We start from the raw sequence: 903,282 nt of genomic DNA on the forward strand, positions 1-903,282 counted from the left end.
GCATTCGAGAAGTGACCGTCGATGAAAAACGCGATCTCTTCGGGATCGACCTCGGTCAGCATGGCGCGGCGAATGTCGAAACGCATCTCGCCCTCGCCACCGATCAGGTCCGGGTCCAGGCCATAATCCGACACGAGAAAGAGCGGATCCTCATCTATCAGCGCAAGGATGTCAGAGGCCTGACCGCGCACCAGGCCACCATAGCGGGCCATGGCTCCCTTCGGATTGAGCCGGGGCAGATCGACGAACCCTTCGCTGACCTCAAGCTCACCCAGCCTGCCGCTATCCATCGTTACTTCAAACGCATTGCCGCGAAGGACAGCGGAGCCGCGGGCCTCCGTGATTGCCGTCATCGTGGAAATATAGCGCACATGAGCGTCTTCAAAGTCGAAGCTCAAACTCATGCGATCATTCTCGAGCACCCCGGCGTCAATCGCCGAGGCAGGCAGGTCGAGATCGAAGCGCGCATTGTAGAAGCGCCCCCCGAGAATGCCCTCGCTGACCCATTCACGACCGCCATCAGCAAGAACAACGGGCCAGTACGCCAGGACAGTCTCTGGCTGGACGTCACCGACGATCGGTCCGGTCAGCTGAAGATTGGGCAGCCAGGTACCGTCCGGGCGCTGCTCCAGTTGCACGCCGCCGGCCAGCTCCGCCCGGATCGTATCGATCTCGACATCGAGACGGTCGAGTGTCACGGCGAACTCGTCGAGCCGGATTTCACCCGAGGCCGCCAGCAACCCCCACTCCGGCGCCCGCTCGAAGATCGGGCCGATATCGACGAAGCCCTCGCCAATGGCGAGCTGGAAACGCGCCCGCGTCGGCAGAGCGCCTTGATAGGCCCCGATCTCGGTCAGTCGACCCTCAATGGACGCCGCGAACAGATCGGACGTCACCCGGCCTCCATGCAGCGTCAGGACCCGCTCGACGGGATCGAAACTGGCGTAAAGATTGGCTCCGGCGAAGTCATGCACGGCACCATCGACGAGGATGGTCCCGGCCCCCGCCTCGAGTTGCAGCGATGCCGTCCGGATACCGCTTTCACGGGTGGCGTCCACGACGAAATCGAGGCTGATCGGCGCATCCAGTGCACGCAGGGCAGAGGCCGGCCCGCTGTCCGGTATGATGCCGGCTGGTGAGAGCCCGTCGAAACTCATCTCCAGCAGCAGGCTTTCCAGATTGGCGCCCGCCCGCAATCGCAGCTCGACCGGTGCAAAACCAGACGGCGTTGCCAACCGGCCTTCAAGCTCGGCCAGGAGTCGCGTGTCGTCGCGGTCAAGGATGACGCCGGCGGAGTCGATGAACCAGGCCAGTCCGGCCACATCATCGACCAGGCGGACCGCAGCATTGGAAATGTTGAGGCGCCGCAGACGGCCGAGCGAGCCGGGCGCATCGGGTGAGGCCAGGATTTCAAACAGGGAGGCGCTGTCATCGCCGCCCCGGGCCGGCAGGCGCGCGGTCGAGGCCACCCGTTCGACACCGCCAAGGCCCGCGGCCACCGCACCATCGGCCCGACGCACGATCGAAACCGACCCGCCATCAATGGTCAGCGCGACCGGCTCGATCCGGCCGAAGATCAGCGCGTCGGCGGCCAGACCGGCTTCAATGCGCGGGGCCCGGGTGACCACTTCACCGGAGCGCTCGGCAATGGTGACATCCGTCGCGACCAGCACGATGGCGCGGCTCGCGGGATCAAACCGCGCCTGCAAACTGCCCAGCGCCACCACCTCGCCCTCGAAGGCTGATGCCAGCATGGACTGGGCATCCTCGCGCAGGAATTCGAGCTCGACAGGGCCTGAAGACAGCCGCCAAAGGACGAATCCCACGCCGAAGATCACCAGCGCCAGCAGGGCGGCGACGGCCTCGAGCAGGTAGATCAACGTCCATTTGGCTGACTTGCGCAGCATTCAGACCGCCCCTCCCGCAGTCCACACACTGGACGTGGCGGGCTGGAGACGCACATTACACGGCCAGGACGACCTTGCAGGCATAACCAGACAGGGGAATGACATGACTGAACTCAAAACCGGCGACCTTGCTCCGACGTTCAAACGACCCGCCGACGGCGGTGAAGAGATCGATCTTGCCGCTTTGCGTGGCCAGATCGTCGTCTTGTATCTTTACCCCAAGGACGACACACCCGGCTGCACCACCGAGGCGCTCGATTTCACGGCAGCCGCGCCCGCGTTTGGCGAAGCCGGCGCGATCGTCATCGGCATGTCCAAGGATAGCGTCAAAAAGCATGACAATTTCAAGGCCAAACATGGGTTGCAGGTGCGTCTCGTGTCGGATCCGGACGCGGAAGTGATCGACGCTTACGGCTCCTGGGTGCTCAAGAAACTCTATGGCCGGGAGTATATGGGCATCGATCGCTCGACCTTCCTGATCGACCGCGAGGGTCGCATTGCGCGGATTTGGCACAAGGTGAAGGTCAAGGGCCATGTCGATGAAGTCCTCGCCGCCGTGCGCGACCTTGGCTGATCCATCGGACATAACAGCGCTTGCGCGAAGTGTGCTGGCGACGGCAGATCCGGTTGCCAAGTCAGACCGGGCCCGGGAGGTCGCCGCGATCTGGCGCAGCGGGACGTGCGCCTTGCCGGCCCGCGCCGGGCGCCCGCCGGATCCGCCGGCACGGCCGGCCCGACCGGTTCTGGTTGCGCCCGGCGATGTCCCGCGTCGTCGCCTGAACAGTCCGGACGGGCGCATCGCGCTGCTCCACGCGGTCGCTCATATCGAGTTCAATGCGATCGACCTCGCCTTCGACATGGTGGCCCGCTACGCCACCGACGCGGCGCTCTGCGACGCGACCCGCAACGCTTTCGTCAGCGACTGGGTCGGCGTCGGCGATGACGAGGCCCGGCACTTCCGCCTTGTCACCACACGCCTCGCCGAGCTCGACGCCGCCTATGGTGATTTTCCGGCCCATAACGGCCTTTGGGACGCCGCCATGGCGACGCGCGACTCGCTGGCGGCGCGGCTGGCGGTCGCGCCGCTGGTCCTGGAAGCGCGCGGCCTTGACGTCACACCCGGCATGATCGACCGGCTCACCTCTGCCGGGGATGCCGAGAGTGCCGCCTGCCTGCGCATTATCTATGCCGAGGAAATCGGGCATGTCGCAGCTGGCGCGCGCTGGTTCCGGCATGTCGCCGAGCGGGCCGGCGAAGACCCGGTTACCTTGTTCCAGACGCTTGTTCGCCAACAATTTCCCGGTGGCCTCAAGCCACCGTTCAACGCCGCGGCCCGGCTCCAGGCCGATCTGACGCCTGATTTCTACGAAAGCCTCGCCTGATCCGGCGCATCTCTTGCATCGGCTTGTTGATATTCGGACCCGATTTGTGTCACATGCTCGCCTTGGGGTTCGGGGCAACCATAACTGAACGGCGTATTGGATGTTCACACGAGTGAAAGAAGCTGTTTGGGGAACGGCTCAACGCTGGTTTCCGGACCGGCAGATCTACCATCGTTCCGATGGTCAGGTCCGCTACTTCGCGATCTCCACGACGGTTCAGATTTCAGCCCTCATGGGGGCGACTGTCCTGGCCGGCTGGCTTTGTTTCTCCACGGTCTCTGTGGCCTTCCATGGCCAGGCCATGGCCGCCAAGGAACATGAGATCGAACGCGAACGTCTTGAATCCCACCGTCTCGTCGCCGAAGCCCGTGCGACTGAAGCGACCGCCATCTCGCTGATGGAATCGCGGATGGAGGAGTTCGACCGCACCGCCTACGAATTCCAGATGCGCCACGAGACCCTGCGTCAGCTCGTCGAATTTGCCGAGCAGTTGACGGGTCAGGAGATGGAGCCCTCTCCCGCGCTTGATGATGGTCGTGTCCTGATGGCGGCAACGCCGGCTGACCCGACCCCGCGCGAAGCCCGTGACCCGCTGATTGCGATTGCTGCCACGGCCTCCGGCGAGCCGGAAGACCAGGTGACCTATCTGATGGGCGAGCAGGACAGCGTCCTCGCCCAGGCCGAGGATGCAACGGAAGCCCGCCTGCAGAACCTGCGCGCTGTCCTGCGTCTGACCGGCCTCGATCTCGAAGCCGTGATCGCCGACAACCGGGACAGCACAGAGACCGGCGGCCCCTTCATTCCGCTCTCCGAGTCGGATGCCTTTGCCAACGCCTCTTCGGTCAATCTTGACCAGGCCTTCTCCAGCCGGATCACGCGGATTGCTTCGCGACTCCTCGAAGTCGAAGAACTGGAAGAGTTTGTCCAGGCGGGACCGCTGGGCGAGCCGGTCGGCGACACCTACCGGCAAACCAGTGATTTCGGCGTCCGCATTGATCCGTTCAACGGCCGGCCGACCTCCCACCGCGGCATGGACTTCGCGGCCTACCGCCGGGCACCGATCCAGGCGACCGGTCCCGGGCGGGTTGTTTACGCCGGCTGGCGTGGCGGCTATGGTCGTACTGTGGAAATCGATCATGGCTACGGGTTCCTGACCCGGTATGGACATCTCCACGAAATCGACGTGCGGCGTGGTGATACTGTGGAACGCGGACAGCGTATCGGGGGGATGGGGTCCACGGGTCGCAGTACGGCCACGCACCTGCACTATGAAATCTGGTATAACGGATCGGCAATCGATCCTGAGCGTTTATTGAGAGCTGGCCAATATGTTCAACAAGGGTAACAACCACTCCTCTCCCGAGACCGGCGCCAACAGCGCCCCCCCGAAAAGGAACGCCATGAAATCGAAAGCCCCCTCTATCCTTTCCAGCGACCTCGTTTTGACGGGTACGATCGTTTCTGACGGTGAAATCCAGCTGGATGGCACGGTTGATGGCGATGTGCGCGCGGGCTCACTGATTATCGGCGAGGACGCCACCGTGTCCGGTGAAGTGCAGGCCGAGACCGTGGTCATTCGTGGCCGCGTCACGGGCAGCGTTCGCGCCCGTCAGGTCCAGCTGGCCTCTACGGCTCGTATCGAAGGCGATATTGTCCATGCCGCCCTGTCGGTCGAGAGTGGCGCATTCTTCGACGGCCATTGCCGCCATTCCTCGGATCCGCTCAAGGATACCACACCGTCCCAGCCGGCGGTCGCCAAGGATACCGGCATGAAGGCCGAACCGATGGCGAAAGCTGACAGCAAGCCGCCGGCGCCGGCCAAGGGGCAGGACCCGCTCGGTTCGCTTGAGCCGCCCGTTGCGAGCAAGTCCGGCTTCTAGAGCCAACACACGCAGACACAAGAAAGCCGGCCCTCCTCGGAGCGCCGGCTTTTTTTGTGGCCCGATCAGAGCGTGTCCCGATCAGGCGTCGTCCTCGTCGCCACCGACGCGCGCCGCCAGGGCCGCCGCCATGAAGGCATCGAGATCACCATCAAGAACGCCGCCGGTATTCGACGTCTCCACATTGGTCCGCAGATCCTTGACCATCTGATAGGGCTGCAGGACGTAGGAGCGGATCTGGTGACCCCAGCCAATTTCGCTCTTGCTGTCCGCCTCGGCCTGCGCTGCGGCCTCGCGGCGTTGCAGCTCGACCTCGTAGACACGCGCCCGCAGCATCTCCCACGCGGTTGACCGGTTCTTGTGCTGGGACCGGTCATTCTGGCACTGGACCACGATCGGCTTTTCCTCGCCCGGCATGTCATAGGTCAGGCGGACGGCAGAATCGGTCTTGTTGATGTGCTGGCCACCGGCACCGGAGGCGCGATACGTGTCGGTACGCACCTTGGACACGTCGATGTCGACCTCGATCGCGTCATCGATCTGCGGGTAGACCCCGACCGAAGAGAAGCTGGTGTGGCGCCGCGCACTGGAGTCGAACGGCGAAATCCGGACCAGGCGGTGCACGCCCGCCTCGGTTTTCAACCAGCCATAGGCGTTCTCGCCCTTGACCAGGATGGTTGTTGATTTCAGCCCGGCTTCCTCGCCAGCCTGCTCTTCCATGATCTCGGACTTGTAGCCATGGGCATTGGCCCAGCGGGTATACATGCGGGCCAGCATCGCTGCCCAGTCCTGGCTCTCGGTGCCACCAGCGCCGGAATGGATCTCGACGAAGGCGTCATTGCCATCAGCCTCGCCCGAGAGCAGCGTCTCAAGCTGGGCGCGACGCATGCGCTCTGCCAGCCGTGTGAGACCGGCAACCGCCTCCTCGACCATGTCGGCATCGTCTTCCATCTCGGCCAGCTCGATGATCTCGAGACTGTCGGACAATTCCTGCTCGGCCTCGATCACGGTCTTGATCGCGGCTTCCAGACGGTTGCGCTCGCGCATGAGCGCCTGGGCCTGCTGCGGCTGGTTCCAGAAATCAGGGGCTTCCGATTTCGCGTTCAGCTCGTCGAGACGTTTCTGGGCTGTATCCCAGTCAAAGACGCCTCCTCAGCAGGCCAACTGCCTGCTGGATTTCGTCGGACAGGGTCTGGATGTCAGCACGCATGGGCGGTCAATCCTGCTGGTCTTCTAAATCATTCGGTCGCAAGGGATAATCAGCGCGGCTCGACGAAACAAGCCATGCCGTGCAGAGACGGGACCGGCCGGATCAGTAGAGACCGCCCAGCTCGTCTTCTTCCTCATCCTCATCACCCTCTTCCTCTTCGGCAAGCAGGAAGGCGAGCGGATCATCACTGACCGAGGAACGGGCGAAGCTGAGACCGCTTTCCTCTTCATCGGTCTGGCGCGAGGGCTCTGTGCCCGGGCGGAAGGCTTCGAGAATCACGCCGGACTGGCCCAGCACGCCGGGCTCGCCATCGACGCGGTTGACCGGAACCAGACGCACACCCGGCGGAACGCGGAAGGGGGCAACCGGATAGCCTTCAAGGGCGACTTCGAGGAAGTCACGCGCGATCGGCGCGGCGACGCGGCCCCCCGCCTCGCCCGCGCCCAGCTGATAGGGCGTGTCGAAGCCGACATAGACGCCGACAACCAGGTCGGGACCAAAGCCCATGAACCAGGCATCGCGGAAATCATTCGTGGTCCCGGTCTTGCCCGCCAGGGTCCAGGGCAATGAACGCAGCGCGGTCCCCGTACCGCTCTGCACAGCGCCTTCAAGCATGTGCACGACCTGGTAGGCGGTGACAGGATCGATCACCTCTTCACGGGTCTCCGGGAAACGCGGTTCGAGAACGGTCTGGCGGTCCCAATCAGCGGTATCGCATGTGTCACAGGGCAGGACTTCGTGGGCGAAGATGGTGGCGCCGGTTCGATCCTGGACACGGTCGATGATGGTCGGCTCGACGCGGCGGCCGCCATTGACCATCGTCGCATAGGCCGAAACGAGCCGGTAAAGCGTCGTTTCGCCAGCGCCGAGCGCCATCGCCAGAACCGGCTCCAGATCATCATAGATCCCGAAACGGACGCCGTAATCGACGATGGGGGCCATCCCCATTTCCTGGGCCAGGCGAACCGTCATCACGTTCCGCGACAGCTCCAGTCCGAGCCGAAGGGTCGACATGCCATAATAGCGCTCGGAATAGTTGGACGGCATGTAGAAACGCTCATCCGCACCCCCCGACGCGATGAAGGGGGCATCGAGGATCAGGCTGGCCGGGGTATAGCCATTGTCCAGCGCCGAGGCATAGACGAAGGGCTTGAACGCCGAGCCCGGTTGCCGGCGCGCCTGGGTGGCGCGGTTGAACTGGCTGTGCTGGAAGGAATAGCCACCGACCATCGCAAGCACGCGGCCGGTATGCGGATCCATCGCCATGATCCCGCCATTGATCGCCGGCACCTGACGCAAGCCATACTGGCCCTCGGAGAAGCCCTCCTGGTCAGCAATGCTGGCGACCAGGATGACATCACCGGCGGTCAGCACCTCGGACGGACGGCTGACGGCCGGGCCGATTTCGCCGTCGGGCAGGTTTTCCCGTGCCCATTCCAGCGCCGACATCGGGATCGAACCTTCCTCGCCATTGAGCAGGCCGATCCGGGCCGCATTGGCCGTTGTCTCGAGTACGACGGCCTGCAGCCAGCCCTCGTCCAGATCGCGCGGGATGTCCACTTCGGCGAGACGCTCGGTCCAGCCGTCGCCCAGCTCGATCGTCGACAGCGCGCCGCGATAGCCGTGGCGGCGATCATAGGCTTCAAGGCCGCCCCGCAATGCGCTGCGAGCGGCGAGCTGCATGCGCGTGTCGAGCGTGGTGCGGATTGACAGGCCGCCATCATAAAGCTCGTCCTCGCCGTAAAGCGAGAACACTTCGCGGCGAACATTTTCGACGAAATACTCGGCCGCGGTGTAGGTCGCACCGGACAGGCGATCGACTGTTTCCAGCGGGCGGGCCATGGCCTCACGCGCGGCAGCCTCGGTCACATAGCCATTTTCAGCCATCCGCGAGAGCACCCAGTTGCGGCGCTCAAGGGCAGCCTCGTGATGGCGCTCAGGATGGTAATTCGCCGGCCCCTTGGGCAGCGCCGCCAGATAAGCGATCTCGTGAAGCTCGAGCTCGTCCAGCGAACGCCCGAAATAGTTCAGGGCCGCCGCAGCAACCCCATAGGCCCGGTTTCCGAGATAGATCTCGTTGAGATAGAGCTCGAGGATCTGGTCTTTGGTGAAGGCGCGCTCGATGCGGCGCGACAGGACCATTTCCTGGACCTTGCGCTCCAGGCGCTGCTCGCTCGACAGCAGGAAGTTCTTGGCCACCTGCTGCGTGATGGTCGAGGCCCCTTCGAGGCGGCGCCCCTGAAGGACATTGCTGATATTGGAGAGCCCGGCCCGGATAATGCCTCGGAAATCGAGGCCGCCATGTTCGTAGAAATTCTTGTCCTCGGCCGAAATAAAGGCGTGGACGACATTCTGCGGAATGTTGGCAATCGGCACAAAGACCCGGTGCTCACGCGCATACTCGGCGATCAGCAGACCGTCGCCGGCATGCACCCGGCTCATGATCGGCGGCTCATACTCGGCCAGCTGCTGATAGTCGGGCAGATCATCGGTCACCCGAACGACGTAGACGGCAACGGCAATGAAGCCGATGACGGCAAGAACCGCAGCCGCGATCCCACCCCAAAGGGCTGTCCGCAAGACATTACGCAAGGTGAAGATCTTCATTTTGCCCTCTGGCCACTCTATCCGCCGGTCAGCCTGTGCGATTGAGCATGACTCCGCGGCGGCATTATGGCCGCGCTCGCCGCGAGATTAAAGGGAGTCAGCGGGCTGGAAGTGCAATCGCCGTCTCGTCCAGCAACTCGCCATCATCACCACGCCGCGCGAAATAGCTGTCGATCCCGCGCGCAACCGCTTCCATCTGCCGACGACGCGCGGCCGGCGAGTTCAGATTGCTCTCGTCGGTACGGTTGGTGACAAAGCCCATCTCGAGCAGGACAGCGGGCACCCGGGGGTCCAGCAACACGAAGAGATTGGCCTGGCGATGCGGATTGGCGAGGAGCGGTCCGGCGTCGTCGAGATGCTCCAGCAGGACTTCCGCGAAGGCCGAGGACTGGTTGCGCTTCTCGCGCAGCTCAAGCTCGACCAGAATATTATTCACATCGGCTTGCTGGGTATGGTTCGAATCTTCCCGGGCCCGGGCGCGCGCCCGGTTCTCGGCGCGATCGTTCAGTGTATAGACGGCCGCGCCCCGGACATCCGGATTGCTGGAGCTGTCGGCATGGATCGACAGGAACAGGTCGGCGCGGGCGTCTTCCATCACGCCCACCCGCTCTTCCCAGGACGGGTAAACGTCGCGGTCGCGTGTCATCAGGACCTCATAGCGTCCGGTCGCCTGAAGCTGACGGCGCAGCTCGCGGGCAGCCTCCAGCGTGACCTGGCTTTCATGGGTACCACTGCGACCGATCGAACCGGGATCGCGGCCGCCATGCCCGGCATCGATAACGATGACGCGGCGCTCGCGCTGCGGCGGCACGTAAACGGCCTCGACGCGTTCGGCGATCAGCGAATCAAGTGAGTCAGCGCGGGTATGATTGAACCCCGACGCGTTCTGGAAACTGTCCGCAGTGGACCGTTCCATATCGATGACCAGGCGATGATTGCCGCCCGGCGTCGCCGGATCGAGGGCGAACTGGCTGACGATAACGGCAGGATGTTCGAGTTCGAACACCACGCGGGAGCTCGACGCGGAATTGTCGAAGAAGCGAAAACCGTCGACGAGGCCGTGTCCGACCCCCTCACCCGATGCGAGATTGGCCACCGACCAGCGCGCCTGCGGCAGGTCAACGACCAGACGGTCGGACAGGCCGTCCAGGGTAAAGGCCCGGAATTCGGCCGGCTCGGATGTTTCAATGACGACGCGCGTCGTCGCGGCTTCCACGCCAAAGCGAACATCACGGACCTCCTGGTCCGCGAAGCCCGTTCCGGCGGCCGCCAGAACGGCTGACACCGCCATGAAAAACTGTTGAACCCGCATTGTTACACCATCGCACACACCGTGATTCTGTCCACGGCTTTTGCGGAACGCTAACGCACGGAACTTGACGTTTGGTTGATGCCGGGACGGTTTTTCCAGCGGGCGTTCGCCTACGGCGGGAAAGCCTTTTCTTCCGCATTCGAATGTTGCATGTTGCCAAGGCCTTGGCGACGCACCGCCGGATAAGCCGGTCGAGTGCATGCGCCGGGCGCGAAGCGGCTGGGCCTCACAGGCCTGCCAACACGCTAATCGTCGCCCCGGTCCGACCGAAGAATAATCCGGGGCCCCGACCGCCGCGTCCACCCAAACGGTGCTGGACGCTTATGGTAACTGCCGATGCGCGGGGAGCGCCTGATGCCTAGAGCAATGAAAACAGGCCGCACCCCGTCCATCTCGCCCCCGCCGCCACGCTTGTCCCTGTCTCGCCATTTGATGGCTCACAGGCGATCGTGCGCGCGCGCAGGAGACGACTTTAATGTCCAAGAAAATGTTGATCGATGCGGGTCATCCGGAAGAGACCCGCGTCGTCGTGCTCGACGGTTCGAAAGTTGAGGATTTTGACTTCGAAGCGGCCGCTCGCCGCCCCATTCGCGGAAATATCTATCTCGCCAAGGTAACGCGTGTAGAGCCCTCGCTTCAGGCGGCGTTTGTGGAGTATGGCGGCAATCGCCACGGCTTCCTCGCCTTCAATGAAATCCACCCGGATTACTATCAGATCCCTTACGAGGACCGCATGGCCCTCGCCGAGGAAGAAGCCTCTGCGGCGCATGACGATGAAGACGAGGCTGACGACGCCAAGTCCGAAACCGTCGCCGCCGGCAATGGCGACGACGCTGACAGCGATAGCGAGAGTGAAGCCCCTGAAACCATCGGGGACGACAGCGAGGAAGACGATATCAGCGACCAGCAGGCCGCCCGTCGCCGTCGCCAGATGTTCCGCAAGTACAAGATCCAGGAAGTCATCAAGCGCCGCCAGATCCTGCTGGTGCAGGTGGCCAAGGAAGAGCGTGGCAACAAGGGGGCCGCGCTGACGACCTATCTGTCACTGGCTGGCCGCTATTGCGTGCTGATGCCGAACACGCCGCGGGGCGGCGGGATCTCCCGCAAGATCGCCAATGCGTCGGATCGCAAGCGCCTGAAGTCGGTCGTGTCCGAGCTCGATCTGCCCAAGGGTGTCGGCCTGATCATCCGCACAGCGGGGGCGTCCCGGACCAAGACCGAGATCAAGCGCGATGCCGACTACCTTTTGCGTCTGTGGACCAATATCCGCGAACTGACCCTGAATTCGGTCGCTCCGGCGCTGATTTACGAGGAAGGCAATCTGGTCAAGCGGGTGATCCGCGATCTCTACGACAAGGAGATCGACGCCGTGCTTGTGGAGGGTGAAGAAGCCTACAAGGAGGCGAAAGCCTTCATGAAGATGCTGATGCCCAGCCATGCCAAGAAGGTGCAGCACTACAAGGAAACCGTGCCGCTTTTCCTGCGCCACCAGTGTGAGGCCCAGCTCGAGGCGATCTATTCGGCCGTCGCGCCGCTCAAGTCCGGTGGCTATCTCGTGATCAACCCGACCGAGGCGCTGGTCTCGATCGACGTGAACTCGGGCAAGTCGACCCGCGAGCGCAATATCGAGGCGACCGCCCTCAAGACGAACATGGAAGCGGCGGCCGAGGCCGCCCGCCAGATGCGACTGCGTGACCTGGCCGGCCTGATCGTCATCGACTTCATCGACATGGACGAGAACAAGAATAATCGTGCCGTCGAGAAGAAGATGAAGGACATGCTGAAGCGTGACCGCGCCCGCCTGCAGGTTGGCCGCATCTCGCAATTCGGCCTGATGGAAATCTCGCGCCAGCGACGCCGCTCCAGCCTGCTGGAAGGCTCCACCACGACTTGCCCGACCTGTAAGGGCACCGGCCATCTGCGCTCGACCGAATCGAGTGCCCTCGTCGCCCTGCGCGGCCTGGAAAAGGAAGGCACGCGCGGTCGCGCCAAGCGGGTTCGCATTTCCGTTCCGACCTCGGTGGCCATCTACCTGCTCAACGAAAAGCGCGATCATCTCCTGATGATCGAACAGCGCTTCGCAATGAGCATCTCGGTGACCGCCGATGACAGCATCCTGGCACCGGAATTCTCGATCGAGGCCCTGGAGAACCGCGAGCCGGGTGAAGAACTCCCGATCGCGCCGCTGTCGGTCGAATCGATCGAGGCGATCGAGATCGATGACACCTCCGATGAGGATGACGACGAGGATGAGGCGGAAGCCCGGGGCGAGGGTCGCGATGAGCCGCGCGACGCGTCCGGTGGCCGTCGCCGCCGTCGCCGCCGTCGTCGCAAGCCGTCGTCGGACGATACGGCTGCCGCCATGGAAGTCGTCAATGTCGAGGCCGATGGCCAGGACGATGATGATGAGGGTGACGAACCGAAGGCTGCCCGCAGCGCCAGCGATGAGGATGGTGATGACCAGCCGCGCCGCCGCCGCCGTCGTGGTCGCCGCGGTGGTCGCGGACGCCGTCGCACCGAGGATGAGGTCAATGCGGACGAAGCCGGTACCGAATCCGGTGACGCCACTGACGCGGCCGCACCGGCAGCCGACGAAGGCACGGAAACCGGGGTCCCGGCGGAGACCGCGGTTGCGGATTCGGCGTCCGGGGATGCCCCGTCCGACAGCGCCGAGGCCAGCGAAGAGAAGCCGAAGCGCAAGCGGACTCCGCGTCGCCGCTCGACCAAATCCGAACCGGTAGCCGAAGCTCCGGCTGAGACCGACGTGACCGCTGAACCGGCGGCCGAAGCCGAGGCTCCGGTCGCGGAGGAGGCTCCGAAGAAGCGCACCCGTCGCCCCCGCAAGAAAGCGGCGGACGTTGAGGCCGAGGCCGCTGCCGCGGCAACGCAAACGGACACCGCCGAGGCCGCACCAGCCGCCGAGGACGAGGCGCCGAAGCCGAAGCGTCGCGCCCCGCGTCGCAAGAAGGCCGAGGAACCGGTCGCAGAGACGGCTCCGGCGAAGCCAGTTGAACCGGCTGCAGAGCCGGCGGCCGAAACGCAGCCGGAGGCGACGGAATCCGAGCCGGAAGCCAGTGAGACTGAAACCGCTGCGGCCGAGAAGCCTGCCAAGGATGATGGCAAGCCGAAGCGTCGCGGCTGGTGGAACCGGACAGGCTTGTTCGGCAACTGATCAGGATCAGGGTTGCCCGGCGGTGCCGGGCAACCCATCTTGATAGAGGACGTGGCGTCCTGGGGTGATGCTGCTATCATGGGCCGAGCGGGGGCCGATCAGTGGAGGCAGGATGTCCATCCTGAAAACCGTCGCTACAGCCTGCGTTCTTGCTGTGGCCACACATGCGTCAAGCCTGGCTCAATCCTTGATCCGGGACACGGAAATCGAGCACATGCTGCGCGATTATTCCGACCCCATTCTCGAAGCCGCCGGCCTGCGCCCCGCTGATGTCGATCTCTACATCGTCGCTGATCCCACGCTGAACGCCTTCGTCACCGGTGGCCAGAACATCTTCCTGCACACCGGAATCATCCTGGAATCAGAAACCCCCAATCAGCTCAAGGGCGTGATTGCGCACGAAGCCGGCCATATCTCCGGCGCGCACCTGGCCCGCGTGGGCGATGGTGTATCCGCCGCCCAAGCGCCGATGTTCGTCAGCCTCGGGCTCGGCGTCCTTGCAGCCCTGGCCGGGGAAGGCGGAGCCGCCGGGGCCCTGCTCGCCTCATCGCAGCAATTCGGTGCGCTCTCCTTCATGACCTATAGCCGCGCCCAGGAGGCCTCCGCCGATCAGGCCGGGCTGCAATTCCTTGAGGCGAGCGGCCAGTCCGCCGAAGGGCTGGTGCAATTCTTCGAGCGTTTCCGCTACCAGGAAGTGATGTCGAACGCGCGGCGTTATCCGTATTTCCGCTCGCACCCGCTCTCCTCGGAGCGGATTTCCAATCTGCGCGGCGGGGCAACCGAGTCGCCCTATTACGAGACCGTCGACAGTCCCGAGGAAATCGCCCGTCTGCAGCGGATCCAGGGCAAGATTTACGGCTTTCTGGCTGAACCGGAATTTGTCTTCTATCGCTATCCCGAGAGCGATCAGAGCCTGCCCGCGCGTTACGCCCGGGCCGTGGCCTATTATCATGACGCCCGCCTTGACCGGGCGCTCGAGGAAATCGAGAGCCTGCTCGAGGAAGAGCCGGACAACCCCTATTTCCATGAGCTCCATGGCCAGATGCTGTTTGAAAGCGGGCATGCCGAAGATGCGATCGAGCCGAACCGCCGTTCGGTCGAGCTGGAACCCACCGCTCCGTTGCTTCGGGTCAACCTCGCCAACGCAATGATCGCGACCGATAATCCGGACTATCTGGAAGAAGCCGCCCAGCATTTGCGGGTGGCGCTGGATATCGAGCCCGACAATGGTTTCGCCTGGTATCAGCTCTCCATCGTGCATGAGCGCAATGGCGATACGGCGCTGGCCCAGCTGGCGATTGCCGAGCAATCCTACGCCGCCGGCAACCGCCAGCGCGCTCATCAATTTGCCTCGCGCGCGCGGACAGCGCTGGAAATCGGAACGCCGGCCTGGGTGCGCGCGACAGAGATCGAGGCCGTGTCCATTCCGACCGAGGCAGAGATGCGGCAGATGCGTCGCCAGCAGCGCAACTGATCGGACCCTGCATGGCACCGCCTCCGGCTGATGATGGCGAAACCGCGCCGACCCTGACCGTGCAGCCGGTCGACGGCCTTACCGAGATCGCCCGCGAGGACTGGGACCGGCTGGCCAATCCACCCGATCTCGAGTTCGACCCCTTTCTGAGCTGGGACTTTCTGCAAGCGCTGGAAGCGAGCGGTTGCGTCGGCGAGGGAACCGGGTGGATGCAACGCCATCTGATCGCCCGCGATCGCGCCGGCCAGCTGGTCGGCGCCGTCCCGCTCTATGTCAAATCTCACTCGATGGGCGAATACGTGTTCGACCATGCCTGGGCCGACGCCTATGAGCGCGCCGGCGGGCAGTATTACCCCAAGCTCCTGACCGCTGTGCCCTTCTCGCCGGTCACCGGTCGCCGCATCCTGGCTGACAGTGCCGAGCTGCGCCGCGCCCTCGCCCTCGCCGCGTGCGATATCACCACGCGTTGGGGGGCCTCAGGCTGGCATGTGAACTTCCCGGACGCCGCCGGGCTGGCCGAGCTGCACGAGATCGGGCTGCTGCCCCGCGCCGACCGGCAATATATCTGGTCCAACCGGAATTATGGCAGCTATGACGACTTTCTTGCCGACCTCGCCTCACGCAAGCGCAAGGCCCTGCGCAAGGAGCGGGCGGCGGCCCGGGACGGGATCGAGATCGAACACCTCACCGGTGATCAATTGCGACCGGAGCACTGGGACGTCTTCTATGCCTGCTACCAGGAGACCGGCTCGCGCAAATGGGGCTATCCTTACCTCAACCGTGCCTTCTTCGACCTGCTCCATCAGCGACTGGCTGACCGGGTTCTTCTGGTCATGGCCAAGAAGGACGGGCGCTATATCGCGGCCGCGCTTAACCTGATCGGCTCCCACGCGCTCTACGGTCGCTATTGGGGCAAGCTGACGGACCACCCCTTCCTGCATTTCGAGCTCTGCTACCACCAGGCCATCGATGCCGCGATCGCCCTCGGACTGGAGCGGGTCGAGGCCGGCGCCCAGGGCGAGCACAAGCTGGCCCGTGGCTATCGGCCAAGCCAGGTCCACTCCGCCCATTTCATCACCAATGAGGGTTTCCGGCAGGCCGTCGATCAGTATCTTGATCAGGAGCGTGCTGCCGTCCGGACCGAGATCCGCCTGCAGGATGAAGAGAGCCCGTTTCGAAAGGACCTGACCCCATGAGCCTCGACGGCCAATACGATCCCGAAAACATCTTCGCGAAAATCCTGCGCGGCGACCTGCCCTGCGTGAAGGTCTATGAGGACGAGCACGTCCTCTCCTTCATGGACCTGTTTCCGCAGGCACCCGGTCATGTCCTGGTGGTTCCGCGTGAACCGGCACGCAATGCGCTCGAATTGACTGACGGCGCGCTCCAGGCGGCCATTGTGCGCGTGAAGCGGATTGCCAATGCGGTCAGGACGGCGCTGGCACCGGATGGGATTGTCTTGACCCAGTTCAACGGCGCACCGGCCGGTCAGACCGTCTTCCACGTCCATTTCCACATCATCCCCCGCCGCGAGGGTGAAGCCCTCGGCGCCCATGGTGGTGGTCAGGCGGACATGGACGTTCTCAAGGTCCAGGCGGCGCGGATTGCGGCCGCCATCGAGATGCCCTGACCATGATACCGGGACCGGCGCTCAGCGCAGCCGACCCTCGAAGGTCAGATAGACAAGCAGCGCAATGATCGTGCCCTGGAGGGTAAAGGAGAACAGCGCCCAGGCGTCCGCATTCACCATCGTCGAGAAGAGATTATTGCTGCCCATGATCACCCAGTCAGCCCGATCAAGGACGAAGGACAGGATGAATGCCGGCAAGGCGAGGCGACGCCCGGCAAGCACCAGTCCAAGGGCGACGAAGTTCATGGCCACGTGCGAGAAGAAAAAGACTTCCTGCATGACGGTGAGGCTCTGGACGAAAGCCGCGGCCAGCACCGGGTCCGGCCACAGGTCGAGCCGGGCGGTCAGGTCGTTCACGGCCCAATAGGCACCGTAAGCGACCTGGAGAGATAGAAAGCCGACCAACATGAAAAATGGCGTGTCGCGACGAGTCATGCGGCTCCCATAAACCTTCATGGATAGGTTGGTGCGCATAACTCCATGAATTGACGCGCCTGTCATCCCCGCGCGGCACAATTCCATCAATCAGGCATGGGTTTTCAGAACATCAAGAAAGATCGTTCCGAAGGTCTCCAGCTTCTTGGGTCCCACGCCGTTGACCGAGGCCATCTGCTCCAGATTGGACGGACGAAGATGGGCCATGTCGATCAGGGTGGCATCGGAAAAAACGACATAGGCCGGCACATTGCGCTGCGCAGCCAGCTCACGGCGCGCGGCCTTGAGCGCTCCGAGCAAGGTCGCGTCGACTCCGGCAGCCTCCGCCTCGATGGCCTTGCGCGGGCGTTTGGCTTTGGCTTCCCGCGCCGTGATCTCCCGAATCTCGACCGTCCGCTCGCCCTTGAGTACCGCGCGCGCGTCTGATGTCAGCTTGAGCGCGCCAAATCCCTGGATATCAATCTCGATCAGACCGGCAGCCACACACTGACGGACCAGACCCTGCCAGAAGGGCTTGGGACGATCCGCGCCGACGCCGTGGGTCGGCAGCGCATCATGACCGCGGGCGCGGATCTTCTCGGTATCGGCCCCGCGCAGGACATCGATCACGTGCGCTGTACCGAACATTTCGCCCGTGCGCACGATCGCCGAGAACAGCATTTGCACCTCGCGCGTGCCATCAATCAGGGTTGGCGGATCCAGGCAGAGATCGCAATTGCCGCACGGCTCGCCGCCGGTTTCACCGAAATAGGCGAGCAGCGACAAGCGCCGGCATCGGGTCGCTTCGCAATAGGCCAGCAAGGTATCGAGGCGCTTGTGCTCACGTCGGATATGCTCGCCATCCTCGCCATCCTGATCAATGAACTGACGCCGCATGCGGGCATCGGCGAGGCCGAACAGCATCATCGCTTCAGCCGGAAGTCCATCGCGGCCGGCGCGGCCGATCTCCTGGTAATAGGCTTCCATGGAGCCCGGCATGTGGAGATGGAAGACATACCGGATATCCGGCTTGTCGATCCCCATGCCGAAAGCGATGGTCGCCACCATCACCACCGCCTCCTCGGCCATGAAGCGTTCCTGGTTCTCACGTCTGACTTCGGGGGCCAGCCCGGCATGGTAGGGCAAGGCGTGGTAGCCCTCCGCCCGTAGCAGCGCTGCGACCTCCTCGGTCGACTTGCGCGACAGGCAGTAGATAATCCCCGACACGCCGCGCCGCCCATCGAGAAAGTCCAGCAATTGCGGCTTCCAGCTGGCTTTCGGCGCGACAGACAGGGTGAGATTGGGCCGGTCAAACCCGTGCACGACGATCTCGCCGCCCTGACCGAACAGCTTGCCGGCAATATCCGCCCGGGTGGCCTCATCCGCCGTCGCCGTGAAAGCCGCCAGCCGCGCCTTCGGGAAGCGCTCCCGCAGCCGGCCAAGATCCTCATACTCCGGGCGGAAACTGGCGCCCCATTTGGAGATGCAGTGCGCCTCATCAACCACGAACATCGCCGGACCGACCGTGTCGAGCGCCGCCAGCATGCGGCCGGTCATCAATCGCTCGGGCGACAGGTAAAGCAGGCGTATCTCGCCCGACTGCACCCTGCGCCAGTCCTCGACATTGTCATTGCGGTCGCGGCCGGAATGGATCGCAGCCGCCGCGACGCCATTCGCCTGCAGGGCCGCAACCTGGTCGTCCATCAAGGCGGTCAGCGGTGAAATGACCACCGTCAGCCCGTCCAGCAGCAGCGCCGGCACCTGATAGCAGATCGACTTGCCGGCCCCGGTCGGCATGACGCACAGCGTCGGGCGCCCGGCCAGGATATGGTCGACAATATCGGCCTGCCCAGGCCGGAAACCGGGGAAGCCAAAGGTCGAGCGAAGCAAGGCTTCGGGAGTGGGCTGCGGCATGGATCAGTTCTCGGTGACGGCCCCCCTCTTCTGCGGGACTTCGCGGATCGCTTCAATGCGCAGCACACACGCGAGGCCCGTCAGAATGCGATATTGGGCGACCACATCATCATCCACGCCCCGAATACGCCGAGCGCGGTGACCCCGGCACCGGCCGTAATCACTCCTGCGAGGACAAGCTTGAAGGCGCTGGACCGGCTGTCCCGCGCGCGCTGGTAGAGTTCCAGCAAGGTCAGCGGGATAAGGAAGGCGGCATAGGGGATGAGAATATCGGCCGGCCCGCTCAGGCTCCGGCTCATTCCGGCGCCACCGCTGGCGATGGCCCACGCCATGTAGGCAACCCGGACAAACCAGACACCATTGACGACCAGGAAGAGGCGCATGGCCCAGCGACGGTGCTTGTCGATCTGGCGGGCGATCGCGAAGCGCAGCGTGAATGCGGCGGTGATCAGGATGAGAAGACCATCAATTGTGGTGCCCAACGCCGCCCAGTCATTCATCCGCGTGCCGCGGACCCAGATCAGGATAATCCCGCCGACGGCCAGAAACACGGCGACCGACATGTAGGCCCGGCCGGTCCAGCGGTGGAAAGCGGGAAGGCGCCGCCTGATGACGGGCAGGAGTTGCAGCACGCCGGCGAGGCTGACAAAGGCCGCCAGCAGGACATGGGAGATAAAGCCCAGATTGCCCAGCCAGTCGCCCTGGACATAGCCGTCGATCAGACCGGTCTCGTTCCAGCGTTCATAGGCCCCCGAAGCGGTGCGCGGGATGTAGGCGCCCAGGATGTAGTAAGTGAAGAGCCATTGACCGGCAGCAGCGATGGCAAACCAGAGCACGCCGCTTCCGGCGAGCAGAGCCTGCGGGGTCAGGCGACGACTCAGCGCCTGCCCGGAAATTCTGTCAGACATAGATGATCCCATTGTCAGAATGTGCGATTTCGCGCCCAGCGGGGGCAACGGGATCGCTTCACCATGGCCAGCCAGAGGCGTCTCGCCGATTTGGAAATCGGCCAAACTTTCCCAACAGCCCGGCGTCGCGGTATGATAATGCCCTGAAGTGTGCGACACGGTGCACCGCTTTGGGGGCACCGTGTCGGGAGATGTGGCCAATGTCTGAAATCGCAGTCGCCTTAAAGCTGGTGGTCTCGGCGGCAGCCGTCGCATCGATCCTCGTCATTCTCGGGCGCCGCCAATTCAGCGGTCTCCTGCTCGCCTGGGCGATTTTCAGCGCCGGACTCGCGGCGACCATGTTGAGCGACGTTATCGGCGGCATACCCGCCCCCCTGGCCGCCTCTCTGGCGATAGCAGCCTGCGCCAGCTGCAGCTGCTTCTGGCTGGTGTCCCGCGGCCTGTTCCGCGTTGATGTCGGATTTGGCTGGCCCCAAGCCATCCTGGTCGGCGGGATCTTCGCGCCGTCAATCATCAAGCAAGCCCTGATCGCCCTGCCGGCGGATCAACTGCTCGGCGAAGCCAGCCTGTCCGGGATTATCGCGGCCTTGCTCGGCTTCCAGACCATGCTCAGCTCGACCGTCCTCGTCCTCGCCTTCTGGGAAGGCGTGCGCGGCTGGTCGGCCAAACAATCACGACCGGAGCGTCGCTTCCGGATCGGCTATCTCGCGACTTTCGGCTGCGGCGTTGCGATCTGTGTCATGTTGCTGGACCACGGCAACTCAACCCGCATCGACCCGGCGCTGATGTCCCTGCTCCAGGCATCGTGTGCCGCCGCAATCTTCCTGGTGGCCGGTCTTGGCGTGATCTGGCGGACGCGAACGCCACTGATCGAGGAGGCGCCGGTCGAACCGGCACTGTCGGCCCCGGCAACCACAGAGGAACGGGCCATGGGCCGGTGGTTGCGCCAACGCGTGGAGACGGAGCAGCTCTATCTTGATCCCGAGCTGAAAGTCGCGAGCCTCGCCCGCCGTCTGCGCGAGCCGGACTATCGGATCAGCCGCGCCATCACCGCCGGCCTTGGTGAGCGCAACTTCAACCGCTTCATCAACCGCTACCGGATCGGACACGCCAAGACCCTGCTGCGCGACCGCACGCGCCGTGAGAGCAGCATCCTCGATATTGCCCTGGACAGTGGCTTTGCCTCGATCGGCCCGTTCAACCGGGCCTTCAAGGACAGCGAGGGGGTCACCCCGCGCGTCTATCGCGGCAGCCCCTCACCTGCCGGCGCCCGTAACACCGGCCAAACGGCTCCGGATGTCCTGACCCACTAACGAAAAACGGCGCCCCTTGGGGCGCCGCTGATCTGTGACAGTCGGAAAGAAGATCAGACCTCTTCCTTCTTGTCCTTTTTCTTCGCATTGCGCGGCAGGAGCCGGTCACCCGGCGTGATGTGGAAATCGAGGCGTTCGCTGTCGGCCGCGTCGACATCGACCTTCACCAGTCCGCCCTTCTTCAGCTCACCGAACAGGATCTGGTCCGCCAGCGGCTTCTTGATGTGCTCCTGGATCACCCGAGCGAGCGGACGGGCCCCGAAGCGGCTGTCATAGCCACGCTCGGCGAGCCAGGCCGTGGCATCCGGGGTCAGCTCGAACGTCACACCGCGATCGATGAGCTGGGCTTCCAGCTGCAGGACGAATTTCTCGACCACGCGGCCGATTGAATCCGGCGACAGCGGGGCGAAGGGAATGACCGCATCGAGACGGTTGCGGAATTCCGGCGTGAACAGGCGTTCGACCGCCTTGTCGGCCTCATCCGTCTTCTTGCCGCGACCAAAGCCGATCGATTCCTTCTGCGCGTCGGAGGCGCCCGCATTGGTCGTCATCACCAGGATGACATTGCGGAAGTCGACCTTCTTGCCATTGCTGTCTGTCAGCGTGCCATTGTCCATCACCTGCAGGAGGATGTTGAACAGGTCCGGGTGGGCTTTCTCGATCTCGTCGAGCAGCAGCACCGAGTGCGGATGCTGGTCGACGCCATCGGTCAGCAAACCGCCCTGGTCGAAGCCGACATAGCCCGGAGGCGCGCCGATCAGACGGGAGACGGCATGGCGTTCCATGTACTCCGACATATCGAAACGCTGAAGCTCGATGCCGAGCGTCTCGGCCAGCTGTTTGGTCACCTCGGTCTTGCCGACGCCGGTAGGCCCCGAGAAGAGGTAGCAGCCGATCGGCTTGTTGGGCTCGCGCAGTCCGGCCCGTGACAGCTTGATTGCCGTCGAGAGCTGGTCGATGGCCGACTCCTGGCCAAACACGACGCGCTTCAGATCCGCCTCGAGCGATTTGAGCGATTGCTCGTCATCCTTCGACACCGACTTCGGCGGGATGCGGGCCATCGTCGCGACAATACCCTCGACCTCTTTCACGCCGATGGTCTTCTTGCGCTTGGACACCGGCTGCAGACGCATCTGGGCGCCGGCCTCGTCGATCACGTCGATCGCCTTGTCCGGCAATTTGCGGTCGCCCATGTAGCGTGCCGACAGCTCGACGGCCGATTTCAGCGCGTCATTGGTGAAGCGGACATCGTGGAAGTCCTCGAAATAGGTCTTCAAACCTTGCAGGATCTTGATCGCATCGGGCACGGACGGCTCGGCGACATCAATCTTCTGGAAGCGCCGGACCAAGGCCCGGTCCTTCTCGAAATGCTGACGGTATTCCTTGTAGGTGGTCGATCCCATGCAGCGCAGGCTACCCGATTGCAGGGCCGGCTTGAGCAGGTTCGAGGCATCCATGGCGCCGCCCGACGTGGCGCCGGCACCGATGACGGTGTGGATCTCGTCGATGAAGAGAACGGCGTCGTCCTTTTCCTCGAGCTCCTTGACCACCTGCTTCACACGCTCCTCGAAATCACCGCGATAGCGGGTTCCGGCGAGCAGCGAACCCATGTCCAGCGAGTAGATGGTAGCCCCCGCCAGAACATCGGGAACCTGATGCTCGACAATCTTGCGCGCGATACCTTCCGCGATTGCGGTCTTGCCAACGCCCGGATCACCCACCAGCAGCGGGTTGTTCTTGCGCCGGCGGCAGAGCACCTGAACGCAGCGCTCGACTTCGGCGTCGCGACCGATCAGCGGATCAACGCCGCCCTTGCGGGCCTTTTCATTGAGATTGACCGTATAGGCCGTGAGAGCATCGCCGTCCTTCGGCGTTTCCTCGGCCTCTTCTGTGCCGCGAACGGCGCGCTCTTCCGAGGCGCCCGGCTTGCGGCCGATCCCGTGCGAGATGAAGTTCACCGCGTCGTAACGGGTCATGTCACGCTCGGCGAGGAAGTAGGCCGCGTGGCTCTCGCGTTCGGCGAACAGGGCCACCAGCACATTCGCGCCCGTGACTTCCTCGCGTCCGGCATTCTGGACGTGGATGACGGCGCGCTGGATCACCCGCTGGAAGCCGGCGGTCGGCTTGGCGTCTTCCTCATCATCGACTGCGAGCTCGGTGAGCTCGTTGTCGACATATTCGGTCAGGGTTGCGCGCAGCTCGTCGAGATCGACGTCGCAGGCTTTCATGACCGCCGCGCCGTCCTGGTCGTCAACCAGAGCAAGAAGGAGATGCTCCAGGGTGGCGAATTCATGCCCACGCTCATTGGCGTAGCCCAGAGCGCGGTGCAGGCTGTCTTCGAGATCTGAAGAGAATGAAGGCACCACTCTATTCCTTTTCCATTGTGCACTGCAGCGGGTGTTGGGCCCGCCGTGCGGCGTCCATGACCTGGGCTACCTTTGTCTCGGCAACCTCGTACGTATACACGCCGCACATACCGACACCGTTCTGATGAACATGCAGCATGATTCGGGCTGCATCCTCGGGCGACTTCCGGAAAATCTGGACGAGAACCTCGACCACGAATTCCATCGGCGTGTAGTCATCATTGAGTAGCAAGACACGGTAAAGCGAAGGTTTCTTGGTCGCCGGACGGGTCTTCGTAGCGAGGCCGTTTTCTTCCTCTACGCCCGCATCATCTTGTTTTCGTTCAGTCATATTTTAAACGTGCTCGAATATTACTGCGCTACTCACAGGTACAGATAGGAATCCGGACCGCGCTTGAAAAGAGACGGCCCGCAGCGCCGTCGCACCGCAATAATAACACGCCGCACAAATTCTTGCTTCCCGTTTCACTGAGAAACGCCTAAACAGACGCTCCCTGCACATCTGGGGAGCCGCCGGTTCTATCACGGGCCCGGTCGGGGAGGACACCAGCGTTTCGTCAGCAGCCGGAAAATCGGCGCCGGAGCGCACAGGATCTGACAGCCGCGACAGCGGATGCGGGTCCCGAACGGTCAAAAGGCCACGCCGCCTCACGGTCCCAAGACCAGCAAGAGGCGATATCGCAACAGACCAACCGACAAAAAAAGGGCCCGGTGAGAAATCACCGGGCCCAGTCGGGGAGGAAAACTCCAAAACTCGATAGTCGGCCAGGCTCAGCGCTGCGTTTGCGCGAATTCCATGGCGGCCGAAACGCGATCATTGATCGGCTTCACCGAGTTTTTGAACAGGTCGGAGAAGAGCTCGGAGGTCTTGTTGACCTCGGCGAGGTAATTTTCCATCGCCGTTTTTGTGAACTCGGACTGGATCTCGAACATCTCCTGGACCGATTTGGCCGAGGCAAACTTCTTGGTCGCAGCGACGCTGTCTTCCATCGCCGACTTGGCGTAGGTGACGGCGTTGGCGTTCGCGGTTTCGAAGCCCTTGCCGGCGAGGGTCGCGGAAGCGATCATCGCATCGACCGTTTCCTTCTGGAAGTTGCTGGCCTCGGTGACCGATTTCAGCGTCTTCTCGAAACCTTCCTTGAGCGCTTCGTTGCTCGCGGCGGTCATGCTCTCAATGGTGTCATTCATGGCAAAGCTCTTTACGTTACGGGCGGCCGGTTTGGCTTTCGGGGCCGGCTTGGCAGCCTTGGGGGCGGTTTTGGACGGCGCGGATTTCGCAGTCACCGTCGACTTTTTCGGCGCGGCCTTTTTGGCTTTGACCGGCTTGGCCTTGGCAGGCTTCCTCGGTTTGGCCGGGCTCGCCTTCGCTGTCGTCTTCACGGACTTCGCAGTCGCCGGCGCGGACTTTGGTGCGCTCGGGGCAACCGCTTGAACAGCAGTCGCTTGCGTTTCGGTGGAAGGTGTATCGACGTCGCTCATCGCGGGTTGGGTCTCTTTGTTAAACTTGCTGCGAATGCTCTTCGCAGTCGCAACATTAATACGAATACAGACGGCTCCGGTCAAGCCATTTATTGTGCGCTGCACAAAATATATCTGATGACGGCTCCCACGCCTTAACCGACTGGCAATGCGCGACGGTCAGGCTGCCAGGATGATCAAAGCCGCCCGCCTCCTCATCCTCTCGGCCAGCCTTGCTCTGGCGGGACTGTCCACGCCAGCACTGGCAGACAATTCGCGCTATGCCGCCTTTGTCGTCGAGGAGAATACCGGCGTCGTCCTGCACTCGCGCCGGTCGGAAGCTGAACGCTACCCCGCATCGCTGACCAAGATGATGACCCTCTACATGCTGTTCTCGGCGCTCGAGGCTGGCGATATCGGGCTGAACGACCAGATCCGCGTTTCCGCCAATGCGGCAAATGCCAGCCCGTCACGACTGGGTCTGCGCGCCGGCGACACGATCACTGCCGAAAACGCCATTCGCGCGCTTGTGGTCAAGAGCGCGAATGATGTCGCGATCGCGGTCGGTGAACGCCTCGGCGGTGGTGAAAGCCGCTTTGGCGAACTGATGACCACCCGCGCGGCGGAACTCGGCCTGACCAGCACGCAATTCCGCAATGCCTCGGGCCTGCCCAATTCGCGCCAGACCACGACGGCGCGCGACATGGCTCGTCTCGCGATCGCCCTGCACAGGGATTTTCCGCAGTATTTCGACTATTTCAACGAAACCAGCTTCACCTGGGACGGTCGCACCTACCGCAATCACAACACGCTCGTCGGACGCGTCCCCGGCGTCGACGGGTTGAAAACCGGCTATATCCGGGCATCCGGCTTCAACGTCGTTGTCTCGGCAGAACGCGGCGATCACCGCCTCGTCACCGTCATCATGGGCGGTCCGAGCGCTGCGGCTCGCGATGCCCACGCCGAGGAGCTGATCGAGGCTGCCTTCGCCACCCTTGAGCAGCGCGAGGACACGCGCCTCTTTGCCGCCCTCTCCTCGCCGCGCATCAACCCGGTGCGGCAGCAGGACCTGATCGCCCGCGACGTGGCCGCCCTGCACCTCAACGAGCCAACGGAAATGGGGTCTGCCAATCAGCCGCCGCCGCTCCAGGTCGTCCTCGCCGACGAGGACGATATGCGGGTCGCCCCGCTCGCGCCCGCTCGCGACCCGATTGCTGCCACGCAATCAAGGTCCGAGCCAAGCCTGATCCATGGCGCCTGGGCCGTGCAGGTTGGCGCCTACAACACCGCCGATGCGGCTCATGACCGTCTCGCCGAAGTCGCCATTTTCTCCGGCGCCCTGCTTGAAGCCCAGCCCGCTGCCCGCGCCGTCACCATCAGTGGTGACCGCCTGTGGCGGGCCCGCTTCGAGGCGCTGACCGAGGATCAGGCGCGGCTGGCCTGTCGTGATCTCTCGGCCCGCGACCACCCGTGTTTTGCGGTCGCACCGGGACGCTGACCGTCCCCTCATCTCTGGCTTTTTGGTTCGGTTCGTCGCAGCGTATGCGTGTTGGGCTGGAATCCCCGGCTCGGTTGACACAACCTTGTCGCTCGAACACTTTCGCGCGCCTTGGCCGCCGCCTGGCGGTCCCTGCCTCATGTCTGGAACCAAGCACCGATGAATGTTGTCGTCGTAGAATCCCCGGCCAAAGCCAAAACCATCAACAAGTATCTCGGGTCCGACTACACGGTTCTGGCAAGCTTCGGGCATGTCCGCGACCTGCCCGCCAAGGACGGTTCGGTGAAACCGGACGAGGATTTCGCGATGGCCTGGGAGGTCGATACCGCCTCGGCCAAGCGGGTCAAGGCGATTGCCGACGCCCTGCGCGACTCGGACCGCCTCATCCTCGCGACTGACCCGGATCGCGAAGGCGAAGCCATTTCCTGGCACTTGCTGGAAGCGCTGCAAAAGCGCCGCGTGCTCAAGAATGTCACCGTCCAGCGGGTTGCCTTCAACGCCATTACAAAGCCGGCCATCCTGGAAGCCATGGCGCATCCGCGTGCCGTCGACATGGAGCTGGTCAACGCCTACCTGGCCCGCCGCGCGCTCGACTATCTGGTCGGCTTCACCCTGTCGCCGGTGCTGTGGCGCAAGCTGCCCGGATCGCGGTCCGCCGGACGGGTCCAGTCGGTTGCCCTGCGCCTGATCTGTGATCGCGAACTGGATATCGAAAAGTTTCGGTCGGAGGAATACTGGACAGTCGATGCCGATCTGACAGCCAATTCGGATACATTCCGGGCCAAGCTGGTCACGCTCGACGGCAAGAAGCTGCAGAAGCTCTCGATCAAGGACCGCGCAAGCGCCAACGCCGCTGTCGAGGCGATCAAGTCTGCCCATCTCACCATTACCGGCGTCGAAGCCAAGCCGGCCAAGCGCAACCCGCCGCCGCCCTTCACCACCTCGACCCTGCAGCAGGAAGCGGCGCGCAAGCTGGGCTTCTCGGCCACGCGCACCATGCAAACCGCGCAGAAGCTCTATGAAGGTGTCACTATTGGCGGCGAGACCACCGGTCTCATTACCTATATGCGAACCGACGGTGTCTCGATGGTTGGTGAGGCCATCAGCCAGGCTCGCGACGTGATCGCCAAGGAGCATGGCGCGCTCTACGTCCCGTCGGCACCGCGCATGTATTCGACCAAGGCCAAGAATGCCCAGGAAGCGCACGAGGCGATCCGCCCGACCAGCTTCTCGCGCCTGCCCGAGAAACTGTCACTCGACCAGGACATGGCCCGCCTCTACCAGCTGATCTGGCGCCGCGCCGTGGCCAGCCAGATGGAAAGTGCGCGCTTCGAGCGCACGACGGTGGATATCGCCACACAGGACAACAAGACCGCCCTGCGCGCGGTCGGCACTGTCCAGCTGTTCGACGGCTTCCTGGCGCTCTACCAGGAAGGGCGTGACGATGAAGAGGATGAAGGCGAGAACCGTCTGCCCAAGCTGAGCCAGGGCGCCGCGGCAAAGGTTGCCAAGACGCACGCCGACCAGCACTTCACCCAGCCGCCCCCGCGTTTCACCGAAGCCTCGCTGGTCAAACGCATGGAAGAGCTCGGCATCGGCCGCCCCTCGACGTACGCCTCGACCCTGCAGGTGTTGCGCGATCGCGACTATGTCCAGATGGACAAGAACCGTTTCCACCCGCTCGACAAGGGCCGCGTGGTAATCGCCTTCCTTGAGAACTTCTTTGCCCGCTATGTGGAGTATGACTTCACGGCGGCCCTGGAAGGCCAGCTCGACAAGGTTTCAGCCGGCGAGCTCGACTGGAAACAGCTGCTGCGCGACTTCTGGACCGACTTCCGTGCCGCCGTCGATGATATTGGCGAGCTGCGCATTACCAACGTACTCGACGCGCTCAACGAAGCGCTCGCCCCGCACATCTTCCCGGACAAGGAAGACGGCACCGATCCGCGGCTTTGCCCGTCTTGCGGCGAGGGCAAATTGAGCCTGCGCCTCGGCAAGTTCGGCGCTTTCCTGGGCTGCTCCAACCACCCGGATTGTTCCTTCACGCGGCAGATGAGCCCGCCGGGCGATGATGATGTCCAGGGCGATCGCGTGATCGTGGTGCACCCGGAGACCGGCAAGGATGTCGAGCTGAAGAATGGCCGCTTTGGCTGGTATCTGCAGATGCAGCTCGATGGCGAGGACAAGCCCAAGCGCTCGTCCATTCCCAAGGGCTGGGACGCGGCCACCCTGACGGAAGAGCAGGCGATTCAGCTGATCGACTTGCCCCGCACCGTCGGCGATCACCCGGATGACGGTCAGCCGATTACTGCCAATATCGGCCGCTACGGCCCCTATGTTCATCACGACAAGACCTATGCCAATATTCCCAATGTCGAGGACGTTTTCGAGATTGGCGTCAATCGCGCGGTTGCGGTGATTGCTGACAAGCGCGCCAATGGCGGTCGCCGCGGCGGCACGGCAACGGCACTCAAGGAACTCGGCGAGCATGACGGCAAGCCGGTCCGGATCATGTCCGGTCGCTATGGCCCCTATGTGAAGTACGAGAAGGTCAATGCGACCCTGCCCAAGGATACCGATCCGGAAAGCGTGACCCTGGAACAAGCGATGGAATGGGTCGAGGCCAAGGCGGCCAAGGGCGGCAAGAAGAAAGCCCCGGCCAAGAAGAAGCCGGCGGCGAAGAAGACAACGGCGGCCAAGAAGACAACGGCCAAAAAACCGGCAGCGAAAAAACCCGCGGCGAAGAAGACCGCCACGAAGAAACCGGCCGCAAGCGCCTCCGGATCGGAGTAGGCGCGATGGCCGGCGAGACAGAGTTTGATGCCGGCCTGACCCGCGAGGCAGTCATTGAGGCGGTCCGTGCGGGCGGCGGCGAGTATGGCAAGCGGGAGCTCGCCCGTGAGCTGGCGCTGAAGGGCAGCGATGCCAAGCGTGCCCTGAAGGACGCGTTGATCGCGCTGACCGAGGACGGCTCGATTACCCGCTCCAACGGCAAGACCTATGCCCTGCCCGGCGCCCTGCCGTCGGTTACCGTCGTCGAAATCACCGGACGCGACAATGATGGCGAGCTGCTGGCCGAACCGGTCCGCCGTGACCGCCAGGCACCGCTGATCCGCCTCGCCCCCGGTGAAGGCGCCGGCGGCAAGGGCACACCGGCCATCGGTATCGGCGACAAGGCCCTCGTCCGGGTCGCCTTGCAGGAGGATGGCAGCTACGAGGCCCGCCTTATCAAGAAGCTGGGCCAAAGCGCCCACAAGCTGCTTTGCGTCCTGCGGAAGCCCCAATCCGGTCCCTTCCGCCTGCAGCCGGTCGACCGACGTACGCGCCACGAACTGGTCCCTGCCAAGGGCGAGGCCGAGAAGGCCCGCGATGGCGATCTTGTCCTGTGCCAGATCGCCAGCGAACGCCGTCACGGTCTGAAAACCGCCGAGATCATCGAGGTCATCGGCGACGCCAATGGTCCCGGTGCCGGCAGCATCATCGCGCTCTATTCCCACGGTGTTCCGCAAGGCTTTTCCGAAGCCGAACAGCGCGAGGCGGACCAGGCCGCCCCCGCCACGCAAGGCAAGCGCGAAGACCTCCGTCCCCTGCCCCTGATTACCATCGACCCGGATGATGCCAAGGACCATGACGACGCCGTCTGGGCCGCGGCCGACGAGGATCCGAAAAACCCCGGCGGCTGGCAGGTCATCGTCGCGATTGCTGATGTCGCCGCCTATGTGACGCCCGGCGGGGCGCTGGACCGCGGCGCGTTCAAGCGCGGCAATTCCGTTTATCTGCCTGATCGCGTCGTACCGATGCTGCCCGAGCGCTTGTCCAATGACCTGTGCTCCCTGCGCGAGAAGGAGGACCGCCCGTGCCTCGCCGTGCGCATGGTTTTCGACAAGTCCGGCAACAAGCGCTCGCACCGCTTCCTGCGGGGCTGGATGCGCTCGGCCGCAAAACTCTCCTACACCCAGGCCCAGGCGGCCATTGACGGGCAGGATGGCGGTCCCGCCAATGCCCTGCTCGAAACCGTCCTGAAACCCCTCTGGGGCGCCTATTTTGCCGCCCGCGAGGCGCGCAATCGCCGCGAACCGCTGGAGATCGACGCGCCGGAGCGCCGGGTCCGTGTCGGCGCTGACGGCAAGGTGCTCGGAGTCGAGACCCGGCAGCGTTTCGATGCCCACAAGCTGATCGAAGAATTCATGATCCAGGCCAATGTCTGCGCCGCAGAGACCCTGGAAGACAAGCGCACCCCGCTTATCTATCGAGTCCACGAACAGCCCTCGCGCGAGAAAATCGATGCGCTGGCCGACTTCCTGCCTACCGTCGGCCTGAAATGGACCCGCGGCGACAAGGTCGAGACCGGTCGCTTCAACCAGCTCCTCAAGCAGGCGCAGACCTCCGAGCATTGTGCGACGATCAACGAGGTCGTGCTGCGCAGCCAATCCCAGGCGATCTACGACACCCAGAATCTGGGCCATTTCGGCCTCCACCTGCAGCGCTATGCGCACTTCACCTCGCCGATCCGCCGCTATGCCGACCTCACTGTCCACCGCGCCCTGATCCGCGCCCTCAACCTGGGCAATGACGGGCAAAGCGACGAGGAGCGCAGCCGGCTCAATGTCATCGCAGAGGACATCACCCATTCCGAACGCCGCGCCATGGCCGCCGAGCGCGACGCCGTTGATCGCTTCATTGCGGCCTATCTCGCCGACAAGGTTGGTGCCGAATTTGATGGCCGGATTACCGGGGTGACCCGTTTTGGCTGTTTCGTCCGCCTCAACGAGACCGGCGCGGACGGGCTGGTGCCGATCTCCCGCCTTGGCGAGGAACGTTTCGAGCATGACGAGCGCGCGCATGCGCTGGTCGGCCTGCAGACCGGCTCGCGCTTCCGTCTCGGCATGGCGGTGAGCGTGCGGATCGACGAGGCCACGCCGGTTACCGGAGGGCTCTTGCTCGACATGCTGACCGAGCCGGAAAAGGGCGAGCGCCCCAATCGCCGCAATCGCGGCCGCACGGGCGGCCCGCCCAATGGCAAGCGCTCGGGACGTCCCTGGAAGAAGGGGCGGCGCGGGTGACAGACGAAAACTATCGCAAGGACCTGCAGCCGATGCGGCCGCGTCTCGCCGCATCGCTCATCCTGACCCGGCGCGAAGGCGATCGGGTCGACGTATTGATGGGACGACGCTCGTCCAAACACGTCTTCATGCCGAACAAATATGTCTTTCCCGGCGGACGGGTCGACCGCGCCGACAGCACGGCCCCGCTGGCCCGCGATCTCGACGAGAGCGTGCTCGGCATCATGACCCGCTGCATGGCCACCAGCCGGGCCCGCGCGGCGGCGGCAGCCGCCGTCCGCGAAACGGCGGAGGAGACCGGCCTGCTGATCGCCCGCGAGGCTGCCGTGACGAGCCGTCACACCAACTGGACCCCTTTCCGGGAAGCTGGCGCCGCGCCCGATCTTGCGCCGCTCAAGCTGATCACCCGCGCCATCACCCCGCCCGGCCGCACGCGCCGCTTCGACACCTGGTTCTTCACCACCGACGCCTCCGCCCTGCTCGACGACCGCAAGCCGACCCCGAGCGACGAGCTCGAGGATGTGCAATGGGTCGCCCTCGCCGATGCGCGCGACCTGGACTTGCCCTTCGTGACCCATTTCGTGCTCGACGAACTCAAGCGCGTCCAGCCGCCAGCGCCGCAGCATCCGCGCTGCATGAGGGCGGTGCGCGGCAAGATGGTGGTCGAGGCGCTGTGAGATGGGGGGGGCCGGCTTCGACCTTTTGCGCGGAACCTTCTCGATTGTTTCCCTCATCCGCACAGCTATCACATTCGGGATCGGAGGCTTGGCTTTCGGCCTGCTCATGAAGGCGTGGATGATGCGCAAGCTCAAACAGGCGGCCTCCAGTGACGCCACAGATGACGACAGCCCGCCGCCTGCCACCTGAACAAGACGCCCGGTCCGGCCGACGCTATAGCTCGCAGCATGACCAATCCGCTGACCGATCCCCGCCTCGCCAATAACCGCTCCCTGCTGGCGGCGATCTGCTGTGCAGCGGTGTGCGGGATCGTGTTCGGCCTGTCGATGCCACTGGTGTCCTTGCGTCTGGAGATGATGACCTCGTCCGGGCTGATTGTCGGGTTGAACGGAGCTGCAGCCGCTGTCTCCACCCTTGTGATGGCTCCGATTGTCCCTCGCCTGCTATCGCTGGTTCCGGGCCGCGTGCTGATCGTCATCAGCCTGATCCTGGCTGGTGCGCTGCACGCCCTCTTCCCGGTCTTCGAGAGCGTCCCGGCCTGGTTTGTCCTGCGCTTTGTGATGGGCTGCTTCATGACCGTGGTCTTCGTAGTTTCGGAAACCTGGATCAACCAGATCGCCACCCCCCTGAGGCGCGCCACCATCCTCGGAATCTACGGCACCGTCCTGTCGGGCGGATTCGGAATCGGTGCCTTCCTGTTCGGACAGCTCGGCACAGGCGGCAATGCCGGCTTTTATGCCGGAGGCCTGATCTTCCTGATCGGCGCGATCCCGATCATCCTGCTGCAGGGCCCCGCAGCCCAGGCGCCCGGCAAGGACGAAGCGTCGCCGCGCGCCATCTGGGGCGCCGCAAGCCTTGCACCGGCTGCGATCGGCGCGGCGCTGGCCTTCGGGGCGCTGGAAACCGTTCTCTTCTCCCTGGCCCCGGTCTATGGCGACCGGCTCGCGCTCACCGATGGCGGCATCTCCCTGATCGCCATGGCCGCGGCAGCCGGCGCCCTGACGTTCCAGATCCCGCTGGGCTGGATTGCCGACCGGACCGACCGCCGCGACGCGTTGAAATGGATCGCCACGATCGCGGCCGTTACGCCCCTCGCCATCTGGGCCGTCGGTGACTTCCTCCCGGGCATGATGATGCTGTTCTTCATCCAGGCCGGTGTGGCCAGTGGACTCTATACGGTCGGCCTCGCCCTGGTTGGCGAGCGATTTTCCGGCGGGGCGATCGCGGCGGCCAATGCGGCCTTTATCTTTGCCTACGGAACCGGCTCCCTGATCGGCCCACCAGCGTCGGGAACCGCGATGGATGTGGTCGGACCGCACGGGCTGATGATCGTCATGTCCGTGATCGCGGCGATCTATGCAGCGCTGGTCTGGAAACGTGCATCATAAACAGCCGGGGGCAGTTGACAGCGGCGCTGCCGTGCGTATGTTCGCGCGCTCTCGCGTCGGCATGGGGCCGAATGCGCGCACACTCAAAGCACCAGGACATTTAGAGCCATGGCGAAGCCGACAACCATCAAAATCCGCCTGAACTCCACGGCTGGTACGGGTTACTTCTACGTCACGAAGAAGAATGCGCGCACCATGACCGAGAAGCTCGTGCTGAAGAAGTACGACCCGGTCGCCCGCAAGCACGTCGATTTCAAGGAAGCGAAAATCAAGTAGGACGGTTTTCCCGTCTGAACGGTTTATTCCGCTCGACCCAAGAGTTCTGTCAGGCCGCGGCGTTGTCCGCGGCCTGAACTTGATTCCGGCCGGCATTCTTGGCGGCATAGAGCGCCTCGTCGGCCCGCCGCAGCAGCCCGTCGAGGCTCTCGCCGCGACGCGCCTGGGCCACGCCGATGCTGACGGTCACCGGAACGCGTGACCCGTCCCGCAGCGCGAAACCGGAGCCGGCGACGCTGGACCGCAAGCGCTCGGCAGCGATCTGCGCTTCGGCCATGCCAGCGCCCGGCATCACCACGACAAATTCCTCGCCACCATATCGCGCTGCCAGATCGAGGGCCCGCAAACCGGTCAGGAGGCGGGCTGCAAAATCGCGCAGGACACTGTCACCGGCCTCATGGCCATGCGTGTCATTGATCGACTTGAAGTGATCGATATCGGCCAGAAGCAGCGACACAGGCGCCCCGCCATTATTGGCGCTGTCGATCGCCTGGCGCAGGCGGGAGGAGATATAGCGACGATTGTGCAGGCCGGTCAGCGGATCCGTGACCGCCAGCTCCATTCCCTCGTCGAGATGCGAGCGCAGCCGGTCGGCATAGCGCTTGCGGCGCAGCTGGGTCCTCGACCGCGCGGCCAGCTCGCCGGCATCAACAGGACGGTGAATGATGTCGTTCACGCCCAGATCCAGCGCGCGGACCGCGTGCTGCACGTCATCGGGGCGGACAATGGCGAGGATCGGCAATTGCCGGGTCGCGGCATCCGAGCGAACACGGGCGCACAGGCGCAGCCCGTCATATTCCGCCGAGGTCAGATCAACAATCAGCAGGTCGGCCCTGTCACGGGCGGCAGCAATCGCCTCGCCCGGTTCATGCACTTCGCGAACCGTGACCCGGGCCGGCATGGCGCCCGCATAACGGGCCGTCGCGCGCGGATCAGCGCTGACAATGACCACGCGCGACGCGCTGTCGACATCATCCTGGATATCGCCGGACAAGCCCGACATGGCCGAGCTGGATTCGCGATAGCGCAACTCGTCGAGCACCGCCTTCAGGCGCAGCAGGCTGCGCACCCGGGCGAACATCGTGACGTCGTCGATCGGCTTGGTCAGGAAATCATCGGCACCGGCCTCGAGCCCGCGAATGCGGTCCTCGCGCTGATCGAGCGCGGTCACCATCACCACCGGAATATGCCGCGTCGCCGGATCATCCTTGAGCCGCGAACAGGTCTCATAGCCGTCCATGAGCGGCATCATCACGTCAAGCAGGATGAGATCGGGCTGTTCCGCCTTGGCCACCGTAATGGCCTCCTGGCCATTGGTCGCGGTGCAGACATCGAAATACTCGGCCTGAAGACGTGCCTCAAGCAGCCGGACATTGGCGGCCTGGTCATCAACGACGAGAATACGCGCACTCATCGGAGCCGTCCCCTAGTCGAGAAACTGACGAACCGTCTCGATGAAGGTCGCGACCGTGATCGGCTTGGACAGATAGGCTTCGCAACCGCCTTCGCGAATGCGTTCCTCGTCGCCTTTCATGGCGAAGGCCGTGACGGCCACGACCGGGATGGCGGACAGGCTGTCATCATCCTTGAGCCACTTGGTGACCTCAAGCCCGGACACCTCGGGAAGCTGGATATCCATGAGGATCAGGTCCGGCGTGTGTTCGCGGGCCATCTCGAGCGCCTTGAAACCGTCCTTGGTCTGCAAGGTCTCATAGCCATGAGCCTCGAGCAGATCATTGAACAGCTTCATGTTCAGCTCGTTATCTTCGACAATCAGGACCTTTTTGGGCATGACCTGCAGCATGTCGGTGACGCGCTTCCCGTTGTTTGCACGTATTTTATCGTGCTTGTTGAACCCCGCTGACACTAAACCCGACTTTCCTTAACCAACCATGAGTCAGAGGCCACTTTTCGAGCCTCATGGAACAAGATAAGAACAAAAAGGGCCAAAAAAAGTATAGCCCGAACGGCAAGGGACAACAGGATGAATCGAATTGGCATCGACCTCGGTGGCACCAAGATCGAAGCCAGGCTCTATGCGCCCGATGGCGCGGAGCGCGCCCGTCAGCGCGTACCGACGCCGCGGAGCCTTGAGGGTACGATCAACGCGATCGCGCGTCTGGTCGAGGACCTTGAAGCTGCCCACGGTGCCTCCCGCGTCGGGCTCGCACACCCCGGTTCGATCAGCCCGGTGACCGGCCTGATGCGCAACGCCAATTCGGTCTGGCTCAATGATCGTCCCCTCCGCGATGATTTGTCGGCCCGCCTCGAGCGTCCGGTCCGCAGCGCCAATGACGCCAATTGTTTTGCTCTTTCAGAAGCCCGTGACGGCGCAGGCCGGGACGGTAATGTCGTATTCGGTGTCATTCTCGGCACCGGCGTCGGCGGCGGGCTGGTGGTCGGCGGCCGGCTTGTCGAGGGCTGTCAGGGCATTGCCGGTGAATGGGGGCACAACCCCCTGCCCTGGCCACAGGCGAACGAACTCGACCCGCCGGCCTGCTGGTGCGGCAAGCGCGGCTGCCTCGAAACCTGGCTGTCTGGCCCGGGGCTGGCGGCCTGTCACGCCCGGAGCCATGGCGGTGCGCTGAGCGGAGAAGCCATCTTCGCGGCGGCAGCGGCGGGGGACAAGGCGGCGCTGGACAGCGTCGCCCGTCACAGCGACCAGCTCGCCCGCGGCCTGGCGAGTGTCATCAACATCCTCGATCCGGACATCATTGTACTGGGCGGTGGCGTGTCCAACGCCGATGGCCTGCCAGAGCGGATCATGACGGCTCTGCCGGCTTATCTCTTCTCGGATGTCTGCCGCACCCGCATCGTGCGACATCAACATGGCGATGCCTCCGGTGTGAGGGGCGCGGCCTGGCTGTGGCCGGCCGACGAGACCGAGGATCAGGACCAGGCGTGAGCGAACCGGGGTATTGCCGCGCCTGTCTGACAGCACTGCCCGAACAGGCCGATGCCTGCCCGGCCTGTGGCAGCCACCGCCTGCTGCGGCATGCCGAACTCAATACCCTGTCGATCGCCCATATCGATTGTGACGCCTTCTTCGCGGCGGTCGAGAAGCGCGACAATCCCGGGCTTGAGGACAAGCCGGTCATCATTGGTGGCCGACAACGCGGTGTGGTCTCGACCTGCTGCTATATCGCCCGGCTCTACGGGGTCCACTCGGCGATGCCGATGTTCAAGGCGTTGCAGGCCTGTCCCGATGCCCTGGTGATCAGCCCCGACCATGGCAAGTATACCGCCGAGGGTTATCGCATCCGCGACATGATGAAGGACATCACGCCCCTGGTCGAACCGCTGTCGATCGATGAAGCCTTTCTCGACCTGACCGGTACCGCCCGCCTTCATGGCGCCCCGCCTGCGCTGACCCTGCTGCGCCTGCAGCGGCGCATCGAGGACACGGTCGGGATCACCGTCTCGGTCGGCCTGTCCTTCAACAAATTTCTCGCCAAGACCGCCTCGGACCTCGACAAGCCGAACGGGTTTGCGGTGATCGGCGAAGCCGAAGCGCTCGATTTCCTGGCCCCGCGCCCCGTACGCTCGATCTATGGCGTCGGTCCGGCCTTTGCCGCCAGGCTGGAGCGCGATGGCATCCGCACCCTTTCTGATATCCGCCGGCAGGGCGACAAGCGCATGGCCGATCGCTATGGCGATATGGGTTATCACCTGTCGCGCCTGTCGCGCGGCGAGGACCGGCGCAAGGTCTCTCCGGAACGCGAACGCAAGAGCGTGTCGGCCGAGACGACCTTCAATGCCGACCATGACGACCGCGAAACACTGGAAAAACACCTCTGGCGCCTGAGTGTCCGGGTCGCTGACCAGATGAAAGCCAAGGGCGTGTCCGGCCAGGTCGTGACGCTGAAGCTCAAGACCTCGGACTTTCGCGCCCGCACCCGGCGCCGCACCCTGAACGAACCCAGCCAGCTCGCCGACTCCCTGTTCCGGGTCGGCCAGCAGCTGCTGGCGCCGGAGGTCGACGGGACCCGCTTTCGCCTGCTCGGGATCGGGTTCTCCAGCCTGCGGGATGCGGTCGGCGATGCTGGCGACCTGTTGGACCCGCAAGCGATTCGCCGGGCCACGGCCGAGCGGGCGATGGACAAGGCCCGCCAGAAATTCGGCAGTGATGCGGTGGTCAAGGGCCGCGGCCTCAGCGCGAAGCCGAAGCCGAAACCTGATCAAACCAGTTGAAGACCTGCGGCCAGAACGCGGCCGCCTGTTTCTTGAAAGCCCCGTGGTGCTCGACGCGCGTGGCACCGATCTCGGCTGGCGACAGACGGACGTGTTCGGACGGGGCATTGGGATAAAGCGTGAGCAGGTCCTCGGCAGAGCGCCGCGTACAGAGCCGGTCATCGCTGAAGCTCCAGGACCGGATCGGTGCGGTGATCGCGTCGAAATGATGGGGCTCGAGCTGATCGAGGTAATGCCCGAGATAGTCCGGTTTCGAGGCCCATTGGCGCCATTGCAGGAAGATGTCTCGGGGAAGCGCCGTACCACCCCAGAGACCACCCGCCGGGATATAACCTTTCAGGGCGAGGCAAGCGGGTCCGTACAGGAGCCAGAACAGGAGCGCCGACGGCTGGTAGCTCACTTCATGGGCGCGCCAGTAGCCGGTCCCGACCGTGATGAAGGCATGAGCCGCGACCGCTCCAGCATTGTCGGCAAAGCCGGGAAGATGTCCGCCAACCGAATGGCCGACGGCATAGAGTGGCTTGCCCGGCGCCAGCGCAGCCGCGCGGTCGAGCGCGGCGGCGTGATCGAGACGCCCCCAGTCCACGATATCCGCCTTGAACCCGCGCATGGCCCTGGGAGCCGACCCGCCGATCCCGCGATAATCATAGATCAGGCAGGCATGGCCCGCCTCGGCCCCCGTCAGGGCGAGCCGGCGATAGAGTCCCATGGGAAAGCCGGTTCCCGACGAGATCAGCACCGCTGCGCGCGGGTTGTCCGGCGCAATGATCCGGCCACACAGGACACAACCGTCGCGGGCCTCGAATCGGATCTCGTCTTCATGGATCATCGTCATCATCAACGCACCATGCCGGATGACGCGCACGTCAAGTCAAGCGCGCAGATTGCATGCGGCCGATACGCCGCTAATCTCCGCGCCAGCATCACAGACTGGAGCCTGACATGTCCGCCATCGACACCCGCCTCGCCGAGCTTGGAATCACCCTGCCGGAACCGGTTGCCCCGGTCGCCAATTACGTGCCCTTCGTGCAGAGCGGCAACCAGGTCTTCATCTCCGGCCAGGTCTCGATCGGAGCGGACGGGCTGGTCTCGGGAACGCTCGGCCGGGATATGGATATCGAGGCCGGACAGGCCGCTGCACGCCTGTGTGCCATCAACCTGATCGCCCAGCTGCGAGTCGCCTGCGGCGGTGACCTGTCGCGGCTCAAACGCGTGGTCAAGCTCGGCGGCTTCGTGGCCGCGGTGCCGGGCTTCACCGACATTCCCAAGGTGATCAATGGCTGTTCCGACCTGATGGTCGAGGTGTTCGGCGACGCCGGACGTCATGCCCGCTCGGCCGTGTCCTGCCCGGTGCTGCCGCTCGGGGCGGCAGTCGAGGTCGACGGCGTCTTCGAGATCGCCTGAGGCGGCGACCTCAGCCGGCCATTGTGTGGCTGACAAAGATCGACACGCCCAGCGCGATCAGAACAAGCCCCCCGGCAATCTCGGCATAGCCGCCGAAGCGGGCACCAAGTCGCGGGCCGATCAGATAGCCGAGCGCTGACAGGACGAAGGAGGTCACGCCGATCAGCAGGGCGGACCAGGCCGGTCCTCCTGCCAGCGCGATTGCGACACCGACGGCCGCCGAGTCGATACTGGTTCCGATCGCCGTGATGACCGTCGACAGTACGGAGCGGCGGGCGCCCTCACCGTCCGTCTCCTCCTCGCCATCCTCGCGCCAGCCATTCAACACCATGCGGCCGCCGATAAAGCCCAGCAGCACAAGGGCGATCCAGTGATCAACGGCGATGATGAGGCTGGCCATGACCAGGGCCAGCGTCCAGCCGGCCAGGCACATCAGGCCCTCGGCAAGGCCGAACACCGCGCCGACCCGGAGGGCCGTCGCAAGATGCGGCTGACGCTCGGCGCTGCCGCGGGCCAGGGCCGCCGCAAAGGCGTCCGTCGATAGCGACAGGCTGGTCAGGAAGAGCGCGATTGGTGACATCGGCGCTGGATAAACAGACAGCCCCGATATCACAAGCCACCATTCCGGTGTCACGGATCGACCCCGAACACGCGGATTTTACAGCCGTCGGTCTCGCAACCCTTTCGGGGCTGGGCTAGACAGGTCCTCAAACATGGGAGGGGTCACCCTGATGCATCGCTTTTTCGCCATTCTCGCGGCTTCTGTCGTGCTTCTCGGCTGCCAGCAGCCGGCTGCTTCGGCTCAGCTTTCGCAAGCGGACCAGGACGAAGTCCGTCAGATCGTGCGCGATTATATTCTCGAGAATCCCGAGATCATCGAGGAGGCCCTGATCGAGCTGCAGCGCCGGGCCCGGGCCCGCGAGATGCAGTCGGTCTACGACGCCCTGGCGGCCAATAGTGATGCCATCTTCAACGACCCGCGCGATCCGCGCATCGGTCCGGACAATCCGGACGTCGTGATCGTCGAGTTCATGGACTACAAGTGCTCCTACTGCCGGGTGGCAGCGGCCTGGGTCGAAGGCGTTCAGGAGGAATACGGCGACCGCGTCCAGATCCTCTACAAGGAGTATCCGATCCTCGGCGATGATTCGACGGAAGCCGCCGTTGCCGCGCTCGCCGCGCTGCGCCAGGGCGAAGACATCTATGCCGCCTTCCACCTCGCCATGATCCGCTCATCGGGTCCGCTGCCCTCTGCCCGCATCGACCAGCTGGCGACCGTCTCCGGCGTCGATGTCGCGCGCATGCGCGCCGATATGGAAGATCCGGAAATAATGGCCCACATCAACCAGGTCCGCTCGCTCGGCCGGGCGCTGAACGTGACCGGCACGCCCTTCTTCATCGTCGATGGCGTGGTTATCCCCGGAGCCAACGAGATGGCGCTCGACCAGGCTCTCGCCGAAGCCCTGCGCGACTGATCAACAGCGCGCAGCCCGGAGCCCTTGGACAAGACCTGACAGACAAGCGTCGTGACGGCCACCGGTTTCGTGCCGCCTGATCCGCCATAACCGTGGCCATGGCTCGCCACTTGAGCGCCATGGCCTACTTCGCCGAAAGGGGAGGCCAATCCGTGCTGTCCAGGATCAAAGACCTCTACGAAGCCGAGACCACTGCTGCCCACCGCTTCCGCTACGGGCTGCTGGCCTTCGATATCGCCGCCACGCTCTATGTTGTGGCGACGTCTTTCTTCACCCGGTCGGAGACGATCGAGATCACGGACATGGTGCTCGGCACGGTGATCCTCGCGGACTTCATCGCCCGACTGGCGATCGAGACCGAGCGCCGCAGGCATTTCCTGCGCCTGGCGACCTGGGCCGACATCATTGCCATCATCTCCTTCCTCGCCCCGATTGCCGGGGAAGGTCTCGGCTTCCTGCGCATCCTGCGAACCTTGCGCCTTCTTCACAGCTATCAATTGCTGAAGCGCCTGCGCACAGACCTGTCCTATTTCCGCCGCCATGAGGAAGTCCTGCTGGCGGCGCTCAACCTGATGGTCTTCCTGTTCGTCACCACCGGCCTGATCTACGCGCTGCAATACGGCCGGAATGACGACATCCGAAATTATGCCGACGCCTTCTATTTCACGGTCACCACACTGACGACGACCGGCTTTGGCGACATCACGCTGGAAGGCACGAGCGGCCGCCTGCTTTCGGTCGGGGTGATGATTGTCGGGGTGACACTGTTCCTGCGCTTGGCCCAGGTCCTGTTTCGGCCGTCCAAGGTGAGGCAAGAGTGCCAGAGCTGCGGGCTTCTGCTGCACGATGCCGACGCCGTGCACTGCAAGCACTGCGGCGAGATCATCCGCATCAAGACCGAGGGCAGCGCCTGACGCCGCCGCCCCCGCACGCGCCCGCACGAGGGCTCAGGTCAGGTCAGATCAGATCAGATCAGACCCGATAACGGGCTGGACGGGTCCGCATAGCGCTTCTTGGGCATGCGCCCGGCGAGATAGCTCTCACGGCCGGCAATGACCGCATGACGCATCGCCCGGGCCATGCGGATCGGGTCCTTGGCCTCGGCAATGGCGGTATTCATCAGCACACCGTCACAGCCCAGCTCCATTGCCACAGTGGCGTCCGAGGCCGTGCCGACGCCGGCATCGACGATGACCGGCACCTTGGTCTGCTCGATGATGAGACGGATATTGACCGGATTCTGGATCCCGAGGCCGGAGCCGATCGGGGCGCCCAGCGGCATGATCGCGCAACAGCCCATATCCTCGAGCTTGCGGGCGAAGACCGGATCGTCCGAGCAATAGACCATGACATCAAAGCCGTCCTTGATCAGCATCTCGGCGGCACGGAGCGTCTCGGTCATGTCCGGATAGAGATGTTTGGGGTCGGACAGGACTTCCAGCTTCACCAGGTTCCAACCGCCCGCTTCACGGGCCAGGCGCAGCGTGCGCACCGCGTCTTCACCGGTGAAGCAGCCCGCCGTGTTGGGCAGGAAGGTGTGGTCGTCCGGCGAGATGAAATCGACCAGACGGGGCTCATCCGGATTGGACAGGTTCACCCGGCGAATCGCCACGGTGATCATCTCGGCTCCCGAAGCCACCAGCGCCTCGGCGTTCTGCGCATAGGTCGCGTACTTGCCCGTGCCGATGATCAGGCGCGAGTTGAAGGTGCGGCCGGCGACGACAAGCGGCTTGTCCTCGACCATAGCCTTTGCGGTCATTGCATCATCCATCTCATCCACCTCCGACAAACGCGACAATCTCGATCCGGTCGCCATCGGCGAGCGCGGTCTGGGCATAACCAGAACGCGGCACGATGGCCAGATTGCGCTCGACCGCAATCTTGCGACCGTCGAGGCCGAGGATCGTGACCAGGTCACTCACACATGTTCCGGGCTCGACCTGTCGGCCTTCCCCATTGACTGTCAGCTGCAGCATGGTCTTCGCTGGCCTTTCGTTGAGTCCCTCGTTAGACCCGTGGTAAATCCCGTTACGGATGCAAAGCAAGGCCATGACCCGACCCATTCACATCCTCAATGGTCCGAACCTCAATCTTCTGGGCGCGCGCGAGCCGGAAATCTACGGCGCACTCACCCTGGGCGAGATTGAACAGGCTTGCGCGGCACATGCGCGTGACTTGGGGTTCGACATCGTCTTTCGGCAGTCCAATCATGAAGGCGAGCTGATTGACTGGCTGCATGACGCAAACGTCAATGCGAGTGCAGTTGTTTTCAACCCGGCTGCATTTACCCATACATCGGTCGCTTTGCATGACGCCGTTCGCGCTATAGAACCTCCCGTCATCGAAGTTCACTTGAGTCAGACTGCAGCACGCGAAGCCTTCCGGCATCATTCTTACATCGCCCCTGCGGCGCGTGGATCGATTACCGGTCTCGGGCTGCAGAGTTATCTTCTGGGCATCACCGCCGCTGTCTCCTGTCTCGGCAACTGACGGAACCAAAGGTCTTACATCATGAGTTCTGATTCCCGATCCAGCTCCCCGATCAGCGCCGATCTCGTTCGCGAGCTCGCCGACATCCTTCGTGACACCGACCTGTCGGAAATCGAAGTCGAACGCGGTGACTTGCGTCTGAAGATTGCGCGTCAGGTCACGGCAGCGCCGGTCGTGCATGCGGTCGCCGCTCCGGCCCCGGCTGCAGCCCCGGCCGCTGCGCCGGCTGTGACGGCTGCGGCGCCGGCCGCGCCGGCCGACAATCCGGACGCCGTCAAATCGCCGATGGTGGGCACGGCCTACCTGAAGCCGAACCCGGATGCGTCTGACTTCGTGAAGGTCGGCGATCAGGTGAAGAAGGGCGATACCATCCTGCTGATCGAAGCGATGAAAACCTTCAACCCGATTACCGCGGAGAAATCCGGGACGGTGACGGAAGTCCTCGTCGCGGATGGCCAGCCGGTGGAATACGGCGAACCCCTCTTCGTCCTGTCCTGACGCGACCAGCAAGGCGAGCGACGACATGTTCGACAAGATCCTGATCGCCAATCGCGGCGAAATTGCCCTTCGCGTTCACCGCGCCTGCCGGGAGATGGGCATCCGCACGGTTGCGGTGCATTCCGAGGCCGACGCCAACGCCATGCATGTGCGCCTGGCCGATGAGAGCGTCTGTATCGGACCACCGCCGGCCAACAAGTCCTACCTCAACATCCCGGCCATCATCACGGCTGCCGAAGTGACCGGCGCCCAGGCGATCCACCCAGGTTATGGCTTCCTGTCGGAAAATGCCCGTTTCGCCGAGATCGTCGAAGCGCACGGCCTCGCCTTCATTGGCCCGACGCCGGCGCACATCCGCATGATGGGCGACAAGATCACCGCCAAACAGGCGGTCATGGATGCCGGCATTCCGGTCGTTCCGGGCTCCGAGGGCGGCGTCGAGACCTACGAGGACGCGGTCCCGATTGCCGAGTCCATTGGCTACCCGGTTCTGATCAAGGCGGCCTCGGGCGGCGGTGGTCGCGGCATGAAGGTTGCCGAGACAGCCGAAAAGCTCAAGGAAGCCATGGAAACGGCCTCGGCCGAAGCATTGGCGGCCTTCGGTGACGGCACCGTCTATATCGAGAAATATCTCGGTCGGCCGCGCCATATCGAGATCCAGATACTCGCCGACACGCATGGCAATGTGGTGCATCTGGGTGAGCGCGATTGCTCCCTGCAACGGCGCCACCAGAAGATCCTCGAGGAAGCCCCTTCACCGGCCCTCAATGACGAAGACCGCAAGAAGATCGGTGAGGTTGTCCGCAAGGCGATCGAGGCGATCGGCTATCGCGGCGTCGGGACCATCGAATTCCTGTGGGAGAACGGGGAATTCTATTTCATCGAGATGAATACCCGCCTGCAGGTCGAACACCCGGTCACCGAAATGATCACCGGCATCGACCTGGTGCGCGAGCAGATCCGCGTCGCCGACGGTCAGCCGCTCGATATCAAGCAGAGCGACGTCAAGTTTGACGGCTGGGCGATCGAGTGCCGGATCAATGCCGAGAACGCCCGGACATTTGCGCCGTCACCCGGCCTGGTCACGGACTTTCACGCGCCCGGCGGCCTTGGTGTCCGCCTCGATTCCGCCCTTTATGCCGGCTATGCCATCCCGCCTTACTATGACAGCTTGATCGGCAAGCTGATCGTCCACGGTCGGACCCGTCACGAGGCGCTTCTGCGCCTGCGCCGGGCCCTGGAGGAAATGGTGGTTGGCGGTGTGCAGACCACGATCCCGATCTTCCTCGAATTGCTTGAGGAACCGGATTTCGTGAGCGGCAATTATCACATCCGCTGGCTGGAAGACTGGTTGGCAAGCCGCGAGGACTGATCCCGCCCGCCAGCCAGCCGGAAGCAGGAGTTGGCATGCGCGGCTTCGGCCCACAGGAATTGCTCAACTGCTATGCGCGCGGTGTCTTCCCGATGGCGGAAGGCCGTGACGATCCGCGCATATACCTGCTCGATCCGGACGAGCGCGGCATCATCCCGCTCGATGATTTCCATGCCTCACGCAGTCTGCGCAAAGCCGTGCGTCAGGACCTGTACCGGGTCACCGTGAACCAGGCGTTTGAGGCCGTGGTCGAGGGCTGCGCAAAGCCCGCTCCGGGCCGCGAGGAGACCTGGATCAATGAGGCGATCATCCGCCTTTATTCAAGCCTGCACGAGGCTGGCTACGCCCATTCGGTGGAGTGCTGGTCCGGCGCCGATCTCGTCGGCGGCCTGTATGGGGTATCACTCGGGGCGGCGTTCTTCGGCGAGAGCATGTTTTCGCGTCGCCGCGATGCCTCCAAGATCGCGCTGGTCCATTTGATCGCGCGGCTGCGGGCCGGCGGCTACAGTCTGCTGGATACGCAATTCACCACCGAACACTTGGAAAGCCTCGGGGCCATCACGATCCCGCGCAGCGCCTATCGCGAGCGCCTCGCCGATGCCCTGATTTTCGAGGCCGACTTCGATGCCCTGCCGGAAAACGTCTCCGGCCGTCAGGCCCTGCAGTCGATCACCCAGACATCATAGACCGCATGTTCGAGCGGGTTCTGGGCCGGGCGCGATGCGAACATCCAGCCTGAAAAGATCTGCTCACCCTCGACATCGACACCAAAGCCGTCGGTCCGGCGATCATTGATCTGCAGGAAAGCATAGGTTTCCGGCGTCTCTTCCGGCGGGCGCTTGCGGCAGTATTGCGCGGTGATCGACAGCGCGCCGAACTGCACCGTGTCGCCGATGGCGACCTCGAAGTCGCGCGTGCGGGCGGTCACCTTGTCGAGCCCGCGCAGCACGACGATGCTGCCCGGCTGCGAGGACAGCGGACCGCGCTCTGCCGTGTTGTCGGGATCATCCCGGCGCAGGAGATCAGAAGTCTCGTCCGCAGACACAGACGAGCCGGAACCCGTGCTGTCCTGCGCCCAAACGGGGGCAGCCAGACCGAGCGCAACAATCAAGGCAAGTATGGAAGTTTTCATGGCAGCCACCCTGTCGCGGGATTGTGACGCGGTAAAGGCGAATTATGCCTCGTCCGGAGACCAGGCCTCGTAATCGCCCGTTGTCGACTGGCGACGGTCGCTGACGGCAAGCGAGCCGGTCGGGCGATAGGCGTGGACGGTGCCGGTGAGATTGGGATGGTGATCCTTCTCCCAGGACTGGCGGAAGAGCGGCGCGTCTGTGGGCACCTCGTCAAAGGTGTGGTGCAGCCAGCCATGCCAGTCGGACGGGACCCGCGAGGCGTCGGCATAGCCCTTGTAGATAACCCAACGGCGCTTCTGGCCCTGGCCATCCGGTCCGGTCTCGCCGGCTTCCTCGAAATAGCGATTGCCATATTCGTCCGAGCCAACCTGCTTGGCGCCGCGCATGCGCAGCGTCAGGAAGGTTCCCGGCGTGGCGTCTTTCCACCACACAAACAGCTTTGAGATCAGTCCGAACATTGTCAGCGGCTCCGAGTCGGTCGAGGCAGGCTTGGCCTATATGCCCCCGCGCGGCGGGCGGGTCCAGTGTTGAACGCGGCGGGTTTCAGGTCGCCGGGTCGGCGCGGTACACTTTGTGTTCGCCCGAGCGATTCGGGACATGAGAGGACAGTCGCATGCAGGTCTTCGGTCGCATTGCTGATTTCATCGCCGAGACAGCGTCCGCGGGCGCGACGGATACCCACGAGCTTGCCGAGTTTGACGGCGATCGCGATGCGGCGATGCCCGGGGAGCGCGACGTTACGACGCCGGCCGGGTGGAGCCTGACCGCCGCCCAGGGCCTTGCTGACCTGCTCACCACACCGCGGCCGCTGGCCACCAGCCCGCGCAAGGGCGCCAAGAGCTTCAGCAAGCTGACCCCGTCATGCGCCGACGGCGAGGAACGGGTATGCGAATCCGATTTCGCGACGGTTGTGCAGCGCCTGTCGGGTTCGCTGGCCTGGTCGGCGGCACGACAAGGGGCCTTCGCGAGCGATGCAGACGCCGATCTGTTTGCGGGTGAGCTCGCGGCCAGCCTCACCGGGCGTCTCGTCATGCCCGACGCCAATCTCATTCGCGAAGGCGGTGTCGATTGGGCCTATGGCGACCCGGTTGCCGACACGCCGGCGACGCCTTCACCGCTGACAATTCGCATCAACTCGCGCCAGGCGCCTGGCCAGTTGCGCCGGGTTGCTGAAACAGCCCTGCGCGCCTCGGTGCTGGACGTCGGTGCGCGGGTGACCCGCGACCGCCTCGAGGCCATTGGTGAGGCCGTGCGGCGCTGCTCCGGCGATATCGACGACTGTTTCGATCCGCGCCGCAACGCGGCCCTCGCCCGCGCCATGCGCCGGGCCCTCAAGGACGGGGTTCCCGAGGAAGCCGTGGAGCGTGCCCTCGCCCTCGCTCGCCAGGGTACCGATGATGACGCCCTGGCCGCGTTGATACCCGACGCCTTGGAAACACGCCCCGCCGTGCTGCACGTGCCCCGGGCCTTCAGCCAGGCCGTCGCCATGGGTGAGGACTGGACGTTCGAGCAGGACGGCGGGGCTGTTCCGGCCCGCGACCTCCGGACCGGGATTGCCCGCACCGTGTGGAGCTTCGGCACGCCATCGCTCGCCTTTCACGCCAGCCCTGACGAAACCGGCCCGACGATCCACATCAATCTGCCGGCCTTTCTCGATCGCCGGGACGGCTTCCAGGCCGAACTGCTGACCGACACGATCCGCTACTGGGCGATTGCGCTCACCCTGAGTGCGCCCAAGGGCGCCAGCTCGGCCGGGTCGATCGCGCTGAGCGGTGTCGGCGCGCTGCTGATGGCGGCGGGTCTGGCCTATGGCAGTGAGGGCGCGCGCGACACCATGGCCGCGATCACCCATCTGGCGACGCGCACCCTGCGTGAGGTGGCGATGGAGACGGGGGCCGCAGCGCCCGGGCTCGGTCCCGCCGTGCCGCTGGATGGGCTTCCCGGTCCCTTCAGGCTCGTCGGCGCCGCCCTGCGCACCGACGCGTCCCCCTTCCTGCCGAAGGCCGCCCTCGCCCGGCCTGGCCCGACCCTGACCTGCCGCGAGCCCGACGGCGATATCGCCAACCTGCTGGATGCGGACAGTTTTGGCGCAAGGCCGGTCAACGGTGTCATCACGGCCGATGCCGAGATGACCGGTGGCCAGCGGCTTCGGGACTGCGCTCGCGCCGGCCTGCTCGCACGGGGCCGCAGCGTCACCGAAGTCGAACGCGCCGAGGACCATGCGGCTGGCCATGGCAGCCTCCGAGGCGCCCCAGGTATCTCACTGGAAAACCTCATGGAACGCGGTGTCCCGGCGGACGCGCTCGAGCGCCTGGAAGACTCCATTGCCGAAGGCGCCTCGGTCCGCCACGCCCTCAATCGCTGGACGCTGGGCGACCGGACCTGCCGCGATGCCCTCGGCCTCACGGCTGACCAGATCGAGCGCGAAGGAAACGCCCTGTGCCATGCCATCGGCTACGACGAAGCCGCCATCCGCGCCGCCGATGCCCATGCGCATGGCACCGGCGACCTGGCCAATGCGCCAGACCTGTCGGCCGCCATCCGCGCCGTCTTCGATACACCGTCCGTACAGGACCAGATGTTGATGGCCGCCGCCATCGAAGCCCAGATCGGCGGAAGCTGTCAGACCAGCTTGGCCCTCGAGGGCGAGGCCACAATCGATGATGTGGCCGCCCTGATTGACCTCGGCGGAGAGCTCGGCCTTCGCGCGCTCAGCATTCGGCGCACGGCATCGGGTCTGTTCGATCTCCTGCCGGCGATTGACTTCGACAAGGGCGATTATGCCGCCGAAGCCCCGCCGACCGAACGCATTGTGGAGCGGACGGTCGAACGGATCGTCGAAAAGCCGGCCGCCCGACGCAAACTGCCTGATCGGCGAAAGGGCTATATCCAGAAAGCCAAGGTGGGAGGCCACAAGGTCTACCTCCACACTGGTGAGTTCGACGACGGGGAGCTCGGCGAGATTTTCATCGACATGCACAAGGAGGGGGCCGCCTTCCGCTCGCTGATGAACAATTTTGCCATCGCGATCTCCATCGGCCTGCAATACGGCGTGCCCCTTGAGGAGTTCGTCGACGCCTTCGTATACACACGGTTTGAGCCGGCCGGCGCCGTCGAGGGCAATGACTCGATCCAGCATGCGACCTCGATCCTGGACTATCTCTTCCGCGAGCTTGGCGTGTCCTATCTCGGCCGCGACGACCTCGCCGAACTGTCCCCCGATCGCGCCGACCCGGGCGGGCTGGGACGCGGTGTCGAGGAGGAGAAGCTTGCACAGGAAGATGCCGCAAAATTCATCTCTCGCGGCTTCTCACGCGGTCAGGTGCCGGACAATATCCTGATGTTCGCCAACGCGCCCAAACGGGCAGCCAGCGGTGGCGATGGCCAGGACAGCCAGGCCGGTCACTACGAGATCGAGGACCGGACCGTGAGCCGGCCGGTCTCCCGCGATATCTCGGTCTATAGCGGTGACCCATGCGCGGAATGCGGGCATTTTACTGTCGTCACAGACGATGTCGCCGGGCAGAAATGCGATGCCTGCGGCTGGACCGGAAGCTGAGACGGCGCAAGCCTTGCAGGTCTGGACGCACCCTCTTTCGGAGTGCTCCACAATGGTACGGATTCTTCTCGCCCTGGCCGCCCTGCTCGCAACATCCGGCCTCGCACAGGCCCAGGATGCCGGACAGATCGCGCGGGTCCAGGCGGGTCAGTCCTGCCCCGGCTGCAACCTCTTCCAGGCTGAACTGGGTTATCTGGACCTGCCCGGCATCGATGTCTCCGGCGCCCGTCTGCGGCAAGCAAACCTGGCGCTTGTGACGATGAACCGCGCCCGGTTTGACGGTACCAACCTGTCGATCGCCAACCTGTTCGGCGGCCGCTTCACCGGAGCATCCTTCCGCAATGCGGATCTGACCCGCGCCAATCTGGTGGGAGCCTATTTCGGCGGTGCGGATTTCGGCGGTGCCAATCTCTCCGGCGCCACCCTCTCCGGAGCGGAAATGGCCAGCGCACGCGGCCTCACCCAGGCCCAGCTTTCCAGTGCCTGCGGCGATGCCTCGACCCAATTGCCGGCCGGGCTGACGATCCCCCCCTGCCAATAGGCTGACCCGCCAACTGACACCGTCAGGACTGGTCAGAAGCGCCGCCCCCTCATAGGATATACCTCAGGGTTACCGTGATTTAAGTCGCTTTGAGCAAGCCTCTGTCCTATCCGTGAGCATATGCGGACCAGTTTGAAGACATTGTCCTGTACGGTTGCGCTCCTCGCCTTGGCGGTCTCCCCCGCCCTTGCCGGGGGCGACGATCATCCGCGCCGCGGTCTGGCGATCGGTGGCGAGTGCGAGGCTTGCGACTTCTCCGACAAGAACATGGCCAACGCCGTCTTCATCGGCGCCAATTTCGAAGGCACGACATTCGCAAATTCGGAACTGCCGTCGGTGACGATGATCGAGAGCCGGTTCAACGATGCCGACTTCGAAGACACGATCATGACGCATTCGCGTTTGACCGGGGTGACGTTTTCGCGCGCCAACATGAACGGTGCCAGTCTCGCCAATTCCATCATCGAGCGCGTCAATTTTTCGTCGGCCGACCTGACTGATACCGATTTCACAGGGTCGCAGATGGTGTTCGTCACCTTCATAGGATCCTCGCTCACGGACACGCTGTTCGCCGATGCACGCCTGCGTCAGGTGAACTTTCTGCGAGCCGAACTCAACGACACGAATTTTCGCAGCGCCGAGCTGCGCCGTGCGAATTTCGCCGAGGTCAATGGCAGCGACGTGAACTTCCAGGACGCTGACCTGACCGGCGCCAATTTCGAGGGCGCCGAGCTGCATGATGTCAATTTCACGGGCGCGGTCCTGCTCGGCGCGAACTTCTCCGGTGCCCAGATCACTGGAACCACCGGCCTCACCAAGGAAAGCCTTTCCGGCACGTGTGGTGATGCCAGCACCATCGTGGGCGAGGGCATCGACCTTCCCGGCTGCGACAGCGTCCCGGAAACCGGTGCCAGCCTGGTTCAAAACACCTATGCGCTCCGCTTTTCAGGTCCTGATCGGATCGAGCGCATTGTGGAAATTCAGGCTCTGGAGAATGCCCGGATCGAAATCCTGTCGGAGATCGGCGCGGCCTTGCAAGTGCACGCCACGGAACTCGACCAGGACGCGATCCGCGAGGCCACCAACGAGGCGATGCGCCAACTCGCCCGCTCCGAGCGAGAGCTGAGGCGCGTCGAGCGCGAACGCGAGAGCCAGCGCCAGAGCGTCAATGAGGAGCGGCGCCGCATTATCGAAAATGCACGCCGCGAAGCCATGGCCGCAAATGAAGCCGCCCGCCGCTCGCTACGCGATCATAGCCGCGCGCAAGGCGACAATGCCGCACGGGCCACGGCCCGCATCGAAACCGAGAATGGCAGTATCGTTATTGATCTGCCCGACGGCGATACCGATACCCTCTGGGTCATCGATCATGACCGGATCGGCCAGGGCGCGCCGGAGCTTCAGCCGACCGTGCCCCCACACCAGCCACGCTCCCAGCCAACGCCACCGGCGCCGCCGACGCCGCCGGAACACAATACCGAGGCGAGCCCGGAGAACTGACCGCACTGACAAGCGTGCTCACCGCTTCCAGATACAAAAACGCCGACCCTAAGGGTCGGCGTTTTCATGTCCAGGCGGGTTGGCCCGGGGGCCTGCCGATCAGGCCTTCTTGGCGTCCGGCATCACAGAGCGGATGTGCAGCTCGCGCAATTGCTTCAGCTCCACCTCGGCCGGTGCATTCATCATCAGATCGCGGGCTTGCTGATCCTTCGGGAACATCACGACCTCGCGCAGGTTTTCGACACCCGCCAGCAACATGACCATACGATCAACGCCCGGCGCGATACCGGCGTGCGGCGGTGCGCCGTAACGGAAGGCGTTGAGCATGCCGCCGAATTCTTCCTCGACCGTTGCGGCATCATAGCCGGCAAAGGCAAAGGCCTTCAGCATCACGTCCGGACGATGGTTCCGCACCGCGCCGGAGGACAGCTCGACGCCGTTGCAGACGATGTCGTACTGATAGGCCTTGAGGGCGAGCAGCGTCTCGGCATCGGTATCCGGATCGAGCTTGAGGAAGTCTTCCGGATCGATCTGCGGCATGGAGAACGGGTTGTGCGAGAAGTCGACCTTCTTGTTATCCTCGTCCCACTCATACATCGGAAAATCGACGATCCAGCAGAAGCGGAAGGTGTTGGTCTCGCAGAGGTCGAGTTCCTTGCCGACCACATCGCGGGCCCGGCCGGCAAAGCCGGCGAAATCCTTGGGATCGCCAGCTGCGAAGAAGACCGCGTCCCCGGCTTCCAGACCGAGTTCCACCCGCAGAGCCTCGGTCCGCTCCTCGCCAATATTCTTGGCGATCGGACCCGCAGCCTCCAGGCCGGCTTCCGCCTCGCGCCAGAAGATGTAGCCCATGCCGGGCTGGCCTTCTTTCTGGGCCCAGGAATTCATCCGGTCGCAGAACGCCCGGCTGCCACCGGTCTTGGCCGGGATGGCCCAGACCTGGACCTTGGGATTGCGCTCGAGCATGCCGGCAAAGACCTTGAAGCCCGAACCACGGAAGGTGTCCGAGGCATCAGCCATCTTGATCGGGTTGCGCAGGTCGGGCTTGTCCGAACCATACCAGCGCATGGCGTCCTTGTAGGCGATCTGCACGAAGGGCTCGTCCGGCACGTGACGGCCATCGGCAAACTCGTCGAACAGGCCCTTCATGACCGGCTCGATCACGTCGAACACGTCCTGCTGGGTAGCGAAGCTCATTTCCATGTCGAGCTGGTAGAACTCACCCGGCGCACGATCGGCCCGGGCGTCTTCATCGCGGAAGCAGGGCGCGATCTGGAAATAGCGATCAAAGCCGGAGACCATGATCAGCTGCTTGAACTGCTGCGGGGCCTGCGGCAAGGCGTAGAACTTGCCCGGGTGCAAACGGCTCGGCACGAGGAAGTCACGCGCACCTTCCGGCGAGGAGGCCGTCAGGATCGGCGTTTGATACTCGACGAACTTCTCGTCGACCATGCGCCGACGAATGCTATCGATGATCTTCGAGCGCAGGACGATGCGCTTGTGCAGGCTTTCGCGACGCAGGTCGATATAGCGGTGCTTCAGGCGCACTTCCTCGGACCAGTCGGGCTCACCAAAGACCGGCAGCGGCAATTCTTCCGCTTCCGACTGGATCGCAAGATCGGCCAGGCGAACCTCGATCTCACCGGTCGGCAGGTTGGCGTTCACGGTCTCGGCCGAGCGCGCGATGACCTCGCCGGTGACGGTGATGACGCTCTCCACGCGCAGACGCTCCAGCGTTGCGAAATGCGGGCTTTCCGGCTCCAGCACGACCTGGGTCAGACCATAATGGTCGCGCAGGTCAATGAAGAGCAGACCGCCATGGTCGCGCTTGCGGTGGATCCAGCCGGAAATCCGGGCGGTCTGGCCGACATGATCCTTGCGCAGCTCGGAACAGGTATGGGAGCGGTATGCATGCATGGCAAAGTGTCCGGTAAATCGGGGTTAGACAGGTTGCCGCGATGTGCCGGTTTACGGGGTGAAATGTCAAGCTGGCGCGGGGTCCGGGCGCAGCTGACACCTCGGCCGAGACAGCGTCAGACGGGATGGCGATAACGCGCCGGGCTCGAGCCGCGCGCCATCAGCCGCCAAGACCAGCCATGCAGCCCCTGCGAAATCACAACAGGCGCCTTGGCATCCTCTTCCCCGCTAGGTGCCCTCACCCGGTCTCAGATCGGAAAACCACTTCATCATGACAGGCTTTGGCTGGCGCTCGACAGTGAAGAGCCCCCAGTGCTTTTCGGGCTCATCCGGATCCGGAGAGCCTTTCCAAGGCTCGTCAAAGGCCTCAAACACGAATGTCATGATCTGCTCGGCCTCGGCCCATTCCATGAGTTGGGCGTAGTAGGTCGCCTGCAGGCTCTCGGACGCGTTGTCCGGCTCAATGCCGCGGCCGTTGGACCGGGTCGTCCATCCCGCTTCAGTGATGATGACCGGCATGTCGGGATACCGCCCTCGGACCGCGAAGTAGTTCTCCTGGGTATAGGCCAGGGCCTCGTCGATCGATTTGTATTCCCAGACTGGATAGGTGTGCACACTTATCACGTCGAGATGTCTGACCAGCGGCCTCAGCTTGTCGGTCCATGGCACGTAGTTCTCGCAGAACGTGACCGGATGACGGGTACGCCGGCGCAAGGTCTTGGCGAAATGGATGAGGCGCTCGACCTCGACCATGTGGTCATTCCAGTCGACGCTCGCCTCATTGCCGATCGACAGGCAGAGAACCTCGCGCGGGTATGCCTTCGACAGCGCAATCATGCGCCCCAGCTCGGCATCATTTTCGGCGCGGTTCGCCGCGAGGACGGCATCGTCATAGACGCCCCCCCACGGGCAGCCCGGATTGCTCACCTCCGCCCCAAGGCCCATCCCCAGCATCACCCTCAGAGGCAAACCCTGCTCGCGGATCACCCGCAGGACGGTTTCGGCGTGAGGGGTGCAGTCATAGACCCTCAGATAGCGCCAATGCCGAGCCAGTATCTCAAGGTCTTCGTGGATTTGCGCGTAGGACGGGAAAACGCCGGATGGCGGACTTTGCCCGTCGCGATAGCCGGAATAGCAGATCGCGTTGGCGAAGGGGATGTCGGACCAGGGCTGCCGTGTTTTGAACAGACCGAACATCAGCGGCCGCAATACTTCGGGACACCGTCTTTGTCCCAGAGTCCCCAATACGCGCCGACATCGCCTTCCTTGGCGACCTTCCAAGCTTCGTCGAAACCGGCAAAATAGAACAGATCGATACCCTCTTCATTGGTCCAGCGTACGGCGTCGATGAAATACTTCATCGCATTGGAAACGGAGGGAACCGCGCCACGGTCAGCGGTTCCGATGTTTGGCCAGCCGGTTTCCGCAATGATCACCTTCTTGCCATTCGCGACACGTTCGGCTCGCCGGTACATTTCACGCATATAGATGTGTGCATGTTCAATCGGATAGCCTTCCCAGAACGGGTAGCAATTGACCAGGAGCAGGTCGCAAGCATCGGCCACGCGGGGGTGGTTCTCGAACAGGAAGTAGGCGTCAACATAGCCTACCGGCACATCAACCGCGGCCTTGGCCCGATTGATGTACTCGATCAGCTGATCTTCGGTGAGCTCCTCACGCAACAGGACTTCGTTGCCGATGGCGAGGATACCCGCATCACCACGCCGGGCGATCTCGATTCCCTTCGCCAGTTCGATCTCGTTGCGCGCCAGATCATCATCGATCCAGACTCCCACCATCGAATTGAGACCCATCTCGCGAGCGATCGCCGGGGTCAGCTCATTCCCGCGCGTACAGGAGAATGTCCGCACCCAGTCGACATGCGGTGCCAGCACACCGAGCCGGGACCGGATCTGGTCGGCATCGACCTCGAACGTATTGTCCTGACCATCCACATAGGGGCTGAAGGCAAGCCCGTGCAGGCCGGCATCAATGATGTCCCGGATGATCCGGGCCATGCCCTCATCTCCCAACTGGTCCATGTCGATCCCGGAGAGGGCAAGCTTTTGGCGTGAAATTCTGGACATAGAGCCTCCGATGCGCAGCCTGGTTCTGAAGCTGGATAGCCTTGATGCTACACATTTGACAACGTTGTCATAGATTGTCGAGGGGGCTGGTGGGGACAATCCTGCAATCCGCCCGCCACGCTCGCGCCGACACGGATACGTCCGTCAGGGAAGGCTTGCCAGGCCCTGTCACCGGTCGGCTGGCGTGCGGGGGCTGCGTCAGGACGACGCTGCAGCGTGCCTATTCCGCGGCTTGGGCCTCAGCCGCCTCGCTGGTCTGCGCCTGCCGGGCTTTCCATTTCGCCAGGATCTGTTTTGAGGTTTCGCGCGACCCGTCAGGCGACCAGCCCGGCGGGGCCAGGAGATACAGGGCGGCATCCTTGGCAGATTTGGCCCCCGCCATGTCCTTCACGATCGAGAGCCATTCATGAACCGCGATCTTGATCGGGTTGTAGGTGCCCAGATTCTTGACAATGCCATAGCGACAGGGCTCCGCGTCCAGTTCGGCCTGGAAGGTTCCGAACATCTTGTCCCAGATGATCAGGATCCCGGCATAGTTGCGATCAAGGTAGAGCGGATTGGTGGCGTGATGGACCCGGTGGTGCGACGGCGTGTTGAAGATCGCTTCAAACCAGGCTGGACAGCGCTTGATCGCCTCGGTGTGGATCCAGAATTGGTAGATCAGGTTGAGTGCCCCGACGAAGGCGACCAGTGCCGGGTGAAAACCGACAAAGACCATGGCGGACCCCAGCCACAGGAATTTCAGCGTGAACGGGCTGATCCAGGGCTGCCGCAGGGCCGTGGTGAGATTGTAGTGCTGGGATGAATGATGGACGACATGGTCGGCCCAGAACCACCGCACCGTGTGGGCAAGGCGATGTGACCAGTAATACAGGAAATCATCGAGAACGAATGCGATCACCCAGATCCACCAGGCAAACGGGATATCGAAAAGCCGGTGCTCGTAGACAAAAACCGACCAGGCCCCGATCAGGCCGGCAAAGACGATGCTGGAGATATTATTCCCCAACCCCATGATCAGGCTGGCAGCGGTATCCCGCGTCTCGAAACGCACCCTGCCGCTCGTGCGCGCGTAAATCATTTCGGCAAAAACCGAAATGGTGAAGAAGGGAATCGCGATCGTGATCGGGTTCAGCGTCTGAACGAAAGCCGGGACATCCATGGTCAGCTCCTGCCCTGGGTCTTGAACATGTCGAGCTTGCCGGCCCAGTGCGACGCCGTGTCGGCGCTCTCGAAGCGCAGGCGGGCCGGAGCAAACACGAAATCGTTGAGGCTCAGCCTGACCGTATTGTCAGCCTCGGTGGTGACCTCACGAACCGAGCCCGGTGTGAGATAGCGGATGACGAAGTCACTGCCGCGCGCGATCAGGACGCCCAGGCAGTCACCGGTCCGGTCCATCACCAGCGCCGCTTCACCGTCCGCTGCCAGGACACCCTCACCGGCCTCAAAGCCGACCCGATCCGTGTCGAGCCGCGTCACCGCGTCATCGAGGCTGCCCAGCCGGGCCTTGCCGCTGATGCCGAGACGGGCATTGAAGAAAACCATGACACTGACGCCGAGGACTGACCCCAGAAGCAGGAGAAGGATCGCCATGCCGCGCTCCGAAACAAAAGAAAACGGGCGGGGACCAGAAGTCCCCGCCCGCCATCATAAGCAGATTTGAACGGCGTTCACTAGCCGCGAACGCGCAGGGTGATGCCGTAGGTTTGCGGATCACCCGGATAGGTGTTGTAGCTGGTTCCGAGGTAACCGACCGACGGGAAACCACCCTTGGTGTAATCCTCGTCCATCAGGTTGCGGCCCCACACCTGCACGGCCCAGGCGCCATCATCGGCGCTGAGGGTCACGGAGGCATTGTAGAGCTGGAACGCGTCCTGGTTCGCGAACGAGCGGGTATCGAGACCCGTCGTGTGTGCGAATTCAGAGACATGGTTCATTTCACCACGCCAGGACAGCTCCATACCGTCGCCAACTTGCTGGGTGTAGGTCGCGGTCAGAGCGCCGAGGAGCTCCGAATTGCCACGGTCACGACCGGAGAGGTCGTTGAACAGGGCGGTCACGCCAGCATTATTGGTCCGCTCATTACCCGGCACGCAGAGCGTGAAGTTCGGGTCGGTTGCATCGATGCTGTCCGGGCAAGGGGCGAAGCTGTACTCGCCATACTTGCTTTCGAACAGATAGGTGAAGCCACCCGTGATGAGCAGGTTGTCGGTCGGTGCCCACTGGCCTTCAAGCTCGAGACCGGACACTTCGATCGAACCGGCATTCTCAAGCGCGAAGCCGTTGCCGACGAAGTTGTTGGTCTGGAAGTCAGTGACTTCTTGCTGGAACAGCGCTGCGGCGTAGACGAAGCGTCCACCGTCGAGCGAGCCCTTGGCACCGATTTCGAAGCTTTCCGCCGTCTCTTCCTCGAACTCGAACACGCCGGTGAAGGCCGCATTGGTCGAGACGTTGAAGCCACCCGGCTTGTAGCCGGTCGCGTAGCTCGCATAGACGTTGAACGTGTCGGACACATCATACGACAGGATGAGGTTGCCCGAGAAGTTCGAGTCGTTGCGGGAGGTCGGGAAATTCGCGGCGTTGACCGGCGCGAAGTTCTGGAAGGCGGTGAAGCCGAGCAGCGGGTTGAGCGCCGGGTTGGCCGCCTGGGCCGCCGTCAGCGGGGTCGTCGGAGAAATCCCGAGGGCCAGCAGCGTGTTCAACAGCGACGGGTCACCACCCACTGCGGCGGCCTGGGCCTCACCGAAGAGGATGGACGGCACGAGATACGCACACGCATCACCACCCACAGCACCAAACAGGACCGGATCACACGTGCCCGGCGTCACGAGACGCAGGTCGCGGGCGAGGTCCACGAAGGAGAAGGCCGACATCGGATCAGGCTGGTTGATCGCCGTCGTCATTTCCTTGTCTTCATCGGAATAACGACCGCCGACCGTCACCGTGAACTGATCGTTCACATGCCAGTCGAAGGTACCGAAGGCCGACCAGGCCGTGGTGTCATACTGGTAACGCTCGGACAGGAGACCGTGCTGGGTCGAGATAAAGCCTTCAGCCGGGGTGGTCGGCAGCGCACCATTGCCCGAGGCCAGCGGCACGAAGTTACCCACGCCAGCGGCCTGGTTCATGTTCAGGAAGACTTCAAGCAGCGAAACGCCGCCGGTGCCGACCGGAAGGCCAAAGGAGGCGACCAGCGGTGCCACGGACGGGGCCGAGGCCGCATCGAAGAAGGCCCGGGCGTCCGCGCCGTAAGGCGTCGAGTTCGCGTAGGTCAGCTCGTTGTTGTAGTAGAAACCGCCTACCATCCAGTCGATCATGTTGTCGCCGGTCGAGGTCAGACGGAATTCCTGGGTGAAGCTGTCATACTGGTTCTCGATATGACGCAGGCTGACCAGGTCGAGATCCGAGAAATCGGCGTCGAAGGTCTGGTCTTCGTCATACTGGCGGAAGGCCGTGATCGAGGTCAGGGTGAAGCCGTCGAAATCATGCTCGACCTGTGCGGAGATACCCTGCGTGGTGAGCTGGGTATTGAGGTCGCCATCGATCGCAATGCGGTCGCCACCATTGGGATCGGCCGGGATCGCTGTCCCGCCAAGGCCAACGAGAGCGGCCAGGTCGATCGGGTCGTAGAAGCCGAACGGTGCCGCGCAGCAATTCTCGTCGAGATTGCCCCAGTCGGCGATGATCTTCACTTCGGTGTTATCGCTCGGATTGAACAGCAGCTGACCACGGAAGCTCATGCGGTCGCGATTGTTCGCCTCGCGGCCGTCAGCGACTTCGATATAGCCGTCATTCTGGTGGATATTGCCGTCGATGCGGAACGCCATGTTGTCGGAGAGCGGGCCGGTCACCGTGCCGCGCGCCTGACGCATGCCGTAATTGCCGACGGTCACTTCACCGGCGTAGTTGAAGTCGAAGTCCGGCGCCATGGTGATGACGCTGACGACGCCGGCCGGCGTGTTGCGGCCGAAGATGGTGGACTGCGGGCCACGAATGACCTCAACGCGCTCAACCGACATCAGGTCGTTGATCGCGGAGCCCGAACGCGGGCGGTAAACACCATCGATGAAGACGCCAACCGAAGGCTCGAGGCCGGGGTTGAAGCTCGACGTACCGATGCCGCGCAGGTTGAATTCGGTGTTGGACGAGGTCGCGAACTCGGACACGCGGAGCGCCGGAACGAGGGTCTGCAGATCAGCGGCATCGCGGATTTGCGATTGCTCGAGCTGTTCGCCCGTGACCACGGCGACGGAAACCGGCGTATCCTGAAGCGTCTGCTCGCGCTTCTGGGATGTCACGGTAATCACGTCGACCTGAGCCATTGCGCTACCCGCAAAAAGCCCGGTCAGAATCGCCGTCGTGCCCATCGCGACGGCTTTGGAAAACATCTTCATTTGGATTTTCTCCCCTTTGGCGCGGTTTTATAAGCCAACCGTTCCGCGCATCTGTTTGATATATGAACACCGCTCAACAGCGCTGTCAGCCGGTTTATCCCGACACAGCAAAAATCATGCCCGGCCTGATGCATGGATACCTCACCCGGCATTTTGAATTTGTGGCGAGATTCTGCCCCTTTTCTCCTGTGACAAGTCTGATACCTTGCTAGGTGAACAGCGTTCAAATCGCTGTCATGGGGAGAAAAATGAAGAAATTTATCATTGGCTTAGGCGTCATTATCGGCGCTGCTGCCTTGGCGGGAGCCGGCTGGTTTTATCGGCCCTGGTCAGACTATTCACCCGCTGAAATCCAGGCTGCGACCCAACCCGACCATCTCGTGGAAACATTTTCGAACATGGGGGATGTTTTCCCCTATCGCGCGATAAACCCATCCGAATCGGCGACCCATCTCGGGCGAAATCTGCAAAACGCGACTGTCGGCTACACGCTGAACGGCCAGGCCCGAACGGTCGACGACTGGATGGCCGACAGCGACACCACCGGTCTGATGGTCCTGCACAATGGCGAGGTTGTTTACGAGACCTACCGGCTGGGCGCGGATCTCGACACACGCCACACATCCTGGTCGGTTGCCAAGAGCTTCGTGGCGACCATGATCGCCATGGCCATGCAGGACGGGCGCATCGCCAATCTTGACCAGAGCGCCGAGATGTTCGCGCCGCAATACGGCGGCAGCGACTATGGCGACACCACCCTGCGCCACCTTCTGATGATGTCGGCCGGCATGGATTTCGAAGAGGACTACAACGCACCGAATTCCGATATTCGCCGTCTCTTCCTCGGCGCCAATATCTACGGCCAGAACATTGATCGCCTTGTCAGTGAGATCGAGCGCAATCGGGCCCCCGGTGAAGACCTGCACTATGTCAGCGCCAATACGCAGGTTCTCTCGGCGGTCGTGCGCGGCGTCTATAACGACAATCTCGCCCACATCATACAGACCCGGATCTGGGAACCGCTCGGGATGACCGGCGAGGCCTACTGGAACCAGAACATCCCGGGCGAGCACGGCATGGCCATCGGCTATTGCTGCCTCAACGCAACGCTCGAAGACTACGCTCGTTTCGGGCAGTTCTACCTCCAGGACGGCGTCTGGAACGACCAGCGCCTGCTGCCCGAGGGCTGGGTTGAACAGGCCACGCGGCCGAATGCACCCTTCCAGGAAGCCGGCCCCGACGCGGTCTATCCGCATCGCGGCTATGGCCTGCATTTCTGGGTCCCGGAGAACCATGACGGCGAATACTTCCTCGCCGGCGTCTATGGCCAGTATGTCTGGGTCGATGAGCGCCGGAACATCGTGATCGCGCGGACCGCCGCCGATACGGAATGGGGCGGCCGCACCGAAGAATCGATTACGGCCATGCGGGCCCTCGCCGCCCATTACGGGGACGACCCGACGATCATGCCGGCGCAGATGGAGGCGGGCGATGAGTAAGACCGAATATGACTACATCATCTGCGGCGCCGGCTCGGCCGGCTGCACCGTTGCCGAGCGCCTGTCACGCGACCCGTCCGCATCCGTCCTCGTTCTCGAGGCCGGGGGAACAGACAACAGCCCGATCATCCGCACACCGATGCTGCTGCAATACGCCGTGACCGGCGAGCAGTTCAACTGGGGCTATTGGACCGAACCGCAAAAGCACCTGAATGACCGCAAGCTCCTGTGGCCGCGCGGCAAGACGCTGGGCGGCTCCTCCTCCATCAACGCCATGCACTACATGCGCGGCGCCAAGGAGAATTATGACGAGTGGGAAAGCGCCTATGGTGCTGAGGGCTGGGGCTGGAAGAATGCCCTGCCCGCCTTCAAGGAAGTCCAGAACCAGACCCGAGGCGAAAGCGAGCTGCATGGCACCGGCGGCCCGCTCTGGGTCCAGGACATCAAGCCGCTCAACCCGCTGACCGAGGATTTCCTCAAGGCGGCGGACCAGCTGCAATACAAGCGCAATAACGACTTCAACGGCCCCGACCAGGAGGGCTTTGGCACTTATCAGGTGACCCAGAAGGGCAATAAGCGCTGCTCAGCCGCCGATGCCTTCCTGCGCCCGGCCCTGGAGCGGGAGAACTGCGCGGTACAGACCGGTGCGATGGTTCATCGTATCGTGATCGAGAACGGTCAGGCGACCGGCGTCGAAGTCGAGATCGGCGGCGAAATCCAGACCTTGAATGCGCGCAAGGAAGTCATCCTGTCGGGCGGGGCCATCAACTCGCCCCAGACCCTGCTCCTCTCGGGCATTGGCCCGGCCGACGAATTGCGCGAAGCCGGGGTCAGCGTCGAGCACGACCTGCCCGGAGTCGGCAAGAACCTGCAGGACCATCTCGATGTGACCTCCCAGGTCTGGACAAAGTCCGCGACCTCGATCGGCACGTCGCTGCGGTCTTTCCCCAATCACATGTACATGGTCGCGCGATGGGCCCTGCGCGGAGACGGGCCGTTCACGGTCAATCCGGTCCAGGGCGGTGCCTTCGTCAAATCCGCCTATGCCAAGGACCTCCCGGACCTCCAGCTGGTCTTCATTCCGGCGATTTCCAATGCCCATGGGATGGAGAAAATGAGCGGGCACGGCATCACGCTGCATGTCTGCCAGCTCTATCCGGAAAGCCGTGGTGAGATCCGGCTGAAGAGCACGGACCCGAATGACCATCCGGCGATCCAGCCGAACTATCTCGCCGAGGAGTTCGATCTCGACGTTTTGACCGATGGGCTGGCGAAGGTTCGTGATATCCTCAATGCGCCGGCCTTCGATCATGACCGCAAGGAAGAGCGCTTCCCGGGGGCCCATATCAATACCATGGCCGGCCTGCGCGATGATGTCCGGGCGCGAGCCGAGACGCTCTACCACCCGACCTCGACCTGCGCGATGGGATCCGGCGAGCTCGCCGTCACCGACAGTCGTTGCCGGGTCAAGGGCGTGAAGGGCCTGCGCGTCATCGACGCCTCGGTCATGCCGCGCCTTGTGGGCGGCAACACCAACGCGCCGACCATCATGATCGCGACCCGAGCGGCCGCAATGATCGCCGAAGACAACTCTTAAGGAGGCCACCATGAGTGAAGCCGAAGCCAAGCAGATCGAACGCATGAAAGGCCTTCTGGCCGCACAGCAATCCGCTTTCCGCACGGAACGGCACCGGCCGATCGACAAGCGCAAGGCCGATCTGGACCGCATTGCCGACCTGTGCCGCAAGAATGCGGACGCCATTGCCGAGGCCATCAGCAAGGATTTCGGCAACCGCGCCAAGCAGGAAAGCGTGATCGCCGAGATTGCTTTCGTGATCCAGGACGCAGCGCACGCGAAGAAGCACCTGTCCAAGTGGATGAAGACCCGCAAGGTCGGTGTCCCGATGACGCTGATGCCCGGTTCCGCGACGATCCGGCGCGACCCGAAAGGGGTCGTCGGAATTGTCTCGCCGTGGAACTACCCCTTCCAGCTGGCCATGGCGCCTCTTGTGGCGGCGATCGCAGCGGGTTGCCGGGCCATGATCAAACCGTCCGAATACACCCCGGCGACCGGCGACCTGATGAAATCCCTCCTCGCCGAGGCCTTTGAGGAGGATCACGTGACCGTCATCACCGGCGGTCCGGCGGTCGGCGAAGCGTTCACCAAGCTCAAATTCGACCATCTCTTCTACACCGGATCGACCCAGGTCGGACGGCTGGTCGCCAAGGCGGCGGCCGAAAATCTGGTCCCGGTTACGCTCGAGCTGGGCGGCAAGTCGCCGGCCATCGTCACACCCTCCTATCCGCAGGGACCGGCAGCCAAGTCGATCGGCTGGGGCAAGTTCTTCAACGCCGGGCAAACCTGTGTCGCGCCGGATTACGTATTGGCCCCGAAAGGATCCGAGAAAGCCCTCGGTGAAGCCATTATCGCGGTTGCGCAACACGAATTCCCGGAAGCCGCGAGCGACGATGCCTACACCGCCATTGTCTCGGATCGCCATTATGAGCGTCTCAACGCCATGATCGAGGAAGCCCGCGCTGCGGGTGCCGAAATCCTGCAGCCCGAGCACGACGCCCAGGCCGCCCAGGCCGCGCGCAAGATCCCGCCGACCGTGGTCATCAACCCGCCGGAAGACAGCCGCCTCATGACCGAGGAAATCTTCGGACCGGTCCTGCCCGTGATGGGCTATACCGAGCTCGATGCGGCGACCGATTATGTCGGCGATCACGACCACCCGCTGGCGCTCTACGTCTACTCGACGGACAAGACCGAAGCGAACCGTATCCTCGATAACACCATGTCCGGCGGCGTCGGCGTGAATATCAACCTGCTCCACCTCTCCGTCCCCGATCTGCCCTTCGGCGGCATCGGCGGTTCGGGACAGGGCAGTTATCACGGCGAGGCCGGTTTCCTGACCTTCACCCATGAGCGTTCGGTCTTCCGGACCGGCAAATGGCACCCGTCGCGCCTGCTTGCCCCGCCCTATGGCAAGATGTACGAAACCGTCGCAGAGAAGCAGATGAGCTAGGGTTTTCATGACGGGACAATTGGCGGGCAAACGTGCCCTGATCACCGGCTCCAGCCATGGCGTGGGCCTGGCGGCAGCGCATATGTTTGCCGCCCAGGGCGCCGAAGTGGTGCTGCACGGCAATCAGAACATGGCCGATGCGGACACCGCGGTTCAGGCGATCGGGCCGGCTGCGCTCGGCGCGGTCCAGGCTGACCTGTCCCAACCCGGCGCGGGCCGCGAGCTCTATGACGCGGCCCTGCATCTGGCCTCTGGCCGGCTCGACATCATCGTCAACAATGCCGGCATCCACTGGGCCAGCCCGCTCGATAGTTCCGATAGCGAGTGGGAGACCAATTGGGCCACCACGCTGCAGGTCAATCTGATGGCGGTTGCGGATATCTGCCGCGCGGCAATCCCGGAGATGGTCGCCTCGGGCGGGGGTGCGATCATCAACATCGCCAGCCGGGCCGGCTATCGCGGTGAGGACCGCAACCACATGGCCTACGGCGCCTCCAAGGGGGCCCTGCTCTCGCTGACCAAGACCATCGCACGGCAATGGGGCAGTGACGGCATCTATGCCTACGCCCTCGCGCCGGGCTGGATCGATACCCGCATGGGCCCGCAGCATGAAGACGATCGGGCCCGGGCCAAGGCCGAGATCCCGATTGGCGAGCTGGCTCACCCCGACGAGATTGCCGCCATGTGCGCCTTCCTCGCCTCCGGCGCCTGCCGCAGCGCCACCGGCAGCTGCATCGACATCAATGGCGCGAGCTATGTCAGGTAGGTCCCGGCTGATCTTCGCTGACTGTCCACACCCGGCGCTCGCCGCCAATGGACGGGTTGTCGCGCTTCACAGCTTTGAAAATTAGCTCCAAGCATCCGCTCGGGGTTGTGCCGGAGCCTTCACGAGCGCAGTAAAGGGCTTGATCGTCGCGGCTGGCGGCCCGCCATGCCGGCTTTCAACAAATCCAAGGACCAGAACAGTTTGAAAAACTTCGCTAACCCAAGCTTCGCCGACCGCAAACAACATGCTGCAGAGGCCAAACAAAAGCTTCTGGAAAAATTCAAGGCTGCCCCAAAACCCGATGACGCGCAGCTCGCTGCCAAGCGCGCCGAGCGCGCGGCAGCTGCCGAAGCGCGCGAGGCGCGTCGCATTGAGCGCGAGCGCGTGAAAGCGGAAGCCCAGGCCCGCAAGGCCGCCGAACTGGCCGCGGAGGCTGAAGCCGCCCTCGCCGCCGAAAAGGCCGCTGCCGATGCACTCGTCGCCGAAGCTGCCGCCAAAAAGGCGGAACGCGACCAACGCTATGCCGCCCGCAAGGCCCGCAACCGCTAGCGACGCCCGCGGCGCACGCCGGAAGTCCACAAACAGCGTCCCCGCCGACTGGCCTGCGCCGGCAGGTTGCAGGGTGGGGAGCTACTCCGCTGCCAGCGCCTGCTGCTGGCCGGCCCGGTAGACCGTGCCCGGCATGGCGCCGGTGAGCTTTCCCTCTTCCATCACCACCTCGCCGGCGACGATGGTCGCGACATAGCCCGTCGCGCCTTGCAGGAGACGCTGGCCGCCGGCTGGCAGGTCGCGCTCCATGTGCGGCGGTTCCATCTGCAGCCGGTCAAGATCGATGATGTTGATATCGGCCTTGAGCCCGGCCCGCAGATAGCCGCGGTCTGTCATTCCCATATAATCCGCCTGGGCGCCGGTCAGCATGCGCACCACGCGCGGCAGGTCGAGCTTGCGGCCGCGCTTGCGGTCGCGGGTCCAGTGCGTGAGCATGTAGGTCGGCATGGAGGCGTCACAGACCGTGCCGACATGGGCGCCGCCATCGGACAGGCCGTAGAGCGCCTGGGGGTGCTCCATCATCTTGAGCACATTGTCGTAATTGAGCTCCGTATAGTTATAGAGCGGCAGGTAGATCAGCTCGTGACCGTCGCGTTCCAGCAGCGTGTCATAGATCATCTCCATCAGCGAGACGCCCTGCTCACGGGCCCGCGCAGCGAGTGAATTCTCCCCGGATTGCTCATAGTCCGGTGGATTGCCGAGCTGGAAGAATTTCTCGGCGACGAACTCGATATGCTCCATCAGGAGATCGGCGAGCGGCGGCACGGACGAGCCGGGACCGGACAGCTTGTCGGTCTTCTCCGACAGGATCTGCGCCTTGAAGGCCGGGTCCTTCATGCGCGCCACCCGCTCGTCCAGCGGCAGATCAGCGATGGTCTTGTAGGTCGGGTACCCCATGAACGGATGGAAAGTGCAATTGAAGCCGAGGAAGACGCCGATGGCGCGCGGCGCAACCTGCATGCGGGCATCCACACCGTCAGCCTTCAGGGCCTCGGTGCGCTCGATCAGCTTGAGCCATTGATCCGGCGCAAAGTCGCGCTGCATCAGGGAAAAGGAGAAAGGACGGCCGGACGCCTTGGCGTAGTCAGCGATGATCGACCATTCCTCGTCGAACTCCTGCTCGCCGCGCTCGAGGTTGAAATCGGAGACCGCCTGAACGACGCCATGCCCCAGCCCTTCAAAGGCGCGGGCAATGCCGGTCAGCTCCTCACGGGTGGATTCGGACGAAGGCGTCCACTCGCCATCGGCCGTCTTGTGAACGTCGGAACGCCCCGTGGCAAACCCGATCGCGCCGGCCTCCAGCGCTTCACGGGTCAGCCGACGCATCTCGGCGATGTCGGTATCATTGGCGGGTTCGGAGTGGACTGCGCGGTCGCCCATGACATAGACGCGCAACGGGTCATGCGGGACCATGGCCGCGATATCGATCGTGCGCGGGATCCTGGCCAAGGCGTCGAGATAGTCCGGAAAGCTCTCCCAGTCCCAGGTCAGGCCCTCGTGAAGGGCGGTACCGGGAATGTCCTCGACCCCCTCCATCAACTTGATCAGCTTGTCATGATCGGCCTCGCGCACCGGCGCGAAGCCGACACCGCAATTGCCCATCACAGCCGTTGTGACACCGTGATCAATGGATGGGCGCAGCATCCCATCCCAACTCGCCTGGCCGTCATAATGGGTGTGGATATCGATAAAGCCCGGCGTGACGAGTTTGCCGTTGGCATCGAGGGTGCGCGCCGCCGGGCCGAGATCGGGACCGATGGCTGCGATGACGCCATTGTTGATCGCAATATCCGCGACAACCGGTTCAGCACCGGCACCGTCATGGATCTGACCGTCGGTGATCTTGAGATCATACATCTGTGTCTCCCGTCATGTGTCACGCTCTGAGGCGTTTCGGCCGAGTGTCCGCGAATCGGCAAGCCGGAACAAGCCCGCGAGCAGCGAGCCCCCGATCAGATGCCAGATGCTCCACATGCCGATGATCGCCGCGGCGCCGCCAACCCCGTCGAACTGGCTGAGCAGGATGACCAGACCAAGCCCGGCATTCTGGATCCCGACCTCGAAGGTCAGGGCCCGCCGTCGCGCCGGCTCCATGCCGAGGGCCCGGCCGCTGAGCCAGCCAAGAGCAAAAGCCGAGCTGTTGTGCAGCACGACGATCGGCAGGATCAACGCGCCGGTGATCAGGATGATCGTCCAGTTCTGAACGATCCCCACCACCACAAGCAGGGCGATGCAGGCGAGCGCCAGCGGGGCAAGCACCCGACCGATGCGGTCCGACAGGACCGGCTTCCACGCATTGAGCGCCATGCCGAGCGCCAGTGGCACCGCCAGCAGGGCGGCGGTCTGGACAAAGAAGGGCAAGGGATCGACCTCGAGCGCGTGAACGAGGGCGTCTGCCGGCGCATAAAGCCCGGACCAGAAAAGGATCGACAGCGGAGTCAGGATCGCCGCAGACACGCTCGAGATCGAGGTGAGCGTGACCGAATAGGCGGTATTGCCACCGGCAATACGGGTCAGGAGGTTGGAAACATTGCCGCCGGGACAACTGGCCACGATCAACATGCCAAGAGCCACACTGGCCGGCGGCGACAACAGCAGTATCAGGCCGAGTGTCAGCAACGGCAGGCCGACCAGTTGAACGGCCACCCCGCCCAAAACCCGCAAGGGTTCCTTGCGGACCAGGGCAAAGTCCCGAACGCTCAGAGACAGGGCGACCGAGAACATCATCAAAAAAAGTATGGCGGCTATACCCAATCGTGATTGTTCATCCACGATAACCTGGAGCTGGTCTATCGATGAGGCGTCCATAAATTCTCTTCTTATCAATAACTTGAAAATCGGCTCGGGCGTCGGACGCGCCGTCGCCCGGTCGGCAAGATTGTTGTCATGACAACATCAGGGGTCGCAAAAAATGATCCAGCCTGTATCCTTTGCGTCAGGATCTGCTGGTTGGAGTCAGGGCTCTGACACTTTGGCGCGTCCCGGCCATAGGGACAACATCTCGCCTCGGGGCTGGGTGCTGTGGTCGTACCTTTTCAGTTGAGCGGGTCGCTCGGGCAGCGACCAGGTGTTTGGGGGACCGGAATGGGCCGAAAACGTTTTGATGAAATGTCATGCGCGATCGCGCAGACTTTGAATCAGGTGGGTGATTGGTGGACGCTCCTGATTGTGCGTGATGCCATGAAAGGGGCTCGCCGGTTCAGCGATTTCCACGACAGCACCGGTATTGCCAAGAACATTCTGACCGACCGACTGAACAAGCTGGTCCAGAACGGCATCATGATGCGCGAAGAAGTCGGTGTCCGCGGCCAGCGCCAGGAGTATGTCCTGACCGAACGTGGCGAAGCGCTTTTCCCGATCCTCATCGCCATGCAGCAATGGGGCGATAAATGGATTTACGGTGAGACCGAGCTTCCGCTTGAACTCTTCGATGTCCGGACGGGTGAGCAGCTGGCACCAATCAGCGTTGCCAATGAAAGCGGCGAGGAAGTGACCCATCGCGATGTGGCCGGTCGCGAGCCGCGGAGCGGGTCTGTTCGCGAAGCCGGCTAGGCACTCCAGGACGGCTTCCCTGCAAGGGCCAAACATCGCGTCGCCGACTTCGCCTGCGACGCGATTTTTCTTCACAGACATATTGAGACAGGCGAGCTCCTGCCCTACCCTCCAGCGCGGTGCATGAGACGGCAATTGTGCCATCCACCAACCCATGCGCACCGAACAAAAAGGGGGAGACCAAACATGCTGATAAGTTCGATTATCCTGGCCGCCACGCTCCAGGCCTCACCGGTTCAGCCTCTGCTGGACAATGCGCTTGAAGTCTCGAGCGACGCTGGCAGCTACATCACCTACTTCAATGCTGATGGCACCTACACGACCAATGTCGGCATCTCCGGAACCTGGCACGTGGAAGGCGACGAACTTTGCGTCGTGCGCGCCACCGGCGAAGCTGGCTGCGCGCCCATCGAGCCCGGCCTCAGCCTCGGATCGACATGGACCGCGCCGAACGCCGCGACCGGTGCCATGGTGACCTACACCATCATCGCCCGCGACTAGACAGCGGAGGGGCGGCGCACGGCTTTTCGCCGACCGCCCCTCACAGTCGCCCCTCGCCGCCGTCCCTAACCGTCGGCCATCACCGTCGTCCCTCAAGTTCCTCACCCTCCATCGGACGCAGGAACCGCCTCGCCCCGGTCAATGAGAAACCAGTCCGTTCCGGGATAGCGACGCTCGATCGTCCAGCGATAGCCGCCATCATCCGTCCGCATCGTCCGTGTACGCGCCTCGAACGGTCCGTAGCCATCCTCACCGGAGAAGGATGTGCCGTGGCCGGACGCGTCGAATTGGACGATCTGGCGGGTTTGCGACCAGCTGCCGGACCGGGCCGCATACCAGTGCTGCACCACCTCGCCTGTTTGCGGATCGAGGGATCGGGTCAGCTCGCCGAAGAAGTCCCCGTCCGGCGCTGTTCGCCAGACCGTCCGCACGCCGGCCCCGCCAAGCACGACCTCCGTCACGACGACGAAATGCAGCTCGCGGACATCGCCCGGCCCACTCATGACCCAGTTGGTCACATCGAAACGACCGATTTCCCCGGACAGCTGATCCACGAAACGCGTATCATCTGGCGACACCGCAGTGGCGCCCGAAGGCGTCTCCTGGCCGGCCGCCGCATCTTGCGACGGGGCTGAGGCGACCAGACAGGTCACCATGATCAGGGTTAGCATGCGTGTGCCTCCCGGGCAGCTGAAACCGGAAGGCAGGATGTCGGCCAATGGCAGCGCTGCCCAGCCGGGTGCGCCGCCAAAGGGACGAATAAGGGTATCTAGTTGCCGAACGAGCCGGCCGGGCCGGGAAACACCACCGGCGTTTCCGAACCATCAAGCGCCACGGCCGAGACGCCGAAGTAGTAATTATCGATCACGACATTCTCGAGCGTGAATGTATCGGTCCGTCCGACGAACCGGCTCCACTGCCATTGCGGCTGATCGGTCAGGCGCCAGTAAATGCGATAGCCCGCGAGGTTTTCTGCCGCCTCACCCTCCGCCATGTTCCAGCTCAGGGTCGTCGACGGGCGCACTGCCCCCTCAATGGTGACATTGGACGGGAAAGGCGGCGCGCCGGCCATCTGGGCCATCACGGCAACATTGAGGGAGGTGAGCCGTGCGGCATGGTCGAAATCGACCCCGTCGACGGTGTCGCCAAAGAGCCGACCATCTTCGCTCCGCAGGTCCTGATGCTGGCGATCATAGTGCTCGTTGGTCTCCATGATGCGGACGCCGGGGAAACCAACCGCGTTGAACGGACGGTGGTGTCCACCGCGGCCAAAGCGATCGAGCCGGTAAACCATCATCACGTCCAGATTGGGGATGTACTGGTCCGCCGTTCGGTCCACAAAGCGGGCGATATTGCGAGACGGGCTATCCACCTCGCCGCCGGTGAAGCGGCGGATGCGGGCTTCTTCGGGTGTTTCCACGGCCCGTGTGCCTTCGGAGAAGACGCGGGCGGTCGTGTTGTTGATGACGCCATTGATACCGGAGATATTGCCGATCATGTCGTTGTTGAGGACGCCCTTGATCCGCCAACCATTCTCCATGGCGTGAGCGGCCACGATCTGGCCACCGAACAGACCCTGCTCTTCGCCGGACAGGCCGGCATAGATGATCGAACCGTCAAACTGGTGCTGGCTGAGCACGCGGGCCGCCTCGATCACGCCGGCCATGCCGGAGGCATTGTCGTTGGCGCCGGGACTATCCGAAGTGCCGTCCAGCGGATCGGTCACACGGCTGTCGATATCGCCGGACATCATCACATATCGGTCCGGGTCGATGCGGCCACGCTGGATGGCGATGACGGATACCACCTCCACCGGATCGGGAATCCGGGTCTCGCCGGAAATCGTGTCGGAGATGTACATCACCTCGAGACAGCCGCCGCAGTCGGCGGAGATGCGTTCGAACTCATCGAAGATCCAGCGCCGGGCGGCCCCGATGCCGCGCGTTTCGCTCTCGGTCTCGGAGAGGGTGTGACGGGTACCGAAATCCGCCAGCGTGCGGATATCGGCTTCGATGCGTTCGGCAGAGACGGCCGCCACATAGTCGTGGACCGCCAGAACTTCTGACGGCGGCGCGTGTTGCTGGGCCAGGGCTGGGGCCGAAAGGCTCCCGACGACGGCGGCAATACTCAGAAATCGGCGCATAAATCTCTCCCCAGAACAAAGCCGGTCGGCGCACGTTGGGCGCGCCGACCGCTCGCGTCAAATTAGCCCGGTCGAAACCGGCTTCAACTACGGCGTCAGGATCACTTTCCCGATCGCCTTGCGGCCCGACAGCGCGTTGAAACCGTCGAGGAAGCTTTCCAGCGGATAGGTCCCGGCCACGTGCGGCTTGATCTTGCCGGCCTCGAACATGTCAAACAGCTCGACCATGTTCTGCTTGTGCGCCGCGGGCATGGCCCCTGCCCAGGCGCCCCAGAACACACCGACCACGCTGGCCATTTTCAGGAGCGGCAGGTTGAGCGGCAGCTTCGGGATTTCACCGGCAGCAAAGCCGATGACCAGATGTCGACCGCCCGCAGCAATGCCCCGGAAGGCAGTCTCGGCATAGTCGCCGCCGACAGGGTCATAGATCACATTGACGCCCTTGCCGCCGGTCAGTTCCTTGATCCGGGCCTTCAGGTCCTCGGTCGAGTAATTGATCAGCTCGTCGGCACCATGCTCCTTGCAGACCGCCAGTTTCTCGTCGGTCGACGCGGCCGCGATCACCCTGGCGCCCATGGCCTTGCCAAGCTCGACCGTCGCCAGGCCGACACCGCCCGCCGCACCGAGAACCAGCAGGGTCTCGCCCGGCTTGAGGTCGGCGCGCTGTTTCAGGGCATGGTAGGAGGTGCCGTAGACGATGGTCAGGCCGGCGGCCGCATCAAACGGCATGGTGTCAGGGATCGGCGTCACCGACGCCGCGGGAACCACCGCCTGCTCGGCGAAGGCGCCGACTGGTGTATTGAACAAGACCTTGTCGCCGACCGAGAGACCTTCAACGCCCTCGCCCAGCTCACTGACCACCCCGGCGCCCTCGGTGCCCGGGACGAAGGGGAGTGGCGGCTTGAACTGGTACTGGCCGCGCACACACAACAAGTCGGGGAAGTTCAGCCCCCCGGCCTTCACGTCAATGCGGACATGGCCCGGCTGGATGGCCGGTGCATCAATTTCGTCAACGACGAGCTGGTCCTCAGGACCGAACTCCTTGCAGATAAGCGCTTTCATGGCGGTACCCTCGTGTTTCGTGGTGTTCGACTGTCGCGATCGGAAGCCCCGGGACTAGCCCAGCTTCACGCCCATGTGGGTTGCCGCCTTGGTCAGGAATTTGACGGTCTGCTCACCGCCGGCCTGCAGTTCTTTCTGGTCCGCTGCATTGCTGATGTCAGCGAAGCGAGCGGCGACATTCTCCGGGGTCTGGTCCTCGGGCGACAGATAGATTCCATCGGTCTCATAAATCTTGGTGACGGCATATCCGCCGGCACCGGCGCAGAGGATGGTCCGGCTGGGCCCCTCTTCACTGACCAGATAAACCAGACCGGTAGACACCGATTCCGGGGTCATCAGATCGAGCGCAGCCGGTGGCAGCAGACCTTCGGTCATCCGCGTTGCCGCGGTCGGCGAGAGGGCATTGACCCGGATATTGTATTTCGCGCCTTCCAGATGAAGCGTGTTCATCAGACCGATCAGGCCGAACTTGGCGGCGCCGTAATTGGACTGGCCGAAATTGCCATACATGCCCGAGGACGAGGTCGTCATGGCAATGCGACCATATTCCTGCTCGCGCATGATGTCCCAGACCGCCTTGGTACAGATCGCCGAGCCGTTGAGGTGGACATCGACCACGGCGCGGAAATCATCGATCTCCATCTTGGCGAAGGACTTGTCGCGCAGGATGCCCGCATTGTTGACCAGGATATCGACCCGGCCCCACTTGTCCCTGGCTTGGGCGACCATGTCGGCGACTTCGTCCGGCTTGGTCACATTGGCCCGGTGAGAGATCGCCTCACCACCCGCCGCGCGGATCTCCGCCGCAACGTCCTCGGCCGCCGAGCCGGTCCCGGTCCCGTCGAGCGAACCACCGAGATCGTTGATGACCAGCTTGGCGCCACGCGCCGCCAGCCCGAGGGCATGGGTGCGCCCGAGGCCCTGGCCCGAGCCGGTCACAATGGCCACGCGGCCGTCAAAACGAATTTCACTCATGACGTCATCATTCCCTGATTGAGGTGTGTGGTGATCAGCCGAGGATCTGGAGGGTCAGCCACTGCGCCATCAGCGCCGGCTTGTCCTCGCCCTCGATCTCGACCGTCACATCATATTTGAGCATCCACTGGCCGGGATTGCGCTCGACCGCATCGGCCAGTTTGAATCGCCCGCGGATCTTCTTTCCGGCCCGGACCGGGGTCAAAAAGCGCACTTTCTCGAAGCCGTAATTGATCCCCATCACGATGCCATCAATGACCAGCGTGGTATCGGCGGCCAGCGAGGACAGCATCGACAGCGTCAGAAAGCCGTGGGCGATGGTCCCGCCGAACGGGGTTTCCCTGGCCGCCCGCTCCGGATCGATATGGATGAATTGGTGATCATCCGTGACCTTGGCAAAGGTATTGATCTGCTCCTGGGTGATCTGCGTCCAGTCAGATACGCCGATTTCCTGGCCAATCTTGGCCGCCAATTCGTCTTTCTTGAGCACCGGCATCAGGCCGTCCCTCCTTCGGTCAAAAGCATTTTCCGCAAGCCCGGCTTGTCGATCTTGCTGGTCCCACCGCGCGGCAGCGGTCCATCCATGCGCCAGACATGGTCCGGGATCTTGAAGGGCGCCAGATGCGGCTTGAGAAACGCCTTGAGGTCCTCGTCCGACACGGTCGCGCCGGGACGAACCAGGATGGCGGCGCCGACGCGCTCGCCCAGACGTTCGTCCGGAATGCCGATCACGGCTGCTTCAAGGATGTCGGGATGGTGCGCGAGCGCACCTTCGACTTCGAGGCAGCTGATATTCTCACCGCCGCGAAGCAGCATGTCCTTGATCCGGTCGACAATGAACAGGAAGCCGTCCTCGTCGATCACGCCGACATCACCGGTCTTGAACCAGCGATCCTCGGTCAGCACATCGGCGGTCGCCTCGGGCTGGTTGAGATAACCGCGGAAGACCGCCGGAGACTTGATCCACACTTCGCCCGGCTCGCCGGTCGGGGTTTCATTGCCCGCCTCGTCCACCGTCTTGATGAAGGTCACGGCCGGCAGCGGCGCACCACACGAGCCCGGCTTGGCCTGATACTCACCAAGGCCGTTATAGGTGCCCAGCGCGTTGGTCTCGGTCAGGCCATAGCCCGACGACGACCAGGCCTGCGGGAAGACCTCGTTGATCTTCTCGACATGGGCCTCGGGCCGCTTGGCGCCGCCGGTCCCCATGGACTGAAGGGTTTCGAGCACCACGCCGCGGCGCTCGGCCTCGAGCGTCAATTCATGCGACATCGTCGGCACACCGACCATGTCGGTCAGTTTCTCGGCCTGGATGATCTCGACGGCTTCGCCGGCATCCCATTTGCGCATCAGCGCCATCTTGCGGCCGGCGAACAGCGACATCATGAAGACCGCATGAGATCCGGTGCAGTGGAAGAGCGGGAGGCAGACAAGAACGCCAGGATCACCGTCGACGAAATCCTCGTCCCCGTTCGCCAGCTTGAGCGCAGCACCGAGCAGGGCGAAGGACAGAACCGTTGTGACAGCGCCGCGATGGGTCAGCCGGGCGCCCTTCGGCTTGCCGGTCGAACCGGACGTGTAGAAGATCGCGAAATCGCTGTCAGTATCAATGATGAGCTCGGGCGGCGCCTTGCCGGCACTGGCGGCCACCATGCTGTCGAACGTGTCAGCAACACCATCGATCTCGCCGCGCCCGGCGATCAGGGTCAGCCCCAGACGATCGGCATGCGGGCGGACCCGCTCGATCTGACGGGCGCCGGCGATGACGACCTTGGCGCCACTGTCTTCCAGACCGAACGCCATTTCCTCGCTGGTCCACCAGCCATTCAGGGGCACGATCACCCCGCCGGCAGCGATCACCCCGAGGAAACATGCCATCCATTCCGGCGAATTGCGCATGGCCAGCGCCACCCGCGTGCCGGGGGTCACGCCGTGACGGTCGATCAGCGTATTGGCGACGGCAACCGACCGCGCCACCAGGTCAGCAAAGGTCCAGCGCTGGTTTTCGAAGACCACCGCTGTCTTCTCGCTATGCTCCATCGCCTTGAGCAGAAGAAAGCGCAGGTCGGCCGGCGCGTTGACATAGGCCAGCTGACGCGTGCCGAGCACATCGGTCTCGGCAATGTTGAGCACCTCTTCCGCTTCGGTCACCTGGCGCGCGATGTGTTCGATGACAGCCCGCGGCGGGGCGGGTTTACGCTGAGCCATGATCAGCCCTCATTGGCATAGGGCTTGAGTTCCTTGCGACCGATGACCATGCGGTGCACGGCATCGGGGCCATCGGCGAAGCGCAGGGTGCGAAGTCCCGTCCACATGGCAGCCAGCGGCGTATCCTGGGACACGCCGGTGCCGCCGTGCATCTGCATGGCTTCGTCGACCGTCTCGAGGGCGACGCGCGGGGCGACGACCTTGATCTGCGAGATCCACGGCGCAGCCGCGCGCGGATCGCCCTGATCCATCATCCAGGCGGCCTTGAGGCAGAGCAGGCGCGCCTGCTCGATCGCCATGCGGCGCTCGGCGATGATGTCGTAATTGGCGCCCAGCTTGGCCAGGGGCTTGCCGAAAGCGGTCCGCGACACGGCGCGCCGACACATCAGTTCCAGCGCCCGCTCGGCCTGGCCGATGGCCCGCATGCAGTGGTGAATCCGCCCCGGCCCAAGACGGCCCTGGGAAATCTCGAAGCCACGGCCACGGCCGAGGATCAGACACTCCTTGGGCACCCGCACATTGGTGAAGCGGATGTGCATGTGACCGTGCGGCGCATCGTCATGGCCGAAGACCGTCATCGGGCGCAGGATCTCGATGCCCGGAAGATCGGAATCGATCAGGAATTGCGAGTGGCGACCGTGACGCGGCGCGTCATCGCCTTCGGTACGGGTCATCAGCACGTAGACGGCACAGCGGGGGTCACCGGCCCCGGAAGCCCAGTATTTCTCGCCATTGAGGACCCACTCATCACCGTCCTCGACCGCCGAGAAGGCGATATTGGTGGCATCCGAAGAGGCCACGTCCGGTTCGGTCATCAGGTAGGCGGATCGCATTTTGCCCGCGAGCAGCGGCTCGAGATATTTCTTCTTCTGCTCGGCATTTCCGTAGCGCTCGATGACTTCCATATTGCCGGTATCCGGCGCCGAACAGTTGAAGGTTTCGGCGGCCAGGTGGGACCAGCCCATTTCCTCGGCAAGATAGGCGTATTCGACAGTCGAGAGGCCGTAGCCCCGGTCGGAGCCGGTCAGCCAGAAGTTCCACAGGCCGCGCTTGCGGGCTTCCGCCTTGAGGCTCTCCAGGATCTCGGTCTGACGATCAGTGAAGGCAAAGCGGTTACCGGCCTTGCCGATCTCCGCATGGTATTCCGCCTCAACCGGCATCACGACATCACGCACCATGGCGCGGACTTGTTCAATGAGCGGCTTGACGCGCTCCGACATACCCAGATCCATGTTTCTCCCCTTTATCTCGTTCCGTTTGATTTGTTTTAGGCGTTGAATTTCGTGTGTTGGCGCTAGACCGGGCGGCCGCGCTTCTCGACCATCATGCGACGAAACTTGCGCATGCCGCCGAGCCAGCGATCGCGCTGGCTGGCCCGCGCCAGCTCGTATCCGGCGACGGTATCATGCGGCAGCGCCAGAAAGCGTTTTTCCGCAATCGCTGCGAGTGTCTCGGCGGCCACGTCCGACGGTTCGACAATCCCGTCCGCGCCGGCAATCCCGCCGTCCTCGCTGCCGCCAATCATATCCGTCCGCACCGCTTGCGGGCAGACGCAGACGACCTGAAGACCCTCATCGCCATGGGCAATGAGCAGGCTTTCCGCAAACGAGACAGCGGCGTGTTTGGTCGCCGTGTAGGACGCCGCGCCGATCTGGGCCAGAAGCCCGGCCGCGGACGCGACGATCACGAAGACCCCGCCGCCACGCTGTTTCATGCGCGGCCAGACCTGGCGCGAACTGCGCACCGCGCCCATCACATTGACCTCGAAGCTGTCCTGCCAGGCCTTGTCATCGGCGCCCATGGCATCCCAGCTCGGCTCGTCGGTCCTCAGGATGCCGGCATTCGAGACGAACACGTCGACCGATCCCAGCTCGCGCTCGGCCCGATCCAGAAAAGCGCCGATCTCGGCTTCATTCGTCACATCGACCGTCATGCCGAGACCGCCGAGCGCCCTGGCGGCCTCCTCGGCTCCGGACAGGTCAGCCAGCGCAACCTTTGCGCCTTTCGCATGAAAGGCCTCGGCCATGGCCAGACCAATACCGCGTCCAGCCCCGGTGATCGCAACCACCTTGCCCTGATAATCCATCAAGTCTCCTCCCCCGCGATTTGCGCGGATCAGTACTGACGCATGCGTGCGAATTTCTCGGCGTGGAAGTTGGCATCGCCATAGAGCGCCTCGGCGACCCGGATCCGCTTCATGAAGAAGCCGATATCGTACTCGTCCGTCATGCCCATCCCGCCATGCATCTGCACACCTTCCTGGGAGGCAAGCTGGGCCACCTGACCCATCTTGGCCTTGGCCGCCGAGACCATCATCGCCGCGTGATCGGGCGCCGCATCAAGCGTCTGGAGTGCTTTCAGCACGATCGATTTGCCCAGCTCGACCTCGGAGTAGAGATGTGCCGCCCGGTGCTGCAGCGCCTGGAATGTGGCGATGATCTCCCCGAACTGCTTGCGTTCCTTGAGATAGGACACCGTGCTTTCGAGGCAGTGCTGTGCCGAGCCGGACATCTCTGCCGACAAGCCCGCGCGGCCCGCGTCCAGCACGGCTTCAAGCGCCTTGAGACCGCCATCGACATCACCGAGCACAGCGTCCGCCGTCACTTCGACGCCATCGAGCGTGACCGTCGCGAAATTTCGGCTGTCGACGGTCTGGATGCGCTCAACCGAGACCCCGGCCGCGTCGCGTGGCACGAGGAAGAGCGAGATCCCTTCGGCTTCGCTCTCGCTGCCAGCCGTGCGGGCCGAGACAATCATCATGTCGGCAACATGACCTTCGGCCACAAAACCCTTCTTGCCGCTCAGCTTGAAGCCGTTGCCGGAGCGCTCAGCGGTGGTGGTCACGCTCGAGGGGTTGTGCTTTCGGCCTTCATCAACGGCGATCGCTGTGATGGCGTCGCCCGCCGCGATGCGCGGCAGCCATTCCGACTTCTGCCCCGCGGACCCGAAGCGCGACAGCGCGGTTGCGCCCATGATGGCGGTCGACAGGAAGGGCGAGGCGGTCAGCGTCCGCCCCATTTCCTCGGCGATAACACCGGCCGCGACATAGCCCATTTCCACGCCGCCCTGGTCTTCCGGGACAAGCACGCTGGTCCAGCCCATCTCGGCCATTGCGGCCCAGGTCTTGCGGTCAAATCCGTCTGCATCCGCCCGGTCACGCAGCTGGCGCAACTGGGCGATCGGCGCACTGTCCGCGAGAAAGCCGCGGGCGGCATCCTTGAGCATGCCGGCTTCTTCATTCAGCACCATGGCCATGGTGGTCTCTCCCCTTATGGTGCGTCGTTACGCGGACGGCATTTCGAGAATGCGCTTGGAAATGATGTTGAGCTGGACCTCTGACGTACCGCCCTCGATCGAGTTGCCCTTCGAGCGCAGCCAATGGGCGGCGACATCATCATCCGAACCCCATTCCAGGCCGTCCTGGCCGGCGCTGTCCATCATGAGTTCCATGCGGCGCTTGTTCAGTTCGGTGCCGTAATATTTCAGCATCGAGGAGTTGGCGCCCGTGCCCTGCCCGGCCTTGGCCTCGTCGGCAACGCGTTCCATCGTCGACATGAAGGCCAAGCCATCAATCTCGAGACGAACCACGTCGGTCCGCAGGAAGGGATCCGCCAGACGGCCCTGCTCGTCCTTGCCAATCATCTGGACAGCGACATCGCCGGCCGGACGCATGACATTGGAGCCCATGCCGCCGATCATCTCGCGCTCGTGAGTCAGGAGATACTTGGCGACCGACCAGCCCTTGTTCTTTTCGCCGATCAGATTGTGTTTCTCGGCGCGCGCGTCATCGAAGAAGGTTTCGCAGAAGGGCGATTTTCCGGAGATCAGCTTGATCGGCTTGGTCGTCACACCCGGCTGATCCATGTCGACCAGGATGAAGGAGATGCCTTCATGCTTCTTGGCGGCAAAATCAGTCCGGACGAGCGCAAAAATCCAGTCCGCTTGGTCGGCATAGGAGGTCCAGATCTTCTGGCCGTTGATCAGATAGTGATCACCCTTGTCCTCGCACTTGGTCATCAACGCTGCGAGATCGGAGCCGGCATTCGGCTCGGAATAGCCCTGCGCCCAGCGGATCTCGCCACGCGCGATGCGGGGCAGATGCTCGAGCTTCTGCTCATGCGTACCATATTTCAGAAGTGCCGGGCCGAGCATCCAGATGCCGAAGGATTGCAGCGGAACGCGCGCTTTCAGGCGCTTCATCTCATCGCGCAGGACCTTGGCGTGGGCCTTGTCGAGCCCGCCACCGCCATACTCGGTCGGCCATTCCGGAACCGTCCAGCCCTTCTCGGCCATCCGGTCCAGCCACAGTTTTTGCGGTTCGGTGAACTTGAAGTTCCGACCACCCCAGACGACGTCGTCTTCGCCCTGCATCGGCTGACGCATTTCCTCGGGACAATTGGCTTCGAGCCAGCCCCGGACTTCTTCGCGGAAGGCTTCCAGATCGGACATGATCTCCCCTTTATCGACTTTATCGAGCATACGGTATGATGCACTTGCGAAGACGCTAGCGCCGAACCGGGGTCAGGTCCATGGGCAGAAGCGGCGATTTCAGTGAAATCTCGGCATACATTCCCGCATGAAAAAGCCCCGGCCATGAGGCCGGGGCTTTGGAATGTCCGCGCTCAGCCTCGACGGGCAATCACGCAAATTGCGGCGCGATCTGGAGGTTCTTGGCAAGCCCCAGTCGACGCATCACCAGAAGCGCGGTGCCGTTATAGTCGACGACCCGGTTCCAGAAGCCTTTCTTGGGCAGGTGCAGGGCCGAACGCGGGAAGTCGTGATGGTGATCGTGCAACGCTTCGCCGCCGGTCAGAAGCGCCAGCAGATAGTCGAACCATTTCGGCGTCTTCATGTGACCGAACACGTTCACGCCCAGCGTGGTGGCGTGGAATTGCAAGCCGCGGCCAATGATCACGCTGGCATGAAGCAGGGCCGTCAGGATGAGCGAGCCGCCGGTCAGCGCAACAGCCACGTAGACGGCGGCGGGGATGACCAGGTGCACAACCAGCGATAGCGTGATGTGGAAACGGTCAGCGAAATGAACGACCGGGTTGTCCTTCAGCCACATCGGCATCGGGCGGGCGAGGTCATTTTCGTCCCGCCACAGGATCCAGCCGACCCAGGCCCAGACCTTGGATTCGAACGGATTGTGCGGGTCGCCCGGCTTGTCGGCAAAGCGGTGGTGCTGGGAGTGGTAATTGACCCAATCCTTCAAAGTTCCCTGCATCGCCAGGATGCAATTGATCATGATGATGACCTGGCCCGGCCATTTGATCTCGCCGGCGCGGTGTTGCCAGATCCGGTGCAGCGGGCCGATCCCCATATTGCACAGCACGATGGTCAGCGCGGTCACGCCGAAGCAGAGCGGCGCGTACCACCAATGCAGGGTCAGGCCGCTCAGGGCGAGGCCGAGGATGAGCATGGTGGTCAGCAACGCGACGCCGAGCGCCGGGTAGATGATCGCGGAAAACGCGCTCGCCCAGTTGAGCGTCCGCCAGGATTTCAGGATCGCATCGGAGCGCGCCATAAGACGGGATTCAAGGGTCATGAATGGATACTCTCAAAGAAAAACAAAGGAACCGGTACGGAGTTCACCTGAAGTTTCAGCCGACACGCGACCGTCGTCAAATACTCTATGTAGGGTGATTTATGCCGGAGTGCGGGGGTTTGCGACCAGTCATAACCAAATAGCCCCCGTTCGGGCGCGCGGTAAGGCAATCGCAAGACCTGGCACCGTCGCGATCAGGACGCAGCTCCCTCTGCGTTTTTGAAATTCGCCGAGGATCGGGTTCGGTTTGGCGCCTGACGGGCGGAATGGCAAAGAAACAGCCCGAATTATCGATTGTCGGGATGGACGCCGGTCGTTTCTTACGCTTTCGTAAGGTTACTGGAAATTCGATTCAGGGCTGGGGAGCGATTGATGAGAACACAAGCGATCATTCTGGGAAGTGCCGTAGCGGTTTCGCTGGTCGCCCTGAGCTGTCCGGCCTCGGTGCGGACTGCTGTCGTCGAGCGCACGCAGATCCCGGACCACGTCTATGTAGAGGCCGAGCGTCAACTCGGGGTCTTTGTCGCCTGGGCACGCAATGACGCGGCCGTTCCCGACTATTCGCCGCGAGACATCGCCGAATCCTGAAATCTGCCAGATCCTGACCTCAGCCGGTCCTGAGCGTCTGTCAGAGCGCCCGTGCTAGGGCTCCGCTGACCCCGCTTCGGCTTCGGCCGCCGCAATCCGGGCCTCGACCATGCCCAGATAGGCAGCGCCGTCCGCCGCGCCGTCGATGATTGCCTGCCATTCCTGCATCGCTGCCTCCCGCTCACCATCCTGGTAGCGGGCCTCCGCCATGAAAAAGCGTGCGCGGATATCGTTGGCATCGATGTCGAGGGCCCGGGCAAAGGCTTCGCGGGCTGCCGGCGACATCGTGCCACCGCTCTCGAACAGGCGCGCCTGTCCCAGAGAGCTGAACAGGAACGCCGATCCCGGCTCCCAGTTGATGGCATTCTCGAAGGCAATGGCGGCTTCACCAAACCGGCCAAGGCGCAGATAGGCTTGCCCCAGAACCGCCCAGCCCTGGGGATTGTCAGGGTTGGTGGCCAGGTCCGTCCGGAGATTGTCGAGTTCCGCCATCACGGCCCGCGCCTCCTCGGGAATCGCCGGCATTTCAGCCGGTTGCCTGCCAACGAGCTGCGGGCTGCCGATCGCCATGTAGATCGCAAAGGCGGCGATCACGGTAATGCCGGATCCTGCCACCAGAGCCTGCCGCAGGACCTGTGAGGGCGCATGGGCCTCGACGCTGTCCTCGTCCATCCGGGCATTGGCGAGACTCATCCGGCGACGGATGTCGAGTTCCGCCTGGCGGGAAGCCTCCGCATCGATGAAACCCAGCTCTCGATCCCGCTCAAGCTCCGCCAGCTGGCCGGCAAACACCTCGCGCCCGTCGGACACCTGTCCCTTGACCCCGCGCATTACCGGCAGAGCCAGACCCAGAGCGACGATGCTTGCGAGCAAGGCAATCAGAAACCAGATCATGACAACCCCTCCTCCTCGCGCAGGCGCGCCAGTTCCGCTTCGTCTTCAGGGTCGAGACCGGCCGAAAGGCGGCGCGACTGGGCCCGGATATAGATGACAACCAACACGCCGCCGCCAACCAGAAGAATGGCCGGCAACAGCCACAGAAGCAGCGTATTGCCCTGCAAGGGCGGCGTCATCAGAACGTAGTCACCATAGCGGGTCTGCAGCCAGGTGCGGACCTCGGCATCGCTGTCACCGGCGAGCAGTCGCTCGCGCACCACGGCGCGCATGTCGGCAGCCAGCGGCGCATTGCTCTCATCGATACTCTGGCTCTGACAGACAACACAGCGCAGGTCGCGGTAAAGCGCCCGTGCCCGCGTCTCCATCACCTCATCGGCCATCTGCTCATCCGGCTGCGGCGCCGCCAGGGCATTCGGCGCGGACAGCAGCAGCGCGAGAACCAGAACACTGAAACGAACCAGCCGGGTCATTGGGCTTCCAGCTCCTCGATCACCGGCAGCAGCGTATTGCGCCAGACGTCTTCATCGATAATGCCGACATGATGGAAGCGGACACGGCCCTCACGATCGATCAGGAAAGTCTCCGGCGCGCCGGTAATCCCCAGATCGATTGCCAGGCGGCCCTGGGCATCATCGCCGACGCGCTGATAGGGATTGCCATTGCGCTCGAGCCAGGCGGCGCCGGCTCCGGGCGGATCGCGCCAGTCGACGCCGTAGATCGGTACCCGTCCGGACCGGCTGATCTGCATCAGCATCGGATGCTCGATGGCACAGGGCGGGCACCAGGAGCCGAACACATTGAGCAGCGAGACCTGGCCCAGCAGATCGGTGTTGGACAGGCCGGGCTCACCCTCAACCACGCCGGCCAGCTCAAAATCAGGCAAGGCACGGTCGATCATCTGGCTGGGAATCTCGGACGGATCCTCACGCAGGCCCAGTCCGAAATAGACCAGCATGACGGCGAATATCGCCAGCGGCAGGAAGAGGAAGACCCGGTTCATTCGGCAGGCTCCGCGGCCGCGGGGGCGGATACCGGCGCCGGTTTTGCGACCAGCGAGCGGCGACCGCGATCCGCAATCGACAGCAGGCCGCCGAGGCCCAGTATGGCGGAACCGATCCAAAGCCAGACAGCGAACGGATAGAGATAGACATGGACCGGCCAGCCACGACCGGGGCTGGCCTGCCCGATGGTGACGTAGATGTCACCGCTGGCATGGGCATGGATCGCCGACTCGGTCGTTGACATGCCGCGGATCGAGTAGAAACGGCGCTCCGCTGTCAGGTTGCTGATCACCTGCTGGTCCCGCCGCGCTGTCAGATAACCGCGCTCGGCGACATAATTGGGGCCTTCAACCTGCTCCACGCTGTCCAGCGTGATGGTCAGGTGCCGGATGTCGAGATGCTGGCCCGGCATCAGGAAAGCACTGGTTTCCTGCTTCCAGGCGCTGACCCCGGTGATCGCGAAGACCACCACGGCCAGACCCAGATGGGCGACAGCCATGCCCCAGATCGCCAGCGGCAGACGGGCGGCGCGCGCCATCGAGGCCTTGAAGTCGATCTGCCCCAGCTTGAAGCGCTTGCCGAGATCGATCAGGACACCGACCCCGATCCAGATCGCCAGCGCCGTCCCGAGCGCACCGGCCACCAGGCTGCGGTCGGCAATCCAGAAAGCGGCCAGACCACCCGCCACAGCGGCAATAGCGGCAGGCGCCAGATCCTTGAGCACCGGCATCAGCCGTCCGCGTTTCCAGGCCAGCAGGCCGGCAATCGGCACCAGCACCAGCAACGCCCCCATCATCGGGTTGAAGGTCTTGTTGTAGAAGGGTGCGCCAACGGTCACCGTGGCATCGCTCACCGTCGTGATGAAGAGCGGGTAGAAGGTCCCGAAGAAGACCAGTCCGCACGCCGCCGCCAGCACCAGGTTATTGACCAGCAGCATGCTCTCGCGGCTCATCGCGGAGAACACGCCCGTCGGCTTGAGCAGGCCGGCCCGCAAGCCGTAGATCAGCAGCGATCCGCCCACCAGCGCGATCAGGATGGCGAGGATGAAGACACCACGCTCGGGGTCGACCGCGAAGGCATGGACCGAGGTCAGGACGCCGGAGCGCACCAGGAATGTGCCGGCCATCGACAAGGCAAAGGTCAGCAGGGCCAGAAGAATCGTCCAAGCTTTCAGTGTATCGCGCTTCTCCATGACCCGCAGGGAGTGGATGAAGGCCGTCCCGGCCAGCCACGGCATCAGGGACGCGTTCTCGACCGGGTCCCAGGCCCACCAGCCACCCCAGCCCAGCTCGTAATAGGCCCAGCTCGCACCCAGCGCGATGCCGATGGTGAGGAAGGTCCAGGCCGCCAGCGCCCAGGGCCGGACAATACGGGCCCAGCGCGCATCGACGCGGCCGTCGATCAGGGCGGCCACGGCGAAGGAGAAGGTGATCGAGAAGCCGACATAGCCGGCGTAGAGCATGGGCGGATGCGAGGCGAGCCCCGGATCCTGCAGCAGCGGATTAAGGTCCTGGCCGTTTTCCGGTCCGGGCCACAGCCGGGCGAACGGGTTGGAGGTGAACAGCAGAAAGGCCGTGAACGCCGCCGTGATCAGGGACTGCACCGCGAAGGTCAGCGAGATCAGTCGCGCCTCGACCGGCTTGGCCGACCAGGCGAGCGCGCCGGTATACGCCGTCAGGATCAGGCCCCAGAGCAGCATCGAACCTTCGTGATTTCCCCACACGCCAGTGAGCTTGTAGAGCATCGGCTTGTCGGTATGCGAATTGTCGGCGACCACCAGGGCGGTGAAGTCCGCGACCGCAAACAGGTAGGTCAGGCAGGCAAAAGCCGCGAGCACCAGCGCGAATTGGGCGATCGCGCCCATGCGCGCAAATCCGTGAACCACAGCGTCGCCCGTCCGCAGCCCGGCGAAGATGGCGACGGACTGGAAAAGGGCGACCACGAAGGCGAGGATAAGGGCGAACTGCCCGAGTTCTGCAATCATGCCGCCGACTTGTTACGGGATGAGCCGCAGGTCAAGGCGCGAGGTGTCGCAGGCACGCCTCATGCCGCCCCCCTGACCCGTCCGAACCACAGGATCGACAGTGCCGGCAGCCAGGGAAAGACGCGTTCGAACGGGTCGCCCGGCAATTGCGCCCATTGCGCCAGGACGGCACCGGGGCCTGACAGGGTCGAGCCGTCGAGGGCCCCCATGGCGTTGAAGAAGACGGTCAGCCCGAAGCCGGCGATCATTGCGGCCAGCACCGCCCGATGGCCGGACTGCACGCCAACCACCCGCATCACGATGATCGGACCGAAAGCCGCTCCCAGGGCCGCCCAGGCGAACAGGACGCGGGCGAAAATGGATGATGGCAGTGCCAGGGTCATCCAGACGGCGACCACCGCGATGGCGATCATGACGATCCGGGACACCAGCACTTCACGGCCCTTGAAGCGGCGCGACACACCAAGGTCCCGGCTGACCGCAGAGGCCGCGACCAGCAGGATGGAATCAACCGTCGACATCACCGCCGACAGCACCGCTGCGATCACCAGACCGCCGACGATCGGCGGCAGATAGTCACGCGCCACCTGGTAGAAGACCGCCTCGCCGTTCGACCCGGCCCCGACCAGCGCACGGCCCGACAGGCCCAGCACCGTCATGCCGGTGAAGACCAGCACCGCCCAGATGATGGCGATCTGGAAACCGCGGCGGCGCGCCGCCTCATCCTTCACGGCCATCAGGCGGGTAATCAGTTGCGGCTGGCCGAGTGCGCCCAGACCGACACCCCAGACGCCGACCACGAAACCGAGCAGCACCATGACCGGCATCTCACCGGACAGGCTAAGATAGGCGGCGCTCTCATTGGCCTGCAGGGTGGCCATCACGCCGGACGGGCCTCCCGCAGCAACCAGGGCAGCAACCGGCAGCAGGAGGGCGACGAGCAGCATAAGCGCACCCTGCAGCATGTCGGTCACGCTGACCGCCCAGAAGCCGCCGAGCAGGGAGTAGATCAGCACTACGCCGGCACCGACCAGCACCGACTCGAAGCGCGGCAGGGCGAACTGGGTCTCGAAGGCCACGGCTGCGGCGCCAAACTGGGCGGCAATGTAGAAGATGAAGCAGAACAGGATCATTGCGGCGGCAATTGCGCCGATCCAGCGGCGTCCGGTCGGAGATTGTCCGCCGGAGAGGAAATCGGCAGTGGTGACATGACCGGCCTCGGCGGTCTCGGCCCGCAGGCGGCGTCCGAACCACAGCCAGACGGCGACATAACCGCCCCAGATACCCGGCACCATCCACAAGGCCGACAGGCCGCTCAGATAGACAAATCCGCTGAAGCCCAGCAGCACCCAGGCCGAGGAGGTCGAGGCGGCATAGGACAGGCCGGCGACCCAGGGGCCAAGCCCCTGCCCGGCGATGAAGAAATCCGCCTCGGTCTGATTGCGCCGCGAGGCCCACACCCCGACCCCGATCAGCAAGAGCTTGTAGCCAATCAATGTGGCCAGAACGATCAGGCTTTCCTGCGACATCCATCCCTCCCCCGAACAGCGTCTGCGGCGACAACATCGCCCCGGTACAGGCCTTCCTTATCCGTGTTTGCGATATCACGCCAAGCCGAACCGCTCCGCTGACTTGCCCCGGATGCCCGGCGCGGCTACTTCCGAAATCCAGCACACTTCAAATGACCGCCGGGAGATTGCCCCTCATGACTGACACGCCGACGCTGAAAGCCAAGGATGCTCCGGATCTGGGCCGTTTTGACTGGCAGGATCCCTTCCGCCTCGATGATCAGCTGACCGAGGAAGAACGCCTGGTTCGCGACACCGCCCGCAATTACGCCCAGTCGCGCCTGCAGACCCGTGTCATCGACGCCTTCCGTGACGAGCACACCGATCCGGACATCTTCCGCGAGATGGGCGAGCAGGGCCTGCTCGGCTGCACCCTGCCGGAAGAATATGGTGGCGCCGGCCTTGGCTATGTCGCCTACGGCCTGGTCGCCCGCGAAGTCGAACGCGTCGATAGTGGCTATCGCTCGATGATGTCGGTCCAGTCCTCCCTCGTGATGTATCCGATCTACGCCTATGGCTCGGAAGAACAGCGCCGGAAATACCTGCCCAAGCTCGCTTCGGGCGAATGGATTGGCTGTTTCGGCCTGACCGAACCCGATGCCGGTTCCGATCCGGCGGGGATGAAGACACGCGCCAGCAAGACGCCGACCGGCTACAAGCTGACCGGTTCGAAAATGTGGATCTCCAACTCGCCGATCGCCGATGTCTTCGTGGTCTGGGCCAAGTCGGAAGCGCATGACGGCAAGATCCGCGGCTTCGTGCTCGACAAGGGCATGGCCGGTCTCTCCGCCCCCAAGATCGGCGGCAAGCTGAGCCTGCGCGCCTCGATCACCGGCGAGATCGTGATGGACGGGGTCGAGGTCGGCGAAGACGCCCTCCTGCCCCACGTCTCCGGCCTGAAAGGCCCGTTCGGCTGCCTCAACCGCGCCCGCTACGGCATTTCCTGGGGCGTCATGGGCGCCGCGGAATTCTGCTGGCATGCGGCGCGCCAATATGGGCTCGACCGCATCCAGTTCGACCGGCCTCTGGCCCAGACCCAGCTCTTCCAGAAAAAGCTCGCCGACATGCAGACCGAGATCACGCTCGGCCTGCAGGGTTCGCTGCGCGTCGGTCGCCTGATGGACGAAGCGGCCGCCGCGCCGGAAATGATCTCGCTGATGAAGCGCAATAATTGCGGCAAGGCGCTCGACATCGCCCGCATGGCGCGCGACATGCACGGCGGCAACGGCATCTCCGAGGAATACCAGGTGATGCGTCACATGGTGAACCTGGAAACCGTCAACACCTATGAAGGCGCCCACGACGTGCACGCCCTGATCCTGGGCCGTGCCCAGACCGGGCTGCAGGCGTTTTTCTAGGCCACGACCGACCTGACAGGCTAGCCGCTCTCCGCGCGAGGACCTCGCCTGGGGAGCGCGCAACCATGCCTGACCGGCACCGACGCGACAGTGCCCCCGCTTGCCGTCTGCAATCCGTCGTCAAAACGCCGCAACTCGCACTTGATGCCCACGCCGCCGCATTCTAAACCGGTCAGTGGAGAGGTGGCCGAGTGGTCGAAGGCGCTCCCCTGCTAAGGGAGTGTGCGCCAAAAGCGTACCGTGGGTTCGAATCCCATCCTCTCCGCCATTCCTTCCCTGAAATCGAGATGCGTGCGCTCCGGAACTCCCGCGGCGTTTCCATGGCGTCGCGAAGGCTGGCCCGAACCCAGACCGCGACGTTCCGGCGCTGGAAAAGCGGGGACGCGTACCGTTTTTCACTTGTGCCCCTCAACTCGTGCGCACCGCGCGCTCACCCATCCATGAACCGCTTGCCGGGATCCCGCCGTATCCGGGTCTTCAGGTCAAGGGCGGCGCCGCCGCCGCTTCGCGGTTTCACCCTTGAGCTAAAGACCCGGATACGGCCTGCTGGCTGACAAGCGATCCATGGATCGCCCTGCGCCGGGTGGCGCGGCCGGGTCACATCCCTGTTCCAGCCGTGGTCGCCCGGACCGGCCTCGCCCATCCGGTCCCGACCCTTGTGTCGCGCGCCTTTCAGCGCGCCCACGGCTATTGCTCTCCGCACGCTGTTGCGCCGAAGGAGTGGGAGGGAGCGGGTAAGTTTTGAGTTCAGGCGTCGTTGTCATCCCGGCCGAATGGCCTGCGAAAGCAGGCCGCAGAGCCGAGGTGACAGTTGAAACCAGACTTGGATGAACAGGGTGGTGGGACACGTGATCAGGGGGCAATGCGAGAACGCGAACAAGGCGACCGGTCGGCCTCACCTCACCTCACCTCGACATACACGACCAGCGCAATCAAAAATCCACTCAGAACGGCAAAGGACACACAAACACAACACGCGACAATCCAGAAGTTTCTGATCATCAGATCATGATCGGTCGACGTGTGGGTGATCGCCGGAGTTTTTCGTTTGGTCCAGATGCTGCCAATAACCGATATGACCAATATGGACACCAGTGTGCCGAACCCTAAAAATGCAGCCATATTTCTTCGACTCAATCCACCGGATCGATGCGCGGTGTGATCCCGACGGCTTCGACCATCGCGGCGATGCGATCGATCACCGTGTCTAGCTGGCCCTCGTCGGTGGCGCGGGCGACCAGATGGGTGCCGCGCTTGATCTCGCCGGCGGTGACTTCGAGGAAATAGGGATAGGAGCCGATCGATACGTCCGGGAAATCGTTGGCCAGGGCGCCGAGCGGTTCGGCAATATCGCCTTCGCGCAGATTGTCGCCCTTGACCGAGCGGGATTGTGTGACGGCCCCACCCTCTAGCCGGTGATCGATGTCGTTGAGCATGCCGGCGACGATGGACGGCACGCCGGCCAGGGTGAAGACATTGCCGGTCTGGAAGCCCGGCGCGCCACTGACCGGATTGACGATCAGGCTGGCCCCGTCAGGAATGCGCGCCATGCGCTTGCGGCTTTCAGTCACCGGCGTCCCGGTCTTGGCGTACCAGTGCTCGATGATCTCGAGCGCGTCGGCGCGGACATCGATGCCGACCCCGAAGGCCTTGGCGACGGCGTCGGCTGTAATGTCGTCATGGGTCGGGCCGATCCCGCCGGTAGTGAAGACATAATCGCAGCGCGCCCGCAGCGTGTTCAGCGCGTCGACGATGATATCGGTCTCGTCCGGAACGACCCGGCATTCCACGACATTGATCCCCAGCGGAGCAAGAAAGCGGGCGATCTGGTTGAGATTCTTGTCCTGGGTCCGGCCCGACAGGACCTCGTCGCCGATCAGGAGCACTGCCGCCGTCACCCGTTTGCCTGTCGTCATGAGAATCGCCCTTAGCTGTGCCGTGTCTGACCGGATATATGTGGCGCCAGCAGGGAAGTCCAAGACATGAAATTCGCGACCGAGCTCGTCCGCGGACGGCTGATCAAACGCTACAAGCGCTTCTTCGCCGATGTTGAGCTGGAGAGCGGCGAGACGGTGACGGCGCATTGCGCCAATACCGGCGCCATGACCGGGATCAAGACGCCGGGCCTCACCGTCTGGCTGTCGCGCTCGGACAATCCCAAGCGCAAGCTGAAATACACCTGGGAGCTGGTCGAGGCCGAGGGCACGATGATCGGCGCCCTGCCCAATCTCGCCAACGCGCTGGCCGAGGAGGCGGTTGAGGCCGGCGTGATCGCCGAGTTGGCCGGCTACGACAGCCTGCGCCGCGAGGTGAAATATGGGACGAATTCCCGCATCGATCTGTTGCTGGAGGGCGGCGAGCGGCCACCCTGCTGGGTCGAGGTGAAGAATGTCCACTGGCAGCGCGGACCCGGCATCGCCGAATTTCCCGACGGGGTGACCTCGCGCGGCGCCAAACACCTAGTCGAGCTGGCGGGCCAGGTCGCCGCCGGCGAGCGCGCGGTCCAGCTTTTCATTGTCCAGCGCAGCGATTGCGATGTCCTGCGGCCCGCCGCCGACATTGACCCGGTCTATGCGCAAACCCTGCGTGAGAGTGCGGGTGCCGGGGTTGAAGTCCTCGCCTATGCCTGCGACGTGTCTCCCGAGGCGGTGACGATTACCCGCCCGATGCGCGTGGAGCTGGGATCATGACCGACAATTGGAATGGCTGGGACCTGCCGGACGCCTATATCCATCGCATCACCGTCGAGGCGAAGGATATCGACAGTTTCGGCCACGCCAATAATGCCCGCTATCTGGAATGGGCCGACGAGGCCGCCTGGACGCACTGGTTCTCCAAGGGCTACGCGATGGAAGCCTGCGCGGCCGATGATCGCGGCATCGCCATCATCCGCACCGAGGCCGACTATCTCGGCCATGTCCGCCTTGGCGACGAGATCGACTGCGCGGTCTGGATCAGCCAGTCCGATCGCCGTCTGCGGGCCGAGCGTCGCTACCAGTTTCGCCGCGTCACTGACGGCGCCACTGTATTCAGGGCCCTGACCAAGGTCGTCTGCTTCCAGCTCTCTACCGGCCGACCGGCCCGGATGACGCCAATCTTTTCAGACCACTACTCGGTCCTGCCCTCGGTAGCCGCGGCGCTTGTGACTGAAAGTTAACACGCCGCCGAGATTGTGCCGCTCGCCCTGCCCCTTATAGTCCGCACCAAATAAATCACCTCTTTGGGGGAGGCTCCCATGAAATATCTCGTATCGGCCCTTGCCGGCTTGGCCCTTGCGGGCTGCAGCGCCGCGACTGACACCGACGCCACAGTGGCGCCGGGCGCCGCTGAAACCACATTCATGCCAGATGTCAGCGCAACCAATATCGAAGCGCATATCCGCTTCCTCGCCTCGGACTATCTGGCCGGCCGCGATGCCGGTACGGATGGCTACGAGATCGCCGCCAATTATGTCGCCGCGCAGATGCGCCTGCTCGGGCTTGAACCGGCTGGCGATGACGGCACCTATTTTGCCGCGGTGCCAATGCAGGAAGTGCTGGCAGACGCCGACTACAACCAGCTCACCCTGGATGGCGAAACCTTCGCCCACGGCACCGAGGTGCTGGTCGGGACCAATCCGAGCGTTCTGGAATCCACCGTCACCGGCGAGCTTGTCTTTGTCGGCCATGGCGTGTCGGCGGCCAATCGCGGCCATGACGACTATGACGGCCTCGATGTCGAGGGCAAGATCGTGGTCGTGATGGGCGGCGTGCCCGAAGGCGTTTTCGAGGGCCTGTCGGAAGAGCGCGCGCACCACAATTCCGGCACCACCAAACGCAATGTCGCGGCCGACCACGGCGCAATCGGCATGATCTCGATCACCGGCTGGACCAGCGAACAGCTGGCCGGCTTTGCCTCCGGCTTCGGCTCGCGCCCCACGGTGCGTCTGACCGCAGCCACCGGCCCATCGAGCTATGACACGGTCGCCGCCGCGGCCAATGTCACCGTGGAACTCGGCGCGCGCCTGTTTGAAGGCGCCGAAATGAGCCTGGAAGAAGTCCAGGCCGCGATGTCGGCGGAGGAGCCGAGCTATCCGCGCTTTGCCCTGCCGCACACGGTGACGATCCGCCAGCGCACCCTGTCGGAGCCGTTCGAGGACCCCAATGTCGTCGGCATGATCCGTGGTACCGACCCGGAACTGGCGGATGAGATCGTGGTCCTGTCGGCCCACTTGGACCATATCGGTTCGGTCACTGACCACATGCGCTCGGGTGGCTCCTGCCGCTCGTCCGACGAGACGGATTCGGTCTGCAACGGCGCCGTCGACAACGCCTCCGGCGTGTCGATCATGCTGGAAACCGCGCGCACCTTCCTCGAACAGGGCGCCCCGCGCCGCTCCATCGTCTTCGTGGCGCTGACGGCCGAGGAAAAGGGCCTGCTGGGCTCCGAGCACTTCGCCCGCAATCCGAGCGTCCCGGCCGAGCAGATCGTCGCCAACGTCAATCTCGACATGCCGGTTATCGTCTATGATTTCGCCGACGTGATCGCCTTTGGCTCGAACCACTCCAATCTTGGCCCGATTGCCACCCGCGCCGCGGCCCGGATGGACATCATGGTCAGTGAAGACCCGCTGCCCGAGCAGTCGCTCTTCGTGCGCTCAGATCACTACAACTTCGTGCGTGAGGGCGTTCCCTCGCTCTTCCTGATGACCGGCTTCTCCTCGCCGGATCCGCGCTGGGACGAGGGCGAAGGCTTCATGGGCTTCCTCAACACCCATTACCACCGCCAGACGGATCAGCTCGATGGCGAGCTGGAAGTCCTGTTCGAGCAGGGCGCGAAGTTTGCCAACATCAACTACCTGATCGCCCGCGAAATCGCCGACAGCGACGAGCGTCCGGCCTGGAATGATGACAGCTTCTTCGGCAACCTGTTCGGCCACGACGGCGAATAGATCCACCCGACTTCGCTGAGAAATGCAGGCGCGCGCCGTTCCAAACGGCGCGCGCTCTGTTTATATAGGGTCGCCAGAGGAGACATGCCTTGACGACTGCCTACGAGACCGTGACCGATACCGAGACCGCCAGCCCGCGCGATGGCCGCATCAAGCTGCACGGGCCGGAGGCCTTCGCCGGCATGCGCAAGGCCGGACGTCTGGCTGCGGAAATCCTCGACATGCTGGTCGAACATGCCCGGCCGGGCACGACCACGGAAGCGCTCGACAAGCTGGCGCGTGACTATGCCTTCTCCAATGGCTCGATGCCGGCGACGCTGTTCTATCGCGGCTACCGGCATTCGGTGTGCACCTCGATCAACCATGTCGTCTGTCACGGCATTCCCGGTCCGAAACCGCTGAAGAATGGCGACATCGTCAATATCGATGTCACCGTCGTGGTCGATGGCTGGCATGGCGATACCAGCCGCATGTACATGATCGGCGAGCCGCGCCGGAAGGCCGAACTGCTGGTCGACACGACCTATGAAGCCATGATGGCCGGCATCAATGCGATCAAGCCGGGCGTCACGCTCGGCACCATCGGCGCGATCATCCAGGAATACGCCGAGGAGCGTCGCTGCTCCATCGTTCGCGACTTCTGTGGCCATGGTCTCGGCCAGCTCTTCCATGACAGTCCCAACGTGCTGCATTTCGGCACCCGTGGTGAAGGCGTCGAGCTGAAGGAAGGCATGCTGTTCACGGTCGAACCGATGCTCAATCTCGGCCGGCCGGATGTGAAGGTGCTGGCCGATGGCTGGACCGCCGTCACCCGCGACAAGTCGCTGTCGGCGCAGTTCGAGCATTCCGTCGGTGTCACGGCGGACGGGGTGGAGATTTTCACGTCCTCGCCCAAGGGCCTCGACAAGCCGCCCTATTCCCTGCCCTGAGCCATGAACGACCTGGCCTCGCATACAGGTCATCGGGACCGGCTGCGTGAAAAACTAACCTCAGCGGGTGGTCTGGCACTTCACGATTATGAATTGCTCGAGCTTTACCTGTTCCGCTGCATTCCGCGCCGCGACGTCAAACCCATCGCCAAGGACCTGATCGCCCGTTTCGGGGATCTGGGTGGCGTCGCCTCCGCCAGCGTGGTCCAGCTCACCACGGTTCGCGGCGTCTCGGAAAAGACAGCCGCCGAGCTCAAGCTGATCAAGGCGCTGTCGGAACGCCTCGCCCGCGAGCAGGCGATCGGGCGCCCCGTCATCACCTCCTGGTCCGCCCTGGTCGCCTATTGCCGGACCGCCATGCAGCACGCCACGACCGAACAATTCCGCGTCCTCTTCCTCGATCGCAAGAACAAGCTGATTGCCGACGAGGTGCTCGGTGAAGGCACGATCGACCACGCCCCGGTCTATCCGCGCGAAGTGGTCAAGGCCGCCCTCGCCCACGAGGCCTCCGCCATCATCCTGGTGCACAACCACCCGTCCGGCGACGCCACGCCCAGCCAGGCCGATATCGAGATGACCCGCACGCTGATGGAGATCTGCAAACCGTTTGAAATCGCGGTCCATGATCACCTGGTGATCGGGCGCGAGAATACGGCGAGTTTCAAGACTTTGGGGTTGATGTGATCATTACGCCATTCCGCACACTTTGCCTGGCACTGGCGGTGAGTGCCGTTGCCAACTCGGCTCAAGCCGAGTCTGACGGGCCGGGCTGGAACTTTTGGGACCAGGGCACTGGCGCCGGCTCACTGGCCTTTGGCTGGAGCGAGAGCGAGGCGGTCTTCGTGATGCGATGCGAGCCAGCAAGCTACATCGTATCGATAAGTGGTGAAGTGGCATGGGACCAGCCATACCCGCCTCACCCTGACGGGCGAGGTGGCTATGATGTGTCCGCCTTTCCTGTCTTGCTCGACTTCACACTCGGGCTTCCGCCCCATCAATTTAGAACCGAGGTCGAGGGTTGGCCGAATGACGTAACCGGCAGTGGCTTGACCGTCGACTTCACCATTCCCGTGAACGACCTGTCGCTGATGACCATAGGCGGCGCGTCGTCGGATCGAATATTGCGCCATGCCGCAAACGGCATCGAAACGCGTATTTCCTTCAGCGACGAGGAATTTGAGCTTCTGGAAAGTTTCTGGCGCAACTGCCGCGCCGAATAGGAAGCGCACGACGCGGAACCGTCCATAAATCGCTTGTCAGCCAGCAGGCCGTATCCATTTCTTCCGGTCAAGGGCCCGAAGGGCCGCGCAGCGGGCATGCCCCTTGACCGGAAGAAATGGATACGGCGCACTCTCGGCAAGCGAACAATGGTGGGGAGAGGCACAAAATGCCCTCCCCCTCACCAGGCAAGTACATTTCCCCCGGACGCAGCCCGGCGAAAGCCGGGCGAAGGTCCGGGGCCAACCGAACCCGACACCAGCCTCTGCCCCAGTCCTGCTGCGATAAGCCCAACGTCGATCCCGGATCGCGCTCTGCGCGTCCGGGAAAAATTGTGCGGCGCGCGTTGGGGAAAGACTCCCGGAACGCCGACCCTACCCCTCCGGCTCGATCGGCTGCCAGAGCTCGATCTTCGTCCCGTCGGGATCCATCACCCAGGCAAAACGCCCATAGCTGAAATCCTGCGGCTCGCCTTCCAGCGGCACGTTCTTCTCGGTGAGACGCGCCAGCATCGAATCCATGTCGTCGATCATGAGATTGATCATGAAGGGCTTGTCGGACGGCTTGAAGTAATCGGTTCCGGTCTTGAAACCGGAGAAGATGGTCCGGGCGCTCTTCGGGAAGGCCTTGCCGGCCTCGGCATGCAGGAAATCAGCGCCTCCATAATCATTGAGCGCGAGCCCCAGCTTGTCAGCATACCAGGCCATCAAGGCCGATGGGTCCGGGCTGTGAAAGAAGATACCCCCGACACCAATGATTTTCGCCATGCTCGCCTCCCAGGTCAGCGGCAAGGATAACCGGAACAGGCGGTCAGGCCAGCAGTTTGTCGATCTTCCTGAGGACCGCCGTGCGGGCCTGGGCGCCGAGGAAGTGTGAGGGGATGCGCAGCAGATAGCGCCACCAGACGCTGGCCTTGCCGATCGCATTGCGATCCGCGCCGGCAGCAATGAAGCGTCGGATCTCGGCCATCATCTCGGCGTCCTTGGCCCACAGGACCTGGCCCTTGTACTCGATGCGGAACCAGGCCTGGCCCGGCCAGTCGAGCGTGTGCGCGGCGACATGGTGGCAGGCAGTACAGCGCACCTGACCGTCCTGGTTGTTCGGCGACACCGTGCCGTCAGCCTTCCTGACCGTGACCGGCAGTGCCTTGTTGTGACGGGTGGTAAAGACCGCGCGTCCCTGACAGCGCGGGCAGGCAATATCCATCGGGGCGCGCAACAACGCGTGTTCGTAGATCTCGGTCATGCCCCAGCTTAGCGAGAGCCCTGAGCGACGCCCACATGAAAAGCGGGCTGGACGCAGCGCGCCACTCGCCTAGCCTCTGGGCCAAGCCAGAAGGAGCCTATCCATGATGCAAGCCCCCGCGAACTACTTCACCCATCTGGAATGTTCCGAGACCGGCGAGCGCTATGAGGCCGATCAGCCGCACAACCTGTCCAAGGCCGGCAAGCCACTGCTCGCCCGCTATGATCTCGAGAAGATGAAGGCCGAGACTGATCGCGGCGCGATCTGGGCCCGCGGCGGCGGTTTCTGGAAATGGCGCGAGCTGCTGCCGGTCGCCAGCGATGACGATGTCTGCGCCTTGGGTGAACTCGACACCCCGCTGATCGACGTTCCGGCAACGGCCAAGGCCTCCGGCGCGACCGGCAAGGTCTGGGTCAAGGATGAGGGCCGCCTGCCGACCGGCAGTTTCAAGGCCCGCGGCCTCGCCCTCGCGGTCGCCATGGCGCACAGTTATGGCATCACCCGCATGGCGATGCCGACCAATGGCAATGCCGGCGCGGCGCTGTCGGCCTATTGCTCGCGTATGGGCATGGAGAGTTTCTGCTTCGCTCCCGAGGACACGCCGGAAGCCAATCTGCGCGAGATGGCGCTGCAGGGCGCGAAAGTCTTCAAGGTCAATGGCTATATCCACCATTGCGGCGCGCTGGTCGGTGCCGGCAAGGAGGCGATGGGCTGGTTCGACACCTCCACCCTCAAGGAGCCCTACCGGATCGAAGGCAAGAAGACGATGGGCCTGGAACTCGCCGCCCAGCTCGGCTGGAAACTGCCCGACGCGATCTTCTACCCGACCGGCGGCGGTACCGGCCTCATCGGCATGTGGAAGGCCTTCGACGAGATGGAAAAGCTCGGCTGGATCGGTTCCGAGCGCCCGAAAATGTTCGCCGTCCAGGCCGAAGGCTGTGCCCCCATCGTCAAGGCCTACGAAGACGGCGCTCGCCACGCCGAGGAATGGCTCGACGCCAAGACCGCCGCCATGGGCATCCGCGTCCCCAAGGCGATCGGTGACTTCCTGATCCTCGACGCGGTCCGGGAAAGCGGTGGGGCAGCGCTTGCCGTCTCGGAAGAGGCGATCGAAACAGCGCGAACACGCTGTGCGCGGGAGGACGGACTGCTGCTCTGCCCGGAAGGCGCGGCAACCCTCGCGGCGATGGAAAAGGCGATGGGCGACGGCCTGCTGGCGCGCGACGCCGAATCCATGCTGTTCAATTGCGGATCGGGGCTGAAATACGCGATGCCGGATGGGGCGAAGGCGCTGGATCGGCATGGGGATGTGGATTGGGGTAGTTTGTGAGCCATAGGGACATGTACCTCTGGTACGTGTCCCGGTCAGGGAACTACATTTTTCCGGGACACGTACCGCAGGTACATGTCCCTAGGCTGTGTCATGCATCCGGATCAACCGCGTGGAGATATTCGTCCCAGTCGGCAACTCGATCCTGCATGGGGGCAACGCGAACGACGCCATCATCCTTTCCCGCCAGATGCGCATGCACGCTCGACCAACGCCAATCTTCGGTGCGTGCCACCAGACCGGCACGAACCGGGTTGAACTCGATATAGCGGCAAGCGGCAAAGAGGCGCGCCTCGTCCATGAACGAGGATTTGAAGCGGCCCTGCCACAGCAAGCCGGCACCTCCTGCACCCCGATTGTAGTACTGCGTGTAAAGGCGATGCGTTCGGCCGACTGCCCGCGACAGGCTTTGCCCGTCCTCTGGTACCAGGACCAGATGAACATGATTGGGCATCAGGCAGTAGGCCCAGCACTGGACGTTCTCGCTCCGGCAGGATTCGGACAACAGGACGAGATAGTGGGCGTAGTCGTCTTCGGCGAAAAAGACCTGCTGCCGACGGTTGCCCCGCTGGGTGACGTGATGCGGGGCGCCGGGGTGTATGATGCGGGCGGATCTGGGCATGAAGGTGATAGGATCAAGTGGCGCACGCGTTATACGAGCAGTTTTCATTATATACAATCTAAAGAATACCCCATTTCCGGGACACGTACCGCAGGTACATGTCCCTCGGCGCCGCTCCCCTTGACCTTTCCGCCCCCGTGTCGCATCCCCCGCGCTTCTGTCACGCATCGCGCGGAGCCCGCTCATGATCCCCCGCTATACCCGTCCTGAAATGGCTGCCATCTGGTCGGACCAGAACAAGTACAAGATCTGGTATCTGATCGAGGCGCATGCGACGGAGAAGCTGGCGGAGCTGGGTGTGGTGCCGCAATCGGCGGTCGACGCGGTCTGGAAAGCGAAAGACGTCGAGTTTGATGTGGCGCGGATCGACGAGATCGAGCGCGAGGTAAAGCACGACGTCATCGCCTTCCTCACCCATCTGGCCGAGCATGTCGGCGAGGAGAGCCGGTTTGTCCATCAGGGCCTGACCTCCTCGGACGTGCTGGACACCTGCCTGGCCGTGCAGATGAAACAGTCCGCAGACCTCCTGCTGGAGGGCATGGACCGGGTGCTGGCGGCGCTGAAGACGCGCGCCATGGAGCACAAGTTCACGGCCTGTATCGGTCGCTCGCACGGCATCCATGCCGAGCCGACGACGATGGGTCTGAAGTTCGCGCGCTTCTATGCCGAGTTCGACCGCAACCGAGCCCGCCTGGTGCGCGCCCGTGATGAGATCGCCACCTGCGCCATCTCCGGCGCCATCGGCACGTTTGCGAATATCGATCCGGCCGTGGAAGAGCATGTCGCCGAGCAAATGGGTCTGACCGTCGAGCCGGTCTCAACCCAGGTCATCCCGCGCGACCGCCACGCCAACTATTTCGCCGTGCTGGGCCTGATTGCCTCGGCCATCGAGAATATCGCCATCGAGGTGCGCCACCTGCAGCGCTCGGAAGTGCGCGAGGCGCAGGAGTATTTCTCGCCGGGCCAGAAGGGCTCGTCGGCGATGCCGCACAAGCGCAATCCGATCCTCACGGAAAACCTCACCGGCCAGGCCCGCCTGGTGCGCTCGGCCGTGGTGCCGGCGATGGAGAATATTGCCCTCTGGCACGAACGCGACATCTCGCACTCCTCGGTCGAGCGCGGCATCGGTCCGGACGCCAATGTCCATCTCGATTTCGCCCTGCACCGCACGGCCGGCATGATTGAAAAGCTGATCGTGCATGAAGACCGCTGCCTGGAAAACCTGCAAGCCTATGGCGGCATCCATAACTCCCAGCGTGTCCTGCTGGCCCTGACCCAGGCCGGCGCCTCGCGTGAGGACAGCTATCGCCTCGTCCAGCGCAACGGCATGAAGACCTGGGATGAGGGCGGCATGCTGGTCGATCACCTCAAGGCCGATGAGGGCGTCACCGCCCTGCTCTCAAACGAGCAGATCGAAGCCTGTTTTGACGAGGCCTATCACATGAAGCATGTCGACACGATTTTCGCGCGGGTTTTTGGCTGACTATCGCGAAGTCCAGCGCAGGGCGGCAACCAGCAGGATGATATGCCAGACGGCATCGATCCCCAGATAGACGGTCCCCAGGAGCATCTCGCCCAGCACACCTGGGCCCATGACCGTATAACTTCGAAACGTGTCTGATGCCGCATCGCGCAAGGCATTGCCGCTGTCCGAGCGCTCCATGAGGAGTACCTGCAGGCCAATATCCAGGAATCCGGCGACCGTCGTCGCCAAGAATGACAGAACGATCCAGGCCGATACCGCACCACGTTTCTTGCGGATCAGGAACCAAAGGATGAGGATGTCAATTGCCGCGCCAGCTACCATGACAGGCATGAAGCCCGAACCGCTCAATCCGGCTATCGGCACAAAACCCAGCACGTCTGCCTGGCCGCCGGCATGCATGAACGCGATACCGGCCCATTTCAGGCCCAACAACAGGATAACTGTGATCATCGCTTCCCCCACCAGCAAGCGTTGGCAACCAACCTCCAGCAGCCTCCCCGAACCTGCAAGTCAAATTACGATGACACGGACCGAAGACGATCCGTCAGCTTCCCCGGCTGGCGATGAAGGGCTACCGTCCCCCCCATGGCCAAGACTCACCCCCATATCGACGACCGCATCCGCAGCTTCATCGAGGCCCAGAAGATGTTTTTCGTCGCCACCGCCCCGTCCGGTGACGGCGGTCATGTGAACCTGTCGCCCAAGGGCTATGACAGTTTCCGCATCCTGGGACCCAATGAGGTCGCCTATCTGGATCTGGGTGGATCCGGGATCGAGACGCTGGCGCATGTGCGCCAGAATGGCCGCATCACCTTCATGTTCTGCGCCTTCGAGGGCACGCCGAACATTCTGCGGCTTTACGGCAGGGCGGAGGCGGTGTCGTTTGACGAGCCCGGCTTTGCCGACAAGCTGGCCCTCTTTCCGGACTTCCCCAAGGCGCGCAGCATCTTCACTGCGAAAATCGACCGCATCCAGGACAGTTGTGGCTGGGGTGTGCCGTTCTACGAGCATGTCGGCGAGCGCGACCAGCTGGTCCGCGTCAATGCACACCGCAGCGACGAAGACTGGGCGGCGCGGCGCTATGAGAGCAATGCCAGCTCGATCGACGGCCTGCCCGGCCTCGCCAAACCCGACGCCGCGGAATAAGACTTCGCCCCCAGCTTCAGCAAGCGAGACCCCATGCGTACCAGCCTCATCCTTGTCGGCCTGCTCGCCGTCTTCATGGCCCCCAATTTCTTCCGCGCCAGCTGGGACGGCGCCGCGCAGGCCGAGATCACCGAAGCCGCGGCCGAGCCGCGCCTGGTCGCGGCCATGTTCCGCTCCTCCTGGTGCTCCGCCTGCCGCGTCATCGAGCCGCGTATCGAGGATGTCCGCGGCGAATATGAGGACGCCGCCATCGACTGGGTGAAGTTCGACTTCACCCTGGGCCGCCGTGACAGCCTGCGCGAGATGGCCGAGGCCGAGGGGCTGGCTTCGATCTATAACGAAGCGGCCGGATCGACCGGCTTCATGCTGCTGATCGACCGCGACACCAACCAGGTCTTCGAGATGATCACAATGGATTATGGCCGCGACCAGATCCGCGAGGCGCTCGACCGCTGGCTCATCGTGGTCGAGCGGCTCGAGGCGGAGGGGGTTTAAGACCCCTCACCCGGCCCGGCCGGCGGCCAAGGAATGCCCAGAAAAAAGCCCCGGTTGGACCGGGGCTTTTTCCTGTCAGCTCTGAGCTGCCGGATCAGCTGCCGGAGCGGATCTGCTCGAGCGCCGTTTCCATCAGATCATCCATCTGCTTGCGCAGGAGGTGGTCGGACAACTCGACATTCTTGGCGTCGAGATCGGCGCGCACCTTGCGGAACACATCGTCGTCACCGGCTTCCTCGAAATCGGCGATGACGACCGACTTGGCATAGGCATCGGCCTCTGCGCCATCAATACCCATCAGCCCGGCAGCCCACAGGCCGAGAAGCTTGTTGCGGCGGGCCGTCGCCTTGAACTCGTTCTCCTGCTCGTGGGCGAACTTGTTCTCAAAGCCTTTTTCGCGATCATTGATGCCCGACATGGGTCTCTCCTCGAGGACGGTTGTGTTGCTAGTTGAGTAGCTTGGCGGCGGCGCCAAATCAATCTCCGTGCTGAGGCCCGGCTGCGACAGGACGGGCCCGCGGAGCCAACCCGCCCCGCACCGCGACAAGTGATTGCGCTGCAAGGCTGCGAAGGATATTTTCGCCCCTCGTTACGCGGTCCGGTCTTCGATTCGGGCCGCGTCATGCTTTTTCAAGGCCGGGCGTCCGCTGGGGGCTTCCGGGCCCGTCGCTGGAGCGTCGCTCATGTCCCGTCGCAAGATGATTTACGAAGGCAAGGCCAAGATCCTCTATGAGGGCCCGGAGCCGGGAACGCTCGTCCAGTATTTCAAGGACGATGCGACCGCCTTCAACAATCAGAAACATGCCACGCTGGAAGGCAAGGGTGTGCTCAACAACCGGATATCCGAGCACATCATGCTCGGGCTCGGCCGGATCGGCATCCCGACCCACTTCATCAAGCGCCTGAACATGCGCGAACAGCTGGTCCGCCAGGTCGAGATCATCCCGCTGGAAGTGGTCTGCCGCAATGTTGCCGCCGGCTCGATCAGCACCCGCCTGGGCGTGCCCGAGGGCGAGCAATTGCCGCGCTCCATCATCGAATTCTACTACAAGAAGGACGAGCTCGGCGATCCGATGATCTCCGAGGAACACATCACCGCCTTCAACTGGGCGACCCACCAGGAGATCGACGACATGATGGCGATGACCCTGCGGGTCAACGATTTCCTGAGCGGTCTTTTCACCGGTGCCGGCATCCGCCTGGTGGACTTCAAGCTGGAATTCGGCCGCCACTATGAGGGCGACATGGTCCGCACCGTGCTGGCCGACGAGATCAGCCCGGACAGCTGCCGCCTGTGGGATCTCGAGACCAATGAGAAGATGGACAAGGACCGCTTCCGTCGCGACATGGGCAATGTCACCGAGGCCTATGCCGAGGTTGCCCGCCGTCTCGGCATCATGAAGGAAAGCGGCCAAGGCGCCGCCGGTGGCGATGTCGGTAAAAGCGACGCGCCGAAGTAGGTCCTCACCCAGACAAGGCTAGGCGGGGAAGTAACATTCCGCGCGACCGCATCGTTTTGTCCCGGAAGCGCGCAGCGCCATCTTTTCCCGGAGGCGGGCAGCGCCATCCGGGACCAACGGGAGACTCATCATTTGCCGGATGGTCGGGTAGGTCCCGGCTCTTCACCCCGCTTTTGCGGGGCTCCGGCCGGGAAAAATGGTGAGGGTGAATTGAGTAGAACGTGCGCGCCAGCGCCAATCAGCCATTCATGTATTGCCCGAACTTCGCCTCAGCCAGTTTTCGCGCTCAAGGGTGAAACCGCGAAGCGGCGGCTCTGCCGCCCTTGACCTCGAAAACTGGCTGGGGCCCGCGGGCTGACAAGACCCCAATGCCGTGTTCACAGCGGGCCCGGATTTCTGACGACGTCTGGCCCGAAATCACATCTCGCATCGCCACCCTGCTGAATCCGCACGTCGCGTCAATTGCGCGCGGGGCGACTCCGCTTTATGCAGGGGCGAAATGTCGTGACCAGCACAAGCGAGTCGAGCCCGTGAAAGCGAAAATCCACGTCTATCTGAAACCCGGCGTCCTGGATCCCCAGGGAGCTGCCGTTGCCGGCGCCCTGCACAATATGGGTTATGACGAAGTCACCGCCGCCCGCCAGGGCAAGCTGATCGAGCTCGATCTGACCGGCGATGATGTCGAGGCCGCCCGCAAGCGCGTCGACGAGATGTGCGCCAAACTCCTCTCCAACCCGGTGATCGAGAGCTACTCGATCGAGCTGGCGTAGGGAGAGGCCGCGCTCATGAAATCCGCCGTCATCGTCTTCCCGGGCTCGAATTGCGATCGTGATGCCCACGACGCGATCGAGAAGGTCACGGGTCAAAAGCCGGCCATGGTCTGGCACCAGGAAAACGAGCTGCCCGAAGGCACCCAATTCGTGATGGTGCCCGGCGGGTTTTCCTATGGCGACTATCTGCGCTGCGGCTCGATGGCCTCGCGCTCGGCGATCATGCCGGCCATCATCGCCCATGCCGCGACCGGCGCGCCGGTTCTGGGCGTGTGCAACGGATTCCAGATCCTCACCGAGAGCGGTCTTCTGCCCGGCGCGCTGATGCGCAATGCCGGGCTGAAATTCGTCTGCGAGAAAGCCCCGCTCACCGTTGAGAACGCCAATACGCGCTTCACCTCGCGCTATGAGGCCGGGGCCCAGCTGCTGGTGCCGATCGCCCATCATGACGGCAATTACTTCGCCGACGACGCCACGCTCGACCGCATCGAGGGCGAAGGCCAGGTCGTCTTCCGCTACGGCAAGAACCCCAATGGCTCGGCCCGCGACATCGCCGGCATCACCAATGAGCAGGGCAATGTCTTGGGGCTCATGCCCCACCCGGAACGCGCCGTGGACATGGGCCATGGCGGCACGGACGGGCTGGCGCTGTTTGAATCTCTCCTTGGGAGCGCTTGACGATGACCCAATACGCTGAAGGCATCACCGCCGAGATCGTCAAGGAACACGGTATCAATGACGCCGAATACGCCGTCATCCTGGACCGTCTGGGCCGGGCGCCGAACCTTGTGGAGCTGGGCATTTTCTCGGTCATGTGGTCCGAGCACTGCTCCTACAAGTCCTCGCGCGCCCATCTCGGCAAGCTTCCGACCAAGGGCGAGAAGGTGATCCAGGGGCCGGGTGAGAATGCCGGTGTGATCGACATTGGCGACGGCCAGGCCTGCATCTTCAAGATGGAGAGCCACAACCACCCCTCCTTCATCGAGCCCTATCAGGGCGCGGCGACCGGTGTCGGCGGCATCCTGCGCGATGTCTTCACCATGGGCGCGCGTCCGGTGGCGCTGATGAATGCGCTGCGCTTTGGGGCGCCCGAGCACAAGAAAACCACGCATCTGGTGTCTGGTGTGGTCGCTGGCATTGGCGGCTACGGCAATTGCGTCGGCGTGCCGACCGTGGGCGGCGAGACGAATTTCCATGCCGGCTATAACGGCAATATCCTGGTCAATGCGATGGCCGTCGGCCTCGCGGATGCCGACAATATCTTCTATGCGCGCGGCGCCGAGCCGGGCCAGCCGATCGTCTATGTCGGCTCCAAGACCGGTCGCGACGGCATTCATGGCGCGACCATGGCCTCGGCCGAATTTGACGACCAGTCCGAGGAAAAGCGTCCCACCGTCCAGGTCGGCGACCCCTTCACCGAAAAGAAGCTGATCGAGGCCTGCCTCGAGCTGATGGCCACCGACGCCATCGCCGCGATCCAGGACATGGGGGCCGCCGGCCTCACCTCATCCTCGGTCGAAATGGCCGACAAGGGCGGAATCGGCATTGCGCTCGACATGGACAAGGTGCCCCAGCGCGAAACCGGCATGACCACCTATGAGATGATGCTCTCGGAAAGCCAGGAGCGCATGCTGGTCATCATGAAGCCGGGCCGCGAGGACGTCGCCTACGAGATCTTCAGGAAGTGGGAACTCGACGTCGCCGTGATCGGTGAGACCACCGATACCGGCCGCATGGTCCTCACCCACAAGGGCGACGTGGTCTGCGACATTCCGGTCGCGCCGCTGGCCGATGATGCGCCGAAATACGAGCGCCCCTATTTCGCGCCGGAAGTGCGCGCCCAGCTCAATGCCAAGGACGTCGCCCAGCCATCGCACATGGGTGAGGTCCTGTTGAAGATCATGTCGAGCCCCGACATGGCCTCCAAGGCGTGGATCTGGAAGCAGTATGACCGCCACGTGATGGCCGACACGACCGCCTCCTCCGAGGACCCGTCGGATGCCGCCATCGTGCGTGTGCACGGCACCAACAAGGCGCTGGCCATTACCACCGATTGCACGCCGCGCTATTGTTTTGCCAACCCGTTCGAGGGCGGCAAGCAGGCCGTCGCCGAAGCCTGGCGCAACCTCACAGCCACCGGTGCCGATCCGATCGCGATCACCGATTGCCTGAACTTCGGCAATCCCGAGCGTGAAGAGATCATGGGCCAGTTCGTTGGCTGTATCGACGGCATGGCCGAGGCCTGTGCCAAGCTCGACTTCCCGGTCGTGTCCGGCAATGTCAGCCTCTACAACGAGACCAATGGCGTCGCCATTCCCCCGACCCCCGCCATTGGCGGTGTCGGCCTGATCCCGGACATCACCAAGCGCGCCCATTTCGGCGGCATGCGCGAGGGCGACATCCTGCTGGTGGTCGGCGAGACCGAAGGAGCTCTGGGAGCCTCGGTCTATCTCAAGGTCATTGAAGGCCGCGAGGATGGCGGGGCCCCGCTCGTTGATCTCGACGCCGAGAAAGCCCATGGCGACTTCGTCCGCGGCCAGATCCGTGCCGGTCGCCTGTCCGCCTGCCATGACTTGTCAGATGGTGGCCTGGCCTGTGCCGCGGCCGACATGGCCCTTGCCTCCCGGGTCGGTATCAAGCTCGCCCATGAAGGCCCTGTGCCGATGCATGGCTATCTCTTCGGGGAGGACCAAGGGCGCTATCTCCTGGCCGCCGCCAAGGAGGACGCCATTGCCATCCTGCAGGACGCCAAGGCCGACGAGGTCCCCGTCCAGGTTGTCGGCCTCGCCGGCGGCACCGCCGTCACCGTCAACGGCGCCCACCCACTCGAACTCGACCGCCTGCGTGCGGCCTGGGAAGGCTGGATGCCAGGCCTGATGGACCAGCTCGTCGAAGCCGCCGAGTAGAGACATCGCGGCGCTACGGATACAAAAAGGCCGCCGGCTGCCCGGCGGCCTTTTCCTTTGGCTGAAAAGTCCTGCCTACCGCCCCGATGCCTCACCGATGGCGTCGAGGCGAGCGTCGGCCTGGCGTGCGAAATCCACCACGGCGACGCTGGCGTCCTGGAAGAAATCCAGCGTCATGTTCTCATAGGTATCGGTCGGCTGGTGGTAGTGCGGGTGATAGTCGACCCCGAGATAGATGAAGGGGATGCCGACCGCGTGGAAGGCCCCGCTATCGGTGAGGTTGGTCCAGTCAGCCCCGGGCTCCTGGCTTGGCTCGTCATAGCCCATCGGCATCGACACCGTGGCGCGGCTGGCGACGTCGTCCACGATCGTCGTCAGGAAGGGGTAGTGATAGGTGCCAACGGCCCACAGGATGCGGTCGGTCGACATCGCGACCATGTCCATGTTGAGGTTGAAGGTGATGTTCTCGACCGGGATGGGCGGATTGGCGACGAAGGCGTGCGCGCCCTGCAGACCGCGCTCCTCGGCGTCGACAAAGGCGATGATGACATCATGCTCGGGCGGTTCGGCGAGGAACATCTCGGTGACCGCCAGAACAGAGGCCACGCCGGAGGCATTGTCATCGGCCCCGTTCCAGATCTGCCCGCCCCGCATGCCTTCATGATCATAGTGTGCCGTCACGACCATGGTGCGATCACTGTCGCTCGTGCCGGCGATGAAAGCCAGAATATTGACGCCTTCGACCTTCGCGCCGGTCCGCCGCTGCTCGAAGGTGAAGTCATGCTCAAAGCTGTCACCCATCGGCGCCGCGCCCATCGCCTCAAGGCGGCCGATGATGTAGGCGCGAGCCCGGGCATTGCCTTCGGTCCCGACCTCACGGCCTTCCATGTTGTCCGCCGCGAGCACGTCCAGATCGGTCAGCAATTGGGCCCGGTCGAGCGTCCATTCGCTCACCGCGGCTGTCGCTTCAGGCTGGATTGCCGCACAGGCCGTCGACAGCAAGGCAATGGACAGAACGGATGACGCCAGTATGGCACGCATGGAAAACCCCCGATTTGATAAGTCGCGCCAATCCTGCCATGCGTGGCCACGCCGCCCCACTTAAATTTCCGTGGGGTTCAGAACCAGCGCCTCGGACGCGCGGCAGGTGCGCTCTCAAGCGCGGGCCAATTGGCCTCCGAACGCTCCAGATAGCCCGCGATATCCCGTTCCCAGCGCGCCTGGATTGACGGCGAGAAATTCATGTAGAGCACGCCGTCCACGATGCGGTAGGCGAGCGGGTCGCTGCGCACCTTGCGGCCATCCGCCAGCGCATAGGCGCAGTGCCCGTCATAGGCCGGGACATAGCGCTCCGGGTCGGCGACGAAGCGGGCACGATTGGCCTCGGTGGCAAAATACCAGGTCACGCCGTTATGGTCGGCGGTAAGGCTCTCCAGCCCCTCGAGCGGGACGTCCTCGGTGTGGTAGCTGACCACGTCATGGCCACCGACCGGCCGCCCCTCGCGATCGCGAAAGGGCTCGCCGGCGGCGGCCGGACCGGTCAGGGTCAGAATGGAAAGCCCCAGCATGACAAGGCACAGAGCCGTTCCGATCAGAGTTTTGGCAGTCAACAGGGCGGTCATGGTCTTTTCCCGTGCAGCGGTCACGATTAGCGTGTCCGGCCTATGGGCCGATACGGCCCGGGGCGATAGTCCAGCTCGCGACACATCCGGTCACGCTTTCGACGGCGCCCCGTGATGACGCGTGAGCTGACGCTGCGCCCATGACGCCACCCGCCCTGGAGACCCACCATGCCCATGCCCGCCGACGACATCATCGCCCTCATCAAGGCCGGGATACCCGACGCCGAAATCGAGATGACCGATCTGGCCGGTGACAATGATCACTGGAAAGCCGTCATCACCGCCGAGAGTTTCCGCGGCAGGTTGCGCGTCGCCCAGCACCAGATGGTCTATGCCGCCCTCGGCGACAAGATGGGCGGCGAGCTTCACGCGCTGGCGCTGGAAACGCGCGTGCCCGGCTGATGATCGAGGCAGCGGCCCTCTCGCGGCTCGGCTTGGGCGTCACCGGTCCGCATGCCGGTCTCGGCGCGTCGCGGGCGGCCACGACCCGGCTGATCCATCAGGCGATCGATCTCGGCGTGACCCTGTTCGACACCGGACCGGCCTACGGCAGGGGCGAAGGCGAATATCGGCTGGGTGCCGCTCTGGGCAGTCGCCGACGCGATGCCGCTTTCATCGCCACCAAGGCCGGTATCCATGCCGGCGGGCACCGGGACTTTTCCGCCGGCGCGGTGGAGATGTCGCTGCGCGACAGCCTCAAGCGGCTGCGCCGCGACCATGTCGATCTTCTGCTCCTGCACGGCCCCGCTCCCGAGGAAATGACGGACAAGCTGATCCGCCGCCTCGAAGCCTTCAAGGCGCGCGGAATGATCCGCCATATCGGGGTCTGTGGGCGCGGAGCGGAGCTGGACCGGGCCATCGAGCTGGGCGTTTTCAATGCCCTGATGGCGCCGGTCAATGATCAGCTCGACGAAGCCGCGAGGCAGCGCCTGGTCCGCGCACGCGCGTCCGGACTGTCGGTGATCGGCATCGAGGTGATGGCCGGCGCCGCGCGCCCGTCCGGTCCACCGCGCTCACGCGGCGACCTGTGGTATCTGGCCCGCCAGATCAAGCGCCGGCTGCGACGTGACCCGCCGGCCGCGGCAGGCGCGGCCCCGGCCGAGGGGCTGGCCTGGGCCCTCTCCCAAAGCTGGACTGACAGCGTGGTCTGCCTGACGACACGCCCCGCTCACCTTTGCGCCAACGCAGCGCTGGTTGACGCTCTTGAACAGCGCCCGGCGACGTCCTAGCTACATGCCATTGTCAATCGAGGAGAACCGCCATGTCCGCGACCGCTCACGACACCATCAAGTCGACCATCGAGAGTCATGACGTCGTGCTCTTCATGAAGGGTACGCCGGTCTTTCCGCAATGCGGCTTCTCCTCGGTCGTGGCCCGCGTTCTGGATCACCTCCAGGTCGACTTCCAGAGCGTCAACGTGCTCGAGGATGACGGCGTCCGCCAGGGCATCAAGGAGTTCTCGAACTGGCCGACCATTCCCCAGCTTTATGTGAAGGGTGAGTTTGTCGGCGGATGCGACATCATCAAGGAAATGTTCGAGACCGGTGAGCTGCAGGCCTATTTCAAGGAGAAGGGCGTGGTCAACGCCGCCTGATCCATGGCCTGGGCCGAGCACCCGCCCCCACTCTGTCGAAGGTAAACCGGGCGGGCCGAGCGGCACGACCGCAGATTATCGGCGTGACGCCACATAGCTGCGGTTTTCGTTCCAGTCCCAGGGCCGCTCGGTGTCAATCGGGTTGAGGACGATCACCTCGCCGCCGATCGGCACACCCAGCTCTTCAAAACCGAAGCCGAGCTGGATTCCCCACGGCGTGGCGACATCACAGCGGTCCTCGACCTGGCGTGTCAGGCGGACCGTGTAGATGTCGTCATAATACTGCTCGACATTGACGAGGAAGTCCGCGCGCGACGTACAGCCATTGGTGTCAGCATGGACAATCAGGATGTCGTCCTCGATCACCCGCCAGTAGATCATCGCCTCCAGCGACGGATCGACGGTCGGCGCCTGACGGTCCGTCCCCGGTATGCGCATGTCCGAGATGTTGATGGTCGGCAGGGACGGCATGGCGGGCATGGGCGGCAGGCTGGGCAGGAGACTGCGCCTCGCCTCGACTTGCGGGTCCCCGCTCGTTGCACATGCCGAAAGAAAAACAGCCAGCCCCAAACCAGCCACTACGCCCCGCCAACGCCCTGTCATGCTTGCCCCCAAGACAGCCCTCAACCACACACAACGACCCTGATCTTTGCCCCACAGGATCGGCTTCAGCGTCATGAAAACAGGAATTAGGGTCTGATCAACCAAAGACTCGTGTGTGGGGAAATATGACGGGGAGATGCTCCAGAATGCAGCACGGGCCCGGCACGCTGCATCGCAGCAGAGCGGTCCGCATCGCCCGCCATGAAAAAAGGCCGCCCCGGTGTCCCGGAGCGGCCTGTTTCTGGTCGATTGTCGTCCCCTTACGAGGAGTAGAATTCGATAACCAGGTTCGGTTCCATCTGTACCGGATACGGCACTTCAGAGAATTCCGGCATGCGCGTGAAGGTGGCCTTCATCGCCTTGGCATCGAGATCGATGTAATCCGGCAGGTCACGCTCCGGGCTGTCCAGGGCTTCCAGGACCAGGGCCATCGAACGCGAACGCTCGCGGACTTCGATCACGTCACCCGGCTTGCAGCGGTAGGACGCGATGTTGACCTTGATGCCATTGACCTTCACGTGGCCGTGATTGACGAACTGGCGGGCGGCGAACACGGTCGGCACGAACTTGCAGCGGTAGACGATGGCGTCCAGGCGGCTTTCCAGCAGACCGATCAGCAGCTCGGCGGTGTTACCCTTACGGCGAGAGGCTTCGTCATAGGTACGACGGAACTGCTTCTCGGTGATGTTGCCGTAATAGCCCTTCAGCTTCTGCTTCGCCATGAGCTGAAGACCGAAATCGGACATCTTGGTCTTGCGGCGCTGACCATGCTGGCCGGGGCCATAGGAGCGCGAGTTGACCGGAGACTTCGGACGGCCCCAAAGGTTTTCACCCATGCGGCGATCAATTTTGTATTTCTGCGAATGACGCTTCGACATGTTCTCTCTATTCGATGCGGCCCGGCGCGCCTTCCCTCAAAGGCGTGCGATCTAAACGGCGGTTCTCGCATCGTCCCGTTGGTGTTGAACGATCCGGGGTCATGCCCCGGCGAGGGAAGCGCGGGTTTTACCTGTGTGGACTGGGAAGTCAATGGGGGCTGTCGGTGAACCAATCCCATTATCCAGGGATAGAGTTGCGCCACCGCTTCGATAACGTTGCCAACTTCCGCTGCGCCTCGTCCAACTGCTCACATGCCTCTTCCCGCGCAATGCGCGAATGCCAATACAAAATTTGAGGAAAGACCTAGCCGCGCGTCAACAGACTGCCAAGACGCTCATGGAAGCCGCGATTGCCCCATTCGGACGTGTAGGCGGTCGCCTTCGACTTGGCTTCGCCGACCGACACGCCCCAGAAGTCTGCAAGCGTGTTCGCGTCGTCAAAATCCAGCCCGGTGTCGACCCAGTTGCACGCCACGCTCCGGCTGGTCGAGGCGATATCGGCATCGACGAGATCGGTCAGGCCATTGGCGATCTTGCTGCCGATGATCGCCTTGGCGGCCCCGACATCGGTGCCCCAGACATGCGCCACCTTGAGCGCGTCGCAATAGCCGTAATCGCTGGTGAAGAAGAGCTGCAAATGGGCGTCATTGGTCTGTGTGACCTGGCTGTCGGCCCGCGCGATCACCGCGCCCATGGATTCCATGAAGCGGCGATGGCCAACACTTGAGGCCATCGAGCTGGCCGTCGCCTTGGCCTGGTCGGGCGAACCGCCCCAGAAGGCCGCCAGCGCCTCGGCGTGATGGTAGTCCAGACCCAGATCGGCCCAGTCGCAGCTGACCGATTGCGCCGTGGAGGCGATATCGGTGTCGAGGAGATCAGTAATCCCGTTGGCAATCTTGCTGCCGATGACCGCCTTGGCGCTGAACACGTCGGTCCGCCAGACATGTGCCACCTTCTTGGCGTCGCAATAGCCGTATGCGCTGCTGAAGAAGAGATCGAGATGGCGCTGCGTGTCATCGAGGCCGAGGCCGGTCCCGGCCGACATCGCGGCAGTGATAACCGTCAGCTCGGATGTCGCCAGCGGCGCTTCAGCGAAACCGGGCGCACCGGTCAGTGATACGAGCGCAAAGGCGCCCATGACGGAAAGCTTGGACATTTCATCCCCCCGGAAAAGACAGATACAGGCTTAATCGGTACCGAGCCCGGCCGCAATGACCCAGACGGGTGAGCCTGAGCGGCGCCGGACAAAAAGCCTGCTACCGCGCACCGGCGAACTCTGCCAGCCTGTGTCGGACACCTTGCGTTCGATGAGCGCCCCGAAGTCCGGTCCGAAGACAGGAACAGATCGAAAGATGACCGCCACGCCCTGCCCCCGGCCCTGGAAAAAAGGGTTCGAGATCGAGCTGCTCGCCCCGCCGGGTCGCAGCCGCAAGGATCTCGCCGACACCATCGCGGCGCGAATCGGCGGCACGGTCCGCGTTTGTTTCTACCCGCAGTCCGAGCCGAGCCTGGTGCCCGACCTGCCGGTTTTCGAGACGCTCGTCCTCGGCTTCGAAATTCTCGATCCGGCCGGCGAGCGCGTGGCCCTGTGCGTTGACGACCTCACCCTTCGCGCCGACCTCAATCGAAACGCGCCCGCCCGGCCCGGCTGGTACCGCGTCTTGAGCGATGATGCCCGCCTGCTGGCACTGGTGGAACGTCATTGCGATCCGCAGGCGCCGCTGGAGCAGGTCCTGCAGCCGCTCGCCGACCTGTTCGGCACGCGCGTCGAGCTCACTGAGGGCGGGATGAGCAAGGCGGTCGACCATCTGGCGCGCTCCATTGCCATGCTCGCGCCGATCCCCGGCGAACGAGAACGGCCCTGCGAGCTGATCACCGCGCCCTTCGCGGATGATCCCGGTCCGGCGCTCGCCGCCCTGCTCGCCGATGCCCGGGCGCTGGGCTTTACCGTACCGGTCGAAGCCGCCGTCCACGTGCATTACGACGCCGCACCGCTGCGCTCGGCCCGCACCCTGTCCCGCCTCGTCACCTTTCTGGCCCGCCATGGCAGCCAGCTGCGAAACCTCGTCGGCACAAATCCGCACTGCGTCCGGCTTGGACCTGTTGCCGACACCCTCGTCGATCTGGTTGGCTCCGAGGCTTTCCTGGCCGCCGACTGGGATGACGCCCGCGCCATGCTGATCGCGGCCAAACCAACCAAATATGCCGACTTCAACCTCCTCAACCTCGCCCATGAACTTCCGGGCAAGACGACCTTCGAAGCCCGGATCTTTCCCGGCTCGATGGCGGTCGAGGACATCCTGCGCAATGCGAGGCTGATGGAAGCGGTACTGGTCTGGGCGGTCGGCGATGACTGCCTGCCGGATGATGCGGATCTGATGGCGTCACTGGCGCTTTCCCCCGCGGACCGCACTGTCTGGGCCTCCCGCACTGTCCAGGCCTGAGGGGGTGTCCCGGTCCTGCCTACCGGCGCCTTGATTCCGCTCGGCCGCGCCGGGTTGCCCGGAGCGACAAACGACCCGATCGGGGCTTGCTTCACCGGATGGGCCTCCCTAACTGAGCGGCATGCAACAGCTTGTTTCCGGCCTCCTCGCCGCGCTCATTTCCACCGCCGCCCTCGCGCAATCGGACACCGAGTCGATATTGCGCGCCCGGATCGATGCCGCGATGAACGAGGCGCTCGCCCCCGGCCTCTCCGCAAGCATTCTGCTGCCCGATGGTACACGCATCGACCATCAGGCCGGTCAGGCCGATCGGCAGCGCAATACGCCGGTTGATCCGGACACCCGCTTTCTGTCCGGAAGTATTGGCAAGACGATCACGGCGATTGTCGCCGTCCAGCTGGCCGAGGAAGGTGTGCTGGATCTCGATGCGCCTGTTGAACCCTGGCTGTCCGGCCACGACTGGTGGCCCGCGCTGGCCAATCATGAGGGGATGACCATGCGTCACCTGCTCAATCATTCGGCGGGCGTACCGGACTATCTGGAAGATATCGACTTTTTCCTGGCCAACCTGACACGCGGTCGTCGCGGCTTCACGCCGGACGACACGATCGGCTTTGTCGCCGGCGACCAGGCTGAAGGCCCGCTGGGCCGCCATTTCTCCTATTCCGATACCGATTACATTCTGGTCGGTCTGATCATCGAAGCCGCGACCGGGGAAAGTTTCTACGAGCAGGCCCGGCGCCGCGTCATTTCACCGCTCGGCCTGTCGCGAACAGAACCCTTGCAGGGACGAGACTTTGCCCACCTCGCAAATGGCTATCGACGCAGCCTGCTCGGCCTCACACCGACGGCCCGCAACGGGCGTCTGCGGCGAAATCTCGACCATGAATGGACCGCCGGAGGCTGGGTGACCGCACCGCAGGACCTGGTCAGCCTCTACCGGGCGCTCGGTACGGGCGGCCTGTTTGAGGCAGAGGGGCAGACCATGCGCACAGACTACAATGCCTTCGAACCGGGTGGCGCCGCCGGTTACGGGCTGGGTATCTATGTACGGGTCACCGGCGATGAACAGTACCGGATATCCCACGGCGGTGATTTCGGCGGCTACCGGTCCGCTGTCCTCTATGACAGCGCCACGGGGCTCACCGTTGCAACCCAGGCGAATGCCAAGGCGTTCGAGGCACCCGACTTCAACTTTGCCCTCTGGCAGTCGGTGGCGCAGACGCAGTAACGGGACACCCGTCCCGTCGGGACACGCTAGTCCTCCCGCACGATCCGCGCCTTGCCGCGGCCCAGCGCCAGCGCCTTTACGGCGCCGCGGAAGGTGCGGACTTCCTGTTCGGTCCAGCGGCCGCGGATGAAGGCATTGCGCAGGTTCTGGACCATCAGCGGCGTCTTGGACGGCGGATGGAAGAAGCCGGCGCGGTCGAGTTCGTATTCGAAATGCTCGAACATGCGCTCCAGATCCTCGCGTTTGGCGACATCGCTGACCGGCTCGAATTCAGCCGGGGCGCCCTCGCCTGCCGTCCATTCATAGGCGAGCACGGCGACAGCCTGGGCGAGATTGAGCGAGGAGAAGGAGCGGTCGACCGGCAGGGTAATGATGACGTCGGCCATGTTGACCGCCTCATTGGGCAGGCCGGACTTCTCGCCGCCGAACATCACCGCGATCCTCTCACCCGACGCAATGGCAGCCTTCATGTCGCTGACCGCCTCGCGCGCCGTCATCACCGGCTTCTCCATGCCGCGCGGCCGGGCGGTCGTCGCGTAGAGCCGAGTATGATCATGAATGGCGTCGCCCAGCCGGTACTCGACGCGGGCATTGCCCAGCACGGGCGAGCCGGCCGACATGGTCACCGCCTTGTCATTGGGCCAACCGTCACGCGGGTCGACAACGATCAGCTCGGGCAGTCCGAAATTCCCCATGACACGCGCCGCGGCCCCAATATTCTCGCCGAGCTGGGGCGTGTGGAGTATGAATGCCGGCGTAGCGGAAATCTTGGGCATGGAACGGGGCCTTCACCTTGGCGCGCACCGATGCTAGAGAGCGCGCGAATTGTCTATCCGCGCTGTCCTAGCGCGTCTTCAGTCCGTCCGAAAAGAAAGCAGAACACCCATGGCGAAGATCAAAGTCGATACCCCGGTCGTCGAGCTCGACGGCGACGAGATGACCCGCATCATCTGGCAGCTGATCAAGGACAAGCTGATCCTGCCCTATCTCGACATTGATCTGAAGTATTATGACCTCTCGGTCACCAAGCGTGACGAGACGGACGACCAGATCACGATCGATGCTGCCGAAGCGATCAAGCATTACGGCGTCGGCGTGAAATGCGCCACCATCACCCCGGACGAAGCCCGCGTCGAAGAGTTCGGTCTCAAGAAGATGTGGCGCTCGCCGAACGGCACGATTCGCAACATCCTCGGCGGCGTTGTCTTCCGTGAGCCGATCGTGATCTCGAACGTGCCGCGTCTGGTGCCGGGTTGGCAAAAGCCGATGGTCATCGGCCGTCACGCCTTTGGCGACCAGTATCGCGCCACCGATTTCCTGGTCCCGGGACCGGGCAAGCTGACCATGACCTTCGAGCCGTCTGACGGCAGCGATCCGGTGACCCGCGAAGTCTTCGACTTCCCGTCCGCCGGCGTCGCCATGGGCATGTACAATCTCGACGATTCGATCCGCGACTTCGCCCGCGCCTCGCTGAACTATGGCCTGCAGCGCGGCTGGCCGGTCTACCTGTCGACCAAGAACACGATCCTGAAAGCCTATGACGGCCGCTTCAAGGACCTGTTCGAGGAAATCTACCAGGCCGAGTTCAAGGACGCCTTCCAGTCCAAGGGCATCTCCTACGAGCACCGCCTGATCGACGACATGGTCGCCGCGGCCATGAAGTGGTCCGGTGGCTTCGTCTGGGCCTGCAAGAACTATGACGGCGACGTGCAGTCCGACACCGTGGCCCAGGGCTTCGGATCGCTCGGCCTGATGACGTCGGTGCTGATGAGCCCCGATGGCAAGACGGTGGAAGCGGAAGCCGCCCACGGCACGGTCACCCGTCACTACCGCCAGCATCAGCGCGGTGAGCAGACCTCGACCAACTCCATCGCCTCGATCTTCGCCTGGACGCAGGGCCTTAGCCATCGCGGCCGCATGGACGGCAATGAGGACGTGATGAAGTTTGCGGCCACGCTGGAAGACACCATCATCAAGACGGTGGAAGCCGGCTTCATGACCAAGGACCTCGCCCTGCTGGTCGGCGAAAGCCAGGGCTGGCTGTCGACCGAAGGCTTCCTCGACAAGGTCGATGAGCGCTTCAAGGTCGCGATGGCGAACTGGAAATAAGCGCCACCATCACGGCGACAATGACAGGGGCGGCTCCGACGGGGCCGCCCTTTTTCTTGCGTGTGAGGGTCAGGTCAGTGATGTGCGGATAGCGCCCGGCGCGCACCCCGCCATAAATCCCTTGCCGGGAGAAAGCCGTATCCGGTTCTTGAGCTCAAGGGGCCTGCCCGCGAAGCGGCGGCTGCGCCGCCCTTGACCTCAAGAACCGGATACGGCCCGCTGGCTGACAAGGAATCTATGGATCGCTGCGCGCGTGGCGCGGCAAAGTTCAATCGCCCCGATCCCGTCCAATTCGTGCCTTGCTACCGCCGCGAGACGCCCCCAACCTCTCCGGATCTGGGGGACACAGCATGAAAAGACGCTATATCGCACTCAGCCTTCTCGGCGTCGCAGGGGCAGCGCTTTATCTCAACAACGCGTCCTGGCTAGCGACGCCGCACCGTGAGGCACCCTATTTGATCTCGCATCGCGGCGTACACCAGACGTTCGATCCGGTTGGCGTCGGACCGGATGACTGCACCGCCACCCTGATCGATCCACCGCAGCACGGCTTCATCGAGAACACGCTGCCGTCCATGGAATCCGCCTTTGCGGCCGGGGCCAGTCGGGTCGAGATCGACATTCACCCGACCACGGATGGCGAATTCGCCGTTTTTCACGACTGGACGCTGGACTGCCGGACCGATGGCACCGGCGTGGTGCGCCAGCACTCGATGGCGACCCTGCGGACCCTGGACGCCGGTTATGGCTATACCGCTGATGGCGGCGAGACCTGGCCATTGCGTGGCACGGCGGTCGGCGCCATTCCGACGCTCGGCGAGGTGCTGGCCGCCTTCCCCGAGCGTGATTTCCTGATCAATATCAAGAGCAATGATGCCGATGAGGCGGACTGGCTGCTGCGCTATCTGGACGCGCGGGCGGTTGATACCGATCGCCTGATTGTCGTGGCCGCGCCCCGATCGGACGCCCGCCTGGCCGAGTTGCGGCCAGAGCTGCGCCGAATGAGCCGGGCCCGGGTGCGCGCCTGCGGCCTGTCCTACCTGGCCTGGGGCTGGAGCGGGCATGTTCCGGAAGCCTGCCATGACACGGTGCTGGTCCTGCCGGCCAACTATGCCCGCCTCGCCTGGGGCTGGCCGACCCGGCTGGAGGCGCGCATGGCCTCCGTCGGCAGTGAGGTCTGGGTGATGGGCGATCTCGACCGGACCACGATGAACTCGACCGGTATCGACACGGTGGACCAGCGCGACGCCCTGCCCAGCCGTTTCCGGGGCGGCATTATGACCAACCGGATCGAACGGATCGGGCCGACATCGCAGGGCCGGACGGACGCGGAATAGCGCCCGGCAGAAAGAGGCGTCGCAAAACAACTTGAAACGCGGTTCAACAGGTCGATATTGATGCAGAGGGCACCGTCCACGCTGGCGCGGCCCCGGTCAAAGTGCGCATCATGGATGTAAATTTCGAGTTCGAACCTGACAACAGGCTTTGCGTCTACCGGATTGGCGGCCCCATCACCGTCAGCGACATGATGTAGGTCTTCGCCAAGGCTCGCGCGCACCCGGACTGGTCAGACAGCTACGACTTCCTGACCCTGCTCGACCAAGCCTCACTGGCGGCCATGCCTGCCGAGGCGATGACCAAGCTTCAGGCGCAGATGGCTGCCGCAGATCCGGTCCGCGACGGACCATGCCGACGTGCGGCCATTGTCTGCAATGACGAGCTTTCCCGGGCAATGCTGGCCTACTGGGAAATGATCGCGGGCGGAACGCTGACCACGGATGAGCGGGTCTTCATGGACGAGGCGGCGGCCCGTAACTGGCTGGCGCAAGCGCGCTAGAAGGTCTGCCCCAGCGCCTCGAGAATACCGGGAATTTCACGCTTCAGCTTGAAGAAGCCCTTGCTGGCATGTGGCCAGCTCAGACGATCATGGCGACGGGTCGGCAGCGAGATCGAGACCCCGGCCTCGCGCAGGCTGGCGACAAGATCGGGAACAAGATCGCGAACCGGACCGATGGTGGTGTAGGGCAAGACCACCGTCTCCAGCGCCTCGGCGCGAACCCAGTTGCACACCAGCTCCAAAACCCCGGCAGTATCAGGCGCCAGCCCGACCGGCCGCGCGCGCTGACCAAACATGTCGGCCCTCCCGACAAGTGCCGCCTGCTCAAAGGCGATCACCGCATCCGACACACGCCCCGGCGAGCGCAGAGCCGGGACGGCCAGGGCCAGCACGCTTGCCGGCGGCTCGGCGGCCGGCCAGCCCTCGTCATGGCTGTCACAGGTCAGCAGCAAGCCCACGCGGCCGGTCAGTGGCACGGCGTCGGGCCAGGCAAGCGGCACGGGATCGAAGTGGCGGCTCTCCTCGAGGGGGGCCGCTGACTCGTTGAGCTGGCCAACCGGATTGAAGCGACCTTCGGTGAAGCGTTCGATATTCTCGGCGCGGGCGAGATAGTGTTTGCCCTGGGTATGCAGACCGGCCACCCAGCGCCAGCTGCAGGTGTTGGACGCCGGATCACCATCGATGAGCTGACGCAGGAAAAAGTCGGCGCCCAGCTGCCAGGGCAGGTCCAGCGTGAAGATCCAGATACTCGCGAACCACATGCGGGCGTGATTGTGCAGATAGCCGGTCTCGACCAGTTCGCGGGCCCAGTGGTCAAAGGCATCGATCCCGGTGGTGCCGCTGACCGCTGCCTGCCAGTCCCGCCGCAGCGCCGCATCTTGCTTCAGCCGGCTTGTCAAAGCCCGCACATCGGTTCGGTAGGCCTCCCAGACACCCGGCCGGTGCTCGAGCCAGCCCTTGAAATAGCTCCGCCAGAACACCTCGCTGACAAAGGCACCGGCATCGGCCGGGCTGTGCACGGACAGGACGGTCTCGAGAACGACGCGCTCGCTGATCACCCCGTTCCGGATCCAGGGCGACAGGGCCGAGACATTGGAGCGGTCCGCCGCACCGAGGTCATGATTGCGGCGTTGGGCGTAATCCCGGCCAAGTCCGGGGAGAACGACATCAAGACGGGCCTTGGCGGCCGTGAACGAGGCATCGGTAAACATGGTAGATGTCCGGCTGACTACTACCGGGCAAACTAGGTCGCGCCGCGCGCGGGAACAGGCGTCCGATGTGTCAGGGGACAGGCCTCAGCCGAATGCCCCGCCCGCCCGCTTCAGTGTGACGAAGGTTTCGGCCTCGATCTGCCAGACGCCGTCGACGCTGCGCCACTTGGCGAAATACCGGCCGGAATAGCGGATCGCCAGACCCTCGCTGGACCAGGCGCCCTTCCAGCGACCGGTCTCGGCAGCCAGATGGCTGTCCTCGCAGACCTCGATCCGGGCCGGGGTGCGGACATAGCTGACATCCGGCATCTGGCTGAAGATCGAGGCCCAGGCCTCCAGCTGCGCATCGCGCCCGGTAATCAGCTGGGCCTCATCGCCCGGCACCAGAACGGCATCCTCGGCCAGATGGGCGGCGATTGCCTTCAGGGCCCGGGCTTCGAGCGCGGCGTTGAAATCGGCGCGCGCCGCGGCTATCGCCCGCGCTGCCGACTTGTCACCAACCAGCTGGATATCGAGCCGCGAGGACCGCGCCATCAGCCGGCCAGCACGTCACGGATCGCCGCGAGACCGGCGTCGGCCTTCGATCCGTCCGGACCACCGGCCTGGGCGAAGTCCGGTCGGCCGCCGCCGCCCTTGCCGCCGACAGCACCGGCCCCGGCCTTGACCAGATCGACCGCGCCGAAGCGGTCCTTGAGATCATCGGTAACACCGACCGCCAGCGCGGCCTTTCCGTCATTGACGCCGATGAAGGCCGCTACGCCGGAGCCCATCTGGGCCTTGGCCTCGTCGATCAGGCCGCGCAAATCCTTGCCGCCGACCCCTTCGACCACCCGGCCAATGAAGTTGACGCCATTGATCGTCTCCGGACCCGCCGGTGCGCCCGAAGCGCCTCCGCCCATGGCGAGCTGCTTCTTCGCCTCGGCGAGCTGGCGTTCCAGCTTCTTGCGCTCCTCCATCAGGGACGAGACACGGGTTGCCAGGTCAGCGGTCGGGATCTTCAGCGCATCGGCCGCGGCACGGCCGAAGCCCATCTGCTCTTCCATGTAGAGGCGGGCGCCCTCCGCGGTCATCGCCTCGATACGGCGGATGCCGGAGGAGACGGCGGTCTCGGCGACGATCTTGAACAGGGCGATATCGCCGGTACGCGCGACATGAGTGCCGCCGCACAGCTCGACCGAATACGGCTTGTCATGGTCGCCGAGCGCCTCGCCCATGGTGAGAACGCGGACCTTGTCGCCATATTTCTCGCCAAACAGGGCCAGCGCGCCCGCCTCGATGGCAGCGTCCGGTGTCATCTCGCGGGTCGAGACCGGGCTGTTCTGGCGGATCACCGCATTGACCTGGGCCTCGATCGCCGTGATCTCGACCGCTGTCACCGACTTGTTGTGCGAGAAGTCGAAGCGCAGACGGTCGGGACCGACATGCGAGCCCTTCTGGGTCACATGCCCGCCGAGCACGTCGCGCAGGGCGGCATGCACGAGGTGTGTGGCCGAGTGGTTGGCGCGAATGGCGGCACGGCGCGGCGCATCGGCATCCAGCGTCGCGCTGTCGCCAAGGGTGATCTCGCCCTTGGTCAGCACACCGATATGGGTGTGCATGTCACCGCCACGCTTCTGGGTGTCCTCTACGATGAAGACGGCCCCGTCGGTGAAACGGATTTCACCGGTATCGCCGCACTGGCCGCCACTCTCGCCGTAAAACGGTGTCTGGTCGAAAACGAGCTCGGCGCGTTGGCCGGCGCCAAGCGCCTTGGTTTCCTGCCCACCCGAGACGATCGCCACCAGGCGGCCCTCGCCACCGGCTCCGGCATAGCCGGTAAAGGCCGTCGCACCCGCCTTGTCGCGGACCGAGAACCAGACCGCATCCGGAGCGGCATCACCGGAGGAGAACTTGCTGGCCCGCGCATCAGCGCGCTGCTTGTCCATCGCCGTCTCGAACCCGGCCTCGTCGACCGTCATGCCCTTGGCGCGCAGGGCGTCCTGGGTGAGGTCGAGCGGGAAACCGAAAGTGTCATAAAGCTTGAACGCCGTCTCACCCGCAAGGGCATCGCCCTTGGACATGCCGGCGGTTGCCTCTTCAAGCAGGGTCAGACCGCGGCCGAGCGTACGCTGGAAGCGCTCCTCCTCGACCTTCAGCGAATCCTCCAGCAGGGCCTGGGCACGGCCGAGCTCGGGATAGGCCTCGCCCATCTCGGCCTGCAGGGCCGAGACCAGCTTCCACATCACCGGCTCATGGGCACCGAGGATATGGGCATGGCGCATGGCCCGCCGCATGATCCGGCGCAGCACATAGCCGCGGCCCTCATTGGAGGGGCTGACCCCATCGGCCATCAGGAAACAGGTCGAACGGAGGTGGTCGGCGATCACCCGGTGGCTGGCCAGCGCCGCCCCCTCGGCCTTCACACCGAGCACCGCCTCACCCGCCGCGATCAGATTGCGGAACAGGTCGGTCTCGTAGTTGTTGTGCTTGCCCTGCAGGATGGCGGAGATGCGCTCCAGCCCCATGCCGGTATCGATCGACGGCTTGGGCAGGTTGATGCGCTCGTCCGGGCCGAGCTGCTCGAACTGCATGAAGACGAGGTTCCAGATCTCGATGAAACGATCGCCATCCTCGTCCGGCGAACCGGGCGGTCCGCCCGGGATCGACGGGCCGTGATCGAAGAAGATTTCCGAACACGGACCGCAGGGGCCGGTATCGCCCATTGACCAGAAATTGTCCGAGGTGGAGATGCCGATGATGCGGTCATCGGAAAGACCGGCAATCTTGCGCCACAGGGCGCGCGCTTCCTCGTCCTCGGAATAGACCGTGACCAGGAGCTTGTCGGCGGGCAGTTCGAATTCGCGGGTGACCAGCTGCCAGGCGTGGGCGATCGCCTCTTCCTTGAAGTAGTCGCCGAAGGAGAAATTGCCCAGCATCTCGAAAAAAGTGTGGTGGCGGGCCGTGTAGCCGACATTGTCGAGGTCATTGTGCTTGCCACCGGCACGCACACATTTCTGCGACGAGGTCGCGCGCGGCAGGGCTCGCTTTTCCTGACCGGTGAAGGCGTTCTTGAACGGGACCATGCCGGCGTTCACGAACAGCAGGGTCGGATCGTCCTGCGGCACCAGCGGCGCCGATTGCACCACCTCGTGGTCGTGTCTGGCGAAATAGTCGAGGAAAGTCGCACGGATGTCGCGCAGGCTGGCCATGATGTCCGATCCCGTCGGCTGGAGTGTCGCGTCTCCGCAGGATCTGCGGACACAAACCGGTTTCTGTTGAGTGACATATAGAAACGGGTGCCCGGCCTAGCCAAGCACCCGTTCATAATCAAGCTGCGATTGTCGCCTCACCGTGGCGTTGAGGCCGCGTGCCCCGGCACCGACTCGCTTCTGACCACCCGGCAAGGCCGTTCTGGACAGGCCCGCCGCCGGCTGGAGGGTCCCGGCGGTAGCCGCAGCGGGTTGGCGATGTTGACGGCAGGCCACAGCAGGCCGGAGAGGTGCTGCGAGGCGCTCCGACCCGGGCGATCAAGCCGACCGCCTGCCAGAGTCCCCGCAACAGCCGCGCCCAACTCAGCCGGCGGCCGCGTCGTCTTCCACGGCATCCGGACCGGTCAGGATCTTGTCGGCAATCAGGCCCGCATTGGCGCGCACCTTGGCTTCGATTTCGCCAGCGATATCGGGATTATCCAGCATGAACTGGCGCGCATTCTCGCGGCCTTGCCCGATCCGCTCCGAGTTATAGGAGTACCAGGACCCGGACTTCTCGATCACCTCGCCCTTGACCCCGAGATCAATCAGCTCGCCCATCTTGGAAATCCCCTCGCCATAGAGGATGTCGAACTCGACCTCGCGGAAGGGCGGAGCCACCTTGTTCTTCACCACCTTGACGCGGGTCTGGTTGCCGATCACCTCATCGCGATTCTTGATAGAACCGATCCGGCGGATATCGAGACGGACCGAGGAGTAGAATTTCAGCGCATTGCCGCCGGTCGTGGTCTCGGGAGAGCCGAACATCACGCCGATTTTCATGCGGATCTGGTTGATGAAGATGACCAGGCATTTCGACTTGGAGATCGAACCGGTCAGCTTGCGCAGCGCCTGGCTCATCAGGCGAGCCTGCAGGCCCGGCAGGCTGTCGCCCATCTCGCCTTCCAGCTCGGCGCGCGGCGTCAGGGCCGCGACCGAGTCGATGACCAGGATGTCCACGGCCCCGGAACGGACCAGCGTGTCAGCGATCTCAAGAGCCTGCTCACCGGTATCCGGCTGCGACACCAGAAGCTCGCCGACATCCACGCCCAGCTTGCCGGCATAGATCGGGTCGAGCGCGTGCTCGGCGTCGACGAAAGCGGCCACGCCGCCGGTCTTCTGGGCTTCGGCGACCGTGTGCAGGGCCAGTGTGGTCTTGCCCGAGCTCTCCGGACCGTAGATCTCGATGATCCGGCCCTTGGGAAGCCCGCCAATGCCCAGCGCGATGTCGAGGCCGAGCGAGCCCGTGGAAATCGTTTCGATCTCCATGGCCGGCTTCTGGCCCAGCTTCATGACCGAACCCTTGCCGAAGGCCTTGTCGATCTGGCTCAGTGCCGCCTCGATCGCCTTTTCCTTGTCGCTGTTCTTTTCATTCTTCACGAGTCGAATCGCGCCCTTGCTCATAGCCTTCATCCCTTATTTCATGCCCCTCAGGTGCGGGCAACCAGATGCTGATGTACCAATTTTGTTCCGGGAACACAAGCGGAACATTTATGGTTAACAAAACGGAACAAAAACCGATCACGAGTCATAATTGCCAATTTGAATTCCACAGACACAGCCCCTAACTTGGGTAGATGACAGATTTGCTTCGCCGAATCGGCCGCCGACTCAAACCGGCCCTTGCCCTCTCCCTCGGTCTGACTGTTCTCGCCAGCTGCGGTGGACCACCCGAAGGCCCAAGCCAACCCGATACACTGGCGCTGATCCGCGAGCGCGGCGAGCTGGTCGTGCTGACCCTGGAGGGTCCGACCAGCTACCAGGCCGGCGAAGACGGGCCGACCGGCTATGAAGTCGATCTGGCCCGGGCCTTTGCCGACAGCCTCGGCGTCACGGCCCGCTTCGAGCCGGTCCGCTCCATTCCCGACCTGCTGGACGCCCTCGCCGCCGGCGACGGCCACATCGCCGCAGCCGGGCTGACCCAGACCAGCGAGCGCTCGGCCGATCTCGACTTCGCCCCCGTCTACAAATCCGTGACGGAACAACTCATCTGCCGCCGCGACGGCGTCCGACCGACACGGCGCGCCGGCCTGGCCGGAATCGACATCGTTGTACTTGAAGGGTCCAGTTACGAGGAGACCCTGCGCGGCCTGCAGGCCGACATCCCGGGACTGACCTGGCGCGCACGCCCGGGCGGCTCGGCGATGCCCCTGCTCGACATGGTCGATGAGGGCCGTGCCGATTGCACGGTGTCCGACTCCCATCTCGCCGACTTTGCCCGGCGCCGGCATCCCGAGCTGGTGGTCGCCCAGGACCTGACCGACGAGCAATCGCTCGCCTGGCCCTATGATGCACGTGTCGACGGTCTGGGCACAGCCCTGACGGCCTGGTTTGCAGAGGCCCACACCAGCGGCTTGCTGGAAACACTGGATGAGACCTGGTTCGGGCAGTTCGGGGATTATGACTATGTCGACATCGCCCGCTTCGTCCGCCGTGTCGACGACCGCCTGCCGCAATACCGCCCCGTGTTCGAGCGCGTGGCCGAGGACCTGCCCTTCGAGTGGGAATTGCTGGCGGCGCAGGCCTACCAGGAATCCCACTGGGATCCCGATGCCGTCAGCGCCACAGGCGTGCGCGGCCTGATGATGCTGACCCTGTCCACCGCCGAGCGGGTTGGCATCGAGGATCGAACCGACCCGCACCAGAGCATTCATGGCGGCGCCGCCTATCTGGACGAGCTCTACGAACGGGTCCCGGCCAGCGTCACCGGCGACGACCGGCTCTGGTTCGCCCTCGCTGCCTATAATGTCGGCATGGGCCACATGTATAACGCCCGCCGTCTGGCCGAACGTCTCGGCCGCAACAAGGACAGCTGGGACGATCTCGCGGAAACCCTGCCCCTGCTGTCGGACCCGCAATATTATACCACGCTGCGCTACGGCTATGCCCGCGGTCACGAACCGGTTCGCTATGTCGCCAAGGTTCGCGAATACCGGGCCCTGCTCAACGCGCAGAACCTGTAAGGCCTCGCGCGCCGTCAGCTCTGCCCGGTCAGCCTGGCCCGCAACAGTTTCTTGTCGATCTTGCCGACCGGCGTGAGCGGGATTGCCGCGATCAGGTGAATGTCCCGCGGCACCTTGTAAGGCGCCATATTGGCCCGGCAGAAGGCGAGAATGTCCCGCTTCATGACCTCGGGATCGGCGTCCGGCTCGGCCGGCTGCACAAAGAGATGGACCACATCATTGCCCGGACGGGCCGTATCCGGCGCGCCGACTACGGCACTCGCGGCAATCGAATCGAGGGCGGCCAGCTTGTCCTCGACCTCGACCGAGAACACCTTGTAGCCGCCGACCACGAGCATGTCCTTGGCCCGGTCGCACAGGAAGACATAGCCGTCCTCGTCCATGTAACCGACATCACCGGAGAACATCCAGCGCTCGCCGTCGATGCGGCGCAAGGCGTGGGCCGTCTCTTCGGGCAGGCCGAGATAGCCCTTCATCACCTGCGGACCGGCGCAGATAATCTCTCCCGGCTCGCCGGCGGGCAGGGTCTGCGTCCCGGTCTCGACATCGACAATGCGGACATCGGCGCCGGGTACCGGGATTCCCACCGCTCCCGGGCGGCGGGCCTGTCGCGGATGGAAGAGGTAGCACGGGCTGGTCTCGGTCATGCCAAACACATCGACCAGCTTGCCCGCGCCGATCGTCGCGTCCAGCGCGTCGCTGGTTGCGGTCGTGATCGGCGCGGCACCGGTCACGGCCGTCTTGAGGCCTGAAAAATCGCAGGCTGCAAAGGCCGGATCGGCCAGAAGCATGTCATAAAGCGCTGGAACCGCCGCGATCCGGGTTGGTGGCATCGCGGTCATCAGGGCACAGATCTGGGCCGTGTTGCGCGGGTCCGTCACCACGGCCAGACAGCCCCCGGCCTCGGCCCCGAACAAGCATTGCGACAGGCCGGCCACGTGGAAGAAGGGAAAGGCGCTGGTGGTCACCTCGCGGCCGATCTCGATCGGATCGGCAGCCGTGTATTGCGCCACATTATGCATCAGATTGCGAACGGTCAGCTCGGCCCCCTTGGGCTTGCCCGTCGTGCCTCCGGTATACTGGATCATGAAGACATCATCCGGCCCGACCTCGGCCTGGGCGCAGGTCTCCGCCTGCCCGTCCATGACATCCTGCCAGCGCTGAACCGGAATACTGTCCAAGGCCGCGAGCTCGGCCGGCGGCAGACCGAGCAGCTCGGCGGCGCCGGTTGCGACAATCGTGTCGAGGCTGTCCCCAAGCGCCGGCCCAAGGGCGGCATAGGCGGGCAGAAGATCGCCGAGGGCAATCACGGTGCGGGCGCCGCTATCGGCGATCTGGTCGGCCAGCTCGGGCGGCGACAGCAGCGGCGAGAGGCCGGTTCCGATCGCACCCAGGCGGCTGATGGCCGCCAGCGCGATCGGATATTGCGGGATATTCGGCATATGAAGGCCGACCACGTCGCCACGCGAAACCCCAAGCGCAGTCAACGTGTTGGCAAGCTGACTGGCGAGCCGGTCATAGGTCGAGAAATCGATCAGGCGATCGAAATACTGCAGCGCCGGCCGGTCGCCGCGCTCGGCCGCGTGTCGCGCGATATGAACCGCCATCGGCCGATCATCGAAGGCCAGCGGCTGGATGCCGAGCTGGTCATAGATGGCCTGCCAGGGCCGCATCATCCTGTCGGTCTTTGTGATGGTCATGGTCATCCTCCCCGTTTTTCGGCCCGCTTTTCGGCTCTCTTTTTGGCCCAGTTTTCCGGCCCGGTTTTCTGGCGTCATCGTGGCCGAGTTCGCCGGGCGCGGGAAGACGGGGTGGGCACCAAAGAAAAAGGCGCGCCCGGCGGACGCGCCCTTGTCTGTTGATCCGGTCGTCGCAGCCTAGCGGCGGCGGCGGGCGACCCGGTCGATCTCGGCCTGGACCTTCTCGTCGACGATCGAAGGCAGGTTCGAGTCGAGCCACTCCTTCAGCATCGGACGCAGCAGGGCCCGGACAACGCCTTCCAGCGTGCGGCCTTCCTCGTCGGAAATGCGGATATTCTCGGCCAGCGTATGGAAGGAGCCCATCGCAGCGGCAGCCGCCGGCTCGCTCATGATGCCGTCCGCGGCTTCATCAGCCAGCGCGTCGAAATCGATTTCCGGTTCCGGCTCGGGGTCGGCCATGAACGGCTCGTCGTCGATCTCATCCTCGCGATCAACGATCATCAGGTCATCATCGACCGCGAGCGGCTCGGTGCCCTCATCGGAAGCGTCAACGCGCTCGGTCAGCTCGAGAACATCGTCACCGCCTGCGTCGACATCCGCCATCGGCTCGTCGAACAGCGCGTCGACATCGTCCTGGCTTTTGGGACCGTCATCGACGGGAGCCGCCTCGGCTTCCGCAGGCGCATCATCATCGTCTTCATTGATGATGCGGCGGATCGAGGAGAGGATTTCCTCCATCGACGGTTCGTTTTCAGCGGCATCGGCCATGAGCGCCCAAGTCCTTGTTTTGGTCCGGCGTGGCAGTTCCCTGCGTCACGCGGATTCCCGTACCACGCGAATAAACCGGGCCGAAACTCGCCTGTCCAGCCCGCGACTCTGCGAAAACCCTAATTCCAAGGCGTTAAGTCAAGGTTAGGGAAACGCGATTCGCGCGATTCACCCGCAGCCGCGTCATAGATTTCCACGTCCAATCCCAGACTTTCGGCCGAGGCCAGACCCATCGCCTGCAAGAGACGATAGCCCGCGACAAAGCTGTCACGTTCGGCCGTCACGAATGTCAGACGGGATTCGAGCAATTCCTGCTCGGCATTGAGCACGTCCAGCGTGGTGCGGATGCCGACGAAGGCTTCCTGCTGCACCCCGTCGAGCGCGATCTCGTTGGCGCGAACCGCCTGGCGGCTCGACTCGATCACGGCCAGCGATGCGACATAGGAATACCAGGCATTGGTCACCGCTTCGGTGACCTGGCGACGGGCCTCGCGGACCTGGTAACGCGCCTGCTCTTCCTGGGCCACGGCCGAGCGCACGCGCGAGCGGTTGAGGCCACCGGTGAAAATCGGCATCGAGACCTGGCCGACAATCGAGGCGCTGTCACGCACGTCACCGGAGAAGCTTGAGTCGCGGGCCGACGAGGCCGAGGCGGTCAGCGAGACTTCCGGACGCAGGGCACCGCGGGCGATGCGGATGGCATGTTGGGCCGCTTCTTCGCCATAACGGGCGGCCAGCAATTGCGGGCTGTTGTCGAAGGCGAACTCGGCTGCATCGGCCAGATTGTCCGGCAGCGGCGGCAAGGCCGGCGGCTCGCTGAGCGAGGCGGCAGGCTGACCGGTCACGCGCTCATAGGCCGCGCGGCTGGCGGCCAGCTGGGCCTGGGCGGAGGCCAGCTGGGTCTGTGCCAGCGACAGGCGCGCCTCGGCCTGGGAGACATCGGTGCGGGTGATCTCACCGACTTCAAAGCGGTCCTGGGCCGCGCGCAACTGCTGGGCCAGCACTTCGACATTGTTCTGGCGGATCTCGACCACATTGCCGTCGCGGCGCACATCCATGAAGGCGGTCACGGCGTCCACCAGAACCGCTTGTTCGGTCGCCCGCAGCGTCTCGCGCCCGGCCATGACAATGGCGGTCGCCTGATCGATCGCACCGTCGATGCGGCCGCCGCGATAGATGGGCTGGCTGGCCGAGAGACCGTAATTCTTCGGCGTCGCGTCGGCTTCGAAACTGTTGGTGGCATTATTGATCTGCGAGAAGCTTTCGCCTTCGCTGTGCGAGCGCGAAATCGAGGCCGACGCCGAAACGGTCGGCAAGCGACCGGCCTCGGCCTGGACACGGCCTTCGTCAGTCGCGCGCAGTCGCGCCCGCTCGGCCTGCAGCGTCGGGTTGGAATTATAGGCGAGCGCCAGCGTCTCTTCGAGCGTCTGGGCCTGACCGGCCCCCGCCAGGACCAGCACCGACGCGCTTGCAGCCAGTGCCAGCGCCATGTTCTTCAGTCGCGACATTACGAACCCCTCTTGCAGCGACAGGCCAGGAGCCCGCGCGTCCGCCTTACACTAGCGCGTTACGCCATCCGATCCAGTACAACCGGAGCGAAAATGCCTATGCACCACGCCAATAGCACGTGTGCATATAGGCACGCCAACCCAAAAAGTGAACAGCGTTCACAGTGACAATCTGATGACCCGAACGGTCATGCGAAACCCGGATACACCGGCCTGCCTGTCCTGTAACGCGAGAACAGCGCCGATCCCGTCCCGCCGGGTGCAAAAAATGTCAGAGGACGAAGCCGGCCTCGGCCTGGAAGCCGGGCAGCGGCGCCACATGGGCGTCGAACACAACCCGCTCGCCAATGCCTGCAGCCGAGCGCGTGAAGACCGTCGCCTTGCCGATCGGCCCGTGACGAACCACCGCGACGAGACGGCCGCCATCGGCGAGCTGGTCGAACCAGGCCTGCGGAACGGCATCCACCGCGCCATTGACGAAAATCACGTCGAACGGGCCCTGTTTGGCGACACCGGCAGCGAGATCCCCTTCGATCACGACCGCATTGTCCGCACCGATATCGGCGAGCAGACCGGAGGCCCGTGACAGGCTGTCCTCGTCTGATTCGAGGCCAACCACCGTTCCGGCCATGCGGGCCAGGATCGCCGAGGAGTAACCGCGCGCGCAGGCAATATCGAGAACGAGTTCGTCGGGCTGGATATCAGCCGCATGAACCAGCTTGGCGAAGTCACGGGGGCGCATCAGGACGCGGGCATCACCGACCGGGACCTGCGAGTCGGAATAGGCCGAGGCGCGTCGTGCGCGCGGCACGAAGATATGTCTCGGAATATCGAGAAAGGCAGCGATCAGACGCCGATCGGTGACATCGGACGGCCGAATCTGGCTGTCCACCATCTGCTTGCGCGCCGTTTCGAATTCGCTCACGAGGCTCTCCCTGACTGGGCCCTGTCCGGTTACGGTTTGGCGCTGATATATCCCGGCATCGCGCAGCGCGGCAAGCATGACACTGCGTGCGCGTCGAATTGCCCCGCTGTGCGTCGCACAAGCGACCTGTATTGAAGCTGAGAAAGCCGGATTGCTCGCGCCGCGCGAGAGCGCTATAGCTCCCGGCTCACAAGGCTTGGCACCGTGGCGGAGTGGTGACGCAGCGGATTGCAAATCCGTGTACCCCGGTTCGATTCCGGGCGGTGCCTCCAGCCTTTCTCCCGACATTCCCAAATCAGGCGGCCTGCGCGCCCCCCGCCATCGGCCGGGCTCAGAACGGGATCGGCTCGCCCTTGTGGTCGAAGAAGCCGCCGGTTTGCGCCGGGGTCAGACCGTCAATCACCGCCATGATCTCCGCCGCTGCCTGCGGGGCCGGGCGCACATCCAGCCCTGATTTTGCAAAAGGCTGCGAGAGCGGCGTATCGACCGTACCGGGATGCAGGGCGACGCAGACTGCCGACTTGCGCTTGCGGCCCAGCTCGATGGCAGCGCCGCGCACAAACTGGTTCAGGGCCGACTTGGAAGCCCGGTAGCTGTGCCATCCGCCGAGCCGGTTATCCTCGATCGAGCCAACGCGCGCTGACAGCGTTGCAAAGACGGACCGACCCTCGCGAGGCAGCAGCGGCAAGACATGTTTCATCAGAAGAGCCGGCCCGATCGCATTGATCGCAAATGCTTTTTTCATGTGCTCGGGATCGAGGTCGCGCAGGCTGCGCTCCGGGCTGAACGTGTCATCATGGAGGAAGCCGGTCGCGTCGATGACCAGGCGAACCTCGCCCGGCTGGTCGGACAGCCACCCGGCAGCGATGGCAATCGACTCCGGATCGGCCATGTCGATAGCCGGTGTCGAACGGCGGGACAGGCTGATCACGCGGTCATAATCGGGGTGGCTGAGCAGCGCCTCGCCGAGCGCAGCGCCGATGCCGCCCCGGCCGCCGATTATCACCGCCAGTCGCGATGTATCCATGTCCGCTCTCCTGTCATGAAGACTGGTCTGTTCCGGCATGGGCTACGTATGCGTGAGGCAATCGGATGATGGGACATACTGTGACCGACCTTGTGCTTGTACTCGGTGACCAGCTGTCGCCGCACCTGCCCAGCTTGCGCCAGACTTCGCCGGGCGATGCCGACATCCTGATGGTCGAGGCGATCAGCGAGACCGAATATGTCTGGCATCACCGCAAGAAGATCGCCCTCATCTTCTCCGCCATGCGCCATTTCGCCGCCGAACTGGAAGCGCAGGGTCGGCGCGTGATCTATCACCGGCTGGACCAGGACGAGCCGTGCACCGACTTCGCCGATGGGGTCGCCCGGGCCCTTAAGGCCGGGGCCTATGAGCGCCTGATCGTGACCGAGCCTGGCGAATGGCGCCTCAAGCAGGCGTTCGAGACCTGGCAGGACCGCTTCAACCTGCCGGTGACCCTGATCGAGGATGATCGCTTCCTGTGCTCGCACGAGCGGTTCGAGCGCTGGGCCGAGGGTCGCAAGCAGTTCCGGATGGAGTATTTCTACCGTGAGATGCGGCGAGAGACCGGCCTTCTGATGGAAGGCGACAAGCCGGCCGGCGGGCAATGGAATTACGACGCCGAGAACCGCAAGCCGGCCGCCGGCAACCTGTTCATGCCGCGCCCCTTCCGGGTCGAGCCCGATGCCATCACCCGGGACGTGCTCGACCTTGTCGCAAACCGGTTTGCGGACGGGTTCGGGGATATCGAGCCCTTCCACTTCGCCGTGACCGCCGCTCAGGCGGAGGACGCCCTCGATCACTTCATCGAGCACGCCCTCGCCGACTTCGGCACCTATCAGGACGCCATGCTCAAGGGCGAGGCCTTTCTCTATCACTCCCTGCTGTCGGCCTACATGAATATCGGCCTGCTCGACCCGCTCGAGGTCTGCCGCCGGGTCGAGGCGGCATGGCAGGCCGGCGATGTGCCGCTCAACTCGGCCGAGGGCTATATCCGCCAGATCATCGGCTGGCGCGAATATGTGCGCGGGATCTACTGGCATGAGGGGCCGGACTATGTCCGCCGCAATGCACTGGGTGCCTCACGCCCCCTGCCCGACTTCTACTGGACCGGAAAGACCGACATGGCCTGCCTCGCCGATGCGATCGGTCAGACCCGCCGCGAAGCCTATGCCCACCACATTCAGCGCCTGATGGTGACCGGCACCTTCGCGCTGATCGCCGGCATTGATCCACATGCCCTGCATGAATGGTATCTGGCGGTCTATATCGACGCCTTCGAATGGGTCGAGGCACCGAATACGGTCGGCATGTCGCAATTTGCCGATGGCGGCCTGCTGGGCTCCAAACCCTATGCCGCGAGCGGCGCCTATATCGACCGCATGTCCGATTATTGTGGCGACTGCCGCTACAAGGTGAAGGACAAGACCGGGCCGGACAGCTGCCCCTTCAACTCGCTCTACTGGGACTTCCTCGACCGCAATGCCGAGACCCTGCGCGGCAATCCGCGGCTGGGCCCGGTCTATCGCAACTGGGACCGGATGAGCGACGAGAAGCGCCAGGCCTATCTGGACCGGGCCAGGGACGTCCTCGCCGACCTCTAGTTCACTCTGGTTCAGCGCGCGCGTCGGCAGCGGTCGGAACAGTACTTCACCTCGTCCCACACGGCTGCCCATTTGCGGCGCCACTCGAAAGGGCGGCCGCAGGCGGCGCAGGTCTTGGTCGGCTTGGGTTGGCGCGAGGCGTGACGGGCCATGTCAGAGATCCAGCTGCATCTGGTTGGCGGGCGGCGGGCTTGCCACCTTCTTGCGGGCATGGCGACGTCCCGGCGGTGTCGCACGGCTGCCATGGCGGACCAGGACATCCCTGGAAGCCGACCTGAAGCCCGCCTCGCGGCGACGGCCGAACACTGCCTCCCGGGCCGTGCGCGCCGCCTCGACCAGATCGATGATGGGCTCGGGATAGATCCGTCCCAGCACTTGCCCTGCGCCTGACCACAGCCAGGGTTGTTGCAGCCAGCGGTCGGGTACCGCCTCCAGCTCGGGCAACCAGCGCCGGGTGAAAGCGCCGTCCGGATCCTGGTCCTCGCCCTGCTTGACCGGGTTATAGATCCGGATCGCATTCACCCCCGTGGTGCCGGACTGCATCTGCACCTGCGGCCAGTGAATGCCCGGCTCGTAATCGGTGAATTTGCGCGCCAGCACAGTCCCGCTCGCCTGCCAGGGCTGCCAGAGATGATAGCTGGCAAAGGAGACCAGCATCGCCCGCATGCGAAAATTCATCCAGCCGGTCTCGTTGAGACAGCGCATGCAGGCATCCACAAACGGGACCCCGGTCTCGCCGCGTGACCAGGCCTCAAGCCGGACCGGGTCCGGTGCGTCGGGTCGAAGGCCCGCCAGTCCGGGATGCATGTCGGTGTTCTCGAGGCGCGGTTCGTCCTCGAGTTTCTGCATGAAATGATCGCGCCAGTGCAGCCGGCTGACAAAGCTTTTCATCGAGCCCGCCCAGGGTCCCGACCGGGCCTGTTGCGCCAGCCCGGCCTGCCGAGACCAGCCGGCTTGGGCGACCTCGCGCAGGGACAGCGTTCCCAGTGCGATATGGGGCGACAGGCGGGAGCAATGCAGCGCGCCGGGACCGGGCGAGGACATCGCCTTGCGATAGGGCGCGCCGCGGGTCTCCAGAAAGCTGCGGAGCCGTTCCAGTCCGGCGGTACGCCCCCCGGGCTGGCGTTGCGGACAGGGATCCTCGGCCAACCCCAGCTGACGCGCCGACGGCCAGGGATCGCTGGCCACCACCGGTCCGTTCAATCGCTCCGGCCGGACCGCGCCGGGCCGGGCCATCCATCGGTCCCAGCGCCGGGCCCAGCCATTGCGCGAGGTCGCCCCGCGCTCGACGCCGCACTGGCGCAACTGGGTCCAGACCACGCCGGCCTGGCGCGCCCACGTGGCGACCACACGGTCGCGGGCAAAGGTCCAGCCATTGCCGGTCTCCTCATGCGACCACAGACGGAACGGGCCGAGCGTCTGGCGCAAGGCTTCAAGAACGGTCTCCACGGCGCCGACGCGAATCACCAGCGGCGTTCCCGCTGCGGCCAGCTGGTCGGCCAGCTCGGTCACGCTGTCGCCGAGGAAGGCATGCTGGCGCGCGGACATGTCGGGCTGGTGCCAGTAATCCGGTTCGACGACATAGAGCGGCACAACCGGCCCTGCCCCCGTCGCGGCCATCAGGGCAGCGTGACCGTCAAGCCGCAGATCGCGCTTGAACCAGACAATCTGGACCGGGGTATCAGGGCTGAAGGACGACATGTCCCCACAGATAGCCTTCCGGAGCGGCGGGGAAAGAGAGACCGGCTGCGACAGTGCCCGACCGCGGGTCGGCGCCCTGTCGCGCGATCTCAGCCCTCGTCTGCCTGGCGTCCCGTCGGCACACCGGCCTTGTCGAGCTCGGCGTCCAGCTTGCCCGCGAGGAAGAGGCCATACATGCGATAATCGCCAATCAGCGACCAGAGCGGATAGGTGAAGGTCGCCGGCTTGTTGCGCTCGACAAAGGCGTGACTGACCCAGGCGAAGAAATAGCCCGAGACCGGCACCGCCGCGAGCAGCCACCAATTGCGCGAGACCAGCGCGTAGATCAGCACGAAGATGGCCAGGGTCGAGCCGACAAAATGCCAGGCCCGGGTCCACGGCTTGGCGTGTTCCTGGAGATAGAAGGGCCAGAAGGACTGGAAGGTCGCGTGCTCGCGCATGGTCAACTCCGGTGATTCGCCAGCCGATTCAGGGGCTCGGCGGCTTTGTGGCCCGAGATCGGGCAAAGATCATGGTGAATGAAATCTACCGACTTATCCACGCATTTCCATGATTCCATTAGGAATCCGGCAATGACAATAAACCAAATCCCCAATTCTTCCGATCCCGTTAACCCAGCTTTAAGGGTTCGGGCCCGATTTTAGGTGCGTCTTCCCGTGAAGACACCCCACCATCCACCCAATGCCTTTTCGGGAGCCCCAGCGGCTCCCGATTTTTTTTGCACACACTTCCGGCTTCTTGCGCAGCAGGGTGCTTGCGCCCCGAGCAAAAGCTCTGATAAAAGCCGGTCCTCGCTTGAGAGCACGGTATTCCTCGGTAGCTCAGTTGGTAGAGCAGGTGACTGTTAATCACCGGGTCGGCGGTTCGAGCCCGTCCCGGGGAGCCACTCTCAAGAGATCGCCAGTCCGCTGGCACGACAGGCCCGCTTCCGAGCGGGCTTTTTCGTATCCGGATCCAGCGAACGGGCTGCGCCCGCGCCTAGTCCCAGAAACTGGGCAGGAGCAGGACGAGGAAGGTGAGCACTTCCAGGCGCCCGAGAATCATTTCCAGCGACAACAGCCATTTGGCGGCGTCCGGCAGGCTGGCAGAATTGCCCGCCGGTCCGATGATCTCACCGAGACCGGGGCCGACATTGGTGATCGCGGTGGCGCTGCCTGACAGCGCGGTGACAAAGTCGAGACCCGTCAGGCTCAGCGCGATGGCGAACATGATGAAGGTCACGAAGAAGACCACGACCATGACAAGGACGCCGATCCAGGCATCCTCTTCCATGCGGCGGCCATCGAAGGTCCGCGACACCACCCGCGACGGCATCACGGTGCGCATCAGATAGCGCCGGATGACCTGGTAGAGCACCAGCAGGCGGTAGGCCTTGATCCCGCCGCTGGTTGACCCGGCACACCCGCCCAGAAAGGTCAGCGCGAAGAACACGGTGATCGCCGCCCCGCCCCAAGCGGTATAGTCCGTGCTGGCATAGCCGGTCGTCGTGACCACGGAAACGGTATTGAAGGCGGACGCCAGCAAGGCCTCTCCAAAGCCCGCCGCCGATGTCGATGCGTGCCAGACCGCCAGCGAGACCGACGCGAACAGCAGGATAATGAGCAACGAGCGAACCTGCGGGTCCCGCAGGAAAATGGTGCGGTCGCCGTCGATGAATTTCAGATAGGCGACAAACGGTATGGCGCCGGCAATCATGAAGACGATCGCCGCCAGGTGGAGACCGGTCTGCTCGAAATGGCCGAAGCTGGCATCATGGGTTGAATAGCCACCGGTGGATAGCGTCGTCAGCGCGTGATCGATGGCGTCAAACCCGCTCATGCCGAGGCTTGAATAGACAAAGGCGCACAACAGGGTCATGGCCGCATAAATGGTCAGGATCCGCAAAACGAAAACATGCGCCCGGGCCTCAAACTTGCCGGACGGGTCAGAGCTTTCCGTACTGAGCAACTGCATACCGCCCACCCGCATGAAAGGCAGAAGAGCGACCGCGATGACGATGATCCCGACCCCGCCAATCCATTGCAGGAGAGAGCGCCACAAAAGAAGGCTGGGGTGGAGCGCGTCGAGATCGCCGATCACGGTCGACCCGGTTGTGGTCAGGCCCGAAGCGGCCTCGAACACCGCATCGGTCCAGCTCATGCCGTGGAAGGTGAAGGGGATGGCAGAGACCAGAGGCATGATGAACCAGCTCGCGCCGGTAATCAGGAAAGCCTGGCGATGATCCAGAACAAGCTCGAACGTCGACCGGCTCGCGCCAAAAACCAGACCACCGACCGCCAGGCTGCCGAACATCGGGACGGCGAACATCAAGACATTGCCGTCCGCCTCGCCCATCTCCATCAGGAAAGGGACCAGCATCGCCGCCCCGCTTCCCATGACGAGAAGCGAGAGGATGAAAACAACGGGGAAGCTGTGCATTTGGGGGCGTCCTGGAAAACGGGTCTTGATCGGGACCGGGTCGGGACTGACGCTCATCACCCGCCTCCTGAGACAGTTGGCCTGACGCCTGATTAGCCAAAAGCCCGACACCGCCCAACCGGTTTTGGCGGCCGCCCCTACTCCAGCCGCGCGTCCAGCGCCCGCGCCGCTTTGAAAAAGCGGGCCCGTAGGTCTGCCGCATAGGGGTTGTGGCGCTCGATGGCGCGGAAGAGATCATCGCTGTCGCCGGCGACCAGATCGGCGGCCTGCTTGAGCAGGTCATAGCTGCGCGTCGTATAGGGCGCAGATGGCAGGTCGAGATCGGTGATGACCTTGGACACCAGATGGGTCAGCGCCTGCACGCTGGCCATGGTTCGGTCATGGGTGTCGGCATCGGACAGGTGAACCTCGAGCCGCAGATCATCACGCAGCACATGCGCCACACAGGTCGGATCAACGCCGGGATCGGGACACAGGACGATGGATTGTCCCTCCAGGCCGTCCGCCGCGCTCTGGGGACCGAAAAGCGGGTGGGTGCCAAGGATCCGCGTCCCGGCCGGCAGGTTGTCCCGCATCGCCGCCATCGGCTGCAGCTTGACCGAGGCTACGTCGACGACCAGCGCCCCCTCACTGAGATGCGGTGCGATCTGTTGGCAGACCGTCGCCATGAGCTGGACCGGCACGGCCAGGATCACAACGTCGCGCGAGGCTGCCTCCGCAAGCTCGACACAGCGCACATCCTCCAGGGCTGCGACCGCCGGGTCATGCGCGACCAGATCGAGGTGCGGGGCGAGATGGGTCGCGGCGAGCCGACCGAAGGCGCCGAGTCCGATCAGGCCGACGAGCGGGGTTGCGGTCATGATTGCTCACCGGTGAACTCGCCGGCCTCGGCACGCTGCAAGCGGTCCTCATAAAAGCGGATCCATCGATCAATATTGGGCATTCCACGCCACACGCGGTAAATCATGTAGCCCGCCGCCGCGGTCACCGCCCCGGCGGCGATGCGGTAAATCACGATCATCCAGGAAATCACGGCATTTTCGGGATTATTGCTGATCGGGGTGAGCCCGAGTCGAAACACCTCCGGGACATCGGCAAGAGCACCGCGGAAAATCTGATCAATCAGAAAAACTCCGATCTCGCCGAAGGCCGGCGCGCCGGAACCACCACCGTCCACCAGGATGGGCCGCGCGTAATCCGGCAACAGCCAGTCATGCAGCCAAACCGAGCAGAAGACGACACCCCCCGGGACGACCAGGCCCAGCACGACCAATCCCCCAAGGCCTGCCAGATCCCCCCGATGATCGTGGCGCGACGATCCCGATAGCGTTGCAGGCGGTCACGGATTGTTTGTGGACGGGTGGGTATCGGTCCGGAGAGCTTTTCATCGGATTCCAGCTCAACGGCGCGAACGCCCTTCAGCAGACCGAGCTGGCGCTGTGCGGCGACGAGACTGACGGCATAGGTGAGCGCCAGCGCGGTCCACGCATAGATGCGCTGTGCCTCCACAGACGTGACCGCGCCGCCAAAGCCGCTGGCCTGAAAAGCCTGCCAGCCATCCACAATCAATTCCATTGAACGCCCCCACGCTATCCACCCAGACTAGGCGGCACGACCGCAAAGACAACGCCTATTCGGCGACAGACACCTTGGCGGCATCCAGGCTGGCCCCGACTGCCGAGACCGCCTCGCTCTGCCGGCGCCACATGTCGGCATAGAGGCCGCCAAGCGCGAGGAGTTCGTCATGGGTGCCGGTTTCGGCCACCTTGCCGGCATCGAGCACGAAGATGCGGTCGGCGCTGGCAATGGTCGAGAGCCGGTGGGCCACGGCGATGGTGGTGCGCCCCTCGGCGGCGTCACCCAGGGCGTCCTGGACTTCCTGCTCGGTCTGGCTGTCGAGCGCCGAGGTGGCCTCGTCGAGGATCAGCACGGCGGGGTCCTTGAGGATGGCGCGGGCGACACCGACCCGCTGCTTCTCGCCACCGGAGAGCTTGAGGCCCCGCTCGCCGACCAGGGTCTCCAGACCGTCCGGCAGGCCGCGCACGAAAGCCGACAGATGCGCCCGCTCGAGCACATCGGCGATCTCGGCCTCGCTGGCGTCCGGCTTGCCGTAGACCACATTGGCGCGCAGCGTATCGTTGAACAGGACGACGTCCTGCGGCACCAGGCCAAGCGCATCGCGCAGGCTGGTCTGGGCGATGGTGCGCAAGTCCTGGCCGTCAATCGAGACACGACCGGCCTCGGGATCATAGAAGCGGAAGAGGAGCCGCAGGATGGTCGACTTGCCAGCGCCCGACGGACCACAAATCCCGACGAAACTCCCGGCCGGAATGTCCATCGAGACGCCGCCGAGCGAGCGCGAGCGGCCGTCATGGGTGAAGGTCACGTCCTCGAAGCGGACGGCACCGCCTGCAAGGGTGAGCGGACGGGCGTCCGGTGCGTCGGCGACATCGGGCTTCAGCGCCAGCGTCTCATAGACGCGCTCCATGTCAACCGCGCCCTGCTTGATCTCGCGATAGGCCCAGCCGAGGATGTTGAGCGGCTGATAGATATTCATCAGCACCATGGTCACCGCGGCCACGTCGCCGGCTCCCAGAATGCCGTTATAGGCCTTCCAGCCCGCCGTCAGCGCCATCGCCAGCAGGCCGGCATTCATCACAAATGCCTGCAGGCCGTTGAGCAGGGCGAGGGAGGACTGCGAGCGCGCAGCGGCCTGGGCGTAGCGCGTCATCGCGTCATTATAGGCGTCACTCTCGCGCTCTTCCGCGGCGAAGGCCTTGACCGTCTCGAAATTGATCAGCCCGTCGACCGCCCGCGCGGAGGCCTCATTGTCGGCCTCATTCATCTGCCGCCGGATGACCACACGCCACTCGGTCATGGTCCAGGTCAGGCTCATGTAGATGACGATGGTGACCACTGCGATGACCGCGAACTCCCAGCCATAATTGGCGCTGAGCACGATGGCGGCGAGGGTCAGTTCGAACAGGGTCGGCGCGATATTAAAGATCAGGAAGCGCATCAGGAAATCGACGGCGCGGGCGCCGCGTTCAATGATGCGCTGCAGGGCGCCGGTGCGCTTTGACTGGTGATAGCCGATCGACAGGCGCTGGACGTGGGCGAAGGCGCGGACGGCCGTCAGCCGCTGGGCGTCCTGGCTGACAGGGGCGAACATCGCATCGCGCAATTGCGGCGCGCCGACCGAGAGGAAACGCGCCACGGCATAGGCGATGAAGGCGAGCGAAAACGTCGTCAGCACAGTCGGCCAGAGCGTACTGCCCGCCTGCTCACCCTGGGACGCGCCGCCGCCGCCGGTGGCGTCAACAATCAGGTTGATGCCGTCGCCGAACAGGATGGGCGCGCCGACCGAGAACAGCTTGGCAATGACGGTCAGCACCAGCGCCAGCACCATGCGGAACCGCCATTTGGCCATCTCCGGCGACGCCAGCAGCGCCGTCAGTCGCCACATGGTCAGCCCCAGCGAGCCTTGCGGCGCCTGCTTGGCCTCTTCCTCGCTATCGGGCTTGGTCGGTCTCATCGTGTCGAGAGATAGGGCGTTGCGCAGACAAGCGCCAGAGGGCGGGCGCGTGCAGACACACCGTCCGGCCTGAGCCCGACGCCCGGCAATTCCGGGTCAGACCTCCGGGCGCGCCTTGGCCGCCGCTGTCGGCGGGCCGTCACGACCGACCCGGTTCTGCCAGTCGCGCCAAAGCGCCGAGCCGGCCTCGAGAAGGCCCCAGCCCCCGGACAGCGCCATCGCCAGCTTCATGATCTCGTTTGCCGGCTCGGCGGCGAAGACGTCACCGGCGAGGACGATCTGCAACAGCGCCACCGACAGCACCAATGTCAAACCGGTATTGATCCGGCGCGTCAGCCGCGTCCAGCGACCGGTCATGACCGGCCAAGCCTGGCCAAGGATCGCGAGGGCGAGCAAGGCCCACAAGACAACGGACCGCTCGGCGGCGAATACGGCATCGTAGGCGAAGGCCGCCAGCAGCGGCGCTGGTGCGTCCGCCCCCATCACAGACGCGACCAGGGTCGAGGGGCCAACCGCCAGCATGGCGAGACCGGCGGCCCAGAAGGCGATGGCCGGGACCATCAGCGCCCGATTGACCGCATCGGGGTCGCGCACGGGCGGCAGGTTGTCGGGCGACCAGCTGCGGGGCGGCGTCCGTCGACGCAACGTGCCAACCACCCAGAAGACGAGCAGCAGCAGACCCAGACTCTGCAACCCTGTCTTCGTGGCCTCGTCGGTCAGGTGGCTGCCGAACATCGGATCGGTGCCGGCGGCCGGATCGGACAGCGCGACGCCGATCGCCAGAATGGAGATGGCCCCGAGTAGGATCACCGCAATCTTCCCGAACAGGCGTGTATCCCGGGGATCCAGCACGGGAGCGGGCGTGTGATAACGCAGGGCCATGGCGTCCGGCGGACCGTAATCGGCCAGCAGGTCGCGCGCAGCGGCCTCATCCGGTGCAGCATCTCCCGCCCGCGCCTCGACTTCCTCGGTCAAGAGCACCGTCAGCTCGGCACTGATATCGGCGCGCAAGGCCTGCGGCAGGCGCCGCACCACCGCATGGACGTAACGGTCAATCATCTCACTTGCGGTCATTTCGACACTCCATCGGTGATGAGATCATCCATGACCGCGCTCAGCGCCTGCCATGATCGGGAAAGTCTGGCGTAGAGTTCCGCGCCGGCCTCGCTGAGGGCGTAATAGCGCCGCGGCGGGCCGTCTCCGGTCCGCCATTCGCTGACCAGCAAGCCCTGCGCCTCCAGACGCCGCAACAGCGGGTAGAGCGTGCCCTCCTCGATCTCCATGCCCCGCGCCGCGAGGGCCTGGCGCAGGGAGTAGCCGTATTGGGCGCGGGTCAGCTGCGACAAGGCCGCCAGCACGATCGCACCGCGGCGCAATTCGAGTTCAAGTTTCGAGAATGGGTCTGAAGGCTCTACCATGCAGCACACTATACTGTGAGTCGCACAGCATGTAAGTGCCAAAAATCGGAACGGGCACCATTTTCCCTCCTGGAATAACCGGGAGAGACGCAATCACTGCCCCTCTCCGCCCGCGCGCCCGGCGCATACCCAACCATAAACCGCTTGCCGAGAGATCGCCGTACCCGCTTCTTCAGGTCAAGGGCCGCGAGGCGGCCGCCTCGCGGTTCCACCCTTGAGCTGAAGAAGCGGGTACGGCCTGCTGGCTGACAAGCGATCTATGGACAGCCCTTCGCGGGGCGCCCGTATCAGATCCAAAATGCAGGCAGCTCTGTACGGGTTGCGGAGCTTCCGCCCCGCTACCCGTCTTCCGTCGGCGCTTCGAGCACCTGGCCGGGATAGATCAGGTTCGGGTCGCGGATCTGTTCGCGGTTGGCTTCATAGATCACCGTGTACTGGACACCCTCGCCATAGAGGCGGCGGGCCAGGCGCCAAAGCGAATTACCGGGCTGCACGACGACCGAATTCGGTCCCATGTTGAGATTTTCGGCGGCGACGCGCTCGAAGGGCAGGACGATGACGGCGCTCACAAGCCCGTCCTCGCCGACCTGGTCAATCTGCAGATCGTAAATACCGGGCGCCAGAAGTGCGCCGGCCTGCAGCGTCCAGCGACCATCGCGGCCGACATTGGCCTCGCCGACCTGGGCGCCATTGGCATAGATGCGAACGGTGGTCCCCGCTTCGGCACGGCCGGAGAAGATGACCGCACCGGTATCGTCATAGTCGACGGTTTCCAGCACCAGCAGCCCCATCTCGCCATTCGAGCAGGACGGGCATTGCCAGACGCGGCTGGCCTCGCCGGGCCGACCGACCACGACCAGCGGCGTCGGACCGCGCTGCTCAGGGATCGACACCACGACGACCTGGTCCGAGCGCAACTGGCGCCCGTCCGCAGCGGTCATCATCAGTGACAGCTCGACCGCACCCGAGGGCAGCGGGTCGTTGAGAATGATCACCCACTCGCCGCGCTCATTGATCGGCATGCGATCAGTGCGGCTGTTGGCATTGTCGAATTCGAGAGCGACTTCATTGGCCAGCAGCTGGATCATCGCGCCCGGCTCGCCGCGACCGGCGATCACGGCCGTCCCGGCCGGAGCCACACGGACAATGTCAAAAACCGGGGCGGCCAGCATCACCGCACTCGGATCAGGCTGGGTGGTCGTGCCAGCCGGAGACACCGGATTGCCGGCGACCGGCACGCTCGCGCCGTCATCGGCCGGACCCGGGCGATACATGATGAAGGCCAGCGCGGCGGCGATCGCCAGCGCGGCAAGGGCTGCAGCGATAATAAACGACCGCGTGGCGGTCATGGCGGCTCTCCCGTCGTCAACTCGGCTCGGCGCGAATATGCGCTCCGTCATTGCGGAACTGGATGCAAGCCTCGCGCCGTCAGCCTTCGGCGAATAGCATCCCGGTCCGATAAAGCAAATATGAGTGATGTCACGATGGCGAAACTAAGGTCGATTGGTGTCTTCTGCGGATCACGTCTCGGCGAACGCGAAACCTATGCCGATGCGGCCGAAGCGGTCGGCAGGGCGATCGCCCGGGCGGGCTGCCGCCTCGTCTATGGCGGCGGCGATGTCGGCCTGATGGGGATTGCCGCCTCCACGGCAGCGGCCGAGGGCGGCCCGGTGCACGGCATCATCCCCGGCTTCCTGATCGCCCGCGAAGGGCATCTCGAGGGGGTCGACATCAAGATCGTCGAGACCATGAGCGAGCGCAAAAGCCTGCTCATCGCCGAGAGCGACGCCTATATCATCCTGCCCGGCGGGACCGGGACGCTGGAAGAAGTCTTCGACGTCATCTCGCGCCAGCAGCTCGGCCTGCAGGACAAGCCGATCGTGTTTCTCAACACGGACGGCTTCTGGTCGCCCTTCATGGATCTGATCTGCCATACCGTGACAGAGGGCTTCACGCCGCAAAGCCTGGCCGATCATGTCGAGCTGATCGACGATGCCGACACCGCCATCAGCCGCATTGTCACCCAGCTCGACGCCCAGCAGACGACCGACGCCGGGACCGCCAACACGGCGGACTGATCAGTCCGCCTCACCGGTCGGGTCGAACACCGCTTCAATGGTGAGATCGAAGGCCCCGGCCAGGGCGAAGGCAAGCGTCAGGGACGGGTCATGCTTGCCCGTCTCCACCGCATTGATCGCCTGCCGGGACACACCGACCCGCTCGCCCAGCTCGGCCTGGCTCCAGCGCCGCTCGGCGCGCAGCACGCGCAGCCGGTTCTTCACCGGTACACCACGTATTTCTGGAAGCAGCCGACCAGGCCCCAAAGCCCGATCATTACCGGGAAGATCCAGATCGTCGGAATGGGTGGCAGATCAAGCGCACCCTCGAGGAAGCCGTAGGCGAAGGTTCCGAACCCGGTCAGCAGCGCCGCGATGATCATCGCCTCGGCAATCAGCCGCTGCTTGAACTCGTCAAGCGAGCGGTAGAAGACCATCACCGCCCACAAGGCGACGAGGCCCGGAATGATCGGCAGCAAGGCAACGACGCCGCGGACAAGTGGCCCGGTCTCATGACCGTTCAGCCAGGCCACCGATCCGAACAGGACCACCATATAGGCCAGCATCGAGCCGCCGAAATGAAGCATGTAGCGTTTGGCATTCGCTTGCATCCTGGTCTCTCCTAGCGATCGTGCGCAATGATATCGGCCAGCATCGCCCGAAAGGCGTCGGGCTGATCGAGCATGATAAAGTGACGCGAACCGTCAACGCGTTCGAGAACGACCGACGGCAAATCGGAATACTGGTTTGCATAAACAGATTCGAGCTGTTCCGCGCTCATCGGTGCCCCTTCGCTCCACGCAAACAGCACCGTGACCGGAACACCGACATCGGGCAGGACCGGGCTGTAGTCGGTCCCCATCACCTCACCCATCGCGGCGCTGACGACCGACTGCTCGGCCTGCTCCATCCAGCCCATCACCTGCGCCTGCCCCTCCGGCGAGATCGACTGCACCGGGAGGCCCTGCCGACTGATCGCCAGGAACTGCTCGCGCGGGGCGGCTGCCATCTGGGCCGAGACACCGGCGGCGTAGGCTGCGGCCTGGTCGACAGTGATCGCCGGGTTGAACAGCCGGGCAAAGAACGGCGCACTGTCGACCACAACAACCGCGCTGACGCGCTCAGGCGCAGCCGCCGCGACCTGCAGGGCGATCTGCGCGCCCATCGAATGACCGACGAGGACAGCATCTTCCAGGCCTTCTGCGGCGAGCCAGGCGGTCAGGTCTGCCACCGCAGAGCCCACCACACCGGCCTCGCCGCGCGGCACCGCCGGCACGTCCCCGAACCCGGCCAGGGTCACCACATGGGCATCGACCCGCTCGCCGAGCGCGGCGATGGTCCCGTCCCAGATCTCGCCCGGGCTCGCCAGGCCCGGAATAAAGACCACATCGCGTCCCGACACGTCACCGGCGCGTTCCAGGCGCAGGGTGCCCAGAATCTGCGTTTCCGGCTCCGCGATCTCCAAGGTCTGCGCGTTGCCGCGCTCGGCCATGAGAGAGGCGAGAATCGCCACGATGATGCCGGTCCAGCCGGCGAGGCTCAGACCTCTATTTCCACAGGCTTTCATAATGCGCTCCATCAGCTATGCATGACTTAGTGTCACGCAAACCTGACATCCGATCGTGCAGATGTCAACACAACCTGACTAAGTGAAATGCATACATGTCATATGGTCAGGCTGTGATGGCAAACAGGCGATCGCGATGAGCCGCAGCGCTGGCCGCCCGACGGCTGGGAGGTCTTGCCCCAACTCCGTCAGACCGTGCTCACACGGGCTCACACAGGCGCTCACGGGCGCACAACGCCACCGACAGGGCGGGTCTACGAACAGGGTGAGAGCAATCGGGCGGCTGCCTGTCCCTCGGAACGGCAACCGCCGAAAGCCGGCAATAACGTCCTACGCGGCCTCGCCCGCCAGACGCTTGAGCACTTTCTCGCGACCGATCAACGGCAGCAGCACTGCCATCTCCGGGCCGCGTTCCTCGCCGGTCAGCATCTGGCGCAGCGGCATGAAGAGCGCCTTGCCCTTGCGGCCGGTGGCCTCTTTCAGGGCATTGGTCCAGGCCGACCAGCTGTCGCCGTCCAGCAAGCCTGCGGGCAGGTGCTGTGCGGCGGCGGCGGCGTAGTCGGCATCCTCGATGAGCGGGGTAACTGGCCCCTCGATCAGGACTGCCCAGGTTTTCGCATCGGCCAGGGTTTCAAGATTGGGACGCACCGCGTTCCAGACCGCCTCGCCGGTGTCAGCCCCCAGTTCGGCGAGTCGCGGCCTGGCGGTCTCGTAGGACATGGTGTGCAGCAGCTTGGCGTTGACGCGCTTGAGCTCCTCATCATCAAAACGGGCCGGCGAGCGTGACAGCTTGCCGAGGTCAAACCCTTCCAGAATACCCTCGACATCGGCGAAGGCATCAACCGGGTCCGAGGTGCCCAGCTTGGACAGCAGCGACATGATCGCCATCGCCTCGAGACCGTCCACATCGCGCAATTCGGCAATCCCCAGCGAGCCGGTCCGCTTGGACAGCTTGCCGCCGTCGGCACCGACCAACAGGGCCTGGTGACCGAACAGAGGCGGCGTGCCGCCAAGCGCTTCGAAAATCTCGATCTGGGCGCCGGAATTGGTGGTGTGATCCTCGCCGCGGATGATGTGGGTGATCCCCGCCTCGATATCATCAAGCACGCTGGGCAGGGTGTAGAGATAGGAGCCGTCCTCGCGGATCAGGATCGGGTCAGACAGGGAGGAGGTCTCGATCGTGACATGGCCGCGCACCATGTCATCCCACTCGACCGGATTGCCCGACAGCTTGAAACGCCAATGCGGCTTGCGGCCCTCGGCCTCGAAGGCGGCCTTCTCGGCATCGCTGAGCGCCAGGGCGGCGCGGTCATAGACCGGCGGCCGGCCATTGGCCATTTGCAGGCGACGCTTGCGGTCCAGCTCCTCGCCGGTTTCATAGCAGGGATAGAGCAGCCCCTTGGCCTTCAGCGTCGCGGCGGCGGCCTCGTATCGGTCGAAGCGATCGGACTGCTTGAAGGTCTCGTCCCAGGAAATCCCCAGCCAGGTCAGATCAGCCCGGATCCCGTCCTCATAGGCCTGGGTCGAGCGTTCGACATCGGTATCGTCAATGCGCAGCACGAAGGTCCCGCCGGCCTTGCGCGCAAACAGGTAGTTGAAGATCGCGGTGCGGACATTGCCGACATGAAGCTTGCCGGTCGGGCTGGGCGCAAAACGGACTTTTGTCATGGAACTACGAGCTTCCTGAATCTGAGGCGCAGGGCTTAGCGCTGTCATGGCTTGGGAGCAAGCGGGGGCTGCGGATGAGCCGTGCGGCGTCAGTCGACGATGTGTGCCGTCAGCGCGTCCTGTGCCGCATCGACCGGCAGACCGGGACGCCCGGCCAGGCGCCAATAAGTCAATCCGGCCGCGGCACCGGCAATCAGGAAGACTAGATAGAGCCAGGGCGGGAAAGGACGCGGTCCCTCAGCGGCACCGAAGGCCAATGCGCCGGCCAGCATCTGAAGCAGAATAACGCCGAGCAAGACCCCGGCGACGATTTCGCTCAGCGGTCGCGGCCACTTCATGATCCGGAACAGGCTCACAAACCCCCAGACCGGCAGAGCGGAGGCCAGCGCGGTGATCGCGCCGGCGAACACCCCCCACAAGGGGGCCATGGTCGCACTCTCCCAATAAGATTGCTCACCGCGCTCACTCGCTGAATCAAGCGCCGAGAGCGTGGCAAAGCCTGCAATCACCACCACCGAGACCAGATAACAGGTCAAAAGCCAGGCCCCGATCGCACGCCACGGACTACGTCCAAGCAGGCGTTTGAGAGTTTCAGGCATGGGGAGGCTTCCTGTGACGCGACCACAAACACTCAAGCCGCCGCCCGGGACCAAATCAAGGCCGCACCGACAAGCGCCAATACACCGCGCCGCCGACCAGCCCTGCTGCCGCGAAGAAGGCGGTCATCGGCAGGCCGTCCACCCCGTAGGAGAGCGGCACGCCGAACAGCTGGATGGTGGCGGCGCCGGTCAGCGCGCCCATGATGAGGTGGGCCGGCAGGCCATACCAGCCGGCTGCGCGACGAAGCCAGGTGAGGATCACGGTCGGCAATGCCGTCAGCACGGCGACATAGGCGCCAATGAACAGGCTGCCGGGAATGAGGGCTTCCAGGAAATCGGGATCAAACGGACTGCCCTCGCCCGCCTCGATCGCCATCAGGAGCGCAAAACCGGTCACCACGGACAGGCCGGTGGCGAGCGCGGCGACCAGCCAGGCCAGGATATTGCGGAATGTGCCCGGCATGCTCAACGGTGGGCGAATGCGTGTGGTCATCACTGTTCTCCGTACCATCGATGCGAGGCTTCGGGCTTGCCGGCAGTGTACCAGTACACCCAACCGCCGAGTGCGCCGAGTGGTGCCAGAAGCAGGGTCGCCGGATGCCCACCCGTGATAACGGCGCCAACGAGCAGGCTGATACAGGCCGGAATGCAGACATCCGCAAATCCGCGTGGCCATCCAGCTCCGCGCGCGAGATTGACGAGCAGGATGGCGGGAATTCCAGTCACCGTCATGGTCAGCACAAGAGCAATGACAAAGATGAACGGGGCCAGGGGGGCGAAAACGAGATTGATCAGGCCGCAGAAGAAGCTCATAGCGCCCGAGACCGCGAGGCAGGCCACCAACCAGGCCTTGAGTCCGGCCCCCACATCAATGTCTTCGGGTGCTGTTGTCGGACTCCCCACCATGCCTCTTCCGCCTCCTCTGATTTTATAATTTCTGTTTTGACAGAAATAACCGATGGAAAGAATGTGGCGGGGTGACGCAGGAGCTTCCAAGCAGGCGCGCACCAGGCGTGGATATATCCATACATTGCTTGTCAGCCAGCAGGCCGCATCCGGTTTTCCAGCTCAAGGGTGGGACCGCGACGCGGCCGCTCTGCGGCCCTTCGGGCCACCTTCCCCGTCAAGGGGAAGGTCCTGAACTCAGTTGCGAAACCGGTTGGTGATCGGATAGCGCCGATCGCGGCCGAAATTCTTGGGCCCGATCTTGGCGCCGGGCGGGGCCTGGCGGCGTTTGTATTCGGCGCGGTAGAGGAGATTCTCGATGCGCTTGACCTCGGCTTCGTCATGACCGTCAGCGACCAGCTCGCGCACCGAGCGTTCTTCCTCGACCAGACCATAGAGAATGGCGTCGAGGATGTCATAGGGCGGCAGGCTGTCCTGGTCGGTCTGGTCATCGCGCAATTCCGCCGAAGGCGGCTTGGTGATGATGCGCTCGGGAATGACCTGGCCAACCGGGCCGAGGCCGACCCGGTGATTGGCCGAATTGCGCCACCAGGCCAGCTCGAAGACCTCTGTCTTGTAGATGTCCTTGAGGGCGTTATAGCCGCCATTCATGTCGCCATAGAGGGTGGCATAGCCGACCGCCATCTCCGACTTGTTGCCGGTCGAGAGCACCATCGGGCCGAACTTGTTGGAGAGCGCCATCAGCACCACGCCGCGTGTGCGCGATTGCAGGTTCTCCTCGGTCGTATCCGGCTGGGTGCCGGCAAACGACTCCGACAGGATCGAGCCGAAGGCGGCGATCGTCGGTTCGACATCGATGATGTCATAGCGCACACCCAGCGCCTCGGCGCAGGCCTTGGCGTCCTCGAGGCTGTCGGCGCTGGTGTAGCGGGACGGCATCATGACCGCCCAGACCTTGTCGGCGCCCAGCGCGTCGACTGCGAGGGCCGCCGAGATTGCGCTGTCGATACCGCCGGACATGCCCAGCACCACTCCGGGAAAGCCGTTTTTCTCGACATAGTCATGCAGCGCCAGCGTGGTCGCTTTCCAGTCGGCTTCCAGTCCGGACTTCACCGAAACCGCGGTACCGCCGGCGCCGAACCAGCCCTTGTCTGTCTTGACCCACTCGACTGCGTCGATACAGGTCTCGAAGGCGGGCAAGCGCTGGACCTCCCGCCCCTCACTATCGAGCGACCAGGAAGCACCGTCGAAAACCAGCTCGTCCTGGCCACCGACCTGGTTGATGAAGACCATGGCCTTGGGCGCCTGCCAGCGGTCGAACCAGCTTGCGAAAGCCTTCTTGCGCTCGCGCTCGATCGTGCGACGCCAGGGCGAGCCATTGATGGCGATGAGCATTTCGGCACCCTGGTCGATCAGCGCCTGGGGCACGGTATCGAACCAGAGATCCTCGCAGATCGGCAGTCCGATCTTGATGCCACGCCACTTGACGATTTCCGGAAGCGGACCGGGCTGGAAGACGCGTTTCTCGTCGAAGACGGCGTAATTGGGCAGCTCATGCTTGAAGCGCAGGGCGACCAGTCGCCCCTCGTCCAGCAGCGCCACCGCATTGTGCAGGCGGGAATTCTGTTTCCAAGGCAGACCGATCAGGATTGCCGGACCACCGCGGGTGGCCGCCGCCAGCGTATCAAGCGCCTCGCGGCACGCCTCGACCGCCGAAGGCTTGAGCACCAGATCCTCCGGCGGATAGCCGAGCATGAACATTTCCGGAAAGACGACGATGTCGCCGCCCCGTGTCCGGGCCTCGGCATGAGCCGCACGGGCCATCGCCAGATTGCCCGCAATGTCCCCGACAACCGGGTTGAGCTGGGCGGTAACGAGGGTGATACGATCTGTCATGCGCGCGACTTAGACCGCGCCGCCAAGGACGGCAAGTCCGGGATCAACCGGGAGCGGCGGCCCCGATCAGGACCCGTAGGTCCGCGCGCCGTCGATCGCCCGTGCCGCATCGAGCGCCCGCAGGCCGGCAATGCCGGGCACCGCGACCGGCGCACCGTCAAGCACGGACGCGATGAACGCGTTGACGTTGGCCCCCAGCGAGTCCTTCGCCAGCGGATCCTCAGCGAAGTCTGCATTGAGCGCATACGGGGTGGTGTTGACGAAGGTCTTGGCGACGAAATCAATGTCCAGCACGCCGGTCTCGTACTCGACCCGCATCTTGCGATCACGCTCGTGATGGATCCGGCTGGCCGTCAGATCGGCCTCGCAGCCATTGTCGAAGACCAGCTTGGCCCGGGCGATATCGGGATGGCCGAAACGGCCCTTGTCGACCTCGCCACTGACCGATTTCACGGCGCCGCCGGACAGGGCGATGACCAGGTCGAGGTCATGCACCATCAGGTCAAGGGTTACCGAGACGTCGAGGCAGCGCTCGGAGGGCGGCCCCATGCGGCTGGCGGTGATCTTCAACGGCCTTGCATCGACGGCGAACAGTCCCATCGCATTGAACACGAAACGCTCCTGGTGGCCGACCTGGAGCACGACGCCATGCTTGGATGCCAGCGCGATCAGTTCGCGCGCTTCTTCGACCGTCGAAGCGATCGGCTTTTCGACCAGGACATGCTTGCCCATGGCGAGAGCCGTCGCGGCAGCCTCAAAGTGATGGACTGCGGGGCTGGCCACCGTGATGGCGTCCACTTGCCCGAGGAAATCGGCGAAATTGTCGAAGCCTTTCGCCCCGTGCTTTTCCGCAAGCGCCCGGGCCCGCTCGAGGTCCGGCTCATAGACACCGACCAGGTCCACACGCTCATGGGCTGCGTATTTGGACGCGTGAAAGCCGCCGAACACGCCGGCCCCGACGACACCGGTCCGCAGGATACGAGAATTGGACACCATGAAACTTCCTTGGCTGTTGGCGCCGTGCATAACGGTGCCGCGGTCACGATCAAGCTCGCCATGCATCACCACTTGTTTCGGGCAATTGCAGGGCAGGATCGCGGAATAGCTGCGCTCTGACGACTTGCACGGATACATCCCCCGTCTAGGATGCCCCGTCACCGTGGGGGATCGAGATGACAGAGCAGCCGGACCGGACTGACCAAAAGCCAGACAAACCGCCTGCAAAGTCCGAGCCTGACTCGACGCTCGACACGATGTCGATCGCCGTGTTCGACGTCGATGCCCGCATTTTCCGGACCATGCTGGACAGCTTCATCCGGGTCAGCGCCGTCGCCCGTGCCGGGCTCGACCGCGACTACAGCCGCTACCTGTCGCCGATACGGGTCTTCATCGCTCTGTTCTCCTTCCAGTTTGTCGTCGCCGCGCTGTTCGGCACCCCGCTGGTCGCGACCATTGAAAGCCTGACAGCCGGGCTGGAAAACGTGGATACGGAGGCTTGGCTGGCATCGGCCCGCCTCGCCAGCGACACGCCGCTGACCATCGCAACGATCAACAATGCAATCGGCGATGCGCAGGCCTTCATGATCTGGCCGATCACCGTGATCGCCTCCCTGCCCTACCTGCTCCTGCTCAAGCTCTATCGTCCCTCCATCCCGCTGTGGGGGCATTTGCAGATTTACCTGACCGGCACCAATGCCAGCTTCATCGTGATGATTGCCTTGATCCCGTCGCTGTTGCTCGGCCCGGATTACTTCTCGCTGGCGATGATCCTCGCCATGCTCGTCTACTTCATTCTGACCGGTATCCTGCTGCGCCGGTTTTATGCGCAATCTGCGGGCGGCACCGCCTGGCGGATGGTCGGACTCGTCGCCATGCTTCCGGTCACCCTGCTGCTGTCCTTCGCCGGCACGACCCTGACGATCGACCGGGTGCTGGAGACCGAGTTCGGGCTCGACCTGATTAGCCTCTGGTCGCCGGACCTGTTATCCCCTGACACCACACAATAAACCCACCCCAGAAAAAGACCGGGAGCCTCCCCATGAAATCACGTGAAGTCCATCTCAACGCCTATCTCAAGGGCACGCCGGACCCGAAATACTATGACGTCGTCGAGACCGAAGTCCCGGCCCCGGGCGCCGGCGAAGTCCTGGTCCGCAACCTCTTCATCTCGGTCGACCCCTATATGCGCGGCCGGATGAGCGGGATCCGCACCTATATCGGTCCGTTCGAACTCGGCAAGGTGATGGATGGCGGCGCTGTCGGCGAAGTCATCGAGAGCAATTTCGACGGTCTCAAGCCGGGTGACCATGTCAGCTCCATGCATGGCTGGCGTGAGGCCTATGTCGCCCCGGGCGAGGGCCTGACCAAGATCGACACCTCGATCCTGCCGCCGCAGGCCTTTCTCGGCATTGCCGGCATGCCGGGCCTGACCGCCTATGTGGGCATCAAGCGGATGATCAACCTCCAGCCCGGCGAGACGCTGTGGATGTCCGGCGGCGCCGGCGCGGTCGGCACGTCCGGCATCCAGTTCGCCAAGGCGATGGGCGCGACCGTTATCGCCACGGCTGGCGGCGCCGAGAAATGCGCCTTCGTGAAATCACTCGGTGCCGACCATGTCGTCGACTACAAGGCGACCGACAACCTCACCGCCGCGATCGCCGAAGTCGCCCCGAACGGGGTCGATGGCTATTTCGAGAATGTTGGCGGCACGCACTTCACAGCGGCGCTGAACTCGCTGCGCCCGAAAGGCCGCATGGCCGCCTGCGGCATGATCCAGCGTTACAACGACACCGCACCGGCAACCCTGCCCGACAATCTCACCCAGATCGTCGGCAAGTCGCTGACCATTCGCGGCTTCATCGTCTCGGACCATGCCGACATGTTCGGTGACTTCGTGAAGGATCTCGGCGCCTGGATGGCCGCCGGCAAGATCAAGCCGGCTGAAACGATCATGGAGGGGATCGAGAACGCGCCGGCCGCCTTCTCCGGCCTCTTCACCGGCCAGAATACCGGCAAGATGCTGGTCAGGATCTAGCATTGCCCCTACGCCTCGGGACCTGACCCTTCGGGGGTCGGGTCCCTGCGCCGGCCCGATACGGCGCCAAACAGACGACACCGCCAGCCACACTCAAGCCCTATCTCCGGGTCAGTCGACCCAGCGTCCAGCCACCGGCTATCGCTGCCAGAACCGGTGACCAGGTCTCCCCTGCACCTGCGAGATGGGCGAGCAGATACACCCCCAAACCTGCTGCAAGTGCGAACGGGAGCATGCGAATCGGACGATTCGCGGATGGCGCGTTAGGAGTTGGTTCACCGTGATACATGGCTTGCAGGGTACGCAATTCGGGGGCCGAACTGTGAAAAACCTCGCTCTGACAGTGAAATTGCAGCGATTTGGGCCGGATTCGCCTGTTGCAGCTTGCAATCGCAGGCAGTTCTTGGCCTTGATGGACCGTCAACGAACACGCGGCACCCGGACGGCTACGATGACCGTGCTTGCCGGACCGCGACAACTGGGGGGAACCCTATGAACAAGTCTGATCTCGCCAAAGCCGTTTCCGAAAAGACCGGCCTGTCCCGCGCTCAAGCGGGCGAAGCAGTCGATTCCGCCATCGAAGCCATCGTCGGCTCGGTGAAGGCAAATGACAGCGTCCAGATCGCTGGCTTCGGCACCTTCTATGCCAAGCACCGCGAAGCACGCGAAGTGCGCAATCCGCGCACCGGCGAAACGATGATGTCCAAGGCTCGCACCGCGGCGGCTTTCCGTCCGGCTGCTGCCCTCAAGGACATCTAATCAGTCCAACGGGTTCTGATTACGCGAAACGCCGTCCGGATCACTCCGGACGGCGTTTTTCATGGCCGGTACCCAAGACCCGGTGTCAGGCGGCGTTGGCGGCCGAACTGTTTTTGCGGATACGCTTGAGCGACTCGGCGATGCGGAAAGCCATGTCGAGCGCCTGGTCGGCATTGAGACGCGGGTCGCACTGGGTGTGATAGCGGTCGGCCAGGTCAGCTTCGGTGACCGGCTTGGCGCCACCGGTACATTCGGTGACATCATGGCCCGTCATCTCGAAATGAACCCCGCCGGGATAGGCCCCCTCGGCGTAGAGCACATCCATGAAGCCCTCGAGCTCGGACAGGATGCGATCGAAGTTACGGGTCTTGTAACCATTGCCGGTCTTGACCGTATTGCCGTGCATCGGATCTGACGACCAGACCACGTTGCGGCCAGCCTTGGTCACCGCACTGGCGAGCGCCGGCAGGTTCTTCACGACATTGTCCGCCCCCATCCGCACGATCAGGACAAGACGGCCCGCCTCGTTCTCGGGATTGAGCGCGTCGATCAATGACAGGAGCTCATCCGGCTGCATGGTCGGACCGCATTTGACCCCGACCGGGTTGGAGATGCCCCGCGCATACTCGACATGGGCGCCGTCCAGCTGACGCGTGCGCTCGCCGGTCCAGATCATGTGGGCCGAGGTCGCGTACCACTGACCGGTATTGGGGTCACGGCGGGTCAGCGCTTCCTCGAACGGCAGGTGCAGGGCTTCGTGACTGGTGAAGAAGTCGACAGCTTCCAGCGACGGTGCGCTGTCACGGCCGATGCCGCATGCCTTCATGAAGGCCAGGGCCTCGGAGATGCGCGTCGCGGTCTCGGCGTAGCGCTCGGCCGCCGGGCTGCCGCTGACGAAGTCCTGGGTCCACTGGTGGACGTTGTGCAGGTCGGCATAGCCGCCCGAGGCGAAAGCCCGCAACAGGTTCAGCGTCGAGGCCGACTGGTCATAGGAGCGGATCAGGCGCTGCGGGTCCGGCTCGCGGGCCTCCGCCGTGAATTCGGGACCGTTCACGCTGTCGCCGCGATAGCTGGGCAAGGTCACCCCATCAATCGTCTCGGTGTCCGACGAGCGCGGCTTGGCAAACTGTCCGGCGATCCGGCCGACCTTCACGATCGGCTTGGAGGCGGCAAAGGTCATCACGACGGCCATCTGCAGCAGAACCCGGAAGGTGTCGCGCACGCCCTCTGTGGAGAAGTCCTTGAAGCTCTCTGCGCAATCGCCGCCCTGAAGCAGGAAGGCCTTGCCGGCCGATACATCACCCAGCTGGCGATGCAGACGGCGGGCTTCGCCGGCAAATACCAGCGCCGGCCGTGCCGAAAGCTCGTTGAGCACCGCATCCAGTTTGGCGGCGTCCTTGTAGGTCGGCATCTGGCTGACGGGTTTATCGCGCCAGGATTGGGGGGACCAGGTCATGTTACTCGGCTGCTTTCAACTCCGGTGGTGTCCACTTTTCCTTCATGGTCACCAACTCTTCCGCACTGGTCGGATGCACGGCACAGGCCGCATCATACTGATCCTTGGTCAGGCCCGCCTTCACGGCGATCCCGGCCAGCTGGATCATTTCAGGCGCATCCGGCCCGACAATATGGACGCCCAGTACCCGCTCTGTCTCCCCGTCGACGACGAGTTTCATCAGCATACGGGACGCGTCCGATGTGAGGGATAGTTTCATAGGCCGGAACGAGGTCTTGTAAACATCAACCTGTGCATATTTTTTGCGCGCATCGGCCTCGGAGAGACCAACAGAGCCAACAGGCGGCTGTGTAAAGACGGCTGACGCAATGTCTTCGTGGTCATAGGCGGTCGGCGTCCCACCAAACACGGTCGCGGCAAAGGCCGCCCCCTCGCGGATCGCCACCGGTGTCAGATTGACCCGGTTGGTGACATCGCCGACGGCGTAAATGTTCGCAGCCGAGGTCTTCGAGAAGGCATCGACCTTGACCGCCCCACTCGGGTCCAGTGCCACGCCGGCCTTGTCGACACCCAGATCGACCACGTGCGGATTGCGACCGATCGCATACATCACGACGTCGGTATCGATATGATGGCCATTGTCGAGATGGACCCGCTTGCGGCCATTCTCCAGCGCCTCGATCTTGGAGAATACCGTGTGCGTGATCACCCGCGCGCCCGAGCGCACCAGCTCTTCATGGACATGACTGCGCACATCATCGTCAAAGCCGCGCAGGACCGTGTCGCCGCGATAGACCTGGCAGACCTCGGAGCCCATACCGGCGAAGATCTGCGCGAACTCGCAGGCGATATAGCCCCCGCCGGCAATCACGACATGCTTCGGCTGGGCCTCGAGATGGAAGGCCTCATTGGAGGTGATGCCCAGCTCGGCCCCCTCGATCTCGGGAATGTAGGGCGTGCCACCGACCGCGATCAGGATCTTGTCGGCGGTCACCGTCGTGCCGGACTTCACGAGGCGAATGGTGTGCGCGTCCTCGAACACGGCCCGGTCCTCGATCACCTCGACTCCGGAATTGTTGAGATTGCGACTGTAGATGCCGGACAGGCGATCAATCTCGGCATCCTTGGCGGCAATCAGCTTTTCCCAGCTGAACGCGGTCTCGCCGACGCTCCAGCCATAGCTCTCGGCCAGCTTGAAGGCCTTGGCGAACTCGCTCGCATAGACCAGCAGCTTCTTGGGCACGCAGCCGCGAATGACGCAGGTCCCGCCAACCCGATACTCCTCGGCAACAGCCACCTTGCCGGCGCCATGCTGTTTGGCCATCCGGGCCGCGCGGACACCGCCGGAACCGGCGCCGATGACGAAGAGGTCGTAGTCGTACTGGGTCATGAACTTCCCTTGTGGTGCGTGTCGGAGCCTAAAGCTCCATCACCCGGGCTTCACCGTCTTCACCAACGATGACCACACGGGCGAGATTGATGAACAGGCCGTGTTCGACCACGCCCGGAATCGCTTTCAGGACCTGGTCGACCGCCCGGGCATCCGGGATGGCCTGGCAGGCGCAATCGAGAATGTAGTGCCCGCCATCGGTGATCAAAGGCTCGAGCCCGTCACCCTTGCGGCGAAGCTGGACATCCGGTGACGCCACACCGGCCTTGCGCAGGGCCTCATAGACCTGGCTGGCGGTCAGTGAAAAGCCGAAGCGGTCCACTTCCACCGGCAGGGGAAACTTGCCAAGCGTCGAGACCAGCTTGGTCTCGTCGACCATCACAATCATCAGGTCGGAGGCGTGCGCGATGATCTTTTCGCGCAGCAGGCAGGCCCCGCCGCCCTTGATCAGCTGGAAGCGACCATCGACCTCATCGGCGCCGTCGATCGTGATGGCGATATGGTCGACATGATCAACATCGATCAGCGGCACGCCATGCTCGGCCGCGACCTCGGCGGTGCGCTGCGAGGTCGGCACGCCACGCACCTCGAGGCCGTCGCGGACCTTTTCGCCCAACAGGCGCAAAAAGATCTCGGCCGTGGACCCAGACCCCAGCCCGAGCGTCATTCCGCTCTCGACATAGTCGAGCGCGGCTGCCGCTGCGAGTGTCTTCTGGCGCTCGGCGCTCATCCCTCGACGCCACCCAGCAGCACGTATTTGAGCTCGGTGAACTCCTCGACGCCCCACTTGCCGCCTTCGCGACCAATGCCGCTTTCCTTGACGCCGCCGAACGGTGTCGAGGCCGCACCGACCATCGGCGCATTGATGCCGATCATGCCGTACTCGATACCCTCGCTCAGGCGGTGAACCCGCCCGACATCATTGGTGTAGATATAGGCCGCGAGACCATAGGGCGTGTCATTGGCCAGCTTGATGATGTCGGCCTCGCTTTCGGCGCGATAGACCGAACACACCGGCCCGAAGATCTCGGAACAGGAGACGTCCAGCGACGGGTCGGCGCCATCGATCAGGGTCGGCGCATAGAAGGAGCCACCCAGCTCGTCGGCCAGCGACTTGCCGCCGGTGACGATCCGCGCGCCCTGTTCACGTGCCTGGCTGACCAGCTTGTCAACGCGGCTCACCGCCGTCATGTGAATCAGCGGACCGACATCGGTATCGCTGGCGAAACCATCCCCGGCCTTGAGTTTGGAGATCCGGGCCTCCAGCGCCGCGACCAGCTTGTCGGCAATGGCCGGCTGGGCGATGATCCGGTTGGCGGAGACGCAAGTCTGGCCGGAGACGCGGAATTTCGACGCGATCACACCGTCAGCCGCCTTCTCGATATCGGCATCATCCATGACGATGAAGGGGGCATTGCCGCCGAGCTCGAGGGCCACGCGCTTCACGGTCGAGGCCGCCTGCTTCATCAGCAGCTTGCCGACCGCAGTCGACCCGGTGAACCCGACCATGCGGACATCACTGGAACTGGTCAGAACGCCACCGATGGCCGGCGCGTCACCGCACACCACATTGAAGACGCCGTCCGGGATGCCGGCGCGTCTCGCCAACTCGGCCAGGGCCAGGGCAGAGAGCGGGGTCTCCGGGGCCGGCTTGATGACCATGGTGCAGCCCGCCGCCAAGGCCGGTGCACACTTGCGAGTAATCATCGCATTGGGGAAATTCCACGGCGTGATGCAGCCGACGACACCGATCGGCTGACGGATGGTCCAGCCGCGCGAACCCGGGAAGGGCGTCGACAGGGTTTCGCCATGGACCCGCTTGCCCTCTTCCGCCGACCATTCGATGAAGGAGGCGCCGTAGATGACCTCACCCTGGGCTTCCTTGTTCACCTTGCCCATTTCGAGCGTGATCAGGGTCGCCAGATCCTTCGCGTTCTCGTGGATCAGCTTGTACCAGTTCATCAGCAGGCGGGCGCGCTCGAAAGGCGAGACCTTCTTCCAGCTTTCGAAGGCCCGGGTCGCTGCAGCGACAGCCTTGCGGGCGCCTGCTTCACCGACATCGCCGACGGTTGCGATGACCGCGTTATTGGCCGGGTTCAGAACCTCAACACCGCCCTCACCGCTGACCCACTGGCCATCAATGAAGCTGTCCGTCCGAAACAGGCTCTTGTCATCAAGACGATCCGTCACACTCATGTCTGGCTGTCCTTCCTGGCCTTGCGGGCAGTCTTGGCAGCCGTGAAACGGGCCGCCCAGCCCGGCTTGTGGGTTTGCGTTGTCCGCGCGAGCGCAAGCGCGTCAGCGGGCACATCCTCGGTCACGATGGTCCCGGTCGCCGTGAAGGCACCGGCACCGACCGTGACCGGCGCGACAAGACATGTGTTCGAGCCGATGAAGGCATTCTCGCCGATCACCGTGCGATGCTTGTCAAATCCGTCGTAATTGCAGGTGATGGTACCGGCCCCGATATTCGCGTTCGCGCCAATGGATGCATCGCCGATATAGGTAAGGTGGGAGACTTTTGCGCCCTCTGCGAGCTGCGATTTCTTGATTTCGACGAAATTACCCACCTTCGAGCGTTCGCCGAGCTCGGCACCGGGCCGAAGGCGCGCGAACGGGCCGACACTGGCGCCGCGCTTCAAGACCGCGCCCTCGATATGGCAGTGGGCATGAACCACCACATCTTCCTCGATCACCACGCCGGGACCAAACACCACATTGGGCTCGATCACCACATCGCGCTCGATCTGCGTGTCATGGGCGAAGAAAACGGTCTCCGGGGCCACCAGCGTCACGCCGCCAGCCATCATCCGGGTCCGCATACGGGTCTGGAAGGCAGCCTCGGCAGCCGCCAGATCGGCGCGGGAATTGACCCCCAGAACCTCGTCGGCATCGGCGATGACAACGGCGGCCCGAAGGCCCCGGTCGCGGGCGAGACCGACGACATCGGTCAGATAATATTCGCCATTTGCATTATCATTGCGGACCTCGCCCAGAAGTTCGAACAGGAGCGCCGCCGGCGCCGCAAGCACGCCGGAATTCACAAGGCCGACCGCGCGCTCGGCATCATTGGCATCCTTGAACTCCACAATCCGGTCGAGATCGCCATCGGCATTGGTAATCAACCGGCCATAGGCCGCCGGATCCGCCGGTTCGAAACCCAGGACGGCAACCGATGCGCCACCCTCCAATGCCGCGAAGACACGGGCCACGGTCTCTGACGAAATGAGGGGTGTGTCGGCATAAAGGACGATGGCATCGCCGGAGAGGTCTGCCAGCGCCGCCCGGGCGGCAAGAACCGCGTGCCCCGTCCCCTTGGGCGGATCCTGCAGGGCCGTCTTCGTCCCCAGCGCCTCGGCGGCATCCTTCACCGCCGGCGAGTGTGCGCCGTAGACCGTGACAATATCCGAGGCCGCGCAATCACCGGCCAGGGCGACGGCCCAGTCCAGCATGGGGCGCCCTGCGACCTTGTGCAGGACCTTGACCGTTTTCGACTTCATTCGCGTGCCTTGACCGGCAGCGAGGATGATGGCGGCGCGGGATCGGGACATGCCGGCTTCCTTGTTCCGTAATTTCGACGGTTTCAACCTGCCACGCGCTATAGCCTATCGCTCCGGTGCGCGTAACCTAGCTTCTCCCGTTTTGCCCACCCAAAGGCCTGAATTCATGCTCGATCCCCGTGACGTTGCCCTGTTTGCCGATGCTGCGATCGCCTTCGACCTCGATGGCACGCTGGTCGACACGGCGCCGGACCTGCTGCGCGCGCTCAATGCGGTGATCCAGCCGCGCGGGCTCGAGGCCGTGGAGTTGCACGCTGTCAGGGCCATGGTCGGGCGCGGCGCGCGCGCCCTGCTCGAGCGTGCGCACGCCGCCCAGTCACGAACACTGGCCGACCCGGACGACGCGGTCGCGGAATTCATCGAAATCTACCGGTCCGACGTGGCCGCCCACAGCCGCCCCTTCGATGGCGTCGAGGAAACACTGGCCTGGCTCAAGGCGCAGGGAAGCCGGCTATCGGTCTGCACCAACAAGCCTTCTGTCCTCTCGGACATGCTGATCGGGGAATTGGGGCTGTCGGGCTATTTCGACCGCATTATCGGTCCGGAACGAACCACCGCGAAAAAACCGGCGGCGGACCATCTCTTCGATGCCCTGGGAAGCGGCTATGGCCGGGCCGCCCTAGTCGGGGATAGCGAGCCGGATGTCGCATCGGCCGCAGCCGCCGGACTACCGAGCATCGTGATGAGCTATGGCTACAGTGAAAGACCGGCCGACTCCTTGGGAGCCGGCCGGGTCATTCATTCATTCAGCGATGTTCCGCTGGCGCTCGCCGGGCTGTGGCGAGGCACGACCTGATCAGGCCGAGCGACGCTCGCGGCCAGCGTCGTTGGCAGCGCGGGTCGGCATGCCGTTGACGAGGTTGGAGCGCACATCCGTGCGGGCAGACCGCATGGCGGGCATGAAGCCGGCTTCCACGAGGTCAACGGAGACATCATAGCCACGCTCGGCCCAGTAGGCTTCAATGCGGGCTTTCAGACGACGCGCACCCTCGGGCGTGCACAGATCATTACTCATGAACAAAACCTCCTGCTCGACCGAAGCTCTCCTCGGCCGGGAATTGCGTCCAATCGGGTTGATTGACGGACCGACCACGACGGCCGAATTCCAGCTTGGTGGAGGCTGATATAGGGACCAGCTGCATATGACGAGACCATGACGGTGTGGCAAGTTGTCGCACTTGGGGCGTGACCCATCTGCGCTTCAACTTCCACATGTGGTTGACCGGGCAGAAGTGCCTGCTTATACGCTCGCTTTCCGGAAACACCGGGCGATTAGCTCAGCGGGAGAGCACCTCGTTCACACCGAGGGGGTCACTGGTTCAATCCCAGTATCGCCCACCATTTCCACAAATCTCCTTGTTCAGATGATACCGCTACAGACGCAGCAGGCGACTCACCTGGCCGATTCCCGCGTCTTTTGACGGGCGGCCTCGCCCGGTGCGGCGCGATGGCGCACAAGAAACCTGCAACCCATTCTTGCGAAACATTCTCATTAGTGAGAGGACTTCATCCGATCAATAAGATTGGGTGAGAGATGAAATCCGTGAAATTCCTCGTACTCGCCGCCAGCGCGACGCTGGCTGCCTGTTCGCAACCGGTGACCGATGAGAGCAGCGATGCTGCGCGCGTCGTGAATGTCTACAGTGCGCGCCACTATGCCAGTGATGACGCCATCTACGCCGCCTTCACGGAACAGACCGGCATCGCCGTCAATGTGGTCGCTGCCGGTGGCGACCAGCTGATCGAACGCGTCCGCGCCGATGGCGAGCGCAGCCCCGCCGATGTCATCATCACGGTCGACGCCGCCCGCCTGCACCGCGCCGAACAGGCCGGGCTGTTTGCCGAGACCGATTTCAGCGACCTGACCAGCACCGTGCCGGCCAATCTCATCGACCCTCAGGGCTATTGGGTATCGATGGCAAAACGGGCCCGCGTGATCGCCTACTCGAATACCCGCGTTCAGCCCGGCGAGATCGAGACCTATGAAGACCTTGCCGACCCTCGCTGGCGCGGCCGTATCTGCGTGCGCGAGAGCGGCAATGCCTACAACCAGTCCCTGCTCGCCTCGATCGTCGCCCGCTCGGGCGAAGAGGCGGCCCAGGCCTGGGCCCAGGGCATTGTCGACAACATGGCACGCGCCCCGCAGGGCGGCGACATCACCCAGATCCAGGGCATCGCCGCCGGCGAATGCGACGTCGCCATCGTCAACCATTATTACTATGCGCTGATGGTCAATTCCGACGAGCCGGCGCGCCAGGCCGCTGCCGCTGCCGTGACCCTCTTCTTCCCGAACCAGGAAACGTCAGGCGCCCATATCAACGTGTCCGGGGCCGGCATCGCCGCCAATGCTCCGCACCCGGACGAGGCCCGCGCGCTGATCGACTTCTTCTTCACCGACGAGGCCCAGCGGATGTTCGCCGAGCTGAGCAACGAGATTCCGGTGAATGCCGACGCCTCATGGGACAATCCGACGCTCGACGCCATGCTGCCTTTCGTCGAGGACAGCCGGAATGTCTCCGAGCTCGGCGACCATAACGAGACCGCCCAGCGCATCTTCGACCGGGTCGGCTGGCAATAGGCATGCAGGCGGCGGCGCGCTCCCTCTATCGCCAGCTGCCGGGCCGTGCGCTCGGCCTGGCCATACTGGCCGCCGCCATTTGCGCGGCCCCGGTGATTGCCGTCGCCTGGATCGCCCTGACCGGCGAGACCGGTGACTATCTGCGCCATCTCGCCGGGACCCGCCTCGCCACCTACCTGACCACCTCCGCCGTCGTGGCCCTGATCGCGGCAACCGGCGCCGGCGTGATCGGCACCGGCCTGGGCTGGCTGATTGCGCGCACCGCGTTCTTCGGCCGCAAGACCCTGGCCTGGGTCCTGATCCTGCCGCTGGCGGTCCCCGCCTATGTCGCCGCCTACGCCTGGCTCGATCTCAGCCATGCCGGCGGCCCCCTGCACGCGATGACCGGCGGGCTGTTTCCGACCATCCGCGGCAGCTGGGGCTCCGGGCTGATGTTCGCCCTGGTCCTTTACCCCTATGTCTACCTGCTCGCCCGCGACACCTTTGCCGGCCAGTCGGCAGACGCCTACAACGCCGCGAGGACGCTCGGTGCCGGGCCCTTCACCGCTTTCTGGCGCACCTCCCTGCCAATGGCTCGCCCGGCGATCGCGGCCGGTCTGGCCCTGGTCGTGATGGAAAGCCTCGCCGACTACGGCACCGTCTCGCATCTTGGCGCACCGACCCTGTCAATCGGACTGATCCGCGCCTGGAGCGGGGCCGGCTCGCTCGTCGATGCGGCCCGCCTGTCCCTCGTTCTCGTGCTGATCGCGATCTTCATTTTCGGCCTGGAGCGCGCTCAGCGCAGCCGCGCCCGCAGCGTCAATGCTGCCGGACGTCACAAACCCGCGCCCCGCCACCCGCTCCACGGTGCCGTCGCGCTCGCCGCTCTCGCCGCCTGCCTTATTCCGCTGGTGCTCGGCATGGTCATCCCGCTTGGACGCCTCGCCTGGCTGGCCCTGCGGACCGAGACCGCCTCGGGCCTCGCCGCTGCCAGCCTGCACAGCCTGACCCTGGCCGGCAGCACTGCGCTGATCGCTGCCGGGCTCGGCCTTGCCACCGCTTACGCCCTGCGCAGCCGGACCGCGATCGCCACCCTCGCCGCACGGGCTGCCGGGCTGGGCTATGCCGTGCCGGGCGCTGTCGCCGCGGTAGGGGTCATCGCCCTTCTGTCAGGGACGCAGGCGCTGATCGATCCGGCCTGGCGGCAGCTCACCGGCGATGTCTTCCCCATCCTGCTCACCGGTACCGGTGCGGCGCTGGTCTTTGCCTACCTGTCGCGTTTTGCTGCGGCTGCAATCAGCCCCGCCGAAACAGCGCTGGCACGGGTCACCCCCTCGCTCGACGGCGCCGCGCGCACGCTGGGTGCCCGTCGCGGCCGGCGGGTCTGGCGCATTCACTGGCCACTGATTGCCGCCGGCGTGACCTCGGCAGGCCTGCTGGTCTTCGTCGAAGTGCTCAAGGAATTGCCGGCGACCATGATCCTTCGCCCGTTCAACTACGACACGCTGGCCATAATCGCGCATAATTTCGCGACCGATGAGCGTCTCGGCGAGGCGGCCCTGCCCTCCCTCCTGATTCCGCTGGTCGCCCTGCTTCCCATGATCTTCGTGGCCCGCTACCTATCGCGGCAGGATCACTAGAACGCCTTTTCGGGGAGCCGCATGGCGGACACGCGTACAGTGTTGAGCATTCGCGGGGCGGAACGCCGCTATCGCGCTGACCACGCCGCACTCGCCGGCGCGGATCTCGACCTGCATGCCGGCCGCATCACCGCCCTGCTCGGCCCGTCCGGCAGCGGCAAGTCGACCCTGCTGCGTGCCATCGCCGGGCTCGAGCGCCTCGAAGCCGGCACGATCCGGCTCGGCGACACGATCTGGAATGACGTTGGCACCCATGTGCCGCCGGAAGCCCGGCGCGTCGGCATGGTGTTCCAGGACTATGCCCTCTTCCCGCACATGACAGCGCTGGCCAATGTCGCCTTCGGTCTCAGTGGTCCGGACAAACAGGCGCGCGCCCTGGCCCAGCTCGAGCTGGCCGAGCTCGGTCCGCGCGCCGGCGCCTATCCGCACGAACTCTCTGGCGGCGAACAGCAACGCGTCGCCCTGGCCCGCGCCCTTGCGCCGCAGCCGACCGTGGTGCTGCTGGACGAGCCTTTCTCGGGCCTGGACCGGCGCCTGCGCGGCGAGCTGCGCGAACGCACGGTCGATACCCTGCGGGCGGCCCGGACCACGGCCCTCATTGTCACCCATGACGCCGAGGAAGCCATGGCCGTCGCCGACGATCTGGCCCTGATGGACAATGGCCGGATCATCCAGACCGGCTCGCCGGACGAGGTCTGGATGAGCCCGGTCAGCGCCACGGCGGCAAAACTCCTGGGCGATGTCGAGATAATCGAAAGCCGCGTCAGCCATGGTCAGGCCGAAACGCCGTTTGGGCCGGTTGACGGCAATGGCTTTGACGACGGTCAGCCGGTCTCCGTGCTGATCCGTCCACGTGCCCTGAGCCTCAGCCTCGACACGGATGGCCCCTTCACCGTGACCCGCCGCCGCTCGGCTGGCCCCCACCTGACCCACCGCTTCCACAGCGACGCCGGGGAATGGACGGCCCAGACGCCCTCGCCCTCGCCGATTGCCGAGGGAGACCGGGTCAGCGTCGCTCTCGATCCGGCCTATGTGCGGGTTGTCCCGGCCTGAATGCGACGCGCCTGCCCCCGGGTTTTGAAGAGATTGCGATCCCGCCCGAGTTTGCACCCCGCATCTGCGTGAAACTGGTATAGGCTGCGCCGCATGGCTAAGCTCAAGCGTGTCATCGGCCCGATCGAACTGGTTTTGTACGGGCTGGGTGTCACCCTCGGAGCCGGCATATATGCGCTCGTCGGCGAGATGGCCGGCGTGGCTGGCGTGTACACGCCGCTGGCCTTCCTGTTCGCCGGCGCCCTCGCCGGGCTCACAGCCCTGTCCTATGCCGAACTGGGATCGCGCTATCCGGAGAGTGCCGGGGAAGCCGCCTATGTCAGTCGAGCCTTCGACCCCCGCGCGCTGACGGCGACCGCCGGTTATGGCGTGATCCTGTCCGGGGCGACGTCGGCCGCTGTCGTTTTGCATGGCTTTGCCGGCTATGTCAGCGAGCTGGCGAACATACCGAGCTGGATTTCAATGGTCGGCGCCCTCGCCGTGCTGAGCCTGATCGCGATCTGGGGGATCAAGGAATCGATCTGGGTCGCCGGGGCGATCACCATCGTCGAAGCGCTCGGTCTTTTGGTGATCATCTTTGTGGCGGCCCCCGGAGCCATCGCCGCCCCGGCGCCGATCATCCCGGACATCGCCATCCCCTGGACCGGGCTGTTCGCGGCCAGCGTGATGGCCTTCTTTGCCTTTATCGGCTTCGAGGACATCGCCAACATGGCCGAGGAGGTCAAACGGCCGCGTCACACCCTGCCGCTTGCCATTCTGGTCACGCTAACCGTCTCGGCACTGTTCTACTTTGCGGTCGCCTGGGTCGCGGTCCGCACCATGTCGCCAGACATGCTGGCGCAGGCCGACGGGCCGCTGGCAGCGCTGTTCGAACAGGCCACGGGACGGTCCGGCGCGGCGATTGCCTATGTCGCGCTTCTGGCCATGGTCAATGGCGCGCTGGTCCAGATCATCATGGCCGCGCGGTTGCTATATGGCCTGTCAAAACGCGGGCTCGCGCCACGCGCGTTCGGGACCATCCACCCGAAACGAAACACCCCCTTCATCGCAACCGGTGTGGCGGCCTTGCTGGTCGCGGCCCTGGCCCTGTCCGGCGTTCTCGGCCAGTTGGCGATCCTCGCCTCGACGGTGACCCTTCTCGTCTTCGCGCTGGTAAATGCGGCCCTGCTGGCCTTGCGGATGCGTGGCGAGCCTAGTCGCGACGACGCCTTTCGCGCCCCGATCTGGGCCCCCGCCCTCGGCCTGGTCGCCAGCATAGCCGTCGCCATCGGCGCCATCGTGACCGCGTTCTAGCCGTGCCGCTGTCGCAACCCGTCGTTAGTTGCCGCCCGGCCAGACGATATTCAGGCGCGGCCGCACAGCTTCGGGACGGTCCTCGACCTCAAAGCTGACCGCAACCATCCACGACTTGTAATCGGGGTCCTTGCCGACAAAGGCGGCAACGACTTCCTCGCGATAAATCGTCTCGATCGGCTGGGCGCGACCGGGCCAGATCCGGAACTTGATCCGGACAAATTCGCGCCCGGAGGACAGGCGCGTCCGCCCGACATTGGACGGCCGCGACAGGAAAATGCCGGGAAACTGCTCGTAGAATCCATGCATCAGCGTGGTCGCCGTCTCTTCCGCGGCATCGCGCTCGGCCGGGTCACCGGTCAGCGTCACATCGACGATGCAGCGGATATAGCCGCGCGGATAATTGATCACATTGGTGATCGTGCGATTGGGAATGAAGACACTGGCCCCCAGCGCGTTCTCCAGCTCCACGAAGCGCATGGAGATCGTCTTGACGATCCCGGTCTGGCCGGAAATCTCGACCAGATCCCCGATGTCCAGAAGGTCGGAAAAGATAAAGGTGACGCCGTTGACGACGTCCTGGACCACGCCCTGAGAGCCGAAACCGATCGCGAGGCCGATCACCGAGGCGCTGGCCAGATAGGCGGTGAGTGACACGCCCAGCTCGTGCAGGATGAAGCCGACAATCAGGAAGTAGACCGTGAAGATCAGAACACTGGCGGCCATCGAGGTCACCGAACGCAGCTTGGCGTCCTTGCGTTCGGACCGCACCGCGATCACCAGGTTGGCCATCACGCGGATCGCCAGCACCAGGCCATGGGCCGCGAACGCCATCCCGGCAAAGGCCAGCAGTCGGCCCCACAGGGGCAGGTCGGAGAGGAGAGCGGTCAGGGCTTCCACGTGATCGATCCTTTGGTGTCAGGGCAAGGCTGAGGCAAGGCGAAGCGAGGCGCAAACGCCAGTCCGCTACCCGCGCGCCAGCAGGCCGCATCAGCCGACCGGGGTCAAGCGATGAGTAGCGGGTGCGCCCCGCGAACGTCCCGACCGGACTTGAGCCTCAACAGCAAAACGCCCCCACCATCCGGCAGGGGCGTTTCAGTGTCAGCGTCCGGCGGCGTAACTTACGCAGCCTTGCCCAGCTTGGCGGCGCGCTTTTCCTCAATGCGCTGACGGGCAATCTCGTCGGCGATGAGGTTGGACGGGCGACCTTCGCGATCGGACTGGTCGAGGATCTCGGCCAGCGTGTTCTCCAAGCCGACCAGCTTGCCCTGGACCCATTCTGGATTGAAGTCGCCGGCGATCTCGCCCATCACATTGATGATGCCGCCGGCATTGAGGACATAATCCGGCGCATAGATCATGCCGCGCTTGAGGATTTCAGCGCCCATCTCACGGGTCGAGAGCTGGTTGTTGGCGGCACCGGCGATGATCTTCGCCTTGATGCGATCAATCGTGTCCGGATTGATCACGGCCCCGAGGGCACACGGCGCAAACACGTCGACATCGAGATCATAGATCTCGTCGAGGCCAACAATGGTGGCACCGTGCTCGGCCTTGAGACGTTCCAGGCCGTCCTGGTTGATATCGGTGATGAAGAGCTCGGCGCCAGCCTTGGCCAGGTGACCGGCGAGATAGGAGCCGACATGGCCGGCCGCGCCCTGGATGGCGATCTTGACGCCGGACAGGTCGGTCTTGCCCAGACCGCGCTCAATGCAAACCTTCATGCCGCGGAACACGCCTTCGGCGGTCACCGGCGACGGGTCGCCCGAGGCTGCCTTGCCTTCCGGCAGACCGACCACGTGGGCCGTCGAGGCGCGGGCGGCCATCATGTCGTCCGGGCTGACACCGACATCCTCGGCCGTGATGTACTGGCCATTGAGGCTGTCCACGGCGCGGCCAAAGGCTTCAAACAGGGCGCGGCGATCAAAGGAGCCCGACGGCTTCATGATCACGGACTTGCCGCCACCGATCGGCAGGTCGGCCATGATGTTCTTGTAGCTCATGCCCTGGGACAGGCGCAGCACATCCTGCAGGGCGGCATCCGAGCTCGGATAGGACCACATGCGGCAACCGCCGCAGGCAGGACCGCTGACCGTCGAGTGGACACCGATGACGGCTTTCAGCCCGGTGACTTCGTCGGTCGCGAACAGAACTTTCTCGTGATTGTCGAAGGACGGATGCTCGAGAACACTCATACCGGCAAAACCCTTTTGTTCCGCTAGAGCGGCCGCCGCTGTCGGGGCCGCGATTTCGGGCGCCGGAATACCCTTTCAGACGGCAAGACACAAGCGGTCAGAAACACCGCGAAATCTGGTTACGATAACATTTCTTTCATGCGGCATCGCAGCATCGGGAGAATTATTTCTCCGAACCACGGGTTTTTGCGCAACCAGGCACTATTCCGCCATGACGGGTGGGGGAGCGGCAGAAAATCGGGCGCATAGTCGGCTGCGTGACGCACGGTTTCGGTGAGGGTTTTGTGCGCCTGCGAACCCAGCCAGAAGCGCTGGGCGTACTGGCCAACCAGCAGGGTCAGGCGCAGATTCGGAAGCCCGGCCCGCACCCGCGCCTGCCATAGCGGCGCACACTCGCGGCGCGGCGGCAGATCGCCGCCCTTGGCGTCGAGACCGGGAAAACAAAAGCCCATCGGCGCGATGGCCAGCTTGGTCGGGTCGTAGAAGTCCGCCTCACTGACCTGTAGCCAGTCGCGCAGACGGTCACCGGACGGATCGGTAAACGGCTTGCCGGAGGCATGGACCCTTGTCCCCGGAGCCTGACCAACCAGCAGGACACGCGCATCCCGATGGGCCTGGATCACCGGTCGCGGCTCGTGTGGCAGCGCATCGGCGCAGACCCGGCAGCCGCGGATCTCGGCGAGAAGCGGGTCCAGATCAGGCGCGGCCAATCCGCCAGACGCCCTTGAAAGTCTCCGGATCCTCGACCGGTTTGCCCTTGCGCAGGATCGTCACCTTGCCGTCCTTGGCAAGCCGGATGGCGGCCTGGCGGACATGGCCGAACTTGCGATTGAAGCGCTCCGGCTCGATATCCTTGGCGACGTCGGCCGGCGCGATCGAACGGCCTTCCGGCGCGGCGGCGACCAATCGCAGGATGGCCTCTTCGATGGGATCCGGACCGGAGCGTTCGGTATCAGGCGTGTCGGTCATGAGGTTTCGATCTCAGCTGGTCTTGGGCGGCAGGGAATAGGTCGCGCTGGCCTGGGCAATCAAGTCTTCAGCGCCGCCGGCAAGGATATCACAATCAGTGACCGCCAGTCGCGACCCGAGTTTCAGCAGACGGCAATGGCCGGTCACCGGCCCGGGCGGCGCCTTGCGCAGGAAGTTGATATTGAGATTGGTCGTCACCGCCAGCGCCTGCTTGCCGACATGGCCGAGTATGACCGCATAGGCGGCAAAGTCGGCCAGCGTGAACAAGGTCGGACCGGACACCGTCCCGCCCGGACGCAAATGCTCTGCGCGGGCCTCGGCGCTGACAATCGCCCGCCCCGGTTCAATCCGCTCGATCACAAATCTGATCCCGCCCTGATTCCACTGCGGGAAGACCTCGTCGAGATAGGCGGCCACCGCCGCGGCATCCATGGAGACGTGCAAACCCATCCACCTGTCCGGCCCTTCGCCTGCACCGCAGGCGAGACAGGGCCCCTCCCTTATAGTCTCATGTCAGACGAAAGCTTTGCCGCCGCAACGCCTTGCGGCAAGCTATCTACTCAGCCGCCCGCCACCAGCCAGACGGATACACCCATGCGCCGCGACCACCGCCCCTATTGGATGCACCAGGCCTGGGAAAGTTTCGAGAACCGCTGGGCGCGACATTTCCTGTGGCCGCACTTTGCTGAGATCGGCCGCGATCCCAAGATCGTGCAGCCCTGGGCGGTCGAGGTTTTCGGACCCAATATCAGCGCCGGCGAATATCTCCACATCATCGCCAACAAGCATGACCCGGTGCGCCTCACGGTCTGGGCACCGCAGACCCAGGCCGGTCGGGTCAGCCTGGGCGATCATGTCTTCCTGGCACCCGGCACGCGCATCCTCGCGGCCGGCGAGATCGAGATCGGCGATGCCTGCCTGATCGCCAACAAGGTCACGATCACCGATTGCGACTGGCACTCCATCCATGACCGCGTCGACCCGCAGCCGGCGTTCAAACCGGTCAGGCTGGGCAAGAATGTCTGGATCGGCGACGGCGCCTTTATCGGCAAGGGCGTGACCATTGGCGACCATTCCGTGGTCGGCGCGCGGTCTGTGGTCACCCGGGATGTCGAACCCTGGACCATCGTCGCCGGCAATCCGGCACGTGTCATCAAGCGGATCGACCCGGACGCCCCGATGAAGACCCGCTCCGACCTGTTCGCGGACGCCGCCGGTCTCGACCGCTTCATGGACACGGCCTACCGGCAGTCGCTGGCCGGCAATTCCACCATTGGCTGGCTCCGCAGCCGGCTGTGGCCGGCGCGCGGGGATTAGCGGCTGCTATCCACCACATAATCCTTCAGCCGGAAACGCTTGAGCCGGCGGCGCATCGCGCCCGTCGTCCACGGCCAGTTGGTGCTGTTGCGACCGTTCTTGTCGATGAAATAGCTCTGACAGCCACCGGCATTCCAGACGCTGGTCTGCAGCGCTGCCTGGACGTCGTCATTGAAAGCGCGCGCCGACTGCGGGTCGACGGCGACGGTGCGGATGCGTCTGGAGGTCAACGTGCGGAGTGCGCTCATGATGTATTTCAGCTGCGCCTCGATCATCACGAAGGCCGAGGAGAAGGTGTAAAGATTGGGCCCGAACATCATGAAAAGATTGGGACAGTCCTCCACCATAGTGCCCAGATAGGCTTGTGGACTGCCCTGCCAGCGCGTCGCCAGTGTCTCGCCGCTCACGCCGGTGATGATTTCGGCCACCGGCGGATTGGCGACCTCGAAACCGGTGGCATAGATGATGATGTCGGCCTCGCAGCTGGACCCGTCGCTGGCGATGATCGTCTTGCCCCGGACCTCGGCTACACCGCCGACCACATCGACATTCTCTTTGACCAGGGCGCGATACCAGTCATTGGATTGGAGGATGCGCTTGCAGCCGATTGCATAGTCCGGTGTCAGCACCGCACGCAGGCGCTCGTCCTTCACCGTGCGATGGATATTCCTCAGCGCCCGCGCCTGCAGTTTACCGCGAGAGCGCGGGCGGGTCAGGCTGTTGTTGAGCTTTTCGAAGGCCAGATAGAGCATCTGCCGCAAGGCATGCTGCAGGACGGGAAAACGCTCGAAGCGGCGCTGCCAGCGCTCGCTGACCGGCGCATCCATCTTGGGCAGAACCCAGGGCGGGGTGCGCTGGAACAGGGTCAGGTGAGCGACGTCAGGCTGGATGGCCGGCACAAACTGGATCGCCGACGCGCCGCTGCCGATCACCGCGACCCGTTTGCCGGCCAGGTCGCAGCCATGATCCCATCGCGCCGAATGAAAGCTGGCGCCGGGAAAGCTCGCAATCCCCTTGATCCGGGGCGTGACGGGCTTGTGCATCGGGCCGCAGGCCATGATCACGAAGCGCGCGCTATAGTCGCCGGCGCTTGTTTGCAGGCGCCAGACCTGTTGGTCGCTGTCCCAACGGGCGGCCAGCAGCTCATGGTTCACGCGCACCGACGGCATGACCCCGAAACGGTCGGCGACGGCATGGGTATAGTCCCGGATTTCCCCCTGCCGGGCAAAGAAGCGGCTCCAGCGCGGGTTGGGGGCGAAGGAATAGCTGTAGAAGGCCGATGGCACGTCGCAGGCGCAGCCTGGATAGCTGTTGTCGCGCCAGACGCCACCGATCTCGGCGCTCTTCTCGAGCACCAGAAAATCGAGGCCCGCCTGCCGCAGCTTGATTGCCGCACCGATCCCGGCGAAGCCGGCACCAACCACGATCACCTCATGATGACGGGTCTGCGGGTCCGGGGTCGTCGTCATCGACAGCAGGACCGTGTCGGACAAGGGCGCGCGCCCGGCGTCCGGATCAGAATGGCCATGCGACAATCTCCCGCGTCTTCACCCATGGGCGCCGCCCCCTTTCGGCAGGCGCCTGCGAAAGAATTGACATACAGGATGACACAACACAAGAGCCGGAGGCTCGGCTCAGGAAAACAGTCAGCAATGGCCGGTAATCCGGGACGCGCATCGCACAGTCCGCATTTGTCCCTACCCGAACAGGCCCTGCGGCAGCACACCGATCGCGGCGCCTGTCATCAGCGTGGCCAGCGTGCCGGAGATCAGCGCCTTTGGCGCCAGCTGGAGGATGTCCTCGCGGCGCGACGGCGCAATCGCGACGAGGCCGCCGGTCAGGATGCCGACCGAGGAGAAGTTGGCAAAGCCGCACAGGGCATAGGTCATGATCAGGCTGGTGCGCGGGGACAGCTCATCGCCGATCTGGGCCAGGCGGTCATAGGCATAGACCTCGTTGAGCGCCGTCTTGAGGCCCATCAGCGAGCCGGCCTGGGTCGCCTCGGCCCACGGCACGCCGGCCAGCCAGACGATGGGCGCAAACAGCCAGCCGAGGATGCGGTCGACCGACAGGGCGCCGCCGAACACGTCCGGGAAGAGACCCAGCATGACGTTCAAGAGGGCGACCAGGGCGGTGAAGACCAGCAGCATGAAGATGATGTTGAAATAAAGCCGCATCCCGTCCGACACGCCGGTGGTCAGCGCGTCCATCGAGGAATGATAGATCTGGGTCGGGACTTTTTCCTTGGCCTCGGCCTCGGGCGTCATCGGCTCGGCCGGCATCATCAGACGCGATAGCAGGACCGCGGCAGGGACCGAGATCAGCGAGGCGGTGAAGATATGGCCCGCCGCACCGTCAATGATGCCGGAAAGCTGGGAGACATAGAGCGCCATCACCGAGCCGGCGACGGTGGAAAAGCCGACGGTCATGATCAAAAAGAGGTCGGAACGGCTCATGTCGGGCAGGCGCGGCCGGATAAGGACCGGGCTCTCGGTCATGCCGAGAAAGATATTCGCCGCCGCGCCAAGGCTCGCCGAGCCGGACAGGTTGAGCAGACGCTGGAAGGCGAAAGCGAAACCGCGCACCAGAACCTCCAGGATCCGCCAGCGCCACAACAGCGCAGACAGGGCCGACAGGACAATGACCATCGGCAGGGCCTGGAAAGCGAAGAGGAAGGTGCCGCCCGCCGTTTCGGGATTGATCTCGAACGGCATGGCACCGCCGGCGAGATAGCCGAAGACGAATTGCGCGCCCTCATTGGTCACCGCCTGCAGCACGGCGACAACACCGGTCAGCGATTGCAGGAAGGCGCGGAACGGGGCGACCGTATAGAGCAGGGTCGCGATCACCAGCTGCAGGCCAATCGCTCCGAGCAGGAGAATGACCGGCAGGCGCTTGCGCGGACCCAGCAACCAGGCGAGGCCAGCCAGCAGGAAGAGGCCGACAAAGCTGCGCCCCTGCAGCAGAAGATCATCCATGAAACGCCCCACCCGGTGAAAGCGGGACCATATTCTGCCCGCCCCCGCCGCTGCAAGCACTTGCCTCAACGGGCGGGCCGCGAAATGCTGCGGCGCATGACGCTTGCGACCTCCAAACCCCCGATCGACACACCGTGTGTGAAAGTCTGCTTCGTTGATCCGAAAGCACAATTATGCGTCGGCTGCTTCCGTACGCTGGAAGAGCTGGGCCGCTGGACCCGTTACAGCGATGCCGAGCGCACGGCGGTCATGGACGCCCTGCCGGCCCGCGAAGCGGCCTACCAGGCCGGGCGAGGCGCAACCCGATGAGAGCCCTCATCATGCGCATGGCCCTGCCCGCCCTCGTGCTGGCCATTGCCCTGATGGGCCTGCGACTGGCCACATGGGCACTCTGGGTCGATCTGCCGCCCGGACCGAGAACCGCCTTCATGGTAGTTGTGCTGGCCCTGCTGGCGCTGGCCCTGACCGGCTCGGCCATTGCCCCGGACGGCGCGCGACACCGCAGCCTGATCGCCTGGGTCACCATCTCGGCCTCGGTCGGCGGCGTGACCATTCTCAACCGGGATTATGCGGACTGGCAATATCAGCGCATCTGGGGCGCCGCCCCGAGCGAGAGCGCGCTGCAGCGCTCGCCCCGCAGCGCCGTTCAGCTCACCGATGGCGCCATTGTGCTCGAGCGGCAATTCAACGGTCACTTCTATATCGATAGCGAGATCAATGGCTCGGCCGTCAATTTCCTGATCGACACCGGCGCCACCGGCGTTGCGCTGGCCCCCGCCGACGCCCGCAATATCGGTATCCGCACCGACCAGCTCGATTTCGTGATCCAGGTCTCGACCGCCTCGGGACGGGCGATGGCGGCGCCGGTCACCATCCGCACCCTGGCCCTGCCCGGCCGCACCTTCCAGGACGTCCCGGCCCTGGTCATGCAGTCGGGCGATCAGTCGCTGCTGGGCATGACGGTGCTGGAGCGTTTCGAGGCCATCGAGATCCGCCGTGACCAGCTGGTGCTGCGTCCCTAGCTCAGCCCGCCGCCAGCCAGGCCTCACGCACCAGCATCACGCCGACAATCACCAGACCGACCGCAAAGCAGCGCTTGAGCGTCTTTTCCGGCAGGCTGTGGGCGAGCTTCGCACCGAGCGGGGCGACGAAGAAGGCGCTGCCGGCCAGCAGGGCAAAGCCCGGCAGGTTCACATAGCCAAGCGAATAGGGCACGGCGTCCTGGCCCCAGCCATTGGCGATGAAGCCGACCGCGCCCGGCAGGCCGATGGCGACGCCGAAGCCGGCCGCAGTCGCGACGGCCTTGTGGATCGTCTTGCCGCACAGCGTCATCAGGGTGACGCCGAACACGCCGCCGCCAATCCCCATCAGGGCCGAGAGAATGCCGATCGTCCCGCCCAGCCCCCAGCGCACAGGCCCGGATGGCATCTCGTCGGCGAGCCGCCAGTCGGGCCGACCGAAGAAGAATTGCGCCGACAGGATCACCGCCGTGACGCCGAACAGGCCAGTCAGGAAATTGCCCGGCAGAAGGTGGGCAATGCGCGAGCCGATCAGCGTGCCAAGCACGATCCAGGGCGCCCAGCCGCGCAGAACGGCGAAGTCGACAGCGCCGCGCTTGGCGTGGGCCGAGAGCGAACGGGCCGAGGTCGCAATGATCACCGCCAGCGAGGTGCCGACCGCAACCTGCATGATGCGCGGATCGTCATAGCCGAGGAATTGAAAGGCGAAGAACATTGCCGGCACCATGACGATGCCGCCACCAATGCCGAACAGGCCGGCGATCAGGCCGGCAAAGGCACCGGTCGCCGCCATGGCCGCGACCAGGATCCAGATATCGGCCATCAGGCAGCCTCTTCCCGCGACGGGATCGCCGCTTCAGCTTCATCGAGAACATCGAGACCGGCGCCGCTGCGCGTCGCCTTCTCGGACAGGATGCGGCGCCATTGCCGGGCGCCCGGCTCGCCGGCGAACAGGCCGAGCATGTGACGGGTGATATCGTGCAAGCGCCCTCCCGACCGGAGATGGGCGGCGATATAGGGGCGAAAGGCCGCCAGCGCTTCGGCGCGGGTGGCGACCGGGTCGCTCTCGCCAAAGACCGCACTGTCGGCACGGGCGAGAATCCACGGCGTGTGATAGGCCGCGCGACCGATCATCGCGCCATCCAGCGTCGCCGTCTCGGCGATCGCGTGCTCAAGGTCTTCCAGACCGCCATTGAGGATGATCTCGAGCGCCGGGCGCTCGGCCTTGAGGCGGCGCACGAGGTCATAGTCCAGCGGCGGGATGGAGCGGTTTTCCTTTGGGCTCAAACCTTTCAGCCAGGCCTTGCGGGCATGGACGGCGAAGCTGGCAATGCCCCGCGCCGCGACCGTATCGACCAGGGTAAACAGCGCCTCTTCCGGCTCCTGGTCGTCAACACCGATCCGGCATTTGACGGTCACCGGCACGCCGACCGCGTCCTGCATCGCCGCGACACAATCGGCGACCAGCTCGGGCTCCTGCATCAGACAGGCGCCGAACCGGCCTGACTGGACGCGGTCGGAGGGGCAGCCGACATTGAGATTGATCTCGGCATAGCCATAGTCTTCGGCAATGCGCGCGGCCCGGGCGAGATCGCCCGGCTCGGAGCCTCCCAACTGGATCGCCACCGGATGCTCGGCCGCATCGAAGCCGATCAGGCGCGGCGTGTCGCCATTGAGGATCGCCTTGTCGACCGCCATCTCGGTATAGAGCAGGGTGCGACGTGTCAGGACACGGTGAAACGCCCGGCAATGCCGGTCGGTCCAGTCCATCATCGGCGCCACGGAAAGGCGTCTGTCGATCGGTGCAGCGAGGCTCATGACGCGCGACATAGCCTGTGCGGCCCTTCCCGGCAACGCACGGCGCAGGTCATTGCCTCAAATCCCACCGGTTCCGTTCACCCGGTTTAAACGCGGACATGATTGTCTGGTCATGGCGAGGGAGATCGAGACATGGCCAAGGCACTCTTTCACAAGCACCAGCGGGTCTTTGTAGGCCCGGTGGGCACCTGGGCGCTGATCGAACAGGTCAAGCCGCACTGGGTGAAGGATGTCGAAGAGCCGATCCGGGTCACCTATGACTGCGGTCTGGGTCGCGACTTCACGACCGACGAACTCTCCGCCGAACAGGCCGACAGCGTCGAGGCCGGCCATTGGCGCGTCCTGCGTGCGAAGAACAAGTGGCAGACGATCGAGGAATGTGGCGGGCATCCCTTCCCCGGCACATTCCCGGTCGTCGTCACCGAGGCTATGGACTGGGGCGGCTGGCGCGTGCCCGCCGCTGAATATGACCGTGACCCGCACCGGATCGAAGCCCAGGCACGCCTGCTCGCGAACAGCCCCCGCCTGCTCGAGATTGCCGAGCAGCTCGCGGCGCTGGCCGGTGAGGATGGCGACTTGCCGCCCGCCCTTTCGGAACTCTCGCGACGCGCCGAAACCGTCCTCAAGGACATCAATACCAAGCCGGCCCGGCGGGGCGGTAGCGGACAATCGCGCGCGGCCTGATTTACCTCGAATTTTAAGCGCCTTCTAACGATTGGCGAATAGAACTGTTTCATCTGCGCACAAGAATGGAACACTCATGTCGCTGGTTGAGCAACGAAACCGCTTTCTCTCTTTCGCCTTTGCTGCGGCAGACATCCTCGTCGAGACTGACATCAACGGGCGCGTATCCTACGCCGCCGGAGCAGTCGCGGCGCTTGGCGAACCGCTGCTGAACGGAACCGGCGAGGATTTATCAAAGCGCTTTGACCGGACCTCCCGTCCGGTCTTCCAGGCCATCATGCACCGGATGAAGCCGGGGCGTCGTCTCGGTCCGGCGCGCGTTGCCATCGGCGGACGCGAGTGTCGCCTGAGCGGCTGGATGCTGGGCGATGATGACCGCATCCGCTGGAGCCTCTCCTACGAGTCCATTCATGCCCCCGAGGATCTGGATCCGCAGGTCTTCGAGCGCAGCGCCGAGCGTGCGATCGAACAGGCCCGCTCTACCGGTGTCGACATGGCAATGTCGGTTCTGCGCATTGATGCCGGCGATCCGCTCGACCGGCTGATCGGCGAGACACGTGCCGCGGCGGTCTACCAGTCCATTGCCGCCTCCTGCGCGCTCGCCGTCGGTGATGATGGTGTCGCCCGCCAGGTCGATGATGAACGCACCGCGCTCATCCATGCGCGGAATATCGATCTGGAAATCCTCCGGATCGAGGTCGAGGGCAGCCTGGCCGACGCCGGTCTGGAGACAGCCGAAGTCGTGATCGACTCGGTGTGTGACGCGCCCAACATCGAACCGAGCATCGCCGTGCAGGCTTTCCTCCACGCCATGAACGAGGCCGCCCAGAGCGACCGCGTGCTCGACATTGTCAGCCTGCAGGAAGTGGCCGAGGGCATGATGCGCGAGAACCAGCGCCGCATCAACGAACTACGCACCACCATCGCCGGCCGGGTCATCGAGCCTCATGCACAGCCCGTCGTCAACCTGGAGAGCGGTGAAATCCACCACTACGAATTACTGCTGCGCCTGCCGGGCGGCAAGCCGGTCCAGGACAGCGTCGGCTTTGCCGAAAGCACCGGCCTGATCTACGAGATCGACTACGCCATGACGGAAATCGCCGCCGCTTTCCTGCGCGATGATTTCGACCGTCCGGCCCTCGCCGTGAACCTGTCCGGCAAGTCCCTGACCAACATGGCGTGGAGCAAGCGCTTCCTCGCCTTGCTGGCCGACCTCAAGATCGACCGGTCGCGACTGAGTTTCGAGCTGACGGAAACCGCGATTATCTCGAACATCAAGGCCGCCAATGCCGTGATCCAGAAGATCCGCGAGCGCGGCCACGAGGTCTGCCTCGACGATTTCGGCTCCGGCTCGGCCGGCTTTCACTACCTGCGCGATTTCCCGGCCGATGTGGTCAAGATTGACGGCTTGTATATCAAGCGCTTCGAGGCCTCCCGGCGAGATGCCACCCTGCTCAAGGGCATGATCAATATCTGCCGCAGCATGGGTGCCCAGACGGTCGCCGAAATGATCGAGACCGAGAGCCAGGCGAAGGCGCTGAAGAGTTTTGGTGTGACCTATGGTCAGGGTTACTATTTCGGTAAGCCTGTGCCGCTAAGCTCCCTCAAGGACACCCGGAAGACAACCACGCGCGCCGCCTGATGGACTGCCGCGAGACTCGATAAGGTAGGCAGGTCATGGCCGTTGATTTCAGCCGTGTACGCGTTTTGATCGTCGATGATAACGGCTACATGCTGACAATCCTGCGGACGATCCTGCACGGGTTCGGCATCAAGCAGATCTTCGAATCGAAAGACCCGGCCGACGCCTTCGACATGGTGCGGTCGGACGCGGTCGACATCATCATCACCGACTACCAGATGGAGATCCTCGACGGGCTCGACTTTGTCCGCCTCGTGCGCACGGCCGATGACAGCCCGAACCCGCTGGTCCCGATCATCATGCTCAGTGCCTATTCCGAGCGATCCCGGGTGATGGCCGCGCGCGATGCCGGGATTACCGAATTCTGCGCCAAGCCGGTCACCGCGAAGGAAATGTTCTCCAAGATCGCCTCTGTCATCAACGAACCGCGCCCCTTCATCCGCAACAAGTCCTATTTCGGCCCCGACCGCCGTCGTGCCAGCCAGGAGGGCGCGACCTACGAGGGCCCGGAGCGGCGGAAATCGCGCCAGAAGGTCGACCCCGACGCTGCCGGCGCGGAGGCAGGCCCCGATGCCGGCGACGAATAGGCATCGACCCGGCCGGAAACCCCGCCTTGGCAGGTCGACACGGGCCCGCAATGCACCTTAGTTTGAAGCCATGAATCAGATGCGGTTCGATCACCGCCCGGCCAGTGACCGGGGGACACGCGACAGGGTTGCCAAAACCCCGTCCCGGGGACCGAAGAACCGCGACCGCAATCCGCCATCTGACAGCAAGACCAACAAGCGTGGCAGCGGTGCCTTGTGGATCATCATGGCGATGGTGCTGTTCACCCTCGCCTATGGCGGAATCCTACTGGTCAAGATCGAGCAGGAACGGGAAATCCTGATTACCGAGGCCGAGCGCTCTCAGGCCAATGCGGCCGGCTATCTGGCCGAGCGGGTCACCGCCCGCATCGCCGAAGCCCGCTTCGCCCTCGCCTTCGCGTCGGCAGACCTGCGCGATGCCAGCCCGCAGGCGGTCGAGGGCCTTGCCCGGGCCCGGCTGGCGGCCATCAGCGAATCCGAGCTGGTCGCGGACGTTGCGCTCCTCCTTCCCGGTGGCCAGGTGATCACTGACGGGACGGCAGTCGACGGCCTGCGCGAGATCGCCGGCGCCGCCCTCGATGCCCCGTCCGGCCTCACGGCCACGGTCAGCGACAATCAGGCCTATCTCGTTCTGGCTGTACCGACCCCGCTTGCGGACGGAACCGTCGGCGCGTTCGTCGCCCGCCTGAGTACAGAGACAGCCCTGCCCGATTGGGGCGATGATCGTGTGGTAGCGCTCGCCGATGCCAGCGGCGGCATGCTGGCAATCCGCCCCCGCATGCCCAGCGTCCGTGCCGGCACGCAGCTGGCCGAGCGCTTCGGCCTTCGCCCCGGCTATATTGACAACTTGGCTGCCGGCGGTGGCGGGGCAACCTCTGACGCCCGCTTCGGCGAGGAGCGCGTCACTTTCGCGGTGGCCCCCATCGCCGGCACCGAGCTACGCGTCTATGCACTCGGCGCGATGCGCATCAACCAGAGCGCCTGGTACCGCACGATCTCGTTTTACGGGCTGATGTTCATCGCCCCGATCTTTGTCGCACTGGGCCTGTGCGCCCTTGTCTTCATGCAGATGGGTCGGCTGCGCTCGACGCGCCAGCAGCTGGAAGACAATGAACAGCGCTTCCGCGTCGCCATTGAAGGCGCGCGCTGTGGTGTCTGGGACTGGAACCCGGAAGCCGACACGGTCTTCGTGACCGACAGCCTTGCCCGCATTCTCGGTCTCGAGGCCGCCATTGAATGCACGGGGCAGCAATTCCTGCAGCTGTTCTCCAAGCCCGACCGTGAACGCTTGCGGGCCGCAATGCGCGGTGCGCCGGCGGGTGCCGAAGTTGACCATGAAGTGCTCGCGGCCCGCTCACCGGTCTGGCTGCAAATGCGCGGCCGCATCCTGCCCGGCGGCGAAGCCAGCCACACCCGCATTGTCGGCGTGGCCATTGATGTCACCGAGCGCAAGGGCGCCCAGGCGCGCGTCGCGGCAGCCGAAAGCCGGCTGCGGGCGGCCCTCGAATCCATGTCCGAAAGCTTCGTGCTATGGGACAGCCGCCAACGCCTGGTCCTGTGGAACCGCAAATTCCGCGACCTGTTCGATTTCGCCGACGGCATGCTCAAGCCGGGCATGAGCTATGAGGCCGTGGAACAGGCCGCCGCGCGCGCCATCAAGACGGTTCATGGTGGCACCGACAGCAAGGTCGCCTACGAGATCGAGCTGTCGAACGGTCGCTGGCTGCACTACTCCGACCGCCCGACCGCCGATGGCGGTCTGGTCTCGGTTGGCGCCGACATCACCGACCTCAAGCATCACGAGGCGGCCCTGACCGAGAACGAGGCGCAGCTGCGCAAGACGGTCGATGACGTCAAACGCTCCCAGGCTCGCATCGCCGACCTGGCCAAGAAATATGAGGAAGAGAAGATCCGGGCCGAGGAAGCCAACCGCTCGAAGTCGGAATTCCTCGCCAATATGAGCCACGAGCTGCGCACCCCGCTCAACGCCATCAACGGCTTCTCCGAAATCATGATGCAGGAAATGTTCGGCCCGCTCGGGGACGATCGCTATGTCGGCTACATGAAAGACATCCTGTCCTCCGGCAAACACCTGCTCGAGCTGATCAACGACATTCTCGACATGTCCAAGATCGAGGCCGGCAAGATGCAGCTCCAGCCCGAGCCGACCGATGCCAGCGAGCTGGTCGAGCAGAGCATCCGCATTGTCCGCGGCCGGGCCGAGGAGAAGCGACTGAAGCTGCGCGCCGACGTTTCAGATCTGCCGGAAATCGAGGTCGATCCGCGCGCCTTCAAGCAGATCATGATCAACCTGGTCTCCAACGCGGTGAAGTTCACGCCCGAGGGCGGCCGGGTCACTGTGCGGGGCTTCCTGTCCGGCCTTGGCGTCGCCTTCCAGGTCTCTGACACCGGCATCGGGATCGCCAAGGAAGACCTGCCGCGTCTGGGTCGCCCCTTCGAGCAGATCGAAAGCCAGCACTCCAAGAGCTTCCAGGGCTCCGGCCTGGGCCTGGCGCTGTCGAAATCCCTGATCGAGCTTCACGGCGGCACCTTGTCGATCGACTCGACGCTCGGCGAAGGCACGACGGTGAGCATTGTGCTGCCGATCAGCCAGGATCAGCCGATTCCGCAGGACGCCATCCGCAAGGTCACCGGCACCGGCACCCACGCGGCATCGAGCGGCTCGCAGCGGCTCGATGAGCCGGATCTGTCCGAGATGGACACCCATGCCCCGCTTGGCGTCCCGGCTGCCCGGGCGGGCGGTCTCGAGAGCGATGACGGGTTCGAGGCCGACGATGAGTTCGTCGACGCCCGCACAAGCTCGCGCTTCGCGTCCGGCGAATAATCCCGCTTAACGATCAGGTCCGGGCGGAGGGCTGTCGCGACCGTCGTCCGGACGCGGCTCACCGGGACGACGCTCGCGTCCGAAACCCTCGCGCGGCGGTCCGCGACGGCTAAATCGTTCTCTGCCGATCCGCTCACGGCCGGCCTGCAGGGCAGCGGCCCGGGTCTCGGCATCAAGATCGGCAACAACATCCAGCACCACGGCCTCTATCCGGGCCTCGACCGCGCGCTGGCTTGTACGCATGCGCTCCATGGCGGCAGCGACCGCCTCGGCATCGAAATCCTCGGCCACCAGAAGCGTGTCCAGTTCGCGGCGCGCCTCGATGCTCTCGCGACCGCGTTCCCGTACATCCGCGAAGGTCTCGCGCAGACGTCGGCGCGCCTCATCGCGGGCCTCCGCCGGCAGGGCGTCGACGAAGCTGCGCAGGTCGAAGCCGGGACGACCGCCCGGCCCATCAGGGCTGCCCGGGCCGCCTCGGTTGCCGTGGCGCATCATCGCGGGGTCAGAGCCGTCACGCAGATGCCAGCGTGGACCGTCGGCCGTCCGATGGACGAGATAGCCCACCAGGGCACCATTGATCAGCACAGAGCCCACAAGGGCAATGATCCAGGGAAGCGCCGGTCTCATGCGTCCTCTCCCAACCAGTCGGTCCAGTCCTGCTCATAGCCGGTAAAGGCGTCGGCATAGATAGCGTCGCCGGTATCGCCGGGCACCGTCATGGCGCCACTGGCAAATCCGATGAAAGCGCCGACGAGGAGCGCGGCCGCGATGGCGGAAGGCGCCATCCAGGACGGCAGCGCCGGCACCGGCAATTGCGCAAGCAGGCGTCGCTCCAGCAGCGGCGAGGCACGCTCCGGCTCGATCAACTGGTCGAGCAGCGCGTCGAGGTCGCGCTCGGATTGCGCCGCATCGGCGATCAGGTCGGGATGGCCCAGCGCAAAGGCTTCGGCCTCGGCGCGCTCGTCCGCAGGCCAACGGGCCGGGTCGGCGCCATAAGCCTCGAGTATCTGGAAGAAGCGTTCATCAGTCATGATTGGTCACCGTAACGGGCGTCACCGCCCCGTGCATAGCCGGCAATGAGATCCGGAGCCTCGCCCAGAAGCAGGGCCTTGAGTTTGCGCCGGCCACGCGCCAGCAGGGATTCGAGGGCGTCGACGCTCACCGACATGATCTCGGCCGCCTCGATATTGGTCAGGTCCTGGAAGTGGACCAGTTCCAGCGCGTGGCGCTGGCGATCCGGTAGCTGGGCCACCGCCTCGGCGACCCGGTTGCCGCGTTCGGCCTCTTCCATCTGCGCATCCTGGCCCGGCGTGCTGTCGGCCCGCTCGGGGATGGCATCGGTCAGCACCTCGCGCCGCTTGCGCAGGCGGTCATAGCAAAGATTGAGCGCGATCTTGCAAACCCAGCTCGAGACCCGCGCCTGTCCCGACTGCCAGCGGCCGGCAGCCTTCCAGACGCGCAGGAAGGTTTCCTGGGCCACGTCCTCGGCTTCCATCGCATCGCCGAGCGTGCGCCGGGCGAGACCAAGGATGCGGGACATGTTGGCAGCCATCAGCTCGCGCGCCGCATCGCGATCACCGGCGCCAATGCGCGCCATCAGGCGATCCTCCGCAGCCCGGACCTCGGCAGGTGCCGGGGTCACGGGGCGCGGCGTTGCGGGTCTTGCTGCCAGCGCTGGCGGCCGTTCGCGGACACGACCCGACAAGGGTCCGGCATCAGCCGGTTCATCTGTCTTCATGCCGTGCCCGTCGAACATCGGCGAAACGCCTAGTTCCGCCACCAATGGCGACGATCCTGTCGCCGTTCAGCCGCGGCGTCCAGCTCGGCCGGCGTGATCTCACCGTCCTCGTCGGCATCGAGCATGGCGAAGAGGCGGTTCTCGCCACCGAGGAATTCGGCGCGGGAAATCCGGCCATCCTCATCGGCGTCGAAATGACGACCGGGCATGCCGCCCTCGGGACCACCCTCGGGGCCTTCACCGCCGCGACCGCGGCCACGACGACCCCAGCGACGACCTTCACCCTCATCGCCCGCGGCAGCCGCGTCATCCTGCATCCGAGCGCGCAGGCGCTGACGCACCGGAGACTGGTCCGCCTCGTCGAGATAGCCATCGGAATTGCGGTCCATCCAGGCGAACATTTCAGCCTGCAGACCATCGACTTCGGCACGGGTGATGGTGTTGTCGCCATTCGCGTCAGCGGCGCGCAACATCATCATGGCGCGCTCGGGTCCACCGGCACCGGGACCACCATGGCGATCGCCACCGCGGTGGTGACCGCCGGGTCCCTGGGCCTGGGCTGCGGCTCCCGCGAGCAGGAGGCAGGTCGCCCCCATCAATACAATCAGCTTGGAAGTTTTCATGACATTGTCCTTGTCGGTCTTGTCGTTCAGAGCCTCGCAGGAAGTAGAACGGTTCAGACCCGGACATCCGTCGCGGCGGCCTCACATTTTTCCGACGCGGCGCTGAAAGACGTCATGGACGGCGCTCATCTGTGTCTCGAGCATGGCTTCCAGCGCGCCGATTTCCCTGCAGCCACCCAGCTCGGCCAGCCTTGTCGCGAAACCGGTGCTGGCCTGGTCGGGGTCGAAGCCGGAGCCGTGGGCACAGCGGATCATCTGCAACACGCCCAGCTCCAGCTGCAGCGCATCGGTCAGTAGAGCGACCTCTTTCTCAGGCAGCACGCCCGCCGCCCCCAGCGCCGCCAGGGCCTCACTTGTCGAGGCGCGCAGCACATCCTTCTTGCCGGCATGGATGAGCTGGAGGGTCTGGGCGATGAACTCGATATCCTGCAGCCCCCCCGGCCGCGCCTTGAGGTCCCAAGCCGATTTGGGCGGCTTGGCCTCGGCAAGGCGCCGCCGCATGGACAGGGCATCCTCACGCACACCCTTCGCCTCGCGCGGTCGCCGCAGGGCCCGCTCGAACGAGGCTTCGACGGCCTGGGCCAGCGATCCGTCACCGGCAATGATCCGGGCCCGGGTCAGCGCCATCATCTCCCAGGTCCAGGCTTCATGCGGGTAATAGCTGTCGAAGCGCGACAGCGAGACGGCGACTGGCCCGGCCTTGCCGGACGGGCGCAATTGCATGTCGACGGTGTAGAGATCGCCCTCCTCGGTCGGGGCGGACAGGGCGCTGATCAGGCGCGTGGCGAACCGGCCGAACCAGGACGAGGCTGTCTCGTCACCATCATAGATGATCATGATGTCGAGATCGCTGTCGGCGGCAAGCTCGCGCCCACCCAGCTTGCCCATCCCGAGGATCACGCACTCGCCCGGCATGGGGCCGAAACGGCGCTCGGTCTCGTCCTGGGCCGCGCGGGCCATCAGGGCCAGACAGGCATCAGCCATCGCCGAGAACGCCATACCGGCAGCATGGGCGGTCGTGGTGCCCTTGAGGATCTGGGTGCCAATGCGAAAGCGCTCCTCGCGGGCGCGGCGGCGGGCGGTGTTGAGCGCTGCTTCATAACCGTCAGCGCGTGACAGCGCTTCACTCAGCACGGCGCGGAAACTGTCGGGTACGTCCTGGTCGAGCGGCACGGAAAAGCGCTCGTCCAGCATGGCATCGAGCAGGGCCGGTCGGCGGGCCAGGTCGGACGCCAGTCGCGGCGCCAGGGTCAGGATCCCGATCAGATCGGCGGCCAGCCCCGGCTCGTTGGACAGGAGAGAGAGCGGTTGCACCCCCATCGGCAGGTTCTCGAAGAAGGCGGCAAACCGCGTCATCGCGGCATCGGGCTCGCCGGTCGCCGCCATGCGATCGACCAGTTGCGGCGCGATACGGGCAAACAGGGTACGGGCGCGACTCGAGCGAACCGCCCTCACGCGCCCGGCCGCCCAGCCATTGAGCGTCGCCCACACGGCAGCGGGCTGCGAAAAGCCCAGCGTTTCAAGGGTGGTGATGGTGTCCGGCGTCGGCTCGACCCCGGTCAGGATCAGCGAGCCGGCCTCGGAGGCCAGCGCCTCGTCATTCTCGAACTGGTCCGAGAAATGACCATGCACCCGTTGCAGGCACGCCTCCACATCGGCCTCGAAGCCTGCAGGATCGGCATAGCCGGCAAGGGCGGCCAGATCGGCACGGGCCGCGGCATCCAGCGGTATGGTCTGGCTGGGCTCGTCCTGGCGCATCTGGATCCGGTGCTCCCAGCTGCGCAGGGCACAATAGTCGGCGGTCAGTGAGGCGTGGACGCTGGCCTCCACCGCGCCGACATGCTCCAGCGCCTGCAAGGCATCAAGGGTACCCGGGACCCGTACCCGTTCATCACGGCCGCCAAAGACGAGCTGCGGGATCTGGGCGTAGAATTCGATCTCGCGGATACCGCCGCGCCCGAGCTTGAGGTCATGCCCGGCCGGGCGGATCTCGGCCCGGCGACCGACGGTCTGGATCTGTCGGGCCAGCCCGCGGATATCGTCAATCGCCGCATAGTCCAGCGACCGCCGCCAGATGAAGGGCTGCATGAAGCCGAGGAAACGCGCGGCAGCCGCCGTGTCGCCGGCACTGGCCCGAGCCTTGATCCAGGCCGCGCGCTCCCAGGTCTGCCCCATGCCTTCGTAATAGTTCAGCGCTGCGTCGGTCGAGATAATGACCGGGGTCGCGCCCGGATCGGGCCGCAGGCGCAGATCAACGCGAAAGACATAGCCATCCGCGGTCACGTCCTGCAGCGACTTCACCACCGACTGGATCAGTCGCGGCAGGCGCTTTCGGGGCTCCTCGGTCTCGGGCAGCAACAGGGTTTCGGCGTCATAGACGGCGATCAGGTCGATATCGGAGGAGTAATTGAGATCACCCGTCCCCATCTTGCCCAGCGCAAGGATGATCACACCCGGGATCGGATTGTCCGGATCGGTGACGGGATGGGCCTTGCCCTGCCCGGCCAGAAAACGGACATGGGCGTGCAGCGCCGCCTGCAGGGCGGCATCGGCGACCCGGGTCATCGCCGCCGTGACAGCGCGGACATCCCAGACGCCGGCGAGGTCAGCGAGCGCGGTGACGAGATGGGCGTCACTCTTCGCCTCACGCAAAGCGGTATCGAGCGCTGCCGCATCCGGGGCCCCCGCTCCGGCGATCCGAAGATTGTCGATCGCCATCGCAATCAGACGGTCCGGCGTCTCGATGAGACAGGCTTGCAGGGTATCGGGCCGACGCTGGGACAGACGCGCGAGATAGGGAGCGGCCGCGAAGACCGTGTCGAGAAAGCCGGCGACCGGGCCGAGACTCGCCCGGACCGCATCCGGCAGGGATGCCAGCACATGGGCGGCCGCGCCGGGCTGGCGCCCCGGGAGGGGCGCGGTTCCGGCAGGAAGGGTCGGGGTCAGTGGCTGCGCGGGATCTGTCATGTCGACAAACTGGTCTGATCCGGCCCGGACGGGAAGCCGCGCACGCGCAAAATCCGGTCGTTGCCTCAGTCAGGCTTGGCCGGCGCCTTGGGAAAGCACAGCGAGGCGCGCAGGCCGGGGCCGTGTCCGCCCTCGACCACGCCTGGCCCTTCGGTCAGCTCGAACTGGCCGTTATGGACATCGACGATGGCCTGGACGAGCGACAGTCCGAGCCCGGAGCCCGGCTTGGTGCGGGAATTGTCCAGCCGGACGAAACGCTGGGTCACACGCTCGCGATCCGTGTCAGGGATGCCCGGGCCGGTATCGGTTACCGAGAACTCGATCTTGCCCTCGCCCGTTTCGCGCAAGCGCAGGGTCACCGCGCCGCCGGACGGCGTGTACTTGACCGCATTGTCGAGGATGTTGGCGAGAGCCTGGGAGAGCAGGCCGCGATCACCGAGCATTGTCAGACCGGACTGGATCTCGCTGGCGAAGGCCAGGCCCTCATCCTCGCACACCGGCTCATAGAGCTCGGCCAGATCAGCCGCGATGTCAGCGGGATCGAGGCGCCCGATCGAGGCCCGGCTCTCACCGGCCTCGAGCCGGGACAGCGACAGGATCGCGTTGAAAATGCCCAGGAGCTCGTCGGTATCGGCGACTGCCCGTTCCAGGGCCTGCTCGCGGGAGGCGCGATCACCATCCTCGCGCAGGGCTTCGTCGAGCCGGTTGCGCATACGGGTGAGCGGCGTGCGCAGGTCATGGGCGATACTATCGCCGGTATGACGCATGCGATGCATCAGCGCCTCGACCCGGTCGAGCATGTTGTTGAAGTTTTCCGACAGCTCGTCGAGCTCGTCGCCGGTGAAATTTCGCGGCGCCCGTGGTTGCAGGTCGCCGGCCTTCACGCGCCGGGCCACCGTGTTGATGCGGTCGAGACGGCGTACGAAGCGGCGACTGACGAAAATGCCCGCCGCCACACCCAGCGCCAGCGCCAGCGCCGAGGCCGCAAGGATGGTATTGAGCATGCGCGAGACGAGGCGCGTTTCCTCGTCGACATCGAGGCCGACATAAAGACGATAGCCCGAGGGCAGATCGATGATACGACCGCGCGCGGTGCGGTCATCCTTGCCGTCGGCGTCGTCGCGGTCGCCGGCAGCGGGCCGGCGATAGGTGAACTGGACGCGGCCCTCATCATCGGGCTGCACGTCCGGCAAATAGGTCAGGTTCCCGGACAGGCTGCGCCCGGTCGGGTGGACCAGCAGATAAAGGTAGTCCGCGCCGCCGCCGACCGTGCGTTCGAGAATGTAACGATTGACGGTGCGGATGCCGCCAGCCTGAAAACTGGCGTCGAGCGCCTCGACTTCCTCATTGATTGCCGAGTCGGCCCGGCGCAGCACCATGCCGGCCGAGGCCGCATAGACGAAGCCCAGCGTCACGAAGCTCGACAAGGCGAACAGGGCCGCCGACAGAAGCGTCTGCCGGAAGGCCGTTGTTCTCAGGAAGGCAGCCCCACGCGCCTGCATGCCCGATCAGGCCTGCAGGCGGTAACCGGCCCCGCGCACCGTGTGCAGCAGCGAGCGCGGGAAGGGTTTGTCGATCTTCGAGCGCAGGCGGGAGATATGCACGTCGATTACATTGGTCTGGGGGTCGAAATGATAGTCCCAGACCTTTTCCAGCAGCATGGTGCGGGTCACGACCTGGCCGGAATGCTTCATGAGGAATTCCAGCAGGCGGAATTCGCGCGGCTGAAGCAGGATGTCCTCGCCCTCGCGCACGACGGTGCGGGCGAGCAGGTCCATCTCCAGATCACCGACCACCAGCTTGGTGCGAACCGTGTCCGGATCGCGGCGGCGGGCCAGCGCTTCAACGCGGGCCAGCAGCTCGGCAAAGGCATAGGGCTTGACCAGATAGTCATCACCACCGGCCTTCAGGCCCTCGACGCGGTCATCGACCTCGCCAAGGGCGGAGAGAATGAGGACCGGGGTGCGATCATCATCACCGCGCAGCGCGGCGACCATCGACAGGCCATCCATGCGCGGCATCATGCGGTCGACGACCAGCACGTCGTATTCCGCTGCACGGGCCATTTCCAGACCTTCTTCGCCGTCGCCGGCATGATCGGCCACATGCCCGCTTTCGCGGAGGCCCTTGCGGATATAGCTGGCCGCTTCGCGGTCGTCTTCAACGATCAGAATACGCACCCCGATCTCCTCTTTCTCTAGTCGGCAGAGCCGAGTTGCAGAGCGACATAGCGTTGACCGCCCCGTCCCTCGACCAGCAGCAGAATGGCGCTGCGACCGTCTTCGCGAGCCTCGTCCGCAATGCTGCGGAGTTGCTCGGCACTGGTCACCGCATTACCGCCGGCTTCCAGGATGACATCACCGGTCTGGACCCCCTTGCGGGCGGCCTCGCTGCCGGGTTCAAGTTCGTCGACCACGACACCCTGGACGTTCGGCCCCAGACCGCGGACCTCGCGGTCCTCGTCAGCCAGAGGCGCCAGGGACATGCCGAACACCGCGGTCCGGACCGGCGCCTGGTCGACACTGCTCATGTTGGCCAGTTGCTGCTCGCCCGGGCGATCACCGAGGGTCGCGCGGATGGTACGCTCACGCCCGTCCCGCAGAACCAGGAAGCGGACATCGTCACCGGCCGCGACATTGCCGACGCGGCGGGTCAGATCGCGGGAACCGTCAACCGTCTCGCCGTCGATCTCGAGCACGACATCCTCGCGTTCGAAACCGGCCTGGTCGGCCGGACCGCCCTCGACAATGGAGCTGATGATGGCGCCGCGCGGCTCGTCGAGACCGAGTGCCTCGGCAATATCCTCTGTGACGTTCTGGATCGACACGCCGAGCCAGCCGCGAGCGACGCGGCCGTCATCGCGCAGGTCGGCGACGATGCGCGCGGCGATGTCGGAGGGAATGGCAAAGCCGATGCCGACATTGCCGCCGGTCGGCGAGAAGATCTGCGAGTTCACGCCGATCACATTGCCCGCCAGGTCGAAGGTCGGACCGCCGGAATTGCCGCGGTTGATCGGGGCGTCGACCTGGATGAAGTCGTTATAGGTGGAGTTGCCGATCGGGCGGCCGATGGCCGAGATGATGCCGGCGGTCGCGGTGCCGCCAAGGCCGAACGGATTGCCGACGGCCACGACCCAGTCCCCGACGCGGTAATGCGGCGTCTCTTCGAGACGAACGAAGGGGAAGTCGATATCCGCATCGACCTTCAGCAGGGCGAGATCGGTCTGCGGGTCGGTACCGATGATGCGGGCCGGGTATTCCTCGCCCTCGGACGTGCCGATGGTAATCTCGTCAGCGCCGGCGACCACGTGATTATTGGTGACGATATAGCCCTCGGCGGAGATGAAGAAGCCCGAACCGAGCGATTGTCGCGGCTGTGGTTGCGGACGCTGGCCACCGAACTGGCGCTCCATCCACTCGCGCATTTGCGGCGGCAGATTGTCGAGGTCCGGACCGCCTTCGCCGAGCGGCGATTCCGGGGTGGAGCTATTGACCTGTACGGTGACAACCGACGGGCTGACACTTTCGATGAGATCGGCAAAGGACATCGGCGCGCCAGCCGGTATGGCGGCGGACAACCGGTGTTCGTCTGCCGACTGGAAGGCGTGAGCCTCTCCCATCGAACGATCCAGAAGAGTTCCTGCGGCCAGTGCGGAGAGCACCAGGAGCGAGACACCGCCGAGGCGGCGCATGCGATCAACCGAAATCATGAGTATCGACGACCTTTCCGTTGCGATTGGAGGGACAGGATCACGTCCGGCGATTAAACCCGGCGTGACGCAAACATTACAATAACATTACAAACGGTAACTTACCCGTCATCTTTCAGGCGGGTCCGGATCACCACCGGGCTGTTCAGGGTCCGATGCACCGGACACTTGTCGGCGATCTCCAGCAGGCGCGCGCGCTGGGCCTCATCAAGGGCGCCTTCGAGCACGATCTCGCGCTCGAAAATGTCGACATTGCGTTCCTGCCCGTCGAGGCAGGCCTCGCAATCCTCCGCATGTCCCTTGCTGTGGGCGGTCCGGACCGTGACCCGGTCGAGCGGCAGGGACTTGCGGGTGGCATACATGCGCAGTGTCATGGACGTGCAGGCGCCCAGCGCGGCGCTGAGATAGCCATAGGGCGACGGGCCGGCATCGAAGCCGCCGACCGAGACCGGCTCGTCGGCGACCAGGACATGATCGCCGTCGACGACGTGATTCTCGAATGGACCCCGACGGGTCTCGCGGACGATCACCGCGCCATCGCGGTCCGCCTGCGGCACAGCCGGTCCGGGGCTCAGCACATAGCGCGCGGCCCAGCTGGCGATAACATCGGCGGCATAGAGCGCGTCGCGCTCGCCGCGCAGCAAATGATCAGCATCATCCAGGCTGACAAAGCTCTTGGGATGCTTCGCCGCCACAAAGAGCCGCGAGGCGTTATCGATCCCGACCACCTGGTCGACCGGCGAATGCAGGATCAGCAAGGGGCTGCGCAATTCCGCCGCGGCCTCCTCGAGCGCATGACCGGCGATATCGTCGAGGAATTGCTTCGTGATGGTGAAGGAGCGCCCCGACAGTGACACCTCGGCCCGTCCGTCACGCTTGATGGCGTCGACCATCTCGGCGAACTGGTGAGTGACGTGATTGGCGTCGGCCGGCGCCCCGATCGTCGCCACAGCCTTGACCGAGGGCAGGTCACCGGCCGCCGCGATAACGGCAGCGCCGCCCAGCGAATGGCCGACCAGCAGGGCGGGCGCACCATGCTCGGCGTCCATGTAGCGCGCCGCGGCGAGCAGGTCCTGGATGTTGGACGAGAAGTTGGTGTTGGCGAAATCACCCTCGGACTGGCCCAGCCCTGTGAAGTCGAAACGCAGGACCGCAAAGCCTGCCGCGGTCAGGCGCCGCGCGATACGGCTCGCGGCGAGGATGTCCTTGCTGCACGAGAAGCAGTGCGCGAACAGCGCGTATGCCGCAGGCGGTCCGTCCGGAAGCTCGAGCTTCGCAGCCAGGGTCTCGCCAAGGGCCCCGGTAAACTCAACGCGCTCTGATCGGGCCATGCTCTGTCTCCATTTGCTGCCTCACAGGTAAGAGCTTCAAACGCAGACGCAATCCACAGTGTTGGGATGGGCCCGTTATTGAGAAGGCCTGGTCAGGCACGCCCGTGAAACAGGGCCATCGCAACCATACGGCCGGGGGCTCAGCGGCTTTCCGGTTCGACGGCCGGCTCTGCGGCCGGGCCCTCGCCCTCACCCTGCCAGACGCCGGCTTCGCGCAAAGCCTGAGCGACTTCCGGCGGCATGTAGGTCTCGTCGTGCTTGGCCAGCACGGTCCGCGCCTGGAAGACGCCGTCCCCGGCGAATTGCCCCTCGACGATCACCCCCTGCCCTTCGCGGAAGAGATCCGGCAGCAGGCCGGAATAGACAACGCTGACCTCCCGGGCCCGGTCGGTGATCACGAAGCGCGTAGCGCCCGCCTCGTCCTCACCCACGGATTCCTCGAGAACCAGGCCGCCGACCCGGATCCGGGCCTCGGTACCGGGGTGTTCGGCGGCGATCTCGCTCGGCGAATAGAAGAAGACGACCGCGCTGCGAAGCGCTGTCAGGCCCAGCGCCACGGCGGCAACAAGAACAATGGCGGCCGCACCAATGGTGGCCAGACGGCGATTGCGATGGCGCATCAGCGGGTGCTCCCCGGGCGAGAGGATGAAGGCACGAAAACGAGCGAAAGATTATTGGCCGGCATCTCGACCCGGGCGTCAAGCACGAGACCCTGACCGGCAAACAGGGCGATGACGGCTTCGAGATCGCGGACGCCCCAGGCCGGATTGCGCGATTTCAGCGAGGCATCGAATTGCAAATTGGAGGGCGCCGTCGCCTTGCCGAGCTTGTAGGGGCCGTAAAGCACCACCACGCCACCCGGTCGAAGCTTGCGGGCGGCCAGCGACACCAGCGCCTCCGCCACGGCCCAGGGCGCGATGTGGATGACATTCATGCAGACCAGCGCATCGAAACCGTCGATCACCTCGACGGTCTCGGGACGCAGGAGATCGATCTCGAGCGGGGCACGGATAGCGCCGGACGCCTCGCTGGCCCAGGCCGCCTGGCTGGCGCGGGCCTCGCGATCGGGATCGCTGGGCTGCCAGGTGATATCGGGCCGCAGATGACAGGCGGCGACGGCATGCTCGCCGGTTCCCGAGCCGATCTCCAGCACCTCGGCCTGGTCCGGCAGCACGCGCGAGAGAACGTTCGCGATCACGTCGCGGTTGCGCGCAGCACTCGGCGAATGCAGGCGATCATGCAAGGCCGTTCGGCTTTCCAGGGCGGTCGGGGTCGGATCGGTCTGGTTCATGGTCTCCGCGTACGTTGCCCGGCGCCCGGATGCAAGACAGACGGCGCGGCGCGGGACGCTATGCCGCGGCCGCGGCAGCACCGCGGCGGCGCAGGAGCGCAGCCGCCGTGTCGAGGCCGGCCGAGTCCATCAGGCGAACCGTGATGTCCAGCCCGTCCTGGGCGGTCGTCCGGTTCTGGCCTTCGCTGCCGACGATCAGGTCGACCAGCATGTCGCCGGCTTCCTGCATCCGTTTTTCAGCCGCGTCGGCGATCCGCTTCTGGGTCGAGGCGATTGCCGCTGCAGTGGCATGTTTGCGACAGCGACTGAGGAAATAGAGCAGGCCCTCGGCCTTGTCGATCGCGGCCGTGTTCGGGATCTGGGCCGGGATCACGCGGCCGCTGCGGCCCCGGCGCGGCTCCGGCAGGCCTGAATCGAGGGCCAGCGGCACCTTGGCCAGGATCTTCTCGACATTGGTCGACGCCTCGGCCCGCAAGCCGAACAGCGACCGGCCCCACCGGCCATCCTTGCGGATGCCGAATTCGGCCGTCATTCCGGTCGAGAAGGCGACGAATCGGTCAAATACCAGGGCGCAGGCCTTTGCTTCCTCGAGGGTCTGGGGCGGTTGTTTCAGGCGCGCGGCAAAGAAACCGGTATCGTCCAGCACGGCGTCGCCGACGGCCGCAATCTCGGTCTTCTGCACCACCAGATCGTCATCGCGCCGGCCGATCCGTTTGATGACGCGGAAGATCTGCCAGGGACAATCCAGCCGGCCCATGGTCAGGAGCAGGATCCACAGCGCCGCCTCGGGATTGGTTTCCAGCATCTCCTCGTGAAGCCGCATGACGGTCAGGGAGAGATCATCGTCGAAATCCTCGATCTTGAGCGGTAGCTCACCCATCGCCCGCGCCAGGTCTTCGCAATTGCTAAAGAGGGTGATCGCAACAGCCAGCATCGTCCGCCCATCGGAGCCGAAGCGCTTCAGGAGAGCCGTCATGTCCTTGGGAACCCGGTCCGCCTTGTGCACGGCATCAGCCAGGGCAGCTCCGGCCTGGCGGCGATAGTCGAACCAGATCGGGTCCGTCTCCGGCCGCTTGCACTTCTTGGCGGCCTCGACCATGCCCGGCGCAAGCTCACGGGCCATCCAGCCCCAGATCTTCGACAGGTCCTCGCTCGAAAACCGGAAGCGCGAAGGCGGCACAAGGGCGGAATCGCCAACCAGGGGCCGCAAGGGAGACAGGATGTAGGCCTTCGCAAGATCACCTGCGGGTGTCTGCATCGCCTCGTCCAGCTCGGCAAAAATGCCGCTTAGCGCGGCCGATGACTTGTCCTGGGCCGCCGCAGCCTTCGTCGTCGCCCGCAATCTCGCGCGCATGTGCTCGGGCATGGTGCGCCAAAGCGCTTCAAGCTTTGCCCGCTGAGAAGGTGACAGTTTTGTCATGGCCGAGGATACACAGTTTCTTGCCCACCCTAGTCTTCGACGACTTCGGTTAATGAGCGCTTAGCGACCAGTTGCGGGAAGAGAAATACAGGCAGCAAGGCCGCCGAGTTCTGATCTCGACAAGCTGAGTTCTCCGCCATAGGCCTTGGCCAGGTCCGACACAATTGCCAGACCCAGACCTGAACCGGGTGCCTGCTCATCGAGGCGTACACCGCGCTGAAGCGCCGAGGCGCACTCATCCTCGGTGAGCCCGGGTCCGTCATCCTCGATTGTCACGGCCAACTCGCGCGGCGCCGTTCTCCCGGCCGTGACATGGACCAGGCCGCCGGACCATTTGCAGGCATTGTCCATGAGATTGCCGATCATTTCCTCAAGGTCCTGACGCTCGCCCTTGAAGTTCAGCTCCGCCTCGACCTCGGTTGTGATGCGGATACCGCGAGCCCGGTTGATCTTCTCCAGCGTCCGGGCGAGATCCCCCACGGTTGCACCGAGGGGCGTGCGCGCGCCCAGCGCCTTCGCATGGGCCGCGGCGCGCGCGCGTCGCAAATGGTGCTCGACCTGCTCGGTCATCACCCCGGTCTGTCGCTGGACCAGGCTCGCCAGCTCGCCCTCCGACGCCCGCGCCTCATTGGTCAGGACCGCAATCGGCGTCTTGAGCGCGTGCGCCAGATTGCCGACATGGGTCCGCGAACGCTCAACCAGTTCGCGCGAATGGTCGAGCATGGCGTTGAGTTCGTCCGCGAGTGGCTGGAGCTCGACCGGAAACTCGCCATCGACCCGGTCCGTATTGCCTTCTCGCACCTCCGCCACGCTGTCGCGCATGCGCAGGACGGGCGCCAGACCGATCCGGACCTGGAAGAAAACGCCGGCGGCAATGGCGGTGGCAAAGCCGAGAAACATGATGGCCGAGGTGATCGCGAAATTGCGCACCTCGCGGTCGGCCGGTTCGCGATCCTCGGCCGCCATCATGATCACCATCTCGGCGCGCGAGGGGAGTTGCACGGCTTGCGCGGTCAGTCGCAGCGGCTCGCCACTGGGGCCTTTGGTGTCAAAAGCCATCAGCTGACCGGGGCTGGCGAGCGCTGACTGCATCAACGGATCCGGCGGCGACAGGACCTCGTCCCAGAGCGAGCGCGAGACCACCAGTGACTGATGACCACCGCCCTCCATCTCCGGCCCGTCCATGATCTGCCAGTAGCGGCCGGAAAAGACGCGGTCATAAGCGGGGTCCGAGGGTCGCCGGGCGAGCGCGATACCACCGCCCGGATCGGTCTCGGCCGCCGCCACCAGCGCCTCGACAACGCTCGATAGACGGTCGTCCATCGTTCGCAGCACCGAGCGCTGATAGAGTGTTGTCAGGGCAACCGCGCCCAAAAGCAGGAGGACCAGCGCCCAGGCGGCGGCGCCGGCAAACAGTCTGAAGGCAAGGGATGCCCGGCGCTTCACGAAACCGGGCGTGCCACCGGGTCAACCAGCCGATAGCCCAGACCGCGAACGGTCTCGATCCGGTCGGTGCCGATCTTCTTGCGCAAGCGGCCGACAAAGACCTCGATCGTATTGCTGTCGCGGTCGAAATCCTGGTCATAGATATGCTCGACCAGCTCGGTGCGCGAGATCACGCGGTCCTGGTGGTGGGCGAGGTAGGACAGCATGCGGAATTCGTGTGAGGTCACCTTGACCGGCGCGCCGTCGATGAAGACCCGGGCGCCGCGGGTGTCGATGGACAGGCCGCCGCACTCGATCGTTGCCGTCGTATGCCCGGCCGCGCGGCGGGTCAGCGCGCGCATGCGGGCCAGCAATTCCTCGGTATGGAACGGCTTGGTGAGATAGTCGTCGGCGCCGGCATCAAAGCCGGCCACTTTTTCCGACCAGCGGTCGCGCGCCGTCAGGATCAGGACCGGGAAATCCCGGCCGGCCTGGCGCCAGCGTTCCAGCACGGTCACGCCGTCCATTTTCGGCAGGCCGAGATCAAGCACGACCACGTCATAGGGTTCGGTGTCCCCCATGAAGTGCCCGTCCTCGCCATCCACGGCGGAATCCACGGCATAGCCCGCATCTTCGAGGGCTCGACCAAGTTGCCGGTTCAGGTCCGGATCGTCTTCAACAACAAGCGCGCGCATGAATTCCCCCTATCGTTCGTAGAGTATCTGCCCGGTGCGGGCATCGGCAACCACATCGACGCGGCGACCATCACGGGTCAGGATCTTGATCACGTAGCGCGGCTGGGCGCCGCCCTCGAGCTCGGCATCGAGCACGTCGGCACCGGGATAGCGGCGACGCACCTCGCTGATGACGCGCAGGGCCGGCACCACATCACCCTGCCGCCGCGCATCGCGGGCTTCAGGCGCGGTGTAGCGATCCTGCAGGCTGGCATAGCCGGCAGGCTGGGCCGACGACGCAGGGCCGTCGGCCAGTGCGGGGGCCGCGAAAACGCTCAGGGCGCCGGCAAGGATCACAAGATGTCTCAACATGGCACTCACACTGACGCGTTCACCCTGAACCCGTTCTGAACAAGATACGACCAAAACATGACCGTCTTCACCGCAGCCCCTTGCGCGGGTCATAGCCTTCCGGCGGCGACCAGGTCTCGAGGAAGGCCTTGAGGGCCTCATCGCTCGCCGGCAGCGCCACCATCAGGCGGATCAGCTGGTCGCCGCGCTTGCCCTTGGCACCAGCAAACCCCTTGCCGCGCAAGCGCAGCAATGTGCCGGTGCTTGACCCGGGCGGAACGCGGACATCAACGGGGCCATCGATCGTCGGCGCGCGCACCTTGGCACCCAGTGTCGCTTCCTGGAGGCTGATCGGCAGTTCCAGCCGGACGTCATTGCCCTCGCGGGCAAAATACTTGTGTTCCGCTACGCGGATTTCGATCAGCGCGTCACCGGGCTGGCCGCCCGTGGCCGAAGGCTCGCCCTGGCCGCGCAGACGCAGGACCTGGCCGTCGCTCGCGCCCGACGGCACGGCAACGTCGAGCGTGCGGCCACCTGGCAGCCTGACCCGGTGCTTGCCGCCCTGGGCGGCCTGCATGAAATCGACCGTCACGCTCTGGCGAATGTCATTGCCCTTGGCCGGCGCCTGTCGCTGGCGACCGCCCCCCTCGCTGCCGAAATCGGTGAACAGGTCAGAAAAGATATCTTCAAAGCCGCCGCGACCGGCATGGCGCGACTGCCGGAAATTGAACGGACGGCCTCCCGCTCCGGCGCCTGCCCCGCCCATGCCCGGATGGAATCCGGCCCGCGACGCCGCATCATACTCGGCCCGTTTTTCCGGGTCAGAGAGAAGTTTGAAAGCCTGGGAGACGTGTTTGAAGCGCTCTTCGGCGGCGGCATTGCCCGGATTGGAGTCCGGGTGGAGTTCCTTGGCCAGCGTCCGATAAGCCTTGCGGATCTCGTCAGCCGTTGCCGTCTTGGAGACGCCGAGCGTCTTGTAGGGATCGTCCATGCCCGTCACGCCTTGCCGATGGTAAAACTGGATCAGCCGTCATGTAAGCGGCTTTGCCGGGGATATCAAAGCCGGGCTCACAGATTGAACTCAGCCACGCCCTGCCGCCCCGCACCGACGCGCGCGGAAACCTGCGCGATCCGGACGGTGAGGCTCTCGGGCAAAGCGCCGAGGAGCGCCACAAGCTCACCATCGGTCAGGGAGAGACCCGCCTCGCTCGCGATCGGCAGGACCACGACCTGTCCCGCCGCTTCCAGCTCGATCTGCCAGGCCTCGGCCGCCTCGCCCGGCGGGACATCGGGGGCCGACCAGTCATCGCCGCCGATCCGGGTCTGGCGGATCCAGTCGAGATGGATCGCACCCGCACGACGGGTCAGGCGCAGATGGACCGGCGCCAGTGGCACAAGATCGGCGAACACTGGCGGGACTGTGCGCGCAGTTGCGGCGGCGTCGAGCGGGGACAGTCCGCTCGCCACCGCGACCAGATCCAGGTCGACCCCGCGCTCATGCGGCGCCAGCTCGAGCGGCGCGCAAGCATCATCGAGAACGACCACGCGGCAACCCGCCTCCGCCGCCTGCGCCTCGCTGGCCCCCAAACCCCGCAGAAGACCGCTGAGCTGATAGCGCCCCGGCGCGTCGAGTACCGCCTGCGTGAAACCGATCACCTCCCAGCAGCCCGGCGCGGCCTCGACCGCGATCCGGTTACGCCCGCCGAGAACATCCAGCGGGTCCGCACTATCGAGATGCCCGCCTTGCAGCGCGATATCGAGGCGCGCCGCGCGGTCCCACCGCCCGACCGGTCCGGCCGGCAGGGCGGCGTTCAGCCACCCCATCCGCGCCGGGCGGGTCAGGGTCAGCCGGTGCGTTCCGAAGAGATGCACATCGACCGCGCCGGGCCAGGCCTGTGACCAGGCCGCAACCCGCGGGCCATCCCGACTCTCTCCCGATTGCAGGGGCAGATCCAGAAGCTCCACCGCCGGGCGCAGGCCCGAGACCGGTGGCCATTGCCCGGCCCCGACCTCGCCGGCCGCGAGGGTGATCGTGCGCGGATCGGGACGCGTCAGCTGCGCCGACCGCGCATGCCGACCGGCCAGCGCCCGAACCTGCCAGTCCTGACCGGCGACCCTCACGCAGTCGCCCGGCTCGACCGCCAGCGCATCGGGCGGCAAGACCAGCTCGAGGCGCTCGGCCTGCGCATGCGCCGCCGCCAGCCAGTCCGCACACCAGCGCCGCGCCGTGGCGGCATCGGTGATGACGGGGACGGTCAGCCCCTGCGCCTGCACCGTCCCGAACGTGTCCCGCGCGGCGGCGTGACCGGTGCGGTAGCTGGCCTGGTCGTCATGAAAACCGAGCCGGACATCCCGGATCAGGTCAAGCGGTGCCGGATAAAGCCGGGTGACGCTGTCACCGCCATCACCGGCCGGGGCGTCCACAGGATCGCTCAGCAGGTGGGCCGGCTGCACAGGTCCCGCCGACACGAATCGAACCCCGGCCGCGCCCTCGATCACCGCGATGCCAAGCAAGTCGAGCAACGGGGTCAGCGCGTCGCGCGCCGGCATCGGGCGGTCAACGAGATAGCCCGCCACCAGGTCATGCGTCGCCGATGTATCGCGCTCGGCCAGACCGACGGCGTCGGCCATTTCCTCGATGATGGCAGCGACCGGCACCAGTCCGGCGCGACCGTTGAGCCAGTGCCCCAGACGCCAGTTTGCGCCATCCGACCAGATCTCCGCGCGGGCCGGAAAGTCCGGCCAGGGCCGCGCATCGAAGGCCCAGACATGGGTCCAGTCCGGCTCGACCATCGGCCCGCCATAGACCGGCGAAAGCGGATTGGCCTCGGCACTTTTCCAATGCGCCAGCAAGGTCTCGAGATAGCGGCGCTGGATGAGATCATCGCGGACCCCGGTCGTGAACCAGGGCGGTGCGCTTTCCGAGCTCTTGGGATCAATGAAGACATTGGGCTGGTTGGCGCCCTTGTCGACCGCCGGACAACCGATCTCGGTCAACCAGACCGGCTTGGACATCGGCACCCAGCCGGTCGGTGTCGCGCTGCGCACCCCGCCGGGCCGGTCATGATGCGGGTTGGACCACCAGCCGACGAGATCCTTGTAGCGCCAGACCCAGGCCTCGCCATGCTCAGGGTCGCCGATCGGGGTCCGGATCTGGGCGTCGCGATCAGCCGGGCTGGCATAATACCAGTCATACCCCTCCCCGCCGGCAAGCTGGCTGGCGAGATAGGCGCGGTCATGGGGCCGGCTGGCGAGCGCCGCGTCGAGATGGTCTGAGCCCTCGCGCCAGTCGGCCAGCGGGACGTAGAAATCGATCGCCACCGCGTCGATTGCCGCATGGCTCCAGAGCGGATCAAGATGGAAGGTCTTGGCGCCGCCATCGCCCTGGTGGCCGTGATACTCGCTCCAGTCAGCGGCGTAGGAGAGGCGCGTGGCCGGTCCGAGCAGGCTGCGGACCTCACCCGCGAGATCGCACAGCGCCGCCACCGCCGGATAGCCCTCATCCGCGCCGGCCGTGGTAAGCGCCACCATTTCCGAACCGATCAGGAAACCCTCCACCCCGCCGGCCGCCGCGGCCAGCGCGGCGCAGTTCAGGATGAAGCGGCGATAACGCCATTCGGCCGGACCGGAATAGCTCACCTGGCCGGAACCGACAGCAAAATCCGACGCCGTCGCGGCGCCGAAAAAATCCGCAACCTGAGCGGCCACACCACCGGCGTCCGGACGGATCCGGCCGCGCCAGGGAAAGGCCGGCTGGCCGATACCGCCATCCGGATCCGGCAGGACGTTGCCGTGCGGGATATCCATCAGGATGAAGGGATAGAGCGTCACCGCGAAACCGCGCGCCTTGAGCGCCTGGATCAGGGCGATCACCCCGGCCTCGTCCGGTGTGCCGCCATAGACCGGACGCCCGTCGGCCCGACTGATCAGCCAGGCGCTGTCACGATCCGCGCCGCCCGCTGACCAGGCCTGCGGCCGGGTCCGGGTCTCGCGGTCCTCGACGCCGGGACGGATCTCGCAGGAGCCACAACGCCGATCCGTTCCGAACCAGGCCAGCACGATCTGCACCGAGCGGCAGGCCGGGAGGTCACGCTCCAGATCCTCCAGCGCGGCCAGCACATCGGTCAGGCCACGCCCGTTATGACGATTGAGCGGGGTCTCGGCGCCAGGTCCGTCGAGGCGCATGACTGGCTCGGGGTTGAGCGCGAACTCACCACTTCCCGGGATGAGGTTGACCCCGCGCACCTGCGCTTCCAGCCCGTCCCCACGGTCACCACGAAAAACCTCGACCGAAAGATTGGGGATGCGGTGACCGAATTCATCGAGCGGCATGTCCTCGAACACCAGATAGGCGGTGTCGCGAAAACCCGGCGCATCGGGCCCCTCGATGGCGGTGATCAGCGGATCGGGCATCTGGTCCTCGGTGCCCGCATGCCAGCGCACCGCAAAGCGCGATCGGTCGAGCAGCGCTCCATTGGCCCAGATGCGGCCAATCCCGGCGATCTCGCCCTCGCACAGCCCGACCGCGAAAGAGACCGAATAGGTGAAACGGGTTTCTTTCGGGCCGCCCTTGCCACCGCCGGCGGTGTCGGAATGCTCGGCAAAGCGAGCCGCCCAGATCACCTGCCCCGCGATCCGCGCCCGGCCCCAGAGCCGCGGCATGGCGGCCCCGTCGGTCGAGGTCTGGACGGGCAGCTCGATCAGGCGCGGCCCCTCCCGCCCGGACAGCAGCGCGTTGACGGCGGCACTCGCCGCGACCTGCCCCAGCGCCGGCAGGGCCGAGCGGGCGAGCGACATTGCCGCGCGCCCGGCAGTCAGGACAAGCTGGGCCATGTCATCTCCATCAGGTCTTGAGCGGACCGATCGCGTTCGGGCGGCTCGGGAAAGGCGAAGGCGGCGACCAGCCGGCGGCGCCACCAGGGCGTCAGCGCCGTCTCGCAGACGCTGCGATGCCAATAGGCATGGATGATCCGCTGCCGCTGGGAGAGCACGGCGCAATGGCGCGCCGGACCGCCCGGCTCGGCCGCAAACAGCAGAACATCACCCGGACGCGCCTGCGCCTTGTCGATCTCGGTAAAATGGCGCTGCGCCGCTGCCATGAGTTCACCGGACAGCGGCGTTCCGGACACATCGCGCTGATAGGCCGGGACAGTCTGCGGCTCCTCCCGGTAGAGCGCCCGCCAGATGCCGCGTACCAGGCCGAGGCAGTCACAGCCCGCACCGAGACAACTGGCCTGGTGACGATAGGGTGTCCCGATCCAGCGCCGGGCTTCGGCCAGCGCCAGACCTCGCGCGGATACCGGTGCCGGCGCAGCCGCCATGGCAGCCGGACGGGCGTTCATCCGGTCAGCTCCCGCGATCCGCCATCGCGGACCGGGTCAGCCGCCGGTCCCGCCTGCAGCACATCATTGCCGACCATGTAGGGGAAGCCACGGAAATTCAGCGTGTTGTCGAAACGGTCGCGGCAGGTGGCGTAAGCCTTGTCGCAACCTCCGGCGAAACCGGGATGGCTCGTCTCGACCCCGCAGCGCGCATCGCCCAGTTCCGCATCACAGCGCCGGGCAAAGACCCGGCCCGTCACCTGTGACAGGCGATGGGAGAGCCCCAGCAGCTCGGCCTCGAAGCGGCCATCAACCCGGCGGATCTCGCCGAGTTCGCCCTGGCTGCACGTCACGCCGGCCCCCGTTGACCAGTCGACCCGCGCGATCTCGACCCGGGCCCCGGCCCACAGGCCGGCTTCCAGGTCCGCATCGCGCAGGATGGCGTCATCGAGAGCGCCGACCAGCGCGGTCTGATCGGGTGCCAGCCCGCTTTCCGTGGCGACGTCGCTGCCGCCAAATCCGCTACCGGCACGACAGGTCACGCCCTGCCAGACGAAATCGCGGTCGTGATCGGTAAAGCCGAATTGCGCTCCGTCGGTCCGGGTCACGATCCAGCAATCGCACAGTGTGGTCACGCCGCTCGCGAGCGCCGCCTGGATATCCTCCGGCACGTCTTTCATGCTCACCTCCTTGCGGCCTCGCCGGCCGCCGGTTCAGGGTCTGATTTCGATCAGGGGAATGGATGTCGCCGAGCCCGCCCCCGGCTCCTCGAGCGCCAGGTCGAGGCGGTCGAGCTCGAAACGGACCGGCACATCAAAGGCAAAGCCCGCCGTCACGCTCGCGCCTGTCGGTGGCGGCACGGCCAGCAGGATTTCGCCGCTCGAAAGATCCACCGTGAAGGCCGCCGTTTCGACCCCGTTGACGGCGACCCGCACCGAACCGTCGACCGGCTTGGTGATGGTCCGCGTCCAGCTGTCGCCGCCGCTCTCATAGTGTTTGACGAGCTGGAAGCTGACCTGTCCGCCGTCGCCCGTACCGAGCACCTGGTCGTCCGGTGCCGGGGCCCGGTCGGGCGTGGTCGAGCGATTGTCGAAGGGATCGCGAAAGCGAAACCCGTGCAGCGGGCCGCGCCGAGCCTCGAAGAAGGCGATCAGTCCCGCGATATCAGTCAGCGAGCGCACGCCCGGCCCGGCATCATAGCGGCGCCGACTATCGGCCCAGGCGGTATTGCGCTGCTCGCGACCGGACAGGAGCGGCACGATCTCGGTGCGCCGCTGCGGCCCGCCGGTCGCCCCGATTGCCACCGGGAAGGGGAAGCGGACCTCATGAAACACGCTCATGACCAGCGCCTCCCCTCATCCACTGCTCGCGCCAGTGCCCGGGCAATTCGCCCGCGCGATTGCGCGATCGCCTGCTCGCTGTGACCGGGTGGGCCGGGGGGCAGGGTGAGATGAATATGGACGGCCTGGCCGCCGCCTGCCGGGCCGATCTGACCGGACGCGCCCGGCGTGAAGACCTCCGGACCGCGTTCACCGACCAGATAGGCGGCCCCCGCCTGGACCGGTCCGCCCTCGGCGCGGCCACCGCTCGGCGTTACCGATCCAAGCACCCGGTCGATCAACCCTGCCAGCGGCCGCTCGACCACCTGTTGGGCCGCAAGGAGCGCCAGGTCAGCCAGAATGGCTTCGGTCATGCGCGAAAAATCCGCTTCGCCGGACCGTGCCGCCCGTCCGAGCGCCTGCTCGATCCGGCTCCCGGCCTGCTCGAAAGCGGTCTCGATACGCTCGGCCGCCCGCGCGGCAGGGCCGTCAGCGAGCGCGTCCAGGGCCTCACCGGCGCGATCGCTCGCGCCTTCATCGACTGTGCTCATGAGGATGTCTCCTTGGTGTCGGGAAAGCGTTGGCGCAGCGCCTCCAGCCCGGCCCGGTCGAGCGTCGGCCCGACGCCCGCCTCGGTCAGGGCGCGCCACTCGGTCAGCGACAGGCGCCAGACCTCATGCGGCCGCAGCCCCAGGGCGAGGCCGAGGCGCAGGATGGATGCCCAGTTCATGGCTCGAGGCCGCTGCCCAGGCAGGCGGCAACCGCCTCGGCGGCATCATCGAGTTTCACCGGCAAGGCCTTCAGCTCGGCCAGACCGATCGCGCACCCGCCGCCCCGCGCCAGCGCATGAAGTACGCGCAGCAGGGTCTCCGCGGTCAGCGTGGCGCCCGGCCGGCAAAGGGTCTCGATCTCGGCCAAAGCACCAAGCGTCAGGCACAGGGTGAGCGTCTGCGAGCCGATCACCAGTTCAGCCTCGCCACGTTGCGGGTTGGCCATCTAGAGCCCCTCAAAGGCAAGCGGCCCGGCCGAGGCCAGGCTCATCGACCAGGTCGCCTCGCCATCATGGCGGCCGGCATAATCCAGCGCCGCGACCTGGAAAGGCCCGGTCAGCGTCCCGAAATCGGGAATGAGCAATTGCCAGTCATCGCGCGACTGGTCGAAAAAGGCCTGCCGGATGCGGGCATCGGCCGCGGCATCCACGAAGACACCCGAGCCGGACACCGAACAGGTCTTCACCCCGGCCCCGGCCAGCAGCTCGCGCCAACCTTCCACGCTCTCGGCATGGGTGACATCGACGGGCCGGGCATTGAGCGAGATCGTCTTGAGCCGCAGCCCGGCTGCGCTGGTGAAAGTCGGCGGATCGGCACTGTCCCCGATCCGGATGAGAATGTCGCGGCCAGGCTGGACTGTCATGGCATGCCTCCTCGGTCTCGCGCGGCAGGCCCGCGCCAATCAGACAAGAAAAAACCGCCCTGTAAGGGGCGGCTGGGATGGGGTGTTGGGGCGGGTGGGGCGCGGTGCTTCCAAGACACTTCGCAGAGTTAGACCGCGCTGGAACGCCATTTCCTGACGAGAGCTTCGTAAGCGTTGTAGAGTCTTGGGCCACCAAGAGCTTCGGATCTCATATCGGCTACGTATGCCGTGAAGTCTGCGAAATCCAAAACGTAGCTGGTGCGCCAATAAGAGCGCAAAATTTTCTCGTCGAGCCAGTTCGCCTGTGCGCCCAACGCCATCGCTTCGTAAAAGTTGAACATGTCCTTGACCACACGGGTCGGGTCCCATGGCGCCCCATCCCAGACAAAAGTGTGACGGCGAAGGGTATCCAGTGAGGGATTCGACCGGTCTTGAGCGTCAAGCGAGAGCCGCAAACTTCTAAATCTATCAAGCATACCCGATACATGCGCGTCGGATGTCATACGCATTATCAAATTGACGGTCTCACTTCTCACCGCCGCTTTTCTAACGTGCCGAAAACTGAGGAATGACATCGTCGCTGTGATCAACGAGCCAATGGCAATCAAGAGCGGAGCGTATTGGAGCATTATCTATCTCGGGCAGCCAACCTCGCGACTTCAATCCAAAGGTTTGTCTTTATCAACAACAATTATAGAGGGAGTGCACCCAGCACCGCCCGCACCCGCAGCACACCGCGCCGCAAGCGCCGATCCCGCGTGGCAAAGACGTCGCGATAGGTCGGATGGAGGGTGACCAGGTGCCAGGGCGCCGGCAGGTCCGGCGTCGCGAGCGCGATCACGGCGTCGGCGAGGGCATCGAGCACCGGGCCGGGATCGCTGTCGCGCTGCCAGACATCGAGGCCCAGCCGGACGTCCAGCAGGCGAACCCCGTCGGCACCGGTCTCGACCGTCTCGACCCGCGACCAGCTGGCATGCGGATAGGCGGCGCGGTGGGCGCGGCTCTGATAGAGCCGCAGCGGATCGCCGAGCCGGGCCATCACTGCCGGATCAGCAGCAAATCCGGTCTCGAGCGCGGCGCGCAAGGCCTCAACCACCCCGCTCACAGCTGCACCCGACGGAACGGGGCGATCAGGGCGGCATAGCCCGGCGGCGGCGCACTCGCTCCACCGGTCTCGGCCAGGTGGACGGTGAGCTGCAGCACGGCCTCGCGCAGCGGCGCCGGCACGTCCCCGGGCAGATCGCCATAGCCGCAGCGAAAGCGGATCTCGATCCCCGCCGCCGCGCGTCCCGGCTGCGGCCAGCTCACGCCTGACCGCAGGACCAGCCGGCCCGGGTCGCTCAGCGTGTCCACGAAAAACGCCGCCGGATCGATCTCCGACGGCGTGTCATCCGCGCCATATATCGTGACCGCCTCAAGCGCGATCAGGGGCGGTTTGAGGAGCCTGAATCGCGTCCCGAAGGCCGACAGACGCCCCTCGCCCCACCACACATCGCGCCGTTCCAGCCAGGTCTGGGCGAGCAGCGCCCGCCCGGTATCCCGCTCGACACGCGCCCGGGCGGTTTGTATCCAGTGGTTGATCGCGTCATCCTGCGACGCATCGGACACCCGCAGCCGCGCCCTGGCCTCAGCCAGCGAAACAGGCTCCGCGGCGGGCGGAGTGAGGAGTGTGAGGGACATGGGGGAAAACTCCGGGAGTGATAGAAAAGGGTCAGCGCCGGGCGCCATGACGGCTTTCATGGTCGAGGTGATCGCTCACGGTCTGGGCACAGCTCTGGCCGCCCTCGCCCTGATCATCGCCGCACGATTGGCGCCGGCGAGCGGATCGGATGAGCTCACAGCGGTCGGACTGACGCTGGCCTTGCCGCTGGCATTCCTGACGGCTTTTCTGGTCCGTGTTCCGACGCGCTGGAGCTTGCGAAAACGGTTCGGACTGTCGTCAAGGACAATGTCCTTCTGGCACACTTGGGGCGGGATAATCGGCCGTCGCGGACATCTGAAACGCCACCCCTTGCCGGATTGGGGCCGCGAAAACGCCCGCGTCTACCTGCCGGGTGTCGGATTTCACTATGCGCTCTTTGCGAGCAATGCCTGTCTCGTCCTGGTCGCCTACCATGTCCACCCGCTGGCGGATGCGTTTCTCAGGCTTTTTCAAGCTCCCCTGACCCTGCTTTTCTTCGGCCCGGCGCTCGCCCTCTTCATTCTCGGAATGCTCATCAATCCCTGGCTGATGTTCACCCGCTGGGACAAGCCGGAGCCTGACACTATGAAGCAGGGAGCGTGAGGGACATGGGGGAGAATTCCGGAGCCAGTCGACCGCGCTTATGGCGCGAAGTGCTTGATCGGGCGAAGGCGGCACTGATCGGCTTGGCGATATGGATTGTTTTGACTTTGGGTCTGGTCGCGTGGTGGCAACTGGCGCCTGAGACGGTGCCGCAGCTCGCATTCATCATCCTGTTCGGCTCGGTCATCGGGGCACCGCTCGTCGCGATGTCGATCATCATCAGCGCCATGATGGAACCGACGCGCGACCGAGGGCTTCCAGCCAGAGATGCAAGCGAAAAAGCCGCTGCGGCCATTCGCAAAACTCTGGCCGGTGCGAGTAACAACAGGCGTCCCGGCGCGGACTGAGCCATTGATCCCTTGTCAGCCAGCCGGCCGTATCCGGTTTTCCAGCTCAAGGGTGAAACCGCGAAGCGGCCGCGTTGCGGCCCTTGACCCGGAAAACCGGATACGGCGAACTCCCGGCAAGGGATGTATGGGGCCATGAGCGCTGACGCGCTGCACCGACCACCACAAAACACCGTCATCCCACGGTGGCCGCGAAGCGGTCATCCGGGGGACCTGCGCTTCCCTGTCGGCAGGTGGGCTGAGGTCCCCCGGACAAGCCGGGGGATGACGGTGAATTTGGACAGATTCGGCGAAATCAGCTCACCCCGAACTTCAACAGCTTGATCGCCTCGAAATCCTGCACCCCGCCGCCGACACGTTTGGTGGTGTAGAAGAGGACATAGGGTTTGGCGCTGAACGGGTCGCGCAGGACTTCCACGCCCTGGCGGTCGAGGACGAGATAACCGCGGGCGAAATCGCCGAAGGCGATCGAATGACTGTCGGCGCCGATATCCGGCATGTCCTCGGCCTCCGTGACCGGATAGCCCAGAAGGGTGGAGGTTGCCCCCTCGCCCAGCGCCGGCTGCCAGAGATAATGGCCGTCGGCATCCTTGAAGCGGCGCACGGCGGAGACGGTCTGGCGGTTCATCACGAAACGGCCGCGAGCGCGATAGGCGGTCTTCGGCGCATAGATGAGGTCAATCAGCGCGTCGGCGGGATCTGTCGCGTCGAACCCGCCGGACGTGCCGGTCGCGACATAGCCGAGTTCGCCCCAGGCCTGATTGCCCTCGGCGACGGCGGTATAGTCCAAGAGGCCGCGCGGCTTGTTGATGCCGTCACCGGCGATAAAGGCGGCGCTTTCCTGGGCGGCGAAGACGTCGCGAACCTCCTCGGCCAGCCATTGCTCGACATCGACCATGGCATCATCGAGCAATTGCTGGGTCGCGGCCGGCATGGCGTAGAGCTCGGCGGCGGGGAATTCGATCAGCTCCAGGCTCGGCGCATCGGTCTCGGGACGGGCCGCCGTCTCCGACACCCAGCCGGTCGCCGCGCCGCCGCGCGAGACCGGCTTGCGGAAGACACCGGTTGCGGTCTGGCGCACGGTGGCGATGGCCCGGACCGGCGAGGCCTCAGCCAGCAGACGGTCAATGCGCGCCTCGGTCTCGGCCGGCACGACATGCCCGCCCTCGCTGCCGACACCGGCGGTCAGCGACTTGCCCTCATGGCTCTCCCCGCGCCGCATATAGGCGGTGAAACCGGCCGAGGCGGCACTCATCTCGCCACCACTGGCCAGACCCGGTCGCCCGGCCTCGCTGACCAGCCGGTCGAGCGCGGATTTCTGGCTGTCGAGTACGGCATCAATGCGAGCCAGCTTGTCCTCCAGCAGGACGTCGGCGGCGGCCCGCGTCTCGATCTCGGCGAGACGCTGGTCATTGGCCTGCTTGAACTGTTCGAAGGCGGCGAGCAGCTCGCCCATCACCGCCCGGCTCTCGGCCGATACGGTCGTCATCTTGGTTTCCTTGCTCATGGGTACTCCTGGGTTGGCAAAGGCTTTGAAGGCGAAAAGGTCAGGCGGCGACACGGTCGCCGACCGGCGCCACCAGGCGCAGGCGCGCTTGCGGCAGCATGGGGAAGGTCACGATGGAGACCTCCCAGAGATCGATCGCGGTGAGAACACGGCCGCGGACCTCCCGGGGTCGGGCACAGCGGGTGCGAAAGCCGATAGAGAGTCCGTCGACCGCGCCGCGCCGGACCAGGGCGGCCGCCGCCCGGCCGCGCGCGCCGGTGGTCAGGATCTCGCCGCGGACATGCAGGCCACGGGCATCCTCGGTGATCGCGGTCCACACGCCGATCGGCTCGGACGGGTCGTGCTGGAACAGCATGGGAATGGTGCGACGGGTGGCGAGCGAGGCCGCAAAGGCCCCGCGCGCCACCACATCGCCGCCCAGGTCCGCCAGCCCGAACAGGCTCGCATGACCCTCGATGGCGAGGGTGTCGGTCATGGTTGGGATGTCCTTGTCGGGGGGAAGAATTCAATTCACCCAACCACCGTCATCCCCCGGGCGTCGCGCAGCGGCGATCCGGGGGACCTCGGCTTCCCGGCTGGCAGGTTGGTTGAGGCCCCCCGGACAAGCCGGGGGATGACGGTGGGTAGGTGGGAGTGGGTTGGCAAATGAGCGCCGGGGCGCCCGCTTTCACGAGACCTGCGGCGACCTCACTCCTCCATCCGCCGCTCGATCCGCACCAGGCTTTCCCGCGCCAGGCGCATCTCGGCTTCGAGCCGGGCCAGGCGTTCGGCGAGCGGGCTTTGCCGGTCGCTGGTCTGTTCGAGATAGTCGAGCCGCTCGCCGACGCGGCCGGACCAGATCAGCGCCCCGGAGGTTTGCAGCAGGATGGCGAAGATCAGGCCGAGCGTGACCTGGCGCTGGACGCTCCAGTTTTCTGCCTCACGCATGGTCCGGCTCCGGTGCCTCGAGGGCGGTAAAGTCCGGCCGGATCTCCAGTCCGGCTGAGGACCAGGGCCGCAGCCAGATGGTCAGGGCCCGCGCCATCTTCATCACCAGCGGCCGCACGGTCTGGCGGATGAAGGCGGCGTTCGCCTCGGCGTAGTTGGCGTAGGTGTTGTCGCCCGGCAGGCCAAGCAGGAGTGGCGGCACGCCAAGCCCCAGCGCGATCTCGCGCGCGGCCTCGCGGCGGGCGGCGGTGAAGTCCATGTCGGCGGGGCTGAGCGCCATCGGTGTCCAGTCCAGCCCGCCCTCCAGCAAAAGCGGCCGGCCGGCATTGGCGGGACCGGTATGGCTGGCCTCCAGCTCGGCCTTGAGGCGGTCGAACTGGTCCGGACTGAGATGACCGTCGGCGCCCTTGAAGACCAGCGCCCCGGAGGGACGCGCGGCATTGGCCAGCAGCGCCCTGGCCCAGTCGGAGCCGGCAGTATGCAGATCGAGCGCCCGGCCCACCGCTTCCAGCGGCGACAGCCCGTAATGATCATCGCCGGGGTGAAAGAGCCGGATGTGGAAAACCGGAGCACGACCGGACGCCCGGTCCCGCTGGAACCGGCGTTTGCGGCCAGCGGCGGCATATTCCCAGCCCTCCGGCCAACCGGTCGGTCCCGCCAGCACCCGCATGCGATCCGGACGCAGGAGATGAAGCGCGCGCGGCTCATCGGCCAGGCTCGCCAGCTCCAGATAGGCATTTCCGGCCAGCTGTAGATAACCATAGAGACTTTCCCACAGTTCGGGTCCGGACTGGTCCGGATTGGGCATGTCGAGAAGGCGCGCGATCGTCCCGTCCGACGCCGTCAGCGGCACCGCTGCGGCGGCTTCAGCGGTCAGCCGGATACAGCGATGGACGATGGCATTGCGGGCATAGCCGGCCTGCATCATCGCCGGCAGGGCACGCGGCACCCAGCCGGTCTGCGTCGCGGCGGTCAGCGCGATCAGACGACTGGACAGGGCGGATTTCTCCTCCCGGCCGAACAATCGGTCGAGCCAGTGGGCCATGGGGGGCTCCTTCGGGTTCAAGCGTGGATGTCTGGATTTCGGGCGCAAAAAAGCCCCGCATGGCGGGGCTGATTTGCCGAACGCCGAAGCGTCCGAATGTGGGCGGGTCAGGCGGCCGTTTTTCTCGGATAATGCGTCGGGTCGGCGGCATCGATCACAATCGGCTTCTGCTCGGCCGAATAAACAGTGCGACTGGCCAATTCATCGATGGGCAGGCCGGCCCATCCGGTGAATTCGATCGCCTTCATCCGGAGCACAATCTCCGCCGTCTGGTCGATATTCGTCTCCCCGCGCTCCCAGCGGCCAATGGTTTGGCCATCGCGGCCGATCAGCTTTGCCAGCTCGGCCTGGGACATACCCATCTCGCTGCGCAGGAAGCGGATTTCCTTCGGGTTGAGTCCCCCCTCCTTGTGGGCGACCGCAGACACCAACACCTGGTGCAGCACGTTGACATTCGGGATCGTGATGACCTCGTCGCCGGCCTCATCCATCTGGACCGGAAAGTCCTCCAGGATGACATTGTCGAGGCCACACTCGTCATAACGGTAATTGATGCGGCGCTCACTCATGCTTCGTCCTTCCACATGATGGTCACGACCTTCAGGCCGCGGTCCGGGCCCGGGATCACGATGGAGGCAAGGGTCCGCCCGGCGCTGTTCGGCGTCATGCCTTCGACCTTGTATCTGTAGCAACCTTCATACGGGGTAGCCTCGGCTTCATCGTGGACGAATCCGTTCTTGAGCAGGTGCAGCAGGTCCGCTTCGATCAGGTTCCGTTCGAGCAACCTTTCCTTGGCGTGCCGTGTCTTGGTCAGGGTCAATCCCGGCTCACGGGCCCAGGCATTGATCCGTCGCGTCGCGTCAGCCGGGCGCCATTTTCCGGGCCCCTTGGTCACGAGCTATGTATCACCATGATATATCACAACCGAATAGCGCCTGGCAAACGAGCCGCAATCCTGTTCACGTGCCGCGCTGCCGAAAGTCACCTATAACGTGTACTATGTAAAAGCGCTACCTCAAAGCCGCCTCAGCCTTGGCGCCCCGCCGCGCCCCAGCACCAGGTCGCTGATCGCCCAGACCAGCGCGTCGACGCGGTCGGGGCTGGATTTGGGGCCGTCGGGGGCACCGAAGGCGCACATCTGGTCCTCCAGCGCCGGGAAGGCGCGGGCGTGGCGGACGCGGCCGGCGGCATAGAGGGCGGCCACCGGTTCGGCGCGGGCGCGCTTGCCGCGGCTGGCATGTACGAGACGGACCGGCAGGCCGGGTGCCGCCGCCTGCAGGACCGCGCGTACCATGTCGCCGCCCTGGTTGGCTTCGGCGATCAGCGCATCGGCGCTGTAATCATCAAAGGCCGACGCAGCGCGGGCCGCCCACTCGGCCGGCAAGGCGGGACCGAAGGACAGGTCTGCCAGCACCACGGCACAGCGTGCCAGGCCTTCACCATGGGCACCGGCGACCACAATCCCGCATTCATCGGCACGCGGCCCGCCAGTCGCCGGCGGGTCGAGCGCCACCACGATACGGTCCAGCTCCGGCAGGGCATTGCCGGTCGCCGCCAACCGCGCCGCCTCGATCTGGGACCGCGTCCACAGGGCACCGTCCGGGTCATCGATCAACAGACCTTCCACCTCCTGACGCCCCAGCATCGACCCGCCATAGGCGGCGTTGAGGGATTCAACGAAACCGGGGGCCAGATTGGCGGCATTGGCGGCTGTCGGTTGATGGGTCACCCGGATCGACCCGCGCGGATCCCATGCCTTCACCAGGGCTTTCAAGGCCGGGATCGGGCGCGGCGTGGTGGTCAGCAATATCCGCGGCGCACCGCCCAGCCGGACCCCCATGCGCAGCGTGTCGAGAACACGTTGCGGGTCCGGCCAGGCGGCGAACTCATCACCCCAGGCAAAGTCGAATTGCGGCCCGCGCAGCCCGTCCGCATCCTCGGCGGAGAAGGCATAGGCCTGACTGCCCGATGGAAAGACCAGACGCCGGCGGCTCGCCTCATAACGCGGCCTTTCCATCGCGCTGCCCAGATGTTTCAGGCCTGAGGGCCCCTCTATCATCACTTCGCGGACATCGTTGAAGGTCGGTCCGACCAGGGCGATCCGGCTCACTGTCCGCAGGGCCCGATGGCGCACCCATTCGGCCCCGGCGCGGGTCTTGCCGGCGCCGCGGCCACCGAGAAACAGCCAGGTCAGCCAGTCACCCGGCGGCGGGAGTTGCGGGCCCGTCGCGTGGTAGCGGAAGTCGGTATGGATCGCGTCTCTTCGCTGGCGATCCGCTTCCTTGTGCCAGGCCCTCTCCCGCTCCCGCTTCGTCAGGGCCCAGAACGTGTCGACAAAGGAAAGCATCGTCGCGAGCTTGCTGGACTGCGTCATCGATCGCTGCCTCCTCGTCCGGTTTGTTTTCGTCTGGTTGTTCGGCCATTGCGGCCGCTTCCAGAGCCTCGACCCTGGCGCGGTCCACCTTGCGCAACGCCACATCGGCATTGGCGAGGCGCGTCGCCTTGAGGGGATCGCCCCTCAGGAACTCAATCTCCACCTGTCGTCGGCGACGCTCCCACGCCTCCTGGCGAACGGCCTCAAGCGCACTCGGCTCCAGCGCACGCAGCTGATTGATCCGCTTGCGCATCTGGGCGGTCGTGAGACCGAAATCCCTGGCGATCGTCTCGACCGTCTCGCCGTTCAGAAACATCAGATATCCAGGGTAGATATCCATCTTGTCGCGGCGGCCGCGTCCGGGTTTTCCAGTCATGCCGAATATTAGGCTCGCCCCGTCACCGGTCGGATATCCAGCACGAAAAAACCCGCAACCGCCTGCACGGTCACGGGTTCTTCGGGACGGTGACGGGGATAGCGGCCGGTTTATCCGCGCCTTGTGGCCCCGTCAGGCAAAATCATCGGTCAGTATTCGGTGAAGGCGGACCAGCTCCGGCCGCCCTGTTGCGACCGGTTCTGGCGAATTTGGCTCGAATTTGAAACACCTGATTGAAGGTGCAGTTTCGCTGACATTAAGCGGATCGTGAAAATGCCGGACAATCGGCGCGCGGCGGTCGTTTTGCTATCCGTCTCAACACACATTTTTCCCGGAAGCGCGGCAGCGCTATCCGGGACCAACGGGACACTCATCGCTTCAAGGCGGGCTCGGTCGGACCCGGGCCTTCGCCCGGGAAAAATGGAAAACCGGGTCGGTCAGCCAGACTGATCCGAGCTAGTCCTCGCCCTCACCCGGCCACTCGGTGATCCGCGCCTCCCAGTCGACACTGTCGGGGTCGGGGAACTGGGTTTCCGACGTCACCCGGCCGATGACCGACATGCCGGCCTTTCGGGTCGAGTCGGGGTCGCCGGTCTTCAGCGGGTGCCAGTCATAGAGGTCGCGGCCCTCGGCGATCAGGCGGTAGGCGCAGGTTTGCGGGATCCAGTTGAGGGTCGGGACGTTTTCCGGCGTCAACACGACACAGTCGGGCACATGGGTGTGACGGTTGGCATAGTGGCGGCAGCCGCCCTTGTTGCAGTCATAGAGCTTGCAGGCGACGTCGGTGTCGAGATTGAGGCCGGTATCCTCGTCCTCGAGCTTGATCAGACAGCATTTGCCGCAATGGTCGCACAGCGACTCCCATTCCGATTTGCTCATCTCGCCGAGAGATTTCATCTTCCAGAAAGGCAATGCCATGAGAAACGCCTGAATTTAGCCTCGATTGGGGGGCTTTAGACTGAGCCCGACAGGGATGGCTATAGCATGCAACAGACGCCGTTTCGCGCCGACCACATGATGGAGCGTGACCAGCAGAGCCGCCGCATCCGACATATCCTTGTCGGTGTGCTGGGCGGGCTTGTGCTGCTGGGCACGCTTGTGACCGGGATCGGCTGGCACTGGGCCTTCCATGACCTGCCGCCCTCACCGACCAGCGCCGCCGAGCTGTGGGCGACGCGGCGCGAGCCTTCGGTCACCCTGATGGACCGCGAGGGGCATGTGCTGGCGGTGCGCGGCCCGCTCTATGCCCGTGCGGTGGCGCTGGACGCCCTGCCCGAGCATGTGCCGCAAGCCTTCCTGGCGATCGAGGACCAGCGCTATTACGCGCACAGCGGGGTTGATCTGCGCGGTGTGATCCGCGCCCTCTGGGTCAATTTCCGGGCCGGACGCTCGGTCCAGGGCGGCTCGACCATCACCATGCAGCTGGTCAAGAACCTGATCCTGTCGCCGGACCGCGAGCTGCGCCGCAAGATCCAGGAGATGCGGCTCGCGCGTCAGCTGGAAACCCATCTCAGCAAGACCGAGATCCTCGAGCTCTACCTCAACCGGATCTATCTCGGCGCCCGTGCCTTCGGGGTCGAGGCCGCAGCGCAGCGCTATTTCGACAAGCCGGCGACCGAGCTGACCCTGGCGGAGGCGGCCCTGCTGGCGGCCCTGCCCAAGGCGCCGAGCCGGCTCGATCCGACAGTCAATCTCGCCGCCGCCCAGGCCCGCGCGGCGACCGTGCTCGATGCCATGCTCGAGGCCGGCTATATCGACCAGGACGCCCATGACGCGGCGATCGCCGAACCGGCCGCGCCGGTCTCCGACACGTCTGATCCCAACGCCACGGCGAACTGGGGCCATGCCTTTGACTATGCCCTCGCCGAAGCGGCCGGCCTGGTCGCTGCCGAGGTGCCCGACCTGGTCATTCACACCACGCTCGACCCGGCCCTGTCGCGTGCCGCGCATGATATCGTCGAGGACGTGCTGAACGAAGAGGGTGCGGCGCAGAATGCCGGCGAGGCGGCAGTCGTCCTGCTCGCACCGGACGGCGCGATCCGGGCCTTTTCCGGCGGGCGCGACTATGCGGCCAGCCAGTTCAACCGCGCCATGCAGGCCCAGCGCCAGCCGGGTTCGGCCTTCAAGCCCTTCGTCTTCACCGCCGCCCTCGAAGCCGGCTACGATCCGTCCTCCGCGGTGTGGGACGAGCCGGTCGACCTGGAAGGCTGGACGCCGCAGAATTTCTCCGGCGGGTTTCGCGGTCTGGTGACGCTGCAGGAAGCGCTCAAGCGCTCGATCAACACGGTCGCGGCACAGGTTGGTGACCAGGTCGGGATTGCTCGCGTGGTCGAGGTCGGACGGCGTTTTGGTATCACCTCACCCTTGCCCGAACTGCCCGCCATCGCGCTCGGCGCCGCCGAAGTGAACCTGCTCGAGCTGACGTCGGCCTATGCCGTCTTTGCCAATGACGGGGCGCGGCGGACACCGTATTTCATCACCTCGATCACCAATTCCCGCGGCAACATCCTGTTCGAGCATGTCGACACCCCGGCCCAGCGGGCAACCACCGCCGAGGTCGCACGCTCGATGTCGACCATGCTGCAGGATGTGGTGCTGGCCGGGACCGGGCGCCGGGCTGCCCTGCCCGGACGGGCCTCGGCCGGCAAGACCGGCACCAGCCAATCCTTCCGCGATGCCTGGTATGTCGGCTACACGGCCGATTACACGGCCGGCGTCTGGGTCGGCAATGATGATGACAGTCCGATGGACAATGTCACCGGCGGCGGCCTGCCGGCGATCATCTGGCAGCGCTACATGACCCGGGTCCATCAAGGCCTGCCGGCCCGGCCGCTATCGGCGCCGCCCCCCCGCACGCGCTCGGAACGCGAGGAGCGGCTGGCCGCCTTCTATTCCGACCTGTCGGCGTCTTTCTCGGCGATACTGGCCGACGCACCACCGCCCAGCGAGCGCTGAACCAGCCCGGTCAGGGTCGCGATCTCGGTCCGCATCTCGGCGATCTGCTGGTGCAGCTTGTCGCGATCGGCATCGGCTTCGGCGTCGCGCGCCTCCTCATCATCGAAATGCTTGGCCTGAAGGCTGTCGACGATGATAGCGATGAAGAGGTTGAGCACGGCGAAACTGGTCAGGACGATGAAAATCAGGAAGAAAATCCACGCCCAGGGGTGGAATTCCATCACCGGCATGGCGACATCGGTGGCCCAGCCTTCCAGCGTCATCACCTGGAACAGGGCAAAGGCACTCTCGCCCAGCGAGCCGAAACGATCCGGATTGCTCTCGGCGAAGAATTTCGTCGCCATCACGGCCGAGACGTAGAACATCAGCCCCAGCACGGCCATCACCGCGCCCATGCCCGGAATGGCGCGCAGCAGGGCCTCGACCACCTTGCGCAGGTCCGGCATCACCGAGAACAGGCGGAAGGCCCGCACGATGCGCAGCGCCCGCAGGACCGAGAAGCCACCGGCCGCGGGCAGGATCGAGATAATGATGACGGTCAGGTCGAACCAGTTCCAGCCATTGGTGAAGAAGCGGTGGCGGTAGACGATCAGCTTGAGCAGGATCTCGACGACAAAAACGCCGACGATCACGCGATCGATAATGGGCAGCCAGGTGTGGAACCACTCGCCCTCATAGGGGTAGGTCTCCAGCCCCAGCGTGATCGCGTTGAACACGATCAGCGCCATGATGAAATCGCGGAAGCGCGAACTCTCGACGAAACCCTTCACGTCCATCCCCTCCGGCTCACGGTGCGGCCGCATCCAATTGGCTGTCCCTGCTTGCTCCTAGCTGCCTCCCCGCGGAAATTCAATCAGGCGTTGCCAGTTCAAATTTGAGGAAAATCGCCGATAGATCGAATTTTACCGGACCGCTTATCCACGATTTAAGAGCAATCGGTCCATAAGCGCCTCAGCCAAACACGAGAGCTGATGATGCGGCCTGCCAGCCCGGAAACGCACACCACGCCAGACCCGATTGACGCACGCGGCACCGACCGCGCGGCCGGCAAAGCTCGTCGGGATCGTCCGGATGGCCGCCAACCCCGGATCAGTGCCCGCGACATCACGGTCGCCTATCAGCCGATCCTGCGCGGCGCCGCAATCGCCACCCTGTGCTACTTCCTGTTCGACATGGTGACCCGGATCCTTTTCCCCGGCGGGCCCTTCGAACCGGCAATGACCGTGTCGCTGGCCCTCAGCTCGCTCCTGGTGATCGGGGTCCGGCGCTATCTCGGCAAGCGTCTGACGACCAACCGCGTGGAAGGGTGCGGCTTGTTGATGGCGGGGCTGCTCGTGCTCAACGCCAATCTCCAGCAATTGCTCGATTTCCAGGAAGAAAACCTGGCGTATGCGGTTCTGATGATGCCGATCTTCGCCACCATGCTGCCTCGTCTGCGCAGCATATCTGTAACCATCCTGGTTTCGCTGATGTGCTATTTCGGCCTGATAGCGCTCAATATCCCCGACCGGCTCGGTGACTATCTCTGGATCGGCCTGTCCGGCGTTGCCGCAGCGGTGGCGATCGCGCTGATCGTCCGCAATGCGGTGATTTTCTCGATCAAGTCGCACCGCGATGCGATCCGGGATCGCAAGACGGCCGAGGCCCTGGCCGCTGAAGCCCGCCATCTGGCCGAGTGCGACGCGCTGACCAACCTGCCCAACCGGCGCAGTTTTTTCGTGGCCCTGGAAAGCCGGCTCGAGCGCCTGCGCCAACATGGCGAGCCCTTCATCCTCGGCCTGATCGACCTCGACGGCTTCAAGCCGGTCAATGACACCTATGGCCATGCGGCCGGCGATGAAATGCTCAAGACCGTGGCCCGGCGGCTGGGCGGCGTGGCCGGTGACAGCGCCATGCCGGCGCGGCTCGGTGGCGACGAATTCGCCCTCATCGCCCCGGCGCCGTGCACCCGCGCCGAGACCGTACTCCAGCTCGGGCACCGGATCGAGGCGGCGCTGTCGCGTCCCTATGATCTTGGCGATTACACCTGCAAGGGCTCGGGCTCGGTCGGCCTGCTGATCTGCAATGATCCGAGCCTGAGCACCCACGACCTGATGGAGCGGGCCGACCACGCCCTGTATTTCGCCAAGCGCGCCCTGCAGGGCAAGGCGGTGCTCTTCAATGCCGCGCTTGAACACGAGATGACGGCCTCCAGCCAGGTCGACAAGGCGCTGCGCCGATGCGACTACGAGGCCGAGTTCACGATCAAGTTCCAGCCGCAATACGACATCATCAAATCGAAGATCGTCGGCTTCGAGGCCCTCGCCCGCTGGGACTCCCCGGAGCTCGGCCCGGTCTCACCGGACGTCTTCATCGCGGCGGCCGAGCGGGCCGGACTGATCCGCCCGTTGACCCAGGTCCTGCTGTCCAAGGCACTGGCCGAGATGGCAAGCTGGCCCGACCATCTGATACTGGCCTTCAACCTGTCGGCCCACGACCTGATGTCACCGCAGGCCATGGACAGCGTGCTGGAAACCGTGCGCGCCAGCGGCCTGCCGGCCAAGCGGATCGAGTTCGAGATCACCGAAACCGCCATGATGAGCGATTTCAACCAGGCCCGCCGCGCCATCAACCGGATTTCCGAGGCCGGCCACTCCGTCGCCCTGGATGATTTCGGTGTCGGCTATTCAAGCCTGCAATACCTGCAGCAGCTGCCCGTCTCGAAACTCAAGATCGACCGCTCCTTTGTCAGCCAGATGCTCGAGGACAGCTCGTCCTACAAGATCGTCCGGACCATGCTGTCGCTGTCGCAGACGCTCGATCTGGGCTGTGTCATCGAAGGCGTCGAGAGCGAGGCCCAGATGCATATCCTGCGCTCCCTCGGCGCCCGCCATGTGCAGGGCTATCTGATCGGCGCGCCGATGGCGGCGGACGCGGTCATCCCCAGCCTCGGCGCGAAGCTCAGCTTCGGGCCGTCGCGACCGGATATCTGCCCGCCGACCCACCGCCGGGCACGGGCATGAGCCCGTCCCGCGCGCAGCGCCGCAGCCGGCTGTGGGGGCGACTGGCTCTGCCGGCCCTGCTGGCTTTGGGCCTGACCGCCCCCGCGGCCCTCGCCGATGATATTCTGGAAGGCCATGCCCGGCGCGGCGCCGTCTATCAGCGCCTGACCATGGAAGACCTCACACCGCAGACCTGCGCGGCCTTGTGCGCCGGTGATGGCCAGTGCCAGTCCTGGGTCTGGACCCGGGCCGAGCTGACCGGTACCGATCCGGGCTGCGATCTCCTCTCCGCCGCGCCCACGCCCTACCGGGCGCCGGGCCAGGTCACCGGCCTCGCCCGTTCCCTCAGCGAGCGCATCGACGCAGCCGCCGAACGCCCGCCCAGCGCGCGCGAACTGCCGGCCCTGCGGGCGACCTTGCGCGGCCCGTACTGAACAATGGCCCTAAGGAGGCTGGCCGGACGGTCCCGGCCAATGGGCCCGGCCGATGGGCCCGGCCGATGGGCCCGAAATCTGAACAATTGCCCGAGAACCAGACAATTTGAATGATCGCTGCCACGATTTTTTTACCGGCTACGGGCATCCTGCCCGTTCACTATCGCGCGGAGTGGGACATGGCGGTCATCAGCAAGCTCAATAATCTGGTCGACCTCGCGCGCGAAAAATCGAGCGATCGGCGCCGGACCCTGTTGCGCGAGGTGACCGATCTCTTCTTCGAGGAAACGCCTGAACGCGACAGCGCCGTGTCCGGGCGCTTCGATGAAGTGCTCAGCGCCCTTGCCGAACAGACCGCCCTGGAAGCCCGCGAGGAATTGTCCCACCGCTTCGCCGGAACCGAGCTGGCACCGCGCGGCCTGGTCCTCAAACTGGCCCAGGATGCGATCGAGGTTGCCGCCCCGATGCTGACGCGGTCCTCGGTCCTGTCCGAGGACGACCTTCTGAGCATTGCCGAAAAGGGCGGCCAGGATCACCTCAAGGCGATGTCGCGCCGTGAGGCCGTGTCCGAGCGTCTCTCTGACACCATCGTGCGCCGCGGTGATGACGAGACCGTCGCCACCCTGATCTCCAATGACGGCGCCCGGCTCTCGCGCGAGACCTTCGAAACCGTCTCGGAACGGGCCGAGACCTCCGAGATCCTGCAGGCGCCGCTGGTCAGGCGCGCGGACACGCCGAACGACATTCTCGCCGACCTGATGCTAACCGTGCGCAATCACCTGCGGGACCAGATCATGGACCGTTTCGACAGCGTCGATCCGGCGATCATCGACCAGGCCATGGCCGTCTCGAAAGCCCGCCTCGCGGCACGCATGAAGCACGACAAGTCGATCGCGGAAGCCGAGAAATTCGTGCGCTCCATGGCGATGCGCAAGAAACTCGACGGCACACTCCTGGCCAGCCTGCTGCGCCAGGGTGACCATGTGAAATGCCATGTCGCCTTCGCCGAAATGAGCGGGGTCGACTATATCGCGGCCAAGCGGGCGCTGGAGCAGGAAAGCATCGATCCGCTGGCCCTGATCTGCAAGTCCGCCGGCTTCGACAAGGCCCTCTTCGTGACCCTCGCCGTGCTGCGTCACAACAAGGGTGAGGATGCCTTCCGCGACGCCCGCGAACTGGGCAAGCTCTACGACACCATCTCCGAAGACGACGCCGCCCGCGCCATCCGCTTCTGGCGCATGCGCCGCGACATGGCGGCCTAGTAACCGGTGTTTCAGCGGGCTGCGCAGCGGGCTCCATGATTGCCGGTTGGCGACCTGTCATGGCAGTCTTCCACGATGCCGACCCCTTTCGACCCCGCCCTTGCGATACGCGCTATCCAGACGCTGGAAACATGGCTCACAGACGCGGGTCTGCGGCTGCAGATCATGCCGTCGGACTTCGCAGTGCTCGACAGCGATGCGACCGACATCCTGATCCACAGCGAAACCCTGCCGCCCCTGCGCATCACCGTGTTCGACGAGTATGGTGATCTCGGTACCGCAGACACCTTGCTGGCCTTGGTGATGATCGGGCGAGGCTTTGGCGAGATCGAGGACGCGCCGGACTGGCGACGCTGGGCCCTCGCCGAAGGCCTGGAGGCCGATCATCCGGCCGTCCGACTGCTCCACGATCAGCTGTCCGCCGCACGGGCGAGTTTTCGCGCCGCCTGGGGCGATGTGCCCGATCTGGTGTCGGATCTCGACTGGCAGCTGAATGCCGGCACAGCGCAGGAGCTGCGCCGGCGAGCGGGACTGTTGCCGGGCGCATGAGGCTCCGGGTGCACGGCGGTGCGGACGACGTCCGCAGGGCTTGTCAGCCCTTGCTGGCCGCGTCCGCCGCCACCGCCTGCGATGCGGCATTGCCAGGCGGGCTGAACAGCTCGGCGCCGCTCTCCAGATAGAGGCTGGTCGAGGGGAAGGCGAATTCGGTCCCGGCGCCCTCCACCGTGTCCTTGATGAAGAAGGCGAGTTCTTCCTTCAGGCGCAGCCACTCGCCCCAATTGGTGGTCTTGGTGAAGCAGTAGAGCATGAAGTCGATCGAGGACGGGCCGAAACTGTCGACCCGCATGAAGGTCGAGACCTCCGGTGCCTGGGCATATTCGGGATGGGTCTCGACATAGGCGAGAACCTTGTCGCGGATTTCCTTGAGCTGCTCGACCGTGGTGTCGTAGCGCACACCGATAATCCAGTAGGTCCGGCGATGGGTCATGCGCGAGAAATTGGTCGCGGCACTGTCGGAGAGCTTGGAATTGGGCACATAGACCGGGCCCTTGTCGAACCGGCGCACCACGGTGGAGCGGAAATTGATTTCCTCGACAGTGCCTTCCACCACCCCGTCCACTTTGACCCAGTCACCCGGCAGGAAGCGCTTTTCGGTCAGGATCAGGATGCCGGCGATCAGGTTCTTGAACAGGTCTTGCGCGCCAAGCCCGATGGCGACGCCGAACAGGCCCAGACCGGCGACAATGCCGGCCACCGGAATGTCCCAGACCTGCAGCACGGCGGCGGCACCGACGATGATGAAGACGATACGCAACGCCTTGGTCATCCAGTCGATCATCACCGGGGTCAGGGCATTGCGCACGCCCTGCAGCGCATGGGAGAGCGGACCGACCGCATTGTGCAGGGCCCAGAACAGCGCGATCACGACCAGGGACTGGACGAATTGATGACCGCGCAGGGTACCCTGGTCGCCGATCTGCAGGATGTTGAGCGAGAAAAACAGCGCGACGATCACCGGCACCAGCTTCATCGGTCCCGCCAGGGCGTCGACGACAGCATCGTCAAAGGTGGTTTCGCTGCGCTTGGCGAGACGCTTCAGCACATCGATCAGCCAGCGCGAGATCAGGCCCCGGGCCGCGAAGCCGATCAGGACCACCAGCAGGGCCAGCAGCCCCTGTCCGACACCGACACCGAGAAACGACGTGTTCCAGACATCGACAGCGATGGCCCAGAGCTGTCCGGTCTGACCGGCCAGCGTGTCCTCGATCGGCGGGCTCGTGGTCATGCCGCGCGCTCCTTGGCTCGGTGGAAGGTGATGTCGGGGAATTTCTCCTCCGAATAGGAGACTTCCCAGGCGGATTTGGCGAGGAAGACCGGGTCCCCGTTGATATCCTCGGCCATGGCCGATTTATGCCGGTCGGCAAAGGCCTCGATCTTGGCCCGCTCGCCGGTCACCCAGCGCGCAGTGTCATAAGGAGCCGGTTCGAAATCGACCTCGAGGCCATACTCCGCTGCCACCCGCTCGCGCATCACGTCGATCTGCAGCGCCCCGACGGCGCCGACGATGAAGTCGCCGCCCAGCGTCGGCCGGAAGAGCTGGGTGACCCCCTCCTCGGCAAGGCTTTCGAGTGCCTTCTTGAGATGCTTGGCCTTGAGCGGATCGGCGAGACGAGCGCGGCGCAGGATTTCCGGGGCGAAATTGGGAATGCCGGAGAAGCGCAGCTTGCCGGTCTCGGACAGGCTGTCGCCAACCCGCAGGGTGCCATGGTTGGGCACACCCATCACATCACCGGCAAAGGCCTCGTCGGCGATCTCGCGGTCCTGTGCGAAGAACAGGATGGGCGAGGACACGGTCAGCTGTTTGCCGGCCTCGGTCTTCAGCTTCATGCCGCGCTTGAAGGTGCCCGAGCACAGACGCACGAAAGCCACCCGGTCGCGGTGATTGGGGTCCATATTGGCCTGCACCTTGAACACGAAGCCGGCGACTTCCTTGCCGCCCGGCTCGAGTTCGACTGCCTCGCCATTGCGGATCGCGGCCATCGGTCCCGGTCCGGGAATGATGTCGGCCAGCCCGTCGAGCAGTTCGCGCACGCCAAAGCCGCGCAGCGCCGAGCCGAAGAAGACCGGCGTCATGTGGCCTTCTAGGAAGCTCTGCATCTTGAAGGCCGGGCACAGCTCGCTGGCCACCTCGGCGCCCTCGGTCAGCTCGTCCAGCTCGGCCTCGGAGATGTGTTCGCGGATATCATTGCCATCGATAGACCAGCGCGGGCTGGCCGCCGTGTCGTCGCGGTCATCGCCCGGCTTCACATAGCCGACCAGATCGCGGGTCCTGAGGTCGAGCACGCCCTTGAAACGGTTGCCCGAGCCGGACGGCCACTGCATCGGCACGGTGTCCAGCGCCAGCTTGTCCTGGATGTCTTCCAGCAGGTCGACCGGATCGAGCGCCTCGCGGTCCATCTTGTTGATGAAGGTGACGATCGGGATATCGCGCAGGCGGCAGACCTCGACCAGTTTCAGGGTTCGCGGCTCCACGCCCTTGGCCGCATCGAGCACCATGATGGCACTGTCCGCTGCCGTCAGCGTCCGATAGGTGTCCTCCGAGAAGTCCTCGTGGCCCGGCGTGTCGAGCAGGTTGAACAGGAGCGTCCGGTGCTCGAAGGTCATCACCGAGGCGGAGACCGAAATCCCGCGTTCCTGCTCGATCTTCATCCAGTCCGACTGGGTCCGCCGGTTCTCGCCGCGCGCGCGCACCTGGCCGGCCAGCCGGATCGCCCCGGCAGACAGCAGCAGCGTCTCGGTCAGCGTCGTTTTACCGGCATCCGGGTGGGAGATGATCGCGAAGGAGCGGCGACGCGCCCATTCCGGAGCGTCAGGGGTCGGGGAAGTCATGGCGGGCTCACAGGTCATGCAAGCCGTCCGGTTACCCTGTTACCGCCCCGCTAGGCAAGCCACCTCAAGCGGCGAGCCAGACCTGGTCATTGATCTGGTGGGGGGTCAGGTGACCGTCACGCTGGTCACGCCAGAGCGAGGCCAGGGTTGTGATCGTGACATTGGCATAGCGCAGCCCGACCTCGGCATGGCTCGTCGCGCCGTCCGGACGGACCGCCAGCAGGGCATTGGCCCCGGGCGCGATATAGCTGATCAGCGCGACGATGTGCTGGACATGCTCGGGCTTGTTGTGGGCGATGTTCGGATCCGCAAACACCGCCTCGCGCACCAGCCCGTTGAGCTGGGCCGCGGTCAGGCTCTCGATCTGGGCCGGGGAGAGCGGCAGCTTTTCGGAGCGCAATATCCCCTTGAGATCTCCCAGATCGAAGACGACATCATTGAACAGAAACAGCATGGTGAACCCGGTCTCTGAGAAGCCATTTGATCGGACGCCAGTCTAGCGGCGCGGCGTTAAGGATTTTCTACCGGCTCGGTCAGGAAGTGACGTCCCTGGCGGTCCTCGATCTCGATCAGCCAGAGGTCGGGATCCTGGTCGATCCGCTTGCGACACCACGCATCCAGGCCCGGCTCATCGGTTTCCCGCCGGCGCGTCCACATCCGTTCGCCCTGATCGTCCCGGGACGGCACATAAAGATGGGCCAGGGTCGGGCTGCTCACCACCTTTACGAGCACCGCCCCGGCATCTTCGTCTCCCCGGCGAATCACATAAACCGCCGCCAACCCCAATTCAGCCCTGCGAATCAAGGCGTCGACCCAGAATTTCGATTTAAGCGCACTCATTTTCGTTGCTGGCCGCCCAATTGCTTAATAGTTTGTAAACGGGTGAGGGAGTGTTTCATGTTTGTACGCGTATTGTCGTCCGCGGTCGTGGGTCTGGCTGTCATGGCCGCTGGCTCATTCTCCGCCTGGGGGCAGGACATGTCGCCGACCGGCCAGCCTGACGCCAGTCAGACCGCCGCTATGGACGCGACCTCCATTGCCACCCCGGTTACCACCGAAGCCGTTAATACCGAAGAGCGCAGCCTGTCGGACCTCGACGGGCAGGCCGATGCCTTCATCCTGTCGACCTCGCGGGAGCGCGTCGATATCCGTTTCTTCCTGCCGCCACATGTCGACACCACCGAAGCCTGGCTGCGTCTTGCGGCCCGTCCGGCGAGCGACAGCACGGGCGGCCTGATCCATGTCTCGGTCAATGGCGGCGAGGCCATCACCATCCGCCCGCAAGCCCGGGCCATGGAAGCCCGCTTCGCCCTCTTCTCCGATGATTTCCGCCCGGGCGAGAACACGCTCGAGCTGGCCTACTCCACCGACATGCCGGCTCCGGGCTGGATCGTCGACGCGCGCCGCTCGCAGATCCGCCTGACGCTGGAGCCGACCGGCGTCATCGACACGCTGGAATCGCTCGAAGCCGCCCTCGCCGCCGACTTCGCCGCGCCGCGCCGGATTGCCCTCATCACCGATGAGAGCCGCGACCGGGTGACGCTGGAAAGCCTCGTCGCCCAGGGTCTCGCCCTGCGGGCCGGACAGGTCCCGCTGTTCACGAGCGATGCCGCCGAGGCCGATCTTGTCGTGCGGATCGCCGACAATGACCGCCTGGCCGCCGATGACCGCGCCGCGCTGCGCTCGGGTGACCGCTCCAACGGTCCGGAGATCGGCTTCCGCAATGACGGCATCCCGCACCTGGTCATCACCGGCCGCAATCTCGACGAGGCCGTGGCCGCGGCGCGCCTGATGGCCGCCCGCTCCTTCGTCGGCTATCGCCAGACCTTCATCGCCGCCGACGCGATGACCGCAGCCCGCCTTGGCGTCCGCCAGATCCGTGATGCCCGCACCATGCATACGGATGCCGATCTGCGCACCTTCGCCGACAGCGGCCTGCCCTTCAGTGCCGATCAGGGCTCGCGCACCGCGGTGCAGTTCTCGACCCGTTTCGACGCCGACCGTCATGGCGCCCTCTCCGTCCTTGCCCGCGCCGCCCTGATCAGCGGCGAAGCCTGGCTCTATGCCTGGTATGGCGATGCCGATGACGTCGCGCCGGCCGATCACAACCTGCTGGTCATCGGACCGGGATCGACCGAGATCGCCGCCGTTGACCGCAATGCCCCGCCCGAGCTGCGGGCCGCCCTGCGCGCCGCCGAACGCTCGCGCGGACAGCGTGGCCTGATGCGCCTTGCCGCCGCGGCCTATGCCGATGCCGCCGACGCTGAAGTCGGGACGGAAGTGGGTATCGGCGTCGCCTCCCTGTTCCGCGACCAGGCCAATGACGGCCGCTGGATCGCGACCCTGACGGCACCGGACATGGCCTCCTTCGAAGCCGCCGGACGCTCGCTGGCGCGCTCGGACCTGTGGACCGCGCTGGAAGGCCGGGCCGCCGTCTGGAGTGCCCGCGGCGTGACCGCGCTGGACTATGCCATCGTCGCGCCGACGATGACGGACCGGATCCAGGAATTTGCGGTCGACCACACCCGCGACGCCGCCTTCCTGCTGATGGGCGCCGCCTTCCTGCTCCTGATGCGGGCCTTCTTCGGGCGTCGCAAGCGGGTTCGCGTTCAATCCTAGTGATTGAATTCGCAGAGCATTAACCACCCTTCTTCACGCGGCATCAAACCCGGCCTGCTAGACAGATCCTCTCACAAGCGGGATCTGTCATGCACGCCATTGTCAAAGCGCTCTGCCTCGGTCTGGGCCTCACCAGCCTGACCGCACCGGTCCTCGCCGACGACGCGACCGCCGCGATTTTCGGCGAGCGTCAGCTGGCGATGGCGGTGGATACGCGCTGCGGCCTGTTCACGTCGAACCAGCGCATGGCGCTCGACGCGGCCCGCCTGCAGGCCCGCGGCCTGTTGCTGCGCGAGGGCATCTCGCAATACGCGCTGGATGACTATACCCGCGACCTGCAACAGCAGGCCGCCGGCATTGCCTGCAACGACCCCGCCGTCGCCGACCTGCAGGCCCGCGTGGTCGAGGGCTTTGTCGGCTGGGTCCGGATCCGCTCGATGGACTTCCCGGGCGCCCATTTCACCTGGACCGCCAGCCGCAGCACCATGCCGGACATGGCCGTCTGGTCGGTCGTCCAGGACCAGGGCGACCTCAAGATCGGCGTCTCGACCCGCGATGGCGAGCGCCGGCTCAGCCTGGCCCTGCCCGGCGGCCAGACCGCGACCAGCGCCATCCTGATCCTGCGCGACATGGAACGTCAGCCGACCCTCTATGACGCCACCATGGGCGGTACCTATACCGGCCCGACCGACGCGCCCTGGGCGCGCTGGACCCCACCGCGCTTTGCCCAGTCCCGCCACTGGGCCTCCGGTCGCACGACCGGTGCGGACGCGGCCGACCTGGCCGGCAGCGCGCAAGCGACCCTGTTCGATTTCCCGATGTCGACCGCCGACGCGCTCGCCGCTCGCGATCCGCGCGAGACCGCCCGCGTCGAACTGATGGATCGCCGCGGCAATATCATCGCCAGCCACTATATCGAGATCGGCGATTTCGGCGCCGCCCTGGCCTTCCTGCGCAGTGCCGATCGCGGCGAGACGCCGAGCTAGCCGCGCCCCCGAACGCCCCCGTTTCCCGGTAACAAAACGCCCCGGCGCCGCACCCGGCACTGGGCATGCTGCACTGCAGCGGCTATGACCCGCACCGGAGCCGTGGCATGACGCCCGGCGGGCGCATATCGGCGCGTCCTGATCCGGCCCCGAATTCGCCACTCGGACCCGCGCAGTGAAAGTTCAGCCTCGACCATGCTCACGATCTCCAATCTCGACTATCGCATCGGCGAACGATCCCTGTTCGAGAATGCCTCGGCACAGATCTCCGGCGGCTGGAAAGTCGGCCTCGTCGGCCGCAACGGAACCGGCAAGTCGACCCTGCTGCGGCTGATCCGCGAAGAGATCGACCAGCCCTCCTCCGACAAGTCGATCCGCCTGCAGCGCGGGGCCCGGATGGGCTGGGTCGCCCAGGAGGTACAGCCCTCCGACACCACCATTCTGGACGTGGTGCTCGCCACCGACGCCGAGCGTCACAGCCTGATGCAGGAATCCGAGACCGCCACCGACCCCGACCGGATCGCCGAGATCTATGTGCGTCTCGCCGATATCGACGCCTGGACGGCCGAGGCCCGTGCTGCCGAAGTCCTGATGGGTCTGGGCTTCACCGATGCCGACCTGTCGCGGCCGAGCCGGGAGTTTTCCGGTGGCTGGCGCATGCGCGCCGCGATTGCCGGTGTGCTCTTCTCCCAGCCGGACCTCCTCCTGCTCGACGAGCCGACCAACTATCTCGATCTCGAGGGCGCGGCCTGGCTGGAAACCTATCTCAAGAGCTACCCGCACACCGTGCTGATCGTCTCGCACGACCGCGAAATGCTGAACCGCTGCGTTACCCACACGCTGGCACTGGAGCACAAGCAGCTCTCGATCTCGCCCGGTGGCTATGACGCCTGGCTGAAATTGCGGGCCGCCAAGACCGCCCTGCTGGAAAGCCAGCGCGCCAAACAGGAAGCCGACCGCGCCCACCTGCAATCCTTCGTCGACCGCTTCGGCGCCAAGGCCTCCAAGGCCAGCCAGGCGCAGTCGCGCGTGAAACAACTGCAGAAGATGCAGGAAATCACCATCCCGCTGGCCGAGCGCACGACGCCCTTCTCCTTTCCGACCTCGACCGACAAGCTCGCCGCGCCGCTGCTGCAATTGCGCGATGCGGCCGTCGGTTATGGCGAGGACGCCAAGATCCTCGACAAGGTCGATCTGCGTCTCGATCCGGATGACCGCATCGCCATTATCGGGGCCAATGGCCAGGGCAAGACCACGCTGGTCAAATCCATCGCCCGGCGCTTGCCACTGATGTCGGGCGAACGCACCGCAGCGCGCTCGCTGCGCATCGGGTATTTCTCGCAGGACCAGATGGATGAGCTGCGCCCGGGCGAAACGGTGCTGGACCATGTCCGCGACGTCCTGCCCGAAGGCACCACCCCGTCCCGCTGCCGGGCCGTCTCGGCCGCGATGGGCTTTTCCCACGAGAAGGTCGAGACCAATATCGAGAAACTGTCCGGCGGCGAGAAGGTCCGCCTCCTGCTCGGCCTGATGTCGCTGGAAAAGCCGCACATCCTGATCCTGGACGAACCGACCTCCCACCTCGATATCGACAGCCGCGAGGCCCTGATCTACGCGCTCAACGACTATAACGGCGCCGTCGTCCTGATCACCCACGACGTCTATCTCGCCGAAGGCACCGCCGACCAGCTCTGGCTGGTCAAGGACGGTCGTGCCGACCGCTATGACGGCAACCTCACGGATTACAAGAAGCTGATCCTGCAAGCGGATAAACGGTAGAGCGGCGCAGGCCGGGATCCGGCCTTCTCATCGCCACCACCACCGTCATCCCACGGTGACCGCGACGCGGGCATCCGGGGGACCTTCTCTACCAGATCCGCAGTACTGCCCCCGACCTCAACGCTTCACCTCGCGCCCCAAACGCTGAGGTCCCCCGGATCCCGGCTGGCGCCGGGACCGTGGGATGACGGTGGGAGTGATGACAGGTCTAGTTGGGAAGCGGTGTCCCAACGCGCCTGACGCAGATCCATCCATAAATCACTTGTCAGCCAGCGGGCCGTATCCGGTTCTTCAGGTCAAGGGTGTAACCGCTCAGCGGCCCGTCGGGCCCTTGACCTGAAGAACCGGATACGGCGAACTCCCGGCAAGCGGTTTATGGCGGGCTGTGCGCCGCGGGCGCCCGCTTTTCTTACCCATCCCCCCACCACCACCGTCATCCCACGGTGACCGCGAAGCGGGCATCCGGGGGACCTTCGCTACCAGATCCGCAGTACTGCCCCCAACCTCACCACTTCACCTCGCGCCCAAGCGCTGAGGTCCCCCGGATCGTCTCTCCGCCACGACCGTGGGATGACGGTGAGGCTGAGGAGCGAACCGGCCATAAGGCCTCTCCCATATTCCGCCCCCCCCCTCACCCCCACATCTGCATGACCGCCCTGCTGTCGCACGATTGGCCTTTTGCCTCTGACCTGTGCTACAGCCGCGTTCGTATTCCGGCCAGTCGCCCTATCGGCGCCCTTACCGGGACGACGATGGAACCCGGCCACTGATGGGTGTGGTCGGCATTTTGGCACTGGAACACAGCTTTATATGACTCTGAATCCCCGCATTGCGCCGGCGCTCGCCGCTGCGCTTGAAAAGAAGGGCTATGCAGCCCTTACCGAAGTCCAGTCCGCCGTGATCGCGGAAGACGCCGACGGGCGCGACCTGCTGGTCTCGGCCCAGACCGGCTCCGGCAAGACCGCCGCCTTCGGCATGGCCCTCGCCCCGACCCTGCTCGGTGACGACAATGAATTTGGCCAGCCCGACCTGCCGATGGCCCTGATCGTGGCACCGACGCGCGAACTCGCCCTGCAGGTCCAGCGCGAACTGGCCTGGCTCTATGGCGATGCGCGCGGCCAGATCGCCTCCTGCGTCGGCGGCATGGATCCGCGCACCGAACGCCGCACGCTCGAGCGCGGCTGTCACATCGTGGTCGGCACACCCGGCCGCCTGCGCGACCATATCGAACGCGGCGCCCTCGACATGTCGGCCCTGCGCGCCGTGGTCCTGGACGAAGCCGACGAGATGCTCGATTTCGGCTTCCGCGAAGACCTCGAATACATTCTCGATGCCGCCCCGGCGAGCCGTCGCACCCTGTTGTTCTCGGCCACCGTGCCGCGCGCCATCGCCGATATCGCCCGCCGCTTCCAGAAGGACGCGCTGCGCATCTCGACGGTCTCCGAGCGCGGCCAGCATGCCGATATCGAATACCGCGCCCTCTCGGTCGCGCCGTCCGACCGGGAAAACGCGATCATCAATGTTCTGCGTTACTACGATGCCGAGCGCGCCATCATCTTCTGCGCCACGCGCGAAGCCGTGAACCGGCTGTCGGCCCGTTTCGGCAATCGCGGCTTTGCCGCCGTAGCCCTGTCCGGCGAGCTGACCCAGAAGGAACGGACCCACGCCCTGCAGGCCCTGCGCGATGGCCGGGCCCGGGTCTGTGTGGCGACCGATGTCGCCGCCCGCGGGATCGACCTGCCGGGTCTGGAACTGGTCATCCACGCCGACCTGCCGACCAATTCCGACGTGCTGCTGCACCGCTCGGGCCGGACCGGCCGGGCCGGCGCCAAGGGGGTGTGCGCGATCATCGTCCCGCACACGCGCCGTGGCCGCGCCCAGCGCCTTCTGCGCGATGCCAAGCTGCAGGCCGAATGGGCCGACGCGCCGACCGCCGATGACGTCCGCGCCCGCGATCGCGAGCGCCTGATGGCCGACCCGATCCTGACCGAGGCCGCCGACGAGGAACTGGCCGCCGACGCCAAAATCCTGCTCGAGAAATTCAGCGCCGAGCAATTGGCGGCCGCCTTCCTGCGCGCCCGCATCGCAACCCTGCCGTCCGCCGAGGACCTGCTGTCCGGCCCGGCCGCCCAGAACGACCGCCCGGAACGCGCCCCGCGCGAGAACTTCAAGGCAAGCGTCTGGTTCCGCCTGTCCGCCGGCCGCAAGGCCAAGGCCGAGCCGCGCTGGCTGCTGCCGCTGATCTGCCGTCTGGGTCATGTGACCAAGCGCGAGATCGGCTCGATCCAGATCGGCGAGACCGAGACCCGGTTCGAGATTGACGCCGCCCATGCCGACCGCTTCGCCAAGGCGCTCGCCGAAAACGGCGGTGGCGAGAACAATATCCGCGTTACCCCCGATGACGGTTCGGACATGCAGCGCGCCGGACCGAGCGACGGCCCGACCGATGCCCGCACACCGAAAATGCGTCACCGCGAAAAGTCCCGTCATCGCGAGACCGACAGTGACGGCTACCCGGTCAGCCGCCCGCGCGAGGATCGGGCTCCGCGCGCCGAGACGAGCGGCGACTATGAGGACCGCAAGCCCTACGCCCAGCGCGAGCGCGACGGCGAGACCGGCGGCGACAAGCCCCGCTACGAAAAGAAGCCGTACGAGAAAAAGCCTTATGAGAAAAAGGCGTTCGGCGACAAAAAGCCGTACGGGGACAAGAAACCCTATGGCGACAAGAAGCCTTACGAGAAAAAGCCCTATGGCAAGGCGGCCGAGGGTGAGCGCCCCTTCAAGGGCAAGCCGAAGCCGGATTATGGCCGCGCCGAAAGCCCGGTCGGCGGCGACGAGAAGCCCTGGGAGAAGAAGCCCCGCGCTGACAAGCCGTTCAAGGGCAAGCCGTCCGGCGACAAGCCCTTCCGGTCCGAGCGTCCGGCCGCAGCGGCCAGCGATGACCGTCCGGCCCGCAAGGCCCGTCCGACCGGCGACCTGACCAATCCCAATGCCCGCCCCGACAAGGGCGAGGACAGCGCCTGGGCCCGCAAGCGCAAGCCCGCGGCCGGTGGTTTCAAGAAAAAGGCGGGTGGCTATGACAAGCCGGCCGGCAAGAAGCCTGGTCCCAAGAAGGATGGTGGCAAGCCGTTCGAAAAAGGCGCCACCCTGAAGCGCAAGCCGAAGGGCTGAGGCGCGCGTCGGTCGCGACTGCACCCCACCCATTTTTCCCGGATCGCGCTGGCGCGCGTCCGGGAAAAATGATTAGGACATGTCTGAACGAGAAGCGCCCCGCGCGCACTCCCCCGTATATCACTTGCCGGGAGATCGCCGAACGCCGCCACTATTATTCCCACCGTCATCCCACGGTCGATACGCAGCAGCGATCCGGGGGACCTCTGTTTTCCCGTCGACAGAATAGCTGAGGGCCCCCGGACAAGCCGGGGGATGACGGTAGAATTGTTTGAAGTCGCGAAGAGTCGCGAGACTCAGTCCTAAGCCACATCCGCCGTCTTCGCGGCCGACATGTCCTGACCGGCTTCCTGGGCGCGCTGGATCTGCTGGCGGACGTCGAGGCCCGGATGGGGTTCGATGACCGCGGTGGTCTCGGCCAGGATGGGCAGTGAGATGGTCACCGTGGTGCCCTCACCCTTGCGGCTGGCGATATTCATCGTGCCGCCGTGCAGCTCGGACAGGGCCCGGACCAGGGACAGTCCGAGACCGGTGCCGCGCTTCTCGATATCACGCGCATTGGCAGCCTGCTGGTAGGGCTGGCCGAGACGTCCGGCGTCTTCCGGATCAATACCGACACCGCTATCACCGACCGCCAGCACGAGCTGGCCACCGGCCGGGCGGGCCATGACCACGATGGCGCCACCCTTCGGCGTGAACTTGACCGCGTTCGAGAGCAGGTTCAGCAGGATCTGGCGCAGCGCCTTGCGGTCACCCTCGACCATCAACGGACCGTCATGCGGCTTGACCTTGAGATTGATGCCGGCCTCTTCGGCCTGCAGGCGCATCATCTTGGCCGAGAGGCCCACCACGTCGCTGATATCGAAGGTTTCGCGGACCAGCTCGTAGCGATCAGCCTCGATCTTCGACATGTCGAGCACGTCGCCGATCAGCTCCATCAGGTGCTGGCCGCTTTCATGGATCAGGTCGGCATATTCGGCATAGCGCGCCGGCATCGGGCCGAACAGGCGGGCCTTCATCACATCGGAGAAGCCGATGATGGCGTTGAGCGGGGTGCGCAGCTCATGGCTGACCGAGGCCAGGAACTGGGTCTTGGCGCGGGCATCTTCCTCGGCGGCTTCGCGGGCGTCACGGGCCTCCTGCAGGGCCGCGGCCAGGGCCGGGCCGCTATCGCGGGACAGTGCGATCACCGAGCCGCCATGAATGGGGTGGGTCTTGACCAGAACATCTTCGCTGCGGCCGCGGACGCCGCGAATGACCAGCGGTCCCTCGACATCACGCAGTGCGGCCCGGCGGCCGGAAGCGGCCAGCTGGGCCCGGTCTTCCTCGTCGAAGCCGAGATCGGCGAGCGGAAGACCTTTCAGCTCGCGCGGCAGGCCCGGCGAAAGCTCGCGCAGGCCCTTGGACGCGGCGAGGATATGGCCATCCGTATCGCAGGCGACCAGCGGCACGGGCGAGGCATCAAAGGCCTTGGCCCGAACCCGGCCACGCTCGGCTTCGGCGCGGATCTGGTCGGCCTCATGGATGGCGCGCAGGGCGCCGAAGGCGAAGCCGGTCGACAGGGTCAGCACGCAGCCCAGCACGAAGGGCAGGTGAAGCTCGACCGCGATCGGGGCCGGAGCGACGAAGCCGGTGATCTGGAGGCCGGCGACAACGAGTGCGGCCAGGCCGGACTGGGCCGCCGCCTTGATGATGCCATCACGCTCGCCGCAGGCAGCCGCCATGGCCGGCGCCAGCAGGAAGGCGAGGACACCAATTCCGGTCACGCCGCCGCCGGTCAGCGTGACGCCGACCGCAAAGCCGGTCCAGACCAGGGCCAGCAGGAAACGCTCGAAAGCGCGGTCCATGCGAGGGATGATGAAGGCGCTCAGCACCGCCGGGGCGGCAATCGCGGCGACCAGCAAGGCCTTTTCCAGCGTGGTGCCGTCAAGGACTGGCCAGAGCCGCGGCAAGGCGGCCGCGAGCGTGCCAAGCCAGATGAGGTTGACAAGCGTCCCGCCTTGGCGTGCGAACCAGGCTGCTATGGCAGGGGATTTCGGCTTCATGTCAAACCGGTGCGACTCGCTTGTTTTGCTGAACAGAATCTTCGCCTTTGTCGTTAACAAATGCTGAATCTTAAACTTTGCGCGTTTACGCATCCCAGCCGCTAAGCCTTGTGATAATTCATCCGAACCTCCCCCTTGGATGTCCATCGAAGGCGAGGCAGTATGAAGACGGTTCACAAGAGCCGGGTCCAAGGGAGCATTGTGTGATGTTGACGACTCTCCTCGCCATCGGCGCGCTGAGCATGAGCACGAGTCTGACACTGCAAGAGAACACCGGGCCGGAGGACGCCGGGCAGGCGCCCGCCACCGCCCCCGTGCTTCAGCTCGCCCCCTCCGCGGACCCGACGCCGACCATCGTCGAGCGCTCGGCCGGTGAATACGCGGCCTATCACAGCGTGATTGCCGATCTCCATTCGGCACCGATCCAGTCCGGCGACGATCTTGACGATGCCATGAACCGTCTGACCGCCTTCTACGGCGAGGAACGCCTGGTCCGGGCCTGGATCGCCTATGCGGCCATCATCGCCGCGCGCCATCCCGAATATCTCGATGAAGTGCGGGAGCTGGCCGACTATTACGGTCCGGAAGCGGCCATGACCGGGCTGATGTATGATCCCAGCTTCGCAACCAGCTTTGCCTCCTCGCAAGAGGCCCAGACGTCGGTGGTGGATGCCATGGCGGCCGACAATGCGGAGATCATGGACGTCTCCGAACGTTACCGCGCCGCCGCCTATGACTTGCAGAGCGAGCGCTGGGCCAATCGCAGCCATGGCGACCGCAGCGACCGGCTCGCCGAGCTCTCCCACATGGGCAGTGAGCCGATCGACATGACCGACGAGGTCCTGATGACGCTGGCCACCGGTTTCGACAATGGCCTGCCCGCCTCGTCGCTGTTCGAGCGCTATGAACCGTCTTCGGTCTCGAGCCGGGCCTCGATAGCCCCCCAATTGACGCTCACCGTCGGCGACGCGGCCGCGGATCCCGACCGAGCGCGGATCGGCCGCATTCTGTCGGTCGCGGCGCTTCAGGCCCTGAACAATGATGATCCGGCGCGGACCGACCAGGTCGTCGAGGCGCTGCTGTCCGATCCGGTGGTCGAGCGCTGCCTTGCCTGGGTCCGGCTGGACCTTCAGCAATGCGTTGCGGCCGGCCATTTCATGTATGAAGACAGCTTCTGCATCGCCGAGCACGCATTGATGGATGTCAGCCGCTGCCTCGGCAGCAGTGCGAGCACGGCGAATTGAGTCAAATTTGAGCGACCCCGTTAGTCGAATCCGGCCAATTGTTAACAAAACGTGTCCCGATCAGAGACACGATAAAAATTGTCGACAATTTTACACAAAATTCACGGGTCGAATTCGCACACCGTTTTCGGTAAAGCCCGTAATCGCTCGCTATTGCTCAATATTTTCCCTAGCCTCGATCCTGCATTGATATCGGTACACCCGATTTCGGTCAGGAATGAGGTCGAAGATGATGTTTCTACTGCGCGCTGCCTTCTGGCTTGCTGTCGTCAGTTTCTTCGTCCCGCAGGATTTTGCGGGCGAAGCGATGGATCTGCCGTTCCGCACGGCGGAGACGCGGATTGACGCCACCGCCAAGGTCTCCCAGTGGTGCTCCGACAATGAAGTGATCTGTGAAGCCGGCGAAGAAGCCGCACGGCTTGGCAGCTTCCTCGGCGAGATGGCCATGAGCCGGATCGGTACGGCCATCGAACAACACCAGGAACGCCAGACCGCGACCAACACTTCGGCCACGGCTCCGACCAACCCAGCCGCCCGCGCCAAGTCCTGATCCAGACCCGCTGACCCCGGGCGCCCGGCGCCCCCGACTGCCCTCAAACGCTCCGCAAACCGCACAGACGGCTTGCCTCGCCGCCTCGGCCGCACTACGTCGGCGATGACATGACGGCACAAGATATCCAAACCGAAATCGACGAACTCGTGGACGAGTTCGACTTCCTGGACGATTGGGAACAGCGCTATCGCTATCTCATCGACATGGGCAAGGCCCTGCCCGACATGCCGGAGGCCGAGCGCTCCGACGTCAACAAGGTCAAGGGCTGTGTGAGCCAAGTCTGGCTGGTTACCGAGCGTGACGGCAAGACCCTCACCTTCCGCGCCGACAGCGACGCCCATATCGTGCGCGGTCTCGCCGCCCTTCTGGTCCGTCTCTATTCCGGCCGCACCGGTGCGGAAATCCTCTCCGTCGACGCCCGTGACGTGCTGGCCCGCATCGGCCTGTCCGAACACCTCTCCCCGCAACGCTCCAACGGCCTGGCCTCGATGATCGGCCGGATCCGCGGGGAAGCGGCGACGCTTTAGGGCCAGGTACTACCGTCCTCCTTCAGTGAGCGTGCAGCGCCACACCTTTGCTCCATCCTCCATTTTTCCCGGACGCGCCTCGGCGCGATCCGGGACCTACGGGGGTCTCATCGCCTGCGGGATCGTTTCGTGGGTCCCGGGTCTTCGCCCGGGAAAAATGATGGGGTTGCGGGGCAACAGGTGCACCTCCCCCCCTCAAACCAACCGATAGACCTCCGCCAGGCGCGTCAGCGCCAGCCCCAGCACCGTCCGTCCCGACCGCGCCGCCCAGCCGAAGCGGCGTTCCAAGGCAGCGGCGCTGTCCTCGTGAACCAGGGCCGCCTCGATCACCCGGGCGAAGGTCGGACCGAGCGCGTCCAGCGCGTCCATGACGCGGTCCTTGGCCGCCAGCGCGCTGACTGCGGCGTCCTCCGGCCCGCGGCGCTGGCCTTCCGCCCGGCGCTGGGCGGTGGGCGACCAGTTGCGCGTCACCGGGCTCATCAGGGTCGAGCGGTGATAATCGGCGAGGAAGCGTTCACCGGCCTGGCGCTGGTGCGGATCGAGCCCGTCGAGCCAGGGGCCCAGCGCCCCCTCGCGGCGATTGGCCCTCACGGTGCGCACCGCGCCATTGGCTGCGATCACCGGACGCGCCTCCATCTCGCGATGGCGCTCGGCCGGATCCGGATCCTCGCCGCGCGTCCCCGCCCGCAACGCTGCCAGACCGTCGGCGGACAGGACCAGCCCGTTCTCGCGTCGCGCCAGCCAGCCGCAGGTCATCGCCTCATTGAAGCGCGCGGCGGCAATACGGGCGGTCGGGCGGCGACGACGGTCACCGTCCGGCAGAATGACCGCCCGGGCCTCGACCTCACCGGGGGCGGCCAGGCGGGCGCCAGGACGGGCCAAGGCGCGCATCCAGCGCGGCGCGCTCATGGTAGACGCTCCAGACCGGCGAGCCGCTGCAACCCGCTCAGGCGCGGCGCTGTGCGCAAAGCCGCCTCAAGGGCATCCATATAATCGTCAAAGGCGCGATCATCACGCCGATCCTCGATCCGGTGGCAGGCATGGGCCGCGGTCGAGCGGTCACGGCCAAAGGCCAGGGCAACCCGGCTCAGCGGCAGTTCAAAGGCGACATGGGCGAGATACATTGCGGCCTGGCGGGCCAGCGCGGTCTCGCGGGATCGTCGGGTCGGGGCCTCCAGCTCACGCTGCGAGATCCCGAAGGCATAGGCGACGGCGCTCTGGGCCAGCCGGGCCCGGGCAACGTCTTCTTCCAGCTTGCACATGACACTGCTCATCCGTGCACTCCCGTTCTGACGCGGCGCCCCGATGGCCGCGACTGACGTGATGCTAAGCAGGCTACACCCAGGTGGGGATAATATTCCTATTTTTGTTGTAAAGAAAGAGGGCGCCACCCTTGCGTGTGGCGCCCTCTCCTGAATGACAAGTCCTTGAGACTTATGGGGACAAGTAGGCAATCAGCAGGACGATCGCCAGCAAGGCACTCGTCCAGATCGCGAGCAGCCCACTGGGGATATCCCGGCTCAGGGAGCCGATAGGACTGAATACCTCGAACAGTTTTCCGCCCGTCCGGGTCCGGATTCCGCCGAGCAGATTGCCGATCGACGCCCACAGCCGGCCGAACATCGCATGGCCCCAGACGACCGTGTCGGCGAGGAAACGACGATAGAACCAGTCGGTGTCGAGATTGATGCCGCGCTTCTCGTCCGGATACCACTTCATCCGCACCAGCAAGGCGAAGGCGAACATGGCCCCGAGCAGGAGCTGCATCTGCCCGACGATATGGTCGAAGGTGTAGGGCTGGTAGTGCAGCGCCGCCTCCGGGAAGGGCACGAGCTCGTAGAGCACGCCGTAATTCACGCCCAGATAGACGCAGATCAGCGCCGCCATCCCCATCGCCATCAGCATGTTGACCGGCGCTTCGCGGACGCGATGGCCACGGTCATGGCTGAAGAAGGCGAAGTACGGGATCTTGATGCCCGAGTGCTCCAGCACACCGGCGGAAGCGAAGACCAGCACCAGCCAGACCATCCAGTGGCCTTCCTGGGCCACGGCCGCCAGGGTCAGCGCCTTGGCGACGAAGCCCGAGAACAGCGGGAAGGCCGAGATCGAGGCCGCCCCGATCAGGCAGAAGACCGCGGTCGCCGGCATCGACTTGAACAGCCCGCCCAGTTCGGACGCCTTCACGGTCCCGACCCGCAGCATCACCGCGCCCATGCTCATGAACAGCAGCGCCTTGTAGATGATGTGCACGAAGGCGTGCGCGGCCGCACCATTGATGGCGAGCTCGGTGCCGACACCGATCCCCACGACCATGAAGCCGAGTTGGTTGTTGAGCGAGAAGGACAACACCTTGCGCAGGTCATTCTCGACCACCGCGAAGAAGACCGGGAAGGCCGTCATGATGGCGCCGATCCAGATCAGCTCGTCGGTGCCCGCATAGCCCCGCGCCAGCGCATAGACCGCCAGCTTGGTGGTGAAGGCCGACAGCACGACCGCGCCGGTGATGGTCGCCTTGGGATAGGCGTCCTGCAGCCAGTTGTGCAGGAAGGGGAAGGCGCACTTGATGCCGAAGGCGATGAAGATCAGGAAGCCGCCCAGCGTCTCGATGGTCAGCGTTTCGTCAAAGGCCCAGCTGCCGGTCTCGCTGGCACGGATGACCGCACCGGTGAGGAGCAGTACGCCGGACAGGATGTGGATCGCCAGATAGCGCAGGCCGGCCTTGTAGGCGGCATTGTTGCGGGCGCCCCAGATCAGGAAGACCGAGGAGATCGCGGTCAGTTCCCAGAACACGAAGAGCGAGAGCAGATCACCGGAGAACACGGCACCCAGACCGGCACCGGCATAGATCAGGCCGGCGGCATCGGCGATGCGGTCCTTCTCATGCAGCCCGTAGAGCGCATTGATGAAGGCGGCGATGATGAAGATCAGGCCCCAGATCCGGGACAGACCGTCAAAGCGGAAGGTTTCCAGCGTGAAACCGCCCAGCGAGATGATCCCGCCGAGATGGTCGCCGGACGGCGCGTTGAACCACAGGCCGAGCGCCAGGACCGGTGCGATCAGCGCGAGCGCCTTGCGCACCTGGTGGATCGGGAAAGCCGCTGCCAGCAGGCCGGCAATGATGACCGGCCAGGCCGGTGAGACGTCATAGAGAGCTTCGATCATGACTGGCCCTCCTCGTCGGTATTGTCACCGTCCCAGTAATCCTCCTTGCGGCCCAGCAGACCGCGAACCACGAACCAGCCGATCATGACGGCGAGGACGAAGGCGCCGAAGCCCCACATGGCGTAGAAGCCGTAGAACTCGGCGAACTCAACGTATTCATGGCGGTGATGGACAAAATCGACCGCAACGAAACCGAGCGTTCCGACCAGGAAGATCCATATCATCGAGGATTTCAGCCAGCCCGAGTCGAGCCACAGGAAGGGCCGCGCCATCGGATGGATCAGTTCATCATGTTTGCCGTTTGGATCGCTCACAGCGCGGCCTCCGCAGCAAGGGTCGACGTCATGAAGACCGGTTCGAGATAATCCCGCAGCGGTCCGATGAGGAAGAAGAGCGCGATCACGCCGGCGGCCGTGATGACCGGCGGCAGGATCACCAGCATGGGCGGCTGCTTCTTCAGCTTGGCCTCGTCGGGCGGCGAGAAGAAGCCGCGCGCCGACAGCGGCAGCAGGTAGGCGACATTGAGGATGGAGGAGGCAATCAGCGCCAGCATCAGCCAGCCATGCCCGCTCTCCCAGGCGCCTTCCAGCAGGAAGAGTTTCGGCCAGGCGCCACCGAGCGGCGGCAGGCCGATGATCGACAGCGCGCCGATCGTGTAGGCGCCGAACAGCCAGGGCATGTAGCGTCCCAGACCGTCCATTTGCGAGATCTCGGTCTTGCCGGTCGCGGTATAGATCGCCCCGGCACTCATGAAGAGCGTGATCTTGCCCCAGGCGTGCATGACGATCTGCAGCGCGCCGCCGAGCATGGCGATCGGCGAGCCGAGCATCACGCCGAGCGTCACATAGGACAGCTGCGACACGGTCGAGAAGGCCAGCCGGGCCTTGAGGTTGTCCTTGGTCATGGCGACCACGGAGGCCAGCACGATCGAGATACCGGCAATCCAGGCCAGCGCGTCGGCGGCCGGCGTGATGGCGATCAGGTCCGCGCCGAAGATGTAGGTGCCGACCTTGAGCATGGCGAAGACACCGGCCTTCACCACCGCCACCGCGTGCAGCAGGGCCGAGACCGGGGTCGGGGCGACCATGGCATTCGGCAGCCAGGGGTGGACCGGCATCAGCGCCGCCTTGCCGATCCCGAAGGCGAACAGCACCAGCAGGATGCCGGCAATCGCCGGGGTCACGTCATTGAGCGCCAGCAGGCCGCCGGCGACGAAGTCGGTCGAACCGGCGAGGAAGTGCGTTGCGATCACCGCCGGCAGGAGGAGACCGATCGAGGTGCCCAGCAGGATGGAGAGGTAAATCGCCCCGCCGCGCTTGGCCTTGGCATCACCCTTGTGCGTGACCAGCGGATAGGTCGATAGGGTGAGGACCTCGTAAAAGAGGAACATGGTCAACAGGTTGCCGGACAGGGCCACGCCCATGGCAGCGGCAATGGCGATACAGAAACAGACATAGAAGCGGGTCTGGTTCTTCTCGTTATTGCCGCGCATATAGCCGATCGAATAGAGCGAGTTGACGATCCACAGCCCCGAGGCAACGGCGGCGAAGATGGCGCCCAGCGGCTCCAGCTTGAACACCAGGTTGAGGCCGGGAGCCAGGGTCGCCAGCTCCAGCGTGGGCTGGCTCGGGGCGATCTCGACGAGATAGGCGACATTGAGCGCCAGCAGCACGGCGGCGGTCAGCGTCGCCGCTTCGCGCAGGTTCGGGCGCGAGCCCAGCAGGGCCACGAAGACCCCGCCTAGGGCGGGCAGGACGAGCGCGAGAGCGAGTGAGAGTTCAGGCGTCCACATCAGATCAATTCCCCCCCATCACGGCATCCGCCGCGGACCGGGCCAGCCAGACCAGCGGGTCGGCGTGGAAGAAGAAGTAGATATTGGCCAGGGCCAGGATCGACATCGGCACCAGCACCATCCACGGCGCCAGACGGCGCTGGCTCAGCTCGCCATGATGGCTCGGCGGCGTATCCATCCAGATCGCCGACAGCAGCCGGGCGACATAGGCCAGGGCCAGCAGGGAGGACAGCATCAGAGCGGCCACCGCCCACCACCAGCCACGCTCGAGCGCGGCGGTGACGAGATACCATTTCGAGGTAAAGCCGACGGTCAGCGGCACCCCGACCAGCGACAGGCCGGCAATGGTGAAGGCCGTTGCCGAGGCCGGCATGGTCTTGCCCAGTCCGGCCAGGTCCTTGACCCGGCGAACGCCGAAATTGAGCGCGAACGCGCCCAGCGCCATGAACAAGGCGCCCTTCATCAGGGCATGGTTCATCAGGTGCAGCATGCTCGCCGACAGGCCGGACGCCGTGCCCATCCCGAGACCCAGCATCATGTAACCGACCTGCGCCACGGAGGAGTAGGCCAGCATGCGACGGGCATCGCTCTGGAACACTGCCTGCAGGGAAGCCACCACCATGGCGATGGTGCCGACGACGGCAAACAGCCAGACGAAGGACATCTCGACGAAGCTGACATCGGGATGGAAAACCGAGAACAGGAAGCGGATCAGCGCGTAGAAGGCGACCTTGGTCGCGGTCGAGGCGAGGAAGGCCGTCACGAAGTTCGGCGCGAAGGCATAGGCATTCGGCAGCCAGACATGCAGCGGGAACATCGCCGCCTTCAGGCCAAGACCGACCACGATGAAGGCAAAGGCCGCCTGGGTCACCCGGTTATGGCCATTGACCTCGAGGATCGCCGCCATGTCGGCCATGTTCAGCGTGCCGGTCGCCATGTAGAGGAAGCCGACGCCGATCACGAAGAAGGTCGCGCCGATCGTGCCGAGGACGAGGTAGTTATAGCTGGCCGTCAGCGCCCGCCGGTCCTTGCCCGCGCCCATCGCGATGAGCGTGTAGGTGGCGATCGAGGAGATTTCCAGGAAGACGAAGACGTTGAACGCATCGCCGGTAATGGTCACCCCGAGCAGGCCGGTGAAGCAGACCAGGAAGGCGGAATAGAACAGCGCCTGCTTGTTCTCGGCGATCTCGTCACCGACGCTCGGCAGGGCATAGATCACGCTCAGGAAACCCAGCATGCCGACCAGCAGCAGCAAGGCGATATTGAGCATGTCGATGCGGTATTCGATCCCCAGCGGCGGCGCCCAGCCGCCCATATGGTAGGAGACGACACCCTCGGTCAGTACCTGACCGAGGAGGTTCAGGGACAAAAGGGCGACCGCGGCGGAGGTCACCAGGGCCACCGCCCAGGCGACACGGCCATTCGGCATCATCGCCGAGACAGCCGCCATGATCAGCGGAATGACGACGATCAGGGCCGGCGCGTGCATGGCAATGCCCGCGGGCAGGAAGTCAGCCAGAAACTGCATTATTCGGCGCTCCCGGATTCAAGCGTGTAATCGGCGGCATTGAGGGCATCATCCTCGATCGTGCCATAGGCCTCGCGAATGCGGACAACGAGCGCCAGGCCAACGGCCAGGGTCGCCACGCCGACGACGATGGCGGTCAGGATGAGCACGTGCGGCAAGGGGTTGGAGTAGAGGACTTCAGCCGCCTGGTGAGCCGCGTCGGCGCCGTAACCGGCGGCGTCGCCGGCATAGCCGGCCGCATCGGCGCCATGATCCGCCGCGCCAGCGGCCAGGTCAGCGCCATGGGCGGCATCAGCGGCCGCCGGGGCCCCCTCGCCTCCACCATGGCCATAGCCATCATCGACCTTGTACTCGGCAAGAATGGGCGGTGCGCCGCCGAACACCTTGCCAATGGTGATGTAGAGCAGGAAGACCGAGGTCTGGAACAGCGACAGGCCAACCAGTCGCTTGACCAGGTTGCCGGTGGCGATGACCACATAGAGGCCGATCATCATCAGGATGATGATCGGAATATAGGTGAAGCGTTCTGCAAGGATCTCCAGCATCGCTACCACTCCCCGTCCGGGATATCCGGCACACGGCCGGAGAAGGCATAAAAGATCGCAACCATCACCGAGGACACCGTGCACAGCACGCCGATCTCGATCGCGATGATCCCGTAGTGCTGGCCGGTATGGTGGCCCTGATCCGGGTGCAAGGCGTCATAATCGAGGAAGTTGAGCGGCTCGCCGGCCCCGTTCAGGAACAGGGTCGCGACACCGACGCCGGCAAAGATCAGAACGCCGAGGGCGGCCCCGAAGCGCACGACGGTCGGCGAAACAGTCGCCTGCGCGGCATCAATGCCGAAGATCAGGGCATAGAGGATGACCGCCACGGCAATGATCACGCCGGCCTGGAAGCCGCCGCCGGGACCGTATTCACCATGGAACTGGACGTAGAAACCGAAGATCACGATCAGCGGGATCAACAGCTTCGAGACAACCCGGAGAATCAGGTGCGGTGACATGTCAGTCCTCCCCCTCTTCGCGGCGGCGTGTCCCGGTACCGAAGCCCAGAAGCAGCATCACGCCGAGCGCCGCACTGAACACCACCACGACCTCGCCCAGCGTATCGAAGCCGCGATAGCTGGAGAGGACCGCCGTGACCACGTTCGGGATCGAGATGTCGTACGGAACCCGCTCGAGATATTGCAGGCCGACATAGGCATTGGCTGCGCTGTCCGGGTCGCCATAGACCGGCATGTCCGGGATGGCGAAGAACAGCGCCGCGCCGGCTGCGGAAACCACGGCAAAGGCGGCCCAGTGACGCCCCGCCCCGGCCGGCTCGCTTTCGCGGGCGGTCAGCAGCATGGCACCGAGCATCAGCACGGTGGAGATGCCGGCACCCACGGCGGCCTCGGTAAAGGCCACATCGACCGCATCGAGCGAGACAAACCAGGCGGCGCAGAGCAGCGAATAGACGCCGGTCAGCATGACCACGGCGAACAGGTTGCGAAGACGGACAATGGCAAAGCCGACCGCCAGCAGCATGGCGATCAGCAGATAGTCCAGATACTGGGTCAGATCGGCGTTCATTTCGGGCCCTCCGACGCGCCGGCATCGGCCGGGTGTTTCGGCTTGAAATGACCGAGGTCCGGCTTCTGGCCCGCGCGGTGCGCGGCATTGGCGATGGCATGGGTGGCCGTCGGGCTGGTCAGGAAGAGCAGCAGCGCGACCAGCGCCAGCTTGGCAGCGGTTTGCCAGTCACCGGCCTGGGCAATCAGGCCCAGGATGATCAATTCGGCGCCCAGCGTATCGGTCACGCCGGCCGCATGCATGCGGGTGTAGAAGTCGGGCAGACGCATGACACCGGTTGCTCCGGCGATCACGAACACCAGACCCACCGCCATGGCGCCGATGGAGAAGGCATCGCGCGCGTACTGGAAGGCTTCAGCGAGGCTCATTTCTCGTACTCCCCGTCGATGGCCCGACGCAGCGACATCTGGGCCAGGGCAATCTCCAGCGAGCGGTAGCGGAAGAATTTCAGGATCGCGATCGTCGCGACGAAATTGATCAGCGCATACAGCAGCGCGATGTCGATGGCGTCCTGGCGCCCGACCAGGGCGGCGAAGACCAGCAGGAAGAGGACCGTCTTGGTGCCAAAGGAGTTGGCTGCCAGGACACGGTCATACAGGGTCGGTCCGGCAAACAGGCGGGCCAGCATGATGGCCATCGCCACCGCTATGCCGATCGCCACGAGGAAAATCATGATGTGCATCAGCGGGCCTCCCTCTTGCCATCGGTGGCGACGTCGGAGCGGGCGCCCATTTCGGCAAAGCCGGCCGGATCGGTGAAGGAATTGTCCAGCGCGTGGACAAGGAAGCCGTCATCCTCGACATCGACGGTCACGGTGCCCGGGGTCAGCGTGATCGAATTGGCGAAGACGCAGCGGCCCAGCTCGGAGCGTTGGTCGGCGGCGACATGGATCAGACGCGGCTCGACCTCGATTTCCGGCTTCATGACGAGACGAACGACGGCGAGGTTCGCCTTGACGATCTCGCCACCCAGCCAGCCCCAATAGGTGAAGAGCGGAATAGACGGACCGACCGGAACCGTCTCGCGGTCGACAATGCGCATGCGATAGGCAAGCGCCACCGTGACGATGATGCTGACCACGCCCAGCCCCATCACGATCGGATAGTTGCCGGACAGGGTAAATGGCCCGGACAAGGTGAGCCAGAGCACCACCAGGATGGCGGTGAGGCTGATGCCGTAGAACATGGAATCTCCCCGCGCGATAACGCTGATGCTTCGGTAATTAACCGCTCAGGCGAAGCTTGACCAGATGAAGCGGGAGGGAAGATGCAGACGCACCATCCGTGGGGGTATTCCCCGCTGCCCCCGCCTGCTGGGCCGTGCCGGTGTCCGGCGCTGGCCGGGGCTCAGAAGTCGAACAGTTCGGACAGGAAGCTCTCGCGCTTCTTGTCGCGGCGACGGTCCTCGTGACCGCGCGCGGGCCGACTGTCATAGCCGCGTTCGGGGCGGGCGGCCTGCGGCGCCGAGCGCTCGATGATCTTGTCCAGCTCACCCCGATCCAGCCATACACCCCGGCATTTGGGACAATAGTCGATCTCCACCCCGTTGCGATCGGACATCACCAGGGTTTCACCATCAACCGGACATTCCATCGAGGTCATTCCTTCTCAAATTGACTGCCGGGACAGTCCTATCTACGGCCACTGCCCCGGCAAGGTGGACGCGAAGGCTGACAATCCCCATGCTCGGCGACGATTTGTCCCGTGCCGGAAACACCATGCGTATTTCCATCGTCATGAATCCCCGCAGCGGTCGGCTGTCACGCGAAGGCGAGACCCTGATCGCGGAGCTGCGCAACCACGCCTCGGTGTGCCGGGTGGACAGCCTGGTCGAGGATGGCGAAGACGCCTTGAAGGCCGCCCTGTCGAGTAGCGCGGACGCCATCGCCATTGCCGGTGGCGATGGCACGATCCGGGCAGTCACCGAAATGGCGATGCGGGCGGGCAGCGCGCTGCCGCTCATCCCCCTGGAAAAATAGGGACACGCACCACCTATTCCGCCTCCACGCAGCGACGCTTGCAAAGCTTCGGCTTAGATCATGGGAACCCAAACTTCGGCGTCGCGAAATCAGGCCCTTGGGATCTCGGGTGACACACTGAAGGCGGTGGGCTGGTGGCCAGCCCCTACTTCCCGCCCTTGTCTTCCATCGACAGGTTCCAGTAGCGCAGCACTGTCTGGGCCTTCTCGACCGAGAGGCTGTCATGGATCTTGCGCGCTTGGGCGACCGGCTCGCTGGTCAAGGCCCGGCCGAGACCGCGCCAGACATGCTCGAAGCTGGGCCATTTGAGACCCGTCGCCTTGCACAGGACGGCGATCGGCTCGCCGGCCATGTCATCCATCATCTGCACCACGAGCCGCCGGTCGACATTGGCGAGGGTCGAGATCTCGGTAATGATTTCCGGCAGCGCGCCGTCCATCGCCATGGCTTCCAGCGTGCCTTCCAGCGAACCGTAGGGGCTCAGCTCGGCGGCTTCGCGATTGCGCTGGCGGCGATCAATATAGCGCAGGATGCGCGTCACCATCGGGTCGGACCAGTCCTCGGCCGCGGCCATCGGGAAGATGTCCTCGGAGGCGTCGATCAGGATGGTGCGATCAACCGCAAAGCGCTCGATGATCTGGGCGCGGTCGATGTGCTCGCAGGACCAGAACAGCCGAAAGGCCTGGGTCGGACGCAGTTCCTCACGCCGGATCAGCAGATGTGCCAGATTGCCCTCATCGGCCGCCATGCCGACCAGATGGTCGACCGTGGGCATGGCCAGGGTCGCGGTTTTGTTGCGCAGAAGCCGCTCGATGACCGGCGTTTCACCCCCCGCCGCCAGAGCCGCCGAGACGGTGGCCGACAGGTTCTCGCGCTTGGCCAGGGTCAGGCGATGCTGCAGCTTGCCGACCCGCGCCACCTCCATCATGTCGAAATCCGACAGGGCGAGGCAGTCTTCCAGGATCGGCTCGGCCACCTCGTAGACATCACAGGCGAGCGTGCGTAGCAGGCGGTGCGGCGCATCGCTGAGCACCGAAAGGCGCTTGGCGCAGCGCTGGCGCAGCTCGACATCGCTGGCCCGGATCACGTCATAGAGGAGATCACCGACGATCCAGCGTTCGCGCGGCGTGATCCGGCTCGAGGGCAGACCGACAATGTCGGCCAGCCGCCGCGCGAGGATGGCCCGCGTGCGGTGCGTGACGGGCTCGCTGAGCTCAAAGGGTTCGGCATTCGCCATGGGTGCGCCTGTCAGATCCGGTCTGACCGACAGGATGACGCCGCGGCGTTAATGAATCGTAGGAGCGATGCCCGGCATTTCAGGCTTTGCCGATGATCGGCAGCTTGTCCCTGTCGAGCCAGGTCACAACCGCGGCGAGGAGGCCGAACACCACCGCCATGCCGAACAGCATCGGCGAATAGATCAGGCTGCCATCCGCGGCCACGCCGACCGGGGCATTGATGCCCAGCCAGGGCGACAGGTGGAAGACGATCGCGCCGCCGATCACGCCCAGCGACAACAGGCCGCCCAGACCCTCCAGCCGCTTGCCGAAGATCCCGACCAGCAACAGCGCCGCCGCGAGCAGCTCCAGCACGCCGGTCAGCATGCGCACCTGCGGCTCGAAGAAGTCCATGCCGGACGCCTCGGCGATCTGGGCGAAGATCGGATTGGAGGCACCAAATTTCTGCAGGCCCATGAAAATCATGAAGGCAGCAAGGAGCAGGCCCAGGCCCGGTTTGACGAATTTCATGATGTGCGACTCATTTCTGGATTGCCGTGATTTGCATCCAGTCAACATGTTGCTAGACAAGGCGCAATGCAAATCACGCCGGTTCACGAAAGAGCGGCGACACCCTCCGCACCAGACCGGATCAGCCCTTGCCTGTTTTTCGTCCCCTTGCCGGCAATCGCCAGCTCCGCATGCCGCCCTTTGGTGCCTATCTAATCCTGGTCGCCGGCTGGTTCTTCGGCTTCGGCCTGCAGACCACACTTTTCCCGGGCGTGATCACTTTCACCCTGCACGAGACGCCCGAGCGCCTCGGCCTCGCCCAGGCCGCGCTGACCGCGCCGATGATGCTCCTGCTGCCGTTTGCCGGTGTCCTCGCCGAACGCAAGGACCGGCGCGGGATCATCTTCTATTTCTACATTTTCGCCGGACTGTCGGCCGGCACGCTGGGCCTGCTCTTGCTGAGCGGACACCTGACCTACTGGATCATGGTCAGCTTTGCCCTGCTGATCGGTGTGGCGGGCGGCTTCGTGATGCCGGCGCGCGACAGCGCGATCAATCCGGTGGTGCGCATCTCGGCCAAGACGCGGCATGGCGGAATCGAGCTGCAACGCGCCGTGGTGATGGCGTCAGCGGTCCAGTTCGGCGCCCAGATCGCCGGCATGGCGGTCGGCTATTTCGCCGCCTACACCGGACCGGGGACGCTCTTTGTGCTGCAGGCGGTCGGCCTGTGCATTGGCGGCATTTCGGCGGCCTTCCTGCCGCGCCTCAGCTCGAAGCGCAACAAATCGACCGCGCACCCGATGCATGACCTCGCCGACGGGGTGAAGGCGGTCTTCACCTCGCCCGTTCTGATGCCGATGACGCTGATCATGATCGCACTCGGCATCCTCGTCGTCGGCGGCTCCTTCCTGGTGCTGATCCCGCTGATCATCCGCGAGAGCTATGGCGGCGGCTATCCCGAGATTGCCAGCCTGATGGTCGCCTTCTGGGTCGGTGCCCTGGTCGCCAATGTTGCGCTGGTCAGGTTCGGCCAGATCGAGCGACCCGGCCGGGCCCTGATCCTGGCCCAGTCGGTGACCGTGCTGGCCACCGGTGCCTTCTTCTTCCATCTTCCCTTCTGGTCGCTCTACGTGCTGGTCTTCTGCTGGGGACTGGGCGCCGGGATTGCCATTTCGCTGTCGCGGTCGGTGGTCCAGGAACAGGCCCCGCCCGACAAGCTGGCCCGCGTCATGTCCGTCTATCAGCTCGGCCTGTTCGGCGGCATGCCGGCCGGTGCGGTGCTGATGGGCGTGGTGGTCGGTCAGCTCGGCCCCAACCTGTCGGCACTGATTCCGATGGTCGGGCTTGGTGTCGTGCTGGTGGTCATCTGCCTGACAACCCCCATATTGTCGGTACGACGCGGTCAGGCCCACGCCCTCACCGCCCCTGACACGCCGCTGAAGACGGAGACCGACCATGCCCCGACTGAGTGATGCCGAGATCGAGGCCCTGAAGGCCAAGCTGGACCCCGATACCTATGCCATCGCCTTCGAGGAGGGCACCGAGCGCGCCTTCACGCATCCGTTCAACGCGGAAAAGCGTGCCGGAGCCTATCACTGCAAGGTTTGCGACATCCCCCTCTTCGCCTCGGACCACAAATACGAGAGCGGTTCGGGCTGGCCTTCCTTCTACCAGCCGGCCGAGGCCGACAATGTCGAGACCAAGACAGACTACAAGCTGATGGTCGCCCGCACCGAGATCCATTGCGCCAATTGCGGCGCCCATCTGGGCCATGTCTTCCCCGACGGCCCGGCCCCGACCGGTCAACGCTATTGTACCAATGGCGGGGCGCTGGACTTCCAGCCCGCACAGGGCGATGAATAGCCCAGCTTTCTTGAGGGGAATCGTATGCACTACTTACCGCTTGCCAGGCGGTTGGGTGTGGGGCTCGCCGGCCTCGCCCTCGCCGCCTGCAGTCAGGAGACTGCCATGACGACCGACACTTCGGCCGCCAATACCACGGCCGTGACCACCCATGGCGCGCTGATCACCCGCGCCCAGGGCCTTGAGGCGCCGCGCGCCGAACAGCGCCCGGTCACCATCGAGCAGGTCGGCTTCACCCGGGTCGATGAATATCAGTGGATCAAGGACGATAACTGGCAGCAGGTGATGCGCGAGCCGGAAGTCCTCGACAGCGATGTCCGCGAGCTGCTCGACGCCGAGAACGCCTATCTCGATGCCGTCATGGAGCCGACCGAAGCCCTGCAGGAACGGATTTTCCAGGAGATCCGCGGCCGCATCAAGGAAGACGACAGCTCGGTCCCCGAGCGCGATGGCGACTATGCCTACTACACCCGCTACCGCGAAGGCGGCCAGTATCCGGTCTTCGCCCGTCGCCCGGTGGATCCGGAAACCGGCGAACCGGCCGGTGACGAGGAAATCCTCGTCGATGGCGACGCCGAAGCCGCCGATTTCGATTATCTCGATTTCTCCGACATGGAGCACTCGCCCGACCACCGCTATGTCGCCTTCGGCGTCGATGTGCGCGGGTCGGAGTATTACGAGATCCGCGTCAAGGACGTCGCCACCGGCGCCATTGTCGCTACCCTCACCGATGAGAGCTCGGGCGATTTCACCTGGGCCAATGACAGCGCCACCCTGTACTGGGTCTGGCGTGACGATAATGGCCGCTCCAAGCGCGTCTATCGCCAACCGGCCAATGGTGGTCCCTCCGAGCTGGTCTATGAGGAGCCCGATGACGGCTTCTTCGTCTCGGTCGGCCTGACCGACAACAACAACCACGTCATGATCAATGCCGGCGGTCACACCTCCAACGAGATCCGCCTGATTGACGCCAATGACGCGACCGCCGAACCGGTGCTGATCTCGGCTCGCGAGGACGGCGTCGAATATTATCTGACCGAAGCCAGCGATCGCTACTATTTCCGCACCAATGCGGATGGCGCGGTCGACTTCAAGATCGTCTCCGCCCCGATCGACAATCCGGGTCGCGAAAACTGGGAAGACTTCATCCCGCACCGCCCCGGCACGCTGATCAACGGCGTCATCGGCCTGGCTGACTGGCAGGTCCGTGTCGAACGCGAGAACGCCCTGCCGCGCATCGTTGTGCACGAATACGCCACCGGCGAGGAATACAATATCGCCTTTGACGAGGAAGCCTATTCGCTGGGTGCCTCGGCCGGCTACGAGTTCGCGACCGACATGCTGCGCTTCTCCTATGAGAGCCCGTCAACGCCGGAAGAGACCTATGACTTCAACCTGCGTTCGCGTGAGCGCACGCTGCTGAAGCGCCAGGAAATCCCCTCCGGTCACAATCCGGAGGACTATGTCGTCCGCCGCATCATGGCCCCCGGCCATGACGGGGCCCAGATCCCGGTCACCATTCTCTACCACCGCGACACGCCGATCGACGGTAGCGCCCCGCTGCTGCTCTATGGCTATGGCTCCTACGGGATCACCATTCCGGCCGGCTTCCGCGTCACCCCGCTCTCGCTGGTCGATCGCGGCATGGTCTATGCCACCGCCCATATCCGGGGCGGCATGGCCAACGGCTATCAGTGGTATCTTGACGGCAAGCTGGACCAGAAGATGAACACCTTCCGCGACTTCGTCTCGGCCGGTGAAGCCCTGTCCGAGCTCGGCTATACCAGCCGCGGCCAGATTGTCGCCTATGGCGGTTCGGCCGGTGGCCTGCTCGTCGGTGCCGCGATCAACCTGCAGCCCGACCTGTTCGCCGGTGCCATCGCCGCCGTTCCCTTTGTCGATGTGATCAACACCATGTCGGATCCGGAACTGCCGCTGACCCCGCCGGAATGGCCGGAATGGGGAAACCCGATCGAGAGCGCGGAAGATTATCAGACGATGATCGCCTACTCGCCCTACGACCAGATCCAGGAAATGGCCTATCCCCACGTCCTGGCCACCGGCGGCCTGACCGATCCGCGCGTCACCTATTGGGAGCCGACCAAATTCGTCGCCCGCCTGCGCGACCGCCGGACCGATGACGGCCTGACCCTGCTGAAGATGAATATGGGTGCCGGCCATGGCGGCGCCTCGGGCCGTTTCGACAGCCTGCGCGAAACCGCCCTCAACTGGGCCTTCGCCCTGATGGCGGTCGGCCTTGCCGACAGCGAAGTTGAGGCCATCGCGGCTGAGTAGAGCTGCGGGGCAATTCCCACATTTGTCTTCCCGGATGGACGCCCCGCGCAGGCGGGGCGCAAGTCCGGGACCTAGATGTTCGAACAGTTAGGTCCCCGCCCTGCACCCCGCCTACGCGGGGTGTCCGGCGGGGATGACAAATGGGATCAGGTCTTGTTGCTTTCCCACGCCCGCATGCCCTCCGGCACGACTTCACGCGGGTCAACACCGCCCATCTCCCAGTACAGATCCCGCCAATCGGGATTGGCCGTCTCGATCAGATTGATCTTCCAGGCCCGGCGCCAGCGCTTGATCCGCTTCTCACGGGTGATGGCATTATTGATCAGCTCATGGCTCTCGAACCAGACAAGCCGATCGACGCCGTAACGCGCCGTGAACCCACCGGCCTTGCGAACCTTGTGTGAATAGACCCGCGCCAGCAATTCACGGGTGACCCCGCAATAGAGCATGCCATTCTTGTGTGTAGCAAGAAGGTATACGTGGAACGTGAATGCAATTATAAATTGTGTTTGGCATTTTGTCATCCCCGTCGGATGTCCGGCGAAGGCCGGACGCAGGGCGGGGACCTAACTGCTTGCAACCACATAGGTCCCTGACTTGCGCCCGGCCTTCGCCGGGCGTCCATCAGGGATGACAAACACCGGGAGGGGTGTCGTGGGTGGGGGCGCCCCCCACCCACGACGGGTCACCTACCCATCAAGGCGGAAGTCGAGCCGCGTCGTGGCGCCGCGGAAGAGGATGGGCTGACCATTCTCGACTTGCGGGTTGTAGCGCCAGCGGCTGACAGCGTTGAGCGTGGCCTGCTCGAAGCCGCGACTGTCACAAGCCATCGGACGGATATTCGTCGTTGTGCCCTGCGGGGTGATATCGAACATCACCGTGCAGCTGCCAGAGTTTCCGCGCGACGCCTCAATGGCCGGGTAGACCGGCTCGATCCGGACGATGGGGACCGGCGAGCGATCAATCGGGACAAGGCCTTCGGTGGTCGTGACCTCGACCGGATCGACAGGGGGCAACACATAGGTGATGCCCTCGCCGATATCCGTTGGCAATGCGGTTTCGATAACAAGACGGGCGGCCGGCGGCGGCGGCTCGACCGCCGGGATGTCGACGAGCGTGACGCGAACGTCAGGGACGATCTCCTCCGGTACGTCATTGATCACGAAGCGCGGTGTATCGACCTCCTGGACGCGCTCCACCATCGGCACGGCGATCAGGTCTCGCATCAGAAGAAACAGTCCGACAGTGATTGCGCCGGCGACCGGCAGCACTATCGGGGTACGAAGGTTTTGGACTATGGCTGTCATTGAACAGGCCTCCCCACGGGCGTGTCCTGCATGGCCTCACAGAGCGATGCCCCGCAAACCGGCCGGGAACCCGGCACCGTTCGCCGGCGCCGGGTAGGCCGGTACGGCTCAGCCTCACAACACGAGACCTCGCCGTGCCCTCAGGTTCGACGGCCGCCGGGGCAGAAGCGGGGCGCAATCGCGATCAATTGGGGCGATTGCGGGGTCTTGTGCGGGCGTTGGCCGCTCTGCTGCGGGTGCCGCTTCTGTTGCCCTTCCCGCTGCTGTCGCGCCAGCCAGTCGACAGCCAGTCGACCTCGATCAGGTCCGCTCCGGCTCCGGCAGGCGATTGCCATAGCTGTCGAACCAGGTCCGGCAGGTTGGCGGTATCGCCAGGATCCGGCGCCCGCCGCTGTCATACTCATCCGGCGAGGTCACGATCCGGCGACGGGCCCGCTCGACCTCGATCTCGCAGCCCTCGATGGAGATCAGGATCTCCAGCTGGGCCGCGGCCTCCAGGATGGCCCGCTTGGAGGCAATGAATTCCAGCCAGCCCTGCGCCCCGGCCCGGGAATACTCCCAACCTAGCGCCCGGCGAAAGGCCGAGGCCGCGCCATCGAGGTCATCCAGTTCGACCCGTGAATTGCCGATGAATGTCCAGATATCACCCGGCCTGGAAAGACCACCGCGGCTGAGCGCCTGGACAAAGACCGCCTCGGCTTCGCCAAAGCGTCCGGCTTGGTAGAGCGCCTCGCCATAGGCCTCGTAGTCAGGCCCCGCGCCCGAGCTTGTCGCGACCCGCTCGAGCACCGGCAGGGCACGCTGCCATTCGCGGGCATGGCGCCAGAGATTGGCCAGCAGCTGAAGATTGCGGGTCGAAGCCTCGACCCGGCCCGCATTCAGCTCGCGCTCAAGCATGACGGCGCCGCCCCAGGGGTAGTCATACCAGGAATAATACTGCGCCAGCCGCACCAGCTCCTCGCTCGTGTTCAGCATGCCGTTGAGATACATGATGCGGTTGACCTCGAAGGCATCGCTTTGCCGGTTCATCTGGGCCAGCAGGCTGGCATAGCTGGTCCAGTTCGATTTTTCGGCCGGCCAGCGGCTGACCATGACCTCCATCAGGGCGAGCTGATCGGGCAGGCGGTCCAACTGCTGGAAATAGTAGAGCAACAGCGAAAACAGCTGTCGGTCCGCGCCGCCCTCGGCCTCGGCCTGCTCGAAGGCGCTTTGGGCATAGGGCAGACCGCCCTCATGATCCTCCAGCCGGGCATGGGCTTGGGCGAGCCGTGTCGCGAGATCCCGGTTGAGGGGAACCCCGCGCGAGAGGGCGGCTTCGATCAGCCCGATTCCGGCACGGTATTGATCGTCGACCATCAGCAGCTGACCGGTATTGATGCGCAGCGCATTGGCATCCTCGGCCGGCAGGACGGCGAGGTCGATCACCTGGCGCCAGTCATGGATGGCACCGGCCAGGTCATCCAGCTGATAGCGGGCCTGACCGCGCTGGCGAAGCAGAACGGCGCGCTCATAGGGGCTCAGCGCCCGGCCCTCGATCATCGCGGTGTAACCGGCCTCGACCGCGACCCAGCGCCCCTCCGCTTCCAGCTCGAGCAGCTCGAGGATCCGATTGCCGATGGCCGGGGACAGGATGCCCGGAGGATCATCCGCCGCGGTCTCGGCCTGGCCCGGCGGTGTGATCGCCAGGGTCGTCAGAAGGGTGAATGTGACGGCCAGACTCGCCAGGGCAAGCGGTGACCAGCCGACCGTGAGGGCCGGGCGTGCGGTTCTGTCCATGTGCGTCTCCCCAAGTCATGACGTGAACTCCCCAGCCCAACATTACCGTCATGTCATGAAAGCTTCGGCGCAGATCGCGGCGGGACTGTGGCCATTTCGCGTTGTCTTGGTGGCGCAATACCCGGCAAACGAGCATCGCCGCGCTGACGCGGGGCCGCGTCAGCGCGGCAACGAAAAACGCCCCGGCCATAGGGGCCGGGGCGTTGATCAGCTCGTTTCGATGACGCGGCGGAAATCAGCCGGCATCGCTCGCGGCAGCCGCCGCTTCGGCCTCAGCCACGGCGCTCAATTGCTCGCCATGGACATTGTAGAGGTCGGAACAGCGCTCCGGCACATCGATCACGATGCGGCCTTCCTCATTGACGTCACCCAGCAGGGTCGCCGTCTCGAGAAGGTCGCTGATCGAGAACCGGCACTCGTCCTGGCGGACGCGTTCACGGATCTGGACACGCTCACGGGCTGCCCGCTGGCGGTTGGTGATAAAGGTCGCCCAGCCATTCGCCGTAGTCCGCGAATAGGGGTAGCGCGCGCCTTCGCGGAAGGCCGCCAGGGCGGATTCCTCGCGACCCAGTTCGGCCCGCACATTGCCGAGCAGCGTCCACGCATCACCCGGACGGTCGAGACCGCCGCGGTTGAGCGCCTCGGTGAAGGCATCCTCGGCCTCATCGAGCTCACGACGCTGCCAGAGCGACTCGGCCAGCTTGAGATAGTCATCGCCATCGCCGGTCAGTTGCGCCAGCTGGCGCAGGACCGGAATGGCCCGCTCCCACTCACGCGCCTGGCGCCACATATTGGCGAGCAGGCTGAGATTGCTGCGGTTGCGCTCGACGACACCGGCATTGAGCTCGCGCTCGAGGACGATGGCGCCGCGATAGGGATATTCGTAGTAGGAATAGTACTGGGCCAAGGCCACGATCTCACGGCTCTCGGTGAGCATGCCGTTGATATACATGATCTTGTTGGCTTCGAACGCATCCTGCTCGCGACCCGTCTGGGCCAGCAGGGACGCGTAGGACCGCCAATTGGTTTTCTCGGTCGGCCAGCGCTGAACCATTTCCTCAATGATGCGGAACTGATCCGGCACGCGCTCCAGCTGCTGGTAGAAGAACAGCATCAGCGAGTAGTCGCCGCGAACGCGGTCAGCCATCGGCTGGGCAGCCCAGAAACGTTCGGCCCAGACAACACCGTCCCGGTAGCGCTCGGCCTGGGCATAGGCCTGGGCCAGCATGCGCATGATGCGCGGGTTGAGGGCGTCGACACCGAGCTGGGCCACGGCCGCTTCGAGCGACTGGATGCCCTGCGCGTACTGCCCCTCGGAGATGTAGAGCTGACCGATATTGATGCGCAGGTCAGAGACTTCCTGCGGCAGCATGATGCCGGTGGCGATCGCCGCTTCCCAATCCTGGATGGCGCGGGAAACCTGCTCCAGCTCGTAATAGGCCCGGCCGCGCATCTGCAGCGAGATCATCCGCTCATAAGCGTTGATGCTCGACGTGCCGAGGGCCCGGTTCAGCGCCTCGATGGACTGCTGGAACTGGTCGTTGGCCTGGAATTCCTGGGCTTCCAGAACGATCTGGCCGATCTGTGCCGAGAAGACCCGCTCGGCCTGGTTCTGCTCGGAGTCTTCGTTGTTGTTATTCCGCCGGCGCTGGGCGTCGGCATCGGAAATCATCACCCCGGCCAGCGAAACGGCGAGCGCGAGGGTTGCGACGCTGCGCAGCAGGCCCGAGGTATCGAAACCGCTAAAACGGATCATCGATGGCTCCTTTGATACCAACCCAACTCCCCGGGTCGGCTTTCCAAAAACTCGCGGGACGGGAACCGGGAGGGTCCGGTCGTCATCCCAGGTGGCCAGTGAGGCGCGGCGGACCGAGCAGGCCCGCCGCGACCCGTCACTATTCAGCCAGGCGGAAGTCGAAGCGGGTCTCGACGCCACGGCGGGCGACGGGGACACCGTCCTGGACTTTCGGGTTGTAGCGCCAACGCTCGACAGCCCGGGTCGATGCGCGCTCGAAGAAGGAGCTATCGCAGCGATAGATGTCGATATTGGTCGGCGTACCGTCCGGGGTCACGTCGAATCGAACCCAGCAGCTGCCCTCAATCCCGCGCTCCGCAGCGCGAAGCGGGTATTGCGGCTCGATCCGGACCAGCGGCTGGGCGTCACGGTCAGAGACCGAGAAGCTGACGCTGTCCGAGTTGAGCTGCGGGGCCTCGAAGTCCGGAATCGCACCCATGACGGTGGCGAGACCTTCCGACGGCTGCTCCGCACGCTGCCGCTCGATCTGCGGCGGCGGGGGTGGCGGATCGACCTGCTGGACGTCCTCGATTGTGGTGTCGCGACGACGGGCTTCCACCTCGGTCACTTCATCATTGATCGAGAAGACCAGGTCTTCGGATTCGTCAGCCTGCTCGATCTCTTCGGTCTTGATGAGATCCTGCATCACATAAAACAGGAAAACCGTGATGATGGCCGCAACCGGGACGCCGATAACGAGACGAATGAAACTTCCCATTTTCTCTCCTCCCGCTACTGCAACGTCGAAATCTTCACATCGACTTCCATCTCCATGAGGAGCTCCTGGACGTCGAGGATCAGACCGATATTGGCACCTTCATCACCCTGGATCATGGCACGACCCTTGGGGTTCTCTTGCAGCAACTGCTCGATCACACCCCGAAGCTCGTTCATTTCATAGACCCGGCGGTTCACCCAGATCTCGTTGTCCGCAGTCACGGCAACCAGCATGGATGGGTTTTCGTCATCTTCGGTCACGGCGTCGGGGCGGATGGTGTCCACGCCCGGCTCCTTGATGAAGACGGAGGTCACGATGAAGAAGATGAGGAGGATGAAGACGACGTCCAGCATGGGCGTCATGTTCAGTTCGACTTCTTCTTCGTCGGTATTCACGCGGCTTGCACGTCTAGCCATTGAAACCTCCCCTATCCGTCATGTTGACGCTGGATCGAGACCGGGACGCCATTGGCCCCCATCTCGTCCCAGATCTGAACGATGATGCCGTGATGGGCTTCATCGTAGACCTCGAGGAGCACCGCGGAGTTCGGCTCTTCCGCCCGGAAGCGGTTGACGGCCGAGAGCACGCGATCGACGTCCGTGCGGACCTGGTTGACGAAGATCTCGTTATCTCCATCGACCTGGATCACGATCGGCGGCGCAGCATCCGGCGGCGGCGGCGTATCGCTGTCCGCAGGCGGACGCATGTCGATACCTTCTTCCGACAGGAAGGTGGCGGTGACGATGAAGAAGATCAGCAGGATGAACACGATGTCGAGCATCGGCGTCATGTTCACTTCAGCCTGATCGTCCTTGTGCTTTTGACGACGCCTCATGACACAGCCCCCTCACCGATTTCGAGCTCATCGGCCAGCTTCGACACGCGACGCTTGGCGAGGATCTCGATCTGGTTGGCGAAGATGAGGCCCGAAAGGGACGCCACCATGCCAGCCATGGTCGGGATTGTGGCCCGTGACACACCGGCCGACATGGCCTGGGCATCCGAGGAGCCGGAAATGGACATGACGTCAAAAACCGAGACCATGCCGGTCACTGTTCCCAACAGTCCGAAGAGCGGAGCGACAGCGACGAGGGTTTTCACCAGCTCGACATTCTGGTCGCAACGCGATTTGACCTCCGAGATGAGTTGGTCGCGGATGGCGTGGGCATACCAGCTGTACCGGTCTGCCCGCGCATTCCACTCCCTCTTCGCCTGTTTCGCAAAGCCCTCATGGGCCATGTAGAAATAGGCGAAGCGCTCGAGGATAAAGGCCCACATCACAAATGTTGTTGCCATGATGACAACCAGGACGGGGCCCCCGCGCTCGAGGAACTCCTGAAGGCCGGATTGTACGGCCTGGAAATCCATAACGCTTCCTCCGGTTAGCCTTGTGCGCGTTCTTCAGCGTGGCGGGCGATCATGCCAGCCGCCTGCTCTTCGAGCACCTGCTGAACGCCGCGCGCGAAGCTTTGCGCGAAGCTGTGGATGAACAGAAGCGGGATCGCCGCGATGAGACCCAGAACCGTGGTCATCAGGGCTTCGGAGATACCACCGGCCATGATTTTCGGGTCACCCGTACCGAACAGGGTGATCTGGGTGAAGGTCTTGATCATACCGGTCACGGTACCGAGCAGACCCAGCAGCGGTGCGATACCGGCAGCCAGCTTGAGGAAGTTGAGACCGAATTCGAGCTTCGGCGTCTCCTGCAGGATGGCTTCGTCGAGCTTGAGTTCCATCGTCTCGACGTCTTTGTCCTTGGCACCCTCGTAAGCGAGCATGACACGGCCGAGCGGGTTGCCCTTGGAGCCGGACGACTTGCGCTTCTGACCGGAGACCGCGGCCTGCGTCAGCAGGAGCGAGATCATGCGGAAGATACCGAACAGGGCGGAGATGATCAGCAGGCCGATGATGACCAGGCCGACATTGCCCGACTGCGCGATACGCTCGTTGATGTCCGGAACGTCCTTGTAGATGTTCAGCAGGGCGCCACGCGACGGGTCAACGACACCTTCGACGACTTCGCCCGGATCGGCATTGAACAGGGTCGACGCTGCGCCAAGGAAGTTGGCCGGCGGCTGGGCTGCCATGTCGGTCAGGGAGTAGGCACCGGTGTTCTCACTCTGGCTCCAGAGCGCGAAACGCTGGTTGTTGTTGTAGTTCGTGAAGGCCACGAACGGACCAACGCGGGTGATCGGAACCGCGGCGCCGTCGCCGAGGCCGGTCACGCGGCCGTTGAAGGTCACGACCTGCTGCTGCTGGATCATCTCTTCGATGACACGGCGCGGGATGAAGTCGAGTTCCGCACGGGTCGGCAGGGTCCGGCTGTTGGACAGGGTTTCCAGCGCGTCAGCACGACCCGGGAACTGGGACGAGATGACCGACTGGTCGATCATGGCCGCGAACTCGCCAGCGGACTGGCGGGCCGCACCGAACAGTTCACCGAACGCACCCTGGCGCTGGCGAAGTTCGGCGTCGAGCTCATCGATGCGAACCTGGTTGGCTTCGAAGTCAGCCGACAGCTGGGTCGCCTGGCGCTCGAGCTGGGCCAGCGTGCTGCGCGCGGTATTGAGCGTCGCCTGCTGGCTGTTGGTGGAAGCCTGGAACTCACGCAGGCGAGCAGCATTGTCAGCGCTCGCTTCACGGGCATCGGAACGCACGCGGTTGAGGAGTTCGTTGAGGGAACCGGCCGGCTGGGTCTGACCCACAGCACCGGCGGTAAGTGCCACGCCAAGCGAAACGGCGGCGGCGAGCATCTTCATGGTGGTCTTCATAACTTAACTCTCCGTTCCAAGCCGTTACTGAGCGACGTTCGGGCCAGGCAGCGGCACGAGGAAGATCGACGGGGTCGTCACTTCATCGGCGATGCGGATGGCGCGGGTCACATTGGCTTCATAGCTGCTCGGCAGGGCTTCCCAGTCAGACGAACCATTGTGGAGGATCGTCATGCTGTTGTCGGGGTATTTGCGGATCATCGCGACGCGACCGATCTGCAGGACCTTGACCTGAACCGGAATGCCGCCTTCGAGGACTTCCTCGTCATAGGCATTCACACCGCGGCCGTAGGAGGCTTCGATGTCATAGGCGTTCAGGATGACGCGATAGCGTTCAGCCGGGGAGATGTTCGGATCATCGATCAGCTCGTAAAGGCGCTCGATGCGGGCCCGACGGCCGGCTTCGCCTTCAAGGCGGAAAGGCAGGTCGAGGTTCACGAACTCTTCGAGGAGAACGACCATTTCCCGCATCATCGGCGCGAGGTCGCGCTCGATGTTGTCGACGCGGCCGATCTGCTGCTCGAGCGACGCGATCTCGTTCTCCTGCGAGCGGAGGAAGACCTGCTGCTGCTCGACGAACAGGCGCTGCGACTCGATCTGCTCGAGCAAGGCCCGGTATTCCAGTTCGATGTCGGTCCGCTGATCATCCAGCTGTTCGATGCGCGACTGGGTCTGAGCCCCATTCGCCGTGTCACCACGCGCGACTTCGAGCGTTTGGTTCAGCTGCGCAACGGCAGCCCCCCCAAAGGCGCCCGCCGCCACTGTCGCCATAAGCGACGCGCGAACCAAATTCTTCAAGTTCACCATTTCTCGCCTCACAATGGTCAATGCGGGTCCGTCCCGAAAGACTCCCCGCCCCAAAAAAACTTCGATGCTGAGCCAGCAAAACCTGCTGACCTGGCCCCCTACCCTGTGTTCAAGCGGCCGAGCCTAACCACCGATACCAATGGCTTAGCCTTCCAAGTCTGCATGAGTGGTTACCAGAACTGTGGTCCACCCGGTCCGTGACGGTTACCCCGTCATCTCGTCAGCGCACGCGCGCCGCTTGAAAATCCATTGAACGCTAACACCAGCGTTACACTACGATCAATACATCTTTGTGGCTGGAATGCGGCCTGAACTGCGCACAATAAGGCAGGATTCGCGTCTCAGGATCATTCGCGAACCGCAGTTCGCGCCAGGATAGCAGCGCCGAGACCATCCGGTTGCGTGCCCGAACCCATGGCAGGGAGACCGCCGGGTCGGGGCATACTCACAATTCAGTGATGAGGATGGCGCGCACTGTCGGAAGGGCCCACAGGCCGCGATCAGGCGCGACGGATCCGATACCGGCCCTGCGACCGGGGTCACGGCATGGCGCATCGCTGACCGGTCCGGACCGCGGGGCGGACCAACCCGCACGGGTGGCCCGGTGGACGGGATATCAGGAGAGTTTGGAAAAGGATGGCTGGGGCGCCAGGATTCGAACCTGGGAATGCCGGTACCAAAAACCGGTGCCTTACCACTTGGCGACGCCCCAACCGGAGCCGTCTGTGAAGACGGAGCGCGGTAAATACATAACCGCTGAGGGGGATGCAACGGCCCAGTGCGGTTCGTCTGAGCTGGTTGAGCAGATTTTGCAGTTGCCGCCCTGTGATCACGGCAAAACAGGGGACCACTGCAGGTCGTTGTGAAACTCTGTCTTTGCCGCGTTGCACGGGGCAGAAGAGTTGGCTATAAGCCGCGCCTCGGTTCGGAGTATAGCTCAGCCTGGTAGAGCACCGTCTTCGGGAGGCGGGGGTCGCAAGTTCGAATCTTGCTACTCCGACCATTACTTTCCCGCCTCGTTCATACAGCCTGTTTCAGATACAGCCACAGCCCTCCGGGCGGGTGGCGGCGTGTGTCGGCGTGCCGTGTCGCGCCGCAGGCGGGACCGCGCGACTGCGCTTCCCTCGACCCATTCGCATTCCAAGCCTACATACTGTGCTGAACCGGACTGCATCTTGCAGGATCGGGCACATGTCTGGGTGAAGCGGGGCGAAAGGGCTCTTATGAAACAGTTCTGGATTACATTCTTCGGATCGATCGTCGGCGTGGTGGTCGGGTCCGTGGTCACCGTCCTGCTTGGCGTCTTCCTGATAGGCGCCCTGATTGGTTCGGTCGTTGAAGGCGCGCGGACCGAGAACGCCCTGCCCCAGACGGCAATGGTCCTTGAACTGGATCTGCGCGAAGCCCGCCTCGACAGTCCGGCGCGCTCGCCCTTCGGCTTCGCCTCGCCGCTGTCCGTCGTCGATGTCGTTCGCACCCTCGAGCGGGCCGAAACGGACAGCCGCGTCGCCGGCCTGTTCATCCGGGCCAACGAGTTCGGCATGTCGCCCGGTGTCGCGGAAGAACTGCGCGGCGCGATCGAGGATTTCCGTGCCGCCGGCAAGTTCGTGGTCACCCACGCCCAGGGCTTTGAAGGCACCAGCGTGACCGGGTATTTCGCGGTCTCGGGCTCGGACCAGATCTGGCTCCAGGACACGGCCAACTTCACCCCGGCCGGAATGGCCTCCGAAACCACCTTCCTCGGCGGCCTGTTCGAGCATTTCGGCGCGGTCCCGCAATTCGAGCAGTTCCACGAATACAAGAACGCCGCCAACACCTACACCCAGACCGACTTCACCGACGCTCACCGTGAAGCGACCGAATCCTATCTCGGCTCGATCTACGACACCGCGGTGCGTCACATCGCGACCGATCGCGGCCTCGAGGAAAGCGCCGTGCGCGCGGTCTTCGAATCGGCCCCGCATACCGCCGAGAGCGCCACCGAGCTCGGCCTGATCGACAATCTCGGCCATGTCATTGAAGCGCGCGAAGCCACCCTCGCCCGCGTCGGCGGCTCCGGCAGCTTTGTCGACATCGCCCAGTACAACCAGCAGGCCACTCCGGCCTGGAGCAATGGTCCGATCATCGCCCTGATCGAAGGCCAGGGCGCCATCGTCACCGGCAATCCGGGCGTCAGCCCGTTCGGCGGTGAAGAGACCATCGGCGGCGACTTCATGTCGGAAGCCATTCTCGATGCGGCCAACAATGATTCGGTGCGCGCCATCGTGATCCGGGTTGATTCGCCCGGCGGCTCGGCGATCGCCTCCGACCAGGTCTGGCACGCCATCACCCGGGCCCGCGAGGCCGGCAAGCCGGTCATCGTCTCGATGGCATCGCTGGCCGCTTCGGGCGGTTACTACATTGCCGCCCCGGCTGATTATGTGCTGGCCCACGAGACCACGCTGACCGGCTCGATTGGCGTGCTCGGCGGCAAGGTCGTGCTCGAAGGCACGTTCGACATGGTCGGCCTGAATGCCGAGACCATCTCGGTCGGCGGCGAGTACGCGACCGCCTTCTCGGCCCAGCAGGAATGGACCGACAGCCAGCGCGCCGCCTATCGCGCCCAGATGGCCGACACCTATGCCGACTTCACGCAGCGGGTCGCCGACGGGCGCGGCCTGCCCCTGGAGCGGGTTCTGGAAATCGCCCGCGGCCGGGTCTGGACCGGCGCCCAGGCGCTGGACCTGGGCCTGGTGGACGAAATCGGTGGCTTCCGCGACGCGGTCGAGGCTGCCCGCCAGCTGGCCGGTATTGATCCCGACCAGGCGATCCGCCTGCGCCGCTTCCCGGCTGAGTCGACGCCCCTGGAGGCTTTCCAGCGGATGTTCGGTGTCTCTGCCGACACCGCCGAGACCGCCGCCCGGCTCAACGCGCTGATGGAGCTGCCGGAAGTCCGCGCCGCTCTCGAGGCCCGTCAGGAAATGGGCCAGACCGGTGTCCAGCTGCGCACCCGCACCGCGGTGCCCAACTAGGCCCGCCGAACCCCGACAACAAAAGGGCCCGCGCTTGCGGGCCCTTTTTTTTTTGTGCGTCGTACCCGCGGGCGGTCACCGGCCTCAGGACGTCATGACCCCGACAATGAACAGGCCGAGCAGCGCGAAACTGAGGAAGATCGCATAGACGAAATCCAGCAACATCACCCGCAGCAGGGATGAGAAACGTCCGTGCGAATAGACCGTGCGATGGAGCCTGTAGAGATACCAGTTCGACCACAAAAGCCCGAACAGGACCGCATAGCCTGTCGCCGCCGGAACCACATAGGCGATCAGCGACAGACCGGTGATCAGCAGCAGCATGAAGGCGTGGAAATGCAGCGACACGACGAGGTGGTCGTAGAAAAAATAGCCGCGCTTGTAGAAATGCGTCACCGCCAGCATCAGCGCATAGAGCGGCAACATGAAGAACATCATGGTCGGCGCCCAGCGCTGCATCGAGGCCGCCAGCGTCGCCCCGCCACTGTCAATGATCCGGTCGATGCGCTCCGACATCTCCTGACGGACCTCGAGCGGCAATTCGCTCAGCCCGGTTACCGTGACATTGAGGTCCTCATCGACCCCGCCGTCCAGTCCCGGTTCCGGATCCTCGCCATAGACCTCGGGAAGCAGGATTTGCCGGAACTCCTGCTTCATCGAGTCACGATCTTCGCGGCGCTGCTGCGCACGTTGTTCCGGCGTCATTGTCGACTGGCTGAGCACCTGCGCGACGCCCGCCTGCGCGGTCCGGGCCAGCGCCTCCCGCTCGCTCTCCGGTATCCCCGCCTCGGCGAGGCGTTCATCGAGCGTTTCCAGATTGGCCGCCGCGACCGGCGCTTCCGGCGTCGGCACGGTGCCGCTGACCTCGTCGCCACCAAATCCGTCGAAGGCGAAAATCAGCAGGAAGAAAACAACGCTGACCGTCAGGTAGAGCCGGAACGGCATGACATAGCGGGCGCGAACGCCGCTGAGGTAATTCTGGGTGATATGGCCGGGCCGCAGCATCAGCGGCGGGATGGTCCGCCACAGTCGACCCTCGAGACCGAACAGGCCGTCGAGAATGTCGACGAGCAGGTCCCAGATCGGCCGGTGGAAGGTATCGGCGGTCTGGCCACAGCTGTGACAGACCAGGCCCGAGAGCTCGGTCGAGCAGTTCGAGCACTGGTCCGGTGGGTTCGGCGCTTCAAAGGCCGAAAAACGGTCGCGCTTGGCCCGCTTGGACGCATTGATCGAATCGCCCAGCTCACCGCTGGCACTACCCGCAATTATCGCGTCGCTGATGGGATCACTTCCGGTCATGAAAAAGCCCTGCCCCTGGCCATGTGAGAACACAGGCTAGGTCGGCAGGGCCTCCTCTGACAAGCTTGCGACGGTTACTCGTCCGTCGCAGCCGTCTCTTCCAGATCCGAGAAGCACAGATAGCGTGTGCGGTGGATGTTGGTGAGATTGTCTTCCCAGCCGGTGACCCGCGGGTTCACCAGGCTCTTGTTGACGTAGAAGACGATCGGGATGATCGGCATGTCGTCGATCATCATCTGTTCGGCACGGGCCATCATTTCACCGCGCAGTTCCAGGTTCAGCTCGCGATTGGCCTCGGTGACCAGGCTGTCGAACGCCGGATTGTTGTAGCGGGCATAATTCATCGGCACCGAGCGGTATTCGCCGAGGAAGAGGAAGTTGTAGGGATCGTTATAGTCCGCGATCCAGCCGCCATCGGCGACCTGGAAGTCGGAGGCGCGCAGATTGTCGTAGTGGATCTGGGTGTCGTTGACGATCAGCTCCGGCTCGACCCAGTCGGCAATTGCCGACCAGTCATTCTGGACCACCGGCGCGATCCGCGGATTATCGCCGGTCGCGCGATAGGTGTATTCGAAGCGGAACGGGTTGTCGGGACCATAGCCGGCCCCTTCGAGCAGGGCGCGCGCCATTTCACGGCGCTGTTCGACCGGCGTGTCGGCCCAGCTCGATTCGACGCCACCGGGATAGTTCGCCACACCCGGCGGGATCATGGCGTAGGCCGGAACCTGACCGGCGCGCAGGATCTCGTTGGCGATGAAGTCGCGGTCGATCGCCATGCCGAGCGCGTTGCGCACATCGGGATTGTCGAACTGTTCCAGCGTCGTGTTCACGGAAAAATAGATCGTGCCCATGAAGGGGTGGACGCGGACATAGTCGGGGATTTCACGGCGCAGGAATTCCATCTGCTGGCCGGGGAATTCCATGTTCAGGTCAAGCTCGCCATTGCGAACCCGGCGACCGGCCGCCGAATTGTCCACCGTCGGATAGAAATAGACATCGTCGATGCAGACATTGGCGTTGTCGTAGAAGTTCTCGTTGCGCTGCAGGTGGACGTAATTATTGGTCCGCCAGTCTTCCAGCGTATAGGCGCCGTTGGACACCATATTGCCCGGGCGCACCCACTCATCGCCATAAACCTCGACCACGTGCTGCGGCAGCGGGAAGGTCGTGTAGTGGGTCAAAAGGCCCGGCAGGTAGGGCGCCGGATTGACCAGCTGGACTTCCAGCGTGCGGTCATCAATGGCGCGGACACCGATTGCGGACGGATCGGCCGCACCGGTCGAGGCTTCTTCCATACCCGCGATCGGATACAGCAGGGAGACGTATTGCGCGCCCGTCGTCGGGGTCGCGATGCGCTGCCAGGCAAAGACGAAATCGCCAGCCGTCACCGGCACGCCATCCGACCAGACAGCCTCGCGCAGGGTGAAGGTCCAGGTCAGGCCGTCCTCGGACACTTCCCAGCTCTCGGCCATGCCCGGGATCGGCGCGCCATCCGGATCATCCGTGAACAGACCCAGGAACATGTCGCCGATAATGTTGTTTTCCCAGGTGCCGGACGCCTTGTGCGGATCAAGCGAAAGCGGCTCCGCATTATTGCCCCGATGCAGCACGACAGCTGACGAGTCCGTACTGTTATTGCCGCCGCAGCTGGCCAGAGCCAGCGCCGAGGCTGTCACAAGGATGGTCTTCAAGATGTTTGCGCGGATCACGATTTCGGTCTCCCCTCCGAAGCAGCACATTAAGTCACTGGGCGATGTTCTAGCCCAACATGATCGACCGGTCGACAGTCACCGACCGGTCGCGCATAGTCGGGGCTGAAGCCAGAATTACACGAGTGACCATGAACGCGCGATTACTGATTCTTTTACCGGCGACCCTGATGGCCGCCCCTGCCGCCGCGCAGGCCGGTTCATCGCCGCTGGACCCGCTTTTCACCTGCCGGGACATCGTCGACGACGTCGCCCGGCTGAGCTGTCTGGACGCGGCCGTCGACGTGCTGCGCGGGGAAACCGAGAGCGGTGAGGTTGTCGCCGTCGACCGCGAGCAGATCGAGGCCGCCGAAGAGGCGACCTATGGCCTCTCCATCCCGCAATTGCGCCTGCCGGGCCTGTCCCTGCCGGGCGGCGGCGAGGATGCGGAGCTGGCCGAGCTCGAATCGGCCACAGCCTCCCCGGCACGCGTTGTGGTCCGCGACAGCAATGGCCAGATCGAGAGCATTGAAGGCCTGGTCGTCGTCGACATCTCGGAAAACCGCTCCGGCGAAAAGGTCATCCGCCTGGCCAATGGCCAGGTTTGGCGCCAGACCGATGATACCTATGTCCAGCTGTCGCGCCGCCGCGCCGACAACGAGTATACGGTCACCATCTCCAACGGGGCCCTGGGCTCCCATTTCATGCGCCTGGACAATGGCGGTCGCCGTTTCCGGGTCGAACGTGTCGAGTAACCAATCGAGGGTCTCATGACAGTCTCACGTCACGCGGTCATTGCCGCGCTTCTTCTATCCACTGCCCTGCCCGCAGGTGTTTTCGCCCAGGCCGGCGATGATGCCGTCGACGGCATCCTGTCCTGTCGCGGCATCGCCGAGACCGCGGCCCGCCTCGCCTGCTTCGACTCCGCCGCCGCGCGCCTGGCCGGTGATCGCGACAGCGGCGAGCTGATGACCGTGACCCGCAGCGATGTGGCCGCGGTGGAAGGCGACAGCTTCGGGTTCTCGATGCCGTCCCTGCCCCGCCTGCGCATGCCGCGGCTGGCCATCGCCGCAGCCGACCGCCAGCACGACGCCCTCGCCGGTGCCAACACGGTCGACATGACGGGTGACGCGCCCGCCGTGGTCGCCGATGCGACACCGCCACAGCCGGCTGCCGTACCGACGCCGGGATCGACGCCGACACCGGCTCAGGCCCCTGCACAGGCCCCTGCACAGGCACAGGCACAGGCTTCCGCCCAGGCCAGTGCAGCGGCAGGCAGCGCCGCCGCCGAAGCGGCGGCCGAGACCTCGGTCGCGATTCTCGAGCGGACCGATGACGGCGATGTGTTCCGGGTCGAGATGGAGATCGAGCGCACCCGCACGGTCGGCTACGACACCACGATCTTCTACATGACCAATGGCCAGGTCTGGCGTCAGACCGACAATGGCAGCGTGCGCATCCCGCGCAACGGTCCCAACACCGCCGAGATCCGTCGCGGCGCGATGACCAGCTACCTGCTTCGCGTCAACGGCCGGGGCCGCGCGATCCGCGTCGAACGCCAGCAATAGGCGCCGCGCCACCTGCAAGGACAAAGGGCCGCCGGATCAGCTCCGGCGGCCCTTGTTGTTCCTAACGCTGCCCGACCCGCTACCGATCCTTCGGATCGATCGCGTCGCGCAGCCCGTCACCGATGAAGTTGAGACAGAACAGGGTGACCATCATCGTCACCGCCGGGCCGATTAGGGTCCAGGGTGCCGGCTCCATGTCCTGCGCACCAGCCGAAATGAGGCGGCCGAGCGAGGTCAGCGGTTCCTGCACACCCAGTCCGAGGAAGGACAGGAAGCTCTCGGCGAGGATCACCACCGGGATCATCAGGGTGACATAGACCACGACCGGGCCGAGTACGTTCGGGATGATGTGGCGCTGGATGATCTTCGGACGCGAAACCCCGGCGGCATGGGCGGCCTCGACGAATTCCATGCCCTTGAGGGCGATCGTCTGACCGCGCACGATCCGGGCCATGGTCAGCCATTCGACAGCACCAATGGCCACAAAAATGAGGACGATGTTCCGGCCGAAGGTCACCATCAGGATGATGACGAAGAAAATGAAGGGCAGCGAATAGAGGATGTCGACGAAGCGCATCATCAGCTGATCGACCTTGCCGCCGATAAAGCCGGCGGTCGCGCCCCAGGTCACCCCGATCACCAGCGACACGAAGGTCGCCACGATGCCGACCATCAGCGAGACGCCAAGACCGACCAGGATGCGGGCAACCATGTCACGGCCCTGGGCGTCGGTGCCCAGCAGGTGCCAGTGCTCCAGCGTCGGGGCGATCCACACCCGGTCGCGATAGATGGTGTCGTAGTCATGCACCCAGAGCAGCTGGCCGATCGTGGCCAGGAAGACGAGGATGGCGAGGATGATCATCGAGGTCACGGCGGCCCGGTTGCGCATCAGTCGCGCACGGGCATCGTCCCAGAGGGAGCGACCCTGGACGGCCGCCTTTTCAAGCAGCTCGGTTTTTTCCTGCGGTGTGCTGAGCAGCGTCATGACTCGTACTTCACCTTCGGATTGAGAACGCCATAGAGGAGGTCAGCGAGCAGGTTGAGGACGATGATCAGCGTCGCGTAGACGATGACCACACCCATCACCACCGTATAATCCCGCTGCAGGGCGGCATCGACGAAATGCTTGCCGATACCCGGCAGCTGGAAGACCCGCTCGATGACCAGCGAGCCGGAGATCACCGCCGCCGAAGCCGGTCCGAGATAGGACACCAGCGGCAGGATGGCCGAACGCAGGGCATGGCGGATGATCACCGCCGGAGCCGACAGCCCCTTGGCCCGCGCGGTGCGGATATAGTTGGAGCGCACGACCTCGATCATCGAGGCGCGCATCAGGCGGGCAATGATGGCGATCTGCGGCAGGGCAAGCGTGATCACCGGCAGGATCAGGCGATCCGGCGTCATGCCATAGCGTGGATCGAGCCCCCCGGTCGGCACGAGTCCCAGATAGAGACCGAAAACCAGCGCCAGAATGGGACCCATCACAAAGGGCGGAATGGAAATGCCGACCATGGCGAAGGTCATGACCGAGAAATCGGTGCCGGTATTCTGCCGCAGGGCCGCGACCGAGCCGAGCAGGGTCCCGAGCCCGATGGCCAGCAGCATCGAACACAGGCCGATCGTGGCCGAGACCGGGAAGCCTTCCGCGATGATCTCGGCAACATTCTTGTCGCGCAATTTCAGCGACGGGCCGAGATCCCCCTGGAAGAGGTTCCCCATATAATCGAAATACTGATAAATCAGTGGCTTATCGAGACCATAGCTTTCCAGGATGACCTGACGCGTCTCTTCCGGCATCGGTCGTTCGAGATCGAACGGCCCGCCCGGCGCGACGCGCATCATGAAAAAGGCGACCGTGATGATCACCAGAATGGTCGGGACAGCGACACTGAAGCGTCTAAGTACAAATCCAAGCATGAATGGTTCGGCCCAGTCCAAGGAGGCCGCAGTTTCTATGCGGCACGGCTGATGTCAATGAAGCCCCTGTTGCTGTAATGCAGCATCCTGCACGACCAAGGGGGGTAACGGGGCTGTCCGGGACAGTGTAGGCTTGGGTGTCGCCTCACTGACAAAAAACTGGATCATCATCAGCGCCAGGATGAGCCAGCCCAGCCGCAAGATGCGCTTGCCTAGAAATCGACCGGCGTTCACATTCCCCTCCCGTGATCAAGACGACACAGCCGATCACGCAAAAAACGCGCCGCCGGTGATCCGGAGTGAATTGCAAGTGTCCGGCGAACGCCCAGGATACGGCAATGCCTGTTATACGGACGGTCGCGACTGAGAAAGGCCAATCCATGCACAGTGCGCTGTGGTGGCGAGATTTCGAGTTCCAGGACGGCATTGTAACCGTCAAGAAGACGGGCGCCCGTCTTCCGCTCAAGCTGGGACTGATTGGCGAAGTCCTGTCCTGGTTCCCCTTCTATTTCGTGGTTGAAGGCTGGCGGATCAAGTCGGCGTTCCGGGCCGGCCCGAAGATCTGGTTCGCACCGGACCGGCCGCGTCCCTGGTATCTGATCTGGTCCGTGCTGCACGCGGCCGGCGCGCGCATCGCGCCGCACCCGGGCGAGGCCGACGCCGTTTTCGTGTTCGACGACTCGACCACCTGCCAGCCCTGCAATGTCCCGCCCGATGCCCGCGTCATCAATCGTGACTGCCAGAGCATCGAGAAAAGTCACGTCGCTGCGGTGTTCGAGCAATCCTTTGGCTACTCGCTGGCCGTCGACCCGACGACCTGGACCGGTCCGATGGTGGAGAAGTCCGAGCTCAATGGCGCCCATGACGGCCGCGTCGTCCAGGGCCCGCTCGACGCGATCCGGCCCGGCCGCGTCTATCAGCGCGTGATCGACAATACCGTGCCGGGCGACATGGTCGAGGACCTGCGCTGTCCGACCATGGATGGTCATATCCCGCTGGTGATCCGCAAGCGCCGCAAGATCAACACCCGCTTTTCCAACTCCAATGACGAGGTCGAGTGCGCCGAAACCGACGACGTCTTCAGCGCCGAGGAAAAGGCCCAGCTGGCCGCCTTCACCCGCGCCATGGGGCTCGACTGGGGTGGCCTTGATGTGCTGCGCAATCGCGAGGATGGCCGGCTTTATGTCGTCGATGTGAACAAAACTGATATGGGTCCGCCGGTCGCCATGGAGTTGGATGACAAGATCAAAGTCACCAGACTGCTGGCCGCGGCATTCCTCGAATTCCTCGGCCACCCGAAACCGGAACCGGCCAAGAACCCATCATGACGTCTATCCCCTTTGTACGTGAGTTCGACTTCGAATACGGGCGTTGCGACACGCTCTCCCCGCTGATCCGGCGCGTCATTGCGCCCAATCCCGGGCCTTTCACCTTCACCGGGACCGGTGTCTACATCATCGGCCACGGCTCGGTGGCGGTGATCGATCCCGGCCCGGTCGACCCGGCTCATATCGCGGCGATCGACACGGCGCTTGAGGGCGAGACGGTCAGCCATGTCTTCGTCACCCACCACCATCTCGACCATTCGCCCCTCGCCCACCCGCTGGCCGAGAAGCATGGCGCCAGGGTCTATGGCTTCGGTCCGCCGCAGATTGCGCCGGCCGGCGGAGAAGTCCGTCTCGAAGCCGGCGATGATGTCGGCTTCCAGCCGGACGTCCAGATCGAGGATGAGGAAATCTTCCCCGGCGCGGGCTGGACACTCCAGGCGCTGCACACGCCCGGGCACACCTCCAACCATGTCTGCTACGCGCTGATCGAGGAGAACACGCTCTTCTCCGGCGACCATGTCATGGGCTGGTCGACCAGCGTTATCAGCCCGCCGGACGGGCATATGGGTGACTATCTTTTCCAGCTGGCGCGGATGCGCGACCGGGACTTCACCCGCCTCTGGCCGACCCACGGCCCCGCTGTCGAGAGCCCGAGCCCCTTTATCCAGGCCTATATCGACCACCGCCTCGCCCGCGAGGACCAGATCCTCGCCTGCCTCGCCGACGGTCATGAGACAATCCGCGACATGGTCGCTGTGATGTATGCCGATGTCGACAAACGCCTCCACCCGGCCGCCGCTCACAGCGCCCTGGCGCACGTGATCCACCTCATCGAACTGGGCAAGGTCGCCAGCGACACCGCGCTCGACCAGATTGATCTGAACGCGACATTCCGCCTCGCAGAAACGGTCTGAGCCTGGGCAAAATGGAGACAGTGACAATTAACGCGTCACGCCAATTGTCCCGGTCCCCATTCGTCGCCCCTGTTCGCCGCCCCCGTTAGTCTTCGGCCTCGCCGCTCATCGCCGCCAGAAAGCGCTCGACGCGGCGCGCATTGCGGCCAAGATCGTGAACCGGCTGGCGGGCGAGCGAGCGGATGTCGACCTGGGACCGGCCATCCTCGAGCGCCATCACCCGCACCGCAATGTCATCGCGGAAACCGAACATCAGGCTTTCCGCCCCGGCTTCGAACATGCCGGCGGAGTCCGAGGCCGTGCCGATGCGCCAGCCCTGTTCGCGGGCATAGTGCAGCGCGTCACGGAAGACCTGGCGGGCGTCGCGTTCAACGACCAGGCTGGTGATATCGGGATAGGCCTCGGCCTGGGCCGCCATGCCGGTCGGGTCGAAGTCCAGCGAGCGCTCGGCAGCGCCACGCCGGGCAGCGTAGGCGGGCGTGAAGTGCGGCGGGTCCTCGGCATCGGTTGTGATATCGAAAATCACCGGACGGCTGGCGGCGAGCCCGTCATAGACATAGCGCCCGCCATAGCCGCCGGCAGCAACCAGCAGGGCCATGATCGGCACACTCACAACGCCGAAGGACCGCTTGGCGATGACGCGGTAGAGGATCAGCAGGATGGCCATGCTGCCACCGGCGATCAGGCAGGCGAGGATCAGCTTGGGACCGATATCGAGTGTCATCCGGACCAGACCGAAGGGCCAGTCCCAGAATCCCAGCTTTGTGCCGAGCGCGGCAATGAGGAACCAGACCGGTGTGACCAGCGCCAACAGGGCTGTGATCCACCCCAGCGGCTGGATGATCAGGCGCAATATTGCAATCAGACGGTCCACATCAGCCCCCTCAGGCGTCAGCGTCAGGGGTATAACCGGCTCACCGTCCAAGTCGACCCCAAATCCGGCCTGTCAAAAAACATTCTATCATGAAGACGGAAGGGCCGATCACGCCAGAATTCCATTTTCAGCGGGCGAATGCGAAAGCCCGACCAGTGCGGCGGACGCGGGACTTCGCCGAGACCGAAACGGGCGGCCTCGCGAGCGACGGCCTTTTCCAGCGCGAACTTGCTTTCCAGCGGGCGCGACTGTTTGGAGGCCCAGGCGCCGATCCGGCTGTCGCGGGCGCGGGAGGCGAAATAGGCGTCGGCCTCGGCCTCGCTGACCGCCTCGACCTGGCCCCGCACCCGGATCTGGCGACGCAGCGACTTCCAGTGGAAACACAGCGCGGCCTGGGCATTCTGCGCCAGCTGGCCGCCCTTGCCGCTCTCCAGATTGGTGTAGAAGACGAACCCCGTCTGATCGAGGTCCTTCAGGAGCACCATGCGGACATCGGGCAGGCCGGAGGCGTCCGCCGTGGCCAGCGCCATGGCGTTCGGGTCGTTGGGCTCCGACTTCTTCGCCTCGGTCAGCCACTCGGCAAACAGGGCAAACGGGTCCTCGCGATCAAAGATCTCCGCCGCATTGGCGTCCGTGGTTTTGGCATAGGCCTCGGCGTCGGGGCTGGGCGGAATGAGTTTGTCGTCGGACATCGGCGTACTCCCTGAGTGTGAGCGCCTAGGTACGCCGATCGAAACCGGCGTCAACCTTTCAGGAATCTTCTCGCGCTAGAACAGGCGGATGACATCGCGTGTTGAGAGTATGGATGCCGCTTATGCCGTGCTGGGCCTCGCCCCGCCGGACGGCATCGAGGCTGCGCGCGCGGCCTTCCGGGGCCGCGTGAAGCGGCTGCACCCCGATGTCACCCCCCCGACCCAGGCGACCCTGTCGGAACTCGCCCGCATCGTCGCGGCAATGGATTTCATCCGCGCTCATGCGCCAGTCTGTCTCGAGATCGAGATCACGACCGATCAGGCGGCTCGCGGACTGACCCGGACGCTGCGCCATGGCGACAAGCCGGTGCTCGTGCGCATTCCAGCCGGCACCCGCGACGGCACCAGCCTGCCCGCAATCGGCGAGCCCGGCATACAGGTTACCATCCGGCTGCGCATTGGCGCAGGGATGACGGACACGCCGCAACCCGATTTCCCCGACGCCGCCGATCTTGATGCCTTCATGCACGAATTCTCGCGCCCGTCGGTCAATGCCCGCCTCGCCCGCTGGATCCGCAAAGCGCAGTCGGCGGCGTGACGTGACGGCAAGCTGTGTCTAATCTGCCCGCATAGCAGGCGGATACACCATGTCTCACAACACCTTCGGACACCTCTTCCGGGTCACCACCTGGGGCGAAAGTCATGGCCCTTCGATCGGCGCCGTCGTCGATGGCTGCCCGGCCGGCATTCCGCTGAGCGAGGCCGACCTCCAGCCCTTCCTCGACCTGCGCCGTCCCGGCACCTCGCGCCATGTCACGCCGCGCCAGGAGCCCGACCAGGTCCGCATTCTCTCCGGCACCTTCGAGGATGACCGCACCGACGGGCCGGTGACCACCGGTACGCCGATCAGCCTCATCATCGAGAATGTCGACCAGCGCTCGAAGGATTATGGCGCCATCCGCGACAAGTGGCGGCCGGGCCATGCCGACTACACCTATGACATGAAGTACGGCATCCGCGATTATCGCGGCGGCGGACGCTCCTCGGCCCGCGAAACCGCGATGCGGGTCGCGGCCGGCGGTATTGCCCGCAAGGTGCTCGGCGACGGCATCTCGATCCGCGCCGCCATGGTCCAGATGGGCGAACGCGCCATCGACCGCTCGCGCTGGGACTGGGACGCGGTGCACGACAACCCCTTCTTCTGTCCGGACGCGGAAACGGCAGCGCTTTGGGAGGCCGACATGGACGCCCTGCGCCGCGCCGGCTCCTCGACCGGCGCCATCATCGAGGTCGTCGTTTCCGGTGTTCCGGCCGGCTGGGGCGCCCCGGTCTACGCCAAGCTCGACAGCGAGCTCGCCGCCGCCATGATGACCATCAATGCCGTGAAGGGCGTCGAGATCGGCGCCGGCTTCGCCTCGGCGGCAATGCGCGGCGAGGATGCCGCCGACGAGATGCGCATGGGCGAGGATGGCCCGGTCTTCCTGTCCAACCATAATGGCGGCGTGCTGGGCGGGATATCGACCGGCCAGGACCTGACCATCCGCTTCGCCATCAAGCCGACCTCCTCGATCATGGTCGAGCGCCGCACGCTGGATCGCGATTTCGAGGAGACCGTGATCGAGACCCGGGGGCGCCACGATCCCTGCGTCGGCATCCGCGCCGTCCCGGTCGGCGAAGCCATGGCCGCGCTGGTTCTGGCTGACCAGAAGCTGCGGCACGCCGGCCAATCCGCCTACTGATCAGCGTCCGGATCGCGCCTCACCACAAAGGTGAACCCCGCGTTCATCTTCGGCTCATACGCGAATCTCTACGGTCGGGGCAGATTGGCCGGGTCTGTCCGGCGATACCCCATGGAGGATACCCGTATGAAGCAGCTCAAGCGCAAATGGCTTGGCGCCTCGCTCGCGTCGCTCATCCTGGTTCCCGCCCTGATGACACTGGCCCCGGCCGATGCCCAAAGGCGCGGTGGCGGCGATGAGTATCAACGCGACGGTGGCAATGAGACCGGACGCGGCGCCCGCCGTGGCCCGGATCGCGAACGCCGCAGCGACGCCACGCCAAACCGTCCGCAACGCGAAGCCCGGGTAGACCGGCCGCGCCGCGACTCCGGCCCGGCGACACGACCGACATCGCAGCCCGGTCCCGACCGCGGCCCCCGTCCTGATACCCGCCCCGGCGGACGCGGCCCTGATACCCGCCCCGGCGGCGGACGCGGTCCGCAAACCGGCAATCCCGGCCGTCGCCCGGATACGCGTCCTGACCGGCCGCGCCGTCCCGATACCCGCCCGGGTGGACGTGGTCCCGATGTCGGCAATCCCGGCCGTCGACCGGATACGCGTCCTGACCGGCCACGCCGTCCAGACAGCCGCCCGGGTGGGCGTGGCCCTGATGTCGGCAATCCCGGCCGTCGCCCCGATACGCGTCCTGACCGGCCGCGCCGTCCCGATACCCGCCCGGGTGGTCGCCGGCCTGATGTCGGCAATCCGGGCCGTCGCCCCGATTATCGTCGCCCCGGCGACCGTCGGCCGGATGCACGAGGACCGGGTGGCTATCGTCCGGACACACGTCCGAACCGCCCCAATCGTCCCGGTGCCCATCGTCCCTGGCGCTCCGACCGGCCTTTCGCCGGTCATAATCCGCGCCGCTGGGACTATGCCGGGCGTCGCCATAATTTCTATCATGACCAGCGCCGCCACGAGTCCAACCGGCGCTGGATCCGGCATCTGAACCATGGCTGGTCGAATGCCCGCTATTATGGCCGCTGGGGTCCGTCGAGCCGCTGGCGCTATGACACCCGCTATTACGACCATGGCTATTCCAACCGCCAGTTCGCCTATTATGACGGCATCTGCCGCTATAACAGCAATGGTGACGGCGCCGTGGTCGGCGCCCTGCTGGGCGCCCTGATCGGCGGTTACGCGGCCAGCGATGACAGTGTCGGTGCCGGCATCCTGCTCGGCGCAGGCTTCGGCGCCGTGCTCGGCAACAGCATCGACCGTTTCGATGATTGTGATCGCGCCCAGTATCAGTACGCGATGAATTACGCCTTCGAATACGGTCAGCCCTATTACTGGGGCAACCCCTATTCCGGCGTCCGCGGCACGGTGATCATCCGCGAGACCTACTACAATGCCGGCGTCGAGTGTCGCTGGGGTGATGCGGAAATCTACATGCCGGACGGGACGTACAATTACGACCGCGTGCGCATGTGCCGCGACCCCTATGGTGACTGGCAGGTCGCGTCCTACCAGTAGGCGCAGGCCGGGGATCCGCGCGCCCGTGTTCGTGGGTGCGCATCGGAGAAAGGCCGACCATCACAGGTCGGCCTTTTTCTTGCGTGATGTTCATGGAACTGTTCATCCCCGGCTCATCGACGAGACGCTAGAACGGGATCAACACCGGCGATGATTGGCCGGACAGATCCGAATTGGAGGTAGAGATGAAACTGCTGACCCCAACGCTTCTTGCCGCGACGGCCCTGAGTCTCACTCTGCCGTCCCTTGCCGAAGCCCAGAACTACCGCAATGCGCAGGATTGCGAATCCGACCGCCAGGGCCGTCAGGTCGCCGGCGCCCTGATCGGCGGCATTCTCGGCGCGGTGATCGGCAATGAACTCGCCGATGACAGCAATAACAACCGTCACAGCCGGGACAGCCATTACGGTCGTGGCGGCCGCGGCGGTCATGACCGCTGGGGTCGCGGGCGGGGCGCCCGCTACCAGCACCGCGATCGCGGCAATGCCGAGGAAGTCGGCACGATTGCCGGCGCCGGTGTCGGTGCCCTGATCGGTGCCGGGATTGCCGGCGGCGATGATTGCAACCGCACGCGCCAGGCGCCGCGAAATGCCTATCCGGGCAAGCCGAACGGCTATTACCAGGACAGCGGCTACGCCGGTGGCGGCTATGAGGACGGCTATTATGACAACCCGTCCCGGGACGGGTATGGCAGCAATGACGCCTATTATGACGACGCCTACGCCAACGGTTACGACTATGGATCGTCCGGCGAGCTGCTCGGCGGCCCGCAGCGGGCCGAGCCGGCGCGGACCTACAACACCTCGTCCTATGACGCCTCGTCCTATGACGCCTCGTCCTACAACGCGTCCTCCTACAACGTGAACAGCGCAACCGGCGCCTGCCACTGGTCGCAGACGCGGCGGATGGATGCCTACGGGCAGGCCGTCACCGACCAGGTCTACATGTGTCAGGGGTCCGACGGCATCTGGCGTCCGGCCGACACATACGGTCAGTAATCACAGGCCAGACCGGCTTTCAGCCTTGGTCAGGGCGGGCGGCGGCAATAAGGTATTCCCGATTGCCGTCGCCCCCTTCGATTGGACTGTCCATGACCGTGCGTACCGAAAAGCCTTCCAGCCCGTCCAGAGCCGCTCGCACGGTCGCGACCGCGTCGTCACGCGCCTTTTCGCTTTTCACCAGACCCCCCTTGCCGATCAAGGCCTTGCCGACCTCGAACTGGGGTTTGATGAGCGCGATCAAATCCGCCGTCGGCGCCGCCAAAGCCAGGGGCCGGGCGATCACTTTCAGCAAGGAAATGAAGCTGGCATCGCAGACCACCAGCGAGGGCGGCTCGGAAAACAGCTCCGCCGCCAATGACCTGGCATCGGTCGCCTCCAGGGACGTGACCCGCCGGTCGGCCTGAAGCGAGGGGTGCAACTGCCCCCGCCCGACATCCACCGCATAGACATGCCGCGCCCCGCGCGACAACAGCACCTCGGTGAACCCGCCGGTCGAGGACCCGACATCGAGGCAGACCCGATCCGCCGGATCCACCCCGAACCCGTCCAGCCCGGCCACCAGCTTGAGCGCCGCCCGCGACACCCAGGGATGCGCGGCCTCGGCGACAATTTCGGCCCCGTCCGCAATCTTCTGAGACGGCTTGGTCAGCTTGACCCCGTTCGCCGACACCTTCCCCGCCGCGATCGCCGCCTGGGCCCGCGCGCGGGTGTCGAAATGACCGTGTTCAACGAGATAGAGATCGGCGCGCATGGGCGGGGTCCGGGGCGGGGTTGGATAGGGGGACAGTTTAGCGGGGCCTGCGTGGTGGGCCAGACGGTCGCGCAGGTGGAGCGCCGGGATGACAAACCCCGTCCTGTTATCTCCCGATGCTTCCCAACCTCCGTCATCCCACGGCTTGTCCGGGGGACCTCAGCTCACCTGCCAGCTGGCTGGCTGAGGTCCCCCGGATGCCCGCCTCGCGGTCACCGGGGGATGACGGTAGGGGTGCGGATCAATATCTTGGAAACAAGGCGCCCGGCGCACACCCTGCCATCAACTCCTTGACGGGAGTTCGCCGTATCGGGTTTTTGAGCGCGAGGGTGAAACCGCGAAGCGGCGGCTTTGCCGCCCTTGACCTGAAGACCCGGATACGGCGCGATCTCGGCAAGGGGAATATGGTGGGGTGAGCACCGCGGGCGCTGTCCAGGACACGCTGATTACTGTGTCAGTCACGGTTTTGCGCGGCTTCTCGGACGTCTCAAGCTGGCCTGAGAGCCGTTCCGTTTTCCCCATCCCAATACCGATCAAGGACATTCTCCAGATATTCTCCGCAGGACGATTTCAGGCCGCCGGCCACGTAGGGAGGTCGTTTCAAGAACAGCAAGTAGCTCCGGTCGTATATCTGATGTTTTTTCGTATGAAATATCAGAGAATTGTCAGACATATCTAAGACGACTTGATCGAGGTCATCCCAAGGCAGGAATTGTCGACGCGACCTGCCTGGCCAGAACGTGATACCCGACGCGCTCAACTCACAGGCGGGGCCATGCCATGATCTCGGCCATCCTCGGCGCCATTCAAGCCACACGCCACCGCCCAGAACCACAGTAGACGCAAACAGCAACGCCAATGAGCTTTCGCCAGAATTCTGTATCGCCGCATAGAGCAGTGCAAATGTGACTATCGCGAAGAACGCGATTGGCAGGGCCCGTTTCAATTCGATCGAAGCGTAAAATCGAAGCGTGCCTTGCCGCTTTTCAGATTCTGGGGTCTGCGCATCCATATTTTTGTGAATACCGAGCAGCTGGCGCCGTAGCAACTCTTATAAAAACCACGACAGGCACCATTCAGCCCGGCTCTCCCATCGGATAACCCGGCCCGTGAAAATGACCCGTCCGGACTGGGGCCGGTTGATGGGGCCCGCCCCTAACCCGCGATCAGCGCCGCCGCCACGCGCTCGGCCGCGGCATCGTCCTTGCCCATGGCTTCCAGCGCCTTGGCGGCGATGTGGCGGGCGTTGAGGCCGGCGGTGTCATACATGTCGAAGGGGGATTCCTGGTCCTGGAAGACATCCGGCAGGGTCAGGGTGCGGATGCGCAGGCCACGGTCGAGCGCGCCCTTCTCGGCCAGCAGGTGCAGCACGAAGGCGCCGAAGCCGCCCATGGCGCCCTCTTCCACCGTGATCAGGACTTCATGCTCGCGCGCCAGGCGCAGGATGAGGTCCTCGTCCAGCGGCTTGGCGAAACGGGCATCGGCGACCGTGGTCGAGAAGCCCTGCGCGGCGAGCGCGTCGGCGGCCTTGAGGCTTTCCTCGAGACGGGTGCCGAGCGACAGGATGGCGATGCGCGAGCCCTCGCGGACGATGCGGCCCTTGCCGATCTCCAGCGGCTCGATCACGTCCGGGATGGCGATGCCGGTGCCATTGCCGCGCGGATAGCGGAAGGCGGACGGGGCATCGTCGATCAGGGCGGCGGTCTTGACCATGCGCGAAAGTTCGAGCTCGTCGGCGGCGGCCATCAGCACCATGCCCGGCAGGGCGCCGAGATAGCCAATGTCGAAACTGCCGGCATGGGTCGCCCCGTCAGCACCGACAAGGCCGGCGCGGTCGATGGCAAAGCGGACGGGCAGTTTCTGGATCGCCACATCGTGGACGACCTGGTCATAGCCGCGCTGCAGGAAGGTCGAGTAGATCGCAGCAAAGGGCTTCATGCCGTCGGCAGCGAGGCCGGCGGCGAAGGTCACGGCGTGCTGCTCAGCAATACCGACATCAAACATCCGGTCCGGGAAACGGTCCCCGAACAGGTCGAGCCCGGTGCCGCCCGGCATCGCGGCGGTGACGCCGACGACGCGGCTGTCGGCCTCGGCCTCGCGGATCAGCTGTTGCGCGAAAACCTTGGTGTAGGACGGGGCTGCCGCCTTGGATTTTTGCTGCTCGCCGGTGATGACATTGAACTTGGCGACGCCGTGATACTTGTCGTCGGCCGCTTCGGCGGGGGCATAGCCCTTGCCCTTCTGGGTCACCACATGGATCAGGACCGGGGCGCTGTCACCGTCGCGCACATTGCGCAGCACCGGGACAAGCTGGTCGAGGTCATGGCCATCAATCGGGCCGACATAGCGAAAGCCCATCTCCTCGAACAGCGTGCCGCCCATCGCCATGCCGCGCATGTATTCCTCGGCCCGGCGCGCCGCCTCCTCGACCCGAAACGCCTTGGCGACGCCCTTGCCGAGCTTGCGGATCGAGCGATAGCCCTGCGAGGAGACGAGGCGGGCGAAATAATGGCTCATCGCGCCGACCGGCGGGGCGATGGACATGTCATTGTCGTTGAGGATGACGATCAGGCGGCCGCCGATATGGCCGGCATTGTTCATCGCCTCATAAGCCATGCCGGCCGACATCGAGCCGTCGCCGATGACGGCAATCACATTGCGCTGCTCGCCCTTGAGATCGCGGCCGACGGCAAAGCCGAGCGCAGCCGAGATCGAAGTCGAAGCGTGGGCGGCGCCGAACGGGTCGTACGCGCTCTCCGAGCGTTTGGTGAAGCCGGACAGGCCGCCAGGCTGGCGCAGGGTGCGGATGCGGTCGCGACGACCGGTCAGGATCTTGTGCGGGTAGCACTGGTGGCCGACATCCCAGATCAGCGTATCGGTCGGCGTGTCGAAGACATGGTGCAAGGCGGTGGTCAGTTCGACCACGCCGAGGCCGGCCCCGAGATGGCCACCGGTCACCGACACCGCATCAATCGTCTCCGCCCGCAGTTCGTCGGCCAGCGTCTTGAGCCGATCGAGCGGCAGATTCTTGAGATCGGCCGGGGACGAGATGGTGTCGAGAATGGGGGTTTTCGGTGCCATGGACATGCGGCCTTTCACGAGCGCCGGGCGAGGATGAAGTCGACCGCGTCTCTCAAAACATCTGCGCGTGCACCGAAAGGTTCAAGGTGGTCCTTGGCCTGTGCGGCCAAGTGCCGCGAACGGTCCTGCGCGCCTTCGATACCCAGAATGGTGACGAAGGTGGCTTTTCCTTGACCGGCATCCTTGCCGACCGCCTTGCCCGCCTCACCGGCATCACCCGTCGCATCCAGAAGATCGTCGGTTATCTGATAGGCCAAGCCGAGATCATGGGCAAACCCCTCAAGCGCCCGCCGCACCGGGTCATCGACCTCCTTGAGGATGGTCGCGCTCTCGACCGCATAAGAGATCAGCGCGCCGGTCTTCATGCGGTGCATGCGGGTGACCACAGAAATGTCGAACTGCTCGGTCTCGGCACGGATATCGATCATCTGCCCGCCGACCATGCCATACGGGCCGGACGCCCTGGACAGGCGCTCGACCAGGCGCGCGCGCACACCCCCGCGGGGATGGGTGTCGGGATGGGCGATAATCTCATAGGCCATCGCCTGCAGGCCGTCGCCGGCCAGAACAGCGGTGGCTTCGTCATAGGCCTTGTGGACGGTCGGACGACCGCGCCGCATGTCATCATCATCCATGCACGGCAGATCGTCATGGATCAGGGAATAGGCGTGGATGCATTCCAGCGCGCAGGCCGCGCGCAACACGCCGCGCTCGTCGGCATGAACCAGATTGCCCGCCTCGATGGCCAGAAAGGGCCTCAGACGCTTGCCCGGCCCGAGGGCGGCATAGCGCATCGCCGAATTGAGGTGGGCTTCAGGCCCTTCGGCGCGTGGCAGAAGCGCATCAAGCGCGACCGTCACCCGATCGGCATGCTCATTGAGACGCTGTTCGAAATCTTTCATCGAGCCTGCCTGTCTGTCCCGCCTGCCCGGGTCTGCCGGTGAACGGGTCTGCCTGTTCTGTCTAGTGCAATCGCGACCCGTTGGGCACGGACTGGTCCGGCGCCATCAGCACGATCTCTCCCTTGCCATCAGAAACGCCGAGAGTCAGCACTTCCGACAGCATCGGCCCGATCTGGCGCGGTGGAAAATTCACTACCGCCAACACCTGCTTGCCGACCAGGGCGGCCGGCGAGTAGTGCGCCGTGATCTGGGCCGAGGACTTCTTCTCGCCGAGCTCGCCGCCGAAATCGATCCAGAGCCGGATGGCCGGCTTGCGCGCCTGCGGAAAGGGCTCGGCGCGGACCACGGTTCCGATGCGGATGTCGAGCTTGAGAAAGTCCTCGATCGAGACTGTGTCGGGGGTCGCCTGCGGCATGGCTAGTCGAAACCGGCCGGCTCGGTGGCCGGCTGACCGTCCTCACCGCGCACGATTTTCTCGACCTTCAGTTCGGCCGCCTTGAGCTTGCTGTCACAATGCGCCCGCAGCGCGGCGCCGCGCTCATAGATCTCGATCGAGCGTTCGAGTTCGACTTCACCGGACTCCAGCTGGCGGACAATGCCTTCCAGCTCGGCCAGCGCTTTCTCGAAGCTCAAGGTCGCAATGTCGGCATGGGGCTCAGCGTTCATCACGTCTCTCCGTTGTCGGTTTGAACCGGAATTCGGGCCAGCATAGGAAGCCCGTCGCGGCGCGGCAATCAGTCCGTCAGTCGCCACGATACTCATAGCGGCGCCAGGACCAGTAGCTGTCGCCACCATCGCGGACGCAGACCCATCCGGCGGCTTTCAGGTGCGGCCGCATCATGCGGTTGAACCAGCCATGGGCGCAGCACACCACCGGTCCGTCCTCGGCCGCGGCGATCAGGCGGGCAACCGCCCGTGCGGCACGCGCGTCGGCCTCGACGCGGCTTTCGCGGCCGCGCGACTGGCCCAGCCACCAGGTGCAGCGCGCGAACACGCCCCAGGTCTTGGCCATGAAACGGCCCGGCCAGGGCGGCGGCGGCAGCTCGGCCTCGACGAAATCGTCCTCGATGACCAGCTCGCGGCCTGGCGCGACCGCCTGGGCGGTCTCGATGGCGCGGCGCAGGGTGGAGGCAAAGATGGTCCGCGCGTCGACGGCCTGTGCCTTCAACGGCTCGGGCGCGACCTGACCCTCAACCAGCGGCGCCGGCTGATAGGTATTGTCCCACCAGTCCTCATAGCCACGCCAGTCCATCATCGCCTCGCGATTGGCGAGCGGCTGGCCGTGTCGGGCAATGGTGATATAGCCGGGCCGCGCGGGCTTGGCGGTGTTCATGTCTGTCATACGGTGTCACGGTCACGCGCGGGGGCAAGCGCATCAGCCGGCGCGCCCCGTCGCAGCCTGGCAGAGAAATTCGATCAAGCCTCGGACAGCGCGCCGACAAAAGCCGCCGCCGATCGCCCCAGGGCCGGACAGTCGTAGCCACCCTCCAGCACGGAAACAAGCCGCGATTGGCTAAATTCACGGGCAATGCCAGCCAGTTGCCGCGCAGCCCAGGCATAGTCGTCGCTGTGCAGGCCCCAGCCCCCCACCGGATCATCCGCATGCGCATCAAATCCGGCCGAGACGAGGACCAGTTCCGGACGCACGCGCTGAAGGGCGGGAATCACCTGGGTCTCGAACCGCGCCCGCCATTGCGCGCCGGTGACACCGCCCGGCATCGGGCAGTTCAGCACATTGCCGTTGAGCCCGGTCTCGCCCTCGCCTCCGGTACCCGGATAGAGCGGTGCCTGGTGCAGGGAGGCGAAGAAAACACGGTCATCCTGCTCGGCCAGGCATTGCGTGCCATTGCCGTGATGGACATCGATATCGACAATGGCGACGGTTGCGAGGTCGTGCACGTCAAGCGCATGCAAAGCCGCAATGGCGATCGTGTTGAACAGGCAGAAGCCCATCGCGCGGTCCGGCTCGGCATGATGTCCGGGCGGCCGCGCCAGGACGAAGGCCGCGCCTCCGGCGTCTGCCACCACCCGGTCCACAGCTGCCACCGCACCGCCGACCGCGCCCAGCGCGGCGGCCGCCGAGCGGTCACAGACCAGCGTGTCCGGATCAAGCCCCACCCAGTCTCCCGGCCGGGCCGCCGCACAGGCGCTCAGCACCCGGTCAACATGTTCGGCGGTGTGAAAGCGCGCCACATCCGGCATGCCGCCCGCAGGCGCCTCGACCCAGTCACAGCCGGGCAGGCCAAGCAGCGCCTCACGCACCGCCTCATAGCGACCGGCATGTTCGGGGTGACCGGGCGGGACCGCGTGGAGGCGGCTGGAGGGACTGTCATGGATCGTGGTTTTCATGGTTCCAATGTGAAGCCTTCATGCCGCGCTTTCCAGCCCGCGTGTGTGCCCGGCCCGGCCGCGTCAGGCCGGCATCGCGGCGCCATTGTGGTGGACCGGCGTCGGCAGCAGCACGACGTCTTCCATGAACTGGCTGTAGTCGCAGAGGATTTCCTCGCCCGGATGGATGTCCCGACGGGCCTCGCCATTGCCATCGGCGCGAAAATCGAGGTTCGGCTCGCCGCTATGATTGAGGAAGCGGGCATGGTCGCCATCGAGCAGATAACCGTTCAGCCCGCGATCGAAATAGGCATAGCGCTGCATGTACTGGCGATAGACTTGCGGGCGCTCGACCAGCTGGGCTTCGGTGAGGATGAGGTCGACCGCCGGGTCGAGGACCCAGACCAGCGTCCCCGCCGGGATGAATTCGGACGCAAAAACGCCCAGCCCTTCCAGCGGGCTGGGGGCAAGATAGGTGTCCACGAGAAGCATGGATCTGTCACTCCGACCGGCCGCGTCGACGGCTGGCGATGGATCAGCGGCGGACCCCGAGACAGGCCGACCGCGGAGTGCGACGCTCCAGACTCCATATTGGGGATTTGTGAAAAAGCGCAAGCGGGATTCTGGCTTCGGCGGGCGCTATTCTACCTGCCCCGACAAGCCGTTCCGCGTGCTCAGAGCACACCGCTCTGGATCCAGGCAATGGCAAAGCCGACCGCGAGTCCGGCGATAACGAGCACACTTACCCACCCGCTTGCCGATCCTGTCCGCCTCATGCCCACCCCCTCGTCTCGGTATGACGGGGCAGATGCTAGCTGTGAATCGGATTCAGGCAACGCCTAAGTTGTGACACGTCATGAAACGGCACCCAGGGTGCACGCGCGCGCGCGCCCGGATGCCGGCCACCGGGCCTAATGGCCCAGCGACACGTCCATGATCTTCACGCCGGGAGGGGCGGCCGGCTCTTCCGGCACGAAGAAATCCGGTAGCAGCTCGAGCGAGGGATCGTAGGAATACTGGTCGAGATCGCGCTCGCCCTCCTCCCACAGGAAGCTGTCATCAATAATGAAGTTGCCGGTGAAGTCGGCGGCCGGCTTGTTGAGGACCTTGTAGGCTGTGTCGGCGAGGATTTCCGGCTTGCGGCAATTCTTCATCGCCTCGTCATTGGCAAGAACATTGGAGATGGCGGCGGTCGCCACGGCGGTACGTGGCCAGATCGCATTGGCGCCGATCCTGCCCTTGAACTCCTCGCCCCAACCGAGGATGCACAGGCTCATCTGGTATTTCGCCGAGGTGTAGGCGACATGCGGCCCGAACCACAGGCCGCGCATGTCGAGCGGCGGGGCGAGCGCAATGATGTGCGGGTTCTCGGCCTTCATCAGATAGGGCAGGCATTTCTGCGTGGTCAGGAAGGTGCCGCGACCATTGACCTGGTGCATCAGGTCATAGCGCTTCATCGGCACATCGGCGGTCGGCCGCGGATAGATGGCGGAGGCATTGTTGATGACCGCGTCGATCCCGCCAAAGCGGTCAACCGCCGCAGCGACTGCCGCCTCGACCTGGGCCTCGTCGCGGATATCGCATTTGACCGCGAGGGCCTGACCACCGGCCTTTTCAATGGCCGCGGCCGCCGTGTGGATCGTCCCCTCGAGGCGCGGATCCACCGTGTCGGACTTGGCCGCGATCACGATATTGGCGCCATCGCGGGCACAGCGCTCACCGATCGCCAGACCGATACCGCGCGATGCGCCCGTGATGAAAATCGTCTTTCCCTTGAGGCTCATGCGCCCTCTCCCCGTTTGATGGTCGGGGCAGAGACTAGTGCGCGTCTAGAGCCCGCGCCAGACCCGGCCGCGCGGACAGTACAGACCCTGCTCCTGGCGACAGCGCTCCAGCGTGAAGAGGACGGTCTCGGCACGGCCGATCACATTCTCCAGCGGAATGAAGCCGGGACCGCCCGAGGCGCGGCTGTCACGCGAGGCGTCGCGGTTGTCGCCCATGGCGAAAACAGTACCCGGACGCACGGTGACCGGCCCGAAATCATCGAGGTCGTAATTGTCGCCGCGTTCATAGATCTCGTGTTCGCGACCACCGGGCAGGACCTCGGTGTAATGGCTGACGGTGACGGCCTGGTTGGAGCGATCCTCGCGATAGGTGCGAATGTCCTCCAGCAGGCGCGGGGCGACCTCGCCATTGATGTAGAGGCGGCCCTCACGGACCTCGATCACATCGCCGGCGACACCGACCACGCGCTTGATCAGGTTGCGCGGCGGGCTCTGGTTTTCGTCGCGGAGCACCACGACATCCCCCCGGCGCGGCTGCGACCACGCAATCCGGCCATTCCAGCTGTCCGGCAGGACATAGCCAATCCCCAGCGGCAGGGAGTGGACGGAATAGCCATAGGCCCATTTGGAGACCAGCACCCGGTCACCGACTTCCAGCGAGGGCTGCATGCTTTCGGACGGGATGTGGAAGGCGGCAAAGCCGAAGGTCACCAGACCTAGCCAGACCGCCGCAACACCGCCGATGAACCGCACGGTTTCCAGGATTTCATCGGCCGCACGGCCAGCAAGACGCTTCATCAGTGGACTCATTTCAGTTTCACAGCCGTTCCGTAGGCCAGGATTTCCGCCGCACCTTCCATGACCGAGGAGGTCGTCAGGCGCACCGTGATGATGGCATCGGCGCCCAGCTCTTCGGCATGTTTGGCCATGCGGTCGAGCGCCTGCTCGCGCGATTCAGACAGGAGGCTTGTATACTCCGGCACCTCGCCACCGACCAGGTTACGCAGGCCGGCGATGAAATCACGGCCGAAAAAGCGGGCGCGCACGACATTGCCGCGGGCGACACCGACCACGCGGTCGATCTCGCGACCGGGCACGGTGTCACTCATGGTCACGATCAGGCTCATTCTTCATTCCCTTGCAAGACAAGCTGGTCCGAACGGGCCCGCCAATACATCAACGCCACGCCCAGGGCCGGACAACCCGTCGCCGCGAGCCACAGATAGCTCTCCGGATAAGGCAGATACCAGCCGGCCAGCAAGCCGGCCGCGAGCAGGCCAAGGAAGGCCAGACCGCCACCGATCACCAGAACCGGGATCATGATATCAAGCACTCTGCCTAACATGGGCTGAACACATCCTGACCGTATCGATACGCCATTCGATACGTCGAATTCGCGCCACAACCAAGAAGCCTGCCTGTCAATGACGGTATTTTAAGGCGCCGCCGTGGCCGCAAGGACGCACGAAGACGCCGCGAGACCATTCGAGGGAGTGGGCGGGGGACTACGCGCGGACCTGTCCCGCTTGGCGAGACGGGGGCGCTCTGCCACTCTGGCCTGCAAGGAGATTTGCGACATGTCAGACACGATCATCGAACCCGGCTCGACCCAGGCCACGGACCGCGACGACAAGCTCTTCGCCGCGCTCAATTACGGCCTCTTCCTGTGATCGGCAACATCATCGGTATCACCAGCATCCTGGCCGTGATCATCGCCTATGCCCGGCGCGAGCGCGCGCCGCACTGGCTGCAGTCGCACTATACCTTCCAGATCAAGTCTTTCTGGGCCGCCCTGATCGGCATCCTGGTCTGTACCTTCATGATCATGACCATCATCCTGTCGCCCTTCGGCGCCATGGGCCTCGGTCTGATCTGGCTCTGGATGCTGGTCCGCAGCGTGGTCGGCCTCATCCGCCTGCTCGACGGCCGCGGCCACCCCGACGCCGACGCGATGTGGGTGTAGGCAGCGGGCGAAACCGAGGCGCTCGCCTTCAATTGCGATGTCGACCCGAACATCGGTCGAATGGAGCCCTCATTCGACCAACGACCTAATTGTGCGACGAACGACATCCCGCCTCCGGCGCTTCGTGCTAAACGAAGGCAATGCCTTTGACCGTACGCACGATTCCCTGGCGCAAATGGATGCGCAGCTTGCGAATCGGCTACCGGCTCGGAGGGCTGGCGCTCTATGTTGCGCTGGCCATCTGTCATTTTTCGGCCGGCTCTTATTTCCGCATCCTGATCGGCGAGCCCATCCAGCCCGAAGACGTTCGCTTTTTTCTGGTCACCAACGCCTTTCACGCTGTCACGGTCCAGATTGCCTGGGCTTACATGCGCGCCGGACATCGCAGCTGGTGGCATATCGGCCTGACGCTTCTGGCCTCGATGTTCATAACCTTCCTGATCAATGACGCGTCTTTGAACGACCTCTACATCCTGAGAGACATCCCGCTCCAACAGCGACTGGCTGTTCTGTTCTTCGAGTATGCGCGCGAGAATTTGCTGGTTCACGGGGGCTGGTATGCCGGCATGCTGATCCATGCGCAAAGGCAGTCCGTCATGCGCTCAAAGCAGGACGGGCTCGCACTGGAGAAATCACTGGCCCAGGCCCGTCTGGCGGCACTTCAGAACCAGACCAATCCGCACTTCCTGTTCAACGCCCTGAACACCGTCAATGCGCTGATCGGTGCAAATCGCTCCGACGAAGCCAGTACTGCGGTGATCAAGCTCGGCGCTTTGCTGCGCAACAGCCTCAAGGGCGATGTCAGCCCGATGGTGACTGCCCGGGAAGATGTGGAAAGCGCGCAGATCTATCTCGATCTCGAGCATTTGCGGTTCGGCGAGCGACTTGACCTGCGCTGGGATGTCGACCCGGACTGCCTCGACCGGGTCGTACCCAGTTTTACGCTCCAGCCGCTGCTGGAAAACATCGTGAAACATGCTGTCGCCTGTACTGAAAACCGGATCGAAGCGCGGATAGAGATCGCGTCGGGTCCGCATGGAAATCTGAACATAATTGTCTCAAATTCGATCGCTGGCAGCCCGGTGGCTAATCCCGCCGACCGCACAGGACTGGGACTTGCCAATCTGGGTGAGCGTCTGCGGCTGTTGTGCGGTGAGCGCGCAACGCTTGTAGCGGGCCCCGATGGCGAGACGAGGTACCGGGTCGAGATCTCCATCCCCCGCCAACCCCTGACCGAATAGCGACGACGTCATGCTCAAAGTCCTGCTTGTCGATGATGAACCCCTGGCGCTGGCAAACCTGCAACGCATCGTCGAGGGTTTCGAGGATGTCGAGGTCATCGGCAGCACCGGCTCCAGCACAACGGCGCTGCACATCGCCAAGCGGCAGCGCCCGGATGTGATCCTGGTCGACATCGAAATGCCCGGCATGAACGGCGTCAATTTTGCCCGCGAGATCAAGGCACGGATCCCCGTGCAGATCATTTTCGTGACCGCCTACAATCAATACGCCGTCGACGCCTTCGATGCCGTGGCTCTGGACTATGTCCTGAAACCGGTGGATCCGGAGCGACTGGCCGCGTCGCTCGACCGGGCCTGGACACAAGCGCTGGTCGGCCCGATCCTCGAGGCCATCGACCAGCGCGCCGCGACCCTGAAGGGTCCGCTGACTGACCGCCCTGAACCTGAGGCCGAGACGGTTTACTGGGCCCCCACCGACGGTGGGCTGGTACGGATCCTCCACGAGGATATCGACCATATCGAGGCGTGCCGCGACTATGCCTACATCCATACCCGGTCGAAGAAATACATGGTCCGCGAGACCATGACCGCACTGGAGGGCAGCTTTGCCGGATCGGCGCTGCGCCGCATTCACCGCTCGCACATCGTCAATCTCAACCGCATCCAGGCCATCCAGAGCACTGCCGGCCGGCGCGTCGTCCTGTCCTGTGGCACCGCCCTGCCCGTCGGCCGCAAATACTACGATCAGCTCCGCGCCGGGCTGGCGCCGACACCGTCCACAGCCACGCCCAGCCAATAGCCGCTCCGGCTGCGCCAACATCCGGCCACCACTCGGTTCGGCACCACCAGACACAAAAAAGGCGGGTCCGTTGGGACCCGCCTTTCCTCTGCTTGCTCTCGGGCAGGCATGTCGTCAGATCAGAAATCCCACGACAGACCCAGGCGCACGCTGCGCGGCGACTGGTAGCCGATCGGCTCGCCATAGGTATTCGTGGTCGTACCGCGGCTGTTCACATATTGCGCCGGCACGTTGAGACCATCCTCGCCGACCTCGTCAACGTCCGTCACGCCGGAATTGTCAAAGACGTTGAAGATATCCACCCGGAAGGTGGGCTCACCGCCGAACGGAAGATGCGTCGGGCGATACACGAAGTTCATGTCGAGATTGTACGTCCAGTCCGACTCCAGCTGGGAGCCACGGGGCGTCAGTGTCGAGTTGCAATACCAGGACGCCGCTCCGTACTGCTGGGCGAAGTTGTCAGTCGGGTGGTAACCGATACAGCCGAAGCTGCGCGGCGACGTCGCCTGGAAGCTGGCCCCGACTGTGAACACGTCGTTGACCTCGAAATAGCCCCAGAGCTTGAGCTTGTGAGCCCGGTGGTTCGGCAGTTGACCATCGGTCCCGTCGGTCAGGCCCGGCGTATCATAGTCGATCGTGATCCCGGCATCATCCTGACCATTGTCCGACTTCACAGGGCCCTCGTAATTGCCCTCGGAGTTGGAGATCGTCCAAGAACCGTTCAGTGCCCAGCGGTCCGCGAACGCCCGCGAGAACGTCAGCTCGAGCGCCTCATAGGTGTTGGTCGGGGTCGGATAGCCGAGATCGTCCGGAGATAGCTCGGCCCACTGGCCGCCGCCCGGCAGGTCCGGCAGATAGACCCGCATCGTCTCGCCCGGATTGGTCAGCACGTATTGGTGGAAACCGGTCCAGATCGCATCACAGCCGACAATCGCATTGTCGTTGCAATAAGCCAGGACGGCCGCATCAATTGCTCCATCCTCGATAGTCGTGACGAGCTCACGATGGGTATAGCTCAGGCCGAAGTCCCAGAGGTCATTCATCATCCAGCGGGCGCCGAGAATGAACTCATCCTTGAACATCGGATCGAGATTGGCATCGGTGACTTCGCGGGGGTCATTCAGCTGACCGTCGGCGAAGACAGAGTTCGCGAACGGCGTCGCCGCGAGACCGGTCGGACGGAAATCCGCACCGATTCCGGTGAAGGTGTACCAGTCCGAGGTATAGGACTCGCGGCCGGCCTGGCGGATATTGGTATTCGTCGCCACCGGCAGGAAGTAGCGCCCCCAGAAGCCAAAGAGCTCGAGACTGCCATCCGCAAACACATCATAGCTCGCACCGATACGCGGCGCGATCTGGTTGCTGAGCTCGACGAAGGTGTCGCCATCCAGATTGCGGTTGTCGAAGGTCTCATTGCGGATACCCAGGTTCAGCGTGAACTGGTCAGTGACCTGCCATGAGTCCTGGATGTAGAACGCGGTCTGTGTGGTCTCGAACGAACCGACATTGTTGTAGTTGATGAGACGAACGCAATCCTCGCCGGCAGGGCCACCCTGCGACTCACACACCGCCGAGCGGTAGTAGAGATAGTAGTTGCCGTCGCCGGTATAGACGCTCTCCTCGTCTGCCCGCAGCTCCTCGCGGTCCATGCCGAAGCGGATATTGTGTTCGCCATAGAAGTTCGCGAACACGTCCACATCTGCCCGGAACAGTTCACGGCGGTCTTCACCGCGCACCACGCTGAGGTTCGAATAATTGGTCAGGAAGGTCCCGTTGCGCAGATCCCGGATCGCCGTCACATTCGACGTGCTGGGTACGGTCGACTGGTTGAAGGTCTGCGTCCCGTAGGTCACCGACAGGGTCATCCAGTCAGTCAGGGCGCCGGTGTAGTTACCAATATAGACGTCGCCACCGGCCATATAGTCGGTTACGCCACTGTCCGAGGCGAAGGTGTAGTCATTGTCGGTGACGGTCACCAGATTGGTCTGGCGCGTGGTGGTCCGGCTGTCAGAGAAAGCCGTGAACTCCAGCGTATGCCCTTCGAAGAGGTTGGCATCCAGCTTGACGCCCCAGAACGGGTCATCGCTGCGGTCGATGGTCTGGGTGCCGCCTTCGCTGACATTGATGGATTCCCGGAAGCGCGGCGCGTAGAGCGTGTAGGCAAACAGCCGGTCAGGAATGACCGGACCGCTGGCCCAGACACTCATGTCCGTTGAGGTGCCCTGGTCGAAACGGTTCGCGGCGTAGACGGTGTCCGGCGCATCGGAGCGGAGCTCATCCGGCGAATAGTAGGCATTGAAGCCCCAATGGAAGTCATTGGTGCCCGACCGCGTCACCGCATTGGTGACGCCGCCGGTCGCCCGGCCAAACTCGGCCTGGAAGCCGCCCGTTTTCACTTCGACCTGCTGATAGAACTCGAACGGGACCGTCGAGGCGCCCGTGAAGTTGCGGAAATCGGAGATGTTCATGCCATTGATGTAGAACGCGTTCTCGCCCGCTGAGGAGCCAGAGATCGAGGCCCCGCCAAAGTCGCTGTCGGCTTCGACCGTTCCCGGCGCGAGCAGCGTCAGCGAGTCGAGGCTGCGACCGACCGGGATTTGCGCGAACACTTCAGCGACGTCGAGCGTGATACCCGTCTCAGCGACCTGGAAAGTATTCGCCTGCACCGCGGTGCCGGTCACGGTGATCACATCGGCCGAAGACGAACCGCGGGTCATCTGGAACCCGTACTGCGTGGTGCCACCGACATTGACCTGCACCATGCCATTGGTGATCGGCTGATATCCGTCGCGGCGGATGGTGATGGAGTATTCGCCGACCGGCAGGCGACCGACGAAGAAGCCGCCATCCGCGCCAGAGGACACGGACCGGGTGGTCCCGCGCGCCGTATTGACCATGGTGATCGTGGCGCCCGCGATGGGTTGGCCGGATTCATCCGTGATCTGGCCATTGGCGGCGCCGGTTGTGTAGGACTGGGCCTGGGCGGCCGGTGCGAGCACCGCTCCGACGCCGACGGCACCGGCAAAAGCCAGGCCGACGCACGCGGTCGATGCCAACAAAGTATGACGAACAGATTTCATGGTAGTCCCCTTGTTAGACGCATAAATTCGGGGACCCGGGCCTGACACGTGGCCCGAAGGTCGGCCGCAGCCGCCTCGGTGGACCGTGCTGCCCCCCTCTCCCCGAACCGTTCTCTCGGCGTTCGAAGACCCGGAACGGAATGGAGGTCCTAGGGGCGCGGGATGACCGGGGCCACGCGCCTTGCAATCAGACCATCCCGATTTGCGATGAAGCGTCGGCGGTCGCGACGAATGATCGCTGGACGAGACGAAATGAGAGGTCGTCTTGCTGCGCCGGTCGTTGAACGCCCGGCCACGGCTCCGATGCCTGCGCCTCGCGACACACGCTTCAGACCGGGCTCTGTGGGACGGTTCAGGAAACAAGCTGCCAGCCAAGCCTGGCCGGGCGGCCCCTCGTCTGTGGCGAAACCGGAACGCAAACAGCGCCGCGGCCCCACTCCGACTGCGAGGCGTCTCAAAAGGCGGACCGAGTGAGAACAGTCCGCCTAATGAGACTCGCCTCGCGGTGAGCACTCGGAGGGTGCGATGGGCACGCGGCCCAACGCCCCCTCTTGCTAGGGGCGGATTTTCCAGCAGCCAATAACTGTTCGACCGATGCCGCAGACTTCACGACGAAGGCCTGTCGCCCGCGACCAACGGCGACATTCAGGCGAACGGGCAGGCGCGCTCAGCCCGCGGCAGGCTGTGACGCTCCGGCGTGCGGGGGCAGAAGGTCTTCGAGGAAGAAGGCCGATAATTCGCTGCGGCCGGACAGGTCGGCCTTGGCGTAGACCGACCGGGCCTGCTCACGGGCAGTGCGCTCGCTGGTGCCGCGGACCTCGGCAATCTCCTTGTGACTGAGCCCCTTGAGCAGGAGAAAGCCGATCTCGGCCTCGGCCTGGGTAAAGCGCCAGTCATCGAACTGGCTGCGAATGGCGGCGCTCAATCCCTGAAGCAGGGATTGATGCTCGCGGCGCCAGCGTTCGGCATCGTCACGCGCGCGGGCCAGATCGGTGGAGACGCGACCAAAGCGCCGAAGCATGGTCACCATGCCGGTCAAAGCCGCGATCAGCACACTGCCTTCCAGAGCGATGTGGAGCGCTCCGACACCGTCCCGGCTGTCCAACAACAGATCGAGTCCGATCAGGACCGCGATCAGTCCGAAGATCGCGGCGGACACGATGCGGGCCAGTTTCTGTCCTGCCTCATCTGACATCAAAGCGTCTCCTGTCGTGGATTTCACCGGACCTGTCGTTTGACGCATGGCGCCTGCGCCGCGTTTGGCCGATCAGATCGATCACAGATTTCACGAGGTTCAACTATGAACGCCACGCCAAAACAAGCAGAAACCGTCCGCGTCTGGGATCCGATCGTGCGCATCGGGCACTGGGTGATCGTGATCGGCTTTTTCACCGCCTATTTCAGTGGTGACGAGTTGCCCGGCATCCATACCTGGGCCGGCTATGTCGTCGCCGGAACGGTTCTGGTGCGCGTGATCTGGGGCCTGGTGGGCACCCGGCATGCCCGCTTCGCCTCCTTTGTCACCGGACCGCGCGGTTTCATTCGCTACATGAAGGGCCTGTTCGCAAAGAAGGCCGACCGTCACCTCGGGCACAACCCGGCCGGCGCCGCGATGATCATCGCACTGCTGATCGCGCTGACCGGAACCACCGTGTCGGGGATGGCCCTCCTTGCCGCTGAGGACGGCCGCGGCCCGCTGGCCGGCGTCATCGCCTCGCAGGACAGCGGCGCCACCGTGCAACCGGGTGTCCCGGGCGGAGGCGAGGCCTATGGCGACCGCGATGAGCGTCGTGGAGGCCGCTATGAAGAGGATGATGATGAGGGGCATGAAGGCGGCCATGAAGGTGGTTCAGGCGAGACGCTGGAGACCATCCACTCGGCCTTCACCTATCTCACGCTCGCCCTCGTCGCCCTGCACATTCTCGGCGTCATCGCATCGAGCCTGATCCATCGCGAGAATCTGGTTCGCGCCATGGTCACCGGTCGCAAGCGCAAGTCCGACTGACGACCCGCGTTTCGGCAGGGTGACGAACCGCCTCCTCCGGCCCGCGCCGGAGGAGGCGGATTGTCGGAAGCGCCTACAGCCCGAAGCCGACCTCGTCGATCATGTCGGCGCCCATGGTGATGTCGTCGACGCGCGAATGAGCCAGCGTCATCACGGCCTCGGCGTAGAAATTGGCCAGCGCGATCCGCTGTGCCGCAAAGGCCGGATCGCCGACATTTTCCTTCTGGCGGCGACGGGCCGCGACGGCCCCGACGCAAAGCAGCCAGCCGCCAACCGTTTCACCGGCCAGGGTCAGGAAGGGCGTGGCCCCGGCGAGGCGGTCGGCCATCTCGGCTTCGGCCAGCCAGTCGGCGGCCTCCTGCAGCGCTTCCAGACTGTCGCGCAGACGCTCGCCGAGCGGCGGCAGGTCCGGATGCGAGGAGGTCAGGCAGCTTTCGATGGTCTGGTCGATATCGGCATAGAGCTCGTCAAACGCCGCGCCGCCGGCCATTGACAGCTTGCGGCCGACCAGGTCGATGGCCTGGATCGCATTGGTGCCTTCATAGATCGGCGTGATACGGGCATCGCGGAGATGCTGGGCGGCACCGGTTTCCTCGATATAGCCCATGCCGCCATGGACCTGGATGCCGGCCGAAGCGACTTCGACGCCGATATCGGTCGACCAGGCCTTGGCGATCGGGGTGAGGAGTTCCTCACGGCGCTTGGCGGCGGCGCTTTCCTCGGCATCGTCGGAATAATGGGCAAGGTCGGCGGCCACGGCACAGGACACACAGATCGCGCGAGAAGCGGCGATCTTGGCTTTCATCAGTGACAGGGTCCGCTTGATATCCGGGTGATGGATGATCGCGTGCGGACCGGGACCCTCAGCGCCGATCGCCTTGCCCTGCTTGCGGTCCATCGCATAGGCCAGGGCCTGCTGATAGGCCCGCTCGGCGATGCCGACACCCTGCACACCGACATTCAGGCGGGCCGAGTTCATCATCGTGAACATGCAGCGCATGCCGGCGTTTTCCTCGCCGATCAGCCAGCCGGTCGCGCCGGCATATTCCATCGTGCAGGTCGGCGAGCCGTGAATGCCCAGCTTGTGCTCGAGCCCGATCGCCTTGAGCGAATTGGCCGAGCCGTCGGGCAGGATTTTCGGAACCAGGAAGAGCGAGATGCCCTTGGTTCCCTCCGGCGAACCGGGCGTGCGGGCGAGGACCAGGTGCACGATATTCTCGGCACAGTCATGATCGCCCCAGGTGATGTAGATCTTCTGGCCGGAGACCGCCCAGCTGCCATCGGCATTCGGCTCGGCCTTCGAGCGCAGCGCGCCGACATCGGAGCCGGCCGACGGCTCGGTCAGATTCATCGTGCCCGACCATTCGCCGGTGATCAGCTTGGGCAGATACAGGGCCTTCTGCTCGTCCGTGCCGTGCTCGATCAGCGCCTCGATGGCGCCATAGGTCAGCATCGGGCCGAGACCGAAGGCGAGATTGGCACCCTGGATCATTTCCAGCACCGCCACACCGAGCGCCCGCGGCAGGCCCATCCCTCCGACATCGCTGGGGAATTGCAGGCCCTGCCAGCCACCTTCGACGAATTGGGCATAGGCTTGCGGAAAGCCGGTCGGCGTGGTCACCGCATCATTGGCCAGCTTGCAATGTTCGGCATCGCCAACCTTGTTGAGCGGCGCAAGCACGCCCTCGGCGAGCTTGGCGGCTTCCTCAAGAATGGCCCCGGTCAGGTCGGACGAGAAATCGGGAAAGGCACCAGTGGCCTTCAGCCCTTCGACGGCCGCCACTTCTTCCAGCGTGAAACGCATCTCGTCGACGGGCGCGCGATAGGACATGACCAACCTCCTGCTTGTTTGCCTGACTGGCATTTCATGTGTCGGCGAACATAGCCTCAACGCCGTGTGAAGCGAATCCGGAAACAGTGTTTTCTCCATCGCGACGAAAGGTGTGGCTTTATCGCGACGCCGGAACGCCCCATAGTCGACGGCATGATCACACGCACCGCCCTTCTGGCGCTTTCGGCCTGCGCCCTGGCCCTGACCTCCTGCGCGACCCCGACCACCGACCCCCGACAATTGCCGTCCGGCGACTGGTCGCTCGATGAGGCCCATGCCAGCGTAACCTGGCAGGTCCAGCACATGGGGCTGAGCTGGTATACCGGCCGCTTCGATACGCTCGACGCCACCCTTACCTTCGATCCTCAACGCCCCGGCGAGTCCGAAGTCACCGCAATCATCGACGCAATGTCGATCTCGACCGGCGATCCGGACTTCGACGCCGAGCTGGCCGATGGCTGGTTTCACGCCGACCGGCATCCGCAGATCGTCTTCCAGAGCACCGCGCTGACGGTGACCGGAGCCAACACGGGCGAGCTGTCCGGGGAGCTGAGCCTCAATGGCGTGACCGCTCCGGTGACGCTCGACGTGACCTTCAATGGCGGCCTGACCAATCTGCTCGAGGGCCGCCCGGCCGTCGGTTTCAGCGCGACCGGGACACTCGATCGCGACACCTTCAATATCGGCAATTTGCCGCACAGCCTTGTCGGCCCGACCGTGCGTATCCTGATCGAGGCTGAATTCCTGAGAGAGGGAGACTGAGATGTCCCAACCGAAAACCTACACCGGGGTGGCCATCGCGCTGCACTGGATCATCGCGGTCCTTCTGGTCGGCATGGTCTTCTATGCCTGGAACATGGAAGAGCTGAAGGAGACGCTGTTCGCCGGAGGTGATGTGACGCTTGGCGAGGTGCAGTTCGCGTATAACGCGCACAAGACGGTGGGGCTGCTCATCCTGGTGCTCTCGCTCGGCCGCTTGGCCTGGCGCTTTACCCATCCGGTCCCCGCCCTGCCTGATGGCATGGCCGGCTGGGAGCGTTTTGCCGCGACCGCCACACATTGGGCGTTTTACGCCATCATGATCGGGATGCCGATTGGCGGCATGATCGCCGCCTCGGCAGCCGAACCGCCGACCCTGTTGTTCAACAATCCCGATTTCGTTCTGCCGAAACTGCCGGTCCCGCAGACCGAGGCTTTCCAGGAGTTTTCGGGCAGCGTGCACGGAGCCGGTGGCTGGGCCATTCTCGGCCTGCTCGGCCTGCACGTCGCCGCGGCCCTCAAGCACCAGTTCATCAACAAGGATGGATTGATCGGCCGCATGATCCCGGTCCTGAAAGGATAACTGCCATGTTGCGTACCCCCCTCGTCGCCCTGTCCCCGCTCGTTGCGCTTGCAGCCCTCACGGCGCCGGCGCTGGCGCAGGACTGGACGGTCGATCATGACGCCTCCTCGGTCGGCTTCGAGACGACGGTCTCCGGCGGCGCCGTGAGCGGCGGCTTCGAGACCTGGACGGCAGACATCACGCTCGATCCGGACAATCTGGAGGCCGCCTCCATCGACGCCGCGGTCACCACCGCCAGCGGCTCGACCGGCAATCGCCAGATGGATGACAGCATGCTGTCCAATGCCGGCCTCAACCCGACGGATTTCGAGACGGCGCGCTTCGTTTCCGACGATATCCGCGCCACCGAAACCGGCTATGAGGCACACGGCACAATGACCATGCGCGGGAGCGAGCAGCCGGTGGTGATGCCCTTCACCCTGGCAATTGCCGATGGCCGCGCCGTCGCCGACAGCCGCTTCGTCATCGCCCGCGCCGATTTCGGTGTCGGCGGATCAAGCTGGGGCTCGGCAGCCGCCGAGGTGACCCTGGTCCTGCACATCGAAGCCGATGCGGCGCCATAGCTTGCGCGACGCGCTTGCATGACCGGCCACTCCGGGTCTAGCTCATCGCCATGAGCGCACCTGTCAAACCTGCCAATGATCCGGCCGTGATCGATGAAGCCGTCGCCCTTCTCAAGGCGGGCGGCCTCGTCGCCATGCCGACCGAGACGGTCTACGGCCTCGCCGCCGATGCCGGCAATGCCGATGCGGTCGCGCGTCTCTATGCCGCCAAGGGCCGGCCGCGCTTCAATCCGCTGATCGCCCATGTCGCCGGGCCGAGCATGGCCTGGCGGCTGGCCGGCTGGCCCGACCTGGCCGAACAGCTCGCCGAAGCTTTCTGGCCAGGCCCGCTGACCCTGGTCCTGCCCAAGCGACCCGATGCGCCGATCGCCGATATCGCCAATGCAGGTCTCGACTCGATTGCCTTGCGTGCGCCGCGCCACACCGCGGCCCAGAGCCTGATCCGGGCCTTTGACGGCCCGCTGGTCGCCCCCAGCGCCAACCCGTCTGGCGGGATCAGCCCGACCACGGCCCAGCATGTCGCGGACGGCCTCGGCGACCGGATCGATCTCATTCTCGATGGCGGGGCCTGCCCGGTTGGACTGGAATCCACCGTGATCGCCCTGCTCGGCGGCTTGCCGACCCTGCTGCGCCCGGGCGGTCTTCCCCGGCGCCAGATCGAGGCGATCACCGGCCGCCTCGAGGAGCCGGGCTCCAGCGAGACCCTGCTCGCACCCGGCATGATGAAAAGCCATTACGCCCCCAATGCCGCCATGCGCCTCAATGCCGAGACAGCCGAGGCCGGCGAAGTCCTGCTCGGTTTCGGGGCGATCGACGGCGATCTCAACCTGTCCGCCGCCGGTGATCTCGCCGAGGCTGCGACCGGGCTTTTCGCGGCCCTGCGCGCACTCGATGCCCGCGGCGCGGCGCGGATTGCGGTTGCACCGATCCCCAATGAGGGTTTGGGTGAAGCGATCAATGACCGCCTGCAACGCGCCGCCGCCCCCAAAGACGACCTGACCTGAGCTGAGCTGATTTCCGAACACCGACCGGACCTGCCATGACCGTGACCGATACGCCCGCCGCCCCCGCCACCAGCCCCCTGCCGGAAGGTCTTGCCGACGCACTCAAAGCCGTGCTCGGCCCGAAGGGCTGGTCGGACGATGCACACGAGATGGCGCCACATATCGCCGACTGGCGCGGCCGCTATCAGGGCTCGACCCCGATCCTGCTCAAGCCGGCCAGCACGGACGAGGTCGCTGCCTGCGTCCGTTTGTGCCACGAGGCCGGTATCGCGATCACTCCGCAAGGCGGCAATACCTCGCTGTGCGGTGCGGCCACACCAATGGGCGAGGTGCTGCTGACGCTCAAGCGCATGACCGCGATCCGCGAGGTCGATATCGACAATGACTCGATGACGGTCGAGGCCGGCTGCGTGCTGGAAAACCTGCAAAACCTCGCCGCCGAGAATAATCGCCTCTTCCCGCTCTCGCTGGGATCGCAGGGCTCGGCGATGATTGGCGGGCTGATCTCGACCAATGCCGGCGGCGTGCATGTGCTGCGCTATGGCATGACGCGCGAACTCGTCCTGGGCCTCGAGGCCGTGCTGCCGGACGGGACGATCTGGTCCGGCCTGACGGGCCTCCGCAAGGACAATACCGGGTATGATCTCAAGCAAATGCTGATCGGCGCCGAGGGCACGCTGGGCATCATCACCGCCGCGACCCTGAAACTCTTCCCGCGCCCGGCGCGGATGGAAGTCGCCTTTTGCGGCCTGGCCAGCCCCGACGATGCCGTGAAATTCCTCGGCCTCGCCAAACAGGTCTCCGGCGGCGCGGTCACGGCCTTCGAGCTGATGCCGCGCATGGCATTGGAGATGGTGCTGGAGCATGTCCCCGGTACGCGCGATCCGCTGACCGGAGAACACGCTTGGTATGTGGTCTGTGAAATGAGTTTCGGCCGCGCCGACGGGGCCCGCGAAACAATGGAGGACGCGCTTGGCCAGGGCTTTGAGGCAGCGCTGATCGAGGATGCCGCGATCGCCGAGAATGACAGCCAGATCCATGACTTCTGGCGCCTGCGCGAGACCATTGCCGAGGCCGAACGCGCCCATGGCAAGGCGGTCAAGCACGACGTATCCATCCCGGTCTCCAAGATGCCGGCCTTCCTCAGCCAGGCGACCGCGGCCGTGGAAGCGGCCTTCCCCGGCGCGCTGGTGGTCGCCTTCGGCCATGTCGGCGATGGCAATGTCCACTTCAACGTCGCCGCCCGCGAAGCCGGCGCCGATGACGGCTTCATCGCCGAAGCCGCCCCGCTCTCACGTCTGGTCTACGACCTGGTCGACAGCTTCGGCGGTTCGATCTCGGCCGAGCATGGCATCGGCATATTGAAACGCGCCGAACTGGCCAGCCGCAAACCGGTCGATGTGGCGGTGATGCGGGCGATCAAGTCGGCGCTGGACCCCAGGAGCATCATGAATCCGCGGGTTTTGCTGTAACGACGGATGCAGGGCGGGCCGACCCGCAGGTCGAAATTTACGCCGGCGCGTCTTCGCAGGGCGAGTCATAAATCGCTTGTCAGCCAGCAGGCCGTCTCCGGTTCTTCAGGTCAAGGGTGAAACCGCGAAGCGGCGGCTTTGCCGCCCTTGACCTGAAGAACCGGAGACGGCGATCTCTCGGCAAGCGGTGTATGGAATGGTGTGCGCGCGGCGCGGAGGACCACAAAGCTTTGGGGGCCTTGCCTCTTCATAGCTACCCTCTATCCCAGCCATGAATCATTTCAGCCCACAGCACCGCGTCCGCGTCTGGAAACCGGCGGGCGCACTCCCTATCCTTTGGGACTAGGAGATTGCCCATGCTGATTCTGCTCTCGCCCGCCAAGAACATGAATTTTGACGCCGTCGATCGCGACCTGCCGGCGACCACGCCGGACCTGATCGACGAGACGCGGATCCTGTCAAAGACGACGCGGCAGCTTTCGGCGGCGAAGATCCAGTCGATGATGAAGATCAATGATGATCTCGCCCGTCTCAATCGCGAGCGCTTCCAGGCCTTTGACGCCGACCAACCGGGCGAGAAGCAGGCCGCCTTCGCGTTCAATGGCGAGGTCTATCGCGGTCTCGAGGCCGAAACCCTGTCCGCCGAGGACCTGGCCTGGGCCCAGGACCATTTGCGCATCCTGTCGGGCATGTATGGCGCCCTGAAACCGCTCGACGCCATCCACCCCTATCGCCTCGAGATGGGCCGCAAGCTGCACACACGGCGCGGCGAGAGCCTCTATGATTTCTGGGGCGACCGCATCGCGAAGGAACTCAACAGCCTGCAGGCCGACGCCAAAGAGCCGGTCATTCTCAACCTGGCCTCGAACGAGTACTTTAAGGCGGTCGACAGGAAGGCCATCAGGGGCCGCGTCATCACCGCCACCTTCAAGGAAGAGAAGGACGGCCAGCTGCGCGCGCTCATGGTCTTCGCCAAGAAGGCCCGCGGCATGATGGCCCGCTGGGTCATCGAGAACCGGGTGACCAACCCGGCCGACCTGGTGAAATTTGACCTGGGCGGCTACCGGTTTGAAGCGGCCGGGTCGAGCGAAGGCGATCTGCTGTTCACGCGGCCTCAGCCGGCGGCGGCGGGGAAGAAGGCGGCTTAGCGCCCCTATTCCACGCGCCTGCAAGATATGATACAACCCAAGGGCCGCCGGGGACGGGGCTAGCCGTCCCCTTTGGCCGCCCTTTAGGCGAGAGAGAGCCGGATCATCAGGGTCCACCCGCCGATCCGTCTTCTTCTCACCCAAAGGACGAGAGAGAGTTTCGGAAGCCGAAACATATCTCCCTCCTTGGATTGCGCCGGCCCTTGTGGCCGGCGTTTTCATGTTAGCACAAATACACGCAATACGTGTAAATTGACCCATTCAAAACTATGCTCAAGCTTTCGCCTTAATGGGCGAGGGGTACCGCAAAGCGGTGGAGTGGGTGACCGACGGTCAGTGCAGGAACGCTGCGCGTTTCACCCCTTCCGACCCTGGGCTGCGACCCGGCCCACCTTCCTTATCAAGGGGAAGGACCTGGATGCCTCCCTTGAGGCCGAAAAGCACCGCTCGCGTTGAGGTCCCAGGGACAAGCCGGGGGATGATGGTGGAGGGTTTTCGGAAATCCGCACCTATAGGCGGCGGCAGAATGGCTCACTTCGCCAAGATGTGAAGTTCTCGCGCGTATTCCAGAACGTCACCGCTGCCAAACAAACCTCGCGAGCAGAGTCGGGGCTCGTGCGCGAGATCAGTAACACCTCGAACGGAGCCACTCGCAGTCCCGCGTCCGGAAAGTCTTCGTTCCGGAGATAGCAACGGTCAGTCGACGCGCAGGCTTCGAACGCGCGTTCCAGATTCTGACTGAGATAGGAAAATACGGAGACAAAAGGGGTTTCAGTGTGGCGCCCCTCGGATGATGAGACCATCCGTGCCCACCTGACAGGGACCACTCCGGGAACGTCACCCACATGGTGGCTCACCGCCGTCCCATCCGCGCTCGCGTCGATAACAACGTATGCACATTCGTCTCCGCAGTGGGCGTAGATGACGCTGTCAGCTCCTCCACCGGAGAGTATCGGGCCCTGATAGTCAGCCATTTCGCCCAGCCACGGCGGCTCGACTTGCTCAAGCTGACGAACCAGCTCGTCATCCGAATGGGAAGCACAGCCAACCAGCGCGAACGCGACCAAAGCGAAAGCAAGCTTGTTCAATTCAAGTCTCCGCTTCCCAAGGCAACAGATGATGGCGTCAAACAGCCGCTCTCGCTCGACGCTACACTCGCCGCGCCTCTCTAGCTAGCGTCCCTCCCGGAACTCCTGTGAGCAGACTGACGGCTCCTCCCACACCCGCTGGGAACACCTCCCCCTTGACCTCCCCGTCGCCATCCCGTCTCTTGCGCTCAGCGCAAAGTTGAAGGGTGGTTCATGTCTGGAATTCGTACCGATCTCACCGGCCAGGTGGCCCTGATCACCGGCTCGACCAGCGGCATTGGCGCGGCGATGGCCGGGGCGCTGGCGGAAAATGGTTGTCACATCATTCTCAACGGGCTGGGCGACGCGGCCGAGATCGAGGCCCTGCGGGCGCGGCTGGCCAGTGATCATGGTGTCGAGGTGCGCTATCACCCGGCCAACATGCTCAAGCCGGACGAGATCGCCGACATGGTCGCCTCGGCCGAGCGCGAATTCGGTCGGCTGGACATCCTTTTGTCCAATGCCGGCATCCAGCACGTCGCGCCGGTCGAGGACTTCCCGACCGAAAAATGGGACGCCATCATTGCCATCAACCTGACCTCGGTCTTCCACGCCGCCAAGGCCGCCGTGCCGATCATGAAGCGCCAGGGCAAGGGGCGGATCGTCAATCTCGCCTCGGCCCACGGTCTGGTCGCCTCGCCCTTCAAGTCGGCCTATGTCGCGGCCAAGCATGGCGTGATGGGCTTTACCAAGACGCTGGCGCTGGAAGTCGCCGAACAGGGCATCACCTGCAATGCGATCTGTCCGGGCTATGTGAAGACACCGCTGGTCGAGATGCAGATCGCCGATACAGCGAAAGCGCGCGGGATTTCCGAGGAAGAGGTGGTCCGCGACGTCATGCTGGCGGCCCAGCCGACCAAGCAGTTCGTGACCTATGAGCAGCTCGCCGGTGCTTTGCTCTATCTTGTCTCCGATGCCGGGGCCAATATGAATGGTTCCTGGATCAGCATAGACGGCGGATGGACTGCGAAGTGAATGACAATGAAGCCATCCTGAAGATCGACTACAACGAGATCCCGGTCACCGACATGGCCGCCGCGAAAGCCTTCTACAGGGCCGCGTTTGGCTGGGACTTCCTCGATTTTGGGCCGGACTATGCGGCTTTCCAGAATGCGGGCCTCGATGGCGGACTGCGCCGCGAAGACACGCGCTTCCCGCAAGGCTGCCTGATCATCCTCAAGGCCAAGGATATCCTCGCCGCCGAGGCGCGGGTCGAGGGCGCCGGCGGCGCGATCATCAAGCGCGAGGATTTCCCCGGCGGACGTCGTTTCCATTTCACCGATCCGGCCGGCAACGAGCTCGCCCTGTGGTCGCCGAACGGCAAGTATGACCCGCACCCTGACCCCGACGCCGCGAATGATCCGGACGCATGAACGATAATCAGAGCCCGCGCCGCCAACCGACGCCCGGGGCCGGCATGGTCGTGTTTCGCGGCGATGAGGTGCTGCTGATCAAGCGCGGCAAACCGCCCTATGAGGGGCAGTGGTCGCTGCCCGGCGGCAAGATCGAATATGGTGAGACGGCGGCCGAGGGAGCCCTGCGCGAGCTGTCCGAAGAGACCGGAACCACGGCCCGCATTGTCGGCCTGATCGATGTCATCGACAGTATCGGCCTGCGCGAGGACGGACAGCCGGGCGACTGGCATTATCTGCTGGTCGACTTTGTCGGCATCTGGACCGGCGGCGAGCCGGTCGCGGCGGACGATGTCACCGAGGCGGCCTTCTTCCCCTTCGAGAAAGCCGTGAGCCTGACCCGTTGGGACAAGACCCGCGATGTCATCGGCCGCGCCCGCGACATGCTGGCTGCCATGAGCGCGCCACAATCCCGGGCATGATGCGCGCCATGCGTGCACATCGCCTCTTTCCGGCCCGCCTGGCCCTGCTTTTCTTGGCCCTCGCGGCTCTGAGCCTGACGGCTTTGGCCAGCGCTCCGGCGATGGCCCAGAAGCCGCGTGACTTCGAGCGTCCGGTAGCGATGGAAACCAGCCCGTCCGTCATTCCCCAGGACAACGGGATCAGCGCCGACATCCGCGAAGAACTCGATCTTGAGCGGACCCTGCCTTTCCTCGCTTATACGCTGGGCGAGCTGCATTATCTCGCCTTCTCCTGCGACAGCCCCGACGACCAGCAATGGCGCCAGCAAATGGTCGAGCTTCTGGCCATGGAGGCGGCAGATAATGGGCGCTGGCGCGACCGGCTGATCCAGAGCTTCAATGACGGGTATCGCGCCCAGCAACGCTACCGCACCCGCTGCGGCCTGGAAGCCGATGCCGAACGCCGCGCGCTTGCCCATCGCGGCCGGGACCTGTCGGAAATGATGCGCGCCGCCTATTTCGACTGAGCGGGCCCTGCAATCGGGCATGCGACGGGGGACGCGGTTCCGATTTGTCCCGTTCCAATCGTCATGAATGCGCGTTACTCATACGGTATGACCGAATTTGAGGGGCGCGCATGTCAGACCGAAGATCACAGCTGGAATCCCTGAGCATTGATCGCGACGAGGGCGACGCCGCCGGCGGTGTTTCCGTGCTCGTGACGATTGTTATCGCGCTGGTCTTCGCGGCCCTGTCAGCGGGTGGCACGTGGTATCTGATGCAGTCATCGGCGCCGGCACCGCAGCCCGTCGCCGCGGTCGAGACCCCGGCCTCGGCGACACCGTCAGGCAGCGACACAGCCGCGGCCACACCCGCCCCGCAGACACCGCGCACCTCCGGCCTTGTCGCAACCGGCTATGTCGTGGCGCGCCGCCAGGCGACCGTGTCGGCGGAGATCACCGGCCGGATTTCCGAGCTGCTGGTCGAGGAAGGCACGCGTGTCGAGGAAGGCCAGGTCCTCGCCCGGCTCGACGACACCCGTGCCCGGATCCAGCTCGACCTGCTGATCGCCCAGCGAGAAGCCGCCGCGACGCGTCCGCGCGCCCTGCTGGCCCAGCTCAACGAGGCGCAGACCGTGCTGCAGCGCGCCACAACGCTGGCCGAGCGCGATATCGGCTCGCAGGCCGCCGTCACCGCGGCCCGCGCGCAGGTCGACAGCCTGACCGCCCAGATCAATGCCTCGCGTGCTGACTACCAGGCTGTGGCCGCCCAGGTGCGCAGCCAGGAAGACCTGATCGACCGCCATATCGTGCGGGCACCCTTTGCCGGCATCGTCATCGCCAAGAACGCCCAGATCGGCGAAATCCTGTCTCCGGCCTCGGCCGGTGGCGGCTTCACCCGAACCGGTGTCGCCACCCTGGTCGACATGGACTCGCTGGAGATCGAGGTCGATGTCAATGAGGGCCAGATCGGCCGGGTAACACCGGGCCAGCGGGTTGAGGCGCGACTTGACGCCTATCCGGACTGGCGCATCCCGGCCCATGTCGAGGCGATCATCCCGACCGCCGACCGGGCCCGGGCCACGATCACGGTCCGCGTGGCCTTTGACGAGCGCGACAACCGGATCCTGCCCGACATGGCCGCCCGCGTTATTTTTATCGAATAGAAGTACTTTAATTTACAAAGCGACACCGATGTCGCATGATGACGACCTGCCGACGACCTGCCGCCGACCTGACCGGGACGCTGCGGCCTGACCTGAACGGGGAAATGCCGATGACATCGCTCTACACCCTCACCGACCTGTCCAAGCGCTACACGCGGGGCAAGGAGTCGATCACGATTTTCGAGGATCTGACGATGACCATCCCGGAGGGCGACTTCATCGCCATCATGGGACCGTCCGGCTCGGGCAAGACCACCCTGCTCAACATGCTCGGCGGGATCGACCGGCCCTCGACCGGTCGGGTGGACTGCCAGGGCGTTCGCGTCGATGCACTGTCCGAGGGCAAGCTGGCCAAGTGGCGCTCGCAGAATGTCGGCTTCATCTTCCAGTTCTACAATCTCATGCCGACCCTGACAGCGGCCCAGAATGTCGAATTGCCGCTGCTGCTGACCAAGCTGTCCGGCAAGCAGCGCAAGGACCGCGTCGCCACGGCGCTGGACATTGTCGGCCTCGCCGACCGCAAGGGCCACCGCCCGCGCCAGCTTTCCGGGGGCCAGCAACAACGGGTCGCCATCGCCCGCGCCATTGTCGCTGACCCGAAAGTCCTGCTGTGTGACGAGCCGACCGGTGACCTCGACCGCAAGTCGGCCGATGAAATCCTCGAGACGCTGCAACTGCTCAACAAGGAGCTCGGCAAGACCATCATCATGGTCACGCACGACCCCTCGGCGGCCAAATACGCCCGCCGCGAACTCCATCTCGACAAGGGCCGCTTCATCGAGCAAGTGCTGGAGCCGGCGCAATGAATGATCTCACGCTGATCCGGAAGAACCTCTTCCGCAAGAAGCTGAGGGCGATCCTGCTGACCCTGTCGATCCTGATCGCCTTCCTGATCTTCGGCGTACTCGGTGCCTTCTATTCGGTCTGGACTGCGGGCAGTGCAACGGCGGCGGAAAACCGCCTGATCACGGTCAACCGGATCAACTTCACCGTCTCCATGCCCTTCGCCTACTGGAACCGGGTGGCGAGCGTCGAAGGCGTGACCAATGTCAGCCATGCGAGCTGGTTTGGCGGCTATTACCAGGACCCGACCCAGTTCGTTCAGACCTTTGTCGTGGATGCCGAGAGCTACCTGGCGGCCTATCCTGAACTGACCATGCCCGCCGAGCAGCGCGCAGCCTTTCTCAACACCCGCGACTGCCTGCTGGTGGGGACGGACCTGGCCGGCCAGTATGGCTGGTCGGTCGGCGACACCATCCCGCTGCTCTCAAACATCTGGCAAAAGACGGATGGCACGTCGAGCTGGGAATTCGACATCTGCGCGATCTTCGACGCCGAGGAAGACACCATTCCGGCCAATTACGCGATGTTCCACTACGACTATTACAACGAGGCGCTGGCCTTCAATCGCGACCAGGTCGGATGGTTGATCGTCAACACCGCCGACGCCTCGCTCAATGACAGCGTGGCGCGCTCGATCGACACCATGTTTGCCAACTCCCCGGCCGAAACCGAAACGACGACGGAAGCCGCCTTCAACGAGGCGTTCGCAAACCAGTTCGGCAATATCGCCCTGATCCTGATTTTCGTGGTCGGATCCTCCTTCACGACCATCCTGATCATTGTCGGCTTCACCATGGTGACGGCGATCAATGAGCGCACCGGCGAGATCGCGGTGATGAAGACCCTCGGCTTCCCGGCTCCGCGCATCTTCCGAATGGTGCTGGCGGAATCGGTGATGTTGAGCCTGGTCGGCGGCCTGCTCGGCCTTGGACTGGCAACGCTCATGATCAGCGGCGTCGCCGCGGCCGCAGCGGCTTTCCTTCCCGGACTAGCGATGACCGCCACCGTCTTCTGGAGCGGTATCGGACTGGCCGTCCTGCTGGGGCTGCTGACCGGTATCGTTCCTGCCCTCAATGCCCAGCGCGTGAAGATCGTCATCGCGCTCGGCAAGCAATAGGAGGCGCGTCATGTTCAACCAGATCGGCGCTGTCACGATGATGAATTTGCGCTCCATTCCGCAGCGCGCCGGCCTCTCCCTGGCCACCGTCATCTCGATCGCCCTCGTCACCGGCGTATTGCTCGGCTTCCTGGCCATGTCGAACGGTTTCCGGGCCACCCTGCAGGGAACCGGGTCAGAGAATGTGGCTGTCATGCTTCGGGCCGGCTCCTCGGCCGAGCTCAATTCCGGCCTCTCCAGCGACCAGGTCCGCCTGATCGAGGAAGCGCCCGGCATTGCCCGAGATGCCGACGGCACGCCGCTCGTCTCCGGCGAGCTCTTCGTCATTGTCGATGGCGTGAAGCGCTCCTCGCAGACCAATGCCAACCTGCCCCTGCGCGGTGTCGGCACCGAGGCCCTGCGCCTGCGCGAAGGCTTCGAGATGGTCGAGGGCCGGATGTATGAGCCGGGCACAAACGAGCTGGTCGTCGGCGCTGGCGTGATCCGCGAGTTCTCCAATTTCGACCTCGGCACCACGGTCCGCCTCGGCCCCAATGAATGGGTCGTGGTCGGCGTCTTCTCAACCGGCGGCTCGGTGTTCGACAGCGAGGTCTGGGCCGACATCGCGGTGATCCAGAACCTCTATAATCGCGGCACCGGAGTACAATCTATCCGCGCCCGCCTGACCTCGCCGGAGGCCATCGAGGAGCTGCGCGCCTATGAGGAAAACGAGCCGCGGCTCAATCTCGACATTGTCAGCGAGACCGATTTCTTTGCCGGACAAGCCGGTGGCACCGCGGTCTTGATCGAGGCCATCGGCCTGCCGCTCTCGATCATCATGGCGATTGGCGCCCTCGCCGGGGCCTGGAACACGATGTACTCCTCGGTCGATACCCGCATGCGCGAGATTGCGACCCTGCGGGCAATCGGCTTCTCCGGCTTCGCCGCGGCGGTCGGGACCATGGCCGAGTCGATCGTGCTGGCGGCTGTCGGCGGCCTGCTTGGCGCCCTCGCCGTCTACCTGCTCTTCAACGGCATCTCGGCCTCAACGCTCGGAGGTGGCTTCACCCAGGTCGTCTTCTCCTTCGCGGTGACCGGCGGCTCGGTCCTTGCGGGCATGGTGATGGCCGTCATCATCGGCTTCCTCGGCGGCCTCGTCCCGGCCATCCGCTCGGCCTATGTGCCGCTGCTGACGGTGCACCGGAGCGACTAGTCCCGGGCCCGCCATTGCGGACACGAAAAAGCCCTCCGGCGACCCGGAGGGCTTTTTTTTGATGTGTGACCGCAGGAGTGCCGGGCCTCACCCGTACCAGTCGTCCTCGGCCGCGCGGAGCTTTTCCTCGTCCTTGTGCGGCGGCAGGATTTCCATCTTCACGTGGCGACGGCGATTGGTGGAGATGACGAAGAAGCGCTTGTCGGGATAATCCAGCTTGCACTCGAGCATGGCCGAGGTGATCAGGTCGACATTCTTGAGGTCATCATCCGACATCCCAAACGAGTGCGGCAGGTCGCGGCCATATTCGTCCAGCCCCTTCTCGACGCACTGGCGGATGGCGCGGCGCTTGAGACCTGCGGTCGTCAGGTGCGGCCCCAGCTCGTCGCGGATTTCCGGGTTCGAGCACGGGTAGACGGCCAGATAGTTCGGCTCTTCCGGCAGGTGACCGGCATCGACGATCAGCTTGAGCGCCGCCTTGATGGTCTCGCGCGAATGCTGGCGCGCGGTGACGATGGCGACCGGCCGACGCTTGAGCACGGCGTATTTGAAGATCTCCCAGGACGGGCCGCGCCAGTTGGCACTGTCCATGGCGCGCTTGACGTCGCGCAGCAGGTATTCCTCGCCATTGCGATCCTGGCCGTCGGCAAATTCGCGATAGGCCCGCGCCGGCGGATCGGCCCAGTCCTCCCACAGGCCGGGCACGCCGAGATAGGCCTTGATATCCTCATACTCGTGCTGGCGCATGGCCCGCTCCTCACCGGTCATGGTGTTGAGCAGGTGAATGCGGGTCGGCAGGTGGAGAATGTTTTCGTCGATGTCGAAAAAGTAGAAGCTCTGGCGGTCCACGCGACAATCCTCGCTGGTTTCGGGTCGCCCGGGTCAGGAGCCCGGACGGGTATCGGCCCGGTTACAGAGCCTGGCGCACCAACTCAATAGGCGGCGTAGGATTTCTCTTCGACGAGGGTCGAGCCAAGCAGGAGATTGATCTCCTTTTTCAGCGCCGCACGCTTGTCATTGGTGACATAGACGGCACGGGCGAGACGGATGAATTCGTCACCGAAATCACCGGCCCGCTCGCAATCGCGGATATCATCCTCGATCACCCAGAGCTCCTCATTGACCGCCTGCAGCGCCGCGTCGAGACGGCTCAGCTCGTCACTGGCCGGCACGTCCTTTTCCAGCGTCTCGTTGAGAACCGCCAGCTCGGTGCGGACATTCTTGAGCTTCGCTTCATCGGCGATGCGTTCGGATTTGATACGCAGGATGGTGATCTTGTCGATCAGTTCGCCCGGAGCGATGGCGGTCAGGATGGTCGTGGTCATGGCAAGGGCCCTTCTGGCGGTCGGTCATGCGCCCGGGATGTGAGCGTGATGTGAGTGCGATTGTCGTGATTTGCGGGACAAGAATCCAGTGCTTCATCAGCAAGTCCCGTGCCTTGGCTCAGCGCTCCGGCGGTGTCCAGTCACTGGGCGGCGCCTTGCGTTGCGACAGCCGCAGCGCCAGCCCCACCGCGACACCGACGCCAATCGCCACCGTGAGATCGACGAAGACCGTCAGGACCAGGGTCAGAACCAGCAGGACACGGTCGCCGACCGGCCCGCGCAGATAGCTCGGCCAGCGCTGCGGCTCGCTCATGTTCCAGGCCGTGACCATCAGCAGGGCGGCCAGCACCGGCATGGCGAGATGGCCGGCGAGCGGGGCGGCGAAGAGCAGGATGAGCAGCAGGACCAGCGCATGGACCAGTCCGGCCACCGGCGTCTTGCCGCCGGCCCGGATATTGGTCGCGGTGCGGGCAATGGCGCCGGTTGCCGGCAGGCCGCCAAACAGGGCCGAGCCGATATTGGCCACGCCCTGAGCGGTCAGCTCGGCATTGGGACGATGATGACCGTCAATCATCCGGTCAGCGACCATCGCCGACAATAGCGATTCCACACCGGCCAGGAAGGCAATCACGATGGCCGAGGGCACAAGCTCGACAATCCGCGCCGGCGAGACCTCCGGCAGGGCCGGCATCGGCAGGCTGGCCGACAGGGCACCGAAGCGGGACTGGATGGTGTCGACCGGCAGGTTCATCACCACCACGACGAGCGAGGCGACCGAGAGGCCGACGATCAGCCCGGGGAAACGCGGTGCCAGGCGGCGCAGACCGATAATCAGCACCAGCGCCAGCACCGCAATGCCGAGCGCAGCCGGGTTGAGGCTGTCACCGGACTGGACCAGCATCGGCACGGTCTCGAGGATATCGGCCGGGACATGGTCAAAGTGCAGGCCGAGAAGGTCCTTGACCTGGCTGGTCGCGATGATGATCGCAATGCCGATCGTGAACCCGTTCACCACCGCCTCGGGAATGAAGGCGATCAGGCGGCCGGCGCGCAGATAGCCCGCCACCAGCAGGATCAGGCCGGCCATCAGCGTGGCCAGAACCAGCCCGTCATAGCCATGCTCGGCGATGACGCTGAACACGACGACGATGAAGGCGCCGGTCGGGCCACCGATCTGCACCCGGCTGCCGCCCAGGGCGGAGATCAGGAAGCCGCCAATGATCGCCGTGACCAGCCCCTTGGCGGGATCGGCGCCGGAGGCGATCGCAATGGCCAGGCTGAGCGGCAGGGCCACCATGGCCACGGTCAGGCCGGCCAGGACATCGGCCAGAAACTGGTTGAGGTCGTAGCTGCGCAGGGTCGTCAGTATCTTGGGCAATCGCATGCTGGCCTACCCCTCAACCCGGCTGGACCCGATCAGGCTGTCCGGTCGTACAGCGCCTTGGCGGCATCATACACGGTGTCGACCGCGAGGTCCGCCAGAAGGCTTTCCGGGTGTTTGCGGCGATCATCATGGGCGCTGTCGATTTCCTCGAAGCTCGCCGGTCCGCGCACCGCATCGGTATGCGTGCCCCACGGGGCATAGCAGCGGTCATCGGAGGGGCCGAACAGCCCCAGCGTCGGGGTCCCGACCGCCGCTGCCATGTGCATCAGCCCGCTATCATTGCCGACATAGAGGCGGCAGCGCTCGATACAGGCTGCGGTTTCCGGCAGGCCGAGGCCGAGCAGGTCGACAAACTCGATCTCCGGCAGCGCGTCATAGATCGGCTGGGCATAGAGCTCATCACCCGGACCGCCCAGCATGACCACATGGGCGCCCGGCATCTCGCCATCCGGCGCGGTGAATTTGAGAATGAATTCGGCAAACTTCTCGGCCGGCCAGACCTTGAAGATCCACGAGGCCGACGGGCAGATCGCCAGATAGGGGCCTGTGCCCGGCAAGCGCTCGGCCGCCTCGGCACGGACGGCATCGGAGATATGGAGCTTGGGATCCGGTGCCGGGGAGAGTGCCAGCACGCTGGCCGCCTCCTCGACCTTGGGGATGGCCACCGGGCTCTGCTTGAGGATGCGGCGCTCCTTGGCCCGCAGGAACCAGGCGGTCGCCGAGCAGCGCAGATCGACGACCAGGTCCCACTGCGTATCCGCCGTCTCGCGCCACAAATTCCACCAATGCATCCCGGCCTTCTTCTTGCGCATGATGATGATGCGCTCGAGGCGGGGCGTTTCGGTGAACAGCGAGGCCGCCAGCGGACCACAGGCAATCGTGAAGCGCGCCTCGGGGCGTGTCCGCACGAGATGGTCCAGGACACCGGAATTGATGATGGCGTCACCGATCCGGGTCGATGTGATGAAGAGGACGCGTTGCATGGTCACCGCAGATAGCGCGACGCGAAGGGCTTGGCCAGAGACGGGCGCAATGCCATATGCGGTGCATGAACCAGCCCGCCCCCTGCCCTTCATCCTGCCCGGCCGCCAGATCGTCTCGGTCGCCGGTCCGGACGCCCGCGACCTCCTGCAGCGCCTGGTCACGGTCGACCTTGTCGGCCTTGAGCCCGGCAACTGCCGCCCCGGTGCCCTGCTCACGCCGCAAGGCAAGATCCTGGTCGACTTCCTCGTCCTGGCCGATGGCGACACCGTCTGGCTCGACGTCCCGGCCAGCGCTGCCGAGGGCCTGCTCAAGCGGCTGACACTGTTCAAGCTGCGGGCCAGGGCCGAGATCGTGCTCAATACCGACCTCCTCGCCCTGTGGTCGACCACGCCCTTCCCCGGCGCGGCCCAGGACCCGCGCCTGCCCGGCCGAATCTGGCGCGGCATCGGCGAGGCCGGAAGCGAGCCGCGCGCGCTCGACCGCTTCGAGATCGAAGCGGGCATCCCCGCCTTTGGCCGTGACTATGGCGAGGCCGAGGTCTTCCCGACCGACGTCAATCTGGACGCCTTTGGCGGCGTTGGCTGGAAGAAGGGCTGCTTCATCGGCCAGGAAGTCGTTTCGCGCATGAAGCGCCGCGGCACCATCCGCAAGCGCTCCCTGCCCGCCGTTTTCGCCGCGGAAGCCCCGCCGCCGGGCACTGCCGTCATGGCCGGAACCGTCACCGTCGGCGCGATCAGTTCCAGCCTCGGCCACCACACCGTCATCCTCGCCCGCCTCGACCGCCTCAAGGCCGCCGAACACTATTGCGAGGCCGACGGCCAGGAAGCCAATATCGTGGTTCCAGACGAGTTCTGGGCCGACCTGGAAGCCGCACCGAAGGTTTAGCACTCTGTTGCCACGACGCTGTCAGCAGGGCGTGGCAAAACGGCTTGGCAGGGTCGGCGGAACAGGCTGCACTGTCCTCATCAAGCAAGGACCACCCCATGAATCAGCGCTGCGCCTGGGTGAATACGCCCGATCCGATTTATGCCGCCTATCACGACACCGAATGGGGCGTGCCGGAATATGATGCCCGCGCCCTGTGGGAAAAGCTTATGCTGGACGGCTTCCAGGCCGGCCTCGCCTGGATCACCATCCTGCGCAAGCGCGAAACCATGCGCGCCGCCTTCCACGGCTTCGACCCGGACCGGATTGCCGCCTATGACGACACCGATCGCGAGCGCCTGCTGGCCGATCCGGGCATCATCCGCTCGAAATCCAAGATCGAGGCTGCCATCGGCAATGCCCGCGCCTATATCGACATGCGCGAGAACGGCGAGGACTTCGCCGACTATCTCTGGGGTTTCGTCGACGGCCAGCCGATCCAGAACCGGTATGCCACGCTGAAGGATGTCCCCACCAAGACGGCATTGTCGGAGACCATATCCAAGGACCTCAAGAAGCGCGGCTTCAAGTTTGTCGGACCGACGATTGTCTATGCCTTCATGGAGGCGGTCGGAATGGTCAATGACCACGAGGTGACCTGCCCGCGGCATGAAGCGGTGAAGGATTTGGTGCGGTAGAGGTCGGTCCGGATCAGCAGCGCTTGCCCCCTCCCATCCAACCGTCATCCCACGCGGTCGATATCATTGCCGAGGCGCCCGGGGCGAAGCCTCGGGACCAACGCGTGTTTCCAGGAAACTCATCGCCGAACGTCGGTCCCGGATCGCGCAGGCGCGTCCGGGAAAAATGGTGCGTGCCTAATTGTCACGAATTATCATACCGCAGCCTAACGCTGGCCAATCCCTTCAATGTTCGAAGCGCACTCAAATACGCGTCGACATCAATCGAAAATAACCGAGCATTCCGAAAAACCCGACAAGCATAAAAGCCGGGCCAAAATCAATTCCGGCTAACGAACCTATCAATAAAACAACGCAGTAGGCCACAAACAATACTGTTGAAATTATTATTGTGGCGCGTCTCATTGGATATCCTTTTCCTAATCGCCGGGATACAAACCCACTTCGATCCAGCGTTTGAGGCGCAAGCGCACACCCCACCATATATCCCTTGCCGAGAGAAAGCCGTATCCGGTTCTTGAGCTCAAGGGTGAAACCGCGAAGCGGCGGCTGCGCCGCCCTTGACCTCAAGAACCGGTTACGGCCCGCTGGCTGACAAGGGATCTATGGTTCAGGCCGCGCGAAAGCGCCCGAACCCCCTGTTGTCATCCCTGACGGAGCCCTGACTTGATCAGGGCGCAGATCCGGGACCCACAAGCCCGGTTCGGCCGATATCGGCGTGTATGGGTCCCGGTTCTCCAACCCGCTTTCGCGGGGTTCCGACCGGGATGGCAAACATTTGGAGTGGCGGACAAAATGGCGGCGGCGGCCCCGTCCCGTTCCGTCCCTACCAGCTCTCCATCACAGCCTCGGTTCCACACACAATCACACACTCCGTCCGTGACGCGTTGCAGGCCTGGCCTCCGACCTGGCTGTCATATTGCCAGACCATGGTGCCGGCTTGCGCCTGGCAGTCGCGGCGGTTGACCGGGAGGGTCGCGGTGGCGTGGTGGCCATTGGCCTCGCCATCCTGGAGAGAATAGCGACAGATCGTGCGGTATTGCCCGGCTTCTGCCGCGATCCACTCGAGCGCTGCCATCACCGGCGGCAGGTCGTGATTTGCGGCGAAGGCATGCGCGTTCACACCAACAGTCCGGGCATGGGTCAGCATCGGCGCGACGATTGGCCGGTTTTGCGTTGGGGAGGGCGATTGCCCGCGCATGCCGGTGGCCGGTCGAAACGGAACCCGGCCCGGCCGGGTCTGACGGCCAGACTCGGTTGAGGCTGCACCCAGCGCATTGCCGCGCACCCGCGCCTCATGGCGCCAGGCCGGCGCCTCGGGGAATTCCTTGTCCATGACCCAGACGTCCTCGGGCGCCGGACAGAAATAGGGTTGCTGCTGGGCCTCGGCCGAAACCGGCAACAAAGCCAGCAGGACCCCGGTCAGGGCCCCGGTCAGTATTGTCCGTATCATCATGTGTCCCCCGTCTGTGCTTCCAACCAGATCATGCGCCGGAAACGACATCGAAGAAAGTTTCGTGGAATGATCCGGCGTGACAACGCGTCCGGCTTCGCACCCTGGCGCCTACCTTGGCTTAAATTGCTTGCCGAAAGGGAGCCGGATACGACCCGCTGGCTGACAAGTGACTTGTGGACCACTTCGCGCGAGGCGCCCGATGCCGACCACGAGAATTACGCCCCTTGCTCCTTCTCCCGCTCCCGCTAAACTTGCCCCATGCGACGGCTGGGGAGCCCGCATCGGAGCGTGTCATGCGCCTTGTCCTGATCTTGATGTCCACCACCCTTCTGTCCGGCTGTGCCTGGCTCGCCGAGGGGCGGGACCCGGACCTGCCCTCGGCCGGCGAGCTGGGCGCCGGCGTGTGCCGCCCGGCCGGCCCGCATGACCCTGCCGCGCCGGGCGAATGGGTTTGCGATGATGGCGACGGCGGCGAGGAGATGCGTCCGCGTCACCGCGTCGAGCGCCCGCAGGACTATCGGCGCGATCCATTCTAGGCGCTCCATCCCTCCCCCAAACCGGGGATACCCGGCGGGTGCGGCGCATGGCTTTCTTGGTCCAGCTTCACATGGACAGGAGAGACACCCATGAAGAGACTTGCCATCATCGCCGGCCTGGCTTGCCTGGTCATCGGCAGCCACGCCTCGGCCCAGACCTTCGGCTCGGTCAATCTGCGCGCCGGTTTCACACCCGACCCCTATCGCACCACCATTACCTCCGGCGGTGCCCTCTCGGCCCGGAGCCTGTTCACCAACTGCACCGGCTGGGTCGCCGACGCGGTCGACTTTTCCGTCTTCTACACGGCCGGCAATTACAACCTGACCTTCTCGGCCACCTCGCAGGCCGACACCACGCTCATCGTCCAGGCCCCGAACGGCCAGTTCTATTGCGATGATGACAGCGGTCCGGGTCTCAACCCGACCATCACCATCGGCAATCCCGGCTCCGGCAATTATTCGGTCTGGGTCGGCTCCTACAGCCAGGGCCAATACGCCCAGGCGACGCTGTCGATCTCCGAGATCGGCCAGCGCTAGCGGTCAGTCACCGGCGAGGAGGGCCTTGGCGTGATGACGCAAATGGTCCTCCATGAAGCTGGCGATGAACCAGTAGGAATGGTCATAGCCGGGATGGCGGCGCAGGGTCACAGGCTGGCCCGCCGCCCGGCAGGCTGCCTCGAACAGGTCCGGACGGAGCTGTTCGTCGAGGAATGTGTCGGCCTCGCCCTGGTCGATCAGGATCGGCACCTCGGACGGCTGCCGCTTGACCAGCTCGCAGGCGTCATGTTCGCCCCAGGCCGGGCACTCATCGCCGAGGTAGGCGGCCAGCGCCTTCTTCCCCCAGGGCACCTGGGTTGGCGCCACGATCGGTGAGAAGGCCGAGACCGAGCGGAAGCGTCCCGGATGACGCAGATGCAGCGTCAGCGCACCATGCCCGCCCATCGAGTGACCGGTAATGCCCTGACGGTCCATGTCGGCGGGGAATTGCGAGCCGACCAGGGTCGGCAGTTCATGCGCGACATAGGTCTCCATCGAGAAATGCGGCGCCCAGGGCGGCTCGGTCGCATCGACATAGAAGCCCGCGCCCTGCCCCAGATCATAGCTGTCATCATTGGCGACAGCCTCGCCGCGCGGCGAGGTATCGGGCGCCACCACCATCAGGCCGAGCTCGCTGGCGATGCGCTGCAGGCCCGACTTCTCCATCACATTCGACCAGTTGCAGGTCAGGCCGGAGAGATACCAGACCACCGGCACCGGCCCGTCCTTGGCTTGCGGCGGCGTATAGACGGCAAAGCGCATCGGGCCGCGACAGGCCTCACTGTCGTGATCATGGACGGACACTGTGCCGCCGAAAGAGGCCCAGCTGGAAACGGGTGTCAGGGTCAAAGGGATGGCTCGCTTTTTCGGTTTCAGGGTCAGAAGAAGAAATAGCGCATGGGGCGGCGTGTGCCAGCCCCTGGTTGGGTGTTTCCGGGAGATACCAAATCCCCACCGTCATCCACGGGTCAGCGCGCCGCGCTGATCCGGGGGACCTCGTCACGGAGGGCCACCGAATAGGTGAGGTCCCCCGGACAAGCCGGGGGATGACGGTATGAGGAACGAAGAAAAGGTCGTGAAATAGGCGAGCGTGGGCGCGCAACCCTCCATACATCGCTTGTCAGCCAGCGGGCCGTCTCCGCTTGTTCAGGTCAAAGGCCCGAAGGGCCGCGTCGCGGGTCTACCCCTTGACCTGAACAAGCGGAGACGGCGAACTCCCGGCAATCGGTTTGTGGCGGGGTGTTGGCTGCGGTACGACCGCAGCGACACCTGCATATATTGCGATCAATCAGGATAGATACAGGTGCCGCCTTGCGGGTCGTAAATGCCGAGCCCGTGCTGTTCAGCGAGACTCGCCAATTTTGCCAGGGCTGCCTCGGCAACAGACCACCGAAATGACGCGTAAATTGCACCTGGCATCAAGGTAAAGTCAGTGACTTCCGGATCGTCGATACGATCATCAGAGACAGCATTTGGCCCGTTTAGCGGCGGGAAGAACTCGCAAAACGCCTCAAACCACGCCGTCAGGCGGTCTGTGCATTTTGACGCGTCCAGCGCCGCGTCAGGGCCTGACATTTCCGCATCAACCCACGCTTCAAACGCGCTCTTGTCCTGCGGCGCAGATGCCGGATCAAACACCATCAGATCGTAGCTCATGGGCCCCCTAATACTCCACCACAGCCCGGATGCTCTTGCCCTCATGCATCAGGTCAAACCCCTTGTTGATGTCGTCGAGCTTGAGCTTGTGGGTGATCAGGCTGTCGATATCGATGCGGCCTTCCATATACATGTCGACGATCTTGGGGACGTCGGTGCGGCCTCTTGCGCCGCCGAAGGCGGAGCCGCGCCAGACGCGGCCGGTGACCAGCTGGAAGGGGCGGGTCTGGATTTCGGCGCCGGCCGGCGCGACGCCGATGATGACGCTCTCGCCCCAGCCCTTGTGGCAGCATTCCAGCGCCGCCCGCATGACCTCGACATTGCCGATGCACTCGAAGGAGTAGTCAGCCCCGCCGCCGGTGAGTTCGACGAGATGGCCGACCAGGTCCTTGTGGTCCTTCGGATTGACGAAATCGGTCATGCCGAACTGGCGCCCCATCGCCTCCTTGGCCGGGTTCATGTCGACACCGACAATCTGCCGGGCCCCGACCAGTTTTAGGCCCTGGATGACATTGAGACCGATGCCGCCGAGACCAAACACAACCGCCGTGGAATTGGGCTCGACCTTGGCTGTGAACATCACCGCGCCGATGCCGGTGGTCACGCCGCAGCCGATGTAGCAGATCTTGTCGAAGGGCGCGTCCTGGCGGACCTTGGCGAGCGAGATTTCCGGCAGGACGGTGAAGTTCGAGAAGGTCGAGCAGCCCATATAGTGCAGGATCTTCTCGCCCTTGTAGGAGAAGCGCGAGGTGCCGTCCGGCATCACGCCCTGGCCCTGGGTGGCGCGGACCTTCTGGCACAGATTGGTCTTGGGATTGAGGCAATACTCGCACTCGCGGCATTCGGCCGTGTAGAGCGGGATGACATGGTCACCGACCTTGAGGTCCTTCACGCCCGGCCCGACCTCGCGGACGATACCGGCGCCCTCATGGCCGAGGATGGCCGGGAAGGCCCCTTCCGGATCAGCACCCGATCGGGTGAACTCGTCAGTGTGACAGATTCCGGTCGCCTTGATCTCGACGAGAACTTCGCCGGCTTTCGGGCCCTCGAGGTCAACCTCGACGATTTCCAGCGGTTTTCCGGCCTCGAAGGCCACGGCGGCACGTGTTTTCATGGATCGCTCTCCCGGATCGGATCTTGGTTGCGCACTGGTCTCGCATTGAGATGGCCCGGCGTCAAAGCCCGGCAAGCCCCTGATGCGCAGCTGCACAGGTGACGCATCGAAACGCAGCCACTAAGTTGCGCGCCCTGACATACCCGTTGCGGAGTGAAGTGAATGAGCGCGGTGATCCGGTCGACCGGTCTTTGGACTCCCGACGAGTCTGTTTCCAACGATGAACTCGTGGCCTGCTACAACGCCTATGTTGAGCACTTCAACGCCGAGAATGCCGACGCCATCGAGCGCGGCGCCGTTGAGGCCAAGAACCCCTCCTCCTCCGGCTTCATCGAGAAAGCCTCGGGCATCAAGTCGCGCTACACCATCGACAAGAAGGGCGTACTGGACATTTCCCGCATGCGTCCCCGGGTCAAGCCGCGGGCCAATGACGAACTCTCGCTGATGGCCGAAGCCGGCCTCGCGGCGGCCAAGGAGGCCCTCGCCCATGCCGGTCGCGACGCCGCCGATGTCGACGCCGTGATCTGCTCGGCGACGTCGATGCAGCGCACCTATCCGTGCATGGCGATCGAGATCCAGGACGCCCTGGGCATCACCGGATTCGGCTATGACATGACGGTGGCCTGCTCCTCGGGCACCTTTGGCATCATCAATGCGGTCAACATGATCGAGACCGGCATGGCCAAGTCGGTGCTCGTTGTGACGCCGGAAATTACCACGCCGCAGCTCAATTTCCGCGACCGCGACAGCCACTTCATCTTCGGCGATGTCGCCGTCGCCATGCTGATCGAGCACGAGGATGTCGCCGGCGGTCAGGGCTGGAAGATCGTCGGTCGCAATCTGATGACCAAGTTCTCCAACAATATCCGCTCCAATTTCGGCTTCCTGAATGCCTCCGAAGAGCCGGAGCCGGATTTCGAGGACCGCTATTTCGTCCAGGAAGGCCGCAAGGTCTTCAAGGAAGTCTGCCCGATGGTCGCCGAGATGATCCTCACCGACATGGGCAATTTCGGTCTCAAGCCGTCCGACATGAAGCGGCTGTGGCTGCACCAGGCGAATATCAACATGAACATGATGGTCGCCAAGAAGGTCTTCGGTCGCGAGTTCACCGAGGACGAGGCGCCGGTCATCCTCGACGAGTTCGCCAACACCGCCGGGGCCGGCTCGCTGGTCGCCTTCCACCGTCACCATGACGGTTTCGAGGTCGGCGAAAAGGGCCTGATCTGCTCGTTCGGTGCGGGCTATTCGGCCGGCACGGTGTTTGTCGAGAAGCTGTAGGGCCAAGGGCGTCTATGCGTCGGGCTGGGCGGGGCGCCTCCCCCCGCCGCAATGCCCATGACAGTTTTTGTCATCGCGCCCGGCCATCCTGTGCCTCGACACAGGAGGACCACCATGCGCCGCTCATCCATATTCGAATTTGCATCCAATGCCCTCGACACGGTCGTCTGGGTGGGTTTCGTGGTCGTCCTGAGCGGCCTCTAGCCTTCCCACAAAGGCGAATGCACCCCATACAGATTTGCAACCCCCGGACAAAAAGAGGCCCGGCCCGCCAACCCCTACAACGCAGGGGCGACGGGCCGGGCCCAGTATACGTCGCAGGCCGGGGAGGACAGGCCAGGACGAAATGTGGATCGACGGCTAGCCGATGGATTCGCCGTGCAGCGTCGTGTCGAGGCCGGAGATCTCGCCTTCCTCGTCAACGCGCAGCGGCATGATCTTGGATTGCACGAAAAGTATGACAGTCGTCACCACGCCGCAGTAAACCGCAGCCGCGAGCGCACCCCAGGTCTGGGTCCAGACCTGCATCCAGTTGCCCTCGATCGCGCCGCCGGCACCGCCAATGGCCTCCGAAGCGAAGACACCGGTCAGGACAGCGCCGACCAGGCCGCCAATGCCATGCAGGCCGAAGGCGTCCAGTGTGTCGTCGACCTTGAGCACTTTCTTGAGTGCGGTGACACCCCAATAGGCCCCGAAGGCCCCGCCGGCGCCAATGATGAAGGCCGACCAGGCCGGCACGAAACCGGCGGCGGGTGTAATCGCAACAAGACCCGCGATGGCGCCCGAGGCCGCACCCAGCACACTGGCCTTGCCGCGCAGGATCCACTCCAACCCGATCCAGACCAGCACCGCACTGGCAGCTGCCAGCTGGGTGGTCACGAAGGCATGCGCCGCCGCACCGTCGGCCGCCAGGGCCGAACCGCCATTGAAGCCGAACCAGCCGACCCAGAGGAAGCCGGCACCGGTCACCGTCAGGACGAGATTGTCGGGCGCCAGGTTGGAACCCGGATAGCCCTTGCGCGGGCCGAGGAATTTGGCGAGCACCAGCCCGGCCACACCGGCATTGATATGGACCACGGCGCCGCCGGCAAAATCGAGCACACCGGCCTCACCGAGGAAGCCGCCGCCCCAGACCCAGTGGCAGATCGGCGCGTAGACGAGGATCAGCCAGGCTGCGGCGAAGACCATGAAGGCCGAGAACTTGATCCGCTCGACCGCCGCACCGGCGATGATCGCCACGGTGATGATGGCAAAGGTGAGCTGGAACATCAGGAAGAGGTTTTCCGGCAGGTCGCCGGACATTGTGTCAGGCATGATCCCGGCGAGACCGATCCGGCTCAGACCGCCGACGAAGGCATTCATCGCCCCACCATCGGAGAAGGCCAGCGAATAGGCGATCAGCGCCCACAGCACGGTGACGATGGCCGCGGCGCCGAGGCTCTGCATCAGGGTCGACAGCACATTCTTGCGGCGGACCATGCCGCCATAGAACAGGGCCAGTCCCGGCAGCGTCATCAGCAGGACGAGGGCGGTGGATGTCAGGATCCAGGCGTTATTACCACTATCCATGGGGCTCTCCGTGAACGGGGCTTGATTATGTTGCGATCGCGAAGAGCTAGGCCTCTCCCGCGCGGAGAGTCGACGACGCAACCGCAATTTTGCGGGATTGGCCGCATCGCGCCGCGAAATTGTGCAGGCCTGCCCGTTTTCGAGGCGGCCGCGCATCATCCGTGCAATGTCAGGGTGGATTGATCGCAAGCGCTCATGCTTTACGCTGGTCAGATCAGGGACAAGAGAAGAGTCGGGCGCCGTGAAAAACAGCCTCATCCGATCAACGGGATATTGGGTCCCGTCCAACGTCATCAGCAATGATGAACTCGTGGCCAGCTACAACGCCTATGCGGAACGCTTCAATCGCGAGCATGCCGCCGCCATCGGCGCCGGCGAGATCGCCGAAGTACCGCTCTCCTCCAGCGAGTTCATCCGCAACGCGTCGGGCATCGAGCGTCGGCACGTGTATGAAAAGTCGGGCATTCTCGATATCGACTCGATGGTCCCGCGGATTCCCCCGCGGCCGATCGAGGAGATCTCGACCCAGGCTGAGTTCGCGATGAAATCGGTCCAGATCGCGCTCGACAAGGCCGGTTATGACGGTTCCGACATCGATGGTGTGATCGTCGCCTCATCGGCCCAGCAAAGAAATTTCCCGGCCCTCGCCTGCGAGATCCAGAACGCGATCGGCGCGAGCGGTTTCGCCTTTGACATGACCATGGCCTGCGCCGCGGCCCTCTATGGCCTGCACATGGCCAACGGGCTGATCAAATCCGGTCAGGCCCGCCGCGTTCTGGTCTGCTCGCCGGAAATCATGACCTGCATCAATGTCCATTCGCGCCGGGAAGTGCACTTCATCTTCGGCGATGCCTCGGCGGCGATGATCGTCGAGGCCGATGACGGCAAGCCCGGCGGCTGGGACGTGATCGGGACCCATGCCGAGAACAAATGGTCCTCGGCCCTGCGCTCGGACTATGGCTTCATCAATATCGCCGAACAATCGGTCGATCCCGATTTCGCCCCGCATCTCGACCAGGACGGACACCGCGTCTTCAAGGACGTCGTCGGCTTCGCGCCCAAGGTCGCCCGCCGGATGATGGAGGATATCGGCCTGGCGCCGGAAGATGTCCGCCGTACCTGGCTGCACCAGGCCAATATCCGCATGGTCGACATGATCGCCAAGCGCATCCTCGATCGTGACCGCACCGAGGACAATGCACCGGCCATCCTGCAGGAGTATGGCAATACCTCGTCCTCCTCCGTGGTGATGAATTTCGAAATGCATTCTGACGACATGGTCGCCGGCGAGACCGGCGTCCTGTGCGCCTATGGCGCCGGCTACGGTGTCGGGGCAGCGGCTGTGAGGAAACGCGCATGAAAACCTGGCTTGGCCTGATCTCGATCGCCGCCCTCGCCACGGCCTGCACGCCGGCCCCGCAGGACAACGCGGACACCACGCCGGATGCCACCGCGATGAATGATGCAGACGCCGATACCGCAACCGCCGCGGAAGAGGCCGCGCCGCCGCCGGGCACCGACATCCACCTCTTCGCCCTCGACTGGAGTGGCGACGCGCCGGTGCTCGCCGCTTCGCTCGGCGGTGTCACCCGGCCCGGCTATGACAACCAGCCCTTCTTCACCGATGATGGCGGGCTGCTCTACACTGCCGGTGACGAGACCGGGGAAACCGATATCTGGCGGCTTGACCTGGCCTCGGGCGAAACCACCCCGGTCACCCGGACAGCCGGCGAAAGCGAGTACTCACCGCGCATCGCACCCAATGGCCAGCTCAGCTATATCTTCCAGCCGCCGGGTGGTTATGCCGGCAATGCCTATCTGGCCAATCCGGACAATACCGACCGCGCCCCGGCCGAGGCCCTCGCACCGGTCGGCTATTACGGCTTCTCCGGCGATATGAGCAAGGTTGCGGTTTTCCATCTCGGCGAGCCGATGACGCTGCAGCTCATCGACCGCACCACCACGCCGGAAACCGTCACCCATATCGCCGACAATCCCGGCCGCAGTTTCTTCCGCGCCGGTCGCGGTCCGGCCCTCTATGTGACGCTGGCTGATGAGGCGGGCGTTCACACGATCCACGCCCTCAACACGCAGACCGGCGAGCTGCGCGAGATGTTCGCCCTGCCCGGAACAAGCCAGGACTTTGCGGTCGCCGTCCTGCCGGACGACCGCATCACCTTCATCGCCGTGCATGAGGGACAATTGCTGTGGCGCGCCTATGGCGGCTGGGAGCGGATAGGCGCGATCGACTGGCTGAGCGGCGTGACACGGCTGGCATTGAGCCCGGATCTCACCACCCTGGCGATCGTGGCGGAAGAATAGCCAGCGCGGCCGCTTATCCCCCGCCGCACACGACTTTCCTTCTCCCTTGGGAGAAGGTGGCCGGAGGCCGGATGAGGGGGATTACTCCTGCATTCACCGGGATTTACCCCTCACCCTGCCCCTCTCCCGCGGGAGAGGGAAAGCGCGTCGAAACACCCCCGCTCAATAATCGGGTCAGGCACAATGAATTCGCCAACCTTGGCAACGCCGCCACCCCCATCAGACTAACCCGTGCCCCGGCGCAGGCCGATCCATAGATCGCTTGTCAGCCAGCAGGCCGTATCCGCTTCTTCAGCTCAAGGGTGAAACCGCAACGCGGCGCGTACGCGCCCTTGACCTGAAGAAGCGGATACGGCGACGTCTCGGCAAGCGGTTTATGGTTGGGTGTGCGCGGTGCGCGCGAGGGGATAAGGGGCGCTCGGAAGAACGGAACGTACCCCCCGATCACTCGATGTCTGTTCAGGCAATCGGCGCAACGCCCCTTACAGCTTTTGCGGCGGCTTCGATCCCCCGAGCGCCTGCATCTCGGTCTCAAGCTGGTCGCGTTGGCGCTCCATGGCCCGGATACGCCGGTTCTCTTCCTCAACGCGCCGGTTTTCTGCGCGGATCCGGGCATTCTCCGCCTCGATCGCTGCACTGGGCCGGGACGCGCTGCCTCCGGACCGTCCCTGGCCGGCCGGATCGGCCGTCGGCCCGCCATCACGATCCGTGACGCCGCTGCCCGCCTGCCCTTGCGGCCCGCCCGTACGCCCGCCGCGCCCTCGTCCGACCGGGTCGGCGGAGCTGCCGTTATCGGAATCGGTCACGCCCGCTCCGCGCCCTCGCCCGACCGGATCGGCCCGGGCCCCGGTGTCAGAATCCGTTATGCCAGCCTGGGCCAGGCCGCCATGTGTGGCCGACGCGGTTCCGCCGATGAGCGTGGCCCCGACGACACCGCCGACGACCTGTTCCAGGAATGATCGACGGCTGACGGATGTCTTGCGGGCCATAGCGGCCTCCTTGCCTTGGAGTCCCGGCAAGGTTAGGCGCAAACCCTCATGGCGACAAGAATGATGCCGCCCTAAACCGCGACCGCCTCGGTCACCCGATAGGTCAGATCATCCCCATCGGCCTCGTGGATGGTGAGATAGTCGCCGATCCGCATCGTGTGATCACCCAGGCGGAAAACCGGCTCATCCGGGCCCTCATCGTCTTCGTCATAGCGGAAGAACCAGTGACTGCCGCGATGAGAGAGCCAGCCATCGGCCTTGTCAGCGGGATCCGGCGAGAAGCGATCAACCGTGCAGGCCGCCTTGTTGGCGCGCCAGAGATCGAGATCGAGCTTGCCGTCCTTGTCCAGCGGGGCGATCACGACATAGCCGTGCCCCTCATCACCATCGGGAAAACCCGCCTTGGGATTGCGGCCGAGCCGCATGACCACACGTGTCAAAGTCACGGGAAACCTCCATATCCTTATTTTTGATATGACTATTTCGCGCCCAAATGCCGGCGAGGTCAATCAAAGCCGGTGCGGCATGGCGGCACAGCAGGTGTGAACAAACGGACCATCGGGATTGGTCCCGACGCCGCTTCTCTGCTATCTCCCCGACCCGCCTGAAGAAGACGAGATTGAACCGATGCCCGCTGCTGCCGCCAAGAAGACCAAAGAAGCCCCGCGTGCCTGGCAGCGGATGATCTCCGGTCGCCGGCTCGATCTGCTCGACCCCTCGCCCTTCGATGTCGAGATCGAGGACATCGCTCATGGCATCGCCCGGGTTGCACGCTGGAACGGCCAGACCTCGGGCGATCACGCCTTCTCGGTTGCCGAACACAGCGTCGTCGTGCTGGAGATCCTCGACCATCTCTATCCCGGTATCGAGGACAAGTGGCGGGTCGCGGCCCTGCTCCATGATGCCTCCGAATACGTGATTGGCGACATGATCAGCCCGTTCAAGGCGGCACTGGGTGTCAATTACCGGGCTTTCGAGGACCGGCTCGAGGCGGCCATCCAGTTGCGGTTCGGCCTGCCGGCGAAACTGCCCGCCGAGGTCAAGCGCAAGATCAAGCGGGCCGATGTGATCTGCGCCTATTTCGAAGCGACCCAGATTGCCGGTTTCAGCCATGGCGAATCCGTGAAATTCTTCGGACGTCCCCCGGCCGGACTGGAGATCGCCATCAACCCCCTGCCCGTCAAACAGGCCCAGCAGCTCTATCTCGACCGCTTCGAGACCGTGCTGGCGGCGTTCGAGGGCCGGTAGTGGCGACAGCGCCGACGGATAAGTCGGGCCAGGCCCTCTCTGTCGGCCTCAATGCGGTGATCCTCGCGGTCGATGGCGACACGCCGCAAGTGCTGATCGTGCCCCAGTCCGGTGGCGGTGAAGCGCTACCCTTCGGCCCGTTCGACCCGACCGAACACCGCACACTGGAAATCGGTCTGCGGCGCTGGGTGGATGAGCAGGCACGCTTCCAGCTCGGCTATGTCGAACAGCTCTACACCTTCGGTGATCGCGGCCGTGAGGCGCCGGTCGCCGCAATGACCGGCTCGGAAGACGACCGCATCATCTCGATCGGCTATCTCGCCCTGACACCCGACGTTTCGGACCCGCCCGAAGGCGGCGGCCAGTGGCGCGCCTGGTACCGCTTCTTTCCCTGGGAAGACTGGCGTGACGGCCGCCCCGAGATCATCGACAGCCAGATCCTGCCGCGCCTTTCGGCCTGGGCCGACGGTGCTGGCGGCCCCGGCCGCCGGGCCTCCTGTCATGACCGGATCAAGCAGTGTTTCGGCCTCAATGCCGGCGGCTGGCAGGAAGGCCGGGCGCTGGACCGCTACGAGCTGCTCTACGAGGCCGGCCTGGTCGCCGAGGCCTCGCGTGACGGCCAGAGCGAGGCCGGTCCGGCCGCACCGGGTCTGGGACAAGCCATGGCTTCGGACCATCGCCGCATCCTGGCCACCGCGCTCACACGCCTGCGCGGCAAGATCAAATACCGCCCGGTGATCTTCGAGCTGATGGAGGATGTCTTCACCCTCTCGGCGCTGCAGCAGGTCGTCGAGGCTGTGGTGGGCTATCGTCTGCACAAGCAGAATTTCCGGCGCGCACTGGACCGGTCGGGCTTCGTCGAGGGCACTGGCAAGGTCGAAAGCGCGACCGGGGGTCGTCCGGCCGAGCTCTTCCGCTATCGCCGCGAAGCCCTCGCCGGCCTGCCTTCGCTGGGCCTGGCGACGCCGCGGCTGAAAGACGGCTGAGGCCAGCCATGTCCGGACCATCCACCGGCCGCGAGCAGCCTCGGCCCTTCGTCTACACGCCGCCGCCCGCCGGGCCGTTGCCAATCATCCATGTCGATGATCACATCCTCGTGCTGGACAAGCCGTCCGGCCTGCTGACCGTGCCCGGCAACCGCCCGGACCGGGCCGACTGCCTGGAGGCGCGGGCGCGGCGCGACTATCCGACCGCGCGGATCATCCACCGGCTCGACATGGATACGTCCGGTGTCATCGTGCTGGCGCTGACGGCGCACGCGCAGGCGCATATCGGCAAGCAGTTTGAAAAGCGGATGACGACGAAATCCTATATCGCCCGGGTCTGGGGCGTCATGACGGAAGCGTCGGGCCGGGTCGATCAGCCGATCATCACCGACTGGCCCAACCGTCCCAAGCAGATGATCGATCATGACCGGGGCCGTCCGGCCCAGACCGACTGGCAGGTTCTGGAAAGCGCCGACGGCATGACCCGGGTCCGGCTGACCCCGAAGACCGGACGCTCACACCAGCTGCGCGTCCATCTCCTCCATCTCGGACACCCGATCCTAGGCGATAATCTCTATGCCCATGCCGAGGCCCTGGCAGCCAGCGACCGGCTTTGCCTGCATGCGGAAACACTGGGTTTGCGTCATCCCGATGGCGGCGCGGCGGTCTGCTTCGAGAGCCCGGCCCCCTTCTAGCGACCTCGTAATCGTGGCTTCACTCGTGAATTGCGATTATGCATTAACTTTGCAATTTGAACTTGCTTCAATCTTTTTCCTCTGAAATGTTCCGGCGCCTTAAGTGAGTCCGCACAGGAATTGGGGCGACATGTCGAGTAATCTGGGCCTCCGGGATGTCCTGCATGCAGCCTTGGTCTGCGCGACCATCTGCCTGGCTCTGCTGGCGATAAAGTTCGCCATGTTTGGATGGCTCGGCGCGGGGGCGGCCATTCTTTTCATGGTCGCGCTGTGCTCCTCCCGCCGGCGCCGGCTTCGGTGGCGCCTAATTCTGCCCGCCACCATTCTGGGCGCCGTTGGATACAGCGTGGCGTCCGCAACAGTTGCCGGCGTCATCCTCTGACCCCTTGCGCAATGCTCATGATGAGCATATACCAGTTGCACGGTTAAGCTCAGTTCGAGCATAAGGCCGCGTTCCGGTGATGGCGCCCGTGTCATCGCCTCTTTTCAGACCTTTGATATGCTCGTTTTGAGCAAAAGTGAGGGAAAAATGGACCGGATGGGTTTTGACGGCACACTTCAGGACTTTGATCAGGATCGGCCCGAACTCGCCTATACGGACGAGGTCAAGGCCGCGACGGACCACCTCTATGCCAAGGTCAGCCATGTCGTGACGCCGATGGAGTGGCCGGCCAAGGCGCCGCTGATCCACGCCATCAATCAGCTGAAAAAGGAAAAGAACGCGGTCATCCTGGCGCACAACTACATGACGGCGGACATTTTCCACTGCGTCGGCGATCTGATGGGCGACAGCCTCGCCCTCGCCCGCATGGCGGCGGAGAGCGAAGCGGACATCATCGTCCAGGCCGGCGTCCACTTCATGGCCGAAACCGCCAAGGTGCTCGCGCCGAACAAGAAAGTCCTCATCCCCGACACCCGCGCCGGCTGTTCGCTGGCCTCCTCGATCACGGGTGAGGATGTCCGCCGCATCAAGGCCGCCTATCCCGGCGTGCCGGTCGTCACCTATGTGAACACCTCGGCGGATGTCAAAGCCGAGTGCGACATCTGCTGCACCAGCTCCAACGCCGTCCAGGTGGTCGAGAGCCTCGGCTCGGACACCGTCATCCTGCTGCCCGACCAGTATCTGGCCAAGAATGTCGCCGCCCAGACCGATGTGACAATCCTCACCTGGGCCGGCAGCTGCGAAGTGCACGAGCAATTCACGGCCCAGGACATCCAGGACCTGCGCGATGCCCATCCCGGCGTGGTCATCATCACCCATCCGGAAAGCCCGCTGGAAGTGGTCCAGGCCGCCGATTTCGCCGGCTCGACTGCGGCCATGGCCGACTGGGCCAAGGATAGCGGCGCGAAGAAGGCCGTCCTCCTGACCGAATGCTCGATGAGCGACAATGTCGCCGCCGACGTCCCCGAAGTCGAGTTCATCCGCCCGTGCAATCTGTGCCCGCACATGAAGCGGATCACGCTGGAAAACATCTATGACTGCCTGCGCCTGGAACAGCACGAAGTGACCGTCCCCGACGCCGTCATCGAAGGCGCCCGCGCCTCCGTCCAGGCCATGCTCGACCTGCCCAAGCCGGACAAGCCCGCGAGCTTTGATCCGACCAAGCCGGCGAAGCGTGTGGATCTGGTGAGCCTCTAACCGCGTCATGACCCGCCCCATCCTCATCTGTGGCGCCGGCATTGCCGGGCTCTGGGCGGCGCTGAAGCTCGCCCCGCGCAAGGTGGTCCTGCTCACCGGTGCGCCGCTGGGTGAAGGGGCGGCGTCCGGCTGGGCGCAGGGCGGGGTGTCGGCGGCTCTGGCGGCGGACGACAGCGCGGCGCTGCATGCCCGCGACACAATCGCGGCCGGCGCCGGTCTGGTCGATCGCGATGCGGCGCTGGCCCTGGCCGAAGGCGCGGCAGCGGAAGTCGCGGCGCTGGCCACACTCGGCGCACCGTTCGAGCGCGAGGGGGAGACCTGGTCGCTGTCCCGCGAGGCGGCGCATTCACAGCCTCGCGTCGCCCGCGTGAAGGGCGATGGCGCCGGTGCCGCGATCATGGCGGCGCTGATTGCGGCCGTGCGGGCTGCGGACCACATCGAGATCCGCGATGGCTGGAAAGCGGTCTCGCTGCTGGGCGATGCGAGCGCCTGTACTGGCGCCATTGCGAAAGGGCCTCACGGCGAGATCGAACCCGTCGAAGCCGACGCGACCCTGCTCGCCATGGGCGGCGCCGGCGGCCTGTTTGCCCTGACCACCACGCCGGCCATCGCCCAGGGCCAGGCCATGGCGATGGCGGCGCGTCTGGGCGCGGTGATCCGCGATCCGGAATTCGTGCAATTCCACCCCACCGCCCTCAATGCCGGCCTCGATCCGGCGCCCCTGTGCACCGAGGCCCTGCGCGGCGAGGGCGCGACCCTGGTCGACAAGACCGGCCATCGCTTCATGAAGCCCATCCACAGCGACGCCGAACTCGCCCCGCGCGATGTCGTCGCCCGGGCGGTGCACCGCCAGAATGCCGGCGGCAAGGGCGCCTATCTCGATTGCCGCGCCGCCGTCGGCGAGACCTTCCCGGACCGTTTCCCGGCCGTCTTCGCAGCCTGCCAGCGCGCCGGGATTGACCCGCGCACCGCGCCCATCCCCGTTGCCCCGACCGCGCACTATCATATGGGCGGTGTCGCCACCGATATTGATGGCCGCACCTCCGTGCCCGGCCTCTATGCGATCGGCGAATGCGCCGCGACCGGCCTGCACGGCGCCAACCGCCTGGCTTCGAATTCGCTGGCTGAAGGTCTGGTCAGTGCGGCGCGGGTGGCGCATGTGCTCGGGTCCTCGCGGGACCAAAACCAACCGTCATCCCCCGGCTTGTCCGGGGGACCTCAACTGGCCAGCCGCGTGGATGGGCTGGACAACGGGGTCAGCGCGAAACACTCGAAATTCATCGACGAGGTCCCCCGGACAAGCCGGGGGATGACGGTGGACAATCAACCGCTTCTCCTTGCGTCTGCCCCCACCCTCCCGCCCCTCGCCCTCACCCGTCTGCGTCAGGCGATGTCACGGCATTGCGGGGTGGAACGCTCGGCTTCGGGCTTGAGCGAGCTCGCGGCGCTGATCGACATGATGCGGGCCGAGCATGGCGAGGCCGATCCGCTGGTCGCGGCGCGCTTCATTGTCGAAGGCGCCCTGCGTCGCCGCGAGAGCCGGGGTGGCCATTTCCGCAGCGATTGCCCACAAACCCACACCGACGCGCGCCACACCGAATTGCGCCAGGCCGATCTGGCCGCCCGCATCCCGCAACCGGCCGCCCTCGCCGGCCCGGCCGAATAGGACAGACCCATGCCTGCCATCATGCCCCTGCCCCGCCATATCGTCCGCGACGCGGTTGCGCGCGCCATCGCCGAGGACCAGGGCGGACGCGGGGACGTCACCTCACTGGCCTGCATCCCGGCGAGAGCCGAGGCGAAATTCTATGTCAAGGCTCGCGAGGCCGGAGTGGTCTGCGGCTTTCAGCCGGCACTGGAAGCGATCTGGCAGTGCGATCCGGAGGCGCTGGTCAGTCCGCAACAGGATGATGGCGACCTCATCAAGCCCGGCGATGTGCTGATCTCGGTGACCGGACGCGCCCGCGGGCTGTTGTCGGCAGAACGGATCCTGCTCAATTTCATGGGCCGGATGAGCGGGATTGCGAGTTTCACCGCGCGCTATGTCGAGGCTGTGAACGGCACGGGCGCGCGGATCGCCCATACCCGCAAGACCACGCCGGGCTTCCGTGCTTTCGAATTGCAGGCCGTGCAGGCCGGCGGCGGTGCGCTGCACCGGTTCGGGCTGGATGACGCGATCCTGATCAAGGACAATCATGTCGCCGTGTGCGGTGGCGTCCGCCAGGCGGTCGAGGCAGCCCGAACCCGCGCCGGTCACATGACCCGCATTGCCGTCGAGGTGGATCGGCTTGACCAGCTGGACGCCGCGATTGCGGCCGGCGCAGAGAGCGTTTTGCTGGACAATTTCTCGCTCGACGACCTGCGCGCCGCGGTGGCCGCGGCCACGGGCAAGGTCACGCTGGAGGCGTCCGGCGGGGTCAATCTGGACACCGTCCGCGGCATCGCCGAGACCGGTGTCGACGTGATCTCGGTCGGCGCGCTGACACACTCGGCGCCCAATTTCGATATCGGGCTTGACGAGAGCTGAGCGCGGCTCTCAACGTCACGCATCCATGGAGGAATTTCAGCATGTTCAATCACATCATGATCGGGTCGAACGACATCGAGCGGTCCAAGACCTTCTATGACGCGGTGCTGGCCACGCTCGGCGCGGGCGAGCCCATCCGCAATGTCGCGGCAACCGGGCATGTCCGGCTCTTCTACCGCCACAATGGCAATACTTTCGGCATCAGCGAGCCGATCAATGGCGAGCCGGCGACCTTTGCCAATGGCGCCACGATCGGCTTCAAGTGCGACAGCCCGGAGCAGGTGAAGGAATTCCACGACGTCGCGGTCGCCCATGGCGGCACCTCGATCGAGGACGCGCCCGGCCCGCGTACCAGCAGCATGGGCACCATGCATCTGTCCTATGTCCGTGATCCGGACGGCAACAAGCTGTGCGGTCTCTACCGCGAAGCTTGACCCCTCCGGCCGGCTGATCCGGCACCGCGCAATCAGACCGGGGTCCATGCGATCCCGGTCGACGGTCCGTCGCCCCCATCCTCTCGATAACGGTCTGTCCCTGTCGGTCGTGAGGCCAGCGCGTCGCTTCCATCTGACAGCCTGTACCCGGCACTAACACAGGTCAGTCCGACCGGCGCCCCACGCGGATAGTGTCTCCTCAACTGAATGGGCTGACAGCCTCACATCCTGTGCGGGTGGCCCTGTTCTCGGACAAGGAGACTGCCATGCTCGGTTGGGTGATCACATTCTTTGTACTGGCCGTCGCGGCCGCCGTTCTGGGATTTGGCGGCTTGTCCGCGACTTTCTCCGGCATCGCGCAGATCCTGTTTGTCGTTTTCATTGCCCTGATCGACAGCAGGCTCAAAGATCGCCGGAATTGCCGACACGATCCTGCTGGCGGGCGCAAATCGGGTCACTCCAGTCCGGACAGACCGCGGGATCGCACCCGCTGTCCCCGCATCACCGGCATCGCCTGATAGAGGCAGAAGAAGATGACGCCAAGCGCGGCAAGCGCGACATAGCCGGAGATGGCGAGGGCCTCGGCACCGTTCACCGCTGTAAAGATCCAGTCCACCACAAAGGCAACAACGGCGAAACAATAGACCGGCAGCACGTGGCGCTGGCGCGCCAGCAAGAGGTTAAAGCTGACCAGATAGGCGGCAGTGCCCGCCAGATAGATCACTTCCTGGACCGGACCGGTTGACTGGATGAGAACGACCGCGGCGGGATCGATACTCGCATGGGAGGTCGGGAAGAAACGGACAGCAATATCAATCGCCAGCCAGGCAAGGCTGTAGAGCGCACCTAGGCCCATGAAAGCACGGTCACGCGGTACCAGATCATCCTGCCGGAAAATTGCAATGGGTGCGTCATGCCACCGGAAGCTGCCACGAATGAGCCGCACTGGCTAGCCGGGATCATGTCGCACCAGAACTCGCGGCGTCAGGGCGGCGTCAACAGGTCTGGCGACATCCCCTTCTGCGCCAGCTCGTCCGGCGTCAGGCCGCAGATCTCGTGCGGAAAGACCAGCCAATGATCGCTCTCATGGACGAAATAGTCCGGCGTGAGCTCAGTCCTGTTCCGCAAGGGCTTGTAGTAGACGGTCGCGATGCGCGCCTCGGCCGGGAAATTGCGACGGCACTTGGTACGCAGGACGTCCAGCAGGGCGGCAATCGAGCGACCGCTGTCATAGACATCGTCGACGATCAGAAGCCGGTCATCGGCATCCAGCGTGTCGACCAGATAGCCCTCACCATAGACCCGGACCACCGGGTCCTGGCGGGCGATTCCGGTATAGGAGGCGGTACGGATGGCGATATGGTCGGTCTCGAGACCACAGGCCGCAAGATATTCCTGCACGGCAATGCCGACCGGCGCGCCGCCGCGCCAGACACCGACAATGTGGGTCGGCCGGAAACCACTGTCCAGAATGGTCCGCGCGAGCCGGAAGCTGTCTTCCAGCAAGGCGTTGGCGGTGATGTAGTGTTTGACGCTGCTCATGGCGGCGAGACTTGCCCGCTTTGCGCCGCAGCTCAAGCATTTGCACCGGGGCCTGCGCAGCCTACTCTGCCTCGAGAACAGCAAGGGGCGCCCAGATGCATCGCGACCACAGCCTGCCGCAAGGGCAGATGCACACGATTTTTGTCGACAGCCAGGCGATCGCCAATAACCGGCTCGGAGAACCGCTGCGCCGCCGCGTCGATGTCTACGTCCCGGCGGGACATGACGGCGCAGGCCTGCCGCTGCTGGTCGATCTGGTCGGCTTCACCGGGTCGGGCCTGGGTCATGTCGCCTGGAAGAATTTCGGCGAGAATGTTCCCGAACGCGCTGACCGGCTGATTGCCACCGGGGTGATGAAGCCGGCGGTCATCGCCTTCCCCGACTGTTTCACCCGGCTCGGCGGCAACCAGTATGTCAATTCCGACGCGATGGGGAATTGGGATGATTTCCTGGTCGAGGAAATGCTGCCGGCGATCGAGACCCGCTTCGGCTGCGGCGGAACCGGCCATCGTGGCGTGTTCGGCAAGTCGTCCGGTGGCTACGGTGCAATCATGCATGCCATGATGCACCCCGACATCTGGGCTGGCGCAGTCTGCCATTCCGGCGATATGGGGTTCGAGCTCTCATTCGCCGCCGACTTCGCCCATACCCTGCGCCGCATCGCCAAGCATGGCGGGACGATACGGAGCTTCATGGAGGCCTTCGAGGCCGCCCCCAAAGTCTCCGGTGACGATCTCCACGCCCTGATGACGCTGGCCATGGGGGCGACCTATGATCCCGATCCGCGTGGTTATCTGGGCATGAGCCTGCCGGTCACCATGGATACCTGCGAGATCATCCCCGAGCGCTGGGCCGAGTGGATGAAATGGGATCCGCTGGAGTTCGTGAAACAGCATGGTGAAGGGCTGAAGGCCCTCAAGGTCCTGATGATCGATTGCGGCGATATCGACCAGTACAACCTGGTCTATGGCGCCCGCCGCATGACCCGCATCCTGACCGCGATGGGCGTCGCGCACCGCTATGAGGAATTCCCCGACACCCATTCCTCGATCGACTACCGGATGGATGTCTCGCTGCCGCTACTGGCCGAACGCCTGTCGCGTCAGGCCTGAGCCTTGACCTTGCCCTTCGGGGCGATGATCTCCGGCTTCCGGTCGCCACTGACGGCGCGCGTGAAAGCGGTCGCCACGATGGCGATCAGGACCCGGGCGAGGATGGTGAAGAAGAGCAGCACGATCTTGTCGTCAGAAACGGCAAAACGCACCCCGGCCCGCCAGCGTCCGCCGATCGGCAGATGGGCGAGCTGGTCCTCGACCCAGTCGGCGGCATCGAGCAGGCTGTGCAGCACACCTTCGGCCGCCAGCGAGATCACCGCGAGCATGATGATGGCCACGATGAAGGACAGGAAAAGCGTCGCCATCATCGACGAGACCTGGCTGATCAGTCCCGGCTCCTTGACCTTGTAGCGGTCGCCACGGGTCAGGGCGGTGAAAGTTCCGCCGATCAGGGCAAGAATGATGCGGGCGATGATGGTGAAGATGAGCAGGACGATCTTGTCGTCGCTGGCGAAGAGCCGGACGAAATTATTGTAGCGGTCTTCCATCGGGATGGAGGCGATCATGTCCTCCAGCAGGTCGGCGCCATCCTGCACCCAGCTCAGCCACTCCGCCGCATAGAACCACAGCATGACCAGCATGATGATGGCCATGATCATGGACAGGAAAAGCGTGGCTGAAATCTTCGACAGGCGCGCAAACAACATGACAATCCCCCCGGCCCTGCTCACTCAGATGCGGGTCTTCCCGCAGGCCGTGATGAGCATGCTAGCAAGATTTGCACCGCCCGTCGCGGGGGCTCGCCCGGCACGCGAAAACCGGATCAGATCTCGTCGACCGGCTCGCCGTCAGCGCGTTCGGTCTGAGGCACTTCGACGATCTGCACCCAGTATTCCCCAATCGAGTTGACCACCCGCATCAGCCGATCAAGCGAGATCGGCTTGACGATGTAGGACGAGGCACCAAACCCGTAGCTGGAGAGAATATCATCCTCATCCTTCGAGGTGGTCAGCACGATCACCGGAATGTGGCGCAACTCCGCATCGGCCTTGATCTCTTCAAGTGCCTCGCGGCCATCCTTGAGCGGCATGTTGAGGTCAAGCAGGATGATTCCCGGAAACGGCGATCCCTCAAGGTCCGCGTAAGCGCCACGCCGCTTGAGATAATCGACCAGCTGCTCGCCATTCTCGAGGAAATCGAGCGGATTGCGAAGACGCACTTCCTCACAGGCTTCCTTGAACAGAAGCCGGTCATCAGGATCGTCGTCGACCATCAGGATGGTGAAAAGCCGATTCTCGTCGCTCATATTGACAGCCTCTGCCCGGTTGGAACCTTGTCACGGTATCGTGTTGTTACAAACTCGCCTTTTGCTGCGGCAAGATCAAGGTGAAGACAGCGCCAATTCCTATTTCTCCACGCCCCAACAGTTGCCCGCCCTGCCTTTCGGCGATTTTCCGGGCCGTTGCGAGGCCGATCCCGGTCCCCGGATACGCCTCTCGTGTATGAAGCCGCTCGAATGGCGCAAAGATGCGCTCGGCCTTGTCCGGGTCGAAGCCGATGCCGTTGTCAGCGACGCGAATGACGACGGAGCCATCGGCCCCGATTTCACCGTCCACGGTCACGCGTAGCGGCCGCGTCTCATCGGCGTACTGGATCGCATTGGACAGCAAGATGCCGAACAGGGTGCGGAACTGATCCGGATCGGTCCGGACTTCAGGCAGGTCACCCAGCGTGACCTCACCGTCGCGGGCCACAAGCGCGTCCGCCAGATCAGCAAGCACGCGCTCGATCATGTCCCGCGACCGGACGCGCTCGCACCGGGTCTGCTCATCATTGACGCGCGCCTGGACAGTCAGCTCGTCCAGCATGCCCTGCATGCGCTCGGCAGCGTCAGACATGCGCTCGGCATAGCGGTCCAGCTGAGGGTCCGGGATCGGACCGAGCCGCTCACGCAGACGTTCGCCGAACGTGATGATCTTGCGCAGCGGCTCGCGCAGGTCATGCCGGGCCGCGACCGCAAACGGCTCCACATCCTCGAGGCGACGCTGCAGCCGATCTGCTCGAGCCTCGTGTCGTCCCGCCTCGCGAGACAAATCCCCGACCAGAGCGACCAGCCCGACAATGGCGAGAACGCCGAGTGCGGTCAGCACCCATTCGGCCGGCCCCGGCATCGGGGATGACAAGAAGGGCAGCAGAAGAACAAGAGCCAGCACACCGCAGGCTGCCCCGACCAGGATCGGGGCAAAGCGGGAGAGCGCCCGGGCGCGACCGCTCATGATATCGTTCTCTCGACTGACATCTGCCTACATCACAGTGCCCTGCCGAACGGGCAGGAGCAGGGTGAAGACCGCGCCCGCATCCGGCTCGCCCCAGGCCGTCAACTCACCGGCATGACGCTCGGCAATCTTGCGACAGGTCGCCAGACCGACACCGGTGCCGTCAAACTCGTCGCGGCCGTGCAGACGCTCGAACATGCCAAAAATCCGCTCGGCATGACGCGGCTCGAACCCGACCCCGTTGTCGGCGACAGCGATCCGCGCCACCGCCCCGTTTTCGCCGACCTCGACACTGCCTTCGATCGAAATCGAAGGCTGAACGCCGGGACGACGGAATTTGAGGGCGTTGGCGAGCAGGTTGAGGAAGAGCTGATGCATCTGGCCTGGATCGGCCTCGATGGCCGGCAATTCACTGACCCGGATCCGGGCGTCCTCGGCATTGATCCGCGGTTCCAGATCGGACAGCACATCGGCGACGACGGCGGACAGATCGACCGGCAGGAAATTCGTCGTCTTGGAATTGACCCGTGAATAGCTGAGCAGGTCATCAATCAGGCGCCGCATCCGGGTCGAGGCATCGACCATGCGCTCCAGATAGTGCCGCCCGGTGTCATCGAGCGCGTCATAGCACTTGTTGTTGAGCCGCTCTCCGAATGCCTGGATCTTGCGCAGAGGCTCCTGCAGGTCATGCGAGGCGGCGTAGGCAAATTCCTGGAGTTCCGAATTCGACCGCTTCAATTCCTGCGCATAGCGGCGCAGCGCCAGCTCATCGCGCTTGCGATTGGTCACGTCCCGGAAAGTGACCACCGCACCGATCGACTTGTCGACCGGGTCGATGGGAGACGAGGCCGACTCGATCGGGATGGGTTGGCCATTCTTGGTCCAGAAGACATCGCCATCCGGCGATTCCGCCGCCACACCGGCGCAGTGAATGGGGCATTCCTCGCGCGGAAAAATCGAGCCGTCGCGGCGGGAATGGTGAACCACGGAATGCATGGTCTTGCCGATCAGCTCGTCTTCCCGATACCCCAGCATGGCGCAGGCCCGCGGGTTGATGAAGGTCACCACCCCGTCCCCATCGATGCCGTAAATGCCCTCGGCCACCGTCATCAGGATCTGGGACAGACGCTGATTGGCCTCGAGTGTCGCATAGGCCCGGCGCCGGGTGATTGACCGGTGGGCACTGAACAACACGGCGAGCAGGATGAAGGAGAGTGCCATGGCGACGGCGAAGACACGCAGCACGGCCCGCGCCTGGTTGGCACCGGCCATCGCTTCGCCCAACTCGACCTCGGTGATCAGACCGATATCGCGCGCCGAGTCCCAATCCCAGGCGCCCATCACCAGCACGCCGCGCATGTCACGATAGCCCTGAAGATTGTTGCCCTGACCGTTGGCGATCACCCCGCGGGCGGCTTCGGTAAGCGGCCAATCGGCATAAGGGCGTGACGGGATGCCGCCCATGGTGACGTCGACGCCGGGGTCGCGGACTTCGACATGCAGGATGGAAGGATGGCCTTCAACCAGCAGGTCTGCCTCGACGAGCTCCTCGGCATAGCGGGTCTCGGTCAGGAGACGACCATCACGGTCGATGGCGAAGGTTTCACCTGACACCCCGGTTCGGCCGACGCGGAAGGTGGCGGTATATTCCGACAGCGGATCGGTGCGCAGGGCGAGATAGCCGATGACATCGCCATCCCGACGGATCGCGGCCACCGCATACATCAGGATTTCCTCGTCAACCGCGGTTGCCGCGGTCGTTCCGGCCGTAACGCCGACATCCACAAGGTCAACAATGTGCGGGCGGGTCAGGACCACACCCGCCGCCGCGAGCCGATCCATATTGACCAGATCGAGGACGAGCGATGGCTGGCCAAGGTCCTCGTCGCGCATGGAGGCCAGGGTCGTCCCGTTCGGGGCGATCAGGACGAATCCGCGATAACCGTACTCGGTCAGCCAGGGCCCGAGGGTGCCGCGCAGCCAGCTCTGGTCGACCGAACTGGCGAGAGAGGCTGGAACCGGCACCGAGGCCAGTCCTTCAACAGCCGTTTTCAGGCGGTCGTTCTCGGCCCAGACCCGGGCATCATTCTCGCGCGACTGGGCCCATAGTTCAAACCGTTGCCGGGTGTTGCGCAGAACCGTTTCCAGCGTCCGCAAATTGGTTTCACGGGCCGACGACATCAACCGGCCTTCGCCGGCCATGACCGCAAGTGCGACGATGAAAATGCAGGTGACAGCGACCAGACCGGGCAGGACCTGCCCCACCCAGCCATCGGTATCAGTCAAGCGCTGAAGGGCCGATTTCGGCTCATCATCGTCTGACGACGTTCGAAGATAGGTATCGCCGGTGGGCGTCGTGTTCATTCGAATCGGTCCGGATCCATCGCCTCAGTCGAAACCATCCTAGTGATTTTGCCGCAATTGTCCCCAGTTGAAGCCACATCCGGGGCAAAATCGCGTCCGACTTCGTCAGCTCGGGTTCAGACCGGCGCACCTAATGTCGTCAGCGTGCGCCCCGCGGTGTACCGGACAGGTCGGCCCGTTATCCCTCGCTTCGGCTCGGCCTCGTCCGGTACACCGCACCTTTTTCGGTTCGGCCCTTCGCGGGAGCTACCAGGTATCGGTCACCGGGGAGCGCCCGAGAAATTCGGAAATCCGGGCCCGCGTCGCCGGCGTCGTTGCCTCGGGCAAATCCGTCGGATCAAACCAGTCCACCGCGTCGATTTCGCCGGCCGCATCAGGCACACACGGGCTCCAGTCCCGCACCACACACACCACAACATGATCGCCGCGAAACCGGCGATGGTTGGCGTAGACACCCAGAACCGGTGCCTCACCCTCGACCACCACCCCGGCCTCGTCGCGCAATTCATGCACCAGCGCGTCGCGAACGCTCTCGCCCTTTTCGACGCCGCCGCCGGGCAGGTGCCAACCACCGACATAGGTATGCCGGACCAGCACGACATGGCCATCGGAGCGCAGCACGAGCCCGCGGACACCAAGCGTGGTGCCGCGCGACAGGCGCCAGAAGGCCTGCATGAGCGGGCGCACAAGCGGCTCGAAACGCTGACGCCAATTCATGCCGCATCCTCCGCTAGCCAGTGCGGTTCCGGCGCGCTATGTACGGGCACAACAGTCGCCGTTTTGGGAAAATTTTTCATGTACGCTCTGATTGCTATCGGCCTCGTCGCCGGCCTGTTTGGTCTTCTCAATCTCATCGAATATCGCCGCCTCGACTAGTCAGCGAACCGAAGGGTCCGCCTCGAGATGGAATCGCCCGTCTATATCGCCCTGATTCTGGTCGGCATCATCATCCTGCTGTTTGGCGGGGACTTGCTGGTGCGTGGCGGAGCGGCGCTTGCTCGGATGTGGCGCCTGCCGCCGCTTCTGGTCGGCTTGACCATTATCGCCTTTGGCACATCGGCACCGGAACTGGTCGTGTCCGTCCAGTCGGCCCTGTCGGGCGCTCCGGGGCTGGCGCTAGGCAATATTGTTGGCTCCAATATCGCCAACTTCCTGCTCATTCTCGGATTGCCGGCGATTTTCGGGGCCATTGCCACGACAACACCGGGCGTCCGACGCAACGCCTTCTTCGCGCTGGGCGCCGCGATCATCCTGATTGCCGTCAGCTGGGACCGCAGCATCTCTGCCATCGAGAGCTATGTCCTGTTCGGACTGATAATCTGTTACGTCGCCCTGCTCGCTGTGCTGGCGCGGGGCAAGACGGTCGATCCCTCGATCGCCGAGCTGACCGACCTGGAGCACATGGACGGTCTGCCGAAATCCCTGCCGACCATCCTCGGCTCCCTGCTGATCGGTCTCGTCGGCTTGCCGATCGGTGCCCAGATGATCGTGACCGGCGGCACTGCGGCGGCGGCCGACCTCGGGGTTGATGAGGCCATTATCGGTCTCACCGCGGTCGCGTTCGGAACGTCCCTGCCAGAGCTGGCGACCGTGGTCATGGCCTCGGTCCGCCGTCAGGCCGACCTCGCCATTGGCAATGTGCTCGGCTCCAACATCTTCAACGTCTTCGCCGTCGGTGGCGCGACCGGGATTGCCGCGTCTGCGGCCGGCCTCGAGCTGCCCGTGCCGGAAGGCTTCTTCGGTCTCGACCTGTGGGTGATGCTGGGAGCCAGCGTGGTGATCGCTGCGATCATCTTCGCCAAGCAACCGATCAGCCGCCTCATCGGGGCCGGCCTCTTCCTCGGCTATCTCGGCTACATCTTCGTGCTGACCCGCTCCGTGGTGGGCGGCTAGCCGAAGACCCGGCGCAGAATGTCCGAGGTCCGGTTGACCGGATCCCGGCGGATCGCCCGCTCTTCTTCCCCGACATAGTGAAATACGCCGGACATGGCCCGGCGCGAAGCGTCGTCCGTGACCTGGTCACGCAGCGACTGTCCACCCGACTGGCTGCGCATGAAGCGCCCCAGCATGCCGCCCGACCGGCCGAGGCGGGCCTCGATCGGTTGCAGCGTGCGATAGGCGCCTGATGCCTCCAGCGTGCTGGCCATGCGCGGCCGGATCAAGCCGTAGAGCGAATCAGACGTCCGGCGCTCCAGATAGTCGGTCGCCGAACGGTCGCCGCCGCGGACAATCCCGACGGCATCGTCGAGCGTGATCGACTGGACCGCGTCGACAAAGATCGTCTGCACAGCCGGCATGGCAGCCTCGGCCGAGCGGTTGATCTGGCGCTCGAGATCATCAAGCTGCTGCGACAAGCCGACCCGGCGCAACATGCTCTGCACATCGCGAACCCGGGACGGCAAGGGAATGCGGACCCGCGGGTCGCCGAAAAAACCGTCAGTCCGACCCAGCCGCGTGGTCGCCAGCCGAGCCGCCTGGCCCAGCGCGGCACGGATTCCGTCACGCGCCTGACCTTCGCTGAGCCCCCATTGGGCCGCCTGCGCCGGTGATGGCAGGAAGAGGCCGAGGGCGCCAAGCCCCAGAATGACAGATCGACGATGCATGGCAGTCTCCAGAATGATCGGGCGAGTGTGGCACAGGCCGGCCGCGTCGAACACGCCCCATGCGCTGCCCGATGACTGCAGCAGGGGACGCGCCTTGCCACTGTCCCGGCGACAAGCCGACCGGACATCGCTAGATTGCCCGCCATATCGTAAGGGGGGATCCTTTTTCATGTCTGCACCGAGAACCGACCGGCTGGTCTCGATCGACGCTTTGCGCGGCATCGCCGTGCTGGGCATCCTGATGATGAATATCCAGGGCTTCGCGATGTCGCCCATGGCTTATGACAACCCGACCATGCAGATGGACCTGACCGGTGCCAATCTGGATGTCTGGGCCTTCGCCCACACCTTCTTTGCCCTGAAATTCATCACGATTTTCTCGACGCTCTTCGGCGCCGGGATCATCCTGATGGCTGGCCAGGGCGATGATGTCGGCAAGCATTATCCGCGCATGCTCTGGCTGCTCGCGATCGGTGCCGTCCATGCCTATTTTCTGTGGTGGGGTGATATCCTCGTCACCTACGCGCTGGTCGGCATGCTGGCCGTCAAGGCGCGCCGCATGTCGGTGACCAAGCTGATCATCTGGGGCCTGGTCCTGATCGCGGTCAGCGGCCTGCTGATGGTGGGCGGTGGCTATCTCGGTACGCTGTTCGCAACACCCGAAGCCGCGGCCCAGGAAGCCGAGATGATGACCGGCTGGATCGACGGCATGACCGCCGCCTACCAAGCCGGCTATGTCGACCGCCTGCCTTGGAATATGGGCTTTGCCCTGATCGGCCAGATTGCCGGCCTGATCGGCTTCGGACCGCGCACGCTGGGCCTGATGTTCATTGGCATGGCGCTGTTCAAGAGCGGCTTCCTGTCGGCGAGCTGGAGCCTCGGCCGCTACGCGGTACTGGCCGCCGTCAGCCTGGCCGTCGGCTACTATCTCTCGCACGCCTCGACCACGAGCATGATCGCCGGCGAGTTCGGGCCGCAGGGCATGGCCGATGGCAATGCCTACGCCTATGTCGGCAGCCTGATCCTCGCCTTCGGCTATGCCTCGACGGTGATGCTGGTGGCCAAGATCGGCGTTTTCAGCCTGATCGTGAAACTGTTCGCGGCGACCGGGCGGATGGCCTTCACCAACTATCTGACCCAAAGCCTGATCATGACCTTCATCTTTGTCGGCACCCCCGGGCTCGGCCTGTTCGGCACGGTCGAGCGGGTCGATCAGCTCAAGCTGGTGCTGATCGTCTGGGCCGTCCAGCTGATCTGGTCGCCGATCTGGCTCGCCCTGTTCCGCTTCGGCCCGCTGGAATGGGTTTGGCGCTCGCTGACCTATGGCAAGGCTCAGCCGCTGCTGAAGGGCAAGGCGCCGGAAGCTGCCTGAGCCGGACGCCCGACGCGCTCCGGACACAAACGAAACCACGCCCGGCCTGGCAGGCCGGGCGTGGTCATGGCTGCCAGAGGCGATCGCTTATCGCCCCAGGTCGAAGAGCAGGATTTCAGCAGCCTTGCCGCCATTGATCCGGATGGTATCGGTATCGACAATCGCCGCACCATCACCCGCCTCGAGATCCTCGCCATTGACCCTGACAGCCCCGCGCGCGACCTGGATCCAGGCCGCCCGACCCGGTCGCAGGGTGAACTCGGCGCTCTCCTCGCCATCGAACAGGCCGGCATAAAGATCGACATCCTGATGGATGGTCAGCGATCCGTCGCGGGCATCGCGTGAGCCGACCAGGCGTAACTGACCGCGCTTGCTCCCCTCGTCGAACGCCTTTTGTTCGTAACTCGGCTTGATGCCGTTGGCCTCGGGCAGGATCCAGATCTGCAGGAAGTGCACCGGATCGGTCTTGGAGTGATTGAACTCCGAATGGCGGATACCCGTACAGGCGCTCATGCGCTGCACGTCGCCCGGCTTGATGACAGAGCCGGTGCCGATCGAGTCGCGATGCTCGAGCGCCCCCTCCAGCACGTAGGAAATGATCTCCATATCGGCATGGCCATGGGTCGGGAAGCCCGCTCCGGCGATCACCTTGTCCTCATTGATCACCCGCAGCGGACCGAAGCCCATATGGGACGGGTCGTAATACTGCCCGAAGGAAAAGCTGTGTCGGGAATCGAGCCAGTCGATCTTGCTCGGCCCACGATCCTGCGAACGCCTGATGGTCAGCATGTCTGCCTCCTTGTCTCGTTTGTTGAGGCAGATATGCGGCTTTGACCGGAGCGGGTGTAGAGCTCAGACAGGCAAGTTGATTGTTCTCAAATGGAAACAAATGGAGGGCTGAGACTGCATTTAGTCCGCCACAGGATCAATGCGGGGCGCTGCGTTGCTAAGCCTTGCGGCGGAACCGGGTCAGACCGACCGCGTCGGCATCCGCATAGGCGTCCACCTTGCGCGTGGTGACCTGGGCAGCAGCAACGGCGTCGGGTTCCAGTGCCAGCTGGAGAATGACACCGCACAGGGTTTCCTGGAGGTCGAACTGGCGCGTCTCGAGCGCCTTGATACCGTGCAGGATATAGTCGTAATCGACCACGCTCGCGATGTCGTCAGCGCCGGACCAGTCCTTGGACACCAGGGTCACGACGTCGACCAGAACGCGCTGTTTCACGCCGCGCTCATAGTCGTGGATACCGATCTCGACATCCAGCTTCACGCCTTCCAGACGGTAGACGAAGACATCCTCGCCGGTCGCATTGGCCAGTGCATTCTCGATCACCTGATCCAGTCTCATGGGGCGTCTTCCTCCGGCACGCCGGTGGCATACATGACGTCGCGATTGCGGGCGTCGAGATGCTGGCCACCATCAATGGTGACGGTCTCGCCCGTCATGGACGGCGTCGCAAGGATGAAGCGCACCGCGCGGATGATGTCCTCGGGCGTGGAACCGCCGCGCATCGGGTTCATGGCGTGGGCCCGGGCAAACTCGGCCTCGCTCTGACCGCCCGACGGAAGGGTGATCCCCGGCGCGATCGCATTGACCCGAACCGCGGGCGCGAACGCCATGGCCATGGTCGTGGTCGCGCCCAGCAAGGCGTATTTGGACAGGGTGTAGGCAAAGAAGTCGGGGTTGAGATTGAAGAGCTTCTGATCGAGCATGTTGATCACGCAGCCGGAGGCGCGCGCCGTGTGACCCGCGGCCATGGCCTTGGCCAGAAGCACCGGTGCCGCTGTATTGACCCGCCAGTGGTCTTCCAGTGATTGCGGCGTGACATCGGCCGGCGTGTCCATCTCGAAGATCGAGGCCGAGTTGATCAGGACATCGACCCGCCCCACATCCGCCAGGAAGGCTTCGATCTCGCCGGTGTCGGCGAGGTTGAAACCGACCGCCGTGGCGGAGCCGCCGGCAGCACGAATGGCTGCAGCAACATCCTGTGCCTCGGCGGCCGAACCATTGTAGTGAACGATGACATGCCAGCCATCCTCACCGAGGGCGCTGGCGATTTTGGCACCCAGGCGCTTGCCGCCGCCGGTTACGAGCGCAATCCTGTCTGACATGACGTCTTCAACTCCCCAGTCCGGCTCAAATCCGCAATCCGATGAGATAGATGACGCGTTGGAGGCGTCAGGGCAATCACTCGGCGGTGCAAAGCTGATTGCCGACTATGTCCGCAACCTGCCGCCCAAGCCGGGCGTTTATCGCATGTTCGGCGAAGATGGTGCGGTGCTCTATGTCGGCAAGGCCCGCAACCTGAAGAATCGCGTCTCGAACTACGCCAATGGTCGCGGGCACTCCAACCGCATCGCGCTGATGATCGCGCTGACCCGCAAGATGGAGTTCGTGGTCACGCAGACCGAGACCGAAGCCCTCCTGCTTGAAGCCAATCTCATCAAGTCGCTGAAGCCGCGTTTCAACATCCTGCTGCGCGACGACAAGAGCTTCCCCTATATCCTGATCCGCAAGGACCACGCCGCCCCGCAGCTGACCAAGCATCGCGGCGCCCGCAAGGCGAAGGGCGATTATTTCGGTCCCTTCGCGTCGGTGGGTGCGGTCAACCAGACGCTCAACACGCTGCAGAAGGCCTTTCTGATCCGGACCTGCAGCGACAGCGTCTATGAGGGCCGCTCGCGCGCCTGCATGCTGCACCAGATCAAGCGCTGTGCCGGCCCCTGCGTCGACCTGATCGAACCCGCCGCCTATGACGAGCTGGTCAAGGAGGCGACGGATTTCCTGCGGGGCCGCTCAAATGCGCTGCGCCAGGACTTGCAGGACCGGATGGCCGAGGCCTCCGAAGCGATGGACTTCGAAACCGCCGCCAAGCTGCGCGACCGCATTCGCGCGATCGCGGCGGTCACCACTGACCAGGGCATCAATCCGGACGGGGTCGAGGAGGCCGATGTGGTCGCCGTACACCAGGATGGCGGCAAGTCCTGCGTCCAGATCTTCTTCTTCCGGGCCGGTCAGAACTGGGGCAACCAGTCTTTCTTTCCGCGTCATGACAGCGAGGCCGAACCGGCCGAGGTGCTCGCCGCCTTCGTCGCACAATTCTATGACGACAAACCGGCCCCGGCGCTGATCCTGCTCTCGCACGAGATCGAGGACGCCGAGCTGCTGGGCGAGGCCCTCAGCCTGCGAGCCGACCGCAAGGTCGTGCTGCACACGCCCCGGCGCGGGGAAAAGCGCAAGCTGGTCGACCGGACGCTGACCAATGCCCGTGAAAGCCTCGCCCGACGACTTTCGGAAAGCGCGACACAGACCCAGCTTCTCAAGGGGGTGCAGCGTGTTTTCGACCTGCCCGACCTGCCCCAGCGGATCGAGGTTTATGACAACTCGCATATCCAGGGCACCAATGCGCTCGGCGCGATGATCGTGGCGGGACCGGACGGGTTCGAGAAAAACCACTACCGCCGCTTCAACATGAAGGGCGATGACGCTGCCACCAATGATGACTTCGCGATGATGAAGGCGATGCTCAAGCGTCGCTTCTCACGCCTCCTGAAAGAGCGCGATGACGGTGCGCCGGTGCCCGATCTTGTCCTGATCGACGGCGGCAAGGGTCAATTGTCCTCGGTGATGGAGATCGCCGAGGAACTGGGCATTACGGCGGATACCGGTATCACCATCGCCGCCATCGCCAAGGGCCCTGAACGCGATGCCGGTCGCGAGGCCTTCTACCTGCCCGGCAAACCGCCCTTCAAACTGCCGATGAAGGACCCGGTTCTCTATTACCTGCAACGCCTGCGTGACGAAGCCCACCGCTTCGCCATCGGCGGCCACCGGGCCAAGCGCAAGAAACAGATGACCGACAATCCGCTCGACGGGATTGACGGGATCGGCCCGTCCCGGAAGAAGGCCCTGCTAGCCTATTTCGGCTCCGCCAAGGCGGTCCGCAACGCCGCCCTCGCCGACCTTGAGTCGGTGGACGGCATCTCCAAGGCCATGGCCAAGAAGATCCATGACTGGTTCCAGAAATGATGGAGTTCCCGCGATGACATTTGCCGCCGCCCTGCTTCGACTGGCGCTTTGCCTGCTGGGTCCGCTGGCGATCTGGTTTTCCTGGCGCTGGACCGGCTCGGTCTACGGACCGCCGCTGTTTGATGGCTTCATCGCGACATCGCGCGCCATGGCCGCCTTCGGCGCTGGCGCCTTTGTCATGGCCTCCCTGGTTGCGCTTACCGGGATGACCGCAGACAGCCTGACCGCCCGTCTGGCCCGCGCGGCCCATGCAAGCGCCTTCCTCGTCCTCTACTTGATGATGATCGGCCCGGTCGCCCATCTGATTGCGCCCATTCTCGCCGTCCTGGTCACAGACATTCATGACCTTGTGCGCCCCTCGCCTCGTGACGGACTGTCAGCCCGGGCGCGGCCCATGCCGACGATCGGGCAGGCGTTGACGCTGACCGCCGCCGGCCTGCCGCTGCTGGCCGCACCGCTGGGCTGGACCGGCAACGATCTCGCGCTCACGGTCTGGGTCATGGTTCTTTGGCTTGCGGCCGCCTTCAAGCTTCATCGCTTCCTGCCTCGCCCCAAGGCCGATTGAACCTTCCCGCCGCGCGTCGGACTGATATGATCAAGACCGGACAACGGGGCAGGACGCGACATGGTCAAGAACATCTTCTATCTGGCGATCACCCTTGGGGCCGCGGCCCTGTGGGTCTGGACCGCGGGACTTCTGGCCCCGGAATCCGTATGCGCTGGAGGCGCCCGCGGCCTCGACTGCGCCGTCCTGGAGATCAGCGCCATGCCCAAGCTGGCGACCATGATCGGTATCTATGTGCTCGCCGCGGTGTTCTTTGCCTTCACCGCCGTGCGTCAGAACCGGCCGATGGGGACCGGTAAGTCGGGTCGGATCCGGCGCTATCGCTACGCCGAGGAATACCTTGTCGAAAAGGGCAAGCTCTCGCATGAGGCGCTGATCGAGTATCACCGCGAATACAAGTGGGAAGCTTACTCCGGTATCGCCCTGTCCGCCGCCATCGTCGTTGCTGCCCTCGTCATCCAGGGCGATGCAACCGGTGACGCCCCCTTCGCCGACGCGACACTGGCCCTCTGGAATGCCGGCATCCTGGCCATCGCCGGGGCCATGATGGCCGCTGCGGAGATCGTTCACACCAATACGCTGTCTCCCCTGGTACCGATCAAGACCCGCCTCAAAACTGTCGGGCGCTCGATCGTGATCGCCGGGATCGGCGTCACGCTGGCCGTGTCGTCGGTCTTCGCCTTCATCTCGATGGCAGCGCCCTTCGTGGCCATTCTCGGCAATCTGATCTTCTTCTTCCTCGGGCTCTGGCTGCAATCGGCGCGCGCCATTCCGCGCGATGAAATGCTAGAGCAATTCCAACTGAGTGAGGATGAATGGGATGAGCTCGTCAGACGGGTCAATACCGGCGGCAAGGGTGGATAATACCGCACTGTCCGGCGTCCGCGCCTTCCTGTTCGACCTCGACGGGACGGTCACCCGCGACGGCCGCGTTCCGGCCAGCAGCCTGGCGGCGATGGAGCGTCTGCAGGCCGCAGGTCTGCTCACTCTTGCGGTCACCGGCCGACCGGCCGGCTGGTGCGACCTGATCGCGCGCTGGTGGCCCGTCGACGCGGTCATTGGCGAGAATGGCGCCTTCTGTTTTGCCCGCCGGGATGACAACCGGATCGACCGCGACTGGTTCTTCGAGACAACGCCGACCGAGCGCGCCACCCTCGTCGCGATTGCCGAGGATACGCTGCGACTGGCCCCGGGCCTTGCCGCGTCTGCGGACAATGCCTGGCGTGTCTGCGATATCGCGGTCGACTTCACGGAGGACGTTACCGGTCCGACGCTTGATGATGCCGAGCGCGTACGGCGCCATTTCGAAGCGGCCGGCGCCTGCGCCAAGACCAGCTCGATCCACGTCAATGCCTGGTTCGGTGAGCACGACAAGAAGACGACCGCCTGCACCGTCCTGGCCGACCGCTTCGGGATCACCGCCGAGCGCCAGGCGGCAGAGGTCGCCTATATCGGTGACGCGCCCAATGATGAGCCGATGTTTGCCGCGTTCCCGCTCAGCTTCGGGGTCGCCGGCGTGCGCCGCTTCCTGCACCATATGAGGGCCCATCCAGCCGATATCGCGACCGGTGACGGCGCCGATGGCTTTGTCGAGATCGCGCAGCGGCTATTGGAGGCGCGGGCCGCATGACCACGCGACTGACCCTGCCCAACATCCTCACCGGCTCGCGCATCGCGCTGGTGCCGGCCCTGTTCTGGGCGCTTTCCCTCGGCGGGACGCAAGGCTTTCTGGTCGCGCTCCTGATCGCCATCCTCGCCGAGCTGACCGATCTGCTGGATGGCGCCATCGCGCGTCGCTTCAACCAGCAGTCGGAGTTCGGTGCCCAGTTCGACCCGCTCGCCGACAGCCTGTACCGGATTGGCGCCTTCACGGCGCTGGCCGCCTTCGACCTGATTCCGGTCTGGACGATCATCGTCTTTGCCTGGCGCGATGTGCTGGTCAGCTATGCCCGCCTGATGATGCAGGCAAAAGGGCGTGCGGTCGGCGCGAGGCTGTCGGGCAAGCTGAAGGCCATTGTCCAGGGCGTCGCCATCATCGCCCTGCTCGCCATGCCGCTTGTTCCTGCAGATATTTTCGATCCGGCAATGGCGTCCCGCGCCGCGCAGGGTGCATTCTGGGTAGCGCTCGCCGTGACCGCCTGGTCAGGCATTGACTACCTCCTGGCTGGCGCGCGTCCGGCCAGTGGCAAGGCGTAGCCGCGACATGTCATTGCCGCCGCATGCGCTTCAAATCCTTCAGCACCGCTCGCTCAACAGCCCGCGCGCCTTCGAACGTGGCCTGAAACTGGCCGAGCGCCTGCCCGAGGCCCGTCACGCCCATGAGGCCGATATCTGCTGGATCGCGGACGGCGATGGCCCACCCCTTCTCTACACCCATCATCCCGACCTGATGTTTGACCGGCTTGGGCGCCGGGCCGTGGCAAAGGCCTGTGCGACGGGCAGGATGTGGCGGCTCGAGGACGCGCTGACCGCAGCCCGCGGGCATGCCGTCATCCTGGAGCTCAAGGTCGGCAAGGGCGACCGCCGCGCCGCGCTGGCCGAGCTGGTCCGCCTGGCGCAGGAGCATGACGCGCCGGTCCTGATTGACGCCTTCTCGCTCGATCTGTTGCGTCTGACACGGGCGCTCGCCCCGGCGGCCCGGCTCAGCCTGCACACGGGACTGTACCGCCCCGACACGACGATGATCACCGCCGCCGGCTGGCCGCTGATCCAGTCGGTGCCGAGCACGACGCTTCCGATCGATGTCATCTCGCTGCGCCTTTATGGCGGCTGGCACCGCATGGTGCCGCAGATCGCGGCCGCTCTGGACGCTGGCCTGACACCGCACATGTCGCGCCTGCTGACCCCGGACGAGCTGGTACTCGGTGCCCGGGCCCCGCTGGCCGCAATCTATGCCGATCCGGAGCCTTACGAGGCCGGTCTGGACGCGCTGCGCGCGGCCTGTTCAGAGCGATTGGAGCCGGGTTGGGCGCCGGTGGCCGCCTCCGACAAAGCACCTTGAGCCGCCCCGCGCCTCACGTCATGATCAGAGCTCGCAAAACGGCAGGACCCGATGGCCCAGACGCATGGTGATGACGCGCATATTCTCGTCGTCGATGATGACGATCGCATCCGCAACCTGCTCAAGCGTTTCCTGCAGGAACGCGGCTTTCGGGTGTCGACGGCTCCCAATGCCGACAAGGCCCTGTCGACCCTGAATTCCCTCGCCTTCGACCTGCTTGTTCTGGATGTGATGATGCCGGGCATGGACGGGTTCGAACTGACCGAAGCCGTCCGCAAGCGCGGTGAAACCCCGATTCTCCTGCTGACCGCCCGCGGCGACGCGGAAGATCGCATCAAGGGTCTCTCGCTGGGCGCCGACGACTACCTGCCCAAGCCCTTCGAGCCGGAAGAACTCGTCCTGCGCATCAATGCCATCCTGCGCCGGGCCAAGCCGGTCCAAGCCGCCATCCAGCGCGTCAGCTTCGGGCCCTGGAGTTTCGATATTGCCCGCGAGAGCCTGACCAATGACGGTGCCCCGGTGCGCCTCACGGGTGGCGAGGCGGCTCTGCTCGGCGCACTGGCAGCCTCGGCCGGGCAGACCGTGTCACGCCTGACCCTGTCGGAGCGGACCGGTGGCGGCGAACGCGCCGTCGACGTTCAGGTCACCCGCCTGCGCCGCAAGCTGGAAAGCGACCCCAAGGAACCGATGCACCTGCAGACCGTGCGCGGCGAAGGCTATCGCCTGCTCGCCGATCCCGTCTTCGAGGATTGAGCCCGGGATGTCGGTCTTCAAGCGCTTCCTGCCGAAAGGGCTGTTCGCCCGGACCCTGCTGATCATCGTCTTGCCGGTCGGCTTGATGCAGGTCGCCGTGGCCTGGTCCTTCTTCGAGGAACACTGGGAGACCGTCACCAGCCGCCTTTCCGAGGGCGTGGCCGGCGAAATCGCGATGGCGACCCGGCTGTATGAGGAGGAAGGCGGAGAGACACCGGCCTTCCAGCGCCATATCGAGACGGCGCTGGGAACGACCCGCCTTTCCATCGACTTCCGGCCCGGCGACACCCTGCCGACCTCGCGCCGGTCGTCCTTCTTCCGGACGCTCGACATCACCCTGCGCGAAGCGCTCTCGCAGCAGCTCGACAATGCCGTCTGGTTCGATACCACACGCTATCCCAGCTATGTCGATGTCCGCGTCCAGGTCGAGGGCGGTGTGCTCCGCTTCATCACGCCGCGCGACCGGGTGTTCGCGACAACGGGCCATATCTTTCTATTGTGGATCATCGGCGCGACGACGCTGCTGACCGCCGTCTCGGTCGTCTTCATCCGCAACCAGGTCAAGCCGATCCGCCGCCTCGCCGACGCCGCCGAGCAATTCGGCCGCGGTCAGGATGTGGCCCATTTCAAGCCGGCCGGCGCAACCGAGGTCCGCCAGGCCGCGCATGCCTTCCTCGAGATGCGGGCCCGCATCAAGCGTCACCTCGAACAACGCACCGCCCTTCTCGCCGGGGTCAGCCACGACCTGCGTACGCCGCTGACCCGGCTCAAGCTGCAGCTCGCCCTGATGCCGCAAACCAGCGAGACCGAGGATGCCCGCCGCGATCTCGACGAGATGGAAGCCATGCTCGACGAGTATCTCGAATTCGCCCGCGGCGAAGGCAGTGAAGAGACCGCCCGCACCGATCTGGTCGCGCTGACCCGCGACGTCGTCGAGGACGCCCGTCGCCAGGGTGGCGACATCCAGTTCGAAGCGAATGGGGAACACGATGCCGAGGTCCGCCCCGGCGCGGTCCGTCGCGCGCTCGCGAACCTGATTGGCAATGCCCAGAGCTTCGGCGATGTCGTCGCCGTGACGGTCGTACCGGCCGGATCTCGCGTCGAAATCCGGGTCGAGGATAACGGCCCGGGCATCCCGGAAGACCAGTATGCCGACGCGGTGAAACCGTTCAATCGCCTCGATGAAAGCCGCAATCAGAACCGCAAGGGCGTCGGCCTCGGCCTGGCCCTCGCCAGCGACGTCGCCCGCAGCCATGGCGGTGACATCCGGCTGGGCCGGTCGGAGCTGGGTGGGTTGATGGCGGTGATCAGCTTGCCGCGGTGACGGGCGGCCGGCATCCACCGCCAGTCCTTCCCATAAATCTCTTGTCTGCCAGCAGGCGAGCTGGGCTTCTTTTCGTTTCCATCACCCTCTCATTTTTCCCGGAGGCGCGCAGCGTCATCCGGGACCGAGGGGAGCCTCATCGCTTGCAGGACGGGTGAGTTGGTCCCGGCTCTCCGCCCCGCTTTTGCGGGGCTCCGGCCGGGAAAAATGTGTTTGGGTTTGCTGGGGCTTGGAGCGAAGTGGATGATCCCATCCAGGGGCCGGACCTAGCGCTTGCCCGGTTCCTGGCCCATCTGACGCGACCGGCGTTCCGCAGCGGCGACGGCCTGGCGGACCAGCTCTGGCAGTCCGCCTCCGCCCCCCATCAGCACATCGACAGCAGCCTGGGTCGTCCCGCCCGGCGACGTCACGGAGCGGCGGAGTTCCTGGGGGGATTTGCCGGACTTGGCCAGCAGGGCGCCCGCACCGATAATGGTTTCGCGGGCCAACTTGTCGGCCAGCTCGCGCGGCAGACCTTCGGCGAAGGCGGCACCGGCCAAGGCTTCGGCCAGCAGGAACACATAGGCCGGCCCCGAGCCGGAGACCGCGGTCACCGCGCCGATCATGCGCTCATCGCTGACCCATTCCACCGTGCCGGCCACCTTGAGGAGCCGGGTCACGGTTTTTTCCAGCGCTTCGCCGGCATCATTGGCGACACACACCGTCACGCCGGCCCCCACCGCGGCTGCGGTGTTCGGCATGGCGCGGATGATTGGACGGTCGCCAAGCGCCATCGACATGCGGTTGATGGTGACACCGGCCATGATCGAAATCACGCCGGTCGCCGCGGGAAGCCGGTCGGCAATCACCGCGCAGGCCTGCTCGAAAACCTGTGGCTTGACCGCAAAGACCACGAGGTCGAGCCCGGCCGCGGCGTCCGCCGTCAGTTCGGGCAGGACCGTGATACCCGACTGCGCCACCAGGTCCTGGACAACATCGCCCGGGTTCGGATCAATCACGACCAGATCGTCAGCCGTGATGCCACCGCGCTTGGTGCGCAGCCAGCCGGCCGCGAGCGCGCCCCCCATATTCCCGCCACCAATGAGCGCAATCCGAAAGCCTTGGGTCATGGACGGTGTCAGGCCTCGCCTGCTGTTTCAAACATTGCCGCAGCGGCGGCTTCCTCGACACCCTTGCCGCCCCAGACCAGGAAATGGAAGGCCGGATAAAAGCGCTCGCCGGCCTCGCGGGCGGCAGAAATCATGGCAGCGGCCTGCGAGGGCGAGACCGCCTCGCCATTGGGCAGGGAGATCGCATGCCGATAGACGATCGAGCCATCCTCGGCCCAGATGTCGAAATGGCCGAGCCAGAGTTTCTCGTTGAGGCGCGCGACCAGCTGGCAGACATCGGAGAAACGATTGGCCGGGACCTTGAGGTCGAGGCTGCCGCAAATGTGCAGCGCTTCCATATCCGGCCGCCAGGCGAACCAGATCTGGTGATCCCGCCAGGCCCCCGTCGCGGTCAGGTGAATCTCACCCGTCTCGTCGCGATCATAGGGATATTGCTCGGCGATGACCGCCTGTTCGACCGCATCGAGCGGATCGGTCACGGTCGGTGAAAATTCGTCTGACAGCAGGTCCATCAAAATGGCTCCATCGTCTGCGCGGCGACTCACACCGTTCAGAGCACGGTATGTCTGCGCCGCGTCAGGCGCAATTAAAAGCGCGTACGCGCGTTATCTCAGGATTTGGCCTTGGCAGCCTTGGCCTTTGCGGCCGTCTTGGAGGCCGTCTTCGAGGCCGCAGTCTTGGCGGCAGTCTTGGCCGCAGCTTCCAGCGCTGCAAGGCGCTCGGTCAGGGCGGCGATCTCGTCCTGCGAGGCATCAAGCGCAGACTTCACCGCGTCGAATTCCTCGCGTGTCACCAGATCCATCTCGGCGACCATGCGGTCAGCGCGGGCGCGGAAAACCGAGCGCGCCTCTTCGCCCATCGCTTGTGCCGCGCCGAAGGCGTCGGTCATGAGATCAGCAAAATCATTCAGAAGCGGGTTGCGCGTTTGCATCAAAGAAAGCCATTAGAGTGTACAACATCGCCTATATGCGGCCGCAGCCCGGAAAGCGCAACGCGCCGTTCCGTCACAGCTGCACCTCGCCAGACAATGAGCCGAGTATATCATGGAATACTGTCCGCCAAGCTTTGATCTGATCGACCCCATCCTGTTCACGATCGGACCGTTCGATCTGTTCGGGCTGGAATTGCGGTTCGACCTGCGCTGGTACGCCCTCGCCTACATCGCCGGACTGATGCTGGGCTGGCGCTATATGGTGGCCCTGTCGCGGCGCCCGGCGATGTGGAATCCGATCGGCACAAAGAAGCCGAAGGCACCGTTTACCGAGCCCCAGGTCGACGATCTCCTTATCTGGGCAACACTGGGCGTGATCGGCGGCGGACGGCTCGGTTTCGTCCTCTTCTACATGCCCGACATGATCTGGACCCGTCCCCAGGATATCATTCTGGGCATCACGGACGGCGGCATGTCCTTCCATGGCGGTCTGATCGGCGTATCGCTGGCACTGTGGTGGTTTGCCCGGGGCCAGAAACTCGACCTGATGCGGATCGCGGACGCGGCAGCCGTCGTGACCCCGATCGGGCTTTTCTTCGGCCGCCTGGCCAACTTCATCAATGGCGAACTTTGGGGGCGTCCGACCGACGTGCCCTGGGCGATGCGCTTTACCGGCGACCGTCTGTGCGAGCTGCGCCATCCCAGCCAGCTCTACGAGGCGGCGCTCGAAGGTCTTCTGCTCTTCACCATCATCAATGTGGCGACCTGGAAGTTCCGTTCACTGGAGAAACCCGGCTTCAATGCCGGCCTCTTCCTGCTCTTCTACGGCCTGTTCCGGACCTCGCTTGAGCAGGTCCGCGAGCCTGACCTCTACATGCCGGAAGCGCTGCGGGGCTACATCACCATGGGCATGTTGCTGTCGATCCCGATGATCATTGCCGGTGCCTGGTTGATTCACCGCGCCCTGAAAGCCACGACACCCGCCAAGTCATGATTGCCGAGACCCTCCGCGACCGGATCCGCAGTGGCGGACCGATGTCGATTGCCGCCTTCATGACGGAAGCGCTGTTTGATCCAAGTCATGGCTTTTACGCCACCAAGGACCCGATCGGGGCCGGTGCGGACTTCATCACGGCGCCGGAGATCAGCCAGATGTTCGGCGAGCTGATCGGCCTGGTGGCCGCACAGACCTGGCTCGACATGGGTCGCCCCGACGGCGTCAAGCTGATCGAGATGGGGCCGGGCCGTGGCACGATGATGGCTGATGCCCTGCGCGCGGCCCGTGCCGTGCCCGGCTTCATCGAGGCTGCCGAAATCGTCCTGATCGAGGCCAGCGCGGCCCTGAAGGCGGTTCAGGCCCAGACACTGGGCCCGACCGGCGCGCAAATCCGCTGGGTCGACCGGCTCGAGGCCGTTGCCCCAGGCCCGTCCATCATCCTTGGCAATGAATTCCTCGACTGTCTGCCGGTACGCCAGGCGGTTCGGCACAAGGGCACCTGGCATGAGCGCCTGGTCGGACTGGACCCGGAGGCGGAGGCGGAGAGCGGCTTCGTCTTCGTGCTGGGACCACCGCTGGGCGAAGACCTTGCACTGGTTCCCGAGCGGCTTCGGGAAGCGGGGGACGGCGCGCTGGTCGAGCTGCGCCCGGGTGATCGTCAGGTCGTCGACCAGCTCGCCGCCCGTTTCGCCGCCCATCCCGGCCGCGCACTGTTCATCGATTATGGTCCGGCAACCAGCGAGATCGGCGACACGCTGCAGGCCATCCGCGCTCATAAGAAACAACCACCCCTGCTTGATCCGGGAACCGCCGACCTGACCGCCCGCGTGGACTTTGAAAGCCTCGTTCTGGCAGCCCGGTCCGCCGGACTGACCGCCTATGGCCCCGAGCCACAAGGCGCCTGGCTGCTGGGATTGGGCCTTGAGACCCGTGCCGCTGCGCTCAGCCAGGCGCAGCCCGGCAAACGGTCACAGATCGCCCGCCAAATCTGGCGTCTGACAGATCAGGAGCAGATGGGCGAGCTGTTCAAACTGGTCTGCCTGGACGGTGGCGACCTGCCAATACCGCCCGGATTCTCCGCAGGCTGATCATTTCAGCTTCAATCACCGCGCGGCCTCTGTTAAGCAGCCCGCGTTTCCAAGACTCAGGGGTCGAAACGATGAAGCTGATGTCGGGCACCGCCAATCCGGACCTGTCCCGGTCCATCGCTGACTATCTCGACGCTCCGCTGACGGCCAGTCACATCGAGCGCTTTGCCGATGGCGAGATATTCGTACGCATCGACGAGAATGTCCGCGGCGAGGACGTTTTCATCCTGCAGTCGACCTCCTACCCGGCCAATGACCATCTGATGGAATTGCTGATCTGCATTGACGCGCTGGTGCGAGCGAGCGCGCGGCGGATCACGGCTGTCATCCCGTATTTCGGCTATGCCCGACAGGACCGCAAGACCGGCGGCCGGACGCCGATCTCGGCCAAGCTGGTGGCCAATCTGATCGCCAAGGCCGGCGCCGACCGTGTTCTGACCGTCGACCTCCATGCCGGTCAGATCCAGGGCTTCTTCGATATCCCGACGGACAACCTCTTCGCCACCAAGGTCATGGAGGCTGACATTCGCCGCCATTACGAGACCGACAACCTGCTGATCGTGTCGCCGGACGTCGGCGGCGTGGTGCGGGCGCGGGCGCTTGCCAAGCTGCTCGATGCCGAGATCGCCATTGTCGACAAGCGCCGCCCGAAGGCGGGTGTCGCCGAGGTGATGAATATCATCGGTGAAGTGGAAGGCCGTCGCTGCATCCTGTTCGACGACATGTGCGACAGTGGCGGCACACTGGTGAACGCGGCTGACGCCCTGCTCGACAAGGGCGCCGTCGAGGTGTCCGCCTATGTCACCCACGGCGTGCTGTCCAAGGACGCCCAGGGCCGGGTCGCCAAGTCTCGCCTGCGCGAGCTGGTGGTCACCGACTCGATCGTCCCTCCGCCCGGATCCACCGAGACGCCGAAAGTCCGCCGCCTCTCCGTGGCGCCGCTGCTCGGCGAAGCCATCCGCCGCATTGCCAATGACGAGTCGGTGTCGAAGCTGTTCGACTAAGCCGGGCAATATTGACAGTTACACGCCGGCCATGCTGCCTTTCCTGCCGGGATAAACGGGGCCTGCCGGGATAAACGGGGGTAGCATGATGCGGCGTGTCTGGATCATTCCAGTCGGCTTGCTGGCGAGCGCGTGCGCGAGCCAGGAGCTTGTTCATTTCGGCGGGACACTGAATCCGGTTGAGCGGCCTTCGCAGACGGTCGCGTGTCGGCAGGCCCAGCCCCGACTGGACGCGATTGAGCGCCGGGGCCCCGATTTCCCATCCGATCTCGTCTACTACCTGTTCATCAACCAGGGCACGAATATCCGTGCAGTGGTGATGAGCTACGACGTCACCGAAGACGGCACCACAGGCAATATCCGCTATGGTGGAGCGATCTCCGACCTCGACAACGGAACCAATCGCGACGCCACCCTGCCGGCGGCAAGGGCCATCGCCGACTGGACATTCGCCTGGTCGGATGGACCGGGCGCCCGCTTCGCAACCGGCTGTACGGCCCGGTTTGACTTCACCTTGCGCCAATAGGGACTGCGCACCAGGCGACAGGCGCTGCGACTTCCCGTGCAGCGCTGTTGCGTGGGGCGTTTGGATCGGCTATAGCCCGCCGCTCGAAAGAACACTGTGGCGTAACGCCTGGATAGATCGCCGCCCGCACTTACCCTGCTGGAGGCGGCGTTTGCATTTAAGGATCTGGACCGATGAGCTCCAACATCGTTCTCACCGTTGACGTTCGTGAAGGCACTGGCAAGGGCGCGGCTCGCGCTGCCCGCCGCGAAGACCTGGTCCCGGGCGTCGTCTATGGCGGCAAGCTCGGCCCGGTTTCGGTGAACCTGCGCGGCAATGAAATCCGCAAGGCCCTGCTCGGCGGCAACTTCCTGTCGCACATGATCGAGCTCGATCACGAAGGCAAGCGCCAGACGGTGATCGCCCGTGACATCCACTTCCACCCGGTCTCCGACAAGGCCATGCATATCGACCTGTTCCGTGTCGACGAAGACACCAAGATCAAGGTCAATGTGTCGGTGAACTTCATCAATGAAGACGCCTGCCCGGCTCTGAAGCGCGGTGGCGTGCTCAATATCGTGCGTCACGATGTCGAGCTGCTCTGCCCGGCCGGCTCGATTCCGGAATCGGTCGAAGTTGACCTGACCGGTCTGGATATCGGCGACTCGGTCCACATCTCATCGGTCAAGCTGCCCAAGGGCATGAAGCCGACCATCACGGATCGTGACTTCACCATCGCCACCCTGCAGGGTTCGCGCGCGGTCCTGACGGACGCCGAAGAAGACACCGATGCGACACCGGCCGAGCCGGAAGCCATCAAGCAGAAGGGTGACGAGGCCTAAGCCTTTTCCCTTTCAGCACTGGAATTCGAATCAGCGAGGCCACACCATGGCTTCGCTGATTTTGTATCCGGCTTGCCGATGTCCGGCCTTGAGATATGAGGAGCGCGCGCGATGATGATCCTGGCCGGGCTCGGCAATTACGAGCCGAAATACCTGCGCAACCGGCATAATGTCGGCTTCATGGCCCTCGACATCATCGCCCAGGCCTGGAGCGCCGGGCCGTGGCGCAAGCGCTTCCAGGGGCTGACGACCGAGATCACCATCGGCTCGAACAAGCTGCTGCTGCTCAAGCCGACCACCTTCTACAACAATGCCGGCCAGTCGGTCGGCGGCGCCGCGAGCTTCTACAGGGTCAAGCCGGAGGACATTGTGGTCTTCCATGACGAGCTCGACCTCGCACCGGGCAAATTCCGCATGAAGCTTGGCGGCGGCGCGGCCGGCAATAACGGCATCAAGTCGATCACCAGCCAGCTCGGACCGGACTTTCGCCGCGGCCGAATCGGTATCGGGCATCCCGGCGACCGCGGCCGCGTCACCGGCTATGTCCTGTCCGACTTTGCCAAGGCCGAGGAAGTGTGGCTGATCGACCTGCTGGACGCCATCGCCGGCTCGCTCGACCTGCTCGCCAATCGCGACTACGACGCCTTCCAGACCCGCGTGACGCACAAGGCGCCGGCGCCGGACGCCGTGAAGCGCGGCGGCCCTGACAGCGAGGACTGAGACGGGGTGGCATCGCCGCCTTGCGCTGCCCTCATTCTGTCATTCCGGACGGAGGTCAGGATGACAGCGGCAAACCGAGAAGACGCTCAAATCCCTGAGACACCCAGGTATCGCCCGGAAATCCCTCGCTTTGCTCGCCCCCTTCCACCTGACGCGTGCGCGTCGGCCCACCTCCCCCGCGAGCGGGGCCAGAAAAACCGCCACTGACTCCACAGTCGACCCCGCGCTGCATTCTTCTTATAAGGCGCGCTCGAACCAGTGAGGAAATCGCGCCATGGGATTCAAATGCGGCATCGTCGGGCTTCCGAACGTCGGCAAGTCCACCCTGTTCAACGCCCTGACCCAAACGGCTGCGGCGCAGGCGGCGAATTATCCCTTCTGCACGATCGAGCCGAATGTCGGTGATGTCGCCGTGCCCGAGCCGCGCCTGGCCAAGCTGGCCGAGATCGCCGGCTCGAAGGAAATCCTGCCGGCGCGGATGAATTTCGTCGATATCGCCGGCCTCGTCGAAGGCGCCTCCAAGGGCGAAGGCCTGGGCAATCAATTCCTCGCCAATATCCGCGAGACCGACGCCATCGCCTATGTGATGCGCTGTTTCGACGATGATGACGTCACCCATGTGAACAACAAGATCGACCCGCTCGCCGACCTCGAAACCGTCGAGACCGAACTGATGCTGGCGGATCTGGAAAGCCTGGAAAAGCGCAAGGCGGGTCTCGAGAAAAAGGCCAAGTCCGGTGACAAGGAAGCCAAGGCCACCCTCGCCCTGATCGAGGTGGCGCTGGAGCAGCTCAATGCCGGCAAGCCGGCCCGCTTTGCCGAGGTCGCCAAGGATGACCGCAAGGCCTGGCGCGCGCTGCAGCTGTTGACCACCAAGCCGGTCCTCTTCATCGCCAATGTCGATGAGGCCAGCGCCGGGACCGGCAATGCCTATTCCGAGATCGTCATGAAACGCGCCGCCGAGGAAGGCGCGCAAGCCGTTGTCATCTCGGCCAAGATCGAGAGCGAACTCGCCCTGCTCGAAAACGAGGAGCGCGACGAATACATGGAGGCGATCGGCCTCGAGGAACCCGGCCTCGACCGCCTGATCCACACCGGCTATTCGCTGCTCGGCCTGCAGACCTATTTCACCGCCGGCCCGAAAGAGGCCCGGGCGTGGACGATCCGCGAGGGCTGGACCGCGCCGCAGGCCGCCGGCGTCATCCATGGTGATTTCGAGAAGGGCTTCATCCGCGCCGAAACCATCGCCTATGAGGACTATGTCGCCTGCGGCGGTGAAGGCCCGGCCAAGGAAGCCGGCAAGATGCGGGCGGAAGGCAAGGAGTACATCGTCAAGGACGGCGACGTGCTGCACTTCCGCTTCAACGTCTAGGGTGGTCGACGCCAGTCGCATCAGCCAGGCCCGCCAGACGGCCCGTTCCGAAGCTGCCGCGATGGGGATCACGCCGGAGCAGATCTCTGATCTGGTGGAAACCTTCTACGGCCATGTCCGGGAAGATGCGATGCTCGGCCCGGTCTTTGCCGACGCCATCGCGGGCGATTGGGAGCCGCATCTGGCGACCATGAAACGCTTCTGGTCGGCACTGGTCTTTCATGATGGCGGCTATCAGGGCCGCCCGATGCCAGCCAATGTGAAGCTCAAACCGCAGATCTCGCCCGCTCATTTCGAAAGATGGCTGGCGCTGTTCGGGCAGACGCTTGACGAAATCGGCGCCACGCCCGCCGCAAAGACCGCCCTTCTCGAGCGCGCCAACCGCATTGCAGCCAGCTTCCAGGCCCATCTTTTCCACGATCCATACGAAAACGCCTGAACCGGCATTCAGCCACGAGACTTGCGCTCGAGCCTCCAAAGTCGCATTTCACCCGCTCGGCACCTCTCCGTGCCGGCTCCCGGAGTGACCCATGTCCCAGCCCCAGGCCCAGCTCAAGCTGGCGAACGGCGACGCGCTGCCGTTATCGCTCAAGGAACTTGTCGCCCTGCTTGTCGCCATGACCGCCGTCGTGGCCCTGGCCATCGACATGATGCTCCCGGCGCTCGACGATATTGCCGGCGATCTCGGCGTGCTGCACGCCAATGACCAGCAGTTTGTCATCGGCATCTATCTGACCGGCTTCGGGGTCGCGCAGCTTCTCTACGGCCCCCTCTCGGACCGCTTCGGACGCAAGCTGGTCATTCAGGCGGCGCTGGCCTTTTTCATCCTGACCAGCCTGATCTGCACCCTCACCCCGACCTTCGAGCTGCTGCTGGTCGCACGCTTCTTCCAGGGTGCGGCAGCGGCGGCCTGCCGCGTGATTGCCACGGCGATCGCCCGCGACCTGACCTCCGGTCGCCGGATGGCCGAAGTGATGTCGATGGTGATGACAGCCTTCATGGCGGTCCCGGTGCTGGCACCGATGCTGGGTCAGGCCATCCTGATGGTCGCGCCCTGGCGCTGGATCTTTGCCTTCCTGATGCTGTTCGGCCTCGGCCTGATGGTGTGGCTGCATGTGCGCCTGCCGGAGACCCTGCATCCCGAATTCCGCGTCCGTCTGCGCGTGAAGCCCCTGCTGGCCGCATTCCGCGAAACCGTGAGCCATCGCCTGATGCTGGGCTATACGCTCGCTGGCGCCCCCTTCTTCGGTGGCCTGTACGGTTTCCTCGGCAGTTCACAGCAGATCTTCGTCGGCCATTTCGGCCTGTCCGACGAGGCCTTCCCCTTCGCCTTTGCCGCCATTGCCGGCGGGATCGGCCTGTCGAGCTATGCCAATTCACGCCTTGTGAGACGCCTCGGCCAGCGCCGCCTGTCGCACGGCGCGCTGATCGCCTTCACCACCATCTCTGCTGTCCACGCGGCGGTGCTGATGAGCGGCATGGACAATTTCGTCCTCTTCCTCGTCCTGCTCGCCGCCGCCATGGCCTTCCTCGGCCTGATCGCCGCCAACTTCTCGGCCCTGGCGCTGGAACCCGTTGGCCACATCGCGGGGACGGCCTCGGCGGTCTATGGCTTTGTCACCGGCGTCGTCGGCGCAGCCATCGGCAGCTATGTCGGCCAACTCTATAACGGCACCGCGACCCCGCTGATCGTCAGCCAGGCGCTGATGGCCGCGACCGCACTGGTCATCGTTATCGTGACCGAGCGCGGCAAGCTCTTCCAGACCGGCGAGGACTGAGCGCGACTGGACTTTGCGGCGATCCGCGTCATGTCACACAGTGGTGCGATCGGGGACAACCGGCATGAACCTTCGCCTTCTCAGCCTTGCCTTCGCGCCCTTCGCCTTTGGAACGAGCGCCTTCGTCTTCGTCGGCCTGATCGATCCGATGGCGGTTGACCTGCAGGTGGGTGTGCCGATGGTCGGCCAGTTGCAGACCGTATTCGCGGTCGCCTGCGGCCTTGGCGGCCCCATCCTGGCGCGTCTGCTGGGTGGTTTTGACCGCAAGCGTCTCTTGATGATGGTTCTGGCCGGTCTGGTCCTGCTCAACATCGCCACCGCCCTGGTCAGCGATTTTCAGGCAATTGCCGCGATCCGCTTTGCCGGTGGCCTGTTCGCCGCACTGACCCTGCCGCTCGCCTCGACCATCGCGGCCACACTGGTCCCCGAGGCGAAGCGACCGGAGGCATTCGCGACCGTGCTGGCCGGCTATACCCTGGCCTTCCTGGTCGGACTGCCCGCCGGCAGCGTGCTGGGCGATGCCTTTGGCTGGCAGGCGGCGTTCTGGTTTGGCGCCGTGATCTGCGCTCTGGCCCTGGTCATCATTGCCCTGGTCACGCCGGGCAATATCCAGGCGCCGTCACTCAGCGGTGTCAGCTTCAAGGCAGCGCTGCGCGGCGACAATGTCCGCCTGATGATGATCACCATGCTGGGCTTCCTCGCGACCTTCAGCACCATTGCCTATATCGGGCCGGTGATCACCGAGACGACCGGCATTACCGGCGCCGGAATTGGCGGGGTCCAGCTGGCGACCGGGGTGGGCAGCCTGCTCGGCTTGCCCGCCGGGGCGATGTTCGCCCGCCTGCCCGCGCGGCGCGCGCTGGCCGGCCTGCTCTCGATGACACTGGCCATGCAGGTCCTTTTCAGCCTCGGCATGATGCTCGAGCTGGGCGCCGCGGCGCTCCCCCTCCTGGTCCTGGTGATGTCGCTGGGCCCTGCGGCGCTGTTCGCCTGCTCCCCGGTCATCCAGACGCGGCTGGCCCGCTCCGCCGGTCCCGCCGCCACCCTTGCCTTCGCGCTGAACGGCTCGATGATCTTCTTCGGTCAGGGCCTGGGGGCGAGCGCGGGCGGTCTCACAATCGCCCACGCCGGGCTGGCCTGGGTCGGGATCGCGGGGGCGTGTGCCGCCGCCATCGGGCTGTTGGTGATCTGGAGCCTGCGCCCGCCGGTGCCGGCTGCCGGAAGCTAGGGCCAGAGCCGGCCCTGCGTCACACCGCCAGCGCTGCCGCGCACCTGCGACTGGCCTCCCCGGGCATTCCACCCCATCATGCCGCAAAAGCCTGACGCATGAGGGGAGCCAGCTTGGCCTATTCGAATATCAAATACGCCGTCGAAGACCGGGTCGCGACGATCACGCTGAACCGGCCGCACCGGCTGAATGCCTTCACCTACGAGATGGGCGACGAGATCATTGATGCGCTTGACCATGCAGACGGTGACGACGCGGTCCGGGCGATCATCTTTACCGGTGAGCCACCGGCCTTCTGTGCCGGCGCTGACCTGTCGACCGGAGCCGAGACTTTCAACATGGTCAGCCAGGCGCAGGAGAGCGGGGCGTTCGACGAGACCGACCCGAAATGGCGCGATCGCGGCGGCATTCTCAACCTGCGCATCTGGAACACGCTGAAACCGGTCATCGGCGCGGTGAATGGTGCGGCTGTCGGGATCGGCGCGACGATGATCCTGCCGATGGATATCCGCCTCGCCTCGATGGACGCCAAATTCGCCTATCCCTTCGCCAAGCGCGGCATTGTCTGGGATGGCTGTGCGAGCTGGTTCCTGCCGCGCGTGGTGGGCATCTCGACGGCGATGGACTGGGGCCTGACCGGCCGCACCTTCTCGGCCGCCGAGGCCTTCGAGGCGGGCCTGGTGGCACGGGTGGTACCGGCAGATGACCTGATGGCGGAAGCGCGCGAGCGGGCCCGCCTCATCGCGGAGCGCTGCGCCCCGGTCTCCGTCGCCATGATGCGGCGCATGGCCTGGCGCATGCAGGGCGCCGCCCACCCGATGGAGGCCCATCGCGTCGAAAGCCTTGGCATCCTGCATGCCGGCATGGGCGAGGACGCCAAGGAGGGGGTGATGTCCTTCCTCGAGAAACGCGCGCCTGATTTCCCGATGAAAGTCTCCACCGACCTGCCGGCCTGGCATCCCTGGTGGGACGCATCGGACGACGCCTACTGAGGACTGGCCATGTGGCCACCCGCTGCCGGAGGAAGACGGTCATGAAGCATGGATCAAAGCCGGGCCCGGGCTATTATCTTGCCTTCATCCTGATCGGGCCGCTGACCTACCTCGCCCATGAGTTCGGGCATTGGGCCGGCGGCGAAGCGGTCGGCGTCGACATGTGGATGAGCCTGAACAAGGCGGGCCCCGTCGCGGGCAGCCTGCCGGGCGCGTTCGAGGCCCTGATCATCGCCGCCTCCGGTCCCGTGGTCACCCTGATCATTGCGGTTCTGGCCTATATCATGGCCGCGGCGCGACGCTCCCTTTTCGCCTACGGCATCCTCTATTTCCAGTTCATGTTCCGACTGGCCGCGGGCGGCATCACGCTGGCCGGCAATCACCCCAATGACGAGGCCGCAGTCGGGGTGATGCTGGGTATCGGGCCTTATGTGCTGACGCTCGGCGTCAGCCTGGTCCTGCTGGCCATGACCTGGGACATCGCCCGCCGCCTCCGCCCCGGACTGCTGGCCAACATCGCAGGCTATGCGCTCAGCAGTCTTGTCATCACTGGCTTCGTACTGGGAGATGGGCTGCTCCGCGGCGCCGACCTTCGTCTGCTCTAGCGGTCGCCGCTCCACGCCGAAGCGGTCGCAAGATCCAATCTGTCCAACTCGCGCCTTGAGTGATATTCTCTGGTTCATAAACCGGAGATTGCCATGACGAACCACGTTCTTCTGATCCATGGCTGGAGCGCCAGCGACAAGTCCATGGCCAAGGTTGGCGAGTTGCTGGCGACTCATGGCTACCAGACGCAGGACGTCTTCCTCGGTGGTTATCCATCAATGGATGATGATGTGCGGATCGAGGACTCGGGCCGCCGTCTGCACGTCGTTGTGGCGGAGATGCAGGCCGCCGGGACCCTGCCGGCCAGCTTCCATGTGGTTGTCCATTCGACAGGGGCGCTGGTCGCACGCTGGTGGCTGGCGGAGTATTTTCCCGATGGCGACGCACCGGTCGCCAACTTCCTGATGCTGGCCCCGGCCAATTTCGGCTCGCCCCTGGCCACGATCGGACGCTCGACGCTTGGACGCCTGACCAAGGGCTTCACCAATGGCTTCCAGACCGGGACGAACTTCCTCAACGCACTCGAGCTCGCCTCGAAATTCCAGGAATCCCTCACCCTGCGCGACCGCCTGAGCGAGGACGGGGCGACCAACAGCCCCTTCTCGGAGGATGGCACCCGTCCCTATGTCATCGTCGGCGCAGACCCGATCTTCGGGACGGGCGTCCTCGGCGAGAAAGCCTGGGACGGGACAGTCCGTATCTCCACCGCCAATATCGATCCGCGCGGGGTCACCGTCGATTTCACCAAGGGCTCGATCCTGGAACCGGAATTCCGCGCCTGGACCCGGCGCGGCCCGGAGGACACGCCCTTCGCCGCGATCCCGGATCGCAGCCATCTGACCATCCTCAAACCCGCCGCCAAGGAAAGCGCGTCCAAAGACGCGATTGTCTCGGAACGGCTCGCCAAGCTGATCCTGCAGGCACTGGCGACCCAGTCGGCCGCCGCCTATCGCGCCGTCGCCGAAGACTGGGCCGAGGTATGTCTGGAGACCCGCAAGCTGGCCCAGGACGGGGAAGTCGCCGATGCACTGCGCAAACGCATACTCGGCCGCGCCAGTGCCGACGGCAGCCGGTTCCGCGAATTCTACCAGATCGTTGTCGAGGCGGTGGATGACAGCGGCCTGCCGGTCGATGATTTCTCGATCTGGCTGACCGCCCCGAAAAAGGCCAAGGAGACCCAGTTCAAGGCGGGGAACAATGTCACCCAGGTCGAGATCGACGCCCAGCTCTCGCTGATCCAGGACCGGCATGTGAACACCTGCCACAAGAACCGGCTATCGCTGCATGTTGATCGCCGCGAACTGCTCGCCAACTTCCTGCGCGACCGTATTCCGCCGAGCTATGAAGCCTCGCTGGCGGCCGGCATCACCGCCGCCTCACCGGGCAAGCGGGTGGGTTATTTCGATATTGACGGCAAGGAACACAGCGCACTGATCCGGCTGCGCGCCCTCGAGCCGGGGGATGAGGAGAAGGGAAAGCGCTTCCTGCGGCGCTACACCACCCACTTCATCCGCGTGATCCTGCCGCGCGTGACCAGCGATGATGTGTTCACGGTGCGCACGCTGCGCTAGCCGAGATCGCCGGTGAAGAGCGTGCCCTCGGCAATCTTCACCGCATCACCGCCCAGCATGAGATCGGTCAGCTTGCCGGCCTCATGCTTGAGACGGAGCCGGATCAGGCTGGGTCGTCCCATCTCGACGCCCTGGTAGATGTCGACGCCATGCTCGCCCTCGCCCAGGCCGCCCTGCTCACTGATCAGGCCGGCAAAGGCGGCGGCGGCACTGCCGGTTGCCGGGTCTTCGACAATGCCGAGATGCGGGCCGAACATGCGTGCGCGCCAGTCGGTCGTGTGCTCGGTCAGGGTCGCCTTGGCGACCACGAGTGCGCAAACCGGCTCATCGCCGCCAAACACATCCTCGAAAGCCGCCAGGTCCAGCGTGATCGCGGACAGGCGCGCCGGATCGCGGATCGGCACGATGGCGAAGGGCACGCCCGCCGACCAGACGCCACCGAGGATCGGCGTGTCCAGCAAGTCTCCGGTCTGCAGCCCCAGCGCCGCGGCGATCGCGGCATAGTCCGGTAATTCCCCGACCTGTTCCGGCAGTTTGGGCGCGAAGAAGCGAGCCGAGCCGTGGCGCTCCGAATTGGCGCGGCCATCGGCGGTCACATCGCCGACGGTCTCCTCCAGCACGAAGCGCTTGCGCTGGCCGGGCGCGGCACCGCTGGCCAGGGTCAGCGCGACGGTGGCGCCGATCGTCGGGTGCCCGGCGAAGGGCAATTCCTCGCGCGGGGTGAAGATGCGCAAGCCGTAATCCGCGTCGCGGCCCCGCGGTTCGGTGATGAAGACCGTCTCGGACAGGTTGAACTCACCGGCGATGGCCTGCATGGAAACCGCATCGAGATCATCCGCGCCAAAGACCACAGCCAGCGGATTTCCCGCCAGCGCCTGGTCGGTGAAGACGTCGAAAATGGCGTATCGGTGGGTCATCAATGGGCCTTACGTCTTGAGCCGGTAGCCGGTCTTGAACATCCGCCAGACGATGAAGAGGCAGAGCGCAAAGAAGCCGACGATCGCCGCAAGCGAGATACCGATATCGACATCGGCGACTCCATAAAAGCTCCAGCGGAAGCCACTGATCAGATAGACGACCGGGTTGAACAGCGTCACCGTCTGCCAGAAGGGTGGCAGGACGGAGATCGAATAGAAACTGCCACCCAGGAAGGTCAGCGGCGTCACGATCAGCATCGGCACGATGTTGAGCTGTTCGAAATTATCGGCCCAGATGCCGATGATGAAGCCGAACAGCGAGAAGGTCACCGCCGTCATGACCAGGAAGGCCAGCATCACAAAGGGGTGCTGGATTTCAAGCGGCACGAAGAACGAGGCCGTGGTCAAGACGAGCACGCCCAGCACCAGCGACTTGCTCGCTGCCGCGCCAACGAAGCCGATCACGATCTCGACCGCCGAGATCGGCGCCGACAGAAGCTCGTAGACCGTGCCGTTGAACTTGGGGAAGTAGATGCCGATGGCCGCATTGGAGACCGACTGCATCAGGATCATCATCATGATCAGGCCGGGCACGATGAAGGCACCATAGCCGACGCCGTCGATCGATTCCATGCGCGATCCGATGGCGGCCCCGAAGACGACGAAATAGAGCGAGGTCGAGATCACGGGCGCCAGGATGGACTGCATCAGCGTCCGCCCCGTGCGGGCCATTTCGGCCTTGTAGATGGTCAGTGCGCCGCGCCAGTTCATGATGCGCCTCCCACGAGGTCGACAAAGATTTCCTCGAGCGAGCTCTGCCGCGTCTCGAGATCCCGGACCGAGACACCAGCCGCATTGAGATTGCTCAGCAATGTGGTGATCCCGGTACGGCCGGACTGCGTGTCATAGTCGAAATGCAGGGCATGCCCGTCCTCGGCAAGGCTGAGCCCCTCAACCGCAATGGCCGCGGGCAGGCTCGAGAGCGGTTCGGCGAGCTGCAGGGTGAGCGTCTTGCGACCGAGCTTGGCCATCAGGGTCGCGGTCTCCTCGACCAGCACGATCTCGCCCTGGCGGATCACGCCGACCCGGTCGGCCATTTCCTCGGCCTCCTGGATGTAGTGCGTGGTGAGGATGATGGTCTTGCCGCGCTGGCGCAGCTTCTCGACCACCTGCCACATGCCCTGGCGCAGTTCGACATCGACACCGGCGGTCGGCTCGTCGAGGAAGAGAATGTCGGGATCATGCGACAGCGCCTTGGCAATCATCACCCGGCGCTTCATGCCACCGGACAGGGCCCGCATCTGGCTGTCCCGCTTGTCCCAGAGGGACAGATCCCTGAGCACCTGCTCGACATAGGCGGGATCGGCCGGCTTGCCGAACAGGCCGCGCGAATAGGCGACCGCATCCTTCACCTTGGTGAACATGTCGATCGACATTTCCTGCGGCACCAGACCGATGCGCGCGCGGGTGTGGCGGAAGTCACCCTTGATGTCGTGACCGAAGACCCGGACCGAGCCGGAGGAGGCATTGACCAGGCCGCAAATAATCCCGATCAGCGTCGTCTTGCCGGCACCGTTCGGGCCCAGCAGGGCAAAGATTTCGCCCTTGCGGATGTCGAGATTGACGGTCTTGAGCGCGGTAAAACCGCCGGCATAGGTCTTGGAGATCCCGTCAATCGACAGGACGACCGGGTCGGCAGCCTCGGACGGTGCGGCGTTTGGCATGTCGAGGTCAGCTTTCTTCAATGGCAGGCACGCGCCCGACGTCAGACCGCAAAAGTGGCGGATCGCCGCGAGAATTCAAGGCGCGGGGCCGCATGAGGCGGTGGGAAACGGCCGACCGGACCTTGTTCGAACCCTATTCCTCGCCCAATTCCTCAAGGTCGTCCTCGGTCAGGCCGCCATCGACGCGCCAGCCATAACCATCGCCCTGGGCCAGGGTTTCGGCCAGCCAGGGCATGGCCGCGACCAGCTTGTCTTCCAAGGTGAAGGGCGGGTTGATGATGACAACGCCGGCGCCGGCGAGCTTGCCTTCGGAGGCGAGGTCGCGGATCCACAGATCGGCGCGAAGGATCTTCTCCGGCTCGAAATCCTTCTCCGAGATCAGCCATTCGGCGAGGCCATTGTCAAAGCGGTCGGCGGCCCAGAGATTTTTCAGCGAGCGCCAGAAGATGAAGGTGCCGGTCGGCCATTTCGCCAGCGCGCCCATCACCGCTTCGGCCATGTGAGCCAGCTCGTCGCGGTCCTCGAAGGGCGGATCGATCAGCACCAGGCCACGCTTTTCCTTCGGCGGCACCAGGCTCTTGAGTGCCTTGTAACCGTCACGGCGCTCGACCTTCACCCGGGCATCGCGGCGATAGCGATTGTCCAGCGTCTGGCTGTCGGCCTCGTGCAGCTCGCACAGATGGATGCGGTCGTCCTCGCGGGTCAGGCGCGCCGCGATCTCCGGCGAGCCCGGATAGGCCCTGATCCCGTCCGGGTTCATGTCGCGCACAATGTCGAGCCAGGGGCCGAGCATGGCCTGGACCGGCTCGGGCAGGTCGGCCTCCATCAGGCGACCAATCCCGTCCTTCCACTCCGGCGAGCGCTCGGCTTCCGAAGAGGCGAGATCATAGCCACCAATCCCGGCATGGGTGTCGATCACCCGATAGGGTTTCGGCTTGGCGTTGAGATGTTCAAGGCACAGGGCGAGCACCGAGTGCTTGAGCACATCGGCGAAGTTTCCGGCGTGAAACGCGTGGCGGTAATTCATGGCGGCGCTATAGCGCGGAGCGGGGGTCAAGGCCAATACTCCGTGTTGCAGGGCCTGAGCACCACCTGCAAAACCGCCCTCGCCTCCGACGCAGCCTTGTCCTAGCTTTCGCGGGGCCGGGACAGCTTTGAGGGACGCCGCCACATGTTCGTGAAACTTTACCGCCGAATGCAGGACGAGGCCGCCCATGGCGAGCGTCGGGTGATGAAGGCCGGCTGGTTCCTCAAGGACGAGAAATCGAGCCTGATCTGGGATGCGCCCAAGCCGGTCAGCTTTGACCATGACAAGCCGGCGACCTCGAAATCCGCCCTGTCCTGCCCGGCGGCGATCGAGTTTGACCGTCGGCACTTTGCGATCAACTGCCCGATCGATGTGCATCTGCGCATGGTTCGGAATGCCCAGGGCCAGCTCCAGCTGACCAATATCGAGGGGCCGCAGGCCTCGACCCGCCCGGCCGGCCTGCAACAGATCCTGATGATGTCGCCGCAGAGTGAATGGCGCCATCCGGCCCGGCCAATGCTGCAACTGGTGACGCCCTATGTCTTCGTCTCGGACGATCCGCTTTACGTCAACCAGTTCCCGCCCTTCCTGCACTACGAGACCCAGAGCCGCCCCGGCGTCATGCTGTGCGGCCGCTTCCCGGCCGATATCTGGCCGCGCCCGCACATGTGGGCTTTTGAATGGCATGACCTGGAAAAGGACCTCATTCTCAAGCGAGGCGAGCCGCTTTTCTATGTCCGCTTCGAGGGAGGCGACCCGGCCTCGCCTCTGCGCCTTGTCGAGGCGGAAAAGACCGAAGAGCTGATGGGCTTCATGCGCTCGCTCACGGATGTGACCAATTTCGTCAATCAGAGCTTCCAGCTTTTCAAGACCGCGCGGGAGCGCCGGCCCAAGACCCTGTTGGTCGAAAAGAAGCGCTGACCCGCACGGCTTGCAGTTTGGCCGTCAGCCCCTAGTCTCCCCGCAATAACCTTGGGGAGTCACACCATGTTCCGTCTACTTGCTGCCGCCGCTGCGGTGGTCACCCTCGCCGTACCGGCCTTGGCCCAAGAGGCCGACACGCCTGAACCACGGGTCTGGGAAAGCCGTGGCCAGGTCACCGTTGCCGGCGAGCGCATCCGCTACGCTGTCACCGCCGGTGAAACCTTCCTGCGCGATAGCGACGGCAATCCGACCGCATCGATCTTCTCGACCAGCTATATCGCCGACGGCACCAGCGATCCGCGCACCCGCCCGGTCGCGTTCGTGTTCAACGGCGGTCCGGGATCGGCCAGCCTGTGGCTGCACATGGGCGTGTTCGGTCCGCAGCGTCTGGTCCTGCCCGATGCCGGCGACGATGGTGCGGCACCGTTTGATCTTGTCGAGAACGCCTATTCCATCCTCGACGTCGCCGATCTCGTCTTCGTCGATCCGGTCGGCACGGGCTGGTCGCGGGCGCTTGGCGACAATGAAGGCTCCGACTTCTGGGGCGTCGATGAGGATGGCGAGAGCCTGGCCCAGTTCATCCGCATCTGGCTGTCGGAGAACCAGCGCTGGAACTCGCCGAAATACCTGCTTGGCGAAAGCTATGGGACGCTGCGCATCGGCTCGCTGCTGAACCAGCTGGAAGGCGGCTATACCGATGTCGCGATCAATGGCGTGGCCTTGATCTCGACTGTTCTGGACTTCCGCTTTGACGACACGTCCAACGGCAATGATATCGGTTATGTCGGCCTGATGCCGGGATATGCCGCAACCGCCTGGTATCACGGCAAGGTCGACCGCTCGGCCTGGAATGATGATATCGAGGCCTTCCTCGCCGCGGCGCGTGAATTCGCGATCGAGGACTACATGCCGGCCCTGATGCGCGGTGTGTCGCTCGACCCGACGCGCGAGGCCGAGGTCATCGCCCGGCTCTCTGACTTCACCGGCCTCTCGGAAAGCTTCCTCGACCGGGCCAATATGCGCGTGTCCCTGCAGCGCTTCATGCGCGAGCTGCGCCGGGATGAAGGCCTGTCGGTCGGACGTCTCGACAGCCGCTATACCGGTGTCGAGGTCGACGGGATCGGCGACACGCCGGAGACCGATCCGAGCTTCTATGGCATCGATGCCAGCTTCACCGCCTCCATGCTCGACTATTTCACCCGCACGCTCGGGGTCGATATCACCGAGTACTACTCCACCATTGGCGGCGTCAGCGGCTGGAACTGGGATGTCGGTAGCTCGGGTGCGAACAACTACATCAATGTCGCGCCCTGGATCGCCCGCGCCATGCGTCAGAACTCCGATCTCGAAGTGCTGGTCCAGCAAGGCTATTACGACCTGGCGACGCCCTTCTTCGCGGCCGAACTGATGTTCAACCAACCCGGCTTCGTGCAGGACCGCGTCCACTTCCGCTACTATGAGGCCGGTCACATGATGTACATCCACCAGCCCTCGCTGGAGACGATGACGGATGATGTCCGCGCCCTGATCACCGACTAGGGTTCGCGGACAGGCCAGACATGAAAGGCCCGGCGCACTGCGTCGGGCCTTTTCTTCGGGGACGCCTAGCGGGTCTTGCGGGTGAGGTCACAGATCGCGGCCAGCCCGGTCAGGATGAGGAAGGTCGCGGCCGCCATATAACCCGCCTGCTGCATCGTCCCGGCCGGCGGCATCGTGTGATTGACGTATTCAGCGGCCGCCAGCAGCGTCAGAAAGATCCACGGCCACACTCGTCCGAGGAGGCCCTTGGCCGCTGTCATCCGCAGATAAAGCGCGAAGCCGACCAGCAGGACCCCGATCTCGACGGCGAGGGCCAGCGGGTAGTTGTTCCACAGACCGAAGCCGACCCGCATCCCGCCCGGCCAAAGCTCGAGATCAGGCACATGGACGATCAGGTCGAGCAGCCAGTGTGAAAACACCGCCAGCGCAATCGCCAGCCCGCCGAGCTTTTTCCGGGTCGGCGACAGGAGCGCCCAGACCAGGCCGGCCAGCACTGACCAGCCCAGCGCACCCGGAAGCGAGTGGGTGATCGGCATGTCGTAGAGATCAAACGCATTGGCCTCGGTAAAGCCGGGCACGATACGGACATGCTCGATGCCGTTCGCGATGAAGATGCCCCACAGGACATCCACCAGCTGCACCGCCAGGAAAAAGGCCCAGAGCGGAACCGCCCTGGCGACCGTCTTGCCGGCAAAGGCCGGACCATAGTGACCGATGAACATGTGTGTCCCTCCCCCAATCTGGAGGCCGAGCTTACCCGCTTACCGAACGAGGGAAAGCGCAAGGGCGCAAGCGGGGCCGACGTTCAGACGCGACGCCCTGCGCGTGCCCTAATGCCCCTCGTAGGACACCAGGCTGGAGACCGGTACGCCGAGCGCCTCAATGCGCTTGGCGCCGCCCAGCTCGGGCAGATCGATGATGAAGGTCGCACCCACCACGGTCGCGCCGGCCCGCTGCAACAGCTTGATCGACGCCTCCGCCGTGCCGCCGGTCGCGATCAGGTCGTCGACCAGCAGGACGCGGTCGCCCTCGGCAATGGCGTCGACATGGATCTCGATCGCGTCCTGGCCGTATTCCAGCTCGTACTCCTCGATCAGCGTCCGGTGGGGCAGCTTGCCGCGCTTGCGGACCGGCGTGAAGCCGACCGAGAGCTGGTGGGCAACGGCGCCGCCCAGGATGAAGCCCCGCGCCTCGGTCCCGGCGACCTGGTCGATCTTGGCGCCGGCCCAGGGCTGCACCATGCGGTCGACAGCGACGCGGAAGGCGCGCGCATCACCGATCAGCGTTGTCACATCGCGAAAGAGGATGCCCGGCTTGGGATAGTCCGGAATGGTGCGGATGGCGGATTTCAGGTCCATGGCTCAGATCTCGGCGAATATCAGTCGGGTCGGGTTACTCAGGGACAGGTCAGGCGTCCGGCCAGTCAGCGCGTGGCCAAATTGTCAGCGCCTGGGCAAATCGTCAGCGCGTGGCCAGCTCGTCAGCGCGGCGACGGGTCAGGCTGATCTGGCAGTCCAGCGTGATCTCCTCACGAGACGCCTCGGACAGGAACATGGCCGCAGACCGGCGCGTGCATTCGGCGTCGCGATAGCCTGTCCAGGCGGTCTGGGCAGCATCGAACGCGCGCCGCGCCCCGAAGCGTCCGGCAGAATCCGCATCGACCGCGTCCGCCTCTTCACGGGCCGCATCGGCAACGGTATCGAGCCGGTCCTCGGCCTCGGAGAGCAGGTTGCGCAGGCAATTGCGGCGGGCGCGCCAGTCGGTGAGAAACTCGGCGCACTCGACGGCCGGCCGCGGAGCCGGAAAACGCAGTGGCTCGGGCGGTCCGTCCTGGATGGCCAGCATGGTGATGAGAAGTCCGGAAATCACGATCATGTCCCACAATCCGCTGAACCTCCGTTATGGACGAGGCCTGCGGGCGGGGAAAGGGGGCAGTGGTCAGGGCACTGCGGCTGGATCGGGTATGGTTTCAAGGTAGGCGACCAGGGTATCGAGGAAGGTGTCCGACAGGCGCCTGGCCACGCCGAGGCGCCGCCCCTCCTCATCAAGCAGGATATACTGGCCCACATGCAGACCAACCACGTGCGGCACACCTTTGATCAGGGTCACCATGGGAGATCCCGACAGGCCGGGCCGCGCCGGGCAATCGTGAACGATCAGACGGTCATCCGACCAGTTTTCCATGCGCTCGACATGGCAGGCGCGACTGTCGGTGACACGGTTGAGCATGGACAGCTCGCCCTGCCCGTCGCTCTCCCACCCGGCCGCCTGGAGCCGCGCGATCTCGTCAGGGAGCCGCCCGGCCGTGCGCAGGATTGCCCAGTCCTCGCCAAACTCATTGTCTTCACGCGGATCCTGCGGGGCGATGACCATGTCGATGATCGCCCCGGCCTCGGTATCCTGGCCGTAAACCTGGCAGTCTCGCTGGCCGCCGCTCCCAATGACGCCGTGGCGGGCGGTCAGAAGGACGTCGTGATTGTCGTCCGGCGCGGTGACATCGAGCAGGACGGCACGGCTGAGATAGGAATAGCCATTGGCCGCATCGACGCACAGCAGGCGGACCACGCCATTGCGGCTATCCTCAAAACTGTCAGGGTCGAGCGGCATGAAGCTCACCCGGTCGGCCGCTTCGGCAGCTCCCGTTGCGAGCCCGGCAAGACTGGCGAGGGCGATAAGGGCTTGGCGCGTGATCATGCCGTCATCCAACCACCCGGCTGACAAGGCGTCCAGTCACATCGCGGTGAAACCCCGGGGCGGCGCCAGGCACCTCGCCTCAGAGCACCCGCCCGGCAATCACGCGCAGCCGCCCGACGACATCGGCGTCACGGGCCGATGGTGGGGTGATGATCGCCTTATCCAGACAGGTCTCGATCCCGTCGGGTGACGGGGTCCGTTCGACCCCGGCCAGCCGGGTCGTCAAACGGTCCAGCAGCTGTCTGGCCCCGACCGTGTTGGACGTCATGACGGCCAGCACCGCGGCCACATCGACGCTGTCACCCTCGTCGCGCCAGCAATCATAGTCGGTGACCATGGCGATGCCGGCATAGGGCAGCTCGGCCTCCCGGGCGAGACGGGCTTCGGGCATGTTGGTCATGCCGATCACATCCATGCCCCATTGCCGGTAGAGTTCGCTCTCGGCGCGGGTGGAGAATTGCGGTCCCTCCATCGCCAGATAGGTCCCGCCGCGCGTCACCGGCAGGCCGACCGCCTCGCCGGCCGTAGCGACCAGGCCGGCGAGCCGGGAACAGACCGGTCGGGCCAACGGGACATGGGCGACGCAGCCGGTCCCGAAAAACGACCGCTCGCGTCCCATGGTCCGATCCACATACTGGTCGACCATCACGAACCGGCCCGGCGGCAGGTCCTCGCGCAGCGAGCCACAGGCGGAGACCGAGAGGATGTCGGTACAGCCCGCCATCTTGAGCGCCGCGATATTGGCGCGGAAGGGAATGTCGGAAGGCGGAATGGCGTGGCCGCTGCCATGCCGCGGCAGGAAGACCAGCTCGATGCCGTTGAGCCGACCGCGGGTCAGCGGCGCCGAGGGCGCGCCCCAGGGCGTGTCGACAACCTGCTCGCTCACATCGGTGAGCCCGTCCAGCGCGTACAGGCCGGAGCCGCCGATGATGCCGAGGGTCCAGTGGGTCATGTCGAACTCCCAAACAAAAGGGCCGCAGACAATGTCCGCGGCCCTCTCTCACGTCTCATCAGACAAGGAAGCCTAGTGCTTCACATTGGCCCAGACCTGGCGGTAGGCCAGATAGACCAGGATGGCGAAGATCAGCAGGTAGATCAGAACCATCACACCCATCTGCTTGCGCGCTTCCATGTGCGGATCACCGGCCCAGCTGAGGAAGGTGGTGACGTCCTCGGCCATTTGCTCGGCGGTGGCTTCGGTCCCGTCCGCATACTCGAGGATGCCATCAGCCAGCGGCGCGGCCATGGCCAGCTTACCACCCGGGAAATACGGGTTGTAATGCTGTCCGGGTGACAGCGTCACATCGGCCGGCGGCTCCTCGTAACCGGTCAGGAGCGAATAGATGTAGTTCTCGCCATGGCTACGGGCCTTGACGATCAGGGTCAGGTCCGGCGGCATGGCGCCGCCGTTCGAGGCCCGGGCCATCTGGTCATTGGGAAACGGTGCCGGGAAAGGATCCGACGGCACACCGGCGCGTTCGACCGGATCGCCATCATCATTGAATTCGTCATCGCTCCAGACGCGCGTATAGCTCTGCGCGATCTGCATCACGATCGGATTGTCATTCGGGTTCGGGAAGGCCTCGGACTCGAACGGACCGCCCCGCTGGCCCAGATTGCGGAAACGCATCAGGTCCATCGAGTGACAGGACGCACAGACTTCCTGGTAGACCTGGTAGCCACGCTGCAGCGCCTGCCGGTCATAGGTTCCGAACGGACCATCATGGTGCCAGTGGTGCTCGTGCGGCGCGTGCTGCTCGCCCTCGAAGGCGGCCGCCGTGCCGGCGAAACCAAGGGCCGCGATGGCGGCGGCGAAAATGCGGGTCATCTTCATGATCGTCGCTCCCCTCAGGCCTTTGCCGTGCCAAGAACCGCGGCTTCGATCGAGGCCGGACGCTCCTTGGGTTTTTCAATGATGCCCAACACCGGCAGGACGACGATGAAGTAGGCGAAGTAGTAGAGCGTCAGGAACTGGCCGAGATAGAGGAATTTGAAGCCCTCGATCCCGAGCACGAAATCATCCGGGTTTTTCGCCCCGCACCAGCCGAGGCCAAGCGCAGCAAGCACGAAGAAGATGAAGAACCAGCGCGTCAGCGGACGGTAGCGCATGGAGCGCACCTTGGAGGTATCCAGCCACGGCAGGACGAACAGGATGGCGATGGCGCCGAACATGGCCAGAACACCGCCCAGCTTGGCGTCGATCGGACCAATGTCGAAGGTGATGGCCCGCAGGATCGCGTAGAAGGGCAGGTAATACCATTCCGGCACGATGTGGGCCGGAGTCACCAGCGGGTTGGCCTCGATATAGTTGTCGGCGTGGCCCAGAACCGTCGGCAGGAAGAAGACGAAGGTGGCGAAGACCATCAGGTAGACGATGATCGCGAAGCCGTCCTTCACCGTGTAGTACGGGTGGAAGGGCAGCGTGTCCTTCTTCGACTTGACGTCGAGACCGACCGGATTGCCATTGCCCGGCACGTGAAGCGCCCAGATGTGCAGGCCGACAACGGCGGCAATCACGAAGGGCAGCAGGTAGTGCAGGGAGAAGAAGCGGTTCAGCGTGGACTGGCCGACAGAGAAGCCGCCCCACAGCCATTCGCGCAGCGCATCACCGACGAAGGGCAGCGCCCCGATCAGGTTGGTGATGACCATCGCGCCCCAGTAGGACATCTGGCCCCAGGGCAGCACATAGCCCATGAAACCGGTCGCCATCATGAGCAGGTAGATCACGACACCGAGGATCCAGAGAACCTCGCGCGGCGCCTTGTACGATCCGTAGTAGAGGCCCCGGAACATGTGCAGGTAGACGGCGATGAAGAAGAAGCTGGCGCCGTTGGCATGCATTGACTGAAGCAGCCAGCCGAACGGCACGTCGCGGGTAATCCGCTGCACGCTGTCGAAGGCGTAATCCTCGTGCGCGACATAGTGCATCGCCAGCACGATGCCGGACATGATCTGGATCATCAGGAAGACGGCAAGGATACCGCCGAATGTCCACCAGTAGTTCAGGTTCCGCGGGGTCGGGAAATCGACAAAGCTGTCATAGCCAAGGCGGATGATGGGGAGACGGGAGTCGAGCCATTTCTCGACGCCGCTTCCCGGATTGTAGGTCGAAGGTCCGCTCATGATACAGCCCACCCGGAGTTTGACGCTTCCTCAGGCGAGATACCGATTTTCACCGTGGTCTCGCTCTCGAAATAGTAGTCCGGGACCGGCAGGTTTTCCGGCGCCGGTCCGCGACGAATGCGCGCGGCGGTGTCGTAGTGCGACCCGTGGCAGGGGCAGTACCAGCCGTCATAGTCGCCGGTGTTGGCGCCCAGGCCAAGCGGCACACAGCCAAGGTGGGTACAATTGCCCTTCACGATCAGGAACTCCGGGCGCAGGACGCGGTTCGCGTCCGTACCCGGCGTTCCCGGCGGCAGGTTGTCATTGCGGGCGTCCTCATCCGGCAGGGCGCTGAGCTCTACCTCACGGGCCTCGGCAATCTCTGCTTCCGTACGGTGACGGATGAAGACCGGACCACCGCGCCACATGACGGTGATTTCCGAGCCTACCGGCACCACGGAGACATCGACCCGGATGGATCCCAGCGCGAGCGTATCCGCTGCGGGATTCATCTGATCGATGAACGGCCAGACCACGAGACCGCCACCGACAGCGGCCGCGCCGCCTGCAGCGATATAGATGAAGTCGCGGCGGGACGGTTCCTGACCGTCTGCACCGGGCGCGCCGTTCTCTTCCGTCACGAGCCGACCTCTTCTCTTATCCAATACGGGACCGCGGGATGCGGGCCCTGCCCCAGAAAAACCACGTCTCACTTGACGTGCCCGCACATGCGGGGTTTGACGCGGTATAAACTACTCCCGGACGCACTGACCAGTAGGTGGCGCAATGCCGCATGCAGACAGTTGGGTCCAGTCTCAGCGCGGCTTAGAATGCGGATCGTATTTTTTCAACCGGATATTCCGCAAAACCTTGGGGCCGCGATGCGCGTTGCAGCCTGTTTCGGGGCGGAACTCGACATCATCGAACCCTGTGCCTTTCCCCTGACAGACAAGGGCATTCGGCGCGCTGCCATGGACTATCAGGCGGCGATTTCGCCGGTCCGGCATGCCTCGTGGAATGCTTACCAGGCAAGTGCACAAGCGGCCGTCGGCCGGCTCGTCCTGTTCACCACCAAGGGTGCAGGAAAGCTGTGGAATTTTTCATTCAGACCCGATGACCGGCTGTTGTTCGGACGCGAAAGTGCGGGTGTCCCGGACGATGTCCATGACGCGGCGGAATGTCGCGTCCGGATTCCGATTCGCGACGGCATGCGCTCGCTCAATGTCACGGTATCGGCGGGAATAGCCCTGGCCGAGGCCTCGCGGCAGCTCGATCTCACGAGCTAGCGGGCCAGTTCGCCTGGATCGGACGGAACAGCAGATAGACGGCCACCAGTTCCAGCGCGATGTTCAGATAGCCCAGCTCGCCGTCATAATAGGGATTGGAGCCGAGCTGCGTGAACACGGCGACATGGGCCGGCACGGCCAGCGCAATCCAGAAGAAGGCTTGGAGGCGGCCCATCCACGCGGCCACCGTCCCGGCGATCATCAGGCCGGACCAGACGAAAATCAGCACGCGCGCCCAGACCGGCAGATAAGCCATGGCGTTTTCAAGCTCGAGATCCAGCACGCGCTCCGGTGACAGGCCTGCCCACGCCAACGCAACGAGGGCGGCCCAGAAGGTCGCGTACATGGCGAGACCGGTGAGAAAGACGCAGACCCCCCGACCGGGTCCGGTCCCGGCGGTCTTTCGCGCGGCAAGGTCGCGCTGAAGCATGATCGTGTACCTGATTGCTGAGGCTCATGGTCTCATAACGCGACCGGAAAATCCAACCGGCGAACATCGTGTTGATCCCGAACCTTTTGGAAAGCCGCACAAATGCTGGCCGGGCGACTGATGAGAGGCGGACGCCCCGCCTTCCTCCCCAGCCCACAGGGCGGTGAATTGCCGCCTGGGCGGCAAGACAGACGGGTGGCGCCGCAGGCGGCACCAGGCCGACGCGAAGAGAAGGGTGGAGACAGCCCGGGAAATCTCCGCGAACGGGATGTCGGCGATGTCACGTTATCAAATCAACCGGTTATCGGCCTTGGCCGACATCCTGTTCCCCTCCCATCCTTCGGCGCGAATGCGTGCGAAGACGACAATCCGTGCCCCGGCGCACAGGGGCATGGTCTAGGTCATTCTCCGACGCGCCACCGACGCGGCGCTTTGCAGGGACCGCTCGCCTGCCATCTTGCCCTCGTCTGTCACTGCGCTAAACATCGCCCCATGACCCACCCACCTGCTCCCGCCACCGCCGCCACCGACATCCAGTGCGAATCCGCCAAATGCTGGTTTGAGGACCTGCGCGACCAGATCTGCGCTGAATTTGAAGCCCTCGAGCGAGAGGCGCCCGAAGCGCTCTATCCGCGCGAGGCCGGCACGTTCGAACGCGAAGCCTGGACCCGCGGCGACGGGTCGAAGGATGAAGGCGGCGGGACAATGGCGATCATGCGCGGCCGCCTGTTCGAAAAGGTCGGCGTGCATGTCTCCGCCGTGAAGGGCGAGTTCTCCGAGCAATTCCGCAAGCAGATCCCCGGCGCGTCCGAGGACCCCCGCTTTTTCGCCACCGGCATCTCGCTGATCGCCCATATGTGGTCGCCCAAGGTTCCCGCGGTGCACATGAATACGCGTTTCATAACCACGACGGAGTGGTGGTTTGGCGGCGGCATGGACCTGACCCCGGTGCTCGACATCGCCCGCACCCAAGACCATCCCGACGCGATCGACTTCCACGCGGCCTGCCAGGCAGCCTGCGACGCCCATGGCGATGATTTCCACGCCCGGTTCAAGAAGTGGTGCGACGAGTATTTCTACCTGCCGCATCGCGACGAGCCGCGCGGCATTGGCGGGATTTTCTACGACCGCCACAATACCGGCGACTGGGACACGGATTTCGCCTTCACCCGCGATGTCGGAAAAGCCTTCCTCGATATCTATCCGCAGATCGTCCGCCGCCGGATGAGCGAGAGCTGGACCGCCGAGGACCGCGAGGAACAACTCATCCGTCGTGGCCGCTATGCCGAATTCAACCTGCTGCACGATCGCGGCACCAAGTTCGGCCTTGAGACGGGTGGCAATGTGAAGTCGATCCTGTCGTCGATGCCGCCGGAAGCGAAATGGCCGTAGGCCCCACTGCGCATGGGCTGCATCCAATCACGCTCCGGGACGCATCCGTGTTGCGAGCGACCCAAGGGTAATCCTGTGACCGAGACCGAGTGCCGCCCCTTCCAGCGCTTTCACGCCGACTTGGTGGACACCGCCTTCTCGCCGCATCGACACGACACCTATACCTTCGCCCTGACCACGCGCGGTGTGCAGGATTTTGACTATCGCGGCGCAACGCGGCGCTCTCGCCCCGGTGCTGTGGTCGTGCTGCATCCGGACGAGTTGCACGATGGTCGACCCGGCGCTGAAGGCGGGTTCGGCTATACCGGCCTCACCGTTCTGCCCGAAACGCTCGCCCGATACCGGCCGGGGCGTAGCCTGCCCTTTCTCGCCAGCGGGGTGAGCCGCGACCGGGCGCTGATCTCGGCCATCCGGTCCGCCCTCGCACTCGACGAGCAGGCCAGCGGGTTGGAACTGGACAGCGCCCTGATCGACCTCGCCCTGGCACTCGACGCGGTCAGCGATGCGCCGGCAAGCGTCAGCCCGGTCACCCGCGCCGTCGTGGATGCCGCCTGCGCGCTGATCCGGGACAAGCTGGAAGACGGGATTTCCCTCGCCGAGCTGGAGACAGTGACGGGCCAGGACCGCTGGCAGCTCTGCCGCGACTTCCGCACCCTGCGCGGAACCAGCCCGGCCCGCTATCTCACCCAGCGCCGCCTGGACGTGGTCCGCCAGGGCCTCATCCGACGCCAGCCGCTGGCCGAGCTGGCCGATGCTGCCGGCTTTGCCGACCAGGCTCACATGAGCCGTCAGTTCAAGGCGGCCTATGGCATTTCGCCCGGCCGCTATGCCCGCACGATCGTTCAAGACCGGGCCGCCTGACTGCTTCACCCTGCCCTCAACTGACCGCGCCTGCGGTTCACATTTGAGGATATCTGCATGACCGACACACCCACCCGGCGCGCACCCGGCCTGATCATCGAGCTCGCCATCGTGATGGTGGTTCTGGTGAGCACCAAACTCATCTTCGACCAGATCGCCTGGCGCTTTGCCGGTCCGATTTCGCTGACCTTCACCCTCGCCGCCATCGCCGGTTTCACCATCCGGCACCGGGAAAGCTGGTCAAGCTTCGGCCTGCGTCGGCTGAAGCGCTGGTGGTCCGTCCCGCTGGTCCTGCCACAGGCCCTGCTCGGTGTCGTCGCCATTCTCGCCATTGGTGCCGGGACCGCGCTCGCCGGCGAGGCGCTCGGTTTCTGGACCACGGAAGGCACCCAGACCGGGGTTGAGGCCCGGTGGGGCAATATCGAGGGCAACCTGCCCGTCTATCTGATGTGGATGGCGATCGGCTGGACCAGTGCCGCGTTCGGCGAGGAAATCTTCTTCCGCGGCTATCTGATCGACCGGATCGGCAAGCTGCTGCCGAGCGCTCGCTGGGCGACCGCCGTCGCCGTCTTCATTCCGGCCCTGATCTTCGGGATCGCCCACGCCTATTATCAGGGCGTTCGCGGCCTGATCGTCACCGGTCTGATCGGACTGGCCCTGGGCACACTCTATCTCGTCAACAAGCGCAATCTCTGGCCCAATATCATCGCCCACGGTGTCGTCGACAGCCTCGCCTTCACCGCGATGTATCTCGATCTGGACATCTGATCGGGACCGAGAGGTGACGTCGATCCGCTTGTCACCTATCGCCCGGGCCCGACCTGCGGAGCGCTTCAAAGCGTTCCATTGCGTCTTGCACTTCATGCCCCGACTGATCAGCCACCGCGATCTTCGCGCGACACTGCGGGCAGTCGAATGACTGCCCCAAAAGCATGGCCTGGAGGTCGATGGTGATCGCGGTACTGCATTCCGGACAGGGAATGCTGGTTGTTCCATACGCGTGGGTCCTGGTCGTCACCTTCGGATTGCGATCAAGTCCGGAAAGCTAAGCACGCGCGACCTCCCCATGCACGCAAACAGGCGCATCCGGGCAAGAAAAAACCCCGGCTGATTGGCCGGGGTCTTGTCCGTGTCGTCTGGTGACGCGGCCTAGTGCTGGGTCAGCCGGGCGATCAGTTCTTCCTTTGTCGGCTCGAAACGGTCCGCAATCCAGAGCGCCTTGAGTTCGTCGAGCGCGTCACCGAGCATCGGGCCGGGTTCATAGCCCAGCAGGATGAGGTCGCCACCCTTGACCGGAAATTCCGGCTCTTTCCACTCGCGGGCAAATTTGGCGAGCAGTTGCCAGTCGCGCGGCGGCGGTGCGGTTTCACCGGCGGCCTCGAGGCGGACCTGGTCTTCAAAGGCGCGGGCGCCGAGCGCCATGATGGCGCGCTCGGCAGCGGCCCGGTCGGTGAAGGCCTCGTGGACATCCTCACGGGCGGCGGGATTGACCGCGCCCTCGAGCCGGCGGGTTTCCGCGTTCGACATTTTCAACTTGGCTGCCATGGTCCTGATCCTTTCCGGTCCGCCATCGGCGAGCGCCGCAAATCTGAGCATCGAATCGGGCGCTAATCCGTAGTCTACATCTTGCGCTATGATACCGCCGAGGACTCTTAATGATCCGTTCACTCCGAGGATCAAATCCAGTAGGCCGAAATCGCGCATCAGCTTAACGGCCGCCAGCGGATCAGGCGCGGCCAGCAGTTTCTTGAGCTCGGACCAGACCCGTTCGGCGGATAATTTATTCAGGCCTTCGGCGTGTTTTCGCACGGCCGCGAGGGCCTCCGGGTCCGGTGAACCCCCGCCATACCAGGCTTCGAAACGAAACAGGCGCAGGATGCGAAGATAGTCCTCGCGGATCCGCGCCTCGGCATTGCCGACAAAGACGAAACGGCGTGCCGCGACGTCGTCCAGCCCGCCCGTCGGATCATGGATGACCCCGTCGGTGTCGGCATAAAGCGCATTGAGGCGGAAATCCCGGCGCCGGGCATCCTCGGCCCAGTCCTGCGTGAAGGCGACCACGGCGCGGCGCCCGTCGGTCGCCACATCGCGACGCAGGCTGGTCACCTCGAAAGGCTTTCCATCACAGACAATGGTGATCGTCCCGTGCGCCTTGCCGGTCGGCACCGGCTTGAGCCCGGCCACACGGGCGGCAGCGATCACCTGATCGGGATCAAGCTGGGTCGCAATGTCGATATCGGCGACGGGCTTGCCCAGCAGGGTGTTGCGAATGGCGCCGCCGACAAAGCGGGACTCGCCCTGCCCGGCGGCCTTGAGCGCCGCCATGACCTTGCGGGTCGCCGGCGCCGTCATCCAGTCATGCTGCGCCGGATCAAGCCTCGACGCGGTCATTGCGGTTCGACGGCCTCGCCTTCGCCGGCTTCGGCCTCGTTTTCATCAATCGGCACGAAATGGCCCGGAATGATGCGGCCGTCGATATTCTGCGGCGGGACATAGCGTTCGCCCTCATGGCCGGCCTTGTTGGAGTCGATGACCACGAGGACCACCATCACCACGATGGCCAGCCCGGCTCCCGCTGCTGCGAGACGCAGCGTCGGCATCTGGCCAGCCTCCGGCGCCCGGTTCGACAGCCGACTCCAGATCAGGAACAGCGCGAAGGGCAGCAGGAAGGAGGCAATTTCGAGGATGGTGATGCGGATCATGTTCTAACCATATAGCCGGTCGTGGAGGGATTTCAGCATGCCGGCGGTTGCGCCCCAGATATAGCGCTCCTCCCAAGGCATCGCATAATAGTGCCGGATATGCCCCTGCCACTCACGCGAATGACGCTGGTGGTTGAGCGGATCCATCAGGAAATCGAACGGGGTCTCGAACACGTCGGCGACCTCTCCCGGGTCCGCCTGGACCGTATAGCCCGGCTTCAGCACCCCGACAAAGGGCGTGACATGATAGCCGGTGACAGTGGCGTAGCTGTCGAATCGGCCGATCAGTTCGACGTGTTGACGACCGATCCCGACCTCCTCTTCCAGCTCGCGCACGGCGGCCTCGGCCGCGGTCTCGCCGCCGGCATCGATACGTCCGCCGGGAAAGCTGATCTGTCCGGCATGACGCGGCAGGTGCGAGGCCCGTTCGGTCAGCAGAAGACGCGGCGGTCCGTCGTGCAGGATCAGCGGAGCGATCACCGCCGCAGCCCGGATCTCGACATCGGCAAAATCCGGCGAGGCTGGCGGGGCCTCTCCGTCGAGATAGCCGTCACCGAAGCGCGGGTGGTCCGGGGCGCTGTCGACCGGGTCGAGCCGCTCCCGCAGGCGCGCCACCAGCGCGGCGCCGTCAAGCATTGCCGCTCCCCAGCGCAAAGAACTGACCGCCACTCCATACGCCGAGCACACCGTCCTCCTCGACCGCCAGCGCGGCCAGTTCGTAGAAGACCGGACGCGTCATCAGCGCGTCGAGATTGCCGCGCACATGGACGAGCGGGGTGGGCTCGCCGGTCTCGGGGTCGACCGACACGGAAATCGGGTGATCCGGGCCGGCTTCGGCCAGCTCGTCCATATTTGTGTGGAAGACCAGCGACTGCGCACGGCCCTCACCCACCGCATCGACGCGCACGGCCAGGAAGGGCGCGACCTCGACCTGGATGGCGATCTTCTCGACCGGCGTCACGAGATAATGAATGCCGTCGTCATCTTTCCGCAAGATTGTCGCAAACAGCCGTACGAGACGGTCACGCGTGATGCGCGTTCCCTCATGCCACCACGATCCGTCCCGCTTGATGACGAGGTCCATCTCGCCGCAATACTCGGGATGCCAGCGCTCGACAGGGGGCAGCCCGCTGCCAGCCTCGCGGGCCGCCTTCAGCAAGGACTGCATCGGATCAGGGCTTTGGGTCGTAGAGGGCATGGACACCTTATCTGCGCATCGCCATGCTGCGACGCGCCACTTGGCCTATATGGGTCTGTATCGGAGAGGAATGTAGGACGATGACCGAGATGAATGAACCCGGTGCAGAGCTTATCGCTGAAGCAGACGCCGCGACGGATCGCCTCAAGGCGGTCAAGGACTCGATCGGCCGTGTGATTTACGGGCTGGAAAACGAGGTCGAGCTTTGCCTGACCGCGATGCTGTCGGGCGGCCACACGCTGCTGGTTGGCGCACCGGGCCTGGCCAAGACCCGCCTCGTCGAGACCATCGCCGTGGCGACCGGTATCGACACCAAGCGCATCCAGTTCACCCCGGACCTGATGCCGGCGGATATTCTCGGCTCCGAGATCCTCGAGGAATCAGACGACGGCAAGCGCCGCTTCCGCTTCATGCCCGGCCCGATCTTCTGTCGCCTGCTGATGGCCGACGAGATCAACCGCGCCAGCCCGCGCACGCAGGCCGCCCTCCTGCAGGCCATGCAGGAAGGTCATGTCACCATTGCCGGTGAGCGCCACGACCTGCCCAAGCCCTTCCACGTTCTGGCGACCCAGAACCCGATCGAGCAGGAAGGCACCTATCCGCTGCCCGAAGCCCAGCTCGACCGTTTCCTGCTGCGTGTCGACGTGCCCTATCCGACACGCGAGGCGGAACGCGCCATCCTGCTGGCGACAACCGGTGCCGAGACCGCCGAATCGGTGAGCGTTCTGAACGCCGAGGAAATCCTCAAACTGCAATCGCTGGTCCGCCGGCTGCCGGTCGGTGAGCGTGTCCTGGAATCAATTCTCGACCTGCTGCGTCTCGCCCGTCCCGACGAATCGGATGTCGACGCCGTTCGCAACGGCGTATCCTGGGGCCCCGGACCGCGGGCCGGTCAGGCACTGATGCTGGCCGTCCGTGCCCGTGCCTTGCTGCAGGGCCGCCTGGCTCCGTCCACCGAGGATGTTGCCGCGCTGGCCGAACCGGTTCTCAAGCACCGCATGGCGCTGTCCTTCGCGGCCCGCGCCGACGGCCACACGCTGGAAGGCCTGATCAAGACGCTCGCTGACCGGGCGGCCTGATCATGAGCCAGGGTGGCAATCGTCAGGACGAGGCGCGCGTCGTCTCACTCCGCCATGGCGGTGAAGATGCGGCAGCCAGCCTGCCAGCGCTCCTCGCCGAGGCTGATCGCATTGCCGCGACGGTCGCCCAGGGCGTGCATGGACGTCGCCGCTCGGGCATTGGCGAGACTTTCTGGCAATACCGCCACCACCGTCCGGAAGATGGCCGCCAGGCCATCGACTGGCGCCAGTCGGCCCGTTCCGATCAGCTCTTCGTGCGTCAGAACGAGTGGGAAGCCGCCAGCACGGTCTGGCTGTGGCGCGATGGCTCGGCGTCGATGCGCTATACATCAAGCCGCAACCACGCCCCCAAGATCGACCGTGCCGCGATCTGCCAGATCGCCATTGCCGCCCTGCTGACCCAGGGCGGGGAGCGCGTCAGCGTGCTTGGCGAATCGGCCATTGCCCGCACCGGAGCGCTGGGACTGGAGCGGGCCTCGCGTCGCCTTGCGCTCGGGCCTGGCGATGCAGCCTCGGTCGAAGCGCCGGAGATCTCCCGCTTCGGCCGCGTTGTCCTTGCCAGTGATTTTCTTGACCCGATGGAGACCTGGACTGCCCGCTTGTCGCGCTTCGCTGCCATGGAGGCGCAGGGCGTGATGTTGCGTATCGTGGATCCGGCCGAGGAAGATTTCCCCTATGCCGGCCGCACCCGCTTTGAGACCCCCGGCGGCGGTGAGAGTCTTCTGTTTGGCCGCGCCGAGGAAGCGCGAACCGCCTATCGCCAGCGCTGGGCTGAACACGGCGCCCGGCTGGCCGAGCTCGCCCGCCAGTATGGCTGGACTCTCGTGACCCACCGGACCGACCGCCCGGCTACCAGCGCCGTACTCGCCCTTTACCGCGCCCTGGCGCGAGAAGTCTGACATCATGTTCGCACTCGGCCCCCTCTCTTTCGGCGCGCCCCTCGCGCTTGCCGGCCTTCTGACCCTTCCGGTCCTGTGGCTGCTGCTGCGGGCGACCCCGCCGGCACCCAAACGCGCCGTGTTTCCGCCACTGCGCCTTCTCCTGGGCGCTCCGGACGACGCCGAGACGCCGCAACATGCACCGTGGTGGCTGATCCTGTTCCGTCTGCTGATCGCGGCCCTCATCATCATCGCCCTTGCCCGGCCGGTCTGGACCCCGCCGAGCGTCGAGGAAGAAACCCGCCCGGCGCTGATCGTAATGGACAATGGCTGGGCCGCCGCAGCCGCCTGGCCGGACATGCGGCAGGAAGCCGAGCGTCTCATTGATACTGCCGAACGTGACGGCCGCGCGGTCGCCCTGGTCACCACGGCTCCGACCGGGCAAGCCGCCCCGGCGCTGCGTCTGGGCAATCCTGACGAGGCCCGTCGCCTGCTTGAGAGTGCTGCGCCGCAAGCCTGGCCCGCAGATCGCGGCGCGACCGCTGACCGGATCGCCGACGCCCGCAGCAATGACGCGCTGGGCGGAGAGCTGGCCATTACCTGGCTCAGCGATGGCGTCGACAGCCGGGACGCGGTGGCGCTGTCCCGCACCCTGGACGGTTTGGGCGCACTGACCGTGATCGAACCCGACGCCGGACGGGCGCCGCTCGGTCTTGCCGCGCCGGAAGCGGCCGCAGACGGTCTCACGATCTCGGTCCGGCGCGCCGGGCGCGACTTCCCCCGGACAGTGGCTGTGACCGCGCTGGGCAATGATGGTCGCGCGATCGCGCGCAGCGATGTGACGTTCGCAGCGGGTGAAGGCGTGGCCACCACCAACATCTCGCTGCCGCTCGATCTTCGGAACCGGATTGCCAGCCTTCGCCTCGACGGAACCGCCTCGGCCGCCTCGGTTCGTCTCTTGGGTGACCAGTGGCAAAGGCCGCGGGTCGGCCTGATCACGCTGGAGAGCGATGAGGGTCAGCCGCTCCTGTCCGACCTGCACTATGTCCGTGCCGCGCTCGGTCCGCATGCCCAGCTGTCCAATGGCGATCTTGATGCCCTGCTGGCCGAGGACGTCTCGATCCTGGTGATGACGGACAACGCCCGCACGGACGACCAGCGCATTGTCGATTTCATCAATGAGGGCGGCGTGCTGATCCGGTTTGCCGGCCCCCGCCTGGCAGCCCATGGCGATGATCTCCTGCCGGTTGTCCTGCGCGAGGGCGGTCGCCTGTTCGGCGGCTCGCTGAACTGGGATGAACCCCAGCGCATTGCCGCCTTCCCGGATACCTCGCCCTTTGCCGGCCTGCCCAGCGACAGTACCGCCACCATCGACCGCCAGGTTCTGGCACAGCCCGGCAGCGCGACACCGGACAGGGTCTGGGCGCGGCTGGAGGATGGCACCCCGCTGGTCACCGCCGAGCGCCGGGCGCGCGGCTGGATCGTACTCTTCCACGTCACGGCCAGCCCGGACTGGTCCGACCTGCCCCTGTCCGGTCTCTTCCCGCGCATGCTCCAGCGTCTGACCGGCCTTGCCCAGGGCGGTACAGCCACGATTCCCGGAAACGGCGCCTGGGTGCTCGACCGTGCCCTCGACGCCAGCGGCCAGCTGATCGCAGCGCCGGTCACCGCCCGTCCGGTGCCGTCAGCGACGTTCGACACGACCGTGGTCTCGCCGGTCGCCCCCCCCGGCCTCTATCGACTGGGTTCGGCCGCCAGCGCGCTCAACATCATTGGACCGGATACCCGCATGGATCCCCTTCCCCGCGACCTGCCCGGCGCCAGCTTTGCCGGCCTGGACGGGCCGCGCGCCCGTCATTTCGATGCGCCGCTCCTGGCTGCCGCGCTGATCATGCTGATCCTCGATGTGGTGATCGCGCTCGGTCTCGCCGGACGTCTGCCGATGCGCTTCGGCACAGCCAGCGCCGCAATCCTGCTCGCGCTTGTTGTCCTGCCGATGGCGCCTCCGGCCCATGCCCAGGACAGCTCGGGCCGGCCCGTCGAGCTCAGCGACGAGATGATGCAGGCCGCCCTGACGCTGCGCTTCGGCTATGTCACCACGGGCGACGCCACGATCGACAATCGCAGCCGGGCCGGCCTGACCGGCCTGTCGCAGGAGATCTTCCGCCGCAGCGCCATGGAGCCGGAACCGCCGCTGGCCGTGAATGTGAACTCGGACGAGTTGATCTTCTTCCCGATGCTGTACTGGCCCGTAACCCGCGATGCCGGACCGCTGGGCGAGGAAGCCTCGCGCCGGGTCTCGGCCTATCTGGCAGCCGGCGGGCTGATCGTGTTCGATACCCAGGACGCCGACATCGCCATGCTGCGTGCCGGTGCGCCACATCCCGGCCTGGTCAATGTGCTCGACAGCATCGACGTTCCGGCCCTGTCGCAGATCCCCAGCGATCATGTCCTGACCCGCACCTTCTATCTGCTGCAGGAATTCCCCGGCCGCTATACGGGGTCGCCGGTCTGGGTAGAGGCCAATCCGGACGGCGCATCACGGGACGGTACCTCCGGCGTGATCATCGGCTCGCATGACTGGGCCACGGCCTGGGCGCGCGGCGAGAGCGGTGGCGCAGCAGCCCCGATCGAAGGTGGCGAGCGCCAGCGTGAGATGGCGATCCGCTTCGGGGTCAATATCGCGATGTACGCGCTGACCGGTAACTACAAGGCGGATCAGGTCCATGTGCCTGATATCCTGGAAAGGCTCGGCCAATGAGTGTGCCTCAAAGCCTGCCCCTCGGCGCCACGGTTTCGGCGCTCGACTTTGCCCCGCTCCTGCCCTGGCCGGTCATTGGCGGACTGGCCGGCCTCGCCTTGCTGGCAGTCGCTGTCGGCGGCCTGCAGAAAATGTCCGGCTGGGTCTGGCGGGCGCTGGGCGTCATCCTGGTCACCCTGATCCTCGCCAATCCGTCGCTGGTCGAGGAAGAGCGCGACCCGCTGCCCGATGTCGCCGTTCTGGTCACCGATACATCCGCCTCGATGACCGTCGGCGGCCGCCGCGAGGCGGCCGAGGAGATGGCCGCGGCGCTGCGCCGTGAAGCCGAGAGCGATCCTCTGCTCGACCTGATCGAGGTTGAAGCCGGCGAGACGCCCGATGGCACCATGCTGTTCGACGGCCTCAACGCTGCACTTGCCAGTGCGCCGCCGGATCGTCTGGCCGGGGTGATCCTGACCACGGACGGGCAGGTGCATGACGCCCCGCTCGACCCCGGCGGGCTCAATATCGACGCCCCGATCCATCATGTCATGACCGGCGACCGCGCCGCCGGGGATCGCCGCCTCGTGATCGAGGAAGCGCCCCGCTACGGCATTGTCGGCCAAACCGTCTCCTTCACGATCCGCGTCGAGGATGACGCGATGCAGGGAACGGCCTCGGTCGCCTTCCGCTTTGAGGGCGGCGAACCGCAGACCTTCCCGATCCCGATCGGCCGCTCGACCCGCGTCGATGTGCCGGTTGAGCGCCGCGGCCAGAATGTCATCGAGGCCGAAGTCGAACCCGGTCCGCAGGAATTGTCGCTGATCAATAACCGCGCTGCCGTCTCGGTGAGCGGCGTGCGCGACCGCTTGCGCGTCCTCCTGGTCACGGGCGAGCCGCACAATGGCGCCCGCGCCTGGCGGGACCTGCTGAAGTCCGACCCCTCGGTCGATCTCGTCCATTTCACCATTCTGCGGCCAATGGATCGTCGCGATGCCACCCCGGTCGATGAACTCGCGCTGATCGGTTTTCCGGTCCAGGAGCTGTTTGTCGAGCGTCTGAGCGAATTTGATCTGGTGATTTTTGATCGCTATCGCCGGCGCAATATCATGCCGCCGCTCTATTTCGACTATATCGCCCGCTATGTCGAAAATGGCGGCGCGCTGCTGGTCACCGCCGGCCCCCCCTTTGCCGGGGCGCCGAGCCTGTACCGGACGCCGCTGGCGGCCGTTCTGCCGGTTCGCCCGACGGGCTACATCACCGAAACCCCCTTCACGCCGGAGCCGACCGAAACCGGTCTGCGTCACCCGGTGACCGCCGGGCTGGCGGGCGGTGGCGAGACGCCGGAATGGGGCCGCTGGCTGCGATATATCCATGGTGACGCTTTGGGCGGGGAAACCCTGTTGCAGACACCGGACGGCGATCCGCTCCTGGTTGTCCAGCGCTCGGGCGAGGGCCGCGCGGCGATCGTGATGTCGGACCAGACCTGGCTGTGGTCGCGCGGCTTTGAGGGCGGCGGGCCCTATGCCGAGATGTTCCGGCGCGTTGCCCACTGGCTGATGCGCGAACCGGAACTCGACGAGGAACGCCTGACCGCCTTCGCCACCAATGGTGAACTCCAGGTCGACCGGGTCACCCTCGCCGACACGCCGCCACCGCTGCAACTGACCTGGCCGGATGGTCGTCAGGATGTGGTGAGCATGACCGAAGGCGAACCCGGGCATTTTGCGGCCCGCGTCCCGGCCACCGGCTCCGGTCTTGTCCGGCTGCGCTCCGGTGATCTGACAACGGTCGCCGCGCTCGGACCGATCAATCCGATGGAATATGCCGACCTTCGCCCCACGCCCGACGTGCTCGATCCCTTTGTCGATGCCACCAATGGCGGCCTGTTCGCGATCGGTGACGGCCCTGGTGCCGCTCTGCCCACCCTGCGCCGGACCCGGTCCAATGCTGACCAGTCCGGCCGGTCCTGGCTCGGCTTGCAGCGCAATGAACGTTATGTCGTGCGCGCCTCGACCCGAATACCGCTCCTGCCCGGCCTGCTGATGGTGCTGTTGATCATGACCATGCTGGGACTGGGCTGGTGGCGCGAGGGGCGGTAGGCGGACCACTCATCTCGCGCGAGAACGGCATGACGCCCCCTCGCGTTCACCATGCAGAAACACCTGATGGGGCATGAAGGCCTGCATTGAACCGGAGATCGACATGCGCCGCATCCTGACCCTGATTGCCGTTCTCGGCCTCGCCCCGGCCCTGTCCGGCTGCATCGTGATCGGCGCCACCGCCCTCGCCGCCGATGTCGCAATCGGCACCACCGGGGCTGCGGTCCGGACCGCAGGCGCGGTCGGCGGGGCCGCCATCGATGTCATCATCCCGGGCGATAGCGATGATGATGACGGTGATGACCGCTAGGAAGACCACCAGGAAGACAGCGCCAAGACGCCGCTTCTAACCCCCTTGCGAACCTGCTACCTTGTCGTTGAGGGACGATAGGCAGTTTTATCAAGGAGGCGCGACATGTTGCGCACTATGACGGCAATTCTGGCATTCGGTGCCCTGGCGACACCTGCCATGGCCAATGAGCCTGTGGCTCTGGGCGAAATCGCCTATGGCCCCGAGCTGATTGAACATGCCGAGGACTTCGGCGAGCGGGAGCTCGATCGCCTTGCCGGTTATCTGCGGACCGCCCTGGAACGTGAGCTCGCAGGCGAGCTTGGCGAAGGCGGCTATACGCTCAATGTCACCATTCTCGATGCCCAGCCCAATCGCCCGACCATGGCGCAAATGGGAGGCACGCGGGCCCTGCATTCATCCTCGATCTCGATCGGTGGCGCCGATGTTGAGGCCGAACTGGTCGCCCAGGATGGTCAGGTCATCGAGACCTACAGCTATGGCTGGCGCAGCATGAATATCAGCGATGTGGTCGGCTACGCCCAGTGGACCGACGCCCGCCGGACCTTCGCGCGTTTCGCGGACCAGGTGTCCGACAGCCTCGATGAGCGGGCCGGCAGCGGCTCCTGAGGGGCCGGGACCCCACACGTCGAGGACTGAACCACACAAACAGCGGGCGCGCCTTCACCGGCGCGCCCGCTTTTCTCTTAATGGCCGGGCAGAGCTTCATCCGCCGGCCCGCTTGACGCCGCCTCGGCCTCAAGGCGCGCCGATCCATTTGTGCGTCTGCAGCGACAGCGACCATTTGGGATGGGCGAGACAGTAGTCGAAGGCCGCCTGGGCATTCTCCATCATCTGCGGCCCGTCCATCGGCTGCAGGGAGAAACGCTGAAACGCCCAGCCTTCGAAGGCAGCCGGATCGAGCTCCGGCTGCGGGAAGACAAGCTTGAGCTCGTGGCCAGACGTCTGGACCATCGGTGCCCGCCCCTTTGGACTGACCGTGATCCAGTCGATCCCGTCCGGTGCCGCGATCGTCCCATTGGTCTCCACAGCGATCTCGAAGCCGCGCTGGTGCAGGGCATCAATCAGCGGCGCATCGAGCTGGAGCAACGGCTCACCGCCTGTACACACGACCAGCGGACGCCCACCGCCCGGCCACAGTGCCTCAACAGCCTCGGCCAGGGCGGCGGGTGTCTTGAACCGGCCGCCGCCGGGACCATCCATGCCGACAAAGTCGGTGTCGCAGAAATTGCACACCGCCGACGCCCGGTCCTGCTCGCGACCGGACCAGAGATTACAGCCGGCAAATCGCAAGAAGACCGCCGGCCGGCCCGCCTGCGCGCCCTCACCCTGAACGGTGAGGAAGCGTTCCTTGACCGAATAAGTCATGCCGAACCTGCCTTCCATTCCGCATGCCCGCGGGCCCTCAGCTCGCAGGCCGGACAATCACCGCAGCCATAGCCCCAGTCATGGCGCTGACCGCGCTCACCGCGATAACAGGTATGACTGTCTTCCTCGATCAGTCCGGTCAGCACCGGACCACCCAGCCTGTCGGCCAGCGCCCAGGTCTGCGCCTTGTCGAGCTGCATGAGCGGTGTGGCAATCTCCAACCGCGTATCAAGACCAAGGCCAAGCGCGGTCTGCATGGCGTCAATCGTCTCCCGCCGGCAGTCCGGATAGCCGGAATAGTCCGTCTCGCACATGCCCCCGACAAGAACCCCATGCCCGGCCCGGTAAGCGAGAGCCGAAGCAACCGTCAGGAACACCAGATTGCGTCCGGGAACGAACGTGCTGGGCAGACCGCTGGCCTCCATCTCGATCGCCCGATCGCTGGTCAGGGCGCTGTCGGCGATGGCGCCATAGCCGAACAGGTCAATGACACTGTCAGCCCCCAGCTTGTCGCCCCAGGACGGGAAGTGCCGCCGAATGCCGTCCCGGACCCGCTCGCGGGCCTGCATCTCGACATGATGGCGCTGGCCATAATCAAAGCCGACGGTCTCGACACGGTCATACCGGTCAAGCGCCCAGGCAAGGCAGGTCGCTGAATCCTGACCACCGGAAAATAGGACCAAGGCGGAGCGTGTCGCGGGGATGGGGGTGGAGGTGTCTGTCATGCGGGGCTTATATACCGGGGAGGAGAATTTTGACCATGCAGAGCGTCTGTCTTGTCTACACAACCTGGCCCGACCGGGAGAGCGCAAAGAACGCGGCCTGCCAGCTTGTCGAAGAAGGCCTGTGCGCCTGCGCCAATCTCCTGCCCGGCATGACCAGCGTCTATCGTTGGCAGGGCGCGATCGAGACGGCGGCGGAATGCGTCGCGCTCTTCAAAACCAGCACGGTCGCGGCGGGCGCCCTGCGCGACCGGCTCATGACCCTCCACCCGTATGACGAGCCGGCAATTATCGCTCTGCCGGTTGACGGGGAAGCCAGCTCGACCGGCTTTCTCGACTGGATCACGGCCCAGGTCGTTGCGAGCCCGACCTCGCCGACAGACCGCAAGGCCTGACGATCGACAAGCGCCAAGCAGGCGTCGCCTGTCAGTCCGGTTCGCTGTGACGAAAGACTTCATGGGCAGCCTCATCAAAGCCGCGGCGGCGAGAAATGACGAGCACGGTCGTCAGCGTGCCGCCGAGGGCGACACTGAAGACGACGCCCAGACCCAGTGCGATCCAGCCATGCATGCTCATGGTTACATCGGCGAGCTGGATCATGCCGAACACCATGAAGGCGCCACACATCAGAAGAACGATGGCGAGCACCAGGATGGAGAGCAGGTTGGGACGTGACATGGCCGAGGCCTCCGGGACAGCAATTCCCCTATATGAGCCTCAATGCGCGAGGACGCCACACGCACACCTGATACCGGCGCAATTGTCGCAGGCGGTAGTGTCTGGTTTGACTGACAGGTTCAGGAGAAAAGTGGTGGCGAGGGAGAGACTTGAACTCTCGACCTCACGATTATGAGTCGTGCGCTCTAACCAGCTGAGCTACCTCGCCACACAGGCCCTCCGCAAGGAGGAGGGACGGCATATACGCGCAGCGCCCACGACTGGCAAGCCGTGGGCGCTGGCAGAATTCAGTTCGTTTGCAGTTAGGCTGCACGAACCTCCTGGAGGAATTGCTCGACCGCTGCCTTGAGCGATTCCGACTGGCGGGAAACGGCCAGCGACGCCTCGAGCACTTCGCCTGCGCTCTCACCGGTTTCCGAGGTCGACTGGTCGACTTCCTGGATGTTGGTGAAGACATCACGTGTGCCGTCCGCGGCTTCCTGGGCCGAGCGGGTGATCTCTCCGGCAGCAGCACGCTGCTCTTCCATCGCGGCCGCAATGGCGGTGGCGATCTCGCTCATTTCGTGGATCGTGCCACCAATGGAGGACATCGCCTCGACGGCCTTGGCGGTCGCGCCCTGAATCCCCGAAATGTGCTCGGAGATGTTCTGGGTCGCAGCGCCGGTCTGGCTGGCCAGGGCCTTGACCTCTGAGGCCACGACCGCGAAGCCCTTGCCGGCTTCGCCGGCGCGCGCGGCCTCGATCGTCGCGTTCAGGGCCAGCAGGTTGGTCTGCTCGGCAATGTCGTTGATCAGGCTGACAATGTTGTCGATCGACTTGGCGGCATCATCAAGACGCTGCACATCGCCATTGGTCTGCTCAACCTGGTCGACTGCGGAGCCGGCGATTTCGGTCGAACGCGAGATCTGTTGCGAGATCTCGCCGATCGAGGACACCATTTCCTCGGCTGCAGCGGCCACGGTCTGGACGTTCTGCGACGCACCTTCGGAGGCCTGGGCCACAGCGGCGGACTTGCCGGTTGTCGCTGCCGCCGTCGAGCTCATCGCCCGCGCTGCCGTTTCCATCCGGATCGCTGCTTCGCCGACCTGACCCAGCGCGTCGCTGGAGGCCTGCTCGAAGACCTGGATGAGGCTTTCCACAGCGGCGGAACGCTTCTCCTTCATGCGGCGTTCTTCTTCGGTCTCCGCTTCGAGACGAGCCCGCTCGATCGCGTTCTGACGGAAGACGTCCACCGACCGGGCCATGTCGCCAATCTCGTCCTTGCCCGGCGTGAAGCCGAGATTGACGTCGCTATTACCCTCGGCAAGCGCGCTCATGGTGCGGGCCATGGCGCTCAGACGCTTGAGCAGCATGTTGTTGACGTAGAACCAGGCAATCGCGGTGGCGACAACGATGCCGATCGCGGCAATCGCGATCAACAGGATGCGTCCGGTGATCACGGCGGCGTCAGCGGCCGACGTGGATGCGGCAACGCGGTCGGCGACCTCGGCCTTGAAGATATGGACGCTCGACAGCAGGGCCTCGGCGGAGAGGCGCGCTTCCTCGGCGACGACTTCAGCGGCGGCGACGGCAGCCAGTTCGTCCTTGCGGAGCTGGAAGACACCATTATTGCCTTCGCCAAAATTGATCAGGGTTTCGGCCTGGGTCTGCATCACCTCGGTGACCACATCGCCGAGGATCGCGAAATTGACGTCCAGCTCACCGGCATTCTCGTCGAAGCGATCGAAAATCGAGTCGACTTCGCCGGTCGAGGTTGCCGTATCCACCTCATTGAACTGGATCATGATCTGGTTGGCGGCCAGCAGTGCGCGCAGCAGGCTTTCAATATCGGCCTCATCGCTGGCATCAAGGGCCCCCTCAACGCTGGCCGCGAGGTCGGCGCGTGCATCGCGCGCCTCGCTGGTGACAGACCCGCGGCGATCGCGGATCTGCAGCCGGCGCTCGACCACCTCATTCATGCTTTCGACGAGTTCGTTGAGATCGGTCGCGGCCTCTCGCAGGTCAGCGGTCTCGGCTTCACCGGCAAGGGCCTGAAGCGCCTCGAGGTCACGAACCAGCGCGTCGCGATAGTTGGCGACGCGGTTGTAGTTTTCGAGGCGGGCCTCGACCGAGGTCGATCCGGCAAACACGATCAGTGTCTCGCTCAGGCCGACACTCTCTTCCGAGATGGCGTCAACAAGCTGGGTTTCCGGGACCGCGCGATTGGCGATCTCTCCCACCGCATTGTTGGCAGAATTGAAGCCGGTCACACCAACAATCGCTGCGACCAGGGTCATGACCGTCGTCAGGCCGAAAGCGGCCAACAGCCGCACCCGGATACTGGTGGTTTTCTCGAGGAAATTGGCAAGCACAGAATTCATCGCTCGGCCCCTAGGGTTAATGGCCCGGTACAAAAGGATACGGCGACGCTACCGCGTCGCCGTAAATGAATTCTTATGATGGTAAACGCTTTTCAGTTCTTTTGCTGATTAGCGTTGTATCTCGGCTGGTTAGCCGCCGAGATTGAAGTCGAAGCGCTGCTGAACACCGGCGGTCGCCGACGCGGCCGGCGCATAAGACCAGCCTTCGATGGCGCGGAGGACGGCGCGATCGAACACACCTTCCGGCTGCGCTTCAACGACCGTGGCCTCAGCAACAGTGCCGTCTTCCGCGACCGTGTACTCGACCACAGCGTAGCCTTCGATGCCGCGACGCTCTGCGCCCCGCGGATATTCCGGCGCTTCCACTGCCGTACGCTCCCGCTCCTGGTCTTGCGCCAGTGCCGGAACTGCCGTGAAAGCCATGGCAGACATCGCAGCCGCCAGAATCATGGTTCCCGTCTTTTTCATGACTTACCCTTCATCCAATTTACGTTGTTGACGCGCCCGGGCTTCTTCCCCGTGTTCGAACGCCGAGTTGAATTCATGCGGGTCGTTTGTTGCCCGACGAGTTGGATAATGCAGAAGAGCGGTTGCCAAACATTTAAGCCGGACAGGAAAACGCCACCTCGGCGACCAATTTTTTTCCTCGATAAATCAATGCACTATATCGTAGACACGCCGAAATTCATGTTTTTGTGCCAAAAAATGACAGATCGAAATCTGAGCTATGCCTAATAAACCCCTAATGGGTAACCACAAATCTTATGCATCACGCCGGTTTACTGTAACAGGAATGTTGACCCCACAATGAGCATGCCAGAACGCCGTCTCGAGCCCGCCGCGCTGCGGACCTTTATTGCCACTGCACTCGTTGGCGCAGGGGCGCGCCAGACAGACGCTGACGCCGTGGCGACCCATCTCGTCGACGCCAACCTGAAAGGCCATGACAGCCACGGCGCCGGGAGACTGCCGGCCTATGTCGACCAGGCCCGTCGCGAGCTGATCAACCTGCAGGCCAGCCCGCGAGAGCTGACCGACACCGCCGTCCTGATCCGCGTCGATGCGGATGGTGGCTGGGGTGCGCCTGCCGCCCATGGGCTGATTGGCCGGGCGGCCGCCAAGGCCCGAGCGCACGGCCTGGCCGCAGCCACGATCGGGAATGTCCACCACCTCGGACGGATCGGCGCCTATGGTGAACAGGCTGCCGCGGCCGGGCTCGTGTCGATGCACTTTGTGAACATGACAGGCGAGCCGCCGGTCGTCGCGCCCTATCGCGGATCCGATGCCCGCTTCGGGACCAACCCGGTCTGCATCAGCTTTCCCGCCACACAGCGACGCCCGGCCTTCCTGCTCGACATGGCGACCAGTCAGATTGCACTCGGCAAGGTGCGCGTCGCGGCCAACAAGGGACTACAGGTCCCTGCCGGCTCGCTGATCGACAAGCAAGGCAGGCCAACGACAGACCCCAGCGGCATGGCGCAGGCCGAAATGGAGGGCGCCCTCACCCCGCTCGGCAAGCACAAGGGTTATGGCCTCGCCTTCGCCTGCGAGCTTCTGGCGGGCGTGCTGGGCGGCGCGGGGACGATCCAGCCAGGCAATGCGCGCAAGGGTGGCCTCCAGAACTCGATGTTCTCGATCCTCGTCGATCCCGACGCCTTCGGTGATCGCGCCTGGATGGAGGCCGAGACCGACGCCATGGCCCAATACGCCCTCGCCTCGCCGCCGATGGATTGGGACAGCCCGGTGCTCTATCCGGGCGATCCGGAGCGCGCGATCGCCGGCAAGCGCGCCAGGGAAGGGATACCGATGGATGAGGTGACGATTGGCCAGCTCAACGCAGTGGCTGAAAACCTGGGCCTGGCGGCGCGGCTCTGAGCCCTAGGCCAGGTCGAGCCCGACGATCCCGAACGCGACCATCACATCATCACCAATCCGCATCGGCCGGCGGGTCTCGCGATTGATGCGGCACCATTCGGTGGTGGCGCGGGCCGAGAAGCGCTTGGCGCCGGGCTTGCGGATATCGACATGGCGGTCAAAGCGCGGCCCGCGGGACTGGCCGAGCCAGGTCCGGATTTCCGCAGTCTCGCCGGGCAGGATCGGGTCGCGATATTCGATTGTGTGCTTGAGCGCGATCCAGACCTCGCCATTGACCATGTCGCCCGGCGCGATGGCGTGCCAATGCGTGATGGCGATATCCTGGACCCAGCGCAGATAGACGACATTGTTGACGTGACCGAGCTCGTCGATATCGGCCGGACCCGGTTCGATCCGGCGCAGGAAGGCGGTCTCGAAAGAGACACAGCCCAAGCCTTCGCCGGCGACCGCCTGGTCGGCGCCGATGATGCCGGAGAGAAAACTGCCCTTGTCGTCCATGATGCCCGCCCCCGATGCGCTCGCCTACTTCTTCGGCGCAGAGATGTGGATCGGGTGGCCCAGCGCGGTCAGTGCCGCTTCGGCGAAGCCTTCGGTCAGGGTCGGATGGACGTGGATCGTGCCGGCAATGTCGTCGAGGCGCGCGCCCATCTCGACCGCCAGGGCGAACTCGCCGGACAGTTCCGAGACATGAGTGCCGACGGCATGGATACCGAGGATGACATGGTCGTCCTTGCGGGCCGTAACCCGCACGAAGCCGCCATCGGCCCCCGCTTCCATCGACAGGTAGCGCCCCGAGGCGGCAAGCGGGAATTTGCCGGTGATGATCTCTTCACCCTTCGCCTTGGCCTCGTCCGGCGTCAGGCCGACACCGACGACTTCCGGCTCGGTGAAGCAGACGGCGGCAATGGAGACCGGGTCATGAACGCGGCGATGACCGGCAATGATCTCGGCGACCATTTCGCCCTGGGCGGTCGCCTTGTGGGCCAGCAGCGGCTCGCCGACGACATCGCCGATGGCATAGACGCCGCGCATGCCGGTGCGGCACTGATTGTCGACCTTGATGAATTTCCCGCCCTCGAGGTCGAGACCCATGTTTTCCAGACCCCAGCCGTCAAGGCAGGCCTTGCGACCGACCGCTACGAGGATCTTGTCGGCGGAAATGGTCTGCTCCGCACCCTTGGCGTCTTCATAGGCGAGAACGGCCTTGCCGCCCTTTTCCGTGACGCCCTTGGCCTTGCAGGAGAGGTTCACATCGACCTTGTGCTTCTTCAGCCACATCGTGATCGGACGGGTGATCTCCTTGTCATAGAGCGGCAGGATGCCGTCCGAGGCTTCGATGAAGGTGACCTTGGAGCCCAGCTTGCGGAAGGCGATGCCCAGTTCGAGGCCGATATAGCCGGCACCGACAACGACCAGCTCCTGCGGCAGCTCGGACAGGTCAAGCGCATCGGTCGAGCCGATCACCGTGTCGCTGAACGGCAGGAAGGGCAGCTCGACCTCGACCGAGCCGGTGGCCAGGATGACATTCTCGGCCGTTATCTCGACCTTTTCGCCATTGTCCTGTGTGACGACACAGGTCTTGGCGTTGGAGAATTCGGCCCAGCCGGCAATATGCTCGGCGCCGGCAGCCTTGATCAGCTGGCCGACCCCGCCGGTCAGCTTGGCGACGATCCCGTCTTTCCAGCCGACCAACTTGCCCATGTCCAGCTTCGGCGCCTCGGCGAGCGAGATGCCCAGCTCATCGCCGGTCGCATGCTTTGACATGTCCTCGAACTTGGTCGCAGCATGGATCATCGCCTTGGAGGGGATGCAGCCGCGATTGAGGCAGGTTCCGCCCAGACCGTGCTTGTCGACAATGATGGTGTCGAGGCCCAGCTGGCCGGCGCGAATGGCGGCCGGATAGCCGCCCGGGCCACCACCGACAATGAGAACCTGGCAGGTACGGGTCTGGGTCATGAAAGGCACTCCTGATACTGGCGCGGCTCAAGTGAACGGTGGTTTAGACCGGCACGGCGTCGGCGGAAAGGGGGCGGGTGCGCCTGGAAGGCCCGACGAATTGGCAGGTTGAATGTCTGCCTCAAGTTTCTACGATGGACTCTCGGCATTTGTGCACTTGAAAAAGGGATCACAATGCGCGCTGCATGGATCGTCATGGCTTGTCTGCTGACAGGAGCAGCCAATGCTCAAAGTGAATGTGTCCAGATCCAGTCCACACAGGGCTGGCAGGCGGTGCAATTTCTCGAGGCACCGGTCGATATTGCCAGCATCAGCGGGAGCTGGACAGTGGATACAGCGATCAGCCGGAGCAGCTATGCGGGCCATCAAGGCGCCGATGCCCAGCGGCTCGAACCCTTTTCTGCCTACAAGTACGACCAGAATTACGCCTTCGGACAGCTCCTCCTCCGGGCACAAGGCCGCGACCAGGTTATTGCGCCCCGTCCGTCAATCGGGAACGGGCAGGTCACGCGGATCTGGGGGAGCGGCCCGGTTGAGTTCAGGATCAATGACGCGGATGCCGCGCTCGGCGATAATGCGGGTGTCCTGACGGTCTGCGTCAGCCCCGTCGGCAGCGAGGCCGCCACATCGCCCGCGTCGTCCGCTGCGTCGGCGGGCAACGGGGCCGCAAGCGCTTCTTCCTCCACGACGGCGGCGCCTGCCGAGCGGGCAGCGGGCCGGAGCGAATGGATGGCCTGCTTCAATGACTCCCGTGAAAGCGATGCCGAGTCCAATCGGCTCCGTCGCTGGCGATCGGAGATCCGCAGCGCCGAGCGGGCACTTTAGCGACGCGCCGACGGACTACAGGATGAGCGCAATCACCTCAGCTATTCCTTCAATAGCGATGCCTACGGTGTTGCGGACCGGGCCCGCGCCAATCAGGTGCGCATGCACCAGGATCGGGTCGATGCCTATAATGACGACGTGGACGATTTGCAGGACGAGCTGGACGATTATAACCGGGACGCCGCCGACCATGACGCCCGGGATGATGCCTGGCGCGCCCGCTGCGGCGGGGTGCTGTTCGACAACCCGCGGGAATGGGCGCGACAATATTGTGTCGGCAATGCTGCGAGCACCTCGTTCTGCGAGGCGTTCGACTAGCGTAACACCGGCACGGGAACCCGCAGACGTCTAGGCACGATAACGGGGTTCCAAGCCGGGTTTGGCGGCTCGGCGAATAAGGGGAAAGAGCCGGACTCAGGCTAGGTGCGCCGGATCACCCGGCGCCAGAGCAGCGAACCGACCGGTGCCAGCACCAGGACCACGAGGCAGCTGCCGAACACGATCTGCGGCATCCACTCGGACGGCATGCCCATCTTCTTGTGATAGAACATCAGCACAAACACGCCGCCGCCCCAGACCGCAAGGGCTGAGACGAGGTCGGACCAAGTTTGTTTCAGGACTGACGGCATGGCAAAGCTCCCCTGCCCCTCGTTTTGCCGCTCACCCGATGTCCGGGTCAAGCCCTGTCACGCGCCGATCGACGACGGAAGGGTGGCCGTTTCGGTGCCATGGAAAGCCAGGCAGACCGTATGGCGACGTAGAGCAGTAATCCGAAAAAGGTCAGAACCTGACCGATCACGCTGGCAATAGATGGCCACCCCCAAAGCATCGGTCCGAGAAACAGGGTGACTGAAATCGCGACACAGACGGACAAGGCAAGCCCAAACCGGTCCAACATCCAATCCCATGGCCGAAACATCGGGTCCTCCACGACTCCTTTGCTCAGGCTAGCCAAGCAGGGCGCCAAAGCAAAGCGGGACGCCCTGCACAACAATCCTGATCAGGCAGGTCCTCGCCCAGACAAGGCACGGGAGGCCGCAAAGCGGTGGAGTGGGTGATGGCCGATAGGAGCCGGAACGCTTGCGCGTCTCACCCTTTCCGAGCCGAGGCTTAGCCTCGGCCCACCTTCCCCATCAAGGGGAAGGACCTGACCGAGATTTACATGAACAGCGTCGACGGATTTTCCAGATAGCCCTTCACGGCCTGGATCAGCATGGCGGCCTCATAGCCGTCGACGATGCGGTGATCGAAACAGCTCGACAGGTTCATCAGCTTGCGCGGCACGACCAGTCCTTCGGCATTGTAGCGCGGCAGGGTCTGCATCTTGTTGACGCCGATGATGGCGGTTTCCGGGGCGTTGAGGATCGGCGTCGTGACCAGGCCGCCGATCGCGCCCAGCGAGGTGATGGTGATGGTCGAGCCGGTCAGCTCGTCCTTGCTGGCCTTGCCGTCCTTGGCAGCGGCCGCGAGGCGTTTCAGCTCGGCGGCGATCTGCCAGATATCGAGGCTTTCGGCGTGCTTGATGACCGGCACCATGAGACCGCTCGGAGTCGCCGCAGCGACCCCGCAATGCACGGCGTCATACTTGGTCAGCAGCATGGCCTCGCCATCGAAATGGGCATTGGCCTGCGGCGTTTTCGGCAGGGCCTTGGTCAGCGCCAGGACGAGGAAGGGGATGAAGGTCAGCTTGGTCTGGTCATCCGACTTGGTCGCATTGAGATGCGCGCGCAGCTCTTCCAGCGCCGTGACATCGATTTCCTCGACATAGGCGATATCCGGAATGGTGCGCTGGGCGTGGGACATGTTGTCAGAGATGCGGCGGCGCAGGCCGATCACCTTCTCCTCGGTGACACCGGTGCGCGGCGCCCGAACGGAGGAACTGCCCGACCCGGAGCGGGCGACAAGGCGGCCGCCCGACTTGATGAAGTCATCGAGGTCATCATGCGTGATCCGGCCCGCCGGACCGCTGCCCGGGACATTGGCGAGATCGATGCCTGCGTCGAGGGCGCGCTTGCGCACCGCCGGGCTGGTCAGCGGGCGCTCGCCACCGGTGCGGCTGGCAATCGCCGGCGCCTCAGCCGCGGCCACCGGTTCGGTCGCCTTGGGCGTCGTCGGCTTGGCCGGTTCGGCGGGCTTGGCGTCTTCGGCGGCAACCTCATCCTCGGCCGGGACGGCCCCATCGACGGCGATGAACATGATCTCGGTTCCGACCGCGATCACGTCGCCCGGCGCGCCGACCAGCTTGGTCACCGTGCCATTGACCGCACAGGGGATCTCGACGGTGGCCTTGTCCGTCATCACATCGAGAACATGCTGGTCCTCGGTGACGGTATCGCCTTCCTTGACGTGCCACTCAACGATCTCGGCCTCGACAATCCCTTCGCCGACATCAGGCATTTTATAGCGGTATTCGCTCATCGATCAGGCCTCCAGAACGGCGTTCATGGCGTTGATGAAACGGTCAGGGCCCGGGAAGTAGGACCACTCATGGGCATGCGGGTAAGGCGTGTCCCAGCCGGTGACGCGCTGGATCGGCGCTTCGAGGGCGTAGAAGCACTCTTCCTGGATCTGCGCGGCCAGCTCGGCGGCAAAGCCGGAGGTGCGCGGCGCTTCCTGGGCGACGATGCAGCGGCCGGTCTTGTTGACCGAACGGGCAATCGTCTCGATGTCGTAGGGCACCAGGGTTTTCAGATCGATCACTTCGGCATCAATGCCGGCCTTCTCGACTGCGGCCTGGGCGACCAGCACCAGCGTACCGTAGGCGATGATGGTCAGCTCCGAACCCTCGCGGACGACTTCCGCCTTGCCGATCGGCAGCGAGTAATGATCCTCCGGCACCTCACCCTTGGGATGCTTGCCCCAGGATGACAGCGCACCGCCGGAATGGCCGTCGAACGGACCATTATACAGGCGCTTCGGCTCGAAGAAGATGACCGGATCCGGGCTCTCGATCGCGGCGATCAGGAGCCCCTTGGCGTCATAGGGATTGGACGGCATCACGACCTGGATACCCGGCACCTGGGTGAAAAAGGCTTCCGGGCTCATCGAGTGGGTCTGGCCACCGCGGATTCCCCCGCCGCAAGGCGTGCGGACAACGACCGGCGTGGTGAACTGGCCGGCCGAGCGGTAACGGATGCGCGACATCTCAGAGACGATCTGGTCGATGCCGGGGAAGATGTAGTCGGCGAACTGGATCTCGGCGACGGGCTTGAGTCCCTTTGCCGCCATGCCGATCGCCATGCCCATGATGGCCGCCTCATTGATCGGCGCATCAAAGGAGCGATCAAGGCCGTATTTGGCCTGCAGGTTCGCGGTGACCCGGAAGACACCGCCGAAATAGCCGGCGTCCTCGCCGAAGCTGATCACATCGGGGTCACGTTCCATCATGTTGTCCAGGGCCGAATTGAGGGCCTGGATCATGTTCATCTTGGCCATGCTCTAGACTCCCAAGTCCTGGCGCTGGCGACGCAGGCGCCAGTCCGGTTCGGCATAGACATCCTCGAAGATCGAGTTGACCGGCGAGAGCGGGCCGTCATGCAGCGTGCCGTGGCTTTCCGCTTCCTTGTAGGAAGCGATGACCATCTCGTTCAGTTCCTTCTCGAGCACGAGGTGACGCTCCTCGTCCCACTCGCCCAGACCGATCAGGTGCTGTTTGAGACGCTCGATCGGATCGCCAAGCGGCCAGATCGTGTTCTCGCCCTTGGGGCGATAGCCGGACGGATCATCGGAGGTGGAGTGTGCATCGGCGCGGTAGGTGAAGGTCTCGATCACCGTCGCGCCATGCCCGTCACGGGCCCGCTTGGCCGCCCACTGGGTGGCGGCGTAGACGGCGAGGAAGTCATTGCCGTCGACGCGCAGCGACGCGATGCCATAGCCGATGCCCTTGTTGGCGAAGGTTGGTGCATCACCGGCCGCCATGCCCTGGAAGGTCGAGATCGCCCACTGGTTATTGACCACATTGAGGATGACCGGTGCCTTGTAGGTCGAGGCCAGCACCAGCGCACCGTGGAAATCGCCCTCGGCGGTCGAGCCTTCGCCGATCCAGGTCGAGGCAATCGAGCCGTCACCGCGATACTGGCAGGCCATGGCATAACCGACAGCCTGCGGGAATTGCGTCGCGAGATTGCCCGAGATCGAGAAGAAATTGCCGTCGGCCCAGGTGTAGTGGACCGGCAGCTGGCGCCCCTTGAGATTGTCGCGGCTGTTCGAGATGCAGTGGCACATCATGTCGACGATGTCGCGGCCACGGGCGAACAGGATGCCCTGCTGGCGATAGGACGGGAAGACCATGTCGCCGCTGTCGATCGCCATCGCGCCGGCCACGGCCACCGCCTCTTCGCCGGTCGACTTCATGTAGAAGCTCATCTTGCCCTGGCGCTGCAGCTTCAGCATGCGTTCGTCATAGACGCGGGTCAGCACCATGTGGCGCAGCCCTTCACGCAGGACCCCGGCATCCAGCTTGGGATCCCACTCGCCGACCGCCTGATGATTGTGGTCGAGCACGCGGACGAGGCCGAGCGCGAGATCGCGGGTCTCCATTCCCGGCACCGACGGGTCAGGCCGCTTGGCCTCGCCGGCCGGCGGAATGTCGATATGGGAAAAATCAGGCGTATCACCGGGCCGCACATGCGGCGCAGGGACGTGGAAGCGGGGTTCAGTGTGTGCCATGGGCTCTCGCTGAAAACTTCGGCAGGATGTGCCACTTAAAGGGTCTCCGCCAGTGCGGATACGCGACGCGCTCTAGCGCGGAAGAGCAGGTCTTGTCCAGCATAGCAATGCGGTGCCATTTCGGGGTTCGCAATTGCGGAAAGTTGAATTATTTTCCCTCAAAATGAAGATTTGAGGAAATAATGACCGTCACCCTGGACACGATCGATGTACGCATTCTTGAAGCCCTGCAGGAGGATGCGGGCCGGTCCGTCGCCGACATTGCCGAAATCGTCGGCCTGACCCCCTCCCCCTGCTGGCGCCGGATTCGCCGCCTCGAGACCGAGGGCATCATCAAGCGGCGCTCGATCCAGCTCGACCGGCGCATGATCGGACTGATGTTCACCGCCTATCTGGAAGTGAAGATCCAGCCCGCCCGCAAGGCCAATTACGAGAAGTTCGAGAAGGCCATCCAGAGCTTCGAGGAAATCACCGAGGCCTGCACCATGACCGGGCCCTATGATTATCTCCTCAAGGTCGTGACCCCGGACATCGACGCCTACAACGACTTCATGTCCGACAAGATGATCCCGCTCGACGTGGTCGGCGACTTCCGCACCTCGGTCCAGATCCGCAACGTCAAGGAAGGCCGCGGCCTGCCATTGGGGCATATTGACGGCTGAGGCTGGCGGCTGATTTTCGCCAGTGCAGCATAGGGGACGGGAAGTTTTCGGGCGTTCGTGCATCAGCATGGAATGCGTCATTGATGACTTGCCGAGAGAGGGCCTCATCGACTTCTTGCGGTCAAGGGTAACAACCGCGAAGCGGCCCTGCGGGCCCTTGACCGCAAGAAGTCGATGAGGCGGACTGGCTTGCAAGACATCAATGGATGGTTGGGCGGCTGAGCCGCATTTCGTTGAACATCTGCGTTCCACAAACACGGTATTGAAAACCCAAACCGGGTCTGACGTTACAAGAAAAGGGCGCAGCCATCGGCCGCGCCCCCTTCATGTCAGCCTGTGCGACGCCGCTTACGCAAAGCGCTCCACAGCCACGGCGGTGGCTTCACCACCACCAATGCAGAGCGAGGCGACGCCCTTGGTCTTGCCGTGCTTTTCCAGTGCGGCGAGCAGGGTGACCATGATGCGGGCACCGGAGGCGCCGATCGGGTGACCCAGGGCACAGGCGCCGCCATTGACGTTGATGATGTCGTGGGAAATGCCCAGCTCCTTCATCGCGATCATCGGCACGACGGCAAAGGCCTCGTTGATTTCCCACAGATCGACATCACCGATCTGCCAGCCGGCGCGCTCGACAACCTTGCGCATGGCGGGCACCGGAGCGGTGGTGAAATAGGCCGGCTCATGGGCGTGGGCGGCGGTGGCGACGATCCGGGCGATCGGCTTGAGGCCACGACGCTCGGCTTCAGACAGACGCATCAGGATCAGCGCCGCAGCGCCGTCCGAGATCGCCGAGGCGTTGGCCGCGGTGACCGTGCCGTCCTTGGAGAAGGCCGGACGCAGGGACGGGATCTTCTCCGGCATCGCCTTGCGCGGCAGCTCGTCCGTGTCGACGACGACATCGCCCTTGCGGCCCTTGATCGTCACCGGCGTGATCTCGCGCTTGAAATCACCGTCCTTGGTCGCGCGCTGGGCGCGGGCCAGGGTTTCCAGCGCGTAGGCGTCCTGCTGCTCGCGGGTGAACTGGTGTTCCTCCGCGATCATGTCGGCATAAACACCCATCGGCTTTTTCTCGTAGGCATCCTCGAGACCGTCCTGGGCCATGTGGTCCTTGAGGGTGTCATGGCCATACTTGAAGCCGGCGCGGTGGGTCGGCAGCATGTGCGGGGCATTGGTCATCGACTCCATGCCGCCGGCGATAATGATGTCGGCATCCCCCGCCGCGATCGAGGCGCGACCCATGATCGCCGCCTGCATGCCCGAGCCGCACATCTTGTTGAGCGTGGTGGCTTCAACCGACTTGGGCAGACCGGCCTTGATCGCCGCCTGGCGACCCGGTGCCTGGCCCTGGCCGGCCTGGAGCACATTGCCCATCAGGATCTGGTCGATATCGTCGCCGGCAATGCCGGCTTCTTCCATCGCCGCCTTGACGGCAATGGCGCCGAGTTCATTGGCGGACAGCGGTGCGAGTTCACCGAGCAGGCCACCCATGGGGGTGCGGGCCATGCCGACGATGACGATGGGATCGTCCACAGCACTCATTTTGTCTCTCCTCTGGGATCAGTCTTGTTTAGTCTGGCGCGCATGATCGAATTATGCGGCACAGCGTCAAGTTTTTTCGCAGATGCAAAACGGGCGGTCCGGAAATGCCCGACATTGTCCGATTGGGGGCAATCACTTCTAATCCTTGCCCTATTTGCCCTCGCCGCTGGCGTGGTGAACGCAGTTGAGCCCCTGTTCAAGTTTTCCGTGACCCCTGACCCGAGCGGCCTGTTAGCGATAGCAGCAGTGGCATTTCTTGTTCCGGCCCTCGCTGAAGAGCTGGTCTTTCGAGTCGTCCTCGGCGGCCGGACCGGCCGGATCCGGGCCGGCCTGGCGATCCTCGCTTTCATGCTCTGGCACCCGCTCCAGGTCTGGCTGGGCCTGCCGATGGCGCAGCCTGTCTTTGTCGAGCCGGGCTTCCTCGCGATCACCGCCCTGCTGGGCCTGACCTGCACAGTCCTCTACCGGCGTTCCGGCTCGATCTGGCCGGCAATCCTGTTTCACTGGCTGCTTGTGGTCGCCTGGAAAGGCCTGACACTCCCCGCCTGATCATGGCGACCCGGTATTGCGACCTGGCACAGGCGAACCGCCTAGCGCTCGCAGGCCTCAACCTGACCCAGCTCGCAAGCCTGAGCGAAACGCCGTTGCGCCTGTTGGGCATCGCGGCGCATGGTCTGGGCGCCATCACGGCCACGCTCGAACATCAGGGCAAGCTCGAAACAGGCCCGGCCACTGCCCGCCTCGCAGGCCGCCGTGCAGTCGTCCTGCTTGCGCATGCGGCCCGGGAAGTTGCCAAAACACGCGGCCTGCGAGGCCTGCAGGCTATCGCGCCCCATGCCGGCGAGAATGTCGGCCAGTCGCGCACACCCGTCCGAGAACCCGCCCTCACAGGATTGCCGCGACAATTCCAGTGCCTGCTCACGCTCGCCCGCATTGCCCTCCTCGAAGAAACCGGCCGCCTGCCAGCACGCCATATTGCTGCCATTGCGGCAGCCCGACAGGGCGACCGGAAGGTAGACGTCCCGGTCATAGCGCGGACCGATATACGGGTTGGGCGTATTGATCCGCTCGAACAGCCAGCACGAGCGGTCCGAGCCCAGCGAGCAGCCGCGCAAATGCAGCTCAACCGCCTCATCGGTCAGCCAGTAACCGGAATCGCGGCGCTGCAGCACACCACTGGCATAATTGCAGGCGAACGCCTCGCCCGCCTCGCAGGCCTCCAGCCAGGGCTCAACGTCCGGCTCCGGCGGCTGGGCACGCGCCGCCCCGTTCATCAGCAGGCCGGTCATCACCAAGCCGGTCAGGAGGATCAGGAGAAAACGCATCAGGCCTCGCAAGGTTCGAGCACAGGATAGGCGGCGCCCACCGGGCCCGGCAAGCACCGAGATCGCCACGACGCTTGGCGCCTGGCGGTCTGGGCAGAGGAGGGAGCGGGATGCCGGCCGGAGCCGATAAAGCGCTGGATTGATAAGGGTAGCTTCGACAAGCATCCCGCACGCGGAGATTTCCCGGACGCTCTCGCCCCCGATTCCAATGCGACCGGTAGATGGGGTCGGTCGTTTAGTGCCCCGCGACCATGCCGCACGCCCTGCCGGAGTATCGGGATGTCACCCCCGTACGCGGACAGGCTCCGCACGCTTCCGGGCACAAGTGACTGAGCTCGCGCCTCCCGTCCCGAAAACCGCACGCATTATCGCGTGGGGTCGAGGGGGTGCGGATAAGTTTTTGTCGGCGCGGCACTTTCCCTCCCCCTGGGGAGAGGGTCAGGGTGAGGGGTAAATCGCGGCATTTCCCGGAGAATCCCCCTCATCCGCCCCTCCGGGGCACCTTCTCCCAAGGGAGAAGGAAGGGCTCTGAGGCGGGGGATAAAGCAGAGTATGGGGGTGGAGAGCGCCTCGCCTGCGCGGGACGTGCATCCGGGATGACACGCGAACGCGTGGCGCGAACAACAGCACCCTGCCCCATTCAGCCTGTCCTAGACCAGGGCGATCCCCTCACCGGCCTCGATGCGGCCGATTACGGCGGCATCGCTGTGGCCGGCCTTGTGGAAGTGAGCCAGCACGGCCTCGGCGCTGTCGGGCGCACAGCTGACCAGCAGGCCGCCGGAGGTTTGCGGGTCGCACCACAGGGTCTCGTCGAGGCCGGACCAGTCGGCCGGTCGGCCGGTCACCGCCGCGCCGACGGCGGCCCAGTTTCGACCGGACGCGCCGGTCCGGACGCCGGCGGCCGCCAGGCTGCGCGCTTCGGCGAAGACGGGGACTGCCCTGCGCTCGATCACGGCCCGCACACCGGCGCCGTCGCACATTTCGCCGAGATGACCGAGCAGGCCGAAGCCGGTGACATCGGTCGCGGCATGAACGCCGCCGAGCGCGGCCAAGCCCGCACCCGGCGTATTGAGGCGCGTGGTCGAGGCGACCATCTGCGCATAGCCGTCCGGCGAAAGACGGTCCTGTTTGAGCGCCGCCGAGAAGATTCCGATACCGATCGGCTTGCCGAGAATGAGGACATCACCGGGACGCGCCCCGGAATTGGTCAAAAGGCGGTCGGGATGGACCGTGCCGAGCGCCACGAGGCCGTAGATCGGCTCGGCCGCGTCGATCGAGTGTCCGCCGGCAATCGGGGCACCGGCCGCTTCGGCGACCGAACGTCCACCGGCGAGGATGGCGCGGATCATCTCCGGCGGCAGCTTGCCGACGGGCATGCCGACGAGGGCGAGGCAGAAGATCGGCGTCGCGCCCATGGCATAGACATCAGACAGGGCATTGGTTGCGGCGATTTTCCCGAAGGTCTCCGGGTCGTCGACAATCGGGGTGAAGAAGTCCGTTGTGGCGACCAGCGCCGTCTCGTCATTGATGCGCCAGACCGCCGCGTCATCGCGGGTGGAGGCGTCGACGATGAGGTCCCGGGGCAGTGGAAAGGCCGAGGGCGCCCCCAGAATGTCGCTGAGAACAGCCGGGTCGAGCTTGCAGCCGCAGCCGCCGCCATGGGCCAGTGCACTCAACCGGATCGGCGCTGTGTCATCCATCATCACGAACCTCATCTTTTTGGCTAGTCTGCCGGAATGACCGGGATCGACACGCCGATGCAACGAATTGCCACCACTGATGACCTATCCGCGCGCGGATTGGAACGCTTCGATGCCATCATTGATGTGCGCTCGCCATCCGAGTTTGCCGAGGACCATCTGCCCGGTGCCATCAACCTGCCGGTTCTCGACGATGCCGAGCGGGCCAAGGTCGGCACGCACTACACCCAGGTCTCCGTCTTCGAGGCGCGCCGCATGGGCGCCGCTATCGCCGCCCGCAATATCGCGGCGCATCTGGCGAGTGCACTTGCGGACAAGGACAAGCGCTTCAAGCCACTGGTCTATTGCTGGCGCGGCGGCATGCGCTCGCAATCCATGGCGACCATCCTCGCGGCGGTCGGCTGGAAAACGACACTGGTCGAGGGCGGCTACCGGACCTGGCGGCGCCAGGTCAGCGCCGCGCTGGACGATGAGGCCCCGCTGCCGGTCATCCTGATTGACGGCCAGACCGGCACCGCCAAGACGCAACTGCTGCATGTGCTGGCAGCGCGCGGCGAGCAGGTCATCGATCTGGAGGGGCTGGCCAACCATCGCGGCTCGATCTTTGGTCATTTCGCCGACATCCCGCAGCCGAGCCAGAAGGCGTTCGAGAGCGCCATCTGGTGCACCTTGCGGGATCTGGACCCCGGGCGTCCGGTCTATGTCGAGGCGGAAAGCCGCCAGGTCGGCCAGCGCCGCGTCCCGCCGCGCCTGTGGGCGGCCATGCAGGCCGCGCCGCGGATCGAGATCCAGGCGACCGTTCACGAGCGCGCCCGCTTCCTGATGACCGCCTATCCCGACCTGCCGCGCGATACCGAAAAGCTGGTCGATGCCATCGACGGTCTGCGACGGTTTCAGTCCCGGTCCGATATCGAACGCTGGCTGGAGATGGCCCGGACCGGCGATTTTGAAGCGCTCGCAGCGGCGCTGGTCACGGCCCATTACGACCCCGCCTATGACCGCGCCCGCAAGCGCGATGGCGAGGCGGTCAAACGGGCAGTCCTGAGCACGGACAGCCTGTCCGACGAGGCGCTGGAAGACCTGGCAGACCAGGTTCTGGCGATCCGCCCGGCCTAGACCCTAGACGCCCTGGCGCGCCTCGTGCTCGTTCAGGGCCGACGGCGCGATCAGGAGATCGATCAGCGCCGTGATGTGGTTCAGGTCGTCGATGATTTTCGAGAACCGCCCCTCTTCCGTCAGCGGCTTCAGCATCGAGCCGGCCTCGAAGAGATTGCCGGTCTCCGCCGCGATGATCAGCTCGCCCTGACCACTGTCCTGGTCGAACAGCGCCCGGACATTCTTGCCTTTCAGCGTGGTTTCCAGCGCCAGCAATCGCTCCATGAAGGAGGGTGTCAGCATATAGCGGGCAAGGACCTGATCATTGCCATACACCTCGAAGGCTTTCTCGAAGACCGGATCGACGAGGCCGATCCGCTCCAGCTTGACGCCGCCAAAGGAGCGGCCGAGCGCGTTCAGACCGTTGAACACACCCTGGTCCCGGCTGATGACGGTGATGCCCTCGACCTTGCGCGGGAAGGTGATGCGGATGATCACGCCGCGAAAGACGGTGACATAGCTCGTGCTCTTGCCGGTCTTGCGGCGCTGTTTGAGATCGGCCTCATAGAGTTCGAAATCACAGCCGTCGCGCTCACCGGTGAAATGGTCCTCGAAGGTCTGGCGGTCGGAGGACGGCAGTAGCCCGAAGGTCCGCAGGCGATCGAACCGCGCCGGAGCGTAGGGCTTGAGCTGATAGGTCAGCCCCAGCGTCTCGGCGATCGTCATGTTGAGTTCGAGCTTGATCCGCTTGGCCAGCGACGCCACGCCGGTATTGCCGATGATGAAGCCCAGAAACGGCCCCAGGATGATGAGGAACATCAGCGGGCCCGGGTCTTCAATCACCCCGAAAAAGGCCGCAGCCCCGATCAGCCCGACCGCCACACCGACGCCGAGCCAAATCCAGCGCAGGCGGACGACCCGTTTGCGTTCTTCCTCCAGCTCGGCCAGCCAGGGCGCAAGCCGCTCATCCCAGACCGTCTGGAAGCGTTCGTCCATTACATCCCCTCGAGCCGGGCCAGGGCTTCGGCCATCTTGGCTTTCTGACCGGCATAGTCTTCAAGCTTTTCGCGCTGTTCGGCAACCACCTCGACGGGAGCATTGGCGACGAATTTTTCGTTTCCGAGCTTTTTCTCGAGCCGGCTGATCTCGCCGTCGAGCTTGGCGACTTCCTTGGAGAGACGGTCCTTTTCGGCGGCAAAATCGATGACGCCTTCCAGCGGCAGGGCGAGCGTGGTCGTGCCGAGAACTGTCTGGGCCGAGGCGGGAGGGACGGCCTCGGCGGTCGAGACCTCCGACAGGCGCGCCATGCGCTTGATCAGGGCTTCGTGACGGGCAAAGCGCTCGGTGGTGACGGCATCGGCCCCGACGGCCACCAGCGGCAGCTGGGCCCCGGCGGGGATGTTCATCTCGGCGCGCAGGCGGCGGATATCGGTGATCAGATTGATCAGCCAGTCCATCTCGGCGGTGGCGTCGACGTTTTGCAGGCCGTCGAGCTGCGGCCAGTCGGCGACAATCAGATGGCTGTCGCGGGTGCCGGTCTGGCTCCACAGCTCCTCGGTGACGAAGGGCATGAAGGGGTGCAGCATCTTGAGCGCCTGATCGAGAACGAAGGCGGTCGTCGCCCGGGTCTCGGCCTTGGCCGCCTCATCCTCGCCATTGAAGAGCGGCTTGGCGAATTCCAGGTGCCAGTCGCAGAACACATTCCACACGAAGCGATAGGCGGCGGCCGCGGCGTCGTTGAAGCGATAGCCCTCAAGCCCGGCATTGATCGCCTCGACCGCCTGGGCGGCTTCCGACAGGATCCACTTGTTGACGGTCTGGGTGACGGTCTTGGGGTCGAACCCGGCCGGCACGACGCATTCATTCATCTCGGCAAAACGGGCGGCATTCCACAGCTTGGTGCCGAAATTGCGATAGCCCTCGACGCGTTCCTTGGACATGCGGATATCGCGGCCCTGCCCGGCCTGGGCGGCCAGGGTGAAGCGCACGGCGTCCGCACCATATTCGTCAATCAGCTCCAGCGGGTCGATCACATTGCCCTTGGACTTGGACATTTTCTGACCCTTCTCGTCACGGACGAGGGCGTGGATATAGACGTCCTTGAAGGGCACTTGCGGCTTTCCGTCGGCATCCTTCATGAAGTGAAGGCCCTGCATCATCATGCGGGCGACCCAGAAGAAGATGATGTCGAAGGCGGTGATCAGAACCGAGGTCGGATAGAATTTCTCGACCAGCTCCGGCGTGTCATCCGGCCAGCCCAGCGTCGAGAAGGGCCAGAGCGCGGAGGAAAACCAGGTGTCGAGGACGTCTTCGTCCTGGCTCAGCGGAACGTCCTTGCCATCCTTCGCCCGCGCCTGTTCGGCAGCCTCGGCTTCGCTCTCGGCGACGAAGACATTGCCGTCCTCGTCATACCAGGCCGGAACCCGATGCCCCCACCAGAGCTGGCGCGAGATGCACCAGGGCTGGATGTTGCGCATCCATTCAAAATAGGTCTTTTCCCAGGTCTTGGGGTGGAAGGTGGTGCGACCATCCTCGACGGCAGCGATGGCCTCCTTGGCCAGCTCGCCCGCATTCACATACCACTGATCGGTCAGCCAGGGCTCGATGACGACGCCGGAGCGGTCGCCATAGGGCTGCTGGATGACCTTGTCCTCGACGGCGCGCAGAAGGCCCAGCTCGTCCATTTTCGCGACCAGCTTCTTGCGGGCTTCGAACCGATCGAGACCACGCCATTCAGCCGGAATCCGATCGAGACCACCGGTGCCGTCATCCTCGTTCAGGAGACGCGCTTCACGGTCGAGAATATTGACCTTGGGCAGGTCGTGACGCTTGCCGACCTCGAAATCGTTGAAGTCGTGCGCCGGGGTGATCTTCACACAGCCCGTGCCCTGCTCCGGGTCGGCATGCTCGTCGGCGACGATCGGGATTTCGACATTGGCGATCGGCAACATGATCGTCTTGCCGATCAGGTGCTGGTAGCGCTCATCGTCCGGGTGGACGGCGACAGCGCTGTCACCGAGCACGGTTTCCGGGCGCGTCGTGGCGACCACCAGCTCACCGGAGCCATCGGCCAGCGGATAGGCGAAATGCCAGAAATGGCCCTGGGTCTCGCGGTTCTCGACCTCGAGGTCGGAGATCGCGGTCTGGAAGTGCGGATCCCAGTTCACCAGGCGTTTATCGCGGTAGATCAGGCCCTGCTGGTGCAGTTCGACGAACACCTTGAGGACGGCCTTCGACAGGCCCTCATCCAGGGTGAAGCGCTCACGCGACCAGTCGCAGGTCGCGCCGAGACGGCGCAGCTGCTGCATGATGGCGCCGCCACTTTCTTCCTTCCATTCCCAGACGCGTTTGATGAAGGCCTCACGGCCCATGTCGCGGCGGGAGATATTGCCTTCCTGCGCGAGCTGGCGCTCGACCACCATCTGGGTGGCGATGCCGGCATGGTCGGTGCCCGGCTGCCACAGCACGGAGCAACCCAGCATGCGCTTGTAGCGGACCAGAACGTCCTGCAGCGTATTGTTCAGCGCGTGGCCGATATGCAGACGACCGGTGACGTTGGGCGGCGGAATGACGATCGAGAAGGCCTCGGCCTTGTCGTCATTTTTCGGCTTGAAGGCGCCGCTGTCTTCCCAGGCCTGATAGATCCGGGTTTCCGCGTCATTCGGATTGAAGGTCTTGTCCATGATGGTCCGCACTGGCTCTGTGGCGCGTGATCGCGCGTTTGCACCTTTATGGACATCTGACCGGAATTGTCAGCCCGCAAACTGCGGATCAGCCCCCTCGCCTGCGACAGCGCCCCTATTCGCGCCGTTCGCCGAGCTCTTCCTTCACCTTCTCGGCCAACTGGGTGAGCGTGAAGGGTTTGGGCAGGAAGGAGACGTCCTGCTCCCTCGACAGCGTTTCGGAGAACTGCTCGGCCGCATAGCCGGAGATGAAGACGACCCGGGTATCCTTGAGCATGTCGCGCGCCTTCATCAGCAGGCCCGGACCATCCAGCCCCGGCATCACCACGTCGGAGATCAGCAGGTCGAACCCCTCCTCGTCATCCTCGAGGATCTCGTAGGCCTCTTCGCCATCACAGGCCTCGACCACGTCATAGCCGCGCTTGGTCAGCGTCTTGGCGGCGATCTGGCGAACCGCGTCCTCGTCCTCGACGAGCAGGATGCGGCCGCGACCGGACAGGTCGGCGGGCGCCTTCTCGACGGTCTTGGCGACCTCGGCCTGCTCCATCTCCACCGCCTCTTCCTCGGTCGGCGCATGGCCCGGCAGGTAGATGGTGAAGGTCGTGCCCTTGCCGACCTCACTGTCGGCGAACAGGAAGCCGCCGGACTGTTTGACGATGCCGTAGACCGTGGCGAGACCGAGACCGGTGCCCTTGCCCGCCTCCTTGGTCGTAAAGAAGGGCTCGAAGATCTTCTCCATGGTCGCCTTGTCCATGCCATGCCCCTGATCGGTCACGGCGATGGAGAGCCAGTCGCCCTCGCGCGGATTGGGAGCGCCGGCACTGCGCACGGTGTCAGCATCGACGCGGGCGGTCTTCACCACCAGCGAGCCGCCACCGTTTTCGCGCATCGCATCGCGGGCATTAGCGGCGAGATTGATGATGGCGGTTTCGAGCTGGCCCTTGTCGGCCTTGATCATCGGCAGGTCGCGGCCATGCACGATGTCGAGCCGCACCGTCTCCTCGACGATCTGGCGCAGCAGCACCGAGACGTCGGACAGGAGATCGCCGATATCCAGCGTTTCCATGCGGAAGGTCTGCTTGCGCGAGAAGGCGAGCAGCTTGCGGACCAGGCCGGCGGCGCGAGCCACGGTCTGGTTGATCGCCTGCAGCTCGGAATAGTCCGGATCGCCCACCGGGTGACGGTTCAGGAGTTCGTCGCAATTGAGCCGGACCGCGGTCAGAAGGTTGTTGAAATCGTGGGCAACACCACCGGCGAGCTGACCGACCGCCTGCATCTTGTTGGCCTGGGAAAACTGGCGCTCCAGCTCCTTCCAGGCGGTCACGTCGATGACATAGGCGACGCGCTTGCCGCCGCGGGCAGGGGCAAAGGCGAGGTGGACATAGACGCCCTTGTCATCGCGATCGAGGCGGGCTTCGGCCGGATCGCTGCTGCCGGCCATCGCCGCGGCGAAGGCGTCGGTCGGCGAACGACCGTCTTCCCAGTTGAACAGGTCGCAGAACTTGATGCCCGGCAGCGCCTTGCCACCCGAGAGCTGGACCAGGGCCGGGTTGACGTCCTCGATCATGGCGGTCTCCGGATCCGCACCATCAAGCCGCACCACACCGAACGGCGCATTGCCGAACATGTCGTCCAGGGTCCGGCCGGTCGGTCGGGCTTCGGCGGTATCACTGGCGGCCATCGCCTGGGCGACGCCGGGAGGCGCGCCGGTGATCGACAGGCCGTACATCACGGCCCGACCGGCACCGGGATCACCCGGCGCCCACTCGACCGCAATCGCGACCGGGCTTTCAATCCCGTCCCGCGCCTTCATGCGGGCATCGATGCGGGCGATGCCCTCACCGCCCCGGGTCTGCAGCACCCGCCGGGCACCATCGCCGGTCAGCATGTCCTTGAGCGCCGGGAAGGATGCGCCCTCGGCGAGACCCAGCCAGTCGCGCAGCGTGGCATTGCCCATCGGGATGTCGCCATTGGCGCGCAGCGAGAAGAGCGCAACCGGTGAATGCTGGGACCAGTCGGCCAGAGCGCCGGCCGCCCCGCCATCGCGATCCCCGGAGGGCATTAGCCGCCACAGGATCAGGCCGCCCTCCTGCGGTGCCGCTTCGAGGTGAAAGCGCTGTACGCCGTGCTCGCCCAGATCGAGCGGCGGCAGGAGTTCGCGGGCGCTGTCGCCCTGGGCCGCCGCGCGCGCCAGCCGATACACCGTTCCGTCGCCGCCACCGGATCCGGCCCACAGCCGGTCCACGGTCGGCAGGCCAAAGCTCTGACCGAAGCCACCTGCCTTGCGCGCCAGCTCGCGATAGGCCGCATTGGCCCAGCGCGCTGCGCCGCGCTGATCGGAGATCAGCACCGGGTCCGGAAACCCGTCCATGGCAGCAAAACCGATATCGGTGGTGCTCGGAGCCTGATTGCGCACGACCTGGCGCCGCATGGTCTGCCCCGCCGCCTCGCCGGCAGCGATTGCAAACAGGATCAGTACCGCAATGACCGCCAGTCCGAACAGATAGACGAGACCATGGCCGCCATCCTGGCCGGCGCCGATCAGGGCCACGGCAGCCGCCGCCACGGCAATGCAGCCGCAGACCCAGAAGGCAACACGCCCGGCCGGTTTCGACCAGAACGGCTTGCGTTCGATATTGGCATCGACTTGCGGGGTCGGCGGGGAGGTATCGGCCATGGGAGGGCTCCGGCGCGAATCAGGACTTTGAACGATCAGTCTACTCGCTCGGACGGTATCGTGCGCGCCGTCCCTGAGTGAGGGAGAGGACGTAGCCGACCACTTTGGCCACGGCCTGGAAATGCTCGGTCGGGATTTCCGCGTCGAGGTCGGCGGTCGCGTGCAGCGCCCGCGCCAGGGGCGGATCCTCGACGATGGGGACACTATGCTCGGCGCCGACCTCGCGGATGCGCAAGGCGACCTCGTCGACACCCTTGGCGACACAGATCGGGGCCGGCGTCTCGCCCTGAACATAATACAGCGCGATGGCATAGTGGGTCGGGTTGGTGACGATCACGGTGGCGTCGGGGACCTTGGTCATCATCCGGCGCTGGGCCCGCTCATGGCGCAGCTGGCGCAGCTTGGCCCGGACCAGCGGGTCACCCTCGGACTGCTTCATCTCGTCCTTGATCTCGCGCCGCGACATCCGGTTGCGCTTCATGAAGCTCTGGCGCTGGAAGACATAGTCGAGGGCCGCGATCACCGCGTAGACGATCAGGGCCGCGAGCAGCAGCTCGATCGCGCCTTGCCGGACCAGCGGCAGCAAAGCGGTGATGTCGAGCGCCGGCATGCCGGCCAGGATCTCGCGCTTGGGGTAGATAACGAGAAAGGCCGCCACGGCGACCAGTGCCATCTTGCCGACGCCCTTGAGGAAGTTGGCCAGGCCCTGGGGTCCGAAATTGCGTTTGAAACCCTCGATCGGATTGATCTTGTCGAATTTGGGCTGGATCTTTTCCGTCGTGAACAACATGCCCTGCTGCACGTAGTGACCGGCGAAACCAGCGACCGCGAACATCGCGATCGGCAGGCCGACGGCGGCCACGACCTGCCAGGACAGGGTCTGCATCAGCGTCATCATCGCGCCTGGCTCAATCGCGAAGCGGTGCGGCTGTTCGAAGAAAATCTCCATCGACCCGGCCAGCGCGCGCGCCATCATGGGAAAGATGAAGCTCAGCAGGGCCAGACCGGAGGCGAGGATGAACCAGCCCGGGATTTCCTGCGACTTGGCGACATCGCCTTTCTCGCGTGCGTCATCCAGCCGCCGCTGGGTGGGTTCCTCGGTTTTCTGGCTGTCGTCTTCGCCTTCGGCCATGCGTGCTCAGCCTTCCCTCAGTTCATGTCCAGCGCGAAGCGCTGCATGCGCTCCAGCCAGACGGCGCTCATCGCGCCAACGGCGATCGCGAGGATGAACAGTCCGACGAGGATGTTCGACGGCATCGCGATGAAGAAGATTTGCGCCTGCGGCATGAGTCGCGAGAGTATCCCCAGCGCGAAATAGAACAAGAGGCCGTACATGATCAGCGGCGAGGCCAGCTGGATGCCGAGACGGAAGGCATCGGCGAACGCGGTCAGCGCCCAGTCGGCGGCATCGGCCATCGAGGGCATCGCCCCGGGCTCGAACACCACGTAGGAGTTGAGTGCCATCTGCAGCAACATGTGATGGGTATTGGTGGCCAGCAGCAAGAGCAGGAAGGTCAGGTTCAAGTAGGTGGCAATCAGCGCCCCTTGCGAGCCTTGCGACGGGTCGAAGGACTGGGCCATGGCGAGACCGGTCTGCATGCCGATCACCTGGCCGGCGACCGCCGCGGTCGAAACCAGCATGCGCGCGACCGCGCCGATCATCAGGCCGGTGATGACCTCACCGATGACAATCCCCGCCATCGCCAGTGGCTGCGGCGGCATGGCCGGCAGCGAGGGCGCAATGATCGGCGCCATGATCAGGCATAGCAGCAGGGCGAAGACCAGGCGGATCCGGACCGGAATCGATGGCTCACCAAAACCGGGCAGCAGCATCAGGATGGCGCCCAGCCGGGCAAAGACCAGGCCCGCCGCATAGACCAGGGCTGGCAGTTCCGGGATCATGGATTGGCGATCCGGTCGAAGATCATCGTCATGAAGCCGGCCATCAGCCCGCCCATCAGGGGCAGGAAGAGCAGCAGGGCGATGAAGATCGCGATGATCTTCGGGACGAAGACCAAGGTCATTTCCTGAACCTGGGTCAGGGCCTGGAACAAGGCGATCGTGACACCCACAGCGAGGCCGACCAGCATGACGGGTGCCGCCATAGCCAGCATGAGCCAAATGGCTTCTCTCGCAAAATCAAGGACTTCAGGTCCGGTCACGGGTCTCGCCTCAGCACCAGCGGGGAGAATCGGTTGAAAGATTAAGTATATTTACGGATGCCTTCGCGGCATTAAGAAAACGTCAATTCTGGTAAACGGGGACAAACCTGCCATGCGCCTACATTTCCTACTCGCCGGAGCCAGCGCCCTGGCCCTGGCCGCAGCCTGCACACCGGCCGACGAAACCGAAACGGCCGCCATTGCCACACAGGCAGCGGTTGCCGAAAACATGGCGGGCGACACTTCCCCGGCCGAGCAGACCGAAACCGAACGCCTCTATGCCTGGTTCCAGGAGCAGTTCGAGGCCGAACTTGCCTATAACCCGATCGGCAAGACCTATCTGGGCATGATTGATGACCTGGAAGCCTATGGCCAGTGGGATGACCCCAGCGAGCAGGCCTATCGCGACAGCCTGCAGCGCTCCGCCGAACGCCAGCGCTACATGCGGGAGAATTTCGACTATGGCGCGCTGACCCCGGAAGCCCAGATCACCTGGCGCTTCTCCGAATTCATCCACGAGAACAATTCCCAGCAGTCCGAGTTCTGGGACCACAACTACATCTTTTCGTCCTTCTTCGGCCCCCACACCGGCCTGGCCACGACGCTGATTGGCTACCACCGGATCGACAATGTCGACCACGCCGAGGCCTATGTCAGCCGTCTGCTGGGTCTGGGCGACGTGCTCGACGTCAACACGCAGCAAGCCGATGACCGGGCGCGGCAAGGCGTGCTCGCGCCGGCCTTCGCCTATCCGATCATCATTGAGGCCGCACAGCGTTTCGTGACCGGTGCCCCGTTCGATGACAGCGGTGGGGACTCGCCGCTGTGGGCCGATTTCAAGGGCAAGCTGGGCGAAATCGAGCTGGATGATGCGACCCGTCAGGATCTGCTCGATCGCGCCGAGGCGGCTCTGCTGACTGGCGTCGGTCCGGCCTATGACCGGCTGATCACAACCATGCAGGCCCATGCCGCTATGGCCGGTGACGCCAATAACGGCGCCTGGTCCCTGCCGGAGGGCGAGGCCTTCTATCGCAGCCAGCTGATGAACTACACCACCCGCACCGACCTGACCGCGGACCAGATCCACCAGACCGGCCTTGATGAAGTTGCGCGGATCCATGGCGAGATGCGGGCGATCATGGAGCAGGTCGGCTTCGAGGGCTCACTGCAGGACTTCTTCGAGCACCTGCGCACCAGTGACGAGTTCTACTACGAGGACTCCGAGGCCGGACGGGCGCGTTATCTCGAGGAATCGGCCGCCATGATCCGGCAAATCGAGCAGGCCGCTCCGGACTTCTTCGGCCAGCTGCCGCAAGCCCAGCTCGAGGTTCGCGCCGTCGAGGACTACCGTATCACAACCGCGACCGGCGCCTTCTATGAGCCGGGATCGCTCGATGGAACCCGGCCCGGCGCCTACTATGTCAACCTCGCCAATATGCGCGACAACCCGACCTATTTGATGGAGTCGCTCGCCTATCACGAGGGATCGCCGGGTCACCACTTCCAGTCATCGCTGGCGCAGGAGCTCGAGAACGCGCCGATGTTCCAGCGCCTGCAATGGTATTCCGCCTATGGCGAAGGCTGGGCGCTCTATGCCGAGAACCTGGGCAAGGACATGGGCTTCTTCACCGACCCCTACCAGGATTTCGGCCGCCTCTCCTATGAGGTCTTCCGGGCGGCCCGCCTCGTCGTCGACACCGGCATCCACCATCTGCAATGGAGCGAGCAGGAAGCAGTCGATTACATGCTGGCCGCAACCCCGATGCCGGAAGGCGATATCGCCAATGAGGTGCGTCGCTACATGGTATGGCCGGGTCAGGCGGTCTCCTACAAGGTCGGAATGATGACCATTCTCGACCTGCGCCAGCGCGCCATGGACCAGCTGGGCGATGATTTCAGCTATGGCGAGTTCCACGACATTGTCCTGACCAATGGCTCCATCCCGCTGACCCTGCTGGAAGAGCTGGTCGATGCGTGGATCGCACGCAAGCTGGCCGAGTAGCGGCCGTGCCCGCGCGGCCGGTTTGACATCGCTGACAGGCCGCGCACTATTCCGAGACCGGATTTGTCCAGCCGTCGCCCCTTCGACCGGGGCGGCGGCTGGACTATGTAAAGAGACGGCCCGTCTGGTCTGGGAGAGAGACCGGGCGCGCCAGGGGAGACAATCATGACCAAGACCCGCGCCTGGCTCGCCACGGCCTCCATCGCTGTTCTGATGGCCGCCTGCTCACCGCCCTCCAATCCTGCCGGGAACACGGATCCGGCGCCGGCGGAGACCTCGGCAGCGGCCAGCGAGCAGACTGAAAGCGAACGCCTCTACGCCTGGTTCGCGGAGCTTTTCGAAGCCGATCTGGCGCGCTCGCCGCAGCAGCAGACGGGGCTGGGACGGATTGACGATCTCACCGCCTATGGCCAGTGGGATGATGTCAGCGATGAGGCTGCAGAGGCGACGCAACAACGCCGCATCGAGCGCCTCGCCACCATGCGCGAGCGCTATGACTATGACGCGCTCGATCGGGATGCGCGGGTCTCCTACCGGGTCTTTGAATACCTGCAGGAAACCGGCATCCGCCAATACGGCTTCCGCGACCAGACTTACGTCTTCACCCAGATGTTCGGCCCCCATACCGGCATGCCCTCGACCCTGATCGGTCAGCACCGGGTCGAAACTGTCGCCCACGCCGAGGCCTATATCTCGCGCCTTGCCGGGATCGGTCCGATCTTCGACACACTGATCGCCCGCGCCGACGCGCGCGCCGAAGCCGGCGTCATCCCGCCGCGCTTTGCCTTTGAATACCTGCTCGGCAACACCCGGGCCGTCATTACTGGCGCCCCGTTTGACGACAGCGATGCAGTCTCGCCGCTGCTGGCCGACTTCACCGCGAAGGTCGAGGCGCTCGACGTCGATGACGCGGTCAGGGCCGACCTGATCAGCCGCGGCACCGCCGCCCTCACCGAAACCGTCGGGCCGGCCTATGAGCGCCTGCTGGCGATCTTCGAGCGCCACCAGGACATGGCCGATGATCGCGACGGCGCCTGGAAGCTGCCGCGCGGCGAGGCCTATTACGAGAGCCAGCTGGCGGCCTTCACCACCCTGCCCGATCTGTCGCCGCAGGAAGTCCATGATACCGGTCTGGCCGAGATCGCCCGCATCCACGAAGAGATGCGCGGCATCATGGAACAGGTCGGCTTTGAGGGCTCGCTGCAGGACTTCTTCGAGTTCATGCGCACCGACCCGCAATTCTACTATCCCAATACCGATGAAGGCCGGGCCGCCTATATGGCCGCGGTCGGTGGGATCTTCGACCGGGTCCGCGGCGTCCTGCCGGACTATTTCGACACCATGCCGCAAGGCGAGATGGTGGTGCGCGAAGTCGAGCCCTATCGCGCGGCCGGTTCTCCGACAGCCTTTTACAGCTCCGGCTCACTCGATGGATCGCGGCCCGGCGTCTATTACGCCAATACCCTGAACATGCGGAACCTGCCGATCTACCAGATGGAAACGCTGGCCTATCACGAGGGCATTCCCGGCCACCATTTCCAGCTCACCCTGGGACAGGAGCAGGAAGGCACACCGATGTTCCAGCGTTTCCTCTACCTGTCGGCCTTCGGCGAGGGCTGGGCGCTCTATGCCGAGAGCCTGGGCAAGGACATGGGCATGTTCACCGATCCCTATCAGGACTTCGGCCGTCTCGCCTACGAGCTGTGGCGTGCCGGACGCCTGGTCGTGGATACCGGCATCCACTCGCTGCGCTGGTCGCGCGAGGAGGCGATCGACTATTTGCGGACCAACACCTCCTTCACCGTGGAAGAGATCACCCGCGAGGTCGAGCGCTATATCGTCTGGCCGGGCCAGGCGACCTCCTACAAGACCGGCCAGATGCGGATCCAGCAATTGCGCGACTTTGCCCAGGCCGAACTGGGTGACGCCTTCGACTATGGCGAATTTCATGACGTGGTGCTGACCAATGGCTCGCTGCCGCTGGCGGTCCTGACCGAGCTGATCAATGACTATGTCGAAGAAAAACGGGCCGGATCGGCCGAGTAGAAGACCAAGAAGGGGTATGACTATGCGACTTTCACACCTGGCCGCCGGCGTCTCGGCGCTCGCCCTCCTGACAGCCTGCAATGCCGCTGACGAGACCGGCGCGACATCAGAGGCGATGCCGGCTGAAACCGCCGCAACAACCGAGACCCTGGCCGATGCGGCCTCGCAGACCGCCGAGGAAACCGAGTCCGATCGCCTCAATGCCTGGTTCCAGGAGGTGTTTGACCGCGACGTCGCGCGTTCGCCGATGACCCAGACCTTCCTCGGCATGAAGACCAATTACGACCAGTGGTCCGATGCCTCGCCGGAATTCGCGCAGGAAAGCTTCGAACTCGGGCAGGCGGACCTCGCCCACATGCGCGAAACCTTCGACTACGACGCGCTCGATGACAGCGCCCAGCTGTCCTGGCACCTGTTCGAGTACGACGCTGAACGCTCGGCCGAAGGCCAGCGCTGGATTGACCATCGCTACACCTTCACCCCGCGTTCGGGACCGCACATGAATGCGGCCTCCTTCCTGATCAACAACCACCGGGTCGACACCGTCGAGGATGCCGAGGCCTATATCGGCCGCCTGCGCAATCTGCCGGTCTATATGGACCAGAGCATCGCCAATTCGCGGCGCTCGGCGGAGATCGGTGTGCTGACACCGCTCTGGACCTATGAGCCGATGATCACGACCGCGCGCAACATCATCTCCGGCGCCCCGTTCGATGATGGCGAGGCCAGCCCCCTGCTGGCCGATTTCACCGGCAAAGTCGAAGCGCTCGGGCTTGAGGCCGACGAGCAGGCGCGCCTGATCAGCGAGGCCGAGGCCGCCCTGACCGAAGCCGTCGCCCCGGCCTATGAGCGTGTGATCGCCCTGTTCGAGGAGCAGGCCGCCGTCGCCACCGAGGATGATGGCGTCTGGAAACACCCCGATGGCGGTGAGTTCTACAACTACCTGCTCAATGGCTATACGACGATGGACCTGTCGGCCGAGGAGATCCACCAGCTCGGCCTGTCGGAAGTCGCCCGCATCCATGACGAGATGCGCGCAATCATGGAACAGGTTGGCTATGAGGGGTCGCTGCAGGACTTCTTCGAATTCATGCGCACCGACGAACAGTTCTACTACCCCAATACCGATCAGGGGCGTGACGACTACCTCGCCGACGCAACGGCACTGATCGACACCATGCGTGAAACCCTGCCGCAGATGTTCAACACCTTCCCGCGGGCCGAAATGGAAGTGCGCCGGGTCGAGATCTTCCGTCAGGACAGTGCCGGCAAGGCCTTCTACCAGCGCCCGGCCCCGAACGGCTCCCGCCCGGGCGTCTATTATGCCAACCTGCGCGACATGTCGCTGATGCCGACCTACCAGATGGAGGCGCTCGCCTATCACGAGGGCATTCCGGGTCACCACATGCAGCTGGCGATCATGCAGGAGCTCGAGGGCGTGCCGGCCTTCCGGCGTTTCGGCGGCTATACCGCCTATACCGAAGGCTGGGGTCTCTACACCGAGTATCTGCCCAAGGAATACGGCTTCTACTCGGACCCCTATTCCGACTTCGGCCGACTGGCGATGGAGTTGTGGCGGGCCTGCCGACTGGTCGTCGACACCGGTCTGCACAGCCAGCAATGGACGCGTCAGGAAGCGGTCGACTACCTGGCCGAGAACACGCCCAACCCGTTGGGCGACAGCATCGCCGCGATCGATCGCTACATCGTCTATCCGGGCCAGGCGACAGCCTACAAGGTCGGCATGCTCGAAATCCTGCGCCTGCGCGGTGTCGCCGAGGAAGCTCTTGGTGATCGCTATGACATCCGCGATTTCCACGACGTCGTCCTGACCCAGGGCGCGATGCCGCTCTCGGTCCTCGAGCAACGCGTCAATGCATGGATCGCCGACGCCGAGTAAACGGCGACCTTGCCGCCAACGAGACCGGCCTCCCGGCAGATGTCGGGAGGCCGTTTTTGTATCGGACCACGAAAAAGCCCCGACCAGGGCCGGGGCTTGTCATGACAGCGCGGGCGGTCCGGCGTCAGATCGGCATGCGCAGGATTTCCTGGTAGGCCTTCACCACCTCGTCGCGCACGGCGACGACCGTCTCGAGCGAGATCTCGGCCGCGGACACCGCGGTTACAACGTCGATCAGTTCCGCCTCACCGGCAGCCCCGGCGGCGGTCATCCGCTCGGACATGGCCAGGGTCTGGCCGGTATCGGCGATGGCACTGGTGACCATCGAGCCGAAATCCATGCCGCCACCGGTCGCGGCTGCGTCCTGGCTCGACCCCATGGCGGATTGCTGGGCGGTACGGATCGCGGCTTGGTACGCCTGGACGGCGGAGAGATCAGCGGCCATGGACTGTGTCCTTCATCCTGTTTCTAGGGCTCGCGTCCGCTGTTCTAGCGGCGCAGCAGATCGAGCGCCCGCTCCTGCATGCGGCGGGCATTCTCGATCATGTTGAGATTGGCTTCGTAGGTGCGCATGGCTTCGCGCATGTCCATCATCTCGACCAGCGTCTGCACGTTGGAGGTCTGGACATAGCCCTCCGCATTCGCGGCCGGGTGACCGGGATCGAACTCCAGTGTGAAGTCGCTCTGGTCATAGGCAACATCGGTCATGCGCACGGCATTGAGCCCGGTCGCGCGATCGAGTTCGGCCTCGAAGACCGGGACCTGACGGCGATAGGGCTCACCGCCCGCCTCGCGGGAGGTGGAGTCGGCGTTGGCAATATTTTCCGAGATGATCCGCATCCGCGCGGCTTGCGCCCGCATGCCGAAGGCGGAGATTTGCATGGCGTCTGAAGCGTTACCCATCGATCACTCCCTAGCGGCCCGGCGCGCGGATCGCGGTCCGCAGCAGGCCAATGCTTTTCTGGTACAGGGTCACCGCGCTCTCATAGCGCATGCGGTTTTCCTGGGCCCGGACCATCTGTTCTTCAATCACGACCGAGTTGCCGTTGACGGTCGTCTCGGAGTCCGGGCTCTCGCTGGCTTGCCACAAGGACGACGACCCGCCGTCTGCGCCGGACGCCGGGATATGACCGGCATTGGTGGTGGTCAGGCGCAGGGCTCCCCGACCGCCGGTCTCACCGCCACTCATCTGCGAGCGCAGGGCTGCATGGAAGTCGGACTCGTCCAGGTCACGCGGCGTATAGCCGGGCGTATTCGCGTTGGCGACGTTCTCCGCGATCACCTGTTGGCGGTCGGCGTGAAAACTCATCGATTGTCGAAGCAGTGCCAGGACCGGCACGTCATCGGGCCGCATGTGCGAATCCCCTTTCCTATTCGTGAACGAAGGTGGTCCCGCACGGTTAACGGCGGCTTAACCGCATCACCCCACACAGTCATCATTGATTATGAGGCCTCACCGCGATGTCGGATATCGTCACCTGGACCAGCTATCTGTTCGCCATCTCCATCCTGGTCGTCCTGCTCGGCGGGCTCGGCCTGTTCGGCTATGCGGTCCAGAAGGGCTGGCTGTTGCAGCAGATGACCGGGCTGCGCCGCATCGGTGGCCATGAGCGGCGTCTGAAAATCAGGGAGACGCTCGTGATTGACCCGCGCCGCCGGCTCGTGATTCTCCAGGCCGACGGGGCCGAGCACGTGGTTTTGCTCGGTATGGAGCGCGAGACCGTGTTGTCGACAGCCCCGGCCAGACCGGACCTTGATGCCGCCCCCTCGCCGGCCGTGGAGCGATCCGCATGAGCGCGCGCAAGGGTCTGTGGGCCTGCCTCGCCCTTTTCCTGCTCGGCCTGATCACCCTGGCCGGCTTTCAGGCGGAAGCGCAGACCGTCACGATTGAAGCCGGTCAGGAAGGCGCCCTGACCGAGCGTGTGCTGCAGCTGATCGCGCTGCTGACTGTTCTTTCGCTGGCCCCCTCCATCGTCATCATGACGACGAGTTTCGTGCGCATCATTGTGGTCCTGTCCCTGCTGCGGACCGGCCTCGGCCTGCAGCAGAGCCCGCCCAATGCCGTGCTGGTCTCGCTGGCCATCTTCCTGACCGGCTTCATCATGGCGCCGGTCTTCACGCAGTCCTATGAGGACGGCATCCAGCCCCTGCTGGCGGAGGAAATCGAGCTGACCGAGGCGTTCGATCGCTCGACCGGCCCGCTCAAGACCTTCATGCTCACCCATGTGCGCGAGGACGACCTCGCCCTCTTCATCGACATGTCCCAGCAGGCCGTGCCGGAGACGCCGGAGGATACCTCCTTCTGGGTGGTCGCGCCCGCCTTCATGATCTCCGAATTGCGGCGCGCCTTCGAGATCGGCTTCCTGCTTTTCATCCCCTTCCTGATCATCGACCTCGTGGTCGCCTCGATCCTGATGTCGATGGGCATGATGATGCTGCCGCCCATCGTCATCTCGCTACCGTTCAAGCTGATCTTCTTCGTGCTCGTTGACGGCTGGCGACTGGTCGTCGGATCGCTGGTGCAGAGTTTCGGGACGCTGAACTGACGTCTCAGCCCTTGGCCGGATCATCCGCCAGCAGCCATTTGTTGGCCGCGCCCAGCGCATCATTGCCAAAGACCCGTACCGGCATGGGCAGGAAGATCGCCGTGCCCTGGACCATCGCCGCCATGACGTGATCATCGGTGACGACAGCAATGCGGGTGATGTCCTTCAGATGGTCGAGGCCGAGCCGCATGTCGGCCCACATCGCTCCGGCGGTAAAGCCGTCAAACTCAGGTCCGAACCAGTACAGCATCGCGACCGGGCCGTGCGCGGCAATCGCCGCCTCGAGGCCGGGGACGAGGGCATCTGAATAGTCGGATGCAGACAGGGTGCCGACGGCCTTGGCCACCACGACACCGGATGTTTCGCCCGTTTCAACAAGGATCATGACAGGTCTCCTTCAAAGACCTCTCCTTGGTTAGGCTCTAATACCCGCAATGAACACAGGGGAAATCGTCACAGGACGATGAAGGCGCGCCTCAGCTCGGGCCGCCGCCGTTGACGAAGCGGGCCCGGAACGGCTCCATGAAGGCATCCAGCGTATCAATCGAGGCAATCCGCGACGCCATGTCGGTGAAGCGGACATTGCCCGGCGTGGCATCGTCATTGGTCAAAAGGCCGAAGGCGGCAGCCTGGTCAGTCGCGGCCATGGCCTCGCCATAGCGCTCTCCCAGACGGACCGCACTATCGGTGTCGCGGGCCAGGCTATAGGCGATCGCGGCCCGCAGGACATCGTCCTGCTCGGTGGGCTCGAGCGGGCTGGCCTCGGCGAAGCGATTGCCGAGAATGCCCTCGAGCCGACGCCCGGCATTGCGCCAGTCGCGCTGGGTCCAGGCAACATCGGCGCGCAGACGGCTGGCCGCCTCGGACTGGTCGGATGCAATCAGCTCGAGCGCCTGCTCGGCCCGGCCCATCTCTGACAGCGCCCGGGCTTCCAGCAGATAGCGTTCATCCACCATTGCCTCCGGCAGGCCGGCAATGCGGGATCTGCGGATCGTGTTGAGGGCATCCTCATAGCGGCGATCCATCAGGTAGACGATGGCGAGGTCCGTCGCGACGCGGGCGCGGGCCAGGGGTTCGCGCAGACGGTAATCGACCTGGTGCTGCAAAAGCTCCGCAGCCGGGTCCAAAAGGTCAAAGGCGATCAGCCGGTCGGCGAGCCGCCGGATCATGCGGTCACCATCGGTGCCGATCGGCGCCAGGTTCTGGTATTGATAAAAGATCGCGACCGCTTCGACCGGGTCCATCCGATCAGCCTCGCCGTCGAGAAAGAGACGGCGGAAGATCGATACCATGTCCTCACCGATGCGGCGTCCGGCCTCGGATTCGGGGAAGCGCGCCTGCGCGGTCGCCATGGTCTCGAGGCCGCGGGCGAAATCACCGGCCTGGACATAGAGCTCACCGAGGGTGCGTACGGTTTCCAGCTCGATGGTATCGCCGCGCCAGCGGAAACGGAGATTCTCCAGATTCTCGATCGCCTCGGCCCGGCTGATCTGGCCGTCGGCGAGCTGCAGCCGGTAGAGATCGTACAGGGCGCGGGCTTCCGCCTCGGCATAGCCTGATGTTGACAGCGCATCGAGACGGCTGAGGGCCTCCGACAGGTTGCCACCCGCCTCAGCCAGCCGTGCCGCCACGTAATTGGCGTCCAGCTGGGTCTGCCAGTCCGGATCACCGGCCTCGACCGCATAGAGATATTCCTGCGCCGCTGCAGTATCACCGAGCTCAAGCGCGGCCAGGGCGTGCGCGGCATTGAACCGGGCCTGCCACTCCGCCGGATAGTGATAAATGGTGGCCTCGCCCGTATTGAAGCGGCGCCGGGCATCCTGCCAGCGCTGCTCGCGCACCGCGATCATGGCTCGCCAGAGATCGGCCCCCGGGTCCTGGGCCAGGGACGGGTGAGCGAAATACTCCGCCGCATCATCAAGGCGGTACATCAAATAGCTTGCGACGCCCTGGATGGAGCGGACATGCGGATCGTTGGCGAGTTGTGGCTCGGCCTCGATCGCCAGCTGGACCATGCCAAGGGCCTCCGGCGCGAGATCACGCGCCAGCAGGAAACGGGCGAGCGCGATCTGCCCGTCTGTCCCCTCCTCCAGAGCAGTCCGGCGCAGGCGGGCATTCCATTCCGTGTTGAAAGCGCCGGCGCCGCGCCAGGCATCGAAATACATCAGCGCCGGCGAGGAGATATTCGCCAGCACGGACCCTTCGCCGTCGGACCGTCCTGCGGTCGCGGTGGCGGCAGGCGTCAGATCAAGGCCCGTGGGGCGACTGATGGCGGCACCGCCGCCGATCAACTCGATCTCGATATCCTCGGCGATCACCTGAACCGCTGCGCCCTGGGCGCTCGGCAGCAGGGCACCGCCGACGAATTCGCTGCGGGCGATCAGGCCCTGGATCGGACCCATGGCCGTGATCACGCCAATCCGGTCGCCGACCACGGGATCATCGATCCAGCGGATCGCGTGCGCATTGGCGATATCCATCAGGATGCGCCCCGGACGACCGCGACGCGCATCGCGTCGCACATTGATCGGGCGGGGCGGCGAGTCGATCCGTTCCGACAGCACGACCGACCAACGATTGCCATCAAGCCGGGCCTCGGCCTGGGAGGTCGACGGCACGATGATCCGCGCGGCACTGTAGGTCTCGCCCGTCACCGCGGAATAATTGCGGACATGGCGCCGGCCGGCACCATCGAGTTCGTCCAGGTTGAGCGCGGCCGCTGCGTCAAACACGATCCAGATCGCTTCGCCACGCCGGAACACCGCCATGCCGAGCGGCGCGGCCCAGTCAAAGTCGATCCGCAGGTCCCCGTTGAAGTCGGACACTTCAGCCCGGACGACACCGTCATCGGGCAGCGGGCTCGGCCCGGTCATGACGGGCTGCAGCATCGTCGGCTGTGCCGCTTGTGGCCGGGGCCCGGTCTCCACCGACGGCTCGGACTCGACCGGGGGTTCATCGCTGGTGGAGGCCTGCCGGGTCATCGGCGCAGCGGCCGGTTGCGACGTGGCCGGGGTCGGGGTCGGCCGGGGATTGGCGGCGGCCACCGTCTCTTCGGCAGCCGCATCTGTGGTGGCATCAGCCCGGTTGGCGATGGCCTCGGCATCGGCGGCTTCACCGAGCTCGGCCAGCAAGGTGGCAGCGTCGACAAAGGCCGGATCGGGCAGGTCGATGGCAACCCGGCCATCCTCACCCCAGGCCCGCACCTCGACACCGGGCTCAACCGTCAGCCGGAGCACGAATTCATCGCCCTCACGCCGGGCGTCGAGGCCCTGAAGGAAGCGCGGCGGCGAGCCGGACAACCGGCTCAGATCAATGTCAGCAGGCTCGGCAAAGCGCACCTCCGCGACATTGCCAGTCTGCTCGAGCGTGAACGCGACCTCACGCGGCCAGAGCAGCTCGATCCGTGTATATTCGGTGGCCTGGCCGACCCGGTAGCGGACCGGCAAGGCCTCGGCGGGCGGCGGTGGTGGTGGTGGCAGCGCGGCTTGCTCGGCCGCCAGTCGGGCGGCCTCGATTTCGCGCGCTTCGCGCGGCGACACGATGTCAGCCGGTCGGGCGCCCCCCACCGGGACAAAATCAATCGCGACCTGGTCATAGCTTGCCGAGGTATAGGCCTCGACGCTCTGGTTGAGGGCAATGCGCAAGGTCGACCCGTCAGGATCAAGCCGGGCCCTCGCCGCCAGGCCGGACAGCTCTCCGACCAGCGTCGATACATCCGCCTCGAGCGGCTCGCTGAGACGGGCGATCAGAACCGTGTGCTCAACCCGGACATCGGCCACCGGCAGGTTGTCGGCAACGCTGTCGTCATAGTCGATGAGCAGGCGCAGCGAATTCTCACCGCGCTCGACGCTCAGTGTCGCCGGCGTTTGCGCCAGCGCGGTCGAAGCCAGAAGCAGTGGCAGAAGGCTTCCGGCCAGACGGCCAATATGTCTAGCCGCCTTCGGCAATCCGCGCCTCCAGCTCGGCCACCGTCTCGGGCAGGTTGGACCGGCTCGCCATGCGCTCGGTGAGCGCAGCAGCCGCACCCGTATTCATCTCGGCCAGGATGGAGCCGAAGACACGCTGCGACATGCGCGAGGCAATCTGCAGCTGGGTTTCCATGTCGAGTGTGGCGATCCGCTCCGACGCGTCGCGCGGTTCCATGGCGGAATACCAGGCAACGATCACGCCCATATCCGCATCCTCACGATCCGAGAGCTCGCCGGACAGGGTTTCAATCTGCTCGCGCAGCGCGTTGAGCTCGGAGATCTTGGTATCGACCCGCTGTTCCATCGCCAGCATCAGCGCTTCGCGGGTTTCGAGGTCGCGCTCGCGGGCATCCAGCTCGCCGGAGCGCTCGCGGAGACGATAGATCACACGCTCTTCCTCGGCGGTGCGAACCCCGCTGGCGACCCGCTCGCTGAAGGCAGCCGAGGCATCCGCCTCGGTTGGCGTGCCGAGGATCGGCGCCGACTGGGCATGTTCGGCCGGCATGATCGGCGCGTCAGGCTCAGCGGCCGCACCGTCATCGCCATGCGCCTGTGCGCTGGCTTCCGCTGCCATGGCACTGCCCTGGGCATCCCACCATTCAGCCGCCCCATTGGCGATCGACAGGGATTTGAGGCCCAGCAGTCCGCACATCAGGACCGCAAGGACGGTGAAAAAGCGAAGCGGCTCGCGCATGGCGCTACCTCACATCCTTGAGATCATTGATGATGCGGGAGCCAGCCCCGTCCGGAAAAATATCAGCGGCGCGGCGGCGCGGCGCGCGGCGCTGCGCGAGATTATCGGCCTTGCGGTCCGCATTGCCCGTGACCAGGCGCAACTCGTCGGCCAGCACACGCGCGTCAGCGACACGCTTTTCCAGGACCTCGGCGGACTGGGCGGTCGCCCGCTCGAGCGCACCAAGGCTGGCCCGGGCGCGATCGGTGGCCTCATTGAGCGCAATCACCGACTCGCGGACACCGTCCTGCCCCTTCTTGAGCGCACTCAGACGGCGATCGACGCGCCAGCACATGACCACAGCCACGACCAGCAGCGCAGCGACGAGACCTTCGAATATCAGGGCGGCGAGTGTCATGCGAACCTCATCATCGCTTTCTTGGCCCCTGGCGAGAGCGGTCCGCTCAGTCGCAGGGCAACATTGTGTCCTATGCGGCCCATCCGGCCGCGGGTCAGGGGAACATTGCCGCAACGCAGCTCGACATCACTGGTCGGCGATGCATCGAGATACAGCGTGTCCCCCACTTTCAGGTTGGCGACCGTTCCGAGTGAAATGCGTTGCTCGTCGAGCACGGCCTGGACTTCCATCTTGGTCGACCAGAGCTCGGTCGCCAGGTGGCCTTCCCAGATATTGTCGCGTCCGAACTTTTCCCCCATGAACTGCTGGAGCAACATCTTCCGGATGGGCTCCAGAGTCGCATAAGGCAGCAAGAGCTCGATTCGACCACCGCGGTCTTCCATGTCGATCCGCAGCTTGACCAGGATGGCCGCATTGGCCGGCCGGGCGATCGCGGCGAAGCGCGGATTGGTCTCGACGCGCTCAAGGTCAAAATCGACCTCGGTCAGCGGCTGGAACGCCTGCTTGGCATCGCCGAGGACAACTTCGATCATGCGCTGGACCAGCATCCGCTCGATCGTGGTGTAGGGGCGCCCCTCGATCCGCATGGCCGAGGTGCCGCGGCGTCCGCCGAGCAGAACGTCGACGATCGAATAGATCAGGTTGGAATCGACCGTCAGCAGGCCGTAATTGTCGAGCTGCTGGGCCCGGAAGACAGCGAGAATGGCGGGCAGCGGAATGGAATTCAGATAGTCGCCGAAGCGGATCGACGAGATATTGTCGAGCGAGACCTCGACATTGTCCGACGTGAAATTGCGCAGCGATGTCGTCATCAGACGCACGAGACGGTCGAAGACGATCTCGAGCATCGGCAGGCGCTCATAGGAGACCAGGGCCGAATTGATGATGGCGCGGATGCCGGACTTGTCCCCAGCGTCGTCGTCCGAGAGCGAGAAGCCGAGCAGGCTGTCGATCTCGTCCTGGTTGAGGATGCGCTCGGCACCGCCGCCGACGGTCGGCAGGTCCTGATCACTGTCATCCGCACCGACCATGGCCTCCCATTCGGACGCCAGGTCGAGGTCGTCACCGTCCTCGGCCATGGCCTCCCATTCGGCCGCCAATGCATCTTGGTCCATATCGTCAGACATGTGCGTGCTTTCCGTTGGTCCTGACAGGCCTAGTCGACAAGAAGGAGTTGCTGGATCAGGACCGCATCGACCTGAGCCGGCTCGATCGCCATGTTGACCCGGCGCAGCAATTCCAGACGAAGGCGGTTCTGACCGGCCGAGCCGTAGATCTCGTCTTCGCGAAGCTCGCGCAGGAACATGATATACTGGTCCATCACCCGGTCGACATGCTCTTCGAGGATCGGACCGAGGTCGGACCGGCTCGACTCAAAGGTCACCTGGAGCTGGATGATGATCGGACGGCCGGTCGAGGAGCGGATATTCGTCGTGATCGTCTCTTCGGTCCCGTCGCCTTCGCGCAGGTTGTAATAATATACTTCATCGGTCGAGTGGGCCTCAGCGGCGCCATGACCGTCAGCGGCCTCGCCGTGACCGGCATCGGCATGCTGTTCCTCGTCATCACCGCCGCCGGCGAACATCATGAATCCACCGACGCCCGCGAGCAGCAGGATCAGCACGGGCAAACCGATAAAAAGAACCAATTTCAAAGGGTTCTTCTTCGGCTTTTCCTCGCCTTCTGCACCGTCTTCGATGTCGTCGTTGTCGTCAGCCATGGTCTCGCTCCCAGTCCGGGGAATCATCTGATCCCATTAACGGTGAGCGCGGTTAACGTTTCGTAGTGATTGGCGGCGGCCCGGCAACTTCTTCCCAGTGCTGTGACGGTCTTTGCCGGAAAGGCTTGCCGGGCTTTTCCGCGCGCCTTCGTCAACCTCTTGTTTTCCATGAAAATTAACCTTGGCACGCGGCATGCAGCTGGTCCGGTAACTGCCGCGCAATGACGACGGCGGACCCCAGGCTCCAGAAAGGAACCGCCCGATGGACAACGCTATGATGATCGGCCTGTCGCGCCAGATGACCCTTCGGCGGTCAATGGACGTCGTGGCCAATAATATCGCCAACGCCAACACTGCCGGCTTCAAGGTCGAATCCCTGCTGCTGGAGAATCGCGCTGCACCCACCGCCGAACACGCGGACGGACCCACCGACATCCAGTTCGTGAATACGTGGGGCATGGGCCGCGATTTTGGCCAGGGCGAACTGGCTTTCACCGGCCGTGAATTCGACCTCGCGATCGAGGGCGACGGCTTCTTCGCCGTCGACGCAAACGGCCAGGAACAATACAGCCGCGATGGCCGCTTCCGCCTCGACGCTGCCGGCCAGCTGGTCGCCGCCGATGGCTCGCCCGTCATTGATGGCGACACGCGCGGCCCGATCCTGATCGACTCGACTGCCGGCAATATCGAAGTCGTCAATGGCGGCACCATCATGCAGAACGGCCAGCAAGTCGGCCGGATCGGCGTGTTCGACATCGCCAACCGGGCGGAGATGTCCAAGCAGGGCAATGGCCGCTACACGATCCCGCCGTCCAACGACCCGGCCGACCAGCCCCTGGCCCTGCTCGACCCGACCGTTCGTCAGGGTTTCATCGAGCAGTCCAACGTCCAGTCCATTCTCGAGCTCACCGACATGATGTCTGTCATGCGCAGCTACCAGTCGGTCTCGAAGTTTCTTGAACAAGCAGAAGATCTGAGCAAGCGCGCCATCGAGCGCCTTGGCCGGATCTGATCGGAGGAGACCGAATATGCGTGCTCTCACCACCGCCGCCACCGGCATGCAGGCCCAACAGCTCAATGTCGAAGTAATCTCGAACAACCTGGCCAACATGAACACGACCGGGTTCAAGCGCCAGCGGGCCGAGTTCCAGGACCTCCTCTATCAGAACGTCCAGCAGATGGGCATGGACAGCTCCGATGCCGGCACGATCGTGCCGACCGGTGTCCAGGTCGGTCTCGGCGTCCAGACGGCCTCGATCTACCGCATTACCGAACAGGGCGCCCTCTCGAACACGGGCAACCCGTTCGACCTGGCGATTTCCGGCCATGGTTATTTCCGCGTCCAGATGCCCGACGGCTCGGACGGCTATACGCGCGCCGGCAATTTCTCGATCAGCCCGCAAGGCGAACTGGTCACCACGGACGGCTATACCGTCGCCCCGGGCATTGCCATCCCGCAGGGCTCGCGCGAGATCGCCATCAATGCCCAGGGCCAGGTCCAGGCCCTGATCGACGGCCAGACCGATCCCCAGACGGTTGGTCAGCTCGAGCTGGCAACCTTCTTCAACGAGGCCGGCCTTGAAGCCCGCGGCGACAACCTCTTCCTCGAGTCCGCGGCCTCCGGCGCCGCGAACACCGGCACGCCGGGATCGCCGGGCTTCGGGTCGATCCGCCAAGGCTTCGTCGAGACCTCGAACGTCAACTCGGTGTCGGAAATCACGGCCCTGATCCAGGCCCAGCGCGCCTATGAAATGAATGCCCGCGTCATCACGGCCTCGGACGAGATGATGGCCGCTTCGTCCAACCTTCGCTAACGGGAGCGCTAGATGATCCGCACAAGCCTCATCGCACTCGCCTGCCTCACCACGGCCCCGTTTGCGACCTCCGCAGCATCGGCCGCCGACACGGTCGTGCTGCGGGAAACCATCCGCGTCGACAGCCCCCACATCACGCTGGGCGACCTGTTCGACATCGCCGGTCCGCGGGCCGACATTGTCGTCGCCCGGGCCCCGGCTCCCGGCAGCCGCACGGCCCTGGACGTCAACTATGTCCGCCGCATTGCCCTGGAAAACGACCTCGACTGGGCCAATGCGGCCGGTGTGCAGCGGCTCTCGATCGAGCGCGCCAGCCGCGTCGTGTCGGCTGACACGCTCACCAACATGCTTGAAGGCGAGCTCTTCGCCTCGGAGGGTCGGGTGCACGACGTCCAGCTCTCCAACACGGCGATGGCGCTTCACGCACCGCTCGACAGCGTTGGCGGGCCGGAGATCCACGACCTCTCCTTCGACAGCCGCTCCGGCATGCTGGCGGCCGAAATCGCTCCCTATCACGGTGCCCAGACGGTGCGTGTGACCGGGCGCGCCTATGCCACGGTCGAGCTGCCGGTTCTGGCCCGCCCGGTCGCGGCGGGGCAGGAAATCACCGCCAGCGACATCACCTGGATCAGCCATCGCGCAGACCGGCTGCGTCCCGACGCCATTCTCGACCCCGACGCCCTGATCGGGCTGGAGGCCCGCCGCGCCCTGCGCCCGAACGAGCCGCTGCGGGGCTATGACCTGCAGCGTCCGCTGATGGTCGAACGCGGCGATCTGGTCACCCTCGTGTTTGCGGTGCCCGGCATCCAGCTGACCGTGCGCGCCCGCGCCATGGAAGATGCCGCCGACGGCGAAGTCGTCCGCTTCGTCAACCTGCAGTCCAACCGTACGGTCGAGGCCCTCGTCGATGGCCCGGGCCGGGCCCGCGTCGGCGCTTCGCCGACCGCCAGCTTCTGATCGAGGAGGTCAGATCATGATCCGCAAGTTCGCCATACTCGCCCTCGCTGCCGCCGCCCTGCAGGCCTGTGCCGCCACCGATCGCCTGTCCTATGTCGGCCAGACACCGCCGATGACCCCGATCCAGAACCCGGCCGATCTCGCCGGAACCGGACCGTCACAACTGCCGATGCCGATGCCGCGCGTCCCGCAGCAACGCTATGCGGCAGCCGGTGTCGCGAACAATTCGCTGTGGAATGCCAACTCCCCGACCTTCTTCGGCGATCCGCGGGCTGACCAGGTCGGCGATATTGTCACCGTCAATATCGACATCTCCGACAGCGCCCAGCTCAACAACACCACCAACCGCAGCCGGACCTCGGCCGAGGACAGCGACCTGACCAATTTCCTGGGCGCTGACCTGACCGCTTTCTTCAATGACAATATCGACCCGACCTCGATGACCAGCCTCGGCTCATCCTCCTCGCTGGCCGGATCGGGTTCGGTCAACCGGACTGAAAGCATCTCGCTGACCGTTGCCGCCCTCGTCACCCAGGTCTTGCCGAATGGCAATCTGGTCATCGCCGGACGCCAGGAAGTCCGGGTCAACAACGAGGTCCGCGAACTTCTCATCACCGGCATTGCGCGTCCGCAGGACATCGGATCGGACAACACGATCGCCCACACGCAAATCGCCGAAGCCCGCATTTCCTACGGCGGCCGCGGACATCTCAGCGATGTCCAGCGCCCGCGCTATGGCCAGGAACTCTACGACATCCTGATGCCATTCTAGGACACGAACCCCCGCCACCATCGGGAACAACTGGGCCGTTACGCCAAGCGCGTGACGGCCCATTTTTTATTTCAAATCATAGGATTGACGCGGGCGTCACGCAGCCACGGTGGTGCATCAGGGGGCATGGCGCGGCATCAATACGCTTGCGAAAGCCGTCACGGGTCACGGGTCACGGGTCGTCGAAAGGCTGGTACGCACCGCCGCCACGACCGTCCTAGCTGTCGCGGTGAACACGCTCTTTGCGTTCGTGACGCTCCTGGGCTTCCAGGCTGAGCGTCGCGACGGGACGGGCGTCGAGGCGGGCGAGCGAGATCGGCTCACCGGTCTCGTCACAATAACCGTATTCGTCTTCGTCGAGGCGTCGCAGGGCTTTCTCGATCTTGGAGATCAGCTTGCGCTGACGATCACGGGCGCGCAGCTCCAGCGATCGGTCGGTCTCGGTCGAGGCGCGGTCAGCCAGGTCCGGCAAGGCGCCCATGTCTTCCTGCAGATTGGTGATCGTCGAGCGGCTCTCCCGGAGGATGTCATCCTTCCAGGCTTTGAGCTTGCGGCGGAAATACTCTTTCTGCCGGTCATTCATGAACGGCTCGTCTTCCGACGGGAAGTAATCCTTGGGCAATTCGATCGGTTCAGCTTCGCTCATCGCTTCCCACTCAACTCAACGCAGTCCAGCGCTCTCCCCCAGAAAGCGGGCGGAGAATATGCACGGAGCGGCCCAAGTCAATGTGGAGACGCTGTAGCAACGCCCGTACAGGCCCGCCAATAGCGGAAAACCTTGTATGATTTGTGTCGGAAACGGTGGTTTAGCTGAACTTGGCCAGCTCGACCGCAGCACGGGTCTCGACCTCGTCGAGTGCGGCCTCGAGGCGCGCATCATTGGTCGCGTCACGGCGGGTCTGCAAAAGGTCCATCAGCGCGACCAGCTTGGCGCGTGGCAGACCGCCCTCGAGGAGCGCGATCTTGAACTCGTCCAGCATGTCCAGCACATCGAAGGCACGGTCGGTGGCACGCTTGCGGGCATGCGTGAAATCCTCGACCCCCTGCAGGGCCAGAATGGCGTCCACCGACTGGACCGAGGAGACCGCGCTGGCCGTCATTCCGCCCGACGCCTTGGCCGGCATGTCCAGCTTGAATCCCTCACCGGAGGCGCCCGACGTGGTCTTGCGCTTGCCGGCGGAAACAGAGCTGGTGGAGCTGGGTCCGGAGACTTTCATGGCGGGAATCATTTCCTCGTGATGACGCATCATGGATGCAGTCGGGCCGCTTAACAGAGCCTTAACCCAAGCCGCCGGACCGGCAAAATCTGCCGGTCTCGGCGTGCAGGCGGCGGGATTTTCCGCCCGGCACACCCAGACCATACCGCCCAAGCCATTGTTTTCAAGCGTCTTATTTTATTAACCAAAAGCGGCAAACTGGCACGGCTCTGGCAAGGTCGTGGGCGAACACGTTCCGGAGACTGCAAAATGCGTCTGATCATCGCCCTGCTCGCCACCCTCGCTTTCGCCGCCCCGACCCTGGCGTCGTCGCGAATCAAGGACATGGTCGATGTCGAGGATGTGCGCGACAATCACCTCGTCGGTTACGGCCTGGTCGTCGGCCTGGATGGCAGCGGCGACAGCCTGCGCAACTCGGCCTTCACCAACCAGTCGCTGAACGCGATGCTGGAACACTTCAACGTCAATACCCGCGACGCGAACCTCAATACCCGCAATGTCGCGGCTGTGATGGTCACCGCCTCGCTGCCGGCCTTCTCCTCCCAGGGCAGCCGGATGGATGTCACGGTCTCCGCGATCGGCGATTCCTCCAGCCTGCAGGGTGGCGTCCTGATCGCCACCCCGCTGTTCGACAGCCATGGCCGGGCCTGGGCCGTTGCCCAGGGCTCGCTGGCGGTCGGCGGGTTCGAGGCCGGTGGCGATGCCGCCGTGATCACCCGCGGCGTCCCGACCTCCGGCCGCATCGCCAATGGTGCGCTGGTCGAGAACCCGTTCGAGGGCACCGGCGTCGATCCCTGGGCCGAGATCGCCAATCGCGACAGCCTGCGCCTGTCCCTGCGCAACCCCGACATCACCACTGCCCGGCGCATGGCCGACGCGATCAATGCCTATGTCGGCCCCGGCTCGGCCCGGGCGTCGGACCCGAGCACGGTGACCCTGATGCGCCCCGGCCATTTCGAGGGCGACATGATCGACCTGCTGGCCGAAGTCGAGCAGCTGCGCGTCGAGGCCGACATCCCGGCCCGCGTCATCATCGACGAGAATACCGGCACCATCGTCATGGGCGAGAATGTCCGCGTCTCCACCGTCGCCATCGCCCAGGGCAATCTGACCATCACGGTCACCGAAAGCCCGATCGCCAGCCAGCCGGCGCCCTTCTCTCAAGGCGAGACGGTTGTCCTGCCACGCACCGATGTCTCGGTCAGTGAAGACAACATGCAACTGGGTGTGCTCGAGGAAAGCGTGTCGCTGAGCCAGCTTGTCGACGGGCTCAATGCGATGGGTGTCAGCCCGCGCGACATGATCACCATCCTCCAGGCCATCAAGGCAGCGGGCGCGCTGCAGGCCGAGATCGAGGTACTCTGATCATGGACGGGATGCTCGAACTCCAGCTCGCCAACGCAACCGGTGCCGGCCGCACCCAGGGCGCTCCGGCCCTCGGGGGTGCGCGCAACGAGACCGAGGCGCGCGCGATTGCCGAGGACTTCGAGAGCTTCTTCCTGTCGCAGATGATCGAACAGATGTTTGCGCAGACGGGCGAAGAGAACCCGTTCGGCGGCGGCGCCGGCGAGCGCGCCTTCACCGGCCTGCTGCACGAGGAATACGCCAAGGTGATGGCGCAGTCGGGCGGGCTCGGCCTCGCCGACCGCCTGACATCAGAAATCCTGCGTTACCAGGAATCCGGGGAGATCTAGAATGACCGAACTTGCTGCTGGCAACCCTGCTGAACGTGCCGAAGGCCTGCTCAGACTGACCCGTCGCCTGACCGACTTGATCAATGAAGAGACGCGCCTGTTCCAGGATCGTCGCCCGCAGGACGCGCTTGGCCTGCAGGACGAGAAATCCCAGCTCGCCAACATCTACCGCGCCGAAGTGGCCCGCGCCCGCAAGGAACCGACCCGGTTCGCCGGCGCCCCGGCCCCGATCAAGACGGCGCTACGCGAAGCGACCCAGAACTTCCACGCCTCGCTGGCCGAGAATGGCCGCATTGTCGGCGCATTGAAGACGGTCACAGAAGGTGTGGTCAAGGCGATCGCCGATGAAGCCTCGCGCCAGCGTTCGACCGCCGGCGGCTATGGTCCCGGCGCGGCCCAGCGCACGGCGCAAGGCGGCAGTTTCGCCATCGCGGTCAATCGCACGGCCTGATCACCCTCCCGGTTCACACCGAACAACCCGACGTATTTACGCGGCGGTCTCCGGCTGGCATGTCACGGCCAACGGAGCCGCCACATGTCCATCCCGTCACCCGACACCCCTGACGATATTCCCGCTGGCATCGCCTATCGCGACTGGGCCGCTGTCTATGACAGCAATGAGAACCGCACCCGCGATCTCGACGCCTCCTGCCTGATCGCGGCCGATCTGCCGCTGGCCGGTGCGACGGTCGTCGAATTCGGCGCCGGCACCGGCAAGAACACCGCCCATCTCGCACGCCAGGCCACCCGCGTCACCGCGATGGACCTGTCACCGGACATGCTGGCGCGCGCCCACAAGCGCGGTCTGGGCGACCATGTCCGCTTCATCGAACATGACATCACCGGCCCCTGGCCTGTCGAACCGGCTTCGGCCGATCTGGTGGTCGGCAATCTGGTGCTGGAACATGTCCGCGATCTGGCGCCGGTCCTGGTCGAGGCTGCAAAGGCCCTGCGTCCGGGCGGACGGCTTTACCTGTCCGAACTTCATCCGTTCCGGCAATTGCGCGGCAGCCAGGCCCGTTTCGAGCGGGCCGATGGCAGCGCCGCCCGGGTCGAGGCCTATTATCATGGCGTATCGGAGTATCTGGCTGCCGCGCAGGCAGCCGGCCTGGCCTTGCTAAGCCTGGATGAACCGATTGAGCACGGTGCCACGATCGGTGCCGAAACACCGCCGCGCCTGCTGGTCCTGCAATTCGTGAAAACCGCCTAGAAGTAGAGACCGCCGGACGCGGAACCCGAGTTCAGACGCGCCAGCCCGGCCTGGTAATTGGCGAGCTGGGAATTGTAGTAGGCCGGAACCGTGCCGCCCTTCTTGCCGGCCTGCGGCCCCTTCAGCAATTCCTTCAGGGCGGGATCCATGGTCAGGTCACGATAGGCACGCTGGATCTTGGACAAGGCGTCCTGGATCGCCTCCATCGCACTCTCCGCCGAGTCCTTTTCCTTCAGGGACAGGGCATTGGGCAGGCCAAGCGCGAACAACGGCGGTCCGTCGCTCGTCTTCTTGTCCTTGTCGAGCAGGGAGCCGGTATTGACGATCGCCCCCGGCGACATGCCGAGTGACTTGAGCAGGTCACGGCCTTCACTGCCGGCAAACAGCTCGATCGTCGAACCCTCTGCCGCCTTGATCCGCAACATGTCGCCATCGCTGGAGCGGCGCACATCGGCGCTGCCGCTCAGGACCAGCTTGGCGTTGATCTTGAAGGTCAGCGACCGCATCGTGTCATCGGCGTCGATCGAGATTTTCTTCCGGCGGCCGCCATCGACAGACAGGTAGAAGAAGTCATCGGCGCGGGCCGAGCTGCGGTCGGTCACGACGCGGCTGTCGGAATAGGTCAGCGTGCCGGTCGGCAGGCCGAGCGCATCAAGCACGCTGTCATCGGTGGTCGAGAGGGCGAGGCCGGTCGCTTCGGCCAGACCGCCGCGCCCGGAAACCTGGGTCGACCAGTCGAGCGCGCCGGTGGTGCCATCAAGCCGGGCCGCGAAGGCATCGCGCTCGCCATTGAGGGTTCCGCCATTGATCCCGCCCAGCGTCTTGCCGGCGATGTAGATCTTGCCGTTGTCGACCTGGATGCCGGCCGCACTGTCGTCCGAGTCAGAGCCGACAAAGGTCAGAAAATCCGTGGACGGCGCGGCGCCGTCGGTCAGCTTCATGACGAAGGCATCGCGCACGCCGCCGGCATGCGCGGAGACGGGCGCGGTCGGGGCAAAGCTGCTGCCGGCTGCACCGGTCACATAAATGCCGCTCGCATCGATCGCGAGACCACCGATCCGGCCATCATCCAGATCGCCGAAATCCTGTTCCCAGAGCGCGGCAGAGGTATCGTCGGCGACGTCGAACTTGCGCAGGACGGCGCGGCCATCCTCCTCGCTGGCGACAACCAGATTGCCGTCTTCGGCAATGGCGATCGCGGATACTTTTTCATCACCGGTCGAACCGATGGACCGGGTCCAGAGCGTGGTGCCGCTGGCGTCGATGGCGCGGACATAACCGTCGCTGGTGCCGCCAGCATAATTATCGTCGCCAAAGGCACCGGCCGACTTGCCGGCGACATAGACCGTCCCGTCGTCGCCTATGGCGACCGTTCCGGCCTGGTCATCCTTGGTGCCGCCGAAGCGTTGGGTCCACTGCTCGACACCGCTGGCCGAGTATTTGACCACGACACTGTCGCTGCCACCGATCCGGGTGCTGTCACCGAGGCCGCCCTCGACCTTGCCCGCGACCACGACATTGCCGTCAGCGTCGGTAGCGATCGACAGGCCCTCGGCACTTTCGGCCGCGCCAAGCACACGGCTCCAGACGCGATTGCCGGTCGAATCATATTTGGCCAGCACCAGGTCCTGATCACCCTTGAGCGTCTGACCGTCGGTCGAGGCCGTTGTGTGTCCGACAACGAAGATACCGCCGTCACTGGACGCCACTGTCGCCTTGATCTCGAGCGGATTGTCTTCCTGCTTGATCCGGGTCTCACCCTCTTCGCCACCGACCACGGCCACTTCGGTCTCGTTCGGATCGGCGCTGAAGCGGGTTGTGTACCCGGTCTGCGTCGTGCCGCTGGCGAGGTCGGTGAGCTTGATCACCTGGCCGCCGGCAGTGTCGTTGATGCCGGAAACGCCGGCAAGATAAAGCGCCGGCTCAGCCGCCGAAGCCGAGAAGGAAATCGTCTCTGTGGACACACCGGCGATCAGGAAGCCGTAGTTGTTGCCCGGCACCACGCCGACATCATTCTTCTCGCCGATCTTGGTCCGCTCGAAGCGCGAGATCACGCCGGCGGCTTCCAGCTGCGTGTTGATGTGGTCGGAGATATTGTCGAGATTGCGCGTGGTGGCGCCCATATCGGCCAAGTCGATATTGATCGTCTGCGTGACACCACTCTTTTTCACCGAGATCGAGAACTGGACATCGCCGGTCAGGCTGGCGACCTCGGCGTCGAAATCGCCGCTGTGGATCGTATCGGTCTTGTATTGCGAAGTCCCGCGTGTGATCGCGACCTCGCTCTCGATCTTGGAGAGTTGCTCGCCCTTCAGAAGGGTCAGGCCGTCCAGGTCCATGTCATCAAAGAAGCTGTCGAACTGGGCCAGGCCGGACTGGAAACTCTTGTCGAGGAAATCACGCCGGCTGTCCGTCGTGGTCTTCTCCTTGGCTTCCTCGGCGAGCGAGGCCAGGCGCTTGAGACCCTGATGGAGGGAAAACAGCTGCTTGTAGTCATCCGGTCCATCAAGGCCGGAGAATTCACGATCAGGATTGTTGAAGAAGATGCCGTTGGCGAGGACCTTGCGGCTCATCTCTTCCAGCGTCATCAAATTCGGGGAGCCGAGCTCCCAGGGCGCAGCCGGCTTGGCGGGCTGACTACGGCTGGACGCGCTCGTCGACAACGCCGTGGACGAGGCAAGCGAGGTGTTGATACGTGAGTTGTACCACCCCGTCAGAACTCCAACATCCAGCCCGATCACGCTCACCGCGAAAATCCTTTTCACCTGACTGCTCACAATGCGCCCGAAACACGAAGAAAGTGTTGCCAGACAAGGTAAACCGGATCGAGACAAGTTGAGGGAGCCGGCCCGGGCCCGGCGGCCTGCCGGGTGGCTGACACGGGCGGCCAAAACCTGTTACCGTCGGGGCGACACAAACAGGCCTAACGCCGCGTTAACCTTGCCAGCGCAGCGTCGATCACTGGATACGAATCGCGAGGCCCAGCATGTCGAACCGGACAGCGACCCAACTGCCTTTCGAGGAAATGATGAACCAACGCTCCTTCCTCGACCCGCGCATGCCACTGGATGGCAAAACCATTCTCGTCACCGGCGGGACGGGCTCGTTCGGCCGCAAGCTGACCGAGACCATCTGTGCGGAATACAAGCCCAAGAAGCTGATCATCTTCTCGCGTGACGAACTCAAACAGTATGAAATGGCTCAGGATTTTTCGCCCAGCGATTATCCCTTCCTGCGCTATTTCATCGGCGATGTGCGCGATGAGTCGCGGCTCGACCAGGCCATGCGGGACGTCGATATCGTCATCCACGCCGCGGCGCTGAAGCATGTCCCGATCGCCGAATACAATCCGTTCGAGTGCATCAAGACCAATGTCATGGGCGCCGAGAATGTGGTGCGGGCCGCGATCAAGCGTGGCGTCAGCCATGTCTGCGCCCTGTCCACGGACAAGGCCGCCAACCCGATCAATCTCTATGGCGCCTCTAAACTGGCGGCGGATAAAATATTCACCGCGGCCCAGCACATGGGTGGTGAGGGCGGACCGGTCTTTTCAGTGGTGCGCTACGGCAATGTGGTCGGTTCGCGCGGCTCGGTCATTCCCTATTTCCGCCGCCTGATCGATTCGGGCGCCAAGGAATTGCCGATCACGGATCCGCGCATGACCCGCTTCTGGATCACCCTCGAGCAGGGCGTCAATTTCGTCCTGTCGAGCCTGTCCATGGCCCGCGGCGGCGAGATCTTCGTGCCGAAGATTCCCTCCATGAGCACCGCCGACCTGGCCCGTACGATGGCGCCGCATCTGCCGCACAAGGTGATTGGCATCCGGCCCGGCGAGAAGCTGCACGAAATCATGATTCCGGAAGATGATGCCCGGAGCACGATCGAGCTCGTTGACCGCTTCGCCATCCTGCCCGCACATGGCGCCAAGGTGACGGCGCGCTACCTGGCTACCGGTGGCCATCTGGTCCCGGACGGGTTCAGCTATGCCTCGAACACCAATCCGGAACAGCTCACAGACGCGGCCCTGCGCCAACTGATCGGCATGGCCGCCGCGGCCTAGGTGCCAAGCGCCGCCGCAAGGGCGTCGGTCACGCGACCGGGATCCTCATCCGTCATGCCGAAAAAGAGCGGCAGGGACAGGGTGCGCGCGTAATAGCGCCGCGCACCCGGCAGGTCCTGCCGGCCATAGCGCGCCGTGTAGAAAGGCTGGTCGGGGACCGGGATATAGTGGACCTGGCTGCCGATCCCCTGCCCGGCGAGCGCGGCCATGATCTCGCCCCGGCTCCGGCCGATCGCCTCGAAATCGATCCGCACCGGATAGAGGTGGAGGCAGGGATCACAGTCCGGCGTGCGCTGCAACGGCGCGACAGGCAGGTTGGCCCGGGACAATGCGGCATCATAAGCCTGTGCCAGCTCCCGGCGGCGGGCCGTGAACGCGCCCAGCCGCCGAAGCTGGGACAGGGCGAGCGCAGCCTGGATGTCGCTGAGCCGGTAATTCCACCCCAAGGCCTGCATTTCGTGCCACCAGGGCTCGCTCTCGCTGCGCTCGTGCCGGGCTGTGTCGCGCTCGATGCCGTGGCTGCGCAGCAGCCGCATCCGGCGCGCCAGCGCGGCGTCGCGGGTCGTCACCATGCCGCCCTCGCCCGCCGCGATCGTCTTGACCGGGTGAAAAGAGAAGGTCGCCGCGCGCGCATGACGGCCATTGCCGACCGGCTCGCCCTTCCAGCGGGAACCGACGGCGTGGCAGGCGTCCTCCACGAGCACAGCGCCCGCCGCCGAGACCAGCTCAGCCATCTCGTCAATCGCCTCGCACTGGCCGGCCAGATGGACCTGGAGCGCGACACGGGCGTGGCCGTCGGCCCGGCCGATCGCCTCTGCCAGACTGGCCGGCGTCATCAGCCCGGTGTCGGGATCGACATCCGCGAACACAACCTCCGCGCCACAATACAAGGCCGCATTCGCGGTCGCCATGAAGGTAATCGCCGGCACGATGCAGACATCGCCGGGCCCCACCCCCTCGGCGGCAAGGGCCAGATGGAGCGCGGTCGTGCCATTGGAGCAGGCGACGGCATGGTCGGCTCCGACCGCCTCGGCGAAGGCCTCTTCGAGCGCCTCGATTGTCGGACCGGTCGTCAACCAGTCGCCGCGCAGCACTTCGACCACGGCCGCGATATCGCTGTGATCGATTGACTGGCGCCCATAGGGCAGAAACCGATTGGCCATGGCCGGTACTCCCTGCGGCAGCGCCGGCTCTGCGGCGCCTGACCGTGCTCTGGATCATGGATTGAGTCGCCGAAACGGAAACGGCCCCCGAAAGCCGGGAGCCGCGCCGTGGTGGTGGAGACTGCCGGGCGGCTTAGCCGCCGAAGAGGTTCAGGATGATCTGCGGCTGGCCATTGGCGATGGACAGCGCCTGGACACCCAGCTGCTGCTTGACCTGGAGGGCCTGCAGGTTGGCGCTTTCAACGGCCAGGTCAGCATCGACGAGGTTGCCGACACCCTTGGTCAGGGAGTCCACAAGGCGACCGACGAAGTTGGAGTGCGCTTCCAGCTTCTTGGTGTCCGAGCCGAGATTGGCGAGGGCCTGGTTCACATTGTCGAGCGAGGTCTTGATCGCGGCGACGGCTGCGGTGGCGAGGGTCACGGTGCCGAGGCTGGCGGTGTTGGCGATCGTGATGATCGTGCCGCCAATGCTCATGTCCTGGGATTTCAGGGTGACCGAGCGAGCCGCGTCGGCATCCGCGAGGAACTCGATGCCGTTGGTGATCGTGCCGTTGAGGATATTCGCGCCGTCGAATTCGGCATTCTGAAGAATGACATTGACCTGGTCGAGCAGCGCCTTGAAATCACCGTCATAAGCCTGCCGGGAGAAGGTATCGAGCGAGGGGTCCATCGCCGCAGTCGCTTTCTCGCGCATCTGCACCAGAAGATCCGAGATCGACTCGCCGGCGGCCAGCGCCACGTCACCAATCGTCGTCGCCCGGTCGAGCCCGGTCTGGACGGCACCGAGGGCGCGGATATCGGCCCGCATGCCCTGTGCAACCGCGTAGATCGCCGTATTGTCCTTGGCGCCCGCGACCTTCAGGCCGGTATTGATGCGGTTCTGAACACCCAACATGTCGTCATTGGTCTTGTTCAGGTTTTGCAGAGCGATCATCGCTCCGGTGTTGGTGTGGACGCTCATAGTCATTGCGACATTCTCCCGCGATCTCAATCACCGCCATTCAGCGGCTGTTCGGAACGGGTTGCGCAAGAGCCGTGCCGTTTTGGCACGCCACGTAAAACGTAGTTGATTCATATAGTTGAGTGAGAGTTAGCGTCGCTTGGGCGGATCGGTCAACCCGCGCTTGCCGGGACAAATATGCCCGGGGGGTCAATTTTTGCCGGGTCAGACGCCCGGTTCGGCCCGGATCACTAGGCCCGCTGATCGATCAGCCCGGCACTGCGCGTGCGGAGGAATTCCATCAGATCGCCGTGCTTTTCCGGCGGCCAGCGGCGAACGGTTTCGCCGGTATCCTGGTCGACCAGGAGGTAGATGTACTCGCCCGACTTATCATCCTGGAGGATCTTCAGGCGCGAGTTGCCCAAGGCCTCGGCCGCCAGACGCTCGAGGTCTGCGGACGACTGTTCGGGCCGGTTGCCCGTCGCAGCCGAACGGTCGGCGTCCTGAACAGGCTCTACCCGCCGCACGCCTTCGCGTGGACGGTCAGTTGAAATGTCTCTGCTCTCGGCGATGGGTGCCAGGGGAGCAGATCTCGGATTGAACACCGTTTCTGCCATTTTTCTGTTCGCTGACGCGGATGCGTCGGCGCCTCATACATTCTTCGCGTCGACCGCGGAGGCGGATGGCGGAGCGAACTCCGCCATCCAGTCCGCGATTAACGGAAGTAACCCAGGATCGTGCTGGGCGCCGAGTTGGCGATCGACAGAGCCTGAACGCCAAGCTGTTGCTTGACCTGCAGGGACTGAAGACGCGCGCTCTCTTTGGCCAGGTCTGCATCGACCAGGTTGCCGATACCCTTTTCCAGGGCGTCAGACAGCTTGCCGACGAAACCCTTGTGGATCTCCAGCGACTTGGACGCGGTGCCGAGCTTGGCCAGCGAAGCGTTCAGGTTGTCGAGAGAGGTTTCGATCGTGGCGACGAGCGTGGACGCATCGCCAGCCGAGGCGAAGGACGCCGCTGCGGCGACCGTCACGACGCCACCAGCCAGAGAGAAGTTCTGGTCGGAAATGGTGATCGTGTTGGAACCGTCAGCATTGGCCAGGGCCGAGATCGAGGTGACCGAACCATTAATCAGGTTCGTGCCGTTGAACTCGGCATTGGAGACGATCGTGGTCACCTGGTCGCGGAGGGCCTTGAAGTCCTCGTTGAGCGCGGTGCGCGAGGCCGTGTCGAGCGAATTGTCGGACCCGGCGAGCGCCTTTTCCTTCATCTCGATCAGGATGTCGCCGATGGCCTCACCGGCTGCCAGAGCCACGTCCGTGGTCGACGCGGCCAGATCCAGCGATTGGCCGACAGCGCCATACCCGGCAACGTCCGAACGCATTTTCTGGGCGATCGCGTAGACGCCGCCATTATCCTTGGCGGATGCAATAGCCAGACCGGTGTTGATGCGGTTCTGGACCTGCTCCATGTCACGGTTGGTCTGGTTGAGGTTCTGCAGCGCAACCATGGCGCCGGCATTGGTGTTGATTGTAGCCATTTCTTGGCCCTTTCCATTCTGGTGATGCGCGGACGTTCTGCCCGCCGGGTCTTCTGACCCACACAAAGGAAGAGCAAAGCTGGTGCCAGTTGGTGATTGACCTCGAAGGTTAATTCCGAGTCGCGTGATTCGGCGGGATGTTTTTGCCCGGTCGATTGTTCCGCGGTAACCATTCACTCGGCAGAATCTGCCGCTTCAGGGGGCGAAATCACCAGGCAATTTTTGCCGATCGGCAAGATTTTATGATTAATTTCAGGTTAATGGCTGAAAATGGACATGCCAAAGCGCCAGCGCCGGCGAATCTGAAAAAAATGACCGGGATCGCCATGAGGCGATCCCGGCCGGACGAACTTAGCCGAAGAACGACAGAATGGTCTGCGGAGCCTGGTTGGCGATGGAGAGTGCCTGGACACCCAGCTGCTGCTTGACTTGCAGCGACTGGAGCCGTGCACTTTCCTTGGCCAGGTCGGCGTCGACCAGATTGCCAATTCCGACTTCCAGCGCGTCGGACAGCTTCGTCGTGAAGTTCTTGTGAATTTCCAAGGACTTCGAAGCAGTTCCGAGCTTTGCCAGAGCCGTACTCAGATTGTCGAGAGACGTTCCGATCGTCGTCACAAGTGTCGACGCGTCTCCTGCCGATGCGAAGGAACTCGTCGCAGCCACCGTCACGACACCACCGCCCAGAGTAAAGTTCTGGTCGGAAATGGTGATCGTGTTGGAGCCGTCAGAGTTGGCCAGAGCCGAGACAGAGGTCACAGTCCCGTTGATCAGGTTTGTGCCGTTGAACTCAGCATTGGAGGTAATCGTGGCGATCTGATCCCGCAGGGCCTTGAAGTCTTCGTTCAGGGCCGTCCGCGAGGACGCATCAAGCGTTGCATCAGATGCCGCGAGCGCCTTCTCCTTCATCTCGATCAGGATATCCGAAATTGCCTCACCGGCAGCCAGAGCCACATCGGTGACAGACGTCGCGAGGTCCAGGCTTTGCCCGACCACACCATAACCATTGACCTGGGAGCGCATGCGTTGGGCGACGGCGTACACGCCGCCATTATCCTTCGCACTGGCAATTTCCAGGCCTGTGTTGATGCGATTCTGAACCTCGTTCATGTCCATGTTCGTCTTGTTCAGATTCTGCAGGGCAATCATCGCCCCAGCGTTGGTGTTGACAGAAAGTGCCATTGTTGTGCTCTCCATTCTGGATGCGTGTCAGGTCGAATTTTTCGGCCCTGAGCGTTTTGCTCGGGACTGACTTCGCAAGCACCGTGCCGTTAGGACGACACATTATCCGATGGAAAAACAGTCGGTTAGGACATTAAAAAAGGCACCTTCCGGAGAAGGTGCCTGTTCCTGCCTGCCCGTTATTGCCGCCTCGGCAATTCTTACCCCGCGGCCTGCTCCGCGCTGGCATTGGCCTGGGGCATGAGCCCCTGCATCACGGTCCGGTTGATATCAACCAGATCGTCGATGGCGTCCGGATTGCGCATGGCGAAGCTGCCATGCTTGTACACGAAGATTGACAGCGAGATGATGGCGGCCCGCAAGGACTCGGGCAGCTTGTTGTCCTGGCTCGCACAATCCAGCGCCAGATTGCTCCAGACGCGGCGGTTCCAGTCGATCGCCTGCGCACGTTCTCGAACCGATTCCATGGGCAGGGTCTTGGCGTTCATGAGCGAGCGCGTTACCTGGGCGAAAAGCCGGTATTCGGTCGCGCGCGGATCTTCCGCGCGTGCCGCGGTCTTCTGATAAGCTTGGAAGGACATCAGCTCAGTCTCTCGGCTTCATAGGTCATCAGTTTGCGGCAGCCCAGAAGCGCCTTGTAGTGCTCGCCGGCCATCACATCGCGGCTGACATTGACGCACAGGCCGAGGGTGCCGGGATCCGAGACGACGCCCATGAACTCGTTCATGCGAAGCACGAATTCGTCATAGAGCTTGTCGTCATTCTTGTCGGACAGATACATCATCATGATCGGGAAATAGATGCGCTTGACGGGCGTATCGACGTCCGCGGCGTGCAGGATGTCTTTCTCTCGGAGAACAGACGCCTTGTTCTGCAGCACAAGATTGGCCCGACGGTCGCCATTCTCGATGACGGCTCCGTTCAGGACAAACTTCTCGCCGGGTTTGAGCGAGATTTTGAGCGGCATGAGGTCCCTCCGGTCCACAAATGATGCGAGCGATGTCGGTCGCGGCGCACAGGTTGGCAATATGGGGTGAAGAAAACGTTTCCAGCCCGCCGCTGCGGCATCATCGAATATTAGCGAGTTCTTAAAGCGAATCTCATGCCTTGGCTTCCAGAATCGAGGCAGGACTTATGACCATGCAGGATGCGACCGCTCTCGACCTTGATGCGGAGATCTCCGCCGAGGCCGAAACCGAGAAGAACGAAACCCGCGACGCGGTGCCGATCGGCGCCCAGGCCATTCGTGTGGATGCGCATGTTGATCGCATCCCGGCCGACCGGCGTCGGGTCTTCCAGAAAGTCGCAGCGCTGGCAAAGCGCGCCATGAAAACGTCTGCCGAGGGTGACAATGTTGCCGCGGCCCGCCTTGCCCACAAGGCGTACCTGCTGGCCCCGGACATGGCCCTGACCAACCATGTGCTCGGCCTGATGCTCTATAATCTCGGCCGCTTGTCGCGGGCCCTCGATTTCTTCGAGACAGCCTGGAAGATCGATCCCAACGACGCCGAGATCTACCAGAAGCTCGGACTGGTCGCCTGGAAGCTGAACATGCTGGAGGCGGCCGAGAAATTCTACCGCCTGCAATACAAGCTCGCCCCGACAGCGGTTGATGCCGCGATCAACCTGGGCGGCGTGCTGCGCGATGGCGGCAAGTTCGAGGAAGCCATCGAGATCCTGCGGACCGCCATTTATGCCCACCAGGAGAATTACGAGCTCTGGAACTCGATGGGCACCGTCATCAATGACAGCGGGGATCCGGTCCAGGCGCGCACCTTCTACGAGGAAGCCTTGCGCCTGAAGCCCGACTATGGCCGGGCCCACAACAACATGGCCAATATCCACGAGCTTCTGGGCGAGCCCGAACTCGCCATTCCGCACTTTGATGCCGCCCTCAAGGATCCCGCTGATCCAATGGAAGAGGCCACCATGCGGCATGGCCGGTCGATGGTTCTTCTTGCCGCCGGCCGTATCGAGGAAGGCTGGGCGGCCAATGAGAGCCGCCTCGACCCGAACCGGGCCCAGGCGACCTTGTTCACGATGAAGATTCCCTTCTGGGACGGGACTGATCCGGAGCAGCTGCGCGGCAAGACCCTGCTGCTTGTCGGCGAACAGGGCCTCGGCGACGAAGTCATCTTCATGAATGTGGTCAACGACCTGCTCGAGGCTGTCGGTCCCGAAGGCGAGCTGCGCATCGCCTGCGAATACCGCCTGATGCCGCTGGTCAAACGCTCCTTCCCCGCGGCCGTGGTCGGCCATCACATGTCCGCAAACATCGAGGGCCGTGACGTCCGGGTTGTGAAGGAGCTGGAGGATGGCGCTGATTTCTGGACGCCGATGGCGACGCCATTGCGCGGCCTCCGCAAGAGCCTCGAGTCCTTCCCGGACGAGGCCGGTTTCCTGGTCGCCGATCCCGAGCTGCAGGCGGGCTTCCGCGCCCAGATCGCCGGCTTCGGCAGCGGCCTGAAAGTCGGCATCCTGTGGAAGTCCCTCAACATGAATGCCCGGCGCTCACGCTTCTTCTCCGCCTTTGATGCCTGGGAGGGCGTCCTCAATACGCCGGGTGTCGACTTCATCAACCTGCAATACGGCAAGGTCGACGACGAGCTGGCGCTGGCCCGGGAACGCTTCGGTGTCACCGTGCACCAGCCGACCGACATCGATCTCAAGATGGATCTCGACAAGGTCGCGGCCTACGCCTCGGCCTGTGACCTCGTGCTCGGACCGATGAACGCAACCTCCAACCTCGCCGCTGCCTGTGGCGGCAAGGTCTGGTTCATCCATGCGCGGTCCTCGACCTGGACCCTGCTCGGCACCGATCGGCAGCACTGGTACCCGCAGACCCGGTCCTTCTTCGGCACCGGCTTCCAGGACTGGGACAACACCATGGCCCGTGTCGCCAGCGAGCTGGCAGCCCTGGCCGGCAGGCCGGGCTGAGCGCATGTCGGCGCGGCTCGCCATCCGCTGCGACGGCTCCACCACGATCGGTCTGGGCCATGTCATGCGCTGCGGAGCCCTGGCCAATGCGCTGGTTGATGAAGGCGCCTCGGTCGCCTGGCTGACCACCATACCACAGTACCGCCCGGCGGATCTCGATGGTCGCATCGAAATCGTGACGCTGGCCAGCGATGACGCGCTGGCCGGCGCCCTCGCCTCGCGCGGCATCCGGCATCTGGTCGCCGACTGGAAGCAGACCGACCCGGACAGGGTCGCCGCGCTGCGCGCCGCCGGCCACGCGGTCACGCTGGTCGGCAATTTCCTGCACGGCGCCGTGCCCGACCTGCATGTGCGCCAGGGCTTCCTGCCCGCCCTGTCCCCGTCCGGCGCACCGGCGCTGAGCGGCCCGCGCTATCTCCTCCTGTCAAAACCCTATCAGGACCTGCCGGAGCGCATGGTCAGTGACCGGCCGACCCGCGTCCTGCTCTCGCTTGGCGGGACGGTAACGCCGCTGCTGGACCGGATCGCCGAGCGCCTCGCCCTGTCCTTCCCGGATCTCGACCTTGACCGGCGCGGACCTGCCGGTAGCGGGGCCGTGCCGCCGCTGGTCGCGGCTTTGACGAAGGCCGATATCGGTATTCTCGCCGGGGGGACGACGCTGCACGAGGCTGCGGCGACCGGCTTGCCGACCATCTGCATCCCGATCGCGCCCAATCAGTTCGAGCGCGCCGAGCAATTCGAGAGCGTCGGCCTGGGCCTCAGTCTCAACCCGTCCGATCCCGGTTTCGAGCGCCAGTTCGAGACCAGCCTTGCGGCCCTGGCCGGCGATGCCGGACGGCGTCGGGGCATGGCCCGGACGGCGCAGGCCCTGGTCGATGGCGGCGGCGCCGGCCGGGTCGCCCGACACCTTCTCGGCCTGGCAGCGACGACGGCGGCGGAATCGCAGTAAACCCTTAAGGCTCAACAGGTCCATTGGACCTTCAACCGGTGTGTGATTCGCGCCGGCCACGCGACAAAGAGGACCGGACCGAGACATGACCCGCACGACGAAGACTGCGAGCAGCGGCGCAACAGGCCGGACAGGCGTCGAGACCGCCGGCGCGGGCCAGGTCTGGCCGAACTTCCTCGTCATCGGCGCGCCCAAATCCGGCACCACCTCGCTCTATCACTACCTGAGCCAGCATCCCGATGTCTTCCTGTCGAAGGTGCGCAAGGAAGGCCGCTTCTTTTCCGGTGTCGGTGACGGCTCGGTCTATTGGCCTGACTTCTATCATTTCGACACGGCGCCCGATGTCAGCGATTACCAGGCCCTGTTTGCCGACCATGACGGCCAGGCGCGGATCGGTGATGTCTCGCCGGACTATTACGCCTACGCATCGATCGCGGCGCGCCGGGTGGTGACCTATTGCGGCAACGAGACCCGGATCATCGCCATCCTGCGCAATCCGGTCGACCGGACCTATTCGCACTATCTCCAGAATGTCCGCCGTGACGCCGAGTTCTACTCCTTCGAACAGGCCCTCGCCGATGAACCGCGACGGATCGCGGCCAATTGGGGCTTCCAGTGGCTCTATGCCGATACCGGTCGCTATGCCGACCGGCTGCGCCAATATCGTGACCGCTTCGACTCCATGCTGATCCTGCTGCAGGACGAACTCGATCAGGACGGACCGGGCACGGTGCGCCGCATCTTCGAGTTTCTCGGCATCGATGCCGAGGTCCCGGTGACCGTCGAGCAGCGCTACAATACCGGCGGCATTCCGCGCTCCAAGATGAGCATTCTGGACGGCGCCCATGATCACCGCGTCGGGGAAAGCTTCGAGACGCTCCATGCCGAGCTGGTGGCTCCGGTCAGTGGCGTCTCAGGCGCGACCAGCGCCGACGGGGTCTATCCACCGATTGATGACAGCAAGGTCTCCATCCCGCCGATGGCGGAGGCGACCCGCGCCAGCCTGCAGGCAAGGTTCGAGCCGGAGATTGTCGCGCTCGAGGACCTGCTCGGTCGATCGCTCGACCTGTGGCGGCCGGCATGAGTCTCGCGGCGCTCAGCAAAGGCGTCCTGGTCACCGGCGTCGGCGCACCGCCGGGTCTGGGCACACTGCGCTCGCTGCGCGGCGCCGACCCGGCACTCACCCTGGTGGCCGCCGACATCAATCCGCTCGCCGGCGGCATGTTCGAGCCGGGCACGCAAAGCGTGGTCCTGCCCTCGGCCCGCGATCCGGAGGCCTATCGCAGCGCCGTGAAAGCGGTCTGCGAGACCCGGGGTCTCGACATCATCATTCCGGGATCGGAAGCGGAAATCGCCGCACTTGCCCCGGTCGCCCGGTCCTGGACAGAAGCCGGACTGCGCGTCCCCGTCGCCGACCCGGAGGTGATCGCCTTCGGGATCGACAAGGGCCTGCTTCTCGACCGGGTCAAGGCGCTCGGCCTGCCGCATCCGCAGACCTTGCAACCGGGCTGCGAGGGCGACCTCGCCCAATGGAGCGGCGGCTTTCCCTGTGTCGTCAAACCCCGCACCTCGCGCGGCGCGCGCGGCGTCAGCTACCCCGCCAATGCCCGCGAACTTGCCGCCATCTGGCGCGACACCGCGGCCGAGCATGGCCCGTGCGTCGTCCAGCAACGGATCCCGGGCGGCGCGGACACTGTCTACACGATCGGCTCGATGTGGAATCACGGCCAGCTGGTCGTCTCCACCCTGCATCGCAAGCTGCAGACCAATCCGCCCAGCGGCGGCGTCGCGGTAGCCGGTGAGACAGTTGTGGATCCCGCGCTGATGGCCGCCGGGATCGCCGTACTGGAAGCCTCCGGTCCCTGGCACGGCCTCGCTGCGGTCGAGCTGAAACGTCCGGCACCCGACGCGCCCGCCTATCTGCTGGAGATCAATCCGCGCATGTGGGGCTTTGGGTATCTGATGACGCTGGCCGGCCTCAATATTCCCGCCTTGCTGGTGCGCATGCTGGCCGGTCCCGAGCATCTGGCTGGCCATCTCCCGTCAACCTTTCCGCCCTACGCTCCCACCCGTATGGTCCGAACCTGGCAGGACATCGAGATTCCGCCGACCGAGGAGGGGCAAGCGTGACCCGAACCGTTGCCGTCATCCAGGCCCGCACCGGCTCCAACCGGCTGCCGGGAAAGGTCCTGGAACCGCTGCATGACGATGTCTCGTTGCTGGCCTATCAGTGCCGCCATCTGCGCCGGATCGACGGCGTCGACGAACTGGTCATCGCCACCACCACCAATCCGGACGATGACGCGGTTGTCGCACTGGCCGACCGCGAGGGCATCCGCGCCTTTCGCGGATCGGAGGAGGATGTGCTGTCGCGCTTCCTGCTGGTCGCCGACCGGACCGACGCCAGGACGCTGGTCCGCATTACCTCCGACAGCCCGTTTCGCGACCCGCAGGTGATCGCCCGCTGTGTCGCCGGACATGTCGCCGAAACGGCAGACTATACCCGCCCCAGCGCCGACCACCTGCCCAAGGGCCTGCGCGCCGAGGTCGTCGAGACCGCCATCCTGCGCCAGCTCGACGCGGCGCCGGAGACAACCCTGCGCGACCGGGAACATGTGACCGTCTTCATCCGCGACCATCTCGACCGCTTCCGCTGCCATACCGTCGATTTCCCGGAAGCCTTGCGGCGTCCCGATTTCGACGTATCGGTCGACACGATCGAGGATCTCGCCCTCGTCCGGGCTCTTTACAATGCCCTCACCGAGCGCGGCTGGCCGGTCGATACTGCGCATTTGTGCCGGCTGTACGACGAGACCCACGTCCTGAAATCCATCATCACCAACCTGGCCCTCTGACCCATGACCCACATTGATGTGATCGCCGAAATCGGCTCCAACCATGGCGGCGACCTCGACGAGGCCAAGCGCTATATCGCGGCCTGCGCAAAGGCCGGCGCCGATGTCGTCAAATTCCAGACCCTGACCCGCGAAGGCCTGATCGCGCGCTTCGTGAAAGACGGCGACGGCAAGGTGGTCGAGAACCCGAAATTTGCCGGCTTCGGCAATGCCGGCCTGCCCGATGACTGGCACGCGCCGCTGAAAGCCTGCGCCGAGGACAATGGCGTCGAATTCATGTCGACGCCCTTCTCGCTGGACGCCGTCGCCCTGATGGAGAGCCTCGGCATCAAGCGCTACAAGATCGCCTCGGGCGACCTCACCTTCACCCCGCTGCTGGAGGCACTGGGCGCGACCGGCAAACCGCTCATCCTGTCGACCGGCGCCAGCTATCTGGACGAGGTCGCCACGGCCGTCGGGACGCTGTCCCGCGCCGGGTGCACCGATCTCACCGTGCTGCACTGCGCCGCCAGCTATCCGCCGGCCTGGGACGATCTCAACCTGTCGGCAATCACCACGCTGAGGGCAACGCTGGGCCTGCCGGTCGGCCTGTCGGACCATTCCCCGGGCGCCATGGCACCGATCGCCGCCGCCGCACTGGGCGCGGTCTTGATCGAGAAGCACGTGACCTTCGACCGGACTACGCCCGGCCCGGATCATCCGTTCGCGATGGAGATGGACGAGCTGGCGGCGATGATCGCCGACCTGCGTCATCTCGAGCTGGCGCTCGGCGACGGGATCAAGAAGCCGGCCGCGAGCGAGATCCACCGCCGCCGCAATCTGCGTCGGGGCCGCTATGACGCGACGACGGGGAAGCCGGACGATCAGGGCCGCGACTGGCTCCGCCCGCAGCACGCGCCGGACGAGCGCGCCGAATTCTGACGACGCCGGGACCTGGCCGCGCCGGAAGCGGCCCGCGCCCCCAAAACAAAAACGCCCGCCGGACCGGCGGGCGTTTTCGTGACGGAGGACGGGACGCTATTTGGTCCGGATGGCGTCGATCTTGGAGGCCGAGACGCCGTCGACGATCGTGCGGTTGATCATCGGGTGGTTCTCGTCCTGCGGACCGAAATCACTGTCCGGGTGATAGGCAATGACCCGCATCTCGCTGTCGAAGGTGCGGAATTTGTGATTGCCCTCATAGGGGATGCGGAACATCACGCCCGGCTCGAGCGGGATGATGCCTTCCGGCGTCTCGCACTCGCCACGGCCCGAGAACACCACACCGATCCGGTCGGACGGGTGGGTGTGCGGGGTCTGGTCAATGCCCGGCGGGAAATAGAGCAGGTTGAGGCAGGGATCGCCCATCTTGACCGGCGCGATCAGCAGGCTGTCGGTGCAGCCGTCGATATATTTCAGCCGGCCCTTGGGCTCGACCGGGCCACCGATCATGAAGAAGGCCTGGTGGAACTCACGCGCCATCACGATGCCGCGTCCACCGGATACGGTGAGCGCGTTGTTGGCCGAGAAATACATGCCGGCCTGGAGCCTGAACTGGCCGGACGCGGTGACCAGCGTCGCCTCGCCCTCCTGGACAAAGCCGAAATAGGCCGTGTCGACATTGCCCAGTTCGAGCACGTCACCGTCCCAGGCATGCAGCGTCGTCGGGAAGTTCGGATCGCAATCCGCCACTTTCCCGGTCAGCCATTCGAAGGCGTAAAAATTCTGGGTCCGAATCATCCCGTCAGCCATGGATCCTGCACCTCTTCCATATTGCCGCCCCACTCGACGGGATTCGTCTTTACAGTCCCTTAATCGACGCGTGTTGGCAGCGCATACAAAATTAGCGGCCTCTCGCCTCTGGAGACATGCGACCAATCGCGCTAGATGGCGTGTATGCGCTTTGAAGGTACAGATCAGTACGTTGCTGATGGAGAACTGAGCGCCGCGGTCAACGCCGCGGTGGCTCTCGAGCGTCCGCTCCTCGTCAAGGGTGAGCCGGGCACGGGGAAGACCGAGCTGGCCAAACAGGTCGCCCAGGCGATGGGCATGCCGCTCATAGAATGGCACGTCAAATCAACGACGAAGGCCCGCCAGGGGCTTTACGAGTATGACGCCGTGGCGCGCCTGCGCGACAGCCAGCTGGGCGATGACCGCGTCCATGACATCAACAACTACATCCGCAAGGGCAAGCTGTGGGAGGCCTTCGCCGCCCCCGAGCGCTCTGTGCTGCTGATCGACGAGATCGACAAGGCCGACATCGAATTCCCCAACGATCTCCTGCAGGAGCTCGACCGGATGGAATTCCATGTCTACGAGACCGGCGAGACCATCAAGGCAGCCAATCGCCCGGTCATCATCATCACCTCGAACAATGAGAAGGAATTGCCGGACGCCTTCCTGCGCCGCTGTTTCTTCCACTTCATTGCCTTCCCCGACGAAGCGACCATGCGCAAGATCGTCGAGGTCCATTATCCCGGCCTGAAGGGTCGCCTCCTGTCGGAAGCGCTGACCCTCTTCTACCAGATCCGCGATGTGCCCGGCGTCAAGAAGAAGCCCTCGACCTCGGAGCTGCTCGACTGGCTCAAACTCCTGCTGGTCGAAGACATCGACGCCTCGGTCCTGGCCGAGCGCGACCCGCGCAAGCTGATCCCGCCCCTGCACGGCGCCCTCCTGAAGAACGAGCAGGACGTGATGCTGTTCGAAAAACTCTCCTTCATGGTGCGTCGGCCGGGTGGCCCCGGTGACGGCCCGCGTGGTCCGGGCGCGGCTTAGGCGTCCACGCGAGCACCCACCCCATTTTTCCCGGCCGAAGCCCCGCAGAAGCGGGGCGCAGAGCCGGGACCGACGCGCCTGACAGGCAAGCTATGCGTTTCACGTTGGTCCCGGTTCGCGCAGGTGCGCGTCCGGGAAAAATGGTGTGTGTCATTCTGGATAGTCGCGCTCCGCGTTCACCCCGCCATAAATCCCTTGCCGGGAGTTCGCCGTATCCGGTTCTTGAGCTCAAGGGTGAAACCGCGAAGCGGCGGATGCGCCGCCCTTGACCTCAAGAACCGGATACGGCCCGCTGGCTGACAAGGGTTCTATGGATCAGGCTGCGCGAGGCGCGAGGGAATGGGCGCTTTTTCTCCCCATACGACCTACGCCCTCATCCCACGGTGACCGTAAAGCGGGTTGAGGCAGGGCGTCTGGCCGGGTGGTTGAGGTCCCCCGGATCGCGGCGATGCCGCGACCGTGGGATGACGGTGGAAACCGGATCGGATGACCGCTATAAAACGACTTCACTGCAGGAGAGCGCTCAAATGAACATTCGCGGCTAGACCGCGCCTGACCGGGAGACCGGGGGCGCATTTCGACGATACGAAATCCACCTCCCGCCCGGAGTCTGTTCATGCCTGCTTCTTCCGATACGTCCGCCTGTCACCACCCCGCCCTCGACCCGATGAACCCCGCCCCGATGCCGGCGGCGCCGTCGATGGCCTATCTCAAACCGCTCATCGCCGGTCATCCCAAGATCAGCGCGGGCGATTACAGCTATATCCATTCCTTCGATGATCCGGCGCGCTTTGCCGAGACCCAGCTGAAATACGCCTTCGACTTCATCGAGGACCGTCTGGAGATCGGCAAATTCTGTTCGATCGCGGCGGACGCCAGTTTCGTGCTCAATGGCGGCAATCATTTTGCCGACCGCCTGTCGAGCTATCCCTTCGCGATCTTCGGCTGCTGGGGCGAGCCCGATCCCGGTGCCTGGCCGAACAAGGGCGGGATCACCATCGGTCATGATGTCTGGATCGGCTGGGACGCGGTGATCATGCCCGGAGTCAGCATCGGCCATGGCGCCATCATCGCCGCCAAGTCGGTGGTTACCCGCGACGTCGCGCCCTATGAGATCGTCGGCGGCAACCCGGCACAGCCGATCCGCAAGCGCTTGCCGGATGATGACATCGAACGCCTGCTGGCACTGGCCTGGTGGGACTGGCCGGCCGAGACGATCCGCGCTGCCTCGGATGCGCTGATGAAGGCGGACATCGCGGCGCTCGAGCAGCTGGCGCCATAATCCGGGCCGCAGGCGGCGGGAACCGACACGGCAGCCGGACATCGGGTCGGGGCAGAAGCCCGCCCCCGCCCTGACCTGGTTGTCGCCCTGCCTTGCCTGCCTTCAGGGCCTTGCCCGCAGACAAAAACAGAAACCTTTTCCGTTTCCGGTTGTCTGACCTCCCGGAATATGGAAATTTGCGTCGAAATACTTTCGGCGTAGGCTGAGTGATGACCGAGCTGGGGCCGGTTCCGGGGAGAGAACAATGAAGACGATTGGATACTGGATTACCGCGGCTGCAGCCTTCGCACTGAGTGCCTGCGGCAATAATGGCGGCGAGACCCGCGACCTGACGGACGCTGACACCAGCTACCAGTCCGTCCTGCTCGAACAACTCATCGACGCCCAGCCCGGTGACGTCATCGAGATCCCGGCCGGCGTGTACAGCTTTGACCGCTCGCTCAGCCTGACCGTCGACGGCGTAACCATTCGCGGTGCCGGGATGGACGAGACCATCCTCAATTTCCAGGACCAGATCAGCGGCGCCGAAGGCCTCATCGTTACGGCCAATGATTTCACGCTGGAGAATCTCGCCATCGAGGACACGATCGGCGATGGCCTCAAGGTCAATGGCGGCGAGAACATCATCATCCGCGGCGTGCGCGTGGAATGGACCAATGGCTATTCGACCGAGAACGGCGCCTATGGCCTCTATCCGGTGCAGACGACCAATGTGCTGATCGAGGACTCCGTCGCCATCGGCGCCTCGGATGCCGGCATCTATGTCGGCCAGTCGCGCAATGTGATCGTGCGCAACAGCCGGGCCGAGTTCAACGTCGCCGGGATCGAGATCGAGAACTGCATCGGGGCCGATGTCTACGGCAATACCGCAACCAACAATACCGGCGGCATTCTGGTCTTCAACATGCCCAACCTGCCCCAGCCGGGCTATCACACGCGCGTCTTCGACAATGATGTCTACGCCAACAATACCGAGAATTTCGGCCATGCCGGCACGCCGGTCGCCAGTGTCCCGGCCGGCTCGGGCATCGTCATCAACTCGAACGACCAGGTCGAGATCTTCAATAACCGCCTGGCCGACAACGACACCGCCAACATCATCATCTCCAGCCTGCATTCGACCGGCTATTCCGACTATTCCGTCCAGGAGGGCTTCGACCCCTATCCGGAAACCATCTGGATCCATGGCAACACCTATTCCGGTGGCGGTTCCTCGCCGGACGGGCTCGACCTGACGGCGCTCAAGATCGCCATGTTCGGGCTCAACGGCTCCTTCCCCGACGTGTTGTTCGACGGCTTCATCGACGACGCCAAGCTGGTCGACGGTGTACTGCCGGATGCCTTGCGCCTGTGCGTCGGCGACCCGGTCGAAGTGCTCAATGCCGATGGCCCGAACGGCTATGGCTCGCCCCGCATGGACACCGAGGCCTTCCAGTGCACGCATGACAGCCTCGCCGGTGTCGAGCTGGCCTTCGCCGACTAGGTGGATTGCGCGTGTTTTACCGACTGATCCTGCTGGTTGCGGTCGCGCTGGCGGCCTGCTCACCCGCGGCCCCGACGCCGCAATACCATGCGAGCGACAACCCCCAGCGCCTCTCGGACTGGGGGCAGCTCGGTCTTGCCGGCGGCGAACTCCGCCTCGCCGACGGGGTTGTGCCCTACGACCTCAACACGCCGCTCTTCACAGACTATGCGCTCAAGCTGCGGACCATCTGGATGCCCGATGGCCAGACCGCCACCTATCACGAGGGCGAGGTGCTCGACTTCCCGGTCGGGACGGTCATCACCAAGACCTTCTACTACCCGCTCGCCGACACGCCCGGCCATGTCGCCCGCGGCGATGGCAACAGCCTGACACGGGCCGATGGCTCGCTCGACCTGTCGCAGGTCCGGCTGATCGAGACGCGGATCCTGGTGCATCGGGAAACCGGTTGGGCGGCCCTGCCCTATCGCTGGAATGCCGAGCAGAATGAGGCCACGCTGCATCGCTATGGCGATGTCGTGCCGCTAACCCTGGTCGATACCGATGGTGCGCAGACGCCCTTCAACTACGTGATGCCGAACGTCAATCAGTGCGCCAGTTGCCATGCGCCGGATTCCAATACCCGGCTGATCTCTCCGATCGGTCCCAAGCCACGCCACCTGAACCGCGATTTCGCCTATCCGCAGGGTTCGCAGAACCAGCTCGAACATCTTGTCGAGGTCGGTTATCTGACCGGCGCCCCGGCACCGGCCGACGCGCCGCGCAATGCCGACTGGTCCGACCCGATGGCCTCTCTCGAGGACCGGGCCCGCGCCTATCTCGACGCCAATTGCTCGCACTGCCACAGCCCGGTCGGCCCCGCCGACACATCCGGCCTGAACCTCGAACCCGACATCGCCCATGGGCCGGCCCTGGGTCTGTGCAAACTGCCGATCGCGGCGGGGTCCGGCACCGGTGATCGGCGCTACGACATTGTCCCGGGCGCACCGGATCAGTCGATCCTGCTCTTCCGCATGGATAATGTGGAGCCGGACCAGATGATGCCGGAAGTCGGTCGCTCGACCATCCACACCGAGGGCATCGCGCTGATCCGGGCGTGGATTGAGAGCCTGCCGGGTGATTGTGGCTGATCAGTCGGGATCAGTGGCCGGTTCCGGGGCCAGGTAGGGCGCCAGATAGCGCTGCAGCGCCATCAGCGCCTCATTGAAATAGACCTCGCCATCGGCGGGCCGGTCGCGGGTCTCGAAGATCAGGATCTCGGCCGCGCAATAGATTTCCACCGTCATCCGCGCGACCACGTCCGGGTCGCCACCGTGGAAGCCATCCAGCCCCTGGCGCCACCGGTCCGCCAGCATGCTGGCCAGGCGCAGGTTCCAAGCCTCCCGCACCGTGCGCAATTCATGCGTCGTCAGGGTCAGTCGGAAGACTGCCCCGTAGGACGGATTTCCGGCCAGGAGACGTCGCAGCCCGAGCATCATGCCGGACAGGCTCTGGGCCCAGTCCTGCTCGTCCGGATCGTCCAGGATCGTCATGACGATGCGGTCGGTCTCGGCCTTGAACTCCTCCAGGATGGAGCGATGAATGGAATAGATATTCGGGAAATAGCGATAGACCGAGCTGACCGGCACGCCGGCTTCGGCGGCCACGGTCGAGGTTGTGATCGCATCGCCCTCACCGCGCTCGAGGAGGCGCTTGGTCGCTGCGATGATCGCCGCGATCCGCGCCTGGGACCGCTTCTGGCGCGGCCTGGCACGGCGTTCCAGATCGATCGTTTCGGTCGGGGCAGGATCAGTCAAACGTCGCCTCTCCGGATTGGCCGGCGCCCGCGGGACCGCCGAAACGATCAAAGCGGACCCATAGTCTGTATCCCAGATATGGCGCCCCAGGCCGGGATGTCCAAGCGGAAATCAGCCCGCCCCTTTCCTGTCCCGCGAACGCCGCTAGATTGAGCGCATGCTGCACCACTTCTTCACCGAGCTCCGCGCCGCCAAGATCCCCGTTACGACCCGGGAATACCTCACCCTGCTGGAGGCGCTCGACAAGGGCGTCATCGAGCCGGAGATCGCGCATTTCTACTCGGTCAGCCGCGCCGCCCTGGTCAAGGACGAGAAGGATTTCGACAAGTTCGACATGGTCTTCGGTCATGTCTTCAAGGGGGTCGAAATGCTCTCCCAGATGTTCGAGGACAAGGAGATCCCGGACGAGTGGCTGCAGGCGATGATGAAGCGCCTGCTCACCGAGGAGGAGATGGCCGAGCTCAAGGCCCTGCCCTTTGACGAGCTGATGGAGACCCTCAAGAAGCGCCTGGAAGAGCAGGAGAAGCGTCACGAGGGCGGAAACAAGTGGATCGGCACCGGCGGCACCTCGCCCTTCGGCCATTCCGGCTATAATCCGGCTGGTGTCCGGATTGGCGGCGAGAGCCAGCACAAGCGCGCGACCAAGGTCTGGGAACAGCGCCGCTACAAGGATCTCGACGGCGAGCGCGAGCTCGGCACCCGCAATCTGAAGGTCGCCCTCCGCCGGCTGCGCAAGTTTGCCCGCGATGGCGCCCGCGAGGAGCTTGATCTCGGCGAGACCATCGACGCCACCGCCAAACAGGGCTGGCTCGACGTCGTCATGCGGCCGGAACGCCGCAATGCGATCAAGGTGCTTGCCCTGTTCGATGTCGGCGGCTCGATGGATCCGCACGTGAAGCTGTGCGAGGAGCTGTTCTCGGCGGCCCGCTCGACCTTCAAGAACCTTGAATACTTCTACTTCCACAATTGCCCCTATGAGGGCATGTGGCGGTCAAACCTGCGCCGCCGCACCGAGACCGTGCCGACCCTGGACGTGATGCACAAATACCCGGCCGACTGGAAGGTCATCCTGGTCGGCGATGCCGCCATGGCGCCCTATGAGATCACCCATGACGGGGGTTCGGTCGAGCACTGGAACGAGGAGGCCGGCGCGGTCTGGCTGCAACGCATCGCCGACACCTGGCCGCACCTGATCTGGATCAATCCGACGCCGGAAAAATGGTGGGAGCACTCCTACTCCACCCGCCTCGTGCAGGACATTATCGGCGCCGACCGCATGTTGCCGCTGACGCTGGAAGGTGTGGATGCGGCAATGAAGGAGTTGGCGCGCTAGCGTCTCAGGCCAGCGCGCTCACCCGCCCGTCATCATAGTCCAGCTCCAGCTCGTTCTCGACCCGGGCGATCCACGACCGGACGCCGAGAAATTCATCGAGATCGAAGCCGCCCTCGTCGGCGACGCGGCTATAGGCGACCAGGGCGATGTCGGCGAGGCTGATCGTGCTGCCGACGATGAAGTCCCGTGACAGGAGGCGCATCTCCATCACCCCGAGAGCGCGGCGTCCCCTGGCCATGAGTTGCGGATCGATCTCGTCATCGCTCAGGCCGGCGAAGGCCTTCTGGAAGCGGCGCACGGCGATGAAGGGCTCGTGGCTGTATTGCTCCCAGAACATCCACTCGAGCATTTTGGCGTGATCGAACGGATCGGCCGGGATCAACGCCGAGCCTTCAGCGAGATGATGAATGATGGCGTTGGACTGGGCCAGGATGCGGCCGTCCTCGCGCTCCAGGCAGGGCACCTGTCCGGCCGGGTTGATGGCCAGGAAATCCTCGGTCCGTGTTTCACCCGCGACCACATCAACCTCGACCCAGTGATAGGCCAGACCGAGCCGGTCAGCGGTCCATTTCACTTTCAGGCAATTGCCGCTGCGGTGATCACCATAGATGCGGACGGGCTGGCTCATGACATGACTCTCTTCTGCTCGGCGGCAGCATAACGCCGCCCGCCGCAAGATCGAGTGACGAAAGCGTGTCGCGCGCAGATGCCACACCGCACGGGCTGTGACAGTCCGACGCTTGGGCGTCGCCGCGAGCCCGCTTATAAGAGGCGAAACGAGAACAGGTTGCAGCCCGAATGACGACACCGACCCGCCCCGGCATCACCCCGCCCGAAGCCTGCCAGTCCATGCAGGAAGTCCGCGCCGGCGTCGATGCGCTCGACCGCGAACTGGTCGCCCTGATCGCCGAGCGTGCGCGCTACATGGAAGCCGCCGCCCGCATCAAGCCGAGCCGCGACGTGGTGCGCGACGAGTGGCGGATCAATGATGTGATCAGCAAGGTCAGCCGTGAAGCCGAGGCCAAGGGGCTGGCAGTCGAGATCGCCGAGCCGGTCTGGCGGGAGCTCGTGGAACGCTCGATCGCCTATGAGTTCAGTGTCTGGGACTCGACCCGTACCGACTGATCAGTCGAGGCTGGCAAAGGCCAGCTCGGTCTCGCGGAAACAGCGTTCAACCGCAAGGCGTTCTCCCGGCCAAGACAGCTCGGGCTCCAGCTCCGCGACATCACACACATCGGCAAGGGCAAAGGCACCGACACCGCGGGCCGCCCCCTTCAGCGTATGGCAGGCGGCACGCCAGCTGGCCGGGTCGCTTGGCGCTTGCATGATCGCCAGGCAGCGATGGGCCTGCTCGCACATCAGTCCGAGGAGTTCATCGCGCAGGGTCGGATCCCCACCCGTGTAACGGGCGAGATGGACGCTGTCGAAAAGCGGCGGGGCAACAGGTTTCATGGCGGTATTCATGCCCGCTTTCTACCGAACGAGCCTTAACAGCCCGCTTAACAAACAGTTTGGGCCGCCGCTTTCGCTCATCTTGGTGAATAGGGCGTTCATATTCCCGTCAGGCGCGAAATGACACGGTCAGGTTCGCAAAATCGGGAGGATCACATGATCAGATCTGTCAGGATCATCGCCTGCAGCCTTGTGCTTGCCGTCGGCTTCGGCGGCCTCGCCAGCGCGGCAACGGAGCCAGTCCGCGCTACCCAGCCAGCCGCCAAGCTGACCGCGCAGGGCAGTGAGAAAACGCTCCAGAGACGACATTATGATCGCCGCCAGCCGGCGCGCGGACGTCACCATTACCGGGATCGCCGATCCTCGCGCGATCACCATGACTATCGCCGGGACCGCCACGTTTACCGCGGAGGCCGGTATGACAATCGCCGGTATGACTATCGCGGCGGTCGCCAGCATGCCTCGCGCTGCTGGAGCCAGAACCAGCGCTCGCATTTCCGCGGACAGCCGGCGCTGATCTCGGTCCGCGTCTGCCGCGACCGTTATGGACGCAGCTATACGGTCCGGGGCTCCGAGCGCCTGGTGCGCTATCTACGCGGTGCCCGTCGCCACTGGTAGCCCCCGCCGAACCGAGCCCCCGGCCCCGGCCCGGCCGGGCATGAACAGACCAGCCCCGCGCCGGGATATCCGGCGCGGGGCTGATGCCGTGAGCCGGCTGGGTCAGGCTGCCGGTGAAAGGCCCGGCGATCCTGCATGACAGGCATGTGCAATCCGGCAAAGGAATGGCTTGATTTTGTCCAGCGGACGCGTATTTTCCGCCGCTTCCCAACCGGCGCGCCTATAGCTCAGTTGGTAGAGCAGCTGACTCTTAATCAGCGGGTCCTAGGTTCGAATCCTAGTGGGCGCACCATTTTCCATTATCCCCGTTCCGCTCGACCCGAGCCGGATGCCGTCGTCGGTGCCGGGGTCGGTGCTCACATGGGATGTGCTCAGGGCTGCGGGGTATGGATCTGATCCGGCGCGGTGAACACCACAGGGTGCATTGACCGGATGAGCGCCAGGCATGACTGTGGCGCGAACCAGAGCCGGAAGCCCCATCGTGTCCACCTCGCCTTCCCTGTCGCCGCTGATCGGCGTCGTCCTTCTGATCGTGCTGGCCGGCTGTAGTCATGCGCCGGCTCGCATGCCCGTCATTGAGCTGGGCGGCGCCGAAGGCCGTAGCGAACCCATCCTGATCGCCACCACACGGGCGCCCAGCGACGACCCCGCATTACGGCTCTCCACCACACGCGGCGAGCTGTCCTTTGCCCGGGCCGATGTCTGGGTCCCGGCCAACCGGCTGCCGGGCGAAGTCGTTCTGCCCTCGCGACAGGTTGATCCGGCCCGGGAGTTCGCCCTCACCGGCTATCAGCCGGACCTGACCCGCAGCGCGTGGTCGGCCATGCTGGAGCGCCAGCTTTTGGCCCTGCCACTGGCCGAGCGCCAGGTCTTCGTGTTCGTGCATGGCTTCAACACGCCCTTCTCGGACGGGCTCTATCTCAATGCCCAGATCCTCAACGATTTCGGTGTCCGCACGGCGGCTGTCCACTACGCCTGGCCGTCTGCGGGGCAGTTCCCGGCCTATCTCTATGACCGCGACAGCGCCCAGTATGCGCGCGACGGCCTGGCAGAGGCGCTCGAAGCCATCGCCGACAGCCCGGCCGTCTCGATCACCATTCTGGCTCACTCGATGGGCTCACTGGTGACGATGGAAGCGCTGCGCCAACTGAGCCTGGAAGGGCGGACGGAGGTGCTGGGCAAGATCGACCCGGTCATCCTGGCCTCGCCCGACATCGACTTTGACGTCTTCCTCAATCAGCTCGACTCGCTGGACCCGCCGCCCGGGCACATGACGGTCCTGGTCTCTGATCGTGACCAGGCCCTGATCCTGTCGGACACGCTGCGCGGCGGCGGGCGCTCTCGGCTGGGCATCGGCGCCCAGCGGGATGTGCTTGTCGATCGCGGACTGGCGGTCGTCGACATGAGCGGGCTGCGCGACGGCACGCTGGTCGGGCATTTCGATTTCGCGGCGTCGGAAACCCTGATGCAGCTGGCCGCTTCAGGCGCCCTGACCCAGGCGCTCAATGGCGACACCCGACCCTCCGGTGAAACCGGCGTCGGCGCACTCGCCGACATCGCTGCCCGGATCATCTACCTGCCCGCCCGCGCCCTCGGCGAACGCTGATACCGGTCACCCCGGTCGATACCGGGCACCAGACATGAAAGCGCCCGGACCGAGGGGGAGAGAGGTCCGGGCGCTGGTGTTGCAAGGCGACATCTGGGGGGAGAGATCAGCCAGCCTCGCGAACCTCTGTGAGGAAGGTTTCAACCGTCGAATTCAGTTTCTCGGCACGCTCGGAGACGGTCCGCACGGCCTGCAGGACTTCCTGGGAAGCATCGCCGGTCTGGCGTGCCGAGCGGGACACCGCCTCGACATTGTCGGACACCGAGCGGGCACTGGTTGCCGCATGCGAGACCGAGCTGGAAATCTCGCGGGTCGAGGCGCTCTGCTCTTCGGCCGCGGCAGCAATCGCCGACGCCGAGCGGGAGATCTCGCCGACAGCCCGGGTAACATCCTCGATCGAGGCCGAGGAGGACGCGGCGGCTTCCTGGATCGCCTGGATCTGGTCACGGATATCGTCGGTTGCCTTGGCCGTCTGTGCCGCCAGCGACTTCACTTCCGAAGCCACGACCGCAAAGCCCTTGCCGGCTTCGCCCGCGCGCGCCGCCTCAATGGTCGCGTTCAGCGCCAGAAGGTTGGTCTGCTCGGAAATATCGTTGATTAGCTGGACCACATGGCCGATCTCCTGCGCCGCAGCGCCGAGATTGTCGACCACGGCGCGGACGGACTTGGCCCGCTCGTCAGCCTGTGAGGCCATGTCCGAGGAACCCTGGATCTGCTGGGTCACTTCGGCAATCGAGGCGGTCAGCTCTTCCGACGCCGCAGCGACGGATTCGACATTGGCCGAGGCCTGGGCAGCGGAGGAGGCCATGCGGCCACTCTGCTCGGAACCCTCGGCGGCGGAGGTCGACAGCTGCTCGGCGATGGCCGACATCGAGGCACAGGCCTCGTTGACCTCGCCCAGCATGGACATCACTTCGGCATCGAAATCGCGTGCCAGCTCATTGAGCCTGGCGGCACGGCGCTCATTGGCTTCGGCCTGGGCGCGTTGATCCTTCTCGAGATCCTCGGCCCGCAGTCCGCTTTCGCGGAAACGCTTCAGGCTGACAACGACGGCGCCCAGTTCGTCCGAGCGTTCGAGGGCATCGATATCAAGCGAGTAGTCGCCATTGGCGAGGGTTTCCGTCGCCGCCGCAATCTTGCGCACCGAGGTGCTGATCTGGCGTCCGAACAGAACGGCCAGGGCGATCAGGGCGATACCGACGCCGGTGGTCAGGCCGACAAAGAGGATGATCGAATTGCGCACACCGGCTTCGGTGGCCTCGGCGTCCATGCGGGCCAGCGACGCGCCTTCAAGGGCGAGATCGTCGAGGTCGGAACTGATATCGTCGAACACCGCATCGAAGGGCTGCAGGAAGGCGACCGAGCTGGCGAAGTCGAGCTCGAGCATCTGGCCGACAAAGTCGAGGGCGTCCTTGTACAGGGCGAGTTGCTCGACAAGGCTGTTGAAGGTTTCGGTGCCGTCAGCAATGTCCGCGCCGGAGACCTGCAACTCGGCAATGCGGCCGGACAGCTCGTCCACGCGGGCGCCGACGGCGTCGAACTCGGCCATGACATCGATCGGGTTGCCGGCGGCCTGGGCCGTCACGACCGCGAGCACGTCACTATTAATGACCTGGAGTTCGGATTTCAGGTCGGTCAGCTCGAGCGCGGCATTCATCTCACCCATCGCGCGCTGCTGGCTCGCAGATCCCGTATGGAGCGACCAGGCGCCCAGACCGGCGACCGCGATCAGCGCGAGAATGGCGGCGATCGGTGCCACCGCGAATGATTGCGCGATTGTCAGCGTGAAAAATTTGGATGTCTTGCCCATGGCTCTCTCCCGGAAGACGTCACCGATATCCGGTTGTGTCGTTTGGATCAGAATTCACGTGAATCGCTGAAATCAGGGTTAACGCCCCGGCACCTTTTGGCACCGGGGCGTTCATTTCGTATTAGAAGCTGCTGCTCAGACCGAACCAGACGCGGGATTCGCCCTGGGCATTCGCACCAGTGTTTTCGCCGTCGCCGAAATTGGCGTTCTGCGCGTTGACCGAAACAGCGACATGGTCGTTGAAGCGATAGCCGGCCCGCAGGGAGACGGCCACATAGGCGTCGATGTCGACCTGGGTCGGAACACCGAAGACCGGCTGCAGAGGACTGGTGGTGTCCGCGACATAGTTCACGAAACCGTCCACCGACAGCTGTTCACCGGTCCAGCCGAGATGGCCGTTGAACAGGTGGGTCGGCGTTGCACCCTCGAAGTTCTGGACATGTCCGAGGCCGAACGTGCCGTCCAGATCGTCTTCGGTCTTCTGGTAGGTATAGTTGGCATCCCAGTCCCAGTGACCTTCCGGGTCACCGGCGAAGCCGAGTTCGAAACCGGTCGTGGTGGTGTCACCCCGGTTGTCGAACAGCAGCGTCGGGATGGTGACGGCCGGCGGCAGCAGATCCGGGAACAGGCCGAACTGGCCGCGGACATCCGACGTGTCCTGCATGAACACCGCAGCGCGCATGTCGATCGTCGGTGTCAGGCTGCGGTCATAGGCAACCTCAAAGCTGTCCACGATCGACGGGACCATGTTCGGATTGCCCGACAGGATGATCGGATTGCCGCCGGCGGTCGTCTGCAGCGTAAAGCCGATGTCGAAGGAGGTCGGCGCCTGGATGCCACGACCGGCCATGAAGCGCATCGAGCCACCAAAGGACGGGCGCCAGACGAGCGCCGCATTGTAGGAGAACTCTTCGAATGAGACCGAGTAATCGTCCTGGGTAAAGCTGTACAGGGCGGTCGGTGCGCCATCACGGCTCCAGTCGACGACGTCATAGCGACCGGCCAGGGTCAGGTCCCACGTGTTGGAGAACTTGTGGTTCCACATCACGGACGCGGCCATCGACTCATAGCCGAAATCGCCATTGCCCGGGTCGGGGAAGGAGGCGGTCTGGCCGTCGCGGTATTCAGCGCCGATCCGGAACGTGTTGTTGGTGCCGACCTTGAACAGGTCCTGGACGCGGAAGGTGGTCAGTTCGGCGCTGAGCGGACCGAAGCTGTAGGCGATCTCGCTCTCATTGCGGTAGGCGAGAGCCGAGATCACGCCGTAATCGGTGTCAGCTTCCAGCTCGACCTTGTAGGAGCGCAGCTCATAAAGCGCACGGGCAGACGTGTAGACCGAGGTCATTTCCGACTGGTCGACATTGGTGAAGGTGGCTTCAGCGGTCAGGTTGACCTTGTTGGTCAGGGCGAAACGCCCTTCAACCGCACCGGTCTCGCGGTGAAAGTCGCTGGTCGCCAGGGCGATGGCGGACGTCGCATTCACACCGGCTGGCAGTTCAGAGGTTTCCGCATTGCCGTAGCTGACGCGAACGGCAGCGCGATCACCAAACTGGCGGGCACCGACAAAGGCCGCATCAAAGCCGCCGTCTGTCTCCACATTCACGCGGGCCGTGGCATAGTTACCATGCTGCGGGTTACGGGTGATGATGTTGACGACACCGGCGACCGCGTTGAAGCCATAGAGAGCCGACTGGGCGCCCTTGACGACTTCGATCTGCTGGATCTCTTCCAGCTGGACCGGCAGGGTCGACCAGGCGGTGTAGCCATAGCTGTCGAGATAGACTTCACGGCCATTCACCAGCACCAGGAGGCGCGGCGAGTACGGTGTGGCGGCGCCACGGATCGAGACTTGGCCGTCGCCGTAACCATAGCGGTTATAGTCGATGCCGGCATAGTGACGCAGGATGCCCGGGATGTCGTATTCCGGGAAGCGTTCGATATCGGCCTGGGTGATGATGATCATCGTGGCCGGAACGTCCGACGCACGTTGCGGGGCGCCCGTGGCGCCCGCCGTCACCGGCTCGCCAAACAGCTCGCTCATCGCGGTATAGTCGAGCGACTGCGCAGACGCCGCGGCGGAGAAGGCGACAGTCAGCGCAAGCACCGAGATCGACGTTGTGAGGGATTGCATTTTCATAGTCGTAGCTCTTTCAAAAACTTGTTTGCGCTTAGATTTCTTCGATCATCATGGCGAAGGCGGCAGCGAAGGAGACAGACGAGCTGTCGGCCGCGCCGCGATTGACCACGATGCGGACGGACGGCGCGCTCTGGACACCCATCACGCACTGGGCGCTCTGTACGCAGCCCATGTCGGTTGAGACGGTCATCACGCCAGCCGCGCTCGCCGCGCTGAACACACCGGCATCACCCGCCGCGCCGCCCAGCAGGACGGCCGCGTCAGCGCCGCCCAGCGAACCGGTGTCACCCATCGGGACAAGGCGGGCGTTGAGTGTCACACGACCCGCCGACAGGCCGCCCGACATGGCCGAGGCCAGGGCCTGGGCCTCGGCTTCACTGGCCGGGTCGTAAACGATGGCAACGGTGCGGTCGGAGCCGCTGGCGCCTTCCACGAAGCCCAACGCACGGCCAATAACTTCGAGATCGCGTTGGGTGGTTTCAGCCATGACCGGCGAGGTCAGCAGCAGTCCGGCCAGTGCCGGCAGAAGATATTTGCGCATTGGGGAGTAGCCCGTCCTGTTTCATCCTTGCCGCAGTGCGGCGTATGGGTCGGACCTAGGGGACGGAGATTAACCACGACTTTCGGCGCGATCATTGGATATTACCAATACTTGTAATACCTTATGACTAGAGCAAGCCTCTGCGATCTTCACAACAATGACACAACCGCCAACCTTGAGACGCAAAAAAAATCAAGTATAGTTTGCCTCGACGAGGCGGTAGCCGGTGCCGCACTTTCCCGGATTTCGCCTCTTTTCAGCCGACTTCCCGATGCTGGATGAAGTGATGCGCGCGACGGATAATTTTCGGCCCAGTTCAGTAACGACCGGCTTGCTCTTGCTTGCCAGCGTGCTTTTGGTGCCGGGATTACTGCTGCCCGCGATTGAAACCCGGCACCTCGGCCTGTGGGGCGACGAGCACTCCATCCTGGCGCTTGGCGTCTCTCTCGCCGGTGATGGCGAATGGCTCCTCGCCGTCACGGTTCTGAGCTTTTCGGTCGGCTTTCCGCTGACCAAGCTGGTCTGGATGTGGCGCTTGCAGCTGATCGCCCCGGCTCCCGTTGCTGACATGGCCTCGCTGAAACGGACGACCGATCTGCGCTGGCTGGAACGCCTGGGCAAATGGTCGATGGCGGATGTACTGGTGATTGCGCTGGTCGTGTTCAGCCTGCAGGGCAATCTGTTGCTGGAGGCAAGGCCGCTGATCGGCGCAGGCTGCTTCGCCCTGTCGACCCTGCTGGCCATGTGGGCTGCCGGACGGATTGTCGACGCCGCTCGTCCCTAGCCGTTCCCGTCCGCCAGCAATTCCGCAGCGCGCTGGCGCAGGACGTCCAGCATCTGAGCAAGCTTTGCAATCTCGGCGTCGTCCAGACCGGTCAGCAGATCGGCTTCGGCGTCGAGCGCGACCGGCGTGATTTCGCGATAGGTCCGGCGTCCCGCCTCGGTCAGGTGCAGATCGCGTGACCGGCGATCGCTCTCGCGCTCGGCCTGTACGACCAGACCGCGCTCGACCAACGTCTTGACGGCGCGGCTGACCGACACCTTGTCCATCGCCGCAATGTCGGACAGGGCCTGCGCCGTCATCGGTTCGGCCTCGCCCAGCAGCGCGATCACCCGCCACTCCCAGATCGTCAGGCCGAAACGGTCCTGATAGGCACGGGCGATCAGGCGACTGACCTGGTTGGACGTCACCGCCAGGCGGTAGGGCAGATAGTCACGCAGGCTGAGAGCCGGCGGCGTCGGGGTCGGATCACTCATGCCCCAGAGGTGCCGGATGCCGGCGACAGCTGCAAGGCGTTTGTTGGCTCGACGGCGCGCCCCGCCTCGGGCTATCGATAGCGCATGACCGATATCATCTCCCGCCCCGCTCCGCCGCGCCTTGCGATTGATGGCGACAGCCGTACCTTTCCGGTCGGTCGCGTCTTCTGCATCGGTCGCAACTATGCCGACCACGCCAAGGAGATGGGGGCCGCCGCCGAGGCCATCTTCTTCACCAAGCCGGCCAGCGCCGTAACCACCGACGCGGCCCTGCCCTACCCGACCGAAACCGAGGACCTTCATCATGAAGTCGAGCTGGTCCTCGCGCTGGGAGACGGAGGGCGCATCATCGCCTCCGGCGTTGGCGTCGACCTGACCAAGCGAGACCTGCAAGCGCGACTCAAGGCCAAGTCGGCCCCATGGGAAATTGCCAAGGGCTTTGACGGTTCGGCTCCGATGGGGTCGCTGCGGCTGGGCGAGCCACCGGCGAGCGGGGCGATCAGCCTGTCCGTCAACGGGGTGACCCGGCAGTCAGGCGATCTTGCCCAGATGATCCTGCCGCCGGCCGCCCTGCTGGCCGAGCTGGGCCGGTTCTTTGCCTTGCAACCGGGCGACCTGGTCTTTACCGGCACGCCGGCGGGCGTCTCCGCGCTGGTGCCCGGCGATCAGGTCTCGGCGCGGATTGCCGGACTGCCCCCGCTCGACTTCACCCTCACCGAAAGGCGCTGAGCCATGACCACCACGCTGTACGGCTACTGGCGCTCAAGCGCGGCCTATCGGCTGCGGATCGCGCTCAATCTGAAGGGCGTCTCCTATGAGCAGGTCGCCATTAACCTGAAAGAGGGCGAGCAGGCCGGCGCCGACTGGCTGGCTATCCAGCCGCAGGGCCTGGTCCCCGTCCTCGCACATGAGGGCGACCGGCTGCTGCAATCGCCGGCTATCCTCGAATGGATCGACGAGACCTGGCCCGAACCGGCCTTCCTGCCGCGCAACGCCGCCGAGCGCTGCCGCATTCGCGGCTGGGCGTCGATCATCGGCTGCGACATCCACCCCTTGCAGAATCTGCGCGTGCTCAAGGCCGTGGCCGGCGATCTCGGTCAGGGTCCGGACGGCATGAAGGCCTGGGCCCAACGCTGGATGAAAACCGGCATGGACGCGCTGGAGACGCTGGTGAAGGCGGCACCGCGAACGGGCGAATATCTCGGCGGCCAGACCCCGGGCCTCGCGGACATCTACCTCGTCCCGCAGTGCTACAATGTCCGCCGGTGGGGGCTCGACATGGCTGACTGGCCCGCGCTCGCCGCGGCCGACGCCGCCTGCACGGCGCTGCCGGCTTTCCAGAACGCCGCGCCGGAAAACCAGCCCGACGCCGAGGCCTAGCGTCGGCGCAGGCGTGTGGCATGACGGGCGGTGAGACTGTCCAGCAGCCATTCGACCGGGCCCGCCCGCAGCCAGCGATCAATGGCCCAGACGGCCCCGCCCTGCCCGATGGCGAGCAGGAGGCCGAGTGCGAACAGCCCGGCCGGGCTGACCTGCCCGAACAGGGCAAGGCCGGGCACACCGGAGAACAGCAGCGTCAGCACAATGATCTGCCCGACATGCAGGCTCAGCCAGGCATGGCCGGCGCGGATCAGAAAGAGCTGCAGCGTCTCGGCGATCCGGAAACGGATCGCCAGCACCACCAGCGCGGCATAGCCATAGGCCACAAGTGGCGCCCCGACCGCGTGCGCGACCATGCCCTGCCAGACCTGGGACGGGACGAAACCACCCGCCAGACTGTGCAATGCACTCCAGCCGGTGAGCGGCAGGCCGATGCCCAGCGCCCCGGCTGCGGTGAGGACCAGACCCATCACCGGCCCCCGACCGCCCCAGAAGCCGCGCTCGACCAGTTCCATGCCGAGCAGGATCAGTCCAAGCACGCCGCCGCCGAGAAAGAAGATCTCGATCAGGTGGAATTGCAGCGCTGTCGCCATATTGGTCGGCAGATGCGCGAAGAAGCCAGACTGGTGCGCGCTGTCGATGGCCGCGATGCGGGCGGCGTCCAGCCCCAGCAGGTCGGCAATCCCCATCGTGTCGGGCAGGAGTGCGGTGATGCCGGCGCCGGCCAGCACGATCAGGAAGGTGCCGCCAATCAGGGCCGCCAGCGTCATCCAGCGGGTCGCCGGTCGCAGCGCCTGCATCGGCCGTGCAATCATCCCTGCCAGCGCGATCACGGTCAGCAATTCGCCATACCAGAACAGATAGGCCAGCCCTACGCCCAGCACGCAAAGCCAGCCCAGTCCACCGGGCGCATCGGTCTGTACCCGCAGCGCCAGCGCTGACCCGAACAGGACAATCAGCAGGATGTTGAAGGTCCAGGACGCGAAGGTCTGGCCGAGCCACCAGGCGAGACTGTCGAGCGGGCCGGGCGGTGTTGCCTGCAAGGGCAGGATGTCGGCCGCCGCCCAGACATGGGCAAAGCCGGACAGGTTGGCAAAGAGCAGCCCGAAGACGGTGATGCCGAGCATGATCAGAACGCCCGCCTCTTCGTCTTCCCGTGCCGCGTTCATGCCTGCTCCTGCGGGGCTCGCCCCATTTCCGCCATCATCTTACAAACTCTTCACGAAGCTCTCATGTTTCGTGAATTGCCTTCACCGTATGCAGGTAGCAATCACAAGTTCAATACTTTCAGGCCCCGGGACGCACACCTGAAATGGTCCAGTTTCTGATCACCCTCATCGAGTGGTTCGCCATCATGGCGCTATCGTCGGTCGGCATCGAGACCTCCGCGGCGGGAAGCTGCGCCTCGAATGCGACCGCGCGCCCGGCCGAGTATCGGGAAGCGAGCTTCCAGCTGAGCGACCCGGTCGGCAAGCCTGGCTGGGCGAATATGGCCGATGACGGCTGCAATGGCTGGATGCCGGTCCGCGACCGTGAGAGCGTGCCCGAGCTGCTTTCGCCGCCCCTGGTCTACAATAGCTGATCCCCGGACGCCGCTGATCCCCGGACGCCGCTGATCCACGCGACCTTTCCGCTGCAAATATTGAATTTGCATAGATTATCTGTGTGCCTCGGGCGCATCTCCCCTTATTGTCTGCCATACTAGGACGTACCGGCACGCCCGCAGCGCGCGGACAGGCCCAATGCGAATTGCAGCCAGTCAGGCCCGAAATGACCGATACCAAGCCAGACCACACCATCGAACTCGCGGAGATGACCATGGCCGACGAGGACAGCGGCACGCCGCTGGCACATGCCAATGGCAAGGCCCTCGCGCAGCCGGTTGCCCCTGAGGCGACCGCATCCGAGGCACCGCCGCGCGGCGGAAACTGGCTGGTCTGGCTGGGCAATTGCTTCGCCCTCTTCTGGGTTGGCGGGGCCAGCGCCTTCCTGTGGGGGTATCTCGGCATCCAGTCGCTCGAAGCCCTGGGCCGATACGGCTTCGGTCAGCTGACCGGTCTCTCGGTGTTCGCCCTCCTGCCCGCCCTGATCTTCATCATCGCTGGCATGATGGCCCGCGAGATCGTGCGCAATTCGGCGAATACCCGCCGCGTCGAGCTGGCGATCCGCAAGCTGGCCGAGCCGGCCCAGTATGCCCGTCATGAAGTCCAGAGCCTGTCCGACGCCGTTTCCGGCGAGGTCGAGCGGATCAATTCGGCGCTGGAAAGCGCCCTCGCCCGGCTCGCCGCGATGGAAGAAGTGATCAGCCACCACGCCGAGTCGCTGGAACAGTCCGCGACCGATGCCCGCGACCGCACCGAACACTTGCTCAAGGGGCTGCGCACCGAGCGCCTGCGTCTCGGCGAGGTCTCGGAATCGCTCGACGACAAGGCCGCCCTGATCGCCGCGGCCATTTCCGACCAGTCCAAGATGGTCGCCGCTGCGGCCGAGCTGGCCGCAAGCCAGGCGACCGATAGCGAAAAGCGTATCCGCGCCAGCGTGCTTGACCTCAACGAGGCCGGCAGTGCGGTGACCGAACGCAGTGACGCCGCCGCCCTGGTCATCGCCGAGCGGACCAGCCATCTGCGTGAACTGTCGGATGGTCTCAAGGAACGCTCGGAAAATCTTGATGCCGCCTATGTGAAACACCGCCAGCGCCTGGCCGATGCCGGCGAGGCCCTGCGCAAGGAGCAGGAGAAGATCGGCGCCGCGCTCGATTTCCACAAGGCCGAGCTGGAAGCCATGGCGACCACGGCCCGCGATGGGGCCGACGCCCTCAATTCAGCCGCCGCAAACGGCGCGGTGGCCTTCCGCGAGGCGGTAGAGGCCGCCATCGAGCGCGCCGACGGCATGGCCGGACGTGTCCGGGCCGAGACCGAGAGCGCTGCACAGGATCATGAATCCGCCCTCGCCCGCCTGATCGCCTCGGCCCAGGAAGCCAAGGCGGTGTCCGACGCGGCGATTGATGCCATCGAGGCCCAGGCCGACATTGTCGCCAACAAGGTCGAGAAAACCAATGAGGCCGCCTATGAGGCGGCTCGCCGCTCGGACGAAGCTTTCGACCTGCGCCTGGCGGAAGCCGACAAGCTGACCAAGCGCGCCTCGCTGGCTGCCGACGAAGCGGCTGAAGCGGTCCGCAAACGCCTTGAGTCCGTGCTCGCCTCGGCGCGGTCGGAGACCCAGACCGTCGAGCGCCATATCGAGGCGATGACCGAGCGCCTGGCCGAGATGCCGGGTCTGGCCCGCGATCGGGCGCAAGAGGCCGCCGACACCGTCCGGCGCGGGCTCGAAGGTCTCAACGCAGCGGCTATGGCCGCTGCCGAGGAAGCCCAGGAAATCGATGCCGCTTTCCAGGCCCGTATCCGCCAGAATTACGAGCTGCTGTCGGACTTCATGCTGCGCATGGGGTCCGTCGCCGGTGGCCGGCGCGCACCGGAGCTCGCCAGCAACGAGCTGCCTGATCCGCTGGCTGGCCGCAAGCCGCGACGCCCGGCACCCGATCAGGCCGAGCCCGAAGCGGCAGACAGCGATGACGCAGCCGATGACGAGATGAAGCGCCCGCTGGGCCATTCGGAGGCTTCGACCAAGCCGCGCCCGGACACCGCCGTCGGTTTCCCGGAACGCGGCGGACGCCGGTCCAACGCTTCCGGCGGTGAACCGGGCTGGCGCTGGAAGGATCTCCTGTCGAGCATGCCGGAGAATGAAGACGCGCCGGCGCCCAAGCGGGATCGCCGGTCACGCAAGGATGACGACAGCTCCAGCGAAAGCTGAGCGGGACCCGCCCTTCATGCGATCGGTCCGGACGCGCCTAGTTGGCGAGTGTGGCGGCCCGGCTCGCCGTCCAGTCGGCAATCTCGCGGCTGGCCGCCTGGGCGGCATCGTCAAACGCGGCGACAATGTCGCTGGTGCGGTTATTGGTGGCACGGGCTTCCGCCGTCACCACACGTGCGCCGGCGAACTGCCGCCCTTGCTCGGCGACCAGACGCGCCGAAATCCGGACGCGGATCAATGGCGCGACGCCCTCACCGCGATCATAGATCGCCTCGAATTCCTGCATGTCGAGGCGCAGCTCGTAATCGGCGCGCACACCATCATCGGCCCGCGTCGGGGCCAGCTGGGCATTGTTTGCGTTGAAGGTATCGATCACCAGGCTCTGCAGCAGGCGCGGAGCGGGTGATATCCAGCGCGCGCCGGCAATATAGGCGAGACTGGAGCCATTGCGCATGATCGCGATCTGATCGCCGGACAGGCCGCGTGGGGCATTGGGGACATCGATCTCGACAACCGTCCAGTGATCGCCCGTGAGCTCCGCAGGCTGCGGGGCCGACAGACGGTACACCGAGACCGGCTCGGACTCCGGCAGCAAGGAGACGCAGGCGGAGACCGACAGGGCGCTCAACCCGACAAGGGCGGCACGGATAAAGCGTGATCCGCTCATTGCGGCACCTCCACGGTTTCACGGGGCGCTCCGGCAATGAAGCCGCCCGGATTGCTTTCGACTTCCGACGTGATCCGTTCCAGCGAGGCGACAACGCGGCGCAGGTCCGACAGGGTGCGGTTGAGGTCCTCGATACCGCTATCGGCGAGGCTCTCGATGGCCGGCTGCAGGGTCAGCACGATCTGGTTGGTGTCCGCGGCGGCCTGGTTGACGGCCATCGCGGCCAGGGTCGTTTCATTGGTGGCGAGCGTCATCTCATTGTCGAGGAAAGCCCCGGCCGTGACACCGAATTGCTCGAGTGAGCCCGCAGCATCCGACATGTCCCGGGCGGCGGCATCAATGCTCGCCAGCGTGTTGCGTACATCTTCGACCAGCGCCGCTTCCTCCGACAGCCGGTCGGTAATCTCGCGCAGATTGGTCAGCGTGGCAGAAACCTCGCCGACATTCTGCTCGCTGAGCAGGGCGGTCAGACGGAAGAGCGTGGTCTGGGCGGCATCGAGCACGTCCTCGGACCCTTCGACCAGGCCTTCCAGCTGGGCCCGACGGGCGAAGATCTGTGGCGGTGGCCGGTTGGCGGGGCTCTCGAGACGCAGGGCGTCCGGCGTGCCGCCGGTGATGAGAATATAGGACAGGCCGGTCAGGCCCTGCGGCTCGAGCTGGGCCTCGCTGTCGACCCGGACCGGGGTCTGGGCGAGCACCCGGATACGGGCGATCACCCGGCTCTGGTCGTCCAGCTCAAGTCCGGTCACCTCGCCGACCTGGATCCCGTTGAACCGGACCTCGCCGCTTTCGCGCAGGCCACGCACAGGTCCGTCGAAAACGATATCGTAGAAGGCATAGTCCTCGTCAAAGGAGACCTTGCCGAGCCAGAGCGCGAAAAACCCGCCGGCCGCCAGCAGGAGAACGGCGAACAGGCCGACCAGGGCGTGATGGGCTTTGGTTTCCATGTACTAGCTCCCCTTGGCCGTTTCAGCGGCACGGCCACGCGGCCCGTGAAAGTATTCCTGGATCCAGGGATGTTGATTGGTCAACAACTCCCTGATTGGTGCCACGGCTTCAACCCGCTTGTCGGCCAAAACCGCCACGCGGTCGCAAATTGCGTACAGACTGTCGAGGTCGTGTGTGATCATGACCACAGTCAGGCCCAGCGCATCGGACAATTCGCGGATCAGACTGTCGAAGGCCGCCGCGCCGATCGGGTCGAGTCCGGCCGTCGGTTCGTCGAGAAACAGGATTTCCGGATCGAGAGCCAGCGCCCGGGCCAGGGCCGCGCGCTTGCGCATGCCGCCGGACAGTTCCGAGGGAAACCGGTCGGCGGCGCTCTGATCGAGCCCGGCCAGGCCGATCTTCATGCCGGCGATCTCTTCCATCAGCGAGACCGGCATGTCGATATGCTCCCGCAGCGGCGCCATGACGTTTTCCAGCACCGAGAGCGAGGTGAACAGCGCGCCATTCTGGAAGAGGACACCGAGACGGCTATCGATCTTCCGACGCTCCCGCTCAGACAGGTCACCCAGACGGCGACCATCGAAGAGAATCTCGCCGCCATCGGGCTGTTTTAGTCCGAGAATGGTGTTCAGCAGCACCGTCTTGCCGGTACCTGACCCGCCGACAATACCGAGGATTTCGCCACGGCGGACATCGAGGTCGAGATGTTCGTGGACCACATGCGAACCGAAGGCCGTCCGCAGGTTGCGCACGGAGATGAGGATGTCCTCACTCATATTCCGAGCTCCAGATACATCATCGCGAACAGCGCCTCGAGCACGATCACGGCGAAGATCGACTGCACCACCGAGGCGGTCACGCGGCGCCCGAGCGATTCCACATCACCCTGCACCTGCATGCCCTGCCGGCAGCCGATAATCGCCACGACCAGGCCAAAGACCGGCGCCTTGGACATGCCGACCCAGAAGTGACTGAGATCGAGTTCGGAGTGCAGCCGGGTGATGAAGAGCGCCGGCGAAATATCCTGCGCCGACCACGCCACCAGCATGCCGCCGACAATGCCGGAGACCATGGCACCAAAGGTCAGGAGCGGCGCCATCAACACGCAGGCGACCACGCGCGGCAGGACCAGGGCCTCGAACGGGTCGAGCCCGAGGACGCGCATCGCGTCGACTTCCTGCTGCATCTTCATGGCGCCGATTGAGGCCGTGAAGGCACTGTCGGATCGTCCCGCCAGCATGATGGCGGTAATCAGCACACCGAACTCACGCAGTACCGAGATCCCGACCAGCTCGACCGTGAAGACCGAAAAGCCGACGCTCTGCAAAAGGTTGGCGCCCATATAGGCGACCACGGCACCAATGAAGAAGGACAGCATGGCGACGATAGGCAGGGCGTTGACGCCCACTTCCTCCATTGCCCACACGGTCGGCGTCAGGCGGAAGCGCCAGGGCTGGACAAAGCAGCTCAGACCCGTGGTCAGCGTCTTGCCGAAAAAGGCAAAGGTATCGACGGCCTCGTCATAGGCCGCTTCCAGTCCGGCGCCGATCCGCGCCATCGCCTTCATGAAGCCGAAGGTCGGCACCTCGTCCGGCGCGCAGATCTGGGTGCGTTGACGGACTTCCTCGATCAGCCGGCGCGCGGTGCGGTGGTCGCCGATGAAATGGAATGCCGCATCCGGCGTCGGACAGCGTCGCGTTGCCCGCCCGAGCAGGTAGGCCCCGGACGTGTCGATGCGGCCGAGATGCGTGAAATCGACAATGATGTTGCAGGCGTCGGTGCTGTTCTCGACAGCATGGATGGCGCGGTCATGGCGGCCGATCGTATCGACGACCCAATCCCCATGGGGTTCAAGGATCGTGCGCTCGCCCTCCTCGCGCACAACCAGTTCCGCTCTTGCCGGCGATTCGTCCCGCATACCCCTCATCGCTGCAACCCTAGTCGATATTGTCCCGGCGCGGGAGTGAAGAAACGCGATGCAACTGAATTGCCGCGACCAGGCCGACAAGGCCGGGCAGCATCATGAAAGCAAAGCCGCCAATGCCGAATTGTGCGAAGGCATAACCGGACAGGGTCGACATCGCGGCCAGCAGCACGCCGCCCGAAATCGCCGAATTGAGGCCCTGAGCCAGGGCGGTCTGGTCGTCGGGCATGTCCTGGGCCGTGAAGCGCAGGAAACCGACATAGGTCGCCGCGAAGGTCAACGCATGCAGGGCCTGCAAGGGAAAGAGCGCCCAGAGCGGCGGCGACAGCGCCGTCGCTCCCCAGCGCAACAGCGAGGCGAGCCCGCCAATCATCATCAGCGCCGCCGGGCTGAGCCGGCCCAGCCAGCCGCGCCCCGACAGCCACAGGAAAGCGATCTCGAAGGCCACGGCAAAGGCCCAGAGCGCCCCGACCATGGCGCCGCTAATCCCCTGCGCTGACCACGCATTGGCGGAAACGACATAGTAGAAGGCGTGACCGGACTGGATCAGGGCCGAGGCCCCGAGCGCAAGGCCGAGCGGTCCCAGCAGCAATCGCCCGAGGCGCTTCCATTCGTCGGGATCGGGAATATGGCCGGCGGGGCGATGCCCGGGCGGCAGCCAGGCGGCGGCGAGCGCCATCAGCCCGCCGGCGATGATCATCCAGGCCAGCACGCTTTCCGTGCCGAGGCGGTCGATCAGGGCGCCGGCGCTGAAATTGGCGACAATGAACAGGACTGAGCCAAAGGCCCGGACCGGACCGAATTCGAAGGCATGATCGCGCGCCGCGCGGATGGCGAAGGCGTCGGTGACCGGTATCTGTCCGAAAACCAGGGCGCCGGCGGCAAAGGACAGCACCAGCAGGACCCAGGGCGTGGAAACCGGCAGGTGCAGGGCAAAGACGATGACGCTGCCGATCGCAAAGGCGAGAATCGGATCACGGTGCCGCACCGCCCGGTCAGCCCAGCGCGCGCCGATCGGCGAGACCAGCGTCCGCCCGATCATGCCGGCGGCGAGAATCCAGCCAATCCATTCCGGCGACAGGCCTCGGCCGTCCAGCCAGCGCGGGAAATACGGCAGGAAAGCCCCGAACATCAGGTAGAAGGCGCCATAATAGGTCGCAAAGCGCAGGGCTGTGGGTTTGACCATCACTTCATCCTGTCGACCCGATCCCGAGATCGGGCCGCCTGGTCCTCGCGCACGTTTGCGGCCATCCGAAGCGCCGCGTCGCGAGACCGCATTAAGCCGGCAAGACCGGCTTGGCGAACATTGTTCACTTCTATAGGTTCGCGGATCAATTGCCACCGCCGGAATCACGCCTCATGGACGGACTTAACCTTGTTTCCACAAGGATGGAAAAGGAGAGTGACGTGGCGCCGATGCGGTCGCTGCGGGTTCTCGTTACCGGGTATCGCTCGCATCCCCATGTCGGAGGCCAGGGCGTCTATCTGCGCGAACTGACCCGGGCGCTTGTGGCGCTGGGTCATGACGTCTCGGTGGCATCCGGGCCGCCCTATCCCGAACTCGACCCGGGCATCACGCTCTACCAGCTGCCCTCGCTTGACCTGTTCGCCGAGGACAATGCCTTTCTCGCCTTCCACCCCCGCTATCTGACCTCCTGGGCCGATCTGTCGGAATGGCTGGCCCATAATTCGGGCGCCTTTGGCGAACTGTATGCCTTCGGCCGCCGGCTCGACCGTTTCCTGAAGACCCATAGCGACCGTTTCGATGTCATCCATGACAACCAGACGCTCTCCGCCCCGATGATCCGCATCAATGACCGCCTGCCGGTCATCACGACCCTGCACCATCCGATCGCCATTGATCGCGACTATGCCATTGCCGCCGGTCGCAAATGGTGGGAGCGGCTTTTGACCCGGCGGTGGTATCGCTTTGTCGGCATGCAGGCGCGAACCGCCCGCGCCCTGCCGCGGCACCTGGCCGTGTCCGACGCGGCACGCCAAACCCACGCCGAACGCTATGGCGTCGATGCCGGTCGCGTCCGGGTCGCCTTCAACGGGCTCGACCACGACACCTTCCGAACCGACGCGTCGGTGAAGCGCGAGACCGGCCTGATCGTGACCACCGCCAGCGCCGACGTGCCGATCAAGGGGCTGGACGTGCTGATTGAAGCCCTGGCCCGTGTCGCCGCGGCGCGCCCGGCGGCCCGGCTGCACATCATCGGCACGCTGCGCGACGGCCCTGCCAAACGGATGCTGGCCTCGCACGGCCTGGCGGACCGTGTCACCACCTCGTCCGATCTCAGCCGCACGGAAGTGGCCGACCTCTATCGCAAGGCGCATATCGTCGCCTGTCCGGCCCGTTTCGAAGGCTTCGGCTTTCCGGCGGCAGAGGCAATGGCGTGCGGCGCGGCCGTGGCGGCCAGCGATGGCGGGGCGTTGCCCGAAGTCGTCGGCGATGCCGGCCTCGTCTCGCCCGCCGGCGATGCCGGTGCCATGGCGGCCAACCTCGCCCGGCTCCTCGATGACCCGGTTGGCGCGGCCACGCTTGGCGAAAAGGCCGCGATCCGCGCCCGCCGTGAATTCAACTGGTCGAGCCATGCGCTCGCCGCCTCGCATCTCTATGTCGAGGCCTTGTCAGAACAGGTCAGAGCCTAGCCGATGCAGACCATCCAGATCGACAGCCTGGCCCTCGAGCCCGGCATGCGCGTCCTTGACCTCGGCTGCGGCCAGGGCCGGCATCTGCACGGGCTGTACTGGGACGAAACCCCGGTGATGGCAGTCGGGCTGGACCTGAGCCATGAGGATGTCTGCATCGCGCTGGACAAGTTCTTCGAGCTACCGCCCCCGGACCCCGCCTCGGACCTGCGCAGCGCCGTGCTGACGACCGGAACCGGCGAGAAACTCCCCTTCCCCGACAACACGTTTGACCGGGTCATCTGTTCCGAAGTGCTTGAGCACGTGCCCGATCCCGACCGTTTCCTGACCGAGATCCGCCGCGTCCTGAAGCCGGGCGGTATCTTTGCCGTCTCGGTGCCGCGCTACTGGCCGGAGGCGATCTGCTGGTGGCTGTCCTTCGGCTATCAGAACACGCCGGGCGGCCATGTGCGCATCTTCAGGCCGGATGCCCTTCGCCATGATGTCGAAAAGCAGGGCTTCCGCCGCTTCCGCCGCCACTGGGCGCATGCCTTGCACAGCCCCTATTGGTGGCTGCGCTGTGCGGTCTGGGACAAGCAGGAGGACAGCCGCCTGGTCGCGCTCTACCGGCGCTTCCTCGAGTGGGACCTGATCAAGCGCCCCTGGCTGACGCGTGCCATGGAATGGCTTCTTGATCCGGTCATGGGCAAATCCGTGGTGATGTATTTCAGGAAGACGAGCTGATGAGCCAACTGGTCGACATCAAGGCCTGCGCCGATCACATCGCCTCGCTGCAACGCGCCGACGGGACCATCCCGTGGATCGAGGCCGGCGTCTGGGATGCCTGGAATCACGGCGAGGCGACGATGGGCCTTGCGATCGCCGGACGTGAAGCAGAAACCCTGCGCGCCCTCACCGCCCTGATGGATCGCCAGGAGGCCGATGGTGGCTGGACCGGCGATCTCGGGGCCTCGGTTCCGCTTGATGATGCCAACCGTCATCTCGTCCCGGGCAAACCGAAAACCGCGCGCGACACCAATTTCTCCGGCTATGCCGCGGTGACGGTGTTGCGCAGCCTGCTGGCCCTCAACGCGCTCGACACCCTGACCCGCTACTGGCCGATGGTCGAAGCAGCGATGGACTTCATCCTCGCGCACCAGACCCCGCATGGCGATATCGTCTGGCGCGCCCGCGGCGATGAGCAGACCATCACGGAAATCGACAGCCTGCGGGCCGGCAATGCCAGCCTCTACAAGGCGCTGGAATGCGCCTGCCTGATCGGCCGAAGACTGGGCAAGCCGGTTACAGCCTGGCTCGAGGCACGGCGCCGGATCGGCGCCGCCCTGCGCGAGAATGACGCCCGTTTTGACCGCAAGGGCACCGACCGCCGCGGCTTTGCCATGGACTGGTACTACCCGGCGCTGGCGGGCGTCCTGCCGACCGATATCGGACGCGCCCGGCTCTATGCCCGCTGGTCGGAATTCGTCGAGCCGGGTCTGGGTTGCCGCTGCGTCTCCGACCAGCCCTGGGTGACCGCCGCGGAGACCGCCGAACTGGCACTGGCCTGCCAGGCGGTCGGCAAGACCGAGCAGGCGCGCGCCCTGATCGCCAACTTGGCACCACTGATTGCCCACGATGGCGGCTACTGGATGGGCTGGCAGTTCGAGGAATCGATTATCTGGCCACGCGAGCGACCGTCCTGGACGTCCGGCGCGCTGATCCTCGCCGCCGATGCGATCGACGGGCTGACCCGGGGCAGCGACCTCTTGGTCGCCAATCACCTGCCGGAATACCCGACGGTCAAAGCCGCCGCAAAGCTTCCAGCGTTCCTGTACGCCTGACCGGCTCGAACAGGCCCGAGGCGCAGGCGAGCTTCCAGATTTCATAGGGCGGACGACCGCCATCTTCCGGATTCGGGAAGACGTCGTGAATGGCCAGGATGCCGCCGGCGACAACCCGTCCGGCCCAACCGCGGTAGTCGGCCAGCGCGGCCTCCATGGAGTGCCCGCCATCGATGAAGACCATGCCCAGCGGCGTGGTCCAGTTGGCGGCGATCACCGCCGAGCGGCCGACGAGCGGAATGACACAATCTTCCAGTTCGGCCCGGAACAGGGTCTCGCGCAGGGCTGGCAGGGTCTCCACCGCGCCCAGCTTGGCATTGTAGAGCTCGGGATCGTGGTATTCTTCGCCGGGCTGGTGCTCTTCCGAGCCACGGTGGTGATCCAGGGTGTAGAGAATAGTCCCGGCCTGGCGCGCGGCGGGCCCCAGATATAGCGCCGACTTGCCGCAATAGGATCCGATCTCGAGCACCGGGCCGAGCTGTCCCGCCTCGCCGGCCAGGCTGGCCAGCTCCCGGCCTTCCTCGGGGTCGAGAAAGCCCTTCACCTCATCAGGATGGATCATCAGGAAATTGCCGGGTTACGCATCTGGCGGCGCAGATCGGCCAGCTCATCGGCCCGATCGCGCAAATCGCTGATCCGCAAGGCCAGCAAATCGCGCTCAACCCGCAGTCCCGACAGGGCCTCGGCATCGTGCAGCGACATCATCTCAAGCATCGCGGCGTCAAAAACCGACTGTGCGCTCTGTGCATTGGCCATGGCGCCCTCGACGGCGCCGAGTGCGTCGGTGACCTCGGCACGCGACAGGCCCGCACCCTCAACCAGCAGCGCACGGCTGGCGGCGTCGATCCCGGCGGCGGCGCGCCAGACATCGACAAGATCGGCCTGGACAATCCCGACGGCCGTCGCGTCCTCAAGATCGACGTCGCCGACCTCAAGATAGAGCGCAAGGCCGCCCGGCCCGCTCTCACTGTCATGACCCGCCAGCTGGTTCATCCAGCGCATGGCGGTGTCCATCGAGCTGGCCTGGCGGATCAGGCCACGCGCCTCGAGGCGCGTGTTGAAACGGTCAACGGCGCTGTCGAGCTGACGGTGGGCGGGGGTAGAGGGGCCGGCAGAGCCGGGAAGCGAGGATGCGGCGATTGAAATCGGCGCACTGGCGCAGGCAGAGGCAAGGCAGCAAAAACTTATGGCCAGAACGGCTCGCCGGAATGCGCTCATTACTCAAACAATCCCAAGATCAATGGTCAGCCCCAACGTGATGCACGATATAGAGCGAAGGCCTTCTAGGCTATGGTTTATTGTATTTAGGACTGGCTAACGGCACAGTGATCGACATGGACGCATCCTACTCCCGCCGCCTCCTCTATCCGCCGATCCGCCCGCTGAAGGCCTCGCGACTGGCGGTCGGCAATGGCCACGACCTCTATGTCGAGGAGTGCGGTCGTCCCGATGGCCTTCCGGTGGTCACCCTGCACGGGGGCCCCGGAGGCGGCGCCTCACCGGCGCTGCGCCGGTTTTTCGATCCGCGCCGCTATCGCGTCATCCTGTTCGACCAGCGCGGCTGTGGTCGATCGACCCCGCACGGCGAGCTGGCGCACAACACGACCCAGGACCTCATCGACGACATTGAACGGATCCGGGAGGTCATGGGCATCGAGAAATGGGTGGTGTTTGGCGGCTCCTGGGGCGCCACGCTGGCACTTGCCTATGCGCGCGCCCATCCCGACCGTTGCATCGGCCTGATCCTGCGCGGCATCTTTACCTGCACACAGCGCGAGCTCGACTGGTTCTACAAGGATGGCGCCAACATGCTCTTCCCGGACGCCTGGGAACGCCTCGTTGATCCGCTGAGCCCGGAGGAGCGCGGAGACATCATCCGCGCCTATTACGAACGCCTCGCCGAGCCGGACATCATCCGCCGCCGCCCCGATGCGCTGGCCTGGTCACGCTGGGAAAGTGCGTTGATCTCGATGACCGGGGACCCCGCCGGTCCCCTCGCCGACCCGGTACGCGCTGACGCGCTGGCCCGGCTGGAGAGCCATTATTTCGTGCACAAGGGCTTCTTCGAGCGCGATGGCGAGCTGATCGAGGATGCCGACCGCTACAAGCATCTGCCGGGCATTCTCGTCCAGGGCCGATATGACGTGGTGACGCCACCCCAAACGGCATGGAGCCTCGCCCGGGCTTGGCCCAAGGCGAGGCTCCAGCTGATTGGCGATGCCGGCCATGCAGCCGGCGAGCCGGGCGTGGTCGACGCACTGGTGCGTGCGACCGACGCCTTTGCCGACAAGTTCGGCTAGCCGAGGCCGAGCAAGGCCCCGATGCCGCCGCCATTGAACTTGGCGTCCAGACCCAGCAGCAAAATGAGACCGATCGCCGGCGGGACCACAAACTTCACACAGAAGTGGAAGAAGGCGAACAGCCCGTTCGAGGCGTGGCTCAACTCGTCGCGCATGATCGTTTTCGGGATCACCCAGCCGGCAAACACCGCAACCAGCAGACCGCCGAGCGGAAGCAGGAAGCTGCCCGAGAGCCAGTCAACAAACTCGCCGGCGAAGGTCGAGGAGTAGACCGCGCCCGAGCCGATCATGAAGGCGAAGAAGCCCAGCAGCCAGGCGGCCGTCGGACGCGAGAAGTCGGAATGTTCCTCGATAAAGGCGACCGTGCCTTCCAGCAGGGAAATCGACGAGGTGATCGCGGCAATGAAGGCCAGCGCGAAGAAGGCTCCACCGATGATATTGCCCGCCGGCATGTCGGCGAAGACGGCCGGCAAGGCGGTAAAGATCAGGCCGAGGCCTTCGCCCGGATCGATCCCGACCATGAAGACGATCGGGAAGATCATCAGGCCGGCAATCAGGGCAACGGCGGTATCGGCACCGGCGATCAGCACCGAGGACGAACCGATATTGGTGTCCTTGGAGAGATAGGAGCCGTAGGTGATCATGATGGCCGAGGCGACCGAGACCGAGAAGAAGGCCTGGCCGAGAGCGGCCACGAAGGTCGCCCCCGTGACCGCCGAGAAGTCCGGCGTGAACAGGTAGGCGATGGCTTCACCGGCGGCGCCGGAGAACAGCGAGTAGATCGTCAGGCCGATCAGCATCACGAAGAAAAGCGGCATCAGGAAGGTCGCGACCTGCTCGATCCCGCCCTTCAGACCCCGGGCCACGATCAGCACGGTGATCAGCATGAAGACCGCATGCCACAGCAGCTGCGTGCCGTGACCCTGGTAGAACATGGTCGCGCCGTCGGGCTGACCGAAACCGCCGGCAAAGCCGGAGGCCGAATAGGCCATGACCTGGCCGGCAATGACCGAATACGTCGTCAGGATGAGGAAGCCGCCAGCGGTACAGACCCAGCCGACAATCGCCCAATTGGCCGACTTGCCCGCTTCCTGGGCCATCTTGCGGGTCGAGGAGATCGCTGATTGCTGGGCGTGGCGACCGATCGCGATTTCCGCCATCAGAACCGGCAGGGCGAACAGGATCACGCAGCCGATATAGATCAGGACGAAGGCCGAGCCGCCGTTCTGGCCCGTCATGAACGGGAAGCGCCACAGATTGCCAAGACCGACCGCGGAACCGACCGCCGCCAGAATGAATGCGAAGCGCGACGACCAATGCGCGTGCTGACCGGCTGGTATTGCCGCCATGAGAAACTCCCCTGAAACCGGACGCGAGCGTGCGTCCACCCCTTACTGAATTGCCGCGCACACTTCCTCAACCGGCCCAGCCGGTCAAGCGCGCGACGTTGTTGCAGTGCGGCGCAAAATCAGCCGAACAGGCCGGCTCCGCGCGGCGGCTCGGCATTGCGATGGATGTGGGCGCCCAGGATCAGCCCGAAGCCGGCCATCACGGCGAGCACGACCGTGCCGCCATAGGAAATCAGCGGCAGTGGCACCCCGACCACCGGCAGCAGGCGCGACACCATGCCGATATTGATGAAGACGTAGGAGGCGTAGGTGGTGATGATGCCGATCGTCATCAGGCGCAGGAACGGGCTCTTGCAGCTGATCGCGATGATTACGCCCTGGGCCATGATCAGCGCATTGACTGCCAGCACCGCGATCCCGCCAACAAAGCCGAATTCCTCGCCCAGCGCGGTGAAGATATAGTCGGTCTGCATCTCCGGCAGATAGCCCAGCTTGGACTGGGTCCCCTCCAGGAAGCCCTTCCCGGTCATGCCGCCCGAACCGAGCGTGATCACCGCCTGGTTGGGGTGATAGTTGATCCCGAGCGGGTCGAAATCCGGATTGAGGAAGGCGTGCACGCGATCCATCTGATAGTCGGCGAGAATATTCTCCAGACCGTAGAGTCCGATGCCGACAACACCGACCAGGCCGGCCCCGCCGACGATCAGGATGAACCACCAGCTCAGCCCGGCCATGAAGATCACCATCACACCGGTCGCCGCCAGCAAAAGCGTCGTGCCGAGGTCCGGCTGGCTGACGATCAGGGCGGCCGGAAGTCCGATGATCAGCAGCGGCGGCAGGAGACCGGAAATCGTCGTCACCTTGTCGTCGGGAAGGTCATGGTAGAAACGCGCCAGCGCCAGCACCAGCGAGAGTTTCATGATCTCCGCCGGCTGGATCCGGATCGGTCCGAGATCAACCCAGCGCTGGGCGCCATTGATGGTGACCCCGCCGATCTCCACCAGGACCAGAAGGATCAGTGCCCCGACATAGACCGGATAGGCGACTCCCATCCAGAAGCGCGGCGGGAACATCGCAATCACAAGCATGCCGGCAAAGCCGAGGGCAAAGCGGATCGCGTGATTGATTGCCCACGGCTCCCAGCTGCCGCCACCGACCGAGTAGAGCATGCCGACACCGGCCGCCCCGAGCAGGACCAGAAGCAGGACAAGGGTCCAGTTCAGCTCCATCATCTTGCCGGGCAGGTCGCGCGGCACACTCTCGCGGAAGACAGCCATCAGGCACCTCCCGGCACGTTGTTGCCTAGATCGGCAAACACGCCGGCCCGGCTGGACGGATCCCGCGCGACGGTGCGTTGCAGGATGTCGCGCGCCGGCCGCGTCGCGGCTGAGGAGCCGCCGCCGTGCTCGACAACGACAACGCAGGCATATTTCGGTTCGGCTGCCGGCGCGTAACACATGAAGAGGCCATGATCGCGCAGACGCCAGGGCAGATCGGCCTGCTCGCGGACGCCGCTTTCGCGCTCGGCCGCCGTGATGGAATAGACCTGCGCGGTGCCGGTCTTGCCCGCCATCTCGATATCACCGAGCCCGAGGCCGCCGAGGGAATAGGACGTCCCGCCCGGCTCCTCGACAACGGCCCGCAAACCGTCGCGGACGCTGGCCAGCGCCGCATCGTTGACACCGATATGGGCCGCCGGCGGCATCATCGCATTGCGATAGAGGGTGGGGGTCACCGCCCGGCCCGAGGCCACGCGCGCCGTCATCACCGCCAGCTGCAAGGGCGATGTGGTCACGAAGCCCTGCCCGATCCCGGTATTATAGGTGTCGCCGGTCGACCAGCCCTGGTCATACCGGGCCCGCTTCCAGGCCGGGTTCGGCATATTGCCGCGACGCACACCGGCGATGCCGATGTCGAATTGCTCACCGATGCCGAACCGGGTCGCCATCTCGTGGATGCGATCGATCCCGAGGCGTTCGGCGATTTCGTAGAAGAAAATGTCACAGGAAGTCTTCACCGCATCGCGCAGATTGACCGGCCCGTGGCCGCGCCGACGCCAGCAGTGGAATTCGCGATTTCCGAGCCGCACCGAGCCGGTACAGTTCACCCGCTCGGTCGGCGGGATGACGCCATGCTCCAGCGCGGCCGCCGCAACCACGGCCTTGAAGGTCGAGCCGGGCGGATAGGTCCCCTGGATCGACTTCTGGAACAGCGGATTATGGTCATTGTCGCGCAAGGCGGCGTAATCCGCCGAGGAAATCCCGCCAACAAACAGGTTGGGATCAAAGCTGGGCGTCGAGACCAGCGCAATCAGCTCGCCCGTATTGACGTCCATCACCACCGCCGAGGCACTTTCCTGGCCAAGCCGTTCGTGGGCAAAGCGCTGGATATCGGCATCCAGAGTGAGGACGACATCCCGTCCCGCGACCGGCTCGGTCGATTGCTCTGGCAACTCGCGGATCACGCGGCCGCGGGCATTGACCTCGGTCTTCAGGGCACCGGCCTGCCCGCGCAAATCCATCTCGCGCGCGACCTCGACCCCGGTCTTGCCGACGCGGAAACCCGGGTGGCGAAGGAGCCGCTCGGCATCGCGCGGATTATTGGCAATGTCGTCGTCATTGGGCGGCTGAACATAGCCAATCACATGGGCAAAGGACGGGCCATAGGGATAGGAGCGCACCTCGCCGACATCCGGCGTCACACCGGCGAGATCCGGGGCGTTGAGATTGATCGAGGCAAAGGTATGCCAGTCCAGATCATCGGCGACGGTGATGGCGTGGAAGCTGCGCTGGCCACGGGCCGTGCGCAGGACACGCTCGCGCTCATAATTGCTCAGCGGCAGGAAAGGCTGGAGGCGGTCGAGCGCCGAGCCGACATCGCCGGACTGCTCGGGCACCAGCAGGACCCGATAGCTGTCCCGATTATCGGCCACGGCAACACCGAAGCGGTCGAGGATCCGCCCGCGTGACGGCGGCAGCAGATTGAAATTGAACTGATTGTCTTCCGACATCAGCCGGTAGCGTTCGGTTTCGAGGACTTGCAGCGAATACAGGCGAGCGCCCAGCCCGAGGAAAGCGAGACCGCCCGCGCCTGCGGTCAGCAGGGCGCGGCGCGTGAATTTCAGATCCTGTTCCTGGCGGTCAGCACGCATGGAAAACCGTCCTCATCCTCCGATAAAGCCGGAGCCGCGTGAGCGGCGGCGTTTCAGGACCAGATAGGCTGGCAGCGGGAACATCAGGAGCGACGCGGCGATCTCGATCACCAGCGGCTGCAGGTCGGCCATCTGCTCGAGGGCGAAACTGCCCGCCGCGAAGGCGAGACCATGGGCCAGCAGAAGCGTGGCGCCGAAGCGCAGCAGCACGGGTGGCAGATCGCGCGGCATGCCTTCTTCCCCGCGAAAACGAAAGACCGAGATCGAGACCAGGTAGGACAGCGCCCATACGCCCATCGGCGCGCCGGTCAGGAGGTCCTGGGTCAAGCCGATGGCGAAGACCGCGATCGGCGGCATGAATTGCGGGCGAACACCGGACCACAGGAAAATGGCCATCAGCGTCAAGGTCGGCATGATCGTCAGCCCGTCAACGAGACGGGTCGGCGAGGCCTGGACGATCAGCGCCAGAAGGACAGAGACAAGACAGCCTGTCGCGGCGAGCCAGGGCGAGCTTCGGTCAGTCGGTTTTCTCACTGGACCTCCTCCGCCGCATTGGCCCCGTCGGTATCGACGTCATTGTCGCCATCATTGTTCCCGTCACCGGTCTCGGCGATCGCCGGACCTGCGGTTTCCGGAACTTCCGGCTCGATCTCCCGGTCCGGCGGCGTCACCCGCTGGTAGGGCCAGACCCAGACAAAATCGACCGGCGCCTGGTCCGAATAGAGCCGGACGCGCCAGCCGCCATCGCGGGTCGCCACCGCCTCACCTACCGGCAAGCCCCGCGGCAGGATACCATCATCACCGGACGATACGATCCGGTCGCCGGGCTGGATGTCCGGCGCCCGGCCAACATAGTCCAGACGCGGGAACTCAGAATTGTCCCCGACCAGGATCGCCCGGGCGTTCGAGCGGTCGGCCATGACGGGAATGCGTGAATTGAGGTCGGTCAGCAACAGCACCCGCGCCGAGCGGCGGCCGGTCTCGTAGACCCGCCCCACCAGGCCATAAAGATTGATCACCGGGAAGCCGTCGCTGATACCGGCCTCGCTGCCGCGGCCGATCAGGCGCGCCCGGACAAAGGGGCCACGCGGGTCGGCGACAGTCCAGGCGCCGATCCGGTCCTCGATGGCAGCGCTCTCCACATCGAGGGCGTCTTCATAGATTTCGATGCGGTCGCGCTGGCGATAAGCCAGGTCTTCCCAGTAGCGAGCCTCGATCAATTGCTGGCGCAGCTGGGCATTCTCATCGACGAGTTCGCCCTGTCGACGCCAGTAGGGACCGATATTCTTGATCCCGCGCAGGGGCTGGGCAACCAGATCGAGAAGCGGGGCTGCGACATCGGTGAAGCCGGCCCGGAAGCTGGCAAACGGGGCCGAGCGGGAGGCCGGACGATCAAAGGCGATCAACGCGCCGGAAACGACGAGAAGGGCAATGAACAGCGTTCGCGAAAAGCGGACACCCTGGTCACCATCATGTCGTGTCGAGCGTCGTGACGCCAACGCCTCACTCCTTCTCCCCCGTTACGTTGGTGGAGATTACACCGCTTCGGAGAGTATGGGACGCCAGATCCGAAGGTCTTCAACCGCCTTGCCGCAACCCAGCACGACACAGGACAGCGCGTCATCAGCGAGACTGACAGGCAGGCCGGTCCGCTCACGCAGCTCGGTATCGAGATTACGCAGCAGTGCACCGCCGCCGGTCAGGACAATGCCCTTGTCGACAATATCAGCCGCCAGCTCCGGCGGCGTCGCCTCGAGGGCCTGCTTGACCGCCTCCACGATCTGCTCGACCGGCTCGGACAGGCTGTCGGCGATCATCGCTTCGGTGACCGCGATCTCGCGCGGGACACCGTTCATCAGGTCGCGGCCCTTGATATTCAGTGACAGCCCCTCGCCTTTGACGGGCGGCATGGCCGAACCGATTTCCTTCTTGATCCGCTCGGCCGAGGTCTCGCCGATCAGAAGGTTCGCCGAGCGGCGAATATAATTGATGATGGCTTCGTCCATCTTGTCGCCACCGACCCGGACCGAGCGCGAATAGACAATGCCCGACAGCGACATCACGGCGACTTCCGTGGTGCCCCCGCCAATATCGACGATCATGGAGCCGGTCGGCTCGTCGATCGGCAGCCCGGCGCCGACCGCGGCCGCCATGGGTTCGTCGATCAGGTAGACCTTGCGGGCGCCAGCGCCCAGAGCGCTTTCATGGATCGCGCGACGCTCGACCGCGGTCGCGCCGGAGGGGACGCAGATCACGACCTGCGGGCTCACCATTGCGCGGCGATTGTGCACTTTCTGGATGAAATGCTTGATCATTTCCTCGGCAACATCGAAGTCGGCGATGACGCCATCGCGCATCGGCCGGATCGCTTCAACATTGCCCGGTGTCTTGCCCAGCATCAGCTTGGCTTCGGCGCCCACCGCCTGCACGTGTTTGCGGCCTTTTTCGATCTTGTAGGCGACGACCGACGGCTCATTGAGCACGACGCCCCGTCCCTTGACATAGACAAGCGTGTTCGCGGTTCCCAGATCGATGGCGATATCCGCAGAGAGCAAACCGAAAAGGCTATTGAGCATGGGGGCGGTGAATCTCGACAAGTGTGGCGGCAAAGCCGCGGTGCAACTGTTTTTGTTGTGCGATGCTCCGCACAAGATTGCAAGGGGCGGACGGGCATTCCCGCTGTTACAGGGCAGGTATTAATCAGTCGTCAGGCGCCCGCTCAGGTTTTCGGTGACCGGGTCTCGGATGCGGGCGTTTCCGCGGCATCCTTGGCGAGCACCGCCGACGCCCCCCGGTTGCGGCGCAACCAGATCCGGGCCAGCAGCATGATGCCGATCCAGGCCAGGGCGGCGGCCGCAAAGGCAATGCCGACCAGCACCTTGCCCTCCGACAGCATGGTCCGGATGCTCTCCCCCATCAGGGCAACAATGAAAATCTTGGGCGCCGATCCCAGCGCCGTCCCCAGCGCAAAGGCCCAGTAGGGCGTGCGGGCAACACCAAATCCCATATTGACGACGATGAAAGGCCCGGACGGGACCCAGCGGACCACCATCGAGGCCAACAAGCCGTTACGCCCGATAAAATCGGAAATGCGGTTGGCCCAGTCGCCGCCATAGCGCTTGAAGAGATCGGCGCCGAAATAGCGCCCGATGACATAATTGACGGCGGCTGAAACCTGGGTCGCGATGAAGGCATAGATGGCGCCATTCGTCGGCCCGAAAGCGACCAGGGACGCGGCCGCCAGCCCGAACTGGGGCGCCCCCACGAAGGACAGGGCCGTGAAGACGAGGATGGTCAGGGGCAGCGCGTACCACTGGCTGGCCGACGCCTCGAACCAGCTGCCCGCGGCACCCGGCTCCACATCGAGCACGAAACGCCCGATCACGAACACGATCGCGACCACCGCGAACAAGGCAACCGACACACCCACAGCGCGGACCGCGCGGGCGTCCATACGCAGGAAAAAATCGGTCAGTCGGTTCATGTCAGCAGGAGCCCGGTCAAAGCGAGGGATCGCCTAACTAAGCACGCTTTGCCCGGCGGGCAATCACCCTGCGCCGTTTTCATCGCGCGGCGGCTGGCCGCTCATGTCGATGGCCTCGCCGGAAGCAATGGCCGCCAGCTTGACGCGCTGGATGGCCAGCACACCCAATTGCTCGTCGAGCACTTTCAGGATCTCGCGGGCCTCGTCCTGGTCGATGCGGCCGGGCGATTTCTCGGTCTCGCTCAGGCTTTCCATGATGGCGGAAATATTGCGCGCATTGCGGCGGCTCGCCTCACCGGCAAGTGCCAGCCAGTTGGCATCGTCAGCCTTCTCGATCGGCAGGAAGATCCCGCCGGCGAGGGCCGCGAGATGCTGGGCCGCGGCGGAAGCGCCGGACTCGGTCAGCTTGGCGATCCGGGCGTAGGAAATCTCGTTGGAAGAGTCAGGATCGGCGAGCGCATAGACGCGGGTCCGGCTGAGGTCGAGCAATTCCATGACCGACGGGATGCCGCCGACTTCCTCGAACACACGCGCCACGACTTCCTTGGGTTCGCCATAGCGGCGGATCTTCACAGGATTGAATGCCATTTGGGTGCCCCCGCACACGATTCTGGTTCCGAATAACCCTATTACAGGTGCCGACACTTGTTGGCTATTTCGTGGCACCGTAAATCCGCGACCGCAATTCCGCGCCCGCAGCTTCAATCGGCAGGGTCCGGTCAGCGGCGCGCTCGGCCTTCATCGCGTCCCCGGCCTCATAGGTCTCGACCCATTTGCGCGCAAAGCGGTCGCTCTCGATATCGGCCATGGCGTCATCGAAGACACGCTTCAGCTCCGGGCCGGCAATCCGGTCCTCGATCTGGCGGGCGCCGAATTCGGCGGTGTCAGAGATCGCCTCATACATGCCGGCGATGCCCCGGGACTGGATCAGGTCAGCGAGATATTTGATCTCGTGGACACAGTCGATATAGGCCATGCGCTCGCTGACACCGGCCGCCACAAGGCGCTCATAGCTCGCCTTGGCCAGCGCCACCAAGCCGCCAACCAGAACAACCTGTTCGCCGAACAGATCCGAAACCGTCTCCTCGCGGAAGGTGGTCGGGAAAATGCCAACCTGGCCCGAGCCGATCGCCGCGAGGTAAGCCAGCGCCAGCTCCCGGGCCTGACCGGATGCATCCTGGTGCACCGCCCAAAAGCCGATCAGCCCGCTACCCTTCTCGAACTCCTGACGCACCGCGCCGCCGGGCCCCTTGGCCGCCGCCAGGATGATATCGGCATCGGCGGGCGGGGCGATCAGACCGTAGTGGATGGAGAAGCCGTGACAGACGATCAGCGCCTGGCCCGGCTTGCGATGCGGCTCGATGGCCTCGGTCCAGATCTGGCGATGTGCCTCGTCGGCGGCCAGAAGGGAGATCGCATCGGCCCACGCCGCGGCTTCCGGCAGGGAGACCACCTCAAACCCGTCGGCCTCGGCCTTCACCCGCGACGGCGAGCCGTCCCGCAGGGCAATGCGGATCCCGGACACACCGCTATCGCGCAGGCACAGCGCGTGGGACCGGCCATGATTGCCGTAGCCGACAATCGCCAGTCGGCGGCTCTGAATGGGCTTCAGGTCGATATCCCGCGTGTAAAGCGGTTCCGTCGTCTCCACCGTCATCTGGCGACTCACTCCCGGCTTGATCGGGCCGATAGGACGGATCATTGACGTCCCTGTCCAGCCGCAGGCCCCTTCCCTGTCGGTCAGGTATCGAGCAAATCCGCCAGCGCAGAGCGGGCCTGCACCGGGTCGAGCGAGCGAATGCGCGGCCAGCTGCCGGTCTGGTTGCGGAACCAGGTGCTCTGACGCTTGGCGTAGCGGCGACTGTCGCGCTTGGCGAGCTCGACGGCCTCGGCCCGCGACAGCTCGCCACGCAGATAAGCCATCAATTGCGGGACGCCGAGCGCCTTGCTGGCCGGCAGGGTCGGATCCAGTCCGCGCGCCGCAAAGGCCGCGACCTCGTCCAGCGCGCCGGCCTCCAGCATGCGATCGAACCGATGTTCGATCCGCGCATAGAGCGCCTCCCGGTCCGGCTCGATCACCAGGCCGCGCCACTCGGAGGCGGCCAGCGGCGCGACGGTGTCGGCCTGGAAGTCACTCAGCGCGCGACCGGTTTCAAACGCGACCTCGACAATCCGCATCAGGCGCTGCCGGTCGGCCGCCTTGACCCGCTGCGCGGCGACCGGATCGCGGCGCAGCGCCTCGGCCCTCAGCCCGGACAGGCCGGCAGCCTCCAGCAGCGCGGCCGTCCGCGACCGGGCCGCGGCACCGATCTCGGGCACTTCGGCCAACCCCCTGATAAGGGCATTGAAATAGAGACCGGTGCCGCCCACCAGGATGGGAACCCTGCCCCGGTCCCGGCAGCCGGCGATCAACGCCAGAACGTCACTGGTCCACTGCCCGACGGAATAACGTGTGGCCGGGTCGATCGTCCCGAACAGGTGATGCGGCACGCGCGCGCGCTCATCAGCATCGGGCTGCGCCGTGATCAGTGCCAGACCGTCATAGATCTGCATCGAGTCGGCATTGATGATTTCACCGCCGAGGATCTCGGCAGCAGCCAGCGAGAGCGCCGTCTTGCCCGCTGCCGTGGGGCCAGCAATCAGCAGGCAGGGCGTCACGGCCGGATCGATTGCAGCACGTACTGGCCGCCGCGATTGATCTGGAAGCGGACCGGGCCGCCACCCTGGGCCTCGACGATCTCGCGGATCGCGGCGAGGCTGTCCACACGGGTGAACTCGACTTCCTCGATGACATCGCCCGGACGGACCTTGCCGGCCGCATCGCTGGCCGCGTCGACCTCGGTCACCAGCACACCCTCGGCGTCGGGATGGACCCGGAAACGCCGGCGCGAGGCGGTATCGAGGACACCGAAGGTCATGCCCATGATCTCGTTGCCGCTGCCGGTGGCCGGTGCGACGACTTCGGCATTGGCCGTGCTTGCCGCGCCATCGCCCTCGGACAGTTCGCCGACCGTGATGGCAATCGTCATCGGCCGGTCTCGGCGGATGATGGACAGTTCGATCTCGCGGCCGATCTCGGTCTCGGCCACCATGCGCGGGAAGGACCGGCTGTCGCGCACGCGCTGCCCGTCAAACTCGAGTACCAGGTCACCGGTCCGCAGGCCGCTATCCGCCGCCGGACCATCGGGCTCGATGCGCGAGACGATCGCACCATAGGGCGAAGCCAGCTCATAGCTCTCGGCCAGTTCCGGCGTCACGCGCTGGACCGACACGCCGAGCCAGCCGCGGCGGGTCTCGCCGAACTCGACCAGCTGGTTGACGACGACATTGGCGAGATTGGACGGAATGGAAAGCGAGATGCCGACGCTGGCCCCGGTCGGCGACAGGATGAGCGTGTTCACGCCCACGACTTCGCCATCCATGTTGAAGAGGGGGCCGCCGGAATTACCGGTATTGATGGCGACATCGGTCTGGATGTAGTCGTCATAGCGACCGCCCGCCTCACGACCGCGGGCCGAGACCACGCCGGCTGTCAGCGTGCCGCCAAGCCCGAACGGGTTGCCGATCGCGATCACCCAGTCACCGACCCTTGCGGCATCGCTGTCGGCAAAGGCGACGAAGGGCATTGGCTCGCTGACATCCATCTGCAGCACGGCAAGGTCGGTGACGCTGTCGATCCCCACCACCTCGGCGCGGAAAACGCGGCCGTCCGGCAGCGAGACCTCGACCTCGTCGGCCCCGTCAATGACGTGATTATTGGTCACCACCAGGCCGCCGGCATCGATAATGAAGCCCGAGCCCAGCGAATTGGCGATGCGCGGCGCAGAGCCGAAAATATCGTTGAAGCGTTCCAGCGGTGAGCCCTCGGGAAATTCCGGCAGGCCGTCCTCACTGTCCAGCCGCTGGGCGGCGGAGATGTTCACCACGGCGGGCGACAGGCGCTCGGCCAGGTCGGCAAAACCGTCCGGATGCGCGTGAGCCAGGGGGGGGGCGACCAGGAAGAGAATGAGAACCAGGAGACGCTGCATCGAAATCCGCCGTGTTTGTGAGCCAGCCGTGTCGGGTCTGCGGCTGTGTGCAAGTTCGGGACCGCTATGGTGAATACCGCTTCGTCAGGGTCGGCTGCAACCGCGCTGACACTTTTGTCATACGCATGACAGGGCGGTCAGGATTGCGCCTTGCAGCACCGGACCGGCGGCAAAAACAAAGGGGCCCGGCACGCTTGCGCAGCACCGGGCCCCGTATGTTGGCGTCGAGACGCCCGTTACTCGCCGGCCTGCGTCCGGAAGTAGCGGAAGAATTCGGAGTCCGGCGGGATGACGATCGGGGTGCCATCCACAATGGTCTCTTCATAAGCGAGCATCGAGCGGTAGAAGGTGAAGAACTCCGCATCCCGGCTGTAGGCCAGGGCGTAGATCTCGTTCCGGCGGGCGTCACCGGCACCGCGGGTCCGCTCCGATTCGGCGCGGGCTTCAGCGCGGATGATCGTCGCCTGACGCGAGGCGTCAGCCCGGATCTCGGTGGCTTCCTGGTCACCCTCAGCGCGGATGCGGGCGGCTTCCTGCTGACGCTCGGCGCGCATCCGGTCGAACACCCGGTTGGCGATCTGCTGCGGCAGGTCGGCCCGCAGGATGCGGACATCGATCACTTCGATGCCGAGATCCTGAGTCGCCACCTGGGCTTCCACACGACCGCGGACCCGCACCATCAGCTCGGCACGCTGGCCGGAGATGACTTCGTTGGCGGGGATCGAGGCGATCACGCCACGCAGGCTGTCATCCATGATGGAGCGCAGGCGGGCGCGGGCGCCGGCCTCATTGGTCACCGTCTGGTAGAAGCGCAGCGGATCGGTGATCCGGTAGCGCAGGAAGGCGTCCACGACGAGACGGACCTGGTCCGCAGCCTGGATTTCCTCCGGCTGCATGTCGAATTCCAGGTTCCGCTTCTCGAACATGACCACGTCCATGATGAACGGGATCTTGAAGTGGAGGCCCGGATTGTCCTGGCCCGGCTGGTTGATGGCACCGACCGGCTCACCCAGGCGAACAAGCAGGGCCTGTTCGCGTTCATCAACGGTATAGACGCTCTGCAAGCCGATGAAGACGGCGAGGACGAGCGCAATGATTCCAACGATACGGATCATCAGTTATTCCCTCCCGTCTGGGCGCGCGGCTGCGGGCGCGGTGTGCTGAGTTCATTGAGCGGCAGGTAGGGCACGGCCCCGCTGGCGCCATCAAGGATGGTCAGGTTCGACCGTCCCAGCACGCGTTCCATGGTTTCCAGATACATCCGGCGACGGGTCACTTCCGGCGCCAGCGCGTATTGCTCGTAGATGGCGATGAAGCGATCTGCCTGACCTTGCGCTTCGGCGATCACCGAGTCGCGATAGGCTTGGGCAGCCTGGGTCAGCTGGGCGGCTTCACCGCGAGCCTGCGGGATGATCGAGTTGGCAAAGGCCGTGGCCTGCAGGCGGGCCTGCTCGGCGTCCTGCTCGGCTGCATCCACGTCGCGGAAGGCATCGATCACGCTGGCCGGAGCCTGCGCGGTCTGAAGGTTGACCTGCAGGATCTGGATACCGGCCTCGTAATCGTTGAGCACGCTCTGCAGAAGATCACGCGTGCGCACCGAAACCTCGCCACGGCCGACGGTGAAGATGAATTCGCGATCCGAGGTGCCGATGACTTCGCGCATGGCACTCTGGGCCACGGCTGCCACGGTCTCTTCCGGATTGCGGACGTTGAACAGGAAGTTGCGAACCCCGTCACCCGACGGATCGACACGCCACTGCACCGCAAAGTCGATGTCGACGATGTTCTGGTCGCGGGTCAGCATCTGGCCATCCGAGCCCTGACCAATGGTCACGGTCCGGGTCGCCGTCACATCCTCGATGATCACGGTCTCGATCGGGCTCGGCAGCTTGACGTGGAAACCCGAACCGGTGGTCCGGGTGTATTCGCCAAAGCGCAGCACGACGCCGGCCTGGCTCGGATTGACCTGGTAGATACCGGTCGCAAACCAGACGCCGATCAGGATCAGGACGACCAGGCCGAAACCGAAAGCACCGGCACCGCCGCTGCCCGTATCGCCGCCCTTGCCCGATCCGCCGCCGCCGAACATGCCGCGAATCTTGCGCTGCATGTCGCGGACAACCTCGTCGAGATCAGGCCCGTCAGGCCCGCCTCCACCCTGCGGGCGCTGGCCCCAGGGGTTCTGTCCATTGTTGTTGTTTCCGCCGGAGCCCCATGGGCCTCCGCCGCCTCCACCCTGATTGTCGTTCCACGGCATGGGTTGGATCGATCCTCTTCATTTCTGTTGCGCCTTAAATGAACGCATGCGCGTTGCGGTTCAAGGGTAATCGGGAGGGACGACGCATCATCCAGTCCCCCTTTCGCCATTCCCGGCAACGATTCGCAGGACGTCAGCGCCGATCAAGCGTGCGCAGGACGAAGGCGTGATCATCGCCCGGCCCGGCGGGAAAGGGCTCGCGCGCCACTTCGTGCCAGGCCGTTTCGATGATTTCGGGCAGGACGGTATCGCCGGCCGGTGACGCCTCGACCTCGGTCAGATAGAGCCGGTCCGCCAGCCCCATCATCGCGGCATAGATCTGTGCTCCGCCAATCACACAGACCTCGTCCACCCCATCGCTGCGCGCCTGCTCGAAAGCCGCCTTCAGGGCGTCACCGGGCTCCCCGACCACGACCCCGCCCTCGGCCTGGTAGCCGGCCTGGCGCGTGACCACGATATTGAGCCGGCCCGGCAGAGGCCGCCGCGGCAAGCTCTCCCAGGTCTTGCGGCCCATGATGATCGGCTTGCCGCTGGTGATCGCCTTGAAGCGCTTGAGGTCGGAGGACAGCCGCCAGGGCAGGTCCCCGTCCGACCCGATCACGCCATTGGCGCCGCGGGCGACGACAAAGGCGATTCTTGGAAAGATCGTGACCATGGCTCAGCCCTCCCCGGTCGCGCCGGTCTCGATCGGCTCCATCACGGCACTGTCCCGATCCAGCCAGTGCAGCCATTTGTCCTGCATGGCCTGGTCCATATCGATGCCCTCGGCGCGTGCCATGATGAGCAGCATGCCGAGCGCATCGGCCATTTCCAGCGCCAGCTGCTTGCGCGCCTCATCGTCGGCAGGGCGGCGGGTGCGGCCGGTCGTGGTGAGATAGGCCTGGGTCAGCTCGCCGATCTCCTCCTGGAGTTTCAGCAGCGGCCAGTCACCCGAGCGGTCGATATCGTAATGCGCCGCATAGATGTCGGAGACCCGGACGATCTTGTCGGCCAGCGCGTCGAGCGGTCCGGACATGGCGCGCTCCTTTCCGCCCTAGACGGCGACCGGGGCGGTAATGCGCGGATGCGGGTCATAGCCCTCCAGCGCAATGTCCTCATACTCGAAGCCGAACAGGTCGGTCGCCTGCGGATTGAGCCGAAGCTGCGGCAGGGCGCGTGGCTCGCGAGAGAGCTGTTCGCGGACCTGGTCCATATGGTTGGAATAGATGTGGGCGTCGCCAAAGGTGTGAATGTATTCGCCCGGCTCGAGCCCGCAGACCTGCGCCACCATCGCCGTCAAAAGCGCATAGGAGGCGATGTTGAACGGCACGCCCAGAAACATGTCGGCCGAGCGCTGGTAGAGCTGGCAGCTCAACTTCCCGTTGGCGACATTGAACTGGTAGAGCGTGTGGCAGGGCGGCAGCGCCATATTGGGCACATCGGCCGGGTTCCAGCCTGACACGATCAGCCGCCGCGAGGCGGGATTGGTGCGGATCTGTTCGAGGATATTGGAAAGCTGGTCGATCTCGGTCCCGTCCGGCCCCTCCCAGCGGCGCCACTGCTTGCCATAGACCGGGCCGAGATCACCATTCTCGTCCGCCCACTCATCCCAGATCTTGACCCCGCGCTCCTGCAGCCAGCGGACATTGGTCTCGCCGCGCAGGAACCATAAAAGCTCGATCGCGATCGACTTGAAATGCACCTTCTTGGTGGTCAGGAGCGGGAAGCCCTTGGAGAGGTCACAGCGCAGCTGGCGCCCGAACACCGAGATCGTCCCGACCCCGGTCCGGTCAGCCTGCTCGGCGCCGTTTTCCAGGATGTCACGCAAGAGCTCGAGATAAGCGCGTTCGACATCCGACCCGCCCGCTCCGGCCCGCGCCTGCGCAAAGGTTTCGCTGTCGATGACGGCCATGTCGCTCTCCCGGTGATTCTCAGCCAAGCAGCATGCCAGCGAAGCCGCCCGGGTTGAACCAGCGAGCCCAGATCAGCCGGGGATAGTCGTGGCAAGTGATTGGCCAGCCTGCGGGAAAATAGGACCGAGCGAAGCTTTCTGCCCCCGCTTGCGGGGGGAGCGGCCCGACGCGAAGCGGCGGGTCGAAGGGGGCCGAGCAAAGCTTTCTGCCCCCGCTTGCGGGGGAAGTGGCCCTCCGTAGCCTTCGCGAAGGAGGGGCGAAGGGGGCCGAACGAAGCGAGGGAGAGCGGACACACCGCCTGCGGCTACGCCCCCCGTCCTGTCAGGAGAGACCGGATCCGGACTCGCCTGGGCCCGGTTTTCGTGTAGGGTAAACGCCTCGGAACATAGAGGGAACATCGCAATGCTTGGATATGTGACACTGGGTACCAATGATATCGAGAAGGCCGCCGCCTTCTACGACCGGCTGTGCGCCGAATTCGGCGTCGGACGGATGATGGGCGACGAGAATTTCATCGCCTGGGGCAAACCCGGCGGCGGCGCCGGGATCGGCCTGACCAAACCCTTTGACGGCCAACCGGCCAGCGTCGGCAATGGCGTCATGGCCGCCTTCCAGGCCGACAGCAAGGAACAGGTCGACAAGGTCTACAAGCTCGCTGTCGAGGAACTCGGCGCCACCTGTGAAGGCCCCGCCGGCCCGCGCGGGGACACATTCTACGCCGGCTATTTCCGCGATCCCGATGGGAACAAGCTGAACGTGTTCACGATGGGCGGTTAAGCCCGGGACGCGCGCGGATAAGGCCCTCCCCCCGCCCGGCGGGGGGAGGCCTGCCCTGTGAGCGCCGGACCAGGATGGGCCGGCCACCCTTTGACTTGGGGGCCCGACCCGACCGGCCTCTGACAGCTGAAACACGGCCTGTGGATCCAGCGCAGGTGCGCGGTGCTATCCATAGGTCGCTCGTCAGCCAGCAGGCATGGGAAGGATGGACGCATCCGCGCGGAACTCCTGCCCTCACTCCCACCTCGTCCGTCATCCCCCGGCTTGTCCGGGGGACCTCACCCAGCCGCTCGACGTCCGTGACGAGGTCCCCCGGATGTCCGCTTCGCGGTCACCGGGGGATGACGGTGGATGTTGTATGCCAGAGTCACGCGCAGATCAGCTGTCACCCAGGCGCCGACGCGCACCGGTCTCCCCCCTCCCCTCACCCGCCCGCCAGCGCTTCGAAGAAGTGCTTGCGGCAGAGCGAGACATAGTCGGATTTTTCCACGGCGACCTGCTCGCCTTCGGCGATGGCGCGTCCGTCGGGCTGGCGGCGGAGATTCATGGTCGCCTTGCGGCCGCAATGGCAGACGGTGCGGACCTCGCGCAGATGGTCAGCCAGGGCCAGGAGTTCGGCCGAGCCCGGGAAAAGCGCGCCGCGGAAATCCGTGCGCAGGCCATAGCACAGGACCGGCAGGCCGAGATCATCGACGACGCGGGCGAGGTCACGGACCTGGCCGGCGGTGAGGAATTGCGCCTCGTCGAGAAAGACCGCCCCGAGCGGTCCGGCCTGCTGGCGCGCCTCGATGGCGGCAAACAGGTCTGTCCCGTCGGCATAGATGTGCGCCGGCGCGCGCAGCCCGATGCGCGACTCGATCTGGCCCATCGCTTCGCCGGGCGTGGTCGCATGCAGGACCGAGGTCCACAGCATCACCTCCATGCCGCGCTCGCCGTAATTATGCGCCGCCTGCAGCAGGATGGCCGACTTGCCCGCATTCATTGCGGAATAGGTGAAGTAGAGTTTGGACATGGCCGATCCCTAGCGCGATTCCGCGCCCGTCACAGACAGGCTTGCAGGCCCCGCCCGATTGCCGCGGCGGCCGGGACAGGGTCAAATGGCACCAAGGGAGACGGGCATGGGATCGCAGGACGACCTATCGGGCAGCGCGCCGCGCTGTGCCAATTGCGGCGCAGCGCTGGAGGGACCGTTTTGTGGCCAGTGCGGCCAGTCGATCGAGGAGATCCGGCGCCCGGCCTGGGCGCTGATCACCGACTTCACCGGCGACGTGTTTGTCTGGGATGGCCGCTTCCTGTCGACCCTGCGCGCGCTGCTGCGCGGCCCCGGCCGGCTCGCCCGGTCCTATGCCGACGGCCAGCGGGCGCGCTGGACGCCGCCGATCCGGCTCTACCTGCTGGTCAGCCTCGCCTTCTTCGCCGCCATGAGCGTGGCCGGGGTGCGGCCGATCGCCGTCTATCTGTCACCCGATGGTGAAACCATCCGCAGCCAGAGCGCCGGGGACATCGCGGCCCGACGGGCAAACATTGCAGCCTATGCCGAGCTTTACGCGCCCGGCAGAGCCCCCATGAGCTGCGGCGTCCTGCCCGGGCCCGACGAGATCACCGCAGACGGGCGCCTCGTCTTCGCGCGGGACACCGATATCGCAATCACGCCCATGCTATGGGGCCAGGCGCCGGAGGCGCGGGTCATTGATGGTGCGACACAGGCCTGCATGGAGGAGGACATACGGGCGGTCGGCCTGCACGACGCCTTTGCCCAGCTTCTCATCACCGCCATCCGCGACCCGGCCGGCTTCGAGGCCCGCGCCTCTGCGGCCGCGGCCCAGGCGCTGGTCCTGATGGTTGTGGCCCTGGCCCTGCTCAACCTTCTGCTCCACCCGCGGCGGACCCTGATCGAGCATGTGATCCTGTCGCTGTATTTCCATGCGCTGCTCTTGCCGGGTTATGCCGGCATGCTGCTGATCGGTTATCTGGCGGCCGGGATATCGGCGGCGATCAGCCTTCCCCTGGCCGTGGCGGCCATCATCGCCGTGGCCGGGCTGATCTGGATATCCGACCGGCAATTCTACGGATCGAGCTGGTATGGCGCCTTGCTGCGCCTGCCGATCCAGCTGGCCGGATATTCCGCCGCGATCACCGCCGCGATCTTCGCCCTGATGTTTCTCCCACTGCTCTGATGGCTCAGGCCGCCTTGTCGCTGAGCGACTGGGCCGCGACGGCGATCTCGTCGGCCGAGACCTGAAGCTCCTCATTGCCACGGGCGATGTCGGTGACCGCTTCGGAGACCCTCGACACATCCGCTGACGCCTCGCCCATATTGCGGCTGATATCCTGGGTCACGGCGACCTGCTCCTCGACCGCCGCCGAGATGCCGGCCGCGATTTCCTCGATCTGGCCGATGACGCCGCCGATCCGGCCGATCGCCTCGACCGCCCCGACCGTATTGTCCTGCACGGCCGTGATCTGCCTGGTGATGTTTTCGATCGCGTTGGCGGTCTGGCCGGCAAGGTTCTTGACCTCCGAGGCCACGACGGCAAACCCCTTGCCCGCTTCACCCGCGCGCGCGGCTTCGATGGTGGCATTGAGGGCAAGCAGGTTGGTCTGTTCGGCGATCGAATTGATCAGCTCGACCACCTGGCCGATCGACTGGGCCGCGGTCGACAGCGTGTCGATCACCGCCGCGGTTTCCCGCGTCTCATTGACCGCCTGCTTGGCGACGTCGAGGGCGCCGGTGACCTGATGACCGACTTCCTGGAAGGAGGCCGACAATTCCTCGGCGGCCGCGGCCACGCTCTGCACCATCTGCGCCGCCTTGCCGGAGGCGTTCGAGGCCTCGCTGGTTTTCTGGCCGGCGGTCGCGATGTTGCGCGAGACCGTATCAAGGCCACGCCCGACCTGTTGACGCACCTGGTCGCGATGCTGGCGCGCCTTCACGGCAGCGGTGACGTCGATGGCCAGCTTGATGACGCTGACCGGGTTGCCGGCGAGATCGAAGACCGGGTTATAGGTGGCTTGCAGCCAGATCTCGGACCCATCCTTGCGAAAACGCTGAAACTCGCCGCTCTGGAAATGCCCGCCGCGGAGCTTCTCCCAGAATGCGCGGTATTCAGGCGACTTCACATAATCGGGACTGCAAAATGCCGAGTGGTGACGGCCCTCAACCTCACGCGGGTCATACCCCATGGCGTCGCCGAAGATCGGGTTCGCGGCGAGTATATTGCCCTGCATGTCAAAGCGGATCATTGCCTGGGACCGCTCGATGGCCTCCATGGTGCTCTGATACTTGAACCGGCTGACCCGGCGCTCCGTGATGTCCGAGGCCAGCTTGATGATGCGCGACACCTTTCCCGAACCATCAAGAACCGGATTGTAGGTCGCCTGGATCCAGACCGTCTCGCCATCCTTGCGGATCCGCCGAAACTCCTCGGAGTGGAACTTGCCGGCCCGCAGGTCGCTCCAGAACCGGGTGTATGCGGCACTGCCCGCGTCTTCATCCGGGACGAAGATCCGGTGCTGTCGCCCGACAAGCTCGTCAGGCCGATAACCCAGGACATCACAAAAATTCGCGTTCGCCTCGATGATCGTTCCATCAGGCTTGAAGCTGATGATCGCGTAGGATTTCTGGAGGGCGTCCAGCGTGGAGCGACCCAGAGAACTGAAAAGCTGCATGGTGATCGTCCTTGTTCAGTAGGCTGACGCGTCACCGAACAAGGACGCGCCCGTTAACCAAACGCTGCGCCCGAATGTAAAACGAGGTATTAATATTCGCGCCATTCTGACCGCGCGCATATTATATTAGCCTGCAGGCCTTGAATTTCTGACTCCTCAAGGACAGGAGCATCTGAGAGAAGAAAGATCGAAACTTCACTTCTGGTTGCCCAAACAATGCTGTCGCCAGACAAACGTGCGGGTTCGCCGGGATGAGCCGTCCGGCGATCCGCTGGGCTTGCCCCTTCAATCCGCCACAGTCCTCACCTATATTGTCAGGGTCGGCTTGCCGACTATGGCGATAAACGCGCTTGTAATAACCGGACCGGACCCGGGGGCAGTACCCGGCGGCTCCACCATAACTGTTCCGCGTTGGCGGACATGCCTGGGGCCGAAACAGGATCGACGGACGGGTAAAGAAGATGGCTTTCGCCGGGGTGAGGCCCCTCATAGGCTCATTTTCAGAGTTGCCAACGACAACTTTGCTGAAGAGGTCGCTCTCGCTGCGTAGTCAGCGCGGGTAATCTCGCACTAAACTCCTATACCCTTTAGCCGGTATAGGCGGGGCCCGGAGGCGCCTGGCAACAGAAGCCTCCACTTATTTCCCCTCGCCGCGCGCCTGCACCCGGACCCGCCTCGGGTCACCCGGCCGGTTGCCGCACCGCGCCTGATTCGGGTCCTAAGAAAGAATGAACGCGCAGGCGCATAAACCATGACACGGAGATCGCGCGCCCGCGTGCGATGGACAGTACGGTAAAAAACCAGATGCCAAGCCTGTCATCCCTCCGGCCCGTGAGTTCGCGCAATGGGGCAATCCCGCCCGCATATTGACCGTCTGGAAGACAGCGTCCTGCAGCTGCGTTTCGACAGTGATGCGGACTGGGCCGACCTCCTGACAGGCGTCGAAGGCCTGTCCGAACGCAACCTCTCGGGCAGTCCCCTGAACTATCTTCTGGAGTTTGCCGGTCGTGTGACCTTCTCCAACCAGGGCCGGGCCGAGAATATCGCGGAATTCTTTATCCAGTTTATCCCCGCACGCTCGGCTGTCGCCATCGTGCGCCCCGGCGATCTGGCCGACACGCCCGGCGCTGCCGTCTTCCGCACGCGCCTCGCCGAGGCGGGCTTTCTGACCTGCTGTTTTGACAACAGCGAGGCGGCGCGCTTCTGGCTCGCCCTGCACCCGCCGCATTGCGGAAGCTCCGCCAGCCCTTGCGGACCGGACTGCGATCGCGCGCTCTCCTCCGACTGCCCGCCCATACAGTACGGCTAACGCCCCCGGAAACGGTGTCGCCATGTGTATTGGCGCCGCCCTTCCTCGTTGACGTCGATGCGGCTTGGAGTACCTTTCACGAGGGATACCGGGGGAGTAGGTGATGGCCAAGGATCTGATGCGTTATGACCTGATGGCGCAGGATGCGCTGCGGGGCGTCGTGCGCCAGGCGCTGCTCAAGGCCGCGGCGCCTGAAGGCCTGCCCGGTCCGCACCATTTCTACATCACTTTCCGCACCACGGCGCCGGGCGTCGATGTCGATCCGACCCTGCTCGAGAAATACCCGGAGGAGATGACGATTGTCCTGGAACACCAGTTCTGGGACCTCAACGTCACCGAGACCGGGTTCGAGGTCACGCTGAAATTCTCTGGCGTCCCGAAATACATCAAGATGCCGTATTCGGCGATTTCGCGCTTCCACGACCCCAGCGTCGGCTTCCATCTCCAGTTCGAGCATGACGGCGCCGAGGACGAGGCCGGTTTTCCGGGCGACGACCCGAAGCCGAAGAAGACCAAGGGCGGCGCCGATCGCGCTTCCGCCGGCACCCCTAATGGTGATGGAGCCGAGGTCGTCAGTCTCGACAGCTTCCGCAAGAAGTGACCGACGGCCCCTTCCTGCTGGCCCCGGACCTTGCGGGCGGACCGCCGCCGGAACCGCTCGATGCCGACCAGATCCGGGCGCGCCTGTCGCTGCGCAGCGCCAAGCCGAATGTCTCGACCCTGCTCGGCTTCGAGCTGGTGGATTTCTCGATCGAGGAGCGCTGGCTTGAGGCCCGCTTCCACCCGACCCCGCAACTGGCCAACCTGCGCGGCAGCGTCCAGGGCGGGATCATCACGGCCATGCTGGACGAGGTAATGTCCCTCTCCGTCCTCGTCGCCGAGCGCTTTACCTGCGGCGTCCCGACGCTGGAGATCAAGACCAGCTATTACAATCCCCTGCCGGTCGAGCCCTGCGTCGCCCGCGGCCAGGCCATGCGGATCGGCGGGCGCATTGCTTTCATGGAAGGCACGGTCTGGACACCCGGTGGCGAGATCGCCACCAAGGCGAGCGCAACCTGCCAGGTCCGCCGGGTCAAGCCAGCCCCGAAACCGTGACCCCGAGCGCGCAGTCCCTGCCCGGAAAACCGCTGGCGCTGACCCTGATCGCGCTATCGCAGGTCCTCGCCCTGTCGATCTGGTTCGCCGGCGCCGCCGCCCTGCCCGCCCTGATCGACGCCGGTGATATCGGACCGGTCCGCCAGGCGGCCCTGACCAGCGCCGTGCAGCTGGGTTTCGTGATCGGCGCGCTGACCAGCGCCTTCACCGGCCTCGCCGACCGCATCGCCCCGCAACGCCTGTTCGCCATCGGGGCCGTTCTTGCAGCCCTGGCCAATCTTCTGGCCTTGCAGCTCGAGCCGGGCGGGATCGCGATGATTGTCAGCCGGGCCGTCGCCGGCGCGGCACTGGCGCTGGTCTATCCGGTCGGGATGAAGCTGGCCGCCAGCTGGGCGCGCGGCGATGCCGGCTTTCTGGTCGGGCTTCTGGTCGGCGCCCTGACCCTTGGCTCGGCCCTGCCCTTTGCCTTCAACCTGGCCGGCAGCGTGCCGGACTGGCGACTGCCCTTCGCCGCTTCGGCCCTGGCGGCGCTGGTGGCGGCCGGCCTCATCCTGTTGGCGCGCGGCGGACCCGGCCTGCGTCCGGCAGCCCCGTTCGACCGCTCGGCAGCGCTGCTTGCCTTTCGGGATCCGGCGCTGCGGCTCGTCAATCTGGGCTATCTCGGCCACATGTGGGAGCTCTATGCGATGTGGGCCTGGATCGGTCCCTTCGCCCACGCCTACTGGGAACGGGCCGGCGGCACGCCGCGCCTGGGCGACCTCACCGCCTTTGCGGTGGTGGCGAGCGGCGCCCTCGCCTGCCTGGCGGCCGGGCGCCTCGCCGACCGGCTCGGCCGGACCCGGATTACCCTGATCGCCCTGTCCGTTTCCGGCAGTTGCGCGCTTCTGGTCGGCCCCTTCTTCCAGCTCGCCCCCTGGCTGATGATACCGCTCCTGATCATCTGGGGCCTGTCCGTGATCGCTGACAGCGCCCAGTTTTCCGCTGCCATTACCGAGCTCGCGCCGCCCGAGCGGACGGGAACGCTGCTGACACTCCAGACCGCCATGGGCTTTGCCCTGACCGTTATCATGGTCCAGGCGACCGGTATCTGGATTGGCTGGGTCGGCTGGAGCTGGGCCTTTGCACCGCTGGCGATCGGCCCCGCGATCGGGATCTGGGCGATGGCCCGGCTGCGCGCCCGGCCCGAGGCCGCGAGCCTCGCCGGCGGTCGGGGCTGAACGCGCGCGGCGCGATTGTGCTTGCCCCGATCAGGCAAGACGTCGCAAGGTGAGACCAAATGGGGTCGGGGAGACCTATGCCGTTCAAGACACACTACATTACCAATCCGGGGCACTTTGAAACCCGGCTCACCGAACGAACGGACGCCTTCTAAATCATTGAATTCGAAAAGGCGATCCTCGCCTCACCCTATTGGCGTGGCGGCAAGCCTCGACTTGTCGAAGTGGATTATAATGTCGACCTCGGCGAGATCGACATGGCGGTTCTGGCCGAGAATATCCTGCCTCACCTGGAAGCGACGCAGAGCTTGCGCACCCGCCGCGAGCGGATCGCCTGGGTCGTTCCGAATGATCTGAGCCGCAGCATCATCTCGGTCTGGGAGCTCATGCCCGGCAAGGACTACATGCAGGACTTCAAAAGCTTCACAACGACAGAGGAAGCGTTGGCCTGGCTGCACAAGCCGTCGGACGACAGCTAGGCGTCTTCCAGGATCCGGACCGGCTTCATCGGACGCGCCGTCACGGCGATACGCGGCCCATCGCCTTCGACCTTGGTCACCAGCAGGCGCTCGACCTGGCTGTCATCATGAAAGACGACACCGGTCAGCGCATCGAGCACGGCCTTGGCAACCCGATCCACGTCCTGACTGGAGGTGTCGCGCGCATGGGCGATCTCGATGCAGACCTCGTAAGGTCCCCATTTCGGGCGGGCGCGCTTGAACTCAAGCCGGAAGAACTCGCCAATCAGCGACTTGAAACGTCCCGACTGGGTCGTCAGCGCGTCAACGCGCAGATTGAGTTCGTCGCCAGACATGTTCGCCTGAACCTTCCCGACAGCTGCTCGGCCGTTTGCCAACCCGGTTTCGCGCCATTGCCCCCGGCAAGGCGCATCATCATCTTGATCGATCATGTGCGAGTGATACACGTTCGAATCAACCGTCACCATCATCGACCCGCGCCCATGGCGCTGCAAGGAGCCTCCCCTGATGAGCGAGATGCGCACCGAAACCGACAGCTTTGGCCCGCTTGAAGTCCCCGCCGACAAACTCTTCGGCGCGCAGACAGCCCGCTCCCTGATCAACTTCCCGATCGGCGTCGAGACCATGCCGGTTCCGCTGATCCGGGCGCTCGGAATCGTCAAGCGTTCGGCCGCGCTCGCCAACAAGAAAATGGGCAATATGGACGAGCGAGAGGCCGATGCCATTGCCGCCGCCGCGCTGGAAGTTGCCGAGGGCAAGCTGAACAGCCATTTCCCCTTGTCTGTCTGGCAAACCGGCTCCGGCACCCAGTCCAACATGAACACCAATGAGGTGGTCTCCAACCGCGCCATCCAGATGCTCGGCGGGGTGGTCGGCTCGAAGGATCCGATCCACCCGAACGACCACGTAAACCGCTCACAGTCGTCGAACGACACCTTCCCGACGGCGATGCATATCGCCGCCGCCGAAGAGATCTCGCACTCCCTCCTGCCGGCCCTGCACAAGCTGCACGGGGCACTCAACGACAAGGCGAATGCGTTCAAGGACATCATCAAGATCGGCCGGACCCATTTGCAGGATGCGACGCCTCTGACGCTGGGCCAGGAGTTCTCCGGCTATGTCGCCATGGTCGGCAATGCGATCCGTCGCATCGAGGGCGCCCTGCCGGCGCTGATGGAGCTGGCACAGGGCGGTACCGCTGTCGGCACCGGGCTCAACACCCCTGTCGGCTTCGCCGAGGCCTTCGCCGAGGAAGTCGCGGCCCTGACCAAGCTGGACTTCGTCACCGCGCCGAACAAGTTCGAGGCGCTGGCCACCAAGGACGCGCTGGTCGAGGCCCACGGAACGCTCAACTCCGCCGCCGTCTCCCTGTTCAAGATCGCCAATGACATCCGCCTGCTGGGCTCCGGCCCGCGCTCGGGGCTGGGCGAGCTCGCCCTGCCGGAGAACGAGCCGGGCTCGTCGATCATGCCGGGCAAGGTCAATCCGACCCAGTGCGAGGCGATGACCATGGTCTGCGCCCAGGTGATGGGCAATAACACCACCGTCAGCTTCGCCGGCAGCCAGGGCCATTTCGAGCTCAATGTCTTCAAACCCGTCATCATCTACAATGTGCTGCAGTCGATCCGCTTGCTGGCTGACGCCGCCAACACCTTCACCGACAAGTGCGTGGTCGGCATCCAGGCCCGCGAGGACAATATCCGCGCCCTGATGGAACGCTCGCTGATGCTGGTGACCGCGCTCAACTCGACCATCGGCTATGACAACGCCACCATCGTCGCCAAGACCGCGCACAAGAACGGCACCACGCTGCGCGAGGAAGCGGTCAAGCTGGGCTTTGTCACCGGCGAACAGTTTGACGAGATCGTACGCCCGGAGAAAATGATCGGGCCGAAGGGCTGATCATCGGCTCTCGGTCGCGGTGCACCGAAAGGGCGGCCATGACCAAACCCGTCAACCTGCGCCAATATCGCAAGCAGAAGGCCCGCAAGGACAAGGCGGAGGTCGCCGCGTCCAATCGGGTCCTGCATGGCACGCCCAAGGCCCTGCGTGACGCGGCGGCGACCGACGCCGCCCGTCTGCAGGCCGAGCTGGATGGCAAGAAGCGCGATGCCCGGGATCCGGATCCCGACAGCGACGCCTAGTACGGCGAGTTCATTACCGGCGCCCGGCCATGCTTGCGCTTGTAGGCAAGGATGAGGCGCTGCGCCTCCTCGGCATCGGCCCAGGTTTCCGCGAACAGCATGGCCTGCGGACACAGGCCCCGTCCCTTGTCCGGGATCGCCAGTTCACGCTCGAACATGTCCCGGAGGGACCGCGCCGGGCCGATCTTCAGGACACTGGAGATGTCGTCGGGATCGCGCAGTAGGACGTAGACTCCTGGCAGATCCGGGACGTCCTTGACGCGCAGCTTTGAAAACGGAACGGGCTTGTACCACCGCAGCATCGGGCGGAAATCTCCAACATCACCATCGGTTTTACATGGGGCCGGGCCTGACCGGCTGCCAGTGTGACTGATCGGTTCGCCGGCATGATCAGCCCGCCGCTTTGTTCCGGTCAAGACGAAGTTGCGGCAAGGCCCGCGCTTTGGGTTGGCGGGTGGGCCGGCGCTGCTCGGCTGTGGTGCAAACGGTTACGCCAGCGCCCGCCCAGGTGGCAAAATGGTCGCCACAACACCAAACCGCCGCCCGTGCATCGCTCAAGGCTTGCCAATCGGGACCGGACACACGACCTTTCGGCCATGCCCCTGATCAAGCGTTCAATCTCCCTGGCCGGTCACCGGACCTCAATCTCGCTCGAGCCCGACTTCTGGAGCGAGATGGACCGCCTGGCCCGAGCCGAAGGCCGTTCTCTCGCCAGCCTCGTTGGCGAGATCGACGCCATGCGGGGGGACGAACCGCTGGCCTCATCCGTCCGGGTCTGGATCCTCAACCGGCTCCGCGAAACGCGCGACTGAGCGCGCCCGATAGCCGGGCTCTGGTAGCCGGGCTCTGGTAGCCAGGCTCTGGCCATCGCGTCCTAGTGACCGGGCCGTCTCTGGGCGGCGATCGTCAGGACATCATATTCGCTGTCGAGACTGAAGATGATCGGCGCATCCACACCGCATTGCCAGTCCGGCGCCAGATAGTCGGCCGCCTGGCGCGCAATCACATTGGCGTCCGGCTGTTGCCCCGCCTCGACATAGGCCACATGACACGCGCCCGGGTCCGCGCCTTCGCGGAGCGCAGCTACGGCCAGATACTGGGACGCAGTGTGGGTGCCGTTGCCGTCCTCATTCCAGGCTTCGTAGCGATAGCGAAGGATCGTTGCGATCGGCGCACCCGCTCCGTCGAGCCGCCATTCCAGCACCGGTCCGATATTGACGAAAATGCCGCCGATCGGCGGCCGTTCCTGCCATTGTGCCTCGATGCCACGCTCGGAGAATGCCACCACCGCGCCATGCTCCGCCGCCAGCACCACCACCGGCCAGCCGGGCAGGCCCGGGCAGTCGATGCGAACCACCGGTTCATCATCGAAAGGCGTCTCGGCGCAATCCTCGAACAGGCGGGTATAGGTGCTGTCATGCCCGCTAGCCTGGGCCTCGACCGGGGCCGGTACGGCCAGGACAAACGGGCTGGCCAGCAAAAGTGCGGCGATCAATTTCATTTGCAAATCCCCATGTTTCACCCAGCCTAGCAGCGATTGAAGACCTTGCCACCCGCCGTCTGACGGCTGCGGCAGGACCGGGATCAGCACTCCGTCGCTTGACCACATCCCGCGACCCGCGCCAAACCGGGGACAGGATTAACTCTGTCAGGCGGGACGATGTGATCAGCCGGATCGGACAGGCCTTTCGCGATGGACGCGGGCCGGCCCTTTGGGGTCTGGCCATCGCGGTCGGCATCTGCGCCGGCTACGCGACCCTCGGGCTGCGCCTCGGGATCGGCTGGGTCGAGCAATTCGCCTTTGGCGCCACCGAGGAGAGACTGGCCAGCACGGCGGCCGGCCTGCCGGCCTGGCGCCTTGTCCTGATCCCCGTCATCACCGGCTTCATCATCGCGGCCATGCTCGGGATCGGTCGTCGTTTCGGCCTGTCGCCGGACGGGCGCGGGCTGGGCGTGGCTGATGTGCTGGAGGCGCGCGCCGTGAAAGCCGGACGCATCGATATCCGCTCCGGTCTCTATTCGGCGCTGATGTCGGCGATCTCGCTCGGCGGCGGGGCCAGTGCCGGGCGCGAAGGTCCGGCCGTCCATCTCGGCGCCACCCTGGCCTCCTTCATCGGCAGCCGCTTCGGCATGGCAGCGCGCGGCTCACGGATCCTGCTGGCCTGCGGCGCCGCCGCCGCGGTTTCGGCCAGCTTCAACGCGCCCGTCGCCGGCGCCCTGTTCGCCTTCGAGGTGGTGCTCGGCCACTACGCCCTGCGCTCGATCGCCCCGGTGGCCACCGCCAGTGTGGTCGGCGCGCTGATCGTGCGCTTCCATTTCGGGCAGGCGCCTGTCTTCGGGGTCCCCGAGATGGCCGCCGCCAGCCTGTGGGACTTCCCGGCCGCCGCCCTGCTGGGCGTCGCCGCCGCCGGCCTCGCCATCCTGTTCAATCGCGGCACGATCCATCTGCCGCTCCTGTTTGCCGGCTGGATGGAGAAAATCCACCTGCCAAGCTGGCTATTGCCGATCCCGGGCGGGCTGGCGATCGGACTGATCGCGCTGATGGCACCGGAGATTCTCGGCGTCGGCTATGAGGCAACCTCGAACGCGCTGGCGACCGAATACACCTTCGGCCTGCTGATCCTGCTGATCGCGCTGAAGACACTCGCAACCGTGATCTCGCTGGCCTGCCGCTTTGCCGGCGGCGTCTTCTCGCCCTCGCTCTATCTCGGCGCCATGCTGGGCTCGGCCTTCGGGATCGGGCTCGCCGTCCTCGCCGGTGACCAGACGGCCGGCCCCGGCTTCTTCGCCGTCATCGGCATGGGCGCGGTCGCCGGGGCCGTCCTCGGCGCACCGCTCTCGACAACGCTGATCGTGTTCGAGCTGACCACCAGCTACGAAGCCTCGGTCGCCGTTCTGGTCGCCGTCTCGCTGGCCACCGTGCTGTCGCAGTCGACCCTGGGCGGCTCGCTGTTCCAGTTGCAAATGCGCCGCCGCGGCTATGACATTGCCGGCGGCGCCAGCCGCCTGGTGCTGCAGATGGTGCGCGTCCGCGACGTCATGGAACCGCTGGGTGACTGGGGCAAATCGACCATGCCGGACGGCACCTGCGTCTATGAGGACGACACACTCGGCCGGGCATTCGCTGTCCTCGATGCCGAGCAGATCGACAGCGCCATCGTTCGCGAACGCTCGGACGCCCAGGCGATAACCGGTGTCATCACCAAGGCCGACGCGCAGGCAGCCTATGCCCGTCGGCTGGCCGAGATCAGCGAGGAAGAGCACCGCTGAGGGGAGCGCTGTGGCTGTGGCGGGCGCGGGGTTAGCCCTCTGGAAAGAATGTTCGGGGTAAAGTGGCGTCATGGGACTGGGTGACTTTGACAATTTGGCCTCCGATCGCCCCGTGATCGGCGAGTCTCCGCTGACGGCGGAGGCTTTGCTTGCGGCCAATATCAATCCCAATACCGGGCTGGCGACCGACTATCTCAACCACTTCAACGAGGTGGTGATGCTGATGGAAATGTTGCCGGACATGCCCGACTGCGCCGAAGACGTGCTGGAGTGGGCGCCCGCCGACTATCCCAGCCACTTCGCCAACTCCAGCTTCAAGGACAAGGACCTCGCCATCCTTGCCTATCGCGCTGCGCCGAATGCCGTGCGGGCGCATCTGGAAACCCTGATCCTGCAGATCGACGGTGAGGTCCAGCGGGCGCAGGAAGTCCTGCGCGAAACCACCAACCCCGAAGCCTGCGCCCGGATCGCGGAACTCGCGAGCGAAGAGATCAAGCCGCTCATCGCCGCCGCCTCCGGCACAATCAATGGCCATAGCGACGCCGCCGACGAACTCGACGACGAAGCCGCCCAGGCCAATGTGGATGCGCTGTTCGGGTGAAGCCGGATGGTGCGGCGATTTCGACGAACAGGTCCCGATCGTCGCGCGCCTCGAAGACTGAAGTCGTTCGGGATTGTTAAGCCCAAAGTCGGTCCCGGATCGCGCTATGCGCGTCCGGGAAAAATGGGTGTGTGAGATTACAACCAACCCAGCTTATTTCCCCCGGACGAAGCCCGGCGAAAGCCGGGTGCAGATCCGGGGCCGACGGGACGATCAGAACACGCCCTCATTGCGATATCTGAAGTGATATGCAATTATAAATTGCATGACAATGCTCGCACCCGAAGCCGTCTACATTCTCTTCAGCCGCCCGAAAGGCGCGCTTTATGTCGGACGCACGAAAGACCTGGTCTGGCGGACCTGGCAACACCGAACCGGTGCGATCGCCGGCCACACCAAGCGATACGGCATCAAGCAACTCGGCTGGTTCGAATGGCATGACGGCTTCGAGTCCGCTGCCCACCGCGAGTATCTCATCAAGCGCTGGCGACGCGCCTGGAAGATCGCGCTGATCGAAGCGATGAACCCCGGTTGGAAAGACCTCTGGTTCGAGATCCGCGGTGATTTTGATGAGCAGGTTCCGATCGTGACCTGCCTCGAAGACTGAATTCGTTCTGGAATGGTGAGCTCAACGTCGGTCCCGGATCGCGCTGCGCGCGTCCGGGAAAAATGGATGTGTGTGAATTCAATCAACCCAGCTCATTTCCCCCGGACGAAGCCCGGCGAAAGCCGGGTGCAGATCCGGGGCCGACGGGACGATCAGAACACGCCCTCATTGCGATTACTGAAGTTATATGCAATTATAAATTGCATGACAATGCTGGCACCAGAAGCTGTCTACATCCTCTTCAGCCGCCCGCACGGCGCCCTCTATGTCGGCCGCACGAAAGACCTGGTCTGGCGGACCTGGCAGCACCGGACAGGAGCGATCGCCGGCCACACCAAGCGATACGGCATCAAGCAACTCGGCTGGTTCGAATGGCATGACGGCTTCGAGTCCGCTGCCCACCGCGAATATCTCATCAAACGCTGGCGACGCGCCTGGAAGATCGCGCTGATCGAAGCGATGAACCCCGGTTGGAAAGACCTCTGGTTCGAGATCCGCGGTGACTTCGATGAACAGATTCCGATGGTCACCCGCCTCGAAGACTGAACCTATTCTGGAATGGTGAGCTCAACGTCGGTCCCGGATCGCGCTTTGCGCGTCCGGGAAAAATGGATGTGTGTGATTTCAATCAACCCAGCTCATTTCCCCCGGACGAAGCCCGGCAAAAGCCGGGCGCAGATCCGGGGCCGGCGAGCGGGGGAAAGCCGCACTCCCTCACGCCCCTGTCCAAACCTCCGCTGCTAAACAGCTCATAGCTTTTCCACCGACACGGCGCCGAGACGGGCACATTCCTGCTCAAGGCCGTATCGGCTGTATCTCTTCAGCTGAAGATGAATTTGAAGGCCACCATCCAGGCGACGAGGCAGTTCCCCCAACTCAACGCCGTTCACGCCGAAGAGTGGCTCATCTTGCCCCAGCAGAATGCCAATCTCACGCTGGCCGGCGATCACTATCCAGATGCCGTAGGTTGGTCGTTCAAAGGCTCGCCCCAAACTCACAAGCAGCTCCTCGGTGGAGTGCACCGGCGAGAGCGTCAAACACTCGGAATGTGAAAGCTCAGCCTCTTCCGCCGCGCAGATACTGTCTCGAGTAACACTGACTTGTATCACTGACGTCATACGCAAACCCTTTTGGATGGACTGCCCGCTCACTGAACCAACGTCGGTCCCGGATCGCGCTATGCGCGTCCGGGAAAAATGGATGTGTGAGATTTCAATCAACCCAGCTTATTCCCCCCGGACGAAGCCCGGCGAAAGCCGGGCGCAGATCCGGGGCCGACCGGCCATTCAACCACTCAGCGTTTCAACACCAACCCAAAGCGAACAAAAAACGAACAATCACACATCCCTCCCTTGGGATCGGGCGCCAATCGGTCCAGTATGCGCACCTGAATCAGTTTGCACTAGCTTTGGATTGCAATGTCCGGTCTTTCCATCTCCGACATGGCGCGCCCCGCGCCGCCGACGCCCTATCTTCAGGGGCTCAATGCCGAGCAGCGCGCGGCCGTGGAAGCGATGGACGGGCCGGTCCTGGTGCTGGCGGGCGCCGGCACCGGCAAGACCCGCGTCCTGACCACCCGCCTCGCCCATATCCTCGCCACCGGTCGCGCCCGGCCGTGGGAAATCCTTGCCGTCACCTTCACCAACAAGGCGGCGCGCGAGATGAAGGAACGGGTCGGCAAGATCATCGGCGAGGCGGTCGAGGGCGTGCCGTGGCTGGGAACCTTCCACTCGGTCTCGGCCCAGATCCTGCGCCGCCATGCCGAGCTTGTGGACCTGAAATCCTCCTTCACCATTCTCGACACAGACGACCAGCTGCGCCTGATGAAGCAGATCATCCAGGCGGAGAATATCGATGAGAAGCGCTGGACACCGCGCCATCTCGCCAGCCTGATCGATGGCTGGAAAAACCGCGGCCTGATGCCGGCCCAGCTTGGCGAGGGAGACAAGTGGGCCTTCGCCGAAGGGCGTGGCCAGGACCTCTATCAGATCTACCAGGCCCGCCTGAAGACGCTCAATGCCGCCGATTTCGGCGATCTTCTGCTCCACACGCTGCACATCTTCAAGGACAATCCGGATGTCCTGAAACTCTATCACGACAAGTTCCGCTACCTGCTCGTCGACGAGTACCAGGACACCAATGTCGCCCAGTATCTCTGGCTGCGCCTCCTGGCCCAGGGCACCGGGAATATCTGCTGCGTGGGCGATGACGACCAGTCGATCTATGGCTGGCGCGGCGCCGAGGTGGACAACATCCTGCGCTTCGAGAAGGACTTCGCCGGCGCCGAGGTGATCCGGCTGGAGCGCAATTACCGCTCGACCGCGCATATCCTGGGCGCCGCCTCGGGCTTGATCGCGGCCAATCGCTCGCGCCTCGGCAAGACGCTGTGGACCGATGATGCCGATGGCGAGAAGGTCCAGGTCCGCGGCATCTGGGATGGCGAGGCCGAGGCCCGCTATGTCGCCGAGGAGATCGAGAACTGGGTCTCCGGTGGCCGCGCCTATTCCGACAGTGCCGTGCTGGTGCGCGCGGCCTGGCAGATGCGCGCCTTTGAAGACCGCTTCATCATGCTGGGCCTGCCCTACAAGGTGATCGGCGGACCGCGCTTCTTCGAGCGCGCCGAGGTCCGCGACGCCCATGCCTATCTGCGCCTGGTCCGCTCGCCCGAGGACGATCTCGCCTTCGAGCGCATCGTCAACACACCCAAGCGCGGCATTGGTGACACCACGGTCCAGAAGATTGCCATGACCGCCCGCGCCATGGCCGTGCCGATGATGGAAGCAACGCGGGTCATGCTCGGCACCGACGAGATCCGCGGCAAGGCGCGCACCGCGCTCTCGGTTTTCCTGCGCGATATCGAGCGCTGGCGCGAACAATCCGAGCAGAGCCGGCTCGACGAGCTGGCCGAGATCGTGCTCGACGAAAGCGGCTACACCGCCATGTGGCGCGAGGACAAGACCCCCCAGGCCGCCGGCCGGCTGGAGAACCTCAAGGAGCTCGTCCGCTCCATGGGCGAGTACGACACGCTGGAAGCCTATCTCGAACACGTCGCCCTTTTGACCGATGCCGACCGCAAGCCGGACGAGGACGAAGTCTCGCTGATGACGCTGCACGGCGCCAAGGGTCTGGAATTCCCGCTCGTCTTCCTGCCCGGCTGGGAAGAGACCGTCTTCCCGTCGCAGCGTTCGCTCGACGAGGGCGGCACGCGCTCGCTCGAGGAGGAACGCCGCCTCGCCTATGTCGGCATCACCCGGGCCCGCGAACGCGCCATCATCACCTTCACCGCCAATCGCATGATCTATGGCCGCTGGCAGACCGTCATCCCGTCCCGCTTCATCGACGAGATGCCGATCGACCATGTCGAGGCGCGCTCGGAGACCGGCTATTATGACGGCGGACCAGGCTTTGAGAGCGTCAGCCAGAAGCCCGACGCCATGGCCTCGAGCTATTCCAGCCCCGGCTGGAAGCGCTATCAGGCCAACCAGCAATCGGGCCGCAAGTCCGCCCCGCCCACCATCAACGCCAAGGCCACGCTGATCGAAAGCGGCGGTTCCGACACACAGGGAACCTGGCGCGCCGGCGACCGCGTCTTCCACGACAAGTTCGGCTACGGCACGGTGAAGAAAGCCGACGGGTCGAAATACACGGTGAAGTTCGACAAGGCCGGCGAGAAAAAGGTGGTCGAGAACTTCCTGCGGGAATTGCCGTAGAGGGCCCCGAAGGCCCTCGCCCTTGATGGGCGAGGTGGATCGCCCGTGAGGGCAAGACGGAGTGGGTGACAGACCGTCAACGACACAATGCTGGCGCGTCTCGCCCCGTCCGCCCCGGATTAAATCCGGGGCACCTTGCCCGTCACGGGAAGGACCTATCGCACTCCAGCCCCTCCCTCTCACACTCCGTCATCCCACGGGGAGCGCGCAGCGCTCATCCGGGGGATGACCGTGGTCAGGTGGAAAGAGAGTCGTTTCAAGCGCACCCGTTTACAGATCTTGGGTCGCGGCGGGCCACGTCTCCGCACGCGGAGAAGAAATCCTCAGCTCGTCCGATGACAAAACACCCGTTTCGCGGAAAGTTTGTCGCTCCAGCCACCCTGTGAGCCGCCATGTTCCGTCTGCATCGCCTTTCTGTCCTCCTCGCGGTCACAACCGCCCTCGCATCCTGCCAGTCGCTGCCAGGATCGACTCCCACCTTCGCCGACCCCCACGCCGACGCGCGACCCATCGCCTGGAACGAACTCCTCGACCGGCCGCGCGAGACCGCGACGGCGCGGATTGCCTTCGGCGAGGGCGAACAGGAATTCGGCGAGCTCTGGATGCCCGAGGGGAACGGTCCCTTCCCGGTGGTGGCGATGGTGCATGGTGGCTGCTGGCTGTCGCAGATTCCCGGCACCATCCTGCAGGACTATGTCGCCGCCGACCTGCGCGATCACGGGATTGCGGTCTGGAATCTCGAATACGCCCGCATCGGACATGAGACGGGTGGCTGGCCCGGCACCTTCGAGGATATTGCCGACGGGATGGATCACCTCCGCGCCGTCGCCGGGGACTATCCGCTCGATCTTGACCGGCTGGTCCTCACCGGTCATTCCGCCGGCGGACATCTGGCCCTGTGGGCAGCGGCACGCGGCGGCCTGCCGGAAGACAGCGCGGCCTGGCGGGCAGAACCGCTGATCCCGAGCACGGTCGTGACGCTGGCCGGGATCAATGATCTCGCCGATTACCGCGCCCACGGGCCGGGGCGCTGCGGCGAACCGGACACGGTCGATAGCCTCATCGGCCCGGTTGAGGGCCAGACGCGGGCGCTGATGGCCCAGGTCTCGCCGGGCTCCATGGCCGCGATCGCGGTCGATCAGGTGATCATCTCCGGTGAGCTTGATCCGATCGTGCCGCCGGTACTCGGCGAGCGCTACACAATCCTCGCCGGTGCGCGGGGTGACACCGTGCGCCATGTTGTACTGCCGGACGCCGGCCATTTCGAGCTGATCGATCCGACCGCGCCGGCCTGGCAGGAGATCCGCGCCGTGCTGGTTGAGGCGCTGGAGGCGGAGTAACGCTTCGGCACAAGCGTGCCCAATCATCCTTGTTTGTCTTGCCGGGAGACAGCCGCATCCGCTGGCATGACAATCAAGGGAGTCTCCCGAGCTTTCGCTCCTATCCGGACCCACAGCATTCTGCCCCACACCCCTCCCCGCTTGATTTCCGCGCCGTCAGCGTCCACACCGCCCGCCTGATCCGGAGACTGCCCCCATGACCACGCTTTGGCGCCTGACTGCCCTGTCCGACTTTGCCACGCTCGCCGACGTCGTCGAGCGGCTCGACGAGGCCTTTCCGCCGGTGGCGCTGAGCTGGGCAATCTTCGAGGAAAGCGATGGCGCCCGTCTGGATGTGCTGTTCCAGTCGATGCCGGACGAAGCGGCCTTCCGCACAGCCTCCGGCCTGTCCGAGGATATCCTGGTCGAGTTCGGGCCCTTGCCCGAGGAGGACTGGGTGCGGCTGTCGCTGCAAGGGCTCAAGCCGGTCGATGCCGGTCGCTTCACCCTGTTCGGCGCACATGACCGCGAGGCGGTCGCGGCCGGTCAGATCGGTATCGAGATCGAGGCCGGGCCGGCCTTCGGCACCGGACATCACGGCACCACACGAGGCTGCCTGATCGCCTTCTCGCAGATGCTTGATGAGGGCGCACAGCCGGACACCGTCTTCGATCTGGGTTGCGGCACGGCGGTGCTCGCCATCGCGGCAGCCAAGATCCTGCCGAACGCCGAAGTCCTCGCCTCGGACATTGATCCGGAAGCGATCGAGGAAAGTACGGAAAACTGTACGAAGAACGAAACCCCCGGCATCGACTGTTTCGTCGCCGAGGGTCTGGATCACGCCAAGCTGGCCGGTCGCCGGTTTGATCTCGTCTTCGCCAACATCCTGGCCGGACCACTGGTGGAACTGGCACCCGGTGTGGCCGGCATTCTCGCCCCCGGTGGCAAGGTCATCCTGTCCGGCCTGTTGACCGAACAGGAAGCCATGGTTCGCGCAGCCTATGAGGCCGAGGGCCTGACGGTTCACCGCCAGGACCCGCTGGAAGGCTGGGAGACGCTGGTAGCCAGCAAGGCGTGAGCGCCTATTCCTCTCTCGTCTCGTTGTCGAAACCGGCAAATAAATCAGCCAGTTCAATAGACAGCGCCTGCAAGTTCTCGCTGTCGGCATTGCCGGTCAGCGCGACGGATATCTGTGGCTCGACATAAACGAGCAGAAAGGACCGCCCGCCCGGCGAACCGCCGGAATGGGCAGCATAATGAAGGTCCGCGCTTTCGGCATAACCGGCCCAGGGGCCCGGCAGGTCCGACCAGCCGTTGAGGTCAACCATCTCGCCTGCCGCGAGGGTGGCCCCCATCGCCGCCAGCTCCCGTGAACTGGCCAGCAGCCCACCTGCTCCGAATTTGCACTCGGCCGACAGCCCCTCGATCATCTCCGGCCCGTCGCCGAGATCGACCCAGTTTGCCGCCTTTTCCGCGTCGGCGGCATCGCGGCGAGCCAGGTAGGTATCACCGAGGACTGACTGCATGGCGGCGTCAAAACTGTCGGCGCCTGTGAGCAGCACAAGGAGATGGCTCAGGAGGACGTAGCCGTAAGTGCTGTAGGCAATCTCGCCCTCGGGCGGCGCAATCAGCGGCGCGTCGATGAAATGATCCAGCGCGTCCGCCGGTGTCACGCAGCGGCGGTCGGAAAAGCTGATCCAGTCCTCCCTTGAGGTGTAGTGGCGAACCCCGGCTCGGTGGTCGAGCAGGTCGCGCAAACTGACGCCGTCATAGTGCACCGGCAGGTCGGGATCGATCTCAAGCACAGGCGTTTCGAGGTCGAGCCCGGTGGTCTCGGCCAGCCGGACATAAGCCAGTGCAGTCAGCATTTTTGCGACCGAGTAGACATTGTAGGAAGCGGTGACGCCGTCTGCCGCATCGCGGGACAAGCCACCCTCGGCCTCCCAGGCAATCTCGCCGTCAACCATCACTGTCGCATTGAGCGCGGGATAGGTTTGCGCAACGGTATCGAAGGCGGCCTGCGCCCGGTCGACCAGAACCGGTGTTGCGGCCTGACCTGTCAGTCCGAGCCAGAGACTTGCCGCTCCGGCACTCGCGGTCAAAAGACTTCCAATCATCTGCAGTGTATTCCTCTTGTTGACTTGCCCCCCGGCAAGAGGCGCTCATGGCGCGCTGTCGGGTGCCCGCCCAGCACAAAAGGATGAATGGCTCAAATCATGGCTGGATGGCTCAAAGCGATGGCGAACCTGCGGCCTGGCCTCGAAAGCGTCGGCCTGGCGCTGCTGGCGCTGGCCACCCTTTTGATGGCGCCGCTGCCGACAATGGAGGTGACCACGCCGGAGACGGTCCGGTATTTCAACGCCGATATCGGACTGGACACCGTCCTGTCTGCCCCGACCGCCGGCGAACCGGTCGCCTATCGTGCCATTGAACGCCCCGAGGCAGCAGGCTGGCTGGTCTGGGATGACGTGCCGATCTCCCGGGACGGGCCGCCGCCGGCCGTCAGCACATCCGGCCCGTTTTCGGCGACACTCTGGTTCAATGGCGAGCGGATCGGCGAGAAAGGGCAGCCGGGCACGAGCCGCAATAACGAGACGGCCGGCCCGATCGACAGCCTGTTCGCGGTACCCACCCGGCTGATCGAGCCCGACGGCAATCAACTGTTCATGCGCCTGTCCAGTCACCGCGCCGGCTACACGCCGTACAGCCTGGTCCAGTCCCTCTTTGTGATGCCTTACAGCGCCGAGACGAGACGGCCCGTGCGCTACTATCTGCCACTGACCGTTCTGGGCGCCGGACTGGTCGCACTGGCGCTCGCCTTCGCCTTGCGGTCATGGCGGATCGGGGATGAACGAGGTCTCTGGCTTACGCTCGCGCTGGCCGGACTGACACTGGCCGGCTCGGCCGAGATTTCCCGGGCCATGATCAACTATCCCTATGACTGGCACCAACCGCGCCAGGCGCTCAGCCTGACCGGCCTTGCCGTTTTCGGCTTGGCGCTTCTGCGCTTTGCCCAGCAGCGCTGGACGGCGCCGGGCAGGTCGGCAACGATCTGGATGGGGCTGACCGGCCTCTTCGCCCTGATCGCCCTCGTTTCGATGACCGGCTATGACGCCAAATCCGCTGCGGTGACGGCCTGCCTCACAGGCTCGGCCACCTTCTGGATCGCCTGGCACGGCGACGCTCAGGCCCGATTATTGGCTGCGGGACTTGCGATCATACCCGCCTATGCGCTCGCCCTGCCGGCCGACCTGATCGATCGAGCCATTTATGCGCTGGTGCTGGGATTGCTGGCCCTGCCCGCCATTCGCTGGCCGGACCTCCTCCAGCCCGAACCGGCGGCAGCACCCGCCGTTCTCGCGCTACAATCAACCGGACGCCTGACACGCTTGGCCTGTCCGGACATTGTCCGCCTCGCCGCAGCCGGCAATTACACCGAGGTGCATGTGCGGAGCGGTGCGACCCATCTCGACAATCGCAATCTGAGCGCTCTGCTCGACCTGCTCCCGGCGGGCATTGTGCGTGTTCACCGCTCGCATGCCGTCAATCTCGAGCATGTCGAGGCGCTGACCAGCGAGGTCGGCAGCCGCTATCAGCTAGAACTGACCAACGGCACATCGGTGCCGGTCAGCCGCCGAGAAGTGGCCGGCCTGCGCGAACGTCTGGCCGGCCGAAGCGCCTGATCAGGCCCGCTTTCCCTTGACGCCAAAGCTGGCGAGGAAGGCGTTGACGTCGGTATTGCGGGCCACGCGGCGGATGCCGGAGCGCTCGCGGGTGCGGTCCATCGACCGGTTCAGCATGTCGGCGGCGTTCATCGAGCGCCAGTCGTCAATCCCGTACAACATGGGAAACTCCTTATTGGTTGACGCGGCTTTAGCCATGGATTGCGGCGCCCGCGAAGCACCGCTTCCGCAAGCCGGGACTGCGCAAATGCATGGCCGGTCAACCGGGGCTGTCGGGATCATCTGAAGGCGGCTTGCTGACAGGCATTGAACCGCCCCGGCGCCCAGCATACCTTGCCGCCATGACCCAAATGATATCCCAGACTTTCGACGTTAAGGGCGGCCCGCACTATGGCCGCAACAATCTGCCCAAGCTGCGTGCCGCGCTGAAAACGCTTGGCCTGGATGGCTTCCTCGTCCCGCATGAGGACGAGTATGACAATGAATACCTGCCGGACTGCAATGAGCGGCTCCTGTGGGCGACCGGCTTCTCCGGCTCTGCCGGTGCCGCGATTGTCATGCTTGATCGCGCCGCGCTTCTGGTCGATGGGCGTTATACCGCCCAAGGCCGCCAGCAGACCGATCCGAGCCTGTTCGAGCAGTGCGATCTCGTCGGTCAGGGCCTTTATGGCTGGATCGAGGACAATGCGCGCAAGGGCGAGAAGATCGGCTATGACGCCCGCCTCCACAGCCCTGCTGCGCTGGAGCTCCTGAAAACCGCCGCGATGCGCGCCGGTGTCGAGCTGGTCGCGGTCGACGACAATCCGATCGACGTGGCCTGGACCGACCGACCGGCCCCGCCCAAGGCCGACATCATCCCGCACCCGATCGAGTTTTCCGGTGAGGAACACAGCTCGAAGCGGACGCGGATCGGCATCGCCATCGAGCGTGGCGGCGCGGATGCTGCGGTGATCACCGCCCCGCCCTCCATCGCCTGGCTGTTCAATGTGCGCGGCGGTGATGTGTCCCGCTCACCGCTGCCGCTCTCGGCGGCACTGATCAACAAGGACGGCACGGCCACCTTCTTCGTCGACCCCGACAAGCTGACCGATGAAACCCGGGCCCATCTGGGCAATGAGATCGCGGTCCGCCCCGAGGGCGAACTCGGTGCCGCTCTGGGCGAACTGTCCGGAAAGAAGGTCCGCGTCGATCCGACCACGGCCTCGGCCTGGGTATTCGAGACGCTCAAGGCCGGCGGTGCCGAGGTGCAATCGCTGGAGGATCCGGTGATGCGTCCGAAGGCGGCCAAGAACCCGGCTGAAGTGGAAGGCTCGCGCCAGGCGCATATCCGCGATGGCGGCGCGATCACGCGCTTCTTGCACTGGCTCGACACCGAGGCCCAGTCCGGCGAGGTCGACGAAATCCAGGCGGCGCAGAAGCTGGAAAGCCTGCGCAAGGAATTGCCGGAACTGCGCGACCTGTCCTTCGACACCATCTCCGGTGCCCAGGGCAATGCCGCCTTTGCCCACTACCGCGTGTCGGAAGCCTCCAACCTGAAACTGGCCCCCGGCTCGCTCTTCCTCGTCGACAGCGGCGGCCAGTATCCCGACGGCACCACGGACATCACCCGGACCGTACCGATCGGCACCCCGACGGCCGAGATGACGGCGCAATATACCCGGGTCCTGAAAGGGCATATCGCACTCTCCATGGTGCGCTTCCCCAAGGGCACGACCGGAACACAGCTGGACATCCTCGCCCGCTTCCCGCTCTGGCAGGCCGGCTTCGACTATGACCATGGCACGGGCCATGGCGTCGGCAGTTTCCTGGGCGTTCACGAGGGTCCGCAGCGGATCTCCAAGGCCCCCAACGCGGTTGCACTGGAGCCGGGCATGATCCTCTCCAACGAGCCGGGCTATTACAAGGAAGACGGGTTCGGCATCCGGATCGAGAACCTGCAGGTTGTCACCGAGGCGGCGGACATTCCCGGTGGCGAACGTCCGATGCTGGGCTTTGAAACCCTCACCGTCGCGCCGATCCACAAGGGCCTGATCGACACCACGATGCTGAGCGCCGACGAGATCGCCTGGCTCGACAGCTATCACGCCCTGGTGCGCGAGAAGGTCCTGCCGCTGGTCGAGGGCGAGGTCGCCGACTGGCTGATCAAGGCCACCAAGCCGATTGCGGGAGCCACGCCCTAGTGCGCACCGCTTTTGTCATCTTCATGGCAGCCGCCCTTCTGGGCGGCTGCTTCTATTCGGAGGACGCCCTGATCAGCCGCGGTCAGGCCGACTTCCCGCTCGAGACCGGCACCTATAGCCACACACCCTACCTCGCCGATGGCGTGACCCCGTTCGACCGGCCGGCCTGGACCGGACAGATTGATCGCAGCTGGGGCCGCTATGTCTCCAGAGATGAGGGCTTTCCTCATGACGGTGCACGCCTGAGACAGATTGCCGATGGTCTCTACATCGCCCAGCGCCGCGATGAGGAGAACTGGAGCTATGGCCTGATCCGGGTCTTCCCCGGTGGCGTCGCGACCTATCACGCGCCGGAGTGCCGGAATGTCGAGGCCGCCATTCTCGAGCGCTATGACGTCACCGAGCATGAGACCGAACGCGGCTATTGCCGGGTCGATGACTGGGACCGGCTGGTGGGTGTGATGCTGAGCTATGTCAACGCCATGGGCGAAGACTTGCCGATCGACGGGGTGTACCGGCGGATCGACTAGCCGCTGACACCGCGAGCGAGGTTTTCTTAACCATGAGAAGCCTAGCGTGCCCTCTTTGCCGGAGACGGGCTGCTTGACTATCTGGACTGCAATTGACGGATTGATCGGCAAAGCGCCGCACCGGGATCTCAAGCAGACGCTGAGGGCTCGCCTCGCGATCACCTTCTCGGTCATGTTGAGCCTGATTGCGGTCGGCAATGCACTCGTCCTGCTGGCGACCGGCGATGGTCGCCCCGGCATGCTGGCACTGACGACTATCGCAGGCGTCACACTCCTCATCAGCGGCCTCATCGGTGTCGCCCTGAAACGCCCCGCCGTCACAATGACGCTGATCGCGGTCTGCTGCGTCGGCATCTATGCCGCCGCCGTCTATGGAAATCGGGGGACGATTCCGCCGGCCCTGGCCTACCTGCCCTGCATCCTGCTGGGTTTCTATCAGTTCTGGGGACCGCGCATTCTGCTGGTGGCCGTGCCGGCTGCCGGAGTTCTGTTCGCCAGCGTTTGCTATTTCGTGCTGACCGGGGACGGCTCGACTGACCTGCCCGTCATCGCGATCGCATTCGCGCTCTCCTTTGCCTGTGTCTGGCTGGTGGCCACGGCCGCCGTTTTCGGCTCGGTGCAGGCGCTGGCCGATTCCCAGTTGCGCGAGGCCAATGAATCCATGGCGCGTGCCTTGGCGGACAGCATTGCGGCGCAGCGCGGCAAGAGTGAATTCCTCGCCAATGTCGGTCATGAAGTCCGAACCCCGCTCAACGGCGTCCTCGGCATGGCCGATGTCATGCACCGGGTCGGCGGTCTGGCACCCGATCAGGCCGAGCGGCTGGACCTGATCCGCGAGTCCGGAGCCACCCTGCTCGAACTGCTCAATGACATCCTCGACCAGTCGAAGATCGAGACCGGGCAGGTCGTGGCCGAAGTCCTGGATTTCGACCTCGCCAAGCTGATCGACAAGACCGCTGCCAGCTGGCGCCCGGAAGCGGAAAGCCGCTCGCTCGACCTGCATGTCGATACCGGCGGTCTGGAGGCCGGCATCCTGAAGGGCGATCCACTGCGGCTGCGCCAGATCCTCAACAATCTTGTTTCCAATGCCCTCAAATTCACAGACCGCGGCAGCATCACCATCTGCGCTAGCCAGACACGCGCGGAGGCGAGCGATGGCTGGCTGACCACGCTCTCGGTCACCGACACCGGAAGCGGCATCTCGCCAGACAAGCTGGAAACGATCTTCGAGCCCTTCCACCAGGCCGACGCCTCGATCACGCGCCGCTATGGCGGCACCGGTCTCGGCCTGTCGATCAGTCGCCGGCTGGCGCGGTTGATGGGCGGCGACCTTGAAGCCGCGTCACAGCCCGGCAGCGGCAGCCGATTTGCCCTCACCCTGACCCTGCAACCCGGCCAGCTGGCGGCAGAGCCCGAGACCGCCGGGCCCGGTCCGCAGGCGCTGAACCTGTCCAGCCCGATCCGGGTGCTGTCGGTTGATGATGTCGCGACCAACCACATCGTGATGCGCGCCCTGCTGGAACAGGTGCTGGCTGGCGGCGAGGTCAGCATCGAGACGGCGAGTTCCGGAGCGGACGCGGTGCGCCTCGCGGGCGAACAGGCGTTCGACCTGATCTTCATGGACATACAGATGCCGGAGATGGACGGGGTCACGGCGACCCGTCTGATACGAACCAATTCGGCCAGCACCGGAAGCTGGATCGTCGCCGTCTCGGCAATCGAGGCGGAAGCCAGCGCCCGCCTCCTGCCTGCCGAGCTGTTTGATGCCATCCTGCCCAAACCGACCATGATCGCAGCGCTGCAGACGGTTCTGCAAGCCTGGCAGTCGGCGGGTCAGGACAACGACGTTTGGGCTGAGACGCCCGGGCTCGCCAGGCCATCCGAGGCCTGACGCCACGCCTACTCGCCGATTAACACGAACCACTCATCCTCGGTCAGCGTGGTGACGCCAAGCTCCGCGGCCTTCTTGGCCTTCGAGCCCGCGCCCGGCCCTGCCACCAGATAGTCCGTCTTGCCGGATACCGAGCCAGCCACCTTGGCGCCCAGCGATTGCGCCTTGGCCTTGGCTTCGTCGCGGGTCATCCGTTCAAGCGCGCCGGTGAAGACCACGGTCTTGCCGGCGACCGGGCTGTCATTGGCGACGGCTTCCGCATCCTCGATGGTGAGCTGGGCCTCGAGATGATCCAGCACCTCCCGATTATGGGCTTCGGTGAAATACTGGTCGAGCGCCTCGACGGCCGCCTTGCCGATCCCGTCAATACCCAGCATTTCAGCGCGCACGGCATCGTCGGCCAGATTCTCCGCGGCCGCACGAAAGGCCGTCCAGCTGCCATAGGTGCGGGCGAAAAGCGCTGACGTGTTCTCCCCGACATGGCGAATGCCAAGTGCGTTGAGGAAGCGGGCCAGAGCGATCGTCCGGCGCTCCTCGATCGAGGTGAAGAGATTGCGGATCGAGGTCTCGCCAAACCCGTCGCGCTCTTGCAGGGGCGGCGTGATCTCGCCGGCCTCATTGCGGGCTTTCAGCGTGAAGATAGCGGCCGGCTCGTCGATCAGGCCTTCCTCGTGGAAGGCCTCGATCTGCTTGGTGCCCAGGCCTTCGATATCGAAGGCCTTGCGCGAGACGAAATGCTTGAGTCGTTCCTTGAGCTGAGCACCGCAGATCAGGCCGCCCGTGCAGCGACGGACCGCATCCAGCTTGCCGGTCTTCTCGTCATGTTCGCGCAGGGCCTGACTGCCGCAGACCGGGCAGTCGGTTGGGAAATCAAACGGCGCACCGCGATCCGGCCGATCTGCATCGACCACCCGGACGACCTGGGGGATGACATCGCCGGCGCGCTGGATCACCACGGTATCACCGACGCGGATATCCTTGCGCTCGATCTCGTCCTGATTGTGCAGCGTTGCGTTGGTGACGACGACCCCGCCAACCGTGACCGGGGTAAGGCGGGCCACCGGGGTCAGCGCACCGGTCCGGCCGACCTGGATGTCGATCGCTTCAAGGACCGTGCTTGCCTGTTCGGCGGGAAACTTGTGGGCGATGGCCCAGCGCGGCGCACGGGCGACAAAGCCCAGCCGCTCCTGCCAGTCCAGCCGGTCGACCTTGTAAACGACCCCGTCAATGTCATAGCCGAGTCCAGCCCGCCTCGCCTCGATATCGCGATAGACATCGAGCAACGCCTCAACGCTGTCGCACCGCGCCATCAGCGGATTGATCGGGAAACCCATGGCACCGAGGCGTTCGACGGCCCCCATCTGCGTGTCAGACAGTGGCGCCGAGACCTCGCCCCAGGCATAGGCAAAGAAGCGCAGCGGGCGCTGTGCCGTCATCTTCGGATCGATCTGGCGCAATGACCCGGCGGCGGCATTGCGCGGGTTCTTGTAGGCATCCTTGCCCGCCTCGGCCTGGCGCTGGTTGAGGGCGGCGAAATCGGCATGGGACATGTAGACCTCGCCGCGCACCTCAACCACGTCCGACCAATCGCCCGGCGGCAGGGTCTGCGGGATTTCGTCGAGGGTCAGCAGATTTTGCGTCACATCCTCGCCGGTCTGCCCGTCACCGCGCGTCGCGCCATGGACCAGGCGGCCATTCTCGTAGCGCAGGCTGGCCGACAGGCCGTCAATCTTGGGCTCGGCGGTGACGGCGACGATCTCGTTCTCACTCAAACCAAGGAACCGCCGGATGCGGCCGACAAAGTCCGCCACATCCTCGTCATTGAAAGCATTGCCGAGCGACAGCATCGGCACGGCGTGGCGGATCTCGCCGAACTTGCCGGAAGGAGCCGCACCGACGCGCTGGGTCGGGCTGAACAGATCGACGAGGTGGGGGAAACGGGCCTCGATGGCTTCGACCTTCCGGCGCAGCGCATCATAGGTGGCGTCCGAGATTTTCGGCGCATCATTCTGGTAATAGGCCTTGTCGTGACCGGCGAGCTCACGGGCGAGGCGCGCATGCTCTGCGCTGGCCTCGGCCTCGCTCAGCTGGTCAACATCCTTGAGTGCGCTCATCGGTCCTGCCCTGCGGAATCAATTCAGGCCGACAGTCTAGGCCTCGACGGCCATCAGTGCATCGGCCTGGGCCCGCGCGGCATCAGTAATGTCAGCGCCGGAGAGCATGCGGGCAATCTCCTCGCGACGCGCTTCGCCATCGAGCTTGACCAGCGTCGTGCGAACCCCGCCCTGGCCGTCATCGGTCTTGACGATCTGCCAGTGGTGATCGGCCAGCGCGGCGACCTGGGGCGAGTGGGTCACGACCAGCGTCTGGCCACGTGAGGCCAGGCGTTTCAGCCGGCGGCCGACGGCATCGGCCACCGCGCCGCCCACGCCCTGGTCAACCTCGTCGAAGACCAGCACGAGGCCGTCATCCTCGCCGGCCAGCGCAACCTTCAGCGCCAGGCCGAAGCGCGACAGCTCCCCGCCCGAGGCGATCTTGTCGAGCGCGCCGAAGGGCGAGCCGGGATTGGTGGCAACTTCGAAGACCACGTGATCGCGCCCGTCCGGACCGGCCCGGTCATCCTCCGCGGTGATCGCAACCCGGAAGCGGGCCTTGTCCATTTTCAACGGTGGCAGTTCCGCAGCGACCGCGTCGGAGAGCGCGCTGCCGGCAGCCTCGCGACTGCGGGTCAGCGCGTGGGCGGCGTCGTCATAACGAGCCTTCGCAGCCTTCACCGATTTCTCGGCCTCGGCGATCCGGTCGGACGCATTCTCGATGCCGTCGAGCTGCTCGGTCAGCCGGCCATGCAGGGCCGCCAGCTCGTCCGGGGACACATGATGCTTGCGGGCGAGCGCGCGCAGCGCGAACAGGCGCTCCTCGACCTCATTGAGACGCCCCGGCTCGACATCAAAGGCCTGGGCCGCATCGGACAGCGCATCCTCGGCCTCGGCGAACTCGATCAGGGCCCGGTCAATGGCGTTCGAGGCCCGCTCGAGCGAGCTGCCCGCCTCGCCGCCACCGGTGCCGATATGATCGCGCACCCGTTCCAGGCCGCGCAGTGCCGCATTGAGCCGGCCTTCCAGACCACCGCCCTCGCCGGCCAGTGCCTGCTGGGCCTCCTGAAGATCGCCCAAGGCACGCTCGGCGCCCTGCAGGAATTGGCGCTCCTCGGCCAGCTCCGCTTCCTCGCCGGGGCGGGGATCGAGACGGTCGAGTTCCTCCAGCGCATGGCGCAGGAATTCCTGCTCGCTGTCCGAGGCCTGATTGGCGTCGACCAGGCTGGTCAATTGCTTGCGCGCGGCGCTGAATTCCCGCCAGGCCGCCCGGCAGGCCGTCAGCTTGTCATCATGGCCGGCATAGCTGTCGAGATAACTGCGGTGGCTCTTCGGGTCCATCAGACCGCGGCCGTCATGCTGGCCGTGCACCTCGACCAGCACATCGCCGAGACTGCGCAGAAGGCCGATACTGGCGGCCTGGTCATTGACATGAGCCCGGCTCCGGCCGTCCTCACCGAGGCGGCGTCGCAGGATCAGCGGCTCGCCCGGCTCCACCACCAGACCAGCCTCGTCCAGCAGGGCCCAGGCCGGATGTCCGGCCGGCAGATCGAATTCGGCAACGGCCTGCGCTTCATCGGCACCGCTTCGCACCTGGGCGCGGTCGGCACGTTCGCCGGCGGCGAGGCCGAGCGCGCCCAAAAGGATCGACTTGCCGGCACCGGTCTCACCGGTGAGCGCACACAATCCGCCCTCGAACATCGCATCAAGCGCGTCGATCAGGACCACATTTCGGATAGAGAGGGAGAGCAGCATTCAGCGCGAAAACACCCCCGGGCCGGTTTAGCCGAACAGTCTTTGCATGGCCCGCTCAAGGAAGGACGGGTCAGCCTGTTCGATCGCGTCGCCGATCGAGATCCCCTCGCGCGTGAGGAGATCATAGCTGTCCTCATACCATTCGCTGCCCGGGAAGTTGTAGCCGAGAACGGCCGCGACCTGGGTCGCTTCCTGATCAACGCCCAGCGAGACATAGGACTCGACAAGGCGGTGCAGCGCCTCGGGAACATGCGAGGTATTGCCGTAATCGCGCAGGACCGTCTGGAAGCGGTTGATCGCGGCGAGATGATAGCCGCGGCGCAGATACCAGCGCCCAACCGACATTTCCTTGCCGGCGAGATGGTCACGAGTCATGTCGATCTTGAGGCGGGCGTCGGTCGCGTAGCGGCTCTCCGGGAAGCGACGGACCACCTGCTCAAGCGCAGCCAGCGCTTGCTGGGTCGAGGCCTGGTCACGGCCGACATCCATGATCTGTTCGAAATAGCTGATCGCGATCAGATAGTAGGCGTAGGCGGCGTTGCGATTGCCCGGGTGCAGCGAGATGAATCGCTGGGCGTCCGAAATCGCTTCGTCGTAATTATTGGACTCGTAGTTGGCATAGGCCGCCATCAGCATCGCGCGGCGGGCCCATTCCGAGTACGGGTGCTGGCGTTCGACCTCGTCGAACTGTGCCGCGGCCAGCGCATACTGGCGCCGGTCCAGCGTATCGAACGCTGCCGCGTAGATCGTCTCGGCCGGTCGCTCGACATAGGCGACGGAGTTGTCGGGGCCGCTGGCACAGGCGGCCAGAACGGCGGACAGGAGAAGCGGGACGATAATACGCGACTTAAGGGTCATGAAGACACGGCTCAACAGCTCTGGCGGCCGAAGAGCCACCCGTTCGAATAGGTTTGTAGCGGATGATTGGCTCCGGCAAAAGGCCGCTGTCATCGGTGGCCGCAATCAGGGCGGTCGAGACTGCTGTCACGGGCCTCCGGACCGGCCCGGCTCTGGTGCCGCAGCAGGACAAAACAGCCCGCAGCGCCAGCCCGACAGGCCTGGCGGTGGCGTGATTCCCGGAATTTGAGTGAGGACGGGAAATGGGAAGCGGAGTCGTCGACCAGATTGGAAACGGCCGTGGACGCGTCAGCGCGCCATCGCCATGGCACCGGCATCGACGTCACGCATATTGACCCATTTCCAGCTCGACTTGTCGGCCAGCAGCGCGCGCACGGCGGCATTGTTGATCGCATGTCCCGGACGGGCGGCGCGGTAGCAACCGATGATCGGAGCGCCGGCCAGGGCAATATCGCCCAGTGCGTCGAGCGCCTTGTGACGCACGAACTCGTCCTTGAAGCGCAGGCCTTCCGGATTGACGATGCCGTCATCATCCAGAACGACCGCATTCTCCATCGAGCCCCCGCGGGCCAGGCCCGCCGCGAGCAGCGCTTCGTAATCCTTGCGGAAGCCGAAGGTACGGGCCGAGGCGATATCGTCGCTGAAAATGTCCGGTGCGATGTCAAAGGCGCAGGACTGGCGACCGACAGCGGCATGCTCGAAGCTGATTTCAATCTCGATCGACGGCTTGAGCGCCGGCAGGAAGCCGGCACTGCGCTCGTCGACATCCACCATCACCGGGCGCAGCACCTGGATCGCGCGACGCGGCATGGCATGGGATTTCAGGCCGACCTGGCGGATCAGCTTGACGAAGGGGGCGGAGGAGCCGTCCATGACCGGAACTTCCGGACCTTCGACCTCGATGATGGCGTCATCGACACCGAGGCCGGCCAAAGCCGCCATCAGGTGTTCGACCGTGGCGATCGACACGCCGTCATCATTGGTGATCGTGGTGCCGAGGCGAACCTCGTTGACGTTTTCGGCCCGGGCGGCGATGCGATTGTTGCGATCGCTGATATCGGAGCGGACGAAAATGATACCGGCGCCGGCACTGGCCGGTTGCAACACCATGCGGACCCGCTCACCGGAGTGAAGACCGATGCCCGCGAAAACAACTGGGGCCGCCAATGTGTGCCGGTTAATCACGATAACACGCCATCTTGCTTATGGTTTACGCCAGAGACCGTAGGACAGACGACAGCTGTCTACCCATGCAGTGAACGCCAGGACGGGTCTGCTTTCAATTAAAGCATTGTTGCCGTTTGTTACGCGCTTGCAGCAAAAAGGGCGACCCCGGAGAGTCGCCCTTTTACAGCATAAAATCAGCAACTTACTGGTTTCAGTTGGCCTGACGACGCAGGAAGGCCGGGATTTCCAGATCGCCCTCTTCGAGGCTGTCGCCAAACAGGTCCCCCGATGTCGGGCGCTGGGCCGACTGGACCGGGGCCGTCTTGGTGATCGGAGCCGCTTTCGGAGCCGGCTCGGCCGGCTTCTTGCGACGACCAAACAGCGAGAATCCGCGCTTCTCTTCCTTGGTATCCGCCTGAGCCTGCGACGCCGACGCCGAGGCCCGGCGTTCTTCATAGCGGGCATTGAGGCGCTCGGCCTCCTGCGCCAGGCGCGCCTGGTCCTGCACGACCTGCGGAGCCTGAAGCCCGGCCTCGGCCTGCGCGGTCCGGACTTCCGACACGTAGGGGTCGCGCTCGGAGCGCAGCGAGGTGGTACCGATGGCGTCGGACAGGTCTTCCGCACCAACAGCCCGCTTCATCGGCTCGACCTGGAATTCATTCTCGCGCTCGTCCTGCACATTTGCCTGGGTCGGAGCCTGGGGCTGGGCGACCGCTTGCGGGGTCGCTGCCTCGCGACGCATATCGGCGCGAGCTTCACTGACCGGCGTCTCGGCCGCACGCTCGGCAGCGACACGACCGGGCCGGTCGGAATTGCTGCGCTTCCACGGCAGGATGGCGTCATTGGGGCTCGACTGCGGTACTGCCGCCGCGCGCGTACGCGCCCGCGGGTCAACCTGGACCAGGGCCTCTGCATCGATCCCGGTAGCAACCACGGAAACCCGCATCGTGCCTTCCATCGTCTCGTCAAAGGTCGAGCCGACGATGATATTGGCGTCCGGATCCACTTCGGCGCGGATCTCGTTGGCGGCCTCGTCAACTTCGTAGAGCGTCATGTCGTAGCCGCCGGTGATGTTGATCAGCACGCCGGTGGCGCCCTTCATCGAGACATCATCGAGCAGCGGATTGGAGATGGCAGCCTGGGCGGCTTCGACGGCGCGCTTTTCGCCGCCGGCTTCGCCCGTTCCCATCATCGCCTTGCCCATCTCGTTCATCACCGCGCGGACATCGGCGAAGTCGAGATTGATCAGGCCGGGCATGACCATCAGGTCGGTAATGCCGCGCACGCCCGAGTGCAGGACCTGGTCGGCCATCGAGAAGGCCTCCGCAAAGGTCGTCTTCTCGGTGGCGATGCGGAACAGGTTCTGGTTCGGGATCACGATCAGCGTATCGACATGCTCCTGCAGCTGATCGATACCGCTATCGGCCAGCTTCATCCGGCGCGAACCTTCAAAATGGAAGGGCTTGGTCACCACACCGACGGTTAGGATGCCCATTTCGCGAGCGGCCCGCGCGACCACCGGGGCGGCACCGGTGCCGGTGCCGCCGCCCATGCCGGCGGTGATGAAGACCATGTGGGCACCGCCCAGATGCTCACGGATTTCCTCGATCGAGTCCTCGGCCGACTGCTCGCCGACTTCCGGACGCGCGCCGGCGCCCAGACCCTCGGTGATCGCGGCGCCCATCTGGACGCGCTTTTCAGCCTGCGAGCGCTGCAGCGCCTGCGCATCGGTATTGGCGACGACGAAGTCGACACCCTCGAGTTTGGCCTCGATCATGTTGTTGACAGCGTTGCCCCCGGCGCCCCCGACACCAAAGACGACAATGCGCGGCCGCAATTCGGTCGTTTCAGGAATGGAGAGGTTGAGCGTCATGAGAGACCCCGTGCCCGGTACTGGAAGTTAAACAACGATTCACCATGAAGTTTCCTCCCAGACGCTTAAGCAGGAGTTAAACCCCCGCTCATTTTGGTTACGAAAACATCATAAAACGCACCGGGCGCGGGCCTCGCAGCCTATCCGTTGGCGCGCCTCGGCTCAGACCCCGCCAGCCAAGCCATGCGATCGGCATCGCTATGCAGGACGCTGACCGCGTGCCCCAGATAATGCAGCGCGCTGGCAAACGCGCCGATAATGACGCGATCCGTGTCGGCCACAGGGAGCACAATGGCGAGTGTCATCGGATGGTTCACGAAGGAGTCGAAGAATTTCGCGATCTCCGGCGCCTCGACGAGCGCCACGCGCAGGTTGACCCGCGTGAAATCGATGAGGATGCGCGACCAGCCGCGCGCCTCCGCCAGTTCGATCATTTCAACAATGACATCGGTGGCACTGTCCCAGTCCTCGTGTCCGTCGATAATGACGTCGACGCAGGCATAATCGGGAAGCGCCTCGACTCGATTGAACGACATGACATTCTTCTCTCGGCCAAGGCCGTGACAAGTAAGGGTCGTATCGCTGAATGTCTTCAACGCAGGCGGTAATTGATTATGAAATGTCGGGCGTTCCGGGCGCGGCTCAGAAGCTCTCCGCAAACCAGCGCCACATCGACCCGGCCCGGCCCCCGCCCGCCTCCGCGCGAACGCGCGGACGCATGGTCGGCAGACCGCTGAGACGGGGCGGACCGGCGATCGCTTCGGCGGCACCGCGGGTTTCTCGGCGGACCACGCCGGCGACGGCGCTGAAGGCCGGCCCGGAGACCGCATCACCCAGACCACTGACACCACACGGGCCCGCAATGCGGACCTGCTTGCCGAACACGCGGGCCGCCAGCTCGGCGGCGCCCGGCAGTTGCGCACCGCCCCCGGTGAGCACCAGACGCCGACCGGAGGTCTTGCCGACGCCGGCAGCGTCAAGCCGGTCCCGGATAAGCTCGAAAGTCTCTTCCAGCCGAGGCCGGATGATGGAATTCAGCAGCGAGCGCGGGGCGCTGTCATAGACCGCGCCGGTCTCACCGGACACCGACGGCACCTCGATCATCTGCTGATCGTCTTCCGGGCTGTCGAGCGCGGACCCGTAGAGTGTCTTCAGGCGTTCGGCGGCAGCCAGCGGCGTCGACAGGCCGCGGGCGACGTCAGAGGTGACGTGTGAACCGCCCACCGGCACGGCGTCGATGTGCAACAGCGCGCCCTCGGCGAAGACGGCCGCCGTTGTCGCGCCAGCGCCCATGTCGATCAGGGTCGCGCCCAGCTTGACCTCGTCATCGGCCAGGGCCGACAGACCGGAGGCATAGGGCGTCGCCACCACGCCCTTGAGATCGAGATGGCAGCGCTCGATGCAGGAGGCCAGATTGCGCAGCGGGCCGATGGCCGCGGTGATGACGTGGACTTCCACGCCCAGCGTCTTGCCGAACATGCCGCGCGGATCCTTGATCCCGCGGTGATCATCGACCGACCAGGACAGCGGAATGGCATGCAGGACAACGCGGTCCTCCATCTCGAACTCGGCCAGGGCACCGTCCAGAAGGCGGCGCGGCTCGCGTTCGGTAATCTCGCGCTGCGGCAGATCAATCTCGGCCGCCAGACGGGTCGAGGCCGGCTGGCCGGCAGACAGGGTAACGGTCACGGCGTTGACCGCCATGCCGGCCATGCGCTCGGCCTGCTCAACAGCCGCGCGGATCGCCTCGGCGGCGGCATCCATGTCGACGACAGCGCCGGCGCGGACGCCGCGGGAGGACTGATGGCCGACGCCGATCACACGCGGGCGCGGTCCGGCGATGGTCTGGTCTGTGCGAGCGATGAAGCAGGCAATCTTGGACGAGCCGACATCAAGCGCGGCACAGACGCCCTGGGATTTGGGCCCGCTGACAGCACTGGGCTGACGCGACCGGAACAGATCGAACACACTCACGCTTCACGCTCCCGCATACCGGCTGCCGCTGCCCGCTCAGGCAGGGCCCGGACGATCAGATCGCCCTCGCCGCGTAGGTCAAAACTCTCGGCCGCCAGGCGCAACACGCCCCGCTCGGCCTGCAGGCGCGCGAGAATGGCGATCGAGGCCATCACATCGCTCTCCGGCAATTTCACATCAGCGCCGCTGTCGAGACGCAGGTTCCAGCGCCGCTCGCCAACCCGGACCGCACCGACCACACGGCCAGCGACATCGGGGTAATGGCTCAGCGCATCGACGATCTCGGTGGCCGCCTCATTGGCGCCCTCGGCGACGACCAGCGGCAGATCGGGCGGGTTCATGACATCGGCATCGGCGATCACGACACCATCGCGGTCAATCACGTGCAGCCCGCCCTCGACCTGCCACAAGGCAAAGGCCTCACGGGTCTCGACGACAATCGCGATCCGGTTCGGCAGAAGCCGGGCCACGCGGGCGCGCCGGATCACCGGCATCGCCTCCACACGGGCACGGATCGCTTCGGGATCAACGGAAAAAATCGACTGGCCGTCATGGATCTGAGAAGCCAGCACAATGGCATGGGCCATCTCGCCGCGAGCACCGGTGACATCGACGGCCCGAACGGCAAAGCCGGCCTGGGTGAGATGACGCTCGACGCGGTCGCCGGCCCAGGCGGTGACGTCATCCAACTGGCCGAAGAGCGCAAGTCCGCCCAGCGTGACAGCCGCCAGGCCAGCCACGACCAGCCCGCCGAAACGGGCTGCATTCGCCATACGGTATCTGACACCCCGGATCTGGGCCTCGGCCCAGTTACGCAAACGCCGCGGTGCGGACACCGCGGCGGACTGGGGTTTGGTCTTGCGACGGACCGCTTTACGCGATCCGGCACGCCTCACCTTCGACACGACGCATTCTCCGCCATCCATGCAACGAGATCCTGAAACGCGATCCCGCAGTACTGCGCCTGTTCTGGCGCTAGTGAAGTTGGAGTCATGCCGGGTTGGGTGTTAATTTCGAGTAACCATAGCGGGGTTTCCGACTCCGTATCGTAACGGAAGTCAGACCGGGTCAGGCCGCGGCATCCCAAGGCCTTGTGCGCCTTGAGGGCCAGGGACATCGCCAGTTCGGCAATGTCGTCGGAAATGGGCGCTGGTAAAATATGATCCGAGCCGCCGGCAGAATACTTCGCTTCATAGTCATAGAAGGTCGTGTTCGGCTTGATCTCGGTGACACAGAGCGCCTTGTCCTCCATGACCGCGACCGTCAGCTCGCGACCGGGGATATAACGCTCGATCAGGATCTCGTCGCCCAGCGCCCAGGCCGTCGACCCCAGCTCGGCCGGCGGACGATTGGCGCCTTCCAGCACGATATGCACGCCGACCGACGAGCCCTGCGCATTCGGCTTGGCGACATAGGGCGGCTTCATCACGTGTGACTTGGCCGCCTCGAAACGGTTGGCGATCACGCCTTCGGGACAGGGTATGCCGGCTGCGCGCAGCACATCCTTGGCCTTCTGCTTGTCCATGGCGAGAGCCGACGCCAACACACCGGAATGGGTATAGGGCTTGCCGAAATGCTCGAGCACACCCTGGACCAGGCCATCCTCGCCCCACTCGCCATGCAGGGCATTGAAGACGATGTCCGGTTCGGCCTCGGCCAGTTGCTGCGACAGGTTCCGGCCCGCATCAATCTCGACGACGTCATAGCCAGCAGCCCGCAACCCCTTGGCGCAGGCCGCGCCGGAGACCAGGGACACATCCCGTTCCGGCGACAATCCGCCGAGAAGAACCGCAACACGCTTGCTCATCACATCATCCTGTCCAACACCGACCGACCGTGGTCCGGCCGGGACTGCCTCTAATTCAGTATCTCGCCGGCCGGCTTGCTCGGCTGGACCACCGGATCGCTCAACGCAATCGCGCTGGCCCCGCTGGCCCGCCCGATGCCGACCAGCTCGATCAAGGCCTCGACCGGCGCCGTACCGAGATCAAGATGCAGGATCTCGTCCTGTAGCGAGGCGGCATGAATAAAGCCGCTGGTCTGGATGCCGGGCGTCACCACAGGCGTGTCCTTCATCAGGCCGAACCAGCGATCAAACCAGCGCGTCACCGCCTCGACATTCCATTTGGCACCCTGCAGCTGGACCACGACCGCATCCCAGCGGAAGGGATGGAGATGGACGTGCACGCCATCGATCGGCCCGTCCCAGGAGCGGAAGGCCAGCATGTCACTGAGGCGAAACTCGCGAAACTCCGGCTTCGGCTGGAGCTGGGTGGCAAAGTCGATACGGTAGAGATTGCGGATCAGCGACTTGTCATGCCGGATCGCGAACGGATGCTCGCTGACGCCTTGCGGGAACAGTTTCAGCATCTCCGGCAGCCATTGCGCATAAGCCTGCACGAACTTCTCGCGGATCGGCTCGATTGCCGGAGCCAGTGGATTAGTCATCGGGGTTACCCCTCTTGCTCTGTGCGCCGGTCGCCCGGCCGATGCGCCGGACTTCCCAGCGCAGATCGATAGCGTGTTGTTCGCGCACCCGCGCCCGCACATCCTCGCCGACCCGTTCCAGGTCCGCGGCGCTGGCCGTGCCGTCATTGATCAGAAAGTTACAGTGCTGCTCAGAAAAATGCGCCCCGCCGACGCGGTAGCCGCGACCGCCGACACTGTCGATCAGCTCCCAGGACTTGCGCTGGTTCGGCGTGCCGGGCGGATCCGGGTTGGCGAAGGTCGAGCCGGACGTCTTCTCGCGGATCGGCTGCGTGCTCTCGCGCCGCGACGTGATCGCATCCATGCGTTCGGTGACCGCCTCGGGCGCATCGGCCCGGCCCTGGAAGACCGCCTCGGTGAAGATCCAGTCCTCCGGTGCCGAGCAATGGCGATAGCTGTAGGCGAGCTCTTCCGGTGTCGCGATGATCCGGCGGCCCATGCGATCCAGCGCTATGGCCTCGACCAGCACATCGGCCGTCTCCTGGTCATAGCAGCCGGCATTCATGCGCAGCGCGCCGCCGATCGTGCCGGGCACACCGACCAGATATTCCAGACCGGCAATCCCGGCCTTGGCGGCGGCCTTGGCGACCATCTTGTCAAGCGCTCCGGCCCCGGCGCGCAGGCGATGCCCGTCCAGCGCCTCGGTCCGGGCGAAAGCGCCGGCGAGACGGATCACGACGCCCGACACCCCGCCATCGCGCACCAGCGTGTTCGACCCGGCACCCAGCACGGTCACCGGTATCTCGTCCGGCGTTTCCGCGAGAAAGCGACACAGATCGGACTCGTCGGCCGGCAGGTAAAGCACATCCGCCGGACCGCCGACGCGCAACCAGATCAGGTCCTTGAGCGGCGCCTGTTCGATATATTTGCCGCGGACGGGCGGGAGTTGGGCGAGCAGGCTCACCCCAACGCCTCCAGCTCGCCCGGAAGCGCATAGGCCCATTGCGTGATGTCGCCGGCACCGAGGCAGACGACGACATCGCCCTCGCCGGCCCGTTTGGCGACATCGGCGGCGACGTTTTCGCGCGTGGTGGCACTGGCATCGCGGTGGCCATGGGCGCCGAGGCTTTCAACCAGATGGGCCTGGTCGGCGCCCTCAATCGGGTCTTCGCCGGCAGTATAGACCGGGGCCACCAGCACGCTGTCGGCATCGTTGAAACAGGTCGAAAAGTCCTCGAACAGGTCGTGCAGGCGCGAATAGCGGTGCGGTTGCATGACCGCGATTACCTTGCCGGTCGCGGCCTGGCGGGCGGCCTTCAGCACGGCGGCGATCTCGACCGGGTGATGGCCGTAATCATCGATGATGGCCGCGCCCTTCCACTCACCCGTCCGGGTGAAGCGACGCTTGACCCCGCCGAACTGGCCGAGCGCCGTCTTGGCACCCTCCTCGGTCAGGCCCAGCTCGCGGGCCGTGGCCAGCGCCGCCACCGCATTGAGCACATTATGCTCGCCCATCATCGGCAGGAAAATATCGGTCCAGACGGTTTCGGCCTGGTCGCGCAGGCGGAAGCGGACATCGAAGGTCGCGCCGCTGGGATCCATCTTGAGATTTTCCAGACGCGCATCGGCCTGCGGGTTCTGGCCATAAGTGATGACACGGCGATCCTCGACGCGGCTGGCCAGCGACTGCACTTCCGGGTGATCGGTGCACAGCACGGCGAACCCGTAAAAGGGCAGGTTCTCGACGAACTGGAAGAAGGCCTGACGCAGGACGTCAAAGGTGCCGTAATGCTCCATGTGCTCCGGATCGATATTGGTGACGATGGCCACCGTCGAGCGCAGCTTGAGGAAGGAGCCGTCGCTCTCGTCCGCCTCGACCGCCATCCAGTCGCCCAGCCCCATCTTGGCATTGGAGCCATAGGCCGAGATGATACCACCATTGATCACCGTGGGATCGACACCCGCCGCATCCATCAGCACCGAGACCAGCGAGGTTGTCGTGGTCTTGCCATGCGTACCGCCGACAGCGACCGCGAATTTCAGACGCATCAGCTCGGCCAGCATCTCGGCCCGGCGCACGACCGGGATCTTGGCGGCGCGAGCCGCAACCAGCTCGGGATTGTCCGGCTTGATCGCCGAGGACACGACGATGGCGCCGGCGCCGGTGACATTCTCGGCCTTGTGGCCGATGGCGACCGTGGCGCCCAGGCCGGTCAGGCGCTCGACATTCGGGTTCGCCTTGATGTCAGAGCCCTGCACCTTGTAGCCGAGATTGAGCATGACTTCGGCAATGCCGGACATGCCGATCCCGCCGATACCGACGAAATGGACAGGGCCGACCTCGAAAGGCAGGGCGGTGAACTTCATGCAAGCGCTCCAGTGACCAGGCCATCGACCGCCCGGGCCAGCGCATCGGCGGCATCGGGACGGCCCAGCGCGCGCGCCGAGGCGGCACGGTCGGCGAGATCGTCAGGGTTGGACAAACGGGTTTCAAGCAGGGTGGCGATCTTTTGCGCGGTGAACTCGCCCTCATGGACGACATCGCAGGCCACCGCCTGGACCAGACCATCGACATTGGCCGACTGGTGGTCATCGGCGGCAATCGCCAGCGGGCAGAAAATCGCCGGACGGCCGACGCCGGCGACTTCGGACACGGTCGAGGCCCCGGCCCGACCGATCACGAGATGGCTGGCGGCATAGAGTGCGCCAACATCCTCGAAGAAGGGTTCGCAACGCGCGGCGATGCCGGCGGCCTGATAGGTATCCCGTGCCATGGGGAGAGATTCCTCGCGGGTCTGTTGGACCACATCAAGGCGAGATCGCAGCTTTTCCGGGATCAGGGCCATCGCCTGCGGCACCGTCTCCGACAGGATCCGCGCGCCCAGCGAGCCGCCCAGCACCAGAATATTGAGGCGACCCTCCGGCGTGATGGCGGGATAACCGGCCGCCCGTGCCTTGATGATCGGGCTCCGGAGCGGATTGCCGGTCAGGATATGCCGACGCTTGGCCTTGGCCGGCAGACGGTCGAGGCGCTCGAAGCCGGATGCGATGAAACCGGCCTTGCTGGCAAACACCCGATTGACCCGGCCGAGCACGGCATTCTGCTCATGGATGGCGAAGGGGATGCCCATCGCCCGGGCCACCGCCAGTGCCGGAAAGGCCGGATAGCCGCCAAAACCGGCGATCACATCGGGCTTCCACTTGCCGACAATGGCGCGCGCCTGGGCAAAGCCCTGGGTCAGCTCGAGCGCCGCCCTGGCCAGCTTGATCGGGTTCCTGGTCGACGGGCTGGCGGCATGGATCTCGTCAACCGCGACGGCCGGGAAGTCGGTCGCATGGCGCAGGCCGCGTGCATCGGTGACCAGGCGCACCTGCCAGCCGCGGGCGATCAGCGCCTCGGCGGCAGCCCGGGCCGGAAACATGTGGCCGCCGGTTCCCCCGGCAGCAATCAGGCAGCGACGCGGTGTCATGCCGCGTAGCGCGGCGTGTAGGCACCGGGGCGGCGGCGCGTGAAGGCCAGCAGGAGACCAGCGCCGAAAGCGAGGGCGAGCATGGATGAACCTCCATAGGAGACGAAGGGCAAGGTCATGCCCTTGGGCGGAATGAGGTTCAAGTTTACGGCGATATTGACCAGGCTTTGCAGTCCGAATTGCAGCGCCAGACCGGCAACGGCCAGCTGGGCGAAGCCATCCTGCAGCCGCATCACCTGCATCCAGGCCCGGGTCACCAGGATCGCAAACAGACCGATGATCGCCAGCGAGGCGATCAGGCCGAATTCCTCCGCCGCGACCGAGAAGATGAAATCGGTATAGGCGTCCGGCAGCAGGTGTTTGACCTCGCCCTCACCCGGCCCGACACCCGCGATGCCGCCACGCGAGATCGCCTCGGTGGCGCGGTCAATCTGATAGGTGTCACCGCTTTCAGGATTGAGGAAACGGTCCACCCGCGAGGCAATGTGCGGGAAGGTGAAATAGGCCAGCGTTGATCCCGATGCGGCCAGACTGCCCAACACCGCCACCCAGAGCCAGGACAGGCCCGAGGCGAAGAAAATGCCCCCGAAGCACAAGGTGAGCAGCACCGTCTGGCCAAAGTCAGGCTGCATCATCAACAGACCGACCGCGACCAGATAGAGGCCGAAGGCGATCAGTTGGCCCGGCACGGGCGCGCCGCGTTTTTCCTCGGAAAACAGCCAGGCTGCCGTGACCAGAAAGGCCGGCTTCAGGAACTCGGACGGCTGCAGCGAGAACGGCCCGACCCGGAGCCAGCGCGTCGCCCCCTTGACCTCATATCCAACCAGCAGGGTCAGGATGAGCAGGACGAAGGCCCCGATCATGGCGACAGCCGCCAGTCGTCGCGCGCCCTTGGGAGAGAGCGCGGAGATGGCCAGCAAGACAATCACGCTCAGACCGGCGAAAACACTCTGGCGAAAGAAGAAGTAAAACGGCTCATCTATGCCCAGACGTTCGGCCGCCGCCGGGCTTGCCGCCATCGAGAGGACGAGACCTGTGGCGATCAGGGCGAGAATGACGAAGAGCAGCGTGCGGTCGATACCGCGCCACCACATGCCGACCGCGCGAGGGACGCTCTGGATCATGCCGGCTCCCCTGCGGCAGCTGGCCCCGAGGCCAGCGCGTTGACCAGCTCACGAAAGCGGTCGCCGCGTGCCTCAAAACTGGTGAACTGGTCGAAAGACGCGGCCGCAGGCGAGAGAAGGACAATCCCGCCGGTCTCGCCGCTGGCCTGCGCATCGCGGGTGGCCGCCGCGATCGCGCCGGCAAGATCACCGCACTGCTCACAGGCGAGCACGCCGTCCAGTTCGGCCGCGAACCCGTCCGCGGCCTCGCCGATCAGATAGGCTTTCTCGACCCGGTGGAATTGCGGCTTGGCAGCGCCCAACCCGCCGGCCTTGGCCCGCCCGCCGACAATCCAGCGAATCCGGTCATAGCAGCCCAGCGCCTGCACGGCGGCTTCCGCATTGGTTGCCTTGGAATCATTGATGTAGGTGATGCCGCCAATCGTCGCCACGCGTTCCTGGCGATGGGCCAGCCCGGGAAAGCTGGCCATGGCCTCGGCAGCGGCCCGTCCCGATACGCCGATCGCCCGCACCGCGGCCAGCGCGGCGGCCGCATTCTGGGCGTTGTGGCGACCCGGCAGCGTGGGAACCCGGCTGAGATCGACGACCGGGTGCGACGCACCGTCGAGCGCGTCATAGACCCGGTCCCCCAGCGCATAGACGCCGTGTGCGAACACCCGTCCGGCCGAAATCGCGATCACTTCGCCCTCACGGCGCGCCTTGCGCAGGGTTGAATAGAAGGCCGAGGTCGGTCCGTCATCGATCCCGACAACCGCGATGCCGCCCGGCTGCTGCATGTCAAACAGGCGCTTCTTGGCCCGGAAATAGCCGTCGAAGTCACCATGCCGGTCGATATGGTCAGGCGTGATGTTGAGAAAAACCGCGACATCACACGCCAGCGTATGGGTCAGGTCCAGCTGGTAAGAGGATAGTTCGAGGACGTAATAGCCGCCGGCCCGTGGCGGCGCCTGGCCAAGAATGGCGTCGCCGATATTGCCTCCGACCACCACATTGCGGCCGGTTGCCCGCAGGATATGGCCGATCAGCGCCGTTGTGGTCGACTTGCCATTGGTGCCGGTGATCCCGATCACCTTGGGCCGACGCTTTTCCGGCAAGGCCGCGAGCGCCATGGCGAACAGCTCGACATCCCCGATCACGGGCGCGCCGACCGCCGTCGCCAGCTCGACCACGCGATGCGGCTTGGGATGGGTCAGCGGAATGCCGGGCGACAGGATCAGGGCGGCGATATCGCCCCAGTCGCGCCGGTTGAGATCATCCAGCGTCAGCCCTTCGGCGACCGCGCGGTCCCGCGAGGCGTCGGAATCATCCCAGCACGAGACCACGGCACCGCCGGCCTCGAGGGCCTTGGCCGTGGTGATGCCGGAGCGTCCCAATCCGAACACAGCCACCCGGCGGCCTTCATAGGCGTGGATCGGGATCATGCATCCGACCCTAGCGCAGCTTCAGTGTGGCGAGACCGATCAGCGCGAGGATGACCGCAATGATCCAGAAGCGGATCACAATTGTCGGCTCGGCCCAGCCCTTCTTCTCGAAATGGTGGTGGATCGGCGCCATGCGGAAGACCCGCTTGCCGAACAGCTTGAAGCTGGCGACCTGGACCATGACCGAGACCAGCTCCAGCACGAAGAGCCCGCCGACAATCGCCAGCACCAGCTCATGCTTGATGGCGACGGCGATGGTGCCAAGGGCACCGCCCAGCGACAGCGAACCGGTATCGCCCATGAAAACCATGGCCGGCGGTGCATTCCACCACAGGAAACCGATTCCGGCCCCGATCAGGGCGCCACAGAAGATCAGGATCTCGCCGGCCCCGGCGGTGTAGTGGACCTGGAGATATTCGGCGAAGTCGACCCGGCCGACGACATAGGCGATCACGCCGAATGTGCCGGCGGCAATCATCACCGGGACAATGGCCAGGCCGTCCAGCCCGTCGGTCATGTTGACCGCATTGCCGGAGCCGACAATCACGATGCAGCCGAAGACGAAGAATAGCGGCCCGATATTGATCATCAGGTCCTTGAAGAAGGGAAAGGCGATCGAGGTCTCGATCCCCGGCTCGACACCGAGCGAGCGGGCGGTATGGGTGGCCCAGACCACCGCAATGAGGGCAATCGCGAACTCGCCGAGCAGTTTGAAACGTCCGCCAAAGCCGGCCGTGGTCTGCTTGGTGACCTTGAGATAATCGTCAATGAACCCGATGACACCGAAACCCGCGGTGACGAAGAGCACGATCCAGACATAGGGATTGGACAGGTCGGCCCAGAGCAGTGTTCCAACCATCACGCCGAGCAGGATCAGGAAACCGCCCATGGTCGGGGTTCCGGCCTTCTCGACCACGTGACGTTCAATGCCCTCGGCCCGGATCGGCTGACCCTTGCCCTGCTTGCGGCGCAACCAGGCGATCATCGGCTTGCCGAAAACAAAGGCGATCAGCATCGCTGTCATCAGCGCGCCGCCGGTGCGGAAGGTGATGTAGCGGAACAGGTTGGCCAGCTGGAAATCGTCAGCGAGGGGCGAGAACAGCAAATAGAGCATGGGCGGATCAGGCCTCCGTCAATCCGAACGCGGTACCATCGACGAGAACCGAGGCAATCTTGTGAAGGCCGGATCCGTTGGAGCCCTTGATGAGCACCACATCCCCTGACCGGACGAGTGATTTGACGTGTTCCAGCGCGCCGGAAGCATCTTGCGCATACCCCGCACGGACGGCGCTCGGCAAGGCATCATGCAGGCACTTCATGCGACGCCCGCAAGTAATGACAGCATCCACACCGGCTTCCGCCAGTGGTTCAGCCAGGTCCGCATGCAAGCGATTTTCATCCGGTCCGAGCTCGAGCATGTCGCCGAGCACGGCGATGCGCCGCCCGGCGCCGGTCGGCCGGGCCGAGGCCAGCGAGGCAATGGCCGCCGCCATCGAGACCGGGTTGGCGTTGTAGGCATCATCCAGCAATGTGAAGTGCCCGCCATCGGGTAGCGCGATCGGGACCGCGCGGCCACGGCCCGGCTCGGCACCAATATCGGAAATGGCCTCCGCCACGTTACGGGCGTCGAGACCCGCTCCGGCCGCCGCCGCGAAAATGGCACCGGCATTCCAGGCCCAGTGCTCGCCGGTCGCGGCCATCCGGAACGGCGCCCGAATGCCGAGCACATTGGCAACACCGCGCGACCCCTCCAGACCGGTCTCGAACGACTCGATCCGCACAGCGGCCGTCGCTGCCCGACCGAAGTCGAGCATGAAGGCCGCGCAGGAATGCCTGGCGTGACGAGCGAGGCGATCCGCCAGCGGATCATCGGACGGGTAGATGGCGACGCCATCCTGTTCCAGCCCCTCGTAAATTTCCGACTTGGCATCAGCGATGGCTTCAATCGAACCCAGATTCTCCAGATGCGCCGGGGCAATCCGGGTGATCATGGCGACATGCGGGCGTACCAGGGAGGACAGGTCGCGGATCTCGCCGGCATGGTTCATGCCGAGTTCGAACACGGCTCGCCGCGTGCCCTGCGGCATCCGCGACAGGGTCAGCGGCACGCCCCAGTGATTATTGTAGGACTTCACACTCCAGTGCGCCGGACCGGCAGCCCGGAATACCGCGGCGATGGCTTCCTTGACGCTGGTCTTGCCAACACTGCCGGTCACGGCAACCCGGATGGCGTCCGAGCGATCACGCGCGGCTGTTCCCAGCGCCCGCAATGCGATCAGCGCATCCTTGACCTGCAGGGCCGGCTCGATGCCGTCGACACCATGCTCGACGAGGCAGGCCGCCGCCCCTTTTGCAATCGCCTGACCAACGAATTCATGGCCGTCGCGGACATCCTGCAGCGCGACGAAGAGATCGCCCGGCTCCAGGGTACGGGTATCAATCGAGACACCGGTCGCCGTCCAGCCCGGCTTGCCGAGCAACATGCCGCCGGTGGCCGCCATCGCCTGGCGACCGGTCCACAGGGCAGGCTTCTTGTCAGACACGGGCAGCCTCCCTCTCCGCGAGTGCCTGACGGCCCTGTTCGCGGTCATCAAACGGATGCACGACATCGCCGACCGTCTGACCGGTCTCGTGGCCCTTGCCGGCGATCAAAAGGCAGTCGCCGGCGCGCAGCATTGCCACGCCATGACGGATGGCCTCGGCCCGGTCGGCAATCTCCTCGGCCTGCGGACAGCCCTTCAGGATCGCCTGACGGATCAGGGCCGGATCTTCCGAGCGCGGATTGTCGTCGGTGACAATGATGTGGTCGGCCTGGTTGGCGGCGATCACGCCCATCTTGGAGCGCTTCGACGCGTCACGGTCGCCGCCGCAGCCAAAGATCACGATGACCCGGCCACGCGTGTGCGGGCGGGCCGCGCGCAAAAGCTTGTCGAGACCATCCGGCGTATGCGCGTAATCAACGAGGACCGGTGCCTTGTCAGCCGTTTCACCGACCTTCTCGAGCCGTCCGGGGACGCCGCCCAGTGTTTTCAGGCTGGCCAGCACACTCGCCTCCGCGACACCATCGGCCAATGCAATGGCGGCCGCGCCGAGCGCGTTGAGGATCTGGAACTCACCGACCAGCGGAATGTCGAGCGCGTGATCCGTGCCGCGCCAGGAGAAGACCACGCTCTGGCTGGCCGCGCGCGGTGTGATCTCGCGGATGGTCAGGTCACGACCGCGCCAGCCGAGGGTCAGAACCTCGAGACCCCGCGCGCGAGCGGCGTCGGCCATCTTGCCACCCCACTCGCTGTCGACATTGATCACAGCCCGGCCGGTCACCGGGAGACGCTCGGTAAAGAGCTTTAGTTTGGACGCGAAGTAATCCGCGAAATCCGGGTGATAATCGAGGTGATCCTGGGTCAGGTTGGTGAAGGCACCGACCTGCAGCCTGACCCCGTCCATGCGGTGCTGCTTGAGACCGTGGCTGGAGGCTTCCATGGCCAGATGCGTGACCCCCTCGCCGGCCAGGCGATCCAGCGCCGCCTGCAGGGCGACGGCGTCCGGCGTGGTGTAGCCCGTCACTTCGACATTGTCGCCACGGGTCACGCCGAGCGTGCCGAGACAGGCCGCCTCAAGCCCCGCTCCGGCCCAGATCTGACGCAGGAACTCGACCGTCGAGCTTTTGCCATTGGTGCCGGTGATGGCGACGATATGCCCGGGCTGGCGCGGATGGAAGCGCGCCGCCATGCGCGCCAGAAGGGCGGCCGGCTCGTCGACGACGATAACGGGCACCGGCGCCTCGACCGGCGCATCGGTAAGGATGACAGCCGCACCATTGGCCAGTGCCTTGGGGATGAAATCGCGCCCGTGCACCTTCACGCCGGGCAAGGCGGCAAACACGAAACCGGGCTCGACCTTGCGACTGTCCAGCGTCAACCCGCGCACGGTCAGGTCAGCGTCATCGATCGCCAGGCCTTCATCAAGCAGCAGGTCAGCAAGGGTCACGGGATCATCTCCGGCATCAGGGCAGCACGAACCAGGGCGGCGCGACCGACCGGATCTTCATTCGACCGTTCGACGCCAAGAATGGGGGCGATCCGCGCCACGATCTCGCCAACCGCCGGCGCCGCGACCCGGCCACCGGTCGGGCGCAGATAGGTCGGCTCGGGCATTTGCGGCTCGTCGAGCAGGACGAGGATTGCGTATTGCGGATCATTGGCCGGGAAAATGGCCGAGAATGAGGAGATCAGGCGGCTGGTGTCATAGCCGCCGCGCGACGGCTTGTCGGCGGTGCCGGTCTTGCCGGCAACCTGAAAGCCGATGGCCTCGGCATTGCCGCCGGTTCCACCGACCACGTTTTCGCGCATCAGGGCGAGCACGTCGCGGGCAACATCCGAGCGCATGACCCGTTCGCCGAGGATGGTCTCGTCGGCGGCGACAGGCAGCAGGGTCGGCGGCACATAGACACCGTCATTGGCGATCGCGGCGAAGGCGGCAATCGTCGCGATCGGACTGACCGCGATGCCGTGTCCATAGGAGATCGTCACGGTCTCGGTCGGACCCCAATTGCGCGGCAGCAGCGGGTCGGCGCTTTCGGCCAGCTCGATCGGCGCCCGCTCGAGCAGGCGCAGATCGCCCAGAAACCCGCGCTGGGCCTCGGCACCGACTTCCAGCGCCATGTGACCGGAGCCGATATTGGAGGAGTGGGTGAAGATCTCCGGCACGGTGAGCCAGCGCTCCTCGCCATGATAATCATTGATCTCGAAACCGCCGACGGCGAGCGGCGCGCGCGCGTCATAGCGGCTTTCCAGCGTCGCGGTCCGTTCTTCCAGCGCCACCGCGACGGTGAAGGCCTTGAAGGTCGAACCCATCTCGTAGACCGACTGGGCGGCACGGTTGAGACGCTCGCCCGGGCTGGCATCGGAGGGCCGGTTGGGATCGAAATCGGGCAATGACACCATGCCGAGGATTTCGCCGGTGCGCACATTCATGACGATACCGGTTGCGGCCAGCGCGCGGTACTCCGCCATCGCGGCGCGCAGCACCTCATCGATATGGAATTGCACGGCCATGTCGATCGACAGGGCGACCGGACGACCATCGCCGGACATCAGCGCGCTGTCGAAGGCACGCTCGGCGCCAGCCAGCCCGTCCATGTCACGATTGGTATAGCCAACCACGTGTGAGGCCAGCCGCCCACGCGGATAGACCCGATGCGGTTCGGAGCGAAACTCGAGACCGGGCAGACCGAGTGCGAAAACGGCCTGGCGCTGGCGGGGCGTGAGATTACGGCGCACCCAGACAAAGCGGCGACGCGAGTCCAGGGTTTCGGTCAGCGCCTCGACATCAATATCCGGCAGGACCGTCGCCAGCATTTCAGCGGTTTCGGCGGCATCCCAGACCAGGGCCGGGTCGGCATAGAGAGAGTGGGTTTCCAGCGTCGTGGCCAGGACCTGGCCGGTGCGATCGAACAGGTCGCCGCGGGTCTGGTTCGCCGCCACCTGGCGGGCTGGCGAAGCGGCATCAGCGGGACCGGTCACAGCCACTTCGACCGCACGCCCGGCCAGGATCGCGAAGCCGAGGGCCAGCGACAGCCCCATCACGCGCAGCCGTCCGCGCGAGGCTTCCATCGAGCGGGTCTCGTCGCTTTCGATCCGGAGCAGGCGGGACATGTCGGCGGGCGCCGCCTCGGCAAGGGGTGGCGGGGCCAGGGTGCGCGCCTCGGCCGATACCTGCTTGCGGAACGGCCACAGACGCATCAGTCCGGACCTCCCACCTGGGTCGGTTCGGCCATCGCGAGGGCGCCTTCATCCTGGCGAACAAGCTGGCCGTCCCGGCGCATGCCGGTCGGATCGGGACGGGTGTCGGCGAGCAACGGCAAATCGCTCAATGCGACCTCCCGCGAGGGATCCAGCGGCTCGAATCCGAGATAGCGCCGGGCCAGGGCGCGCAAGCGCTCCGGATCTTCCAGATGGGCAATCTCGACATTGAGCACATTGATCTGGCGGCGCTCCTCGGCGAGCTGGGACTGAATATCCTCAAGGCGTTCCTGCGAGCTCTTCGCCTCGGCCTTGGCGATATAAAGCGCGACCGCCAGGGCGACGGCGACAACGAACGCAATCGCATTAAGCGTGCGGATCATAGCGCGGCCTCCAGACGGGCAAGCGAAACAATACTCGTATGAAGCGCCGGACTGTCGGACCAGGCCGGAGCTTCGGTTCTGATGGCGGCGCGCAACTTGGCCGACCGGGAGCGCGGGTTCTCCGCCGCCTCGCCCGCGCTGGCCGCCACGGCGCGGCGGGTCAGCAGCGAGAAGCTCGGCGCCGGACCGGTCTCGAGAACCGGCTCGTGACGCGAACCACCACCCCCTGCGAGGCCGGCACGGCTGCGCAGGAAGGTCTTGACCATGCGATCTTCCAGTGAATGGAAGGTAACCACGACCAGCCGCCCCATCGGCGCCAGCAGTTGCTCGGCCGCCTCCAGCGCGCGGGCCAGCTCGCCGAGCTCGTCATTGACGAAAATGCGCAGCGCCTGGAAGACTTTTGTGGCCGGGTGAATCTTGGAATGTTTTCCGCCGGTTGCCCGGGTGACGATATCGGCCAGGCGATCTGTCGTCTCGATTTTCGCCTCGGCACGCGCCGTGCAGATGAATTTCGCGATGCGGCGCGAGCGGCGCTCTTCGCCATAGACATAAAATATGTCTGCCAGCTCGGCTTCCTTGAGGCGGTTCACGGCATCGGCCGCCGTCGGCCCGTCAGCCGCCATGCGCATGTCCAGCGGCCCCTTGCGCATGAAGGAGAAACCGCGCTCGGCCTGATCGATCTGCATCGAGGAGACACCGATATCGAGGACGATCCCGTCAACCTGGTCGATCCCGCGCGACGCCAGCACCTCGCCCATCGCCGAGAACGGCGCTTCGGCGAAAGCGAAACGGCCACCGGAGGCCTGGACGAGCTGGGTCGCGGCTGGCTGGACGGCCGGGTCTCGATCGATCCCGATCAGCTTGCAGTCCGCCGCCGACAGGATACCGCGCGAATAGCCGCCGGCGCCGAAGGTGCCGTCAATATACAAGGCCCCGCCGCGCGGCTCGAGCGCATGCAGGACCTCATCCAGCATCACCGGAATGTGTGGCGACGCGCTCATCACGCGCCTCCCGGGCGCGGCGGCAACTTGAGCGACTTCTTGTTGTCGCGGGCGAAATTGCGGGCATTGGCCTTGCGCTCAGCGAGCCGCTCCGGATCCCAGATCTCGAAACGGGCGCCCAGACCCACAAAGGCCGCCTTGCCGGTCAGGCCGGCATGCTCGATCAGGTCCTTCGGCAGGGTAACCCGGCCGGTGCCGTCAAAGCCGAGACCGCGGGTATCACCGAAGATCGTCTGCTCGAAAGCGGCCCGGGCGTCATCATAGGGATCCATCTCTTCCAGAAGCGCCAGATAGCGATCGAGCAGGGCCTGACCGCCGCCTTCCAGATAGCCGCCCTCGAAGGACGGCCAGACATAGATTTTTTCGTCGGGATCGTTCTTGACGACCGCGCGGAAGCCGGCGGGAACGGAAACCCGCCCCTTCGCATCCACGCCATTGATCGTCGTCGACAAAAACACGCCGGAAACCCCCAAGCCCACAAGACCCGTCTCTCATGGTTAATGATGGGATAACATGGGATTTGGTGGGAAACAATGACGAAAGACCCGTTTTTCATGGACTGACGGGCCTTTTGAAGTATTCGAATATGAGGAAAAGAAGAACAGGAAGGGAACATTAAGTTAATATCCACAGGCCCGAGACCGGTCGAACCACGCCTCCCGCGAAATCTGTCGAAAAATCGGGATTGTTTCCAAATCAGCACGAACGGTCGCTTCGCGAGACTGCAACGCCCTTGGCCGCATCCGGCCGCAGCCGACAGCGGACCGGCGCAAATGTCTTGGGAATGGGGAAAAGTGATCAGGCGGCCTGTAAGCCGGGTCCTGTCCCCCGGATCAGATCCGGAGCGACGGTCATTCATCTGCGATCGTGCTTGCGCACGACCTGGTGCGACCTACCCGGACAGCATGCGGAGGCGCATGTGCAGCCCGAAAGCTGCGGCCTGTCCCTATTCGGTCTTGCTCCAGGTGGGGCTTGCCTAGCCCCCTTCCTTGCGGTCGGGGCGGTGCGCTCTTACCGCACCGTTTCACCCTTACCCGCCGTCGCCGAAGCTCGGGCGGGCGGTCTATTCTCTGCTGCGCTTTCCCTGGGGTCACCCCCGCCGGACGTTATCCGGCACCTTGCCTCCGTGGAGCCCGGACTTTCCTCGACAACACCGTTTCCGGCCCAGTTGTCGCGACCGCCCAGCCACCTGATCGCGATCTAGATCGTCCAGACGAGGCGGGGCGTCAAGCGCTTCCAGCCTCTGCGTCGCCCCGGCAGGCAATGGCCGCGATCAGCGCACGGGTTTCCTCGTCGAGAACGCCATCGACCCGCGCCGGACGCCAGCGCCGCTGGAAAGCGGTGAGAACGGCGTCCATCCCCGCCTCGAGATCATAACCGATCCGCCCCAGCCCCTCGGCCGGGTCAATGTTCGACGGCGCCGGTTCCGGCATGGCCAGCGCACACCCGGCCGCCGCCAGCGTCTCCCAGGGGAAGTGCTCACCCGGGTCGTCCTTGCGTCCCGGCGCGACATCGGAATGGCCGATCACCTGATGCGCTGCCAAGCCATGCCGGGCCATCAGCTCGCGGACCAGGGCGATCACGCTGTCGATCTGCAGCGCCGGATAGGCCGGCAGACCATAGTCATGGCCGCCATTGACGATCTCGATCCCGATCGAGAGCGAGTTGATGTCACGCGCGCCCTGCCAGCTCGCGACCCCGGCATGCCAGGCCCGCTTGTCATCACCGACGAGCTGAAGGATGCGACCATCCTCCTCGACGACATAATGGCTGCTGACCTCGGCCCGCGGATCACGCAGCCGCGCGACGGCAGCGGCACCGCTTTCCATGCCGGTATAGTGCAGCAGGATGAGACTGATGGGCGCCCGGCGATCATTGAAATTGGGCGACGGCGCGGCAACCACGTCGAGGGTCACAGGGTCTTCTCCCGCGCCAGTGCGGCGGCCGGCAGCTTCTTGTTCTGGCGCAGCGCGATAATGCCGACACCGACGAGGGTCAGCCCGCCGCCGACAAACAGGCGCCAGCCCATCGGATCGCCGGTCAACAGGATGCCCGAGACCACACCGACCAGCGGTGCGAGGAGGGTAATCGGCGCGATCAGTGTCGCGTCATAGCGCTGCAAGAGATTGTAGAACACGCCATGGCCGAAAATATTGACCAGCACGACGGTGACCATGAGCGCCAGCCCGAAAGCCCAGCCGCCGGAGACGACGCCGGCCATCTGGTCATGCTCGAAGGTCAGCGAAAGCAGCAGGAGCGGCGGCCAGGAGATCAGGCCGATCCAGGCCTGCATGCGGATCGAGTCCATCGGCAGGCGCTTGACCAGGATCATCCCCAGCGAGGCGACAAAGGCCGCACCGATGCCGAGCAGCATGCCGAGCGACATGTCGGTCTCACCGGGATGGACGATCACCAGCATCACACCGGCAAAGGCCAGCGTCATGCCGAGGATGCGCGGCAGGCCGACGGTCTCCTTGAGGAAGATGACCGAGAGGATGGTGGCGAACGGCACGCCCATCTGCACGGCAATCGCCATGCCCGACGGCGTCGCCCAGCGCATCCCCATGAACAGCAGTACGTATTGCAGCGCGCCCATGCACAGTGCGACCCCGATCATCGTCTTGATATCGGTCGGCCGCGGCCTCAGCCATGGCGCCAGGAAGGCGTAGAGCAGGGCAAAGCGCAGGAAGGCAAAGAAGATCGGCGGCACACCGTCAAAGCCGGGCACCCAGCCCGGTGAGCCGGTCACGGCGAATTTTGCGACGACGAAGTTGAAACCCCAGACAACGCAAACCGCTACGAGAAGGAGGAAATCCTTGAGACGCATGCGTCACTCTTGGACGCCTCGCACTCGGCTCGCAAGCCCTTATTCCGAATGGCCGAAATGCGCGTCGAGGAATTCGAGGAAGGCGTCCCAGTCGGACGGCTGCACGCCGTGCAGACCGCGCCGCATGAAAACCGCGATATCAGCCTCGGCGTCGAACCCGGCGAGCCGGGCCTGGCGCAAGCCTTGCGACCCGTAGAGCTGATAGACCGGATTGGCGCCCTGTGCGGCCCGGAAACTGCCCTGCGGGTCCGACCAGGCATCGCGCCAGCCACCACTGATCAGAAGCGGACGCGGCGCCATCAGGGCGATCAGCTGGTGTTGATCGAGCGGGATTTTGTCCTCGCGATCAGCGTAGCCGGCATAGGTTTCGTTGAACCAATAAGGATAGGCCCCGGTGATCTGGGCGACGCTCTCGCCGTCGAGGCTGCGGGTCAGCGTGGTTCCGCCGGTGCCGCCCTGGTGGGCCAGGACGAGATCAATCCGGGTATCGAATGCCGCCGCCACAAGGGCAGACTTGGCATTGCGCGAATGCCCCCACACCGCCATGCGGTCGCGATCAAAGCGGGGATCGCTCTCCAGCGCGTCGACGGCGCGGGCATAGCCCCAGGCCCAGGCGATAATCGCGCCGGTTCCGGTCGCAGTTGCTGTACCCGCTTCGCTATCCGGCATCAGCCTGTCGAGCGCGGGCGCGGCGCCGGCCGCATTGTCCGGCACGATATCGCCCGGATGAAGGAAGGCCAGCGCGTAGCCCCGATCGAGAATTTCGCCGATCGGCGGCTCGGCAATATAGCGTCCGAAGATCGCCGTCATCAGGTAACCCTGCCAGCCGGAGGTCTGGCCACATTCCCGGGCCGACGCATTGACCGGCGGTGACAGGTCTTCCCGGCCGCCCAGCGCGGTACGGGTACCGCAGAAGGTCTGCAGGATGATGACGGGCGCGGGGCCGTCGGCGTTTTCCGGCAGGATGACGACGAGATGGGCAAGCCCCCGACCGAGATCGAGATCCCATTCCTCCAGCCGGCCGCGGCCGTCAAAGGCCCCCTCTTCGATCACCCGGCGTTCGGTGACGGTGGCGGGATCGTCGCCCGGCCAGGCGCCATAGACCTGCTCTTCAAAGCGCGCGAGGAGATCGGCCCGTCCGGCTTCCCAGCTCTCGCGGCTCAGCCCTGTCGTCCCGATCGCCGGACGCGCCGGAGGGCCGGCGGTCTCGGTCGGCACGCGCGGCAGCACCATCGACACGCAGCCGACGAGCATCATCGGCAGGGTGATACCGATCAGGAAGAACGCCGCGCGGATCACGGGCAGGACACAGGGTCAGAGATCGTCATGCAGGCAGCTTATCGGGCACAGCCGCTTGTCCCAATCACATTTAGCTGAGCCAGCCGCCGAGACGGCCAGGTCGCAAGCCTTGCAAGGCGTCCGAGGTGCGGCAATGAGACCGTTGGTCCGGGGCTTCAGCGCGAAGACGGCCCGACGCCATCAACGGTCCAGCCTTCCGGTCCACGCGTCGCGACGAGGATTTCCGGCCCTTGCGCGTCACTATTGCGCGTCCGGGACGAGCGGGCCGAGGCGGTCGAGCCGCCACGAAGCTTGCGCCAGACCCAGAAGCCGGCGGCGGCGAGCACCGCGATACCGGCCACAACGAGGAAGGCGGCGGTCAGCATGGCCGCGAGGAAAATCACCAGTCCGACCACGGCCAGCGCGATCAGTGCCGCGAGCACATCGCGAACGACCCGGCTGGCGCGTCCGGAGAAACCAGATGAAAAAGTCTGTCGAGCGTCCGTCATGAACTACTTTCCGTCTTCGCCCCGCTGATGCGTATGTTGGCATCAATGCACCAAAGGTCAATTGGTGAGGGGTGCGACCAAACCTCGTTGGCTCAGGATTTCCCCGTAAGCCGCATTGATTGCTGCCATTTTCTCATCGGCAAGACGCTGGATCTCGAGCGGCGCGCCGCGCGCAATCAGTCGATCGGGGTGATTCTGCGAGGCGATCCGGCGATAGGCCTTGCGCAGATCCGCATCCGAGATCCCGGCATCAATGCCCAGAATGACGTAGGGGTCGCCATCCTCCGGCTCGACATGGCCGGCGAGGATGCGGCGAAACTCGGTCTCCGAGAAGCCGAAGATATCGGCGACCCGTTCCAGATAGCCCATCTCGTCCGGCGTGATCATGCCGTCCGCCTTGGCGACGTGGAAGAGCCCGTCGAGCACGTCTTCCAGAATGGCCGGATAGCCGCGAAAGCGGCGCGCCAGGCGGCGGGCATAGCCATCAAAGCCGAGCGTCGTCTGCATGGCGAGTTCGAAGGCGCGATCGAGGGCTTCACGCCCCTCGGGCGGTGGCTTGAAGACTTCGTAGAAGGCGCGGATCTCGCTGCGCGACACCTGGCCGTCAGCCCTGGCCATCTTGGCGCCCAACCCGATCAGCGCCATGGCGAAATCGGCGTCATTGACCCGGTGCGCCGCTGCACGGTCATCGCATCCTTCACAATCGAGGAAGTTGTCGCGGCCGCTGAGGCGGTCTGCCAGATTTCGCCAGAATCCCATTTGCGTCACCTTCCGGCCGTCCATGTAGGGGTCGCACACGCGGTGCGCGAGGGGGCCGGACCGATCTCCAACAGTTCACAACCAGCTTAAGCCGGTTGCACCCGGCCATGCCATGCTTAACCTCCGCAGCAACAGCAGACGGGGTCGCAGGCATGAGTGAGCGCGGACGCGAGGCGTGGGAATTCTGGATCGACCGGGGCGGCACTTTCACCGATATAATCGGCCGCCGCCCTGATGGTCGCCTGCAAGCCCTCAAACTGCTGTCGGAAAGCCCGGACTATCCCGACGCCGCCACCGAGGGCGTCCGCCGCCTGTCGGCCGGCGAACCGGTCAGCGCGGTCAAGATGGGCACCACGGTCGCAACCAATGCCCTGCTGGAACGCAAGGGCGCGCCGACCCTCTTCCTGGTGACGCGGGGCTTCGAGGACCTGCTGGTCATTGGCGACCAGACCCGTCCCGACATCTTTGCCCTCGACCTGGCCCGCCCGCGCCCGCTCTATGACCGGGTTGTCGGGGTCGAGGAACGGCTCGACGCGGAAGGCACCATCCTGCGACCGCTCGACGAGGTGGCCGCCCGGACCGCCCTTGCCGACGCCCGCAAGGCGGGTCTGACCACGGTCGCGATCGCCCTGATGCATGCCTATGGCAATGACGTTCACGAGGCCCGACTGGAGGCGCTCGCCCGCGAGGCCGGCTTTGAAACCGTGATCCGCTCGTCGGTCGCCTCGCCCCTGGTCAAGATCGGGCCACGCGCCTCGACCACCGTGCTCGATGCCTATCTCACCCCGGTCCTGCACGACTATGTCAGCCGCGTTGATCGCGGACTGGAGGGGACACCGCTCTTCTTCATGCAGTCCTCCGGCGGGCTCGCCCCGGCGGCCGCCTTCCACGCCCGCGACGCGGTGCTGTCCGGCCCGGCCGGCGGTGTTGTGGGCATGGCCAAGACGGCAAGGCAGGCCGGTCATGCCAAGGTGATCGGCTTCGACATGGGCGGCACCTCGACCGATGTCTCGCGCTATGATGGCGAGCAGTATGACCGCGTCCAGGAGACACTGGTCGCCGGACACCGGCTGCGCGCGCCGATGATGGCCGTGCACACCGTCGCCGCCGGGGGCGGTTCGATCCTCACCTTTGACGGCGAGCGCGCCCGTGTCGGACCGGACAGTGCCGGTGCGATGCCGGGTCCGGCCGGCTATGGCCGCGGCGGACCGGCGGCGGTGACCGACGCCAATATCGTCCTCGGCCGGGTCCAGCCCGACTGGTTCCCGCATGTCTTCGGCGAAAGCTCGGACCAGCCGCTGGATGTCGTCGCCTCGCGCGCCGCCCTGAGCGATCTCGCTGACGCCATGGGTCTGGACAGTGCCGAGGCTGCCGCCGAGGGCTTCCTCGCGGTTGCCATCGAGAGCATGGCGCAGGCAATCAAGCAGATCTCGATCGGCCAGGGCGTCAACCCGTCCGGCTATGCGCTGTCCGCCTTCGGCGGCGCCGGTGCCCAGCACGCCTGCCGCGTCGCCGATGCCCTTGGCATGACCACGGTGCTGATCCACCCTTATGGCGGGCTCCTGTCAGCCCTGGGGATCGGCCTCGCGGAGATTCGCGAGACCCGCATGGCGGCGGTCGAGGCCGCGTTCGAGCCTGGCTATGACACGGCCTGCAAGCTGGCCGAACGGCTGGCGCAGGAGGCGCGTGACGCCCTCGCCGACCAGGACCTGCCGCGCGAGGCGATCCGGGTCAGCCGCGAATGGCGACTGAAGGTCGCCGGCTCCGACACCTCGATCCCGGTGTCCGAGGGTACCTCCGCGCAGATGGAGGAAGCCTTCAGCGCCGCACATCGGCGCCTGTTCGGCTTCATGCCCGATGGCGGACTGATCATCGAATCGGTGACCGCCGAGGCCGAGTGCGCCCCGCCCGGCTCCGGCGACTGGAGCATCGAGATGCCGGCCCCGACCGCCGGCGCGCCGCGGCCGAGTGAGACCGCTGCAATGTTTGATGGCGGGCAATGGCACGACGTTCCGGTCTCGACCCTGGACCAGTTCGGTCCGGGTAGCCGGCAGGACGGACCGGCCCTGATCATGGATCCCAATGCAACCATCGTGGTTGATCGCGGCTGGGCGGCGAGCCGGCTGGATGACGGCACGCTGTGCCTGAAACGGGCCGTCGCCGCGGACGGCGCCGGCGGCGGCACCGAGCTCGACCCGATCCGGCTGGAACTCTTCAACAAGCGTTTCATGTCGGTCGCCGAGCAGATGGGCGTCGCCCTCGAGCGCACCGCCCACTCGGTCAATATCAAGGAGCGGCTCGACTTTTCCTGCGCCGTGTTTGACGCCGAAGGTGGCCTCGTCGCCAATGCACCGCACATGCCGGTCCATCTCGGCTCCATGTCAGCCTCGGTCCGCGCGGCCGCCGACGCCCATCCCGATCTCGGACCCGGCGACGCGGTGGCGGTCAACGCGCCCTATGACGGCGGCACCCACCTGCCCGACATCACCCTGGTGACACCGGTCCATGATCCGGACACCGGGACACGGATCTTCTACGTTGCGGCACGCGGCCACCATGCCGATGTCGGTGGAATCGCACCGGGTTCGATGCCGCCCTTCTCAACCTCGATCGAGGAGGAGGGCGTCCAGTTCCGCAATGTGAAAGTGATGGAGAAGGGCCGCTTCCTCGACGAGGTCGTCATCGGCGTGCTGACTTCGGGCACGCATCCGGCCCGCAAGCCATCACAGAATATCGCCGACATGAAGGCCCAGCTGGCCGCCTGCGCCAAGGGCGCGGACGAGCTGCACCGACTGGTCGCGGACAACGGGCTGGCGGTCGTGAAAGCCTATATGGGCCACGTCCAGGACAATGCCGAACGCGCCGTACGCCGGGTCATCGACGCCCTGTCGGACGGATCGCACACGGTGAAGCTGGATGACGGCGCCGAAATCTGCGTCGCCATCCGGGTCGATCGAGAGGCCCGCTCAGCGATTGTCGACTTCACCGGGACAGCGCCGCAGCGCGCCAGCAATTTCAACGCCCCGGCCTCGGTCGCCCGGGCGGCGGTGCTGTATGTCTTCCGCTGCCTGGTGGGCGATGCCATCCCGCTCAATGAGGGCTGTCTCAAACCGATAGAGCTGATCCTGCCGGAAGGCTGCCTGCTCAACCCGCAATCCCCCGCCGCCGTGGTCGCCGGCAATGTCGAGACCAGCCAGCTGGTCGTTGATGCGCTGTTCGGGGCGACCGGGCGGCTGGCGGCCAGCCAGGGCACGATGAACAATCTCACTTTCGGCAATGACCGGCATCAGTATTACGAGACCATCTGCGGCGGCTCCGGGGCCGGGATTGATGCCGACGGTGAGACCTTCGCCGGGACCAGCGCCATCCACACCCACATGACCAATTCACGGATGACTGATCCGGAAGTCCTCGAGCGGCGCTTCCCGGTTCGGGTCGAGCACCACCGGATCCGACCGGATTCCGGCGGCGCCGGCGCGGCGCGCGGCGGCGATGGCTCGATCCGGCGGATGACCTTCCTCGAAGGCATGGAGGTCGCCCTGCTCTCCTCGCGGCGCATCGAGCACCCGTTCGGACTGGCCGGTGGTGCCGAGGCGGCAAGCGGAGCGCAGCGCCACATCAAGTCGGACGGCACCGTCGAGGCCCTGCCCGGCCTGTTCCGGATCGATGTCGAACCCGGCGAGGCGGTCGAGATCGAGACACCGGGCGGTGGCGGCTACGGCAAGGCCTGACGTCAAGCCGGACGGCTCGACCTGACGCTGCACCATGACCCGGGAGGTCATGGTTTTGCCTACCGGGCCGTGGCAGGCTGTCGCCATGACCGATCCGATCCCGCTCCGACCGCGCGCCGCAACATCAGCCTCCGCCTTGGGAGCCCTGCTGCGCGACTGGCGTCAGCGCCGCCGCTACAGCCAGCTGGCCCTGTCGCTGACCGCCGATGTCTCGGCCCGCCATCTCAGCTTTCTGGAGAGCGGCCGGTCGCAGCCGAGCCGTGCCATGGTGCTGCAACTGGCCGAATGTCTCGACATGCCGTTCGAGGCCCGCAACGCCATGCTGACGGCGGCCGGCTTCGCCTCGCTCTATGAGCGCACGCCCCTCGGCGCCGAGCATCTGGAACCGATCCGCGATGCCCTGACCCGGATGATGCATGCCCACAGCCCGGCTCCGTCGCTGATCTTCGACACCTATTGGCGGGTCGTGGATGCCAATCCGGCCGGGGCGCTCTTGATGGGCGGGACCTGGGAGCCGGGCATGTGTCTGGTCGACCGGCTGGTGGACGACGCGGCGCTGCGGGCACCGATCCTGAACTGGCCGGATGTCGCGGCGGTGCTGATGAACCGGCTGCGCTCGGAGTCGCGGCAGGCGGGGGGAGACAACCAGCTCGAGGCCCTTGCCGACAAGCTGGCACCGCACGCCGCAGATCCGCTCGCGCTGAGCGCACACGGCCCGATCATGACGCTGCGCTATGCCACCGCGCACGGCGAGCTCGCACTGTTCACGACCGTGGCCGAACTCAGCTCGGCCCGGGACCTGACCCTGCGCGATCTCCGGCTCGAGATCTTCTTTCCGGCCGATGCCGAAAGCCGCGCGCTGTTGGGAAAACTGACGCCCGTCAAAGATTAAGCTTCGGAAAGATTTGATCCGAAACCGGACGGGTGCCGTACCCTCGTCTGTCACATGCATGAGACGACCTTTTCAGTGAGACGGCGGTGGCCACCGCCCGACCTCACCCCAAAACGAACAAGGGAGCGCACACATGCGTCTCGTCTCTATCGCTGCCCTGACGGCAGCCCTGATCTCTGCTCCGGCCCTCGCAACCGATGCGGCCAGCATGAAAATGGACCATCATGGTGGCGGACACAGCGCCATGGCCCAGGCCGACATCGTTGATACCGCTGTCGCCGCCGGCCAGTTCAACACACTGGTTGCCGCCGTCCAGGCTGCCGGCCTCGTCGACACGCTGAAGAGCGACGGCCCGTTCACGGTCTTCGCCCCGGTCGATGCCGCCTTTGAAGGCCTGCCGGCCGGCGAAGTCGAGCGCCTGCTGATGCCGGAAAACCGGGCCGAGCTGGCGGGTCTCCTGACCTACCATGTCGTCGCGGGTGCCATCACCTCGGACCAGCTGGCCGGTCAGATCCTGTCGGTTGAAACGGTTGAGGGTTCGACCGTCCTGATCGATGCGACCGACGGTGTGCGCGTCGGCAATGCCCAGGTCATCCAGGCCGACATCGAAACCTCGAACGGCATCATCCATGTCGTCGACCGGGTCATCATCCCGAACGGCTGATCCCGACACTGTTGATCGGGCAGGCCCTCGGGCCTGCCCGCATCACCATCCCGACATGGCCTAGATGATTTCATCTTCATCGAAGAGCGGATCATTGCTCAGCGCCTCGCCGAGCTGAACCATCGGCTCCTCGTTCCGGCGCTTGATGATCTCGGCAATATGCACGACGGCATCGCCCTCATTGACGATGGGCAAAACGGTCCGGCCGATGATCAAGCCGTCACACGGCGCGGTAATCTCGACTTCCGTCGTCCCCAGCGGATCGCTCAATGTGGCGATCAGCGTGCCCTCCTCGACATGCTCGCCGCAATCGCGGTGCATGCGCAGGACGCCGCCCATCGGCGCCCGTGCCCAGCTCGACTTGTTGCCGATCTCCGAACGCAATGTCGCCTTCAGGCGCTTGTCGGCGCGCAGCATGCCCAGCTTGCCGAGCACGCGCAGAATACCCTTCACCCCCATGCGCAGCGCCGTTTCGTCGAAGCGCAGCGCCTCGCCACTTTCATAGACAATCACCGGAATGCCGCGTTCCTGGGCGGCTTCGCGCAGTGAACCCTCGCGCAAGGATGAGTGCACGATCACCGGCGCTGCGAACTCCAGCGCCAGCTCGAGCGCCTGCGGCACTTTCGTGTCGACACGGATTTGCGGCAGATTGGTGCGGTTGACCGCGGCCGAGTGGAGGTCGATCCCGGCCTCACAGCGCTCGACCACCTCGGTCATGAAGATATCGGCCAGCCGCGCCGCCAGCGAGCCAGTCGGCGCGCCCGGGAAGGAGCGGTTGAGGTCGCGGCGATCGGGCAGATAGCGCGAATGCGTGATGAAGCCGTAGGTATTGACCACCGGCACACAGATCAGTGTCCCCGCGATCGACCGCATCTGCGGCGTCCGGATCACCCGGCGGATCATCTCCACGCCGATGATCTCATCGCCATGAATGGCCGCCGACAGAAAGACAACCGGTCCCGGGCGCTTGCCGTGCAGCACCTGTACCGACAGCGACATCGGCGTGTGATCCGACAGCACGGAGACCGGAATCTGGACGATCTTGGTCGTTCCGGGCGCGACCGTCTCGCCCGCTATTTCAAAAGCTTGTCGACTCATCCGGTGCCGCGGGTCTTCGTCTTGCCCATCACGGCATTCTTTTCCATGAAATCGATGATCTTGTCGGCGACATCGACGCCGGTGGCGTTCTCGATGCCTTCCAGGCCCGGCGAGGAATTCACTTCCATGATCAGGGGGCCGTGATTGCCGCGCAGCAGGTCGACGCCGGCCACATTGAGCCCCATCACCTTGGCTGCCCGAACCGCGGTGGAGCGCTCTTCCGGGGTCAGCTTGATCTTGGAGGCCGAGCCACCCCGGTGCAGGTTGGAACGGAAATCGCCCTCGGCACCCTGTCGCTTCATCGCCGCAACAACCTTGCCGCCAACCACGATGGTTCGGATATCGGCCCCGCCGGCTTCCTTGATGAATTCCTGGACCAGGATGTTCACCTTGGCGCCGCGGAAGGCCTCGATCACGGACTTGGCCGAGCGACGGGTCTCTGCCAGCACGACGCCGACGCCCTGGGTGCCCTCGAGCAGCTTGATCACGACCGGCTCACCACCAGCAATGTCGAGCACGTCATCGGTCATCGAGGTATCGTGGGCGAAAGCCGTCACCGGCAGGCCCAGACCGGCGCGCGAGAGCAGCTGCAAGGAGCGGAGCTTGTCACGGGAGCGGCCGATGGCCACGGACTCGTTGACGCCCCAGACGCCCATCATCTCGAACTGGCGCACCACGGCCATGCCGTAATTGGTGATCGAGGCCCCGATGCGCGGGATGATCGCGTCATAGCCGGTCAGGATACGGCCCTGATAGCGCACTTCCGGCCGGTGCGAGGTAATGTTCATGTACATCTTGAGCGTATCATAGATGTCGATCTCGTGACCGCGAGCCTCGGCCGCCTCGACCAACCTCTTGTGCGAGTAGAGGTTTGGATTACGGGCGAGCATGAGCATTTTCATCGAGGATCTCTCCGGTGTGACGGCTGTCGGGGGTTTGGGTAGCACGAAACGCGTCGCGGCCTAAGTCGCGGTCGGACACAGATAGGATTTGGACGGATTGACCAGGGCACCGGGCTTGAGCGCGGTCCGACCGACCAGCATCCGGAACCCCATCTCATCCCGCCGGGTCAGCGTCAATTCGATCGGCCAGACATGCGGCCCGATCTGCAGTGGCGTGCGAATGACATAGCGCCGCTGTTGCTGCCCGTTCGAACTCTTGATCAGGCGACTGTCGATGACCGGCGCCTCACAGGCGATCCGGGTCTTGTTGTCATCCTGGTTGGGATGGAGGTCGAAGCGGACCCAGTTTGCGCCGTCCTTTTCGAACGGCTGGACCTTCCAGGCGTGGATGGCAGAGGTCCGGGCGCCGGTATCGATCTTCGCCTTGACCCGGACGCCGCCCAGCGCCGGCAGGCTCACCCATTCGCGCCATCCGACGACGATGGAGGGCGCGCCGGCGGCGGCGGCAGATTTCGATTTCGTCTTTTGAACCATCAGACTGGCATTCCCGACCGGACCTTCGGGCCATGCAAGCACTGCGCGCGGCAAAAAGGCAAGCGGGACACATCAGCCGCCCGCCTGCCTGCTCGCGCGCCTGCTCGCCTGCCGACCAGCCTGCCAGGGATGTCAGTCGCCAATCCAGAAGGAGAAGCTGACCGGCTGGCTGTCGCCATTCAGTGTCGCCGTGCCGACCAGCAGCTCGGAGACGGCGTCGGCGCCGGACTGCCATTCGGCCAGAGCCCCGTCGACATAGTCGGCCTCGATCACCAGCGTGCCGAGATCGGCGTCAGACGCGGTGATCATTACCCCGTCCTCGGTGATGGCGGCGCTGTCGATGGTCATCGCATGGAGGCGGTAATACGGACCGTACTCGTTCTCGCCGAGCTGGTCGGACCGATCCTCGAGGGCGAGGCGGAGATAAGCGGGCTGGTCGCACTCGGGCAGGGCCGGCCAGACTTCGATGTTCTCGAGGCTGAAATCGCCAAAGCGGATCGGCGCATTGGCGATGAAATAGCCCGACATGGTGCCGGTGACCGAGTGAAGGATCGCGCTGTCGCCCTGAGCCGCGCCGGACGCGTGCGCGCCGTCATCGGCCAGTGGATCATCCGGAATGGTATCCACGACCGGCGCCGGATCGGGCGCATAGACGCCGCTGTCCGCGGCATCCGGAGACGCAGCCCCGGCGCCATCGAGCGTGCCCGAACCGCCCTGCGTGCCCAGATACGAGCCGACACCAATCGCGCCGAGAATGGCGATACTGATAAGGTTCAACGCTGTTTTCATGTCTGCCCCCTGCAAAACGGCGTTTACATTACACCCGTCACGCCTTGCGGAGAAGGTCTAATCGAGCGGAGCCGGGGTCGCGGGCTTGCGCCGGGCGATCCAGATTTTCATGGTCAGCTGGCCGGTCGGGTCGTCGGGATGGAGCGCGGTCTGGTGCGCCAGCTCGAGACCGGCATGACCGATCAGGTCCGCCATCTCCTCATCGGCAAAGCCGAGGCGACGATGAAAATGGTCCTCGCGCAGGGTTTCCAGCTGGTGCGGGGCAAAGTCGACAATGACCAGGTTTCCACCCGGCCTCAGCACGCGCGCGCACTCGTCGACGGCGAGCGCCGGATCCTCGAGATAATGCAGCACCTGGTGCACCGTCACCAGATCAGCCACCGCCGTATCAAACGGCAGGGCGCCGACATCGGCATGCCGGACCGAGCAGTGCTTCAGCCCGGCCGATTGCAGGTTGAGCCGCGCGACATTGAGCATGGAGTGGTTGATGTCGACGCCGATCCCGCGCGCCACGCGGTCCGAAAACAGCTCCAGCACCCGCCCGGTGCCGACACCGACATCGATCATCAGATCGAACGGGCCGGGCCCGACCAGTTCACGCATCGCGGCCTCGACCTTGTGGTCGGCCAGATGCAGCGAGCGGATCGTGTCCCAGTCTTCCGCGACGCTCTCGAAATAGGCCTGCGCGGCCTGGGCGCGGGCCTGTTTGATGGCTTCCAGCCGCGACACGTCACGGGTCAGGACGGCGTCATCCTCGGGCACCAGCTCATTGGCCATCTGGGCCAGCTTGCGGCCGCCCCCGGCATCGGTCAGCCGGTAGAAGACATAGGCGCCTTCGGGCAGGCGCTCGGCAAGACCGGCATCGGTGAGAAGCTTGAGATGGCGCGAGACACGCGGCTGGCTCTGGCCCAGAATCGAGACCAGCTCCGACACCGTCAGCTCCCCGCGCGACAGCAGGGTGACGATGCGCAGGCGCGTCGGCTCGGCGAGCGCTTTGAGCTGTGTGACGAGAGCGTCCATGAAATCCCGGTCAGAAGGTGCAGATAATGCCTTGCTTTTATCTGTATCCCCACGAAGTTCAAACCGGGCCGTTCAGGCCGCCCGGAGGGAGAGACAGTCGTGGCCAAGCAGAATGTGATCATTGTCGGTGCCGGTCTGGCCGGCGTGAGCGCCGCCCATGCCCTGCGCGAGCGCGGGCATGAGGTGCTCGTCCTCGACGCCCATGCCGGCCCGGCCCGCGAAACCAGCTTCGCCAATGCCGGCGCGCTGACCCCGTCCGAGCCGGAACCGTGGAATGCCCCCGGCGTGCACTGGCAATTGCTGGCCTCCCTCGCCGATCCGCATTCCGCGATGAAACTGCGTCTGGCGCCGTTGCCCGGCCTCATCCCATGGGGTCTGAAATTCCTCGCCAATTCGACCCGCAAGCGCTACGCGGCCGCCTGCCAGGCCAATTTCGCCCTGTCGCGCTACTCGCTGGCCCAGACCCAGGCCGTGCGCGACCGCCACAAGCTCGACTTCGCCAATCTCGCCCGCGGCACGATGAAGGTGTGCCGCGACCAGCAGGCGCTCGACCAGCGCCAGCAGACCGGCAAGGCGCTGACCGAGGCCGGGCTGCGCTACGAGATCCTCGATCGCGAGGCCACCCTCGCCCGCGAACCCCTGCTCGCCGATGTCGCCGACCAGCTGGCCGGGGCGATCTATTATCCCGACGACGAGAGCGGCGACGCGCATCTGTTCACCGCCGCCCTGTCCGAGGTCGCCCACGAGGCCGGCGCCCGCTTCGAATACAATTCGCCGGTCACCAGCCTGATCGACCGCGCCGGTCGGATCGTTGGCGTGCGCACCGCGACCGAGGAGATCGAGGCCGACCAGGTCGTGCTCGCCACCGGCCACACCTCACGCCGCCTGCTGGCACCGCTCGGCCTGCATATCCCGGTGCGACCGGTGAAGGGCTATTCGCTCAGCCTCGACATGTCACAGCTCAACCAGCGCCCCTCCCTGCCGGTGGTCGACGAGGCGCTGCACGCCATCGTCACACCGCTCGGCGACACGCTGCGGATTGCCGGCACGGCGGAGTTTGCCGGCGAGGACCGGAGACTGCGCGAGGAGCGGATCGACAATCTGCGCCTGCTCCTGACCCGGCTCTATCCCGACATTGCCGCCAAGCTCCTGCCCGGCGACCAGAAAGCCTGGTGCGGCTTCCGTCCGATGTCGGCCGATGGCCGCCCGGTGATCGGCGAAACCCGGGCGCCCGGCCTGTGGATCTCCACCGGTCACGGCCATCTCGGCTGGACCCAGGCGATGGGCTCGGCCGGTCTGCTGGCCGCCCTGATGGATGGCGACGAGGCGCCGGTCCCGGCGGAGGCCTTCTCGGCGAAACGGTTCTAGGGCGACCAGACCAGACCCAGCCCGATGCCCAGCGCATTATTGGTGATGTGGGCAGCAATGGCCGGCCACACCGAGCCGGTCCGCCAGTAGAGCCAGCACAGGATGAGCGCCATCAGCGCCGCTGAAATCGCTTGTGGTGGCAGGATATGGGCGGCGCCGAACATCACCGAGGAGATGATCGCCGCCAGCCAGACCGGCCGGTTGCCGGCCATCCAGCGGAACAGGAAGCCGCGAAAGAAGACCTCCTCGGCAAAGGGCGTCACCAGAACCGTCATCGCCAGGAAGCCGGCGCTTAGCCACAGCGAATGGCCGTCACCAAGCGCGAACGGCGTCGCCATGAAGGCCATCCAGTCCGGCATGGCGACCACCATCAGTTTCGCGAGGACGAGACGCAGGCCGAAGGCGACCGCGCCGACCAGAACGGCCAGACCGATCCAGCGCCACGACACACTGACCAGCCCGACCCAGCGCGGTCCGCGCCGATGCAGGAGCAGGGCACCGATCGCCACGGCTGCCAAAAGCGCGACGGCTTTGTTGAGCTGACCGATGATCAGTACGCCGGGCGGCAGGCGGGGGCCGTCGCCGAGATAAGCCTCCATGCCGACGCCCTGGCGCACGATTTCCATATGCGCCCAGCTGAGCAGGACATAGCCGGTCATGGCGCCGGCAAGGATGGCAATGCCGGGCCAGAAGCGCCACGGGCTTTCGAGTGACTTGACGGGACTGGACATGAAACCTCCCTGTTGGTTCAGGAAGGCTGGCCGGCCCCGGTGGCAGCGACCATCGACAGATGTTGGCAATCTGTCAGTCGACAGATGTCAGGCCGTCTCTTCAGCCCCGACTTCAGCCGCGACTTCAGCCGCGACCGTCAGCTTCGTCGAGCAGGCCGAAGCGCTCGGCCAGTTCCCGGACCTGGCCGCGGCGCGCGATGCCCAGCTTCAGGTAGAGCTCTGAATTATAGGTGCGCACCGTCGTCGGCGAGAGATTGAGCTGGCGCGCGATATCCTTGTCGGTCAGCCCGCGCGCGAGCAGGCGTATCAGTTGGCGGTCGCGGTCGGTCAGATCCCGGACGTGGGCAGGCAGGGCCTCCGGCCTCGCCGCTCGGACGACGGTTTCCGCCAGCGAAATCGACAGGATGGCGCGGCTCTCCGGCGCGAAGCGGACCTCATAGACGAGCCCCGGCGTGATCTGCTCGCGCCAGAACGGCGCAAGCGCAAAGCGCTCACCGCTGATATGCAGGATCTCATGCGTGGGCGCGATCAGACCGATCCCGCGCCGGCTGCGGACATCGGCATGTCCCCGCACCGAGCGGACCACACGTCCGGCCTCGTCCCGCCGGGCCTGTCGCCAGCGCAACGGGGCCCTGACCAGAAACATCGCCAGTCCGGCAAAGCCCAGAAGGGACAGACCGAGTGAACCCGCGAACAGCTGCGCGGGCTCGCGCACTGCAGAGAGGGCCATCGCCACCAGCCCCGGCAGGACCAGTGCCAACAGGACGAACATGAAGAAGGCCTGGCGTGATCGCCAGGCCCTCAGTTCACGACGTTCGTCTTCGCTCAGCATTCTACCGCGCGAATTTCTGGAACTTGATCTTCTTGGGCATGTCGGCGTCCGGACCGAGGCGACGCTTCTTGTCCTCGATATAGTCCTCGAAATTGCCCTCGAACCATTCGACATGGCTGTCGCCTTCAAAGGCGAGGATGTGCGTGGCCAGACGGTCGAGGAAGAAACGGTCGTGCGAGATCACCACGGCACAGCCCGGATAGGCTTCCAGCGCCTGCTCCAGCGCCGCCAGGGTTTCCACGTCCAGATCGTTGGTCGGCTCATCGAGCAGCAGCAGGTTGCCGCCGGTCTGCAGCATCTTGGCGAGGTGGACGCGGTTGCGCTCACCACCGGAGAGCAAGCCCACCTTTTTCTGCTGGTCGCCGCCCTTGAAGTTGAACGTGCCGACATAGGCGCGCGAGGGGACTTCCTTGCCGCCCAGCTCGATCATGTCATTGCCGCCGGAGATTTCCTGCCAGACGGTCTTGTTGGGGTCGAGCGTGTCGCGCGACTGGTCGACATAGCCCAGCTTGACCGTCTCGCCGAGACGGATCGAGCCCTCGTCCGGGGTCTCCTGGCCGGTGATCATCTTGAACAGGGTCGATTTACCCGCACCGTTCGGACCGATCACGCCGACCACGCCGCCCGGCGGCAGCTTGAAGGACAGGCCATCAATGAGCAGCTTGTCCTCGAAGCCCTTCTTGAGGTTCTCCACCTCGACCACGACACCGCCCAGGCGCGGCCCCGGCGGAATGGTGATCTGGGCCGTGGTGATCTCGGCGCGCTCGGCGGCATCGCGCAGGTCCTCATAGGACTTGATACGCGCCTTCGCCTTGGCCTGGCGGGCTTTCGGCGAGGAGCGGATCCATTCCAGTTCGCGCATCAGGGCGCGATCCTTGGCGCTCTTTTCGCGGTCTTCCTGGGCCAGGCGCTTGGACTTCTGTTCCAGCCAGGAGGAGTAGCCGCCCTCATAGGGCACACCGCGGCCGCGATCGAGTTCGAGCGTCCAGGTGGTGATCGAGTCGAGGAAGTAGCGGTCGTGGGTGACAACCAGCACGGCGCCCTTGAAGTCTTCCAGATAGTTCTGCAGCCACTGCACGCTTTCGGCGTCGAGGTGGTTGGTCGGCTCATCGAGCAGCAGCATGTGCGGGTCGGACAGCAAGAGGCGGCACAGGGCCACGCGGCGACGCTCACCACCGGACAGGTCGGTGACGGGCCAGTCGGCCGGCGGACAGCGCAGCGCCGTCATCGCCATCTCGATCTTCGAGTCGATGTCCCAGGCGTTCTCGTTGTCGATCTTCTCCTGGAGCTCGGTCATCTTCTCCATCAGCTCGTCGGTATAATCCTCCGCCAGCTGCATCGAGATGGCATTGAACTCCTCCAGGAGCTGCTTGGGCGCCGAGCCTTCGATCACATTTTCCCAGACCGTCTTGTCTTCATCGAGCTGCGGTTCCTGGGCGAGATAACCGACCTTCACGCCCTTCTCGGCCCAGGCTTCACCGGTGAATTCGGTGTCCATGCCGGCCATGATCTTCAGCAGAGTGGACTTACCGGCACCGTTGACGCCGACAACACCGATCTTGGCGTCGGGCAGGAAGTGCAGGGAAATACCGTCGAACACCGGCTTGGCAGCGCCCGGATAGGTCTTCGACAGCTTGTCCATGTGATAGACGAATTTGTATGCGGCCATGGGGGAGAGGCTCTCTTGTCTGGCAGGGAATCTTGAGCCGCACCCTGTAGCGGAGTGAGGCTGCAAGGGCAATGCGGGAAAGGCGTGGGAGATGACGGGGCATCCTTTCCTTCCCCCACCGTGGGGAAGTGTCCTGGCGCGTCGCGGCAAGACGGAGGGGTGACGCCAGAGGCGGCATGGGCGCCAGCACGCTCTTCGAAACACCCCACCCCTCCGTCATCCCACGGTGACCGCAAAGCGGGCATCCGGGGGACCTGTGCTTCCCCGTCGACGGCCTGGCTGAGGTCCCCCGGATCGCGACTGTGCCGCGACCGTGGGATGACGGTGGGGAATTGGGGTGATGGTGTTGGAGCGGACGCGGCGCACTCCCGGCAAGGGGTGAAGGGCGAAGCGGGCGCCGGCACGCTCTTCGCAACACCCAACCCCACCGTCATCCCACGGTGGCCGCGAAGCGGGCATCCGGGGGACCTGTGCTTCCCCGTCGACGGCCTGGCTGAGGTCCCCCGGATCGCGGCTTTGCCGCGACCGTGGGATGACGGTTGGGAAGTGGGGTGATGGTGTTGGAGCGGATATTGCGTCATCCCGGCAAGGGGTGAAGGGCGAAGCGGGCGCCAGCACGCTCTTCGCAACACCCCTCTACACCGTCATCCCACGGTGACCGCAAAGCGGGCATCCGGGGGACCTGTGCTTCCCCGTCGACGGCCGGGCTGAGGTCCCCCGGATCGCGGCCTTGCCGCGACCGTGGGATGACGGTGGGGAATTGGGGTGATGGTGTTGGAGCGGACGCGGCGCACTCCCGGCAAGGGGTGAAGGGCGAATCGGGCGCCAGCACGCTCTTCGAAACACCCCACCCCTCCGTCATCCCAAGGTGACCGCGAAGCGGGCGTCCGGGGGACCTGCGCTTCCCCGTCGACGGCCTGGCTGAGGTCCCCCGGATCGCGGCTTTGCCGCGACCGTGGGATGACGGTTGGGAAGTGGGGTGATGGTGTTGGAGCGGATATTGCGTCATCCCGGCAAGGGGTGAAGGGCGAAGCGGGCGCCAGCACGCTCTTCGCAACACCCCTCTACACCGTCATCCCACGGTGACCGCAAAGCGGGCATCCGGGGGACCTGTGCTTCCCCGTCGACGGCCGGGCTGAGGTCCCCCGGATCGCGGCCTTGCCGCGACCGTGGGATGACGGTGGGGAATTGGGGTGATGGTGTTGGAGCGGACGCGGCGCACTCCCGGCAAGGGGTGAAGGGCGAAGCGGGCGCCAGCACGCTCTTCGAAACACGCCACCCCTCCGTCATCCCACGGTGACCGCGAAGCGGGCGTCCGGGGGACCTGTGCTTCCCCGTTTGCAGATTGGCTGAGGTCCCCCGGACAAGCCGTGGGATGACGGTGGGTATGAAGCGATCAAAGGGATCGAAGTCGACCGACTTATCCCCCGCCACACCACCCTAACCCACTGCAAATCCGCACTTTCCCAAAAACCTTATCCGCCCCTCTTCCCGGATACCCCATACTTCTCCCGTTCCCGCGCCAACTCGAGGCTCGGACCGGTTATCCGGGGGTGCGGGGATTGCGGAGCTCGTCCGGTCTTGTGGATTTGACCACCACAAAACCCGGCGTGGCCATCGGCAGGACGGCGGCACAAAGCTCGACCGTTTGTTCCTGTCGGTTTCGAGACGGGGCCGGTAACGGCTCCGACCAAATCTCCGTGTGCGAGGTGCCCCCGGCGCCACCTACACAACTTCCATAGCAAGGCACCGGCAAGGCACCTCGCACCCCTCAACTGCTCACAACGCCAGGCGATCGCGCCGTGGCGCGGATGGGCGCGTCACCCTTTCCGTCAACAGATATGGGGTCATGCCATGTCAGCTCGCCGCCCTGCCCGCGTTTGGGGTTTTCCGTTCTGGCGCTCACGCGCCTTTCAATCCGGGCGGTGCGGTTGGGGTGTGGGGTTTCGTGCCAAACGACGGACATCCTTTCCTCCCCATTCCATGGCGAGGTGTCTTGGCGCGAAGCGGCAAAACGGAGGGGTGACGCCGAAGGCGGCATGGGCCACACCTCGCCCAGCCCCTCCTCGCCGCGCTCGGGCCCCTTCCCCACACGTGGGGAAGAAAACCGGCGTGGCTGCACCCGACAACCGCCCATGCGGTCAGGTCTGGCCAGCCAAAGCCGGCGCTCCTAAAACGGGCAACGAGATTATCCGGGGAGTTTTCATGACCGTTCGCCTTGCCAGCCTTCTTGCTGTCGCCACAGTCCTGACCGCCTGCCAGCCGGCCAGCGAAACGACCGTCCAAACAGTTGATGCCGAGCCCGCCCTCACGATCGAGCGGATCCATGCCAGCCCGTCGCTCAACGGGGCTGCGCCGCGGTCGCTGACCTTCTCGCCGGACGGCTCGCGTGTGACCTTTCTGCGCGCCAAGGACGAGGACGCCACCGTGCTCGACCTGTGGGCGATGGATATCGATGGTGGCGAGCCCTACCGGCTGGTCGACAGCCAGGTCCTGGCGCCGGACGAGCGCGCGCTGACCGAGGCCGAGCGTCAGCTGCGTGAGCGCGCCCGCATCTCCTCGACCGGGATTGTGCGCTATGACTGGGACAGCCAGGGCGAGGCCATCCTGGTGCCGCTCGATGGCGATGTCTTCTACGTCGATGTGGCGACCGGTGAGGCGCGCCGGCTGATGGAGACGCCGGAATACGAGACCGATGCCCGCATCTCCCCGCGCGGCAATTTCGCATCCTTCGTCCGCGAACAAAATCTCTACGTGATCGATCTGGAGAGTGGCGAGGAAACCGCCATCACCACGGATGGCGGCGATCTGGTCTCCTGGGGCATGGCCGAATTCGTCGCCCAGGAGGAGCTAGGCCGCCGCACCGGCTATTGGTGGTCACCGGACGAGCAATACATTGCCCTCGCCCGCGTCGATGAAAGCCCGGTCGACAATATCCAGCGCATGGAGATCGACGCCGACGGCTCGGCCCGGGTGGTCGACCAGCGCTATCCGCGTGCCGGCACCGACAATGCCCTGGTCGAGCTCTTCATTGCCGAGCGCGCGACCGGGACCCGCCGTCCGGTCGAGCTGGCCGACACCGATGACATCTATCTGGCCCGCGTGAACTGGTCTGCCGACAGCGCCACCGCCTATGTCCAGGTGCTCAACCGGATGCAGAACGAGCTGACCATTCTGGCCGCTGACCCGGCCAGCGGCGAGGCCGCGCCCTGGCTGGTCGAGACGACCGATATCTGGATCAATCTGACCAATGATTTCCGCGCCCTCGCCGACGGCAGCGTGATCTGGACCAGCGAGGACACGCCCGGCGGTTTCCGTCATATCCAGCACCGCGCCGCCGATGGCAGCCTGATCACACAGGTGACGTCCGGCGCCTGGGTCGTCGACGCGATCAATGCCGTCGACCAGGATAATGGCCTTGTCTATTTCACCGGCTGGATCGAGACCCCGCTGGAGCGCCACATCTATTCCGTGCCGCTCGACGGCTCGGCCGCTCCGACCCGCATCACCTCGGGTGAAGGGCGCTGGTCGGCGACCTTCGGCGGCGATGCCGCGACCTTTATCGGCACCTATTCCGACCCGTCGACGCCGGCCCAGACGGCGCTTTACACTGTCGATGGCAGCCGCATCCGCTGGATCGAGGAGAACGCCCTGGTCGAGGGCCATCCCTATTTCCCCTATCTCGACGATCACATCACACCGCAATACGGGACGCTGACAGCGGCTGATGGCAGCGAGCTGCACTACCAGATCTTCCTGCCCGCCGATTTCGACCCGAACCGGCAATATCCGGCCATCCAGTATCTCTACGGCGGGCCGCACAGCCAGCAGGTCCATCGCGGCTGGCAGTCGATGCGGGCGCAGATGTTTGCCCAGCGCGGCTATGTCTATTTCACGATCGATAATCGCGGCTCTTGGAATCGGGGGCGCGACTTCGAGGGTCAGCTGCAGCGCCGCATGGGCTCGGTCGAGGTCGAGGACCAGCTGGTCGGGCTGGACTATCTCAAGAGCCTCGACTTCGTTGACGCCGACCGGGTCGGGATCTGGGGCTGGTCCTATGGCGGCTACATGACGCTGATGTCGACCCTGCAGGCACCCGGCGCCTGGGCGGCCGGTGTCGCCGGCGCCCCGGTCACCGACTGGGCGCTCTATGACACCGCCTATACGGAGCGCTACATGGACCACCCGGATGCCAATTTCGAGGGTTACCGGGCCTCCTCCGTCTTTGCCCATCTGGACAATTACGAGACCCCGCTCCTCTTGATCCACGGCATGGCCGACGACAATGTCATCTTCGCCAATTCAGTCCGGCTCTACTCCGAACTCCAGCAGCAACGCGCCCAGTTCGAGATGATGACCTATCCCGGCCAGCGTCACGGCGTCCGCGGCGAGGACCGCCAGACCCAGATGTGGACGATGATCGTCGATTATTTCGATCGCAAGCTGAAGGATGAGGGTTAGAGGCTCCAAGCCCTAAAACACCACCCAGCGATCGGCCTCGTCGCGCATGCGCTGGCGGCGCGGTTTCCAGTCGGGCATCAGGCCTTCCACCACGCGCCAGTAGGCGGGGGAGTGATTGGCCTCGACCAGGTGGGCGGCCTCGTGGGCGCAGACATAGTCGACCAGCTCTTCGGGAAAGCCCATCAGTCGCCAGTTGAGGCGGATGGTGGCGTCCGAGGCGCACGAGCCCCAGCGCCGCTTCTGGTCACGCACAATGACCTTGCGCACCGGCTTGCCAAGCGCAGTGGCGTAGGCCTCGACCTTCGGCGCCATGAAGGCCTCGCCCTCGCGCTTGTAAAAGCGTTGCAGAGCCTGCGTGAGCGTTCGGGTCCGCAACTCGCCGGCGAGGTCGGGATCATGCTTGAGAATGAGGCGATCGCCTTCGCGCCGCACCGTGGTGCGCACGCCCCCGCCGCGCAGGTCGAGGGTCAGATCGCGACCGAGCCAGGGCAGGCTGGCTCCGGTTTCGAGGACAAGTTCAGGCGCTGCCGGGCGGGCCGCCCAGGCATCGAGCTTGGTCAGGATCCAGCCGGCCTTGGTGACGAGGGCGCGCCGGATGTCGCGCTCGCTGACACGGCGCGGGGCGGTGACGGCAAGACCGGCGCGGGAGATGGTGAAACCGATCGAGCGACGGCTGGAACGCCGCAGGGTGAAAGCGATCACCCGGCCCTCGAGCTCGATGGTCTGCTCGCTGGACCGATCCGCAGCAGAGCCCGACGCCGTCATCAGGCAATCGTCAGCAGATCGCCGCAGATCGCTTCCAGACCGGCCTGGTCCTCCGTGTCGAAGGCGCCGAATTCGGTGGAGTCGATATCCAGCACAGCGACCAGCTGCCCGCCGGCATCACGCACCGGCACGACGATTTCCGAATTGGAGCGGCTGTCACAGGCGATGTGGCCGGGGAAGGCGTGCACGTCTTCCACAAGCTGGGTCTCGCCGTTCGCCGCAGCCGCGCCGCAAACGCCCTTGCCGAAGGGAATGCGCAGACAGCCCATCGTGCCCTGATAGGGACCGACAACCAGCATGTCGGGCTGGTTCGGATCAACCTCGTAGAAGCCGGTCCAGAAGAAGCGTTCGCCGAACATCTCGCGCAGCAGGCAGCTGGCGGTTGCCAGGCGCGCGGTCCGGCTGGTCTCGCCGGCGATCACCGAGGCGATCTGCTTGCGGACATCTTCATAGAGCTCGGCCTTGGTGGTCATTGCGTCATCCCTTGCTGGCTGATCGCGAAGATCGGGGCGCGGCGGGCGTCGTTCAAGGGGGCGAGGCAGCGGCGGCAGCTAGAGACGCACATTGCCACGCAGCGACTGGCGGATGGCGCGCTCGATGGCCTGCTCGGCATCATCCCCCTTGCCCTCCTCGGGCCCGCCCTCGCCCTCCATGCGCCGCGCCTCGAATTCGAGCCGGGTATGGATCATGCGGATGCGGGCATCGACCAAGCCATAGATGAGATCGGGGATCTTGGTCGAGACGTTCATGCCCATCTCCTTGGCGTCCTTCGGCGTGATCGCCTGGCTGTGCGACAGCGTCCCGGCCGACAGCGTATCGGCGATATGGTGCTCGTCCCTGCCTTCGGCCTTGTGGACATCATTGACGATTTCGCGGGCCACCTTGCCGGCATAGCGGTCATATTTCTCGGCCTCATGGGCCAGCATGACCAGCACGTCCTGGGTCGCCAACGGGCCCTTCTGGGCGATCAGCTCCTTGTAGGCCTCGGTCGGGAAGCCGCCATAAATCGTGTCGATCGGCCCCAGCGAAGCGGTCGGATCCATCACGATCTTGTCGGCGGCGAGGGCGATCATGGTGCCGCCGGACATGGCGACATAGGGCACATAGGCCACGACCCGCGGCTCACGCTTGGGATTGTAATGCCCCTTGCCCTTGGACAGGTGATGCCTGATGGCCAGAGCGATCATGTGGGCCGGACGCGCATAGCCGCCCAGCGTATGCAGAACGATGACGATCCGGGCCCGCGGATTGGCCTGGCGGATCGAGGCGACAGCCTCGAAGGCCTCGTCAAAGGCGATCTGCTGCTGGGCGCTGTCGCGACCGACGAAATCATCGCCGAGATCGTGGATCAGATCGATCAGGACGGTATTCCCGCTCTCGATCTTCTTGCGGTATTTCTCGTAGTCCTTCTTGGCGTCCTCATAGCGCGCCGCCCGCTTGCGGCGCAGCTTGTAGACCTGGCGCTCGTCGGAGACGGCGCGCTGACGGTTCATCACCATGGAGATCGCGGTGACCGCGACGATCAGGACAAAAAGCCCCGCTCCGGCCACTCCGTAGAGGACCGTATTGTCCACACCCTCGATCACGCTCACCCCCGGCACACACCCCACTGGTCTGCGATGTTAACCAAAGGTTAACCACGGCAACAAGCAAAAGGCGTCGAGCGGGCAGGAAGGATGGCCGGCGTGGCCGACCGGCCACACATCCGGCAACGGCCTGGTTCGGGGCGCGGCTAGTTCAGGGCGCCGGATCCCGTCCCCGAACCGCTGCCCGACACCTGGCGCTCCTCGACCAGCTGGTTGAGGAGGCCGGCCAGGCGCACGCCGCCCTGCTTGAGACGCTGCAGGGAGACCGGCAGGTTACGGGCGTAATAAGCGTCACCCGGCTCGATCGGCTGGTCGGCGCGGGCCCAGTAGTAGGCAAAGCCGCGCGAGCGAACGATGTCATGGCTCTCCTGGGCCCAGTCGATCGGGGCCAGCGGCGTGTAGACGTCGACCCCGTTGAGCGGGATGTCGGCGGCAAGCTGCTCGACCAGGGGCAGCCAGCGGTCTTCCTCGGCCAGGTAGGGCCAGGTCTCGGCCATGTAGTCGGACAGGATTTCGCTGTCCCAGACCCGGTGTAGGTTGGTATGGCGTTCGCCGCGCCACAGCACCTCGATATCATTGCCGCCGCGGTCGCCCTCGATGGAGACATGCAGGGGCTGGTGGATGTCACCCATCCAGTGCGCGAGGAATTTCAGAGCCTCCAGGCGGTCGGCGTCGGAGCGGGAGCGGTCGGCAAAGACGCCGGCATGGAGATCAATGGCGGAGGTGATGCAGCCACCCTCGGCGCAATCCTCGGCATCGACATGCGGATCATCCCGCGCCTGGTTGATGTAGTGCCAGGGGGCGGTGTGGCGGTGGGTCGTACCGCGAACCTCATCGGCCCAGGAGCAGACATCGCGGAAGCTGACGAATTGCGGATCCTCGGCAACCAGACGATCCACCTCGCTGCGGGTCTCCTCGGACAGGTAGCGATAGGCCAGGTCACAGACGATCCGGTGCCCATCGCGCCCATAGGCCTCGGCCGGTGCCAGGGACAGGATGGTCGACAACAGGCCGGCAACGGCCAGAACGCGCAGAAGGAAGGACATCAGGCTCTCCGATTGGCGGCACCCGCCCGGTGCCTGCCCCGGTCTCTAGAAGAGCCTGCAGCCTGTCTCCACTAGTCAGGGCGCGCATCCCGCTTTGAACGCAACCCCCGGTCGAATAATCGGAAATTTTAATATTCCTCGCGCCGCCCTGGCTCCCCACTGCCAACATCTGGTTGGTGGAAAAGACCAGAGCTATACCGTCCGGACGGTATTGACTGTACCGTCTGGACGGTTTATGTGCAGCGCAGCATCATTCAGGATATCTGCGCATGCCGCCCAGCAAACCCTCGACCCGCGACACCATCCTCGATGCCGCCGAAACCGTGGTCGCGCGCGACGGATCCGGGCGCCTGACGATTGATGCCGTCGCTGCGGAAGCCGCCGTCTCGAAAGGCGGCGTGCTCTACCACTTCCCCAACAAGGTCGCCCTGCTGCAGGGCATGGTGACGCGGATGATGGCCGAGATCGGTGACGAGATCGCCGCCTCCGAAGTGCGCGCCAAGGCGACCGGTGAGCCGGTGCTCGCGCTGGTCTTCCAGGACATGTTCAACCGGACCGATGCGCATGACAGCGTCTCGATGGCCCTGCTCGCCGCCTCGGCCGAGCACCCCGAGCTGCTCGACCCGGCGCGCCAATTCCTGTCCTCGACCTTCCAGCGGCTGGCCGAGGAAACGCCGGACCCGATTGCCGCCCAAATTCTCCTGTTGGCCATGGACGGGCTCAAGCTCTCCGTCCTGCTCGGCTTCAACCATATTCCCGATCATCAGCTCCAGCCGATCCGTGATCGCCTGTTGAGCAAGGCCCGCGAGATCTACTCATGACCCGTTCCCCGCTCCTTGTCGCGCTCGGCGCCAGCCTGGTTCTTGCCGCGTGCTCGCAGGAAACGCCGCCCCCGCCGGCCGAAGCCCGACTGGTCCAGCTGGCCGAAGTGGTCGCCGAAACCGGCCAGACCCAACACGAATTCGTTGGCCGGATCGAAGCCCGCCTGAGTGTCGACATGGCGTTCCAGGTTGGTGGCCAGCTCGCCGAGCTGCCGCTCAATGAAGGCGTCCTGATCGAGCAGGGCACGCTCGTTGCCGCGCTTGACCGCGAGGACTTCCAGCGCGCCGAGCGCGAGGCGCGGGTGCAGCTGCAACAGGCCAATACCGAGCTGGAACGCCAGCGCACCCTGTTTGACCGTGGCATCGCCTCGCAGGCTGCGCTCGACAGCGCCCAGACCAATTACGACCTGCGCGAAGTTGCCCTGCAGACCGCCCGCCGCAATCTCGGCTATGCCACCCTGACCGCGCCCTTCGATGCCCTGGTCAGCCGTCGGCTGGTCGACAACTACACCATCGTGTCACCCGGCCAGCCGGTCGTGCGGCTGATGGATGTCTCCGAGATGCGGGTCTCGATCCCGATTTCCGAGAGCATGGTCGCCACCTTCGACCGGGCCAACCTGGTCTCGCTGGAGGCCGCCTTCTCCTTCCTGCCCGGCCAGACCTTCTCGCTGGAACCGCGTGAACTGGTGTCCGAGCCTGATGCCGCCTCGCGCACCTACCGCGCCATTGCCGCCCTGCCGGACGACATTCCGGCCAACATCCTGCCCGGCATGACCGCGACCGTCTTTGCCGAGTTCGACAATCCCGCCGGCGCTGTCAGCGGCCTGCGGGTTCCGCTCGCCGCGGTGTCCTCGGCGCCGGACGGATCGCAACGCGTTTGGGTCTATGACGACGCAGCCGGATCCGTCGTGCCACAGACCATCACCACGGCCGGTTTTGACGGCGACACGGTTGTCGTCACCACCGGCATCGAGGCCGGTGACCGGGTCGTCACAGCCGGTGTCTCCTCTCTGCATGAAGGCATGCGGGTCCGCCCGCTGTCCGACACTGCCCGCTTTGGAAGCCCGCAATGAGTGCCAGCGCGACCGCGTCGAGCCTGCTCGCCCGGGTCTCGATCGAAAAACCGGTCCTGACCTGGATCGTCATCCTGTTCTGCCTGATCGGCGGCCTGACCGGCTTCCTCAATGTCGGTCGGCTGGAAGACCCCGTCTTCACGATCAAGGAAGCGATCATTTTCACGCCCTATCCCGGGGCGACCGCGGAAGAGGTCGAACAGGAAGTCACGGAAGCGCTGGAAATCGCCATCCAGCAACTTGGCGAAGTCGACGAGATCCGCTCGGAATCCTCGCCCGGAATCTCCGAGATCCATGTTCGGATCGATCAAACCATCGACAGCGCCGATATGCCGGCCGTCTGGACCCGACTGCGGGCCAAGATCCGCGACACGATCGCCGCCCTGCCGCCGGGCGCAGGCGAGCCGATTGTCTATGATGATTTCGGTGACACTTACGGCATCTTCTATGCGGTCACGGCGGAGGGTTATTCCGACAGCCGTATCCGCGATATCGCCCGCACGCTGCGGCGCGAGCTCCTGACCGTCGAGAACGTCGCCAAGGTCGCCGTCGAGGGTGAGCCGGACGAGCGCATCTATATCGAGATTCCGCAGGAAAATCTGGCCCGTCTCGGACTCTCCTTTGCCGCCTTGCTGGAAGATCTCGAGCGCGAGAACGCGGTGGTCACGGCCGGCTCGGCACCGCTCGACGACCGGCTGGTCCGGGTCGACATCCCGCAGACGCTGGGTGGTGTGGACGCGATCTCCAACCTGCTGATCACGCCGCGCGACAGCGATCAGGCAATCCGCCTGTCCGACATCGCCGAGGTCCGCCGGGAAGCCGTCGAACGCCCGTCGCAATTCATCTATCACAACAATGCCCGCGCCTTCACGCTGGGCGTGGCCGGCCTGTCGACCGCCAATATCGTTGATGTCGGGCATGCCGTGGAGGCCCGCCTCGCCGAGATCGAGCGCGACCTGCCTCTGGGTGTCGAACTTCACCCGATCTACCAGCAACACCTGGTCGTCGACACGGCGATCAACAATTTCCTGATCAGCCTCGCCCTGTCGATCGCGATCGTGATCGGCGTGCTGTGCATCTTCATGGGCTGGCGGGCCGGCCTGACGGTCGGGGCCGTCCTGTTCCTGACCGTGTCGGGCACCCTCTTCTTCATGAACATGTTTTCCCTCGAGATGGAGCGCATCTCGCTCGGCGCCCTGATCATTGCCATGGGCATGCTGGTCGATAATGCCATCGTGGTGACGGAGGGCATGCTGACCGGGGTCATGCGCGGCAAGCCCCGCATGCAGGCCGCCGAGGAGGCCGTGGCCTCGACCCAGTGGCCGCTGCTTGGCGCCACCATTATCGGCATCCTCGCCTTCGCCGGCATCGGCCTCTCGCCTGACGCCACCGGCGAGTTCCTGTTCTCGCTGTTCGCCGTGATCGCGATCTCCCTGCTGTTGAGCTGGGTGATTGCTGTCACCGTGGTGCCGATGATCGGCTACCACCTGTTCGCCGCCCAGCGGCAAGCTGCCCAGGCCGCCTCCGCCGACGCGCTGGACGAGGACAGCCTGTACGCGGGCCGCCTGTTCAACGGCTATCGCGGCCTTCTGAACCTGGCATTGTCACGGCGCTGGGTCGTCCTGGCCCTGCTGATCGTCGTGACCGTGGTCTGCTATGCCGGCTTCGGATCGGTCCGCAATTCCTTCTTCCCGGCGACCAACACGCCGCTCTTCTACGTCAATGTCGAACTGCCCGAGGGCACCGACATCCTGACCACGGACTCGACCCTGCGCGAGATCGGGGCCTTCGTGTCGGAGCAGCCTGAAGTCGAGACGATCGACACATTCGTCGGGGCCGGGGCAACCCGCTTCATGCTGACCTATTCCTCCGAGCAGCCCAACACCGCCTACGGCCAGATCATCGTGCGCACCCATGAGCTCAATGCGATCCCGGCGCTGTCCGATCGCATCCTCGCGCATGTCCGGGAAACGGTTCCCGACGCAGAAGTCCGGGCCGACCGGATCATTTTCGGGCCGCCGTCCGGTGCCAAGCTGGAGGCGCGCTTTTCGGGGCCGGATGCCGATGTCCTGCGCGGGCTGGCCGAGCAGGCCATCATGGCCCTGAACAGCGATGGTGATGTCATCGATATCCGCACCGACTGGCGCAACCGGACCCCGGTCCTGCGTCCCGTCATCATCGAGGAACGCGCCCAGACCATCGGCGTGACCCGCGAGAACATCGCCAACGCGCTGCGCTTTGCCACGGTTGGCAGCCAGGTCGGCGTCTATCGCGAAGGCGAAACGCTGATCCCCATCCTGGCCCGGGCGCCGGAGAGCGAACGTGACGACCCGGCCTATCTCGACAACCGTCTGGTCTGGAGTCCGCAACAGGCTGCGTACGTACCGATCAACCAGGTCGTCTCGCAATTCGCGCTCGAATTCGAGGACGTGCTGATCCAGCGCCGCGACCGGACCCGGACCATCTCGGTGCGCGCCAACCCGCATCCCTGGGAAACCGCATCGCAGGGTTTTGCCCGCTTCGCCCCGGTGATCGAGGCGATCGAGCTGCCGCGGGGCTATTCATTGGAATGGGGCGGCGAGTATGAAGCCTCGGCGGAGGCGAACGCCTCGCTGGGCGGGCAATTGCCGCTGACCTTCGTGGCCATGCTGACGATTTCCTTCCTGCTGTTCGCCAAGGTCCGGCAGCCGCTGATCATCTGGGCTGTGGTACCGATGTCGGTGAATGGCGTCGTGATCGGTCTTCTGGCGACCAATGTCGCCTTCTCCTTCACAGCACTGCTGGGGCTGTTGTCCCTGTCCGGCATGCTGATCAAGAACGCGATCGTGCTGGTCGACGAGATCGATGTCCGCATCCGCAGCGGCGATGACCGGCTGGCGGCCGTGCGGGACGGCTCGATCAGTCGTCTGCGGCCGGTCCTGCTGGCGGCCAGCACCACCATCCTTGGCATGACCCCCTTGCTGGGCGACGCCTTTTTCCAGGGCATGGCGGTGACGATTATTGGCGGCCTGACCTTCGCCACGGTCCTCACCATGATCGCGGTCCCGGTGCTCTATGCGCTCTTCTTCGGCATTCGTCCCGAAGCGGGCGGGATCGAGGCCGGGCAGGCAGTCGAGGCTTGACGCCCGGACGGGATCGGCCAAGTTTCCTCGCATGACAGCGATTGAGCAGGCCCACAATATCGAGGCTTTGCGGGCCTTGGCCCGCAAGCGCCTGCCGCGCATGGTGTTCGACTATATCGACGGCGGATCGGACGACGAGATCACGCTGGGTCGCAATGACCGGCGTTATGGCGATTACGAGCTGAACTTCAAATCCCTGGTCGACATCTCCAGCATCAATCTCGAGACCCGTGTGATGGGTGCAAGGAGCCGGGCACCCATCATCGTCACGCCGACCGCCGCCCAGCGCCTGTTCAATCCGCGCGCCGGCGAGGCCGCCGTGGCCCGTGCAGCGAAGGCGAAGGGGCTGGTCTATTGCCTCTCCACCCTCGCCTCGACCAGGATCGAGGATATCGCCAAATACACCGACGGACCGAAATGGTTCCAGGTCTATGTCTGGAAGGACAGGGCGATCGTCGAGAAGGCCATGGAACGGGCCAGGGCGGCGGGTTTCACCGGTCTCATCCTGACCGTCGATGTCCCGGTCGCCGGCAATCGCGAGCGCGATCATCTCAACGCCTTCACCATTCCACCCAAGATCAACGCCAAGACGGTCAGCCAGGTGCTGGCGCGTCCCGGCTATCTCTGGGACATGGCCACCACACCGGAAATCCTGGCGGCCAACTGGGCCGACATGGATACCGGCGGCATGGGCATCATCCAGTTCCTCGACAGCCAGTTCGACCGCACGGTGACCTGGCAGGACGCAAAATGGATGAAGGAGGCCTGGGGCGGTCCGTTTGCGATCAAGGGCATTGCCCGACCCGATGACGCCCGCCGCTGCATCGATGTCGGGGCCGACGCGGTCTGGGTCTCCAATCATGGCGGCCGCCAGCTCGACACGGCCCCGGCCACGATCGACACCCTGCCCGATATTGTCGCGGCGGTGCGCGGCCAGGCCGAGATCATCCTCGATGGCGGCATCCGGCGCGGCACCGACATCATCAAGGCCCTGGCGCTGGGAGCCACAGCGGTTGCGGTCGGCCGCCCCTACCTGTTCGGACTGGGCGCCGGCGGCCAGGCCGGCGTCGAGCGGGCACTGGATATCCTCCTGACCGCACTGGAGCGCGACATGGCGCTGGTCGGCGCATCGAAACTGTCGGAATTGACGCCGGACTTTGTCCGCCTGCCGCGCTAGTTTCCTGCCAGACGGAACGAAGAACCAAAGAAACAAGTCAATCCAACGGACGGGGTCGAAGAATGTTTGCTGCAGAGAGTCTGGTCAGGACGCTGATCAATCAGGGCGTCGAGGTCTGTTTCACCAATCCGGGCACCTCGGAAATGCACATGGTCGCCGCGCTCGACCGGACCGAGGGCATGCAGTCCGTGCTGTGCCTGTTCGAGGGCGTCGCGACCGGAGCTGCCGACGGCTATGCCCGCATGGCCGACAAGCCGGCCTGCACCCTGCTCCATCTCGGCCCCGGCGCCGGCAACGGTCTTGCCAACCTGCACAATGCCCGCCGCGCCTACGCCCCCGTCGTCAACATTGTCGGCGATCATGCCCGCGACCACCTCACGCTCGACGCGCCCCTGACCTCGGACGCGGCCGGTGTCTGCCGGCCGATGTCGCGCTGGGTCGGCTGCGTCGGTGATGCCTCGGAAGTCTCCACCATGGCGGTGGAGGCCGTGCGCCAGTCCTTTGGCCCGGAACGCGGGGTCGCGTCCCTGATCCTGCCCGCCGACTGCGCCTGGTCAGACGCCGAGCCGGCCGTCCTTGAAGCGGCTCCGATGCCGGTCCAGATCGCAGTCGAAGCCGACCGGATCGACGCCATTGCCGCTGCCCTGCGCGCCGCCGAGAACCCGATCATCCTGCTGGGCAATGACGCTTGCCGCGAAGACGGGCTCGCCGCCGCCGGCCGGATTGCCGAAGCGACCGGAGCCCGGCTCTTCATGGACACATTCGTGCCGCGCATCGCCCGCGGACACGGCCGGGTCTCGCCCAAGCGGCTGGCCTATTTCGGTGAGCAGGCCATCGAGGAACTGAGCGGTGCCGACCTGCTCGTCATCGCCGGCTCAAAGCCGCCGGTCGCCTTTTTCGCCTATCCCGGACAACCGGGCGAGCTGACACCTGAGGGGACGAAAACAGAAACCCTGGCCGGCCCGTCCGAGGACGTCATCCAGGCCCTGCAGGGTGTCGCGGCCAGCCTCGAGGTCGCTGAGGCACCGCTTGAGCTGCCGGGCCTGTCGCAAGCCCCGAAGCTCTTCCCGGACGAGCCGCTCAATCCGGGCTATGTCGGGATCTCGCTGCTGCGTCACATGCCCGAGGACTCGATCATCTGCGACGATGCGACAACGTCCGGCATGGGCGTCTTCCCCTGGATCGAACATGGCCCGCGCCATGACTGGCTGTGCCTGACCGGTGGGGCGATCGGCTCCGGCATGCCGCAAGCCATCGGGGCCGCCCTCGCCTGCCCGGACAAGCAGGTCTTCGCCCTGTGCGGCGACGGCGCGGCGGCCTATACGCTACAGGCGCTGTGGACCCAGGCGCGCGAGAAGCAGAACGTGATCAATGTGGTGTTCGCCAACCACTCCTATCTGGTGCTCAATGTCGAGCTGGCCCGGGTCGGCGCCGGCAATCCCGGTCCCGCGGCCCAGCAAATGCTGTCGCTGGACAATCCCAAGATGGACTGGGTGAAGCTGGGTGAGGGTTTCGGCGTCCCCGGACAACGCGCCCGGACGGCCGGCGAGTTCGACGAGGCGCTCAAGCGGGCTCTTGCCGCCGGTGGTCCGCAGATGATCGTCGCCGAAATCTAGCCGCTAGCGACTTGCCAGACGGCCTTCCCCGGCCGTCTCGGCATCGCCCTCCGCCCGATCGGTCACCAGCGCCGTTTTCAGGACACGACGCAGTTCGGCGATTTCGACCGGCTTGGGCAGGTAGTCGGAGAAGCCGGCGGCCAGAAACTCGCGGCGGTGGTCGTCCGAGGCCAGAGCGGTGACCGCGACGATCCGGGCATCAGCCGACTTGCGGGTCTCGCGGATGCACTGCATCGCGCTCACCCCGTCCATCTCCGGCATCTGGATGTCCATCAGGACCACATCATAGGCCATCGAGGTTGCCTTGTTGACGGCCTCGCGACCGCCGGAGGCGCTGTCGACGATCAACTCGTCCGCCTTGACGATCTGCTGGACCATCGCTTTCAGAACCAGCTGGTTGGTCATGACATCATCGACGACCAGGATCCGGGCTGCGGCCTCGACCGGCTCCACGCTGGCCGGATCCCGCTTGGCGACGGGACGCTCGCGGCCCTCGACCCGCTCAAGCGGCAGATCGATGGTGAAGGTCGAGCCACGCCCCATCTTGCTGGACAGGGTGATCTTGCCATCCATCTTTGCGACCAGCCGGCGGCAGATCGCCAGTCCGAGGCCGGTACCGCCATAGCGCCGGGTGACCGACGCATCGACCTGGCTGAAGGGATCAAAGATCGCCTCCTGCTTGTTCCCCGGGATGCCGATGCCGGTGTCGCGAACGGCAAGGCGGACCCGCGTCACGCCCTCGCGCGGCTCACCGACACTGGCCAGCGAGACACTGATGCGTCCGCTATGGGTGAATTTCACGGCATTGCCGAGCAGATTGTTGATCACCTGGCGCAGGCGGATCGGGTCCCCGACCACGAAGGCCGGCTCGCCGAGCTGGTTGCTGACGGACAGCGCCACGCCCTTGGCTTCCGCCTGGGCGCGCCAGTGTTCGGTTGTGCTGCGGACCAGGGCCGAGAGATCGAACTCACGCGTTTCAAGCTCGAGGGCATCGGCGTCGATCTTCGACAGGTCGAGGATTTCATTGAGTAGTTCCAGCAGCGCCTTGCCGCTCTCGTCGATCAGGTCGAGATTGCGCCGGTGGTCTTCGCTGAGGGTCTGATCGGCCTGCATCACATTGGTCATGCCGATGACACCATTGAGCGGCGTCCGCACCTCATGGCTCATATTGGCGATGAATTCCGACTTCGCCCGATTGGCTTCCTGCGCCGAAATCAGCGCGGTTTCCAACTGCTTGTTCGCCTCGGTCAGGGCCAGCCTGGCATCGGTGGTGGCCGAGCGGAAACTCGAGCCGAACAGCACGATCCAGACGCAGGAGAAGGCCGCCGCGGCGACCAGCATGTTCACCAGCTCGGTCGAATTGAACGCCAGCCGGCCGAAGGTGTCGGGATTGGCGTTCGCCACGATCAGCCAGAAATACGCACCCAGGGGCGGGATTGCGACCAACACGGCGCGAGAGCCCCAGGCGATGTAGGCGCCCAGCACGATGCCCGGCAGGTAGAGCGTTGCCGGCGGAAAGGACCCTCGGTTGGCCCAGGCCGCGGCGAACATGACAATCGCGGCAAGCCCGATGATGACGCCCATGGTCGCATTGGGGCGCCGCAGGCGCAGACCGACAATCCCGATCGTGGCGGCGATCAGGCTCGAAATCAGACCAAGCTCGGCCATTCCGGGACGGCCGCCGAGGACAAAGGCGAGCAGGAAGGCATTGACCAGCCCCATCAGGGTGAAGATCGCTGTATAGGCCACGGCAATGCGGGATTTGATCGCATGATCGAAGTCGATCTGCGGATCAGCCCCTGTCCAGCGGTCGATCTGCCTCCACAGCATATCGGTATACCCCTCATCCACTCCGGGCCGAAGATAGCGCAACGGGGTTAATAAATCCGGTGTTCCCGCCGGGGTTTTATCGCAAAACCCAGCCGGACCGGGACCTTGGCCCCTCCCCGGGCCGGATCGACAAACGCGGCATGCCAACGCAAAACGCCGCACCCGTCAGGGCGCGGCGTTTCGTGTCGCGATGATCGCAGGGCCTAGAAGGCGGCCTGCACACCGAAGGTGATGACGTCCGTCGTGGCATCACGCTCGGACCAGCTCGCGCCGCCCGGCAGATTGCCACCGCTGACGAAGTTCAGCGGGGCCCAGCCATTCACATGGATGAACTCGCCGAACATGTTCACGCCAGGCGCGATGAAATAGCCGAGACCGGCCACATACTGGTCCTGACGCTCCCACGGTGCCCCGTCATCGCCAGCCCGGAAGCGGCTGAACTCGAAGGAGACATCCAGCGGGCTGTCCTGACCGATATCCATGGCATAGCGCCCCCCCAGAGCCCAGGAACTGGTTTCCTGTGCGGCAAAGACGCTGAGCGGATTGGTCGGATCCGGCACGGCCGAACCGGGCCAGACATCGGTCGTCTGCTGGAACTCGCCGATGAACTCGAACGCGCCGGTCTCGATGCGACCGTAGACGGCATAGGCCGGGTTGTTCTCGGCACAGGCCGTGAAGTGGAAGACCGGGTAGGGTTGGCAGTACGGGCTGGCATGCTCATAGCTGGCACCAACCATCACCGATCCGTCCTCGCCCATCGGCAGGGTGTAGTTCGCGTCGACGGCAAAGTTGTTCACGCGCGAGGGAACGGCTGTTCCCTGGACCGGCGCATTGGCCGCACGGAACTGGGCCCCGCCCTGAATCCCCATGGCGCGGATGTGCAGGCCGTTATTGTAGTAGCCAACCAGGCCGCCATAGGCGAGTCCGGCGAAGGAGTGCCAGGTCGTCGAATTGGTGAAGGGGCTGACCGTGTCATTCATGCCGAACGGCGTGTCCATCTTGCCGATCGCGGCATACCAGGGTGACTGGTCGAGATCACCGATCATCACCCAGGCCTTGCGGACCTGGACCTGGTTGCGGTTGAGGTCGGTGATGGTGCCGGAGCCGAAGCTCTGCTCCGGATTGTACAGCATCTCGACATAGCCGGTGATGGTGTCCGACATGCGCGCCGTCAGGGCGAACTGGGCCGAGTGAACCACCATTTCGGAGACTTCCTCACCGATCTGGTTGTTCGAGGTCGGGTGACGCATCAGCCAGCCGAACTTGGTGTCCGAGTTGGAGCGCTGGTAATTGGCCAGCACCGTGACACCACCGCTGAGCGTGACACGGTTTTCAAGCTCGCCATTCTGCATCGCCTGGAGCTGGATCAGCTGGCGACGATTGATGCCCTCGGCATGATCGAGCACGGCGAAGCTGTAATCCTGGCTCAGACCGACAAAGCCCTGTCCCATCGACTGCTGGTACGCGGCATGGTGTTCGGCGTGCGGAACCTGGACCGGCATGTCAGCATGGCCGGCCGGGGCATGACCCGCCCCGTGACCCGTCCCGTGACCGGAACCGTGACCGGAACCGTGATCGGCCCCGTGACCGGCGCCATGCGGCATGGCCGGTGCGGTCGCCGTCGCGCCCTGGGTTTCGAGGAATTCCAGCAGGCGCCGGTTGGTTTCTTCCAGCTGCACGATCCGCGCTTCGAGCGCTTCGATACGGGCATCTTCGGCCTCATCGGCAAACGCCGGAGAGCCCAGGGTTGCAAGCGCCAATGCGCTCACACCCAAAGCGAGATAATCACGATACATTTTGGTCCCTGTCCTTGGTCAGATTGGCGCCGAAACCCTTGGGGTTTGTCCCACAGCCGCCGTCAGTCAAATGATCGATCAAAAACACGGACTCGCCTCGTTGATCGATCCACACAAGAGTGCGTCGCGTTGTGTAATCGGACACGCCTTAAATTATTCTTGCGATCTTGCCGCGGCCTTCACGACCCGGGCAGCCCCCCCCCCGATCGATCCCGGAGCGATCCGCCTATCCCCCGTTCCAGTGCCCGTCCTTCTCCCGTGGGAGACGGTGCCCGGAAGGGGCGGATGAGGGGGATGCGTGCTGCTGTCACCGGGATTTACCCCTCACCCTGACCCTCTCCCCAGGGAGAGGGAAAGCACCGCGCCAACAAAAACTTTTCCGCACCCCCACGACCCCATGGGACACTGCCCTCGGTTTTCGGGACCGGAGACACTAAACGACCGACCCCATCTACCTGGCGTATTGGAAACGGGTTGGAGACAGCCCCGGAAAGCTCCGTGGGCGGGATGCCGAGGACACCACGGACACCGCAGACCCGCCAACCGGACACCCCCGGTGTCCACCGGCATCCCGCTCGCTCCCACCACTTCCGCGCCGGGCCGGCGGCCGGGCAAGTGCCCGTCCGGTCGACGACGACCGGAACAGGGATGTGACCCGGCCGCACCGCCAGGCGCAGGGCAATCCATAGATCGCTTGTCAGCCAGCGGGCCGCATCCGGGTCTTCAGCTCAAGGATGAAACCGCGAAGCGGCCGCGTTGCGGCCCTTGACCTGAAGACCCGGATGCGGCGGTCTCTCGGTAAGCGGTTTAGGGTGGGGTTTGCGCCACGGCGCGGGGGGTAGAGGTGGACTAATTGTGTCTGTCCCGGTTTCCCCGCGAGGTGGACTAATTGTGTCTGTCCCGGTTTCCCCGCGGTTCCCTCCCTGGACCCGTCTCGCTTCGAGGGGCGGAGGGTGAGTGTGTTGGTGGAAAACGGTACGTGTCGCCGTTTATTACATGAGCCATGTTCGCGGCGCACCGTTCCATCCCCAGACGCAAGGCAAGATCGAGCGCTGGCACCAGACCTTGAAGAACCGCATACTGTTGGAAAACTACTTCCTGCCCGGCGATCTCGAAACGCAGATCAAGGCGTTCGTCGAACATTACAACCACCAACGCTACCACGAGAGCCTGAACAATGTGACGCCTGCAGACGCCTACTTCGGAAGAGCACAAACCATCATCAAACAACGTGAAAGGATCAAACGACAGACCATCGAATATCGGCGCTTGCAACACCGAAAGCACGCCGCCTAATATCAACCAACCAGACGAGGCCGATGCTCCGATAATCTACGATGCCATCTGTGCCAAATGTTCTGACGACGGACAGCAGCCCTTGAGCAGCTCGTCCAGCAGTTCATTCGAAATCGTCATCGTCCTTGCTCCTTTCAGGAAGCATGGATCAGATCACAGATACACAAAAGCTCTGACATTATCTTTCTATTAATCGGCCTGACTTAGACCGCACAGGTTAAAAACCGTTTGGTGCGTTATGGTCGATATCTCTTCCTACGCCCCGTCCCTTGCAGCAGTTGGGGCGGCGCGTGCCTCAACAACTCAAGCCACTAAAGTCGCCACCAGCTATGGCGAGCGACCCACCTATCGTGATGATGCCGTCACTGCAGGTACAGTCATCAAAGCTATGAGCAGCAAGATCAGCCGGCTCAACGATGTGCGTTCACTTGAGCGCATTAATGGCTTACTGGATGTCACACTGGCCACAACAGATGCCATCGTCGACACCCTGACCGAAATGAAAACACTTGCAGCCCGCCTGCAGGACCAGAGCCTGTCAGACGACATGCGCGCGACGCTCACCAATGAGTACAACAAGCTCTTGCCACGCATCAATGAGCTGACCGAAATGGCCAACTTCGGCGGCCGCAATCTGATCAATCCCGGTGCAGCACAATTCTCAGGTGATCTGGAACTGCCAGATGGGCAAGTGATCGAGGCTAGGGACCTGCGCCTAAAGGATGCACCCACGCTTGCTCATGAAAGCTTGGCCTCGGCATATAACGGTATTTCGACCGTCGCGGGTACGCCTCCCTTACCCCGGCCAGCCACAACTGCAGACACGACACTTAGCGATGGATCCGTTGCCATGACAAGCAATGGCGCAAATAGGATCGTTTTTGGCAACGTCCCCGGTCACTTAAGCGGCTCTACGATCACATTGCGATTGGAGGCTGACAGCTATGCAAGTCAGGGGATTTTTGAATTACAGGCAACCGGCGAGTATTTCCGGACTTTTCTTGTAGGTTCTATCGATAGTCAAAATCGCCTGCTAGTGAAACAGACACGAGGCACGGACCCCGACGGTATGAACCGCCCCGGGTTTCCTGGAGGCTCCAACCTGTGAGAAGGAGGAGCCATCATGGAACGACATACGACACGATATCCGGCGGAGGTTCGCGAGCGGGCTGTCCGGCTGGTTCTGGATCATCAGAGCGATCATGCTTCGCAATGGGAAGCGATTGGCTCGGTGGCGGCGAAGATCGGATGCACGGCGGAGACGCTGCGCCGTTGGGTCCGGCAGGCTGAACGCGACAGCGGGGCTCGGCCCGGGGTGACGAGCGAGGATCGCGACAAGATCCGCGCGCTCGAGCGGGAGAACCGCGAGCTGCGTCAGGCCAACGAGATATTGCGCAAGGCCAGCGCTTATTTTGCCCAGGCGGAGCTCGACCGCCGGTTCAGGCCATGATCGCCTTCATCGACGATCATCGCGAGGTGCACGGCGTCGAGCCGATCTGCAAGGTATTGCCGATCGCCCCGTCCACCTATCGCGAGCACGTCGCCCGGCGGCGCGATCCGGACAGACGCCCGGCACGGGCCAGGCGCGACGCGGCCTTGAAAGTGGAGGTCCGGCGCGTGTTCGAGGAGAACTTCGCGGTGTACGGCGTGCGCAAGGTCTGGCGTCAGCTGCGGCGCGAAGGCTTCGACGTGGCGCGCTGCACGGTGGAGCGGCTGATGCGTGAGATGGGGTTGGCTGGCGCCATCCGCGGCAAGCCGGTAAAGACCACCAGGAGTGACAAGAGCGCGCCGTGCCCGCTTGACCGGGTGAACCGCCAGTTCCAGCCATCCGCGCCGAACCGGCTATGGGTATCGGACTTCACCTATGTCGCCACCTGGACCGGCTTTGTCTACGTGGCGTTTGTCATCGACGCCTACGCCCGGCGTATCGTGGGCTGGCGCGTCAGCCGCTCGGCCCATGCCGCCTTCGTTCTGGACGCCCTTGAGCAGGCGTTGCATCAGCGCCGCCCGATGTCCGGCGGCGGGCTCGTCCATCATTCCGATCGCGGCAGCCAGTACGTTTCGATCAAGTACACCGAACGGCTCGCCGAGGCTGGCGTCGAGCCTTCCGTGGGCAGCGTGGGCGACAGCTACGACAACGCCTTGGCCGAGACGATCAACGGGCTCTACAAGGCCGAGGTTATCCACCGAAGGGGCCCGTGGCGTTCGCTGGAAGCGGTCGAATACGCCACCCTGGAATGGGTCCACTGGTTCAATAACCGCCGCATACTCGAGCCGATCGGCAACATCCCGCCGGCCGAGGCCGAAGAGCGCTACTACGAAAACCTGGATCAAACCGGCATAGCCGCGTAACACTCAAACCAAACAGCCTCCGGGAAATCCGGGGCGGTTCAGTAACCCAGTTGGTGGGGCAAGAGGACTCGTAGGCCCAACTGTCGAGGACGGTTCAATCATCGAATGGACCGTCACGCTGGATGAATCCGGCCAGATAGACGGCTACCTCAATGGCGAAAAATATGGGACTGCTACCGGCCCGTATTACGGCGTCTATGGCCCCGGGAATAACATTAGAGTCAATATTGGAAGTCCGTCTGGATTTGCGGCCGCTCCATCAGTCAATTATCAAGGCAAAATTGGGCATTTCGCGCTTTTCGATGAAGCATTAAGCGAATCTGAAATTGCCGAGATGCATCAGAATACCAAAGGTGGCATTGGCGGTTGGGTTAAGGACTGGGATGGTGCCAGCGGATATTACGAATCCTACCTCGAAAACGTTTTAGCGGCACAGGCGTCGATTGGCCGCGCTGCCCGGACAATGGAGCTGAAAGCGCAGTTTCAGCAACGCATGGTGGATGCGATCGACACCGCTACAGCCCGACTGGTTAACAAAGATATTGATCGCCTTGGTGCGTTACGGGCTGCAGGTGAAGTGCGCGAGCAACTGGCTCAGGCGATGATGCAAACACAAACGAATACCCTGTTTGCGCAAATCAGCTTGTTCTCAAATGCCCTCGGTATGTTCGATGCTATCAATCTTGGTGGCTTCAAGCCCCAAGGGCTGAGCTTGGGTTAGGCAAGACTGATCGCCATCCCTTCAAAATTCCCTCTGACGTTGCTCATGTTTTCAATCTTCAACCACCTTTTCAGAAAGACACACCAGCCTGAAAGCAGGGCCAATAAGCGTCTGCAGGATGTGAAAGAAGGCAAGCGTGCTTGGATCAGCCTTGGAAAAACACAAGGCTATGAGATTAAGGTCCGACGGGACCAAGACGAGTAGTACGACTGACTGGTGTAAGCTCTTTCCAAATACCCGCTGGATGTGGTCTGCCCCATCGGAGGCGTCCGCGAAGCGGACTGCCGTGAGATCGAGAAAATGGTGGAGCCGAGAGCACTGAGTTCGAACCCGCAGGGTTCGCAAGCGCGACTGCGCGTCGGCCGGTCAGGCCGCCCCATCGGAGGCGTCCGCGAAGCGGACTGCCGTGAGATCGAGAAAATGGTGGAGCCGAGAGAACTGAGTTCGAACCCGCAGGGTTCGCAAGCGCGACTGCGCGTCGGCCGGTCAGGCCGCCCCATCGGAGGCGTCCGCGAAGCGGACTGCCGTGAGATCGAGAAAATGATGGAGCCGAGAGAACTGAGTTCGAACCCGCAGGGTTCGCAAGCGCGACTGCGCGTCGGCCGGTCAGGCCGCCCCATCGGAGGCGTCCGCGAAGCGGACTGCCGTGAGATCGAGAAAATGGTGGGCCCGGAGGGACTCGAACCCCCAACCAAGCGGTTATGAGCCGCCGGCTCTAACCAATTGAGCTACAGGCCCCGCTGTCAAAGCGTGCCTCATCGATACTGGCTCTTGGCGGTCACGCCAAGACGGGTTGGCAGGTCATGTTACAGCGCTGACATCATGATGGCAGAAATCGATCATACGCGTTCAGGCTGCTGTCAGCTCGAAACGTGATAGGGTGAGGGTCACTTGAAACGGTCGGACGGCGTGAGCCGCTGACCGGTTCGCAACCCCCGGAGTCTTCCCATGTTACGCGCCCTGATCACATCGACGGCCCTCGCCGCCACGCTTTGCGTCCCTGCCTTCGCCCAGACCGGCGAAAGCGAGCCGACCCTGTCCCTGTCCGAAAGCGCGACCGTACAGATCGCACCGGAGTATGCGATGGTCTCCTCTGGTGTGGTGAGCCGGGCCGATACCGCCCAGGCCGCGGTTCGCGCCAATGCGGAGGCGATGAGCACGGTGTTCACGGCGCTGCGCCGGGCCGGCGTCGCGGCCGACGACATGCAGACCGCCCAGCTCTCGGTCTCGCCGGTCTATTCCGACCGCCGCCAACCCAACCAGATCGAACTGACCATTATCGGCTATGAGGCCCGCAACCAGGTCTCCGCCAAGGTGCGCGACACTGATCGCGTTGGTCAGGTGATCGATGCCATGGTGTCGGCCGGGGCCAATAATATCGATGGCGTGACCTTTGGCGCCGAGGACACCGACGACGCTCTCAATGCGGCTCGCCGCAGCGCGATCGCCGCCCTACTGAGCAAGGCCAGCCTGTTTGCCGACGCGGCCGGGTTCGAACTGTGCGGGATCCGCCGCATGGGCGAGAGCAGCTATCGCCCGCAACCGGTCTATGAAGCGCGCATGATGAGCATGGATGACAGCGCCTCGACACCGATCGCCGCCGGCGAACTCACCCTGACCGCCACAGTCAGCGCCGACTTCTGCATCACCCAATAGGCCTGATCAGGCTGCCTTGGGCTTGGCAATGACCTGGTTGTGCTCGTCAAAGAGGACCACAGCCGGGTCATGCTGCTCGGCCTCGGCCGCCTCCATCTGGGCATAGGCGACCACGATGATGCGGTCGCCAACCTGGGCCAGACGGGCCGCTGCGCCATTGATGCCGAAGGTGCGGCTGCCGCGCGGCGCCTCGATGGCGTAGGTGGTGAAACGCTCGCCATTATTGATGTTGAGTACGTCGACCTGCTCATTGGGCAGAAGCCCGGCGGCCTCGAGAAAATCGCGGTCGATCGAGATCGAGCCCTCATAGTGAAGGTCGGCCTGGGTCACCACGGCCCGGTGCAGTTTGCATTTCATCATGGTGAGGCGCATCGCGCGGCTCCAACAACAACATCTTGCGCTGCACATACGAGCAGACGCGTCGGAATTCAACGCCTGCCCGCCGTATGGGGCGGTCACATCGGTGTTGGATGCTGGCGTCGTCTGGCCCGCGACGAACGGGGTCATGTTGCACTGCCTCATCGAAGGTTCATGCAGCGCGTGCAAAAACCGTGTATACGCTTTGCCCGTGGGGAGATGATGATGGCATCCCGATTGACCTTGATGGCACCGGTCGCAGCCATGCTGCTGGCCAGCGCGGCGTCCTCGGCGCAGCAGCCTCAACCTGTACCGCAACCCGCCGGCCAGCCCCTGCCGTCGCGGCTCGACACCGCCCGCTTGAACCAGCTTGTTGCCCAGCCTGCCCGGCCGGAACCGCGACCGGATGCACCGGTCGCAATGGCGATCAACTGGGGCCAGGTCGCGGAAGACATACAGCAACAGGCCCGCACCTTTCAGCGACCCTCGAGCCTGGCTCTTGTGAACCAGACCGCCCTGCCCTTTGTCCGCCCCGGCAATCCGGAAGCGGCCGACATCAGCTCCACCAACCTGCCGGTCCTGATCCCGGGCACCGCCGCGCTGGGCCTCGATGGCAATGCCCGCGTCCTGCTGTTCCCGCGGCCGGATTTCTACACCCTGTCAATCTCGGGGCCCGGCCTCACAATCGAGGTCTTCGGCACCCGGCTGGCCCATGCCCGCACGCCGGACCCGCTCAGCACCCGCCGCCTGAACGCGACCGGTGGTGACGGCTACCGCATCAGCGCCACCGAATACGGGCGCGAGCTGAGCTTCAATCGCTATGGCGCCGCCTACTCCATCACCGTGGAGTGCGACCGCCCGGAGGCCGATCCGCGTTGCGGCAATGACGCCTATGTCCGCAACCTTGCGGACTCTCTGATCATCGCGGCCGGCACGCCAGACACGGGAGGCCAGTGATGTCACGCGATGTCGAGCTGACCCTTGCGGCCGCCGTCGCGGTCGCCGGCATCGCCGCCATGATCTGGTGGCCCATGGACGCGCCGTCCGGGCTGCCCGATCAGCCGGCCGTGGACGAAGCGCTCGAGGACAGCCCCGATGAGCCGGCACCTGAAGAGGCCGAGCCAGAGACGCTTGAAGCCGATGCGGCTGAGCCAGAGGCGCTGCCACCCGCGGATCCGGTCGATGCGGCGGGGGACATCTTCAGCTACATGCCGCCCGGCGATCTGATCGAGGACTCCGGCACCGGCCAAACCGTCCAGATCAACTACGCACCAGGCCTTCGCTTCCCGATGGAGGCGGGCCAAGCCTATGCCAATAGCCAGGTCTACAATTATGGCGGCTATCTCGGGCCGGCGGGCGGGCAGTGCAATGCGGCCAATTACGCCTATGCCTGGCGTGACAATTTCTGTGAGACGCGCGGCTATGGCACGCCGATGTGCCCGGCCGGGGTCGGCCACCAGGGCCAGGACATCCGCCCGGCCAGCTGCCAGGACGATGTCCATTGGGCCGTCGCCGTCGACGATGGCACGATCACGTCGATCGGCACTTATTCGGTCCGGCTGATGACCGATGACGGCGTGCGCTACACCTATCTCCATCTCGACAAGGACACGCTGCTTGTCGAACCCGGCGACACGGTCTCGCGCGGTGAACGGATCGGCTATGTTTCGAATGAGTTCGGCGATACAGCGACGACCATCCATCTGCATTTCGAGATCAAGATGGCGATTGATACCGGCGCCGGCATCCAGAACACGCCGGTGCCGCCCTATGTCGCGCTGGTCGACAGCTATGAACGGCTGATCGGCGGCGAGGAAGCCGGATAGGATCCCTCGGCTCGCTCGCTGTCAGCCCGTCAGATGCAGGACAATTTCGCGACGATGCGGCCGCTTACGGTGTTCAAAGAGGTAGAGACCCTGCCAGGTTCCAAGTAATGGCTGGCCATGCGCGACCGGTATTCCGATCGAGGTCTGGGTCAGTGCTGCCTTGATATGCGCTGGCATGTCGTCCGGACCTTCCGCCGTGTGTAACAGCCACGACATTGACGGATCATCGCCATCTGGCACCAGCCGCCGGAAGAATTCATTGAGATCGCGCTGCACATCCGGATCGGCGTTTTCCTGGATGGTGAGCGAGCAGGATGTGTGGCGCACGAAGACGGTCAGGAGTGCATCGGCGGGGTTTTGTTCGGACACGAACTTTTTGACGTCGCGCGTGAAGTCGTAAAGGCCAGGGCCGGTGGTCTGGAGGGTTAGTGTGGTGAGGGGCATTATTGACCTCGATCCTCGCGGCTGTGCCAAAGGAGCAGGATGATGAGTTCGTCGCTCTCGTCGACGATCGCATAGCGTATCAAATACGCACCGGACCCGAATGGAACCAGCAACTCACGGGCACCATGCGCCTGGGACGGCGCGCCGCTGAGGAAAATCCAGAAGCGTCTCGGCCGCATAGATAATAGCTTCGGCGGCGCGGATCGAAGCATGAGGATTGTGATTGGCCAGAAAGACCCGCAGACGCTCAAAATCCCCAAGCGCCTCGGATGAAAGAACAAGCTTCAAATCTTCCTGACGGGGGGCGGCCCCTCATCGACCTTGCCCCAGCCTTCCAGCCAGGCCCGCGCTTCGTCCCATGGCACGCCGAGGCGATTTTCGCGGAACCCCGCAAGCCGTCTCTGATCCTCTTCCAGCACTTCGGGAGCCCACGCCCCGGTGCCGAGCGCGCGCTGGGCTGCGAGTTCGGTCGGCAGACCGGCCTCGTTGGCGGCCAGGTCGGCAAGGAGTTCGGCAACCGTCAGCTTGCGCGCCGCAGCCCGGGCCTTCAAAAGGTCCGCGGTTGCAGCGTCGACTTCGAGCGTACGGTATTTGGCATTCATGCCGGAAATCCTAGCCTCACGGCGTCCGCATGTCGACTGAACCGGACCTCCCAACGAAAAAGGCCGGACACGGGGCCCGGCCTTTTCGACAATCCCGGCCCGGAGCAAGTCCGGGACGACGGGCGACGTCAGTTGTCCAAAAAGCTCCGCAGCTTCCGCGACCGGCTCGGATGCTTCAGCTTGCGCAGGGCCTTGGCTTCGATCTGACGGATGCGTTCGCGGGTGACCGAGAACTGCTGACCGACTTCTTCCAGCGTGTGGTCGGTATTCATGCCGATGCCAAAGCGCATGCGCAGGACACGTTCCTCACGCGGGGTCAGGCTGGCGAGGACACGGGTCGTGGTCTCGCGCAGATTGGCCTGGATGGCGGCGTCGATCGGCAGGACGGCATTCTTGTCCTCGATGAAATCGCCCAGATGGCTGTCTTCCTCGTCGCCGATCGGCGTTTCCAGGGAGATTGGCTCCTTGGCGATCTTCATCACCTTGCGCACTTTTTCCAGCGGCATGGCGAGCTTCTCGGCCAGCTCTTCCGGGGTCGGCTCGCGGCCGATCTCGTGCAGCATCTGGCGGCTGGTGCGGACGATCTTGTTGATCGTCTCGATCATGTGCACCGGGATACGGATGGTCCGCGCCTGGTCGGCGATCGAGCGGGTGATCGCCTGCCGGATCCACCAGGTGGCATAGGTCGAGAACTTGTAGCCGCGGCGATATTCGAACTTATCGACGGCCTTCATCAGGCCGATATTGCCTTCCTGGATCAGATCCAGGAATTGCAGGCCGCGATTGGTGTATTTTTTGGCGATCGAGATGACGAGACGCAGGTTGGCCTCGACCATTTCCTTCTTCGCCACACGCGCCTCGCGCTCGCCCTTCTGGACGGTGCGGACGATACGGCGCAGATCCTCGATCGGCACGCCGGCGCGCTGGGTCAGATCGGCGAGGTCATCGCGGATCTTGCCGGCGTCGACCGCTTCACGGTCGATGAAGCGGGCCCAGGCCTTCGACGTTGACGCCATGGAAGACGGCCATTCCGGATTCAGTTCGTTACCGAAGTAACTATCCATGAACTGCGCCCGCGGCACGCCATGGGCGTCGGCCATGCGCAGCAGCTTGCCTTCCAGCGCCATGCGTTCCTTGTTGATGGCATAGAGCTGCTCGACGAGCGCCTCGATCCGCGCATTGTTCAGGTGCATCGTGTTGAGGTTGGTCACGATGGCGTTTTGCAGGCCTTCGTATTTCTCGCGGCTCTGCTTGGTCAGGTCCTTGCCGCCGATACGGGCCGAGACCAGCTTGTCCTGCAGCTTGCGGAAGGCCGCGAAGTCGGTGGCGATGGAGTCGAGTGTCTCCATCACGCCTTCGCGCAGCTCCGCTTCCATCGCCGACAGGGACAGCGACGCGCCGTCATCATCATCGTCGTCATCATCGTCGTCCGAAGACGTTTCACCGTCTTCGTCATCACCGGACTTCTCGGATTTCTCGTCGTCATCCTCGTCATCATCGGATTTCGGCTTGGCGGAGGCATCACCGGCCGGGGTCGGCGTCTCGCCTTCACCCGTACCTTCGCCGTCCTCATCCCCCTCTTCGGCGGCCTCGGCCTGCTGGCCGCCATAGGTCGCGTCGAGGTCGATGATGTCGCGCAGGAGGACTTCGCCTTCCTGCAGCTCGTCGCGCCAAACCATGATGGCTTCGAAGGTCAGCGGGCTTTCGCAGAGGCCGCGGATCATCGCATTGCGACCGGCCTCGATGCGTTTGGCGATGGCGATCTCGCCTTCGCGCGACAACAGCTCGACCGAGCCCATCTCGCGCAGATACATGCGGACCGGGTCGTCGGTGCGGTCGGCAGAGCTGGGAGTGTTGAGACCGGTAATGGCGGTCTTGGAGGCGCCGGCCACGGCACGGCTGTCGCTCTCCTCTTCCTCGTCATCCTCGTCATCATCATCGGATGACGCAGCGCCCTTGGCCGATTTCGGCGTCTCGGCAGCGTCGTCATCGACCTCGGCATCATTGTCGACAACATTGATACCCATTTCGGAAAGCTGGGCGAGCACGTCCTCGATCTGCTCGGACGAGAACTCCTCGCTCGGCAGCACCGCATTGAGCTCGTCATGGGTGACGTAACCGCGCTTCTTGGCGGTCTTCACCATATTCTTGACGGACTGGTCCGTCAGGTCCAGGAGCGGACCATCCGAGTTTTCTGCAGCGTCGTTGGCTTCAGCCGATTTGCTCATTTATTCGTCCCTTGTCGCGCCGCCCTGGGGCGCGCAATTCGAATTATACGCATCAGGAGGATTCGGAACGAGAGCTTTCGAACCGGTAGGCATCTACCACCTGCCGAAAGCGTTCCGAATCCGCCTGCTTGAGTTCTTCGTCCAGACGGGCCCGCGCCTCATCACGACGTGTCTGTGCATCGCTTCGTTCCATATAGGCATGAGCGAGCCGCTTCCAAGCTTCCGCCCTCACCTCTGGAGACGCCTCCATACCGCCCAGTTCCGCCCGCATGGGTCTGCGCTCACCGTCCAACCGCTTAATCTCTGCCGCATATCCGGCGTCGGCCAATTCGGCCCTTAGCGTGTCGGTCTGCACAAACTGCCCAGAAGAGCACGCGTCTAGAACGGCGTCGCGCAGAGTGTCAAGCGGTCCCAACCGCAAAAGCGCCAGCGTCTCGACCTGCGACGCGGCGATTTCAGGGTATTCGATGGCCGCCACGAGCAGGAGATGGCCCAGCCGGGAGGTCGGATCGGAGCGCCGTGACTGCTTGTTGCGGAGCTCAGCCGTCGCCCCCAGCGGCACACCCTTGCCCGGGCGCCACGGCCCACGCGATCCGCGCTGCCCGGACTGCGGACGGGCGCCAAAAAGCGCATCCATGCGCTGATCGAACTCGCGCTTGTACTCCTCGCGGATATCGCTGTCGGCAATCTGTGAGACCAGGGCCCGAATCCGGCGCCGGAAGCCGGCCCGGCGATCGGGATCGTCGAGCGGCTCGAGCAGAACCTCGCGCTCCCAGATCAGGTCGGCGAGCGAGCGGGTCTCGCGGAACACAGCGCGCAGGGCGTTGGCTCCCTCTTCGCGGAGGATGTCGTCCGGGTCCTTGCCGTCGGGCATGAAGGCAAAGCGCATGGTCTTGCCCGGCTGCAGCAGCGGCAGGGCACGGTCTGCGGCCTTGAAGGCAGCCGCCCGCCCGGCGCTGTCGCCGTCGAGGCACATGACCGGCTCACCGCCGGCCCGCCAGAGCAGCTGGATCTGCTCCTCGGTGACTGCAGTGCCGAGCGGCGCAACGCCGTGCTCCAGCCCGGCGCGGGCGAGCGCGATCGCGTCGAGATAGCCTTCGGTGACGATCAGGCCACGGATGTCCTGCTTGGGATCAGAGGCCGCCTTGCGCGCCTCGGGATAGCGATAGAGCAGCGAGCCCTTGTGGAAGATCGGGGTCTCCGGCGAATTGAGATATTTCGCCCGCGCCTCCTTCGACAAGGCCCGACCACCAAAGCCGACCAGGCGATTGCGCGGATCGTGGATCGGAAAGGTGATCCGGTCGCGGAAGCGGTCATAGGGTGAGCCATTGTCCGGCTCGATCAAGAGGCCGCACTCGACGAGATCGGCCACCGGCGCACCGGCGGTGACCAGTTCGTCCTTCAGCGCGGTCCGGCTTTCCGGCGCATAGCCGATGCCGAAGCGCACACAATCCTCGCCGGTCAGCCCGCGCGATTTGAGATAGCGACGAGCCTCCTCGGCGGCCGGTGAGCGCAGCGCCCTCAGGAAGAAAGTCTGGGCGCTCTCCATCCACTCAACGAGCGATTTGCGGTGCTGGGTCTTCTGCTGGCTCTCCGGATCGGGCTCGGGCAGGCGCAGACCGGCCTCGCCGGCCAGACGCTCGGCGGCTTCCATGAAGGAGAGCCCCTCCATCTCTTCCAGCCAGGTAAAGATGTCGCCATGCTTGCCGGAGGCGAAGCAATGATAGAAGCGTTTGTCATCATTGACGAAAAACGAGGGCGAGCGCTCTTTCTTGAAAGGCGACAGGCCAACGAATTCGCGGCCCTGGCGCTTCAGCGCGACGCTGCGGCCAATGAGGTCCGACGGGCGCACTCGCGCCTTGATCTCGTCGATGAAGTCCTCATTGAGACGCATGGAAAAGCACAACTCCGCCCGCAAAAACCCAAGCGGACATGATGCACCTTATTTGTCCGCTGGTCGATTTATTCGCTCAGGCACCGGCCCGCGCCGGCTCAATCCTTGCGCGGTCCGGGCGTGAAATTGACCCGGCCGATTTCCTCGACCCGTTTCTCTCCCAGAACACCCTCAACGATTTCATAGCCCAGCAGGGCCAGGATGCGGTCACGCAGGAAGATGGGACGGGCATTGCCATACCAGTCCGTGCAGGAGGCGACACAGTCGTCATCCAGCCCGGGACGGGCCCGCGCCTGCAAGCGACCGATTCGCGAGAAGCTGCCCTGCTCCCGCTGCAGGAAAACCATGTCCGCCTCGCGATCATCGCTACCGAGGAGCGGCAGGGCGGCCAGCCCGTCCCCGTCAGCGCCGCCGGGTCGGAAGAAGAAGGCATGGCTGCGGCTTTCCGACTCCGCGGTGTCTTCGAGCACGAACCGGTCCGCGATCATTGGCGCGTCGCCGTCCAGCGACACGGTGACAAAGCTCGTGTCCTCGCCCTGGGTGACAATCAGCCCGTCACGCCCGATCACCTCGATCCGCGACACCGGATCCTCGAGCCCCAAGCGGGTTGCCGCGCCGCCCTCAAGCGGCACAGCCAGCGCCAGATTCTGCGTTGCGCCGTCCACCCGCTCGTTCAGCCCCACCAGCAGGGTGTCACCAACATGGCGATTGCGGACGATCCGGGCGCGTTCGGCGACCGGAAGGAATTGATAGTCCGAGGGCGTCACCGCTTGGCTGCCATCCCCGAAGCGGGTGGTCGGCAGCCGCAGGAGCGCCGGACGACCGGTCGCGAACTCGGCCGCCCACATGCCGTCGCCATTGCCGTCCGGCAGGACGAGAATATCGAGGCGACTGGCCGCCTCATTGGCATGAAAGGAGAACTGGTCGAGCGGAGCCCCCTCGACCTGGGCGACGCTGGGTGCCGAGCCATCCAGCGGGATACGGTACAGATAGCTCTCCCCGTCGCGCTCGAACCAGCCCGGCGTGACCCAGACATAGGTCGCATTGCGGGAGACAAAGAAGCTGCGCCCCATCGGCCCGAGGACAACGGTCACCCCGCAATCGAGATCGTCGGAGGCGAGGTCGCAGCGGGTCACCACATGCATGCCGGAGACGGCCTGTGCCCCGCGCGCCTTCATTGGCGCCGGGATGTAGACATCGCTGGCCTGGGCGATGCGGTGAAAGGCCGGTTCTTCCTGGCCCGGTGCCCAGCGGCTGAGCGCCGGCAGACTGTCCAGCGGGTCGTCGCCCCAATAATCGTCAAACGCCAGAGGCGCATAGGTGATCAGCTGGTTGCCGATCAGTCGCGAGGCGTAATTGCGCGAGCTGTAATAGTCATCCGAGCGCATGTGGTGAGTGTCCAGATGCGAAAGCTGGCCGTCGGCCCCCAGTCGGAACCGACTGATTTCGGTGGCTTCGTATTGATAGCTGTATCCGATGATCACGATCAGATCGCCGGACACGATCATCTCGTCATACCAGCCGCCCGAGCCCTCCCCGCCGGGCGGGAAGGCGTCGATCTGATCAATCGCGGCCAGACCGTCATCGGCGGTCGAGATCGTGAACAGGCGCCCGCGGCGCAGCACGATCAGGTAATCACCGGCGACCTTGACGATCCCGCCCTCATCGACCCCGGCAACCTGCACATTGGTGATGTCAGGATTGTCGATCCGCGACGCGGTGACCGCGAGAACATCCGACGGACTGGCGGTTGGCGCCGGCATACTGGCTCCGCCAGGCGGTGGCGGAGGGGGCGGTGGGGGCGGCGGAGGCGGGGGCGGGTAGGCGCCGGAAACCAGCCAGTCCTCGACCTCGCCCGTCTCGTCGAGCTCGGCCAGAAAGGCGCGCAGCTCGTCATCATCGTCGAAACCGGGGAGAGGCTGCGCCCAGGCAGGAACAGCCAGCAAGGCTGCCAGGCCGATGCTCCCCGCGAACGACGAGACCCGGATTGCCCCGATCAGCTTTGATGCGAACATGTCCACTCCCCCTGCTTCGCAGAGCAAAGCAGAGGCCGAACGGGCCCGCAATCAAAGACTGGGTCAACAGGCCGGTTTGCGGCGTTGTCGGACGGGCGTCAGGCCGAAGCGAGCAGGTCTTTCACCTTGGCGCCGGCCTTGGCGAAGTCCATGCGGCCGGCATAGCGGGTTTTGAGCTCGCCCATGCAGCGCCCCATATCCTTCAGCCCGCTGGCGTCGAGCTCACTGACAACCGTCTGGGCGGCGGTTTCGATCTCGCCGTCATCCATGGGCTTGGGCAGGAATTCGCGCACAATCTCGGCTTCCGAGCGCTCGGCCTCGGCGAGATCAAGACGGCCGGCCTTCTCATAGGTCACGGCGCTTTCCTCGCGCTGCTTCACCAACTTGGTGAGCAGGGTCATGATTTCGGTATCCTCGCAGCCGGCGCAGCGGTCTTCCGCGCGAGCGGCAATATCACGGTCCTTGATGGCAGCCGAGATCAGGCGAAGCGTCGACAGACGCGCCTTGTCCTGGGCCTTCATGGCCGTTTTCATATCCGTGGTGATGCGTTCACGAAGCGACATTTTGACAACCAAACCTATCCGGGCGCCGTCAGCGGCGAATCCTGAAGAGATCTCCGGTGTGAAGAACTTTTCCTGTGCACGCAATGACGTGCCAATTGTTTCGAACAATGCGGGGCCTTTTGTTTGTGGCAACTCACGCTTGAGACTTGCGCCTCCGAAACGAGGGAGCGGGAATTATTCCGTCGGCGGCAAAGAATCAAGCCCGAATATGGACGACTGGCGATGACCGGGTTTGCAAATTCGCCGCACCACCCCTGTCATCATTTGCACGCCGGGTCCATTTCTGTCGCGAATCCCCAGACTTGCGCCGAGACGCCCGGCGAAAGGCAGTCGGTGCCCCCCTTGGAATCGGGACCGTTCGGGCGCCGCTTGCCGGACTGCGGGCGGGAGGCTCGCAGCACTCGCGGAAGCCGCCCGGCCTCACCGCTGTCCTATTGACCCGATCCCGGTTAGAGACTAGCAGAGCGCCCGTTTACCCGCGCCTCGTGAGTGACCGATTCCGGTTGCACCGTCGGCGCCCCGCCAGACCTCGGAGATGAAGCCATGACGTCCACGCCGACCCTCACACCGACCGGCGCGCTGGCGCTTGCCGACGGCACCGTCTTTCTCGGCCACGGCACGGGCGCATCCGGCATGGCGCTGGGCGAGGTCTGCTTCAACACCGCGATGACCGGTCACCAAGAAGTCCTGGCTGATCCCTCCTATGCCGGACAGGTCGTCTGCTTCACCTTCCCGCATGTCGGCAATGTCGGCGCCAATGCCGAGGACGAGGAAGCCGCCTCGGCACCGGCCCGCAAGGCCGCGGTCGGCATGATCAGCCGCGCCCGTATCACGCCGCCGGCCAGCTGGCGCGCCGAGCAGACCTTCGAGGAATGGCTGCGCACTCGCGGGATTGTCGCCCTCACCGGCATCGATACCCGTGCCCTCACCCGCAAGATCCGCGAGCACGGCATGCAGATGTGCGCCATCGCGCATGACCCGGCCGGCAATCTCGACATCGACGCCCTCAAGGCCGCGGCCGCGGCAGCGCCGACCATGGAAGGTCGCGAGCTGGCGGCCGATGTCTCGCGGACCACGACCGATGAATGGCATGAAGGCAACTGGACGCTGGGCAAAGGCTATGCTGTCGGGCCGGAAACCGGTCCGCGCGTGGTCGTGCTCGACTATGGCGTGAAGGCCAACATCCTGCGCCTGCTGACGGGCGCGGGAGCGCGCGTCGCCGTGCTGCCGGGCAAGGCGTCGATCGACGAGATCAGGGCGCTGAACCCGGACGGCGTCGTCGTCTCGAACGGCCCGGGCGATCCGGCCGAGACCGGCAAATACGCCCTGCCGACCATCAAGGCCGTCATCGAGGCCGGCATCCCGACACTGGGCATCTGCCTCGGTCACCAGATGCTCGCCCTCGCCATCGGTGCCAAGACGGCGAAGATGGCCCAGGGCCATCACGGCGCCAATCACCCGGTCAAGAATCACGAGACCGGCCAGGTCGAAATCGTGTCGATGAATCACGGCTTTGCTGTCGATGGCGCGACCCTGCCCGCGAATGCCGTCGAGACCCATGTCTCGCTGTTCGACGGCTCCAACTCCGGCTTCAAGCTGACCGACAAGCCGGTCTGGGCGGTCCAGCACCACCCCGAAGCCAGCCCCGGTCCGCAGGACAGCTTCGGCGTGTTCGACCGCTTTGTGGGTGCGCTGAAGGGGCAGGTTGAGGCGTAAGAGACCTCAACGCCGCGATACCCGTCTCAGTGAACGGCTGGCGCAAAGCGCAAGATCGCCCATACATCACTTGATGGCAAATGGCCTATGGCGGGGTCTGCGCCGCGCGCCGCTTTTCGAAGTAACACTCGCACTTTTGCTGGACACAACCGCCACAAATCACGCCATCATGGCGGCATGTTGAACCGACGCACCCTGCTCGCCGCCTCTGCCGCCACAACGCTCACTGCCTGTGGGCGGTCCGGCCCGCCAGCCGGTCTCCTGCGCGTGGCGACGACCGGCCTGCCGGACAGTCTCGATCCGGCGCGCGGCGAGTTCGCGGCGGCGGCGCTCATCTACAAGCAGATCCATGCCGGACTGACTGAGTACGGACCCGATGGCGCACTCGCGCCCGGCCTCGCCGAGCACTGGTCGGTGGACGAACGCGGCCTGGTCTGGACCTTCCGCCTGCGCGAGGGCCTCACCTGGTCGGACGGTCATCCCCTGACGGCGGAGGATGTCGCCTGGTCGGCGCGGCGCATCGTCGACCCGTCCCAGAGTTTTGCCGTGCTGGGCGATTTTTATGCGGTCACCAATGCCCGCGCCATCCATGCCGGTGAGATGTCGCCGGATCAGCTGGGCGTGACCGCGCTCGATGACCGCACGGTGGAATTCCGGCTGGAAACCCCGCTGGGCCTCTTCCCGACCCTGATGCGCGAATCCTACCCCTTCCCGCGCCATGTCATCGCGCGCGTCGGCCTGGACTGGATCCGGCCCGAGAACATCGTGACGGCAGGGGCTTACACGGTCGGCGCGGAAAGCCAGATGAGCCTCGACCTGGTCCGGAACCCGAATTATTACAACGCCGCCCGGGTCGCCATTCCCGCCATCCGCGTCGACAGCGTCCGCGAGGACGCCACCCGGATGCGCCTGTTCCGGGCCGGCGATTACGACCTTGCCGATCGTCCGCCCGCGAACCAGATCGGCTTCTGGCGCGAGCGATTGGGGGAGCAATTCCAGAGTTTCGACGCGCCGATCCTGCGCTATCTCAAGGTCAATCATGCGCGTGAACCGCTTGGCCGCGTGGCCGTCCGACGCCGTCTGTCGCAGGCCATAGACCGGTCCTTCCTGGCGCATGAATTCTACGCCGATACCGCCATGGCGGCTTTCTCGGTCCTGCCCGGGCGAGCGGGGACCGAGCCGGCGGCGACACCCCTGGACGACCGGATCGACCGCCCGCTGCAAATCCGCACCACAACCGGGGAAGGCGAACGGCTCGCCGTGGCCATAGCTGACGACTGGGCCTGGATCGGCATTGAGAGCGAGCTGCTCGTCAGCTATCCCACCGATCTCTACCAGGCCGTCGATGCCGGCGATTTCGACATCGCCATTGCCAGCTTCAACCGGGGCCTGAAATCTGATCCGTTTTTCATGCTCGACCCGTTCGCGCCCGACGGGTTTGCCGCCAATTTCAACTGGGACGACACCAGCTTCGCCGATCTGATGGCCGCCGCCCGGCGCCAGAATGACCCGGCCGCGCGGGCGCAGCTCTACCTGGCGGCCATGCAGCGGCTACACGACCAGATGGCCGTCATCCCCCTCCTCCACGAACGCGCCCATTGGCTGGTTGGAGATCGGGTGACGGGCACACGGGCGGATATCCAGCCGATGCTGTGGCGTGATCTGGAGCTGATTGATGCCTGATCTTGCTCGCGCGCTACATGAGCGCTGGAACGCGCAAACGAAAGAACTCGGCTGGAAGCCGGGCGACACCGAAATCGCCGGCATACTGTCCGCCTACAGCGAACCCCATCGCCGCTATCATGGCCTGTCGCATCTGATCTATATCTTCGACCGGCTCGACAAGCTGCACGACATGCTGACCGAGCCGGCCCGGGTGTGGATGGCCGCCTGGTATCACGACATCCTCTACGACACGCATCGCAAGGATAATGAAGCCAGGAGTGCAGACCGGGCGAGCATGGAATTGCCCGGGCTTGGAGCCGCTCCTGACCTGGTCGGACGGGTCGATGCGCTGATCCGGGCTACGGCCAGCCATCAGGATGGCGGGCAGGACGAAGATGATGCGCTATTTCTCGACGTCGACTATTCGATCCTTGGTGCCCCGAGCGATGTCTATGACCGATATGCCACTGGCGTTCGGAAGGAATATGGCTGGGCACCCGGGCTGCTCTACCGACAGGGCCGCCGCGCCTTTCTGAAGGACGCGCAGGCGGCGGACCGTACTTTTCTGACAGACCGGTTCGAGACGGAACTCGGCGACAAGGCCCGCGCCAACATGCGGCGAGAATTCGCGGCTCTGGGTGGAAAACTCTAGTCCGGCAACCGCCTGAATTCGAACAGGTCCCCGGGCTGACACGCCAGCGCGTCACAGATCGCGATCAGGGTGGAAAAGCGGATGCCCTTGATCTTGCCGGTCTTGATCATGGACAGCGCCTGTTCCGACAGGCCGATCCGGTCCGCCAGGTCCTTCGAGCGAACCTTGCGCTGCGCCAGCATCACGTCGAGATGGACGATGATCTCGCCCGCGACGTCCGCACCAGCGCTCACAGGATCAACTCCAGCTCTTCATGCCGTTTGCGGCCCTCGGCCAGGATGAAGGCAATCAGGAAGAACAACAGCGCCGCACCAATGGCTTCGATGTCCGGAGAGCCCAACGATATCTCGACCGCATTGGGAACATTGGGATTGCTCACCGAGAGGTAGACGCCCATCACGGTATGCTCCATCGGCGACCAGATGGCCCCGACAAAACTGGCCAGCGCGAACTGGCGAAAGCCGACCACCGCCGCGGCGGAGAAATAGGCGCCACGTGCGGCCTCCTGAAAAAGCGTCCGCAGGTTCCAGAAGCCGTAAACCGTGATCGCCAGCCCGATCGAGGCGATGCCAACCGCGCCCAGCCGCAGCGGCCAGACAAACCAGGACAGATCACCACCGCCGAAGCCATTGCCGGGCGCCGGATCCCTTGTTGTCCCGAGCGTTTCGGGAAACAGCCAGAGCGCCCAGACCAGTACCGGCAGGAGAATGGCGAGAAAGCTGATTGCCCAGGCCAGCGCCCGGCTCAAACTTCGGATATGTCGGTCGGAACTCGGAATTTCGGCATCGCTTTGCGGCATGGCCCACCTGTTGTGAATTAAAGTTTAACTTGAATTTATCGTCACAATAGTTGAATCGTTCCGGGTCGGCAATCGGACGCGTCACCGTGATCAACCCAACCCCAGCCGTCGCGGAAACAGGCGTTTGGCACGATCGCTTGCCCCACCCTCACGCGGGGCGGGCGCGCGCGCCCGGTCCGGTTGTCGGCACCGCGCCGTCGGATGGTGGTCCCGGGCGGCCGCTCGGCCCGGGTGAATTGTAAGGTCATGATTGCCCCGTGATTTCAGGATATTGCCTGGAAAACACCAATTCACACAGTTTACCCCTCGCCATCGTGCCGATTCCGCGATACCTACCCGCTTCAGCACCAAAACTGATCGCTCGCACGACACTCCGTCCCCGGAAGGTCGCTTCGAGCGCGCGCGCGCAATCAGCCCGCGGATGGAAAAGAAGGCCACGCCCATGCCCAAACGCACAGACATCCAGTCCATCCTGATCATCGGCGCCGGCCCCATCGTCATCGGACAGGCCTGCGAGTTCGATTATTCGGGTGTACAGGCGGTCAAGGCGCTGAAGGCGGAAGGCTACCGGGTCATCCTGGTCAATTCCAACCCGGCCACGATCATGACCGATCCGGAACTGGCGGACGCGACTTATATCGAGCCGATCACGCCGGAAATGGTCGCCAAGGTGATCGAGAAGGAGCGCCCGGACGCCCTGCTGCCGACCATGGGCGGCCAGACCGCGCTGAACTGCGCCCTCGAGCTCGACAAGCGCGGCGTGCTCGACCTGTTCGGGGTCGAGATGATCGGCGCCAAGGCCGACGTCATCGACAAGGCCGAGAACCGCGAGCGCTTCCGCGATGCGATGGACAAGATCGGTCTGGAGAGCCCGCGCTCGCGGACGGTCCACTCGATGGCTGAAGCCGAAACCGTGATGAGCGAGATCGGCCTGCCAGCAATCATCCGCCCCTCCTTCACGCTCGGCGGCACCGGCGGCGGCATCGCCTACAATGTCGAGGAATACCGCCACATTTGCGGCACCGGCCTCGACGCCTCCCCGGTCGATGAAATCCTGGTCGAGGAATCGATTGTCGGCTGGAAGGAATTCGAGATGGAGGTCGTCCGCGACAAGGCGGACAATTGCATCATCGTGTGCTCGATCGAGAATGTGGACCCGATGGGCGTGCATACGGGCGACTCGATCACCGTCGCTCCCGCCCTCACCCTGACCGACAAGGAATACCAGATCATGCGGACGGCCTCGATCGCCGTTCTGCGCGAGATCGGCGTCGAGACGGGCGGCTCCAACGTCCAGTTTGCGGTCAATCCGGCGGACGGGCGGATGGTCGTCATCGAGATGAACCCGCGCGTGTCGCGCTCGTCAGCGCTGGCCTCCAAGGCGACCGGCTTCCCGATCGCCAAGGTCGCTGCGAAACTGGCCGTCGGTTACACCCTCGACGAGATCGCCAATGACATCACCGATGGCGCCACGCCGGCCGCCTTCGAACCGACGATCGACTACGTCGTCACCAAGATCCCGCGTTTTGCCTTCGAGAAATATCCGGGTGCCGAAGCCAAGCTCTCGACCTCGATGAAGTCGGTCGGCGAGGCCATGGCGATCGGCCGCACTTTCCAGGAAAGCATGCAGAAAGCCCTGCGCTCGATGGAGACCGGTCTGACCGGGTTCGACGAAATCGAGATTCCGGGTGTCGATGACGCGGTTGACCTGGAAGCCCGCAAACAGGCCGTCCGAGCCGCGCTGGCCCTGGCGACGCCGGATCGCCTGCGCGTGATCGCCCAAGCCTTCCGGGAAGGTCTCACGGTCGAGGAAGTCGAGCGCGCCTCGCTCTACGAACCGTGGTTCCTGCGCCAGATCGAAGAACTGATCACCACCGAGGACGACATCTCGACCCTCGGCCTGCCGGACACCGCGGAGGCGTTCCGCGACCTCAAGGCCAAGGGCTTCTCGGATGCCCGCCTCGCCAAGCTGATCAAGGTTGAAGAGGCCGCCGTGCGCAAGGCACGCCGGGCGCTCGGCGTGCGCCCGGTCTTCAAGCGTGTCGATACCTGTGCCGCCGAATTCTTCGCCGCGACACCCTACATGTACTCGACCTACGAGCTGCCGGCCTTTGGCGGACAGACCGATTGCGAGAGCGACCCCACATCGGCGCAGAAAGCCATCATCCTCGGTGGCGGACCGAACCGGATCGGTCAGGGCATCGAGTTCGATTACTGCTGCTGCCATGCCGCCTTCGCCTTCGGCGAGATGGGCATCGAGTCGATCATGGTGAACTGCAACCCGGAAACCGTCTCGACCGATTACGACACCGCCGACCGTCTTTACTTCGAACCCCTGACCATCGAGGACACGCTTGAGCTGATCGAGACCGAGCGCGAGAACGGCACGCTGCTGGGCGTGGTCGTCCAGTATGGCGGCCAGACCCCGCTGAAGCTGGCCAGCGAGCTGGAGGCCGAAGGCGTGCCGATCCTCGGCACCGCGCCCGACGCGATCGACCTCGCAGAAGACCGCAAGCGCTTCAAGGAATTGCTCGAGAAACTCGATCTCAAGCAACCGCCGAACGCAATTGCCTCGTCGGACGAGGAAGCCCGCTCGGCAGCCGAAGCGCTCGGCTTCCCGCTGGTCCTGCGCCCGTCCTATGTCCTGGGCGGCCGGGCCATGGAAATCATCCGGGAGATGGACAGCTTCGAACGCTATATCCGCGAGGCTGTCCACGTTTCCGGCAAATCCCCGCTCCTGCTCGACCGCTACCTCACCGACGCCGACGAGATTGATGTCGACGCCATATGCGACGGGACCGATGTCTGGGTAGCCGGCGTCATGCAGCATATCGAGGAGGCGGGCGTCCACTCCGGCGACAGCGCCTGCTCCCTGCCGCCCTACAACCTGTCTGACGCGATGATCGCCGAGCTGAAAGCCGAGACCGTGGCGATGGCCAAGGCGATCGGCGTCAAGGGTCTGATGAACGTCCAGTTCGCGGTCAAGGACGGCGAGATCTACGTGCTCGAAGTCAATCCGCGCGCCTCGCGGACCGTGCCCTTCGTGGCCAAGGCGATCGGCCAGCCGGTTGCCAAGATCGCCGCCAAGGTCATGGCCGGGACCCCGCTCAAGGAATTCGGCCTGAAGGATCCGGCACCGAAACATATCTCGGTCAAGGAAGCCGTGATGCCGTGGGCTCGCTTCCCGGGCGTTGATCCGGTCCTGGGACCGGAAATGCGCTCGACCGGCGAAGTCATGGGGATCGACACGACATTCGAGGCCGCGTTTGCGAAGGCGGAACTGGGGGCCGGCATTGCCCTGCCGCGCAAGGGCGCCGTCTTCATCTCGCTGCGCGAGGGCGACAAGGCCGCCATGGTCGAACCGGTGCGCGTGCTCAAAATGCTCGGCTTCACCATCCTCGCGACCGGCGGAACGGCCAAGACCTTCGAGGCGGCCGGCATCCCGGTTACGCGCGTGAACAAGGTTTTCGAGGGGCGCCCGCACATTGTCGACGCCATGAAGAATGGCGAAGTCCAGTTGATCTTCAATACAACGGAAGGCCGCCAGTCGCATCTGGACAGCTATTCGATTCGCCGCTCTGCCCTTGAAGCACGCATCCCCTGCTACACCACCGCTTCGGCTGCACGTGCGGCAATTGCCTCGCTGCGAAGAATTGATGAGGGCGCGCTTGAACCGCAGGCGCTGCAGACCTACTCTTGATGGCCCTTCAAGTGGAGGCTAGCGTGTCTCCTCTTTCCCGAACTCAAGTGGTCGCATGAACAAGATCCCGATGACCGTCGCCGGGCAGATTGCCCTCGACGAAGAGCTGAAACGTCTGAAGACCATCGAACGTCCCGCAGTTATTGCGGCGATTTCGGAGGCGCGTGAACATGGCGATCTGTCAGAGAATGCCGAGTATCATGCCGCCAAGGAGCGCCAGGGCTGGATCGAAGGTCGCGTGCAGGAGCTGGAAGACAAGCTCGCGCGGGCCCAGGTCATCGATATCACCAAGATGTCGGGCGATACGGTCAAGTTCGGCGCCACGGTGACCGTGCTCGACGAGGATACCGAGCAGGAGGCCACCTACCAGATCGTGGGTGAGGACGAGGCCGACGTGAAAGCGGGCAAGATCTCGATCTCCTCCCCGATCGCACGCTCGATGATCAACAAGGAAGTCGGTGACGTCGCCGAGGTCAACGCGCCGGGCGGTCTCAAGAGCTATGAGATCATGTCGGTCAGCTGGACCAGCTAGCCGGTCCACACTTGCCGAACACAAAGACGGCCGGAGCCCCGCTCCGGCCGTCTTGTTTTTGGCCCGAGGCGAACGCCTAGCCCTCCAGCTTGAACGTCAGACCAGCGAATTTCTGCAGGCGGTCGATCAGGGCGTCGCCGAGGGCGGGGGCGGTGGTGTAGACCCCGCCGGGTGTGACGTCGCGGTCAACGTCGAAGGCGAGACACAGACCGGCCTCGGCGATCATCCGCGAGGTCGAGCCATAGCCGGGGTCACGCTGGCCGGAGACGCTGGAGGTCATCCGCTCGCCATCCCTCGTCAGGCCCGTGAACATGACATCATAGAAGCCGGTCTCGCGCTCTTCCTGGCTCGGCCCTTCGCCCGGCTTGGGCGGGTTGTCCTGCATGGAGCGATCGCCGGCAATCATCTTGGCGAAGCCCTCGCCTTTCTCGCCCGGGCCGGTCAGGAACATCTCGTCATACACGAAGTCCTCGCCATAACGATGACCCAGCAGGGCATTCGAGCGGTGGATGTTCTTGGTGTTGATCGTGGCCATGACGAAAGGCGCGGACCAGGAATCGAGATCGTCCTCGAAGATGATCTTGGCGCCGCTCGGCTGCGCCGGTCCCTCAAAGCCCGGTGCGAGCGAGAACGGGTCCTTCAGCCACTCGATGATCTCGGGCTGCTTGCCGGCCCGCTTCATGGTCTCGGCAAAGCTGGCCGCCGTCCCGCCCGAGAAGGTCCCCTTCATCTTGCGCACGCGTCCCTTGACGCGGGTGATCGGCGCGCCGGTCTTCTTGATGGCGGCCTGCTGCAGATAGAAGACACCGAGATCGAAGGGAATGGAGTCGAAGCCACAGGACAGGACGATTCGGGCACCGTTTTCGCGCGCCGCCGCGTCATAGTCGCCGATAATGTCATGCATCCAGGCCGGCTCACCACACAGGTCGACATAGTCCGTACCGGCTTTGACACAGGCTGCGACCAGGGGTTCGCCATAGAGCTGATAGGGGCCGACCGTGGTGATCACGGCGCTGGTGCGGGCCGCCATGGCGTCAAGAGAGGCCGGGTCGGAACTGTCAGCGACGATCAGCGGCGTGTCGGCGGGCGCACCGATGAGGTCGCGCACCTCGGCGAGCTTCGCCTCGGACCGGCCCGCCATGGCCCATTTCACATCGGTATGGGTCTCGGCGAGATACTCCGCGACGAGGCGACCGGTAAAGCCGGTCGCTCCGAACACGACCACATCATATTCACGTTCTGCCATTTTCATCCCCGATCCTTGATGGAATTCAAAACCTGTGTTTCTGGAACGATGATGGGATGACCACCCCCATACCGGCAAGTCGAAACTCCACACCAGGCCTGAATGGCGGGCATGAAAAAGGCGGCTGTTGAAGCCGCCTCTTCCCACGCCCTGACGCCGAATGGGCCGGGGTCAGCGCTGACCGGTCAGCCGGGTAGCCGGGTCCACGCGCTCGCCCTCGTGACGCAGCTCGACATGAACATGCGGACCGGTCGAGGCGCCGGTGGTGCCGATCGTGCCGATCTGGCTACCGGCCAAGAGGGTATCCCCAACCGCGACATCGATCCGGTCGAGATGGGCATACACGGTCTGCCAGCCGTCGGCATGCTGGATCACGACCGTATTGCCCCAGCGATCGGAGCCGTTGAATCCCATCTGCGCATGGACAACCGCGCCATCGTCCGGGGCCCAGACCGCCGTGCCGGTGGGCGCGGCGATGTCCATGCCGCCATGGAAGACCGGGGCTCCGGCCGGTCGCGCGGGCCGGTTGCCATAGGATGACGTGGTACGGCCTTGCGTGACCGGATGGGGGAAGGCGAGCGGGGCCGGCTCGGAGAGGCGGCGGAGGCTGCGGGGAAAGTCCGCCGGCTTCGTCTCCGGATCGACAAGGTCGGGCAGCCGGGCCGGTGCAGCCGGTGCGACGGGTGCAGCCGGTGCCGCCGGTGCCGCCGCGCGCGGCAGGATTTCATTGCCGTCGGCATCCAGCCACACACCTTCCGGCGCCTCGTTCAAGCGCGTGATATCGCCGTCCTCATCGATAAAGACGAAACGCTGGGACTCAGCGTCCGCCTCGCCGAGAAAGACGATGTTCGCGCCCCCCTCATCGTCGAAAAAAATTGCATTGGCACCGGTTTCACCGTCCGCCGGGTCGAAATGGAAGTCGTGCCCCTCATCGTCCCGGAACACCATGTGACCATCGACGCCGTCATGTTCATGCGGATCACCCTCGGACCCGTCCGGGGCGAAATGAAGCTCGACATCGACATCCGGATCAACATGAAGCGCGTGCTCCATGTGCAGATCGCGGTCAGCACCGTCGACGGAAAAGAAACGGACGACGTGATTGTCGCCGGGATTGTTGAGGTCCACAGCGAGCTGGGTCCGCTCGGTCAGACTGGCCTGGGCACAGGCCACTGGCAGCACGGATATGCCGGCCAGCATGACCGCCAGAAAGCGGGAGGATGGGCGCGCCGGACGGCCCGAAAGGATGGCTTTGATACGCATTTCTCGATGTCTCCTGTCATCGGGACCGAAGGCCGATACCAGCTGGGCCGGACTTCGCATCATGGTGATAAGCGTCGCCGCATAGGGCTTGCGCTCTGCGCCCCCCAGCGCCTCCAGACTTTCCGCATCGCAATCGATCTCGCGGGCTTCATGCAGTTCATGTTCAATCCGGCGCAGCGGCCAGTGGAACCACAGCAGCGCCAGCAGCGCCGCGCCGATAAGACGGTCCTGCTCATCGCCGCGCCGGTAGTGGACCAGTTCATGGGTCAGCGCATAGCGGCTGGCCGAGGTGTCATCGAGCAGCGCAGGCGAGGCGAGAATGACCGGTGTCCACCCGGTCAGCAGGGGCGAGGCAAGCCCGTCCCGCAGGCGGAAGTCCGGCGTCTCGACACCCACGCGTGCGGCCAGGATCGAGAGGTAGTCCTGGGCCATTCCGGGAGCCTCGCGGCTGTCCGCCAGCAAGAGCTTGCGGCGGACATGGCGCATGAAAGATCGGCCGAGGGCGACCAGCAGGCCTGCGAGATAGAGCACCGCAAGCACCAGACGCCAGTCGGTCGCCAGCAATCCGGCCAGCGGATCCGCCGCCGGCAGCGCCGCAGCCGCCAATCCGGGCGAGACGCCGGGTCCCATGGGCAGCGGGGCGTGCATCGGCTGGGTCGACATCTCGGGTATAGCGTAGATGACCGGCGCCAGCAGGAGCGGCGCGACAGCCGCCCAGCGTCCGGCCCGCCACAAGCCGGTCCCGCCATGGCCTCGACGCATGTGCCAGCCGGCAAAGACCAGCGCCAGGAGGCCGGACACAACCGACAATGCCGCGCCGACAAGGATGGCATCCAGCAAACCGGTCATTGCCCCTCTCCCTTGCCGGTCTCGTCAGACATTTCGAGCAGGGCAGTGAGCGCCTGCGCCTCCTCTTCGGAAAACAGGCGGCTTCCGGCGAAGGTGGTGGCCGGCAGGGGCCCGTCCATATCCAGGACATTGGCCGCGAAGTCGCGGATCAGCCGCCCCATCAGGGTGACTTTCTCGACCCGGGCCTCGAACACGGACAGCCCGTGCACATCCTGTCGTGCGACCAGGCCTTTCTCGGTCATCCGGGCCAGCAGGGTCCGCGTCGTCGAGTAGGACCAGCCGGTCGCGGCCGCGATGCCGTCCTGGACTTCGCGCGCCGACTGCGGGCCCGCGGTCCATAAATGCTTGAGAACGGCCAGTTCGGCCTGGGATGGGGCAATCGCGGTCATACGGTCTCTCCCGTCGGCAATATCGACGTCTGGATCTCGCGTCGCAGCGCAAATGCTACAACTGTCACATAACGCTACACGCGTAACACGCGCTGTCAAGCGGCCGCGATGCTTGACGGGTCCGGACCGGCGCATTCTAACTGTGGGCATGTCTGATCCAGCACGCACCGACACGACAATCTGGGTGGTCTCCGACGGTCGCCGCGGGATCGAGAACCAGGCGCTCGGCCTCGCCGAGGCGGCGCAGCGTGCGTTGCCGCACAGCACCCGCGTCGAGCGGGTGGTCGCGCGCAAGGACGGCTTCGTCACGCTTCCGGCGCTGTCCCGGCCGGACATCTGGATCGGCTGCGGCCGCGCCGCCGTCCCGCTGGCCCGCCGGCACAAGCGGATCTTCCCGGACTGCGTCTTTGCCTATGTCCAGGACCCGCGCACCCGGCACGATGATTTCGACCTGATCGCCGCGCCCGCGCATGACCGCCTGACGCGACCCAACGCCGTCACCATGATCGGGTCTCCCAATCGCATCACCGACGAGGCGCTGATCGCCGCGCGCGATGCGTTCACGGCACAACTCGATCCGCTGCCCGGAAAGCGGGCCGCCATCCTGATTGGCGGCCATTCAAAGCGCTTCAAACTGGACGGCGCAAGCCTGCGCTATCTGATCGCCCGGCTCGACAGTCTGGAAGCGCAGGACGTGTCGCTGATGATCACGGTCTCCCGACGGACCCCGCCCGCCGCCCGCAAGCGACTGCGCGAGCACTTCGCGGGCCGCGACAGGGTCTGGTATTTCGACGGTGAGGGCGAGAACCCCTATTTCGCCTTCCTCGCGGCGGCAGACTGGATTTTCGTCACGGAAGAATCCACCAACATGCTGGTCGAGGCCTGCGCGACCGGTACGCCGGTCTACGTCCTGCCGCTGTCCGGCACGCCGGGAAAGTTTGCCCGCCTGCACGCCGACCTTGAGGCGTACGGCGCCGTACGCCCCTATCTCGGACGGCTTGAAACCTGGCAATACCCGCCCTTGCAGGAAACCCGCCGGATCGCGGACATCCTGCTCGACCGGTTCCGGCAGACCCGGCTCGCGCTTCGCCGGGAGGCCGCCTGATGTCGGCACCGCTCGCTTGTCTCAGCCTTTCCTCGGAGTGATCATGACCCTGCAGGACGACGCCGCCATTGTGGCGCGCCATGAAAATGTCTGGCTGGCCAGCCAGCCAAGCCCGAGTGATGTCGAGGCCTGGGCCGACGCCGGCGCGCGGACAGTCATCAACTCACGGACACCGGAAGAGACAGCCAGCCTGCCTTTCGATCTGGCGGCCGCGGTCGAGGCGCGCGGCATGCGCTATGTCGAAATGCCGATCGGCGGACCCTATGGCGCAGACCCGTCACTGACCTCGGCCCTCGCCGGGATACTCGCCAGCAGCGAAGGCCCGGTGGTCATGCACTGCCGGTCCGGGACACGGTCGGCCCATCTCTATGCCGCGCATCTGATCGCGACCGATCAGGCCGGTGATGACCCGTTTGACACCATGAACTGGCCGGGTGGCCGCGACGCCAGCATGGTCAGGGCCCTGCTGCCGCCACCCGGCGAATAGCCGGGCTGCAAGGACGGCTGCAAAGGCTGGCAGGAAATCTCCGGGCAATTGCCTATATAGACACCACACCCCGACTCGGGGGCACTGCCCCCTCGCATCACTTTGAGGTTCGACCATGTCCGAGACGCGTCACAAGCGCCTGATCATCATTGGCTCCGGCGCAGCCGGCTACACCGCCGCCATCTATGCCGCGCGGGCCATGCTGGAGCCGACCCTGATCGCCGGCCTGCAGCCGGGCGGCCAGCTGACCATCACCACCGATGTCGAGAATTACCCCGGTTTCGCGGACGTCATCCAGGGCCCCTGGCTGATGGACCAGATGCGCGAACAGGCCGAGAAAGTCGGCACGGAAATGATCTCCGACATCATCGTCGAAGCCGACCTCAAGAGCCGCCCCTTCGTGCTCAAGGGCGATAGCGGCACGGTCTACACCGCCGACAGTGTGATCATCGCCACCGGCGCCCAGGCCAAGTGGCTGGGCCTCGAGAGCGAGCAGAAATTCCAGGGCTTTGGCGTCTCGGCCTGCGCCACCTGCGACGGTTTCTTCTACCGCGGCAAGGACGTCGTTGTCGTCGGCGGCGGCAATACCGCCGTCGAGGAAGCGCTCTTCCTGACCAATTTTGCCTCCAAGGTCACGCTGGTTCACCGCCGCGACAGCCTGCGCGCCGAGAAGGTGATGCAGGACCGTCTGTTCAAGCACCCGAAGATCGAGGTGGTCTGGGACAGCGAAGTCGAGGAAGTCCTGGGCGACAGTGACCCCGCCGGCGTGACCGGTGTGCGGGTCAAGAACGTCAAGACCGGCGCCACGACCGACATCCCGGCACACGGCTTCTTCGTCGCCATCGGCCACGCCCCCGCGACCGAGCTCTTCCTTGAGCAGCTGGAAACCAAGGATGGTGGTTATCTGGTCGTCGAGCCGGGCACGCCCAAGACCTCCATCCCCGGCGTGTTCGCCGCCGGCGATGTCACCGACGATGTCTACCGGCAGGCTGTCACGGCTGCCGGCATGGGCTGCATGGCGGCGCTTGAAGCGGAACGCTACCTGGCATCCCAGGAATAGGACAGTCTACCCCCCCTGACGGGAGATCCCCATGCTGACACGCGAAATCGGACAGAGCGGCATTGCCGTCAATGCCATCGGGCTGGGCTGCATGGGTCTGTCGGAGTTCTATGGACCGGCCATAGAGACCAAGGCCGGCGTGGCGCTCCTGCACGCGGCCATTGAGGCCGGGGTCAATCATTTCGACACGGCGCAGCTCTACGGCATGGGCGCCAATGAACGGCTGCTCGGGGACGCCTTTCACGACCGCCGCGACAAGGTCGTCATCGCGACCAAGTTCGGTCCCGTCCGTGACAAGACGACCGGCGCCTTCCTTGATGTCGACGGGTCAGAGACGAATATGCGCTCGGCAATCGAGGACTCCCTGCGTTTCCTCAGGACCGACCATGTCGACCTGTATTACCTGCACCGGGTCGACCTGAAGACCCCGATCGAGGAGACCGTCGGCGCGATGGCCAAGCTGGTCGAAGAGGGCAAGGTGCGCGCGCTCGGCCTGTCCGAAGCCTCGGCCGAGACCCTGCGGCGGGCTCATGCGGTCCATCCCATCGCCGCGCTGCAGTCGGAATACTCCATCTTCTCGCGCGATATCGAGGATGGATCCCTCAAGGCGGTCGACGAGATCGGGGCATCCCTGGTGGCTTATTCTCCGCTCGGCCGCGGTCTGTTGACGGGCCGCTTCACGCCTGACTACACGCCCGGGAAGGGTGATTTCCGGGCTGGCGCCAGCCAGCCACGCTTCGAGGCAGAAGCCCTCAAGGCCAATCTCGAACTGGTCGAAGAGGTCAAGGCGATTGCTGCGGCGCGCGAGACCAATCCGGCCCAGATCGCCATCGCCTGGGTGCTGGGACGGGCAGACAATATCCTCACCATTCCGGGCACGACCAAGCTCGCCAATCTGCAATCAAACCTCGCCGGAGCACAGATCGCGCTGACGAACGACGAAACGGCGCGGCTCAACGCGCTCGCGGATCATGTGAAAGGCGCCCGTTATCCGGCAAGCCGTGCGAGCAATATCAACGCCTGATAGACGCGTCCAACCGGCACAGAGGTGGAATTTATTTAACGCGCATCCCCCTTGTCTTGGCATTTTACGCCGCTAGTTTCGCCGCCATCAAAACGCGCCTCTGGCGCCCGTGCTTTGAGTGGAGCAACCGCATGCGTCGTATTTTCCTGGCTGGCATCGCCCTGATGGCCTTCACGGTCACCCCCGCAAGCCTCGCCCAGGTCCAGGTTGCGCCGGATCTGAGCGTGTTTGCTGAATATAACGACGACTCCAACATGGTCATCGACCATGAGGGCTGGAGCGTGATCCTGCGCGGTATCGTGCTCAATGTCCCGCCGATGGATCGCGATCCGGAACGCACCCGCCCGGTCCAGACCGGCACGCGGATCAATACGGCGAACACGACCCGCTATCGCCATGAGAGCAATCGCATCGTTTATCACGTGATGAATGATGAATACCGCGAAGGCATCACCTTCCTGCGCGAGGACCTTGAGGCCCTGCCGTCGCAGATCGGCGGTCTCGATCGTCTCAATCGCGATGAGCAACTGGCCTACTGGTTCAACCTCTACAACGTCACGATCATCGAGCAGACCATGCTGAATTATCCGGTTCGCTGGATCAATCGCATGGAAGCCTACGGGACCGACGAGAATGTCTTCGACGCCAAGATCCTCGAGGTCGAGGGCCAGCGTCTCAGCCTCAACGATATCCGCCACGGCATTGTCTACGCCAACTGGGACGACCCGCGCGTGATGTATGGCTTCTTCAACGGCTCCGTCGGCAGCCCGGAGCTGCGCCGCTCGGCCTATACCGGTGCCGGTATCTGGCAACAGCTCGACGCGACCGCGCGCGAATTCGTCAACGCCCTGCGCGGTGTCGAAGTCAGTCAGCGCGAGCTGCGGGTGTCCGAGGCCTATGACGAGGCCCGTGTGCTGTTTCCCGACTTCGAAACCGATCTTCGCGCCCACCTTCTGCGCTTTGCCAATGAGGAGACCGCCGAGCAATTGCGTGACGACCGCCCGGTCGCGGCCACCGTCTCCGACTGGCAGGTTGCCGACATGATCAATGGCTCGCGGCGCTGTACCGGCGTGGCCGGTCCATCGACCATGGCCTCCTACGCCTTTGGCAGCGACCCGCAGAGCCAGCCGACCGGTGTCGTCGCCAATTGCGCGACCATGCCGACCAATGCCGCAATCCTGATGTCGGCGGTTCGCGAGCGCCGGATCGAGCTGCTCAATGAAGGCCGCTATGGTGAAGTCTTCACCATTGATCTGCCGACGCTGGACACCGGTAGCTCGACCGACGCGGACGCGTCCGAAACCGCGGACGAGGACGGCACCGAGTAGTACGCTCGCGATTTGCGGCTTTCCGGATAGACTGCCCCAAACCGATTCCGTACGGGGAGATGCCGGGGCATGGACTGGGACAAGCTGAAAACCTTTCACGCGGCCGCACAGGCCGGGTCCCTGACCAAGGCGGCCGACATGCTCGGCCTGTCGCAATCGGCTGTCAGCCGGCAGATTGCCGCGCTTGAGGATGATCTGGGCGTGACGCTGTTTCACCGTCACGCCCGGGGCCTCATCCCTACGGAACCGGGCAATCTGCTTTACAGCGCCGCCCATGAAATCGCCTCGAAGGTGGCCATCGCCGAAGCGCATGTCCACGACGCGCGCGATGAACCCTCCGGCGAACTCAAGGTCACGGCGCCGACCGCGCTCGGCGCCATCTGGCTGGCACCACGCCTCGCCGAGTTCCACGACGAATACCCCAATATCCGGATCCGGCTGATGCTGGACGATCATGAGCTGGACCTGGCAGGTCTCGAGGCCGAGGTCGGCATCCGGCCCTGGCCATCGACCCAGAATGACCTCGTCCAGCGCAAGCTCCTGTCGGTGCGCCAGCACCTCTATGCCAGCCACGCCTATATCGAGCGCCACGGCTCGCCCAGCACCCCGGCCGAGCTGGATGATCATGCCATCATCTATTACGGCCCGCCGCAGCTGGCACCGATCCCGGGACTGGACTGGGCGGCGAAGGCCGGCCGCGAAGACGGCGCCGCGCCGCGTCCCGCGGTGATCGAGGTCAATACGATCTATGGCGTGATGAAAGCCGTTGAGGCGGGCATGGGCATCGCAGCCCTGCCGGACTATGTCGCGCGCGAGAACCAGAAGCTCACGCGGGTCCTGCCCGAGCTCGATGGTCCGGATTTCGAGGTCTACTTCGTCTATCCCAGCGAACTGCGCGGTTCACGCCGCATCGTCGCCTTCCGGGATTTCCTCATCGAACAGGCGCGTCGCTGGCAGAGCTAGCCACATTTCCGCCATGCACCACGCCGGAAATCAGGGACTTGGACCGGGCAGGATGGGCGTCCGCGTCCATGCATGGCAACAATGTGGCAACGCGTCCTTTTTGCATATCTGACATGAAGCGATAGCGCTTCCGCCGATCCGGATAATCGCACATATATCCCCCCGACGCGGCGAGTACGCCGCTGCTCAGATCTCCCCATCTGAGTATTGCGCGCCCCTCCTCCCCATTTGGGCGCGCAGCATCGCGCCGGGTCCCTCTCCTCCCCTTTAGGACCCGGCGCCATATTCTTCGGGCTACCCCGGCCCAACAAACAATGACTGCCCCGGCTCCCCCAAGCCGGGGCATTTTTTGTTCCGCGCAAGAAAAAGCCCCGGTGCGAGGCACCGGGGCATTTCTCGGCGATCCGGGCCGAACAGCTAGCCGACCGTGGAGCGCAGCATCCAGGCGGATTTCTCATGCTCGGTCAGACGCGGCGTCAGGATATCGGCCGTGGCCTCGTCACCATGCTCGGCCGCCAGCGCAAGCGCCTTGCGGATCGTGGCCACCACAGTCTCATGCCCCTTGAGCAGATCCCGCAGCATGTCATTGGCCTCCGTCGCCTCGCCACCGGACTTGATGGCAGCAGCCTCGGTCATTTCCGCATAGGAGCGCGGTGCCGCGACGTCGAGTGCGCGGATCCGTTCCGCGATCACGTCGGTTGCCATCCACAATTCATTGTACTGCGTCTCGAACAGGATGTGCAGGTCGTGAAAGCGCGGACCGGTGATGTTCCAGTGATAGACATGCGTCTTGAAATAGAGCGCATACGTGTCCGCCAGCACAGCGGTCACGGCTTTCGCCATGGCTTCACGTTGCGCGTCGGACAGACCCATATTGATGCTCATATCATTCTCCTTATCTGGTTCGCGTGCGGCTCAGCCGCGGCGTCCACCCTCATGTAGGAGGTCCAATCCCATAATTCAAATCAGGATTTATTGGGACTGGTATTGATAGACTCTATAGCTACCGCAGCGAGGCACAGAAGCGCTGGATGCGTTTGCCCGCCTCGACCAGGGCCTCGTCCGATGTGGCATAGGAGATCCGGAAGCCCGGCTCCAGACCAAAGGCAATACCGGGAACGGCGGCGACCGCCTCGGCCTCGAGAAGGGCCGCACAGAAATCCGTGTCGGTCTTGATCACGGTCCCGTCCGGAGCCGATTTGCCGATCGCACCGGAGCAATCCGCAAAGACATAGAAGGCGCCCTCGGGCGTAGGTGCGACAAGGCCCTCGGCTCCGTTGATGGCTTCGAGAACAAGATCACGGCGGCGCAGGAATGCGGCATTGCGGGCCTTCAGGAACTCGTGATCGCCGTTGAGCGCCTCGACCGAGGCCCATTGCGAGATCGAGCACGGGTTGGACGTGGTCTGCGACGCGACCTTGGCCATTTCCTTGATCAAGGGCGACGGACCGCCGGCATAGCCGATCCGCCAGCCCGTCATCGCATAGGCCTTGGACACGCCATTCATGGTCAGGGTGCGGTCATAGAGTTTCGGCTCGACCTCGGCGATCGTGGCGAATTCAAAACCGTCATAGACAATGTGCTCATACATGTCGTCGGTCATGACCCAGACATGCGGATGCGCCAGCAGCACATCCGCCAGAGCCCGCAACTCGTCGCGGGTATAGCCCATGCCGGTCGGATTGGAGGGCGAGTTCAGGATCAGCCAGCGCGTCTTCGGCGTGATCGCAGCGGCCAGCTGGTCCGGACTGATCTTGAAGCGCGTCTCGATCCCGGCCTTGACGATGACCGGTGTACCGCCGACCAAGCTGACCATTTCCGGATAGCTGACCCAGTAGGGCGCCGGAATGATCACTTCGTCGCCATCATTCAAACTGGCCAGAAGCGCGTTGTAGATGACCGGCTTGCCACCGGTGGAGACATGGATCTGGTTGGCCACGTAGTCGAGATTATTGTCGCGGCGGAATTTCTTGATGATGGCATCCTTCAATTCCGGGATGCCGTCGACCGCCGTATACTTGGTCTCGCCGCGCCGGATGGCAGCAATCGCGGCCTCCTTGATGGGATCGGGCGTGTCGAAATCCGGCTCTCCGGCCCCCAGCGAAATGACATCGATCCCCTTGGCCTTGAGGTCGCGCGCTTTCTGGGTGACGGCAAGCGTGGCGGACGGCTTGACGCGCTGGAGCGCGTCGGACGGCGTGAAGGTCATGATCATGTCCCGGCAGAGGTCGGCAGAAGGCGAAAACCCTAGTCCCGCTCGCCCGGCCCGCCAATCCCCAGCGACGCAAGATGATGCAGGCTGTGCAGTAGACCCGGTCGGCTCACTGGCGTGCCATCCGGACACGGCTTGCCCAGACATCGCCCCAATTTTCCCCGCAATCGCCGCATTCCCGCCCCGAGGCCTTCTCGATCCGGAGCGAGCGTGACCGCGGACAGGGAGGCCGGTCGCGCTGCACGTACCCTCGCACAGCGGGGCGACCGGTCCTTAAAGGGGGAGGTTCGCATGGCGACCACACGCACAGGAAAGTCAACCCGCTCGCAGGCCTGGCTGGGGCTCATGCTGGCCCTATCGGTTCTGGTCGTGGTTCTGTTTCTCTGGTCCGGGGCCGCCGCTGCGCAATCGGGCGCCTCGCTGCCGGTTCGCCCCATCGCCCATCCTCAGCTCGCCACCGATATCACACAGGCTCGCCCCGCGGTTGAACGCACGACGCTGGAGCGGGCCGGCGCTCGCGCTCACGCCGCCGGTCGCGCTGCGCTTCCTGCAGCCAGCAGCGTCACGCTCGAGTCTCCGACAAGGCATGAGGAATACCGTGGCGGCGCCCCCTTCCGCGCGACGTCTTCGCAGCCCCTGATGACCATGGGTGGCCTGATGTTGATCCTGGCCCTGGTCTGGCTTCTGACGCGGCGCGAGGAACGGCTGTGGTGATCGACTGATCGGCTCGCGATTCCGACCGTTCCGGATCGGGTTGAAACAGGGTTTCACGCCGGCAATGCGTGAAAACGGTATTGCGCAGGTCCTGCTCGCACAGACATGGGCCCGTGCAATCGACGGAGAGTCCGCGTCCACACCATGGCCCTGGGCCGGTTTCCGGCCCGTGGCGCGGCTCTCCGTCCTGGCGCCCCGAGAAGGTGAGCGCGGTGGCATGCTCTCAGGCAGCGCGTTTTTGATCCCCGCTCTGGCGTCGCGCCACGCACTGGTCTAATCAGGATGCGTGACGGCGGGGGCCGAGTTAGAGGATGGGCTGGGCGTGGCGTTTTCACTGCCCCTTTCCGGAACCTTGCGCCGTCGTCTGATTGCCGGCGCGACTGCGCTTGCCGCAAACCTCCTGATCTTTCTCGGGCTGATCTTCATGCCCCATCGTCCGGTCACGGCGACCGAGCCGGCGTCGCTGGACATCGTCTTCGTGACGCTTCCGGCGCCCGTCCCGCAGCCGGAACCTGCAGCCGACCCCGAACCGGAGACCGCCGCCGAGCCGCTCGAGCCGGAGGCCGGGCCAGCGCCGGATCAAGCCCCGGAACAGGTGCCGGTTATGCCAGAGGCCTTACCCGATACCGGCACACCCGATACCGTCACACCCGATACCGGCACGGCTGACGCCACCGATGCTGACGCCGCCGAAACCGGCGCTGGCGTCGAGGCCCCCAATATCCTCTTCGACACCAATCCCTTCAATGATGACCGTGTCGCCATGCCTTTCCCGGGCGGCAATGGCAGCACGGAGTATGCGGTGAGGTCCCTGTTCTGCCTGTCCACGTCCGAGGCCAATCGGACGGCGCTGGCCTGTCCCCTCTCCGATGGTAGCGAAGGCCTGCCCCTTCTGCGCTTTGCCAGCGACGAGAACATCGCGCGGGCGCAGGCGGCGATGGCACAAATGCGGGCCGACCAGATCCAGGCCCTGTTCGCCCGCGGCGGCTTTCCGGGGCGTGACCTTGGCGGCCAGGCGACCCTGGCAGACCCGTCCATGCGGCCGACCTCGTCCGCCGACCAGATGCGCGACACCCTGCCACCGCTGGTTCCCGATCCCGCCTTTGGCGATTGACGGCGGCACGCTTCGTCTGTCCATTGCCGCCATGAATTTCCTGTCTGACACCACCGCCCCCGCCCATCCCTCGCTGATCGAGGCCATCGCCGCCGCCAACCGCGACTTCGCACCGTCCTACGGGGCCGATGCGCTGTCGGCCAAAGTCGAGGCGCGGCTGAAGGAGATTTTCGAGACCGAGCTGAAAGTCCTGTTCGCGGTTTCGGGAACGGCATCGAACGCTCTGGCCTTGTCGGTCCTGTGTCCGTCCCACGGGGCAATCCTGTGTCATGACGAAGCCCATATTCACCGCGATGAGCGCGGCGCGCCGGAATTCTTCACGGGTGGCGGCAAGCTGATCACGCTGCGCGGCGATCATGCCCGCATCGATCTTGCCGACCTGGACCGGGTGCTGAACGAGATCCCCGAAGGCTTTGTGCACACCAGCCCGGTCCGCGTTCTGTCGCTGTCCAATCTCACCGAGAGCGGAACAGCCTACACGCCAGCCGACGTGGCCGACCGGGCCGGGCGGCTCGCGGATCGGCCCGCCTTTGTCCATATGGATGGTGCCCGCTTCGCCAATGCCCTGGTTTCCCTGGGCTGCTCGCCGGCGGAGCTGACCTGGAAAGCCGGGGTCGACGCCCTGTGCTTCGGAGCCACCAAGAACGGTGCCCTCGGCGCTGAAGCCGTGGTGCTTTTCCCGAGCGTGATGGACCGTTTCGAGGAACTTCAGGCGCGCCAGAAACGGTCGGGCCACATGGCGCCCAAAATGCGTTTCCTGGCGGCCCAGTTTGATGCCTGGCTGGACAATGATCTCTGGCTCGACCTCGCGCGGACGGCCAATACCCGCGCGCGGGCACTCGCCGCAGGGTTTGAGGCCATGGACGACGCTGCAGTCCTGCACCCTGTCGACGGCAATGAGATCTTCGTCCGCCTGTCCGATCCGCTGGCCGCCCGTCTGCGCAACGCCGGCGCCCAGTTCTACCAGTGGCCCGACGGATCGGCGCGCTTCGTCGCCAGCTGGTGCACGACCGAGGCGGAGATTGCGGACACGCTGAAGGCGGGCTGAGGCTTACCATCTCTCATCACCCCTTGAACGGGTGGAACAAAACGTGTACATCCTGAATGTGTCGCGAGGAGAGAGACATGCCGACCGAGTGGGGAATTCTCTTTCATCTGGATGATGTGCGCTTTGACGCCTATGGCCGTGCGCTGATAGCGGACCAGGCTGCGGCCCGGCGCATGCGGGGCCTCCTGAACCAGGTCGACGCGATCGCCTGCCGATCCGGCTGCGGGGCGCCTTTGAGCTGTGACAGCGCCCTGATCCTTGCCGAGGAACTGACCGGAATCGGACCGGACCTGCTCGTCAACAATGCTGATTTCGCGACCATTATCCGCAAGCGCAAGGCGGTCGGCGCGCTGGAAGCGGTGATCGTGTTTTCGGTCTATCGAAAGGTGGAACTGGACAGCGCGGCCTGACAGCGCGCGGTGATGGCCGGCTCGAGGCGGCGGACGCGCTCAGCTTCCCGAGCTGTTCTCGTCGTCGCCTTCGCGGCGCCAGGGGCCGGCATAGCGCGGGTCCTGGCGACGGCGACGATCCGGCCCGAAATAGGTCGGCGCCTTGATGAAGCGACGCGGGCGCTCGATCAGGGCCGAGATCCGGTGAAACAGGTCGACCGGTCGGACTGGCTTGGCCAGGTACTCGTTCACACCGGCATTGATCGCCTCGATCACCTTGGAGCGATCCGTGTGCCCGGTGACCATGACAATCGGGAGGTATTTGTTGGCACTGTCCGACGCCGTGCGAACGAGGCGAGTGAATTCGAGCCCGTTCAGATCGCCCAGCATGTAGTCGACGAGGGCAAAGTCCGGATTGACGTCGCGCATGGTCTCGAAAGCGTCGGCGGCATCGCGCACCTCGACGATCGTGCGCACGCCAAACCCCTGCAGGATGGTGCGCAGGATGGTCGACATGTGCGCATTGTCCTCGACGATCAGGACGCGGATGCGGTCGAAGCTGCCGGACATGAAATCTCGCAGTGGCGAAAGGGAATCAATGGTCACGCTGATTGTGACCGCGCGGTCTTAACCAAGTCTTGACCGTGCTGGCGCGGCTTGCGCCCGGACAGCTACCGATACCGGCCGGGACCGAGAAATCGGACCATCCCGGCCCGGACTGTGATAGGGTGAGGGCGTTGCGTCGCGTTGATTAGGACAAGCTTGAAAGGGCAAGGTCATGAACATCGCAGAGAAAATGGTGCGCACCCTGATTGACCGGGCCCGCGCCTATGACAGCAAGGAACAGATCGAGGACTACGAGCCGGATCCCGACAGCCACGAGACTGATGCCGTCGACAGCCTGCTCACCGGCGATACCGACCCGATCCGGACCGAGATCGAGGACTGGCTGAGCGCCCTCGACGAGGAAGCCCAGGCCGAACTGGTGGCCCTTTACTGGATCGGTCGCGGCGATTTTGACGGTCCGGACTTCCCGCGCGCCGTCCGCGAGGCGCGCAGCCGGCGCAGCGGCCCGACAGAGGACTACCTGCTCGGCGCCCCCATGCTGGGCGATTATATCGAGATCGGGCTCGACTCCGTGATCGAGGCCAATGTCTATGACGACGCTTGAACGCGGTCTGGAAGGCGAAGCCACCGATGGCCGGACCAACCGGGCCGGCAGACGGCTTGATCGGCACGGCATCCGGGCCATTTTCCCGACCTGACAACAGGCCGGAATATCGGCGCCTCCCGTAATCGGCCGACCACCCGGTCACAGCCCGTCGAGAACCCGCTACGCCCCACCAAGCGACCGCCGGCAAACGGTCGTCAAACACTCAGCCCTGCGACCGCCGACAGGCGGTCGTCCACCAACAAAAAGGACCATGCCCGTGCACCTGAAGACATCGCTTCTCATCCCGCTGGTCGCGGCGACCGCCCTTGCCGGCTGCATGGCCCCACCGCGCGACCGCCTCGCCGGCGACCAGCCGCCGACAACGGTCGAGGCCGTCGATCTGGACCGCTATCTGGGGCGCTGGTTCGAGATCGCGCGGGCCGATCACGGCTTCGAGCGCGGCTGCGACGGGGTGATCGCGGAATATGCCCGCCGGGCTGACGGGATGATCCGCGTCCTCAATTCGTGCTGGAAGGCGGGTCTGGAGGGTCCGGTCAATGTCGCCGAGGGCCGCGCCCGCATCGCCGACCCGCAAAGCAATGCCAAGCTGGAGGTCAGCTTTTTCGGCCCCTTCTTCGGCGATTACTGGATCATCGACCTGGCCGAGGACTATAGCTGGGTCGTCGTGTCCGAACCGGAAGGTCGGTATCTTTGGATCCTCGCCCGCGATCCGCAGCCGGGCGAGCGCTTCATCGAGACCCGCCTCGCTGCGCTTCAGGCCCGCGGTTTCGACACCACCGCGCTGATCTATCCGGAGCAATGGCCGAGCGCCGATGCGGTCCCCGCGGACATGGCCGACTGACGGCGAGGCCAGCTGTCGACAATCCGGATCAGTCTCGCCAGGGCACCTCGCTGGAGCGCTTTGGTGTACCCAGCCTGACCTGCCGGGTACGGATCGCCTCGATAATGCGTTGGCCGAGCCGGTCCGGCATGACGGGTTTCACCAGATAGGCATCAATATCCGCCTGGCGCGCGGCCTGAACGATCCGCATTTCATCATGGGCGGTCAAAAGGATGATCGGCACATCGGTGTTGACTTGGTCTTCCTGCAGCCGCAGCCGCAGGGCTATCGAAATCCCATCATCGCCTTGCAGCCCATAATCGAGCAGGACGACATCGAAGGCAGTTCTCTCGAGATGTTGCCAGGCGGTTTCGCTATCGGCGGCCTCCAGCACATCGGCACAGCCAAGCCGCTCGAGCAGCTTCACGACCAGGCTGCGGATCGCGGCAACGTCCTCGACCACAAGGATGGACAGACCTTCAAGCGATGCACCCGGCATTGATCAGCTCCGTGACGCGCACCTATCTGGCGCTCTGGTCAGCGTTGGAAATATGGCAGAAGGCGTCACTTGGCAACGGGCCAGCCCGGCCATCAGTGTGCCGGGGCTGACCGGCTTGGGCAGGACCGCCGTGATGCCGGCCGCCGCCGCATCGCGGACCAGATGGCCAAATCCGTCGGCGGCGAGCAGGAAGAGCGGCAGCCCGGCCCGGTCGCACTGGCGCGGATCGCTCAGCCGGCGGGCGAGGTCGAGACCGGTCTCCAGCCCGAGGTCATAATCAATCAGGCAAAGGTCCGGACGGCAGGTCCGCGTCATGACGAGGGCCTCCTGACCGTCGGCGGCCTCGAAGACGCGCCCGAAACCCAAGCCGGTGAGCAGGGTCCGGATCACCGTGCGAACCGGGCGGCTGTCATCGACCAGCAGCACCGTCAGGCGGTCGAGCGTAAGCGTTTGGCAAGCCGACATGGCGTTCTCCTCACGGTCACATTAACCCTGTTGTCCTGAACACCCGGCTAACATCCGTTCATACGGTATGCAGGCTCCTGACAGGACGCTGGCAGGGAGGTGGCCCCGTCCCGCCGACGATCACAGCCACCCCACTGGCCCTCGCCCGTCCGGCAGCACATATTCCCCCCATGGCCAAACTGACCCTCGACGACACCCTCACCGCCCCGGAAGATTTCGTGCTCGACACGCTGACCAGAGTTTCGAAGGCGAGTGACTGGACGCCCCACCGTCCCGACCGGCCGGCCAAGTCCGAGGGCGGGCAACGCTTCCAGTGCGTCTCGGAATACTCCCCAACCGGCGACCAGCCGGCCGCGATCAAGGAGCTGGTCGAGGGGCTCAACAGCGAGGAGCGCGACCAGGTCCTGCTCGGCGCGACCGGCACCGGCAAGACCTTCACCATGGCCAAGATCATCGAGGCGGTGCAGCGCCCGGCCCTGATCCTGGCCCCGAACAAGACGCTCGCCGCCCAGCTCTATGGCGAGTTCAAAAGCTTCTTTCCGAACAATGCGGTGGAGTATTTCGTCTCCTATTACGACTACTACATGCCGGAAGCCTATGTGCCGCGCACCGACACCTATATCGAGAAGGAATCGTCGATCAACGAGGCCATCGACCGGATGCGCCACGCCGCCACGCGCTCCATCCTCGAGCGCGATGACGTCATCATCGTCGCCTCGGTCTCCTGCATTTACGGCATCGGCTCGGTCGAGACCTATACGGCGATGACCTTCGAGCTGAAGCCCGGCGATATCGCCGATCCGCGCGCCGTGATGCGCCAGCTGGTCGACCTGCAATACACCCGCAATGACGCCGCCTTCATCCGCGGCACCTTCCGCATTCGCGGCGATAATCTGGAAGTTTTCCCGGCCCACTATGACGACCGCGCCTGGCGGATCGGCTTTTTCGGCGACGAGGTCGAGCAGATCACCGAATTCGATCCGCTGACCGGCAAGACCATGACCGAGCTCAAATCGGTGAAATTCTACGCCAATTCGCACTATGTGACGCCTCGCCCGACGCTCAACCAGGCCATCGTCAAGATCAAGGCCGAGCTCAAGGAACGCCTCGCCTGGATGGAAAGCCAGGGCCAGCTGCTGGAAGCCCAGCGCCTGCAGCAGCGTACCGAGTTCGACCTGGAAATGCTCGGCGCCACCGGCTCCTGCGCCGGCATCGAGAATTATTCCCGCTACCTGACCGGCCGCAAGCCGGGCGAGCCGCCGCCCACACTCTTTGAGTACATACCGGAAGACGCCCTCGTCTTCGCCGATGAGAGCCATGTCTCGATCCCGCAGCTCGGCGCCATGTACAAGGGCGATTACAGCCGCAAAAAGACGCTGGCCGATCACGGTTTCCGCCTGCCGAGCTGTCTCGACAACCGCCCGCTCAAATTCGAGGAGTGGGACGCCATGCGGCCGCAGACCATCTCGGTCTCGGCGACGCCGGGCCAGTGGGAGCTCAACCAGACCGGCGGCGTCTTCACCGAGCAGGTGATCCGCCCGACCGGGCTGATCGACCCGCCGGTCGAGATCCGCCCGGTCTCCACCGATGGCGCGTCGCAGGTCGACGACGTCATCGACGAGGCCCGCGCCACCACGGAGAAGGGTTTCCGCACCCTGGTCACCACCCTGACCAAGCGCATGGCCGAGGACCTGTCCGAATACATGCACGAGCAGGGTCTCAAGGTCCGCTACATGCACTCGGACGTCGACACCGTCGAACGCATCGAGCTGATCCGCGACCTCCGCCTGGGCGTCTATGACGTGCTGATCGGCATCAACCTCTTGCGGGAAGGTCTGGACATTCCCGAGTGCGGCCTCGTCGCCATCCTCGACGCCGACAAGGAAGGCTTTCTGCGGTCAGAGACCAGCCTGGTCCAGACCATCGGCCGCGCCGCCAGAAACGCCGACTCGAAAGTCATCCTCTACGCCGACCGCATCACCGGCTCGATGCAACGCGCCATGGACGAAACCAACCGCCGCCGCACCAAACAGATCGCCCACAACGAGGAACACGGCATCACCCCGAAAACGATCGTCCGCGGCATCAGCGACATCCTGGAAGAAGTCATGGAGTCGCAGGCCAAAGGTCGCGGCGTCGCCGCCAAGGGCCGCAAGAAGGGTGATGGGAAGCCAAAAGGTCTGCGCGAGGCCGATCAGGCAGCCTTCGTGGCCGGGGACAACATGGTCGCGACGATTGCGGACCTGGAGAAGCGGATGCGCGAGGCGGCGGCGGATCTGGAGTTTGAGACGGCGGCGAAGCTGCGGGATGAAATTTTGGCGTTGAAGGGGGAGTAGAGTCTCCCCGGACTTGATCCGGGGCGGTTTCATCCTCCGTTGCCCGCAGGGCGAACGGGGATGAGACAAATTTTGGCGACACACACCCTTCTCCGGTTTGAGCATACCCAATCAGCGGAATCCCACCTCTGACATAACACCACACCCAAACTCTTCGCGCTTCATCGGTGAGGTGGATCGCCGGCTAGGGCCAGACGGAGTGGGTGATGGGCGGTGCATGACGAAACGCTGATGCGTTTCACCCCTTCCAAGCCGTCACTTTGCGCCGGGCCACCTTCCCCATCAAGGGGAAGGACCGGGTGGCGGCCGGCCATCTCCCTACCTCGCCCCTGCCCTCCGTCATCCCACGGTGACCGCGCAGCGGACATCCGGGGGACCTCGGCTTTCCGGTTGATCGCTCGAGCGAGGCGGCGGAGGCAGAACGATCGGCAGGGTGGGTGAGGTCCCCCGGATCGCGGCTTAGCCGCGACCGTGGGATGACGGTGGGAAGCGGGATGGGTCCTCGCCCTCGACAACCGAGGTGGATCGCCCGACCGGGCCAGACGGAGTGGGTGATGGGCGGTGGATGACGAAACGCTGATGCGTTTCACCCCTTCCAAGCCGTCACTTTGCGCCGGGCCACCTTCCCCATCAAGGGGAAGGACCGGGTGGCGGCCGGCCATCTCCCTACCTCGCCCCTGCCCTCCGTCATCCCACGGTGACCGCGCAGCGGACATCCGGGGGACCTCGGCTTTCCGGTTGATCGCTCGAGCGAGGCGGCGGAGGCAGAACGATCGGCAGGGTGGGTGAGGTCCCCCGGATCGCGGCTTTGCCGCGACCGTGGAATGACGGTGCGAAGCGGGATGGGTCCTCGCCCTCGATAACCGAGGTGGATCGCCCGACCGGGCCAGACGGAGTGGGTGATGGGCGGTGGATGACGAAACGCTGGCGCATCTCACCCCTTCCGTCTCAGCGCTTTGCGCTGGCCCACCTTCCCCACCAAGGGGAAGGACCGGGTGGCGGCATGCCCGCTCCTCGCTCCCACACCCTCAATCTCCGTCATCCCACGGTGACCGCGCAGCGGGCAGCCGGGGGACCTCAGCTCTCCGGGTTGATCATCGGGGCGCGCTGGCGGAGGCAGAACGATCGGCAGGGTGGATGAGGTCCCCCGGATCGCGGCTTTGCCGCGACCGTGGGATGACGGTGGGAGATGGAGCGGGGTCTTGTCCGGGCAAGGCGTGGCATCGCCTTTCCTCCCCACAGCATGGGGAGGTGGATCGCCCGGCAGGGCGAGACGGTGGGGTGGCGCCGCAGGTGGCATCGTCCCCGCCTGGCGGGGACGAAAAACTAGCCCGGGAACAGCCACACCCCGATTTCCCGCACGCCCTCACCCTCGCGCACCAGACACATGGCGCTTTCCATGCCCTGGACGTAGCAGGCCATGTCGCGGGCCTCGGCGCGCAGGGTGTCGATGTCGGCGTCGGTGAGGCCGTCGGCGGCGTAGAAGGGGAATTCGACGTCGGCGCCGGGGATGTGGGCGGTGTTGTCGAGATCGGTAAAGGCGCCGAGCCAGTCGGTCAGGGCTTCGTCCATCTGGCCGGGTTCGGCCCAGGCGAGCAGCATCACCTCGTCGGTGGGGAAGATCCCCTGATAGCGTGTCTCGCCGTCCGCATCGACCAGGCTGAGCGTGGCCCTTGTGCGTCCATCCTCGCCGCAGATCGTGACCGCCTCGGCCACCAGTCCGCTGTCCGGATCACCGCCCCAGGGCGCCGACGCGACGAGATCGCAGTCGGCCGAGGCGGCCGGCGCCGCGCCTTTCTGGAGCGCTGCGGCCGGTGCGGCGATGAGGGCCAGGGCGGTGAGGCTGATGGCAAATGTCTGGCTGAGCGTACTGGTCACGGTGATTCCCCTGATTGTTCCGGCACAGGTTAGCGCAGCGAAGATGAGCGGGAAATGAGCGGACCCCGGGAATTCCGCAAAACCGCCGCCCTGCCCGGTGTGATCCGCACAGGCCTGGCCCGGCAGCCGGCGGCAGGGCGTGCGATCTGGTCCAGGGACACTCAACGACCGCCCCTCACGACCTGGCGCATTGGAATCGGGGTGGAGACAGCCCGGGAAAACCCCGCGAGCGGAATGTCGGCGATGTCACGTTATCAAATCAACCGGTTATCGGCATTGGCCGACATCCCGTTCGCCTCCCATGCGGCCGGCGCCTCGCGCGTGCGGCGCCAAACGCCTGCGCGCTGCCGGCTGGCCTCGGCGTCGCGGCGGGCCTAGACTGGCACCAAAGCAGGCCCGTTCGGGGCCGGGAGGCTCACATGGAAAACTTCACACCGGTTTCGGCCCTGATCGGCGGCACGCTGATCGGCTTGTCGGCCGTGATCCTGATGGCATTCAATGGCCGGATTGCCGGGATCAGCGGCCTGTTGGGCTCGGCCCTGTTCGGGGCGACCGGCGACCGCGCCTGGCGGCTCGCCTTCCTGGTCGGCCTGGTCGCCGCGCCGCTGGTCATGCTGGCCCTGCCCGGCAGCGCCCGTCCCGACATGAGCGTCGACATCACCACCAGCTGGCCGCTGCTGGTCGGTGCCGGACTGCTGGTCGGCTTCGGCACCCGGCTCGGCTCGGGCTGCACCAGTGGACACGGCGTGTGCGGCCTGTCGCGCCTGTCGGCCCGCTCGCTGATCTCGGTGCTGGTCTTCATGCTGGTCGGCATGGTCACGGTGACGCTGATGCGCGGCAGCCTGTCCGGCCTGTTTGCGGGAGCGGGCTCATGATGCGCAATCTGGCCGCCGGCCTCGCCGGCCTGATCTTCGGTTTCGGCCTGATCATCGCGCAGATGATCAACCCGGCCAAAGTCCTCGCCTTCCTCGATATTTTTGGCGCCTGGGACCCGTCCCTGGCGCTGGTGATGGGGGCCGGCCTCGTGGTCACGGCGATTGGCTACCGCCTGGTCTGGCGGCGCTCGGGCCCGGTCCTTGGCGGTGAATTCGCCCTGCCCTCGGCGAGCGAGATCGATGGCCGCCTGGCCGGTGGCGCGGTGCTGTTCGGCGCCGGCTGGGGCCTGGTCGGCCTGTGCCCGGGCCCGGCCCTCGCCGTTCTGGCCATCGGTGGACCGCCAGTGTGGATCTTCGGCGCCTCGATGCTGGCCGGCATGGCGCTGTTCCGCCTGGTCCCGGCGCCCGTCGCCAAGGCCGCCTGAGCGGGGCTAGCGTCGGCTAGCTCGTGGTCACCGAGGTGGTGGCGATCATGGTACTGCTCATGATGGCCACCATGACCGCCGTCTGGGCCGCGATCACCGCCGCCATGGCGGAGATGTCGGCACCGGGAACGCCCGGACGTCCGGCGGTCAGGATCTGATGCGCCAGACGGGTGCGCGGCGAGCCGGCACTGCTCCACTTGCGGGGCAGTCGGTCACTGATCGCCGCCATCGCGCGGATGTCGTCCGGGCCAAGCCCCTCGACCGCCCAACTCACCAGCATCGACTTGTCATAGCCATGACGCAGGGCCTTGTGCGCCTTGACCGCCTCGCGCAGCGGCTCGAAGGCGGTGATCGCCTGGTGCGGACTGCGGTGAAGCAGGACGCTGAGCCGTGTCGCCTCGTGGCGATAGGACTTGAAGACGCGATCGGCCTTGAACACCGCCCTCGCCTGCTCGCGCCGCCCGGCCACATCGGTCGGGCTGGCCCCCTCGGCAGCATGAGCGGCGGCGAAGGTGTCGGTGACCGAGACATCGGCCCGCCACCAGGGCGGACGGATGGCCTGCTTGATCGCAAAGAAGCGGGCGATCAGCGTCTCGACCGGCTCGTCTGACAGGGACAGGATCAGGGCCGCGCGGGAACCGCCGCCGAACAGGTGACCGGTGCCACTGGCCTTGCGCGCCGCCTGCAGGGCGTCGCGCAGCTGGAGGAAGCGCTCGAGATCGAGGTTCTGGGCCACCATCATCGCCGCATAGACCCAGCGCAGCGGGCCGGTCGGCGCCTTGTACTGACCGAGACGCTGTTTCAGCGCCTCATGCATCTGGCGGGTCCGCTCGGCGAGTGCGCCCGGGTCGGCCTCAGTGTCGATCGCGCGCAGCAGGGCCGAGGCCGTGAAGGGCAGCGAGTCGGTATCCGGCTTGGGCTTGGCCCCGGCCAGCGCCTCGTTGAGGGCGATATAACGCTTCAGCGCAGCATCAGTCATGCGGCAGTCTCCTCATTCAATCCAGACCCTAACACGCGGCCGGACGACAGGCTGGCGGGACTGGCTGCGCCATCGTCCCCCACACAAAGACACCGCGCGGACCCGAGGAGACGCGGCAGGAAACCGGCACAGTTTCAGACAAATTCGCGGCAAAATCGTCTCAAAACACAAGCCCTGGCTTAGACCTCGCGCAAGACATGCCTGCTTTGATGGAGCGCTAGGAGGTCGCCCGTGTGCGACCGCTCGGGAGAGGGAGCATCATGGCAGGCAAGGCTCAGGTCGTGGTATTCGCGTCGCAGAAAGGCGGGTCCGGCAAGACCACCGTCTCGGCCCATATGGCAGTGCAGGCGGAATTGTCCGGCGCCGGGCCAGTGGCGCTGGTCGACACCGATCCGCAGGGCTCGATGGCGAAATGGTGGAATGCGCGGTCCAGCGCGGTCCCCGCCTTCGCCCGAATCTCGGTTCCCGATCTCGGGCGCGACATCAAGCTGCTCGAGGACGCCGGCTACCGGCTGATCATCATCGACACGCCACCGGCGGTGACCTCGACCATTGCCGAGGTCATTACCCATGCCGACCTGGTCGTCCTGCCGACCCGGCCCAGCCCGCACGACCTGCGCGCTGTCGGTCCGACCGTCGATATCGTCCAGATGCAGAACAAGCCGCTGGTCTTCGTCATCAACTCGGCGACCGCCCGGGCCCGGATCACCGGCGAGACCGCCGTCGCCTTGTCGCAGCACGGCACCGTGGCACCGGTCACCTTGCACCACCGCGTCGATTTCGCCGCCTCGATGATTGACGGCCGAACCGTGGGTGAAGTGTCCGAGACCAGCCGCTCGGCGAGCGAGGTCGCCAATCTCTGGGCCTATCTCGATGACCGGTTGATGCGGATGCGGGCCAGCGACCCGCGCGACCTGCTCGATCGACCGCCCCGGTCGACCTTCGAGGCCGACATCCTGTCACCGGCCACTGCCGGCATGTCCGGGCAAGAGCTCGATGAGGACGAGGACGCGCTGGAGAGCCAGCCCGGCTATGCCCTGGCCGGAACGGCCCCGCCCGCACCACCGCCCGCAGCCTCCGCCAACTCGAACTGGGACGGAATAGACCGGCGTCAGGCCGACACCGGTCCGCCGCCCGGCAAGCCGGACCGCCGGCGCCTCGCCCACCAGCCCTTCGGCCGTCGTTTCACCGCCTGAGCCCCGACAGGAAGGACATCTCCATGAGCGCAAAATATGCCAGCCTTCATGCCGGTCTTCTGGCCCGCAAGGGTGAGGCGTCGCCCGCCATCCCCTCGCCGCTCGGCGGGGTCTCCTATATCGACCAGCCGCAGCGTCGAGATGTGGATCCGCCCCGACTTGAAACGCCCCGCGATGACAGGCGGCGCCAGGACGCCTCCCTGATTGCCCGCAAGGCCGGCCCGTCTGGCCCTGAACCGTCCGGCAGCGAGACCCTGAAAACACCCGCATCCGCCTCGCCGCCGAGCGGGTGTTGCAGCGGGGCGGCGGCCCCCCATTCGCCGCCCCCGCTGCCCCGGCCGGACGCGCCTCTGGACTTCCGCGCCAGCGTCCGCCTGACCGCCGAACAGAAACGCCGGCTGGGCACGGTCTCGGTCCAGATGAACTGGTCGCAGCAGCGAATCCTCGCCATCGCACTGGACGAATGGCTCGACCGCCTGTGCACGACCCAGATGCGCCATTGCGCATGCCTGAAGGCTCGCAACCCGTCGTGAAGGAAAAAACAGCCACCCTTGCCCGACAATCGAGAAAACCCGGACCTTTCACCTATGGTTTTGGATTAAAATTAGCCGAGTCGCCATATTCTGGGCACGATTGTCGCGATAACGGCCCCTTTCGCGGTTAAAGGGAGAGCGCGTGGCTCAGGCTTACTCCATGGAAGGCTTTGAAATTCGCATTGACGGCGGCGTGCTGGAGATGCGGACCGAAGGCACGCGCAAGCCCGAAATGGGTAGCGATCCCGGGCGCTCGTTCGAGTCCTTCCTGGCCAATAGCGACATTTCAGGCGTGCTGTTTGACGTCCGTGGTGCGCAGTATGAGTTCAGCGATCTGGAGTGGGAAGAAAGAGCACGGACGATCTCCCGGGTCTGCCAGTCTTTTCCGACCGCGATTGTCAGCCGGCCAGACCAGGATGCCGCTACCAGACGGGTATTGGACCTGCTCGAGCTTCGCGGCGGGACCGGCCTTTCCTGTCGCTCCCGGCAGGTGGCGCGGGACTGGCTGCAAGAGATGACCGCGCCGTCCGTTCCGGGCTAGCCTCGCCTGAAGGTCCATGCGCCCAGCGATAGAGGCAGCGCACCGCATGACATCAAGTTACTCAATGGAAGGGATGGATCTGCGCCTCAAGGACGGCGTGATCGAGCTCCGGACCCAGGGAGTTCGTGTGGCCGGCGCCGAGAAGACACCGGCACATATCTTCTCGCGGATTGCGAGCGAGATTGATTCGAGCCTGATCCTCTACGATCTGCGCGATGCGACCTATGACCTCTCCGAGCTGGAGCTCGAGGAACGCTACCGGTTCGTTGCTCGGATCTTCAAAGGGTATCGCGTCGCCTACGTCATCCACAAGGATCAGACCGCTCTGGCGCAAAAGGCCTGCGAGGCCCATGCCCGCCTTGGCGACGCGGCATCCCACTTTACTTCCCTGGGCGCAGCACGCCGCTGGCTGAAGCGCTAAGCGAAGCGCCTCTCCCGCGCTCGGATGTCAGGCCTACTGCATTGATCCGTCTGCACCGCCGGCGATCCTGACGGCGAGGAGGTCCTGCATCAGATCCAGCCGGGCGACCGGATCGGCAGCTTCCAACAGGGCCTGCCGCTCGTCAGCCGGGAAAGGGGCGGACATGGAAAGCTGGTCGATCAGGGTCGCAAGCGGCGCATCGCGCAGCGTGCTCCAGTCCGCCGCCAGATGCTCCGCCTTGAACCAGGCCTGCAGCAATTGCAGAAGCCTGTTCCGGTCACACTCCGGCTCTCGCCGCGGCAGAAGGTCAGCGGCGTAGGGCGTGTAATCCGGCTCGGCGACCCGATAAGGCGTTGGCGTATCCAGTTCGCGCTTGAGGCGGAAACGGCTGACCCCGACCAGCGTGATCAGATAGCGACCATCGTCGGTTTCCTGGAACTGCTGGAGCCGGCCGGCGCCGCCGATCCGGGCGAGATTCGGGCGCGTCGCGTCCGAGCCGGTGCGCGACTGGATGATGCCGATATGGCCGCCCTCACGCTGGACGTCATCCAGCATGTTCAGATAGCGCGGCTCGAACACGTTGAGCGGCAGCAGCTCGCCGGGCAGGAGGATGGCACCGCCCAGGGGGAAGAGCGGCAGGCGATCGGGCAGGTCAGGGTATTGGCTCATGAGAGCGACATAGGGCTGCGGGGTCGGCCTGCCAAGGTCACGGCCGCGCTTCGAAGGCATCACAGGGTTCATTCAGCTGTCGATGGCAGCCGGCCTCCACCCAGGGCTTCAATCGCCCGTCGATAAAATGGAGCCAGACCGAACGGACCGCACCGGCGACCTCGGCGTCCACCTCCCCGGCCATCCGCAGATCAACGGTAAAACGGGTCGCGCTGCCGGTCTCGGTCTGCGTTTCCGCGAGCGTCCAGCTGGTTACCATGTCAAACGCCCGGCCCGACAGGCCAAGCGGTCCATGCAGGCGGAGCTGGTTGGGTGCCTGCACGAAGATCACCCGGGCATGCAGCATGCCATCGTCGGATCCCGGTTCGAAGCGCTCGTAAAAGCGGCCATCGAAGCGGGGTTCGATCACCATCTCGGCCGGGTCCGGCCAGTAGCTGTGGTCCCACCATCCGGTCACATCACCGGTCGCGGCGTCAAAGACCTCGCTGACCGGGGCATCGATCTCGACGGTGAAACGGGTGGAAAAGCCCTGCGGCTCAAAGGGTTCAATGACGGGCTCAGCCTGTTGCAGGCTGGCCGTCAACACGATCGCGGCAAGAATGGACATGCGACACTCCCCGATTATCGGGAAAGGCTAGCGCCGCATGTCCGATAGCGCTAGCGGCTCATGCCCATCATGTCGGCCTTGCCCAGCGGCGCACCGAGTTGACGCAGGATATTGTAGGCCGTCGAGGCGTGGAACAGCGCGTTGGCAATCACGAAGTTCTGGAGATAGGCCTGACGCGGCAGGGTCATCTCGCGATCACGGCCGGCCGGGAAGGTAATGCTCGCCTCGGGATCGGCATCGATGACGCCGGTATCAAGGGCCCAGACCGCCTCACGTGCCTTGGCGATCCGCGCCCGCAGATCGGCAAAACTGGTCTCTTCGTCCGGCAGGGAGACCGGATCGACACCGGCAAGCCGCGACATGCCGCGCACGGTAAAATCGGAAACCAGCTGGACCTGGCGCGCCAGGGAGAACATGTCCGGCGACAGCCGCCAGTTCAGCCAGACACTGTCCTCAACGCCCTTCTCTTTTGCGTAGGCCTCGCCCTTGGCGAGTATGCCGTCGAGCGCGCGATAGACTTGGTCGAGCTGTGTCATTGCAACGGATGACAAGGTGATGGTCATGATGCTTGGTCTCCCCACTGATTGGTGTCGCACAAGTGGGGAGCCGGCACCGGATCGGCAAGATGCGCCGCCTGTGACGCGCCGCCGACACGCATCCGGAACGCACAAACCGGGAGCCGCAGGGCGGCATCCCGGTCATGCTGGTCGATTGCGGTCGAGGGACAGGATCACCGGATCCGTCGCCGGTATCAGGCGCGCTCGCCCCAGCGGCAGAGCAATTCGCCCTGCGCACTCCAGGTCGAGAGGCTGGCGTTGAAATCGGTCTCCATGTCGAGGGTCACATCGGACAGGATGATGGCCCGTTCACCGAAGGGTTCGATATCGCCGGCCTGGCGGATGTCGAAGGAACCGCCACCGGTCCGCTGTGTGATCACCATGTCCCAGGTGGAGCCGGCCTCAGGCCCGCTCCAGGCCGTGATCACGAGACCATCAGCCGTCTCGGTCAGGTCGATGCCGCAGGCGGCGCCGGTATCAAGCTCGGCGAGACGTGCCTCGGCTGGGGCGCCGTCCACTTCGACCGCGAACCAGATGCTGGCCAGTGCCGCCAGCGAACTCAGGGAAATCAATTTCATACCCATGTCAGCCTCCTTGGCTGGGGCGGCCCGGTCGGCGCAGCGGCGAGAGGCCGCTGCGCCCGGCGGGGTCGTCCTAGTGGTCGCCCTGGATGACCAGGGTCACATTACCGGAACCGGTCTGGCGAACGTGGGCCGACTGGCCATTGCCAACCTGGATCACGCCGGCGGCATTGTTGTTGCCGTACTGGTCGGTGGTCGCCGTGTTGTTGCGGCCCATCTGGGACACACCAACGATGTTGCGGCTGCCGGTCTGAACGCTCGAAGCGTAGTTGTTGCGGCCTTGCTGACCGAGAACCGCGTCATTGTGGCGGCCATACTGGTCAACATGCGCTTCGTTGTAGCGGCCATTCTGGCCAACCGTGGTGCCGTTGTGGGCGCCGTCCTGGATGACCGTGACGTACTGGCGCTCACCACGCTGGTTGATCACCATGCGCTGACGGTAGCCCGTCTGGCGGCCGGCGATTTCGTTCTGATAGCCCTGCTGGGCGATCGAGACGCGGTTGCGCGACTGAGCGTCGGCAGCACCGACCGTCCCGAGGATGGAAACTGCCGCAAGGGCGCTGGCGATGAGAAAGCGGGTCTTCATGATGAATACTCCATTTGTGCTGGCCGACGCCCGATGCATCGAAGCCTGACCTCTGTTTTAAAGAGGGGTGGATGAGTGAATGCTGAGGGAAGCATTCATAGTCAGAACAGGTAGATGAACGGACCGGGGCATTCTGTTCATGTGTCTGATCGACATAAGAAAAAGGCCCGCCACTGCGAACAGGGCGGGCCAGTTTGGGGTCGGAGAGAAAAGTCGGATCAGTCGTAGCGGCACTGGGCCGGACGGGCCGCGCGAAGGCGGGCACATTGGGCGGCGGTCAGCCGGCGCGGAGCCGAGGCATCCGACTCCCGCGCAGCCGTCACGGCGGCCAGGCGGTCCCGGGCCTGCTGGGCCGGCGTGGGGCCAGTGACCGGAACATGGACAGAGCGTGCACGGACTGCCGGGCGCACACCGTCCAGCAAGGCCATCGGCATGATGTTCACTTCATGGGTCGAACAGGTCAGTCGCCCGGCATTGTCATAAACCGCCAGCGACCCTTCCAGCATGGCATCCTGGCCGAGCTCGGCATCACGCAATTCATCCATGCCGCGATAGCCCCCGGCCACGACATAGCCGAGTGCGAAATGGTTGCGGGCCAGGGCGGTGTCGCGTGTTCCGTTACCGGAGAAGCGGCCGCTCAGGCGCAGGTCGAGATCACTCGTCGGAATGGCCTGGTAGAGGTGGAAGACATAGGAGCCGCTCAGGCGCGCATCAGCCTTGGGCACGGCGACACCGCCGGAATTGGACAGGTAGACCTGGATGCCGCAATCGCGACCCGGCCGCAGATCAATGCCACCGCGGCTTTGCGCCTCAGCGCCGGACGGCAGGGCGGAGATCAGGGCAGCGCCGATGGCCACCGCGCTGGCAAAGGATTTGAAACAGGTCATGGGCAGCTCCCTTCCGGATTGAGGTCCGTTCTGGAGCTGACACTAGGGCCAACAAGATGAGGCAAGGCTGAGCGGCGGGTTCAGCCCGCGTTCATGCACGCGGCGAGGCTCAGCGCGCCATCGCCGCTTCGACCGGCTGCGGCAAGAGCACCGACGCTTCCACCGTATTGCCGATGCCAAGATAGTTGATCTGCCCGAAGCCCATCGACTTGGCCAGCTTGATCCCCTTGCCGCGATAGCCGGCCCGGGAGGGGTCTGCCATTTCCGCGGTCTCGGCATCGATTCCCTCGCCATCATCCTGGATCAGGAAGGACAGGATACGCCCACCACGCTGAAAGCGGAGACTGACCCGACGCCCGGCAAACTCTCGTTCGGCCATGCGCTTGACCAGCTTGCGATCCCAATTGCCCTCGGCCAGACCCTTGGCCTTTTCGGTCGCATCGAAGCCGAGATTGCCGTGCTCGATGGCATTGGCGAGGAGGACGTACAAGCCGACCGACGTCGCGCAAGGGCGCGGCGTGGCGCGGCCCAGCAGGATGGCAACATCAGCGGCCTGCTCACGGGTCTGGATCGAGAACTCGCCCATTGCCAGCGACTGCGTGGCACCGAGGCCGATGCCGGCTTCGGCGGGAATGGCCAGCTCGTGGGAGCGAAAGGCGCGCAGACCGTCGATCGCATTGGCCAGCGTGCCGGCGTCGGCGTCATGATCGAGGAAAATGTCGGCCCCGGCCCGGCGTGTCCCGGCGGTCACCAGCAGGGAGCGCTGCTTCGGCGCCGCATTCTTGCGCGCTTCGGCGATCCGGGCGGCGTGGGCGTCGTCAGCGACGATGATCGCGACCGGCCCTTCGTCATCCATGGTCGGACCCATATAGACCGTCATGCCCAGCCCCTTGGCCAGCGCCCGTGAGAGCACGCGCGTCCGGTTGCTGTCGCTCATGCACAGCCAGAGGCGGTCAGGGGTATTGTGGGTATGGGCGATCGCCATGCGTGCGGTCTCCGCGGAACGTTCAAAGGCACTCGGTCAGAACGCACACACTAGAAACAAGACATTAACAATGAATTTGGCGCGACGGGGTTGGTTCAGAGCGCCGGAGAGCGGCGCGGCAGGGTTAGCCTAGGCGTCGCGTTCGCGGACAATGCCGGCCGCGCGCTCACGGCGTGTGGGGAAGCGGTAGAAGACATGCGTCCCGATCCGGCGCGTCCGCACCAGATTGTCATTCCAGTACGGATCAACAGCGACGGTGTGATAATGCGTGGCGCGACGCGTCACATCGCGGCCAAAGCCCATATAGGCGTGCTGGGCGACCAGCTGGGAGCGGCGCCAGGCACGGCCACGGGCTTCGCGGACCATGGATCCGTCGCAGGTAAAGGTGAACTGGCAGCCGGTCGTGCGCTCGGAGCCTTCATAGACCACGCCACAGATGGTGTCGGGATAATGCTGGCTGTCGACGCGGTTCAGGATCACCTGGGCAACCGCGAGCTGACCGACAAAGCCTTCACTGCGGGCTTCGTAATAGATCGCCTGGGCCAGGCAATCGACCTGGGCGCTGATCCCGGCCGCATTCTGGAAATGCGAGCTGTCAAAGGTGCGCAGGTCATCGAGCGGGCGAGCGATGAGAACCGCACCGGCCTCGCTGTCGGCTTCCAGCATCAGGGAGGCAACGCGAAGCTGTTCCGGCGCGTGCCAGCCGGCATCGACATCACCGGCATGCAGATAGCGCGAGGCCATGGCTTGCCAGATCAGGGTCTCGTCCTGGGCACGGGCCCGGGCGGAGGCCAGGTTCAGGAGCAGGACCGTCAGCGCGCACAGCGTCAGGGTCGCCAGCATATGAAATACTGTCGCTACCTGCTTTTGCTGGCTGCGTGCCGCATCGAGGTCCATCCGGTCTCCGTATTTCCTGTCCAGCGTCAAATGCGACCTTTCACGAATCGTGCCGTCTTGCGACGAGATTACCATGAAGCGCCGTATCTGAATCCTTCGTGAAACGAGCGCGCCTCTCTATGGGAGGGGATGATAGCGGTCAAGCCGGGCACCGGGTTACAAATAAGAAAATACTCGCCTCCCGCAAGGGAGGCGAGTTTTTCGTACGCGATTCCAGTTGGATACTATTGTCGGCGCAAGCGGGCCTGGGCCGCCGCGAGGCGCGCAATTGGCACGCGGTATGGCGAACAGGACACATAATCGAGCCCGGTTTCCTCGCAGAAATCGATCGAGGACGGGTCCCCGCCATGCTCGCCGCAAATGCCCAGCTTGAGCTCCGGACGGGTGGCCCGGCCGCGCTCGACGGCGATTCGCACCAGATCCCCGACGCCGTCGCGATCGATCGTGACGAAGGGATCCTTCTCGAGAATACCGGCCTCGATATACTCGCTCAGGAACTTGCCGGCATCGTCACGCGACAGGCCGAACGTGGTCTGGGTGAGGTCATTGGTGCCGAAGGAGAAGAATTCGGCATCCTCGGCGATCTTGCCCGCCATCAGCGCCGCGCGCGGCAGCTCGATCATGGTGCCGATCAGGTATTTCGGCTTGCCACCGGTCTCCTCGGCGACCGCCTTGGCGACCCCGGCGACGCGCGCCTTGAGGATGGCCAGCTCGGCCGGTGCCGCGACCAGCGGGATCATCACTTCGGCGAGCGGCTGGAAGCCGGTCTCCTTCTCGACCGCAACCTGGGCCTCGAAAATGGCCCGCGCCTGCATCTCGTAGATTTCCGGATAGGTGATGCCGAGCCGGCAGCCGCGATGGCCGAGCATCGGATTGCTTTCGGCGAGGTCACGCGCCCGCGCCATCAGCTGGTCGGCCGGCAGGCCGGTCGCCTTGGCGACGTCCTTCACGTCTTCCTCGGTGTGCGGCAGGAATTCGTGCAGCGGCGGGTCGAGCAGGCGGATCGTGCACGGGCGCTCGCCCATGATGCGGAAGATCTGCGCGAAGTCATCGCGCTGCATCGGCAGTATCTTGTCCAGCGCCGTGACGCGGCCGTCCTGGTCGTGCGACAGGATCATCTCACGCACGGCGGCGATCCGGTCGGCCTCGAAGAACATGTGCTCGGTGCGGCACAGGCCGATGCCTTCGGCACCGAACTCGACAGCGGTCTGGCAATCGGCCGGGGTCTCGGCATTGGTGCGGATCTTCATCCGGCGAGCCTTGTCGGCCCACACCATCAGCTTGCCGAAATCACCGGTCATTTCCGGCTTGATCATCTTGGCTTCGCCCATCAGGACCTGGCCCGACGCGCCATCAATGGTGACCATGTCGCCATCCTTGACGATCCGGCGACCGACCGCGAACTGCTTGTTGGCGTAGTCGATCTTGATCTGTCCGGCACCGGAGACGCAGGGACGCCCCATGCCGCGCGCCACCACGGCAGCGTGCGAGGTCATGCCACCGCGCGCCGTGATGATGCCTTCCGCAGCATGCATGCCGTGAATGTCTTCCGGCGAGGTCTCGATACGGACCAGGATAACCTTCTCGCCCGCCTTGGCACGTTCCTCGGCCTCGTCACTGTCGAACACCACGCGCCCCGAGGCGGCGCCCGGCGAGGCCGGCAGGCCGGAGGTCAGGATGTCACGCTCGGCCTTGGGATCGAGCGTCGGGTGCAGGAGCTGGTCGAGCTGGGCCGGGTCGACCCGCATCACCGCCGCGTCGGTCGAGATCAGACCTTCCGATGCCATGTCGACGGCGATCTTCAGCGCCGCCTTGGCAGTGCGCTTGCCATTGCGGGTCTGCAGCATCCAGAGCCGGCCGCGTTCGACCGTGAACTCGATGTCCTGCATGTCGGTATAATGGCGTTCCAGCTTGTCGAAGACGGCGGCCAGCTCGGCATAGCTCTCCGGCATCGCCGCTTCCATGGACGGATTGTCGTCGCCCATCTTCTCGCGCATCGCCTCGGTCAGACATTGCGGCGTGCGGATGCCGGCGACCACGTCCTCGCCCTGGGCATTGACCAGGAATTCGCCGTAATAGCCGCTCTCGCCGGTCGACGGATCGCGTGTGAAGGCCACACCGGTCGCCGAGGTCTCGCCCATATTGCCGAACACCATGGCCTGGACATTGACCGCCGTGCCCCAGCTCGCCGGGATGTCGTGCAGGCGGCGATAGGTCTTGGCGCGCTCTGTCATCCACGAGCCGAAGACGGCGCCGATCGCGCCCCACAGCTGTTCGCGCGGATCGGCCGGGAAGTCGCGGCCCAGCTCGCGGGCGGCGGCCTTCTTGTACTCGGCGACGATCATTTCCCAATCGTCGGCCGACAGCTCGGTGTCGAGGGAATAGTCGTTATCGTCCTTGAAGCCGTCGAGAATGTCCTCGAAGACGGCATGGTCGACGCCCAGAACGACGTCGGAATACATCTGGATGAAGCGGCGATAGCTGTCATAGGCGAAGCGGCGGTCACCTGACAGCTTGGCCAGACCCTCGGCGGTCTCGTCATTGAGACCCAGATTGAGCACCGTATCCATCATGCCCGGCATCGAGGCGCGGGCGCCCGAGCGGACCGAAACCAGCAGCGGGTTGGCCGGATCGCCGAACATCTTGCCAACGGCGCCTTCCAGCTTGGCGAGCGCCGCCTCGACCTGGGCTTTCAGCGTGTCGGGATAGGCCTGGTTATTTTCGTAGTAGGCCGTGCAGACTTCTGTGGTGATGGTGAAGCCCGGCGGGACCGGCAGGCCCAGCTTGGCCATCTCGGCCAGATTGGCCCCCTTGCCACCGAGCAGCTCGCGCATCCCGGCCTCGCCTTCGCTGTCGCCGCCGCCAAAGGCGTAAACCCACTTGGTGTCAGTCGTCATGGAAAGAGCCCCTAGCCTGAAATCTTGTCGAAATCGGCGACGGCGCGAATGGCCGTGCGAATTGCGGACAATAAGAGAAGTCGGTTGCGGCGCAACGCGCCGTCGTCCGTGTTAACGGTCACGTCGTCGAAAAACGCATCAATCGGTGCACGGAGCGAGGCCAGCGCCGTCATCGCGGCGGCGAAGTCTTCCGCTTCCAGCGCTTTTGTTGCCGCCGGACCTGCCGACGCGAGCGCCGCGATCAGCGCGCGCTCGGCCGATTCGGGCGCATTCGCGAGATAATCCGCATCCGGCTCGCCGGAGAGGTCGTCCTCCGACTTGGCGAGAATGTTCGACGCCCGCTTGTTCCCCGCCAGCAGCGCCGCGCCATCCTCGGTATCGAGGAAAGCCTGCAGGGCGCGCGCCTTGGCTGTCACCCGGACGAGATCGTCATCGCCTAGCGCGAAAACGGCGTCGATGACGTCATGGCGGATGCCTTCATCGCGCAGGTGGACTTTGAGGCGGTCTGCGAAGAAGGCGAGGAGGTCGTAAGGAGCATCCGCATCGCCGAAACACTGGTACGGCACCGCAACAAGGTCTTCACTTCCGGCGTCACGCCACCCTGTCAGCGACTTGGCGACGTTCCAATCGGGCGCGGCGCCGCCGCCACCGGCACTACGATCTAACTGGTCAAACAGGTCGCGATCATCATTTCTCGCCGCGACCAGCAGGGCATCCATCAGCGAGCGGCCACTCGCCATCTGAAGCGGGTATCGTCCGGCGGTCGATGTCAGGGGGAGACGGATGTCGCCATCCAAGCAAATCTTGATCACGCCCAGCGCCGCCCGGCGCAGGGCAAACGGATCTTTCGAGCCTGTCGGCTTCTCGTCGATCGCCCAGAAGCCGACCAGCGTATCGAGCTTGTCCGCCATCGCGACGGCAGCTGAGATCGGTGCGGTGGGTACCTCATCGGACGGCCCCTGCGGCTTGTAGTGGTCCTTGATCGCATCCGCGACCGCGGCGTCCTCACCCTGGTCGAGGGCGTAATAGCGGCCCATCGCGCCCTGCAGCTCGGGGAATTCATAGACCATTTCGGAGACCAGATCGGCCTTGGCCAGGCGGGCGGCCTTTTCGGCCAGGTCCGGATCGGCACCGACGACCGGGGCCAGTTCGCGGGCCAGGGCGGCGACGCGTTCGACCTTGTCAGCCACCGTGCCCAGCTTCTCGTGGAAGGTCACTTTCGACAATTGCGCCGCCATCTCGGAGAGCGGCGTCTTGCGGTCATTGTCCCAGAAGTGGCGGGCGTCCGACAGGCGGGCCGAGAGAACGCGGGCATTGCCGGCGGCAATCGCCACGCCGCCATCGGGGGCAACCTGGTTGGCGATGGTGACGAATTTGGAGACCAGCTCGCCGGACTTCGGATCGCGCACCGCGAAGTATTTCTGGTGCGTCTTCATGGTCAGGGTGATGACTTCCGGCGGCAGATCGAGAAAGTCCGGATCCATCTCGCCCAGCACCGGCACGGGCCATTCCACCAGCCCGGCGACCTCGGTCAGAAGGCCGGCATCCTCGACCAGTTCAAACCCAGCATCGGCGCAGACCTTGCGCGCGCCCTCTAGGATCAGCGTCTCGCGGACAGCACGGTCCAGCAGGACATGCCCCTCGCCTTCCAGCACGGCTTTATAGCTGGCGAAATCCGACACGGTGAACGGCCCGCGACCCATGCGGCGATGGCCTTCGGTGACATTTGAGGCCGCAATACCGAAAACATCAAAATCAACGACCTGGCCATCAAACAAGCAGAGAAGGCGCTGAATTGGGCGGACCCAGCGGGGAGTTTCTCGAACCTCGAAGCGCGGCTGCGTGAAATCCAATGAAAGTGTTGGGCCGCGCCCTTCGGGATCGGCCTGATGGGGCCACTTCATCGATTTCGGCCAGGGAAAGGCCTTGATCACCTCGGGGATCGCCTCGGCGATGACCTCGGCGGTGGCCCGGCCCGGCTTTTCGATGATGGCCACCCAGAAACTGCCCTTCTTGTCCTCGCGCTGTTCGCACTGGTCGAGACTGTCGACCCCGGCGCCGCGCAGGAAGCCCTGCACCGCCTGCTCGGGCGCCCCCACGCGCGGGCCCTTGCGCTCTTCACGGACATCGGCGGTCTTCACCGGCAGGCCGTCAATCACCAGACCAAGACGGCGCGGACCGGCAAAGGTCTTCAGCGAGGTCCACGCCAGACCCGCCGCCTTGAGCTTGTCGCCCAGCAGCTTTTCCAGATCGGCCTCGGCGCGCGGTTGCATGCGGGCCGGGATTTCCTCGCAGAAGATTTCAAACAGGAGTTCGGACATCTATCGGTCTTTCAATCTCGCCCTAGGCGTATTCCTGGTCGGCATAGCGCTGCATCAGCGCGAAATAGCCGTCATCCGGCGCGGTTTCATAGATCAGCGCGTCACGGTCGAAAATCATCCAGCCCTGGGCCGACTTGACCCAGATATGACCGACCGGCTCGAGCTTGGCCCGCTCGTCCAGCGTCCCCGCCTTGAGCGACAGGGCCGGACGCCCGGCCGTGTCATGGGCAATCCGCGTCCCGCAATCGCCACAGAAATGGCCGAGCTTTTTCGACTTGCCCGTCGTCGGGATTTCGAAGACGGCGACCTCACCCTGCAGATATTTGAAGCCGTCGCGCGGCACCAGCATGGACAGGCCGAAGGCCGAGGCGGTTTGCTGCTGGCAGCTCGTGCAATGGCAGGCGTAAAGCGTCAGCGGGTTCTCGCTGATCTCGAACCGGATCGCGCCGCACTGACAACCGCCCTGAAGGGGGAGTTTCATGGGAGGGTCCTCATGCCGCTGGCCGATAAACACGCATTGTCATCCCGGACGCACGGTGCGCGCCGCGCTGTCACGGACGGAAGAACTGTGCGCCTGCCAGACTGATGCGTACAGGTCCCGGCTCTTCGCCCCGCATGCGCGGGGCATCCGGCCGGGATGACAAATGATGCGGTGAGCGAGATCATCACTCGGCCGCCTCCACCCGCGCGCGCTCGCTTGTCACCCAGGCTTCCGCACAGCCCTTGGCGAGCTCGCGGACTCGGGCGATCCAGCTGGCGCGTTCGGCGACGGAGATAGCGCCGCGGGCGTCGACTAGGTTGAAGAGGTGGGAGGCTTTCAGGCAGAAATCATAGGCCGGAAGCGGCAGCGGCTTGTCGAGCGACAGGAGCGCCTTGCACTGGTTTTCCGCGCCCTTGAACCATTCGATCAGCATGTCGACATCGGCATGCTCGAAATTGAATTCGGAAAACTGTTTCTCGGCTTCCAGAAAGACGTCGCCATAGCTCAGCGCTTCTGACCCCGTGGCGCCGTTGAAGTCGAGATCGTAGACGTTTTCCACGCCCTGGACATACATCGCCAGGCGCTCGAGCCCGTAGGTCAGCTCGCCGGAAACAAGGTCGACATCGAGACCGCCGACCTGCTGGAAATAGGTGAACTGGCTGACTTCCATGCCGTCGCACCAGACTTCCCAGCCCAGCCCCCAGGCGCCGACGGTCGGGTTTTCCCAGTCGTCTTCCACGAAGCGGACATCATGCAGGTCGCGATCAATGCCGATGGCGTCGAGCGAGCCGAGATAAAGGTCCTGGATGTCGGCCGGGCACGGCTTCAGGAGGACCTGGAACTGGTAATAGTGCTGCAGCCGGTTCGGGTTCTCGCCATAGCGGCCATCGCCGGGACGGCGCGAAGGCTGGACATAGGCGGCGCGCCAGGGGCGCGGTCCGAGCGAGCGCAAGGTGGTGGCCGGATGCAGGGTCCCGGCGCCGACCTCGACGTCATAGGGCTGCAGAATGGCGCAGCCCTGCTTGGCCCAATAGGCCTGGAGACGGAGGATGAGCTCCTGGAAGGAGGGCGCTTTTTCGGCCGCCATGATGTTAATTCCCGCTGGAAAAATCGAGATCAAGAAATCGCGCGGACACTAGGCAAGTCAGCCCGCCTGATCAAGCACGCGAGTCCTTGTCTTTGTGCGACGCAGCATCCTCATCTCGCGTCTCGAAACGCGCCTCGACGGCCCGCCGCGCCGCCTCGGCAGCGGTATCGCGCCGCTTGCGGCCACGCCCGGCAAAGGCGAGCCACAGGATGATGGCCAGCAGAACAAGAATGGCGGTCAGGAACATCTGGGCTGGGCTTTCGGCGTTTGGTCCAAACATTGATAACCTTGGCGGGACAGTTCCCGATAGCAATTTCGTGACTTGCCAGCCGGAACATAGACCGAAAAGCTGCTGGCACTCCAGCTATGCAGACCCAGGGCTACCACCATGCTACGCCTCGCAGCGCTCACTCTCCTGCTGACGTCCCTGACCACCCAATCCGCGGCCGCCGAGGCGCCGGCTGGGCTCAAGACCCGGATCGATACCAATGAGTTTGAGGCGATGGAGCAGTTCTACCGGACGGTTCTCGGCCTCGCCGTCGCGGACGCCTGGGACGAGAATGGTGATCGCGGTGTCATTTTCAGTGTCCCGGGCGGCGGGCAGATCGAACTGGGTGATGTTGCGGACGCACCGGATCCGGCTGGCCTTTCGATCCAGATCGAGGTCGAGGATGTGGCCGCCGAGCAATTCCGTATCGGCACGACCTGGCCGACTGAAGGGCCAAGCGAACGGCCCTGGGGGCTGACCTACCTCTACCTGACCGATCCCAGCGGGGTGGATATCATCCTCTACCAGCCGACCGCACCCGCGACGGGTGAGCCCTAACCCATCTCAAGCACGGCCCGGCCGCGCAGGATGGCGTCTGCCTCGGGCGAATGCCCCTCGCCCTCATGCAGCACCAGCGGGGCCAGCAGGACCAGCGGCGCCTTGCCGCCAATGGTCGCCTGCACGATGACCCGCTTGGCCGGTTCACCGGCACGCGGATGGATCGGCTTGATCACCACCGAGCCGAAGGAGCGGTCGAGCGCGGTCAGGATGTCGGCGAGCCGGTCGGCACGGTGGATCAGGGTCAGCTTGCCCTTGGCTTTCAGCGCCCGCGCGGCGCAGCGCACCCAGTCGGCAAAGGGCACGTCGCCGGTCAGCCACGCGGCGCGCTTTTCATCCTTCGGGGCCCGCAGCGCGGAAGGATCGTCGAAGAAGGGCGGGTTGAAGAAGACCTGATCGACCTTCAGCGAGGTGCCGAGCTGCATGATGTCGGCATTCTGTGTCCGCACCCGCGCGCCCATGCCATTGGCCGCGGCGTTCTCGGTCGCCAGTGCCGCCGCCTCGGGATCCCGTTCGACGCCCACGAAACTGGCCCCGGTCAGACGCCAGGCGGCGCACAGAAGGGCCGCACCGGCGCCGCAGCCGAACTCGGCCAGCATCTCGCCCTCACCCGCGTTCAGTGCAGCCGCGAGCAGGCCGGCATCCATGCCGGCCCGATAGCCATCCCTGCCCTGGCGCAGCACCACCCGGCCGTCGAGCAGACGATCCAGCGTGGTGGTCATGCGCCGTCTTCCTGCAGCTCCGCCAGCAGGCGCGCGGCCTCGTCGGCATCCTCGTCGATCACCATGATGCGGGTCCGGATCACCGGCAGGCCGCCGCCATACATGGACGACATGCCCTGATCGAGCACGATCGGCTCGATATCCGCATCGCGCAGAAGCGATTGGGCGTAGGAGAGTTTGACCGGGTCATTGGTCCGCAGAACTTCTTTCACGTGTGCGCCTCCGGGCGATCCGGGCCCGGCGGACGAGCGCCGCCGGACCTGTGCTGTTTCGTCACCGCCCCTCGCGCTTGCCGGGCGGTCGCTCGATTTCTATTGTCCAAGGCAAGACTGCATGCATCAAGAGGACAGCTGGCGTGGACAGCATGGTGAGTGTCAAGGCGACAGCCGCGGCGAAGACGGCCGACATCCCCAATGCGGCCGAAGCGCTGGCCGCTTTGGCCTATGATGACATGCGCCGCGTTGATGCCCTGATCATCGAGCGTCTGGACAGCCATGTTGCGCTGATCCCGGAACTCGCCCGCTATCTGATCGAGGCCGGCGGCAAGCGCGTGCGTCCGATGATCACCGTCGCCGCTGCCAACATGATCGGCCATGACGACATCGCACCGCTCAAACTGGCCGCGGCTGTCGAATTCATCCACACCGCCACCCTGCTGCATGACGACGTCGTCGACGAAAGCGGCATGCGACGCGGCAAGGTCGCGGCCAATCTGGTCTGGGGCAATGCCTCCAGCGTGCTGGTCGGCGACTTCCTGTTTGCCCGCTCCTTCTCGCTGATGGTCGAAGCCGGCTCGATGAAGGCGCTTGGCGTGCTTTCCGATGCCGCCTCGACGATCGCCGAGGGCGAGGTGCGCCAGCTCTCCTCGGTCAAGGATGTCGGCGTCTCGGTCGAGACCTACATGCAGATCATCGACGCCAAGACCGCGGCCCTGTTTGCCGCCGCAGCGCAGGTTTCCGGCATTGTCGCGGGACGCTCGATCGAGGAGGAACAGGCGCTGGAAACCTATGGCCGCGAACTCGGCCTCGCCTTCCAGCTGGTCGATGACGCCCTCGACTATGGCGGTGCCTCGGCCAAGCTCGGCAAGTCGACCGGCGATGATTTCCGCGAGGGCAAGGTGACCCTGCCGGTCGCGCTCGCCATCGCCGCGGCCTCCGGCGAGGAAAGTGCGTTCTGGACCCGCGTCATCGCTGAAGGCGAGCAGGCCGACGGTGATTTCGACCAGGCCATTCGGCTGATCCGGACCCATGGCGCACTCGAAGCCACGGTCAACCAGGCCCGCACCCATGCCCGCCGCGCCCGCGAGGCGCTGGCGATCTTCCCGCACAACAAGTGGCGGACCGCCCTGGTCAATCTCGCCGACTTCGTGGTCGACCGGGCCTACTGATACACGTCCAGACCGCGTGAACGGGCCTGCCGGCGCCAGCGCCGGTGCAGCAGGCTGAAAGCGATCACGGCCACTCCGAAGCTCAGCGGCCAGGCGACCGGCGGCAGGGCCGGGGCCAGAAGGGCCAGAGCACCGCAGCCCAAACTCATCCCACCCCAGATCAGCGCCACCCGGCGATGGCTGTGCCCCATGGCGATCAGCAGCTGATAGCTGTGTGCCCGATGCGCGACAAAGGGTGAGCGTCCGGCCCGGACCCGGGCGGCCATGGTCAGGAGGACATCGCCGAGCAGCGGCAGGACGAGAAGCGGGACAAGCCAGACCGAGCCGGATGGTGCGGTGGAGGCCCAGGCCAGCGCCAGTCCGGCGAAGATCACCGCCGCCCCCAGCGAGCCGGCATCGCCGCTGAACAAGGTCCCCCGTGCGGACAGGAGCGGCGCATTCCAGATCGAGAAACCGGCCAATGCGAGCGCCAATGCGAGGGCGCCCAGACCGATGCTGCCGGGTGCCAACCAGGCCAGCGCCAGCGCGGCGGGGATCAGGGCGGCGGCCATCAGACCGTCCGACCCGTCCATGAAGTTGACGGCATTGGCGAGTGTGAACACGAACAGCGCCGAGCCCAGCCAGCCGATCATCCATGGCAGGGCGATGCCAAGCTCGGTGACCGGTCCGGCCATGCCCGCGAGCGCGAGACTGATCAGCGTCAGGACCAGGAATTTCAACCGCTCGCCCAAGGTGAACAGGTCATCGAGAAAGCCCAGCGCTGCGGCCAGCACGGTGCAGATCGCAACACCGGCAAGGGCCGCACCCTCGCTCGGCGCCGCGATCGGGATCAGCCAGAGCGCCGCAAGAAAGCCGGTGACAATTCCCAGCCCGCCGCCGCGCGGCGTCGGGGCGGCGTGGTTGGAGCGTGCATTGGGATGGTCGAGAATACCGGCGCGGCGCACCAGTCCGGCGGTGACCGCGGCAACGATGAAGGCCACCAGCAAAGGCAAGACCGCTCCCGTCATCCGCTCGTCCCGCCGAGCTGAACCGCCACCGCGAACCCGTCCCAGGCCTCGGCGGCCGCTTGGGCACTGGCGCGGTCGCGACAAAGGGCAAAACAGCTCGCTCCGGAGCCCGACATGCGGGCCAGCTCGACCCCGTCGCGCATCCGCAGCCAGTCCAGCGCCGCTGCGATCTCCGGATGCCGGGCAATGGCCGGCGCTTCCAGGTCATTGCGCTCCTCGCGCAGCCAATCGAGGCGGTTATCGCCCATCGGGCCGGCTTCCGCGAGGGCGGCCGGCTCCGCAGCATCGAACGCCTTGAAGATCGGGCCCGTCGGGACGGCAATGCCCGGATTGAGGATGACCGCATCAAACGGATCAAAGGCCGGTAGGATATCAATCCACTCACCGATCCCGCGCATGCGCAGTGGCCGCGAATAGAGACAGGCCGGCACATCCGCGCCAAGGGTCAGGCCAAGCTCGGCGAGACGATCGAGCGGCCAGTCCAGTTCCCAGAGTCGGTTGAGCGCGCGCAGCGTCGCTGCCGCATCGGCCGAGCCGCCACCAAGACCGGCCTCGACCGGAATCTGCTTGTCGAGCCGGATCATGGCACCATCGGCCAGGCCAGCCGCAGACTGCAGGGCCCGGGCCGCCTGCAGGACCAAATTGGACCCGTCGGCGGGCAGCGACCGCGAGGCCTCGCCGGACAGGGTCAGCAGGATGCCCGGGGCCGGCCGCACCTCGACCGTGTCGCCCCAATCGGCGAACACGACGAGGCTATCGAGGGGATGATAGCCATCGGCCCGCGGTGCGCCGACGCGCAGGGTCAGATTGACCTTGGCGGCAGCGCGCTCGCTGAGCACGACGCTACTCACGGCTCGCCGGCAGCGTCTTCCGCCGCCCGGCTGATGTCCTCGACCACCTGATGCGCCTCGCCGGGCGGATGGCCATTGGCGATGCGGTATTCGAGCCCGTCGCGCTGGTCCGGGCTGGGATCGAGATCGAGCGAACGGCGCCACTGGAAACCGGCTTCCAGCTCGCGCCCGACCTGCCAATAGGCATCGCCGAGATGATAATTCGCCGTCGCATTGCCGGGCACGAGCGCCGCAGCGCGCTCGAGCGCCTCGACAGCCGCTTCATAGTTTTGCAGCCGGTAATGCGCCCAACCGAGACTGTCGATGACATTGCCGTTTTCCGGGTCGAGCTCGGCCGCGAGCAGGATCATCTCGAAAGCCTCGTCGATCCGCTCACCGCGGTCGATCCAGAAATAGCCGAGATCATTCAGGATGGCGCTTTCACGCGGCGCCAGCGCCAGAGCGTCAAGATAATGACGTTCGGCAGACGGCCAGTCATCGGCATCGAGATAGCAGGCAGCCGCATAGTAGTGATGACGCCAGCTGCCCGGCTCATTGGCCATGTCCCGCTCGGCGATCACGGCTTCGTAAAGCCCCGTCGCTTCGGAACAGCCGCCCTGGACCCGCAGCAGATCAGCCAGCAGGAGCCGCGCTTCAATATCGCCGGTCTCGTCGACCAGCCGCCGCGCCATCAAGGTCGCCTGCTCGGTCCGGGCCAGCCGCCCCAGCAGCCAGATGCGGTCGAAATCGGCGGCAAAGCGGAACGGGCCCGGTACCACCGCCGCATATTCCACAAGGGCCGCCTCGGGCAGGCCGATGCGCTCCAGCGTCCCGGCCAGGGTCAGCCGCGTCGGGGCATAATCGGGATCGAGGCGCTGGACCATGCGCAGATAGATGGCCGACAGGTCCATGTCCGCCTGACCGGCCAGGTCGGAGGCCGGGCCGAACAGGGAGCGCGCCGCCATTTGCGGAACCGAGAGCCGGCGCTGCGGCCGCTGACCGGCCTCCAGACGGCGCAGGGCCTCATTCACGAAGGGCTCGGCCGGGTTCGCCTCGCGATTGCTCTCATAGAGCACCCACGCATCGTCGATACGGCCCTGTCGCTCCAGAAAATTGCCATACATTTCCGTAGCCAGACGCGGGAAAACCGAGGAATAGGTCGCCGTTCGATAGGCCGCGTCGGCGGCGTCCATTTCCCCGGCGATATCGGCCAGCATCGCCTTGTGCAGCCACAGGTGAGCAGACAGGAAGCCGGGCGCGAGGGTCTCGTTGGCGGCATCCATCGCCGCCACCGTCTGCCCGTCGCCCATCAGCGCCCACTGCAGGAGCAGGTCACGCAGGAGCGTATTGAAAGGGCCGTAATCGGGCGCAGCCTCAAGGCTGGCAATCGCTGCGCGATAGTCGCGGCGCGCGATCTGGTCTGTCGCGACATAGAGTGTCGCCAGGCGGCTCGGATCGCCGGCTTCGACGGTTGTCTGCGCGAGTTGCGCCGCGTGTTCGCCATCACCGGACAGCAGCGTCGTGATGAAGGCGCGGTCGGCGAGCGTGGCATTGCCAGGCGCCTGGCCGAGCGCGCGGGTGTAATTTGCCGCTGCACCGTCGACATCCCGGTTCACGCCGGCATAGCGGGCGGCGAGGAAGGCCCCGTAGACAGAGGTTTCGTCGTCGGGCGGCGCGGTCGAACTGGCACAGGATGTGAGCGCCGAAGCGGCCAGCAAAAGGGCGAGAATGCGGACAGGAGAACTCATGCCGACATGCTCGCCCTGCTGGCTGTCCGGCGCAAGGGCCGGAGGCGGTAATGACTACATATTCGCGTACATCGGACCGCCGCCGCCCTCGGGCGTCGTCCAGTTGATGTTCTGGTTGGGGTCCTTGATGTCGCACGTCTTGCAGTGGACGCAGTTCTGCGCGTTGATCTGGAAGCGTTTTTCGCCACTGCTCTCGTCTTCGATCCACTCATAGACGCCGGCCGGGCAATAGCGCGCCGACGGGCCGTCGAACACGCCCAGTTCAGACATCTTCTGCAGCTCGTCATCGGAGAGCTTGAGATGGATCGGCTGGTCTTCCTCGTGGTTGGTGTTCGAGATGAAGACCGAGGACAGGCGATCAAAGGTCAGAACGCCATCCGGCTTGGGATAATTGATCTTCTTGTGCTTGGACGCGGGCTCCAGGCTTTCCGCATCGGTCTTGCCATGACCCATGGTGCCGAACGGCGACCAGCCCCCGAAAATCGTGTTGCACCACATGTCGAGCCCGCCCATGGCAACGCCCCAGAAAGTGCCGAGCTTGGACCAGAGCGGCTTCACATTGCGGACCCGCTTGAGATCCTTGGCGACCCAGGAGGCGTCATAGGCGGCCTGGTATTCGGTCAGCTCGTCGTGTTGACGACCATCGGCCAGGGCCGCGAACACGCTCTCGGCGGCCAGCATGCCGGTCTTCATGGCGTTATGGCTGCCCTTGATGCGCGGCACGTTGACGAAACCGGCCGAGCAACCGATCAGGCCACCACCCGGGAAGGCGAGCTTTGGCACCGACTGGTAGCCCCCCTCTGTGATCGCGCGGGCACCATAGGAGATCCGCTCCCCGCCCTCGAACACCGGCGACAGGGCCGGGTGCGTCTTGAGACGCTGGAATTCCTCGAACGGCGAGAGATAGGGATTCTTGTAGTTCAGGTGCACGACATAGCCGACCGACACCAGACCATCGCCGAAATGATACATGAAGGAGCCGCCGCCGGTCTTGCCGTCGAGCGGCCAGCCCATCGTGTGCTTGACCATGCCCGGCTTGTGGTTCTCCGGCTTCACGCGCCAGAGCTCCTTGATGCCGATACCGAATTTCTGCGGTTCCTTGCCCTCGGACAGGTTGAAGCGGCTGATCAGCTTCTTGGCCAGCGAGCCCCGCGCGCCTTCGGCGATCAGCGTATACTTGCCGCGCAGCTCCATGCCGGGCTGGTAGCCGTCCTTGTGACCGCCATCGCGGGCGACCCCGAAATCACCGGTCACAACGCCCTTGATGGCCCCGTCTTCCTCAATGAGGTCAGCCGCCGGGAAACCGGGATAGATCTCGACACCCATGCCTTCGGCCTGCTCGGCCAGCCAGCGGCAGACATTGGCGAGCGAGACGATATAGCAGCCGTGATTGCTCATCAGCGGCGGGAAGAGAAGGGTCGGCAGACTGATCGACCCGGCCTCGCCCAGGACTTCGAAGATGTCGGTCTTGACCGGATCATTGAACGGCGCGCCCATTTCCTTCCAGTCGGGGAAGAGCTCGTTGATCGCCTTGGGATCGACGACAGCGCCGGAGAGGATATGGGCGCCGACCTCGGCTCCCTTTTCCAGAACGGCGATCGTGATCTCCGAACCGGCCTCGGCGGCCATCTGCTTGAGACGGATAGCCGCGGACAGGCCGGACGGGCCGCCACCGACTATGATGACGTCGTATTCCATGGATTCACGTTCAATTGCGGTGTCGGTCATCAGGCTGGCACCCTTCCCTCTACGTGTTCAGCGTCTGTTTAATGCGGTGTTCGGCTTGCAGGTCTTCGGTCATACCCTAGGATCGAATACCCATCTAGCGCGTCCCGCCGTCGGGATCAAAGCTATTACGTTAACGTGCACGTCAACCATGAACCAGACCGGACCTTCACTGACCCCGCATGACGAGAGAGCGCTGAAGGCGCTCATCGCCTGGTGGGCCGATGCCGGCATCGAGATGGATGAGCCGGTCATGGCCGCGCGCGCGGCCAGTCCATCAGCAGGTCGATCGGCATCCGCCTCGGCTGCCGCTGCGAGGAGCGAGCCTCGCCGTACGCCACCCGCGGAACCGGTCCGGGCGGCCACACCGCAAGCGGCGCGGGCGGCCGGTTTCGGCGATGCCGTGGCCACCGGACCCGATGCACGAAGCCTCGCGGCCAAGGCCGATACGCTCGACGCCCTGCGCGACGCCATCGAGGCCTTTGATCGTTGCGCCCTGAAGCGGACCGCACGAAACACCGTCTTCGCCCGCGGCGATAGGGCGGCCCGGATCATGGTGATCGGCGAGGCACCGGGTCGCGAGGACGACGAGCGCGGCGCCCCTTTCATCGGGCCGGCCGGCAAGCTCCTCGATCGCATGCTGGCGGCCATCGGGATCGAGCAGGACGGCGCCTATCTGACCAATATCCTGAACTGGAGAGCGCCCGGAAACCGGGCCCCGACCCAGGACGAGCTCGCCCTGTGCCTGCCCTTCATCGAACGCCATATTGCGCTCAAGAAGCCCGACCTGCTGGTTCTGGCGGGCGCCTTGAGTGCCCAATCCCTGCTTGGCACCGAGACCCCCATCACGCGGCTGCGCGGGCGCTGGGCGGACTACGCACTGCGCGATGCGGCGGGCGAGCCGACCGGGGCGACGATCCCGGCGCTGCCGATCTTCCATCCCAGCTACCTGCTCTTGCGGCCCGGCGAAAAACGCCTTGCCTGGCAGGACATGCTGAGCCTGTCGGCCCGCGCCTCCGACTGAATTCGCCCCCTTTTTTTTGTAATATAAAATTAAACTGAAGGTGGCGGCAAACCACCGTTAACCTTAATTATCATACGCTATTGGCTCCAGGGCGCCGTACTGCGCCCGATCCACAAGGAGCCAGCGGAATGTCCCGAGCCAACTTTCTGACCGGTGTCGAGCGGACTTTCAATGAAGGCGAGGTCATCGTGACCAAGACCGACCTGAAGGGCCGCATCACCTACGCCAATGATATTTTCCAGCGCGCTTCAGCGGTCACGGAAAAGGACGCGCTGGGCCAGCCGCACAACTTCATCCGCCACCCGGACATGCCGCGCTCGATCTTCAAACTCATGTGGGAGACCATCGCCTCCGGCCAGGAGTTGTTCGCCTATGTGGTCAACCGCGCCCTCAATGGTGACCACTATTGGGTCTATGCCCATGTCACGCCGAGCTTCAACGATGCCGGCGAGATCGTTGGCTATCACTCCAATCGCCGCGAGCCGGACCGCCAGATCATCGAGAAAGAGGTCAAGCCGCTCTACGCCAAGCTCCGAGAAGCCGAGGCGCAGGCTGAAAACCCGAAGAAGGCGCTCGCGGCCGGAAGCGACCAGATCGCCTGTTTCCTCGCCGGCAAGGGCGTCGCCTATGATGAATTCATCTGCACGCTCGGCCAAGGCCAGCGCCCCGGTTATCGCTAGGAGGATCTGCCATGTTTTCCTTTTCCAAGGACCGCGAGGCGATCCGCCGCGCCACCCGCATTGTCGCCGCCGTCGCTGACGGAGATTTCGAACAGCGGATCATCGGGGTCTCCACCGACCCCGAGATCGCCGCGATGGAAATTGCCATCAATCGCCTGATAGACCGCACCGACGCCTATCTCCGCGAAAGCCAGACCTGCGTCGAATATGTTCGCAAGAACAAGCATTTCCGCCTCATCCCCGAAACCGGCATGGTCGGCAGTTTCCGCAATGCCGCGCGGGCCGTGAATACGACGCTCCACGCGATCAAGGCTCGCCATGACGGCTTCCTCGACCTGGGCAGCCGGCTCGAGACCCAGTTGTCGGAAGTCATGGGCAATGTCTCCTCGACCATCAACGCGCTGCGCGGCAATGCCGACGCCCTCGACACCACGTCCGGCCAGGCCTCCGAACAATGCACCACGGTCGCCGCAGGCGCCGAGGAGGCTTCGGCCAACATGCAGAGTGTGGCCGCGTCCGCCGAAGAGCTCACCTCCTCGATCGAGGAGATCAATCGCCAGGTCGTGCAATCGGCCGGACTGGCGGACCAGGCGGTCGAGAAGTCCCGCGCCATGAACCAGACCATTACCGGTCTTGATGGCGTGACAGACCGGATCGGCGACATCGTCAAGCTGATCCAGGGGATCGCCGACCAGACCAATCTGCTTGCCCTCAACGCGACCATCGAGGCGGCCCGCGCCGGCGAGGCCGGGCGCGGCTTCGCCATTGTCGCCCAGGAAGTGAAGACGCTGGCCGGCCAGACCGCGGATGCCACCGACCAGATCAGTCACCAGATCAGCGAGCTGCAGGGCACCATGTCCGGCGCCGTCACGGCCAATACCGACATCTCCTCCGCCATCGAGCAGATCAATGCCGCCTGCAATGCCATCGCCACCGCCGTCACACAGCAAAGCGCCGCGACCGCGGAGATTGCCCGCAATGTCTCCGAAGCGGCGCTGGGCACCGGTGATGTCTCGAACGGGATCGGGGTCGTCCAGAACGCGACACAGACGACACGCGACATGGTCGCCAGTGTCATGACCTCGACCGATACCCTGACCACACAGGAAGAGAACCTGAACGCGCTGCGTGGCAATATCGTCGCCTTCCTTGAGGATGTCCGCCGGGTCGGCTGATCCCCGGCGTGCCGCGCCGGTGAAATTTGTTCTTGATTTGTTCTGCCCGTGAGTCATGATGGGGCATGACCGAGCGCCCTGGTGGCTACGCCCTTAATGCCCCTCAGGAGGCCCCTCCGCTCCACCGCCCCGGAGCGAGGGGTCGGGGCGCTCGGTCAAACGTGTCAGGGCGCTATGAAGCCCTGGCTCGGGAGGTCTTTGACGATGGCTGGACCGAGGCCGACGGGACTCCGCCGAGACTGGCGACGATGGTCCTGCGCGATGCCTCCAAATCCATCGTCTCGACCAATTGCTCACCGGACATTTCCTTCGACCAGTCGATCAATCCCTATCGGGGATGCGAGCATGGCTGTGTCTATTGCTACGCCCGGCCCAGCCACGCCTACTGGGGCTATTCGCCGGGTCTCGACTTCGAGAGCGTGATCTTCGCCAAGCGGAACGGCGCGGCCCTCCTCGAGGCGTTCTTCAACAAGACCGGCTACCAGCCCAAGCCGATCATGATCGGTGCCAATACAGACGCCTGGCAGCCACTCGAGCGCGAGCGCCAGCACACCCGCGAGATCCTGAAAGTCTGCGCGCGCTACCGTCACCCGATCAGCGTGATCAGCAAATCCGCCCTGATCCGGCGCGATATCGATATCCTTGGACCGATGGCCGCCGACGGGCTGGTCAAGGCGGCGATTTCGGTCACGACCCTTGACCGCCGGCTTGCCCGCGAGCTCGAGCCGCGCGCTGCCGCACCGCACCGCCGACTGGAGACGATCACCGCTCTGAAACAGGCCGGCATACCGGTCACCGTGATGATGGCGCCAATCATCCCCGCGCTGACCGATCACGAGATCGAGCCCCTGCTCGAGGCCGCAGCCAGGGCAGGAGCCGATCATGCCGCTTACGTCCTTCTGCGCCTGCCGCTGGAAATCCGCGACCTGTTCCGCGAATGGCTCGCCGACAAGCGGCCCGATGCGGCGTCCCACGTCATGTCGCTGGTCCGGCAGATGCGCGGCGGCAAGGATTACGATTCCGACTGGGCCACACGCGGGCGGGGCACCGGCCCCTATGCCAAGCTGATCGCCAGCCGTTTCCGGCAAGCCATCAAACGATCTGGCCTGGATGCCCCCCGCACGGCCCTGACGACCAGCCTTTTTGAACGCCCCCTCGGCTCGGCCGAGCAGCCGGGCCTGTTCTGAGGTTGGGGTGCGACCGCTCTAGGCGCGGCGCTGGCGGAAGGGACGGGCCGAGCCCACGAGGGTCGCGATCTCGGCACGGACAACCTTGGATGCCGCATCAAACTCGTCGATCTGACCGCGCGTCAGCGGGCGGGACAGCAGATAGCCCTGCAGGACAAGATCCGGCTGATAGCCCAGTGCGCCAAGTTCGTCGAACTCCTCGACGCCTTCAACGACGGCCGAGATATTGAGCTCGCGGGCCAGGTCAATCGTCGCGCGAACAATGATCTGGGCTTCCGGATCATTTTGCAGCCCGGTTATGAAAGACCGGTCGATCTTGATCTTGTCGAACGGGAAGGCGCGCAGATAGCTGAGCGATGAATAGCCGGTGCCGAAATCATCGATCGCCAGGCTGACACCAAGATCCTTGAGCCCGCGCAGCACCTTGATGGCCCGGGCCTCGTCATCGATCAGCACGCCTTCGGTGATTTCGATTTCGAGGCGGTGCGGATCGAGGCCCGACTTCGCCAGCGCCCGCTGGACCGAATAGACAAGATTGCCCTGCTTGAACTGGGCCGGACTGACATTGACCGCGACGCGGCGCCCCTCCGGCCAGTTCACCGCTTCGCGGCAGGCGGTTTCCAGCACCCATTCCCCCATTTTGAGGATCAGGCCGGACTCTTCGGCCACCTGCACGAACTCGGCCGGCGAAACCGCACCCCGACGATCATCATGCCAGCGGACCAGGGCCTCGAAGCCAGGAATCGACCCGTCACCCAGCACCACCTGCGGCTGGAAGTTCAGGGTCAGCAGGTCGTCATCGATGGCCAGGGCCAGATCGGCCTCCAGCATCCGGCGTTCCTGCATCATCATGCCCAGCTTGGGATCAAAGTCGCAGACCTGGTTCCGGCCCTGGCCCTTGGCCCGATAGAGCGCGAGATCGGCCTGGTTCATCAAACGGTCCGGGTTCTCGCCATCCATCGGGAACATGGTCACGCCACCCGACGCCGACACCTTGAGATGCAACGGGCCGATACTGAGCGGGGATCCAACATTGTTGACGACACGCTGGGCGATGGTGAGGACATCATTGCGCGTGTCGACATCGGGCAGGATCACTGCGAACTCGTCCCCGCTCAGGCGTGCTGCGATGGCATTGCGCGGCAGCGCATCCTGCAGGCGTTCCGAGACCGCCACCAGCAAGCGGTCACCGGTCGCGTGTCCATGGACGTCGTTGACCTCCTTGAAGCGATCAAGGTCAAAGAACATCAGCGCAACCTGGGCATCCTCGTCCCAGGCCTTTTTCAGCTCGGCCTCGAAGGCCTCGCGAAAGCGCAAGCGATTGGGCAGGCCGGTCAGCGTGTCGTGGTGCGCCAGATGGGTCATGCGGGCTCGCGCCCGCTCCTCGGAGGAGATATCGCGGAAGGCGAAGATGCGGGATTCAGCGCCATCAAACTCCATCGCACGAGCCCGGACCTGAACCGTAATCGAGGCCCCATCGCGACAGCGCAGGCGACAAGTCGCAGGCTCGTTCCTCTGTGCGGTTTGCAAAACCGTGATGGCGTCCTGATCGAGGGCAAGCTTGGTGATCGGGGTCCCGGCAAGGTCCGCGCGATCGAGCTTCAGCATGTCGCAGAAGCGACGATTCATGTCGTACATCTGACCGTCGCGGACAACGGCGATGCCCTCATAGGTCGCCTCGGCCAGCGCCCGAATTCGCGCGGTCTCGACCTCCCGGCGCCGCCCCAGATGCTGGTCCAACGCGGCCGCGGCCAGCCCGACGGCGACCACAAGAAAGACCCCCAGCGCGATCGTGATCGCGAGCAGTTTCGGAGACAAGCCAGTGTCAGGCGCTTCAACGCCGATAGCCGGTTGCAACTCCATTGCCGACATCGACACGAAATGGAGGCAGACGACGCCGCCGACAATCAGCACGGCACCGCCGATGATGCCGCGCCTCGCATGGGTTCCAAGCGCGAGGGATGCCGCAGCGCCGGTGAACAGAATGCCGATAGCGATCGCGGAAACGACCAGACTGCCATCCCAGGCCACGATGGAATTGGCCTGCAGCGCCTCGATCCCGAGGAAATGCATGGCGGTAGCGCCTGCCCCGATCAGCGCACCGCCGGCCGGCGCGGCCAAGGGATGCCCTGCCCGGATCGCGAAGGCCCAGCCGCAGCTCGAAACCACGATGGCGACCAGCAGCGAGACAACCGTTTCAACCATGCCGAAGGACAGGGGAATCGGGCTTTCATAGGCGAGCATGGAAACAAAATGGGTGCCCCAGATGCCGGTTCCGGTCACAAAGCCTGCGAGCAGGATCCAGGTCGACTGGCGCGGCGACTCCGCGGTCTTTGCGCGGCGAACAAGCGTCGTGACAGCAAGCGCAGAAAGCGCACACAGAAGCGCTGCGATCGCAACGATGCGAAGATCGTGTTCACCGGTCAGGCAATTATAAACGCGAAACACCCAATGCCCCAAAGGAACTGCTTTGAGCGTCACCGTCCCACAAAAAGGCAATCATTGCCTTAACGCCAAAAACGGCCCCGAGAGTCACCGTATCGCTGGTGTTGACGAGGCTGGCCGTGGGCCCCTTGCCGGACCTGTTGTCGCGGCTGCGGTCATTCTTGATCCGGCGCGACCCATTGAGGGCCTGGGCGACTCCAAGGCGCTATCCGACCGCCGACGCCGCGAGCTGTTTGCCCTCATCAGGACACGGGCCTGGGTCGGCGTCGGTATTGCCGAACCGGTGGAGATCGACCGGTTGAATATCCTGCACGCCACCATGGCAGCGATGGCTCGGGCGGTGGCGCGCCTGCCCGTCGCGCCGCAGCTTGTCCTGGTCGATGGCAACCGGCTGCCGCCGGGCCTGCCCTGTCCGGCTGACGCGATCATCAAGGGCGATGCCAAGGAGGCGTGCATCGGCGCAGCCTCGATCATTGCCAAGACCATTCGCGATGACCTGATGCGGCTCGCCGACAGCCGGTTTCCGGGCTACGGGCTGGCCGGCCACAAGGGCTATCCGAGCGCCGCGCACCGCGACGCGCTGCAGGCGCTCGGCGCCTGCCCGATCCACCGGCGATCCTACGCACCGGTCCGCGCCGCGCGCGAATCCCGGTTTTCCACAGATGCGAATCAATGTGGATAACGTGATTCAGGGTTAACGGCCCGTTAGCCCTAAAAGCCGAAAAACTTGCTTCTGTAACGGGAGTGGAGTGGCGCGTGATGGCCAAGACAAAGATCGATCAGATCCTTGAAGGTGAATGCGTGGAAGTGATGAAATCACTTCCCGACGAGAGTGTTGACCTGGTTTTCGCCGACCCGCCCTACAATCTCCAGCTCGGTGGCGACCTGCACCGGCCCGACAATTCCAAGGTCTCCGCGGTCGATAATGACTGGGACCAGATCGGCGGGTTCGACGAGTATGACCTGTTCACCTGGAAATGGATGGAAGAGGCCCGCCGCGTGCTCAAGCCGAATGGCGGCATCTGGGTGATTGGCAGCTATCACAACATTTTCCGGGTCGGCGGCATTCTCCAGGACGCCGGCTTCTGGGTGCTCAACGACATCATCTGGCGCAAGTCCAACCCGATGCCGAACTTCAAGGGCACGCGCTTCACCAATGCTCACGAGACCCTGATCTGGGCCGCCAAGACCAAGGACGCCCGTCCGACCTTCAACTATGCCGCCATGAAAGCCCTCAATGACGGCGTGCAAATGCGCTCCGACTGGACGCTGCCGATCTGTACCGGTGGCGAACGCCTGAAGGGCGAAGACGGCAAAAAGGCCCACCCGACGCAGAAACCGGAGGCGTTGCTGCACCGGGTCCTGCTGTCGACCACCAATCCCGGCGACGTCGTGCTCGACCCCTTCTTCGGCACCGGGACGACCGGCGCGGCCGCCAAGCGGCTCGGACGCCACTATATCGGCATCGAACGTGACCCCGCCTATCTCGAGGTCGCCCGCAACCGTCTGGCCGCGATCACGCGCGGCGCCAGCGACACGCTCGACGTCACCCAGTCCAAGCGCGCCCAGCCGCGTATTCCCTTCGGCGCCCTGGTCGAACGCGGCATGCTCAAACCGGGCGACACGCTGTATTGCCCCAAAGGGCGACACACCGCCCGCGTCCGTGCCGACGGCACGCTGATCGCCGGTGACCGGGCCGGCTCGATCCATCAGGTCGGTGCCCAGATTCAGAGCGCTCCGTCCTGTAATGGCTGGACCTATTGGCATATCCGCACCAAGCAGGGCCTCGCTCCGATCGATATCATGCGGGCGGAAATCCGCGCGACACTCGAAAGCTAGGACGGCGACGCGTGGGTACAGACACGGCCAAGGCATCGCACGCTGCGGAGCGTGACACGGGAACGTCGATCGCCTGGACCATGCTGGCCGTCATCCTCCTGACCTCGCTGGTTGTGTCGGGCTCGGGCGTGATCCTCGCCGCGCTGGCCTTCCGGACCGACCTCGAGAACCAGCAACTGGTCCAGCTGGAGGATTATGCCAGCGAGCGCGGGCGGCGGAACGGCGCGCTTTTCGATACCGTCCAGCGGGCCCATGCAACCACCATTGAACGCTTCGAAAACCGGATAGACGCGCTCTCCGACGCCGAGATCGAGGCCCAGTTCAACGCGCTCTTCCCGCTCCGCGAAGACGGGACACGGCGTAGCCGGGACGACCTTTTCGACGGCTATCACGACAGCCTGGGCAATCACCATTTCGGTGTTGGCGCCTATTTCAATCCGGCGGACGGCTGGTCGGCCGCCGATCGCCGACGCCTGGTCTCCGCCTATCAGGTGATCGACAGCGCCGGACAGTCGCTGACCGGTCTGGTCGACAACATCTATTTTTTCACTTTCGACAATGAATTGGTGATCTCGGCTGCTGGTCGTGAGGACAGGCTGGCTTTCTATCGCCAGGACGCGACCGCTGATTTTGATCTCAACGCGGCCGACTTTGTCGAACTGGTCACGCCGGAGCTCAATCCGGCCCGTGACTTCGTCTGCGGTGAGCTGACACAGCTCATCTATGTCCGCGACGGACAGTCCCTGACCACCGGCTGCTTCACGCCCTATGACCAGGCCGGAGCGCCGGTCGGGGCCTTTGGAACGACCATTCAGCTGAACGCCTATTTCGAGGCCGCGATGGCCGATCCGCCGCCGCACGGCGAGAATCTGCTAATCGACCAGTTCGGCAATCTGATCGCTCACCCGGACCTTATCCATGACCGGGTCACCGAGGGCCTGATCGACGCCATCTATGCGCGCTACGACCTGACAAGGATCATCGACACCTTGGCCGCCGAGCCGGAAAGCCGGTCGACGGGCACGCTGATCAGTGAGGATGGCCGCTGGGTCATCGCATTCTCGCGCATGGCGGGGCCAGACTGGCTGAGCATCTCACTGGTTGATCGCAGCATCCTGCTCCGGGAGGTCGCCTCCCGAATGGTGATAATCCTCGTGCTGGGCGTTCTCGGTGTCGTCCTGCAAGCCATCCTCGCCTACACCATCCTGTTCCGGCGGGTCGTCCGCCCGCTGGCTGCGCTGACCCGGCATTTCGGAACGGCGCGACCGAAGCCGGCCCGAGAGAATCCGGCGCTCGATGACGTGCTCAACAATACCAACGAGATCGGGACACTGGCCCGCACGCTGGAGGACCAGCGCCGGAGCAGCGAGCAGACCTTTGATCAGCTGGAGGCCCGGGTCGCGGAGCGAACGCGGGAGCTGGAGGACGCCAATCGCGCCAAGAGCGTCTTCCTCGCCAATATGAGTCACGAAATCCGGACACCGCTCAACGGCATTCTCGGCCTCGCGCAAGCCCTCCGGACCAGCTCGAAGTCGCGGCGGAACCAGGAGCAGGCCCGGATGATCGAGGAGAGCGGCACGACCCTGACGCAGCTGCTCAATGACCTGCTCGACATGTCCAAGATCGAAGCGGGCAAGATGGAGCTGGCGCTCCAGCCCACCGAACCGGTGGCCTTGCTGGAAAACATGCAGACGCTGTTTGAGGGCGCCGCCGCGGCCAAGCAGCTGACCCTGTCTCTGGACCTTGATCCGGCCTTGCCCCCGCAGCTTCTGGTCGACCCCTTGCGGCTTGGACAATGCGTCTCGAACCTGGTCTCCAACGCGATAAAGTTCACGCCCGCGGGATCCGTCCGGGTCCGGGCCAGCTGGAAACCGCAGGCCACGCGCGCCGGCGTGCTGGAAATCGCCGTGGCCGACACCGGCATCGGGATTGCCGAGGACAAACTCCAGACCCTGTTCGCCCCGTTCAGCCAGGCCGACGCCCTGACCTCGAGCCGGTTTGGCGGCACAGGTCTCGGCCTCTCGATTGCCCGCGATCTCGCCCGCCTGATGGGTGGGGACATCACGGCAAGCTCCGAACCCGGCAAAGGGTCGGAATTTATTCTGACGCTTGCCGCACAAGCGACAGCCGAGGCCCAGGTCCGTTTGCCCGACCGGTCACCGGACGAGCTGGCCAAGGACCCGGTCTACGCCAGCCTGCGCGACCGGCGCATCCTCCTGGTCGAAGACAACTTCATCAATCGCGAAGTGGCGCGGGCCTTCCTGAAGCCCCTCAACGTAACGATTGTCGAAGCCGAAAATGGTCAGGCTGCTCTCGACACCCTCTCCCAACAGGCTTTCGACATGGTCCTGATGGATGTGCGCATGCCGGTCATGGACGGGCTGGAAGCCACCCGTCGGCTGCGCGAGAGTGGCGCGGACTGGTCTGAAATCCCGGTCGCGGCACTGACCGCGAATGCGTCCGAGCAGGAGGCAGACGCCTGCTTCGATGCCGGCATGGATTCCTTTGCCTCCAAACCGCTCAAGCCGGCGATCCTGTTTGACGCCATGCGGCGGGCCTGCGAGCGGCGGCCCTATCAGCCGGTCTGAGGCCGCCGCGCCGCGAGTACCTTGCGCATGACGCTGGGCAGGGCCTCGGCATCGAGCGCGGCCTCGTCGGCCCAATAGCCGCTCTCCGGCTCCCACCCGGCACCGGCTTCGCTCTCGCGAACCTCCAGCCGCAATTCAAAATGGGTGAAGACGTGACGGATTTCACCACGGCCGGTCCACGCACCCGCAAAGGGCGGTACCGCGTCCACGGCGTCCGCCTCGACCCAGGGCGTTGACGGCACCTCGGTCATCCCGCCAAGCAGTCCGCTATCGGCGCGCTGGCGCAGCCAGACCCGACCGTCCCGGCGGACCAGCCAGGCGGTTCCGCGCCGAACCGGCTTGGTTTTCTTCGGTGCCTTGACCGGAAAGCGAAGCATGTCCCCGGCCTTCGCCGCCGCGCAGGCAAAGCGCCAGCAACAGGCTTCGCACGCCGGCGCGCGCGGCGTGCAGACCGTGGCCCCCAGATCCATGATGGCCTGGGCATAATCACCCGACCGGGACGGGTCAGCGATGGCGCCGGCAAGCTTGCGGATCTCCGGCTTGGCTTTCGGCATGGCGGTCTCGACGCGGTAAAGCCGGGTGATCACGCGCTCGACATTGCCGTCGACCACGCTGGCCGGCTTGTCGAAGGCGGCGGCGAGGATGGCGTTGGCCGTGTATTCGCCGATGCCCGGCAAAGCCCGCAAGCCGTCCAGCGTCTCGGGAAACCGGCCGCCATGCACGGTCGCGACCTCGATCGCGCAGGCATGGAGATTACGGGCACGGGCATAATAACCCAGCCCGGCCCACTCGCGCAGCACGTCCTCGCGCGGCGCGGCAGCGAGGTCTCCGACCTGAGGCCACAGCGCCAGGAAGCGGTGCCAGTAGGGCGTCGCATGCGGCACGGTGGTCTGCTGCAGCATGATTTCCGACAGCCAGATCGCATAGGGATCGGCGACCGCCCCGGCCTCACGCGCCTCCGGACGGATCCGCCACGGCAGGCTGCGGCCTTCGCGATCATACCAGGCCAGCAATTCGCGGCGCAGACGGGCGATACGGGATGTCATGGTATTGTGGCAGACCGGTTGCAGAGGACAGGATTCAAAGCGAAACTCAGAGGATGATCCGCAAACCGCCTCCGTCAATGCTGGAACAGGCTGCCAGCGACTTCATCCGCAGTCGCCGGGGTCGCCCGGCGGCCAGGCCGCAACCCTCCGCAGCGCGAGCGGTGGAACGGGTGCTGCGGCCACTGGCCCGGCGCTTCGGCGTCGGAGTCGAGCAATTGCGGGAGCACTGGACCGAGATCGTCGGTGAACGCCTTGCCAAGTGGAGCGAGCCGGAGACAATCCAGCGTGCCGGCGGGATCAATACGCTGGTCGTCCGCGCCCAGGGCGCGGCCGGCGCGATCCTGCAAGCCGAGTCCGGCCGCATCCTGGAACGGGTCCGGACCTTTGCCGGTGATCGGGCGCCGACCCGCCTGCGCATCCTGCAGGGACAGGCCCGCAAAGCGGCCCCGAAATCCGAAACAGCCGATCAAGCGCTTGTGAACCCGATGAATTCCGCGTCACAAGTGAGCGAAGGGGTAGAGCAAACCCCCGAGGCCCGTCTACAATCAGCTCTCAACCGTTTTGAACAATCGGTCAAAGCCCGCCAGGGATCGTGACTGTCTGCCAGGGGAACCCCATATGAGCCTGACCCGACGCCTTTTCTCCACCGCGGCGCTGACCGCTGTCTTGGCCGTGTCCGCCTGTGGCGGCAGCGATGCGCCCGGTGGCGGCCAGTCGACCTATGAGCGCTCCGGCGATCGCGGCCTGGGTAGCGCCAACGCCCCGGTCACGATGATCGAATACGCCTCGGTCGCCTGCGGCCATTGCGCGACCTTCCACAATGAAGTCTTTCCGATGCTGGAGAGCGAGTACATCGAGACCGGCAAGGTCCGCTTTGTCCTGCGCGAGATGATCACCGGTTCGGCGCAATTCGCGATCGCCGGCTTCTCGCTCGCCCATTGCGTGCCGGAAGAGCGCTATTACGACATGGTCAGCCTGTTGTTCCAACAGCAGAACGCGATCTTCCAGGCCGCACAGACGCAAGGCAGCGCCCGCAGCCAGTATCTCGCCATTGCCCGCTCGATGGGCATGAGCGAAGCCGACTTCACCCAGTGCCTGTCCGACGAGAGCATCACCCAGGACATCCTGGACTCGAATGATCGCGCCGGCGAGGAAGGCATCACTGGCACGCCGCGCTTCATCTTCAATGGCGAGCTGCTCGATTCGCGCCGGGCACCGGGCGAGTCCGCCTACACCTATTTCCTCGGCACCCGCCAGCTGCTCATCAATGGTGAGCCGGTTCCGGCTCGCTCGGACGCCGACACCTTCCGCCTGATCCTTGACCACCTGGTCGCCGAAGCGTCCGGCACACCGGCCGCCCCGGCCATCGATGGTGCCGATGCCGGCGCAACCGAAGCCACCGAAGAGTAGACCTGTCCATGTCCATTCTGCGTACCCTGTCATCCCTGTCCCTGCTGGCAGCCGCTTTTGCGCTGCCGGCGATGGCTGAAGCCCAGCTGGCCGAGGGCGCTGCCGATCTGCGCCCGACCGACCGGGTGACAGGCAATGCCGACGCCGACCTTCTGGTCATTGAATACGCCTCCTTCGCCTGCCCCCATTGCGCCAGCTTCCAGGCGGACGTCTGGCCGATGATCCGGTCGGAATTCGTGGACACCGGGCTGATCCGCTACTCCATCCGTCCGATGCTGACGTCGCCGCCGCAGATTGCCGGGGCCGGGGTCATCCTCAGCGAGTGTGTGCCGGATGCGCGCTATTTCGACGCCGTCGATCTGCTGTTTGCCGAACAGGCGACCATTTTCCAGACCGCGCGCGATGGCGGCGATGTCCTCGCCGTCTATAACCGCATCGCCGAGGCGACGGGCGGCTCGGCCGAAAGCCTGCTGGCCTGCTTCCAGGACCCGGCCGCCAATGAACAGGTCAATGCCCTGGCGATTGCGGCCTCGGAAGACGGCATCAGCTCGACCCCGAGCTTCATCATCGCCGGCGACCTCCTGTCGATCGGTCATCCCGGTGATGGCGAGGCCGGTCACGACCACGCGGCAGCCGGTCCGACCGTCTTCATGCATGGTGGCGAGGCGCTCCTGATTGACGGTGAAACCGTGCCCGGACGTTTGGACGAAGACTCTTTCCGCCGAATCATTCTTCACTTCCTCGACGAGTCCGGTTCGGCCAACTAGGCAAGGCTTCACGCCAGCGCCGCAATTGGATGCCAGACTGCATTTCGACGCCGGCCCGGAAATGACCCCGGGCGGGCCATGTGCGCCGCGAGGGAGACCGGGTGAAGTTCACACAGCTGAGGCTGGCCGGATTCAAATCATTCGTCGATCCGACGGAATTACGGATTGATCCGGGCCTTACAGGCGTGATCGGACCCAACGGTTGCGGCAAGTCGAATCTGCTTGAAGCCCTGCGCTGGGTGATGGGCGCGACCTCTGCCAAATCGCTGCGTGGCGACGGCATGGAAGACGTGATCTTCGCCGGGACCGACGTCCGCCCCGCGCGAAATTTTGCCGAGGTCGTCCTCACCGTCGACAATGCCGACAAGCTGGCCCCGGCCCGTTTCAACGATGCCGATGTGCTGGATGTCACGCGCCGGATCACCCGTGGCGCCGGCTCGGCCTACAAGATCAATGGTGAGGAAGTCCGTGCCAAGGACGTCCAGCTTCTCTTCATGGATGCAGGAACCGGCGCCAACTCGCCCGCCCTCGTCCGCCAGGGCCAGATCTCCGAACTGATCGCCTCCAAGCCGCAGAACCGTCGCCGCGTACTCGAGGAAGCCGCCGGCGTCTCCGGCCTGCGCGCGCGCCGTCACGAAGCCGAACTGCGGCTGAAGGGGACCGAGAGCAATCTCGACCGATTGCAGGAAGTGATCGACGAGATCACTGCCCGTCACGGCTCGCTGCAGCGCCAGGCGCGCCAGGCCTCGCGCTATCGCAAGCTGTCAGCCTCCATCCGCGCCCTGGAAGCCGCCGTCTGGCTCAATCGCTGGCGCGAGGCCGCCAGCGCGGTGGAGACTGCCGAGGCTGCGCTCACCGAGAAGCGCACGGCGACCGAGGATGCGAGCCTGGCCGCGGCCGAGGCGCGCACCAAGGCCGAGATCCTCGCCGCATCCCGCGAACCGGCCCGCCAGGCCGAGGCCGAAGCGGCCGCGGCGCTGCGCCTGCTCGAGCGCGAACGCGATCGCCTGCAGCGCGATGCCGAGGACGTTCAGCGCAGTATTCACGGCCTGGAGCGCCGTCTCGACGATCTCGCCAATGCCGCTCGCCGCGAGACCGATATCGCCGAAGACGCCCGCACCAGTCGCGCCGATGCCGAAGCTCAGATCGCCCGGCTCGACGAGGAGACCGGTCGCGAACAGTCCGCGCTGGATGCTGCCGAGGCCCGCTGCCAGGAGGCGGAAACTGCGCGCCAGTCCGCCGAAGAGGAGCTTGATGCGCGGGCCGGCGAGGCTGCCGACAAGCGCGCCGCCATCGATACCGCCCGTCGCGATCTCGCCCGGCATGAAGCGCGCCTTGCCCAGATTGATCGCGAGATGGAAGGCGCCCGGGCCGAGCTCGACCGGGTCAGCGCCTCGACCGCACTTGCCGATCTGGCCACCGCCGAGACCGAGGCCAGCGAGGCCGACACCGCCCTCATTGCTGCCCGCGCCACACTGGAAACGGCTGAAACTGCACGCCAGTCAGCAGCCCAGATCCTCGAAACCGCCGCCGATGCCTGGCGTAATGCGTCGGCAGAGCGCGACACCCTGACCCGCGAAGCCCAGGCGCTGGAGCGCCTGCTCGCGGGATCCCAGGCCGAGACCCTGTCACCCGCCATCGAGGCGGTCCGCGCGCGCCCCGGCTATGAGCACGCGCTTGCGGCCGCGCTTGGCGACGATCTTGAGGCGTCGCTGGATGCCGGCGCGGCGCGCCATTGGGCGCTCACCACCTGTCATGCTGACACCCTGCCCGGCGGCTGTGTGCCGCTGTCCGATCACGTCCAGGCGCCGCCGGCGCTGAAAGCCCGGCTCGACGCGGTCGGTGTGATCAAGGCCGACAAGGCGGTGGACGCGGCCGCCAAGCTCAAGCCCGGCCAGCGTCTGGTCACCCGCGAGGGCGATCTGTGGCGCTGGGACGGGCTCGTTGCCCGCGCCGATGCGCCCTCGGCCGCCGTCGCCCGGCTGGAACAGAAAAACCGCCTCGACGCGATCCGGGCCGAACTGGACGAGACCCTCGCCGGTCATGACGTCGCCCGCGATGCCGAGGCGGCGGCGCGAGAATCGGCCCGCCAGACCCGTGAGGCCGAAGCCGAGGCGCGCGCGGTCATCGGCCCGGCCGAACGCCGGGCGCGCGAAACCATGGCCCGGATATCCGATCTGCGCGAGAGCGCGGCGAAGGATGCCGCCCGGGCGACCGCCCTGCAGGAGCGCCTCGATCGTCTGGCCGCCGAGCAGAGCGATAACCGAACCGCCATTGACCAGGCGCGGGCGCTTCTGGTGGAAGCCGAAACCGCCGAGGGCGACACCGACGCGCTGGACATGGCCCGCGACGCGGCGGACGCAGCTCGCAGCGCCGCAGCAGATGCCCGGGCAGCCCTGGAAAGCCTCAAGCGCGAGCGCGAGCAGCGCCGTCAGCGCCGCATGGGCTTCAAGCGCGACCATGACGCCTGGGCCGAGCGCTGCAAGTCGGCAGAGGCCCGGCTGGAAGAGATCGCCACCCAGCGCAGCGAGGCCGAGACCCGACTGGATGCGGCCCGCGCCCGGCCGGAAGTCATCGAGGACCAGCTGTTCGAGCTTGCCAGCAAGCTGCGGAAAGCCGAGGCAACCGCCGAGGAAGCCCGGCAGGCGGCTTCCAGCAATGAAGGCCAGGTCAAGGAAGCCGATAGCGCGGCCCGCCAGGCCGAGGCTGCGGCCTCGGCGGCTCGCGAGGGCCGGGCGGCTGCCGAGGCGACCCTCAATGCCGCCCGCGAACGGCTGCTTGAAACCACTGAGCGCCTGCAGGATGCAACGGGTGAGGCACCGGGCACGCTGAGCTCGCGCTTTGACGAGGACGAGATGTCCGAGCTGACACCGGCCGAGCTGGAGCGCCGCCTCGACGAGGCCCGGCAATCACGCGAACGCTTGGGCGCCGTCAATCTGCGCGCCGATGACGAGGCCGAGGAATTGTCCGCCAAGATGGAGGAGATGACCCGCGAGCGCGACGAGCTGCTCGAGGCCATCGCCCGCTTGCGCAAGGCTGTCGACGAACTCTCCCGCGAGGGCCGGACGCGGCTTCTGGAAGCCTTCGACATCGTCAACAACCACTTCCAGACCCTGTTCGAGACGCTGTTCGAGGGCGGCCATGCCGAGCTGCGCCTGACCGAGCATGACGACCCGCTGGAAGCCGGGCTGGAAATCTTCGCCTGCCCGCCGGGCAAGAAGCTCGACAACATGGCCCTGATGTCCGGCGGCGAGCAGGCCCTGACAGCCTCGGCCCTGATCTTCGCCGTCTTCCTGTCCAATCCGGCGCCGGTCTGCGTGCTGGACGAGGTCGATGCGCCGCTCGATGACGCCAATGTCGATCGCTATTGCCGCATGCTCAAGGAAATGCGCCGCCTGACCGAGACCCGTTTCCTGGTCATCACCCACAACGCCCTGACCATGTCGCGCATGGACCGTCTCTATGGTGTGACCATGGCCGAACGCGGCGTTTCCCAGCTGGTCTCGGTCGACCTTGTGGGCGCCGAACAGCTGATTGCCGCGGAATAGCCCATACCAACTTATTTTTCAGGGACTTACCACAGGCGCACCCTTGCTTGACTTGGCGGGGGGCCGTGGATAGTGTGCGCGCGCCTGTGGGGGGCTCTTCTTCCATAGGCAGACCGGTCCAAAATGTCAGGCGAAGACGAAAGCCCACGCAAGAAATCCCGTGCCGATCTGGACGAGCTGCAGCTGCGCATTGATGCGAAGCGCGCGAGACACCAGGAACCTTCGGCTGACACGACCTCGGGCTCTGCCTGGTCGTTGGGAATGCGCTACGGCTCGGAATTTTTCGGCGGCGTCTTGGTTGGCGGTGTGATGGGCTTTGTGCTCGACGCGCTCGCCGGAATCAGTCCTTTCGGGCTGATCATCGGTACGTTGCTGGGTTTTGCGGCGGGCACCCTGAATGTGGTGCGGGCCGCGCGAGAGATAAGTTCGGGGCAAGACGGCGACGACGCCTGATCTGCTTCACGGGTTCAAACGGCGCTTGCGCCGCAAGACATGAAAGAGGCCGGGCGTGGCAGACACCAACCCGATCAAACAGTTTGAGATCCACGAAGTCTTCCCGTTCGAGGCTTTCGGTCTGAATCTGGCATTCACCAACTCCAGCTTCTTCATGATGCTGACGACGGTGCTGACCGTGATCCTGTTCACGGTTGCCATGTCGAGCCGTGCGCTGGTCCCGAACCGCGCCCAGTCGGTGGCCGAGATCATCTATGGCTTCGTCGCCGACATGGTCCGGTCGACCGCCGGTCAGGACGGGCTGCGCTTCTTCCCGTTCGTGTTCACGCTCTTCATCTTCATCCTGGTCGCCAACATGCTCGGCATGTTCCCCTACTTCCCGGCGCCGGGTGCCCACTCCTTCACCATTACAAGCCATCTGATCGTCACCGTGGCCCTGGCCATGATGGTCTGGCTGACCGTCATTGTTTATGGCGTGTTCAAGAATGGCTTCGGCTTCCTGCGGCTGTTCGTGCCGTCCGGTGTGCCGGTCTTCATCCTGCCTTTCGTGACGCTGATCGAGATCATCTCCTTCGTCTCGCGTCCGATCAGCCACTCGGTGCGTCTGTTCGCCAACATGCTGGCTGGCCACATCCTGCTGAAAGTCTTCGCCGGCTTCATCGTGATGCTGGCGGGTGGTCTGGGCGCGGCGGGCTATGTGGTCGGCATCCTGCCGTTCGCCATGACGCTGGGCCTGACGGCGCTCGAGTTCCTGGTCGCCTTCCTGCAGGCCTACGTGTTTGCGATCCTGACCTGCATCTACCTTTCCGACGCCCTGCACCCGGGTCACTGATCCGCAGGCGTCCTAACGAGTAAAACCTGATACAGCCCCCTCAAAGGAGTTTTGATATGGAAGACATGGGCAAATACATCGGCGCTGGCCTCGCTTGCCTCGGCATGCTTGGCGCTGCAATCGGCGTTGGCAACATCTTTGGTTCCTTCCTGCAGGGTGCCATGCGCAACCCGTCGGCTGCCCAGTCGCAGTTCGGCAACCTGATCTTCGGCTTCGCCGTGACCGAAGCGCTGGGCATCTTCTCGCTGCTCGTCGCTCTGATCCTGCTGTTCGTCGTCTGATTTTGGATCGTGGCCGCGTCACCGGACGCGGCCGCTCTCCTTCGCTCCACCTGATTAGAGGAGCCGGCGTCCCATGACGCACGCACCGCATTCAGAAGTGGCCAACTACGCTGCCGAAGCTGCTGCAGAGCATGCCGAGAGCGGCGTATTCCCGCCCTTCGACCCGACCTATTTTGCGTCCCAGCTCTTCTGGCTGGCGATTGCCTTCGTGATTTTGTACGTCGCGCTGGATCGCTTCATTCTGCCGAAGATCAAGACGACGATCGAGGATCGCCGCGACCGTATCGCGGACGACCTGGACGCTGCCGCCCAGGCCAAGGCTGATGCCGAGGCCGCTGGCGAAGCGTATGAGAAATCCCTCGCCGACGCCCGCGCCAAAGCTCATGGCATTGCCGCCAAGACGCGCCAGGCGCTCGACGCGGAGATCGCCAAGGAAACAGCTGGCGTTGAAGCCGAGCTGTCCGCCAAGCAGGGCGCCGCCGAAGCGGCAATCCGCAAGGCCAAGGACAAGGCGTTTGCCGAAGTCCGCGGCATTGCGGCGACCGCGACGGTTGACCTTGTCTCGGCGCTTGTTGGTGTTGACGTCACCGAGGGCGATGCCGGCAAGTCCGTCGACGCCCGCATCAAGGCGAAGGAAGCGCAAGCATGATCACCCTCCTCGCTGAAGAAACCGGACACGGCGAAGGCGGAAGCCTGATGGACTGGCTCGCGGCCCAGCCGGCTGACCCGTCCTTCTACACCTTCCTGGCGCTGATCGTCTTCTTCGCCCTGCTTCTGCGCATGGGCGTTCACAAGACGCTGGCCAAGACGCTGGACGACCGTGCTGACGCGATCTCCTCGGAGCTCGAGGAAGCCAAGCGCCTGCGTGAGGACGCCGCCGAGATGCTCGCCTCCTACCAGCGCAAGCAGCGCGAGGCGGAAGTCGAAGCCGAGGCGATCATTGCCCAGGCCAAGGTCGAGGCGAAGTCGCTGAAGGCGGAAGCCCGCAAGGAAATGACGGAGCGTCTGGAACGCCGCACCGCCATGGCCGAGCAGCGCATCGCCCAGGCCGAAGCCCAGGCTGCCGCGGAAGTCAAAGCCGCTGCTGCCGAGCTGGCCATCCAGGCGGCCGAGGACATCCTCAAGACCCAGCTCAAGAAGACGGACCTCAACAAGCTCGTCGATGCCGACATCAAGTCAGTGGGTGAGCGCCTGAACTAGGCCGGCCCCGACACCCGAATGCGAGAAAGCCCGTGGCGTTTGTCACGGGCTTTTTTCTTGGGCAATTTTTATTAAAGGGACACATACGGCCGATTATACGCTTTTATACACATAAGAGGACACATACGGCCGATTTGACAGATCAATTAACATGACATATCTGTCCGATAAATGCGAGATTGTCGGATAAACGGACGATTATGGCCGATTACAAATCAAATGACCTCCTGCCGATCGAGTCCCTGCTGGACCAGATCGGCGCGCGCATCGAACGCTATCGCATTGCCCGCCGCATCAAGCAGGAAGACCTGGCCGAACGGGCCGGGATATCCAGCCGCACGCTGCGGCGTCTCGAGGCGGGCGGCAACGGCACACTGGATACGGTCGCGCGGGTGCTGCGGGCGCTGGATATAGAGGACCGGCTGCTAGCCCTCGTGCCGGACGCGACCCTCAGCCCGCTCGATCCGCGCAGCGACGGCAAACAGCCCCGCCAACGTGTCCGCGACAGCGCCCCCGTGCCAGACCGCCCTTGGCAATGGGGCGATGAGGACGCGACATGACGCGCGCCGACGTCATCCTGTGGGGTCGCCGGATCGGTGCCGCCCTGTGGGACGACCGCCGCGATATCGGCGCGTTTGAATACGTGCCGGAATTCACCCGCTCCGGGATCGAGCCCGCCCCGCTCGTCATGCCCTTGCGTCCCGGCGTGTTCGAATTCCCCGACCTGCCGCGCGGCACCTTCAAGGGCCTGCCGGGCCTTCTCGCCGACAGCCTGCCGGACAAGTTCGGCAATCTTCTGATCAATCGCTGGCTCGCCGAACAGGGCCGCGAGCCGAGCAGTTTCAACCCGGTCGAACGGCTCTGTTATACCGGCCGTCGCGGCATGGGCGCGCTGGAATTCGAACCCTCGACCCGGACCGCAAGCCAAGGCCCGGACCGGGCCGTGGACATCAGCGGCCTGGTCGACCTCGCGGACCGGATCGTCAAGGACCGGCTGGAACTGAAAGGCCGGCTGACCGGCACGGATGACCAGCTCGCCCTGGAAGACATCCTGCGGGTGGGCACTTCGGCTGGCGGGGCCCGCGCCAAGGCGGTGCTGGCCTGGAACCCGGCCACAGGGGAGTTCCGCTCGGGCCAGCTCGACCTGTCGGCCGGCTTTGAGCCCTGGCTGCTGAAATTCGACGGGGTCAGCGAGAATGCCGACAAGGAGATCGCCGATCCGCTCGGCTATGGCCGACTGGAATATGCCTGCCACCTCATGGCCCGTGAGGCGGGGGTCAGCATGGCCGATTGCCGCCTGCACGAGGAAGGCGGCCGCGCCCATTTCATGACCCGCCGCTTCGATCGCACGCCAACCGGCGCCAAGCTGCACATGCAGACGCTCGCCGCCCTGCGTCATTTCGATTTCAACCAGCCGCGCGCCTATAGCTATGAACAGGCCATCGAGACCATCCGCCGGCTCGGACTCGGCCACCCGGCCCGCGAGGAGATGGTCCGGCGCGCCTTGCTCAACATTGTCATCCGCAACCAGGATGACCATGTGAAGAATATCGCCTTCCTGATGGACAAGGCCGGGACCTGGTCGCTCGCCCCGGCCTATGACGTGGTCCACGCCTATAACCCGTCCGGCGCCTGGACCTCGCAGCACCAGATGTCGCTGTCCGGCAAGACAGATGGGTTCGTACTGGACGATCTGATCCGCTTCGGCCGCTTTGCCGACATCAAGCCGGCGCGCCTGAAGGCGATGCTGGGCGATATCCTGGCCGCCGCCGGAAACTGGTCGCACCATGTCTCGCAGGCCGGCGTACCAGATCGGCTGGCCGCTACGGCGCAGTCATTTTTCAGATTGGACTGGCACTGACATTGATCCGCTTATTCGGCCGCCGTGTCGGCGTCTTTCTCACCGAAGGCCCAGCGGACGCGCTTCCACAGCCACGGCACCTTGCGCAGGAGATCGGTGATCTTGGCGTGCAGGGTCTTGGAGGCGCCGGCGACGAGGATCAGTCCGGCGAGGCCCACGAAGGCCCCGATCGGGACCAGGGGAAAGGGCGTCAGGATGGCGACGGGAACCGAGATCAGCATCAGCAACAGTCCGATGATGATGCACACGCCCCGGATGATCAGCACAACAAAGGCACCGATCGGGTGGCTCTTCGCCCATCCGTTGAGGCTTTCATTCATCGCCGCGACCATCTCCAACCCCGTCCATCAGGGGCGCTCCTCCGATATGGGGCGCGCAGACGAACAGACAACACTAAACCCGTAAACATCACCCGAATGCGAGACAAAAGCGCCGAAATTCAGGCGGCGTAACCAGTCGACTGCAGTCTGTTGTATCCGGGCACCGGTTTTTGCGGCCCCGTGCCCCTGCAGCGTATTCGCGGTCCTCACCTGGTGGCTTTCAGCAACACCCGGTCCGGACGCGAGCGGCCGGAATAAAATAAGAGTGCGCATCATGCCGTCCGGGACCGGTCAGGAACCGGCCCCGGATCAGCGTGATGTCACTATTCCGCCGCTTCGACGGTCTCGACCGGCGGGGTCCAGCGCAGAACCGGCTGGCGCGCCGCACGAGTCTCGTCGAGCCGCGTGGTCGGCGCGTGGACGGGGGCCGCGAGGAAGCGGTCCTTGTCGCCAGCCTTGGCGGCCAGCGCGAGCGCTTCGAGCACCTCGATAAAGCGATCAAGACCGCTCATCGATTCGGTCTCGGTCGGCTCGATCAGCATGGCACCGTGAACGACCAGCGGGAAATACATGGTCATCGGGTGATAGCCCTCGTCGATCATCGCCTTGGCGAAATCGAGCGTGGTCACGCCGGTGTCCTTGAGGAAGCGGTCATCAAACAGCGCCTCGTGCATGCAGGTGCCGTCATAGGCCGTCGTCATGACGTGCTTGAGACGGGCCTGGATGTAGTTGGCGTTGAGCACGGCATCCTCGGCGACCTGGCGCAGACCGTCCGAACCATGGCTCATCATGTAGGTGAGCGCGCGGGTGAACATGCCCATCTGGCCATGGAAGGCTGCCATGCGACCGAAGGGATCGCCCTCGGCATCGTCCATGTTCTCAACGAGGTCCCAGCCACCCTTCTCGGTCTGCACGACGTAGGGAACCGGGGCGTGCGGCGCGAGCGCCTCGGACAGGACCGTCGGACCGGAACCGGGGCCACCACCGCCATGCGGGGTGGAGAAGGTCTTGTGCAGGTTGATGTGCATGGCGTCGACGCCGAGATCGCCCGGGCGGACCCGGCCGACAATGGCGTTGAAATTGGCGCCGTCGCAGTAGAAATAGCCGCCCGCTTCGTGGATCAGGTCGGCGATCTCGCGGATATCCCGCTCGAACAGGCCACACGTGTTGGGATTGGTCAGCATGATGCCGGCGACATCATCACCGAGCTTGGCCTTAAAGGCCTCCATGTCGACGCGGCCGGTCTTGTCGGCCGGGATCTCGTCGACCGTGAAGCCACACTGCACGGCGGTTGCCGGATTGGTACCGTGGGCGCTTTCCGGAACGAGGACACGGCGACGGCCGGTCTCGCCGTCGGCATCGAGCTTGGCGCGGATCGCCATCATGCCGCAGAACTCGCCATGCGCACCGGCTTTCGGCGACATCGCCACGGCCGGCATGTTGGTCAGCGTCATCAGCCAGTGAGCCAGTTCACCCATCAGCTGGTAGGCGCCCTGAACGGTCGCGACCGGCTGCAGCGGGTGCACATCGGCGAAGCCCGGAAGGCGGGCCATTTTCTCGTTGAGACGCGGATTGTGCTTCATCGTGCACGAACCGAGCGGGTAGAGACCCAGATCGATCGCGTAATTCTTGCGCGACAGACGCACGTAATGGCGCATGGTCTCCGGTTCGGCGAGGCCGGGCAGACCGATTTCGGCCTTGCGCTCAAGCCCGCCAAGACGGGTTGCGCTGCCTTTGGGCTCCGGCAGGTCAACCCCGCAGCGATCCAGACCGCCGCGCTCGAAGATCAGTGGTTCGGCCTGGTCCAGACCGCGGCTGCCGGAGATGGTGTCGGCATAACCACCGGTCGCCATGTTGTCGGCGGCGATGGTCGCGGCCATGCGGGTCGGACGTCCTTGTGTGTTCATGCCCATCTTACAGCACTCCAGCCAGAGCTTTCGCGAAGACGGCGATGTCTTCCGGCGTATTGGTTTCGGTCGCGGCGACGATCAGATAATTCTCGAAGCGCCCCGGATAGAGGCGGCTGGCGGGGACACCGCCCAGCACGCCGACCTTGGCGAGATCGTCGACCACATCCGCCGCCGGACGCGACAGCAGCAGGGTGAACTCGTTGAAGAAGGTCTCGTTGACGATCTCGACACCCGGCACACCCGACAGCGCGTCGGCCAGCTCGCAGGCGGTCTCGTGGTTGAGACGGGCCAGCGTGGTCAGCCCCTTCTCGCCCAGCAGCGTCATGTGGATGGTCCAGGCCAGCGCACACAGACCGGAATTGGTGCAGATGTTCGAGGTCGCCTTGTCGCGGCGGATATGCTGCTCGCGGGTCGACAGGGTCAGCACGAAACCGCGGCGACCGTCGGCATCGACGGTTTCCCCGGCCAGGCGGCCCGGCATCTGGCGGATGAAGCGGCGATCATCCTTGCAGGCGAACAGGCCGACATAGGGACCACCGAAGTTGAGGCCAACGCCGATCGACTGGCCCTCACCGACGGCAATGTCGGCACCCATGTGACCGGGTGCCTCGACCAGGCCGAGCGAGACCGCTTCCGTGAAGACAGCAATGACCAGGGCGCCCTTCTCGTGGGCAATCCGCGAGACTTCGCGCAGATCATGCAGGCGGCCGAAAATGTCCGGCGTCTGGATGACCACGCAGGAGGTGGTGTCGTCGATCTCGGCGATCACGGCGTCCAGATCGGCGGGCGCTGCATCGGTGACGGTGATCTCGACGTCGGAATACTTGGCCAGCGTCCTCGACGCCTCGACATAATGCGGGTGAACCGAACCGGCCATGACGGCCTTGTTCCGGCGCGTGACGCGGGCTGCCATCATGACCGCCTCGGCGCAGGCCGTGGAGCCGTCATACATGGAGGCATTGGCCACATCCATGCCGGTCAGGAGCGCCACCTGGGTCTGGAATTCAAACAGGGTCTGCAAGGTCCCCTGCGAGATCTCCGGCTGGTAGGGCGTATAGGCGGTCAGGAATTCCGAGCGCTGGATCAAATGATCCACGGTCGCCGGGACGTGGTGCTTGTAAGCGCCCGCCCCCACAAAGAACGGCGCATGGCTGGCGGCGATATTGCGCGAGGCCATGGCCGACAGGGTGCGTTCGACCTGCAGCTCGGTCTGCCGGGTCGGCAGATCGATCAGGCCATCCAGCCGCGCCGCTTCCGGCACATCGGTGAACAGGTCATCGATGGAGGCCACGCCGATCGCATCGAGCATGGCCTTCCGGTCAGTATCTGTGTGGGGGAGGTATCGCATCAGGTCTCGCCTTTTATGCGGTGTGGGCGTTATAGGCGGCTTCGTCCATCAGGCCGTCGAGCTGGGACGCGTCGGAGAGCTTGATCTTGACGAACCAGCCGGCGCCGGACGGGTCTTCATTGACGGTGGCCGGCTCGCCTTCGAGGGCGTCATTGATGGCGGTGATCTCGCCATCGACCGGGGCATAGACTTCCGAGGCGGCCTTGACCGACTCGACGACAGCGAACTCGTCGCCCTTGCTCACGGCCTTGCCGACTTCCGGCAGTTCGACGAAGACGACATCGCCGAGCTGGTTGGCGGCGAAGCCGGTAATGCCGACCGTGGCGATGTCGCCATCGACGGTGATCCACTCATGGTCTTCGGTGTAGCGTGTGGTCATGGGTTTTCTCCTGCCCCTGGAAAGGATATCGGGCTTCAGCCCCGATAGAAATTCGCCGGAACGAACGGCAATTTGGTGATGGTGGCGACGCGCGGCTTGCCGCGCACGAGGATGTCGACCTCGGTGCCCGGCGCCATGAAATCGCGATTCACATAGCCCATCGCCACCGGACCATTCACGGTCGGACCGAAGCCGCCGGAGGTCACGATGCCGATGATATTGCCGGACTTGTCGGCGATCTCGGCGCCTTCGCGGGCCGGAGCGCCGGTGAGCGTCAGGCCGACCCGCTTCTGGCAGGTCTTCTCTTCGATCTGCTTGGCGATCACGTCGGCACCGGGGAAGTCGGCGCGCTCGCGTCGTGACTTGGCCAGGGCCCAGATCAGGGAGGCCTCAACCGCCGTGCGGTTTTCGTCCATGTCATGACCATAAAGGCAGAGACCGGCCTCCAGGCGCAGGCTGTCGCGGGCGCCCAGGCCGATGGCCTCGACCTCGTTCTGCGCCAGCAGGAGGCGCGCAATACGCTCGGCATCGGCCTCGGGAATGGAAATCTCGAACCCGTCCTCGCCGGTATAGCCGGAGCGCGAGATCAGAACCTCAGTGCCGTCCAGCGTGAACTCGCCGCATTGCATGAAGACCATCTTGCAGGCGTCCGGGCAGAGCCGGGCCATGACGTCCTTGGCCGCCGGCCCCTGCAGCGCCAGCAGCGCGCGCTCGGGGATGCGGGTCAGTGTGCCCTTGCCGGCCGTCGCGGCCTCGATATGGGCGAAATCAGCGTCCTTGGTAGCCGCATTGACGACCAGATAGACACCCTCGCCGTCCGGGCGCGAGACCATCAGGTCGTCGCGAATGCCGCCGCGCTCATTGGGAAGGAGGGTGTATTTCTGCTCGCCGGCGCCGATCTCGGAGAGGTCACAGGTCAGCAGCGCTTCGAGCGCGCCCTCATCGCCGACATAGCGCGCCTGGCCCATGTGGGAGACGTCGAACAGGCCGGCCTGCTCGCGGCAATGCTTGTGCTCGCCCATGATGCCGAGCGGATACTGGACCGGCATGTCATAGCCGGCGAACGGCACCATCTTGCCGCCAAGCTCGACATGGAGGGCGTGAAGCGGGGTCTTGTGAAGCGTTTCGGTCATGTCGGGTCCTTGCAAGGGTGCGATCCTGCAAACCCCTTAAAGGCTTGCAAGCTGATCGCCCCCGCTGTCCCGAGAACCTGAGAGATTCCGTGCGAGCCGTCATGTCCCCCGATCGGGACCAGCCGCACTTGCTCCGTCGGTGGGGCAAGAGACTGATCCCTCACCCACTTTCCAGCGTTTTACTCGTCCGCGGTCCCTTGGCCTGAGCGTTTCCGGGGCGGTTGCGCCTTCGGCGCCGGCATATTCGCCGGTCTCTCCCGCGGGGAGATAGGTCCCGTTTCGCCCGGTTTCATGCGGGTTTCACGATTGAGCCGGACTGTATGATTCCGCGGCCCGGAGTCAATGTCGCGCGACCGTGAAATCGCGATTTTACTCGCTTGGATAGGCCAGCGAGACACAGCCTGTGAGCGCCGTCTGGAGATAGGAGGTGAATTGCGCCTGGATGGCGGGATCCATCGCCCCGGCCTCGCTGGCCGCCGCATCCCGCGCCGCTTCCCAGTCCTCGATCATCCCCTGCTCGCGGATGGCGCCCTGCGAGCCCAGCGCGAAGGCCCGATAAACGGCCGGACTGGTCTGCTCGCGCAGGCTGTCATCAAAGCAGACGCAGAACGCGGTATAATCGTCGGGCTCACCGCCGCCATAGCCGACCTGCTGGATCCGGCAGGCCTGCTGCATCCAGACCGAATGCTGTTCCGGATCGTTCGAGAACTCGGTCGACGAAACGGCAAGAACACTGGCGATAAGGCTGGCAATCATGGCGGGGCTCCTCGGTCTGCGAATCGAGATTAGCGGAAGCCGAGCCTTTTGCCCTCCCCCGAACAGGGGACAGCCCTACATCCGCTCTGGTGCCTCGAGCCCGACGAGGTGCAGACACAGTTCAAGCTGCTTCAGGGTCGCTTGCGCCAGCGCCAAGCGGGAGGCTTTCACGGCGTCGTCCTCGGCGACCAGGACCGGGCAGGCCGCGTAGAATTTGGAGAAGGCCTGGGCGAGCGTGAAAGCGTGGTCACAGATCGCGTTGGGCGCCCGGTTCTCGACCGCATGGTCGAGCGCGGCACCGAAGGCGTCGAGACAGAGCACGAGATCGCGCTCCTCGGTTGCCTCGACAAGGATCTTGCCCGGCTTTACCCCGGCCTCTTCGGCCCGGCGCATGAGCGATTTCACGCGCACGGCGGCATAGAGGAGATAAGGACCGGTCTTGCCTTCAAAGCTGGTGAAACGGTCCAGGTCGAAGACGTAGTTCGTGGTCCGGTAATTCTGCAGATCAGCGAACTTGATCGCCGCCAGGCCGACCATGCGGGCGACGCGGTCATGCTCGTCAGCGCCGACATCGGCGGCGAGACCCGCCTCCTTGAGGCGTTCATCGGCGCGCTCGATGGCGCTGGAGATCAGGTCGGCGAGACGGAAGGTACCACCATCGCGGGTGCGCAGGCGCTTGCCGTCCTTGCCGTTGACGGTGCCGAATTTCACATGCTCCAGCGCGCCCTCGGCCGCCAGGCCGGCCTTCTCGGCAGCGCGGAAGACTTGTTCGAAATGGTCCGACTGCGCCAGATCGACGACATAGAGCGTCAGATCCGGGCCGACCGACTGCTTGCGGTCGAGAATGGTGGCCAGATCCGTCGTGCCATAGAGCGAGGCCCCGCCCGACGTCACCAGGATCAGCGGGGCCAGCTCCTTCTTGTCGCCCTCGCGGGCCACACGCACGACCCAGGCACCCTCGCTCTGCTCGGCGACGCCGCGCGCCTTGAAGTCCTCGACCAGACCGGGAATGAGCGGATCGACATCGCTCTCACCCTTCCACAGGTCAAAATGCACCCCCAGCGCCCCGAAATCGCGTTTCAGCGCGGCGACCGAGACCTCGATGAAGTGACGCAGCAGGGCCCGATAGCCGGCGCGGCCGGCTTGCAGCTCGGCCGTTGCGGCGCGCGACAGCTCGAGGCGGGCCGGATCGGCCTTGGCCTTGCCGGAGGCCTGCGGGTATAGGCGCGCCAGATCCTCGATATCGACCGGCGGCTCCGACGGATAGTCGCCTTTGTGGTCGGCATCGAAATAGACGAGACCCGGCTGTTCCTCGCGCAATTCGGTGATCAGATGGCCCATCTGCAGGCCCCAGTCGCCAAGATGGATATCGGAGACCACCGTGTCGCCACGGAAGCGGAAGAGCCGCTGCAGGCTGTCACCCAGGACCGAGGACCGCAGGTGTCCGACATGCATCGGCTTGGCGACATTCGGCCCGCCGAAATCGATCATCACCGTCTTCGGGGCGTCCGTGACCGGTGCGCCGGCACGGTCATCGGCCGCGATCTCGGCGGCGCGCTCGGCATAGAGATACTCGGCCGGACGCAGATTGATGAAGCCGGGGCCGGCGATCTCGGCCGCGCCGATCTGCGGCAGACCGTGCAGGCTCTCGATCAGCTTGGTCGCCAGCTCGCGCGGATTGGTCTTCGCCTGCTTGGCCGCCGGCATGGCACCATTGCACTGGAAGGGGAAGACTTCCGGATTCTGCTTGGACGGGGTCACACGGCCCAGTTCGCGCGGAAGCTCGAGGGAAGCAAACGCGTCGCCCAGCACAGTGCTGAGCTGATCGGCAATCGAGGGCATGTGTCTAGTCCTGGCCGGCTGCCACGCGGAAACGCTGGCCGGAGCGGTTGAAGGCGATCTGTTCCGGCGTCAGCTCAAAGCCGACGAGGATCTCGAAATTGACGCCCGAGGTTCCCTCATTGGCGCGCGGGATGGAGATCGCGTCGATGGTCTCGGTCAGGAAGACGCGATCCTGGTCAGGCGCAAAGCGCACGCGGATCGGGTAGACCTCCTTGGCCATCACGGCCATGTCGCGGCGGGTGACGGCGACGAAATACTCATAGGTCCGCTCACTGCCCTCGGCGGCCGGGCCGCGGCCAAAGCCGAAATCGATTTCCAGATTGGCAAGGATCGGGCGCTCGCCGTAATAGCTGCACAGCGAGCGCACAGCCAGCACCTCACCGGTGAAGCCGATATTCTCGTAGGCGACTTCGCCGGCGCGCAGCTCGACAAGACGGTGCGCGTCATACAACGACATGGCGGACGGGCACGGGCCGATATTGGGGACCGGGTCCGCAAACACTTGCTGCACGCTCTGGCAGGAGGACAGCAGACCGGCCAGGGCGGCGACAGCGGCAAGAGAGCGCACGGATTTGAACGACGCGGATTTGAACGACATTGTGTACTACCTGTCCTGGAAACAGACCCGGCCGCTGGCTTGGGACCGGGCTCTTTGTTAGGACGGTCATACGATGGAGATGCCGCTTCCGCAACGCCATCGCTGAAGGAGAGATGAGCGTGACTGCCACCCCCCGCCCCCCGCTGACCATCCTGCGCGCTGCACCGCGCGGTTTCTGCGCCGGTGTCGACCGGGCCATCCAGATTGTCGAGCGCGCGATCGAGCGCTTCGGTGCGCCGGTCTATGTCCGCCACGAGATCGTCCACAACCGGCACGTGGTGGAGCGTCTGGAAGCGCTCGGCGCGGTCTTTGTCGAGGAACTCGATGAGTGTCCGACCGACCGCCCGGTGGTGTTCTCGGCGCATGGCGTGGCCAAGGCCGTGCCCGCCGAAGCACAACGCCGCGAGATGATCTATGTCGACGCCACCTGCCCGCTGGTCTCCAAGGTCCATGTCGAGGCAGAGCGTCATTTCGCCAATGGCGACGAGATCATCCTGATCGGCCATGCCGGTCACCCGGAAGTCGTCGGTACGATGGGACAATTGCCGGACGGCGCCATCCGCCTGGTCGAGACGGTCGAGGACGCGGCCCGCTTTGAACCCAAGGATCCGCAACGCATCGCCTTCGTGACCCAGACCACGCTCTCGGTCGATGACACCTCGGCCATCGTCGACGCCCTGCAGGCACGCTTCCCGAACATGAAGTCGCCGCACAAGGAAGACATCTGCTATGCGACCACCAACCGCCAGGCCGCCGTCAAGGCGATGGCGCCGCGCAGCGATGTGGTCTTCGTGATCGGCTCGCCCAACTCATCCAACTCGGTCCGCCTGGTCGAGGTCGCCCAGCGCGCCGGCGCGCCGCATGCCGCCCTCGTCTCCTGCGCAGACGACGTGGACTGGGACAGGCTCGGCCCGATCCGGACCGTCGGCATCACCGCCGGCGCCTCGGCTCCGGAAGACCTGGTCGAGGGCCTCGTTGATGCCTTCCGCGCCCGTTACGAGGTGGCCCTTGAAGATATCCGGGTGACCGACGAAGATGTTGTCTTCAAGCTGCCGCGCATCGTGGCCTAGCCGAGACACAGCATGGCCGCCAACAAGACCCAGCCGACCCCGGTCAGCCCGGCAGACTTCATCGAAACGGTCGAGCATCCGGTCCGCCGCGAGGACGCCCGCACCCTGCTCGCGCTGATGTCGCGGATCACCGGCTGGGAGGCGAAGATGTGGGGGCCGTCCATGATCGGCTTCGGGGAATACCACTATCGCTATGAGAGCGGCCGCGAGGGAGATTTCCTGCGCACCGGCTTCTCTCCGCGCAAGACCAGCATGGTGGTCTACATCCTGCCGGGCTATGCGGACTACAGCGACACGCTGTCCTGGCTCGGCAAGCACAAGCTCGGGAAGTCCTGTCTCTACATCAACAAGCTGGCGGACATCGACCTGTCGGTTCTCGAAGAGCTGATCCGGGCCGGCCTCGACGACATGGAAAAGAAGTACCCGTTGTGAGCACGATCACCATCCACACCGACGGCGCCTGTTCCGGCAATCCGGGCCCGGGCGGCTGGGGCGCCATCCTCGAATGGAACGGGCACCGCAAGGAGCTCAAGGGCGGCGAGCCGGACACGACCAATAACCGGATGGAAATGCTGGCCGCGATCCGCGCCCTCGAAGCAATCCGGAAATCGGATCGCTCGGTCATCCTGATCACCGACAGCGTCTATCTGCGCGACGGGATCACCAAATGGATCCATGGCTGGAAACGGCGTGGCTGGAAAACCGCCGACAAGAAGCCGGTCAAGAATGTCGACCTCTGGCAGGCACTCGAGACGCTGACGGCGCAGCACACGATCGAGTGGCGCTGGGTCAAGGGCCATGCCGGTGATCCGGGTAATGAACGCGCCGACGAGCTGGCCCGCGAAGGCCTTGCCGAAGCGCGCGGCCGCTAGGCCGGAGCTCCGATCACACTGGCCAGCGCCCCGAGGACGGCGTCACGATCGAGCGGCTTGGACAGATAGCCATTCGCCCCGCTGTCGAGATAGCGCGACCGGGCGCCCGATGTCGCATCGGCTGTCACGGCAAAGATCGGCACGGACTGGTAGGGTTTTCCGGATGCACGGACCCGGCGGATGGCCTCCTCACCCGACATGACCGGCATTTGCATATCCATCAGGACGACATCGAACGAGCCTGCGGCGAGCTGGTCGAGCGCGGCCTGCCCGTTCTCCGCCAGGACGACGTCATAGCCGGCGCTGCGGACAAAGGCCGCGGCGACGAGCTGGTTGGTTGCAACATCATCGACGACGAGGACCCGGCCCGCGGCCGATGTCGAGGCAGACGATGCCGGACCCTCTGATTCCGCGCCGGCAGTGGACGCGGCCCGGTCCGCCTTGAACGGGATTTCGAACCAGAAACAGCTGCCCGAGCCAAACTCGCTCTCGACCCCGATCGTGCCACCGGCCATCGCGACAATTTCGCGGCAGATGGCCAGACCGAGCCCGGTGCCGCCATGCTTTCGCGTCGACGAGTCGTCGACCTGGGCGAAGCGCTCGAACACGCGCTCCAGCTGATCGGCCGGGATGCCCGGCCCGGTGTCGGAAACCTCGAACCGGACCCGGTCATCGACGCCGGGCGTGACGCGAACCCCGATCGATCCGCTCTCGGTAAACTTGGTCGCATTACCGACCATGTTGATCAGGACCTGACGGGTCCGCTTCTGATCGCCGACCAGGCGCTCCGGCAAACCCGACGCGCGGTCCAGCGACAGCGTGAGCCCCTTGCCCTCGATGGCCGGCCCCAGAATGGCCTTCACCTCGGACAACAGGTCATCAAGACCAAAGGCATCCTCGCGCAGCTCGACGAGGCCGGATTCGATCTTGGCGATGTCCAGCACATCCTCGATCAGGTCGAGCAGCGCATCGCCCGAGGCCTCGAGGGTATCGACATAACGCGACTGGGTCTCGTCAAGCGATGTCAGGCGCAGCAGTTGCGCCATGCCGAGCACGCCATTGAGCGGCGTGCGGATCTCATGGCTCATATTGGCCAGGAATTGGGACTTCGCCAGGTTGGCTGCCTCGGCCTCCTCGCGGCGTCGATCGAGCTCACGCGCAGTCTCGACATCCGAGGTGATGTCATAGTTGAAGCCGGTCAGGACGGGCGGGGCATCAAGGCGTGTGAGAACCCGCCCGTAGGACCGCAAATGCAGCTCGCGATCATTCCAGGCTCGAAACCTGAATTCCTCGGAAATCTCGCCGAAATCGGCAAAGGCCTTGGCCACACTGCCAAGGACACGCTTGCGATCATCGGGGTGGATGCGGGCCCCGAATTCGGCGACCGATGGCATCTCCCGGTCGAGCGGATAGCCATAAAGCGCCCGGGTCGTCTCGTCCCAATCCACCGATTCCGCGTCCTGACAGTACTCCCAGCCACCGATCGACGAGGTTTCCAGGGTCATGGCGAGACGGGTGGAAACCTCCCGCAGCTTCGCTTCCCGCGCCCGACGCTCGGTGATGTCCTGAAACGAGCCCAGAAGGCGGACAACCGTTCCGTTTTCCGCGACCGGCTTGCCGACGGCGCGCACCCAGCGCCGGTTGCCCTTGGCGGTGATGAAGGGCAATTCGAGATCCCAGCTCGAGCCGCTCTCGATCGAGTGCTCGATGGCCGCGCTGAGTTCCTCGCGCACTTCCGGGGCGTAGAAATCGATCCCCTCTTCAATGCTGGCCACGAAATCCGGCTCGACTTCATGGATTTTCCGCGTGGTCTCATCCCAATCGGCCAGCCCGCTGCCCAGATCGACTTCCCAGCTCCCGATCCGGCCCAGTTCCGTGACCGCTTCCAGCCGGCCCAGAAGCCGGTCCCGCGTGCGGCTCATGCGATAGGCGTAGATCAGGTCACTGATCGATTGCAGCAGGGGCCGGAGACGGTGGATATCCGCTTCCGCATATCCGTCCGGGCGATTGGCGATGCCCAGCATGGCGACGAACTCGCCATGACTGTAAAGGGGCAGACCGGCATAGGTCTTGAGAGGCGGATGGCCTTTCGGCGTGCCTGCCGCGGCCGGATGCCCGGCCGGGCTGTCGGTGAGCACCATTTCCCCGGTCCGGATGGTCTGTCCGAACAGGGTATCGAGATTGCGGAATTCCATGCCCCGGGAAAAGCTGGCCTCGTAGATCTGGCGTGTCTCGTCATCCCAAGCGATATTGGTTATCGCCCAGGTTCTCAGATAGCGCCCGGTGTGATCATCAATGACCTCGCCGATAAAGCCGTACTCACTGCGCGTGAGATCCAGCACGCTCTCGAGTAGCGAGTCAAAAGACACTCGCGTGTCTTCGCTTCGGTCATCGATAAACTGGCTCTGGATATTCGACATTGCCGCCAGAATCCGGTTCGACATCTCCGTCTCATTGCGTCGTGCCCGTTCCGCGATCCGTTCCTCTGCAACCCGCCCCAGGGCGCGCAACTGGGTGAGGTCATGCCCCGACAGGTCCAGAGGCTGGTCGTGGATCACGCACAGCGTGCCGATGGTCTCGCCGCCCGGTTCCCGAAGCGGAATGCCCGCATAGCCGCGGATATTGGGCGGGCCGGTGACCAGGGGATTGTCGGCAAAGCGTGGATCCGCGAGCGCATCGGGAATGAAGAAAACGTCGGGACCGCGAATGGCGTGGTCACAAAAGGCGACATCCCGGGGCGTCTCGGCGGCGGGAATATTGATGTTCGACTTGAACCATTGCCGGTCGGCATCAATCAGCGATACGGCCGCCATCCGTGTCCGTAACAGCGTCGCCGCCAGATCGGTGAGCGAATCGAAGGCTTCTTCAGGCGGTGTATCGAGCAGATCGAGCGAGCGTAGCGCCGTCAGTCGTTGATGTTCGCGTCTACTCGCCATTCCGGAATCCCGCACGGACCGCTCTGCCAGAATGGGCAGGCATCATCCAGGTGACAGAATTCATCGACATGCTTGCAAAGGGTTTAACGCTGCCGTGCCGGATACGCCCATCAAAAAGGCCGCGACGTTTCCGTCGCGGCCTTGAGAGGCGATCAGCCGAAAGGACAGGAAGCGGCTGACCGGCCGGAACGCTAGTCGTTCAGACGGAATTCCAGCTCGCGGGAATGGCCGTCAGTCTGGGCCGAGGCCGGCGCGTAACGCCAGGCTTCGATGGCCGCCAGGGCCGCGCGATCGAAGACACCGGCCGGCGTTGCGTCGACCACTTCGGCATTGACCACATGACCGTCCGCATCAACAGAATACGCAATGCGAACAGTACCTTCGATACCGCGGCGCTCGGCGCCACGCGGGTATTCCGGAGCCACCTGCTCGACGGCTTCGCGCGCCGGGCCGTTGTTTGCGGCGGCGGGTGCGCTCAGGGCAATCGGGGCCATTACGGCAGACAGACAGACAAGGGCGGAGAGGAGTTGTTTTTTCATGGCGCTCACTCAGGCGTTGTTGGTTGCGAATGCGAGTGAGGATCTAGGCGGATCAAATTGCCACGTGATTTCCCGGACCGCTAAAATTTGAACGAACCCTGTCATTAGATATGAGCAGGGTCCGTTCTGATCATTCACCTACGAAGAAACATTCAGCACGACGCCGGTGATGGCCTGGACGGCGAGCGTGGAACCGGCGACGGGATTGGTCCCGTCGGTCGTCTCCGCGGCCCATTCGCTATCGCCATATTTGACCCGGCCACGACCGGACGCGAAGTCGGCGACGACCGTGACCTTCTGGCCGATCATGCGGGCGGAACGATCATTCAGCCCGCTGGCATTGCCCGCCAGCATGGCCGGACGCACCCAGCGGTCGCCGACCCAGAGCAGGACGAAGGACAGGATGGCGAAGACGGCCAGCTGGACCGGCCAGCTCACGCCCAGCACTTCCAGCGCGACGAAGCCGGTCAGGAAGGCGGCCGCGGCGGGCCAGAGCAGCAGGGTCGTGCCGGTGAGCACCTCGGCGATCAGGATCACGCCGGCGATCGCCCACCAGGCCCAGAGATTCATGCGGTCAAAGACCGACAGCAGCATATCCATCATGAGACCTCCTTTTCGACCGTTTTGACCTACGCCTTGCGAGTGGCTTCGGAGACGGCATTGTGGGCCGCCTTGCCCAGCTCACCGACACCCGTGATCGTTGACAGGATGTTGGAGAACTCGGCCGGGATGATGACCGTGCGCTGTTGCTCGCTGGTCGCCAGCTTGCCGAAGGCCTCGATGTATTTCTGGCCGAGGAAGTAGTTGATCGCGGAGACATCACCCTTGGCGATGGCGTCGGAGACCATTTGCGTTGCCCGGGCTTCGGCCTCGGCTTCACGTTCACGGGCTTCAGCGTCGAGGAAGGCACTTTCCTTGCGGCCCTCGGCCTCGCGGATGGCGGCTTCCTTTTCACCTTCGGCGCGCAGGATGGCCGACTGCTTGGCCCCTTCCGCTTCCAGGATCTCGGCGCGCTTCAGGCGCTCGGCCTTCATCTGCCGGGCCATGGCCTCGGTGATATCAACCGGCGGCGACAGGTCGCGGATCTCGATCCGGGTCAGCTTCACGCCCCAGGCATTGGTCGCCGCATCGATCACGCTCAGGAGACGGGCATTGATCTCGTCACGCTTGGACAGCGTCTCGTCGAGATCCATCGAGCCGATCACGGTCCGCACATTGGTCAGCGACAGGTTGATGATGGCGAAGTCGAGATTGTCGACCTCGTAGGCCGCACGCGGCGCATCGAGAACCTGGATGAAGACCACCGCATCCACCGAAACGGTGGCGTTGTCCTTGGTGATCACATTCTGGTTCGGCACGTCGAGCACGCGCTCGCGCATGTTCATCTTGTAGCCGACATTGTCGATGAACGGCACCAGGAAGTGAAGACCGGGTTTGAGGGTCCGCGTGAAGCGCCCGAAGCGCTCGACGGTGAATTCCTTGCCCTGCGGCACTGTCTTGATCACCGAACCGATGACAAACAGCGCCAGGATGAACAGGACGCCAATTCCGATTAATCCGAAGTCCATGCGGACCCTCCTTCTTGCTTGTTGGGTTCACCCGCAGCGGGTGAACCGGTCGTGCCTAGAGCTGACCGAGAATATGGTCGGCCGAGGACACCTTGAACTCACCCGGAGCCTCGACATTCAGTTCGGCAACAACGCCATCCTTGACGAGGATCGAGAAGCGCTGGGCACGCACGCCCATGCCGAAGCCCGTACCGTCCATTTCGAGGCCGACGGCCTTGGCAAACTCGCCATTCCCGTCCGCCAGCATGACAACCTCGTCGCCGGCATTCTGGGACTTGGCCCAGGCATCCATGACGAAGACATCATTGACCGACAGGCAGGCGATCGTATCGACGCCCTTGGCCTTGATGTCGGCGGCCTTCTCGATGAAGCCCGGCAGGTGCTTGGCCGAGCAGGTCGGCGTAAACGCGCCGGGGACGGCAAAGAGGGCAACGGTCTTGCCAGCGAACACGTCATCCGTGCTCAACTTGTTCGGTCCGTCAGCCGTCATGGTCATGAAAGTGGCTGCGGGAAGGCGATCTCCGACCGAGATGGTCATGTGGCATTTCTCCTGTAGGTCAGTATTGGCGGGTATCCGCACGGCAAGATAGCGGGAACCCGACTGGACGCATCCCTCTTTTGGAGGGAACATGTCAGCCATGGCCCCTGCGAGCACGACAGATGTGGACGAGACCTTCCTTGGCGGCAAGCTTTTGATTGCAACGCCGGGCATTGGCGACCCCCGCTTTGACCGGGCCGTCATCCTGATTTGCGATCACAGCCCCGAACACGCCATGGGGATCATTGTGAACAAGCCCGTTGAGGGGCTGCGCCTGCCCGAGCTGTTCGGGCAGCTGGAGATTGACGGCGGCGGCCCTGTGCCCGACCGCGCGGTGCTCGTCGGCGGTCCGGTCGAGCCGGAGCGGGGCTTTGTGCTGCACACCCGCGATTATGAGCGGGACAGCACCACCCTGCCGGTCAGTGCGCACATCGGGCTGACCGCCACCCAGGACGTGCTGGAAGCCATGGCCTCGCCAGCACCGCCGCAGCGCAGCCTGCTGGCCCTGGGTTATGCCGGCTGGGGCGCCGGGCAGCTCGAGAGTGAGCTGGCAGCCAATGCCTGGCTGGTAGCCGAGATGGATGAAGCCCTTGTCTTCGACACCGATGATGCGGACAAATGGGCCTGCGCACTCGATCTGCTCGGCGTCACGCCCGAACACCTCTCCGCCCTTTCCGGTCACGCCTGACCGACGCAATCCCGGACACTGCCCATGGCTCCCCACATCGTTGAAACCGGCGAGTTCGCCGGCTGGCGCATCTGGCCCGATGATCCGTTCGAACAGACCGCCGGTCCCTTCTACATGCGCGATGGCGCCGAGGGGCCGGAGATGGCCTTCCGGCTCGAGCGCAAACACCTCAACGGGATGGGCTCGGTGCATGGCGGCTGCCTGATGAGCTTTGCCGATTTTGCGCTGTTCGGGATTGCCCATGAGGCGCTGAAGCCGTCCGGCTATGGCATCACCGTGGCGTTCACCTCGGAATTTCTGGCCGGTGCCAGAGAAGGTGCACTGATGGAAGCGCGCGGCGAAACCCTGCGGGCCGGTGGCTCACTGATCTTCGTGCGCGGCGTGATCACCGCCGACGGCATACCCTGCCTGAATTTCTCCGGCACGCTGAAACGCCTGCGCGAGCGCGCCGGGAGCTAGTCCGGATCAGGCCGGACCGGGTGGCCCGAATCGACCCTCGATGCCGTTGATGACGGCCTGTTCGGCAAGGTTTGGGGGCAAGGCGCCGGCATAGCGATAACCCTGCGCATACTGGCAGCCCATCGCGGCCAGACGGTCGGCCGAGGCCGCATTCTCGACGCCCTCGGCGACAACCTTCATGCCGAAATGCGTGGCCAGCTGGATGACCGATTTGACCACCGTGCCCGCGCTCTCGTCGCCGGCCATGGCCCGCACGAAATAGCGGTCAATCTTGACCACGTCGAAGGGCAGCATGTCGAGCCGCGCCAGCGAGGAATAACCGGTCCCGAAATCATCGAGCGCCAGAGCGACCCCGCCGGCAGCCAAACGCTGCATCGCCGCAGCCGCCGGATCCGGGTCATGCATGATCTCGGTCTCGGCAATCTCCAGCTTGAACGCGCCCGGCGGAAGCTTCGCATCCGAAACAGATGCGAGGAGACCGGTCACGAAATCCGGGTCGACGAGCTCACTCACCGTTGCATTGGCGGACACGAAAATCTCCGACGCGGCAGGGTGGGCCACGCGCCAGGAGGACAGGTCGGTGGTTGCATGGCCGCGCACGGTCGTGCTGATCCGGTTGAGCAGGTCGAGTTCGCTCGCCATCACCAGGAAATCATCCGGTGCCAGAACCCCGACACCCGGCCGGTCCCAGCGCGCCAGGGCCTCGAACCCGGCCAGGCGGCCCGTGTCGAGCGCAATGATCGGTTGATACCAGGCCAGCACTTCACCGCTCTCGACGGCATTCGCCAGGGCGTGTTCCTCGCCGATCCGGCCTGCCAGGTCGCGGGTTGCGCCGGCGGGTGTCATCAAACCCTCGACACGCCCGTCCGCGTCCCGCCGCCCGAGCAGACGGACATAGGCCAGCTTGCCATCGGCACCGATCAGGCGAATGCGCAGATCCACCTGCTCCTGGGTGATGGCGGCGGCGAGCCGGGTCTGGTCAGCCGGGCCAAGACGATCAAGGAAGGCTTGCCAGTCCATCTCCGACGCCTCGAGCCCGAAGGCGGCGGTATCGCCGGTCAGGTGCACACGGCCGCGGCCAGGGTCGCAGGCAAACGCCATGGCGCCCGCGGCCCTGACACCGCGCTCGAAGCCGGAAGCCGTCATGTGCGCGGATCAGAGGCGAGAATGGCGAAGCGATTGTGATCGCGCCACTCACCGGCAATGTTGAGGAAAGCGCGGGACTGACCTTCATAGACGAAACCGACCGATTCCAGCAGCTGGGCCGAGGCGGTATTGGTCGGCTGGCAGGCGGCTTCGACGCGATGCAGGCGCAATTCCTCAAAGGCAAAGGCCAGGACCCGGCGGACGGCCGCGCGGGTATGCCCCTTGCGGACATAGGGCGAGCCTATCCAGTAGCCGATATCCGCCGATTGCAGCACGCCGCGGCGAACATTGTTGAGATTGCAGGCGCCGAGCAGGACATCGTCGCGGGCACGGGTGATGAAGAAGGGATAGCCCATCCCGGCGTCACGATCCGCCTGATAGCGCTCGATCCGGCGACGGAAAGCGCCCTTGGACAGCTCGTCACTGGTCCAGGCCGGCTCCCAGGGTTCGGTATGGGTGCGACTGGCGCTGCGAAGCTTGGCCCAGTCCTCATAGTCGGAGAGCGTCGGGCTCCGCAGTCTTATGCCCTGACCGGTCAGGGTCTCGTCCCAGGACGTTTCGCGCCAGACTGCCAAATTCCATCTCCGTGTCCGGGCGGATACTAGTCCGCCTTCTTGGTCGTGTCGCCATCATCCGATGACGATGAAAATCGCAGCCGTCCCCGGCTGGCATGCAGGGCGAGATACACGCCGATCAGGGCCAGAGCCAGACCAGACCAGGTCAGCGCATAGCCCAGATGCTTGGCGGGCGGTGTCCGGCTCAGCGAAGCCGGCATGCCGTCATCCGAGCGCGCCCAGACCGGCAGGAGCGCGTCCGGAGACACGCCCAGCGCCACCGCCATGGCCGCACCATCATGACTGTACCACTCATTGGTATCCGGATCGTTGCCAGCCGTGAACAGACCTGCAGCCGGCGGCGTCTCGATGCGCCAGCGGCGGACCGGGACCTGCTCACCGGTGCGCAAATCCTCGAAGGCTGTCTCGACCAGGATATAGCGCTCAGGATCACCGGGCTGGCAGGGCGGCGCCCGCATCACCGCGAGCCGCATCCAGCCGCCGGTATCGCGCATGGCAAAGAGCCGCAGCGTCTCGCCGGTCAGCGGAACCGGCCCGGTCACGGGCGGAGAGAAGGGTCCCTCATGCGGGACACAAATCCCCTCGCGAAAGCTGATCGCCTCACCGCGTGCCTCGTAAGCGGTGATCAGGTCTGACTTCCACGCCATGCGCTGCATCTGCCAGCTGCCCAGCACCAGCAGCAGTACGAGGCTTGCGGCGGTGAAAAGGGTGAGCAGCGGAAGCGGCTGGAAGCGGGGCATAGCGGACGGTGTCCATAACCTGGGGCGGGGCCGAACCAACAGGATCGGCCTCAATCGTCCAGCCGCGCCTCCCGGGCGTCGTTCTGGAACTGGAGGGCAAACAGCAGGCCCTTTATCGGACGCAGCGCCATGATGCAGGCGACCGGCACGAAGGGGAGCTGGAAGATCACGTGAACCCACCATGGCGGGTGAAAGGCCGCCTCGACCAGAAGGAAGAGGACCATGGCCAGAAAACCGACGATGAACAGCACGAAGACCGAGGCTCCGTCACCGACATCGGCGCTTTCGAAATCGGCGCCGCAGACATCGCAGCGCGGGGCAATTTTCAGAAGGCCGTCAAACATGGCGCCCTCCCCGCATTTCGGGCAGCGTCCCTGGACGCCGGTCGAAAACGGAGAGGGCTTATCCATGTGATGCGTCAGCCTTGATAGACGACGTAGACGAAGGCGAACAGGAAGAGCCAGACCACGTCAACGAAGTGCCAGTACCAGGCCGCCGCTTCGAGACCGAAATGCTTCTTCGCGCTCATCTGGCCCGCCAGAAGGCGGAACAGGCAGACGGCGAGGAAGATCGTGCCGATGACAACGTGCGCGCCATGGAAGCCGGTCGCCATGAAGAAGGTCGCGCCGTAGAGATTGCCACCATCGGCCATCGAGAACGCGAATTCCGCATGGGAATACTCGATGACCTGCAGGCTGGTGAAGGCGAGGCCAAGGGCGACCGTGAAGATCAGGCCGATGATGGCCCCCTTGCGATCATCATGCTGCAGCGCGTGGTGGGCCCAGGTCACCGTGGTGCCCGAAAGCAGCAGGATGAGCGTATTCATCAGGGGCAGGTGCCACGGATTGAAGGTCTCGACACCAGCCGGCGGCCAGGTGGCCAGCGCCGGGTCAATGCGGACCTCATGGAAGATGGCGTATTCGAAGAAGGCCCAGAACCAGGCCACGAAGAACATGACTTCCGAAGCGATGAACAGGATCATGCCATAGCGCATGCCGATATCGACAACGGCAGTGTGATCGCCGCGCTTGGATTCCTTGATCATGTCGCCCCACCAGCCGATCATCGTCCAGATGACGATGAGGAAGCCGAGGATCAGGCCGCCGAAGGAGCCGTCGCCATACATGAAGGCGAGCGGATGATCAGCGGCCACAAGGCCAGCCATGTTTCCAACAGCGCCAATGGCCAGAAGGAAAGCACCCAGCGAACCCACAAACGGCCACGGGCTCGGGTCAACCAGGTGGTAGTCGTGCTTAGCGGCATGCCCAGCCATCGCGAATCTCCTGCGATCTCAAATCAGCGAAGTGTGCCCGTGATACGCGGCACACCCGAAAGGTTCAATGCTAAGGCGCGGCGTCGGTGTTGGCCGACCCCCCGTCTTGGGACTCAAAAAACGTATAGGACAAGGTGATGGCGGTGACATCATCCAAGTGCGGCTCGTCATCCAGCAGCGGATCGACGAAGAACAGGACCGGCATCTCGATGCTCTCGCCCGGTTGCAGCGTCTGCTGGGTGAAGCAGAAGCATTCCAGCTTCGAAAAATAGGTCGCCACCTTGTAGGGCGCGACATTATAGGTCGCGACGCCGGTAACCGGCTGGTCGGAATTATTGGTCGCCGTGTAATAGGCCAGCGCCGATTCACCGATCCGCACCGTCATGGAGCGCTGCACCGGCTCGAAGGTCCAGGGCAGGTTGCGGTTGGTGTTGGCGTCGAAATAGACGGTGACTTCACGGTCAAGGATCGCACCGGCTTCGCCAACCGCGACCTGCGTCGTGCCACCATAGCCGGTGACCCGGCAGAACAGATCATACAGCGGCACGGCAGCGTAGGCTGCGCCGATCATCACCACCGCTCCAAGAGCGGCTATCCCGGCCACACGGGCATTCTTGTTGGCGGGCAGACGGATCATGATCTAGCCCCCCGCCACATTCTGCCCGAGACGGACCACGGTGATCGCGAAGACGGCGAACATGAAGCCGACCAGTGACAGCGCGATGACGACATTGCGCTTCTTGCGGGCCGCTTCCTGCTCCGGCGTCAACTTGACGCTTTCACCGGTCGGCTGGCCTTCGCGGGCATTCATCAGATCAGGCTTGGTTGTCATCAGCTCACTCCAGGAATGGCTACATATGCACCAAATGCATGCTCAATGATCAATGCGGCAAAAAGGACCGTCAGATAGCCGATCGAATAGGCGAACAGGTCGCGAGCGGCCTTGTCACCGGCGCGGACGGCATAGAGCGCGCCCTCCTCGGCCGATCCGGCCTCACCGGCGCGCGAGCGGAAGACCCGCCAGGCCAGCAGCAGGAAGAGCGCACCGCCACCCAGCGAGGTGGCGCCATAAACCGCACCGCCGAGCCCGGTCAGCACCGGCGCACCGGCGAAGACGACCAGAACGATCGAATAGATGAGGATTTGCAGCCGCGTCGATTTGGCGCCCTTGGCGACCGGCATCATCGGGATGTTGGCCGCTTCGTAATCGCCGGACTTGTAGAGCGCCAGCGCCCAGGAATGGGGCGGGGTCCACAGGAAGATGATCATGAAGAGGATGACGGCATCGAGCGAGATCTCGCCGGTCACCGCGACCCAGCCGATCATCGGCGGGAAGGCTCCGGCGGCACCGCCAATGACGATATTCTGCGGCGTCGAGCGCTTGAGGATCATCGTGTAGATGACCGCATAGAAGAAGATCGAGAAGGCCAGCAGGCCGGCCGCGAGATAATTGCTCGCCAGGGCCATCAGCAGGACCGACAGCACCGCCGCCACGACACCAAAACCGTAGGCATTGGCCACCGACACCACACCGCGCGGGATCGGACGCTTGCGCGTGCGCTGCATGGTCGCGTCGATATCGGCGTCATAGGCCATGTTGAGCGCACCGGCCGCTCCGGCCCCGACGGCGAGGCAGAAAATCGACATCACGGCGAGGAAGGGATCGGCGTCAACGGGCGCGGCGATCAGACCGGCGAAGGCGGTGAAGACGACCAGCGTCATCACCCGCGGTTTCATCAGGTCAAAATAGTCGCGGGGCGAGGCTGTCGAAACAGCCTCGCCCTCTGCGCGATGGTCGCTTGGGGTCACGATTGTGTCCAAGATCTGATCCTATTTGATCTTCGGCAGTTCCGAGAACTGGTGGAAGGGCGGCGGGGAGGAGAGCGTCCACTCGAGGGTGGTTGCACCTTCGCCCCACGGATTGGCCTCGCCCTTGCGACGGCGGATGATCGCATCGACCAGCACCGCGAAGAACAGGACCATACCCACCAGCATGATCAGGTAGCCGACCGAGGACACGTAGTTCCACAGGGCGAAACCGTCCGGATAGTCGACATACCGGCGCGGCATGCCCTGGAGACCCAGGAAGTGCTGCGGGAAGAAGATCACGTTCGCACCGATGAAGAAGGTGTAGAACTGCGAGCGGGCGAGGAAGGAGTTGTACTTCACGCCGAAGATCTTCTCGAACCAGTAGTACCAGCCGGCAAAGATCGCGAAGACGGCGCCGAGCGACAGCACGTAGTGGAAGTGGGCCACCACGTAGTAGGTGTCGTGCAGCGACTGGTCGACGCCGGCATTGGCCAGCACCACGCCCGTCACACCACCAACGGTGAACAGGAAGATGAAGCCGATCGCCCACAGCATCGGTGTGCGGAACTCGATCGAGCCGCCCCACATCGTCGCGATCCAGGAGAAGATCTTGATGCCGGTCGGCACCGCGATCACCATCGTGGCGGCGATGAAATAGGCCTTCAGGTCAACCGGCATGCCAACGGTGTACATGTGGTGAGCCCACACGATGAAGCCGATGAAGCCGATGGCGACCATGGCATAGGCCATCCCGAGATAACCGAAGATCGGCTTGCGCGAGAAGGTCGACACGACGTGCGAGATGATGCCGAAACCGGGCAGGATGAGGATGTAGACTTCCGGGTGACCGAAGAACCAGAACAGGTGCTGGTACATGACCGGGTCACCGCCACCTTCCGGTGCGAAGAAGGCGGTACCGAAGTTGCGGTCGGTCAGCAGCATGGTCAGCGCGCCGGCGAGAACCGGAAGCGAGAGCAGCAGCAGGAAGACGGTCACCAGAACCGACCAGACGAACAGCGGCATCTTGTGCAGGGTCATGCCCGGCGCCCGCATGTTGAAGATCGTGGTGATGAAGTTGATGGCGCCAAGGATCGACGAGACACCGGCAATGTGCAGCGACAGGATCAGGAGATCCATGGCCGGGCCGTTATGTCCCGAGGTCGCGAGCGGCGGGTACATCACCCAGCCGCCGCCGAAGCCGAGATCGGCACCGGCACCCGGTACGAACATCGACATCAGGGCCAGTGCAAAGGAGAAGGGCAGCAGCCAGAAAGAGATGTTGTTCATGCGCGGGAAAGCCATGTCCGGCGCGCCGATCATGAGCGGTACGAACCAGTTGCCGAAGCCGCCGATCATCGCCGGCATGACCATGAAGAAGATCATGATCAGGGCGTGCATCGTGGTCACGACATTATAGTTGTGGGCATTGCCGAAAATGGCACCCCAGCCGGTGTCCTCACCGGTGAAGACCTGGAGACCCGGCTCCATCAGCTCCCAGCGGATGAGGCCGGACAGGCCACCGCCGATAATCCCCGCGAAGATCGCGAAGACCAGGTACATCGTGCCGATGTCCTTGTGGTTGGTGGACAGCACCCAGCGGCGCCAGTCCCACATGCTCGGCGTGTGATCGTCGTGCGTTGCAGCGTCAGCAGACATGATTCAACCCATCCTTAGTCGAGTTGCGCCAGGCGCGTTTCCCGCGCGGCGGTATATTCAGCAATGATGGCGTCAGCGGCCTCGGAATACTCGTTCTCGGCCTTTGCCGCGATCCAGGCGTCGAAGACATCCTGGGGAACGACGTGAACCTCGATCGGCATGAAGGCGTGGCGCAGGCCACACAATTCAGAACACTGACCGTAGTAGACGCCTTCCTGCTCGGCCCGGAACCAGGCTTCGTTGATGCGGCCCGGAATGGCGTCCATCTTGGTCCCGAATGCCGGCATCGCCCAGTTGTGGATGACGTCCGACGCGGTCACCTGGAGGCGGACCGTGGCGTCGATCGGAACGACCAGCGGATAGTCGACCGACAGGTTGCGCAGCTGGCCCGGCTGGAGATCCGGCTCTTCGACCATGTTGGAGAAGTATTCCGCGACTTCATGGTCGGGATACTCATAGGACCAGTTCCACTGGTTGCCCGTCGCCTTCAGCGTGAAGTCGGCTTCCGGGATATCATCCTGGAAGTAGAGCAGCGGGAAGGACGGGATGGCGATCCCGATCAGGATCAGTACCGGCACAGCCGTCCACACCACTTCGAGCAGCGTGTTGTGGCTGTTCTTTGATGGCGTCGGATTGGCCTTCCGGTTGAACCGGATCATCACATAGATCAGCAGGCCCATCACGAGCAGCGTGATCGCGGTGATGATCACCAGCAGGATATTATGGAACGAGGTCACCTGTTCCATGATCGGCGTCACGGCCGGCTGAAAGCCGAGGCCCCCGTCAGTCGGTTGACCGGGCGTAGCGAACGCGCCGGCAGCGAAAGTCGTCCAAGTGAGCGCAAGTGCGGTCAGGAATCGCATGGCTTCCCCATACAAGTCAGTCATTAAGGCGGGACTACCCACCGGTGGCGGCGGAATATAGAGCCCGTCTCCAGCCGTGTCAGGCCGTCAACGGTAATTTTCTCGTATCATTCACACTAGGGGCGGCATTACAGGAGAATGCGCTCCTGTGGAAGGCCGTTTACCCAGCTTCATTCGCTCTGGTCATCCGTCGTTTCGTACCCGACCAATCATGGGGCGCTTCACGGCGACGGGAAGGCCGCAATGATGCGTCCATTCGTCTCATACAGCGCTCGAGGCCTGCCCTGACAGGCCGGAACCGCCTGCGCCGCCGCACTCGATCCGGCGCCCGGGTCCACGCGACCGGGGTGTGCCGACGGTGAGACCGCCTCCGGCCCGGGATGAAACCGCCGCTGTCGCAGGACGAAATGCCGCGTCTGCGAATCAGGGTGAGCGCCGCCAAGGGCTGAGCGGACGCCCGGCCCGACTGTGCTCCGCGACCCGCCCTGTGTTCACGCCCGGCACGTGCTCGACTATGTAAGGTGTATGGAAGCCCCGGGAGTGTGCGCATCATGTCCGATGATCCGATCAGCCAGTTCGAGTTTGATGCCGACAGCGTGCAGCCCATCCTGCATGACGCGCTGCATGGCGCGGATGATGGCGAGCTCTTCCTGGAGACCGAGGTTTCCGAATCGCTGGTGTTTGATGATGGCCGCCTGAAAGCCGCCAATCTGGACTCCTCGCGCGGCTTCGGCCTGCGCTGCGTGGCCGGCGACGCGTTCGGCTATGCCCACTCCTCCGACCCGACGCTCGATGCCGTCCGCCGCGCCGCCGAGGCCGCCTCGGCGGTCAAGCGTGGCCATGCCGGCGTTCTGGCGCCGCCGCCGGCCGGCACCAATCGCAAGCTCTATGATGCCATCGACCCGGTCGCCCGGCCCGGTTTCGAGACCAAGGCAGCCCTGCTGCAGGAAATCGACGCCTATTGCCGGACGAGGGACGCCAGCGTGGTCCAGGTCTCGGCCTCGATCGCCGGAGCCAAGCGCTCGGTCTCGATCCTGCGCGCCGATGGTGATCTGAAAACCGATATCCGCCCGCTGGTCCGGCTGAACATCTCGGTGACCGTTGAGCGCGGTGGACGCCGCGAGACCGGTTCCGCCGGTGCCGGTGGCCGGGCCGAGTTCGACCGCTGGATCACACCCGATGCCTGGAAACCGATGGCCGACGAGGCGCTGCGCATTGCCCGGGTCAATCTCGATGCGGTCGACGCGCCGGCCGGCGTGTTCGACGTCGTGCTCGGACCGGGCTGGCCCGCCGTCCTGCTGCACGAGGCTGTCGGTCACGGCCTGGAAGGTGATTTCAACCGCAAGGGTTCGTCCGCCTTCGCCGGTCGCATGGGCCAGCAGGTGGCGGCCAAGGGCGTCACCGTCATCGATGACGGCACCATGCCGGAGCGGCGCGGTTCGCTGACGATTGACGATGAAGGCACGCCGACCGAACGCTCGGTCCTGATCGAGGACGGCATCCTGACCGGCTATATGCAGGACCGCATGAATGCCCGCCTGATGGGTCACAAGCCGACCGGCAATGGCCGCCGCCAGTCCTACGCCCACCCGCCCCTGCCGCGCATGACCAATACCTACATGCTGGCCGGCGAGCACAAGCGCGAGGAAATGGTCGAAAGCCTGAAGGACGGCATCTATGCCGTGAATTTCGGCGGCGGCCAGGTCGACATCACCTCCGGCAAGTTCGTCTTCCAGTGCACCGAGGCCTATCGCGTGCAGGACGGCAAGATCGTCGCCCCGGTCAAGGGCGCGACCCTGATCGGCGACGGTCCGACCGCCCTCACCCAGATCACCATGATCGGCGATGATTTCGAGATGGATCCGGGGGTCGGCGTCTGCGGCAAGGCGGGCCAGGGCGTGCCTGTCGGGGTCGGCCAGCCGAGCCTGAAAATCTCCGGCCTGACGGTCGGTGGATCGGGCAGCTAGCCCGTCTGACTGAAATTTCATGTCGGGCCGAAACGTCGATAACATGTCGGCGGGCTGCCGATATTATCGCATAATATCAAACAATTAGAGAAGCGTCCCTCCGGCAGGGCGGCACCCGCATAACGGGTCCGTGAGCAACCTTACCGAAGCTTACGTAGCGGCCGCGCTCCGTCACCCCTAGAGCGGGTTGGCGGGGCGTGGGGCCGCAACAACACTGAGGGACATGATGCGAGGGACAATCAGATACGGGGCGGCCAGTGCGTGCATCGGCGCGCTCCTGGCAACGCCAGCCTGGGCCGTTCAGGACGGACCGGCAGCGGTGACGACACCGCAAGTACAAGGCCAGGCGGGTGTCGCCACCTATGAGCCGGGCTTCTTTACCGACTACGCTCCGGTCACCGCGCTCGACATGGTGTCGCGCGTGCCGGGCTTCGGCCTGTCGAACGGCGATACCAGCCGACGCGGCCTGGGCGACAGTTTCGGCAATCTGCTGATCGACGGACGACGCCCGTCCAACAAGTCGCTGTCGCTGCAGACGGTGCTGCAGCGCATTCCGGTTGGCGATGTCGAACGGATCGAGTTGATCCAGGAAGCCCTGCCGCAATATGACATGCGCGGTCACTCCCGGCTGGTGAATGTGATCCTGCGCGAGGGTGCCGGCCGGGCCGGTTCCTGGGATGCCCGGATCCAGATGTCCGACAGCGGACGGCTCGGCCCGCGCATCATCGCCTCCTACACGACCCCGGTCGGGCCGACCGAGATGACCTTCGGCATCGACACCGGGATGAGCGGCAACCGGGTCGAGCGTCACACCGCGGATCATGATGCCGCTGATGTCGAATTTCGGCGGGGGCACGATAACGACCAGCGTCAGTACGAGGAGTTCGCGCCGACCTGGTCGATGAACTGGGACATTGATGACGATTCCCGCCTGCGCGTCGACGCCCGCGCCAATGTCTGGACCTGGCACCGCGTGCGTTTCGCCGATGTTTATGCGGTGTCCGGCTCGACCCTGACGCCGGAATGGTATGAGCACAATGAGACCGAGAACCATGGCAGCCTCTATTCCGGCACCCTGTCCTACCAGCGCGAGCTGAGCGAGCACCTGTCCTCGGAAACCCTCTTCCTGGCGACGCGTGAGCGTTATGAGGATGGTCCGGAAGCCTATGAGAGCTATGATCCGCAGACCGGTTTCATCGGCGCGCAGATTGTCGATGCGGCCGGCGAGACCGAGGAAACCGCCTTCCGCCAGACCCTGTCCTGGGATCCCGATGAGCGCCATTCGCTCGAGATCGGCGGCGAGTACGCGCTCAATGCCCGCGACACGGATTTCGCGATCGCGCTGGATGACGGCACCACGGTGACCGTGCTCGACCTGCCGGTCTCCTCGACCCGGGTCGAGGAAAGCCGCAGCGAGCTCTTCGCCAACCATGTCTGGCAGATCAATGACCGGTTCAGCCTGGAAAGCGGGCTGCGGTACGAATTCTCCGAGATCACCCAGACCGGCGATGCCCAGCAGACCCGCTCCTTCACCTACCCCAAACCGAGCGTGACGCTGAACTACCGCTCCGACGACCGCAATCGCTTTCGCCTGAGCGGACGCCGGGATGTTGATCAGCTGGACTTCGGCAAATTTGCCTCGTCGGTCGATGTCCAGGACGGCAATTCCACTCTGGGCAATCCGGACTATGTGCCCCAGCGCACCTGGACGCTGGAAGGCGAGTGGGAGCGACGCTTCGGCGATGACGGCTCCTTCTCGCTGCAGATCGGCTATGACTGGGTCGAGGACCTTGATGGCTGGATTTCGATCACGACACCGACCGGTGTCTTCGATGCGCCCGGCAATATCGGCGATGGCACCAATCTGCGCGTCACCGGCAACATGACCACCCCGCTGGACGCCTTCGGCCTTCAGAACGCGGTCCTGGATATCTTCCTGGAGTGGTACAACACCAATGTCGAAGACCCGCTGACCGGCGAGGACCGGCACTGGTCCGGTTATCGCGAATGGGAGCTGGCGCTCGATTTCCGCCAGACCTTCCCGCAGAGCCAGATGGCCTGGGGCTGGGATTATCATTGGGTCACCAACGGCGAAGTGTTCCGGGCGCGCGAGTACCAGGAACACGACAATACCGACGGCGACCTTGATATTTACGTCGAGACGACCCGCTTTCTCGGTGTGACCCTGCGCGCCCAGGTGGATGGCGTCTTCAATGATGGCGATGAGCGTCGGCGCGTCTTCTATGACGGCTCCCGCGCCAATGGCATCATCGACTCGATCGACTATCAAAACTGGTCCATGGGTCGCACTTTCCAGATCAGTGCCCGCAGCACCTTCTGATCCGACCCTTGATAGGCTCCGTATCGGCATTGGCGGCCAGGTCGCCAATGCCGATCACATTCCGGGGAGGTCTTGCTCCGGCTGCTGGCGAAGGCCGGCGCGCGGGTCTAGACTTTGCCTTGGTCAGGGTCCGACGCGGATCCGGACCAGGACTTCATCCTGTGCCGGCGAGGGGGCGGCTGGCGCATCTTCGCCGCGTCGGTCAGCCGACTGCGCGGCCAGGCACAGGAGCGTGCATGTCGAACCGTGACGGCCAGCTTGGCCTCTACCCCGCCCTCTCACGCGCCCTGATGGCCGGCACAGCCCTCACGCTGGCCAGCCTGACGTTGACGGCGCCCAGCCTGGCCCAAACCGCCTCCAGCCAGACCGCGCCGATCCATACCATCGTACCGCTGGAGCGTGCGCCGAGCGGCCACCTGCTGCTGCCGGTCACCCTCAATGGCGGCGAGCCGCAGACCTTTATCCTCGACACCGGGGCCAGCAATACCGCCATCGCCCAGCCGGTCGCCGAAGCCACCGGCTTTGTCTCGCAATGGCAGAGCTATGATCTCGTCCAGTCGCTCAATGACCGTTTCGATGCCGAGCGCTACGTGATCGACCAGCTGGTGATGACCGGGGTCGCGCCGGTCAGCGTCAACAGCGTGATCATCCCGGTCCCCGCCGATCATCCCCTGCCGGTGGCCGGCCTGCTGGGGGCCGACGCGATCCGGTCTGACCGTTACGAGATCGATTTCGAGGGCGCCACGCTTCGCCTCGACAGCGCCGCTGCCGAGCATCCGGACGGCCGCATCGAGCCCCGCGGCCTGCTGATCGGCCAGGCCCAGCTGCGCCGACGCTCGGCACCGGTCCATGTCATCATTGATACCGGCAGTTCCCACACGCTGATCAATCGCGAGCTGCGCCGCCACCTGTTTGATGCGGGGGTCCAGTTCAACATCAATGTCCGGGTCACGGGGATCGAGGATGGCGACGGCGAGGAGGCCGCGCCGGTCCTGCTTCGCCAGCTCCAGATCGGTGGCCTGTGCGTCGACCGGGCCCCCGCCCTGCAGTCCGATCTCGACGTGTTTGACGCCATGGGCTGGGCCGACGAGCCGGCCATGGTGATCGGCATGGACACGCTGCGCCACGCCCGCCTGCGCATCGACCGGACCAGCGGCGTCTTCGAGATATCCGGCAGCACGGAAGACACGCAGTGCAATGGCGACCGGGTCCAGATGCCCGGCCTCTGAATCCCGCCACTGCAGCGCAAAGAAAAAGGCCGCGGAACAGGCGTTCCGCGGCCTTTCTCTATGGCTGTCCGGAACCGGACTAGCGGTCGATGGACGGACCGCCGGCCTCGGTCTCGGTCGGATGTGCGACAACCGTCGTGCCATCCGCACCCGCCATCAGCCATTTGATCAGCGGCGAGATCAGCAGCATCACAACCGCCACACCCATCGCGACCAGACCGACATTGGAATAGACCTCGATATAGCCGGCCTTGGCCGACGCGACATCGGTCAACTGACCGCCGATTGTCTCGGCGCCCGTCGTCGATGCGATCACACCGGCTAGGAAGTTGGACAGGCCGGAATAGAGGAACCAGGCGCCCATGGTCATCCCGACCACGCGTGCCGGCGCCAGCTTGGTCACCGCCGACAGACCCACCGGCGACACCATCAGCTCACCCATGGTGTGGATCCAGTAGATCAGGAAGATGAAGTAGACCGCCGTCAGGCCCGTTGCACCGCTGGCCCCCATGCCACCAACCAGGGCGTAGAAGCCAAGGCCGGCGAGGAAAACGCCGAGCGCGAACTTGACCGGTGTGGACGGATTCCAGCCCTTTTTGGCCAGGGTGATCCACAGCCACGCCATGATCGGCGCGAACAGGAAGATGAAGCCCGCATTGAGCGACTGGAAGACCGGAGCCGGAACCGACCAGCCAAACATGGTGCGATCGACAAGACGGTCGGTGAACAGGTTCAGCGAGGAACCAGCCTGCTCGAACAGGGCCCAGAACGGGATCTGCGCCAGCACGAAATAGATCGCCGCGAACATCTTCTTGCGCTCATCGCCCTGCGTCTTGGTGATCGCATAGCCGACGAGGACCAGGAACATCGCAATACCGATCCAGCCCGCGACGTCGGCGAACATGTCCGGGAATTTCACCACCAGCATCGAGATCAGAATGATCGCGAGACCCGCCATGTAGCAGGCCCACTCGACGTTCAAAAAGCCAAGGACGCGTTCCTTCAGTTTCTCCGGGTTGGGCGGATCGGCGCGGCCTTCAAGCCAGGGCTGGAAGAAGAGGAAGGTCAGAAGACCCGCCAGCATGCCGACACCGGCCAGACCAAAGCCCCAGGCCCAGCCCCAGTAAATACCGATGATCCCGACCGAGAAGGAGGCCAGGAAGGAGCCCAGATTGATCCCCATGTAGAAGATCGTGAAGCCGGAATCGCGCCGTGTATCGCCCAGCCCGTAGAGCGAGCCGACGATGGTCGAGATGTTGGCTTTCAGGAAACCGACACCGGCAATGATGAAGGCCAGGGCAAGATAGAGGATATTGACGAACAATTCCTCGCGCTCGATCGTGGTCATGTCGCTCGAGAACGGCATTTCGGCAGGCAGGCCGACCACATCCGGCTCGGCGACCTGGAGCACAGTCCCGCTTTCCGCGAAACTGATCTGCGAGATCGCGCCATCGGCGGCGATCACAATCTGGTTCGCGTCCCCGCCGCGACCATCAAGGGTCAGCTCGTACTGGGCGCCCTCATACTCGAAGACCTCGCGCGAACCGCTGCCCTCAAAGGCCATCAGGCCGTGACCGATCACCAGCAGGATGGCGCCGTAGGTGACCGCTTTCCTCTGTCCGAGATAGCGGTCGGCCAGCGTGCCGCCGATAATCGTCATGATATAGACCAGCGCGGTGTAGGCACCGTACATGATGCCCGACCGCTCATCCGAGAACAGGAAGTGCTGTGTCAGGTAAATGATCAGCAGGCCACGCATCCCGTAGTACGAGAAGCGCTCCCACATCTCTGTCAGGAACAGGATCGCCAAGCCCTTCGGGTGTCCGAAGAAGGAGGTGTCCTTGTTTTCATTGGTGGGTGTATTACCCGGCGTTGCGGTCGTGTCCGTCACGCGTGTCTCCCCAGTACCCGCCCCACGCGGGCTTTAAATAGGGGCGCAATTGACCACGCGGACCCGATTGGCTCAAGCCTGAGCCACGGCGGCGCGCACCAAAACGCTACACAATCGAGTGTGCAGCGTTCATCAGCAGGCGGAAATCGGCTGTGCTGGCTAGTAGGCGCACTCGGTGAAGACGGGATCGATCCGGCCGCCCCACTCACCGTTGAACCGCTTGATCAGCGCTTCCGCCCGGGTCTCGCCGGTGCGAACAATCTCGTCGAGATCATCGAGAAAGAGCGTTTCGCTCTCGCCATGACCGTTCATCCGGGCCCGCGCCCGCAGGCCGGAGCGGGCAATCGCCAGAACCTCGCGGGCGACGTCCTGCAGCGTGCCGCCGCGGAAGGGGGTGTGCAGCGCCGTCCTGGCCGCCCCGATGCGCAGCGCGTTGCGCTCGGCCTCGGTCCAGTCCTTGACCAGGTCCCAGGCCGCATCGAGCGCGGTATTGTCATAGAGCAGGCCAACCCAGAAGGCCGGCAGGGCACACAGCGTGTTCCACGGTCCGGAGTCGGCACCGCGCATTTCCAGGAAGGTCTTGAGCCGCACTTCCGGGAAGACGGTGGAGAGATGGTCTTCCCAATCGCTCATCACCGGCTTTTCGCCGGGCAGGAGGTCGAGCTTGCCATCAAGGAAGTCGCGGAAGGACTTGCCGGTCGCGTCGAGATATTCGCCGCCGCGCTTGACGAAATACATCGGCACGTCGAGTGCCCAGTCGCGGTATTGCTCATAGCCGAAGCCCTCGTCGAAGACGAAGGGCAGCATGCCGGTGCGGTTGTTGTCAGTGTCGGTCCAGACATGGGCCCGATAGGACAGATAGCCGTGCAGACCGCCATCCTTGAAGGGTGAATTGGCAAACAGCGCGGTCGCCAGCGGCTGCAGCGCGATCGAGACCCGGAATTTCTTCGCCATGTCGGCTTCGGTCGAGAAGTCGAGATTGGTCTGCACGGTGCAGGAGCGGAACATCATCTGATGCCCCATCGTGCCGACCTTGGGCATATAGGCCTTCATCAGCCCGTAGCGGGCCTTCGGCATCATCGGCGTCTCTTCCAGCGACCATTTCGGCGAGAAGCCGAGACCGAGGAAGCCGGCGCCGATCTCGTCGGCCACTTCGCGCACTTCGCGCAAATGGCTGTTTACCTCGGCGCAGGTCTGGTGGATGGTTTCCAGCGGGGCGCCGGACAGTTCGAACTGCCCACCCGGTTCCAGCGTGATCGAGGCGCCCTCACGCTTCAACGCGATCAGCTCGCCGCCCTCGCGGACCGGCTCCCAGTTGAAGCGCTCGAGACCCGACAGCATTTTCTCGACGCTCGGCCCGTCAGCCTTGTGTGGCAGAGGCGTGTGATCGGCCAGGGCAAAGCCGAATTTCTCGTGCTCGGTGCCGATACGGAACTTGTCCTCGGACTTTTCGCCGGTGGCGAAATAGGCCGTCAGCTGGTCCAGATTTTCGATGGGAGCACCTTCGCCGCCCGGATTATACGTGCCGCTCATGCCAAGCGCCCCTGCCGTTCAAAATGTCCGCAACAGATATGGGGGTGTTGCCCGGTGAACAAGGGCATAGCGCTGAGATTCACGGCGATGTGAGGAGAGCGCCGTGCCCGGGCCTGCCGCTACGATGTCGTGATTGACATACGAAAATATTTGCGCAATTCTTTTCGTAAAGGAGTTTCCCATGGCCGTACTTCGCTCCCCGCAATTCGGTGCCATCCTGTTTCGCGCCAGCGAACTGGTCGGCCAGCAAGGCCAGGACGCCTTCGAACAGCTCGGCATTCCGCTGGATGCCCGCAAGATATCCATCGTTCTGGCGCTCCACCGCCATGGCCCGCTGTCCTCGTCCGAACTGGCCGACCGGATCGGACATTCACGCCAACTGATCGAGGCGAGGCTCAAGCCGGTCGTGGCAGATGGATTCCTGGTGTCCCGGATCGACCCGCAGGACTCGCGCAAGCGGGTCTATGATTTTGCCGACTCGGCCAAGCCGGTCGTCGCGGACGTCCTCGCGACCATGGCCGACTTTGAAATTGTCTATGACGAGATCTGGGCGGAACTGGGGGTCGATCTCGAGCAGGCCCTGAAGGCGTTCGAAACGGCGCTCAAGGCGCGCACGCTGACGCAGCGCCTGCTGGCGCGCTTTCCCCATCACAACCCGGAGGAACCGGAATGAGACTGCACCCCGCCATCATGGTCCTGGTCAGCTTGCTGGTCCTGCTGACGACCCAACCTGCCCTTGCCCAGTCCGACGCGGTCCTTGCCCGGACCGACGCGTTCATGGAAGCACATTACGGCGGCACCGAAGCCGGGGCTGCCATCATGATCCTCGACGGGGACGATGCCTGGCTGGCCGGCTACGGCATGGCCAATATCGAATGGCAGCAACCGGTCACGGCGCAGACCGCCTTCCGGCTCGGATCGATCAGCAAACCGATCACCGCTCTGGCTGTGTTGCAGCTGGCGGAGGCCGGCCATATCGATCTCGACCAGGCGATTGGCGAGCTTGCCCCTGCCCTGCCGCCGCAGCTGGCGCGTCCGACAGTGCGGGATGCGCTTGGCCACATGTCCGGCTTGCCCGATCACTTCGCCTTGCCACAAATTCCCCAGATCATGCGCAATCCGATCGCGCCGGACGACATCATTGCGCTGATGGCGGATGCCGAACTGCAATTTGAGCCGGGCACGCGCTGGGCCTATTCCAACTTCAACTATGTCGTGCTGGCCGCGATCATCGCTGCGGTCAATCCGGACGGACTCAGCTATGAGGCCTATCTGACGCAGGCGCTTTTCACACCTGCCGGAATGACCGATGCACATTATGACCGGCAGGCCGCCATCATCCCCCGCCGCGCCGCCGGCTATGACCATGACGGTCGGAACCCGATCAACACCATCACCGCCGAAACCAGTCTCGCCCATGGCGCCGGATCCCTGATGGCCTCGGCCCGCGACATGCTCGCACTCACGCGGGCGCTGCGCAGCAACCGTCTGGTTTCAGCCACAACGCTACAGACAGCCTGGCAAAGCCGGCTGACGCCGGAGGGCAGCGAGACCGGTTACGGCCTCGGGTTCAACGTCGGCGAGTTTCTCGGCGAACGGGCGGTCTGGCATACCGGTTCCATCAACGGCTTCCAGTCGGTCTGGATCATGCTGCCGGACAGCGACCGCGCGATCGCCATCCTGTCCAACGGCTATTACCGCCCCAATGTCACCACCACCGCCCGCCGTATCCTGGCCGATATGGCCGGCCGGCCCGTCCCGGCCTTTGAACCCCACGCGCTCGACGAAGCCGCATGGCTGCCGGCGCAAGGTCGCTATCGGCTGGAAAATGGCGACCTGCTGCAGCTCCATGTCCAGGACGGCGTGCGCTACAACATCAATGGCGGGCGCTGGCACGAACTCACCTGGGGTGGCGGCCGGCTGTTTTATCGGCCCGACTCGCTGGCCCATCTGCGTCTGGCTCCGCCGGCTGGCAGCGCGGACGCTGCGCTGATCCTTGTCGGTCCGCTGCTGGAGCAGCAATCCGGTCATTTCGAGCCCGGCGAACTGGACGGCGTCCGGGTGTCCATCCCGCTCGATCCCGACGAAGCCGCAGACCTGGTCGGTCGCTGGCTGATGCCGTCCGGTGATGCCTTCACCATTGCGCGATCCGATGACGGCCTGACCCTGCAATTGCCTGGTCAGCCGCCGGCCCGGATATATCGCGAGGCGCCGGGTGAATACTTCCAGCGCGCTGCCCCCATCACGCTGAGCGTCACGGCGCCGGGCGAGACAATCCGGGTCAATCTCTATGGAAACGGGTTCGATCTGCAGCGCGCTCCCTGACGGGCGTCACCACATGCTGGCTAGCGCCAGTCCCCGCACACGGATTGCCACACAGTCAGCGCTGCAATCGCCGCCGTCTCCGCGCGCAGGATGCGCGGCCCCAGCGTGACCGGGATCACCACATCAAGGCTGCGCAGCCGGTCTCGCTCGGCCGGGGAAAAGCCGCCTTCCGGGCCGATCAGGATGGCCGCGGGCTTTTCCGCCAGACCGGCCAGCGCCGCGGCCATTGGCTGTCCGCGTCCGCGCGCACCGCCCCAGGCTGCGTCCGGCTCGTCACCGCTTTCGTCACAGAAGACCAGCGCGCGATCCTGCGGCCAGGCGTCCAGCACACGGTCGAGCCGGTCGATCCCGCGGATCTCCGGCAGGTCGAGACGTTCGGTCTGCTCGGCGGCTTCCTTGGCGATCGTCTGGAAACGCTCATACTTGATGCGGTCGGACTGGGTCCGCGCCGTGGTGACCGGGCAAATGGCCGCGACACCCAGCTCGGTGGCCTTCTCGACGATCAGGTCGGTTTTCTGGCGCTTGACCGGCGCGAACAGCAACCAGAGATCCGGCACGCCCCGCTGCTGGCGGGTCTGCGCCTCGACCGTCAGCGCCGCCGCCTTCTTCGAGGCATGCGAGATCTGCGCCGACCATTCGCCGTCCCGGCCATTGAAGACGCGGACGCGGTCGCCCTCGCCGCGACGCAGGACATTGAGCAGGTAGTGCGCGTCCTCGCGGGTCAGCGGCACGGTGGCACCGCTGGTCAGCGCGGCATCGGTGAAGAGGCGGGGATCGGTCGTCATGCCTTCGCTTTGACGGTGTGCCGCCGCGCCGTCAAGTCCGGCAGTCAAATGACGTTTCCTGCCTTGAATTGGCCCTCAGGCTTTGCCAAACACCATGGATGCAACTGAACTTTGACCGTCGAGTCGCCGACAGCCTGCCAACCTCCTGGGTCGATCGCGCACCGCTCGCGATGCGTCCCTATCTGCGTCTGGCCCGTTATGACCGGCCGATCGGCTTCTGGCTGCTCGCCCTGCCGTGCTGGATGGGGCTGGCTTTGGCGCGGATCGGCGACAGCCTGACCGCTCATGACCTGTGGCTGGCCGTGCTGTTCGGGATCGGTGCCGTCGCCATGCGCGGCGCCGGCTGCACCTATAATGACATTATCGACCGCGATCTCGACGCCCGGGTCGCCCGTACGGCCGACAGGCCGCTGGCCGCCGGCACGATCAGCCTCAAGCGCGCCTGGGCCTTTCTCGGCGCGCAGGGCCTGGTCGGCCTTGTCGTGCTGGTGCAATTACCGCTGATCGCGATCCTGGTCGGCCTCGGCTCGCTGCTGCTGGTCGCCGCCTATCCCTTCATGAAACGGATCACCTGGTGGCCGCAGGCCTGGCTCGGCCTGACCTTCAACTGGGGCGTCCCCGTCGCCTACACCGCCGCGACCGGTCACATCGATCCGGCCATGGTCGTGCTCTACATCGCCTGCGTGTTCTGGACGCTGGGCTATGACACCATCTACGCCCACCAGGACAGCGAGGACGATGCGCTGGTCGGCGTGAAGTCCACCGCCCGCCTGTTCGGCGAGAGCTCGCAATACTGGGTCGCCGGCTTTTACGGCGCGAACGCCATCCTCGTCGCCCTCGCGATCTGGCTGAGCCGGGCCGAGCCGTGGATCGTCATCCCTTTCACCCTCTACACCGCCCACCTGTTCAACCAGGTCCGCCGTCTCGATATCGAGGATGGCCCGCGCTGCCTGGCCCTGTTCAAGGCCAACCGGACCAGCGGGCTGCTCCTGGTCGCCACCCTGTTGACCGGCGCAATCATTTGACCAATGCCAGCGCGGCTGGCTTGATATTGCGGCGCCGGTCCTGCCGGCACACCCAGTCAGGATGTGTGTCATGAATTCAGTCTTCCCGGTCCTTGCCGGGCTCGCCCTGGTCTGGTCTGTCGCGACCACGTCCGCCGAACCGCAAGGCCCCGCGCCAGACGCCGCCGCGCTGAGCGACGGCCTGCAGATCCCGCTGCACTACGAGACGCTGGACAATGGCCTGCGCGTCGTTCTGGCCGAGGACCACACCGTCCCGACCGCGACCGTCGCGGTCTATTACGGGGTCGGCTATCGCAATGAGCCGCGCGGCCGGACCGGCTTCGCCCACCTGTTCGAACACCTGTTCTTCGCCGGCTCGGAGAACCTGCCGGAGCCGGTCTTCTACTATTACATCTCGGGCATGGGCGGCATCGCCAATGGCTCGACGCGGCTCGACTTCACCAATTATTTCGGGGTCGTGCCCGCCAACGCGCTGAATGCCTATCTGTGGGCCGAAGCCGATCGCATGGCCACGCCAACCATCAACCGCCAGATCTTCCAGCGCGAGCGCGACGTCGTGCGCAACGAGATCTTCGTCAATGTCCAGAACCAGGCCTATGGCGACTGGACTTGGATCGACCTGCCGATGGTGGCCAATGAGAACTGGCACAATGCGCATAATTTCTACGGCGATCTGAGCGATCTCGACGCCGCCACGGTGGACGATGCGCGGGCCTTCTTCGAGCAGTACTACACGCCGCGCAACGCGGTTCTCGTGGTCGCCGGCAGTTTCGACACGGCCGACACGCTGACCACCATCGACCAGTATTTCGGCGACATTCCCGCCGGTCCGGACCTGCCGGAGATCGACGTCTCCGAACCGCCCCAGACCGCCGAAAAACGCAGCCGGATCACCGATCCACTGGCCACCCTGCCCGGTCTTGCGGTCGCCTATCACATGCCCGAGCGCGGCACGCCGGAGTATTTCGCCATGATCCTGATCGACCAGATCCTGCTGCGCGGTGGCGATGCCCGCCTGCGCCAGCGCCTGGTCGACGATCTGGGCTATGGCAGCGAGGTCGGCGGCGGCATCAACCTGCTGGGCAATGTGTTCAATTATGACGGTCCGATGCTGTGGACGGCGAGCCTGATCCATGACGACGCTGTGGCGCCGGACGACGCCCTCGACGCGCTGAGCGCGGTCATCGAGCGCCTGCGCAGTGAGCCGGTCAGCGCCGCGACCCTGGCCAGCGCCCGCAGCAAATTCCTCGCCGAGTTTTACCTCCAGCTGGACTATTCGACCCGCTTCGGGGTCGTCGATCTGCTCGCCAGCTTCGCCCTGTTCGATGACGATCCGGGCCGCATCAACCGGATCGAGGACGGCTTCGACCAGGTCACGCCGGAACTGGTCCTGGCGACGGCGCGGACCTGGCTGCGCCCGGAAAACCGCACGGTTCTGGAACTCATCCCCGGCGATGGTCGTCCCGTCGCGCCGGCATCGGCGCCGGACGCGGGAGGCAAGCCATGAAGCCCTTCATCACCCTGCACCGCGCCCGGATCGCCCTTGCCGCCCTGGTCGCGGTTCTGATCGGAGGCCTGTTCGGGGGCCTGACCCCGCTGACAGCGCCGGCCCTGGCCCAGGCACCGGCTCGCGGCCTCATCCCGCCTTCCGCCGGCGAACCGCTGCCGTTCCAGCTGCCTGCGACGCAGACTCTGGAGCTGGAGAACGGCCTCACCGTCACCTTCGTGCCCTGGGGCCTGACGCCGACCATCGACGTGGTCGTTTCGGTCCGCGCCGGCAATATCGATGATGGCGAGCAGACCTGGATCGCGGATCTGACGACGGCCATGATGGAGGAAGGCTTTGACGGGCTCGGCCGGGCCGAGATCGCCGAACGCTTCGCCGCCATGGGCGGCTCGCTCAATACCACCGTCACCCAGACCCATACCCTGATCGGCGCCCATGTCCTGGCCGAGCATGGCGAGACCGCGCTCGGCCTGATCGCCGATGCGGTCCGGCGCCCGGATTTCCCGGCCGACGCGCTGCTGCGCATCCGCTCGGGCCTGTCACGCGATATCGAGCAGCGACGCCTCGAGCCGGCCACGCTGGCCTTCACCACCGCCTTTGCCTCGCTGTTTCCCGAAGACCATCCCTATCACAACGGCCTGCCCCGGCCCGGCCAGGTCGACGGCTATTCGATTGACGATGTCCGCGCCTTTCATGCCGCCCATTTCGGCGCCGGTCGGACCCATCTCTACATCGCCGGGCGTTTTGACGCCGCGCGGATGGAGGCCGCGGTGCGCGCCGCCTTCGCCGACTGGACCCGCGGCCCGGCCGATACGGCCCCGAACGCGGTTCCGGCGCGTGGCCCGGTCGTCCATCTGGTCGATCGGCCCGGATCGCTACAGACCACGGTGCAGCTGATCTACCCGGTCAGCACCATCACCTCGAAGGACGCCACCGCGATCACCATCATGGACGCCGCACTCGGTGGTGCCATTGCGGCGCGCATGCGCGAAGCCGGCTGGTCCTATTCCCCGGGCAGCTTCATCCAGTGGACCCGTGGCGGCGGCATGTGGACCTATGGCGACGACATCGACACCCCGCGCACCGTCGTCGCGCTGACCACGGTGTTCGCAACCATCGCCTCGCTGCGCCAGGACAACTGGGACATGGAGAGCACAAGGCGCTGGCTCTCCAGCCTGTTCGTGATGTCGTCCGGCTCGGCCTACGGCCTGCTGGAAAACCTCGCCCTGCGTGACACGTTCGGGCTCGGCCACGACTATCTCGACCAGCGCGTCCCGGCGCTGATGGGGGTGAGCGATCGCGAAGTCAGCGCCGTCGCCGGCGCCTATCTGCGCGATGACCGCTTCACCCTCGTCGTGGTCGGCGATCTCGCCCGGTTCGAGAGGGATCTGCGCGCCATGCCGTCGCTGCGACTGGCCGAAATCATCCGCCATTCCGACACGGCCGGCTCGCGCGCCGGGGACTGACGCCTCGCCGGGCGTTGCCGGGGCAAACATCCACCGGTAGGCTTTGGCCATTCAAACGCGCGCGATGGTTACACCCGTCCGGATCACGCTGGCGGCTGGATCGGTTGAAGGAGACTGCCGATGAAAGATCGCGTCATCGCACCGCTGGCCGCGTTCGCGCTTCTGGCGTCGCCAACCCTGGCCCAGACCGCAGGCCGCACGCCGGAATGCCGGATCGCCGACGTGGCTGGCGAACTGTCGGCGGACCCGTCCGACGTGCTCGAGAGCGGCTTTACCCGGCAGGATATCCGGACCCTGACAGCCAGAATGTGCTCGGGCCTGGTTCTATGGGAATCGGGCGGGCGCGAAGATATTGGCGAAGCAATCGAGATGTTTATCCTCGATTTCAATGGCTGGGATCGGGACACGCCGAATTACCAGTCGCGCGTGGCAGGGTTCTGGAATGCTCATGTCGAGCACTTCATCTGCCGCAACCATGGGCATCGCTTCATGGACCAGCACTTCTTGATGCGCACCGTGGAAATGAAATACTATCAGTATGTTCTCACGGCCTACATGCTGCAGGATGAAAGCCTCTATCCGTTCGATATGAACATTGTGCAGATCGATCAGCACGGCCGCTCGCAAACGCTGCTCGATCACCTGGACGCGATCATTGCCGATCCGGGTCAGCATCCGGACTACAACATGCCCGAGCTCAGGGGGCTGCGAGAAATGCTCGTGAGCTTTTACGATGCCCGCTCCGCGTCCGAGGTCTGTCCCTGACACAAGCGCCTGACGGCCAGCCCTAGTCAATCGCCTGCGCAAACATGATCCGGTGACCGTCCGGCGTGGCGACGCCGAATTCGCGCATGCCCCAGGGCTGGTCGGTGAGACGGTGGATGATGTCGACCCCGGCCCCCCTGATTTCGTCATGGAAAGCGCGCACATCCTCCAGCTCGACATAAGCGAAAAACTGGTGATCGCCGAGCTGCGCCGGCGGGAGGGCATCCACGCAATGCCCGATCCGGAGATAGCAATTGTCGCGGCGCAGGAAGGCCCAGCCCTCGGCTCGCAGCCAGTGCTCGAAGCCCAGCTTCTCGACCCACCAGCGCGCCGTCGAGTCGAGATCATTGACGGCCAGTACATAGGTTGATCGTGTCACACGTGTCGTCATGGCTTGCTCCTGCGTTCCGCTCCGCCTAACCGGAGACCTCCATCCTTATGACAGGCTCCGCCATGACCGGCATCCCCCGGCTCGACGATCCGCACGGCTTCATTTGCAGCCACACCGCCCTGATGGCCCCGCCGCTGGTGCCCGAGGTCTCGCTGCACCTCGCAGTCGAGACCGTGGCGATCTGGGAGCAGACCGAGGAGGCGCTCGGCGAGATGGGCCTGCCGCCACCTTTCTGGGCCTTCGCCTGGGCAGGCGGTCAGGCGCTCGCCCGCTATTGCCTCGACAATCCCGGCATGGTCGCCGGCAAGCGGGTGCTGGACTTTGCCGCCGGCGGGGCCGTGTCCGGCATTGCCGCGATGAAGGCGGGGGCGGCCTCGGTCGAGGCCTGCGAGCTCGATGCCTTCGCCATTGCCGCAATCGAGACCAATGCCGCCGCGAACGGCGTGACACTGACACCCCGGCTCGGCGATCTGGTCGGCCTGGACGAAGGCTGGGATGTGGTACTGGCCGGCGATGTCTTCTACGAAGCCGAGCCAGCACGCGTGATCGGCAGCTGGCTGGAAAAGCTCAATGCGCGCGGGGCGACGGTGCTGATCGGCGATCCGGGGCGCTCCTTCCTGCCGCAGGACAAGCTGGAACGGCTGGCGGAGTACACCGTGCCGGTCACCCGCGACCTCGAGGACCGCGAAGTTCGCCAGGCCAAGGTCTGGAAATACCGCTGACGCTCCCCTCGCCCGCAGAATCAAACCAGTATCACCGCCATGGCTCGCGCTCGCGCCGTTGACCGGCGATTATTCCTGCTGCTGGAGATTGCCGCCCGGAAGCTCAACCGGGATGCAGACGCACGTCTGAAATCCGTCGCCGGGGTGACCTCGGCCCAGGCCGCCGTGCTCTTCCTGCTGGCCCGGCGCGGCGAGCGGCGGATGGGCGATATCGGCGAGATGCTGTCGCTGCACCCGCCGGCGGTGACCGGCCTGGTCAACCGGATGGAAGCCCTCGGCCTGGTGACCAAGGTGGCCTCGACCACCGACAAGCGCTCGGCGCTGGTCTCCCTGACCGAGAAGGGCCGCGCCCTTGGCGATACCGCCGACCATATCCTGCGCGACCTCAATACCGAGCTGGAAAGCCGGCTCGGCGAGGAGGACAGCGACATGCTGCACCGCGTGCTGACCCGGCTGGCCGTCACCGGTTGAAGCGCCGCGATGCAGGCGGGTGACGTTTACGTCAACTGATTCATGGTGTTCAAGCGCCCCGCTTTTGCTCTACCTTCCCCGTAAAACGCCCCTGCGGGCGACATACAAAAGGGAGGCTCGCGTGAGCGAACTGGTTTTGGTCGAGACTGCGGATCGCATCCGCACCATCCGTTTCAATCGTCCTGAGAAGAAGAACGCCCTCACCCAGGACATGTATACCGCCGCCGCCGAAGCGCTTGAGAGCGCGGACAGCGATCCGTCGGTGCGCGTCAGCATCATCACCGGTGCCGGCGGCGTGTTCACCGCCGGCAATGACATTGTCGACTTCACCCAGCGTCCGCCGGAATTCGGCAAGGACGAGGTGCCGCCGGTGCGGCGCTTCATGATGGCGCTGCTGAAGGCTGAGAAACCGGTCATCGCCGCCGTCGACGGTCTGGCGATCGGGATCGGTGTGACCCTGCTGCTGCATTGCGACCTCGTGGTCGCCTCGAACCGTTCGATCTTCAAGACGCCCTTTGTCGACCTCGCCCTGGCGCCGGAATTTGCCTCCTCCCAGCTGATGCCGCGCTTCTTCGGCCATGCCGTTGCCGCCGAACTCCTCCTGCTCGGCGACACCTGGGATGCCAACCGTGCCCGCGAGACCGGCCTGATCAACCGCGTCACCGAACCCGACCAGCTGGAGGAAACGGCCCGCTTCATGGCCGCCATCCTGGCCGCCAAGGCGCCGACCTCGATCAAGGCGTCCAAGGCGCTGATGCGTCAGCCGGCCGAGGATATCGAGGTCCGCATGGACCGTGAGAACACGATCTTCGCCTCGCAGCTGCAATCGCCGGAATTTGCCGAGGCTGCCGCTGCCTTCCTCGAGCGCCGCGCGCCCGATTTCGACAAGCTGGGCTGAACCCGGTCACAGGTCTGAGGGGACATGTCATGAAAAAACGTTACATCGTCGGCGGCGCCATCGCCGTCCTGCTGGCTGCCGGGGTCACGGCGCTGAACCTGTCGCCGATCGGCCGGGTCTACCTGCCCTCGGGCACCGGCATCGTGGCCAAGCAGATGTGTTCCCTGACCTGGGTCTCCGGCCTCGATCCGGACCAGGCCTATGACTTCTATCTCGAGCCCCTGCTCGGCGATGCGGCCAGCCTGATCAAATACGACATGGACGCGGACAACCGCGAGGTGACCTCCTCCGTGCTCGGCCTGTTCTGGCCGCAGCGGGCCGTCTGGCGTGACGGGCTGGGCTGTACGTTGGTGCATGGCGGCTACGGCTTCGATGCCGAGCTGACCGTCCCCGTGGAGCAGGAGTTCGCCCCGTTCGAACTCGATACCGCCCATCGCGATGAATGGTTCGATACCGAGGCACTGGACGCCGTCATCGCCGACGCTTTCGACGGCGTCGAAGCCGACAGCCGGCAGACGCTGGGCGTCGCCGTCCTGCACCAGGGCCGGCTGGTTGCCGAGCACTATGCCGACGGCGCGAGCCGTGACACCCGCTTCCATGGCTGGTCGATGACCAAGAGCGCCATGACCACCCTGGCCGGCACGCTGGTCCAGGAAGGCCGGCTCGACATTGATGCGGAAGGCGCGATACCGGCCCTCGCCGAGGTCGATGATATCCGCCTTGCCGAGATCACCATTGCGGACCTCCTGCGCATGGCCGGCGGACTGGCGATCGCCGAGGACAATACCGGCACCGACCCCAATTCCGAGATGCTCTTCACCCAGTCCGACATGCCGCGCTATGCGGCAACCCGCGAGCGGCTTTATGCGCCCGGCGAGCACTGGCAATACATGAGCGGCAATACCATCCTCGCGACCGACACAATGCAGCGCCTGCTCGGCGACACCCTGCCGGAACAGGTCGCCGGCCTGCGCGCCCACATCTTCGAACCGCTGGGCATTTATTCCGCGATCATGGAGCCGGGCGAGAACGGGGTCTTCCAGGGCTCGTCCTACATGTATGCGACGGCCCATGACTGGGCCCGCCTCGCCCTGCTCTACATGAATGACGGCATGGTCGACGGTCGCCGCCTGCTGCCGGAGGACTGGTATGACATCGTGGCCGAGCCGACCCCCGGGTCGGACGGCCAGTACGGCATGGGCTTCTGGCTGCCCGCCGAGGGCAGCCTCCTGCCGCCGGAGACCATCATGCTGAGCGGTTTCCAGGGCCAGTGGGGCTATGTCCTGCCGGAGCAGGAGCTGGTCATTGTCCGCTTTGGCGCCACTACCGGGGTCAATTCCCGCTCGGGTGGCCTGGCACGCGGCGTCATTGCCGCGCTACAGCCGCCAGTGACAACACCCGCGCCGGAAGCCGGGACCGACGTCGATATCGACATCGACGATACGCCCACCGACGACCAGTAAGCGCCGGCGCTCGCCTAGGCCGCGACGCAGAGCGGCGGGGTCTCGGCGAGCACGCCCTGCATGGTCACACGGCGGATATGCTGGCTGACGGCGAACGGGCCGGCGCGCTTCTCGGCAATGGCGCCGGCCAGCGCCGGATCCGCCGTTTCCGCTGTCGCAGCCGCCACCGCCCAGGTCTCATAGGCACGCCGCAGCACCGGCACGAATTCCAGCACCTGGATGTCGGCGACGCGGGGATCCTGTTCGGCGCGGCTGTGGAAGTCGCACAACTCGGCACTGTCGCCCTCGAGGATTTCCAGCAGCAGGCCGCTCTCCACAACCAGCGCACCGGTCAGGCTCGAGGCGATGCTCGATTGCATGCAGCAGGCCATGATCGAGCCGAAATCACCCTTGAGCGCGCCGGGACCCATCTCGACCTTCGACCGGGCAGTCAGGACCATTCTGTGCAGCATGGGGAAATCCCGTTTCGTGTGAGGCTGCGCGCGGTCTAGGCGTGAAATCTGAAAACGGGTTGAAGCTTTTGACCCGTAATTGTCTCGAATTTTGTTCAAATACGTGTCCCGGCGGCCAGGCTGTTGATGCTGCGACGCAAAGCGCTCTGGACTTTCCGCGACGAAGTTGCAGTTTCAGGCCCACAACAAAGCAGGACCGCACCGATGGCCTATCAATCGCTCAGGGAATTTCTCGACCAGCTGGAAGCCGAGGGCGATCTGGTGCGCGTCACCACGCCGGTCTCCACCGAGCTGGAAATGACCGAGATCCACAAGCGCACCCTGCATGCGGGCGGCCCGGCCATCCTGTTCGAAAATGTCATCAATGAGCGTGGCGAGAAGAGCGAGATGCCGTGCCTCGTGAACCTGTTCGGCACCGTCAAGCGGGTCGCCCAGGCGGTCACGCTGGGCGGTCAGGCGCGCACAACCGGGGCCGAGCTGCGTGAGGTCGGCGAGCTGCTCGCCTTCCTGCGCCAGCCCGAGCCGCCGCGCGGCGTCAAGGAAGCCATGGCGCTTTTGCCGCTGGCCAAGACCGTGATGTCGATGCGCCCGAAGACCGTGAAGAAGGCGCCCTGCCAGGAGGTCGTGCTGACCGGCGATGAGATTGATCTCGACCGCTTGCCGATCCAGACCTGCTGGCCCGGCGAACCGGCGCCGCTGATCACCTGGCCGCTGGTCGTCACCAAGGGCCCGTCCGACGACAAGCAGGATGATTTCAATCTCGGCATCTATCGCATGCAGAAGCTGGGCAAGGACCGCACCCTGATGCGCTGGCTCAAGCATCGCGGCGGCGCCCAGCACTATCAGCGCTGGAAGGACAAGAAGCCCGACCCGCTGCCTGCGGCCGTCGTCCTCGGCGCCGATCCGGGCACCATCCTCGCCGCCGTCACGCCGATCCCGGACACCCTGTCGGAATACCAGTTCGCCGGCATATTGCGTGGCAAGAAGGCCGAGCTGGTCGACTGCAAGACGGTCCCGCTGAAAGTCCCCGCCGACGCCGAGATCATCCTCGAGGGCCATGTCCTGCTCGACGAGTACGGCCCGGAAGGCCCTTATGGCGACCACACCGGCTATTACAATTCGGTCGAGCATTTTCCGGTCTTCCGGATCAGCGCCATCACCATGCGCAAGGATCCGATCTATCTGACCACCTATACCGGCCGCCCGCCCGACGAGCCGGCCATTCTCGGCGAGGCGCTGAACGAGGTCTTCATCCCCCTCCTGCAGCAACAATACCCGGAGATCCTCGATTTCTGGCTGCCGCCGGAGGGCTGTTCCTACCGCATCGCCGTGATCTCGATGAAGAAGGCCTATGCCGGCCACGCCAAGCGCGTGATGATGGGGGCCTGGTCCTTCCTGCGCCAGTTCATGTACACCAAGTGGATCATCGTCGTGGATGACGACATCAATGCGCGTGACTGGAAGGATGTGATGTGGGCCGTCTCGACCCGCATGGACCCGGCCCGCGACATCGTTACCGTCGAGAACACCCCCATCGATTATCTCGACTTTGCCTCACCGGTATCCGGCCTCGGCTCCAAGATCGGTCTCGATGCGACGAACAAGACGGGCAATGAAACCACCCGCGAATGGGGCGAAAAGCTCGACATGGACGACGCCACGAAAGCCCGGGTGGACGCGATCTGGGGGGAGTTGGGGATTGAGGTTTAAGAGCCGGCGAGCGGCGGAGGGACTGTCGGGGACTGAAAACGGTCCGCCAGTCGGTCAGGCCCGCAGGCTGGGTTATCCGCGCCGACGAGGCCGGGGCATGTCGCGAAACCCAACCCCACCGTCATCCCACGGTGACCGCGCAGCGGGCATCCGGGGGACCTGTGCTTCCCCGTCGACGGCCTGGCTGAGGTCCCCCGGACAAGCCGGGGGATGACGGTGGGGAATTGGGGTGATGGTGTTGGAGCGGATGCGGCGCACTCCCGGCAAGGGGTGAAGGGCGAAGCGGGCGCCGGCACGCTCTTCGCAACACCCCTCTACTCCGTCATCCCACGGTGGCCGCGAAGCGGGCATCCGGGGGACCTGTGCTTCCCCGTCGACGGCCTGGCTGGGGTCCCCCGGATCGCGGCCTTGCCGCGACCGTGGGATGACGGTGGGGAATTGGGGTGATGGTGTTGGAGCGGATGCGGCGCACTCCCGGCAAGGGTTGAAGGGCGAAGCGAGCGCCGGCACGCTCTTCGCAACACCCCTCTACATCGTCATCCCACGGTGACCGCGTAGCGGGCATCCGGGGGACCTGTGCTTCCCCGTCGACGGCCTGGCTGAGGTCCCCCGGATCGCGGCCTTGCCGCGACCGTGGGATGACGGTGGGGAAGTGGGGGCATCCCAAACCATCCACACCCTCCTTCCTGCTTCCCGACCGAGGAGGGGCAGGTTATCCCCCGCCGCGCCGCTCTAACCCACTGCAAATCCGCGCTTTCCCAAAAACCTTATCCGCCCCCCTTCGCTGATACCCCATACTTCTCCCGTTCCCGCGCCAACTCGAGGCTCGGACCGGTTATCCGGGGGTGCGGGGATTGCGGAGCTCGTCCGGTCTTGTGGATTTGACCACCACAAAACCCGGCGTGGCCATCGGCAGGACGGCGGCACAAAGCTCGACCGTTTGTTCCTGTCGGTTTCGAGACGGGGCCGGTAACGGCTCCGACCAAATCTCCGTGTGCGAGGTGCCCCCGGCGCCACCTACACAACTTCCATAGCAAGGCACCGGCAAGGCACCTCGCACCCCTCAACTGCCCACAACGCCAGGCGATCGCGCCGTGGCGCGGATGGGCGCTGGGCGGGAGACTTGTCTGATGAACGCGTCGCGATGGAGCCTCTTGGCTGCAGCCCTCACGCGCGTTGATCCTGCATCTCCGCTCTCAGGTCTGACCCATCTTGATCCGCACATCGGCCGGCGGGGCTTCGTACTGCTCGAACGCATCCAGCAGCGTGGTCACACGATCGGAGACGATCAATGCACCGCGGTGTTGCGGGGCGAGGAAGCCCTGATCGGTCATCCGGTCGAGGAAGGCGACGAGGTCGTCGAAATAGCCGTTCACATTCAGGAGGCCGACCGGATGACGGTGCTGGCCGAGCTGTGACCAGGTCCAGATCTCGAACAATTCCTCCATCGTACCGATACCGCCGGGCATGGCGATGAAGGCTTGCGACAGTCTCACCATCTTGGCCTTGCGGGCATGCATGGAGCGCACGACATGAAGCTCGGAGAGCTCCATGTGGGCGATTTCCTTGAGGGCAAGGAATTCCGGGATGACCCCGACGACCCGGCCACCGGCGGCCAGTGTCGCGTCGGCGATGCGGCCCATCAGTCCGACCTGCCCGCCGCCATAGACCAGCTGGATGCCGCGCAGTGCCATCACTTCGCCGAGCCGGTCGGCGATGGTCAGAAAAGCCGGATCCTTGCCGGAATTGGACCCGCAATAAACGCAGATGGACTTGATGGCAGGCTTGGACATTCTGGACATGATGGTGGGTCGGGTTTGAGAAGAGGGCAGACTTGGGAACAAGGCGGGCTATCGTATCCTGCCGACAGCCGACAGGGAGACAGGCATGAAACGGATTACGATCCTGATAATCGCCCTCCTTGTGACAGGCAAGTCACTGGCACCGGCTGCGGCCCAGATCGAGACGCCGATCACCCTGCCAGCGGAAGTTTGCCGCGGCTATTTTTTCCTGCCCGTCACACTCGAGCTTCGCGACGGCGAGGACGCCGCCGACAGGACGCTCTGGTTCCTCTACGACACCGGCGCCTCGGCCACCTTTGTCGATCCCGACAGTCTCGAGCGGGTCTCCGGCCAGCGGCTCAGCCGCAATGCGCGCGCCAATTTCGGGACGCTGACGAGCGGCGAGCTGCGCATCACCGGCCTGCAGGCGCGGATCCGCGACCTCGACCATCTCTCGATCGCGCTGGGTCGGCAGATCGACGGCATTCTCGAATATGGCGCCTTCGATGACGTGCTGCTGACGCTGGATTATGCGGCCGGCGAAATGCGGGTGGTCTCCGGTGAATTGCCGCGCCCGGATGGCGAGACCGTGTTTGACGCCAACGGCCCCGACACAAGACCCTGGCTGCGGGTCGCGTTCCCGAATGGCAGCCGCCGCCTGCTGATCGATAGCGGTGCCGCGCTGAGCCCGATCGTGCTGCGCCGGATCGAGCGCTATGACACGGTGTCCCCGCCCCGGGCGACCGGGGCCGCGGTGCGTTTCGCCGAGATCGAGCCGCGCTCCTCGGCGCGGCTCAGCGACAGCCTGTGGATCGGAGGCCATGAGCTCGAACAGCCGGTGGTCCAGTCGACGCCCGAAACCGAGATCCTCGGCGGCGCGGTGATGCGTCACTTCAGCTGGACCTTCGACCAGCGCCATGAGCGGGTCCGCATCATCCGCAATGATCCGGCCTTACCGATCCGCTTCGAACCGCTGGTCACGCACGGTCTGGTCCTGGTGCCGGAAGGCGACGGGATGCGGGTGGCGGCGGTGATCGCCAATTCACCGGCCTTCGATGCCGGGGTCGAGACGGGTGACTTCATCACCCACTTCAACGGAAATCCGATGCGGACCCGCAATTGCGACCTCGATCCGGACGCGGCGACCACGCTCGATCTCAGCCTGATCCGTGAGGGTGAGGCGATGGAAGTGACGCTGGCGCTTTATGCGCTGGTTGAATGAGCTCGGGCGGCATGCCCCGCCATTACCCTGATCGCCGCGATGATGCGCTCGGGATCGGCATCCAGGGCACGCTCGCCGATGGTCAGCTCGAGCGCCGGAACCGGGTCATGCGGGAAATGCCAGAAACGATTGCCGAGCCAGACACCGGTCGCCTCGGCGGCTGCGTCACGGGCGGCCTCGGCGGTCCCGAGATCGCAGTCCAGACGCAGGTGCATCGTATTCACCGCCGGCGGGTCGGGGGTGATCTCGAGGTTGTCACAGGCGCCAACGCCGGCCGCGATCAGGCGGGCCCGCTCGACAAAGGCCGGCATTTGCGGGAGCCGCAGATCGAGCGCACGCAGGGCGTCGGGCACCATCGGCCAGGCCGAGACCAGCCGCCCACCCATCCGCGCCCGCCAGATCCGGGCCTCGTCGATGAAGTCGGCCTCACCGGCCAAGATGGCCCCGCCCGAGGCACCGAGATCCTTGTAGAAGGAGGCATAGACCGACGCGAAGCCGTCACAGATTGCCGCCAGGTCCTGACCCGGCCAGGCCGAGGGCAGACCCCATATGCGAGCACCATCCATGTGCAGCGGCAGGCCAAGCGCTTTCGCCCGCGTCTTGATCGCGACCAGCTCGTCCCGGTCCGGCAGGGCGCCGCCATTCTGGCGCTGCGGCAATTCGATGAAGGCGCACCCGGCGGCGGCCGGCAGATCTTCGGCCCGTAGCGGCCGTGACCAGTCGCCCATCATGACCGGGTCCAGCCCGTGCAGATGGATATGGCCGTCTTCCTCGTGCAGGACGAGATGGGAGGTCGGATGCAGGCCAAGCCGCGTATCGCCGCTCGCCTCACAATGCAGCCGCGCCGCGACGCCTTGCGCCATTGTCCCGGTCGGGAACCAGGCCGCCGCCGGCTTGCCGAACATCCCGGCGATGCGCGCCTCGAGACGCGCCACCGAGGGGCCCGTCAAATAAGCCTCGGCGCCCAGCGCTTCGGCGCGCATCCACGCCGCCACGGCCTCGAGCCGATCGGCGGGCGCCATCTCGTGATGGAAGGGAAAGCCGAGATCAAGATCGCAGCGCGCTTTCAGCGCCGCAGTCATTCCGCCGCGCCAGCCAGCAGCGCGTCGAGGCTGGTCGCATTCCAGCCCACGGTAATGACGGACCCGGCCTCGATGACCGGGCGTTTCATCAGGGTCGGATGGGCGATCAGCACACCGGCCGGATCATGGGTCGCCAGCTCGCGATCCTCGCCCGACATGTTGCGCCAGGTGGTCGAGCGTGTGTTGACCAGCGCCGTGGCCCCGACCGCGTCGAGCCAGTCGGGAACCTTCACCACCCGGTCCACGCCCTCGCGGATGTCGACGAATGTGTGAGGCAGGCCGGCCCCCTCCAGCGCTTTCAGGGCCTTCTTGCAGCTATCGCACGTCTTCAGCCCGTAAACCGTCACAGCCGTCATCTCGAACTCCTACAACACAATCCCATGGCCAGGGCGAGGACTGGCGATCTACTCGGCCGCCTCGACCGCCTCACGCTCGGCCCGCAGCAATGCGGCCCGGGCCTCCACCATCTCGACGATATGCTCGACCATCTCCTCGTTGGAGACATTGTGGTCGGGCCGTCCGGAGACATACATCTTGCCGCGACCGGCACCGCCGCCGGTGAAACCGAGATCGGTCATCAGCGCTTCGCCGGGTCCGTTGACCACGCAGCCGATGATCGACAGCGAGATCGGCTCGGCGATGTGGGCCAGACGGTTCTCCAGGGTCTCGACCGTGCGGATCACGTCAAAGCCCTGCCGCGCACAGGACGGGCAGGCGATGATATTGACGCCGCGGGTCCGCAGCCCCAGCGATTTGAGGATATCGAAGCCGACCTTGACCTCCTCCTCGGGCTCGGCCGAGAGCGAGACCCGGACCGTATCGCCGATCCCGGCCCAAAGCAGCGAACCGATACCGATGGAGGATTTGACCGTTCCGATCCGTGTGCCGCCGGCCTCGGTGACACCGAGATGGAGCGGCGCATCAGTCGCTTCGGACAGCGCCTGGTAAGCGGCGACGGTGAGAAAGGTGTCCGATGCCTTGACCGAAATCTTGTAATTGCGGAAGTCGAGATCATCGAGGATGCGGGCATGGTCGAGCGCGCTTTCGACCATCGCTTCCGGACAGGGCTCGCCATACTTCTCCAGCAGGTGACGCTCCAGGGATCCGGCATTGACCCCGATGCGGATCGCGCAGCCATGGTCGCGCGCCGCCTGGACGACGTCCTTCACCCGGTCCATCGAACCGATATTGCCGGGATTGATCCGTAGGCAGGCGGCGCCGGCCTCGGCGGCTTCGATGCCGCGCTTGTAGTGGAAATGGATATCCGCGATCAGGGGCACCTTGGCCGCCTTGGCGATCGTCCTGAAAGCCGCCGTCGAGTCCTCGTCGGGGCAGGACACGCGAACCAGGTCGACCCCCGCCTCCTCGCAACGCCGGATCTGGTCGATCGTGGCGCCGGCATCGGAGGTCGGCGTATTGGTCATGGTCTGGACACTGATCGGCGCATCGCCACCGATTTCGAGCCCGCCAACGGTAATCTTGCGGCTCTTGCGACGGTCAATCATCCGCCAGGGGCGGACGCTGCGCGGATCGGGACTGGAAGACGACATCGACACTCTCCCTCACGGTTCCCATCAAGGCGGCGAACCGGAACACGAGCTGGATATAGCGTCAATATGACCGGTGTGCGACCGGGGGTGCGGCAATTTACTGCGGCTGGAGGTCAGCCGGATCCAGTTGCGCCATAACCGGCAGGTCCTCGACCGGTACGCCGGCATCGCCGAGCAGGCCGACAGGCTCGCCATTGCGCATGATTTCGATCGCGCCGGCATTGGCGGCCGACACGGTCAGCCCCGGCTCGAGTGCGCGATAGACCTCGCCAATGGCCAGCTCACGCGAGAACAGGATCCGTCCGGAAGCATCGCGCACTTCCAGCCAGGTCGGCAGCACAGCGCGCATCACGACCTGTCCCGAGGCGGCGGCCGTTTCGCCAAGCGGCAGGCCGGACCAGATTTCATCGACACTGACCGCCACGCGACCGGTGCGGAAATCAGCCCGGGCCCAGTCGGGCGCCGCGTCCGGCGGAGACGGCATGTTGGTCAGACCGGTGCCACCGGCAAATTGCTCGGAATACCACCAGGCTGCGCCGCCAACAGCGGCCAGGATCAGCAGCGCACCAATGGCGCCGCGGGGCAGCTTGATCGGGTCGCGGGTCTTGGCTGCAGCGCTGGGCTGGGCCCGACCGGTCTCGGTATCCACCTCGCGCTTGAACTGCTCGACAATGCCGCCGGCATCCAGGTTCAGGAAGCTGGCATAGGTGCGCAGATAGCCGATGGCATAGGCCCGGGCCGGAAGGCCGCGCGGGTCCATGGTCTCGATGGCGTCGAGATAGTCGGAACGGACGCGGGTCCGTTCGGCAGCCTGTTCCAGTGTGAGATTGAGCTTGTGACGGGCTTCGCGGAGGCGTTCACCGGCTGACAACTGCACATAGCCAACGCCGTCATCGGAATAGACGGCATCAACGGGAACAAAGTCCGTACTGGGCGTCTGACTCACCATCACCATACCGCCGCTCATCCTTGCCGGAGCGATCGTCACTCACAACGCGTCTGAAAGGGAAAATCCTTAACGCAACGTTATAAGATCAAATCTCTCGTCCATTATCAATGGCCTCGCGGGGAAGTCCGGCGTTTTCTCCCGCCTCGATGAGGAGGGGACGCAAACTGTCCACGGGCTGATGACGATGGCTCGCAAGCCAGGTGCCAAGTTTGCCGACATCGAGACCGGAGACCAGTTTCTTGATCGGCCCGATATTGCCCGGCGCCATGGAAAGACTTTGATAACCAAGCCCGATCAGCACGGCGGCCTCCAGCGGCTTGGCGGCGATTTCACCACAGACCGAGACCGGCGTGTCGTGTTTGGCGCACAGATCCCGCACGTGTTTGAGCAGGTCGAGTGCGGCCGGGGCCAGCACATCGTACCGTTCCGAGACACGCGTATTCTGACGATCGGCGGCGTAAAAATACTGCATCAGGTCATTGGCACCAACGGAGACGAAATCGACATCGTCGAGCGCGTATTGCAGCGCCCACGCCATGCCGGGTGTCTCCAGCATGATGCCGCAGCGCACCTCGGACGGCAGCTCGTGACCGGCATGGCGGGCATGGTCGAGCTCGCGGTCCAGCATCTTGCGCGCCGCGCGGGCTTCCCAGGGGGCGGCAATCATCGGGAACATCACATTCAACGGGCGCCCTGCTGCCGCGATGATCAGGGCGCGCAGCTGGTAGCGCAGCAGGCCCGGACGATCGAGACCCATGCGGATCGCCCGCCAGCCGAGCGCCGGATTGGGCTCCACGGTCGACGGCGCAAACGGTGCCACCTTGTCGCCGCCCAGGTCGAGGGTCCGGAAGATCACCGGCTTGTCTCCCGCGGCATCGAGCACGGACTTGTAGACCGCCGACTGCGCAGACAGGCGTGGCAGGGTCTCTGCGACCATGAACTGGAACTCGGTCCGGAACAGGCCGACGCCGTCAGCGCCGGTCTCCTCCAGCGCCGTCAACTCGATCAGCAGGCCGGCATTCATGTGCAGGCCGATGCGCTGACCATCGGCACTGACCGACGGGCCGCGCAATTCGGCATAGGCCTGGCGGCGTTCCGACAGGGCCGTGACCCGGGCCTCATAGGTCTCGACCACATCCGGCTGCGGGCGGATGTGCAGAATGCCGAACTCACCATCGAGAATGACCGGGTCCCCGGTTTCGGCCCGGTCCAGCGCGCCTTCGAGGCGGCCGACCAGGGGGATGCGCAGGGCCTTGGCGACAATGGCCGCATGCGAGGAGGCAGACCCCTCCTCCAGCGCAATCCCCTTCAGCTTGGTGCGGTCGAACTCGAGCAGTTCCGCCGGCCCGATATTGCGGGCGATGATGATGGCATTGTCGGGCAGTTCCAGCGCCCTGCCGTCGCCGCCCAGATGGCGCAGCAGGCGGTTGGCGAGATCCTCGAGATCATGCAGGCGCTCGCGGAACATCTGGTCGGACGCCTTCATCAGGCGGGCCCGGTTCTCGTTCCGAACCCGCTCGACAGCGGCTTCCGCGGTCAGGCCCCGGCGAACGGCCTCCCGCAAGCGCTCCATCCAGCCGCGGTCATGGGCGAACATGCGGTAGGCCTGCAGCACATCGCGGGTCGGGCCGCCAAACGGGATCCGGCCGCCTTCCAGCATCTCGTCGATGGCACTGCGCAGGGACTTGATCGCGGCCTCGAGCCGGACCTCCTCCTTGGCCGGATCATCGGCGATCAGGCGGGTTGATTCGACATGCGGCTCAAACAGGACGGCAACGCCCTGCGCGACACCGCCGGAATAGGCCCCGCCCTGAAAGCGCTCCGGACGCGACTGGCGGACATCGAGCCCGGCCATTTCCGCCGCGTCGACGATATCCCCGGACGCCACGATCTCGGCCAGCACCATGGCGACCGTCTGCAGCGTCTCGATCTCGTCGCTCGCAACCTGGCGCTCGACCGAGGTCTGGGCGGTCAGGACACCGACCATGCGGCCACCGCGCAGGATGGGGACGCCGACAAAGGTGTCAAACGGCTCCTCACCGGTCTCCGGCTTGTAGGAGAAAGCCGGATGGGCCCGGGCATTCGAGGTCGATAACGGCCGGGCCCGGCGGGCGACCAGACCGACAAGGCCCTCGCCCGGCTGCAGGCGAACGGTGTGGACGGCTTCGCGCTTGAGACCAAAGGTGGCGCACAATTCGAGCGCGTTGGATTGGCGTGCGAGATAGATCGAACAGACGTCCCAGCCGGCCTCTTCAGCGATCAGGGCCGTCAGATGGTCGAGGCGGGCCTGGGCGTTTTCCTGCACCGCCATGAGCTGGCGCATGCGCTTGAGCAGGTTGCGCGGATCGCGGGCCGGTTTTGGGGTCATGTCTTCCATGCCTACACCTGATCCAAACCATAGGCCGCGTGCAAGGCCCGGACTGCGCGTTCAACGGCATCATTCTCGATCAGGGCCGAGATCTTGATCTCGGAGGTGGCGAGGACTTTCACGGCTATATCCTGCTCACCCAGTACCGCAAACAGGGATCGGGCAACATCAGCCCGCTGACGCAGGCCGGCACCGACCACGGATACCTTGGCCAGACCGGTCTCCGCCGAAATCCGCACGCCCGTCATCGCATCTTCCAGCGCCGCATGCGCGCGATCCAGATCACGGTGGGCCACGGAGAACTCGATCGTGACCGTGCCGGGCTGGCGGGCATGGGCCTGCACGATCATGTCGACGCCGATCTCGGCCTCTGCCAGCCGGGCAAAGCAACGCGCCGCCATGTCGGATCGATTGGACGCACCATGCAGGGCGATACGGGCCTGGTCGCGGGCATAGGCCACGCCGGAAACAAGCCGCCGCTCGGCAATATCGGTCTCGGCCACGACATCCGTGCCCTGGCTCGCACCCGCCTCGAGGAAGGACGACAAGACCCGCATCGGAACGCCGCGCGCCTTGGCAAACTCGACCGAGCGCGGTTGCAGGACCTTGGCTCCCTGGGCGGCCAGCTCGAGCATCTCGTCATGGCTGATCGCATCGATCCGGCGGGCCGCCGGCTCGATCCGCGGATCGGTCGTGTAGACCCCGTCGACATCGGTATAGATGTCACAGCGCGCATCAAGCGCGGCAGCGAGGGCGGCGGCGGAAAGGTCGGTTCCGCCTCGCCCCAGCGTACGCACCTCGCCGGTCTCGGTAATGCCCTGGAAGCCGGCCACCACCGGAATGATGCCCTCGCCGATCGCGGCCTCGAGCACCGTGGCATCCATGCCGGCAATCCGCGAGGCGCCGGGCGGACCATCGGTGATGACGGGCAGTTGCCAGCCGAGGAAGGATTGCGCTTTCAGACCGCGCTCACGCAGGGCCAGCGCCATCAGCGCCGAGGAGACCTGTTCACCGGCAGCGAGGGCAACATCGGTTTCGCGATCACCCAGACCGCTGCCGAAGGCATCGGCCAGCGCCAGGATACGGTCGGTTTCGCCGGCCATGGCCGAGACAACCACGGTCATGATGTCGCCGCGCGCTGCAGCGTCAGCGACGAGACCCGCCGCGTGGCGGATCCGCTCGATCGTCCCGACCGAAGTCCCTCCGAATTTCGCCACGACTCGCGTCATGTTGCCTGTCCCTCGCGCTTCCCCTGTAAGCCCGCCGCGACCATAACGTCGCACCGCACTCGATTAGACGCACCGTTGGGGCCATATTGAGGCATTGGCGGTCGCCGCGCTGGCGGTTAGGTAAGCGCGAAGCGACCCGTACGCAACGCCTGAACGCAATCAGCCGCGGCTTCGCCCGCGAGGAGAAAAGCATGACCAGCGCCACAGCGCCCGACACGCTGAACCGCCCCTCGATCGACCCGGAAGAGGTCGAGAAATTCTCCCGGATTGCCGCCGAGTGGTGGGACCCGGACAGCAAGTTCAAGCCGCTCCACAAGTTCAACCCGGTCCGGCTCGGTTTCATCCGCGATACGATCTGCGCCCATTTCGGCCTGAGCGGGGAACGTCCTTTCGAGGGCTTGCGCATCCTCGACATCGGCTGCGGCGGCGGGCTGGTCTGTGAACCAATGGCCCGGCTCGGCGCCGCGGTAACCGGCGTCGATGCGGCCGAAGCCAATGTGAAGACCGCCAGCGTCCATGCCAGCGAGCAGGGCCTGAAGATCGACTACCGGCATGGCGTCGCCGAGCAGCTGATCGAGCAGGACGAGCCGCTCTTCGACGTGGTGCTGAACCTGGAAGTCATGGAGCATGTTGCCAATCCGCACACCTTTCTGGTCGATTGCGCCAGCCTGGTGAAGCCCGGCGGGCTGATGATCTGCGCCACCATCAACCGCACATCGAAGGCTTTTGCCCTCGCCATCATCGGCGCCGAATGGGTGATGGGCTGGCTGCCGAAAGGCACACACCGCTTCCACAAGCTGGTCAAGCCGAGCCAGATCCGTGCTGCCCTCAAGGAAGGCGGCATGAGCCTGCGCGCACCGGTCGGCGTCAGCTACAACCCGATCACCGACCAGTTCTCGCTCGGTGAGGACACCGCCGTGAACTACATGATGGTCGCCGAGAAGCCGGGCTAGTTCGCCTTTTTCGGCGGTGTTGGGGCCAGCGCGTCCGGCAGCGGGGTGACCGCAATTCCGTCATCGCTCAGCGCCCGGGTCTCCTCCGGCGAGGCTTCGCCGTAGATCAGGCGTTCGGGCTTCTCACCGTCATGGATGGCCCGGGCCTCGCGGGCGAAGTCCTCGCCGACATAGTCGTAATTCGTGCGGATATGGGCGCGGACCCTGGAGGCCATGTCGGCGATCTTGTGCGCCGCTGTGGCTTCGCGTTTGCGCGAGGTGGAAACAGACGGCGCCACGAGGGCCTTGCGGATCCGGGTCGAGCCGCAATGCGGGCACTCCACCAGACCGCGCTCGTTTTGCGTGTCATAGCTGTCTGAATCCGAAAACCAGGCTTCGAAGTCATGTCCGTCGTCACAAAGAAGCGCATAGCGGATCATGGCGGGCTCGTCAGAGCGGTCCGGTCAGGGTGCGATCATGCTGCAGGGCGGGAACCCGGCGACGGGCCTCGGCGACCTTGCGCAGATCGAGGCTGGCCAGCAGCAGGCCCGGATTGTCATGATCGAGCTCGGCCACGGTCTCGCCCCACGGTCCGACGATGAGCGAATGCCCCCAGGTCTTGCGCCCGTCGGCGTGCAGGCCGCCCTGGGCCGGGGCCAGCACGAAACTGCCGGTCTCGACGGCCCGCGCCCGCAGGAGCACGTCCCAGTGGGCCTTGCCGGTCGGACGGGTGAAGGCGGCGGGGACCGTCAGGACCTCCGCGCCAGCCTGGGCGAGGCGCCGGTAGAGATAGGCGAAGCGGACGTCGTAGCAGATCGACAGGCCGAGCCGGACGCCGTCGACATCATGCATGACCAGCCGGTCACCAGCCTGATAGTTATCGCTCTCGCGATAGGTCTCGCCCTGGCCGAGGCCGACATTGAACATGTGGGCCTTGTCATAGGTCGCCACCATCTCTCCGGCCGGTGAAAACAGGAAGCTGCGATTGGCGGCCCGACGCTCCGCAATGCGAACCGCGAGCGAACCGATCAGCAGCCAGATGCCGAGCTCTTTCGCCAGCGCCGCGAAAGCGGGAATGGCCGGATCGTCCTCGGGCGCACACATCACCGCGAAGGCCGCATCGGCATCCTTCTGGACCAGATGCGTCGTCTCGGGTGTGGCGACAAAGCGTGCCCCCTCCGCCGCGGCGGCCCGGATCAGCGCGCTGGCGGTGGCCAGATTTTCCACCGGGTCGATCCCCGAGCGCATCTGGATGAGGGCGACGTCCATACGGGTCAGGCCTGCAGCAGCGCGTCGAGCTTGTTGCCGCGTTCCAGCGCCATCAGGTCATCACAGCCGCCGACATGCATGTCGCCGATGAAGATCTGCGGGAAGGTCCGGCCGCCATTCGAGCGCTGGATCATCTCCTCGCGCTTGGCGCGTTCGAAGCCGGCATCGATCTCCGTGAAATTGACGCCCTTCTGCTTGAGCAGCGAAACCGCGCGGGCGCAATAGCCGCACATGGGTCGGGTATAGATGGTTACGTCAGCCATGAACTCACTCCAGATGAACCCCTTAGATAGTGGGATCAGTTTCACGTACAACTCGGCACAATGCCACAACACGAACCGAGGCGGCACCAGCCCGTTTCAGCTGATAGGCGCAGGCCGACACGGTCGCGCCGGTGGTGATCACATCATCGACCAGCACAAGATGTTGCCCGGCGACCCGCTTGCCGTCGGGCACGTGGAAGGCGGCGGCAACATTGCGCTTGCGCATGCGGGCGGTCCGCCCGGCCTGGCTTGGCGTGGCTCGCCGCCTGAGCAGGACATCGGTCCACAACGGCAGTCCACTCTCCCGCGCCAGGGCCTGCCCCAGCAGGGCGGACTGGTTGTAGCGACGGGCGATCAGGCGGCGCCAGTGCAGCGGCACGGGCAGGAGCGCGTCGGCGCCATCGAGGCAGTCGGCGCCGGCCCGCGCCATCCAGCGGCCGAACTGGTCGATCATCTCGCGGCGACTGCCATGCTTGAACCCGACCACCAGCGGGCTGATCGCCGCGTCATAGGCCAGGGGCGCCCGGGCCCGGTCATAACGGGGCGGATGAGCCGCACAGCTGGCGCAAATCGCCGTCAACGCCCCGCCGGACCCCGCCGGGTAGGGAAAGGGCCAGCCGCACAGGTCGCACCAGGGCGCATCGAGGAAGGTCAGTCTCGACCAGGGCAGCGGTGACAGGTGACCAGCTCGATCCACACGCTCGCCTGCCAGCGGACAAACCGGGGGCCACACCAGGTCGGCAAAGCTGCGCCCGCTGGCCCTGAGAGCCGAACTCCACATGCCGCTCACCTCCTTTTGCAGCGGGCGCCCCTTTCCCTGACCCCGCCTTGGGGGCATATCCGCTGGATGACCCATACGGCCCCGCCCACCCTCTTCGACCGCTCGCTGCTCGGACGCCGCCGGGACCGCGCTGCTGGCAGTCTGCCAGACTACAACTTCCTCGCGCAACGGACCTTCGATGACATGGGCGACCGGGTGGCCAGCGTCATGCGCGATTTCGACCGGGCCGCGATCCTCGGCGGCGGACCGGGCCTGACCGCGAGCCCGGCGGCAAGCGAGTTGAGGGCGAAGGTCGGTTGGTGGTGCCAGTCCGACCTGTCGGCATCGGTCACGGCCGGGCTCGGCGGCCCTGCGCTTGCTCTGGATGAGGAAAGCCTGCCCTTTGCCAGCGAAAGCCTCGACCTGGTGCTGGCACCGTGGGGCCTGCACTGGACCAATGACCTGCCCGGTGTCCTCGTCCAGATCAATCACGTGCTCAAGCCGGACGGTTTCTTCGCCTGCGCCCTGCCGGGTGGTTCGACCCTGACCGAATTGCGGCAATGCCTGATGGCGGCCGAGAGCGAGCTGACCGGCGGCGCTGCGGCGCGGATCTCGCCGCTCGCGGGAACCTTCGACATGGCCGCCCTGCTACAGCGGGCCGGCTTTGCCATGCCGGTCGCCGATGTCGACCGGATCACCGTTCGCTACGACCACATTTTTGCGCTGATGGCCGATTTGCGCGGCATGGGCGAGACGTCGGTGCTGGGCGACCGACCGCGAAAGCCGGCCACGCGGAGTCTGTTCGCCCGGGCTGGCCAGATATATGCTGAACGCTTTTCCGATCCCGACGGACGCATCCGCGCCACCTTCGAGATCGTCCATGCCGCCGGCTGGGCGCCCCATCCCGACCAGCCCAGGCCGAAACGGCCCGGCTCAGCGACACACAGGCTCGCCGACGCGCTTGGGGTCACCGAGACGTCACTGGGTGAGAAGGCGGGGCGCTAGCCGGACCCACACGCGGGTCCTCGAGCACTTTTCAAAAAGCGTGGAGCCGACCTTGCGGGTCGCAAACGCGGAAAGGCAGGAAATCAGAGCAACTTCGCTGCCTTTGAAATCAATGAAATTGCGCTAGAAGGGCGCCGCCGCACCGTTATACATGTCCAGGACGACTGGCCCGATAATCACCAGCGCAGCGACCCCGGCCATCGAGACGATCACGGCGATCAGCGCATATTCGATCGCCGTCGCGCCGCGTTCATTGCGGCAGAATCGGGTCAGGTGATCGCGCATCCTAGAGACGATCCCTCAGCTCGGCGGCCAGGGAGATGTCGGCGGCGGACATCTGGTAGTCGCGCAGCTTTTCCTTGCGGACCCAGGCCAGTTCCTGGCCTTCATTGGGCTGCGGGAAACCGTCCCAGGTGCGGCACAGGAAGAGCGGCATGACGATGTGGAAGCTGTCATAGGGGTGCGAGACGAAGGCGAACGGGTGCAGGCACCGTTCACACGGCTCGACACTCAGCTCTTCGCGCAATTCACGCACCACAGCCTGCTCCGGCGTTTCTCCGGGCTCGATCTTTCCGCCCGGAAACTCCCACAAGCCCGCCATTGGCTTACCCTCGGGCCGCTTGGCGATAAGGATGCGTCCGTCAGCATCCAGCAAGGCGCACGCGGCAACGAAGAGCACCGGTTTGGGGCTACCAGCTGTCATGGTCCCACATCTCCCTTAAGGACGTGTGCAGAAACGCGGTTAATCGCCGCCTAGCCGGGCTGGTCCGGGTCCGGACCGTCTTCCACGGGGCCTGGCGCGGCTTCCTGCGTCTCCTCTTCACCGTCTGCGGGCGCAGGCGCAAGCAGGAGCGACAGGTCGGCGCGCTCGATCACCGCCTGGTTCCGCAGCCCCTCGATCAGGGCTTCGAGCTGATCGAAGGTATAGAAGCGGGCGATGTTCGGGCGCAGGACCTCCAGCGAGGGCGGCGGCTGACGACGACGATCCACGACGGTCAGCAAGTGCCAGCCGAACTCCGTCCGGAAGGGCTCCGAGACGCCACCCTCCGGGGTCGCAAACGCCACGGCCCCGAACGCGGGCAGAATGCCTTCGCGCGAGAAATAGCCCAGATCACCGCCCTCGAGGCGGGTCGCCTGGTCCTCACTCATGGCCACTGCCAGTTCGGCGAAGTCGCGGCCCTGATCGAGCAGCGCCTTGATCGCGAGCGCTTCTTCCTCGGTCTGCACCAGGATATGACGGGCCCGCACCTCCTCGCCCAGCGGGATGAGACGGATCTGCTCCTCATAGATGCGCTGGATGGTCTCCTCGGTGACGGCGTCGGCAAGTGCCGTCTCGACCAGGACATTACCCAGGATCCGCTCTTCGGCCAGCGCCAGCCGGCGGCGGGCTTCCTCGGACTGGTTGAGCCCGCGGCGCCGCGCCTCGAGCGCCAGAAGCCGCTGATCGATCAGCTCCTCCAGCACCCGGTCGAACTCCTCACTGCCCGGCTCCGGAGGGGACCCGGCGGGATCATCGCCCTGGGCGACGGCCTCACGTTCGACATCGGAACGCCGGATCATCGTGCCATCGACCCGAGCCATGACCGGATCGGCCTCATCCAGGGACAGGCCGGAACGCCCGGGCTCGAAATCTTCGGCTGTCCGCCGCGGCTCAGGGCCGCAGGCTGCGCAAGTTGCAGTCAGCACAAAAATGCAAAAGACCCTGAAAACAGACACCTGTAGCGCCTCGCCTGGAAAGGGCACGCCGCCGGTCTGCCGCGCGCCTTGATTGACAGTTACACCCCTCATCCTTAAGTCACCCTGACGTTTCAAAGCAATGCTGTCGTCCCCGGCGAACGGAACGAAACCTGGGCGCCGGACGCCAGTTGCGCAGTAGTTCGCAAAGCCTGACCCAGATGCTCTCCATTGCCCGCAAGATCTTCGGAACCGAGAACGACCGCAAAATCCGCCGTTTGCGGCCCGTGGTTGAAAAAATCAACGCCATGGAGCCGGAGTTCCAAGCGCTCTCCGACGACGCGCTGAAGGCCAAAACGGCGGAGTTCCGCGACCGGCTGGAGAAGGGCGAAAAACTCGACTCACTGATGCCCGAGGCCTTTGCCGCGGTCCGCGAGGCGGCCCAGCGCGCCCTCGGCCTGCGCCCCTATGACGTCCAGCTGATGGGCGGCATGGTGCTGCATGAAGGCTCGATCGCCGAGATGAAGACCGGTGAGGGCAAGACCCTCGTCGCCACCTTGCCCTGCTACCTCAACGCGCTGCCGGGCAAGGGCGTGCACGTGGTCACCGTCAACGACTACCTGGCCACCCGCGACAGCGAGTGGATGGGCCGCGTCTTTGCCCAGCTGGGCATGACCACCGGGGTGATCGCCCACGGCATGACCGATCCGGAGCGCCGGGCGGCCTACGCCTGCGACATCACCTACGCGACCAATAACGAGCTCGGCTTCGATTATTTGCGCGACAACATGAAGTACTCGACCGAGGAAATGGTGCAGCGCGGCCACGGCTTCGCCATCGTCGACGAGGTCGACTCCATCCTGATCGACGAAGCCCGCACGCCGCTGATCATCTCCGGCCGGACCGAGGACCGCACCGAATTCTACAAGACGATCAACGAGCTGATCCCGCTTCTGGCCGAGGATTGCTACGAGATCGACGAGAAGGCCCGCTCCATCCTGCTCACCGAAGAGGGCAATGAAGAGATCGAGCGCCTGCTCCAAGAGCGCGAGCTCCTGAAGGAAGGCGATCTCTACGACGTCGAGAACATTTCCGTCGTCCACCACGTCAACCAGGCCCTGAAGGCGCACAAGATCTTCGTGCGCGACAAGGACTACATCATCAAGGACAATGCCGTTGTCCTGATCGACGAATTCACCGGCCGCATGACGCCGGGCCGCCGCCTCTCCGATGGTCTGCACCAGGCGATCGAAGCCAAGGAAGGCACCGAGATCCAGCCGGAAAACCAGACCCTGGCCTCGGTCACCTTCCAGAACTATTTCCGCCTGTACGACAAGCTCGCCGGCATGACAGGTACGGCGCTCACCGAGGCCGACGAATTCTTCGACATCTACAAGCTCGGCGTGCTGGAAATCCCGACCAACAAGCCGATTGCCCGGATCGACGAGGAAGACGAGGTCTATCGGACCCTCGAAGAGAAATACGCCGCCATCATCGACGAAATCGTCGACTGCCAGGAACGCGGACAACCGGTTCTGGTCGGCACCGCCTCGATCGAAAAGTCGGAAGTCATCGACCGGCTGATGAGCGACAAGACCGTCTTCAAGAAGATGCTCGGCCACCTCTATCCCAAGGATGAGGCCGCCAAGGCGGAGTTCGAGAAATCGGCCCGCGCGTCGGCCCGCACCCTGCCGGAAATGCTGAAGCTGATCCCGATCGACCACCAGGTGCTGAACGCCCGCTATCACGAGCAGGAAGCCTTCATCGTCGCCCAGGCCGGCGTGCCGGGCGCGGTGACGATTGCCACCAACATGGCCGGCCGCGGTACCGACATCCAGCTCGGCGGCAATGCCGACATGCGCCTCGACGCCTGGAAGGCCGAACAGGACGCCGCCGGCAAGACGCCGAGCCAGACCGAGATTGATCGCGAGATGGACGCCATCAAGGCCGACATCGCCGAGAAGAAGCGCAAGGCGCTGGATGCGGGCGGTCTCTATGTGCTGGCGACCGAGCGGCACGAAAGCCGCCGCATCGACAACCAGCTGCGGGGCCGGACCGGTCGCCAGGGCGATCCGGGCCGCTCGAAATTCTTCATCTCCGTACAGGATGACCTCTTGCGCATCTTCGCGCCGGAACGCCTCGACACCATCATGCGCACGCTCGGCATGAAGGAAGGCGAAGCGATCCAGCACCCGTGGATGTCCAAGGCGCTGGAAACATCGCAGCGCAAGGTCGAGCAACGCAATTTCGACATCCGCAAGAACGTCCTGAAATACGATGACGTGATGAATGACCAGCGCAAGGCGGTCTTCGAGCAGCGCATCGACTTCATGCTGTCCGACGATGTCGCCGACGTCATCAAGGACATGCGCCAGTCCACCGCCGAGGACCTGGTCTCCGAACACATCCCGCCGAAGGCCTATGCCGACCAGTGGGATATCGCCGGGCTGAAGCAGGCGCTCCACGACACGTTCGGCCTCGACCTTCCGGTCGAAGCCTGGGCCGAGGAAGAAGGCATTGCCGACGAGGAAATCCTCGAGCGGGTCTCCGAAGCCGCAGACCGCGCCTATGCCGAGAAAGCGACCAATGCCGGACCGGACCTGATGCGCCGGATCGAAAAATCGATCCTGCTCCAGGCCATCGACATCAACTGGCGCGAGCATCTGCAGAACCTCGACGCCATGCGCTCGATGATCGGTCTGCGCTCCTACGCCCAGCGCAATCCGCTGAACGAGTTCAAGACCGAGGCCTTCAACCTGTTCGAACGGATGATGGACAATCTGCGCGGCGAAGTGACCAAGCAGCTGATGCTGATCCGCTTCGAACGGGCTCCGGCACCGCCCAAGGAGCCGGAAGGCCTGACCGCAACCCATATCGATCCGCGCACCGGTCGCAACGAAATGGGCGACCCGGGCGCAGGTCCGGTCGCACCGCGCGTTTCTCCGACCCAGCGCCGCGTGTCGACACCGGCCGATCCGAGCCGTCCGGAGACCTGGGGCCGCGTCGCCCGCAATGCCGCCTGCCCGTGCGGATCCGGCAAGAAGTACAAGCAATGCCATGGTGCCATCGACACCGCCCCCGGCGCATGATTACGGCCGCCTGATGAGCGCACGCCAATGAGTGACGTCCAGCTGCGCCCCGCTCGCCTCGGTGAAGAGGATGCCCTGTCAGAACTGTGCCTGAAATCGAAGGCGCATTGGGGTTATGACGAGGTCTTCATGGCCGAGGTCGCGCCCTACCTCAAGGTGACACGGGACGCCATAGAGGCAGGGCTGACCACCTTGGCCGAACTTGCCGACGGCACGCCGCTCGGCGTCTGCCAGATCGATCCCGGCGGCCATCACGGCACGCTCGACCTGCTCTTCATCACGCCCGGCGCGATCGGCAAGGGCGTCGGTCGCGACCTCTTCGAGGACGCCAAGGCCAAGCTGAAGGCACGCGGCGAAACGGTGATGACCATCCTCTCCGACCCCTATGCCGAGGCGGCCTATATCCATATGGGCGCCAAGCGCGTTGCCATGCGGCCAAGCGCGGTCTTCAAGGGGCGGGAGCTGCCCTGGCTGGAAGTCGAGCTCTAGATGTGAGTTTTCATAAGGTTGGTCAACCGGGCTGAAGCCTTGAGACTGGTTGTTGCGACACGACCAGAGCAAAGGAACGCCCGGATGAACAGTCACAAGAATGCCGGAACGACGCCGTATTCGCGAGCCCTGATTGCCGAGCGGCCTTTCGATCGCATTGGCGGCCGAGGTCATCGCGACAGCGCGTCCCTGGACCGTGGCGGTTCCTTCCGCAGGATGGAGGCACGAAACCTGTCATTTACGCCCGGACCCGAATTGATGGGGCGCGCCCTCAATCAAGAGCGCGCGTAAAACGGCCGGCTCTCCGAAAGAGAACCGGCCGCACCAGGCGTCAACGCTTGAGGGAGCGGGGGGGCGCCCCTCCCGGTCGGCGCCTAGAAGTCGGTGATGGAGCTGACCGACACCGAGTTGCCGATCGCGGCAGCCGTGGCGGAGACGTCACCGGCGACATCGGAGATCGTCGCATTGGCGACCGCGCCGGTATAGGCGTTGTTGAGCTGGGTCGAGTTGAGACGAATGTCTGCTGTCTGCGGCAGTGTCGAGACGCTCAACGAGTTCGAGATGGCTGCTGTTGTGCTGCTCACATTCCCGGTGACATCAGAAACACCGACATTCGAGTAGGCACGCGGGTCAACATTGGTGGTCTGATAGTTGGTGATATTGGCCCAATCGGTCGCCTGGACGTCATAGGATGCCGAGTTCGCGATGGCCGCCGAGGTCAGCGCGACCTCGCCCTGGACGTCCTCGACATGGCCGTTCAGCGTGGAGATCGCGTCTCCGCGGAAGAACTGGTTGTTGCTGAGGTTCAAGCCCTCGCCAGCCGCCTCAACCGACAGCGAGTTGCCGATGGCCGCGGCGGTACCGCTGACATTGCCGACAACATCGTCAACCCCGATATTCAGGTCGGCCCGGAAAACACCGGTTGCGCGCTGGTTATTGACGAGCGACGCGTAGTCACTATCGCCAACCGTTGCACTGGCAGAGTTTCCGATCGCCGCCGCGGTCGCGGAGACATCGCCCACCACCGCATTGATGTCAGAGTTCAGCTCGGCTGATGAATCACGGTAGGTGGTCTGATAATTCTGGATCTGGACATTGCCCGCAATATCCGCGGAAAACGAGTTGTTGATCGCGGCAGCGGTCAGCGAAACCTCGCCGTTGATGCCATCAATCTCCGAGTTCAATTGGGCACGGGATTGCGCCCAGTTCGTCTGAACGTTGCGGACCGTTTGATCTTGGGCCGATGCGGACGCCGCAAATGCGGCAAAAACCAAAACGGTACAGCCGCCGGCAACGAGTGTCTTCTTGCTCATGTCGTTTCCTTCCTAGGACTAAAGCTGCAGCACGGTCGTCCCGCCTGCACGGTCGACCTCGCAACCGACGAACCACTCCAAAACCGGAGATTTCATTAGTATTTATAATGGATTAACGGCAAATATCGCATTCAAAACAAATACGGTTTTCCGCGGTAAAACTTATGGCGACGAGATGGGGTTAATTGATTCAAATTTGCACAAAAAAATTAACCGCAAATTTGGGACACTGGCACAGATGAAGTGTTCAATTTTATAACACAATTTCTCATATAGGCACAGAATGTAAAAGCGGACATCCTCGAAACCCTATAATCAACAAAGAAAAATAATAGATCCTCGAATTCAATTAATAGGATATTTGAGATTTTTCTTTTAGCGATATAGGGGAATTTCATTGTTTAATTTTGTCGGCATAAATCCCGCAATAGGAGTATTTTTACTTGTTGTAAATGTTAACGGAATCTCCTCTCCCTGTTAAAATCCTGATTTTATTAAAATTGGAGATAAATGGCCCGGCATCGATCGGCATCTGGCCTCACCGTTGCAGTTCACATCCCGAACAACAGATATCCGGGAGCGGACCATGAACATCGCACATTATATAATAGGAGCCGCTACCAGCCTGGCTCTGGTCGGCCCGGCCTTCGCGCAAACAAACAGCTTTGGCGCGCCGCAAACCCAGCCATACGGCACCACATTCTCGCAAAGTGCACAGCCATATCAGCCCGCAGGGCGAGACGAGAACGGTAACCGGATCATTATCAACGGCCAGTTGATGGGATCCGGCGCCAGCAACAACCCGGCCCGCACCCGCGCAGGCCTCGCCAGTCGAAGCGGCTCCACGCTTCCAATGGGCGGAACGCTGAGCCGGGCGGGCACGACAGCCGTCAGCATCGGCAATAGCGTCTCGATTTCCGGGACCGTGGCCAGCACCATCATCATCAACCAGACCAACAACAGCTCGCAGACCGTCAATGTGAACGGCACGCCCCAGACGAGAGGCCGATAGAATGCGTCGCTTTGCCCTGCCGCTCATCGCAGCCCTATTGCTGCCTGCCTGCTCGACGACGCAGGATCCGGACGCCCCGGTCGCGTATGTCGCGCCTCTGACGGGGAGCCCGGTCGTCCAGTCCCGGAGCGTCTATACTGAAGCCCTGCACTGCTTGGCCGACCATGCCCGGTCGCAGAACTATGCCGCGCCAAGGCTGGCCGTCGGACATATCTCCGACTTGACAGGTGCGGAGGACTACCTCTCCGGTCGCCGCCTGACCCAGGGCGCCACACTGATGGCAATAACCGCCGCATCAGAGGCCGGCATGCGTCTGGTGGAGCGCTTCGACATGGGCGTCGTGCAGGTCGAGCTCGATTATGCCCAGAGCGGCCTGGTCCGGGATGCGCCCAATGTTCTTCGCACGGTCCAGCGCGGACAGATGGAGGGCGCAGACCTCTACCTGGTTGGCGGAATTACCGAGTTCAATCCAAATATTCGCTCGAGCGGAACCAACGCCTTTGCCAATACCACCAGCCAGACCGGCGGCGCGCTGGCTTTTGGCGGCAGCGAGTACATCGTCGATGTCGGAATTGACCTGCGCCTGATTGACGTTCGCTCCACCGAGGTCCTCGCGGTCCGCTCCCTGCGCAAGCAGATCCGTGGACAGGAAGTCGAAGCTGGTGTCTATGCCTTCCTGGACGGGACGGTCCTGGATATTGGCGGGGGCGAACGCGCGCTGGAACCTGTTCAGACCGCCGTCCGGAGCATGATCGACCGCGCGGTCTTCGAGTTCATGGCGATGCTCTACGACCTTGAATCCGGTTCCTGCATCGATGGCCAACCAGCCTTGGCCCGTCAACAAACGGCGCAGATCCGGCCTGCTCCGACGGCGACTCTGGTGCAGGAAGCGCTACCCGAACAGCCTCAGGCTCTGGCAAGTAACGCCCGGAGCGAGATCCCGAGGAACCCGATACCGCCATCCCGCTTGCCGCCGACGAATGGTTATGGCCTGCATATCGCCTCAGAGCTGACGGTCTGGAACGTCAATCGTGAGTGGCGCGAGCTGCGCGCGATCTATGCCGACCTGTTGGCCGGACGCGCCGGACGCGTCCTGCGGGTCGAACAAGGTCATGGCGGTGCCGAATTCCACCTTCTGGCCGGGAGCTGGCAGACCGAAAGCGAGGCCGTGGCAACTTGCGAGGCGATCCGTCAGCGCGGTGGTACCTGCGCCGTCGCCCCGTTCGACGGGCAACCGGTCATGCGGGGCTGATCCCTCAGGCGCCCGGCAGGGTCCGGCCAATGGCCAGAAAGCGCTCGCGGCGCTGCTGGCGCAGGGCCTTGGCGTCCATCTGCTCGAGCTGCCCGAGGTGCTTTTCGATGGCATTGCCGACCGAGGTCATCGTGGCCGCGGCATGCCGATGGGCCCCGCCAATCGGTTCCGGAATGACCTGGTCGACGATCTTCATGGCCAGCAGATCCGGCGCGGTCACTTTCATGGCGACAGCGGCGTCCTTGGATCGCTTCATGGCCAGCAGATCCGGCGCGGTCACTTTCATGGCGACAGCGGCGTCCTTGGATCGGGCCGAATCCTTCCACAGGATGGAGGCGCAGCCTTCCGGCGAGATCACCGAATAGATCGAATGTTCCAGCATCATCACGACATTGGCGCTGGCCAGGGCCACGGCACCGCCGGACCCGCCTTCACCGGTAATGGTGGAGATCAGCGGCGTGCCGAGCGTCAGGCAGCGTTCGGTGGAGCGCGCGATGGCCTCGGACTGGCCGCGCTCTTCCGCGCCAAGCCCGGGATAGGCACCGGCGGTATCCACGAAGGTAAGAACCGGCAGGTTGAACTTTTCGGCCAAATCCATCAGGCGGATCGCCTTGCGATAGCCTTCCGGGCGCGCCATGCCGAAATTGTGCTTGATGCGGGTTTCGGTATCGTGGCCCTTCTCATGGCCGATCACGACCACGGAGCGACCGCGGAAGCGGCCCAGGCCACCGACGATGGCGGCATCCTCGGAGAAGCGGCGATCGCCGCACAATTCCTCGAAATCCTCGATCAGCGCCTTGCGGTAATCACGGAAATGAGGGCGCTCGGGGTGACGAGCCACCAGCGTCTTGCGCCAGGGGTCGAGCTTGGAATAGAGCGCGGCAAGCTGTTCGCTCGCCTTCTGACGCAAGCGCGCCGTCTCTTCAGCCGTGTCCGGAGAGTCTTCACCCGCAAGGGATTCGAGCTCTTCGATCTTGGCTTCAAGCTCGGCCAGCGGCCGTTCGAAATCGAGATAGGTACGAGTGGGGTCGGACATGCCCTGCCAACGCCTGTGATCACAAAAGCGGAGGGCAACCTAACCACCCCGCCCCGGTGTCACAAGCCTCAAAAGCCGCGCGTGCGCATCGGTCAACCGGAAGGGTCGTCACCATCGCGACGGGCGAGCGGGTGTGCCGACTGGACGAGGGATTTCAGCCTCTCGTCAAGCACATGCGTATAAATCTGCGTGGTCGAGACATCGGCATGACCCAGCAGCATCTGGACACTGCGCAGATCAGCGCCCCGGGCCAGCAGGTGTGTGGCAAAGGCATGGCGCAGCACGTGCGGCGAGACCTTCGCCGGATCGAGACCTGCCGCGACAGTCAGCTCACCGAGTATCTGGGCAAAGCGCTCGCGGGTGAGATGACCGGTCTTGGCGGTGCGGGAGGGAAAGAGGAAACGCGCGGCCTTGCCGCCCCGCGTCTTGTCGGCTGGCAGGTGAGCCTCACGCACGGCCTTGTAGGCCGACACCGCCTCCAGGGCAGCCTCGGTCAGGGGCACCAGTCGCTCACGCCCGCCCTTGCCGGTGATCTGGATACAGCGTTCGGCCTGCACGAAAGCCCCCAGCGGCAGGGACACAAGCTCGGTCACGCGAAGCCCGCCGGCATAGAGCAGCTCCATCAAGGCGCGGGTGCGCAGACCGGCCGGACCCGGCAGTGTGGTCGCCGCGTCAAACAGCGCATCGACATCGGCCTCGGAGAGAATCTTGGGCAGCGAACGGCCCTGCTTCGGCGCCCGCAGAGGCGTGGCGGGATTGTCGTCGCGGACCCCGTCCGACAGCAGGAAGCGGTAAAAGCGCTTGATCGCGGACAGGCGGCGCGCAGCCGTCGAGGCCGCCAAACCGTCGGCCGCAAACCCGGCCAGCACGGCTTCGAGGTCCGGTGTGGTGGCCGCATCCAGCCCCTGGCCGCGGGCCGCCAGACGACCGGCGACATCGTCAAGATCGCGGCGATAGGCATCGAGTGTGTTGGCGGCGGCCCCGCGTTCGGCAGCCATCATGTCGAGAAAGAGCGCGATCAGGGCGCCATCGCCATTGCGTCCGCCCCGAGAGGTTAGACTCACCGCGCCCTCGCGATCACCCGCTCCAGCACCAGGGCCAGCGCATGCCGACGCAGGCCGGCGGCATCCAGCGCCGCGATGGCACGGCTGAAGGCCACCGGGTCGGTCGCGGTTTCAGGCCGGTTGAGCACGGATACCGCAAGCAGCGCCGTCTCCGCCCGGGCCCCGGCACGAACCGCCATCTCCATGGCGGCCGCTTCGGGACTGCCCGCGGTTTCGGACCGTCCCAGAACGGCGAGACGGATATCACCCGGCAATCGGGCCCCCAGCGCCCCCAGCGCCAGCTGCTCCGGCAGGGCGCCAGAGCCCTGGCTTTCAAGCCAGGCAGCCAGCACGGCATCGAAATTACCGGCGCCCAGCGCATCACGGGCAATGTGCAAGGCGAGGTCGAGCGCCACCATGCGGCGCGGGTTCGGCGGCACCCATTCGGAGACCGCGCCATCCACCGGCGTTCCATCGGCATAGACCAGCGTGCCATCCGCCATCTCGAGCACCGGCTGGCCGGCCAGCTCTGCTGCACTCGGACGGCGCGGCGGACCGTCCATCAGCGCATCACGCCAGCGGGCGGCATCGCGCAAATCCCCGATGATGACCGCCGCAAGTGCAATCTCGTATCCGTGTTCGAGCAAGGCCTCGGTCAGCGGCAGGGTCTCGATCTCGCCACCGTGATGACGGGCGACATGGATGAAGCGTGCCGTGTCGGGCGTGTCGGCGAGAAGCTGGCCGAAAGCGCGCGCCGCAATCTCGCGGTCACGCCCCTGGCCGAGCAGATCCTCGAGCGCCTGATGCCGCTCCGCGCCCGACAGGGCCAGGGCCGCCTCGAAAGCGGCTGCCGGATCGTTGATCGGGACCGGCTCGAACACCGGCGTGACGCCAAGCGCACGCAGCCAGGCCGGCGCCGTCGTGGAAATCGCCGGCGTGTCGGCCTCCGGGTCAACAAGATAGCGGGCCATGGCAAAGTCGAGACCGCTGTCCGGCGGCGCCACACCCTCCGCCACACTGCCCAGCGTGATCGAGAAGAGGCGGGCATCGAAATCCTCGTCGGCGGATGCCGCACGCGCCAGCTCGGCGGTCAATTCGGCAGCAGCGCCCTGCCCGTCCAGGGCGAGACAGAAAGCGCGGCGACGCAACCAGTCCGGCGCCTCGCGATTGTCGATCAGCGCATTCGTGGTCTGGCACGCACGGTCCGCCGCACCGACCGCAAAGCCGAGCTCGGCATGCCAGCGCGCCAGCGCCGGGTTCCGATTCACATTGGGGGTCCGCTCCAGCAGGTCAAAGGCATCATGCGCCCCGCCGGCCGCCAGCAGACGGTCGACCCGCAATTCCGCCAGACGGTCATCACCACGACCGCCCGCCGGAGGCTGTCCGCCGGACAGCAGGATGATGCGAGCGGTATCGCCGAGCGCCTCGCTGGCATAGCCGTCTTCGTCCGAGCCGGGCAGCCTGGCCAGCACGGCCTCGGCCATGTCGCGACCTGTCCCCGTCCACAAACGGTCCCCGAGCCCGCGATCGGTCAGCGAGACCTCCAGGGGATCGAGCGCATCAAGACGCTCCACTTCAATCGGATTCTGGGCCGTAGCGGCCCCGCCCAGAAGCGCTGCCAGCAGGCTAGCGCGGGAAATCATCTTCCAGCTCGACACGCACATTCTCCCGGGTCGGTTCCAGGCCGTTGGCGATCATGACCAGCGTGCCGAAGCCGATCGCAACGAGACCGGCGATAACCGCCACACCCACCAGAAAACCACGCATGAACCCGACTCCTTGACCCTAAAATGCCCACCATCGCACTGCAGGCAGACGCGGCGACGAGCCTAACCCTGATTGCGGCGATTTCCAGACCGTTTATACCGCTCGCATGTCGAGCGTCCACAAACCGCAGAAATCACTCGTCCTCATCGGTCTGATGGGGGTCGGAAAGACGACCGTCGGCCGGCGCCTCGCGCAGGCCCTGAAACTGCAATTCCGCGATGCCGACGAAGAAGTGGAACAGGCCGCCGGCCGCAGCGTCTCGGACATTTTCGAGGATTTCGGCGAAGCTGCCTTCCGCGATGGCGAGCGCAAGGTGATTGCCCGTCTGCTCGAGGAGCCGCCGATGGTGCTAGCGCTCGGCGGCGGCGCTTTTGTCGATGAGGAAACCCGGGCCCGGATCAAGGCGCAGGCCACGTCGATCTGGCTCCAGGCGGATGTCGAAACCCTCGTCAAACGCGTCTCCCGCCGCGATACCCGCCCGCTTTTGCGCAAGGATGACCCGGAAACCGTGCTGCGGGCCTTGCTCGCCAAGCGTCAGGCCGCGTATGCAGAAGCCGATATCCATGTTGACGCGTCCGGCGGTTCCCACCACATCACGCTGGACGCGATCCTGCGGGCGCTGGATGACCGGGAGGCCAAGACTTGAGTGACATTCTGAGGGTTCCCGTCGGCCTCGGCGACCGCGCCTATGACGTGCTGGTGGGCCCGGGAGCGCTCGCAGCCGCCGGACCGGAGCTCACCCGTCATTTTCCGCGTGGACGCGCCCTGCTGGTCACCGATCGCAATGTCGCCGGCCTGCATCTCGAGACCGTGTCACGCCAGCTTGCCGAGCTCGGCCTGCGGGTCGACCCCATACGCGTCGATGCCGGCGAAGCGACCAAGAGCTGGGCCGGGCTCGAGGCTGTGGTCAACGCCTTGCTGGACCACCAGGTAGAACGCTCGGAAGCCGTCATCGCCCTTGGCGGCGGTGTCATCGGGGACCTGACGGGTTTTGCCGCTGCCGTGACAAAGCGCGGGCTCGACTTCATCCAGATCCCCACCACATTGCTGGCCCAGGTCGATAGTTCCGTGGGGGGCAAGACCGGCATCAATACCCGGCACGGCAAGAATTTCGCCGGTGTTTTCCATCAACCCCGCCTGGTCATTGCCGATCGCGACCTGCTGACCACCCTGCCCGAGCGCGAGCTACGGTCCGGCTATGCCGAGATCGTGAAGGCGGCCCTGATTGGCGACGCCCCGATGTTCGATGACCTCGAAGCGGCCGGTGCCGGGGTGCTTGACGGCAACCGCCTTGATGGCGCCGTGGCCGCAGCCATCGCCTTCAAGGCCCGGATCGTCGCCGAAGACGAGCGAGAAGGCGGCGTGCGGGCCCTGCTCAATCTGGGTCACACCTTCGGCCATGCCCTCGAGGCGGAAGTACCCAAGGATGCCATCCGTCACGGTGAAGCCGTCGCCGTCGGCATGGCGCTCGCCTTCGCCTACTCCGCACATCGCGGCGATTGCAGCAGCGACGACGCAGCTCGGGTCACCGCCCATTTGCGCGCTGTCGGCCTGCCGGCCCGTATCCGCGAACTGAACTACGCCACCTGGAAGCCCGCCCGGCTTGTCGCCCGCATGCGGGACGACAAGAAGAACAAGGATGGCCGCATTACCCTCATTCTCGCCCGCGGCATTGGTCAGGCTTTCATTGACCCGGCGGTCGATGAGGCCGACCTTCTCACTTTTATGGAGACCCAGCTCTCATGAGCCTCGACTGGACCCTTATCGGACCGGCCCTGACCATTCTCGGCCTGCTCTGCCTGTCTGCCTTTTTCTCCGGATCGGAGACCTCGCTGACCGCGACCTCGCGGGCCCGCATGCTGCAGATGGAGCGCGACAAGAACCCCGCAGCGGCCCGCGTCAACGTGTTGATCTCGGACGGCGAAAGCCTGCTGGGGGCGATCTTGCTCGGCAACAATCTCGTCAATATCGCCGCCTCGATGATCGCCGGCCAGTTGTTCGAAAGCCTGCTCGGCGGCAATAGCGTCCTGTGGGCGACCCTGGTCATGACCATTCTTGTTCTCGTCTTTGCCGAGGTCCTGCCGAAAACCTATGCCCTGTCCAACCCGGAGCGCTTTGCGCTTGTGGTGTCACGCCCGATCCTGTTCGTCGTTCGGGTTTTTTCACCGGTTGTCGGCACGGTGCAGTTCGTGGTCCGCAATGTATTGCGCCTGTTTGGCGCGCGGGTCGAAGGCCCGGTCCTGTCCTCGCATGACGAACTGCGCGGTGCGATTGCGCTGCACCACGAGGAAGGCGGCGTGGTCAAGGATGACCGCGACATGCTCGGAGGCGTTCTGGACCTGCGCGACCTGACGGTCGACGACATCATGGTCCACCGCAAATCCATCCTGATGCTGGACGCCGACAAGCCGTCCGAGGAAATCGTCACCGAAGCCCTGCACTCCCCGCACACCCGCCTGCCGATCTACAAGGGCGATGCGGAGAACATCATCGGCATCCTGCATGTCCGTGACATTGCCCGCGCCCTGCACGAGGCCGACGGCAATGCCTCGGTGATTGATATCAGCGCCCTGCGTCGGGAGGCCTGGTTCGTACCGGAAACCACCGAAGTGCTCGACCAGCTCAACGCCTTCCGCGAGAAGCGGGAGCACTTCGCGCTGGTCGTCGACGAGTATGGCGCCCTGATGGGCCTGGTCACGCTGGAAGATATTCTCGAGGAGATTGTCGGCGCGATCGAGGACGAGCATGACGTGACCGTCGAAGGCATCCAGCCTGACACCGAGGGCGTCTGGCTGGTCGATGGCACGCTGCCGATCCGCGACCTCAACCGCGCCCTCGACTGGGAATTACCGGACGAGGAAGCGGTCACCATTGCCGGGCTGGTCATCCACGAAGCCCAGACCATCCCGGAACGCGGCCAGGTCTTCGGCTTTCACGGGGCCCGTTTCGAGGTCGTCGAACGTCGCCGCAACCAGATCACCAGGCTGCGTGTCTCGGTCAGTCCCGATGACGTGGTGACGAACGGCGGTTAGCCGGTCGCGGCCTCGGCCTCAATCAGCGCCTCATAACCGTTGCAGGTGCCTTGCGGGGTGGACGCCCGCACCGGCTCACGGCCATCACGGGCCTCGGTGACCAGGTCGCCGACGGCATCGGCGAAGACGCTGGACAGGTCCATCACATCGGCGAGGTTGGAGAATGCGTCCGGACCATCGAGGATGGTCGTGACCCCGCCGCCCGACGCCAGGTGGTTCTGTGAGGCCCAGCGGATGGCGGCAACCTGGCGGCCGGTGCCATCAAGGATTTCAGCCTCCACACCCAGAGCACCGATACCCAGCGGGACGCGCGGATTGAGCGGTCCGGGCACGGCAACCCCGATCAGGCGGGACACCCCAGTGGTGGCGACATTATTGCGGCGGATCCCGGTAATGGCAGCGCTGACCTCACCATCGGGATCGGTCTCCGCTTCGGTCGGGATTCCGGTCGGCAGGACCGAGAAGCCGGCCCGCGCCAGACGCTGGCAGAGGTCCTGGGACAGCTGCACGCGGACATCGACCAGCCTCGCCGGCGGAATGGCGTCATCGATATCAGCGCCCGGTGCGATCCGGACAGGCGGCAGGAAGAGCGTATCCATCCCGGCCAGAGCCTCTCCGTCGGCATACTCCTCGACAGAAAGCAGGCGCCGGTCTCCGGCTGCCAATTGCCCGGTTGAGGAGAGCGTGGTTGGCGTATCGAAACTGGTGCTGCACGCGGACGCCAGAAGGGCCGCCAATGCCGGTAGTCCGGTCTGGGTCAGTCGCCGAAACATGGGTCATCCCTCTCTCGCCAGGTGAACGTTACAGCCCGGGGCTCGCCCCGGCTGGGGACAAGAAGGACCTGATGCTTATTCGTTGAGACCCCGCGCCCGGATCACCAGCGCATGGACCGGTCCGGCAAGCTCCTCTGCCAGCACGTCGTTGACCAGCCGGTGGCGGGCAAGGCGGGTCAGGCCGTCAAACTGGCTGGCGGTGATGTCTGCTGTGAAATGGCTTTCGCCGCCGGGGCGGGCCCCAGCGTGTCCGGCATGCAAATGACTGTCATCAGTCACCGTCAAAGCGCTGGGCGCGAAGGCTTTTTGCAGTTTCTCCTCGATACGGTCGGCGACAGCACCCATATTTGCACCTCTTTGTTCATTCGCTTCATTGCCGCTTTACAGACGCGTGACCATAATCGGGGATCATGTCCGAAGCCTACCCATATAAGCCGCGGTTCAAAGACATCCGCATCAAGCCGCCCAAGGACAAGCCGGCGCCGGAGGAGCGTGTCTGCGAGTGGCCTGGCTGCCGCAAGCACGGCGATAGCCGGGCGCCGAAGTCGAATGACCGGCTGAATGATTTCTACTGGTTCTGTCAAAGCCACGCGTCGGAATACAACAAGTCTTGGAATTTCTTCGAAGGCATGGGCGAACAGGCGGCGCAGTCCTTCCGCGAGAGCGCGGCCTATGGTCACCGGCCGACCTGGAACTGGCGCAATACCCATTCCGCCTCAGCCCGGGCGACGAAGGCCAGCCGGGATTTTGCCGACGGGTTCAACGATCCCTATGGCATGTTCGGTGACCGCAAGGACCCGCACAAGGAAGCCCCGCGCGAAAAATCCATGGGCCGGCTGCAGACCAAGGCCCTCGAAACCATGTCGCTCGATCCTGATGTGGACCCGGCGACGGTCCGCAAGCGCTATGCCGAACTGGTCAAGCAATTCCACCCGGACGCGAATGGTGGTGATCGTTCCAGCGAAGAACAACTGGGTCGGGTGATCGCGTCCTACCAGATTCTGAAAAGCGCGGGGATGGCTTGAGGCCATGACAGAAAGCCGTGTTTGTTTTCCGATACGGCTCTTTGTACGGTCGCGAGACGAACGGGAAGCACAGATGGCCTCAAACTCACTTCAGTGGCGCGCTCCGCAGATAGCGGCGGTCGCATTGGCCGCCCTGCCCATGCTCTACATGTTTCTCTGGTGCGCGATGTTTGTGGGCAGTCTCAGCGGTGCCTGGCATCCGCGGATCGGCAATCTTGATGTCGGCACTGCCATCCAGCGCTCCGATGGCCTGGACCTCGCCGGCCTCGTCCTGATGACCCTCGCCTGGCTTGCCGGACTTGTGCTGATTGCCAGACAACGGCGCGCCGGCGTCTATGCCATGGCGCTTGCCAGCCTCGCGCATATCGGCACCTGGCTGCGCATCACCGACGGCCAGTATTACAACGGCCAGTTCGGGCTGATCGTCATCCTCCTCGAAATGGCGATCATCACCCTCGCCTACTTCGCTTTGCGCGGGCATCGACGGGTCTGAACCGCACTCCGTCACGGCCATTGACTTGAAGCGGGGCCTTGCCTGCGATACCTCCGTTGACAGACCGATTGCGCGCCGCAGCAATGACCGCAGATTACCGACAGCGCGCCCAGCCAAAAAGACGGGTTTGATGAGCGACAGTTTTCCCCTTTCCGCCCCTGATGCCGTAGCCGATTGCCAGAAGCTGTTCGGCTTCGACCCCGGCTTTGATGTCGCCATGTTCTCCACCCCTGACGAGCACACGCCGATCATGGATCCGGACTATGTGTTCGATCCGGCCACGACGCGCTCCATCCTGGCCGGCTTTGCCTATAATCGCCGGGTGATGGTCCAGGGCTATCACGGCACCGGCAAGTCCACGCATATCGAGCAGGTCGCCGCGCGCCTCAACTGGCCGATGGTCCGGGTCAATCTGGACAGCCATGTCAGCCGTATCGACATGGTCGGCAAGGACGCCATCGTGCTGAAGGACGGCAAGCAGATCACCGAATTCCAGGAAGGCATCCTGCCCTGGGCCCTGCAACGCCCGATCGCGCTCCTGTTCGATGAATATGACGCCGGTCGTCCGGACGTGATGTTCGTGATCCAGCGCGTGCTGGAAGCCTCGGGCTCGCTGACCCTGCTGGACCAGACCAAGGTGATCCGTCCGCACCCGTATTTCCGCCTGTTCGCCACCACCAACACGATCGGCCTCGGCGACACCACCGGCCTCTATCACGGCACCCAGCAGATCAACCAGGGCCAGATGGACCGCTGGTCGATCGTGGCCACGCTGAACTATCTGCCGCGCGAGACCGAGAACGCCATCGTCCTGGCCAAGATGAAGAAGCTGGCCGCCTCCGAAGACGGCCGCAAGCAGGTCTCCGACATGGTCAAGATGGCCGATCTGACCCGCGAAGCCTTCATCAATGGTGACATCTCCACCGTGATGAGCCCGCGCACCGTGCTGACCTGGGCCGAGAACCAGGAAATCTTCGGCGATCTCGGCATGGCCTTCCGCCTGACCTTCCTGAACAAGTGCGACGAGCTGGAACGCCCGGTCATCGCCGAAATGTATCAGCGCGTGTTCGGCGTGGACCTGCCGGAAGCCAAGGTGAAGAGCGCGGCCTGACCCTGCCGGTCAGCCGGCGTCGGCTTCCGGTTCGGCGGCAATCACGTGCAGGCCCTCTTCGTCGCTGGTGACGGTGATGGTGAGGGCCGCGCCGGGTTCGAACAGTGAGATATCCACCGCCTCATCGATCATGAACGGCATGACCATCGCGCCCATGCCGACCTCCGGCATGGCGCCATGACGGATGATGGCGGTGCGGGCCTCGACGTCGACTGTGCGGACATCCCCGAAGGTGACCGATTGCGCAGCCATCTCGCTGGCCATGGCTCCATGATGGTCGCCGCCATGATGATCATGGTGATCGACGGCGCCGGTGGCGAGCAGAAAGCTGGTGGTCAGAAGGGTGATCATGGCGTCAGTCCTTTCGGGTGAAGTGGGTGTCAGACCGCATTCGGGTCAATCCCGTCGCGGGCCAGTTCATCGGCGCGGGCCGCACGGGCCTCGCCTTCGGGATTGTCATACCAGCCGGGATCGCCGTCACCGGTCAGACGGTCACGCACCTTCAGGATCGTGAACATGCCGCCCATGGTGATGTAGTCGCGCGGACCGCGGGCGCCGACCATGGGCAGGGAATTGTCCGGGATCGGCATGTGACCCATCTCGATATGCTGACCCATCTCGCCCATGCCATCCTGGCCCATCGTCATATAGGTCGGGAGCAGGCTGCCAACGGCGCGATCGATCCGGCGGGCGTTGACGCCGGTCAGGTTGGGCACATGGCCCATCTGGTTCATGACGTGGTGGGTCATGTGGCAGTGCATGGCCCAGTCACCCGGATTGTCGGCAATGAATTCCACCGTCCGGGTCGAGCCGGTCGGGACCAGCACCGTGGTATCGGGATGACGCGCACTGGCCGGAATTGCACCGCCATCGGTCTCGGTGATGGTGAAGGCATAGCCGTGCAGGTGGATCGGGTGATGGTCCATGGCCGAAAGATTGCCGAAGCGCAGCCGGACCCGCTCGCCACGCTGGGCGATCAGGGGCGAGGTCCCGGGATAGCAGCGCGCATTCATGGTCAGAACGTTGAAGCCCGACATGGCGTTCGGATCGGGCCGCTCGGCACCGGGGTGCAAGGCCCATTCCGAGAGCATGATCGCATAGTCACGGTCCGGACGCGGGCCGGCGGGTTGGCGCGGATGGACCACGATCATGCCCATCATCCCCAGTGCCATCTGGGTCATCTCGTCATGATGCGAGTGGTACATGAATGTGCCGTGCTGGCGGAAGGTCCACTCGTAGACGAAGGTTTCACCCGGCGCGATCGAGCGCTGCGAGAGCCCGCCGACACCATCCATGCCGGAGGGCAGGATGACACCGTGCCAGTGCACCGTGGTCGGCGCTGGCAGGCGGTTGGTGACGTAGATGCGGACCTTGTCACCCTCGACCGCCTCGATGGTGGGGCCATGGGTGCGACCATTATAGCCCCAGGTTCGCGCCGACAGGCCCGGGGCAAATTCATGCTCGACCTCTTCCGGGACGAGATGAAAAATCTTGACCCCGTCGACCACGCGGAAGGGCAGCGTCGCCCCGTCCGGCGTCACGACAGGTGTATAGTCGCGTCCGGCGCGACCCGGCGCGTAATCCCTATCATGCGGGACCGAAGCGGTATGAGCCGCCGCCCGCACCGGCTGGGCCGATGCGGCGCCGGTCCCCAGACCGGCCGCAGCAACACCGACACCACCGACGAGCAGGGCATCGCGTCTTGAAATCGCCATCAGTGACCTCCCTCGGCCATCATCGGAGCCGCTCCGCCAGCCGCCGAGAGACCCACGCCATGCGGTGAGCCTCCGGCACGAATTTGCTGCAGGGCAATGCGGGCCCGGTGCAGATCGGTCAGTGCATCGACATAGGATTGCCCGGTCCGGGTCCGCATCTGGACGGCAGCCATCAGATCGAAAACGCTCACCTGCATCGCATTGTATTGACGCATTGTCGCATCCATCAGGCGCTCGCTGGTCGGCAAGGCCTCGCGCTCGATGCGGGCGAGCCGGGCTTGGGCCAGATCGGCACTGGCTTCGGCGGCCTGAATCGAGGTCCGGATCTCGTGCACCAGACCGGCATGGTGATCGATCGCCTGTTCGGCCCGCAGGCGCCCCGCAGTGCGCCGGGCCTCACCGAGGTCGAAGACGGGCAAGGCGAACTCCAGCGTCCAGCCACGCGACCATTCCCGGTCATCCCGCTCCCAGACACCGCCCAGCTCGACATGCTCCAGCAGGGTGGCCCAATTCTCCAGACCCGCTTCACCTGCTGTGGCTTCTACACGGGCACGGGCCGCTGCCAGTGGCAGGCTGGCCGTCATGGCATCCGCATCCGGGATGTCAAAACCAGCCGGATCAAGTCCCTCGAGCCGGTCTGGCAGGCTATCGGCCGTGATCTCGACACCGAGTTGACGCGACAGCATCAGCCGGGCCTGCAGGGCGGTATGCTCGGCGGCCAGAAAATCCAGCTCGGCCTGCTCGGCAAACACCCGCTCGCGTTCCAGATCCATCAGCGGCGAATTGCCGGCAGAGCGCATCTCCTCGGCCACGACCAGGCTGGCCGCGGCGGCATCGCGGATCCGCTGCTGCAGATCCAGGCGCTGACGCGCGGCGACAGCATCGACCCAGGCGCGCCGCGTCTCGGCGATGAAGTCGATGACCGCGAGGACGGTTGCAGACCGCCGGGCCTCGTACCGGTTGTGCGCGGCTTCGGCCCGCCACGGCGTCGCGGCAATGCCCAGCAGCGAGGCACGCAGATCAACGTCCCAGATGCGGCCAGTCCCGTTTCCGGGGAAGCTGGTGACACCAATGACCGGATTGGTGGGACGGGAGGCCGTGACCCAATCGGCGCGCGCCAGGCCGGCTTCGGAAAGCTGCGCCATCAGACGCCGATTATTGGCGATGGCCATCGCGACAGCTTCGTCTTCAGCGAGCGGTTGGCCGGCCGGAGGCGTCACCGTTTCGGCCGCATAACCCGTCCGTTCGGAGACTTCGTCGAGCACCAGCGCGCGCTCGCGGGACGGGTCAATGCTGGCGCAGCCGGCCAGCACGGCCGCGCAGAAAACCGGGGTGAGGATACGGACAGCAGCTTGTTTCATGTGGCTTGCCCTAACATACCCCCCGGGGGTATACAATCCGCATGACAGAGACCCACACCGCCCTGATCCCTGCCCGCACCGCCAGCCTCGCTCGTCTGAAGCGCGTTGAGGGTCAGGTGCGCGGCATTGCCCGCATGATCGAGGAAGATCGCTACTGCATCGACGTCCTCACGCAATTGTCAGCGGTCAAGTCAGCGCTGGCCGCGGTTGAAGGGGAAATCCTCAAGAACCATGCCAGCCATTGTGTCAGCCACGCCATCGAGAGCGGCGATGCCGCGGATCAGAAAGCCAAGCTGAACGAGCTGATCGCCCTGCTGGCCAAGCACTACCGCCTCTAGCGTCCGGCTCCCGACGGAGGTGACTTTACCCGTTATCGGCCTAGTTTGCGGCGGATGCAGGTCTTCTACTCCGATACGTTCTCGCTCCCGCTGCCGGACGGTCACCGTTTTCCCGGTGGCAAGTACACGGCCTTGCGCGATCGACTGGTGGCCACAGGCATCGTCCGCGAGGATGAGCTGAGCGTCTCGCCGCTGGCGACGACCGACGCCATCCTGCGTGCTCATGATGCGGCCTATGTCGAGGCTTTCGAGACCGGACAGCTGGACCGCGCGGCGATCCGCCGCATCGGCTTTCCCTGGTCTGAAGGCCTGGTCACACGGACCCGGGCCACGGTCGGCGGTGCCATCGCAGCGGCCGAGGCGGCGCTGCAGGACGGGATTGCCGGACAGCTGGCCGGGGGCACTCATCACGCCCACCGCGATTTTGGTTCGGGCTATTGCATCTATAATGATTTCGCGGTGACGGCCCTGCACCTGCTCGAGACCGGGCTGGCCAGCCGGATCGCCATCATCGACCTTGATGTTCACCAGGGCGACGGCAATGCCGCCATTCTCGGCGACCATCCCGATGTGTTTGTCTTCTCGATGCATGGCGAGAAGAATTTCCCCTTCCGCAAGCAGGTCAGCGATCTCGATGTGAACCTGCCGGACGACACGCAGGACGCGGCTTACCTCGCCACGCTCGACACCCACTTGCCGGCTGTCCTCGGCTTCCGCCCGGACTTTGTGCTTTACCAGGCGGGCGTTGACCCCCTGGCCGAAGACAAGCTGGGACGGCTTTCACTCAGCCACGCCGGTCTGATGGACCGCGACCGGATGGTGCTGGACGCCTGTCGGCGACAGGGCATTCCCGTCTCGATGGGAATTGGTGGCGGCTATGCCGATCCGATCGAGGCTTCGGTGGTCGCCTATGCCAACACCTATGCCGTCGCCCAGGAGGTCTACGGCGTCTGATGGCCGAGCATTGATCCGGCGAGGCGGTGACCGGACAGGAAGGCGGCCTCGACGCGGGGCCCAAGACACCAGTCGCCGGCCAGACCGAGGTCTTGATCCTTGTCCCACAGGAAAGGCTCACCCAAGGCTTCCATCACCCGGGCATAGCGCCAGCGATGCACGGCGGCATGAAGAATGGTCACCGGGACGCCGGCCCAGTCGCGGAAGGCATCGCACAAGCGCTCGGTGACGGCTGCGGCGTCCTCTTCCAGGTGAATCTCGCTCCAGCGCGGCCCGGCCTGCATGACCCAGGCTTCCTGACCACTCGGGCGGCCCGGCTTGCTGGTATTGCGGGCCAGCCAGGCGCAGGGGCCGTCAGAGCTCCGATGCACGTCCGGCGCGACACCGAGCGTCTCGGACACGGTCAGCATCAGGGTCCAGCACGGCGCATAGACGACGGCGTCGAGCGGCGCCGCGAAATCGGCATGGCCAGCCAGAAGCGTCCGGGCCTGGGGTGCCGGAATGGCCAGCACAACCCGGTCGGCCGAGATTTGCCCGCTGGTCGGCTGATCGACATCAATCAACCAGCCGGCTTCAAACTTGCGCAGGGCCGACACCCGATGCGAGCGACGGATATCCAGACCCTCGGCCAGCGGGGCGACCAGACCGCTCATGCCAGGCTCACCGACCCACCACGCCTCGTCATCATCGCGTCGCGGCCACAGGCCGGCCGCGCCGCTTGTCCGGGCCTGGTCGAGGAAAGTCTGAAACGCGGGGGCACGGGCGGTGACATACTGGGCGCCGTGATCGAACACACCGGCATCGCCGCGCCGGGTCGCCAGGCGGCCGCCGAGGCCGCGGCCCTTGTCGAGCACGATCACAGCCTCGCCCGCATCGGCGAGACGCCGCGCACAGGCCAGGCCGGCCATACCCGCTCCGATGATAATGGTCGTCATGATATCCTCGGACCCTTTTGCTGCCCCAGCATTTAGGGCGCGTTCCGGCTATCGCCAGCGAGGGCGTGCGTTTACTGGAAGAAGTTGAGGATGACACGGGGCGCGCGGTTGGCGATTTCCAAAGCCTGCACGCCCAGTTCCTCACGGACCCGCAAGGCCTGGAGGCGGGCGCTGTCACGGCCAAGGTCCGCATCGACAAGATTGCCGATCCCGGCCTCGGTCACATCGATCTGCTTGACCAGAAGTGTCTTCTGGATCTCCAAAGACTTCAGCCCCACGCCAAGACGCGAAACCGAAGCGGTCACATCACTCATCGAGCTTTCGAACGCCGTGACATCGGCACTGGTCGGCTGGGTCGTCACAATCGCGTTGTCGCTCTGCGGCAGGTTGGCGGCCAGGCCGGCGTCGAAAATTCCGCCGCCATCGGTCAGGTCCTCGGCGGCAATGGTGAGGGTCTGACCGGGTGTGGAGCCGATCAGGACGGACAGGTCCTCGCCGCCACTTTCCAGCAGGTTGAGATCATTGAAGCTGGCATTCTCGGCGAGGCGCTGGGCCTGGTTCCCAAGCTCGATGAAGTCGGTCATCAGGCTGCGCCAGCTCTGCTCGTCGAGGGTCGTGTCCGTCGCAGCAACGAGCTTTCCGTGCATCTCGACCATCAGGTCGGATATCCCTTCAGACGCCGCCAGGGCTGTCTCGACAACGCCAATTCCCAGATCCATCGAGGTCAGCGCGCTGCCACGCGACTCATTGTCCGCACGCATGCCGTGGGCCATCGCCCACACCGTGCCATTATCGCTGGCACTGCCTACCTTGAGCCCCGTCGCGATCCGGGTGTGCACAGCGGCACTTTCCCTTTGCAGCATGCTCATGTGCTGCAGCGCAGAGTTCACGGCGGCCATGGAATGGACCGAAAAGGTCATCCTGCCGACACTCGCCACCAACTAGTCGCCCGTCCGGCATTTTTGCCGATACAGGTCCACTGTCCAGTTTTTCACCCCGGGGTTAGCAAGAGGTTGACGACGCGCCGCGGCGGCCGCTGCAGCGCGACTGGCAATCAATGGCCCTGACGGCTCGATTTCCGCGATCAATCGGCTAGGTTCACGGCTATGAGTGAGCCGCCTTCCGATCCGGACGCCTTCAAGCGCGCCCTGTCCATCACCACCCGCGCCATTGCCGGCGACCGGGACCTTGACGTGCGCTTCGGCGGCGAAATTGCCGGCCTGTCGGGGGGGCGCATGGTCCTGCCCAATCCGGGAAGCGAACCCTCATCCGAGGCCGCCGCGGCGGTCCGGGGCCGGGCCGATGCGCTGGCCCTGCGGCTGGCCCATCATGACGAGGCCGCCCACATGCGGGCGCTGCCGCCTGGCGCCACGGCACGGGCGATTTTCCATGCCGCTGAACAGGCCCGCGTCGAAGCGCTTGGCGCCAGGAACATGCGCGGCATGGCCGGCAATCTGGACGCGGCCCTGGCCATGCGTTGCCGCCAGAAAGGCTGGCAGCGGGTCGAGGATCGCCAGGCCGCCCCGATGGAAGAAGCCCTCGCCTTGCTGGTTCGCGAGCGCATCTCGGGTAACCCGGCACCGCCGGAGGCCGCTGGTCTGATGGGGCTCTGGCGTGACCAGATGGAAAGCGTCGCCGGCCTCTCGCTCGACGCCCTCGCCGAGAATGCCGACGACCAGCTCGCCTTTGCCGAACTGCTGCGCACCGTCATCCAGGATCTCGACCTGTCCGACGAACTCGGCGGCGATCCAGAGGACTCCGACAATCCCGACGATGATGATGAAGGCGTCGATCGCGAGGAAAGAACCGGCGACGACGAGGACGATGACGGCAGCCAGGGCGAGCAGCCCGACACGCCGGACGCGGCCGGTACGGCGGGAGACGAGGAAGAGATCAACGCCGACACCGATGATGCCGAAACCCGCGTCGATGCGATGGATGACGAGGGCGCGGCGCAGACCTCGATGCGTCCAAACTGGCAGCCCGTCAATGACGCCAATGCCAATGCCTACAAGGTTTTCACGCGCGAGTTCGACGAGGTCATCCAGGCCTCTGACCTGTGCGACAGTGAGGAACTCGAGCGCCTCCGCAAATATCTCGACAACACGCTCAAGGGTCTCGACCAGGTCGTCGGCCGCCTCGCCAACCGGCTCCAGCGCCGCCTGATGGCGCAGCAGGAACGCGCCTGGATGTTCGACCTCGAGGAAGGCGTGCTGGACGGCTCCCGCCTCGCCCGGGTCATTGCCGACCCGACCCTGCCGCTGTCCTACAAGCAAGAGAGCGACACCGAATTCCGCGATACCATCGTCACCCTTGTCCTGGATAATTCCGGCTCCATGCGCGGCCGTCCGATCATGGTCGCAGCCGCCTGCGCCGATATCCTCGCCCGCACTCTGGAACGCTGCGGCGTGAAGACCGAGATCCTCGGCTTCACCACCAAGGCCTGGAAAGGCGGACGCTCGAAGGAGCAGTGGCTGGCCGAGGGCAAGCCGCCCAACCCGGGCCGCCTCAATGATCTGCGCCATATCATCTACAAGGCCGCCGACACGCCCTGGCGCCGGGCCCGGGTCAATCTCGGCCTGATGATGCGCGAGGGCCTCCTGAAGGAAAACATCGATGGCGAGGCCCTGCTCTGGGCCTGGAAACGGATGGCCGCGCGACCCGAACAACGCCGCATCATGATGGTGATCTCGGACGGCGCCCCGGTCGATGACGGCACCCAGTCGGCCAATTCCGCCGGATATCTGGAACGCCATCTGCGCGAGACCATCGCCATGATCGAGACCCGCTCGGAAGTCGAACTGCTCGCCATCGGCATCGGCCATGACGTCACCCGCTGGTATCGCCGCGCGGTCACCATCAATGACGTCGAACAACTCGGCGGCGCCATGACCGACCAGCTCGCCGCCCTGTTCGACGAGGATGGCGGCAAGGGCTCGAGCGTCTCCTCCGGTCGACCCGGCCTGAAGCGCACCGACTTCGCCGGGGTCACGCGCCGCGCCTGACCCAGGCCCGAACCCAAACACCGAGATCGCCACGACGCTTGGCGCCTGGCGGTTTGGGCAGAGGAGGGAGCGGGATGCCGGCCGGAGCCGATAAAGCGCTGTATTTATGAGGGTAGCTTCGACAAGCATCCCGCACGCGGAGTTTTCCCGGACGCTCTCGCCCCCGATTCCAACGCGACAGGTAGATGGGGTCGGTCGTTTAGTGCCCCGCGACCATGTCGCACGCCCTGCCGGAGTATCGGGATGTCACCCCCGTACGCGGACAGGCTCCGCACGTTTCCGGGCACAAGTGACTGAGCTCGCGCCTCCCGTCCCGAAAACCGCAGGCATTATCGGCGATGCGGGAAGGGGGCGGATAAGTTTTGTCGGCGAGGCGAATTCCCTCTCCCTGGGGAGAGGGTCAGGGTGGGGGGTAAACCCCGGTATTTCCCGGAGAATCCCCCTCATCCGCCCCTCCGGGACACCTTCTCCCAAGGGAGAAGGAAGGGCGCTGGAGCGGGGGATAACGCAGAGTAACGTGGTGGAGAGCGCCCCGCAGCCTGCATCCGGGATGAAAAGCGGATGGCGTCAAACAGACACACCCTTGACCTGATGATCCGGATACGGCCTGCTGGCGGGCAAGCGATCCGTGGATCGGGATGCGCCCGGTGGCGTGTCAGGCCTTGCGTGCTGGAACCGGGTTACATGTCCTCATTTCGATCCCCGATGCGCCTTCTCCCCCTGCTTGTCCTGCTCGCGGCCTGCTCGCCCGGCGCGGACCTCACCCGGAGCCTCGCCCTGCCGGTCGCGCTTTACGATGCGGAGCCTGAGCGCACGGATCTGGACCAGCTGACCTATCTGGGCGGTGTCGAGCTGTCCCATCCCGACAACCGCTTTGGCGGCTTCTCGGCGCTGGGCATTTCAGCGGATGGGACGCGCCTGATCGCCGTCTCCGACAGCGCCTACTGGATGACCGCCCGCTTTGGCTGGAGTGAGACCTACGGGACGTTCAGCGTCGGTGATATCGCCATCGCCCCGATACTGTCCCGCGACGGCCGCCCCCTCGACGGCGCGGCTGCCGACAGCGAAGCGCTCGCCTTTCTTGGCAACGGCGTCTACGCGGTCAGCTTTGAGCGGGACCACCGCATCAATACCTATGCGCTCGGTGACGACTGGGGCGGGCTGGACAGTGTCGGGGTCGCGTTTCCCGCTCCACCCGGCGCCTCGGGCTTTTCCAATAATGGCGGCATGGAAGGCCTGACCGCTCTGCCCGGCGGACGCCTGCTGGCGGGCGTCGAGGACGGCGATGGGGGGAGCCATGCGCTATGGACCCGGGACGGCGACACCTGGCGTGAGGCGCAGCTGGCGGCCGAGCCTGACTACGGCCTGACGGCCCTCGATTACCATGACGGTGCCGTCTATGCGCTGGAACGCTTCTGGCAGACCGGCATTGGCAATCGGATCCGCATCCTGCGCTTTGACGCCGGGGCGCTGGAGGCCGGCGGGCAGGCCCCCATCCAGCCCGAGCTGCTCGGCACGCTGGAAGCCGGCAAGGCCGTCGACAATTTCGAGGGCCTCGCCGTTCTCGAGCATGATGGCCGGACCATCCTGCTGATGGTCTCGGACGACAATTACAACCGCGCACAGAGAACGCTGGTGCTGGCCTTCGCGGTCAATTGAGGCGCGCCGTTCCGGTCACGGTGTGACCCGTTCAAACCGGATGTTTTCGGCCAGCGCGGCCGAGGCGAGCATGCCCGACACTTGGCGATTGCCATCGCGAGTGAAGGTTACAGCCTGAAGCGGGCCCGACAGGGAGAGGAAAGTGTCGACCTGATAGGGCGTGAAGCTGAACGCCGGGCGACGCGCATGATCGGCGACCAGAACGCCGTCCTGCACGGTCAACACATAGCGTGTGGCCAGCTCGTCGCTTTCATAAAGGCCGGTATAGTCGGCCAGGCTCACCGAGGCCGGGTCAAACGGGGCCAGTTCGATGCGCCGGCCGGGTATCATGCCGTGCAGACCGATACGATAGTCCAGGCCCTGCGACGGCCCGATTTCCGGCGCCTCGAATACCAGGGCGATATCCGTCGCGGCCGAGAGCTGGAACTCACGCGGGCCGATTTGCGGGAGGGTGACGGCCTCACCGCCCGGCACCCCGAATTGGGCGAATTTCAAGCCGTCATCATCGGCGGAGATCGTAAAAATGACACCCGGATAGATCTCGTAGTGTCCGGCATACGGCTCCAGCTCTGCCCGGGTGGCTTCTGCCCAGTCCGCTCTGGTCTCCGGCTGATACTCCGGGGCATCGCCCAGAAACAGCTCGACCAGGTCAAAGGCGAGAGCCGCGGTATCGAAGTCGGTCCGGTTGCTGAGAATTGACAGGGCAAAGCCATGTTCCGGGACGCGCAGGACGAAGGAGCGGTATCCGTCATCGCGGCCACCATGGGACCAGGTCTCCAGCCCGTTGACCATACGCCGCTCCTGGCCGCGGCCAAAGACCGCCACATCTCCATTGCTGGCGTGGTTGCGTTCGGCCATCTGCTCGAACACAAAATCGCTCCCGACCTGCCGTGTCTCGAAATTCCGGCTCCAGGTCAGCAGATCCAGCGCGTTGGTATAGAGACCGGTCGAGCCGATGGTTTCACCCGCCGAGATGATCGGGGCGAAACTGTCACCGGACGGGAAGTAGGATGTTGCCCGATCGGGAATGAGGGCGTTTCGGTCGCCATGAAACCGCGTTGCCGTCATGCCGAGAGGCTCGAACATGCGGGTCCGGGTGAAGGCGTCGAAGGACAGGCCCGAGACCCGCGCGACGATCTCTGCGAGCAGCGTATAGCCGGTATTGCTGTATTCGATCTCGCTTCCCGCCGGGAAATTCACACCGCGCTGGCGGGCATTCAGGTCGAGCTGCTGGTCGCGGGTCCGGATGTCATCATCGAGCCATCCGGCCATGGCCGTCAGCGTGCCCTGCTCACGCAGCCCGCCCGCATGGTCGAGCAGATGGCGCACGGTGATGGTTTGCGGCGGTGCGGCGAGTTCGGGAATGTAATCGCGGATATCATCATCGAGCGAGATCGCGCCCTCGGAGGCCAGCAACAGGACCGCGAAAGCGGTGAATTGCTTGGAGACCGAGGCAACCTGGAACACGGTCTCCGGCGCAATCGGGACGGCATGCTCGAGATTGGCCAAGCCGGCACCACGCGCCCAGACAAGCTCGCCGTCCAGCGCGACCGCTACGGCGACACCCGGCGCCGTCCCGGAGACCCAGGGCTCGACAAGGGCCTGAGCGGCCTGCGTCACCGGCTCGTCAACGAAACTCGGTCCGGGTTCGGACAGGCTGCAGGCGCTCAGTGTGAGGCTGAGGACAGCGCCCATGAGATGGGCGGCGGGTAGATTGGCAAACATGATGGGACCCCTCGTCTTGTGTGGGGTCATCAATGCCGGAGCGGGTGACGGGCCTCGACCGACTTCGTGAAGTCGAACCGTTTTGCCGAAAGTCGGACCGTCGGGCGCTTACCCGAACGTGGTCCTCACGCTTCCGGTCCGCGCGCACGATAGGCGCTCGGGGTCAGGCCTGCATGTTTGCGGAAGGCGGTGTTGAACGAGGATTTGGAGTTGAAGCCGACCGCGTAGAGGATTTCGAGCACCGACTGCCGCGGCGTGGCGAGGAGCAGGTCCTGGGCTTTCCTGACCCGGTAGCCATTCACGAAATCGAAGAAATGCATCCCGGTCGACTGGTTGAGCAGTTCGGATACTTCGCGCGGCGTCATGGCGATCTGATCGGCCAGGGCGGCCAGACTCAGTCGCGGATTCAGATACGGCTCGTGCGCGTCCATGAAGGCCAGCAACGTCTCGACCTGTTGCTGCCGGGCATCCGGCTCTTGCCCCGACCCGCCCTCGCTCCGCTGCTTTCCAAGCGCCAGCACGCGCCGGTCGACATCGCGGAACAGGTGCGGCTGGAGGAGCGACTTCAAGGCGATCCAGGTTGTGATCGCCAGCGCCAGAAGCGCACCGAAAACCTGCAGGGCCAGCACCAGATGGCTCGCTGTCGTGTAGCTGAGAAGATTGCGCACCAGGATGAGCGTGTGCGCGATCAAGGAGACCGCCGCCAACTGGGTCAGCCAGATCAGCATCTCGGATCGCGCGCCGGAATGATGTTCGCGAAACAGCCTGCGGAACTGCCACAGGACCGCCAGCACGGCGCTCATATAGCCGTAATACTGGAGATGGCTGCCGATCCACAGCGCATCGGCTTCCAGCTCGGTGAGGCGCAGCCCGGCTCCGGCTTCGGCTCCGGACACTGGCATGAAGGGGATCTGACTGCCCGGCATGACCAGCACGAGCGCGATCAGGAAGGGCACGAGGTGCAGGAGATCGCGACGCCTCGGAGCGACGTCCGAATAGCAGGACGAGACGAAGAAGCCGAAGAAGACCGGCATCTGGAGAAAGCCGAGCGCCTCCCTGACGCCGTTGAGCCAGGAATTGACATTGCCCGGATTGACCCACAGCCAACCGCTCAGCTCGATCGCCGTCAGCAGCAGGAAGACCGCGAGCAAGCTGTTCGGCAGCCTGCGCACTGTGGGCACGGTCAACAAGAACCCGGCCAGCAGCAAGCAGAGGAAGCTGATCAGGATCGACATGACCCCGAAGAATGTACCCAATGTGAGGTCTATGACCGGCACTCCTTCATGAGCCCGGCCCTGCGATACCGAGGCAGCCGGGCTCCGGACAGCGGGCGGATTGGCCCATCAGGAAGAGAGGACCCTATTCGCCGCCATTGTGGAAACTGTCCGGGCTCTCGAACACCACCTCGCCATCGACCACGGTCATCCATGGCTCGACGCTCAGGATGTCGGCGGCCGGGATGGTCATGATGTCCTCGGAGAAGATGGTGAAATCGGCGCGCATGCCAACCGCGATGGTGCCGAGATCGTCCTCGCGGAAAGAGGCATAGGCCGGCCAGGCGGTGAAGAATTTGAGCGCATCCTCGCGCGACAGGGCTTCCTCGGGATGCCAGTTCTCGCCCTGGAAACCTGACAGGTCGGCACGGGCGACGGCGGCGTAAAACTCGATGCGCGGGTCACCCTGCTCGACCGGGGCATCGGAACCGCCGGTGATGTGGGCGCCGGCATCGAGCAGGCTCTGCCAGGCATAGGCACCGACCAGGCGCTCATCGCCGAGGCGGTCGGGCGCGAAGTGCAGATCCCCGATGGCGTGCGAGGGCTGGAAAGAGGCAATCACGCCGAGTTCGGCGAAGCGCGGAATATCGGCCGGATCAATGATCTGGCTGTGCTCGTCACGCCAGCGGAAGTCCGCGATGGCGCGCTCCTCCTCGGGCACTTGGGCGAGGGCTTCCTCGACCCAGTTGAGCAGGTAGCGATTGCCGCGGTCGCCAATGGCATGGACATTCATCTGGATGCCGTCGCGCAGGGCCTGGGTGAACAGGCCCGTGGTCTCGTCGGCTTCGGCGATGGCCAGGCCGGAGGATTCCGGGCGATCGGAATAGGGTTCGAGGAGGGCGGCGCCGCGCGAGCCCAGCGCCCCGTCCATATAGAGTTTCACGGCGCGGGTAATGACCCGGCCATCGGCGACATCGCGGCGACCACCGGCTGCCAGCGGCGCATAGCCTTCCGGTCCGACCGACAAATAGGTCCGAAGCGGCAGGCGACCGGCTTCGGCCAGGCCCTCGATCATCTCCACAGAACTCCACGGCACCGACATGTCGTGGGCACCGGTCCAGCCGAGGCTGACGAGACGCTCGGCACCCTCGACATAGATCTCCGCGGCTTCTTCGCCGGATGGCGGGGTGATCAGCGAGCTGACCGCTCCCATGGCCGTATCAACAAGGATGCCGGTCGGATCGCCGTCGCTGTCGAACAGGATTTCACCGCCCGACGGCGCAACGCTGTCCCGGGTCACGCCAACAGCCTCGAGCGCCACCGAATTGGCCACCAGGGCATGGCCGTCGGCCCGTCTGAGAATGACCGGATTGTCCGGTGAGACCGCGTCGAGATCCTGACGGGTCGGGAAGCGGCCTTCCGGCCAATGGGTCTCAATCCAGCCGCGCCCGGTCAGGGTCGCCCCCTCCGGGACGCCCTCCAGCGCGATCTCGACGCGGGAGACAAGGTCGGCGACCGAGGTGACGTCATCGAGATTGAGGATGCGCTCACGCTGGCCGACGCCGAAGACGTGGATATGGCTGTCCGTGAAGCCGGGATACATCGCCGTGCCATTGAGGTCGACAAGACGGGTCTCTTCGCCAAGCCAGGCCTGGGCCGCATCCTCGGGACCGGCAAAGGCGATCCGGCCATCGCGCACGGCGACCGCCTCGACCTGCGGGGTGTCATCAAGCGCGGTGTAGATCGGTCCGCCCCAGATCACCAGATCGGCGACGTTTTCACCCCGGGCATCCGCACCGGCGCCGTCAACCGCAGGCTCAGTGACGTCGCTCTGGCCGCAGCCGGCCAGTGCCAGGACCGCCAGTGAAATCATCCATGAAGTGGTGCGCATAAAAAAGCCTCCCCGCGTGTTGCGAGGAGGCTATAGCGCGATTGCGCACACGACAACGCCCGCGGCAGGCCGCGGGCGTTGGAATGTCATCAGGTCGTCCGGTTGCTTACGCCACCAGAGCCTTTTTCAGGTCGCGCTTGATCTTCAGGGCCTTGTCCGAGAGCTTCTCGTCACGGGCCTTGAGGAGGAAGGCATCAAGCCCACCGACATGGTCAACCGAACGCAGGGCCTTGGCCGCAATGCGCAGTTTGTAATTGCGACCAAGCTTCTCGGAAGCCAGGGTCACATCGCACAGGTTCGGCAGGAAACGGCGGCGGGACTTGTTCTGAGCGTGGGAGACGTTGTTTCCCGTCAAAACACCCGTGCCGGTCAATTCGCAGCGACGCGCCATAGTCGCACCTTTCACATATAAGAATCCGTGCGCACTGGTATTGCGACCAATGCGAGAGCGGGCGATCTAAAGGAGCCAGGGCGGAACGTCAAGCTTGCCGCGTTCATCTTGCAGCGGGTTTCGATCAGTTATTGCAGTAGTCTGGACAAATGGGTTAGGGCCTTGGGGGCTCAGATCAGGAGAGTTTAGCGTGAAAAAGACTTGGATTTACGGGGCGATGGCCGCGGGCCTTCTGGCCTGCTCGGCGACCGCGTCCGGCGATGACGCGGCGATTCCTGTTTCAGCAGCGACTTCCCAGAATGTCACGGTCCAGTATGCCGGATCGGTGATGGTCTTCCAGGTCGCGAATATCGTGGTCTCCGGACAATTCGCCGAAGACACCTATCAGGCGTCGGCCCGTTTCACGACCGCCGGCCTGGCCGCTCTGTTCAGCGATGCCGACATCGAGGCCGGTGTCAGTGGCTATCGCGATGGCGTCGCGCTGCGCCCCTGGCATTACAGCCACCTCAACCACGCCAGCTCAAAGAACCGCGTGGTGGCCATCGACTTCCCGGACGGTGTCGCCACGCCCGATATCAACCCGCCCTTCGGTTCGATGGGTGAACCGCCGGCCACCGACGCGGAACGCGCCGGCGCGGCCGATCCGCTGTCGACACTCCTGTCGATGGGTCTGGGAGCGGTCGCCCGCGGGCAATCCCATTGCGAGGGGACCCTGCCGGTCTTCGACGGTCGCGCCCGCTATAACCTGCGCTTCGAAGATGGCGGTACGGACCGCGTGCGCACCCGCGCCTGGTCCGGCGAGGCTGTGGTCTGTCACGCCTATTACGAACCGATCGCGGGCTATGAGGCGGACGAATTCCCCAGCGCCGACGATATCAGCCGGCCGATCACCTTCTGGCTCGCTCCGGTGCATGGCGGCGACATCCACATCCCGGTGCGGATCCGGACCAATGCCGGGTTTGGCGGTGTCACTGTGGTTGCCCGCTCCATCGAGGAAAATTGACCGCTCGCCCCTCGCCAACGGCCACCGGATTGCCTAGGTCTGGGGACTGCACGCGCGTGTGAAGGAGTTGCGGCATGGCATCCCACCGCAACGACCCGGGCCAGATTACCGCCGCCCTCGGTCCGACCAATACCGGCAAGACCCATCTGGCCGTCGAGCGCATGCTTGGGCGGTCGTCCGGCATGATCGGCCTGCCCCTGCGCCTGCTGGCACGGGAAATCTATGACCGGGTGGTCAAGGCCAAGGGCATGAGTGCCGTGGCCCTGATCACCGGCGAAGAAAAGATCGTCCCGCCCTCGGCGCGCTATTTCATCTGCACGGTCGAGTCCATGCCGGTCGAGAAGCGCGTCGCCTTCGTCGCGATTGACGAGATCCAGCTCGGCGCCGACCCGGAACGCGGCCATGTCTTCACCGACCGGCTGCTGCGGGCACGGGGCACCGAGGAGACCATGCTGCTGGGTGCCGGGACCATGTACCGCATGGTCCGCGAGCTCGTCCCCGAGGCCGAGATCACCTTCCGGGAGCGCTTCTCGCAGCTCAGCTATACCGGCCCGGCCAAGCTCACCCGCCTGCCAAGGCGCTCGGCTGTGGTCGCCTTCTCGGCCGAGGCCGTCTACGCGATCGCCGAGCTGCTGCGCCGCCGCCGCGGCGGGGCGGCGGTGGTGATGGGCGGGCTGTCGCCGCGCACCCGCAATGCCCAGGTCGAGCTCTACCAGTCCGGCGAGGTCGACTTCCTGGTCGCCACCGATGCCATCGGCATGGGGCTGAACATGGATATCGACCATGTCGCCTTCGCCGAGAGCCGCAAGTTTGACGGTCGCCGCCGGCGACGTCTGACCGCAGCCGAACTGGCCCAGATCGCCGGCCGCGCCGGTCGCTTCCGCAATGACGGAAGCTTTGGCGAGACAGCTGACTGCCGGGCGTTTGATCCCGATCTCGTCGAGGCCGTCGAGCATCACCGCTTCGCGCCGGTCGAGAAACTGCAATGGCGCAACCCCGATCTCGATGAGCGCTCGCTGGAGGCGCTGCAATTCACGCTCGGCAAGCCGTCGCGCGACCGGATGCTGGAACGGGTCGGCGAGGCGTCGGACGAAAAGGCGCTGGGTGTTCTGGCCACCGATCGCGAGATCCGCGATCGGGTCACCTCACCGGCCGGCGTCAGCCGCCTCTGGGATGCCTGCCGCCTGCCCGATTTCCGCAAGGCGACGCTGGACGCCCATGCGCGCCTGATCAAGACGATCTTTCTCCACCTGACCGGACCGGGCGACCGGCTGCCGGACGACTGGATGGCCGGTCAGCTTGAGCGTTTCCGCAAGACCTCGGGCGATGTCGATGCGCTCGCCGCCCGTCTCGCCCATGTCCGCACCTGGGCCTATGCGGCGCACCGCTCGGACTGGACCCGCGACCCGACGCACTGGCGCGGTGTGACCCGCGAGATCGAGGACAGGCTGTCCGACGCCCTGCACGAACGCCTGATGCAGCGCTTCGTCGATCGCCGCACCAGCGCGCTCGTCAAAGGGCTGCGCGATGAAAGAGATTTGCTGGCCGGGGTCGCCAGCAATGGGGAGGTTACGGTAGAAGGCCATTTCGTCGGTCGTCTGGCCGGCCTGACCTTCAAACCGGACGTCCAGGGTCGCGAACTGGAAGCCCGGACCCTGAAATCGGCAGCGCTGCGTGCGTTGCGCCCTGAGATCAACAGACGGCTGGGAGCCCTGGCGAAGACGACCATGGACGACATCACTTTTTCCGATGACGGGCAGATCAGCTGGAATGGCGAGACCGTCGCCCAGCTCATCCCGGGCCCGACGCCTCTCAAGCCCGCCGTCAAACTGATCGGTGGCGATCTCGGCGCTCCCGAGACCCAGTCTCGCGCCCGCGCCGGCCTCGAGGCCCGCGTGGCCAGCTATATCGAGACCCAGCTGGCATCGCTCTTCAAGCTGCGCGATGCCGGTCAGTCCGACGACATGCCCGGTCTCGCCCGCGGCCTCGCCTGGCGCCTCTATGAAGCCGGCGGCGCCCTGCCCCGCCTGACCATCAGCGATGATGTGCGCAACCTGTCCCAGGTCGAGCGGCGTTCGCTGCGCGCCGCCGGCGTGCGGATCGGCGAGCACATGATCTATGTCCCTGAACTGGTCAAACCGGCCCCGGCCCGGCTCAACGCCCTGCTGCACGCGGTGGCGGCCGGTCGGACCGATCTCGCCTGGATGCCGGCCCCCGGCCTGACCTCGATCGCCAATGACCGCTCTCGCAGTCGCGCCGACTACGCCGCCGTCGGCTTTCAGCCTTGCGGACCGCGCGCGGTCCGTTTCGACATGCTGGAGCGGCTCGCCGACACGCTGCGCGAAGCCGGCAAGGATGAAGGCCAGGGCTTCCCGCTGACCGCCGACATGACGGCCCTGCTGGGCTGTTCGGTCGAGGATCTGCGCGGCACACTGACCGCGCTCGGCTATCGCCGCATCCAGAAGGGTCCGGATCCGGAGAAAGCCGAGGGCGAGCGCTGGGACCGGCGTCGTCGCAAGCATGCCGGGCCACGCCCGTCGGCCGAACGCAAACCGGTGGTCACGGCGCCACCCCCGGATCTGTCGGACAGCCCGTTTGCTGCCCTTGCGGCGTTGACGCTCACCGCGCCGCCCGAGCGCAAGCCGCGCCCGGCCCGTAAGCGCCGGCGCAAGGCCGCAGGACACGCCCAGAAAAGCGAGCAGACTCCGAAAGGCGAGCAGACCCAGAAGACCGAGCCGGCCGCCACAAGCGATCAGACCCCGGCAAACGAAGCGGCGGCCAAGCCGACCGCGGACCCGCAGGACTAAAAGGCGCATCCATGAGCGAGATGGGCGAAGGCCTGCGGATCGATATCTGGCTCTGGCATGCGCGCCAGTTCAAGACGCGCAGCCTGGCCACCACCACGGTCTCCAAGGGCCGGATGCGACTGACCAGCGCCGGGACCACCCGGCGCATCAACAAGCCGGCGACCCTGGTGCGCGCAGGTGACATATTGACCCTGCCCCGCAATGGCCGGATCGTGCAGCTTGAAATCCTGGCCCTGGGCACACGCCGCGGGCCAGCGGCAGAAGCCCAGCAGCTCTATCGATCAGTCGACGACGAACAGACGGAAGAGAGCCATGTTTGACGCCATCCGAAACTTCTTCGCTCCGGCCGAAGCCGACCTGCGGCCTGAGACCGATCCCCATATCGCCGCCTGCGCCCTGCTGGTCGAGGCGGCCTTGGCTGACGGTATCTATGCCGATTGCGAGCAGGACCAGATCCGCGTCATCCTGTCTGGCGCCTTCGGCCTGTCCGAGGCCCGGGTGGCGCATGTGCTCGAGCAGGGCGAGGAGCTCGCCGAGAGCGCCATTGACCATCACCGCTTCACCAAGGTGGTGAAAGCCTGCCTGTCACGGCAGGAGCGGATCTCCCTGGTCGAGCAATTATGGCTGGTGGCGCTGGCCGATGGCGAGAAATCGCCCTTCGAGGACGCCTTCATCCGGCGCATCGGGCCGCTGCTTGCGGTCGAGGACCGCGACCGCATCTTCGCGCGCACACGTGCAGAAGCGCGACTGCGGACCCGTTGACAAAAAACCCGTCGCAGCCCATGTCCCGGCAGCAACCTTGTCCCAGATCTGACCACGGCCAACATGACCTATATTGTCACCGACGCGTGCGTGCGCTGCAAATATACGGACTGCGTGGAAGTCTGCCCCGTTGACTGCTTTTACGAGGGCGAGAATTTTCTCGTGATCCATCCGGACGAATGCATCGATTGCGGTGTCTGCGAACCGGAATGTCCGGTCGAGGCGATCAAGCCCGACACCGAGGACGACAAGGACGGCAAGTGGTTGGCCATCAACTCGAAATTTGCCGAGTCCTGGCCCAATATCACGCTCCGCAAGGACGCCCCCGCCGACGCCGATGCGATGGCGGAAGAGACCGGAAAATTCGAGAAATACTTCTCGGAAAAACCGGGCACGGGCGACTAGCCGGATCGGGTTAACCGAACCCTACCGTTTGGAAAACGCCGAATTTTGTGGTATGTTATTCACATTGATGGGTAGCGCCTGTCGCGCCACCTGCCTTTCTACACGGTGATTTGCGCGCAGAATTTTCGATCTCGGAGCCGGATGGGTGCCGGAATTTCTTTGAGAGCGATCTGCGAGCTTTTGCGTTTCCGTGGCAGCAGGGCCCAACGAGAGAGCATCCATGACGAAAAACGACAAGTCTTTCAAAAAGGGCGACTTTATTGTGTATCCCGCGCACGGCGTCGGCCGCGTGACGGGCGTTGAAAAAGACAGCGTCGCAGGGTTCGACATTGAAGTTTATGTCGTCACCTTCGAGCAGGACAAGATGACGCTGCGCGTGCCGACGGCCAAGACCGAAGCATCCGGCATGCGGCCACTGTCCAGCGACCGGATCGTCAAGGACGCGCTGAAGACCCTGAAGGGCAAGGCCAAGGTCAAGCGGACCATGTGGAGCCGCCGGGCCCAGGAGTATGAAGCCAAGATCAATTCCGGCGACCTGATCCAGATCGCCGAAGTCGTTCGCGACCTGCACCGTGCCGAGGACCAGCCGGAGCAATCCTATTCTGAGCGCCAGCTCTATGAGTCCGCGCTCGACCGGATGGTTCGCGAACTGGCCGCGGTCGAGGAAATCGAGCACGAGGCGGCCCGCGTCATGCTGTCCGACTCGCTCGCCAAGAAGGTTGCGGCCTGATCGACCCGATCAAGCAGCGAGACTGATGCGAAACGCCCGGCTATTGGCCGGGCGTTTTCGTTTTGGGCCGGGTTTTCAACGCGTTCCGCTCAATCTGGCCGCCCTCGCCTCACTATTCCCGCTTCGCACGGCACCCGAAGCGCTGAGGTCCCCCGGATCGCGGCGATGCCGCGACCGGGGGATGACGGTGGGAGTTGGGGTGGCATCGACTTTGCACGCCGATTGAACATTCGCGCCTGTCGCGGAGAGATCCATGAAACCCTTGTCAGCCAGCTGGCCGTATCCTTCAAAGCCTCACCGCATCTTCCCTGACGGGCCTTGTCGCGATCCGGGCCACGGAAAACTCATCGCTGGCCGGACCGGCTCGGCCTGCCAGCCAGCCAGCCAGCGGATCAACCCTCGAAACAGTATCGGTACGGGTCCCGTGCGACGCAGCCATGCGCAGTCGCGCGACCAGCGCCAGTGATCCGAAACCCCGGTACGGGCGTAAGCCTCCCTGAAGCGAAGGAGGAAGACCATGCCAAGCGGCCCGACCGTGACTGCGCGTTCCACCACATCGTCCCAGGCACGTGATGCCGGTGAGCAACGTTTCGTGAAATCTGCCATGTCCAGACCGCTCTTGTCGCGCGAAGACGAGTCCGATCTGGCCCGGCGCTGGAAAGATGACCGCGACGAGGCTGCCCTGCACGTTCTGACTGAGGCTCACATGCGCCTCGTCATCGCGGTCGCCGCCAAGTTCCGCCGGTATGGCCTGCCGTTTTCCGACCTGATCCAGGAAGGCAATATCGGCCTGATGAAAGCCGCCGAGCGTTTCGACCCGGAGCGCGATGTCCGCTTTTCCACCTATGTGACCTGGTGGATCCGCTCCTGCATCCAGGACTATGTCTTGCGCAACTGGTCGATTGTCCGGACCGGCACCACCTCGGCCCAGAAATCACTCTTCTTCAATCTGCGGCGGATGCGGGCGCGGATCGGCGACCTGGATGGCATGTCCATCACCCCGGAGAACCGGGAGCAGATCGCCAAGGACCTGCGGGTTCGCGAAAGCGACGTCGACACCATGGTGACGCGCCTTGGCGCCTCGGACCGGTCGCTCAATGCGCCCGTGGGAGATGAGGACCAGTCGCAGTGGCAGGACTTCCTGGTCGACGAGAGTGCCGCTCCGGAACTGGAGGTGATGGAAAAGACCGACAGTGAGCGTCGCTCGGCCTGGCTCGGCCAGGCGATTGACGGTCTCAATCCGCGCGAGCAATTCATCATCCGGGAACGCCGCCTCAGTGAGGAAGGCTCGACCCTGGAGACACTCGGCCAGACGCTGGGAATTTCCAAGGAACGTGTGCGCCAGATCGAGAATGCGGCTCTCGACAAGCTGCGCAATCATCTGTGCGCCGCCGTGGGTGACCCGGTCGAAGCCGGCCTGATCCCCAGCGCCTGATCGCACGCCTTCCAGCCGGGACCCCGCCTGACGGGTGCGGGTCCCGCTATGGCGCGCAAGGGCGCTTCGTCCTTCAAGACGGAGGCCGCCTGCCTGCCCGCCCGCCCGCTTGCTCTGGCCAACCTTACCGTTGTGTTTGATGGGCTGGAGGTCGACCCGCGGCGAACTCCCGGAGTGCGCGGACAAGTTTGGCATCGGCGCCGTGCGCCCAACCCGGGCGCATGGCCTGAGCCGTTTGCGCGCCCCAAGCGACCGGCGGGTCCGCAGCCATTCGCATCGCCAGGCGTCAGCGCGCGATGACCGGGTCAGACGTCTCGTCGAGGACTTCCAGACGAGCCGGATGGTCCAGCGTCATCATCGGACCATTCTCAACGCTCAGCCAGCCTCGCACCCGGACACGGCGCCCTTCGAGCGTGTCGGGTGACAGACCCGCCGCGCTGAAGGCCTCGGCATCTTCCGCGTCGATGCGAACCGTAAAGTCAGTGCGATAATCATTGCCGAAATTGAGGTAGATGCGGCCGGAGTCCAGCTGGACCGCGTCGAGGACGCGGCCGCTCACGATCTGCGCGCTGCCGACATCCTGGGCCAGGGCATCGGGATGGCTGTCCCGGATCCGGTTGGCCGGATCGCCCCACAGGCCCACACCCTGCGATCGGGCGCGGGCTTCAACCGCGAGCAGGTCTGTGGCGTGGGCATGATTGTCGGCATGGGTCATGACCCGGGCCAGGCCTGCTTCGAGGAGCCGGTATTGCAGCCAATCCGAGGGACCGGCGCCTCCGTCATCGCCAGACAGCTGTTCATCCCGCCTGCCATCCCGTAGCCCGTTGGTGCGGACCTGTGCCAGTGCCCGGTCATAGCGGTCCCGGCGCAGGCCGGAATAGATCAGCGAGACCTCTTCCCCCTCCAGCCAGAGCCCAAGCTGCGCCGACGCGGCTTCGGGCACCGGCGTATCAATCTCCGCGAGGCGGACCTCAATCACCCCGTCTGCTGTCTCAACCGACAGGGTCAAGGCGCCCGAGAGTCCCAGGAAGCGCCCTGTCTCACCAGCTGCGCCAGCGGGTTCCGCGCGGACCGCCGGCTGCGGACCGTGTAGTGCGTCCTGCACGGCAGCCGACGGACCACAGGCCAGCGGCCCTGAGACGAGCACAATCAGGACAGGCAGAAACAAGCTTTTCATGGCCTCATCTCCTTATATCCTGAACATACACGCATTAGTTGCAGGCAGCAAGGACACGCGCCAAAAAAGATGCGGCAAAGCCGGCCGGGCTTTTACCGTTCCGTTTACCATCTCCGGGTAAGTCTGGCGGAAGACATGTCAATCAGGGACACCCTCCGATGAACGCCTACGCCTACACCGACGATACCGTTGCCCCTGCGGGCGGAAATGCCGACACCCACGCGATCGCCGAAGCCGTTGGCGAGTCCGCCGCACGCGCCTCCCAGGGCGCAGAGGCCGCCCAGGTCGCCCGCGATGCGATGAACCAGGTCGAAGAGTCCAGCCAGGTGCTTGAGCGCCGGGTCGAGGCCCTGACCGATGCCTCCCAGCGCATCAATGCCATCCTGTCGACGATCGAGGCGATCGCCAGCCAGACCAATCTCCTCGCCCTGAACGCGACCATCGAAGCGGCGCGTGCCGGCGATGCCGGCCGCGGCTTCGCCGTTGTCGCCGGCGAGGTCAAGGCCCTGGCCGGCCAGACCGCGAAAGCCACCGAGGACATCGCCTCGCGGATCGCGGCGCTCGACAGTGAGGTCAAGGAAATCCTCGACGGCGTCCGCGGCTCCGGCCAGTCGGTCGCCCGCGGCAAGGTGGCCGTCGACCAGATGACCCAGGCGACACAGGAAGTCGCCCATCAACTCAATTCGCTGCGCGACCGCGTCCGCTAGAGCCACAGCCAGACAGCCAGATGACAAAGAGGAGCGGGCGCCGCATGGCCCCGCTCTTTTTTTTGTTTGTCAGGCCGGTCATGGCCGGAGACACCCGGCTCGCAGCGTTGATCCGACGGCCACCGGATCAACCCGGTGTTAACCAGCGGATCAATTTAAGGCTTTGTTAACCGCGCTGGTTAGCTCGATCGATAGGTAGCGCGGGAATACTGCACGCATGAAATTTGGCGGAGGGCCTCATGCGTAAGTATTTCAAGTCTGGAGCGGCCGCAGTTGCACTACTCTCCCTGTCGGGACTGTATGCACCTGTAAATGCGCAGGAATCGAGCGATCAGGATGCAGCCGGGGACACGTTCCTGCATCCCTATCGGGGCGACATCAATCCGTTCTGGGGGGATATCAATCCCTTCCGCGGTGACATTAACCCGTTCCGCGGAGACATTAATCCCTTCTACGGCGACATCTCGCCATTCTGGGGCGATATCAATCCCTTCTGGGGTGACATCAATCCGTTCGGTGGGGACATCAATCCCTTCTATGGGGACATCAACCCGTTCTGGGGCGACATCAATCCGTTCGGCGGGGACATCAATCCGTTCTGGGGCGATATCAATCCATTCTGGCAGGACGTCGGCCCGATCTGGGGCGATCTCAACAGCCAGTGGAATGAAGCCGCCAACGACAATGGCGACTACCAGGCGATCTCCACCGGGCTGGCGGACGTGATCAGTCGTGCCGAAGCCGTGTTTGGCGAGACCGTTCTGGCCCGTACCGGCCAGACCATGGACGAGGCCTTCATGGCCGAACTCCTCGCCCGCTTCGGGATTGATCTCGATGATCCTGACAGCCTCGCCTCTGTCACCCAGGCCGAGCGCTCGGAATTCTTCCTGACCTTCTATGACAGCCTGATGTCCTTCTCCGGGGTCGACCACGTCGATCACTGGATGCCGGCCATCAACTGGTCACCGGCCCTGGCCGCCAGCTATGACAGGGGCTATCGCCCGACCGTGGGCGTTCTGGACTTCAGCGTCCGGGACGTGGATACCAACTCCGTCCGCGGCCAGCATGGTGAGCGTACCTATCTCAACGTCAATCATGGTGACGCGGTCGCCAGCCTGATCGGCGCACCGATTGACGGTGTCGGCATCATGGGTGTGGCCCCGCACGCGTCCATGCTCTTCTACAATCCGTTTGACGAGTCCCACACGGCGAGCTGGTCCGATGTCGCTGACGGCATCGACCGCCTGGCCCGTGGTGGCACGCATGTCATCAACATGTCGCTCGGCGTACCGGGCTGGACCCTGCACCAGGAATGGGCCGAGGTCTTCCGTCAGGATCGCGTTGCGACCCATGCCCAGAACATCACCTTTGTGGTGGCGGCCGGCAATGACGGCTCGACCCAGACGACCGACCTCGACTGGACCGGCGTTCCGGTGCTCGACAATCTGATCATTGTCGGCTCCGTCGATCCGCTCGGCAATATGTCATCCTTCTCCAACCGTCCGGGAGATGCCTGCCTGCTGGTCAATGGCGTCTGTGAAGACGGCAACCGGCTGATGGATCGCTATCTGGTTGCTCCGGGTGAGCTCCTGCTTGTCGCCGACGGCGAAGGCGGCGTGACACGGGCCACCGGCACCTCCTTTGCGGCCCCGCTGGTCGCTGGAGCTGCGGCACTGGTCAAGGGCTGGTGGACCTGGCTCGATGGCAGCGAAGTCGCTGACGTCCTGCTGCTCTCGGCCCGCGATCTCGGTGACCCGGGTGTCGACGCGGTCTACGGGCGCGGCATGCTGGATGTGGCCGGTGCCATGTCTCCGCTGGATCCGGCCAATCTCTACGGCATAGATCGCCGTGGCGACCCGGTCGCGGCAGAAAGCCTGATCATCACAGGTGGCCGCCTGACGCTGCGCTATGCAAACAAGAACCGGGTAACTGTGTTCGAGGATATCGGTGACAGCTTCCGCGACTTCACCATCACCGTCGATGACCTTCTGGTTGGCAGCACGCTGGCTGAATCGGTGGCAAGCGCCTATGCCGAGCAGTACATCTTCGAGCGCACCGATGCGGCCTTCACGGGGACGGCTTTCTCGGACGTTTCAGAGGCCTCACGGGTTCTCTCCCGCGAAGGCAATCTGACCCTGACCGCGACAGCCGCCCGCCTCGATCCTTCGAACCCGGGCCTGGCCCGCAATCTCGGTTTCCATGCGAGCATCGAGCTTCGCGATGAAACCAGCGGCCGCTCCATGGCCATGGGTGTTGGCGAAGGCGCGCTGGCCCTGTCGAGCCACAACGCCTTCAACCTGTTCTCGGACCATCGTCCGGAAACCGGTGGCGTCAATCCGGTGCTCGGCTTTGCCTCGGGCGGTGCCTTTGCGGCCAGCCGCTTCACCCTGTTCGGCGATACCGAGCTATCCTTGGGTGTCACCACGACGATCGAGGAAGCGGTCTATGCCGTCCCCGGTACCGGCGAGGAGCGCGCCCTGTTTGACGGCGTCTCGCCCTACCAGGCCGCGGCGGTCAATCTCGAGATCGTTCATCCGTTGAGCGAGACCCTCACGGTCAGCGGAACCCTGACCCAGCTGCACGAGGCGACCGGCCTGCTCGGCGCCCAGGGCGGTAGCGTCCTGGCCTTCGAGGGCGGTGCCGATACCACGGCCCTGACATTCGGCCTGGAAGCGCGTCCGTCGGGCCGGCTGACCCTTGGTGCCTCGTTCACCGCAGCCCAGACCCGGACCACGCAGTTCGATCAGGGGTTGATCGCGGTGGCGGATCGCATCGACAGCACGGCGGCACAGATCTCGGTCCAGTTTGACACGGTTCTGGGTCAACGCGACGGGATCCGCTTCAGCGTCGTCCAGCCGCTACACATCGAGTCAGGCTCGCTGAGCTATACCGGCATGGCCGTCACCGACCGCGAAACCGGTGCCCTCGGCGTTCAAACAGAGACGTGGGAACTGGGTGGGCGTCGTCCGGTCTATACCGAGCTGATCTACTCCACCCCGCTCGGGTCGGACCACAGCAGCCTGAGCCTGTTTGCCCGCCAGAACCTGTCCGGCGAAGAGACGAGCTCCGAGTTCTCCGCTGCGACAACCGGCGCCAGACTGCAGCTGCGCTTCTAGGCCTCTTCCAAGGCTGATCATCAAGGGCGCCGACACCTGTCGGCGCCCTTTTTGTTAGCCGGGTTGCGCGTCACGGTTGATTAGCCATTTCTTCAATCATGCTTGGTATAGGAGAAACGTGCAGGCGGCAGGCCGCCACAGGAGAAGTCGATGTTCGGACAGGTTTGGAAACTCTTGATCATGGTTGCTATGTCGTGTTCCGTCATCGTCAGCATGACCGATGCGGCATTGACCCAATCAACCGTTCCCGCACCGGCATACCAGGACGCCATCGAGAGCGCTCAATCGGTCATGATGGCCGATCCAACCGAGGCCCTGGCGTTGGCCGAGCTGGCCGAGGCACTTGCCGCCGAAGCCCTTCCCGAAGCCCGTGACATGGCCTTTGCATCCGCATGGTGGCTGCAGTCCGAAGCCCTCACGCGGGTGGGCCGCGCCGAGGATGCCTTTCCGCTTGCGGCACAGGCCCTGGACCGTCTTGGCGAGGCCCCGACTGCGACCAAGTTGCTCGCCGATATCTACACCTCGCTCGGGCGCATCGAGAAAGTGCTCGGGCAACACGGAGCCGCGCTCGACCACTATCAAAAGGCCTATGAAATCTATCGGGAGCTCGGCGATCGGCGCAGCGAGTCGATTGCACTGCAATCCATGGCGTCCATCTACACGGACGCACAGCAATACGATCGCGCCGTCGAGTATTTTCAGAATGCCCTCGATCGGTATCAGGACAACTCGCTCGTCCTCGCAGCCCATAACAACATGGCCAATGCCCTGACCCAGCTCGGACGCTTCGAGGAGGCTGAAACCTCTTTTGCCGAGGCGATCGAGCTGGCCCAACGGATGGAAAGCCCGATCCTGGAAGCCCGGATCCTCAACAACCTCGCCAATATGGAAATCGAGGCGTCGGATCTGGAGGCTGCGGAAGCGGCGATCAATACAGCCTTCCAGCTGGTCGCCGATGACGGCACGTTCGAATGGATCCGCTTTTTCTGGGGCGTGCGCGCCCAGATCGCGTTCGGCCGTGGCGACAGCCTTGCAGCGGTCCGCTTTCTGGCGATTGCCTTCTCGGGCGTGAACCTCGAGACAACCTCCCAGAACTACGCAGAGATGCACGGGAGCGCCGCCGAAATCTACGCCGCGCACGGTGACTGGTCCTTGGCCTATGATCATTTGACCGCGTTCAAACGGCTCAGCGATGAGCGGGCGCGGTTCGCCGCTTCCACCAACACAGCGCTCGTCGGCGCGCAGTTCGATTTTGCCGAACAGGAGCTTGAGATCGAGCAGTTGCGGTCCGACAGTCTCGAGCAGGAGCTCGCGCTCGCGCAATCCCGCCAGTCATTGAATCTCATAGTCGCGCTTTTGGTCGGTGCCTTCGGCGTTATCATCACGGTCTTCCTGGTCGCTCGCGCTCGCGCGGTGCAGGCAAAGGCCCGAGCCCTTTCAGAAGAGCTCTACACGGACGTGCGGTCAGGCCTCCCGACGTCGGCGGCTCTTGAACGCGACCTTGCCAAGCAATACGAGGCCAGCGAGCAGGTCGCCGTTCTGGCAATTGCCCTTGCACGCCAAAAACACCTGGAAGGCGCCCTGGGCCATACCGCCTATGGCAAGCTGGAAATTGCCGTTTCCGAACGGCTTTCGACAGTCTTTGAGGCTGCCAATCCGTATCGTTTGTCGCCCGGGCTCTTTGGCCTTCTGGTTTCGGCTCCGGACATGGAAGCCGCGCAATCCTTGGCCCAGGCTATCGCGCGAATGTTCGAGACCCCTGTGACCGTCGACGGCGTGACGATCGACGTTAGTGTGATCTGCGGTGTAGCCCGAGACACCGATGTCGACGTGACAATCAAGCAGGCTCATCTGGCGATCGACCAAGCGAGGCGCAACAGGCTGAGTTTTGCCGTTTTCGATGCCGAGATGTACGGCGACCCGGCTGCCAACCTCTCGCTGATGAGCGAGATGCGGCTGGCGACCGAGCGCGGCGACATGAAGGTCTTCTATCAGCCCAAACTGAATGTCCGCCGCGGCCGCTTCGAGGGCGTCGAGGCCCTGTGCCGCTGGTTCCATCCGGAGCGAGGCTACATCTCTCCGGACCAGTTCATCCCGCAGGCCGAGGAAACCGGTCATATCCGGGCACTGACCGAATGGGTCCTCACAACCTCCATTGAAGACCAGCGCCGGCTGGTCGGTCAGGGCCTGCCGATCTCGGTTGCCGTGAATGTCTCCGGCGCTGTCCTCAGTGATCGGGATTTCGCCCGGAAAGTTCAGGGCCTTATCGTTGGCGCCGCCGGGCCGGTAACGCTCGAAATTACTGAAACAGCCATCATGGCCAATCCGGACCTCGCGATCGAGAATCTCAATATGTGGCGCGAGTCAGGTGCAAAGATCTCGATTGATGATTACGGCACCGGCCAGTCGTCCCTCGCCTATCTGCAAACCATCCCGTCCGACGAACTCAAGCTCGACCGCCAGTTCGTGTCCAACCTGGACAAGACCGCCAGAGGCCGCATGCTGATCAAGTCAACCGTTGATCTTGCCCACAATCTGGGCCTTGAACTGGTCGCCGAGGGGGTCGAAACCGAGACCGAACTGGCGGTTCTCAAACTGCTCGGCTGCGACTGGATCCAGGGCTTCCTGCTGTCCAAGCCGATCGCCGCCGACGCGCTGGTCGATTTCCTGCGAGAACACCAGCCCGGCAGGTCACAAGACAGGCGTGGATCACAACAAGCCTGACCGCAGCTACGCGGCCTGAAAAATGCCGGGCTTCCGGCCCTGTACAGAATTCAGTCTTGCCTCAATCCGCGCCTTCCCTCAGACAGACACACAAGGCGGCCCCGTAGCTCAGCAGGATAGAGCAACAGATTCCTAATCTGTAGGTCGCGCGTTCGAATCGCGCCGGGGTCACCATCCACTTTTCGGTACCGGCCGGCCCGAAGACGGGCCAGCGCCCTGCGTCAGGCCAGCGTCGCCATGTCGATGACGAAGCGGTATTTCACGTCGCTCCTGAGCATGCGCTCATAGGCAGCGTTGATCTCGGACATGGCGATCATCTCGATGTCGGAATGGATGCCGTGCTCGGCACAGAAATCGAGCATTTCCTGGGTCTCGGCGATGCCGCCGATCGCCGAACCGGCGATCGAACGCCGGCGCGACAGCAGACGCCCGACAGAGGGTGACGGGTGGGCCTCTTCCGGGACGCCAACCAGCACCAGCGATCCATTGACCTTCAGGCAGTCGAGATAGGGATTGAGGTCGTGCGAGGCGGCGACCGTGTCGAGGATGAAGTCGAGCCTGTGACGCTGCGCCTTCATCTGGTCGCGTTCCTTGGAGATCACCACTTCGGACGCACCGAGGCGCTTGGCGTCCTCGATCTTGCCGGGCGAGGTGGTGAACAGCACGACGTCCGCGCCCATCGCCTTGGCCAGCTTGACCGCCATGTGGCCCAGCCCGCCCAGACCGACCACGCCAACACGCTGGCCCGGTCCAACCTTCCAGTGCCGGAGCGGCGAATAGGTGGTGATGCCGGCACACAGGAGCGGCGCGGCTCCGGCCCGATCGAGCGCATCCGGGATACGCAGGACAAAGCTCTCCTTGACCGTCACGCGCTGGGAATAGCCCCCGAAGGTGTGGCTGCCGTCGGGCAGGCGGCCATTATACGTCCCCGTGGCTCCGGTATCGCAGTATTGCTCCAGCCCCTCATCACAGTGGGCACACGTCCCGCAGCTGTCGACAAGGCAGCCGACACCGACCGTATCGCCCGGCTTGAACTTGCTGACAGCGCTGCCGACAGCGGCGACCGTCCCGATGATCTCGTGGCCGGGCACGCAGGGATAGACCGTATTTTTCCAGTCATTGCGGGCCTGGTGGAGGTCCGAGTGACAGACCCCGCAATGGGTGATGTCGATCAGGACATCGTCCGGACCCGGGTCGCGCCGTTCAAAGGTGATGGTCGCCAGATCGGCGTCGGCGGACTGGGCGGCATAGCCAAGGGACTGCGGCATGGGTCGGCTCCATTTCGATGCTTCGGTATGGGAGTCTAGGTCATAAACTCATAAACGGGATTCCGTTTTTTGCCGAAGCCTGATTCAACCTCCTTGAGGAGGATTTGGATCATGGGCCGTCGTCGTTACGAACTGACCGATTTCGAGTGGTCGATCATCGAACCCTTGCTGCCGAACAAGCCACGCGGGGTGCCGCGCGTGGACGACCGCAAGGTGATCAACGGGATTTACTGGCGCCTGCGCACCGGCTCGCCCTGGGCGGAGATCCCCGAGCGCTACGGTCCGGCGACGACCTGCTACAACCGGTTCGTCCGATGGCGCAAGCTGGGTGTCTGGGATCGGATATTCGACGCGGTTACAGCCGCTTACGACGGCGACATCCAGATGATCGACAGCTCTTCGATCCGCGTTCACCAGCATGGGGCGAACGCAAAAAAGGGGTCCGCACGCCGCCGCGAGAGACACCCCTGACACCCGATGCATGGGGCGCTCGCGAGGCGGGCTGACCACGAAAATCCATGCGCTTGTGGATGCCAACGGCCTACCCGTCGCCCTCAAGCTCACCCCCGGCCAGGCTCATGACGGACGCAGCGCCACCGACATGCTCGACGGCATCGGCGAAGGCCAGATCCTGCTGGCCGATCGGGCCTATGATCCGACGCGTTGCGCGTCTCGCTCAAGGCCCGTGGCGCATGGGGATGCATCAAGCCGATGCCGAACCGCAAGAACATCCCCAGCTTCAGCGCCTTCCTTTACCGGCAGCGCAATCTCGTCGAGCGCTTCTTCAGCAAGATCAAACACTTCCGGGCCATCGCCACGCGCTTCGAAAAACACGCCGAGAACTATCTCGCCGCCGTCAAACTCGCCGCCATCCAAATCTGGCTTCGATTTTATGAGTCGGTGACCTAGACGAGCGGCGCGGAAATCCAAGGGCGACGGACGGTTCAGCCTCGCGGTGCCAGCGCAAGAATCCCGGCCTGCCCGCCAAACAAACCGCTCTGACCCTGATGATGCGAGCGGCGCGCCGAGAAGAGGCGGTCCTCCTCGGCATAGGTGCAGGCCGCTGACCGCCAGATGCGGGTCTCGTCGAGGCCTGCCATGATCAGCTGACGACGGCAGGCTTCGCCGACATCGAGATGGGCACCGCCTTCGGGATCACGCGGTGAGAGAATACCGCCGGTGACATCGAAGGTGTCCTCGAAGGCCGCGACGACTTCCCGGCCGACCCGGTAATTGACCGCCGAGATTGATGGGCCAATCGCCGCCAGCAAATCAGCCGGGCGCGAGCCATAGGCCTCGCCCAGCGCACGGACCGTCGCCTCGGCGATATTCTGGACCGTGCCGCGCCAGCCGGAATGGATCGCCGCGATGGCCCGGTTCTCGGGATCGAACACCAGGATCGGGGTGCAATCCGCGGTCTGGCAGACCAGACCGAGACCGGGGCGATTGGTGATCAGGGCATCGCCCTCGCCCGCCGGCTGATCGCCCTTGGGCGCGCCATCGACACGGACCACGGCCTTGCCGTGCACCTGGGTCGCAAAGACCAGCGCGTCGAGCCCCAGCGCCGTACGAACCCGCTCCCGATTCTCGGCCACACGTGCGGCCTCATCACCGCGCGAACGCGTCAGGTTGAGCGAGGCATAGGGGCCTTCACTGGTGCCGCCCCCGCGCGTGGTGAAGGCATGGATGAGACCCGGATGATCGAGCGAGGGCGCGCGGATGAGATCAAGCGTCATGGCCGAAACCCTACCCGGTCACGGCCCAGATCAAAGCCTTTTCCTGCCAGACGGATATCCTCAATCTTGCGGTTGAATTGCGACCAGTCATCGCGCTCGGCGATCGCCGCCCAGCAGGCCTCGACCTCGTCGATCACCAGGGTGACCGGGTCGGAGCGCTGGAAGCTCGCGTGCGACAGCCGGTCGGTGCAGACCGGCTCATGTGCCGCCAGGGCCGCGCGCCAGGCCTCGAAGGCGTCACCCGAATAGGCCGCCGCTCTGGGACCGGTCATGGCGCGAGCCGCCGAGGCGTCACCGCAGAACCAGTCATGGAAAGGCGCCTCCCAGGTCAGGCCGGAGGGCTCCATGAAAGCGAGAAAGCTGCGCACCAGGATTTCGTCGGCCTCCGCACCCGCCGAGGCGAGACCGAAGCGGGCGAGGAAGGCCTCGAGCAGCGCCGCGCGGTAGAGGGCGGGGAAGGTGTTGAGCGCGTCCTCGAGACCAGGATGATCGGCGACCACAGCCAGAGCGTTCGCCAGCTGTTGCAAGGCCCAGAACACGGCTTCGGACTGGCGGCCAAAACTGTAGAGGCCGGACTGGTCGAAATAGGCCGCCGTGAAGCCCGGATCATAATGCGGCAGGAAGCGCCAGGGCCCGTAGTCAAAACTCTCACCGGTCAGGTTGAGATTGTCGGTATTGAGCACACCATGGACAAAGCCGGCGGCCATCCAGCTGGCGGCCAGACGGGCATTCTCGGCGACCACGGCTTCCAGCAGCGCGGCGGGCTTGTCGGACGCGTTGCCAAGGGCCGGATAGTAGTTTTCGATGGCATGATCGATGAGCTGGTTGAGCCGGTCGGCTGCCCCCTCATGGGCCTGCCGCTGGAAGGTCCCGATCCGCAGGTGCGAATGGCCGAGCCGGGTCAGGACCGCCGACCGGGTCGGCGAGGGTTCGTCATTGCGGGCCAGCTGTTCGCCGGTCTCGAAGACGCAGAACGCCTTGGATGTGTAGACGCCAAGTGCTTCGAGCATCTCCGCGGCGAGCACTTCACGCACCGCGCCTTTCAGCGTCAGTCGCCCATCACCGCCGCGTGACCAGGGCGTTTGCCCCGAGCCCTTGGTGGCGAGATCGAGCAGGCGACCGGCATCATCGCGGAGCTGGGCAAAGAGAAAACCACGGCCATCGCCGAGTTCGGGGTTATAGGTCCGGAACTGGTGGCCGTGATAACGCATCGCCCGCGGCACGGGCTGGTTCTCGGGCAGCGGATCAAAACGCTGGAAATGCGCTTCGCGGCCATCCGTATCGAGCCCGTCGAGACCCACCGCGCCGTCCCAGCGGTCATTCCAGAAGCGCAGGATGGCGGCCGGGAAATCGGCCGGGTCCACCGGATCCGAAAACGAGTCACCGAGACGGGAAAAGGCGGGGTCGGGCCGGTAGGCGGAGGAAATGCTCATGGACGGGAGCTAAGCGTGCTTGGGCGCGATTGCAATCCTCAGCCGCGCAGCCCGTCACCCAGGATGATCGCCGTCTCGTCGACGATTTTCCGGGCGCCGGGCAGAACCGCGGTCAGATTGAAATATCCGTGCGGCAAGGCCTTGCCGACTGCATAGCTGACTGGGACCCCGGCAGCCGTCAGGCGGTCGCGATAGGCCTGCCCCTCGTCCAGCAGCGGATCGAGCTCGGCGGCAATGATGTGAGCCGGTGGCAGGCCGGCCAGATCATTGTTGAGCAGGGGCGAAACCGTCAGGTCGCTGGCCTGGTCAGGATCACTCAGATAGGCGCGCACAATCTGATCCAGCGTGAAGCTGGAGAGCAGATGACCCTCGATGAATTTCGGCTTGGCCTTGCGACGGTCGACGAGTTGAAGGAGCGGGTAAATCAGGAGCTGGAAGCAGATCTGTGTCCGCCTCGACTGGGCGAGGATGGCGGCCAGCCCGCCACCGGCGGAATCACCGGCCACGGCCAGGCGGTCCGGCAGGGCACCAACCTCGTCCGCGCCCGGGCCGGCAAGCCAGTCAAACGCGGCGAGACAATCCTCCACCCCGGCGGGCCAGAGATGTTCCGGCGCGAGGCGGTAATCGACAGCCAGCACGCGCGCGCCCGAATTGGCGGCCAGTCGGCGGCACAGGCGGTCATGGGTTTCCAGATCACCGATCACATAGCCGCCACCATGCATGAAGAAGGTGCAGGGCCCGGGCGCATCCGCCCCGTTGGGACGATAGAGCCGGGCCGCGATCCGGCCTTCGGCGCCCGGCACGTCGAGATCGCGGACCTCGGCCAGTTCCGGCGGGCGGACATCCATGTGCGGCGTCGCATTGCGCAGCGCTTCGCGCATGCGCGGCGCGGCGCGCGCGGGTTCGAGCGGATCGGGCATGCCGAATTTGGTCAGGGCCTCAGGCCAGGTGGGCGTTTCCATGCCAACGGGGTTAGCATGCGGCCGTCCGGACGGGAACGCGCCATGTGTCGCGAAGCGAGCGCAGCCTAGGTCACCGACTCATAAAACCGAAGCCAGATTTGTATTGCGGCGAGTTTGACGAGGGCGAGGTAGTTTTCGGGGTGTTTTTCGAACCGCGTGGCGACGGCCCGGAAGTGTTTGAGTTTGCTGAAGAAGCGCTCGACGAGATTGCGGTATCGATAGAGAAACGGGCTGAAGCTTGGAATGTTGACGCGGTTGGGCATCGGCTTGATGCAGGCCCAGGCACCGCGATCCTTGAGCGATTGGCGCAAGGCGTCGGAATCATAGGCCCGGTCGGCGAGCAGGATCTGGCCTTGCCCCATCGCGCCGAGCATGTCGGTGGCACTGCGCCCGTCATGGGCCTGTCCGGGGGTAAGCTTGAGGGCAATCGGCAGGCCGTTGGCGTCAACCAGGGCGTGGATCTTGGTGGTCAGTCCGCCGCGCGAGCGCCCCATGCATCGGGCGTCAGGGGCGTCTCCCGGGGCGGTTTGGCCCCCCCCTTTTTCGCGTTCGCCCCGTGCTGGTGAACGCGGATCGAAGAACTGTCGATCATCTGGATATCGCCATCGTAAGCGGCGGTAATCGCGTTAAAAACGCGATCCCACACACCCAGCTTTCGCCATCGCACGAAGCGATTGTAACAGGTCGTCGCCGGACCGTAACGCTCGGGGATCTCCGCCCAGGGCGCCCCCGTGCGCAGACGCCAGTAAATCCCGTTGAGCACCTTGCGATCATCCACACGAGGCACGCCGCGCGGCTTGTTCGGCAAGAGCGGCTCAATAATCGACCACTCAAAATCGGTCAGTTCGTAACGGCGACGCTTCATGATCCAGTTCCTCCTCACGAGGAGTGAATCAAGCTTCGTGGTAAATTGGAATCCCGTTTATGAGTTTATGACCTAGTGGACCGTGACCGCGCCATCGCGATCAAGACGGCCGGCCAGCGCATCCTCCATCACCGAACGCAGCGCCCGCCAGGCATCGGCGCTCTCGGGCAATCCCTTGCCATCCAGATCGGTGACCGCCTCATCGGCATAGCCGATCGCCTGTGCCCCGTGCAGATCGACCATGGTCCAGGCGATCTGATGGATGTCTTCAACGGTGATTTGCACATGCGGGGTCATTCGGGGCTCCTGCCGGACAAGTGTCTTGCCTCTGGGGAGAGCAAGGCACGGGCCAAGCCGATGATGCGAAAAATACAGCAAAATCAATGATATAAGTTATCCACAGATCAACCCAACCTGCCCTGCGGTCGAATTTGCCGAGTCGTTCTGACCGCGTTGACGCCCCGCCGCCTCAGGCGCGCTTGCGTCCCGGGGCATAGCCGCCACTCTCGAGATAGGCGATCTCGGCCGCGGTCGACGTCCGGCCGAGCGCATCATTGCGATAGGGGAAACGTCCAAACTGGCGGATCACTTCGCGATGCTTGATCGCATGGTCACGCGTTCCGGTGCCGGACAGGCGCTCGGTCGTCAGTTCGACGCACAGGTCCTGGTCCTCGATCTCCTCGGAATGCATGAAGGGCAGATAGACGAAGGCCCGACGGTCATCCGGGATCGCCCAGTCAAAGCCCTGCCAGATCATCTGCCAGGCGATCTGGCGGGCGATCTCGTCATGGGCGAAGGCATGCCCCGAGCCGCGCCAGACATTGCGGGTGAACTGGTCGAACTGCAGGATCAGCGCAAAACTGCCAAACGCTGTGTCCTCCCAGGGATGGCCGCTCTCCCACCAGATCCGGGCATTGGTCTCGATGGCACGGGCGAACAGCCGTCCCACGCGGGCGTCAAAGGCCGGTGAGGCCGCATACCAGCGCGCCGGTCCGGCGGTCTCGAACCAGAAGGTCAGGGTTTCGTCGATTGTGGGATCTTGAATGCTCATACGCGCAGGGTACCGGATTGAATCTCGGCGTACAGCTCCGCCGTCATCGGCACATAACGCCCCTCCCCCGGATGGTCGAGCAGGATGGGGTCGGAGACCTGGTCTGGGTCAAACCCCTCTTTCACCAGATCGACCTTACGGAATTTGAAGGTCCCGGTGGTATCGGTCTGCTGCTGGAGGCGCAGGAAGAGGGGCCGGGCAAAGCTTGGCAGCGCGGCATGAACATGTGCGTGCAGCGCCACGAGGTCGATGGGGTTGTCGCCCGTCACCAGAGCCGCCATGCCGGCGCGTCCGGAATGGCCGTCGACCTCGACGCCATAGACATTGGCCTGCTCGATCCCCGGAAAGACCAAGGCCTCGGCGACTTCACCGGTGGCGACATTCTCTGATTTCCAGCGGAAGGTATCGCCGACGCGGTCGACGAAATAGTAGTATCCCAGGGCATCGCGCGACATGAGATCACCGGTCCGGAACCAGGCATCGCCGTCCTCATAGACGTCGCGCAGCACCTTCTTCTCGGTATCTTCCTTCGAGCCGTAACCGTCGAAACGGAAACGCGCGTCGGACGGGTCGATCCGGCCGATCGCCTCGCCGACCTCGCCAGGTTCGCAGGGCACACAGCGCCCCTCGGTGGTCCGGATCGGCATTTCGCTGTCGAGATCGAACTTGACCAGATCGATGTTGAAGCGGCTCTTGAGATAATTCGGGACGCGGCCAACAGCGCCGGGATGATTGTCCGCATTGACCAGACCGACATTACCTTCGGTCGAGCCATAGAATTCGACGATCTGCGGGATGTCGAAGCGGGCCTGGAAAGCCTCCCAGACATCGCGGCGCATGCCGTTGCCGATGGCGCAGCGCAGGCTATGTCCCTTTTCCTCCGGCACTTCCGGCGAGTTGACCAGGAAGCGACAAAGCTCGCCGACATACATGAAAAGCGTGGCCTGGTGGCGCTGCACATCGGGCCAGAAGGCCGAGGCCGAGAAGCGCGGCTGGATAATCAGCGCACCGCCGAAGGACAGGGCACAGCCGACGCCGCAAAGCCCGCCGGTAGCATGATAGAGCGGCAGGACCATCATCATCCGGTCGTCCGACCGGGCCTTGGCCACGATCGCGAAAACATTGAGGTAATAGAGCGCGCGGATATGGGTCATCAGCGCGGCCTTGGGCAGGCCGGTGGTGCCGCTGGTAAACATCTTGAGCACCGGCGATTCCGGCGTCACATCGGCGCGCACCGACCGGTCCGGACGTGTCTCGCTCATCGCATTGAGGGCGGCATCGAGATCCCGCGCCTCTTCGATGCGACCATCGAAGGCCCAGGCCGAGACATCCTCAATGCCGCAGGGACGGGCTGCATCATAGGCCTCCGCCAGCGCACCCTCGACGATCGCGTGGCGGGTCTCGCCAATTGTCAGGCAATGCGCCAGCGAAGCGCCGGTCAGCTGGTTATTGATCAGCGAGGTGACAACGCCAACCTTGGACAGGCCGAACCAGAAGGCGATGTATTCCCAACGATTTGTCATGAACAGCGCGACGGAATCGCCCGGCTTGAGGCCCTGGTCGAGCGCCCAATGGGCAACCTTGTTGGCGAAGGCGTCAAACGCGCGGTAGCTGATCTCGCCATCGTCGAGAATGGCCATCGGGCGATCGGGGAAACGGTCCACGGTGGCTTCAATATGATCCGGTACGCGCAGGCCCGACCCCGATCCGACCTTGCGGATCTTGCGCAGCACCGACAGCATGCCCGTCACATAGTTGAACTCGCGCGCGATGGCGCCCAGCATGCCCATGAAGCCGACCTCCTTTTCATTCTCAACATTCTTGTTGCGCGAAACGATATGGGCACCCCTCCGGCGGTCAAGCAGAGGCGGGCGCTGAGGCGGCAAGTGTGATCACTTGTTTCAAAAGATTACCGAGGAAAGCCGCGTCAACCACGATCGATCCGGATACGCTAGCGGCGACGCATGGTCCCCTCGCGGCCGGTCTCCGACAGCAGGGCAAGGCAAACGGCGAGCAGCGGCAGGTCCTTGAGCAGGAAATGCCCGGCCTGACCGAGCGCCGGGAAGCCGCCCTGATCGCCGGCCCAGCTTCCCGGGAACGTCACCAGGAAGCTCAACGTCACGACGAAGGTAAGGATGGCGAGCACCAGCCCCATGCGAAACAGCGTGTTGGAGAACCAGTAGCCGATCAGACCGACCACGGTGATCAATTCCACCATGCCGATCAGGTTGGACACGGTCTGCAGCGGCATCAGCGTCAACAGCCAGGCCAGGACCGGGCTGGTCTCGACCAGTGGCGCGATCCCCGCTGCCTCGACCGCCGTGAACTTCATGGCGCCGATCCAGCCCAGTACAAGAACCAGTCCCAGCCACATGACCGGCTGGCTCCACATCCGCATGTCGGTGTGGCGCTGGGCGAACATGCGCGAATTCTCGAAACTCCCGCCCCACAGCGAAAGGCCCAGTATGGCGAGGTATTTCAGAAGGCCCTGGCCAGACCCGATGGCCGGGAACCCTCCAGCCGCCTGCGACCAGACCGGATTGGTGAACAGCACGGTCAGGGCGCCGAAGGCATAAAGCCCGATCATGGCGAAGCCGATGCGCCGGAAGCTCCCCGACGGGATCGGCGCACCAACCAGTACGCCGGCGATGATCTGGTAAAGCCCAAGCGTCTTGGCGGCAGACCCGGCCTGGTCAACCAGACCAGAGAACAGGGCATGGCCACCAATCCAGCCGCCCGTGATGTCGGTGCCAACCGCGGTGAAGTTCATCACCCCGAACCACAGGAACATCACCGCCAGAAAAAGGCGGGCCAACAACAACGCGTTTCCAGGCGACAACAAGGTCAGGCCTCCGTCCCGGCTCGAGCGCAAAGGCTAACACCGGTGACGACGACTGACGAGCGCCGATTTCAAGGGTTTACTCGAGCCAGACTGCCTGCCCCCTCGGAGGCGTGAGCAAAGCGAACTGCCGTGAAAGGAAAGCCCCACCCCGGCCCCAAGGGCCGCAAGCGCGACCGCGCGCCGGGCGGTCAGCCCGCCCCATCGGAGGCGTTCGCGCAGTGAACTACCGTGAGATAAAACCCGGCCCCAAGGGCCGCAAGCGCGACCGCGCGCCGGGCGGTCAGCCCGCCCTATCGAGGGCATGAGCGCAGTGAACTGCCGTGAGATAAAACCCGGCCCCAAGGGCCGCAAGCGCGACCGCGCGTCGGCGCTCATGCGCCGCCCCATCGGAGGCGTTCGCAACGCGAACTGACGTGAGATAAAAAATGGTGCCCCTGGCCAGACTCGAACTGGCACTTCCGAAGAAAACGGATTTTGAATCCGTCGCGTCTACCAATTCCGCCACAGGGGCCTGTGATCACCGGTCGGGCCTGTTTGGACAGGCGGTTCGAGCCGGGGAAAATCGGAGGCGCAAGCTGCCCATCCGGCCCGTTTCTGTCAACAACCCATTACGCTTGGCCACCCTCGGCTCAGCGGCTAGATTCGACGGCGGCCAGGACGGCAGATGTCGGGCCGGGACGGAAGACATGATGACCGACACGACTTCGCCGCGCGGCCTGATCGGGACGCTGGAACTGATCGCCGAGCAGGCGCCGGATGAGGGCCTCAGCCTCGGTGAGTTCGTTGACGCGCTGGGCGAGCAGGCCTTTGGGGTCATTCTCTTCGCCATGGCCCTGCCGGTCTGCATCCCTTTCCTCTACGGCGTACCGCAAGTCATGGCCCTGCCGATGATGGCGATCTCGGCACAAATGGCGATGGGGCGGCCCGAGCCGTGGCTGCCCACCGGTTTCAAGGCGCGCCAGATCGACAAGGCGGGATTGATGCGCATGGCGCGCGGCGGTCGAAAATGGTTCGGCTGGCTCGAGGCGCTGGCCCGTCCGCGCCTGACCGGCCTCTCCGGCCCGACGGCCGAGCGCATTGTCGGGGCAGTTTTCGTGCTCTTCTGCGCCTCCATCCTGGTGCCGCTGCCGATGACAAATTCGACACCGGGGATTGCCCTGGTCATCGCCTCCCTGGGACTTCTGACCCGTGACGGGCTGCTGGTGGTCGCCGGACTGGTGCTGGGCGCGCTCTGGATCACGCTGCTGATAACATTGTTTTCATTGTTCGGGGCCGCCGCGGTCGATGTATTCAAGGACTTCATCCGGTCACTGGTATGACCGCCGAACCTCTCTCTGTGCGCATTGGTCGCGGTGCGCGTACAAGGTGATGCCGTAATGATGCGTTTCATGAATCCGGTCCTGACCCAGTTCCCGCTCACGCGCTGGCCGCTCCTGCTGGCCGGTGGCTCGCTGCTGCTGATGCTGGGTGCCTGGGGCTTCGAGTATATCGGCGGCTATGAGCCCTGTGCGCTGTGCTACGATCAGCGCCACATCCACATGACCGTGATCGCGCTCGGCCTGGTTTCGGGCATCGCACTGATCCTGCGCCCGTCACTGGCGAAGTTCGCGTCCTGGATGATCTTCGTCATCGCCGCCGTGCTGATCTACTCGGCCGGCTTTGCCGGCTGGCATGCCGGTATCGAGTATGACTGGTGGGCAGGCCCGGCGACCTGCACGACAAGCGGCGGCGTCCCGGAAGTCGACCTGTCCTGCATCATCAACGGGACCGATTGCGGGCCGATCGTGTTGTGCGACGAGGCGGCCTGGACCCTGCTCGGCATCTCCATGGCCGGCTTCAATGCACTGATCTCGGCCGGCATGGCGGCAGCCGCCATCCTCGTTGGCTTCAAGGGCCTGAAATCATGAGCGACGCCACGCCCCGCTTTACCCCGCCCTTGCCCGGCAAGCGCAACAGCGCCCGCCGGGTCGAGGAAATGGTCCGCGTCGATCATGCCGGAGAGTATGGCGCAGTCGCCATCTACCAGGGCCAGCGCGCGGTGTTCAAAAGCCTGCCCCACAAGGCGCGCATCGCCCGCCAATTGGAAGAGATGGAAGCCGACGAGCAGCACCATCTCGACACGTTCGACCGGCTCATCTTCGAGCGCAATGCGCGACCCACCGCACTCGCGCCAATCTGGAGCATGGCCGGTCATGCGCTGGGCGCTGCCACCGCCCTGATGGGCGAAAAAGCCGCCCATGCCTGCACCGAGGCAGTCGAAAGCGTGATCGAGCAGCATTATGCCAGCCAGGTCGAGGAACTCCGCGCCATGGGCGAGGACGAGCTGGCCGACCTGTTCGCGAAATTCCGCGAGGAAGAACTCGAACACCGCGACCTCGCTATTGAGGAAGGTGCCAAGCAAGCGCCGGGCTATGCCCTGCTGTCCAAAGCGATCGAGGCCGGTTGCCGGGTGGCGATCAAGGTGACCGAGCGGATCTGACCTCGACGAAGGCAACGCGCAGCCGCCTGATCCCGGATGCCGAAAAGCAGTTTCAGGCACCAGGCCCGATTTCGGTCTGTTCTTGCTTGGATTTCCAGCTGTTCTTGCCTGTTTTCGGGACGTTGAGCTCCCTGTTCCCCTCATAACGCAACGGCTTGTTAAGGCTAACGCCAGAGATTGCTTCCCTGACGTCCGTTCCAGCCTATGAGCACGCCGTGTTCAATCGCTTCAACCTGTCCCTCAAATTCGGCCTCATCAGCATCGCCGGGTGTCTTACACTCGGCCTCGCTCTGGGTGTCGCCGCCAGCGTGCAAAGTAGCAATGCGGCGCGGGCCTCGACCCAGGAACGCCTGACCGCCATCGTTCAGGAACGCCAGCAGGCATTGGTCGACTATATGGCGCAGATCAATGATGACCTGGCGACGACGGCGACCAATCCGAACACCCTTGCGGCGCTTGCCGAGTTCTCCGACAGCTGGACGGCACTGGGTCCGAATGCCGGAAACCGGTTGCAGCGGCTCTACATCGAGGACAACCCGAACCCGACCGGACAGAAGGAAAACCTGGACCGGGCCCTGGACGACAGCCGCTACAGCGCAGCGCAGCGCACGGACGCTACCATCCTTGGTTCCGCCAATTCCTGCGCGCGCGTGGTTATTACGACATCTTCCTGTTCAATGCAGATGGGGACCTCGTCTACACAGTCTTCAAGGAACTCGACTACGCAACGAATCTGAATTCCGGCGAGTACCGCGACACGGACCTGGGCAACGCCTTCCGGGCAGCCATGTCCGGTCGCCCGGGCCAGACTCACTTCTTCGACTTCGAGCCCTACGCGCCCAGCCATGGCGCCCCGGCCAGCTTCATGGCCACGCCACTCATTGACGGAAATGGTGAGCGGGTCGGCGTGCTGGCTTTCCAGATGCCGATTGACCGGCTGAACAGCGTGATGGGTTCGGAGACCGGCCTTCTGGAAACCGGCAATGCCTATGCATTCGGGCCCGATGGCCTGATGCGCACGGCGCCGCGCTTCGGATCCTCGGACGATATTCTCAGCCAGGCCGTTCCGGCCGATTTTCTGGCGAGCGCGATGAGCAATGGCCAGCACTTTGCCCGGATGCAGGACTATCGCGGCCAGGACGTCTTCATCGAGTTCAATCCGGTCGAATTCGCCGGTACACGCTGGAATCTCGTGGTGACCCAGGCGACCGGCGAGGCGCTCGCCGCGGCCCGCCACACCCAACTGACCAGCCTTCTGATCACCGCCCTCCTGACCCTGATCATTGGTGGCGCGGCCCTCTTCATGGCCAACCGGATTGCCCGCCCGATTTCACGCATCACGACGATTACCCGCAAGATCGGCCAAGGTGATCTGGACCAGACCATCCCCTCTCAGGATGCGGGTGACGAGGTCGGAGAACTGGCTCGCACGGTTGAAGGCTTCCGCCAGGACCTGATCGAGAAGCGACGGCTGGACGCCAACAAGCACGAGATCGATGCGCAGCAGGCGAACCGTCAGGAACGCCTTGAAGTCCTCATCGCCGGCTTCCAGCGCACGATTGCCGGAATCGCCGAGACCGTTTCCAACTCGGCAACCGAGTTCACCGCGACGGCCAACGCGCTGACAACCATGTCCAACAGTACAACACACCAGGCCCAGTCCGCAGCCCGAGCTGTCGCGTCGGCAACCGGCAATTTAGAATCGGTTGCCGCCGCGACCGAGGAAATGTCCGCGACCGTCGCCGAGATCGGCCGCCGTGCCGCCGACTCGACCGCCGCGGCCACAACGGCAGAGACCGAGGCTAACCGCACCGTTTCGGAAGTGCAGGACCTGTCCCGGGCCGCCCAGCGGATCGGCGACGTCATTGCCATCATCCAGAAGATTGCCGAACAGACCAACCTGCTCGCCCTCAATGCAACCATCGAGGCCGCCCGGGCCGGCGAAGCCGGTAAGGGCTTCGCCATCGTTGCCCAGGAAGTCAAGCAACTGGCCTCCCAGACCGATGCCGCGACCGGTGAAATCTCCGAGCAGATCCACGCCATCCAGTCGGCAACCGAGACCTCGGCCAATGCCATCACCAGCGTGGCCGGTGCGATCGGCGATCTCAGCGAGATTGCCACCTCGATCGCCGGTGCGGTTGAGGAGCAGAATGCGGCAACCCGCGAGATCGCCGGCAATATCCAGACCGCCGCCACCGGGACCCGGTCCGTCTCCGACGACATCTCACAGGTGGCCCGCGCCATCGAAGATGCCTCGGCCTCGGCCACCCAGGTTCTTGGCGCCTCTGAGGAGCTCAGCGGCCTGGCCGAAATGCTCAATCGCGAAGTCAACGTCTTCCTTGATGGCCTGCGCGCCGCTTGATCCGGAGTTAAACAATCATGTCTTTCAGAACCACGCTTGTGGCCGGCCTGCCGGTCGCACTGATCCTCTCTGGCTCGGCCTTCGCCCAAGAAGTCACGTTCGGCGCAACAGCGACCAGCGACTACGTCTTCCGCGGCGTGACCCAGACCGCCGGCGACCCGGCCATCCAGCTCAGTGCCGACGTCACCATCAGTGATTTCTACGCCGGTGTCTGGGGATCCAATGTCGACTTCGGCGACGGCACCGATACCGAACTCGACCTCTATGCCGGCTTTGCGCCGAGCCTGGCCGGGTTTGATCTCGATTTCGGCTGGGTCCGCTACACCTATCCCGGTGCGCCCAGCGCCTCCGGCGACCAGGACTTTGATGAAGTCTATGCCGGCATCGGCCGCAGCTATGGCGCGCTGAGCTGGGATGCGAAATAGTCGTGGAGCGAGGACTTCTACCTTCAGACCGGCAATGCCAGCTATCTTGAGGCCGGCATCGCGTGGGCCCTGTCCGACACGGTCAGCATTGATGGCCGCTATGGCACCAGCCGGTTCGACGACCTGACCGGCGCGGATTATGAGGATTGGCAGATTGGCATGAGCTGGCAGACCGGCCCGGTCGCGCTCGGCGCGCGCTGGCATGACAGCGATATCGATGACAGCCGCTTCGTCGCCTCTGTCAGCTACAGCCTGACCCGACCATAACGCTGAACACCCGGTTATCGGGCGCGTGCCTTGGCACCGCCCGAGCCGGTCTGCGTCGCGAGATCAGATCAGACGATGGTGATCAGGTCGCGGATCTTGGCGACGTCAAGTATCTGGGCGACGGCACCCGTGGCACCGGTGATCTGGAATGCAATGCCGGCCTTGCTGAAACGGTCATTGGCCAGGATCAGCATGCCGATACCCGCTGAATTGATCGCCGGCACATTGGTGAGATCATACTCCACGCACGCAGGCGCCGCGCTCTCGAGCTCGGCCAGCATCGCCTTGTTGGGTTCGAATTCATCCATCGTCCAGACCCCGGTAAAGCGGACGCGCGTGACAGACTTTTCGACATCAGTGGCTCGATGCATGGCCAGCTCCTCGTATTGAACTCGGCAGATTTGACGATGATTTTGTTGCTGTTGGCAACTCGCCCTTACCGCTCGAGTTCGATATCCCAGTAGAGATAATCGAGCCAGCTTTCATGCAGGAATTTGGGCGGGAAACGGCGCCCCTGGGCCTGCAGCTCGTGCATGGAGGGTTTCTGCGGCGGACGCGGCAGCGGCATGCCGGCCTCGCGCGGGCTGCGGCCGCCCTTCTTGAGATTGCAGGGGCCGCAGGCGGCAACGATATTCTCCCAGCTCGTCTTGCCGCCGGCGCGGCGCGGAATGACGTGGTCAAAGGTCAGCTGATCGACCCCGTGCTTGCCGCAATAGACGCACCTGAAGCCGTCCCGGAGCCAGACATTGTAGCGGGTGAAGGCTGGCGACCGATTCTGGTGGACATAGTCCCGCAGGGCCACGACCGAGGGCACATGCATTTCGAAGCTGGGGGAATGGACGACCTCGTCATAGTGCGAGATCACCGCGACCCGCTCGAGGAAGACATTCTTGATCGCTTCCTGCCACGGCCAGGTCGACAGCGGCCAATAGCTTAGGGGCTGGTAGTCCGCATTGAGGACCAGACAGGGCCATCCCTGCGGCGCCCGATCAAGCACCTGCATGGCGACCTCCCTCGCTATGATCGGCCCCAATCGCTCGGAGAGGACAGATCAGGAGGGGGTGGGTATTCCGGACGACCGTCCTGAAAGCACACCTCCCGTCGCACGCGGGAGGCGGATTCGCGTCTGCGAATCAAATCACATCCTGCGCTTGGTTACAGGTTACTCCCCTTCGGATGACATGCCCATGACAGCGCCGAAAATCTTGCGTGCCAGCCCGGATCGGGCTTTTCGGACAGGCTCAGCGATAGCGACCGGCGAGTGCGTTACCGATGAAGTGGCGCCCGATATCCAGCCCGTCCTGACCGATCGAGTGCGGCAAGCCCTGCGAGATATGCCACTGCGCGCCATGGTCGGCCGCCGCGATATGCTCCAGCGCATCAAACATGAAGCCCAGCGGGAGGACCTCGTCCTGGTCGCCATGGACCAGCATGATCGGCGGCTTGGAGCGCATCTCCTCTTTCAGGCGCTGCCCGCCCGGCAAGGCCCCCGAATACCCCATGATCCCGGCCAGGGGCCGTTCGCGACGAAGTCCCGTCGCCAGCGACAGCATGGTGCCCTGCGAGAAGCCGCACAGCACGACATCGCTTTCGGTCAACTGATAGCGGGCCAGCTCCTGGTCAATGAAGGCATCGACGATCGGCCAAGCCGTAGCCGCGCCGGATTCGATGCGCTGCGGATCGAGATTGGAGATCGGAAACCACTGATAGCCGTCCGGCGCGCCCGGCACCCGGTCCGGAGCATTCGGCGCCACCCATTGCACATGCGGCAAGTCGCGCGCCCAGTGTTGGCCAAGCCCGATCAGGTCCTTCCCGTTCGAGCCATAGCCATGCAGGAAAATCACCAGCTTCTTCGGCTTGGATCCATCCCGCGGCGCCAGGCGCGGTCCGTCGATGGGTCGGGTCATGAGGGGCTCCGTGTTCGCAGCCGTCTGGATAGAGGGATGCGGGGGCCGGGGGCAAGTGTCCGACTGGTTCGCGCGCAACATCCCGCACACTCTTGTCATCCCGGACGGAAACCTGCGCAAGCAGGGTGCAGATCCGGGACCCATAAACGCGAAGGCTGCCGACACCGGGCGTATAGGTCCCGGGTCTCCGCCCCGCTTTTTCGGGGCATACGCCGGGGATGACAAAACGGGTATTGAGTTTCTTCCGAAGTATGGCTCTCTCCTCCCATGAGCTTCACCACCCGCTTCGCGCCCTCGCCCACTGGGCATTTGCATGTCGGCCACGCGTTTTCCGCCTGGACGGCGTTTCAGGCCGCCTGTGAGGCCGACGGCCGGTTTCTGCTGCGGCTGGAGGATATCGACACCGTCCGCTGCAAGCCGGAATTCGAACAGGTCATCCTGGATGACCTGATCTGGCTGGGTCTCGAGTGGGAGGAACCGGTGCGGCGGCAGTCGGAGCATTTCGACGATTATGCCCGTGTGCTGGAGCGCCTCAGAGCGCTCGGCGTTGTCTATCGCTGCTTCAAGACGCGGCGCGAGATCATGGAGGATATCGCGCGGGCACCGCACGGCGTTGGCGAAGTCTATCGCGGACCGGTCGAGCCAATGAGCGCGGACGAGGAGGCCGAGCGGGGTGCCGCCGGACACCCCTTTGCCTGGCGCCTGTCACTGGATCGCTGTCGCGACGCGCTGGGCGCTCGCTATGACGCAATGCGCTTTGTCGAAGACGGCAAGGGCGAGCGGGTCGCCGATCCGGAGCCGCTCGGTGATGTCATCCTGGCGCGCAAGGATGTCGGGACCAGCTACCACATTGCGGTGGTGCATGATGACGCGTCGCAGCGCATCAGCCATGTCATTCGCGGCGAGGACCTGGCAGAGATGACGCCGCTCCACGTGCTGTTGCAAACGCTGCTGGACCTGCCCACGCCCGTCTATCGCCACCATCGCCTGCTGCTGGATGAAAACGGCGAGCGGTTCGCCAAGCGCAACCAGTCAGTGACGCTGAAGTCCCTGCGGGAGCACGGCGTGACCCCGGCCGAGCTCCGGGCCCGTTTCAGCGGCTAGGGCTGCCGGTTGGCCAACTCCTCGCGCTCGGCAACCCGACGCAGATCACCGTCGCGCCAGATATATTCGCGCACGACAACCGCGCTGCGATCTGCTCCGGCATAGGCCCCCTGACGAACCACGAAACGGGTTTCCTGATAGTCGGTCCGGGTCTCGATCTCATTGCCCGACATCAACCAGATGACGCGATAACCTTCACCGTCCGACATCAGGGCCGGGAAAGCGCAGATCTGTTGGCCACAGAAATAAGCCAGCGCCGAGCCGCGATCGCTCCGGCAGCGCAGATGCTGGGTCACGAGGGCATAATCCGGCTGCTGGTCATCATTCACAAACCCGACTGCCCTGGGCACCGCCTCGATGGCCGCATCCGTGCACGACAGATCACCCTCGCTCATGGTTTGCAGATGATCCTGAAAGGCCGCCAGCGCGGACGCCGGCAGGCGTACGGCATCGGGCAGCGGATCCGGCTCACCCGAACAGGCTGACAGGCCCAGCGCAGCGACGGTCCCGCTGGTCAGAACGCGTTGTATCAGGCTTGTCGATCTGGGTATCAGGCTTGTCGATCTGGTCTTTCGCATGCGCGTCAGTCTCCAACGCGCCCCCCGTGCGTGCCGCAGACTAGCGCCCGGCCGAGCCGCTTCACAAGCCCATATGCCGCACACGTGATAGCGCGCGGTCGCTAGGCAGACGGGACACAACGCGCTATGTGGCGATCATGTTTGTCAAAGACCTGTGGTATTTCGGCGCCCTGTCGAGCGAGCTCAAACCGGGCCAGCACCTCCACCGCGAGCTGCTCGGCCAGCCGATCCTGTTCGGCCGCGACCATGACGGCAAGGCGTACGCCCTCAAGGACATCTGCCCGCACCGCGGCATCCTCCTGTCTGGCGGGGAAGCGCAGAACCATGACGGTGAAACCCAGGTCGAATGCCCCTATCATGGCTGGCGCTTCCGTACCGACGGATCGTGCGCCGCCATCCCCTCGCTGACCGCCGACCAGGCCGAGGCGATGGACCTCACAAAGATCCGGGTCCTCCGCTTCCCGGTGCATGAGGACCAGGGTCTGATCTGGATCTGGTATGCTGATGAGGCCCAGGCCGATGAAGCCCCGACGATCGATCCGCCCAAGCTGGACATTCCCGAGGGACAACAGCCGAAACTGGTCGTTCGCGACGTCTTCAACTGCCATGTCGACCATGCCGTGATCGGCCTGATGGATCCGGCCCACATCCCCTATATCCACCGCCAATGGTGGTGGCGCTCGGCCAAGTCGGTGCACGAGAAGACCAAGAAGTTCGGACCCGTAGAGCGCGGTTTCTCGATGCTGCCGCACGTGCCGTCAAAGAATTCCTATCTCTATTCCTTGATGGGCGAGCCGCAGACCGAAATCCGCTTCCAGCTCCCGGGGCTGCGCACCGAATACGTCAAGGCCGGCGGCAAGCACTTCACCGGCTTCACCGCCGTCACACCGACCAATGCGACATCAACCGCGATCACGATCGTCGTCTACTGGGACCACTGGCTGCCGTCGATCGTGCCCAATCCGCTGATCCGGATGGGCATCGAGACCTTTGTCGGCCAGGACCGCGACGCGGTGAACGCCCAGCAGGTCGGCCTTGCCTATGATCCCAAGCTGATGCTGATCCATGACAGCGACGTTCAGGCGAAATGGTATTTCGCCCTCAAGCGCGCCTGGGATACGCATCGCGAGACCGGCGAACCCTTCAAGAACCCCGTACGCGCAGCTGAACTGCGCTGGAGAAGCTGATGGAAAACATCCTCACAGGCCTGCTCTACATTGCCATGCTGGCCGTAGTCATCACGCTCGGCTTCGGCATTTTCAACATGTACAAGTCCGACGACAAGTCGCGCTCACGCTCCAACAAGCTGATGCGCCTGCGTGTCGTGCTGCAGTTTGCCGCCGTGCTGATCATCATCGCCATCTTCCTGATCAAGGAAAACTTTGGCGGCTGACGGCTCGGTCCGGACTAGCGGGCCATGGCGATAATGGCGTCACGGGTCGGACCCTGCAGCGCATTGATCCGGCCATCATTGAACGCGACCACGTAGGCGCGGCCCGTCGGCGGCTCGATGACCATCTGCACGAACCACATCGTGTTCGATCCGGCATGCAGCAGCTGGGTACCGTTGAAACCCCAGCCCATGGCGTAATCGCCGCCAAAGGGCGGTGTATGCAGGGTCTGCCAGCTCTCGGCCGTCAGATAGCCGGTCTCATCACCGCGTGCGCCAGCCAGGTGCGCCTCGAGGAAACGCGCCAGGTCCTGCAAGGACACATGCACGGTCGCGCCCGGCCCCATCACCGGCGGATTGTCCGCCATCGGCCCCGGCTCCATCGCCCGGCGTCCGAACAGGCCGCCACGATGACCGCGCGGCTGATCGACGACATCGGCCGAGCCCGGCGGTCCGAAACCGGCGCTGTCCATCCCCAGCGGCTCGAAGACCTCGCGCGTGATCAGGGTTTCCCAGCTGTCACCGGTGGCCTGCTCGATCATCGCCGCGGCAACCACATAGCCGGCATTGGAATAGAGAAACTCGGTTTCCGGCGTGGCCGCAGGCGACTGGGTCAGGACCCGGGTCGCATAGTCGATACGCTGCGGCGGCATCGGGTCGCCATTGGCGCCCTGCACGTTGAACTGGATCATGGCGATCATGCCGACATTCGGTGTGATCCCGGCCCGGTGCGAGAGCAGGTGACGGAAGGTCAGATCGCGATAGGCCGGATCCATATCCGGGATGACGGCCGCGAGGTGCTGACCGATCGTGTCATCCCAGCCGACCACATCCTGTTCGACCAGGCGGGCGATCAGGGTAGCCGTCATGGCTTTCGAGTTCGACCCCATATGCCAGAGATCGCCAGCATCGATGGACGCCTCGCTGCCAAGCGCGCGCAGACCGGCGACGCCGATTGCGACCTCGCCATCCACCACGCGCATGACGGCAACCCCCGGAGCGCCGGACGCCTCCAGCGTGGTTTCGGCGATCGCATCGAGATCGGGCGCTGTTGCGGGCGTCGGCGCCAGCGGCTGGGCCAGCAGCAAGGCGGCGGCCGCGAGAGTGGCAAACATGATCGTCTCTCCTTCGAACCTTTTCGGGGTTCAAACCCTTTTCCGGGCCAGGCGCAGGGGCTATGTCAGCATCATGGTCCGTTTGACAAAAATCTACACCCGCACCGGCGATGCCGGATCGACCCGTCTGGGCGATATGTCCGAAGCAGCGAAACACGATCCCCGGGTCGACGCCTACGGGGATGTTGACGAGGCCAATTCCTCTATCGGCCTGGCCCGCGCAGCGTTGCGGTCGGCAGACCCGATGGATGCCAGCCTGACCCGCATCCAGAACGACCTGTTCGATGTCGGGGCTGATCTCTGTGTCCCCGAAAGCGACACGCCGCCGGACTGGGAGCCGCTGCGTGTGACGGAAAACCAGGTCAGCTGGCTGGAAGGCGAGATCGACCGGCTCAACGAGAAACTGGAGCCCCTCAACTCCTTCATCCTGCCGGGAGGCAGCGAAGCCGCGGCCCGCCTGCACGTCGCCCGCACGGTGTGTCGCCGCGCCGAACGCAAGGTGTCAGTGCTGATGGCGAGCGGAGCAAGGCTCAACCCGGCGGTCCTGAAATATCTCAATCGCCTGTCCGATCTGCTCTTCGTGATGGCCCGGACGGCGAATGATGAAGGGCGCGCGGATGTGCTCTGGATTCCGGGAAAGGACCGCTGACGCGCTGATTGTTTCCAGGCAGGAAAGACCAACTTGACGTCAGACCGGTCGACAAAATGTCGCAACCTCCTATGTGTATCGGCACAAGTTCAGCCCATACGGAGTAACCGCATGACCCGCCTCCTTCTCGCCGCCTCCGCGGCCGCCCTTTTTGCCGGCACGGTTCACGCCGAGCCGCAGAGCTTCGAATTCGACAAGTCCCACACGATCATCCAGGCCAGCTGGGATCACCAGGGCTATTCGACGATGTCGCTCCAGTTCACGGACTATGACGGCACCGTGGATCTCGACCTCGAAACCCCGTCGAACTCGACCATCGACATCACCTTCAACCTGATCGACGGCTTCTGGGTCGGCGCCAACCAGGACCGCTTCATCGGCCACCTCAACTCGGCTGACTTTTTCGAGACCGAAGCCAACCCGACTGCCCGTTTCGTCGCGACCGGCTTTGAGACCGAAGACGGCGAGACCGGCACGATGACCGGCGACCTGACGATGAACGGCCTGACCGGTCCGGTCAGCCTCAATGTCACGCTGAACCAGACCGGTGAGACCCGCGATGGTGCCACCAAGCTCGGCTTCACGGCGACCGGCGCGCTGATGCGCTCGGAGTGGGACATGGGTTATGCCGTGCCTTACGTCTCCGATCAGATCGAGCTCTTTATCTCGACCGAGCTGGTCGCGGCCGCGGACTAAGCTTGCGTGCCGGATCCTGCAGACGCGAGCCACGCGTCTGCAGGATCCGCTCACAATCAGGGCTGCGGTGACGGCTGAGGCGATTTGACCGCCCGCTTCGCCGGGCTTGACCAAAAGCTGAAGGCCAAGCCGACGAGCAGGGCTAGCATGGCCGGGAAAAGCCGTTCGAACTCGTCGACAGGCATCTCGTCGATCAGGATCACCTCGGTCCGCCACATCAGCGAATTGGTGTAAAAGAACCAGGCACTGACACGCCTGCAGACGGCGATCGGTGTCGCCGGCGTTTTCGTGCTTGTCCTCCTGCATATGGCCGTCATGGAAGTCGCCCACCCGCAAGCTGTCGGGCTTTGGCACTATGCAGACGGCGACTGGGCATTGTCCTACCAAGCGCAGCAAGGTGCTGCCGAGGTCCTCGGCGCCTGGTTCATCCCGGCCGCCCTGTCGATATGCGCCCTCAGCTCCGCCGTGCTCTACGCGCTGTGGCGCTTCGCAATCGCCCCCGCGGGGCCGGTCTCGGGCTGGATGAAGGGCTGAGGCCTGCTGTGATTTGACGCGCACGTCAGCCCGCCTGTCACATTGACTTAGAGCGCAGGCATGGGCAGGTTCCCAGCCTGTCCTTTCAAGCTGCGCGGGCCTCGCGCGCGGCCAAATTCGGAGCTCCGGTATGAAGGTTCTCGTCCCCGTCAAACGGGTCGTCGATTACAACGTGAAGGTCCGCGTGAAACCCGATCAGTCGGGCGTCGACCTCGCGAATGTCAAAATGTCCATGAATCCGTTCTGCGAGATTGCGGTCGAAGAAGCGATCCGTCTCAAGGAAAAGGGCGTCGCGGAAGAGATCGTCGTGGTCTCCATCGGGCCAGCGCAGGCCCAGGAGACGATCCGGACGGCCCTGGCCATGGGCGCCGATCGCGGCATCCTGATCCAGACTGATGATGCGGTTGAGCCACTCGCCATCGCCAAGCTGCTCAAGGCTGTCGTCGACGAGGAGAGCCCTGAACTCGTCCTGCTCGGCAAGCAGGCCATTGACGGCGACAACAACCAGACCGGTCAGATGCTCGCAGCCTTGCTCGACTGGCCGCAAGGCACGTTCGCGTCGGAAGTCGAGATTGCCGACGGCAAGGCCAAGGTCACACGTGAAATCGACGGCGGTCTGCAGACCCTGTCGCTGGAAATGCCGGCCATCATCACCACCGACCTGCGCCTCAACGAGCCACGCTACGCTTCGCTGCCGAACATCATGAAGGCCAAGCGCAAGCCGATCGACACCAAGGCTCCGGCCGATTACGGCGTCGACACGGCCCCGCGCCTGACCATCGTCAAGGTCACCGAGCCGCCCAAGCGCGAAGCCGGTATCAAGGTGGAGAGCGTCGCCGAACTGGTCGACAAGCTGAAAAATGAAGCGGGAGTGATCTGATCATGGCTGTTCTCGTTATTGCCGAACATGACAATGCCACCCTCAGCGACGCCACCCGCGCCGTTGTGACCGCAGCCAAGGCCCTGGGCGGCGACATCCACGTCCTCGTCGCCGGCTCCGGCGCGCAGGCGGTCGCCGATGCGGCTGCCAAGATCGACGGTGTCGCCAAGGTGCTGCACGCGGAGAGCGACGTCCTCGCCAAGCCGACGGCCGAAGCCATGGACGCGCTCGTCACCCCGCTGATGGCCGATTATGACGCACTGCTCGCGGCCGCGACCACCGGCGGCAAGAATTTCATGCCGCGCGTCGCTGCCAAGCTTGATGTCATGCAAATCTCCGAGATTTCCTCGGTTGAGTCCGCCGACACCTTCATTCGCCCGGTCTATGCCGGCAATGCGATGATGACGGTGAAGTCCTCGGACGCGAAGAAAGTCATCACGGTTCGCCCGACATCCTTCGAGAAGGCCGGCGATGGCGGCTCGGCCAGCATCGAGGACATCGCTGCCGGCTCCGGTCCGTTCAAGTCGGAATTCGTGTCCGAAGAGCTGTCCAAGTCGGACCGCCCGGAACTGACCGCTGCCAAGATCGTCATCTCCGGCGGTCGCGGCATGCAGTCGGGTGACAATTTCCACCTGCTCGACTCGATCGCCGACAAGCTGGGCGCCGCGGTTGGCGCCTCGCGCGCGGCCGTCGACGCCGGCTATGTCCCGAACGACTACCAGGTCGGCCAGACCGGCAAGGTCGTCGCCCCCGAGCTCTACATCGCCGTCGGCATTTCCGGTGCCATCCAGCACCTCGCCGGCATGAAAGACTCTAAGGTCATCGTCGCCATCAACAAGGACGAGGAAGCCCCGATCTTCCAGGTCGCCGATTACGGCTTGGTCGCTGACCTCTTCAACGCCCTGCCCGAGCTCGACGCAGCCCTCGGCTGAGCCTGGCGACATCGCTGAATGGACAAAGGCCCGGCTTGATCAGCCGGGCCTTTTTTCGTGCCGCGACGGTCAGCGGATTGCCAGGCTGTGCCGAAGCAATCGCCACCAGGTCCGCAGTGATGAGGGGTGGTGTCCGGCTACGCCGAGCGCCGCCAGCGCCTCGCCATCGAGCCAGCGTCCGTCCCGCATCACAGCGTCCAAATCATGCAGGCTGGCAACATCCTCAGTCGGATCATCGGCAACCAGCAACAAGTCCGCCGCACATCCCGTCGCCAGGCAGCCGATCTGCCCGCTCATCCCCAAGGCTTCGGCACCGTTCAGCGTGGCCGCGCGGATCGCCTCGAGCGAGGTCAGCCCGGCATCGACCAGAAGTTCCATTTCACGGACGGTCGAGACGCCAAACGGGGTCGCCATGACGCCTGAATCGGTTCCCACGGTCAGTTGGACGCCGGCCCGGTGCATCTCACCGGTCACCGCTATGTAAAAGGCCTGCATCCGGGTCCGGTCATCGTGCGGATAACGGGTCCAGAAATCGAAACTTTCCTGCTCGAACCCGGCAATCACCGGGTTGTAGCTGACCATGTCGGGCCGCGTGATGTGAGCGCCCCGCGTCTCCACGATCCGGGCGAGGTTTTCGTGAACGATCAGGGTCGGGTCCACCATCGTGCCTGAGGCCGCGATCTGGCGAGCCAGCTGGCTGACACGGTCCCGGTCCATCTCGTCATTCAGGGCGTGCCAGACGATCGACTCGGTGTGCTCAAGGGTGCGAAGTCCGGCCTCAAGCGAGATCGCGAAGTCCACCGGGTCCCTGTCGGTGCCCTCGACCGGATGTCCACTCATTGTCATGCCCAGACCGGCGGCTTCCGCGCGGATCGCGGCGAAGCTTTCCCGCGACAGGTTCGAATAGAGTTTGAGGTGGCGAAAGCCGGCTGCATACTGGCGTCGCACGCGAGCGCGCGCCTCGGCTTCACCCTGGACGAATTCATGCAGGGCATTGCCATTGCGTCCGCCCGTCTCATTGAGAATGGGTCCGGTCGTCAAAAGGCGCGGGCCGAATATCTCGCCGCGCTCGATGCGCCGGGCGAGCGGCAGGTGGAAGGGCATGCCGCCCATGTTCCGGACCGTCGTGACGCCCCGCGAGAGACCGGCTGCCAGATCGGTCTCGTCGAAGATGTGGACATGGACATCGATCAGGCCTGGCAGCAGGACACGGCCACCGGCATCAATCTGTACGATTTCGCCGGGCACCTCAGGCAAGGCACCGGTACCGACCTGCGATATCCTGCCATCCAGAACGAGGACATGACCGTTGGGCTGAAGACGGTCGGCCGCCGGGTCGAGCAGCGTTGCATTGGCGATGAGATAGCTTTGTGGCGCGCCGCCATCTGGGCGCATGGCCGCGGGCAGATGATGAGCGCGGACGATGAGGCTTCCCGTTCCCAAGACAAGAAGCAGCCCGAGGGCGATGAAAAATCGAAGCATGTCTGTCTCCCGCGTTTTGACGGGTCGACAGGATCACGGACAGGCGGACGGATCGCCCGATATCCGGATTCCGGACGTGCGGAATTTGTCAGCGCGGTCCAGGCCCGGATCTGGCACCCTGAACCTCACCGCCAATCGTCTCCGTGAAGGCAGACGGGGTCTGCCCGGTCTCGCGCTTGAACACGGCATTGAAGACGGATTTCGAGCTGAAGCCCGCGGTGAAGGCGAGGTCGATGACCCGCCTGCGAGCGCCGGACCGGGTGTCATCGCGCATCATCGCGCAGACATCCTCGATCCGGAGCGAATTGATGTAATCGTTGAAATTGCGACCGGTGGCCACCTTTATGGCCCGGGTAACTGCACGCTCCGACAGACCCGATGCCGTCGCGACTTCGAGCCGGGTCAGGCGTGGCTCCGTATACAGGGCGTCATCGCGAACAGCCGCCTCGACGCGCTGAAAATCCCGGATCGGGGCTCCGGTTTTCCCGACCGCTTCATCAGTGCCCTGCCTCGATGCCGGACCTCCCGGCCGGCCGGCCAGCGCGCCGGCCTCAAGGCCGGCAAACAGGCGGGCGTGGCGCACGGCAAGCACCACAAGGATGCTGACAAAGACCAGCGACACCGCGATCTGGAAGACATAGGCGGACGGGCTGCCCAGCCAGGGCCAGTACGGATGGAGCCAGAGCGCATCCATGCGCACCATATCGAAAACGCCGTCGATGATGTAGACGATGATCATCGCGATCATCCAGTTCAGCTGGATGGTCCGGGCGTCCGACCGCATGTCGCGGGTCGTCTGGTGAAAGCGACGGACAAGCAGCAGGGCAGCGGCAGAATAGACGAACAGGCTGATCCGTGCGGCGTGCTCGACAAGACCGATCTGCGGCGTTAGCGCCAGCGCCGCCAGGAAAGGCAGCGCGTGCGGCCAGTCCCGCCAGCGCAAGGCCGGGCCCGCAATCATCACGCCGCGCACCACGAGATAGACCAGCGGAGGATAGGCCAGGCGGAAGGCCGGCGTCACCAGCCATACATCGCGAAAGCCCGACGTCTCCTCGAGGAAGTTGAACACCATCCAGACGGCAGACATTGCCAGCAGAGCCGATACGGCCCGCAGACGCGGCCGGGTTACCGTCAGCGCGACACCCAGGCCGGCGACCGCGATCAGGGCGAACTGCAGGAGATTGACGGCAAACAGGGTCATGATCGGAACTTAGACGATGCGAACCCGGAGACAATCACGCGGCACCATCTGGCCAGCCCCGGAACGCGCGATACTCCCGGATCGCGGCAAGCGCTTTGGCGATCGCCTCGCGATCGCCGCCTGCCATGGCGCTGGCAACCAGCCGGAAGAGATGTTCCGGTGCCTCGCGCAGGATGTCCTGATCCTGTTCGCGAAGCGTGATCGGGTCGCAGCACTCGAGCGCGCCAGCCAGCAATTGCTCGACCCGCAGCAGGCATGCCTTCAGGCCGCCGTCGCGGGACCGGTAGTGCAGGGCCAGAACCAGCAGGATTGCCGCAAGAGCAACAGGGACAAGAAGTGCCATGCGGCCTGTCTAGTCGGTGGCGGCGGCTGTCTCAATCGCCGCGATCACCGCGCGCAGGTCAACGAACTTGAAGTTCTGGCCACCGGTGTCGTTCTCATCGTCCTGCACCACCAGCGCACCGTCCGGGAAGGCCGGGCCGAGATCGGCGGCAGAGATATCGATCCCGTCGGTATGGGTGACGCCATCGATTGCCGCATCGACGATCTGCAGGCGGGTAACGAAGGCGTCGGTCTCCAGGTCATAGACGGCATAGGTGTTGTCGCCCTGGCTGGAAACAACCAGCCAGCCACCGCTCTCGCCACGCGGCAGCAGCGCGGCGCCTTCGGCATCGGCCGTGATCTCGCGACCATCCGTGGCGGCAATCTGACGGGGTTCAATCGGATCCCCCGGCTCGGCCCCCATGGTCCAGACGCCGACATTCTCCTCATTCATATAAAGGCGGCCGGTGCGATCATCCGCGACGCAGCCTTCCGAGATCGTCCCCAGCGTGACGCGGCGGACCTCATCTGCCGTGACCATCACGCCATCCCAGTCCAGCGCATACTGGACGAAAGTGCCCGGCTCCTTGTCGGACAGGAAAGCGTAGAGGGCGTCGTCGACGGGCGAGCGGTAGAGGCAGAAGCCGTAGGGCTCGACCACACCAGCGACGGGAAGCGCGCCGACATAGCTGACGGCGCGCGTGTCAGGTTCGATGAAGAAGAAGGCCATGCCGCCATTGGAGCGATCCGACGCCGCAGCGATGTCGACCAACCGATCACCGACGTCGAACCCGTAACGCACATCAACATTGTTGAGTCGTCCCTCGGGCAGATAGGCATGCTCGGCGCCGGTCATCGTGTAGACGTAGATGCCATTATCCTTGTCCGTCCCGAAAATGAGACTGTCGGCCGGATTGGCAGCGAGCCAGACGGCCGGATCATCGGCGGCATCGCCGGTACCCGCCACGCTGGCGGTTTCGACCGCAGCCTCGATCGCAACCGGCGGCAAGCCGTGGCTGCAAGCGGCCAGGACGCTGGCGCCCGCGACAAATCCCAACACGTTTTTCATGGCTCATCTCCCGAGTGTGGGCTGCCCGATAGCATGCGACCCGGGCCGCGCTAAGCCGGGTTCCGGCGACATTTCCGTGACAATTGCTTCGGGATTTTGCGACGTCACGGAGGGTCCACGAAAACGACACGGAGGTGAGATCGAAGCGTCATCAGGATGTCGCCACTCCCCACGCATAGAGGCGGCGACTTTGCCCAGCCGGGCAAGGCAACGCTCAAATCCATGTGAGGGGGACTCCCATGAAGAAGACCATCGCCATGCTCGGCACGGCCTCCGTGCTCGCGCTCGCCGCCGCTACAGCCGCCCAGGCCGGCACGATCGCCGGCCGCGTCACGGACGCCTCCCAGTCGGTCGCACTTGAAGGCGCCACCGTCCGCATCCTGGAAACCGGCCAGACCACAACTGTTGGTGCCGATGGAACATTCCGGGTCACGGGGCTTGCCGCCGGCGAGTACACCCTGCGTGTCAGCTATGTCGGCGCAGACGTCCGCGAAGTCAGCGTCAATCTGGCCAGCGTGACCGAGACCGTGTCACCGACCATCACGCTCGGTGACGATGTCGCTTATGTCGACAATATCCTGGTGATGGGCCAACGCGGCGCGCTCAACTCCGCCCTGTCGCGCCAGCGCGCCAATGACGGCAATATCGCCGTTCTGTCGTCGGACGCCATTGGCCAGTTCCCGGACGAGAACGTCGCCGAAGCGGCCCGCCGCGCGGTGGGTGTCAACGTCCTCAACGACCAGGGCGAAGGCCGCTTCGTCTCGATCCGCGGTCTTGATCCCAACCTGGTCTCGACCTCGATCAATGGTGTCCGCCTGACCTCGCCGGAAGCCGAAGACCGTCAGGTCGGCCTCGATGTCATCGACGCAGACGTGCTGTCCAGCGTCGTGATCAACAAGTCGCTCCTGCCGAACATGGATGGCGACAGCGTCGGTGGAAATGTCGAGATCGAGACCATGTCCGGCCTCGATGTGGATGACCTTTACATGCGCGCCCGTGTCGCCTCGCTCTATTCCGACCTGGAGCAGGAATTCGGCTATCGCGGTTCGATCAACTTCGCCAACAACTTCATGGACGGACGCCTCGGCGTGGCAGGCTCCCTGTCCTACCAGCAACGTGGGTTCGGCTCGGAAAGCTTTGAAGTCGATGGCGGCTGGGAGATCGACGAGAGCGTTGCCTTCCCGAACGAAGTCGAAATGCGCAATTATCAGGTCACGCGCGAGCGCACGACCGCGGCCCTGAATTTCGACTACCGCGTGAACAATAATCTCAGCCTCTACTCGCGCTCGACCTGCTCGGACTTCTCGGACCAGGAATATCGGTCGCGGGTCGAGATCAAGTTCGAGGACGCCGACTATGACGACGTCAACTCGTCCGGCAATCTCGCCGTCTTCACCACATCAGACATGGATATCGACCGCGACGTGAAGGATCGTCTGGAAACCCAGATGCTCTTCGCCACAGATTTCGGCGGCGAATGGCTGCGCGGCAATACGTCAATCGACTGGTCGCTGTCCTATGTCCATGCGGAGGAAGAAGAGCCCAACCGCCTCGACACGGATTTCCGCTACACCTTCGAGAATGGCGAAAGTTTTGCGGTCGACGGGAGCAATCCGCTGAGCCCGCAATTGATCTTCGGCGGCGGGGTCACCACGGATCGCGTCTTCGATGCGGCGAACTACGAAAACAACGGATTCGAGCTGACCAACGGCCTGTCCCAGGACCGCGAATACGCCGCGACGCTGAATATCCGTCACGATATCGATTTCGGGACCCTGCCTGGCTACATCCAGTATGGTGTCCGGGCTCGCACACGGGACAAGAAGTACGCGCTGGACCTCGAGGTCTATGACGATGCGAACCTGCTTCTGTCCGACGTGGCGCACACGGTCGAGTATGGCCAGGGTCCGATCGGCCCGGTGGCCAATCCCGGCTCTGTCCGTGACTTCTTCTTCGCTAACCGCAATGCGCTCGATCTGGTCGGGACCGACAGCGATATCGGGAGCTTCGGCGCATCCTACCGCGTCGAGGAAGATGTCGTGGCGGGCTATCTGATGGGCTCGGTCGAGAACGGGCCGCTGCGCCTGGTCGGGGGTGTCCGCGTCGAACAGACCGATATGGCCGCCCGTGGCTATGAAACCTTCCTCGGCGCGGAAGATGCGATCGTAAACGGTGTCGCGCTGACCGAAGACACTGTTTTCGTCACGCCGACCAGCGCGTCGGACGATTATACCGACGTGCTCCCGTCCATCCTGGCCCGTTACGAGCTGACCGAGAACATCATCCTCCGCGGCGCTTACTTCGCCTCGATCCAGCGTCCGAATCCCGGACAGTTCGCCCCGCGCATCCTGGTCGAACAGAATGACAGCAACGAGGTCGAGGGCGAGTTCGGCAATCCGGACCTGCAGCGTCTCGAAGCCGACAATTTCGACGCCTCGATCGAGTGGTATCCGAACAATGACGCGGTCGTGTACCTAGGCTATTTCTACAAGGATCTGGAGAATTTCATCGGTGGCGTCGAGTACTCGGATATCACGCTGAACGGGCGCGTCTTCGACCAAGCCAGCTCCTACATCAACCTGCCGGAAGCCAATGTCTCGGGTATCGAGTTCAACTACCAGCAGGCGCTCGACTTCCTTCCGGTCGAGGGTTTCATCGCTGGCTTCAACTTCACGGCGACCGACAGTGAAGCGACCCTGGCCGATGGCCGTGTCATCCCGCTGCCGCGTCAGTCCGACACGGTCTGGAATGCCGTTCTGGGCTATGACAACGGCCCGTGGGACCTGCGCGCCGTGGTCTCGACCCGCTCCGAGTATCTCGACGAGATCCGCGGCGGGGCGGACGAGGACCGCTGGGTGCTTGAGCATACCCAGCTCGATCTCTCGGCCAAGTTCGAGTTCAACGATACCCTGCAGATCTTCGGCGATCTCAAGAATGTCACCGACGAACCCTACCGCGCGGTCACCCGTCCGGACGGGATCAATCGGGTCGAGCAGTTCGAGGAATACGGCTGGTCCGCCGTGTTCGGCGTGCGCGTCACCTACTGAGGCATCGATCTGAGCCTGACATGAAGGGCGCCCCGGGCCTTGGTCCGGGGCGCCTTTTTCTTCTCCACAGCAACCGGCCTGTGACCGACACACAAGCATCGCGCCCTTGTCATCGAGGCGTCGCAAGCCGCCCATAGAAAGACGCCGACCCGATCCTCCCCGACCGGGCTGCGACTCGATTATCCCTCCGAGATGCAAGCAACTGGGCCGCCCCGAGCGATCGGAGCGGCCCTTTTTTTGTCAATTTGGGGGGAGTTAGATGCCCCGCCGGATCGCCGCGCGGATAAGATTGTAGGCGTCTTCGCTATTCCATTCGGCGGGCGCCGGTACGCGACCGATTTCGCGGCCCTGCCCGTCATACAGGATAGACATGGGCAGGCCGATGGCGCGGACCCGGCCGGGACTGGAGAAGGTGCCGTCATGGATGAGCGGCAGGTTGTCCAGATCCATCCGGGTGAGGAAATCGCGCGCATCCTCGATCGAGCGGTCCAGGGTGATCGTGACCACCTGGAAGCGGTCACCGCCCAGCTCGGACTGGAGATCGGAGAGCGCCGGCATTTCCTCGACACAAGGGCCGCACCAGGTGGCCCAGTAGTTCACGAGGATGACCTGTCCGCGATAATCGGCGAGCAGAACCTCATTGCCCTCGCCATCGACATAGGCGAGGTCGGGCTGCGCCGGCGCGTCATCAAGCGTCACAAAGGCCCGCATTTCGCCAGTTGCGTAGCTGTCCAGCGGGCCGGTTTCTCCCTTGTCCATGGCCGAAAACACCACGTATAGAAAAGCCACGATACCGATAACGGGCATGGCAATCAGTCCGGCCTTGAGCGGCGACATTTTCATCTCAATCTCCTCAACGGGCATTCCGACATGGCTGACGACACGAAAGACGACGCGCAGACAAAAACTTCCAGCGCCATGTGGGGCGGCCGGTTCTCGGCCGGGCCCTCCGCGGTCATGGAAGCCATCAACGCGTCGATCGATGTCGACAAGCGCATGGCGGATCAGGATATTGACGGTTCCCTGGCCCACAGCCAAATGTTGGCCGCAACGGGTGTGATTTCAAGCGAGGATGCTGCATCGATCCAGCGCGGGCTGGAGCAGGTCCGTTCCGAGATCCATGCCGGCAACTTTCCGTGGTCGAAAGCGCTTGAGGACGTTCACATGAATGTCGAGGCGCGGCTCAAGGACATCATCGGCGAACCGGCTGGCCGGCTGCACACGGCGCGCTCACGCAATGACCAGGTCGCGACCGATTTCCGGCTCTGGCTGCGCGATGCCTGTGACCGGATTGATGCGATGCTGGCCGCCTACCAGACTGCTCTCGTCAAACAGGCCGAGCAGCATGCCGACCAGGTCATGCCGGGCTTCACCCATCTGCAAACCGCCCAGCCGGTCTCGCTCGGCCATCATCTTCTGTCCTATGTCGAAGTCGCCCAACGTGACCGTGGCCGCTTCGCCGATGCCCGCAAACGCCTCAATGAGAGTCCGCTGGGCTGCGCGGCGCTGGCCGGGACCGCCTTCCCGATTGATCGCGAAATGACCGCGTCCGCGCTCGGGTTTGATCGCCCGATGGCCAATTCGCTGGACGGAGTGGCGGCGCGTGACTTCGCACTGGAAGTTCTCTCGGCAGCCTCGATCTGCGCCGTGAACCTGTCGCGCTTCGCCGAGGAGATCGTGCTCTGGTGCACGCGCCGCTTCGGCTTTGCGACCCTCTCGGATGCCTGGTCGACCGGCTCCTCGATCATGCCACAGAAACGCAATCCCGACGCGGCCGAGCTGGTCCGGGCCAAGCCCGGGCGCATCATCGGGTCGCTGACCGGATTGCTGGTCGTGGTAAAGGGATTGCCCCTCGCCTATTCCAAGGACTTGCAGGAGGACAAGGCGCCGGTCTTCCAGGCCATTGATGACCTCGAGCTCGCGCTCCTGTCGATGGCTGGCATGGCCGCCGACCTGACCTTCTTTCCGGAGGCGCTCGAAGCGGCCGCCGGTGAGGCCTATTCCGACGCGACGGACCTGGCCGATTATGTCGTCCGCGAACTGGGCAAGCCATTCCGCGATGCCCACCATATCTCCGGCTCGATCGTCAAACTTGCTGAAGCCAAGGGTCTTCCGCTCGCCGCGCTGCCGCTGGCCGACATGCAAAGCGTCGAGCCGGCTATCGACGACGGCGTCTTTTCCGTGTTGAGTGCCCGGGCGTCGATGATGAGCCGGACCAGTTTCGGCGGCACATCGCCGGTGCGGGTCCGTGAACAGGTGGCGGTCTGGAAGGACCGCCTGGGTTGCTGAGAGTATTTGCGATGAAACGTCTGGCCACTTTCACCCTCGTCGCGCTCAGCGCTCTCGCCCTCGCCGCCTGCGGCCTGCGGGGCAATCTGGAACGTCCAGACCCACTCTGGGGCGATCCGCCGCCCGCCGAAGAGGACGCCGGTACCTAGGGTTTCCGAGCGCGGACTGCTCACTAAAGTGTAATGCAGCGCCCCCTCGTTATTCCGGACCGCCGTGCTAGGTTTTCCGTCATGCGTCGCACGTCTCTTTTCCTTGCCTGGATTGCGCTCGTCTGGGAGCGGTCGGTTCCGGTCATCTGGCCCGGTCTTGCCTGGCTTGTCAGCTTCCTGATCCTGACCCTGCTCGGCAGCTGGGACATGATCGGCGACCCATGGCGGGCGATGTATGCGGCTGTCACATTCGCCCTCGCAGTCTGGATGACGCGGCCTGGCGTTCGCGGTTTCATCTGGCCGAGCGCCGATGATGTCGCCCGGCGAATCGAGGATGATTCCGGGATCACCGCCCGCCCGCACGAGGCTCTCACTGACAGGCCCAGCGACAGCGATCCCGTCGCCCAGCGGGTCTGGGCCGAACACCAGACACGTATGGCGGCCCGGCTGAAAGCCGCACGGGCGCGTCGACCACACGCGGCCTGGGCCCGCCATGACGGGTTTGCAGTCCGCGGCATGCTCGGCCTCGGCCTGATCATCAGCTGGCTGGTCGCCGGGCCGGCGGCACGCGACCGTGTCGGCGAAGCTTTCTCCCTGACCCCCATTATCGCGGGTGGCGAGACCCTCTCCATTGATGCCTGGATTGATCCGCCGACCTATACCGGGCGAGCGCCGATATTTCTCGCGACCGACAGTCGGGACGCCGTTGTGCCAGCCGGCTCGACCTTCGTGGCCCGGATTGCCGGGTCTCGGCGGCAGCCGAACCTCACCCTGCGAGACAATGACGGGCGCCAACGCACGGCGGGTACCGAGATCGGCGACAGCGTCTGGGAAATCCGCCAGGCGGTAGACGCCGACGCCACGGTCCGACTGTCCGCGCCCGGAACCCGCGAGACCTGGTCCTTCACCGTAACGCCCGACACACCGCCGCGCGTACGCCTGACCGCCGTGCCGGGCTCTACCGCAGCCGGTGAACTCGATATCGATTTCACCGTAACTGATGATTATGGCGCGACCGGCTATGCCCTCGAACTGCGCCCCGAGGACAGCGACGAGGCTTGGCAGACCCTCGATATCGAGACGTCCGCCGTGACCCCTGGCGGCGAAGACGATGCCATGGCGACCCTGCTGGAGACCGCACGCCACCCGCTGGCAGGCTCACGCGTCGACATCCGCATGGTCGCGACCGACGCCGCTGGAAATACAGGTCGCTCGCCGGAGCTGGGCATCACCCTTCCGGCACGGGTCTTCCTGGACGCCCTGGCGCGCGCTGTGGCCGAGCAGCGCCGCAATGTGATGGCCGCCGATGCCGCCTACGCACCGCTGGAAGAACCCGAACCCCTTTACGCCGAGGACGTGCCGTCCGGTCCGGCCTATTTCACCGAGAACCCGGCCCGCCGTATCGAGCGCGCGCCGGAGGGGCTGATCCAGGTTGCCCGTGGCCTTGCCGCCATTTCCGACGCGCCCGAGTATTTCTTCGAGGACCCGATTGTCTATCTCGGCCTGCGTGAAACCCTGCACCGGCTGCGCCGGCAACGCGACCAGGAGGCGTTGGGGGATCTGGAAGGCGATCTCTGGCACATCGCGCTACGGGCCGAGCTCGGCTCGCTGGCCGATGCCGAGACCGCCCTGCGCGCCGCCGAGCGTGCACTGATGGAAGCGCTTGCCCGCGGCGCTGATGAAACCGAACTCGCTGCCCTGTTCGAGGCCTATCAGGAGGCCATGCAGAACTATATGGCAGCGATGGCCCGCGAAGCCGCCGAAGACGGCAATTTCGCGGAAGGCGGCCAGGGACCGAGCATGAATTCGGAAGGCCTGCAGGAAATGCTCGACGCCCTGCGTGACGCCGCAGAGCTCGGCAATACCGCCGATGCGCGCCAGGCGCTCGCGGCCCTGTCGGAGATGCTGCGCAACATGCAGATGCAACTGGGCCAGGGTCAGGGCGAGGGTCAGCAGGACGACCCGATCTCCGAAGCCATCGCCCGCGCCCTGGAGGAGCTCGGCGAAGTCATCGGCGAGCAACGCGATCTGCAGGACCAGACCTTTGGTCTCTCCGAGCAGCAGGGCGGCGCCAGCCAGCCACAATCCGGAAACTCATCCGGTCAGCAGCAACAGGGGCAATCGGGCGAGGGTCCGCAAAGCCTCGCCGAAAACCAGAGCGGCGGCGGACAAAGCGCCCAAGCCCTGGCCGATGCCCAGGGCCAGCTCGCCCAGCGCTTCTCGGAATCAGCCGACGCCCTGCCCGGACAGGGCGAAGACGCCATGGGCGGTGCCGGTGAAGCCATGCAGCAGGCCGAGAACGCGCTGCGCGAGGGCGACACAGCCGGGGCACTCGCGGCTCAGGAAGACGCCCTCGCCGAACTCCGGTCGGGCGCCGAACAACTCGCACGCGAACTGCTGGAGCGCATGCAGGAAAACGGCAGCCAGATGGGCGAGGGCGAGGACAATCGTGACCCGCTCGGTCGCCCCGCGGAAGGCGCCTTTGCTGATGGCGCTGGCGTCGAGGTCCCCGACGAGATGAGCCGGGCCCGGGCGCGCGACATTCTCGAGGAATTGCGTCGTCGCGCCGCCGAGGCCGGGCGTCCGCAGGAGGAGCTCGACTATATCGAGCGCTTGCTGGAGCGGTTCTGATCACCGCGGGCGTGCTATGCTTGCACACCCGACCGAGCCAGACAGACAAAGGGTGGCCGATTGATCGGGCCGCCCTTTTTGCTTTCAGTCGCAAGGCGCGCCGGCGGCTCCTGCGTTGCCGGGTCAGTGGTGGCCGGCGCTGGCCGGTTCGGCGGCCGCGTGCTGGTCCGCCGGAGCATGGTGCTCCTGGACGGCGGCAGGCGATGGCGCTGCATGCAAACCGGATGCTTCACCTCCGTGTTCCGCGGGTGAGGCATGGTCAGCGAGCGTGGTGTGATCTGTGGCGACCGCCTCGGGCATGTGCGCGCCGGGAGCGGCATGGGTATCGCCTTGCGGCGCGTGATCCGGCGTCTCGTCGTGCGCGCCAGCGGGCACATTGCCGTGTGCCGGCAAATCCATCAGCACCACTTCAACTTCGACGGCCTCGGGTGGCGGATCGGAGACGACCGTGCGGAAGTCCTGCCGACGCCCGGCGCCGATCCGGCCGGCCGGCATCGAGATCGTCCATTCGAGGACGGCTTCGCCACGCTCATCGCGGAGGATCGCGCGAAGTCCGGGGATCGCCCGGGCGCGGCGGTCAAAATTATGGACATCGCCTTCGACAACCAGCAGCGGCACGCCGTGGTCGACCTCGCGGCTGACCTCGAGCTCACCGACGTCAAAGCCCCATGGATTCACCGAGGTTCCGATCGCTGCATAGGCCGAGGAGGCCCGCGGCCACAGGGTGACAATATCAACGCGGAAGATCCACGCGCAGACAAAGAGAACGGTACAAGCCGCCAGCAGTCCGCCCCAGGCACCGCCGGCAGCGGCGGCGGACAGGGTCCGGCGTTTCTTTTCCTGGCGCTCGCGGAAGGCGGTATGGACCTTCTTGTCACCGCCCGGCTCCTCGGTCGGAGCGTCCGGCTTGACCGGCGGAGCCGGTTGCAGGCTTGGCAGATCGCTGGGATCCTCGACCTCTGCGGTCCAGACATGACCGCAGGATGCGCAGCGCACGCGTCGACCATTCGTGCCAATCGCATTGGGATTGGCACGGTAACGCGTGGTACATGACGGACAGCTGAGTACTATGCTCATATGAGTCGTCTACACATCTTCTTCGGCTCACCCGGTTCCATGGAGAATTTCCATCGTTTCGAGTTCATCCCAGTCGCCGCACATGGACCCGGAGCCGGTTATCCGCTTCGACAATGTCGGTATGCGGTATGGCCGGGGACCGGAAGTCCTGAGCGATTTGTCTTTTGATTTACCACGCGGTTCTTTCCAATTCCTCACCGGACCGTCCGGAGCCGGCAAAACCTCGCTGCTGCGACTGATCTATCTCGCCGCCAAGCCGTCGCGCGGGCTGATCAGCTATTTCGGCCGCGACGCCGCGACCCTGCCGCGCAATGAATTGCCGGATCTGCGTCGCCGCGTCGGCGTCGTGTTCCAGGAGTTCCGCCTGCTTGGCCACATGAATGTCTTCGACAATGTCGCCCTGCCCCTGCGCGTCGCCGGGCGCAAGCGGCAGGACTATGCCGAGGATGTGGCCGAACTGCTGGCCTGGGTCGGCCTGGGCGACAAGATGAATGCCCTGCCGGCGACCCTGTCCGGCGGCGAGCAACAGCGCGTCGCGATCGCCCGCGCTGTGGTCGGGCAGCCCGAAGTGCTGATCGCGGACGAACCGACCGGCAATGTCGACCCGGAAATGGGCATGCGTCTGCTGCGCCTGTTCGCCGAGCTCAACAAGCTGGGCACCACCATCATCATAGCGACCCACGACCTGCAACTGGTCCGCATGCTGGATGCGCCGGTGATGACGCTCTCGAACGGACATCTCCATATCCGTCCGCCCCGCAGTGAGCGCCTGCGGATGCGTGAAGAAGCGGAAGCGGAGGCCGACCGTGTTGCCGCAGCCCCGGCCGCGGCCGCGCCGCGCAGCAACGAGACGCGCGACGGTGATGACACAACCCGTCACCCCGTCGCAGAGCCCGGCGACAGCGACAGCGGAGGCGGCGATGACTGACGGCCTGCCCAAACCGCCCGCGGGTGGCAATGGACGCCTCCTGCCGCCGGATGCCGGACGCGACCGTCCGCTGTTCATCGTTGCGGCGATCCTGGTCTTCCTCGCCTGTATCGCCGCCCTCGGCGCGCGCGGTGCCTGGCTGCAGGCCCAGCGCTGGACGACCGACCTGGAGACATCCATGACCATCCAGATCCGCCCCGTGGCCGGTCGCGACGCCGGCGCCGATGCCGCCCGGGCTGCCGAGCTCACGCAAGCCATGCCCGGCGTGGAGCAAGCCACCGCGCGAGGACGCGACTATGCGCTCGCCCTGCTCACCCCCTGGCTCGGCGAAGGCAATCTGCCCGACGATCTGCCACTTCCGCTACTGGTCGATGTCCGCACCCGCTCGGGCAGTGTGATCGACACGGTCGCTTTACAGGCACAGTTCGATGCGGAGGGCATGGCGGCGCGAATTGATGATCATGGACGCTGGGCCAATGCCGTCCGCCGCGCTGCCGGCACGGCCCAGGCGCTCGGCCTGGGGCTTCTTGCCCTGCTGGCCGGAGCGGCGGCGGCGGTTATCGCCTTCGCCGCCCGCGCCAGTCTCGCGGCCCGGATCGACGTCATCGACGCCCTCCATCTGTGCGGTGCCGAAGACCGCTTCATCGCGGGTCTCTTCCAGCGCCGCTTTTTCATGCTCGGTCTGAAGGCCGGGGTGGCGGGCGCCGTCTTCGCCGGCCTGATCTCCATCCTGGTCAGCCTGGGCGACGCCCCGGCCGACATGGCGTTCTTCCTGCCCCAATGGGCGGCGGACCCCTTTGAGTTCGTGCTGCTTGCGGCGGCCCCCATTCTCGCCGGTCTGACAGCGGCCATTTCTGCCCGTCTCGCGGTGGCCTCCGATCTGAGGGGGCGCTGGTGACCGACCATAAATCGGCCTGTTTCGAAGGTCAGGCTTGATGACCAGCAACAATCGGATAACTGCTCGGAACCTGTTCCGACGTGGTGGGAGGACCGCATGAACCAGGGCTGGTTCTGGCTCCGTGGCCTGTGCTTTGTGATCGTGCTCTCGACGGTCGTCGACTTTGCCGCCTACGCCACCAAGGTCGCGAGCTATGCCGAACCCTCTGCGGACCTGTCGGTCGACGCGATCATCGTCCTGACCGGGGATGCCGGCCGGCTGGCCGCAGGTGGTCAGTTGTTGCAGGACGGCCGGGCGACCCACCTGATGATTTCCGGCGTCAATCCGTCCGCCACGACCGCTGATGTCCGTCGCCATACAGGGCTGGATGACGCCGCGTTTGACTGCTGCGTGACCCTTGGCCGCGAAGCCACGGACACCGTCGGCAATGCGCGCGAGGCGGCTGCCTATGTGCGCGCCAACGGCTATGACCGCTTGATCATCGTCACCTCAGACTATCATCTGCCTCGCAGCCTTCTGGAGTTCCGCAGCAACATGCCTGGCGTTGACCTCATCCCCTATCCGGTTCGCACACCGGCACCCTGGCAAGACGTTGGCGCACTGCGTCTGTGGCTTCAGGAATATGCCAAATATACCACGGTGCAGTTGCGCCATTCGCTGATCCAGCCGACGGACGACGCCTGATGCGCACACTGCGATCGATAATTTTCTACATCTGGATGTACGGATTCATGGTCGTTTTCGGCCTGATCGGAACACCCTTGTTGCTGGGGCCGCGGTCCTGGGCCCGCAAGATCCTGCGGGTCTATCTCAAGGTGGTCTGGTTCGGCATGCGCTGGATTCTCGGCGTCACATTCGAGGTGCGCGGCCGTGAACACCTGACGAGCGGGGGGGCGCTGGTGGCCTCCAAGCATATGAGCATGTGGGAGACGCTGGCGTTCTGGGAGATCCTGCCCGACCCCGCGATCATCCTGAAAAAATCGCTGATCTACATGCCGTTCTTTGGCTGGTTCGCGGTCAAGCTCGGCAATATCTCGATAGACCGCGACGGCGGCGGCAAGGCCCTCAAGGGCATGCTGCGCGATGCCGCCCAGCGCGGCCGGGAGGACCGACAGGTCCTGATTTTCCCGGAGGGTACCCGCGTCATGCCCGGCGAGTCCCCTGAGCTCAAACCCGGCATTGCCGGCCTCTACAAGTCGATGAACAAGCCCTGCATCCCGGTCGCGCTGAATTCCGGCGTCCATCTGGAAACCTATTGCGGCCTGCGCAAACCGGGGCTGATTGTGGTCGAGTTCCTCGATCCGATCGAACCGGGGCTCGACAAGCCCAGCTTCATGCGTGAACTGCATGCCCGGATAAATCTGGCAACCGACGCGCTTCTCGCGGCCGACCCTGCCGCCGCCCCGAAAGAGACCTGATCATGGCCGGTCGCCTGCGTTTCATTCTGCCGTTTGGCGCCATTGTCTTCGTGCTGGCGCTGTATTCCGCCTACTGGCTCTATGCGAGCACGCAGATCCGTGCCGCCGTCGAAGCCTGGGTCACCGACCAGGAAGCCGCGGGCTATGTGATTGAGCGGGAAGCCCTGACGGTGTCCGGCTATCCCTACCGGTTCCAGATCACCTTCCGCGCACCGCATATCACGGCACCGCAGAGCGATGGCGGCTGGCATGCGGAGCTGGCCAGCCTGCAGGCCCATGCCGTTCCCTATGACCTGTCGCACTGGATCATCCGCTTTGGCGGCCCGGCTTTCCTCGACGACTTGAGAGGGCCGGGCAGCCGCCTTGAACTGACCGCCAGCGATGCCCGCATCAGCCTGGTCTACGGCGATGAGGGCGAGACCGAGCGGGTCGGCGCGGAACTGATGGACTTCACGGTTGTCACGCGCGCCGGCGATCCACCCGACGTGGCTTCGATCGGCGCACTCTATCTCAACGGCATTGTCGAGGAGAGCAATTCACTGCGGGTTCGCGTGATGGCCGAGACGATCGTGACAGCGCCCGGTGCGCTCGAGCCCGATGTCGCGCGCGCCTTTGGCGACACGCTGGCCCTCGCCCGGATGGACTTCACGGTCACCGAGTGGGCCGCGCTGGCGCGTGATGCTGATGCAATGGCCTGGCGCGATGCCGGCGGACAACTCGACATCACGGCTGCCGGCCTGCAATGGGGACCGGCAGACCTGACCGCCGTCGGTGAGTTCACCGTCGACCAGATGGCCCGGCCCGATGGACGCCTGTCCCTGCGGGTGACGGATCCGGACACGCTGGCCGAGGCGCTTGTCGCGGCCGGCATGATCCCGGAGCAGAACCGGGAAGCCCTGCGGGTTGCTGCGATGATGGCACCGCGCGGCCCCGAGGGCGTGTCCCTGCCCTTCCGGATCCGCGACGGCGGCGTCTATCTCGGACCGGCCCGCCTCGGCGGCCTGAACGACTGAGCCGTGTGCGCAGCTAGGCTTTCATGAAATCCGACAGGGCCGCGACAAGACGTCGGTTCTCGTCCTCGGTGCCGACGGTGGCGCGCAGCGCATTGGGCAGGCCGTAGGCGTCGACAGCGCGGATGATCAGCCCCTTGGATGACAGGTAGGCATCGGCATCAGCAGCCGTCTTGCCCGCCGTCTCCGGGAAATGGATCAGCACGAAATTGCAGACGCTCGGCGTGACTTCAAGGCCCAGACCGCCGATCTGCTGGCGCAGGAAGGCGACCCATTCCTCATTGTGGTCAGCCGACCGCTTCATGAAGTCACGATCCCGGATGGCGGCCGTACCGGCCTCGATCGCCGCCATGTTGACGTTGAACGGCCCGCGCACGCGGTGCAGCACGTCGATGATCGACTTGTTGCCATAGGCCCAGCCGAGCCGCAGCGCGGCCATGCCGTGGATCTTCGAGAAGGTCCGGGTAACGATGACATCGTCACGCTCGCGCGCCAGTTCGATCCCGGCGCTGTAGTCCGCATTGCTGACGAATTCGGCATAGGCCGAATCCAGCACCAGAAGCGTCGAGCTCGGCAGCCCCTCGCGCAGGCGGCGGACTTCAGCGTCGGAGATATAGGTGCCGGTCGGATTATTCGGGTTGGCGAGGAAGACGATCTTGGTGTCGTCGCCGGCGGTTTCCAGAATGGCATCGACGTCGGTGCGGTAATCCCGTTCCGGCGCGGAGACGAAATGCGCGCCGCACTGCATCGCCACTAGACGGTAGACGAGGAAACCGTATTGCGACTGCACGACCTTGTCACCCGGATTGAGATAGGCGCGCCCCAGGAGCTGGAGCAGTTCGTCCGAACCCGTGCCGCAGACGATATTTTCGGCTTCCAGCCCCTCGGCCTCGGCGATCGCCTCGCGCAGCTTGGTCGCCCCGCCATCGGGATAGAGGTGGAGTTTCGGTGCGATGGCCGTCATCGCGTCGACGGCCTTGGGCGAACAGCCCAGCGCGTTCTCGTTCGAGGACAGCTTGACCGGATTGGCGATGCCCGGGGCTTCGGACGAGCCCGGCTTGTAGGGGCGGATGTCAAGAATGCCGGCGCGTGGTTCGATACCCATGGTAACTCCTCAATCCCGTGGCGTCCGGGAGGACACCCGACCGGGAGATAGCGCGGGCCGGCGCTGCCCTTCAAGTGCCCGCCTGCTGACGCGCGCAGTACGTAGCCCCGGCGTTACGGCAGCGTTGTGCTTCACGGCCTCGACCATGATCAACCCGCCGAGGGCCGGCCAGGCATACTCGCCGACCTCCTCCCACAGATTGGCGATGCGCCGATGCGTGCTCCAGCCCCAGGGGGGCGCATAAAGCGCACGGGACCAGGCCGTCGGGACCAACAGCGCGTCGTCCAGCAGGCGGGCGAGCTGCCCGCGTGAAAACGGACGGCCGTGACCGAACGGGGTTGAATCGACCAGCGCCCAGATCCCGGCGCGCGAGGGCGACACGATCATCAGCCGGCCTTCCGGTGCCATCACCCGCCAGACCTCGCGCAGCAGCGCCGGCAGGGATTCGGTCTCCTCCAGCGCGTGGACCAGCAGGACCCGGTCAAACAGCGCCTCCTGAAACGGCAGATGCATCTCGTCGCCAAGCGCGGTCGGCACCCCGTCAGGCCCGGGGACGATGGCCCCCTGCGCCGCCGGCATCAGGGATACGCAGCGGCGGGCGCTGCCCTGCCAGACGTCCAGATAAGGATTGGCAAAGCCGATGCCGAGCACATCAAGACCACGCACATCGGGCCAGATCGGCTGCAGACGTCGCGCAATCATGTGATGCGCGGCCCGTCCTTGGCGGGTGCGATAGAAGCGATCGAGTTCGAGGACGTCACGGCGCACTGGCCACACTCCTGCACGATGCTAAGTTCCAGGACCGGCCCCGATGGCCGATACACGAACAACCGGCCCCAGCGTAACGCAAGCGGACATTTGGACAATGAGCGAACTCCTCATCCGGCAATTTCCCTGCCTCTCTGACAATTACGGCTTTCTGGTGCACGATCCGGATAGCGGCGAGACCGCGACGATTGATACACCGGACGCGGACGTCATTCTCGCAGAGGCCGAGGCTGCCGGCTGGCGCATCACCCAGATCTGGAACACGCATCACCATTTCGACCATGCCGGCGGCAATGAAGCGATCCAGGCGGCAACCGGCGCGAAGATCATCGGTCCCCGCTATGACACACATCGCATTCCCGGCATCACCGTTCCGGTTGGTGATGGCGATGTCGTGAGCCTTGGTTCGCACAAGGCTGACGTCGTCTTCACGCCCGGGCACACGCTGGGCCATATCTGCTATCACTTCGCCGCAGACAAGGTGGCCTTTGTTGGCGACACGCTGTTCGCCCTCGGCTGCGGCCGCCTGTTTGAAGGCACGCCGGAGCAGATGTGGCACTCCCTGTCGCGGCTGGCCGCCCTGCCTGAGGAGACCAAGGTCTATTGCGCCCATGAATACACCGCCGCCAATGCCCGCTTCGCGCTGAGCGTGGATCCGGACAATCGCGAGCTGCAGGCCTATGCGGCAATGGTCGAAGCCGAGCGTGCCCGGGGTGAGGCGACAGTCCCGACCACGATCGGGGCCGAGCTGTCGAGCAATCCCTTCCTGCGCCCGATGGACCAGGCGATCCGGTCCCGGCTCGACCTGGCGCAAGCCTCGGATGAAGCGGTCTTCGCCGAGATCCGCCATCGCAAGGATGTGTTTTGACCCTGCCTGACGACGCTCGCCGCATCATTGAAATGCTGGGACTGCAGCCACATCCCGAGGGCGGCTGGTATGCCGAAACCCTGCGCGACCCCGACCCGGCGGGCGGGCGCGACCGTTCGACGGCGATCTATTATCTGCTGGCCGAGGGCGAACGGTCGCACTGGCACCGGGTCGATGCGGTGGAGATCTGGCACTGGCATGCCGGCGCACCGCTGGAGCTCGGCCTCAGCCACGACAGCCGCTCCGTCGAATACCTCCGGCTTGGAGCAAACCTGGACCAGGGCGAACGCCCGCAGGGCATCGTTCCAGAAGGCGTCTGGCAGAGTGCCCGCTCGACCGGCGCATGGACGCTGGTCGGCTGTACGGTGGCACCGGGGTTTCAGTTTGCAGGATTTGAGCTGGCGCCGCCGGGATGTACGCCCGATGCGGACTGATCAGGTCGCCCCGGGATCGCTGAGCAGAGCCTCGCTGATAAAGGCCGATGACGGCCGCCCGGCATAGCCGAGCTCCGGCGCGATCACCACGACCAGCGCCGCGTCCTGGCGGTAGGCAGCCGGGGCGTCACCGAGTTCGATCCGCACATCCTGGACCCCGCGCAGACGACGACGCTCGGCGCGCACTCCGTCAAACGCGATGGCGATGATGTGGAGGGTATCGTACTGCACGCCAAGACCGGCACGCGGCGCAGGGGCGTATTCCACCGAGATCGAGCGGTCCAGCGCCGCCGCCATCTCGCCCGCCAGCAATTCGGCGCGCTGGCGCACCTCTTCCGGCGAGCGCGGCGCCGGGGCCAGTGAACCGGCCGGGCTGGCGAAGTCCGCGATGACACCGTCCGGTGCCGAGCTGGGGAAATAGGTCGCGCCACCAAGCCCGGTCAGGCGAATGACCTCGCGGCCGGTATCGGTGATGAAAGCGGTTCCGCCGCCGGGTGCGCGGTCCGGATACAATACCAGAACCTCACTGTCCGGCGCGTCCCGTTCCCGCAGCAATGCCGCATCGCCGGAGCGATCGAACAGGAAGAACTCGCCGGTATCGGCACGCTGGAACCAGCCGGAGACCTGCTGCACACGTTCATTGCGCAACAGACGGTCACGCAAGGGATTTTGCATCCCGAGTGCAGCGCCTGCAGCGAGTGCGGCGATCAGTATGGCCAAGATCCAACGGGTCATCCCGTCACGCATCTTGCCGACCAACACGGCAAATTTGGGGCAGACTGTGAAATCATCTCAGGCGAGATACTGGCCGCCATTGATGGTCAGGGTCGAGCCGGTCACAAAGCCGGCCTCCTCGCTGGCCAGATAGACGCAGAGCGCTCCGATCTCACCCGCCTCGCCCAGTCGTCCGACGGGAATGCCTGCAATGATGCTCTCGAGCACTTTCTCCGGCACCGCAGCGACCATCTCGGTATTGATGTAGCCTGGCGTGATGCAATTGACGGTGATCCCCTTGCGGGCTGTTTCCTGGGCAAGCGCCTTGGTGAAGCCGATCACGCCGGCCTTGGCGGCCGAGTAATTGACCTGACCCATCTGGCCCTTCTGGCCATTGATGGACGAGATATTGATGATCCGGCCCCAGCCACGCTCGCGCAAACCGTCGATCAGCGGGCGGGTCACGTTGAACATCGAGCTGAGGTCGACATTCATCACCTCATCCCACTGCGCCTTGCTCATCTTGTGGAACATGGTGTCGCGGGTGATGCCGGCATTATTGACCAGGATATCGATCGGCGCACCAGCCAGGGTCTCTGCCTCGGCGACACCGGCTGCGCTGGAGTCGAAGTCTCCGACGTCAAATTTCACGACCTTGATGCCGGTCTCATCCGCGAAGGCCCGCGCCTTCTCATCATTCCCGGCATAATTGGCAACGACCGTGTGGCCCGCCGATTTGAGCGCGATGCTGATTGCGGCACCGATACCGCGCGTTCCACCTGTGACCAATGCCGTACGTGTCATGTCATCCCCCCGGACCCTTGGGTTTCGCTTCGACTTTGACGCCGACAGCGTTCGCGCTTGCAGCAGACCGCCTAGAGCGCGTAAACCCTTACATGGAATTGCAACGCGCCCAAGTCGAGCGAAAAACAACCTCGATCGTATTTTCTGGCGCGCACAGGGGAGTATGTGGTGACCAAATCCAAGGGCAAGGCCGACGGTATCGTGATCAAGAAGTACGCGAACCGACGCCTCTACGACACCTCGACCAGCCAGTATGTGACGCTGGATTACCTGCGTGACCTGGTCAAAAAGGGCACCGACTTCCAGGTCGTTGACGCCAAGAGCGGCGAAGACCTGACCCGCGGCGTCTTGGCGCAGATCATCTTTGAGGAAGAATCACGTGGCGCCAATCTCCTGCCCGTCGATTTCCTGCGCCAGCTGATCGGCTTTTATGGCGACAGCCTGCAGAGCGTCGTGCCCGGCTATCTGCAGATGTCGATGAACTCCTTCTCACAGCAGCAGGGCGAGTTCCGTGACAAGATGTCAGAAGCCATGAGCTCGCCGCAGGCGACCATGGCCATGCTGGAAGAGCAGACCCGTCGCAACATGGAGCTGTTCGGTCAGACCATGCGCATGTTCACGCCCTTCCAGGCCGGCGCAACACCGGAGGCCGAGTCCGGAGCGGCACCGGAACCGGAGGGCAAGCCGGAGGACCTGTCGGCACTCCGCGAGGAACTCGACAGCCTGCGCGAGAAAATGGACCAGTTGCTGGACAAGAAGTGATCGACCGCTGACCGACCCTTGATAACGGGGCAAGCCCCGACCCAACGCGTTGGTAAGGTTAACAAAATCGTACCGAAATGAGCCAACCGGTCCGCCTCGCGGGCCGGTTTTGCTTTGCCCGCTGTCCAAAATGCCGCATTTGCACCCAGAATCGGGGTTAACGTCTCATTAAGAGTTGGCATCCCGCTTGCGATGGATGAGGCATGACCACGATCCGCAGCGCATATTCTGTCCCGACCCCGACCAGCCGGCGTATTGAGCCGGCCGGCCGTGCGCGCGGTTCGCAGGATCGTCCGCCGCGGCAGGAGCGGGCCCTCGTCACTGTCCCGACCCCGCAATCGAACGAGCGCGATGGCGCCCGCTCCTTTGTACGGGCACGCCCTGCCACGGCGGAAGTCATGGTCCAGATCATCGGCGACGCCCCGCGTCGCGGCCTCAAGGCCGAGCCGAGCGAGATCGAGCGGTTCCGCCGCACCTATGCCCAGGCCAGCGAAAAGAAGACGCCGCCCCCGATGTGGGAGCGGCGCGCATGACAATCGCTGTTGCCAAGGCCCGGCGCCTCGGATTCTGGCTCGATGTGAGCCTGGGCGCCGGCCTTCTCTTCGTTCTTCTCTAGCCGTCGCCGCCGACCGCGAGGTCGCGACGGGCTGCCACGATGGTGACGACGAAACCGGCAACGGTATCCATCAGCGTCATCAGCGTGAGCAGGAAGAAGGTCGAGGTCGCAAAATGACCGACCAGCAGGAAGAGCGCCATGGCGATCACGAAGATCACCATCGACAGACCATGATTGATGATTGTCGCGGTGCCGGATCCGGCGGCCTTGATGAGCTCCATGAAGAGCATGATCATGCCCAGGATGACCAGGAGGTCGCCCTTGGACAGCGGCAGGCTGCCGGACACCATCGGCACCGAGAAGACCTGTGCGCTCATGTCGGCGCCGGTCGTGTAGGCCACGATGGCGTAGATGATCACCGGAATGATAAGAAGTGGAAATACGTTGAACATGGAACCTCCCCCATTGCCGCGGCCACCCGATCTCCGGGCCTGATTGGCCGCCGTCATCCCTAACAATACGCCGTTATCCCCGCCACCGGCCATACGTCACTCTCCCCGGTTGTGAAGCGGTCGAAAGACTCGCTTCATTCAAACCATAAATCAGACTTCATCGCTCCCGCGTGAATTGCGGGCGCGTGAATTTAACCACATCACACCCATAATGTCTGTCAGTGAGGCGAAAAGACGGCCAAAATTCGTGTATTTCGAACTCCCGATCGTGCGGTGACGATGCGTGACCGGCCGAAATTCGCAGCGATAGCCCTCGCGGATCATCAGTGCCGGCAGGAAGCGGTGCTGGTGGTCGAAGAAGGGAAGCTCGAGATAGGCCTGACGCCTGAAGGCCTTGAGGCCACACCCGGTGTCATTGCAGTTATCGTTCAGCATGGCCTTGCGGATCCCGTTGCCGAAACGTGAGGCGAATTTCTTCCAGGCGGTATCCTGCCGATTGGCCGACCGGTCGCCGCCCACCAGGGCGAGATCCGCGGGCGCGTCGGCGCGGGTCAGGGCATCGATCACGGTGGGCAGGTTTTCCGGCGGGTTCTGGCCGTCGCCGTCGAGCGTGCAGACGATCGCCCCGCGCGCGTGCATGACACCGGTCCGGACCGAGCGCGACTGGCCGGCATTGTGGCGATGGGCAATGACCCGCAGCATCGGCAGCTCGGCCTTGGCATCGATAAGTTCCTGCCGGGTTGCGTCACGCGAACAATCATCCACGTACAGGATTTCGAAACGGCGTCCATCGAGGGCGACTGCGATCTCGCGCGCCAGCGGGACGACATTCCCCGCCTCGTTATAGGCAGGGACGACAACGGAGATATCGGGAGGCGTGTCGGTGGATTGGCTCATAGGTGTCTGCTTGAGCTTGCGATTATGGGATACCCGTTACATACCGGGTTTCAATGAAGACGCGAGGGATTTCTCAGGCCTCGCTTCCAGGAAGGTGGATCGCAGAGGATGATCAAGGCCGGTTCCATGACCGAGCTCGCCCGTGGCAGACGGGCCTGGTGGATCATCGGGCTGGTGGCCGCCCTGGCTGCGCTCGCCGGCGTTTTCACCCTGCCGCCGATAGATCGCGATGAAAGCCGGTACGCCCAGGCGACCGCCCAGATGCTGGAGACCGGTAACTTCGTCGAGATCAACTATCTCGATGAGGCCCGAAACAAGAAGCCGGTGGGTATTTACTGGCTTCAGGCCGCTGCCGTCTCGCTCGTCTCGGACGCCGAGGACCGCCAGATCTGGGCCTATCGCCTGCCCTCCGTCCTCGGCGCCATCCTGGCGGCGCTGGCCACTTTCTGGGGCGGACAGAGGATCATCGGGCGCGAGGCCGCTTTCGCCGGTGCCGCCCTGTTCGCCACCACGGTGCTTCTGGGTATCGAGGGCGGGATCGCCAAGACCGATGCCATGCTGGTCGGCTGCACGACCCTGGCCATGGCTGCACTCGCCAATGCGCGTGGCGGAACAAGTCCGGGCTGGCGAACCGCACTATTATTCTGGTGTGCGCTCGGAGCTGGAGCGCTGATCAAGGGGCCGGTGACGCCGATGGTGGTCGGACTGACCGCGCTCGCCCTGATAATCTGGGAAAGAAAGATCGGCTGGTTGAAACCGGTTCTGGTCTGGTGGGGACCACTGCTTGCCGCTGCCATTGTCGCGCCCTGGCTGATTTCGATCCAGATTGCGACCGAGGGCGGTTTCCTGCGCGAGGCCCTGGGCGATGATCTGGCGCCGAAGCTGATTTCCGCCGACGAACGGCATGGTGGTCTGCCTGGCTATCATCTTATGCTTCTTCCCCTGGTCTTCTTCCCGGCGACCCTCTTCCTCATCCCTGGCGCCGGCCGGGTCGTTTCGGCGCTGCGCGGCGATGATGACCGGAAGGCGGCAACAGCCCGCTTCCTGATCGCCTGGGCGGTGCCGACCTGGCTTGTGTTTGAAATCCTGCCGACCAAGCTGCCGCACTATGTGCTGCCGGTTTACCCGGCCCTGGCGCTGGCCGCCGGCTTGGGTCTGGTCGAGCTCGCGAAGGCCGCGCCCTGGCAGCGCTGGGCGAGCTGGGCCCTGTTTGCGATCGGAGCCGCCGCATTTGCGGTCTTCCTGCCCTATGTCTTCATCACCTATGGCAATAATGCCAGCTGGGACGCGATCCGGCTCGTCGGCGCCGGCTTTGAGGGCGGGTTCCAGCTCGGCTACGACATGAGCGCCATTGCGTGGGTCTTCGCCGGCCTGGCCCTTTTCCTCGCATTCGCAGTGGCCGCCCTGGTCTCCGACCGCCTCCGGCCCGGCGTTCTGACCCTCATCTTCGCCCTGCTGTCGGGGGTCGGCTGGCATGTCGCGGCCCGAAGCGGCGCCTTAGCCGAGGCCTATGCGGTCCGTCTCGCTGACCAGGTACGGGCGGCCCGAGCCTATTCGGAAACCATCACCGGCCTGTCGCCGGACGAGATCGTCACCGCCTCGAGCTTTACCGAACCCAGCCTCGTCTTCTCGCTGGGTACGGACACGGTGCTCGGGACGACCGAAGAGGTTCTGGCCTTCGCCGAGAGCCGCGATGAGCCGATCATGGTGGTCCTGGATTTGTCGCGGGATGCGGAACTGCGCCGTTATCTTACAGATCCTGCCGCGTTGGCTTGGTCAGACATACAACCCTTTGCCGAGCGCTTCGGCGCATTGCGGATTTGTTATCAGACACTGGCCGCCGGAACGAATTATGCGCGCGGCTCAGACACCGTCCTCGCGATCGCCTTCACGCATTGCGCAACAGACGAAATTCCCCTCCACCCGCTCGACAACGAGGTTTCTGATGACCCGCAAGATTGAAATCGTTGAAGTCGGGCCTCGGGACGGTCTGCAGAATGATCCGGCGATGATGTCGACGGACACCAAGATCGCGTTCGTCGAGCGCCTGATCGCCGCCGGGGTCCGGCGCATGGAGGCGGCGAGCTTTGTCCATCCCAAGCTGGTACCGGCCATGGCCGACAGCGATGCGGTGATGCAGCGCGTGCCGCGTCAGGACGGGGTGAAATATATCGGCCTGGCGCTCAATGAGCGCGGCATGCGGCGGGCACTGGAAAACGGCTGTGACGAGGTCAATTACGTGATGGTCGCCTCGCCGGGCTTCGGCCTGAAGAACCAGAACGCGACGCCGGACCAGACCGCCGACCTGTTCGACCGGATTGCGGTTCTGGCCCATGACGAGGGCGTGCCGGTCTCGGTGACGGTTTCGGTCGCCTTTGGTGACCCTTTCGACGGCGAGGTGGACGCGAAAGTCGTAGCCCGTCTCGCCGGCCGTGCCCGGGCGGCGGGAGCGAGCGAATTTGCCATGGGCGACACGATCGGGGTCGCGGATCCGTGGTCCGTTCGCCGGATGCTGGACCTCGTCCGCGCGGAAAGCGGCGACATGAAGATTCGCATGCATTTCCACAACACCCGAAATACCGCCATGGCCAACATCTACGCCGCGGTTGAAGCCGGTGTCGATGTCATCGACGCCTCGGTCGGCGGAATTGGCGGCTGCCCGTTCGCGCCGGCCGCGACGGGTAATGTGGCGACAGAAGACGTTGTCTACATGCTCGAGCGCGGTGGATTTGAGACCGGGCTGGATCTGGACAAGCTTATCGAGACGGCGAAATGGCTGGAGAGCGACGGACTGAAACACCCGGTCGACAGCGCCCTGTCTAGAGCGGGCGGGTTTCCGTCCCCGACGATGGGCTAGCATTTCCGCCGGAAGGAGAGATCGACCGAGTCCGGGCGCGTTGCGCCTCGCGCCGGCGCAGGCGCGCGAACGCCAATCGCCGACGGCTGAGACGGCGGAGCGTCTTGCGGGCCTCCAGCAGAAGCACCCGTCCCCAGATCGCGGCGAAGATCGGCGGGATCATCGCCATCGTGGTCAGCCGCTCGAGCGCACCAGGGTAGTATTTCCAGAAATACTTCACAAAGCCGAGGGCCTTGTGGGTCTCCACAAAGAAGGGGCTGGACTGGCTGGTCCCGCCATAATGGACAATCGACGCGCGCGGCTCGAACCAGACCGTACCGCCACACTCGCGGACCTTGCGGCAGATATCGATATCCTCGACATGCAGGAAATAGCGCTCGTCAAATCCGCCCATCTGGAGGAAGCCGCGTCGCGGCATCAGCATGGCCGCGCCCGACACCACCGGCACGGGGATGATGGTGTCCGGAACCTCGTCCTTTTCGAGGTGGAGACTCTTCACGGACGGGAAGAGCCGGTCGATGCCGATAAAGGAGATCATCGCAGACCGGGGCGTCAGCTCACCGCGGCGACCGCCCCGCTGTTCGGTTCCATCGGAATTGATGATGCGGGCACCAATCGTCCAGATTCCCTCACCCAGCTCACGGGCCGAGGCTTTCAGCCGGCCGGCCACACCCTTGGCGAGGACGGCGTCGGGATTGAGGAACAGCACGATGTCGCCGCTCGCCCGCTGCGCGCCGATATTGCAGCCCCGGGCAAAGCCCAGATTGGCACCGGTTTCGACCAGGACGAAATCGTCCCGCTCCGCCGCCATGGCTCGCAGTGTCTGGATCATCTCAGGCGGGTTGCCGTGATTGACGAGAACAAATTCATCAACGCCCGGCGCGGCGAGAATGGACGCCACGGCCTCGATGAGACGCGGTCCGGTCTGCCACGACACAGTGACAACTGACAGTCGCGCAGGCACCGTCACGACCGCTTCCGGGCCACCAGGAAAAATACGCTCGTTGCTGCCAACGCCAAGGTCCCTTGGTGCCATTCCTGCCAGACTCCATAGGATAATACAATCAGAGACACGTAAACCACGACGATCCACGCCACGCCAACAGCTTGTATCCGTGACAGCTGCTGTGCGGCGGCAATCCGTCCACCCAGAGCGACAAGAACGCTTGCCAGAAGCGTGGCTCCGACTGCCCCGGTCTCGAGCCATATCTGCAAGGTGGCATTGTGGGGGTGCATCGGCAAGGCCTCCACATTGTGCAGGCTGCCGAGCGCGAACACTTCCGCCTCACCGTTCAACGGCCGCGACGCGTCGAGACCATAGCCGAACCAGGGCTGCTGCCGGATCAGGTCACCGGTATAGCTCCAGATCTGCAGGCGCCATTCGAAGGACGGCGGCAGGGCAGCGCGCCAACTCTCCGGCATGGCGTCGATGAGGCCCGGCAGGATGAGCGGCAGGACGATCAAGACCCCCGCCAGCAGCCCGAACAGACACGCCAGCATGGGGCGCGGCCACAGCGCCGTGAGGCCGGCCGCTATCGCGCCAAGCACAAAGGCCACCTTGTTGACCTCGGTGCCGAAACTGAACGCCGCCACCGCGGCGAGGACAAGAATGCCGACGCTGACAGCCGGCCCGCCCTCGCGCCAGGTCATCAGGGCGACCGGCATGCTCATCAGCATGAGGGGAACGGCCGCATGGCCGAGGCTGCGATTGACCAGGATATCGACCCCGAACTCATCGTAGGACGCCCCGTCCTCCTCGGCCAGCTTGAAGCCGCGGGTGGCAGACCCATCGAACAGGCTCTCCGAGAGCAGAAACAGGCCAAGCGCGACCATTGCGAAAAGCAATGCCGCCTCGACACGCCGCCGCCAAACGCCCTCAAGCTGGCCGACCCGGACCGCGAACAGGATGTAGAGCGGGACGCCAAGCCCGGTCCGCCACAATTGGCCCGGGTCGTCATGAGGCGACCAGAGAAAACTGGTCAGCGCCCAGACAAGAAAAGCGCCAGCCCCGAACAGGGCCCAAGGCGGGCGCTGCCAGCGCCAGAAGCCGGCATGGACCGGCAGGGCAAAGACCGCGAGCAGTGACACCCAGGGGGCTATCAACAAGGCGCCGGCAACACCAAAGGGAAAGGCAAAGGCGAAGGCGAGAAGGCCGGCCCATCCTGCCCTGGTATCGCCGCGCTGCATCGCGGTCCCTTCCATCCCTAGGCGCGCTTGAGATCGGGCGCCTTGGCGTCCTCGCCCAAGCGGGCAATGGCTTCAGCCAGTGGCAGGATTTCCTGCGTTTTGCCACCTTCACCCAGGAAGCGCAGGGCGAGCGTGCCCTCTTCCGCTTCCTTGCGGCCGACCACGGCGATCACCGGTACCTTGCCGACCGAGTGCTCACGGACCTTGTAGTTGATCTTCTCGTTGCGCAGGTCGGTTTCCGCGTGCAGCCCGGCCTTGAGCATGGCCGCCTTGACCTCTTCGGCATAGGCGTCGGCATCGGAGGTAATCGTCGCGATCACGACCTGGCGCGGGGCCAGCCAGAACGGCAACTTGCCGGCATAGCTCTCGATCAGGACGCCGAGGAAACGCTCCAGCGAGCCCAGGATGGCCCGGTGCAGCATGACCGGCCGATGTTTCTCGCTATCATCACCGATGAAGCTGGCATCGAGACGCTCCGGCAGGTTGAAGTCACACTGGATCGTGCCCGTCTGCCACTCCCGGCCGATCGCGTCCTTGACCACGAAATCGAGCTTGGGACCGTAGAAGGCGCCGTCACCCGGATTGTACTCATAGTCGAGGCCAGAGGCTTCGGCGGCAGCCTTGAGCGAGGCTTCCGCCTTGTCCCAGACCTCGTCCGAGCCGACCCGCTGCTCCGGGCGATCGGAAAATTTGATGCGCGGCTCGTCGAAGCCGAAATCGGCATAGACGGATTTCAACAGTTCGCAGAAATCGCTGACCTCGGCCGTGATCTGGTCACCGGTGCAGAAGATGTGCGCATCGTCCTGCACGAAGCCGCGAACCCGCATCAGCCCGTGCAGCGAGCCGGACGGCTCATAGCGGTGACAGGAGCCGAACTCGGCCATGCGCAGCGGCAGGTCGCGATAGGATTTCTGACCCTGGTTGAAGACCTGCACGTGGCACGGGCAGTTCATCGGCTTGACCGCAAGAACCTTCTCTTCCTGGTCGATGGAGGAGATGAACATGTTCTCGCGATACTTGTCCCAGTGGCCCGAGGCTTCCCAGAACTTCCGGTCCATAAGCTGCGGCGTCTTGATCTCGACATAGCCGGCCGTTTCCAGGCGGCGACGCATGTAATTCATCACCGTGCGATAGAGGCGCCAGCCATTGGGGTGCCAGAAAACCTGGCCCTGGGCTTCTTCCTGGAAATGGAACAGCTCCATCTGGCGACCCAGCTTGCGGTGATCGCGCTTCTCCGCTTCTTCCAGACGATGCAGGTGCGCCTTGAGCTGTTTGTCGTCAGCCCAGGCCGTGCCGTAGATACGCTGCAGCATGGCGTTGCGGTGATCGCCGCGCCAATACGCACCAGCCACCTTCATCAGCTTGAAGGCCTTGCCGATCTTGCCCGTCGAGGGCAGGTGCGGCCCGAGGCAGAGATCAAACCAGTCCCCCTGGCGATAGATCGTGATGGTCTCGTCTTCCGGCAGGTCGCGGATCAGTTCGGCCTTGTAGGCTTCACCCATCGCCTCGAACTTGGCGATCGCGTCCTCGCGGTCCCAGACTTCGCGCTCGAACGGCAGATCGGCATCGACGATCTCGCCCATGCGCTTTTCGATCGCCTCGAAGTCCTCCGGGCTGAACGGCTCGTCGCGGGCGAAGTCGTAGTAGAACCCGTCCTCGATGGCCGGACCGATGGTGACCTGCGTGCCCGGGAAAAGATCCTGCACCGCCTGGGCGAGGATATGGGCGGTGTCGTGGCGGATCACCTCGAGCGCCTTGTCGTCCTTGCGCGTGATGATGGCCACATTGGCATCACCGTCGAGCGGGCGTTTCAGGTCCCAGTCCTGACCGTTCACCTGGGCGATGATGGCCGCCTTGGCGAGGGATTTTGAGATATCCTCAGCCAGATCCAGCGGAGAGGCGCCCTCGGGCAGTTCGCGTACGGATCCGTCGGGAAGCGTCACATTGATCATTGTCACATGTCCTTGTCGTCGGCGCGGTTCGCCGGCGGAAGCCTGTCATCCGATACGCGTCCCGGTTTCGATCTGAAACGCCAGACCGCCCACCAGGGCGCATCATTGCGGTCGCGCGGCCCCGGATCGAGCCCGAATGTGCCCCCCGGTCGACACCGACCGAGACGCCCCAGCGTGAGCCAGCCGCCGCGCCAGGGTCCCTGGGCGCGGATCGCGTCCATGGCATAGTGCGAGCAGGTCGGTTCATGCCGGCATCGGATGCCAAGGGCATAGAAGACCGGTGACAGGCTCAGCTGATAGGCACGAAGCCCGATCAGCATGAGGCCGGAAACCGGGCTTGCCAGCCCCTGTGTCCGTTCGCGTGAACGCATATGTAATCAAGCCTTTTAACGCCGCGGTGCGCGCTGTCCACCATGGACATGAAGCGCGCTTCGCGGACCGCAGTAAAGTTACGGGGTGAGGTTCGTCGATTTGGCGGACCGTCCACCGCCTCCTGCCGGCGCGGCAGGTGCGGACGGCCCTAACCAGTCAGCGGGGTGGTCTGCGGGGTCGGCGCGCGGCCCCGGGTCGCGCTTTCGGCGGCGTCCACTACGGCTTCAAACGCCAGCATGATCGACTGGTGCCGGGCGGGATAGGCCCGCGCGCTCTCAAGAACGGCCAGTTCAGCAAACCGTCCGCGGGGCGCTGGCTGACCCTGCTTCAGCATCGCCTTGAGCTGGTCGCGAGCCAGCACGAGATCTTTCTGCGAGGCGCCGATCACATGCCGACCCAGGATGGCCGCCGAGGCCTGCCCCAGCGCACAGGCCTTCACCCGCAGGGCCAGATCACCGACGCGCGTGCCGGCCATCGCGATATCGACCTCGATCTCCGACCCGCACAGGCGGGAGACCTTGCGCGCAGACGCGTGCGGCCGGGCCAGTCGCCCGATGCGCGGAATGTCCGCGGCCAGTCGCAAGACGGCATTGGAGTAGAGATCATCGCTCATGATGCCGACAATCTAGGAAGAAACGCGGCCCCGCGCCAGTGTCTGTCGACCGGGCAGCCCGAACGCGCTCAGTCGATATCGAGCTCGCCCTCGTCGAGATAGGTTGGCTCGGTCCGGCCCAGAACCTCGGGAATATCGCCCAGCGGCTCGTCACCCTCTTCCGGCTCCGGCTCCCACACCTCTTCCACGGCGAGTGACCAGAAACCCTCGGACTGGGCGGCACCCTCAGCAAGGCGTGCCGCAGCATCCGCATCGGCGGCGACGACGCCATAGGAGACGAAACACTCTCCCACCGCGTCCTCGGCCTGAAGCATCACATTGAAGCCCTTGAGTGCCATCGCCCTAGTCCAGTTTGCGCCAGGTGGAGCCTTCCGGCCCGTCATCGACCTGGACCTTGAGGGCATTGAGCTCGTCACGAACGGCGTCGGCAGTCGGCCAGTCCTTCTCCTCACGGGCGGTCTGGCGACGGGTGATCAACTCATCAATCCGCGCGCGCTCGGCCGGATCAAGGTCGGTGAGACCAAACCAGGCGTCCGGATCGCTCTGGCCAAGCCCGAGCAGGCCGGCCGCGGCCAGCAGCTCGCCCTTGGCCTTGGACTTTTCGATATCGCTGACCGCCTTGTTGGCATTGCCGGCGAGCTGGAACAGCTCGGACAGCGCCTTCGGCGTGTTGAGGTCGTCATGCAGGGCTTCCAGGAAGGCTGCCGGGACATCGCCCTCCATCGCTTCCACATCGCCGAGGCGACGCAGCACGCCATAGACCCGATCCAGCGACCGCCGGGTCTTGGCCAGCAGGTCTGCCGTCCAGGTCAGCGGCGCGCGGTAATGCGCCGTCAGCAGGGCATAGCGCAGCACCTCTCCGGGATAATCCTTGATCAGCTCATGCACGAGCTGAACATTGCCCAGCGATTTGGACATCTTGTCGCTGCCCATGGTCAGGAAGCCGTTGTGCAGCCAGTAATTGGCCATCGGCGCGCCCTTGTGGGCGCAGACCGACTGGGCGATCTCGTTCTCATGATGCGGGAAGACCAGATCGGTGCCGCCGCCATGAATGTCGATGGTCTTGCCGAGATGCTTCTCGGTCATGGCCGAGCATTCCAGGTGCCAGCCCGGACGACCGCGGCCCCAGGGGCTGTCCCAGCCCGGCTCGTCGTCCTTGGCCGGCTTCCACAGCACGAAGTCAGCGGGGCTGCGCTTGTAGCTCGCCACCTCGACCCGCGCCCCGGCGATCATCTCGTCGAGATCGCGATTGGAAAGGCGCCCGTATTTCTCATAGGATGAGACGTCAAAGAGGACGTGGCCATCGGCCTCATAGGCGTGACCGCCATAGACCAGGTTCTGCACCATGCCGATCATCTCGGGGATGTGGTCGGTGGCGTGCGGCTCGATGGTTGGCAGGGTGACGCCCAGCGCACCCATGTCGGCCCGGTAGATGTCCGCATAATGCGTGGTGATCTCATCGATCGGCTGACCACTCTCGCGGGCCGCCTCGATGATCTTGTCGTCCACATCGGTGATGTTGCGGGCATAGATCACCTGCTCCTCGCCATAGAGGCGGCGCAGGACGCGGAACAGCGTATCGAAAACCACCGCCGGGCGGGCATTGCCGATATGGGCATAGGAATAGACGGTCGGTCCGCAGACATACATCGTCACCCGGTCCGGATCGGTCGGTTCGAAGTCGCGCTTGCGGCGCGCCATCGTGTCGAAAAGGGTGAGCGAATTCATAAGGAAACCCGTCCTTGATTGGGAACGATACTGAAATATTCAGCCACCAATGCGGCCCTGACATTGGAAACCGGCGGCAGACAGCCTAAATACCGCCATGCGCGAGGGCGCAATAGCACAGGAATACAGGTCGCGGCAGGTATCATCTGCCATCAATATCCGCGATCCGGAAACCGGCACTACGGTTTGGTCGTATATGCCCAGCCGACCCGTCAACGAAAGGATCCGCAAGGATGGACGCCATGACACCAGAAGCTGCCCGCCTGGCAGTCGCTGCCAAGACCAAGCCGAGCCGCGAAGAGGCGGAAGCGGCGGTACGTACCCTGATCTCCTGGGCCGGTGATGATCCGACCCGTGAGGGCCTGCTCGACACGCCGAAACGCGTCGTCAAAGCCTATGAGGAATGGTTCTCGGGCTATGGTGCCGATCCGCTGAAAGCCCTCGGGAAGACCTTCGAGGACGTGCAGGGCTATGACGACATGGTCATGCTGACCAATATCGACGTCGAGAGCCATTGCGAACACCACCTCGCTCCGATCATGGGCGTGGCGCACGTCGCCTACCTGCCGTCCAAGGCCGTGGTCGGGATTTCCAAGATTGCCCGCGTCGTGGAGATTTTCTCCAAACGCATGCAGACGCAGGAAACCATGACCGCCCAGATCGCCGATGCGCTGACCGAGGCGATGGAACCGCGCGGCGTTGCCGTGCTGGTCGACGCCAAGCACCAGTGCATGACGACCCGCGGCGTGCACCACCCGAACGTCTCGACCATCACCACCACCTTCACCGGCGAGTTCCGCAATGATCGCGATCTGAAGGACCGCTTCATGCGCCTGGTCGAACGCGCCTGATACGATCCAGCTCGTCTGGTCAAGAAAAGCCCCGGAGCCCCGCTCCGGGGCTTTTTCGTTCAAGCGAGAAATTTCCGTGATCCTGCAATATCGAACATGATTGCTGGCAATAACCGAGATACCACCTGCGTGGATATGAAATATTTCTAACGATTTCAGTGCGCGCACTGGATTCTCAAAACAAGTCTGATAGGGATGAAGTTTAAGCGTTACCAGAACGCCGACTTGAACCCCCGACATTTCTGATCGCAACAAGGGATGTTCAACATGCCCAATATTGGAACAACAGCCATCACTGCTGCAGTTACTGCCTTGGCGATGGCCTCCCCCTCACTCAGCCAGGAGACAAACATGACCGACGCTCAAGCCAGCAATGCCGAAGCTCCGGAACAGTTCGAACTGACTGATGAGCGCGTGACCGCGTTTATCGAAGCCGCCCGCCAGATCAATGGCGTGGTCGAGAGCATCGGCCCGCAGATCGAAGCCGCCGAAACCGACGAGGCGCGCCAGCAGCTCCAGATGCAGGCACAGACCCAGATGGCCGAGATCGTCACCGGATCCGGCCTCAGTGTCGACCAATACAACTCGATCGCCAATGCCGCGCAGACCAATGAGGGCATCGCCAACCGCATTCGCGAGACGGCCGAAGCCATGGCCGTGCAGCAGTAAGGCGTCCATTCGCCATGAAAAAGGCCGCGCTACCGATCGTGGCGCGGCCTTTTTCGACTAGCTCACCCGTTCAACCGGCGACACGGCCCCGCCCGAAGCCGGGCGGATCCGCCACTGGCTCTCCAGGCTGGCGCGATAGTCCTGGCTCAATATGTCGTTGACCCGGATGTATTCCGCGTCGGCGGCCTCCGGGGTCAGGGTGAGGCGGATATAGCCGTGATCTTCCATGTTGCAGTGAGCAACATCGGCATTGGCCTCGATCATCATCTTTCCATAATCGACGCCCGGGGCGGCAAATCCCGAAAACGGCGACGGGCTGGTTACCGATGCCCCGACCAGTTCGGTCCCGATCCGGTGGCCGTCGCCGTCAACGAGATCATTGGTCCAGAAGGAATGGACATCCCCGGTCAGGGTGATGATGTCGGCATCGACATCGCTCAGGGCCGCGAACAGACGCTCACGCTCCGCCGGATAGCCATCCCACATGTCGAGATTGAAGGGGATATCGAAGCGCGTGCTCATGATGAAATTACGCGCAAACTCGCTGTTGCGGGTCGCCCACCAGCGCAGCCAGCCCGGCATCTCTTTGGCAAAATTCGGGAAATTGACGCGACTCATGATGACCTGGTTGGCCAGGATGCGCCACGGCTTGCCCGCCGCCTTCGACGCCCCGCACGCCGCCTGGATGTCGGCGATCTGCTCGGCACCCAGCAGGGTGCGATCTTCCGCACCGACCACATCGCGCTTCCAGGTCGCCACCGCTTCCAGATTGGCCGGATCGGTATCATCAGCGTCGGAGGTGAGCGGGAAGCTATCGAGCGCCACCTGCTCATCGCGGGCGATCAACCGGCTCTCGAGGAGGCACAGCGTGGCCAGGTCACCGATTTCATAGCTTCCCCGACGCTGACGCAGATCGGTTTCCGGTTCCCGCACCGGCTGCCAGTCATACCAGGCCCGCAAGGCGGCCTGGCGGCGGTCCTGCCAGCTCCCCTCGCCTTCATTATGGTTCTCGGCTCCCCCACGCCAGGCATCATTGGCGGTCTCGTGATCATCCCAGCTCAGAATCCACGGCGCGGCGGCATGCAGGGCCTGCAGGTCCGGATCGGACTTGTACTGGGCATGGCGGGCAACATAGTCGGCCTGGGTCAGTAGCTCATGCGCCGGGAACGGCACACGGTTCATGGCCTCTGACTGTTCGGTCGCGTATTCGCCTGGTCCGTATTCATAGAAATAATCGCCGAGGTGGATGACCAGGTCGAGCTCACCATTGTCGGCAGCCTCGCGGTAGACATTGAAGTGCCCGGCCGGGAAGTTCGAGCATGAGAACACACCGATCCGGAACTGATCCAGCGCACCTTCCGGCAGGGTCGCGGTCACACCGACCGGTGAATAGGTGTCATTCAGACGGAAGCGGTAGAAGTAGCGCACGCCCGGCTCCAGGCCGGTGGCGAGAATTTTCAGCGTCCCGAGTGGTTGCATCATCACATAGGTGATCTCGCCACCCTGCTCGAAGACAATGTCGGTGAAGGCCGCATCGCGCGCCACTTCGACCCCGCGATAACCGCCGCCATCATTGGTCAGCGCCGTCCACAACATGACGCTGGTCTGATCGGGATCGCCCGACGCGACGCCATGGCTGAAGGTCCCGTTATCGACCGGCTGGAAGACGCCCGGCTTCGGGGAGCACGCACCGACGGCGAGCCCGGCACCGGCAGCGCCGATCAGGGCGCTCCGGCGTGTCAGATTGGTCTTGGTCATGATACTCCCTCGCCGCAAACCTCGCAGGCCAGACTGATGGTTCCGTCCCGCGGTATTGTCTCAAACCACCTGTAGCGTGGTTTTGCGTCTGTTTCATCATGGCGTACACGCCCCACACGCCCGCAATCAATTTCTGCACGGCACTGGCGATACGCCTTTGCCTCGTCGAACGAGATCGTTAGACCCCTCCAGCAGCGATCATCCCGCGCGTTGCAATCCGCTATCGGCTGGGAGATTGTCGAGACATGATGGATATCGCTGAAACGCTCACCTTCGAGGCTGATGAAGACGCCGCCGGCCAGCGGCTCGACCGGTGGCTCGCTGCGACCGTTGAAAGCCTCTCCCGCTCACGCCTGAAAGCCCTGATCGAGGGCGGGCAGGTCACCGTCGATGCTGTGCCGGCGACAGACCCGTCGGCCAAGGTCGTCGCGGGAGCGGTCTACGCCGTGTCGGTCCCGACGCCGCGCCCCGACGCGCCAACGCCGGAACCGATGGACCTCGACGTCCTGCATGAGGATGCGGACCTCATCGTCCTCGTGAAGCCGGCCGGCCTCTCTGTACACCCGGCCGCCGGTCACTGGACCGGAACTCTGGTGCACGGCCTGCTGCACCATTGCGCGGGATCGCTGTCCGGCATTGGCGGCGTCGAACGGCCCGGCATCGTGCACCGGCTCGACAAGGAGACCTCCGGCGTGATGGTGGTGGCCAAGTCGGATGCCGCGCACAAGGGCCTCAGCGCCCAGTTCGCGAAGCATACGGTCGAGCGCGCCTATATCGCCTTCACCCGCAATGCGCCGCGGGCGAAGTCCGGCCGGATCGAAACCCAGCTGGCCCGATCCTCGCGCGACCGCAAGAAGTTCGAGGTCCCGCATGACCCCAATTCCCTGGCCGGCAAACACGCCATCACGAATTACACGACCCTGAAACGCTTCGGACAGACTGAAGGCGCGGCCATCGGTACCGGCATGGCGGCCAAGGTCGAATGTCGTCTCGAGACCGGTCGGACCCACCAGATCCGGGTACACATGGCGCACATCAACTGCCCCCTGCTGGGAGATCCGGTCTACGGCCAGAAACGCGGTCGCCTGCTCGAATTTGATGATGAAAGCGGCACACTGCGCGCCTTCCGGCGCCAGGCCCTTCACGCGGCCATCCTCGGCTTTGATCATCCGGTGACCGGCGAGGCCCTGCGTTTCCAGACCGAGCTGCCCGACGACATGAAGCGGGTCGAAGCGATCCTGGAGACGCTGTGATGCCTGACAACAGGATGACCCGCGGCGTAGGCGGATCAGACGCCGAGGCAGAACTGGCAAAGCTCACCGACCGTCTCAGCCATTGCCATCCCATCCCCGTCGAACGCCTCAGCGAACGCCTCGACGCGCTGCGCGCCCGTATGAAAAGCGCTGGTCTCGACGCCGTCTGGCTCAATGCCGGGACCAACCTCACCTATTATACCGGCCTGCGCTGGCGGGCGTCAGAACGCCTGGTCGGGGCGCTTGTCACCGTAGACGGTGGTCTCACCTATCTGGGTCCGGCTTTCGAGACCGGTACGCTGGAAGGCTTCATGCAGCTTCATGCGCCGCTGGCGACGTGGGAGGAGCACGAGGATCCGCATGCCCTGCTCGCCAGCCTGGACGGTGCGTCCGGCGTGCTGGGCCTTGACCCGGCGACCCCACTGGTAACCGCCCATGCGATCGTGCGGGCCGGGACCGGGTCAACGGGCGACGCGACCGACATCATCCTGTCAGCCCGCAAGACCAAGGATGCCGACGAAATCGCGCTCATGCAGGCGACCAAGACCGCGACGCTGGAAGTCCATGCAGCGGCGGCCCGCATTCTGCGTCCGGGGATCTCGACCGGTGATGTCACCGAATTCATCCACGCCGCCCACAAGGCGATCGGCGCGCCGGGCGGCTCGACCTTCTGCATTGTCCTGTTTGGCCCGGACACCGCTTTCCCGCACGGGGTTGCCCAGCCCAAGACGCTCGATGAAGGCGATATGGTGCTGATCGATACCGGGTGCGCGATCCATGGCTACCAGTCCGACATCACCCGCTCCTACGTATTCGGGACGCCAACCGACAAGCAGCGGGAGATCTGGGAGGCGGAGAAAGCCTGCCAGCTCGCCGCCTTCCAGGCTGCACAGATCGGCACAGCCTGCAGCGCGGTGGATGCCGCCGCGCGCGCCGAAGCCGAACGCCGCGGGCTGGGGCCGGGCTACGCCCTGCCCGGCATTCCCCACCGCACCGGTCACGGCATCGGTCTCGATATCCACGAGGCGCCCTATCTGGTCGGCGGCGATGACACGACACTGGAGGCCGGGATGTGCTTTTCCAACGAGCCCATGATCTGCGTTCCGGGCGAGTTCGGCATCCGGCTGGAGGACCATTTCTACATGACCGAGACCGGACCGCGCTGGTTCACCGAACCCTCCCACACGATTGACGACCCGTTCGGCTAGGTCTCGCTGCTGACCAGCTTGAGGCCGATGATCCCGACCAGGATGAGGGCCAGGAAGAAGATCCGCAGATGGGTTGCCGGCTCGTTGAAGACGAGGATGCCGATTGTGGCAACGCCGAGCGCGCCGATCCCGGTCCAGACCGCATAGGCAGTGCCCGCGGGTAACGACTTCATGGCCACCCACAATAGACCCATCGAGGCAGCCAGGACGGCGAAGACTGCCGCGTGCTGCCACCAGGGCGCATCGCTACGAACATATTTGAAGCCCAGCGCCCAGCCCATCTCGCATAGCCCGCCGGCAACCAGGAGCGTCCAGGGATTGGTCAGGAAAGCGCCCAAGGCTCAGCCTCCGGTGCGAAAGTTGCGGGCCCAGACCGCCGCGACCACCGGATCCGCCTCGGTCGCCTCGACCGCCGGCAGGAGCGCCGGACACTGGTCCACAAAGTCAGCCCGACCCGGATCCCAGCGGCTCATCATGGCGACATAGACATCGAGCAGGCTCATCGTCTCACCGAGCAGAAAAGGTCCGGGTGCGCCATCAAAGGCATCATTCATCAGCACCCACATGTCGGCACGGCGCTGATTGGCCCCGTCGAGCAGCGTCGGGTGTGTGGCCGGATCGGGATGAAAGCGTTCCGGACCGTCCGATATCGAAAAGGTGGAATAGATGCTGGCCGAGAGGAAGAGCATCCAGCGCAGGTATTCAGCGCGCTCGGGGGCGTCGATGGCGGGTGCGAGCCCGGCTTCGGGATAGCGATCCCCGAGCCAGATCAGAATGGCCGCGCTCTCGGTCATGACGCTTTCATCGGGCAGGATAAGGGTCGGAACCTGGCCGACCGGATTGATCGTGCGCAGGCGGCGTTGCTCAGCGGCCTCGCCCAGCGGATCGAGCTCGACGAACTCATAGGCCGCACCGACCAGTTCCAGGGCCGCCTCGACACAAACCGACCCGAAACCCGCCTTACCATAGAGCGTGTAGGCCATCTAGGCGCGCCCCTTGCCGATCGCCGCCTGGACCTTCAGGGCCTGGACCGTCATGCGAACATCATGGACCCGCACCATGGCCGCTCCGGCCGACGCGGCGCGCAGCGCCGCGGCAAGCGAGCCGCCAAGCCGTTCGGTCTCGTTGGCCCCATCATCAATGGCCGCGATGAAGCGTTTGCGTGAGGCGCCAAACAGCACCGGATAACCGAGACCGATCACCTGATCGAGATCCCGCATGAGTGCCAGATTATGGTCAAGCGACTTGCCGAAGCCGATGCCGGGGTCGAGCCAGATACTGTCAGCACTGACGCCCTTGGCCATGGCAATGTCCGCGCGCTCGGTCAGGAAGTCACAGACCTCCGAGACGACGTCCTCGTATTGCGGATTGGCCTGCATGGTTTGCGGCGTGCCGGACATGTGCATCAGGATGACCGGGACACCCAGCTCGGCCGCTGTTTCCACCGCGCCCTCGGCTCTCAGGGCCATGACATCATTCCAGATGTCCGCGCCGGCCTCGATGGCCTTGCGGGCGACCGAGGGCTTGAAAGTGTCGATCGAGATCCGCGCACCACTGGTCTCGCGGAGCGCCTTGATGACCGGGATGACACGCCGCAACTCCTCGGCTTCGGAGACCGGATCGGCGCCGGGCCGGGTCGACTCGCCGCCGACATCGATCACATCTGCGCCATTGCGGAGCATCTCAAGCCCTCGCGCAACGGCCGCCGCCTGGTCGATGAAGTCGCCACCATCGGAAAAACTGTCCGGCGTTACATTGAGCACGCCCATCACGAAAGGCAGATCGGATTGGCGACGGGAGCGGAATTTGGGCATGAGGGTCCATCTTCTGGTGACAGGCGCGTGGGCTGCCTCGCCTTGGTATTAGCGGCACCGGTTTGCCGCGACAATGGCAAAGCCATCCCGTGCTCATCGGCCGCCTTCCCGTCGCCCGCCCGGCCAGCTCAGAGAATGGCCAGCAAGCCGCCACCGGCCGCCCCCAACAGGACAACCAACCAAGGCGGGCACTTCCAGGAGACAAGCAATACGAAACAGGAGAGCGCCAGGGTAAATTCAGGAAAACCGGTCACGGCGCTGGTAAAGACCGGATCGTACAGGGCAGCCCCGAGAATGCCGACAACAGCCGCATTGGCGCCGGCCATGATCGCCCGCGCCCGCGCATGTCGTCTGAACCCGGCCCAGAAGGGCAAGGTGCCGACCAGCAGCAGAAAACCCGGCGCGAACAGTGAGAGCATGGCGATCAACGCGCCGGCGAGGCCGCTTGGGCCGCTCTCCATGATGGCACCGAGATAGGCGCCGAAGGTGAAGAGCGGACCTGGCACGGCCTGGGCGGCGCCATATCCGGCCAGGAAGGCATCAAGACTGACCTGTCCCGCCTCCACCACTTCGACCTGCAGGAGCGGCAACACGACATGGCCACCGCCGAACACCAGCATGCCGGATCGATAGAAACTGTCGGCCAGTGCAACGACGGGGCTGTGGGACGCGAAGATCGGCAGGGCGATGAAGACAGTAGCGGCCAGACCGAGGCTGATCACGCCAGCGGTCCGCGATACCGGAACCGCTATTGCGGCGCCCGTGGCGACCGGCCCCTCGCCGCGCCACAGGCCGAGACTGGCCCCCGCGAGGATGGCGAGCGGCATGCCGTATACGGCGGGCAGCACCGCGAGGATGATCACGGCGAGTACCGCAATGCTCGCGCGCAATCGATCGGGGCAAAGCGTGCGGGCCATGCCCAGAACGGCATGGGCAATGATCGCCACGGCCACAAGCTTCAGGCCGGCGACAATGCCTGAGCTCAGGTCTCCCGAGAGCCGACTGCCAGTCAGAGCGACAATAAAAAGGATCACCGCCGACGGCAGCGTAAATCCAACAAAGGCGGCAAGGCCGCCAAGCCATCCGGCGCGCATCAAACCGAGTGCCAACCCGACCTGGCTTGACGCCGGGCCCGGCAGAAATTGGCACAGGGCGACCAGGTCGGCGAAGGCGGCATCATCCATCCAACGGCGGCGAACGACGAATTCGTCGCGAAAAAAGCCGATATGGGCGATCGGGCCACCAAAGGCGGTCAAGCCCAGCTTCAAGAAGGCCAGGAAGACCTCAGCGATCGCGGTGACCGGCGCGCGGCGTTGATGACTTGGCGACGGATCATCCATGCCGCAATCCTGCTTTTGGAACCGGATATGGACCTAGCGGCATTGGAGCTGCCGTTCAATCCCGCTTGGAGCGGCTCCGACAAGCCAGGCCCCGGTCCTGGTCGCACCCACGAAAAAGCCCCGAACCATGTGGCCCGGGGCTTTCTCGTTTGACGATGTCGTGCAGGTCAGGCGCCTTGCGGGGCGGGACCAGCATCGGGTTCCTCATCCGTGGTCGGCACGGCGCTGGACGGCGTGTCGCTCGGCGGGGTTGGCGTATCATCGGGACGGCTCGGCGGCTTGCCATTGAGCAGGTCGGTGATCTCGCTGCCCGACAGGGTTTCGTATTCAAGCAGGCCTTCGGAGAGCGTTTCCCAATCCTTGCGCTTCTCGGTCAGGATGCGGCGAGCCTCATCCATGCCGGTCTGCACGAGGGCGCGGACCTCTTCCTCGATCTTGCGGGCCGTGGTGCCCGAGACCGACTTGCTCTGGACCAGTTGCTGGCCGAGGAAGACCTCGCCCTGATTATCCGCATAGTCGATCGGGCCGAGCTCCTGCGAGAAGCCCCACTGGGTCACCATGGCCTTGGCCAGACGGGTTGCCTGCTGAATGTCGGAGGCGGCACCGGAGGTCACCTTCTCCTTGCCGAATTTCAGCTCCTCGGCCACCCGGCCACCCATCATGATGGCGAGACGCGAGGTCATTTCCTCGTGAGTCATCGACATCTTGTCGCCTTCCGGCAACTGCATGACCATGCCGAGGGCACGGCCGCGCGGAATGATGGTCGCCTTGTGAACAGGATCCGCCGACGGGACATTGATCGCCACGATGGCATGACCGGATTCATGGTAGGCGGTGAGCTGCTTTTCCTTCTCGGACATGACCATGGAGCGGCGTTCCGGCCCCATCATAACCTTGTCCTTGGCATCCTCGAATTCCAGCATCGAGACGCGGCGCTTGTTGCGGCGTGCGGCCAGCAAAGCCGCCTCATTGACCAGATTGGCGAGATCGGCACCGGAGAAGCCCGGCGTGCCGCGCGCAATGACCTTGGGGTCAACATCGTCGCTGAGCGGCACATCACGCATGTGAACCTTGACGATCTTCTCGCGACCCGTGATGTCCGGGTTGGGCACAACGACCTGGCGGTCAAAGCGGCCCGGACGCATCAGCGCCGGGTCCAGAACGTCCGGACGGTTGGTCGCGGCAATCAGGATGATGCCTTCATTCGCTTCAAAACCGTCCATCTCGACCAGCAGCTGGTTGAGCGTCTGCTCGCGCTCGTCATTACCGCCACCGAGGCCGGCACCACGCGAACGACCGACAGCGTCGATTTCGTCGATGAAGATGATGCAGGGCGCATTCTTCTTGGCCTGTTCGAACATGTCGCGGACGCGCGAGGCGCCAACACCGACGAACATCTCGACGAAGTCGGAACCCGAAATCGTGAAGAAGGGCACATTGGCTTCGCCGGCAACGGCGCGGGCCAGCAGAGTCTTACCGGTACCCGGAGGGCCGATCAGCAGGGCGCCTTTCGGAATCTTGCCACCGAGGCGCTGGAACTTGGACGGGTCTTTCAGGAACTCGACGACTTCCTGGAGTTCTTCCTTGGCTTCGTCGACGCCGGCCACATCGTCAAAGGTCTTGCGACCATGATGCTCGGTCAACAGGCGCGCCTTGGACTTTCCAAAGCCCATCGCGCCGCCACGGCCACCACCCTGCATCTGGCGCATGAAGAAGATCCACACCCCGATCAGCAGCAGAAGCGGGAACCAGTTGAACAGCATATTGAGGAAGATATTGCCCCCTTCGGACGCTTCTTCGACGCGAATATTCACGTTCGCCTCGCGCAGGATGCCGACTGTCTGGGTATCCGACGGCGGCAACACGACTTCGAAGCTTTCGCCAGACACGGTTTCGGCCTGCAGCATGTCGCCGCGAATCGTCGCGCTGGAAATCTCGCTGCGTTCAACCCGGTTCAGGAAGTCGGAATAGGACGGTCCGCGCTGAACGGTTGCCGGGTCCGATGACCGGCTGATCATCTGCACCAGCACCATCAACAGGACGAGGACCACGGCCCAGATCGCAATATTTCTCATTTGCATGCGTTTATCCGTTCAATCATTCGGTCATTCCCGACCAGATATGGGCATTCCATCGCCCCGGCGCCAGTCATCCAAGCAGCCCTGCGGCAAAACACCCTAAGCCTCAGGCCCGTTCGGTCTCAGCAAACCATCTGGCCGCACCGTGCGAAAGCAGACGCCTGCAAAATCTGTGCTCGATCAACGAGCGCACCTCGGTCGCCCCGCGAACGGCAACGTCGCCTTCGGCGGAAACCGGGTTTCCCAAACCGGCGATCACCACGACCTCTCCGGCTGCGCGACCGACCAGCAGTCCGGACCGGGCCGAACCGGGAACAGCGTCGAGTATAGCGCGATCAGCCAGTCCTTCATACGTATCTCCGAGCAGGTGCCATTCAAGTTCACGCGCGCGGCCGTCGATCACGAAGCGGCCATCGAACACCGCCGTGCCGGCCTCCTCCTCGATCCAAGGACTGGGCGGCTCGCGGTCGACCCGGCCACTGACAGCGCCGCCGTCCCGGATCATCCAGACCCGCGCGCCCGGCCGCACCAGAACGCCGCAACCCGAGGCCGGACGCCCTGCCCGGATCGCCTCGTCCAAGGGAATGAGACGCGCCCGCGACGGACTCGCCGGCTGCCCCGAGACCGCCATCACGGCCGCCTCGAGCAAGGTGAGGCGAAGCACGGTCGGCAAACGGCTCCAGTTTTCAGGCGCGAGGTCAATCGCCCCCCAGGGGTGAAGGCGCAGACAGGTTCTGGCTGCCTGCCATGCGGCGAGACGTTCGGCGTCCAGCACCGCCCGCAAGTCGGTCGCCAATGCAGCAAACCGTCCCGTATCGAAGCCCCTATCATCCAGCTGCGCGAAGGTCTGCCTCATGCGGATACGGGCATAGTGCGTGTCCTGGTTGGACGGATCCTCGATCCAGGCGGCCCCGTCAGCCTCCAGACTGGCGCGCAGATCGGCCCGGCTGACAGCGAGACAGGGCCGCACCAGCATCACCTCCCGCCCCTCCGGCCAGGCGGGGGATGGCACCCGCTCGCCCATCGCTGCTGCACTGCGCCAGCTGCCGCCGGCGGCCAGCCTCATACAGACAGTTTCAGCCTGGTCGTCGCGGGTATGTGCCAGCATGATGGCAGTCAATCGGAGCCGACGGGCTGCGCTCGCCAGAAGACGGTGGCGCGCTCGACGGGCGCGGGCCTGCAGTCCGCCCCCCCCGCGCGCCTGATCCCAGCGCAGGATGTCGCATGGCCAGCCGAGGCGGGCAGCGGTCTCCGCGACAAAGCGGGCTTCGCCCGCACTCTCCGGACGCAAACAATGATCGACGGTCAGTATGTGCAGGGCACGACCGGACTGGCGGGCCCAGCGGTTCGCGATGAGCAAGAGGGCCAGACTGTCTCCGCCGCCCGAACAGGCCAGTCCGAGCGGACCTTCGCCCGCAAGCCGGTCGAGCGCCGATGTGACGATGTCAATGGCTGGTGCCGACACGCCTACCGGCAGTTGGCACGAACCGATTCCCGGGCCGCGCGGGCCTGCGATGCAGGGGCGGCATCCGGGAATTGGCGACCAAAGCGGGCCAGTGTGGCGCAGGCATCCTCGGTCCGGCCCATCCCGTGCAGCGATGCCGCCAGCCGAACCAGTGCATCGGGGGCCTTGTCGCCCTCGGGCTGGAGCCGCAACGAGGCGATATAGGCATCGGCTGCAGCGGTGAAATCGCTCCGGACATAGAAAGTCTCACCAAGCCAGTAATGGGCCTGGGCGGTCAGCGGGTGATCAGGATTGTCGGCAACAAACGTCTCGAAACCGGCCTGGGCGCCATCGAAATCGCCATCGAGCAGTCGCGCCCGGGCGGCCTCATAGACAAGGCCCGGATCAGCCGAAGCGCTGGTGGCTGCGTCGGTGGGCGTCGTCGGAGCACCACCCAGAACCCCGGTCGCGGCCGCGCGGGCCGCCGCATGGGGGTCGTTCGGGTCTGTAATGGCAAGGGCGGCGCCGTCTTCACCGGCTGCAGCGGCCGCCGGATCGATATCGTCCAAGCCTTCGCTCATCCAGGCGACGGCTTCGTCGTCGAGTGAAGGTGCCTCTGACTGACGCGCCATGGCTCGTTCATTTTCCAGCGTCTCCAGCTGCTGACGCAGCTGGCGGTTTTCAAAGCTCAGCCGCTCGGCTTCGCCGGTCAGGGCCTGGACCTGGTATTCCAGCTCATCCATGCGGCGCATCAGGGCCTCGGCGACCGGGTCGCCGGCCATGAACTGGTCTTCCAGATTGCCGATACGCACTTCGGTGGCATCGATGCGTTCGGAAAGTTCGCGGCGCGACTGGGCCTCGGCAGGCGCGATGGCGACCAGCGAGGTAACGAGGACGGAGAGACAAATATATCTGATCATGACACCCACCTAGCGGACGAGGACGGCGAAAATACGGCCTTGCGACCGGAGAATGGAAAACGCCCGCGACGGGTTTGTCACGGGCGTTTCCTGTCACAAATGCGAACGGCCTAGTTGGTGTAGCCGCCCACGAGCGTGGTAGTCGCATTGCGGTTGACCGCCCAGCAGGTTTCCGACGACTGCATGCAGGTCGGACGTTCCTTGCCGTAGGAGGTCGTCGAGATCCGCGACGGATCAACGCCCTGGCTGATCAGGTAGGTGCGTGCCGCATTGGCACGACGGGCACCAAGCGCGAGGTTGTATTCACGCGTGCCGCGCTCATCGCAATTTCCGGCGACGAGAATGCGGGTTCCCGGGTAGGAGGCGAGCCAGGCCGCCTGGCGACGCAGGGTGGCGCGGGCCTCGTCCGACAGGTCATGACGGTCCAGTCCGTAGAACACACGGTCGCCCGCAGTCGCCACAAAATGATCCGCGGAACCGGCCATCGGCCCGGTTTCGACCGGCGGCGGGGTCTCGTCAGGCCGCTCGACCGGACGGGTATCCTGTACCGGCGGCGTATCGTCCACCGGCGGGGTCGAAGCACAAGCGGTCGCAAACGCCCCAAGCGCCGCAATAGCAAAAAGTTTGATTTTCATAATGTTACACCCTCATCCAGCCCAAGCGCACACGGCCTGCGGCTTACTCCCGATCACGCAAGACGTGACGTTGTACCGACGACGGCCCCCCCAATGGTGCCGCTCACAAGACAAAACGTTACGCAGAAATTTTCTATTCAATCAAGGGCGACCATGCCGGATCGGAAGCCATTCCGCCGGTTGCCAGCCGCCTGAGATTGAAGCCGGCAAGGTCGACACTCCAGATTTCATATCGCGTCCCGTTCGTCCGGGACTCGCCGCGCGTGAAAAGCAGGACCCGGCCATTGGGCGACCAGGCCGGCGTATCGACGAAATACCCCTCATAGAGGATGCGCTCGATGCCGGAGCCATCTGCCCGCACGACGCCGAGCGCAAACTGGTTGCCGATCTGTTTGGTGAAGGCAATGAGGTCGCCGCGCGGAGACCAGACCGGTGTCGTATAGCGACCGGAGCCGAACGTGACCCGCTGCACATCGCTACCGTCCCGGTTCATCACATAGAGCTGCGAACCGCCGCCACGGGCCGAAGAGAACACGATCCGCTCGCCATCCGGGGCGAAAGACGGTTCGACATCATCGGCCGGGTGCTGCGTCAAGCGTTGGAGGTTTCGCGTCCGCAGGTCGAACAGGTGAATATCGTGGCCGGAGCGCGTCTCGATCGACACTGCGAGCTCGGATCCGTCAGGTGAGAAACGCGCCGACAGGCTTTGCCCCTCCGGATCGACCTGGCTGGCCGCGCCAGCACCACCGGACGCAAACAGGGCTTCCTGGCGGCCGGTTTCTAGATTGTAGAGATAGGTCGTCGCCTGGCCATCGAGGAAGGAGACGTAGGTGATTTCCTGGGCGCTCGGGGAGTAGTTCGGCAATAGCGCCATATAGGAGCGATCGGTCAGAAAGGACGGGTTGGCGCCGTCCTGGTCCATCAGGGCCAGCTGACGGATCGGCTCACCGTCGATGCCACGACCTTCCGAGACATAGACGATACGTGTGTTGAAATAACCGGTCTCACCGGTGAGGCGCTCATAGACCGCATCGGCCAGACGGTGCGCGACCCGGCGCCAGTTCTCCGGCGCGGTGCGATATTGCAGGCCTAGCAGTTGCTCTTCCAGTCGTGTGTCCCAGAGCCGGAAACCGACCACCAGCCGTCCATCTTCCTGGATCGTGACACTGCCGACCAGCAGGGCCGATGCGTTGATCACGCGCCAGTCGGAAAACCGCGGACGCAGATCGATATTGGCGATGTCCTCGATGAAGGCGTCCTGGTCCACCGGTGCAAACAGGCCGGAGCTTGCAAGGTCATTGGCGACCACGCGAGTGATGTCCGCGCCCCGGCGAAGGGCCTCGTCGGAGGCGCCGACGAAATCGGGGACCGCGATTGGCATCGGATCGAGATTGCCCTGGGTCACATCGACCCGCAGCGGTTCCTGGGCATCAGACGCGCCGGTCCATCCAACAAGGGCGAGGACGGCAGCAAGGAGCACGAGAAGTCGGGTCATGGAACAGGGTCTCCGGGACGGGTGTGACTAGCGACCGTATAAGGACGGCGAAAAATTGACCTCAATTTGACGCCATTGAGAATAGGCTTCCGGTGGCAGCGGGTAAGGCTGACACTCGACTGCCGCGCGCAGCGCCCGTTCGCCGGCGACACGCAGATACGGATTGGGCGAATTGAGCACGCGTGATTGATCGACCAAACGCGGCGGCCCCGTGAGCTCGCCATTGCGGTCGAGATCGAGCACCAGTTCAACCGCCAGCTCGTCCGGCTCGGGCGCATCCAGCGACGCGCGCCAGCAGCGCGCCAGGTGCGACCGTATCAGATCCTGCAGGGTCGCGGTCATCGCCTCGCCATCGCCAACCGGGTCACGACGCGGACCCTGCTCGGAGGCCTGACCGTCGCGGGTTTCCGACACGCTGCGGGACAAATCACCCAGCAGATCATTCAGGGACGGTTCGGCGGGTTGAGCCGGTTCACGTGGACGCTCGGGACGTTGGGGTGGGACGTCCGGCGTTGTCTCGGGTTCCGGCTCGGCAGGCACGACTTCCGGCTCTTCCGGTGTCTCGGCGGGCGTCTCGACCACCTCCGGCTCGGGCTGCACCGGCTCGGGCACCGGGGCGGACTGGGTCTCGGGCTCTTCGATGAGCTCGTCAATCGTCTCGTCCGGCTCGTCTTCGACCACCGGCTCCGGTGCGGCGGCGCGGATGCTGTTTCGCTCACCCAGCGTCACCAGTTCAATCGGAACGATCGGCGACGTTTCCAGCACGGAGGCGACACGGGGCAAATAGATCAGCCCCGCGGCGATCATGCCGCCGTGAATGATGAGGGAGAGGACAAGACCACGCACAGTAGAACCGCCGCTACCGTTCGATCGGATCGGTTACGAGACCAAGATTGGAGAAGCCGGCTGCGTTGATATTGGCCATCACCCGCGCGACATCCCCATAAGCCGCGCCGTCATCAGCCCGGATATAGATCCGCGCGTCAAAGCCCGTGCCGGCGATGGCGCGCAGGCGCGGCACAAGGTCTGACAGCGGGACTTCCGTCTCCTGCAGGTAGATCACGCCATCGGCATTCACTGTCACGGTGAGCGGCTCCTCGCCGGCCGGCAGGTTGCGGGCTTCGGTTTCCGGCAAGTTGACCGGAACACCAACCGTCAGCAACGGCGCGGTGATCATGAACACGATCAGCAGGACCAGCATCACGTCGACGAAGGGCGTGACATTGATCTCGGCCTTCGGCTTCCAGCGGGCGCGGCCGCGACCGGATCCGCCACTATCGAGGGAAGCACCCATCGCCCTAGAGCCCGTCGCGGTCGGCAAGCGCCGACAGCTCGTCAACGAAACCGTCGAGGCGCGCACCATATTTGGCGAGATTGGCGGACAAGGCATTGAAGAAGATCACTGCCGGAATGGCGGCAAGGAGGCCGAGCGCGGTAGCAAACAGGGCCTCGGCAATGCCGGGCGCGACCACTGCCAGATTGGTGTCCTGGGACGCCGCGATGGAGCGGAAGGCATTCATGATGCCCCAGACGGTCCCGAACAGGCCGACGAAGGGGGCGGCCGACGCGATCGTGGCGAGAATGCCCAGGCCGCCCTCGGTGTTGGTCATCTGACGACCGGCTTCGGCACCGGCCGCCTTGGAGACGCGTCCGCCGGCATTGTCACCATTCCATTCCCGCAGGCCGGCAGCGAAGACACGGGAGAACGGCTCCCGCGCCGACTTGGCGAATTGGTCCGCAAGCGCATCGAGTGAGCGGCCGGACCAGAATTCACGTTCGAAATGCTTGGCCTTGCCATGCAGGCTGCGCATGTGCAGCGATTTGTCGATGGCGATGGCCCAGGACCAGATCGACATGAAGGCGAGAATGCCCATCACGCCCTTGACCACCCAGTCCGCGCGCATGAACAGGGCATAGAAGGAGAATCCTTCCACGACTTGTGCGACCTCGACGACAGAAGACTCCATAACGCTCACCCTTGCGCTTCGGCGCGGCCTTTCGGCCGCCCCGATCGTGTGTTTCACAATCCGTCAAACGCCATGCAGGCTTCATGCCTGACGCGACGCGTTCCATCGCTGACAGATCCTTGACTACCGAATACGGCAAATTTCAGGAGGTGATAACCGCAAAAACTGCGCTCTCATCTCTCGTCATTGTGCGCGACCAGATGAGGCGCGACTTCCTCGACGACATCCCAGTGTTCGACGATCCGTCCATCTGCCAGACGAAAGAGGTCGCAGGCGCGATAGGTCACGCCATCCATCTCGAAGCATGAGAAGACGGCCACGTGCTGGCCTTCACCGACGATCTCATCGACCCCGTGATAGGTGAGGCCCGGTCGCGGGCGCCGCCGCGCGAGCAGGACGTCGTAACCCTGGGGACGACAACAGCTGCCCGGCGTGTGGCTGACGAAACGTCCCCGGTCGATGAACGCATCCGTGTGTTCACTGCCCCCGTCGCGCACCACCATCTGGATGAAGGCATTGACCTGGGCCTTGTTCAGCCCCCCCTCCTCGGCCAGCATCCGGTCGGGCTCGCCGGATGTGGACACGGCGCAATAGGGGCCATCCGGTTCAAAACGGGCAGACACCTGACGCTTGACGGCCATGAGACCCGCCTTGTCGCGGCGAACCATACTCATGGTCACCCAGACTTCACCACCCGCTTCAGGCTCGTGAACGACATGCATGAACATGTCGCCGCCATCCTGCAGCACGCGCGCGACATTAAAGCCGAAATTGGGAGGCGGAACCGCCGCACCGGCGGGACGCAAGCTCCGATCTTTCGGCGACTTTGAACGATGGGACAATGACACCCTCCCCTGCAAAACAGGGGTAAAGGCCACAAACATTACAAGCAAGTCACCTTATCGACCGGGCCGCGACTATTGCTGCGAATGCGGGTCATTCCTGATTGGGGCTGACCACACGACCACCCCACTTCGCCTGCATCCATGACGGCGGGCGTTTGGCCCGTCCATTTCCGTCGATACACACAGCCTGAACCGAGGCCGTTGCAACAAGATCAGAGCCCCGAAACAGCCGCTGTTCCATCATCAGCCGGGCGCCCGCCTGGGGTCTGAACTCGGTCTCGATCACCAGAACGTCGTCAACATGCGCGGCGCGGACGAACTCCACGCCCATCCGCCGGACGGCAAAGGCAAGCGGCGGCTCCATGCGCGACAACTCGGAATGATGAATGCCGCAGGCCCGCAGGCTTTCCGTACGGCCGCGCTCGAAGAAGTGCAGATAGCGCGCATGGTAGACGACCCCGGAAAAATCAGTGTCCTCATAGTAGACACGCACCGGCAGACGATGGATGTGATCAGCGCCGAACGCGCCGGCGGCTGGCTGCAAGGCATCGGTCATTTTCCGAACAGACCTCCCGGGGCCGGAGCGCTGGCAGCCTGCGCACCGGTCTGAGGCGGCGTCAGCCCGAGATGCTGCCAGGCCCGCGCCGCCGCCAGACGGCCACGGGGCGTTCTCTGAATGAAGCCCTGCTGGATCAGGAAGGGCTCAACCACATCCTCGAGCGCATCGCGCGCCTCGGCGAGCGCGGCCGCGAGGGTTTCAACGCCGACCGGCCCGCCGCCAAAGCTTTCTGTCAGGGCTTTGAGATAGCGACGATCAAGGCTGTCGAGACCAATCTCATCAACCTCAAGGCGCTTCAAAGCCCGGTCGGCCACCGCGTCATTGATCTCCACTGCGTCCTCGGCCTCGGCAAAGTCGCGCACGCGGCGCAGCAGACGACCCGCCACCCGGGGCGTTCCACGCGCTCGCCGCGCAATCTCTCGGGCGCCGTCCGGGGTCGCCTCGATCCCGAACTTCGCCGCCGCGCGCGTGACAATGAAACCGAGCTCGGCCTCGTCATAGAATTCGAGCCGGACCGGCACCCCGAAGCGGTCACGCAGAGGCGTCGCCAGGAGCCCCGCCCGCGTGGTTGCCCCGACAAGGGTAAAAGGCGGCAATTCGATCCGGACCGTCCGCGCGGACGGCCCTTCCCCGATCACCAGATCAAGGCAGAAGTCCTCCATCGCCGGATAGAGGATCTCCTCGACAGCCGGCGCGAGGCGATGGATTTCATCGATAAAGAGGACGTCGCGGGGTTCGAGATTGGTGAGGATTGCGGCCAGGTCCCCCGCCTTCGCAATCACGGGCCCCGATGTGGCCCGGAAACCGACACCCATTTCACGGGCAACAATCTGCGCCAGTGTCGTCTTGCCAAGACCCGGCGGGCCGGACAGCAGAACGTGATCCAGCGACTCGCCGCGCCGCCGTGCCGCTTCGACAAAGACCTTAAGGTTGGCGATTGCCGCCTTTTGGCCAACAAAGTCCGAGAAGGACAGCGGTCGCAGGGCGCGGTCACGCCCGTCGCCGGGTTGCATGTCCTGGTCAACCAGGCGGCCGCCATCTATCGGATCGAGCGCATCAGTCATGATGGCTTGGGTCTATCGTGATCCGCTCGCCCGCGTCCACGCGGATCGTCGCCATCACGGTGCGAGTTCCTTCAAGGCGAGGCGAATGACATCGCTCAGTGGCGCGTCATTACCGCGCTCACGCAGCACCGAGGCGACCGCCTGGCGTGCCTGTCCCTCATTATAGCCGAGATTGATCAGCGCGGAGACCGCATCCTCGCGGGCGTGACTATCACCGCCGGAGATCGGTGCAGGGGTCGCCGCGCCCTCACTGTCGAGGCCGTGGACCGGCAATCCGATCGAGAAGCTGCGTCCGACCGGCGGCGCCTTGTCTTTCAGCTCGGTTGCGATCCGAGTCGCCAACTTCGGGCCGACACCCTTGGCGCGGGCAAAGGTCGACTTGTCGCCCAGCGCCGCCGCATTGACGATCTCGCTGACCGGCACGGTATCCAGCACCGCAAACGCGGCCTTGGCACCGACACCCTGGATATTCTGGAGATGGACGAACCAGGCCCGATCAATGTCCTCGAGGAAGCCGAATAGCTTGAACGCATCCTCGCGGACATGGGTTTCGATATGCAGCACCACGTCCTGCCCGGGCTCCAGGCGGGACAATGTACGCGCACCTGCACCGACCAGATAGCCGACGCCATTGACATCCAGAACCAGTTCATCGGCCCCGATCGCCTCGACCCGGCCCTTGAGTATACCGATCATGCGGCACTCCCGAGGGTGACGGCCCGGCGATGGTGGGCGTGGCAAATGGCGATTGCAAGCGCGTCGGCGGCGTCAGCGGTTGCTTTGGTGCCGGGCAGAAGGACGCCGACCATGGCGGCGATCTGTGCCTTGTCCGCCGCACCGGTTCCGACCACGGACTTTTTAACGAGGCGTGCCGCATACTCGGCGACCGGCAAGCCGGCTTGAGCCGGCGCCAGCAGCGCCGCGGCACGGGCGTGTCCCAGTTTTAGGGCCGACGAGGCGTTGGCGGCCATGAAGGCCTCCTCGATGGCGGCCTCATCAGGTCGATGCTCGCGAACGAGCGCGCCCACAGCGTCAAAAATATGGATAAGCCGCTGGGAGAGAGGCGCGTTTGTCGGCGGGGTCACAACACCATGCCCGAGCGCACTGATCCGACTGCCCTCGACCCGGATCATGCCCCAGCCCATTCGTCTGAGACCGGGATCAATCCCCAGAATTCGCACGGATAACGCCATTCAACCCTCCCGGTC

At 64.7% G+C, this 903,282-nt stretch carries 872 protein-coding genes, 11 tRNA genes, 2 other RNA genes, 6 pseudogenes, 2 riboswitches and 1 other annotated feature (1 of these 894 running past the window's edge); of the genes and pseudogenes, 389 read left to right on the forward strand and 502 right to left on the reverse strand.

From position 1 onward, the window contains the following. Nucleotides 1-1,907 carry the 5' portion of an AsmA-like C-terminal region-containing protein gene (locus AAA969_RS07590; protein ID WP_338245255.1) on the reverse strand. The gene continues 1,660 nt to the left of window position 1, outside the view, so the window shows 1,907 of its 3,567 coding nt (coding positions 1-1,907); it begins with the start codon at nt 1,905-1,907; its stop codon lies beyond the left edge, outside the window. 103 nt (nt 1,908-2,010) lie between these two features. Between AAA969_RS07590 and AAA969_RS07595 the strand changes: the two genes are divergently transcribed. From AAA969_RS07595 to AAA969_RS07610, 4 genes are all read left to right on the forward strand, one after another. Beyond that, nucleotides 2,011-2,481 (forward strand): peroxiredoxin, encoded by a 471-nt coding sequence (locus tag AAA969_RS07595; protein WP_338245257.1) that lies wholly within the window; start codon nt 2,011-2,013, stop codon nt 2,479-2,481. After that, nucleotides 2,447-3,289 carry a ferritin-like domain-containing protein gene (locus tag AAA969_RS07600; protein WP_425325044.1) on the forward strand — a complete coding sequence of 281 codons (843 nt, stop codon included), beginning with the start codon at nt 2,447-2,449 and terminating at the stop codon, nt 3,287-3,289. The genes AAA969_RS07595 and AAA969_RS07600 overlap by 35 nt, the downstream gene beginning before the upstream one ends. A gap of 112 nt (nt 3,290-3,401) precedes the next feature. Continuing rightward, nucleotides 3,402-4,634: a M23 family metallopeptidase gene (locus AAA969_RS07605; protein WP_338245261.1), complete on the forward strand. Its 1,233-nt coding sequence runs from the start codon at nt 3,402-3,404 to the stop codon at nt 4,632-4,634. Nucleotides 4,635-4,689: 55 nt separating this feature from the next. Next, nucleotides 4,690-5,169 (forward strand): polymer-forming cytoskeletal protein, encoded by a 480-nt coding sequence (locus AAA969_RS07610; protein WP_338245263.1) that lies wholly within the window; start codon nt 4,690-4,692, stop codon nt 5,167-5,169. Between the two features lie 81 nt (nt 5,170-5,250). On the opposite strand, the gene prfB is transcribed toward AAA969_RS07610, so the two are convergent. The 3 genes from prfB to AAA969_RS07625 all read right to left on the reverse strand — a co-directional run bounded on the left by prfB (nt 5,251) and on the right by AAA969_RS07625 (nt 10,277). Beyond that, nucleotides 5,251-6,379, reverse strand: a protein-coding gene (prfB, locus tag AAA969_RS07615; RefSeq protein WP_338245265.1) for a peptide chain release factor 2 whose coding sequence is annotated in 2 segments (ribosomal slippage) — nt 5,251-6,309 and nt 6,311-6,379 — 1,128 coding nt in all. Because the reading frame shifts where the segments join, the coding sequence is not laid out codon by codon here. A 102-nt stretch (nt 6,380-6,481) separates the two neighbouring features. After that, on the reverse strand, nt 6,482-8,986 hold the full coding sequence (locus AAA969_RS07620; protein ID WP_338245267.1) for a penicillin-binding protein 1A: 2,505 nt from the start codon (nt 8,984-8,986) through the stop codon (nt 6,482-6,484). 97 nt (nt 8,987-9,083) lie between these two features. Further along, the gene (locus AAA969_RS07625) at nt 9,084-10,277 is read right to left on the reverse strand and encodes an N-acetylmuramoyl-L-alanine amidase (RefSeq protein ID WP_338245268.1); all 1,194 of its coding nucleotides are present in this window, start codon (nt 10,275-10,277) and stop codon (nt 9,084-9,086) included. Between the two features lie 496 nt (nt 10,278-10,773). Between AAA969_RS07625 and AAA969_RS07630 the strand changes: the two genes are divergently transcribed. From AAA969_RS07630 to AAA969_RS07645, 4 genes are all read left to right on the forward strand, one after another. Beyond that, a complete protein-coding gene (locus AAA969_RS07630) occupies nt 10,774-13,470 on the forward strand; it encodes an Rne/Rng family ribonuclease (protein WP_338245270.1) in 2,697 nt (898 codons plus the stop codon). 112 nt (nt 13,471-13,582) lie between these two features. After that, nucleotides 13,583-14,944: a M48 family metalloprotease gene (locus AAA969_RS07635; protein ID WP_338245272.1), complete on the forward strand. Its 1,362-nt coding sequence runs from the start codon at nt 13,583-13,585 to the stop codon at nt 14,942-14,944. 11 nt (nt 14,945-14,955) lie between these two features. Further along, nucleotides 14,956-16,140 (forward strand): GNAT family N-acetyltransferase, encoded by a 1,185-nt coding sequence (locus tag AAA969_RS07640; RefSeq protein ID WP_338245274.1) that lies wholly within the window; start codon nt 14,956-14,958, stop codon nt 16,138-16,140. After that, nucleotides 16,137-16,574, forward strand: a complete 438-nt coding sequence (locus AAA969_RS07645; protein ID WP_338245276.1) for an HIT family protein — start codon at nt 16,137-16,139, stop codon at nt 16,572-16,574. Before AAA969_RS07640 ends, AAA969_RS07645 begins: the two co-directional genes overlap by 4 nt. A 21-nt stretch (nt 16,575-16,595) precedes the next feature. On the opposite strand, the gene AAA969_RS07650 is transcribed toward AAA969_RS07645, so the two are convergent. The 3 genes from AAA969_RS07650 to AAA969_RS07660 form a co-directional block, all read right to left on the reverse strand. Continuing rightward, nucleotides 16,596-17,009: a hypothetical protein gene (locus AAA969_RS07650; RefSeq protein WP_338245278.1), complete on the reverse strand. Its 414-nt coding sequence runs from the start codon at nt 17,007-17,009 to the stop codon at nt 16,596-16,598. Between the two features lie 90 nt (nt 17,010-17,099). Further along, nucleotides 17,100-18,902, reverse strand: a complete 1,803-nt coding sequence (gene recQ / locus AAA969_RS07655; RefSeq protein WP_338245280.1) for a DNA helicase RecQ — start codon at nt 18,900-18,902, stop codon at nt 17,100-17,102. Nucleotides 18,903-18,982: 80 nt separating this feature from the next. Next, nucleotides 18,983-19,810, reverse strand: a complete 828-nt coding sequence (locus AAA969_RS07660; RefSeq protein ID WP_338245281.1) for a DUF2306 domain-containing protein — start codon at nt 19,808-19,810, stop codon at nt 18,983-18,985. A gap of 200 nt (nt 19,811-20,010) precedes the next feature. Here AAA969_RS07660 and AAA969_RS07665 point away from each other — a divergent pair, with 200 nt between their 5' ends. Continuing rightward, nucleotides 20,011-21,123, forward strand: a complete 1,113-nt coding sequence (locus AAA969_RS07665) for a helix-turn-helix domain-containing protein (protein WP_338245283.1) — start codon at nt 20,011-20,013, stop codon at nt 21,121-21,123. Between the two features lie 53 nt (nt 21,124-21,176). Here AAA969_RS07665 and clpA read toward each other — a convergent pair whose 3' ends face one another. The 3 genes from clpA to AAA969_RS07680 all read right to left on the reverse strand — a co-directional run bounded on the left by clpA (nt 21,177) and on the right by AAA969_RS07680 (nt 25,052). Further along, a complete protein-coding gene (clpA, locus tag AAA969_RS07670) occupies nt 21,177-23,486 on the reverse strand; it encodes an ATP-dependent Clp protease ATP-binding subunit ClpA (RefSeq protein WP_338245285.1) in 2,310 nt (769 codons plus the stop codon). Between the two features lie 4 nt (nt 23,487-23,490). Then, complete coding sequence (gene clpS / locus AAA969_RS07675; RefSeq protein WP_338245287.1) at nt 23,491-23,820, reverse strand: ATP-dependent Clp protease adapter ClpS; 330 nt, start codon at nt 23,818-23,820, stop codon at nt 23,491-23,493. A 440-nt stretch (nt 23,821-24,260) separates the two neighbouring features. Then, the gene (locus AAA969_RS07680; RefSeq protein WP_338245289.1) at nt 24,261-25,052 is read right to left on the reverse strand and encodes a phasin family protein; all 792 of its coding nucleotides are present in this window, start codon (nt 25,050-25,052) and stop codon (nt 24,261-24,263) included. An 88-nt stretch (nt 25,053-25,140) separates the two neighbouring features. Between AAA969_RS07680 and AAA969_RS07685 the strand changes: the two genes are divergently transcribed. The 6 genes from AAA969_RS07685 to rpmG all read left to right on the forward strand — a co-directional run bounded on the left by AAA969_RS07685 (nt 25,141) and on the right by rpmG (nt 33,850). Then, on the forward strand, nt 25,141-26,445 hold the full coding sequence (locus tag AAA969_RS07685) for a D-alanyl-D-alanine carboxypeptidase (protein WP_338245291.1): 1,305 nt from the start codon (nt 25,141-25,143) through the stop codon (nt 26,443-26,445). Nucleotides 26,446-26,604: 159 nt separating this feature from the next. After that, nucleotides 26,605-29,238 carry a type I DNA topoisomerase gene (topA, locus tag AAA969_RS07690; RefSeq protein WP_338245293.1) on the forward strand — a complete coding sequence of 878 codons (2,634 nt, stop codon included), beginning with the start codon at nt 26,605-26,607 and terminating at the stop codon, nt 29,236-29,238. Nucleotides 29,239-29,243: 5 nt separating this feature from the next. Then, nucleotides 29,244-31,508 (forward strand): ribonuclease R, encoded by a 2,265-nt coding sequence (rnr, locus tag AAA969_RS07695; protein ID WP_338245295.1) that lies wholly within the window; start codon nt 29,244-29,246, stop codon nt 31,506-31,508. Continuing rightward, on the forward strand, nt 31,505-32,185 hold the full coding sequence (locus tag AAA969_RS07700; RefSeq protein ID WP_338245297.1) for an NUDIX hydrolase: 681 nt from the start codon (nt 31,505-31,507) through the stop codon (nt 32,183-32,185). Before rnr ends, AAA969_RS07700 begins: the two co-directional genes overlap by 4 nt. Before the next feature lie 228 nt (nt 32,186-32,413). Then, nucleotides 32,414-33,574, forward strand: a complete 1,161-nt coding sequence (locus AAA969_RS07705; protein WP_338245299.1) for an MFS transporter — start codon at nt 32,414-32,416, stop codon at nt 33,572-33,574. A 108-nt stretch (nt 33,575-33,682) separates the two neighbouring features. After that, nucleotides 33,683-33,850, forward strand: coding sequence for a 50S ribosomal protein L33 (gene rpmG / locus AAA969_RS07710; RefSeq protein WP_011643217.1), 168 nt, complete (start codon nt 33,683-33,685; stop codon nt 33,848-33,850). A 49-nt stretch (nt 33,851-33,899) separates the two neighbouring features. Here the strand turns inward: rpmG and AAA969_RS07715 are convergent, their stop codons facing one another. Then, complete coding sequence (locus AAA969_RS07715; RefSeq protein WP_338245303.1) at nt 33,900-35,264, reverse strand: PleD family two-component system response regulator; 1,365 nt, start codon at nt 35,262-35,264, stop codon at nt 33,900-33,902. A 12-nt stretch (nt 35,265-35,276) separates the two neighbouring features. Continuing rightward, nucleotides 35,277-35,642: a response regulator gene (locus AAA969_RS07720; RefSeq protein WP_143743039.1), complete on the reverse strand. Its 366-nt coding sequence runs from the start codon at nt 35,640-35,642 to the stop codon at nt 35,277-35,279. Between the two features lie 192 nt (nt 35,643-35,834). Here AAA969_RS07720 and AAA969_RS07725 point away from each other — a divergent pair, with 192 nt between their 5' ends. Continuing rightward, on the forward strand, nt 35,835-36,755 hold the full coding sequence (locus tag AAA969_RS07725; protein WP_338245306.1) for an ROK family protein: 921 nt from the start codon (nt 35,835-35,837) through the stop codon (nt 36,753-36,755). Next, complete coding sequence (locus AAA969_RS07730) at nt 36,752-38,041, forward strand: DNA polymerase IV (RefSeq protein WP_338245308.1); 1,290 nt, start codon at nt 36,752-36,754, stop codon at nt 38,039-38,041. Before AAA969_RS07725 ends, AAA969_RS07730 begins: the two co-directional genes overlap by 4 nt. Here the strand turns inward: AAA969_RS07730 and AAA969_RS07735 are convergent. Continuing rightward, nucleotides 38,001-38,879 carry an alpha/beta hydrolase family protein gene (locus AAA969_RS07735; protein WP_338245310.1) on the reverse strand — a complete coding sequence of 293 codons (879 nt, stop codon included), beginning with the start codon at nt 38,877-38,879 and terminating at the stop codon, nt 38,001-38,003. The two genes, AAA969_RS07730 and AAA969_RS07735, sit on opposite strands and share 41 nt — an antisense overlap. A 104-nt stretch (nt 38,880-38,983) precedes the next feature. On the opposite strand from AAA969_RS07735, the gene AAA969_RS07740 reads away from it, so the two are divergent. Next, nucleotides 38,984-39,445, forward strand: coding sequence for a RidA family protein (locus AAA969_RS07740; protein ID WP_338245312.1), 462 nt, complete (start codon nt 38,984-38,986; stop codon nt 39,443-39,445). A 10-nt stretch (nt 39,446-39,455) separates the two neighbouring features. Here AAA969_RS07740 and AAA969_RS07745 read toward each other — a convergent pair whose 3' ends face one another. After that, complete coding sequence (locus tag AAA969_RS07745; protein WP_338245314.1) at nt 39,456-40,025, reverse strand: manganese efflux pump MntP family protein; 570 nt, start codon at nt 40,023-40,025, stop codon at nt 39,456-39,458. Between the two features lie 151 nt (nt 40,026-40,176). Between AAA969_RS07745 and AAA969_RS07750 the strand changes: the two genes are divergently transcribed. Further along, entirely contained in the window at nt 40,177-40,920 is a 744-nt protein-coding gene (locus tag AAA969_RS07750) for a thioredoxin domain-containing protein (protein WP_338245316.1), read from the forward strand. A 152-nt stretch (nt 40,921-41,072) separates the two neighbouring features. Next, entirely contained in the window at nt 41,073-41,834 is a 762-nt protein-coding gene (locus AAA969_RS07755) for an ion channel (protein WP_338245318.1), read from the forward strand. Between the two features lie 53 nt (nt 41,835-41,887). Here the strand turns inward: AAA969_RS07755 and AAA969_RS07760 are convergent, their stop codons facing one another. Together AAA969_RS07760 and thiS are read right to left on the reverse strand one after the other, a co-directional pair. Further along, a complete protein-coding gene (locus AAA969_RS07760; RefSeq protein ID WP_338245320.1) occupies nt 41,888-42,679 on the reverse strand; it encodes a thiazole synthase in 792 nt (263 codons plus the stop codon). A gap of 13 nt (nt 42,680-42,692) precedes the next feature. Further along, complete coding sequence (gene thiS, locus AAA969_RS07765) at nt 42,693-42,893, reverse strand: sulfur carrier protein ThiS (protein ID WP_425325045.1); 201 nt, start codon at nt 42,891-42,893, stop codon at nt 42,693-42,695. Nucleotides 42,894-42,969: 76 nt separating this feature from the next. Here thiS and aroQ point away from each other — a divergent pair, with 76 nt between their 5' ends. The 4 genes from aroQ to aat are packed head-to-tail and all read left to right on the forward strand — an operon-like array spanning nt 42,970 to nt 45,966. Next, on the forward strand, nt 42,970-43,410 hold the full coding sequence (gene aroQ / locus AAA969_RS07770; protein ID WP_338245324.1) for a type II 3-dehydroquinate dehydratase: 441 nt from the start codon (nt 42,970-42,972) through the stop codon (nt 43,408-43,410). Between the two features lie 21 nt (nt 43,411-43,431). Further along, nucleotides 43,432-43,908: an acetyl-CoA carboxylase biotin carboxyl carrier protein gene (gene accB, locus AAA969_RS07775; RefSeq protein WP_338245325.1), complete on the forward strand. Its 477-nt coding sequence runs from the start codon at nt 43,432-43,434 to the stop codon at nt 43,906-43,908. Nucleotides 43,909-43,933: 25 nt separating this feature from the next. Then, complete coding sequence (accC, locus tag AAA969_RS07780; protein ID WP_338245327.1) at nt 43,934-45,280, forward strand: acetyl-CoA carboxylase biotin carboxylase subunit; 1,347 nt, start codon at nt 43,934-43,936, stop codon at nt 45,278-45,280. Nucleotides 45,281-45,315: 35 nt separating this feature from the next. Beyond that, a complete protein-coding gene (aat, locus tag AAA969_RS07785; protein WP_338245329.1) occupies nt 45,316-45,966 on the forward strand; it encodes a leucyl/phenylalanyl-tRNA--protein transferase in 651 nt (216 codons plus the stop codon). On the opposite strand, the gene AAA969_RS07790 is transcribed toward aat, so the two are convergent. After that, nucleotides 45,933-46,412, reverse strand: coding sequence for a DUF2155 domain-containing protein (locus AAA969_RS07790; protein ID WP_338245331.1), 480 nt, complete (start codon nt 46,410-46,412; stop codon nt 45,933-45,935). The genes aat and AAA969_RS07790 overlap by 34 nt on opposite strands. 42 nt (nt 46,413-46,454) lie before the next feature. Beyond that, nucleotides 46,455-46,871: an NADH:ubiquinone oxidoreductase subunit NDUFA12 gene (locus AAA969_RS07795; RefSeq protein WP_338245333.1), complete on the reverse strand. Its 417-nt coding sequence runs from the start codon at nt 46,869-46,871 to the stop codon at nt 46,455-46,457. A 155-nt stretch (nt 46,872-47,026) separates the two neighbouring features. Here AAA969_RS07795 and AAA969_RS07800 point away from each other — a divergent pair, with 155 nt between their 5' ends. From AAA969_RS07800 to AAA969_RS07810, 3 genes are all read left to right on the forward strand, one after another. Further along, complete coding sequence (locus AAA969_RS07800; protein WP_338245336.1) at nt 47,027-49,972, forward strand: hypothetical protein; 2,946 nt, start codon at nt 47,027-47,029, stop codon at nt 49,970-49,972. Nucleotides 49,973-50,024: 52 nt separating this feature from the next. Further along, on the forward strand, nt 50,025-50,513 hold the full coding sequence (locus AAA969_RS07805) for a pentapeptide repeat-containing protein (RefSeq protein ID WP_047158868.1): 489 nt from the start codon (nt 50,025-50,027) through the stop codon (nt 50,511-50,513). A gap of 132 nt (nt 50,514-50,645) precedes the next feature. Continuing rightward, nucleotides 50,646-52,013, forward strand: a complete 1,368-nt coding sequence (locus AAA969_RS07810) for a pentapeptide repeat-containing protein (protein ID WP_338245340.1) — start codon at nt 50,646-50,648, stop codon at nt 52,011-52,013. Between the two features lie 99 nt (nt 52,014-52,112). Here AAA969_RS07810 and aspS read toward each other — a convergent pair whose 3' ends face one another. From aspS to AAA969_RS07840, 6 genes are all read right to left on the reverse strand, one after another. Beyond that, nucleotides 52,113-53,930 carry an aspartate--tRNA ligase gene (aspS, locus tag AAA969_RS07815; RefSeq protein ID WP_338245341.1) on the reverse strand — a complete coding sequence of 606 codons (1,818 nt, stop codon included), beginning with the start codon at nt 53,928-53,930 and terminating at the stop codon, nt 52,113-52,115. Between the two features lie 228 nt (nt 53,931-54,158). Then, nucleotides 54,159-55,127 (reverse strand): glycosyl hydrolase family 17 protein, encoded by a 969-nt coding sequence (locus AAA969_RS07820; protein WP_338245343.1) that lies wholly within the window; start codon nt 55,125-55,127, stop codon nt 54,159-54,161. Next, nucleotides 55,127-56,017, reverse strand: a complete 891-nt coding sequence (locus AAA969_RS07825) for a glycosyl hydrolase family 17 protein (protein ID WP_338245345.1) — start codon at nt 56,015-56,017, stop codon at nt 55,127-55,129. Before AAA969_RS07825 ends, AAA969_RS07820 begins: the two co-directional genes overlap by 1 nt. A gap of 220 nt (nt 56,018-56,237) precedes the next feature. Beyond that, nucleotides 56,238-57,179, reverse strand: a complete 942-nt coding sequence (locus AAA969_RS07830; protein ID WP_338245347.1) for a sterol desaturase family protein — start codon at nt 57,177-57,179, stop codon at nt 56,238-56,240. A 2-nt stretch (nt 57,180-57,181) separates the two neighbouring features. Continuing rightward, nucleotides 57,182-57,610: a hypothetical protein gene (locus tag AAA969_RS07835; protein ID WP_338245349.1), complete on the reverse strand. Its 429-nt coding sequence runs from the start codon at nt 57,608-57,610 to the stop codon at nt 57,182-57,184. Between the two features lie 80 nt (nt 57,611-57,690). Further along, on the reverse strand, nt 57,691-60,411 hold the full coding sequence (locus tag AAA969_RS07840) for a TonB-dependent receptor (protein WP_338245352.1): 2,721 nt from the start codon (nt 60,409-60,411) through the stop codon (nt 57,691-57,693). A 248-nt stretch (nt 60,412-60,659) separates the two neighbouring features. Here AAA969_RS07840 and AAA969_RS07845 point away from each other — a divergent pair, with 248 nt between their 5' ends. The 5 genes from AAA969_RS07845 (at nt 60,660) to AAA969_RS07865 (ending at nt 66,254) form a co-directional block, all read left to right on the forward strand. Beyond that, nucleotides 60,660-61,910: a serine hydrolase domain-containing protein gene (locus AAA969_RS07845; protein ID WP_338245353.1), complete on the forward strand. Its 1,251-nt coding sequence runs from the start codon at nt 60,660-60,662 to the stop codon at nt 61,908-61,910. Beyond that, complete coding sequence (locus AAA969_RS07850; protein ID WP_338245356.1) at nt 61,903-63,507, forward strand: GMC family oxidoreductase; 1,605 nt, start codon at nt 61,903-61,905, stop codon at nt 63,505-63,507. Before AAA969_RS07845 ends, AAA969_RS07850 begins: the two co-directional genes overlap by 8 nt. 10 nt (nt 63,508-63,517) lie before the next feature. Then, on the forward strand, nt 63,518-64,939 hold the full coding sequence (locus tag AAA969_RS07855; protein ID WP_338245358.1) for a coniferyl aldehyde dehydrogenase: 1,422 nt from the start codon (nt 63,518-63,520) through the stop codon (nt 64,937-64,939). A 7-nt stretch (nt 64,940-64,946) separates the two neighbouring features. Beyond that, nucleotides 64,947-65,705, forward strand: coding sequence for an SDR family NAD(P)-dependent oxidoreductase (locus AAA969_RS07860; RefSeq protein ID WP_338245360.1), 759 nt, complete (start codon nt 64,947-64,949; stop codon nt 65,703-65,705). A gap of 165 nt (nt 65,706-65,870) precedes the next feature. Then, nucleotides 65,871-66,254, forward strand: a complete 384-nt coding sequence (locus AAA969_RS07865) for a DUF6481 family protein (RefSeq protein ID WP_338245362.1) — start codon at nt 65,871-65,873, stop codon at nt 66,252-66,254. A gap of 81 nt (nt 66,255-66,335) precedes the next feature. On the opposite strand, the gene AAA969_RS07870 is transcribed toward AAA969_RS07865, so the two are convergent. Both AAA969_RS07870 and AAA969_RS07875 read right to left on the reverse strand, forming a co-directional pair. Next, complete coding sequence (locus AAA969_RS07870) at nt 66,336-68,111, reverse strand: N-acyl-D-amino-acid deacylase family protein (RefSeq protein ID WP_338245364.1); 1,776 nt, start codon at nt 68,109-68,111, stop codon at nt 66,336-66,338. Between the two features lie 12 nt (nt 68,112-68,123). Beyond that, the gene (locus AAA969_RS07875) at nt 68,124-68,981 is read right to left on the reverse strand and encodes a bile acid:sodium symporter family protein (protein ID WP_338245366.1); all 858 of its coding nucleotides are present in this window, start codon (nt 68,979-68,981) and stop codon (nt 68,124-68,126) included. A gap of 381 nt (nt 68,982-69,362) precedes the next feature. On the opposite strand from AAA969_RS07875, the gene AAA969_RS07880 reads away from it, so the two are divergent. After that, a complete protein-coding gene (locus tag AAA969_RS07880; protein ID WP_338247228.1) occupies nt 69,363-69,806 on the forward strand; it encodes a helix-turn-helix domain-containing protein in 444 nt (147 codons plus the stop codon). Nucleotides 69,807-69,992: 186 nt separating this feature from the next. After that, on the forward strand, nt 69,993-70,307 hold the full coding sequence (locus tag AAA969_RS07885; protein ID WP_338245368.1) for a hypothetical protein: 315 nt from the start codon (nt 69,993-69,995) through the stop codon (nt 70,305-70,307). A 101-nt stretch (nt 70,308-70,408) separates the two neighbouring features. Here AAA969_RS07885 and AAA969_RS07890 read toward each other — a convergent pair whose 3' ends face one another. The 11 genes from AAA969_RS07890 to AAA969_RS07940 all read right to left on the reverse strand — a co-directional run bounded on the left by AAA969_RS07890 (nt 70,409) and on the right by AAA969_RS07940 (nt 82,243). Beyond that, complete coding sequence (locus tag AAA969_RS07890; RefSeq protein WP_338245371.1) at nt 70,409-70,978, reverse strand: hypothetical protein; 570 nt, start codon at nt 70,976-70,978, stop codon at nt 70,409-70,411. 98 nt (nt 70,979-71,076) lie between these two features. Next, nucleotides 71,077-72,450 (reverse strand): M28 family metallopeptidase, encoded by a 1,374-nt coding sequence (locus AAA969_RS07895; protein ID WP_338245373.1) that lies wholly within the window; start codon nt 72,448-72,450, stop codon nt 71,077-71,079. 87 nt (nt 72,451-72,537) lie between these two features. Then, a complete protein-coding gene (locus AAA969_RS07900) occupies nt 72,538-73,512 on the reverse strand; it encodes an NADPH:quinone oxidoreductase family protein (RefSeq protein WP_338245375.1) in 975 nt (324 codons plus the stop codon). A 54-nt stretch (nt 73,513-73,566) separates the two neighbouring features. Then, nucleotides 73,567-74,487 carry an SDR family NAD(P)-dependent oxidoreductase gene (locus tag AAA969_RS07905; RefSeq protein ID WP_338245376.1) on the reverse strand — a complete coding sequence of 307 codons (921 nt, stop codon included), beginning with the start codon at nt 74,485-74,487 and terminating at the stop codon, nt 73,567-73,569. 34 nt (nt 74,488-74,521) lie between these two features. After that, nucleotides 74,522-74,983 carry a MaoC family dehydratase gene (locus tag AAA969_RS07910; protein WP_338245378.1) on the reverse strand — a complete coding sequence of 154 codons (462 nt, stop codon included), beginning with the start codon at nt 74,981-74,983 and terminating at the stop codon, nt 74,522-74,524. After that, nucleotides 74,983-76,695: an AMP-binding protein gene (locus tag AAA969_RS07915; RefSeq protein WP_338245381.1), complete on the reverse strand. Its 1,713-nt coding sequence runs from the start codon at nt 76,693-76,695 to the stop codon at nt 74,983-74,985. The genes AAA969_RS07910 and AAA969_RS07915 overlap by 1 nt, the downstream gene beginning before the upstream one ends. Nucleotides 76,696-76,697: 2 nt before the next feature. Next, entirely contained in the window at nt 76,698-77,927 is a 1,230-nt protein-coding gene (locus tag AAA969_RS07920; protein WP_338245382.1) for an acyl-CoA dehydrogenase family protein, read from the reverse strand. A 62-nt stretch (nt 77,928-77,989) separates the two neighbouring features. Next, nucleotides 77,990-78,781: an SDR family oxidoreductase gene (locus AAA969_RS07925; RefSeq protein WP_338245385.1), complete on the reverse strand. Its 792-nt coding sequence runs from the start codon at nt 78,779-78,781 to the stop codon at nt 77,990-77,992. A 29-nt stretch (nt 78,782-78,810) separates the two neighbouring features. Further along, nucleotides 78,811-79,950, reverse strand: coding sequence for an acyl-CoA dehydrogenase family protein (locus tag AAA969_RS07930; RefSeq protein WP_338245387.1), 1,140 nt, complete (start codon nt 79,948-79,950; stop codon nt 78,811-78,813). Nucleotides 79,951-79,977: 27 nt separating this feature from the next. Further along, nucleotides 79,978-81,144: an acyl-CoA dehydrogenase family protein gene (locus AAA969_RS07935; RefSeq protein WP_338245390.1), complete on the reverse strand. Its 1,167-nt coding sequence runs from the start codon at nt 81,142-81,144 to the stop codon at nt 79,978-79,980. A 190-nt stretch (nt 81,145-81,334) separates the two neighbouring features. Next, entirely contained in the window at nt 81,335-82,243 is a 909-nt protein-coding gene (locus AAA969_RS07940) for an acyl-CoA desaturase (RefSeq protein WP_338245392.1), read from the reverse strand. A 372-nt stretch (nt 82,244-82,615) separates the two neighbouring features. On the opposite strand from AAA969_RS07940, the gene AAA969_RS07945 reads away from it, so the two are divergent. Then, nucleotides 82,616-82,831: a hypothetical protein gene (locus AAA969_RS07945; protein ID WP_338245394.1), complete on the forward strand. Its 216-nt coding sequence runs from the start codon at nt 82,616-82,618 to the stop codon at nt 82,829-82,831. 54 nt (nt 82,832-82,885) lie between these two features. Here AAA969_RS07945 and ccmI read toward each other — a convergent pair whose 3' ends face one another. The 5 genes from ccmI to AAA969_RS07970 are packed head-to-tail and all read right to left on the reverse strand — an operon-like array spanning nt 82,886 to nt 88,242. Next, nucleotides 82,886-83,725 carry a c-type cytochrome biogenesis protein CcmI gene (ccmI, locus tag AAA969_RS07950; protein ID WP_338245395.1) on the reverse strand — a complete coding sequence of 280 codons (840 nt, stop codon included), beginning with the start codon at nt 83,723-83,725 and terminating at the stop codon, nt 82,886-82,888. After that, nucleotides 83,722-84,198: a cytochrome c-type biogenesis protein gene (locus AAA969_RS07955; protein ID WP_338245397.1), complete on the reverse strand. Its 477-nt coding sequence runs from the start codon at nt 84,196-84,198 to the stop codon at nt 83,722-83,724. Before AAA969_RS07955 ends, ccmI begins: the two co-directional genes overlap by 4 nt. Then, nucleotides 84,195-84,728, reverse strand: coding sequence for a DsbE family thiol:disulfide interchange protein (locus AAA969_RS07960; RefSeq protein ID WP_338245399.1), 534 nt, complete (start codon nt 84,726-84,728; stop codon nt 84,195-84,197). Before AAA969_RS07960 ends, AAA969_RS07955 begins: the two co-directional genes overlap by 4 nt. Beyond that, the gene (locus AAA969_RS07965) at nt 84,725-86,713 is read right to left on the reverse strand and encodes a heme lyase CcmF/NrfE family subunit (protein ID WP_338245401.1); all 1,989 of its coding nucleotides are present in this window, start codon (nt 86,711-86,713) and stop codon (nt 84,725-84,727) included. Before AAA969_RS07965 ends, AAA969_RS07960 begins: the two co-directional genes overlap by 4 nt. A 59-nt stretch (nt 86,714-86,772) precedes the next feature. Continuing rightward, nucleotides 86,773-88,242 carry a sodium/proline symporter gene (locus AAA969_RS07970; RefSeq protein WP_338245403.1) on the reverse strand — a complete coding sequence of 490 codons (1,470 nt, stop codon included), beginning with the start codon at nt 88,240-88,242 and terminating at the stop codon, nt 86,773-86,775. Nucleotides 88,243-88,418: 176 nt separating this feature from the next. Between AAA969_RS07970 and AAA969_RS07975 the strand changes: the two genes are divergently transcribed. Further along, nucleotides 88,419-89,639, forward strand: coding sequence for an acyl-CoA dehydrogenase (locus AAA969_RS07975; protein ID WP_338245404.1), 1,221 nt, complete (start codon nt 88,419-88,421; stop codon nt 89,637-89,639). A gap of 177 nt (nt 89,640-89,816) precedes the next feature. After that, nucleotides 89,817-89,907 (forward strand) — tRNA-Ser (locus AAA969_RS07980). 865 nt (nt 89,908-90,772) lie between these two features. On the opposite strand, the gene AAA969_RS07985 is transcribed toward AAA969_RS07980, so the two are convergent. Beyond that, nucleotides 90,773-91,555 carry a competence/damage-inducible protein A gene (locus AAA969_RS07985; RefSeq protein WP_338245405.1) on the reverse strand — a complete coding sequence of 261 codons (783 nt, stop codon included), beginning with the start codon at nt 91,553-91,555 and terminating at the stop codon, nt 90,773-90,775. Nucleotides 91,556-91,621: 66 nt separating this feature from the next. On the opposite strand from AAA969_RS07985, the gene sfsA reads away from it, so the two are divergent. The 6 genes from sfsA (at nt 91,622) to AAA969_RS08015 (ending at nt 96,718) form a co-directional block, all read left to right on the forward strand. After that, nucleotides 91,622-92,329, forward strand: coding sequence for a DNA/RNA nuclease SfsA (gene sfsA, locus AAA969_RS07990; protein ID WP_338245406.1), 708 nt, complete (start codon nt 91,622-91,624; stop codon nt 92,327-92,329). Continuing rightward, complete coding sequence (locus AAA969_RS07995; RefSeq protein WP_338245407.1) at nt 92,326-92,796, forward strand: acyl-CoA thioesterase; 471 nt, start codon at nt 92,326-92,328, stop codon at nt 92,794-92,796. The genes sfsA and AAA969_RS07995 overlap by 4 nt, the downstream gene beginning before the upstream one ends. 78 nt (nt 92,797-92,874) lie before the next feature. Next, complete coding sequence (locus AAA969_RS08000; protein ID WP_338245409.1) at nt 92,875-94,569, forward strand: M28 family metallopeptidase; 1,695 nt, start codon at nt 92,875-92,877, stop codon at nt 94,567-94,569. Nucleotides 94,570-94,658: 89 nt separating this feature from the next. Next, nucleotides 94,659-95,498 (forward strand): type I methionyl aminopeptidase, encoded by an 840-nt coding sequence (map, locus tag AAA969_RS08005; protein ID WP_338245411.1) that lies wholly within the window; start codon nt 94,659-94,661, stop codon nt 95,496-95,498. A gap of 3 nt (nt 95,499-95,501) precedes the next feature. Continuing rightward, nucleotides 95,502-96,182, forward strand: coding sequence for a RadC family protein (radC, locus tag AAA969_RS08010; RefSeq protein WP_338245413.1), 681 nt, complete (start codon nt 95,502-95,504; stop codon nt 96,180-96,182). Beyond that, entirely contained in the window at nt 96,179-96,718 is a 540-nt protein-coding gene (locus AAA969_RS08015; RefSeq protein WP_338245414.1) for a hypothetical protein, read from the forward strand. The genes radC and AAA969_RS08015 overlap by 4 nt, the downstream gene beginning before the upstream one ends. Nucleotides 96,719-97,090: 372 nt before the next feature. Here the strand turns inward: AAA969_RS08015 and AAA969_RS08020 are convergent, their stop codons facing one another. Together AAA969_RS08020 and AAA969_RS08025 are read right to left on the reverse strand one after the other, a co-directional pair. After that, a complete protein-coding gene (locus tag AAA969_RS08020) occupies nt 97,091-97,483 on the reverse strand; it encodes a VOC family protein (protein WP_338245416.1) in 393 nt (130 codons plus the stop codon). 43 nt (nt 97,484-97,526) lie between these two features. Continuing rightward, nucleotides 97,527-97,961 (reverse strand): hypothetical protein, encoded by a 435-nt coding sequence (locus tag AAA969_RS08025; protein ID WP_338245419.1) that lies wholly within the window; start codon nt 97,959-97,961, stop codon nt 97,527-97,529. Between the two features lie 103 nt (nt 97,962-98,064). On the opposite strand from AAA969_RS08025, the gene AAA969_RS08030 reads away from it, so the two are divergent. After that, nucleotides 98,065-99,291 (forward strand): threonine synthase, encoded by a 1,227-nt coding sequence (locus tag AAA969_RS08030; RefSeq protein ID WP_338245420.1) that lies wholly within the window; start codon nt 98,065-98,067, stop codon nt 99,289-99,291. Nucleotides 99,292-99,382: 91 nt separating this feature from the next. Here AAA969_RS08030 and AAA969_RS08035 read toward each other — a convergent pair whose 3' ends face one another. Then, entirely contained in the window at nt 99,383-99,913 is a 531-nt protein-coding gene (locus AAA969_RS08035) for a transposase (RefSeq protein WP_338245422.1), read from the reverse strand. Nucleotides 99,914-100,097: 184 nt separating this feature from the next. On the opposite strand from AAA969_RS08035, the gene purB reads away from it, so the two are divergent. Next, nucleotides 100,098-101,396 (forward strand): adenylosuccinate lyase, encoded by a 1,299-nt coding sequence (gene purB, locus AAA969_RS08040; protein WP_338245424.1) that lies wholly within the window; start codon nt 100,098-100,100, stop codon nt 101,394-101,396. Here purB and AAA969_RS08045 read toward each other — a convergent pair whose 3' ends face one another. Beyond that, the gene (locus AAA969_RS08045; RefSeq protein ID WP_338245426.1) at nt 101,397-101,849 is read right to left on the reverse strand and encodes a hypothetical protein; all 453 of its coding nucleotides are present in this window, start codon (nt 101,847-101,849) and stop codon (nt 101,397-101,399) included. Nucleotides 101,850-101,984: 135 nt separating this feature from the next. On the opposite strand from AAA969_RS08045, the gene AAA969_RS08050 reads away from it, so the two are divergent. Together AAA969_RS08050 and AAA969_RS08055 are read left to right on the forward strand one after the other, a co-directional pair. Next, the gene (locus AAA969_RS08050) at nt 101,985-102,545 is read left to right on the forward strand and encodes a pyridoxamine 5'-phosphate oxidase family protein (RefSeq protein WP_338245428.1); all 561 of its coding nucleotides are present in this window, start codon (nt 101,985-101,987) and stop codon (nt 102,543-102,545) included. A 33-nt stretch (nt 102,546-102,578) separates the two neighbouring features. Next, the gene (locus AAA969_RS08055; protein WP_338245430.1) at nt 102,579-103,040 is read left to right on the forward strand and encodes a thioredoxin family protein; all 462 of its coding nucleotides are present in this window, start codon (nt 102,579-102,581) and stop codon (nt 103,038-103,040) included. A gap of 94 nt (nt 103,041-103,134) precedes the next feature. On the opposite strand, the gene AAA969_RS08060 is transcribed toward AAA969_RS08055, so the two are convergent. Then, complete coding sequence (locus AAA969_RS08060; protein ID WP_338245431.1) at nt 103,135-103,458, reverse strand: DUF1476 domain-containing protein; 324 nt, start codon at nt 103,456-103,458, stop codon at nt 103,135-103,137. A gap of 265 nt (nt 103,459-103,723) precedes the next feature. Between AAA969_RS08060 and purC the strand changes: the two genes are divergently transcribed. From purC to purL, 4 genes are all read left to right on the forward strand, one after another. Continuing rightward, on the forward strand, nt 103,724-104,500 hold the full coding sequence (gene purC, locus AAA969_RS08065; RefSeq protein ID WP_338245433.1) for a phosphoribosylaminoimidazolesuccinocarboxamide synthase: 777 nt from the start codon (nt 103,724-103,726) through the stop codon (nt 104,498-104,500). Nucleotides 104,501-105,030: 530 nt separating this feature from the next. Then, entirely contained in the window at nt 105,031-105,270 is a 240-nt protein-coding gene (purS, locus tag AAA969_RS08070) for a phosphoribosylformylglycinamidine synthase subunit PurS (RefSeq protein WP_291842833.1), read from the forward strand. Nucleotides 105,271-105,285: 15 nt separating this feature from the next. Then, a complete protein-coding gene (gene purQ / locus AAA969_RS08075) occupies nt 105,286-105,948 on the forward strand; it encodes a phosphoribosylformylglycinamidine synthase subunit PurQ (protein WP_338245439.1) in 663 nt (220 codons plus the stop codon). Between the two features lie 2 nt (nt 105,949-105,950). Continuing rightward, nucleotides 105,951-108,176: a phosphoribosylformylglycinamidine synthase subunit PurL gene (purL, locus tag AAA969_RS08080; RefSeq protein ID WP_338245441.1), complete on the forward strand. Its 2,226-nt coding sequence runs from the start codon at nt 105,951-105,953 to the stop codon at nt 108,174-108,176. Between the two features lie 75 nt (nt 108,177-108,251). On the opposite strand, the gene AAA969_RS08085 is transcribed toward purL, so the two are convergent. Continuing rightward, entirely contained in the window at nt 108,252-109,217 is a 966-nt protein-coding gene (locus AAA969_RS08085; RefSeq protein WP_338245443.1) for a M28 family peptidase, read from the reverse strand. 77 nt (nt 109,218-109,294) lie between these two features. After that, complete coding sequence (locus AAA969_RS08090) at nt 109,295-109,798, reverse strand: YHS domain-containing (seleno)protein (RefSeq protein WP_338245445.1); 504 nt, start codon at nt 109,796-109,798, stop codon at nt 109,295-109,297. A gap of 168 nt (nt 109,799-109,966) precedes the next feature. Between AAA969_RS08090 and AAA969_RS08095 the strand changes: the two genes are divergently transcribed. The 3 genes from AAA969_RS08095 to grxD are packed head-to-tail and all read left to right on the forward strand — an operon-like array spanning nt 109,967 to nt 111,392. Next, entirely contained in the window at nt 109,967-110,200 is a 234-nt protein-coding gene (locus AAA969_RS08095) for a BolA family transcriptional regulator (RefSeq protein WP_338245446.1), read from the forward strand. Further along, complete coding sequence (locus tag AAA969_RS08100) at nt 110,200-111,027, forward strand: aldo/keto reductase (RefSeq protein ID WP_338245448.1); 828 nt, start codon at nt 110,200-110,202, stop codon at nt 111,025-111,027. Before AAA969_RS08095 ends, AAA969_RS08100 begins: the two co-directional genes overlap by 1 nt. Nucleotides 111,028-111,059: 32 nt before the next feature. After that, nucleotides 111,060-111,392, forward strand: a complete 333-nt coding sequence (gene grxD / locus AAA969_RS08105; RefSeq protein ID WP_338245450.1) for a Grx4 family monothiol glutaredoxin — start codon at nt 111,060-111,062, stop codon at nt 111,390-111,392. A 75-nt stretch (nt 111,393-111,467) separates the two neighbouring features. Here grxD and AAA969_RS08110 read toward each other — a convergent pair whose 3' ends face one another. The 3 genes from AAA969_RS08110 to AAA969_RS08120 all read right to left on the reverse strand — a co-directional run bounded on the left by AAA969_RS08110 (nt 111,468) and on the right by AAA969_RS08120 (nt 114,029). Then, nucleotides 111,468-111,872: a hypothetical protein gene (locus AAA969_RS08110; protein ID WP_338245452.1), complete on the reverse strand. Its 405-nt coding sequence runs from the start codon at nt 111,870-111,872 to the stop codon at nt 111,468-111,470. Between the two features lie 383 nt (nt 111,873-112,255). Then, entirely contained in the window at nt 112,256-112,873 is a 618-nt protein-coding gene (rpsD, locus tag AAA969_RS08115; RefSeq protein ID WP_338245453.1) for a 30S ribosomal protein S4, read from the reverse strand. 304 nt (nt 112,874-113,177) lie between these two features. After that, a complete protein-coding gene (locus AAA969_RS08120) occupies nt 113,178-114,029 on the reverse strand; it encodes a hypothetical protein (protein ID WP_338245455.1) in 852 nt (283 codons plus the stop codon). 196 nt (nt 114,030-114,225) lie between these two features. Here AAA969_RS08120 and AAA969_RS08125 point away from each other — a divergent pair, with 196 nt between their 5' ends. Next, nucleotides 114,226-115,317 (forward strand): amidoligase family protein, encoded by a 1,092-nt coding sequence (locus tag AAA969_RS08125; protein ID WP_338245457.1) that lies wholly within the window; start codon nt 114,226-114,228, stop codon nt 115,315-115,317. Between the two features lie 121 nt (nt 115,318-115,438). Further along, nucleotides 115,439-116,548: a serine hydrolase domain-containing protein gene (locus AAA969_RS08130; RefSeq protein WP_338245459.1), complete on the forward strand. Its 1,110-nt coding sequence runs from the start codon at nt 115,439-115,441 to the stop codon at nt 116,546-116,548. A 26-nt stretch (nt 116,549-116,574) separates the two neighbouring features. On the opposite strand, the gene AAA969_RS08135 is transcribed toward AAA969_RS08130, so the two are convergent. Then, nucleotides 116,575-117,324 (reverse strand): RNA methyltransferase, encoded by a 750-nt coding sequence (locus AAA969_RS08135; protein WP_338245461.1) that lies wholly within the window; start codon nt 117,322-117,324, stop codon nt 116,575-116,577. A 109-nt stretch (nt 117,325-117,433) separates the two neighbouring features. Here AAA969_RS08135 and AAA969_RS08140 point away from each other — a divergent pair, with 109 nt between their 5' ends. From AAA969_RS08140 to AAA969_RS08150, 3 genes are all read left to right on the forward strand, one after another. Continuing rightward, entirely contained in the window at nt 117,434-118,657 is a 1,224-nt protein-coding gene (locus tag AAA969_RS08140; RefSeq protein ID WP_338245463.1) for an NADP-dependent isocitrate dehydrogenase, read from the forward strand. A gap of 350 nt (nt 118,658-119,007) precedes the next feature. Continuing rightward, nucleotides 119,008-119,994: a glycerophosphodiester phosphodiesterase family protein gene (locus AAA969_RS08145; RefSeq protein ID WP_338245465.1), complete on the forward strand. Its 987-nt coding sequence runs from the start codon at nt 119,008-119,010 to the stop codon at nt 119,992-119,994. A gap of 296 nt (nt 119,995-120,290) precedes the next feature. Then, complete coding sequence (locus AAA969_RS08150) at nt 120,291-120,494, forward strand: hypothetical protein (RefSeq protein ID WP_338245467.1); 204 nt, start codon at nt 120,291-120,293, stop codon at nt 120,492-120,494. Here AAA969_RS08150 and AAA969_RS08155 read toward each other — a convergent pair. The 4 genes from AAA969_RS08155 to recA all read right to left on the reverse strand — a co-directional run bounded on the left by AAA969_RS08155 (nt 120,491) and on the right by recA (nt 126,336). Next, nucleotides 120,491-121,705 carry an FAD-binding domain-containing protein gene (locus tag AAA969_RS08155; RefSeq protein ID WP_338245470.1) on the reverse strand — a complete coding sequence of 405 codons (1,215 nt, stop codon included), beginning with the start codon at nt 121,703-121,705 and terminating at the stop codon, nt 120,491-120,493. The two genes, AAA969_RS08150 and AAA969_RS08155, sit on opposite strands and share 4 nt — an antisense overlap. An 84-nt stretch (nt 121,706-121,789) precedes the next feature. Further along, entirely contained in the window at nt 121,790-122,239 is a 450-nt protein-coding gene (locus AAA969_RS08160) for a YybH family protein (protein ID WP_338245473.1), read from the reverse strand. Beyond that, nucleotides 122,239-124,893: an alanine--tRNA ligase gene (alaS, locus tag AAA969_RS08165; RefSeq protein WP_338245475.1), complete on the reverse strand. Its 2,655-nt coding sequence runs from the start codon at nt 124,891-124,893 to the stop codon at nt 122,239-122,241. Before alaS ends, AAA969_RS08160 begins: the two co-directional genes overlap by 1 nt. Before the next feature lie 363 nt (nt 124,894-125,256). After that, nucleotides 125,257-126,336: a recombinase RecA gene (gene recA / locus AAA969_RS08170; RefSeq protein ID WP_338245477.1), complete on the reverse strand. Its 1,080-nt coding sequence runs from the start codon at nt 126,334-126,336 to the stop codon at nt 125,257-125,259. Nucleotides 126,337-126,509: 173 nt separating this feature from the next. On the opposite strand from recA, the gene mltF reads away from it, so the two are divergent. After that, nucleotides 126,510-127,895, forward strand: coding sequence for a membrane-bound lytic murein transglycosylase MltF (gene mltF, locus AAA969_RS08175; protein WP_338245479.1), 1,386 nt, complete (start codon nt 126,510-126,512; stop codon nt 127,893-127,895). Nucleotides 127,896-127,909: 14 nt separating this feature from the next. Here mltF and AAA969_RS08180 read toward each other — a convergent pair whose 3' ends face one another. The 4 genes from AAA969_RS08180 to AAA969_RS08195 form a co-directional block, all read right to left on the reverse strand. Continuing rightward, nucleotides 127,910-129,595: a class I adenylate-forming enzyme family protein gene (locus tag AAA969_RS08180; RefSeq protein WP_338245481.1), complete on the reverse strand. Its 1,686-nt coding sequence runs from the start codon at nt 129,593-129,595 to the stop codon at nt 127,910-127,912. 177 nt (nt 129,596-129,772) lie between these two features. Next, nucleotides 129,773-130,363, reverse strand: coding sequence for a DUF2497 domain-containing protein (locus tag AAA969_RS08185; protein ID WP_338245483.1), 591 nt, complete (start codon nt 130,361-130,363; stop codon nt 129,773-129,775). Between the two features lie 119 nt (nt 130,364-130,482). Beyond that, on the reverse strand, nt 130,483-131,871 hold the full coding sequence (locus AAA969_RS08190) for a TolC family outer membrane protein (protein ID WP_338245487.1): 1,389 nt from the start codon (nt 131,869-131,871) through the stop codon (nt 130,483-130,485). Nucleotides 131,872-132,142: 271 nt separating this feature from the next. Next, a complete protein-coding gene (locus AAA969_RS08195; protein WP_338245488.1) occupies nt 132,143-132,796 on the reverse strand; it encodes a protein-L-isoaspartate O-methyltransferase in 654 nt (217 codons plus the stop codon). A gap of 198 nt (nt 132,797-132,994) precedes the next feature. Between AAA969_RS08195 and AAA969_RS08200 the strand changes: the two genes are divergently transcribed. Continuing rightward, a tRNA-Cys gene (locus AAA969_RS08200) sits at nt 132,995-133,068 on the forward strand. Nucleotides 133,069-133,127: 59 nt separating this feature from the next. On the opposite strand, the gene AAA969_RS08205 is transcribed toward AAA969_RS08200, so the two are convergent. Beyond that, nucleotides 133,128-133,823, reverse strand: coding sequence for an SDR family oxidoreductase (locus AAA969_RS08205; protein WP_338245491.1), 696 nt, complete (start codon nt 133,821-133,823; stop codon nt 133,128-133,130). A gap of 65 nt (nt 133,824-133,888) precedes the next feature. Between AAA969_RS08205 and AAA969_RS08210 the strand changes: the two genes are divergently transcribed. After that, nucleotides 133,889-135,424 (forward strand): cryptochrome/photolyase family protein, encoded by a 1,536-nt coding sequence (locus AAA969_RS08210; RefSeq protein ID WP_338245492.1) that lies wholly within the window; start codon nt 133,889-133,891, stop codon nt 135,422-135,424. Between the two features lie 11 nt (nt 135,425-135,435). Here AAA969_RS08210 and AAA969_RS15085 read toward each other — a convergent pair whose 3' ends face one another. The 3 genes from AAA969_RS15085 to AAA969_RS08225 all read right to left on the reverse strand — a co-directional run bounded on the left by AAA969_RS15085 (nt 135,436) and on the right by AAA969_RS08225 (nt 137,565). Next, nucleotides 135,436-135,576, reverse strand: a complete 141-nt coding sequence (locus AAA969_RS15085) for a DUF2256 domain-containing protein (protein WP_425324998.1) — start codon at nt 135,574-135,576, stop codon at nt 135,436-135,438. Nucleotide 135,577: 1 nt separating this feature from the next. Beyond that, on the reverse strand, nt 135,578-137,125 hold the full coding sequence (locus tag AAA969_RS08220; RefSeq protein ID WP_338245496.1) for an FAD-binding domain-containing protein: 1,548 nt from the start codon (nt 137,123-137,125) through the stop codon (nt 135,578-135,580). 89 nt (nt 137,126-137,214) lie between these two features. Then, nucleotides 137,215-137,565 (reverse strand): DUF962 domain-containing protein, encoded by a 351-nt coding sequence (locus tag AAA969_RS08225; protein ID WP_338245498.1) that lies wholly within the window; start codon nt 137,563-137,565, stop codon nt 137,215-137,217. 370 nt (nt 137,566-137,935) lie between these two features. On the opposite strand from AAA969_RS08225, the gene AAA969_RS08230 reads away from it, so the two are divergent. Next, nucleotides 137,936-138,011, forward strand: a tRNA-Asn gene (locus AAA969_RS08230). A gap of 92 nt (nt 138,012-138,103) precedes the next feature. Here AAA969_RS08230 and AAA969_RS08235 read toward each other — a convergent pair. The 7 genes from AAA969_RS08235 to AAA969_RS08265 form a co-directional block, all read right to left on the reverse strand. Continuing rightward, nucleotides 138,104-139,600, reverse strand: coding sequence for a TrkH family potassium uptake protein (locus AAA969_RS08235; protein WP_338245500.1), 1,497 nt, complete (start codon nt 139,598-139,600; stop codon nt 138,104-138,106). A gap of 80 nt (nt 139,601-139,680) precedes the next feature. Further along, nucleotides 139,681-140,403 carry a prephenate dehydrogenase gene (locus tag AAA969_RS08240; protein WP_338245502.1) on the reverse strand — a complete coding sequence of 241 codons (723 nt, stop codon included), beginning with the start codon at nt 140,401-140,403 and terminating at the stop codon, nt 139,681-139,683. Further along, a complete protein-coding gene (locus AAA969_RS08245; RefSeq protein WP_338245503.1) occupies nt 140,400-140,810 on the reverse strand; it encodes a hypothetical protein in 411 nt (136 codons plus the stop codon). The genes AAA969_RS08240 and AAA969_RS08245 overlap by 4 nt, the downstream gene beginning before the upstream one ends. Before the next feature lie 363 nt (nt 140,811-141,173). Then, nucleotides 141,174-143,078 (reverse strand): ABCB family ABC transporter ATP-binding protein/permease, encoded by a 1,905-nt coding sequence (locus AAA969_RS08250; RefSeq protein ID WP_338245505.1) that lies wholly within the window; start codon nt 143,076-143,078, stop codon nt 141,174-141,176. A gap of 96 nt (nt 143,079-143,174) precedes the next feature. Beyond that, nucleotides 143,175-144,152: a hypothetical protein gene (locus tag AAA969_RS08255; protein ID WP_338245507.1), complete on the reverse strand. Its 978-nt coding sequence runs from the start codon at nt 144,150-144,152 to the stop codon at nt 143,175-143,177. Next, nucleotides 144,149-144,496 carry a PadR family transcriptional regulator gene (locus AAA969_RS08260; protein WP_338245510.1) on the reverse strand — a complete coding sequence of 116 codons (348 nt, stop codon included), beginning with the start codon at nt 144,494-144,496 and terminating at the stop codon, nt 144,149-144,151. The genes AAA969_RS08255 and AAA969_RS08260 overlap by 4 nt, the downstream gene beginning before the upstream one ends. Before the next feature lie 338 nt (nt 144,497-144,834). Continuing rightward, entirely contained in the window at nt 144,835-145,845 is a 1,011-nt protein-coding gene (locus AAA969_RS08265) for a LysM peptidoglycan-binding domain-containing protein (protein WP_338245511.1), read from the reverse strand. A gap of 120 nt (nt 145,846-145,965) precedes the next feature. Here AAA969_RS08265 and AAA969_RS08270 point away from each other — a divergent pair, with 120 nt between their 5' ends. Then, complete coding sequence (locus AAA969_RS08270; protein ID WP_338245513.1) at nt 145,966-146,574, forward strand: TIGR00730 family Rossman fold protein; 609 nt, start codon at nt 145,966-145,968, stop codon at nt 146,572-146,574. Here AAA969_RS08270 and AAA969_RS08275 read toward each other — a convergent pair whose 3' ends face one another. The 9 genes from AAA969_RS08275 to AAA969_RS08315 form a co-directional block, all read right to left on the reverse strand. After that, complete coding sequence (locus tag AAA969_RS08275; RefSeq protein ID WP_338245515.1) at nt 146,575-146,778, reverse strand: helix-turn-helix transcriptional regulator; 204 nt, start codon at nt 146,776-146,778, stop codon at nt 146,575-146,577. Continuing rightward, nucleotides 146,775-147,164: a hypothetical protein gene (locus tag AAA969_RS08280; protein ID WP_338245518.1), complete on the reverse strand. Its 390-nt coding sequence runs from the start codon at nt 147,162-147,164 to the stop codon at nt 146,775-146,777. The genes AAA969_RS08275 and AAA969_RS08280 overlap by 4 nt, the downstream gene beginning before the upstream one ends. 11 nt (nt 147,165-147,175) lie before the next feature. After that, a complete protein-coding gene (locus AAA969_RS08285) occupies nt 147,176-148,120 on the reverse strand; it encodes an alpha/beta fold hydrolase (protein WP_338245520.1) in 945 nt (314 codons plus the stop codon). Nucleotides 148,121-148,450: 330 nt separating this feature from the next. Further along, the gene (gltX, locus tag AAA969_RS08290) at nt 148,451-149,788 is read right to left on the reverse strand and encodes a glutamate--tRNA ligase (RefSeq protein WP_338245522.1); all 1,338 of its coding nucleotides are present in this window, start codon (nt 149,786-149,788) and stop codon (nt 148,451-148,453) included. 89 nt (nt 149,789-149,877) lie between these two features. Continuing rightward, nucleotides 149,878-150,387: a hypothetical protein gene (locus AAA969_RS08295; protein WP_338245524.1), complete on the reverse strand. Its 510-nt coding sequence runs from the start codon at nt 150,385-150,387 to the stop codon at nt 149,878-149,880. A gap of 55 nt (nt 150,388-150,442) precedes the next feature. After that, nucleotides 150,443-150,880: a hypothetical protein gene (locus AAA969_RS08300; protein ID WP_338245526.1), complete on the reverse strand. Its 438-nt coding sequence runs from the start codon at nt 150,878-150,880 to the stop codon at nt 150,443-150,445. Beyond that, complete coding sequence (locus AAA969_RS08305) at nt 150,880-151,293, reverse strand: hypothetical protein (protein WP_338245528.1); 414 nt, start codon at nt 151,291-151,293, stop codon at nt 150,880-150,882. Before AAA969_RS08305 ends, AAA969_RS08300 begins: the two co-directional genes overlap by 1 nt. A gap of 237 nt (nt 151,294-151,530) precedes the next feature. Then, entirely contained in the window at nt 151,531-153,189 is a 1,659-nt protein-coding gene (locus AAA969_RS08310) for an NAD+ synthase (protein WP_338245530.1), read from the reverse strand. A 66-nt stretch (nt 153,190-153,255) separates the two neighbouring features. Continuing rightward, nucleotides 153,256-154,185, reverse strand: a complete 930-nt coding sequence (locus AAA969_RS08315) for a Gfo/Idh/MocA family protein (protein WP_338245531.1) — start codon at nt 154,183-154,185, stop codon at nt 153,256-153,258. A gap of 176 nt (nt 154,186-154,361) precedes the next feature. Between AAA969_RS08315 and AAA969_RS08320 the strand changes: the two genes are divergently transcribed. The 3 genes from AAA969_RS08320 to AAA969_RS08330 all read left to right on the forward strand — a co-directional run bounded on the left by AAA969_RS08320 (nt 154,362) and on the right by AAA969_RS08330 (nt 156,982). Continuing rightward, on the forward strand, nt 154,362-155,195 hold the full coding sequence (locus AAA969_RS08320; protein WP_338245532.1) for a hypothetical protein: 834 nt from the start codon (nt 154,362-154,364) through the stop codon (nt 155,193-155,195). 32 nt (nt 155,196-155,227) lie between these two features. Continuing rightward, a complete protein-coding gene (locus AAA969_RS08325; RefSeq protein ID WP_338245533.1) occupies nt 155,228-156,223 on the forward strand; it encodes an NADP-dependent oxidoreductase in 996 nt (331 codons plus the stop codon). Between the two features lie 492 nt (nt 156,224-156,715). Further along, entirely contained in the window at nt 156,716-156,982 is a 267-nt protein-coding gene (locus AAA969_RS08330; RefSeq protein WP_338245535.1) for an HU family DNA-binding protein, read from the forward strand. Between the two features lie 85 nt (nt 156,983-157,067). Here the strand turns inward: AAA969_RS08330 and AAA969_RS08335 are convergent, their stop codons facing one another. Genes AAA969_RS08335 through glmU form a run of 5 tightly spaced genes read right to left on the reverse strand, consistent with a single transcriptional unit; the run spans nt 157,068 to nt 163,379 of the window. After that, nucleotides 157,068-158,438: a class II 3-deoxy-7-phosphoheptulonate synthase gene (locus tag AAA969_RS08335; RefSeq protein WP_338245536.1), complete on the reverse strand. Its 1,371-nt coding sequence runs from the start codon at nt 158,436-158,438 to the stop codon at nt 157,068-157,070. Nucleotide 158,439: 1 nt separating this feature from the next. After that, nucleotides 158,440-159,828, reverse strand: coding sequence for a glutathione-disulfide reductase (gene gor / locus AAA969_RS08340; RefSeq protein WP_338245538.1), 1,389 nt, complete (start codon nt 159,826-159,828; stop codon nt 158,440-158,442). Nucleotides 159,829-159,856: 28 nt separating this feature from the next. Next, nucleotides 159,857-160,558: a ribose-5-phosphate isomerase RpiA gene (gene rpiA, locus AAA969_RS08345; protein ID WP_338245540.1), complete on the reverse strand. Its 702-nt coding sequence runs from the start codon at nt 160,556-160,558 to the stop codon at nt 159,857-159,859. After that, nucleotides 160,555-162,024 carry an NAD-dependent succinate-semialdehyde dehydrogenase gene (locus AAA969_RS08350; protein WP_338245542.1) on the reverse strand — a complete coding sequence of 490 codons (1,470 nt, stop codon included), beginning with the start codon at nt 162,022-162,024 and terminating at the stop codon, nt 160,555-160,557. The genes rpiA and AAA969_RS08350 overlap by 4 nt, the downstream gene beginning before the upstream one ends. After that, nucleotides 162,021-163,379, reverse strand: a complete 1,359-nt coding sequence (gene glmU, locus AAA969_RS08355) for a bifunctional UDP-N-acetylglucosamine diphosphorylase/glucosamine-1-phosphate N-acetyltransferase GlmU (protein ID WP_338245544.1) — start codon at nt 163,377-163,379, stop codon at nt 162,021-162,023. The genes AAA969_RS08350 and glmU overlap by 4 nt, the downstream gene beginning before the upstream one ends. Nucleotides 163,380-163,494: 115 nt before the next feature. Here glmU and AAA969_RS08360 point away from each other — a divergent pair, with 115 nt between their 5' ends. Beyond that, nucleotides 163,495-164,184, forward strand: coding sequence for an HAD hydrolase-like protein (locus tag AAA969_RS08360; protein WP_338245546.1), 690 nt, complete (start codon nt 163,495-163,497; stop codon nt 164,182-164,184). On the opposite strand, the gene AAA969_RS08365 is transcribed toward AAA969_RS08360, so the two are convergent. Then, the gene (locus AAA969_RS08365; RefSeq protein WP_011642908.1) at nt 164,185-164,403 is read right to left on the reverse strand and encodes a hypothetical protein; all 219 of its coding nucleotides are present in this window, start codon (nt 164,401-164,403) and stop codon (nt 164,185-164,187) included. A 251-nt stretch (nt 164,404-164,654) separates the two neighbouring features. On the opposite strand from AAA969_RS08365, the gene AAA969_RS08370 reads away from it, so the two are divergent. From AAA969_RS08370 to AAA969_RS08390, 5 genes are all read left to right on the forward strand, one after another. Further along, a tRNA-Val gene (locus AAA969_RS08370) sits at nt 164,655-164,729 on the forward strand. Nucleotides 164,730-164,922: 193 nt separating this feature from the next. Further along, nucleotides 164,923-165,966 carry an extracellular solute-binding protein gene (locus AAA969_RS08375; protein WP_338245549.1) on the forward strand — a complete coding sequence of 348 codons (1,044 nt, stop codon included), beginning with the start codon at nt 164,923-164,925 and terminating at the stop codon, nt 165,964-165,966. Nucleotides 165,967-165,968: 2 nt separating this feature from the next. After that, entirely contained in the window at nt 165,969-167,585 is a 1,617-nt protein-coding gene (locus tag AAA969_RS08380) for an ABC transporter permease (protein WP_338245551.1), read from the forward strand. Nucleotides 167,586-167,606: 21 nt separating this feature from the next. After that, a complete protein-coding gene (locus AAA969_RS08385; protein WP_338245553.1) occupies nt 167,607-168,638 on the forward strand; it encodes an ABC transporter ATP-binding protein in 1,032 nt (343 codons plus the stop codon). A 93-nt stretch (nt 168,639-168,731) separates the two neighbouring features. After that, nucleotides 168,732-169,931: an APC family permease gene (locus AAA969_RS08390; protein WP_338245555.1), complete on the forward strand. Its 1,200-nt coding sequence runs from the start codon at nt 168,732-168,734 to the stop codon at nt 169,929-169,931. Nucleotides 169,932-169,955: 24 nt separating this feature from the next. Here AAA969_RS08390 and AAA969_RS08395 read toward each other — a convergent pair whose 3' ends face one another. The 5 genes from AAA969_RS08395 to AAA969_RS08415 all read right to left on the reverse strand — a co-directional run bounded on the left by AAA969_RS08395 (nt 169,956) and on the right by AAA969_RS08415 (nt 173,545). Beyond that, on the reverse strand, nt 169,956-170,831 hold the full coding sequence (locus tag AAA969_RS08395) for a mechanosensitive ion channel family protein (RefSeq protein WP_338245557.1): 876 nt from the start codon (nt 170,829-170,831) through the stop codon (nt 169,956-169,958). Between the two features lie 221 nt (nt 170,832-171,052). After that, nucleotides 171,053-172,126 carry a Leu/Phe/Val dehydrogenase gene (locus AAA969_RS08400; RefSeq protein ID WP_338245559.1) on the reverse strand — a complete coding sequence of 358 codons (1,074 nt, stop codon included), beginning with the start codon at nt 172,124-172,126 and terminating at the stop codon, nt 171,053-171,055. Between the two features lie 119 nt (nt 172,127-172,245). Then, nucleotides 172,246-172,836 (reverse strand): uracil-DNA glycosylase family protein, encoded by a 591-nt coding sequence (locus tag AAA969_RS08405; RefSeq protein ID WP_338245561.1) that lies wholly within the window; start codon nt 172,834-172,836, stop codon nt 172,246-172,248. After that, complete coding sequence (locus AAA969_RS08410) at nt 172,823-173,095, reverse strand: DUF3253 domain-containing protein (RefSeq protein WP_338245563.1); 273 nt, start codon at nt 173,093-173,095, stop codon at nt 172,823-172,825. The genes AAA969_RS08405 and AAA969_RS08410 overlap by 14 nt, the downstream gene beginning before the upstream one ends. A 12-nt stretch (nt 173,096-173,107) precedes the next feature. Further along, nucleotides 173,108-173,545 carry a PaaI family thioesterase gene (locus AAA969_RS08415; RefSeq protein WP_047158340.1) on the reverse strand — a complete coding sequence of 146 codons (438 nt, stop codon included), beginning with the start codon at nt 173,543-173,545 and terminating at the stop codon, nt 173,108-173,110. A 144-nt stretch (nt 173,546-173,689) separates the two neighbouring features. On the opposite strand from AAA969_RS08415, the gene AAA969_RS08420 reads away from it, so the two are divergent. Next, the gene (locus tag AAA969_RS08420; RefSeq protein WP_338245569.1) at nt 173,690-174,412 is read left to right on the forward strand and encodes an acyltransferase; all 723 of its coding nucleotides are present in this window, start codon (nt 173,690-173,692) and stop codon (nt 174,410-174,412) included. Here AAA969_RS08420 and AAA969_RS08425 read toward each other — a convergent pair. Together AAA969_RS08425 and AAA969_RS08430 are read right to left on the reverse strand one after the other, a co-directional pair. After that, nucleotides 174,409-175,881 (reverse strand): flavin-containing monooxygenase, encoded by a 1,473-nt coding sequence (locus AAA969_RS08425; protein ID WP_425325046.1) that lies wholly within the window; start codon nt 175,879-175,881, stop codon nt 174,409-174,411. The two genes, AAA969_RS08420 and AAA969_RS08425, sit on opposite strands and share 4 nt — an antisense overlap. Nucleotides 175,882-176,109: 228 nt before the next feature. Continuing rightward, nucleotides 176,110-177,390 carry a NupC/NupG family nucleoside CNT transporter gene (locus AAA969_RS08430; protein WP_338245573.1) on the reverse strand — a complete coding sequence of 427 codons (1,281 nt, stop codon included), beginning with the start codon at nt 177,388-177,390 and terminating at the stop codon, nt 176,110-176,112. A 96-nt stretch (nt 177,391-177,486) separates the two neighbouring features. Here AAA969_RS08430 and AAA969_RS08435 point away from each other — a divergent pair, with 96 nt between their 5' ends. Next, nucleotides 177,487-177,699 (forward strand): DUF1289 domain-containing protein, encoded by a 213-nt coding sequence (locus tag AAA969_RS08435; RefSeq protein ID WP_338245575.1) that lies wholly within the window; start codon nt 177,487-177,489, stop codon nt 177,697-177,699. After that, a complete protein-coding gene (locus AAA969_RS08440; protein ID WP_338245577.1) occupies nt 177,696-178,412 on the forward strand; it encodes a retropepsin-like aspartic protease family protein in 717 nt (238 codons plus the stop codon). Before AAA969_RS08435 ends, AAA969_RS08440 begins: the two co-directional genes overlap by 4 nt. A gap of 1 nt (nt 178,413) precedes the next feature. Here AAA969_RS08440 and AAA969_RS08445 read toward each other — a convergent pair whose 3' ends face one another. Next, complete coding sequence (locus tag AAA969_RS08445) at nt 178,414-179,232, reverse strand: sulfite exporter TauE/SafE family protein (RefSeq protein WP_338245579.1); 819 nt, start codon at nt 179,230-179,232, stop codon at nt 178,414-178,416. Beyond that, nucleotides 179,232-180,227 (reverse strand): tRNA dihydrouridine(20/20a) synthase DusA, encoded by a 996-nt coding sequence (dusA, locus tag AAA969_RS08450; RefSeq protein WP_338245581.1) that lies wholly within the window; start codon nt 180,225-180,227, stop codon nt 179,232-179,234. Before dusA ends, AAA969_RS08445 begins: the two co-directional genes overlap by 1 nt. Nucleotides 180,228-180,359: 132 nt before the next feature. On the opposite strand from dusA, the gene AAA969_RS08455 reads away from it, so the two are divergent. The 4 genes from AAA969_RS08455 (at nt 180,360) to AAA969_RS15090 (ending at nt 185,985) form a co-directional block, all read left to right on the forward strand. After that, a complete protein-coding gene (locus AAA969_RS08455; RefSeq protein ID WP_338245582.1) occupies nt 180,360-180,911 on the forward strand; it encodes a hypothetical protein in 552 nt (183 codons plus the stop codon). A 76-nt stretch (nt 180,912-180,987) separates the two neighbouring features. Beyond that, the gene (locus AAA969_RS08460; protein ID WP_338245583.1) at nt 180,988-182,553 is read left to right on the forward strand and encodes an EAL domain-containing protein; all 1,566 of its coding nucleotides are present in this window, start codon (nt 180,988-180,990) and stop codon (nt 182,551-182,553) included. Between the two features lie 35 nt (nt 182,554-182,588). Then, nucleotides 182,589-183,140 (forward strand): response regulator, encoded by a 552-nt coding sequence (locus tag AAA969_RS08465; RefSeq protein WP_338245584.1) that lies wholly within the window; start codon nt 182,589-182,591, stop codon nt 183,138-183,140. Nucleotides 183,141-184,209: 1,069 nt separating this feature from the next. After that, nucleotides 184,210-185,985 carry a PAS domain-containing sensor histidine kinase gene (locus AAA969_RS15090; RefSeq protein WP_425325047.1) on the forward strand — a complete coding sequence of 592 codons (1,776 nt, stop codon included), beginning with the start codon at nt 184,210-184,212 and terminating at the stop codon, nt 185,983-185,985. Nucleotides 185,986-185,991: 6 nt separating this feature from the next. Here AAA969_RS15090 and AAA969_RS08475 read toward each other — a convergent pair whose 3' ends face one another. From AAA969_RS08475 to AAA969_RS08605, 27 genes are all read right to left on the reverse strand, one after another. Beyond that, nucleotides 185,992-186,612 (reverse strand): periplasmic heavy metal sensor, encoded by a 621-nt coding sequence (locus tag AAA969_RS08475; protein WP_338245586.1) that lies wholly within the window; start codon nt 186,610-186,612, stop codon nt 185,992-185,994. Beyond that, nucleotides 186,609-187,016 carry a hypothetical protein gene (locus AAA969_RS08480; RefSeq protein WP_338245587.1) on the reverse strand — a complete coding sequence of 136 codons (408 nt, stop codon included), beginning with the start codon at nt 187,014-187,016 and terminating at the stop codon, nt 186,609-186,611. Before AAA969_RS08480 ends, AAA969_RS08475 begins: the two co-directional genes overlap by 4 nt. Then, nucleotides 187,013-187,723, reverse strand: a complete 711-nt coding sequence (locus tag AAA969_RS08485; RefSeq protein ID WP_338245588.1) for an RNA polymerase sigma factor — start codon at nt 187,721-187,723, stop codon at nt 187,013-187,015. The genes AAA969_RS08480 and AAA969_RS08485 overlap by 4 nt, the downstream gene beginning before the upstream one ends. A gap of 29 nt (nt 187,724-187,752) precedes the next feature. After that, complete coding sequence (locus AAA969_RS08490) at nt 187,753-188,346, reverse strand: hypothetical protein (protein WP_338245589.1); 594 nt, start codon at nt 188,344-188,346, stop codon at nt 187,753-187,755. Between the two features lie 81 nt (nt 188,347-188,427). Beyond that, the gene (locus AAA969_RS08495; protein WP_338245590.1) at nt 188,428-191,313 is read right to left on the reverse strand and encodes a bifunctional [glutamine synthetase] adenylyltransferase/[glutamine synthetase]-adenylyl-L-tyrosine phosphorylase; all 2,886 of its coding nucleotides are present in this window, start codon (nt 191,311-191,313) and stop codon (nt 188,428-188,430) included. Between the two features lie 65 nt (nt 191,314-191,378). Next, nucleotides 191,379-192,815, reverse strand: a complete 1,437-nt coding sequence (locus AAA969_RS08500) for a sensor histidine kinase (RefSeq protein WP_338245591.1) — start codon at nt 192,813-192,815, stop codon at nt 191,379-191,381. 6 nt (nt 192,816-192,821) lie between these two features. Beyond that, nucleotides 192,822-193,493 carry a response regulator transcription factor gene (locus AAA969_RS08505; protein ID WP_338245592.1) on the reverse strand — a complete coding sequence of 224 codons (672 nt, stop codon included), beginning with the start codon at nt 193,491-193,493 and terminating at the stop codon, nt 192,822-192,824. Nucleotides 193,494-193,510: 17 nt separating this feature from the next. Continuing rightward, nucleotides 193,511-195,022: a Do family serine endopeptidase gene (locus tag AAA969_RS08510; protein WP_338245593.1), complete on the reverse strand. Its 1,512-nt coding sequence runs from the start codon at nt 195,020-195,022 to the stop codon at nt 193,511-193,513. 101 nt (nt 195,023-195,123) lie between these two features. Next, nucleotides 195,124-196,353: a bifunctional alpha/beta hydrolase/OsmC family protein gene (locus tag AAA969_RS08515; protein ID WP_338245594.1), complete on the reverse strand. Its 1,230-nt coding sequence runs from the start codon at nt 196,351-196,353 to the stop codon at nt 195,124-195,126. Nucleotides 196,354-196,493: 140 nt separating this feature from the next. Next, a complete protein-coding gene (gene ccmE, locus AAA969_RS08520; RefSeq protein WP_338245595.1) occupies nt 196,494-196,973 on the reverse strand; it encodes a cytochrome c maturation protein CcmE in 480 nt (159 codons plus the stop codon). Continuing rightward, on the reverse strand, nt 196,973-197,644 hold the full coding sequence (locus AAA969_RS08525; RefSeq protein WP_338245596.1) for a DUF938 domain-containing protein: 672 nt from the start codon (nt 197,642-197,644) through the stop codon (nt 196,973-196,975). Before AAA969_RS08525 ends, ccmE begins: the two co-directional genes overlap by 1 nt. A gap of 58 nt (nt 197,645-197,702) precedes the next feature. Further along, entirely contained in the window at nt 197,703-198,998 is a 1,296-nt protein-coding gene (locus tag AAA969_RS08530; RefSeq protein ID WP_338245597.1) for a hypothetical protein, read from the reverse strand. A gap of 126 nt (nt 198,999-199,124) precedes the next feature. Next, nucleotides 199,125-200,510: a sensor histidine kinase gene (locus AAA969_RS08535; RefSeq protein ID WP_338245598.1), complete on the reverse strand. Its 1,386-nt coding sequence runs from the start codon at nt 200,508-200,510 to the stop codon at nt 199,125-199,127. Next, nucleotides 200,507-201,184, reverse strand: a complete 678-nt coding sequence (locus AAA969_RS08540; RefSeq protein WP_338245599.1) for a response regulator transcription factor — start codon at nt 201,182-201,184, stop codon at nt 200,507-200,509. Before AAA969_RS08540 ends, AAA969_RS08535 begins: the two co-directional genes overlap by 4 nt. 9 nt (nt 201,185-201,193) lie before the next feature. Then, nucleotides 201,194-201,535 (reverse strand): PepSY domain-containing protein, encoded by a 342-nt coding sequence (locus AAA969_RS08545; protein WP_338245600.1) that lies wholly within the window; start codon nt 201,533-201,535, stop codon nt 201,194-201,196. Nucleotides 201,536-201,602: 67 nt separating this feature from the next. Next, nucleotides 201,603-202,505, reverse strand: coding sequence for a J domain-containing protein (locus AAA969_RS08550; protein ID WP_338245601.1), 903 nt, complete (start codon nt 202,503-202,505; stop codon nt 201,603-201,605). A 77-nt stretch (nt 202,506-202,582) separates the two neighbouring features. Next, nucleotides 202,583-206,347, reverse strand: coding sequence for a baseplate multidomain protein megatron (locus AAA969_RS08555; protein ID WP_338245602.1), 3,765 nt, complete (start codon nt 206,345-206,347; stop codon nt 202,583-202,585). Continuing rightward, nucleotides 206,329-206,856 carry an NlpC/P60 family protein gene (locus tag AAA969_RS08560; RefSeq protein ID WP_338245603.1) on the reverse strand — a complete coding sequence of 176 codons (528 nt, stop codon included), beginning with the start codon at nt 206,854-206,856 and terminating at the stop codon, nt 206,329-206,331. The genes AAA969_RS08555 and AAA969_RS08560 overlap by 19 nt, the downstream gene beginning before the upstream one ends. Further along, on the reverse strand, nt 206,853-207,515 hold the full coding sequence (locus tag AAA969_RS08565; protein WP_338245604.1) for a DUF2163 domain-containing protein: 663 nt from the start codon (nt 207,513-207,515) through the stop codon (nt 206,853-206,855). The genes AAA969_RS08560 and AAA969_RS08565 overlap by 4 nt, the downstream gene beginning before the upstream one ends. A 33-nt stretch (nt 207,516-207,548) precedes the next feature. Next, the gene (locus tag AAA969_RS08570; protein WP_338245605.1) at nt 207,549-208,175 is read right to left on the reverse strand and encodes a DUF2460 domain-containing protein; all 627 of its coding nucleotides are present in this window, start codon (nt 208,173-208,175) and stop codon (nt 207,549-207,551) included. Continuing rightward, nucleotides 208,172-208,705 (reverse strand): phage tail tape measure C-terminal domain-containing protein, encoded by a 534-nt coding sequence (locus AAA969_RS08575; protein ID WP_338245606.1) that lies wholly within the window; start codon nt 208,703-208,705, stop codon nt 208,172-208,174. Before AAA969_RS08575 ends, AAA969_RS08570 begins: the two co-directional genes overlap by 4 nt. Beyond that, on the reverse strand, nt 208,702-208,884 hold the full coding sequence (locus tag AAA969_RS08580) for a phage tail assembly chaperone (protein WP_338245607.1): 183 nt from the start codon (nt 208,882-208,884) through the stop codon (nt 208,702-208,704). Before AAA969_RS08580 ends, AAA969_RS08575 begins: the two co-directional genes overlap by 4 nt. Further along, the gene (locus AAA969_RS08585) at nt 208,881-209,150 is read right to left on the reverse strand and encodes a GTA-gp10 family protein (protein ID WP_338245608.1); all 270 of its coding nucleotides are present in this window, start codon (nt 209,148-209,150) and stop codon (nt 208,881-208,883) included. Before AAA969_RS08585 ends, AAA969_RS08580 begins: the two co-directional genes overlap by 4 nt. Beyond that, a complete protein-coding gene (locus AAA969_RS08590) occupies nt 209,151-209,567 on the reverse strand; it encodes a phage major tail protein, TP901-1 family (protein WP_338245609.1) in 417 nt (138 codons plus the stop codon). A 128-nt stretch (nt 209,568-209,695) separates the two neighbouring features. Then, on the reverse strand, nt 209,696-210,196 hold the full coding sequence (locus AAA969_RS08595; protein ID WP_338245610.1) for a DUF4760 domain-containing protein: 501 nt from the start codon (nt 210,194-210,196) through the stop codon (nt 209,696-209,698). A gap of 62 nt (nt 210,197-210,258) precedes the next feature. Beyond that, nucleotides 210,259-210,672: a DUF3168 domain-containing protein gene (locus AAA969_RS08600; protein ID WP_338245611.1), complete on the reverse strand. Its 414-nt coding sequence runs from the start codon at nt 210,670-210,672 to the stop codon at nt 210,259-210,261. Continuing rightward, nucleotides 210,669-211,247: a head-tail connector protein gene (locus AAA969_RS08605; protein WP_338245612.1), complete on the reverse strand. Its 579-nt coding sequence runs from the start codon at nt 211,245-211,247 to the stop codon at nt 210,669-210,671. Before AAA969_RS08605 ends, AAA969_RS08600 begins: the two co-directional genes overlap by 4 nt. 46 nt (nt 211,248-211,293) lie before the next feature. Between AAA969_RS08605 and AAA969_RS08610 the strand changes: the two genes are divergently transcribed. Both AAA969_RS08610 and AAA969_RS08615 read left to right on the forward strand, forming a co-directional pair. Next, entirely contained in the window at nt 211,294-211,851 is a 558-nt protein-coding gene (locus AAA969_RS08610; protein WP_338245613.1) for a hypothetical protein, read from the forward strand. Nucleotides 211,852-211,856: 5 nt separating this feature from the next. After that, nucleotides 211,857-212,198, forward strand: coding sequence for a hypothetical protein (locus AAA969_RS08615; protein WP_338245614.1), 342 nt, complete (start codon nt 211,857-211,859; stop codon nt 212,196-212,198). Between the two features lie 295 nt (nt 212,199-212,493). Here AAA969_RS08615 and AAA969_RS08620 read toward each other — a convergent pair whose 3' ends face one another. The 7 genes from AAA969_RS08620 to AAA969_RS08650 all read right to left on the reverse strand — a co-directional run bounded on the left by AAA969_RS08620 (nt 212,494) and on the right by AAA969_RS08650 (nt 218,051). After that, complete coding sequence (locus AAA969_RS08620; RefSeq protein WP_338245615.1) at nt 212,494-213,705, reverse strand: phage major capsid protein; 1,212 nt, start codon at nt 213,703-213,705, stop codon at nt 212,494-212,496. Nucleotides 213,706-213,745: 40 nt separating this feature from the next. Further along, nucleotides 213,746-214,180 (reverse strand): HK97 family phage prohead protease, encoded by a 435-nt coding sequence (locus tag AAA969_RS08625; protein WP_338245616.1) that lies wholly within the window; start codon nt 214,178-214,180, stop codon nt 213,746-213,748. Between the two features lie 212 nt (nt 214,181-214,392). After that, nucleotides 214,393-214,632, reverse strand: a complete 240-nt coding sequence (locus AAA969_RS08630) for a hypothetical protein (RefSeq protein WP_338245617.1) — start codon at nt 214,630-214,632, stop codon at nt 214,393-214,395. Then, nucleotides 214,625-215,677 (reverse strand): phage portal protein, encoded by a 1,053-nt coding sequence (locus AAA969_RS08635; RefSeq protein WP_338245618.1) that lies wholly within the window; start codon nt 215,675-215,677, stop codon nt 214,625-214,627. The genes AAA969_RS08630 and AAA969_RS08635 overlap by 8 nt, the downstream gene beginning before the upstream one ends. Before the next feature lie 107 nt (nt 215,678-215,784). Continuing rightward, a complete protein-coding gene (locus AAA969_RS08640; protein ID WP_338245619.1) occupies nt 215,785-216,246 on the reverse strand; it encodes a helix-turn-helix domain-containing protein in 462 nt (153 codons plus the stop codon). Then, nucleotides 216,243-216,497 carry a DUF4258 domain-containing protein gene (locus AAA969_RS08645; RefSeq protein ID WP_338245620.1) on the reverse strand — a complete coding sequence of 85 codons (255 nt, stop codon included), beginning with the start codon at nt 216,495-216,497 and terminating at the stop codon, nt 216,243-216,245. The genes AAA969_RS08640 and AAA969_RS08645 overlap by 4 nt, the downstream gene beginning before the upstream one ends. A 195-nt stretch (nt 216,498-216,692) precedes the next feature. Then, nucleotides 216,693-218,051: a DNA-packaging protein gene (locus AAA969_RS08650; protein WP_338245621.1), complete on the reverse strand. Its 1,359-nt coding sequence runs from the start codon at nt 218,049-218,051 to the stop codon at nt 216,693-216,695. On the opposite strand from AAA969_RS08650, the gene AAA969_RS08655 reads away from it, so the two are divergent. Continuing rightward, complete coding sequence (locus AAA969_RS08655) at nt 218,035-218,439, forward strand: hypothetical protein (RefSeq protein WP_338245622.1); 405 nt, start codon at nt 218,035-218,037, stop codon at nt 218,437-218,439. The two genes, AAA969_RS08650 and AAA969_RS08655, sit on opposite strands and share 17 nt — an antisense overlap. A 444-nt stretch (nt 218,440-218,883) precedes the next feature. Here the strand turns inward: AAA969_RS08655 and AAA969_RS08660 are convergent, their stop codons facing one another. Then, a complete protein-coding gene (locus tag AAA969_RS08660) occupies nt 218,884-219,345 on the reverse strand; it encodes a YcgN family cysteine cluster protein (RefSeq protein WP_338245623.1) in 462 nt (153 codons plus the stop codon). Between the two features lie 66 nt (nt 219,346-219,411). On the opposite strand from AAA969_RS08660, the gene AAA969_RS08665 reads away from it, so the two are divergent. Further along, nucleotides 219,412-221,382: a transglycosylase domain-containing protein gene (locus tag AAA969_RS08665; protein WP_338245624.1), complete on the forward strand. Its 1,971-nt coding sequence runs from the start codon at nt 219,412-219,414 to the stop codon at nt 221,380-221,382. Here AAA969_RS08665 and AAA969_RS08670 read toward each other — a convergent pair. Then, a complete protein-coding gene (locus AAA969_RS08670; RefSeq protein ID WP_338245625.1) occupies nt 221,316-222,185 on the reverse strand; it encodes an ion transporter in 870 nt (289 codons plus the stop codon). The genes AAA969_RS08665 and AAA969_RS08670 overlap by 67 nt on opposite strands. Nucleotides 222,186-222,353: 168 nt before the next feature. Here AAA969_RS08670 and AAA969_RS08675 point away from each other — a divergent pair, with 168 nt between their 5' ends. The 4 genes from AAA969_RS08675 to AAA969_RS08690 all read left to right on the forward strand — a co-directional run bounded on the left by AAA969_RS08675 (nt 222,354) and on the right by AAA969_RS08690 (nt 226,608). Continuing rightward, complete coding sequence (locus tag AAA969_RS08675; protein WP_338245626.1) at nt 222,354-224,384, forward strand: putative bifunctional diguanylate cyclase/phosphodiesterase; 2,031 nt, start codon at nt 222,354-222,356, stop codon at nt 224,382-224,384. Next, a complete protein-coding gene (locus AAA969_RS08680; protein ID WP_338245627.1) occupies nt 224,381-224,797 on the forward strand; it encodes a PAN domain-containing protein in 417 nt (138 codons plus the stop codon). The genes AAA969_RS08675 and AAA969_RS08680 overlap by 4 nt, the downstream gene beginning before the upstream one ends. 179 nt (nt 224,798-224,976) lie before the next feature. Beyond that, entirely contained in the window at nt 224,977-226,059 is a 1,083-nt protein-coding gene (locus AAA969_RS08685; RefSeq protein WP_338245628.1) for a DUF2336 domain-containing protein, read from the forward strand. A 75-nt stretch (nt 226,060-226,134) separates the two neighbouring features. Continuing rightward, on the forward strand, nt 226,135-226,608 hold the full coding sequence (locus tag AAA969_RS08690) for a hypothetical protein (protein WP_338245629.1): 474 nt from the start codon (nt 226,135-226,137) through the stop codon (nt 226,606-226,608). A gap of 43 nt (nt 226,609-226,651) precedes the next feature. Here the strand turns inward: AAA969_RS08690 and AAA969_RS08695 are convergent, their stop codons facing one another. The 4 genes from AAA969_RS08695 to AAA969_RS08710 all read right to left on the reverse strand — a co-directional run bounded on the left by AAA969_RS08695 (nt 226,652) and on the right by AAA969_RS08710 (nt 230,289). Further along, the gene (locus AAA969_RS08695; RefSeq protein ID WP_338245630.1) at nt 226,652-227,845 is read right to left on the reverse strand and encodes a mechanosensitive ion channel family protein; all 1,194 of its coding nucleotides are present in this window, start codon (nt 227,843-227,845) and stop codon (nt 226,652-226,654) included. Then, nucleotides 227,842-229,449 (reverse strand): peptide chain release factor 3, encoded by a 1,608-nt coding sequence (locus AAA969_RS08700; RefSeq protein ID WP_338245631.1) that lies wholly within the window; start codon nt 229,447-229,449, stop codon nt 227,842-227,844. Before AAA969_RS08700 ends, AAA969_RS08695 begins: the two co-directional genes overlap by 4 nt. 64 nt (nt 229,450-229,513) lie before the next feature. Further along, nucleotides 229,514-229,903: a hypothetical protein gene (locus AAA969_RS08705; protein WP_338245632.1), complete on the reverse strand. Its 390-nt coding sequence runs from the start codon at nt 229,901-229,903 to the stop codon at nt 229,514-229,516. Nucleotides 229,904-229,959: 56 nt separating this feature from the next. After that, nucleotides 229,960-230,289: a DUF1491 family protein gene (locus AAA969_RS08710; protein ID WP_338245633.1), complete on the reverse strand. Its 330-nt coding sequence runs from the start codon at nt 230,287-230,289 to the stop codon at nt 229,960-229,962. Between the two features lie 57 nt (nt 230,290-230,346). On the opposite strand from AAA969_RS08710, the gene AAA969_RS08715 reads away from it, so the two are divergent. The 4 genes from AAA969_RS08715 (at nt 230,347) to AAA969_RS08730 (ending at nt 238,004) form a co-directional block, all read left to right on the forward strand. Beyond that, the gene (locus AAA969_RS08715) at nt 230,347-232,068 is read left to right on the forward strand and encodes a cellulose biosynthesis cyclic di-GMP-binding regulatory protein BcsB (RefSeq protein ID WP_338245634.1); all 1,722 of its coding nucleotides are present in this window, start codon (nt 230,347-230,349) and stop codon (nt 232,066-232,068) included. 89 nt (nt 232,069-232,157) lie between these two features. Next, complete coding sequence (locus tag AAA969_RS08720; protein ID WP_338245635.1) at nt 232,158-233,054, forward strand: hypothetical protein; 897 nt, start codon at nt 232,158-232,160, stop codon at nt 233,052-233,054. 195 nt (nt 233,055-233,249) lie between these two features. Next, nucleotides 233,250-234,833: an ABC-F family ATP-binding cassette domain-containing protein gene (locus AAA969_RS08725; RefSeq protein WP_338245636.1), complete on the forward strand. Its 1,584-nt coding sequence runs from the start codon at nt 233,250-233,252 to the stop codon at nt 234,831-234,833. Between the two features lie 810 nt (nt 234,834-235,643). Then, nucleotides 235,644-238,004 carry a DEAD/DEAH box helicase gene (locus tag AAA969_RS08730; RefSeq protein ID WP_338245637.1) on the forward strand — a complete coding sequence of 787 codons (2,361 nt, stop codon included), beginning with the start codon at nt 235,644-235,646 and terminating at the stop codon, nt 238,002-238,004. Between the two features lie 302 nt (nt 238,005-238,306). Here the strand turns inward: AAA969_RS08730 and AAA969_RS08735 are convergent, their stop codons facing one another. Further along, entirely contained in the window at nt 238,307-240,049 is a 1,743-nt protein-coding gene (locus AAA969_RS08735) for a PAS domain-containing sensor histidine kinase (RefSeq protein WP_338245639.1), read from the reverse strand. A gap of 206 nt (nt 240,050-240,255) precedes the next feature. On the opposite strand from AAA969_RS08735, the gene AAA969_RS08740 reads away from it, so the two are divergent. The 3 genes from AAA969_RS08740 to AAA969_RS08750 all read left to right on the forward strand — a co-directional run bounded on the left by AAA969_RS08740 (nt 240,256) and on the right by AAA969_RS08750 (nt 242,373). Continuing rightward, a complete protein-coding gene (locus AAA969_RS08740; RefSeq protein ID WP_338245640.1) occupies nt 240,256-241,293 on the forward strand; it encodes a hypothetical protein in 1,038 nt (345 codons plus the stop codon). 229 nt (nt 241,294-241,522) lie between these two features. Then, nucleotides 241,523-241,843 carry a hypothetical protein gene (locus AAA969_RS08745; RefSeq protein WP_338245641.1) on the forward strand — a complete coding sequence of 107 codons (321 nt, stop codon included), beginning with the start codon at nt 241,523-241,525 and terminating at the stop codon, nt 241,841-241,843. A gap of 110 nt (nt 241,844-241,953) precedes the next feature. Then, a complete protein-coding gene (locus AAA969_RS08750) occupies nt 241,954-242,373 on the forward strand; it encodes a SufE family protein (RefSeq protein WP_338245642.1) in 420 nt (139 codons plus the stop codon). Nucleotides 242,374-242,568: 195 nt separating this feature from the next. On the opposite strand, the gene AAA969_RS08755 is transcribed toward AAA969_RS08750, so the two are convergent. The 13 genes from AAA969_RS08755 to AAA969_RS08815 all read right to left on the reverse strand — a co-directional run bounded on the left by AAA969_RS08755 (nt 242,569) and on the right by AAA969_RS08815 (nt 252,021). Beyond that, nucleotides 242,569-243,282, reverse strand: coding sequence for a DUF6456 domain-containing protein (locus AAA969_RS08755; RefSeq protein WP_338245643.1), 714 nt, complete (start codon nt 243,280-243,282; stop codon nt 242,569-242,571). Beyond that, on the reverse strand, nt 243,279-243,647 hold the full coding sequence (locus AAA969_RS08760; protein ID WP_338245644.1) for a helix-turn-helix domain-containing protein: 369 nt from the start codon (nt 243,645-243,647) through the stop codon (nt 243,279-243,281). The genes AAA969_RS08755 and AAA969_RS08760 overlap by 4 nt, the downstream gene beginning before the upstream one ends. 160 nt (nt 243,648-243,807) lie before the next feature. Continuing rightward, nucleotides 243,808-245,535, reverse strand: coding sequence for a Na(+)/H(+) antiporter subunit D (locus AAA969_RS08765; protein ID WP_338245645.1), 1,728 nt, complete (start codon nt 245,533-245,535; stop codon nt 243,808-243,810). Continuing rightward, complete coding sequence (locus tag AAA969_RS08770) at nt 245,532-245,849, reverse strand: hypothetical protein (RefSeq protein WP_338245646.1); 318 nt, start codon at nt 245,847-245,849, stop codon at nt 245,532-245,534. The genes AAA969_RS08765 and AAA969_RS08770 overlap by 4 nt, the downstream gene beginning before the upstream one ends. Next, on the reverse strand, nt 245,846-247,327 hold the full coding sequence (locus AAA969_RS08775) for a proton-conducting transporter membrane subunit (protein WP_338245647.1): 1,482 nt from the start codon (nt 247,325-247,327) through the stop codon (nt 245,846-245,848). The genes AAA969_RS08770 and AAA969_RS08775 overlap by 4 nt, the downstream gene beginning before the upstream one ends. Nucleotides 247,328-247,331: 4 nt before the next feature. Beyond that, nucleotides 247,332-248,855, reverse strand: coding sequence for a monovalent cation/H+ antiporter subunit D family protein (locus AAA969_RS08780; protein ID WP_338245648.1), 1,524 nt, complete (start codon nt 248,853-248,855; stop codon nt 247,332-247,334). Beyond that, entirely contained in the window at nt 248,855-249,400 is a 546-nt protein-coding gene (locus AAA969_RS08785; RefSeq protein ID WP_338245649.1) for a cation:proton antiporter subunit C, read from the reverse strand. Before AAA969_RS08785 ends, AAA969_RS08780 begins: the two co-directional genes overlap by 1 nt. Nucleotides 249,401-249,402: 2 nt before the next feature. Next, nucleotides 249,403-249,861 (reverse strand): Na(+)/H(+) antiporter subunit B, encoded by a 459-nt coding sequence (locus AAA969_RS08790; protein ID WP_338245650.1) that lies wholly within the window; start codon nt 249,859-249,861, stop codon nt 249,403-249,405. A 1-nt stretch (nt 249,862) separates the two neighbouring features. Then, on the reverse strand, nt 249,863-250,429 hold the full coding sequence (locus AAA969_RS08795) for a DUF4040 domain-containing protein (protein ID WP_338245651.1): 567 nt from the start codon (nt 250,427-250,429) through the stop codon (nt 249,863-249,865). Next, a complete protein-coding gene (gene mnhG, locus AAA969_RS08800; RefSeq protein ID WP_338245652.1) occupies nt 250,426-250,797 on the reverse strand; it encodes a monovalent cation/H(+) antiporter subunit G in 372 nt (123 codons plus the stop codon). Before mnhG ends, AAA969_RS08795 begins: the two co-directional genes overlap by 4 nt. Further along, nucleotides 250,794-251,111 (reverse strand): monovalent cation/H+ antiporter complex subunit F, encoded by a 318-nt coding sequence (locus tag AAA969_RS08805; protein WP_338245653.1) that lies wholly within the window; start codon nt 251,109-251,111, stop codon nt 250,794-250,796. The genes mnhG and AAA969_RS08805 overlap by 4 nt, the downstream gene beginning before the upstream one ends. After that, entirely contained in the window at nt 251,111-251,614 is a 504-nt protein-coding gene (locus AAA969_RS08810; protein ID WP_338245654.1) for a Na+/H+ antiporter subunit E, read from the reverse strand. The genes AAA969_RS08805 and AAA969_RS08810 overlap by 1 nt, the downstream gene beginning before the upstream one ends. Before the next feature lie 161 nt (nt 251,615-251,775). Continuing rightward, nucleotides 251,776-252,021: a zf-TFIIB domain-containing protein gene (locus tag AAA969_RS08815; protein WP_425325048.1), complete on the reverse strand. Its 246-nt coding sequence runs from the start codon at nt 252,019-252,021 to the stop codon at nt 251,776-251,778. A gap of 125 nt (nt 252,022-252,146) precedes the next feature. On the opposite strand from AAA969_RS08815, the gene AAA969_RS08820 reads away from it, so the two are divergent. Then, nucleotides 252,147-252,407, forward strand: coding sequence for a diacylglycerol kinase family protein (locus tag AAA969_RS08820; protein ID WP_338245656.1), 261 nt, complete (start codon nt 252,147-252,149; stop codon nt 252,405-252,407). A gap of 145 nt (nt 252,408-252,552) precedes the next feature. Here the strand turns inward: AAA969_RS08820 and AAA969_RS08825 are convergent, their stop codons facing one another. Both AAA969_RS08825 and AAA969_RS08830 read right to left on the reverse strand, forming a co-directional pair. Continuing rightward, on the reverse strand, nt 252,553-253,644 hold the full coding sequence (locus tag AAA969_RS08825) for a DUF2336 domain-containing protein (protein ID WP_338245657.1): 1,092 nt from the start codon (nt 253,642-253,644) through the stop codon (nt 252,553-252,555). A gap of 79 nt (nt 253,645-253,723) precedes the next feature. Further along, on the reverse strand, nt 253,724-254,155 hold the full coding sequence (locus AAA969_RS08830) for a DoxX family protein (protein ID WP_338245658.1): 432 nt from the start codon (nt 254,153-254,155) through the stop codon (nt 253,724-253,726). 128 nt (nt 254,156-254,283) lie between these two features. On the opposite strand from AAA969_RS08830, the gene AAA969_RS08835 reads away from it, so the two are divergent. The 3 genes from AAA969_RS08835 to AAA969_RS08845 all read left to right on the forward strand — a co-directional run bounded on the left by AAA969_RS08835 (nt 254,284) and on the right by AAA969_RS08845 (nt 258,292). Then, entirely contained in the window at nt 254,284-255,606 is a 1,323-nt protein-coding gene (locus AAA969_RS08835; protein WP_338245659.1) for an MFS transporter, read from the forward strand. Then, a complete protein-coding gene (msrB, locus tag AAA969_RS08840) occupies nt 255,590-255,997 on the forward strand; it encodes a peptide-methionine (R)-S-oxide reductase MsrB (RefSeq protein ID WP_338245660.1) in 408 nt (135 codons plus the stop codon). Before AAA969_RS08835 ends, msrB begins: the two co-directional genes overlap by 17 nt. A gap of 105 nt (nt 255,998-256,102) precedes the next feature. Then, nucleotides 256,103-258,292 carry a S9 family peptidase gene (locus tag AAA969_RS08845; protein WP_338245661.1) on the forward strand — a complete coding sequence of 730 codons (2,190 nt, stop codon included), beginning with the start codon at nt 256,103-256,105 and terminating at the stop codon, nt 258,290-258,292. A gap of 146 nt (nt 258,293-258,438) precedes the next feature. Here the strand turns inward: AAA969_RS08845 and AAA969_RS08850 are convergent, their stop codons facing one another. From AAA969_RS08850 to AAA969_RS08900, 11 genes are all read right to left on the reverse strand, one after another. Then, nucleotides 258,439-258,816 (reverse strand): GIY-YIG nuclease family protein, encoded by a 378-nt coding sequence (locus AAA969_RS08850; protein ID WP_338245662.1) that lies wholly within the window; start codon nt 258,814-258,816, stop codon nt 258,439-258,441. A 165-nt stretch (nt 258,817-258,981) separates the two neighbouring features. After that, nucleotides 258,982-259,599 (reverse strand): energy transducer TonB, encoded by a 618-nt coding sequence (locus AAA969_RS08855; protein WP_338245663.1) that lies wholly within the window; start codon nt 259,597-259,599, stop codon nt 258,982-258,984. Nucleotides 259,600-259,899: 300 nt separating this feature from the next. Next, the gene (locus AAA969_RS08860) at nt 259,900-261,375 is read right to left on the reverse strand and encodes a tetratricopeptide repeat protein (protein ID WP_338245664.1); all 1,476 of its coding nucleotides are present in this window, start codon (nt 261,373-261,375) and stop codon (nt 259,900-259,902) included. Nucleotides 261,376-261,610: 235 nt separating this feature from the next. Further along, the gene (locus AAA969_RS08865) at nt 261,611-263,131 is read right to left on the reverse strand and encodes a tetratricopeptide repeat protein (protein ID WP_338245665.1); all 1,521 of its coding nucleotides are present in this window, start codon (nt 263,129-263,131) and stop codon (nt 261,611-261,613) included. A 139-nt stretch (nt 263,132-263,270) separates the two neighbouring features. Next, nucleotides 263,271-263,888, reverse strand: coding sequence for an energy transducer TonB (locus tag AAA969_RS08870; RefSeq protein ID WP_338245666.1), 618 nt, complete (start codon nt 263,886-263,888; stop codon nt 263,271-263,273). 14 nt (nt 263,889-263,902) lie between these two features. Continuing rightward, complete coding sequence (locus tag AAA969_RS08875) at nt 263,903-264,304, reverse strand: ExbD/TolR family protein (protein WP_338245667.1); 402 nt, start codon at nt 264,302-264,304, stop codon at nt 263,903-263,905. Nucleotides 264,305-264,315: 11 nt separating this feature from the next. Further along, nucleotides 264,316-264,723 (reverse strand): ExbD/TolR family protein, encoded by a 408-nt coding sequence (locus AAA969_RS08880; protein WP_338245668.1) that lies wholly within the window; start codon nt 264,721-264,723, stop codon nt 264,316-264,318. Continuing rightward, on the reverse strand, nt 264,720-265,256 hold the full coding sequence (locus AAA969_RS08885) for a MotA/TolQ/ExbB proton channel family protein (RefSeq protein ID WP_425324999.1): 537 nt from the start codon (nt 265,254-265,256) through the stop codon (nt 264,720-264,722). Before AAA969_RS08885 ends, AAA969_RS08880 begins: the two co-directional genes overlap by 4 nt. Nucleotides 265,257-265,270: 14 nt before the next feature. Next, nucleotides 265,271-266,659, reverse strand: a complete 1,389-nt coding sequence (locus AAA969_RS08890) for a MotA/TolQ/ExbB proton channel family protein (protein ID WP_338245670.1) — start codon at nt 266,657-266,659, stop codon at nt 265,271-265,273. Between the two features lie 24 nt (nt 266,660-266,683). Then, the gene (locus AAA969_RS08895) at nt 266,684-267,430 is read right to left on the reverse strand and encodes a DUF3450 domain-containing protein (protein WP_338245671.1); all 747 of its coding nucleotides are present in this window, start codon (nt 267,428-267,430) and stop codon (nt 266,684-266,686) included. Between the two features lie 673 nt (nt 267,431-268,103). Continuing rightward, nucleotides 268,104-268,178, reverse strand: a tRNA-Gln gene (locus AAA969_RS08900). Between the two features lie 214 nt (nt 268,179-268,392). On the opposite strand from AAA969_RS08900, the gene AAA969_RS08905 reads away from it, so the two are divergent. Together AAA969_RS08905 and sppA are read left to right on the forward strand one after the other, a co-directional pair. After that, nucleotides 268,393-268,469: transfer RNA gene (locus AAA969_RS08905), tRNA-Pro, on the forward strand. 220 nt (nt 268,470-268,689) lie between these two features. Continuing rightward, a complete protein-coding gene (gene sppA, locus AAA969_RS08910; RefSeq protein ID WP_338245672.1) occupies nt 268,690-270,477 on the forward strand; it encodes a signal peptide peptidase SppA in 1,788 nt (595 codons plus the stop codon). 84 nt (nt 270,478-270,561) lie between these two features. Here the strand turns inward: sppA and AAA969_RS08915 are convergent, their stop codons facing one another. Both AAA969_RS08915 and AAA969_RS08920 read right to left on the reverse strand, forming a co-directional pair. Then, complete coding sequence (locus AAA969_RS08915; RefSeq protein ID WP_338245673.1) at nt 270,562-271,776, reverse strand: DUF3667 domain-containing protein; 1,215 nt, start codon at nt 271,774-271,776, stop codon at nt 270,562-270,564. 74 nt (nt 271,777-271,850) lie between these two features. Further along, nucleotides 271,851-273,485 carry a peptide ABC transporter substrate-binding protein gene (locus tag AAA969_RS08920; protein WP_338245674.1) on the reverse strand — a complete coding sequence of 545 codons (1,635 nt, stop codon included), beginning with the start codon at nt 273,483-273,485 and terminating at the stop codon, nt 271,851-271,853. Nucleotides 273,486-273,655: 170 nt separating this feature from the next. Between AAA969_RS08920 and AAA969_RS08925 the strand changes: the two genes are divergently transcribed. Continuing rightward, nucleotides 273,656-274,219, forward strand: coding sequence for a hypothetical protein (locus AAA969_RS08925; protein ID WP_338245675.1), 564 nt, complete (start codon nt 273,656-273,658; stop codon nt 274,217-274,219). 15 nt (nt 274,220-274,234) lie between these two features. Continuing rightward, on the forward strand, nt 274,235-275,032 hold the full coding sequence (locus AAA969_RS08930) for a hypothetical protein (protein ID WP_338245676.1): 798 nt from the start codon (nt 274,235-274,237) through the stop codon (nt 275,030-275,032). A 79-nt stretch (nt 275,033-275,111) separates the two neighbouring features. On the opposite strand, the gene AAA969_RS08935 is transcribed toward AAA969_RS08930, so the two are convergent. Next, nucleotides 275,112-276,017: an ABC transporter permease subunit gene (locus AAA969_RS08935; protein ID WP_338245677.1), complete on the reverse strand. Its 906-nt coding sequence runs from the start codon at nt 276,015-276,017 to the stop codon at nt 275,112-275,114. Further along, nucleotides 276,014-276,949, reverse strand: coding sequence for an ABC transporter permease (locus AAA969_RS08940; RefSeq protein WP_338245678.1), 936 nt, complete (start codon nt 276,947-276,949; stop codon nt 276,014-276,016). The genes AAA969_RS08935 and AAA969_RS08940 overlap by 4 nt, the downstream gene beginning before the upstream one ends. Nucleotides 276,950-277,329: 380 nt before the next feature. Here AAA969_RS08940 and AAA969_RS08945 point away from each other — a divergent pair, with 380 nt between their 5' ends. Together AAA969_RS08945 and AAA969_RS08950 are read left to right on the forward strand one after the other, a co-directional pair. Next, nucleotides 277,330-278,277 carry a hypothetical protein gene (locus tag AAA969_RS08945; protein WP_338245679.1) on the forward strand — a complete coding sequence of 316 codons (948 nt, stop codon included), beginning with the start codon at nt 277,330-277,332 and terminating at the stop codon, nt 278,275-278,277. Next, complete coding sequence (locus AAA969_RS08950) at nt 278,274-279,191, forward strand: MBL fold metallo-hydrolase (RefSeq protein WP_338245680.1); 918 nt, start codon at nt 278,274-278,276, stop codon at nt 279,189-279,191. The genes AAA969_RS08945 and AAA969_RS08950 overlap by 4 nt, the downstream gene beginning before the upstream one ends. Nucleotides 279,192-279,276: 85 nt before the next feature. On the opposite strand, the gene AAA969_RS08955 is transcribed toward AAA969_RS08950, so the two are convergent. After that, a complete protein-coding gene (locus AAA969_RS08955) occupies nt 279,277-280,065 on the reverse strand; it encodes a DUF1499 domain-containing protein (protein ID WP_338245681.1) in 789 nt (262 codons plus the stop codon). A gap of 23 nt (nt 280,066-280,088) precedes the next feature. Then, a complete protein-coding gene (pdxH, locus tag AAA969_RS08960) occupies nt 280,089-280,757 on the reverse strand; it encodes a pyridoxamine 5'-phosphate oxidase (protein WP_338245682.1) in 669 nt (222 codons plus the stop codon). An 88-nt stretch (nt 280,758-280,845) separates the two neighbouring features. On the opposite strand from pdxH, the gene AAA969_RS08965 reads away from it, so the two are divergent. The 4 genes from AAA969_RS08965 to AAA969_RS08980 all read left to right on the forward strand — a co-directional run bounded on the left by AAA969_RS08965 (nt 280,846) and on the right by AAA969_RS08980 (nt 285,009). Further along, a complete protein-coding gene (locus tag AAA969_RS08965) occupies nt 280,846-281,355 on the forward strand; it encodes a hypothetical protein (RefSeq protein WP_338245683.1) in 510 nt (169 codons plus the stop codon). A 49-nt stretch (nt 281,356-281,404) separates the two neighbouring features. Further along, complete coding sequence (gene aroC, locus AAA969_RS08970) at nt 281,405-282,496, forward strand: chorismate synthase (protein ID WP_338245684.1); 1,092 nt, start codon at nt 281,405-281,407, stop codon at nt 282,494-282,496. 126 nt (nt 282,497-282,622) lie between these two features. Next, nucleotides 282,623-284,011, forward strand: coding sequence for a glycine zipper domain-containing protein (locus AAA969_RS08975; RefSeq protein WP_338245685.1), 1,389 nt, complete (start codon nt 282,623-282,625; stop codon nt 284,009-284,011). 185 nt (nt 284,012-284,196) lie between these two features. Further along, nucleotides 284,197-285,009: a hypothetical protein gene (locus tag AAA969_RS08980; protein WP_338245686.1), complete on the forward strand. Its 813-nt coding sequence runs from the start codon at nt 284,197-284,199 to the stop codon at nt 285,007-285,009. Between the two features lie 19 nt (nt 285,010-285,028). On the opposite strand, the gene AAA969_RS08985 is transcribed toward AAA969_RS08980, so the two are convergent. The 12 genes from AAA969_RS08985 to AAA969_RS09040 all read right to left on the reverse strand — a co-directional run bounded on the left by AAA969_RS08985 (nt 285,029) and on the right by AAA969_RS09040 (nt 295,191). After that, a complete protein-coding gene (locus tag AAA969_RS08985) occupies nt 285,029-285,763 on the reverse strand; it encodes a TlyA family RNA methyltransferase (protein WP_338245687.1) in 735 nt (244 codons plus the stop codon). Between the two features lie 1,155 nt (nt 285,764-286,918). Next, nucleotides 286,919-288,844, reverse strand: coding sequence for a 1-deoxy-D-xylulose-5-phosphate synthase (gene dxs, locus AAA969_RS08990; protein WP_338245688.1), 1,926 nt, complete (start codon nt 288,842-288,844; stop codon nt 286,919-286,921). A gap of 14 nt (nt 288,845-288,858) precedes the next feature. Then, the gene (locus AAA969_RS08995) at nt 288,859-289,746 is read right to left on the reverse strand and encodes a polyprenyl synthetase family protein (RefSeq protein WP_338245689.1); all 888 of its coding nucleotides are present in this window, start codon (nt 289,744-289,746) and stop codon (nt 288,859-288,861) included. A gap of 61 nt (nt 289,747-289,807) precedes the next feature. Next, nucleotides 289,808-290,161 carry a tRNA-binding protein gene (locus AAA969_RS09000; RefSeq protein WP_338245690.1) on the reverse strand — a complete coding sequence of 118 codons (354 nt, stop codon included), beginning with the start codon at nt 290,159-290,161 and terminating at the stop codon, nt 289,808-289,810. Between the two features lie 2 nt (nt 290,162-290,163). Beyond that, nucleotides 290,164-290,412: an exodeoxyribonuclease VII small subunit gene (locus AAA969_RS09005; protein WP_338245691.1), complete on the reverse strand. Its 249-nt coding sequence runs from the start codon at nt 290,410-290,412 to the stop codon at nt 290,164-290,166. A gap of 76 nt (nt 290,413-290,488) precedes the next feature. Further along, nucleotides 290,489-291,088 carry a histidine phosphatase family protein gene (locus AAA969_RS09010; protein WP_338245692.1) on the reverse strand — a complete coding sequence of 200 codons (600 nt, stop codon included), beginning with the start codon at nt 291,086-291,088 and terminating at the stop codon, nt 290,489-290,491. A gap of 74 nt (nt 291,089-291,162) precedes the next feature. Continuing rightward, nucleotides 291,163-292,095, reverse strand: a complete 933-nt coding sequence (locus AAA969_RS09015) for a histone deacetylase family protein (protein WP_338245693.1) — start codon at nt 292,093-292,095, stop codon at nt 291,163-291,165. A 63-nt stretch (nt 292,096-292,158) separates the two neighbouring features. Next, the gene (locus AAA969_RS09020) at nt 292,159-292,566 is read right to left on the reverse strand and encodes an SET domain-containing protein (protein WP_338245694.1); all 408 of its coding nucleotides are present in this window, start codon (nt 292,564-292,566) and stop codon (nt 292,159-292,161) included. A 419-nt stretch (nt 292,567-292,985) separates the two neighbouring features. Then, complete coding sequence (locus tag AAA969_RS09025) at nt 292,986-293,858, reverse strand: SDR family oxidoreductase (protein ID WP_338245695.1); 873 nt, start codon at nt 293,856-293,858, stop codon at nt 292,986-292,988. 45 nt (nt 293,859-293,903) lie between these two features. After that, a complete protein-coding gene (gene lepB, locus AAA969_RS09030) occupies nt 293,904-294,656 on the reverse strand; it encodes a signal peptidase I (protein WP_338245696.1) in 753 nt (250 codons plus the stop codon). Between the two features lie 8 nt (nt 294,657-294,664). Beyond that, nucleotides 294,665-294,985, reverse strand: coding sequence for a YbjQ family protein (locus AAA969_RS09035; protein WP_338245697.1), 321 nt, complete (start codon nt 294,983-294,985; stop codon nt 294,665-294,667). Continuing rightward, entirely contained in the window at nt 294,982-295,191 is a 210-nt protein-coding gene (locus AAA969_RS09040; RefSeq protein ID WP_338245698.1) for a hypothetical protein, read from the reverse strand. The genes AAA969_RS09035 and AAA969_RS09040 overlap by 4 nt, the downstream gene beginning before the upstream one ends. Nucleotides 295,192-295,524: 333 nt before the next feature. On the opposite strand from AAA969_RS09040, the gene AAA969_RS09045 reads away from it, so the two are divergent. From AAA969_RS09045 to AAA969_RS09055, 3 genes are all read left to right on the forward strand, one after another. Continuing rightward, nucleotides 295,525-295,821, forward strand: a complete 297-nt coding sequence (locus tag AAA969_RS09045) for a DUF4870 family protein (protein WP_338245699.1) — start codon at nt 295,525-295,527, stop codon at nt 295,819-295,821. Nucleotides 295,822-296,000: 179 nt separating this feature from the next. Continuing rightward, nucleotides 296,001-297,062, forward strand: coding sequence for a sensor histidine kinase (locus AAA969_RS09050; protein WP_338245700.1), 1,062 nt, complete (start codon nt 296,001-296,003; stop codon nt 297,060-297,062). Nucleotides 297,063-297,072: 10 nt separating this feature from the next. Continuing rightward, complete coding sequence (locus AAA969_RS09055; RefSeq protein WP_338245701.1) at nt 297,073-297,861, forward strand: LytR/AlgR family response regulator transcription factor; 789 nt, start codon at nt 297,073-297,075, stop codon at nt 297,859-297,861. A 119-nt stretch (nt 297,862-297,980) separates the two neighbouring features. Here the strand turns inward: AAA969_RS09055 and AAA969_RS09060 are convergent, their stop codons facing one another. Both AAA969_RS09060 and AAA969_RS09065 read right to left on the reverse strand, forming a co-directional pair. After that, nucleotides 297,981-300,941 carry a TonB-dependent receptor gene (locus AAA969_RS09060; RefSeq protein ID WP_338245702.1) on the reverse strand — a complete coding sequence of 987 codons (2,961 nt, stop codon included), beginning with the start codon at nt 300,939-300,941 and terminating at the stop codon, nt 297,981-297,983. Between the two features lie 667 nt (nt 300,942-301,608). Then, nucleotides 301,609-302,136 carry a helix-turn-helix transcriptional regulator gene (locus AAA969_RS09065; protein WP_338245703.1) on the reverse strand — a complete coding sequence of 176 codons (528 nt, stop codon included), beginning with the start codon at nt 302,134-302,136 and terminating at the stop codon, nt 301,609-301,611. 105 nt (nt 302,137-302,241) lie between these two features. On the opposite strand from AAA969_RS09065, the gene AAA969_RS09070 reads away from it, so the two are divergent. Next, entirely contained in the window at nt 302,242-302,946 is a 705-nt protein-coding gene (locus AAA969_RS09070) for a cytochrome b/b6 domain-containing protein (protein ID WP_338245704.1), read from the forward strand. 73 nt (nt 302,947-303,019) lie between these two features. Here AAA969_RS09070 and AAA969_RS09075 read toward each other — a convergent pair whose 3' ends face one another. Further along, the gene (locus AAA969_RS09075; protein WP_338245705.1) at nt 303,020-304,777 is read right to left on the reverse strand and encodes an acyl-CoA dehydrogenase; all 1,758 of its coding nucleotides are present in this window, start codon (nt 304,775-304,777) and stop codon (nt 303,020-303,022) included. A 153-nt stretch (nt 304,778-304,930) separates the two neighbouring features. Between AAA969_RS09075 and AAA969_RS09080 the strand changes: the two genes are divergently transcribed. The 6 genes from AAA969_RS09080 (at nt 304,931) to yaaA (ending at nt 310,306) form a co-directional block, all read left to right on the forward strand. Beyond that, the gene (locus AAA969_RS09080) at nt 304,931-305,539 is read left to right on the forward strand and encodes a YceI family protein (protein WP_338245706.1); all 609 of its coding nucleotides are present in this window, start codon (nt 304,931-304,933) and stop codon (nt 305,537-305,539) included. Nucleotide 305,540: 1 nt separating this feature from the next. Continuing rightward, the gene (locus AAA969_RS09085) at nt 305,541-306,119 is read left to right on the forward strand and encodes a cytochrome b (RefSeq protein WP_338245707.1); all 579 of its coding nucleotides are present in this window, start codon (nt 305,541-305,543) and stop codon (nt 306,117-306,119) included. A 5-nt stretch (nt 306,120-306,124) separates the two neighbouring features. After that, nucleotides 306,125-306,682, forward strand: coding sequence for a YceI family protein (locus tag AAA969_RS09090; protein ID WP_338245708.1), 558 nt, complete (start codon nt 306,125-306,127; stop codon nt 306,680-306,682). Nucleotides 306,683-306,732: 50 nt separating this feature from the next. Then, a complete protein-coding gene (locus AAA969_RS09095; RefSeq protein ID WP_338245709.1) occupies nt 306,733-307,686 on the forward strand; it encodes an L-threonylcarbamoyladenylate synthase in 954 nt (317 codons plus the stop codon). A 35-nt stretch (nt 307,687-307,721) separates the two neighbouring features. Further along, entirely contained in the window at nt 307,722-309,158 is a 1,437-nt protein-coding gene (locus AAA969_RS09100; protein ID WP_338245710.1) for an FAD-binding oxidoreductase, read from the forward strand. A 356-nt stretch (nt 309,159-309,514) separates the two neighbouring features. After that, the gene (yaaA, locus tag AAA969_RS09105) at nt 309,515-310,306 is read left to right on the forward strand and encodes a peroxide stress protein YaaA (protein WP_338245711.1); all 792 of its coding nucleotides are present in this window, start codon (nt 309,515-309,517) and stop codon (nt 310,304-310,306) included. Nucleotides 310,307-310,815: 509 nt separating this feature from the next. On the opposite strand, the gene AAA969_RS09110 is transcribed toward yaaA, so the two are convergent. Further along, on the reverse strand, nt 310,816-311,394 hold the full coding sequence (locus tag AAA969_RS09110; RefSeq protein ID WP_338245712.1) for a hypothetical protein: 579 nt from the start codon (nt 311,392-311,394) through the stop codon (nt 310,816-310,818). Nucleotides 311,395-311,607: 213 nt separating this feature from the next. On the opposite strand from AAA969_RS09110, the gene AAA969_RS09115 reads away from it, so the two are divergent. From AAA969_RS09115 to AAA969_RS09150, 8 genes are all read left to right on the forward strand, one after another. Then, the gene (locus AAA969_RS09115; protein ID WP_338245713.1) at nt 311,608-312,408 is read left to right on the forward strand and encodes a 3-hydroxybutyrate dehydrogenase; all 801 of its coding nucleotides are present in this window, start codon (nt 311,608-311,610) and stop codon (nt 312,406-312,408) included. Next, entirely contained in the window at nt 312,405-312,806 is a 402-nt protein-coding gene (locus AAA969_RS09120; protein ID WP_338245714.1) for a VOC family protein, read from the forward strand. Before AAA969_RS09115 ends, AAA969_RS09120 begins: the two co-directional genes overlap by 4 nt. Further along, on the forward strand, nt 312,803-313,267 hold the full coding sequence (locus tag AAA969_RS09125) for an NUDIX hydrolase (protein WP_338245715.1): 465 nt from the start codon (nt 312,803-312,805) through the stop codon (nt 313,265-313,267). The genes AAA969_RS09120 and AAA969_RS09125 overlap by 4 nt, the downstream gene beginning before the upstream one ends. Nucleotides 313,268-313,275: 8 nt before the next feature. Then, nucleotides 313,276-313,773, forward strand: a complete 498-nt coding sequence (locus AAA969_RS09130) for a TIGR02301 family protein (protein ID WP_338245716.1) — start codon at nt 313,276-313,278, stop codon at nt 313,771-313,773. 110 nt (nt 313,774-313,883) lie between these two features. After that, nucleotides 313,884-314,912 (forward strand): efflux RND transporter periplasmic adaptor subunit, encoded by a 1,029-nt coding sequence (locus AAA969_RS09135; RefSeq protein ID WP_338245717.1) that lies wholly within the window; start codon nt 313,884-313,886, stop codon nt 314,910-314,912. A 110-nt stretch (nt 314,913-315,022) separates the two neighbouring features. After that, entirely contained in the window at nt 315,023-315,718 is a 696-nt protein-coding gene (locus tag AAA969_RS09140) for an ABC transporter ATP-binding protein (protein WP_425325049.1), read from the forward strand. Then, nucleotides 315,715-316,872: an ABC transporter permease gene (locus AAA969_RS09145; protein ID WP_338245719.1), complete on the forward strand. Its 1,158-nt coding sequence runs from the start codon at nt 315,715-315,717 to the stop codon at nt 316,870-316,872. Before AAA969_RS09140 ends, AAA969_RS09145 begins: the two co-directional genes overlap by 4 nt. A gap of 10 nt (nt 316,873-316,882) precedes the next feature. Then, the gene (locus AAA969_RS09150; protein WP_338245720.1) at nt 316,883-318,064 is read left to right on the forward strand and encodes an ABC transporter permease; all 1,182 of its coding nucleotides are present in this window, start codon (nt 316,883-316,885) and stop codon (nt 318,062-318,064) included. Nucleotides 318,065-318,151: 87 nt separating this feature from the next. On the opposite strand, the gene AAA969_RS09155 is transcribed toward AAA969_RS09150, so the two are convergent. The 4 genes from AAA969_RS09155 to AAA969_RS09170 all read right to left on the reverse strand — a co-directional run bounded on the left by AAA969_RS09155 (nt 318,152) and on the right by AAA969_RS09170 (nt 321,756). Beyond that, on the reverse strand, nt 318,152-318,913 hold the full coding sequence (locus AAA969_RS09155) for a hypothetical protein (protein ID WP_338245721.1): 762 nt from the start codon (nt 318,911-318,913) through the stop codon (nt 318,152-318,154). Between the two features lie 83 nt (nt 318,914-318,996). Beyond that, nucleotides 318,997-319,389 (reverse strand): DUF6165 family protein, encoded by a 393-nt coding sequence (locus AAA969_RS09160; protein WP_338245722.1) that lies wholly within the window; start codon nt 319,387-319,389, stop codon nt 318,997-318,999. Nucleotides 319,390-319,507: 118 nt separating this feature from the next. Beyond that, nucleotides 319,508-320,773: a SulP family inorganic anion transporter gene (locus AAA969_RS09165; protein ID WP_338245723.1), complete on the reverse strand. Its 1,266-nt coding sequence runs from the start codon at nt 320,771-320,773 to the stop codon at nt 319,508-319,510. A 32-nt stretch (nt 320,774-320,805) separates the two neighbouring features. Further along, nucleotides 320,806-321,756 (reverse strand): glycosyltransferase family 9 protein, encoded by a 951-nt coding sequence (locus tag AAA969_RS09170; protein WP_338245724.1) that lies wholly within the window; start codon nt 321,754-321,756, stop codon nt 320,806-320,808. Between the two features lie 61 nt (nt 321,757-321,817). Between AAA969_RS09170 and AAA969_RS09175 the strand changes: the two genes are divergently transcribed. After that, nucleotides 321,818-322,642, forward strand: a complete 825-nt coding sequence (locus AAA969_RS09175) for a hypothetical protein (RefSeq protein WP_338245725.1) — start codon at nt 321,818-321,820, stop codon at nt 322,640-322,642. A gap of 98 nt (nt 322,643-322,740) precedes the next feature. Next, nucleotides 322,741-323,319 carry a DNA-3-methyladenine glycosylase I gene (locus AAA969_RS09180; protein WP_338245726.1) on the forward strand — a complete coding sequence of 193 codons (579 nt, stop codon included), beginning with the start codon at nt 322,741-322,743 and terminating at the stop codon, nt 323,317-323,319. 826 nt (nt 323,320-324,145) lie between these two features. Here the strand turns inward: AAA969_RS09180 and AAA969_RS09185 are convergent. Continuing rightward, a complete protein-coding gene (locus tag AAA969_RS09185) occupies nt 324,146-324,775 on the reverse strand; it encodes a hypothetical protein (protein WP_338245727.1) in 630 nt (209 codons plus the stop codon). A 293-nt stretch (nt 324,776-325,068) separates the two neighbouring features. Between AAA969_RS09185 and AAA969_RS09190 the strand changes: the two genes are divergently transcribed. Both AAA969_RS09190 and AAA969_RS09195 read left to right on the forward strand, forming a co-directional pair. Beyond that, a complete protein-coding gene (locus AAA969_RS09190) occupies nt 325,069-325,311 on the forward strand; it encodes a hypothetical protein (RefSeq protein WP_338245728.1) in 243 nt (80 codons plus the stop codon). A 90-nt stretch (nt 325,312-325,401) separates the two neighbouring features. Then, complete coding sequence (locus AAA969_RS09195) at nt 325,402-325,848, forward strand: peptidase S1 (protein WP_338245729.1); 447 nt, start codon at nt 325,402-325,404, stop codon at nt 325,846-325,848. 3 nt (nt 325,849-325,851) lie between these two features. Here the strand turns inward: AAA969_RS09195 and fghA are convergent, their stop codons facing one another. The 3 genes from fghA to AAA969_RS09210 all read right to left on the reverse strand — a co-directional run bounded on the left by fghA (nt 325,852) and on the right by AAA969_RS09210 (nt 328,618). Further along, nucleotides 325,852-326,697, reverse strand: coding sequence for an S-formylglutathione hydrolase (gene fghA / locus AAA969_RS09200; protein WP_338245730.1), 846 nt, complete (start codon nt 326,695-326,697; stop codon nt 325,852-325,854). A 435-nt stretch (nt 326,698-327,132) separates the two neighbouring features. Further along, complete coding sequence (locus tag AAA969_RS09205; RefSeq protein ID WP_338245731.1) at nt 327,133-327,504, reverse strand: hypothetical protein; 372 nt, start codon at nt 327,502-327,504, stop codon at nt 327,133-327,135. Nucleotides 327,505-327,511: 7 nt separating this feature from the next. Then, entirely contained in the window at nt 327,512-328,618 is a 1,107-nt protein-coding gene (locus tag AAA969_RS09210; RefSeq protein ID WP_338245732.1) for an S-(hydroxymethyl)glutathione dehydrogenase/class III alcohol dehydrogenase, read from the reverse strand. Between the two features lie 162 nt (nt 328,619-328,780). Here AAA969_RS09210 and AAA969_RS09215 point away from each other — a divergent pair, with 162 nt between their 5' ends. Then, entirely contained in the window at nt 328,781-329,896 is a 1,116-nt protein-coding gene (locus tag AAA969_RS09215; protein WP_338245733.1) for a beta-ketoacyl-ACP synthase III, read from the forward strand. Between the two features lie 360 nt (nt 329,897-330,256). On the opposite strand, the gene AAA969_RS09220 is transcribed toward AAA969_RS09215, so the two are convergent. Next, nucleotides 330,257-331,465, reverse strand: coding sequence for an ammonium transporter (locus AAA969_RS09220; protein ID WP_338245734.1), 1,209 nt, complete (start codon nt 331,463-331,465; stop codon nt 330,257-330,259). A gap of 241 nt (nt 331,466-331,706) precedes the next feature. On the opposite strand from AAA969_RS09220, the gene AAA969_RS09225 reads away from it, so the two are divergent. Then, nucleotides 331,707-332,825: a beta-ketoacyl-ACP synthase III gene (locus tag AAA969_RS09225; RefSeq protein ID WP_338245735.1), complete on the forward strand. Its 1,119-nt coding sequence runs from the start codon at nt 331,707-331,709 to the stop codon at nt 332,823-332,825. Continuing rightward, nucleotides 332,822-333,787: a TolB family protein gene (locus AAA969_RS09230; protein ID WP_338245736.1), complete on the forward strand. Its 966-nt coding sequence runs from the start codon at nt 332,822-332,824 to the stop codon at nt 333,785-333,787. The genes AAA969_RS09225 and AAA969_RS09230 overlap by 4 nt, the downstream gene beginning before the upstream one ends. Nucleotides 333,788-334,269: 482 nt before the next feature. Here the strand turns inward: AAA969_RS09230 and AAA969_RS09235 are convergent, their stop codons facing one another. Both AAA969_RS09235 and AAA969_RS09240 read right to left on the reverse strand, forming a co-directional pair. Beyond that, the gene (locus AAA969_RS09235) at nt 334,270-334,776 is read right to left on the reverse strand and encodes a hypothetical protein (RefSeq protein WP_338245737.1); all 507 of its coding nucleotides are present in this window, start codon (nt 334,774-334,776) and stop codon (nt 334,270-334,272) included. Between the two features lie 71 nt (nt 334,777-334,847). Beyond that, entirely contained in the window at nt 334,848-335,222 is a 375-nt protein-coding gene (locus AAA969_RS09240) for a hypothetical protein (RefSeq protein WP_338245738.1), read from the reverse strand. Between the two features lie 181 nt (nt 335,223-335,403). Here AAA969_RS09240 and AAA969_RS09245 point away from each other — a divergent pair, with 181 nt between their 5' ends. The 9 genes and pseudogenes from AAA969_RS09245 to AAA969_RS15095 all read left to right on the forward strand — a co-directional run. Then, a complete protein-coding gene (locus AAA969_RS09245) occupies nt 335,404-336,024 on the forward strand; it encodes an HD family hydrolase (RefSeq protein ID WP_338245739.1) in 621 nt (206 codons plus the stop codon). Beyond that, nucleotides 336,024-337,010, forward strand: a complete 987-nt coding sequence (locus tag AAA969_RS09250) for an NUDIX hydrolase (protein ID WP_338245740.1) — start codon at nt 336,024-336,026, stop codon at nt 337,008-337,010. The genes AAA969_RS09245 and AAA969_RS09250 overlap by 1 nt, the downstream gene beginning before the upstream one ends. A gap of 8 nt (nt 337,011-337,018) precedes the next feature. Beyond that, nucleotides 337,019-337,705 carry a pseudouridine synthase gene (locus tag AAA969_RS09255; RefSeq protein ID WP_338245741.1) on the forward strand — a complete coding sequence of 229 codons (687 nt, stop codon included), beginning with the start codon at nt 337,019-337,021 and terminating at the stop codon, nt 337,703-337,705. 130 nt (nt 337,706-337,835) lie between these two features. Beyond that, nucleotides 337,836-338,087, forward strand: a complete 252-nt coding sequence (locus AAA969_RS09260) for a hypothetical protein (RefSeq protein WP_338245742.1) — start codon at nt 337,836-337,838, stop codon at nt 338,085-338,087. A 117-nt stretch (nt 338,088-338,204) separates the two neighbouring features. Then, nucleotides 338,205-339,344 (forward strand): quinolinate synthase NadA, encoded by a 1,140-nt coding sequence (gene nadA / locus AAA969_RS09265; protein ID WP_425325000.1) that lies wholly within the window; start codon nt 338,205-338,207, stop codon nt 339,342-339,344. A gap of 7 nt (nt 339,345-339,351) precedes the next feature. Beyond that, on the forward strand, nt 339,352-341,010 hold the full coding sequence (locus tag AAA969_RS09270; protein ID WP_338245744.1) for an L-aspartate oxidase: 1,659 nt from the start codon (nt 339,352-339,354) through the stop codon (nt 341,008-341,010). A 9-nt stretch (nt 341,011-341,019) separates the two neighbouring features. Then, nucleotides 341,020-341,871 (forward strand): carboxylating nicotinate-nucleotide diphosphorylase, encoded by an 852-nt coding sequence (nadC, locus tag AAA969_RS09275; protein WP_338245745.1) that lies wholly within the window; start codon nt 341,020-341,022, stop codon nt 341,869-341,871. A 41-nt stretch (nt 341,872-341,912) separates the two neighbouring features. Further along, on the forward strand, nt 341,913-342,305 hold the full coding sequence (locus AAA969_RS09280) for a VOC family protein (RefSeq protein WP_338245746.1): 393 nt from the start codon (nt 341,913-341,915) through the stop codon (nt 342,303-342,305). Nucleotides 342,306-342,571: 266 nt separating this feature from the next. Beyond that, nucleotides 342,572-342,697, forward strand: a pseudogene (locus tag AAA969_RS15095) (DUF1328 domain-containing protein); the annotation flags it as partial. 62 nt (nt 342,698-342,759) lie between these two features. Here AAA969_RS15095 and AAA969_RS09290 read toward each other — a convergent pair. Next, nucleotides 342,760-343,161: a hypothetical protein gene (locus AAA969_RS09290; RefSeq protein WP_338245747.1), complete on the reverse strand. Its 402-nt coding sequence runs from the start codon at nt 343,159-343,161 to the stop codon at nt 342,760-342,762. 128 nt (nt 343,162-343,289) lie between these two features. Next, nucleotides 343,290-343,847: a phosphoribosyltransferase gene (locus AAA969_RS09295; protein ID WP_338245748.1), complete on the reverse strand. Its 558-nt coding sequence runs from the start codon at nt 343,845-343,847 to the stop codon at nt 343,290-343,292. 95 nt (nt 343,848-343,942) lie between these two features. Between AAA969_RS09295 and AAA969_RS09300 the strand changes: the two genes are divergently transcribed. Next, the gene (locus AAA969_RS09300) at nt 343,943-344,959 is read left to right on the forward strand and encodes an alpha/beta hydrolase (protein ID WP_338245749.1); all 1,017 of its coding nucleotides are present in this window, start codon (nt 343,943-343,945) and stop codon (nt 344,957-344,959) included. Here AAA969_RS09300 and AAA969_RS09305 read toward each other — a convergent pair. The 5 genes from AAA969_RS09305 to AAA969_RS09325 all read right to left on the reverse strand — a co-directional run bounded on the left by AAA969_RS09305 (nt 344,950) and on the right by AAA969_RS09325 (nt 350,259). Continuing rightward, nucleotides 344,950-345,609, reverse strand: a complete 660-nt coding sequence (locus AAA969_RS09305; protein ID WP_338245750.1) for a hypothetical protein — start codon at nt 345,607-345,609, stop codon at nt 344,950-344,952. The genes AAA969_RS09300 and AAA969_RS09305 overlap by 10 nt on opposite strands. Nucleotides 345,610-345,725: 116 nt before the next feature. Beyond that, nucleotides 345,726-346,208 carry a response regulator gene (locus AAA969_RS09310; protein ID WP_338245751.1) on the reverse strand — a complete coding sequence of 161 codons (483 nt, stop codon included), beginning with the start codon at nt 346,206-346,208 and terminating at the stop codon, nt 345,726-345,728. 46 nt (nt 346,209-346,254) lie between these two features. Continuing rightward, entirely contained in the window at nt 346,255-347,178 is a 924-nt protein-coding gene (locus AAA969_RS09315) for a sensor histidine kinase (protein WP_338245752.1), read from the reverse strand. A 27-nt stretch (nt 347,179-347,205) separates the two neighbouring features. Then, nucleotides 347,206-349,542, reverse strand: a complete 2,337-nt coding sequence (locus tag AAA969_RS09320; RefSeq protein WP_338245753.1) for a sensor histidine kinase — start codon at nt 349,540-349,542, stop codon at nt 347,206-347,208. Between the two features lie 246 nt (nt 349,543-349,788). Next, nucleotides 349,789-350,259, reverse strand: a complete 471-nt coding sequence (locus AAA969_RS09325) for an NUDIX domain-containing protein (protein WP_338245754.1) — start codon at nt 350,257-350,259, stop codon at nt 349,789-349,791. A gap of 186 nt (nt 350,260-350,445) precedes the next feature. Here AAA969_RS09325 and AAA969_RS09330 point away from each other — a divergent pair, with 186 nt between their 5' ends. Beyond that, nucleotides 350,446-351,435, forward strand: a complete 990-nt coding sequence (locus AAA969_RS09330) for a calcium/sodium antiporter (RefSeq protein WP_338245755.1) — start codon at nt 350,446-350,448, stop codon at nt 351,433-351,435. Here the strand turns inward: AAA969_RS09330 and AAA969_RS09335 are convergent. Then, a complete protein-coding gene (locus AAA969_RS09335) occupies nt 351,432-352,145 on the reverse strand; it encodes a DUF4197 domain-containing protein (protein ID WP_338245756.1) in 714 nt (237 codons plus the stop codon). The two genes, AAA969_RS09330 and AAA969_RS09335, sit on opposite strands and share 4 nt — an antisense overlap. Nucleotides 352,146-352,314: 169 nt before the next feature. Here AAA969_RS09335 and AAA969_RS09340 point away from each other — a divergent pair, with 169 nt between their 5' ends. Continuing rightward, complete coding sequence (locus AAA969_RS09340) at nt 352,315-353,517, forward strand: DUF418 domain-containing protein (protein ID WP_338245757.1); 1,203 nt, start codon at nt 352,315-352,317, stop codon at nt 353,515-353,517. Nucleotides 353,518-353,604: 87 nt separating this feature from the next. Here AAA969_RS09340 and AAA969_RS09345 read toward each other — a convergent pair whose 3' ends face one another. The 3 genes from AAA969_RS09345 to AAA969_RS09355 all read right to left on the reverse strand — a co-directional run bounded on the left by AAA969_RS09345 (nt 353,605) and on the right by AAA969_RS09355 (nt 355,629). Then, complete coding sequence (locus AAA969_RS09345) at nt 353,605-354,306, reverse strand: pirin family protein (protein ID WP_338245758.1); 702 nt, start codon at nt 354,304-354,306, stop codon at nt 353,605-353,607. 157 nt (nt 354,307-354,463) lie between these two features. Continuing rightward, complete coding sequence (locus tag AAA969_RS09350; protein WP_338245759.1) at nt 354,464-354,865, reverse strand: dihydroneopterin aldolase; 402 nt, start codon at nt 354,863-354,865, stop codon at nt 354,464-354,466. After that, entirely contained in the window at nt 354,862-355,629 is a 768-nt protein-coding gene (locus tag AAA969_RS09355; RefSeq protein ID WP_338245760.1) for an SDR family oxidoreductase, read from the reverse strand. The genes AAA969_RS09350 and AAA969_RS09355 overlap by 4 nt, the downstream gene beginning before the upstream one ends. Between AAA969_RS09355 and uvrC the strand changes: the two genes are divergently transcribed. Genes uvrC through AAA969_RS09395 form a run of 8 tightly spaced genes read left to right on the forward strand, consistent with a single transcriptional unit; the run spans nt 355,628 to nt 363,190 of the window. After that, a complete protein-coding gene (uvrC, locus tag AAA969_RS09360; protein ID WP_338245761.1) occupies nt 355,628-357,547 on the forward strand; it encodes an excinuclease ABC subunit UvrC in 1,920 nt (639 codons plus the stop codon). The two genes, AAA969_RS09355 and uvrC, sit on opposite strands and share 2 nt — an antisense overlap. Before the next feature lie 13 nt (nt 357,548-357,560). Next, nucleotides 357,561-358,112, forward strand: a complete 552-nt coding sequence (locus tag AAA969_RS09365; RefSeq protein ID WP_338245762.1) for a hypothetical protein — start codon at nt 357,561-357,563, stop codon at nt 358,110-358,112. Nucleotides 358,113-358,172: 60 nt separating this feature from the next. Next, entirely contained in the window at nt 358,173-358,976 is an 804-nt protein-coding gene (locus tag AAA969_RS09370; protein ID WP_338245763.1) for a hypothetical protein, read from the forward strand. Further along, nucleotides 358,969-359,742: an HAD-IIB family hydrolase gene (locus AAA969_RS09375; RefSeq protein ID WP_338245764.1), complete on the forward strand. Its 774-nt coding sequence runs from the start codon at nt 358,969-358,971 to the stop codon at nt 359,740-359,742. The genes AAA969_RS09370 and AAA969_RS09375 overlap by 8 nt, the downstream gene beginning before the upstream one ends. Then, complete coding sequence (pgsA, locus tag AAA969_RS09380; protein ID WP_338245765.1) at nt 359,739-360,308, forward strand: CDP-diacylglycerol--glycerol-3-phosphate 3-phosphatidyltransferase; 570 nt, start codon at nt 359,739-359,741, stop codon at nt 360,306-360,308. The genes AAA969_RS09375 and pgsA overlap by 4 nt, the downstream gene beginning before the upstream one ends. Before the next feature lie 7 nt (nt 360,309-360,315). After that, complete coding sequence (locus AAA969_RS09385; RefSeq protein WP_338245766.1) at nt 360,316-361,113, forward strand: hypothetical protein; 798 nt, start codon at nt 360,316-360,318, stop codon at nt 361,111-361,113. A 51-nt stretch (nt 361,114-361,164) separates the two neighbouring features. Next, on the forward strand, nt 361,165-361,866 hold the full coding sequence (locus AAA969_RS09390; RefSeq protein WP_338245767.1) for a response regulator: 702 nt from the start codon (nt 361,165-361,167) through the stop codon (nt 361,864-361,866). Nucleotides 361,867-361,873: 7 nt separating this feature from the next. After that, on the forward strand, nt 361,874-363,190 hold the full coding sequence (locus AAA969_RS09395; protein ID WP_338245768.1) for an ATP-binding protein: 1,317 nt from the start codon (nt 361,874-361,876) through the stop codon (nt 363,188-363,190). 266 nt (nt 363,191-363,456) lie between these two features. Here AAA969_RS09395 and proC read toward each other — a convergent pair whose 3' ends face one another. From proC to AAA969_RS09410, 3 genes are all read right to left on the reverse strand, one after another. Beyond that, entirely contained in the window at nt 363,457-364,299 is an 843-nt protein-coding gene (gene proC / locus AAA969_RS09400) for a pyrroline-5-carboxylate reductase (protein ID WP_338245769.1), read from the reverse strand. An 8-nt stretch (nt 364,300-364,307) separates the two neighbouring features. Next, nucleotides 364,308-364,811 carry a YbjN domain-containing protein gene (locus AAA969_RS09405; protein ID WP_338245770.1) on the reverse strand — a complete coding sequence of 168 codons (504 nt, stop codon included), beginning with the start codon at nt 364,809-364,811 and terminating at the stop codon, nt 364,308-364,310. 98 nt (nt 364,812-364,909) lie between these two features. Further along, nucleotides 364,910-365,230 (reverse strand): accessory factor UbiK family protein, encoded by a 321-nt coding sequence (locus AAA969_RS09410; protein WP_338245771.1) that lies wholly within the window; start codon nt 365,228-365,230, stop codon nt 364,910-364,912. Nucleotides 365,231-365,342: 112 nt separating this feature from the next. Here AAA969_RS09410 and lgt point away from each other — a divergent pair, with 112 nt between their 5' ends. The 13 genes from lgt (at nt 365,343) to AAA969_RS09475 (ending at nt 377,933) form a co-directional block, all read left to right on the forward strand. Then, nucleotides 365,343-366,224 carry a prolipoprotein diacylglyceryl transferase gene (lgt, locus tag AAA969_RS09415; RefSeq protein WP_338245772.1) on the forward strand — a complete coding sequence of 294 codons (882 nt, stop codon included), beginning with the start codon at nt 365,343-365,345 and terminating at the stop codon, nt 366,222-366,224. Next, nucleotides 366,221-367,315 (forward strand): class I SAM-dependent methyltransferase, encoded by a 1,095-nt coding sequence (locus tag AAA969_RS09420; RefSeq protein WP_338245773.1) that lies wholly within the window; start codon nt 366,221-366,223, stop codon nt 367,313-367,315. Before lgt ends, AAA969_RS09420 begins: the two co-directional genes overlap by 4 nt. 71 nt (nt 367,316-367,386) lie before the next feature. After that, on the forward strand, nt 367,387-368,319 hold the full coding sequence (locus AAA969_RS09425) for a ribose-phosphate pyrophosphokinase (RefSeq protein ID WP_338245774.1): 933 nt from the start codon (nt 367,387-367,389) through the stop codon (nt 368,317-368,319). An 85-nt stretch (nt 368,320-368,404) separates the two neighbouring features. After that, nucleotides 368,405-368,845, forward strand: coding sequence for a hypothetical protein (locus AAA969_RS09430; RefSeq protein ID WP_338245775.1), 441 nt, complete (start codon nt 368,405-368,407; stop codon nt 368,843-368,845). A 173-nt stretch (nt 368,846-369,018) separates the two neighbouring features. Continuing rightward, nucleotides 369,019-369,666 (forward strand): 50S ribosomal protein L25/general stress protein Ctc, encoded by a 648-nt coding sequence (locus AAA969_RS09435; RefSeq protein WP_338245776.1) that lies wholly within the window; start codon nt 369,019-369,021, stop codon nt 369,664-369,666. Nucleotides 369,667-369,777: 111 nt separating this feature from the next. Continuing rightward, on the forward strand, nt 369,778-370,386 hold the full coding sequence (pth, locus tag AAA969_RS09440) for an aminoacyl-tRNA hydrolase (RefSeq protein WP_338245777.1): 609 nt from the start codon (nt 369,778-369,780) through the stop codon (nt 370,384-370,386). A 274-nt stretch (nt 370,387-370,660) separates the two neighbouring features. Then, nucleotides 370,661-371,758, forward strand: coding sequence for a redox-regulated ATPase YchF (gene ychF, locus AAA969_RS09445; protein WP_338245778.1), 1,098 nt, complete (start codon nt 370,661-370,663; stop codon nt 371,756-371,758). Between the two features lies 1 nt (nt 371,759). Continuing rightward, complete coding sequence (locus AAA969_RS09450) at nt 371,760-372,197, forward strand: group III truncated hemoglobin (RefSeq protein ID WP_338245779.1); 438 nt, start codon at nt 371,760-371,762, stop codon at nt 372,195-372,197. A gap of 91 nt (nt 372,198-372,288) precedes the next feature. Next, the gene (locus AAA969_RS09455) at nt 372,289-373,536 is read left to right on the forward strand and encodes a multidrug effflux MFS transporter (protein ID WP_338245780.1); all 1,248 of its coding nucleotides are present in this window, start codon (nt 372,289-372,291) and stop codon (nt 373,534-373,536) included. A gap of 64 nt (nt 373,537-373,600) precedes the next feature. Then, nucleotides 373,601-374,764 carry an MFS transporter gene (locus AAA969_RS09460; protein ID WP_338245781.1) on the forward strand — a complete coding sequence of 388 codons (1,164 nt, stop codon included), beginning with the start codon at nt 373,601-373,603 and terminating at the stop codon, nt 374,762-374,764. A 113-nt stretch (nt 374,765-374,877) separates the two neighbouring features. Beyond that, nucleotides 374,878-375,756: an enoyl-CoA hydratase-related protein gene (locus tag AAA969_RS09465; protein WP_338245782.1), complete on the forward strand. Its 879-nt coding sequence runs from the start codon at nt 374,878-374,880 to the stop codon at nt 375,754-375,756. Nucleotides 375,757-375,797: 41 nt separating this feature from the next. Next, nucleotides 375,798-376,361 carry a hypothetical protein gene (locus AAA969_RS09470; RefSeq protein ID WP_338245783.1) on the forward strand — a complete coding sequence of 188 codons (564 nt, stop codon included), beginning with the start codon at nt 375,798-375,800 and terminating at the stop codon, nt 376,359-376,361. Between the two features lie 93 nt (nt 376,362-376,454). Then, nucleotides 376,455-377,933, forward strand: a complete 1,479-nt coding sequence (locus AAA969_RS09475; protein WP_338245784.1) for an esterase/lipase family protein — start codon at nt 376,455-376,457, stop codon at nt 377,931-377,933. Here AAA969_RS09475 and AAA969_RS09480 read toward each other — a convergent pair. The 4 genes from AAA969_RS09480 to AAA969_RS09495 form a co-directional block, all read right to left on the reverse strand. Further along, nucleotides 377,930-378,850 (reverse strand): PhzF family phenazine biosynthesis protein, encoded by a 921-nt coding sequence (locus AAA969_RS09480; RefSeq protein WP_338245785.1) that lies wholly within the window; start codon nt 378,848-378,850, stop codon nt 377,930-377,932. The genes AAA969_RS09475 and AAA969_RS09480 overlap by 4 nt on opposite strands. Before the next feature lie 9 nt (nt 378,851-378,859). Then, nucleotides 378,860-379,621 (reverse strand): ABC transporter permease, encoded by a 762-nt coding sequence (locus tag AAA969_RS09485; protein ID WP_338245786.1) that lies wholly within the window; start codon nt 379,619-379,621, stop codon nt 378,860-378,862. Continuing rightward, a complete protein-coding gene (locus tag AAA969_RS09490; protein ID WP_425325050.1) occupies nt 379,618-380,574 on the reverse strand; it encodes an ABC transporter ATP-binding protein in 957 nt (318 codons plus the stop codon). Before AAA969_RS09490 ends, AAA969_RS09485 begins: the two co-directional genes overlap by 4 nt. A gap of 133 nt (nt 380,575-380,707) precedes the next feature. Further along, nucleotides 380,708-381,631 carry a 23S rRNA (adenine(2030)-N(6))-methyltransferase RlmJ gene (locus AAA969_RS09495; RefSeq protein WP_338245788.1) on the reverse strand — a complete coding sequence of 308 codons (924 nt, stop codon included), beginning with the start codon at nt 381,629-381,631 and terminating at the stop codon, nt 380,708-380,710. Between the two features lie 114 nt (nt 381,632-381,745). Here AAA969_RS09495 and AAA969_RS09500 point away from each other — a divergent pair, with 114 nt between their 5' ends. Together AAA969_RS09500 and AAA969_RS09505 are read left to right on the forward strand one after the other, a co-directional pair. Continuing rightward, the gene (locus AAA969_RS09500) at nt 381,746-382,522 is read left to right on the forward strand and encodes a hypothetical protein (protein ID WP_338245789.1); all 777 of its coding nucleotides are present in this window, start codon (nt 381,746-381,748) and stop codon (nt 382,520-382,522) included. 66 nt (nt 382,523-382,588) lie between these two features. Continuing rightward, nucleotides 382,589-384,064 (forward strand): S10 family peptidase, encoded by a 1,476-nt coding sequence (locus AAA969_RS09505; RefSeq protein ID WP_338245790.1) that lies wholly within the window; start codon nt 382,589-382,591, stop codon nt 384,062-384,064. A gap of 65 nt (nt 384,065-384,129) precedes the next feature. Here the strand turns inward: AAA969_RS09505 and AAA969_RS09510 are convergent, their stop codons facing one another. The 8 genes from AAA969_RS09510 to petA all read right to left on the reverse strand — a co-directional run bounded on the left by AAA969_RS09510 (nt 384,130) and on the right by petA (nt 390,501). After that, complete coding sequence (locus AAA969_RS09510) at nt 384,130-384,786, reverse strand: hypothetical protein (RefSeq protein ID WP_338245791.1); 657 nt, start codon at nt 384,784-384,786, stop codon at nt 384,130-384,132. 108 nt (nt 384,787-384,894) lie between these two features. Continuing rightward, the gene (locus AAA969_RS09515) at nt 384,895-385,422 is read right to left on the reverse strand and encodes an adenine phosphoribosyltransferase (protein ID WP_338245792.1); all 528 of its coding nucleotides are present in this window, start codon (nt 385,420-385,422) and stop codon (nt 384,895-384,897) included. Nucleotides 385,423-385,525: 103 nt separating this feature from the next. Next, the gene (locus tag AAA969_RS09520; RefSeq protein ID WP_338245793.1) at nt 385,526-385,939 is read right to left on the reverse strand and encodes a lysozyme inhibitor LprI family protein; all 414 of its coding nucleotides are present in this window, start codon (nt 385,937-385,939) and stop codon (nt 385,526-385,528) included. Between the two features lie 63 nt (nt 385,940-386,002). Then, nucleotides 386,003-386,758, reverse strand: coding sequence for a trypsin-like serine peptidase (locus AAA969_RS09525; RefSeq protein ID WP_338245794.1), 756 nt, complete (start codon nt 386,756-386,758; stop codon nt 386,003-386,005). Between the two features lie 79 nt (nt 386,759-386,837). Beyond that, a complete protein-coding gene (locus AAA969_RS09530; RefSeq protein ID WP_338245795.1) occupies nt 386,838-387,710 on the reverse strand; it encodes an S-methyl-5'-thioadenosine phosphorylase in 873 nt (290 codons plus the stop codon). 72 nt (nt 387,711-387,782) lie between these two features. Beyond that, entirely contained in the window at nt 387,783-388,592 is an 810-nt protein-coding gene (locus AAA969_RS09535; protein WP_338245796.1) for a cytochrome c1, read from the reverse strand. 14 nt (nt 388,593-388,606) lie between these two features. Beyond that, nucleotides 388,607-389,881 (reverse strand): cytochrome b, encoded by a 1,275-nt coding sequence (locus AAA969_RS09540; RefSeq protein WP_338245797.1) that lies wholly within the window; start codon nt 389,879-389,881, stop codon nt 388,607-388,609. Continuing rightward, on the reverse strand, nt 389,878-390,501 hold the full coding sequence (petA, locus tag AAA969_RS09545; protein ID WP_338245798.1) for a ubiquinol-cytochrome c reductase iron-sulfur subunit: 624 nt from the start codon (nt 390,499-390,501) through the stop codon (nt 389,878-389,880). Before petA ends, AAA969_RS09540 begins: the two co-directional genes overlap by 4 nt. 189 nt (nt 390,502-390,690) lie before the next feature. On the opposite strand from petA, the gene AAA969_RS09550 reads away from it, so the two are divergent. Then, nucleotides 390,691-391,146 carry a TrmH family RNA methyltransferase gene (locus tag AAA969_RS09550; RefSeq protein WP_047160822.1) on the forward strand — a complete coding sequence of 152 codons (456 nt, stop codon included), beginning with the start codon at nt 390,691-390,693 and terminating at the stop codon, nt 391,144-391,146. Here the strand turns inward: AAA969_RS09550 and AAA969_RS09555 are convergent. Beyond that, nucleotides 391,136-391,576: a hypothetical protein gene (locus AAA969_RS09555; RefSeq protein WP_338245799.1), complete on the reverse strand. Its 441-nt coding sequence runs from the start codon at nt 391,574-391,576 to the stop codon at nt 391,136-391,138. The genes AAA969_RS09550 and AAA969_RS09555 overlap by 11 nt on opposite strands. Nucleotides 391,577-392,068: 492 nt before the next feature. Between AAA969_RS09555 and hemF the strand changes: the two genes are divergently transcribed. The 3 genes from hemF (at nt 392,069) to AAA969_RS09570 (ending at nt 394,597) form a co-directional block, all read left to right on the forward strand. Further along, nucleotides 392,069-392,968 carry an oxygen-dependent coproporphyrinogen oxidase gene (gene hemF / locus AAA969_RS09560; protein WP_338245800.1) on the forward strand — a complete coding sequence of 300 codons (900 nt, stop codon included), beginning with the start codon at nt 392,069-392,071 and terminating at the stop codon, nt 392,966-392,968. Nucleotides 392,969-393,043: 75 nt separating this feature from the next. Next, the gene (locus AAA969_RS09565) at nt 393,044-393,829 is read left to right on the forward strand and encodes an AraC family transcriptional regulator (RefSeq protein WP_338245801.1); all 786 of its coding nucleotides are present in this window, start codon (nt 393,044-393,046) and stop codon (nt 393,827-393,829) included. Between the two features lie 57 nt (nt 393,830-393,886). Then, a complete protein-coding gene (locus AAA969_RS09570; protein WP_338245802.1) occupies nt 393,887-394,597 on the forward strand; it encodes a CPBP family intramembrane glutamic endopeptidase in 711 nt (236 codons plus the stop codon). Nucleotides 394,598-394,978: 381 nt separating this feature from the next. On the opposite strand, the gene AAA969_RS09575 is transcribed toward AAA969_RS09570, so the two are convergent. The 4 genes from AAA969_RS09575 to AAA969_RS09590 are packed head-to-tail and all read right to left on the reverse strand — an operon-like array spanning nt 394,979 to nt 397,699. After that, a complete protein-coding gene (locus AAA969_RS09575) occupies nt 394,979-396,220 on the reverse strand; it encodes a CCA tRNA nucleotidyltransferase (RefSeq protein WP_338245803.1) in 1,242 nt (413 codons plus the stop codon). Beyond that, complete coding sequence (locus AAA969_RS09580) at nt 396,217-396,531, reverse strand: DUF6111 family protein (RefSeq protein WP_338245804.1); 315 nt, start codon at nt 396,529-396,531, stop codon at nt 396,217-396,219. Before AAA969_RS09580 ends, AAA969_RS09575 begins: the two co-directional genes overlap by 4 nt. A 3-nt stretch (nt 396,532-396,534) precedes the next feature. Further along, nucleotides 396,535-397,167, reverse strand: coding sequence for an NUDIX hydrolase (locus AAA969_RS09585; RefSeq protein ID WP_338245805.1), 633 nt, complete (start codon nt 397,165-397,167; stop codon nt 396,535-396,537). Beyond that, the gene (locus AAA969_RS09590; RefSeq protein ID WP_425325051.1) at nt 397,160-397,699 is read right to left on the reverse strand and encodes a DUF1285 domain-containing protein; all 540 of its coding nucleotides are present in this window, start codon (nt 397,697-397,699) and stop codon (nt 397,160-397,162) included. The genes AAA969_RS09585 and AAA969_RS09590 overlap by 8 nt, the downstream gene beginning before the upstream one ends. 110 nt (nt 397,700-397,809) lie before the next feature. Between AAA969_RS09590 and AAA969_RS09595 the strand changes: the two genes are divergently transcribed. The 6 genes from AAA969_RS09595 to AAA969_RS09620 all read left to right on the forward strand — a co-directional run bounded on the left by AAA969_RS09595 (nt 397,810) and on the right by AAA969_RS09620 (nt 405,447). Beyond that, nucleotides 397,810-398,808, forward strand: coding sequence for a MoxR family ATPase (locus tag AAA969_RS09595; protein WP_338245807.1), 999 nt, complete (start codon nt 397,810-397,812; stop codon nt 398,806-398,808). 2 nt (nt 398,809-398,810) lie between these two features. Continuing rightward, nucleotides 398,811-399,707 carry a DUF58 domain-containing protein gene (locus tag AAA969_RS09600; RefSeq protein ID WP_338245808.1) on the forward strand — a complete coding sequence of 299 codons (897 nt, stop codon included), beginning with the start codon at nt 398,811-398,813 and terminating at the stop codon, nt 399,705-399,707. A 4-nt stretch (nt 399,708-399,711) separates the two neighbouring features. Further along, nucleotides 399,712-402,447: a DUF4159 domain-containing protein gene (locus tag AAA969_RS09605; RefSeq protein WP_338245809.1), complete on the forward strand. Its 2,736-nt coding sequence runs from the start codon at nt 399,712-399,714 to the stop codon at nt 402,445-402,447. After that, complete coding sequence (locus AAA969_RS09610; protein ID WP_338245810.1) at nt 402,444-404,528, forward strand: glutamine amidotransferase; 2,085 nt, start codon at nt 402,444-402,446, stop codon at nt 404,526-404,528. The genes AAA969_RS09605 and AAA969_RS09610 overlap by 4 nt, the downstream gene beginning before the upstream one ends. Before the next feature lie 73 nt (nt 404,529-404,601). After that, nucleotides 404,602-404,838 (forward strand): hypothetical protein, encoded by a 237-nt coding sequence (locus tag AAA969_RS09615; RefSeq protein ID WP_338245811.1) that lies wholly within the window; start codon nt 404,602-404,604, stop codon nt 404,836-404,838. Nucleotides 404,839-404,943: 105 nt separating this feature from the next. Next, nucleotides 404,944-405,447 (forward strand): hypothetical protein, encoded by a 504-nt coding sequence (locus tag AAA969_RS09620; protein WP_338245812.1) that lies wholly within the window; start codon nt 404,944-404,946, stop codon nt 405,445-405,447. A gap of 129 nt (nt 405,448-405,576) precedes the next feature. Here the strand turns inward: AAA969_RS09620 and queE are convergent, their stop codons facing one another. Beyond that, nucleotides 405,577-406,206 (reverse strand): 7-carboxy-7-deazaguanine synthase, encoded by a 630-nt coding sequence (gene queE, locus AAA969_RS09625; protein ID WP_338245813.1) that lies wholly within the window; start codon nt 406,204-406,206, stop codon nt 405,577-405,579. Beyond that, a complete protein-coding gene (gene queC / locus AAA969_RS09630; protein WP_338245814.1) occupies nt 406,203-406,931 on the reverse strand; it encodes a 7-cyano-7-deazaguanine synthase QueC in 729 nt (242 codons plus the stop codon). Before queC ends, queE begins: the two co-directional genes overlap by 4 nt. A gap of 35 nt (nt 406,932-406,966) precedes the next feature. On the opposite strand from queC, the gene cutA reads away from it, so the two are divergent. Continuing rightward, nucleotides 406,967-407,323, forward strand: coding sequence for a divalent-cation tolerance protein CutA (gene cutA / locus AAA969_RS09635; RefSeq protein WP_338245815.1), 357 nt, complete (start codon nt 406,967-406,969; stop codon nt 407,321-407,323). Between the two features lie 31 nt (nt 407,324-407,354). On the opposite strand, the gene AAA969_RS09640 is transcribed toward cutA, so the two are convergent. The 4 genes from AAA969_RS09640 to AAA969_RS09655 form a co-directional block, all read right to left on the reverse strand. Then, nucleotides 407,355-407,606 carry a hypothetical protein gene (locus AAA969_RS09640; protein ID WP_338245816.1) on the reverse strand — a complete coding sequence of 84 codons (252 nt, stop codon included), beginning with the start codon at nt 407,604-407,606 and terminating at the stop codon, nt 407,355-407,357. 131 nt (nt 407,607-407,737) lie between these two features. Then, nucleotides 407,738-407,814 (reverse strand) — tRNA-Met (locus AAA969_RS09645). A gap of 94 nt (nt 407,815-407,908) precedes the next feature. Continuing rightward, nucleotides 407,909-409,966: a methyl-accepting chemotaxis protein gene (locus tag AAA969_RS09650; protein WP_338245817.1), complete on the reverse strand. Its 2,058-nt coding sequence runs from the start codon at nt 409,964-409,966 to the stop codon at nt 407,909-407,911. A gap of 129 nt (nt 409,967-410,095) precedes the next feature. Continuing rightward, complete coding sequence (locus AAA969_RS09655; protein WP_338245818.1) at nt 410,096-410,434, reverse strand: energy transducer TonB; 339 nt, start codon at nt 410,432-410,434, stop codon at nt 410,096-410,098. Between the two features lie 339 nt (nt 410,435-410,773). Between AAA969_RS09655 and AAA969_RS09660 the strand changes: the two genes are divergently transcribed. Then, entirely contained in the window at nt 410,774-411,841 is a 1,068-nt protein-coding gene (locus AAA969_RS09660) for a malate/lactate/ureidoglycolate dehydrogenase (protein WP_338245819.1), read from the forward strand. Nucleotides 411,842-411,844: 3 nt separating this feature from the next. Here the strand turns inward: AAA969_RS09660 and AAA969_RS09665 are convergent, their stop codons facing one another. Together AAA969_RS09665 and lpdA are read right to left on the reverse strand one after the other, a co-directional pair. Beyond that, a complete protein-coding gene (locus AAA969_RS09665; RefSeq protein ID WP_338245820.1) occupies nt 411,845-412,339 on the reverse strand; it encodes an acyl-CoA thioesterase in 495 nt (164 codons plus the stop codon). A gap of 24 nt (nt 412,340-412,363) precedes the next feature. Beyond that, nucleotides 412,364-413,797, reverse strand: coding sequence for a dihydrolipoyl dehydrogenase (gene lpdA / locus AAA969_RS09670; protein WP_338245821.1), 1,434 nt, complete (start codon nt 413,795-413,797; stop codon nt 412,364-412,366). 174 nt (nt 413,798-413,971) lie between these two features. On the opposite strand from lpdA, the gene AAA969_RS09675 reads away from it, so the two are divergent. Next, nucleotides 413,972-414,622, forward strand: coding sequence for a hypothetical protein (locus tag AAA969_RS09675; RefSeq protein ID WP_338245822.1), 651 nt, complete (start codon nt 413,972-413,974; stop codon nt 414,620-414,622). Between the two features lie 102 nt (nt 414,623-414,724). Further along, a complete protein-coding gene (locus AAA969_RS09680; protein WP_338245823.1) occupies nt 414,725-414,940 on the forward strand; it encodes a hypothetical protein in 216 nt (71 codons plus the stop codon). Between the two features lie 101 nt (nt 414,941-415,041). Here AAA969_RS09680 and AAA969_RS09685 read toward each other — a convergent pair whose 3' ends face one another. The 4 genes from AAA969_RS09685 to AAA969_RS09700 all read right to left on the reverse strand — a co-directional run bounded on the left by AAA969_RS09685 (nt 415,042) and on the right by AAA969_RS09700 (nt 419,290). Next, complete coding sequence (locus tag AAA969_RS09685) at nt 415,042-415,251, reverse strand: hypothetical protein (protein WP_338245824.1); 210 nt, start codon at nt 415,249-415,251, stop codon at nt 415,042-415,044. 529 nt (nt 415,252-415,780) lie between these two features. Continuing rightward, entirely contained in the window at nt 415,781-417,040 is a 1,260-nt protein-coding gene (locus tag AAA969_RS09690) for a dihydrolipoamide acetyltransferase family protein (protein WP_338245825.1), read from the reverse strand. Between the two features lie 3 nt (nt 417,041-417,043). Next, the gene (locus AAA969_RS09695; protein WP_338245826.1) at nt 417,044-418,057 is read right to left on the reverse strand and encodes an alpha-ketoacid dehydrogenase subunit beta; all 1,014 of its coding nucleotides are present in this window, start codon (nt 418,055-418,057) and stop codon (nt 417,044-417,046) included. A 3-nt stretch (nt 418,058-418,060) separates the two neighbouring features. Then, a complete protein-coding gene (locus AAA969_RS09700; RefSeq protein WP_338245827.1) occupies nt 418,061-419,290 on the reverse strand; it encodes a 3-methyl-2-oxobutanoate dehydrogenase (2-methylpropanoyl-transferring) subunit alpha in 1,230 nt (409 codons plus the stop codon). 182 nt (nt 419,291-419,472) lie between these two features. Between AAA969_RS09700 and AAA969_RS09705 the strand changes: the two genes are divergently transcribed. Next, nucleotides 419,473-419,952, forward strand: coding sequence for an Lrp/AsnC family transcriptional regulator (locus AAA969_RS09705; RefSeq protein WP_338245828.1), 480 nt, complete (start codon nt 419,473-419,475; stop codon nt 419,950-419,952). Nucleotides 419,953-420,300: 348 nt separating this feature from the next. Here AAA969_RS09705 and AAA969_RS09710 read toward each other — a convergent pair whose 3' ends face one another. Beyond that, a complete protein-coding gene (locus AAA969_RS09710; protein WP_338245829.1) occupies nt 420,301-421,491 on the reverse strand; it encodes a thiolase family protein in 1,191 nt (396 codons plus the stop codon). 42 nt (nt 421,492-421,533) lie between these two features. On the opposite strand from AAA969_RS09710, the gene AAA969_RS09715 reads away from it, so the two are divergent. Then, a complete protein-coding gene (locus AAA969_RS09715; RefSeq protein WP_338247233.1) occupies nt 421,534-422,040 on the forward strand; it encodes a CPBP family glutamic-type intramembrane protease in 507 nt (168 codons plus the stop codon). 41 nt (nt 422,041-422,081) lie between these two features. Here AAA969_RS09715 and AAA969_RS09720 read toward each other — a convergent pair whose 3' ends face one another. Then, nucleotides 422,082-422,816, reverse strand: coding sequence for a hypothetical protein (locus tag AAA969_RS09720; protein WP_338245830.1), 735 nt, complete (start codon nt 422,814-422,816; stop codon nt 422,082-422,084). 650 nt (nt 422,817-423,466) lie between these two features. Further along, a complete protein-coding gene (gene selD, locus AAA969_RS09725) occupies nt 423,467-424,519 on the reverse strand; it encodes a selenide, water dikinase SelD (protein ID WP_338245831.1) in 1,053 nt (350 codons plus the stop codon). A 33-nt stretch (nt 424,520-424,552) separates the two neighbouring features. Here selD and mnmH point away from each other — a divergent pair, with 33 nt between their 5' ends. Further along, a complete protein-coding gene (mnmH, locus tag AAA969_RS09730; protein ID WP_338245832.1) occupies nt 424,553-425,632 on the forward strand; it encodes a tRNA 2-selenouridine(34) synthase MnmH in 1,080 nt (359 codons plus the stop codon). A 3-nt stretch (nt 425,633-425,635) separates the two neighbouring features. Here mnmH and AAA969_RS09735 read toward each other — a convergent pair whose 3' ends face one another. The 6 genes from AAA969_RS09735 to fliQ all read right to left on the reverse strand — a co-directional run bounded on the left by AAA969_RS09735 (nt 425,636) and on the right by fliQ (nt 434,133). After that, a complete protein-coding gene (locus AAA969_RS09735) occupies nt 425,636-426,607 on the reverse strand; it encodes a DUF3137 domain-containing protein (RefSeq protein WP_338245833.1) in 972 nt (323 codons plus the stop codon). Continuing rightward, the gene (locus AAA969_RS09740; RefSeq protein WP_338245834.1) at nt 426,607-429,294 is read right to left on the reverse strand and encodes a valine--tRNA ligase; all 2,688 of its coding nucleotides are present in this window, start codon (nt 429,292-429,294) and stop codon (nt 426,607-426,609) included. Before AAA969_RS09740 ends, AAA969_RS09735 begins: the two co-directional genes overlap by 1 nt. A 115-nt stretch (nt 429,295-429,409) precedes the next feature. Beyond that, the gene (locus AAA969_RS09745) at nt 429,410-431,971 is read right to left on the reverse strand and encodes a hybrid sensor histidine kinase/response regulator (RefSeq protein ID WP_338245835.1); all 2,562 of its coding nucleotides are present in this window, start codon (nt 431,969-431,971) and stop codon (nt 429,410-429,412) included. Between the two features lie 40 nt (nt 431,972-432,011). Then, entirely contained in the window at nt 432,012-433,103 is a 1,092-nt protein-coding gene (gene flhB / locus AAA969_RS09750) for a flagellar biosynthesis protein FlhB (protein ID WP_338245836.1), read from the reverse strand. Between the two features lie 17 nt (nt 433,104-433,120). Further along, a complete protein-coding gene (gene fliR / locus AAA969_RS09755) occupies nt 433,121-433,873 on the reverse strand; it encodes a flagellar biosynthetic protein FliR (protein WP_338245837.1) in 753 nt (250 codons plus the stop codon). Next, on the reverse strand, nt 433,870-434,133 hold the full coding sequence (fliQ, locus tag AAA969_RS09760; RefSeq protein WP_338245838.1) for a flagellar biosynthesis protein FliQ: 264 nt from the start codon (nt 434,131-434,133) through the stop codon (nt 433,870-433,872). The genes fliR and fliQ overlap by 4 nt, the downstream gene beginning before the upstream one ends. Nucleotides 434,134-434,245: 112 nt before the next feature. On the opposite strand from fliQ, the gene AAA969_RS09765 reads away from it, so the two are divergent. The 3 genes from AAA969_RS09765 (at nt 434,246) to AAA969_RS09775 (ending at nt 440,081) form a co-directional block, all read left to right on the forward strand. Then, a complete protein-coding gene (locus AAA969_RS09765; protein WP_338245839.1) occupies nt 434,246-436,135 on the forward strand; it encodes a DUF885 domain-containing protein in 1,890 nt (629 codons plus the stop codon). 165 nt (nt 436,136-436,300) lie between these two features. Further along, on the forward strand, nt 436,301-438,181 hold the full coding sequence (locus AAA969_RS09770; RefSeq protein WP_338245840.1) for a DUF885 domain-containing protein: 1,881 nt from the start codon (nt 436,301-436,303) through the stop codon (nt 438,179-438,181). Between the two features lie 22 nt (nt 438,182-438,203). Next, a complete protein-coding gene (locus AAA969_RS09775; RefSeq protein WP_338245841.1) occupies nt 438,204-440,081 on the forward strand; it encodes a DUF885 domain-containing protein in 1,878 nt (625 codons plus the stop codon). Between the two features lie 124 nt (nt 440,082-440,205). Here the strand turns inward: AAA969_RS09775 and fliE are convergent, their stop codons facing one another. Genes fliE through flgB form a run of 3 tightly spaced genes read right to left on the reverse strand, consistent with a single transcriptional unit; the run spans nt 440,206 to nt 441,435 of the window. Further along, nucleotides 440,206-440,526, reverse strand: coding sequence for a flagellar hook-basal body complex protein FliE (gene fliE / locus AAA969_RS09780; protein ID WP_338245842.1), 321 nt, complete (start codon nt 440,524-440,526; stop codon nt 440,206-440,208). A 44-nt stretch (nt 440,527-440,570) separates the two neighbouring features. Further along, nucleotides 440,571-440,984: a flagellar basal body rod protein FlgC gene (gene flgC / locus AAA969_RS09785; protein WP_338245843.1), complete on the reverse strand. Its 414-nt coding sequence runs from the start codon at nt 440,982-440,984 to the stop codon at nt 440,571-440,573. 10 nt (nt 440,985-440,994) lie between these two features. Continuing rightward, complete coding sequence (flgB, locus tag AAA969_RS09790; RefSeq protein ID WP_047163752.1) at nt 440,995-441,435, reverse strand: flagellar basal body rod protein FlgB; 441 nt, start codon at nt 441,433-441,435, stop codon at nt 440,995-440,997. 107 nt (nt 441,436-441,542) lie between these two features. Between flgB and AAA969_RS09795 the strand changes: the two genes are divergently transcribed. Together AAA969_RS09795 and fliP are read left to right on the forward strand one after the other, a co-directional pair. Next, nucleotides 441,543-441,875, forward strand: a complete 333-nt coding sequence (locus AAA969_RS09795) for a hypothetical protein (RefSeq protein ID WP_338245844.1) — start codon at nt 441,543-441,545, stop codon at nt 441,873-441,875. Beyond that, the gene (gene fliP, locus AAA969_RS09800; RefSeq protein ID WP_338245845.1) at nt 441,872-442,627 is read left to right on the forward strand and encodes a flagellar type III secretion system pore protein FliP; all 756 of its coding nucleotides are present in this window, start codon (nt 441,872-441,874) and stop codon (nt 442,625-442,627) included. Before AAA969_RS09795 ends, fliP begins: the two co-directional genes overlap by 4 nt. 4 nt (nt 442,628-442,631) lie before the next feature. Here the strand turns inward: fliP and AAA969_RS09805 are convergent, their stop codons facing one another. The 6 genes from AAA969_RS09805 to AAA969_RS09830 form a co-directional block, all read right to left on the reverse strand. After that, complete coding sequence (locus tag AAA969_RS09805; RefSeq protein ID WP_338245846.1) at nt 442,632-443,012, reverse strand: STAS/SEC14 domain-containing protein; 381 nt, start codon at nt 443,010-443,012, stop codon at nt 442,632-442,634. Between the two features lie 91 nt (nt 443,013-443,103). Continuing rightward, nucleotides 443,104-446,574 carry a hypothetical protein gene (locus tag AAA969_RS09810; protein WP_338245847.1) on the reverse strand — a complete coding sequence of 1,157 codons (3,471 nt, stop codon included), beginning with the start codon at nt 446,572-446,574 and terminating at the stop codon, nt 443,104-443,106. Then, nucleotides 446,558-447,289, reverse strand: coding sequence for a MotE family protein (locus AAA969_RS09815; protein ID WP_338245848.1), 732 nt, complete (start codon nt 447,287-447,289; stop codon nt 446,558-446,560). Before AAA969_RS09815 ends, AAA969_RS09810 begins: the two co-directional genes overlap by 17 nt. 4 nt (nt 447,290-447,293) lie before the next feature. Then, a complete protein-coding gene (locus AAA969_RS09820) occupies nt 447,294-447,686 on the reverse strand; it encodes a DUF6468 domain-containing protein (RefSeq protein WP_338245849.1) in 393 nt (130 codons plus the stop codon). Further along, nucleotides 447,683-448,813, reverse strand: coding sequence for a flagellar motor switch protein FliM (gene fliM / locus AAA969_RS09825; protein WP_338245850.1), 1,131 nt, complete (start codon nt 448,811-448,813; stop codon nt 447,683-447,685). The genes AAA969_RS09820 and fliM overlap by 4 nt, the downstream gene beginning before the upstream one ends. Before the next feature lie 29 nt (nt 448,814-448,842). Beyond that, on the reverse strand, nt 448,843-449,406 hold the full coding sequence (locus AAA969_RS09830) for a flagellar basal body-associated FliL family protein (RefSeq protein WP_338245851.1): 564 nt from the start codon (nt 449,404-449,406) through the stop codon (nt 448,843-448,845). 262 nt (nt 449,407-449,668) lie between these two features. On the opposite strand from AAA969_RS09830, the gene AAA969_RS09835 reads away from it, so the two are divergent. From AAA969_RS09835 to flgH, 4 genes are read left to right on the forward strand one after another with little or no spacing between them, the layout of a single operon-like run. Beyond that, on the forward strand, nt 449,669-450,418 hold the full coding sequence (locus tag AAA969_RS09835; RefSeq protein ID WP_338245852.1) for a flagellar hook-basal body complex protein: 750 nt from the start codon (nt 449,669-449,671) through the stop codon (nt 450,416-450,418). Nucleotides 450,419-450,434: 16 nt separating this feature from the next. Then, the gene (gene flgG / locus AAA969_RS09840) at nt 450,435-451,220 is read left to right on the forward strand and encodes a flagellar basal-body rod protein FlgG (RefSeq protein ID WP_338245853.1); all 786 of its coding nucleotides are present in this window, start codon (nt 450,435-450,437) and stop codon (nt 451,218-451,220) included. Nucleotides 451,221-451,232: 12 nt separating this feature from the next. Further along, the gene (gene flgA, locus AAA969_RS09845) at nt 451,233-452,177 is read left to right on the forward strand and encodes a flagellar basal body P-ring formation chaperone FlgA (protein ID WP_338245854.1); all 945 of its coding nucleotides are present in this window, start codon (nt 451,233-451,235) and stop codon (nt 452,175-452,177) included. A 16-nt stretch (nt 452,178-452,193) separates the two neighbouring features. Then, nucleotides 452,194-452,949, forward strand: a complete 756-nt coding sequence (gene flgH, locus AAA969_RS09850; RefSeq protein WP_338245855.1) for a flagellar basal body L-ring protein FlgH — start codon at nt 452,194-452,196, stop codon at nt 452,947-452,949. A gap of 217 nt (nt 452,950-453,166) precedes the next feature. Here flgH and dksA read toward each other — a convergent pair whose 3' ends face one another. After that, the gene (dksA, locus tag AAA969_RS09855) at nt 453,167-453,595 is read right to left on the reverse strand and encodes an RNA polymerase-binding protein DksA (protein ID WP_338245856.1); all 429 of its coding nucleotides are present in this window, start codon (nt 453,593-453,595) and stop codon (nt 453,167-453,169) included. Between the two features lie 160 nt (nt 453,596-453,755). Further along, on the reverse strand, nt 453,756-454,199 hold the full coding sequence (locus AAA969_RS09860; protein WP_338245857.1) for a flagellar assembly protein FliX: 444 nt from the start codon (nt 454,197-454,199) through the stop codon (nt 453,756-453,758). Between the two features lie 216 nt (nt 454,200-454,415). Here AAA969_RS09860 and AAA969_RS09865 point away from each other — a divergent pair, with 216 nt between their 5' ends. From AAA969_RS09865 to AAA969_RS09880, 4 genes are all read left to right on the forward strand, one after another. Then, complete coding sequence (locus AAA969_RS09865) at nt 454,416-455,531, forward strand: flagellar basal body P-ring protein FlgI (RefSeq protein WP_338245858.1); 1,116 nt, start codon at nt 454,416-454,418, stop codon at nt 455,529-455,531. Between the two features lie 2 nt (nt 455,532-455,533). Further along, on the forward strand, nt 455,534-455,860 hold the full coding sequence (locus tag AAA969_RS09870; RefSeq protein ID WP_338245859.1) for a rod-binding protein: 327 nt from the start codon (nt 455,534-455,536) through the stop codon (nt 455,858-455,860). A 1-nt stretch (nt 455,861) separates the two neighbouring features. Beyond that, nucleotides 455,862-456,311, forward strand: coding sequence for a flagellar basal-body protein FlbY (locus tag AAA969_RS09875; RefSeq protein ID WP_338245860.1), 450 nt, complete (start codon nt 455,862-455,864; stop codon nt 456,309-456,311). Between the two features lie 84 nt (nt 456,312-456,395). Then, the gene (locus AAA969_RS09880; protein ID WP_338245861.1) at nt 456,396-457,070 is read left to right on the forward strand and encodes a class I SAM-dependent methyltransferase; all 675 of its coding nucleotides are present in this window, start codon (nt 456,396-456,398) and stop codon (nt 457,068-457,070) included. Here AAA969_RS09880 and AAA969_RS09885 read toward each other — a convergent pair. Then, the gene (locus AAA969_RS09885; RefSeq protein WP_338245862.1) at nt 457,067-459,835 is read right to left on the reverse strand and encodes a hypothetical protein; all 2,769 of its coding nucleotides are present in this window, start codon (nt 459,833-459,835) and stop codon (nt 457,067-457,069) included. The genes AAA969_RS09880 and AAA969_RS09885 overlap by 4 nt on opposite strands. Nucleotides 459,836-460,056: 221 nt before the next feature. Here AAA969_RS09885 and pseB point away from each other — a divergent pair, with 221 nt between their 5' ends. Beyond that, on the forward strand, nt 460,057-461,130 hold the full coding sequence (pseB, locus tag AAA969_RS09890) for a UDP-N-acetylglucosamine 4,6-dehydratase (inverting) (protein WP_338245863.1): 1,074 nt from the start codon (nt 460,057-460,059) through the stop codon (nt 461,128-461,130). Here pseB and pseC read toward each other — a convergent pair. From pseC to flbT, 7 genes are all read right to left on the reverse strand, one after another. Continuing rightward, nucleotides 461,127-462,293 carry a UDP-4-amino-4,6-dideoxy-N-acetyl-beta-L-altrosamine transaminase gene (gene pseC / locus AAA969_RS09895; RefSeq protein ID WP_338245864.1) on the reverse strand — a complete coding sequence of 389 codons (1,167 nt, stop codon included), beginning with the start codon at nt 462,291-462,293 and terminating at the stop codon, nt 461,127-461,129. The genes pseB and pseC overlap by 4 nt on opposite strands. Before the next feature lie 133 nt (nt 462,294-462,426). After that, nucleotides 462,427-463,260, reverse strand: coding sequence for a flagellin (locus tag AAA969_RS09900; RefSeq protein WP_338245865.1), 834 nt, complete (start codon nt 463,258-463,260; stop codon nt 462,427-462,429). 224 nt (nt 463,261-463,484) lie between these two features. Further along, nucleotides 463,485-463,850, reverse strand: coding sequence for a flagellar protein FlaG (locus tag AAA969_RS09905; protein ID WP_338245866.1), 366 nt, complete (start codon nt 463,848-463,850; stop codon nt 463,485-463,487). A gap of 98 nt (nt 463,851-463,948) precedes the next feature. Continuing rightward, nucleotides 463,949-464,773 carry a flagellin gene (locus AAA969_RS09910; protein ID WP_338245867.1) on the reverse strand — a complete coding sequence of 275 codons (825 nt, stop codon included), beginning with the start codon at nt 464,771-464,773 and terminating at the stop codon, nt 463,949-463,951. Between the two features lie 351 nt (nt 464,774-465,124). Further along, nucleotides 465,125-465,952: a flagellin gene (locus tag AAA969_RS09915; protein ID WP_338245868.1), complete on the reverse strand. Its 828-nt coding sequence runs from the start codon at nt 465,950-465,952 to the stop codon at nt 465,125-465,127. 200 nt (nt 465,953-466,152) lie between these two features. Next, entirely contained in the window at nt 466,153-466,533 is a 381-nt protein-coding gene (gene flaF, locus AAA969_RS09920; RefSeq protein ID WP_338245869.1) for a flagellar biosynthesis regulator FlaF, read from the reverse strand. Beyond that, complete coding sequence (gene flbT, locus AAA969_RS09925; RefSeq protein ID WP_338245870.1) at nt 466,533-466,919, reverse strand: flagellar biosynthesis repressor FlbT; 387 nt, start codon at nt 466,917-466,919, stop codon at nt 466,533-466,535. The genes flaF and flbT overlap by 1 nt, the downstream gene beginning before the upstream one ends. Nucleotides 466,920-467,092: 173 nt before the next feature. On the opposite strand from flbT, the gene AAA969_RS09930 reads away from it, so the two are divergent. From AAA969_RS09930 to AAA969_RS09955, 6 genes are all read left to right on the forward strand, one after another. Continuing rightward, nucleotides 467,093-468,889 (forward strand): tetratricopeptide repeat protein, encoded by a 1,797-nt coding sequence (locus AAA969_RS09930; protein WP_338245871.1) that lies wholly within the window; start codon nt 467,093-467,095, stop codon nt 468,887-468,889. Nucleotides 468,890-468,893: 4 nt separating this feature from the next. Then, the gene (locus AAA969_RS09935; protein WP_338245872.1) at nt 468,894-469,838 is read left to right on the forward strand and encodes a hypothetical protein; all 945 of its coding nucleotides are present in this window, start codon (nt 468,894-468,896) and stop codon (nt 469,836-469,838) included. Nucleotides 469,839-469,923: 85 nt separating this feature from the next. Beyond that, complete coding sequence (locus tag AAA969_RS09940) at nt 469,924-470,922, forward strand: sulfotransferase family protein (protein ID WP_338245873.1); 999 nt, start codon at nt 469,924-469,926, stop codon at nt 470,920-470,922. Then, nucleotides 470,919-471,968 (forward strand): hypothetical protein, encoded by a 1,050-nt coding sequence (locus AAA969_RS09945; RefSeq protein WP_338245874.1) that lies wholly within the window; start codon nt 470,919-470,921, stop codon nt 471,966-471,968. Before AAA969_RS09940 ends, AAA969_RS09945 begins: the two co-directional genes overlap by 4 nt. Then, on the forward strand, nt 471,965-472,693 hold the full coding sequence (locus tag AAA969_RS09950; protein WP_338245875.1) for a cytidylyltransferase domain-containing protein: 729 nt from the start codon (nt 471,965-471,967) through the stop codon (nt 472,691-472,693). The genes AAA969_RS09945 and AAA969_RS09950 overlap by 4 nt, the downstream gene beginning before the upstream one ends. Before the next feature lie 3 nt (nt 472,694-472,696). After that, complete coding sequence (locus AAA969_RS09955) at nt 472,697-473,614, forward strand: N-acetylneuraminate synthase family protein (protein WP_338245876.1); 918 nt, start codon at nt 472,697-472,699, stop codon at nt 473,612-473,614. Between the two features lie 96 nt (nt 473,615-473,710). Here AAA969_RS09955 and AAA969_RS09960 read toward each other — a convergent pair whose 3' ends face one another. After that, the gene (locus tag AAA969_RS09960; RefSeq protein ID WP_338245877.1) at nt 473,711-474,424 is read right to left on the reverse strand and encodes a cupin domain-containing protein; all 714 of its coding nucleotides are present in this window, start codon (nt 474,422-474,424) and stop codon (nt 473,711-473,713) included. A gap of 144 nt (nt 474,425-474,568) precedes the next feature. Between AAA969_RS09960 and AAA969_RS09965 the strand changes: the two genes are divergently transcribed. The 4 genes from AAA969_RS09965 to AAA969_RS09980 all read left to right on the forward strand — a co-directional run bounded on the left by AAA969_RS09965 (nt 474,569) and on the right by AAA969_RS09980 (nt 479,342). Next, a complete protein-coding gene (locus tag AAA969_RS09965) occupies nt 474,569-475,447 on the forward strand; it encodes an AAA family ATPase (protein WP_049755801.1) in 879 nt (292 codons plus the stop codon). A 682-nt stretch (nt 475,448-476,129) separates the two neighbouring features. After that, a complete protein-coding gene (locus AAA969_RS09970; protein WP_425325052.1) occupies nt 476,130-476,729 on the forward strand; it encodes a CatB-related O-acetyltransferase in 600 nt (199 codons plus the stop codon). Between the two features lie 244 nt (nt 476,730-476,973). Further along, on the forward strand, nt 476,974-478,212 hold the full coding sequence (locus AAA969_RS09975; RefSeq protein ID WP_338245880.1) for a parallel beta-helix domain-containing protein: 1,239 nt from the start codon (nt 476,974-476,976) through the stop codon (nt 478,210-478,212). Nucleotides 478,213-478,223: 11 nt separating this feature from the next. Next, entirely contained in the window at nt 478,224-479,342 is a 1,119-nt protein-coding gene (locus AAA969_RS09980) for an SO2930 family diheme c-type cytochrome (protein WP_338245881.1), read from the forward strand. On the opposite strand, the gene AAA969_RS09985 is transcribed toward AAA969_RS09980, so the two are convergent. Further along, complete coding sequence (locus tag AAA969_RS09985) at nt 479,343-480,008, reverse strand: TetR/AcrR family transcriptional regulator (RefSeq protein WP_338245882.1); 666 nt, start codon at nt 480,006-480,008, stop codon at nt 479,343-479,345. Between the two features lie 157 nt (nt 480,009-480,165). Here AAA969_RS09985 and AAA969_RS09990 point away from each other — a divergent pair, with 157 nt between their 5' ends. Further along, nucleotides 480,166-481,341: a vWA domain-containing protein gene (locus tag AAA969_RS09990; RefSeq protein ID WP_338245883.1), complete on the forward strand. Its 1,176-nt coding sequence runs from the start codon at nt 480,166-480,168 to the stop codon at nt 481,339-481,341. A 4-nt stretch (nt 481,342-481,345) separates the two neighbouring features. On the opposite strand, the gene AAA969_RS09995 is transcribed toward AAA969_RS09990, so the two are convergent. Further along, nucleotides 481,346-481,969, reverse strand: a complete 624-nt coding sequence (locus AAA969_RS09995) for a glutathione S-transferase family protein (RefSeq protein WP_338245884.1) — start codon at nt 481,967-481,969, stop codon at nt 481,346-481,348. Nucleotides 481,970-482,139: 170 nt separating this feature from the next. Between AAA969_RS09995 and AAA969_RS10000 the strand changes: the two genes are divergently transcribed. Next, the gene (locus AAA969_RS10000) at nt 482,140-482,466 is read left to right on the forward strand and encodes a chorismate mutase (protein ID WP_338245885.1); all 327 of its coding nucleotides are present in this window, start codon (nt 482,140-482,142) and stop codon (nt 482,464-482,466) included. Here AAA969_RS10000 and AAA969_RS10005 read toward each other — a convergent pair whose 3' ends face one another. Beyond that, nucleotides 482,467-482,793, reverse strand: coding sequence for an Hpt domain-containing protein (locus AAA969_RS10005; protein WP_338245886.1), 327 nt, complete (start codon nt 482,791-482,793; stop codon nt 482,467-482,469). It lies immediately after the preceding gene. A gap of 156 nt (nt 482,794-482,949) precedes the next feature. On the opposite strand from AAA969_RS10005, the gene AAA969_RS10010 reads away from it, so the two are divergent. The 3 genes from AAA969_RS10010 (at nt 482,950) to AAA969_RS10020 (ending at nt 485,017) form a co-directional block, all read left to right on the forward strand. After that, entirely contained in the window at nt 482,950-483,411 is a 462-nt protein-coding gene (locus tag AAA969_RS10010; RefSeq protein WP_338245887.1) for a hypothetical protein, read from the forward strand. A 216-nt stretch (nt 483,412-483,627) separates the two neighbouring features. Next, nucleotides 483,628-483,703, forward strand: a tRNA-Lys gene (locus tag AAA969_RS10015). 189 nt (nt 483,704-483,892) lie between these two features. Continuing rightward, nucleotides 483,893-485,017 (forward strand): alpha/beta hydrolase, encoded by a 1,125-nt coding sequence (locus AAA969_RS10020; RefSeq protein ID WP_338245889.1) that lies wholly within the window; start codon nt 483,893-483,895, stop codon nt 485,015-485,017. A 106-nt stretch (nt 485,018-485,123) separates the two neighbouring features. Here AAA969_RS10020 and AAA969_RS10025 read toward each other — a convergent pair whose 3' ends face one another. The 3 genes from AAA969_RS10025 to AAA969_RS10035 form a co-directional block, all read right to left on the reverse strand. Further along, the gene (locus tag AAA969_RS10025) at nt 485,124-486,827 is read right to left on the reverse strand and encodes a methyl-accepting chemotaxis protein (RefSeq protein WP_338245890.1); all 1,704 of its coding nucleotides are present in this window, start codon (nt 486,825-486,827) and stop codon (nt 485,124-485,126) included. Between the two features lie 121 nt (nt 486,828-486,948). After that, nucleotides 486,949-488,964: a TonB-dependent receptor plug domain-containing protein gene (locus AAA969_RS10030; RefSeq protein ID WP_338245891.1), complete on the reverse strand. Its 2,016-nt coding sequence runs from the start codon at nt 488,962-488,964 to the stop codon at nt 486,949-486,951. Between the two features lie 31 nt (nt 488,965-488,995). Beyond that, nucleotides 488,996-489,505: a hypothetical protein gene (locus AAA969_RS10035; RefSeq protein ID WP_338245892.1), complete on the reverse strand. Its 510-nt coding sequence runs from the start codon at nt 489,503-489,505 to the stop codon at nt 488,996-488,998. A gap of 286 nt (nt 489,506-489,791) precedes the next feature. Between AAA969_RS10035 and AAA969_RS10040 the strand changes: the two genes are divergently transcribed. Next, nucleotides 489,792-490,289, forward strand: a complete 498-nt coding sequence (locus AAA969_RS10040) for a paraquat-inducible protein A (protein ID WP_338245893.1) — start codon at nt 489,792-489,794, stop codon at nt 490,287-490,289. Here AAA969_RS10040 and AAA969_RS10045 read toward each other — a convergent pair. Further along, nucleotides 490,286-490,762, reverse strand: coding sequence for a MarR family winged helix-turn-helix transcriptional regulator (locus AAA969_RS10045; protein WP_338245894.1), 477 nt, complete (start codon nt 490,760-490,762; stop codon nt 490,286-490,288). The two genes, AAA969_RS10040 and AAA969_RS10045, sit on opposite strands and share 4 nt — an antisense overlap. 84 nt (nt 490,763-490,846) lie before the next feature. On the opposite strand from AAA969_RS10045, the gene AAA969_RS10050 reads away from it, so the two are divergent. Together AAA969_RS10050 and maiA are read left to right on the forward strand one after the other, a co-directional pair. Next, complete coding sequence (locus AAA969_RS10050; protein ID WP_338245895.1) at nt 490,847-491,491, forward strand: fumarylacetoacetate hydrolase family protein; 645 nt, start codon at nt 490,847-490,849, stop codon at nt 491,489-491,491. A gap of 3 nt (nt 491,492-491,494) precedes the next feature. Beyond that, nucleotides 491,495-492,142 (forward strand): maleylacetoacetate isomerase, encoded by a 648-nt coding sequence (gene maiA, locus AAA969_RS10055; RefSeq protein ID WP_338245896.1) that lies wholly within the window; start codon nt 491,495-491,497, stop codon nt 492,140-492,142. Here the strand turns inward: maiA and AAA969_RS10060 are convergent. Next, nucleotides 492,139-493,311, reverse strand: a complete 1,173-nt coding sequence (locus AAA969_RS10060; RefSeq protein ID WP_338245897.1) for a DUF418 domain-containing protein — start codon at nt 493,309-493,311, stop codon at nt 492,139-492,141. The genes maiA and AAA969_RS10060 overlap by 4 nt on opposite strands. A gap of 143 nt (nt 493,312-493,454) precedes the next feature. Here AAA969_RS10060 and AAA969_RS10065 point away from each other — a divergent pair, with 143 nt between their 5' ends. Together AAA969_RS10065 and AAA969_RS10070 are read left to right on the forward strand one after the other, a co-directional pair. Continuing rightward, nucleotides 493,455-493,724, forward strand: coding sequence for a hypothetical protein (locus tag AAA969_RS10065; protein ID WP_338245898.1), 270 nt, complete (start codon nt 493,455-493,457; stop codon nt 493,722-493,724). A gap of 188 nt (nt 493,725-493,912) precedes the next feature. Continuing rightward, complete coding sequence (locus tag AAA969_RS10070) at nt 493,913-495,952, forward strand: hypothetical protein (protein ID WP_338245899.1); 2,040 nt, start codon at nt 493,913-493,915, stop codon at nt 495,950-495,952. 37 nt (nt 495,953-495,989) lie between these two features. On the opposite strand, the gene AAA969_RS10075 is transcribed toward AAA969_RS10070, so the two are convergent. From AAA969_RS10075 to AAA969_RS10095, 5 genes are read right to left on the reverse strand one after another with little or no spacing between them, the layout of a single operon-like run. Beyond that, nucleotides 495,990-496,619, reverse strand: a complete 630-nt coding sequence (locus tag AAA969_RS10075) for an ABC-type transport auxiliary lipoprotein family protein (RefSeq protein WP_338245900.1) — start codon at nt 496,617-496,619, stop codon at nt 495,990-495,992. Further along, nucleotides 496,616-497,566 carry an MlaD family protein gene (locus tag AAA969_RS10080; protein WP_338245901.1) on the reverse strand — a complete coding sequence of 317 codons (951 nt, stop codon included), beginning with the start codon at nt 497,564-497,566 and terminating at the stop codon, nt 496,616-496,618. The genes AAA969_RS10075 and AAA969_RS10080 overlap by 4 nt, the downstream gene beginning before the upstream one ends. Nucleotides 497,567-497,569: 3 nt before the next feature. After that, the gene (locus AAA969_RS10085) at nt 497,570-498,343 is read right to left on the reverse strand and encodes an ABC transporter ATP-binding protein (protein WP_047157482.1); all 774 of its coding nucleotides are present in this window, start codon (nt 498,341-498,343) and stop codon (nt 497,570-497,572) included. After that, on the reverse strand, nt 498,340-499,485 hold the full coding sequence (locus AAA969_RS10090; RefSeq protein WP_338245902.1) for an ABC transporter permease: 1,146 nt from the start codon (nt 499,483-499,485) through the stop codon (nt 498,340-498,342). Before AAA969_RS10090 ends, AAA969_RS10085 begins: the two co-directional genes overlap by 4 nt. 19 nt (nt 499,486-499,504) lie before the next feature. Continuing rightward, nucleotides 499,505-500,677, reverse strand: coding sequence for an MFS transporter (locus AAA969_RS10095; protein WP_338245903.1), 1,173 nt, complete (start codon nt 500,675-500,677; stop codon nt 499,505-499,507). Nucleotides 500,678-500,907: 230 nt separating this feature from the next. On the opposite strand from AAA969_RS10095, the gene AAA969_RS10100 reads away from it, so the two are divergent. The 3 genes from AAA969_RS10100 to AAA969_RS10110 are packed head-to-tail and all read left to right on the forward strand — an operon-like array spanning nt 500,908 to nt 503,966. Further along, nucleotides 500,908-502,146 carry a glycosyltransferase family 4 protein gene (locus AAA969_RS10100; RefSeq protein WP_338247236.1) on the forward strand — a complete coding sequence of 413 codons (1,239 nt, stop codon included), beginning with the start codon at nt 500,908-500,910 and terminating at the stop codon, nt 502,144-502,146. A 3-nt stretch (nt 502,147-502,149) separates the two neighbouring features. After that, nucleotides 502,150-502,869, forward strand: a complete 720-nt coding sequence (locus tag AAA969_RS10105) for a class I SAM-dependent methyltransferase (protein WP_338245904.1) — start codon at nt 502,150-502,152, stop codon at nt 502,867-502,869. Further along, entirely contained in the window at nt 502,869-503,966 is a 1,098-nt protein-coding gene (locus AAA969_RS10110; RefSeq protein WP_338245905.1) for a hypothetical protein, read from the forward strand. The genes AAA969_RS10105 and AAA969_RS10110 overlap by 1 nt, the downstream gene beginning before the upstream one ends. Here AAA969_RS10110 and AAA969_RS10115 read toward each other — a convergent pair. Further along, on the reverse strand, nt 503,926-504,528 hold the full coding sequence (locus AAA969_RS10115) for a class I SAM-dependent methyltransferase (RefSeq protein WP_338245906.1): 603 nt from the start codon (nt 504,526-504,528) through the stop codon (nt 503,926-503,928). The two genes, AAA969_RS10110 and AAA969_RS10115, sit on opposite strands and share 41 nt — an antisense overlap. Beyond that, nucleotides 504,528-505,184, reverse strand: coding sequence for a hypothetical protein (locus tag AAA969_RS10120; RefSeq protein WP_338245907.1), 657 nt, complete (start codon nt 505,182-505,184; stop codon nt 504,528-504,530). Before AAA969_RS10120 ends, AAA969_RS10115 begins: the two co-directional genes overlap by 1 nt. A gap of 116 nt (nt 505,185-505,300) precedes the next feature. On the opposite strand from AAA969_RS10120, the gene pip reads away from it, so the two are divergent. Further along, the gene (gene pip, locus AAA969_RS10125) at nt 505,301-506,266 is read left to right on the forward strand and encodes a prolyl aminopeptidase (RefSeq protein WP_338245908.1); all 966 of its coding nucleotides are present in this window, start codon (nt 505,301-505,303) and stop codon (nt 506,264-506,266) included. Here pip and AAA969_RS10130 read toward each other — a convergent pair. The 16 genes from AAA969_RS10130 to AAA969_RS10205 form a co-directional block, all read right to left on the reverse strand. Further along, a complete protein-coding gene (locus AAA969_RS10130) occupies nt 506,263-507,615 on the reverse strand; it encodes a sodium-dependent transporter (protein WP_338245909.1) in 1,353 nt (450 codons plus the stop codon). The genes pip and AAA969_RS10130 overlap by 4 nt on opposite strands. Nucleotides 507,616-507,734: 119 nt before the next feature. Then, the gene (rodA, locus tag AAA969_RS10135) at nt 507,735-508,892 is read right to left on the reverse strand and encodes a rod shape-determining protein RodA (RefSeq protein ID WP_338245910.1); all 1,158 of its coding nucleotides are present in this window, start codon (nt 508,890-508,892) and stop codon (nt 507,735-507,737) included. Next, nucleotides 508,892-510,766 (reverse strand): penicillin-binding protein 2, encoded by a 1,875-nt coding sequence (gene mrdA, locus AAA969_RS10140; RefSeq protein ID WP_338245911.1) that lies wholly within the window; start codon nt 510,764-510,766, stop codon nt 508,892-508,894. Before mrdA ends, rodA begins: the two co-directional genes overlap by 1 nt. Before the next feature lie 12 nt (nt 510,767-510,778). Then, nucleotides 510,779-511,300: a rod shape-determining protein MreD gene (gene mreD, locus AAA969_RS10145; protein ID WP_338245912.1), complete on the reverse strand. Its 522-nt coding sequence runs from the start codon at nt 511,298-511,300 to the stop codon at nt 510,779-510,781. After that, complete coding sequence (gene mreC, locus AAA969_RS10150; protein ID WP_338245913.1) at nt 511,297-512,265, reverse strand: rod shape-determining protein MreC; 969 nt, start codon at nt 512,263-512,265, stop codon at nt 511,297-511,299. The genes mreD and mreC overlap by 4 nt, the downstream gene beginning before the upstream one ends. A gap of 36 nt (nt 512,266-512,301) precedes the next feature. Next, complete coding sequence (locus tag AAA969_RS10155; RefSeq protein WP_338245914.1) at nt 512,302-513,342, reverse strand: rod shape-determining protein; 1,041 nt, start codon at nt 513,340-513,342, stop codon at nt 512,302-512,304. Nucleotides 513,343-513,485: 143 nt separating this feature from the next. Further along, the gene (locus tag AAA969_RS10160; protein ID WP_338245915.1) at nt 513,486-514,250 is read right to left on the reverse strand and encodes a TVP38/TMEM64 family protein; all 765 of its coding nucleotides are present in this window, start codon (nt 514,248-514,250) and stop codon (nt 513,486-513,488) included. 63 nt (nt 514,251-514,313) lie between these two features. Then, entirely contained in the window at nt 514,314-514,838 is a 525-nt protein-coding gene (locus AAA969_RS10165) for a hypothetical protein (RefSeq protein WP_338245916.1), read from the reverse strand. Nucleotides 514,839-514,902: 64 nt separating this feature from the next. After that, a complete protein-coding gene (ilvC, locus tag AAA969_RS10170; protein ID WP_338245917.1) occupies nt 514,903-515,952 on the reverse strand; it encodes a ketol-acid reductoisomerase in 1,050 nt (349 codons plus the stop codon). A gap of 38 nt (nt 515,953-515,990) precedes the next feature. Then, a complete protein-coding gene (gene miaA, locus AAA969_RS10175) occupies nt 515,991-516,908 on the reverse strand; it encodes a tRNA (adenosine(37)-N6)-dimethylallyltransferase MiaA (RefSeq protein ID WP_338245918.1) in 918 nt (305 codons plus the stop codon). Then, nucleotides 516,905-518,278 carry a Do family serine endopeptidase gene (locus tag AAA969_RS10180; protein WP_338245919.1) on the reverse strand — a complete coding sequence of 458 codons (1,374 nt, stop codon included), beginning with the start codon at nt 518,276-518,278 and terminating at the stop codon, nt 516,905-516,907. Before AAA969_RS10180 ends, miaA begins: the two co-directional genes overlap by 4 nt. Nucleotides 518,279-518,514: 236 nt before the next feature. Next, nucleotides 518,515-519,393, reverse strand: coding sequence for a protease modulator HflC (gene hflC, locus AAA969_RS10185; protein ID WP_338245920.1), 879 nt, complete (start codon nt 519,391-519,393; stop codon nt 518,515-518,517). Next, nucleotides 519,393-520,535 carry an FtsH protease activity modulator HflK gene (hflK, locus tag AAA969_RS10190; RefSeq protein ID WP_338245921.1) on the reverse strand — a complete coding sequence of 381 codons (1,143 nt, stop codon included), beginning with the start codon at nt 520,533-520,535 and terminating at the stop codon, nt 519,393-519,395. Before hflK ends, hflC begins: the two co-directional genes overlap by 1 nt. Before the next feature lie 133 nt (nt 520,536-520,668). Next, on the reverse strand, nt 520,669-521,190 hold the full coding sequence (locus tag AAA969_RS10195; RefSeq protein ID WP_338245922.1) for a dihydrofolate reductase: 522 nt from the start codon (nt 521,188-521,190) through the stop codon (nt 520,669-520,671). Between the two features lie 3 nt (nt 521,191-521,193). After that, nucleotides 521,194-521,550 carry a phosphoribosyl-ATP pyrophosphohydrolase gene (locus tag AAA969_RS10200; protein ID WP_338245923.1) on the reverse strand — a complete coding sequence of 119 codons (357 nt, stop codon included), beginning with the start codon at nt 521,548-521,550 and terminating at the stop codon, nt 521,194-521,196. An 18-nt stretch (nt 521,551-521,568) separates the two neighbouring features. Beyond that, the gene (locus AAA969_RS10205) at nt 521,569-522,426 is read right to left on the reverse strand and encodes a thymidylate synthase (protein WP_338245925.1); all 858 of its coding nucleotides are present in this window, start codon (nt 522,424-522,426) and stop codon (nt 521,569-521,571) included. 403 nt (nt 522,427-522,829) lie between these two features. Between AAA969_RS10205 and AAA969_RS10210 the strand changes: the two genes are divergently transcribed. Further along, the gene (locus AAA969_RS10210; protein ID WP_338245926.1) at nt 522,830-523,204 is read left to right on the forward strand and encodes a VOC family protein; all 375 of its coding nucleotides are present in this window, start codon (nt 522,830-522,832) and stop codon (nt 523,202-523,204) included. Nucleotides 523,205-523,628: 424 nt separating this feature from the next. Here AAA969_RS10210 and AAA969_RS10215 read toward each other — a convergent pair whose 3' ends face one another. Then, the gene (locus AAA969_RS10215) at nt 523,629-524,216 is read right to left on the reverse strand and encodes a thymidine kinase (RefSeq protein ID WP_338245927.1); all 588 of its coding nucleotides are present in this window, start codon (nt 524,214-524,216) and stop codon (nt 523,629-523,631) included. Between the two features lie 106 nt (nt 524,217-524,322). Here AAA969_RS10215 and AAA969_RS10220 point away from each other — a divergent pair, with 106 nt between their 5' ends. Beyond that, nucleotides 524,323-525,381, forward strand: a complete 1,059-nt coding sequence (locus tag AAA969_RS10220; protein WP_338245928.1) for a DUF3667 domain-containing protein — start codon at nt 524,323-524,325, stop codon at nt 525,379-525,381. Nucleotides 525,382-525,385: 4 nt separating this feature from the next. Here AAA969_RS10220 and AAA969_RS10225 read toward each other — a convergent pair whose 3' ends face one another. Next, nucleotides 525,386-526,873 (reverse strand): methyl-accepting chemotaxis protein, encoded by a 1,488-nt coding sequence (locus AAA969_RS10225; protein WP_338245930.1) that lies wholly within the window; start codon nt 526,871-526,873, stop codon nt 525,386-525,388. Between the two features lie 280 nt (nt 526,874-527,153). On the opposite strand from AAA969_RS10225, the gene ssrA reads away from it, so the two are divergent. The 6 genes from ssrA (at nt 527,154) to AAA969_RS10255 (ending at nt 530,973) form a co-directional block, all read left to right on the forward strand. Then, nucleotides 527,154-527,511, forward strand: a transfer-messenger RNA (tmRNA) gene (gene ssrA / locus AAA969_RS10230). Between the two features lie 206 nt (nt 527,512-527,717). Further along, nucleotides 527,718-528,182, forward strand: a complete 465-nt coding sequence (locus AAA969_RS10235) for a hypothetical protein (protein WP_291843352.1) — start codon at nt 527,718-527,720, stop codon at nt 528,180-528,182. Between the two features lie 103 nt (nt 528,183-528,285). Further along, a complete protein-coding gene (locus AAA969_RS10240; RefSeq protein ID WP_338245931.1) occupies nt 528,286-528,783 on the forward strand; it encodes an SspB family protein in 498 nt (165 codons plus the stop codon). Next, nucleotides 528,780-529,277, forward strand: coding sequence for a PaaI family thioesterase (locus AAA969_RS10245; RefSeq protein ID WP_338245932.1), 498 nt, complete (start codon nt 528,780-528,782; stop codon nt 529,275-529,277). Before AAA969_RS10240 ends, AAA969_RS10245 begins: the two co-directional genes overlap by 4 nt. Continuing rightward, complete coding sequence (locus AAA969_RS10250; RefSeq protein WP_338245933.1) at nt 529,274-530,494, forward strand: MFS transporter; 1,221 nt, start codon at nt 529,274-529,276, stop codon at nt 530,492-530,494. Before AAA969_RS10245 ends, AAA969_RS10250 begins: the two co-directional genes overlap by 4 nt. 224 nt (nt 530,495-530,718) lie before the next feature. Continuing rightward, the gene (locus AAA969_RS10255) at nt 530,719-530,973 is read left to right on the forward strand and encodes a hypothetical protein (RefSeq protein WP_338245934.1); all 255 of its coding nucleotides are present in this window, start codon (nt 530,719-530,721) and stop codon (nt 530,971-530,973) included. On the opposite strand, the gene AAA969_RS10260 is transcribed toward AAA969_RS10255, so the two are convergent. After that, entirely contained in the window at nt 530,970-531,308 is a 339-nt protein-coding gene (locus tag AAA969_RS10260) for a RusA family crossover junction endodeoxyribonuclease (protein ID WP_338245935.1), read from the reverse strand. The genes AAA969_RS10255 and AAA969_RS10260 overlap by 4 nt on opposite strands. A gap of 172 nt (nt 531,309-531,480) precedes the next feature. Between AAA969_RS10260 and fumC the strand changes: the two genes are divergently transcribed. Next, entirely contained in the window at nt 531,481-532,875 is a 1,395-nt protein-coding gene (gene fumC / locus AAA969_RS10265; protein ID WP_338245936.1) for a class II fumarate hydratase, read from the forward strand. A gap of 38 nt (nt 532,876-532,913) precedes the next feature. Next, complete coding sequence (locus tag AAA969_RS10270) at nt 532,914-533,117, forward strand: DUF4169 family protein (protein ID WP_338245937.1); 204 nt, start codon at nt 532,914-532,916, stop codon at nt 533,115-533,117. Here the strand turns inward: AAA969_RS10270 and AAA969_RS10275 are convergent. Then, the gene (locus tag AAA969_RS10275) at nt 533,114-533,419 is read right to left on the reverse strand and encodes a hypothetical protein (protein ID WP_338245938.1); all 306 of its coding nucleotides are present in this window, start codon (nt 533,417-533,419) and stop codon (nt 533,114-533,116) included. The two genes, AAA969_RS10270 and AAA969_RS10275, sit on opposite strands and share 4 nt — an antisense overlap. 294 nt (nt 533,420-533,713) lie before the next feature. Between AAA969_RS10275 and AAA969_RS10280 the strand changes: the two genes are divergently transcribed. Further along, nucleotides 533,714-533,929 (forward strand): ribbon-helix-helix domain-containing protein, encoded by a 216-nt coding sequence (locus AAA969_RS10280; protein ID WP_338245939.1) that lies wholly within the window; start codon nt 533,714-533,716, stop codon nt 533,927-533,929. 62 nt (nt 533,930-533,991) lie between these two features. Here the strand turns inward: AAA969_RS10280 and AAA969_RS10285 are convergent, their stop codons facing one another. Beyond that, a complete protein-coding gene (locus AAA969_RS10285) occupies nt 533,992-534,618 on the reverse strand; it encodes a hypothetical protein (protein WP_338245940.1) in 627 nt (208 codons plus the stop codon). 161 nt (nt 534,619-534,779) lie between these two features. Between AAA969_RS10285 and AAA969_RS10290 the strand changes: the two genes are divergently transcribed. The 4 genes from AAA969_RS10290 to AAA969_RS10305 all read left to right on the forward strand — a co-directional run bounded on the left by AAA969_RS10290 (nt 534,780) and on the right by AAA969_RS10305 (nt 538,141). Next, on the forward strand, nt 534,780-536,387 hold the full coding sequence (locus tag AAA969_RS10290; RefSeq protein WP_338245941.1) for a chloride channel protein: 1,608 nt from the start codon (nt 534,780-534,782) through the stop codon (nt 536,385-536,387). A gap of 115 nt (nt 536,388-536,502) precedes the next feature. Continuing rightward, on the forward strand, nt 536,503-536,988 hold the full coding sequence (locus AAA969_RS10295; RefSeq protein WP_425325053.1) for a hypothetical protein: 486 nt from the start codon (nt 536,503-536,505) through the stop codon (nt 536,986-536,988). A 265-nt stretch (nt 536,989-537,253) separates the two neighbouring features. Next, entirely contained in the window at nt 537,254-537,595 is a 342-nt protein-coding gene (locus AAA969_RS10300) for a GIY-YIG nuclease family protein (RefSeq protein ID WP_338245943.1), read from the forward strand. Nucleotides 537,596-537,661: 66 nt separating this feature from the next. Then, nucleotides 537,662-538,141: a GIY-YIG nuclease family protein gene (locus AAA969_RS10305; RefSeq protein ID WP_338245944.1), complete on the forward strand. Its 480-nt coding sequence runs from the start codon at nt 537,662-537,664 to the stop codon at nt 538,139-538,141. Nucleotides 538,142-538,344: 203 nt separating this feature from the next. Here AAA969_RS10305 and AAA969_RS10310 read toward each other — a convergent pair whose 3' ends face one another. Further along, nucleotides 538,345-538,713, reverse strand: a complete 369-nt coding sequence (locus AAA969_RS10310; RefSeq protein ID WP_338245946.1) for a hypothetical protein — start codon at nt 538,711-538,713, stop codon at nt 538,345-538,347. A gap of 300 nt (nt 538,714-539,013) precedes the next feature. Between AAA969_RS10310 and AAA969_RS10315 the strand changes: the two genes are divergently transcribed. From AAA969_RS10315 to AAA969_RS10325, 3 genes are all read left to right on the forward strand, one after another. After that, entirely contained in the window at nt 539,014-541,305 is a 2,292-nt protein-coding gene (locus AAA969_RS10315) for an ATP-dependent helicase (protein WP_338245947.1), read from the forward strand. Nucleotides 541,306-541,697: 392 nt separating this feature from the next. After that, the gene (locus AAA969_RS10320) at nt 541,698-542,645 is read left to right on the forward strand and encodes an alpha/beta hydrolase family protein (protein WP_338245948.1); all 948 of its coding nucleotides are present in this window, start codon (nt 541,698-541,700) and stop codon (nt 542,643-542,645) included. A gap of 196 nt (nt 542,646-542,841) precedes the next feature. Continuing rightward, nucleotides 542,842-543,702, forward strand: a complete 861-nt coding sequence (locus AAA969_RS10325) for a 50S ribosomal protein L11 methyltransferase (RefSeq protein ID WP_338245949.1) — start codon at nt 542,842-542,844, stop codon at nt 543,700-543,702. Between the two features lie 4 nt (nt 543,703-543,706). Here AAA969_RS10325 and AAA969_RS10330 read toward each other — a convergent pair whose 3' ends face one another. Continuing rightward, the gene (locus tag AAA969_RS10330) at nt 543,707-544,741 is read right to left on the reverse strand and encodes a serine hydrolase domain-containing protein (protein ID WP_338245950.1); all 1,035 of its coding nucleotides are present in this window, start codon (nt 544,739-544,741) and stop codon (nt 543,707-543,709) included. A gap of 99 nt (nt 544,742-544,840) precedes the next feature. Between AAA969_RS10330 and AAA969_RS10335 the strand changes: the two genes are divergently transcribed. Then, the gene (locus tag AAA969_RS10335; RefSeq protein ID WP_338245951.1) at nt 544,841-546,307 is read left to right on the forward strand and encodes a LytTR family DNA-binding domain-containing protein; all 1,467 of its coding nucleotides are present in this window, start codon (nt 544,841-544,843) and stop codon (nt 546,305-546,307) included. Here the strand turns inward: AAA969_RS10335 and AAA969_RS10340 are convergent, their stop codons facing one another. Continuing rightward, nucleotides 546,308-546,469: a hypothetical protein gene (locus AAA969_RS10340; RefSeq protein ID WP_338245952.1), complete on the reverse strand. Its 162-nt coding sequence runs from the start codon at nt 546,467-546,469 to the stop codon at nt 546,308-546,310. Between the two features lie 179 nt (nt 546,470-546,648). On the opposite strand from AAA969_RS10340, the gene AAA969_RS10345 reads away from it, so the two are divergent. The 3 genes from AAA969_RS10345 to AAA969_RS10355 all read left to right on the forward strand — a co-directional run bounded on the left by AAA969_RS10345 (nt 546,649) and on the right by AAA969_RS10355 (nt 550,908). Then, nucleotides 546,649-548,487, forward strand: coding sequence for an aminopeptidase P family protein (locus AAA969_RS10345; protein ID WP_338245953.1), 1,839 nt, complete (start codon nt 546,649-546,651; stop codon nt 548,485-548,487). Further along, nucleotides 548,487-549,017 carry a hypothetical protein gene (locus AAA969_RS10350; protein WP_338245954.1) on the forward strand — a complete coding sequence of 177 codons (531 nt, stop codon included), beginning with the start codon at nt 548,487-548,489 and terminating at the stop codon, nt 549,015-549,017. Before AAA969_RS10345 ends, AAA969_RS10350 begins: the two co-directional genes overlap by 1 nt. Nucleotides 549,018-549,090: 73 nt before the next feature. After that, nucleotides 549,091-550,908 (forward strand): ATP-binding protein, encoded by a 1,818-nt coding sequence (locus AAA969_RS10355; RefSeq protein WP_338245955.1) that lies wholly within the window; start codon nt 549,091-549,093, stop codon nt 550,906-550,908. A gap of 8 nt (nt 550,909-550,916) precedes the next feature. Here the strand turns inward: AAA969_RS10355 and ligA are convergent, their stop codons facing one another. The 28 genes from ligA to AAA969_RS10495 form a co-directional block, all read right to left on the reverse strand. Next, nucleotides 550,917-553,022 carry an NAD-dependent DNA ligase LigA gene (ligA, locus tag AAA969_RS10360; protein ID WP_338245956.1) on the reverse strand — a complete coding sequence of 702 codons (2,106 nt, stop codon included), beginning with the start codon at nt 553,020-553,022 and terminating at the stop codon, nt 550,917-550,919. 36 nt (nt 553,023-553,058) lie between these two features. Then, the gene (gene recN / locus AAA969_RS10365; RefSeq protein ID WP_338245957.1) at nt 553,059-554,756 is read right to left on the reverse strand and encodes a DNA repair protein RecN; all 1,698 of its coding nucleotides are present in this window, start codon (nt 554,754-554,756) and stop codon (nt 553,059-553,061) included. Between the two features lie 27 nt (nt 554,757-554,783). Beyond that, nucleotides 554,784-555,614, reverse strand: a complete 831-nt coding sequence (locus AAA969_RS10370) for an outer membrane protein assembly factor BamD (protein WP_338245958.1) — start codon at nt 555,612-555,614, stop codon at nt 554,784-554,786. Between the two features lie 288 nt (nt 555,615-555,902). After that, a complete protein-coding gene (gene lpxC, locus AAA969_RS10375; protein WP_338245959.1) occupies nt 555,903-556,799 on the reverse strand; it encodes a UDP-3-O-acyl-N-acetylglucosamine deacetylase in 897 nt (298 codons plus the stop codon). Nucleotides 556,800-556,992: 193 nt separating this feature from the next. After that, entirely contained in the window at nt 556,993-558,654 is a 1,662-nt protein-coding gene (ftsZ, locus tag AAA969_RS10380) for a cell division protein FtsZ (RefSeq protein ID WP_338245960.1), read from the reverse strand. 140 nt (nt 558,655-558,794) lie between these two features. Continuing rightward, entirely contained in the window at nt 558,795-559,190 is a 396-nt protein-coding gene (locus AAA969_RS10385; protein ID WP_338245961.1) for a hypothetical protein, read from the reverse strand. A 106-nt stretch (nt 559,191-559,296) separates the two neighbouring features. After that, complete coding sequence (gene ftsA / locus AAA969_RS10390; protein WP_338245962.1) at nt 559,297-560,628, reverse strand: cell division protein FtsA; 1,332 nt, start codon at nt 560,626-560,628, stop codon at nt 559,297-559,299. Beyond that, the gene (locus tag AAA969_RS10395) at nt 560,625-561,401 is read right to left on the reverse strand and encodes a cell division protein FtsQ/DivIB (protein ID WP_338245964.1); all 777 of its coding nucleotides are present in this window, start codon (nt 561,399-561,401) and stop codon (nt 560,625-560,627) included. Before AAA969_RS10395 ends, ftsA begins: the two co-directional genes overlap by 4 nt. A 119-nt stretch (nt 561,402-561,520) precedes the next feature. Then, on the reverse strand, nt 561,521-562,435 hold the full coding sequence (locus AAA969_RS10400; RefSeq protein WP_338245965.1) for a D-alanine--D-alanine ligase: 915 nt from the start codon (nt 562,433-562,435) through the stop codon (nt 561,521-561,523). Between the two features lie 50 nt (nt 562,436-562,485). Then, on the reverse strand, nt 562,486-563,076 hold the full coding sequence (locus AAA969_RS10405) for a hypothetical protein (protein ID WP_338245966.1): 591 nt from the start codon (nt 563,074-563,076) through the stop codon (nt 562,486-562,488). Beyond that, nucleotides 563,069-564,019, reverse strand: coding sequence for a UDP-N-acetylmuramate dehydrogenase (murB, locus tag AAA969_RS10410; protein ID WP_338245968.1), 951 nt, complete (start codon nt 564,017-564,019; stop codon nt 563,069-563,071). The genes AAA969_RS10405 and murB overlap by 8 nt, the downstream gene beginning before the upstream one ends. After that, on the reverse strand, nt 564,016-565,422 hold the full coding sequence (gene murC / locus AAA969_RS10415; RefSeq protein WP_338245970.1) for a UDP-N-acetylmuramate--L-alanine ligase: 1,407 nt from the start codon (nt 565,420-565,422) through the stop codon (nt 564,016-564,018). The genes murB and murC overlap by 4 nt, the downstream gene beginning before the upstream one ends. Further along, a complete protein-coding gene (murG, locus tag AAA969_RS10420) occupies nt 565,419-566,525 on the reverse strand; it encodes an undecaprenyldiphospho-muramoylpentapeptide beta-N-acetylglucosaminyltransferase (RefSeq protein WP_338245972.1) in 1,107 nt (368 codons plus the stop codon). The genes murC and murG overlap by 4 nt, the downstream gene beginning before the upstream one ends. After that, on the reverse strand, nt 566,522-567,649 hold the full coding sequence (gene ftsW / locus AAA969_RS10425) for a putative lipid II flippase FtsW (protein ID WP_338245974.1): 1,128 nt from the start codon (nt 567,647-567,649) through the stop codon (nt 566,522-566,524). Before ftsW ends, murG begins: the two co-directional genes overlap by 4 nt. Continuing rightward, nucleotides 567,646-569,070, reverse strand: coding sequence for a UDP-N-acetylmuramoyl-L-alanine--D-glutamate ligase (murD, locus tag AAA969_RS10430; RefSeq protein WP_338245976.1), 1,425 nt, complete (start codon nt 569,068-569,070; stop codon nt 567,646-567,648). The genes ftsW and murD overlap by 4 nt, the downstream gene beginning before the upstream one ends. A gap of 10 nt (nt 569,071-569,080) precedes the next feature. Further along, nucleotides 569,081-570,184, reverse strand: a complete 1,104-nt coding sequence (mraY, locus tag AAA969_RS10435) for a phospho-N-acetylmuramoyl-pentapeptide-transferase (protein ID WP_338245977.1) — start codon at nt 570,182-570,184, stop codon at nt 569,081-569,083. 7 nt (nt 570,185-570,191) lie between these two features. Next, complete coding sequence (locus AAA969_RS10440; RefSeq protein WP_338245980.1) at nt 570,192-571,613, reverse strand: UDP-N-acetylmuramoyl-tripeptide--D-alanyl-D-alanine ligase; 1,422 nt, start codon at nt 571,611-571,613, stop codon at nt 570,192-570,194. After that, nucleotides 571,606-573,057, reverse strand: coding sequence for a UDP-N-acetylmuramoyl-L-alanyl-D-glutamate--2,6-diaminopimelate ligase (locus tag AAA969_RS10445; RefSeq protein WP_338245982.1), 1,452 nt, complete (start codon nt 573,055-573,057; stop codon nt 571,606-571,608). The genes AAA969_RS10440 and AAA969_RS10445 overlap by 8 nt, the downstream gene beginning before the upstream one ends. Continuing rightward, nucleotides 573,054-574,811 carry a peptidoglycan D,D-transpeptidase FtsI family protein gene (locus AAA969_RS10450; RefSeq protein WP_338245983.1) on the reverse strand — a complete coding sequence of 586 codons (1,758 nt, stop codon included), beginning with the start codon at nt 574,809-574,811 and terminating at the stop codon, nt 573,054-573,056. Before AAA969_RS10450 ends, AAA969_RS10445 begins: the two co-directional genes overlap by 4 nt. Further along, nucleotides 574,811-575,194, reverse strand: coding sequence for a cell division protein FtsL (gene ftsL / locus AAA969_RS10455; RefSeq protein WP_338245985.1), 384 nt, complete (start codon nt 575,192-575,194; stop codon nt 574,811-574,813). Before ftsL ends, AAA969_RS10450 begins: the two co-directional genes overlap by 1 nt. Continuing rightward, nucleotides 575,191-576,195, reverse strand: coding sequence for a 16S rRNA (cytosine(1402)-N(4))-methyltransferase RsmH (gene rsmH / locus AAA969_RS10460; RefSeq protein ID WP_338245987.1), 1,005 nt, complete (start codon nt 576,193-576,195; stop codon nt 575,191-575,193). The genes ftsL and rsmH overlap by 4 nt, the downstream gene beginning before the upstream one ends. Further along, complete coding sequence (locus AAA969_RS10465) at nt 576,195-576,653, reverse strand: division/cell wall cluster transcriptional repressor MraZ (protein ID WP_338245989.1); 459 nt, start codon at nt 576,651-576,653, stop codon at nt 576,195-576,197. Before AAA969_RS10465 ends, rsmH begins: the two co-directional genes overlap by 1 nt. A 336-nt stretch (nt 576,654-576,989) precedes the next feature. Continuing rightward, an RNA gene (rnpB, locus tag AAA969_RS10470) (RNase P RNA component class A) lies at nt 576,990-577,388 on the reverse strand. 33 nt (nt 577,389-577,421) lie between these two features. Further along, entirely contained in the window at nt 577,422-578,111 is a 690-nt protein-coding gene (locus tag AAA969_RS10475; RefSeq protein WP_338245991.1) for an N-acetylmuramoyl-L-alanine amidase, read from the reverse strand. Then, nucleotides 578,108-579,022: a DMT family transporter gene (locus tag AAA969_RS10480; protein WP_338245992.1), complete on the reverse strand. Its 915-nt coding sequence runs from the start codon at nt 579,020-579,022 to the stop codon at nt 578,108-578,110. The genes AAA969_RS10475 and AAA969_RS10480 overlap by 4 nt, the downstream gene beginning before the upstream one ends. Before the next feature lie 39 nt (nt 579,023-579,061). Next, the gene (locus AAA969_RS10485; RefSeq protein ID WP_338245994.1) at nt 579,062-580,321 is read right to left on the reverse strand and encodes a hypothetical protein; all 1,260 of its coding nucleotides are present in this window, start codon (nt 580,319-580,321) and stop codon (nt 579,062-579,064) included. Nucleotides 580,322-580,476: 155 nt separating this feature from the next. After that, a complete protein-coding gene (locus AAA969_RS10490) occupies nt 580,477-580,809 on the reverse strand; it encodes a hypothetical protein (protein WP_338245996.1) in 333 nt (110 codons plus the stop codon). Between the two features lie 57 nt (nt 580,810-580,866). Continuing rightward, nucleotides 580,867-581,568, reverse strand: coding sequence for a molecular chaperone DjiA (locus AAA969_RS10495; protein WP_338245997.1), 702 nt, complete (start codon nt 581,566-581,568; stop codon nt 580,867-580,869). A gap of 152 nt (nt 581,569-581,720) precedes the next feature. Here AAA969_RS10495 and AAA969_RS10500 point away from each other — a divergent pair, with 152 nt between their 5' ends. The 3 genes from AAA969_RS10500 (at nt 581,721) to AAA969_RS10510 (ending at nt 586,855) form a co-directional block, all read left to right on the forward strand. Then, nucleotides 581,721-585,299, forward strand: coding sequence for a hydantoinase B/oxoprolinase family protein (locus tag AAA969_RS10500; protein ID WP_338245999.1), 3,579 nt, complete (start codon nt 581,721-581,723; stop codon nt 585,297-585,299). 85 nt (nt 585,300-585,384) lie between these two features. Next, nucleotides 585,385-586,191: a helix-turn-helix transcriptional regulator gene (locus AAA969_RS10505; protein ID WP_338246002.1), complete on the forward strand. Its 807-nt coding sequence runs from the start codon at nt 585,385-585,387 to the stop codon at nt 586,189-586,191. A 133-nt stretch (nt 586,192-586,324) separates the two neighbouring features. Continuing rightward, nucleotides 586,325-586,855 carry a fasciclin domain-containing protein gene (locus AAA969_RS10510; RefSeq protein WP_338246003.1) on the forward strand — a complete coding sequence of 177 codons (531 nt, stop codon included), beginning with the start codon at nt 586,325-586,327 and terminating at the stop codon, nt 586,853-586,855. Nucleotides 586,856-586,915: 60 nt separating this feature from the next. On the opposite strand, the gene AAA969_RS10515 is transcribed toward AAA969_RS10510, so the two are convergent. The 5 genes from AAA969_RS10515 to AAA969_RS10535 form a co-directional block, all read right to left on the reverse strand. Next, a complete protein-coding gene (locus AAA969_RS10515) occupies nt 586,916-587,953 on the reverse strand; it encodes a succinylglutamate desuccinylase/aspartoacylase family protein (protein WP_338246006.1) in 1,038 nt (345 codons plus the stop codon). After that, nucleotides 587,950-588,855, reverse strand: coding sequence for a 30S ribosomal protein S6--L-glutamate ligase (rimK, locus tag AAA969_RS10520; RefSeq protein ID WP_338246008.1), 906 nt, complete (start codon nt 588,853-588,855; stop codon nt 587,950-587,952). Before rimK ends, AAA969_RS10515 begins: the two co-directional genes overlap by 4 nt. Before the next feature lie 60 nt (nt 588,856-588,915). Next, nucleotides 588,916-589,389: an ATP-dependent zinc protease family protein gene (locus AAA969_RS10525; protein WP_338246009.1), complete on the reverse strand. Its 474-nt coding sequence runs from the start codon at nt 589,387-589,389 to the stop codon at nt 588,916-588,918. A gap of 132 nt (nt 589,390-589,521) precedes the next feature. Further along, nucleotides 589,522-590,178: a hypothetical protein gene (locus AAA969_RS10530; protein ID WP_338246011.1), complete on the reverse strand. Its 657-nt coding sequence runs from the start codon at nt 590,176-590,178 to the stop codon at nt 589,522-589,524. Between the two features lie 57 nt (nt 590,179-590,235). Further along, a complete protein-coding gene (locus tag AAA969_RS10535) occupies nt 590,236-591,198 on the reverse strand; it encodes an ArsR/SmtB family transcription factor (RefSeq protein ID WP_338246013.1) in 963 nt (320 codons plus the stop codon). A gap of 99 nt (nt 591,199-591,297) precedes the next feature. Here AAA969_RS10535 and AAA969_RS10540 point away from each other — a divergent pair, with 99 nt between their 5' ends. Next, nucleotides 591,298-592,566 carry a D-amino acid dehydrogenase gene (locus tag AAA969_RS10540; RefSeq protein WP_338246015.1) on the forward strand — a complete coding sequence of 423 codons (1,269 nt, stop codon included), beginning with the start codon at nt 591,298-591,300 and terminating at the stop codon, nt 592,564-592,566. Here AAA969_RS10540 and AAA969_RS10545 read toward each other — a convergent pair. From AAA969_RS10545 to ettA, 3 genes are all read right to left on the reverse strand, one after another. Next, nucleotides 592,563-593,297: a CPBP family intramembrane glutamic endopeptidase gene (locus tag AAA969_RS10545; RefSeq protein WP_338246017.1), complete on the reverse strand. Its 735-nt coding sequence runs from the start codon at nt 593,295-593,297 to the stop codon at nt 592,563-592,565. The two genes, AAA969_RS10540 and AAA969_RS10545, sit on opposite strands and share 4 nt — an antisense overlap. Before the next feature lie 124 nt (nt 593,298-593,421). Next, nucleotides 593,422-594,129: a helix-turn-helix transcriptional regulator gene (locus AAA969_RS10550; RefSeq protein ID WP_338246019.1), complete on the reverse strand. Its 708-nt coding sequence runs from the start codon at nt 594,127-594,129 to the stop codon at nt 593,422-593,424. 1 nt (nt 594,130) lies between these two features. Next, on the reverse strand, nt 594,131-595,798 hold the full coding sequence (ettA, locus tag AAA969_RS10555) for an energy-dependent translational throttle protein EttA (protein WP_338246021.1): 1,668 nt from the start codon (nt 595,796-595,798) through the stop codon (nt 594,131-594,133). A 2,205-nt stretch (nt 595,799-598,003) separates the two neighbouring features. Here ettA and AAA969_RS10560 point away from each other — a divergent pair. Further along, on the forward strand, nt 598,004-600,259 hold the full coding sequence (locus tag AAA969_RS10560) for a S9 family peptidase (protein ID WP_338246023.1): 2,256 nt from the start codon (nt 598,004-598,006) through the stop codon (nt 600,257-600,259). A 12-nt stretch (nt 600,260-600,271) separates the two neighbouring features. Here the strand turns inward: AAA969_RS10560 and AAA969_RS10565 are convergent, their stop codons facing one another. From AAA969_RS10565 to AAA969_RS10580, 4 genes are all read right to left on the reverse strand, one after another. After that, entirely contained in the window at nt 600,272-601,024 is a 753-nt protein-coding gene (locus AAA969_RS10565; RefSeq protein WP_338246025.1) for a M48 family metallopeptidase, read from the reverse strand. Continuing rightward, nucleotides 601,024-601,497 (reverse strand): GAF domain-containing protein, encoded by a 474-nt coding sequence (locus AAA969_RS10570; protein ID WP_338246027.1) that lies wholly within the window; start codon nt 601,495-601,497, stop codon nt 601,024-601,026. The genes AAA969_RS10565 and AAA969_RS10570 overlap by 1 nt, the downstream gene beginning before the upstream one ends. A 78-nt stretch (nt 601,498-601,575) precedes the next feature. Then, complete coding sequence (locus AAA969_RS10575) at nt 601,576-602,610, reverse strand: SDH family Clp fold serine proteinase (RefSeq protein WP_338246028.1); 1,035 nt, start codon at nt 602,608-602,610, stop codon at nt 601,576-601,578. A gap of 146 nt (nt 602,611-602,756) precedes the next feature. Further along, entirely contained in the window at nt 602,757-603,656 is a 900-nt protein-coding gene (locus AAA969_RS10580) for a S1/P1 nuclease (RefSeq protein WP_338246029.1), read from the reverse strand. 269 nt (nt 603,657-603,925) lie between these two features. Between AAA969_RS10580 and AAA969_RS10585 the strand changes: the two genes are divergently transcribed. From AAA969_RS10585 to AAA969_RS10605, 5 genes are all read left to right on the forward strand, one after another. Further along, entirely contained in the window at nt 603,926-604,477 is a 552-nt protein-coding gene (locus AAA969_RS10585) for a TetR/AcrR family transcriptional regulator (protein ID WP_338246030.1), read from the forward strand. Continuing rightward, complete coding sequence (locus AAA969_RS10590) at nt 604,474-605,550, forward strand: efflux RND transporter periplasmic adaptor subunit (RefSeq protein WP_338246031.1); 1,077 nt, start codon at nt 604,474-604,476, stop codon at nt 605,548-605,550. The genes AAA969_RS10585 and AAA969_RS10590 overlap by 4 nt, the downstream gene beginning before the upstream one ends. Next, nucleotides 605,547-608,672 carry an efflux RND transporter permease subunit gene (locus tag AAA969_RS10595; protein WP_338246032.1) on the forward strand — a complete coding sequence of 1,042 codons (3,126 nt, stop codon included), beginning with the start codon at nt 605,547-605,549 and terminating at the stop codon, nt 608,670-608,672. Before AAA969_RS10590 ends, AAA969_RS10595 begins: the two co-directional genes overlap by 4 nt. 31 nt (nt 608,673-608,703) lie before the next feature. Beyond that, nucleotides 608,704-609,849, forward strand: a complete 1,146-nt coding sequence (locus AAA969_RS10600) for an alpha-hydroxy acid oxidase (RefSeq protein WP_338246033.1) — start codon at nt 608,704-608,706, stop codon at nt 609,847-609,849. Nucleotides 609,850-609,911: 62 nt separating this feature from the next. Next, entirely contained in the window at nt 609,912-611,465 is a 1,554-nt protein-coding gene (locus AAA969_RS10605; RefSeq protein WP_338246034.1) for an acetolactate synthase large subunit, read from the forward strand. A gap of 3 nt (nt 611,466-611,468) precedes the next feature. Here the strand turns inward: AAA969_RS10605 and AAA969_RS10610 are convergent, their stop codons facing one another. Continuing rightward, nucleotides 611,469-613,295 (reverse strand): ATP-binding protein, encoded by a 1,827-nt coding sequence (locus AAA969_RS10610; protein ID WP_338246035.1) that lies wholly within the window; start codon nt 613,293-613,295, stop codon nt 611,469-611,471. A gap of 203 nt (nt 613,296-613,498) precedes the next feature. After that, on the reverse strand, nt 613,499-615,091 hold the full coding sequence (locus AAA969_RS10615) for a hypothetical protein (RefSeq protein ID WP_338246036.1): 1,593 nt from the start codon (nt 615,089-615,091) through the stop codon (nt 613,499-613,501). 996 nt (nt 615,092-616,087) lie between these two features. On the opposite strand from AAA969_RS10615, the pseudogene AAA969_RS10620 reads away from it, so the two are divergent. From AAA969_RS10620 to AAA969_RS10635, 5 genes and pseudogenes are all read left to right on the forward strand, one after another. Next, nucleotides 616,088-616,387 (forward strand): annotated as a pseudogene (locus AAA969_RS10620) (integrase core domain-containing protein); the annotation flags it as partial. Nucleotides 616,388-616,625: 238 nt separating this feature from the next. Beyond that, complete coding sequence (locus tag AAA969_RS10625; RefSeq protein WP_338246037.1) at nt 616,626-617,495, forward strand: hypothetical protein; 870 nt, start codon at nt 616,626-616,628, stop codon at nt 617,493-617,495. 15 nt (nt 617,496-617,510) lie between these two features. After that, nucleotides 617,511-618,739, forward strand: a protein-coding gene (locus AAA969_RS10630) for an IS3 family transposase (protein ID WP_338244211.1) whose coding sequence is annotated in 2 segments (ribosomal slippage) — nt 617,511-617,799 and nt 617,799-618,739 — 1,230 coding nt in all. Because the reading frame shifts where the segments join, the coding sequence is not laid out codon by codon here. Continuing rightward, nucleotides 617,792-617,908 (forward strand) — a sequence feature (AL1L pseudoknot). (Overlaps the previous gene by 117 nt.) A gap of 82 nt (nt 618,740-618,821) precedes the next feature. Beyond that, nucleotides 618,822-619,058, forward strand: a pseudogene (locus AAA969_RS15100) (hypothetical protein); the annotation flags it as partial. A gap of 15 nt (nt 619,059-619,073) precedes the next feature. After that, complete coding sequence (locus AAA969_RS10635; RefSeq protein ID WP_338246038.1) at nt 619,074-619,460, forward strand: hypothetical protein; 387 nt, start codon at nt 619,074-619,076, stop codon at nt 619,458-619,460. A gap of 661 nt (nt 619,461-620,121) precedes the next feature. Here the strand turns inward: AAA969_RS10635 and AAA969_RS10640 are convergent. Beyond that, a tRNA-Ile gene (locus tag AAA969_RS10640) sits at nt 620,122-620,198 on the reverse strand. Nucleotides 620,199-620,408: 210 nt separating this feature from the next. Here AAA969_RS10640 and AAA969_RS10645 point away from each other — a divergent pair. Beyond that, nucleotides 620,409-621,116: an SIMPL domain-containing protein gene (locus AAA969_RS10645; RefSeq protein WP_338246039.1), complete on the forward strand. Its 708-nt coding sequence runs from the start codon at nt 620,409-620,411 to the stop codon at nt 621,114-621,116. A gap of 6 nt (nt 621,117-621,122) precedes the next feature. On the opposite strand, the gene panD is transcribed toward AAA969_RS10645, so the two are convergent. Continuing rightward, entirely contained in the window at nt 621,123-621,488 is a 366-nt protein-coding gene (gene panD, locus AAA969_RS10650; RefSeq protein ID WP_339335233.1) for an aspartate 1-decarboxylase, read from the reverse strand. Between the two features lie 210 nt (nt 621,489-621,698). Between panD and AAA969_RS10655 the strand changes: the two genes are divergently transcribed. Next, on the forward strand, nt 621,699-622,430 hold the full coding sequence (locus tag AAA969_RS10655; RefSeq protein ID WP_338246041.1) for a hypothetical protein: 732 nt from the start codon (nt 621,699-621,701) through the stop codon (nt 622,428-622,430). Further along, on the forward strand, nt 622,430-623,299 hold the full coding sequence (locus AAA969_RS10660; protein ID WP_338246042.1) for a M23 family metallopeptidase: 870 nt from the start codon (nt 622,430-622,432) through the stop codon (nt 623,297-623,299). Before AAA969_RS10655 ends, AAA969_RS10660 begins: the two co-directional genes overlap by 1 nt. Nucleotides 623,300-623,320: 21 nt before the next feature. Here the strand turns inward: AAA969_RS10660 and AAA969_RS10665 are convergent, their stop codons facing one another. The 6 genes from AAA969_RS10665 to AAA969_RS10690 form a co-directional block, all read right to left on the reverse strand. Then, nucleotides 623,321-623,743, reverse strand: coding sequence for a secondary thiamine-phosphate synthase enzyme YjbQ (locus tag AAA969_RS10665; protein ID WP_338246043.1), 423 nt, complete (start codon nt 623,741-623,743; stop codon nt 623,321-623,323). Nucleotides 623,744-624,027: 284 nt separating this feature from the next. Beyond that, a complete protein-coding gene (locus AAA969_RS10670) occupies nt 624,028-624,345 on the reverse strand; it encodes a hypothetical protein (protein WP_338246044.1) in 318 nt (105 codons plus the stop codon). Nucleotides 624,346-624,473: 128 nt separating this feature from the next. Then, entirely contained in the window at nt 624,474-626,573 is a 2,100-nt protein-coding gene (gene rpoD / locus AAA969_RS10675) for an RNA polymerase sigma factor RpoD (protein WP_338246045.1), read from the reverse strand. A gap of 52 nt (nt 626,574-626,625) precedes the next feature. Further along, a complete protein-coding gene (gene dnaG, locus AAA969_RS10680) occupies nt 626,626-628,467 on the reverse strand; it encodes a DNA primase (RefSeq protein WP_338246046.1) in 1,842 nt (613 codons plus the stop codon). A gap of 98 nt (nt 628,468-628,565) precedes the next feature. Continuing rightward, a complete protein-coding gene (locus AAA969_RS10685) occupies nt 628,566-630,482 on the reverse strand; it encodes a beta-propeller domain-containing protein (RefSeq protein ID WP_338246047.1) in 1,917 nt (638 codons plus the stop codon). A 98-nt stretch (nt 630,483-630,580) separates the two neighbouring features. Then, entirely contained in the window at nt 630,581-631,045 is a 465-nt protein-coding gene (locus AAA969_RS10690) for a GatB/YqeY domain-containing protein (RefSeq protein WP_338246048.1), read from the reverse strand. A 543-nt stretch (nt 631,046-631,588) separates the two neighbouring features. Here AAA969_RS10690 and carA point away from each other — a divergent pair. From carA to AAA969_RS10705, 3 genes are all read left to right on the forward strand, one after another. Continuing rightward, entirely contained in the window at nt 631,589-632,761 is a 1,173-nt protein-coding gene (carA, locus tag AAA969_RS10695; protein ID WP_338246049.1) for a glutamine-hydrolyzing carbamoyl-phosphate synthase small subunit, read from the forward strand. 177 nt (nt 632,762-632,938) lie between these two features. Then, the gene (locus tag AAA969_RS10700; protein WP_338246050.1) at nt 632,939-634,444 is read left to right on the forward strand and encodes a peptide ABC transporter substrate-binding protein; all 1,506 of its coding nucleotides are present in this window, start codon (nt 632,939-632,941) and stop codon (nt 634,442-634,444) included. Next, nucleotides 634,437-635,078, forward strand: coding sequence for an HD domain-containing protein (locus AAA969_RS10705; protein WP_338246051.1), 642 nt, complete (start codon nt 634,437-634,439; stop codon nt 635,076-635,078). The genes AAA969_RS10700 and AAA969_RS10705 overlap by 8 nt, the downstream gene beginning before the upstream one ends. Here the strand turns inward: AAA969_RS10705 and AAA969_RS10710 are convergent. Together AAA969_RS10710 and AAA969_RS10715 are read right to left on the reverse strand one after the other, a co-directional pair. Then, entirely contained in the window at nt 635,075-635,260 is a 186-nt protein-coding gene (locus AAA969_RS10710) for a helix-turn-helix transcriptional regulator (protein WP_338247238.1), read from the reverse strand. The genes AAA969_RS10705 and AAA969_RS10710 overlap by 4 nt on opposite strands. Before the next feature lie 47 nt (nt 635,261-635,307). Continuing rightward, a complete protein-coding gene (locus AAA969_RS10715) occupies nt 635,308-635,877 on the reverse strand; it encodes a DUF2975 domain-containing protein (RefSeq protein ID WP_338246052.1) in 570 nt (189 codons plus the stop codon). A gap of 442 nt (nt 635,878-636,319) precedes the next feature. On the opposite strand from AAA969_RS10715, the gene carB reads away from it, so the two are divergent. Together carB and greA are read left to right on the forward strand one after the other, a co-directional pair. Further along, nucleotides 636,320-639,577: a carbamoyl-phosphate synthase large subunit gene (gene carB / locus AAA969_RS10720; RefSeq protein WP_338246053.1), complete on the forward strand. Its 3,258-nt coding sequence runs from the start codon at nt 636,320-636,322 to the stop codon at nt 639,575-639,577. A 55-nt stretch (nt 639,578-639,632) separates the two neighbouring features. Further along, nucleotides 639,633-640,109 carry a transcription elongation factor GreA gene (gene greA, locus AAA969_RS10725; RefSeq protein WP_338246054.1) on the forward strand — a complete coding sequence of 159 codons (477 nt, stop codon included), beginning with the start codon at nt 639,633-639,635 and terminating at the stop codon, nt 640,107-640,109. A gap of 76 nt (nt 640,110-640,185) precedes the next feature. On the opposite strand, the gene AAA969_RS10730 is transcribed toward greA, so the two are convergent. From AAA969_RS10730 to AAA969_RS10740, 3 genes are all read right to left on the reverse strand, one after another. Continuing rightward, a complete protein-coding gene (locus AAA969_RS10730; protein ID WP_338246055.1) occupies nt 640,186-641,355 on the reverse strand; it encodes a saccharopine dehydrogenase family protein in 1,170 nt (389 codons plus the stop codon). Nucleotides 641,356-641,526: 171 nt separating this feature from the next. Next, complete coding sequence (locus AAA969_RS10735; protein WP_338246056.1) at nt 641,527-643,467, reverse strand: M23/M56 family metallopeptidase; 1,941 nt, start codon at nt 643,465-643,467, stop codon at nt 641,527-641,529. Continuing rightward, nucleotides 643,464-643,856, reverse strand: coding sequence for a BlaI/MecI/CopY family transcriptional regulator (locus tag AAA969_RS10740; RefSeq protein WP_338246057.1), 393 nt, complete (start codon nt 643,854-643,856; stop codon nt 643,464-643,466). The genes AAA969_RS10735 and AAA969_RS10740 overlap by 4 nt, the downstream gene beginning before the upstream one ends. Before the next feature lie 148 nt (nt 643,857-644,004). Here AAA969_RS10740 and AAA969_RS10745 point away from each other — a divergent pair, with 148 nt between their 5' ends. The 6 genes from AAA969_RS10745 to AAA969_RS10770 all read left to right on the forward strand — a co-directional run bounded on the left by AAA969_RS10745 (nt 644,005) and on the right by AAA969_RS10770 (nt 649,823). Further along, the gene (locus AAA969_RS10745) at nt 644,005-644,961 is read left to right on the forward strand and encodes a mitochondrial fission ELM1 family protein (protein ID WP_338246058.1); all 957 of its coding nucleotides are present in this window, start codon (nt 644,005-644,007) and stop codon (nt 644,959-644,961) included. A gap of 43 nt (nt 644,962-645,004) precedes the next feature. Beyond that, nucleotides 645,005-645,448: a beta-lactamase hydrolase domain-containing protein gene (locus AAA969_RS10750; RefSeq protein WP_338246059.1), complete on the forward strand. Its 444-nt coding sequence runs from the start codon at nt 645,005-645,007 to the stop codon at nt 645,446-645,448. Nucleotides 645,449-645,563: 115 nt separating this feature from the next. Further along, nucleotides 645,564-646,508 (forward strand): thioredoxin-disulfide reductase, encoded by a 945-nt coding sequence (gene trxB / locus AAA969_RS10755; protein WP_338246060.1) that lies wholly within the window; start codon nt 645,564-645,566, stop codon nt 646,506-646,508. Nucleotides 646,509-646,539: 31 nt separating this feature from the next. Continuing rightward, nucleotides 646,540-647,532, forward strand: a complete 993-nt coding sequence (locus AAA969_RS10760) for an aldo/keto reductase (protein WP_338246061.1) — start codon at nt 646,540-646,542, stop codon at nt 647,530-647,532. 131 nt (nt 647,533-647,663) lie between these two features. Next, nucleotides 647,664-648,860, forward strand: coding sequence for a DUF547 domain-containing protein (locus AAA969_RS10765; protein WP_338246062.1), 1,197 nt, complete (start codon nt 647,664-647,666; stop codon nt 648,858-648,860). A gap of 69 nt (nt 648,861-648,929) precedes the next feature. Further along, nucleotides 648,930-649,823 carry a LysR family transcriptional regulator gene (locus tag AAA969_RS10770; RefSeq protein WP_338246063.1) on the forward strand — a complete coding sequence of 298 codons (894 nt, stop codon included), beginning with the start codon at nt 648,930-648,932 and terminating at the stop codon, nt 649,821-649,823. Between the two features lie 417 nt (nt 649,824-650,240). Here AAA969_RS10770 and AAA969_RS10775 read toward each other — a convergent pair whose 3' ends face one another. Both AAA969_RS10775 and AAA969_RS10780 read right to left on the reverse strand, forming a co-directional pair. Then, complete coding sequence (locus AAA969_RS10775) at nt 650,241-650,708, reverse strand: Dps family protein (protein WP_338246064.1); 468 nt, start codon at nt 650,706-650,708, stop codon at nt 650,241-650,243. Nucleotides 650,709-650,826: 118 nt separating this feature from the next. Then, a complete protein-coding gene (locus AAA969_RS10780) occupies nt 650,827-652,032 on the reverse strand; it encodes a pyridoxal phosphate-dependent aminotransferase (RefSeq protein WP_338246065.1) in 1,206 nt (401 codons plus the stop codon). A 294-nt stretch (nt 652,033-652,326) separates the two neighbouring features. On the opposite strand from AAA969_RS10780, the gene AAA969_RS10785 reads away from it, so the two are divergent. From AAA969_RS10785 to AAA969_RS10800, 4 genes are all read left to right on the forward strand, one after another. Beyond that, the gene (locus AAA969_RS10785; protein ID WP_338246066.1) at nt 652,327-652,749 is read left to right on the forward strand and encodes a hypothetical protein; all 423 of its coding nucleotides are present in this window, start codon (nt 652,327-652,329) and stop codon (nt 652,747-652,749) included. 322 nt (nt 652,750-653,071) lie between these two features. Beyond that, entirely contained in the window at nt 653,072-653,863 is a 792-nt protein-coding gene (locus tag AAA969_RS10790) for a hypothetical protein (protein ID WP_338246067.1), read from the forward strand. After that, nucleotides 653,853-654,911: a threonine aldolase family protein gene (locus tag AAA969_RS10795; RefSeq protein ID WP_338246068.1), complete on the forward strand. Its 1,059-nt coding sequence runs from the start codon at nt 653,853-653,855 to the stop codon at nt 654,909-654,911. Before AAA969_RS10790 ends, AAA969_RS10795 begins: the two co-directional genes overlap by 11 nt. A gap of 77 nt (nt 654,912-654,988) precedes the next feature. Beyond that, a complete protein-coding gene (locus AAA969_RS10800) occupies nt 654,989-655,321 on the forward strand; it encodes a hypothetical protein (RefSeq protein ID WP_338246069.1) in 333 nt (110 codons plus the stop codon). 39 nt (nt 655,322-655,360) lie between these two features. On the opposite strand, the gene AAA969_RS10805 is transcribed toward AAA969_RS10800, so the two are convergent. Next, complete coding sequence (locus AAA969_RS10805) at nt 655,361-655,870, reverse strand: response regulator (RefSeq protein ID WP_338246070.1); 510 nt, start codon at nt 655,868-655,870, stop codon at nt 655,361-655,363. A 208-nt stretch (nt 655,871-656,078) separates the two neighbouring features. Here AAA969_RS10805 and AAA969_RS10810 point away from each other — a divergent pair, with 208 nt between their 5' ends. Both AAA969_RS10810 and AAA969_RS10815 read left to right on the forward strand, forming a co-directional pair. After that, nucleotides 656,079-656,471: a DUF3775 domain-containing protein gene (locus tag AAA969_RS10810; RefSeq protein WP_338246071.1), complete on the forward strand. Its 393-nt coding sequence runs from the start codon at nt 656,079-656,081 to the stop codon at nt 656,469-656,471. A gap of 259 nt (nt 656,472-656,730) precedes the next feature. Then, complete coding sequence (locus AAA969_RS10815) at nt 656,731-657,315, forward strand: lipocalin family protein (protein WP_338246072.1); 585 nt, start codon at nt 656,731-656,733, stop codon at nt 657,313-657,315. Between the two features lie 28 nt (nt 657,316-657,343). On the opposite strand, the gene AAA969_RS10820 is transcribed toward AAA969_RS10815, so the two are convergent. Together AAA969_RS10820 and AAA969_RS10825 are read right to left on the reverse strand one after the other, a co-directional pair. After that, the gene (locus AAA969_RS10820) at nt 657,344-657,793 is read right to left on the reverse strand and encodes a response regulator (protein WP_338246073.1); all 450 of its coding nucleotides are present in this window, start codon (nt 657,791-657,793) and stop codon (nt 657,344-657,346) included. Between the two features lie 3 nt (nt 657,794-657,796). Further along, nucleotides 657,797-658,258 (reverse strand): response regulator, encoded by a 462-nt coding sequence (locus tag AAA969_RS10825; protein ID WP_338246075.1) that lies wholly within the window; start codon nt 658,256-658,258, stop codon nt 657,797-657,799. Between the two features lie 170 nt (nt 658,259-658,428). On the opposite strand from AAA969_RS10825, the gene uvrB reads away from it, so the two are divergent. Continuing rightward, nucleotides 658,429-660,594, forward strand: a complete 2,166-nt coding sequence (uvrB, locus tag AAA969_RS10830) for an excinuclease ABC subunit UvrB (protein ID WP_338246076.1) — start codon at nt 658,429-658,431, stop codon at nt 660,592-660,594. A gap of 1,326 nt (nt 660,595-661,920) precedes the next feature. Here uvrB and AAA969_RS10835 read toward each other — a convergent pair. Further along, complete coding sequence (locus tag AAA969_RS10835) at nt 661,921-662,472, reverse strand: hypothetical protein (RefSeq protein WP_338246077.1); 552 nt, start codon at nt 662,470-662,472, stop codon at nt 661,921-661,923. Nucleotides 662,473-662,891: 419 nt separating this feature from the next. On the opposite strand from AAA969_RS10835, the gene AAA969_RS10840 reads away from it, so the two are divergent. Together AAA969_RS10840 and AAA969_RS10845 are read left to right on the forward strand one after the other, a co-directional pair. Then, nucleotides 662,892-663,347 carry a YeeE/YedE family protein gene (locus AAA969_RS10840; RefSeq protein WP_338246078.1) on the forward strand — a complete coding sequence of 152 codons (456 nt, stop codon included), beginning with the start codon at nt 662,892-662,894 and terminating at the stop codon, nt 663,345-663,347. Then, nucleotides 663,344-663,772, forward strand: coding sequence for a DUF6691 family protein (locus AAA969_RS10845; RefSeq protein ID WP_047157570.1), 429 nt, complete (start codon nt 663,344-663,346; stop codon nt 663,770-663,772). Before AAA969_RS10840 ends, AAA969_RS10845 begins: the two co-directional genes overlap by 4 nt. A gap of 16 nt (nt 663,773-663,788) precedes the next feature. Here the strand turns inward: AAA969_RS10845 and AAA969_RS10850 are convergent, their stop codons facing one another. Then, the gene (locus AAA969_RS10850) at nt 663,789-664,751 is read right to left on the reverse strand and encodes a hypothetical protein (RefSeq protein ID WP_338246079.1); all 963 of its coding nucleotides are present in this window, start codon (nt 664,749-664,751) and stop codon (nt 663,789-663,791) included. A gap of 260 nt (nt 664,752-665,011) precedes the next feature. Between AAA969_RS10850 and AAA969_RS10855 the strand changes: the two are divergent. The 4 genes and pseudogenes from AAA969_RS10855 to AAA969_RS10870 form a co-directional block, all read left to right on the forward strand. Further along, nucleotides 665,012-665,635: pseudogene (locus AAA969_RS10855) on the forward strand (AAA family ATPase); the annotation flags it as partial. 335 nt (nt 665,636-665,970) lie between these two features. Next, nucleotides 665,971-666,480: a hypothetical protein gene (locus AAA969_RS10860; RefSeq protein ID WP_338246081.1), complete on the forward strand. Its 510-nt coding sequence runs from the start codon at nt 665,971-665,973 to the stop codon at nt 666,478-666,480. Between the two features lie 142 nt (nt 666,481-666,622). Further along, nucleotides 666,623-667,021, forward strand: a complete 399-nt coding sequence (locus tag AAA969_RS10865) for a hypothetical protein (protein ID WP_338246082.1) — start codon at nt 666,623-666,625, stop codon at nt 667,019-667,021. Nucleotides 667,022-667,067: 46 nt separating this feature from the next. After that, entirely contained in the window at nt 667,068-667,442 is a 375-nt protein-coding gene (locus AAA969_RS10870) for a hypothetical protein (RefSeq protein WP_338246083.1), read from the forward strand. Nucleotides 667,443-667,475: 33 nt separating this feature from the next. Here AAA969_RS10870 and AAA969_RS10875 read toward each other — a convergent pair whose 3' ends face one another. From AAA969_RS10875 to AAA969_RS10935, 13 genes are all read right to left on the reverse strand, one after another. After that, a complete protein-coding gene (locus AAA969_RS10875; RefSeq protein WP_338246084.1) occupies nt 667,476-668,111 on the reverse strand; it encodes an LON peptidase substrate-binding domain-containing protein in 636 nt (211 codons plus the stop codon). A 37-nt stretch (nt 668,112-668,148) separates the two neighbouring features. Continuing rightward, nucleotides 668,149-668,718 carry an SRPBCC domain-containing protein gene (locus AAA969_RS10880; RefSeq protein WP_338246085.1) on the reverse strand — a complete coding sequence of 190 codons (570 nt, stop codon included), beginning with the start codon at nt 668,716-668,718 and terminating at the stop codon, nt 668,149-668,151. A gap of 50 nt (nt 668,719-668,768) precedes the next feature. Further along, complete coding sequence (locus AAA969_RS10885) at nt 668,769-669,281, reverse strand: DUF1993 domain-containing protein (RefSeq protein WP_338246086.1); 513 nt, start codon at nt 669,279-669,281, stop codon at nt 668,769-668,771. A 188-nt stretch (nt 669,282-669,469) separates the two neighbouring features. Then, entirely contained in the window at nt 669,470-669,859 is a 390-nt protein-coding gene (gene csgH, locus AAA969_RS10890; protein WP_338246087.1) for a curli-like amyloid fiber formation chaperone CsgH, read from the reverse strand. Between the two features lie 70 nt (nt 669,860-669,929). Further along, complete coding sequence (locus tag AAA969_RS10895) at nt 669,930-670,442, reverse strand: curlin-associated protein (protein WP_338246088.1); 513 nt, start codon at nt 670,440-670,442, stop codon at nt 669,930-669,932. 218 nt (nt 670,443-670,660) lie between these two features. Further along, entirely contained in the window at nt 670,661-671,329 is a 669-nt protein-coding gene (locus tag AAA969_RS10900; protein ID WP_338246089.1) for a hypothetical protein, read from the reverse strand. A gap of 109 nt (nt 671,330-671,438) precedes the next feature. Beyond that, nucleotides 671,439-672,314 (reverse strand): hypothetical protein, encoded by an 876-nt coding sequence (locus tag AAA969_RS10905; protein ID WP_338246090.1) that lies wholly within the window; start codon nt 672,312-672,314, stop codon nt 671,439-671,441. Nucleotides 672,315-672,443: 129 nt separating this feature from the next. Then, complete coding sequence (locus AAA969_RS10910; RefSeq protein ID WP_338246091.1) at nt 672,444-673,211, reverse strand: cell wall hydrolase; 768 nt, start codon at nt 673,209-673,211, stop codon at nt 672,444-672,446. 224 nt (nt 673,212-673,435) lie between these two features. Next, nucleotides 673,436-676,108 (reverse strand): pyruvate, phosphate dikinase, encoded by a 2,673-nt coding sequence (gene ppdK / locus AAA969_RS10915; RefSeq protein WP_338246092.1) that lies wholly within the window; start codon nt 676,106-676,108, stop codon nt 673,436-673,438. A gap of 11 nt (nt 676,109-676,119) precedes the next feature. After that, complete coding sequence (glyS, locus tag AAA969_RS10920; protein ID WP_338246093.1) at nt 676,120-678,429, reverse strand: glycine--tRNA ligase subunit beta; 2,310 nt, start codon at nt 678,427-678,429, stop codon at nt 676,120-676,122. Between the two features lie 22 nt (nt 678,430-678,451). Further along, nucleotides 678,452-678,910, reverse strand: coding sequence for a GFA family protein (locus AAA969_RS10925; protein ID WP_338246094.1), 459 nt, complete (start codon nt 678,908-678,910; stop codon nt 678,452-678,454). A gap of 184 nt (nt 678,911-679,094) precedes the next feature. Then, on the reverse strand, nt 679,095-679,997 hold the full coding sequence (locus tag AAA969_RS10930; protein WP_338246095.1) for a glycine--tRNA ligase subunit alpha: 903 nt from the start codon (nt 679,995-679,997) through the stop codon (nt 679,095-679,097). Between the two features lie 70 nt (nt 679,998-680,067). Next, complete coding sequence (locus tag AAA969_RS10935; protein WP_338246096.1) at nt 680,068-680,277, reverse strand: hypothetical protein; 210 nt, start codon at nt 680,275-680,277, stop codon at nt 680,068-680,070. Between the two features lie 108 nt (nt 680,278-680,385). Here AAA969_RS10935 and AAA969_RS10940 point away from each other — a divergent pair, with 108 nt between their 5' ends. After that, a complete protein-coding gene (locus tag AAA969_RS10940) occupies nt 680,386-680,823 on the forward strand; it encodes a VOC family protein (RefSeq protein WP_338246097.1) in 438 nt (145 codons plus the stop codon). Here AAA969_RS10940 and AAA969_RS10945 read toward each other — a convergent pair. Then, a complete protein-coding gene (locus tag AAA969_RS10945; protein WP_338246098.1) occupies nt 680,820-681,545 on the reverse strand; it encodes a tRNA1(Val) (adenine(37)-N6)-methyltransferase in 726 nt (241 codons plus the stop codon). The two genes, AAA969_RS10940 and AAA969_RS10945, sit on opposite strands and share 4 nt — an antisense overlap. After that, entirely contained in the window at nt 681,542-681,757 is a 216-nt protein-coding gene (locus AAA969_RS10950) for a DUF2007 domain-containing protein (RefSeq protein ID WP_338246099.1), read from the reverse strand. The genes AAA969_RS10945 and AAA969_RS10950 overlap by 4 nt, the downstream gene beginning before the upstream one ends. A gap of 152 nt (nt 681,758-681,909) precedes the next feature. Between AAA969_RS10950 and AAA969_RS10955 the strand changes: the two genes are divergently transcribed. Next, complete coding sequence (locus AAA969_RS10955) at nt 681,910-682,932, forward strand: polyprenyl synthetase family protein (RefSeq protein WP_338247240.1); 1,023 nt, start codon at nt 681,910-681,912, stop codon at nt 682,930-682,932. On the opposite strand, the gene AAA969_RS10960 is transcribed toward AAA969_RS10955, so the two are convergent. The 4 genes from AAA969_RS10960 to AAA969_RS10975 are packed head-to-tail and all read right to left on the reverse strand — an operon-like array spanning nt 682,926 to nt 688,245. Then, on the reverse strand, nt 682,926-683,939 hold the full coding sequence (locus AAA969_RS10960; protein WP_338246100.1) for a glycosyltransferase family 4 protein: 1,014 nt from the start codon (nt 683,937-683,939) through the stop codon (nt 682,926-682,928). The two genes, AAA969_RS10955 and AAA969_RS10960, sit on opposite strands and share 7 nt — an antisense overlap. After that, nucleotides 683,936-684,790 carry a 4-(cytidine 5'-diphospho)-2-C-methyl-D-erythritol kinase gene (locus AAA969_RS10965; protein WP_338246101.1) on the reverse strand — a complete coding sequence of 285 codons (855 nt, stop codon included), beginning with the start codon at nt 684,788-684,790 and terminating at the stop codon, nt 683,936-683,938. The genes AAA969_RS10960 and AAA969_RS10965 overlap by 4 nt, the downstream gene beginning before the upstream one ends. After that, complete coding sequence (locus AAA969_RS10970) at nt 684,787-686,517, reverse strand: tetratricopeptide repeat protein (RefSeq protein ID WP_338246102.1); 1,731 nt, start codon at nt 686,515-686,517, stop codon at nt 684,787-684,789. Before AAA969_RS10970 ends, AAA969_RS10965 begins: the two co-directional genes overlap by 4 nt. Nucleotides 686,518-686,571: 54 nt before the next feature. Further along, nucleotides 686,572-688,245 (reverse strand): electron transfer flavoprotein-ubiquinone oxidoreductase, encoded by a 1,674-nt coding sequence (locus tag AAA969_RS10975; protein WP_338246103.1) that lies wholly within the window; start codon nt 688,243-688,245, stop codon nt 686,572-686,574. Between the two features lie 148 nt (nt 688,246-688,393). On the opposite strand from AAA969_RS10975, the gene AAA969_RS10980 reads away from it, so the two are divergent. The 4 genes from AAA969_RS10980 (at nt 688,394) to AAA969_RS10995 (ending at nt 692,308) form a co-directional block, all read left to right on the forward strand. After that, a complete protein-coding gene (locus tag AAA969_RS10980; protein WP_338246104.1) occupies nt 688,394-689,266 on the forward strand; it encodes a uracil-DNA glycosylase in 873 nt (290 codons plus the stop codon). 128 nt (nt 689,267-689,394) lie between these two features. After that, the gene (locus AAA969_RS10985; protein WP_338246105.1) at nt 689,395-689,946 is read left to right on the forward strand and encodes a PAS domain-containing protein; all 552 of its coding nucleotides are present in this window, start codon (nt 689,395-689,397) and stop codon (nt 689,944-689,946) included. An 11-nt stretch (nt 689,947-689,957) separates the two neighbouring features. Beyond that, nucleotides 689,958-691,121: a methyl-accepting chemotaxis protein gene (locus AAA969_RS10990; protein WP_338246106.1), complete on the forward strand. Its 1,164-nt coding sequence runs from the start codon at nt 689,958-689,960 to the stop codon at nt 691,119-691,121. A 65-nt stretch (nt 691,122-691,186) separates the two neighbouring features. Beyond that, the gene (locus tag AAA969_RS10995) at nt 691,187-692,308 is read left to right on the forward strand and encodes a PA0069 family radical SAM protein (RefSeq protein WP_338246107.1); all 1,122 of its coding nucleotides are present in this window, start codon (nt 691,187-691,189) and stop codon (nt 692,306-692,308) included. Nucleotides 692,309-692,326: 18 nt separating this feature from the next. Here the strand turns inward: AAA969_RS10995 and AAA969_RS11000 are convergent, their stop codons facing one another. Then, the gene (locus AAA969_RS11000; protein ID WP_338246108.1) at nt 692,327-694,756 is read right to left on the reverse strand and encodes a bifunctional diguanylate cyclase/phosphodiesterase; all 2,430 of its coding nucleotides are present in this window, start codon (nt 694,754-694,756) and stop codon (nt 692,327-692,329) included. Between the two features lie 22 nt (nt 694,757-694,778). Between AAA969_RS11000 and rnhB the strand changes: the two genes are divergently transcribed. The 3 genes from rnhB to AAA969_RS11015 all read left to right on the forward strand — a co-directional run bounded on the left by rnhB (nt 694,779) and on the right by AAA969_RS11015 (nt 699,180). Further along, nucleotides 694,779-695,435 carry a ribonuclease HII gene (gene rnhB / locus AAA969_RS11005; RefSeq protein ID WP_338246109.1) on the forward strand — a complete coding sequence of 219 codons (657 nt, stop codon included), beginning with the start codon at nt 694,779-694,781 and terminating at the stop codon, nt 695,433-695,435. 77 nt (nt 695,436-695,512) lie between these two features. Further along, nucleotides 695,513-696,592: a site-specific DNA-methyltransferase gene (locus tag AAA969_RS11010; RefSeq protein ID WP_338247242.1), complete on the forward strand. Its 1,080-nt coding sequence runs from the start codon at nt 695,513-695,515 to the stop codon at nt 696,590-696,592. 11 nt (nt 696,593-696,603) lie between these two features. Further along, nucleotides 696,604-699,180, forward strand: a complete 2,577-nt coding sequence (locus AAA969_RS11015; protein ID WP_338246110.1) for an ATP-binding protein — start codon at nt 696,604-696,606, stop codon at nt 699,178-699,180. On the opposite strand, the gene mutY is transcribed toward AAA969_RS11015, so the two are convergent. Beyond that, a complete protein-coding gene (gene mutY / locus AAA969_RS11020; protein WP_338246111.1) occupies nt 699,168-700,226 on the reverse strand; it encodes an A/G-specific adenine glycosylase in 1,059 nt (352 codons plus the stop codon). The two genes, AAA969_RS11015 and mutY, sit on opposite strands and share 13 nt — an antisense overlap. Nucleotides 700,227-700,279: 53 nt before the next feature. Between mutY and AAA969_RS11025 the strand changes: the two genes are divergently transcribed. The 11 genes from AAA969_RS11025 (at nt 700,280) to AAA969_RS11075 (ending at nt 710,578) form a co-directional block, all read left to right on the forward strand. Further along, on the forward strand, nt 700,280-700,822 hold the full coding sequence (locus AAA969_RS11025; RefSeq protein WP_338246112.1) for a DUF721 domain-containing protein: 543 nt from the start codon (nt 700,280-700,282) through the stop codon (nt 700,820-700,822). Nucleotides 700,823-700,844: 22 nt separating this feature from the next. Beyond that, nucleotides 700,845-701,636 carry a thioredoxin domain-containing protein gene (locus tag AAA969_RS11030; RefSeq protein WP_338246113.1) on the forward strand — a complete coding sequence of 264 codons (792 nt, stop codon included), beginning with the start codon at nt 700,845-700,847 and terminating at the stop codon, nt 701,634-701,636. A gap of 8 nt (nt 701,637-701,644) precedes the next feature. Then, nucleotides 701,645-702,403 (forward strand): thioredoxin domain-containing protein, encoded by a 759-nt coding sequence (locus AAA969_RS11035; RefSeq protein ID WP_338246114.1) that lies wholly within the window; start codon nt 701,645-701,647, stop codon nt 702,401-702,403. Nucleotides 702,404-702,504: 101 nt separating this feature from the next. Then, nucleotides 702,505-705,951, forward strand: coding sequence for a chromosome segregation protein SMC (smc, locus tag AAA969_RS11040; RefSeq protein WP_338246115.1), 3,447 nt, complete (start codon nt 702,505-702,507; stop codon nt 705,949-705,951). A 123-nt stretch (nt 705,952-706,074) separates the two neighbouring features. Further along, on the forward strand, nt 706,075-706,404 hold the full coding sequence (locus tag AAA969_RS11045) for an AtpZ/AtpI family protein (protein WP_338246116.1): 330 nt from the start codon (nt 706,075-706,077) through the stop codon (nt 706,402-706,404). 55 nt (nt 706,405-706,459) lie between these two features. Beyond that, nucleotides 706,460-707,236 (forward strand): F0F1 ATP synthase subunit A, encoded by a 777-nt coding sequence (locus AAA969_RS11050; protein WP_338246117.1) that lies wholly within the window; start codon nt 706,460-706,462, stop codon nt 707,234-707,236. Between the two features lie 56 nt (nt 707,237-707,292). Beyond that, the gene (locus AAA969_RS11055) at nt 707,293-707,517 is read left to right on the forward strand and encodes a F0F1 ATP synthase subunit C (protein WP_047159410.1); all 225 of its coding nucleotides are present in this window, start codon (nt 707,293-707,295) and stop codon (nt 707,515-707,517) included. A 73-nt stretch (nt 707,518-707,590) separates the two neighbouring features. Continuing rightward, nucleotides 707,591-708,166 carry a F0F1 ATP synthase subunit B' gene (locus AAA969_RS11060; RefSeq protein ID WP_338246118.1) on the forward strand — a complete coding sequence of 192 codons (576 nt, stop codon included), beginning with the start codon at nt 707,591-707,593 and terminating at the stop codon, nt 708,164-708,166. Further along, on the forward strand, nt 708,163-708,717 hold the full coding sequence (locus tag AAA969_RS11065) for a F0F1 ATP synthase subunit B (protein ID WP_338246119.1): 555 nt from the start codon (nt 708,163-708,165) through the stop codon (nt 708,715-708,717). Before AAA969_RS11060 ends, AAA969_RS11065 begins: the two co-directional genes overlap by 4 nt. A gap of 200 nt (nt 708,718-708,917) precedes the next feature. After that, nucleotides 708,918-709,277 (forward strand): helix-turn-helix domain-containing protein, encoded by a 360-nt coding sequence (locus tag AAA969_RS11070; protein ID WP_338246120.1) that lies wholly within the window; start codon nt 708,918-708,920, stop codon nt 709,275-709,277. Then, nucleotides 709,274-710,578: a type II toxin-antitoxin system HipA family toxin gene (locus AAA969_RS11075; RefSeq protein WP_338246121.1), complete on the forward strand. Its 1,305-nt coding sequence runs from the start codon at nt 709,274-709,276 to the stop codon at nt 710,576-710,578. Before AAA969_RS11070 ends, AAA969_RS11075 begins: the two co-directional genes overlap by 4 nt. 11 nt (nt 710,579-710,589) lie before the next feature. Here AAA969_RS11075 and AAA969_RS11080 read toward each other — a convergent pair whose 3' ends face one another. The 8 genes from AAA969_RS11080 to AAA969_RS11115 all read right to left on the reverse strand — a co-directional run bounded on the left by AAA969_RS11080 (nt 710,590) and on the right by AAA969_RS11115 (nt 718,864). Then, on the reverse strand, nt 710,590-710,898 hold the full coding sequence (locus AAA969_RS11080; protein ID WP_338246122.1) for a hypothetical protein: 309 nt from the start codon (nt 710,896-710,898) through the stop codon (nt 710,590-710,592). 323 nt (nt 710,899-711,221) lie between these two features. Beyond that, a complete protein-coding gene (gene gcvPB, locus AAA969_RS11085; RefSeq protein ID WP_425325001.1) occupies nt 711,222-712,811 on the reverse strand; it encodes an aminomethyl-transferring glycine dehydrogenase subunit GcvPB in 1,590 nt (529 codons plus the stop codon). A gap of 1 nt (nt 712,812) precedes the next feature. Continuing rightward, nucleotides 712,813-714,156 (reverse strand): aminomethyl-transferring glycine dehydrogenase subunit GcvPA, encoded by a 1,344-nt coding sequence (gene gcvPA, locus AAA969_RS11090; protein WP_338246124.1) that lies wholly within the window; start codon nt 714,154-714,156, stop codon nt 712,813-712,815. A gap of 13 nt (nt 714,157-714,169) precedes the next feature. Next, the gene (gcvH, locus tag AAA969_RS11095) at nt 714,170-714,535 is read right to left on the reverse strand and encodes a glycine cleavage system protein GcvH (RefSeq protein ID WP_338246125.1); all 366 of its coding nucleotides are present in this window, start codon (nt 714,533-714,535) and stop codon (nt 714,170-714,172) included. A 35-nt stretch (nt 714,536-714,570) separates the two neighbouring features. Beyond that, a complete protein-coding gene (gene gcvT / locus AAA969_RS11100; protein WP_338246126.1) occupies nt 714,571-715,668 on the reverse strand; it encodes a glycine cleavage system aminomethyltransferase GcvT in 1,098 nt (365 codons plus the stop codon). Between the two features lie 62 nt (nt 715,669-715,730). Then, nucleotides 715,731-715,845, reverse strand: a riboswitch (glycine riboswitch). Between the two features lie 3 nt (nt 715,846-715,848). Continuing rightward, a riboswitch (glycine riboswitch) is annotated at nt 715,849-715,938 on the reverse strand. A gap of 99 nt (nt 715,939-716,037) precedes the next feature. Further along, the gene (locus tag AAA969_RS11105; protein WP_338246127.1) at nt 716,038-716,424 is read right to left on the reverse strand and encodes a hypothetical protein; all 387 of its coding nucleotides are present in this window, start codon (nt 716,422-716,424) and stop codon (nt 716,038-716,040) included. A gap of 75 nt (nt 716,425-716,499) precedes the next feature. Beyond that, nucleotides 716,500-718,266 (reverse strand): arginine--tRNA ligase, encoded by a 1,767-nt coding sequence (argS, locus tag AAA969_RS11110; protein ID WP_338246128.1) that lies wholly within the window; start codon nt 718,264-718,266, stop codon nt 716,500-716,502. Nucleotides 718,267-718,270: 4 nt separating this feature from the next. Beyond that, nucleotides 718,271-718,864 carry a hypothetical protein gene (locus AAA969_RS11115; RefSeq protein ID WP_338246129.1) on the reverse strand — a complete coding sequence of 198 codons (594 nt, stop codon included), beginning with the start codon at nt 718,862-718,864 and terminating at the stop codon, nt 718,271-718,273. Between the two features lie 113 nt (nt 718,865-718,977). Between AAA969_RS11115 and ispH the strand changes: the two genes are divergently transcribed. The 3 genes from ispH to rnhA are packed head-to-tail and all read left to right on the forward strand — an operon-like array spanning nt 718,978 to nt 720,806. Further along, on the forward strand, nt 718,978-719,934 hold the full coding sequence (gene ispH, locus AAA969_RS11120; RefSeq protein WP_338246130.1) for a 4-hydroxy-3-methylbut-2-enyl diphosphate reductase: 957 nt from the start codon (nt 718,978-718,980) through the stop codon (nt 719,932-719,934). Between the two features lie 12 nt (nt 719,935-719,946). Beyond that, nucleotides 719,947-720,366, forward strand: coding sequence for a DUF1801 domain-containing protein (locus AAA969_RS11125; protein WP_338246131.1), 420 nt, complete (start codon nt 719,947-719,949; stop codon nt 720,364-720,366). After that, nucleotides 720,363-720,806, forward strand: a complete 444-nt coding sequence (rnhA, locus tag AAA969_RS11130) for a ribonuclease HI (protein ID WP_338246132.1) — start codon at nt 720,363-720,365, stop codon at nt 720,804-720,806. The genes AAA969_RS11125 and rnhA overlap by 4 nt, the downstream gene beginning before the upstream one ends. On the opposite strand, the gene AAA969_RS11135 is transcribed toward rnhA, so the two are convergent. The 5 genes from AAA969_RS11135 to AAA969_RS11155 all read right to left on the reverse strand — a co-directional run bounded on the left by AAA969_RS11135 (nt 720,803) and on the right by AAA969_RS11155 (nt 726,387). Then, nucleotides 720,803-723,742 (reverse strand): ATP-binding protein, encoded by a 2,940-nt coding sequence (locus tag AAA969_RS11135; protein WP_338246133.1) that lies wholly within the window; start codon nt 723,740-723,742, stop codon nt 720,803-720,805. The genes rnhA and AAA969_RS11135 overlap by 4 nt on opposite strands. Nucleotides 723,743-723,933: 191 nt before the next feature. Further along, complete coding sequence (locus AAA969_RS11140) at nt 723,934-724,281, reverse strand: energy transducer TonB (protein WP_338246134.1); 348 nt, start codon at nt 724,279-724,281, stop codon at nt 723,934-723,936. A 138-nt stretch (nt 724,282-724,419) separates the two neighbouring features. Continuing rightward, complete coding sequence (locus AAA969_RS11145) at nt 724,420-724,884, reverse strand: NfeD family protein (protein WP_338246135.1); 465 nt, start codon at nt 724,882-724,884, stop codon at nt 724,420-724,422. A 26-nt stretch (nt 724,885-724,910) separates the two neighbouring features. Then, complete coding sequence (locus AAA969_RS11150; protein WP_338246136.1) at nt 724,911-725,849, reverse strand: SPFH domain-containing protein; 939 nt, start codon at nt 725,847-725,849, stop codon at nt 724,911-724,913. A gap of 55 nt (nt 725,850-725,904) precedes the next feature. Beyond that, nucleotides 725,905-726,387 carry a peroxiredoxin gene (locus AAA969_RS11155; RefSeq protein WP_047158818.1) on the reverse strand — a complete coding sequence of 161 codons (483 nt, stop codon included), beginning with the start codon at nt 726,385-726,387 and terminating at the stop codon, nt 725,905-725,907. A gap of 100 nt (nt 726,388-726,487) precedes the next feature. On the opposite strand from AAA969_RS11155, the gene AAA969_RS11160 reads away from it, so the two are divergent. Together AAA969_RS11160 and AAA969_RS11165 are read left to right on the forward strand one after the other, a co-directional pair. Further along, nucleotides 726,488-727,075 (forward strand): YqgE/AlgH family protein, encoded by a 588-nt coding sequence (locus tag AAA969_RS11160; RefSeq protein WP_425325054.1) that lies wholly within the window; start codon nt 726,488-726,490, stop codon nt 727,073-727,075. Between the two features lie 24 nt (nt 727,076-727,099). After that, nucleotides 727,100-727,534, forward strand: coding sequence for a PaaI family thioesterase (locus tag AAA969_RS11165; protein ID WP_338246138.1), 435 nt, complete (start codon nt 727,100-727,102; stop codon nt 727,532-727,534). 6 nt (nt 727,535-727,540) lie between these two features. On the opposite strand, the gene AAA969_RS11170 is transcribed toward AAA969_RS11165, so the two are convergent. From AAA969_RS11170 to coxB, 10 genes are all read right to left on the reverse strand, one after another. Then, complete coding sequence (locus tag AAA969_RS11170; RefSeq protein WP_338246139.1) at nt 727,541-728,680, reverse strand: EAL domain-containing protein; 1,140 nt, start codon at nt 728,678-728,680, stop codon at nt 727,541-727,543. After that, a complete protein-coding gene (locus tag AAA969_RS11175; RefSeq protein WP_338246140.1) occupies nt 728,677-729,255 on the reverse strand; it encodes a GNAT family N-acetyltransferase in 579 nt (192 codons plus the stop codon). Before AAA969_RS11175 ends, AAA969_RS11170 begins: the two co-directional genes overlap by 4 nt. Before the next feature lie 26 nt (nt 729,256-729,281). Further along, complete coding sequence (locus tag AAA969_RS11180; protein ID WP_338246141.1) at nt 729,282-729,995, reverse strand: SURF1 family protein; 714 nt, start codon at nt 729,993-729,995, stop codon at nt 729,282-729,284. Between the two features lie 50 nt (nt 729,996-730,045). Then, nucleotides 730,046-730,339: a DUF983 domain-containing protein gene (locus tag AAA969_RS11185; protein ID WP_338246142.1), complete on the reverse strand. Its 294-nt coding sequence runs from the start codon at nt 730,337-730,339 to the stop codon at nt 730,046-730,048. Between the two features lie 74 nt (nt 730,340-730,413). Next, a complete protein-coding gene (locus AAA969_RS11190; RefSeq protein WP_338246143.1) occupies nt 730,414-731,268 on the reverse strand; it encodes a cytochrome c oxidase subunit 3 in 855 nt (284 codons plus the stop codon). Between the two features lie 70 nt (nt 731,269-731,338). Next, nucleotides 731,339-731,905, reverse strand: coding sequence for a cytochrome c oxidase assembly protein (locus AAA969_RS11195; RefSeq protein ID WP_338246144.1), 567 nt, complete (start codon nt 731,903-731,905; stop codon nt 731,339-731,341). 3 nt (nt 731,906-731,908) lie between these two features. Further along, on the reverse strand, nt 731,909-732,100 hold the full coding sequence (locus AAA969_RS11200) for a protoheme IX farnesyltransferase (RefSeq protein ID WP_338246145.1): 192 nt from the start codon (nt 732,098-732,100) through the stop codon (nt 731,909-731,911). Further along, on the reverse strand, nt 732,100-733,089 hold the full coding sequence (locus AAA969_RS11205) for a heme o synthase (protein WP_338246146.1): 990 nt from the start codon (nt 733,087-733,089) through the stop codon (nt 732,100-732,102). The genes AAA969_RS11200 and AAA969_RS11205 overlap by 1 nt, the downstream gene beginning before the upstream one ends. Before the next feature lie 9 nt (nt 733,090-733,098). After that, complete coding sequence (gene ctaD / locus AAA969_RS11210; RefSeq protein ID WP_338246147.1) at nt 733,099-734,733, reverse strand: cytochrome c oxidase subunit I; 1,635 nt, start codon at nt 734,731-734,733, stop codon at nt 733,099-733,101. A gap of 14 nt (nt 734,734-734,747) precedes the next feature. Further along, the gene (gene coxB / locus AAA969_RS11215) at nt 734,748-735,596 is read right to left on the reverse strand and encodes a cytochrome c oxidase subunit II (protein WP_338246148.1); all 849 of its coding nucleotides are present in this window, start codon (nt 735,594-735,596) and stop codon (nt 734,748-734,750) included. A 551-nt stretch (nt 735,597-736,147) separates the two neighbouring features. On the opposite strand from coxB, the gene tldD reads away from it, so the two are divergent. From tldD to AAA969_RS11230, 3 genes are all read left to right on the forward strand, one after another. Beyond that, nucleotides 736,148-737,563 (forward strand): metalloprotease TldD, encoded by a 1,416-nt coding sequence (gene tldD, locus AAA969_RS11220; RefSeq protein WP_338246149.1) that lies wholly within the window; start codon nt 736,148-736,150, stop codon nt 737,561-737,563. 223 nt (nt 737,564-737,786) lie between these two features. Continuing rightward, on the forward strand, nt 737,787-739,904 hold the full coding sequence (locus tag AAA969_RS11225; RefSeq protein WP_338246150.1) for a TonB-dependent receptor plug domain-containing protein: 2,118 nt from the start codon (nt 737,787-737,789) through the stop codon (nt 739,902-739,904). A 236-nt stretch (nt 739,905-740,140) separates the two neighbouring features. After that, nucleotides 740,141-741,133: an aspartyl protease family protein gene (locus AAA969_RS11230; RefSeq protein ID WP_338246151.1), complete on the forward strand. Its 993-nt coding sequence runs from the start codon at nt 740,141-740,143 to the stop codon at nt 741,131-741,133. A 79-nt stretch (nt 741,134-741,212) separates the two neighbouring features. Here AAA969_RS11230 and AAA969_RS11235 read toward each other — a convergent pair whose 3' ends face one another. Further along, complete coding sequence (locus AAA969_RS11235; protein ID WP_338246152.1) at nt 741,213-743,024, reverse strand: peptide MFS transporter; 1,812 nt, start codon at nt 743,022-743,024, stop codon at nt 741,213-741,215. Nucleotides 743,025-743,183: 159 nt separating this feature from the next. Then, entirely contained in the window at nt 743,184-744,557 is a 1,374-nt protein-coding gene (locus AAA969_RS11240; RefSeq protein WP_338246153.1) for a glutamate--cysteine ligase, read from the reverse strand. 181 nt (nt 744,558-744,738) lie between these two features. Here AAA969_RS11240 and AAA969_RS11245 point away from each other — a divergent pair, with 181 nt between their 5' ends. Further along, a complete protein-coding gene (locus AAA969_RS11245; protein WP_338246154.1) occupies nt 744,739-745,230 on the forward strand; it encodes a MarR family winged helix-turn-helix transcriptional regulator in 492 nt (163 codons plus the stop codon). Continuing rightward, nucleotides 745,227-746,882: a serine hydrolase gene (locus AAA969_RS11250; protein WP_338246155.1), complete on the forward strand. Its 1,656-nt coding sequence runs from the start codon at nt 745,227-745,229 to the stop codon at nt 746,880-746,882. Before AAA969_RS11245 ends, AAA969_RS11250 begins: the two co-directional genes overlap by 4 nt. A 20-nt stretch (nt 746,883-746,902) precedes the next feature. Here the strand turns inward: AAA969_RS11250 and AAA969_RS11255 are convergent, their stop codons facing one another. Next, on the reverse strand, nt 746,903-747,667 hold the full coding sequence (locus AAA969_RS11255) for a 16S rRNA (uracil(1498)-N(3))-methyltransferase (protein WP_338246156.1): 765 nt from the start codon (nt 747,665-747,667) through the stop codon (nt 746,903-746,905). Between the two features lie 98 nt (nt 747,668-747,765). Between AAA969_RS11255 and ubiA the strand changes: the two genes are divergently transcribed. The 4 genes from ubiA (at nt 747,766) to AAA969_RS11275 (ending at nt 752,430) form a co-directional block, all read left to right on the forward strand. Beyond that, nucleotides 747,766-748,692 (forward strand): 4-hydroxybenzoate octaprenyltransferase, encoded by a 927-nt coding sequence (gene ubiA, locus AAA969_RS11260; RefSeq protein ID WP_338246157.1) that lies wholly within the window; start codon nt 747,766-747,768, stop codon nt 748,690-748,692. A 70-nt stretch (nt 748,693-748,762) separates the two neighbouring features. Next, nucleotides 748,763-750,199 (forward strand): M16 family metallopeptidase, encoded by a 1,437-nt coding sequence (locus AAA969_RS11265; protein ID WP_338246158.1) that lies wholly within the window; start codon nt 748,763-748,765, stop codon nt 750,197-750,199. After that, nucleotides 750,196-751,665 (forward strand): M16 family metallopeptidase, encoded by a 1,470-nt coding sequence (locus AAA969_RS11270; RefSeq protein WP_338246159.1) that lies wholly within the window; start codon nt 750,196-750,198, stop codon nt 751,663-751,665. The genes AAA969_RS11265 and AAA969_RS11270 overlap by 4 nt, the downstream gene beginning before the upstream one ends. A gap of 120 nt (nt 751,666-751,785) precedes the next feature. Continuing rightward, nucleotides 751,786-752,430: a hypothetical protein gene (locus tag AAA969_RS11275; protein ID WP_338246160.1), complete on the forward strand. Its 645-nt coding sequence runs from the start codon at nt 751,786-751,788 to the stop codon at nt 752,428-752,430. A gap of 22 nt (nt 752,431-752,452) precedes the next feature. Here the strand turns inward: AAA969_RS11275 and AAA969_RS11280 are convergent, their stop codons facing one another. After that, the gene (locus AAA969_RS11280; RefSeq protein WP_338246161.1) at nt 752,453-752,821 is read right to left on the reverse strand and encodes a VOC family protein; all 369 of its coding nucleotides are present in this window, start codon (nt 752,819-752,821) and stop codon (nt 752,453-752,455) included. 62 nt (nt 752,822-752,883) lie between these two features. Between AAA969_RS11280 and AAA969_RS11285 the strand changes: the two genes are divergently transcribed. The 4 genes from AAA969_RS11285 (at nt 752,884) to AAA969_RS11300 (ending at nt 756,375) form a co-directional block, all read left to right on the forward strand. Next, complete coding sequence (locus AAA969_RS11285) at nt 752,884-753,543, forward strand: methyltransferase (protein ID WP_338246162.1); 660 nt, start codon at nt 752,884-752,886, stop codon at nt 753,541-753,543. A 39-nt stretch (nt 753,544-753,582) separates the two neighbouring features. After that, a complete protein-coding gene (locus AAA969_RS11290; protein ID WP_338246163.1) occupies nt 753,583-754,014 on the forward strand; it encodes a MarR family winged helix-turn-helix transcriptional regulator in 432 nt (143 codons plus the stop codon). A 121-nt stretch (nt 754,015-754,135) separates the two neighbouring features. Then, nucleotides 754,136-754,912 carry an enoyl-CoA hydratase gene (locus tag AAA969_RS11295; protein ID WP_338246164.1) on the forward strand — a complete coding sequence of 259 codons (777 nt, stop codon included), beginning with the start codon at nt 754,136-754,138 and terminating at the stop codon, nt 754,910-754,912. 29 nt (nt 754,913-754,941) lie between these two features. Then, nucleotides 754,942-756,375, forward strand: coding sequence for a serine hydrolase domain-containing protein (locus AAA969_RS11300; RefSeq protein ID WP_338246165.1), 1,434 nt, complete (start codon nt 754,942-754,944; stop codon nt 756,373-756,375). A gap of 14 nt (nt 756,376-756,389) precedes the next feature. Here AAA969_RS11300 and AAA969_RS11305 read toward each other — a convergent pair whose 3' ends face one another. Next, the gene (locus AAA969_RS11305) at nt 756,390-756,827 is read right to left on the reverse strand and encodes a BLUF domain-containing protein (RefSeq protein ID WP_338246166.1); all 438 of its coding nucleotides are present in this window, start codon (nt 756,825-756,827) and stop codon (nt 756,390-756,392) included. Between the two features lie 204 nt (nt 756,828-757,031). Here AAA969_RS11305 and AAA969_RS11310 point away from each other — a divergent pair, with 204 nt between their 5' ends. After that, complete coding sequence (locus tag AAA969_RS11310; protein ID WP_338246167.1) at nt 757,032-758,537, forward strand: UbiD family decarboxylase; 1,506 nt, start codon at nt 757,032-757,034, stop codon at nt 758,535-758,537. A gap of 1,196 nt (nt 758,538-759,733) precedes the next feature. On the opposite strand, the gene AAA969_RS11315 is transcribed toward AAA969_RS11310, so the two are convergent. After that, on the reverse strand, nt 759,734-760,330 hold the full coding sequence (locus tag AAA969_RS11315) for a TIGR00730 family Rossman fold protein (RefSeq protein WP_338246168.1): 597 nt from the start codon (nt 760,328-760,330) through the stop codon (nt 759,734-759,736). Between the two features lie 94 nt (nt 760,331-760,424). Between AAA969_RS11315 and AAA969_RS11320 the strand changes: the two genes are divergently transcribed. Next, a complete protein-coding gene (locus tag AAA969_RS11320) occupies nt 760,425-761,540 on the forward strand; it encodes a hypothetical protein (RefSeq protein ID WP_338246169.1) in 1,116 nt (371 codons plus the stop codon). Here the strand turns inward: AAA969_RS11320 and AAA969_RS11325 are convergent. From AAA969_RS11325 to AAA969_RS11350, 6 genes are all read right to left on the reverse strand, one after another. Beyond that, nucleotides 761,522-762,622 (reverse strand): threonine aldolase family protein, encoded by a 1,101-nt coding sequence (locus tag AAA969_RS11325; protein WP_338246170.1) that lies wholly within the window; start codon nt 762,620-762,622, stop codon nt 761,522-761,524. The genes AAA969_RS11320 and AAA969_RS11325 overlap by 19 nt on opposite strands. Continuing rightward, the gene (locus AAA969_RS11330; protein ID WP_338246171.1) at nt 762,619-762,978 is read right to left on the reverse strand and encodes an ArsC/Spx/MgsR family protein; all 360 of its coding nucleotides are present in this window, start codon (nt 762,976-762,978) and stop codon (nt 762,619-762,621) included. Before AAA969_RS11330 ends, AAA969_RS11325 begins: the two co-directional genes overlap by 4 nt. Nucleotides 762,979-763,026: 48 nt before the next feature. Then, entirely contained in the window at nt 763,027-764,172 is a 1,146-nt protein-coding gene (ispG, locus tag AAA969_RS11335) for a flavodoxin-dependent (E)-4-hydroxy-3-methylbut-2-enyl-diphosphate synthase (RefSeq protein WP_338246172.1), read from the reverse strand. A gap of 97 nt (nt 764,173-764,269) precedes the next feature. Then, nucleotides 764,270-765,127: a helix-turn-helix domain-containing protein gene (locus AAA969_RS11340; protein WP_338246173.1), complete on the reverse strand. Its 858-nt coding sequence runs from the start codon at nt 765,125-765,127 to the stop codon at nt 764,270-764,272. Between the two features lie 79 nt (nt 765,128-765,206). Then, nucleotides 765,207-767,498 (reverse strand): phosphoenolpyruvate--protein phosphotransferase, encoded by a 2,292-nt coding sequence (gene ptsP, locus AAA969_RS11345; RefSeq protein WP_338246174.1) that lies wholly within the window; start codon nt 767,496-767,498, stop codon nt 765,207-765,209. A 2-nt stretch (nt 767,499-767,500) separates the two neighbouring features. Then, nucleotides 767,501-768,718, reverse strand: a complete 1,218-nt coding sequence (locus tag AAA969_RS11350; protein WP_338246175.1) for an aspartate kinase — start codon at nt 768,716-768,718, stop codon at nt 767,501-767,503. Nucleotides 768,719-768,909: 191 nt separating this feature from the next. On the opposite strand from AAA969_RS11350, the gene ubiG reads away from it, so the two are divergent. Further along, the gene (ubiG, locus tag AAA969_RS11355) at nt 768,910-769,671 is read left to right on the forward strand and encodes a bifunctional 2-polyprenyl-6-hydroxyphenol methylase/3-demethylubiquinol 3-O-methyltransferase UbiG (RefSeq protein ID WP_338246176.1); all 762 of its coding nucleotides are present in this window, start codon (nt 768,910-768,912) and stop codon (nt 769,669-769,671) included. On the opposite strand, the gene AAA969_RS11360 is transcribed toward ubiG, so the two are convergent. The 4 genes from AAA969_RS11360 to AAA969_RS11375 are packed head-to-tail and all read right to left on the reverse strand — an operon-like array spanning nt 769,668 to nt 771,963. Beyond that, nucleotides 769,668-770,090, reverse strand: coding sequence for a DUF1178 family protein (locus tag AAA969_RS11360; protein ID WP_338246177.1), 423 nt, complete (start codon nt 770,088-770,090; stop codon nt 769,668-769,670). The two genes, ubiG and AAA969_RS11360, sit on opposite strands and share 4 nt — an antisense overlap. 10 nt (nt 770,091-770,100) lie before the next feature. Next, on the reverse strand, nt 770,101-770,919 hold the full coding sequence (locus AAA969_RS11365) for a carbon-nitrogen hydrolase family protein (RefSeq protein ID WP_338246178.1): 819 nt from the start codon (nt 770,917-770,919) through the stop codon (nt 770,101-770,103). A 5-nt stretch (nt 770,920-770,924) separates the two neighbouring features. Next, on the reverse strand, nt 770,925-771,182 hold the full coding sequence (gene grxC, locus AAA969_RS11370) for a glutaredoxin 3 (protein ID WP_338246179.1): 258 nt from the start codon (nt 771,180-771,182) through the stop codon (nt 770,925-770,927). 22 nt (nt 771,183-771,204) lie between these two features. Next, complete coding sequence (locus AAA969_RS11375) at nt 771,205-771,963, reverse strand: ComF family protein (protein ID WP_338246180.1); 759 nt, start codon at nt 771,961-771,963, stop codon at nt 771,205-771,207. A gap of 66 nt (nt 771,964-772,029) precedes the next feature. Between AAA969_RS11375 and AAA969_RS11380 the strand changes: the two genes are divergently transcribed. Continuing rightward, nucleotides 772,030-772,947, forward strand: coding sequence for a methyltransferase domain-containing protein (locus AAA969_RS11380; protein WP_338246181.1), 918 nt, complete (start codon nt 772,030-772,032; stop codon nt 772,945-772,947). Between the two features lie 123 nt (nt 772,948-773,070). Here the strand turns inward: AAA969_RS11380 and AAA969_RS11385 are convergent, their stop codons facing one another. From AAA969_RS11385 to AAA969_RS11395, 3 genes are read right to left on the reverse strand one after another with little or no spacing between them, the layout of a single operon-like run. Continuing rightward, nucleotides 773,071-773,232: a Flp family type IVb pilin gene (locus AAA969_RS11385; RefSeq protein ID WP_338246182.1), complete on the reverse strand. Its 162-nt coding sequence runs from the start codon at nt 773,230-773,232 to the stop codon at nt 773,071-773,073. 1 nt (nt 773,233) lies between these two features. Then, nucleotides 773,234-773,650, reverse strand: coding sequence for an 8-oxo-dGTP diphosphatase MutT (gene mutT / locus AAA969_RS11390; RefSeq protein ID WP_338246183.1), 417 nt, complete (start codon nt 773,648-773,650; stop codon nt 773,234-773,236). Nucleotides 773,651-773,700: 50 nt separating this feature from the next. Beyond that, entirely contained in the window at nt 773,701-774,528 is an 828-nt protein-coding gene (locus tag AAA969_RS11395) for a peptidylprolyl isomerase (RefSeq protein WP_338246184.1), read from the reverse strand. A gap of 314 nt (nt 774,529-774,842) precedes the next feature. Here AAA969_RS11395 and secA point away from each other — a divergent pair, with 314 nt between their 5' ends. Beyond that, nucleotides 774,843-777,710, forward strand: a complete 2,868-nt coding sequence (gene secA / locus AAA969_RS11400; protein ID WP_338247244.1) for a preprotein translocase subunit SecA — start codon at nt 774,843-774,845, stop codon at nt 777,708-777,710. A gap of 27 nt (nt 777,711-777,737) precedes the next feature. Continuing rightward, entirely contained in the window at nt 777,738-778,199 is a 462-nt protein-coding gene (locus tag AAA969_RS11405) for a GNAT family N-acetyltransferase (protein WP_338246185.1), read from the forward strand. 374 nt (nt 778,200-778,573) lie between these two features. Here AAA969_RS11405 and AAA969_RS11410 read toward each other — a convergent pair whose 3' ends face one another. Next, nucleotides 778,574-779,512, reverse strand: coding sequence for a hypothetical protein (locus tag AAA969_RS11410; RefSeq protein WP_338246186.1), 939 nt, complete (start codon nt 779,510-779,512; stop codon nt 778,574-778,576). A gap of 586 nt (nt 779,513-780,098) precedes the next feature. Here AAA969_RS11410 and AAA969_RS11415 point away from each other — a divergent pair. Beyond that, the gene (locus AAA969_RS11415; protein WP_295695411.1) at nt 780,099-780,524 is read left to right on the forward strand and encodes a hypothetical protein; all 426 of its coding nucleotides are present in this window, start codon (nt 780,099-780,101) and stop codon (nt 780,522-780,524) included. A 1-nt stretch (nt 780,525) separates the two neighbouring features. Then, nucleotides 780,526-781,776, forward strand: coding sequence for a CsgG/HfaB family protein (locus AAA969_RS11420; RefSeq protein ID WP_338246187.1), 1,251 nt, complete (start codon nt 780,526-780,528; stop codon nt 781,774-781,776). Nucleotides 781,777-781,780: 4 nt separating this feature from the next. Here AAA969_RS11420 and AAA969_RS11425 read toward each other — a convergent pair whose 3' ends face one another. The 4 genes from AAA969_RS11425 to AAA969_RS11440 all read right to left on the reverse strand — a co-directional run bounded on the left by AAA969_RS11425 (nt 781,781) and on the right by AAA969_RS11440 (nt 785,622). Next, nucleotides 781,781-782,812 (reverse strand): acetyl-CoA carboxylase carboxyltransferase subunit alpha, encoded by a 1,032-nt coding sequence (locus AAA969_RS11425; protein WP_338246188.1) that lies wholly within the window; start codon nt 782,810-782,812, stop codon nt 781,781-781,783. A gap of 92 nt (nt 782,813-782,904) precedes the next feature. Then, nucleotides 782,905-783,876, reverse strand: a complete 972-nt coding sequence (locus AAA969_RS11430; protein ID WP_338246189.1) for a site-specific tyrosine recombinase XerD — start codon at nt 783,874-783,876, stop codon at nt 782,905-782,907. Further along, nucleotides 783,873-785,513, reverse strand: a complete 1,641-nt coding sequence (locus AAA969_RS11435; protein WP_338246190.1) for a hypothetical protein — start codon at nt 785,511-785,513, stop codon at nt 783,873-783,875. Before AAA969_RS11435 ends, AAA969_RS11430 begins: the two co-directional genes overlap by 4 nt. After that, nucleotides 785,482-785,622, reverse strand: coding sequence for a hypothetical protein (locus tag AAA969_RS11440; RefSeq protein WP_190273920.1), 141 nt, complete (start codon nt 785,620-785,622; stop codon nt 785,482-785,484). Before AAA969_RS11440 ends, AAA969_RS11435 begins: the two co-directional genes overlap by 32 nt. A 106-nt stretch (nt 785,623-785,728) precedes the next feature. On the opposite strand from AAA969_RS11440, the gene AAA969_RS11445 reads away from it, so the two are divergent. From AAA969_RS11445 to AAA969_RS11455, 3 genes are read left to right on the forward strand one after another with little or no spacing between them, the layout of a single operon-like run. After that, complete coding sequence (locus AAA969_RS11445; RefSeq protein WP_338246191.1) at nt 785,729-786,268, forward strand: shikimate kinase; 540 nt, start codon at nt 785,729-785,731, stop codon at nt 786,266-786,268. Beyond that, entirely contained in the window at nt 786,265-787,368 is a 1,104-nt protein-coding gene (gene aroB, locus AAA969_RS11450) for a 3-dehydroquinate synthase (RefSeq protein WP_338246192.1), read from the forward strand. Before AAA969_RS11445 ends, aroB begins: the two co-directional genes overlap by 4 nt. Beyond that, the gene (locus tag AAA969_RS11455) at nt 787,365-788,654 is read left to right on the forward strand and encodes an HlyC/CorC family transporter (RefSeq protein ID WP_338246193.1); all 1,290 of its coding nucleotides are present in this window, start codon (nt 787,365-787,367) and stop codon (nt 788,652-788,654) included. The genes aroB and AAA969_RS11455 overlap by 4 nt, the downstream gene beginning before the upstream one ends. Here the strand turns inward: AAA969_RS11455 and AAA969_RS11460 are convergent. Together AAA969_RS11460 and AAA969_RS11465 are read right to left on the reverse strand one after the other, a co-directional pair. Continuing rightward, the gene (locus tag AAA969_RS11460) at nt 788,651-789,427 is read right to left on the reverse strand and encodes a DUF3313 family protein (protein WP_338246194.1); all 777 of its coding nucleotides are present in this window, start codon (nt 789,425-789,427) and stop codon (nt 788,651-788,653) included. The two genes, AAA969_RS11455 and AAA969_RS11460, sit on opposite strands and share 4 nt — an antisense overlap. Before the next feature lie 75 nt (nt 789,428-789,502). After that, the gene (locus AAA969_RS11465; RefSeq protein ID WP_338246195.1) at nt 789,503-789,772 is read right to left on the reverse strand and encodes a BolA family protein; all 270 of its coding nucleotides are present in this window, start codon (nt 789,770-789,772) and stop codon (nt 789,503-789,505) included. Between the two features lie 65 nt (nt 789,773-789,837). Here AAA969_RS11465 and AAA969_RS11470 point away from each other — a divergent pair, with 65 nt between their 5' ends. From AAA969_RS11470 to cobS, 3 genes are all read left to right on the forward strand, one after another. Next, nucleotides 789,838-790,452, forward strand: a complete 615-nt coding sequence (locus tag AAA969_RS11470; protein WP_338246196.1) for a J domain-containing protein — start codon at nt 789,838-789,840, stop codon at nt 790,450-790,452. Nucleotides 790,453-790,525: 73 nt separating this feature from the next. Continuing rightward, nucleotides 790,526-790,945 carry a hypothetical protein gene (locus AAA969_RS11475; protein ID WP_338246197.1) on the forward strand — a complete coding sequence of 140 codons (420 nt, stop codon included), beginning with the start codon at nt 790,526-790,528 and terminating at the stop codon, nt 790,943-790,945. A 127-nt stretch (nt 790,946-791,072) separates the two neighbouring features. Next, nucleotides 791,073-792,056 (forward strand): cobaltochelatase subunit CobS, encoded by a 984-nt coding sequence (gene cobS, locus AAA969_RS11480; RefSeq protein WP_425325002.1) that lies wholly within the window; start codon nt 791,073-791,075, stop codon nt 792,054-792,056. Nucleotides 792,057-792,065: 9 nt separating this feature from the next. Here cobS and AAA969_RS11485 read toward each other — a convergent pair whose 3' ends face one another. The 3 genes from AAA969_RS11485 to AAA969_RS11495 are packed head-to-tail and all read right to left on the reverse strand — an operon-like array spanning nt 792,066 to nt 795,132. Then, nucleotides 792,066-792,407, reverse strand: a complete 342-nt coding sequence (locus AAA969_RS11485; RefSeq protein ID WP_338246199.1) for a copper-binding protein — start codon at nt 792,405-792,407, stop codon at nt 792,066-792,068. Nucleotides 792,408-792,436: 29 nt separating this feature from the next. Further along, on the reverse strand, nt 792,437-793,771 hold the full coding sequence (locus tag AAA969_RS11490) for a multicopper oxidase family protein (RefSeq protein ID WP_338246200.1): 1,335 nt from the start codon (nt 793,769-793,771) through the stop codon (nt 792,437-792,439). Further along, on the reverse strand, nt 793,771-795,132 hold the full coding sequence (locus tag AAA969_RS11495; protein ID WP_338246201.1) for a TolC family protein: 1,362 nt from the start codon (nt 795,130-795,132) through the stop codon (nt 793,771-793,773). Before AAA969_RS11495 ends, AAA969_RS11490 begins: the two co-directional genes overlap by 1 nt. A 41-nt stretch (nt 795,133-795,173) precedes the next feature. Between AAA969_RS11495 and AAA969_RS11500 the strand changes: the two genes are divergently transcribed. Both AAA969_RS11500 and AAA969_RS11505 read left to right on the forward strand, forming a co-directional pair. Beyond that, nucleotides 795,174-795,470 carry a metal-sensitive transcriptional regulator gene (locus AAA969_RS11500; protein WP_338246202.1) on the forward strand — a complete coding sequence of 99 codons (297 nt, stop codon included), beginning with the start codon at nt 795,174-795,176 and terminating at the stop codon, nt 795,468-795,470. 54 nt (nt 795,471-795,524) lie between these two features. Next, nucleotides 795,525-796,424 (forward strand): histone deacetylase family protein, encoded by a 900-nt coding sequence (locus AAA969_RS11505; protein ID WP_338246203.1) that lies wholly within the window; start codon nt 795,525-795,527, stop codon nt 796,422-796,424. On the opposite strand, the gene AAA969_RS11510 is transcribed toward AAA969_RS11505, so the two are convergent. Then, nucleotides 796,412-797,359: an NAD(P)/FAD-dependent oxidoreductase gene (locus AAA969_RS11510; RefSeq protein WP_338246204.1), complete on the reverse strand. Its 948-nt coding sequence runs from the start codon at nt 797,357-797,359 to the stop codon at nt 796,412-796,414. The two genes, AAA969_RS11505 and AAA969_RS11510, sit on opposite strands and share 13 nt — an antisense overlap. 71 nt (nt 797,360-797,430) lie before the next feature. Continuing rightward, nucleotides 797,431-798,279 (reverse strand): flagellin, encoded by an 849-nt coding sequence (locus AAA969_RS11515; RefSeq protein ID WP_338246205.1) that lies wholly within the window; start codon nt 798,277-798,279, stop codon nt 797,431-797,433. Nucleotides 798,280-798,465: 186 nt separating this feature from the next. On the opposite strand from AAA969_RS11515, the gene cobT reads away from it, so the two are divergent. Both cobT and AAA969_RS11525 read left to right on the forward strand, forming a co-directional pair. Next, nucleotides 798,466-800,364 (forward strand): cobaltochelatase subunit CobT, encoded by a 1,899-nt coding sequence (cobT, locus tag AAA969_RS11520; protein WP_338246206.1) that lies wholly within the window; start codon nt 798,466-798,468, stop codon nt 800,362-800,364. Between the two features lie 705 nt (nt 800,365-801,069). After that, entirely contained in the window at nt 801,070-802,023 is a 954-nt protein-coding gene (locus AAA969_RS11525) for an esterase-like activity of phytase family protein (protein ID WP_338246207.1), read from the forward strand. A gap of 15 nt (nt 802,024-802,038) precedes the next feature. Here AAA969_RS11525 and AAA969_RS11530 read toward each other — a convergent pair whose 3' ends face one another. The 4 genes from AAA969_RS11530 to rpmB form a co-directional block, all read right to left on the reverse strand. Then, nucleotides 802,039-803,748, reverse strand: coding sequence for a serine hydrolase domain-containing protein (locus tag AAA969_RS11530; RefSeq protein WP_338246208.1), 1,710 nt, complete (start codon nt 803,746-803,748; stop codon nt 802,039-802,041). Between the two features lie 125 nt (nt 803,749-803,873). Then, nucleotides 803,874-804,983 (reverse strand): helix-turn-helix domain-containing protein, encoded by a 1,110-nt coding sequence (locus AAA969_RS11535; RefSeq protein WP_338246209.1) that lies wholly within the window; start codon nt 804,981-804,983, stop codon nt 803,874-803,876. A gap of 124 nt (nt 804,984-805,107) precedes the next feature. Continuing rightward, on the reverse strand, nt 805,108-806,853 hold the full coding sequence (locus AAA969_RS11540) for an amidohydrolase (RefSeq protein ID WP_338246210.1): 1,746 nt from the start codon (nt 806,851-806,853) through the stop codon (nt 805,108-805,110). A gap of 106 nt (nt 806,854-806,959) precedes the next feature. Continuing rightward, nucleotides 806,960-807,244, reverse strand: coding sequence for a 50S ribosomal protein L28 (rpmB, locus tag AAA969_RS11545; protein ID WP_338246211.1), 285 nt, complete (start codon nt 807,242-807,244; stop codon nt 806,960-806,962). 190 nt (nt 807,245-807,434) lie between these two features. On the opposite strand from rpmB, the gene AAA969_RS11550 reads away from it, so the two are divergent. The 7 genes from AAA969_RS11550 (at nt 807,435) to AAA969_RS11580 (ending at nt 814,386) form a co-directional block, all read left to right on the forward strand. After that, entirely contained in the window at nt 807,435-808,247 is an 813-nt protein-coding gene (locus AAA969_RS11550) for a DUF3108 domain-containing protein (protein ID WP_338246212.1), read from the forward strand. A gap of 74 nt (nt 808,248-808,321) precedes the next feature. Continuing rightward, a complete protein-coding gene (locus AAA969_RS11555; RefSeq protein WP_338246213.1) occupies nt 808,322-811,054 on the forward strand; it encodes a helicase-related protein in 2,733 nt (910 codons plus the stop codon). An 11-nt stretch (nt 811,055-811,065) separates the two neighbouring features. After that, entirely contained in the window at nt 811,066-811,374 is a 309-nt protein-coding gene (locus tag AAA969_RS11560) for an RNA-binding S4 domain-containing protein (protein WP_338246214.1), read from the forward strand. After that, the gene (locus tag AAA969_RS11565; RefSeq protein ID WP_338246215.1) at nt 811,367-811,816 is read left to right on the forward strand and encodes a TerB family tellurite resistance protein; all 450 of its coding nucleotides are present in this window, start codon (nt 811,367-811,369) and stop codon (nt 811,814-811,816) included. Before AAA969_RS11560 ends, AAA969_RS11565 begins: the two co-directional genes overlap by 8 nt. Nucleotides 811,817-811,879: 63 nt before the next feature. Further along, a complete protein-coding gene (gene fdxA, locus AAA969_RS11570; RefSeq protein ID WP_338246216.1) occupies nt 811,880-812,221 on the forward strand; it encodes a ferredoxin FdxA in 342 nt (113 codons plus the stop codon). A 220-nt stretch (nt 812,222-812,441) separates the two neighbouring features. After that, nucleotides 812,442-812,951 (forward strand): CarD family transcriptional regulator, encoded by a 510-nt coding sequence (locus tag AAA969_RS11575; RefSeq protein WP_338246217.1) that lies wholly within the window; start codon nt 812,442-812,444, stop codon nt 812,949-812,951. A gap of 517 nt (nt 812,952-813,468) precedes the next feature. Next, nucleotides 813,469-814,386, forward strand: coding sequence for an RNA polymerase factor sigma-32 (locus AAA969_RS11580; protein ID WP_338246218.1), 918 nt, complete (start codon nt 813,469-813,471; stop codon nt 814,384-814,386). A gap of 286 nt (nt 814,387-814,672) precedes the next feature. Here AAA969_RS11580 and AAA969_RS11585 read toward each other — a convergent pair whose 3' ends face one another. Continuing rightward, nucleotides 814,673-815,563 (reverse strand): thermonuclease family protein, encoded by an 891-nt coding sequence (locus tag AAA969_RS11585; protein WP_338246219.1) that lies wholly within the window; start codon nt 815,561-815,563, stop codon nt 814,673-814,675. Nucleotides 815,564-815,721: 158 nt separating this feature from the next. Between AAA969_RS11585 and AAA969_RS11590 the strand changes: the two genes are divergently transcribed. The 4 genes from AAA969_RS11590 (at nt 815,722) to AAA969_RS11605 (ending at nt 822,284) form a co-directional block, all read left to right on the forward strand. Beyond that, nucleotides 815,722-816,270 carry a methyl-accepting chemotaxis protein gene (locus AAA969_RS11590; protein WP_338246220.1) on the forward strand — a complete coding sequence of 183 codons (549 nt, stop codon included), beginning with the start codon at nt 815,722-815,724 and terminating at the stop codon, nt 816,268-816,270. 239 nt (nt 816,271-816,509) lie between these two features. Next, nucleotides 816,510-819,386 (forward strand): S8 family serine peptidase, encoded by a 2,877-nt coding sequence (locus AAA969_RS11595; protein ID WP_338246221.1) that lies wholly within the window; start codon nt 816,510-816,512, stop codon nt 819,384-819,386. Nucleotides 819,387-819,536: 150 nt separating this feature from the next. Then, a complete protein-coding gene (locus tag AAA969_RS11600; protein ID WP_338246222.1) occupies nt 819,537-822,110 on the forward strand; it encodes an EAL domain-containing protein in 2,574 nt (857 codons plus the stop codon). A 97-nt stretch (nt 822,111-822,207) separates the two neighbouring features. Further along, nucleotides 822,208-822,284 (forward strand) — tRNA-Arg (locus AAA969_RS11605). Between the two features lie 47 nt (nt 822,285-822,331). On the opposite strand, the gene AAA969_RS11610 is transcribed toward AAA969_RS11605, so the two are convergent. Beyond that, nucleotides 822,332-823,378, reverse strand: coding sequence for an NAD(P)-dependent alcohol dehydrogenase (locus tag AAA969_RS11610; protein WP_338246223.1), 1,047 nt, complete (start codon nt 823,376-823,378; stop codon nt 822,332-822,334). Between the two features lie 111 nt (nt 823,379-823,489). Between AAA969_RS11610 and AAA969_RS11615 the strand changes: the two are divergent. After that, a pseudogene (locus tag AAA969_RS11615) lies at nt 823,490-824,287 on the forward strand (IS5 family transposase). Nucleotides 824,288-824,322: 35 nt separating this feature from the next. Here AAA969_RS11615 and pgeF read toward each other — a convergent pair. The 9 genes from pgeF to AAA969_RS11660 all read right to left on the reverse strand — a co-directional run bounded on the left by pgeF (nt 824,323) and on the right by AAA969_RS11660 (nt 832,778). After that, a complete protein-coding gene (gene pgeF, locus AAA969_RS11620; protein ID WP_338246224.1) occupies nt 824,323-825,114 on the reverse strand; it encodes a peptidoglycan editing factor PgeF in 792 nt (263 codons plus the stop codon). After that, nucleotides 825,111-826,547: a protein adenylyltransferase SelO gene (locus AAA969_RS11625; RefSeq protein WP_338246225.1), complete on the reverse strand. Its 1,437-nt coding sequence runs from the start codon at nt 826,545-826,547 to the stop codon at nt 825,111-825,113. The genes pgeF and AAA969_RS11625 overlap by 4 nt, the downstream gene beginning before the upstream one ends. Nucleotides 826,548-826,585: 38 nt before the next feature. Next, nucleotides 826,586-827,509, reverse strand: a complete 924-nt coding sequence (locus AAA969_RS11630) for an alpha/beta hydrolase (RefSeq protein WP_338246226.1) — start codon at nt 827,507-827,509, stop codon at nt 826,586-826,588. 65 nt (nt 827,510-827,574) lie between these two features. Beyond that, nucleotides 827,575-828,374, reverse strand: a protein-coding gene (locus AAA969_RS11635) for an IS5 family transposase (protein ID WP_425325003.1) whose coding sequence is annotated in 2 segments (ribosomal slippage) — nt 827,575-828,045 and nt 828,048-828,374 — 798 coding nt in all. Because the reading frame shifts where the segments join, the coding sequence is not laid out codon by codon here. A 72-nt stretch (nt 828,375-828,446) separates the two neighbouring features. Then, a complete protein-coding gene (locus tag AAA969_RS11640; protein WP_338246227.1) occupies nt 828,447-828,671 on the reverse strand; it encodes a hypothetical protein in 225 nt (74 codons plus the stop codon). A gap of 172 nt (nt 828,672-828,843) precedes the next feature. Then, complete coding sequence (locus AAA969_RS11645) at nt 828,844-829,425, reverse strand: DUF924 family protein (protein WP_338246228.1); 582 nt, start codon at nt 829,423-829,425, stop codon at nt 828,844-828,846. After that, a complete protein-coding gene (locus tag AAA969_RS11650; RefSeq protein WP_338246229.1) occupies nt 829,422-831,311 on the reverse strand; it encodes a long-chain-acyl-CoA synthetase in 1,890 nt (629 codons plus the stop codon). Before AAA969_RS11650 ends, AAA969_RS11645 begins: the two co-directional genes overlap by 4 nt. Before the next feature lie 65 nt (nt 831,312-831,376). Next, nucleotides 831,377-832,240, reverse strand: a complete 864-nt coding sequence (locus AAA969_RS11655; RefSeq protein ID WP_338246230.1) for a DUF417 family protein — start codon at nt 832,238-832,240, stop codon at nt 831,377-831,379. A gap of 453 nt (nt 832,241-832,693) precedes the next feature. Next, nucleotides 832,694-832,778, reverse strand: a tRNA-Leu gene (locus AAA969_RS11660). Between the two features lie 178 nt (nt 832,779-832,956). Between AAA969_RS11660 and AAA969_RS11665 the strand changes: the two genes are divergently transcribed. The 6 genes and pseudogenes from AAA969_RS11665 (at nt 832,957) to AAA969_RS11690 (ending at nt 837,800) form a co-directional block, all read left to right on the forward strand. After that, entirely contained in the window at nt 832,957-833,586 is a 630-nt protein-coding gene (locus AAA969_RS11665; protein ID WP_338246231.1) for an exopolysaccharide biosynthesis protein, read from the forward strand. Between the two features lie 57 nt (nt 833,587-833,643). After that, a complete protein-coding gene (locus AAA969_RS11670; RefSeq protein ID WP_338246232.1) occupies nt 833,644-834,174 on the forward strand; it encodes a disulfide bond formation protein B in 531 nt (176 codons plus the stop codon). After that, nucleotides 834,171-834,746, forward strand: coding sequence for a demethoxyubiquinone hydroxylase family protein (locus tag AAA969_RS11675; RefSeq protein ID WP_338246233.1), 576 nt, complete (start codon nt 834,171-834,173; stop codon nt 834,744-834,746). Before AAA969_RS11670 ends, AAA969_RS11675 begins: the two co-directional genes overlap by 4 nt. Nucleotides 834,747-834,961: 215 nt before the next feature. Continuing rightward, nucleotides 834,962-835,483, forward strand: a complete 522-nt coding sequence (locus AAA969_RS11680) for a hypothetical protein (protein WP_338246234.1) — start codon at nt 834,962-834,964, stop codon at nt 835,481-835,483. Next, nucleotides 835,417-837,108 (forward strand): methyl-accepting chemotaxis protein, encoded by a 1,692-nt coding sequence (locus tag AAA969_RS11685; protein WP_338247246.1) that lies wholly within the window; start codon nt 835,417-835,419, stop codon nt 837,106-837,108. The genes AAA969_RS11680 and AAA969_RS11685 overlap by 67 nt, the downstream gene beginning before the upstream one ends. Before the next feature lie 17 nt (nt 837,109-837,125). Further along, nucleotides 837,126-837,800: pseudogene (locus tag AAA969_RS11690) on the forward strand (TorF family putative porin). A 68-nt stretch (nt 837,801-837,868) separates the two neighbouring features. Here AAA969_RS11690 and AAA969_RS11695 read toward each other — a convergent pair. From AAA969_RS11695 to AAA969_RS11705, 3 genes are all read right to left on the reverse strand, one after another. Further along, complete coding sequence (locus AAA969_RS11695; RefSeq protein WP_338246235.1) at nt 837,869-838,171, reverse strand: STAS domain-containing protein; 303 nt, start codon at nt 838,169-838,171, stop codon at nt 837,869-837,871. A 65-nt stretch (nt 838,172-838,236) separates the two neighbouring features. Then, the gene (locus AAA969_RS11700) at nt 838,237-838,803 is read right to left on the reverse strand and encodes an HNH endonuclease (RefSeq protein WP_338246236.1); all 567 of its coding nucleotides are present in this window, start codon (nt 838,801-838,803) and stop codon (nt 838,237-838,239) included. Nucleotides 838,804-839,041: 238 nt separating this feature from the next. Then, the gene (locus AAA969_RS11705) at nt 839,042-839,707 is read right to left on the reverse strand and encodes an alpha/beta hydrolase (RefSeq protein WP_338246237.1); all 666 of its coding nucleotides are present in this window, start codon (nt 839,705-839,707) and stop codon (nt 839,042-839,044) included. A 267-nt stretch (nt 839,708-839,974) separates the two neighbouring features. Between AAA969_RS11705 and gluQRS the strand changes: the two genes are divergently transcribed. Continuing rightward, nucleotides 839,975-840,811 (forward strand): tRNA glutamyl-Q(34) synthetase GluQRS, encoded by an 837-nt coding sequence (gene gluQRS, locus AAA969_RS11710; RefSeq protein WP_338246238.1) that lies wholly within the window; start codon nt 839,975-839,977, stop codon nt 840,809-840,811. Here the strand turns inward: gluQRS and AAA969_RS11715 are convergent. Continuing rightward, nucleotides 840,808-841,389 (reverse strand): hypothetical protein, encoded by a 582-nt coding sequence (locus AAA969_RS11715; protein ID WP_338246239.1) that lies wholly within the window; start codon nt 841,387-841,389, stop codon nt 840,808-840,810. The genes gluQRS and AAA969_RS11715 overlap by 4 nt on opposite strands. A 137-nt stretch (nt 841,390-841,526) precedes the next feature. On the opposite strand from AAA969_RS11715, the gene AAA969_RS11720 reads away from it, so the two are divergent. Together AAA969_RS11720 and AAA969_RS11725 are read left to right on the forward strand one after the other, a co-directional pair. After that, nucleotides 841,527-842,576, forward strand: a complete 1,050-nt coding sequence (locus AAA969_RS11720; protein ID WP_338246240.1) for a Rieske 2Fe-2S domain-containing protein — start codon at nt 841,527-841,529, stop codon at nt 842,574-842,576. After that, nucleotides 842,576-842,782, forward strand: coding sequence for a twin transmembrane helix small protein (locus AAA969_RS11725; RefSeq protein WP_338246241.1), 207 nt, complete (start codon nt 842,576-842,578; stop codon nt 842,780-842,782). Before AAA969_RS11720 ends, AAA969_RS11725 begins: the two co-directional genes overlap by 1 nt. A gap of 14 nt (nt 842,783-842,796) precedes the next feature. On the opposite strand, the gene AAA969_RS11730 is transcribed toward AAA969_RS11725, so the two are convergent. After that, nucleotides 842,797-843,894, reverse strand: a complete 1,098-nt coding sequence (locus tag AAA969_RS11730; RefSeq protein ID WP_338246242.1) for a serine hydrolase domain-containing protein — start codon at nt 843,892-843,894, stop codon at nt 842,797-842,799. A gap of 73 nt (nt 843,895-843,967) precedes the next feature. Between AAA969_RS11730 and AAA969_RS11735 the strand changes: the two genes are divergently transcribed. From AAA969_RS11735 to AAA969_RS11755, 5 genes are all read left to right on the forward strand, one after another. Continuing rightward, nucleotides 843,968-844,543 (forward strand): cob(I)yrinic acid a,c-diamide adenosyltransferase, encoded by a 576-nt coding sequence (locus AAA969_RS11735; RefSeq protein ID WP_338246243.1) that lies wholly within the window; start codon nt 843,968-843,970, stop codon nt 844,541-844,543. A 111-nt stretch (nt 844,544-844,654) separates the two neighbouring features. Further along, complete coding sequence (locus AAA969_RS11740; RefSeq protein WP_338246244.1) at nt 844,655-845,239, forward strand: YceI family protein; 585 nt, start codon at nt 844,655-844,657, stop codon at nt 845,237-845,239. Nucleotides 845,240-845,527: 288 nt separating this feature from the next. Beyond that, nucleotides 845,528-845,773, forward strand: a complete 246-nt coding sequence (locus tag AAA969_RS11745) for a hypothetical protein (protein ID WP_338246245.1) — start codon at nt 845,528-845,530, stop codon at nt 845,771-845,773. A 130-nt stretch (nt 845,774-845,903) separates the two neighbouring features. Beyond that, nucleotides 845,904-846,653 carry an electron transfer flavoprotein subunit beta/FixA family protein gene (locus AAA969_RS11750; protein ID WP_338246246.1) on the forward strand — a complete coding sequence of 250 codons (750 nt, stop codon included), beginning with the start codon at nt 845,904-845,906 and terminating at the stop codon, nt 846,651-846,653. 2 nt (nt 846,654-846,655) lie between these two features. After that, complete coding sequence (locus AAA969_RS11755) at nt 846,656-847,585, forward strand: electron transfer flavoprotein subunit alpha/FixB family protein (protein WP_338246247.1); 930 nt, start codon at nt 846,656-846,658, stop codon at nt 847,583-847,585. A gap of 69 nt (nt 847,586-847,654) precedes the next feature. On the opposite strand, the gene AAA969_RS11760 is transcribed toward AAA969_RS11755, so the two are convergent. From AAA969_RS11760 to AAA969_RS11775, 4 genes are all read right to left on the reverse strand, one after another. Beyond that, nucleotides 847,655-849,067, reverse strand: a complete 1,413-nt coding sequence (locus AAA969_RS11760; RefSeq protein WP_338246248.1) for an amidohydrolase family protein — start codon at nt 849,065-849,067, stop codon at nt 847,655-847,657. 88 nt (nt 849,068-849,155) lie between these two features. Further along, nucleotides 849,156-850,268, reverse strand: a complete 1,113-nt coding sequence (locus tag AAA969_RS11765) for a helix-turn-helix domain-containing protein (RefSeq protein WP_338246249.1) — start codon at nt 850,266-850,268, stop codon at nt 849,156-849,158. A gap of 34 nt (nt 850,269-850,302) precedes the next feature. Beyond that, nucleotides 850,303-850,611 (reverse strand): hypothetical protein, encoded by a 309-nt coding sequence (locus AAA969_RS11770; protein ID WP_338246250.1) that lies wholly within the window; start codon nt 850,609-850,611, stop codon nt 850,303-850,305. Nucleotides 850,612-850,620: 9 nt separating this feature from the next. Beyond that, nucleotides 850,621-851,658: a phytase gene (locus AAA969_RS11775; protein ID WP_338246251.1), complete on the reverse strand. Its 1,038-nt coding sequence runs from the start codon at nt 851,656-851,658 to the stop codon at nt 850,621-850,623. A 239-nt stretch (nt 851,659-851,897) separates the two neighbouring features. Between AAA969_RS11775 and AAA969_RS11780 the strand changes: the two genes are divergently transcribed. Next, nucleotides 851,898-854,705: a TonB-dependent receptor gene (locus AAA969_RS11780; RefSeq protein WP_338246252.1), complete on the forward strand. Its 2,808-nt coding sequence runs from the start codon at nt 851,898-851,900 to the stop codon at nt 854,703-854,705. 255 nt (nt 854,706-854,960) lie between these two features. Here the strand turns inward: AAA969_RS11780 and AAA969_RS11785 are convergent, their stop codons facing one another. Continuing rightward, on the reverse strand, nt 854,961-855,548 hold the full coding sequence (locus AAA969_RS11785; protein WP_338246253.1) for a TlpA family protein disulfide reductase: 588 nt from the start codon (nt 855,546-855,548) through the stop codon (nt 854,961-854,963). 27 nt (nt 855,549-855,575) lie between these two features. Between AAA969_RS11785 and argH the strand changes: the two genes are divergently transcribed. The 3 genes from argH to AAA969_RS11800 all read left to right on the forward strand — a co-directional run bounded on the left by argH (nt 855,576) and on the right by AAA969_RS11800 (nt 859,774). After that, nucleotides 855,576-856,994, forward strand: a complete 1,419-nt coding sequence (gene argH, locus AAA969_RS11790; RefSeq protein ID WP_338246254.1) for an argininosuccinate lyase — start codon at nt 855,576-855,578, stop codon at nt 856,992-856,994. Between the two features lie 11 nt (nt 856,995-857,005). Then, nucleotides 857,006-857,143, forward strand: coding sequence for an LPS translocon maturation chaperone LptM (gene lptM, locus AAA969_RS11795; protein ID WP_338246255.1), 138 nt, complete (start codon nt 857,006-857,008; stop codon nt 857,141-857,143). Nucleotides 857,144-857,224: 81 nt separating this feature from the next. Then, nucleotides 857,225-859,774 carry a DUF4175 domain-containing protein gene (locus AAA969_RS11800; RefSeq protein ID WP_338246256.1) on the forward strand — a complete coding sequence of 850 codons (2,550 nt, stop codon included), beginning with the start codon at nt 857,225-857,227 and terminating at the stop codon, nt 859,772-859,774. 123 nt (nt 859,775-859,897) lie between these two features. Here AAA969_RS11800 and AAA969_RS11805 read toward each other — a convergent pair whose 3' ends face one another. After that, nucleotides 859,898-860,851 (reverse strand): MJ0042-type zinc finger domain-containing protein, encoded by a 954-nt coding sequence (locus AAA969_RS11805; protein WP_338246257.1) that lies wholly within the window; start codon nt 860,849-860,851, stop codon nt 859,898-859,900. Nucleotides 860,852-860,933: 82 nt separating this feature from the next. Between AAA969_RS11805 and ftsE the strand changes: the two genes are divergently transcribed. From ftsE to AAA969_RS11830, 5 genes are all read left to right on the forward strand, one after another. After that, nucleotides 860,934-861,779, forward strand: a complete 846-nt coding sequence (ftsE, locus tag AAA969_RS11810) for a cell division ATP-binding protein FtsE (RefSeq protein ID WP_338246258.1) — start codon at nt 860,934-860,936, stop codon at nt 861,777-861,779. Beyond that, the gene (locus AAA969_RS11815; protein ID WP_338246259.1) at nt 861,772-862,677 is read left to right on the forward strand and encodes a cell division protein FtsX; all 906 of its coding nucleotides are present in this window, start codon (nt 861,772-861,774) and stop codon (nt 862,675-862,677) included. The genes ftsE and AAA969_RS11815 overlap by 8 nt, the downstream gene beginning before the upstream one ends. A 96-nt stretch (nt 862,678-862,773) precedes the next feature. Further along, nucleotides 862,774-863,361 carry a YdcF family protein gene (locus AAA969_RS11820; RefSeq protein ID WP_338246260.1) on the forward strand — a complete coding sequence of 196 codons (588 nt, stop codon included), beginning with the start codon at nt 862,774-862,776 and terminating at the stop codon, nt 863,359-863,361. Then, on the forward strand, nt 863,361-864,095 hold the full coding sequence (locus tag AAA969_RS11825; RefSeq protein WP_338246261.1) for a lysophospholipid acyltransferase family protein: 735 nt from the start codon (nt 863,361-863,363) through the stop codon (nt 864,093-864,095). Before AAA969_RS11820 ends, AAA969_RS11825 begins: the two co-directional genes overlap by 1 nt. A gap of 2 nt (nt 864,096-864,097) precedes the next feature. Then, the gene (locus AAA969_RS11830) at nt 864,098-865,108 is read left to right on the forward strand and encodes a DUF2125 domain-containing protein (protein WP_338246262.1); all 1,011 of its coding nucleotides are present in this window, start codon (nt 864,098-864,100) and stop codon (nt 865,106-865,108) included. Nucleotides 865,109-865,121: 13 nt separating this feature from the next. Here AAA969_RS11830 and hisC read toward each other — a convergent pair whose 3' ends face one another. Both hisC and AAA969_RS11840 read right to left on the reverse strand, forming a co-directional pair. Beyond that, nucleotides 865,122-866,210 carry a histidinol-phosphate transaminase gene (gene hisC, locus AAA969_RS11835; RefSeq protein ID WP_338246263.1) on the reverse strand — a complete coding sequence of 363 codons (1,089 nt, stop codon included), beginning with the start codon at nt 866,208-866,210 and terminating at the stop codon, nt 865,122-865,124. A 9-nt stretch (nt 866,211-866,219) separates the two neighbouring features. After that, nucleotides 866,220-866,978, reverse strand: a complete 759-nt coding sequence (locus tag AAA969_RS11840) for a class I SAM-dependent methyltransferase (protein WP_338246264.1) — start codon at nt 866,976-866,978, stop codon at nt 866,220-866,222. Between the two features lie 97 nt (nt 866,979-867,075). Here AAA969_RS11840 and gloB point away from each other — a divergent pair, with 97 nt between their 5' ends. Together gloB and AAA969_RS11850 are read left to right on the forward strand one after the other, a co-directional pair. After that, nucleotides 867,076-867,846 (forward strand): hydroxyacylglutathione hydrolase, encoded by a 771-nt coding sequence (gloB, locus tag AAA969_RS11845; protein WP_338246265.1) that lies wholly within the window; start codon nt 867,076-867,078, stop codon nt 867,844-867,846. Between the two features lie 32 nt (nt 867,847-867,878). Next, the gene (locus tag AAA969_RS11850; protein WP_425325055.1) at nt 867,879-868,280 is read left to right on the forward strand and encodes a cupin domain-containing protein; all 402 of its coding nucleotides are present in this window, start codon (nt 867,879-867,881) and stop codon (nt 868,278-868,280) included. Here AAA969_RS11850 and AAA969_RS11855 read toward each other — a convergent pair whose 3' ends face one another. Continuing rightward, on the reverse strand, nt 868,281-869,015 hold the full coding sequence (locus AAA969_RS11855) for a DUF4908 domain-containing protein (RefSeq protein ID WP_338246267.1): 735 nt from the start codon (nt 869,013-869,015) through the stop codon (nt 868,281-868,283). 57 nt (nt 869,016-869,072) lie between these two features. Further along, nucleotides 869,073-869,798 (reverse strand): acetoacetyl-CoA reductase, encoded by a 726-nt coding sequence (phbB, locus tag AAA969_RS11860; RefSeq protein ID WP_338246268.1) that lies wholly within the window; start codon nt 869,796-869,798, stop codon nt 869,073-869,075. 168 nt (nt 869,799-869,966) lie between these two features. Between phbB and phaR the strand changes: the two genes are divergently transcribed. Beyond that, on the forward strand, nt 869,967-870,560 hold the full coding sequence (gene phaR / locus AAA969_RS11865; protein WP_338246269.1) for a polyhydroxyalkanoate synthesis repressor PhaR: 594 nt from the start codon (nt 869,967-869,969) through the stop codon (nt 870,558-870,560). Nucleotides 870,561-870,763: 203 nt separating this feature from the next. After that, a complete protein-coding gene (locus tag AAA969_RS11870; protein WP_338246270.1) occupies nt 870,764-871,093 on the forward strand; it encodes a hypothetical protein in 330 nt (109 codons plus the stop codon). A gap of 79 nt (nt 871,094-871,172) precedes the next feature. Here the strand turns inward: AAA969_RS11870 and AAA969_RS11875 are convergent, their stop codons facing one another. Together AAA969_RS11875 and AAA969_RS11880 are read right to left on the reverse strand one after the other, a co-directional pair. Continuing rightward, nucleotides 871,173-871,568 (reverse strand): hypothetical protein, encoded by a 396-nt coding sequence (locus AAA969_RS11875; RefSeq protein WP_338246271.1) that lies wholly within the window; start codon nt 871,566-871,568, stop codon nt 871,173-871,175. A 150-nt stretch (nt 871,569-871,718) separates the two neighbouring features. Then, complete coding sequence (locus tag AAA969_RS11880) at nt 871,719-872,465, reverse strand: glycosyltransferase family 2 protein (RefSeq protein ID WP_338246272.1); 747 nt, start codon at nt 872,463-872,465, stop codon at nt 871,719-871,721. 108 nt (nt 872,466-872,573) lie between these two features. On the opposite strand from AAA969_RS11880, the gene AAA969_RS11885 reads away from it, so the two are divergent. Further along, complete coding sequence (locus AAA969_RS11885; protein ID WP_338246273.1) at nt 872,574-874,427, forward strand: ArnT family glycosyltransferase; 1,854 nt, start codon at nt 872,574-872,576, stop codon at nt 874,425-874,427. Beyond that, nucleotides 874,411-875,322 (forward strand): hydroxymethylglutaryl-CoA lyase, encoded by a 912-nt coding sequence (locus AAA969_RS11890; RefSeq protein WP_338246274.1) that lies wholly within the window; start codon nt 874,411-874,413, stop codon nt 875,320-875,322. The genes AAA969_RS11885 and AAA969_RS11890 overlap by 17 nt, the downstream gene beginning before the upstream one ends. Here the strand turns inward: AAA969_RS11890 and AAA969_RS11895 are convergent. The 7 genes from AAA969_RS11895 to cysS form a co-directional block, all read right to left on the reverse strand. Beyond that, a complete protein-coding gene (locus AAA969_RS11895) occupies nt 875,285-876,292 on the reverse strand; it encodes a glycosyltransferase family 2 protein (protein ID WP_338246275.1) in 1,008 nt (335 codons plus the stop codon). The genes AAA969_RS11890 and AAA969_RS11895 overlap by 38 nt on opposite strands. After that, nucleotides 876,289-877,509, reverse strand: coding sequence for an O-antigen ligase family protein (locus AAA969_RS11900; protein WP_338246276.1), 1,221 nt, complete (start codon nt 877,507-877,509; stop codon nt 876,289-876,291). Before AAA969_RS11900 ends, AAA969_RS11895 begins: the two co-directional genes overlap by 4 nt. 17 nt (nt 877,510-877,526) lie before the next feature. Beyond that, nucleotides 877,527-879,461 carry a threonine--tRNA ligase gene (thrS, locus tag AAA969_RS11905; RefSeq protein ID WP_338246277.1) on the reverse strand — a complete coding sequence of 645 codons (1,935 nt, stop codon included), beginning with the start codon at nt 879,459-879,461 and terminating at the stop codon, nt 877,527-877,529. A 2-nt stretch (nt 879,462-879,463) separates the two neighbouring features. Then, complete coding sequence (yidD, locus tag AAA969_RS11910) at nt 879,464-879,832, reverse strand: membrane protein insertion efficiency factor YidD (RefSeq protein WP_338246278.1); 369 nt, start codon at nt 879,830-879,832, stop codon at nt 879,464-879,466. 149 nt (nt 879,833-879,981) lie between these two features. After that, nucleotides 879,982-880,446: an iron-sulfur cluster assembly scaffold protein gene (locus AAA969_RS11915; RefSeq protein ID WP_338246279.1), complete on the reverse strand. Its 465-nt coding sequence runs from the start codon at nt 880,444-880,446 to the stop codon at nt 879,982-879,984. 68 nt (nt 880,447-880,514) lie between these two features. Continuing rightward, nucleotides 880,515-880,784 (reverse strand): hypothetical protein, encoded by a 270-nt coding sequence (locus AAA969_RS11920; RefSeq protein ID WP_338246280.1) that lies wholly within the window; start codon nt 880,782-880,784, stop codon nt 880,515-880,517. Between the two features lie 4 nt (nt 880,785-880,788). After that, a complete protein-coding gene (cysS, locus tag AAA969_RS11925) occupies nt 880,789-882,174 on the reverse strand; it encodes a cysteine--tRNA ligase (protein ID WP_338246281.1) in 1,386 nt (461 codons plus the stop codon). 233 nt (nt 882,175-882,407) lie between these two features. On the opposite strand from cysS, the gene folE reads away from it, so the two are divergent. Together folE and AAA969_RS11935 are read left to right on the forward strand one after the other, a co-directional pair. Continuing rightward, entirely contained in the window at nt 882,408-883,025 is a 618-nt protein-coding gene (gene folE / locus AAA969_RS11930) for a GTP cyclohydrolase I FolE (protein WP_425325004.1), read from the forward strand. A gap of 351 nt (nt 883,026-883,376) precedes the next feature. Next, on the forward strand, nt 883,377-883,694 hold the full coding sequence (locus AAA969_RS11935; RefSeq protein WP_338246283.1) for a DUF4168 domain-containing protein: 318 nt from the start codon (nt 883,377-883,379) through the stop codon (nt 883,692-883,694). A gap of 57 nt (nt 883,695-883,751) precedes the next feature. Here AAA969_RS11935 and AAA969_RS11940 read toward each other — a convergent pair whose 3' ends face one another. Further along, nucleotides 883,752-885,452: an alkaline phosphatase D family protein gene (locus tag AAA969_RS11940; protein ID WP_338246284.1), complete on the reverse strand. Its 1,701-nt coding sequence runs from the start codon at nt 885,450-885,452 to the stop codon at nt 883,752-883,754. A 245-nt stretch (nt 885,453-885,697) separates the two neighbouring features. Here AAA969_RS11940 and AAA969_RS11945 point away from each other — a divergent pair, with 245 nt between their 5' ends. Together AAA969_RS11945 and AAA969_RS11950 are read left to right on the forward strand one after the other, a co-directional pair. After that, complete coding sequence (locus AAA969_RS11945; RefSeq protein ID WP_338246285.1) at nt 885,698-886,705, forward strand: RluA family pseudouridine synthase; 1,008 nt, start codon at nt 885,698-885,700, stop codon at nt 886,703-886,705. Next, entirely contained in the window at nt 886,705-887,913 is a 1,209-nt protein-coding gene (locus AAA969_RS11950) for a M24 family metallopeptidase (protein WP_338246286.1), read from the forward strand. Before AAA969_RS11945 ends, AAA969_RS11950 begins: the two co-directional genes overlap by 1 nt. Here the strand turns inward: AAA969_RS11950 and AAA969_RS11955 are convergent. From AAA969_RS11955 to ruvC, 17 genes are all read right to left on the reverse strand, one after another. Next, nucleotides 887,910-888,251 carry a DMT family transporter gene (locus AAA969_RS11955; RefSeq protein ID WP_338246287.1) on the reverse strand — a complete coding sequence of 114 codons (342 nt, stop codon included), beginning with the start codon at nt 888,249-888,251 and terminating at the stop codon, nt 887,910-887,912. The genes AAA969_RS11950 and AAA969_RS11955 overlap by 4 nt on opposite strands. A gap of 3 nt (nt 888,252-888,254) precedes the next feature. Continuing rightward, a complete protein-coding gene (locus tag AAA969_RS11960; protein WP_338246288.1) occupies nt 888,255-888,896 on the reverse strand; it encodes a glutathione S-transferase family protein in 642 nt (213 codons plus the stop codon). Further along, nucleotides 888,897-889,727: a dihydropteroate synthase gene (folP, locus tag AAA969_RS11965; protein ID WP_338246289.1), complete on the reverse strand. Its 831-nt coding sequence runs from the start codon at nt 889,725-889,727 to the stop codon at nt 888,897-888,899. A 128-nt stretch (nt 889,728-889,855) separates the two neighbouring features. Next, nucleotides 889,856-891,067, reverse strand: coding sequence for a chromate efflux transporter (gene chrA, locus AAA969_RS11970; protein WP_338246290.1), 1,212 nt, complete (start codon nt 891,065-891,067; stop codon nt 889,856-889,858). Nucleotides 891,068-891,234: 167 nt separating this feature from the next. Continuing rightward, nucleotides 891,235-893,148, reverse strand: a complete 1,914-nt coding sequence (gene ftsH / locus AAA969_RS11975; protein WP_338246291.1) for an ATP-dependent zinc metalloprotease FtsH — start codon at nt 893,146-893,148, stop codon at nt 891,235-891,237. A 103-nt stretch (nt 893,149-893,251) separates the two neighbouring features. Beyond that, nucleotides 893,252-894,610 (reverse strand): tRNA lysidine(34) synthetase TilS, encoded by a 1,359-nt coding sequence (gene tilS / locus AAA969_RS11980; RefSeq protein WP_338246292.1) that lies wholly within the window; start codon nt 894,608-894,610, stop codon nt 893,252-893,254. 2 nt (nt 894,611-894,612) lie between these two features. Beyond that, the gene (gene ybgF / locus AAA969_RS11985; RefSeq protein ID WP_338246293.1) at nt 894,613-895,509 is read right to left on the reverse strand and encodes a tol-pal system protein YbgF; all 897 of its coding nucleotides are present in this window, start codon (nt 895,507-895,509) and stop codon (nt 894,613-894,615) included. A gap of 110 nt (nt 895,510-895,619) precedes the next feature. After that, nucleotides 895,620-896,144: a peptidoglycan-associated lipoprotein Pal gene (gene pal, locus AAA969_RS11990; RefSeq protein WP_338246294.1), complete on the reverse strand. Its 525-nt coding sequence runs from the start codon at nt 896,142-896,144 to the stop codon at nt 895,620-895,622. 133 nt (nt 896,145-896,277) lie between these two features. After that, complete coding sequence (tolB, locus tag AAA969_RS11995; protein ID WP_338246295.1) at nt 896,278-897,639, reverse strand: Tol-Pal system beta propeller repeat protein TolB; 1,362 nt, start codon at nt 897,637-897,639, stop codon at nt 896,278-896,280. A gap of 27 nt (nt 897,640-897,666) precedes the next feature. After that, nucleotides 897,667-898,485: a hypothetical protein gene (locus AAA969_RS12000; RefSeq protein ID WP_338246296.1), complete on the reverse strand. Its 819-nt coding sequence runs from the start codon at nt 898,483-898,485 to the stop codon at nt 897,667-897,669. A gap of 13 nt (nt 898,486-898,498) precedes the next feature. After that, on the reverse strand, nt 898,499-898,933 hold the full coding sequence (locus AAA969_RS12005) for an ExbD/TolR family protein (protein WP_338246297.1): 435 nt from the start codon (nt 898,931-898,933) through the stop codon (nt 898,499-898,501). Between the two features lie 4 nt (nt 898,934-898,937). Continuing rightward, the gene (gene tolQ / locus AAA969_RS12010) at nt 898,938-899,606 is read right to left on the reverse strand and encodes a protein TolQ (RefSeq protein ID WP_338246298.1); all 669 of its coding nucleotides are present in this window, start codon (nt 899,604-899,606) and stop codon (nt 898,938-898,940) included. 173 nt (nt 899,607-899,779) lie between these two features. Continuing rightward, the gene (locus tag AAA969_RS12015) at nt 899,780-900,448 is read right to left on the reverse strand and encodes a hypothetical protein (protein ID WP_338246299.1); all 669 of its coding nucleotides are present in this window, start codon (nt 900,446-900,448) and stop codon (nt 899,780-899,782) included. A 94-nt stretch (nt 900,449-900,542) separates the two neighbouring features. After that, on the reverse strand, nt 900,543-901,007 hold the full coding sequence (locus AAA969_RS12020) for a YbgC/FadM family acyl-CoA thioesterase (RefSeq protein ID WP_338246300.1): 465 nt from the start codon (nt 901,005-901,007) through the stop codon (nt 900,543-900,545). After that, nucleotides 901,004-902,074 carry a Holliday junction branch migration DNA helicase RuvB gene (gene ruvB, locus AAA969_RS12025; RefSeq protein WP_338246301.1) on the reverse strand — a complete coding sequence of 357 codons (1,071 nt, stop codon included), beginning with the start codon at nt 902,072-902,074 and terminating at the stop codon, nt 901,004-901,006. Before ruvB ends, AAA969_RS12020 begins: the two co-directional genes overlap by 4 nt. A 54-nt stretch (nt 902,075-902,128) precedes the next feature. Continuing rightward, nucleotides 902,129-902,770 carry a Holliday junction branch migration protein RuvA gene (gene ruvA / locus AAA969_RS12030; RefSeq protein ID WP_338246302.1) on the reverse strand — a complete coding sequence of 214 codons (642 nt, stop codon included), beginning with the start codon at nt 902,768-902,770 and terminating at the stop codon, nt 902,129-902,131. Next, entirely contained in the window at nt 902,767-903,267 is a 501-nt protein-coding gene (gene ruvC, locus AAA969_RS12035) for a crossover junction endodeoxyribonuclease RuvC (RefSeq protein WP_338246303.1), read from the reverse strand. The genes ruvA and ruvC overlap by 4 nt, the downstream gene beginning before the upstream one ends. Between the last annotated feature and the right edge of the window lie 15 nt (nt 903,268-903,282).

It is taken from the genome of Maricaulis maris (assembly GCF_036322705.1).
GTDB classification, from domain to species: Bacteria; Pseudomonadota; Alphaproteobacteria; order Caulobacterales; family Maricaulaceae; genus Maricaulis; species Maricaulis maris_B.

Excerpts from the sequence above, each read along its gene's own strand:
- AAA969_RS08415 (WP_047158340.1), bottom strand. The coding sequence starts at position 173,545 with ATGGGTTTGCACGTCTCCATGGATGCCGCGGCGGTGGCCGCCTATCTC.
- AAA969_RS07715 (WP_338245303.1), bottom strand. The coding sequence starts at position 35,264 with ATGAGTGCGCGTATTCTCGTCGTTGATGACCAGGCCGCCAATGTCCGG.
- AAA969_RS07830 (WP_338245347.1), bottom strand. The coding sequence starts at position 57,179 with ATGGATGTCCCGGCTTTCGTTCAGACGCTGAACCCGATCACGATCGCG.
- mrdA (WP_338245911.1), bottom strand. The coding sequence starts at position 510,766 with ATGCGTGCTGACCGCCAGGAACAGGATCTGAAATTCACGCGCCGCGCC.
- AAA969_RS10595 (WP_338246032.1), top strand. The coding sequence starts at position 605,547 with ATGAGTGCCAGCGCGACCGCGTCGAGCCTGCTCGCCCGGGTCTCGATC.
- trxB (WP_338246060.1), top strand. The coding sequence starts at position 645,564 with ATGTCCGAGACGCGTCACAAGCGCCTGATCATCATTGGCTCCGGCGCA.
- thrS (WP_338246277.1), bottom strand. The coding sequence starts at position 879,461 with ATGATCAATGTGACGCTTCCCGACGGATCCGTACGCGAACTGCCCGAG.
- AAA969_RS09875 (WP_338245860.1), top strand. The coding sequence starts at position 455,862 with ATGACCGAACTTGCTGCTGGCAACCCTGCTGAACGTGCCGAAGGCCTG.
- AAA969_RS10875 (WP_338246084.1), bottom strand. The coding sequence starts at position 668,111 with ATGAGCCAATACCCTGACCTGCCCGATCGCCTGCCGCTCTTCCCCCTG.
- AAA969_RS09020 (WP_338245694.1), bottom strand. The coding sequence starts at position 292,566 with ATGCTTCTCGTGGACACCTATCTTGCCCCCAGCCCGCTGGAAGGGCTG.
- AAA969_RS08025 (WP_338245419.1), bottom strand. The coding sequence starts at position 97,961 with ATGACCGAGATCTACGAACACGCGTTGTTGCGCGCCCCGATGGATATT.
- hflC (WP_338245920.1), bottom strand. The coding sequence starts at position 519,393 with ATGATCCGTATCGTTGGAATCATTGCGCTCGTCCTCGCCGTCTTCATC.
- AAA969_RS10740 (WP_338246057.1), bottom strand. The coding sequence starts at position 643,856 with ATGACCGCGATTGCCCCATCCCAGGCCGAACTGGCCGTTCTCAAGCAT.
- AAA969_RS10450 (WP_338245983.1), bottom strand. The coding sequence starts at position 574,811 with ATGCGTCTGTGGCCGTTCCGCAAGCAGGTATCGGCCGAGGCGCGCACC.
- AAA969_RS15085 (WP_425324998.1), bottom strand. The coding sequence starts at position 135,576 with ATGGCCCGTCACGCCTCGCGCCAACCCAAGCCGACCAAGACCTGCGCC.
- AAA969_RS09870 (WP_338245859.1), top strand. The coding sequence starts at position 455,534 with ATGGACGGGATGCTCGAACTCCAGCTCGCCAACGCAACCGGTGCCGGC.
- AAA969_RS08560 (WP_338245603.1), bottom strand. The coding sequence starts at position 206,856 with ATGAACGCCCGTCCGGCTGCCATGGCGGCTGCGCCGGCACCGGTATCC.
- AAA969_RS10010 (WP_338245887.1), top strand. The coding sequence starts at position 482,950 with ATGATCAGATCTGTCAGGATCATCGCCTGCAGCCTTGTGCTTGCCGTC.
- AAA969_RS08845 (WP_338245661.1), top strand. The coding sequence starts at position 256,103 with ATGACGACCGACACTTCGGCCGCCAATACCACGGCCGTGACCACCCAT.
- AAA969_RS10800 (WP_338246069.1), top strand. The coding sequence starts at position 654,989 with ATGCCGACCGAGTGGGGAATTCTCTTTCATCTGGATGATGTGCGCTTT.
- AAA969_RS10235 (WP_291843352.1), top strand. The coding sequence starts at position 527,718 with ATGGGGCAATCCCGCCCGCATATTGACCGTCTGGAAGACAGCGTCCTG.
- flhB (WP_338245836.1), bottom strand. The coding sequence starts at position 433,103 with ATGGCCGAAGGCGAAGACGACAGCCAGAAAACCGAGGAACCCACCCAG.
- AAA969_RS10050 (WP_338245895.1), top strand. The coding sequence starts at position 490,847 with ATGACCGATATCATCTCCCGCCCCGCTCCGCCGCGCCTTGCGATTGAT.
- AAA969_RS09010 (WP_338245692.1), bottom strand. The coding sequence starts at position 291,088 with ATGACAGACATGAACACCGCCAAGCCCGCGCGGCCCGGCTATATCACC.
- AAA969_RS09000 (WP_338245690.1), bottom strand. The coding sequence starts at position 290,161 with ATGCCGCAGGCGACCCCCGACACAGTCTCGATCGAGGACTTTCTCAAG.
- AAA969_RS11365 (WP_338246178.1), bottom strand. The coding sequence starts at position 770,919 with ATGGACGTCGCCCTCATCCAGATGCGCTCGGGGATCGACCCGGTGGAA.
- AAA969_RS08400 (WP_338245559.1), bottom strand. The coding sequence starts at position 172,126 with ATGAGTGTTCTCGAGCATCCGTCCTTCGACAATCACGAGAAAGTTCTG.
- AAA969_RS08500 (WP_338245591.1), bottom strand. The coding sequence starts at position 192,815 with ATGCAGGCGCGTGGGGCTGCCTTCCTGAGAACAACGGCCTTCCGGCAG.
- AAA969_RS11135 (WP_338246133.1), bottom strand. The coding sequence starts at position 723,742 with ATGGCGAGTAGACGCGAACATCAACGACTGACGGCGCTACGCTCGCTC.
- chrA (WP_338246290.1), bottom strand. The coding sequence starts at position 891,067 with ATGGATGATCCGTCGCCAAGTCATCAACGCCGCGCGCCGGTCACCGCG.
- AAA969_RS11740 (WP_338246244.1), top strand. The coding sequence starts at position 844,655 with ATGACCCGCCTCCTTCTCGCCGCCTCCGCGGCCGCCCTTTTTGCCGGC.
- gcvPB (WP_425325001.1), bottom strand. The coding sequence starts at position 712,811 with ATGGGCATGAACACACAAGGACGTCCGACCCGCATGGCCGCGACCATC.
- AAA969_RS10195 (WP_338245922.1), bottom strand. The coding sequence starts at position 521,190 with ATGGTCACGATCTTTCCAAGAATCGCCTTTGTCGTCGCCCGCGGCGCC.
- AAA969_RS08830 (WP_338245658.1), bottom strand. The coding sequence starts at position 254,155 with ATGAAATTCGTCAAACCGGGCCTGGGCCTGCTCCTTGCTGCCTTCATG.
- AAA969_RS10615 (WP_338246036.1), bottom strand. The coding sequence starts at position 615,091 with ATGTATCGTGATTATCTCGCTTTGGGTGTGAGCGCATTGGCGCTTGCA.
- AAA969_RS07910 (WP_338245378.1), bottom strand. The coding sequence starts at position 74,983 with ATGCCGGTGCTCAAGAAAGACGAATTGGCGGCCAAGATTGGCCAGGAA.
- pth (WP_338245777.1), top strand. The coding sequence starts at position 369,778 with ATGATGATCCTGGCCGGGCTCGGCAATTACGAGCCGAAATACCTGCGC.
- AAA969_RS08925 (WP_338245675.1), top strand. The coding sequence starts at position 273,656 with ATGGCCGCCCCTGCCGCCGCGCAGGCCGGTTCATCGCCGCTGGACCCG.
- ettA (WP_338246021.1), bottom strand. The coding sequence starts at position 595,798 with ATGGCCGCATACAAATTCGTCTATCACATGGACAAGCTGTCGAAGACC.
- AAA969_RS08765 (WP_338245645.1), bottom strand. The coding sequence starts at position 245,535 with ATGATCGAAGCTCTCTATGACGTCTCACCGGCCTGGCCGGTCATCATT.
- AAA969_RS09620 (WP_338245812.1), top strand. The coding sequence starts at position 404,944 with ATGTTGCGCACTATGACGGCAATTCTGGCATTCGGTGCCCTGGCGACA.
- AAA969_RS08280 (WP_338245518.1), bottom strand. The coding sequence starts at position 147,164 with ATGCAAGCGAATGCCAAACGCTACATGCTTCATTTCGGCGGCTCGATG.
- AAA969_RS11380 (WP_338246181.1), top strand. The coding sequence starts at position 772,030 with ATGACCCATACGGCCCCGCCCACCCTCTTCGACCGCTCGCTGCTCGGA.
- AAA969_RS07790 (WP_338245331.1), bottom strand. The coding sequence starts at position 46,412 with ATGAAAACTTCCATACTTGCCTTGATTGTTGCGCTCGGTCTGGCTGCC.
- AAA969_RS08140 (WP_338245463.1), top strand. The coding sequence starts at position 117,434 with ATGGCGAAGATCAAAGTCGATACCCCGGTCGTCGAGCTCGACGGCGAC.
- AAA969_RS08565 (WP_338245604.1), bottom strand. The coding sequence starts at position 207,515 with ATGAAAGACGTGCCGGAGGATATCCAGGCGGCGCTCGCGAGCGGCGTG.
- AAA969_RS07855 (WP_338245358.1), top strand. The coding sequence starts at position 63,518 with ATGAGTGAAGCCGAAGCCAAGCAGATCGAACGCATGAAAGGCCTTCTG.
- AAA969_RS11340 (WP_338246173.1), bottom strand. The coding sequence starts at position 765,127 with ATGGTGATGGTGAGTCAGACGCCCAGTACGGACTTTGTTCCCGTTGAT.
- AAA969_RS08095 (WP_338245446.1), top strand. The coding sequence starts at position 109,967 with ATGCCCATGCCCGCCGACGACATCATCGCCCTCATCAAGGCCGGGATA.
- AAA969_RS10110 (WP_338245905.1), top strand. The coding sequence starts at position 502,869 with ATGAGCCAACTGGTCGACATCAAGGCCTGCGCCGATCACATCGCCTCG.
- AAA969_RS08570 (WP_338245605.1), bottom strand. The coding sequence starts at position 208,175 with ATGAGCGTGTTTCATGAGGTCCGCTTCCCCTTCCCGGTGGCAATCGGG.
- selD (WP_338245831.1), bottom strand. The coding sequence starts at position 424,519 with ATGATGGATGACACAGCGCCGATCCGGTTGAGTGCACTGGCCCATGGC.
- AAA969_RS09510 (WP_338245791.1), bottom strand. The coding sequence starts at position 384,786 with ATGTTCATCGGTCACTATGGTCCGGCCTTTGCCGGCAAGACGGTCGCC.
- gor (WP_338245538.1), bottom strand. The coding sequence starts at position 159,828 with ATGACCCAGTACGACTACGACCTCTTCGTCATCGGCGCCGGTTCCGGC.
- AAA969_RS08240 (WP_338245502.1), bottom strand. The coding sequence starts at position 140,403 with ATGACCGCAACCCCGCTCGTCGGCCTGATCGGACTCGGCGCCTTCGGT.
- AAA969_RS10635 (WP_338246038.1), top strand. The coding sequence starts at position 619,074 with ATGCATCAGAATACCAAAGGTGGCATTGGCGGTTGGGTTAAGGACTGG.
- AAA969_RS08880 (WP_338245668.1), bottom strand. The coding sequence starts at position 264,723 with ATGAGGCGTCGTCAAAAGCACAAGGACGATCAGGCTGAAGTGAACATG.
- AAA969_RS09100 (WP_338245710.1), top strand. The coding sequence starts at position 307,722 with ATGACCGTGACCGATACGCCCGCCGCCCCCGCCACCAGCCCCCTGCCG.
- AAA969_RS09125 (WP_338245715.1), top strand. The coding sequence starts at position 312,803 with ATGAACGATAATCAGAGCCCGCGCCGCCAACCGACGCCCGGGGCCGGC.
- AAA969_RS11670 (WP_338246232.1), top strand. The coding sequence starts at position 833,644 with ATGATGCGTTTCATGAATCCGGTCCTGACCCAGTTCCCGCTCACGCGC.
- AAA969_RS10910 (WP_338246091.1), bottom strand. The coding sequence starts at position 673,211 with ATGGACCTCGATGCGGCACGCAGCCAGCAAAAGCAGGTAGCGACAGTA.
- AAA969_RS11960 (WP_338246288.1), bottom strand. The coding sequence starts at position 888,896 with ATGGCCTACACGCTCTATGGTAAGGCGGGTTTCGGGTCGGTTTGTGTC.
- recA (WP_338245477.1), bottom strand. The coding sequence starts at position 126,336 with ATGAGCAAGGGCGCGATTCGACTCGTGAAGAATGAAAAGAACAGCGAC.
- AAA969_RS10285 (WP_338245940.1), bottom strand. The coding sequence starts at position 534,618 with ATGAAATTGATCGCCGCACTTTTGCTGGCCAGCCCGTTTGTCCTGGCC.
- AAA969_RS10775 (WP_338246064.1), bottom strand. The coding sequence starts at position 650,708 with ATGAGCATCAATATGGGTCTGTCCGACGCGCAACGTGAAGCCATGGCG.
- AAA969_RS10900 (WP_338246089.1), bottom strand. The coding sequence starts at position 671,329 with ATGACCTGTTTCAAATCCTTTGCCAGCGCGGTGGCCATCGGCGCTGCC.
- cutA (WP_338245815.1), top strand. The coding sequence starts at position 406,967 with ATGCAGAGCGTCTGTCTTGTCTACACAACCTGGCCCGACCGGGAGAGC.
- AAA969_RS11225 (WP_338246150.1), top strand. The coding sequence starts at position 737,787 with ATGATGCGAGGGACAATCAGATACGGGGCGGCCAGTGCGTGCATCGGC.
- topA (WP_338245293.1), top strand. The coding sequence starts at position 26,605 with ATGAATGTTGTCGTCGTAGAATCCCCGGCCAAAGCCAAAACCATCAAC.
- AAA969_RS08360 (WP_338245546.1), top strand. The coding sequence starts at position 163,495 with ATGCTCGATCCCCGTGACGTTGCCCTGTTTGCCGATGCTGCGATCGCC.
- AAA969_RS09540 (WP_338245797.1), bottom strand. The coding sequence starts at position 389,881 with ATGAGCGGACCTTCGACCTACAATCCGGGAAGCGGCGTCGAGAAATGG.
- AAA969_RS10905 (WP_338246090.1), bottom strand. The coding sequence starts at position 672,314 with ATGGCGATCGCCCATACCCACAATACCCCTGACCGCCTCTGGCTGTGC.
- AAA969_RS11010 (WP_338247242.1), top strand. The coding sequence starts at position 695,513 with ATGGCCAAGACAAAGATCGATCAGATCCTTGAAGGTGAATGCGTGGAA.
- ychF (WP_338245778.1), top strand. The coding sequence starts at position 370,661 with ATGGGATTCAAATGCGGCATCGTCGGGCTTCCGAACGTCGGCAAGTCC.
- AAA969_RS10225 (WP_338245930.1), bottom strand. The coding sequence starts at position 526,873 with ATGCAGCTTTTCAGTTCTCTGGGTCGCTCCACGCTGGACGCCCTCCAG.
- AAA969_RS09745 (WP_338245835.1), bottom strand. The coding sequence starts at position 431,971 with ATGGCCGATACCTCCCCGCCGACCCCGCAAGTCGATGCCAATATCGAA.
- radC (WP_338245413.1), top strand. The coding sequence starts at position 95,502 with ATGAACGACCTGGCCTCGCATACAGGTCATCGGGACCGGCTGCGTGAA.
- AAA969_RS11900 (WP_338246276.1), bottom strand. The coding sequence starts at position 877,509 with ATGCAGCGCGGCGATACCAGGGCAGGATGGGCCGGCCTTCTCGCCTTC.
- AAA969_RS08695 (WP_338245630.1), bottom strand. The coding sequence starts at position 227,845 with ATGACCACGAGCCCGCCGATCGAGGACACGCTGGCCGGTCAGACCGGA.
- AAA969_RS07835 (WP_338245349.1), bottom strand. The coding sequence starts at position 57,610 with ATGGCGATCCTTCTCCTGCTTCTGGGGTCAGTCCTCGGCGTCAGTGTC.
- AAA969_RS08305 (WP_338245528.1), bottom strand. The coding sequence starts at position 151,293 with ATGGTGGGGAGTCCGACAACAGCACCCGAAGACATTGATGTGGGGGCC.
- AAA969_RS08295 (WP_338245524.1), bottom strand. The coding sequence starts at position 150,387 with ATGCCTGAAACTCTCAAACGCCTGCTTGGACGTAGTCCGTGGCGTGCG.
- AAA969_RS11630 (WP_338246226.1), bottom strand. The coding sequence starts at position 827,509 with ATGGAAACGCCCACCTGGCCTGAGGCCCTGACCAAATTCGGCATGCCC.
- AAA969_RS11180 (WP_338246141.1), bottom strand. The coding sequence starts at position 729,995 with ATGCCCCGCTTCCAGCCGCTTCCGCTGCTCACCCTTTTCACCGCCGCA.
- AAA969_RS07970 (WP_338245403.1), bottom strand. The coding sequence starts at position 88,242 with ATGTCGCAGGAAAGCCTGATCGTTCTGGCCACATTGATTGGCTACAAG.
- glmU (WP_338245544.1), bottom strand. The coding sequence starts at position 163,379 with ATGTCCCGATCCCGCGCCGCCATCATCCTCGCTGCCGGTCAAGGCACG.
- AAA969_RS10645 (WP_338246039.1), top strand. The coding sequence starts at position 620,409 with ATGTTACGCGCCCTGATCACATCGACGGCCCTCGCCGCCACGCTTTGC.
- AAA969_RS08585 (WP_338245608.1), bottom strand. The coding sequence starts at position 209,150 with ATGGCCAACCCGCAACGTGGCGAGGCTGAACTGGTGATCGGCTCGCAG.
- AAA969_RS10885 (WP_338246086.1), bottom strand. The coding sequence starts at position 669,281 with ATGACCATCACCTTGTCATCCGTTGCAATGACACAGCTCGACCAAGTC.
- rnr (WP_338245295.1), top strand. The coding sequence starts at position 29,244 with ATGGCCGGCGAGACAGAGTTTGATGCCGGCCTGACCCGCGAGGCAGTC.
- AAA969_RS10660 (WP_338246042.1), top strand. The coding sequence starts at position 622,430 with ATGTCACGCGATGTCGAGCTGACCCTTGCGGCCGCCGTCGCGGTCGCC.
- AAA969_RS09095 (WP_338245709.1), top strand. The coding sequence starts at position 306,733 with ATGAGCGCACCTGTCAAACCTGCCAATGATCCGGCCGTGATCGATGAA.
- AAA969_RS07940 (WP_338245392.1), bottom strand. The coding sequence starts at position 82,243 with ATGACCCTTGAATCCCGTCTTATGGCGCGCTCCGATGCGATCCTGAAA.
- rpoD (WP_338246045.1), bottom strand. The coding sequence starts at position 626,573 with ATGAGCAAATCGGCTGAAGCCAACGACGCTGCAGAAAACTCGGATGGT.
- AAA969_RS08495 (WP_338245590.1), bottom strand. The coding sequence starts at position 191,313 with ATGACAGATCCCGCGCAGCCACTGACCCCGACCCTTCCTGCCGGAACC.
- rpmG (WP_011643217.1), top strand. The coding sequence starts at position 33,683 with ATGGCGAAGCCGACAACCATCAAAATCCGCCTGAACTCCACGGCTGGT.
- AAA969_RS09435 (WP_338245776.1), top strand. The coding sequence starts at position 369,019 with ATGAGCTCCAACATCGTTCTCACCGTTGACGTTCGTGAAGGCACTGGC.
- AAA969_RS09195 (WP_338245729.1), top strand. The coding sequence starts at position 325,402 with ATGAAGAGACTTGCCATCATCGCCGGCCTGGCTTGCCTGGTCATCGGC.
- AAA969_RS08375 (WP_338245549.1), top strand. The coding sequence starts at position 164,923 with ATGAAATCCGTGAAATTCCTCGTACTCGCCGCCAGCGCGACGCTGGCT.
- AAA969_RS09605 (WP_338245809.1), top strand. The coding sequence starts at position 399,712 with ATGTTCGCACTCGGCCCCCTCTCTTTCGGCGCGCCCCTCGCGCTTGCC.
- AAA969_RS09595 (WP_338245807.1), top strand. The coding sequence starts at position 397,810 with ATGACCGAGATGAATGAACCCGGTGCAGAGCTTATCGCTGAAGCAGAC.
- flgH (WP_338245855.1), top strand. The coding sequence starts at position 452,194 with ATGATCCGCAAGTTCGCCATACTCGCCCTCGCTGCCGCCGCCCTGCAG.
- AAA969_RS10075 (WP_338245900.1), bottom strand. The coding sequence starts at position 496,619 with ATGAGCGGATCACGCTTTATCCGTGCCGCCCTTGTCGGGTTGAGCGCC.
- AAA969_RS08775 (WP_338245647.1), bottom strand. The coding sequence starts at position 247,327 with ATGTGGACGCCTGAACTCTCACTCGCTCTCGCGCTCGTCCTGCCCGCC.
- AAA969_RS08435 (WP_338245575.1), top strand. The coding sequence starts at position 177,487 with ATGACGCTTGCGACCTCCAAACCCCCGATCGACACACCGTGTGTGAAA.
- AAA969_RS11250 (WP_338246155.1), top strand. The coding sequence starts at position 745,227 with ATGAGACTGCACCCCGCCATCATGGTCCTGGTCAGCTTGCTGGTCCTG.
- AAA969_RS09585 (WP_338245805.1), bottom strand. The coding sequence starts at position 397,167 with ATGCTTGACGGCGCCGCGCTGGTGGCGCGCCTGCGGGAGCGGCTCGAC.
- AAA969_RS11445 (WP_338246191.1), top strand. The coding sequence starts at position 785,729 with ATGTCGAGCGTCCACAAACCGCAGAAATCACTCGTCCTCATCGGTCTG.
- AAA969_RS10785 (WP_338246066.1), top strand. The coding sequence starts at position 652,327 with ATGGCGACCACACGCACAGGAAAGTCAACCCGCTCGCAGGCCTGGCTG.
- AAA969_RS08825 (WP_338245657.1), bottom strand. The coding sequence starts at position 253,644 with ATGGCGAATGCCGAACCCTTTGAGCTCAGCGAGCCCGTCACGCACCGC.
- AAA969_RS08350 (WP_338245542.1), bottom strand. The coding sequence starts at position 162,024 with ATGAGTGTGACGGATCGTCTTGATGACAAGAGCCTGTTTCGGACGGAC.
- AAA969_RS10205 (WP_338245925.1), bottom strand. The coding sequence starts at position 522,426 with ATGGCCGTCATCGACAGCGAAACCTTTGCGCAGGCGCGGGCCGGAGCG.
- AAA969_RS08055 (WP_338245430.1), top strand. The coding sequence starts at position 102,579 with ATGCGTACCAGCCTCATCCTTGTCGGCCTGCTCGCCGTCTTCATGGCC.
- AAA969_RS07965 (WP_338245401.1), bottom strand. The coding sequence starts at position 86,713 with ATGATTGCAGAACTCGGGCAGTTCGCCCTTATCCTCGCCTTCGTGGTC.
- AAA969_RS11455 (WP_338246193.1), top strand. The coding sequence starts at position 787,365 with ATGAGCCTCGACTGGACCCTTATCGGACCGGCCCTGACCATTCTCGGC.
- AAA969_RS11880 (WP_338246272.1), bottom strand. The coding sequence starts at position 872,465 with ATGAGCCAATCCACCGACACGCCTCCCGATATCTCCGTTGTCGTCCCT.
- AAA969_RS11560 (WP_338246214.1), top strand. The coding sequence starts at position 811,066 with ATGAGCGAGATGGGCGAAGGCCTGCGGATCGATATCTGGCTCTGGCAT.
- AAA969_RS08625 (WP_338245616.1), bottom strand. The coding sequence starts at position 214,180 with ATGACCGACACCCTCGCCATCGAGGGTCATGCGAGCCTGTTCGGGCTG.
- AAA969_RS09590 (WP_425325051.1), bottom strand. The coding sequence starts at position 397,699 with ATGCAGTCCTTGCTGAAGGCGGCCCGCGAGGCTGGCAGCGGGCTGCCC.
- AAA969_RS11315 (WP_338246168.1), bottom strand. The coding sequence starts at position 760,330 with ATGTCCAAGCCTGCCATCAAGTCCATCTGCGTTTATTGCGGGTCCAAT.
- AAA969_RS09935 (WP_338245872.1), top strand. The coding sequence starts at position 468,894 with ATGTCGGCGCGGCTCGCCATCCGCTGCGACGGCTCCACCACGATCGGT.
- AAA969_RS07805 (WP_047158868.1), top strand. The coding sequence starts at position 50,025 with ATGGTACGGATTCTTCTCGCCCTGGCCGCCCTGCTCGCAACATCCGGC.
- AAA969_RS11525 (WP_338246207.1), top strand. The coding sequence starts at position 801,070 with ATGCGCCTTCTCCCCCTGCTTGTCCTGCTCGCGGCCTGCTCGCCCGGC.
- ptsP (WP_338246174.1), bottom strand. The coding sequence starts at position 767,498 with ATGGAAGACATGACCCCAAAACCGGCCCGCGATCCGCGCAACCTGCTC.
- flbT (WP_338245870.1), bottom strand. The coding sequence starts at position 466,919 with ATGCCGCTCAAAATCTCGCTCAAACCCGGCGAGAAGTTTGTCCTGAAC.
- AAA969_RS11565 (WP_338246215.1), top strand. The coding sequence starts at position 811,367 with ATGTTTGACGCCATCCGAAACTTCTTCGCTCCGGCCGAAGCCGACCTG.
- AAA969_RS09705 (WP_338245828.1), top strand. The coding sequence starts at position 419,473 with ATGACCGTCACCCTGGACACGATCGATGTACGCATTCTTGAAGCCCTG.
- AAA969_RS07595 (WP_338245257.1), top strand. The coding sequence starts at position 2,011 with ATGACTGAACTCAAAACCGGCGACCTTGCTCCGACGTTCAAACGACCC.
- AAA969_RS08705 (WP_338245632.1), bottom strand. The coding sequence starts at position 229,903 with ATGCTGTTTCTGTTCAATGATGTCGTCTTCGATCTGGGAGATCTCAAG.
- AAA969_RS10530 (WP_338246011.1), bottom strand. The coding sequence starts at position 590,178 with ATGAAAACAGCGTTGAACCTTATCAGTATCGCCATTCTCGGCGCGATT.
- AAA969_RS09910 (WP_338245867.1), bottom strand. The coding sequence starts at position 464,773 with ATGGCTACAATCAACACCAATGCCGGCGCCATGGTTGCGCTGCAGAAC.
- uvrB (WP_338246076.1), top strand. The coding sequence starts at position 658,429 with ATGGCCAAACTGACCCTCGACGACACCCTCACCGCCCCGGAAGATTTC.
- AAA969_RS07870 (WP_338245364.1), bottom strand. The coding sequence starts at position 68,111 with ATGTATGATCTCAAGATCACCGACGGTCAGATCCATGACGGTGCCGGT.
- mraY (WP_338245977.1), bottom strand. The coding sequence starts at position 570,184 with ATGCTCTATTTGCTGTTCTCGCCCCTCGCTGACGATTTCCAGCTGGCC.
- AAA969_RS08750 (WP_338245642.1), top strand. The coding sequence starts at position 241,954 with ATGACGGCACAAGATATCCAAACCGAAATCGACGAACTCGTGGACGAG.
- pal (WP_338246294.1), bottom strand. The coding sequence starts at position 896,144 with ATGAAAATCAAACTTTTTGCTATTGCGGCGCTTGGGGCGTTTGCGACC.
- AAA969_RS07900 (WP_338245375.1), bottom strand. The coding sequence starts at position 73,512 with ATGAAAGCGCTTATCTGCAAGGAGTTCGGTCCTGAGGACCAGCTCGTC.
- ppdK (WP_338246092.1), bottom strand. The coding sequence starts at position 676,108 with ATGACGACTGACACCAAGTGGGTTTACGCCTTTGGCGGCGGCGACAGC.
- AAA969_RS09090 (WP_338245708.1), top strand. The coding sequence starts at position 306,125 with ATGTTGCGTACCCCCCTCGTCGCCCTGTCCCCGCTCGTTGCGCTTGCA.
- AAA969_RS09230 (WP_338245736.1), top strand. The coding sequence starts at position 332,822 with ATGAAAACCTGGCTTGGCCTGATCTCGATCGCCGCCCTCGCCACGGCC.
- AAA969_RS10065 (WP_338245898.1), top strand. The coding sequence starts at position 493,455 with ATGGTCCAGTTTCTGATCACCCTCATCGAGTGGTTCGCCATCATGGCG.
- ftsW (WP_338245974.1), bottom strand. The coding sequence starts at position 567,649 with ATGATCCAGAGCGTCCCTCGCGCGGTCGGCATGTGGTGGCGCGGTATC.
- AAA969_RS10935 (WP_338246096.1), bottom strand. The coding sequence starts at position 680,277 with ATGTTTGGACCAAACGCCGAAAGCCCAGCCCAGATGTTCCTGACCGCC.
- flgC (WP_338245843.1), bottom strand. The coding sequence starts at position 440,984 with ATGGGTAACGCTTCAGACGCCATGCAAATCTCCGCCTTCGGCATGCGG.
- AAA969_RS09555 (WP_338245799.1), bottom strand. The coding sequence starts at position 391,576 with ATGCTTCAGCGCGACCTTGCCGCGCGAAAGACCGCCGGGACCGGACCC.
- AAA969_RS09065 (WP_338245703.1), bottom strand. The coding sequence starts at position 302,136 with ATGTCAGATGAGGCAGGACAGAAACTGGCCCGCATCGTGTCCGCCGCG.
- AAA969_RS10625 (WP_338246037.1), top strand. The coding sequence starts at position 616,626 with ATGGTCGATATCTCTTCCTACGCCCCGTCCCTTGCAGCAGTTGGGGCG.
- AAA969_RS09520 (WP_338245793.1), bottom strand. The coding sequence starts at position 385,939 with ATGATCGTGATTTCCGGACTTCTCATCACCATGCTGGCCATCCAGGAC.
- lgt (WP_338245772.1), top strand. The coding sequence starts at position 365,343 with ATGGAATACTGTCCGCCAAGCTTTGATCTGATCGACCCCATCCTGTTC.
- purC (WP_338245433.1), top strand. The coding sequence starts at position 103,724 with ATGTCCCGTCGCAAGATGATTTACGAAGGCAAGGCCAAGATCCTCTAT.
- AAA969_RS11385 (WP_338246182.1), bottom strand. The coding sequence starts at position 773,232 with ATGCGCGATCACCTGACCCGATTCTGCCGCAATGAACGCGGCGCGACG.
- AAA969_RS07865 (WP_338245362.1), top strand. The coding sequence starts at position 65,871 with ATGCCGGCTTTCAACAAATCCAAGGACCAGAACAGTTTGAAAAACTTC.
- AAA969_RS10480 (WP_338245992.1), bottom strand. The coding sequence starts at position 579,022 with ATGCGTCTCAAGGATTTCCTCCTTCTCGTAGCGGTTTGCGTTGTCTGG.
- AAA969_RS10000 (WP_338245885.1), top strand. The coding sequence starts at position 482,140 with ATGACGACACCGACCCGCCCCGGCATCACCCCGCCCGAAGCCTGCCAG.
- AAA969_RS10120 (WP_338245907.1), bottom strand. The coding sequence starts at position 505,184 with ATGAGCGCATTCCGGCGAGCCGTTCTGGCCATAAGTTTTTGCTGCCTT.
- AAA969_RS10550 (WP_338246019.1), bottom strand. The coding sequence starts at position 594,129 with ATGCTGAGCGAAGACGAACGTCGTGAACTGAGGGCCTGGCGATCACGC.
- AAA969_RS08725 (WP_338245636.1), top strand. The coding sequence starts at position 233,250 with ATGCTCACGATCTCCAATCTCGACTATCGCATCGGCGAACGATCCCTG.
- mltF (WP_338245479.1), top strand. The coding sequence starts at position 126,510 with ATGACAGATTTGCTTCGCCGAATCGGCCGCCGACTCAAACCGGCCCTT.
- AAA969_RS09335 (WP_338245756.1), bottom strand. The coding sequence starts at position 352,145 with ATGCATCGTCGATCTGTCATTCTGGGGCTTGGCGCCCTCGGCCTCTTC.
- AAA969_RS07995 (WP_338245407.1), top strand. The coding sequence starts at position 92,326 with ATGACCGACAATTGGAATGGCTGGGACCTGCCGGACGCCTATATCCAT.
- AAA969_RS11350 (WP_338246175.1), bottom strand. The coding sequence starts at position 768,718 with ATGACGCGAGTCGTGGCGAAATTCGGAGGGACTTCGGTCGGGACGATC.
- AAA969_RS09835 (WP_338245852.1), top strand. The coding sequence starts at position 449,669 with ATGGACAACGCTATGATGATCGGCCTGTCGCGCCAGATGACCCTTCGG.
- AAA969_RS10990 (WP_338246106.1), top strand. The coding sequence starts at position 689,958 with ATGTTTTCCTTTTCCAAGGACCGCGAGGCGATCCGCCGCGCCACCCGC.
- AAA969_RS11705 (WP_338246237.1), bottom strand. The coding sequence starts at position 839,707 with ATGACCCGACCCATCGACGGACCGCGCCTGGCGCCGCGGGATGGATCC.
- AAA969_RS08855 (WP_338245663.1), bottom strand. The coding sequence starts at position 259,599 with ATGACAGCCATAGTCCAAAACCTTCGTACCCCGATAGTGCTGCCGGTC.
- yidD (WP_338246278.1), bottom strand. The coding sequence starts at position 879,832 with ATGCGTTCACGCGAACGGACACAGGGGCTGGCAAGCCCGGTTTCCGGC.
- AAA969_RS08185 (WP_338245483.1), bottom strand. The coding sequence starts at position 130,363 with ATGGCCGATGCCGCTGAAAACGAACCGTCGATGGAGGAAATCCTCTCC.
- AAA969_RS08820 (WP_338245656.1), top strand. The coding sequence starts at position 252,147 with ATGCGTATTTCCATCGTCATGAATCCCCGCAGCGGTCGGCTGTCACGC.
- purQ (WP_338245439.1), top strand. The coding sequence starts at position 105,286 with ATGAAATCCGCCGTCATCGTCTTCCCGGGCTCGAATTGCGATCGTGAT.
- AAA969_RS10805 (WP_338246070.1), bottom strand. The coding sequence starts at position 655,870 with ATGTCCGGCAGCTTCGACCGCATCCGCGTCCTGATCGTCGAGGACAAT.
- AAA969_RS11720 (WP_338246240.1), top strand. The coding sequence starts at position 841,527 with ATGTTTGTCAAAGACCTGTGGTATTTCGGCGCCCTGTCGAGCGAGCTC.
- AAA969_RS10570 (WP_338246027.1), bottom strand. The coding sequence starts at position 601,497 with ATGACCACCAAGGCCGAGCTCTATGAAGATGTCCGCAAGCAGATCGCC.
- AAA969_RS08850 (WP_338245662.1), bottom strand. The coding sequence starts at position 258,816 with ATGACAAAATGCCAAACACAATTTATAATTGCATTCACGTTCCACGTA.
- AAA969_RS08745 (WP_338245641.1), top strand. The coding sequence starts at position 241,523 with ATGATGTTTCTACTGCGCGCTGCCTTCTGGCTTGCTGTCGTCAGTTTC.
- AAA969_RS08110 (WP_338245452.1), bottom strand. The coding sequence starts at position 111,872 with ATGCCCGCCATGCCGTCCCTGCCGACCATCAACATCTCGGACATGCGC.
- AAA969_RS11600 (WP_338246222.1), top strand. The coding sequence starts at position 819,537 with ATGTTCGGACAGGTTTGGAAACTCTTGATCATGGTTGCTATGTCGTGT.
- AAA969_RS09315 (WP_338245752.1), bottom strand. The coding sequence starts at position 347,178 with ATGAGCGGTCGCGCCCGGGCGCTCTCCCGCTTTGCCCCGATCCTGGTC.
- flgG (WP_338245853.1), top strand. The coding sequence starts at position 450,435 with ATGCGTGCTCTCACCACCGCCGCCACCGGCATGCAGGCCCAACAGCTC.
- AAA969_RS11300 (WP_338246165.1), top strand. The coding sequence starts at position 754,942 with ATGAAAAAACGTTACATCGTCGGCGGCGCCATCGCCGTCCTGCTGGCT.
- AAA969_RS08160 (WP_338245473.1), bottom strand. The coding sequence starts at position 122,239 with ATGGCGCGGTCCTCGCGGCTCGATATCCAGCTGGTTGGTGACAAGTCG.
- AAA969_RS09235 (WP_338245737.1), bottom strand. The coding sequence starts at position 334,776 with ATGGCCCGCAAGACATCCGTCAGCCGTCGATCATTCCTGGAACAGGTC.
- pgsA (WP_338245765.1), top strand. The coding sequence starts at position 359,739 with ATGACCACGCGACTGACCCTGCCCAACATCCTCACCGGCTCGCGCATC.
- AAA969_RS10090 (WP_338245902.1), bottom strand. The coding sequence starts at position 499,485 with ATGCGGGACGAATCGCCGGCAAGAGCGGAACTGGTTGTGCGCGAGGAG.
- AAA969_RS07745 (WP_338245314.1), bottom strand. The coding sequence starts at position 40,025 with ATGTCACCAATCGCGCTCTTCCTGACCAGCCTGTCGCTATCGACGGAC.
- AAA969_RS11715 (WP_338246239.1), bottom strand. The coding sequence starts at position 841,389 with ATGCGAAAGACCAGATCGACAAGCCTGATACCCAGATCGACAAGCCTG.
- AAA969_RS11440 (WP_190273920.1), bottom strand. The coding sequence starts at position 785,622 with ATGCGTGGTTTTCTGGTGGGTGTGGCGGTTATCGCCGGTCTCGTTGCG.
- AAA969_RS08555 (WP_338245602.1), bottom strand. The coding sequence starts at position 206,347 with ATGGCCCAGCTTGTCCTGACTGCCGGGCGCGCGGCAATGTCGCTCGCC.
- AAA969_RS08935 (WP_338245677.1), bottom strand. The coding sequence starts at position 276,017 with ATGACGCTGCTCAGCACACCGCAGGAAAAAACCGAGCTGCTTGAAAAG.
- AAA969_RS08675 (WP_338245626.1), top strand. The coding sequence starts at position 222,354 with ATGATGCGGCCTGCCAGCCCGGAAACGCACACCACGCCAGACCCGATT.
- AAA969_RS09945 (WP_338245874.1), top strand. The coding sequence starts at position 470,919 with ATGAGTCTCGCGGCGCTCAGCAAAGGCGTCCTGGTCACCGGCGTCGGC.
- cobT (WP_338246206.1), top strand. The coding sequence starts at position 798,466 with ATGAGTGAGCCGCCTTCCGATCCGGACGCCTTCAAGCGCGCCCTGTCC.
- AAA969_RS08915 (WP_338245673.1), bottom strand. The coding sequence starts at position 271,776 with ATGACCGGAAGTGATCCCATCAGCGACGCGATAATTGCGGGTAGTGCC.
- AAA969_RS10305 (WP_338245944.1), top strand. The coding sequence starts at position 537,662 with ATGTGTGTGAATTCAATCAACCCAGCTCATTTCCCCCGGACGAAGCCC.
- AAA969_RS10345 (WP_338245953.1), top strand. The coding sequence starts at position 546,649 with ATGACCCAAATGATATCCCAGACTTTCGACGTTAAGGGCGGCCCGCAC.
- hisC (WP_338246263.1), bottom strand. The coding sequence starts at position 866,210 with ATGGGTATCGAACCACGCGCCGGCATTCTTGACATCCGCCCCTACAAG.
- AAA969_RS11785 (WP_338246253.1), bottom strand. The coding sequence starts at position 855,548 with ATGAAAATGTCGCCGCTCAAGGCCGGACTGATTGCCATGCCCGTTATC.
- AAA969_RS07620 (WP_338245267.1), bottom strand. The coding sequence starts at position 8,986 with ATGAAGATCTTCACCTTGCGTAATGTCTTGCGGACAGCCCTTTGGGGT.
- grxD (WP_338245450.1), top strand. The coding sequence starts at position 111,060 with ATGTCCGCGACCGCTCACGACACCATCAAGTCGACCATCGAGAGTCAT.
- ilvC (WP_338245917.1), bottom strand. The coding sequence starts at position 515,952 with ATGATCCGTCCTATCGGCCCGATCAAGCCGGGAGTGAGTCGCCAGATG.
- AAA969_RS07795 (WP_338245333.1), bottom strand. The coding sequence starts at position 46,871 with ATGTTCGGACTGATCTCAAAGCTGTTTGTGTGGTGGAAAGACGCCACG.
- ruvA (WP_338246302.1), bottom strand. The coding sequence starts at position 902,770 with ATGATCGGTATACTCAAGGGCCGGGTCGAGGCGATCGGGGCCGATGAA.
- AAA969_RS11255 (WP_338246156.1), bottom strand. The coding sequence starts at position 747,667 with ATGACGACCGATCCCCGCCTCTTCACCGATGCCGCGCTGACCAGCGGT.
- AAA969_RS11945 (WP_338246285.1), top strand. The coding sequence starts at position 885,698 with ATGATGGATATCGCTGAAACGCTCACCTTCGAGGCTGATGAAGACGCC.
- AAA969_RS11885 (WP_338246273.1), top strand. The coding sequence starts at position 872,574 with ATGATCAAGGCCGGTTCCATGACCGAGCTCGCCCGTGGCAGACGGGCC.
- AAA969_RS08545 (WP_338245600.1), bottom strand. The coding sequence starts at position 201,535 with ATGTTGAGACATCTTGTGATCCTTGCCGGCGCCCTGAGCGTTTTCGCG.
- AAA969_RS10825 (WP_338246075.1), bottom strand. The coding sequence starts at position 658,258 with ATGTCGGCTTGCCAAACGCTTACGCTCGACCGCCTGACGGTGCTGCTG.
- AAA969_RS11775 (WP_338246251.1), bottom strand. The coding sequence starts at position 851,658 with ATGAAAAACGTGTTGGGATTTGTCGCGGGCGCCAGCGTCCTGGCCGCT.
- AAA969_RS11870 (WP_338246270.1), top strand. The coding sequence starts at position 870,764 with ATGACCACGATCCGCAGCGCATATTCTGTCCCGACCCCGACCAGCCGG.
- phbB (WP_338246268.1), bottom strand. The coding sequence starts at position 869,798 with ATGACACGTACGGCATTGGTCACAGGTGGAACGCGCGGTATCGGTGCC.
- AAA969_RS09150 (WP_338245720.1), top strand. The coding sequence starts at position 316,883 with ATGTTCAACCAGATCGGCGCTGTCACGATGATGAATTTGCGCTCCATT.
- AAA969_RS11465 (WP_338246195.1), bottom strand. The coding sequence starts at position 789,772 with ATGGGTGCTGTCGCCGACCGTATCGAGGAGAAACTGCAAAAAGCCTTC.
- AAA969_RS11075 (WP_338246121.1), top strand. The coding sequence starts at position 709,274 with ATGACGCGCGCCGACGTCATCCTGTGGGGTCGCCGGATCGGTGCCGCC.
- AAA969_RS10850 (WP_338246079.1), bottom strand. The coding sequence starts at position 664,751 with ATGACTGATGCTGCGCTGAAGCGTTATATCGCCCTCAACGAGGCGCTG.
- AAA969_RS10590 (WP_338246031.1), top strand. The coding sequence starts at position 604,474 with ATGACCCGTTCCCCGCTCCTTGTCGCGCTCGGCGCCAGCCTGGTTCTT.
- AAA969_RS11030 (WP_338246113.1), top strand. The coding sequence starts at position 700,845 with ATGAGCCTGACCCGACGCCTTTTCTCCACCGCGGCGCTGACCGCTGTC.
- sppA (WP_338245672.1), top strand. The coding sequence starts at position 268,690 with ATGAAACAGTTCTGGATTACATTCTTCGGATCGATCGTCGGCGTGGTG.
- AAA969_RS08465 (WP_338245584.1), top strand. The coding sequence starts at position 182,589 with ATGGCCGTTGATTTCAGCCGTGTACGCGTTTTGATCGTCGATGATAAC.
- AAA969_RS09430 (WP_338245775.1), top strand. The coding sequence starts at position 368,405 with ATGATGCGGCGTGTCTGGATCATTCCAGTCGGCTTGCTGGCGAGCGCG.
- AAA969_RS11330 (WP_338246171.1), bottom strand. The coding sequence starts at position 762,978 with ATGACGGCTGTGACGGTTTACGGGCTGAAGACGTGCGATAGCTGCAAG.
- AAA969_RS11855 (WP_338246267.1), bottom strand. The coding sequence starts at position 869,015 with ATGACCCGTTGGATCTTGGCCATACTGATCGCCGCACTCGCTGCAGGC.
- AAA969_RS11770 (WP_338246250.1), bottom strand. The coding sequence starts at position 850,611 with ATGGCACTTCTTGTCCCTGTTGCTCTTGCGGCAATCCTGCTGGTTCTG.
- AAA969_RS07860 (WP_338245360.1), top strand. The coding sequence starts at position 64,947 with ATGACGGGACAATTGGCGGGCAAACGTGCCCTGATCACCGGCTCCAGC.
- AAA969_RS11070 (WP_338246120.1), top strand. The coding sequence starts at position 708,918 with ATGGCCGATTACAAATCAAATGACCTCCTGCCGATCGAGTCCCTGCTG.
- AAA969_RS10515 (WP_338246006.1), bottom strand. The coding sequence starts at position 587,953 with ATGAGTCGACAAGCTTTTGAAATAGCGGGCGAGACGGTCGCGCCCGGA.
- AAA969_RS08060 (WP_338245431.1), bottom strand. The coding sequence starts at position 103,458 with ATGTCGGGCATCAATGATCGCGAAAAAGGCTTTGAGAACAAGTTCGCC.
- AAA969_RS10030 (WP_338245891.1), bottom strand. The coding sequence starts at position 488,964 with ATGAAAATGCAATCCCTCACAACGTCGATCTCGGTGCTTGCGCTGACT.
- AAA969_RS09165 (WP_338245723.1), bottom strand. The coding sequence starts at position 320,773 with ATGCGATTGCCCAAGATACTGACGACCCTGCGCAGCTACGACCTCAAC.
- AAA969_RS10505 (WP_338246002.1), top strand. The coding sequence starts at position 585,385 with ATGACCGATCCGATCCCGCTCCGACCGCGCGCCGCAACATCAGCCTCC.
- AAA969_RS10665 (WP_338246043.1), bottom strand. The coding sequence starts at position 623,743 with ATGCCCCTCACCACACTAACCCTCCAGACCACCGGCCCTGGCCTTTAC.
- AAA969_RS10035 (WP_338245892.1), bottom strand. The coding sequence starts at position 489,505 with ATGCGCAAATATCTTCTGCCGGCACTGGCCGGACTGCTGCTGACCTCG.
- AAA969_RS10870 (WP_338246083.1), top strand. The coding sequence starts at position 667,068 with ATGACATCAAGTTACTCAATGGAAGGGATGGATCTGCGCCTCAAGGAC.
- AAA969_RS10960 (WP_338246100.1), bottom strand. The coding sequence starts at position 683,939 with ATGACGGGAGCGGTCTTGCCTTTGCTGGTGGCCTTCATCGTTGCCGCG.
- AAA969_RS09320 (WP_338245753.1), bottom strand. The coding sequence starts at position 349,542 with ATGAACACGACGCCCACCGGCGATACCTATCTTCGAACGTCGTCAGAC.
- AAA969_RS10490 (WP_338245996.1), bottom strand. The coding sequence starts at position 580,809 with ATGACGGACGCTCGACAGACTTTTTCATCTGGTTTCTCCGGACGCGCC.
- AAA969_RS10750 (WP_338246059.1), top strand. The coding sequence starts at position 645,005 with ATGACCCTGCAGGACGACGCCGCCATTGTGGCGCGCCATGAAAATGTC.
- AAA969_RS09035 (WP_338245697.1), bottom strand. The coding sequence starts at position 294,985 with ATGAGCCTGATCGTGACCATGAGTGACACCGTGCCCGGTCGCGAGATC.
- AAA969_RS09990 (WP_338245883.1), top strand. The coding sequence starts at position 480,166 with ATGCTGCACCACTTCTTCACCGAGCTCCGCGCCGCCAAGATCCCCGTT.
- AAA969_RS09425 (WP_338245774.1), top strand. The coding sequence starts at position 367,387 with ATGAAGCTGATGTCGGGCACCGCCAATCCGGACCTGTCCCGGTCCATC.
- AAA969_RS10330 (WP_338245950.1), bottom strand. The coding sequence starts at position 544,741 with ATGATTGGAAGTCTTTTGACCGCGAGTGCCGGAGCGGCAAGTCTCTGG.
- AAA969_RS09085 (WP_338245707.1), top strand. The coding sequence starts at position 305,541 with ATGTCCCAACCGAAAACCTACACCGGGGTGGCCATCGCGCTGCACTGG.
- AAA969_RS09530 (WP_338245795.1), bottom strand. The coding sequence starts at position 387,710 with ATGACCCACTGGACCCTCGGCATCATCGGCGGCTCCGGCCTGTACGCG.
- AAA969_RS08120 (WP_338245455.1), bottom strand. The coding sequence starts at position 114,029 with ATGTCCAAGCTTTCCGTCATGGGCGCCTTTGCGCTCGTATCACTGACC.
- AAA969_RS08460 (WP_338245583.1), top strand. The coding sequence starts at position 180,988 with ATGTCGCTGGTTGAGCAACGAAACCGCTTTCTCTCTTTCGCCTTTGCT.
- AAA969_RS08795 (WP_338245651.1), bottom strand. The coding sequence starts at position 250,429 with ATGAACGCCGATCTGACCCAGTATCTGGACTATCTGCTGATCGCCATG.
- AAA969_RS11195 (WP_338246144.1), bottom strand. The coding sequence starts at position 731,905 with ATGATCCGTCTGCCCGCCAACAAGAATGCCCGTGTGGCCGGGATAGCC.
- AAA969_RS10735 (WP_338246056.1), bottom strand. The coding sequence starts at position 643,467 with ATGACCGGTTTGCTGGATGCCATCCTTGTCGGCGCGGCATTGTCGGTT.
- panD (WP_339335233.1), bottom strand. The coding sequence starts at position 621,488 with ATGCGCCTCACCATGATGAAATGCAAACTGCACCGGGCCGTGGTGACC.
- AAA969_RS11755 (WP_338246247.1), top strand. The coding sequence starts at position 846,656 with ATGGCTGTTCTCGTTATTGCCGAACATGACAATGCCACCCTCAGCGAC.
- AAA969_RS10155 (WP_338245914.1), bottom strand. The coding sequence starts at position 513,342 with ATGCTCAATAGCCTTTTCGGTTTGCTCTCTGCGGATATCGCCATCGAT.
- AAA969_RS09550 (WP_047160822.1), top strand. The coding sequence starts at position 390,691 with ATGCGGATCGTATTTTTTCAACCGGATATTCCGCAAAACCTTGGGGCC.
- AAA969_RS07935 (WP_338245390.1), bottom strand. The coding sequence starts at position 81,144 with ATGTCCGATCTGGAAGCCTTCCGCGAAGAAGTCCGGGGCTGGCTCGAA.
- AAA969_RS08480 (WP_338245587.1), bottom strand. The coding sequence starts at position 187,016 with ATGACTGATGAACGCTTCTTCCAGATACTCGAGGCTTATGGCGCCGAC.
- AAA969_RS11155 (WP_047158818.1), bottom strand. The coding sequence starts at position 726,387 with ATGACCATCTCGGTCGGAGATCGCCTTCCCGCAGCCACTTTCATGACC.
- AAA969_RS11800 (WP_338246256.1), top strand. The coding sequence starts at position 857,225 with ATGCGTCGCACGTCTCTTTTCCTTGCCTGGATTGCGCTCGTCTGGGAG.
- AAA969_RS11420 (WP_338246187.1), top strand. The coding sequence starts at position 780,526 with ATGCGTCGCTTTGCCCTGCCGCTCATCGCAGCCCTATTGCTGCCTGCC.
- AAA969_RS10610 (WP_338246035.1), bottom strand. The coding sequence starts at position 613,295 with ATGCTGTGGAGGCAGATCGACCGCTGGACAGGGGCTGATCCGCAGATC.
- AAA969_RS10745 (WP_338246058.1), top strand. The coding sequence starts at position 644,005 with ATGTCTGATCCAGCACGCACCGACACGACAATCTGGGTGGTCTCCGAC.
- AAA969_RS11280 (WP_338246161.1), bottom strand. The coding sequence starts at position 752,821 with ATGACGACACGTGTGACACGATCAACCTATGTACTGGCCGTCAATGAT.
- AAA969_RS11265 (WP_338246158.1), top strand. The coding sequence starts at position 748,763 with ATGAATTCAGTCTTCCCGGTCCTTGCCGGGCTCGCCCTGGTCTGGTCT.
- AAA969_RS08380 (WP_338245551.1), top strand. The coding sequence starts at position 165,969 with ATGCAGGCGGCGGCGCGCTCCCTCTATCGCCAGCTGCCGGGCCGTGCG.
- AAA969_RS07750 (WP_338245316.1), top strand. The coding sequence starts at position 40,177 with ATGCATCGCTTTTTCGCCATTCTCGCGGCTTCTGTCGTGCTTCTCGGC.
- AAA969_RS11815 (WP_338246259.1), top strand. The coding sequence starts at position 861,772 with ATGACTGACGGCCTGCCCAAACCGCCCGCGGGTGGCAATGGACGCCTC.
- nadA (WP_425325000.1), top strand. The coding sequence starts at position 338,205 with ATGCTCGTTTTGAGCAAAAGTGAGGGAAAAATGGACCGGATGGGTTTT.
- AAA969_RS08735 (WP_338245639.1), bottom strand. The coding sequence starts at position 240,049 with ATGAAGCCGAAATCCCCTGCCATAGCAGCCTGGTTCGCACGCCAAGGC.
- AAA969_RS11055 (WP_047159410.1), top strand. The coding sequence starts at position 707,293 with ATGGAAGACATGGGCAAATACATCGGCGCTGGCCTCGCTTGCCTCGGC.
- ftsH (WP_338246291.1), bottom strand. The coding sequence starts at position 893,148 with ATGCAAATGAGAAATATTGCGATCTGGGCCGTGGTCCTCGTCCTGTTG.
- AAA969_RS10985 (WP_338246105.1), top strand. The coding sequence starts at position 689,395 with ATGTCCCGAGCCAACTTTCTGACCGGTGTCGAGCGGACTTTCAATGAA.
- AAA969_RS10525 (WP_338246009.1), bottom strand. The coding sequence starts at position 589,389 with ATGGTTCAAAAGACGAAATCGAAATCTGCCGCCGCCGCCGGCGCGCCC.
- AAA969_RS09915 (WP_338245868.1), bottom strand. The coding sequence starts at position 465,952 with ATGGCACTTTCTGTCAACACCAACGCTGGGGCGATGATTGCCCTGCAG.
- AAA969_RS09815 (WP_338245848.1), bottom strand. The coding sequence starts at position 447,289 with ATGCGCGAGCCGCTTCGCTTTTTCACCGTCCTTGCGGTCCTGATGTGC.
- AAA969_RS08950 (WP_338245680.1), top strand. The coding sequence starts at position 278,274 with ATGACGTCTATCCCCTTTGTACGTGAGTTCGACTTCGAATACGGGCGT.
- AAA969_RS10670 (WP_338246044.1), bottom strand. The coding sequence starts at position 624,345 with ATGAATGCCAAATACCGTACGCTCGAAGTCGACGCTGCAACCGCGGAC.
- AAA969_RS09015 (WP_338245693.1), bottom strand. The coding sequence starts at position 292,095 with ATGAAAACCACGATCCATGACAGTCCCTCCAGCCGCCTCCACGCGGTC.
- AAA969_RS11495 (WP_338246201.1), bottom strand. The coding sequence starts at position 795,132 with ATGAAACAAGCTGCTGTCCGTATCCTCACCCCGGTTTTCTGCGCGGCC.
- AAA969_RS11415 (WP_295695411.1), top strand. The coding sequence starts at position 780,099 with ATGAACATCGCACATTATATAATAGGAGCCGCTACCAGCCTGGCTCTG.
- AAA969_RS09485 (WP_338245786.1), bottom strand. The coding sequence starts at position 379,621 with ATGAACTGGCGCGGCGCACTGACCATCTACAAGGCCGAAATGGCCCGC.
- AAA969_RS10310 (WP_338245946.1), bottom strand. The coding sequence starts at position 538,713 with ATGACGTCAGTGATACAAGTCAGTGTTACTCGAGACAGTATCTGCGCG.
- mutT (WP_338246183.1), bottom strand. The coding sequence starts at position 773,650 with ATGACAGCTGGTAGCCCCAAACCGGTGCTCTTCGTTGCCGCGTGCGCC.
- AAA969_RS09865 (WP_338245858.1), top strand. The coding sequence starts at position 454,416 with ATGCGTCTGATCATCGCCCTGCTCGCCACCCTCGCTTTCGCCGCCCCG.
- AAA969_RS10585 (WP_338246030.1), top strand. The coding sequence starts at position 603,926 with ATGCCGCCCAGCAAACCCTCGACCCGCGACACCATCCTCGATGCCGCC.
- tolQ (WP_338246298.1), bottom strand. The coding sequence starts at position 899,606 with ATGGAGTCTTCTGTCGTCGAGGTCGCACAAGTCGTGGAAGGATTCTCC.
- AAA969_RS11325 (WP_338246170.1), bottom strand. The coding sequence starts at position 762,622 with ATGACTGCGGCGCTGAAAGCGCGCTGCGATCTTGATCTCGGCTTTCCC.
- AAA969_RS10655 (WP_338246041.1), top strand. The coding sequence starts at position 621,699 with ATGGCATCCCGATTGACCTTGATGGCACCGGTCGCAGCCATGCTGCTG.
- AAA969_RS11850 (WP_425325055.1), top strand. The coding sequence starts at position 867,879 with ATGCTGGGACTGCAGCCACATCCCGAGGGCGGCTGGTATGCCGAAACC.
- fliR (WP_338245837.1), bottom strand. The coding sequence starts at position 433,873 with ATGATCCCGGAACTGCCAGCCCTGGTCTATGCGGCGGGCCTGGTCTTT.
- AAA969_RS09070 (WP_338245704.1), top strand. The coding sequence starts at position 302,242 with ATGAACGCCACGCCAAAACAAGCAGAAACCGTCCGCGTCTGGGATCCG.
- AAA969_RS08785 (WP_338245649.1), bottom strand. The coding sequence starts at position 249,400 with ATGCTGGAGATCCTTGCAGAACGCTTCACCTATATTCCGATCATCATC.
- AAA969_RS10955 (WP_338247240.1), top strand. The coding sequence starts at position 681,910 with ATGGTGAGTGTCAAGGCGACAGCCGCGGCGAAGACGGCCGACATCCCC.
- AAA969_RS10560 (WP_338246023.1), top strand. The coding sequence starts at position 598,004 with ATGACCGTTCGCCTTGCCAGCCTTCTTGCTGTCGCCACAGTCCTGACC.
- AAA969_RS10260 (WP_338245935.1), bottom strand. The coding sequence starts at position 531,308 with ATGTCTGGCGACGAACTCAATCTGCGCGTTGACGCGCTGACGACCCAG.
- ruvB (WP_338246301.1), bottom strand. The coding sequence starts at position 902,074 with ATGACTGATGCGCTCGATCCGATAGATGGCGGCCGCCTGGTTGACCAG.
- pdxH (WP_338245682.1), bottom strand. The coding sequence starts at position 280,757 with ATGTCCGACGACAAACTCATTCCGCCCAGCCCCGACGCCGAGGCCTAT.
- AAA969_RS11530 (WP_338246208.1), bottom strand. The coding sequence starts at position 803,748 with ATGTTTGCCAATCTACCCGCCGCCCATCTCATGGGCGCTGTCCTCAGC.
- AAA969_RS10080 (WP_338245901.1), bottom strand. The coding sequence starts at position 497,566 with ATGGAAACCAAAGCCCATCACGCCCTGGTCGGCCTGTTCGCCGTTCTC.
- AAA969_RS08325 (WP_338245533.1), top strand. The coding sequence starts at position 155,228 with ATGAAATCACGTGAAGTCCATCTCAACGCCTATCTCAAGGGCACGCCG.
- AAA969_RS09420 (WP_338245773.1), top strand. The coding sequence starts at position 366,221 with ATGATTGCCGAGACCCTCCGCGACCGGATCCGCAGTGGCGGACCGATG.
- AAA969_RS10240 (WP_338245931.1), top strand. The coding sequence starts at position 528,286 with ATGGCCAAGGATCTGATGCGTTATGACCTGATGGCGCAGGATGCGCTG.
- AAA969_RS07925 (WP_338245385.1), bottom strand. The coding sequence starts at position 78,781 with ATGGATTATCAGGGCAAGGTGGTTGCGATCACCGGGGCTGGACGCGGT.
- AAA969_RS10895 (WP_338246088.1), bottom strand. The coding sequence starts at position 670,442 with ATGAAGACCCGCTTTCTCATCGCCAGCGCCCTTGCGGCAGTTTCCATC.
- AAA969_RS08090 (WP_338245445.1), bottom strand. The coding sequence starts at position 109,798 with ATGACCGCCCTGTTGACTGCCAAAACTCTGATCGGAACGGCTCTGTGC.
- AAA969_RS11875 (WP_338246271.1), bottom strand. The coding sequence starts at position 871,568 with ATGTTCAACGTATTTCCACTTCTTATCATTCCGGTGATCATCTACGCC.
- AAA969_RS11470 (WP_338246196.1), top strand. The coding sequence starts at position 789,838 with ATGTCCGAAGCCTACCCATATAAGCCGCGGTTCAAAGACATCCGCATC.
- AAA969_RS11765 (WP_338246249.1), bottom strand. The coding sequence starts at position 850,268 with ATGACCCTGTTTGCCGTCAATCTCCTGCAGTTCGCCCTGATCGCGGTC.
- AAA969_RS08250 (WP_338245505.1), bottom strand. The coding sequence starts at position 143,078 with ATGAGACCGACCAAGCCCGATAGCGAGGAAGAGGCCAAGCAGGCGCCG.
- AAA969_RS09300 (WP_338245749.1), top strand. The coding sequence starts at position 343,943 with ATGCATCGCGACCACAGCCTGCCGCAAGGGCAGATGCACACGATTTTT.
- AAA969_RS10025 (WP_338245890.1), bottom strand. The coding sequence starts at position 486,827 with ATGGGCAAGACATCCAAATTTTTCACGCTGACAATCGCGCAATCATTC.
- fliM (WP_338245850.1), bottom strand. The coding sequence starts at position 448,813 with ATGTCTGACGATATGGACCAAGATGCATTGGCGGCCGAATGGGAGGCC.
- AAA969_RS08810 (WP_338245654.1), bottom strand. The coding sequence starts at position 251,614 with ATGTTCTACGGCATCAGCCTCACCGCCATCCTGGTGGTGCTCTGGCTC.
- AAA969_RS09905 (WP_338245866.1), bottom strand. The coding sequence starts at position 463,850 with ATGGCAGAAACGGTGTTCAATCCGAGATCTGCTCCCCTGGCACCCATC.
- fdxA (WP_338246216.1), top strand. The coding sequence starts at position 811,880 with ATGACCTATATTGTCACCGACGCGTGCGTGCGCTGCAAATATACGGAC.
- AAA969_RS09940 (WP_338245873.1), top strand. The coding sequence starts at position 469,924 with ATGACCCGCACGACGAAGACTGCGAGCAGCGGCGCAACAGGCCGGACA.
- AAA969_RS11735 (WP_338246243.1), top strand. The coding sequence starts at position 843,968 with ATGGTCCGTTTGACAAAAATCTACACCCGCACCGGCGATGCCGGATCG.
- AAA969_RS08720 (WP_338245635.1), top strand. The coding sequence starts at position 232,158 with ATGCACGCCATTGTCAAAGCGCTCTGCCTCGGTCTGGGCCTCACCAGC.
- AAA969_RS09700 (WP_338245827.1), bottom strand. The coding sequence starts at position 419,290 with ATGGCACACACTGAACCCCGCTTCCACGTCCCTGCGCCGCATGTGCGG.
- AAA969_RS08235 (WP_338245500.1), bottom strand. The coding sequence starts at position 139,600 with ATGAGCGTCAGTCCCGACCCGGTCCCGATCAAGACCCGTTTTCCAGGA.
- AAA969_RS10160 (WP_338245915.1), bottom strand. The coding sequence starts at position 514,250 with ATGAACCGACTGACCGATTTTTTCCTGCGTATGGACGCCCGCGCGGTC.
- sfsA (WP_338245406.1), top strand. The coding sequence starts at position 91,622 with ATGAAATTCGCGACCGAGCTCGTCCGCGGACGGCTGATCAAACGCTAC.
- AAA969_RS07895 (WP_338245373.1), bottom strand. The coding sequence starts at position 72,450 with ATGCGCCGATTTCTGAGTATTGCCGCCGTCGTCGGGAGCCTTTCGGCC.
- mutY (WP_338246111.1), bottom strand. The coding sequence starts at position 700,226 with ATGACATCCCGTATCGCCCGTCTGCGCCGCGAATTGCTGGCCTGGTAT.
- AAA969_RS09185 (WP_338245727.1), bottom strand. The coding sequence starts at position 324,775 with ATGATGATACGGACAATACTGACCGGGGCCCTGACCGGGGTCCTGCTG.
- AAA969_RS09280 (WP_338245746.1), top strand. The coding sequence starts at position 341,913 with ATGTTCAATCACATCATGATCGGGTCGAACGACATCGAGCGGTCCAAG.
- AAA969_RS11080 (WP_338246122.1), bottom strand. The coding sequence starts at position 710,898 with ATGAATGAAAGCCTCAACGGATGGGCGAAGAGCCACCCGATCGGTGCC.
- coxB (WP_338246148.1), bottom strand. The coding sequence starts at position 735,596 with ATGCGATTCCTGACCGCACTTGCGCTCACTTGGACGACTTTCGCTGCC.
- dnaG (WP_338246046.1), bottom strand. The coding sequence starts at position 628,467 with ATGCGTCTCAATGAGGACTTCATCGACGAGATCAAGGCGCGAGTGCGC.
- AAA969_RS08980 (WP_338245686.1), top strand. The coding sequence starts at position 284,197 with ATGAAACTGCTGACCCCAACGCTTCTTGCCGCGACGGCCCTGAGTCTC.
- AAA969_RS08260 (WP_338245510.1), bottom strand. The coding sequence starts at position 144,496 with ATGGTAGAGCCTTCAGACCCATTCTCGAAACTTGAACTCGAATTGCGC.
- AAA969_RS08155 (WP_338245470.1), bottom strand. The coding sequence starts at position 121,705 with ATGTTTACCGATGCCTCGTTCACGGCCGCCAAGGCCCGTCTTGATGTC.
- ubiA (WP_338246157.1), top strand. The coding sequence starts at position 747,766 with ATGCAACTGAACTTTGACCGTCGAGTCGCCGACAGCCTGCCAACCTCC.
- AAA969_RS09765 (WP_338245839.1), top strand. The coding sequence starts at position 434,246 with ATGCGCCTACATTTCCTACTCGCCGGAGCCAGCGCCCTGGCCCTGGCC.
- murG (WP_338245972.1), bottom strand. The coding sequence starts at position 566,525 with ATGACACCGCGTCGCTGCCTGATTGCTGCCGGGGGAACCGGCGGCCAC.
- AAA969_RS10280 (WP_338245939.1), top strand. The coding sequence starts at position 533,714 with ATGCCCCTGATCAAGCGTTCAATCTCCCTGGCCGGTCACCGGACCTCA.
- AAA969_RS07985 (WP_338245405.1), bottom strand. The coding sequence starts at position 91,555 with ATGACGACAGGCAAACGGGTGACGGCGGCAGTGCTCCTGATCGGCGAC.
- AAA969_RS09650 (WP_338245817.1), bottom strand. The coding sequence starts at position 409,966 with ATGAATTCTGTGCTTGCCAATTTCCTCGAGAAAACCACCAGTATCCGG.
- AAA969_RS07850 (WP_338245356.1), top strand. The coding sequence starts at position 61,903 with ATGAGTAAGACCGAATATGACTACATCATCTGCGGCGCCGGCTCGGCC.
- AAA969_RS08100 (WP_338245448.1), top strand. The coding sequence starts at position 110,200 with ATGATCGAGGCAGCGGCCCTCTCGCGGCTCGGCTTGGGCGTCACCGGT.
- AAA969_RS09460 (WP_338245781.1), top strand. The coding sequence starts at position 373,601 with ATGAACCTTCGCCTTCTCAGCCTTGCCTTCGCGCCCTTCGCCTTTGGA.
- AAA969_RS09405 (WP_338245770.1), bottom strand. The coding sequence starts at position 364,811 with ATGGACCTGCTGTCAGACGAATTTTCACCGACCGTGACCGATCCGCTC.
- nadC (WP_338245745.1), top strand. The coding sequence starts at position 341,020 with ATGCCTGCCATCATGCCCCTGCCCCGCCATATCGTCCGCGACGCGGTT.
- AAA969_RS11145 (WP_338246135.1), bottom strand. The coding sequence starts at position 724,884 with ATGATGGATATGCTGCTGTCGGTCTTTGACCGCATGAATCTCTGGGCC.
- murC (WP_338245970.1), bottom strand. The coding sequence starts at position 565,422 with ATGAAGTTCACCGCCCTGCCTTTCGAGGTCGGCCCTGTCCATTTCGTC.
- recQ (WP_338245280.1), bottom strand. The coding sequence starts at position 18,902 with ATGCCGCAGCCCACTCCCGAAGCCTTGCTTCGCTCGACCTTTGGCTTC.
- AAA969_RS11270 (WP_338246159.1), top strand. The coding sequence starts at position 750,196 with ATGAAGCCCTTCATCACCCTGCACCGCGCCCGGATCGCCCTTGCCGCC.
- AAA969_RS10315 (WP_338245947.1), top strand. The coding sequence starts at position 539,014 with ATGTCCGGTCTTTCCATCTCCGACATGGCGCGCCCCGCGCCGCCGACG.
- AAA969_RS09675 (WP_338245822.1), top strand. The coding sequence starts at position 413,972 with ATGCGCGCTGCATGGATCGTCATGGCTTGTCTGCTGACAGGAGCAGCC.
- AAA969_RS10760 (WP_338246061.1), top strand. The coding sequence starts at position 646,540 with ATGCTGACACGCGAAATCGGACAGAGCGGCATTGCCGTCAATGCCATC.
- AAA969_RS11405 (WP_338246185.1), top strand. The coding sequence starts at position 777,738 with ATGAGTGACGTCCAGCTGCGCCCCGCTCGCCTCGGTGAAGAGGATGCC.
- AAA969_RS10980 (WP_338246104.1), top strand. The coding sequence starts at position 688,394 with ATGAACCAGACCGGACCTTCACTGACCCCGCATGACGAGAGAGCGCTG.
- AAA969_RS11200 (WP_338246145.1), bottom strand. The coding sequence starts at position 732,100 with ATGACAACCAAGCCTGATCTGATGAATGCCCGCGAAGGCCAGCCGACC.
- AAA969_RS09655 (WP_338245818.1), bottom strand. The coding sequence starts at position 410,434 with ATGAAAAAGACGGGAACCATGATTCTGGCGGCTGCGATGTCTGCCATG.
- AAA969_RS11760 (WP_338246248.1), bottom strand. The coding sequence starts at position 849,067 with ATGCTTCGATTTTTCATCGCCCTCGGGCTGCTTCTTGTCTTGGGAACG.
- AAA969_RS09255 (WP_338245741.1), top strand. The coding sequence starts at position 337,019 with ATGTCCGGACCATCCACCGGCCGCGAGCAGCCTCGGCCCTTCGTCTAC.
- AAA969_RS09615 (WP_338245811.1), top strand. The coding sequence starts at position 404,602 with ATGAAGGCCTGCATTGAACCGGAGATCGACATGCGCCGCATCCTGACC.
- AAA969_RS09710 (WP_338245829.1), bottom strand. The coding sequence starts at position 421,491 with ATGAGTGCTGTGGACGATCCCATCGTCATCGTCGGCATGGCCCGCACC.
- AAA969_RS10705 (WP_338246051.1), top strand. The coding sequence starts at position 634,437 with ATGCCTGATCTTGCTCGCGCGCTACATGAGCGCTGGAACGCGCAAACG.
- AAA969_RS09305 (WP_338245750.1), bottom strand. The coding sequence starts at position 345,609 with ATGTTGTTTGCGCGCCTGTCGAAGATTTCAGCCACGCTTTTCCTGTCC.
- AAA969_RS09205 (WP_338245731.1), bottom strand. The coding sequence starts at position 327,504 with ATGAGCTACGATCTGATGGTGTTTGATCCGGCATCTGCGCCGCAGGAC.
- AAA969_RS08885 (WP_425324999.1), bottom strand. The coding sequence starts at position 265,256 with ATGGATTTCCAGGCCGTACAATCCGGCCTTCAGGAGTTCCTCGAGCGC.
- AAA969_RS11695 (WP_338246235.1), bottom strand. The coding sequence starts at position 838,171 with ATGCATCGAGCCACTGATGTCGAAAAGTCTGTCACGCGCGTCCGCTTT.
- hflK (WP_338245921.1), bottom strand. The coding sequence starts at position 520,535 with ATGCCGTGGAACGACAATCAGGGTGGAGGCGGCGGAGGCCCATGGGGC.
- AAA969_RS08440 (WP_338245577.1), top strand. The coding sequence starts at position 177,696 with ATGAGAGCCCTCATCATGCGCATGGCCCTGCCCGCCCTCGTGCTGGCC.
- AAA969_RS11115 (WP_338246129.1), bottom strand. The coding sequence starts at position 718,864 with ATGTCGTTCAAATCCGCGTCGTTCAAATCCGTGCGCTCTCTTGCCGCT.
- AAA969_RS09220 (WP_338245734.1), bottom strand. The coding sequence starts at position 331,465 with ATGGATAGTGGTAATAACGCCTGGATCCTGACATCCACCGCCCTCGTC.
- AAA969_RS10275 (WP_338245938.1), bottom strand. The coding sequence starts at position 533,419 with ATGCTGCGGTGGTACAAGCCCGTTCCGTTTTCAAAGCTGCGCGTCAAG.
- AAA969_RS10270 (WP_338245937.1), top strand. The coding sequence starts at position 532,914 with ATGACCAAACCCGTCAACCTGCGCCAATATCGCAAGCAGAAGGCCCGC.
- AAA969_RS11535 (WP_338246209.1), bottom strand. The coding sequence starts at position 804,983 with ATGTCGATCCTGATCAGCTTCCTCTGCTTGCTGCTGGCCGGGTTCTTG.
- AAA969_RS08710 (WP_338245633.1), bottom strand. The coding sequence starts at position 230,289 with ATGAGTGCGCTTAAATCGAAATTCTGGGTCGACGCCTTGATTCGCAGG.
- AAA969_RS08870 (WP_338245666.1), bottom strand. The coding sequence starts at position 263,888 with ATGGGAAGTTTCATTCGTCTCGTTATCGGCGTCCCGGTTGCGGCCATC.
- AAA969_RS11510 (WP_338246204.1), bottom strand. The coding sequence starts at position 797,359 with ATGACGACCATTATCATCGGAGCGGGTATGGCCGGCCTGGCCTGTGCG.
- AAA969_RS08815 (WP_425325048.1), bottom strand. The coding sequence starts at position 252,021 with ATGGAATGTCCGGTTGATGGTGAAACCCTGGTGATGTCCGATCGCAAC.
- AAA969_RS09140 (WP_425325049.1), top strand. The coding sequence starts at position 315,023 with ATGACATCGCTCTACACCCTCACCGACCTGTCCAAGCGCTACACGCGG.
- mnhG (WP_338245652.1), bottom strand. The coding sequence starts at position 250,797 with ATGAGCCTCGCTGAAGCCTTCCAGTACGCGCGCGATGCCTTCTCCATC.
- AAA969_RS10100 (WP_338247236.1), top strand. The coding sequence starts at position 500,908 with ATGCGGTCGCTGCGGGTTCTCGTTACCGGGTATCGCTCGCATCCCCAT.
- dksA (WP_338245856.1), bottom strand. The coding sequence starts at position 453,595 with ATGAGCGAAGCTGAACCGATCGAATTGCCCAAGGATTACTTCCCGTCG.
- ubiG (WP_338246176.1), top strand. The coding sequence starts at position 768,910 with ATGACCAGCGCCACAGCGCCCGACACGCTGAACCGCCCCTCGATCGAC.
- AAA969_RS08035 (WP_338245422.1), bottom strand. The coding sequence starts at position 99,913 with ATGCCCAGATCCGCCCGCATCATACACCCCGGCGCCCCGCATCACGTC.
- AAA969_RS09080 (WP_338245706.1), top strand. The coding sequence starts at position 304,931 with ATGATCACACGCACCGCCCTTCTGGCGCTTTCGGCCTGCGCCCTGGCC.
- pgeF (WP_338246224.1), bottom strand. The coding sequence starts at position 825,114 with ATGACGCTTGATCTCATCCGCGCGCCCTCGCTCGATCATCCGGGTCTC.
- AAA969_RS09995 (WP_338245884.1), bottom strand. The coding sequence starts at position 481,969 with ATGAGCCAGCCCGTCCGCATCTATGGTGATCACCGCAGCGGCAATTGC.
- accB (WP_338245325.1), top strand. The coding sequence starts at position 43,432 with ATGAGTTCTGATTCCCGATCCAGCTCCCCGATCAGCGCCGATCTCGTT.
- AAA969_RS07840 (WP_338245352.1), bottom strand. The coding sequence starts at position 60,411 with ATGAAGATGTTTTCCAAAGCCGTCGCGATGGGCACGACGGCGATTCTG.
- AAA969_RS08595 (WP_338245610.1), bottom strand. The coding sequence starts at position 210,196 with ATGCTCCAATACGCTCCGCTCTTGATTGCCATTGGCTCGTTGATCACA.
- AAA969_RS08330 (WP_338245535.1), top strand. The coding sequence starts at position 156,716 with ATGAACAAGTCTGATCTCGCCAAAGCCGTTTCCGAAAAGACCGGCCTG.
- AAA969_RS09735 (WP_338245833.1), bottom strand. The coding sequence starts at position 426,607 with ATGGACGAACGCTTCCAGACGGTCTGGGATGAGCGGCTTGCGCCCTGG.
- AAA969_RS09050 (WP_338245700.1), top strand. The coding sequence starts at position 296,001 with ATGCGCAGCTTGCGAATCGGCTACCGGCTCGGAGGGCTGGCGCTCTAT.
- AAA969_RS11240 (WP_338246153.1), bottom strand. The coding sequence starts at position 744,557 with ATGAGCGGCACGTATAATCCGGGCGGCGAAGGTGCTCCCATCGAAAAT.
- AAA969_RS08125 (WP_338245457.1), top strand. The coding sequence starts at position 114,226 with ATGACCGCCACGCCCTGCCCCCGGCCCTGGAAAAAAGGGTTCGAGATC.
- tldD (WP_338246149.1), top strand. The coding sequence starts at position 736,148 with ATGTCCGATGATCCGATCAGCCAGTTCGAGTTTGATGCCGACAGCGTG.
- AAA969_RS11310 (WP_338246167.1), top strand. The coding sequence starts at position 757,032 with ATGGCCTATCAATCGCTCAGGGAATTTCTCGACCAGCTGGAAGCCGAG.
- AAA969_RS09115 (WP_338245713.1), top strand. The coding sequence starts at position 311,608 with ATGTCTGGAATTCGTACCGATCTCACCGGCCAGGTGGCCCTGATCACC.
- AAA969_RS10215 (WP_338245927.1), bottom strand. The coding sequence starts at position 524,216 with ATGTCCAAACTCTACTTCACCTATTCCGCAATGAATGCGGGCAAGTCG.
- AAA969_RS11515 (WP_338246205.1), bottom strand. The coding sequence starts at position 798,279 with ATGACCTTTTCGGTCCATTCCATGGCCGCCGTGAACTCTGCGCTGCAG.
- gcvT (WP_338246126.1), bottom strand. The coding sequence starts at position 715,668 with ATGACCGAAACGCTTCACAAGACCCCGCTTCACGCCCTCCATGTCGAG.
- AAA969_RS11140 (WP_338246134.1), bottom strand. The coding sequence starts at position 724,281 with ATGAAAAAACAACTCCTCTCCGCCCTTGTCTGTCTGTCTGCCGTAATG.
- grxC (WP_338246179.1), bottom strand. The coding sequence starts at position 771,182 with ATGGCTGACGTAACCATCTATACCCGACCCATGTGCGGCTATTGCGCC.
- AAA969_RS07920 (WP_338245382.1), bottom strand. The coding sequence starts at position 77,927 with ATGGATCTGGGTATGTCGGAGCGCGTCAAGCCGCTCATTGAACAAGTC.
- AAA969_RS10300 (WP_338245943.1), top strand. The coding sequence starts at position 537,254 with ATGACAATGCTCGCACCCGAAGCCGTCTACATTCTCTTCAGCCGCCCG.
- AAA969_RS08715 (WP_338245634.1), top strand. The coding sequence starts at position 230,347 with ATGTTTGTACGCGTATTGTCGTCCGCGGTCGTGGGTCTGGCTGTCATG.
- AAA969_RS12020 (WP_338246300.1), bottom strand. The coding sequence starts at position 901,007 with ATGACCGATGCCTTGCAGCCAGCCGCCGGCGCGTTCGGCGCTGATCAC.
- AAA969_RS08610 (WP_338245613.1), top strand. The coding sequence starts at position 211,294 with ATGACGGCTTTCATGGTCGAGGTGATCGCTCACGGTCTGGGCACAGCT.
- AAA969_RS08220 (WP_338245496.1), bottom strand. The coding sequence starts at position 137,125 with ATGTCGTCCTTCAGCCCTGATACCCCGGTCCAGATTGTCTGGTTCAAG.
- aroQ (WP_338245324.1), top strand. The coding sequence starts at position 42,970 with ATGACCCGACCCATTCACATCCTCAATGGTCCGAACCTCAATCTTCTG.
- AAA969_RS07960 (WP_338245399.1), bottom strand. The coding sequence starts at position 84,728 with ATGAACCGGGTCTTCCTCTTCCTGCCGCTGGCGATATTCGCCGTCATG.
- AAA969_RS07845 (WP_338245353.1), top strand. The coding sequence starts at position 60,660 with ATGAAGAAATTTATCATTGGCTTAGGCGTCATTATCGGCGCTGCTGCC.
- AAA969_RS08995 (WP_338245689.1), bottom strand. The coding sequence starts at position 289,746 with ATGAAAGATTTCGAACAGCGTCTCAATGAGCATGCCGATCGGGTGACG.
- AAA969_RS08860 (WP_338245664.1), bottom strand. The coding sequence starts at position 261,375 with ATGGACAGAACCGCACGCCCGGCCCTCACGGTCGGCTGGTCACCGCTT.
- AAA969_RS09955 (WP_338245876.1), top strand. The coding sequence starts at position 472,697 with ATGACCCACATTGATGTGATCGCCGAAATCGGCTCCAACCATGGCGGC.
- AAA969_RS08865 (WP_338245665.1), bottom strand. The coding sequence starts at position 263,131 with ATGATCCGTTTTAGCGGTTTCGATACCTCGGGCCTGCTGCGCAGCGTC.
- AAA969_RS10700 (WP_338246050.1), top strand. The coding sequence starts at position 632,939 with ATGTTGAACCGACGCACCCTGCTCGCCGCCTCTGCCGCCACAACGCTC.
- AAA969_RS09290 (WP_338245747.1), bottom strand. The coding sequence starts at position 343,161 with ATGGGCCTAGGTGCGCTCTACAGCCTTGCCTGGCTGGCGATTGATATT.
- ispH (WP_338246130.1), top strand. The coding sequence starts at position 718,978 with ATGAGCGTGACTGCCACCCCCCGCCCCCCGCTGACCATCCTGCGCGCT.
- AAA969_RS09900 (WP_338245865.1), bottom strand. The coding sequence starts at position 463,260 with ATGACTATGAGCGTCCACACCAACACCGGAGCGATGATCGCTCTGCAA.
- AAA969_RS09005 (WP_338245691.1), bottom strand. The coding sequence starts at position 290,412 with ATGAACGCTGAGCCCCATGCCGACATTGCGACCTTGAGCTTCGAGAAA.
- AAA969_RS08945 (WP_338245679.1), top strand. The coding sequence starts at position 277,330 with ATGCACAGTGCGCTGTGGTGGCGAGATTTCGAGTTCCAGGACGGCATT.
- AAA969_RS09690 (WP_338245825.1), bottom strand. The coding sequence starts at position 417,040 with ATGAGCGAATACCGCTATAAAATGCCTGATGTCGGCGAAGGGATTGTC.
- AAA969_RS08190 (WP_338245487.1), bottom strand. The coding sequence starts at position 131,871 with ATGTCGCGACTGAAGAACATGGCGCTGGCACTGGCTGCAAGCGCGTCG.
- AAA969_RS10600 (WP_338246033.1), top strand. The coding sequence starts at position 608,704 with ATGACAGCGATTGAGCAGGCCCACAATATCGAGGCTTTGCGGGCCTTG.
- aroC (WP_338245684.1), top strand. The coding sequence starts at position 281,405 with ATGTCTCACAACACCTTCGGACACCTCTTCCGGGTCACCACCTGGGGC.
- AAA969_RS09160 (WP_338245722.1), bottom strand. The coding sequence starts at position 319,389 with ATGACCACGACCATCCTGACCGCCATCGCTCCGGGCGAACTGATCGAC.
- AAA969_RS07975 (WP_338245404.1), top strand. The coding sequence starts at position 88,419 with ATGACTGACACGCCGACGCTGAAAGCCAAGGATGCTCCGGATCTGGGC.
- AAA969_RS07825 (WP_338245345.1), bottom strand. The coding sequence starts at position 56,017 with ATGTCCAGAATTTCACGCCAAAAGCTTGCCCTCTCCGGGATCGACATG.
- AAA969_RS08045 (WP_338245426.1), bottom strand. The coding sequence starts at position 101,849 with ATGATCACAGTTATCCTGTTGTTGGGCCTGAAATGGGCCGGTATCGCG.
- AAA969_RS10395 (WP_338245964.1), bottom strand. The coding sequence starts at position 561,401 with ATGGCGAATGCAGCCCGTTTCGGCGGGCTGGTCGTGGCTGGCCTGGCG.
- AAA969_RS08315 (WP_338245531.1), bottom strand. The coding sequence starts at position 154,185 with ATGGTGTCCAATTCTCGTATCCTGCGGACCGGTGTCGTCGGGGCCGGC.
- AAA969_RS09830 (WP_338245851.1), bottom strand. The coding sequence starts at position 449,406 with ATGGCTGACGACAACGACGACATCGAAGACGGTGCAGAAGGCGAGGAA.
- AAA969_RS09490 (WP_425325050.1), bottom strand. The coding sequence starts at position 380,574 with ATGCCAAACGCCGCACCGTCCGAGGCTGCCGACCCGGTCGTCCTGTCG.
- lpdA (WP_338245821.1), bottom strand. The coding sequence starts at position 413,797 with ATGACCCAGACCCGTACCTGCCAGGTTCTCATTGTCGGTGGTGGCCCG.
- AAA969_RS08020 (WP_338245416.1), bottom strand. The coding sequence starts at position 97,483 with ATGGCGAAAATCATTGGTGTCGGGGGTATCTTCTTTCACAGCCCGGAC.
- dusA (WP_338245581.1), bottom strand. The coding sequence starts at position 180,227 with ATGAGCCTCGCTGCACCGATCGACAGACGCCTTTCCGTGGCGCCGATG.
- rimK (WP_338246008.1), bottom strand. The coding sequence starts at position 588,855 with ATGAAAATGCTCATGCTCGCCCGTAATCCAAACCTCTACTCGCACAAG.
- AAA969_RS08445 (WP_338245579.1), bottom strand. The coding sequence starts at position 179,232 with ATGGCCGATATCTGGATCCTGGTCGCGGCCATGGCGGCGACCGGTGCC.
- AAA969_RS09365 (WP_338245762.1), top strand. The coding sequence starts at position 357,561 with ATGACATTTGCCGCCGCCCTGCTTCGACTGGCGCTTTGCCTGCTGGGT.
- ftsL (WP_338245985.1), bottom strand. The coding sequence starts at position 575,194 with ATGATCCGCACGCTTAATGCGATTGCGTTCGTTGTCGCCGTCGCCCTG.
- AAA969_RS11575 (WP_338246217.1), top strand. The coding sequence starts at position 812,442 with ATGACGAAAAACGACAAGTCTTTCAAAAAGGGCGACTTTATTGTGTAT.
- AAA969_RS07905 (WP_338245376.1), bottom strand. The coding sequence starts at position 74,487 with ATGAGTGAAATTCGTTTTGACGGCCGCGTGGCCATTGTGACCGGCTCG.
- AAA969_RS09610 (WP_338245810.1), top strand. The coding sequence starts at position 402,444 with ATGAGTGTGCCTCAAAGCCTGCCCCTCGGCGCCACGGTTTCGGCGCTC.
- AAA969_RS07610 (WP_338245263.1), top strand. The coding sequence starts at position 4,690 with ATGAAATCGAAAGCCCCCTCTATCCTTTCCAGCGACCTCGTTTTGACG.
- queC (WP_338245814.1), bottom strand. The coding sequence starts at position 406,931 with ATGACAGACACCTCCACCCCCATCCCCGCGACACGCTCCGCCTTGGTC.
- AAA969_RS10580 (WP_338246029.1), bottom strand. The coding sequence starts at position 603,656 with ATGTCCTTCCTTCTGCGCGTTCTGGCCGTTGCCGGCCTGTTGTCGACC.
- AAA969_RS10845 (WP_047157570.1), top strand. The coding sequence starts at position 663,344 with ATGATGCGCAATCTGGCCGCCGGCCTCGCCGGCCTGATCTTCGGTTTC.
- AAA969_RS08895 (WP_338245671.1), bottom strand. The coding sequence starts at position 267,430 with ATGGCGACAGTGGCGGCGGGCGCCTTTGGGGGGGCTGCCGTTGCGCAG.
- AAA969_RS08180 (WP_338245481.1), bottom strand. The coding sequence starts at position 129,595 with ATGACCATCACAAAGACCGACAGGATGATGCGGCCCTGGCAGGCCATC.
- AAA969_RS09575 (WP_338245803.1), bottom strand. The coding sequence starts at position 396,220 with ATGACCGCGTCGAGGCTTGATCCGGCGCAGCATGACTGGATGACGGCG.
- AAA969_RS09720 (WP_338245830.1), bottom strand. The coding sequence starts at position 422,816 with ATGCGTTTTCTCCTGATCCTCCTGACCGGCTTGGTGATGACCGGCCTG.
- AAA969_RS11500 (WP_338246202.1), top strand. The coding sequence starts at position 795,174 with ATGACAGAGACCCACACCGCCCTGATCCCTGCCCGCACCGCCAGCCTC.
- rpsD (WP_338245453.1), bottom strand. The coding sequence starts at position 112,873 with ATGTCGAAGCGTCATTCGCAGAAATACAAAATTGATCGCCGCATGGGT.
- ftsZ (WP_338245960.1), bottom strand. The coding sequence starts at position 558,654 with ATGACGCTCAACCTCTCCATTCCTGAAACGACCGAATTGCGGCCGCGC.
- fliP (WP_338245845.1), top strand. The coding sequence starts at position 441,872 with ATGAGCGCGCGCAAGGGTCTGTGGGCCTGCCTCGCCCTTTTCCTGCTC.
- AAA969_RS08550 (WP_338245601.1), bottom strand. The coding sequence starts at position 202,505 with ATGGACGATCCCTACAAGACGCTCGGCGTCTCCAAGACGGCAACGGCT.
- AAA969_RS09500 (WP_338245789.1), top strand. The coding sequence starts at position 381,746 with ATGTTCGTGAAACTTTACCGCCGAATGCAGGACGAGGCCGCCCATGGC.
- AAA969_RS10400 (WP_338245965.1), bottom strand. The coding sequence starts at position 562,435 with ATGAGCAAGCGTGTTGCGGTTCTTCTCGGCGGATTGTCGCCGGAACGG.
- AAA969_RS11805 (WP_338246257.1), bottom strand. The coding sequence starts at position 860,851 with ATGAGCATAGTACTCAGCTGTCCGTCATGTACCACGCGTTACCGTGCC.
- AAA969_RS10130 (WP_338245909.1), bottom strand. The coding sequence starts at position 507,615 with ATGGCGGCAATACCAGCCGGTCAGCACGCGCATTGGTCGTCGCGCTTC.
- AAA969_RS07640 (WP_338245274.1), top strand. The coding sequence starts at position 14,956 with ATGGCACCGCCTCCGGCTGATGATGGCGAAACCGCGCCGACCCTGACC.
- AAA969_RS09775 (WP_338245841.1), top strand. The coding sequence starts at position 438,204 with ATGCGACTTTCACACCTGGCCGCCGGCGTCTCGGCGCTCGCCCTCCTG.
- AAA969_RS11595 (WP_338246221.1), top strand. The coding sequence starts at position 816,510 with ATGCGTAAGTATTTCAAGTCTGGAGCGGCCGCAGTTGCACTACTCTCC.
- recN (WP_338245957.1), bottom strand. The coding sequence starts at position 554,756 with ATGCTGCTCTCCCTCTCTATCCGAAATGTGGTCCTGATCGACGCGCTT.
- AAA969_RS11780 (WP_338246252.1), top strand. The coding sequence starts at position 851,898 with ATGAAGAAGACCATCGCCATGCTCGGCACGGCCTCCGTGCTCGCGCTC.
- uvrC (WP_338245761.1), top strand. The coding sequence starts at position 355,628 with ATGACGTCTTCAACTCCCCAGTCCGGCTCAAATCCGCAATCCGATGAG.
- gloB (WP_338246265.1), top strand. The coding sequence starts at position 867,076 with ATGAGCGAACTCCTCATCCGGCAATTTCCCTGCCTCTCTGACAATTAC.
- fumC (WP_338245936.1), top strand. The coding sequence starts at position 531,481 with ATGAGCGAGATGCGCACCGAAACCGACAGCTTTGGCCCGCTTGAAGTC.
- AAA969_RS10930 (WP_338246095.1), bottom strand. The coding sequence starts at position 679,997 with ATGGCGGCCGAAAAAGCGCCCTCCTTCCAGGAGCTCATCCTCCGTCTC.
- AAA969_RS10210 (WP_338245926.1), top strand. The coding sequence starts at position 522,830 with ATGCTTGGATATGTGACACTGGGTACCAATGATATCGAGAAGGCCGCC.
- AAA969_RS08310 (WP_338245530.1), bottom strand. The coding sequence starts at position 153,189 with ATGACAGATCGTATCACCCTCGTTACCGCCCAGCTCAACCCGGTTGTC.
- AAA969_RS11410 (WP_338246186.1), bottom strand. The coding sequence starts at position 779,512 with ATGAGCAAGAAGACACTCGTTGCCGGCGGCTGTACCGTTTTGGTTTTT.
- AAA969_RS09350 (WP_338245759.1), bottom strand. The coding sequence starts at position 354,865 with ATGAGACTGGATCAGGTGATCGAGAATGCACTGGCCAATGCGACCGGC.
- AAA969_RS11245 (WP_338246154.1), top strand. The coding sequence starts at position 744,739 with ATGGCCGTACTTCGCTCCCCGCAATTCGGTGCCATCCTGTTTCGCGCC.
- AAA969_RS09880 (WP_338245861.1), top strand. The coding sequence starts at position 456,396 with ATGTCCATCCCGTCACCCGACACCCCTGACGATATTCCCGCTGGCATC.
- AAA969_RS11555 (WP_338246213.1), top strand. The coding sequence starts at position 808,322 with ATGGCATCCCACCGCAACGACCCGGGCCAGATTACCGCCGCCCTCGGT.
- AAA969_RS11045 (WP_338246116.1), top strand. The coding sequence starts at position 706,075 with ATGTCAGGCGAAGACGAAAGCCCACGCAAGAAATCCCGTGCCGATCTG.
- AAA969_RS09245 (WP_338245739.1), top strand. The coding sequence starts at position 335,404 with ATGCCCGCTGCTGCCGCCAAGAAGACCAAAGAAGCCCCGCGTGCCTGG.
- cysS (WP_338246281.1), bottom strand. The coding sequence starts at position 882,174 with ATGAATTCGCTCACCCTTTTCGACACGATGGCGCGCCGCAAGCGCGAC.
- AAA969_RS09130 (WP_338245716.1), top strand. The coding sequence starts at position 313,276 with ATGCGTGCACATCGCCTCTTTCCGGCCCGCCTGGCCCTGCTTTTCTTG.
- AAA969_RS08540 (WP_338245599.1), bottom strand. The coding sequence starts at position 201,184 with ATGCGCGCGCTTGTTGTTGAAGACGATCCGGACCTGAACCGGCAACTT.
- AAA969_RS08685 (WP_338245628.1), top strand. The coding sequence starts at position 224,977 with ATGGCGGTCATCAGCAAGCTCAATAATCTGGTCGACCTCGCGCGCGAA.
- AAA969_RS10340 (WP_338245952.1), bottom strand. The coding sequence starts at position 546,469 with ATGTTGTACGGGATTGACGACTGGCGCTCGATGAACGCCGCCGACATG.
- AAA969_RS09190 (WP_338245728.1), top strand. The coding sequence starts at position 325,069 with ATGCGCCTTGTCCTGATCTTGATGTCCACCACCCTTCTGTCCGGCTGT.
- AAA969_RS09310 (WP_338245751.1), bottom strand. The coding sequence starts at position 346,208 with ATGAGCGACGAGAATCGGCTTTTCACCATCCTGATGGTCGACGACGAT.
- AAA969_RS11820 (WP_338246260.1), top strand. The coding sequence starts at position 862,774 with ATGAACCAGGGCTGGTTCTGGCTCCGTGGCCTGTGCTTTGTGATCGTG.
- AAA969_RS10945 (WP_338246098.1), bottom strand. The coding sequence starts at position 681,545 with ATGACCACCACGCTGGATCGTCTGCTCGACGGCCGGGTGGTGCTGCGC.
- AAA969_RS11490 (WP_338246200.1), bottom strand. The coding sequence starts at position 793,771 with ATGGCGATTTCAAGACGCGATGCCCTGCTCGTCGGTGGTGTCGGTGTT.
- AAA969_RS11230 (WP_338246151.1), top strand. The coding sequence starts at position 740,141 with ATGTCGAACCGTGACGGCCAGCTTGGCCTCTACCCCGCCCTCTCACGC.
- AAA969_RS10180 (WP_338245919.1), bottom strand. The coding sequence starts at position 518,278 with ATGCAGCGTCTCCTGGTTCTCATTCTCTTCCTGGTCGCCCCCCCCCTG.
- AAA969_RS10730 (WP_338246055.1), bottom strand. The coding sequence starts at position 641,355 with ATGGCAGAACGTGAATATGATGTGGTCGTGTTCGGAGCGACCGGCTTT.
- AAA969_RS09930 (WP_338245871.1), top strand. The coding sequence starts at position 467,093 with ATGCAGGATGCGACCGCTCTCGACCTTGATGCGGAGATCTCCGCCGAG.
- AAA969_RS09715 (WP_338247233.1), top strand. The coding sequence starts at position 421,534 with ATGATCGAATTATGCGGCACAGCGTCAAGTTTTTTCGCAGATGCAAAA.
- AAA969_RS10970 (WP_338246102.1), bottom strand. The coding sequence starts at position 686,517 with ATGAGTTCTCCTGTCCGCATTCTCGCCCTTTTGCTGGCCGCTTCGGCG.
- AAA969_RS11940 (WP_338246284.1), bottom strand. The coding sequence starts at position 885,452 with ATGACCAAGACCAATCTGACACGCCGGAGCGCCCTGATCGGCGCTGCC.
- AAA969_RS11640 (WP_338246227.1), bottom strand. The coding sequence starts at position 828,671 with ATGACCCCGCATGTGCAAATCACCGTTGAAGACATCCATCAGATCGCC.
- AAA969_RS09135 (WP_338245717.1), top strand. The coding sequence starts at position 313,884 with ATGTCAGACCGAAGATCACAGCTGGAATCCCTGAGCATTGATCGCGAC.
- AAA969_RS10320 (WP_338245948.1), top strand. The coding sequence starts at position 541,698 with ATGTTCCGTCTGCATCGCCTTTCTGTCCTCCTCGCGGTCACAACCGCC.
- AAA969_RS07660 (WP_338245281.1), bottom strand. The coding sequence starts at position 19,810 with ATGTCTGACAGAATTTCCGGGCAGGCGCTGAGTCGTCGCCTGACCCCG.
- AAA969_RS09960 (WP_338245877.1), bottom strand. The coding sequence starts at position 474,424 with ATGGCTGACGGGATGATTCGGACCCAGAATTTTTACGCCTTCGAATGG.
- AAA969_RS08265 (WP_338245511.1), bottom strand. The coding sequence starts at position 145,845 with ATGACCGCCACGCGGTCGTTTATTATCGCTGCAGCCCTTGCCGCGCTG.
- AAA969_RS08420 (WP_338245569.1), top strand. The coding sequence starts at position 173,690 with ATGCGCCGCGACCACCGCCCCTATTGGATGCACCAGGCCTGGGAAAGT.
- AAA969_RS09965 (WP_049755801.1), top strand. The coding sequence starts at position 474,569 with ATGCGCTTTGAAGGTACAGATCAGTACGTTGCTGATGGAGAACTGAGC.
- AAA969_RS11730 (WP_338246242.1), bottom strand. The coding sequence starts at position 843,894 with ATGTTTGCCACTCTCGCGGCCGCCGCCTTGCTGCTGGCCCAGCCGCTG.
- AAA969_RS08665 (WP_338245624.1), top strand. The coding sequence starts at position 219,412 with ATGCAACAGACGCCGTTTCGCGCCGACCACATGATGGAGCGTGACCAG.
- gluQRS (WP_338246238.1), top strand. The coding sequence starts at position 839,975 with ATGAGCTTCACCACCCGCTTCGCGCCCTCGCCCACTGGGCATTTGCAT.
- AAA969_RS09795 (WP_338245844.1), top strand. The coding sequence starts at position 441,543 with ATGTCGGATATCGTCACCTGGACCAGCTATCTGTTCGCCATCTCCATC.
- glyS (WP_338246093.1), bottom strand. The coding sequence starts at position 678,429 with ATGTCCGAACTCCTGTTTGAAATCTTCTGCGAGGAAATCCCGGCCCGC.
- AAA969_RS11170 (WP_338246139.1), bottom strand. The coding sequence starts at position 728,680 with ATGACGGCTTCCGGCTTCGAGCGCGGTGTCAGGGCCGCGGGCGCCATG.
- AAA969_RS10405 (WP_338245966.1), bottom strand. The coding sequence starts at position 563,076 with ATGACTAATCCACTGGCTCCGGCAATCGAGCCGATCCGCGAGAAGTTC.
- AAA969_RS09695 (WP_338245826.1), bottom strand. The coding sequence starts at position 418,057 with ATGGCCAAGATGAACATGATCCAGGCCCTCAATTCGGCCCTGGACAAC.
- AAA969_RS11065 (WP_338246119.1), top strand. The coding sequence starts at position 708,163 with ATGATCACCCTCCTCGCTGAAGAAACCGGACACGGCGAAGGCGGAAGC.
- AAA969_RS07760 (WP_338245320.1), bottom strand. The coding sequence starts at position 42,679 with ATGACCGCAAAGGCTATGGTCGAGGACAAGCCGCTTGTCGTCGCCGGC.
- AAA969_RS11290 (WP_338246163.1), top strand. The coding sequence starts at position 753,583 with ATGGCTCGCGCTCGCGCCGTTGACCGGCGATTATTCCTGCTGCTGGAG.
- AAA969_RS09075 (WP_338245705.1), bottom strand. The coding sequence starts at position 304,777 with ATGTCCTATCGCGCGCCCGTCGACGAGATGCGTTTCACGCTGGAAGAA.
- alaS (WP_338245475.1), bottom strand. The coding sequence starts at position 124,893 with ATGGCCAGCCTGCGCGACATCCGTGCGACTTTCCTCGACTATTTCGCC.
- AAA969_RS10095 (WP_338245903.1), bottom strand. The coding sequence starts at position 500,677 with ATGGTCAAACCCACAGCCCTGCGCTTTGCGACCTATTATGGCGCCTTC.
- AAA969_RS10045 (WP_338245894.1), bottom strand. The coding sequence starts at position 490,762 with ATGAGTGATCCGACCCCGACGCCGCCGGCTCTCAGCCTGCGTGACTAT.
- carB (WP_338246053.1), top strand. The coding sequence starts at position 636,320 with ATGCCCAAACGCACAGACATCCAGTCCATCCTGATCATCGGCGCCGGC.
- AAA969_RS10940 (WP_338246097.1), top strand. The coding sequence starts at position 680,386 with ATGCTACGCCTCGCAGCGCTCACTCTCCTGCTGACGTCCCTGACCACC.
- AAA969_RS10535 (WP_338246013.1), bottom strand. The coding sequence starts at position 591,198 with ATGGACGCTCTCGTCACACAGCTCAAAGCGCTCGCCGAGCCGACGCGC.
- AAA969_RS08455 (WP_338245582.1), top strand. The coding sequence starts at position 180,360 with ATGGCCAAGGCACTCTTTCACAAGCACCAGCGGGTCTTTGTAGGCCCG.
- AAA969_RS12005 (WP_338246297.1), bottom strand. The coding sequence starts at position 898,933 with ATGGGTGCTTCCCTCGATAGTGGCGGATCCGGTCGCGGCCGCGCCCGC.
- rodA (WP_338245910.1), bottom strand. The coding sequence starts at position 508,892 with ATGGCTGTCTTCCGCGAGAGTGTGCCGCGCGACCTGCCCGGCAAGATG.
- AAA969_RS09570 (WP_338245802.1), top strand. The coding sequence starts at position 393,887 with ATGACCGACACACCCACCCGGCGCGCACCCGGCCTGATCATCGAGCTC.
- AAA969_RS10040 (WP_338245893.1), top strand. The coding sequence starts at position 489,792 with ATGCGCGCGACGGATAATTTTCGGCCCAGTTCAGTAACGACCGGCTTG.
- AAA969_RS08660 (WP_338245623.1), bottom strand. The coding sequence starts at position 219,345 with ATGGCATTGCCTTTCTGGAAGATGAAATCTCTCGGCGAGATGAGCAAA.
- AAA969_RS11625 (WP_338246225.1), bottom strand. The coding sequence starts at position 826,547 with ATGAGCATTTCCTCCGCCTACCGGCCCGACCCCGCCTTTTCCCGTCTC.
- AAA969_RS10925 (WP_338246094.1), bottom strand. The coding sequence starts at position 678,910 with ATGAAACTCCCCCTTCAGGGCGGTTGTCAGTGCGGCGCGATCCGGTTC.
- AAA969_RS09260 (WP_338245742.1), top strand. The coding sequence starts at position 337,836 with ATGTCGAGTAATCTGGGCCTCCGGGATGTCCTGCATGCAGCCTTGGTC.
- AAA969_RS08530 (WP_338245597.1), bottom strand. The coding sequence starts at position 198,998 with ATGCGCGCGAGATTGCGGGCGACGACGAAGGCTGCGGCGGCCCAGGAC.
- pseC (WP_338245864.1), bottom strand. The coding sequence starts at position 462,293 with ATGGCCAATCGGTTTCTGCCCTATGGGCGCCAGTCAATCGATCACAGC.
- AAA969_RS10200 (WP_338245923.1), bottom strand. The coding sequence starts at position 521,550 with ATGTCCGGACCGCTCGACGCGCTGGCCGACAAGATCGTCCGGGTCTCC.
- flgA (WP_338245854.1), top strand. The coding sequence starts at position 451,233 with ATGATCCGCACAAGCCTCATCGCACTCGCCTGCCTCACCACGGCCCCG.
- AAA969_RS07885 (WP_338245368.1), top strand. The coding sequence starts at position 69,993 with ATGCTGATAAGTTCGATTATCCTGGCCGCCACGCTCCAGGCCTCACCG.
- AAA969_RS10370 (WP_338245958.1), bottom strand. The coding sequence starts at position 555,614 with ATGACCCTTAAGTCGCGTATTATCGTCCCGCTTCTCCTGTCCGCCGTT.
- AAA969_RS08130 (WP_338245459.1), top strand. The coding sequence starts at position 115,439 with ATGCAACAGCTTGTTTCCGGCCTCCTCGCCGCGCTCATTTCCACCGCC.
- AAA969_RS11675 (WP_338246233.1), top strand. The coding sequence starts at position 834,171 with ATGAGCGACGCCACGCCCCGCTTTACCCCGCCCTTGCCCGGCAAGCGC.
- AAA969_RS11610 (WP_338246223.1), bottom strand. The coding sequence starts at position 823,378 with ATGCCGCAGTCCCTTGGCTATGCCGCCCAGTCCGCCGACGCCGATCTG.
- AAA969_RS08680 (WP_338245627.1), top strand. The coding sequence starts at position 224,381 with ATGAGCCCGTCCCGCGCGCAGCGCCGCAGCCGGCTGTGGGGGCGACTG.
- maiA (WP_338245896.1), top strand. The coding sequence starts at position 491,495 with ATGACCACCACGCTGTACGGCTACTGGCGCTCAAGCGCGGCCTATCGG.
- AAA969_RS10975 (WP_338246103.1), bottom strand. The coding sequence starts at position 688,245 with ATGACCGACACCGCAATTGAACGTGAATCCATGGAATACGACGTCATC.
- AAA969_RS08890 (WP_338245670.1), bottom strand. The coding sequence starts at position 266,659 with ATGAAGACCACCATGAAGATGCTCGCCGCCGCCGTTTCGCTTGGCGTG.
- AAA969_RS11305 (WP_338246166.1), bottom strand. The coding sequence starts at position 756,827 with ATGCTGCACAGAATGGTCCTGACTGCCCGGTCGAAGGTCGAGATGGGT.
- fliE (WP_338245842.1), bottom strand. The coding sequence starts at position 440,526 with ATGGCCGCTGATCTCTCCGCCGTCCAGGCGTACCAAGCCGCGATCCGT.
- AAA969_RS09515 (WP_338245792.1), bottom strand. The coding sequence starts at position 385,422 with ATGGACCTGAAATCCGCCATCCGCACCATTCCGGACTATCCCAAGCCG.
- AAA969_RS09410 (WP_338245771.1), bottom strand. The coding sequence starts at position 365,230 with ATGCAAACGCGCAACCCGCTTCTGAATGATTTTGCTGATCTCATGACC.
- pip (WP_338245908.1), top strand. The coding sequence starts at position 505,301 with ATGGACGCATCCTACTCCCGCCGCCTCCTCTATCCGCCGATCCGCCCG.
- AAA969_RS09390 (WP_338245767.1), top strand. The coding sequence starts at position 361,165 with ATGGCCCAGACGCATGGTGATGACGCGCATATTCTCGTCGTCGATGAT.
- AAA969_RS09180 (WP_338245726.1), top strand. The coding sequence starts at position 322,741 with ATGAATCAGCGCTGCGCCTGGGTGAATACGCCCGATCCGATTTATGCC.
- ctaD (WP_338246147.1), bottom strand. The coding sequence starts at position 734,733 with ATGTCTGCTGACGCTGCAACGCACGACGATCACACGCCGAGCATGTGG.
- AAA969_RS09860 (WP_338245857.1), bottom strand. The coding sequence starts at position 454,199 with ATGATGCGTCATCACGAGGAAATGATTCCCGCCATGAAAGTCTCCGGA.
- argH (WP_338246254.1), top strand. The coding sequence starts at position 855,576 with ATGGCTGACGACACGAAAGACGACGCGCAGACAAAAACTTCCAGCGCC.
- AAA969_RS11150 (WP_338246136.1), bottom strand. The coding sequence starts at position 725,849 with ATGGACTTCGGATTAATCGGAATTGGCGTCCTGTTCATCCTGGCGCTG.
- AAA969_RS11165 (WP_338246138.1), top strand. The coding sequence starts at position 727,100 with ATGGCTCCCCACATCGTTGAAACCGGCGAGTTCGCCGGCTGGCGCATC.
- AAA969_RS09055 (WP_338245701.1), top strand. The coding sequence starts at position 297,073 with ATGCTCAAAGTCCTGCTTGTCGATGATGAACCCCTGGCGCTGGCAAAC.
- AAA969_RS11425 (WP_338246188.1), bottom strand. The coding sequence starts at position 782,812 with ATGTCCGACCCCACTCGTACCTATCTCGATTTCGAACGGCCGCTGGCC.
- AAA969_RS08930 (WP_338245676.1), top strand. The coding sequence starts at position 274,235 with ATGACAGTCTCACGTCACGCGGTCATTGCCGCGCTTCTTCTATCCACT.
- AAA969_RS11700 (WP_338246236.1), bottom strand. The coding sequence starts at position 838,803 with ATGCAGGTGCTTGATCGGGCGCCGCAGGGATGGCCCTGTCTGGTCCTC.
- AAA969_RS11275 (WP_338246160.1), top strand. The coding sequence starts at position 751,786 with ATGAAAGATCGCGTCATCGCACCGCTGGCCGCGTTCGCGCTTCTGGCG.
- AAA969_RS10770 (WP_338246063.1), top strand. The coding sequence starts at position 648,930 with ATGGACTGGGACAAGCTGAAAACCTTTCACGCGGCCGCACAGGCCGGG.
- dxs (WP_338245688.1), bottom strand. The coding sequence starts at position 288,844 with ATGGCACCGAAAACCCCCATTCTCGACACCATCTCGTCCCCGGCCGAT.
- AAA969_RS11360 (WP_338246177.1), bottom strand. The coding sequence starts at position 770,090 with ATGATCCGCTATGCGCTTCTTTGTGACGACGGACATGACTTCGAAGCC.
- AAA969_RS07880 (WP_338247228.1), top strand. The coding sequence starts at position 69,363 with ATGTCATGCGCGATCGCGCAGACTTTGAATCAGGTGGGTGATTGGTGG.
- AAA969_RS10545 (WP_338246017.1), bottom strand. The coding sequence starts at position 593,297 with ATGTCCAGTCCCGTCAAGTCACTCGAAAGCCCGTGGCGCTTCTGGCCC.
- lptM (WP_338246255.1), top strand. The coding sequence starts at position 857,006 with ATGAAACGTCTGGCCACTTTCACCCTCGTCGCGCTCAGCGCTCTCGCC.
- AAA969_RS10060 (WP_338245897.1), bottom strand. The coding sequence starts at position 493,311 with ATGAACGCGGCACGGGAAGACGAAGAGGCGGGCGTTCTGATCATGCTC.
- AAA969_RS08150 (WP_338245467.1), top strand. The coding sequence starts at position 120,291 with ATGACCAAGCTTCAGGCGCAGATGGCTGCCGCAGATCCGGTCCGCGAC.
- AAA969_RS10715 (WP_338246052.1), bottom strand. The coding sequence starts at position 635,877 with ATGCCGCAAAGCGATGCCGAAATTCCGAGTTCCGACCGACATATCCGA.
- AAA969_RS10765 (WP_338246062.1), top strand. The coding sequence starts at position 647,664 with ATGCGTCGTATTTTCCTGGCTGGCATCGCCCTGATGGCCTTCACGGTC.
- AAA969_RS08755 (WP_338245643.1), bottom strand. The coding sequence starts at position 243,282 with ATGAGCGCGCCGCGCTGGATGCGCGCCTTGGCCCGTCCTGGCGCCCGC.
- AAA969_RS09210 (WP_338245732.1), bottom strand. The coding sequence starts at position 328,618 with ATGAAAACACGTGCCGCCGTGGCCTTCGAGGCCGGAAAACCGCTGGAA.
- aspS (WP_338245341.1), bottom strand. The coding sequence starts at position 53,930 with ATGCATGCATACCGCTCCCATACCTGTTCCGAGCTGCGCAAGGATCAT.
- AAA969_RS08780 (WP_338245648.1), bottom strand. The coding sequence starts at position 248,855 with ATGCAGTTTCTGGCTGACTTCCTGCCCGCGGGCATTGCCATGCACGCG.
- queE (WP_338245813.1), bottom strand. The coding sequence starts at position 406,206 with ATGACTTATTCGGTCAAGGAACGCTTCCTCACCGTTCAGGGTGAGGGC.
- AAA969_RS09770 (WP_338245840.1), top strand. The coding sequence starts at position 436,301 with ATGACCAAGACCCGCGCCTGGCTCGCCACGGCCTCCATCGCTGTTCTG.
- AAA969_RS08225 (WP_338245498.1), bottom strand. The coding sequence starts at position 137,565 with ATGCGCGAGCACGCGACCTTCCAGTCCTTCTGGCCCTTCTATCTCCAG.
- AAA969_RS10495 (WP_338245997.1), bottom strand. The coding sequence starts at position 581,568 with ATGGGATTCTGGCGAAATCTGGCAGACCGCCTCAGCGGCCGCGACAAC.
- ruvC (WP_338246303.1), bottom strand. The coding sequence starts at position 903,267 with ATGGCGTTATCCGTGCGAATTCTGGGGATTGATCCCGGTCTCAGACGA.
- AAA969_RS10005 (WP_338245886.1), bottom strand. The coding sequence starts at position 482,793 with ATGAAACCTGTTGCCCCGCCGCTTTTCGACAGCGTCCATCTCGCCCGT.
- AAA969_RS09355 (WP_338245760.1), bottom strand. The coding sequence starts at position 355,629 with ATGTCAGACAGGATTGCGCTCGTAACCGGCGGCGGCAAGCGCCTGGGT.
- AAA969_RS09665 (WP_338245820.1), bottom strand. The coding sequence starts at position 412,339 with ATGGACGACAAGGGCAGTTTTCTCTCCGGCATCATCGGCGCCGACCAG.
- greA (WP_338246054.1), top strand. The coding sequence starts at position 639,633 with ATGAACAAGATCCCGATGACCGTCGCCGGGCAGATTGCCCTCGACGAA.
- mnmH (WP_338245832.1), top strand. The coding sequence starts at position 424,553 with ATGACCGGGATCGACACGCCGATGCAACGAATTGCCACCACTGATGAC.
- purB (WP_338245424.1), top strand. The coding sequence starts at position 100,098 with ATGATCCCCCGCTATACCCGTCCTGAAATGGCTGCCATCTGGTCGGAC.
- AAA969_RS09685 (WP_338245824.1), bottom strand. The coding sequence starts at position 415,251 with ATGCCGTCAGTCCTGAAACAAACTTGGTCCGACCTCGTCTCAGCCCTT.
- ftsE (WP_338246258.1), top strand. The coding sequence starts at position 860,934 with ATGGACCCGGAGCCGGTTATCCGCTTCGACAATGTCGGTATGCGGTAT.
- AAA969_RS08605 (WP_338245612.1), bottom strand. The coding sequence starts at position 211,247 with ATGTCCCTCACACTCCTCACTCCGCCCGCCGCGGAGCCTGTTTCGCTG.
- AAA969_RS08690 (WP_338245629.1), top strand. The coding sequence starts at position 226,135 with ATGCCGACCCCTTTCGACCCCGCCCTTGCGATACGCGCTATCCAGACG.
- AAA969_RS10565 (WP_338246025.1), bottom strand. The coding sequence starts at position 601,024 with ATGACGGCGTCGGGCTCTGCTGCGGATCGGTCCAGCGAGCAGACCATC.
- AAA969_RS11485 (WP_338246199.1), bottom strand. The coding sequence starts at position 792,407 with ATGATCACCCTTCTGACCACCAGCTTTCTGCTCGCCACCGGCGCCGTC.
- AAA969_RS10820 (WP_338246073.1), bottom strand. The coding sequence starts at position 657,793 with ATGCCGGGTGCATCGCTTGAAGGTCTGTCCATCCTTGTGGTCGAGGAC.
- gltX (WP_338245522.1), bottom strand. The coding sequence starts at position 149,788 with ATGACAAAAGTCCGTTTTGCGCCCAGCCCGACCGGCAAGCTTCATGTC.
- AAA969_RS09025 (WP_338245695.1), bottom strand. The coding sequence starts at position 293,858 with ATGAGCCTCAAGGGAAAGACGATTTTCATCACGGGCGCATCGCGCGGT.
- AAA969_RS07600 (WP_425325044.1), top strand. The coding sequence starts at position 2,447 with ATGAAGTCCTCGCCGCCGTGCGCGACCTTGGCTGATCCATCGGACATA.
- AAA969_RS08590 (WP_338245609.1), bottom strand. The coding sequence starts at position 209,567 with ATGACAGTCCAGCCTGGCCGCGACATTCTCATCCGGATCGGGGACAGT.
- argS (WP_338246128.1), bottom strand. The coding sequence starts at position 718,266 with ATGCCCTCGATTGCCGATCAGCTCAGCACTGTGCTGGGCGACGCGTTT.
- AAA969_RS10325 (WP_338245949.1), top strand. The coding sequence starts at position 542,842 with ATGACCACGCTTTGGCGCCTGACTGCCCTGTCCGACTTTGCCACGCTC.
- AAA969_RS08000 (WP_338245409.1), top strand. The coding sequence starts at position 92,875 with ATGAAATATCTCGTATCGGCCCTTGCCGGCTTGGCCCTTGCGGGCTGC.
- AAA969_RS10335 (WP_338245951.1), top strand. The coding sequence starts at position 544,841 with ATGGCTGGATGGCTCAAAGCGATGGCGAACCTGCGGCCTGGCCTCGAA.
- AAA969_RS08940 (WP_338245678.1), bottom strand. The coding sequence starts at position 276,949 with ATGCTTGGATTTGTACTTAGACGCTTCAGTGTCGCTGTCCCGACCATT.
- AAA969_RS07625 (WP_338245268.1), bottom strand. The coding sequence starts at position 10,277 with ATGGCGGTGTCAGCCGTTCTGGCGGCCGCCGGAACGGGCTTCGCGGAC.
- AAA969_RS11185 (WP_338246142.1), bottom strand. The coding sequence starts at position 730,339 with ATGTTTGACGGCCTTCTGAAAATTGCCCCGCGCTGCGATGTCTGCGGC.
- AAA969_RS08485 (WP_338245588.1), bottom strand. The coding sequence starts at position 187,723 with ATGAAGACAGATGAACCGGCTGATGCCGGACCCTTGTCGGGTCGTGTC.
- ccmE (WP_338245595.1), bottom strand. The coding sequence starts at position 196,973 with ATGCGCCATCGCAATCGCCGTCTGGCCACCATTGGTGCGGCCGCCATT.
- folE (WP_425325004.1), top strand. The coding sequence starts at position 882,408 with ATGGACGCCATGACACCAGAAGCTGCCCGCCTGGCAGTCGCTGCCAAG.
- AAA969_RS11375 (WP_338246180.1), bottom strand. The coding sequence starts at position 771,963 with ATGTGGAGTTCGGCTCTCAGGGCCAGCGGGCGCAGCTTTGCCGACCTG.
- AAA969_RS07740 (WP_338245312.1), top strand. The coding sequence starts at position 38,984 with ATGTCCGCCATCGACACCCGCCTCGCCGAGCTTGGAATCACCCTGCCG.
- AAA969_RS08300 (WP_338245526.1), bottom strand. The coding sequence starts at position 150,880 with ATGACCACACGCATTCGCCCACCGTTGAGCATGCCGGGCACATTCCGC.
- rsmH (WP_338245987.1), bottom strand. The coding sequence starts at position 576,195 with ATGAGCGCGTCGCCACACATTCCGGTGATGCTGGATGAGGTCCTGCAT.
- AAA969_RS11580 (WP_338246218.1), top strand. The coding sequence starts at position 813,469 with ATGCCAAGCGGCCCGACCGTGACTGCGCGTTCCACCACATCGTCCCAG.
- AAA969_RS11830 (WP_338246262.1), top strand. The coding sequence starts at position 864,098 with ATGGCCGGTCGCCTGCGTTTCATTCTGCCGTTTGGCGCCATTGTCTTC.
- AAA969_RS08320 (WP_338245532.1), top strand. The coding sequence starts at position 154,362 with ATGACAGAGCAGCCGGACCGGACTGACCAAAAGCCAGACAAACCGCCT.
- AAA969_RS08580 (WP_338245607.1), bottom strand. The coding sequence starts at position 208,884 with ATGAACTGGGCATCCATCCTGCGCCTCGGCCTCGCCCTGGGGCTGCGG.
- folP (WP_338246289.1), bottom strand. The coding sequence starts at position 889,727 with ATGCCCAAATTCCGCTCCCGTCGCCAATCCGATCTGCCTTTCGTGATG.
- AAA969_RS10840 (WP_338246078.1), top strand. The coding sequence starts at position 662,892 with ATGGAAAACTTCACACCGGTTTCGGCCCTGATCGGCGGCACGCTGATC.
- AAA969_RS07725 (WP_338245306.1), top strand. The coding sequence starts at position 35,835 with ATGAATCGAATTGGCATCGACCTCGGTGGCACCAAGATCGAAGCCAGG.
- AAA969_RS07685 (WP_338245291.1), top strand. The coding sequence starts at position 25,141 with ATGATCAAAGCCGCCCGCCTCCTCATCCTCTCGGCCAGCCTTGCTCTG.
- AAA969_RS11935 (WP_338246283.1), top strand. The coding sequence starts at position 883,377 with ATGACCGACGCTCAAGCCAGCAATGCCGAAGCTCCGGAACAGTTCGAA.
- msrB (WP_338245660.1), top strand. The coding sequence starts at position 255,590 with ATGCCCCGACTGAGTGATGCCGAGATCGAGGCCCTGAAGGCCAAGCTG.
- AAA969_RS07930 (WP_338245387.1), bottom strand. The coding sequence starts at position 79,950 with ATGGCCATGGTGCTGAATGAAGAAGCCGGCATGCTCAAGGATGCCGCC.
- AAA969_RS08335 (WP_338245536.1), bottom strand. The coding sequence starts at position 158,438 with ATGACCTGGTCCCCCCAATCCTGGCGCGATAAACCCGTCAGCCAGATG.
- AAA969_RS09505 (WP_338245790.1), top strand. The coding sequence starts at position 382,589 with ATGTTCCGTCTACTTGCTGCCGCCGCTGCGGTGGTCACCCTCGCCGTA.
- AAA969_RS08620 (WP_338245615.1), bottom strand. The coding sequence starts at position 213,705 with ATGAGCAAGGAAACCAAGATGACGACCGTATCGGCCGAGAGCCGGGCG.
- AAA969_RS07945 (WP_338245394.1), top strand. The coding sequence starts at position 82,616 with ATGAGAACACAAGCGATCATTCTGGGAAGTGCCGTAGCGGTTTCGCTG.
- pseB (WP_338245863.1), top strand. The coding sequence starts at position 460,057 with ATGTCGAACCGGACAGCGACCCAACTGCCTTTCGAGGAAATGATGAAC.
- AAA969_RS07875 (WP_338245366.1), bottom strand. The coding sequence starts at position 68,981 with ATGATGTTCTCGGTCGCCCTGTCTCTGAGCGTTCGGGACTTTGCCCTG.
- AAA969_RS09580 (WP_338245804.1), bottom strand. The coding sequence starts at position 396,531 with ATGATCCGCATCACCATCCTCGAAATTGCCTCCTTCCTGCTGCCCTTC.
- AAA969_RS08135 (WP_338245461.1), bottom strand. The coding sequence starts at position 117,324 with ATGCCCAAGATTTCCGCTACGCCGGCATTCATACTCCACACGCCCCAG.
- AAA969_RS08030 (WP_338245420.1), top strand. The coding sequence starts at position 98,065 with ATGATGCAAGCCCCCGCGAACTACTTCACCCATCTGGAATGTTCCGAG.
- AAA969_RS07705 (WP_338245299.1), top strand. The coding sequence starts at position 32,414 with ATGACCAATCCGCTGACCGATCCCCGCCTCGCCAATAACCGCTCCCTG.
- AAA969_RS07890 (WP_338245371.1), bottom strand. The coding sequence starts at position 70,978 with ATGCTAACCCTGATCATGGTGACCTGTCTGGTCGCCTCAGCCCCGTCG.
- ccmI (WP_338245395.1), bottom strand. The coding sequence starts at position 83,725 with ATGATCTGGTTTCTGATTGCCTTGCTCGCAAGCATCGTCGCTCTGGGT.
- AAA969_RS10880 (WP_338246085.1), bottom strand. The coding sequence starts at position 668,718 with ATGTCCATTCTTGCCGCGATCGTGTTGACGGCCAGCCTGCAACAGGCT.
- AAA969_RS09660 (WP_338245819.1), top strand. The coding sequence starts at position 410,774 with ATGAGCATGCCAGAACGCCGTCTCGAGCCCGCCGCGCTGCGGACCTTT.
- AAA969_RS11460 (WP_338246194.1), bottom strand. The coding sequence starts at position 789,427 with ATGTTTCGGCGACTGACCCAGACCGGACTACCGGCATTGGCGGCCCTT.
- AAA969_RS11825 (WP_338246261.1), top strand. The coding sequence starts at position 863,361 with ATGCGCACACTGCGATCGATAATTTTCTACATCTGGATGTACGGATTC.
- AAA969_RS09475 (WP_338245784.1), top strand. The coding sequence starts at position 376,455 with ATGACGAACCACGTTCTTCTGATCCATGGCTGGAGCGCCAGCGACAAG.
- AAA969_RS08255 (WP_338245507.1), bottom strand. The coding sequence starts at position 144,152 with ATGACCGCAAGTGAGATGATTGACCGTTACGTCCATGCGGTGGTGCGG.
- AAA969_RS08650 (WP_338245621.1), bottom strand. The coding sequence starts at position 218,051 with ATGACGCAGTCCAGCAAGCTCGCGACGATGCTTTCCTTTGTCGACACG.
- AAA969_RS11505 (WP_338246203.1), top strand. The coding sequence starts at position 795,525 with ATGCAGGTCTTCTACTCCGATACGTTCTCGCTCCCGCTGCCGGACGGT.
- AAA969_RS10710 (WP_338247238.1), bottom strand. The coding sequence starts at position 635,260 with ATGCTGGCGCAGCGCAAGGTTCGCTCGAAGGACCTGGCGGACCGGATC.
- AAA969_RS08385 (WP_338245553.1), top strand. The coding sequence starts at position 167,607 with ATGGCGGACACGCGTACAGTGTTGAGCATTCGCGGGGCGGAACGCCGC.
- AAA969_RS08965 (WP_338245683.1), top strand. The coding sequence starts at position 280,846 with ATGACATCGCGTGTTGAGAGTATGGATGCCGCTTATGCCGTGCTGGGC.
- hemF (WP_338245800.1), top strand. The coding sequence starts at position 392,069 with ATGACCCACCCACCTGCTCCCGCCACCGCCGCCACCGACATCCAGTGC.
- AAA969_RS07800 (WP_338245336.1), top strand. The coding sequence starts at position 47,027 with ATGCAGGTCTTCGGTCGCATTGCTGATTTCATCGCCGAGACAGCGTCC.
- carA (WP_338246049.1), top strand. The coding sequence starts at position 631,589 with ATGACGTCCACGCCGACCCTCACACCGACCGGCGCGCTGGCGCTTGCC.
- AAA969_RS11590 (WP_338246220.1), top strand. The coding sequence starts at position 815,722 with ATGAACGCCTACGCCTACACCGACGATACCGTTGCCCCTGCGGGCGGA.
- flaF (WP_338245869.1), bottom strand. The coding sequence starts at position 466,533 with ATGTCCTTCCAAGCTTATCAGAAGACCGCGGCACGCGCGGAAGATCCG.
- AAA969_RS08205 (WP_338245491.1), bottom strand. The coding sequence starts at position 133,823 with ATGGATACATCGCGACTGGCGGTGATAATCGGCGGCCGGGGCGGCATC.
- csgH (WP_338246087.1), bottom strand. The coding sequence starts at position 669,859 with ATGGGTATGAAATTGATTTCCCTGAGTTCGCTGGCGGCACTGGCCAGC.
- AAA969_RS08740 (WP_338245640.1), top strand. The coding sequence starts at position 240,256 with ATGTTGACGACTCTCCTCGCCATCGGCGCGCTGAGCATGAGCACGAGT.
- lepB (WP_338245696.1), bottom strand. The coding sequence starts at position 294,656 with ATGAAGCGTCTTGCTGGCCGTGCGGCCGATGAAATCCTGGAAACCGTG.
- AAA969_RS08760 (WP_338245644.1), bottom strand. The coding sequence starts at position 243,647 with ATGAGCAGTGTCATGTGCAAGCTGGAAGAAGACGTTGCCCGGGCCCGG.
- AAA969_RS08985 (WP_338245687.1), bottom strand. The coding sequence starts at position 285,763 with ATGCGCGCCGATCTCTATCTCGTTGAACACGGTCATTTCGACACCCGC.
- AAA969_RS11475 (WP_338246197.1), top strand. The coding sequence starts at position 790,526 with ATGGCCTCAAACTCACTTCAGTGGCGCGCTCCGCAGATAGCGGCGGTC.
- ligA (WP_338245956.1), bottom strand. The coding sequence starts at position 553,022 with ATGAGCGCACTCAAGGATGTTGACCAGCTGAGCGAGGCCGAGGCCAGC.
- gcvPA (WP_338246124.1), bottom strand. The coding sequence starts at position 714,156 with ATGCGATACCTCCCCCACACAGATACTGACCGGAAGGCCATGCTCGAT.
- AAA969_RS07635 (WP_338245272.1), top strand. The coding sequence starts at position 13,583 with ATGTCCATCCTGAAAACCGTCGCTACAGCCTGCGTTCTTGCTGTGGCC.
- AAA969_RS10085 (WP_047157482.1), bottom strand. The coding sequence starts at position 498,343 with ATGAGTGAGGACATCCTCATCTCCGTGCGCAACCTGCGGACGGCCTTC.
- AAA969_RS10165 (WP_338245916.1), bottom strand. The coding sequence starts at position 514,838 with ATGGCATTCAATCCTGTGAAGATCCGCCGCTATGGCGAACCCAAGGAA.
- AAA969_RS09600 (WP_338245808.1), top strand. The coding sequence starts at position 398,811 with ATGAGCCAGGGTGGCAATCGTCAGGACGAGGCGCGCGTCGTCTCACTC.
- AAA969_RS08430 (WP_338245573.1), bottom strand. The coding sequence starts at position 177,390 with ATGGATGATCTTCTGCTGCAGGGGCGCAGCTTTGTCGGCCTCTTCCTG.
- AAA969_RS09330 (WP_338245755.1), top strand. The coding sequence starts at position 350,446 with ATGGAATCGCCCGTCTATATCGCCCTGATTCTGGTCGGCATCATCATC.
- AAA969_RS07720 (WP_143743039.1), bottom strand. The coding sequence starts at position 35,642 with ATGCCCAAAAAGGTCCTGATTGTCGAAGATAACGAGCTGAACATGAAG.
- AAA969_RS11890 (WP_338246274.1), top strand. The coding sequence starts at position 874,411 with ATGACCCGCAAGATTGAAATCGTTGAAGTCGGGCCTCGGGACGGTCTG.
- AAA969_RS09525 (WP_338245794.1), bottom strand. The coding sequence starts at position 386,758 with ATGATCACGCGCCAAGCCCTTATCGCCCTCGCCAGTCTTGCCGGGCTC.
- AAA969_RS09820 (WP_338245849.1), bottom strand. The coding sequence starts at position 447,686 with ATGACACTCGCCGCCCTGATATTCGAAGGTCTCGTCGCTGCGCTGCTG.
- tolB (WP_338246295.1), bottom strand. The coding sequence starts at position 897,639 with ATGACCCGACTTCTCGTGCTCCTTGCTGCCGTCCTCGCCCTTGTTGGA.
- AAA969_RS10995 (WP_338246107.1), top strand. The coding sequence starts at position 691,187 with ATGACCGAGCGCCCTGGTGGCTACGCCCTTAATGCCCCTCAGGAGGCC.
- AAA969_RS08975 (WP_338245685.1), top strand. The coding sequence starts at position 282,623 with ATGAAGCAGCTCAAGCGCAAATGGCTTGGCGCCTCGCTCGCGTCGCTC.
- AAA969_RS08515 (WP_338245594.1), bottom strand. The coding sequence starts at position 196,353 with ATGGCCCGATCAGAGCGCGTTGAGTTTACCGGGGCCCTTGGCGAGACC.
- AAA969_RS08635 (WP_338245618.1), bottom strand. The coding sequence starts at position 215,677 with ATGGCCCACTGGCTCGACCGATTGTTCGGCCGGGAGGAGAAATCCGCC.
- proC (WP_338245769.1), bottom strand. The coding sequence starts at position 364,299 with ATGACCCAAGGCTTTCGGATTGCGCTCATTGGTGGCGGGAATATGGGG.
- AAA969_RS10510 (WP_338246003.1), top strand. The coding sequence starts at position 586,325 with ATGCGTCTCGTCTCTATCGCTGCCCTGACGGCAGCCCTGATCTCTGCT.
- AAA969_RS08425 (WP_425325046.1), bottom strand. The coding sequence starts at position 175,881 with ATGACGACGACCCCGGACCCGCAGACCCGTCATCATGAGGTGATCGTG.
- AAA969_RS11395 (WP_338246184.1), bottom strand. The coding sequence starts at position 774,528 with ATGGCTCGGGTCGATGGCACGATGATCCGGCGTTCCGATGTCGAACGT.
- AAA969_RS11320 (WP_338246169.1), top strand. The coding sequence starts at position 760,425 with ATGAAACGGATTACGATCCTGATAATCGCCCTCCTTGTGACAGGCAAG.
- AAA969_RS11025 (WP_338246112.1), top strand. The coding sequence starts at position 700,280 with ATGATCCGCAAACCGCCTCCGTCAATGCTGGAACAGGCTGCCAGCGAC.
- AAA969_RS08475 (WP_338245586.1), bottom strand. The coding sequence starts at position 186,612 with ATGAGACCGGCGCTTCCCTGGATCATTGCCCTTGTGGGCTCTGTGCTG.
- AAA969_RS09680 (WP_338245823.1), top strand. The coding sequence starts at position 414,725 with ATGCACCAGGATCGGGTCGATGCCTATAATGACGACGTGGACGATTTG.
- AAA969_RS10385 (WP_338245961.1), bottom strand. The coding sequence starts at position 559,190 with ATGTCGTTCAATCGAGTCGAGGCGCTTCCCGATTATGCCTGCGTCGAC.
- AAA969_RS10690 (WP_338246048.1), bottom strand. The coding sequence starts at position 631,045 with ATGTCGCTTCGTGAACGCATCACCACGGATATGAAAACGGCCATGAAG.
- AAA969_RS09370 (WP_338245763.1), top strand. The coding sequence starts at position 358,173 with ATGGTCAAGAACATCTTCTATCTGGCGATCACCCTTGGGGCCGCGGCC.
- murD (WP_338245976.1), bottom strand. The coding sequence starts at position 569,070 with ATGATCCCGATCCACGCCTATGAAGGCCGCCGGGTGGCTGTGTTCGGA.
- AAA969_RS10220 (WP_338245928.1), top strand. The coding sequence starts at position 524,323 with ATGGGATCGCAGGACGACCTATCGGGCAGCGCGCCGCGCTGTGCCAAT.
- AAA969_RS08790 (WP_338245650.1), bottom strand. The coding sequence starts at position 249,861 with ATGTCACCGCACCTGATTCTCCGGGTTGTCTCGAAGCTGTTGATCCCG.
- accC (WP_338245327.1), top strand. The coding sequence starts at position 43,934 with ATGTTCGACAAGATCCTGATCGCCAATCGCGGCGAAATTGCCCTTCGC.
- AAA969_RS07645 (WP_338245276.1), top strand. The coding sequence starts at position 16,137 with ATGAGCCTCGACGGCCAATACGATCCCGAAAACATCTTCGCGAAAATC.
- rpiA (WP_338245540.1), bottom strand. The coding sequence starts at position 160,558 with ATGAGCGCCGAGCGCCAGAAGACACTCGCAGCGGCAGCCGCGCTCGAC.
- AAA969_RS11665 (WP_338246231.1), top strand. The coding sequence starts at position 832,957 with ATGACCGACACGACTTCGCCGCGCGGCCTGATCGGGACGCTGGAACTG.
- AAA969_RS07820 (WP_338245343.1), bottom strand. The coding sequence starts at position 55,127 with ATGTTCGGTCTGTTCAAAACACGGCAGCCCTGGTCCGACATCCCCTTC.
- AAA969_RS08670 (WP_338245625.1), bottom strand. The coding sequence starts at position 222,185 with ATGCGGCCGCACCGTGAGCCGGAGGGGATGGACGTGAAGGGTTTCGTC.
- AAA969_RS11285 (WP_338246162.1), top strand. The coding sequence starts at position 752,884 with ATGACCGGCATCCCCCGGCTCGACGATCCGCACGGCTTCATTTGCAGC.
- AAA969_RS10860 (WP_338246081.1), top strand. The coding sequence starts at position 665,971 with ATGAGCGCAAAATATGCCAGCCTTCATGCCGGTCTTCTGGCCCGCAAG.
- AAA969_RS08615 (WP_338245614.1), top strand. The coding sequence starts at position 211,857 with ATGGGGGAGAATTCCGGAGCCAGTCGACCGCGCTTATGGCGCGAAGTG.
- AAA969_RS09145 (WP_338245719.1), top strand. The coding sequence starts at position 315,715 with ATGAATGATCTCACGCTGATCCGGAAGAACCTCTTCCGCAAGAAGCTG.
- AAA969_RS10605 (WP_338246034.1), top strand. The coding sequence starts at position 609,912 with ATGTTTGCTGCAGAGAGTCTGGTCAGGACGCTGATCAATCAGGGCGTC.
- AAA969_RS10070 (WP_338245899.1), top strand. The coding sequence starts at position 493,913 with ATGACCGATACCAAGCCAGACCACACCATCGAACTCGCGGAGATGACC.
- yaaA (WP_338245711.1), top strand. The coding sequence starts at position 309,515 with ATGCTGATTCTGCTCTCGCCCGCCAAGAACATGAATTTTGACGCCGTC.
- AAA969_RS09270 (WP_338245744.1), top strand. The coding sequence starts at position 339,352 with ATGACCCGCCCCATCCTCATCTGTGGCGCCGGCATTGCCGGGCTCTGG.
- AAA969_RS10780 (WP_338246065.1), bottom strand. The coding sequence starts at position 652,032 with ATGACCTTCACGCCGTCCGACGCGCTCCAGCGCGTCAAGCCGTCCGCC.
- AAA969_RS09060 (WP_338245702.1), bottom strand. The coding sequence starts at position 300,941 with ATGAAATCTGTTCGTCATACTTTGTTGGCATCGACCGCGTGCGTCGGC.
- AAA969_RS11125 (WP_338246131.1), top strand. The coding sequence starts at position 719,947 with ATGGCCGCCAACAAGACCCAGCCGACCCCGGTCAGCCCGGCAGACTTC.
- AAA969_RS11540 (WP_338246210.1), bottom strand. The coding sequence starts at position 806,853 with ATGCGCACCACTTCATGGATGATTTCACTGGCGGTCCTGGCACTGGCC.
- AAA969_RS09805 (WP_338245846.1), bottom strand. The coding sequence starts at position 443,012 with ATGATCCTTGTTGAAACGGGCGAAACATCCGGTGTCGTGGTGGCCAAG.
- AAA969_RS09345 (WP_338245758.1), bottom strand. The coding sequence starts at position 354,306 with ATGCTGACCATCAGGCGTTCGCAGGATCGTGGGCCGAGCAAGATCGAC.
- aat (WP_338245329.1), top strand. The coding sequence starts at position 45,316 with ATGCGCGGCTTCGGCCCACAGGAATTGCTCAACTGCTATGCGCGCGGT.
- AAA969_RS11920 (WP_338246280.1), bottom strand. The coding sequence starts at position 880,784 with ATGGCACTCAAGGGCTTCAATGTGATGCTTCAGGCCGAGGACGCGGTG.
- AAA969_RS08700 (WP_338245631.1), bottom strand. The coding sequence starts at position 229,449 with ATGACTTCCCCGACCCCTGACGCTCCGGAATGGGCGCGTCGCCGCTCC.
- AAA969_RS09325 (WP_338245754.1), bottom strand. The coding sequence starts at position 350,259 with ATGAATTGGCGTCAGCGTTTCGAGCCGCTTGTGCGCCCGCTCATGCAG.
- AAA969_RS11190 (WP_338246143.1), bottom strand. The coding sequence starts at position 731,268 with ATGGCTGGGCATGCCGCTAAGCACGACTACCACCTGGTTGACCCGAGC.
- AAA969_RS08490 (WP_338245589.1), bottom strand. The coding sequence starts at position 188,346 with ATGAAAACTTCCAAGCTGATTGTATTGATGGGGGCGACCTGCCTCCTG.
- AAA969_RS08390 (WP_338245555.1), top strand. The coding sequence starts at position 168,732 with ATGGCTAAGCTCAAGCGTGTCATCGGCCCGATCGAACTGGTTTTGTAC.
- AAA969_RS09535 (WP_338245796.1), bottom strand. The coding sequence starts at position 388,592 with ATGAAGATGACCCGCATTTTCGCCGCCGCCATCGCGGCCCTTGGTTTC.
- AAA969_RS08210 (WP_338245492.1), top strand. The coding sequence starts at position 133,889 with ATGATGGGACATACTGTGACCGACCTTGTGCTTGTACTCGGTGACCAG.
- AAA969_RS08730 (WP_338245637.1), top strand. The coding sequence starts at position 235,644 with ATGACTCTGAATCCCCGCATTGCGCCGGCGCTCGCCGCTGCGCTTGAA.
- AAA969_RS08145 (WP_338245465.1), top strand. The coding sequence starts at position 119,008 with ATGAAAAGACGCTATATCGCACTCAGCCTTCTCGGCGTCGCAGGGGCA.
- AAA969_RS08050 (WP_338245428.1), top strand. The coding sequence starts at position 101,985 with ATGGCCAAGACTCACCCCCATATCGACGACCGCATCCGCAGCTTCATC.
- AAA969_RS09975 (WP_338245880.1), top strand. The coding sequence starts at position 476,974 with ATGAAGACGATTGGATACTGGATTACCGCGGCTGCAGCCTTCGCACTG.
- AAA969_RS08575 (WP_338245606.1), bottom strand. The coding sequence starts at position 208,705 with ATGAGCACAGTCGATGAAGGCGCGAGCGATCGCGCCGGTGAGGCCCTG.
- AAA969_RS11750 (WP_338246246.1), top strand. The coding sequence starts at position 845,904 with ATGAAGGTTCTCGTCCCCGTCAAACGGGTCGTCGATTACAACGTGAAG.
- AAA969_RS11585 (WP_338246219.1), bottom strand. The coding sequence starts at position 815,563 with ATGAAAAGCTTGTTTCTGCCTGTCCTGATTGTGCTCGTCTCAGGGCCG.
- AAA969_RS08410 (WP_338245563.1), bottom strand. The coding sequence starts at position 173,095 with ATGACCGACACGCCTGATACCGAACGCTCCGGTCCGGATCCCATCGAA.
- AAA969_RS09340 (WP_338245757.1), top strand. The coding sequence starts at position 352,315 with ATGTCTGCACCGAGAACCGACCGGCTGGTCTCGATCGACGCTTTGCGC.
- AAA969_RS15090 (WP_425325047.1), top strand. The coding sequence starts at position 184,210 with ATGGGTCGGCTGCGCTCGACGCGCCAGCAGCTGGAAGACAATGAACAG.
- AAA969_RS11645 (WP_338246228.1), bottom strand. The coding sequence starts at position 829,425 with ATGAGCATTCAAGATCCCACAATCGACGAAACCCTGACCTTCTGGTTC.
- AAA969_RS10810 (WP_338246071.1), top strand. The coding sequence starts at position 656,079 with ATGAACATCGCAGAGAAAATGGTGCGCACCCTGATTGACCGGGCCCGC.
- ybgF (WP_338246293.1), bottom strand. The coding sequence starts at position 895,509 with ATGATCAGATATATTTGTCTCTCCGTCCTCGTTACCTCGCTGGTCGCC.
- AAA969_RS11160 (WP_425325054.1), top strand. The coding sequence starts at position 726,488 with ATGGCCCCTGCGAGCACGACAGATGTGGACGAGACCTTCCTTGGCGGC.
- AAA969_RS07955 (WP_338245397.1), bottom strand. The coding sequence starts at position 84,198 with ATGACCCGGCTGGTTCGTTTCAGTGTTCTGGTTCTCGCGCTGCTGCTG.
- AAA969_RS07650 (WP_338245278.1), bottom strand. The coding sequence starts at position 17,009 with ATGACTCGTCGCGACACGCCATTTTTCATGTTGGTCGGCTTTCTATCT.
- AAA969_RS11725 (WP_338246241.1), top strand. The coding sequence starts at position 842,576 with ATGGAAAACATCCTCACAGGCCTGCTCTACATTGCCATGCTGGCCGTA.
- AAA969_RS08365 (WP_011642908.1), bottom strand. The coding sequence starts at position 164,403 with ATGAGTAATGATCTGTGCACGCCCGAGGGTGCGCGTCGTCTGAAAGCC.
- AAA969_RS08510 (WP_338245593.1), bottom strand. The coding sequence starts at position 195,022 with ATGATTTCGGTTGATCGCATGCGCCGCCTCGGCGGTGTCTCGCTCCTG.
- AAA969_RS10685 (WP_338246047.1), bottom strand. The coding sequence starts at position 630,482 with ATGTTCGCATCAAAGCTGATCGGGGCAATCCGGGTCTCGTCGTTCGCG.
- AAA969_RS09970 (WP_425325052.1), top strand. The coding sequence starts at position 476,130 with ATGCCGGCGGCGCCGTCGATGGCCTATCTCAAACCGCTCATCGCCGGT.
- AAA969_RS08875 (WP_338245667.1), bottom strand. The coding sequence starts at position 264,304 with ATGGCTAGACGTGCAAGCCGCGTGAATACCGACGAAGAAGAAGTCGAA.
- AAA969_RS07665 (WP_338245283.1), top strand. The coding sequence starts at position 20,011 with ATGTCTGAAATCGCAGTCGCCTTAAAGCTGGTGGTCTCGGCGGCAGCC.
- AAA969_RS08085 (WP_338245443.1), bottom strand. The coding sequence starts at position 109,217 with ATGCGTGCCATACTGGCGTCATCCGTTCTGTCCATTGCCTTGCTGTCG.
- AAA969_RS11060 (WP_338246118.1), top strand. The coding sequence starts at position 707,591 with ATGACGCACGCACCGCATTCAGAAGTGGCCAACTACGCTGCCGAAGCT.
- AAA969_RS09640 (WP_338245816.1), bottom strand. The coding sequence starts at position 407,606 with ATGTCACGTCCCAACCTGCTCTCCATCCTGGTGCTCGCCATCGTTCTT.
- AAA969_RS09385 (WP_338245766.1), top strand. The coding sequence starts at position 360,316 with ATGTCATTGCCGCCGCATGCGCTTCAAATCCTTCAGCACCGCTCGCTC.
- clpS (WP_338245287.1), bottom strand. The coding sequence starts at position 23,820 with ATGACTGAACGAAAACAAGATGATGCGGGCGTAGAGGAAGAAAACGGC.
- AAA969_RS08270 (WP_338245513.1), top strand. The coding sequence starts at position 145,966 with ATGAGTGATGTCACGATGGCGAAACTAAGGTCGATTGGTGTCTTCTGC.
- gcvH (WP_338246125.1), bottom strand. The coding sequence starts at position 714,535 with ATGACCACACGCTACACCGAAGACCATGAGTGGATCACCGTCGATGGC.
- AAA969_RS11915 (WP_338246279.1), bottom strand. The coding sequence starts at position 880,446 with ATGAGCGATGATCTCTACTCCAATGCCGTCTTGCGACTGGCCGCGGAC.
- AAA969_RS09395 (WP_338245768.1), top strand. The coding sequence starts at position 361,874 with ATGTCGGTCTTCAAGCGCTTCCTGCCGAAAGGGCTGTTCGCCCGGACC.
- AAA969_RS07735 (WP_338245310.1), bottom strand. The coding sequence starts at position 38,879 with ATGATGACGATGATCCATGAAGACGAGATCCGATTCGAGGCCCGCGAC.
- secA (WP_338247244.1), top strand. The coding sequence starts at position 774,843 with ATGCTCTCCATTGCCCGCAAGATCTTCGGAACCGAGAACGACCGCAAA.
- AAA969_RS11950 (WP_338246286.1), top strand. The coding sequence starts at position 886,705 with ATGCCTGACAACAGGATGACCCGCGGCGTAGGCGGATCAGACGCCGAG.
- AAA969_RS11105 (WP_338246127.1), bottom strand. The coding sequence starts at position 716,424 with ATGATTGCCAGCCTTATCGCCAGTGTTCTTGCCGTTTCGTCGACCGAG.
- AAA969_RS09295 (WP_338245748.1), bottom strand. The coding sequence starts at position 343,847 with ATGAGCAGCGTCAAACACTACATCACCGCCAACGCCTTGCTGGAAGAC.
- AAA969_RS08630 (WP_338245617.1), bottom strand. The coding sequence starts at position 214,632 with ATGCGTGAGGCAGAAAACTGGAGCGTCCAGCGCCAGGTCACGCTCGGC.
- AAA969_RS09480 (WP_338245785.1), bottom strand. The coding sequence starts at position 378,850 with ATGACCCACCGATACGCCATTTTCGACGTCTTCACCGACCAGGCGCTG.
- ispG (WP_338246172.1), bottom strand. The coding sequence starts at position 764,172 with ATGTCGTCTTCCAGTCCCGATCCGCGCAGCGTCCGCCCCTGGCGGATG.
- flgB (WP_047163752.1), bottom strand. The coding sequence starts at position 441,435 with ATGCGGCCCGATGACGTGCCGGTCCTGGCACTGCTTCGACAATCGATG.
- AAA969_RS08285 (WP_338245520.1), bottom strand. The coding sequence starts at position 148,120 with ATGAAAGCCTGTGGAAATAGAGGTCTGAGCCTCGCCGGCTGGACCGGC.
- AAA969_RS09455 (WP_338245780.1), top strand. The coding sequence starts at position 372,289 with ATGTCCCAGCCCCAGGCCCAGCTCAAGCTGGCGAACGGCGACGCGCTG.
- AAA969_RS10105 (WP_338245904.1), top strand. The coding sequence starts at position 502,150 with ATGCAGACCATCCAGATCGACAGCCTGGCCCTCGAGCCCGGCATGCGC.
- AAA969_RS10115 (WP_338245906.1), bottom strand. The coding sequence starts at position 504,528 with ATGATCCATCCTGATGAGGTGAAGGGCTTTCTCGACCCCGAGGAAGGC.
- AAA969_RS09470 (WP_338245783.1), top strand. The coding sequence starts at position 375,798 with ATGAAGCATGGATCAAAGCCGGGCCCGGGCTATTATCTTGCCTTCATC.
- purL (WP_338245441.1), top strand. The coding sequence starts at position 105,951 with ATGACCCAATACGCTGAAGGCATCACCGCCGAGATCGTCAAGGAACAC.
- AAA969_RS07915 (WP_338245381.1), bottom strand. The coding sequence starts at position 76,695 with ATGGCTCAGCGTAAACCCGCCCCGCCGCGGGCTGTCATCGAACACATC.
- rpmB (WP_338246211.1), bottom strand. The coding sequence starts at position 807,244 with ATGGCGCGTCGCTGCGAATTGACCGGCACGGGTGTTTTGACGGGAAAC.
- AAA969_RS10500 (WP_338245999.1), top strand. The coding sequence starts at position 581,721 with ATGAGTGAGCGCGGACGCGAGGCGTGGGAATTCTGGATCGACCGGGGC.
- AAA969_RS08640 (WP_338245619.1), bottom strand. The coding sequence starts at position 216,246 with ATGAGTGAGCGCCGCATCAATTACCGTTATGACGAGTGTGGCCTCGAC.
- AAA969_RS09170 (WP_338245724.1), bottom strand. The coding sequence starts at position 321,756 with ATGCAACGCGTCCTCTTCATCACATCGACCCGGATCGGTGACGCCATC.
- AAA969_RS09215 (WP_338245733.1), top strand. The coding sequence starts at position 328,781 with ATGAGCGCGGTGATCCGGTCGACCGGTCTTTGGACTCCCGACGAGTCT.
- AAA969_RS08805 (WP_338245653.1), bottom strand. The coding sequence starts at position 251,111 with ATGCACATCATGATTTTCCTCGTGGCGATCGGCATAGCGGTGGCGATG.
- AAA969_RS08525 (WP_338245596.1), bottom strand. The coding sequence starts at position 197,644 with ATGAACCAGACCGATCCGACCCCGACCGCCCTGGAAAGCCGAACGGCC.
- AAA969_RS11035 (WP_338246114.1), top strand. The coding sequence starts at position 701,645 with ATGTCCATTCTGCGTACCCTGTCATCCCTGTCCCTGCTGGCAGCCGCT.
- AAA969_RS07630 (WP_338245270.1), top strand. The coding sequence starts at position 10,774 with ATGTCCAAGAAAATGTTGATCGATGCGGGTCATCCGGAAGAGACCCGC.
- AAA969_RS09740 (WP_338245834.1), bottom strand. The coding sequence starts at position 429,294 with ATGGACAAGACCTTCAATCCGAATGACGCGGAAACCCGGATCTATCAG.